The sequence below is a fragment of the Micromonospora sp. USAFONa4 genome, from assembly GCF_057197825.1.
This window is the reverse complement of record NZ_CM170072.1, coordinates 5,805,773-6,728,518: the sequence shown is the minus strand read 5'-3', so window position 1 is coordinate 6,728,518 and position 922,746 is coordinate 5,805,773. Positions and strand designations below refer to the sequence as shown.

General features: G+C 73.5%; 665 protein-coding genes, 1 tRNA gene, 3 rRNA genes, 17 pseudogenes and 4 riboswitches (2 of these 690 only partly in view). Of the genes and pseudogenes, 253 read left to right on the top strand and 433 right to left on the bottom strand.

Annotated features, from left to right (window positions below):
- A protein-coding gene (locus AC0OO9_RS29025) for a GmrSD restriction endonuclease domain-containing protein (RefSeq protein WP_484513852.1) crosses the window boundary here: on the bottom strand, positions 1 to 2,384 show its 5' portion. It extends 136 nt beyond the left edge of the window; 2,384 of the gene's 2,520 nt are visible here — the first part of the coding sequence; the start codon lies at positions 2,382 to 2,384; its stop codon lies off the left edge, out of view.
- Positions 2,385 to 2,992: 608 nt separating this feature from the next.
- Between AC0OO9_RS29025 and AC0OO9_RS29020 the strand changes: the two genes are divergently transcribed.
- From AC0OO9_RS29020 to AC0OO9_RS29005, 4 genes are all read left to right on the top strand, one after another.
- Positions 2,993 to 3,133 carry a DUF397 domain-containing protein gene (locus AC0OO9_RS29020; RefSeq protein WP_484513851.1) on the top strand — a complete coding sequence of 47 codons (141 nt, stop codon included), beginning with the start codon at positions 2,993 to 2,995 and terminating at the stop codon, positions 3,131 to 3,133.
- A gap of 224 nt (positions 3,134 to 3,357) precedes the next feature.
- Positions 3,358 to 4,164, top strand: coding sequence for a DUF4352 domain-containing protein (locus tag AC0OO9_RS29015; RefSeq protein WP_484513849.1), 807 nt, complete (start codon positions 3,358 to 3,360; stop codon positions 4,162 to 4,164).
- 139 nt (positions 4,165 to 4,303) lie between these two features.
- A complete protein-coding gene (locus tag AC0OO9_RS29010; protein ID WP_484513848.1) occupies positions 4,304 to 4,645 on the top strand; it encodes a nucleotide pyrophosphohydrolase in 342 nt (113 codons plus the stop codon).
- A gap of 181 nt (positions 4,646 to 4,826) precedes the next feature.
- Positions 4,827 to 6,686 (top strand): DNA/RNA helicase domain-containing protein, encoded by a 1,860-nt coding sequence (locus AC0OO9_RS29005; RefSeq protein WP_484513847.1) that lies wholly within the window; start codon positions 4,827 to 4,829, stop codon positions 6,684 to 6,686.
- Between the two features lie 47 nt (positions 6,687 to 6,733).
- Here the strand turns inward: AC0OO9_RS29005 and AC0OO9_RS29000 are convergent, their stop codons facing one another.
- From AC0OO9_RS29000 to AC0OO9_RS28945, 12 genes and pseudogenes are all read right to left on the bottom strand, one after another.
- A complete protein-coding gene (locus tag AC0OO9_RS29000) occupies positions 6,734 to 7,147 on the bottom strand; it encodes a RidA family protein (protein ID WP_484513845.1) in 414 nt (137 codons plus the stop codon).
- Entirely contained in the window at positions 7,144 to 7,917 is a 774-nt protein-coding gene (locus tag AC0OO9_RS28995) for a 2-keto-4-pentenoate hydratase (RefSeq protein ID WP_484513843.1), read from the bottom strand. The genes AC0OO9_RS29000 and AC0OO9_RS28995 overlap by 4 nt, the downstream gene beginning before the upstream one ends.
- Complete coding sequence (gene dmpG, locus AC0OO9_RS28990; RefSeq protein ID WP_484513841.1) at positions 7,914 to 8,975, bottom strand: 4-hydroxy-2-oxovalerate aldolase; 1,062 nt, start codon at positions 8,973 to 8,975, stop codon at positions 7,914 to 7,916. The genes AC0OO9_RS28995 and dmpG overlap by 4 nt, the downstream gene beginning before the upstream one ends.
- Positions 8,976 to 9,085: 110 nt before the next feature.
- A pseudogene (locus AC0OO9_RS28985) lies at positions 9,086 to 10,000 on the bottom strand (acetaldehyde dehydrogenase (acetylating)); the annotation flags it as partial.
- Positions 10,001 to 10,108: 108 nt separating this feature from the next.
- Positions 10,109 to 10,900, bottom strand: a complete 792-nt coding sequence (locus AC0OO9_RS28980; protein ID WP_484513840.1) for a 2-keto-4-pentenoate hydratase — start codon at positions 10,898 to 10,900, stop codon at positions 10,109 to 10,111.
- Positions 10,897 to 12,408: a 2-hydroxymuconic semialdehyde dehydrogenase gene (locus AC0OO9_RS28975; RefSeq protein WP_484513839.1), complete on the bottom strand. Its 1,512-nt coding sequence runs from the start codon at positions 12,406 to 12,408 to the stop codon at positions 10,897 to 10,899. The genes AC0OO9_RS28980 and AC0OO9_RS28975 overlap by 4 nt, the downstream gene beginning before the upstream one ends.
- Before the next feature lie 20 nt (positions 12,409 to 12,428).
- Positions 12,429 to 12,692: a EutN/CcmL family microcompartment protein gene (locus AC0OO9_RS28970; RefSeq protein ID WP_393403062.1), complete on the bottom strand. Its 264-nt coding sequence runs from the start codon at positions 12,690 to 12,692 to the stop codon at positions 12,429 to 12,431.
- On the bottom strand, positions 12,679 to 13,017 hold the full coding sequence (locus AC0OO9_RS28965; protein ID WP_089000517.1) for a BMC domain-containing protein: 339 nt from the start codon (positions 13,015 to 13,017) through the stop codon (positions 12,679 to 12,681). Before AC0OO9_RS28965 ends, AC0OO9_RS28970 begins: the two co-directional genes overlap by 14 nt.
- Positions 13,018 to 13,040: 23 nt before the next feature.
- On the bottom strand, positions 13,041 to 13,331 hold the full coding sequence (locus tag AC0OO9_RS28960; RefSeq protein ID WP_393403065.1) for a BMC domain-containing protein: 291 nt from the start codon (positions 13,329 to 13,331) through the stop codon (positions 13,041 to 13,043).
- A gap of 35 nt (positions 13,332 to 13,366) precedes the next feature.
- Positions 13,367 to 14,206, bottom strand: a complete 840-nt coding sequence (locus tag AC0OO9_RS28955) for a DODA-type extradiol aromatic ring-opening family dioxygenase (RefSeq protein WP_484513837.1) — start codon at positions 14,204 to 14,206, stop codon at positions 13,367 to 13,369.
- On the bottom strand, positions 14,199 to 15,182 hold the full coding sequence (locus tag AC0OO9_RS28950; RefSeq protein WP_132239083.1) for a DODA-type extradiol aromatic ring-opening family dioxygenase: 984 nt from the start codon (positions 15,180 to 15,182) through the stop codon (positions 14,199 to 14,201). Before AC0OO9_RS28950 ends, AC0OO9_RS28955 begins: the two co-directional genes overlap by 8 nt.
- On the bottom strand, positions 15,179 to 17,197 hold the full coding sequence (locus tag AC0OO9_RS28945; RefSeq protein WP_484513835.1) for a hydantoinase B/oxoprolinase family protein: 2,019 nt from the start codon (positions 17,195 to 17,197) through the stop codon (positions 15,179 to 15,181). The genes AC0OO9_RS28950 and AC0OO9_RS28945 overlap by 4 nt, the downstream gene beginning before the upstream one ends.
- 167 nt (positions 17,198 to 17,364) lie before the next feature.
- Here AC0OO9_RS28945 and AC0OO9_RS28940 point away from each other — a divergent pair, with 167 nt between their 5' ends.
- Positions 17,365 to 18,189 carry an IclR family transcriptional regulator gene (locus AC0OO9_RS28940; RefSeq protein WP_421449559.1) on the top strand — a complete coding sequence of 275 codons (825 nt, stop codon included), beginning with the start codon at positions 17,365 to 17,367 and terminating at the stop codon, positions 18,187 to 18,189.
- 8 nt (positions 18,190 to 18,197) lie between these two features.
- Here the strand turns inward: AC0OO9_RS28940 and AC0OO9_RS28935 are convergent, their stop codons facing one another.
- Genes AC0OO9_RS28935 through AC0OO9_RS28900 form a run of 8 tightly spaced genes read right to left on the bottom strand, consistent with a single transcriptional unit; the run spans position 18,198 to position 28,201 of the window.
- Complete coding sequence (locus AC0OO9_RS28935; RefSeq protein ID WP_484513833.1) at positions 18,198 to 19,817, bottom strand: thiamine pyrophosphate-binding protein; 1,620 nt, start codon at positions 19,815 to 19,817, stop codon at positions 18,198 to 18,200.
- On the bottom strand, positions 19,814 to 20,575 hold the full coding sequence (locus AC0OO9_RS28930; protein ID WP_484513831.1) for an enoyl-CoA hydratase/isomerase family protein: 762 nt from the start codon (positions 20,573 to 20,575) through the stop codon (positions 19,814 to 19,816). Before AC0OO9_RS28930 ends, AC0OO9_RS28935 begins: the two co-directional genes overlap by 4 nt.
- Positions 20,572 to 21,930 carry an adenylosuccinate lyase gene (gene purB, locus AC0OO9_RS28925; RefSeq protein ID WP_311412342.1) on the bottom strand — a complete coding sequence of 453 codons (1,359 nt, stop codon included), beginning with the start codon at positions 21,928 to 21,930 and terminating at the stop codon, positions 20,572 to 20,574. The genes AC0OO9_RS28930 and purB overlap by 4 nt, the downstream gene beginning before the upstream one ends.
- Complete coding sequence (locus tag AC0OO9_RS28920) at positions 21,930 to 23,507, bottom strand: class I adenylate-forming enzyme family protein (RefSeq protein WP_484513829.1); 1,578 nt, start codon at positions 23,505 to 23,507, stop codon at positions 21,930 to 21,932. Before AC0OO9_RS28920 ends, purB begins: the two co-directional genes overlap by 1 nt.
- Before the next feature lie 3 nt (positions 23,508 to 23,510).
- On the bottom strand, positions 23,511 to 25,520 hold the full coding sequence (locus AC0OO9_RS28915; protein WP_484513827.1) for a hydantoinase/oxoprolinase family protein: 2,010 nt from the start codon (positions 25,518 to 25,520) through the stop codon (positions 23,511 to 23,513).
- Positions 25,521 to 25,575: 55 nt separating this feature from the next.
- The gene (locus AC0OO9_RS28910) at positions 25,576 to 26,403 is read right to left on the bottom strand and encodes an ABC transporter permease (protein WP_132239069.1); all 828 of its coding nucleotides are present in this window, start codon (positions 26,401 to 26,403) and stop codon (positions 25,576 to 25,578) included.
- The gene (locus tag AC0OO9_RS28905) at positions 26,400 to 27,284 is read right to left on the bottom strand and encodes an ABC transporter ATP-binding protein (protein ID WP_357577105.1); all 885 of its coding nucleotides are present in this window, start codon (positions 27,282 to 27,284) and stop codon (positions 26,400 to 26,402) included. Before AC0OO9_RS28905 ends, AC0OO9_RS28910 begins: the two co-directional genes overlap by 4 nt.
- Complete coding sequence (locus AC0OO9_RS28900) at positions 27,281 to 28,201, bottom strand: ABC transporter substrate-binding protein (RefSeq protein ID WP_484513824.1); 921 nt, start codon at positions 28,199 to 28,201, stop codon at positions 27,281 to 27,283. Before AC0OO9_RS28900 ends, AC0OO9_RS28905 begins: the two co-directional genes overlap by 4 nt.
- Positions 28,202 to 28,417: 216 nt before the next feature.
- Here AC0OO9_RS28900 and AC0OO9_RS28895 point away from each other — a divergent pair, with 216 nt between their 5' ends.
- Entirely contained in the window at positions 28,418 to 29,356 is a 939-nt protein-coding gene (locus AC0OO9_RS28895) for a MaoC/PaaZ C-terminal domain-containing protein (RefSeq protein WP_484513823.1), read from the top strand.
- Between the two features lie 60 nt (positions 29,357 to 29,416).
- Here AC0OO9_RS28895 and AC0OO9_RS28890 read toward each other — a convergent pair whose 3' ends face one another.
- From AC0OO9_RS28890 to AC0OO9_RS28880, 3 genes are all read right to left on the bottom strand, one after another.
- Entirely contained in the window at positions 29,417 to 30,709 is a 1,293-nt protein-coding gene (locus AC0OO9_RS28890) for an RNA polymerase sigma factor (RefSeq protein WP_484513821.1), read from the bottom strand.
- Between the two features lie 5 nt (positions 30,710 to 30,714).
- Positions 30,715 to 31,056: a YciI family protein gene (locus AC0OO9_RS28885; protein WP_425877643.1), complete on the bottom strand. Its 342-nt coding sequence runs from the start codon at positions 31,054 to 31,056 to the stop codon at positions 30,715 to 30,717.
- A 133-nt stretch (positions 31,057 to 31,189) separates the two neighbouring features.
- Positions 31,190 to 33,181 carry a SpoIIE family protein phosphatase gene (locus AC0OO9_RS28880; protein ID WP_484513819.1) on the bottom strand — a complete coding sequence of 664 codons (1,992 nt, stop codon included), beginning with the start codon at positions 33,179 to 33,181 and terminating at the stop codon, positions 31,190 to 31,192.
- A gap of 275 nt (positions 33,182 to 33,456) precedes the next feature.
- On the opposite strand from AC0OO9_RS28880, the gene AC0OO9_RS28875 reads away from it, so the two are divergent.
- The 4 genes from AC0OO9_RS28875 (at position 33,457) to AC0OO9_RS28860 (ending at position 37,073) form a co-directional block, all read left to right on the top strand.
- Positions 33,457 to 34,572, top strand: a complete 1,116-nt coding sequence (locus AC0OO9_RS28875; RefSeq protein ID WP_484513817.1) for a glycoside hydrolase family 183 protein — start codon at positions 33,457 to 33,459, stop codon at positions 34,570 to 34,572.
- Between the two features lie 103 nt (positions 34,573 to 34,675).
- The gene (locus AC0OO9_RS28870; protein WP_484518083.1) at positions 34,676 to 35,803 is read left to right on the top strand and encodes an ABC transporter permease; all 1,128 of its coding nucleotides are present in this window, start codon (positions 34,676 to 34,678) and stop codon (positions 35,801 to 35,803) included.
- Positions 35,800 to 36,477 (top strand): ABC transporter ATP-binding protein, encoded by a 678-nt coding sequence (locus AC0OO9_RS28865; protein ID WP_484513815.1) that lies wholly within the window; start codon positions 35,800 to 35,802, stop codon positions 36,475 to 36,477. Before AC0OO9_RS28870 ends, AC0OO9_RS28865 begins: the two co-directional genes overlap by 4 nt.
- A gap of 14 nt (positions 36,478 to 36,491) precedes the next feature.
- Positions 36,492 to 37,073, top strand: a complete 582-nt coding sequence (locus tag AC0OO9_RS28860) for a TetR/AcrR family transcriptional regulator (protein ID WP_484513814.1) — start codon at positions 36,492 to 36,494, stop codon at positions 37,071 to 37,073.
- 3 nt (positions 37,074 to 37,076) lie between these two features.
- On the opposite strand, the gene AC0OO9_RS28855 is transcribed toward AC0OO9_RS28860, so the two are convergent.
- The 6 genes from AC0OO9_RS28855 to AC0OO9_RS28830 all read right to left on the bottom strand — a co-directional run bounded on the left by AC0OO9_RS28855 (position 37,077) and on the right by AC0OO9_RS28830 (position 41,393).
- Positions 37,077 to 38,204 carry an FUSC family protein gene (locus AC0OO9_RS28855; protein ID WP_484513812.1) on the bottom strand — a complete coding sequence of 376 codons (1,128 nt, stop codon included), beginning with the start codon at positions 38,202 to 38,204 and terminating at the stop codon, positions 37,077 to 37,079.
- 34 nt (positions 38,205 to 38,238) lie between these two features.
- On the bottom strand, positions 38,239 to 38,613 hold the full coding sequence (locus AC0OO9_RS28850; RefSeq protein ID WP_484513810.1) for a sensory rhodopsin transducer: 375 nt from the start codon (positions 38,611 to 38,613) through the stop codon (positions 38,239 to 38,241).
- A complete protein-coding gene (locus AC0OO9_RS28845) occupies positions 38,613 to 39,830 on the bottom strand; it encodes a D-arabinono-1,4-lactone oxidase (protein WP_484513809.1) in 1,218 nt (405 codons plus the stop codon). Before AC0OO9_RS28845 ends, AC0OO9_RS28850 begins: the two co-directional genes overlap by 1 nt.
- 31 nt (positions 39,831 to 39,861) lie before the next feature.
- Positions 39,862 to 40,146, bottom strand: a complete 285-nt coding sequence (locus AC0OO9_RS28840) for a cation:proton antiporter regulatory subunit (protein WP_484513807.1) — start codon at positions 40,144 to 40,146, stop codon at positions 39,862 to 39,864.
- A 114-nt stretch (positions 40,147 to 40,260) separates the two neighbouring features.
- On the bottom strand, positions 40,261 to 41,031 hold the full coding sequence (locus AC0OO9_RS28835) for a rod shape-determining protein (RefSeq protein ID WP_484513805.1): 771 nt from the start codon (positions 41,029 to 41,031) through the stop codon (positions 40,261 to 40,263).
- A gap of 155 nt (positions 41,032 to 41,186) precedes the next feature.
- Positions 41,187 to 41,393, bottom strand: coding sequence for a hypothetical protein (locus AC0OO9_RS28830; RefSeq protein ID WP_132239043.1), 207 nt, complete (start codon positions 41,391 to 41,393; stop codon positions 41,187 to 41,189).
- 214 nt (positions 41,394 to 41,607) lie between these two features.
- Here AC0OO9_RS28830 and AC0OO9_RS28825 point away from each other — a divergent pair, with 214 nt between their 5' ends.
- The 9 genes from AC0OO9_RS28825 (at position 41,608) to AC0OO9_RS28785 (ending at position 54,615) form a co-directional block, all read left to right on the top strand.
- Entirely contained in the window at positions 41,608 to 42,048 is a 441-nt protein-coding gene (locus AC0OO9_RS28825; RefSeq protein ID WP_484518081.1) for a hemerythrin domain-containing protein, read from the top strand.
- A 223-nt stretch (positions 42,049 to 42,271) separates the two neighbouring features.
- Positions 42,272 to 45,988 (top strand): nitrate reductase subunit alpha, encoded by a 3,717-nt coding sequence (locus tag AC0OO9_RS28820; RefSeq protein ID WP_484513803.1) that lies wholly within the window; start codon positions 42,272 to 42,274, stop codon positions 45,986 to 45,988.
- Complete coding sequence (gene narH, locus AC0OO9_RS28815; protein WP_484513801.1) at positions 45,988 to 47,682, top strand: nitrate reductase subunit beta; 1,695 nt, start codon at positions 45,988 to 45,990, stop codon at positions 47,680 to 47,682. The genes AC0OO9_RS28820 and narH overlap by 1 nt, the downstream gene beginning before the upstream one ends.
- Positions 47,679 to 48,305: a nitrate reductase molybdenum cofactor assembly chaperone gene (narJ, locus tag AC0OO9_RS28810; RefSeq protein WP_484513799.1), complete on the top strand. Its 627-nt coding sequence runs from the start codon at positions 47,679 to 47,681 to the stop codon at positions 48,303 to 48,305. Before narH ends, narJ begins: the two co-directional genes overlap by 4 nt.
- Positions 48,302 to 49,063: a respiratory nitrate reductase subunit gamma gene (gene narI / locus AC0OO9_RS28805; RefSeq protein WP_484513798.1), complete on the top strand. Its 762-nt coding sequence runs from the start codon at positions 48,302 to 48,304 to the stop codon at positions 49,061 to 49,063. Before narJ ends, narI begins: the two co-directional genes overlap by 4 nt.
- Positions 49,064 to 49,099: 36 nt before the next feature.
- Entirely contained in the window at positions 49,100 to 50,350 is a 1,251-nt protein-coding gene (locus tag AC0OO9_RS28800) for an MFS transporter (RefSeq protein WP_484513797.1), read from the top strand.
- 332 nt (positions 50,351 to 50,682) lie between these two features.
- A complete protein-coding gene (locus tag AC0OO9_RS28795) occupies positions 50,683 to 52,047 on the top strand; it encodes a glycoside hydrolase family 10 protein (protein ID WP_484513795.1) in 1,365 nt (454 codons plus the stop codon).
- Positions 52,048 to 52,211: 164 nt separating this feature from the next.
- Positions 52,212 to 53,108, top strand: coding sequence for a GNAT family N-acetyltransferase (locus AC0OO9_RS28790; protein ID WP_484513793.1), 897 nt, complete (start codon positions 52,212 to 52,214; stop codon positions 53,106 to 53,108).
- A 163-nt stretch (positions 53,109 to 53,271) separates the two neighbouring features.
- Entirely contained in the window at positions 53,272 to 54,615 is a 1,344-nt protein-coding gene (locus AC0OO9_RS28785; RefSeq protein ID WP_484513792.1) for an extracellular catalytic domain type 1 short-chain-length polyhydroxyalkanoate depolymerase, read from the top strand.
- Between the two features lie 103 nt (positions 54,616 to 54,718).
- On the opposite strand, the gene AC0OO9_RS28780 is transcribed toward AC0OO9_RS28785, so the two are convergent.
- A complete protein-coding gene (locus tag AC0OO9_RS28780; protein WP_484513790.1) occupies positions 54,719 to 55,948 on the bottom strand; it encodes an erythromycin esterase family protein in 1,230 nt (409 codons plus the stop codon).
- Between the two features lie 58 nt (positions 55,949 to 56,006).
- Here AC0OO9_RS28780 and AC0OO9_RS28775 point away from each other — a divergent pair, with 58 nt between their 5' ends.
- Entirely contained in the window at positions 56,007 to 56,798 is a 792-nt protein-coding gene (locus AC0OO9_RS28775; RefSeq protein WP_484518079.1) for a TioE family transcriptional regulator, read from the top strand.
- A 22-nt stretch (positions 56,799 to 56,820) separates the two neighbouring features.
- Here AC0OO9_RS28775 and AC0OO9_RS28770 read toward each other — a convergent pair whose 3' ends face one another.
- Positions 56,821 to 57,255, bottom strand: coding sequence for a hypothetical protein (locus AC0OO9_RS28770; RefSeq protein WP_484513789.1), 435 nt, complete (start codon positions 57,253 to 57,255; stop codon positions 56,821 to 56,823).
- Between the two features lie 253 nt (positions 57,256 to 57,508).
- Between AC0OO9_RS28770 and AC0OO9_RS28765 the strand changes: the two genes are divergently transcribed.
- From AC0OO9_RS28765 to AC0OO9_RS28755, 3 genes are read left to right on the top strand one after another with little or no spacing between them, the layout of a single operon-like run.
- The gene (locus tag AC0OO9_RS28765; protein WP_484513788.1) at positions 57,509 to 58,345 is read left to right on the top strand and encodes a CPBP family intramembrane glutamic endopeptidase; all 837 of its coding nucleotides are present in this window, start codon (positions 57,509 to 57,511) and stop codon (positions 58,343 to 58,345) included.
- Entirely contained in the window at positions 58,342 to 59,493 is a 1,152-nt protein-coding gene (locus AC0OO9_RS28760) for a sensor histidine kinase (RefSeq protein ID WP_484513786.1), read from the top strand. The genes AC0OO9_RS28765 and AC0OO9_RS28760 overlap by 4 nt, the downstream gene beginning before the upstream one ends.
- The gene (locus tag AC0OO9_RS28755; protein ID WP_484513785.1) at positions 59,490 to 60,149 is read left to right on the top strand and encodes a response regulator; all 660 of its coding nucleotides are present in this window, start codon (positions 59,490 to 59,492) and stop codon (positions 60,147 to 60,149) included. The genes AC0OO9_RS28760 and AC0OO9_RS28755 overlap by 4 nt, the downstream gene beginning before the upstream one ends.
- 93 nt (positions 60,150 to 60,242) lie before the next feature.
- On the opposite strand, the gene AC0OO9_RS28750 is transcribed toward AC0OO9_RS28755, so the two are convergent.
- The 6 genes from AC0OO9_RS28750 to rpmB all read right to left on the bottom strand — a co-directional run bounded on the left by AC0OO9_RS28750 (position 60,243) and on the right by rpmB (position 65,012).
- Positions 60,243 to 60,797: a DUF3558 family protein gene (locus tag AC0OO9_RS28750; protein ID WP_484513784.1), complete on the bottom strand. Its 555-nt coding sequence runs from the start codon at positions 60,795 to 60,797 to the stop codon at positions 60,243 to 60,245.
- 31 nt (positions 60,798 to 60,828) lie between these two features.
- A complete protein-coding gene (locus tag AC0OO9_RS28745) occupies positions 60,829 to 61,434 on the bottom strand; it encodes a hypothetical protein (protein ID WP_484513783.1) in 606 nt (201 codons plus the stop codon).
- Positions 61,435 to 61,484: 50 nt separating this feature from the next.
- A complete protein-coding gene (locus tag AC0OO9_RS28740) occupies positions 61,485 to 64,154 on the bottom strand; it encodes an ATP-binding protein (protein WP_484513781.1) in 2,670 nt (889 codons plus the stop codon).
- 149 nt (positions 64,155 to 64,303) lie between these two features.
- Positions 64,304 to 64,609: a 30S ribosomal protein S14 gene (gene rpsN / locus AC0OO9_RS28735; protein ID WP_484513779.1), complete on the bottom strand. Its 306-nt coding sequence runs from the start codon at positions 64,607 to 64,609 to the stop codon at positions 64,304 to 64,306.
- On the bottom strand, positions 64,609 to 64,776 hold the full coding sequence (gene rpmG, locus AC0OO9_RS28730) for a 50S ribosomal protein L33 (protein ID WP_013287204.1): 168 nt from the start codon (positions 64,774 to 64,776) through the stop codon (positions 64,609 to 64,611). Before rpmG ends, rpsN begins: the two co-directional genes overlap by 1 nt.
- Positions 64,776 to 65,012, bottom strand: a complete 237-nt coding sequence (rpmB, locus tag AC0OO9_RS28725) for a 50S ribosomal protein L28 (protein WP_484513776.1) — start codon at positions 65,010 to 65,012, stop codon at positions 64,776 to 64,778. Before rpmB ends, rpmG begins: the two co-directional genes overlap by 1 nt.
- Before the next feature lie 230 nt (positions 65,013 to 65,242).
- Between rpmB and AC0OO9_RS28720 the strand changes: the two genes are divergently transcribed.
- From AC0OO9_RS28720 to AC0OO9_RS28705, 4 genes are all read left to right on the top strand, one after another.
- Positions 65,243 to 66,538 carry a CobW family GTP-binding protein gene (locus tag AC0OO9_RS28720; RefSeq protein ID WP_484513774.1) on the top strand — a complete coding sequence of 432 codons (1,296 nt, stop codon included), beginning with the start codon at positions 65,243 to 65,245 and terminating at the stop codon, positions 66,536 to 66,538.
- Between the two features lie 293 nt (positions 66,539 to 66,831).
- Positions 66,832 to 67,842, top strand: coding sequence for a FecCD family ABC transporter permease (locus AC0OO9_RS28715; protein WP_484513773.1), 1,011 nt, complete (start codon positions 66,832 to 66,834; stop codon positions 67,840 to 67,842).
- Positions 67,842 to 68,636: an ABC transporter ATP-binding protein gene (locus AC0OO9_RS28710; protein WP_484513771.1), complete on the top strand. Its 795-nt coding sequence runs from the start codon at positions 67,842 to 67,844 to the stop codon at positions 68,634 to 68,636. Before AC0OO9_RS28715 ends, AC0OO9_RS28710 begins: the two co-directional genes overlap by 1 nt.
- A 50-nt stretch (positions 68,637 to 68,686) precedes the next feature.
- Positions 68,687 to 69,637, top strand: coding sequence for an ABC transporter substrate-binding protein (locus AC0OO9_RS28705; RefSeq protein WP_484513769.1), 951 nt, complete (start codon positions 68,687 to 68,689; stop codon positions 69,635 to 69,637).
- Positions 69,638 to 69,989: 352 nt separating this feature from the next.
- Here the strand turns inward: AC0OO9_RS28705 and AC0OO9_RS28700 are convergent, their stop codons facing one another.
- The 3 genes from AC0OO9_RS28700 to AC0OO9_RS28690 are packed head-to-tail and all read right to left on the bottom strand — an operon-like array spanning position 69,990 to position 72,556.
- Entirely contained in the window at positions 69,990 to 71,024 is a 1,035-nt protein-coding gene (locus AC0OO9_RS28700; RefSeq protein WP_484513768.1) for a pyridoxal-phosphate dependent enzyme, read from the bottom strand.
- A gap of 18 nt (positions 71,025 to 71,042) precedes the next feature.
- Positions 71,043 to 71,843 carry a Rossmann-like domain-containing protein gene (locus AC0OO9_RS28695; RefSeq protein ID WP_484513767.1) on the bottom strand — a complete coding sequence of 267 codons (801 nt, stop codon included), beginning with the start codon at positions 71,841 to 71,843 and terminating at the stop codon, positions 71,043 to 71,045.
- Positions 71,840 to 72,556 (bottom strand): class I SAM-dependent methyltransferase, encoded by a 717-nt coding sequence (locus tag AC0OO9_RS28690; protein ID WP_484513766.1) that lies wholly within the window; start codon positions 72,554 to 72,556, stop codon positions 71,840 to 71,842. Before AC0OO9_RS28690 ends, AC0OO9_RS28695 begins: the two co-directional genes overlap by 4 nt.
- A gap of 269 nt (positions 72,557 to 72,825) precedes the next feature.
- Here AC0OO9_RS28690 and AC0OO9_RS28685 point away from each other — a divergent pair, with 269 nt between their 5' ends.
- The 3 genes from AC0OO9_RS28685 (at position 72,826) to AC0OO9_RS28675 (ending at position 77,128) form a co-directional block, all read left to right on the top strand.
- A complete protein-coding gene (locus tag AC0OO9_RS28685; RefSeq protein ID WP_484513765.1) occupies positions 72,826 to 74,049 on the top strand; it encodes an MFS transporter in 1,224 nt (407 codons plus the stop codon).
- A gap of 181 nt (positions 74,050 to 74,230) precedes the next feature.
- On the top strand, positions 74,231 to 76,666 hold the full coding sequence (locus tag AC0OO9_RS28680) for a molybdopterin oxidoreductase family protein (protein WP_484513763.1): 2,436 nt from the start codon (positions 74,231 to 74,233) through the stop codon (positions 76,664 to 76,666).
- 3 nt (positions 76,667 to 76,669) lie between these two features.
- Complete coding sequence (locus AC0OO9_RS28675; protein WP_484513762.1) at positions 76,670 to 77,128, top strand: ferritin family protein; 459 nt, start codon at positions 76,670 to 76,672, stop codon at positions 77,126 to 77,128.
- Between the two features lie 182 nt (positions 77,129 to 77,310).
- Here the strand turns inward: AC0OO9_RS28675 and AC0OO9_RS28670 are convergent, their stop codons facing one another.
- Entirely contained in the window at positions 77,311 to 78,204 is an 894-nt protein-coding gene (locus AC0OO9_RS28670; protein WP_484513760.1) for an SGNH/GDSL hydrolase family protein, read from the bottom strand.
- Between the two features lie 197 nt (positions 78,205 to 78,401).
- On the opposite strand from AC0OO9_RS28670, the gene AC0OO9_RS28665 reads away from it, so the two are divergent.
- The 8 genes from AC0OO9_RS28665 to AC0OO9_RS28630 all read left to right on the top strand — a co-directional run bounded on the left by AC0OO9_RS28665 (position 78,402) and on the right by AC0OO9_RS28630 (position 87,527).
- Complete coding sequence (locus AC0OO9_RS28665) at positions 78,402 to 79,118, top strand: hypothetical protein (RefSeq protein WP_484513758.1); 717 nt, start codon at positions 78,402 to 78,404, stop codon at positions 79,116 to 79,118.
- 67 nt (positions 79,119 to 79,185) lie between these two features.
- Positions 79,186 to 79,309, top strand: a riboswitch (cobalamin riboswitch).
- A 101-nt stretch (positions 79,310 to 79,410) separates the two neighbouring features.
- Entirely contained in the window at positions 79,411 to 80,478 is a 1,068-nt protein-coding gene (locus AC0OO9_RS28660) for a peptidase (RefSeq protein WP_484513757.1), read from the top strand.
- A gap of 35 nt (positions 80,479 to 80,513) precedes the next feature.
- Positions 80,514 to 80,999: a hypothetical protein gene (locus AC0OO9_RS28655; protein WP_132237793.1), complete on the top strand. Its 486-nt coding sequence runs from the start codon at positions 80,514 to 80,516 to the stop codon at positions 80,997 to 80,999.
- Positions 81,000 to 81,110: 111 nt separating this feature from the next.
- Positions 81,111 to 81,227, top strand: a riboswitch (cobalamin riboswitch).
- Between the two features lie 137 nt (positions 81,228 to 81,364).
- Positions 81,365 to 82,831, top strand: coding sequence for a prenyltransferase/squalene oxidase repeat-containing protein (locus AC0OO9_RS28650; protein WP_484513755.1), 1,467 nt, complete (start codon positions 81,365 to 81,367; stop codon positions 82,829 to 82,831).
- On the top strand, positions 82,828 to 83,748 hold the full coding sequence (locus tag AC0OO9_RS28645) for a hypothetical protein (RefSeq protein ID WP_484513753.1): 921 nt from the start codon (positions 82,828 to 82,830) through the stop codon (positions 83,746 to 83,748). The genes AC0OO9_RS28650 and AC0OO9_RS28645 overlap by 4 nt, the downstream gene beginning before the upstream one ends.
- Before the next feature lie 16 nt (positions 83,749 to 83,764).
- Entirely contained in the window at positions 83,765 to 85,003 is a 1,239-nt protein-coding gene (locus tag AC0OO9_RS28640; RefSeq protein WP_484518078.1) for a CbiQ family ECF transporter T component, read from the top strand.
- A complete protein-coding gene (locus tag AC0OO9_RS28635) occupies positions 85,000 to 86,631 on the top strand; it encodes an ABC transporter ATP-binding protein (protein ID WP_484513752.1) in 1,632 nt (543 codons plus the stop codon). The genes AC0OO9_RS28640 and AC0OO9_RS28635 overlap by 4 nt, the downstream gene beginning before the upstream one ends.
- The gene (locus tag AC0OO9_RS28630) at positions 86,628 to 87,527 is read left to right on the top strand and encodes an ECF transporter S component (RefSeq protein ID WP_484513750.1); all 900 of its coding nucleotides are present in this window, start codon (positions 86,628 to 86,630) and stop codon (positions 87,525 to 87,527) included. The genes AC0OO9_RS28635 and AC0OO9_RS28630 overlap by 4 nt, the downstream gene beginning before the upstream one ends.
- A gap of 7 nt (positions 87,528 to 87,534) precedes the next feature.
- On the opposite strand, the gene AC0OO9_RS28625 is transcribed toward AC0OO9_RS28630, so the two are convergent.
- From AC0OO9_RS28625 to AC0OO9_RS28590, 8 genes are all read right to left on the bottom strand, one after another.
- The gene (locus tag AC0OO9_RS28625) at positions 87,535 to 88,542 is read right to left on the bottom strand and encodes a hypothetical protein (protein ID WP_484513749.1); all 1,008 of its coding nucleotides are present in this window, start codon (positions 88,540 to 88,542) and stop codon (positions 87,535 to 87,537) included.
- Between the two features lie 211 nt (positions 88,543 to 88,753).
- Positions 88,754 to 89,533, bottom strand: coding sequence for an SDR family NAD(P)-dependent oxidoreductase (locus AC0OO9_RS28620; RefSeq protein WP_484513747.1), 780 nt, complete (start codon positions 89,531 to 89,533; stop codon positions 88,754 to 88,756).
- 237 nt (positions 89,534 to 89,770) lie between these two features.
- Positions 89,771 to 91,681, bottom strand: coding sequence for a hypothetical protein (locus AC0OO9_RS28615; RefSeq protein ID WP_484513745.1), 1,911 nt, complete (start codon positions 91,679 to 91,681; stop codon positions 89,771 to 89,773).
- The gene (locus tag AC0OO9_RS28610; protein WP_484513743.1) at positions 91,678 to 95,331 is read right to left on the bottom strand and encodes a DUF5682 family protein; all 3,654 of its coding nucleotides are present in this window, start codon (positions 95,329 to 95,331) and stop codon (positions 91,678 to 91,680) included. The genes AC0OO9_RS28615 and AC0OO9_RS28610 overlap by 4 nt, the downstream gene beginning before the upstream one ends.
- Positions 95,328 to 96,518 carry an ATP-binding protein gene (locus tag AC0OO9_RS28605; protein ID WP_484513742.1) on the bottom strand — a complete coding sequence of 397 codons (1,191 nt, stop codon included), beginning with the start codon at positions 96,516 to 96,518 and terminating at the stop codon, positions 95,328 to 95,330. Before AC0OO9_RS28605 ends, AC0OO9_RS28610 begins: the two co-directional genes overlap by 4 nt.
- Before the next feature lie 49 nt (positions 96,519 to 96,567).
- A complete protein-coding gene (locus tag AC0OO9_RS28600) occupies positions 96,568 to 101,637 on the bottom strand; it encodes a hypothetical protein (RefSeq protein ID WP_484513740.1) in 5,070 nt (1,689 codons plus the stop codon).
- A gap of 5 nt (positions 101,638 to 101,642) precedes the next feature.
- Complete coding sequence (locus AC0OO9_RS28595) at positions 101,643 to 102,500, bottom strand: DUF4132 domain-containing protein (protein WP_484513738.1); 858 nt, start codon at positions 102,498 to 102,500, stop codon at positions 101,643 to 101,645.
- A 337-nt stretch (positions 102,501 to 102,837) separates the two neighbouring features.
- Positions 102,838 to 103,287, bottom strand: a complete 450-nt coding sequence (locus AC0OO9_RS28590; RefSeq protein WP_484513737.1) for a MarR family winged helix-turn-helix transcriptional regulator — start codon at positions 103,285 to 103,287, stop codon at positions 102,838 to 102,840.
- A gap of 79 nt (positions 103,288 to 103,366) precedes the next feature.
- Here AC0OO9_RS28590 and AC0OO9_RS28585 point away from each other — a divergent pair, with 79 nt between their 5' ends.
- Complete coding sequence (locus tag AC0OO9_RS28585; protein ID WP_484513735.1) at positions 103,367 to 103,768, top strand: nuclear transport factor 2 family protein; 402 nt, start codon at positions 103,367 to 103,369, stop codon at positions 103,766 to 103,768.
- 153 nt (positions 103,769 to 103,921) lie between these two features.
- Positions 103,922 to 104,644: a VOC family protein gene (locus tag AC0OO9_RS28580; RefSeq protein WP_484513733.1), complete on the top strand. Its 723-nt coding sequence runs from the start codon at positions 103,922 to 103,924 to the stop codon at positions 104,642 to 104,644.
- Between the two features lie 152 nt (positions 104,645 to 104,796).
- On the opposite strand, the gene AC0OO9_RS28575 is transcribed toward AC0OO9_RS28580, so the two are convergent.
- Both AC0OO9_RS28575 and AC0OO9_RS28570 read right to left on the bottom strand, forming a co-directional pair.
- Positions 104,797 to 105,093 (bottom strand): hypothetical protein, encoded by a 297-nt coding sequence (locus AC0OO9_RS28575; RefSeq protein WP_484513732.1) that lies wholly within the window; start codon positions 105,091 to 105,093, stop codon positions 104,797 to 104,799.
- A 105-nt stretch (positions 105,094 to 105,198) separates the two neighbouring features.
- Complete coding sequence (locus AC0OO9_RS28570; RefSeq protein ID WP_484513731.1) at positions 105,199 to 106,533, bottom strand: M35 family metalloendopeptidase; 1,335 nt, start codon at positions 106,531 to 106,533, stop codon at positions 105,199 to 105,201.
- A gap of 253 nt (positions 106,534 to 106,786) precedes the next feature.
- Between AC0OO9_RS28570 and AC0OO9_RS28565 the strand changes: the two genes are divergently transcribed.
- The 3 genes from AC0OO9_RS28565 (at position 106,787) to AC0OO9_RS28555 (ending at position 108,611) form a co-directional block, all read left to right on the top strand.
- Complete coding sequence (locus AC0OO9_RS28565; protein WP_484513729.1) at positions 106,787 to 106,978, top strand: helix-turn-helix transcriptional regulator; 192 nt, start codon at positions 106,787 to 106,789, stop codon at positions 106,976 to 106,978.
- A complete protein-coding gene (locus AC0OO9_RS28560) occupies positions 106,968 to 107,396 on the top strand; it encodes a hypothetical protein (protein ID WP_484513728.1) in 429 nt (142 codons plus the stop codon). Before AC0OO9_RS28565 ends, AC0OO9_RS28560 begins: the two co-directional genes overlap by 11 nt.
- A 174-nt stretch (positions 107,397 to 107,570) precedes the next feature.
- Positions 107,571 to 108,611, top strand: coding sequence for a hypothetical protein (locus AC0OO9_RS28555; protein WP_484513726.1), 1,041 nt, complete (start codon positions 107,571 to 107,573; stop codon positions 108,609 to 108,611).
- Positions 108,612 to 108,703: 92 nt separating this feature from the next.
- On the opposite strand, the gene AC0OO9_RS28550 is transcribed toward AC0OO9_RS28555, so the two are convergent.
- The 3 genes from AC0OO9_RS28550 to AC0OO9_RS28540 are packed head-to-tail and all read right to left on the bottom strand — an operon-like array spanning position 108,704 to position 111,126.
- Entirely contained in the window at positions 108,704 to 109,168 is a 465-nt protein-coding gene (locus AC0OO9_RS28550) for a hypothetical protein (RefSeq protein ID WP_484518077.1), read from the bottom strand.
- Entirely contained in the window at positions 109,143 to 109,781 is a 639-nt protein-coding gene (locus AC0OO9_RS28545) for an RNA polymerase sigma factor (RefSeq protein WP_132237817.1), read from the bottom strand. Before AC0OO9_RS28545 ends, AC0OO9_RS28550 begins: the two co-directional genes overlap by 26 nt.
- Positions 109,782 to 109,815: 34 nt before the next feature.
- Positions 109,816 to 111,126 carry a S8 family peptidase gene (locus AC0OO9_RS28540; protein WP_484513724.1) on the bottom strand — a complete coding sequence of 437 codons (1,311 nt, stop codon included), beginning with the start codon at positions 111,124 to 111,126 and terminating at the stop codon, positions 109,816 to 109,818.
- 187 nt (positions 111,127 to 111,313) lie between these two features.
- On the opposite strand from AC0OO9_RS28540, the gene AC0OO9_RS28535 reads away from it, so the two are divergent.
- A complete protein-coding gene (locus tag AC0OO9_RS28535; RefSeq protein ID WP_484513723.1) occupies positions 111,314 to 113,944 on the top strand; it encodes a CHAT domain-containing protein in 2,631 nt (876 codons plus the stop codon).
- Between the two features lie 67 nt (positions 113,945 to 114,011).
- On the opposite strand, the gene AC0OO9_RS28530 is transcribed toward AC0OO9_RS28535, so the two are convergent.
- From AC0OO9_RS28530 to AC0OO9_RS28515, 4 genes are all read right to left on the bottom strand, one after another.
- Positions 114,012 to 114,476, bottom strand: coding sequence for a hypothetical protein (locus tag AC0OO9_RS28530; RefSeq protein WP_484513722.1), 465 nt, complete (start codon positions 114,474 to 114,476; stop codon positions 114,012 to 114,014).
- Positions 114,477 to 114,696: 220 nt separating this feature from the next.
- The gene (locus tag AC0OO9_RS28525; RefSeq protein ID WP_484513720.1) at positions 114,697 to 115,584 is read right to left on the bottom strand and encodes an SDR family oxidoreductase; all 888 of its coding nucleotides are present in this window, start codon (positions 115,582 to 115,584) and stop codon (positions 114,697 to 114,699) included.
- A 226-nt stretch (positions 115,585 to 115,810) separates the two neighbouring features.
- Entirely contained in the window at positions 115,811 to 117,211 is a 1,401-nt protein-coding gene (locus tag AC0OO9_RS28520; protein ID WP_484513718.1) for a glycoside hydrolase family 10 protein, read from the bottom strand.
- Between the two features lie 232 nt (positions 117,212 to 117,443).
- Positions 117,444 to 118,349, bottom strand: a complete 906-nt coding sequence (locus AC0OO9_RS28515; RefSeq protein WP_484513716.1) for an ATP-grasp domain-containing protein — start codon at positions 118,347 to 118,349, stop codon at positions 117,444 to 117,446.
- 104 nt (positions 118,350 to 118,453) lie between these two features.
- On the opposite strand from AC0OO9_RS28515, the gene AC0OO9_RS28510 reads away from it, so the two are divergent.
- The gene (locus AC0OO9_RS28510) at positions 118,454 to 118,741 is read left to right on the top strand and encodes a DUF1905 domain-containing protein (RefSeq protein WP_484513714.1); all 288 of its coding nucleotides are present in this window, start codon (positions 118,454 to 118,456) and stop codon (positions 118,739 to 118,741) included.
- Positions 118,742 to 118,821: 80 nt separating this feature from the next.
- On the opposite strand, the gene AC0OO9_RS28505 is transcribed toward AC0OO9_RS28510, so the two are convergent.
- Complete coding sequence (locus AC0OO9_RS28505; protein ID WP_484513712.1) at positions 118,822 to 120,630, bottom strand: DUF6461 domain-containing protein; 1,809 nt, start codon at positions 120,628 to 120,630, stop codon at positions 118,822 to 118,824.
- 400 nt (positions 120,631 to 121,030) lie between these two features.
- Between AC0OO9_RS28505 and AC0OO9_RS28500 the strand changes: the two genes are divergently transcribed.
- The gene (locus tag AC0OO9_RS28500) at positions 121,031 to 122,899 is read left to right on the top strand and encodes an adenylyl cyclase (RefSeq protein WP_484518076.1); all 1,869 of its coding nucleotides are present in this window, start codon (positions 121,031 to 121,033) and stop codon (positions 122,897 to 122,899) included.
- A 57-nt stretch (positions 122,900 to 122,956) separates the two neighbouring features.
- Here the strand turns inward: AC0OO9_RS28500 and AC0OO9_RS28495 are convergent, their stop codons facing one another.
- Entirely contained in the window at positions 122,957 to 123,316 is a 360-nt protein-coding gene (locus AC0OO9_RS28495; protein WP_484513710.1) for a hypothetical protein, read from the bottom strand.
- Positions 123,317 to 123,539: 223 nt separating this feature from the next.
- Between AC0OO9_RS28495 and AC0OO9_RS28490 the strand changes: the two genes are divergently transcribed.
- On the top strand, positions 123,540 to 124,889 hold the full coding sequence (locus AC0OO9_RS28490; protein WP_484513708.1) for a carbohydrate-binding protein: 1,350 nt from the start codon (positions 123,540 to 123,542) through the stop codon (positions 124,887 to 124,889).
- An 86-nt stretch (positions 124,890 to 124,975) separates the two neighbouring features.
- On the opposite strand, the gene AC0OO9_RS28485 is transcribed toward AC0OO9_RS28490, so the two are convergent.
- The 12 genes from AC0OO9_RS28485 to AC0OO9_RS28430 form a co-directional block, all read right to left on the bottom strand.
- Positions 124,976 to 125,659, bottom strand: a complete 684-nt coding sequence (locus tag AC0OO9_RS28485) for a response regulator (RefSeq protein WP_484513706.1) — start codon at positions 125,657 to 125,659, stop codon at positions 124,976 to 124,978.
- Positions 125,656 to 128,208 (bottom strand): sensor histidine kinase, encoded by a 2,553-nt coding sequence (locus AC0OO9_RS28480; protein ID WP_484513704.1) that lies wholly within the window; start codon positions 128,206 to 128,208, stop codon positions 125,656 to 125,658. Before AC0OO9_RS28480 ends, AC0OO9_RS28485 begins: the two co-directional genes overlap by 4 nt.
- A 91-nt stretch (positions 128,209 to 128,299) precedes the next feature.
- Positions 128,300 to 129,181 carry a potassium-transporting ATPase subunit C gene (locus AC0OO9_RS28475; protein ID WP_484513702.1) on the bottom strand — a complete coding sequence of 294 codons (882 nt, stop codon included), beginning with the start codon at positions 129,179 to 129,181 and terminating at the stop codon, positions 128,300 to 128,302.
- Positions 129,181 to 131,361 carry a potassium-transporting ATPase subunit KdpB gene (gene kdpB, locus AC0OO9_RS28470; protein ID WP_484513700.1) on the bottom strand — a complete coding sequence of 727 codons (2,181 nt, stop codon included), beginning with the start codon at positions 131,359 to 131,361 and terminating at the stop codon, positions 129,181 to 129,183. Before kdpB ends, AC0OO9_RS28475 begins: the two co-directional genes overlap by 1 nt.
- 20 nt (positions 131,362 to 131,381) lie before the next feature.
- The gene (gene kdpA, locus AC0OO9_RS28465) at positions 131,382 to 133,037 is read right to left on the bottom strand and encodes a potassium-transporting ATPase subunit KdpA (RefSeq protein ID WP_484513698.1); all 1,656 of its coding nucleotides are present in this window, start codon (positions 133,035 to 133,037) and stop codon (positions 131,382 to 131,384) included.
- On the bottom strand, positions 133,037 to 133,126 hold the full coding sequence (gene kdpF / locus AC0OO9_RS28460) for a K(+)-transporting ATPase subunit F (protein WP_151452733.1): 90 nt from the start codon (positions 133,124 to 133,126) through the stop codon (positions 133,037 to 133,039). Before kdpF ends, kdpA begins: the two co-directional genes overlap by 1 nt.
- 370 nt (positions 133,127 to 133,496) lie before the next feature.
- A complete protein-coding gene (locus AC0OO9_RS28455; protein WP_484513695.1) occupies positions 133,497 to 134,633 on the bottom strand; it encodes a CaiB/BaiF CoA transferase family protein in 1,137 nt (378 codons plus the stop codon).
- A 182-nt stretch (positions 134,634 to 134,815) separates the two neighbouring features.
- Complete coding sequence (locus AC0OO9_RS28450; protein WP_484513693.1) at positions 134,816 to 136,414, bottom strand: glycoside hydrolase family 64 protein; 1,599 nt, start codon at positions 136,412 to 136,414, stop codon at positions 134,816 to 134,818.
- Positions 136,415 to 136,534: 120 nt separating this feature from the next.
- The gene (locus AC0OO9_RS28445; RefSeq protein ID WP_484513691.1) at positions 136,535 to 137,974 is read right to left on the bottom strand and encodes a family 43 glycosylhydrolase; all 1,440 of its coding nucleotides are present in this window, start codon (positions 137,972 to 137,974) and stop codon (positions 136,535 to 136,537) included.
- Positions 137,975 to 138,085: 111 nt separating this feature from the next.
- Complete coding sequence (locus AC0OO9_RS28440) at positions 138,086 to 139,561, bottom strand: family 43 glycosylhydrolase (RefSeq protein WP_484513690.1); 1,476 nt, start codon at positions 139,559 to 139,561, stop codon at positions 138,086 to 138,088.
- A gap of 247 nt (positions 139,562 to 139,808) precedes the next feature.
- Entirely contained in the window at positions 139,809 to 140,798 is a 990-nt protein-coding gene (locus AC0OO9_RS28435) for a LacI family DNA-binding transcriptional regulator (protein WP_421449444.1), read from the bottom strand.
- Between the two features lie 261 nt (positions 140,799 to 141,059).
- Complete coding sequence (locus AC0OO9_RS28430) at positions 141,060 to 141,836, bottom strand: SIR2 family NAD-dependent protein deacylase (protein ID WP_484513689.1); 777 nt, start codon at positions 141,834 to 141,836, stop codon at positions 141,060 to 141,062.
- Between the two features lie 409 nt (positions 141,837 to 142,245).
- On the opposite strand from AC0OO9_RS28430, the gene AC0OO9_RS28425 reads away from it, so the two are divergent.
- Positions 142,246 to 142,974: a DUF899 domain-containing protein gene (locus AC0OO9_RS28425; protein WP_484513688.1), complete on the top strand. Its 729-nt coding sequence runs from the start codon at positions 142,246 to 142,248 to the stop codon at positions 142,972 to 142,974.
- A gap of 27 nt (positions 142,975 to 143,001) precedes the next feature.
- Here AC0OO9_RS28425 and AC0OO9_RS28420 read toward each other — a convergent pair whose 3' ends face one another.
- Positions 143,002 to 143,670, bottom strand: a complete 669-nt coding sequence (locus AC0OO9_RS28420) for a M23 family metallopeptidase (RefSeq protein ID WP_484513687.1) — start codon at positions 143,668 to 143,670, stop codon at positions 143,002 to 143,004.
- A gap of 245 nt (positions 143,671 to 143,915) precedes the next feature.
- On the opposite strand from AC0OO9_RS28420, the gene AC0OO9_RS28415 reads away from it, so the two are divergent.
- The gene (locus tag AC0OO9_RS28415; protein WP_484513685.1) at positions 143,916 to 144,191 is read left to right on the top strand and encodes a hypothetical protein; all 276 of its coding nucleotides are present in this window, start codon (positions 143,916 to 143,918) and stop codon (positions 144,189 to 144,191) included.
- A 46-nt stretch (positions 144,192 to 144,237) separates the two neighbouring features.
- On the opposite strand, the gene AC0OO9_RS28410 is transcribed toward AC0OO9_RS28415, so the two are convergent.
- From AC0OO9_RS28410 to AC0OO9_RS28390, 5 genes are all read right to left on the bottom strand, one after another.
- Complete coding sequence (locus tag AC0OO9_RS28410) at positions 144,238 to 146,694, bottom strand: right-handed parallel beta-helix repeat-containing protein (RefSeq protein ID WP_484513684.1); 2,457 nt, start codon at positions 146,692 to 146,694, stop codon at positions 144,238 to 144,240.
- A 158-nt stretch (positions 146,695 to 146,852) separates the two neighbouring features.
- Positions 146,853 to 147,848: a ribonucleotide-diphosphate reductase subunit beta gene (locus AC0OO9_RS28405; protein ID WP_484513682.1), complete on the bottom strand. Its 996-nt coding sequence runs from the start codon at positions 147,846 to 147,848 to the stop codon at positions 146,853 to 146,855.
- A 35-nt stretch (positions 147,849 to 147,883) separates the two neighbouring features.
- Complete coding sequence (locus AC0OO9_RS28400; RefSeq protein WP_484518074.1) at positions 147,884 to 150,229, bottom strand: ribonucleoside-diphosphate reductase subunit alpha; 2,346 nt, start codon at positions 150,227 to 150,229, stop codon at positions 147,884 to 147,886.
- A 206-nt stretch (positions 150,230 to 150,435) separates the two neighbouring features.
- Positions 150,436 to 150,650, bottom strand: a riboswitch (cobalamin riboswitch).
- Positions 150,651 to 150,987: 337 nt separating this feature from the next.
- Positions 150,988 to 152,052, bottom strand: coding sequence for a golvesin C-terminal-like domain-containing protein (locus AC0OO9_RS28395; protein WP_484513681.1), 1,065 nt, complete (start codon positions 152,050 to 152,052; stop codon positions 150,988 to 150,990).
- Between the two features lie 270 nt (positions 152,053 to 152,322).
- A complete protein-coding gene (locus AC0OO9_RS28390) occupies positions 152,323 to 152,565 on the bottom strand; it encodes a hypothetical protein (protein ID WP_484513679.1) in 243 nt (80 codons plus the stop codon).
- A 524-nt stretch (positions 152,566 to 153,089) separates the two neighbouring features.
- On the opposite strand from AC0OO9_RS28390, the gene AC0OO9_RS28385 reads away from it, so the two are divergent.
- On the top strand, positions 153,090 to 153,557 hold the full coding sequence (locus AC0OO9_RS28385; RefSeq protein WP_484513678.1) for a hypothetical protein: 468 nt from the start codon (positions 153,090 to 153,092) through the stop codon (positions 153,555 to 153,557).
- A 72-nt stretch (positions 153,558 to 153,629) separates the two neighbouring features.
- Here the strand turns inward: AC0OO9_RS28385 and AC0OO9_RS28380 are convergent, their stop codons facing one another.
- From AC0OO9_RS28380 to metH, 3 genes are all read right to left on the bottom strand, one after another.
- A complete protein-coding gene (locus AC0OO9_RS28380) occupies positions 153,630 to 154,055 on the bottom strand; it encodes an IS3 family transposase (protein WP_484513676.1) in 426 nt (141 codons plus the stop codon).
- The gene (locus AC0OO9_RS28375; protein WP_484513675.1) at positions 154,052 to 154,273 is read right to left on the bottom strand and encodes a transposase; all 222 of its coding nucleotides are present in this window, start codon (positions 154,271 to 154,273) and stop codon (positions 154,052 to 154,054) included. Before AC0OO9_RS28375 ends, AC0OO9_RS28380 begins: the two co-directional genes overlap by 4 nt.
- Before the next feature lie 689 nt (positions 154,274 to 154,962).
- Entirely contained in the window at positions 154,963 to 158,478 is a 3,516-nt protein-coding gene (gene metH, locus AC0OO9_RS28370; protein WP_484513673.1) for a methionine synthase, read from the bottom strand.
- 261 nt (positions 158,479 to 158,739) lie between these two features.
- Between metH and AC0OO9_RS28365 the strand changes: the two genes are divergently transcribed.
- Positions 158,740 to 159,609, top strand: a complete 870-nt coding sequence (locus tag AC0OO9_RS28365) for a PAC2 family protein (protein ID WP_101409578.1) — start codon at positions 158,740 to 158,742, stop codon at positions 159,607 to 159,609.
- Between the two features lie 125 nt (positions 159,610 to 159,734).
- On the top strand, positions 159,735 to 160,526 hold the full coding sequence (locus AC0OO9_RS28360; RefSeq protein WP_484513670.1) for a GntR family transcriptional regulator: 792 nt from the start codon (positions 159,735 to 159,737) through the stop codon (positions 160,524 to 160,526).
- Between the two features lie 173 nt (positions 160,527 to 160,699).
- Here AC0OO9_RS28360 and mshC read toward each other — a convergent pair whose 3' ends face one another.
- The 4 genes from mshC to AC0OO9_RS28340 form a co-directional block, all read right to left on the bottom strand.
- Positions 160,700 to 161,938, bottom strand: a complete 1,239-nt coding sequence (gene mshC / locus AC0OO9_RS28355; RefSeq protein ID WP_484513668.1) for a cysteine--1-D-myo-inosityl 2-amino-2-deoxy-alpha-D-glucopyranoside ligase — start codon at positions 161,936 to 161,938, stop codon at positions 160,700 to 160,702.
- A gap of 86 nt (positions 161,939 to 162,024) precedes the next feature.
- Positions 162,025 to 162,843: an SCO1664 family protein gene (locus AC0OO9_RS28350; protein WP_393169677.1), complete on the bottom strand. Its 819-nt coding sequence runs from the start codon at positions 162,841 to 162,843 to the stop codon at positions 162,025 to 162,027.
- A complete protein-coding gene (locus AC0OO9_RS28345) occupies positions 162,840 to 163,424 on the bottom strand; it encodes a DUF3090 domain-containing protein (protein ID WP_484513666.1) in 585 nt (194 codons plus the stop codon). The genes AC0OO9_RS28350 and AC0OO9_RS28345 overlap by 4 nt, the downstream gene beginning before the upstream one ends.
- Before the next feature lie 193 nt (positions 163,425 to 163,617).
- Positions 163,618 to 164,331: a histidine phosphatase family protein gene (locus AC0OO9_RS28340; protein WP_484513664.1), complete on the bottom strand. Its 714-nt coding sequence runs from the start codon at positions 164,329 to 164,331 to the stop codon at positions 163,618 to 163,620.
- A 132-nt stretch (positions 164,332 to 164,463) separates the two neighbouring features.
- Here AC0OO9_RS28340 and AC0OO9_RS28335 point away from each other — a divergent pair, with 132 nt between their 5' ends.
- Complete coding sequence (locus tag AC0OO9_RS28335; RefSeq protein WP_484513662.1) at positions 164,464 to 165,240, top strand: YoaK family protein; 777 nt, start codon at positions 164,464 to 164,466, stop codon at positions 165,238 to 165,240.
- A 104-nt stretch (positions 165,241 to 165,344) separates the two neighbouring features.
- On the opposite strand, the gene AC0OO9_RS28330 is transcribed toward AC0OO9_RS28335, so the two are convergent.
- From AC0OO9_RS28330 to AC0OO9_RS28275, 12 genes are all read right to left on the bottom strand, one after another.
- On the bottom strand, positions 165,345 to 167,006 hold the full coding sequence (locus AC0OO9_RS28330; protein ID WP_484513660.1) for an ammonium transporter: 1,662 nt from the start codon (positions 167,004 to 167,006) through the stop codon (positions 165,345 to 165,347).
- 26 nt (positions 167,007 to 167,032) lie between these two features.
- Entirely contained in the window at positions 167,033 to 168,058 is a 1,026-nt protein-coding gene (yut, locus tag AC0OO9_RS28325; protein ID WP_484513658.1) for an urea transporter, read from the bottom strand.
- A gap of 19 nt (positions 168,059 to 168,077) precedes the next feature.
- Complete coding sequence (locus tag AC0OO9_RS28320) at positions 168,078 to 168,995, bottom strand: urease accessory protein UreD (protein ID WP_484513656.1); 918 nt, start codon at positions 168,993 to 168,995, stop codon at positions 168,078 to 168,080.
- Positions 168,992 to 169,621 carry an urease accessory protein UreG gene (gene ureG / locus AC0OO9_RS28315; RefSeq protein WP_357718322.1) on the bottom strand — a complete coding sequence of 210 codons (630 nt, stop codon included), beginning with the start codon at positions 169,619 to 169,621 and terminating at the stop codon, positions 168,992 to 168,994. Before ureG ends, AC0OO9_RS28320 begins: the two co-directional genes overlap by 4 nt.
- A gap of 73 nt (positions 169,622 to 169,694) precedes the next feature.
- On the bottom strand, positions 169,695 to 170,372 hold the full coding sequence (locus AC0OO9_RS28310) for an urease accessory protein UreF (RefSeq protein WP_484513653.1): 678 nt from the start codon (positions 170,370 to 170,372) through the stop codon (positions 169,695 to 169,697).
- A 19-nt stretch (positions 170,373 to 170,391) separates the two neighbouring features.
- Positions 170,392 to 170,955 (bottom strand): urease accessory protein UreE, encoded by a 564-nt coding sequence (locus tag AC0OO9_RS28305; protein WP_357718318.1) that lies wholly within the window; start codon positions 170,953 to 170,955, stop codon positions 170,392 to 170,394.
- Between the two features lie 62 nt (positions 170,956 to 171,017).
- Positions 171,018 to 172,736, bottom strand: coding sequence for an urease subunit alpha (locus AC0OO9_RS28300; protein WP_484513650.1), 1,719 nt, complete (start codon positions 172,734 to 172,736; stop codon positions 171,018 to 171,020).
- Positions 172,737 to 172,784: 48 nt separating this feature from the next.
- Positions 172,785 to 173,300 carry an urease subunit beta gene (locus AC0OO9_RS28295; RefSeq protein ID WP_484513648.1) on the bottom strand — a complete coding sequence of 172 codons (516 nt, stop codon included), beginning with the start codon at positions 173,298 to 173,300 and terminating at the stop codon, positions 172,785 to 172,787.
- A gap of 43 nt (positions 173,301 to 173,343) precedes the next feature.
- Entirely contained in the window at positions 173,344 to 173,646 is a 303-nt protein-coding gene (locus AC0OO9_RS28290) for an urease subunit gamma (RefSeq protein WP_484513646.1), read from the bottom strand.
- Between the two features lie 202 nt (positions 173,647 to 173,848).
- On the bottom strand, positions 173,849 to 175,297 hold the full coding sequence (locus AC0OO9_RS28285; protein ID WP_484513644.1) for a sugar porter family MFS transporter: 1,449 nt from the start codon (positions 175,295 to 175,297) through the stop codon (positions 173,849 to 173,851).
- A 153-nt stretch (positions 175,298 to 175,450) separates the two neighbouring features.
- A complete protein-coding gene (locus AC0OO9_RS28280; RefSeq protein WP_484513643.1) occupies positions 175,451 to 176,287 on the bottom strand; it encodes an undecaprenyl-diphosphate phosphatase in 837 nt (278 codons plus the stop codon).
- The gene (locus AC0OO9_RS28275) at positions 176,284 to 177,336 is read right to left on the bottom strand and encodes an LLM class F420-dependent oxidoreductase (protein ID WP_151454297.1); all 1,053 of its coding nucleotides are present in this window, start codon (positions 177,334 to 177,336) and stop codon (positions 176,284 to 176,286) included. The genes AC0OO9_RS28280 and AC0OO9_RS28275 overlap by 4 nt, the downstream gene beginning before the upstream one ends.
- A gap of 177 nt (positions 177,337 to 177,513) precedes the next feature.
- Here AC0OO9_RS28275 and AC0OO9_RS28270 point away from each other — a divergent pair, with 177 nt between their 5' ends.
- Entirely contained in the window at positions 177,514 to 178,485 is a 972-nt protein-coding gene (locus tag AC0OO9_RS28270) for an aldo/keto reductase (protein ID WP_132237889.1), read from the top strand.
- 27 nt (positions 178,486 to 178,512) lie between these two features.
- On the opposite strand, the gene AC0OO9_RS28265 is transcribed toward AC0OO9_RS28270, so the two are convergent.
- The 3 genes from AC0OO9_RS28265 to AC0OO9_RS28255 are packed head-to-tail and all read right to left on the bottom strand — an operon-like array spanning position 178,513 to position 180,819.
- The gene (locus AC0OO9_RS28265) at positions 178,513 to 179,409 is read right to left on the bottom strand and encodes a hypothetical protein (RefSeq protein ID WP_484513641.1); all 897 of its coding nucleotides are present in this window, start codon (positions 179,407 to 179,409) and stop codon (positions 178,513 to 178,515) included.
- Positions 179,410 to 179,431: 22 nt separating this feature from the next.
- The gene (locus AC0OO9_RS28260; protein ID WP_421449405.1) at positions 179,432 to 180,493 is read right to left on the bottom strand and encodes a WXG100 family type VII secretion target; all 1,062 of its coding nucleotides are present in this window, start codon (positions 180,491 to 180,493) and stop codon (positions 179,432 to 179,434) included.
- On the bottom strand, positions 180,490 to 180,819 hold the full coding sequence (locus AC0OO9_RS28255; RefSeq protein ID WP_484513639.1) for a hypothetical protein: 330 nt from the start codon (positions 180,817 to 180,819) through the stop codon (positions 180,490 to 180,492). The genes AC0OO9_RS28260 and AC0OO9_RS28255 overlap by 4 nt, the downstream gene beginning before the upstream one ends.
- Before the next feature lie 92 nt (positions 180,820 to 180,911).
- Between AC0OO9_RS28255 and AC0OO9_RS28250 the strand changes: the two genes are divergently transcribed.
- Positions 180,912 to 181,331: a YbaB/EbfC family nucleoid-associated protein gene (locus tag AC0OO9_RS28250; RefSeq protein ID WP_393169688.1), complete on the top strand. Its 420-nt coding sequence runs from the start codon at positions 180,912 to 180,914 to the stop codon at positions 181,329 to 181,331.
- Entirely contained in the window at positions 181,328 to 182,323 is a 996-nt protein-coding gene (locus tag AC0OO9_RS28245; RefSeq protein ID WP_484513637.1) for an SseB family protein, read from the top strand. The genes AC0OO9_RS28250 and AC0OO9_RS28245 overlap by 4 nt, the downstream gene beginning before the upstream one ends.
- Before the next feature lie 16 nt (positions 182,324 to 182,339).
- Here AC0OO9_RS28245 and AC0OO9_RS28240 read toward each other — a convergent pair whose 3' ends face one another.
- The 3 genes from AC0OO9_RS28240 to AC0OO9_RS28230 all read right to left on the bottom strand — a co-directional run bounded on the left by AC0OO9_RS28240 (position 182,340) and on the right by AC0OO9_RS28230 (position 183,269).
- Positions 182,340 to 182,501, bottom strand: a complete 162-nt coding sequence (locus AC0OO9_RS28240) for a hypothetical protein (RefSeq protein ID WP_484513635.1) — start codon at positions 182,499 to 182,501, stop codon at positions 182,340 to 182,342.
- 82 nt (positions 182,502 to 182,583) lie between these two features.
- Entirely contained in the window at positions 182,584 to 182,790 is a 207-nt protein-coding gene (locus tag AC0OO9_RS28235; protein ID WP_026874506.1) for a helix-turn-helix domain-containing protein, read from the bottom strand.
- Positions 182,790 to 183,269 (bottom strand): DUF2975 domain-containing protein, encoded by a 480-nt coding sequence (locus AC0OO9_RS28230; protein ID WP_357577487.1) that lies wholly within the window; start codon positions 183,267 to 183,269, stop codon positions 182,790 to 182,792. The genes AC0OO9_RS28235 and AC0OO9_RS28230 overlap by 1 nt, the downstream gene beginning before the upstream one ends.
- A gap of 139 nt (positions 183,270 to 183,408) precedes the next feature.
- On the opposite strand from AC0OO9_RS28230, the gene AC0OO9_RS28225 reads away from it, so the two are divergent.
- On the top strand, positions 183,409 to 183,600 hold the full coding sequence (locus tag AC0OO9_RS28225; protein ID WP_013734349.1) for a DUF5703 family protein: 192 nt from the start codon (positions 183,409 to 183,411) through the stop codon (positions 183,598 to 183,600).
- Between the two features lie 76 nt (positions 183,601 to 183,676).
- On the opposite strand, the gene AC0OO9_RS28220 is transcribed toward AC0OO9_RS28225, so the two are convergent.
- Together AC0OO9_RS28220 and AC0OO9_RS28215 are read right to left on the bottom strand one after the other, a co-directional pair.
- Positions 183,677 to 184,330 (bottom strand): hypothetical protein, encoded by a 654-nt coding sequence (locus AC0OO9_RS28220; RefSeq protein WP_311414919.1) that lies wholly within the window; start codon positions 184,328 to 184,330, stop codon positions 183,677 to 183,679.
- 60 nt (positions 184,331 to 184,390) lie between these two features.
- On the bottom strand, positions 184,391 to 185,713 hold the full coding sequence (locus AC0OO9_RS28215) for a M20/M25/M40 family metallo-hydrolase (protein ID WP_484513633.1): 1,323 nt from the start codon (positions 185,711 to 185,713) through the stop codon (positions 184,391 to 184,393).
- Positions 185,714 to 185,882: 169 nt separating this feature from the next.
- On the opposite strand from AC0OO9_RS28215, the gene AC0OO9_RS28210 reads away from it, so the two are divergent.
- The 4 genes from AC0OO9_RS28210 (at position 185,883) to AC0OO9_RS28195 (ending at position 189,206) form a co-directional block, all read left to right on the top strand.
- Complete coding sequence (locus AC0OO9_RS28210; RefSeq protein WP_207914419.1) at positions 185,883 to 187,079, top strand: RNA-guided endonuclease InsQ/TnpB family protein; 1,197 nt, start codon at positions 185,883 to 185,885, stop codon at positions 187,077 to 187,079.
- 150 nt (positions 187,080 to 187,229) lie between these two features.
- Positions 187,230 to 187,838 (top strand): hemerythrin domain-containing protein, encoded by a 609-nt coding sequence (locus AC0OO9_RS28205; protein ID WP_484513630.1) that lies wholly within the window; start codon positions 187,230 to 187,232, stop codon positions 187,836 to 187,838.
- Positions 187,839 to 187,948: 110 nt separating this feature from the next.
- A complete protein-coding gene (locus tag AC0OO9_RS28200; protein WP_484513629.1) occupies positions 187,949 to 188,944 on the top strand; it encodes a LysR family transcriptional regulator in 996 nt (331 codons plus the stop codon).
- 19 nt (positions 188,945 to 188,963) lie between these two features.
- Positions 188,964 to 189,206 carry a hypothetical protein gene (locus AC0OO9_RS28195; protein WP_484513628.1) on the top strand — a complete coding sequence of 81 codons (243 nt, stop codon included), beginning with the start codon at positions 188,964 to 188,966 and terminating at the stop codon, positions 189,204 to 189,206.
- Positions 189,207 to 189,254: 48 nt separating this feature from the next.
- On the opposite strand, the gene AC0OO9_RS28190 is transcribed toward AC0OO9_RS28195, so the two are convergent.
- Genes AC0OO9_RS28190 through AC0OO9_RS28180 form a run of 3 tightly spaced genes read right to left on the bottom strand, consistent with a single transcriptional unit; the run spans position 189,255 to position 192,341 of the window.
- Entirely contained in the window at positions 189,255 to 189,605 is a 351-nt protein-coding gene (locus AC0OO9_RS28190; protein ID WP_132237915.1) for a DUF3140 domain-containing protein, read from the bottom strand.
- Positions 189,605 to 189,772 carry a hypothetical protein gene (locus AC0OO9_RS28185; RefSeq protein ID WP_484513626.1) on the bottom strand — a complete coding sequence of 56 codons (168 nt, stop codon included), beginning with the start codon at positions 189,770 to 189,772 and terminating at the stop codon, positions 189,605 to 189,607. The genes AC0OO9_RS28190 and AC0OO9_RS28185 overlap by 1 nt, the downstream gene beginning before the upstream one ends.
- 13 nt (positions 189,773 to 189,785) lie before the next feature.
- Positions 189,786 to 192,341 carry an ATP-dependent Clp protease ATP-binding subunit gene (locus AC0OO9_RS28180; protein ID WP_484513625.1) on the bottom strand — a complete coding sequence of 852 codons (2,556 nt, stop codon included), beginning with the start codon at positions 192,339 to 192,341 and terminating at the stop codon, positions 189,786 to 189,788.
- A gap of 192 nt (positions 192,342 to 192,533) precedes the next feature.
- Between AC0OO9_RS28180 and AC0OO9_RS28175 the strand changes: the two genes are divergently transcribed.
- From AC0OO9_RS28175 to AC0OO9_RS28150, 6 genes are all read left to right on the top strand, one after another.
- Complete coding sequence (locus AC0OO9_RS28175; RefSeq protein WP_421449383.1) at positions 192,534 to 192,932, top strand: PIN domain-containing protein; 399 nt, start codon at positions 192,534 to 192,536, stop codon at positions 192,930 to 192,932.
- 133 nt (positions 192,933 to 193,065) lie between these two features.
- A complete protein-coding gene (locus AC0OO9_RS28170) occupies positions 193,066 to 193,326 on the top strand; it encodes a hypothetical protein (RefSeq protein WP_089000636.1) in 261 nt (86 codons plus the stop codon).
- Positions 193,327 to 193,335: 9 nt separating this feature from the next.
- A complete protein-coding gene (locus AC0OO9_RS28165; RefSeq protein ID WP_484513623.1) occupies positions 193,336 to 194,628 on the top strand; it encodes a hypothetical protein in 1,293 nt (430 codons plus the stop codon).
- Positions 194,621 to 197,293, top strand: a complete 2,673-nt coding sequence (locus AC0OO9_RS28160) for an FtsK/SpoIIIE domain-containing protein (RefSeq protein WP_484513621.1) — start codon at positions 194,621 to 194,623, stop codon at positions 197,291 to 197,293. The genes AC0OO9_RS28165 and AC0OO9_RS28160 overlap by 8 nt, the downstream gene beginning before the upstream one ends.
- Positions 197,290 to 197,955: a hypothetical protein gene (locus tag AC0OO9_RS28155; RefSeq protein ID WP_132237923.1), complete on the top strand. Its 666-nt coding sequence runs from the start codon at positions 197,290 to 197,292 to the stop codon at positions 197,953 to 197,955. Before AC0OO9_RS28160 ends, AC0OO9_RS28155 begins: the two co-directional genes overlap by 4 nt.
- Before the next feature lie 119 nt (positions 197,956 to 198,074).
- Positions 198,075 to 198,431, top strand: coding sequence for a YciI family protein (locus tag AC0OO9_RS28150; RefSeq protein WP_357577477.1), 357 nt, complete (start codon positions 198,075 to 198,077; stop codon positions 198,429 to 198,431).
- Between the two features lie 154 nt (positions 198,432 to 198,585).
- Here the strand turns inward: AC0OO9_RS28150 and AC0OO9_RS28145 are convergent, their stop codons facing one another.
- Together AC0OO9_RS28145 and AC0OO9_RS28140 are read right to left on the bottom strand one after the other, a co-directional pair.
- Complete coding sequence (locus AC0OO9_RS28145) at positions 198,586 to 199,854, bottom strand: cupin domain-containing protein (RefSeq protein ID WP_484513619.1); 1,269 nt, start codon at positions 199,852 to 199,854, stop codon at positions 198,586 to 198,588.
- A gap of 9 nt (positions 199,855 to 199,863) precedes the next feature.
- Positions 199,864 to 200,151, bottom strand: coding sequence for a hypothetical protein (locus tag AC0OO9_RS28140; RefSeq protein WP_132237929.1), 288 nt, complete (start codon positions 200,149 to 200,151; stop codon positions 199,864 to 199,866).
- Positions 200,152 to 200,387: 236 nt separating this feature from the next.
- Here AC0OO9_RS28140 and AC0OO9_RS28135 point away from each other — a divergent pair, with 236 nt between their 5' ends.
- Both AC0OO9_RS28135 and AC0OO9_RS28130 read left to right on the top strand, forming a co-directional pair.
- The gene (locus AC0OO9_RS28135) at positions 200,388 to 201,167 is read left to right on the top strand and encodes a PIG-L deacetylase family protein (RefSeq protein ID WP_484513617.1); all 780 of its coding nucleotides are present in this window, start codon (positions 200,388 to 200,390) and stop codon (positions 201,165 to 201,167) included.
- Positions 201,168 to 201,176: 9 nt separating this feature from the next.
- Positions 201,177 to 201,985: pseudogene (locus tag AC0OO9_RS28130) on the top strand (DUF72 domain-containing protein).
- A 58-nt stretch (positions 201,986 to 202,043) separates the two neighbouring features.
- Here AC0OO9_RS28130 and AC0OO9_RS28125 read toward each other — a convergent pair.
- From AC0OO9_RS28125 to AC0OO9_RS28085, 9 genes are all read right to left on the bottom strand, one after another.
- Positions 202,044 to 202,472 (bottom strand): DUF2267 domain-containing protein, encoded by a 429-nt coding sequence (locus AC0OO9_RS28125; protein ID WP_421449369.1) that lies wholly within the window; start codon positions 202,470 to 202,472, stop codon positions 202,044 to 202,046.
- A gap of 301 nt (positions 202,473 to 202,773) precedes the next feature.
- The gene (locus AC0OO9_RS28120; RefSeq protein ID WP_484513615.1) at positions 202,774 to 203,646 is read right to left on the bottom strand and encodes a DUF72 domain-containing protein; all 873 of its coding nucleotides are present in this window, start codon (positions 203,644 to 203,646) and stop codon (positions 202,774 to 202,776) included.
- A 48-nt stretch (positions 203,647 to 203,694) separates the two neighbouring features.
- The gene (locus AC0OO9_RS28115) at positions 203,695 to 204,093 is read right to left on the bottom strand and encodes a TraR/DksA family transcriptional regulator (protein ID WP_089000644.1); all 399 of its coding nucleotides are present in this window, start codon (positions 204,091 to 204,093) and stop codon (positions 203,695 to 203,697) included.
- 162 nt (positions 204,094 to 204,255) lie between these two features.
- Positions 204,256 to 204,894 carry a nucleoside/nucleotide kinase family protein gene (locus AC0OO9_RS28110; RefSeq protein WP_484513612.1) on the bottom strand — a complete coding sequence of 213 codons (639 nt, stop codon included), beginning with the start codon at positions 204,892 to 204,894 and terminating at the stop codon, positions 204,256 to 204,258.
- Between the two features lie 185 nt (positions 204,895 to 205,079).
- Positions 205,080 to 205,682: a winged helix-turn-helix domain-containing protein gene (locus AC0OO9_RS28105; RefSeq protein ID WP_132237941.1), complete on the bottom strand. Its 603-nt coding sequence runs from the start codon at positions 205,680 to 205,682 to the stop codon at positions 205,080 to 205,082.
- 389 nt (positions 205,683 to 206,071) lie between these two features.
- The gene (locus AC0OO9_RS28100) at positions 206,072 to 206,626 is read right to left on the bottom strand and encodes a winged helix-turn-helix domain-containing protein (RefSeq protein WP_484513610.1); all 555 of its coding nucleotides are present in this window, start codon (positions 206,624 to 206,626) and stop codon (positions 206,072 to 206,074) included.
- A gap of 47 nt (positions 206,627 to 206,673) precedes the next feature.
- Entirely contained in the window at positions 206,674 to 207,168 is a 495-nt protein-coding gene (locus tag AC0OO9_RS28095) for a rhodanese-like domain-containing protein (protein ID WP_484513608.1), read from the bottom strand.
- Between the two features lie 110 nt (positions 207,169 to 207,278).
- Complete coding sequence (locus tag AC0OO9_RS28090) at positions 207,279 to 207,734, bottom strand: cysteine dioxygenase (RefSeq protein ID WP_484513606.1); 456 nt, start codon at positions 207,732 to 207,734, stop codon at positions 207,279 to 207,281.
- A gap of 88 nt (positions 207,735 to 207,822) precedes the next feature.
- A complete protein-coding gene (locus AC0OO9_RS28085; protein WP_484513604.1) occupies positions 207,823 to 208,200 on the bottom strand; it encodes a signal peptidase I in 378 nt (125 codons plus the stop codon).
- A gap of 64 nt (positions 208,201 to 208,264) precedes the next feature.
- On the opposite strand from AC0OO9_RS28085, the gene AC0OO9_RS28080 reads away from it, so the two are divergent.
- Complete coding sequence (locus AC0OO9_RS28080; protein WP_132237950.1) at positions 208,265 to 208,663, top strand: ankyrin repeat domain-containing protein; 399 nt, start codon at positions 208,265 to 208,267, stop codon at positions 208,661 to 208,663.
- 45 nt (positions 208,664 to 208,708) lie between these two features.
- Positions 208,709 to 209,662 carry a DUF3500 domain-containing protein gene (locus AC0OO9_RS28075; RefSeq protein ID WP_484513602.1) on the top strand — a complete coding sequence of 318 codons (954 nt, stop codon included), beginning with the start codon at positions 208,709 to 208,711 and terminating at the stop codon, positions 209,660 to 209,662.
- A 67-nt stretch (positions 209,663 to 209,729) separates the two neighbouring features.
- Here AC0OO9_RS28075 and AC0OO9_RS28070 read toward each other — a convergent pair whose 3' ends face one another.
- The 6 genes from AC0OO9_RS28070 to AC0OO9_RS28045 form a co-directional block, all read right to left on the bottom strand.
- Complete coding sequence (locus AC0OO9_RS28070) at positions 209,730 to 210,233, bottom strand: DUF2231 domain-containing protein (RefSeq protein ID WP_421449357.1); 504 nt, start codon at positions 210,231 to 210,233, stop codon at positions 209,730 to 209,732.
- Positions 210,234 to 210,398: 165 nt separating this feature from the next.
- Positions 210,399 to 211,139 carry a GAF and ANTAR domain-containing protein gene (locus tag AC0OO9_RS28065; RefSeq protein WP_484513600.1) on the bottom strand — a complete coding sequence of 247 codons (741 nt, stop codon included), beginning with the start codon at positions 211,137 to 211,139 and terminating at the stop codon, positions 210,399 to 210,401.
- 185 nt (positions 211,140 to 211,324) lie between these two features.
- Positions 211,325 to 213,616, bottom strand: coding sequence for an accessory Sec system translocase SecA2 (secA2, locus tag AC0OO9_RS28060; RefSeq protein WP_484513598.1), 2,292 nt, complete (start codon positions 213,614 to 213,616; stop codon positions 211,325 to 211,327).
- 97 nt (positions 213,617 to 213,713) lie between these two features.
- Positions 213,714 to 215,528 (bottom strand): ABC transporter ATP-binding protein, encoded by a 1,815-nt coding sequence (locus AC0OO9_RS28055; RefSeq protein ID WP_484513596.1) that lies wholly within the window; start codon positions 215,526 to 215,528, stop codon positions 213,714 to 213,716.
- 52 nt (positions 215,529 to 215,580) lie between these two features.
- Complete coding sequence (locus AC0OO9_RS28050) at positions 215,581 to 216,669, bottom strand: zinc-dependent alcohol dehydrogenase (protein ID WP_484513595.1); 1,089 nt, start codon at positions 216,667 to 216,669, stop codon at positions 215,581 to 215,583.
- Positions 216,662 to 217,669 (bottom strand): Gfo/Idh/MocA family protein, encoded by a 1,008-nt coding sequence (locus tag AC0OO9_RS28045; RefSeq protein ID WP_484513593.1) that lies wholly within the window; start codon positions 217,667 to 217,669, stop codon positions 216,662 to 216,664. The genes AC0OO9_RS28050 and AC0OO9_RS28045 overlap by 8 nt, the downstream gene beginning before the upstream one ends.
- Before the next feature lie 208 nt (positions 217,670 to 217,877).
- Between AC0OO9_RS28045 and AC0OO9_RS28040 the strand changes: the two genes are divergently transcribed.
- The 5 genes from AC0OO9_RS28040 (at position 217,878) to ctaD (ending at position 223,671) form a co-directional block, all read left to right on the top strand.
- The gene (locus AC0OO9_RS28040) at positions 217,878 to 218,876 is read left to right on the top strand and encodes a glucosyl-3-phosphoglycerate synthase (protein WP_484513591.1); all 999 of its coding nucleotides are present in this window, start codon (positions 217,878 to 217,880) and stop codon (positions 218,874 to 218,876) included.
- 74 nt (positions 218,877 to 218,950) lie between these two features.
- The gene (locus AC0OO9_RS28035; protein WP_484513589.1) at positions 218,951 to 220,108 is read left to right on the top strand and encodes a glycosyltransferase; all 1,158 of its coding nucleotides are present in this window, start codon (positions 218,951 to 218,953) and stop codon (positions 220,106 to 220,108) included.
- A 172-nt stretch (positions 220,109 to 220,280) separates the two neighbouring features.
- On the top strand, positions 220,281 to 220,733 hold the full coding sequence (locus AC0OO9_RS28030; protein WP_132238116.1) for a DUF4383 domain-containing protein: 453 nt from the start codon (positions 220,281 to 220,283) through the stop codon (positions 220,731 to 220,733).
- A 103-nt stretch (positions 220,734 to 220,836) separates the two neighbouring features.
- Positions 220,837 to 221,565 (top strand): ATP-binding protein, encoded by a 729-nt coding sequence (locus AC0OO9_RS28025; protein ID WP_484513587.1) that lies wholly within the window; start codon positions 220,837 to 220,839, stop codon positions 221,563 to 221,565.
- Positions 221,566 to 221,670: 105 nt separating this feature from the next.
- Positions 221,671 to 223,671, top strand: a complete 2,001-nt coding sequence (ctaD, locus tag AC0OO9_RS28020) for an aa3-type cytochrome oxidase subunit I (RefSeq protein WP_484513585.1) — start codon at positions 221,671 to 221,673, stop codon at positions 223,669 to 223,671.
- 61 nt (positions 223,672 to 223,732) lie between these two features.
- Here ctaD and AC0OO9_RS28015 read toward each other — a convergent pair whose 3' ends face one another.
- Together AC0OO9_RS28015 and AC0OO9_RS28010 are read right to left on the bottom strand one after the other, a co-directional pair.
- Positions 223,733 to 224,875 carry a SigB/SigF/SigG family RNA polymerase sigma factor gene (locus AC0OO9_RS28015; RefSeq protein ID WP_132237970.1) on the bottom strand — a complete coding sequence of 381 codons (1,143 nt, stop codon included), beginning with the start codon at positions 224,873 to 224,875 and terminating at the stop codon, positions 223,733 to 223,735.
- A 228-nt stretch (positions 224,876 to 225,103) separates the two neighbouring features.
- A complete protein-coding gene (locus tag AC0OO9_RS28010) occupies positions 225,104 to 226,516 on the bottom strand; it encodes a hypothetical protein (protein ID WP_484518073.1) in 1,413 nt (470 codons plus the stop codon).
- A 223-nt stretch (positions 226,517 to 226,739) separates the two neighbouring features.
- Here AC0OO9_RS28010 and AC0OO9_RS28005 point away from each other — a divergent pair, with 223 nt between their 5' ends.
- Positions 226,740 to 226,970 (top strand): CDGSH iron-sulfur domain-containing protein, encoded by a 231-nt coding sequence (locus tag AC0OO9_RS28005; protein ID WP_311410258.1) that lies wholly within the window; start codon positions 226,740 to 226,742, stop codon positions 226,968 to 226,970.
- Between the two features lie 244 nt (positions 226,971 to 227,214).
- On the opposite strand, the gene AC0OO9_RS28000 is transcribed toward AC0OO9_RS28005, so the two are convergent.
- The 3 genes from AC0OO9_RS28000 to AC0OO9_RS27990 are packed head-to-tail and all read right to left on the bottom strand — an operon-like array spanning position 227,215 to position 231,232.
- Positions 227,215 to 228,303 carry an iron-containing redox enzyme family protein gene (locus AC0OO9_RS28000; RefSeq protein ID WP_484513583.1) on the bottom strand — a complete coding sequence of 363 codons (1,089 nt, stop codon included), beginning with the start codon at positions 228,301 to 228,303 and terminating at the stop codon, positions 227,215 to 227,217.
- Positions 228,304 to 228,354: 51 nt separating this feature from the next.
- Positions 228,355 to 230,115 carry a thiamine pyrophosphate-binding protein gene (locus tag AC0OO9_RS27995; RefSeq protein WP_484513581.1) on the bottom strand — a complete coding sequence of 587 codons (1,761 nt, stop codon included), beginning with the start codon at positions 230,113 to 230,115 and terminating at the stop codon, positions 228,355 to 228,357.
- Positions 230,108 to 231,232 carry a baeRF2 domain-containing protein gene (locus AC0OO9_RS27990; RefSeq protein WP_484513579.1) on the bottom strand — a complete coding sequence of 375 codons (1,125 nt, stop codon included), beginning with the start codon at positions 231,230 to 231,232 and terminating at the stop codon, positions 230,108 to 230,110. Before AC0OO9_RS27990 ends, AC0OO9_RS27995 begins: the two co-directional genes overlap by 8 nt.
- Positions 231,233 to 231,374: 142 nt before the next feature.
- On the opposite strand from AC0OO9_RS27990, the gene AC0OO9_RS27985 reads away from it, so the two are divergent.
- Positions 231,375 to 231,923, top strand: a complete 549-nt coding sequence (locus tag AC0OO9_RS27985; RefSeq protein WP_132238120.1) for a hypothetical protein — start codon at positions 231,375 to 231,377, stop codon at positions 231,921 to 231,923.
- Positions 231,924 to 231,970: 47 nt separating this feature from the next.
- Positions 231,971 to 232,831, top strand: a complete 861-nt coding sequence (locus AC0OO9_RS27980; RefSeq protein WP_484513577.1) for an alpha/beta fold hydrolase — start codon at positions 231,971 to 231,973, stop codon at positions 232,829 to 232,831.
- Between the two features lie 4 nt (positions 232,832 to 232,835).
- On the opposite strand, the gene AC0OO9_RS27975 is transcribed toward AC0OO9_RS27980, so the two are convergent.
- The gene (locus AC0OO9_RS27975) at positions 232,836 to 233,174 is read right to left on the bottom strand and encodes a DUF3817 domain-containing protein (RefSeq protein WP_484513576.1); all 339 of its coding nucleotides are present in this window, start codon (positions 233,172 to 233,174) and stop codon (positions 232,836 to 232,838) included.
- A 183-nt stretch (positions 233,175 to 233,357) separates the two neighbouring features.
- On the opposite strand from AC0OO9_RS27975, the gene AC0OO9_RS27970 reads away from it, so the two are divergent.
- Positions 233,358 to 234,836: a glutamate-cysteine ligase family protein gene (locus AC0OO9_RS27970; RefSeq protein ID WP_484513575.1), complete on the top strand. Its 1,479-nt coding sequence runs from the start codon at positions 233,358 to 233,360 to the stop codon at positions 234,834 to 234,836.
- A 165-nt stretch (positions 234,837 to 235,001) separates the two neighbouring features.
- Here the strand turns inward: AC0OO9_RS27970 and AC0OO9_RS27965 are convergent, their stop codons facing one another.
- A complete protein-coding gene (locus AC0OO9_RS27965) occupies positions 235,002 to 235,688 on the bottom strand; it encodes a GNAT family N-acetyltransferase (RefSeq protein ID WP_484513574.1) in 687 nt (228 codons plus the stop codon).
- Positions 235,689 to 236,046: 358 nt separating this feature from the next.
- Here AC0OO9_RS27965 and AC0OO9_RS27960 point away from each other — a divergent pair, with 358 nt between their 5' ends.
- Positions 236,047 to 237,045: a hypothetical protein gene (locus AC0OO9_RS27960; RefSeq protein ID WP_484513572.1), complete on the top strand. Its 999-nt coding sequence runs from the start codon at positions 236,047 to 236,049 to the stop codon at positions 237,043 to 237,045.
- A 74-nt stretch (positions 237,046 to 237,119) separates the two neighbouring features.
- On the opposite strand, the gene AC0OO9_RS27955 is transcribed toward AC0OO9_RS27960, so the two are convergent.
- Both AC0OO9_RS27955 and AC0OO9_RS27950 read right to left on the bottom strand, forming a co-directional pair.
- Positions 237,120 to 238,292 (bottom strand): zinc-dependent alcohol dehydrogenase, encoded by a 1,173-nt coding sequence (locus AC0OO9_RS27955; protein WP_484513571.1) that lies wholly within the window; start codon positions 238,290 to 238,292, stop codon positions 237,120 to 237,122.
- A gap of 26 nt (positions 238,293 to 238,318) precedes the next feature.
- Complete coding sequence (locus AC0OO9_RS27950; protein ID WP_484513570.1) at positions 238,319 to 239,272, bottom strand: SRPBCC family protein; 954 nt, start codon at positions 239,270 to 239,272, stop codon at positions 238,319 to 238,321.
- A gap of 215 nt (positions 239,273 to 239,487) precedes the next feature.
- Here AC0OO9_RS27950 and AC0OO9_RS27945 point away from each other — a divergent pair, with 215 nt between their 5' ends.
- Positions 239,488 to 240,333, top strand: a complete 846-nt coding sequence (locus AC0OO9_RS27945) for a CHAP domain-containing protein (protein WP_484513569.1) — start codon at positions 239,488 to 239,490, stop codon at positions 240,331 to 240,333.
- Between the two features lie 93 nt (positions 240,334 to 240,426).
- On the opposite strand, the gene AC0OO9_RS27940 is transcribed toward AC0OO9_RS27945, so the two are convergent.
- Positions 240,427 to 241,440 carry a trypsin-like serine peptidase gene (locus AC0OO9_RS27940; protein ID WP_484518072.1) on the bottom strand — a complete coding sequence of 338 codons (1,014 nt, stop codon included), beginning with the start codon at positions 241,438 to 241,440 and terminating at the stop codon, positions 240,427 to 240,429.
- A gap of 440 nt (positions 241,441 to 241,880) precedes the next feature.
- Here AC0OO9_RS27940 and AC0OO9_RS27935 point away from each other — a divergent pair, with 440 nt between their 5' ends.
- Positions 241,881 to 242,363, top strand: coding sequence for a cation:proton antiporter regulatory subunit (locus tag AC0OO9_RS27935; protein WP_484513568.1), 483 nt, complete (start codon positions 241,881 to 241,883; stop codon positions 242,361 to 242,363).
- 36 nt (positions 242,364 to 242,399) lie between these two features.
- On the opposite strand, the gene AC0OO9_RS27930 is transcribed toward AC0OO9_RS27935, so the two are convergent.
- Together AC0OO9_RS27930 and AC0OO9_RS27925 are read right to left on the bottom strand one after the other, a co-directional pair.
- Entirely contained in the window at positions 242,400 to 243,542 is a 1,143-nt protein-coding gene (locus tag AC0OO9_RS27930) for a helix-turn-helix domain-containing protein (RefSeq protein ID WP_484513567.1), read from the bottom strand.
- The gene (locus tag AC0OO9_RS27925) at positions 243,529 to 243,765 is read right to left on the bottom strand and encodes a hypothetical protein (protein WP_484513566.1); all 237 of its coding nucleotides are present in this window, start codon (positions 243,763 to 243,765) and stop codon (positions 243,529 to 243,531) included. Before AC0OO9_RS27925 ends, AC0OO9_RS27930 begins: the two co-directional genes overlap by 14 nt.
- Positions 243,766 to 243,922: 157 nt before the next feature.
- Here AC0OO9_RS27925 and AC0OO9_RS27920 point away from each other — a divergent pair, with 157 nt between their 5' ends.
- The gene (locus AC0OO9_RS27920; protein ID WP_484513565.1) at positions 243,923 to 245,191 is read left to right on the top strand and encodes a hypothetical protein; all 1,269 of its coding nucleotides are present in this window, start codon (positions 243,923 to 243,925) and stop codon (positions 245,189 to 245,191) included.
- On the opposite strand, the gene AC0OO9_RS27915 is transcribed toward AC0OO9_RS27920, so the two are convergent.
- The gene (locus AC0OO9_RS27915; RefSeq protein WP_484513563.1) at positions 245,171 to 246,205 is read right to left on the bottom strand and encodes an NAD-dependent epimerase/dehydratase family protein; all 1,035 of its coding nucleotides are present in this window, start codon (positions 246,203 to 246,205) and stop codon (positions 245,171 to 245,173) included. The genes AC0OO9_RS27920 and AC0OO9_RS27915 overlap by 21 nt on opposite strands.
- A gap of 7 nt (positions 246,206 to 246,212) precedes the next feature.
- Positions 246,213 to 246,431, bottom strand: coding sequence for a CRISPR-associated endonuclease Cas2 (cas2, locus tag AC0OO9_RS27910; RefSeq protein WP_484513562.1), 219 nt, complete (start codon positions 246,429 to 246,431; stop codon positions 246,213 to 246,215).
- Between the two features lie 52 nt (positions 246,432 to 246,483).
- Between cas2 and AC0OO9_RS27905 the strand changes: the two genes are divergently transcribed.
- From AC0OO9_RS27905 to AC0OO9_RS27895, 3 genes are all read left to right on the top strand, one after another.
- On the top strand, positions 246,484 to 246,969 hold the full coding sequence (locus tag AC0OO9_RS27905) for an NUDIX domain-containing protein (RefSeq protein ID WP_484513561.1): 486 nt from the start codon (positions 246,484 to 246,486) through the stop codon (positions 246,967 to 246,969).
- 244 nt (positions 246,970 to 247,213) lie between these two features.
- Positions 247,214 to 247,567, top strand: coding sequence for a nuclear transport factor 2 family protein (locus tag AC0OO9_RS27900; RefSeq protein WP_357577433.1), 354 nt, complete (start codon positions 247,214 to 247,216; stop codon positions 247,565 to 247,567).
- A gap of 69 nt (positions 247,568 to 247,636) precedes the next feature.
- A complete protein-coding gene (locus AC0OO9_RS27895; RefSeq protein WP_484513559.1) occupies positions 247,637 to 248,257 on the top strand; it encodes a hypothetical protein in 621 nt (206 codons plus the stop codon).
- A gap of 164 nt (positions 248,258 to 248,421) precedes the next feature.
- Here the strand turns inward: AC0OO9_RS27895 and AC0OO9_RS27890 are convergent, their stop codons facing one another.
- A complete protein-coding gene (locus tag AC0OO9_RS27890) occupies positions 248,422 to 249,057 on the bottom strand; it encodes a pectate lyase (RefSeq protein ID WP_484518070.1) in 636 nt (211 codons plus the stop codon).
- On the opposite strand from AC0OO9_RS27890, the gene AC0OO9_RS27885 reads away from it, so the two are divergent.
- Complete coding sequence (locus AC0OO9_RS27885) at positions 248,990 to 249,442, top strand: hypothetical protein (protein ID WP_484518126.1); 453 nt, start codon at positions 248,990 to 248,992, stop codon at positions 249,440 to 249,442. The genes AC0OO9_RS27890 and AC0OO9_RS27885 overlap by 68 nt on opposite strands.
- 339 nt (positions 249,443 to 249,781) lie before the next feature.
- Here AC0OO9_RS27885 and AC0OO9_RS27880 read toward each other — a convergent pair whose 3' ends face one another.
- A complete protein-coding gene (locus tag AC0OO9_RS27880) occupies positions 249,782 to 250,333 on the bottom strand; it encodes a YciI family protein (RefSeq protein ID WP_484513557.1) in 552 nt (183 codons plus the stop codon).
- Positions 250,334 to 250,433: 100 nt separating this feature from the next.
- Between AC0OO9_RS27880 and AC0OO9_RS27875 the strand changes: the two genes are divergently transcribed.
- Positions 250,434 to 251,309 (top strand): alpha/beta fold hydrolase, encoded by an 876-nt coding sequence (locus tag AC0OO9_RS27875; RefSeq protein ID WP_484513555.1) that lies wholly within the window; start codon positions 250,434 to 250,436, stop codon positions 251,307 to 251,309.
- Positions 251,310 to 251,388: 79 nt separating this feature from the next.
- Here the strand turns inward: AC0OO9_RS27875 and treZ are convergent, their stop codons facing one another.
- From treZ to glgX, 3 genes are read right to left on the bottom strand one after another with little or no spacing between them, the layout of a single operon-like run.
- Complete coding sequence (gene treZ, locus AC0OO9_RS27870; RefSeq protein ID WP_484513553.1) at positions 251,389 to 253,122, bottom strand: malto-oligosyltrehalose trehalohydrolase; 1,734 nt, start codon at positions 253,120 to 253,122, stop codon at positions 251,389 to 251,391.
- Positions 253,119 to 255,440 carry a malto-oligosyltrehalose synthase gene (gene treY, locus AC0OO9_RS27865; RefSeq protein ID WP_484513551.1) on the bottom strand — a complete coding sequence of 774 codons (2,322 nt, stop codon included), beginning with the start codon at positions 255,438 to 255,440 and terminating at the stop codon, positions 253,119 to 253,121. Before treY ends, treZ begins: the two co-directional genes overlap by 4 nt.
- Before the next feature lies 1 nt (position 255,441).
- Positions 255,442 to 257,559, bottom strand: coding sequence for a glycogen debranching protein GlgX (glgX, locus tag AC0OO9_RS27860; protein ID WP_484513549.1), 2,118 nt, complete (start codon positions 257,557 to 257,559; stop codon positions 255,442 to 255,444).
- A gap of 306 nt (positions 257,560 to 257,865) precedes the next feature.
- On the opposite strand from glgX, the gene AC0OO9_RS27855 reads away from it, so the two are divergent.
- From AC0OO9_RS27855 to AC0OO9_RS27840, 4 genes are all read left to right on the top strand, one after another.
- Complete coding sequence (locus AC0OO9_RS27855; protein WP_484513547.1) at positions 257,866 to 258,531, top strand: response regulator transcription factor; 666 nt, start codon at positions 257,866 to 257,868, stop codon at positions 258,529 to 258,531.
- 178 nt (positions 258,532 to 258,709) lie between these two features.
- A complete protein-coding gene (locus tag AC0OO9_RS27850) occupies positions 258,710 to 260,803 on the top strand; it encodes a M14 family zinc carboxypeptidase (protein ID WP_484513545.1) in 2,094 nt (697 codons plus the stop codon).
- An 89-nt stretch (positions 260,804 to 260,892) separates the two neighbouring features.
- Positions 260,893 to 261,567, top strand: a complete 675-nt coding sequence (locus AC0OO9_RS27845) for a fasciclin domain-containing protein (protein WP_484513543.1) — start codon at positions 260,893 to 260,895, stop codon at positions 261,565 to 261,567.
- A 321-nt stretch (positions 261,568 to 261,888) separates the two neighbouring features.
- Entirely contained in the window at positions 261,889 to 263,283 is a 1,395-nt protein-coding gene (locus AC0OO9_RS27840; RefSeq protein WP_484513542.1) for a glycosyltransferase family 4 protein, read from the top strand.
- A gap of 152 nt (positions 263,284 to 263,435) precedes the next feature.
- Here AC0OO9_RS27840 and AC0OO9_RS27835 read toward each other — a convergent pair whose 3' ends face one another.
- From AC0OO9_RS27835 to AC0OO9_RS27820, 4 genes are all read right to left on the bottom strand, one after another.
- Positions 263,436 to 264,719, bottom strand: a complete 1,284-nt coding sequence (locus AC0OO9_RS27835) for a citrate synthase (RefSeq protein ID WP_132238020.1) — start codon at positions 264,717 to 264,719, stop codon at positions 263,436 to 263,438.
- A gap of 609 nt (positions 264,720 to 265,328) precedes the next feature.
- Positions 265,329 to 267,386 carry a sulfatase-like hydrolase/transferase gene (locus tag AC0OO9_RS27830; protein WP_484518069.1) on the bottom strand — a complete coding sequence of 686 codons (2,058 nt, stop codon included), beginning with the start codon at positions 267,384 to 267,386 and terminating at the stop codon, positions 265,329 to 265,331.
- A gap of 52 nt (positions 267,387 to 267,438) precedes the next feature.
- Positions 267,439 to 268,863 (bottom strand): class I SAM-dependent methyltransferase, encoded by a 1,425-nt coding sequence (locus tag AC0OO9_RS27825; protein WP_484513539.1) that lies wholly within the window; start codon positions 268,861 to 268,863, stop codon positions 267,439 to 267,441.
- 9 nt (positions 268,864 to 268,872) lie between these two features.
- Positions 268,873 to 269,022 carry a hypothetical protein gene (locus AC0OO9_RS27820; protein ID WP_357041133.1) on the bottom strand — a complete coding sequence of 50 codons (150 nt, stop codon included), beginning with the start codon at positions 269,020 to 269,022 and terminating at the stop codon, positions 268,873 to 268,875.
- A 138-nt stretch (positions 269,023 to 269,160) separates the two neighbouring features.
- Here AC0OO9_RS27820 and AC0OO9_RS27815 point away from each other — a divergent pair, with 138 nt between their 5' ends.
- Entirely contained in the window at positions 269,161 to 269,607 is a 447-nt protein-coding gene (locus AC0OO9_RS27815; protein ID WP_484513537.1) for a VOC family protein, read from the top strand.
- 128 nt (positions 269,608 to 269,735) lie between these two features.
- Here the strand turns inward: AC0OO9_RS27815 and AC0OO9_RS27810 are convergent, their stop codons facing one another.
- From AC0OO9_RS27810 to AC0OO9_RS27800, 3 genes are all read right to left on the bottom strand, one after another.
- The gene (locus AC0OO9_RS27810) at positions 269,736 to 270,101 is read right to left on the bottom strand and encodes a winged helix-turn-helix domain-containing protein (protein ID WP_484513535.1); all 366 of its coding nucleotides are present in this window, start codon (positions 270,099 to 270,101) and stop codon (positions 269,736 to 269,738) included.
- A complete protein-coding gene (locus AC0OO9_RS27805; protein WP_484513533.1) occupies positions 270,098 to 270,802 on the bottom strand; it encodes a hypothetical protein in 705 nt (234 codons plus the stop codon). The genes AC0OO9_RS27810 and AC0OO9_RS27805 overlap by 4 nt, the downstream gene beginning before the upstream one ends.
- A 77-nt stretch (positions 270,803 to 270,879) precedes the next feature.
- The gene (locus tag AC0OO9_RS27800) at positions 270,880 to 271,566 is read right to left on the bottom strand and encodes a helix-turn-helix domain-containing protein (protein WP_484513531.1); all 687 of its coding nucleotides are present in this window, start codon (positions 271,564 to 271,566) and stop codon (positions 270,880 to 270,882) included.
- Positions 271,567 to 271,603: 37 nt separating this feature from the next.
- On the opposite strand from AC0OO9_RS27800, the gene AC0OO9_RS27795 reads away from it, so the two are divergent.
- On the top strand, positions 271,604 to 272,458 hold the full coding sequence (locus AC0OO9_RS27795) for an arginase family protein (RefSeq protein ID WP_484513529.1): 855 nt from the start codon (positions 271,604 to 271,606) through the stop codon (positions 272,456 to 272,458).
- A 123-nt stretch (positions 272,459 to 272,581) separates the two neighbouring features.
- On the opposite strand, the gene AC0OO9_RS27790 is transcribed toward AC0OO9_RS27795, so the two are convergent.
- From AC0OO9_RS27790 to AC0OO9_RS27780, 3 genes are all read right to left on the bottom strand, one after another.
- The gene (locus AC0OO9_RS27790; protein ID WP_484518068.1) at positions 272,582 to 274,033 is read right to left on the bottom strand and encodes a sensor histidine kinase; all 1,452 of its coding nucleotides are present in this window, start codon (positions 274,031 to 274,033) and stop codon (positions 272,582 to 272,584) included.
- 28 nt (positions 274,034 to 274,061) lie between these two features.
- Positions 274,062 to 274,808, bottom strand: coding sequence for a response regulator transcription factor (locus tag AC0OO9_RS27785; protein ID WP_484513526.1), 747 nt, complete (start codon positions 274,806 to 274,808; stop codon positions 274,062 to 274,064).
- A 186-nt stretch (positions 274,809 to 274,994) separates the two neighbouring features.
- Entirely contained in the window at positions 274,995 to 275,228 is a 234-nt protein-coding gene (locus tag AC0OO9_RS27780; protein WP_151456525.1) for a hypothetical protein, read from the bottom strand.
- A gap of 172 nt (positions 275,229 to 275,400) precedes the next feature.
- Here AC0OO9_RS27780 and AC0OO9_RS27775 point away from each other — a divergent pair, with 172 nt between their 5' ends.
- Both AC0OO9_RS27775 and AC0OO9_RS27770 read left to right on the top strand, forming a co-directional pair.
- Positions 275,401 to 276,354 carry a serine/threonine-protein kinase gene (locus AC0OO9_RS27775; protein ID WP_484513524.1) on the top strand — a complete coding sequence of 318 codons (954 nt, stop codon included), beginning with the start codon at positions 275,401 to 275,403 and terminating at the stop codon, positions 276,352 to 276,354.
- Between the two features lie 167 nt (positions 276,355 to 276,521).
- Positions 276,522 to 276,950 carry an OsmC family protein gene (locus AC0OO9_RS27770; RefSeq protein ID WP_484513522.1) on the top strand — a complete coding sequence of 143 codons (429 nt, stop codon included), beginning with the start codon at positions 276,522 to 276,524 and terminating at the stop codon, positions 276,948 to 276,950.
- Between the two features lie 65 nt (positions 276,951 to 277,015).
- Here AC0OO9_RS27770 and AC0OO9_RS27765 read toward each other — a convergent pair whose 3' ends face one another.
- Positions 277,016 to 277,141 carry a hypothetical protein gene (locus tag AC0OO9_RS27765; RefSeq protein ID WP_484513520.1) on the bottom strand — a complete coding sequence of 42 codons (126 nt, stop codon included), beginning with the start codon at positions 277,139 to 277,141 and terminating at the stop codon, positions 277,016 to 277,018.
- A gap of 220 nt (positions 277,142 to 277,361) precedes the next feature.
- Here AC0OO9_RS27765 and AC0OO9_RS27760 point away from each other — a divergent pair, with 220 nt between their 5' ends.
- Complete coding sequence (locus tag AC0OO9_RS27760; RefSeq protein WP_484513518.1) at positions 277,362 to 278,210, top strand: hypothetical protein; 849 nt, start codon at positions 277,362 to 277,364, stop codon at positions 278,208 to 278,210.
- A gap of 38 nt (positions 278,211 to 278,248) precedes the next feature.
- Here the strand turns inward: AC0OO9_RS27760 and AC0OO9_RS27755 are convergent, their stop codons facing one another.
- The 5 genes from AC0OO9_RS27755 to AC0OO9_RS27735 all read right to left on the bottom strand — a co-directional run bounded on the left by AC0OO9_RS27755 (position 278,249) and on the right by AC0OO9_RS27735 (position 282,718).
- Positions 278,249 to 278,797, bottom strand: coding sequence for an ATPase (locus AC0OO9_RS27755; RefSeq protein WP_484513516.1), 549 nt, complete (start codon positions 278,795 to 278,797; stop codon positions 278,249 to 278,251).
- 161 nt (positions 278,798 to 278,958) lie between these two features.
- The gene (locus AC0OO9_RS27750; RefSeq protein ID WP_421449262.1) at positions 278,959 to 279,405 is read right to left on the bottom strand and encodes a response regulator; all 447 of its coding nucleotides are present in this window, start codon (positions 279,403 to 279,405) and stop codon (positions 278,959 to 278,961) included.
- Between the two features lie 70 nt (positions 279,406 to 279,475).
- Positions 279,476 to 279,823: an STAS domain-containing protein gene (locus AC0OO9_RS27745; RefSeq protein ID WP_484513513.1), complete on the bottom strand. Its 348-nt coding sequence runs from the start codon at positions 279,821 to 279,823 to the stop codon at positions 279,476 to 279,478.
- 85 nt (positions 279,824 to 279,908) lie between these two features.
- Positions 279,909 to 280,961, bottom strand: a complete 1,053-nt coding sequence (locus AC0OO9_RS27740; protein WP_484513511.1) for a cobalamin B12-binding domain-containing protein — start codon at positions 280,959 to 280,961, stop codon at positions 279,909 to 279,911.
- Positions 280,958 to 282,718 (bottom strand): PP2C family protein-serine/threonine phosphatase, encoded by a 1,761-nt coding sequence (locus tag AC0OO9_RS27735; RefSeq protein ID WP_484513509.1) that lies wholly within the window; start codon positions 282,716 to 282,718, stop codon positions 280,958 to 280,960. The genes AC0OO9_RS27740 and AC0OO9_RS27735 overlap by 4 nt, the downstream gene beginning before the upstream one ends.
- Before the next feature lie 247 nt (positions 282,719 to 282,965).
- Here AC0OO9_RS27735 and AC0OO9_RS27730 point away from each other — a divergent pair, with 247 nt between their 5' ends.
- The gene (locus AC0OO9_RS27730; RefSeq protein WP_484518067.1) at positions 282,966 to 283,310 is read left to right on the top strand and encodes an STAS domain-containing protein; all 345 of its coding nucleotides are present in this window, start codon (positions 282,966 to 282,968) and stop codon (positions 283,308 to 283,310) included.
- Between the two features lie 57 nt (positions 283,311 to 283,367).
- On the top strand, positions 283,368 to 283,712 hold the full coding sequence (locus AC0OO9_RS27725; protein ID WP_484513507.1) for an STAS domain-containing protein: 345 nt from the start codon (positions 283,368 to 283,370) through the stop codon (positions 283,710 to 283,712).
- 73 nt (positions 283,713 to 283,785) lie between these two features.
- Here AC0OO9_RS27725 and AC0OO9_RS27720 read toward each other — a convergent pair whose 3' ends face one another.
- Positions 283,786 to 284,100, bottom strand: coding sequence for a hypothetical protein (locus AC0OO9_RS27720; protein WP_484518066.1), 315 nt, complete (start codon positions 284,098 to 284,100; stop codon positions 283,786 to 283,788).
- Positions 284,101 to 284,313: 213 nt separating this feature from the next.
- On the opposite strand from AC0OO9_RS27720, the gene AC0OO9_RS27715 reads away from it, so the two are divergent.
- Together AC0OO9_RS27715 and AC0OO9_RS27710 are read left to right on the top strand one after the other, a co-directional pair.
- Positions 284,314 to 285,294 carry a DUF2267 domain-containing protein gene (locus tag AC0OO9_RS27715; RefSeq protein ID WP_484513505.1) on the top strand — a complete coding sequence of 327 codons (981 nt, stop codon included), beginning with the start codon at positions 284,314 to 284,316 and terminating at the stop codon, positions 285,292 to 285,294.
- Positions 285,295 to 285,356: 62 nt separating this feature from the next.
- On the top strand, positions 285,357 to 286,151 hold the full coding sequence (locus AC0OO9_RS27710; protein WP_484513503.1) for a spermidine synthase: 795 nt from the start codon (positions 285,357 to 285,359) through the stop codon (positions 286,149 to 286,151).
- A gap of 109 nt (positions 286,152 to 286,260) precedes the next feature.
- Here AC0OO9_RS27710 and AC0OO9_RS27705 read toward each other — a convergent pair whose 3' ends face one another.
- Both AC0OO9_RS27705 and AC0OO9_RS27700 read right to left on the bottom strand, forming a co-directional pair.
- Positions 286,261 to 287,562, bottom strand: coding sequence for an NAD(P)/FAD-dependent oxidoreductase (locus AC0OO9_RS27705; protein ID WP_484513501.1), 1,302 nt, complete (start codon positions 287,560 to 287,562; stop codon positions 286,261 to 286,263).
- A gap of 51 nt (positions 287,563 to 287,613) precedes the next feature.
- The gene (locus tag AC0OO9_RS27700; protein WP_484513499.1) at positions 287,614 to 289,767 is read right to left on the bottom strand and encodes an amylo-alpha-1,6-glucosidase; all 2,154 of its coding nucleotides are present in this window, start codon (positions 289,765 to 289,767) and stop codon (positions 287,614 to 287,616) included.
- Between the two features lie 225 nt (positions 289,768 to 289,992).
- On the opposite strand from AC0OO9_RS27700, the gene AC0OO9_RS27695 reads away from it, so the two are divergent.
- Together AC0OO9_RS27695 and AC0OO9_RS27690 are read left to right on the top strand one after the other, a co-directional pair.
- Positions 289,993 to 291,078 carry a hypothetical protein gene (locus AC0OO9_RS27695; protein WP_484513497.1) on the top strand — a complete coding sequence of 362 codons (1,086 nt, stop codon included), beginning with the start codon at positions 289,993 to 289,995 and terminating at the stop codon, positions 291,076 to 291,078.
- Positions 291,079 to 291,293: 215 nt separating this feature from the next.
- A complete protein-coding gene (locus AC0OO9_RS27690; protein ID WP_165947859.1) occupies positions 291,294 to 291,455 on the top strand; it encodes a hypothetical protein in 162 nt (53 codons plus the stop codon).
- Between the two features lie 40 nt (positions 291,456 to 291,495).
- Here AC0OO9_RS27690 and AC0OO9_RS27685 read toward each other — a convergent pair whose 3' ends face one another.
- The 8 genes from AC0OO9_RS27685 to AC0OO9_RS27650 form a co-directional block, all read right to left on the bottom strand.
- The gene (locus tag AC0OO9_RS27685) at positions 291,496 to 291,696 is read right to left on the bottom strand and encodes a GNAT family N-acetyltransferase (protein WP_484513494.1); all 201 of its coding nucleotides are present in this window, start codon (positions 291,694 to 291,696) and stop codon (positions 291,496 to 291,498) included.
- 174 nt (positions 291,697 to 291,870) lie between these two features.
- Positions 291,871 to 292,320, bottom strand: a complete 450-nt coding sequence (locus AC0OO9_RS27680) for a hypothetical protein (RefSeq protein ID WP_484513492.1) — start codon at positions 292,318 to 292,320, stop codon at positions 291,871 to 291,873.
- The gene (locus AC0OO9_RS27675) at positions 292,317 to 292,610 is read right to left on the bottom strand and encodes a DUF6510 family protein (protein WP_484513490.1); all 294 of its coding nucleotides are present in this window, start codon (positions 292,608 to 292,610) and stop codon (positions 292,317 to 292,319) included. Before AC0OO9_RS27675 ends, AC0OO9_RS27680 begins: the two co-directional genes overlap by 4 nt.
- Before the next feature lie 20 nt (positions 292,611 to 292,630).
- Positions 292,631 to 293,365 (bottom strand): ferredoxin reductase, encoded by a 735-nt coding sequence (locus tag AC0OO9_RS27670; protein ID WP_484513488.1) that lies wholly within the window; start codon positions 293,363 to 293,365, stop codon positions 292,631 to 292,633.
- Positions 293,362 to 293,952, bottom strand: a complete 591-nt coding sequence (locus AC0OO9_RS27665) for a sulfite oxidase-like oxidoreductase (RefSeq protein WP_484518065.1) — start codon at positions 293,950 to 293,952, stop codon at positions 293,362 to 293,364. Before AC0OO9_RS27665 ends, AC0OO9_RS27670 begins: the two co-directional genes overlap by 4 nt.
- A gap of 79 nt (positions 293,953 to 294,031) precedes the next feature.
- Positions 294,032 to 295,051, bottom strand: a complete 1,020-nt coding sequence (locus tag AC0OO9_RS27660; protein WP_421449240.1) for a TerC/Alx family metal homeostasis membrane protein — start codon at positions 295,049 to 295,051, stop codon at positions 294,032 to 294,034.
- A 226-nt stretch (positions 295,052 to 295,277) separates the two neighbouring features.
- Positions 295,278 to 296,264: a glycosyltransferase family 9 protein gene (locus AC0OO9_RS27655; protein ID WP_484513486.1), complete on the bottom strand. Its 987-nt coding sequence runs from the start codon at positions 296,262 to 296,264 to the stop codon at positions 295,278 to 295,280.
- Positions 296,257 to 297,435, bottom strand: coding sequence for a glycosyltransferase (locus AC0OO9_RS27650; protein WP_484513484.1), 1,179 nt, complete (start codon positions 297,433 to 297,435; stop codon positions 296,257 to 296,259). The genes AC0OO9_RS27655 and AC0OO9_RS27650 overlap by 8 nt, the downstream gene beginning before the upstream one ends.
- A gap of 73 nt (positions 297,436 to 297,508) precedes the next feature.
- On the opposite strand from AC0OO9_RS27650, the gene AC0OO9_RS27645 reads away from it, so the two are divergent.
- A complete protein-coding gene (locus AC0OO9_RS27645; RefSeq protein WP_484513482.1) occupies positions 297,509 to 298,675 on the top strand; it encodes a CaiB/BaiF CoA transferase family protein in 1,167 nt (388 codons plus the stop codon).
- A gap of 80 nt (positions 298,676 to 298,755) precedes the next feature.
- Here AC0OO9_RS27645 and AC0OO9_RS27640 read toward each other — a convergent pair whose 3' ends face one another.
- Positions 298,756 to 299,166 carry a DUF2267 domain-containing protein gene (locus tag AC0OO9_RS27640; protein ID WP_311410195.1) on the bottom strand — a complete coding sequence of 137 codons (411 nt, stop codon included), beginning with the start codon at positions 299,164 to 299,166 and terminating at the stop codon, positions 298,756 to 298,758.
- A gap of 154 nt (positions 299,167 to 299,320) precedes the next feature.
- Here AC0OO9_RS27640 and AC0OO9_RS27635 point away from each other — a divergent pair, with 154 nt between their 5' ends.
- Both AC0OO9_RS27635 and AC0OO9_RS27630 read left to right on the top strand, forming a co-directional pair.
- Positions 299,321 to 299,593, top strand: a complete 273-nt coding sequence (locus tag AC0OO9_RS27635; RefSeq protein ID WP_484513479.1) for a DUF2795 domain-containing protein — start codon at positions 299,321 to 299,323, stop codon at positions 299,591 to 299,593.
- Positions 299,594 to 299,700: 107 nt separating this feature from the next.
- Positions 299,701 to 300,351: a DUF1345 domain-containing protein gene (locus AC0OO9_RS27630; protein WP_484513477.1), complete on the top strand. Its 651-nt coding sequence runs from the start codon at positions 299,701 to 299,703 to the stop codon at positions 300,349 to 300,351.
- 255 nt (positions 300,352 to 300,606) lie between these two features.
- Here the strand turns inward: AC0OO9_RS27630 and AC0OO9_RS27625 are convergent, their stop codons facing one another.
- From AC0OO9_RS27625 to AC0OO9_RS27610, 4 genes are all read right to left on the bottom strand, one after another.
- Positions 300,607 to 301,272, bottom strand: coding sequence for a hypothetical protein (locus AC0OO9_RS27625; RefSeq protein WP_484513475.1), 666 nt, complete (start codon positions 301,270 to 301,272; stop codon positions 300,607 to 300,609).
- Between the two features lie 42 nt (positions 301,273 to 301,314).
- Positions 301,315 to 302,286 (bottom strand): pirin family protein, encoded by a 972-nt coding sequence (locus tag AC0OO9_RS27620; protein ID WP_484513473.1) that lies wholly within the window; start codon positions 302,284 to 302,286, stop codon positions 301,315 to 301,317.
- A 427-nt stretch (positions 302,287 to 302,713) separates the two neighbouring features.
- Positions 302,714 to 303,307 (bottom strand): hypothetical protein, encoded by a 594-nt coding sequence (locus AC0OO9_RS27615; RefSeq protein ID WP_484513471.1) that lies wholly within the window; start codon positions 303,305 to 303,307, stop codon positions 302,714 to 302,716.
- 884 nt (positions 303,308 to 304,191) lie between these two features.
- Positions 304,192 to 304,998: a DedA family protein gene (locus tag AC0OO9_RS27610; RefSeq protein ID WP_484513469.1), complete on the bottom strand. Its 807-nt coding sequence runs from the start codon at positions 304,996 to 304,998 to the stop codon at positions 304,192 to 304,194.
- 174 nt (positions 304,999 to 305,172) lie between these two features.
- Here AC0OO9_RS27610 and AC0OO9_RS27605 point away from each other — a divergent pair, with 174 nt between their 5' ends.
- Positions 305,173 to 306,000, top strand: a complete 828-nt coding sequence (locus AC0OO9_RS27605) for an MOSC domain-containing protein (RefSeq protein ID WP_484513467.1) — start codon at positions 305,173 to 305,175, stop codon at positions 305,998 to 306,000.
- A gap of 6 nt (positions 306,001 to 306,006) precedes the next feature.
- On the opposite strand, the gene AC0OO9_RS27600 is transcribed toward AC0OO9_RS27605, so the two are convergent.
- From AC0OO9_RS27600 to AC0OO9_RS27575, 6 genes are all read right to left on the bottom strand, one after another.
- Entirely contained in the window at positions 306,007 to 307,563 is a 1,557-nt protein-coding gene (locus AC0OO9_RS27600; RefSeq protein ID WP_484513465.1) for a serine/threonine-protein kinase, read from the bottom strand.
- A 137-nt stretch (positions 307,564 to 307,700) separates the two neighbouring features.
- A complete protein-coding gene (locus tag AC0OO9_RS27595; RefSeq protein ID WP_484513463.1) occupies positions 307,701 to 307,904 on the bottom strand; it encodes a hypothetical protein in 204 nt (67 codons plus the stop codon).
- A 2-nt stretch (positions 307,905 to 307,906) separates the two neighbouring features.
- Positions 307,907 to 308,962 carry a LacI family DNA-binding transcriptional regulator gene (locus AC0OO9_RS27590; RefSeq protein ID WP_484513462.1) on the bottom strand — a complete coding sequence of 352 codons (1,056 nt, stop codon included), beginning with the start codon at positions 308,960 to 308,962 and terminating at the stop codon, positions 307,907 to 307,909.
- 261 nt (positions 308,963 to 309,223) lie between these two features.
- Positions 309,224 to 310,072 carry an SAM-dependent methyltransferase gene (locus tag AC0OO9_RS27585; RefSeq protein ID WP_484513461.1) on the bottom strand — a complete coding sequence of 283 codons (849 nt, stop codon included), beginning with the start codon at positions 310,070 to 310,072 and terminating at the stop codon, positions 309,224 to 309,226.
- 107 nt (positions 310,073 to 310,179) lie between these two features.
- Entirely contained in the window at positions 310,180 to 311,061 is an 882-nt protein-coding gene (locus AC0OO9_RS27580; protein ID WP_151456401.1) for a helix-turn-helix domain-containing protein, read from the bottom strand.
- Positions 311,062 to 311,195: 134 nt separating this feature from the next.
- On the bottom strand, positions 311,196 to 311,435 hold the full coding sequence (locus tag AC0OO9_RS27575; protein WP_484513459.1) for a DUF397 domain-containing protein: 240 nt from the start codon (positions 311,433 to 311,435) through the stop codon (positions 311,196 to 311,198).
- 262 nt (positions 311,436 to 311,697) lie between these two features.
- Here AC0OO9_RS27575 and AC0OO9_RS27570 point away from each other — a divergent pair, with 262 nt between their 5' ends.
- Together AC0OO9_RS27570 and AC0OO9_RS27565 are read left to right on the top strand one after the other, a co-directional pair.
- Positions 311,698 to 312,348, top strand: a complete 651-nt coding sequence (locus AC0OO9_RS27570) for a GGDEF domain-containing protein (RefSeq protein WP_132240227.1) — start codon at positions 311,698 to 311,700, stop codon at positions 312,346 to 312,348.
- Positions 312,349 to 312,466: 118 nt separating this feature from the next.
- Positions 312,467 to 313,117 (top strand): flavodoxin family protein, encoded by a 651-nt coding sequence (locus tag AC0OO9_RS27565; protein ID WP_484513457.1) that lies wholly within the window; start codon positions 312,467 to 312,469, stop codon positions 313,115 to 313,117.
- 4 nt (positions 313,118 to 313,121) lie between these two features.
- Here the strand turns inward: AC0OO9_RS27565 and AC0OO9_RS27560 are convergent, their stop codons facing one another.
- Complete coding sequence (locus tag AC0OO9_RS27560; protein WP_132240229.1) at positions 313,122 to 313,604, bottom strand: type II toxin-antitoxin system PemK/MazF family toxin; 483 nt, start codon at positions 313,602 to 313,604, stop codon at positions 313,122 to 313,124.
- Positions 313,605 to 313,692: 88 nt separating this feature from the next.
- Here AC0OO9_RS27560 and AC0OO9_RS27555 point away from each other — a divergent pair, with 88 nt between their 5' ends.
- From AC0OO9_RS27555 to prfH, 5 genes and pseudogenes are all read left to right on the top strand, one after another.
- Positions 313,693 to 314,295 (top strand): DUF4291 domain-containing protein, encoded by a 603-nt coding sequence (locus tag AC0OO9_RS27555; protein WP_484513455.1) that lies wholly within the window; start codon positions 313,693 to 313,695, stop codon positions 314,293 to 314,295.
- Positions 314,292 to 314,987 (top strand): hypothetical protein, encoded by a 696-nt coding sequence (locus AC0OO9_RS27550; RefSeq protein WP_484513454.1) that lies wholly within the window; start codon positions 314,292 to 314,294, stop codon positions 314,985 to 314,987. The genes AC0OO9_RS27555 and AC0OO9_RS27550 overlap by 4 nt, the downstream gene beginning before the upstream one ends.
- A gap of 389 nt (positions 314,988 to 315,376) precedes the next feature.
- Positions 315,377 to 316,081: pseudogene (gene blaOXA, locus AC0OO9_RS27545) on the top strand (class D beta-lactamase); the annotation flags it as partial.
- A gap of 224 nt (positions 316,082 to 316,305) precedes the next feature.
- The gene (locus AC0OO9_RS27540; RefSeq protein WP_484513452.1) at positions 316,306 to 317,481 is read left to right on the top strand and encodes an RNA ligase RtcB family protein; all 1,176 of its coding nucleotides are present in this window, start codon (positions 316,306 to 316,308) and stop codon (positions 317,479 to 317,481) included.
- Entirely contained in the window at positions 317,478 to 318,167 is a 690-nt protein-coding gene (gene prfH, locus AC0OO9_RS27535; protein ID WP_484513450.1) for a peptide chain release factor H, read from the top strand. Before AC0OO9_RS27540 ends, prfH begins: the two co-directional genes overlap by 4 nt.
- On the opposite strand, the gene AC0OO9_RS27530 is transcribed toward prfH, so the two are convergent.
- On the bottom strand, positions 318,156 to 318,842 hold the full coding sequence (locus AC0OO9_RS27530) for a macro domain-containing protein (RefSeq protein ID WP_484513448.1): 687 nt from the start codon (positions 318,840 to 318,842) through the stop codon (positions 318,156 to 318,158). The two genes, prfH and AC0OO9_RS27530, sit on opposite strands and share 12 nt — an antisense overlap.
- Positions 318,843 to 319,070: 228 nt before the next feature.
- Between AC0OO9_RS27530 and AC0OO9_RS27525 the strand changes: the two genes are divergently transcribed.
- A complete protein-coding gene (locus AC0OO9_RS27525) occupies positions 319,071 to 320,687 on the top strand; it encodes an ADP-ribosyltransferase domain-containing protein (protein ID WP_484513446.1) in 1,617 nt (538 codons plus the stop codon).
- 10 nt (positions 320,688 to 320,697) lie between these two features.
- Here the strand turns inward: AC0OO9_RS27525 and AC0OO9_RS27520 are convergent, their stop codons facing one another.
- Together AC0OO9_RS27520 and AC0OO9_RS27515 are read right to left on the bottom strand one after the other, a co-directional pair.
- Positions 320,698 to 321,276: an AAA family ATPase gene (locus AC0OO9_RS27520; protein WP_484513445.1), complete on the bottom strand. Its 579-nt coding sequence runs from the start codon at positions 321,274 to 321,276 to the stop codon at positions 320,698 to 320,700.
- A gap of 144 nt (positions 321,277 to 321,420) precedes the next feature.
- Positions 321,421 to 323,058, bottom strand: a complete 1,638-nt coding sequence (locus AC0OO9_RS27515; RefSeq protein ID WP_484513443.1) for a BCCT family transporter — start codon at positions 323,056 to 323,058, stop codon at positions 321,421 to 321,423.
- A gap of 566 nt (positions 323,059 to 323,624) precedes the next feature.
- On the opposite strand from AC0OO9_RS27515, the gene AC0OO9_RS27510 reads away from it, so the two are divergent.
- Both AC0OO9_RS27510 and AC0OO9_RS27505 read left to right on the top strand, forming a co-directional pair.
- Positions 323,625 to 324,215 (top strand): D-alanyl-D-alanine carboxypeptidase family protein, encoded by a 591-nt coding sequence (locus AC0OO9_RS27510; protein ID WP_484513442.1) that lies wholly within the window; start codon positions 323,625 to 323,627, stop codon positions 324,213 to 324,215.
- A gap of 31 nt (positions 324,216 to 324,246) precedes the next feature.
- Positions 324,247 to 325,503 carry a hypothetical protein gene (locus AC0OO9_RS27505; protein ID WP_484513440.1) on the top strand — a complete coding sequence of 419 codons (1,257 nt, stop codon included), beginning with the start codon at positions 324,247 to 324,249 and terminating at the stop codon, positions 325,501 to 325,503.
- 3 nt (positions 325,504 to 325,506) lie between these two features.
- Here AC0OO9_RS27505 and AC0OO9_RS27500 read toward each other — a convergent pair whose 3' ends face one another.
- The 6 genes from AC0OO9_RS27500 to AC0OO9_RS27475 all read right to left on the bottom strand — a co-directional run bounded on the left by AC0OO9_RS27500 (position 325,507) and on the right by AC0OO9_RS27475 (position 331,319).
- The gene (locus AC0OO9_RS27500) at positions 325,507 to 326,460 is read right to left on the bottom strand and encodes a TauD/TfdA family dioxygenase (RefSeq protein WP_484513439.1); all 954 of its coding nucleotides are present in this window, start codon (positions 326,458 to 326,460) and stop codon (positions 325,507 to 325,509) included.
- A gap of 87 nt (positions 326,461 to 326,547) precedes the next feature.
- Positions 326,548 to 327,306 (bottom strand): thioesterase II family protein, encoded by a 759-nt coding sequence (locus tag AC0OO9_RS27495; protein WP_484513437.1) that lies wholly within the window; start codon positions 327,304 to 327,306, stop codon positions 326,548 to 326,550.
- 269 nt (positions 327,307 to 327,575) lie between these two features.
- A complete protein-coding gene (locus tag AC0OO9_RS27490; RefSeq protein ID WP_484513436.1) occupies positions 327,576 to 327,965 on the bottom strand; it encodes a DUF2267 domain-containing protein in 390 nt (129 codons plus the stop codon).
- A 137-nt stretch (positions 327,966 to 328,102) separates the two neighbouring features.
- A complete protein-coding gene (locus AC0OO9_RS27485; RefSeq protein WP_484513434.1) occupies positions 328,103 to 329,467 on the bottom strand; it encodes an MGH1-like glycoside hydrolase domain-containing protein in 1,365 nt (454 codons plus the stop codon).
- Complete coding sequence (locus AC0OO9_RS27480; protein WP_484513433.1) at positions 329,464 to 330,282, bottom strand: sugar phosphate isomerase/epimerase family protein; 819 nt, start codon at positions 330,280 to 330,282, stop codon at positions 329,464 to 329,466. Before AC0OO9_RS27480 ends, AC0OO9_RS27485 begins: the two co-directional genes overlap by 4 nt.
- Complete coding sequence (locus tag AC0OO9_RS27475; RefSeq protein ID WP_484513431.1) at positions 330,279 to 331,319, bottom strand: zinc-binding dehydrogenase; 1,041 nt, start codon at positions 331,317 to 331,319, stop codon at positions 330,279 to 330,281. Before AC0OO9_RS27475 ends, AC0OO9_RS27480 begins: the two co-directional genes overlap by 4 nt.
- A gap of 116 nt (positions 331,320 to 331,435) precedes the next feature.
- Here AC0OO9_RS27475 and AC0OO9_RS27470 point away from each other — a divergent pair, with 116 nt between their 5' ends.
- The 5 genes from AC0OO9_RS27470 (at position 331,436) to AC0OO9_RS27450 (ending at position 335,998) form a co-directional block, all read left to right on the top strand.
- Positions 331,436 to 332,830, top strand: coding sequence for an ABC transporter substrate-binding protein (locus AC0OO9_RS27470; RefSeq protein ID WP_484513429.1), 1,395 nt, complete (start codon positions 331,436 to 331,438; stop codon positions 332,828 to 332,830).
- On the top strand, positions 332,827 to 333,789 hold the full coding sequence (locus AC0OO9_RS27465; protein WP_484513427.1) for a carbohydrate ABC transporter permease: 963 nt from the start codon (positions 332,827 to 332,829) through the stop codon (positions 333,787 to 333,789). The genes AC0OO9_RS27470 and AC0OO9_RS27465 overlap by 4 nt, the downstream gene beginning before the upstream one ends.
- Positions 333,789 to 334,655, top strand: a complete 867-nt coding sequence (locus AC0OO9_RS27460; protein WP_425878203.1) for a carbohydrate ABC transporter permease — start codon at positions 333,789 to 333,791, stop codon at positions 334,653 to 334,655. Before AC0OO9_RS27465 ends, AC0OO9_RS27460 begins: the two co-directional genes overlap by 1 nt.
- A 46-nt stretch (positions 334,656 to 334,701) precedes the next feature.
- On the top strand, positions 334,702 to 335,298 hold the full coding sequence (locus AC0OO9_RS27455) for a GNAT family N-acetyltransferase (RefSeq protein WP_484513424.1): 597 nt from the start codon (positions 334,702 to 334,704) through the stop codon (positions 335,296 to 335,298).
- Between the two features lie 94 nt (positions 335,299 to 335,392).
- On the top strand, positions 335,393 to 335,998 hold the full coding sequence (locus tag AC0OO9_RS27450; protein WP_421449174.1) for a class I SAM-dependent methyltransferase: 606 nt from the start codon (positions 335,393 to 335,395) through the stop codon (positions 335,996 to 335,998).
- Between the two features lie 105 nt (positions 335,999 to 336,103).
- On the opposite strand, the gene eccB is transcribed toward AC0OO9_RS27450, so the two are convergent.
- A complete protein-coding gene (gene eccB / locus AC0OO9_RS27445; protein ID WP_484513422.1) occupies positions 336,104 to 337,489 on the bottom strand; it encodes a type VII secretion protein EccB in 1,386 nt (461 codons plus the stop codon).
- Positions 337,490 to 337,684: 195 nt separating this feature from the next.
- Here eccB and AC0OO9_RS27440 point away from each other — a divergent pair, with 195 nt between their 5' ends.
- From AC0OO9_RS27440 to AC0OO9_RS27425, 4 genes and pseudogenes are all read left to right on the top strand, one after another.
- The gene (locus AC0OO9_RS27440; protein ID WP_089000744.1) at positions 337,685 to 337,954 is read left to right on the top strand and encodes a metal-sensitive transcriptional regulator; all 270 of its coding nucleotides are present in this window, start codon (positions 337,685 to 337,687) and stop codon (positions 337,952 to 337,954) included.
- Between the two features lie 136 nt (positions 337,955 to 338,090).
- Complete coding sequence (locus AC0OO9_RS27435; RefSeq protein WP_484513419.1) at positions 338,091 to 339,494, top strand: MBL fold metallo-hydrolase; 1,404 nt, start codon at positions 338,091 to 338,093, stop codon at positions 339,492 to 339,494.
- A 134-nt stretch (positions 339,495 to 339,628) separates the two neighbouring features.
- Positions 339,629 to 340,231 (top strand): rhodanese-like domain-containing protein, encoded by a 603-nt coding sequence (locus tag AC0OO9_RS27430; protein WP_484513417.1) that lies wholly within the window; start codon positions 339,629 to 339,631, stop codon positions 340,229 to 340,231.
- A pseudogene (locus AC0OO9_RS27425) lies at positions 340,228 to 341,073 on the top strand (sulfite exporter TauE/SafE family protein); the annotation flags it as partial. The gene AC0OO9_RS27430 and the pseudogene AC0OO9_RS27425, both read left to right, overlap by 4 nt.
- 149 nt (positions 341,074 to 341,222) lie before the next feature.
- Here AC0OO9_RS27425 and AC0OO9_RS27420 read toward each other — a convergent pair.
- The gene (locus AC0OO9_RS27420) at positions 341,223 to 342,227 is read right to left on the bottom strand and encodes a zinc-binding dehydrogenase (protein WP_484518064.1); all 1,005 of its coding nucleotides are present in this window, start codon (positions 342,225 to 342,227) and stop codon (positions 341,223 to 341,225) included.
- A gap of 130 nt (positions 342,228 to 342,357) precedes the next feature.
- On the opposite strand from AC0OO9_RS27420, the gene AC0OO9_RS27415 reads away from it, so the two are divergent.
- Together AC0OO9_RS27415 and AC0OO9_RS27410 are read left to right on the top strand one after the other, a co-directional pair.
- Positions 342,358 to 343,071 (top strand): polyamine aminopropyltransferase, encoded by a 714-nt coding sequence (locus AC0OO9_RS27415; RefSeq protein ID WP_484513415.1) that lies wholly within the window; start codon positions 342,358 to 342,360, stop codon positions 343,069 to 343,071.
- A 546-nt stretch (positions 343,072 to 343,617) separates the two neighbouring features.
- Positions 343,618 to 343,794 (top strand): hypothetical protein, encoded by a 177-nt coding sequence (locus AC0OO9_RS27410; protein WP_421449165.1) that lies wholly within the window; start codon positions 343,618 to 343,620, stop codon positions 343,792 to 343,794.
- Here AC0OO9_RS27410 and AC0OO9_RS27405 read toward each other — a convergent pair.
- A complete protein-coding gene (locus AC0OO9_RS27405; protein ID WP_484513413.1) occupies positions 343,751 to 345,379 on the bottom strand; it encodes a glycosyltransferase 87 family protein in 1,629 nt (542 codons plus the stop codon). The genes AC0OO9_RS27410 and AC0OO9_RS27405 overlap by 44 nt on opposite strands.
- A 109-nt stretch (positions 345,380 to 345,488) precedes the next feature.
- Here AC0OO9_RS27405 and AC0OO9_RS27400 point away from each other — a divergent pair, with 109 nt between their 5' ends.
- Complete coding sequence (locus AC0OO9_RS27400; RefSeq protein WP_484513411.1) at positions 345,489 to 347,183, top strand: long-chain-fatty-acid--CoA ligase; 1,695 nt, start codon at positions 345,489 to 345,491, stop codon at positions 347,181 to 347,183.
- A 55-nt stretch (positions 347,184 to 347,238) separates the two neighbouring features.
- Here AC0OO9_RS27400 and AC0OO9_RS27395 read toward each other — a convergent pair whose 3' ends face one another.
- Both AC0OO9_RS27395 and AC0OO9_RS27390 read right to left on the bottom strand, forming a co-directional pair.
- Positions 347,239 to 347,604, bottom strand: coding sequence for a hypothetical protein (locus AC0OO9_RS27395; RefSeq protein ID WP_484513409.1), 366 nt, complete (start codon positions 347,602 to 347,604; stop codon positions 347,239 to 347,241).
- A gap of 130 nt (positions 347,605 to 347,734) precedes the next feature.
- Complete coding sequence (locus AC0OO9_RS27390; protein WP_484513407.1) at positions 347,735 to 349,552, bottom strand: acyl-CoA dehydrogenase; 1,818 nt, start codon at positions 349,550 to 349,552, stop codon at positions 347,735 to 347,737.
- A 643-nt stretch (positions 349,553 to 350,195) separates the two neighbouring features.
- On the opposite strand from AC0OO9_RS27390, the gene AC0OO9_RS27385 reads away from it, so the two are divergent.
- Positions 350,196 to 351,776, top strand: coding sequence for a pectate lyase family protein (locus tag AC0OO9_RS27385; protein WP_484513405.1), 1,581 nt, complete (start codon positions 350,196 to 350,198; stop codon positions 351,774 to 351,776).
- A gap of 193 nt (positions 351,777 to 351,969) precedes the next feature.
- Here AC0OO9_RS27385 and AC0OO9_RS27380 read toward each other — a convergent pair whose 3' ends face one another.
- From AC0OO9_RS27380 to AC0OO9_RS27370, 3 genes are all read right to left on the bottom strand, one after another.
- A complete protein-coding gene (locus AC0OO9_RS27380) occupies positions 351,970 to 353,142 on the bottom strand; it encodes an alanine--tRNA ligase-related protein (RefSeq protein WP_484513403.1) in 1,173 nt (390 codons plus the stop codon).
- 257 nt (positions 353,143 to 353,399) lie between these two features.
- Complete coding sequence (locus AC0OO9_RS27375; protein ID WP_484513401.1) at positions 353,400 to 354,542, bottom strand: fatty acid desaturase family protein; 1,143 nt, start codon at positions 354,540 to 354,542, stop codon at positions 353,400 to 353,402.
- Positions 354,543 to 354,556: 14 nt separating this feature from the next.
- On the bottom strand, positions 354,557 to 355,648 hold the full coding sequence (locus AC0OO9_RS27370; protein WP_484513399.1) for a ferredoxin reductase: 1,092 nt from the start codon (positions 355,646 to 355,648) through the stop codon (positions 354,557 to 354,559).
- Between the two features lie 84 nt (positions 355,649 to 355,732).
- Here AC0OO9_RS27370 and AC0OO9_RS27365 point away from each other — a divergent pair, with 84 nt between their 5' ends.
- From AC0OO9_RS27365 to AC0OO9_RS27335, 7 genes are all read left to right on the top strand, one after another.
- Positions 355,733 to 356,971: a PucR family transcriptional regulator gene (locus AC0OO9_RS27365; RefSeq protein ID WP_484513398.1), complete on the top strand. Its 1,239-nt coding sequence runs from the start codon at positions 355,733 to 355,735 to the stop codon at positions 356,969 to 356,971.
- Positions 356,972 to 357,217: 246 nt separating this feature from the next.
- Positions 357,218 to 358,612 carry a hypothetical protein gene (locus tag AC0OO9_RS27360; protein ID WP_484513396.1) on the top strand — a complete coding sequence of 465 codons (1,395 nt, stop codon included), beginning with the start codon at positions 357,218 to 357,220 and terminating at the stop codon, positions 358,610 to 358,612.
- Positions 358,609 to 359,685: a transporter substrate-binding domain-containing protein gene (locus tag AC0OO9_RS27355; RefSeq protein ID WP_484513395.1), complete on the top strand. Its 1,077-nt coding sequence runs from the start codon at positions 358,609 to 358,611 to the stop codon at positions 359,683 to 359,685. The genes AC0OO9_RS27360 and AC0OO9_RS27355 overlap by 4 nt, the downstream gene beginning before the upstream one ends.
- Positions 359,686 to 359,699: 14 nt before the next feature.
- Entirely contained in the window at positions 359,700 to 360,569 is an 870-nt protein-coding gene (locus tag AC0OO9_RS27350) for a hypothetical protein (protein WP_484513394.1), read from the top strand.
- The gene (locus tag AC0OO9_RS27345) at positions 360,566 to 362,743 is read left to right on the top strand and encodes a serine/threonine-protein kinase (RefSeq protein ID WP_484513392.1); all 2,178 of its coding nucleotides are present in this window, start codon (positions 360,566 to 360,568) and stop codon (positions 362,741 to 362,743) included. The genes AC0OO9_RS27350 and AC0OO9_RS27345 overlap by 4 nt, the downstream gene beginning before the upstream one ends.
- 35 nt (positions 362,744 to 362,778) lie before the next feature.
- On the top strand, positions 362,779 to 364,230 hold the full coding sequence (locus tag AC0OO9_RS27340; RefSeq protein ID WP_484513391.1) for a VWA domain-containing protein: 1,452 nt from the start codon (positions 362,779 to 362,781) through the stop codon (positions 364,228 to 364,230).
- A 6-nt stretch (positions 364,231 to 364,236) separates the two neighbouring features.
- Positions 364,237 to 365,973 carry an AAA family ATPase gene (locus AC0OO9_RS27335; protein WP_484513389.1) on the top strand — a complete coding sequence of 579 codons (1,737 nt, stop codon included), beginning with the start codon at positions 364,237 to 364,239 and terminating at the stop codon, positions 365,971 to 365,973.
- 39 nt (positions 365,974 to 366,012) lie between these two features.
- Here AC0OO9_RS27335 and AC0OO9_RS27330 read toward each other — a convergent pair whose 3' ends face one another.
- From AC0OO9_RS27330 to AC0OO9_RS27310, 5 genes are all read right to left on the bottom strand, one after another.
- A complete protein-coding gene (locus AC0OO9_RS27330) occupies positions 366,013 to 366,393 on the bottom strand; it encodes a VOC family protein (protein ID WP_425878164.1) in 381 nt (126 codons plus the stop codon).
- Positions 366,394 to 366,414: 21 nt separating this feature from the next.
- Positions 366,415 to 366,660: a DUF5988 family protein gene (locus AC0OO9_RS27325; RefSeq protein ID WP_421449133.1), complete on the bottom strand. Its 246-nt coding sequence runs from the start codon at positions 366,658 to 366,660 to the stop codon at positions 366,415 to 366,417.
- Positions 366,661 to 366,914: 254 nt separating this feature from the next.
- Positions 366,915 to 367,652 (bottom strand): ABC transporter permease, encoded by a 738-nt coding sequence (locus AC0OO9_RS27320; protein WP_121397818.1) that lies wholly within the window; start codon positions 367,650 to 367,652, stop codon positions 366,915 to 366,917.
- Positions 367,649 to 368,590 carry an ABC transporter ATP-binding protein gene (locus tag AC0OO9_RS27315; RefSeq protein ID WP_311410136.1) on the bottom strand — a complete coding sequence of 314 codons (942 nt, stop codon included), beginning with the start codon at positions 368,588 to 368,590 and terminating at the stop codon, positions 367,649 to 367,651. Before AC0OO9_RS27315 ends, AC0OO9_RS27320 begins: the two co-directional genes overlap by 4 nt.
- 276 nt (positions 368,591 to 368,866) lie before the next feature.
- Positions 368,867 to 369,541: an HAD-IA family hydrolase gene (locus AC0OO9_RS27310; RefSeq protein WP_484513387.1), complete on the bottom strand. Its 675-nt coding sequence runs from the start codon at positions 369,539 to 369,541 to the stop codon at positions 368,867 to 368,869.
- A gap of 237 nt (positions 369,542 to 369,778) precedes the next feature.
- Here AC0OO9_RS27310 and AC0OO9_RS27305 point away from each other — a divergent pair, with 237 nt between their 5' ends.
- Entirely contained in the window at positions 369,779 to 371,188 is a 1,410-nt protein-coding gene (locus AC0OO9_RS27305) for an acyl-CoA synthetase (RefSeq protein ID WP_484513386.1), read from the top strand.
- On the opposite strand, the gene AC0OO9_RS27300 is transcribed toward AC0OO9_RS27305, so the two are convergent.
- Positions 371,185 to 371,847 carry a 4'-phosphopantetheinyl transferase family protein gene (locus AC0OO9_RS27300; RefSeq protein WP_484513384.1) on the bottom strand — a complete coding sequence of 221 codons (663 nt, stop codon included), beginning with the start codon at positions 371,845 to 371,847 and terminating at the stop codon, positions 371,185 to 371,187. The two genes, AC0OO9_RS27305 and AC0OO9_RS27300, sit on opposite strands and share 4 nt — an antisense overlap.
- A 174-nt stretch (positions 371,848 to 372,021) precedes the next feature.
- Between AC0OO9_RS27300 and AC0OO9_RS27295 the strand changes: the two genes are divergently transcribed.
- On the top strand, positions 372,022 to 372,501 hold the full coding sequence (locus tag AC0OO9_RS27295) for a cold-shock protein (protein WP_484513383.1): 480 nt from the start codon (positions 372,022 to 372,024) through the stop codon (positions 372,499 to 372,501).
- A gap of 46 nt (positions 372,502 to 372,547) precedes the next feature.
- Here AC0OO9_RS27295 and AC0OO9_RS27290 read toward each other — a convergent pair whose 3' ends face one another.
- Positions 372,548 to 373,927 (bottom strand): AMP-binding protein, encoded by a 1,380-nt coding sequence (locus AC0OO9_RS27290; protein ID WP_484513382.1) that lies wholly within the window; start codon positions 373,925 to 373,927, stop codon positions 372,548 to 372,550.
- Positions 373,928 to 375,320: 1,393 nt separating this feature from the next.
- Between AC0OO9_RS27290 and AC0OO9_RS27285 the strand changes: the two genes are divergently transcribed.
- A complete protein-coding gene (locus tag AC0OO9_RS27285) occupies positions 375,321 to 378,173 on the top strand; it encodes a helix-turn-helix transcriptional regulator (protein WP_484513380.1) in 2,853 nt (950 codons plus the stop codon).
- Between the two features lie 712 nt (positions 378,174 to 378,885).
- Positions 378,886 to 381,702, top strand: a complete 2,817-nt coding sequence (locus AC0OO9_RS27280) for a helix-turn-helix transcriptional regulator (RefSeq protein ID WP_484513378.1) — start codon at positions 378,886 to 378,888, stop codon at positions 381,700 to 381,702.
- Positions 381,703 to 381,769: 67 nt separating this feature from the next.
- On the opposite strand, the gene AC0OO9_RS27275 is transcribed toward AC0OO9_RS27280, so the two are convergent.
- From AC0OO9_RS27275 to AC0OO9_RS27210, 14 genes and pseudogenes are all read right to left on the bottom strand, one after another.
- Positions 381,770 to 383,176, bottom strand: a complete 1,407-nt coding sequence (locus AC0OO9_RS27275; protein WP_484513376.1) for a glycosyltransferase — start codon at positions 383,174 to 383,176, stop codon at positions 381,770 to 381,772.
- A gap of 365 nt (positions 383,177 to 383,541) precedes the next feature.
- On the bottom strand, positions 383,542 to 384,381 hold the full coding sequence (locus AC0OO9_RS27270; RefSeq protein WP_484513375.1) for an ABC transporter permease: 840 nt from the start codon (positions 384,379 to 384,381) through the stop codon (positions 383,542 to 383,544).
- Positions 384,378 to 385,430: an ABC transporter ATP-binding protein gene (locus AC0OO9_RS27265; protein ID WP_484513374.1), complete on the bottom strand. Its 1,053-nt coding sequence runs from the start codon at positions 385,428 to 385,430 to the stop codon at positions 384,378 to 384,380. The genes AC0OO9_RS27270 and AC0OO9_RS27265 overlap by 4 nt, the downstream gene beginning before the upstream one ends.
- Before the next feature lie 87 nt (positions 385,431 to 385,517).
- Positions 385,518 to 390,989: pseudogene (locus AC0OO9_RS27260) on the bottom strand (type I polyketide synthase); the annotation flags it as partial.
- 25 nt (positions 390,990 to 391,014) lie between these two features.
- A complete protein-coding gene (locus tag AC0OO9_RS27255; protein WP_484513372.1) occupies positions 391,015 to 400,518 on the bottom strand; it encodes a type I polyketide synthase in 9,504 nt (3,167 codons plus the stop codon).
- 49 nt (positions 400,519 to 400,567) lie between these two features.
- Positions 400,568 to 405,568, bottom strand: a complete 5,001-nt coding sequence (locus AC0OO9_RS27250) for a type I polyketide synthase (RefSeq protein ID WP_484513370.1) — start codon at positions 405,566 to 405,568, stop codon at positions 400,568 to 400,570.
- Positions 405,569 to 405,604: 36 nt separating this feature from the next.
- Positions 405,605 to 416,587, bottom strand: a complete 10,983-nt coding sequence (locus AC0OO9_RS27245) for a type I polyketide synthase (protein ID WP_484518063.1) — start codon at positions 416,585 to 416,587, stop codon at positions 405,605 to 405,607.
- Between the two features lie 11 nt (positions 416,588 to 416,598).
- Positions 416,599 to 430,737: a type I polyketide synthase gene (locus AC0OO9_RS27240; RefSeq protein ID WP_484513369.1), complete on the bottom strand. Its 14,139-nt coding sequence runs from the start codon at positions 430,735 to 430,737 to the stop codon at positions 416,599 to 416,601.
- A gap of 61 nt (positions 430,738 to 430,798) precedes the next feature.
- Positions 430,799 to 441,982, bottom strand: coding sequence for a type I polyketide synthase (locus AC0OO9_RS27235; protein ID WP_484513368.1), 11,184 nt, complete (start codon positions 441,980 to 441,982; stop codon positions 430,799 to 430,801).
- 41 nt (positions 441,983 to 442,023) lie between these two features.
- Entirely contained in the window at positions 442,024 to 456,636 is a 14,613-nt protein-coding gene (locus tag AC0OO9_RS27230) for a type I polyketide synthase (protein WP_484513367.1), read from the bottom strand.
- A 43-nt stretch (positions 456,637 to 456,679) separates the two neighbouring features.
- Complete coding sequence (locus AC0OO9_RS27225) at positions 456,680 to 466,822, bottom strand: type I polyketide synthase (protein ID WP_484513366.1); 10,143 nt, start codon at positions 466,820 to 466,822, stop codon at positions 456,680 to 456,682.
- A gap of 883 nt (positions 466,823 to 467,705) precedes the next feature.
- The gene (locus AC0OO9_RS27220; RefSeq protein WP_484513364.1) at positions 467,706 to 468,299 is read right to left on the bottom strand and encodes a hypothetical protein; all 594 of its coding nucleotides are present in this window, start codon (positions 468,297 to 468,299) and stop codon (positions 467,706 to 467,708) included.
- Positions 468,300 to 468,500: 201 nt separating this feature from the next.
- Complete coding sequence (locus AC0OO9_RS27215) at positions 468,501 to 469,937, bottom strand: PrsW family intramembrane metalloprotease (protein WP_484513363.1); 1,437 nt, start codon at positions 469,935 to 469,937, stop codon at positions 468,501 to 468,503.
- On the bottom strand, positions 469,934 to 470,377 hold the full coding sequence (locus tag AC0OO9_RS27210) for a hypothetical protein (protein ID WP_484513361.1): 444 nt from the start codon (positions 470,375 to 470,377) through the stop codon (positions 469,934 to 469,936). Before AC0OO9_RS27210 ends, AC0OO9_RS27215 begins: the two co-directional genes overlap by 4 nt.
- A 175-nt stretch (positions 470,378 to 470,552) precedes the next feature.
- On the opposite strand from AC0OO9_RS27210, the gene AC0OO9_RS27205 reads away from it, so the two are divergent.
- The gene (locus tag AC0OO9_RS27205) at positions 470,553 to 471,311 is read left to right on the top strand and encodes a hypothetical protein (RefSeq protein WP_484513359.1); all 759 of its coding nucleotides are present in this window, start codon (positions 470,553 to 470,555) and stop codon (positions 471,309 to 471,311) included.
- Complete coding sequence (locus AC0OO9_RS27200) at positions 471,304 to 471,705, top strand: hypothetical protein (RefSeq protein ID WP_484513358.1); 402 nt, start codon at positions 471,304 to 471,306, stop codon at positions 471,703 to 471,705. The genes AC0OO9_RS27205 and AC0OO9_RS27200 overlap by 8 nt, the downstream gene beginning before the upstream one ends.
- A 154-nt stretch (positions 471,706 to 471,859) precedes the next feature.
- On the opposite strand, the gene AC0OO9_RS27195 is transcribed toward AC0OO9_RS27200, so the two are convergent.
- From AC0OO9_RS27195 to AC0OO9_RS27175, 5 genes are all read right to left on the bottom strand, one after another.
- Positions 471,860 to 501,697: a type I polyketide synthase gene (locus tag AC0OO9_RS27195; RefSeq protein ID WP_484513356.1), complete on the bottom strand. Its 29,838-nt coding sequence runs from the start codon at positions 501,695 to 501,697 to the stop codon at positions 471,860 to 471,862.
- Positions 501,698 to 501,723: 26 nt separating this feature from the next.
- Entirely contained in the window at positions 501,724 to 524,292 is a 22,569-nt protein-coding gene (locus AC0OO9_RS27190) for a type I polyketide synthase (RefSeq protein WP_484518062.1), read from the bottom strand.
- 363 nt (positions 524,293 to 524,655) lie between these two features.
- Positions 524,656 to 525,516 (bottom strand): metallophosphoesterase family protein, encoded by an 861-nt coding sequence (locus AC0OO9_RS27185; RefSeq protein ID WP_484513354.1) that lies wholly within the window; start codon positions 525,514 to 525,516, stop codon positions 524,656 to 524,658.
- 244 nt (positions 525,517 to 525,760) lie between these two features.
- Positions 525,761 to 545,212 carry a type I polyketide synthase gene (locus AC0OO9_RS27180; RefSeq protein WP_484513353.1) on the bottom strand — a complete coding sequence of 6,484 codons (19,452 nt, stop codon included), beginning with the start codon at positions 545,210 to 545,212 and terminating at the stop codon, positions 525,761 to 525,763.
- Between the two features lie 44 nt (positions 545,213 to 545,256).
- Positions 545,257 to 550,806, bottom strand: coding sequence for a type I polyketide synthase (locus AC0OO9_RS27175; RefSeq protein ID WP_484513352.1), 5,550 nt, complete (start codon positions 550,804 to 550,806; stop codon positions 545,257 to 545,259).
- Positions 550,807 to 551,090: 284 nt separating this feature from the next.
- Between AC0OO9_RS27175 and AC0OO9_RS27170 the strand changes: the two genes are divergently transcribed.
- On the top strand, positions 551,091 to 551,852 hold the full coding sequence (locus AC0OO9_RS27170; protein WP_151454782.1) for a thioesterase II family protein: 762 nt from the start codon (positions 551,091 to 551,093) through the stop codon (positions 551,850 to 551,852).
- A gap of 68 nt (positions 551,853 to 551,920) precedes the next feature.
- Here AC0OO9_RS27170 and AC0OO9_RS27165 read toward each other — a convergent pair whose 3' ends face one another.
- The 3 genes from AC0OO9_RS27165 to AC0OO9_RS27155 all read right to left on the bottom strand — a co-directional run bounded on the left by AC0OO9_RS27165 (position 551,921) and on the right by AC0OO9_RS27155 (position 569,452).
- Positions 551,921 to 552,808 (bottom strand): class I SAM-dependent methyltransferase, encoded by an 888-nt coding sequence (locus AC0OO9_RS27165; protein ID WP_132240759.1) that lies wholly within the window; start codon positions 552,806 to 552,808, stop codon positions 551,921 to 551,923.
- Between the two features lie 29 nt (positions 552,809 to 552,837).
- The gene (mhpA, locus tag AC0OO9_RS27160; RefSeq protein WP_484513349.1) at positions 552,838 to 554,415 is read right to left on the bottom strand and encodes a bifunctional 3-(3-hydroxy-phenyl)propionate/3-hydroxycinnamic acid hydroxylase MhpA; all 1,578 of its coding nucleotides are present in this window, start codon (positions 554,413 to 554,415) and stop codon (positions 552,838 to 552,840) included.
- A 79-nt stretch (positions 554,416 to 554,494) separates the two neighbouring features.
- Positions 554,495 to 569,452 carry an SDR family NAD(P)-dependent oxidoreductase gene (locus AC0OO9_RS27155; protein ID WP_484513347.1) on the bottom strand — a complete coding sequence of 4,986 codons (14,958 nt, stop codon included), beginning with the start codon at positions 569,450 to 569,452 and terminating at the stop codon, positions 554,495 to 554,497.
- 297 nt (positions 569,453 to 569,749) lie between these two features.
- On the opposite strand from AC0OO9_RS27155, the gene AC0OO9_RS27150 reads away from it, so the two are divergent.
- Both AC0OO9_RS27150 and AC0OO9_RS27145 read left to right on the top strand, forming a co-directional pair.
- Entirely contained in the window at positions 569,750 to 570,514 is a 765-nt protein-coding gene (locus AC0OO9_RS27150) for a hypothetical protein (protein ID WP_484513346.1), read from the top strand.
- Positions 570,495 to 571,535, top strand: coding sequence for a 3-dehydroquinate synthase family protein (locus tag AC0OO9_RS27145; protein WP_484513344.1), 1,041 nt, complete (start codon positions 570,495 to 570,497; stop codon positions 571,533 to 571,535). Before AC0OO9_RS27150 ends, AC0OO9_RS27145 begins: the two co-directional genes overlap by 20 nt.
- A 78-nt stretch (positions 571,536 to 571,613) precedes the next feature.
- On the opposite strand, the gene AC0OO9_RS27140 is transcribed toward AC0OO9_RS27145, so the two are convergent.
- Positions 571,614 to 572,804: an ATP-grasp domain-containing protein gene (locus tag AC0OO9_RS27140; RefSeq protein WP_484513343.1), complete on the bottom strand. Its 1,191-nt coding sequence runs from the start codon at positions 572,802 to 572,804 to the stop codon at positions 571,614 to 571,616.
- 1,066 nt (positions 572,805 to 573,870) lie between these two features.
- On the opposite strand from AC0OO9_RS27140, the gene AC0OO9_RS27135 reads away from it, so the two are divergent.
- The 3 genes from AC0OO9_RS27135 to AC0OO9_RS27125 all read left to right on the top strand — a co-directional run bounded on the left by AC0OO9_RS27135 (position 573,871) and on the right by AC0OO9_RS27125 (position 582,303).
- Positions 573,871 to 577,569 (top strand): non-ribosomal peptide synthetase, encoded by a 3,699-nt coding sequence (locus tag AC0OO9_RS27135; RefSeq protein WP_484513341.1) that lies wholly within the window; start codon positions 573,871 to 573,873, stop codon positions 577,567 to 577,569.
- 126 nt (positions 577,570 to 577,695) lie between these two features.
- Entirely contained in the window at positions 577,696 to 581,406 is a 3,711-nt protein-coding gene (locus AC0OO9_RS27130; RefSeq protein WP_484513339.1) for a non-ribosomal peptide synthetase, read from the top strand.
- Between the two features lie 105 nt (positions 581,407 to 581,511).
- The gene (locus AC0OO9_RS27125; protein ID WP_484513337.1) at positions 581,512 to 582,303 is read left to right on the top strand and encodes a M23 family metallopeptidase; all 792 of its coding nucleotides are present in this window, start codon (positions 581,512 to 581,514) and stop codon (positions 582,301 to 582,303) included.
- A gap of 137 nt (positions 582,304 to 582,440) precedes the next feature.
- Here AC0OO9_RS27125 and AC0OO9_RS27120 read toward each other — a convergent pair whose 3' ends face one another.
- Genes AC0OO9_RS27120 through AC0OO9_RS27110 form a run of 3 tightly spaced genes read right to left on the bottom strand, consistent with a single transcriptional unit; the run spans position 582,441 to position 585,467 of the window.
- A complete protein-coding gene (locus tag AC0OO9_RS27120; protein ID WP_484513335.1) occupies positions 582,441 to 583,136 on the bottom strand; it encodes an HAD-IA family hydrolase in 696 nt (231 codons plus the stop codon).
- 37 nt (positions 583,137 to 583,173) lie between these two features.
- Entirely contained in the window at positions 583,174 to 584,307 is a 1,134-nt protein-coding gene (locus AC0OO9_RS27115) for a Gfo/Idh/MocA family protein (RefSeq protein WP_484513333.1), read from the bottom strand.
- On the bottom strand, positions 584,304 to 585,467 hold the full coding sequence (locus AC0OO9_RS27110; RefSeq protein WP_484513331.1) for a DegT/DnrJ/EryC1/StrS family aminotransferase: 1,164 nt from the start codon (positions 585,465 to 585,467) through the stop codon (positions 584,304 to 584,306). The genes AC0OO9_RS27115 and AC0OO9_RS27110 overlap by 4 nt, the downstream gene beginning before the upstream one ends.
- A gap of 334 nt (positions 585,468 to 585,801) precedes the next feature.
- Here AC0OO9_RS27110 and AC0OO9_RS27105 point away from each other — a divergent pair, with 334 nt between their 5' ends.
- The 4 genes from AC0OO9_RS27105 (at position 585,802) to AC0OO9_RS27090 (ending at position 588,196) form a co-directional block, all read left to right on the top strand.
- Positions 585,802 to 586,233, top strand: a complete 432-nt coding sequence (locus tag AC0OO9_RS27105; protein WP_484513329.1) for a type II 3-dehydroquinate dehydratase — start codon at positions 585,802 to 585,804, stop codon at positions 586,231 to 586,233.
- Positions 586,234 to 586,324: 91 nt separating this feature from the next.
- On the top strand, positions 586,325 to 586,678 hold the full coding sequence (locus AC0OO9_RS27100; protein WP_151455066.1) for a DoxX family protein: 354 nt from the start codon (positions 586,325 to 586,327) through the stop codon (positions 586,676 to 586,678).
- A 9-nt stretch (positions 586,679 to 586,687) separates the two neighbouring features.
- Positions 586,688 to 587,623 carry an ROK family protein gene (locus AC0OO9_RS27095; protein ID WP_484513326.1) on the top strand — a complete coding sequence of 312 codons (936 nt, stop codon included), beginning with the start codon at positions 586,688 to 586,690 and terminating at the stop codon, positions 587,621 to 587,623.
- A 12-nt stretch (positions 587,624 to 587,635) separates the two neighbouring features.
- Positions 587,636 to 588,196, top strand: a complete 561-nt coding sequence (locus AC0OO9_RS27090; RefSeq protein ID WP_484513324.1) for an NADPH-dependent FMN reductase — start codon at positions 587,636 to 587,638, stop codon at positions 588,194 to 588,196.
- A 169-nt stretch (positions 588,197 to 588,365) separates the two neighbouring features.
- On the opposite strand, the gene AC0OO9_RS27085 is transcribed toward AC0OO9_RS27090, so the two are convergent.
- The 7 genes from AC0OO9_RS27085 to AC0OO9_RS27055 all read right to left on the bottom strand — a co-directional run bounded on the left by AC0OO9_RS27085 (position 588,366) and on the right by AC0OO9_RS27055 (position 597,227).
- Positions 588,366 to 589,874 carry an MFS transporter gene (locus AC0OO9_RS27085; RefSeq protein WP_484513322.1) on the bottom strand — a complete coding sequence of 503 codons (1,509 nt, stop codon included), beginning with the start codon at positions 589,872 to 589,874 and terminating at the stop codon, positions 588,366 to 588,368.
- Positions 589,871 to 591,685 carry an IucA/IucC family protein gene (locus tag AC0OO9_RS27080; RefSeq protein ID WP_484513320.1) on the bottom strand — a complete coding sequence of 605 codons (1,815 nt, stop codon included), beginning with the start codon at positions 591,683 to 591,685 and terminating at the stop codon, positions 589,871 to 589,873. The genes AC0OO9_RS27085 and AC0OO9_RS27080 overlap by 4 nt, the downstream gene beginning before the upstream one ends.
- Positions 591,682 to 592,257, bottom strand: coding sequence for a GNAT family N-acetyltransferase (locus AC0OO9_RS27075; protein WP_484513319.1), 576 nt, complete (start codon positions 592,255 to 592,257; stop codon positions 591,682 to 591,684). Before AC0OO9_RS27075 ends, AC0OO9_RS27080 begins: the two co-directional genes overlap by 4 nt.
- Complete coding sequence (locus tag AC0OO9_RS27070; protein WP_484513317.1) at positions 592,254 to 593,552, bottom strand: lysine N(6)-hydroxylase/L-ornithine N(5)-oxygenase family protein; 1,299 nt, start codon at positions 593,550 to 593,552, stop codon at positions 592,254 to 592,256. Before AC0OO9_RS27070 ends, AC0OO9_RS27075 begins: the two co-directional genes overlap by 4 nt.
- Positions 593,553 to 593,580: 28 nt before the next feature.
- The gene (locus AC0OO9_RS27065; protein ID WP_484513315.1) at positions 593,581 to 595,137 is read right to left on the bottom strand and encodes a pyridoxal phosphate-dependent decarboxylase family protein; all 1,557 of its coding nucleotides are present in this window, start codon (positions 595,135 to 595,137) and stop codon (positions 593,581 to 593,583) included.
- Positions 595,138 to 595,278: 141 nt separating this feature from the next.
- Positions 595,279 to 596,520: an MFS transporter gene (locus tag AC0OO9_RS27060; protein ID WP_484513314.1), complete on the bottom strand. Its 1,242-nt coding sequence runs from the start codon at positions 596,518 to 596,520 to the stop codon at positions 595,279 to 595,281.
- On the bottom strand, positions 596,517 to 597,227 hold the full coding sequence (locus AC0OO9_RS27055) for a siderophore-interacting protein (protein ID WP_484513312.1): 711 nt from the start codon (positions 597,225 to 597,227) through the stop codon (positions 596,517 to 596,519). The genes AC0OO9_RS27060 and AC0OO9_RS27055 overlap by 4 nt, the downstream gene beginning before the upstream one ends.
- A 98-nt stretch (positions 597,228 to 597,325) precedes the next feature.
- Here AC0OO9_RS27055 and AC0OO9_RS27050 point away from each other — a divergent pair, with 98 nt between their 5' ends.
- Together AC0OO9_RS27050 and AC0OO9_RS27045 are read left to right on the top strand one after the other, a co-directional pair.
- Complete coding sequence (locus AC0OO9_RS27050) at positions 597,326 to 599,395, top strand: penicillin acylase family protein (RefSeq protein WP_484513311.1); 2,070 nt, start codon at positions 597,326 to 597,328, stop codon at positions 599,393 to 599,395.
- The gene (locus AC0OO9_RS27045) at positions 599,392 to 599,952 is read left to right on the top strand and encodes a GNAT family N-acetyltransferase (RefSeq protein WP_484513309.1); all 561 of its coding nucleotides are present in this window, start codon (positions 599,392 to 599,394) and stop codon (positions 599,950 to 599,952) included. The genes AC0OO9_RS27050 and AC0OO9_RS27045 overlap by 4 nt, the downstream gene beginning before the upstream one ends.
- A 75-nt stretch (positions 599,953 to 600,027) precedes the next feature.
- Here AC0OO9_RS27045 and AC0OO9_RS27040 read toward each other — a convergent pair whose 3' ends face one another.
- Complete coding sequence (locus AC0OO9_RS27040) at positions 600,028 to 601,485, bottom strand: cellulase family glycosylhydrolase (RefSeq protein ID WP_484513308.1); 1,458 nt, start codon at positions 601,483 to 601,485, stop codon at positions 600,028 to 600,030.
- A 287-nt stretch (positions 601,486 to 601,772) separates the two neighbouring features.
- Positions 601,773 to 603,008, bottom strand: a complete 1,236-nt coding sequence (locus AC0OO9_RS27035; protein ID WP_484513306.1) for a S8 family peptidase — start codon at positions 603,006 to 603,008, stop codon at positions 601,773 to 601,775.
- Positions 603,009 to 603,276: 268 nt separating this feature from the next.
- On the opposite strand from AC0OO9_RS27035, the gene AC0OO9_RS27030 reads away from it, so the two are divergent.
- Both AC0OO9_RS27030 and AC0OO9_RS27025 read left to right on the top strand, forming a co-directional pair.
- Positions 603,277 to 604,371 carry a cellulose binding domain-containing protein gene (locus AC0OO9_RS27030; RefSeq protein WP_484513305.1) on the top strand — a complete coding sequence of 365 codons (1,095 nt, stop codon included), beginning with the start codon at positions 603,277 to 603,279 and terminating at the stop codon, positions 604,369 to 604,371.
- 421 nt (positions 604,372 to 604,792) lie between these two features.
- Entirely contained in the window at positions 604,793 to 605,659 is an 867-nt protein-coding gene (locus AC0OO9_RS27025) for a hypothetical protein (protein ID WP_484513303.1), read from the top strand.
- A gap of 154 nt (positions 605,660 to 605,813) precedes the next feature.
- Here the strand turns inward: AC0OO9_RS27025 and AC0OO9_RS27020 are convergent, their stop codons facing one another.
- Complete coding sequence (locus AC0OO9_RS27020; RefSeq protein WP_484513301.1) at positions 605,814 to 608,720, bottom strand: AfsR/SARP family transcriptional regulator; 2,907 nt, start codon at positions 608,718 to 608,720, stop codon at positions 605,814 to 605,816.
- 289 nt (positions 608,721 to 609,009) lie between these two features.
- Between AC0OO9_RS27020 and AC0OO9_RS27015 the strand changes: the two genes are divergently transcribed.
- Positions 609,010 to 609,306 (top strand): hypothetical protein, encoded by a 297-nt coding sequence (locus tag AC0OO9_RS27015; RefSeq protein WP_484513300.1) that lies wholly within the window; start codon positions 609,010 to 609,012, stop codon positions 609,304 to 609,306.
- 181 nt (positions 609,307 to 609,487) lie between these two features.
- Here AC0OO9_RS27015 and AC0OO9_RS27010 read toward each other — a convergent pair whose 3' ends face one another.
- Positions 609,488 to 611,128 (bottom strand): MDR family MFS transporter, encoded by a 1,641-nt coding sequence (locus AC0OO9_RS27010; RefSeq protein WP_484513299.1) that lies wholly within the window; start codon positions 611,126 to 611,128, stop codon positions 609,488 to 609,490.
- On the bottom strand, positions 611,125 to 611,592 hold the full coding sequence (locus AC0OO9_RS27005) for a MarR family winged helix-turn-helix transcriptional regulator (protein WP_357580931.1): 468 nt from the start codon (positions 611,590 to 611,592) through the stop codon (positions 611,125 to 611,127). Before AC0OO9_RS27005 ends, AC0OO9_RS27010 begins: the two co-directional genes overlap by 4 nt.
- Before the next feature lie 109 nt (positions 611,593 to 611,701).
- Here AC0OO9_RS27005 and AC0OO9_RS27000 point away from each other — a divergent pair, with 109 nt between their 5' ends.
- Positions 611,702 to 612,319, top strand: a complete 618-nt coding sequence (locus AC0OO9_RS27000; RefSeq protein WP_484513298.1) for a TetR/AcrR family transcriptional regulator — start codon at positions 611,702 to 611,704, stop codon at positions 612,317 to 612,319.
- A gap of 109 nt (positions 612,320 to 612,428) precedes the next feature.
- Here the strand turns inward: AC0OO9_RS27000 and AC0OO9_RS26995 are convergent, their stop codons facing one another.
- Positions 612,429 to 614,972 (bottom strand): glycosyl hydrolase family 18 protein, encoded by a 2,544-nt coding sequence (locus AC0OO9_RS26995; protein WP_484513296.1) that lies wholly within the window; start codon positions 614,970 to 614,972, stop codon positions 612,429 to 612,431.
- A 190-nt stretch (positions 614,973 to 615,162) separates the two neighbouring features.
- On the opposite strand from AC0OO9_RS26995, the gene AC0OO9_RS26990 reads away from it, so the two are divergent.
- Both AC0OO9_RS26990 and AC0OO9_RS26985 read left to right on the top strand, forming a co-directional pair.
- On the top strand, positions 615,163 to 616,131 hold the full coding sequence (locus AC0OO9_RS26990; protein ID WP_484513294.1) for a GlxA family transcriptional regulator: 969 nt from the start codon (positions 615,163 to 615,165) through the stop codon (positions 616,129 to 616,131).
- A gap of 7 nt (positions 616,132 to 616,138) precedes the next feature.
- Positions 616,139 to 616,927, top strand: a complete 789-nt coding sequence (locus AC0OO9_RS26985) for an HD domain-containing protein (protein WP_484513292.1) — start codon at positions 616,139 to 616,141, stop codon at positions 616,925 to 616,927.
- 175 nt (positions 616,928 to 617,102) lie between these two features.
- Here AC0OO9_RS26985 and AC0OO9_RS26980 read toward each other — a convergent pair whose 3' ends face one another.
- The 6 genes from AC0OO9_RS26980 to AC0OO9_RS26955 are packed head-to-tail and all read right to left on the bottom strand — an operon-like array spanning position 617,103 to position 623,005.
- Positions 617,103 to 618,680: a hypothetical protein gene (locus AC0OO9_RS26980; protein WP_484513290.1), complete on the bottom strand. Its 1,578-nt coding sequence runs from the start codon at positions 618,678 to 618,680 to the stop codon at positions 617,103 to 617,105.
- The gene (locus AC0OO9_RS26975; protein WP_484513288.1) at positions 618,680 to 618,979 is read right to left on the bottom strand and encodes a YciI family protein; all 300 of its coding nucleotides are present in this window, start codon (positions 618,977 to 618,979) and stop codon (positions 618,680 to 618,682) included. Before AC0OO9_RS26975 ends, AC0OO9_RS26980 begins: the two co-directional genes overlap by 1 nt.
- Complete coding sequence (locus AC0OO9_RS26970; protein WP_484513287.1) at positions 618,976 to 620,298, bottom strand: hypothetical protein; 1,323 nt, start codon at positions 620,296 to 620,298, stop codon at positions 618,976 to 618,978. The genes AC0OO9_RS26975 and AC0OO9_RS26970 overlap by 4 nt, the downstream gene beginning before the upstream one ends.
- 40 nt (positions 620,299 to 620,338) lie before the next feature.
- Positions 620,339 to 621,100 (bottom strand): SDR family NAD(P)-dependent oxidoreductase, encoded by a 762-nt coding sequence (locus AC0OO9_RS26965; protein ID WP_484513285.1) that lies wholly within the window; start codon positions 621,098 to 621,100, stop codon positions 620,339 to 620,341.
- Positions 621,097 to 622,077: an alpha-ketoacid dehydrogenase subunit beta gene (locus tag AC0OO9_RS26960; RefSeq protein WP_484513283.1), complete on the bottom strand. Its 981-nt coding sequence runs from the start codon at positions 622,075 to 622,077 to the stop codon at positions 621,097 to 621,099. The genes AC0OO9_RS26965 and AC0OO9_RS26960 overlap by 4 nt, the downstream gene beginning before the upstream one ends.
- The gene (locus AC0OO9_RS26955) at positions 622,070 to 623,005 is read right to left on the bottom strand and encodes a thiamine pyrophosphate-dependent dehydrogenase E1 component subunit alpha (RefSeq protein ID WP_484518061.1); all 936 of its coding nucleotides are present in this window, start codon (positions 623,003 to 623,005) and stop codon (positions 622,070 to 622,072) included. Before AC0OO9_RS26955 ends, AC0OO9_RS26960 begins: the two co-directional genes overlap by 8 nt.
- 131 nt (positions 623,006 to 623,136) lie before the next feature.
- On the opposite strand from AC0OO9_RS26955, the gene AC0OO9_RS26950 reads away from it, so the two are divergent.
- Positions 623,137 to 624,267: a mandelate racemase/muconate lactonizing enzyme family protein gene (locus AC0OO9_RS26950; RefSeq protein ID WP_484513281.1), complete on the top strand. Its 1,131-nt coding sequence runs from the start codon at positions 623,137 to 623,139 to the stop codon at positions 624,265 to 624,267.
- Positions 624,268 to 624,329: 62 nt separating this feature from the next.
- Here the strand turns inward: AC0OO9_RS26950 and AC0OO9_RS26945 are convergent, their stop codons facing one another.
- From AC0OO9_RS26945 to AC0OO9_RS26920, 6 genes are read right to left on the bottom strand one after another with little or no spacing between them, the layout of a single operon-like run.
- On the bottom strand, positions 624,330 to 624,773 hold the full coding sequence (locus tag AC0OO9_RS26945) for an L-rhamnose mutarotase (protein ID WP_484513280.1): 444 nt from the start codon (positions 624,771 to 624,773) through the stop codon (positions 624,330 to 624,332).
- Positions 624,770 to 625,603, bottom strand: a complete 834-nt coding sequence (locus tag AC0OO9_RS26940; protein WP_484513279.1) for a carbohydrate ABC transporter permease — start codon at positions 625,601 to 625,603, stop codon at positions 624,770 to 624,772. Before AC0OO9_RS26940 ends, AC0OO9_RS26945 begins: the two co-directional genes overlap by 4 nt.
- Positions 625,600 to 626,559 carry a carbohydrate ABC transporter permease gene (locus tag AC0OO9_RS26935; protein WP_484513277.1) on the bottom strand — a complete coding sequence of 320 codons (960 nt, stop codon included), beginning with the start codon at positions 626,557 to 626,559 and terminating at the stop codon, positions 625,600 to 625,602. The genes AC0OO9_RS26940 and AC0OO9_RS26935 overlap by 4 nt, the downstream gene beginning before the upstream one ends.
- 54 nt (positions 626,560 to 626,613) lie before the next feature.
- Positions 626,614 to 627,912 (bottom strand): ABC transporter substrate-binding protein, encoded by a 1,299-nt coding sequence (locus AC0OO9_RS26930; protein ID WP_484513275.1) that lies wholly within the window; start codon positions 627,910 to 627,912, stop codon positions 626,614 to 626,616.
- A complete protein-coding gene (locus AC0OO9_RS26925; protein ID WP_484513274.1) occupies positions 627,899 to 628,930 on the bottom strand; it encodes a Gfo/Idh/MocA family protein in 1,032 nt (343 codons plus the stop codon). The genes AC0OO9_RS26930 and AC0OO9_RS26925 overlap by 14 nt, the downstream gene beginning before the upstream one ends.
- Positions 628,927 to 630,141 (bottom strand): M20 metallopeptidase family protein, encoded by a 1,215-nt coding sequence (locus tag AC0OO9_RS26920; RefSeq protein WP_484513273.1) that lies wholly within the window; start codon positions 630,139 to 630,141, stop codon positions 628,927 to 628,929. The genes AC0OO9_RS26925 and AC0OO9_RS26920 overlap by 4 nt, the downstream gene beginning before the upstream one ends.
- Positions 630,142 to 630,252: 111 nt before the next feature.
- On the opposite strand from AC0OO9_RS26920, the gene AC0OO9_RS26915 reads away from it, so the two are divergent.
- The 3 genes from AC0OO9_RS26915 to AC0OO9_RS26905 all read left to right on the top strand — a co-directional run bounded on the left by AC0OO9_RS26915 (position 630,253) and on the right by AC0OO9_RS26905 (position 633,419).
- Positions 630,253 to 631,149: an amidohydrolase family protein gene (locus AC0OO9_RS26915; RefSeq protein ID WP_484513271.1), complete on the top strand. Its 897-nt coding sequence runs from the start codon at positions 630,253 to 630,255 to the stop codon at positions 631,147 to 631,149.
- A complete protein-coding gene (locus AC0OO9_RS26910; protein ID WP_484513269.1) occupies positions 631,146 to 632,126 on the top strand; it encodes a DUF2804 domain-containing protein in 981 nt (326 codons plus the stop codon). Before AC0OO9_RS26915 ends, AC0OO9_RS26910 begins: the two co-directional genes overlap by 4 nt.
- Before the next feature lie 66 nt (positions 632,127 to 632,192).
- A complete protein-coding gene (locus AC0OO9_RS26905; protein ID WP_484513268.1) occupies positions 632,193 to 633,419 on the top strand; it encodes a MalY/PatB family protein in 1,227 nt (408 codons plus the stop codon).
- 103 nt (positions 633,420 to 633,522) lie between these two features.
- Here the strand turns inward: AC0OO9_RS26905 and AC0OO9_RS26900 are convergent, their stop codons facing one another.
- Complete coding sequence (locus AC0OO9_RS26900) at positions 633,523 to 634,677, bottom strand: hypothetical protein (RefSeq protein ID WP_484513266.1); 1,155 nt, start codon at positions 634,675 to 634,677, stop codon at positions 633,523 to 633,525.
- Between the two features lie 296 nt (positions 634,678 to 634,973).
- Here AC0OO9_RS26900 and AC0OO9_RS26895 point away from each other — a divergent pair, with 296 nt between their 5' ends.
- From AC0OO9_RS26895 to AC0OO9_RS26885, 3 genes are all read left to right on the top strand, one after another.
- Positions 634,974 to 636,293, top strand: coding sequence for a M23 family metallopeptidase (locus tag AC0OO9_RS26895; RefSeq protein WP_484513264.1), 1,320 nt, complete (start codon positions 634,974 to 634,976; stop codon positions 636,291 to 636,293).
- A gap of 63 nt (positions 636,294 to 636,356) precedes the next feature.
- A complete protein-coding gene (locus AC0OO9_RS26890; RefSeq protein ID WP_484513263.1) occupies positions 636,357 to 636,575 on the top strand; it encodes a hypothetical protein in 219 nt (72 codons plus the stop codon).
- Positions 636,576 to 636,820: 245 nt separating this feature from the next.
- Positions 636,821 to 637,018 (top strand): hypothetical protein, encoded by a 198-nt coding sequence (locus AC0OO9_RS26885; protein WP_421448999.1) that lies wholly within the window; start codon positions 636,821 to 636,823, stop codon positions 637,016 to 637,018.
- 44 nt (positions 637,019 to 637,062) lie between these two features.
- Here AC0OO9_RS26885 and AC0OO9_RS26880 read toward each other — a convergent pair whose 3' ends face one another.
- From AC0OO9_RS26880 to AC0OO9_RS26795, 18 genes are all read right to left on the bottom strand, one after another.
- Positions 637,063 to 637,968, bottom strand: coding sequence for a hypothetical protein (locus AC0OO9_RS26880; RefSeq protein ID WP_484513261.1), 906 nt, complete (start codon positions 637,966 to 637,968; stop codon positions 637,063 to 637,065).
- A gap of 175 nt (positions 637,969 to 638,143) precedes the next feature.
- Positions 638,144 to 639,184, bottom strand: a complete 1,041-nt coding sequence (locus AC0OO9_RS26875) for a trypsin-like serine peptidase (protein ID WP_484513259.1) — start codon at positions 639,182 to 639,184, stop codon at positions 638,144 to 638,146.
- A 174-nt stretch (positions 639,185 to 639,358) separates the two neighbouring features.
- A complete protein-coding gene (locus tag AC0OO9_RS26870) occupies positions 639,359 to 641,398 on the bottom strand; it encodes a hypothetical protein (RefSeq protein WP_484513257.1) in 2,040 nt (679 codons plus the stop codon).
- A 441-nt stretch (positions 641,399 to 641,839) separates the two neighbouring features.
- Positions 641,840 to 642,520: a CmcI family methyltransferase gene (locus AC0OO9_RS26865; protein ID WP_151452684.1), complete on the bottom strand. Its 681-nt coding sequence runs from the start codon at positions 642,518 to 642,520 to the stop codon at positions 641,840 to 641,842.
- A gap of 737 nt (positions 642,521 to 643,257) precedes the next feature.
- Positions 643,258 to 644,331 carry a 2-oxo acid dehydrogenase subunit E2 gene (locus AC0OO9_RS26860; protein ID WP_484513255.1) on the bottom strand — a complete coding sequence of 358 codons (1,074 nt, stop codon included), beginning with the start codon at positions 644,329 to 644,331 and terminating at the stop codon, positions 643,258 to 643,260.
- On the bottom strand, positions 644,324 to 645,346 hold the full coding sequence (locus AC0OO9_RS26855) for an alpha-ketoacid dehydrogenase subunit beta (RefSeq protein WP_484513253.1): 1,023 nt from the start codon (positions 645,344 to 645,346) through the stop codon (positions 644,324 to 644,326). The genes AC0OO9_RS26860 and AC0OO9_RS26855 overlap by 8 nt, the downstream gene beginning before the upstream one ends.
- Positions 645,339 to 646,247: a thiamine pyrophosphate-dependent dehydrogenase E1 component subunit alpha gene (locus AC0OO9_RS26850; RefSeq protein ID WP_484513251.1), complete on the bottom strand. Its 909-nt coding sequence runs from the start codon at positions 646,245 to 646,247 to the stop codon at positions 645,339 to 645,341. Before AC0OO9_RS26850 ends, AC0OO9_RS26855 begins: the two co-directional genes overlap by 8 nt.
- Positions 646,240 to 647,742, bottom strand: a complete 1,503-nt coding sequence (locus AC0OO9_RS26845) for an AMP-binding protein (protein ID WP_484513249.1) — start codon at positions 647,740 to 647,742, stop codon at positions 646,240 to 646,242. Before AC0OO9_RS26845 ends, AC0OO9_RS26850 begins: the two co-directional genes overlap by 8 nt.
- A complete protein-coding gene (locus AC0OO9_RS26840; RefSeq protein ID WP_484513248.1) occupies positions 647,739 to 648,650 on the bottom strand; it encodes a diiron oxygenase in 912 nt (303 codons plus the stop codon). Before AC0OO9_RS26840 ends, AC0OO9_RS26845 begins: the two co-directional genes overlap by 4 nt.
- Entirely contained in the window at positions 648,647 to 648,889 is a 243-nt protein-coding gene (locus tag AC0OO9_RS26835; RefSeq protein WP_363901406.1) for a phosphopantetheine-binding protein, read from the bottom strand. The genes AC0OO9_RS26840 and AC0OO9_RS26835 overlap by 4 nt, the downstream gene beginning before the upstream one ends.
- A 1-nt stretch (position 648,890) precedes the next feature.
- The gene (locus AC0OO9_RS26830) at positions 648,891 to 649,802 is read right to left on the bottom strand and encodes a transglutaminase-like domain-containing protein (protein ID WP_484513246.1); all 912 of its coding nucleotides are present in this window, start codon (positions 649,800 to 649,802) and stop codon (positions 648,891 to 648,893) included.
- Positions 649,799 to 652,177, bottom strand: a complete 2,379-nt coding sequence (locus AC0OO9_RS26825; protein ID WP_311411240.1) for a peptidase domain-containing ABC transporter — start codon at positions 652,175 to 652,177, stop codon at positions 649,799 to 649,801. The genes AC0OO9_RS26830 and AC0OO9_RS26825 overlap by 4 nt, the downstream gene beginning before the upstream one ends.
- A complete protein-coding gene (locus tag AC0OO9_RS26820) occupies positions 652,174 to 652,902 on the bottom strand; it encodes an SDR family NAD(P)-dependent oxidoreductase (protein ID WP_484513243.1) in 729 nt (242 codons plus the stop codon). Before AC0OO9_RS26820 ends, AC0OO9_RS26825 begins: the two co-directional genes overlap by 4 nt.
- A complete protein-coding gene (locus tag AC0OO9_RS26815) occupies positions 652,895 to 654,094 on the bottom strand; it encodes an AMP-binding enzyme (RefSeq protein ID WP_484513242.1) in 1,200 nt (399 codons plus the stop codon). Before AC0OO9_RS26815 ends, AC0OO9_RS26820 begins: the two co-directional genes overlap by 8 nt.
- A gap of 3 nt (positions 654,095 to 654,097) precedes the next feature.
- A complete protein-coding gene (locus tag AC0OO9_RS26810) occupies positions 654,098 to 654,364 on the bottom strand; it encodes an acyl carrier protein (RefSeq protein WP_484518060.1) in 267 nt (88 codons plus the stop codon).
- A gap of 2 nt (positions 654,365 to 654,366) precedes the next feature.
- The gene (locus tag AC0OO9_RS26805; protein WP_484513240.1) at positions 654,367 to 656,031 is read right to left on the bottom strand and encodes a condensation domain-containing protein; all 1,665 of its coding nucleotides are present in this window, start codon (positions 656,029 to 656,031) and stop codon (positions 654,367 to 654,369) included.
- An 80-nt stretch (positions 656,032 to 656,111) separates the two neighbouring features.
- Positions 656,112 to 657,626 (bottom strand): class I adenylate-forming enzyme family protein, encoded by a 1,515-nt coding sequence (locus AC0OO9_RS26800; protein WP_484513238.1) that lies wholly within the window; start codon positions 657,624 to 657,626, stop codon positions 656,112 to 656,114.
- 36 nt (positions 657,627 to 657,662) lie between these two features.
- Entirely contained in the window at positions 657,663 to 658,613 is a 951-nt protein-coding gene (locus AC0OO9_RS26795) for a ParB/RepB/Spo0J family partition protein (RefSeq protein ID WP_484513236.1), read from the bottom strand.
- 921 nt (positions 658,614 to 659,534) lie between these two features.
- Here AC0OO9_RS26795 and AC0OO9_RS26790 point away from each other — a divergent pair.
- Genes AC0OO9_RS26790 through AC0OO9_RS26775 form a run of 4 tightly spaced genes read left to right on the top strand, consistent with a single transcriptional unit; the run spans position 659,535 to position 664,018 of the window.
- A complete protein-coding gene (locus AC0OO9_RS26790; RefSeq protein WP_484513234.1) occupies positions 659,535 to 660,317 on the top strand; it encodes a phosphotransferase family protein in 783 nt (260 codons plus the stop codon).
- Positions 660,307 to 661,227: a phosphotransferase family protein gene (locus tag AC0OO9_RS26785; protein ID WP_484513232.1), complete on the top strand. Its 921-nt coding sequence runs from the start codon at positions 660,307 to 660,309 to the stop codon at positions 661,225 to 661,227. The genes AC0OO9_RS26790 and AC0OO9_RS26785 overlap by 11 nt, the downstream gene beginning before the upstream one ends.
- On the top strand, positions 661,224 to 662,429 hold the full coding sequence (gene glf, locus AC0OO9_RS26780) for a UDP-galactopyranose mutase (protein WP_484513230.1): 1,206 nt from the start codon (positions 661,224 to 661,226) through the stop codon (positions 662,427 to 662,429). Before AC0OO9_RS26785 ends, glf begins: the two co-directional genes overlap by 4 nt.
- An 8-nt stretch (positions 662,430 to 662,437) precedes the next feature.
- Positions 662,438 to 664,018: a hypothetical protein gene (locus tag AC0OO9_RS26775; protein ID WP_484513228.1), complete on the top strand. Its 1,581-nt coding sequence runs from the start codon at positions 662,438 to 662,440 to the stop codon at positions 664,016 to 664,018.
- Positions 664,019 to 664,085: 67 nt separating this feature from the next.
- Here AC0OO9_RS26775 and AC0OO9_RS26770 read toward each other — a convergent pair whose 3' ends face one another.
- On the bottom strand, positions 664,086 to 665,216 hold the full coding sequence (locus AC0OO9_RS26770) for a nucleotidyltransferase family protein (RefSeq protein WP_484513226.1): 1,131 nt from the start codon (positions 665,214 to 665,216) through the stop codon (positions 664,086 to 664,088).
- A gap of 400 nt (positions 665,217 to 665,616) precedes the next feature.
- Between AC0OO9_RS26770 and AC0OO9_RS26765 the strand changes: the two genes are divergently transcribed.
- From AC0OO9_RS26765 to AC0OO9_RS26730, 8 genes are read left to right on the top strand one after another with little or no spacing between them, the layout of a single operon-like run.
- Positions 665,617 to 666,624 carry an aldo/keto reductase gene (locus AC0OO9_RS26765; RefSeq protein ID WP_484513224.1) on the top strand — a complete coding sequence of 336 codons (1,008 nt, stop codon included), beginning with the start codon at positions 665,617 to 665,619 and terminating at the stop codon, positions 666,622 to 666,624.
- Between the two features lie 8 nt (positions 666,625 to 666,632).
- Positions 666,633 to 667,712: an NAD(P)-dependent oxidoreductase gene (locus AC0OO9_RS26760; protein ID WP_484513222.1), complete on the top strand. Its 1,080-nt coding sequence runs from the start codon at positions 666,633 to 666,635 to the stop codon at positions 667,710 to 667,712.
- Positions 667,705 to 670,086, top strand: coding sequence for a pyridoxal phosphate-dependent decarboxylase family protein (locus tag AC0OO9_RS26755; RefSeq protein ID WP_484513221.1), 2,382 nt, complete (start codon positions 667,705 to 667,707; stop codon positions 670,084 to 670,086). The genes AC0OO9_RS26760 and AC0OO9_RS26755 overlap by 8 nt, the downstream gene beginning before the upstream one ends.
- Positions 670,083 to 671,165 carry a monodechloroaminopyrrolnitrin synthase PrnB family protein gene (locus AC0OO9_RS26750; protein WP_484513220.1) on the top strand — a complete coding sequence of 361 codons (1,083 nt, stop codon included), beginning with the start codon at positions 670,083 to 670,085 and terminating at the stop codon, positions 671,163 to 671,165. Before AC0OO9_RS26755 ends, AC0OO9_RS26750 begins: the two co-directional genes overlap by 4 nt.
- Positions 671,149 to 672,264 carry a GHMP family kinase ATP-binding protein gene (locus tag AC0OO9_RS26745; RefSeq protein ID WP_484513219.1) on the top strand — a complete coding sequence of 372 codons (1,116 nt, stop codon included), beginning with the start codon at positions 671,149 to 671,151 and terminating at the stop codon, positions 672,262 to 672,264. Before AC0OO9_RS26750 ends, AC0OO9_RS26745 begins: the two co-directional genes overlap by 17 nt.
- Complete coding sequence (locus AC0OO9_RS26740) at positions 672,248 to 672,880, top strand: class I SAM-dependent methyltransferase (protein ID WP_484513218.1); 633 nt, start codon at positions 672,248 to 672,250, stop codon at positions 672,878 to 672,880. The genes AC0OO9_RS26745 and AC0OO9_RS26740 overlap by 17 nt, the downstream gene beginning before the upstream one ends.
- Positions 672,877 to 674,082 (top strand): hypothetical protein, encoded by a 1,206-nt coding sequence (locus AC0OO9_RS26735; protein WP_484513217.1) that lies wholly within the window; start codon positions 672,877 to 672,879, stop codon positions 674,080 to 674,082. The genes AC0OO9_RS26740 and AC0OO9_RS26735 overlap by 4 nt, the downstream gene beginning before the upstream one ends.
- On the top strand, positions 674,075 to 674,902 hold the full coding sequence (locus AC0OO9_RS26730; protein ID WP_484513216.1) for an HAD hydrolase family protein: 828 nt from the start codon (positions 674,075 to 674,077) through the stop codon (positions 674,900 to 674,902). Before AC0OO9_RS26735 ends, AC0OO9_RS26730 begins: the two co-directional genes overlap by 8 nt.
- Positions 674,903 to 674,905: 3 nt before the next feature.
- On the opposite strand, the gene AC0OO9_RS26725 is transcribed toward AC0OO9_RS26730, so the two are convergent.
- On the bottom strand, positions 674,906 to 675,373 hold the full coding sequence (locus AC0OO9_RS26725) for an NUDIX hydrolase (protein ID WP_225851927.1): 468 nt from the start codon (positions 675,371 to 675,373) through the stop codon (positions 674,906 to 674,908).
- Between the two features lie 316 nt (positions 675,374 to 675,689).
- Between AC0OO9_RS26725 and AC0OO9_RS26720 the strand changes: the two genes are divergently transcribed.
- Positions 675,690 to 676,391 carry an alpha/beta hydrolase family protein gene (locus AC0OO9_RS26720; RefSeq protein ID WP_484513215.1) on the top strand — a complete coding sequence of 234 codons (702 nt, stop codon included), beginning with the start codon at positions 675,690 to 675,692 and terminating at the stop codon, positions 676,389 to 676,391.
- Positions 676,392 to 676,528: 137 nt separating this feature from the next.
- Here AC0OO9_RS26720 and AC0OO9_RS26715 read toward each other — a convergent pair whose 3' ends face one another.
- The gene (locus AC0OO9_RS26715; protein WP_484513214.1) at positions 676,529 to 682,318 is read right to left on the bottom strand and encodes a WD40 domain-containing protein; all 5,790 of its coding nucleotides are present in this window, start codon (positions 682,316 to 682,318) and stop codon (positions 676,529 to 676,531) included.
- A gap of 96 nt (positions 682,319 to 682,414) precedes the next feature.
- Here AC0OO9_RS26715 and AC0OO9_RS26710 point away from each other — a divergent pair, with 96 nt between their 5' ends.
- On the top strand, positions 682,415 to 683,647 hold the full coding sequence (locus tag AC0OO9_RS26710; protein ID WP_484513213.1) for an SLC13 family permease: 1,233 nt from the start codon (positions 682,415 to 682,417) through the stop codon (positions 683,645 to 683,647).
- Between the two features lie 6 nt (positions 683,648 to 683,653).
- On the opposite strand, the gene AC0OO9_RS26705 is transcribed toward AC0OO9_RS26710, so the two are convergent.
- The 5 genes from AC0OO9_RS26705 to AC0OO9_RS26685 form a co-directional block, all read right to left on the bottom strand.
- Positions 683,654 to 684,556, bottom strand: coding sequence for an inositol monophosphatase family protein (locus AC0OO9_RS26705; protein WP_484513212.1), 903 nt, complete (start codon positions 684,554 to 684,556; stop codon positions 683,654 to 683,656).
- Positions 684,557 to 684,570: 14 nt separating this feature from the next.
- Positions 684,571 to 685,224 (bottom strand): hypothetical protein, encoded by a 654-nt coding sequence (locus AC0OO9_RS26700; protein WP_484513211.1) that lies wholly within the window; start codon positions 685,222 to 685,224, stop codon positions 684,571 to 684,573.
- Complete coding sequence (locus tag AC0OO9_RS26695) at positions 685,221 to 686,222, bottom strand: hypothetical protein (RefSeq protein WP_484513210.1); 1,002 nt, start codon at positions 686,220 to 686,222, stop codon at positions 685,221 to 685,223. The genes AC0OO9_RS26700 and AC0OO9_RS26695 overlap by 4 nt, the downstream gene beginning before the upstream one ends.
- A 54-nt stretch (positions 686,223 to 686,276) precedes the next feature.
- On the bottom strand, positions 686,277 to 687,068 hold the full coding sequence (locus tag AC0OO9_RS26690) for a class I SAM-dependent methyltransferase (protein ID WP_484513209.1): 792 nt from the start codon (positions 687,066 to 687,068) through the stop codon (positions 686,277 to 686,279).
- A gap of 165 nt (positions 687,069 to 687,233) precedes the next feature.
- Entirely contained in the window at positions 687,234 to 688,106 is an 873-nt protein-coding gene (locus AC0OO9_RS26685; RefSeq protein WP_484513208.1) for an NAD(P)H-binding protein, read from the bottom strand.
- A 144-nt stretch (positions 688,107 to 688,250) separates the two neighbouring features.
- Here AC0OO9_RS26685 and AC0OO9_RS26680 point away from each other — a divergent pair, with 144 nt between their 5' ends.
- Complete coding sequence (locus AC0OO9_RS26680) at positions 688,251 to 689,258, top strand: AraC family transcriptional regulator (RefSeq protein WP_484513207.1); 1,008 nt, start codon at positions 688,251 to 688,253, stop codon at positions 689,256 to 689,258.
- Positions 689,259 to 689,484: 226 nt separating this feature from the next.
- Here the strand turns inward: AC0OO9_RS26680 and AC0OO9_RS26675 are convergent, their stop codons facing one another.
- Entirely contained in the window at positions 689,485 to 690,186 is a 702-nt protein-coding gene (locus AC0OO9_RS26675) for a pyridoxamine 5'-phosphate oxidase family protein (RefSeq protein WP_484513206.1), read from the bottom strand.
- A gap of 61 nt (positions 690,187 to 690,247) precedes the next feature.
- On the opposite strand from AC0OO9_RS26675, the gene AC0OO9_RS26670 reads away from it, so the two are divergent.
- The 3 genes from AC0OO9_RS26670 (at position 690,248) to AC0OO9_RS26660 (ending at position 692,471) form a co-directional block, all read left to right on the top strand.
- On the top strand, positions 690,248 to 690,688 hold the full coding sequence (locus tag AC0OO9_RS26670) for a hypothetical protein (protein WP_484513205.1): 441 nt from the start codon (positions 690,248 to 690,250) through the stop codon (positions 690,686 to 690,688).
- Positions 690,689 to 690,764: 76 nt separating this feature from the next.
- Positions 690,765 to 691,313 (top strand): peptide deformylase, encoded by a 549-nt coding sequence (def, locus tag AC0OO9_RS26665; protein ID WP_484513204.1) that lies wholly within the window; start codon positions 690,765 to 690,767, stop codon positions 691,311 to 691,313.
- A 255-nt stretch (positions 691,314 to 691,568) separates the two neighbouring features.
- Positions 691,569 to 692,471 (top strand): PIN domain-containing protein, encoded by a 903-nt coding sequence (locus AC0OO9_RS26660; protein WP_484513203.1) that lies wholly within the window; start codon positions 691,569 to 691,571, stop codon positions 692,469 to 692,471.
- 42 nt (positions 692,472 to 692,513) lie between these two features.
- Here AC0OO9_RS26660 and AC0OO9_RS26655 read toward each other — a convergent pair whose 3' ends face one another.
- The 6 genes and pseudogenes from AC0OO9_RS26655 to AC0OO9_RS26630 all read right to left on the bottom strand — a co-directional run bounded on the left by AC0OO9_RS26655 (position 692,514) and on the right by AC0OO9_RS26630 (position 696,546).
- Positions 692,514 to 693,788, bottom strand: coding sequence for a rod shape-determining protein MreC (locus AC0OO9_RS26655; RefSeq protein WP_484513202.1), 1,275 nt, complete (start codon positions 693,786 to 693,788; stop codon positions 692,514 to 692,516).
- Positions 693,781 to 694,302 carry a SigE family RNA polymerase sigma factor gene (locus AC0OO9_RS26650; RefSeq protein WP_484513201.1) on the bottom strand — a complete coding sequence of 174 codons (522 nt, stop codon included), beginning with the start codon at positions 694,300 to 694,302 and terminating at the stop codon, positions 693,781 to 693,783. Before AC0OO9_RS26650 ends, AC0OO9_RS26655 begins: the two co-directional genes overlap by 8 nt.
- The gene (locus AC0OO9_RS26645) at positions 694,302 to 694,496 is read right to left on the bottom strand and encodes an NUDIX domain-containing protein (protein WP_484518059.1); all 195 of its coding nucleotides are present in this window, start codon (positions 694,494 to 694,496) and stop codon (positions 694,302 to 694,304) included. Before AC0OO9_RS26645 ends, AC0OO9_RS26650 begins: the two co-directional genes overlap by 1 nt.
- Positions 694,497 to 694,879: 383 nt before the next feature.
- Positions 694,880 to 695,137 carry a pPIWI-associating nuclease domain-containing protein gene (locus AC0OO9_RS26640; protein ID WP_484518058.1) on the bottom strand — a complete coding sequence of 86 codons (258 nt, stop codon included), beginning with the start codon at positions 695,135 to 695,137 and terminating at the stop codon, positions 694,880 to 694,882.
- A pseudogene (locus tag AC0OO9_RS26635) lies at positions 695,134 to 695,247 on the bottom strand (pPIWI-associating nuclease domain-containing protein); the annotation flags it as partial. The pseudogene AC0OO9_RS26635 and the gene AC0OO9_RS26640, both read right to left, overlap by 4 nt.
- Before the next feature lie 249 nt (positions 695,248 to 695,496).
- The gene (locus tag AC0OO9_RS26630) at positions 695,497 to 696,546 is read right to left on the bottom strand and encodes an aldo/keto reductase (RefSeq protein ID WP_484513200.1); all 1,050 of its coding nucleotides are present in this window, start codon (positions 696,544 to 696,546) and stop codon (positions 695,497 to 695,499) included.
- A 114-nt stretch (positions 696,547 to 696,660) separates the two neighbouring features.
- Between AC0OO9_RS26630 and AC0OO9_RS26625 the strand changes: the two genes are divergently transcribed.
- The gene (locus tag AC0OO9_RS26625; protein WP_484513199.1) at positions 696,661 to 697,125 is read left to right on the top strand and encodes a MerR family transcriptional regulator; all 465 of its coding nucleotides are present in this window, start codon (positions 696,661 to 696,663) and stop codon (positions 697,123 to 697,125) included.
- Between the two features lie 25 nt (positions 697,126 to 697,150).
- On the opposite strand, the gene AC0OO9_RS26620 is transcribed toward AC0OO9_RS26625, so the two are convergent.
- The 10 genes from AC0OO9_RS26620 to AC0OO9_RS26575 all read right to left on the bottom strand — a co-directional run bounded on the left by AC0OO9_RS26620 (position 697,151) and on the right by AC0OO9_RS26575 (position 709,442).
- The gene (locus tag AC0OO9_RS26620; RefSeq protein ID WP_484513198.1) at positions 697,151 to 697,753 is read right to left on the bottom strand and encodes a LutC/YkgG family protein; all 603 of its coding nucleotides are present in this window, start codon (positions 697,751 to 697,753) and stop codon (positions 697,151 to 697,153) included.
- Positions 697,750 to 699,180 (bottom strand): lactate utilization protein B, encoded by a 1,431-nt coding sequence (locus tag AC0OO9_RS26615; protein ID WP_484513197.1) that lies wholly within the window; start codon positions 699,178 to 699,180, stop codon positions 697,750 to 697,752. The genes AC0OO9_RS26620 and AC0OO9_RS26615 overlap by 4 nt, the downstream gene beginning before the upstream one ends.
- Positions 699,177 to 699,932: a (Fe-S)-binding protein gene (locus AC0OO9_RS26610; RefSeq protein ID WP_484513196.1), complete on the bottom strand. Its 756-nt coding sequence runs from the start codon at positions 699,930 to 699,932 to the stop codon at positions 699,177 to 699,179. The genes AC0OO9_RS26615 and AC0OO9_RS26610 overlap by 4 nt, the downstream gene beginning before the upstream one ends.
- Positions 699,932 to 701,368: a rhamnulokinase gene (locus tag AC0OO9_RS26605; RefSeq protein WP_484513195.1), complete on the bottom strand. Its 1,437-nt coding sequence runs from the start codon at positions 701,366 to 701,368 to the stop codon at positions 699,932 to 699,934. The genes AC0OO9_RS26610 and AC0OO9_RS26605 overlap by 1 nt, the downstream gene beginning before the upstream one ends.
- Positions 701,365 to 703,398 carry a bifunctional aldolase/short-chain dehydrogenase gene (locus tag AC0OO9_RS26600; protein WP_484513194.1) on the bottom strand — a complete coding sequence of 678 codons (2,034 nt, stop codon included), beginning with the start codon at positions 703,396 to 703,398 and terminating at the stop codon, positions 701,365 to 701,367. The genes AC0OO9_RS26605 and AC0OO9_RS26600 overlap by 4 nt, the downstream gene beginning before the upstream one ends.
- Positions 703,399 to 703,435: 37 nt before the next feature.
- Positions 703,436 to 704,614 carry an L-rhamnose isomerase gene (rhaI, locus tag AC0OO9_RS26595; RefSeq protein WP_484513192.1) on the bottom strand — a complete coding sequence of 393 codons (1,179 nt, stop codon included), beginning with the start codon at positions 704,612 to 704,614 and terminating at the stop codon, positions 703,436 to 703,438.
- Between the two features lie 79 nt (positions 704,615 to 704,693).
- Positions 704,694 to 705,773: a rhamnose ABC transporter substrate-binding protein gene (gene rhaS / locus AC0OO9_RS26590; protein WP_484513190.1), complete on the bottom strand. Its 1,080-nt coding sequence runs from the start codon at positions 705,771 to 705,773 to the stop codon at positions 704,694 to 704,696.
- A 57-nt stretch (positions 705,774 to 705,830) separates the two neighbouring features.
- Positions 705,831 to 706,886 (bottom strand): ABC transporter permease, encoded by a 1,056-nt coding sequence (locus tag AC0OO9_RS26585; protein WP_484513188.1) that lies wholly within the window; start codon positions 706,884 to 706,886, stop codon positions 705,831 to 705,833.
- Positions 706,876 to 707,922 carry an ABC transporter permease gene (locus tag AC0OO9_RS26580; RefSeq protein WP_484513186.1) on the bottom strand — a complete coding sequence of 349 codons (1,047 nt, stop codon included), beginning with the start codon at positions 707,920 to 707,922 and terminating at the stop codon, positions 706,876 to 706,878. Before AC0OO9_RS26580 ends, AC0OO9_RS26585 begins: the two co-directional genes overlap by 11 nt.
- On the bottom strand, positions 707,919 to 709,442 hold the full coding sequence (locus AC0OO9_RS26575; RefSeq protein WP_484513184.1) for a sugar ABC transporter ATP-binding protein: 1,524 nt from the start codon (positions 709,440 to 709,442) through the stop codon (positions 707,919 to 707,921). The genes AC0OO9_RS26580 and AC0OO9_RS26575 overlap by 4 nt, the downstream gene beginning before the upstream one ends.
- 216 nt (positions 709,443 to 709,658) lie before the next feature.
- Between AC0OO9_RS26575 and AC0OO9_RS26570 the strand changes: the two genes are divergently transcribed.
- Positions 709,659 to 710,657 (top strand): LacI family DNA-binding transcriptional regulator, encoded by a 999-nt coding sequence (locus AC0OO9_RS26570; protein ID WP_484513182.1) that lies wholly within the window; start codon positions 709,659 to 709,661, stop codon positions 710,655 to 710,657.
- Positions 710,658 to 710,773: 116 nt separating this feature from the next.
- A complete protein-coding gene (locus AC0OO9_RS26565; protein WP_484513180.1) occupies positions 710,774 to 711,499 on the top strand; it encodes a DUF899 domain-containing protein in 726 nt (241 codons plus the stop codon).
- Positions 711,500 to 711,577: 78 nt separating this feature from the next.
- On the opposite strand, the gene AC0OO9_RS26560 is transcribed toward AC0OO9_RS26565, so the two are convergent.
- Genes AC0OO9_RS26560 through AC0OO9_RS26550 form a run of 3 tightly spaced genes read right to left on the bottom strand, consistent with a single transcriptional unit; the run spans position 711,578 to position 714,059 of the window.
- The gene (locus AC0OO9_RS26560; RefSeq protein WP_484513178.1) at positions 711,578 to 712,144 is read right to left on the bottom strand and encodes a TetR/AcrR family transcriptional regulator; all 567 of its coding nucleotides are present in this window, start codon (positions 712,142 to 712,144) and stop codon (positions 711,578 to 711,580) included.
- A 46-nt stretch (positions 712,145 to 712,190) separates the two neighbouring features.
- Complete coding sequence (locus AC0OO9_RS26555) at positions 712,191 to 713,714, bottom strand: MFS transporter (protein ID WP_484513176.1); 1,524 nt, start codon at positions 713,712 to 713,714, stop codon at positions 712,191 to 712,193.
- Between the two features lie 51 nt (positions 713,715 to 713,765).
- Positions 713,766 to 714,059 (bottom strand): hypothetical protein, encoded by a 294-nt coding sequence (locus AC0OO9_RS26550; RefSeq protein WP_484513175.1) that lies wholly within the window; start codon positions 714,057 to 714,059, stop codon positions 713,766 to 713,768.
- A 361-nt stretch (positions 714,060 to 714,420) separates the two neighbouring features.
- Here AC0OO9_RS26550 and AC0OO9_RS26545 point away from each other — a divergent pair, with 361 nt between their 5' ends.
- The 5 genes from AC0OO9_RS26545 (at position 714,421) to AC0OO9_RS26525 (ending at position 722,719) form a co-directional block, all read left to right on the top strand.
- Positions 714,421 to 714,930: a DinB family protein gene (locus AC0OO9_RS26545; RefSeq protein ID WP_484513173.1), complete on the top strand. Its 510-nt coding sequence runs from the start codon at positions 714,421 to 714,423 to the stop codon at positions 714,928 to 714,930.
- A 460-nt stretch (positions 714,931 to 715,390) separates the two neighbouring features.
- Complete coding sequence (locus AC0OO9_RS26540) at positions 715,391 to 716,533, top strand: RCC1 domain-containing protein (protein WP_484513171.1); 1,143 nt, start codon at positions 715,391 to 715,393, stop codon at positions 716,531 to 716,533.
- Positions 716,534 to 716,778: 245 nt separating this feature from the next.
- Complete coding sequence (locus AC0OO9_RS26535; protein ID WP_484518057.1) at positions 716,779 to 718,203, top strand: cellulase family glycosylhydrolase; 1,425 nt, start codon at positions 716,779 to 716,781, stop codon at positions 718,201 to 718,203.
- A gap of 68 nt (positions 718,204 to 718,271) precedes the next feature.
- Complete coding sequence (locus tag AC0OO9_RS26530; RefSeq protein ID WP_484513169.1) at positions 718,272 to 719,603, top strand: SMI1/KNR4 family protein; 1,332 nt, start codon at positions 718,272 to 718,274, stop codon at positions 719,601 to 719,603.
- Positions 719,604 to 719,647: 44 nt separating this feature from the next.
- Entirely contained in the window at positions 719,648 to 722,719 is a 3,072-nt protein-coding gene (locus tag AC0OO9_RS26525; protein WP_484513167.1) for a hypothetical protein, read from the top strand.
- A gap of 84 nt (positions 722,720 to 722,803) precedes the next feature.
- Here the strand turns inward: AC0OO9_RS26525 and AC0OO9_RS26520 are convergent, their stop codons facing one another.
- Both AC0OO9_RS26520 and AC0OO9_RS26515 read right to left on the bottom strand, forming a co-directional pair.
- A complete protein-coding gene (locus AC0OO9_RS26520) occupies positions 722,804 to 723,460 on the bottom strand; it encodes a DUF4304 domain-containing protein (RefSeq protein WP_484513165.1) in 657 nt (218 codons plus the stop codon).
- Between the two features lie 201 nt (positions 723,461 to 723,661).
- On the bottom strand, positions 723,662 to 726,847 hold the full coding sequence (locus AC0OO9_RS26515; protein WP_484513163.1) for a penicillin acylase family protein: 3,186 nt from the start codon (positions 726,845 to 726,847) through the stop codon (positions 723,662 to 723,664).
- Positions 726,848 to 727,246: 399 nt separating this feature from the next.
- Here AC0OO9_RS26515 and AC0OO9_RS26510 point away from each other — a divergent pair, with 399 nt between their 5' ends.
- Together AC0OO9_RS26510 and AC0OO9_RS26505 are read left to right on the top strand one after the other, a co-directional pair.
- Positions 727,247 to 727,900, top strand: a complete 654-nt coding sequence (locus AC0OO9_RS26510; protein ID WP_484513161.1) for a hypothetical protein — start codon at positions 727,247 to 727,249, stop codon at positions 727,898 to 727,900.
- Positions 727,901 to 727,926: 26 nt separating this feature from the next.
- Positions 727,927 to 729,189 (top strand): DUF6357 family protein, encoded by a 1,263-nt coding sequence (locus tag AC0OO9_RS26505; protein ID WP_484513159.1) that lies wholly within the window; start codon positions 727,927 to 727,929, stop codon positions 729,187 to 729,189.
- Between the two features lie 137 nt (positions 729,190 to 729,326).
- Here AC0OO9_RS26505 and AC0OO9_RS26500 read toward each other — a convergent pair whose 3' ends face one another.
- Complete coding sequence (locus AC0OO9_RS26500; RefSeq protein ID WP_484513157.1) at positions 729,327 to 729,878, bottom strand: sugar O-acetyltransferase; 552 nt, start codon at positions 729,876 to 729,878, stop codon at positions 729,327 to 729,329.
- Positions 729,879 to 729,967: 89 nt separating this feature from the next.
- Between AC0OO9_RS26500 and AC0OO9_RS26495 the strand changes: the two genes are divergently transcribed.
- Positions 729,968 to 730,897 carry a LysR family transcriptional regulator gene (locus AC0OO9_RS26495; RefSeq protein ID WP_484513156.1) on the top strand — a complete coding sequence of 310 codons (930 nt, stop codon included), beginning with the start codon at positions 729,968 to 729,970 and terminating at the stop codon, positions 730,895 to 730,897.
- A 202-nt stretch (positions 730,898 to 731,099) separates the two neighbouring features.
- Here the strand turns inward: AC0OO9_RS26495 and AC0OO9_RS26490 are convergent, their stop codons facing one another.
- Complete coding sequence (locus AC0OO9_RS26490) at positions 731,100 to 731,669, bottom strand: hypothetical protein (RefSeq protein WP_484513154.1); 570 nt, start codon at positions 731,667 to 731,669, stop codon at positions 731,100 to 731,102.
- Positions 731,670 to 731,817: 148 nt separating this feature from the next.
- Here AC0OO9_RS26490 and AC0OO9_RS26485 point away from each other — a divergent pair, with 148 nt between their 5' ends.
- Positions 731,818 to 732,942: a hypothetical protein gene (locus tag AC0OO9_RS26485; RefSeq protein ID WP_484513152.1), complete on the top strand. Its 1,125-nt coding sequence runs from the start codon at positions 731,818 to 731,820 to the stop codon at positions 732,940 to 732,942.
- A gap of 91 nt (positions 732,943 to 733,033) precedes the next feature.
- Here AC0OO9_RS26485 and AC0OO9_RS26480 read toward each other — a convergent pair whose 3' ends face one another.
- Positions 733,034 to 734,284 (bottom strand): serine hydrolase domain-containing protein, encoded by a 1,251-nt coding sequence (locus AC0OO9_RS26480; protein WP_484513150.1) that lies wholly within the window; start codon positions 734,282 to 734,284, stop codon positions 733,034 to 733,036.
- Positions 734,285 to 734,490: 206 nt separating this feature from the next.
- Between AC0OO9_RS26480 and AC0OO9_RS26475 the strand changes: the two genes are divergently transcribed.
- The 4 genes from AC0OO9_RS26475 (at position 734,491) to AC0OO9_RS26460 (ending at position 739,011) form a co-directional block, all read left to right on the top strand.
- Entirely contained in the window at positions 734,491 to 734,805 is a 315-nt protein-coding gene (locus tag AC0OO9_RS26475; protein ID WP_484513148.1) for a hypothetical protein, read from the top strand.
- A gap of 287 nt (positions 734,806 to 735,092) precedes the next feature.
- Entirely contained in the window at positions 735,093 to 735,266 is a 174-nt protein-coding gene (locus AC0OO9_RS26470) for a thiazolylpeptide-type bacteriocin (RefSeq protein WP_132234202.1), read from the top strand.
- A 129-nt stretch (positions 735,267 to 735,395) separates the two neighbouring features.
- A complete protein-coding gene (locus tag AC0OO9_RS26465; RefSeq protein ID WP_484513146.1) occupies positions 735,396 to 737,084 on the top strand; it encodes a hypothetical protein in 1,689 nt (562 codons plus the stop codon).
- On the top strand, positions 737,074 to 739,011 hold the full coding sequence (locus AC0OO9_RS26460; RefSeq protein WP_484513144.1) for a TOMM precursor leader peptide-binding protein: 1,938 nt from the start codon (positions 737,074 to 737,076) through the stop codon (positions 739,009 to 739,011). Before AC0OO9_RS26465 ends, AC0OO9_RS26460 begins: the two co-directional genes overlap by 11 nt.
- A 47-nt stretch (positions 739,012 to 739,058) precedes the next feature.
- On the opposite strand, the gene AC0OO9_RS26455 is transcribed toward AC0OO9_RS26460, so the two are convergent.
- The gene (locus AC0OO9_RS26455) at positions 739,059 to 740,759 is read right to left on the bottom strand and encodes a thiopeptide-type bacteriocin biosynthesis protein (RefSeq protein ID WP_484513143.1); all 1,701 of its coding nucleotides are present in this window, start codon (positions 740,757 to 740,759) and stop codon (positions 739,059 to 739,061) included.
- 69 nt (positions 740,760 to 740,828) lie between these two features.
- Entirely contained in the window at positions 740,829 to 743,459 is a 2,631-nt protein-coding gene (locus AC0OO9_RS26450; protein WP_484513141.1) for a lantibiotic dehydratase, read from the bottom strand.
- Between the two features lie 626 nt (positions 743,460 to 744,085).
- On the opposite strand from AC0OO9_RS26450, the gene AC0OO9_RS26445 reads away from it, so the two are divergent.
- Entirely contained in the window at positions 744,086 to 746,737 is a 2,652-nt protein-coding gene (locus AC0OO9_RS26445) for a LuxR C-terminal-related transcriptional regulator (RefSeq protein WP_484513139.1), read from the top strand.
- 109 nt (positions 746,738 to 746,846) lie between these two features.
- Here the strand turns inward: AC0OO9_RS26445 and AC0OO9_RS26440 are convergent, their stop codons facing one another.
- Together AC0OO9_RS26440 and AC0OO9_RS26435 are read right to left on the bottom strand one after the other, a co-directional pair.
- Positions 746,847 to 747,077 (bottom strand): ferredoxin, encoded by a 231-nt coding sequence (locus AC0OO9_RS26440; RefSeq protein ID WP_484513137.1) that lies wholly within the window; start codon positions 747,075 to 747,077, stop codon positions 746,847 to 746,849.
- Entirely contained in the window at positions 747,074 to 748,297 is a 1,224-nt protein-coding gene (locus AC0OO9_RS26435) for a cytochrome P450 (protein ID WP_484513135.1), read from the bottom strand. The genes AC0OO9_RS26440 and AC0OO9_RS26435 overlap by 4 nt, the downstream gene beginning before the upstream one ends.
- Before the next feature lie 284 nt (positions 748,298 to 748,581).
- Here AC0OO9_RS26435 and AC0OO9_RS26430 point away from each other — a divergent pair, with 284 nt between their 5' ends.
- The 4 genes from AC0OO9_RS26430 to AC0OO9_RS26415 all read left to right on the top strand — a co-directional run bounded on the left by AC0OO9_RS26430 (position 748,582) and on the right by AC0OO9_RS26415 (position 752,330).
- The gene (locus AC0OO9_RS26430) at positions 748,582 to 748,983 is read left to right on the top strand and encodes a hypothetical protein (protein ID WP_484513133.1); all 402 of its coding nucleotides are present in this window, start codon (positions 748,582 to 748,584) and stop codon (positions 748,981 to 748,983) included.
- A gap of 102 nt (positions 748,984 to 749,085) precedes the next feature.
- Positions 749,086 to 750,222, top strand: a complete 1,137-nt coding sequence (locus AC0OO9_RS26425) for a hypothetical protein (RefSeq protein ID WP_484513131.1) — start codon at positions 749,086 to 749,088, stop codon at positions 750,220 to 750,222.
- Between the two features lie 38 nt (positions 750,223 to 750,260).
- A complete protein-coding gene (locus AC0OO9_RS26420) occupies positions 750,261 to 751,382 on the top strand; it encodes a hypothetical protein (protein WP_484513130.1) in 1,122 nt (373 codons plus the stop codon).
- Between the two features lie 366 nt (positions 751,383 to 751,748).
- Positions 751,749 to 752,330, top strand: a complete 582-nt coding sequence (locus tag AC0OO9_RS26415) for a hypothetical protein (protein WP_484518056.1) — start codon at positions 751,749 to 751,751, stop codon at positions 752,328 to 752,330.
- A 95-nt stretch (positions 752,331 to 752,425) separates the two neighbouring features.
- Here AC0OO9_RS26415 and AC0OO9_RS26410 read toward each other — a convergent pair whose 3' ends face one another.
- From AC0OO9_RS26410 to AC0OO9_RS26385, 6 genes are read right to left on the bottom strand one after another with little or no spacing between them, the layout of a single operon-like run.
- Positions 752,426 to 753,541 carry an endonuclease/exonuclease/phosphatase family protein gene (locus tag AC0OO9_RS26410; protein ID WP_484513128.1) on the bottom strand — a complete coding sequence of 372 codons (1,116 nt, stop codon included), beginning with the start codon at positions 753,539 to 753,541 and terminating at the stop codon, positions 752,426 to 752,428.
- Positions 753,538 to 754,578: a glycosyltransferase family 2 protein gene (locus tag AC0OO9_RS26405; RefSeq protein WP_484513127.1), complete on the bottom strand. Its 1,041-nt coding sequence runs from the start codon at positions 754,576 to 754,578 to the stop codon at positions 753,538 to 753,540. Before AC0OO9_RS26405 ends, AC0OO9_RS26410 begins: the two co-directional genes overlap by 4 nt.
- On the bottom strand, positions 754,575 to 755,588 hold the full coding sequence (locus AC0OO9_RS26400) for a glycosyltransferase family 2 protein (protein ID WP_484513125.1): 1,014 nt from the start codon (positions 755,586 to 755,588) through the stop codon (positions 754,575 to 754,577). The genes AC0OO9_RS26405 and AC0OO9_RS26400 overlap by 4 nt, the downstream gene beginning before the upstream one ends.
- A complete protein-coding gene (locus AC0OO9_RS26395; RefSeq protein ID WP_484513123.1) occupies positions 755,585 to 756,553 on the bottom strand; it encodes a UbiA prenyltransferase family protein in 969 nt (322 codons plus the stop codon). The genes AC0OO9_RS26400 and AC0OO9_RS26395 overlap by 4 nt, the downstream gene beginning before the upstream one ends.
- A gap of 11 nt (positions 756,554 to 756,564) precedes the next feature.
- Complete coding sequence (locus AC0OO9_RS26390; protein ID WP_484513121.1) at positions 756,565 to 757,584, bottom strand: NAD-dependent epimerase/dehydratase family protein; 1,020 nt, start codon at positions 757,582 to 757,584, stop codon at positions 756,565 to 756,567.
- Positions 757,578 to 758,888 (bottom strand): aspartate aminotransferase family protein, encoded by a 1,311-nt coding sequence (locus AC0OO9_RS26385; RefSeq protein ID WP_484518055.1) that lies wholly within the window; start codon positions 758,886 to 758,888, stop codon positions 757,578 to 757,580. Before AC0OO9_RS26385 ends, AC0OO9_RS26390 begins: the two co-directional genes overlap by 7 nt.
- 278 nt (positions 758,889 to 759,166) lie before the next feature.
- Here AC0OO9_RS26385 and AC0OO9_RS26380 point away from each other — a divergent pair, with 278 nt between their 5' ends.
- The 3 genes from AC0OO9_RS26380 to AC0OO9_RS26370 all read left to right on the top strand — a co-directional run bounded on the left by AC0OO9_RS26380 (position 759,167) and on the right by AC0OO9_RS26370 (position 761,870).
- Positions 759,167 to 760,168 (top strand): glycosyltransferase family 2 protein, encoded by a 1,002-nt coding sequence (locus AC0OO9_RS26380; RefSeq protein WP_484513119.1) that lies wholly within the window; start codon positions 759,167 to 759,169, stop codon positions 760,166 to 760,168.
- Complete coding sequence (locus AC0OO9_RS26375) at positions 760,165 to 760,881, top strand: polysaccharide deacetylase family protein (RefSeq protein ID WP_484513117.1); 717 nt, start codon at positions 760,165 to 760,167, stop codon at positions 760,879 to 760,881. The genes AC0OO9_RS26380 and AC0OO9_RS26375 overlap by 4 nt, the downstream gene beginning before the upstream one ends.
- Positions 760,882 to 761,063: 182 nt before the next feature.
- Complete coding sequence (locus AC0OO9_RS26370) at positions 761,064 to 761,870, top strand: AfsR/SARP family transcriptional regulator (RefSeq protein ID WP_484513115.1); 807 nt, start codon at positions 761,064 to 761,066, stop codon at positions 761,868 to 761,870.
- 81 nt (positions 761,871 to 761,951) lie between these two features.
- Here the strand turns inward: AC0OO9_RS26370 and AC0OO9_RS26365 are convergent, their stop codons facing one another.
- The 4 genes from AC0OO9_RS26365 to AC0OO9_RS26350 are packed head-to-tail and all read right to left on the bottom strand — an operon-like array spanning position 761,952 to position 765,955.
- On the bottom strand, positions 761,952 to 762,581 hold the full coding sequence (locus tag AC0OO9_RS26365; RefSeq protein ID WP_484513113.1) for a class I SAM-dependent methyltransferase: 630 nt from the start codon (positions 762,579 to 762,581) through the stop codon (positions 761,952 to 761,954).
- A 52-nt stretch (positions 762,582 to 762,633) separates the two neighbouring features.
- Positions 762,634 to 763,599, bottom strand: a complete 966-nt coding sequence (locus AC0OO9_RS26360; protein ID WP_484513112.1) for a lysylphosphatidylglycerol synthase domain-containing protein — start codon at positions 763,597 to 763,599, stop codon at positions 762,634 to 762,636.
- Entirely contained in the window at positions 763,596 to 764,633 is a 1,038-nt protein-coding gene (locus AC0OO9_RS26355) for a glycosyltransferase family 2 protein (protein ID WP_484513110.1), read from the bottom strand. The genes AC0OO9_RS26360 and AC0OO9_RS26355 overlap by 4 nt, the downstream gene beginning before the upstream one ends.
- Positions 764,630 to 765,955 carry a glycosyltransferase 87 family protein gene (locus AC0OO9_RS26350; protein WP_484513108.1) on the bottom strand — a complete coding sequence of 442 codons (1,326 nt, stop codon included), beginning with the start codon at positions 765,953 to 765,955 and terminating at the stop codon, positions 764,630 to 764,632. The genes AC0OO9_RS26355 and AC0OO9_RS26350 overlap by 4 nt, the downstream gene beginning before the upstream one ends.
- Before the next feature lie 461 nt (positions 765,956 to 766,416).
- Between AC0OO9_RS26350 and AC0OO9_RS26345 the strand changes: the two are divergent.
- Positions 766,417 to 767,835, top strand: a pseudogene (locus tag AC0OO9_RS26345) (excinuclease ABC subunit UvrA); the annotation flags it as partial.
- Positions 767,836 to 768,113: 278 nt separating this feature from the next.
- On the opposite strand, the pseudogene AC0OO9_RS26340 reads toward AC0OO9_RS26345, so the two are convergent.
- The 4 genes and pseudogenes from AC0OO9_RS26340 to AC0OO9_RS26325 all read right to left on the bottom strand — a co-directional run bounded on the left by AC0OO9_RS26340 (position 768,114) and on the right by AC0OO9_RS26325 (position 770,319).
- Positions 768,114 to 769,041: pseudogene (locus AC0OO9_RS26340) on the bottom strand (aminoglycoside phosphotransferase family protein).
- Positions 769,038 to 769,220: a hypothetical protein gene (locus AC0OO9_RS26335; RefSeq protein WP_484513107.1), complete on the bottom strand. Its 183-nt coding sequence runs from the start codon at positions 769,218 to 769,220 to the stop codon at positions 769,038 to 769,040. Before AC0OO9_RS26335 ends, AC0OO9_RS26340 begins: the two are co-directional and overlap by 4 nt.
- A 258-nt stretch (positions 769,221 to 769,478) precedes the next feature.
- On the bottom strand, positions 769,479 to 769,745 hold the full coding sequence (locus tag AC0OO9_RS26330) for a transposase (protein WP_484513105.1): 267 nt from the start codon (positions 769,743 to 769,745) through the stop codon (positions 769,479 to 769,481).
- 202 nt (positions 769,746 to 769,947) lie between these two features.
- Positions 769,948 to 770,319 carry an ArsR/SmtB family transcription factor gene (locus AC0OO9_RS26325; RefSeq protein WP_210822093.1) on the bottom strand — a complete coding sequence of 124 codons (372 nt, stop codon included), beginning with the start codon at positions 770,317 to 770,319 and terminating at the stop codon, positions 769,948 to 769,950.
- A gap of 137 nt (positions 770,320 to 770,456) precedes the next feature.
- Between AC0OO9_RS26325 and AC0OO9_RS26320 the strand changes: the two genes are divergently transcribed.
- Positions 770,457 to 770,777, top strand: a complete 321-nt coding sequence (locus AC0OO9_RS26320; protein WP_484513103.1) for a hypothetical protein — start codon at positions 770,457 to 770,459, stop codon at positions 770,775 to 770,777.
- Positions 770,778 to 771,283: 506 nt separating this feature from the next.
- On the opposite strand, the gene AC0OO9_RS26315 is transcribed toward AC0OO9_RS26320, so the two are convergent.
- A complete protein-coding gene (locus tag AC0OO9_RS26315) occupies positions 771,284 to 772,300 on the bottom strand; it encodes a CapA family protein (protein WP_484513101.1) in 1,017 nt (338 codons plus the stop codon).
- 875 nt (positions 772,301 to 773,175) lie between these two features.
- On the opposite strand from AC0OO9_RS26315, the gene AC0OO9_RS26310 reads away from it, so the two are divergent.
- A complete protein-coding gene (locus tag AC0OO9_RS26310; RefSeq protein WP_484513099.1) occupies positions 773,176 to 773,409 on the top strand; it encodes a transposase in 234 nt (77 codons plus the stop codon).
- 948 nt (positions 773,410 to 774,357) lie between these two features.
- Here the strand turns inward: AC0OO9_RS26310 and AC0OO9_RS26305 are convergent.
- Both AC0OO9_RS26305 and AC0OO9_RS26300 read right to left on the bottom strand, forming a co-directional pair.
- Entirely contained in the window at positions 774,358 to 774,696 is a 339-nt protein-coding gene (locus AC0OO9_RS26305; RefSeq protein WP_484513098.1) for a hypothetical protein, read from the bottom strand.
- 347 nt (positions 774,697 to 775,043) lie between these two features.
- Entirely contained in the window at positions 775,044 to 775,616 is a 573-nt protein-coding gene (locus AC0OO9_RS26300; protein ID WP_484513096.1) for a hypothetical protein, read from the bottom strand.
- Positions 775,617 to 776,262: 646 nt separating this feature from the next.
- On the opposite strand from AC0OO9_RS26300, the gene AC0OO9_RS26295 reads away from it, so the two are divergent.
- Both AC0OO9_RS26295 and AC0OO9_RS26290 read left to right on the top strand, forming a co-directional pair.
- A complete protein-coding gene (locus AC0OO9_RS26295) occupies positions 776,263 to 776,499 on the top strand; it encodes a hypothetical protein (protein WP_484513095.1) in 237 nt (78 codons plus the stop codon).
- Between the two features lie 273 nt (positions 776,500 to 776,772).
- Positions 776,773 to 777,243 carry a hypothetical protein gene (locus AC0OO9_RS26290; protein ID WP_484518125.1) on the top strand — a complete coding sequence of 157 codons (471 nt, stop codon included), beginning with the start codon at positions 776,773 to 776,775 and terminating at the stop codon, positions 777,241 to 777,243.
- 243 nt (positions 777,244 to 777,486) lie between these two features.
- Here the strand turns inward: AC0OO9_RS26290 and AC0OO9_RS26285 are convergent, their stop codons facing one another.
- The gene (locus tag AC0OO9_RS26285; RefSeq protein WP_484518124.1) at positions 777,487 to 777,678 is read right to left on the bottom strand and encodes a hypothetical protein; all 192 of its coding nucleotides are present in this window, start codon (positions 777,676 to 777,678) and stop codon (positions 777,487 to 777,489) included.
- A gap of 824 nt (positions 777,679 to 778,502) precedes the next feature.
- Between AC0OO9_RS26285 and AC0OO9_RS26280 the strand changes: the two genes are divergently transcribed.
- The 8 genes from AC0OO9_RS26280 to AC0OO9_RS26245 all read left to right on the top strand — a co-directional run bounded on the left by AC0OO9_RS26280 (position 778,503) and on the right by AC0OO9_RS26245 (position 788,396).
- On the top strand, positions 778,503 to 779,879 hold the full coding sequence (locus AC0OO9_RS26280; protein ID WP_484513094.1) for a family 43 glycosylhydrolase: 1,377 nt from the start codon (positions 778,503 to 778,505) through the stop codon (positions 779,877 to 779,879).
- A gap of 36 nt (positions 779,880 to 779,915) precedes the next feature.
- The gene (locus AC0OO9_RS26275) at positions 779,916 to 781,355 is read left to right on the top strand and encodes a glycoside hydrolase family 43 protein (RefSeq protein ID WP_484513092.1); all 1,440 of its coding nucleotides are present in this window, start codon (positions 779,916 to 779,918) and stop codon (positions 781,353 to 781,355) included.
- Between the two features lie 154 nt (positions 781,356 to 781,509).
- Positions 781,510 to 782,043 (top strand): family 43 glycosylhydrolase, encoded by a 534-nt coding sequence (locus AC0OO9_RS26270; RefSeq protein ID WP_484513090.1) that lies wholly within the window; start codon positions 781,510 to 781,512, stop codon positions 782,041 to 782,043.
- 110 nt (positions 782,044 to 782,153) lie between these two features.
- Positions 782,154 to 783,659 (top strand): family 43 glycosylhydrolase, encoded by a 1,506-nt coding sequence (locus AC0OO9_RS26265; protein WP_484513089.1) that lies wholly within the window; start codon positions 782,154 to 782,156, stop codon positions 783,657 to 783,659.
- A gap of 234 nt (positions 783,660 to 783,893) precedes the next feature.
- Entirely contained in the window at positions 783,894 to 785,324 is a 1,431-nt protein-coding gene (locus AC0OO9_RS26260; protein ID WP_484513087.1) for an RICIN domain-containing protein, read from the top strand.
- A gap of 13 nt (positions 785,325 to 785,337) precedes the next feature.
- Complete coding sequence (locus AC0OO9_RS26255) at positions 785,338 to 785,640, top strand: SDR family oxidoreductase (protein ID WP_484518054.1); 303 nt, start codon at positions 785,338 to 785,340, stop codon at positions 785,638 to 785,640.
- A 13-nt stretch (positions 785,641 to 785,653) separates the two neighbouring features.
- On the top strand, positions 785,654 to 786,745 hold the full coding sequence (locus AC0OO9_RS26250) for a LacI family DNA-binding transcriptional regulator (protein ID WP_484513085.1): 1,092 nt from the start codon (positions 785,654 to 785,656) through the stop codon (positions 786,743 to 786,745).
- A gap of 205 nt (positions 786,746 to 786,950) precedes the next feature.
- Positions 786,951 to 788,396 carry an RICIN domain-containing protein gene (locus AC0OO9_RS26245; RefSeq protein WP_484513083.1) on the top strand — a complete coding sequence of 482 codons (1,446 nt, stop codon included), beginning with the start codon at positions 786,951 to 786,953 and terminating at the stop codon, positions 788,394 to 788,396.
- Between the two features lie 138 nt (positions 788,397 to 788,534).
- On the opposite strand, the gene AC0OO9_RS26240 is transcribed toward AC0OO9_RS26245, so the two are convergent.
- On the bottom strand, positions 788,535 to 789,227 hold the full coding sequence (locus tag AC0OO9_RS26240; protein ID WP_484513082.1) for a ThuA domain-containing protein: 693 nt from the start codon (positions 789,225 to 789,227) through the stop codon (positions 788,535 to 788,537).
- A gap of 509 nt (positions 789,228 to 789,736) precedes the next feature.
- Between AC0OO9_RS26240 and AC0OO9_RS26235 the strand changes: the two are divergent.
- The 3 genes and pseudogenes from AC0OO9_RS26235 to AC0OO9_RS26225 all read left to right on the top strand — a co-directional run.
- A pseudogene (locus tag AC0OO9_RS26235) lies at positions 789,737 to 790,100 on the top strand (transposase); the annotation flags it as partial.
- Between the two features lie 190 nt (positions 790,101 to 790,290).
- On the top strand, positions 790,291 to 790,920 hold the full coding sequence (locus tag AC0OO9_RS26230) for a YdcF family protein (protein ID WP_484513080.1): 630 nt from the start codon (positions 790,291 to 790,293) through the stop codon (positions 790,918 to 790,920).
- 131 nt (positions 790,921 to 791,051) lie between these two features.
- Positions 791,052 to 791,771 carry a glycosyltransferase family 2 protein gene (locus tag AC0OO9_RS26225; RefSeq protein ID WP_484513079.1) on the top strand — a complete coding sequence of 240 codons (720 nt, stop codon included), beginning with the start codon at positions 791,052 to 791,054 and terminating at the stop codon, positions 791,769 to 791,771.
- 168 nt (positions 791,772 to 791,939) lie between these two features.
- Here AC0OO9_RS26225 and AC0OO9_RS26220 read toward each other — a convergent pair whose 3' ends face one another.
- The 3 genes from AC0OO9_RS26220 to AC0OO9_RS26210 are packed head-to-tail and all read right to left on the bottom strand — an operon-like array spanning position 791,940 to position 796,772.
- The gene (locus AC0OO9_RS26220) at positions 791,940 to 795,947 is read right to left on the bottom strand and encodes a CHAT domain-containing protein (RefSeq protein ID WP_484513078.1); all 4,008 of its coding nucleotides are present in this window, start codon (positions 795,945 to 795,947) and stop codon (positions 791,940 to 791,942) included.
- On the bottom strand, positions 795,944 to 796,594 hold the full coding sequence (locus AC0OO9_RS26215) for a DUF6338 family protein (RefSeq protein WP_484513076.1): 651 nt from the start codon (positions 796,592 to 796,594) through the stop codon (positions 795,944 to 795,946). The genes AC0OO9_RS26220 and AC0OO9_RS26215 overlap by 4 nt, the downstream gene beginning before the upstream one ends.
- Position 796,595: 1 nt before the next feature.
- Positions 796,596 to 796,772, bottom strand: coding sequence for a hypothetical protein (locus AC0OO9_RS26210; protein ID WP_484513074.1), 177 nt, complete (start codon positions 796,770 to 796,772; stop codon positions 796,596 to 796,598).
- Positions 796,773 to 797,254: 482 nt separating this feature from the next.
- Here AC0OO9_RS26210 and AC0OO9_RS26205 point away from each other — a divergent pair, with 482 nt between their 5' ends.
- Positions 797,255 to 798,061, top strand: a complete 807-nt coding sequence (locus AC0OO9_RS26205) for an IS630 family transposase (RefSeq protein ID WP_484518053.1) — start codon at positions 797,255 to 797,257, stop codon at positions 798,059 to 798,061.
- 26 nt (positions 798,062 to 798,087) lie between these two features.
- Here the strand turns inward: AC0OO9_RS26205 and AC0OO9_RS26200 are convergent.
- From AC0OO9_RS26200 to AC0OO9_RS26140, 13 genes and pseudogenes are all read right to left on the bottom strand, one after another.
- A pseudogene (locus tag AC0OO9_RS26200) lies at positions 798,088 to 798,448 on the bottom strand (NADH-quinone oxidoreductase subunit N); the annotation flags it as partial.
- A gap of 150 nt (positions 798,449 to 798,598) precedes the next feature.
- Entirely contained in the window at positions 798,599 to 799,555 is a 957-nt protein-coding gene (locus tag AC0OO9_RS26195) for an amidohydrolase family protein (protein WP_484513072.1), read from the bottom strand.
- 169 nt (positions 799,556 to 799,724) lie between these two features.
- A complete protein-coding gene (locus AC0OO9_RS26190) occupies positions 799,725 to 800,495 on the bottom strand; it encodes a GntR family transcriptional regulator (protein WP_484513070.1) in 771 nt (256 codons plus the stop codon).
- A gap of 187 nt (positions 800,496 to 800,682) precedes the next feature.
- The gene (locus tag AC0OO9_RS26185) at positions 800,683 to 801,564 is read right to left on the bottom strand and encodes a fumarylacetoacetate hydrolase family protein (protein WP_484513069.1); all 882 of its coding nucleotides are present in this window, start codon (positions 801,562 to 801,564) and stop codon (positions 800,683 to 800,685) included.
- A complete protein-coding gene (locus AC0OO9_RS26180; protein WP_484513068.1) occupies positions 801,564 to 801,974 on the bottom strand; it encodes a RidA family protein in 411 nt (136 codons plus the stop codon). Before AC0OO9_RS26180 ends, AC0OO9_RS26185 begins: the two co-directional genes overlap by 1 nt.
- A gap of 28 nt (positions 801,975 to 802,002) precedes the next feature.
- Complete coding sequence (locus tag AC0OO9_RS26175; RefSeq protein WP_357085911.1) at positions 802,003 to 802,536, bottom strand: cupin domain-containing protein; 534 nt, start codon at positions 802,534 to 802,536, stop codon at positions 802,003 to 802,005.
- Positions 802,533 to 802,904, bottom strand: coding sequence for a cupin domain-containing protein (locus AC0OO9_RS26170; protein ID WP_132240899.1), 372 nt, complete (start codon positions 802,902 to 802,904; stop codon positions 802,533 to 802,535). Before AC0OO9_RS26170 ends, AC0OO9_RS26175 begins: the two co-directional genes overlap by 4 nt.
- A complete protein-coding gene (locus AC0OO9_RS26165; protein WP_484513067.1) occupies positions 802,897 to 804,537 on the bottom strand; it encodes an FAD-dependent monooxygenase in 1,641 nt (546 codons plus the stop codon). The genes AC0OO9_RS26170 and AC0OO9_RS26165 overlap by 8 nt, the downstream gene beginning before the upstream one ends.
- Positions 804,534 to 805,268 carry an SDR family NAD(P)-dependent oxidoreductase gene (locus AC0OO9_RS26160; protein ID WP_484513066.1) on the bottom strand — a complete coding sequence of 245 codons (735 nt, stop codon included), beginning with the start codon at positions 805,266 to 805,268 and terminating at the stop codon, positions 804,534 to 804,536. The genes AC0OO9_RS26165 and AC0OO9_RS26160 overlap by 4 nt, the downstream gene beginning before the upstream one ends.
- 28 nt (positions 805,269 to 805,296) lie before the next feature.
- Positions 805,297 to 806,376: an Ldh family oxidoreductase gene (locus AC0OO9_RS26155; protein ID WP_484513064.1), complete on the bottom strand. Its 1,080-nt coding sequence runs from the start codon at positions 806,374 to 806,376 to the stop codon at positions 805,297 to 805,299.
- Positions 806,373 to 807,173: an ABC transporter permease gene (locus AC0OO9_RS26150; protein ID WP_484513062.1), complete on the bottom strand. Its 801-nt coding sequence runs from the start codon at positions 807,171 to 807,173 to the stop codon at positions 806,373 to 806,375. Before AC0OO9_RS26150 ends, AC0OO9_RS26155 begins: the two co-directional genes overlap by 4 nt.
- Positions 807,170 to 807,937: an ABC transporter ATP-binding protein gene (locus AC0OO9_RS26145; RefSeq protein ID WP_132240894.1), complete on the bottom strand. Its 768-nt coding sequence runs from the start codon at positions 807,935 to 807,937 to the stop codon at positions 807,170 to 807,172. Before AC0OO9_RS26145 ends, AC0OO9_RS26150 begins: the two co-directional genes overlap by 4 nt.
- Before the next feature lie 60 nt (positions 807,938 to 807,997).
- Complete coding sequence (locus AC0OO9_RS26140) at positions 807,998 to 808,996, bottom strand: ABC transporter substrate-binding protein (protein WP_132240893.1); 999 nt, start codon at positions 808,994 to 808,996, stop codon at positions 807,998 to 808,000.
- Positions 808,997 to 809,846: 850 nt separating this feature from the next.
- Here AC0OO9_RS26140 and AC0OO9_RS26135 point away from each other — a divergent pair.
- The 6 genes and pseudogenes from AC0OO9_RS26135 to AC0OO9_RS26110 all read left to right on the top strand — a co-directional run.
- Entirely contained in the window at positions 809,847 to 811,130 is a 1,284-nt protein-coding gene (locus AC0OO9_RS26135) for an MFS transporter (RefSeq protein ID WP_484513059.1), read from the top strand.
- A gap of 36 nt (positions 811,131 to 811,166) precedes the next feature.
- Positions 811,167 to 811,574: pseudogene (locus AC0OO9_RS26130) on the top strand (NF041680 family putative transposase); the annotation flags it as partial.
- 125 nt (positions 811,575 to 811,699) lie between these two features.
- A complete protein-coding gene (locus AC0OO9_RS26125; RefSeq protein ID WP_165947966.1) occupies positions 811,700 to 812,740 on the top strand; it encodes a helix-turn-helix domain-containing protein in 1,041 nt (346 codons plus the stop codon).
- 260 nt (positions 812,741 to 813,000) lie between these two features.
- Positions 813,001 to 813,594: a CHAP domain-containing protein gene (locus AC0OO9_RS26120; RefSeq protein WP_484513057.1), complete on the top strand. Its 594-nt coding sequence runs from the start codon at positions 813,001 to 813,003 to the stop codon at positions 813,592 to 813,594.
- Positions 813,595 to 813,837: 243 nt separating this feature from the next.
- The gene (locus tag AC0OO9_RS26115; RefSeq protein WP_484513055.1) at positions 813,838 to 814,026 is read left to right on the top strand and encodes an LLM class flavin-dependent oxidoreductase; all 189 of its coding nucleotides are present in this window, start codon (positions 813,838 to 813,840) and stop codon (positions 814,024 to 814,026) included.
- A gap of 350 nt (positions 814,027 to 814,376) precedes the next feature.
- Positions 814,377 to 814,638 (top strand): annotated as a pseudogene (locus AC0OO9_RS26110) (transposase); the annotation flags it as partial.
- Between the two features lie 44 nt (positions 814,639 to 814,682).
- Here the strand turns inward: AC0OO9_RS26110 and AC0OO9_RS26105 are convergent.
- The 6 genes and pseudogenes from AC0OO9_RS26105 to AC0OO9_RS26080 form a co-directional block, all read right to left on the bottom strand.
- Complete coding sequence (locus tag AC0OO9_RS26105) at positions 814,683 to 815,747, bottom strand: PucR family transcriptional regulator (protein ID WP_484513053.1); 1,065 nt, start codon at positions 815,745 to 815,747, stop codon at positions 814,683 to 814,685.
- Between the two features lie 60 nt (positions 815,748 to 815,807).
- Complete coding sequence (locus AC0OO9_RS26100; RefSeq protein WP_132240888.1) at positions 815,808 to 816,596, bottom strand: ABC transporter permease subunit; 789 nt, start codon at positions 816,594 to 816,596, stop codon at positions 815,808 to 815,810.
- On the bottom strand, positions 816,574 to 817,500 hold the full coding sequence (locus tag AC0OO9_RS26095; RefSeq protein WP_484513051.1) for an ABC transporter ATP-binding protein: 927 nt from the start codon (positions 817,498 to 817,500) through the stop codon (positions 816,574 to 816,576). The genes AC0OO9_RS26100 and AC0OO9_RS26095 overlap by 23 nt, the downstream gene beginning before the upstream one ends.
- Before the next feature lie 263 nt (positions 817,501 to 817,763).
- Positions 817,764 to 817,922, bottom strand: coding sequence for a hypothetical protein (locus AC0OO9_RS26090; protein ID WP_484513050.1), 159 nt, complete (start codon positions 817,920 to 817,922; stop codon positions 817,764 to 817,766).
- 247 nt (positions 817,923 to 818,169) lie between these two features.
- Positions 818,170 to 818,989, bottom strand: a pseudogene (locus AC0OO9_RS26085) (IS5 family transposase).
- A gap of 112 nt (positions 818,990 to 819,101) precedes the next feature.
- On the bottom strand, positions 819,102 to 820,682 hold the full coding sequence (locus AC0OO9_RS26080; protein WP_484513049.1) for an FAD-dependent oxidoreductase: 1,581 nt from the start codon (positions 820,680 to 820,682) through the stop codon (positions 819,102 to 819,104).
- Positions 820,683 to 820,819: 137 nt separating this feature from the next.
- Here AC0OO9_RS26080 and AC0OO9_RS26075 point away from each other — a divergent pair, with 137 nt between their 5' ends.
- Positions 820,820 to 821,407, top strand: coding sequence for a helix-turn-helix domain-containing protein (locus AC0OO9_RS26075; protein WP_132240904.1), 588 nt, complete (start codon positions 820,820 to 820,822; stop codon positions 821,405 to 821,407).
- A gap of 58 nt (positions 821,408 to 821,465) precedes the next feature.
- On the opposite strand, the pseudogene AC0OO9_RS26070 reads toward AC0OO9_RS26075, so the two are convergent.
- Positions 821,466 to 822,017 (bottom strand): annotated as a pseudogene (locus AC0OO9_RS26070) (transposase); the annotation flags it as partial.
- A gap of 128 nt (positions 822,018 to 822,145) precedes the next feature.
- Here AC0OO9_RS26070 and AC0OO9_RS26065 point away from each other — a divergent pair.
- On the top strand, positions 822,146 to 822,949 hold the full coding sequence (locus AC0OO9_RS26065; protein WP_484513047.1) for a maleylpyruvate isomerase N-terminal domain-containing protein: 804 nt from the start codon (positions 822,146 to 822,148) through the stop codon (positions 822,947 to 822,949).
- Positions 822,950 to 822,961: 12 nt separating this feature from the next.
- Here AC0OO9_RS26065 and AC0OO9_RS26060 read toward each other — a convergent pair.
- The 5 genes and pseudogenes from AC0OO9_RS26060 to AC0OO9_RS26040 form a co-directional block, all read right to left on the bottom strand.
- A pseudogene (locus tag AC0OO9_RS26060) lies at positions 822,962 to 823,718 on the bottom strand (transposase family protein).
- A 509-nt stretch (positions 823,719 to 824,227) separates the two neighbouring features.
- The gene (locus AC0OO9_RS26055) at positions 824,228 to 825,646 is read right to left on the bottom strand and encodes a relaxase/mobilization nuclease domain-containing protein (RefSeq protein WP_484513046.1); all 1,419 of its coding nucleotides are present in this window, start codon (positions 825,644 to 825,646) and stop codon (positions 824,228 to 824,230) included.
- 38 nt (positions 825,647 to 825,684) lie between these two features.
- The gene (locus AC0OO9_RS26050) at positions 825,685 to 826,104 is read right to left on the bottom strand and encodes a hypothetical protein (RefSeq protein ID WP_484513044.1); all 420 of its coding nucleotides are present in this window, start codon (positions 826,102 to 826,104) and stop codon (positions 825,685 to 825,687) included.
- A 433-nt stretch (positions 826,105 to 826,537) separates the two neighbouring features.
- Entirely contained in the window at positions 826,538 to 827,224 is a 687-nt protein-coding gene (locus AC0OO9_RS26045; RefSeq protein ID WP_484513042.1) for an HAD family hydrolase, read from the bottom strand.
- Positions 827,225 to 827,254: 30 nt separating this feature from the next.
- On the bottom strand, positions 827,255 to 827,695 hold the full coding sequence (locus AC0OO9_RS26040) for a TnsA-like heteromeric transposase endonuclease subunit (RefSeq protein ID WP_484513041.1): 441 nt from the start codon (positions 827,693 to 827,695) through the stop codon (positions 827,255 to 827,257).
- Between the two features lie 120 nt (positions 827,696 to 827,815).
- Between AC0OO9_RS26040 and AC0OO9_RS26035 the strand changes: the two genes are divergently transcribed.
- The 4 genes from AC0OO9_RS26035 to AC0OO9_RS26020 all read left to right on the top strand — a co-directional run bounded on the left by AC0OO9_RS26035 (position 827,816) and on the right by AC0OO9_RS26020 (position 830,330).
- A complete protein-coding gene (locus tag AC0OO9_RS26035; protein WP_484518052.1) occupies positions 827,816 to 828,394 on the top strand; it encodes a class I SAM-dependent methyltransferase in 579 nt (192 codons plus the stop codon).
- 407 nt (positions 828,395 to 828,801) lie between these two features.
- A complete protein-coding gene (locus AC0OO9_RS26030; protein ID WP_484513039.1) occupies positions 828,802 to 829,017 on the top strand; it encodes a hypothetical protein in 216 nt (71 codons plus the stop codon).
- 309 nt (positions 829,018 to 829,326) lie between these two features.
- Entirely contained in the window at positions 829,327 to 829,677 is a 351-nt protein-coding gene (locus AC0OO9_RS26025) for a hypothetical protein (RefSeq protein ID WP_484513038.1), read from the top strand.
- The gene (locus tag AC0OO9_RS26020; protein ID WP_484513036.1) at positions 829,677 to 830,330 is read left to right on the top strand and encodes a nucleotidyl transferase AbiEii/AbiGii toxin family protein; all 654 of its coding nucleotides are present in this window, start codon (positions 829,677 to 829,679) and stop codon (positions 830,328 to 830,330) included. Before AC0OO9_RS26025 ends, AC0OO9_RS26020 begins: the two co-directional genes overlap by 1 nt.
- Before the next feature lie 196 nt (positions 830,331 to 830,526).
- On the opposite strand, the gene AC0OO9_RS26015 is transcribed toward AC0OO9_RS26020, so the two are convergent.
- The 12 genes and pseudogenes from AC0OO9_RS26015 to ald all read right to left on the bottom strand — a co-directional run bounded on the left by AC0OO9_RS26015 (position 830,527) and on the right by ald (position 841,883).
- Positions 830,527 to 830,772 (bottom strand): helix-turn-helix domain-containing protein, encoded by a 246-nt coding sequence (locus AC0OO9_RS26015; RefSeq protein WP_210839716.1) that lies wholly within the window; start codon positions 830,770 to 830,772, stop codon positions 830,527 to 830,529.
- 236 nt (positions 830,773 to 831,008) lie between these two features.
- Positions 831,009 to 831,461: an ankyrin repeat domain-containing protein gene (locus AC0OO9_RS26010; protein WP_484513033.1), complete on the bottom strand. Its 453-nt coding sequence runs from the start codon at positions 831,459 to 831,461 to the stop codon at positions 831,009 to 831,011.
- Between the two features lie 76 nt (positions 831,462 to 831,537).
- Positions 831,538 to 832,683: a tyrosine-type recombinase/integrase gene (locus AC0OO9_RS26005; RefSeq protein WP_484513031.1), complete on the bottom strand. Its 1,146-nt coding sequence runs from the start codon at positions 832,681 to 832,683 to the stop codon at positions 831,538 to 831,540.
- Positions 832,684 to 832,802: 119 nt separating this feature from the next.
- Positions 832,803 to 832,876, bottom strand: a tRNA-Pro gene (locus AC0OO9_RS26000).
- A gap of 197 nt (positions 832,877 to 833,073) precedes the next feature.
- Positions 833,074 to 834,477: a ribosome biogenesis GTPase Der gene (der, locus tag AC0OO9_RS25995; protein WP_484513030.1), complete on the bottom strand. Its 1,404-nt coding sequence runs from the start codon at positions 834,475 to 834,477 to the stop codon at positions 833,074 to 833,076.
- A complete protein-coding gene (gene cmk, locus AC0OO9_RS25990; RefSeq protein ID WP_132234406.1) occupies positions 834,474 to 835,154 on the bottom strand; it encodes a (d)CMP kinase in 681 nt (226 codons plus the stop codon). Before cmk ends, der begins: the two co-directional genes overlap by 4 nt.
- A gap of 157 nt (positions 835,155 to 835,311) precedes the next feature.
- The gene (locus AC0OO9_RS25985; RefSeq protein ID WP_421458327.1) at positions 835,312 to 836,082 is read right to left on the bottom strand and encodes a pseudouridine synthase; all 771 of its coding nucleotides are present in this window, start codon (positions 836,080 to 836,082) and stop codon (positions 835,312 to 835,314) included.
- Positions 836,069 to 837,118 carry an SMC-Scp complex subunit ScpB gene (gene scpB / locus AC0OO9_RS25980; protein ID WP_484513028.1) on the bottom strand — a complete coding sequence of 350 codons (1,050 nt, stop codon included), beginning with the start codon at positions 837,116 to 837,118 and terminating at the stop codon, positions 836,069 to 836,071. Before scpB ends, AC0OO9_RS25985 begins: the two co-directional genes overlap by 14 nt.
- A 317-nt stretch (positions 837,119 to 837,435) precedes the next feature.
- A pseudogene (locus tag AC0OO9_RS25975) lies at positions 837,436 to 838,428 on the bottom strand (segregation and condensation protein A); the annotation flags it as partial.
- Positions 838,429 to 838,481: 53 nt separating this feature from the next.
- Positions 838,482 to 839,405 (bottom strand): ParA family protein, encoded by a 924-nt coding sequence (locus AC0OO9_RS25970; RefSeq protein ID WP_121397670.1) that lies wholly within the window; start codon positions 839,403 to 839,405, stop codon positions 838,482 to 838,484.
- 358 nt (positions 839,406 to 839,763) lie between these two features.
- The gene (locus AC0OO9_RS25965; RefSeq protein ID WP_484518051.1) at positions 839,764 to 840,756 is read right to left on the bottom strand and encodes a site-specific tyrosine recombinase XerD; all 993 of its coding nucleotides are present in this window, start codon (positions 840,754 to 840,756) and stop codon (positions 839,764 to 839,766) included.
- An 11-nt stretch (positions 840,757 to 840,767) separates the two neighbouring features.
- Positions 840,768 to 841,883, bottom strand: a complete 1,116-nt coding sequence (gene ald / locus AC0OO9_RS25960) for an alanine dehydrogenase (protein ID WP_132234416.1) — start codon at positions 841,881 to 841,883, stop codon at positions 840,768 to 840,770.
- A 226-nt stretch (positions 841,884 to 842,109) separates the two neighbouring features.
- Here ald and AC0OO9_RS25955 point away from each other — a divergent pair, with 226 nt between their 5' ends.
- Complete coding sequence (locus AC0OO9_RS25955) at positions 842,110 to 842,451, top strand: TM2 domain-containing protein (RefSeq protein ID WP_357580379.1); 342 nt, start codon at positions 842,110 to 842,112, stop codon at positions 842,449 to 842,451.
- A gap of 64 nt (positions 842,452 to 842,515) precedes the next feature.
- On the opposite strand, the gene AC0OO9_RS25950 is transcribed toward AC0OO9_RS25955, so the two are convergent.
- The 13 genes from AC0OO9_RS25950 to AC0OO9_RS25890 all read right to left on the bottom strand — a co-directional run bounded on the left by AC0OO9_RS25950 (position 842,516) and on the right by AC0OO9_RS25890 (position 858,306).
- Entirely contained in the window at positions 842,516 to 843,121 is a 606-nt protein-coding gene (locus AC0OO9_RS25950) for an NUDIX domain-containing protein (protein ID WP_484518050.1), read from the bottom strand.
- 109 nt (positions 843,122 to 843,230) lie between these two features.
- Positions 843,231 to 844,982, bottom strand: coding sequence for a CTP synthase (pyrG, locus tag AC0OO9_RS25945; protein WP_484513026.1), 1,752 nt, complete (start codon positions 844,980 to 844,982; stop codon positions 843,231 to 843,233).
- Positions 844,983 to 845,133: 151 nt separating this feature from the next.
- On the bottom strand, positions 845,134 to 847,521 hold the full coding sequence (locus tag AC0OO9_RS25940; protein ID WP_484513024.1) for a hypothetical protein: 2,388 nt from the start codon (positions 847,519 to 847,521) through the stop codon (positions 845,134 to 845,136).
- Positions 847,521 to 848,687, bottom strand: coding sequence for a glycosyltransferase family 4 protein (locus tag AC0OO9_RS25935; protein ID WP_484513023.1), 1,167 nt, complete (start codon positions 848,685 to 848,687; stop codon positions 847,521 to 847,523). The genes AC0OO9_RS25940 and AC0OO9_RS25935 overlap by 1 nt, the downstream gene beginning before the upstream one ends.
- A gap of 55 nt (positions 848,688 to 848,742) precedes the next feature.
- Complete coding sequence (murJ, locus tag AC0OO9_RS25930; protein ID WP_484513021.1) at positions 848,743 to 850,443, bottom strand: murein biosynthesis integral membrane protein MurJ; 1,701 nt, start codon at positions 850,441 to 850,443, stop codon at positions 848,743 to 848,745.
- 1 nt (position 850,444) lies between these two features.
- Complete coding sequence (locus AC0OO9_RS25925; protein ID WP_484513019.1) at positions 850,445 to 851,311, bottom strand: hypothetical protein; 867 nt, start codon at positions 851,309 to 851,311, stop codon at positions 850,445 to 850,447.
- A 61-nt stretch (positions 851,312 to 851,372) separates the two neighbouring features.
- Positions 851,373 to 852,314, bottom strand: coding sequence for a copper transporter (locus AC0OO9_RS25920; RefSeq protein ID WP_484513017.1), 942 nt, complete (start codon positions 852,312 to 852,314; stop codon positions 851,373 to 851,375).
- A gap of 27 nt (positions 852,315 to 852,341) precedes the next feature.
- The gene (gene steA / locus AC0OO9_RS25915) at positions 852,342 to 853,520 is read right to left on the bottom strand and encodes a putative cytokinetic ring protein SteA (protein ID WP_132234430.1); all 1,179 of its coding nucleotides are present in this window, start codon (positions 853,518 to 853,520) and stop codon (positions 852,342 to 852,344) included.
- Between the two features lie 119 nt (positions 853,521 to 853,639).
- Entirely contained in the window at positions 853,640 to 855,397 is a 1,758-nt protein-coding gene (gene recN, locus AC0OO9_RS25910) for a DNA repair protein RecN (RefSeq protein WP_484513015.1), read from the bottom strand.
- Positions 855,398 to 855,511: 114 nt separating this feature from the next.
- The gene (locus tag AC0OO9_RS25905) at positions 855,512 to 856,429 is read right to left on the bottom strand and encodes an NAD kinase (RefSeq protein WP_132234434.1); all 918 of its coding nucleotides are present in this window, start codon (positions 856,427 to 856,429) and stop codon (positions 855,512 to 855,514) included.
- A 40-nt stretch (positions 856,430 to 856,469) separates the two neighbouring features.
- Entirely contained in the window at positions 856,470 to 857,330 is an 861-nt protein-coding gene (locus AC0OO9_RS25900; RefSeq protein WP_484513013.1) for a TlyA family RNA methyltransferase, read from the bottom strand.
- Between the two features lie 21 nt (positions 857,331 to 857,351).
- Positions 857,352 to 857,651 (bottom strand): hypothetical protein, encoded by a 300-nt coding sequence (locus AC0OO9_RS25895; protein WP_484513011.1) that lies wholly within the window; start codon positions 857,649 to 857,651, stop codon positions 857,352 to 857,354.
- Between the two features lie 28 nt (positions 857,652 to 857,679).
- Complete coding sequence (locus AC0OO9_RS25890) at positions 857,680 to 858,306, bottom strand: phasin family protein (RefSeq protein WP_484513009.1); 627 nt, start codon at positions 858,304 to 858,306, stop codon at positions 857,680 to 857,682.
- A gap of 114 nt (positions 858,307 to 858,420) precedes the next feature.
- Between AC0OO9_RS25890 and AC0OO9_RS25885 the strand changes: the two genes are divergently transcribed.
- The gene (locus tag AC0OO9_RS25885) at positions 858,421 to 858,759 is read left to right on the top strand and encodes an SCP2 sterol-binding domain-containing protein (RefSeq protein ID WP_132234479.1); all 339 of its coding nucleotides are present in this window, start codon (positions 858,421 to 858,423) and stop codon (positions 858,757 to 858,759) included.
- Positions 858,760 to 858,889: 130 nt separating this feature from the next.
- On the opposite strand, the gene AC0OO9_RS25880 is transcribed toward AC0OO9_RS25885, so the two are convergent.
- The 7 genes from AC0OO9_RS25880 to tyrS all read right to left on the bottom strand — a co-directional run bounded on the left by AC0OO9_RS25880 (position 858,890) and on the right by tyrS (position 869,626).
- Complete coding sequence (locus AC0OO9_RS25880; protein ID WP_484513007.1) at positions 858,890 to 859,906, bottom strand: HAD-IIA family hydrolase; 1,017 nt, start codon at positions 859,904 to 859,906, stop codon at positions 858,890 to 858,892.
- The gene (locus AC0OO9_RS25875; protein ID WP_484518049.1) at positions 859,903 to 860,835 is read right to left on the bottom strand and encodes a tetratricopeptide repeat protein; all 933 of its coding nucleotides are present in this window, start codon (positions 860,833 to 860,835) and stop codon (positions 859,903 to 859,905) included. The genes AC0OO9_RS25880 and AC0OO9_RS25875 overlap by 4 nt, the downstream gene beginning before the upstream one ends.
- Positions 860,769 to 862,280, bottom strand: coding sequence for a hypothetical protein (locus tag AC0OO9_RS25870; protein ID WP_484518123.1), 1,512 nt, complete (start codon positions 862,278 to 862,280; stop codon positions 860,769 to 860,771). The genes AC0OO9_RS25875 and AC0OO9_RS25870 overlap by 67 nt, the downstream gene beginning before the upstream one ends.
- Before the next feature lie 207 nt (positions 862,281 to 862,487).
- Positions 862,488 to 862,604 (bottom strand): 5S ribosomal RNA (gene rrf, locus AC0OO9_RS25865).
- 87 nt (positions 862,605 to 862,691) lie between these two features.
- Positions 862,692 to 865,803, bottom strand: a 23S ribosomal RNA gene (locus tag AC0OO9_RS25860).
- Between the two features lie 375 nt (positions 865,804 to 866,178).
- Positions 866,179 to 867,693: ribosomal RNA gene (locus AC0OO9_RS25855) — 16S ribosomal RNA — on the bottom strand.
- Together the 16S, 23S and 5S rRNA genes form the textbook arrangement of a ribosomal RNA operon.
- A gap of 646 nt (positions 867,694 to 868,339) precedes the next feature.
- Positions 868,340 to 869,626 carry a tyrosine--tRNA ligase gene (gene tyrS / locus AC0OO9_RS25850; protein WP_484513005.1) on the bottom strand — a complete coding sequence of 429 codons (1,287 nt, stop codon included), beginning with the start codon at positions 869,624 to 869,626 and terminating at the stop codon, positions 868,340 to 868,342.
- Positions 869,627 to 869,731: 105 nt separating this feature from the next.
- Here tyrS and AC0OO9_RS25845 point away from each other — a divergent pair, with 105 nt between their 5' ends.
- Positions 869,732 to 870,115, top strand: a complete 384-nt coding sequence (locus AC0OO9_RS25845; protein ID WP_484518048.1) for a PaaI family thioesterase — start codon at positions 869,732 to 869,734, stop codon at positions 870,113 to 870,115.
- A gap of 185 nt (positions 870,116 to 870,300) precedes the next feature.
- Here the strand turns inward: AC0OO9_RS25845 and AC0OO9_RS25840 are convergent, their stop codons facing one another.
- The 3 genes from AC0OO9_RS25840 to AC0OO9_RS25830 all read right to left on the bottom strand — a co-directional run bounded on the left by AC0OO9_RS25840 (position 870,301) and on the right by AC0OO9_RS25830 (position 872,931).
- Positions 870,301 to 871,620 (bottom strand): hemolysin family protein, encoded by a 1,320-nt coding sequence (locus tag AC0OO9_RS25840; protein ID WP_421458314.1) that lies wholly within the window; start codon positions 871,618 to 871,620, stop codon positions 870,301 to 870,303.
- Between the two features lie 131 nt (positions 871,621 to 871,751).
- The gene (locus AC0OO9_RS25835; RefSeq protein WP_484513003.1) at positions 871,752 to 872,396 is read right to left on the bottom strand and encodes a hypothetical protein; all 645 of its coding nucleotides are present in this window, start codon (positions 872,394 to 872,396) and stop codon (positions 871,752 to 871,754) included.
- Positions 872,397 to 872,448: 52 nt separating this feature from the next.
- Positions 872,449 to 872,931, bottom strand: coding sequence for a GNAT family N-acetyltransferase (locus tag AC0OO9_RS25830; RefSeq protein WP_311414705.1), 483 nt, complete (start codon positions 872,929 to 872,931; stop codon positions 872,449 to 872,451).
- A gap of 275 nt (positions 872,932 to 873,206) precedes the next feature.
- On the opposite strand from AC0OO9_RS25830, the gene AC0OO9_RS25825 reads away from it, so the two are divergent.
- From AC0OO9_RS25825 to AC0OO9_RS25815, 3 genes are all read left to right on the top strand, one after another.
- Positions 873,207 to 875,954 carry a cation-translocating P-type ATPase gene (locus tag AC0OO9_RS25825; protein ID WP_484513000.1) on the top strand — a complete coding sequence of 916 codons (2,748 nt, stop codon included), beginning with the start codon at positions 873,207 to 873,209 and terminating at the stop codon, positions 875,952 to 875,954.
- Between the two features lie 49 nt (positions 875,955 to 876,003).
- Positions 876,004 to 876,900, top strand: coding sequence for a universal stress protein (locus AC0OO9_RS25820; RefSeq protein WP_484512998.1), 897 nt, complete (start codon positions 876,004 to 876,006; stop codon positions 876,898 to 876,900).
- 127 nt (positions 876,901 to 877,027) lie between these two features.
- Complete coding sequence (locus tag AC0OO9_RS25815; protein WP_484512996.1) at positions 877,028 to 877,885, top strand: universal stress protein; 858 nt, start codon at positions 877,028 to 877,030, stop codon at positions 877,883 to 877,885.
- A 48-nt stretch (positions 877,886 to 877,933) separates the two neighbouring features.
- On the opposite strand, the gene AC0OO9_RS25810 is transcribed toward AC0OO9_RS25815, so the two are convergent.
- The 3 genes from AC0OO9_RS25810 to AC0OO9_RS25800 all read right to left on the bottom strand — a co-directional run bounded on the left by AC0OO9_RS25810 (position 877,934) and on the right by AC0OO9_RS25800 (position 880,465).
- Positions 877,934 to 878,557, bottom strand: coding sequence for an FMN reductase (locus AC0OO9_RS25810; RefSeq protein ID WP_484512994.1), 624 nt, complete (start codon positions 878,555 to 878,557; stop codon positions 877,934 to 877,936).
- Positions 878,554 to 879,669, bottom strand: coding sequence for an LLM class flavin-dependent oxidoreductase (locus AC0OO9_RS25805; RefSeq protein ID WP_484512993.1), 1,116 nt, complete (start codon positions 879,667 to 879,669; stop codon positions 878,554 to 878,556). Before AC0OO9_RS25805 ends, AC0OO9_RS25810 begins: the two co-directional genes overlap by 4 nt.
- A 166-nt stretch (positions 879,670 to 879,835) precedes the next feature.
- Complete coding sequence (locus AC0OO9_RS25800) at positions 879,836 to 880,465, bottom strand: DNA-3-methyladenine glycosylase (RefSeq protein WP_484518047.1); 630 nt, start codon at positions 880,463 to 880,465, stop codon at positions 879,836 to 879,838.
- Between the two features lie 93 nt (positions 880,466 to 880,558).
- Between AC0OO9_RS25800 and AC0OO9_RS25795 the strand changes: the two genes are divergently transcribed.
- Together AC0OO9_RS25795 and AC0OO9_RS25790 are read left to right on the top strand one after the other, a co-directional pair.
- The gene (locus AC0OO9_RS25795) at positions 880,559 to 880,975 is read left to right on the top strand and encodes a DNA-binding protein (RefSeq protein WP_484512991.1); all 417 of its coding nucleotides are present in this window, start codon (positions 880,559 to 880,561) and stop codon (positions 880,973 to 880,975) included.
- Positions 880,976 to 881,025: 50 nt separating this feature from the next.
- Positions 881,026 to 881,382, top strand: coding sequence for an MmcQ/YjbR family DNA-binding protein (locus AC0OO9_RS25790; protein WP_132240196.1), 357 nt, complete (start codon positions 881,026 to 881,028; stop codon positions 881,380 to 881,382).
- A 40-nt stretch (positions 881,383 to 881,422) separates the two neighbouring features.
- Here AC0OO9_RS25790 and argH read toward each other — a convergent pair whose 3' ends face one another.
- The 16 genes and pseudogenes from argH to AC0OO9_RS25710 all read right to left on the bottom strand — a co-directional run bounded on the left by argH (position 881,423) and on the right by AC0OO9_RS25710 (position 898,226).
- Positions 881,423 to 882,886 carry an argininosuccinate lyase gene (gene argH / locus AC0OO9_RS25785; RefSeq protein ID WP_484518046.1) on the bottom strand — a complete coding sequence of 488 codons (1,464 nt, stop codon included), beginning with the start codon at positions 882,884 to 882,886 and terminating at the stop codon, positions 881,423 to 881,425.
- Between the two features lie 14 nt (positions 882,887 to 882,900).
- Positions 882,901 to 884,106, bottom strand: coding sequence for an argininosuccinate synthase (locus AC0OO9_RS25780; protein ID WP_484512989.1), 1,206 nt, complete (start codon positions 884,104 to 884,106; stop codon positions 882,901 to 882,903).
- The gene (locus AC0OO9_RS25775; protein ID WP_311414714.1) at positions 884,103 to 884,618 is read right to left on the bottom strand and encodes an arginine repressor; all 516 of its coding nucleotides are present in this window, start codon (positions 884,616 to 884,618) and stop codon (positions 884,103 to 884,105) included. The genes AC0OO9_RS25780 and AC0OO9_RS25775 overlap by 4 nt, the downstream gene beginning before the upstream one ends.
- On the bottom strand, positions 884,615 to 885,592 hold the full coding sequence (gene argF / locus AC0OO9_RS25770; protein WP_484512987.1) for an ornithine carbamoyltransferase: 978 nt from the start codon (positions 885,590 to 885,592) through the stop codon (positions 884,615 to 884,617). Before argF ends, AC0OO9_RS25775 begins: the two co-directional genes overlap by 4 nt.
- Positions 885,593 to 885,765: 173 nt before the next feature.
- Positions 885,766 to 887,043: pseudogene (locus tag AC0OO9_RS25765) on the bottom strand (acetylornithine transaminase); the annotation flags it as partial.
- Positions 887,040 to 888,098, bottom strand: coding sequence for an acetylglutamate kinase (argB, locus tag AC0OO9_RS25760; RefSeq protein ID WP_484512985.1), 1,059 nt, complete (start codon positions 888,096 to 888,098; stop codon positions 887,040 to 887,042). The pseudogene AC0OO9_RS25765 and the gene argB, both read right to left, overlap by 4 nt.
- Complete coding sequence (gene argJ / locus AC0OO9_RS25755; RefSeq protein ID WP_484512983.1) at positions 888,095 to 889,267, bottom strand: bifunctional glutamate N-acetyltransferase/amino-acid acetyltransferase ArgJ; 1,173 nt, start codon at positions 889,265 to 889,267, stop codon at positions 888,095 to 888,097. Before argJ ends, argB begins: the two co-directional genes overlap by 4 nt.
- Positions 889,264 to 890,265 carry an N-acetyl-gamma-glutamyl-phosphate reductase gene (argC, locus tag AC0OO9_RS25750; RefSeq protein WP_484512981.1) on the bottom strand — a complete coding sequence of 334 codons (1,002 nt, stop codon included), beginning with the start codon at positions 890,263 to 890,265 and terminating at the stop codon, positions 889,264 to 889,266. The genes argJ and argC overlap by 4 nt, the downstream gene beginning before the upstream one ends.
- Positions 890,266 to 890,441: 176 nt before the next feature.
- Positions 890,442 to 892,988, bottom strand: a complete 2,547-nt coding sequence (gene pheT / locus AC0OO9_RS25745) for a phenylalanine--tRNA ligase subunit beta (protein WP_484512979.1) — start codon at positions 892,986 to 892,988, stop codon at positions 890,442 to 890,444.
- A gap of 39 nt (positions 892,989 to 893,027) precedes the next feature.
- A complete protein-coding gene (pheS, locus tag AC0OO9_RS25740; protein WP_484512977.1) occupies positions 893,028 to 894,107 on the bottom strand; it encodes a phenylalanine--tRNA ligase subunit alpha in 1,080 nt (359 codons plus the stop codon).
- A 210-nt stretch (positions 894,108 to 894,317) separates the two neighbouring features.
- On the bottom strand, positions 894,318 to 895,163 hold the full coding sequence (locus AC0OO9_RS25735; protein ID WP_484512975.1) for a TrmH family RNA methyltransferase: 846 nt from the start codon (positions 895,161 to 895,163) through the stop codon (positions 894,318 to 894,320).
- Between the two features lie 32 nt (positions 895,164 to 895,195).
- Positions 895,196 to 895,588 (bottom strand): 50S ribosomal protein L20, encoded by a 393-nt coding sequence (gene rplT / locus AC0OO9_RS25730; protein ID WP_030335718.1) that lies wholly within the window; start codon positions 895,586 to 895,588, stop codon positions 895,196 to 895,198.
- A gap of 31 nt (positions 895,589 to 895,619) precedes the next feature.
- On the bottom strand, positions 895,620 to 895,814 hold the full coding sequence (rpmI, locus tag AC0OO9_RS25725; RefSeq protein ID WP_007458415.1) for a 50S ribosomal protein L35: 195 nt from the start codon (positions 895,812 to 895,814) through the stop codon (positions 895,620 to 895,622).
- A 19-nt stretch (positions 895,815 to 895,833) separates the two neighbouring features.
- Positions 895,834 to 896,457: a translation initiation factor IF-3 gene (gene infC, locus AC0OO9_RS25720; RefSeq protein WP_089000940.1), complete on the bottom strand. Its 624-nt coding sequence runs from the start codon at positions 896,455 to 896,457 to the stop codon at positions 895,834 to 895,836.
- A gap of 336 nt (positions 896,458 to 896,793) precedes the next feature.
- Positions 896,794 to 897,267 carry a PH domain-containing protein gene (locus AC0OO9_RS25715; RefSeq protein ID WP_132240188.1) on the bottom strand — a complete coding sequence of 158 codons (474 nt, stop codon included), beginning with the start codon at positions 897,265 to 897,267 and terminating at the stop codon, positions 896,794 to 896,796.
- Between the two features lie 68 nt (positions 897,268 to 897,335).
- Positions 897,336 to 898,226: a Crp/Fnr family transcriptional regulator gene (locus AC0OO9_RS25710; RefSeq protein ID WP_484512972.1), complete on the bottom strand. Its 891-nt coding sequence runs from the start codon at positions 898,224 to 898,226 to the stop codon at positions 897,336 to 897,338.
- A gap of 176 nt (positions 898,227 to 898,402) precedes the next feature.
- On the opposite strand from AC0OO9_RS25710, the gene AC0OO9_RS25705 reads away from it, so the two are divergent.
- The 3 genes from AC0OO9_RS25705 to AC0OO9_RS25695 are packed head-to-tail and all read left to right on the top strand — an operon-like array spanning position 898,403 to position 902,375.
- A complete protein-coding gene (locus tag AC0OO9_RS25705; RefSeq protein WP_484512970.1) occupies positions 898,403 to 899,251 on the top strand; it encodes a hypothetical protein in 849 nt (282 codons plus the stop codon).
- On the top strand, positions 899,248 to 901,548 hold the full coding sequence (locus tag AC0OO9_RS25700; protein ID WP_484512968.1) for a hypothetical protein: 2,301 nt from the start codon (positions 899,248 to 899,250) through the stop codon (positions 901,546 to 901,548). Before AC0OO9_RS25705 ends, AC0OO9_RS25700 begins: the two co-directional genes overlap by 4 nt.
- The gene (locus AC0OO9_RS25695) at positions 901,545 to 902,375 is read left to right on the top strand and encodes a hypothetical protein (protein ID WP_484512966.1); all 831 of its coding nucleotides are present in this window, start codon (positions 901,545 to 901,547) and stop codon (positions 902,373 to 902,375) included. The genes AC0OO9_RS25700 and AC0OO9_RS25695 overlap by 4 nt, the downstream gene beginning before the upstream one ends.
- A gap of 39 nt (positions 902,376 to 902,414) precedes the next feature.
- Here the strand turns inward: AC0OO9_RS25695 and AC0OO9_RS25690 are convergent, their stop codons facing one another.
- The 10 genes from AC0OO9_RS25690 to rpe all read right to left on the bottom strand — a co-directional run bounded on the left by AC0OO9_RS25690 (position 902,415) and on the right by rpe (position 911,128).
- Positions 902,415 to 903,455 carry a DMT family transporter gene (locus AC0OO9_RS25690; RefSeq protein WP_484512964.1) on the bottom strand — a complete coding sequence of 347 codons (1,041 nt, stop codon included), beginning with the start codon at positions 903,453 to 903,455 and terminating at the stop codon, positions 902,415 to 902,417.
- Positions 903,452 to 904,297, bottom strand: coding sequence for an ATP phosphoribosyltransferase (gene hisG, locus AC0OO9_RS25685; protein ID WP_132240187.1), 846 nt, complete (start codon positions 904,295 to 904,297; stop codon positions 903,452 to 903,454). The genes AC0OO9_RS25690 and hisG overlap by 4 nt, the downstream gene beginning before the upstream one ends.
- A 46-nt stretch (positions 904,298 to 904,343) precedes the next feature.
- The gene (locus tag AC0OO9_RS25680; protein ID WP_088947482.1) at positions 904,344 to 904,607 is read right to left on the bottom strand and encodes a phosphoribosyl-ATP diphosphatase; all 264 of its coding nucleotides are present in this window, start codon (positions 904,605 to 904,607) and stop codon (positions 904,344 to 904,346) included.
- A 106-nt stretch (positions 904,608 to 904,713) separates the two neighbouring features.
- The gene (gene ribH, locus AC0OO9_RS25675) at positions 904,714 to 905,211 is read right to left on the bottom strand and encodes a 6,7-dimethyl-8-ribityllumazine synthase (protein WP_484512962.1); all 498 of its coding nucleotides are present in this window, start codon (positions 905,209 to 905,211) and stop codon (positions 904,714 to 904,716) included.
- Positions 905,212 to 905,213: 2 nt separating this feature from the next.
- Positions 905,214 to 906,479, bottom strand: coding sequence for a bifunctional 3,4-dihydroxy-2-butanone-4-phosphate synthase/GTP cyclohydrolase II (locus AC0OO9_RS25670; RefSeq protein WP_484512960.1), 1,266 nt, complete (start codon positions 906,477 to 906,479; stop codon positions 905,214 to 905,216).
- Between the two features lie 156 nt (positions 906,480 to 906,635).
- Positions 906,636 to 907,331, bottom strand: coding sequence for a nicotinamide riboside transporter PnuC (pnuC, locus tag AC0OO9_RS25665; protein ID WP_484512958.1), 696 nt, complete (start codon positions 907,329 to 907,331; stop codon positions 906,636 to 906,638).
- Positions 907,331 to 908,011 (bottom strand): riboflavin synthase, encoded by a 681-nt coding sequence (locus tag AC0OO9_RS25660; protein ID WP_484512956.1) that lies wholly within the window; start codon positions 908,009 to 908,011, stop codon positions 907,331 to 907,333. Before AC0OO9_RS25660 ends, pnuC begins: the two co-directional genes overlap by 1 nt.
- Before the next feature lies 1 nt (position 908,012).
- Entirely contained in the window at positions 908,013 to 909,074 is a 1,062-nt protein-coding gene (gene ribD / locus AC0OO9_RS25655; RefSeq protein WP_484512954.1) for a bifunctional diaminohydroxyphosphoribosylaminopyrimidine deaminase/5-amino-6-(5-phosphoribosylamino)uracil reductase RibD, read from the bottom strand.
- 160 nt (positions 909,075 to 909,234) lie between these two features.
- Positions 909,235 to 909,408: riboswitch (FMN riboswitch) on the bottom strand.
- Between the two features lie 81 nt (positions 909,409 to 909,489).
- Positions 909,490 to 910,446: a GGDEF domain-containing response regulator gene (locus tag AC0OO9_RS25650; protein ID WP_121395205.1), complete on the bottom strand. Its 957-nt coding sequence runs from the start codon at positions 910,444 to 910,446 to the stop codon at positions 909,490 to 909,492.
- Position 910,447: 1 nt separating this feature from the next.
- Entirely contained in the window at positions 910,448 to 911,128 is a 681-nt protein-coding gene (gene rpe / locus AC0OO9_RS25645; protein ID WP_357579344.1) for a ribulose-phosphate 3-epimerase, read from the bottom strand.
- 248 nt (positions 911,129 to 911,376) lie between these two features.
- Here rpe and AC0OO9_RS25640 point away from each other — a divergent pair, with 248 nt between their 5' ends.
- Both AC0OO9_RS25640 and AC0OO9_RS25635 read left to right on the top strand, forming a co-directional pair.
- Complete coding sequence (locus AC0OO9_RS25640; protein WP_484512952.1) at positions 911,377 to 912,264, top strand: septum formation family protein; 888 nt, start codon at positions 911,377 to 911,379, stop codon at positions 912,262 to 912,264.
- Between the two features lie 110 nt (positions 912,265 to 912,374).
- A complete protein-coding gene (locus AC0OO9_RS25635) occupies positions 912,375 to 913,265 on the top strand; it encodes a septum formation family protein (RefSeq protein WP_484512950.1) in 891 nt (296 codons plus the stop codon).
- A gap of 43 nt (positions 913,266 to 913,308) precedes the next feature.
- On the opposite strand, the gene AC0OO9_RS25630 is transcribed toward AC0OO9_RS25635, so the two are convergent.
- The 7 genes from AC0OO9_RS25630 to metK form a co-directional block, all read right to left on the bottom strand.
- Positions 913,309 to 915,051 (bottom strand): M28 family peptidase, encoded by a 1,743-nt coding sequence (locus AC0OO9_RS25630; protein WP_484512949.1) that lies wholly within the window; start codon positions 915,049 to 915,051, stop codon positions 913,309 to 913,311.
- Positions 915,052 to 915,215: 164 nt separating this feature from the next.
- The gene (locus AC0OO9_RS25625) at positions 915,216 to 916,754 is read right to left on the bottom strand and encodes an RsmB/NOP family class I SAM-dependent RNA methyltransferase (RefSeq protein WP_484518045.1); all 1,539 of its coding nucleotides are present in this window, start codon (positions 916,752 to 916,754) and stop codon (positions 915,216 to 915,218) included.
- On the bottom strand, positions 916,709 to 917,635 hold the full coding sequence (gene fmt, locus AC0OO9_RS25620; protein ID WP_484512947.1) for a methionyl-tRNA formyltransferase: 927 nt from the start codon (positions 917,633 to 917,635) through the stop codon (positions 916,709 to 916,711). Before fmt ends, AC0OO9_RS25625 begins: the two co-directional genes overlap by 46 nt.
- Before the next feature lie 4 nt (positions 917,636 to 917,639).
- Positions 917,640 to 918,200 carry a peptide deformylase gene (gene def, locus AC0OO9_RS25615; protein ID WP_132240175.1) on the bottom strand — a complete coding sequence of 187 codons (561 nt, stop codon included), beginning with the start codon at positions 918,198 to 918,200 and terminating at the stop codon, positions 917,640 to 917,642.
- Positions 918,201 to 918,346: 146 nt separating this feature from the next.
- A complete protein-coding gene (locus AC0OO9_RS25610) occupies positions 918,347 to 919,330 on the bottom strand; it encodes an AAA family ATPase (RefSeq protein ID WP_421458280.1) in 984 nt (327 codons plus the stop codon).
- 257 nt (positions 919,331 to 919,587) lie between these two features.
- The gene (locus AC0OO9_RS25605) at positions 919,588 to 921,645 is read right to left on the bottom strand and encodes a primosomal protein N' (protein ID WP_484518044.1); all 2,058 of its coding nucleotides are present in this window, start codon (positions 921,643 to 921,645) and stop codon (positions 919,588 to 919,590) included.
- Positions 921,646 to 921,716: 71 nt separating this feature from the next.
- Positions 921,717 to 922,746: the 3' portion of a methionine adenosyltransferase gene (metK, locus tag AC0OO9_RS25600; protein ID WP_091632919.1), read on the bottom strand. It continues 164 nt past the right edge of the window; 1,030 of the gene's 1,194 nt are visible here — the last part of the coding sequence; its start codon lies off the right edge, out of view; it ends in the stop codon at positions 921,717 to 921,719.

Genomic DNA, 922,746 nt, shown 5'->3' with positions numbered 1-922,746 from the left:
CCGGGCAGCTCGTTCAGCCGCTGGCGGAACTGCTCCCGCAACGCTATGTCGTCGAACGGGGTCCGGGTGCTGAGGTGCTGGAACACGATCTCGCATTTGCCGCTCGGATAGATCGTCGCAGGCCAGATGTTGCCGCGCTCGTGGTCCTTTCCGCGCGCCATCAGGAAGCACGAGGTCTCACCGCCGGAACCGTAGAGCAGCATGCCGCCCATTCCCGCCCAGGCTTCGAGCACCGCAACCGTGCCGTGCGCGACCTGCGCGTCCTGAAGGTCCGTCAACTGCTCGAGGAACCGGTCGTCCAGCGAACTGTTGCGCCGGGACCGCGGTCGGAGAAGCTGGTCGGGCCCGTCCTGCTGCGGCATCCCAGCGAGTTGCGCCAGTTCCTCGACACCAATGCGCTGCGCCTGGCTGGCTCGACCGTACTTGTCGAACTCGACACCCTCATCCCGCAGCAAATCGTGCGGGGAGTCGGTGCGGGATGGGTCGAGCCAGCGGAAGTTCGGCGCTATCGCACCCTCAGCCTGGAGCACTCGGTGCGCGTTCGGCGCCGGGTGGTTGGCCAGGCGAGAGCCGACAGAGACGGGGTGGCTGCCGATCAGCGCAGCCAAATCACCGTATGCGGTCCAGGAGCCGGCGGGCAGCGCGGCGAGCGCCGTGTTCATGACGTCCCAGGGCACCTCGGATTTGTTGCCCGCCCCCTCGGTAGGCCCCGGCCAGGTGGCGATGATCCGTTCGGCGAGCACATCGGCACGGGCGTGGATCTCAGGACGTCCCCAGCGCTTCTGGTCGGCGATCTCCCGGTTGAGCGCGATCCCGCTCTTGCCCAGTTGAGCCCGCTTGACCAGGAAGGAGCTGTTGCTCAGTTCCGCGTTGTAACCGGTCAGGGTCAGGTTGCCCAACGTGTGAACCAGAGCCTCGTGTACCTCGGCGAAGCTCTCCTCCCCATGCAGGTCCTCGCTCAGCATCTGCCGCCATTCCGCGGTCGGGCTCTGCGGCATGACATGTTCGATGGTCAGCGATGCTGGCGAGACCGGTTCCTTACTGCCGTGCGACTCCTCCAACCACTGAAGGACCAGCTTGCGCTGGGTCGCGCGGCCGTTGAGGTAGAACGGGATGGACCGCACCGACTCTCGGAGGCTGGTGTCGGTGGCGTAATACTTCCGGCCGACCGACAGATACGCCCGCACCGCCTCGTCAACCGGCAGGTCATTACGCATATCGGTGACGATGCGCAGCAGGACCCGGTTGATACTCGCGGTGGCGCGGCCGATCAGCAGGCGCCGGACGAAGTAACTCTCGACGCACAGCATCGCCGAGGCGATCTGGTCGGAGGTTGCCGTCCCCTGCTTGCGGCGGTCCAGCAGGTGCAGCAGCAGCGGTAACACGGTAGTCGTGTCCCACGCGTTAAGCCGGGCCAGACGTCGCCGTACCTGTGGGTCCTGCTCCTCCTCGGGGTGCAGGATGATCCGCAGGAGCGCACCGAGACGGCAGAACCGGCGGACCTCAGCCTCGATCTCCGCTTCAGTGTGCAGGCCGTTGAGCCGTGCCTGCTGACCGACGTAGGTGTCTGTCTGCTTCACCTCGGGGTTGCGGTGCACCAGGTCGAGCCAGAACAACTGCTCCAGCTCCCCGGCGTCCAGCTGCTTCTGCAGCGGGAACCACAGCGAGTCGTAGACCGCCTCGCCGCGGTTCGGCAGACGCATGAACAGATAGTTGCGCAGCAGGTCGGCCTGGGTGAGCTTGAGGCCCGTGTTGTTGAGTGACTCGAAGATCCGATAGACGTTGTCGCCGGCCTGTGCCACCACCGAGACCAGCGCCATCCCCGAGATGACGGCGTCCTCGACGCGTTCGATGTCCATCGGGTCATCCGGGTCATCGACCGCGACGAGCTGGGCCGCGAAGAACCGGTACGCCGCGCCCACTTGGTCACTCCCGCCGGCCTGCGGCGTCGCTTCCAAGCACGCCTCGTAGGCGGCGCGATCAGCCTGGGTGGGGACGACCTTCAACCGATGAGCCGGCTTGTACTTGTTGATCAGGTACTCCTGATCAATCCGGTCCCGATGGTCCGGGTCCTCGTGCTTGGCCCGGTGGTCGCGAATGGCGCAGAGCAGGATCGACAGGGTGGTCAGCCGCTGCTGGCCGTCCACCACCAGGAACTCGGAGACCGAGGGTCCATGCGTGGGGCTGGGGGCGAGCACCAGTGAGCCTATGAAGTGCGTGAGGTGAGGGTTCTCGGTCCGCTCCTCGGCCAGCTTGCGGATGTCTTCCCAGAGGCGCTTGAGCTGGGAGTCTGTCCACGAGTACGTCCGCTGGTACAGCGGCACCCGATACTGCTTCGCGCCCTCGAGTAGCTCCCGCAGCGTCGTCTCGTGTGCCGCAACCATGCAACCGGCTCCTCGTCTCTCCACCGTTTCCGACCCGCCAGCACGTGCAATCCACAACGGGCGGAGCAGCCCACAATAGGCGGGGACCGCAGCCTTTCCCCATGATCTTTCTGTCGGTATTGCGACACGCGTCGATCGGATACCACCATATGAGGATCTTGCATGCGGTCCTCCTCCGAACAGACCGGGCCAGCTGCCAATCGGTATCGTCATGTGGACGACTATCTGCTCGAGGTGGACCCTTTCGTCAGGCAGGAATCAAGCAAGGCGAACGCCCCGGCGGCCGACAGTGCCGAGCTGGTTCGAGCTGTACGTCAGCCTGGGATCCGGCACCGCACACCTCCGCCGGTACGAGTCGTTGATTCCGGAAATCCTCCAGAGACCAAGGAGTACACCCGCGCTCTCTACCGGCGGAAGGCTGAAGTAACGAGGAGCACGAGCAGGCAGTCCAGGTCCGCCTCCAGCAGCAGTCCCTACTCGTTCGACGCTTGCCGGCGGTTTCCCGACTTGATGTACCTGCTGTCGGAGGCGGTGCTCCCGCGGAGCATCAGCGACTCGGTAGTCATGGGTGCTCAACTCGGTCAGTAGCTTGCGGCGCCTGCGTCGAGATGGCGACCAACCTCCCCCACCTCGTCGCCGTGCGCGACTCCAAGGACGAGCGCGGTGCTGTTCTGACGTTCGCACCGGCCGTCTGGGCCAGGTTCGTGACGGTGACGCGCCTCGGTTTCGACAAGGAGCAACGAGACTGACTTGACGGAGGGTAGCGCCTCCTCACTTTGGGCGGCAGCGCGATGTATTCGTTGCAGCGGCCTTCCCCGATCAGAGGGTTGCTGCCTCTATTCGGTAGCCACCGGCTCACCGTGATCGGCCGCCAGCAGGCCGGCCGGCCACTTCGGGCCCAGGGCGTTGTCGTCGACCTGACAGTGATCGAATTCGTCACGGCTACCTCAGTACCGTTCACAGGACTCGCGCGGTGGGTGCCGCGCGGACTACCTGTGGGGACAGAAGCATGACCGATCCTGGCCAGCCGAGCCAGAACCAGCCGTACGCAGGCCAGCCCGACAACGGGCCCCCGCCCTACGGCCCGCCGCCGACTGCGGCGTACCCGGCCGCGCCGGTTCCACGGAAGCGGCCCTCCTGGCTGATTCCCACGCTCATCGGTCTCGGCGCCGTGGTTGCGCTGTGCTGCGGCGTCGGCATGGTCGGCGCGATCCTCGGTGACCCCGAGCCAACAAGCGTGTCGTCGAGCGCGGAGCCGACCGCCGCAGCGGCTGACGCATCCCCGGCCAAGTCGGCACCCGCACCGTCGGCCGCCACGACCCCGCCGGCCGCAGCTCCGGCGAAGCCGAGCCCAGCGAAGCCGACCGGCCCGGAGGTGTACCGCGTTGGTGACAAGGTTCGCGGCGGCGACTTCGAGTTCACCGTCAACAGCGTCAAGTGCGGCATCTCGCGGGTGGGCGACTCGTTCCTCAACCGTAAGGCCCAGGGCACGTACTGCCGCGTGAGTATCTCCGTCAAGAACGTCACCAAGTCGGCTCACCTCTTCCACGCCGACGGCACGGTGACCGTTCAAGATGCCGCTGGCCGCGAGTACGACGCCGACGGCACAGCCGGGATGTACGGCAACGACGACGCCCGCGGTTTCCTCGACGAGATCAACCCTGGCAACTCCGTACGCGCCAACGTCTTCTTCGACGTGCCCAGGGGCACGAAGTTGAAAACCATCACCTTCGATGCGGGGCTCTTCACGCTCGCCGAGGACGCGGTCGTCAGCCTGTGACAGAACGGTCGGGTTCCGTGGTTCACGGAACCCGACCGTTCTGCGTTCGTCAGTGCCGCCGGCCTGGTCGACGTCGCATGAGGGCCGCCAGGCGCCACGACATATGACGAGTCACGCCTGGCGTGGAAGGATCACGCGAATGGATCTCCTGACGGCACGCTTACGTGCGTTCGCGGACGAGCGCGATTGGCAACAGTTCCACACGCCCAAGAACCTGGCCATGGCGCTTGCCGGCGAGGTGGGTGAACTGCTCGCCGAGTTCCAGTGGCTGACGCCCGAACAGGCCGCTGAGGTCATGTCCGACCCGGAGGCCGGTGCCCGGGTCAAGGCCGAGATCGGCGACGTCATGGTCTATCTGACGCGACTGGCCGACGTGCTCGATATCGACCTCGTCGAGGCTGCCATGACCAAACTCGATGAGGTGGCCGTCCGCTATCCGGTAGAGCGGGCGAAGGGCTCGGTCGCAAAGCCTCGGTCCTGATTGTGGCGATGAGTTGATCTCTTCGCTACAGTCCCCTCATACAGGCGCGTAACGACGGGCTTCCGGCTGTGGCCGGACACGCCCCCCATGCGCACGATCATTTCGTGCTGCCCGGGGGCAAGTGTTGTCAGCGTTCCGTACCTCCGCCGATGGTCTGCTCCGACTGGCCACCAACGGCACTTTGGCTGATCGGATCGCCGAGAACCTCCGCCACCACGTGAGCCCGAGTGAACGGCGTTCCTGGTCCCGCAGCCTCCTGGTGCTCGGCCAGGATCTCGCCGACGCGGGGTTGGGGCAGGTCGAGGTCCTGGTCGAGTACCAGCTTCCCCTGACGAGCAAGCGTGTGGACGTCGTACTCGCCGGCGTCGATCCGCGGACCGCCGAGGACTCCTACGTGGTGGTGGAGCTGAAGCAGTGGTCCCAGGCCGAGTCCTACGAGGGCTCGGACCGACTCGTCCTGGTCGAGCACGCCCGAGGCCCACGGCTGCACCCGGGCGCGCAGGTCGGCGACTACTGCGAGTACCTCACGGACTTTCTCGGTGTCCTCGCCGACCGGCGTAATCCTGTGCGGGGTGCCGCGTACCTGCACAACGCCGGGGATCGCGACGTCAACGACCTGTTCGCGCGCCGTCCCACCGAGCAGAGCCGGATCTTCACCAAACAACGCCGCGGCCAGTTCCTCGACTACCTCCGCACGCACCTCGCACCCGCTCCGGGCGCGGCCGCAGCGGACCGTTTCCTCACCAGCTCCGTTCGACCCAGCAAACACCTCCTGTCGTACGCGGCCCAGGAGCTGAAGGAAAGGTCGCACTTCACGTTGTTGGACGACCAGCGCCTGGCGTACGAGTTGGTCCTGCACGCGGTGGAGCGTGCCCGGTCGGCGGACCGCAAGTCGGTCGTGGTCGTCGCCGGCGGGCCGGGCAGCGGCAAGAGCGTGATCGCCCTGTCGGTGCTCGGCGAACTGGCCCGACAGAACCGATCGGTCATGCACGCCACCGGCTCACGGTCGTTCACCCAGACGCTGCGCCGGTACGCCGGCAAGGGATCAACCCGTATCAAGAACCTGTTCGCCTACTTCAACAGCTTCATGACAGCGGAACGCAACGGGTTCGACGTGCTGATCTGCGACGAGGCGCACCGGATCCGAGAGACGTCGGTCAACAGGTTCACGCCCAAGGCAAAGCGCGACAAGGCCCGTCCGCAGGTCGACGAACTGATCGCCGCCGCACGGGTGCCGGTGTTCCTGCTCGATGAGCACCAGGTCGTGAAGCCAGGAGAACTCGGCAGCGTCGATGTCATCTCCCGATATGCCGAGCAACTCGGCTTGGAGGTCGAGGTGGTCTCGCTGCACGACCAGTTCCGCTGCGGCGGCAGCGAGGCGTACGAGAAGTGGGTGCTCGATCTCCTGGGCCTCGAGGGTGGCGAGCCGACGGTCTGGACCGGCGACGGCCGCTTCGACCTTCGGCTCGCTGACTCGCCGGAGGAGTTGGAGGCGTTCCTCGCCGGGAAACAGGCCGCCGGGGAAACGGCACGGATGTCGGCGGGATACTGCTGGCCGTGGAGCGATCCGCGCCCGGATGACACCCTCGTTCCTGACGTCCAGGTGGGCAGTTGGGCCCGGCCGTGGAACGTCAAGAGCGACCGCAGCGTTGGCGAGGCGCCGGGCAGCGCGTTCTGGGCCACCGACCCGCACGGGTTCGGCCAGGTGGGCTGCGTCTACACCGCCCAGGGCTTCGAGTACGAGTGGTCGGGCGTCATCATCGGCCCGGACCTGGTCGCCCGCGGCGGCCAGTTGGTCACCCGACGTTCCGAGTCGAAGGACCCGGCGTTCCGCAGCCGCAAGACGCTCAGCGATGTCGAAGCGGACCGGCTGATCCGCAACACCTACAAGGTGCTGATGACCCGGGGCATGCGTGGCACGCTGCTCTATTCGACCGACCCGGAGACCCAGGAGTGGCTGACCTCGTTGGTCCGCGTGAAGCGGGGTCTGGAGACGGTCTACGAAGCCACGTCGTCCGCCGGAAGCTTCGGATCGCCCTGACGCGCCGCTCGCGACGGTCGCACGTGCGGCCCCTTGTCCACCTCCCGTCAGGGCAGTACGGCCACTGCCTGGATCTCGATGAGCAGGTGCGGGTGGGGTAGTTGGTGCACGGCGACGGTGGTGCGGGTGGGTCCGGTGGCGTCGAAGTACTCGGCCCAGACCTGGTTGTAGCCGCCGAAGTCGTTCATGTTGACGAGGTAGGTGGTGACCTGCACGAGGTCGTTCAGGTCGGCGCCGACTGTCTTCAACAGATCGGCGATGTTGTCGATGACGGCCCTGGTCTGCACGCGGATGTCGAGGTTCGTCGTGCCCAACTCGTCGACCTCGACGCCGGCGAAGGTGTTGTCGGGGCGGCGGCTGGAGGTGCCGGAGACGAAGACGAACCCGCCGGCGACCTTCACGTGCGGGAACGCGCCCCGGGGTACGGCCTTGCCGGCCACGACGTGCGCCTGCCCGGTCATGCCGATGCTCGCAGGGAGGTGGTGCCGAGGTGTTCGACGACGGCGCGGACGTGGGCGCCGGGTTTCAGGGGCACGGCGGCGGTGGCGGCGCCGGCGAGGAACACCCAGCCCTCGCGCAGGCGCACGCCGTGGCGGCCGGCGAGGCGGATGCCTTCGTCGAGTGCGCGGCGAGGGTCGCCGAGGATCGCGGCGGTCGAGCCGACCTGCGCCACCCGTCCGTCAATCTCCAGCAGCACCCCGAGGTTGTCCAGGCCGTCGGGCACCGGCGACCAGGGGCCGATGACGAAGGCGGCGGCAGAGGTGTTGTCGGCGACCACATCCGGCAGGGAGAACGTGAAGTTCGCGTACCGCGAGTCGATGACCTCGATGGCCGGGGCGACCGCGCGTACGGCGTCGGTGAAGTCCCCGACGGGCTCGCCCGGCTCGGGCAGCCGGTCGAGCAGGAACGCCACCTCCGGTTCGACACGCGGGTGGATGAAGGCGGTGGGGTCGATGGTGCCGCCGTCGGGGATGCGCATGGTGTCGGTGAGGCGGCCCCAGATGACCTCGTCCACGCCGACCTGCGCCATCTTCGCCTTGCTGGTCAGGCCCATCTTCAACCCGACCAGACGCTCGCCCCGGTCGAGGCGACGCTGGATCAACGCCGTCTGCACCCCGTACGCCGCATCCACGTCCAGACCCGTCTCCGCAGCAAGCTGCGGGATGGCGGTGGCGGTGTCGGCCGCCGCGCCGAGGCGCTCGGCGATACCGGCGGTGTCCGGCCCGATCATGATGTCTCCTTGCCGGCGAGGTCCAGTGCCACGTCCACGATCATGTCTTCCTGCCCGCCGACCATGCGGCGGCGGCCCAACTCCACGAGGATCGAGCGCACGTCCACCCCGTACTTGTCCGAGGCCCGCTCCGCGTGCCGCAGGAAACTCGAATACACCCCCGCGTAGCCGAGGGACAGGGTTTCCCGGTCGACCTGCACCGGCCGGTCCTGCAACGGACGCACGATGTCGTCGGCGGCGTCCATCAACGCGAACACGTCACAGCCGTGCTCCCACCCGTGCAACTCGGCGACGGCGACGAACACCTCCAACGGCGCGTTGCCCGCCCCCGCGCCCTGCCCAGCCAGGGACGCGTCGACCCGCACCGTGCGCCCATGGCTCGCCTGAGCGCTTGCGGCGGCGTCGCCGAGGATGCGGCCGTGCTCGACGGCAATCACGCTGTTGGCGACACCCAATGACAGGTTGTGGTGGGCGTGGATGCCGATCTGCGTGGTCGGCTCCAACACCTGCCGGTAGGCGTCCACCCGCTGCGCCACATCGGACATGAGCAGCCGGCCGCCGGAGTCGGTGACGTAGACGCAGTGCGCCCCGTACGACTCCATCAACTTCGCCTGCCCCGCCAGAGCGGCCGGGTCGTTCATGTGCGACATCATCAGGAACCCGGACACGTCCATGCCGTTCTCCCGCGCCCACGCAATGTGCTGCGCCGAGATGTCCGCCTCCGTGCAGTGCGTCGCGATGCGCACACTCGTCACGCCGAGCGCCTTCGCCGCCTTCAAGTCCGCGATCGTGCCGATCCCCGGCAACAGCAACGTGGTGAGCTTCGCGTTCGTCATCACCTCGGCCGCCGCCGAAATCCAGTCGGCGTCACTGGCCGCACCATGGCCGTAGTTCACACTCGACCCCGCCAGGCCGTCGCCGTGCGCCACCTCGATCGCCGCCACCCCGGCGGCGTCGAGCGCCGCCGCGATGGTGCGGACCTGCTCGACCGTGTACCGGTGGGCCACGGCGTGCATGCCGTCGCGCAACGTCACGTCCTGGATGTACAGATCAGTCACCGGGTCACCTCCACGACGTCCCGACCCACGCCATCGCCACCAGCGCCGCCATGGCCCGCGCTGTCACCATCAGCGCCGTCGCGGCCCGCGTTGTCATGGCCGGTCGCTGCCGATCGCAGCCCGACCAGCCGCTCCGCCGTACGCAGGGCCGCCGACGTCATGATGTCCAGATTCCCCGCGTACGCCGGCAGATAATGGCCCGCGCCGGAAACCTCCAGGAACACCGACACCTGCAACCCGCGCAGACGCCGACCCAACGACGGCACGTACGCATCCACCCGGTCGAACTGCACGTCCTGCTTCAGGCGGTACCCCGGCACGTACTCCTGCACCGCCGCTACCATGCGCGCCACCGAGTCGGCGATCGCCGCCCGATCGGCATCGGCGTCCTCGCACAGGCAGTACACCGTGTCACGCATCAACAACGGCGGATCCGCCGGATTCAACACGATGATCGCCTTACCACGCTGCGCGCCACCGACCACCTCGATCGCCCGCGCCGTCGTCTCCGTGAACTCGTCGATGTTCGCCCGCGTCCCCGGCCCCGCCGACCTCGACGCGATCGACGCCACGATCTCCCCGTACACCACCGGCGTCACCCGACCCACCGCCGCGACGATCGGCACGGTCGCCTGCCCACCACAGGTCACCATGTTCACGTTGCGCTGGTGCAGATGCTCGTCCAGGTTCACCGGCGGCACCACATACGGACCGATCGCCGCCGGCGTCAGGTCCACCACGAGGCGACCGTGCGCCGCCAGCACCGCGTCGTTACGCCGGTGCGCGCCCGCCGACGTCGCATCGAACACCAACTCCACATCCGCAAACTCCGGCATCGCCACCAGACCGTCGACACCCTCAGCGGTCGTCGCCACACCCAACCGCCGCGCCCGCGCCAACCCGTCGGAATCGGGGTCGATGCCGACCATCGCCACCATCCGCAGCGACTCCGACAACCGCAGCACCTTGATCATCAGATCGGTGCCGATGTTGCCCGACCCAATCACCGCCACCCCGACGCTCATAACGCACCCCTGTCACCGAAGGCCGCACCAGTCGCCAACTCAACCCGCACGATCACGACTCCTCCCCCTCGCCCGGAACCGCGACGGTCGCCAGAGCAACCTGCGCACTCACGCCGCCACCTCCGAGAAGCAGGTACGCACGGAACCCAGGCCCGAGATCCGCGCCTCGTACGCCGCGCCCGCCGTCACCGGCACCATCGGACCGAGCGCGCCGGACAGCACCACGTCACCCGCGCGCAGCGGGTCACCGGAACGTGCGAGGGTCTGCGCCAGCCACTGCACCGCGTGCAACGGATTGCCCAGACACGCCGCGCCCGCCCCCACCGACACCGGCTCACCAGCCTGTTCGAGAACCATCCCGCACAGCCGCAGGTCCACGTCGGAAAGCCGGCGCGGCGTGGTGCCCAACACGAACAGGCCGCTGGAGGCGTTGTCCGCCACCGTGTCCACGATCGAGATGTCCCACCCCGCCACCCGCGAATCCACGATCTCGATCGCCGGCAACAGATGATCGACCGCCCGGATCACGTCCGCACTCGTGATCCGCTCGTCCGGCAGGTCCGCGCCCAGCACGAACGCGACCTCCGCCTCCACCCGGGGCTGGAGCAGCCGGCCCATCGGCACCTCGGCCCCATCGGGCACCGCCATGTCATCGAGCAGCACCCCGAAATCCGGCTGGAACACACCGAAGCTCTCCTGCACCGCCCGCGATGTCAACCCGATCTTCGCACCCACCCGCCGATGCCCGGCGTCCAGCCACTGCCGGACCTGGAGCTGCTGCACCTGGTACGCCGTGTCGACGTCGCCCTCCGGCAACAACCGCCCCCGCAGCGGCGCACACGGTCTACCGCTCTCCCGCGCCTGGAACAGTTCGGCGGCCGCCGACTCCATCGCGCTCATGTCAGGTCCACGCAGACGTTGGTCAACTCGGAATAGAAATCCAGGGAGTGCACGCCACCCTCGCGCCCGATCCCGGACGCCTTCACCCCACCGAACGGCGTCCGCAGATCCCGCAGGAACCACGTGTTTACCCACACGATGCCCGCGTCCAACCCCATACCGGCCCGGTGCGCCCGACCCACATCCCGCGTCCACACCGCCGCCGCCAACCCGTACTCCGTGCCATTGGCCAACGCGAACGCCTCATCCTCATCATCGAAGGGGGCGACGTGCACCACCGGGCCGAAGATCTCCTCGGTGTTGGTCCGCGCATCCGCAGCGAGCCCGGTCAACACCGTCGGCTGCACATACGCACCACCATCACGCGCATCACCGAAACGCGGCACACCGCCCCCGGCCAACACCTCGGCGCCCTCACCACGAGCCAGGTCGTAATAACCGAGCACCTTGTCGCGGTGCTGATGCGAGATCAGCGGCATGTTCACCGTGGCCTCGTCGGCAGGCCATCCGAACGACAGCTCACCAGCCCGCTGCGCGAGCCGGGCCGTGAACTCCTCGAACACCGGCCGCTGCACATAGATCCGCTCGGTACACAGACACACCTGACCACCATTGGTGAAACTCGACCGCACCGAACCCGCCACCGCCGCGTCCAGATCCGCGTCCGCGAACACCAGCCCCGCGTTCTTCCCACCCAACTCGAACGACACCGGCCGCACCCCATCGGCCGCCGCCCGCATGATGGCGCTGCCGGTCGACGACTCACCGGTGAACGTGATCGCGTCGACATCCGGATGCCGGGTCAGGAACTCGCCGGCCGAATCCGGACCGAAGCCGTGCACCAGATTGAACACACCGTCGGGCACCCCGGCGGCAGCCATCACCTCGGCGAGCAACGTCGCCGAGGCCGGCGTCTCCTCACTCGGCTTCACGATCACGGCATTACCGCACGCCAGCGCGGGAGCCACCTTCCAGGTGAGCAGCAGCAGCGGCAGGTTCCACGGCACGATCACCGCCACCACACCCACCGGCTTACGCACCGCATAGTTCAGCGCCCGACCGCCGGACGGGGTGACCGTCGTGAACGACTCCGTCGGCGCCGTCGCCACGATCTCCGCGAACGCACGGAAGTTCGCCGCACCACGCGGAATGTCCAACGTCCGCGCCTGCGAGATCGACTTGCCGGTATCCGCCACCTCGGCGGTCACCAGATCCTCGAAACGACGCTCCAACTCGACGGCGACCCGACGCAACACCTCCGCGCGCTCGCGCTCCCCCATCCGACCCCACGGCCCCCGCAACGCCGCCCGCGCGGCGGCGACGGCGTCGTCCACACACCCCTGGTCGGCCTCCACCACCTCGAAGACCGGCTCACCGGTGACCGGACTGCGCTTCGTGAACCGCCGCCCGCCCTCGACGAACTCACCGCCCACGAAGTTGCGCAGGGTCGGCGGGTCGGCGCCCGGGTGGCCGTCGCGCAGACTCACCGGCCAGGATGACTCGGCCATCGTCAGGTGTCCCTTCCGGTTCAGGTGCGGGGTTCGGTCCGCTCGCTGCCGGGGTCGGCGACGAGCGCGACCACGGCGGCGTCCACGGTGGGTTGGCCGGTCACGGCCGCGGCTGCCTCGTCGGTGACGACCAGGACGGTGGTGCCGACGCCGACGTTCAGGGGGTCGACGGCGACCAGGTCGGGTCCGTCGCCGTGCGGGCGGACCAGGACGAGCCGCCTGCCCTGCAACGCCGGCAGGATGCGGTCGGCCCACACCTTGCCGACGACGTCACCGAGCACCATCGGTTTCTCCCCGCAGGCCGGCGATGACCTCGCGGATGCGGGCCGGTTCGGGCGCGTCCAGCAGGGCCGCCGTGGTCGGGTGGGGCTTCGGGTAGACCTGGGAGCTGCGCAGCTCGCCGTGAGCGCGGATGGCGGCCTCGCCGGCGGAGACTGCCTGGCGTACGGCGGCGAGGGTGCCCCGGACGGCGACCGCGAGGTAGCCGCTGGTGACCCGTTCCACGGCCACGCACCGGACGTCGGCGGTCTTGATCATGGCTTCGATACCCGCCGAGAGCGCCACCAGGCCGCGTGTCTCGACGATTCCGATCGCGATGTCGGAGGACATGGCTGATTCTCCTTACCCGGTTGTCAGTTGCCGACGAGGTCAGGCTCGGCGGCCAACGCGCTCACCGCGTCGCAGGGGCTGGCGAAGACGATCGAGCGCACCGAGCGGCTGCGCGCCCGGGCGGTCTCCTCGCCGATGTCCACCGCCTCCTCGACGGTGGCGAGGTCGCCGCGCACGGCGACCGCGACGATGCCGCCGCCGAGGCGTACGACCTTCGTCACCTCGACCTCGGTGGCCTTCACCATCGCGTCGACGGCGTCGAAGATGGGGGTGTAACCCTCGGCTTCGACGAAGCCCACGGCCACGTTTCGCATGTCTGCTCCTTGCTCTGGTTGCGGGTCGGCTTCGGTCAGGGACGCTCGGGCAGGTTCCAGGACAGGACGGCGGCGCCGGTGCCCCAGATCGGGCCGTACGAGTGCAGCTGTGCCGGGCCGCTGGCGGCGCCGGTGCCGGCGGCGAACGCGAGGGCCCGGAACTGGCTGTCCGCCTGGGCCTGCCGGGCGTAGTCCTCGCGGATGGCGAGCGCCTCGTCGACCTTGCCGGCGGTGAGCAGGTCGAGTACGCGGGTGTTCCACTGCTCGTGCGCGGGTGTGCCGATGTGGTCCTGGGCGGGTTCGATCCACTGCTGGATCAGTCCGGAGGACAGGCCGCTCACCACCACGACTGCGGCGCGTACGCCGGCGTCGCGGGCGGCGGCGGCACCGGCCCGGCCGACGTCGGCGAGGGTGTCGGCGTCGGCGTACAGGTTGCAGGAGACCTGCGCCCAGCGCAGCTTGCGCTCCGGGTCGAGCAGCGCGGAGGTGACGATGGTCCCGGCGTCGATCGGGAAGCCCTCGTAGCGGGTGCGGCGCGCCTGCTTGCCGTCGGCCTGCACCCGGTCGGCCCATCGCTCGCTGAACTCCACGTCGAAGCGCAGGTCGTAGCGGAGCAGGCCGTAGTCGTAGGCGTACCAGTTCTCGTCGACGTGTTCGCCGCGCGGGTTGGGGTCGCACTGGAACTGATGGCCGAGGACGGTGAACCACTGGGTGGACAGCAGCAGGACGACGTCGGGCTCCAGCCTGCGCAGGCGCTCGCCCACGTCGCGGGCGGCCGAGGCCAGTGCCGCCCAGCTCGGTGCGGGTTCCTTCGCGAGCAGGTGGGGCATGCCGGGCACGAGTGCGCCGGCGACGATTCCGGTCCGGTCAGCCATGGGGGCTCCCCTCGGGCAGCCACTCGACGACGGCGTTTCCGGTGCCGATGATCGTGCCGTAGCCGAGCACGTCACCGGCGACCTTGGGCCAGCCCATCGCGGCGAGCAGCCAGGTGAGGCTGCCGGCCTTCGTCTCCGACGCGGTCGCCTCGATGTGTTCGGTGATGAGTTCCCGCAGCGGGGCGGTCGGTCCCCGGCGGATCGCTTCGAGCAGCTTCATGTCCCACCGGTACTGGTGGTTGTTGTACGGGTGTTCGCGTTCCATGTCCTCCGGCAGCGCCGGCTCCTCGTGCCAGTGCAGGTGCGACAGGGAGTTGGAGGCGAGCAGCACGGCGCGGCGGCCGGTGGCCTCGACGGCGCGGCGGGTGGCCTCGCCGAGCACCTCCATCTCCTCCAGCGCCGCGTCGGAGTAGAAGTACGGGTTGTTGTTGGCCGACAGGGAGACCACGGGGATGTCCCAGGCGGGGTTGGCCAGGTGCAGGGCGCCGATGGTGGCGTAGTCGACGCGTACCCGGGGGTCGCGCATCGCGCGGGTGACCAGGCCGAGGCCGCTGGCCTCCTCGACGATGGCCTCGCCGAGTTCGACGTCGGTGCGGAAGTCGTAGCGGTAGCGGAAGAGGTGCGGGAAGATCGGCTCGACGGAGATGCCGCGCGGGTTGGGCGCGCAGTTGACGTGGTGGCCGACCATCGTGATCCAGTGCGGGGCGTGCACGATCAGCACGTCGGGCCGGTGCACCTCCTGGATGCGCTTGCGCAGCCGCTCGTAGGCCCAGCGCAGCGTCTCCCAGCCGCCGGTGGAGCGGGGCTCGTTCTGCGGCGGGTTCTCCGCGTAGATCAGGTGGGGCGGGTGTGGGCTGAGGCAGCCGGCGACGATGCCGGCGCGGGCCGGCGCGGCCTGCGGGGCCGGGGCGTTGCCGGCGCCGCCGCCGGTGCGGGGCCTGGTGGTCGCCACCGGCACCCGGAAGACCCTGCTCACGACCGCCCCTCCCCGGTGAGGACGCGCACGTACGCGCGGTGCTCGGCGGTGCCGCCGAGGATCTGCATCCCGTCGTCGTCGAGGGCTATCTCGTCGGCGGCGAGCGCGGCGTCGTGCCGCAGCCAGGCCCGCAGTGGCGCCGGGTGCACGCCGTGCAGTTCGACGAGGCTCTCCTCGGCCAGGCCGCTGCCGGGCGCGACGTAGGCCAGCCGGCGCTGGCCGCGCCGGCCGGTGTAGGCGGGCCGGTCGGTGGTGGTGAGGCGCAGCCAGCTCCGCTCGGCGCGCAGCCGCTGCCGCTCCTCGGCGGTGGCGGCGCGGTCGGCTTCGCCGTCGCCGTCGAGGACGACGCCGTAGCGCTGGCGGGCCTCCTCGCCGGTCAGGTAGTCCTGCCGGACGTCCTCGGCGACGGCGTCGGGCTCGCGGTCCAGCGGGTCGCCCCAGCCGCCGCCGCCGGCGGACTCCATGACCAGCACGTCCCCGGCCCGCATGGGGAAGCCGGCGATCTTGCCGGGGGTGTCGAAGTCGACCCGTCGGCCGTCGGCGCGGCGCAGGTGGGTGACCGTCGGGGCGCCCGGGCCGCCGTGGCGCAGCCCGTACGGGGGGACGGTGGTGCGGTCGGTCTGCACCGAGTACGCCCCGCCGCTGGCCAGCAGCCGGGTCTCCCGCCGGCTGCCCAGGCCGCCGCGGTGCGTACCGTCTCCGCAGGAGCCGGCGCGCAGCTCGCAGGCCTCGACCCGGATCGGGATCTCGGTCTCCAGCCGCTCGACGGACTGGATGGTGGAGATGTCGCCGAGGTCGACCGGGTTCATCGCGCTGGGGCCGTCGGATTCGAGGAATCCGCCGTTGCCGCCGGCCGGGTAGTCGTAGTAGAGGTAGGGCTGGCCGGTGTGCTCGTCCACGCCGCCGATGAGGTTCTGGAAGGTGGTGCCGAACTGGTCGGCGGCGATGAGGTCGGGTGCCACCTGGCTCAGCGCGGCCATCACGGCGGAGATGACCCGCTTGCGGACCTCGCTGTGGGCGTTGGCCGGGGCGGGGTAGCTGACGTGGACGACCGTGCCGGGCTCGGTGCGCACCCGCAGGGGCCGGAACGCGCCGTGGTTGACCAGCCCGCCGGGGTCGAGGGCGGACTTGACGGCGATGAACACCCCGGCGACGGTCATCGCCCGCGACGAGTTGACCACGGCGGCGACCTGGGTGGAGGAGCCCCGGAAGTCGGCTTCGATCTCGTCGCCGTCGACGGTCAGCCGGCAGCGCACGATCGCGGCGTCGTAGTCGCCGTCGGTGTAGAGGTCGAGGTAGTCCTCGTACAGGTAGGTGCCGTCGGGCAGCGACCGGATCATGTCGCGCAGCCGCTGCTCGGTGCGGTCCATGTTGGCCGCGACGCAGTCGAGGATCAGCCCGGTGCCCCAGCGGTCGACGAGTTCCGTCAGCCGTCGTTGCGCGGTGTGGCAGGCGGCGATGCTGGATTCGAGGTCGCCGCGGCGTTCCTCGGCCATCCGGACGTTGGCGAAGAGGATGTCGAAGGCGGCCCGGTTGGGACGGCCTGCCTCGATCAGTTTGATCGGCGGGATCCGCAGCCCTTCCTGGAGGATCTCGGTGGCCTGGCCGGAGACGCTGCCGGGGGTCATGCCGCCGATGTCGGCCCAGTGCATCCGGACGCAGGGGAAGAGGAACAGCTCCCCCTCGACGAAGACCGGGCTGATCAGGGTGACGTCGTTGAGGTGGCTGCCGCCCCGGTACGGGTCGTTGACGATGTAGAGGTCTCCGGGGCGCATCTCGGCGGCGAAGTCGGCGAAGATCTCGGCCACCGAGGCGGGCATGGCGATGACGTGTCCCGGCATGTCCCGGCCCTGGGCGACCATCTGCCCCGAGGGGTCGAAGAGTGCGCAGGAGAAGTCCTGGGCGTCGGCGATCACCGGCGAGTGCGCGGTACGGAAGATCGTCTGTCGCATCTCGCGGACGATCGAGATGAGACTTTCGGTGACGACTTCCAGGTCGATCGGATTCACAGTCATGCGGGTGCCTCACTGATTTCCGGTGTCGGTCCGTATCTGCCGCCGGCGTGGACCTGGACTGGTCAGGGCGAGTGGACCACCGTGGGTTGAACCACCGTCGAGTGGACCACCATGTGGTCCTAGAGTTATATTATGAAACCTAGCAGCCGGAAAGGCAGGGAAGCAAGATGTCGTACGCCACTGACCCGACGCCCGACGAGGGCGCCGCCCCACGCGAGTCGGGCACCCAGGCGCTGGACCGCGCCCTGGGCGTCCTGCTGGCCTTCCGGGGTGACGCCGTCGAGCGCAAGGTCAGCGACGTCAGCCGCGAGCTGGGCCTGCACAAGTCCACGGCCAGCCGGCTGTTCCGCGCGCTGGCCGACGCCGGCTTCCTGCAACGCAACGAGGAGAACGGCACCTACCGCCTCGGCGTCGCCGTCTTCGAGCTGGGCGCCCGCTTCCTCGCCGGCATCGACCTGCACGCGCTGGCCCGTCCGCTGTTGCACCAGCTCGCCGAGCACGAGGGCGAGAGCGTCAACCTCGCGGTCCTGGAGGGCTCCGACGCCATCTCGCTCTACGTCGTGCAGGGCACCCGCAACGTGCAGCTCGTCAGCCGCCTCGGCCGGCGCATCCCGCTGTGGTGCAGCGCGGCCGGCAAGGCGCTGCTCGTCGACCACGACGACGACGCCCTGCGCGCCCTGCTCGCCACCGTGCCGCTCAGGGCGCTGACCAGCAACACCATCACCGACCTGGACACCTTCGTGGCGCACATGGCCACCGTGCGGCAGCAGGGCTGGGCCCTCAACGACCAGGAGAGCGAGCACGGGCTGCGGGTGGTGGCCGCCCCCGTACGCGACCGGCACGACCGGGTCACCGCCGCGATCAGCATCTCCGGGCCAATCTTCCGCCTGGACGACACCCGCACCCGTGAACTCGCGGACGCCGCCTGCCGCACCGCCGCCGAGCTGTCCCGGCAGCTCGGCCACGGCTTCGGCGACCGGTGGGGCGACTGACCGCACCGTCAGAAACGCTCCTGGGTGACCTCGGGCAGGACCCGCACGTGCAGCACCCCCGGCCCGGTCACCGGCAGCACCTCGTCGAACGCCGCCTCCGCGCCGGCCTGGTCGGTGACCGTCCAGGCCGGTACGCCCAGGGACCGCGCCACGGCGGCCAGGTCCCGGGCCGGGAACCGGGCCAGCGCCGGGTCGACCCCGCGCGGGCCGAACTTGCGCACCTCCGCGCCGTAGCCGCCGTCGTCGAGGACCACCAGCAGCACGGGCGCACCGACCCGGGCCAGGGTGTCCAGCTCCCCGAGGCCGGTGAGCAGGCTGCCGTCGCCCTCGAAGGCGACCACCGGCCGGTCCGGGCGGCCCACCCCGGCGCCGACGGCGTACGGCAGGCCGACGCCGATGCTGCCGAACTCCCAGGGCGCGATGAACGCGCGGTCCACGGCGGACGAGTCGAGCAGCAGGTTGGGCCAGCCGCCGAACTGCCCCACCCCGACCACCGTGGTGCGCCGGGCCGGGAGCCGGCGGGCGCAGATCCGGATGAACGCCCGGGGGTCGATCCCCGCCGCCCCCTCGACGAACTCGATGCCGTCGAACGGGTCGGCCGCGGCGATCTGCGCGGCCAGGGCGGGGCTGCGCCACTCCGGGCGCTCGCGCGGGTCGAGCCGGGCCGTCACGGCCCGCGCGGTGGCCGCCGCGTCCCCGACGATGCCCAGGTCGACGGGCCAGCGCGCCCCCAGCGCCCGCGCGTCGGCGTCGACGGCGACCACCCGCGCCGCGGGGAAGAGCGCGCCGTGGTCGGCCGTCCACCGGTTGAGTCCGGCGCCGAAGGTGACCACCAGGTCCGCGTCGGCCAGCACCCGCCGGGTCAGCGGGCGGGCCAGTCCCCCGGCCACCCCCAGGTGGTACGGGTGCCCGGCGAAGAGCCCGGCGGCCAGCACGGTGGTGGCGAGCACCGCGCCGCAGCGGTCGGCGAGCCGGCGTACGTCGTCGGCCGCTGCCTCGGCGCCCCGCCCGGCCAGCAGCACCGGGCGGTGGGCGGCGGCCAGCAGGCCGCCGAGGTCGGCGACGGCCTCGTCGGTCGGTGCCGGCGCGGCGGGCCGGTACGCGGCGACGGCCGGCGCGGGCACGGCACCGGCGGGCACCGGCTCGTCCTGGAGGTCGATGGGAACGTCGAGGACGACGGGGCCGGGCCGTTCGGCGGCGGCCCGGAACGCCAGGCCGACGTCGCGGGCGGCGGTGGCCGGCGCCGTCACGGGCACGAACGCCCCGGCGGTGGCCAGCGCGAACGGCTGCTGCGGGAAGCTCTGCACGTGCAGCGGGTCGCCGGGCGGGGTGTCGCCCGCGATCAGGACCAGCGGCGTGCCGGCCTGCCGGGCGATGGTCAGCGCGGCGCCGGCGACCGCCAGGCCGGGGCCCTGGGTCACGGTGACGACCCCGCACCGGCCGGTGGCGCGGGCCCAGCCGTCGGCCATCATCACCGCGGCGTTCTCGTTGCGGGCGGCCACGAACCGGACGCCGTGGCGCTGCACCAGGTCGGCGACCAGGAACATGTTGGCGTCGCCGAGCAGGCCGAAGATCGTGTCGACGCCGTGCGCCACGATGGCGTCGGCGATCGCCTCGCCGGCCCTCACCGGGGGTCCCGGGCGAGGTAGTCGCCGGCGGGGCGCAGCGCCACGCTCAGCGCGCCGAGGTAGGAGTCGTTGGCTGCCGCCTCGAAGCGGGGTCCGGCCAGGCGGGCGGCCCGCTTGGTCATCGACCGGCCGACCGCGGAGGTGGCGAGCAGCCGCTCGGCGATCCCGGTCGCGGCGTCGGCGAGCCGCTCCGGCTGCACCACCTCGGTCACCAGGCGCAGGTCGCGCAGCTCGTCGGCGGGGATCCGGTCGCCGAGCAGCAGCCAGCGCTTGGCCAGGTCGGCGCCGACGAGGTCGGCGAGGATCGCCATGCCGCTCCAGGTCAGCGGGATGCCGAAGCCCACCTCGGGGAAGGTCGCGAAGCAGGTGTCGGCGGCCACCCGCAGGTCGCTGGCGAGGCCGAGCACCGCGCCGGAGCCGATGGCCGGGCCGTTGAACGCCGCGACGGTGGTCTGTTCCAGCCGGTACCAGCGTTCGACCAGCTCGGCGGTGCGGCGCTGGACGGACATCGTGGCCCGGGCGTCGAGGGTGGCCAGCTCGTGCAGGTCGGTGCCGGCGCAGAACGCGGTGCCGGCGCCGGTGAGCACGACCACCTCGGTCCCCTCGTCGCGGGACAGCTCGTGCAGCACGTCCTCGAAGCGGGCGAGCATCGCCAGGTCGAAGCTGTTGCGCCGGGCGGGCCGGTTCAGCGTCACCCGGGCCAGCCGGCCGTCGCGGTGCAGCAGCACGGACTCGTCGGCGCGGTGGGCGTCGGTCATGGGGACTCCGAGTTCAGTAGGGCGCGGTCGACAAGCGCGGCGGCGTGGCCGACGTACGACAGCGGGTCCAGCAGGCCGGCGAGTTCGGCCGCGGGCAGGGCGGCGGTCACCTGCGGGTCGGCGCGCAGCGTCTCCGCGAACGGGCGGCCCGCATCGAGGCTGTCGCGGACGATCCGCATGACCAGGTGGTGGGCCTGTTCCCGGCCGAGCGGGCCGGCCAGGCGCAGCATCACCGCCTCGGAGAGCACGAGCCCGCCGGTGAGGTCGAGGTTGGCGCGCATCCGGTCGGGATTGACGCCGAGGTCACCGAAGACGTCGACCAGCCGCTGCATCGCGCCGCCGAGCAGGATGAAGCACTCCGGCAGCAGCTTCCACAGCGTCATCCCGACGCCCATGTCCCGGTCGTCCTGGGCGACCATGGTCTGCAACGCCAGGGGCACCTGGGCCCGCAGGGTGCCGGCGGCGGCGATCACCGCCTCGCAGCGGATCGGGTTGCGCTTGTGGGGCATCGTGCTGCTGCCGACCTGGGTGGCGCGCTGCGACTCGTACGCCTCGCCGACCTCGGTGCGGCCGAGGAAGTAGACCTCCCGGGCCAGCTTCTCGGCGCTGGCCGCGACGAGGCCGAAGACCATCAGGCACTCGGCGAAGCGGTCCTGGGTGGCGTGCCAGGGGGTGTCGGCGACGCCGAGGCCCAGGTCGGCGGCGACCGCCTGCTCCAGCGCGAACGCCTGCGCGCCGTAGCCGGCCATCGTGCCGGCCGCGCCGCCCATGCTGGTCACCAGCAGCCGCTGGCGCAGCTGCCGCAGCCGGACGCGGTGGCGTTGCAGCTCGTCCTGCCACACCGCGCAGCGCAGGCCGAACGTCGTCGGCAGCGCCTGCTGCCCGTGGGTGCGGGCGGCCATCGGGGTGGCGCGGTGGCGCAGCGCGAGCCGGCGCAGCGCGCGGACCAGCTCGTCGACCTGCCGCTGCACGATGTCCAGGCCGTCGCGGGCCCGCAGGACGAAGCCGGTGTCCATCACGTCCTGGGTGGTGGCGCCGAGGTGGACGTAGCGGCCGGCGTCGCCGGGGCAGGCGGCAGTGAGCGCCCGTACCAGCGGCACCAGGGGGTGCACGGTGTCGGCGGCGTCGGCGGCGAGCACCGCCGTGTCGAGCCGCTCGACGCGGGCGGCCTCGGTGATCGCCTGCGCGGCGGCGGACGGGATGATGCCCAGCTTCGCCTGGCCGCGGGCGAGGGCGGCCTCCACGTCGAGCCAGGACTGCATGAGCTGCCGGTCGTTGAAGACCCCGCGCATCTCGGCGTTGCCGAAGAAGCTGGTGACGGTCAGCGAGTCCAGGAAGCACGATCCGAGCTGCATCAGCGTTCCTCCTCCGCGACGAGCAGTTCCCGGGCGGCCCGCCGGTCGACCTTCCCGGACGGCAGCAGCGGCAGGTCGGCGACGGTACGGATCAGGGTCGGCACCTTGTGCCGGGCCAGCCGTTCGGTGGCGGTGCGGGTGAGCCGGTCGACGTCGCAGCGCCCACCGGGGACGGTCACGACCAGGGCTGCGATCTCCTCCCCCCAGCGGGCCGACGGCACGCCGAGGACGCACACCCGGGCCACGGCCGGGTCGTCGGCGAGCACCGCCTCGACCTCGGCGGGGTGGACGTTCTCGCCGCCGCGGATGATCAGTTCCTTGATCCGTCCGGCCAGGGTGAGGACCCGTTCGTCGGTGAGGGCGCCCAGGTCGCCGGTGCGCAGCCAGCCGTCGCTGGTGATCGTGGCGGCCGTGGTGAACGGGTCGTCGGCGTAGCCGCGGGTGACCGAGGCGCCGCGTACCAGCAGCTCCCCCACCTGCCCGGCGGGCAGCGGGGCGCGGGTGGCGGGGTCGACCACGGTGGCCTGGAGGGCCGGCAGGACGCGGCCGACGGTGTCACCGGGCGCGCCGCAGGTCCCGTCGCCGGGGTCCAGGCTGATCGTCGGGCCGGCCTCGGTCTGGCCGTAGACGACCGCCACCCGGTCCAGGCCGAGCACCCGTCGGGTGCGGGTGAGCAGTGCCGGGGTGCACGTGGCACCGCCGAGGAAGCCGACCCGTAGCGACGACAGGTCCCAGCGTCCGGGTTCCCGCTCGACGCGGTCGGTGAGCATCGACGCCATGGTGGGCACGGCCTGCACCACCGTGCACGCGTGGTGCTGGATCTGGTCGAGGACCGGCTCGGTGCGGAACCGGCGGGTGGAGACCCACAGCGCGCCGGTCACCAGCGCCAGCATCGCCCCGCTGCCGAGCCCCGCCGCGTGGGCCAGGGGCAGCGGCGAGGCGATCCGGTCGTCGGCGCGCAGCCGGGCCGCCTCGGCCGTCCAGGCCGCGTTGGCCAGCAGGTTGCCGGCGCTCAGCGACACCATCTTGGCCGGGCCGGTGGAGCCCGAGGTGAACTGGATGTTGCAGGCGGCGTCGGGATCACCCACGGGTGCGGGGACCGGGCCGTCCCAGCCGGGCAGCCCCGACAGGGCCCCGGATCCCAGGTCCGCGTCGAGGACGTGCCAGCCGTCCGGGCGCTCGCCGGGCGGCAGCGCGGCCAGGACCCGCGTGACGGTGGACGGGCCGTGCCGGTCGCGGACCCGCTCGGCGGCGTAGAGGCGCCGGGGGCGGCTGCGGGCCAGCGCCGAGGTCAGCTCGGGCCCGGTGAGGCCGGGGTGCAGGGTGGTCAGGGCGGCGCCCCGCCAGGCCGCGGCGGCCAGCAGCACCAGCCAGGCCAGCCCGTTCTCGGCCCAGACCGCGATCCGGTCGCCGCGGCCGACGCCCTGGGCCGCCAGGACGGCGGCGGCCCGGCCGGCGAGGTCGGCGAACTCCCCCGTGGTCACCGGCCGGGCCGGATCGTCGAAGACGTACAGGGCGCGGTCCGGCTGCCGCGCGGCGCGTTCCAGCACGGTGAGGTCGAGGGCTGGCGGGATCACGGATCACTCCTTGGTCAGCAGCAGGTTTCCGTGGTCGTCGACCGTGGCGGCCCATCCGCCGCCGACGACGGTGGTGCTGCCGTTCTCGCGTACGACGGCGGGTCCGACGACGGCGCAGCCCGGCCCCAGGTCGGCGCGCCGCCACACGGTCGCCTCGACCCAGCCGCCCGGACGGTAGAGACGGGTCCTGCCGGGCTGCGCCGGGCCCCCGGTCGGGGCGGCGAAGCGGACGGCCGGGCGGGGCCCGAACGCGGTGAGCCGGCAGTTGACGATCTCGGCGGGGTGGTCGGAGCGGGTGTAGGCGTACCGCTCGGCGTAGGCGGCGTGGAAGGCCGCCACCAGCTCGTCGGCGGTGGCCGGCAGCTCGGGCAGGGCGACGGCGAGGTCGAAGCTCTGGCCACGGAACCGCATGCCGACCGACAGGCCGAAGCTGACCTGGTCGGGCTCCACGTCGTCCTCGGCCTTGAGCTGGGCGAGGGCGGCGTCGCGCAGGTCGGCCAGAGCCGCCCGGACGGCCGCCAGGCCGTCGTCGTCGGCCGGCACCAGCACGGTACGCACGTAGTCGTGGCGGGCCTGGGCGGTGACGAAGCCGAGCGCGGAGAAGTTGCCCGGCACCGGCGGAACGAGGACCCGACGGATGCCGAGTTCGTCGGCGAGGTCGGTGGCGTGCATCGGGCCGGCGCCGCCGAAGGGCATCAGCACGAAGTCGCGCGGGTCGTGGCCGCAGGCGACGGAGATCTCCTTGATCGCGCTGGTCATCTTGACCGTGGCGAGGGTGAGGATGCCGTGCGCCAGGTCCAGCTCGTCGAGGCCGAACGTGCCGGCCAGCCCGGCCAGGGCGGCGCGGGCCGCGTCGGGGTCGAGCGGCACCTCCCCGCCCAGGCTCTCCTGCGGGTCGAGGTGGCCGACGAGCAGGTGCGCGTCGGTGGTGGTCGGCTCGGTGCCGCCCCGGCCGTACGCGGCCGGGCCGGGTGTCGAGCCGGCGCTGCGCGGCCCGACGCGCAGTTCCCCGCCCCGGTCGCGCCAGGCGATCGAGCCGCCGCCGGCGCCGATCGTGTTGATCTCGACCTGGAAGGTGCGGTTCGGGTAGCCGGCGATCTTCCCGTCGTTGGTCATCAACGGCGCGCCGTTCTTGATCAGGCAGACGTCCGTGCTGGTGCCGCCGATGTCGCAGGTGATGACGTTGGGATAGCCGGCGAGCGAGGCGAGGTGCACGGTGGCCGCGATGCCGCCGGCGGGTCCGGAGAGGGCGAGGTTGATCGGCAGCCGCCCGGCCTCCTCGGTGGAGACGACACCGCCGCTGCTCGTCATGATCGACAGCGGGTGGGCGTACCCCCCGTCGGCGAGGGCGCCGCCGAGTCCGCGCAGGTAGTCGGCGACGGTCGCCCGCACGCTGGCGTTGAGCACGGTGGTGGCGAACCGCTCGTACTCGCCCTGCTCCGGCACCACGTCGGAGGAGACGGTGCAGACCAGGTCGGGGTACCGCTCCGCCAGCCGCCGCGCCGCGGCCCGCTCGTGGGCGGGATTGCGGTACGAGTGCAGCAGGCAGACCGCCACCGCCCGGGGACCGGCGGCGGCCACCCGGTCGAGGGCCTCGTCCAGCTCGTCGGTGTCCAGCGGCCGGACGACGCTGCCGTCGGCGCCGATGCGTTCGCGCAGCACGTGCCGGTGCCGGCGCGCGACGAGCGGCGGCCGGCCGCTCTCCTTGACGCTGTAGAGGCGGGGCCGGTGCCCGAGGCCCATCTCCAGCACGTCCCGGAAGCCCTCGGTGGCCAGCACCGACACCGGCTCGCCGGAGCCTTCGAGCAGCGCGTTGGTCACCCGGGTGGTGCCGTGCACGAAGCGGTCGACCGTGTCCAGGCTGACACCGAGCTTGGCGAGGCCCTCGAAGATCGCCGCCGCCGGATCGTGCGGGGTGGAGAGGGTCTTGGCCTCGGCGAGCCGGGCGGTGGCCGGCTCGTAGACGATGACGTCGGTGAAGGTGCCACCGATGTCGACGCCGATGCAGAGCATGGCGAGCCTTTCGGATAGGGGGTGGATGGCGTCGGCGACGGGTCGGGTCGGGTCGCTAGAAGTTGACGCCGTAGCGGCGCAGGGTCCGTCCCGTGACCAGACGCAGGATCCAGTCGAAGAGGTAGCCGAGCAGGCCCAGGGCGATGATGCCCACGAAGACCCACTCCGTCTTGGCGTAGTTGCGCGCCGTCCAGATCAGCGATCCCAGGCCGCTCTGGGCGGCGACGATCTCGGCGGAGACGATCGTCAGGAACGAGTTGCCCATCGCCAGCCGGGCCCCGGTGACCACGTGCGGCACCGTCGACGGCAGCACGACCGAGACGAGGCTGCGTACGGGGCCGGCGCCGAGCGCGCGGGCCGCCCGCATCCGGATCTCGTTGACCGACAGCACCCCGGCCAGGGTGTTGAGGGCGACGATGAAGACGGTGGTGTAGAAGATCAGCGCCACCTTCGACGCCTCCCCCGGCCCGAGCCAGATGATGGCCAGGGTGACGAAGGCGATCGGCGGCACGAAGCGGAAGAACTGGATGTACGGGTCGAGCATCAGCCGCAGCCAGGGGATGCAGCCCATCAGCAGACCCATCGGGACGCCGACGAGCACGCCGAGCAGCCAGCCCGTGAGGATGCGGGTCGAGGACGCGCTGACCGAGTCCCACAGGGTCCCGTCGCGGACGAGTTCGACCGCGCCGTCGAGGGTGAGCCGTGGCGAGGGCAGGAAGAAGGCCGTGTAGTTGCGGCTGACCAGGTCCCAGATCAGCACGCCGAGCAGCACCGACAGGACCGACAGCCCGATGCGGGTCAGCCGGGGCCAGCGGTTGCGGCGGGGGCCGGTCGTCGCCGCCGCCCTGGTGCGGTCGGGGACGGTGGGTGCCTCGACTGTCATCGTCCCTCCGTCCGGTCGTCGCCCGCGCCGGGCCGCCCGTCGTGGCCGTCGTCGAGCCCCTGGGCGCGCAGCGTCCGGGCCACCTCGGCGCCGATGTCCTCACGCAGCTCCCGGAAGAGCGCCGCGCAGGCCGGGTCGGTCAGGTCGCGGGGGCGGGGCAGGTCGCAGCGGTAGTCCTTCTTGATGGCCGCCGACGGGCCCGCGGTCATCGTGACGATCCGGTCGCCGAGCAGGATCGCCTCGCCGATGTCGTGGGTGACGAAGATGATCGTGGCGCCGGTCTCGCGCCAGATCCGGTCGAGTTCGACCTGCATCACGAGCCGGGTCTGGGCGTCCAGCGCCCCGAACGGCTCGTCCATCAGCACGACCGAGGGGTCGTTGGCCAGGACCCGGGCGAGCTGGGCCCGCTGGCGCATGCCGCCGGAGAGCTGCTCGGGGAACCGCTCGGCGCTGTGCGCGAGGCCGACCATCGCCAGGTACCGCTCGACGACCGCGTCGCGCTGGGCCTTCGGCACGCCGCGCATCTGCGGCCCGAAGGCGACGTTCTGGCGTACGGTCAGCCAGGGGAACAGCGCCTCGGCGCTCTGGAAGACCACGCCGCGCGACACGTCGGGTCCGGTCACCGGCTCGCCGCCGCAGGTCACCTCGCCGGCCGCCGGCCGGACGAAGCCGGCGACCGCGTTGAGCAGCGTGGACTTGCCGCAGCCACTCGGGCCGAGCAGGCAGACGAGTTCACCGGCGGCGATGTCGAGGCTCGCGCCGCTGACGGCGACGAACTCGCCGAAGCGGATGTCGACGTCGCTGATGCGGATCGGGGAGCCGGCGCGGCTGGCGGGTCGGCCGGCGAAGGTCGTGGCGGGTGCGGTGCCGTCGACTGTCACGCCACCCCCTTGACCATGACGGTCGCCGGGTCCGCCTTCTGGGTGACGATCTTGCTGTCCTGCTGGAACTGGGCGATCTCGCCGTAGCGCTTGAGGTCGTCGTCGGTGAAGTCGCGGACCTGGCACTGGACGCCCTCCAGCAGCGTCTGGGCCTCCTTCGCCGGCACCTTGATGGCCTTCTCGGTGACCGTGCCCGCCTTGGCGGGGTCCTTCGTGAGCTGCTCGCACGCCTGGCCGATGGTCTGGACGACCTTCTTGGCGGTCTCCTTGTTGGCCTCGTACCAGGCGCCGTCGACCCCGATCACCAGGTTGTAGACGTAGCCGATGTCGCCGCTGGTCAGCAGGACCTTGCCGCCGTTGGCGACGCCGCGCGACGGCCACGGCTCCCACATGATGTAGCCGTCCACGTCGCCGCGCTGCAGCAGCGCCGGCATCTCGGCGGGCGAGGCGTTGACGAACTCGACGGACTCCCGGCTGATGCCGCGCGCCGCGAGGACCTTGTTGGTGGCGTACTCGTTGACGGTGCCGGGGACGACGCCGTACTTCTTGATGCCCGACACGTCGCTGATGCCGGAGCGCGCCACGAGCTTGATGAAGCTGGGCGACTGTGAGAAGACGGCCAGGCCCTTGATGTCACCCCGGGTGGCCCGGTTCAGCAGGCTCGACTCGGTGCTGGCCGTGAACTGGCCCTGCTTGGCCAGGATCGCGTCGAGGCCACCGGTGCCCTCCTGGAACTGGGTGACGGTGACGTTCAGGCCGTTGGCCTGGAACAGCTTCTCCTGGTCGGCGAGGTAGATCGGGGAGTACGCCGGGTCGACGCCGACGCCGAAGTTGACCGCCGCCGACGGGGCCGCCTCGCCGCCACCGGACTCGGTCGGGGTCTGGTTCTCCGCGCATGCCGCAACGGCGGCGGTCACCAGCAGGGCTGCTACCGCAGCGCGCAATGCTCGCATTCTCATGGCTACCCCAGATACCTAGCGGCTCATATTATGGTTACCGTTGCTTAATATGGGACGCTACTGCCGGACGGTGGGCGCAGTCAAGAGATTCGACCTCACCTTCCTGCAACAGACAGTAGCCGTCGATCATCGCCAGCTGACGGGTCGAATCCGCGACCACAAACCGGGAGCCCGATGAACACGCAGGACAAACGGGCCCATGCCGCCCGGACGCAGCCGCCGCCCACCGCCGAAGCGACCGGGTCGACCACTCTGCGTAGTCAAGGATCCGTCGGCGGCGGTCGGGACGTCGCGCCGGCGCTCGTCGGACTGCGCACCTCGCTGGAGCGGACGTGGAGCCCGACCGAGACGATCCTCTACGCCCTCGGGGTCGGCGCGGGACAACGCGACCCGGCGGCGGAGCTCCGCTTCACCACCGAGAACTCCGCCGGCCACCCGCAGCGGGTCCTGCCGACCTTCGCCAGCGTGCTCGCCGCCGACCCGCCGCCCCTGGGCGAGGTCACCGCGATCCGGCACGCGGAGGAGGCGCTGACCCTGTTCCGCCCGCTGTCACCGGCCGGGCAGGTGCACACCACCGCCGCCGTGACCGCCCTGCACGACCAGGGCAGCGGCGCCCTGGTCGAGCACGTCTCCCGGCTCCACGACCCGGCGGGCGCGCTCGTGGGCACCGTACGCCGGGCCATGTTCGTCATCGGCGCCGGCGGATTCGGCGGGCGTCGCGCGCGGCCCGCCCGCTGGCAGCCGCCGGCCGACCCGCCCGAGCACCGGCTCGTCGCCACCGTCCGCCCGGACCAGGCGCTGCTCTACCGGCTCAGCGGGGACCGCAACCCGCTGCACTCCGATCCGGCCGTCGCCGGCCGGGCCGGGCTGCCCCGCCCGGTCCTGCACGGCCTGTGCACCTTCGGCTTCGCCGGCCGGCTCCTGCTGCCCCTCGTCGGCGACGACCCGACCCGCGTCCGGCATGTCCGCGTCCGCTTCGCCGCCCCGCTGCACCCGGGCGACACCCTGACCGTGCACGCCTGGCGCCGCCCGTACGGCGTGGTCTTCCGCGCCACCGACGGGACCGGACGGGTCGTCCTGGACCGGGGCGTGCTGGCGGTCTCCGCACGGTGACCACCCGCCTGTCCGCCCTCAGGTAGCGCGCCGACCGCAGCGGGGCATCACGTCACGCCGTCACGGGCCCGGCGCGCGGAGCCGCTCGACCGCGTCCAGCCTGCGGCGCAGCAGGGCCCGTTCGGGCTCGGTGCCGGCCAGAGCGAGCGCCTCCCGGTACGCCCCGGCGGCGTCGGCGTGCCGGCCGAGGCGGTGCAGCAGGTCGGCCCGCGCGGCCGGGTAGGGGTGGTGGCCCCGCAGCAGCGGCTCGTCGGCCAACTCGTCCAGCAGCGCCAGGCCCGCCGCCGGGCCGTCGCGCATCGCCACCGCCGCGGCCCGGTTCAGCGCGACGACCGGGGACGGCGCGAGGGCGAGCAGCACGTCGTAGAGCGCGACGATCTGCGGCCAGTCGGTGGTGGCGAGGTCCGCCGCCTCGACGTGCAGGGCGGCGATCGCGGCCTGCACGCCGTACGGGCCGGGCGGGCCGCCGGCCAGCGCGACGGGCACCAGGTCGAGGCCCTCGGCGATCATGCGGCGGTCCCAGCGACCCCGGTCCTGCTCGTCGAGCAGCACCAGCTCGTCGTCCGGGCCGGTGCGGGCGTCGCGGCGGGCGTGGATCAGCAGCATGAGCGCGAGCAGCCCGGCGACCTCCCGACCGGCGGGCAGCAGCCGGCGCAGGATCCGGGCCAGCCGGATGGCCTCCTCGGCGAGGTCGAGCCGTTGCAGGCGCGGGCCCCCGCTGGCCGCGTACCCCTCCGTGAAGATCGAGTACACCGCCTGGAGCACTCCCGGCAGCCGCTGCGGCAACTCCTGCGCCCCGGGCACGCGGAACGGGATCCGGGCCTCGTGGATCTTCTTCTTCGCCCGGGTGATCCGCTTGGCCATCGTCGCCGTCGGCACCAGGAAGGCGCGGGCCACCTCGGGCGTGGTCAGGCCCGCCAGGTAGCGCAGGGTCAGCGCCCCGTGGTCCTCGGCCGCGAGCGCCGGGTGCGCGCAGGTGAAGAAGAGCTGCAGCCGCTCGTCCGGCAGCTCGCCGCCCGGCATCGGGGCGGGGGCGGGCTCCGCCCGGTCCGCCTCCGCCTGGAGGATGGCCAGCCGCGCGGCGAGGGCCCGGTCCCGGCGCAGCCGGTCGACCGCCCGGCGGCGCGCGGTGGTCATCAGCCAGGCGCCGGGCCTGGGCGGAACGCCGTCGACCGGCCACCGGGTCAGCGCCGCCTCGACGGCCTCGGAGGTGACCTCCTCGGCCAGGTCCAGGTCGCCGAAGCGGCGGACGAGGGCCGCCAGCAGCCGGCCGCGTTCCTCACGGAACACGGCCTCCACGACCGCCGCCGGCGCCTCGTCCGTCCCCCCGGTGTCGGCGGGCGCTCCGCCCACCGCGCTCAGCCCCCGAACTCGGCGACCGGCCGGACCACGACGGCGCCGTTCCCGCGCGCGCCGGGACAGCGCGCCGCCCAGTCGAGCGCGACGTCGAGGTCCGGTACGTCGATCACGTAGAAGCCGCCGAGGATCTCGCGGGTCTCGGCGAACGGCCCGTCCGTGACGGTCCGCCTGCCGTCCTCGCCGACCCGCACGGTGGTGGCGGTGACCAGGTCCGCCAGCGACTCGCCGGAGACCAGGATCCCCGCCTCGCGCACCTGCTTGTCGTACGCCATCCAGTCGCTGACGTCGCAGCCGGCGGCCCCGCCGTCCTCGCCGACCGCACCCGCGTTGATGAGCAACATGTACTTCACGATCCGACTCCCCTCAGTGTCGCGTCGCCGCTGCCGTACCGGGCGACGCCGTACGACATCACTACGGACGGGGGACGGCCGTTTGGACAGCCCGCCCGAAGATTCTTTCCCGATCGGGCTCCGGCTACCGGTGCAACCCGTCGTCGCTGCCGTTCGCGGGGGCCTCCGGCAGGAGGTGACCCAGCCCGGTCAGTTCCAGCACGGCGTGGGCGGGGCTCTGCGGGGTGGCGGTGAGGCGCAGGTGCGCGACGATGCGGGCGACCTCGTGCAGCACCCGTACGCCGGTGCTGCTCAGGTGGGTGACCGGGGTGAGGTCGATGGTCAGCGGGAGGCTGCCGCCGCGGCTGGCCTGCATGATCGCGGCGCGCAGCCGGGGGCCGGTGACCAGGTCGACCGGCCCCCGCACCCGCAGTACCCGGCCCGCCGGCGCCTCGACGACGGCGGCGGCGAACTCGTCGGCGACGGTGGCCTGCTTGTGGGGGCCGGCCGCCTGGGCGGCGGCGGTGGTGGTGACGTTGGCGGCCTGGCCGATGTGGTGGTGCATGCTGACGGTGGTGCCGGCGTCGGTGTGGCTGACCTCCGCCCGGTCGACGAGGCCGCGGATCATCGTCAGCCCACGGCCGCGACCGCCCGGGTCGCGCGCGGGTGGCCGCCACCGTCCCTGGTCGGTGCAGGTGACGTGCACGACGCCCTGGTCGTCCAGGGTGCCGTGCACGGTGAACGTCCCCGACGTGCCGTCCGGGTAGGCGTGGTCGATGGCGTTGGTGGCGGCCTCACCCGCGGCGTGGACGAGGTCGCTCGCGTCCGGGCCGCTGGCCCCGATCCGGGTGAGCCAGTCCCCCATGACCTGACGCATCGGCCGCAGCGCCGTCGTGTCGGCGGTCAGCGTCAGGTGCAGGGGCGCGACGGGCTCCGGCAGGAGGTGGGCGGCGAGGAGCGTGGTGTCGTCGCCGAAGCCACCGCCGGCCAGGGCGAGACGTTCCGTGACCAGGGTGCAGATCCGGTCGGGCAGCCGCTGCGGGACGGTCGTGGCCGCGTCCAGTATCGCCCGCCGGGCCGCCGCGGCGGCGTCGGCCAGGGCGCGGGCGCCGTCGTGCAGGCTCTGCCGGGGTCGCTCGATCAGGCCGTCGGTGTAGAGCAGCAGGACGTCGTCGGCCCGCAGCCGGCAGGTGCGCACCGGGGCGGGGCCCGCTCCGGTGCCCAGTGGTCCCGCCGGCGTCAGCGGCAGGTACCGGTTGTCGCCGGTGGCGCCGACCACCAGCGGCGCCGGGTGCCCGTGGCTGGCCGCTTCGAGGGCCCCGTCGCGGGGGTCGAGCACCGCGAGGCAGGTGGTGGCCGCCCGGGTCGCGAGGGCGCGGGCCGCGAAGTCGTCCAGGACCGCCAGCACCTGTGGCAGGCCGCCGCCCAACTGCAACGCCTGCCGGGCGACCGTGCGGAGCTGGCCCATCGCTGCCGCGGCCGTGGCGCCGTGCCCGACGACGTCGCCGACGGTCAGCGCGAGCCGCCCGTCGGGCAGGGGAACCACGTCGAACCAGTCCCCGCCGGCGACGAGGTCGCTGCTCGCGACCAGGTAGTGGGCGGCGACCTGGACGTGCGGCAGGACGGGCAGCTTGTCGGGCAGGAGGCTGCGTTGCAGTTCCAGGACCAGACCGGCGGCCTGCCGGTAGCGCCGTTCGGCGGTGGCGGCGGCGGTCTCGGCGGCCTGCCGGGCGGTCACCACGGGCGTGGCGTCGACGGCCTGCACGATCACCCCGCGCACCGAGCCGTCCGGGTTGCGCCACGGCGTCATGTCGAACGTGTAGAAGGCCTCCGTCAGCGTGCCGTCGCCGTTGCGGTCGGTCAGGACGCGCTGCTCGTAGCCGTGCGAGCGGATGCCGTGCAGTGCCTGGTCGAGCAGTTCGAAGATGTGCTGACCGGCGAGTTCCGGCACCGCCCGACGGAAGGGCTCACCGATCAGGCCGCTGCGGTTGCCGACGGCGGCGCGCACCGCCGGGTTCGCGGCCACCACCCGCAGCTCGGGCCCCTCGAAGATCCACACGAATCCGGGCAGCTGCTCGAACCCGTCGAGCACCGCCTGCGGGTCACCGGAGGACCAGCTTGCATGCGGAGCGGTCACCGACGCCCACCCTCACCCGTGCCCACCAGCAGCACCCTGTCATGCCCGCGCCCACCCGTCCAATCCGCCACGTGCCGCTGCGCCGCCGACGGGTCCGGTACCGGGGCCCGCCGCCGGCCCGCGGGGTGGCCCCGGGGCGCGCACCGGCGATTCCTTGACCACGCCGGCCGGTTGGCCGTAGGTTCCAGCCCTACATCGACGCCGATAGTTCGATACGGCCGGCGGCGCCCGGTCCGTTCCCCACGTCCGCAACCCCCGATACGACAAGGACGGTCATGATGATCACCCGCCGCTCGCTGCTCGGCACGGTCGCCGCGGCCGGCCTGGCCACGGCCGTCGCGCCGGTCCTCGCCCCCGGCACGGCCCGGGCCGCCGCCTGGAAGAAGCGCCTGACCGGTGCCGACCTGGACACCAACCACCGGTGGCGCGTGGCGGGCACGGACCTGGGCATACCGTACGTGCTGGAGAACGGCTCGATCGGCTACCTGTTCGGCGACACGTTCGACACCCCGTGGCCCGAGGGCCCGCCGGTGCCGAACGACTGGCGCTCGCCGGTGATGCTGCGCTCCGCCGTGCACCCGGGCGCCGCCGGCGGGATCGTCTTCGACAGCGCCGCCCGCGTGGCGGGCAACGGCCGGGCCCCGGAGCTGATGCACAACGGCCACCACGGCATCGGCATCGACGGGCTGTGGGAGGTGACCGTCATTCCGAACGACGGCATCGCCTTCCCGGAGACCGGCCGGCAGCTCGTGTCGTACATGAGCATCGAGAACTGGAACTCCGCCGGCCCGGCCGGGCCGCACTGGCGCTCGCGCTACGCCGGGCTGGCCTACAGCGACAACGGCAACGACTTCATCCGTACGCCGCTGAAGTGGTGGAACGACGGCACCAACACCGACCCGTTCCAGATGTGGACGATGCAGCGCGACGGGGACTGGGTGTACGTCTTCTCGGTGCGCGCCGGGCGCCAGCACGGGCCGATGATGCTGCGCCGGGTCCGCTGGGACCGGCTGTTCTCCCCCGAGTCGTACGAGGGCTGGGGTTGGAACGGCAGCAACTGGGGCTGGGGCCGCCCGTGCACGCCCATCCTCACCGGCCGCTTCGGCGAGCCCTCGGTGCGGCGGCTGGCCGACGGCACCTGGGTGATGTCGTACCTGAACTGCGCCACCGGGTGCATCGTCACGCGCACGGCGGAAGGGCCGGACCGGGTCTGGACGGCCGAGCGGATCCAGGTCACCTCCTGGCAGGAACCGGGCCTCTACGGCGGCTTCATCCACCCGTGGTCCAGCCGGCGGGCCAACGACCTGCACCTGATGGTCTCGAAGTGGACCAGGACGCCCGACAACCGCAGCACCGCCTACCACGTCAGCCAGTTCGTCGGCTCGGCGTAGCCAGACGCCGCCCCGACCGACCGACGGCGCCGGGAAGGATACCGACAGCGCGTTGGTACGATGCCAACATGCAGTCGGTAAAATTGCGCCCCCGGTGGTGGGCATGTTCCTAGCGGTACGCGAACTCCGGTTCGCCAAGGCCCGGTTCGGCCTGATGGGGGCGGTCGTCGCGCTCATCGCGGTGCTGGTGGTGCTGCTGTCCGGGCTCTCCACGGGCCTGGTGAACGACGGCGTGTCGGGGCTCCAGCGCATCCCGGCGACCTCCTTCGCCTTCGCCGACGGGGTGCAGCACGATTCGGCGTTCTCCCGCAGCGTCGTCGACGTCTCCGCGGTCGACTCGTGGAAGGCGCAGCCCCGGGTCGCCGACGCGGCGCCGTTCGGCAACGCGCTGATCAACGCCCGCAGCGACTCGGGCGTGGAGATCGACCTCGCGTTGTTCGGCGTACCCACCGACTCGTTCCTCTCCCCGCCGGTCGCCGAGGGCGCCCGGCTGGGCGACGCGAACGGCATCGTGGTGAGCCGGACCGCGATCGAGGCCGGGCTACGGGTGGGCGACACGGTCACCGTCGACCGGATCGGCACCCGGCTCACGGTGGTGGGCGCCGTGGCGGAGCAGCACACGTTCGGTCACGTCGACGTGGCCTACCTGCCGCTGCGGATCTGGCAGGAGATCAAGGCCGGCGTCCGCCCCGGCGAGCCCGTACCGGTCGGCACCTACGACGAGATCACCGCCGTGGCGGTGCGGGCCGCCGACGGTGCCGAAGTCGACCTGGCGGCCGGTGACCGGGCCGCCGGCACCGAGAGCCTGTCCCGCACCCAGTCGTACGGCGCCTCGCCCGGCTACACCGCCGAGACGTCGACCCTGCGGCTGATCGAGTGGTTCCTCTATGCCATCTCGGCGCTGGTGGTCGGCGCCTTCTTCACCGTGTGGACCATCCAACGCCGCGCGGAGATCGCCGTGCTGCGGGCCATGGGCGCTCCGACGGGATACCTGCTGCGCGACGGGCTGGCCCAGGCCCTCGCGTTGTTGCTGCTCGCCGTCGGCGCGGGCGTCGCGGTCGGCACCACGGCCGGCAGCCTGGTCGGCAGCGGCATCCCGTTCGCGCTCAGCGCGCCGGCGATCGCGGTGGCCGCCCTCCTCCTGCTCGTCCTCGGCCTGCTCGGAGCGGCCGTGGCCATCGTCCGGATCGCCGCAGTGGATCCGCTGACCGCACTGGGAGCGAACCGATGACCGACACCGGCCTGGTCATGCGCGGGGTGAGCCTGCGCTTCGGCGATGGCGACGACACCGTACCGGCCCTGGACGGCGTCGACCTGACCGTCGCCCCCGGGCAGTTCGTCGCGGTCGTCGGCCCCTCGGGCGCCGGCAAGTCCAGCCTGCTCGCGGTGGCCGGCGGGCTGACCGTCCCGACGTCGGGTCAGGTCACCCTCGGCGGGCGGGACATGACCGTGCCGAGCGCACGGGCGCGGGCCGCCCTGCGCCGGGAGTTCGTCGGCTTCGTGTTCCAGTCCGGCAACCTCATTCCCGCGTTGACCGCCGTGGACCAGCTGCGGTTGCCGGCCCGCTTCGGCGGTCACGGCTCCCGGGCGCGCGAGGCGACGGCCCTGCTCGACGAGGTCGGGATGGCCCACAAGGCGAACCGCCGACCGCACCAGCTCTCGGGTGGCGAACGGCAACGTGTCGGCATCGCCCGTGCCCTGGTCAACCGGCCGCGACTACTCTTGGTGGACGAGCCGACCGCCGCCCTCGACCGTGCCCGTAGTCACGAGGTGGTGGAGCTGCTCGCCCGCGAGACCAAGGAGAACGGCGTCGCCACCGTCATGGTCACCCACGACCACGACGTGCTGCGCCACTGCACGACGGTGTACGAGATGATCGACGGGCGACTGATGCCCGTGCCGTGACGATGGGGGTTCCCGTGCCGAAGATCCAGGCGCCCACGGTGGCCGAGCACCGTGCCCGGCAGCGGCGGGCGATCCTGGCGGCGGCGCGGGAGATCCTCGCGGAGAGCGGGGCGCAGGCGCCGAGCCTGGCCGAGGTGGGCAAGCGGACAGGCCTGGCGCGCCCCAGCGTCTACCAGTACTTCAAGTCGCGGGAGGACCTGCTCAACGCCGTCATCGCCGACATGTTCCCGGAGTGGTCGGCATACGTCACGCAGCAGATGGACCGGGCCACCGACCCCGGCGGGCGGGTGCTGGCCTACGTCGAGGCCAACCTGCGCCTCGTCGCCCAGGGGGAGCACGCGGTCATGCGCGGGCTCGCCGCCAGCGTGCCGGGCGCCGTCCTCGCCGAGGAGAGCCGCGTCCTGCACGACCAGTTGCGTACGCCGCTGGTGGCGGCCCTGGCCGAGCACGGCGCGAGCGACCCGGCCGCCGCGGCGGAGCTGATCCAGGCGGTGGTCTACGCGTCCTCACAGATGATCGAGAACGGCACCCCGGAAGCGGCCGTGCTCGCCCTCACCCGGGAGCTGCTGGGCCCCTACCTGCGACAGCAGGGCTGAGCGTCACGGATGTCCGGCGGCGGCCCGGCGGACCAGCCGGCGCGCCTCGTCGCGGGGGACGCCCGTGGCGCGCAGCAGGTCGTTGGCGATGGTCCGCAGCTGGGACACGACGATGGTGCCCGAGAACCCCATGTCCTGACGGCACGCCTCGCCGGCCTCCCGCACCGCCGCCAGCACCCGCTCGCGCGCACCGACGGGTTCCCGGGCGGCCAGGAACTCGCGGTGCAGCATCCGGACGGCCTCGCCGTAGCGCTCGACGGCGGCGGGCAGGCCGGGCGGCACCGGCTCGTCGTCCCGCAGCGCGGTGCCGATGCGGCGCACCAGGGTGCGGCTGTTGCGGAAGGCCCGTTCCATGTGCTCCACGCCGTGCCGGTACGCCCGCAGCGTCCGGCGGCGGCGCCAGCGCAGCGGCGAGAACCTGGTGACCTCCTCGGCGGCCTCGACGGCCTCGCTGAGCCGGTCGAGTTCGGGCTCGGCGGCGCGCATCCGGTCGAGCACCTCCTCCGCCGCGCGGGCGTCGCCGCGGGCCAGCGCCTCCGCCGACGCGGTCAGCTGGCGGGCGAAGAGGTCCAGCGCGGAGTCGGCCACGCGGCGCACGGTCCGCAGCGGATGCAGCGGGACGATGACGAGCACGACCAGCAGGCCGATCAGCCCCCCGACCAGCGCGTTGACGGTCCGGGGCAGCTCCAGGTCGGGGTTGTTCGGGGTGAGGGTGGCCACCAGTACGCCCGTACCGCCGGCCTGGGTCATGAGGGCTCCGCTGCCGCGGACCAGCACCGCCACGGCGATCGCCAGGAAGACGATGACGCCGGTCTGCCACGGCCCGGTGCCCAGCAGGCCGATCAGCACGTCACCCACGGCGATGCCGAGCACCACCCCGGCGATCAGCTCGACGGTGCGGCGGGTGCGGTTGCCGATGGCCGCCGCGATCACACCGACCGCGGCGGCCGGGGCGAAGGTCGGATCCTGGTTGCCCAGCACCTCGCGGGCCGTCACCCAGGCCAGGGCCGCGGCCAGACCGGCCTGCACCGCGAGGAGGAAGTACGACTGCAGGCGCCGGTAGGTCTCCCGGCCGGTACGGCGCAGCCGGGAGTCCGACTCCGCCGCCGCCGCGTCCCCCACGATGCGCATGGCCGGGGTTACCCTGCCCGCCGGGCCCCGAACGTCAGGCGGGATGGGCCATGACGCAGGTCAGCGCGACGACCCCGGGCAGCCGGGTGTCCTGGCGCAGGAACTGCACCACCACCGGCACCGGCGAACGCAGCAGGCAGCCGTAGGGACGGTCGAGCCGGACCGCCTCCGGGTCGATCAGGTCGTTGACCCGCACGTGCCGGATCCGTCGCGCCCCGACCAGGATCCGGTACGGCCCGACGGGCTCGGCGTCCTCGTAGTAGACGTCCAGGCCGACCTCGGCGTCCTGGTCGGTGGCGTTGAGCACGCAGAGCTGGTCGAAGCTGGTGAACTCCGGCTCGGGGCCGTGACCGGGGAACGGCACGTGCCCGCCGGGGACGACCCACGTGCGGGCGCCGAGCTGTGCCATCATGCCTCCTCGAGCAGCCGGGCCAGGTCCGGGGTGAGGAACACCCCGTCCGGGTCCAGTCGGCGACGCAACGCCTGGAAGTCGTCCCAGCGGGGATAGAGCGGGCGCAGCTCGCGGGCGGTCAGCCAGTGCTTCTTTCCCCAGTGCGGCCGGCCGCCGTGGTGCCGGAAGACCGCCTCCATGTCCCGGAAGTACTCCTCGTACGGCAGGGAGGTGTTCTGCAGGCAGGCGATGGTCGCGGTCGACCGTCCGTATGCGTTGCTGAGCCAGATGTCGTCGGCGGCGATGCTGCGCACCAGCACCCGCCAGCCGACGACCCGGCGGTGCCGTTGCCTGATGCGCCGCCGCACCTCCGCGAAGCAGGCCGGCAACGCCTCCACCGGCAGCATGTACTCGATCTCCTCGAACCGCAGTTCCCGGTGGCGGGGGATGGCCCGGTGGGTGGGGGCCACGTGGACCTCGTGGGGCTCGTCCACGGCCGCCGAGCCCGGTACCCGCGGCGCGTGCCACACCCGCTCGTCCGGCGTCTGGTCGACCCGGTTCAGGACCCGGACCTGGGTCAGGTCGTTGCGGGGATACCAGTAGAAGTCCATGTTGCGGTTGGTGTGCTGCAACTCGGCCAGGTGCTCCAGGGTCCAGGCGACGGGCGCGCACCAGGACCGGCGGTGCAGCTGGTAGCGGGGTTGCACGGTCAGCGTGACCCGGGTGAGCACGCCCAATGCGCCCAGCGAGAGCCGGGCCGCCGGCAGGAGTTCCGGGTTGTGGTCCGCGCTGACGTCCAGCGTGTCGCTGGTCCCGGTGACCAGCCGGAGGCCGGCGACCTGGGTGGAGAGGTTGCCGAAGCCGAGGCCGGTGCCGTGGGTGCCGGTGGCGGTCGCGCCGGCGATCGACTGGTAGTCCACGTCCCCGAGGTTGTCCATCGCCAGCCCCGCGTCGTACAGGCCCTCCCCGAGGGCCTTGAGCTTGGTGCCGGCGCGGACCGTGGCGAGCCCGCCGTCGTCGGCGATCACCCCGGCGAGCCGGTCGAGGCTGGCGAGGATCCCGTCGGTGCGCACCAGCGGGCTGGACGAGTGTCCGGAGCCCACCGGCCGCAGCGTCGTGCCGGTCTCCCGGGCCCGCCGCACCAGCGCCCGCACCTCGTCCTCGTCGGCGGGCTCGGCGTACTCGGCGGGGGTGAACGACAGGCTGCCGGACCAGTTCACGAACCCTCGCCCCACGTCGCCCCCCGCCCCCGGCCGGACGGGCGGCTTACCCGCCGACGGGTGGGCTAGTCGTCGCCGGGACGCCCTCGCGGGGATCGGGTCCGGTCGGGGTCAGGTCGAGGGCGTCGAGCAGACCGAGCAGGCCGGCCAGGACGACCGCCTCGTCGCGTCGCAGGGTGATGCTGCGGGTGGCGTCGGGGTCGTCGCCGTCGTGGAAGACCAGTTCACGCCGGCCGCCCAGGTGGGTCACCACCCCGATGCGCAGTCCGGCGGCGGTGGTGAACATGCGGCGGAACCCGATACCGGGCAGCGGGGTCAGTTCGACGTCCATCGGATACTCCAGGGATGCGGGAGGGCCGGAACGGTTCGGTCCCGGCGCGGCGGGGGTGGGTGGCGCGGTGGGCCGGCCGCACGGCACCGGAGGCGGCGCGGCCGGCCCACCGCCTCAGCGGGTGAGCAGCAGGCGCAGGCCGGCGAGCGTGGCCAGGTGCGGGTCGGCGGGCATCGTGACGACCCGACCGGTCAGCGCGGCCAGTCGGGCACCGAGTTCCGGATGCACCGCCCCGCCGCCGGTGATCAGCAGCCGGCGGCGTCCCCGCCACCCGGGCCGCGCGCCCAGGCGTCGTACCGCGGCGGCGATCAGCGGCACCTGGTCGAGGGCGTTGGGCACGTCGACACGCTCGGCCGCCTCGACCGCGCGGTCGGCGATGTGGGCGATCTCGGTGCGGCCCTGTCCGATGTCGACGGCGACCACGTCGTCGCCGTCGAGGTCGGCCCGGCAGGCCAGGGCGGCGGCCAGTGGCTCCTCCACCGTGGCGACCCGCCCGCCGAACGCGTGGCGGACCGCCGCGACGAGGAGGTCCTTCTGCCGCAGCGTGGCGGTGGCCGGCACGCCGACCACGACCGGGGAGACGTCGTCGCCCGGCCGCCCGCTCGCCGCGGCCACCACCCGCAGCAGGTGTACGCAGGCGAAGAAGTCGGTCACCACGCCGTGCCGCACCGGCCACGCCAGCTTCACGTCGCCGGTGTCGCGCAGCGCGATGGCGGCCCGCCCGACGGCCTGGGCGCCGGCCGAGTTCCACGCGACGACGGCGGGCTCGGCGACGACCGTGCCGGACGTCGGCGTCCACATCCGCACCGTCGAGGTGCCCAGGTCGAGGGCGACGGGATGGCGCAGGCCGAAGCGGGCGTACGCGCCGGGGGTCAGCACGGTCACCGCCCCCGGGGTGGGACGGCCGCGACGACGGCGTACGCCCCGGGTCGGGGTCCGTCGTCGACGGACGGGGACAGGATGGGTCGAGGGTGCGGCAGGGTCGGCATGGTGCTCCAAGCCAGGGGCCCGCGTCGAGGACGCGGGGAGGCGGACGGGCTTCAGACGGCGAACGTCAGCCCGGGCGGAGCGCGGTCGGCCGACCAGGCGGGCACGCAGCCGGGAATGGCCCGCCGCGTGCTCCGGAAGACGATGCACAGCCCGACGGACCGGGCCGCGGAGAGCACCATGAGCAGCACGGTCAGCATCAGCAGCGCCGGCAGCGAGACCCGCTTGCCGGCGCGACGGAGCCCGTGCCGATCCTGCATGGGCCCACCATAGCCGGGCGACCTGCCGGCCAGCCACGCCGTCGCCCGGCGGGCAAGCCCTACAGGCGGGCGGCGAGCGGGCGTGCACCGGGCGCTGGTGGGGCGGCGGGGCGGGCCCGTCGCCCCGGCGGACCGGGCCGGTCGGCCCTGCCGTCAGTGCCGCCGCCGCGCCGAGGATGGGACCGGACGCCACCGGACCCTGGAGATGATCAGCATGTGCAACTACTGCGGCTGCCGGGAGTTCCCCCTGATCGGTCGGCTCTCCGCCGAGCATGAGGCGATCGCCAACGCGGCGGGCCGGGTGCGGGACGCGGTGCGGGCCGGCGGCGCGGAGGCGCCGGCAGCGCTCGACGCGCTGCTGGACCTGCTGGTCCCGCACACCGCCACCGAGGAGGAGGGGCTCTTCGTCGAGTTGCGGGCGGAGGGCAGCCTGGCCGACGCGGTGGCGAAGCTCTGCGCCGAGCACGAGGACATCCACGGCGTGCTCGGCGCCGTCGACCGCACCGCGCCCGACTGGCCGGCGGTGCTCGCCGCCCTGGACCGGCTCCACCGGCACATCGACAACGAGGAGCACGGCCTCTTCCCGGCTGCGGTGATCGCGCTGCCCATCCCGGCCTGGGACCGGATCACCCCGGCGGCCGGTGCCGCGCGGTAGGGCGCAGCGGGGCCGTCACCGCCGCTGCGCGCGGCGGGGACGCCGGCCGGTCCGGCGCGCGGGACCGGGCGCCGCCGGATGGCCCGATGATCTCGGGACCTTCGGCCCGGTTGCCCGGGGCGGCGGGTCGCGACGATGGCTCTGGGCCCCCGCCTCCGGTTGCGCTTCGGCGTTTTCGCCGCAAATGTGGGGCTCACGGTGATCTACCGGAGGGATGGGCCTTATGTCACGAGCTACCGAGGGAGCCGGGCGGGCGCTGCTGGCCGTGGGCGGTCTGGTGCGCCGGGCGGAGGTGTCCGCCGACGGCCGGACGCTGCACCAGATCGGCGGGCGGGAGGCGGACGCCTTCTACCGGGACCGCTCGTCCTACGACAAGGTGGTGCGCTCCACACACGGGGTCAACTGCACCGGCTCGTGCTCCTGGAAGGTGTACGTCAAGGACGGCATCATCACCTGGGAACAGCAGCAGACCGACTACCCGAGCGTCGGCCCCGACCGGCCGGAGTACGAGCCGCGCGGCTGCCCCCGGGGTGCGGCCTTCTCCTGGTACACCTACTCCCCCACCCGGGTGCGCTACCCGTACGCCCGGGGCGTGCTGGTCGAGATGTACCGCGAGGCCAAGGGCCGCCTCGGCGACCCGGTCGCCGCGTGGGCGGACATCCAGGCCGACCCGGAGCGCCGCCGCCGCTACCAGAAGGCGCGCGGCAAGGGCGGCCTGGTACGCATCGGCTGGGACGAGGCGCAGGAGATGATCGCCGCCGCCCACGTGCACACGATCGCCGAGTACGGCCCCGACCGGGTCGCCGGCTTCTCCCCGATCCCGGCGATGTCGATGGTGTCGCACGCCGTCGGGGCGCGCTTCGTGTCGCTGCTCGGCGGGTCGATGCTCTCCTTCTACGACTGGTACGCGGACCTGCCGGTGGCCTCCCCGCAGGTCTTCGGCGACCAGACCGACGTGCCCGAGTCCGGCGACTGGTGGGACGCCTCCTACTTCGTCATGTGGGGCTCGAACGTGCCGGTGACCCGCACCCCGGACGCGCACTGGATGGCCGAGGCGCGCTACCGGGGCCAGAAGGTCGTGGTGGTCAGCCCCGACTTCGCCGACAACGTCAAGTTCGCCGACGAGTGGATGCCCGCCCAGCCGGGCACCGACGGCGCCCTCGCCATGGCGATGGGGCACGTCATCCTCAAGGAGTTCTTCGTCGACCGGCGCACCCCGCGCTTCGTCGACTACGTGCGCCGCTTCACCGACCTGCCGTACCTGGTGACGCTGGAGGCGGGCGCCGACGGGGCGTACCGGCCGGGCCGGTTCCTCACCGCCGAGGACCTGGGTGAGGCCGGGAAGGAGGCGGCCTTCAGGACGGTGCTCTGGGACTCGGCGACCGACGCCCCCGCCGTGCCGCGCGGCAGCCTCGGGCACCGCTGGGGCGGGCAGGACGGGCAGTGGAACCTCGACCTGGGCGACCTCGAGCCGGCGCTGACCTGCCTCGGCGCCGGGGACGCGGTCGAGGTGGAGCTGCCCCGCTTCGACACCGACACCCCGCAGGTGCTGCGCCGTGGCGTGCCGACGCGGACCGTGCACGGCCAGCTCGTGACCAGCGTGTTCGACCTCCTGCTGGCCCAGTACGGGGTGGCCCGCGACGGGCTGCCCGGGCAGTGGCCGGCGGGCTACGACGACGTCGCGTCGCCGTACACGCCGGCGTGGCAGGAGCCGATCACGGGGGTGCCGGCGGCGCAGGTGGCCCGGGTGGCGCGGGAGTTCGCCGACAACGCGGAACGCTCCGGCGGCCGGTCGATGATCCTGCTCGGCGCGGGCACGAACCACTGGTTCCACTCCGACGCCACCTACCGGGCGATCCTTGCGCTGGTCACCCTCACCGGCTGCCAGGGCGTCAACGGCGGCGGCTGGGCGCACTACGTCGGGCAGGAGAAGTGCCGCCCGGCGACCGGCTGGGCGCAGCTGGCGTTCGGCCTGGACTGGGTCCGCCCGCCACGACAGATGATCGGCACCGCCTTCTGGTACGTGCACACCGACCAGTGGCGCTACGACACGTACTCCGCCGACGTGGTCTCCTCCCCCACCGGCACGGGGGCCTTCGCCGGCAAGCACACAATGGACCTGCTGGCCCAGTCGGCGCGCCTGGGCTGGATGCCGTCGATGCCGACGTTCGACCGCAGCCCCCTCGACCTGGCCGACGAGGCGCTGGCCGCCCGCCCCGACGACCCGGCCGGCTGGGTCGCCGAGCAGCTCGGCAAGGGGCGGGTGCGCTTCGCCTGCACCGACCCGGACGCCCCGCGGAACTGGCCGCGGGTGCTGACCGTGTGGCGGGCCAACCTGCTCGGCTCGTCGGCGAAGGGCAACGAGTACTTCCTGCGGCACCTGCTCGGCACCGACGCCAACCTGCGCGCCGACGAGGCGCCGCCGGAGCTGCGGCCGGCGGACGTGACCTGGCGCAGGGACGCGCCGGAGGGCAAGCTCGACCTGCTGCTGTCGCTGGACTTCCGGATGACCTCCACGACGCTCTTCTCCGACATCGTGCTGCCGGCCGCCACCTGGTACGAGAAGCACGACCTGAGCAGCACCGACATGCACCCCTTCGTGCACGCGTTCACCCCGGCGATCAACCCGCCGTGGCAGACCCGCACCGACTTCGACGCCTTCCACGGCATCGCCCGCGCGTTCTCGACGCTGGCGGCGGAGCACCTCGGCGTACGGAAGGATCTCGTCGCGGCGCCGCTGCTGCACGACACGCCGGACGCGATGGCGACCCCGCACGGCCGGGTGCGCGACTGGGCGGCCGAGGGCGAGACGCCGGTGCCCGGCCGCACGATGCCGAAGCTGCTGGTGGTGGAGCGCGACTACGGCGCGGTCGCCGACCAGCTGGCCGCCCTCGGCCCGCTGATGGACACCCTCGGCACGTCCGGCAAGGGCGTGTCCGTGGACGTCCGGCCCGAGGTGGCGTACCTGCGCCGCAAGAACGGCGAGGTGCGCGGCGGCGCGGCCGACGGGCGGCCGTCACTGGCGACGGACGTGCACGCCTGCGAGGCGATCCTCGCCCTCTCCGGCACCACCAACGGCCGCGTCGCCACCGCCGGCTTCCGGGACGTGGAGAAGCGCACCGGCGTACGCCTGGCGGACCTGGCCGCCGAGCACGAGGGCAAGCAGATTACCTTCGCCGACACCCAGTCCCGCCCGGTGCCGGTGATCACGAGCCCGGAGTGGTCGGGCAGCGAGCACGGCGGCCGGCGCTACTCGCCGTTCACCATCAACACCGAGCGGCTCAAGCCGTGGCACACGCTCACCGGGCGGCAGCACTTCTTCCTCGACCACGACTGGATGCACGAGGCGGGCGAGGCGCTGCCGATCTTCCGCCCGCCGCTGGACATGCACCGCCTCTTCGGCGAGCCGCGGCTGGGCGACGGCTCCGGGGCGCTGCGCGGCGGCAGACGCGCCGCGCCGGAGTTGTCGAGCAACGGCGAGCTGGAGATCACCGTCCGGTACCTCACGCCGCACTCGAAGTGGTCGATCCACTCCGAGTACCAGGACAACCTGCTGATGCTGACGCTGTCGCGGGGCGGGCCGACGATGTGGATGAGCGAGGCCGACGCCGCGAAGATCGGCGTACGGGACAACGAGTGGATCGAGGCGGTGAACCGCAACGGCGTCGTGGTCTGCCGGGCCGTGGTCAGCCACAAGATGCCCGAGGGGACGGTCTACATGTACCACGCCCAGGAACGGGTGATCGACGTGCCGAAGGCCGAGGTCAACGGCCGGCGCGGCGGCATCCACAACTCGCTGACCCGGCTGCTGGTCAAGCCCACGCACCTCATCGGCGGGTACGCCCAGTTGTCGTTCGCGTTCAACTATCTCGGGCCCACCGGCAACCAGCGCGACGAGGTCACCGTGATCCGCCGCCGTTCGCAGGAGGTGCAGTACTGATGCGCGTGATGGCCCAGATGGCGATGGTGATGAACCTCGACAAGTGCATCGGCTGCCACACCTGCTCGGTGACGTGCAAGCAGGCGTGGACCAACCGGTCCGGGGTGGAGTACGTCTGGTTCAACAACGTGGAGACCCGGCCCGGCCAGGGCTACCCGCGCACGTACGAGGACCAGCAGCGGTGGCAGGGCGGCTGGGTGCGGACCCGCTCGGGGAAGCTGAAGCCGCGCTCCGGCGGGCGGGTGAAGAAGCTGTTCGGCATCTTCGCCAACCCGAAGCTGCCGTCGATGCAGGACTACTACGAGCCGTGGACGTACGACTACGAGCACCTGCTGACCGCGCCGGCGGGTGACGACACGCCCGTGGCCCGGCCGAAGTCCCTGCTCACCGGCCAGGACACGAAGATCACCTGGAGCGCCAACTGGGACGACTCGCTCGCCGGCGGCAACGAGATCGCCGCCGGCGACCCGGTGCTGGCGAAGGTGTCCGGCCAGGTGAAGCAGGAGTTCGAGAAGACGTTCATGTTCTTCCTCCCGCGCATCTGCGAGCACTGCCTCAACCCGTCCTGCGCGGCGTCCTGCCCGTCGGGGGCGATCTACAAGCGGGCCGAGGACGGCATCGTGCTGGTCGACCAGGACCGCTGCCGGGGCTGGCGGATGTGCGTGACCGGCTGCCCGTACAAGAAGGTCTACTTCAACCACCGCACCGGCAAGGCCGAGAAGTGCACGTTCTGCTTCCCGCGCATCGAGATCGGCCAGCCGACCATCTGCTCCGAGACGTGCGTGGGCCGGCTGCGCTACCTGGGGCTGATGCTCTACGACGTCGACCGGGTCGCCGAGGCCGCGGCCGTCAAGGACGAGGAGGACCTGTACGCCGCCCAGCGCTCGGTGTTCCTCGACCCGCACGACCCGGCCGTGGTCGAGGCCGCCCGGGCGGCGGGCATCCCCGACGACTGGATCGACGCCGCCCGGCGCTCCCCGATCTGGGACCTGATCATGAAGTACGAGGTGGCGCTGCCGCTGCACCCGGAGTACCGGACCATGCCGATGGTCTGGTATATCCCGCCGCTGTCGCCGGTGGCCGACGTGCTGCGCGACACCGGCCACGACGCGGAGGACGCGGGCAACCTCTTCGGCGCGGTCGACGCGCTGCGCATCCCGGTGGAATACCTGGCCGAACTCTTCAGCGCCGGCGACCCCGCCCCGGTGCGCAAGGTGCTCAACCGGCTCGCGGCAATGCGGTCGTACCAGCGCCGGATCAACCTCGGCGAGGAGCCCGACGAGTCGATCGCCGCCGCCGTGGGCATGACCGGCGAGCAGGTCGACGAGATGTACCGGCTGCTGGCCATCGCCAAGTACGAGCAGCGCTACGTCATCCCGGCGGCGCACGCCGAGGACGCGCACCGGCTGGAGAAGATCGCCACCGAGTGCAGCCTCGACTACGAGGGCGGCCCGGGCATGGGCGGCGGCGGCCCGTACGGGCAGGGGCCGTTCGGGGAGTCGTCCGGCACTCCGGTGCCCGTGCAGGTGGAGACGTTCCACATGCTGCGCGATCGGCAGACCGCCGACGGCTTCACCGATCCCGGCGACGAGCCGCGCCGGGTGAACCTGCTCAACTGGGACGGCAAGGGCACCCCGAGAGGGCTCTTCCCGCCCCGCTCCGGCGACGCCGGGCAGGAGGGGGAGGGACGATGAGCGCACCCACCTGGCGGGCGGTCGCGGCCCGGGCCGCCTCGCTGCTGCTGCGCTATCCCGACGGCGAGGTCACGGCGGCGCTGCCCGTGCTGCACGCCGCCCTCGACGGGCTGCCGGCGGTGGTCGCCGACCCGCTGCGCGAGGTTGTCGCCTACCGCGAGGGCACCGATCCCGGTCAGCTCCGGTCGGCGTACGTCGAGCTGTTCGACTTCCGCCGCCGCTGCTGCCTGCACCTGACGTACTACACCTGCGGCGACACCCGTAAACGCGGCGAGGCCCTCGTCGGCTTCACCGCCGCGTACAAGCGGGCCGGCCTGGAGGTGGTCGACGGTGAGCTGCCCGACTTCCTGCCCGCAGTGCTCGACCTGTCGGCCGCCGACGACGGCGGGTGGCGACTGCTGCGCGACAACCGGGTCGGCCTCGACCTGCTGGTGGAGGCGCTGGGCCGGGACCGGTCGGTCTACCGGCAGGCGGTGGTCGCCGTCCGCGAGATGCTGCCGCCCGCCGCGCCGGCGGACCTCGCCGCGGTCGCCCGGCTGGCCCGCACCGGCCCCCCGGTGGAGCAGGTCGGCCTGGAGCCGTATGGAGTAGTCGACACCACCGTCGGAGGGACGTACCGATGAACACGCTGCTGTGGGTCGTGTACCCGTACCTGTCCCTGGTGGTCCTGGTCGGTGGGCTGATCTGGCGCCACCGGTACGACAAGTTCGGCTGGACCACGCGCTCCTCGCAGCTCTACGAGAGCACGATTCTGCGCTGGGGCAGCCCGCTGTTCCACTTCGGGGTGCTCATGGTCCTGATCGGACACGTGGGCGGCCTGCTGATCCCCGAGTCGTGGACCGGGGCGGTCGGGATCACCAAGCACGGGTACCACCTGATGGCCGTGTTCATCGGCACGGTGGCCGGCTTCTGCACCCTGATCGGCCTGGGAATCCTGATCGCCCGAAGGCGGCTCACCGGCCCGGTCTTCGCCGCCACCACCCGCAACGACAAGGCGATGTACGTGGTGCTCGCGGGCGTGATCGTGCTCGGCCTGTGGGCCACCGTGCGGGCGAACGTGTCGGGGCCCGGCTACAACTACCGCGAGACGATCTCCCCGTGGTTCCGGTCGCTGTTCTACCTCAGCCCGGACCCGGAGATCATGGCCGGCGTGCCGGTGGCCTTCCAGATCCACATCCTGGCGGCGTTCGCCCTCTTCGCGTTCTGGCCGTTCACCCGGCTCGTGCACGCGTTCAGCGCGCCGGTCGGCTACGCCACCCGCCCGTACGTCGTGTACCGCAGCCGGGACGACCGGCCCGGGTTGCGGCCGGTCCGCCCCGGCTGGGAGGGCCCGCCGAAGCTGCCCACCCCGGGCGGGCGCCGCGACCGCTCGGGCCGATGAACGCGCCGGCAGCAGGACGATTCGAGGAGGGCAGCGATGAGCACCGCCCGTGACGGACAGCCGACCGGCACTGCCCCGGCCCCGGGTACGGACGCGCCGGGGGCGTCGACGCCGGGCAGGTCCGGCGCCACGACCCAACTCGTCCTCGCCACCCTCGGCTTCCTGGTGAACTTCTGGGGCTGGGCGCTGCTGGGGCCGCTGGGACCGGGCATCAAGGAGCGCCTCGACCTCAGCTTCGCCGCGCAGTCGCTGCTGGTGGCCGTACCGGTGGTGGTCGGGTCGCTGGGCCGCATCCCGGTCGGCGCCCTCACCGACCGCTACGGCGCCCGGGTGGTCTTCCCGCTGGTCACGCTCGCCACGATCGTGCCGGTGCTGACCCTGAGCGTGGTCTCCTCCTATCCGGCGCTGATCGTGACGGGCTTCTTCCTCGGCATCGGCGGCACCGCCTTCGCCGTCGGCGTGCCGCTGGTCTCCGGCTGGTACCCGCCCGCGCGGCGCGGCTTCGCGATCGGCGTGTTCGGCATCGGCATGGGCGGCACGGCGATCGCCAACTTCACCACCGTCCGGCTCGCCGACGCCTACGGCGACCGGGCCCCCTTCCTACTGGTGGCCGCGATCCTCGCCGGCTACGCGGTGCTGGGGTTCCTGCTGCTGCGCGACGCACCGGAGCGCGTCCGGCCGACCGGGTCGGCGTGGGCGCGTCTGGCCAGGGTGGGCCGGCTGACCGTGACGTGGCAGTTGTGTTTCCTGTACGCGGTCGGCTTCGGCGGGTTCGTGGCCTTCAGCGTGTACCTGCCCGCGTACCTGGGCACCGCCTACGGCCTGGACGCGGCCGACGGCGCGTTGCGTACCGCCGGGTTCGTGGTCCTCGCCGTCCTGGCCCGCCCGCTGGGCGGCTGGCTCTCCGACCGGCTGCACCCGGTTCCGGTGCTGGTGTGGTGCTTCGCCGGGGTGGCCGCCTTCGCGGTGGTGCAGGCCTTCGAGCCCGCCCTGCTGCCCGTGGCGACCGTCGCGTTGCTCGGGATGGCGGTGCTGCTCGGAGCGTCCAGCGGGGCCGTGTTCGCCCTCGTCGGCAGGGTCGCCCCCGCCGACCAGGTGGGCGCGGTCACCGGGCTGGTCGGCGCCGCCGGCGGGCTCGGCGGCTTCGTCCCGCCACTGGTGATGGGCTGGGTGTACGGCGTGCAGGGGTCGTACGCGATCGGTCTGATGCTGCTCTCCGACGTCGCGCTGGCCGCGGCGGTGTTCACGGCGGTGAAGATGGGCGGCCTGGCCAGGCGCGACCCCTGACGCGTTACGGAATCGTCCCGGAAAATCCGACCGGCGGGCACTCTTCCTGATCGCACGAAGATCAGCACGGGTGCCCGCCGTCCTTTATGGCTGCTCGCTGACCTGCGAGCACTACGAATTCGCCAATGCGGCAGGCTCGACAGCTACCGAAACTTTTCCGGAAATTCTTGCTCGGCCGCGCGCGGCGCTGCCATACTCCACATCCATCAGGGTCGATGACGGCGGGTCCGCGGCCCGTGCGCCGCAGCCCGCCGGGGCGGCCCTGATCCGGCACACCCCCACCACTCCGGTCCGCCCCCCGACGGTGCGGACCGGCCCCGGAAGGAGCAGGAATGACCGAGAGGCACCCCCGGGACACCCGGTCGAGATCGCGTTCGCGGGCGCGCGCGGCCATCGTCGTCGCCGCCGTGGGACTGCTCGCGGCGACCGGCGCCACGGTCCTGCCCGGCGCGGCGAGCGCCGGGACCACGCTGGGCGCGTCGGCGGCGGAGCGCGGTCGCTACTTCGGCGCCGCCGTCGCCGCCAACAAGCTCAGCGACAACACCTACGTCACGATCCTGAACCGCGAGTTCAACTCGGTGACGCCCGAGAACGAGATGAAGATCGACGCCACCGAGCCGCAGCAGGGGCAGTTCACCTTCGGCAACGCCGACCGGATCGTCAGCCACGCCCGCAGCCGGGGCATGAGCGTGCGGGGCCACACCCTGGCCTGGCACTCGCAGCAGCCCGGCTGGATGCAGAACATGAGCGGCAGCGCGCTGCGCCAGGCGATGCTCAACCACGTCACCCAGGTGGCCACCCACTTCCGTGGTCAGGTCGTGGCGTGGGACGTGGTCAACGAGGCGTTCGCCGACGGCGGCAGCGGGGCCCGGCGCGACTCGAACCTCCAGCGCACCGGCAACGACTGGATCGAGGCGGCGTTCCGGGCCGCCCGGGCCGCCGACCCCGGCGCCAAGCTCTGTTACAACGACTACAACACCGACGACTGGAGCCACGCGAAGACCCAGGCCGTCTACAACATGGTCCGCGACTTCAAGGCCCGGGGCGTACCGATCGACTGCGTGGGCCTCCAGTCGCACTTCAACAGCGGCTCGCCCTACCCGGGCAACTACCGCACGACCCTGTCCAGCTTCGCCGCGCTCGGCGTCGACGTGCAGATCACCGAGCTGGACATCGCGGGGGCCTCGCCCACCACGTACCGCAACGTGGTCAACGACTGCCTCGCGGTGGCCCGGTGCACGGGCATCACCGTCTGGGGCATCCGGGACAGCGACTCCTGGCGGGCCTCCGACACGCCGCTGCTGTTCGACAACGGCGGCAACCGCAAGCCCGCGTACGACGCGGTCCTCGCCGCCCTCAACAACGGCACGCCCCCGCCGACCTCGCCGCCGCCGACGACCGGCCCGACCACCCCGCCGCCGGGCGGCAGCTGCACCGCCACCCTGCGCGACGGCACCCGGTGGGGCGACCGGTTCAACAGCGACGTCACGGTCAGCGGCGCCACCAACTGGACCGTCGTCGTCGAGGTGACGCCCCCGCAGAAGGTCTCCGCCACCTGGAACGGCACCCCGAGCTGGGACGGCAGCGGCAACGTCATGACGATGCGCTCCAACGGCAGCGGCAACGTCTTCGGGTTCACCACGATGGCCAACGGCAACTGGACGCGCCCGATGGTGCGCTCCTGCACCGCCTCCTGACCGTCGGGTGACCGGACGGCCCCGGGGACGGCGCCCACCGCGCCGCCCCGGGGCCGCCGGGCCATGGCCTGGGCCGGGTCGCCGGCGGTACGCGGACGCGACCGCACTCCGCCGCCGGGGCGGCGCTGGCGCGGACCGGGTATAGCTGACTAAGGTCAGGTTTCATGGAGACGGAGCTCATCGCCGCCATGCGGCGGTTCAACCGGACGGTGACCCAGCGGGTGGGGGCGCTCGACGACGAGTACATGGCGCGCGCCCGCCCCCTCGCCCAGGCCCGCCTGCTGTGGGAGATCGGCCCCGGCGGCGCCGAGGTCGCGGCGCTGCGGTCCCGGCTCGGGCTGGACTCGGGGCACCTCAGCCGCCTCCTGCGCGCCCTGGAGGGCGACGGGCTCGTCACCGTCGGGCCGTCCGACCAGGTGGGCGGGGACGGGCGGGTCCGGGTCGCCACGCTCACCGCCGCCGGCCGCGCCGAGTGGACCGAGCTCGACGAGCGCTCCGACGAGTTCGCCCGGTCGATCCTCGCCCCGCTGACCGGGCGACGCCGCGAGCGGCTCGTCGCGGCGATGGCCGAGGTGGAACGGCTGCTCGTCGCGTCGATGGTGCTGATCGAGCCCTGCCCGCCCGGCGACCCGCGCGCCCGTGCCTGCGTACGGGCCTACGCCCGGGAGGTGGCGCGGCGCTTCGACGGCGGGTTCGACCCGGCCCGGAGCAACCCGGTGCACGACGAGGAACTCGTCCCCCCGGCCGGCGTGTTCCTGCTCGCCACCCTCAACACCGAGCCGGTCGGCTGCGGCGCGGTGAAGCTCCACCGGGGCGCGCCCGCCGAGATCAAGCGGGTCTGGGTGGCGGACTCCGTACGCGGGCTCGGGCTCGGGCGGCGGATGCTGGGCGAGCTGGAACGCCACGCCGCCGAGCGGGGCTGGAGCGCCGTCCGGCTGGACACGAACCGCAACCTCACCGAGGCGATCGCGATGTACCGGGCGGCCGGCTACCGCGAGATCGAGGCGTACAACGCCGAGCCGTACGCCCACCACTGGTTCGAGAAGCGCCTGACCCGGTGACGGCGCGAGGGGCGGGACGGCCGGTCGCGCGCGGCCGGCACTTGCCGGACCCTCCACATTAATAGATACTTGTCGATGTTCCTGAGCCGGACGTGATCGGGCAGCCGGGCAGCCCTCGATCGGAACCCCGCCCTGTCCACCGTCTGCGGAAGAGGAACCATCCATGAGGACCAGACTCCGAGTGCTGGGCGCCGCCCTGGCCGCCGCCGCGCTGACCGCCCTGGCGGCGGTGGCGGTCGCCCCGCCGGCGTCCGCCGCGGCCCTGACCGAGGTGACGAGCTTCGGCCCGAACCCGAGCAACCTGCGCATGTACCTGTACGTGCCGGACTCCGTCGCGCCCCGGCCGGGGCTGCTGGTCGCGGTGCACTACTGCACCGGCACCGGCCCCGCCATGTACGCCAACACCCAGTACGCGGCGCTCGCCGACCGGTACGGCTACATCGTCGTCTACCCGTCGGTGACCCGCAGCAGCCAGTGCTTCGACGTCTCCTCCCCGCAGGCGCTGCGCCGCGACGGCGGCAGCGACCCGGTGGGCATCAAGTCGATGGTCGACCACGTCCGGCAGCGCTACGCCGTCGACCCCGACCGGATCTTCGCCACCGGCATCTCGTCGGGCGCGATGATGACAAACGTCCTGCTCGGGCTCTATCCCGACGTGTTCAGCGCCGGGGCGGCGTTCTCCGGGGTCCCCTTCGGCTGCTTCGCCACGACCAACGGCTCCGAGTGGAACAGCGAGTGCGCCAACGGACAGGTCACCAGGACCGCGCGGGAGTGGGGAAACCTGGTCCGCAACGCCTATCCGGGCTACACCGGGCGCCGGCCCCGGATGCAGACCTGGCACGGGACCAACGACGAGGTGCTGCGCTACCCGAACTTCGGCGAGCAGATCAAGCAGTGGACCGACGTGCACGGGCTGAGCCAGACGCCGACGTACACCGACAGCCCGCAGGCCGGCTACACCCGCACCCGCTACGGCGGCAGCGGCGACCGGGCGCCGGTCGAGGCGATCAGCATGCAGGGGGTGTCGCACAACCTGCCGGTCGACGCCGCGCAGGCGATCCGCTTCTTCGGGCTCGACACCACCGCGCCCCCCACCACGCCGCCGCCGACCACGCCGCCGCCGACCACGCCGCCGCCCAGCACTCCCCCGCCCAGCACTCCGCCGCCCAGCACTCCGCCGCCCGCGCCGGGCGCCTGCCGGGTGGGCTACACCGTCAACGCCTGGAACGCCGGCCTGACCGCCTCGGTCACCGTCACCAACACCGGCACCACGACGGTGAACGGCTGGTCGCTGGCCTTCACGCTGCCCGCCGGCCAGAGCATCACCAACGGCTGGAACGCGACGTACGCCCCGACCAGCGGCGCGGTCACCGCTCGCAACGTCTCCTACAACGCCACCATCGCGCCCGGCACGTCGGTCAGCGTCGGCTTCCAGGCCACCCACACCGGCGACACGGGACGGCCCGCCTCGTTCACCCTCAACGGCGCCACCTGCGCGATCGCCTGAACCGGCCGGGGCGGCGCCGACACCCGGCGCCGCCCCGGCGGCCCCCGGCGTCGTCCCGGCGGCCCCCGGCGTCGTCCCGGCGGCAGGCCCGGACCGCTGCCGGTCAGTCGTTGCCGGACACTGGCGGAGCCTGGCCCCGCCCGGCGTCCCTGACGAACAGGATCCCGTCGGTGTCGGCCACGTGGGCCGGGTCGAGCGGGGCGTAGCCGAACCAGGGCGACACCCGGGCGGCGGGCGTCGTGCCGGCGAGGGCGGTGGCCAGTCGGCGGGCGTCGACGAGGTGACGCTCCGCCGGCAGCGCGTACAGCAGCCCTTCCACGGTGTCCGGCGGCGGGGCGTCGACTCCCTGGTGGCGGATCGTGCCGACGGCCGTGGCGACGAAGGCGTACTCCTCGCCCAACTGGGCGGCGACGATCGCGCCGGCGCTCCACCACTGCACCGGCAGTCCGCCCATCCGCATGCTGCTCCTGTTGCGCTGGAGGTGGCCGTTGTGGGCGTTCACCAGCGCCGGCCCTCGTCCGGCGATGGCGAGCAGGTTGGCGGCCATCATCGAATCCCGCACGCCGAGCAACCGCGCCATGCGGCTCGGCGACGGGTCGGCCATCGCGTGGTGGTAGCGCAGCAGGCCGACGGCGGTACGCCCGTACAGGCGTGCCCGGTGCCACTCCTCCGGTGTGGACGCCGCGATCAGCTGCGGCGTCTGCGCGTCGAGCAGGGCCACCAGGTCGTCGGCGAGCAGCCGCAGCCGGCCAGCGTCGGGCGTACGCCCCACGGACCGGGAGGGGTCCGTCATCGCGGCGGGACTGGTCCACCGCTCGTCGGCGCCGAGCAGGCGGTCGAGCGTCTCCACCGCGCAGGGAAGCAGGTCGGCGTCGACCCGGGCGGAGAGGTAGGCGTGCAGTGCGGTGAGAACCTGCCGGGGGCTCGCGGCGCCGGTGATCTCCAGCGGGCCGTCGAATCCGGCGAACCGCACCTGCTCCGCCGGGGGCCGCCCGTCGTTGTACGCGCGCATCCAGCGCACCAGCTCGCGGTTGGCGGCGAAGGCGCCCCACCCGTGGCTGAACCCGCGCTCCATGACGTCGTCGAGGACGCCGGTGCCCGAGGTGACGTGGTCGTCCACGACCAGCCCCATCACGCAGTCGCTCTCGATCGCGATCGTCCGGTAGTGCTCCCGCTCGACGAGTTGCCGGAAGAGCTCGTTCCGCAGGTCGAGCAGGGCGTCCTCGCCGTGGGTGGGCTCGCCCAGGGCGAGCAGTCGAGGCCTGCCCGGGAGCAACGCCATGACGGCAGCGGGGTCGACGGCACGGGCGGCGTCTGCGATACCAGCAGTCATGCCCTCAACGGTATCGTTGAACCGACCGTGTAAACTTCTCTCAAACCTCGGCAGCGTGATGACGCCAAACCCTCAAAGCAGTGGCAGGCTCAGGCCGGTCGACCTGGCGCGCGCGCACGGCCTGTCGACGCAGGCGGTCAGGAACTACGAGGCGGCCGGCATCCTTCCGCCCGCGGCCCGCACCCCGCACGGCTACCGCGCCTACACGGCGCTGCACGCGCAGGCACTGCGCGCGTTCCTCGCCCTCGTGCCCGGGCACGGGCATGCGGCTGCCACGTCGATCATGCAGGCGGTCAACCGGGGCGCGACCGAGGACGCCCTGCGGCTCGTCGACGAGAGTCACGCGCAACTCCTCGACGACCGCCGCACCCTCCAGGCCGCCGAAGCCGCCGTCGGTGACCTCGACCCGGTGCCGCAGGGACGGAGCAACACGTTCGTCGGTCCCCTGTCGAGAAGGCTCGGCATCCGCCCGGCCACCCTGCGCAAGTGGGAACGCGCGGGCGTGCTCCAGCCGCGCCGCGACCCGCAGACGGGCTACCGGGTCTACAGCGCCGCCGACGTGCGCGACGCCCGGCTGGCCCACCAGCTCAGGCGGGGCGGCTACCTGCTGGCGCAGATCGCCCCGCTGATCGCCCAGGTCCGCTCCGCCGGGGGCGTCGCGCCGCTCGGGTCGATGCTGCGCGACTGGCGCGCCCGCCTCGCTGCCCGCAGCCGTGCCATGCTGACCGGCGCCGCCGCCCTGGACGCCTACCTCGACTGCCGACCGGTCCCGCCCGGCGACGGGCCGGGCGCCCCCGGCACCGCCCCGCCGGCCACGGATCCGGTCCGGCCGCCGGGTGAGTCCGCCTGATCGTCGTCGGCCTCACCGCCACTCAGGCGGGGCCGCCCGCTGCCCGGTCGCCTGGCCGTACGAGCAGTTGCCAGTAGTCGCCCGCTGGGTCGTGCGCCGTGAGCCATCGCCGGAGCGCTTCGAGCGACGCCCGGTGGGACGCCGAGCTGACCTCGTACCACCTGTGCAGCAGCAGCTCGTGGATCCGGACAGCCTGTACGGCGTGCTCGAGCACCAGGCCGTCCACGGCTCGGACGACGGCCACCTCCTCGGCCCGTCCCCGCAGCAACGCGGTGCAGTCGATGTCCGTGGCGACCTCGATCCCGTCGCCGGCGGCGAGGACGGAGAACTCGACGGTCCGGTCCCGCCCGCCCACCTCGACCGTCTGCGCGAAGACGAGGACGTCGTCGCCCGGGGGCGCGAGCATGCCCCCGGCGGCCACCCCGGGTGGGACCACGTAGTGCACCCAGAACGTCATGCGCAGATGCTAGCCACCCTCGCGACCCGGCCCCGGGGACGCCGTCCTGCCTCGGCGTGGGTCCCACGGCCGAACGGGGCGCGGCGAGCGGCGGATCTGCCATGTCCGACCGGGTTTCCGGACTCCGGAAGGGTCTTGTCCCCCGTGCGAGCTACCCGCAAGTGTCCACCGCACGGGGACGATTGCGGCGGCGGAACTCCATAGGTTTCTTCGTGTCCGCGACGCTCCGGTCCCGGTCTGCGAAGGAGTCATCATGCGCTTCGTCAAACAGCTTCTCGCCGTCGCCGCCGTCGCCCTCGTCGGCGGGCAGAGCGTCGCCGCCGTCGAGGGCAGCTTCCTCCTCACCTTGGTGATCGGCGCTGTGACGGCGGTGCTGGGCGTGGTCGTCTACCGGTGGGTCGTGCGGCGCACCGAGCGCCGTGAGCCGACCGAGCTCGGCCAGGACGGTTGGGACGGGAAGCTGGTCCGCGGGGCGCTCATCGGCTTCGCCATGTTCGCTGCCGTCATCGCCAACATCGCGTTACTCGGCGGTTACCACGTCGAGGGCTGGGGTTCACCGACGCGAGCGCTGGGTCTGCTCGGGCTCATGGCGGCCATCGCGGTCACCGAGGAGCTGCTGTTCCGGGGGGTGCTGTTCCGGATCATCGAGGAGCGTACGGGCACCTGGATCGCCCTCGCCCTGACCGGCGTGGTGTTCGGCGCGATGCACCTGGTGAACCCGGAGGCCACCCTGTGGGGGGCGACCGCCATCGCCATCGAGGCCGGGTTCATGCTGGCCGCCTGTTACGCCGCCACCCGGAACCTGTGGGTCCCGATCGGCCTGCACTTCGGCTGGAATTTCGCCGCCGGCGGCATCTTCAGCGTCGTGGTCTCGGGCAACGGCGAGTCGAAGGGGCTGCTCGAAGCCTCGACGTCGGGGCCGGTCGCGCTCAGCGGCGGCGCTTTCGGGCCGGAGGGCAGCCTGTACGCGGTGCTGGCCGGCGTGGTGCTGACCGTGGTGTTCCTGTGGCTGGCCAAGCGCCGCGGGCACATCGTCCCGCGCCGCCACCGCACGGCGCAGGCCCCGGCAACCGCTAAAGTCACCCAGTGATCAAGCTCCGGAGGCTCCCGGATCTGTGGCAGCAGTGGCCGGTCACGGTCCGGGACCTCCCGTTCGCCCTGGCCCTCGCCCTCGCGGCGGTGGTCCCGGCCCTGGAGCGACAGGGTACGCAGCTCGGCGACCTCCCGGACCGCCCGTACGACGCGCTGACCGTCGGTGTCGTCGCCCTGGAGTGCCTGCCGCTGGCCGTACGCCGTCGGTGGCCGGCCGTCTGCCTCGCGCTGGTGTCGCTCGGCTTCGCGCTCGACCAGCTCCGCGGCTACCACACCGTCGCGGGTACGGGACTGGCCATCGCGCTCATCAGCGCCGGCGCCCACCTGGAACGGCGCCGCTGGGTCGTCGCGGGTCTCGCCTCGGCGGCGTACGTGCCCCTGGCGATCTCCCTCGACCGGCTCGGATCGGATGAGGGCGTCGCGGGGTTCACCACCTTCTACCTGTTGCTGGCGCTCGCGTGGGGCATCGGGGCGTGGCTGCGCCAGAACCGGGCCGCCGAAGCGGAACGCCGCCGCCATGTCGAGGAGACCACCCGCACCGCGGAGCGCACGCGCATCGCCCGGGAGTTGCACGACGTCGTCACCCACCACGTGACGGCGATGGTCGTGCAGGCCGAGGCGGCGCGCTACCTGACGGGCGCCCCGGACAAGCTGGACCAGGCCCTGACCGCGATCACCGGCACCGGCCGCCGGGCCATCGGCGACCTGCGGCAGCTGCTCGACCTGCTCAACCCGGATCACAGCGATCCGCGTACGCCGTCCGTCGGCGACCTGGACGCCCTCGTCGACCATTCCCGGCAGGCCGGGCAGCCGGTCGAGTTCGTCCGGGAGGGCACGTCGGTGGCGGCCACCGGCAGCACCGGCGAAACGGCGTACCGGGTGGTGCAGGAGGCGCTGACGAACGCGCTGAAGTATGCGCACGGCAGCCGGACCAAGGTTCGCGTTCACCACGGGAAAGGAGAGACGACCGTGGAGATCAGCACCGACGGCTCCGGGTCCGGCAGCGCGTCCCCGGGCGGCAGCGGACGCGGCCTCACCGGGCTCCGCGAGCGGGTCACCGCCCTCGGTGGCGACTTCAGCGCGGGCGCGCAGGCCGGCGGCGGCTTCCTCGTGCGGGCCCGGATCCCGGCTGGAAACCCGTCGTGACCGCTTCGGTCCGGGTGCTGGTCTGCGACGACCAGGAGCTGATCCGCGCCGGATTCGCGACGATCATCGACGCCCAGCCCGACATGGAGATCGTCGGCGAGTGCGGCGACGGGCGCGCGGCGGTCGACCTGGCCGTTCGGCTCCGGCCGGACGTGGTGGTGATGGACGTCCGGATGCCGGTGCTCGACGGCATCGAGGCGACCCGCCTGCTGGCCGGCGCCGGGGTCCCCGAGCCGGTGAAGGTCCTCGTGGTGACGACGTTCAACCTCGACGAGTACGTCTACGAGGCACTGCGTGCGGGCGCCAGCGGCTTCCTGCTCAAGGACGCCCCACCGGCGCAGCTGCTCCACGGCATCCGCACGGTGGCGGCGGGCGCCGCGCTGCTGGCCCCGGAGGTGACCCGGCAGTTGGTGGGCAGGTACGCGGCCCGCATCCGCCCGGCCGAGGGCGACCCGAACGGCGGCGCGCTGACCCCGCGCGAGCTGGAGGTGCTCCGGCTCATCGCGGAGGGCCTGTCCAACAGCGAGATCGCCGCGGCCCTGGTGATCAGCCAGGAGACGGTCAAGACGTACGTGTCCCGCATCCTCGCCAAGCTCGACCTACGCGACCGGGTGCAAGCCGTGGTGTACGCGTACCGCCGGGGCCTGGTGACCTGAGGGGGCCCGCTCCTCCTCGCGGTGTTCGTGCACACGAGCACCACGACGCCTGGCGTTCGTGGACGTGGCCGGCGGGCTGGCCGCGATCCGTCGTCAGAGGCGCGGGATGACGACCTTGGCGACCTGCTCGGCGTCGGCCAGGTTCTGCGCGTCGGAGCCGCCGCGGGAGTAGACGTCGATCTGCACGGCGCCGTGCAGGACGTAGAGGTGCCCGGAGTGCCAGTACGCCTTCTCGCCGACCCCGTCCACCGGCCTGGCAGCGGCGACGGTGACGTCGAAGTCCGCGGCGGTGGTGCGGCTCAGGAAGATCGCGAGCTGGCCGTGGTCCTGCTGCCACTGGCAGAAGCGGGTGACGTCGCCGGCATCGCCGCCGTCCTCGTCGTTCCGGGTGACCTCGCGGCCGGTCAGGTCGACCACCTCGGCCTCGGTGAGCAGGGTGCAGGGGTCGGGGATGCCGCCGGCTCCCCGCACCGCACCCGGGTCGCCGTCCGCGGTCCCCTCCGGCGTCGGGGAGGCGGCCTCGGCGGGCGGTGCGAGCGTGGCGTCCGCGGTCGGTGATTCGCCGGCGGTGGTGGATCCGGTGAGGTCGCAGCCCGCGGTGAGGCAGACGGCGACGAGGGCGGCCAGGGTGACGGAGCGGTGCTTCACGAGGTCTCCTCGCAGGGGGACGGGATGCGGGTCAGTTGGTGCCGAGGCCCTTGTCGAGCACCTTGGCCGAGGCGGTGACGGTCGCGGACCGCACGGGCCCGCCACCGACCGTGTAGAGCGCGTAGGTGTGCGTTTCGGTGCTGCCGACGTCGCCGGTGCAGGAGAAGAGGAACTCCTGCGAGCCTTCGAGATCCACCGGGCCGTACGTGCCCGGCGTGTTCGTCGGATCGTCCACGGACAGGGCCCCGCCGGTGGCGCCGGTGATCTTCCACTCGATCACCAGGGGCACGGGGTCGGCGCGGAAGACGGCGGTGCCCTCGGCGCACTTCGGCTGCCGGGCGACGCGCAGGTGGACGATTCGCGGGCCGGCGACCACAGTGGTGGCCGGGTGCGACGGCTTCCCCGTGGTCGGCTTCCCGTCGGCGGGCTCCGTGGTGGCCGGCCGCGTCGGCGCCGGTTCCGTACCGGCTGGCGACGGCGGCCGTGCCGAATGCGCCGTGGCGGTCGCGGCGGACGGGCCAACGGATGTCACCGCGTCGGCGTCGCTGTCCCGAGTGGTCGGCCCGGTCGTCGCGCACCCCGACATCGTCGCGGCGATGAGCAGGGAGATGGCCGCTGGCCTGGTAGGTCGGATCACGTCGGAAGGATGGACGGTGGCGCCAAAGGAAACCCAAAGGCCGTGCCGGTTCAGCCGGCGAGCAGCGCCGCCACCGCCTCCGCCAGCGTCGTCGCGTCCGCCTCCCGGTAGGCGCGCGCCACCTCCGCCGGCCCGAGCCGGGCCCGGGCCTCGGCCTCCGCCCGGTCGCGGTCGGCGATCTCGTCCGGGGTGAAGCTCGGGGCGCCCAGCGCGGAGCGTTCCCGCTCGGCGAGCGCGAGCAGCCGCAACCCGCCCGCCGCGTCACCGTCGCGGACGTCGAGCTGCGCCAGCCCCTCGACGGCGTCCAGCTGCCCCTCGGCGATGCCCAGCTCGGTGTAGATCGCCAGGGCCTCCCGCATCGCCGATCGCGCGGGGGTGGGCCGGCCGCGGCGCCGGTCGATGGTGGACAGATTCGTCAGCGCGGCCGCCTCCCCGCGCCGGTCGTTGAGAGCGCGGAACCCCGCCAGCGCGCGGTGGAACAGCTCCTCCGCCTCGCTGAGGCGGCCGATGCAGCGCAGCGTGCCCGCGGTGTTGTTGGACGCCGCCGCGACCATCCGGGCGTCGGACTGGTCCTCGGCGATCCGCAGCGCCTCGTAGCCGAACGCGAGCGATGCCGGGTAGTCCTCCTGCGCCTGAGCGGTGATCAGCAGATTGTTCAGCGCCGCGACCATGCCGGTCCGGTCGCCGAGCTCGCGGAACGTGGTCAGGCCCTGCTCGCCCAGCCGGCGGGCCGCCGGCAGGTCACCGGAGTTGCGGGCCAGCGCCGCGGCGGCCCGCAACGCCCGGGCGCGCAGGGCGGACGGTGCCGGCGGGGCGGCGGCCAGCGCGCGGTCGAGCCAGGCCCGGCCCTCGGCCATCCGGCCGGCGACCCACCAGTACCACCACATCGCCGCGGCGATGCCCAGCCCTTTCGTGGGGTCGCCGTCGCGCAGCGTCCAGTCGAGCGCGGCCACGATCGTGTCGTGGTCGGCGCCGATGCCGGCCAGCCACTCGGTGTGCGCCGGGCCGTCCAGCGGCGGCGGCGACGCGAGCCGGCGCTCCCAGCCGGAGACCAGCCTGCCGTACGCCTCGGCGCGCTCGACCGGGTCGAGTCGTTCGCGGGCGTACTCGCGGATGGTCTCGATCAGGCGGTAGCGGCCCTGCCCGAACTCCACCATGGACCGGTCGACCAGTTGGGTCAGCGGGTCGAGCGGGTCCCCGCCGGCCACCTCGGCCGCGCCCGCCAGGTCGAAGCCGCCGGCGAACACGCCGAGCTGCCGCAGCAGTTTCTGCTGCGGCTCGTCGAGCAGGTCGTAGCCCCAGTCGATGGCCGCTCGCATGGTCCGGTGCCGGGGCACCGGCGACGTGCCGGTCAGCAGGTCGAGGCGCCGGTCGAGGCGCGACATGATCTCGGAGAGCGGCACCGCGCGCAGCCGGGCGGCGGCCAGCTCGATGGCGAGCGGCAGTCCGTCGAGCCGGCGGCACAGCTCGGCGGCCACGGGTTGCTCGGCCGGGGCCAGTCCGGCGCCACCGCGCGCCGCGGCCACCCGGTCGGCGAGCAGCCGCATCGCGTCCGTGCGTGGATCGGTCGCGCCGGGGGGCGGCGTGGCGAGCCCGCCCAGCGTGAGGATCACCTCCCCACTGAGGCCGAGCTGCTCCCGGCTGGTCGCCACCAGTCGCAGGCCGGGGCAGGCGGCGAGCAGCGCGTGGGCGAGTGCCGCCGCGTCCGCCCGGACGTGCTCGCAGTTGTCCAGCACCACCAGGACGCGGCCGGTCAGCTGCCGGACGACCGTGTCGCGCACCGCCACGCCGGGCTCCTCGCGGATGCCGGTGGCCGCGGCGAGCCGGGCGTCGAGCGGGCCGTCGCGGTGCTCGGCCAGCTCGACGACGTGCACCGCGTCGTGGTCCTCGGCCACCTCGCGTGCCAGCTCCAGGCTGAGCCGGGTCTTGCCGGCGCCGCCCGGTCCGACGATGGTCAGCAGCCGGGCGGCGCCGAGCAGGTCGATCGCCCGGTCCAGTTCGAAGCGGCGGCCGACGAACCGGTTGCGCCGCGCGGGCACCCCGGGCGCCGGCCGGTCGAGGGTGGGGTCCCGCCGGCGTACGGCGGCGGCCAGCGCGCCGAGTTCCGGGCCGGGGCGGGCGCCCAGCTCGCCGAGGGCGGCGGTGACATCGTCGTACGCGGTCAGCGCGTCGCCGGCCCGGCCGGACCGGTACAGCGCGAGCATCAACTGCCGGACGAGCACCTCGGCGGTGGGCTGTTCGGCGACCCAACCGGCCAGTTCGGTGGCCGCCGCGACGTGCCGGCCTCCCGCCAGTGCCCGCCGCGCCCAGTCGAGCAGGGCCGTGAGCCGCAGCTCGGCGAGCCGGGCGGCCGCCGCTGCCACGGAGTGTCCGGCCCGCACCCCGTCGTACGCGTCGCCACGCCACAGCCCGAGCGCCCCCGTCTGCTCGAACTCGGCGGCGTCGAGGGTGGCGTCGGTCAGGTCGAGCCGATAGCCGCCGGAGGTGGTGCGCAACCGGTCGCCCACCACCTTGCGAAGCGCCGAGGCGTGCATCTGCAACGTCGCCATGGCCGTCGACGGGACGCCCGCCGGCCACAGCTCGGCCAGCAGTCGTTCGTTCGTGACCGACCGGCCACCCGCGGCGAGCAGCACGGCGAGCAGTGCCCGTGGTTTCGGCGCCAGGGCCGCCTCGCCGTCCGGCGTGCACACCCGCACCGGGCCCAGTACCTCGAACCGCACGCGCACCTCCGCCTCGTGTCTGGCGCAATCCTGGCGCGCCGGTCAAGCTTCCCGCAGATCGGCCAGGAGTGTAGGCCGGCGCTGCGCCCGCAGGCTGATGCGACCGAGCGCCACCGCGCCTCCCCCGTCGCGGGCGGGGCGCGGTGCCGTCACCACGACGCCTTGCGCACCCCGGGCAGCTCACCGCGCAGGGCCAGCTCACGGAACCGCACCCGGGACAGTCCGAACCGGGACAGCACGCCGCGCGGGCGGCCGTCGATCTGGTCGCGGGAGCGCAGTCGTACGGGGCTGGAGTCCCGGGGCAGGCGGTTGAGTCGACGTGCCGCGTCGGCTCGTACGTCCGGGTCGGTGTCCGGGTGGGCGACCGCCCGCTTCAGCTCGTCCCGCGCCTCGGCGTGCCGGGCGACGAGGGTCTCGCGGCGCGCCTGCCGACGGCCGAGGCTCTTGCGGGCCATCAGCGTGCCTCGCGGAACTCGACGTGCCGGCGTACGACCGGGTCGTACTTGCGCAGCACCAGCCGGTCCGGGTCGTTGCGGCGGTTCTTGCGGGTCACGTACGTGTAGCCGGTGCCGGCGGTGCTGCGCAGCCGGACGATCGGGCGTACGTCGGTCTGCCGGGCCATCAGAGCCGCACTCCCCGGCCGCGCAGCTCGGCGACCACGCGCTCGATGCCCTTGCGGTCGACGGTCTTCAGTGCCTTGGCCGTCAGGGTCAGGCCGATCCACCGTCGCTCCGACGGCAGCCAGTAGCGGTGGTTCTGCAGGTTCGGGTTCCAGCGGCGGCGGGTGCGCCGGTGGGAGTGGGACACGGCGTTGCCGAAACTCGGACGCGTGCCGGTGACGTCACAACGTCTGGACACAGTGATCGCTCCTTGCTCAGGTGATGCAGGGCAATGACAACGGTTTTCATTTCTACATCATCCGTCCGGTCGGATCCGCGCCGGGGCGAGACCCGACGCGACGGCCGGCACCGACGGGGATCACCGTCACCCGACAGCCGCGCGATCAGCCCGGACCGGGGCGCGACTCGCGTCAGCGACCGCCGTCTGCATAGAATGACAATCGTTTTCATTAAGCCGAGAGGAACATGATGACGTCGTCCCCGCAGGCCCCGATCCGCGTCGAGACAGCCGACGCCGGTAACCGCCCGTCGCTGACCGTGCTGTCCGGGTTCTGGCCGGCGGCGACCTTCGCCGTCGCCCGCACGCTGCTCGCCGCCGACCCGTCGCTGCTGCTGGTGCGACACGACCTCGCCGGCATTCGCGACGGCGTCGTCCGCCGGGTGGTCCGCACCGGCACCGGCATCGTCGAGGACGAGCGGATCGCCCTGGCGCACGGCTGCGCCTCCTGCACGCTGCGGGAGGACGTGCTGCCCACCCTCGCTCGGCTCACCCGGGACAACCCCGGCCAGGACCTGGTGCTGATGCTGCCCGAGGTGGTGGAACCCGAGGCGGTCGCCGCCGCCTGCGCCCACCACCTCGTCGACGGCACACCGGTCACCGACCTCATCCAGGTCGACTCCTACGTCACCGTCCTCGACGCCGAGCACCTGCTCGACGGCCTGGCCAGCACCGACGACCTCGCCACGCTCGGCATCCAGGCCGCCGAGGACGACCACCGCGGTCTCGCCGACGTCGTGGTCCGGCAGATCGAGTACGCCGACACCCTGGTGCTCTGGGGGCGGTCCCGGGAGGGAGAGTTCGACACCGGCAGGATCGCGGTCCTGCTCCAGCGGATGGCGCCGTGGGCGGCGCACTTCCGGGTCGACGGCGATCTCGTCGACGCCGACGCGCTCACCCGCCAACTGCGCCACACCCACCGGCACCGGCCGGAGACCCCCGGCGTCCTCACCCGGGGCCTACAGGGCTTCGCGCTGGGCACGCACGAGCCGGAGGCCGACTGCGGGGTCGTCTCCGCCGTCTTCCGCGCCCGTCGCCCGTTCCACCCGCGGCGGCTGCACGACGTCCTGGAGGACGTGAACGCCGACGTGCTCCGCTCCCGGGGCCACCTCTGGCTGGCCAGCCAACCCGACACCGTCGTGGCCTGGGAGTTCGCCGGCGGCGGCCTGGCGATGGGATCCCTCGGGCACTGGCTGGTGAGCCTGCCCGAACCCGGCTGGGAGCACGTCTGCGATCAGCGCCGGCTCGCCGCCGCCCTGGAGTGGGACCCCTACTACGGCGACCGGCACCAGCACTTGGTCTTCATCGGCCTCGACGTCGATCCCGTCGAGCTGCACCGTGCCCTCGCCGAGTGCCTGTTGACCGACGCCGAACTCGCCGACGGCGAGGAGGTCTGGCGGACCTACCACGACCCGTTCGCCGGCTGCTTCCCCCTCGGCGGGGCGGAGCTGACCGGCACCGACACCGAAGGAGCACGACGTGCATGAAGCCAGAGATCCACCCCCGGCACCGACCCGTCGTCCACCGCGACAAGGGCGCCGACCTCGCCTCCTGACTGCCGCCGGCCCCCGGCCCCGTCGGGTCGCCGAGTCGTCGGGGGCACGGCCCCGGCGGTACGGGTTCAACGCCCAGGTCACGTGCCACGATACGCATTTGACAATGGATTTCGTTACCGGGAGAGTGATTCGGCGTGACGCCCTCCACGACCGTCGACCTCGTGGTCGACCCGGACGCCCCTGCCGCCGGCGCCCCTCGTCCGTCACCGCGAACGGGTGGCACGGTGGCCGCTCTGCTGGTCCTGCTGGCCGTCTCGCTCGTGGTGGTGATCGGCCTCGGACCGGTCGCCATCCCGCCCGGCGAGACGGCCCGGTACCTCTGGGCCGCGCTCACCGGCGGCCGCATCCACGCCGACGAGGTGACCACGTACCAGATCATCTGGCAGATCCGCACGCCACGGGTGTTGCTCGCGGCGATCGTCGGGGCGGGCCTGTCCGCGGTCGGTGTGGCGATCCAGTCCCTGGTGCGCAACGCCCTGGCCGATCCGTACGTGCTCGGGGTCTCCTCCGGCGCCTCGGTCGGCGCCGTCTCGGTCACGGTCGCCGGCGGACTCGGCGCGCTCGGCATCTACGCGGTCTCCGCCGGCGCCTTCCTCGGCGCGATGGCCGCCGCGGCGCTGGTCTACCTGGCCGCGTACAGCCGCACCGGCATCACGCCTCTGCGCCTCGTGCTGACCGGCGTGGTCATGTCGTTCGGCTTCCAGGCGCTGATGGCGGTGATCATCTATTTCACACCGGACAGCGAGGCGACCGCCACCATGCTGTTCTGGTCCATGGGCAGCTTCGGCGCCGCGACCTGGGGCGGCCTGCCGGTGGCCGCGGCCACCGTCCTCGTCGGAGGGGTCGTCCTGCACCGGCACAGCCGCACCCTCGACGTGCTGACCTTCGGCGACGAGGCGTCCCTCAGCCTGGGCGTCGACACGACCCGGGTACGTCGGCGACTGTTCGTCGTCACCTCACTGGTCACCGGTGCGATGGTGGCGGTCAGCGGAGCGGTCGCGTTCGTCGGCCTGGTGTTGCCGCACCTGGTCCGGATCGTGGTCGGCGCCTCGCACCACCGGGTGCTGGTCGTCGCGCCGCTGGCCGGTGCCGTGTTCATGGTCTGGGTCGACCTGGTCTCCCGCACCCTGGTGGCTCCCCGGGAGCTGCCACTGGGCGTGATCACCGCTCTGATCGGCGTACCGGTGTTCCTCGCGCTGATGCGCCGTCGTGGCTACCTGTTCGGCGGCCGGTGATGGACCTTCGACTCGACGGCGTCACGGTGGAGATCGACGGGAACGTCATCGTCCGGGACCTGTCGCTCGACGTGCCGGACGGGCGGATCGTCGGACTGATCGGACCGAACGGGTCCGGCAAGTCGACTGCGTTGCGCTGCGTCTACCGGGCGCTGCGGCCGAGCCGCGGCGTGGTGTGGCTCGGCTCCGACGACCTGTCCACCCTGAAGCTACGCCGCAGCGCCAGGTCGGTCGCCGCGCTCACCCAGGACGGCGGTACGGACCTCGACTTCACCGTTGCCGAGACGGTGGCTCTCGGTCGTGCCCCGCACCTGCGCGGCAACCAGCCGCTCAGCGAGCGGGAGCGAGGCCTGTGTCGATGGGCCATGGCACAGCTCGACGTGCTGCACCTGGCCGACCGGGGGATGCTCGCGCTGTCGGGCGGTGAGCGGCAACGGGTGTTCGTCGCCCGCGCCCTCGTGCAGGAGCCGCAGATCCTGGTGCTCGACGAGCCGACCAACCACCTGGACGTCCGGCACCAGATCGAACTGCTGTCCCTGCTGCGCGGCTCAGGGCTCACCGTCCTCGTCGTGCTGCACGACCTGAACCTCGCCGCAGCGGCCTGCGACCGGCTCGGCGTGCTGTCCGGAGGCCGGCTCGTCGCCACCGGAACTCCCGCCGAGGTCCTGACCGCCGATCTGGTCCGCGAGGTGTTCGGCGTCGCGGTCAGCGTCGTGGCGCACCCGCTGACCGGTCATCCACAACTGCTCCACTCCCTGGAATCAGCACAATCTTCGAAAGGAATCCGCAGATGAACGGGACCGTCTCCCGACGGCGAACCGCAGTCCGTACCGCATTGGCGTCGTTGACCGCCACGGCGCTGCTCGCCGGCTGTGGTGCCGAGGTCGAGCCGAGCGGAAGCGGGGTGCAGAAGGTCACCGTCAACCGGTGCGGCGAACCGGTGGAATACACCACCCCGCGACGCGCCGTCGTCTACGAGGGCGGTAGCGCCGACAAGATGTTCGCCCTCGGCCTCACCGAGCACGTCCACGGGTACGTGATGCCACCGGCCAATCCGCCGGTGACCGAGTCCCCCTGGGCCGCCGAGTACGCCAAGGTGAAGTTCCTCAGCGATGACCTGCTCAACCGGGAACTCCTGGTGGAGGCCAAGGCCGACTTCGTCGTCGCCGGCTGGAACTCCGGGCTCAGCGACAAGCGCGGCACCTCTCCGGAGATCCTCGACGGGCTGGGCATCCAGAGCTTCATGCACGCCGAGTCCTGCTTCAACTATCCGAACCATCCCGAGCGGCACGCCCCGTTCGACGGCCTCTACACCGACCTGGAGCGACTCGGCCAGATCTTCGGTGTGCAACAGCGGGCTGCCGCCGTGGTGGCCGACATGAAGCGACGGGTCGAGGCGGTCAGGGCTCAGGCCCCGAGCACCCGGACCCCGGTGTTCCTCTACGACTCGGGCACCGACCAGCCGTTCACGGCCGGCCGGCAGGTGCCGCCGAACGACATCATCTCCTTCGCGGGTGGCCGGAACATCTTCGCCGACCTCGACGGCCGTTGGACGCAGGTCGGCTGGGAGGCGGTCGTCCAGGCCCGACCGGAGGTGATCATCATTCTCGACTACCAGGATCAACCGGCCGCGCAGAAGATCAGGTTCCTCAAGACCTCGCCCAAGACGAAGAATCTGCCAGCGGTGGTCAACGACCGCTTCTTCGTCCTCGACTACAACGAGGGCATCAGCAGCCCTCGCAACGTCGACGGGCTGGAGAAGTTCGCCGCGCACCTGCGGGACCTGCGGTCCTGACCGTGGATCCCGCAGATCAGCGCACGTGACGCGGACCGGCTCGCGGTCCGGCTAAAGGCGGTGGTGGCCCGCGCCGACCGGCGGGGGCCTCCCTCCGTCGCCGCCATCGTCCGGGCCGAGCGGCCGAATCCACGATGGCTGACCGCGCGAGAGCCTGGCCTGCGGAGAGCAGGCCAGGCTCTCGCGCTCGGGCGCGCTGGCTGGATGGTGTCAGGCCGTGCCTGTCTCCCCCACCCCGGCCGGCCCGCACGTGAGTTCCCCGGCCGTCCGACCGATCGAGCTTGTCGCTGGCCAGGCGGGCCGGCACCTACGGGCCGTCCGGCCCCACGGTGTCGCCCGGTGCCGTGGCCCCTCAGGATGCGGATTGCAGGGCCGGGTCGGTTGCTGCGGCCGTGGGGGCCGGGGCGGCGTTCCAGTTCATGCGCGACCACGGCAGCTTCATGTCGGCCAGTTCGGTGATCTGGCGGGGTTGCAGGTCGCATGCGGGGAGGGCCTGGGCGTGTCGGGTGTAGGCGGCGTCGACGTAGCGGTGGCCGGTGTCGGGGGCCAGTAGTACGACGTGCCGCCGGGAGTCCGCACGTCGCTCGAAGCATGCGGCCAGGTAGGCGGCGCCCGTCGACAGGCCGGCGAAGACGGCGTGTTCGCGTAGCAGGGCGATACTGCCGGCCAGTGCGGCGTCGAAGCCGATCCAGTGCAGGGTGTCGTAGAGGGTGTGGCGGACGTTGGCGAAGGGGATGGCACTGCCGATGCCCGCGATGATGATCTCGGGGTCGCGGACGTGGTCGCTGCCGAAGGTGACGCTGTCGAACGGCTGGACGCCGACGAGGGACACGTCGAGGGTGGCATCGCGTAGGTAGGTGGCCAGGGCACCGGTCGAGGCCCCGGTGCCGACGCCACCGACGATCGTCAGGGGCTGCCCGTCGAGTTCCCGTCGGATCAGTGTGGCGATCGGGCGGTAGCCCAGGTAGTGGATGTCGTCGTGGTACTGGCGCATCCAGTGGTGGCGCGGCTTCGCGCGCAGGATCTCCTGGACCCGCGCGACCCGGCGGTCCTGGTCCAGCTTCAGGTTGGCGGTCGGCGGCATGGGTTCCACGGTGGCGCCGAGGATCTCCAGCTGGGTGCGCAGCGTGATGTCGACGGTGGTGGATGCGACGATGTGGCAGCGCAGGCCGTGGCGGTGACAGGCCAGCGCCAGCGCGTGGGCGTAGATGCCGCTGGAGCTGTCCACGAGGGTGTCCCCGGCTGTGATCACTCCCCGGTGCAGCAGATGGCGTACCGCGGCGAGGGCGGACGCCATCTTCATGGTCTCGAAGCGCACGCAGGTGGTGCGGTCGTCCAGGCGGATCAGGGCCGGCCTGCTGAGTGTCTCGCTGATGTGCTCGTCCACGTCTTCCCCTCGGGGTGGTCAGGACTGGGCCTGGTACCGGTACAGCACGGTCCGCTCGGCGCTGAACTGTGAGAACGGGAACGGCTCCGCCGACAGTGCGGTGACGCCTGCGCCGAGGAAGTGTCGGGCCACCGCGCTGGCGGTCTGGGCGTAGACGATCAGCGGGACGTCCCGGTCGTGACAGGTGCGCAGGATCTCGTCGAAGGTGCCGTTGCCGATGGTCATACCGGTGGCGACGACGGCGTCGGCGACGTGGAGGACATCGCGCATGTCAGGGGTGACGGGGTCACCCCACTGGGTGGTGCGCAGGGTGAGGTCGCAGGGCAGGCACTCGGCGCCGCGTGCACGGATGGCGGCCACGAGCGGGTTGACCACGCCGATCAGCGCGACCTTCGCGCCGGGCGCGACGTCGAGGAGTCCGGCGACCGCGGCGTCGCGCGCCCGCGCCCGCGTCTCCGGGGTGCCGGCGGGCAGCACGACGGGCTCGGCGTCGGAGTCCCGGTGCGGACGGACGTGGGCCAGGTACGCGTCGAGGGTCGCCACCCGCACCTCGGGCGGTGCGTCGGTGAGCAGGTGGGCAACGGGCGCGCCGGAGTACTCCAGGCACACGGTCGGGTCCACGTCGCCGGCGGCGAAGGCGCACGCGCCGATGGCGGTGCCGACGCGGGCGAGCACGTACTGGTTGCGGTAGGTGGTGTTCCCGCCGGCGAGGCGGGTGCCGTGGTGCACCCAGAAGACGCTGGTGGCCACGAGGGATGCGGGGTCGGGGCCGTGCTGGCCGTCGAGGACCGCCGTCACCAGGCCGGTCAGGGCCGTCATCGCTGGTTGCGGGTGAGTAGGAACAGGAACGTGACGACGCCGTCGTGCCAGTCGTGGCGGTGCTGGATCGTCGTGGCGAAGCCGCGCCCGATGGCATGGCCGATGATGGTGTGCAGGTCGGCGGTGTTGGACAGGATCAGGAACACCTCGCCGTGTGCGGCCAGCAGATCGCGGTCGACGAGCTGGTCGAGGAATCTGGTGACCAGGGACGCGCCGACGCAGACGTTGCGCACGACATCGGGGTCGTCGCTGACCGGCTGGCTGACGGCGGGCGGGTTGAAGGTCACGACGTCGAGCCGGGTGCCGTCGGGCAGCGCGTCGAACAGGTCGGACACCAGCGGGACGAAGCGGGTGTCGGGTCGTTCGCCGACGTGGGTGCGGTAGTGCCGTGCGGTGGCCCGCACGCTGGCGGGGTGTACGTCGAGCGCGTAGGCGGTGTGCGCGCCCCGTAGCCCGGCCGCTACGGCTTCGACGCCGACGCCGACGCCCATCGCGGCGTAGACGCGGCCACGGGTCTCGATGTCGCCGTCGAGGAGCCGCTGGTGCAGCATTCGGCTGGTCCCACCGGGGCGGAACACGCCGGGCGGCAGGTCGAACGTCATGCCGTTCCAGGCGTAGTCGCGGTGGTTGTGCAGGTCGGCTCCGGGCTGGTTGATGGCGACGACGTGGTCGGCGGGCAGTACCGGTGGCAGGTCGGCCAGGCTGATGTTCATGGTCCTCCCTCGGGTCAGCGGGTGGGCTGCGGTCGGTGCGGCGTGCTGGAGAACGTCGGTCGTCGGCGGCAGCGGTCGACCGCCGCGCCGCGCGCCGGGGCCGCTGGTGTCGCACCGCCGCCCGGGGCGGCGCCGGCAGTCGGGGCCACGGCGTCGAACGCCCGACCGGGCCGGGTGGGACGTGACATGGACACCTCCGGGACGAGACGAACCGCGACCGTTACTATAATGACAATCATTGTCAGGTCAAGGCCGAGGAATCGATGCGCATGCTTGACGACACCGTGCAGACCCGCCCGGAGCCGCACTCGATGTTGCGGAGCACGTCCTTCGTCCGGCTGTGGGCGGGTACGACGGCCTCGGGCATGGCCACGTGGGCCCTGCCGTTCATCCTCGGGTTGGCGGTGCTCGACCGATCGCTGACCGCCATCGAACTGGGCGTGCTGCTGGCCGTACGGACCGTGGGTTTCCTCGTCGCCGTCCCGATCGGCGGCGTGCTCGCCGACCGGCACTCGCGTCGGCGGGTGGTGCTGTGGTCGGGCCTGCTGGGCGCCCTCGCCGCCCCGGTGATGGTGTTCGGCATGGGCCGGTCGCTCGCCCTGACGGCCGTGGCGGCGACCGTGATGGGTGCGGGACAGGGCGCGTGCCGGCCCGCCTTCCAGGCGCTGACCGCCGAGGTGGTCCCCGAGCCGCGACGGCAGCAGGCCAACGCCGCCATCACCCTCGCCGTGCGGGTCACGACCCTCGTCGCCCCGAGCCTGACCGCGCTACTGGCCCTGGTCGTCTCCGTTCCGATGCTCCTGCTCGGCGTCGGCGGCCTGTGGCTGGCGGCCGCCCTGGTCCCACCCGCCGGGACCGGCCGACCCGACACGCCCGTCGCCAGGCCCGGAATCCTGGCCGAGTTCGCCGACGGCGTGCGCGAGGCACGCCGTCACCCCTGGTTCCTCGCGGGCCTGGCCGCGCTGACCGCGGTCATCGCCACCGGATACTCGGCCACCGGAGTGGTCCTGCCACTGGTCAGCCGTGACCGCTACGGCACCGAGGCCGTGCTTGCCGCCGCCATGACCGCGTACACCCTCGGCGCGCTCGCCGGTGCCGTGGTGATCGGGCGGTGGCGCCCGCCGGCACAGGGCTGGACCGCCCTGGCCGGGCTCGCCCTGTACGGGCTCGTACCGCTCAGCCTGCTCCTGCCGGTGCATCCCGTGCTGGTCGTCTCCGCCTACGTGCTCGCCGGACTCGGCATCGAACTGTTCAACGTCCCCTGGTTCACCGCCACGCAGCGCGAGGTCGAGCCGACGAAGCTCGCCCGGGTGTCCTCGCTGGACTTCCTCCTGTCCTACGGACTCGCGCCTGTCGGTCTGGCGCTCATCGCTCCCGCGATCGATCGTTTCGGGGCGGTCGGCATCCTCGCCGGGTGTGCCGTGGTGTGCTTCGCCGCGCCCGCCGCCGCGGCGCTGGTGCCTTCCTCCCGTCGGTTCACCGTGCGGCCATGATCGCCGACCGCGGGGACGACCTACCGAGGCGGCCGGCACGGACACCCCGAACCGGTGGCTGTCGGTCCGCTTCGGCATGCCGGTCCGGGGTATCGCCACATACTGGAGGGCCGGGTCGGGGCGACGACCTGCGGTGACGGCGGGACAGGTGTGACGACCGGGATTCGGAGGGGAGCGCGTCGTGGTGGACCGGATCGCCGACCCGTGGGGTGAACGGACCCCGTACGGGCCGGGGCAGGAGTGGCCGGTGCGGGTGGACCGGTTCCTCGACGGTGACCTGGCCGAGGCGGACGTGGACCGGTGGGTGCAGTCGGCGTCGGTGCTGCACTCCAACGGCGACGCGCTGGACATCGCGGTCGCCGACGGCCGGATAGTCGGGGTGCGGGGCCGCGCGGTGGACCGGATCAACCGGGGCCGGCTCGACCCCAAGGACCTGTACGGCTGGCAGGCCAACCACAGCCCCGACCGGCTGACCCGGCCGCTGGTGCGCGAGGGCGGCCGGCTCGTCGAGACGGACTGGGACACCGCGATGGGCCGGATCGTGGCCCGGTCGAAGGAACTGCTCGACGGCCCGGGCGGGTGGGGACACTTCGGCTTCTACACCACCGGCCAGCTGTTCCTGGAGGAGTACTACACGCTGGGCGTGATCGGGAAGGCCGGGCTGGGCACCCCGCACATGGACGGCAACACCCGGCTCTGCACGGCCACCGCCGCCGCCGCGATGAAGGCGAGCTTCGGCACCGACGGGCAGCCCGGCTCGTACACCGACGTGGACCACTGCGACGCGATGGCCCTGTGGGGGCACAACGTCGCCGAGACCCAGACGGTGCTCTGGATGCGGATGCTGGACCGAAGGCACGGCCCCAACCCGCCGGCGATGCTGGCGGTCGACCCGCGCGCCACCCCGGTGGCGCGGGAGGCCGACCTGCACCTCGCCGTGCGCAGCGGCACGAACGTGGCCCTGATGAACGGCCTGCTCCGGGAGATCATCCGGCGCGGCTGGTACGACCGGGAGTACGTCGAGGCGCACACGCTCGGCTTCGAGGAGCTGCGCCGGATCGTCGACGGCTACCCGCCCCGGCGGGTCGCCGACATCTGCGACGTGCCGGCCGCCGACGTGGAGCGCGCCGCCGAGCTGCTCGGCGCATCCCAGCGGCTGCTGTCGACGGTGTTGCAGGGCTTCTACCAGTCCAACCAGGCCACCGCCGCCGCCTGCGGCGTCAACAACCTGCACCTGATCCGGGGCATGATCGGCCGGCCCGGCGCCGGGATCTACCAGATGAACGGCCAGCCCACCGCGCAGAACACCCGGGAGACCGGCGCCGACGGGGACCTGCCGGGCCTGCGCAACTGGGAGAACACCGCGCACATCGAGGAGCTGGCCCGGCTCTGGAACGTCGACGTCGACGTCATCCCGCACTGGGCGCCCCCGACGCACGCCATGCAGATCTTCCGGTACGCCGAGCAGGGCTCGATCAAGCTGCTCTGGATCAGCGCCACAAACCCGGCGGTGTCCCTGCCCGACCTGTCGCGCGTCCGGCGCGTCCTGGCGAAGCCGGAACTGTTCGTGGTGGTGCAGGACCTGTTCCTGACCGAGACCGCCGAACTGGCCGACGTGGTGCTGCCCGGTGCCACCTGGGGCGAGAAGACCGGCACGTTCACCAGCGTCGACCGCACCGTGCACATCTCCGACAAGGCCGTCGACCCACCGGGCGAGGCGCGCCCCGACCTGGACATCTTCCTCGACTACGCCCGGCGGATGGACTTCCGGGACCGCGACGGGCGACCGCTGATCCGGTGGACCGGGCCGGAGGAGGTGTTCGAGGCGTGGAAGGAGTGCTCGCGGGGGCGGCCCTGCGACTACACCGGCATCACCTACGCCAAGCTGCGCGGCGGCTCCGGCGTCCAGTGGCCCTGCACCGACGAGCACCCCGACGGCACCGAACGCCTCTACACCGACGGGCACTTCCACACCGACCCCGACCACTGCGAGACGTACGGCCACGACCTCGCCACCGGCGCCGAGTTCACCGAGCCGGAGTACCGCGCCAAGGAGCCGGGCGGGCGGGCGTTCCTGCACACCGTCGACTACCAGCCCTCCCCCGAGGTGCCCGACGACGAACACCCCATGCTGCTGACCACCGGCCGCACCGTCTACCAGTTCCACACCCGCACCAAGACCGGCCGGGCCCCACAACTCGACCGGGCCGCGCCGGACGTGTGGGTGGAGCTCAACCCGGCCGACGCGGCCCGGCTCGGCATCGCCGAGGGCGACCTGGTCGGGGTCGCCTCGGCGCGCGGCGGCATCCAGGCCCGCGCCCGCCTCTGCGGCATCCGCCCCGGCGTGGTGTTCCTGCCGTTCCACTACGGCTACTTCGACCAGGACCCGCACGAGCGCACACCCCGCGCCGCCAACGAGCTGACCGTCACCGCCTGGGATCCGGTCTCCAAGCAGCCCCTCTTCAAGGTGGCCGCCGTCGCGGTCGAGAAGCTCGCCGACGGTGGCGGCGTACCCTCACCGGCGCCGACGGTCGGCGGCAGCAAGCCGCCCCCGGACGCCGGCATCCCCCCGACCGCGGGTGGACCGGCGGCGCAGGCCACCAGCGGGAAGGAGTGACCCGTGCATCTCGCCCACTACCTCGGCCTGCTGCACCGCGCCCAGGTCAACCTCGCCGACGCGTTCCGGCAGGTCGCCGACGCGCACGCCGAGGAACCCGACATCCGACACCTGTGTGAGCGACAGGCGAAGCGCTGCGACGCGCACGCCGAAGGCCTGCAACCGTTCGCCGCCCGCTACGCCGAGGACGCCCCGACCGAACCCGACCGGCTGCACTCGCAGCTGTTCACCGGTACCCGCACCGGCGGCATCGGCCTGCTGCGTGACCTGCAGGACCTCTACCTGATGGCCGCCGAGTGCGACATCGCCTGGACCGTCGTCGGCCAGGCCGCCCACGGCGCGCGCGACGAGGACCTGCTCGCGCTCGTACGGCGCTGCGAGGGTGAGACGGCCATCCAGCTCAAGTGGCTGCGCACCCGGATGAAGGCCGCCGCGCCCCAGGCGCTCGTCGTCGCCGACTGACCGCCGCCGACGCGCCTCCAGATCGCGCCCCCCGCGCCCGATCGGCGGGGCCGTCACGGGGCAGTAGGTGGCGATGGACGAACAGGTGATGGTGTTCTCCCGGCACCGGCCACCCGTGACGCCGCCGGATGGGCGGTGGGGCGGGTGGCCGGTGCTCGTCGGGTCAGATCGGGAGCCGTCGGTCAGCTGTTCAGCCTGGCCAGCAGCGCGTTGGCCATGCCCTGCTCGCCCCTGGCGTTCGGGTGGAAGGGGGCGGCGGCGTTCTGCGGGACCAGCCCTTCGACCCAGCGGGTGCCGCTGCTCTTGCACGTGTCGCGGCCGACCGACGGGGTGTAGACGTCGGCGTAGGTGGCGTTGTTCGCGGCGGCGGTGCTGGCGAGCATCCCGTTCAGGGACTTGTGGACGCTGCGCAGGTACGGCACGTCCTGGTAGGCGATCGGGACCACCGGCCAGCAGCCGTAGCCGCTGTCCGGCACGATCGCCGGGTAGCCGAGCACCACGACCCGGGCGCCCGGCGCGGCACGGTGGACGGCCTGCAGCACGGCGGTCACCTTCGGCGCCGTGGCGGCGATCCTGGCCTGCAACTGGTCGACGCCACCGGCGGTGTACCGGTTCTTGCACGGAGAACCGAGCGGGCTGCTCAGGCTCGCCTCGGCGCAGTCGGTGATGATGCCGGAGAAGCCGATGTCGTTGCCGCCGATCTGCACGGTGACCAGCGTCGTGTCCGGAGTGATCGCGCTGAGCTGCGGCGGCAACGAGATGCCCAGTGCGCCGCTGCCGCCGACGAGGATGTCCTCGGTGGTGGCGCCGGAGCAGCTCACGTCGGCGAACGCCGACGAGCCGACGGAGGTGGCGACCAGCGACGGGTAGTTGCGGCTGGAGCGCAGGCAGTTCAGGTCGACCTGGGTGGGGATCAGCGGGCCGGAGGTGTACGAGTCACCCAGGGCGACGTAGCGCCCGGTGGGCGCGGCGGCGTTGGCCGGTGCGGCGAGGGTGAGCAGCACACCGGCGGTGGCCGCGGCGAACGCGGCCAGCCGGCTGGCGGCCCGGAGGAACGGCAGGCGGGGACGGGTCATGGCATCTCCCAGCGGGGATCATGGTGGGTGCCGTGATTCTGTCCGCGCCGTCGTCGCACGTCAATATCGACGTCCTTTGTTGCCGCAGGCCGCCGGGCGGAACGCGGCGGCGACTCGGCGACCCCCTTCCGCGCGCGGGAAGGCCCGACGCACTAGCATTGCCGCAGTCCGGGACGGCTCTGCTGAAACGAGGCGAAATGCGTTGGCTCCAGCGACTGCTGGGCGGCGGGCGGGTCCAGCTCGACCCGGAACGGCAGCAGGCTCTGCTCCGCGACGTCCAGCACCGGTACGGCGCCCACGCGCAGCTCCGGTTCCCCGAGCAGGTCCAGGCCGTCGCTGGGATGCTCAACGGCGACGACGACGGCGTGGTGGTGGCGGCCCGGATCGTGAGCCAGGTCGCCGACGAGGCCTACGTGGACCTGCAGGCCCAGGCCCAGGACGTCCACCGACGAACGGGCCGCCGGCTCCTGGTGCACCGCCGCAACTACCGGCCGTTGTGGATGGAGGCCGGCCGGGCCCTGCGCTGGCCGCTGTTCGCGTTGCCGAGCGGCTTGCACCCGTACGCCCAGGTGGCCGCCGCCGTCGCGGTGCTCGGCGGCCAGGCGGACCGGCTCGACCAGGTGACCGACCCGAATCCTCTCGTGACCAACGTGTTCGAGGTGCTCGACCTCACCACCGCCGGCTGGGAGTACGGCCGGGTGCGGGTGGACACCGACGCCGCCGCCCTCGCCGACGGACTGATCACGAGCGCCGGACAGATCCTCGCTGCCATGGAAGACCCGCCCCGGCTGCCACCTCCGGTGCGTGAGCTCATGCGCCGCAACAACACCCTCGACGTGCACGATCCGGCCAGCCCTCGGGTGGTGGGCGGGTTCAACCCGGGCGCGAGGATGCGCGAGCAACTGCTGGCCTGAGGACGGACACGCGCGGCCGATCACACATTGACATCCGGCGTCCCTCCACTCCAGACTGGCGCCACAACTCAACCAACGCGCGTGCGTGCGGGGGAAGTCCGGTCGAAGTCCGGCGCTGGCCCGCAACGGTAGGCCGTCGAGATTCACCTCCGACGGCGAGCCCGAATACCCGACGTACGCGCAGAATCCGCTCCCCACCCGTCGTGGCCCACGGGTCGGAGTCCCGGTCGACCCCCGCGCTGCGACGGTCGTCCGGGCTTCTGACGACCGCCGGGCCGGAAAGGCGCTTCCGATGGTCGTCCGCCTGAGCCGGCACCGCCTGCTCACCCTGTTCCGCGGTGTGCTCGCCGCCCTCACCCTCGCCACCCTCACCCTTGCCGCACCGGCATCCGCCCACGTCTCCCCCACCTCGCCCACCGGGGTCGGACGGTCGAAGGCCGCAGCCGGCTGGCTGGCCCGGCAGCTCGTCGACGGCGAACGCCTCGAGGTCGTCTTCGACGGCGTCACCTATCCCGACCAGGGCCTCACCCTCGACGCGGTGTTCGCCTTCGCCGCCGCCGGCGTCGCCGACGACTCGGGGGCCCGGGCGCTCGCCTGGGTCACCCGGCCGGACATCCGCGACGCCTACCTCGGCGACGGCACGACCGAGGCGTACGCGGGCGCGACCGCCAAGCTCGCCCTCGCCGTCCAGGTACGCGGCGGCGACCCCACCGACGTCGGCGGCGTGGACCTGGTCGCCCGGCTGCGCTCGCTGCAGGCCCCCACCGGCCGGTTCACCGACCGGTCGGCGTACGGGGACTACAGCAACACGTTCAGCCAGTCCTTCGCCCTGCTCGCCCTGGGCCGCACCGCGCAGGGCACGCCTCCGGCGGCCGCCGCCTGGCTGGCAGCCACCCGCTGCCCGGACGGCGGCTACCCGCTGCTGCCCGCACAGCCGGTCTGCACCTCCGACGTGGACGCCACCGCGCTCGCGGTGCAGGCGCTGCGGGTCACCGGCCGCCCGACCGACGCCGCCGCCGGGCTGCGCTGGCTGCTGTCCGTGCAGCGCACCGACGGCGGTTTCGCCAACGCCGCCGGCATCCCGAACGCCAACAGCACCGGCCTCGCCGCGCAGGCGCTGCGCGACGGCAACCGGCCGCTGGCCTGGGCCCGCGCGCGGGTATTCCTCGCCGGACTTCAGGTCGGCTGCGCCGGGGCGCCGGCCGACCGGGGCGCGGTCGACTTCGACGGCGGCGCCTTCGACCCCGGCACCGCCGCCCGGGCCACCGGCCAGGCCGTCCTCGGCCTGACCGGCACCGGGTACGCCCGGCTGTCCGCGGCCGGCGCCACCCCGGGCGCGCCGGTCCCCGCCTGCCCGTGACCCGTCCCGTCGCTCCACCGATTCCAGGAGGAACCGTGTTCCGTCACCGATCCACCGTCCGCACCCGGCTCGCCGGCCTGTTGGCAGCCGCCGTCGCCGCCGTCGCCCTCACCGCCGTCGAACCCGCCCCCCGGGCCGGGTACGCCGCGGCCTGCACCGGCACCTCCGGCGTCACCGTCGTGGTCGACTTCGCCGCGCTCGGCGGTGGCGTCCAGGTCGGCTGTGCTCCGGGCGACCCGGCCACCGGGCTGGCCGCCCTCCAGGGCGCCGGCTTCACGGTGACCGGCACCCAGCGCTGGGGGCTGGCGTTCGTCTGCCGGATCAACGGCAAGCCGACCGCCACGGCCGATCCGTGCGTCAACACCCCGCCCGCCACGGCGTACTGGTCGTACTGGCATGCCCCCAGCGGCGGCGCCTGGTCCTACAGCACGTCCGGCGCGAGCAGCTACAACCCGGCCCCGGGCACCGTCGAGGGCTGGTCGTTCGGCGCGGGCGCCCCGCCGAGCATCGCCGCGCCCTGACCGTAGCCCACACGGGGTGTCACCGTAGTGGTGCACCGGGTGCCGGCCACCTCCCCTGGCGTCGCGCGACGTGCGGGCGGTACGGTGTCGGCACCCGGTGCACGCCGGGCTACAACTGCATACGTCCCGAGTGGGGGGAAGCCGGTTCGAAGCCGGCGCTGACCCGCAACCGTGAGCGAGGCCCCGGCCTCGCGAGCCGGAATGCCTCGCCCGGGACGAGCGGCTTCCACTGTCGAGGTTTACAGGGTGAAGTCCGGGCCACCGAGGTCCGTTCCACCCCGCTCATCGCATCACGCGAGCGGGGTGTCGCTGTCCCCGGGTGCTTTCCGGAGCTTCCACCGACCGCTCTGCGAAAGGCACCCCTCATGTCCCGGTCCCGTTCCCGGCGTCTCGGCGCCGGCGTCGTAGCCGCCACAGCGGCGACGATCGCCGCGCTCACCGCCGTACCCCTGACTGTCGTGGCCGCGCCCGCCCCGGACCACGCCGCCGCCGCGCGCGACGCCGCCTCCTGGCTGGCCGGCGAGTTCGCCGACGGGGTGCTGCCCGGCCCGTTCGGCGGTCCGGACTGGGGTCTGACCATCGACGGGCTCCTCGCCCTCTCCGCCACCGGGGTGGACGCGCCGGTCCGGCAGGCCGCGACGGCGCAGGTCGCGGCGCACGTGCGGTCCTACAACAGCCTCGACGACTGGGGCATCCCCGGCTTCCTCGACGGCGGGTCGACCGCGAAGCTGCTGTACGCCGCCTCCGCCGCCGGGGCCGACCCCACCGACTTCGGCGGCTTCGACCTGCGGACGGAGACCCTGTCGCTGGTCGCCGGGGCGGACGCGGGACACCAGCGGGGGCGGATCACCAGCCGCACCACCGCCGACACCGGTCCGGACGCCAGCAACGCCTTCGACCAGGCCTTCGCCGTGCTGGGCCTGGCTCGCAGCGGCGACGTACCGCAGGACACCGTCGACTTCCTCATCCGCCAGCAGTGCGCGGCCGGTGGGTTCCGGCTCTACCCCGACACCGCCGACGGCCCGTCCCCGTCCTGCGACGAGCAGGCCGGCGCCACCCTCGACGTCGACTCGACCGCGATGGCCGTGCAGGCGCTGCTAGCCGCCGCTGCCGACGGCGCCGCCGGCGCCACCGCGGCGGCCGCCAAGGGCGCGGCCTGGCTGGTGGATCAGCAGCGCGCCGACGGTTCGTTTGGCGGCTCCGGCCCGACCACCGGCGCGAACTCCAACAGCACCGGCCTGGCCGGACAGGCCCTCGCCGCCGCCGGCCGCGACGCCGAGGCCGCGCGGGCCGCAGGCGCGTTGGCCGCACTCCAGCTCACCACGGCACACGGCGGCGCGGCCGCCGCCGACGCGGGCGCCGTCGCCTACAACACCGACAGCCTGACGACGGCCGTCGCCTCCGGGATCACCGACACCGACCGGGACCAGTGGCGTCGAGGCACCGCGCAGGCCGTGCTCGGCCTCGTCCAGGTGCCGCTGGGTCGCATCGGCCTCGACCCGCCGCCGTCGCCGCCCGGACCGACCCCGACCGGCACGGCCCCGCCCACCGCCTCCCCCAGCGCCACCACCTCCCCGGTGCCCACCGGGTCACCGACGCCCACCGCGACGGCCGTCCCGACACCGAGCCCGTCCGCGACCACCGTGCCGTCGAGCCCGTCCGCCACGGCGTCGACGACCGCCGCCCCGGGCGCGACCCCGACCCCGACCACCCCGGGCCTGGGCGGGCTGCCGACGACCGGCGCGGCGATCACCAGCTACGTGCTGATCGCGTTGCTGCTGGTCGGCGGCGGAGTACTGCTCGTCGTACTCGGCCGTCGGCGGGCGGCGTGACCGTCCGGGCCGCCCGCGCCGGACTGGTCGTCGCCCTCACCGCCGCCGGCACGATGGTCGGGTCGGGCACCCCCGCGAGGGCCGCCGGATCGGCCGGCTACTGCCCCGACGCCTCCGGGGTGACCGTGGTGGTCGACTTCAACGAACTCGGCGGCGGGACCGTGGTGCGGTGCGCCCGGGGCGAGCAGTCCACCGGGCTGGCGGCGCTCAAGAACGCCGGGTTCCAGATGACCGGCACGCTGCGCTGGGGCGAGGGGTTCGTCTGCCGGATCGAGGGCAAGCCGTCGACGGCGTCCGAGAAGTGCGTCGACACGCCTCCCGCCAGCGCCTACTGGTCGTACTGGCACGCGACCAGCGGCGGCAGCTGGACGTACAGCGACAAGGGTGTGCTCAACCGCAAGCCGCCGGCCGGCAGCTTCGAGGGCTGGTCGTTCTCCCTCAACCGCAACGCCAACGACGCGCCCCGACCGGGCGCCGCACCGAGGCGTCCCGCGCCACCGCCGCCACCACCGGCCCCGCCGCCCCCGGCACCGCCCACCCGGGGCGGCCCGGTCGCGCCACCGCCGGCAGGAGACGGTCGACCGGCCGCGCCACCGCCCGCCACCGCCGGCCGCCCCGGCGCGGCAGGACCGGCGCCGGGCTCCGCCGGGCCCGCGCCGCTCCCCACCGGTACGCCGACGGCCGGCGGCCCGGTCCCGACACCGAGCGCGGGCGTCGCCACGCCACCCGCGAGCGCTGCCGTCAGCCCACCGGCGGGCGGTTCCGTCGACCAGCCGGTGGTGACCGAGGTCGCCGCGCCCCGTGACGCTCGCGGGATCCCGCTGGGGACGGCGGCCGGCGTGCTGCTGCTGGTCGCGCTCGGCGTGGGCGGCCTGCTGGCCGCACGGCGGCGGCGGACCGTCGAGCCGGATGACTGACCGGAGCACCCGCCGGATGGAGAGGCCCGCCGGAGCGGACCGGGCACGGTCGGTGGGACGGGCGACGCGCCTGCCCCGGGCGCTGCACCCCGGCGCGTGGTGGCTGTGGGCGCTCGGCCTGGCCACCGCGGCCAGCCACACCACCAACCCGTTGCCGCTGGGCCTGCTCGTCGCCGTCGCCGCGCTGGTGGTCGTCCGGCGGCGGGGAGACGCGCCGTGGGCGCTGGCGTTCCGGATGTACCTGGTGCTCGGCGCGGTGATCGTGGCGATGCGGGTGCTGTTCCGGATCGTGTTCGGCGGCGGGCAGGGCGACCACGTGCTCGTCCGGCTCCCCGAGATCCCCCTGCCCGCGTGGGCGGCGGGAATCCGCCTGTTCGGGCCGGTCGCCGCCGAGCAGCTCCTCGGCGGGTTCTACGACGGGCTGCGGCTGGCCACGATGCTGGTCTGCCTCGGCGCGGCGAACGCCCTGGCCAACCCGAAGCGGCTGCTCAAAGCCGTGCCCGGGGCCCTGTACGCGGTGGGCACGGCCGTGGTGGTGGCCCTGTCGGTCGCCCCGCAACTGGTCGAGAGCGTGCTGCGGGTCCGCCGGGCGCGGCGGCTGCGGGGCGCCTCCGGCCGGGGAGTACGGGCGTTGCGGGGCATCGCGCTGCCGGTGCTGGCCGACGCGCTGGACCGGTCGCTGGCACTTGCCGCGGCGATGGACTCCCGGGGCTACGGCCGCACCCCGGCGGTGCCGGCCGGGCAGCGCGCCGTCACCGGTGCGCTGGTGCTCGGCGGACTGGTCGGCGTCTACGCCGGCACGTACGGGCTGCTCGACGCCACCGGCCCCGCCTACCTGGGTCTGCCGATGCTCCTCGTCGGCCTGTCGACCGCCGTGGCCGGCATGCTGCTGGCCGGCCGTCGGGTGCGGCGCAGCCGCTACCGGCCGGACCGCTGGCGGGGCGCGGAACTGCGCGTGGCCGGCTGCGGGGTGGGCGCCGCCGCGCTGACGGTGCTGGCCGGTTCGGTCGATCCGGAGCTTCTCTACCCGCCGGTGAGCCCCCTCACCTGGCCCGAGCTGACGCCGCTGACGCTGCTCGCCGTCGTGGTCGCGGCGGCGCCGGCCTGGTTGGCGCCGCCTCCCGCGCTCGCGCGGACGTCCGCCACGCGCACCGCCGGCACGCCGACCGCACCCCGCGGTCCGGTCGACGCCGCGCCGGCGGACGGAGCGGGTCGGCTGGCGTCGTCGTCCCCCGCACCGGGAGGCCCTTCGTGATCGACTTCGACCGGGTGACCGTCCGTTACGCCGAGAGCGACCGCCCGACGCTGCGGGACGTGACGCTGCGCATCGACGAGGGCGAGCTCTGCCTGGTCGTCGGTCGCACCGGCACGGGCAAGTCCACGCTGCTGCGGGCGATCAACGGGCTGGTGCCGCACTTCACCGGCGGCACCCTGCACGGCAGCGTGACGGTCGACGGCCGGGACACCCGCCGTCATCCGCCGCGTGACCTCGCCGACGTCGTCGGCGTGGTCGGGCAGGATCCGCTGTCCGGGTTCGTCACCGACACCGTCGAGGAGGAACTCGCCTACGGGATGGAGCAGCTCGCCCTGCCGGCGCCGGTGATGCGCAAACGGGTCGAGGAGACCCTCGACCTGCTGGGCATCGCCGAGCTTCGCGACCGGCCGCTGCGGACCCTGTCCGGCGGGCAGCAGCAGCGCGTCGCCATCGGGTCGGTCCTCACCGCCCACCCGCGGGTGCTGGTGCTCGACGAGCCCACCTCTGCGCTGGACCCCACCGCGGCGGAGGACGTGCTCGCCGTGGTGACCCGGCTGGTGCACGACCTCGGCGTGACGGTGGTGCTGGCCGAGCACCGGCTGGAACGGGTCGTGCAGTACGCCGACCGGCTGCTCTACCTGCCGGGCGACGGTCGGGTGGTGGACGGGGAACCGGCCGCCGTGCTCGCCGACGTCGACATCGCACCGCCGCTGGTCGAGCTGGGCCGTCTCGCCGGCTGGACGCCGCTGCCGCTGTCCGTACGCGATGCCCGCCGGCGGGCGGCCGCCCTGCGCCACCGGCTCGCCGACGCCGCCGTGCCGGCTGCGGCGACGGTCCCGGACGGGCCCCCCGTCCTGACGGCCCGCGACGTCGTCGTGCGCTACCCGGGGTCGGTCGCCGTGGCCGGCGTCGACATGGACCTGTCCCCCGGGCGGATCGTGGCGTTGATGGGGCGCAACGGCTCCGGCAAGTCGAGCCTGCTCTGGGCGGTGCAGGGCAGCGGCCCCCGCCAGGGCGGCACCGTCGCCGTCGTCGGCGCGCAGGGCACCGTCGACCCGAAGACACTGCCGCCGGGCCGGGCCCGCCGGCATGTCGGTCTGGTCCCGCAGACCCCCGGTGACCTGCTGTACCTGGAGACGGTGGAGGCCGAGTGCGACCAGGCCGACCGGGAGACCGGAGCACCGGCCGGCACCTGTCGGGCGATGCTCGACCAGCTCACCCCGGGGCTGCCCGCCGACCGGCACCCACGTGACCTCTCCGAGGGGCAGCGGCTCGCGCTCGCGCTCGCCGTCCAGCTCACCGCCGCCCCGCCGGTGGTCCTGCTCGACGAGCCGACCCGCGGCCTGGACTACCGCGCCAAGCGGCAGTTCACCGCCGTCGTCCGACGGCTGGCCGCCGACGGCCGGGCGGTGCTGATCGCGACGCACGACGTCGAGCTCGTCGCGGCCCTCGCCGACCAGGTCGTGGTGATGGCCGAGGGGGAGATCGTCGCGGCCGGCACCACGGCGCAGGTCATGCTCGCCTCGCCGGCGTTCGCCCCGCAGGTGGCCAAGGTCCTCGCCCCCGCGCCGTGGCTGACCGTGGAGCAGGTCGCGGCCGCACTGGCCACGACCGGGGAGCCGGGGTGAGCGTGCTGCGGGTCGCCCCGCGTACCGCCGTCGTGCTGGTGCTGGCCTCGGCCGCCGCCCTGGCGACCTTCACCTGGCCGTTCTTCGTCCCCGCCCAACCCGAGAGCACCGCCCGCACGGGCGAGGCGCCGCTGGTGTTCCTCGTGGTGCTGCCGGTGCTCGTGGCGCTGGTGCTGGCCGAACTCAGCTCCGGCGGCATCGACAGCAAGGCGTTGGCGATGCTCGGGGTGCTCGCGGCCGTCAACGCCGCGCTGCGCCCGCTCGGCGCCGGCACCGCGGGCATCGAAACGGTGTTCTTCCTCCTCGTACTCGCCGGCCGGGTGTTCGGGCCCGGATTCGGCTTCCTGCTCGGCTCGACATCACTGTTCGCCTCCGCGCTGCTCACCGCGGGGGTCGGGCCGTGGCTGCCGTTCCAGATGCTGGCCGCGTCCTGGATCGGTCTCGGCGCCGGCCTGCTACCGGCGAGGCTGCGGGGCCGGGCCGAGATCGCTGCCCTGGCCGGCTATGGCGTCCTCGCGGCCTACGGCTACGGACTGCTGATGAACCTGTGGTTCTGGCCGTTCAGCATCGGCGCGGACACCCAGCTCTCCTACGTCGCCGGAGCGCCACTGCTGGAGAACCTGCACCGCTTCGCCGTCTTCACGGCGGTCACCTCCACCTTCGGCTGGGACACCGGACGCGCGGTCACCACCGCCGTGGCGATCGTCCTCGCCGGCCCCGCGGTGCTCGCCGCGCTGCGCCGCGCCGCCCGACGGGCCGCGTTCGACGCTCCGGTCACCTTCGCCGCGCCCGAACCACAGCCGGATCCACCTCGCACGGGTGGGGACGACCGGGCCGGATCGTCCCGGCCGGTGGCCGGAGCCACGACCACCGACCCACCGGGCGACGTCGCCTGATCTGGCCCTAGACCGCGCGGGCCACGCAGATCCTGGCGTCGAGGCGGGGCCCGGCCTCGTAGAGCATGTACTCCACGCCGCCGTCGGTGCCGAACGTCGGCGACGCCACCCGGCCGTTGTCCGACGCGATCGGCCGGTGGAACACGCCGAGGTGGACCTCCCGGTCGAAGTTGTTGCCGACCTCGGTCAGGTACATGTTGCCGCTGCTGCCGTGGTACGCCACGTACGCGGTGCCGTTGCGCTTCAACAGGTGCGGCGCGGAGATGTCGGTGAGCCCGTCGCCCGACGGCGACACCAGCGGGTTCGGGGAGAACTGCCAGCCGCTCCAGCCGTTCGGCGACCAGCCCCAGAAGATCTTCCGGGTGCCCGGCCGGACCGTGTGGGCGCCCATGAACACCATCACGTAGCGGTTTCCCTTGCCGGCCACCGGGTGCTCGAAGACCCGCGCGTACGAGGTCTCGGTCGTGTTGGGCACCAGGTTCGTCGACAGGATCGGCGTCTCGTCGGTGAAGCGGACGCCGTCGCTCGAGCGGGCGACCCGGGTCGTGTGGTTCTCGCCGTGGAAGTACAGGTAGAACTGCCGGGTCGGCGCGTCCCACACGACATGCGGCGACGACACGTGGCTCACCGTCGTGCTCGGCAGCACCCGGTCGACGACGGGATTGTTGGCGTACTCGGTGTAGGGGCCCTCGAGCCGGTTGGCGTAGGCGAGGCAGATCCCGCCGGGCGCGTCGTGCGGCGCGTAGTAGAGGTAGTAGCGGCCGAGGGCGCCGCTGATCTTGTCGTAGACCCCGCGCACGCAGGGGAAGATGAACTCGCCGGTCGGGTTGTAGCGCAACGGCCTGTCGAACGCGTCGCGCACGTACCGGTAGTTGGGGAAGCCGGCCGGTGCGGCGAGCGCCGGCGTGGGGATCGCGGCGAGGCCGGCGCCGGTGGTCGCGGTCGCGACACCGACGGCCGCCGCGCCACGCAGCAGCGTGCGTCGGGAGAAGGAGCCTTCCGGGGTACGCGTCATCGCGTTCCCTCCGTTCGTGGGGCGCGCCGACGGGGGCAGGGGGTGCGGGCAGGCGTCACTCGACCCCGCGCGGAGCGACCGGACGGTGTGGACGCTCGGCGCGGAACGGGTTCGTTGATCGATGAGTCTGCGCGCGCCGTCTCGGCGGCGTCAAGATGCTAATACGAATTAGCAAGCGCTTCGGCGGCCTTGGCCGGGTCGGCCGGACCGGTCACCTGACGGGAGACCCGCCGTCGACCGGGATGGTGTGGCCGTGGATGAAGGAGGCGTCGTCGCTCGCGAGGAAGCAGACCGCCCGGGCCACCTCGTGCGGTTCGCCGTACCGGCCGGCGGGGGCCTGCATGGTCAGGTCGTAGAACGGGAAGTCGCTGGTGATCTCCGCGCCCTCGAACGCTGCCGTCTTGATGACGCCGGGCCCGATGCCCACGGCGCGGATGCCCCGGTGGCCGTAGTCGTAGGCGATCTGCTTGGTCAGCCCGATGACGCCGTGCTTGGCCGTGGTGTATTCGGCCCCGACCTCGCTGGCGACCAGACCGGAGGCGGAGGAAACGTTGATCACGACGCCGCTGCCGCGCTCCAGCATGTGGGGAAGCACGGCCTTCGTCGCGAGGAAGACGCCCTTCAGGTCGACGGCCATGACGCGCTCCCACTGGCTGGTCTCGATCTCGAGCAGCGGGAGGTAGGCGCCGAACACGCCGGCGTTGTTCACCAGCACGTCGACGTGGCCGTACGCGTCGAAGGCGGCCCTCGCCATGGCGTCGACCGAAGCCTCGTCGGTGACGTCCGCCGCCACGCCGGTCGCGTCTCCCCCGGCGTCGCGGATCCGCTCGACCGTCGCGTTGGCGCGTTCCAGGGAGAGGTCGGACACGACGATCTTCGCCCCTTCCTGGGCGAGCTCCACGCACATGGACTGGCCGAGACCGGAACCGACCTGCTCGGGGCTGTATCCGCCCCCCGTCACGAGCACGACCTTGTCGGTGAGTCCACGCACGACCCGTCCCCCGTCCGTTTTCGACCATTCGGGTTCAATCTAGTCCCGCGTCACGGACGCCCACCGGGTTTCCCTCGATGTGCGCCCGAGGATCGCCCGGCGTGCGGGTCGTGACGCGCGCGTTCCCCTCGCCCGGGGGCCGGCACCCGTCCGGGTTCGGACGGGTGCCGTGGCCCCGGCGGTGGGGCGTCGGTGGCGTTCGGCCCACCGACCGCCACCGACCCGGGTTCCCGCAGGTCAGCCGAGCGGCGGCGCGGTCCAGGAGGAGCGGATCAGCTCCCGCTCGGCGGCGGCGAGGTGGGCGGTCGCGGCGAGCCAGGCCCACGCGTACCGGTCCGGGTCGGGATCGGTACGCCGGCCGAACGCGTCCCGGCCACGCCGGTCGGACTCGTCGGCCAGGGCGGTGGTGAGCGCGGCGGCGGTGGTGAAGCCGGCGCGGCGCAGCGGGCCGGCCAGGCCGGTGCCGTCGCCGCGGGCCGCCTCGGCGACGGCGCGGCGACCGCCCGAGACGGCCAACTCCACCAGCCGGCGGACCCGCCACAGCGGGGACTCCGCCACCGCGTCGGCGCCGACGGCCAGGACGGGTCCGGCCGTCTCCGCCGGGTCGCGCGGTGGCAGGTGGCCGCCCTGGAGCTCGTCGTAGCCGAGGTCCGCCCGGCCGTGCCAGTCCGCCGGCAGCCGCAGCGTGGCGGCGGCACCGGGCACCGGGCCGACCGCGAGCGGTCGCAGCGTGCTGGCCCGGTCCGGGTCCAGCCGGCCGACCACCCGGACCCGCAGGCCGGGCCGGGAGGCAAGTCGCCGCAGGTTGGCCACGTGGGCCAGCATCGGGTGGGAGTCGACCGGCACCAGCCGGATCAGCGGCCCGTCCGGCACCGGCGCCCGCTCGCCTCCTTCGTCGGTGGCGGGGGCCAGCTCGCGGGCCAGCACCTGGTCACCGACGGCGCCCACCACCATCAGGTCACCGCCGAAGATCGCGGTCCCCGCCCGGGCCGGGTCCTCCGGGTCGTCGGTGGCGAGTTGCGCGGTCACCACCTCGGCGAGCGGGCGGGCGAACAGTCGCGCCAGCGGCCCGGTGGACCAGTCGGTCCCGGTGAGCGGGGTGGCCCGGACCCCCTTGCCGGCGCCGAGCCGGCCGTCCGGGGAGACGGTGGTGCCGGTGATCCGCAGGCCGCCACGGGCCAGCACCGCGTGGTTGACCGCGACCGCGCCCATCTCGGTGACCGCCCGGGCGCAGTCGCGGGCCCGGTCCGGGCCGCCCGGTTTCACGTCGCCGAAGGAGAGCTGGCGCCCGTCGGCGGCGACCAGGTGGGTGACCACCCCGGCGTACCCCGTCGCGCTGATCACCGGTTCCCGGCAGACGCCGTGCACCTCCAGGGTGCCGTCCGGCTGGTAGGCCCGCCGCAGGACGCCGACCAGCGCCGGGTCGGCGTCGCCGGCGGCCAGCCGGCCCGCGACGTACAGCAGGTCGTGCAGCACCTCGACCAGCTCGGCCAACCGGTGACCGTTCTGCCGTCCACGGTGTGCGCGCAGCCCACGTACCGTGCGCAGCGCGGCGCTCTCGGCCCGCGGCAGGCCGGCCAGGCGGGCGCCGTGGGCGGCCCGCAGCAGTTCGGCCTGGGGCACCGCCCCGGCCGCCGGCACGCCGGCCGCGAGCACCGCGGCGGCCGCCCGCCACAGCGCGCCGGCCGCGGCCCGCTGCGCCTTCGTCGGCGCCGCGCCAGTCGATTTCCTGGTACGCGCGGTGCGGCCGGTCCTGCCGGACGCCGTGCCGGCGCTGTCCGGCGTCGACGACGCCGCGGCGGTGGACGCCGGATCGGGGTGGGCGGCCGGGTCGGCGACGGGGCAGGCGAGCAGGACGGCGGTGCGGTGCAGGCAGCGGGGCGCCAGCAGACAGCTGCACCGCGCCTGGTCCGGGTCGGTGACCGCGCCCGTCGCTGCGGGCGTCAGGGTGACCAGCGACTCCGGGCCGCAGTCGACCGACACACCGCCGTCGGCCGGTACGACCGGTACGCCGGCCAGCCGTTCGACGGCGGCGTCCAGTCGCCGGTGCAGCCGGGGCGGCAGGGCCGCCACCGCCGCGGCGGCGACCGCCGGCAGCACCGGCGGCAACCGGTCGGTGTCCACGGCGGTGGCTGTGCGGTCCGTCAACGTGATCCTCCGCGGATGCGGTCGCCCACCCAGCGGGCGAGTTCGAGCGGGCTGAGAGCGGCGACCGGCATCCCGGCCGCGACGAGCTGCTCGGCGACCGGCACCGAGTAGCAGGGCGCTCCCCTGTCGTTCAGCGCGGCGCAGCCGAGCAGGTGCACGCCGGAGTTGACAAGCGTGCGGACCTCGCCGAGCAGCCCGGCCAGCGCGTATCCCTCCTCGAAGTCGCTGACCACCGCGACGGTGGTGCGGCTCGGCACGGTCACCAGCGAGCGGGCGGCGGCCAGGCCGGCGGCGATGTGCGTACCGCCGCCGACGCGCACCTCCAGCAGCAGCGACAGCGGGTCGTCGACCCGGTCGGTCAGGTCGACCACCTCCGTGGAGAAGGCCAGGAAGTGGGTGGAGAGGGTGGGCACCCCGGCCAGTACGGCGGCGGTCAACGCCGACCACACCACCGACGCCTCCATCGAGCCGGACACGTCGACCACCAGCACCAGCCGCCAGTCGGCCTCCTTGCGGGTGCGGCTGTTGAAGACCGGGCGTTGCGGCACCACCACCGTTCGGCCGTCGCCGAGCCGCTGGGTGTGCGCCAGGTTCGCCCGCAGCGTACGGGCCAGGTTGATCCGGCCACCGGGACGGCTGGTCGGACGCGGGTTGGTCAGCCCGGTCAGCGCCGGACGCACCTGGGTGGCGAGCTGCCTGGTCAGCTCCTCGACCAGTCGCCGCACCAGTGGCCGCAGCTTGGCCAACTGCCCCTCGGGCAGGCCACCGGCCAGCGACAGCACCGAGGTCAGCAGCTCCATCGAGGGGCGTACCGCGGCCGGGTCGAGTTCGGCGAGCACGTCGGTACGGCCGCTCTCGGCCGCCCGGGCGATGACCTCCTCGCGTACGGCGGTGCCGAACAGCGCCTCGAGTTCGTCGGCCCACTCGCGGGCGGTCGGGAAGGAGGCCTCCTGGCCGCCGCCGGCCGCCTGACCGAGATCGGTGGCGCCCTCGCCCTGGCCCGCCCCGTACAGCTCGTCCAGGGCGCGGGCGTAGCGGCGGGCGTCGGCCGGCAACCGGTCGGGCTGGCGGCCGAGCAGCAGCCGCCACCGGTCGGCGGCGGTGAGCCGGGCGTCCGAGGTGTCCGGCCCGGGCGTGGCGCCGGCACCTGCCTCGACCTCGGTGGGGCCGGTCGGCGCGCCCGGGACGGGGAGGTGGCGGGCGAGCAGGGCGGCCCGCCCGGCCGCGTCGGCGGCGGCCCAGCGGGCCAGCAGCTCCGGCGGGGCGGACAGGCTCAGGTCGAGCCGGTCACCCAGCCGTTCGGTGACGGTGTGCAGCAGCCGGTCCCGGGCCGCCGGGGTGAGCACGTCGAACCCGCCGCGCAGCGCGGGCAGCCGGTCCAGGAAGTCGGCGTCGGGGAGCCGCTCGATCCGTTCCAGCAGCGGGTCCAGCGCGGCCGGGGCCGACTGCAACAGCGGGTGCGCCCCGGTGAGCAGGCCGCCGAGCAGCCGGTGCAGGTGCCGGCGGGTGTCCGGTCCGGTCGCCGCGTCGATCCAGCCGGCCACCCGGGTGCCCAGGGTCTCCAGGTCGGTCAGGTCGAGCAGCACCCGCGCGGCGAGGGCGGCGCCCTGGATCAGCGGCGAGCCGGCGCGGGCCAGGTGGTCGAGGGCCTCGTCCAGGCGCAGCCCGATGCGGTCCTCGCCGGCCCGGACCGCGAGGTCGACAAGCGCGGCGGCGTCGGCCGGGGTGTCGCTGCCGGCCAGGCCGGGCAGCCCGCGTACCGCCGCGTCCAGCAGCACGACGGTCAGCTCGGCCGCCCGGGCCCGGCCGTCGGCGGTGGTGCCGGGCAGGTGCTCGCGGCGCAGCGCCTCCAACAGGTCCAGCGCGGCCAGCAGCTCGGGCAGCGTGCCGGTGCCCGGCAGCACCGTGGCGGCCAGGTCGAGCCGGTCGGCGACCAGCTCCGGCAGGTCGCACCGGGCCGCGTCACGCAGCCCGGTGAGCAGCTGCGCGGCGGTAGGGCCACCGTCGGCGGCCTCCCGGCGGAACCGCTCCCGCAGGGTGCCGGCCGCGGCCAGCGCGGCGGTCACCCCGCGTACGCCGACCAGGTCCAGCCGGGCCGCCACGGACGGCGTCCAGGCCAGCTGCCAGCGGGTGGTCAGGGCGGCGCCGTCGCCGGTGCCGGACACCGCGACGGGCTCGCCGTAGCCGACGCCGCAGACCTGGAGGCGTTGCAGCAGAATCTCCCGCCGCCCGTCCAGCTCGGTGCGCAGCGGGTCCAGCCGCACCTCCCGGGCCTTGGGGCTGCCCGGGTCGGGCAGCCGCAGCGTGGCGAGTTCCGCCTCGACCGCCGGGCCGAGCCCGGAGCGCGGCGTGCCGGGAGCGATGCGGCCCCGTTCGGCGCCCACCAGCACGTTCTCCAGAGCCCTGGCCAGCGCCCGGCCGCGGCCGAGCAGTTCACCCTGGCCGAGCACGGTGGTCACCGCCTCCAGCACCTCGCCCCGGCCGGGGGCGGGCAGGTTCCGCAGCCGGGCCAGGTCGTCGGCGAGCCGTACCGTCTCGGTGGCCTCGCCGGTGCCGGCGGTGTGACCGGCCGCGCGGAGTTCCCGGCACACGTCGGTGACCGCCCGGGCGGCGGCGGCCCGGATCCGTTCCGGGTCACCGGCGGCGGTGAGGACGGACTGCTGCCAGCGCGGGTCGCGGATCCCGGCCGGGTAGCCGGACCGGGAGTCGAGCAGGTCGAACGCGTACGGCACCAGCGAGGTGACCGCCGTGCCGCCGCCGTCGGTGGCGGCCGGTCCGGGCGGGGTCGTCACGGACCGGACCGGATCGGCCGGGGCGGTGCCGGGCCGGGTGGACGCGACGGCGTCGGCGGTCGACGGGGCGGCGACCAGGGCCGGGGCGTGGAAGGCGCCGACGACGGCGGCGACCCGCCGGCCGTCGACGCCGGCCTCGGCCAGCACCCGGCGCATGTGCCGCTCGCGGGCCAGGTCCCGGGCCGGTACGCCGTCGCGGTGGGCGCTGTCGGTACGCATCGCCCAGCCGACGCCGAGCGCGGCCCGGCGGACCGCCTCGGGCGGGCAGCCCGGGGCCCGCACCTCGACCACCCGGTCCCACAGGTCGTCGCCGTCGCGGCCGGTGCCGCTGGCGCTGAGCGCGGCGGCGTAGGACCGGCGCAGGCCGGGCACCGGCTCCCCCGCGTCCGGTGCGGGCTCGGCACCGGCGGTCGGGTCGGGGCCGGTGGCGCCGGCGCTCCAGCCGGGGTCGGCCAGCGGCAGATCGCAGCAGACCACCTCCACGCCGTGCCGCCGGGCCCAGCGGATCGCGGCCAGTTCCGGGGAGAAGTCGGCGAACGGGTAGAAGCCCATCGGCCCGTCCGCGCCGTGGCTGCCGACCAGGGCCAGCGGGGCCCGGGCGGCCGGATCGGACAGGTACGGCAGCCAGCGCTGGAAGTCGGCCGGCAGCTCGATGCAGACCACATCGGCCCCGGCGGCGTCCAGCAGCGCCGGCACCACCGCCGCCAGCGCCGGGCTGTGGTGCCGCACCCCGATCAGGTACGGCCGCACCGAACCGGCGAGCGCGTCGACCACGGCACGCGGATCGGCCGACGTCGCATCGGCCCTCGCCGGGTCGACGGCCGGCGTGGCCGCAGTCGTGCTGGAGAGGGTCGTCACCGCAGGCTCTCCCGCAGGTCCCAGAGCCGGCGCCACATCGCCGAGCCGTCCTCGGCGCGGCGACGGACCGGCCCGTCCCAGTAGCCGAGCAGCCGGGCGTGGTCGTTCTGGTCGTCCTTACGGACCACGCCGAGCAGGTGCCCGGGCACCAGGTCGAGCGCGTCCCCGCCGGGCAGGTACGCGGCGGCCAGGCCGAGCGACACCGCCACCTGCACCGCCTCGGCGGTGGACATCACCGTGCCGGGCCGTTCCACGTCCCAGCCCTCGCCCGACCGGCCGGAACGCAGGTCGCGGAACACGGTGACCAGGGCGTCCAGCACCGCGTCGTCCACCGTGTACGCCGCGCCGGCGCGCTGCACGGCGGCGGTGGCCTGCTGGCGGACCAGGTCGGTCTCGACGTCCGCGTCCGAGATCGGGTGGATGGTCTCGAAGTTGAACCGGCGCTTGAGGGCCGAGGACATCTCCGACACGCCCCGGTCCCGCAGGTTGGCGGTGGCGATGACGGTGAACCCGGGCACGGCGCGGATCAGCCCGTCCTCGGTGCCGGACAGCTCCGGCACGTTCATCCGCCGGTCGGACAGGATGGACACCAGCGCGTCCTGCACCTCGGGCAGGCAGCGGGTGACCTCTTCGATCCGGACCACCCGGCCGGTACGCATCGCGGTCAGCACCGGCGAGTCGACGAGCGCCTGCGGGGTCGGGCCCTGGGCGAGCAGCAGGGCGTAGTTCCAGCCGTAGCGGAAGGCGTCCTCGGTGGTGCCGGCGGTGCCCTGCACGGTCAGCGCGCTGGTGCCGCAGACGGCGGCGGCCAGCAGCTCGGAGAGCATGGACTTGGCGGTGCCGGGCTCGCCGACCAGCAGCAGGCCCCGTTCGCCGGCCAGGGTGACCACGCACCGCTCGACCAGGCTCCGCTCGCCGACGAACTTCGCCGGGATGGTCATGCTGGCCGGCAGGTCGGTGCCGTCCGGGCCGGTGCGCCGCCCAGCGGGCAGCTTCAACGCCTCGCCGTCGCTGCCCTGGATGAAGGTGACCACGGCGCGCGGGGTCAGCGCCCAGCCCGGCGGCCGGGCCCCGTCGTCGTACGCGGCCAGGAAGGCCAGCTCGTCGGCGTACCGCTGCTCGGCGGAGAGGACCTGGGCGGCGGTCTCCGGCGCCACGGTGGGGCGGACGTGTTCCGTCACGGTCACGGGCGTTCCTCGATCTCTTTCGGTTCGGATGGGGGTGGTCAGGGGTGGGTCAGCGGGAGGTGGGCAGGTGGTCGAAGCGGGGCCGGTCGCCGTCGCGCAGGCGTTGCCAGGCCTGCCGGTGGAGTTCGGCGGCCGGTGCGAACGGCACCGTCACGCCGAGCGCGGCCGTGCCGTCGGGTGCGAGGTCGAACAGGGCGACCTTCCAGCCCTCGATCGGTGCCTGCCCGCTGCCGCGCTCCAGCCACGGGCCGGGCAGGAACAGCGACCGGCCGGCCCGGGACCGGCTGGCCTCGACGACCAGGTCGGTGCCGGCCAGTTCGGCGCGGGCCGCCTTCAGCCGCGCCGGCTTCCAGCCGGTCCACTTCGCCGTGTTGCGATCGGTCGGGTCCGGCATGGCCAGCAGCATCAGGTACACCGCCGCCGCGTCGGCGCCCAGGCCGTGCGCCCCGGCCACCTCGGCGACCAGGTCCGGCACCGAACGGGTCGGGTCCTGCGGCCACCAGGTGCCGTCCGCCGCCCGCGCGCCGCCGGCCGGCTCCCCCGGATCGCCGAGCAACGCCACGAAGCGGGGGTCACGGACCAGGCGCAGCGCCACCTCGACCGGGTACGGCTTGGCGGCGTCCCCGCGCAGCGCCGGCAGGTACGGGTCCGTCCCGTCGGCGTCGAGCAGGTCCGGCCGCAGCGCCGGTGACGGCTGGCTGTCGTAGGTGGACAGGACGATGGCGCCGTAGCGTTCCCAGCCGGGGCCGGTCTCCGACGGGGTGCCCGCCACCTGCCGGAACGCGGGCAGGGACGCGTACTGGTCGAGGTCGAGCAGCAGGCCGGGGCTGGCCAGCCGGTCCCGGATCGCGGCCAGCGCGGCGGGCAGCGCGGCCCGGCACGCGTCGCCGGCCGGCGTGTGGTGGGCGACCCAGGCCGCCAGGGCAACCGTGGAGCGCAGCACGTGACCGGTGAAGCCCGCTGCCTTTGCGTCGACCGGCCGGGCCCGGTCGCCCCTGATCTCGAAGGCCAGGTCGGTGCTCAGCTCGGCCGAACGGGCCGGGTCGAGCAGCGCCGGCAACGCCTTCGCCGGTGCCCAGCCGGTGCGGACCGCGCGCGTCGCCTCGGCGAGCAGGTGTTCGGGCACCACCACGCGGCGCCCCAGGGCGGCGTTCCACACCGCCGCGGCGGCGGCCACGTCCGGGCCCTCGGTCCACAGCCGGGCCGGTTCCTCGGGCAGCAGCGCCGAGACCACGGCCCGCCGCAACGTCGCCCTGGCCTCCCGCAGCACCCCGAACGCCAGCTTGACCTCCCCGACCTGCCTGATCCCGAGCGCCTTGCGCAGCTCGGCCGGCACCGTGTTCGCCGAGTCCGCGTACGGCAGGCCGGCCAGCACCAGCTTCGCGGCGGTGGGGGTGACGCCGGTCAGCTCGGCGAACTGCTCGGCCGCCTCCGGCCGCCAGGGCAGCGGGCCGCGCGCGGCCGACTCGGCGAGGAACCCGGCCAGCCAGCCGGCCGGCCGGCCGGCACCGACCGGTTCCGAGGAGTGCACCGTGTACGGCTCGGGCACGGCGAACACACCGGCCGGGTCGTGGTGCAGCGCGTCGAAGAAGTAGCCGGTGGCCGTACCGCTGGAGTTGAGGACGGCGAGGAACGCCCCGTCGGGCAGCGGCAGGATGCCGGGCCTGGGGTAGCGGCGCGAGCCGTCCGGGTTCTTCAGGTCGTCGTCGAGCAGGTGCAGCCTGCACCGGCGCCACCGCCCCGGCTCCGCCGCCGTGCTCAGGTCGAGCCCGTCCAGCTCGGTGAGCAGGGCCCGCAGCGTCTCCCGGTGCTCGTCCGGGGTGACCGCCGCGACGGCCCGGTAGGCGACGGCGGCGACGCCCCCGAGCAGGGACCACCAGTCCAGCGTGGACGGCAGCGACGGCCCGTCGAGGTGCAGCCGCACGGCGGAGTTGTTCCCGCCGGTGGCGGAGCCGTTCCCGCTGGTGGCGGAGCGCCGGATGGTGAACGCCTGGAACTGGGTGAAGACGCCGGTCGTGGTGCCCGCCCCGTGGGCCGAGCCGCGCAGGCCGTCCAGCGCCGCGCTGAGCTGCCGGTCGGTGGGTCCGGTCACGGTGGCCGTCGGCGCCACCGCGACCGGGGCGGACAGCGACCTGGTGAGCCGCTCGGTCACCGCCTCCAGGTCGGTGCGTACCCGGGCGGCCAGCCGCAGCACCCCGGCCACCCCGGCCAGCAGGGCGTCGTGGCTGAGCGCCGGCACCGTCGAGCGGACCAGCTCGACCAGCGCGTCCGTGTCGTCCTCGACGGCGCTCGGGCCGGTGGTGGCGGGGGCGTGGCCGGCACCGACCGTGGACGCGGGGACGGCGACGGGAAGGCCGGTGATGGCCTGGGTGGCCACGGCCGGCCCGGACGGCGCCGCCGCGCGGGCGGCGGCCCGTGCCGCCTCCTCGGCCAGGGCGGCGCGGCGCTCGTCGAGGGCGACCTTCAGCAGTGCGGCGGCGGTCTCCGCGTCCATCCGGCGCAGGGCGGTGGAGCCGGCCGGGTCGCGGGGCAGCAGGTGGCCGAGGAACTGCCGGGCCGGCGGCCGGACCGCGGCGGGGCTGTAGTCCCGGCCGGACGGCGATCCGGCGGTGGCCGACACCACCCCGTCCGGGTCGACCAGGACGAGACCCTCGAGCACGGCCCGGGGCCGGTCGTCGCCGGGCAGCACCAGCGCCGCGATCGGCGCCTGGCCCGCGGCGACGGTGACGGTACGACCGGCCAGGTCCGTACCGCGTACCGAGCCGTCCGGAAGCGTGACCACCTGCCAGCCGAGCAGCCCGTCCACGGGTACGGCGGCCGGGGTGGCCCGGTCGGACAGGGCCGGCCGCAGCCAGCTGGCCGGTTCCTGGAGGCGGCTCCCGTCGACCGGGAGGTCGGCCAGGAACCCGGGCAGGCCGCGCCGGCCGTGGGTGTTGGCGACCGGGTCGTACTCGCGCCAGCCGTGGGTGTCGTCGTCCTCGCCGTGCCGGTACACCCAGTGCGAGGTGCCGTCGGTGATGACCGGCAGCTCGGACGGGACAGCGGTGTCACCGGCGTGCAGCACGCCGTCGCCGGTGGTCCGGCCGCCGCCGGCCAGCGGCAGGGTGATCTGCTTCCCGCGCGGCTGGTTGCCGTGGTGGCGGCCCTGGATGAGCTGCGGTTCGCCGGGCGACGAGTGCCAGTAGCCGCGCAGGTCGTAGTCGAGCGCCTTGGAACGCCAGTAGACCAGCAACTGGCCGTCGACGTAGTGGTAGCCGGGCTGGCCCCACATGTCACCGGCCGGGATGCGCAGGTCGTGGCGGAGCACGATGCCCTCGGCGCCGATCACGCGCACCGTGGTCGGCCCGCCCAGGATCGCGTACGGCCAGGCCTCCTGCCGGATCACCTCGACCCGCCGGTCGCCGCCGGTCACCTCCTGCCAGGCCAGCTCCCAGTCCGGCCAGCCCAGCTCGTCGAGGAGCCCGCCGCGCAGGCTGCGGGCGACGCCCTCGGCGAGGTCGACGCCGAGGGCCTGCCCGAGCTCGCCGCCCCGGCCGGGCCCGCCCGGTCCGTCCAGCTCGTCGGAGACCAGGCGCAGCGCCTCGACCGGGATCCGGCCCAGCCAGTCCACCGACGCCGGCAGGTACGGCAGCCCGGCGGCGAACCGGTCGCGGATCCGGGCCCGCAGCCAGTCGATCAGCATCGGCCGGACGCCCGGCGTGTCGACCATCCGGCGCAGGGCGGCCTGCTGGTCGTCGAGCTGGTCGAGGCCCCGGCGCAGGGCAGCGGTGAACCGGTCGTCGCCCGCCACGGCGAGCAGGTCGCGTTCTCCGGCGCGCTTGACCCAGTTCGCCAGGTCCAGGGCCTCGTGCTCCTTCGGCGCGGCCACCGGCAGATCGAGCGCGAGCAGCAGGTCGAGCAGTTCCAGGTCCCCGTCCGCGCCGAGGGTGTCGCCGCTGTCGGCCAGCTCGACACGCAGCCGGTCGGCCATCCGCTCGACGAGCGGGTACAGCTGCGGCAGCCGGCGGCGGTGGTGGCCGGAGTTGGCACGGGCCACGAAGCGGCGCAGCCAGCCGACGGAGCCGTCCTGCGGGCGGGCCGGGTCCGGCGCGTCCGCGTCGGAGAGCCCGGCGAGCGCACCGGTGTCGGTCAGCAGGGCCAGCCACGTGACCAGGTCGTCCCGGTCGGCGGGCATCAGGTCGAGCAGGCTGCCCCGGATCGCCGGGTCGCGCCCGGCCAGCGCCGTCACCGCCGGCAGGTGCGCCTTCCACCAGCCGGCCGGCGCCTCGGCGGCCACCGGCAACCGGAGCAGCTCGGTCAGGTAGGCGGCCTCGCGCTCGGCGACGGCGGCCGCGCCGGCCTTACCGGCGGCCTTGGTGGCGGCCCGGACGAGCCGGTTCACCACGCCGGCCGACTGGGTGGAGGGAACCACGCCGGCGGTCGCGGCCCGCAGCGCCAGCCGGCAGAACCGCTCCAGCGCCTCGCCTGCCGGCAACTGGGCGGACAGTTCCTTGGCGTAGCCCGCCAACGCGGTCGCGGACACGACCTTGGCCGAGGCGAACTCCACGTAGACCTCGTCCAGCCGGTTCAGGTCGACCGGCAGGCCGTGCTGCGCCTCCGCCTTGCGCGCCTTGTTGAACAGCTGCGTCGCGTACGCGTCCTGCCCGGCGCCCAGGAACACCCGCGCCGCCTGCTCGAAGAACGTCGGCAGGAAGTGCGGCAGCGTACGGGCGAGCCGGTCGGCGATGCTCTGGTGCCCGTCCAGGGCGGCCTTGGGCCGCGACCGCACCTGCTTGGCCAGCTTCTGCAACTCGGGCACCACCGCCAACGCGTGCCGGCCGTCCGCCGGGTGGTGCACCAGCACCCACTCCGGGAACGCCAGCGGCCGGCGGGGGCCCAGCCCGACGACGACCGGCTCGGCGCCCGGCGTCAGGCCCAGGAACTCGACGGCGATGTCCTCGCCCTCGCCGAGGGCGGCGTCGACCAGGCGGACCACCGGTCGGTCGTCGAGGGCCGGATGCCGGTAGGTGCGGGCGGTGAGGGGCACCGCCCGGTCGCCCGCCCCGGCGGTGTCGGCCGGCAGCACCGCGCCGGCGGTCAGCAGGCTCTCGACCGACTCGTCGCCGGTGGTCGTCGTCATCCCGGTCACGCCTTCTTCCCCGTTCCGGTCACGGCGCCGGACAGGGCCGTCGCCATCCGCATTCCTTCCGACCAGGCCACCGGCCCGACCTCGGTCAACCGCAACGTCGGGCCGTCCACCGCCGACCAGGAGAGGTTGCCCAGGGTCGCCTCGGAGTCCCAGTAGTCCTCGTCGAACCGCATGGCGGCCTCGACCGCGCGGCCGGCCTCCCAGACCCGGCACCTGATCTGCGAGCCGGAGACCCGGTAGCCGAGCGTGGCGGCCCGGGCGGCGAGCCGGTTGGGGACCGTGGTGCCGCGGAAGTCGGTGATGGCCGTGTCGCGCTGCTTCAGCTCGTCGGGCTTGCCCCAGGTGCCCCGGTGCAGTTGCTCGATCCGCTGGGTGACGTCCAGTTCGTCGGCGAACTCGCGCAGGTCGGGCAGGTCGGGCAGGCGCACCGGGTGCGGCAGCGTGGCGGTCGCCGGCGAGAGCCGGACGGTGTCCCCGTCGAGGTTGACCACGCGGAGGTCGCCGTTGTCGGTCACGTCGCGCAGGAAGCCCGGCTCGGCCGGGTCGTCCCCGAGGACCACGAGGTCGCGCAGCGCGTCCTGCCAGGCCGGGTCCGGCCAGACCCGGGCCAGCAGCCCCGTCGGCACCGGCAGCGAGGACACCACCCAGGCGTCGACCCGGGCCAGGCATTCGGCGGCGTGCCGGTCCAGCCACTGGGCGAGCTGGCGCAGCCGGTCCACCTCGGGGTCGTCGCGCAGCGCCTTCGGCAGCGTCTTCAGGGGACGGCCACCGGCGCGCGGGCCGGTGGACCGGGCCGCCACCTTTCCGTCCACGAGGGAGATCTCGTACGAGTCTCCCACCGGTAGCCAGGCCATCAGGAATACCCTCCGCAGCGGCAGAACAGCCAGATTTCGTGAGGAATCGGCCGTGATCGACAACGAGGGCACGCTAACAGTAGTGACCGACACGACAGCGACCCATCGGCCGAGCAGCCGAGGCGCGGTCAGCGGGACGAGCGGACGCGATCGGCGGAAGCCGCAGGTCCGGCCGGTCCGAGCGCGCCGCGACCCGTCGATCGTGGCCCGACGAGAGACGAGGCGATGATCTAGGTCACACCGGCCGGCCGGCGGTCGGTGCCTGCGTCGACACGTCGGCCGGATCGGGAGCGCGGCCGATGGCCGGCGGGTGCCGCCTGGCGGCGCTCGGGCCGGATCACGACGTGGGCGCGCCGCCGTGGTGGTCGAGCACCTTGCCGAGCAACGCGACCAGGGCCTGCCGTTCGGTGGCCGACAGCGGGGCGAGCAGCTCGTCCTGCACGGCGTCGAGCGCACGGTCCAGCCGCCGCAGCTGCCGCACGCCCGCCTCGGTGCCGGTGACGATGTTGCGTCGGCGGTCCGCCGGGTCGGCGCTGCGCCCGACGAAGCCCTCCCCCTCCAGCTCGGTCACGGCCGCGACGACGTCGCTGCGGTCCATGCGGCAGCGCCGCCCCAGCTCCGCCTGGCTCGCGGGACCGAACTCCCGCAACGCCGCGAGCACCCGGTAGTGGTAGCCCCGCGCGCCCGCGGTGGCGAACCCCTGGGCGACGAGCCGCCGCGCGTGCACTGCGGTCTGTGTGATCAGCCAGCTCGCCTTCGTCGCGAGACGGTCCGGTGTCGGTTCCACGGGTGACCATGCTAACAGGCCGTTGGCGTCGCCAACGATCTGCCATATCGTTGGCGACACCAACGATATGGAGGATGAGATGTCACCCGTGACCGACCGCGCCGAGATCGCCGAACTCGTCGCCCGGCTCGCCCAGGCACTGGACGAGCGGCGCTTCGAGGACCTGCGGGGCGTCTACGCCCCGGACGCCGAGACCAGCAGCCCGCGCGGGGCCCTGCACGGCATCGACGACATCGTGGACGCCCTACGGCGGACCAGCCCCGAGGAGGAGTCGACCCAGCACCTCAACACCGACGTGGTGGTGGATCTCGACGGCGACCACGCCGAGGTCGACACCCATCAGCTCGTGTACTTCTTCCGCCGGGGCGAGGCCCCGCACCGGGTCGCCGGTGTCCAGGCCCGCTACACCGCCACGCGTACGCCGGCCGGCTGGCGCTTCGCGCGGGCCCGGATCTCCCCGCTCTGGCAGCACGTCTCGTGACCGCCGGGAATCGAGTCACCTCGCCGCCGGCGGCGAGGTGACCGAGGAATACTCGGCTGCGCCCGACGCGACCCGCCCCTAGGCTCCCGAGCTACGCGCCGGCGAGGCGTGCTGTCGACAGCGGTCACACCGCCGATCGGAGATGCGCAGGAGATGACGAGTCAACTGTTCGCGCTCAGCTTCGACGCGAACCGACCTCTGCGGCTCGCCCGGTTCTGGTCCGGGGTGCTGGGCTGGGACCTGGCCGACGATCCACCCGGCGGTGTCGCGCTGCTGCCCACCGACGACACCGGGTTCCGGATCCGCTTCCTGCCGACCGGGAGGCCGAAGGTCGGCCCGAACCCGATGCACTTCGACCTGACGAGCACGTCCCTCGAGGACCAGCGGCAGACGGTGGCCCGGGCGCTGGAACTCGGCGCGGAACACATCGACATCGGCCAACGGCCGGAAGAGGGTCACGTCGTGCTCGCCGATCCCGACGGCAACGAGTTCTGCGTCATCGAGCCGGGCAACGACTTCCTCGCCGACTGCGGATTCGTCGGGGCGTTGGCCTGCGACGGCTCGCAGGAGGTCGGCTACTTCTGGAGCGAGGCGCTGGGGTGGCCCCTGGTCTGGGACCAGGACCAGGAGACCGCGATCCGTTCACCGCTCGGCGGCCCGAAGATCACCTGGGGTGGCCCACCGCTGGATCCGAGGACAGGCAAGCAACGACTGCACTTCGACCTCGCTCCGCCTGCGGACGGCGATCAGCAGACGGAGGTCGACCGGCTGATCTCCCTCGGGGCCACCCGGATCGACATCGGCCAGGGCGAGGTCAGCTGGGTGGTCATGGCCGACCCCGACGGCAACGAGTTCTGCGTGCTGACGCCCCGGTAGCCACCCCCGAGAGGGCGAGCGGGAACGACAGCGCCCGGACGGTCGCCGGGTCGGCTGCACGGATGACCGGGGCCGGCGTGGTCGGCGGCTTCCGGCTGCCACGGTGCGCCGGGACGGCAGCGGTCGGCGGCCGTCCCGGCGGAACTGCTGGTTCAGCAGGTGGTGTTGCGGGCCGGGACCCAGCCGTCCACGGACGGGTACTCAGCGCCGTGGCCGTAGATCCAGGTGTCGTCGTCGATCGCCGAGACCTGACCGTGCCAGCGGAACCCGCGGCCGGCAGTCAGGGTGAGCAGCACGTGGCCGTGCGGATCGGTGCGCAGCCAGGTGTTCTCCCGGAGGTTGCAGACGATGCCCCACGCGTCGCTCGCCGAGGCCGGCGCGGCCACCACAGCCGTACCGGAGAAGACGACGGTCGCGACCGTCAGGATGTGCAGGAGGCGGCGTTTCACTCGTGTCCCTTCGACTGTGGACGTTGACGGCCTCCGATTGTGGTCGATGGGCACGCCCCCGACGCCACGGGGGGCGGCATCGGCGCACCGCTCGGCAGCCGCCGCTCAGTGGAAGGAGTCGTAGAAGTCGTTCAGCACGTCGTGCACGTTGTCCCGGTCGAACTTCTCGATGCCCAGGATCAGGGCCAGCAGTTGCGCCCCGTCCTTGGGGATCTGGCACTTCGCCTCGGCGACGAGCTCGTCCAGCATCCAGTGCAGGAGCTGGGCCACGGGCGTCCGGGCGGCGAGGTCGGAGTTGATGGTGAACCGGATGGTGCCGTCCGCGTTGACGACCGTCGAGTGGTTGAGCACCTTCGGCTCGGCCCGCACCACCAGCCGCCCCTCCGCCCGCATCAGCGCCAGCATCGCCGCGTGCAGCGCTTCCATGTACGCCCCGATCAACGGCGCGTACGCCCGGTCCTGCGGCAGGTCGGTGAGCACGAGAGCGACCGGCTTGGGCAGGTCGGTCCTGGTGAAGTCGAGGCGGGTGAAGTCGTAGGTGCGCACCCACGCGCGGGTGATGCGGGACGCGAGCACGGTGTGCAGCGAGTCCATCCGGGGCGCGGTGCGTCCCCGCATGGCGGCCACCTGCTCGTCGGTGGGGAACGGGCCACCCTGGCCCAACGCCTCGCGGACGGTCTGCTCGAAGTTGGCGGCGTTCTGCAGGGCGATCTGGCCCTGCAGGTAGTAGGCGGCGTTGCGGTGGCGGTAGACGATGTCGACCGTCGGATTGTCCGCCAGGATGTGCGTGCCCTCGTGAGCGAGCGTGGCGGCGAGCTCCCACAGGTGCATCGTGCCGTCGAGCGCGGAGCGACCCACGTTGATGATGGCGGTGTCACCCTGACCGCTGGCCAGTGCGCCCATCCCGTCGGGCAACGACAGGTTGCACACGAATCCCGACCGTCGGCCGTCGGTGCGCTTGAGCACTGCCTGCAGGGCCGTGACCGTCTGCGCGAAACGCGCCTTGGCCACCGACGAGGTGGACCCGAACAGACGCGCGAACGCGGTGTTGACGGCGACGTGCGTGGGACTCTTGTCGTCGTTCATGACGTCGACGATCCTGGTCTTCAGTTCGTCCACGGCGGCGACGAGGTACGGGTTGCCGACGGCGGAGGGCACGACCCCGTCGAGCGAGTCCTGCACCTCCTTGAACAGCGTGGCCGCCTGGTGCATCGTTGCGCCGCGTTCCGAGATCTGTTGCAGCCAGGTCCCGACGGCCAGGGCGGCGACCTTGTCGAGCCGGGCGGTCAACTGGTCGCGGCGCAGCCCTGCCGGCAGCGCCCCGACGATGGGGCGCAACCGCTGGAGTTCGCAGGCCATCAGCACCCGGTAGGTCTGGAACACCTCGCGCCGGCCGAGATCGAGTGCCTTCCTGGTCGCTTCGTCGGGAAACGGGAACATGTGGAGGGCTCCTTCGCTCTGCCGGCCCGGCCCGGTCGGCCGAACGCCCGCAGAGAGTTAGCACCCGGAAGGCAGTGGCAGTCAGTAGCGCGTCGGTCATCGGACAGTGAGTGGGCCGTCACTCGCGCCCCGGCAGCAACGCCGGGCGCCGGTCGGGCCGGCGAGCCCTCGCCGGAGACAAGCATGCTTGACAATTCCGGAGAGCGTCAAGCACGCTTGTCGTGACAAGGTCACTTGACATCGAGGGGTGTTCATGAAGAACGACCTCTGCGCGCTCCGGCTGGCCACCGGGCTGTCCCAGCGCGAGCTGGCCCAGGCGCTGGGCGTCTCGCGACAGACGATCAACTCGATCGAGAACGGCCGCTACGACCCCTCCCTGCCGTTGGCCATCGCCATCGCGCGCCACTTCCAACGCACCGTCGAGGAGATCTTCCATGTCGACTGATCGACACACGGACAAGCGCAGGGCCCTGGCTCTCGGCGTCGGCATGGCGATCGTGGCGCTGCTGATCGCCGTGGGACTGCTGCTGCGCGAGCACGCGCCCGGGAACATGGGAGTGGGCTTCCTCTTGGGCGCGGCGGTCGGGCTGATCGGTGTCGCGGTGATGGCGTGGCGGCTCAGCAGGCGACCGGACCGCACGACGGCCTTCGAGCGGGCGTGGTCCCAGTCGGGTGACGAACGGGACGACGCCGTCCTCACCCGTGCCCTGGCCGTGCTCGGGCTGCTCGCGCTACCGCTCACCGGTGCGGCGGGGATCGCGATCGGGCTCGGCGCCGCGGTCGAGATGATGCTGGCGCTGCTGATCCTGGCGGAGATCCTGGTCGGGGCGACCGCCTTCGCGGTCATCAACCGACGCAGTTGAGCGCGAATCCGAGCGCTGTGCGGCTTTCGCCGGCTTGACGGCAACTCACGCCATCTGACATCACCCGTCGGCGCCAGATGTATCTACTCGCGTCGATCGGACTCCGTAAGGATGTCCACCCGCCCACGCCACCACCCCGGGGCGAACGGCGATCCCCCATCATCGGGAGGAAATGTGTCTACCAGACTCGCAGGAAGAGCGCGCCGTTCGACGCTCGCCCTGCTCACCGGCGCGGCACTGGCGACGCTGCTGTCCGTCACCGCGGCCGGCGCCGCACCACTGGCCGGCGCGGACGGCCCCGCCACCGCCGCCGCGGTCGACGTGTACATGAAGGACACCGCCGCCGACGTGGGGCTCGAACCGCACGCGCTGAACCCGCTCTGGCAGAGCCCGGACATCAAGGTCTGCCACACCGCCATCGAGTGCGCGACCAGCCAGAACCCGATCGTCGGCCAGCGGAACTACATCTTCATCAAGCTGCGCAACCCCGGCCCGTACGGCGACAGCGTCATGGAGGAGGGCACGATCTGGGTCTACCGGACCACGCCCGGCGGCGGGGCGGGCTGGCCCGGCGCGTGGACGCAGATCGGGGCGATGGCGGTGCCGGTCTACCCGGGCGTCACCACGGTCACCATCCCGTGGGACAACGTGCCCGGCCCGGGTCACTTCTGCCTGCTGGCCCGCTGGGTCTCCGCCAACGACCCGATGACCTTCGAGGGACCGGACATCGGCGTCAACACCCGCAACAACAACAACATCGCCTGGCGCAACGTGGACTCGGTGGCGGTGACCGCCGGCGGCCTGGCGCAGATCCGGCCGTTCGCCATCGGCAACACGCTGACCCGGCCGGCCCGCAGCAGCGTGGTCTTCAGCCAGACCGGGGCACCGTTCCAGGCCGCCGGTGGCCGGCTCGTCGCCGACCTCGGACCGACCCTGTTCGAGCGCTGGGCCAAGGGCGGCAAGGCCGGCAAGGGTGTCCGCGAGGTGGGCCGCAACCAGGTCGAGATCGTCGACATCGGCCAGGCCAGCCTGGACAACCTGGAGCTCAACCCCGGTGAGCGGCTCGCCTTCTCGCTCAACTTCACGGCGACCGTGCCGACCCGGGAGCAGATGGCCGTCAACGTGACCCAGATCGGCCCGGACACCACCGGCGCCGCACGGGCCGACCTCGGCGGCGTGCGGTACGACATCACGGTGGCCCAGCGGGCCGGATAACGCCCTCGAGGGGCAGGGACGGAGGTCGCGGACGGGGCCCGCGACCTCCGTTCCACCCGTCCGGCCGGCCTCCGGGCCCGCCCGCTGTCCGCTCAGCGCAGCGTGACCCAGGCGGTCGCCACCGCGTACCCGGCGGTGCGGGCGCAGAACTGGACCGGACCGGCGGGCGGCACTCCCATCGAGAAGTAGCCGACCGCGTCCACCGGCACCTCCTCGTACGGGCCGGCGGCGGTCCGGGCGGCGACCCGCCCGCCCCGGGCCGGTGAGAGCTGCCCGACGATGCCGGTCGGGGTCAGCTCGATCTCGACCACCACCGCACCGGTGCGGAACGTCAGCGTGCGGGCCGAGCCGGCGGAGCGGGTGGGACCGGCCGGTTCCGGATCGCAGACCGAGTCGAAGGTCAGCTCGGCGAGGGCCAGCTCGGCGTCGACGGTCCGCCAACTGAACGCGGCGAGGGCTGCGGCCAGGAACTCCTCCGGCACCGGGCCGGAGTCCCGCAGGGCGGCCCTCAACTCGGCCAGCAGGGCGTCGTCAGCGGCTGGCGGCCACGGCTCCATCCCGGTCACCTCCGCTCCCCTCGTCACCCGGGCGCGCCCTGAGGAAAGGGGCGAGTGCCGGACAGTTCCGCAGCTTGTGCAGGCACCGGGCCTGGCTCGGACCGACGCTACCCACCGGCATGCCCAACCGCGCGCCGATCTCGCGGTAGCTGACCGGCGGATCGGCCAGCAGCAGGGCCAGCAGGTCCCGGCAGCGCGGCGGCAACTGCGCGAACGCCTCCCGCAGCGCCTGCTGCCGCTCGGCGCGCAACAGGTCCTCGTCCGGGGTGACCGGGTCCACCAGCAGATGGGCGCCGACGTGCCGGTCGACCGAGTCGTCGTACGGGTCGAACGGCTGGGTCCGCCGGCCGAGGCGAAGCAGCCGGTAACACTCGCGTCGGGTGGTGGTGACCAGCCAGGCGGGCAGGGCGTTCGACTCCCGCAGCCGTCCCAGGTGCTCCACCGCGCGGAGCCAGACGGTCTGGTTCACGTCCGCCGCGTCGACCTGGTCGAGTCCGTGGGACCGGATCACCGAGAGCACCAGGGGGGTGTAGCGGCGCACCAGCTCGCCCCACGCCCGCTCGTCACCGCAGGATGCGGCGGCGACCAGCCCGACGGTGCTGCGCTCGCTCACCGGTACGACGCCCCGCGCGCCGGTGCCGACGACCTCACGCGACGAGTACGCCGTAGTCGGGATGCCAGCGGGGGCCGGCGACCAGCGCGGCCCGGGCCGCCTCCGCGCCGAGCCCGGCACTGGTCATCAGCGCGGCCAGCCGGCCGGCGACGTGGCCGGTGGCGAACGAGGTGCCGGTCCAGGCCGCGAAACCGTCGAAGTACCGGATCGGCTGGCCCGGCAACTGCAACCGACCCCTGACGTAGGTGCTGGTCCGGTCCCCCAGGGCACAGGCGTCCACCCACGACCCGTAGCTGCTGTACGGCGCCGGCACCGGGCCGGTGGCGCCGGCACTCACCGCGCCCACCGCCAGGACCCGGTCCAGGGCGGCCGGCCAGGCCCGCCGGCTGGTGCCGGCATTGCCCGCCGACGCCACCACCGCCCGGCCGGGCAGCCCGGCCAGGGCGTTCACCAGCGGCAGCGGAGGCTGATCGTCCTGGGTGAAGTAGCCCAACGAGAGGTTGACGACCGACACCTGCGGGCCGAGCCGACCGAGGGCGGCGACAAGCATCTCCTCGTCGCCGACGCCGGTGGCGTTCAGCGCGGCCTCGGGATCGAGACGTACGCCCGGCGCGGCCTGCCGGACCACCCCGGCGACGAACGTGCCGTGGCCGCCCTGGAGTGCGAGCACGTCAGAGCCGACGTAGAGGGCGTCCTCGTCGTCGACCTCGGGAAGGTAGCTGCCGGCCAACCACTGCGGATGGCGGGAACCGGCCAGCCGCCAGATGCCGGTGTCGCAGATCCCCACCGTCACCCCCGCCCCCTCACCCGCGCGCGCCGGATCCGGTGCCGGCAGCGCAGCGGCGACCCGGGGCGGACCGCCCGGGTTGCCCATGATGTTGCCGAAGCCGAGCAGGGCGTGGTGCGGCTGGACCAGGGGCACCGGCTGCCCGGGCCACTGCTGCGGGTCGCGGAGCCTGGCCACCACCGACGGGATGTCGGTCTCGGTGGCGAAGAGGAGTCGGGCGACCCCGCCGAAGCCGACGCCCTCGGTGACCGGGTGGCCGTAGCTGCGCAGCCGACCCACGACCCGCTGCACGTCCGGATGGGCCACCAGCAACTGCCGGGGTCGGTAGAGGAACTCCCGGCCCGCGACGGCGTGGCGGCGCAGATCGGGGTCGGCGGCCAGGGCCTCCAGGAAGGCCCGCTGGTAGGTCTCGTCGGGCGACTCGCCGGCGGCGGCCGGGGCGCCGCGCCCGACGAGACCGAGCGGTGCCGCTGCGGCGACCAGGGTGGACCAGGCCATGACCTGCCGGCGGGACAGCCCGGCGGGCGAACGCGACGCGAAGGAGTCGTCAGACGGCACCGGTCCTCCAGGCGGTCGAAGATGCGTGGTCGGCGGCGAACCGGGCAGCTACGGAAGGGCTCTCGGAGGCACCGGACGATTATTTCAAAGGATAGTCGAGTGTCAATTGACCGTCGGTCAGGCGACTGATGTCCGATCCGCCTCGAGGCGATTGACCGGGGAGCGTGACTGCGGGATTCTTCTTGGCATGGCCGACTGCGCCGATCACGGTGCCGTCCAGGCCCAGGCCGCGCTCGACGCCGTCCAGCGCTATCCCCGCGAGGCGATCGCGATCGCCCGGCAGGTCCTCGCCACCGGGCAGCCCGACGCCGACGAGCGGTCCACCGCCGAACGCGCCATCGGGCTGGCCCTGCGGGAACTCAACGACCTGCCGGGCGCCCTGCGGCACCTGCGCCGGGCGGTGCGGGTCACCGACTCGCCCCGGGCACGGGCACTGGCCCGGATGAGCCTCGGGTACGTCCTGGCCAACGCCGGGCGCACCGGCGCGGCGCTTCACGCGGTGACCCTGGCACTGCCCCGGCTGACCGGTGCCGACGCCGGCCGGGCCCGGATGCAGCGGGGCGTGGTGCTGCACTACCGGGGACGGTTCGACGAGGCGGTCCGGGACTACGGCATCGCGGTGGAGATCGCCCAGCGCGAGGGCGACCTGCTGCTGGAGGCGCGGGCGCGCAACAACCGTGGGCTGCTCAACGCCCACCGGGGCACCAGCCGGGACGCCGACGACGACCTGTTCCGCTCAGCGGCCATCTTCAGCCGGCTCGGGCTCGACCTGGCCGCCGCCGACACCCGCTGGAACATCGGCATCGCCGCCGGCCAGCGCGGCGACGTCGCGGGCGCGCTGCGCAGCTTCGCCACCGTCGGCGACGAGTACCGCCGGTTGTCGGTGCCCCGGCCGGCGCTGCTGTTGGACCGCTTCGAACTGCTGCTCTCCGTACCGCTGGTCGACGAGGCGGTCGAGGTCGCCACGTCCGCCGTGACGGAGTTGCGGCGGCGCGGCATGGCCTCGGATCTCGCCGAGGCGCTGCTGGCGCGGGCCCGGGCGGCGCTGCTCGCGGGTGACCTGGACACCGCCGCAGCCGCCGCCGCCTCGTCCCGGGCCCGGTTCCGCCGCCAGGGGCGCCGGATCTGGGCCGCCTTCGCCCGGCACGTCGAACTGCGCGCCGAGTTCGCCCGGGGCACCCGGTCGACGGCCCTGCTCACGGCCATGGTGCGCACCGCCGGGCAGCTCGACGCCACCGGCTGGCCCTCGCCGGCACTGACCACCCGGATCGAGGCCGCCCGGCTGGCCGAGGCGATGGGCCGGCCCGCGCGAGCGGCCGAGCTGCTGGCGGTGGCGGCCCGCGCGCGCCGCCGGGGCACCGCGCCCCACCGGGCCCAGGGCTGGTACGCGCTCGCGCTGCGGCGCCGGCTCGACGGTGACCTGCGCGGGGCGGCCCGGGCCCTGCGCCGGGGCCTGGGGGTGCTCGACGGCCACCGGGCCTCCCTGGGCGCCACCGAGCTACGCGCGCACAGCGGGGCGTACGGGCACGAACTCGCCGCCGAGGGACTGGACATCGCCGTGCGCACCGGCACGCCCGCCCAGGTGCTGGCCTGGGCGGAACGCTGGCGGGCCAACGCCCTGCGGATGCGCGCGGCGCAGCCGCCGCAGGACCCCGAACTGGCCGCCGCCCTGGCCGAGCTACGGATGGTCAGCACCGCCCTGGAGGACGCGCTGCTCGCCGGGCACCCCGGGTACGCGCTGCGGCGCAGCCAGGGCCGACTCGAACAGCGCATCCGCGAACTGGCCCGGGGCGCGCACGGCGGGGCCCGGGGCGCGGACGGCGGCGACCTGGTGGCACCGCCCACGGTTGCCGCCCTCGCCGCTGCGCTCGGCGACGCCGTGCTGCTGGAGCTGGTGGCGCACGGGCCGCGGCTGCGGGCGGTACTGGTCCGCGACGGCCGGACCAGCCTGCACGACCTCGGCCCGCTCGACGAGGCGCTGCGCCGGGCCCGCCTGCACCGGTTCGGCCTGCGCCGGCTGGTCACCACCGGCGACTCGGCCAGCGCCCGGGCCGGGGTCGAGTTCGCCACCACCGCGCTGGACCAGCAGCTCTTCGACCCGGTACGCCGGCTGCTGCGCGACCGGCCGCTGGTGATCGTCCCGATCGCCGCGCTGCACGCCGTGCCCTGGTCGGGCCTGCCGACCTGCGCCGGCCGGCCGGTGACGGTGGCGCCCTCGGCGACGGTCTGGTTGCGCGCCGTCGGGCGGATCGTCCCGGCCGGCCCGCCGGTGCTGGTGGCCGGCCCACGGCTGCCCGCCGCCGAGACCGAGGTACGTCAGCTCGGCGCGGCCCTGCCGGGCTCCCGCCCTCTCACCGGCTGCGCCGCCACCGCCGACGCGGTCACCGACGCGCTGAACGGGGCCGGGCTGGCGCACATCGCCGCGCACGGCGCCTTCCGCGCCGACAACCCGCTCTTCTCCACCCTCGAACTGGCCGACGGGCCGTTGACCGCGTACGAGTTGGAGCGGCTGACCCGTCCACCGGGCTGCGTGGTGCTCTCCGCCTGCGACTCCGGCCTCTCCGGCGTCCGGCCGGGCGACGAGGTGATGGGCTTCACCGCCGTGCTGCTGGCCCTGGGCACCCGCAGCCTGATCGCCACCGTGTTGCCGGTCCCGGCCGACCTGACCACCGCGCTGATGCTGGACCTGCACCGGCGGATGCGTGCCGGTGCACCGCCGGCGGTGGCGCTCGCCGAGGCCCAGCGCGCGTTCGGCACCGCCGGTGGTGGTGCCGCCCAGGCCACCGCCGCCGCCTTCGTCTGCTTCGGCGCCGGCTGAGAGCAGCCCGGTGGGGAGCCACCCGATGTCGAGCGAGACGACGCCCACATCGGTCGCGAGGGTGCGACTAGTTGTTGTTGCGCCACCACGACGACCAGCCGGAACAGCCCCAGGCGCCGCAGGCCCGGAACCGCACCCGGCTGCCCTGGTCACCGTACTTGTGGGTCGTGCCGTCCTCATAGAAGTCGTAGTTGCACACGCCCCATTCGCCCTCACCCTCGAGGTTCTGGCAGTCGCCGCTGCGGTAGGCGTGCCAGGATCCGCCGTAGTAGAGCTGGTTCTCCCAGATTCCGACGGCCGCATAGGGCGTGTCGAAGTCATAGACCCAGATCTGGTCCCCGTAAGCGCGGAAACAAGCCTGCGCCGGGGGCGGTGAGTTCGGATAGGGACCCGGTGCGTACAGACAGTCGACCACGTCCGGCGGCGATCCGGCCGGATCCGCGATGGTCGCTGCCGCCGGCGCACCGGTGAGCAGGACGAAGAGGGCCACCAGGGCCACGGCGAGGGCTGGGCGAGCTGCTTTGACAGACATGAGCCGAGTCAATCACCGCCGCTTTCGCCGACCAATATATCCATTGTGCGGAACTGTACGGATCCGTTCCGCACAATGGATCGACCCATTCCGCACGCTCGGGTCGACTCGGGTCCGTGGCGACGTAGGTCGCGATGATCGCGCCCGTGCCGGTCACCTGGCTGTCGGCCGGCCGCGGTCGAAGTAGCGGGCATGCCAGTCGCGAGCAGCAGGGCGGCGTCTACTGCCGGCCGGTGAAGTCCTCCACGTGGTCGCGAGCCCACTGCGCGAACGTCAGTGCGGGCCGGCCCAGCAGGTGCCGGACGGTGTCGGTGACCGGCTCGGGTTGCGTGACCATCGCCGCGTGGCCGGCGATGATCGCGGCGGCTACGCCCGCCGGCATCGTGGGGAAGAGCTCGGCGGCGGCCTGTGCGGAGTCCGTCTCCTCGTAACGCAGGGTCCGGCCGAGCGCGGCACCGATCGCCGCGAGCTGCTCGACCTGCGTCAGTTGCTCGGGGCCGCTCAGGTGGTGGGCCGCGCGCTGGTGCCGATCGTCCGTCAGCAGCCGCGCCGCCACCGCCCCGAGGTCCGCCTCGTGCACCAGGGCCCGTCTGGCCTGGGGAACGAACCACCGCAGTACGTCCGACTGCTGGATCTGCGGCGCCCACGCCAGGGTGTTCGCGGCGAAGCCGCTGGAGCGCAGGAAGGCGTACTCGGCGGCCGATCCTGCGAGCAGGCCCTCCAGATGGGCGTGGGAGCCCAGGATGGTCCCGTCCGGCTCAGCGACAGCGTCGGGGTCGTCCGGCACGCCGTGGGCGGACAGATAGACGATGCGCCTGACCCGCTCGGCGAGCGTCGCCACCAACCGACCTGCCGCCCGGTCGGCGGTGACCGACGGGAAGACGAGGAACAGCCCGTCCACACCGTCCAGCGCGGCGCTCAGGCTGTCGGGCGCGGTGAGATCACCGCCGACCACCTCCACCTGCGGCCCCAGGACCCCCGATGCCCTCGCCGGGTCGCGGGACAACACGCGCACCCGCACGCCCTCGGCCTCGACGAGCCGGGCGACGACCTGCCCGCCCACTCGCCCGGTCCCCCCGGTCACCAGTACCGTCCGCTTCACGCTCATACCGACCACGCCCTGATCCGCTCGACCGAACCTGCCGGGTCGACGGTAGAAGTTGAAGTGGACTTTAGGGCAAGTGCCGGAGGACCGGCCCACAGTGGCCGGCGGGGGACTCCGGCAGCCCGACGACCATCCAGGGCGGACCGCTGTAGCGCCCGTGCGGGCGGGAGGCGCGTACGGCGCCGGCGGCCCGGCGCGGATTGCTCCCTGCGCCGGGCCGTCGGACGGGTCAGCTCGCGGTGCAGGTGGGCGTGCCGGTCGGGCCGGTCCCGGTGCCCTGGAAGCCGAACTCCGTGGTGGCTCCGGCGGAGAGCCGGCCGTTGTAGTCGACGTTGCGGAACGTCACGGCGCCGCTGGTCCCGGTGCCGCGCGCGCTCCACGTGTTGGTGATCGTCGCGCCGCCCGGCAGGGTGAGGGCGACCGCCCAGCCGTTGATCGCCGCGGCGCCTGCGGTGACGCGTACCGTGGCGACGAAGCCGCCGTTCCACGAGTTCAGCGACACCGTCGCGGCGCAGTCGCCGGACGGCGGCGGGGTGGTGGGCGGCGCGGTGGTCGGGGGCGCGGTGGTGGGCGGCGGAGTGGTGCCGCCGTTGAGGGCCTCGAGGGTGGCGGTGTAAGCCGGCTTCTTGTTGCCGCTGCCGTCGAAGAGCAGCGGGGTGCCGCTGGCCCGCCAGGAGTCCGTGTCCCGGATGCCCCACACGGTGATGCCGGTGCAGCGGGTCACGGCGAGGCAGTCGTTGACCACATTGCGGTACGCGGTGGCCTGGCTGGCGCCGGAGCCCTCGATGTCCAGCTCGGTGATCTGCACGTCGACGCCGAGCGCCGCGAAGCTGGACAGCGTGGTGCGGTAGTTGCCCGGGTAGGGCGAGGCGCTGTTGAAGTGCGACTGGAGGCCCACGCAGTCGATCGGCACGCCCCGGGCCTTGAAGTCGCGGACCATGTTGTAGACGGCCTGGGTCTTCGCGTGCGACCAGTCGTCGGTGTTGTAGTCGTTGTAGCACAGCTTCGCGGTCGGGTCGGCGGCGCGCGCGGCGCGGAACGCCACCTCGATCCAGTCGTTGCCGGTGCGTTGCAGGTTCGAGTCGCGGCGGGCCCCGCTGCCGCCGTCGGCGAACGCCTCGTTCACCACGTCCCAGGAGTGGATCTTGCCACGGTAGTAGGTCGCGACCTGGGTGACGTGGTTGACCATCGCCTGGCGCAGCGCGCTGCCGCTGAGGTTCTGCGCCCACCCCGGCTGCTGGGAGTGCCAGGCCAGGGCGTGGCCGCGCACCTGCATCCCGTTGGCGCGGGCGTGGTTGACGATCCGGTCGGCGTTGGCGAAGGTGAACTGGCCCTGGGACGGCTCGGTGGCGTCCCACTTCATCTCGTTCTCCGGGGTGACCGAGTTGAACTCCCGGTTGAGGATCCCGACGTACGTGGCGTCGGAGAGCTTGTGGGCGGCGACCGCGGCGCCGAAGTAGCGCCCCTTCTCGGCGGCGGACGCCCCCAGGGTCGTGCCGGCGCTGGCGCCTGACGCCACCGCGACCGTCGTGGCGGCGACGGCGAGACCGACCACGACCGACGCCAGCGCGACGCGTGGCCGCCGGCGGGTCACCGGGCGCCCGCTGGCACGGGCGAGCATGTTGTCCATGGCAGAGCCTTTCGATGAGCCGATTGGATGAGAAGGCCGCCTCGGCAACCGCCCGCCACGGCGTGGGGCCGGTGGAGTGGTCGCCCGGAGACCACGCCGCCGTCAGCATCCTCGACACCGTGAGTTGATCGAAGCCCTTCCATCGGACCGTATCGGAACATGTCCGGAACCTCAACGCCCGGTTATCGGATTCTTTCGATAGTTGCATGCCGCATCATCGCCTCGGACAGGCTCACACCCTGCCCGTGAGTCGGACCGGCGTCGATCGGAGCACCGGAAGTTTCGGAGGCCAGGATCTGCGGCGCAGGACGTCGACCAGAGCGGCCGGCTCGATGGTGGATGGTCGGTCGCTGACCTGCCCGTCACCGAGTTCGACGATCCGCCAGACCCCGTCGGCGCGCAGGGCCAGGTCCACGGTCACGAACGGCAGGCCCAGCGCCGCCACCGCACCGCTCACCGGGCCCGCGTCGAACGCCTCAGGCGGCGTGTCGTGCGGACTGTCGGGATGGGCGCCGACGAGGACGCAGACGCCGTCGACCCACCACGTGCGGACCTCGGCGGTGGTGAACCGCTCGAACCGGCGCAGGACCAGGCCGCCGACGAGGTCGTCGCCGCGCAGGTCGACAAAGCGGCTGGCGACCCGCCAGGCGGCGTCGCCGTCGTCGACATCCGGGATGAACGCCGCCTCGTGCCAGTGGTGCTTCATCGACTTGGTGTAGTCGCGCAGCACCGCCGCCCCGCCGCCGAGCGCGCGCCTCGCCCGGTCGAATTCGGCACGCTCGGTGCCGACCGTCCACGCCGAGCGTGGCGTCAGCTCGACCAGGTCCGGGTACCAGCCCGGCAGCTCGTGGGCGCGCCGGTACTGCTCGCCGCTCGTACGCAGGCTGACGCCCCGTCGGGCCAACGCGTCCGCGAAGGCGGCGTACCGCTCGCTGCGCAGCATCCAGCCGCGGTAGACCGCGACGCCCTCGGCCGTCACCCGCGACACCGCCCGCGACACGTCGTCGCCACGGGCCAACGCGTCGTGGTCGACGACGGCGACCTCGACGCCGGCCTCCCGGGCGGCGCGGGCCTCCGGCGCGAAGTGGGCGTCCGGGTGGCGCGGTCGTAGCGGGTCCGAGGCGACGATCAGGAGCACGGTTGCATGCTGCCCCATCGGCGCCGACGACGCGAGCGCCGCGGGACCGGCCGGCGGCACTCCGCCGTCGCGAGGAAGTCGGTCCCCGCTCCTATGCTGAGCCGATGGACCTGGAGTTCGGTGGTGAGCTGTGGTTCTGGCGGGGCCCTGCGCCGTGGCACTTCGTCACCGTCCCCGAGGACGGCTGCCAGGAGTTGGCCGCGCGATCCGCGGGCGTGAGCTACGGCTGGGGCATGATCCCGGTCGCGGCCCGGATCGGAAAGACCGGCTGGAGCACCTCGCTGTTTCCCAAGGACGGGCGCTACATCGTGCCGGTGAAGGCGGCCGTGCGACGGGCCGAGAGGCTGGCGGTGGGAGACACGGTGACGGTCCGGCTGGTCGTCGACGCGTGACCGGCCCACGCCACGCGCAGCAGCGCGACCGCAGCCGACGACGTTCCTGACACGGGCACACCGGGCTGCGGCCGGCGCGGCTACAGGGTGGGCAGGTCCGGCAGGATCCGGAAGGCGACGTCGGCGGACTCGATCCGGGCGAGGTCCTCGGCGGTGATGCCGTAGCCGGTGAACCGCTGCACCGCGACCAGTCCCATCAACTCCTTGCCACGGTGGTGGTCGGCGAAGTCGAGGCCCGCGAGCGCCTCCGCCACCGGTGGTGGCGCACCGAGGTCGCCGAAGGGCTCCACCGACAGCAGCACCTCGCCGCGCTCGGCGAACGACAGTCGGGTCAGCGCGTTGACGTTCCAGAACATGCTGGCGGCCCGGCCGCCGGCGGACGCGCGCGTCAGCACGGGACCCCTCGACCCCTGCCAGTCGTTGTACTCGACGGCGAGCACGGCGCCGCCGACGTCCAGCACCGCCACCCACGGGTCGCTCGAGCGCCGCCGCATCAGGTCCTCGCGCAGGGCCCGCATCGACTCCGGTCGGGTCGGGTCCGCCCCGAAGGCGCGCAACACGTCCGGCACACCTGCCCCGGCCACCACCGTCACCGTCGCGGCCACGTTCAGGGTGCTCCGACGCAGCCACCGGTAGGCGGCTTCGGGCCGTTGGGGCCGCGCCGGCTCCGGTTCGCCGCGCAGCCGGTGGCCGAGCCGGTCCGTACGGGCATGCACGATCTCGGGCGCGGCGGGCGCCTGCCACACCACCAGTTCGTAGTGTTCGACGTCGGGTTCGTCGGTCTCGTCCCGCCCCCAGGCGTGCACCCGCAGCCGGTAGTCGCCCGGCCAGGGCGGGGTGGCCCGACTCAGGCGCGACTCACCGGCGCGGGGCCCGAGCACCGAGGCGCCGCCGACAGCCGCCTGCCAGCTGACCTCGACGATCTCCTCCCAGCCGGTCGCGACGTCCGGTGGCGGCCCGTCCAGGATGCTCAACATGATCCGCACGTGTCCGCTCTCGACACCGGTGCGGATCACCGCACCGCCCGGGACGACCGCGACCAGTCCGTTGCCGCCGAAGTCGACCTCCGGGGCACCGGTGCCCTCCAACAGCGCGAACCGGTGCCCCGACACCAGCGCCGACCCGCTGGAGTGGCGGGGCAGCAGGTACTCCGCCCGGGCCCGGGCGAGCACGGCCAGGGCGTAGCCGGCAGGCATCGGGGCCTGCCGGAGCAGCAGGACGGCGGTGCCGATCGCCACGCCGAGCACGGCCGGCGCCTCGGTGGCCCAGGGGTGGATGCCCACCCGGTGCAGGACGGCGGTGGCGGTGGCGGTGGCCAGCGCGAGCTGGGCCGCACCGTGCGCCGCGGCGATGTCCTGCTCGGCGGTGATCCCCGGTTCCACCGCCAGGAGGGCGGCCACCCGCGGGTGGGTGGCCAGCCGGCGCGCCAGCGCGGCGACCAGCGACGACACGCCGGGCCGGAGTTGCTCCAGCACGGCTACGCCGTTGATCGCCTCGCTCTGCCCGCCCACGCTCACGATGGAGAACGCGCCGGTGACCGGTGCGCCCAGGAGACCGGCCAGATCCGGGCTGCCGCCCGCCAGGTCCAGCTCCGCCACGGTCAGTTCCAGCGCGCCGAGCAGGCGTTCGACGAGCAACGGCGGCAGCGAGCCGAGAGCGTCCCGCACCGGCGAGTCGTCCGGCCCCGCCCCGGAGCGGATCCGGGCCACCGCCCGGTGACCGACAGTGGATTCGCGGATCGGCCAGGTACCGCCCTCGTCGGCTGCCCGCAGCCGGCCGAGCTCGGCCGCCGGTGCCGCCGGAACACGGGCGACGACGAGTGGCAGCGCGGCGGCCACCGGCCCCGACAACTCCGCCACCACCGCATCAGGAACCTCGATCACACGCACCCCCGCCGCCCTGCCGTACCGGAAGGCACATTCCTACCAGCGACGGCCGACACCGACACCGATCGAGCCAGCAGGGGCACGCACCCGCGTCGTGCGGTGCGCGGCCCGGCGCGGTGCCTCCGCGAGAATCCGCCCTGATCGCGGCGGCGCAGCAGTAGCGCCGGGCGGATCGACAGGGTAGAAACATGCCAACCCTTCTTTCACGCCGTGATAGAAGTCGCGATGGCGAGAGAGCGCTCTCACGAAGGCGTCGTCCCCCGCCGCCGCCCCAGGAGGCAGGTCGACGACGACCGCGAGCCGGCCATCGGCGCACCCACCCGCGCCGTGCCGGAACACCTCCCCCACCACGTCGCCGAGCCCGGCGCCCGCGCCCGGCCGGCGGAGAGGACGAACGATGAGAATGCAGTCCCCCGACGCGCGCCGACGGCTCCGCCGGACGCTCGCCCTCGGCCTGGTGCTGACGGCCGTCGCCAGCACCACCGGCACGGCCGTCGCCGCCGGACCGGCCCGGCACGGCGCCCCGGACTTCGGGCCCAACGTGACGATCTTCGACCCCGACACACCGGTCGCCGAGATCCAGGCGACCCTCGACGCGACGCACGCCCGGCAGGTCGACGCCGAGATGGGCACCGCGCGGCACGCGTACCTCTTCAAGCCCGGCAGCTACGGTACGGACACGCAGCCCCTGCACGCGAAGGTCGGCTACTACACCGAGGTCTCCGGCCTGGGCGCCTCCCCCACCGACGTCACCGTCAACGGCAAGATCGAGACCTACAACCGCTGCCTCGAAGGCGGCGGGACCGGCAACTGCATCGCCCTGGTCAACTTCTGGCGCACCCTGTCCAACCTGTCGCTGTCCGTCAACGCCACCGGCCAGGACGGCTGCCGCTCCTCGGCGAACTTCTGGGCGGTCTCCCAGGCGGTCTCCATGCGCCGCCTCGACATCAGCGGCGGCGGCCTGTCCCTGATGGACTACTGCACCGCTGGCCCGCAGTACGCCAGCGGCGGCTTCATCGCCGACTCCCGGCTGCCCGCCACCACCAACGGCTCCCAGCAGCAGTGGCTGACCCGCAACAGCGAGGTCGAGAGCTGGTCCAACGCGGTGTGGAACCAGGTCTTCGCGGGCACCGTGGGCGCCCCCGACGACGCCGACTTCCCCGACCCGCCGTACACGACGCTGGACACCACGCCCCTGAGCAGGGAGAAGCCGTACCTGTTCGTCGACGACCGGGGCCGCTACCAGGTCCGCGTCCCCGCCGTCCGGCGGGACAGCCGGGGCATCTCCTGGGGCGACGGCATGACGCCGGGGCGCACCATCGGCATCCGCGACTTCTTCATCGCCAAGCCGTCCGATCCGGTGCACGTCATCAACGCCCAGCTCGCCCGCGGCAAGCACCTGCTGCTCACCCCCGGGGTGTACGACATCGCCCGCAGCATCGAGGTCCGGCGGCCCGACACCGTGGTGCTCGGCATCGGTCACGCCACGCTCACCGCCGTACACGGCGCCGTGCCGCTGGACGTCGCCGGCGTGCCCGGTGTCGTCGTCGCCGGGGTGACCATCGACGCCGGCCCGACCGAGTCGCCGGCGCTGCTGCGGGTGGGGCGCGAGCACGGCCGCAACGCCAGCACCCCGCGCAACCCGATCACGCTCTCCGACGTGTACTTCCGCGTCGGCGGGCCGCACGTCGGCAGGACGGACACCGCGCTGGAGGTCAACGCCGACCACGTCCTGATCGACCACACCTGGGTGTGGCGCGGGGACCACGGCGTCGAGGGCTTCACCGAGGGCGTCAACGGCGACACCGACCGCTGGCGGACCAACACCGGTCGCTACGGCGCCGTCATCAACGGCGACCACGTGACGGCCACCGGCCTGTTCGTCGAGCACTTCCAGCGCTACAACACGGTCTGGAACGGTGAGCACGGCACGACGATCCTCTACCAGAACGAGCTGCCGTACGACCCGCCGACGCAGGCCGACTGGATGAACGGCGCCGTCGAGGGCTGGGCCGGCTACAAGGTCGGCGACCGGGTGCGGCACCACACGCTGCACGGCGGCGGGGTGTACGTGTTCAACCAGAACAACCCGTCGATCCGCACGGAGAACGGCTTCGAGGTCCCCGTCGCCCCGGGCGTCAGGCTGCACCACGTCATGACCGTGAACCTGAGCGCCGGCACGATCGACCACGTGGTCAACGGCGTGGGCGCGGCGGCCGACACGACGCGGGTCGGCGAGCCCGTCTACGTCACGCGGTATCCCGCTGCGTAACCGCTGCGGGAGTCCGGGTAGGACGGGGCGCGCACCCCGCCCCGTCCGACCCGGTCGTCAGCCGGCGCAGTTGTTGTTGCGCGCGGGCTGGGTCAGCTTCTCCTGGGTGCCGAACTTCGCGTAGACCCGCAGGTAACACGGCAGCTCGACGTCGCCGTAGTAGCTCTGCACCTCGTTGGCGTAGTGCGTGGTGCCGCTCTGCGCGACCTGCCAGCCGCCGGCGTCGCCCGACTGGATCTCCCAGTAGACGTCGCCGGAGCAGCCCTGCAGGCCCTGCGACCAGGCGATGATGTTGGCCCCGTTGTAGATCTCGGACTGCACGAGCGTGCAGCTCGCCGCCTGCGCCGGGCTCGCGCCGGCGAGCAGCCCCACGGTCAGCATCGCTCCGGCTCCGACCGCCGACATCAACCTACGCATGCTCGATCTCCTCCACGATGGACGGCAGCTGTCCACCGGAGGGTATCCCGTTCCGGAGATTAGCTCCACGGCCATTGTCGATATTGGCGAAAAGTTTTACCGGCTCCCTCCGACAGCCGCCGGCCGCCCCTCGATGGCCCTCACCGGCACGCCATCTCCGCCCCGACGCTTACATTTAACAAAGTTAATTGATAGCCTCCCGCCATCGACGAGGAGGAATGCCATGCGACTTCGACGTACGATGCCCACGCTGCTGGCCGGCGCGGCGCTCACCGCCACCCTGGCGGCCATGCCCGCCGTGCACGGCCGCGCCGCCGCGGAGACCGCCCCCGACGTCACCGTCGCGGCCTGCACCGCGCCGGCCTGGGCCGAGGGGACCGCGTACGCCGCCGGCAGCCGGGTCAGCTATGCGGGGCGCTCCTACCAGGCGCTGGTGACGCACACGCCCCCGCCGGGCGCCGGCTGGAACCCCGCCGCGACGCCCTCGCTCTGGACCGACCTCGGCGCCTGCGACGGCGGCGGCACACCCGCACCCACCCCGACCGCCACGTCGGGGCCCTCCCCCACCCCGACCCCGACGCCGACGCCCACCACGACGCCCACCCCGCCCGGCCCGGGCACCTGCGCCGGCAAGCCGAAGCCGGCCGGCAAGGTGCTCCAGGGCTACTGGGAGAACTGGGACGGCGCGGCCAACGGCGTCCACCCGCCGCTGGGCTGGATCCCGATCACCGACGCCCGGATCCCCGCGCACGGATACAACGTGATCAACGCGGCGTTCCCCGTCATCCGCGCCGACGGCACCGTGCTCTGGGAGGACGGCATGGACGCCACCGTCAAGGTGCCCACTCCCGCCGAGATGTGCCGTGCCAAGGCGGCCGGCCTGACCATCCTCCTGTCGATCGGTGGCGCGACCGCCGGAATCGACCTCAGCTCGGCCGCGGTCGCCGACCGGTTCATCGCGACCGTCGTGCCGATCCTCCAGCGGTACAACTTCGACGGCATCGACATCGACATCGAGACCGGGCTCACCGGCAGCGGGAACATCTCCCAGCTCTCCCCGTCGCAGGCGAACCTGATCCGCATCATCGACGGGGTGCTCGCGCGGATGCCCGCCGGCTTCGGCCTCACCATGGCGCCCGAGACCGCGTACGTCACCGGCGGCAGCGTCACATACGGCTCCATCTGGGGCGCGTACCTGCCGATCATCAAGCGGTACGCCGACAACGGCCGGCTCTGGTGGCTGAACATGCAGTACTACAACGGCAGCATGTACGGCTGCTCCGGCGACTCCTACCCGGCCGGGACCGTGCAGGGCTTCACCGCCCAGACCGACTGCCTCAACGCCGGACTGGTCGTGCAGGGCACCACCATCCGGGTCCCGTACGACAAGCAGGTCCCCGGGCTGCCGGCGCAGCCCGGCGCCGGGGGCGGCCACATGGCCCCGGCGACGGTGGCCCAGGCGTGGAACACCTACCGGGGCGGCCTGAAGGGCCTGATGACCTGGTCGCTGAACTGGGACGGGTCGAAGGGCTGGACCTTCGGCGACAACGTGCGGGCCCTCCAGGGCCGCTGAGCCACACACCAACCCGGGCGTCGACCGCCGGCCGCACCCCGCGGCCGGCGGTCGGCGCCCCGGAACGCGCGGCGCCGACGTCGCTTTCAGGGCCGGAACCGGTAGCCCATGCCGGGCTCGGTGATGAGGTGGCGCGGGCGGGCCGGATCGTCCTCCAGCTTGCGGCGCAGCTGGGCCATGTACTGGCGCAGGTAGTTGGTCTCGTTCTGGTACTCGGGACCCCAGACGTCGTGCAGGAGCTGGCGCTGGCTGACGAGCTTGCCCGGGTGACGCAGCAACTGTTCGAGCACCCCCCACTGGGTGGGGGTGAGCCGGACGTCGGCGCCGTCGTCCCGGGTGACCGTACGGGCGGCGAGGTCGACGGTGTGCCGGCCGACGCGCAGCGTGGCGGTGGTCGCGTCGGCGCTGACGTGCAGTCGCCGGGTCACGGCGCGGATCCGGGCGAGGAGTTCTTCGATGCCGAAGGGCTTGGTGACGTAGTCGTCGGCGCCGGCGTCCAGGGCCGCGACCTTGTCCTGGCTGCCGGCGCGGCCGGAGAGCACGATGATCGGCACGTGCGTCCAGCCCCGCAGGCCCCGGATGACCTCCACCCCGTCGATGTCGGGCAGGCCGAGGTCGAGCACCACCAGGTCGGGCGGGTCGCTGGCGGCTGCCTTGAGCGCCGCCGTGCCGGTCGCGACGGCCTGCACCTCGTAGCCCCGGACCCGCAGGTTGATCCGCAGGGCACGGACGATCTGCGGTTCGTCGTCGACGACCAGGATGCGGGTCATTCCTGCTGCCCCTCCGCGGCGTCCGAGGTGGCGGCGGGCAACCGCAGCACCATGGTGAGGCCGCCCCCGGGGGTGGTCTCGGGAGTGATGCTGCCACCCATCGCCTCGGCGAGGCCGCGGGAGAGGGCCAGGCCGAGGCCGACGCCGGTGGCGTTGTCCCGGTCGCCCAGGCGCTGGAACGGCAGGAAGACGTGCTCCCACTGGTCCTGCGGGATGCCGGGACCGACGTCGATGACGCGCAGCTCCACCTGGCCGGCGTGGGCGCTGGCGGTGATGGCCGGGGGCCGCCCGGGCGGGCTGTGCCGCAGCGCGTTGGCGACGATGTTGACCAGCACCCGCTCCAGCAGCCCCGGGTCGGCGACGGCGGCGGGCAGGTCGGCGGGGATGTCGGTGCCGACGTCGGCGGCCTGCGGACCCAGCTCGTCCAGGGCCCTCGGCACCGCGTCCTCCAGTCCGATCGGCACGCGGGTCACGCCGAGGGCACCCGCCTGCAGGCGGCTCATGTCCAGCAGGTTCGCCACGAGCCGACCGAGCCGGTCCAGGGACTCGTCGGCGGTGGCCAGCAGCTCGTCCCGGTCGTCCGCGTCGAACTCGACGTCGTGGCTGCGCAGGCTGCTCACCGCGGCCTTCGCCGAGGCCAGCGGCGTACGCAGGTCGTGGCTGACCGCGGCGAGCAGCGCCGTACGCATCCGGTCGGCCTCGGCGAGCGGCCGGGCGCTGGCCGCCTCCTCGGCGAGGCGTTCCTGCCGCAGCGCGACCGCTGCCTGCGCGGCGAACGCCTCCACGACGCGCCGGTCCGCCGCCTCCAGCCGCCGGCCGGAGAGCACCACGGTGAGCCCGTCGTCCACCGGCACGGCCGTCTCGCCCGCGCCCGGGTTGCCCGCCGGGTCCTCGCCGACGCTGGCCACGATCCGCCACGCCCCGTCCTCGCGGGCGTGCCCGGGCCGTCCCCCGGCGTCGGCGACGAGTTCGAGGACGCTGACCGCGCGCAGCCCGAACGTCTCGCGCAGCCGGTCCAGCAGCGCCGGCAGCGGCCGCTCGCCGCGCAGGACGCCTCCGGCCACCGTGGCCAGCGTCTGCGCGTCGGCGGAGGCGCGCGCCGCCTCCCTGGTGCGCCGCGCCGCGACGTCGACGACCCCGCTGACGGCCACGGCGACGGCGACGAAGACGCCCAGGGCGAGCAGGTTGTCGGCCTCGGCGATGGTCAGCGTGCGGAACGGGGGCGTGAAGAACCAGTTGAGCAGCAGGGAACCGCCCAGCGCGGCGACCAGCGCCGGCCACAGCCCGCCGACGAGCGCGACCCCGACGACGCCGGTGAGGAAGAGCAGGATGTCGTTGGTGAGGCTGAGGTCCGGCAGGGCCCGCAGCAGGACCGTCAGCGCCGGCATGCCGAGCCCGGCGAGGCCGAAGCCGAGCAGCCGGCGCCGCCGCGACAGCGCGGCCGGCACGCCCGCGCCGCGCCGCCCCCGGCCCATCTCCGGGTGGGTGACCAGGTGCACGTCGATCGGCCCGGACAGCGCCGTGGTGGTCACCCCCACGCCACGGGAGATCAGCTGGGCGAACCGGCCGCGCCGGCTCGCGCCGAGCACCAGCTGGGTGGCGTTCACGCCCCGGGCGAAGTCGAGCAGCGCCGCCGGGATGTCGGCGCCGAGCACCTGGTGGTACGTGCCGCCGAGGCTCTCCACCAGCACGCGCTGCCGGGCGAGCTGCGCCGGATCGGCGCCGGCCAGCCCGTCGCTGCGGGCGACGTGCACCGCGAGCAGGTCCGCGCCCTTGCTGCGGGCCGCGACCCGCGCGGCGCGGCGGATGAGCGTGGCGCCCTCCGGCCCGCCCGTGAGCGCCACCACCACCCGCTCGCGGGCCTCCCAGGTCTCGGAGATGCCGTGCTGGGCGCGGTAGGCGCCGAGCTGCTCGTCGACCTTGTCGGCCAGCCACAGCAGGGCCAGCTCGCGCAGGGCCGTGAGGTTGCCGACCCGGAAGTAGTTGCCCAGGGCCGCGTCGATGCGGTCCGGCCGGTAGATGTTGCCGTGCGCCATCCGGCGGCGCAGCGCCTCCGGGGTCATGTCGACCAGCTCGACCTGTTCGGCGGCGCGGACCACCGCGTCGGGCACCGTCTCGCGCTGGGTCGTGCCGGTGATGCGCGCGACGACGTCGTTTACCGATTCGAGGTGCTGGACGTTGACGGTCGACAGGACGGTGATGCCGGCGTCGAGCAGCTCCCGCACGTCCTGCCAGCGCTTCTCGTGACGCGAGCCGGGCACGTTGGTGTGGGCCAGCTCGTCGACCACGGCGACCTCGGGCCGCCGGGCGAGCACCGCGTCGAGGTCCATCTCGGTGAACGCGGCGCCGCGGTAGGTCACCACCCGACGCGGCAGCACCTCCAGGTCGCCGACCATCGCGGCGGTCTGGGCGCGACCGTGGGTCTCGACCAGGCCGACCACCACGTCGGTGCCGCGCTCGGCGCGCCGCCGGGCCTCCTCCAGCATCGCGTACGTCTTGCCGACGCCGGGCGCGGCCCCGAGGTAGATGCGCAGTTCTCCCCTGGGCACGCAGCCATCCTCCCTGATCACCGGCACGGCCGGTCGTCGGACCACGGACCACGGGTGGGGCGGGGTGCCCGGCCCCGCCCCACGCCGGCCCTCACGCGACGGGCAGCGCCTCGTCGAGGGCGAGGTTGAGGGCGAGCACGTCGACGGCGGGGGCGCCCATGAACCCGAGCACCCGGCCCCGGGTGTGCGCGGCGACGAGGCGCCGGACCGCCGCCGGGTCCGCGCCCCGCTCACGGGCCACCCGCGCCACCTGGATGTCGGCGTACGCCGGACTGATGTGCGGGTCGAGGCCGCTGCCGCTGGCGGTGACCGCGTCGGCGGGCACGGCGGGGTTCTGTGGCGCGTCGCCCCGCACCGGCACGATCAGAGCGCCGGCGGCCACGAGGTCCTCGCCGGGCCGGGCCAGCTCCACGGCCACCCCGTCGTACGCGGCGAGGAACGGGGTGGCCGGCGCGCTCTGGTTGACGCTGACGACCCGGGTGACGGTGCCGGTCAGCCCGTCGGCGCGGAACACCGCCAGCACCGCCCCCACGCCGTCGGGGGTGCAGTAGGGACGCCGGCCGTCGACGCCGTCGAGTTCGCCGACGGCGCGACTGCGGGCGCAGACCTGGCTGAGCAGGCTCCGGCTCGACGCGCGCGGGTCCACGGCGAGCGTGTCGACCACGCTCTCCGGGCCGAGGTTGGACGCCGCGGTGGCCGTCGGGTCGTAGCCGTCGCCGGCGGCCGACGGCCGGGACTGGAAGTACCGGGGCACGGGGGCACCGTCGGCGTCGGTGAACGCCTGGCCGATCAGGGCGCTGCCGACCGGCCGGCCGTCGGCGGTGAGCAGGGACCCGTCCGCCCTGTCGCGCAGGCCGGGCAGCCGACCGGCGCCGACGAGGGCCAGCGGGTAGGCCAGGCCGAGCAGCACCGTGAAGACCAGCAGCGCGCGCAGCGCGGCCACGTGTGCGGAGAGCCAGGTGGGCAGGCGCATCAGGAGACCCCCGGGAAAAGTTGCAGGAGCAGATCGACGAGCTTGATGCCGACGAACGGCACGACGATGCCGCCGAGGCCGTAGACCAGCAGGTTGCGGCGCAGCAGCCGCGACGCCGACGCCGGCCGGTAGCGCACGCCGCGCAGGGCCAGCGGGATCAGGGCGACGATGACCACGGCGTTGAAGACGACGGCGGCGAGGATGGCCGACTCGGGGCTGGCCAGCCGCATGACGTTCAACGCGTCGAGGCCCGGGTGGATGCCGGCGAACATGGCGGGGACGATCGCGAAGTACTTCGCCACATCGTTGGCGATCGAGAAGGTGGTCAGCGCGCCCCGGGTGATCAGCAGTTGCTTGCCGATCTCCACGATCTCGATCAGCTTGGTCGGGTCGGAGTCCAGGTCGACCATGTTGCCGGCCTCCTTGGCGGCCGACGTGCCGGTGTTCATCGCGACGCCGACGTCGGCCTGGGCGAGGGCGGGGGCGTCGTTGGTGCCGTCGCCGGTCATCGCGACCAGCCGGCCGCCCTGCTGCTCGCGCCGGATGAGGGCGAGCTTGTCCTCGGGGGTGGCCTCGGCGAGGAAGTCGTCGACGCCCGCCTCGGCGGCGATCGCCGCGGCCGTACGCGGGTTGTCGCCGGTGACCATCACGGTGCGGATGCCCATCCGGCGCATCTCGTCGAAGCGCTCCCGCATGCCGGCCTTGACCACGTCCTTGAGGTGGATCACCCCCAGGGCGCGGGCCGGCTCGCCGTCGACGTGCTCGGCGACCACCAGGGGGGTGCCGCCCGCGCCGCTGATCTCGTCGACGATCCGCCCGAGCTGCCCGGCGGGTTCGCCGCCGTGCTCGCGGACCCACCCGGTGACGGCGGAGGCGGCGCCCTTGCGGATCCGCCGGGCTGGCCGGGACACGCCCCCGTCGAGGTCGACGCCGCTCATCCGGGTCTGCGCGGTGAACGGCACGAACGTGGCGTGCGGGAGCAGGCCGGGCTCGCGCCCGCGCAGCCCGAACTCCTGCTTGGCCAGGACGACCACCGAGCGGCCCTCGGGGGTCTCGTCGGCGAGGCTGGCCAGTTGCGCCGCGTCGGCGACGAGGCCCGCGTCGACGCCGTCGACGGGCAGGAACCCGGCGGCCTGCCGGTTGCCGAGGGTGATGGTGCCGGTCTTGTCCAGCAGGAGGGTGTCGACGTCGCCGGCGGCCTCCACGGCCCGGCCGCTCATGGCCAGGACGTTGCGCTGGACCAGGCGGTCCATGCCGGCGATGCCGATGGCCGACAGCAGCGCGCCGATGGTGGTGGGGATGAGGCAGACCAGCAGGGACACCAGCACCACGCCCGGCACGCCGGCGTCGGTGATCGCGCCGTTGTCGGGCGCCGCCGCCTGGTGGCCCTTGGCGAAGACGGCAAGCGGCTGGAGGGTCGCCACCACCAGCAGGAAGACGACGGTGAGCGCGGCGAGCAGGACGTTCAGCGCGATCTCGTTCGGCGTCTTCTGCCGGTTGGCGCCCTCGACCAGCGCGATCATCCGGTCGACGAAGCTCTCCCCCGGCCGCTGGGTGATCCGTACGACGATCCGGTCGGAGAGCACCCGGGTGCCCCCGGTGACCGCGCTGCGGTCGCCACCGGACTCCCTGATCACCGGGGCGGACTCGCCGGTGATGGCCGACTCGTCGACGCTGGCGATGCCCTCCACCACGTCGCCGTCACCCGGGATCAGCTCGCCGGCCGCCACCAGGACGACGTCGCCCTGCGCGAGCTCCGGGGCGGGCACCGCCTCGTCCCGGTACGTGCCGGCCGCGGCGCCCGGCGTCCAGCCGCGCAGGCGGGTGGCCACGGTGTCCTTCCTGGCGTGGCGCAGGCTGGCGGCCTGTGCCTTGCCGCGCCCCTCGGCCACGGCCTCGGCGAGGTTGGCGAAGAGCACGGTCAGCCACAGCCAGGCCGCGACGGCGAACCCGAACGCCGACGGGTCGGCCAGCGCGAGCACGGTGGTGCAGGCCGCGCCGATCTCGACGATCAGCATCACGGGGTTGCGCCACAGGGTGCGGGGGTCGAGCTTGCGCAGCGCGTCGGGCAGCGACCGCAACAGCTGCCGCGCGTCCAGCAGGCCGCCGCCCCGGCCACCGCGTACGGCGGGGGTGCCCGCGTCGGCCCGGGCCTCGGGTGCCCGCGTGTCGACGGTCATGGTCTCTTTCCTCATCGGGGTCACAGCCCTTCGGCCAGCGGGCCGAGGGCGAGCGCGGGCAGGAAGGTCAGCGCCACGAGGATCACCGTGACGCCGGCGACCATCGCGACGAACAGGGGCCGGTGGGTCGGCAGGGTGCCCTCGGAGGCGGGCACGGGGCGCTGGCGGGCCAGGGACCCGGCCAGGGCGAGCACGAAGATGATCGGCAGGAACCGGCCCAGCAGCATGCACAGGCCCAGCGCGGTGTTCCACCAGGGCGTGCTCACGGTGATGCCGGCGAAGGCCGAGCCGTTGTTGTTGCTGGCCGAGGTGAACGCGTACAGCACCTCGGTGAGGGCGTGCGGGCCGACGTTCAGCGCGGTCGCGTGGTTGCCGGTGGCGAAGGCGGTGGCGGTGCCGGTCAGCACGAGCGCCGGGGTGACCAGGAAGTACAGCGAGGCGAAGCGGATCTCGCGGGAGCCGATCCGCTTGCCCACGTACTCGGGGCTGCGGCCGACCATCAGCCCGGCCACGAACACCGTGATCACGGCGAGCACCAGCATCCCGTAGAGGCCGGCGCCGACGCCGCCCGGCGCGACCTCGCCGAGCATCATGTTGCCCAGCGTCATCATGCCGCCCAGCGCCGTGTACGAGTCGTGGAACGAGTTCACCGCCCCGGTCGACGTCAGCGTCGTCGCGGCGGCGAAGGTGGCCGAGTTCGACACGTCGAAGCGCACCTCCTTGCCCTCCATGGCGGCGCCGACGGCCTGCGGGACGGTGCCGCCGGCGGCGAGCTCGAAGAGGTTGGTCAGCGTGACGCTCGCGAGCGCGAGGACGGCCATGACCGCGACGATCGCGTGGCCCTGCCGGGTCTGGCCGACCATCCGGCCGAAGACGCGCGGCAGGCTGAACGGGATCAGCAGGATCAGGAAGATCTCGATCCAGTTCGTCCAGGGGCTCGGGTTCTCGAAGGGGTGCGCGCTGTTGGCGTTGTAGAAGCCGCCGCCGTTGGTGCCGAGTTCCTTGATCACTTCCTGGCTGGCCACGGGCCCGCCGGTGACCGTCTGGGCGCCGCCGGTCAGGGTGGCGACCTCGGTGCCGCCGGAGAGGTTCTGCACCACCCCGCCGGCCAGCAGCACCAGCGCGCCGAGGACCGCGACGGGCAGCAGGACGCGCAGCGTGATCCGGGTCAGGTCGACCCAGAAGTTGCCCAGCTCACCGGTGCGGCTGCGGGCGAAGCCGCGGACCAGGGCCACCGCCACGGCGATGCCGACGGCGGCGGAGACGAAGTTCTGCACCGCCAGGCCGGCCATCTGCACCAGGTGGCCCATGGTCGACTCGCCCGAGTACCACTGCCAGTTCGTGTTGGTCACGAACGACACGGCGGTGTTCCAGGCGCCGTGGGCGACGACCGGGTCGAGGCCGAGCGACAGCCACAGGTGGTCCTGCCAGCGCTGGAAGGCGTACAGGAACAGGATCGACACGGCGGAGAAGGCCAGTACGGCGCGGGCGTACACGCCCCAGGTCTGGCCGGCGGCCGGGTCGACCCCGACCAGGCGGTAGATCCCCCGCTCGACGCGCGAGTGCCGGGTTCCGGCGACCACCCGGTGCAGGTGGTCGCCGAACGGACGGTGGACGACGACCAGGGCCGCCACCAGGGACAGGACGAAGAGGGCGCCCGCTGTCGTGGCGGACATCAGAAGCGCTCCGGGAACAGCAGCGCGACCACCATGAACACACCCAGGCCCAGCGCCAGCACCAGACCGACGGCATCGACGACGTTCACAGCTTCTCCACGCCCCTCACCACGAGGGCGAGTGCGGCGAACAGCCCCACCGTCACCAGGACGAACACCACGTCGGACACACTGACTCCTCTGCCGGAACCGCTCGTCACGACCGCCTTCCGGCCGTGCCGGGCAATCGAAACTCCGTGCCCGAGGAAGGGACAGGGGTCATCACGCGATCATGACGGCGGCGGCGCGTTTCTTGACGCGTTCTTCACGCGGCCGGGTTGCGGCGGTGACGCCGCTCACCGGCGCCCCCTCCGCCGGAGCACGCGGACGGGACGCGGCAGCCGGGCGAGGTCCGCCAACCGGCCGGACGGGGACGGGCGTCAGCCAGGCGGGCGGACGTCAGCCGGGCGAGCGGGTGGCGTCAGCCGGCCAGCCAGTTCCGGATCTCGTCGCCGTGCTCGTCGAGGCCCGGCGGCGGCAGGTCGTAGCGCGCCGGGGTGGCGCTCAGGCCGATCGGGTGGCGGATGCCGGGCACGCCGCCCGTGGTGACGACCGGGTCCAGCCCCAGTTCCCGCGCCAGGTCGACGCCCCCGGCGACCGTGTTGATCGGGGCGCACGGCACGCCCGCCGCGCGCAGGTCCCGGAACCACTCGTCGCGGCTGCGCAGGACCAGTCGCGCGACCAGGAGGGGCCGCAGGGCCTCCCGGTTGACCGTGCGGTCCTGGTTACGCCCGAACCGGGGGTCGTCGGGCAGGCCGGGCAGGCCGAGGACCTGGCACAGCTTGCGGAACTGGCCGTCGTTGCCGGCGATGACGACGAGGTCGCCGTCGGCGGTGGGCAGCGGCTCGTACGGAAAGAGGCTCGGGTGCCCGTTGCCCATCCGGAACGGCGTCGCGCCGCCGGCGACGTGGCCGCTGGTCTGGTTGACCAGGCCGGACAGCGCGGAGGAGAGCAGGTCCACCTCGACGTGCTGGCCGGTGCCGCAGCGGTCGCGGTGGTGCAGCGCGGCGAGGATGCCGACGGCGGCGTGCAGGCCCGCGATCACGTCGAACACGGCGACCCCGGCCTTGTAGGGCGGACCGTCCGGCTCGCCGGTGAGGCTCATCAGGCCGGACGCGGCCTGGACCACGAGGTCGTAGCCGGGCAGGTTGGCGCCGGTGCCGGCGCCGAACCCGCTGATCGAGGCGTAGACGATCCGCTCGTTGACGGCGGCGACGCTGTCGTAGTCGAGGCCGAAGCGCCGCAGTCCGCCGGGCCGGAAGTTCTGGATCATGACGTCGGCGCGGCGGGCCAGTTCCCGGGCGACGGCCAGGTCGTCGGGGTCGGCGAGGTCGAGGGCGATGGACCGCTTGTTGCGGTTGACGCCGAGGTAGTAGGTGGAGGTGCCCTCCCGCACGGGCGGCTGCCAGGACCGGGTGTCGTCCCCGCCGGGCCCCTCGACCTTGACCACCTCGGCGCCGAGGTCGGCGAGGAGCATTGTCGCGTACGGTCCGGCGAGGATCCGGGAGAAGTCGGCCACGAGGATGCCGCTGAGCGGCCCGGGCCCTTGCTCCCCCATCGCCGCTCCCCTTCCCGTCGACGCCCCGGCCGGCGCGGCGGCGTCGTGGCACCCGCCGGGTGCCGACGTCCGGCGCTCCGATGGCAGGACCACGATGGCACAGCGGGCGCGACGCACGTCGGGCGCCCCGACGGTCCGGGCCGGGGCGGATGGCGACGGGTCGCCGCCATCCGCCGGGCGGGTCAGCCCTTGCGCCACTTCTGGTTGGCGGTGCCCGCGCAGTCCCAGAGTTGGAGCTTCGCGCCGTCGGCGCTGTTCCAGTCCCGGATGTCGACGCACCTGCCGGCCTGGATGTTGACCAGGTCACCGGCCGCGGTCAGGGTGAACCGTTGCGCGCCCGTGCCGTTGCACGTGTAGAGCTGGACGGCCGCGCCGTTGCCGGTCGCGCCGCCGTCGACGTCCATGCACTTGTCGTTCTGGCTGCGCAGGGTGTCGCCGGTGAACGTCCACTTCTGCGCGGCGGTGCCGTTGCAGTTCCACATCTGCAACTGCGCCCGGTCGACGAAGTTCGAGTTCGGCACGTCGATGCACTTGTTGTTCCAGTTGCTCAGCACGGGCACCCCGGTGCCGGGGTTCCCCGGTCCGCCACTCCCGGCGCCGAACGGGCTCAGGACGATTCCGGCCGCGCGGGGGTCGCCGTCGTGGACCAGGGACTCGAACGCGCCGACGTCGTCGAAGGCGAAGGCGTACGCCCTGCCGTCGGTCATGTTGGCGTGGATCACGCGGGCGTAGTGGTTCGTCGGGTTGTTGCGGTAGAACTGGGCGGCGTCGGTGCTGGGCTGGGTGTCGATGGTGCCGAGCGTGCCCCGGTTCAGCGCGGCGCAGAGCGTCCGGGAGATCGGGCCGACGACCGGGTCGTTGGGAGCGGGCAGGTCCCCGTCGCAGCCCCAGACGCTCGCCGAGGAGGGCCGGTTGAAGGAGGCGACCCGCTGGCCGGCGCTGTTGGTGAAGGTCATGACGTTGCCCGAGGTCCGCCCGAAGTAGCGGGTGTTCGGCTGGTCGGCGAACGGCACGACGGTCAGCGTCCTGGTCGTGTACGCGTTCCAGGCCGACGCGATGTAGGAGTCCAGGTAGGTGGCGCTGAACAGGCCGGCGCCGGCCGCCTTGCCGGGCGCGAGAACCCGCAACACGGTCCCGTCGGAGCGGGTGTGGACCGTGTTGGCCCAGCCCGGCTGGGACCGGATGCCCTCGATGATCGCGTTGCGGCCCCCGGCCACGACGTCGCCGGTCCGCTTGGTGACGCCGGTGGCACCGGTCACCGTGACCGCGTGCGGCACCGCGAACATGTCGACCTGCGAGCTGTTGAGCCACAGTCCGGCGTCGTTGTAGGTGAACTCGCTCCAGTCGAACAGGATGTCGCGGTTGGCGTCACCGGCCGCCCACGGCGCGGGTTGCACGAGGCCGTCCGGGGTGAGGAAGAACTTGAGCTTCTCGCCGAAGGAGAAGTAGACACGGCCGGAGAACCCGCGCGGGAACCGGATGGTCGTGCTACCGCCGTTTCCGGGCCCCGGGATCGACGCGTCCGGCGCGGGCGACGGCGGGAGCTGCCCGCCCGACCACGGGACGAAGGTGCCGCCCTGGTTGACGTAGCCGAGGCGGCCGCTGGAGAGCTGCACGCCGATCACGTACAGGTGGACGGCCTCGCCCCGGCCGGTGCTGTTGGTGACCGTGACGGGCAGCAGCGCGGGGCCGACGGCGTGGGCGGGGGCTGCGGCGAGGGTCACCGGGACGGCGGCGACCAGCGCGGACACGACGGCGAGCAGCCTTCTTCGAAGCTTCACGAAAGGTCCTCCTCGGGGTGGCGGGCGGCGCGAGAGAGCGCTCTCTCAGCGTCGGCCCGAGGCGGCTCTCCTGTCAATAGACACAGACCAATGCGACCCGCACGCCGGCTCGTGGACCGCCTACTCCAGGTGGAAGGTGGCGGAGGCTCGGTCGGCGCTCGAACTCACCGCCTCCAGCTGGAGCAGTCCGGCCCGGTGGCGCACGTACCGGCCCGGGAAGTTCTGCGACTCGAGGGAGAGCCCGGCCCCGGCGGCCAGGCCGGACCGCCGGTGGAAGCTCGCGTCGCCACGGAAGAGCGTAGAGCCGTCGTCGCGCTCGACGTACAGGGCGAAGTCGCGGTGGCGCAGGTAGTGGCCCGGGAGGTTGGTCGACTCCAGCGACACCGATCCGGCGCCGGCGAGGCCGGCGACGATGCGGAACTGCGAGTCGGCCAGGTTGGTCACGTTCGGCTCGACGCGGGCCCGGTAGTCGTAGTGCCGGACGTAGCTGGTGGTCAGGTCGTGCGAACGCAGCCGGACGGGCGTGGCCCCGTCGGGCACCGGGATGCCGAAGTTCGGGGTGCCGTCGGCGTTCCAGTACAGCTTCTGGATCCTGGTCCGCCGGTTCGGATCATTGAGCGGATCGCCCACGATGTCCCGGTAGTTGCGGTCGTGGTAGACCAGGATGTCGCTCTGCCCGTCCTCCGAGACGGTGAACGAGTTGTGGCCGGGGCCGTACTGGCCGGTGGCCGGGTTGCTGGCGAACACCGGGGTCGGGCTCCTGCTCCAAGAGGCGGCGTCGAGCAGGTTCGCGGTGACGGAGGCACTCAGCATCCCGAGGCAGTAGTTGGCGTCCGTGGCGCTGGCCGAGTAGGTCAGGAAGAGGCGGCCGTCGCGCTGGATGACGGCGGGTCCCTCGGCCACCCGGAACCCGCGGGTCTCCCAGTCGTACGTCGGCACGACGAGCCGGGTCACCGTGCCCGTGATCTGCCACGGGTTGGCGCCCATCCGGGCGAGGTAGACGTTGGAGTTGGTGGAGATGCCGGGCTCCTGCTGCGCCCAGGTCAGATAGCGCACCCCGTTGGCCACGAAGGTCGAGGCGTCCAGGCTGAACGTGTCCCACGGGGTCGTGATCCGGCCGCGCTCGGTCCACGTGCCGGCCAGCGGGTTCGCGTTCGCGTTCTCCAGCACGTACATCCGGATCCGCCACACGTCGTCGGTCCGGCCCGCGGCGAAGTAGACGTACCACCTGCCGTTGATGAAGTGGATCTCCGGCGCCCAGATGTGGGCGCCCATCTCCCCGCTGGCGTGCCGGCGCCAGATCGTCGTCTCCGCCGCCGTCGCCAGCCCCTGCAACGTGCTGGCCCGGCGCAGCACGATCCGGTCGTACTGCGGCACCGTCGCGGTCATGTAGTAGTAGCCGTCGGTGTGCCTGACGATGTGCGGGTCGGCCCGCTGCTCCGCCAGCGGGTTGGTGTGGTTCACCGCCGGTGTGGCGTGCGCCGGCCCGGCCACGGGCAGGCCGAGCGGCATGGCGAGGGCCAGCACCATCGCGACCAGCGCCGACCGTAGACGCGGCACGGTACGGCGGCCGGCACGCTGCGTACCGGCGGCCCGGTGGACGACCCCGCCACAGGGGTGGGGTGGACGGGGTGGCTGCATCTGTCCTCCAGGGGGTTGCGGCGGCCGTCGTCAGTAGAGGTAGGGCCAACCGGCCGCGTCGTACCCGATCCTGTTGACGCCGAGCAGCGACGCACCGTTGTCGGCGTAGTAGTGGTAGAAGAGGTGGTCGCCGTCGGTGTCGGCGAGCACGGCCTGGTGGCCGGGGCCGTGGATGCCGCCGTGCGAGGCCAGGACCTGCGTGCCGCCGCCGGAGAGCATGTCGCGGCCGGCACGGTCGACGTACGGCCCGGTCGGGACGGCGGCGCGGCCGACCATCACCCGGTAGGTGCTGCTGGCGCCCTGGCAGCAGCGGTCGAACGAGACGTACAGGTAGTACCAGGCGCCACGCTTGACAATGACGGGCGCCTCGATGCCCGGCCCGTAGTTGGCCAGACTGTGCATCGCCGTGCCCAGCCGGCGCCCGGTTGCCGGGTCGATCTGGATCAGCTTGATGCCGGACCAGAACGAGCCGAAGCTCAGCCACCAGCGGCCCTGGTCGTCGACGACGAGGTTCGGGTCGATGGCGTTGAAGGCGTCCGTGGTGCGTGACTCGACGACCAGGCCTTCGTTGGTCCAGCTGCCCGACGCGCCGGTGGTGCTGGTGGCGAGGAAGATCGCCGACCGGTTCGAGCCGAAGGTCGAGGCCGAGTAGTACAGGTGGTAGCGGCCGTCGCGGTACGACAGGTCCGGTGCCCAGAGGTTACGCGCGCCGCCGGTGTAGGTGGAGGTCCACGGCGCACCGCCGGGAAAGACCGAGCCGGCATTGCGGAAGGTGACCCGGTCGGTGGAGGTCTTCAGTGTGACGTCGTTGCCGGTGTGGGCGACGAGGTAACCGCCGTCGGGGCGCCTGACCACGGTCGGATCGTGCACGCCGATGTCGCCGGTGACCCTGCCGGGCTGCGGGTAGGACGTCGGCGGGGTGCCCGTGGGCGGCGGTGTCGTGGTGGGTGGGGCGCCGCCGAGGCGGACCAGTTGCCACTGCTGGTTGGCCCCGTCGAGATCCCGGTAGGCGGCCAACATCCCACCATCCGCCGTCGACCAGTCCCACCCGTCGACGACCTTGCCGCTCGACCGGTTGACGAACCGCACGTACCCGCCCGCCGAATCCTGCAACCGGAACTGCTGCGTCGCCACCCCGGTGTCGGCCCGCTGCACCAACCGCGTCCCGTCCGCCGCCCCCGGCAGATCCAACACCTTTCCACTGTGCCGCGAACGCACCTTGTAGAAACCACCACCCATGTCCACGAACTGCCACTGCTGCACCGCCAGGTCGTTACGCGCCCACTGGTTCACCGGCGCGTCGTCAGCCGTCGACCAGTCGAAGACATCCATCGCCTTCCCGCTGTGCCGGTTCACGAACACGTACGTCGCCCCGGTGTCCACCGCCGCCGCCCACGCCGACGACCCCACCACCACACCAGAACCCAGCAACACCACCACCGCCACCACGGCAGCGGAGAACCACCACCCACCACCCGTCCTCGGCACCTTGTCTGCCAGCTTCATCGACTTCCTCCGTTGGCTTCCGGACCGACGACGGACGAGCAGTTCGCGACACCGGCGCGACGACGCGCCGTTCGTGGGCCGTGCGGGCTCGTCCCGCCGGCAAGGAGCAGGATGAACCGGAACACGTGACGGTGGCGTTTCGCGTCACGGAGCAACAACAGCAGTGTTGGCGTTAACATTGATGACTGTCAAGGGCTTCCGGTCGGCTCGCGGCGGCCGGACCGCACCGCCGGGACGACCGGCGTGATCAGCGCCGTGGCGGGGCGGCGACGCTGCGACGGGAGACCAGGCTCGGCGCGACCGTCTGCCGCAGCGGGCCGGCGACGTCGGATTCCATCTGCGCCAGCAGCAGGTCCAGGCTCGCCCGCGCGACGGCGGCGAAGTCGGGCCGCACGGTGGTCAGCGGCGGGATGAAGTACGCCGCCTCCGGCACGTCGTCGAAGCCCACCAGGCTGATGTCGTCCGGCACCCGCAGGCCATGCTCGTGCAGCGCCCGCAGCACACCGAGCGCGAGGTGGTCGTTGGCGGTGAAGACCGCGGTGACCTCGGGCATCCGGGCCAACATCTGTCCGCACCGGTACCCCGCCGCCGCCGACCAGTCCGCCGGCAGCAGCGGCGGCAACTCGGCGCCCGCCGCCTGCAACGTCTCCCGCCATCCGTCGATGCGGCCGGCGCTGTCGAACCAGTCCGGCGGCCCGGAGACGTGCCAGACCGTCCGGTGCCCGGCGTCGAGGAGGTGCTGGGTGGCGGCGCGGGCACCGGCGACCTGGTCGACCGTGACCAGGGGCACCGGACGGCGCGGGTCGCCGTCAACGGTGACCAGCGGAACGTCCTTGGGGAGCCGTTCGAGGGCCTCCCCGGCCGACTCGACAGGCGCGATCACCACGATGCCGGCGACCCGGTGCGCGAGGTGCCGCTCCACCGCCGCCGAGATGGACTGATCGTCGAGGTCGCTCACGCTGCCGACGCTGACCGCGAACCCCGCCTCGGCGGCCGCCTGGTCCAGGGCCGCCAGCAGCGAGGCCGGGCCGAAGAGGGTGGTGTTCTGCGCGACCACGCCGATCACCTGGGACCGGCCGGTGACCAGCGCCCGCGCCGCGCGGTTGGGCCGGTAGCCGAGTTCGGCGATGGCCGCCTGGACCCGCAGCCGGGTCTGCTCGCGTACGTTGGGGTGCCCGTTGAGGACCCGGGACACGGTCTGGTGCGAGACGCCTGCGAGGCGAGCCACGTCCGTCATCGCAGGACTGCGCACGGCCACCTCACCTCTCCCGCCCGCCCCGTCCGGCGGCCGCGCCACGTCCGACCTCGACGGAACGCCTCCGTGACACGGCAACACCCTCGCCGCCGCCAGCCGGCGCGTGTCGGTTGGCCGGGGCTGGACCGCCGACAGTCTACGTCAGCGGTACCGCCAGCCCTGGTGCGGCTGAGCCGGCGACCGGGGCGCAGGCCCGCGACACGGCCCAAGCCGGCGTCCCGCACCGGACGCTCCCGCGCGTCGTCACGCCGGGTCGGCACCCCAGGCGGCGTGCACCAGGACGGGAAGCACCTGGGCGGCCGGACCGCGCAGGTTCACGTCGGACACGGCGTCCAGGGGTGTCTCCTGCGGGTTGACCTGCAGCACGGTGGCGCCGAAGCGGGCAGCCACCTGGGGGATCTCGGCGGCGGGATACACCAGGCCCGAGGTGCCCACGGTCACCAGCAGGTCGCACGTGGACGCAGCCTCCACGGCGGCCTCCAACGCGGCGGTCGGCAACGCCTCGCCGAACCACACCACCCCGGGCCGGACGGGGCCGGCGCAGTGCGCGCACCGGGGCGGAGGCACGCGCCGGCCGTCGCCCGGTTCCTCGGCGGCCTCGTCCGGCGTCGGCGCCGGCCGGGAGCAGGCGGAGCAGCGCGGCGCGAAGAGGCTGCCGTGCAGGTGGATCGGTGCGACCGAACCGGCGCGCTCGTGCAGGTCGTCGACGTTCTGCGTGACGACGACCGCGCCGGGCAGGCGTGCCTCGATCGCGGCCACGGCCACGTGACCGGCGTTCGGGCGGGCCCGCCGCACGGTGGCGCGTCGCCACTCGTACCAGCCCCAGACCAGCGCGGGATCCTCGCGGAACGCCTCGGGCGTGGCGAGTCGCTGCGCGTCGAAGCTGCGCCAGAGGCCGGTGAGGGCGTCGCGGAAGGTCGGCACACCGCTCTCCGCGGAGACGCCCGCGCCGGTGAAGATGACGACGCGGCGCGCCTGCGCCAACAGCCCTGCGGCCTCCCGCATCGACCGCTCCCCCATCGCGCCTGCCCCCTTCGACCCGGACCCGTCGGGCAAGACTAGTGCGGTCTCCGTGACGGTCCGGCGGCGCGGCGCCGGCGGCTGCCTTGGCGACCGGGCGGCGAGGAAGGCGTCGACCGCTGGCGGGCCGGGTGCGGGCGACCCTGGCGTCGGATCCGGGCGCCGAGGGCTGCGCGGGTTTCTTCGATGATGCGCACTTCGCCGGCCTACGCCCGCCCGTTCCCCGGCACGCGGGCCGGCCGGGCGCCGAGGGCTAACCGGCCGACCTGCGCAATTGCTCCACCGGCCGGCGCGAATCGCCGGAACGGTCACCGAAATGGGAATCCCACGACATCGGGTGAAGGCTGGTGTGATCGCGTACGGCACGACAAGAATGGGCCAGGCGCTCCAGCGGAAAGGCGTGTCGTCGATGATTGCACCGAAGGTCGTGTCCCGGGACGAGTGGGTCGACGCCCGCAAGGAACTGCTCGACCGCGAAAAGGAGATCACCCGCCTACGGGACAGGGTCACCGCGCTCCGGCGCGAGCTGCCGGCAGTCGCCGTCGAAAAGGACTACTCCTTCACCGGTCCCGCCGGCGCCGTCCGGCTGGCCGACATGTTCGAGGGACGACCACAGTTGGTCGTCTACCATTTCATGTTCGACCCGGAATGGGCCGAGGGCTGCACGAGCTGCTCGCTGCTGGTCGACAACTTCGGGGACCTCACGCACCTGCACGCCAGTGACACGACACTCGCCGTGGTCTCCCGCGCCCCGTTCACGACCCTCGCGGCATTCAAGAGCCGGATGGGCTGGCGCTTTCCCTGGTATTCCTCGCACGGCAGCGACTTCAACTACGACTTCCACGTCACCATGGACCCGGCAGTCGCCCCGGTGGAATACAACTACAAGGACGCGGAGACCCTGGCGGCCCAGGGCCTCACCCACCACCTGCAGGGCGAGGCCCACGGCCTGAGCGTCTTCGTCCGCGACGGCGACCGGATCCTGCACACCTACTCCGTGTACGGCCGCGGCCTCGACCCGCTGCTGAACACGTACAACTATCTCGACCTCACGCCGCTGGGCCGGCAGCGCTACGTCAACGAGTTCCCCCACCACGACACCTACGACACGGACGCGGCCGGCAGCCACAGCCACTGACCACCCGCCGCCGACCGGCGGCGTCGGTCATTCGGGCACGCAGTTGTTGCTCTTGCGCCTGACCGTGTACTCGGTGTCGTCGTGGGTGATCCCCGACGGCACCCCGTCGAAGTGCGCCTCGACCTTCTCCCAGCCCCGGCGCTGCTCGTAGTGCAGGTGCGGCGCCCCGGAGTTGCCGGTGCTGCCGACCCGCCCGATCTGCTCGCCCTGGGCGACCCGCTGACCGACCCGGACCAGCGGCGGTTCGAGCAGGTGCAGGTACTGCGTCTCCCACTTGCCGCCGTGGTCGATCTTCACCCAGTAGCCGCCGCCGCGGCCACGCGGCCCGTCCGGGTCGTCGGGCGTACGGCCACCGAGCGATCCGTTGATCCCCGCCACGGTGACCTCCCCCGCGTAGGACGCGAGCACCGGCCGCCCCCACGCCCTGCCCTCGGTCGGGAACAGGTCCACGTCGTAGTCGTCGTGACCGGGATAGGTGCCCAGTTGCCAGGTCTCCCCGCACGCGACGGGAAGCTGGAACAGCGGGCGCGGGCCCGCCGGCCGCACCAGCGGCACCACCACCGCGACGACGAGGACCGCGACGGCGAGGACCGCCGCGACCGCGCCGGAGACGAGCACGATCCGGATGCGGCGGCTGCGGACGCGGCGGTGGGTGCGGGGGGTGGTGGGGCGACCGGTCGTCACCGGCCCGAGCATGGCAGACGCCGGCAAGGTGCCCGTCCCCGGGCGGCCGGCAGGCCCTCTGGCGGTACGGCGGACCAACGCGGCGGTCGACGACCCGCACGCCCGGCGGCTCCCCGGACGCACCGGGTGCGGCTTCGGCGATCCCGCGTGGCGCCCGCCCACCGGTTGGGAGAGTGGGCGGGTGGCGATGAGCGCGTCGGGGGCCGGGCGGATCCGCGCCGCGGTGTCCGGGCGGATCCGCCCGGATCGCGGAGCTGGTGGCGGGTCGGCCGGCGCTCGCCGCCCGGCTCGCCCACCTACTCGCCCAGCGCACCGCCTCCCCGGCGGCCCTGGACGCCGAGCCGACACTCGACACGGCCCGCACCCTCGCCGCCCGGGGCGGGGCCACCACCGGCCTGTTCGCGGTGGCACTGGCCGGCGCCGGCAGGGCGTCCGGCTGGTCCGCTCCCTGGCGCCACGTGCTCCACCTGCTGCACGGGCGCGCGGTCGCCGACGTCCGCGACGCCGTCTTCGACATCTCGATGCAGGCGTGACCCTCGCCGGACCGCACCGATGGCGCGGGTCGGCGGCGGTTCGCGCTCAGTCGTCGGCGGCGGGGATGTCCTGCGGCAGCAGCGTACGCAGTTGCTCGGCGGTCGGCGCCGCTACGTCCGCGAGCCGTCCCGCCTGCCGTTCGATCATGGCGTTGAACAGCTTCCGCGCGCCCCGGCCGTTGCCGAACACCGGGTCGCGGACGGCCTCGACGAGCCGGTCCAGCAGGGCGTCGGCCGTCGGCGCGGTCAGGTCGTAGCCGTGCTGCCCGGCCAGCGCGGAGATGATGGCGAGCAGCTCGTCGGGGGCGTAGTCGACGAACTCGATGGTCCTGGTGAACCGGGACGCGAGGCCGGGGTTGGTGGCCAGGAACTGCACCATCTCCTCGGAGTAGCCGGCGACGATGACGACCGTCTCGTCCCGGTGGTCCTCCATCAGCTTCACCAGCGTGTCGATCGCCTCCAGCCCGAAGTCCGAGTTCGTGCCGAACGTGCGGGCCAGCGCGTACGCCTCGTCGACGAAGAGCACCCCGCCGAGGGCCCGCTCGAAGGCCGCGGCGGTCTTCAGCGAGGTGCTGCCCAGGTACTCGCCCACCAGGTCGACCCGCGCCACCTCGACGACCTGCCCCTTGGCGAGGACGCCGAGCTGCGCGAGCAGCCGCCCGTAGATCCGCGCGACGGTCGTCTTCCCGGTGCCGGGTGACCCGGCGAAGACGAGGTGCCGGCTCACCGGCGGCACCGGCAGGTTGGCCCTGCGGCGCTGTTCGCCGACGCGGATGAGCTGGATCAGCGTCCGCACGTCCCGCTTGACCGCGGCCAGGCCGATCATGCCGTCCAACTCCGCCAGCACGGCGTCGACGTCGACGCCGCCCGACGCCGGACGGGCGGGCATGCTCGCCTCGCCGGCGGAGCCGGCCCGGTCCCCGGGAGCGGGCACGACCGGGGCGGCCGGCTGTTCCGGGGCGGTCACCGACACCCGCGGGCGGTCGGCGCCCCGGACGGGCTCGCCGGCCACGTCGACGAACTCGCACCGGTCGACCAGCACCGGGGCGTCGGTCTCCACCTGCACGCCGTCCCCGCCGCAGGCGCGCAGCGTGCTGGCCCGCAGGGTCAGCCGGGACTGCTCCCGCAGCAGCATCCCGGAACCGGTGGTCCCGGTTACCGTGCTGCCGGTGAGGTGCAGGGCCGCCTCGCCCGCCCCGGTCACACCGACGGTGCCGCCGGAGAACACCGCGTCGGTGAGGGTGACCGCGATCGCGTCGGTGCCGACCAGCCCCACCGGGGCGTTCTCCACCCGGACGTTCGTACCGGTGAGCCGGCCCGCTCCCCCGGCGGCGATCCCGCTGCCCGTCGCGCCCCGGACGGTGGCGCCGTCGAGGCGCACGTCGGCCTCGACGGTGCCGTCGAGCACCACTCCCGCCTCGCCACCGTCGACCGTCAGGTCCGTCAGGGTCGGGTCGCCGCCCTGCACGATCACCCCGTAGCGGCCCGGAGCCTCGATCCGCACGCCGGTGTACCGGCCGGCGGCGGCCCGGACCAGCAGGGCGTCCTCCCGCGACCGGAGCAGGACGCCGCCGCGCACCAGCGGCGCCGCCCCGTCGACGACGGCGATCGCGGGCAGCCGGCTGGCCGTCACGTCGCAGTCGGTGAACGTGCCGCGCGCACCGCTGACGTAGATGCCGTTGCGGCCGACGGCCTCGATCCGGCAGCGGCGCACGTCGGGCTCGGCCCCGCCGGAGACCTCGACGCCGCAGCCCTCCAGGTCCGTCAGCTCGCACTCCTCGACCAGCCCCCCGGCGGACCCGCTGAACACCAGCCCGCTGCCGCGTCCGTCGGAGACCCGGCACCGCCGCACCGTCGGCCGGGAACGGCCGCCCGCCGTGACGGCCCCGACGCGTACGCCCGTGAAGTGGCAGTCCTCGACGGTGCCGCCACCGCCTTCGAAGGCATCGAAGCCCCGGTCGGTGTCCCGGACGTGGCAGTGCCGCACGGTGGGCTGGCTGTCCCGTTTGGACAGCACGGCGTACTCGTCGAGGTCCCACAGCCGGCAGTTCTCGACGACCCCGCTGCCGTCGACGAACGCCACGCCCCGACGCATCCCGCTGACGTCGCACATCCGCACGTGGGCGGTGCTCCGCTCGCAGAGCACGGCGTTGAAGGCCTGCCCGGTGACGACGCACGACTCGACCGTCAGGGCGGCGCGGAGCGCCGACACCGTCGCCGGCGCGTCCGCGCTCCACGTCCGCAGCGTCAGCCCCTGGAGCACGACCTGCGCGTCCTCGCCGTACACGACGGGCGCGGCGGCACCGCTCTCCACCAGCACCGGCGGCCCGCCCGGCACCGCCGCCCGGATCGTGACGGCCTTCGACCGCACGACGATCTGCCCGTCGTAGCGGCCCGGCTCCACCACGACCACCGCGCCGTGCGGTGCCGCCGCCACCGCCGCCCCGATGTCCCGGTAGGCGTTCGCCCTGCTCAGCGAGACCAGCAGCGTCGGTACACCCACGTGACCCGTCCCCCCGCCCAGGCCGCGCCACCGACGGCGGCGAGGCACCAGGAGCATAGATCGTGCCCGCCGCCCGTCCGCCGCCCCGGGGCGCGACCTGAGCGTTCCCGTGCCCGCGCCTGTCCGGTCCCGGCGCGACGGCCGCACGACCCCCGTGCTCAGAAGTCGTCGTCGAAGGCCACCGTGCCGCTCACCCCGACCTGGTACGCCGACACGCGCCGCTCGAAGAAGTTCGACAGCTCCTGGACGTCCTGCAACTCCATGAACCCGAACGGGTTGGTCGACCCGTAGTGGGCGGGGATGCCGAGCTGCGCGAGCCGCCGGTCGGCGACGTGTTGCAGGTACTCGCGCATGTCGGCCAGGGAGAGCCCGGGCACGCCCTGGCCGAGCAGGTCCTCGGCGAACTGGACCTCGCACTCGACGGCCTCGGCGAGCATCTGCCGCACCTGAGCGGTGAGCTCGTCGTCGAACAGGTCCGGCTCCTCCCCGCGTACCGTCTCCACCACGTCGAAGGCGAAGGCCATGTGCATGGACTCGTCGCGGAACACCCAGTTGGTGCCGGACGCCAAGCCGTGCAGCAGCCCCCGGGAGCGCAGGAAGTAGACGTAGGCGAAGGCGCCGTAGAAGAACAGCCCCTCGATGCAGGCGGCGAAGCAGATCAGGTTGAGCAGGAAGGCCCGCCGGTCCTGTCGGGTACGCAGCTGGCGCAGCTCGCCCAGCGAGTCGATCCAGCGGAAGCAGAACTCGGCCTTGCGCCGGATCGACGGGATGTTCTCGATCGCGGCGAACGCGGCGAAGCGTTCGGCCTCGTCGGGCACGTAGGTGTCGAGCAGGTTGAGGTAGAACTGAACGTGCACGGCCTCCTCGAACAGCTGCCGGGACAGGTAGAGCCGGCCCTCCGGGGAGTTGACGTGCTGGTACAGGTTGAGCACGAGGTTGTTGGCGACGATGGTGTCGCCGGTGGCGAAGAACGCGACGAGGCGGCTGACCAGGTGCCGCTCGGCCGGGGAGAGCCGGTCGAGGTCGGCGAGGTCGGCGTGCAGGTCGACCTCCTCCACCGTCCAGGTGTTGCGGATGGCGTCGCGGAAGCGGTCGAAGAAGTGCGGGTAGCGCATGGGGCGCAGGGTGAGATCCATCCCCGGGTCGAGCAGCATGTGTGTGGTCCTCGGTTCGCTGGTGGTCGGGGTGGTCACTGGCAGGCCTCGCACGACTCGGGGTTCTCCAGGGAGCAGGCCAGCGCCTCGTCCACGGTCGCCACCGGCGCGACGACGCCGGCGGCACGGGCCGGCCCGACGGGCGCGACGGTGGCCTGCTGGATCCGGGTGGCCGGCCGGGAACGCAGGTAGTACGTCGTCTTCAACCCGGCCTTCCAGGCGTACAGGTACATCGAGGAGAGCTTGCCGATCGTCGGCGCGGCCAGGAACAGGTTCAGCGACTGCGACTGGTCGATGTACGGGGCGCGGGCCGCGGCCAGGTCGATCAACGCCCGCTGCGGCAGCTCCCACGCGGTACGGAACAGCTCCCGCACCTCGGCCGGCAGTTCCGCGACGTCCTGCACGGAGCCCTCGGCGCGCTTGATCGCCGTACGGATCCGCTCCGTCCACAGGCCCCGGGCCTTCAGCTCGCGCACGAGAGCCGTGTTGACCTGGAGGAACTCCCCCGACAGGGTCTCGCGCTTGAACAGGTTGGACACCTGCGGCTCGATGCACTCGTAGCAGCCGGCGATCGAGGCGATGGTGGCGGTCGGCGCGATCGCCACGAGCAGCGAGTTGCGCAGCCCGTACGCGGCCACGCGCTCCCGCAGCGCGCTCCACCGCGCCGTCTGGGTGCCCGTGACGCCCCACAGGTCGGGTTGCAGCTGCCCGCGCGCCGCCCGGGTCTGCCCGTACGCCGGGTGGGCGCCCGAGCGTCGCGCCAGGTCGGCGGAGGTCTCCAGCGCCGTCAGGTACAGCTCCTCGCTGATCCGGGTGGACAGCTCCCGGGCGGCCGGCGAGTCGAACGGCAGTCGCAGCGCGAAGAACACGTCCTGAAGGCCCATCAGGCCGAGCCCGACGGGCCGCCAGCGGGGGTTGCTCGCCGCCGCCTGCGCCGTCGGGTAGTAGTTGATGTCGATGACCCGGTCGAGGTACGTCACGGCGGTGCGGACGGTGGCGCGCAACCGCTCCCAGTCGATGCCGTCCGCGCCCAGGTGGGCGGCGAGGTTGACCGAGCCGAGGTTGCACACGGCGGTCTCGGCGTCGCTGGAGACCTCGACGATCTCGGTGCACAGGTTGGACAGGTGCACCACGTTGCCGGCCTCGGCGGTCTGGTTGCACAGCCGGTTCGCGGCGTCCTTGAACGTCATCCACCCGTTGCCGGTCTGGGCGAGGGTACGCATCATCCGCCCGTACAGCTCCCGCGCCGGGACCTGCCGCGCGTAGCGGCCCTGCTCCTCGGCGGCCCGGTACGCGGCGTCGAACTCCTCGCCCCACAGGTCCGGCAGTTCCGGCACCACGTCCGGGTCGAACAGCGACCACACGCCGTCGGCCTCCACCCGGCGCATGAACTCGTCCGGGATCCAGTTGGCCAGGTTGAGGTTGTGGGTGCGCCGGGCGTCCTCGCCGGTGTTGTCGCGCAGTTGGAGGAACTCCTCGACGTCCGGGTGCCACGGCTCCAGGTAGACGCAGGCCGCGCCCTTGCGCCGGCCGCCCTGGTTGACCGCCGCCACCGAGGCGTCCAGCGTCCGCAGCCACGGCACGATCCCGTTGGACTGCCCGTTGGTGCCCCTGATCAGCGCGCCCCGCGAGCGGACCCGGGAGAACGCGATGCCGATGCCCCCGGCGAACTTCGACAGGTTCGCCACCTGCGCGTACCGCTGGTAGATCGAGTCGAGTTCGTCGCGCGGGGAGTCGACCAGGTAGCAGGAGGACATCTGGGTGTGCCGGGTGCCGGAGTTGAACAGCGTCGGCGAGCTCGGCAGGTACGCCAGGCTCGACATCAACCGGTAGAACTCGATCGCCTCGTCCGGTGCCTGCGACAGGCCGCAGGACACGCGCAGCAGCCAGTACTGCGGGGTCTCCAGCACCAGCCGGCTCGTCGGGTGGCGCAGCAGGTACCGGTCGTAGACCGTACGCAGCCCGAAGTACTCGAAGCGCAGGTCGCCGCGCGGGTCGACGGCGGCGTCGAGGGCGCCGGCGTGGGCGGCGACGAAGGCCGCGGTGTCGTCGCCGATCAGGCCCTCGGCGTGGCCGCGCCGGATCGCCTCACTGAAGGAGCCGATGCCCTGCCGGCGGACCTCCTTGTCGACGTACCCGGCCAGCAGGCGGGCGGCCAGCCGCGAGTACTGCGGCTCCTCACCGATCATCTCCGCGGCGGTCTGGATGGACAGCCGGTCCAGTTCGGCGGTCGTCGCGCCGTCGTACAGGCCGCTGATCGTCCGGGTCGCCACCCGCAGCGGGTCGACGTCGGCGAGGTCGTCGGCCCACCGCTCGACCGCGCGGACGATCCGGTTGACGTCGACCGCCTCGGTGCCGCCGTCGCGCTTGCGGACCCGCATCTGCGGCCGCCGCTGGCCCACCACGACCGCGTCGTCGGCCGGAAAAACCTCGGTGACTGTCACCACTCACTCCTCGCGAGCCTTGATCCCAGACGGATTTCCTGGGCACGCGCGGAGCGGACACCGACGACGACGCGCCGCAGGGCAACGCGTCGGGATGGCGTCGGCCGTCCCACGCGGCCTCGGACCGCCACACACCCGGAATCGGGCGTACGGCGCACTGGCAGGTCTTCGGACTCGCGGGCGCGACCGGACTCGCCGGTCTCCTACTGGCCGTCGCTTCCCAGGCCGCTGGCGGCCCAGTGCTGATGACGGCGGTCGTTCCCACTCACCGCTGCGGGGCAGTCCCGGATTCCCACCGGGTTCCCTCTTGCCTCGACCACTCCGGATGAGCGGCCGAACCAGCTGCGCCGACACCATATATAGGGTTGGCGCCGTTGTCACACCCCACATGTCGGTCCCGGGCGTGTCGGCGGCGGCGCGGGTCACACCCGTCGATCGCCAGCCAGAAGCCCGCGTCGATGCACCGGCCATGAGCTAGCGCCGCGACACGGTGCCGCAGGGCCGCTCAACCGCGGCGCCCCGCAAACGGTGATCAGGACGCCATGGACCCCAAAACCGCCGGGTCACGTCCATGGCGTCCTGATCACGTTTCGGGTGGGTCTGTCGGCGCGCTGGTGGCGGTGGAGGAGGACCGCGCGGCGTGGCGCCGCCTGCCGAACGCTCGGCCTCAGCCCGACCGCAGCTCGGCGGTGTTCCTAGACCCGGGTGACCCGGACCGCGTCGGCCACCACGTAGCCGGTGGTGCTGGTCCAGCGGCTGACCGCGACCAGGTTCCGGTCGCCGGCGGCCAGCCCGAAGGTGCCCAGCGAGCGCCAGACGCCGCCGCTGGAGCGCTGGTCCACGCTGACCGTACGGTTGCCCGAGGCGGTGACGACGACGTGCGGGGCCGAGCTGTTGTAGCCGGGGTCGGCCGGGTGCCGCACCTCGACGCGGTAGTTGCCGGCCGCCGGGATGTTCACCTTGAACCAGGCGGAGTCGCTGGCCAGCGTGGGGTTGGCGAAGCGGTAGTCGGCCCCGTAACGCTGGGCGGAGTACGAGGAGGTGCCCCAGTTGGTGCTCGCCGTGAACCGCCCCGCCGTGGTGTTGTCCACGATGGTGCTGAACGTGGGCGGGTTGGGGGCGCTCAGGCCGAGGTAGGCGGCGATGCCCTCGGCGTGGCCACGGGCGGTGGCGGTGATGAAGTCGGCGCGCTTGAGCAGGTTCGAGTCGGCGACGGAGTCGATGAAGAGGTTCTCGGTCAGCACCGCGGGCATGGCCGACTCGCGCAGCATGTGGAAATTCGCGGTCTTCAGCCCCCGATCGGTGACCCCACCGATCGTCCGCATGCCACCGATCACCCTCGGGTGCAGGGCGTTGTGCAGATTGACGGTGGCGGCGTCCGACGTCGGGTAACGGTAGCTCTCGAAGCCGGTGCCACCGCCGGAGTTGATGTGCACGCTCACCAGCAGGTTCGCGCCCCACGCGTTGGCGTCGTCGGTGCGGTACGCCAGGCTGCGGGTGATGTCGGTCGTCCGGGACATCCGGACGTCAACGGCCCAGTTGGCGAGCAGGATGTTGCGCAGCTGCAGGGAGATGTCGAGCGTCAGGGCCTTCTCCTGCAGCCCGTTGCCGACCGCGCCGGGGTCGGTGCCGCCGTGGCCCGGGTCGATGTAGACCTTCGGCAACGCCGCCCACGCGGGGCCGGCGACCATGGGGACGGCCGCGGCACCGGCGACGGCCGCAAGGAGGGTACGCCGCCGCAGCGTCCGGTTGTCGAACATGTGCACCTCGTCATCGGGAGAGATCGACAGTGCCCGCAATATAGCGGCAGGTCGATGTCCGATGAAAGATGTCTACGCCAACTGATCTGAGCTCCGAAGGTTTCCTCCCCCCAGGGTCGTCGCGCCGTCACCACCGGCGATCGAGGGCCCACGCAGTCGTCGGACGCGCTCACGTCAGGGCACAGCCGCTCTCCCACAGCCCCTGGTCGATCCCGAGTCCCTTCGGCTGACGCAACTCGTCGGCGTCCAACCCGATCGTCATCCGGTTAGTCACTCACGCGTCTGCCTGCGGCTCTGTTCCCTCACCTCTGCCGCGCAACTGAGCAACGACCTAGCCAGCGCCTCCGCCCGGTCCGCCGACAACCACAACGAGCCGTGTGGCACGTCGTCATCGGGGCCGGCCAACCCTTCCGTCAGAGTCTCCGCTGGCACTTCGACGTCAAGTCGAACGAAGTGATGCCCCCTGCTGTAGTCGACGAAGGCATCCAGGTACCGGTCATCATCGAAGGTCACCGCCGCATGCTGCCACGACAGCGATGCCACCTCACCCCTCAGCCTCGACCGCTTCGTCCGAAGGAACGATCACGGGTCGGCGAGCTGCGAGAAAGCGAAACTCGCACTACGGCGTACCGGGTGTGCCGCCCTCGCTCCCATAGGCTGCGTCATGCGAGAGGCCCACGTCGCCCCCGCCACCCCTACCACGCAGGCTGCCGCGCTTCGCTCTCCGAGCTTCCCGGTCGATCTGCTGGGCGGCACGCCTGGCCAATCGCAACTGCTCCTCGCGATCCAGCACCCGTGATGATCCCCGACGCCGAGCCACCACCGCCGCACCGGCGACAGCCAGCAGCAAGAGTGCAACGACTCCCCATGCCGCGCCAGTCATACCCGCACGGTAACCAACACAGCCAACACGCTGCCATCCCGCCGTCGACCCGCCCTCGTGGGGAGCGCACCCACGTGGCTTGGATCTCAGGTATGGACGCCGTATCCGGCCCGACCCCACCGTGCGGCATTCAGCAGGGCCCTAGGATCGAGTGATGCCAGCACTGCACACGCCCGCTCTGAAATGGACGCTCGGAGGACCCGGTTGGGCGTACTTCACCTGGACATCGGGTGAGGAAACGCTACGCCTTCGAACTTCCTACGTCGGCGATGCACTCAAAGATCTACTGACGGCTACCTTGGATCTAAAGCTTGGCTCAAGCGCCACTTTCACTCACTTTCTCGACGAACCCCACGGGCACCGAATGTTCTTCTCGAGCGTCGCCAATAACACGATGTACGTCGAAATCGTCCGATTCGATGACCTTTTCACCGACAACAACAGGTGGGCGGGCGGTGTGCCGTGCTGGGAGGGGAAAGTTTCAGTACCGCATTTCATCGAAGCAGTTCAGGATATGGCGGTGGCAGTGCTTGAGGAACACGGCGAAGATGGATACCACAAGTCCTGGATAGAGGCACCCTTTCCCACCCGTGAGCTCGCTTTGCTTGAGCAAAAGCCGTAAGGCTCCCCTAGCCATCCCTGTCTGCCGTCGGCCCGCCCTCCTGGGGAGCGGGCCGCCGCCCAGCCCGCCACGTCAAGCGGGCCTTGACGCATGGCGGCGGCGACCCACAGCCGTCGGCGCCGCGGCGGTGAACTGCCGGTTGACCAAGTCCGGAGCCGGTGTCGCCTTCGGGTTCGACTTGGTCGACGGGATGCGCCACTTCTTGCGCAGGAACGCCCCTTGCAGGCCGGCGGCGCGCATCAACCGCTCCACCCGCTTGCGGCTCACGTGGCGGCCCTGCCGGCGCAGCATCGCATGCACCCGCGGACTGCCGTAGGTGCCGCCGGAGACGTCATGGATCTCCGCGATCTCCACCGCCAGTTCCGCATCCTCGCGGCGCCGCCGTGACGGTTGCGCGGCCTGGGCGAGCCAGCCGTAGTAGGTGGAGACGGCCACGCCGATAACCCGGAGGACGGGCTCGACCCCGAAGCGATCGCGCAGCTCGTCAACGAGCGTCACGACCGTCGCCGGGTCGGGTCGAGTTCCGAGGCGAAAAAAGCCGACGCGGCCTTCAGGATCTCGTTGGCCCGCTTCAACTCGGCGTTTTCCCGCCGCAACCGGCGCAACTCCTCCAACTCAGAGGTCGTCGGCCGATCGTCCCGCTGACCCCGGTCGGCCTCGTCCTGACGGATCCAGTTCCGCAACGCCTCGTGATGCACACCAAGCTGCCGCGCCAACTGGCGGACACCGGCTTCGGATCCGACTCCCGGTACAAACGCACCGCACGTTCACGCAGCTCATCGGGGTACTTCTTCGGTGCTGCCACGGATGACTCCCTTCAGCTCCATCAGAGCATGATCGAAAGCCTCCGAGCTACCGGGGGAACCTCACCTGGACTACCGCACAGACACGACCGATCCGCGGGTCGTGGCGTCCGACATCTGGACGGACCCCCGCCAGATCTCCTGGCGGACCGTGACGCCCACTTTTACCGACCTCCTCAGGGCCCTGGCCCGCCCCCTCGAAACTTGACATCAATAGGAGCGTCCACTTCGCCGGCAGCCGGCCGTCTCTGCCTCGCCACCGCCCGGACACGGGATGGCGTGGGCCAAAGCGGACAGGATCAGCAGGGCGGTTCCGGCCGAGGACCGGGATGTACTCGTAGCCTCCGCGTGGCTGCATGACGTGGGCTACAGCCCCGACTGTCGACCTACCTCGGTCACACCGAACCGGGATTCACCCTGCGGACCTACACGCACCTCCTGCCGAACAGCGAGGACCGTACGCGCCGGGCCATTGATGCGGCGTTCGGTGAGGACCAGGCCAGCCGAGAACGGCCCGAAGCCGCTGACGGCCTGGAGACGGCATGATCATGGTTCAGCAGCCCTCCGGACGCTTGAACCCCAGCTCAGGGCACCTACACCCGTCACTTGGCGTTGAAGTAGCTCGCCTCCGGGTGGTGCACCACGATCGCGTCCGTCGCCTGCTCCGGCATCAGCTGGAACTCCTCCGACAACTGCACACCGATCCGCTCCGCGCCCAGCAGTTCCACGATCTTCGCCCGGTCCTCCAGGTCCGGGCAGGCCGGATAGCCGAACGCGTACCGGCAGCCCCGGTAGTCGGTGCGCAGCAGACCCGCCAGGTCCGCCGGGTCGTCGTCGGCCACCGTACGGCCGCCAGGCAGGGTCAGCTCGGCGCGGATCCGGCGGTGCCAGTACTCCGCGAGGGCCTCGGTGAGCTGTACGGACAGCCCGTGCACCTCCAGGTAGTCGCGGTACTCGTTGCGGGCGAACATCTTCGCCGTGTACTCGCTGATCGGCTGCCCCACGGTGACCAGCTGCAACGCCACCACGTCCAGCTCGTCGCCGCGCGGGCGGAAGAAGTCGGCCAGGCAGAGCCGCCGCTCCTGCCGCTGCCGGGGGAAGGAGAACCGCGCCCGCTCGGAGTGCCCGTTCTCGTCCAGCACCACCAGGTCGTTGCCCTCGGCGTACGCCGGGAAGTAGCCGTACACCACGGCCGCCTCCAGCACCTGGTCGGCGATCAGCCGGTCCAGCCAGTAGCGCAGCCGGGGCCGGCCCTCGGTCTCCACCAGCTCCTCGTAGGACGGCCCCTGCCCGCTGCGGGCGCCCCGCAGGCCCCACTGCCCGAGGAAGGTGGCCCGCTCGTCGAGCAGCGCCGCGTAGTCGGCCAGCGGCACGCCCTTGACCACCCGGGTGCCCAGGAACGGCGGCGCGGGCACCTCCACGTCGGTGGCCACGTCGGAGCGCACCGACGCGTCGTCCAGCTCCGGCAACGACTCGCTGACGATCGCGCGCTGCCGCTCGCGGCGCGCCCGCCGGGCCGCCAGGGCCGCCTCCCGCTCCGCGTCGATCACGGGCGCCCCGCCGCGCTTGGCCGTCATCACCCGGTCCATCAGCGACAGTCCCTCGAAGGCGTCCCGGGCGTAGTGCACCTGGCCGGGGAACATCGCCCGCAGGTCGTCCTCGACGTACGCCCGGGTCAGCGCCGCGCCGCCCAGCAGCACCGGCCAGCGCTCCGCGACCCCGCGCGACGCCATCTCGGCCAGGTTCTCCTTCATGATCACCGTGCTCTTGACCAGCAGCCCGGACATGCCGATCGCGTCGGCCCGGTGCTGCTCGGCGGCCTCCAGGATCGCGTTGATCGGCTGCTTGATGCCGATGTTGACGACCTCGTAGCCGTTGTTGGACAGGATGATGTCCACCAGGTTCTTGCCGATGTCGTGCACGTCCCCGCGCACCGTGGCCAGCACGATGCGGCCCTTGCCGCCGTCCTCGGCGGTCTCCATGTGCGGCTCCAGGTACGCCACGGCGGTCTTCATCACCTCGGCGGACTGGAGCACGAACGGCAGCTGCATCTGACCGGAGCCGAACAGCTCGCCGACGACCTTCATGCCGTCGAGCAGGATGTCGTTGATGATGGACAGCGGGCTGCGCCCCTGCGCCATCGCCGCGTCCAGGTCGGCCTCCAGGCCGTTGCGCTCGCCGTCGATGATCCGCCGCTTGAGCCGCTCCTCCAGCGGCAGCGCGGCCAACTCCTCCGCCCGGCCGGCGCGCGCCGACGCCGCGTCCACGCCCTCGAAGATCTCGATGAACCTCTGCACCGGGTCGTAGCCCTCGCGGCGGCGGTCGTAGACGAGGTCCAGCGCCACCTCCCGCTGCTCGTCGGGGATCTTGTTGAACGGCAGGATCTTGCTGGCGTGCACGATGGCGCTGGTCAGGCCGGCCTCTCGGCACTCGTGCAGGAAGACCGAGTTGAGCACCTGCCGGGCCGCCGGGTTGAGTCCGAACGAGACGTTGGAGATGCCGAGGGTGAAGTTGACGCCCGGCCAGCGGCGGGCGATCTCGCGGATCGCCTCGATGGTCTCGATGCCGTCGCGCCGGGTCTCCTCCTGGCCGGTGGCGATCGGGAAGGTCAGCGCGTCGATCAGGATGTCCGCGCGGTCCATCCCCCACCGCCCGGTGAGGTCGTCGATGAGCCGCCCCGCGACCCGCACCTTCCAGTCGGCGGTGCGCGCCTGCCCCTCCTCGTCGATGAGCAGCGCCACCACGGCGGCACCGTGCTCCTTGACGATGGGCATCACCCGGGCGTAGCGGGACTCCGGCCCGTCACCGTCCTCGAAGTTGACCGAGTTGACCACGCACCGGCCGCCGAGCATCTCCAGGCCCGCCTCGACCACCTGCGGCTCGGTCGAGTCCAGCATGATCGGCAGGGTGGAGGCGGTGGCGAAGCGGCCGGCGAGTTCCCGCATGTCCTGGGTGCCGTCGCGGCCGACGTAGTCGACGCACAGGTCCAGCAGGTGTGAGCCGTCGCGGGCCTGGCTACGGGCGATCTCGACGCAGGCCCGCCAGTCGCCGGCGAGCATGGCCTCGCGGAACGCCTTGGAGCCGTTGGCGTTGGTGCGCTCCCCCACCATCAGCAGGGAGGCGTCCTGGGCGAACGGCACCGGGTGGTAGACCGACGAGACGCCAGCCTCGTGCCGCGGCTCGCGGGATGCCGGGCGCGTGCCGTGCAGGCGCTCCGAGAGGACCCGGATGTGCTCGGGGGTGGTGCCGCAGCAGCCACCCACCAGCGAGACGCCGTACTCGGTGACGAACCGCTCCAGCGCGTCGGCCAGCTCCACGGGAGTCAGCGGGAAGTACGCCCCGTCGGCGGTCAGCACCGGCAGGCCCGCGTTCGGCATCACCGACAGCGGAATCCGGGAGTGTCGGGACAGGTAGCGCAGGTGCTCGCCCATCTCGGCCGGCCCGGTCGAGCAGTTCAACCCGATCAGGTCGACGCCCAACGGCTCGATGGCCGCCAACGCCGCCCCGATCTCGCTGCCCACCAGCATGGTGCCGGTGGTCTCCACCGCGACGTGGCAGATGATCGGCACCGTCCGGCCGAGCCGGGCCATCGCCCGCTTCGAGCCGACGACGGCGGCCTTGACCTGGAGCAGGTCCTGACAGGTCTCCACGATCAGCGCGTCCGACCCGCCCTCGATCAGGCCCTCGGCGTTCTCCTGGTACGCGTCGCGCAGGGTCGCGTAGTCGGCGTGCCCCAGGGTGGGCAGCTTGGTGCCCGGGCCGATCGAGCCCAGCACGAAGCGGGGCCGCTCGGGGGTGGCGTACGCGTCGGCGGCCTCCCGGGCGAGGCGGGCCCCGGCCTCGGAGAGCTCGCGGATGCGGTGCTGGATGTCGTACTCACCCAGGTTGGCCAGGTTGGCCCCGAAGGTGTTGGTCTCGACGCAGTCCGCGCCGGCGGCCAGGTACGCCTCGTGCACCCCGCGCACGACGTCCGGTCGGGTGGCGTTGAGGACCTCGTTGCAGCCCTCGTAGCCCTCGAAGTCGTCCAGGGTGAGGTCGGCCGCCTGCAGCATCGTGCCCATCGCGCCGTCGGCGATGAGAATCCGGTCTGCCAGTACGTCGAGCAATGAGGTCCGCACAGGATCAGGTTAGTGCCGTCGCCCGCCGATGGATTCCCCCGCACGTGCCTTCCCACATTGTGTCAGCGGGATCACGCTGTCCGGTTCATCGTGGTATGGCCGGCCGGAGCCGGGCTCGACCGGCGCGGCCGACGGGCCGCAGCCCGCCCCGACACGTAGGCTGACGGACGTGAAGGACAACAGCGACAGCACCACGCCCGGCGGGCGGACGACCGGGTCCGGTCCCGGCGCCGCCCCCGACGAGCAGGGTGAGGTGACGGCGTGACCGAGTTCGACGGACTGCCGGTGCTGCGGTCCCCCGTGGCGATCGCCGCGTTCGAGGGCTGGAACGACGCCGCCGACGCCTCCACCGCCGCCGTCGAGCACCTGGAGCAGGTGTGGCAGGCCCGGCAGGTCACGGAGCTGGACCCGGAGGACTTCTACGACTTCCAGGTCAGCCGCCCCACGATCACCATGGCCGAGGGCGAGACCCGCCGGGTGGAGTGGCCGACGACGCGCTTCATGGTGGCCAGCCCCGAGGGCACCGAGCGGGACGTCGTGCTGATCCGGGGCATCGAGCCGAGCATGCGGTGGCGCACCTTCTGCGAGCAGGTGCTGGAGATCTGCCACAGCCTGGAGGTCGAGCGGGTCGTCGTGCTCGGCGCGCTGCTGGCCGACGTGCCGTACACCCGGCCGCTGCCGATCAGCGGCAGCGCCTCCGACGCGGAGGCCGCCCAGCGCTACCAGCTCACCCCCACCCGCTACGACGGGCCGACCGGGATCGTCGGCGTGCTGCACGACGCCTGCAACAAGGCCGAGGTCGACGCCGTCTCGTTCTGGGTGCACGTGCCGCACTACGCCAACAACCCGCCCTGCCCGAAGGCCACCCTCGCCCTGTTGCACCGCGTCGAGGAGGTGCTCGACCTGCCGGTGCCCATGGCCGACCTGGCCGAGGAGGCCGCCGAGTGGGAGCAGCGGGTGCGCAGCGCCGCCGAGCAGGACGCCGAGCTCGGCGAGTACGTGCGCGAGCTGGAGGAACGCGTCGGCGACGCGGGCATCACCCCGCTGACCGGTGACGAGATCGCCCAGGAGTTCGAGAAGTACCTGCGCCGCCGCGGCGGCTCCGCCGGCCCCACGGCCGGCTCCTGGTAGCACTCTCCCCTGCCGCACCGGCCCCGGACGCGCGTCGTCCGGGGCCGGTCTTTTGCGTGTCCGGGGTGGCGCGGTCACCACCCCTAAGGCATCCTAGGAACCTAGCTGTCATCGAGGAGGCGGGTATGCAGATCAACCCGGGGGCGGCCGAGTTCCCGCACCGGCAGATCGCCGCGCAGCTCAAGACCCAGATCCGCCGCGGCGACTGGGCACCGGGCGAGCGACTGCCGTCCATCCCGGCCATCGCCGAGATGTTCGGCGTGGCGAAGCAGACCGTGCAGCGCGCCGTCGACCAGCTGCGGGTCGAGGGCATCCTGATCACCAAGCCCGGCTCCGGGACGTACGTCCGAGGCACCCGGCGGCGGCTCAACCGGCTCTCCCGGGGCCGCTACGGCGGCTTCCGCGGCTACCACACCGACCTGGCCGCGCGGTACCGGCAGCAGCTCGTCTCCGTCGGCAGGGCCCCCGCCCCGCCGGAGGTGGCCGACGCGTTCGGCGTCGCCGACGGCACCGACCTGCTCTGCCGCCGCCACCTCGTACGCACCGAGGACTCCCCCGTCGAGGTGGGCGCCTCGTGGTTCCTGCCCGCCGACACCGCCGGCACCTCGCTGGAGCGCGCCGAGGCGTTCGGCCGGCCGCTCTACCAGGAGGCCGAGGAGGCCACCGGCCGGCGGTACGTCTCCGCCACCGACACCATCAGCGCCCGCCAGCCCAGCCGGGAGGAGGCCGAGATCCTCCAGATCCGCCCCGACACCCCGGTGCTGCACCTGCTGCACGTGGCCTACGACGGCCACCGCAAGCCGATCGAGGTCGCCCAGGCCACCTGGCCCGGCCCGGTCACCACGCTGACCGAGGAGTACAAGATCCCCGCCCCGGCCCCCGACCCCGCCCCGGACCCGGGCCTCGTCCTCGGCTGACCGACCCTCCGCCCCGCCCTGCCCGCTCCCGCCCCGTCGATCATGCACTTCTGGTGGGCAGTTACCGCCGTTATGCACCTTTCGCGGGGCACCACAATTGCATGATCGACCTCGCGAGGGGCGGGGCCACGGCGGGGCGGCGGGCGGGAGCGAGGGCCGAGGGCGGGGGCGGGTCAGAGGTGGATGCCGAGGAGGGCGTCCAGGGTGGCGGCGAAGAGGGCGGGGGCGGCCGGGTCGTCCGCGGTGCCGGCGAGGGTCGCCTCGGCCCACCCGTCGGCCAGCGCCAGGGCGCCCGGCGAGTCCAGGTCGTCGGCGAGGCGGGCGCGTACGCCGGCCAGGAACTCCTCGCCCGACGGGCCGGCGGGCGCGGCGGCGGCCCGCCGCCAGCGGGCCAGCCGCTCCAGCGACGTCGCGAGCAGTTCGTCGGTCCAGGCGCGGTCGGTGCGGTAGTGCCCCGAGAGCAGGGCCAGCCGGACCGCCATCGGGTCGACCTGGTCGGCGCGCAGCCGCGAGACGAAGACCAGGTTGCCCCGGGACTTCGACATCTTCTCGCCGTCGAGGCCGATCATGCCGGCGTGCACGTAGTGCTGTGCGAAGGGCGCGGCGCCGGTGAGCCGCTCGGCGTGCGCGGCGGAGCACTCGTGGTGGGGGAAGATCAGGTCGTTGCCGCCGCCCTGCACGTCGATCCGGTCGCCGAGCAGGTTGAGCGCGATGACCGTGCACTCGATGTGCCAGCCGGGACGGCCCGCGCCCAGCTCGCCGCCCGGCCAGGACGGCTCGCCCTCGCGGGCGCCCCGCCACAGCAGCGGGTCGAGCGGGTCGCGCTTGCCGGCCCGGTCCGGGTCGCCCCCGCGCTCGGGGAAGATCTCCAGCATCTGCTCCCGGGTCAGGTTGGACTCGTAGCCGAAGCGGGGGGTGGCGGCGATGTCGAAGTAGACGTCGCCGGTGCCGTCCTCCAGGCGGTACGCGGCCCCGTCCTTGAGCAGCAGGAGGACCTTGTCGGCGATGTCGGGGATCGACTCCACCGCGCCGACGTAGTGCGCCGGCGGGATGATCCGCAGCGCCTCCATGTCCTCGCGGAACAGCGCGGTCTCCCGCATCGCCAGGACCTTCCAGTCCTCGCCGTCCCGCTCGGCCCGCTCCAGCAGCGGGTCGTCGATGTCGGTGACGTTCTGCACGTAGTGCACGTCCCGGCCGGCGTCCCGCCACACCCGCTGCACCAGGTCGAACGCGATCATGGTGGCGGCGTGGCCCAGGTGCGTGGCGTCGTACGGGGTGATGCCGCAGACGTACATGGTCGCGGTGCCGGCCGGATCGCTCGGGTGGGCGCCCTGCCGCGCCGAGTCGTACAACGACAGCGGCTGGCCCCTGCCCGGCAGCCGCGGCACCTCATGTCCCGCCCAAGAGTCCATGACCGTCAGCCTAACCAGCCGGCGCGGCGCGGCAGGCCCGGCCCACAGTGATCAACATGACAGCGCCGCGGGACGGACCGGGCGCGTCACATGGGGGGCCAGGGCACCGCCGGCCAGTCCTGCGAGGGCTGCGGGAACAGGCCGGTGTGCCGCAGCCGGTCGACCCGGGCCGCCAGCTCGGCGACCTCCCGGATGGTCAGGTGCTCGGCCAGCTCGGCACCGAGTGCCCCGGAAAGCTGGCCGGCGAGGGCGTCGAGCATCTCCACGGCGTCCGCCGGCAACTGCCGCCCGGCCCAGCCCCAGAGCACCGTGCGCAGCTTCTCCTCGACGTGGAAGCTCACCCCGTGGTCGACGCCGTAGATCCGGTCGTCCGGACCGACCAGCACGTGCCCACCCTTACGGTCCGCGTTGTTGATCACGGCGTCGAGCACCGCGAGCCGGGCCAGCCGCGGATCGTCGGCGTGCGCCAGCGCGTACGGTGTGCCGTCGTCGTCGCGGGCCGCCGCGATCGGGAACCACCGGGGCGGCAGCGCGTCGGCCGGCACGAACCCGACCAGGGGCTCGGCCTCCTCCGGCTCGTCGATCCAGAGCTGACAGGATCCCGGGCCGAACGGACCGTCGCGCAGCACGGTCGGCGGCACCAGGTCCCAGCCGGTCGCCCGGGAGACCACGTACGCCGAGACCTCCCGGCCGGCCAGCGTGCCGTCCGGGAAGTCCCACAGCGGTCGCTCGCCCCGCACCGGCTTGTAGACGCAGCGGGCCGTCACCCCGTCGAGGGTCAGGATGCCGCGCAGGGTGGTGTTGGAGGCGTCGACGAGCCGCCCCTCCAGGTCGAGGTGACCGTCACGCAGCAAGCGGAGCGCGGCCTCGCCGTCCTGTCGGGGCTGGAGATCCGACGACGTCACCGGTGATAACCGTTGTGGCGCGGACAGAGATGACCGGCGGGGTCGAGGGGCTGGCCGCAGAGCGGGCAGGGCGGACGACCGGCGTTGACCACCCGCCGGGCCCGCTCGATGAACTGTCGGGTCGCCTCGGGGGTCAGCCGCACCCGGAGCCGGTCGAGGTCCTCGTCCGGTTCCTCGTCCTCGTCCTCGGCGTCCTCGTCCTCGTCGGGCTCGCCGAGCTCGACCTCGACCTCCGCCTCGCCCACGGCGATGGCCTCGATCACCACGGTCGCGGTGTCGACGTCGAACGCCAGCCCGAGCGTGCCGACCCGGAACTCCTCGTCGACGGGGGTGTCCAGCGGGTCGTTGTCGCCGACGGCGGCCACCGGCTCGGGCAGTTCCACCCCGAAGCGGCGTTGCGCCTCGGAGAGCAACTCCTCGAGCTTCTCGGCCAGCAACGACACCTGGACCTTCTCCAGCGCGACGCTGACCAGCCGGCCACCGCCGCGCGCCTGGAGGAAGAACGTGCGCTCCCCCGGCGGCCCGACCGTCCCGGCGACGAACCGCTCCGGCGGCTCGAAGGCGTGCACCTGGTGGGTCATACCCACGACCCTATCCGGCGCGCCACAGCGCCGCGCACCCCACCGACGCGAATCGCCGCGCGCCCGCCGCGCCCGGCACACCGGCCCCCGTACCCGGGCGTGGCGGGTGGCCGGAGCCGACCCGCCGCCGACCCGTTCGACCGGCCCAGGTCCGCCGTGCCCCGAGGCCGCGGGCCGGGGCGTTGCCGGCCGGTCACCGGCCCGCCCCCGCGCCGCCGCCGACCGGCGCGTCGGAGTCGGCCGCGCCGGCCGCCCGCGTCGCCCGTCGGCGCCGCTTGCGCGGCGGCGGCACCAGCCCGGCCAGGTCGCCGCCGGTGTCGTTGAGCCGCATCAGGAACGGCCGCAGCGGCGTGTAGCGGATCGCCGTCACGGAGGCGGGGTCGGCCACGATCCGCTGGAACAGATCCAGGTGTACGCCGAGCGCGTCGGCCACGATCGCCTTGATCACGTCGCCGTGGCTGCACGCCAACCAGACGGCCTCCGGGCCGTGCTCGGCGGTGATCCGCGCGTCCCAGGTGCGTACGGCGGCGACCGCCCGCGCCGCCATCGCCGCCATCGCCTCCCCCTCCGGAAAGACCGCCGCGCTCGGGTGCTGCTGGACCACCGGCCAGAGCGGCTCCTTGGCGAGCTTCTTCAGCGGCTGCCCCTCCCAGGCCCCGTAGCCGCACTCGATCAGCCCTTCCTCCACCACCGGGGCGACCCCGGGCAGCGCCAGCTCCAGGGTCTGCCGGCACCGGATCAGCGGGCTGGTCACCACCGCCGCGAACGGCAGGGCCCGCAGTCGCTCGCCGACCGCGCTCGCCTGGGCCCGGCCCGTGTCGTCCAGCTCGACGGGCTGACGGCCGGCCAGCCCGCCGTCGGCGTTCGCGGTCGTCCGGCCGTGTCGCAGAAGCAGAAGGGTCGCCACGGGACCACCCTATGACCTGCGCCCGACAGTGACCCTCCGTCAGCGTGCCGAGATGACAGGTATGCAGCATCCACCCGGTTCCTTCACAAAAGTCAAATAACATGAGGATTGGTCGGTCCACACCGACGGCGGGTGCTCCAGGGTCCTCTCTCGGAGGGTGAGTGCGACGCGATGGGCGACTCGGCTTCCCCGCAGTCCTCGACGGGCCGCGACACCCCGGACCCCGACGACTCGTACCGCGAGTTCCGACGACCGCTGCTGGTCCTGGCCCTCACCACGGCGATCGCCGGCTTCGTGGACGCCTTCGCCTTCCTGCGCTACGGCGCGTTCGTCGCCAACCAGTCGGGCAACGCCATCTTCCTGGGCCTCAGCATGGCCGGGCGACATCCCACCTGGCCCGAGTCGGCGGCCTCGCTCGTCGCGTTCGCCGTCGGCACGGGCGTGGTCTCGCAGGTACGCGCGGCCCACAGCCGGTCCTCGCCGTCCGCGCGAGGGCTCGCCGCCGCCGTGCTCGCGATGTCGCTGTGGGCGGTGCTCAACGTCCTGCTCCGCTACGGCCACCAGGGCGGGCTGCCGCGCGTCGCGCTGGCCGCCTCCGGCGGCCTCGCCCTGGGCGCCCTGGCGACGCTGTTCGCCCGCACCGCCGGCATCACCACCGCCATCACCTACCAGTCGGGCACGGTGGCGAAGACCGGCGAGCGCGTCGGCCGTTGGCTCGTGGGACCCGGCCGGGGGCGCAGGCGGGCCCGGCAGGGCGCGCTCCTCGGGCTGCTGGGGCTTGCCTGCTACGCCGCCGGTGGCGGCATCGGAACCCTGGCGCAGGAACGCCCGCTCTGGGTGCCGGCCTGGGCGGCGCTCGCCCTGTCGACCGTCGCGCTCCTGCTCCGGCAGGTCCGCTCCCCGCGGTGACGCGCTCCGGCGGGCCCTGCGCCGGAGCCCGCCTCCGGAGGTCCACCGGGACACGCCGGTCCCCCGTCTCCGCCGCGAGCCGGATCCGGCTGGCCCGCCGGAGTTCAGCGCACGTCCGTCGCGGGCTGGACGTCCTGCACGAAGCTCTCCGACCGGTCCGCGCCGTAGCGGCCCAGCACGTCCAGCACCGCGGGCACCGCCTCCTGCCGCACCACCACCTCGATCCGGGCCCGGTCCAGGAGGTCCTGGTCCTGCCAGTAGCCCCGGGGCAGCGCGCGAGAGGCCGGCTCGCCGGTGGAGACGGTGGCGTCGGAGACCACGATCGCGGTGGCTCCCGCCCCGCGCAGGGCGTCTCGTAGTTCCCGCGTCGTCGGCAGCAGGGTCGGGTCCACCGTCGCGGTCACCAGCCGGGCGTGCCCAGCCGGCTGGGCGGGCGCCACGGCGGCGTCCCGTCCGACCCGGTGCCGCCGGCGCTGCGGCGCGCCCGTGCCGCTGAGCCCCGCGACGCCACCGAGGTGGTACGCGGCGGCGCCCTGCTGGGCATGGTCGAGGTCGTCCTGCTCGTCGGCCGGGGCGCGGAGCCCGACGAGCGCCTGCACGGCGGCGGCTATCGCCCAGCTGAGCACGAAGGCGAAGGCCACCACGCTGAGGACGCCGACGAGTTGGTGCCAGAGCAGGGATCCGCCGCCGCCGAGAAAGAGCCCGTCCTTGCCGAGCGGGTTCACGCCGCTGTCGCCGAAGAGGCCGAGCAGCAGCGTGCCGAGCATGCCGCCGACGAAGTGCACCGCCAGGACGTCCAGCGCGTCGTCGAGCCGGAGCAGGTACTTCAACCGCAGCGCCGTGTGGCAGACGATGCCGGCGATCGCGCCGATGACGATGGCGGAGATCGCGTTGACGTACCCGGCGGCCGGGGTGACCGTCGCGAGCCCCGCGACGGCACCGGAGACGCTGCCCACCACGGTGCTGTGGCCGTCCTTGAACCGCTCCGCCACCAGCCAGACCAGCATGCCGGCCGCGGCGGCGAGGTGGGTGTTGATCAGCGCCTGGGCGGCCACCCCGTTGGCCTGGAGTCCGTCCCCGCCGTTGAAGCCGAACCAGCCGAACCAGAGGATGCCCGCGCCGAGGATGGTCAACGGGATCGAGTTGGGCGGGGCGGCGGTACGCGGCCAGTCACGGCGGCGTTTCACCACCAGCAGGGTGCCCAGGACCGCGGCGCCCGCCGACGCGTGGACCACCAGCCCGCCGGCCCAGTCCTGGGTGCCGAACTTCGCCAGCCAGCCGTCGGGGTGCCAGAGCCAGTGCGCGATCGGTGCGTAGACCACGATGGACCAGACGGCCAGGAACAGGGCCCAGCCGAGAAACTTCAGCCGGCCGGCGGTGGCCCCGGTGACGAGCGCGGGAGTGATCACCGCGAACATCATCTGGTAGGCGACGAACGCCAGGGTGGGTACGGTCACCTGGCCGGCGACGACGTGCAGGTTGGGCGCGGGCGGAACGCCGAGGTCGGTCAGCCCGAGCAGTTCGAGGTTGCCGAAGAGGCCGGTGCCGGCGTCGTCGCCGAAGGCGATGGTGTAGCCGACCAGCACCCAGGTGAGGCTGACGACGCCCAGCGCGACGATGTTCTGCTGCAGCATCGCGAGCACGTTGCGGGTGCGGACCATCCCGCCGTAGAAGGCGGCCAGGCCGGGGGTCATGAACAGCACGAGGCCGGTGCAGACCAGCACCCAGGCGGTGTCGCCCGAGTTCACCGCTTGCTGAGCGAGCACGGGGCTCACCTCTCCTCTCGGTACGGTCAGACGGTGCGCTTCACCACGGAGACGACGGTCTCCTCGACGCGTTCGTGGTTGGGCAACGGCGCGAAGTGCCGCTTGGGCAGCAGCAGCAACCAGGTGGCGATGTTGAACGGCCCGGTCAGCACGGGGATGGCCAGCGGGGTGAGCACGGTGGCCAGGGCCAACTGGACGAAGAGCGTCAGCGCGATGCCGAACAGGGTGTAGAGCGTCGCCAGCGTGCCGGGGCGGTGCATCACCGCGCCCACCGCGATGGCGGTCAGCACCGCGTTGAAGCCGTACAGGCCCTTGTCGAGCGAGGCCCCGTCGGCGCCGAACCAGAGCGCCAGCAGGGTCGCGCCGACGGCGCCGACCAGCGCGAAGATCGCCGACCAGCGCGAGTTGACCAGCAGCGCGACCACGATGATCAGCCCGGTGACCCAGCTGTCGATCAGAAACACCTGGGACACGCCGCGCAGGAAGGTCGGCACGAGGTCCCAGTCGAAGCTGCCGCCGGCCAGCGGTCCCTGCCCGGGAAACTTCGGCGTCATGTCGGTAAGCACGGTGAAGCGGTCGAACTGGTACGCGGCCAGCAGCAGCACCCAGGTGGTCAGCACGAACGGGAACGTGAACGCGGTCAGGCCCCACTTCTTGAAGATCGCGTTCAGGGCCAGCGTGACCACGGTCGTGGCCGCCGCGCCGAGCACCAGGTAGAGCCACATCAGCGGCCGGTCGTCGAGGAACGTCGGGACGGCGAGCCCGGTCAGCAGCGGACTGAAGCCGAACATCCCCTGCCGCAGCGAGGTCCGGTCCACCTGCAGGACGAGGGCCGTGGCGGTGCCGACGACGAGACCGAGGACGCCGCCGCCGAAGACCCGTGGCTGGCCGTTCTCGACCGCTCCCCAGGCGAGCGCGACGAGGATGAGCAGGCCGGTCAGCGCGTTGTTCTGGAAGACGACCTGCGCGGGTCCGCGCAGGCAGGCGTCGACGAAGCCGACCAGCGGATTGCGGCTGCTCAGCCTGTGCCAGCCGTGCGTCACAGCGCTCACGGCGACCTCCTTGGTCGGCTCAACGCCAGCTGAACGCGGGCGGGAAGGTGTGGCCGGTCACCTCTTCGCGGGCGGCCACGCAGAAGGCGCGTACCGCCGCGCGTACCGGCTCGGTCTCCTGGCCGAGGACCTTGAAGACGAGACCCGCCTCGTTCGGCAGCCGGCTGACGGCGCTGGCCAGCGGGGTCTGCTCGTCCCAGACCGGTGTCGAGGTCCGGTCGTAGACCCGGGCGGCCCGCTCGGGGTCGGTGAGCAGCACGACGTTGCCGAAGATGTGGAAGCGGTCCATGACCCCGACCCGGGCCGCCCCGAACGTGGCGGGGGCCGCCACGAACTTCTCCACGAACAACTGCCGGCCGTCGGGCCGTTCCGCCCGCACGGAGCAGGAGAAGAGGTCGTACGCGAAGAGCTCGCCGTCGCCGTAGTACTTGCGGCCGGGTTGCAGGATCTCGCCGTAGAGCATCGTGGCGCTCCGCGGCAGCCGCACCCGGGTGTCGGTGACGAACCGGCTGCCCCGGTACGGGATGGTGGGCTCCGGGAGGTACTCCAGGTAGGCGTCCTCGGCGAGGGTGAACCGCTGGATCTGCGTGCCGTAGTTCGCGTCCATCTCCTGGATCTTGGTGGCGGACTGGGTCACCAGGTGCGCCTGGCTGCCGGGCGCCAGGTCGACGTCCACGTGCAGCCGGTCGCCCTGCAACACGCCGCCGGAGGTGGTGAGGATCATGACGCAGGGCAGCTGCGGCATCTCCTCGTCCCAGTAGAGCGCCCGCTGGACCAGCAGCGGTGACTGCCGGTAGAGGTCGTGCAGGATGGTGCGCTCCCCGCGCCGCTCGAACCCGAGGCGCAGCACCCCGACCTTGCCGTTGGACGCGGCGGGTAGCTGGGCCGGTTGGTCCTGGTACGGCTCCAGCTCCCGCGCACTGTCCAGTGTGGTCATGCGACCACTTCGGCGTCGAAGAGCGCGTTGCGGCGGATGAGTGAGACCAGCTCGTCGACGCCCTCGCCCGTCTTGCAGTTGGTGAACACGACCGGCTTGCCGTTGCGCATCGCGTCCGCGTCGCGTGCCATCACGGCGAGGTCGGCGTCCACGTAGGGCGCCAGGTCCGTCTTGTTGATGACGAGGATGTCGGACTTGGAGATGCCAGGGCCGTTCTTGCGCGGGATCTTGTCGCCGGCCGCGACGTCGATGACGTAGATGAAGTAGTCGACCAGCGCGGGGCTGAAGGTCAGGGTGAGGTTGTCCCCGCCGCTCTCGATCAGCACCACGTCGCTGTCCGGGAAGCGGGCCTCCATGTCCTCCACGGCCGCCAGGTTCATGCTCGGGTCCTCGCGTACCGCCGTGTGCGGGCACGCCCCGGTCTCCACCCCGAGGATCCGCTCCTCGACGAGCACCCCGGTCAGCGCGCGGCGGACGTGCTTGGCGTCCTCCGTGGTGACGACGTCGTTGGTGATCACCAGCACCCGCAGTCCGTTCTCCACGAAGCGGGGCACCACCGCCTCGATGATCGCGGTCTTGCCGCTGCCCACCGGGCCGCCCACTCCGATACGACTTGCCGACTTCATCTCGTGACCTGTCCTTCTGGGGAGTTGGTTCGGATTCGCAAGGGGTGGTTCGCGCGGTCGCCCGTCGGGGCGCTCAGCTCATGAACATCCGCACGTGGGTGTGCTGGTGCGCGGCGGCCAGGACGTCGAGGTGGGGGCCGAAGGTCTGCATGTCGTCGAGGTCCGCGGTGCGCACCTCCCGGTAGTCGTCGGCGACCTTCTCGTTGACCGCGAAGAGGATCGACTGCGCGTCGAGGTGGTCCACCCGCATCAGCCGGACGGCCGCGCCGAGCACGGTGGAGGCCGTGCCGTACTGGTGGGCCGCGAAGGCGTCGTCCTCGCCGACCCCGAGCTCGGCGAAGACCACCCCGAGGGCGACCGGGTAGGTGACCGGCACGCCGTTCGCCGACTCGCCGATGCGCTTCTTCAGCAGCGTCTCCCCGACGATCCGGGTCGCGGCCTCCGCGAGCTTGCGCCCCATGCGTACGGACATGACGCGCATCTCTTCGTTGATCTTGCGCAGGTGCACGGCCTCGTCGGCGCACCGGATCCGGTCGAGGTCCCCCGCGGCGGCGCCCCGGTGGCCGGCGAGCAGGGCCACGCCGTCGCCCGTGGCGGCGAGCCGGGTGACCGACCGGACGTAGTCCTGCAGGGTCCTGCGGTCGTGGACGACCCCGTGCTCCACGGCCATCTCCAGCCCGTTGGAGAAGGAGAACGCGCCCACCGGGAAGACCGAGTCGCCGAACTGCAACAGCTTCAGGGTCTCGGCCATCGTGCGCACCGCCGGCCCCTCAGTTCAGGTCGGCGGGCAGGTGCGAGTGCGGCGTCGAGTCGGCCCCGCCGAACAACCGCCGCGACTCGTGCGGCGCGAGGTACGCGATGACCTCGGTGCCGGCGACGAACTCGTGGGTGATGCCCGTGAAGGCGTGGGTACGCATGACCGAGTCCATGACCTTGCGGTCGACGGTCAGCGGGACGTACATCTTCGAGCCCTTGACCACGGCTGGCCAGTGCTGGTTGCCGATGGCGTGCCCGAGTTCGACGGCCGAGCGGATCAGCAGGTCGGCCGACTCCCCGCGCAGCTTCTCCAGGTCGACCACCATCACCTCGCCCAACTGCACCCGGGCCACCACCGCCGTGGCGGTCAGGTCGTCCCAGGCCAGCACGTCGCCGTCGCGCAGCCGTACGCCACGCTCCAGCGAGACCGACAACTCCGCACCGGAGCTCGTCGTCTTGCGGATGCGGCTCTTCTGGGCGTCCCACTGGTCGAGCACCAGGTCGTCGATGCGCGCTTCCTTCAGCCGGAGCGTCCAGTCCGGCTCGTTCATGTTGCCCAGCACCGTCTCGACGAGCACGGGCCTCTCCTCTCGGTCGGGTGTGCCGGGACCGCACGCGTTCGACGACGGTCCCGGCGGCGTCAGCTGAAGAAGTAGAGCTGGCTCAGGGGGAGGTTGCGGGCCGGCGGCACCGTCGCGTGCACGCCGTCCATCTTCACGGCGAAGGTCTCCGGGTCGACCTCGAGCTTCGGCGTCCGGTCGTTGCGCACCATGTCCCGCTTGGTCAGGCCCCGGGTCCGGTAGACCGGGATGACCTGCCGCTGGAGGCCGAGCCGCTCGGCCACGCCGGTCTCGTACGCCGCCCGCGACACGAACGTCACGCAGGTCTTGGCGAGCTGGCTGCCGTACGCGGCGAACGAGGGCCGGTAGTAGACCGGCTGCGGCGTCGGCAGCGAGGCGTTCGGGTCGCCCATGATCGACCAGGCGATCATGCCGCCCTTGAGGACCAGCTTCGGCTTGGCGCCGAAGAAGGCCGGCTCCCAGAGCACGAGGTCGGCCATCTTGCCCGGCGTGACCGAGCCCAGCACGTGCGAGATCCCCTGGGTGATGGCCGGGTTGATGGTCATCTTGGCCACGTACCGCAGCACCCGGAAGTTGTCGTTGGCGTCGGAGTCCTCGGCGAGCTTGCCGCGGGTGGCCTTCATCTGCCCGGCGAGTTGGATGGTCCGCAGCCAGGTCTCGCCGACGCGGCCCATGGCCTGCGAGTCGCTCTGCATCATCGAGATGACGCCCTCGTCGAGCAGGACGTCCTCGGCCGCGATCGTCTCCGTGCGGATGCGGCTCTCGACGAAGGCCACGTCCGAGGGGACCTGCGGGTTGAAGTTGTGGCAGACCATGATCATGTCGTACAGCTCGGACTGGCTGTTGATGCCGTAGGGAACCGTCGGCGTGGTCGAGCTGGGCAGCACGTTCATCTGGCCGGCGACCTTGATGACGTCGGGCGCGTGCCCACCGCCGGCGCCCTCGGTGTGGAAGGTGTGGATCGTCCGGCCCTCGAACGCGGCGATGGAGTCCTCGAGGTAGCCGCTCTCGTTGAGGGTGTCGGTGTGGATGCTGACCTGCACGTCGAACTCGTCGGCGACGTCCAGGCAGGCCCGGATCACCGCGGGCGGAGCGCCCCAGTCCTCGTGGATCTTGAAGCTCGGCGCGCCCGCCATGATCTGCTCCACCAGGGGCGCGCGGCCGGTGCTGTTGCCCTTCGCCATCAGGCCGATGTTGATCGGGATGGTCTCGAAGGCCCGCATCATCGCCTCGATGTTCCACGGTCCCGGGGTGATGGTGACGCCGTTGGTGCTGTCGGTCGGGCCGGTGCCGCCGCCCCACAGGGTGGTCACGCCGTTGCTGAGGGCGGCCTGCGCCTGCAACGGCGTCACCAGGTGCACGTGCGTGTCGATGCCGCCAGCGGTCAGGATGAGGTGCTCGCCGGAGATCGCCTCGGTGCCCGGCCCGGTGATCAGCTCGGGGGTCACCCCGTCCATGACGTTCGGGTTGCCGGCCTTGCCGATTCCGGCGATCTTGCCGTCCTTGACCCCCACGTCGGCCTTCACCACGCCGAGAGTCGCGTCGAGGACGGTCACGTTCGTGATGACCAGGTCGAGGCCACCCTCGGCGTTGGTGTACTGGTTGTGCACCCCCATGCCGTCGCGCAGCGTCTTGCCACCGCCATACATCACCTCGTCGCCGAGGACCCGGAGGTCCTTCTCGATTTCGATGTACAGGTCGGTGTCACCGAGGCGGATCTGGTCGCCCGTCGTGGGGCCGTACATTCCGGAATACTCTTGCCGGGAAATCTGGCTCATCTGATCTTCTCTCCTGCCCGAGGCTGGCAGCCCTGCGGGATAGTGGACCTACTTCTTCCTGCCCTCGGGCTTGTCCTGCTGCGCGGGCTTGTCCTGCTGCGCGGGCTTGTCCTGCTGCGCGGGCTTGTCCTGCTGTTCCGGGCCGAACTTGAAGCCCCGGGTCTTGGCGTTGTGGATCGCCGCCGTCCGGTCCGGGCGGTAGCTGGGCATCGACTCGCTACCGGTCCAGCCCTGCACCAACCCGTTGAACCCGTAGACGCGCTGCTGCCCACCGAAGGGAATGAGCTGCACGGTCTTCCTGTCGCCAGGCTCGAAGCGGATGGACGTCGTCGCCGGGATGTTGAGCCGCTTGCCGAAGGCCGCCTCGCGGTCGAAGGCGAGCATCCGGTTGGCCTCGAAGAAGTGGAAGTGCGAGCCGATCTGGATGGGCCGGTCGCCGGTGTTCTGCACGACGACTTCCGTGACCGGCCGGCCCGCGTTCAACTCCAGCGGCTGGTCGCTGAGCACGTAGCCGCCGATGGGCCGCACGTGCTTGGAGTTGGGGCCGGGATGCTGCTTGGCCATCTCTGCTCCGCCTTTCTCGAAGATCGCGTCCGGACTCCTGCGACTACCGGATCGGTGAGTGCACGGTGACCAGTCGGGAACCGTCGGTGAAGACCGCCTCGACCTGCACCATGGGCAACATGTCCGGCACGCCCGGCATCACGTCGGCGGCGCTCAGCGTGCTGCGGGCCTCGTTCATGACCTCTTCGACGGTCTTGCCCTCCCGGGCCCCCTCGAGCGCGGCGGCGCAGATCACCGCGACGGCCTCGGGGTGGTTGAGCTTGATCCCCCTGGCCTTACGGGCGTTGGCGACGATGGCCATCGAGAGGATCGTGAGCTTGTCGAATTCCTTCGGTGTCAGATGCACTGTTCGGGTCCTTCGCGACTGTCGATCGGGGGCGACCGGCCGGGCCGGACGGACTCGGCTCGGCCTTGGCACCGGCAGCTCAGCTTGACCAGAATGTCCACTAAGCCGGTTAGGTGTCGCTTCGAGTAGGACCGTACGCTTTGCTCTGTCGTTGCGGACCGGAATCAGGCAACTCCGCGTCCCGCATCGACACGTCCGCCGATCAGCCGGAGCGGTCGGCGGTGCCGCGGGAGCGCCGCGCACGCCCACCGGTGGCCCACAGCTGCTGGATCTCCTCGAGGGTCCTGCCCTTCGTCTCCGGCAGGTACCGCCAGAGGAACAGGAAGCCGATCACGCAGGTGCCGGCGAAGAGCGCGAACACCCCGGATCGCCCCAGGGCGCTGAGCATGTTCAGGAAGAACTGCGTGACGAGGTACTCCGTACCCCAGTGCGTGGCGGAGGCGATCGCCACGCACCGGCCCCGAATGTGTCCCGGGAAGATCTCGTTGATCACGGTCCACGCGGCCGGCCCGATCGACATGGCGTAGAACGCGACGAACATGACCACGCCGACCAGCAGGAAGACGCCCGCGTCGGTGGGCTGGTGCCCGGCCGCCGCGGCCCGCCCCGCGCCCGGCCCGATCTGCGCGAAGCTGAGACTGACCACCACGAGCGAGACCGCCATGCCCAGCAGGCCGACCAGCAGCAACGGACGGCGGCCGAGCCGGTCCAGGAAGGCGACCGCGACCAGCGTGAAGAGCGAATCGACCCCGCCGATCGCCCAGGTGGTCGCGGTGAGCTGCTCCTGGGGGGTGTGGAAGCCCGCCGCCGAGAAGATCGGGTCCGCGTAGTAGATGATCCCGTTGATGCCGGTCAACTGCTGGAACAGGGCCAGGCCGACGCCGAGCGCCAGCGGTCGCCGCCACCGCCGCGAGAGCACCTCCCGCCAGCCCGCCTGCCCGGCCGTGAGTCCCTCCTCGATGGCGTGCAGTCGCTGCGGCACCTTCTGCGCCGGCGTGGTCGCCTTCAGCGACGCCTCCGCCCGGCGCTTGTCCCCCCGCTTGAGGTACCAGACGGCGGAGTCCGGGATCACGGTGGTGACGAGTGCCAGGGCAACGCCCAGCAGCGCCGCCGCGCCCAGCAGATAGCGCCAGGAACCGCCCGACTCGAACAGCTCGTCGGCCAGGTAGCCGATGAAGATGGCGAACGTGGTGGAGAACTGGTACACGGCCAGCAGGCTGCCCCGGATGCGTTCCGGCGCGGCCTCCGCCGCGTACATCGGCCCGGCGACCGACGCCACTCCGATGCCCAGCCCCAGGATCAGCCGCGCCCCGAACAGGACCCCCAGCACCGGCGCGGCCGCCTGCAGGATCGTGCCCGCCACGAACGTGGCCGCGGCGACCCAGAGCGCCCCGCGGCGGCCGATCCGATCCGCGAGATGACCACCGAGCAAGGCCCCCACCAGCGCCCCGGGGGTCACCCAGCTCGCTGCCACCTCGACGGCGAAGGTGTCGGCCTGGAAGGTCCGGCGGATGTCGCGCAGCGCTCCGCTGATGACACCCTGGTCGTAACCGAAGAACGCGCCGGAGAAGACGACGACGGAGAGGACCGCGATGAGGTTCCGCCTCGGTGGCCGCCCCCGCCCGCGTCGCTGGCCGCCCGTGGCAGACACGGTGCCCCCCTCCAGCGCGAGCTAACCGGCGGATCCCTCCTGAGGTGACGCGACATCGCGAGGATATAGCCGCGAATCCCGTTTTGGCCGAAAAGCGCACAAGCCGGCCCCCGTACCCGCTGCGGGGTTCGGGGGCCGGTGGGCGCGGGCGGATCAGGTGGCGCTGATGGTGCCCGTCATCAGCAGGGCGAGCACCAGGGTGCCCACCGCGACCCGGTACAGCACGAAGACGTACAGGGTGTGGTGGGCGACGTAGCGCAGCAGCCAGGCGATGGCCGCGTACCCGACGCCGAAGGCGATGATCGTGGCGACGACCATCTGGGCCATGCTCGGCACCGACGTGCCGGGCGCCGCCGGCTCGAAGACGTCGCCGACGCTGAAGATCCCGGACATCACCACCGCCGGGATGGCCAGCAGGAACGAGTAGCGCGCCGCCGCCTCCCGGGTGAGGTTGAGGAACAGGCCGGCGGTGAGCGTGCCGCCCGAGCGCGACACCCCCGGGATCAGCGCCATCGCCTGGGCGAAGCCCATCACCACGCCGTCGCGCATCTTGAAGTTCGCCAGGGTGCGGGTCTGCCGCCCCCAGTACTCGGCGAACGCCAGCACGAACGCGAACACGATGAGCGTGGTCGCCACCAGCCACAGGTTCCGGCCGGCGGTGCGGATCTGGTCCTTGAACAGGAAACCGAACAGCCCGATCGGGATCGAGCCGACGATGACGTACCAGCCCATCCGGTAGTCGAGGCTGGAACGCACCGACTTGTCCCTGATGCCGACCAGCCAGGTCCGGGTGATGCGCCAGATGTCCTTGGCGAAGTAGATCAGCACCGCCGCCTCGGTGCCCAGCTGGGTGACCGCGGTGAACGACGCTCCGGCGTCCCGGTCGAAGAAGATCGCCGAGGTGATCCGCAGGTGACCGGACGAGCTGACCGGAAGGAACTCGGTCAGTCCCTGGACGATGCCCAGGACGATGGCCTCGACCCAGGTCACTCGCCGACTCCCGAGAGGTCCAGCGCCTCGGCGACGGTACGCAGGGTGTGCACGCCGCTGTCCCGGTCGGCCGCGAACAGGGTCACCGACAGGGTGGTGACGCCGGCGGCGGCGTACTCCCGCATCCGCTCGGCGATGCGCTCCTTCGGGCCCAGCAGCGAGGTGCGGTCGATGAACTCCAGCGGCACCGCGGCGGCGGCGTCGCGCTGCCGCTTGGCCAGGTAGAGATCCTGCACCTCGCGGGCGGCGTCGCCGTAGCCCATCCGGGTGGCGAGCTGGTTGTAGAAGTTCTGCTGGCGGCTGCCCATGCCGCCGACGTAGAGGGCCGCGTACCAGCGGACCAGCTCGGCGCAGGTGGCGATGTCGTCGCCGACCACCACGGGCACCGACGGGACCACGTCGAAGCCGGCGAGCTCCTTGCCGGCCTTCGCCCGCCCGGCGCGCACCGACGCGAGCTGCTCCTCGGCGAACTCGGGGGCGTAGAAGATCGCCAGCCAGCCGTCGGCGATCTCGCCGGCCAGCTCCAGGTTCTTCGGGCCCACGGCGGCGAGGTAGATCGGGATGTGCTCGCGCGGCGGGTGGAAGCCCAGCTTCAGCGCCTTGCCCGGGCCGTCGGGCAGCGGCAGCGTGTAGAACTCGCCGTCGTACGCGACGGACTTGCGGGCGACGGCCAGCTTGACGATGTCCACGAACTCGCGGGTCCGCGCCAGCGGCTTGGCGAACCGTACGCCGTGCCAGCCCTCGGAGACCTGCGGGCCGGACACGCCGAGGCCCAGCCGGAACCGGCCGCCGGACAGCGCGTCGATGGTCGCCGCGGTCATCGCGGTCATCGCCGGGGTGCGGGCGGGGATCTGCATCACCGCGCTGCCCAGGTCGATCCGCTCCGTCTGCCCGGCCATCCAGGCGAGCATGCTCGGCGAGTCGGAGCCGTAGGCCTCCGCCGCCCACACCACCGAGTAGCCGAGCCGGTCCGCCTCCTGGGCGAAGGCCAGGTGATCGGCCGGTGTGCTCCACGCTGTCTGGTATCCGAGGCTGAGCCCGAGTCGCACTAGGTCCTCCCCCATCCGCACCACAGGTCGCATCAGGTTACGCAATGCCGCAAGTCGACCCGTTCACCGGTCGCCACCACAGGGGGCGGTGCCCGGACGGTCGGAAACGCGACGCGCCCGGCACACTTGACGGGAGCGAGGATATCGGCGGGCCCTCGTTCGAAATAAGGTTCACCCATGCAACAGCGACCGCTCGGCCGAAGCGGGCTGGCGGTTTCGCGGCTCGCGCTCGGCACCATGACGTGGGGCCGGGACACCGACGCCGACGATGCGGCCGCCCAGCTGAAGAGTTTCCTCGACGCGGGCGGCAACCTGATCGACACCGCCGACGTCTACGGCGACGGCGACGCCGAGTCGGTGATCGGGTCGCTGCTGGGCTCCCTGGTGCCGCGCGAGGAGCTGCTGATCGCCACCAAGGCGGGGCTGCGACCGGGCAGCGGCCGGCGTCGGGACGGTTCCCGGGGGCACCTGTTGCGCACGCTGGACGCCTCGCTGCGCCGGCTGGGCACGGACCACGTCGACCTCTTCCAACTGCACGGCTACGACCCCGACACGCCGCTGGAGGAGACGCTCGCTGCGCTCGACCACGCGGTGGCCAGCGGCCGGGTCCGCTACGTCGGGGTGTCGAACTTCGCCGGCTGGCAGACCGCGCGGGCGGCGGCCTGGCAGACCGCCTGGCCGGGGCGCGCCCCGGTGGTGGCGGCGCAGGTGGAGTACTCGCTGCTGGAGCGGGGCGTGGAGCGGGAGGTGCTGCCCGCGTGCGAGGCCCTCGGGCTGGGGGTGCTGCCGTGGTCGCCGCTGGGCCGCGGGGTGCTCACCGGCAAGTACCGGCACGGCCGGCCCGCCGACTCGCGGGCGGCCTCGCCGCACTTCGAGCGCTTCGTCGCCACCTACCTGGAGCCCCGCTGCTCCAGCATCGTGGAGGCGGTAGCCATCGCCGCGGGCGGGCTGGGCGTCTCCCCGACGGAGGTGGCGCTGGCCTGGATCCGCGACCGGCCCGGGGTGGTGGCCCCGATCCTCGGCGCGCGCACGGTCGGGCAGCTGCTCGGCGCGCTCCAGGTCGAGCGGGTGACCCTGCCGGAGGAGATCGTCACCGCGCTGGACGACGTGTCGGCGGTGCCGGTGGGCTACCCCGAGCGCGACGGCTGACCCGCGTCGCGCGGCACGAGCGCGCGGTCAGGCCGTGGGGCGCTGGCCGGGCAGGTCGCGTACGGCGGCGAGGAAGCGGGACTGGTCGTCGCGGGTGGCCGGGTTGACGATCCGGATCCAGGACCCGTCGTCGAACACGATGGTGGACGGGAACTGCATGAGGCGGGCCCCGTGCTCGGACTCGATGCGGGCGATGCGCCGCCGCGGCACGCTCCACAGCACCTGGGGGCGCCGCCGGTCCTCGCGGTCGGGGTCGGGACGGCGGCCCATCCGCAGCAGGTGCAGGTGGGTGTCGGTGACCGCCAGCGGGGTGCCGGTGTAGCGCTCGAGGAAGAGCAGCAGGCTGCCGGCGAGGGTGGCCAGGTCGCCGCTGAAGACGTACCGCCGCCGGTAGGCGATCTCGGCGAGCTGGTCGGCCAGGGGGCGGTAGCGGCTGAGCCGGAACAGCGCCCGGAAGGCCTCCTGCTCGTCGGTCAGCGGAAGCGGCTCCCGGGGCGCGCCGCCCGGCGCCGGCTCCGGCTCGGCCGGCTCCGGGGTGCCCGCGGCGAGCACGGCGGCCTTGCCGGGCAGCAGCAGGACGCCCGCGGCGATGCGTACGGGCGTCAGCACCGCGTCCACCCAGGCGACCGGGTTGACGATGTTGAGCAGCCCGAACAGCGCGCGCGGATCGAGCGCCTCGGCCAGCTCGGCGTTGACCCGGTCGGCGAGCTGGCTGCCGGCCCGGTGGTTCTCCGGGGCCCGGACCGGGGCCAGGCCGACGTAGCGGATCTCCTCGTCGGGCAGCAGGGGCGCCACCAGGGCGCGCTCGGGCTCGTCGGTGGTGCGGAACTCGTCGCGCAGCTCACGGGCCTTGTCCCGGGCGGCCCGCGCACCGCCCAGCATTGCGTCGGTCAGCCGGCCCAGCCGACTGCGCCCCTCGGACACGCCCCACCCCCTCGATCGACCGTCACCTGCCGGCCGGCTGCTGCGCCGGCGGCTGCCCGAAGACATTCTGGTCGATCCACTCGGCGCCGCCCTGCACCGCCGCGTCGACCTTGTCGCCGACCTGGTCCATGCCGGGCACCGACAGGCCGGAGACCATCGCGACGGTGCCCCAGGTGGCGCCGTGCACGACGGAGTTCGGGATGTTCCACGGCAGGTTTGTGGCCCAGTCCCGGCCGATCATCCGCGCCCCGTCGGCCATGCCGTGCGCCCGCAGCGCCCCGAGGCGCTCGAAGGTGCTCATGTCGAACGGCGAACCGGACTTGCCGAGCTTCCAGGTGCCCTTCGCCGGGTCCATGAACTTGTGGTGCCACTTGTCGGCGGCGCCGGCGGCGCGGCGCTTGTCGGCGTACTTCTGGCCGGCGCGCAGCGCCTTCTGCTTGTCGACCAGCTTGTCCAGGTGGTTGCGCAGCTTGCGCAGGTGGAGCAGGACCCGTTGCAGCAGTCGGATGACCTTCTGCAGGTGCGTCGCCAGCGGCCGGATGATCTTCAACATCCGGGTCAGCGCGATCATGCCCCGGGTGACCCCCAGCGCCACGCCGGCCGCCCAGGACGCCCCGGCGGTGAACGGGGCCATCAGCAGCGCGGTGACCAGCGTCACCAGCAGGAAGTTGACGAACTCGACGCAGATGTCGACCAGGACGTCGTGCACCGTCTGGAGCGCGTCGGCCACCCCGCGCAGGTACTCGGCCGTGGCGGCGAACTGCTCGGCGACGTCCAGCAGCTGCTGCTCGACCTCGGCCAACCGCCGCCCGTACGCCTGGCCGGACGGGGAGCGCCAGCCGGCCTGCTCGGCCTCGCGCACGCTGCGGTGGCCCATCGCCAGCTCCCGCACCTGCGTGGCCAGCGCGTCCCACTCCGTGGCCTTGGCGCGCAGCGCGGCCGGCTCGCCGTCGACGAGGTCGACGAGCTGGATCAACGGCCAGGCGAGGGTGCGGCAGACGCTGTCGACCACCTTGTCCACGCCGGACAGGGCGTTGTCGATGCCGTTCCAGAGCTCGACGGCGGTGCCCGCCGGCCCACTCACCGGGGCATCCCGGCGCCGATGGCGCGGAAGGAGGAGTCGATGTCATGCTCGTTGCGCTCGTAGGCCTCGGCCGTCCCGCCCAGCGCGCCGCCGACCCGCTCGAACGCGTCGTGGCCGGACCGGAACAGCTCCATCCCCCCGGTGACCTGCTCGGCGTACTTCTCGCGGAGCATGTCGCTGACGAACGGCAGGTGCCCGAAGGCCCCGTCCGGTATGTCGCCCGCTGACGTGATCCGGCTCTCCAGCGCGGTCAGCGAGGTGGCCACCCGCTTCGCCGCCGCCTCCAGCCGACGCACCGCCTGCACGTCGACGTCGATGTCAGGCACGCCGTTCCTCCCCCACTCGCCCGGCGGGACGACGATACGATCATGCCGCCGCCGGGCGCCACCCCGGACGGCACCGCGCACGGGAGGTTCTCATGTCTGACCCGCTGTCCGCGTTCGACGCACTCGCCGGACGGCTCGCCGACATCGAACGCCGCTTCGCCGGGCTCACCGACGACCTGGACGAGCTGAGCGCCACCGCCACCGACGACAGCGGCCTGGTCACCGCGACCGTCGACGCCACCGGCGAGCTGGCCGACCTGAGCCTCGCCCCGACCGCGCTGCGGGTGGGCACCGAGGACCTCGCGGCCATGGTGCTGCAGGCGTACCGGCAGGCCCGCGCGGCGGCGACCGCGCAGCTCGAAGAGCGCACCGGGGGTCTCGACGCGACGCTCGGCGCGGGCCTGAACGGGATCTTCGGCACCCCCGGCGACTTCGCCTCGCTGGGCCGCCTGGAGGAGGCGATGGGGAGGCTCGGCCGGCTCGACGGCCGCCTGCCGGGGCCGCCGGCATGACGTCGCCGGGCTGGCCAGACATCGTCGCCCGGCTCCACGACACGCTGTCGGGCTGCGACCGCGACACCGACCTGGAACTCGCCGCCGGCCCCCGCCGGCTGCACCTGATGGTGCGCCGGGACACCGTCCGCGGGGTCTGCCCGCCCTACGACGAGCGACGCCTGGCCGAACTCGGCTGGCAGGCGCCACGCGGGGCCGGCGGTTGGTGGTACGAGACGCCGCGCACCGCCGAGGGCCTGCGCTGGTGGAGCGGGTTCGCGGCGCAGACCGCCGCAACGGTGCTCACCACGGAACCCGCAGCGCTGTCCTGCCAGATCCTCCCGCCCACCGGTCCCCGGGTGCGCCCGGAGCCGACCGTGCCCCGCGTCCGGGCGGCCGAACCCGTCGCCGGGGCCGGGCAGCCCGTCGCCGGAGCCGAGCGGGCCGTGGCCGGCGCCGGGCAGCCCGCCGCCGAAGCCGCACACGCCGTTGCGGGAGCCGAACGCCCCGCTGCCCAAGTCGAGCAGCCCGCCGCCGGGGCCGGCACCGCGCGCGTGCCCGACCCGCCGCCCGCGGAACGGTCCGCGGATTCGCCCGCGGGCCCCGCCGCGGACGAGGCGCGGAGCGGGGCGGACCCGGGCGGGCCGTCCGTGCTCGACCTGCTCAGCGAGGCCGGCGCGCGGCGGGACCTGCCCGGCTACCTCGGCGTCCTCGCCGCCGCCGCGGTCTGCGTACCGCTGGCGGCGGAGCCAGGGCCGGACCGCGAGGTGCCGTGGACGATCGTCACCGACCCGACCGGTGCGCCGCTGCTGCCCGTCTTCACCTCCCCCGACGCGCTGACCACGTTCGCCGGGGAGGGCGTGCCGTTCGTCGCCGTGCCCTGCGCGGACCTGCTCGCGGACTGGCCCGACCCGGCGTGGGGGCTGGTGGTGGACGCCGGCACCCCGCGCGCCCTGGCCCTGGGGGCGGCGTCGCTGGCCGCCCTGCTGGCAGCGAACCCGCCCACCGGCTGACCGCCGGTCGGCGGCCCTACCGCGACCGGCCACGCCGCGCGAGCCGCACGGCGAACACGACCGCGCCGATGACGAGCACGACGCCCAGGAACTGGAGGCCCGGCGAGTCGTCGGCCTCCCCGAGCACGACGCCGGCGACGCCGAGCGCCGCGACGAGGAGTGCGAGCAGGTACGTCATGGCGTCTCCCTGGTGGCGGCCGGGGTCTCGGACCTGCCGGCGGGTGGTTCGTGGTCGATGGGCCGGGGCGTGTTGCGCGGGTTCACTCGTCGACCCACTCGAGCAGGTCACCGGGCTGGCAGTCGAGCACCCGGCACATGGCCTCCAGGGTGCTGAACCGGACGGCCTTGGCCCGGCCGTTCTTCAGCACCGCCACGTTCGCCGGCGTGAGTCCGACGCGCTCGGCGAACTCGCCGACGCTCATCTTGCGTTTGGCCAGTTCGACGTCGATGCGTACGACGATGGGCATCAGATCACCGCCTCCATGTCGGTGCGCAGCGTCGTGGCCTGCCGCAGCAGCGCGCGCATGACCACCATCAGCAGGCCCAGCACGGCGACGCCCACCAGCAGCAGGAACAGCAGGAGCGGCAGCCCGGGGTCCGTGGCGTTGAAGCCGACGTAGAGGAAGACGCCCAGCAGCACGACCCAGGCGGCGACGATCGCCCAGACGATCGCGTCCACCCACGCCAGCGAGGCGTCGGTGAAGATGCGGTCGCGCTTGACCAGGGTGAGCAGCTTCCAGGTGGACACGACCACCACCTGCACGCACAGCACCCAGAACACCGCCACGGCGGTCATCGGCCACCTCAGGTAGGCCTGCTCCGGGGACTCCTCGGCCATGTGGGCGAACTGCCCGGGCAGCGAGAAGGTCTGGAGCATGACCAGGATCCCGAACAGCACGACGAGGAAGACTCTGAGCGGGGCTACCGCTCGATGCTCGTTGAACATGCATCGACTATCGCTCTCAACCTATCGAAAGTCAATCGGTTCGACGATGGTCGGGAGGCCGGGCGCCCGCGCCTCGCAGCGGCGCGGGTCACCGGTGAGGGGGTGGCGAAGGCCTCCCGGGCTGGGCAGCATGGAGGTCATGGACTACGAGTACGCGCCGCTGCGGCTGCCGCCGAACGTCGACCGGTTGACCGCCGCGGCGCAGTTGGCGATCCAGGCGGAGTTCTCCGGGTGGGAGTTGGCGCGGGTACGGCTGTACCGCGACGGCACGCGGCAGGTGGTGCTGCGCCGCCGCCGGGTCAACCAGCCGCAGCCGGGACTGTCGTACTGACCACGAAGGCAAGGCCCGGGGCCGACCGTCGGTCGGGCCCCGGGCCTGCGCCGCCTGACCGGCGGGCCGTCACCGCCTAGTGGGCGTGGTCGTGCTCCTCGTCGAGCTCCATGAAGGGGTGCTCGTCGAGCCGGCCGACCAGCCGGTCGTCGGCGGCCGGCTGGAACGGGCCCACCGGGTCGTCGTCGTCGAACGACTCCAGGTCGACCGGGGTGCCGACCTCGCTGACCATCACCACGCCGTCGAGCGGCTCCAGCTCCGGCACGTCCAGCGCGCCCAGCGAGCCGTCACCGCTCTGGAGCAGCTCCAGCACCGCCTCGCCGACCCCCTCGACGGGCTCCGGCTCGTCCTCGGCCGGGGTGCCCTCCCGCCGTGCGGCCTCGGCGACCCGGATCAGCGCCGACACGCTCGGCACCCGGTAGTCGCGCCGCTGCCGCACCGAGATCACCCGCGGGTGCGGGTCGGTGGGCTCCACGCCCTCCGCGGCCCCGAAGCGCTGGTCGGCCTCTTCCGGGTCGATCGACTCGACGTCCCACGGGGTGACCTCGCCGAAGGCGTCCAGGAGTTGCTCGTCGTACGCGAAGGACGCGTTGTTGAGCGCGACGTACGCCTGCCAGACGTCGTCGTCGTCGACGCGGCCCTGTGCGGCGCGGACGGCGGCCAGGTGGTGGCGGGCCGCATCGATCACGCGCTCGAGGGCGGCGTCCAGCTCACCGTGCTGGTCGGTCATGTGGGTCAGTCCCTTCACGATCAGTGGTTCCCGCCGGGACACCGGGGTTCCTGGCGGGGGCTAGCAGGTGCGGAGGAACCGGTCGAGAACCCGCACGCCGAACTGTAGTCCGTCCACCGGAACCCGCTCGTCGATGCCGTGGAACAGCGCGGAGAAGTTCAGGTCGGCCGGCAGCCGCAGCGGCGCGAAGCCGAAGCAGCGGATGCCGAGCTGCGAGAACGCCTTCGCGTCGGTGCCGCCGGAGAGCATGTACGGCACCGGCCGCGCCCCCGGGTCCTCCGCGCGCAGCGCGGCGGACATCGCGTCGACCAGGTCGCCGTCGAACGTCGTCTCCAGCGCCGGCTGGCGCTGGAGGTACTCGATGACGATGTCCGGGCCGACCAGCTCGCGCAGCTGCCGCTCCAGCAGCTCCGACTGCCCCGGCAGGCTGCGGCAGTCGATGGTGGCGGTGGCCCGGCCGGGAATGACGTTGTCCTTGTACCCGGCGGCGAGCCGGGTCGGGTTGGCGGTGTTGCGGATCGTCGCGCCGATGATGTTGGCGATCGGGCCGAGCTTGGCGATGGCGGTCTCCGGGTCCTCCGGGTCCAGCTCGACGCCGAGCAGGTCGGAGACCTCCTCCAGGAACGCCCGGACGGTGTCGGTGACCACCACGGGGAAGCGGTGCCGGCCGACCCGGGCCACCGCCTCGGCGAGCGCCGTGACCGCATTGTCGTCGTGGATCATCGAGCCGTGCCCGGGGCGGCCCCTGGCGTGCAGGCGCAGCCAGTCGATGCCCTTCTCGGCGGTCTCGATCAGATAGAGCCGCTGGCTGTCGTTGACCGAGTACGAGAAGCCGCCGACCTCGCCGATGGCCTCGGTGCAGCCGTCGAGCAGCCCACGGTGCCGGTCGACGAGGAAGTGTGCGCCGTAGTCGCTGCCCGCCTCCTCGTCGGCGGTGTACGCGAGCACGATGTCCCGGGGCGGGCGGACCCCGGTGCGCTGCCAGTGCCGCACCACCGCCAGCACCATCGCGTCGAAGTCCTTCATGTCGATGGCGCCCCGGCCCCACAGGTAGCCGTCGCGCAGCTCACCGGAGAACGGGTGCACCGACCACTCGTCGGCGTCGGCGGGGACGACGTCGAGGTGGCCGTGCACCAGCAGCGCCCCGCGGCTCGGGTCGGTGCCGGGGATGCGGGCGACCAGGTTGGCCCGGCCGGGCGCCGACTCGTGGATGACGGACTCGACGCCCACCTCGGCCAGCTTCTCCGCCACGTACTCGGCGGCGAGGCGTTCCCCGGCGCTGGTGTCGTTGTCCCCGGTGTTGGTGGTGTCGATCCGCAGCAGGTCACGGCAGAGGTCGACGACCTCGTCGGTGGGGTCGGGTCGGGCGAAGTCGCTCGTCATCAGACTCCTTCTGTGAGTGTCCCGGGCCTTCGGGCCGGGGAGGGAACGGGACCTCCTGCGAGGCAGGTCAGGGATGGCAGGGCCGCCGTCAAGGCCGACAGAAGTACCACACGGATACCGCAGGTCCGGTTCCAAACTATCGTGTTAGCTTGTGAAAGTGACCTCAAGGGTGAAGCGGGCCTACAAGTTCCGCTTCTACCCGACGGCCCAGCAGGCAGAGCTGTTGAGCCGAACGTTCGGGTGCGTGCGCAAGGTCTACAACCTGGCCCTGCATGCCCGGACCGAGGCGTGGTACCAGCGGCAGGAACGGGTCAACTACAACGCGACCAGCGCGATGCTGACCGCTTGGAAGAAGACTGAGGAGTTGGCTTTCCTCAACGAGGTCTCCTCCGTGCCGCTGCAGCAGACGCTGCGGCATCTGCAAAGCGCCTTCGCGAATTTCTGGGACAAGCGCGCCCGCTACCCGCGCTTCAAGTCCAAGCGCAGGTCGCGAGCTTCGGCCGAGTTCACCCCCAGCGCGTTCCGCTGGAGAGACGGCCAGCTCACTCTGGCCAAGATGACCGACCCGCTGGCCATCGTCTGGTCGAGGTCGCTGCCCGAAGGGCAGTCCCCGTCCACCGTGACCGTGTCCCGCGATTCGGCCGGCCGCTGGTTCGTGTCCCTGCTCTGTGAGGACCAGATCGAGACCCTCCCGGCCGCCGAGAGCGCAGTAGGCATCGATGCCGGCCTCGAGCACCTGCTGACCCTGTCCACCGGGGAGAAGATCGCCAACCCCCGGCACGAACGGGCCGACCGCACTCGGCTGGCCCGCGCCCAGCGAGAGCTGGCACGCAAGGAGAAGGGCTCCCACAACCGGGCCAAGGCCCGGCTCAAGGTGGCCCGCGTCCACGCCCGCATCGGCGATCGCAGGCGTGATCACCTGCACAAGCTCACCACTCGACTCGTGCGCGAAAACCAAACGCTCGTGATCGAGGACCTGACCGTGCGCAACATGGTCCGCAACCACCGCCTGGCCCGCGCCATCAACGATGCGGCCTGGCACCAGTTCCGCGAGCTGCTCACCTACAAGTGCGCCTGGTACGGCCGGAACCTCACCGTGATCGACCGCTGGTACCCCTCCTCCAAGGTGTGCTCGACCTGCGCAGCCGTCGCGCGGAACATGCCGCTGAAAGTGCGGGCCTGGACGTGCCGGTGCGGCACCACCCACGACCGCGACGTCAACGCGGCACGCAACATCCTGGCCGCCGGGCTGGCGGCTGCTGCCTGTGGAGCCGGTGTAAGACCTCAACGGGAACCCTCCCGGACGAGGCGGTCGGCGATGAAGCAGGAAACCCCTGGGGCGACCCAGGGAACCCGCGCCCTCTAGGGCGGGGAGGATGTCAACGGTTCTTCATACCAGCCGGATCGACCGGCACTCGGCGGCCGATCCAGGCGGTTTCGCCGCCGACGCCGCCGGGTACCGCCGCTCGCGACCCGCTCCCCACCACCTGCACCGCCCGCCACAGAGGAGGGCACCATGACCGTTCCCCTGCCACCGCTGCCGCCGACCGGAGAGGACGAGGGCTTCCGGCCGGGCGGCCGCAGCATCGCCGACATCCTCGACGCCGAGCACCGGCAACTGCGGGAGCTGCTGCGGCGGCTCACCGACCCGGGCCCGGAGCCCGCCCCCGAGCGCGGCCTGGAGGTGCTCACGGCGGCGCTGTCGCGGCACCTGTCCGCCGAGGAGCAGTACCTGCTGCCCGCCGTCCGGGCCGCGCTGCCCGACGCGGCGGAACGGATCGACCGGGCCATCGCGGACGACCGGGCCCTGCTGACCGCCCTGAAGGCGCTCGCCGGCGAGGGGCTCGCCGACGTCGCCGCGCGGGTCCACCGCCACGTCGAGGAGGCGGGCGCGCTCGTCGCGGCGCTGCGTGAGGTGGCCAGCGCCGAGGAGCTGATCCGCCTGGGCAACCGGCTGGAGATCGCCGAGGAGGCGGCCCCGACGCGCCCGCACCCCGGCACCCCGGCGACGCCGCCGTGGAACCGGGTCGTCGAGCCCGCGGTGGGCGTCGTCGACAAGGTCCGCGACGCCGTCACCGGCCGACCCACCTACCTGGCCGACCTCACCGAGCGGCCGCCGGGCTGAGCCGGCGGCGGGCGCGGGCGCGGCGCGCCGGAGCGGATCGGGCACACATTGGGATGCGTTGATCCGTCCAGGGCCTTCCGTCGGCCGCTACGGGGTCATACCGTCACGGTATGAATCTGGAGCTGCGACACCTGAGGGTGGTCTGCGCGATCGCGGAGACGGGGAGCGTGACCAAGGCGGCATCGACGCTCGGCCTGGCCCAGCCGGCACTCACCGCCCAGCTCCAGCGCATCGAGCGGACCCTGGGCGGGCCACTGTTCGAGCGGGACCGCCGCGGCGCCCGCCCCACCGCCCTCGGCGAGCTGGTGCTCGCCCGGGCGCGGGTGCTGCTGCCGGCGATGAAGGGCCTGCAGGACGAGGCGGCGCGGCTGGCCGGCGCCGGGGACGTGCCCCGCCGCTACCGGTTCGGCGGGGTGAACAGCCCCATCCTCGGCCGGCTCGTGCACCGGCTCGCCGCGGAGCCCCCACCGGCCCAGATCACCACCCACGCTTCCTGGTCGGCCGACGAGCTGGCCCAGCTCGTCGCGGGCGGCCGGCTGGACTTCGCGCTGATCGGGGTGTGCGGCGACGCGGCCCCGCCCGCCGAGCTCGGGTTGAGCTGGCGGGAGGTGGCCGTCGACCCGGTGCTGGTGCTGCTGCCGGAGCAGCACCCGCTGGCCGGGCACGCCGAGGTGAGCCTGGTGGACCTGAGCCACGAGCAGTGGGTCGCCGCGCCCGGCGACGGCTGCTTCGGCGACTGCTTCGCCGCCGCCTGCGCCCGCGCCGGCTTCACCCCCCGCAAGGTGTACGAGACCGACGTGCGCTGCTGCATCGACATGGTGGACTCCGGCGAGGCGATCGCGCTCTGCCAGGCCACCTTCCGCCCGGTCGCCGGGCTGGTCACCCGGATGCTGACCGGGACGCCGCTGCGCTGGCGGCTGATGCTGGGCTGGCATCCCGACTCCCCCGCCGCCCGCGACGCCGAACTGGTGCTGGAGTTCGCGCTGGCCGCGTACGCCGACTCGCTGGCGGCACACCCGGAATACCTGGCCTGGCTACTGCGCAACCCGACCTACGGGGCGCGGAGGCTGACGGCCGCCGGGGCCGACGGGGTGCGAACGGCGTAGCGCCGGGTATCAGGCGGACATGACCGATGCCTACCCCGCCGCCGACGACCGGGAGATCCTCCGGCAGGCCGCCGCCACGCACACCGCCGCCGCCCGCGACGTGGAGGCGTTCCTGCGTCGCCTGCCCGAGGTGCCCAACCCGGCGGACGTCACGGAGTACGCCAACCTGCTGACCCGCGAGGAGCGGGCGCGCGCCGACCGCGAGGCGGCGGCCGACGCCGCGGGCCTGACGATCGGCAGCCTGGAGAGCGACCACGGTTGACCACGGCGGGCGGCGCCCGGTCCTCCCGGGCGCCGCCCGACCGCCGGCTCAGCGTTCGACGAGGACGTCGTGGCCCAGGTCGAGCAGGGCGTGCCGCCACTCGTCGTCGGCGTTGCCGCGGGGCGGCTTCTCGTCCAGCAGGGACTGGATCTCGTCGATCGCGTCCCGCATCACCCGGATGTCCTCCGGCGTGAGGTCGACCTTGCGTTTGGCCAGCACCCGCAGGATCCGCCGGCCCATCCCGGGCAGGTCGAGGTCCGGGTCGGGCCCGAACGACTCCTCCCCGGAGCCGCGGGTGAGCAACCACTGCCGCAACTGCTCCGACGGGACGTTCACCTGGGCGTGGAAGTCGTCCCAGAGCACCTCCACCTCGGGTTCGAGCCGCTGCTCGCGTACCATCAGCCCTCCTCTCGACGGCGGCGGTCGGACTCCGCCGGCTCCGGGTCGTCGCCCTGCTGGCCCACGCCCTCCGGCGGCATCCGCACCCGGGCGGGGTTGGCGGTCGGCGGGGCCACGATCGGATCGGTGCGCTCGCTCTCGTCCCGGGTCTCCTCGGATTCGCTCATGTCCGCCCTCCGGTCATCGGGGATGGGACGTCGTGGCCGGGGTGTAGCCGCGCTCGCCGGCCGTCACGTCGAAGGCGAGTCGCCCGTCACGGGCGTCCACGGTGATCTTCTGGCCGGGTGAGACCGCCGACTCCAGCAGCATCCGGGACAGCTGGTTGTCCACCTCCCGCTGGATGACCCGGCGCAGCGGCCGGGCGCCGAACTCCGGCTGGTAGCCGTGCTCGGCGATCCAGTCGACGCCGGCGGTGGTGAAGTGGACCTGGATGTCCTGGGCGTGCAGGCGGCGGCGGGTCTCCTCCAGCAGCAGGCCGGTGATCTGGCGCAGCTGCTCGGCCTCCAGCCGGCGGAAGATGATCACCTCGTCGATGCGGTTGAGGAACTCCGGCCGGAAGTTCTCCTGCAGCCGGCGCATCAGGCGCTCGCGCAGCTCGTCGCGTTCCTGCTCGCCGCCCTCCGCGCCGGTGCCGAAGCCGACGGCGCGCTGGGCGCCAGTGATCAGTTCCGAGCCGAGGTTGCTCGTCATGATCAGAACGGTGTTCTTGAAGTTGACCGTACGGCCCTGGCTGTCGGTGAGCCGCCCGTCGTCGAGCACCTGGAGCAGGATGTTGAACACGTCGGCGTGGGCCTTCTCGATCTCGTCGAGCAGCACCACCGCGTACGGGCGGCGGCGGACCGCCTCGGTGAGCTGGCCGGCCTCCTCGTAGCCGACGTACCCGGGCGGGGCGCCGACGAGCCGGCTGACCGTGTGCCGCTCCTGGAACTCGCTCATGTCCACCCGGACCATCCGGTCGGCCTCGCCGAACAGCGCCTCCGCGAGGGCCCGGGCCAGCTCGGTCTTGCCAACGCCGGTGGGCCCGAGGAAGAGGAAGCTGCCCATCGGGCGGTCCGGGTCGGCCAGCCCGGCACGCGAGCGGCGGACCGCCTCGGCGACCGCGGTGACCGCGTCCTCCTGGCCGACCACCTTCTCGTGCAGGTGGCCCTCCAGGCGCAGCAGCCGGTCGCGTTCCTCCTCGGTGAGCTGGCTGATCGGGATGCCGGTGGCGCGGGAGACCACCTCGGCGATCTCCTGCGGCCCGACGGCCGGCACCTGCGACGAGCCGCCCTCGTCGCCCCGGGCCCGGCGGATCTGCTCCTCCAGCTCGGCGAGCTGGTCGCGCAGCGTGGACGCCTTCTCGTACTGCTCGTCGGCGACGGCCTGCTCCTTGTCCCGGCGTACCTCCTCGAGCTGTGTCTCCAGCTCCCGCACGTCGGACGCCGGGGTGCGGGTGCGCAGCCGGACCCGGGCGCCGGCCTGGTCGATCAGGTCGATCGCCTTGTCCGGCAGGAACCGGTCGGTCACGTACCGGTCGGACAGCTCGGTCGCGGCGACCAGCGCCTCGTCGGTGAACCGCACCTGGTGGTGGGCCTCGTAGCGGTCGCGCAGCCCGCGCAGGATCGCCACGGTGTCGTCGACGGTGGGCTCCGGCACGAACACCGGCTGGAAGCGGCGGGCCAGCGCCGCGTCCTTCTCGATGCTCTTGCGGTACTCGTCCAGCGTGGTCGCGCCGATCACCCGCAGTTCGCCCCGGGCCAGCGCCGGCTTGAGCATGTTCGAGGCGTCCATGCCGCCCTCGCTGCCCGCCCCGCCCGCGCCGACCAGGGTGTGGATCTCGTCCAGGAAGACGATCAGCTCGTCGCGGTGGGCCCGGATCTCGTCGATGACCTTCTTCAGCCGCTCCTCGAAGTCGCCCCGGTAGCGGGTGCCCGCCACCAGGCCGGCCAGGTCGAGCTGGATCACCCGCTTGCCGAGCAGTGTCTGCGGCACGTCGCCGTCGCAGATCCGCTCCGCCAGGCCCTCCACGATCGCGGTCTTGCCGACGCCGGCCTCGCCGATCAGCACCGGGTTGTTCTTCGTCCGCCGGGACAGGATCTCGACGGCCTGCTCGATCTCGTCGGCCCGGCCGATCACCGGGTCGATCTGGTCGTTGCGGGCCAGGTCGGTGAGGTCCTGGCCGTACTGGTCGAGGGTGGGGGTGCCGCGGTCGGGCTTCGGCCCGGTCATCGGCCCGCGCTCGGCGCTGGCCGCCTGCAACGACTCGGGTTGGATCCGGCCGGCGGCGAGCATCCGGCCGGCCGGGGACTCCGGGTTCAGCGGCAGCGCCATCAGGATGTGCTCTGGGCCGATGTAGTTGGCCCCCATCGCCCGGGACAGCTGGTGGGCGTCGAGCAGCGCCCGCTTGGCCGCAGGGGTGAGCGACAGGTTGGGCGGCACCTCGCCCTTGGGCGCGCCGTCGCCGCGCCCACCGAGCGCGTTGAGCAGCGTGTCCGGGTCGGCGCCGGCGCGCCGGACGAGGTCGCGCAGCGGTTCGCGTTGCAGCGCGGCCCAGAGCAGGTGGTCGGTGTCGAGGTCGGTGCTCTTGCGTTGGGCGGCCCGGCGGGCCGCGTCGGCCAGCATCTCCCTGGCGTCGGCGGTCATCAGCCGGGTGATGTCGACCCGGTGCGCGGGTCGGCGCCCACCCTCGCCCCGGCCGAAGTACCGGGCCAGGAACTCGTCCCAGGGGTCGGAGCCGAAGTCACCGGGTCCCATCATGTCTGTCCTCCGCAGTCGGGCGCGACGGTCGCCAGGGGCTACCCGGCGGTCCGCCCGACAAACGCCACCACTCGCGCCGCGACCCGCCACGAAGGCCCCGGGCGAGGTGTAAGGAAGGGCCCCTTGTCAACGCCTGCGGTAGAGGAAGGGTCCCTTCCTTGCACCTCAGGCGGTGGGTGGGAGGCTGGTGGCATGGAGCCGACGATGCCGCTGCTGATCGTGGACGCCGCCAACGTGGTGGGGTCCCGCCCGGACGGTTGGTGGCGGGACCGCGCGGGTGCGACCGCCCGGCTGCGCGACTCGCTGGCCCCGGTGGCCGCCGCCGGGCTGCCCCCGCAGCTGCCGCCACCGGTGGAGGTGGTGCTGGTGGTGGAGGGCCGGGCGCGGGACGTGCCGGGCACGGCCGGAGTCCGGGTGGTGGCCGCGCCCGGGTCCGGCGACGACGCCGTCGTCGACCTGGTCGCCGCCGCGCCGCGGCGCCGGCGGCTGGTCGTCACCGCCGACCGTGAGCTGCGGGAACGCGTCGTCGCGCAGGGCGCGGAGGTGTACGGGCCGCGCTGGCTGCGGGACCGGCCGGCCCCGCCCGGATAGTCCCGTCAATCGGACCAGCGGCGCTTCCGGTCGACAACCGGTCAGCGGGGCAGGAACACTGACAGGGCGGATGTTCTCTCACCGTGAGGGATAGGCTCTAATGGAGGCCTCCCCGCCCCCAGGAGGTTTCGCCGTGGCGAGCGTCGCCGAGCTCAAGGCAGCCATCGATGTCGCGCTCCAACAGATCGGCGACGGCCAGAGCGCCGTGCAGGCGGCCGGGGAGAAGCTGGCCGAGGCGCAGCAGACCCTGGCCGGCGCGCTGGAGGGCAGCGGGCACGAGACCGTCGAGGCGGCCCAGTCCTCGCTGACCCAGGCCAGCCAGGAGCTGGAGGAGTGCCTCGCCGCGACACTCGTCGCCGTCGAGCAGGCGCAACTCTACGTCGCGACGCTCTGAGGCTCGGCCGTGTCCATCGTCGAGGACGTCGGCGCGCAGGTCCGCGCCGCCGCCGATGACCTGCCGCTCGCGCAGCTGGCCCTGGCGCTCGAGAAGTTCGGGCTGGCCGCCGAGCGGCTGCGCTGGGTCCGCCAGGAGTCGGCCGACCCGATGGGGGTGCCGGAGCTCTCCGCCGCCACCGAGCACGCCGAGACCGCCGGCTACGCGCTGCGCGTCGCGCAGGAGCAGCTCTCGGCGTACCTAGCCGCGATCGGGCTGGCCGGCGACGGCTCCCCCGCCCCCAGGCCGCAGGAGCAGCGGCGCCGGCCCGCACACGACGCGCCGCGGGAGACGGCCCCCGGGGGCCCGGCGCCGGAGCCGGCCGCCGACGCGACGCCCCGCCGCTGGTGGGCGGTACGGGTGGCCGAGCTGACAGGCGGCCGGGAGGGTGCGCCCGAGCAGCCCGACGAGAAGGTCGACGACGCCCGGGAGCTGCTGCGCCGGGTCGTCGGCGGGGTCCGTGCCGGCGACCGCGACCGGCTGCACACCGAGCTGCGTCGCGCGCACGCCGACGTCGGCCTCGGCCTGGCGGCCGTCGCCCCGCCGCTGCTGCGCGAGCTGGCCGGCGAGCTGCTCGGGCACCCGCCGCGCGCCGAGGACCTCGGACGGCTGCACCGCGAGCTGGACGGCCGGGTGCGGGACCTGCTGCCCGGCCTGCCCCCCGCAGTGCTGGACACGCTGCTGACCCGGATCTGCCGGATGCCCCCGCCCCGGCGCGGCGAGGCGGAGCAACCGCACGCCGCCGACCCGGCCGTCACCGCGGGGGTGCTCACCGGGGTGTTGCTGGCCCGGCTCGGCCGGGACCTGCCCACCGACGACGAGCGGGCCCGCCAGGCCGAGACGGCCCGGGAGCAACGCGCCGCCGCCGAGCGGGACCGCCAGGCGGAGACGGCCCGCGACCGGGCCGACGACGCCGAGTGGCAGCGACGCGCCGCCGCCGCGAAGGGCCGGGTGGCCGCCGCGCGGGAGCGGGTCGCGGCGGCCCGGGACCGGGCGGAGGCGGCACGCGACCAGGCGAGCGCGGCCCGGGAGCGGGCGGCGACCGCCGGCCAGGCCGCCCCGAAGCCGGACCGGACGGCGACACAAGGCCAGCCCGACCCGACGGCCGACCGGACGGCGACGCACGGCCAGCCCGACCCGACGCCGGACCGGGCGGCCGTGGGACGGCCCGGGTCGGCCGGCCGCGTCTGGTCGAGCCCGCCCGCGGGCCGGCCGGCGTCGGGCGGCACCCCGGGCCCGCGCGGGCGGGGCGTCGATGGCTGACCGGCGGAGCCAGCTGGTCAGCCGGGTCAGGGGCATGCTGGGCGAGGCCCTCGGCGCCACCCGGACCCGGCTGTCCGGCGCGCAGGCCGAGCTGACCACGGCCCGGGAGCGGCTGGCGAAGGTCCGGCGGGCCGCGTCGGTCGTGCCGGAGCGGGTGGGCGCGCAGCGTGACCGGCGGCTGGCCGAGATCGACGACCGGCACGCCGCGCGCATCGCGGAGCTGGCCCGGCGGGCGGCGGACGCGGCGCAGCGGGAGGCCCCCGGGGCGGCCTCCGCGGACTGGACGCGGTGGCGACCGACCCCGACCCGGCGGGCCGAACCGCCGGGCGCGCTGCGCATCGGCACGGTACGCATCCCCGGCGCCGAACCGGTGCCGGCGCTGGTGCCGCTGCTCGACGCCGGCCACGTCGAGCTGACCGGGGACGACCGGGAGGGCTGCGACGCGGTGGTGTCGGCGCTGCTGCTGCGCGGCGTCGGGCGCGCCGATCCGGGCGCCGTACGGCTGGTCGGCTACGACCCCGAGCACCTGGGCGGTGGCCTGGCCGGTTTCGCCCCCCTCGGCACGGCCGGGCTGCTCACCTTCGTCGGCCCGGGCGGGCTCGCCCGGCTCCTCGACGACCTCGTGGAGCAGATCCGCCGGATCAACGAGACGGTGCTGGCCGGGGAGTACGTCTCGTTGCGCGAGCTGGCCGCCGCCACCGGTCGCCGGCCCGAGCCGTGGCGGGTGGCGGTGCTGCTGGGCGGGGACGAGCTGTCGCGGCACGAGCGCGGGCAGCTCGACCGGGTGGTCCGCACCGGGGCGGCCTGCGGAGTGCACCTGGTGGTGCGGGGCGTGTCGCTGCCCGAGGATCCCACCGTGACCCGGGTGGGCGCGTACGCCGACGGCGCCCGGATCGGCGGGCCGAACGGCCTGCCCGTACGCCTCGATCCGCCGCCCCCGCCGGTCCTGGTCACCGAGACCTGCCGGGAGGTCGCGGCGCGGGTCAACGCCGGCCCCGCCCCGACCCCGTTCACCGACCTGCTGCCGCCGGTGGAGCGGATGTGGCGGGAGGACTCCGCCACCGGGCTGACCGCCCCGATCGGCGAGGGCCCACACGGCCGGCCGGTGCTGCTCACCCTGGGCGACTACCCGCCGCACGCGTTGATCGGCGGCCCGTCCGGCACCGGCAAGACGAACCTGATCTTCGCCTGGATCGGCGCGCTGGCGGCCCGCTACTCCCCCGCCGAACTGGAGTTCTACCTGCTGGACTTCAAGGAGGGGGTGTCCTTCGCGCGGTTCGCCAAGGGCCGGCGGGACCCGAGCTGGCTGCCGCACATGCGGCTCGTCGGGATCAACGTCAACACCGACCGGGAGTTCGGCCTGGCGTTGCTGCGCTTCCTCGCCGAGGAGCTGCGGCGGCGGGCCGACGCCGCGAAGAAGCACGAGGTCACCAAGCTCGCGGAGCTGCGCGCGGTCGACCCCACGGGGCACTGGCCGCGGATCGTCGCGGTGGTCGACGAGTTCCAGATGCTGCTGGCCGGGCGGGACGTGGTCGCCCGGGAGGCCGCCGACCTGCTGGAGGACCTGGCCCGGCGCGGCCGGTCCCAGGGCATCCACCTGGTGCTGGCCTCGCAGGACGTGCGCGGCATCGAGGCGCTGTGGGGCCGGCCGGCCCTGGTCGCGCAGTTCACGTTGCGCATCGCGCTGCCGAAGGCGCTGCGGATCCTCGCCGAGCGCAACGACGCCGCCCAGTCCCTGCCGCGCCACCACGCGGTGGTCAACGCGGAGTCCGGCATGGCGGAGGGCAACCAGGTGGCCCGGATCCCGTCGGCCAGCGACTGGGAGACGTGGAGCGAGTTGCAGCACCGGCTGTGGCGGATGCGCCCGCAGGATGCCGCGCCGGCCCGGCTCTTCGACGGCGACGCGATCCCCCGCCTCGCCGACGCGCCGGACTTCCGGGCGCTGGCCGCGCCGGAGACGGGGCACCCGCGTACGCCGGTCGCGCTGCTCGGCGAGATCATCGACGTGCAGTCCCGCTCGGCGGCGTTGCGGCTGCCCCGGGCTCCCGGCCGCAACCTGGCAGTGCTCGGCACCCGGGTGGACGAGGCGTGCGCGGTGCTCGACGCGGCGGCCCGCTCCCTGGCCCGCCAGCACCGCCCCGGCACGGCCCGGTTCTCGATCGCCTGCCTCGACCCGGACGCCGACCCGGCCGCCCGGTCCCTCTACGAGGATCTCGCCGACGACGCCGCCTGGTACGACGAGGAGACGGTGGGCGAGCTGATGGCCGAGACCGCCGAAGGGCTCGGTGCGCCGGGCATGCCGCACTACCTGCTGCTGTTCGCCGTCGACGCGGCGTCCGGGGCGTTGGCCACGCGGATCGGCCGGCGTACCGGGCTGGAGGAGCTGCGCCGGATCCTGCACGACGGGCCGGAGCGGCGCACCCACGTGCTGGCCTGGTGGCGGGGCGTCGCCCGGATGCGGGCCGACCTGGGCGGGCCGGCGGCCCGGACGGACCAGATCGGCGCCTGGGTGGCGCTGGACGCCCACGGCGGCGAGCTGGGTTCGTCGCTGTACCCGGGCACCGGTGGCCCGGACTGGTATCCCCGGCCCTGGCGGGGGCTGTTCTTCGACCGGGCGGTGCACCGCACCGGCCAGGTGATCATCCCCTACGGGCCGGCCCGATGAACGAACCGGTGACCAGTGAGTCGTACGCGGCCCAGATCCGTCGGCTGGCCGAGCTGAGCGCGCGGGTACGCGTCCAGCGGGCCGAGGCGCACACCTGGCACGCCCAGCAGTGCGCGGCGGCCGAGCGGGCCGTCGCCGAGGCGGAGGCCGAGCTGCGGCGCGCGGAGCGGGAGCTGGTGGACGCGCGCGAGGAGCAGGAACGGGTGGACGCCGAGGTCGCCGACCTGTGGCAACTGCTGCGCGGCCGGCTCGGCGGCGCGGGCCGCCGGGCGGGCGGGCCACCGGCGCCGGTGCCCGGCGCGACGGGCGACCCGGCTCCGCTGCTGGCCGGCGTGCGGGACCTGCTCAACCGCACCCGCCAGCCGGGTGACCTGCCCGGCTCGGTCAACCCGCTGCTGGCGTTGTGCGGGGTGGCGGGCGCGGTGCTCGCGTACGCCCTCGGTGGCGCGGCCCGGGCGGCGGGCGAGCGGTACGGCGGCGAGCTCGGCGTCGGGCTGCCGGTGCTGGCCCTGGTGGTGACGCTGCTGGGTCCGCTGGTCGGTCTGGTGCCGGCGAAGGTCCTCGCCGACCGTCGGCACGCCGTGCTCGGCCCCCGGCCGATGACCGTCGTGCTCGTCGCCGGGCTGGTGACCACGGTCGCGCTGCTCGTCGCCGGCCGCTGACCCACCGTTGCCCGATCAGCCGGAAGGTTGCCGCAGCGCGTCGTCGATCCGGCCGCCCGCCGTTCGTGTAGATGGAGGAGGCCGGGTCACGCCGGCCGTTCGACGAGAGGGAGTGTGCGATGCGGAACTTCGTGCTCAACGTGATCCAGCCCGACGGGGACGCCCCGCCCCCGCCCGAGTTCCTCGAGCCGATCATGCGGGACGTCGAGGCCGTCAACCAGGAGATGCGCCGCAGCGGTGTCTGGGTCTTCGGCGCCGGGCTGGAGCTGGCGCACACCGCCCGGGTGGTCCGGGTCCGCGACGACGAGACGCTCCTGACGGACGGCCCGTTCGCCGAGGGCAAGGAGCACGTCGGCGGGTTCACCGTGATCGCGGTGCCGGATCTCGACGCGGCGTTGGGCTGGGCGGAGAAGCTGTCCCGGGCGACCACCCTGCCGATCGAGGTCCGTCCGGCGGCTGCCATCGACCCGGCCTGAGCCGGATTTCTCATCGGCACGTGCCGGAGCCGTGCGGGGCGACCTCGCGGTGGCCGGCCGTGCCGCCGCACGGCCCGCCCCCGCAGGGCGGGCCGTGCCGCACGTGGCACGGCCCGGCCACTCGTGTACGGGCACCACGCACCGCCCCGGCCGGTCAGGCGGGGACCAGCACCGCCTCGCGCAGCAGGCGGCGGGCCAGGGTGATCCGGTCGGCGTCGTCGTCCAGGCCCGGCAGGTCGCCGACCCGGACGGACCCGGCGCCGAGCAGGGCGTGCACGGCCGGCGCGCAGGACGCGGGCAGGGTGATCGTGCGGTCGAACAGCACCAGCGCGACCTTCTCGCCCCGTGGTGTGAGCCGCCAGCGCAGGCCCGGTCGCGGAGCGAGCCGGGTGTCGGCGTCCAGCGCCGCCAGCGCGGCGGCCTGGGCCAGGGGTCGGATGGGCGCGGGCCGGGCGGCCGGCCAGGCGCGCTGCCGTAGCCGGGCGGCGACGGCCGCCGGGTCGGCCCGCAGCAGCCAGTCCCGCAGCGCCTCCACCGTCTCGGTCAGCTCCGGCTCGATCGCGTCCGGGTCGGCGACGTCGGTGCCGAACGGCAGCGTGGCGCGCAGCCGCGGGTCCTCGGCGGCGAGGGCGAGCAGCTCCTCGACCAGGGCGTAGCGGGTCAGCGCCCGGACGCCGACGGTCAGGTGCAGCGAGCTGGACTCCTGGGCCTGCGCGCTGTGCAGCCAGCCGCGCGGCAGGTAGAGCGCGTCGCCGGGGGCGAGCACGACGTCCAGCGCGGCGGGCCCGTCGGCGGTGGCGGCGACCTCGTCGGCCCGGCCGCCCCACGGCTGCTTCTCCAGCGGGTCCGGCAGCACCGGCGGATGGATCCGCCAGTGCTTGCGGCCGTCGACCTGGAGGACGAAGACGTCGTGGGTGTCGTAGTGGGTGGCGAAACCCTGGCTGCCGGCGGGGGTCAGGTAGGCGTTGACCTGCAACGGCTGCCCGACGGCGGTGCCGAGTTCGCGGGTGAAGTCGGTCAGGGCCGGCCAGGTGCGGTGCAGACCCTGCAGGACGAGGGTGGCGCCGCCGGCGTACAGCTCCAGCACCCGCTCGTCGAGGACCTGGTCGGCGATCTCGGCGCCGGCGCCGCCGCCGCCGGTGAAGCGGGCCGCCGGCACGAGCTGGCCGTCCTTGGCGATGCGCAGGAACGGCGTACGCAGGCCGCGGCGGCTGAGCAGCTCGTCGGCGTCGGCGGGGCTGAGTAGGTCGGTGAAGCCGGCCCGGTTGGGCAGTTCGTCCGCCCGGGAGAGCAGCGGGGTGCGTCCCCAGTGGGCGGCGGCGAACTTCGCCGGCTCGACCGACACGCAGCGGGCGAGCGCGGCCGAGGCCTCGGACGGGACCGCCGGGCGGCCGTCGCCGCCCGGCGGGTCGATGTCGGTCACGGCGATCCGTCAGGCGCTGCCGTCGGCGCCGCCGTCGTGCTGGCCCGGCGTGGCACCGCCGTCGGCGGGACCCTCCGCGCTGCCGTCGGCGCCGCCGTCGTGCTGGCCCGGGGTCGCACCGCCGTCGGCGGGACCCTCCGCGCCCTGGTCGGCGCCCTGGTCGGCGCCACGCTCGGCACCGCGGTCGGCGCCGCCATCGGCGCCACCGTCCTGCTGGCCCGGGGTCGCGCCGCCGTCGGCCGGGCCCTCGGGGCCGCCACCGGCGCTGGTCTGCATGTCGTCGTCGTTGAGTGCCATCGGTGCTCCCTAGGGATGTGCCGCCCCGCCGTTGCGCCGGGGTCCGTCGTGCAGCGGGTGGTACCCCACACGCGATCTTCTCTAACCACACCGTAGACGTCCTTTCCGGTTCACACCGGCGGTTCGCCGCGCCCGGTCAGGGTCGCCAGCAGGCACGTCGTGGCGCGCGGTGCGGGGTCGACGCCGACGGTGCCGGGGCTCGCGCCGCCCGGCGCGGCGGCGCCGACGGTGACAGGATGGTCCTGCCCGAGCAGGAGATGGCGATGACCGAGCCCACCGGGCCGCGCCCGCTGGAACCGGTGACCGAGCAGTGGCAGCGCGCGCTGGCGATCGTGGCGCACCCCGACGACCTGGAGTTCGGCGCCGCCGCTGCGGTCGCCCGCTGGACGGCGCAGGGCAGACAGGTCGTCTACTGCCTCGTCACCAGCGGCGAGGCCGGCATCGACGCGATGCCCCCGCCGCAGGCGAGGGAGGTCCGGGAGCGGGAGCAACGCGAGTCGGCCGCCCTGGTCGGGGTGGAGACCGTGGAGTTCCTCGGCCTGCCCGACGGCGTCCTGGAGTACGGCGTGCCGCTGCGTCGCGCCCTGGCCGGGGTCGTCCGCCGGCACCGCCCCGAGATCGTGATCACCAACAACTTCCGGGACACCTGGGACGGTGCGTACGCCCTCAACCAGGCCGACCACATCGCCACCGGCCGGGCGGTGCTGGACGCCGTCCGCGACGCCGGCAACCGGTGGGTGTTCCCGGAGCAGCTCGTCGACGGGATCGAGCCGTGGAACGGGGTGCGCCAGGTCTGGGCCGCCTCCTCGCCGCTGGCCGCGCACGGGGTGGACGTCACGGAGACCTTCGCGCGGGGCGTGGCCTCGCTGCGGGCGCACGACGCGTACCTGAGCGGGCTGGGCGACGGCAGCTTCGACCCCGAGGAGTTCCTCGAAGGGCTCTGCCGCCCCGTCGGCGCCCGACTGGGCGTCCGCCACGGCACCGCCTTCGAGGTCTTCCACTTCGACCTCTGGTAGGGACGGCGGATGATCCTGCTCGGCACCTCGGGATGGCAGTACCGCGACTGGCGGGGCCGCTTCTATCCGGCCGGGCTGCCGCAGCGGCTCTGGCTGGAGCACTTCGCCGCCCGGTTCGCCACGGTGGAGGTCAACAACGCCTTCTACCGGCTGCCCGAGCGCGACACCTTCGCGGCCTGGCGGGCCCGTACCCCCGACGACTTCTGCGTGGCGGTGAAGATGAGCCGCTACCTCACCCACGTCAAGCGCCTGCGCGACCCGGCCGAGCCGGTGGCCCGCTTCCTGGACCGGGCCACCGCGCTCGGCGACCGGCTCGGCCCCGTGCTGGTGCAGCTGCCGCCGAACCTGCCCGCCGACCCGGCGGCGCTGGACGCCACGCTGCGGCTCTTCCCCGCCGAGGTGCGGGTCGCGGTCGAGCCGCGGCACCCGTCGTGGTGGACGGACGCCACCCGTGCCGTCCTGGAACGGCGACGGGCGGCGCTGGTCTGGGCGGACCGGCTCGGCCGGCCCGTCGCGCCCCGCTGGCGCACCGCCGACTTCGGCTACCTGCGGCTGCACGAGGGACGGGCGAACCCTGGCCCCGCTACGGCCGCACCTCGCTCGCCTCCTGGGTGCGCCGGCTGGCCGACGCGTTCGGCGACGACGAGCCCGCGTACGTCTACTTCAACAACGACCCGGGCGGCGCGGCCATCGTCGACGCGACCGCCTTCGCCGCGCTCGCCCGCCGGGCCGGCCGGTCGGTCAGCCGCGTGCCCGGGACGCCGCCGGCCCCCGACGACCGGGGCGGGGGCGCGGTGGCGTCGAGCGGGCCGGCGTGAACGGCGCGGAGTCCGCTCCGCCGAGGGCGGAGCGGACCGTCGCGAGACGTGCGGCGTGTCAGGGAATGATGTTCGCCATGTCCCGGGGCATCGTGGCCTTCACGTCCTCCCACTCGCCCTGGGTCACGTGGCGGCGCAGGGTGTCCAGCACCACCTGCACCACGCGCTCCGGGCCGCCCTCGGCGTCGTACGGGAAGCCCTGCCGGACCTCCAGCAGGAAGTCGTCCCGGTTGAGCTTGATCGGCACGTCCGACGGCTTCCAGCCGTCGAAGTAGATCCCGCGCACCAGCACCGGCAACTGCGCGGCGAACTCCACGCTCTCCTGCACCGGCATCCGGTCGCGCAGCAGGTGCAGGACCGTGCGCAGCGCGCAGTAGGACTGGTTGCGTTGCTCCTTGGGCCAGCCGTAGGCCTGCTCGATGTCCTTGAGGATGATGTTGGTCTTGTCCATCGAGGACTCGAACGCGGAATGCAGCTGCTCAGCCATCTGTCCACCCCCGTACGTCGGTCTCCCACCGTCGGTCGTCGTCACGTCGCGGCGGCCCCACCGGGCCGCGCGGCTGCCGGGTCGGACCGACCCGGGCGGGGCGCGGCGCCCACCGGGCGTCGGGAGACGACCCGACGACGTGCAGCACGGGGCCGCGTCGTCGACCCGGGACCACCCGAACCGTCATCTCCACCCACCTCCGTGGTGTCGCCTGCCGCGGCCATGGTCGGCCGCACACACCGCCCATGCTGCGCGGCGTCGGGGTGAGCGGCCCTCACCCCGACGGAGTGAACCGTCCGGCTCAGTCCGCGTCGAGCAGCCCGGCGAGGGTCGCGGCGTTGGTCTGCGCGTAGTCCCGGTAGCAATTGTTGAGAAGGACGTGCGTCTCCCCGGCGGAGTCGGCCAGCTCGCGCAGCTTCGGCGCCCACTCGCGCAGCTCCCGGTCGGCGTAGCGGTAGCCGAACTTCTCGTGGATGTCCTTGCTGGTCCACCTGTCGCTGTGCCCGTGGAAGCGGACCACCGCGAGGTCCGCGGTGGCGGCCAGCACCGGGGGCACCGACGAGCGGTGCCCCTGCGGCATGTCCACGCAGACGTACGCCAGCCGGTGCTCGCGCAGGAAGGTGAGGGTCTCGTCGGCGTTGTCGCCGTCGAACCAGGAGGCGTGCCGGAACTCGTAGACCGGGCGCAGCGGGGCGCAGCGCTTCGCCACCTCCAGCAGGTACTGCTTGTTGTCCCGCTTGATGGTGAACCAGGGTGGGAACTGGAACAGCAGCGCGCCGAGCTTGCCCGCCTCGACCAGCGGGTCCAGCGCGGCAAGGAAGCGCGTCCACACCTCCTCGTACGCCTGCGGCGGCAGGTCGTCCGGGTAGAGGTTCTTCTTCCCCGTGTCCGGCCGGAGGTCCTTGTAGAGCGCGCCGACCCGGGTCGGGTGCCCGGTGAGCATGCTGAACGCCTTGACGTTGAAGGTGAAGCCGGCCGGGGTGCGCTCGGCCCACAGCCTCGCCGTCCGCTCGGCGGGCGGCGAGTAGTAGGTGGCGTCGACCTCGACCAGCGGGAACTGGCGGGCGTAGTACGCCAGCCGCTTCTCCGGGGTGTCGGCGGTCTGCGGGTACCAGCCGGACTCCAACAGGGTCCGGTCGGTCCAGGAGGCGGTGCCGACCTTGATCTCACCCATCAGTCGACCTCGCCTCGGTCCGGACCGACCGGCAACCGCTCGCGGGGATCAGGCCGCCCGACGTTCCCGGTTCTGCTTGCACTGCACGCAGGTGGTGGCGGAGGGGAAGATCTCCAGCCGCTCCACGGGGATCGCCGAGGTGCAGCCCTCGCAGAAGCCGTAGGTGCCCTCCTCCAGCCGGGTGAGGGCGTGCTCGTACTGGGCGCGGCGGTCGAGGATGGTCCGCAGCAGGGACTGCGCGGTGTCCCGCTCCGCCGTCTTGGTGCCGCTGTCGGCCTGGTCGTCACCGGCGGTGTCACCCACCTCCACCAGCCGCAGCACCTGGCTCTGCAGCACCGCCTGCTCGTACTCCGCGGACAGCTCGTCGTAGCGGGCCTGCAGGGAGCGCCGGATCTGGTCGATCTCCGCCTGGGATCGGCCCGTACCGATCGTGTCGTGGACGAGCATCGCTGCCTGCCTTTCTGGCCTGGAAGATCCGCCGGGGCACCGGGTAGGTGCGCCCGGCGCCGTGGTGGTCTGCGCGCGGGCGGATCACCCGCGCTCTGTGAGCCGGGCGAATACCCCGGCACGTCGACCGTCAAACCGACGACTTTTCGCCGTGTCGCGTCGTCAGGGCGACACCGGGGACTCCACCAGCGCCGGGTGCCGGGGATCGTCGGCGCGGACCACGACGTCGGCGAAGGAGGCCGGTGCGACCTCGTCGGCGTACCGGGCGAAGGCGGGCAGCGTCCACCGCTGCGCGGGGTCGGTGCGCCGGTCCAGGGCGGCCGGGGAGAGCACCAGGTGGACCGTGACGTCGAAGGGCAGGCCCCCGCCGAGCAGCAGTGCCCCGCTGACCAGCACGACTCCCCCGGGCGGCAGGTCGACGTACGCGGCGCGGCTGGCCCGGTCGGTGGTGGCGTCCCACAGCGAGGGCAGCACCCGCCCCGAGCCGCCGGGCCCGGCCGGGTCGAGCACCTCCCGGCGCAGCCCCGGCTCGTCGACCCAGCCCTCGTAGAACGCGTCGGAATTGGTCCGACCGAACTCCAGGCGCACCGACGCGGGGCGGAGGAAGTCGGCGGCGCGTACGTGCAGCACGGGCCGGCCGAGCGCGCGCAGCGGGTCGACCAGCGCGGCGGCGAGTTCGTCCGGGCCGGCCGCTGGGGCGCCGTCGACGGCCACCCGCAGCCGGCCGGGGGCGTCCGTGCCGGCGAGGCGCTCGGTCAGCTCGGCGACGAGCAACTCCGGGGAGATGGGTCGGATCCGCATCCGACCATGGTGCCCCGCCGGCCGCCCCGGACGGGACGCGGCGGCCGGCGCCCGCCCGGCCGGTGCTCGCGCAGCCGGCGCCCGCGCGATGGGCGGTGCTCGCTCGGCGGGTGGTGCCCGGGCGGTGGCCGGTGCTCGCGCAGTCGGTGCCCGCTCGGTGGGCGGTGCTCGCGCGGTGGGTGGTGTCAGCCGTTGCGGTCGATGGTGACGCGGGCGTCGTCGGCGAGCCGGTAGCCGACGCCGTAGACGGTGGTGACCAGCGGGACGTCGACGCCGACCTTGCCGCGCAGCCGACGCACGTGCACGTCCACGGTGCGCACGCCGGCGTGCTCGTAGCCCCAGACCGCGTTGAGCAGCTGCAACCGGGTGAAGACCCGGCGGGGGTGGGCGACGAGGTGCAGCAGCAGGTCGAACTCCAGCCGGGTCAGGGGCAACGGCTCGCCGTCGCGCAGCACCGACCGGGACGAGGCGAGGATGTGCAGGGTCGGGATGGTGGCGGCGACCGGGCGCGACGGCGTGCGGCCGGCGGGCACCGGGTCGGGGCGGCGTTCGACGGTGGCGGTGATGATGGTGCCCTCGCCGCGCTCCAGCATCTCCCGCGCGGCCTCCAGCAGCCGTCGGGCGGGCGCGGTCAGCGACTCCTCGGATGCCAACGGGATGTTCAGGGTCACCGTGAGCATCGGTGCGGCGGTGTTGGCGGGGCGACGCTGGCCCCCCGGGGGTCGTCCGGGAACAGCGGGCTGGGACGTATGCCATCCGGCGCGCGACGAGGCGGGGCTGACCGACATGGTCCTCCTTGGCTGGTCCGGGTATCTCCCCACGGCCCGGGACGCCGCTCCATCGATGCTTCCCGGCGCCCGGGCGAGGGTCAAGGGGCGGCTGCGTTGCATGAATGTGACAATTGACGAACGCATCGGAGCCGGATGCTCGCTCTGCGTACGAAGCCTGATGATTACAGCAGAGCCGCCGGGTTGACCCGATAGGGGGGTGCCCGCCCGGTTCACGGTGGTCGGCGCGGGTGCGCCGGGAATGGATGAGCGTGGATCGCGTCGGCCCTCCGGAGGGCCGTGGGCACGCGACCGGGGTACCGCGCGGCGTACCGGCGACGGGACACCGCGGCCCCCGGACGCGGCGGCGCGGCGCGCCCGGGACCGGGCACGCCGCGCGGATGGCGCCGTCAGCGACTTCGCTCGATCTCGATCCGGGCCTCGTCGGCGAGGCGGTAACCCACGCCGTAGACGGTGGTCACCACGGGCATGTCCGGGTCGAGCTTGGCGCGCAGCCGGCGGACGTGCACGTCGACGGTGCGCGCCACCGCGTGCTCGTAGCCCCACACCCGGCTCAGCAGCTGGAGCCGCGTGAACACCCGGCGGGGCTGCTCCGCAAGGAACAGCAGCAGGTCGTACTCGATGCGGGTCAGCGGAATCACGCGGGAGCCCTGGTGGACCACCCGCGAGCCGGTGGCGATCCGGATCGCCTGGGAATCCACGACGGCCGGCACCGGCCGGGGCGCCGCCGGCCGGTCCTCGGCGACGCCGGGACCCAACCGCCCCTCCCCCGACTCGGCGAGTTCGCCGATCAGCTCCAGCAGCCGGGCCAGGCGGGGGCTCACCGGCCCAGGGACGAGGTCGAGGGTGATGGTGACGGTCGGGGCGGAGCGCGGTCGGACCGCTCCGGTCCGCTCGGGGCGCGCGGACGAGTGGTGTCGGGTGGGGATGGCGACGACGGACATGGAGCCTCCTGGGCGGCGGTGCCGCCACGCCCGGTGGAGCGTGACGGTCAGGACGGCACCCGACCGGCGGTCACCGGGGGCGCGGGGGTGGGCGTGGGCTGCGGCGGGGTGGGGCCGAGCACGGGCAGGCCGGCGAGCCGCCAGGCGACGAAGCCGCCGACGACATCCGTGGCGTGGCGCAGCCCGAGATCCTGGAGGGCGACGGCGGCCAGCGAGGAGGTGTAGCCCTCCTGGCAGATGACCATCACCCGCAGGTCGTAGCCGACGGCCTGCGGCAGCCGGGCCGGACAGCGGGGGTCGAACCGCCACTCCAGCACGTTGCGCTCGATCACCAGCGAGCCGGGCACGGTGCCGTGGGCGGCCCGCTGGGCGGCCGGGCGGATGTCCACCAGCAGGGCGCCGCCCCGGTGCGCCAGGTGTGCGCGCTCCGGGTCCAGCCGGTCCAGCCGCACCCGGGCGGCGGCCAGGATCTCGTCGATGCCCCGGAAGCCCGGCGGCGCCACCGGGGCCGGACACGCGTGCGGGTCGTCGGTCTGCGGCATGGTCGTTCCCTCCACTGGTTGCTGACGGTGCACGTACGACGGCGGGCCGCCGGCGCGGGGCGGGCGGGCCGCAGGGGGTCGCGGGCGACCCGGGCGCGACGGCGTCGCGCTCACCAGGCCACCCCGGCCTCGGCCACCTCGGCGACGCGCAGCCGGCCGTCGGTGAGCCGGTACCTGGTCATCCGGCGCAGCGCGGGCCGGTAGACGTGGACGCTCACCGCCGGCTCGTCGTCCCGGTTGGACACCAGGTGCACGTGCCGCGGGCCGAAGCGACGCCCGGACCCGGCCGGCAGCCGGTGCGGGCGGAGCACGCCCCCGCCGACCGTCTCCTCGGTCAGGACCCCGGAGACGACCAGGAACGCGCCGCCGCAGCCACCGTGGTCGTGCAGGTCGGTGCCCTGGCCGGGCAGCCAGCTCAACGCCCACACCTCGTGGTCGGTCTCGTGGGCGAGCCGGGAGTACCAGCGGGAGACCGGGTCGAAGCGCAGCGGCACCGGCCAGCGGGCGGGGTCGGCGCCCCACCGCCGGGCGGTGGCGAGCAGGTCGGGTGGGCGTCGGTCGGGCATGGCGGTCCTCGCGGTTCGGCGGTGCGTCGACCAAGCATAGGCTGCAAACCCTATTGGTTTAGTAGGCATTCCCAGAAGCTGGGACGTGTCACCTGCGGACCGGCGGGTCCACCCGGTAGCCGGGGATCGACGGCCAGCGCACCGTCAACACGACCGACTCGCGCTCGGCGTACCAGGAGTGGTCCACCCCCCGCCCCCACACCACATAGTCGCCGGGCTCGCCGAGCACCACCGTCCGGTCCGGCAACTCGACCCGGAACCGGCCGCTGACCAGCACCAGCAGGGCCGTACGCCGCTCCTGCGTGGCCCATCGGGAGCGCGCCTCCCCCGCCGGATGGACTCCCCACTTCACCTCGACGTCGACGCTGTGCCGGGCGTCGCCCTGCGGCATGAAGTGGCCGAGCAGCCAGCCGGCGTTCGTCGCCCCGTCCACGCCCGCGTTGCCCACGTACACCCTGTCGTCCATCGCACGCTCCCCCGGTACGCCGGCCGAGCAACGTACCAGGGGGACGTCCGACTAACCTGGACCGGTGAGTGAGGAACTCGACGCGGAGACGCTGGCGTTCGCGCACCGGATGTTCGACCTGGCCCGCGACGGGGCCACCGCCGAACTGGCCGACTACGTCGACGCGGGGCTGCCAGTCGACCTGACCAACGACAAGGGCGACACCCTGCTGATCCTCGCGGCGTACCACGCCCACGCCGAGACCGTCGCCGCGCTGCTCGCCCGCGGCGCCGACCACTCCCGGACCAACGACCGGGGCCAGACGGCGCTGGCCGCCGCCACCTTCCGCAGCAGCGCCGAGGCCGTCCGGGCGCTGCTCGCCGCCGGGGCCGACCCGCACCACGGCAACCCGTCGGCGGTGGAGACCGCCCGCTTCTTCGACCTGCCCGAGATGCTCGCGCTGCTGGCCGCGCCGACCGGCTGACGCCGACGCCCGGCGCATCCGGTCCGCGCCCGGTATACAGGGTCGGTGGAGGATCCGCTGCCCGAACAGATGCGCACCGCCGCCACGGCGTTGCTCGCCGCGCTGGACGAACCCGCCCGCGCCCAGGCCGCCCACCGGTTCGACGACGAGGCGGCCCGCCGCTGGCTCGAGTACCGGCCGCGCCCCCGGCCCGGGGTCTGCCTGGCCGACCTGGACCGCGCCGGGCGCAAGGCCGCGCACCGGCTGCTGGCCACCGCGCTGAGCCCACCGGCGTACGCCCAGGCGATGGCCATCGTCGCGCTGGAGGAGGTGCTGGACCGGGCGGAGGGATGGCGTCGGGGCCGGCACAGCGGCGACTACTGGGTGGCCGTCTTCGGCGACCCGGCCCGCGACGACGCCTGGGCGTGGCGCCTGGAGGGGCACCACCTCTCGGTGAGCATGACCGTGGTGGCCGACCAGGTCTCCCCCGCGCCGATCTTCCTCGGCGCCAACCCGGCCACCGTCCGGTACGCCGGCCGCCCGGTCTCCCGGCCGCTGGGCGTGGAGGAGGACCTGGCCCGCGCCCTGCTCGACGCGATGGGCCCGGCGGGCCGGTCGGCGGCGATCGTCGCCGGCGAGGCGCCCGGGGACATCATCAGCGCCACCCGCGCCCGGGTGGACGGGCCGCTGGAGCCGCTCGGGGTGCCCGCCGACCGGCTCGGGCCCACCGGACGGGCCCTGCTGGACCAGCTCGTGGCGCTCTACCTGGACCGGCTCCCACCCGAGCTGGCGGTCCGGGAGGCCCGCCGGCTGGACGCCGGGCAGCTGCACTTCGCCTGGGCCGGCCCGACGGTGCCCGGTCGGCGCCACTACTACCGCGTGCAGGGCGACGACCTGCTCATCGAGTACGACAACACCACCGACAACGGCAACCACGCGCACACCGTCCTGCGCCGCCCGGCCAGCGACTTCGGCGCGGACGTCCTAGCCGCCCACCACGCCGAATCGCACCCCCACTAACCACCCCACCCCGCCCGCCCCCGGCCCCGCCCGTCCCCGGCCTCGTCGATCATGCAGCCGGGCGGGGTCAGGGGCGGTGATGGGCCAGGTCGACGGTGGAGTCGGAGGCGCTGGAGAACGCGTCGAAGGTGGTGGGCTCGGCCCGGCGTCCGGCGTCGAAGCGGCGGACCAGCCGGGCGCCCAGCGCGACGCCGACGGCGCCGATGCCCAGTGCCACTAGCTCGGTCAGCAGCAGCACGACGGAGGCGCCCCGCTGCGGCGCGTCCGCGCGGACGAGGCAGGAGATCAGGAACAGCGCGGCCATCGCCACGTTCACCAGGTTGAAGGTGACCGCCGTGCGCCGGGTCCGGTCGACCGGCACGTCCCACAGGTCGATCATGCCGGCCACGGCGGTCAGCGCGGCGGCGACCAGCGCGGCCACGGACGTCCAGTAGCCCACCTCACCGAGGAAGGCCGGGCCGCCGAGCACGTCGGTCAGGTCGAACACGGTCGCGCTCACGAAGAGCCCGAACGGGAACGTCACCAGCATCGGTTGGATCGGGTGCCCCTGCACCCGCAGCCGGCTCTGCATGGTTCCTCCCCAGGTAGGCACACGTCACCAGTCCAGGGTGCTACCCGGGCGCCCGTACGCCGAAACGACACGCGGCCCGCCGGCCACCGCCGTCACGCGAGTCCCCGATCGTCACGCCGGCCACGGAGGGCCCAGGCGCACCCCGGCCCCGGACGGCCGGAGCGTTCAGTTGTCCCGGGGGCGCGAAACGGTGGCGACCAGCCGGTCGGCGACCTCCCGCAGCGGGATGTCCAGCGACGACGCCGCGCTGCGCAGCACGTCGAGCGCCTCGCCGGCCGGGCAGCCGCGCTGGGTCATGATCACGCCGATCGCCTGCCCGATCACCCCGTCGCCGAGCACCGAGGGTGCCAGTTCCCCGGCCTCGGCCGCCTTGCGCGCCCGGTCGCGGACCGCCGCGAGGAGCAGCCCGGCGTGCTCGGCGAGCAGCATCGCGGTGAGCTGGTGCCCCGGGGTGAGCAGGTCGGCGGCGCCGGCGTACAGGTTGATCGCGCCGATCACCTGTTCGTCGACGTCGACCGGCGCGGAGATCACCCCGTGCACGCCCAGCTCCCGGGCCCGCGGCGTCCAGGACGGCCAGCGCGCCTCGCGGTCCAGCCGGTCGGAGAGAATCATCTCCCGCCGCCGGATCGCGTCCATCGCCGGCGAGTCGGGGCCGTGCCGCAGGTCGTCCAGCCCCGCCAGGCGCGCGTCGGACGCCGCCACCCCGGCCGGTTCGCCGGCGCGCAGCGCGGTGAAGCCGCACCAGCTCACGCCGGCCACCGCCCCGCAGGCGGTGCGCACCAGCGCGTCCAGCGCCTCGTCGAAGTCCTCGACCGCGATCAGGGCGGCCGTCAGCTCGCGCAGCAGGGCGGCGGTCTCCAGGACACCGAGCCGCTCCACCGCCGGGTCCCACATCTCCAGGTTCACCGCTCCACAGCCCCCACCGTCCCGGCGCGTGCTCCCGCACGGCCGACCGGCGCCGTCACGTGTTCCATCGTCTGGTCTCTCCCGACTCCTCGGACCCGGCCTACTACCCTCGCAAACCGGGATCGAAACGGCGCAAAAGGGGGCCCCTTCCGGCACCCGAAGGCGTCGGAAGGGGCCCCGGAGCGTCAGCGCGACGCGGAGCTGAGCCGCCGCCCCACCGAGGCGATCAACCGGTCCAGCTCCGAGCCGAACGGGTTGTCGTGCACGAGGTACGTCCAGGTCGCGCTCGGCCGCACCAGCTTCGCCTCGTCCGGCTCCCAGCCGTCGGTGAACTCGGTCTCCTCGAAGGTCTCGATCGTCCGCCGCTCGATCTCCGGGATCAGGTTGTTGAACGCCGGCACCGCCGCCCGGTGGAACTCGTCCAGCGGGTCGAGCCGACCCAGGGCGCGCAGGTGCACGCCCTCGCGTACCTCGGAGAGCTCTGCGAGGTGGTCCGTCCAGAGCCGGTCGAGGTGGTAGAGGGCGATCGAGCGGGCGACCCGGGCGAGCAGGTCCTCGTCCATCTCGCCGGCCTTCTCCGGCACCCGGTCCAGCAGCATCAGCGCCGCCACGTCGCTGGTCAGCAGCCGTTCCCGGCGCTCCGCGAGGGCCTTGCGCTGCTGCTCGATGACGACGCTGTAGCGCCAGGTGTTGCGGTGGATCTCGTGGTTGACGCCCTCGGCGACCCGCTGGGCGTGCTCGACGGCGTACTCGACCTGGTCGTCGGTGACCAGGCCGTCGGCGTTCATCCGGGGCGAGGCGGGGACGGCGTCGCCGGCGTGCCGGGCGACCAGATCGTCCTCCAGGCTGACGAAGAAGACCGAGCCGCCCGGGTCGCCCTGCCGCCCGGCCCGGCCGCGCAGCTGGTCGTCGACGCGCCGGCTGTCGTGCCGGCCGCTGCCGATCACGTAGAGGCCGCCCAGCTCGGCGACCCGGTCCCGGTCGGCCTGGTCGCTGCCGCCGAGGCGGATGTCGACGCCCCGGCCGGCCATCTGGGTGGAGACGGTCACCGCGCCGTACGCGCCGGCCTCGGCGATGATCGACGCCTCCTCGTCGTCGTTCTTCGCGTTGAGCACCACGCAGGGCACCCCGATGGCGTTCAGGCCGGCCGCCAGCCCCTCGGACTCCTTCACGTCCAGGGTGCCGACCAGCACCGGCCGCCCGCGCTCGTGGTGGCGCTTGATCTCGTCGACCAGCGCCTCCTCCTTCTCGGCCCGGGTGGCGTAGATGCGGTCCGGCTCGTCCTCGCGCACGCACGGGGTGTTCGGCGGGATCACCGCCACCTCGAGGCCGAAGAACTCGCGGAGCTGGTCGCCGACCAGCACCGCGGTCGCCGTCATGCCGCACACCTTGGGGTAGAGCGCGATGTACGCCTGCACGGCGATGGTGCCGAGCACCTCGCCCTCGGCGGTGGCGTCGAGGCCCTCCTTGGCCTCCACGGCCGCCTGGAGCCCGTCCGGCCAGCGGCGGCGCTGGGCGACCCGGCCCCGCATCTCGTCGATCAGCTCGACGGAGCCGTCGCGGACGATGTAGTCGACGTCGCGGTGCAGCAGGGCGTGCGCGTGCAGCGCCACGTTCACGGCGGAGAGCTGCGCGACGTGCTCCTCGTCGTACAGGTCGATGCCGAGCTTGGCCTCGACGGCGGCCAGGCCGGCGGCGGTGAAGGCGACGCTGCGGCCGTCCTCGGCCACCGTGTAGTGCTTGCCCTTGCGCAGGCCCCGCACCTGGGCGGCGGCGGCGTGCACCGGGTCCTGCTCGCCGGCGACCGAGCCGGCGAGGACCATCGGCACCCGGGCCTCGTCGATGAGGATCGAGTCGGCCTCGTCGACGATCGCCGTGCGCAGCGGCGGCTGCACCCGGTCCTCCACGTCGGTGACGAGCTGGTCGCGCAGGTAGTCGAAGCCGGCCTCGCTGACCGAGACGTAGGTGACGTCGCAGGCGTACGCGTCGCGCCGCTCCTGCGGGGTGGACGCCTCGTTGACCCAGCCGACGCTCAGGCCGAGCAGCCTGTAGACCGGCTCCATCCAGAGGGCGTCGCGCCGGGCCAGATAGTCGTTGACGGTGAGCACGTGCACCGGGCCGTTGCCCAGCCGGACGTGCCCGTAGGCGGCGATGGTCGCGGTGAGCGTCTTGCCCTCACCGGTGGCCATCTCGGCGACCTTGCCCGAGAGCAGCGCCATCGCGCCCAGCAGCTGCACGTCGTACGGCCGCTGGTCGAGGCCCCGGCGGGCGGCCTCGCGGCCGATCGCGCAGATCTCCTCGTAGCCCGTGGCCTTGCCGGCGGCCTCGGTCAGCTCGGCGTCGTCGAGCGCCGACAGCTCGTCCTCGCGCGCCTCGACGGCCGGCAGCAGCTTCTCCAGCGGCCCCAGGTCGACCGTCGTCCCCGGGCGCTGGAGGAACCGGCGGAACCTGGTCTTCAAGCGTTGCGACACACCCATGAGCGGCAACGGTACGCGACCGGAGCCCGCGTTGGCGGCCCGCCCGGCGCGCCGCCGCGCGGGTGTCGTCGCCGGGCGGGTCGAAGGCGTGGACCGCTCAGCTCACCAGGAGCTGGTGCGTGGCCAGCTCACGGTAGAGCGGGCTGGTCCCGGTCAGCTCGTCGTGGGTGCCGGTGGCCGCCACCCGGCCGCCGTCGAGCACCACGATCTGGTCGGCGTCGACGACGGTGGAAAGGCGGTGCGCCACGATCAGCAGGGTGCGCCGGGCGGCCACCGCGTCGATGGCCCGGCGCAGCGCGGCCTCGTTGCGGGCGTCGAGGTTGCTGGTCGGCTCGTCGAGCAGCAGCACCGGCGGTCCGGCCAGCAGGGCGCGGGCGATCGCCAGCCGCTGCCGCTCGCCGCCGGAGAGCAGCACCCCGCCCTCGCCCACCTGCACGTCCAGCCCCTCGGGGGCGCGCTCGGCGAGATGGCCGAGGTTGACCTCGTCGAGCACCGCGCGCAGCCGGGCCTCGGTGGCCTCCGGCGCGCTGATCAGGAGGTTCTCCCGCAGCGTGCCGGCCAGCACGGGCGCGGACTGCTCGACGTAGCCGATCCGGGCGCGCAGCGCGTCGCGGGGCAGGTCCCGCACGTCGACCCCGTCGATGCGCAGCGCGCCCCCGGTGACCTCGTAGAAGCGCTCGACCAGCGCCAGCAGCGTCGACTTCCCGGCGCCCGACGGGCCGACCAGGGCGGTGCGGGTGCCGGCCGGCACGGTGAAGCTCACCTCGTGCAGCACCGGCGGGCCGCCGGGGTAGCCGAAGCCCACCCGGTCGAACTCGACGGACGCCGGGGCCCCGCCGGGCAGCGCCCGGGCCGGGACGGACGCGGGCCGGTCGGCGGCCCCCTCGACCGGCACGGCGAGCATCTCCTCGATGCGTTGGAGCGCGCCCAGCCCGGTCTGCAACTGGGTGTAGGCGTGCACCGCCTGCCCGAGCGGAAGGACCAGGAAGAACAGGAACATGATGAACGCGACCAGGTCACCGACGGTGATCGCGCCCGCCGCCACCCGCGCCCCGCCCACCCCGAGGACCAGCAGGAACGCCCCCTGGATGGTCACGCTGCTGGCCGGGCCGACGAACGCCTGCACCCGGGCCACCCGCAGGCCCGCCGCGTACGCCCGTGCGGCGCTGACGCCGATCGCGTCGGCCTCGCGCCGCTCCGCCCGCGCCGCGCGGATCGTCCGGGCGGCGGAGATGGCGCGCTCCACCGCCGAGGTCATCTCGCCGACGCGTTCCTGGGCGGCGCGGGCCAGGCCCCGCACCCGGTGGGCGAAGGCGACGGCGATGGCGATGCCGGCAGCCACCCCGAGCAGGGTCACCCCGAACAGCACCGGGTCGAGCAGGACCATCGCGCCCGCCGCGCCGAGCACCATCACGGCGCCGGTGACGACCTCGAACAGGCCGGAGGTGACCACCGCGCGCAGCAGGGTGGTGTCCGAGCCGACGCGGGAGAGCAGGTCGCCGGTGCGGCGGCGGTCGTACTCGGCGATCGGCAGCCGCAGCAGGTGGCCGGTCAGCCGCCGCCGGGTGCCCAGCACGACCCCCTCCGCGGTGCGTTGGAGCAGGTAGTCCCGCACCCCGCCGATCGCCGCGGCCACCAGCACCAGGGCGACAAGCGCCGCGACCAGCCCGGCCACCGGTCGGCTGGCGGAGAGCCCGTCCAGCACCGAGCGGGTGAGCAGCGGTTGTGCCAGGGACGCCGCCGCGCCGGCCAGCGACAGCGCGCCCACCACGGCGAGGGTGCCGCGGTGGGCGCGCAGGTACGGCAGCAGTGCGGCCAGGCCGACCCGCCGGTCGTCCACGGGCATGCCCGGAGCGCCGGCGGCGGTCGGCGCAGGGTCGTCGGCGGTCGTCACGGGAGCGGCGGCGGTCATGGCTGGCACGGTATCGGGCCGCGCCACCCGCCCGGGGGGCGACGCGGGGACCTCAGGCGGTCAGCACCACCTGGAGCTCCTGGCGGCGCCGCTCGGCGAGATCGGTCAGCAGGGCCGGGGCCTGCTCGAACGGCACCACCGCCGAGACGAGGTGCTTGCGGATCACGTCCCCGTACGCGCGCAGCAGGTCGATCGTCTCGGCGGAAAGGCGCTCCCGGTCCCAGGTGGGGGCGAGCCCGCGCGGCACCCGGCCGATCTGCGCGCACCGCAGCGACAGTCCGTTGTGGTGGAACTCCTCGCCGAACCGGACCGCGTCCGCGCCGGCCTGGTAGAACGCCAGGTCGACGACCGTGCCCTGGGGGCGCAGCAGGCGCAGCGCGAGCTGCAACGCCCACGCCTGCCCCCGGCACTGGAACACCACGTCGGCGCCCCGGTCGCCGGGGCCGTGCGCCCAGCGGGTCTTGAGCACCACCGCCGGGTCGTCCGCCTCCGGGTCGAGGGTCTGAAGGCCCAGCGCCTCGGCGACGGCCCGCCGCTGCGGGGTCGGGTCGAGCACCACCACCGAGGCGGCGCCGTGCCGCTTGGCGAACAGGGCGGTGAGCAGGGCCACCACCCCGCTGCCGACGACCGCGACCCGGCGGCCCCGCACCCCGTCGCCCAGCGACCGCACGTCGGCGCCGTGCAGGTCGGCGGCGGCGTGCAGCACCCCGTTGGCGCAGATCGGCCCCATGTGCGCGACGTAGACGCCGAGCAGCGGGTCGAGGTCCTCGGGCAGCGGCACGAACCGCTCGGCGACCGGGTCGGCGACCCAGCCGGTGCGGTGGCCGTACGTCATCGCGCCGACGGTGCCCACGGCGACGGCGGGCGTACGGCTCTCCACGACCCGGCCGACCTGCATGTAGCCCAGCCGGGTCACCGGGTACGGGGTGCTGGCCGCGCCCGGCTGGAAGAGCCCGAGGTCGGCGTTCCAGGTGACGTTGAGGTAGGGGTTGGTGCCCTTGACGTAGCTGAGTTCGGTGCCCGCGGAGACGCCGCTGAACAGCGTCTCGACCCGGAACGTGCCGTCGGTCAGCTCGGCGGCGTCCTGCTCGACCAGCTCCACCCGGCCCGGGCCGCCGACCACCACGACGTGGTCACGCATCGACGGTCACCCCCGATGCGAGCGGCGCGGCGACGGGCGTGTCCAGCCGTACGGGCCGGCCGGTGCGGGCGGAGTCGGCGACCGCGAGGGCGAGCCGCTGGGTGCGCAGCGCCTCGGCGTACGGGACGCGGACGTCGTCGCCGACGCCCCGGACCGCGTCGACGAAGGCCCGGTCCACGGCCACCCGGGCGGCCTCGGGGTCGGCGTCGAAGCGGCGTTCCCCGTCGGCGTCGCGCACGACCAGGCCGTCCTCGCTGAGCGAGAGGGCCAGGCCGTCGGCGAGGATCTCCAGTCCGGCGCGGTGCTTCCAGCCGAGCACGCAGGCGGCGGTGAGCGTGCCGACGGCGCCGCCGGCGAAGCGCAGCGTCGCGGTGGTCACCGAGTCGATGTCGGCGCCGTCGACGGGCGGCGGGGTGCCGTTGCCGTACGCGGTGACCTCGGTGGCCTCGCCGACCAGGTACCGGACGAGGTCCAGCACGTGGGCGGCCTGCTCGACCACGGGGCCGCCGGAGCGGTCCCGCCGCGACCACCAGGCCACCGGGGGCACCTTGTCCCACCACGCGCCGCTGACCATCCGCACCGGACGGTCGCCGAGCAGTTCCTGGGCCTGCTGCACCACCGGCAGGTACCGCCAGTGGTGCCCGACGCCGGTGAGCAGCCCCCGCCCGGCCACGAGGTCGGCGATCCGCTCGGCGGTCACCAGGTCGACGGCGACCGGCTTCTCGACGAACATCGGCACCCCGGCCGCGACGACCGCCTCCTCGGCCGGCCCGTGGGCGAACGGCGGCACGCAGACGTAGACCGCGTCCGGGCCGGCGGCCAGCAGTTCCCCGACGTCGCCGAAGGTCCGGGCGCCGTGCGCGTCCGCCAGTTCCGCCGCCGCCTCCGGCACCACGTCGGTCACCCCGAGCAGTTCCACGTCCGCGAAGCCGCCCAACACCCGGGCGTGGCGTTGCGCCACCCCGCCGGCCCCAACCAGTCCCACCCGGCACGTGCGCATGTAAGAGCCCTTTCGCCACAGTTTCGCGTTCGCGACTGCACTCCCCCGGCGTGCGCGCAACCAAACGTTCACCAGGGCGGAACCCGGTCACGTCACTGTCGTGATCAAGCTGTTAGGCATGCTGCGGTTAGCGCGAGTGCGGTAGTGGGAAAAACAGGGAAGGTTTTTCCGCCACGATCTGGGGGTGCCTGTGCGGAACACGGAAACGATGGTGTCACCGGTGGTGGAGGCGTGGGCCACCTACCGCACCACGTCGGCGGGTGACTGGCCGGCGCGGCGGCTGATCCGCGCCAAGGGGGACAGCAGGGTCAGCGTGGTCCTGCCGGCCCGCAACGAGGAGGCCACGGTCGGCGCGATCGTGTCGACGATCCGCGAGCACCTGATGGAGCGGGTGGCCCTGGTCGACGAGCTCATCGTGGTGGACTCCCGGTCCACCGACCGCACCGCCAGCGTGGCCCGCGCCGCGGGCGCGGAGGTGGTCAGCCAGGACGCGATGACCCGGGGCCTGCCCCGGCTGACCGGCAAGGGCGACGCGCTCTGGGCGGGGCTGGCCGCGGCCGAGGGCGACGTGGTGGCGTTCGTCGACGCCGACCTGCGCGAGTTCCGCCCGCACTTCGTGACCGGGCTGATCGGCCCCCTGCTGACCGATCCCTCGGTGGACTTCGTGAAGGGCTTCTACCACCGCCCGCTGGTCGGGGCGTCGAGCGTGGAGGCCGACGGCGGCGGGCGGGTGACGGAGCTCATGGCCCGGCCGATGCTGAACCTCTTCTGGCCCGAGCTGGCGGGCTTCGTGCAGCCCCTCGCCGGTGAGTACGCCGGACGCCGGGAGGTGCTGGAGCGGGTGCCGTTCGTCTCCGGCTACGGGGTCGAGACGGCGATGCTCATCGACCTGCTGGAGCTGGTCGGGTTGGACGCGCTGGCCCAGGTGGACCTGGGCGAGCGCAAGCACCGCCACCAGGACACCGCCGCGCTGGGCCGGATGTCGGCCCAGATCATGCTCACCGCCTGGTCGCGGTTGCAGCGGCGCGGCTGGGCGGCACCGGGCGCGCTGCCCGCCGCCCTGCTGACCCAGTTCCGGCGCGGCGGCTCCGACGCCCTGCCGAACCTGGACCGGGAGATCGTCGTCAGCGACGTCTCCGTCGAGGAGCGGCCGCCCCTGGCCGAGCTGCGGCACCGGATCCCCCGCCGACGGGTCGCCGCGGCGTGAACACGCGACCCCCCCGTGACCGTGAACGACCGGGCGCGGACGGCCCAGGCCCCCGCCGAGGGAAGGAATCCCGCATGAGCCTCACCGTCCTGATGAACGCCGGTCCGTGGCTGTCCGTGCCGCCGCCCGGCTACGGCGGCATCGAGAACGTGATCGCGACGCTGGTGCCGGAGCTGCGCCGGCTCGGCGTACGGGTGGTGCTCGCGTCGGTCGACAGCAGCACCCTGCCGGTCGACGAGAAGTTCTCCGTCTTCCCCGACGGGCAGTTCCACGCCCTGCAACGGCCGTACAACCAGGTCTGCGGCATCTCCCAGGCGCACCTGAACGGGGTGGTGCGCGCGCTGCACTCGCGCGACGACATCGACCTCGTGCACGACCACGTGGAGGCGGTCGGCCTGGCCACGCTCGCCGCCATGGGCCCGGACGCCCCGCCGGCCCTGCACACGCTGCACTGGGACCTGGCCAAGCACCCGGCGCTCTACGGCAATCTCGACGGCGGCGACCGGGTCCGGGTCAACGGGGTCTCCGCCTCGCAGCTGGCCCGCGCGCCCCGGGCGTTGCAGGAGCACTCGGTGGGCCACGTGCACCTGTCCACCCCGCTCGCCGTCGACGCGGACCGGCGGCCCCGGGCGGAGAAGGGCGACTACCTGATCATCCTGGGCCGGATCAACCCGGGCAAGGGCCAGGACGTGGGCGCGCGCCTCGCCCGGCGGGTGGGGGTGCCGCTGGTGCTCGCCGGGCCCGTCGGCCCGTACCACCGGCCGGAGGACCTGGCCGCCGCCGGGGACGAGGCCCGGCAGAACCCGGACGTCCGGTTCTTCTACGACGAGGTGGCGCCGCACGTCGACGGTGACCTGGTCCGCTGGGTGGGCACCGTGGCCGGGCAGGAACGCGACGACCTGCTGGCCGGCGCCCGGGCCTCGCTGTTCCCGCTGCGCTGGGAGGAGCCGGGCGGCACGGCGGTGGTCGAGTCGCTGGCCCTGGGCACGCCGGTGGTGGCCACCGCCCGGGGCTGCCTGCCCGAGCTGATCGAGCACGGCCGCACCGGCCTGCTCACCACCGACGAGGAGGAGCTGGGCGACCTGCTGCTGGCCGCGAGCCTGCTGGATCCGGACGAGTGCCGGCGCGAGGCCGCCGTCCGCTTCACCCCCACGGTGATGGCCGAGAAGTACGTGGGCCTCTACGAGCGGGTCCGCCAGCTCGCCGCCGCCCCGCGCCTGCAACCGGCCTGACCGGCGATCCGCACCCCGGGGCCGGCCCGCCGTCACGGTGGGCCGGCCCCGGTCGCGTGCCGGCGCCCGGTTGGGGCGATCCCCCGGTGGTGGGGTTTGCCGGTGGGAGCAGCGGGAAGGCGCGATCCACTCAGCGTTCTCGCACAGTGAGGAGACGGCGGTGACCGGTCCCATGGCGCGCTCCCGCGCCCGGCACAACCCGGCCGATGGCAGGGCTCCCGTCCGGCGGGCCGCCACCGCCGTGGCGGTGGTCTTCCTCCTGGTCGGCGTGCTCGGCTTCGTGCCGGGCATCACCAGCAACTTCGGCGACCTGCGCTTCGCCGGACACGACTCCGAATCCAAGCTGCTCGGCCTGTTCCAGGTCTCGGTGCTGCACAACATCGTCCACCTGCTCTTCGGGGTGGCCGGGCTGCTGCTGGCCCGCACCGTCACGGGCGCGCGGACGTACCTGGTCGGCGGCGGCGCGATCTACCTGGTGCTCTGGCTCTACGGCCTGGTGATCGACCACGACAGCGCGGCCAACTTCATCCCGGTCAACAACGCCGACAACTGGCTGCACCTTTTCCTGGGCCTGGGCATGATCGCGCTCGGCATCCTGACCACGCGGGACCGGACCCGCCGGTGACGCATCGTGACCGGCCGGGGCGGCGACGCCCCGGCCGGTCCGGTTTGACCCTCCGCGCGGCCGGGTAGTTCGCAGATCCCCGACAACGCGAAACGAGGGCGCAATGCCGAGCCGGATCACCTGCGAGGTGCACGACGAGTCGCCAGTGACCGTCGTACGCCTCCACGGCGACCTCGGCATCGACACCATGCGCACGGTGCGGGGCGTGCTGGACGACTGCCTCGCCAGCCAGCCCGACGCCCTCGTGGTGGACCTCACCGACGTCACCTTGCGTGACCGGCTGGCCCTCTCGGTCTTCGCCGCCATCGCCCGTCGGGCGGCCGACTGGCCGGCGGTGCCCGTCGTGCTGTGCGCCCCGCCGCCCGAGGCGGCGACCTGGCTGGCCCAGTCGACCGCCTGCCGGGTGGTGCCCGTGCGGCACGACTGCGACGAGGCTACCCGGGTGGCGAACGCGGCGGCGGCACCCCGTCTGCGCGCCCGGCTCGAACCGGTGGCAGGGGCCTGCCGGCGGGCGCGGGAGCTGGTCACTGACGCGTGCGCCCGCTGGAACCTGCCGGAGGCCGTCGGGCCGGCGTCGCTGGTGCTCAGCGAGCTGGTCGGCAACGTGGTCCGGCACGCCGGCACGCCGATGCAGGTGACGCTGACCCTGCGCCGGCCGTACCTGCACCTGGCCGTCGCGGACGGCAGCCGGACCTCGGTCCGGGTCGGCACCGGCGACCTGCGGGCCGAGGGCGGCCGGGGGCTGATGCTCGTGCGCGAGACGGCCCAGCGGTGGGGCAGCGCGCCGGCCGGCGACGGAAAGGTCGTCTGGGCCATACTGCCCGCGAATTGACAGAATTTACCACTCTCGCCTGAATAACCCCTGTCGCCTGGTTTCATGGGGAGAGGGGCGGGTAGCCGCGCCGTCCTATCTGTCGTCTGGCGGGGTGAGAGTCACATGCCCAAGCGGGTAACCACGGAACCACGCGACCGGGGACCGGCGATCCTGGCACCGGCACGCTTCGGTGGCTACCCCGGGCCGCTGCGCAAGGCGCTTCCCGGCGGCAAACTGACCCGGTTCCTGGCCACCACCGACCACAAGCAGATCGGCCTGCTCTACCTGCTGACCTCGTTCGGCTTCTTCCTGGTCGCCGGGATCCAGGCGATGCTGATGCGCGCCGAACTGGCCCGGCCCAACTTGCAGTTCCTCTCCGCCGAGCAGTACAACCAGCTCTTCACCTCGCACGGCGCGGTCATGCTGCTGCTGTTCGCCACCCCCGCGGCGTTCGGGTTCGCCAACTACATCGTGCCGATCCAGATCGGCGCCCCCGACGTGTCGTTCCCCCGGCTCAACGCCCTCGCGTACTGGCTCTACCTGTTCGGCGGCCTGATGGTGCTCGGGGGATTCCTCACCCCGGGCGGCTCCGCCGACTTCGGTTGGACCGCGTACTCGCCGCTGAGCAGCCAGGAGCACTCCCCCGGCGTCGGCGCCAACATGTGGGTGATCGGCCTGGTGATCTCGGGGCTGGGCACCATCCTCGGCGCCGTCAACCTGATCACCACGATCCTCACCCTGCGCGCGCCCGGCATGACCATGTTCCGGATGCCGATCTTCACCTGGAACATGCTCTTCACCAGTGTGCTGGTGATCCTGGTGTTCCCGCTGCTCGCCGCCGCGCTGATGGCGCTCTCGGCGGACCGGCTGCTCAACGCCCACGTGTACGACCCGGGGACCGCCGGCCCGATGCTCTACCAGCACCTGTTCTGGTTCTTCGGCCATCCCGAGGTCTACATCATCGCGATCCCGTTCTTCGGCATCATCACCGAGATCATCCCGGTCTTCTCCCGCAAGCCGATCTTCGGATACACCGGCCTCGTGCTGGCCACCATCGCGATCACCGTGCTGTCGATGACCGTGTGGGCGCACCACATGTTCGCCACCGGCCAGGTGCTGCTGCCGTTCTTCAGCATCCTGAGCTACCTGATCGCGGTGCCCACCGGGGTGAAGTTCTTCAACTGGATCGGCACCATGTGGAAGGGGCAGATCACCTTCGAGACGCCGATGCTCTTCGCGATCGGCTTCCTGGTCACCTTCCTCTTCGGCGGCCTCACCGGGGTGCTGCTGGCCAGCCCGCCGGCGGACTGGCACACCCACGACACGTACTTCGTCGTCGGGCACTTCCACTACGTGCTGTTCGGCACCGTGGTCTTCGCGCTCTTCGGCGGCTTCTACTTCTGGTGGCCGAAGATGACCGGGCGGCTGCTGGACGACCGCCTCGGCAAGGCCCACTTCTGGACCATGTTCCTCGGCTTCCACGGCACCTTCCTCGTGCAGCACTGGCTGGGCAACGAGGGCATGCCCCGCCGGTACGCCGACTACCTGCCCAGCGACGGGTTCACCACCCTGAACATGATCTCCAGCATCTCCGCCTTCGTGCTCGGCGCGTCCACGCTCTTCTTCATCTGGAACGCCTGGAAGTCCTGGCGCTACGGCGCGATGGTGAACGTCGACGACCCGTGGGGCTTCGGCAACTCGCTGGAGTGGGCCACCACCTGCCCGCCGCCGCTGCGCAACTTCGACCGGATGCCCCGCATCCGCTCGGAGCGGCCCGCCTTCGACCTCAAGTACGGCCCGCTCGTCGCCGACCTCGGCCGGGACCTGCCCCAGCGCGCCACCAAGCCGCCGCAGGAACTCAGCGACGAGTTGCACCGCGAGAGGCACGTGCCCGAGGCGCCGGCCGCCGAGGGGGCGCACGGCGCGCGGGAGGCCGCCGCGTTCCAGCCCGCGGCGCAGTCCGGGGCCCGTCCCGTGGACGTCCCCGAGCCGGACGAGATCCGTCGGCCCAGCTTCGAGCAGACCGACGAGCCGGAGGAGACCCGCCCCGGCGCCGACCGGGAGCCGCCGGCCAGGGAGCGCTGGCGGCATCCGCGCGGGCCCGGCGACACCCCCGAGCGCTGAGCGGGCGTACGCGAGAGAGGGCCGGCACCCCGGGGGTGCCGGCCCTCCGCGGTACGTGGTCTCAGCCCTCGCGGGCCGCCGCCAGGCCCGCCGCCGTGAGCGAGCGGCGCACGGCCGGCTGGACGCGGGTCAGCCGCAGCGGCACCCCGGTGCGGGCGGCGGCCTCGCGGCCCGCCATCAGCGCGGCGATCCCGCCGGCGTCGAAGCCACCGGCGCCCACCAGGTCGACCACCACCTCGGCCGGCTGCCCGGTCACCGCCTCCAGCATCGCCCGGCGGAGCTGGTCCGCGCCGTCCCGGTCGACCTCCCCGCCGACCTCCACGACCACCCGGTCGCCGTTGTGCCGCACCGAGATCCTGGTCTTCGCCGGCTCGGCCGACTCGGCGGTCCCGTTCTGCCAGGGCGGCGGGGCGTCGGCCAGCATCGCCTGGCGCAGCCAGGTCAGCGCCCGCGACAGCAGCCGGGAGACGTGCATCTGGGAGATGCCGAAGCGGGCGGCGATCTCCGCCTGGGTCTGGTTGCCGTAGAAGCGCATGGCCAGGATGCGCCGCTCCCGCCAGGGCAGCCGGTGCAGCAGCCCGCTGACCGTCACCCGGTCGTCGACGGACTCCAGCGCGTTGTCGGACTCGCCGACCAGGTCGCCGAACTCCGCCGAGCTCTCCCCGCCGACGGGGGCGTTCAGCGAGGCCGGGCTGTAGCCGGCGGCCGACTCCAGCGCGGCGAGGATCTCCTCCTGCGGGGTCTCCAGCCGTTCCGCCAGCTCGGCGACCGTCGGGGCCCGGGACAGCTCGCTGGTCAGCGCGGAGGTGGCCTGCCCGACCTCCAGGATCAGATCGCGCAGCCGGCGCGGCACGTGCACGCCCCAGGTGCGGTCGCGGAAGTGCCGCTTGATCTCGCCGACGATGGTGATGGCCGCGTACGCGGTGAAGGAGCCCCGCTCCGGGTCGTACCTGTCGACGGCGTTGACCAGGCCGAGCCGGGCGACCTGCTCCAGGTCCTCCAGCGGCTCGCCCCGCCCCCGGTAGCGGCGGGCCAGCCGGCCCGCGAACGGCAGGGCGAACCGGACGAGGTCGTCACGTGCCTCCTGGCGTCGTTCGGGCGGTAGGCCCTCGATCCGCGCCGCGTACGCCAGTGCGGCCGCGTCGAGGTCCTCCAGGCCCCGATCGGTCGGAGGTGGTGTGGTCGTGGTGGTCTGTCCGAACATCCGCGCCTCCCTCAGGAAGGTCCCCCGCCCGGATTCAGGAAACCGGTCGTGCGCGCGCGTGGTCGCACCACGCCCGGGCCGGAAAATGGGTCACATGACTGGGATGTCAGCGGGCGACGGCGCCACGCCGGACGGCGTGATCAGGCCGTCGCAGCCAGCGGTGTTCCCGCTCCGTAGGTACTCAATCACGGGACCCGGGGTTCGCGAGGATGTTTCGAAAGGGCCGACTCAACAGACGAGTAACCCCTGGTGGGAGCCGCCGTCGCGCAGCGCCGCGAGGGCCTCGGGGACGGTCATCGGCGGCGGCGTCGGCAGGTCGTACGGCTGCGCCCGCAGCACCTCCGTCGCCCGACGGGTGGGTACCGAGGTGACCGGGTAGCCGCGCGCCGAGGTGCGGTCCAGCGCCCGCCGGCGGCGCCCGAAGCCGGCGACGGCCAGCCACTGGGGCAGCCCGGCCAGCGCCGGCGACCGCAGGCCGGGCGGCTCGGGCAGCACGTCCACCGAGCTGAACGGCTCGCTCCCGGCGAGCCACCACTCCGCCGCCTCCACGCTGCGCCGGGTGGCGTTCTCGCACCAGTACGGCACCATCCCGGCCCGCACCACCTGCCACGGGTCGAGCAGCCGTCCGCACTCCACCACCAGCCGATCGCCGGTCTTGCCGGCCGCGCGCAGCCAGCGCCGGTACAGGTCGGCGGTCGCGGCGCTGAGCGCCTCCGGCCGCGGCACGAGGACCCGGTGCAGCGGATGCCCGTGCCCGCCGGTCCACTCCTGGACGCCGGCCTCGAAACCGGACTCCACGCCGTGTTCCGCCGGCTCGGGCGGCGAGGCGACCTCCGGCGGCTCCCAGTGCGCGCCGTCCCCGCCGGCCGAGCGGAGCACCTGGCGCAGCGCGTGGCTGTCCGGGTGGAAGTCGACCGGGTCGAGGCCGCTGCCCGGGCAGCCGACCTGGAAGCTGTGCCCCGGGGCGGAGTCGAAGACCGGCCAGGTGCGGGCGTCGCGCAGCAGCAGCACCGGGGCGCCGGGCTCCAGCCGGTCGGCCAGGAACCGCGCGTACGCGGCCGGCAGGGACCGCCACCGGGCCGCCAGCGACACCGTGGCGCCGGCCAGCGCGCCCCGGCTCGCGGGGCAGTGCACCTGGCGGACGTGCAGGTCGGCGTTGCCGCTGAGGAGACGGGCGGTTAGGGCGGCACCGTGGTCCAGGGCGGCCTGCGGCCGGTCGACGGCGCCCTGCGCCCAGTGCACGGTCATCTCGAACCCGGCCGGCAGCCAGGGCACGCCGAGCGCCATCGCCAGGTGCGCGGCCGCGCCGTGCGGGGAGCCGACCAGGACACCCGGGTAGTGGCGGCGCGGGTACTGCTCGGCGAACCAGCGGGCGACCCGGCCCGCGTCGACCTCGGCGGTCTGGCCGGGGGTGAGCGCCACCCGGCCGGCCGCCCGGATCACCGCCGCCCGGCGCACCGGTTCGGGCGCGCCGACGAACCGCGACAGCGGCCCCGGGTGTCCCGGGTGTCCGAGGTCGGCGCAGTCGGTGCCGCGCAGCGCCCGCGCGGTGGCGGCCACCAGGACCCGCGCGGCGCTGCCGGCGGCCACCACCCGGTCGCCCGCCAGTCCGGCGCCCTCGGCCGTGAGCCCCTTGCGCACCTTGGGCCCCGGCTCCACCTTGCCTCGTTCGCTCACCACGCGGCCCGGCTTCCCGTCCCGATGGGGTTCAAACGGGGCATCCCCCACCGGGCGGGAGCAATCAGAAGATCCCGGGCGGGCCGCCGCCGAACCGCCGAACCGGGTGACGCTGGCGGTCACGCACCGCGACGGCACGCCGGTGAGCAGGGGTTTCAGTGCCGGAGCAAGGGGCACTTCAGCGCCCATGCGCACCGACGACGACACTCCCGCAGCGGCCACCATCACCCCCTACCAGGACGGACCGCTGCTGGTCCGGGGCGACTTCGCCCTGGTCACCCCCGACGGGGAGACCATCGACGCGCGGCGGGGCACGGTGGCCCTGTGCCGTTGCGGAAAGTCGGCGCTCAAGCCGTTCTGCGACGGCACCCACAAGGCCGTCAACTTCCGCGCCGCCCCCACCCGCGAAACCCCCTGACCCCGCCCAGGCCGCCCCCGCGCCCCGCCGACCGGCCGCGTCGCACCGGCCGCGCCGACCGGCCGCGCCGCACCGGCCGCGCCGACCGGCCGCGCCGCACCGGCCGCGTCGATCATGCACTTCTGGTGGGCGGAAACCGGCGTTTCAAGGCTTTTGCGGGGTGCCACAACTGCATGATCGACCGCCCGCACGGCGGGGCGGGGCGCACGGCGGGACCGGGGCGGGGCGGGTGAAGCCGGGTGGGTCAGGCTACGGCGGCGGGTAGGCCGCCGGGGCGCGGGCGGTCGCGCAGGTCGATGCGGATCGGTGCGGCGGTGGCGCGCAGGGAGGTGCGGCCGGCGGTCCAGGCGTCCAGCAGGTGCGCGGCGAAGAGCCGGTCCACCGCCAGCGCGGCGGCGGCGCCGAAGAGGACGTCCGGGGCGAGCGCCGGCTCCACCCGGACCAGCCCGCCGCACAGGTCGTACGCGGCGATCTGCTCGTGCACCGCGTCGGCCTCGACGTGCTCGTCGTAGAAGCGCGTGGCGGCCTCGCCCAGGCCGAGGCGGCGCAGCCCGTTGCCGTACCGGCGGTTCGGCAGCGAGGAGGTCATCTCGTACGCGGCGAGGTGCCCCAGCAGCGCCCCGCGCAGCCGCCGGTGCAGCCCGAACAGCGACATGAGGTTGTTGGTGGCCAGGGTGACCGCCGGCACGGCGTCCAGGTGGGCGGCGTAGCCGGTGTCCAGCCCCAGCTCGGCCAGGGTGACCCGGAACAGCTCCGCGTGCATCCGGTCCAGGCGCCCGTTGCCGTACTCGTCCATCTGGATCTCCACCAGGGCGGCCTTCGCCGGCCCGCCGAGGCGCGGCAGTGCCCAGCTGTGCGGGTCGGCCTCGCGCAGGTGGTAGATCGAGCGGTGCGTGACGAACTCCCGGAACTGGGCCAGCGACGCCCGGCGTTGCAGGTGTCCGGCGAGCGAGGGCCCGTCGTCGGCGGCGACCACGTCGGCCAGGGCCGCCGGCACCCCGCCGGGCAGCGCCGCCGGCAGGGGGCCCACCAGCGCGCGCACCGCCGCCTCGAAGTGCCGTTCGGCGTACGCGCGCAGCGCGAGCAGGGACGGCTGCCACTCCCAGTCCTCGTCGACGCCCTGCCAGCCCCGGTAGTGCAGCTCGTAGCAGCAGAAGAGGGTGAGCTGGAGGTCCTCGTCGGTGAGGGCGTCGGCGGGGGCGGGCCCGGCGCCGAGCCCCGCCGGAAGGTCGTGCGGCGCCCGCCGCAGCGCGTCCAGCAGCGCGGCCGACACCGGCCCACGGGGCTGCGGCAGGGGCGCGGGGCCGTACCGGCGGTCCGGGGCTTCTGACAAGGTGACCTCCAGCGTCGTACTGCCCGTCCTCAGTGCCCCCCGACTGGGGCGTTAAACGAGGTCGTCGACCTCCACGGCCACCCCGGCGGCGAGCATCCGGTCGCGTACCCGCCGGGCGGCGTCGCCCTCGGCGAACACCTCGCGCAGGTCCGCGAACGCGGGCTCGGGCGGCGCCAGCCGCACCGCCGGGTCGACCACCGCCTCCAGTACGCAGGGCCGGTCGGCCGCCAGCGCCTCGTCCCAGGCCGCCCCCACCAGCTCGGGCCGGTCGACCCGCACCCCGTGCAGGCCGAGCAGCCGCGCCCAGCCGGCGTACGGCACGTCGGGCAGGCGGCGCGTCGGGTCGGTCGGCGTACGGCCGCCGCCCATGCCGGACAGGTCCCGGTTGTTGAGCACCAGCACCACCAGGCGGGGATCGCGCCACTCCTGCCAGTGGTGTGCCACGGTGATCAGCTCGGCCAGCCCGTTGAGCTGCATCGCGCCGTCGCCGAGCAGGGCGACCACCGGCTGGTCCGGGGCGGCGAGCTTGGCCGCCACGGCGTACGGCAGGGCGCAGCCCATCGTGCCGAGCGTGCCGCAGAGCTGCGCGTTGACGCCCGGCGGCAGCTCCAGGTGCCGGGCGTACCAGTACATGACCGATCCGACGTCCACCGCCACCGCCCCGCGCGGCGGGACCCGGGTGGAGAGTTCGTGCAGCACGAGCTGCGGGTTCACCGGCTCGGCGGGGGCGTCGGCCCGGTCGGCCCGCTCGGCCCGCCACCGGTCGACCGAGCCCTCGACGGTCTCCCGCCACCGGGCGTTCGGCCGGTCGGGCACCCGGGCCAGCAACGCCCGCAGCGTCTCCTGGGCGTCGCCCACGAGCGGCACGTCCACCGGGTAGCGGGTGCCGATCCGGCGGCCGTCGATGTCGATCTGCACCGTGCGGGCCTGCCCCGGCATCGGGAAGTAGTCCGTCCACGGATCGTTCGTGCCGATGAGCAGCAGCGTGTCGCAGCCGCCCATCAGCTCGGCGGCGGCCGGGGTGCCGACCTCGCCGAGCACGCCGGCGTGGAACGGCAGCCGCTCGTCGAGCACCGGCTTGCCCAGCAGCGAGGCCGCCACCCCGGCGCCGAGCCGGTCGGCGAGGGCGACGATCTCTCCGGCCGCGCCCCGGCCGCCCTGGCCGACCAGGATCGCGCTGCGCCGGCCGTTGGCGAGCAGTTGGGCGGCTGCGTCCAGGTCGGCGTCGTGCGGCAGGACCCTTGCCAGCGGCTCCCCCGGCGTCGCCGAGAGCACCCCGGCGGCGTGGGACTGCAGGTCGGGCACGGTGGCCTCCTGCAACTGCCGCGGCAGCACCACGCAGACGGGGCTGCGGGTGGCGGCGGCGGTGCGGAACGCCTGGTCGAGCAGGGCCGGCACCCCGTCGGGGACCCGGCCGTAGCGGACGAACTGGTTGCACACGTCGGCGAACAGCCGGCTCAGCCCGATCTCCTGGTGGGCGCCGCCGAGCGGGCCGGAGACGTCCTCGCCGACGATCGCCACCACCGGCTTGCTGTCCAGCTTGGCGTCGTAGAGGCCGTTGAGCAGTTGCACGGCGCTGGGCCCCTGGGTGGCCAGGCAGACCCCGATCCCGCCGGTGAACTTGGCGTGCCCGGTGGCCATGTAGGAGGCGGTCTCCTCGTGCCGGGCCGGCACGAACGCCGGATCCCCGCCCGAGGCGTCCAACGCCTCGACCACCGGGGCGATGGCCTCCCCGGGGTAGCCGAAGACCCGCGGCACCCGCCAGGCGCGCAGTCGCTCGACCACCAGGTCGGCCACCGTACGCTCAGCCATCGCCACGCCCCGGCGTGCCGGCGTCGACATAGCGCAGCACCGCGCCGACGCCGTCGGTCAGCTCCGGCGCCTCGTCCGGGCCCAGCACGGTCAGCTCGGCGTCGGTGCCCACCAGCGCGCGTACGAGGGCGGCGTCGGCGCGGACCTTCTCCGGGTCGCGTACGGACATGGCGGCGAGCTGCCCCGGATCGGTGGCGATCTCGGTCGGGTCCGGCCCGATCCAGAGTTCCCCGGTGGCGGACGGGTCGTCGACGATGAGCATCGTCTCGACCTGGTCGCGTTGCAGGGCGGACACGACGGCGTCCAGCCCGGCGCCGACGTCCTCCTGCATGCCGAAGCGGTCCAACGCGGCGGAGATCCGCTGGTCGGCCACCTCGGCGATGGTCTGCACGGTCAGGTCGTCGAGCAGGCTCTGGTCGGCGCCGCCGGCCCGGGACCCGGCGTCCGTGCGGACCACCACGTCCTGCCAGCGCGACGGCATCTGGGCGGCGATCACCCCCGTGGCGCGTACGTCGCCCGCGACCACCACCACCTCGGCGCCGACCTTCTCGGCCAGCTCCACCGTCGCGGCGGTGACGTCGCCGGCGTTGTGGTGCCAGGCCTCCATGGCGGCGCGCTGGTACCGGGACTGCGACCAGCCGCCGGGCTGCACCCGGCGCAGCTGGAAGTCCTCCCGGCCGCTCACGTGGGCCCGGCGCGGCACGCCGCCGGCGCTGATCGCCATGGCGTCGGCGCCGGTCCGGTCGGCCAGCACCCGGACCCAGGCCACCTGCTCGCCGCGTTGCGCCAGCATGGGCATCACGTGCGGCAGCGAGGTGTACGCGGCGAGGTCCCGCAACGGCGGGGCGGAGAGGTACTCCGACAGCACCACCCGGCCCCGGGCGCCGAAGACCGCCAGCCCGTAGCTGCCGGGCATCGGATCGTGGCCCCGCACGACGCGTTCGACGGCGTCGATGGTGTCCACGTCGGCGCGCTGCTGTTGAAGTTGGTCACGCAGGCCCCGCCAGCGCAGATCGAGCGCCGCGTGGGCGTCCTCGACGTTGGCGGAGGCGTCCAGGTACACCGAGACCCACGGTCCCGGCCGGTCGTAGAGCGGGCGCAGGAAGGACAGCTGCATGCTCGACCCCTTTCCAGCTCGGCCCCCCGCTTACCCGTGCCGCTGCGGTTGTCACCTGGCCGCCGCGAGCGCGTGACCGCATTTCATTCATGTCGTTCAACCCGGACGACCGATACCATGAGTGAACGCAACCGGACTCTGGGTGGTGGAAATGGACAGCGACCTGCACATCCGGCGGATCGTCCATCCGACCGGCCGGATCGTCACGGGGCGGATCGTCCGGCTGATGGACGGCTACCCGCGCGAGGTGCGCATCGGCCAGCCGGTGCTGGTCGCGGTGCTCGCGGCGGCCGGGATCGCCGGCCTGCTGATGGCGCTGGCCCGCTCCCTGTTCTCCGCCGGCTCCGGCGCCGCCCGACGACGCTTCAAGGACCTGAAGAAGGGCCCGGAATACCTGGTAACCCCGGTGCGGCTGCGCGACGCCGCCGGGCGGCTCTGCGAGGTCGAGCTGCACGGGCACCTGCCGCAGAGTGCCCTGCACCCGGCCGACCACGTGCAGCTCACGTTGCGCCCGCAGGGCGACCCGGACCTGCCGCCGAAGATCGAGCGGATCGTCAACCTGACGACGGGCCAGTTGCTCACCCCGCGCACCGCCACCCTGTGGTCGCACCTCGGGCCGCCGCTGCTGCTCCAGGCGGTGCTGGGCGCGCTGCTGGTCGCGGCCGTGCTGGCCTGGTCCGCGCTGACCTGACGGCCGGCGCGGTTTCCGGCGGCGCGCCCGCGGGCACCGTGGCGGACATGTTCGAGGGATTCACGCTGGAGCGGATCGACGTCGGCGAGGTCCAACTGCGGGTACGCCACGGCGGCTCGGGGCCACCCGTGGTGCTGCTGCACGGCCATCCGCGCACCCACGCGACCTGGCACCGGGTCGCGCCGCTGCTCGCCCGCGAGCACACCGTCATCTGCCCGGACCTACGCGGTTACGGCGGCTCGTCGAAGCCGCCGAGCGACCCGGGGCACACCACGTACGCCAAGCGGGCGATGGCCCGCGACGTGGTCGGCCTGCTCGACGCGCTCGGCCACGACCGCGCGGCGGTGATCGGGCACGACCGGGGCTGCTACGTGGCCATGCGCACGGCGCTGGACCACCCCGAGCGGGTCAGCCGGCTGGGCGTGCTCGACGGGGTGCCGATCGGCGAGGCCCTGGCGCGCGCCGACGCCCGGTTCGCGGCCCGCTGGTGGCACTGGTTCTTCCTCGGCCAGTCGGACAAGCCGGCGGAGCGGGTGATCACCGCCGACCCGGACGCCTGGTACGGCGGGTCGCCGGCGGCCATGGGCGAGGAGGCGTACGCCGACTACCGCCGGGCCATCCACGACCCGGCGACGGTGCACGCGATGTGCGAGGACTACCGGGCCGGGCTCGGCCCGGACCGGGCGGCCGACGACGCCGACCGGGCCGCCGGGCGGCGGATCGCCTGCCCGGTGCTGTTCTGCTGGTCGGAGCGGGACGACATGGTCGACCTGTACGGCGACCCGGCGGCGATCTGGCGGGACTGGGCCGACGACGTGCGGGTGGCCGCGATCGCCTCGGGCCACCACATGGCCGAGGAGGCCCCGGAGCAGCTCGCCGCCGCGCTGGCCGGGTTCCTCGCCGGCTGACCGGTCAGCCGACGGGGGTCAGCGGCCGGTCCGGCTCGCCCGCGCTGCGCAGCATCCCGCGCCGGGCGGCCCAGCGCTCGAAGATCAGGGTGGCGAACGGCGGCACCGCGCAGGCCAGCGCCACGAGGGTGGGCCAGGGCCGCCACCGGTGCAGCCGGGCCATCGCGAGGACCAGCAGGCCGTACGCGACGAAGAGCGCACCGTGGATCGGGCCGAAGATCTGCACGCCGATCTCGTTGCCCGGGGGGCCGTACTTGACGGCCATGCCGATCAGCAGGGCCAGCCAGGAACAGGCCTCGGCGATCGCCGCCGCCACGAAGAGCCTGGTGATCTTCTCGCGCATCGTCACTCCCCCACCGGTTGCCGCACATGCTAACCACCCCGTCGGGCGCGCCGACGGCACGACGGGCGGAGGCGACAGGGATCACGCGGGCCCGAGCTGGGTACGTACAAGAAGCTTCGGGTCTTCCCCGGCCCGCCCCGGGCGTGCGAGGTTAGGGGAACCAACGGTGACAGGGCGGTGACCATGGGCGAGGACGTCGGCGTACGGACCTTCAGTCGCGAGGACCGGGCCCGCTATCGCGAGAAGGTGCGGCGGTGCCTGGACGTCTTCGCCGAGATGCTCCGGGAGTCCCGGTTCGACGTCGAACGGCCGATGACCGGGCTGGAGATCGAGCTGAACCTGGTCGACGACGACTCGATGCCGACCATGCGCAACGCCGACGTGCTGGCCGCCATCGCCGACCCGGCCTTCCAGACGGAGCTGGGCCAGTTCAACGTCGAGATCAACGTGGCGCCGCGCCGGCTGGCCGGCACCGGCACCCGCGAGTTCGAGGAGAGCGTGCGGGCCAGCCTCAACGCCGCCGAGACCAAGGCGCGGGAGGTGGGCGCGCACATGGTGATGATCGGCGTCCTGCCGACGCTGCGGCCGGAGCACCTGACCGCCGAGACGCTGTCGGCCAACCCGCGCTACGCGCTGCTCAACGAGCAGATCTTCGCCGCCCGCGGCGAGGACCTGCGGATCGCGATCAACGGCGTGGAACGGCTCGCGGTCACCGCCGACACCATCACCCCGGAGGCGGCCTGCACGAGCACCCAGTTCCATCTCCAGGTCAGCCCGGCCCAGTTCGCCGACTACTGGAACGCCGCGCAGGTGGTCGCCGGCATCCAGGTGGCCCTGGGGGCCAACTCGCCGCTGCTCTTCGGCCGGGAGCTGTGGCGGGAGACCCGCATCCCGCTGTTCCAGCAGGCCACCGACACCCGGCCGGAGGAGATCAAGGCCCAGGGCGTACGCCCCCGGGTGTGGTTCGGCGAGCGCTGGATCACCACGGTGTTCGACCTGTTCGAGGAGAATGTGCGCTACTTCCCGGCGCTGCTGCCCGTCTGCGACGCGGAGGACCCGGCCGAGGCCCTGGCCCGGGGGGACGTGCCGAAGCTCGCCGAGCTGCGGCTGCACAACGGCACCGTCTACCGCTGGAACCGCCCGGTGTACGACGTGCTGAAGGGCCGCCCGCACCTGCGGGTGGAGAACCGGGTGCTGCCGGCCGGGCCGACGGTGCTCGACACCGTGGCCAACGGCGCCTTCTACTTCGGTCTCGTCCGGGCGCTCGCCGAGGCCGACCGGCCGCTGTGGTCGCAGATGTCGTTCAGCGCGGCCGAGGAGAACTTCAACGCCTGCGCCCGCTACGGCATCGACGCCCAGGTCTTCTGGCCCGGCCTCGGCTATCTCCCGGTCACCGAGCTGGTGCTGCGCCGGCTGCTGCCGCTGGCCCACCACGGGCTGGACCGGTGGGGCCTCGACCCGGCCGAGCGGGACCGGCTGCTCGGCGTCATCGAGCAACGGTGCCTGACCGGCCGCAACGGGGCGAGCTGGCAGGTGGAGACCCTGCACCGGTTGGAGTCCGCCGACCATCTCGACCGGCCGGAGGCGCTGCGGGAGGTGGTGCGGCACTACGTGAAGCTGATGCACACCAACCGGCCCGTCCACGAGTGGCCCATCCCCTGACCGGGCCGCCACGAGCCGCCGTCCACCGGTCGGCTCCGCCCGTCGTCGTCCGGCCCGACCGGCCCGGCCGGCACGTCAGGCCCGGCCGGCACGTCAGGCCCGGCCGGCACGTCAGGCCCGGCCGGCACGTCAGGCCCGGCCGGCACGTCAGGCCCGGCCGGCACGTCAGGCCGGGCCCCGGTCCTCGCTGAGGTACGCCCCCGACAGGTCCGAGCGCACCGTCCAGCCGAGCGCGCGGTACAGGGCGCGGCCCTCGTCGGTGGCGACGAGGATCCCGGTGCGCATCCCGAGCCTCGCCGCGTGGTCGCAGAGCGCCCGCATGACGACGCTGCCCAGCCCGCGCCGCCGGTGGGCGGGCTCCGTCTCGACCTGGTCGACGATGCCGAACTCCCCGGCGCCGGCCAGCCGCCCGACGGCCGCCCTGTGCCCGTACGCGTCGAGGACCCTCGCGACGACGACCCCGCCCTCGGCGACGACCCGCGCCGAATACGGTGCGGGCGGCCCGGCCGCGCCCGGGGCCAGCGGCGCGCTCATGAGGTGTCCGGCGATGTCCAGCGTCCAGGCGTCGGGCAGGGCGGCACGGAGGCCGGCACGGTCCCCGCTGACCTTGATCCAGGTGCCCGGGCCCGTCAGCTCCCGGCCGAGCCGCCCGAGCGAGTCGGTGTCGTAGGTGTGCAGCACGTGGCGTACGCGGTGCCCCGGCAGGCCCACGTCGATCCGGAAGCCGCCGGGGACCGCGACGGGGGCGGGCGTGGCCCTGGAGACCGCCCAGCCGCGCCCCCAGGCCATCACCAGCTCGGACACGGTGTGCGACGGACCGTCCACGGCGGTCCGGGCGGGCGCGTCGGGCATGGGTCGTCCTCTCGCGGCGGCCGTCGCTCGCCACCAGCTTATTGCAAAGTATTGGCAACAAGCGTCGCACGGCCGCCTTCCCGATCACCCGGACGACGACAGGCCGGACGGGCGGACGACGCCCCACGCCCTTCGCGGCGCCGCCCCGGACGATCTCCAAGGCGTTTGATCCACGCGTCTGCGGCGGAGGCGGGCAGCCGGACCGTCCTGAAGTTGACCGGCACCCGGAGCGGGCGAAACGGCCCGGGAGATTGCGCACGATGGAAGAACCGAGCCGACGGCGGCCACCCCATGATGAAACGCGGACATCGACCCGCGCCCCCTCCCACCGACCCCTCCCCCACCCCGAGGAGCGCATGTGACGCAGACCCAGAGGTCTTCCCGGCGACCCGACGCGCCCGTCCGACTCAGCCCCGACACCACGCGGAGCGGGACGTCCGCGTTCGTCAACGGGCACTTCCCCCGGCGGCGAGGGCTGATCATCCTCCTCAGCGTCCTCGGCGGGTTCCTGCTGACCGTCATCTGGTCGGCGGAGTTCGTGGACCGGACCATCGGCGACAACGTCGCCAACACACTGCTCGGCCACGACGCCAAGGAGACGCCCATCCAGGGCATCGCGGCGGGCATCCTGTTCGCCTTCGTCTCCGGCATCGCGGGCACGTTCACCGCCTGCAACATCGCCGCGTTCGGTGCCCTGGCCCCGCTGACCGGCACCACGGGCAGCAGGTTCAGCCGGATCGTCGCACCGCTGAAGCCGCTGGGCTGGATGTCGGTGGGCATGGTCGCGGTGTCGGCCGCCTACGGCGCGGTCGTCGGCCTCGTCGGCACGTCGATGCCGCAGTTCTCCACCGCGCCCAACGCGCCCGGCGGGCTGTCGCCGAGGAGCATCCAGTCCATGGTCGTCTTCGGCGCGATCGGGCTCATCATGATCTATCTCGGTCTGGCCGCGCTGGGTGTCGTGCCGGACCCGTTCGCCCGGATCGCCCGGCGGTTCCCCAACGCCCCGATGGTGTTCATGGGCGCACTGATCGCCGGCTTCCTGATCGGCCGGCCCTTCGCGTTGTTCCGGCAGATGTTCCGCGACGCCGCCGAGAGTGGCAACCCGCTCTACGGCGCGGCGGCGTTCACGCTGCAGTCCCTGGGCAACATCGTCATCATGGCGGTGCTGTTCCTGCTGCTGGCCTGGCTCGCCGGTTCCCGTCTGCAACGCTGGTTCAGCGCCCGGCCGAGCCGCCTGGCGGTCCTGACCGCTGTCGCGTTCATCGTCGCCGGCGCCTTCACGTTCCTCTACTGGGACGTACGGCTGCTCGCCCGCCGCGAGATCATCCCCTGGTACCCGACGGCCCCCTGGGCCTGACCCACCGCCGATGAGGCCCGGGAACGGCGGGGCACCGCCGCCCCCGGGCCTCATCGGCGCTCGGGCGTCGGGGCTCAGACCTTCAGGACGACCTTTGTGCACTCGTCCTGCTTCTTCTGGAAGATCTTGTAGCCCTTGGCCGCGTCCTTGAGCCGCATCCGGTGGCTGATGATGAAGCTGGGGTCGATGTCGCCGCGCTGGATGCGGTTGAGCAGCGGACGGGTGTAGCGCTGGACGTGACACTGACCGGTACGCATGATCAACGACCGGTTCATGAACGCGCCCATCGGGAACTTGTCGACGAAGCCCCCGTACGCGCCGATCACCGAGACGACGCCGCCGCTACGGCAGGCGAGGATGGCCTGGCGCAGCGCGAACGGGCGTTCCGTCTCGACCCGGGCGGCCTGCTTGGCCCGGTCGTACGCGTAGACGGCGGTGTTGCCGTGGTGCCCCTCCAGGCCGACGGCGTCGATGCAGGCGTCGGGTCCCCGCCCGGCGGTCATCGTGTTGAGCGCGTCGAGCACGTCGGTGTCGTCGTAGTTGATGGTCTCCGCGCCGGTGTGCTCCTCGGCGAGCCGCAGCCGGTACGGGTACCGGTCGATGACGATCACCCGCTCCGCGCCGAGCATCCGGGCGCTGGCGGCGGCGAGCAGGCCCACCGGGCCGGCCCCCCACACGGCGATCACGTCGCCCGGCTTGATGTCGCACATCTCCGCGCCCATGAAGCCGGTGGGCAGCACGTCGGCGAGCATCACGGCCTGGTCGTCGGGGACCTCGTCGGGCACCTTGACCGGGCCGACGTCGGCGAACGGCACCCGGGCGTACTCGGCCTGGCCGCCGGCGTAGCCGCCGAGCAGGTGGGAGTAGCCGAAGATGCCGGCCGGCGAGTGCCCCATGATCTTCTCGGCCACCCCGGCGTTGGGGTTGGAGTTCTCGCAGACCGAGAAGAGCCCGCGCTGGCAGGAGGAACAGTGCCCGCAGGCGATCGGGAACGGCACCACCACCCGGTCGCCGGGGCGCAGGTTGCGTACCTGCGGGCCGACCTCCACGACCTCGCCCATGAACTCGTGGCCGAGGACGTCGCCCTTGCGCATGGCGGGGATGTAGCCGTGATAGAGGTGCAGGTCCGAGCCGCAGATGGCGGTCGAGGTGATCCGTACGATCGCGTCGCGCGCGTTCATGATGGTCGGGTCGGGCACGTCGACGACCTTGACGCTGTCCTTGCCCATCCAGGCGGTGGCCTTCATCGTTCGTCCTCTCGGGTGGCGGGCGGTCAGCGGCGGGCGATGGGCAGCGGCTGAGCGGGGCGTTGCATGACCTGCTGGCGTACGGAGATGCCGTCCGGGCTGCCCTCGGAGCGGACCACCTCGCCGGTCTCCACCACCTGCTTGAACCGGCGCAGGTCGTCGCGTACCTGCTGCTCGGGTTCCTCGCCGAAGAGCTTGGCCACGGCCCGGCCCAGCGCGCCGGCCGGCGGGGCGTAGCGCAGCCGCACCCGGACCTCGGTGCCGCGATCGCCCGGCGCGGGCACGAACCGGACCCGGCCCGCGTTGGGCACGCGGGTGCCGGGCAGCGACCGCCAGGCGAGGGACCGGTTCGGCTGGTCGTCGACGATCTCCGCGTCCCACTCGATCCGGCGGCCGGCCGGGCCGTGCGCGGTCCAGTGCGACCGGCGCAGGTCGTCGGCGCGTACCGACTCCAGGTGGGACATGAACCGGGGCAGGTTCTCCAGGTCCCGCCAGAAGCGGTACGCCTCGGCCGGGGACCGGTTGACGGTGACCGCGACCTCCATGTCGATCACCCGCCGGTGCGCGGCGCGCGCCCGTCCGGCGCGTACGGCGGCGATCAGGTCGACGGCGGCGATCCCGGCGACGGCGGCGGCGGTGAGGCCGACCCGCCGGCGCCGCTCGCCGCACCGGTCCGCCCAGGCCCGTCCGAGCAGGGTGAGGTCCAGCGCGTCGCCGGCCACCCGGGTCCACGCCCAGCCGGCCGGGCTACGGCCGGCGAGCAGGCCCGCTGCGTGGGCCAGCTCGCGGGCGCCCACGGCGGCGACGACCCCGCGGGCGGCGGGTGAGTCGTCCACCCCGGTCAGCCGGGCCACCGCGCGCGGGGCGAGCAGGCTGCCGGCGCCGAGGGCGAGGCTGACCGCGCCCAGCAACCGGGGCAGTCCGGCGCCCTGGCCGCGTCGTCCCCGCTGGTCCAGCATCATCGGATCGGTCTCGTCCACGTCGCACCACCGTCAGGTCGTCCTGACCCGCCCCCGCGGCAGGCCCGGCGGCGGGAAGCCGCCACGCCTGACGCTATGCCCGCGAATCGCCCGATGAACCCCGAATCTCGACAGACCCCCGGGCCATCCACGCGCCCGCGATTGAGGGGTATGGCGGATGATCTATGCCTTGTAGCGTGGGTCCCCCATCACCCACCCCCAGGAGGGAAGTGATCATGCCCACGGTCACCGTTCGCGTCCTCGGCGCCCTCAGCGCCAGCGTGCTGAGCGCGACTCTCGGCGTCCTGGCGGTCGCCGCGCCCGCGCAGGCCGCGTCCCGCGACGGAGCATGCAACACCGGCGAGTTCTGTTACTACTACAACAGCAACCACGCGGGCTCGGTCTCCGATCACGCCGGCTCGCTGGCCGACTACGGCACCGCCCAGCCGGGCTGCTACGAGTTCAAGGGCGCCGGCAGCGGCAAGGGCCAGTGCATCAAGAACAACGCCGCCTCGGCGTGGAACCGCACCGGCAGGACGGTGCGCGTCTACTACAACACCGGCTACAACGGTTCCCACGCGTACCAGGACTTCGCGCCCGGGGCGAAGAAGAACCTCAGCTCCACGCTGAAGAACAACAACGCCTCCCACCAGCTGATCTCCGCCGGCGCCAGCTACCCGGCCAAGGACGACTACCCCTACAAGGGTCAGACCTCGGGCATCGATCCCTGGAACTTCTACAAGGGGCAGTGCACCAGCTTCGCGGCCTGGGCGGTGCGCAGCCGGGTCGGCGTCGCCTTCCACAACCAGTACAAGGGCCAGGCGCGGTGGGGCAACGCCAAGGAGTGGGTGGCCGCCGCCGGACGCGCCGGCGTGCCGGTGCACAACAGCCCGAAGGCCGGTGACGTCGCGGTACGCCTGGGCGGCACCTACGGTCACGTCGCTTTCGTGACCAGGGTGAACGCCAACGGCACCTTCGAGATCGACGAATACAACTACGTGTCCGCCGACCGGTACAGCCACCGGACGGTCTCGGTGGGCACCGCCAACAACCAGTTCTCGAAGTTCATCCGCTTCAAGTGAAGCCGCGCCCCGGACGGGAACTTCTCCGCCGTTGACGGAGCACCGCGCGCAGAGCCCCGGCCACCCGGCCGGGGCTCTGCCGTTCACGTGCCCTTACGCCGGGGAGAGACCCTCCGCGAAGTCGTAGAGGCTCTTGATGTCGTCGTCGAAGTACGGACCGTCGAACTGACCGTTGCCCGGGTTGTCGCCGTGACTCACGACGCTGTTGATGAATCCGAGGCCGTTCTGGTCGTTGTATTCCTGCAGCCAGGGACCGCCGCTGGAGCCGTAGGTCATGTTGCACCACATCCGGATCTGCTGGCCGCCGGCGTGCCAGGTCCCGCTCTGGCAGAAGTACTGGCTCTCGCCACCGCCGAGGTTGGACGGATAGCCGAGCGCGGTCATCAGGGAAATGTTGTAGCCCCAGTTCCAGCGCATGCCGTGGCCGCCGACCGTCTCGACGACCTTCAGGCCCCAGTTACCGCCGTTGTGCATGATGGCGATGGCCATGTCCTCGTCGTAGCTGCTGCTGTTGATCCACGCGGTGCGGGCCGCGAGCTGGTACGCCACGAACGTGCCGAACGGCCGCGCGCCGTCGCGGTAGCGCGGCACGAACTGCCAGTTGCTGTACCACTGCCCGCCGGCGCCCTGGTGCACGCAGTGCCCGGCGGTCATGACCAGTCGCGCCTTGCCGCTGGCCACCGCGCTCGCCGAGCACGAGGCGCCGCCGCCGTTGGGGGTGGTGAAGTAGACCTTGCCGACGACCGCCGACTCGTTGAGCTGGATGCCGACGTCGGCGCCGGTGGCGGCGCTCGGTCGCACCGGCGCGACCGAGCCCGCCGGCCCGTCGGGCTTCGGCGCCCGGCTCGTCGACTCGGTGGCCTTCGGCGACCTCGCGATGTCGAGGTCGACGGCGCTCGCCATCCGCTCCGGCGTCCAGAACCTGGTGACCTCCTCGGCGATCTTCTCGTTGGTGATCGCGCGACCGTCACTGGTGCGGGCGACGGTGGTGGTGTTGCCGTTGCTCCCGACCGGCGTCGGCTTCGCCTGGGCCACCGCCGGAGCGGTCACGACCAGCGCGAGTGCCAGGCTGGCCGATGCGGACCAGCGCAGGGTTGATCTCAACAGTTGCCCCCTTTTTCGGGTACTCCAACTCGGACCAGCGAAACCTATCGATCAGATTGCTTTGATCACAACGTGATGGAATGACAGGTAATTGACATTGACTTTGTGGCGACCGAAAAGGACCAGAGCCGGCGGCAAACAAAGCGTCCCCACCCCGAACAGAAGCCTCGAAATTGACTCGCAAATCCCATCGCCGCGAATCTGCGCTTTCGATCAGAAGACGTTCGCCGCTGCCGACAGATGGGAATTGCGGTTGTCTCCCGATGCAATTCCTCACCCCCGGGGACGACACCGACACTGGCCGCCGGAGCCGGAGCCACGCCGTGAGCAGCGGACCCGCGGCCGGCAGGCACCCACCGAGCGATCGTCACGATCCCGGCTGAAGTACTAGTCTGGGCGGCAAGGTGCTCGACTGCGACGCCTCATCCTCGGAGGGTGGAAACGTGGACCTGGAGAGGACCCGGCTGTTCGGCGTCGGAGAGTCGTACGCGTTCGTCACGGGGACGGGCCAGCGAGGCGCGGTGATCGTGCACTTCGACGGCCGGCGCGACATCGTGCTCTACGACCCCGCCGACCCCGAGACCGCCCAGCACACGTTGACGCTGGAGAGCACGGAGTCGCGGACGATCGCCGACCTGCTCGGCCTTCCGCTGGTCATGGACAACCTGACGGAGCTGGTCCCGCCCCTGGAGGGCGTCGAGACCGTACGCATGCCGATCCCCGCCCGGTCGCCGTACCTCGGGCGCGAGCTCGGCGACACGCGCGCGCGGACCCGCACCGGCGCGTCGATCGTCGCTGTGGTCCGCGACGGTCACGTGATCCCGTCCCCGGGTCCCGACCTCACCCTCCAGGCCGGTGACTCGCTGGTGGCCGTCGGCGACGGCGCCAGCCTCGTCGCGATCCGCGAACTCCTCACCAACGGCTGACCCGCCAGCGGCACGCCGGTCGCCCGGCGCACCGGATCAGCGGGTCAGGCCCACCAGCGTCGCCAGGCGCGCCACGCCGGCCGGCGCCGGGTGGGCCCGGGCGACCTCGGCGACGGCCGTACGCGCCAACGGCCGGCACCGGACCTCGGCGGGCGCGACGGCATCCGCGTCGACCAGGAGCCGGCCCGCACCGCACAGGTCGCCGACCTGGAGGTACGCCCGCGCGGCGTCCACCAGGTACGCGCCCCGGTACTCGGCCGGCAGCCGCCGCCACGCCTCCCGCCGTACCGCCTGCTCGTGCCGGCGCACCGCCTCCCCGGCGTCCCCCCGCTCGAGAGCCGCGACCACCCGGGCCGCCTCGACGGCGCCCGGCCCGAAGCCGGTCCGGTGCGGGTCGTCACCGGCGACCCGCGCCGCCACCCGCGCGGCCCGCTCGACCAGCTCCTCGCTGCGGCCGACATCGCCGCAGCCGGCGGCGGCCAGCGCGGCCTGGATCAGCAGGGTCCCGTGCACCGCCTCCGACGCGGGCGCGACGCGACGCGCGGCCGCCAGCGTCGCCACCAGCGCCAGCCGGTCCCGGCCCAGCGCGCGCAGCGCCTGACCGACCGCCACGGTCGCCGCCCCCGCCAGCGCCGGATCGCCACCCGCCACGGCCACCGCCCGGTCGGCAGCCAGCCACCCCAGGTCGGCCTCGCCGAGCTTCACCAGCACCGACGAGGTGATCCGGTACGCCTGCACCAGCAACCCCGGATCCTGCCCCCGCGCGCCCTGCGCGGCGTGCAGCAGCCTCGGCAGCAGCCGCACCACCTGCGCGTAGTGCCCGTGCTGGTAGGTCAGCCAGGCGTGCGCGACGTGCCGGCCCGTCTCCGCCACGGACGCCGCCGCCCCGTGGTCGTCGTAGCGGGCGAGGGCGGCCCGGATGCCGTCCACCCCATCCACCGGGCCTGCCGCGATCGGCGGCGGGCGGTGCTCGCCGAGCAGCACCATCGGGTCGACCCGCAGCACCCGGGCGATCTCCTGGATCACCGGATACCGGTGAAGCGGCCGTACGCCCCGCTCGGTCTTGTCCACCCAGCTCTTCGACCTGCCGAGCCGGTCGGCGAACATCTGCTGGGTCATCCGCCGCCGCGCCCGCCAGCGGGCGACGCGGCGACCGATCGGCTCGTCAGCGCTGGTCACGCCGCCACCGCCGGTCCGGCACCGCCCGGGTGGTCTCCTCCACCGGTACGCGCTCCGCCTCGGCCTGATCCAGGAGGCGCTGCTTGGCCGCCTCCCGCTCGGCGGCCTCGGCCTGCTCACCCCGGCTCATCGAGTCATCACTCTGCATGTCGCGCGCCATCGAAAGCGAGGCGCCGAAGGACCATGCCGACAACACGTCGCGAGCGGTGTCCGTCTTGTCCATCGCGCGGGGGTTCAGCCATGGGGGGTCTCCTCGGTAGGCTGCGATTGAAGATCCTGCTGAAAGCTGTGGCGTCCAGTGAACTCGAGAAGAATGCGGACGCCCATGCAACGGTGGTGCAACGGCAGGGCAATCCGATGCAACGAACGCTCGGAGAATCATGGTGACGACGGTGGGCCAGTGGACGGGACGCCTTGCCTGCGCGCTACAGGCGTCGGCCGGCATGACGAACGAGGGTTTCGCGGATTGGCTCGGCATCGCGGTCAGGACGGTCGCCTACTGGCATAGCCGGCCCGATACAGTGCCGGGAAACGCGAATCAGGAACTGTTGCACACCGCTCTGAAGCGGCTTCCCGCCGGTGCGCAATCGCGCTTCCTTGCGGGGATCGGTGACCCGTCATCGAAGCCAGGTGGCGTCAACGGTGCCGATGTGGTGAGCGATGCTGCCGATGCCATCAGCAACGACTCACTCCTGGCCAGGATCGGCGTTCCGCATGACTCGATCGAGTCGATGCAACAGGACATGGCGCTACTGGCCCGTTCGGGCAGCATCGCCGCCTTCGACATGTTCGCAAACGCCAGGCGGCTGCGTGACGAGGCGCGAGCGCTTACCGAACGGACGCGCAGGCCACGAGATCTGACCCACCTCTACGTCCTCATCGCCCAGGGCACGTCACTTATGGCCTCCACCGCCTTCGACCTCGGACGCTGGGTCGAGTCGACGACGCTGGCGCGAGCGGCGACGCAGTACGCGGATCTCGCCGGACACCCCTCGCTGAAAGCGTGGACGTACGGTTTACGGATGACGCTCGCAAACTGGCGCAACGAGCCGGATGCGGCACTCGGCTACTTCGATCGAGCAATGCGAGTAGCTCCTGCGGGCGAGCCAAAGATGAGACTGCGCCATATCGCGGCCCGCTCTCATGCCCTGCTCAATGATGCCGGAACGGTGACCGAAATCTTGGCGGTAGCCCGACGGGACCGGGAGGTCGCCGAGAACCGACCTGACGAACTCGCAGCAACTACCGGCGGCGAGTTCGCATTCGGGGATGCACGCGCTGCGGCGTGCGCTGCCGCGGCTTGGCTCGACCTCGGCAACGGCGAACGGGCCGCAGCGCGTGCCGACGAGGCACTGAGGTTGTTTCAGGCGCTGCCCGCTGCGCGCCGACCGTACTCACAGATCAGCGGGGCGAACATCGACATCGCCGCCGCCTACCTCCATCTAAACGACATTGATGCTGCCACTGACGCACTCTCCACGGTCCTGGACCTGCCTCCGCACAAGCGGAACGTGTCGTTGACCGGTCGACTGTCGCGGATCACGCGGCTGCTGAGCCAGGCACCCTGCAACGGCGATGCCGAAGCCCGCCAGCTCGCAGAGCGCATCGCAGCGTGGCTGCCCGAAACCTCAACCCGCCGGCTCGCCTGAGCGGTGCCAGTCAGCCAACACCTGCGCTTCCTTCCACCGAGCGATGCCGATGTCCGCAGCGCGGTCGTGTGCGCTCTCCGCATTGCTGTCGACCATCCATCGCCACGTGTCCCGCACAGTGAGATCCAGTGGCCGGCAGCGGAGGCCGGCGGCCTGGGCACGGGCAGTGTCAACTTGCCAGACCCCATTGGAGGTGCGCCAGAGCGGGAGTTCCGACCACTGCCGAACGCCCTCCTCGAGTAGGTAAAGGTCCGGCACCCACTCGAAGGACCCCTCGGAACGAGTCGCATGGGCGCAGGCCGTCAACAGCCCGCCGAACGTGGCACTGCCAATGGGAGCGCAGACGTTGAAGACGCCGGACGACCGGTCAGCGATCATTCGCAGTGTGAACGCGGCCAGATCGCGGCAGTCAACGGGTTGGATGGTGCGGTCAGGCGAACCGGGTGCCAGGATTTCGCCGCCGGCAGCCACCCTCCGCAGCCACCACGGCAGCCTGCCTACGTACTCCCGTGGGCCGAGGACCACACCGGGTCGCAGGACCACCGTCCGCTCCTGGCCGAACGCGGTTACTGCCGCTCTTTCACAACCTGCTTTCTGGTAGCCGTACCGAGTTGGTCCGTTCTCCGTGTCGATGCCGTAGTCCGGGCCGGCGTCGGGTGGGCAGGCCAGCACTTCGGATCGCTCGCTGAGTGGCTCGACGGGCCAGTCCCCATACACGCTGACGGTGGACATGAAGACGTACTGGCCGGTGACCGGTGCAAGCATGTGCGCCACGTCAAGGACGTTCCTCGGCACGTAACCCGACGTGTCGACAGCCGCATCCCAGGGGCCTGCGGCGGCGAGGGCGGCAAGATCATCCGAAGAGGTCCGATCACCACGAATCGGCCGTACAGCTTCCAGGAACGGGTCTGAGGTACCCCGGTTGAACGTGGTCACTTCCCAGCCGGCCTCGATGGCGGCGCTGACGATCGCGTGGCCTACGAACCAGGTTCCACCGAGCACCAACAAACGCATGTCGCCATCATGCCGAACCTGGCCGAAGTTCCAAGGCATGAGCCGGTAGGCGGTAGGTACGGATGCTGTCGCGTCGGGGGTCGATGGCCTGTTGCAGGGCGGCCACCAGTTCTACCTCGTCGGCGTCTCGGCAGACGACTTCAAGGACGGACTTCTGCACGCGGTGACCGTAGGCCTCGCAGACCTTGGCGACTGAACGAACTCCTTGTGGCTCTCCCCGCTTCAACTGCGCAACTTACGCGAGACAACATCGGAGCCTGACGGCTAGCGTCACAGAGATGACCTGGACGGATCCCGCCACCTGGTATGCCAACCTGCCCGCCTTCCATGCTGCCGCAGGAGCGCTCATCACCGATCCGGCGGGGAACGTGCTGCTCGTGAAACCCACGTACCGTGATCATTGGGCTTTTCCGGGCGGGTACGTGGAGGAGGGCGAATATCCGCATCAGGCCTGCACCCGTGAGGTCCGCGAAGAGCTAGGCCTCGTTGTCGCTGCAGGGGATCTCCTCGTCGTGGACTGGGCACCTGCTGCGGGGCAGCGGCCACGCGCCCTGATCCACTTCACCTTCGACTGCGGGACGCTCGGCAGCCTTGAGGGCATCGACCTGCCTGGGCAGGAATTGGAAGATGCCGCCTTCTTCTCGCTTGAGGAGGTTGGGCAGCGACTTCCAGTGAATGTGGCTCCCCGGGCCAGTGCGGCGATAAAAGCCCGAGCCCGACAAGCCCCGATGTACCTTGCCAACGGTGCCGCTGTCTCAGCCTGACAGTTAAATGCGCCTTTTCCGTCCTGGTGGTGCTGGTCAAGATAGACATACGAGCGGGGCAGGACAGGGTCGGCATGAGGGGATGCTCCGGTAGGACCTTGGCGGTTTCAACTGCTGCGGACAACGCGCCCAGGCTCGTGCCGAGCTTCGGTTGTGCCGTGAACGCCCTACCGGGGCTGACGCCGCCGTTCTGCCGCGAGCGAACCCGCTTGTCTTGCTGCGGTGCGCTGCGGAGGATCGGTGGATGGATCTCCTCACCGCGGAACGGCAACTCCAAGCCGCCCAGCGCGCCGCCGACGTCGAGTCCCTCGACGCGCTACTGCACCCGCAGGTCGTGGGTGCCGGACCGGACGGCACGGTCTTCACGAAGGAAGACGACTTGGAGGGCTACCGCTCCGGTGCACTGCGAATCACCAGCCTGGTGGAGGAGTCGCTCGACGTCCAGGAAGACGGTCAGACCGGGGTGACTCGCATGGTCGCTGCGGTGGATGCCGTTCAGGGCGGTGCCGCCATGTCCGCGCGGTTGCGCTACACCCGACTCTGGGTGCGTGAGGACGGCAACTGGCGGGTGTTGGCCGCCACCTTCGTCCCGGTCTAAGGGACGTCTCGTAACTGGTGAAGGCGTTGCCCGGCATCGGGCCGGTGGTCAGCCGGCGAGGATGATGTTGTGGAGGTTAGCGATGCCGGAAGCGGCGTCGCTCGATGTGTGGGCGGCGCGACGGTGGTCATGCAGGATCTTGAAGCACTTCCTCCTGGCCAGGGCATGTTCGATGCCTGTTCGGACGGTTCCGTATCCGACGTTGAGGGATTGCTTCGCCGGCTCAGGGCCGAACAGGCCCGGGCGCTGCTCTACGACGCCGACCCGCACCACGCGGTGATGCTGGCCTGCGACCTGCTGGTGGCCGGCGTCGACGGCGACGCCGTGGTGGCGCTCGCGGCAGAGTCAGCTCGGACACTGCCGGCGCATGACGCGAATCGGCGCCTGGCGGCGGTCACCGCCGAACTCGGACTTCCGGAGCCGGAGCTACCGACGGCGGTGGCGCTGATCGCGGCCGACACCTGCGAGCGGATCCTTGACCACAGCACCCCCGCCGAGGTGGGAACCCACCGTCTCTACGTGGTGGGACACGAGGGCAGCCCGCTGGACGACCTGCTCCCGACGGTCGCCGCCCTGGCCGCACATCTCGAAGACGACCTCGGCGGGCGGGCCAACGACGACCTGCAAACCCGGCTCGCCGCGCTGGCCCGGACCATCCTGAACCGCCTGACAGCTGGAAATTCGGCTTGAGGCTGCGCTGCCCGGGGGCTTGGGCAACCGCCGGCACGCGTGCGTCTGGTTGCCTGCTGTGCGACCCCATGCCCATCCATTGGACTCGCCCCCATACGACAGACACACAGAAGGGGCGCCCGCCTGGCGGCGGGCGCCCCTTCGCGAACAGACGTGTCCTGTGACTACCGGAAGGTGACGTCACTTCTGTTGACCTTGCAGTTGGCGTCGTTCCAGCCCTCACCGAGGTAGCTGGGTTCGCTGCCCTTGGGCACACCCTTGTACTTGCCGCAGATGGTGGCCGAGCCGATGACGACCACGCGAGTGATCGTCGCGGTGTCGTTCCAGTTGCTGTTGATGCCGGCGAGCATGTCGATGTCGTCGACGAGGACGTTGTCGATACGCACGTGACGGGTGTGCGAGGTGGAGCAGTTGCCACAGGCGCGGTACAGCTTGCCGGACCCCTTGAGGTAGAAGCCGGAGATGTTGACCGTGCCGTTGCCGTTGTGCTGGAAGGTCTTGTCGCTGCCGTTGCGCGCGCCGCCACCGATGATGTAGGAGGTACCGCCGTTGGTCTGCTTGAAGGTGGCGGCGTCCTCACCGATGTCGTTCCACCACACGTTGCGCAGTGTGCAGGTGCCCTCGCAGTGCACGCCGTCACCGGCGGGCGAACCGAGGATGACGTTCTGCAGCGTGCCACCGTTGGCGATCTTGAACATCGGGTCCTGCGACTCGCCCTGTCCACCGTCACCCATGCAGCAGTACGTCTTCATCCCGCCGTCGAAGGTGCCGGAGACGCTGACCGTGCCCGAGATGCTCACCGAGCCGGCCGACGACGGCCACGCACCAGTCGGCGCGCCCGGGTTGCTGGTCGGACCGGGCGTCGGACTGCTGGTGGGGCCACTGGTCGGACTGGTGGTCGGGGTCGACCCGCCGCTGGAGTACGTCTCGAACTCGGCGATCCGTGGGGTGCCGGACGCGCTGGTGATGACGAAGGAGATCTTCTTCAGCGACGTCGAGGAGAAGTTGATGGTGCTCGGGGCGCTGCTGCCGCTGGCCAGGACGGAGCCCGTGTCGTGGTTCCTGAGCTGCCAGCCGCTGATCGAGCCGCCGCCCGAGGCCTGCACGATGACGGCCGAGGACACCGTCGTGGCGCTGCCCCACTTGACCGAGACCGTGCCGGTCGAGCCGCTCGGCGACCAGTAGGTGCTGGGGTTGCCGTCGATGACGTTGCCATAGCTGGTACCACTGGCCTTGCTGGAGCCGTCAGCGCCGGCGCCGAGGCTCAGGTTCGTGGCGGCCGAGGCGTTGGGAACCTGCAGCGCCAGGGCGACGACGGCACCTGCGACCACGGTGGCACCACCGGCCAGCCACCGCGTGGCGACTTTGCGTCTCATCTGAGTTCACCTTTCAGGCATGAGCACCGGGACGGGAAAGCGCTTTCCGATAACAATAGAGACTGACCAATGAAGAGGCAAGGATCACTTCTTGTTGACGAATCGCTTCCTGTGCGTAGTGCTACGCGGCGGTGACCCCGACGGCGGATCAGGCTGGTCGTCCGCCGAATGCCCACGAGTGGATCTCGATCTCGGCGTACCGGTCCGGGGTCAGCAGTGCGCGCGCCTCGTCCGGGTCCTCCGCCCGGACCAGCGCCGCCGTGCCCAGCCAGCTGACGCCGTCGTCCGACAGCAGCGGCCCGTACGCGATCAGCTCGTCGCGGTCCGCGCTCACGTCCAGGTCGGCTGCCTCCCCCGCCCCGAGGCCGAGCACCAGGTACCGGTCACCACCCGTCCGGCCGCCCGGGAAGTCCCACATGGTGCGCCCCAGCGTGTTGTGCCACCGGCGCAGCAGCACGTCCCGGTACGCGCCGGCCTGGTAGGTGGGCTCGTCGAAGGCGAACGCCCGGGCGGCGGCGGGATCGGGCAGGTCGACGATGTGCACGCTGCCGATCGGCGTCTTCCCGTCGGCGGCGAACGTCGGCCCACGGGCGATCATCCGTTCCGCGTACCGGTCCATGTAGGACCAGTGCTCCTCGCGCAGCTCCTTGCGCAGAGCCAGGGAGTCGCGCCGGTCGCGGTGGTAGCAGAAGTACTCCATACCGCAGATCCTGACGCCGGTGCCGGGAACCGGGGCGGGTGGGTGCCGCTTCCCGCGTGTGGCGTCCGTTCTGTCACCCCTCGGTCGTACGCTCGGGTTCATGACGACGATGGAGACCCACACCCTCGCCGCGCCCGGCGTCGACCTGGTCTACGACGTGCGCAGTCCACTGTCGGCCTCCGGCGGGCACCGCACCCTGCTCATGATCGGTCAACCGATGACGGCGGAGGGCTTCAACGCGCTCGCGCCCCACTTCACCGACCGGACGGTCGTCACCTACGACCCGCGCGGGCTCGGCCGCAGCGTCCGCAGCGACGGGCGGTCGGACCACACGCCGCAGCAGCAGGCGGCCGACCTGCACCTGCTGATCGAGACGCTCGGCTCCGGCCCGGTCGACGTGTTCGCCAGCAGCGGTGGGGCGGTGACCGCGCTGGAGCTGGTCGCGTCCCACCCCGGGGACGTCGCGACGCTGGTGGCGCACGAGCCGCCGATCACCACCGTGCTGCCCGACGCCGCGGCGGCCGAGCGCGCCCAGGCCGCCGTCCACGAGGCGTACCAGGCGAAGGGCATGGGCGCGGGCATGGCCGCCTTCATGGCGTTGGTCTCCTGGCAGGGCGAGTTCACCGACGCCTACTTCGCCCAGCCCGCGCCCGACCCGGCGGCGTTCGGCCTGCCGACCGAGGACGACGGCTCCCGCGACGACCCGCTGCTGTCGAAGGCCTCCGGGACGGTCACCGACTACCGGCCCGACGTGGCGGCGCTCACGGCGGCGCCGACCCGGGTCGTGATCGCGGTCGGCGAGGAGACGGAAGGGACCTACACGGCGCGTACGGCCGTCGCCACCGCGGAGCTGCTCGGCCAGGAGGCCGTGGTGTTCCCGAGTCACCACGGCGGCTTCATGGACGGCGAGTTCGGCTACGCGGGCAAGCCCGCCGAGTTCGCGGCCCGGCTGCGCGAGGTGCTGGACGCCGGCTGACCACCGGCGGCGGGGGCGGGCCGGTCGCCGTCGGCAGCCGCAACACCACTGCCGACGGCGAAGCGGCGTCGAGCGCCGCTCAGAGGGCCACGATCGCCGCCGTCTCCGCCGGCAGCTCGATGCGGTCACGCATCACCGTGACCCCCTCCCCCGTCGCGAGCAGCACCCGGCGCGCCACTCCCGGCAACGTGATCCGTTGCGGCTTGGCGGCCAGGTTCGCCGCCACGAGGGTCCCGCCCCGGCGCATCACCAGGAACTGGTCGCCGGGGCGTACGTCCACGGCGTGCAGCCTCGGGTCGGACAGGTCGGGGCGGCTCTTGCGCAGCGCGATGAGCCGCTTGTGGAACTCGTACATCTCGCGGTGTTCGGGTTTGTCCAGCTCGGCCCAGTCGAGCCGGGAGCGGACGAAGGTCTGCGGGTCCTGCGGGTCCGGCACGTCGCCCTCCGGCCAGCCGTGCGCGGCGAACTCCCGCTTGCGCCCGGTGGCGACGGCGGTCGCCAGCTCCGGCTCGGGGTGGCTGGTGAAGAACTGCCACGGGGTGCTGGCGGCCCACTCCTCCCCCATGAACAGCATCGGGGTGAACGGCGCGGTGAACAGCAGCGTCGCGCCGACGCGCAGCAGTCCCGGGGAGAGGGTGGCGGAGATCCGGTCGCCGGTGGCCCGGTTGCCGATCTGGTCGTGGTTCTGCAGGTACGCGACGAAGCGGTGGCCGGGGGTGCGCTGCCGGTCCACCGGCCGGCCGTGGTGGCGGTTGCGGAAGCTGGACCAGGTGCCGGCGTGGAAGAACCCGCCGGTGAGCACGTCGGTGAGGCACTCCAGCGAGCCGAAGTCGCCGTAGTAGCCCTGCCGCTCGCCGGTGAGCAGGGTGTGCAGGGCGTGGTGGGCGTCGTCGTTCCACTGGGCGTGCAGGCCGAAGCCGCCGGCCTCCCGGGGCGTGACCAGCCGGGGGTCGTTGAGGTCGGACTCGGCGATCAGCGACAGCGGCCGGCCGAGGTGGGTGGCCAGGGCCTCGACCTCGATCGCCACCTCCTCCAGCCAGGGCGTGGCGCGGGAGTCGGGCATGGCGTGCACGGCGTCGAGCCGTAGCCCGTCGACGTGGTAGTCGCGCAGCCACATGAGGATGCTGTCGACGATATAGCGGCGCACGCCGTCGGAGTGCGGTCCGTCGAGGTTGACGGTGCGGCCCCAGGTGTTGCTCTGCTCGGTGAGGTACGGCGCGAACATCGGCGCGTAGGCCCCGGAGGGCCCGAAATGGTTGTAGACGACGTCGAGGATCACCCCCAGGCCCTTGGCGTGGGCGGCGTCGACCAGCCGTTTCAGGCCGTCCGGCCCGCCGTAGGGCTGGTGCGGGGCATACCAGCAGACCCCGTCGTAGCCCCAGTTGTGCTCGCCGTTGAAGGCGTTGACGGGCAGCAGCTCGATCATGTCGACGCCGAGGTCGACGAGGTGGTCGAGGCGGCCGATGGCGGCGTCGAAGGTGCCCTCGGGGGTGAAGGTGCCGACGTGCAGCTCGTAGAGGACGGCGCCGGGCAGCTGCCGGCCGGTCCAGGCCTGGTCGGTCCACTCGAACGCCGCGTGGTCGTAGCGCCGGCTCGGCCCGTGCACGCCCTCCGGCTGCCAGGGCGAGCGGGGGTCGGGCAGCGCCCGCTCGTCGTCGTCGAGCAGGAAGGCGTAGTCGGTGCCGGGGCCGGCGGCGGGCACCTCGACCCGCCACCAGCCGTCCGGGCCGGAGCGCATGTCGTGGTCGGCGACGCCCGGCAGGCGCAGCCGGACGCGGGCGGCCTGCGGCGCCCACACCGTGAACTCGGTCATGAAGCCTCCACGGACTCGGTGGTGGGAGCCAGCAGCGCGACGGGGTAGGTGGCCAGCAGGTCGACCAGCGGGGTCTGCCCGCCACTGTAGGACCGGCCCGTGAACAGGTCGGTCACCTCGTGAACGGGAAGTGACAGGGTGGTGTCGCCCCAGCCGCCGGCGCGGGCCAGCCCGAGCGGCAGGCGGGTGGCGACGGCGACGGCGCCGCCCCGGTCGAAGGCGAGCGCGTGCCGCCCGGCGCGCCCGTGAGCCGGCACCGGCCGGTAGCCGGTGAACAGCTCCGGGCGGTCGCGGCGCAGCCGCAGGGTCCGCGACACCACGAGCAGCTTCGCCGCGCCGCCGGCGTCCACCGGCGGGGGCGGACCGGCGTCGAGGCGGGCCAGCAGCTCCCGGCGTACGGCGAAGTCGACCGGCCGGCGGTTGTCGGGGTCGACCAGCGAGTTGTCCCACAGCTCGGTGCCCTGGTAGGTGTCGGGCACCCCGGGCATGGCGAGTTGCACCAGCTTCTGCCCGAGCGAGTTGGACCAGCCGACGGGGGCGATCTCGTCGGCGAAGGCGGTCAGCTCGGCGTGCAGCTGCGCGTCGTCGTACATCGCGTCGACCACGTCGCGCATGGCCCGCTCGAAGACCGGGTCGGGGTCGGCCCAGCTCGTCGACGCCGACGCCTCCCGGGCGGCCTTCTCGACGTACGCGTGCAGCCGCTCCCGTTCGATCGGCCAGGCGCCGACGGCGGTCTGCCACAGCAGGTGCGCGAACGCCGGGTCGGGCAGCGGCGCGCGGGCCGTCCACCTGGCGACGAGGTCGGCCCAGCGTCCCGGCAGCTCGCTGAGCACGGCGAGGCGGGCCCGGACGTCCTCGGAGCGCTTGGTGTCGTGGGTGGAGAGGGTGGTCATGCTCGCCGGCCAGCGCACCTGCCGGGCGGCGGCGAAGCGGTGGAACTCGGCCGGCGGCACGCCGAAGTGCGCGGGGCTGCCGCCGACCTCGTTGAGCGCGACGAAGCGGCTCCACCGGTAGAAGGCGGTGTCCTCCACGCCCTTGGCCATGACCGCGCCGGTGAGCTGCGGGAAGCGCTTCGCCAGCTCGTCGTCGGGGTCGCGCAGCCGGCGGGTGAGCGCGTCCAGCACGGCGGTCAGGTCGGGGCGGCGGCGGCCGGCCTCGGCGCGGGCGGCGGCCAGGTGCCGGGCGCCGTGCGGCGGGTAGCCCCGGTAGACCGGGAACGCGGCGGCCAGTTCGGCCAGCGCCGTGCGGGCGGCGTCGGGCTCGACGTCGTCGGCGAGCGCGGCGAGGCGGGTCAGCTCGGCCGACAGCAGGCGGGTGGCGGCGGCGAGCTTGGTGTCGTGGGTGAGGTCCTGCCAGGAGGTGTGCCGGCCGACGAGGTGGGTGTCCAGGGCGGTGAAGTCGCCCTCCGCGTCGGGGTCGACGAAGAGCCCGCAGACGGCGGCGAGGGCGTCGTAGCCGGTCGTGCCCTCCACCGGCCAGTCCGGCAGCTCCTCGCCGTACTCCAGGATCTTCTCCACCACCAGCCACGCGTCGGGCGCGGCGGCGCGCAGCCGGGCCAGGTAGGCCGAGGGGTCGCGCAGCCCGTCCGGGTGGTCGACGCGGATGCCGTCGATCTCGCCGGCCGCCGCCCACCGCAGCACCAGCTCGTGGGTGGCGGCGAAGACCTCCGGGTCCTCCACCCGCAGCCCGGCCAGGTCCGAGACGGCGAAGAACCGGCGGTACGTCAGCTCGGTGTCGCCGCGCCGCCAGGAGACCAGCTCGTAGTGCTGCCGGTCGTGCACCTCGCGGGGGCTGCCGTCTGCGGTGCCGTCGGCGATCGGGAAGCGGTGCTCGTGGTAGCGCAACTCCCCGTCGGCGAGCTTGAGGTCGTCGAGGGCGTCCGGGGTGTCGGCGAGCACCGGCAGCAGCAGCCGGCCCCGGTCCCAGTCGACGTCGAACCAACCGGCGTACGGCGAGTCGCGGCCCCGGCGCAGCACGTCCCACCAGGCGGGGTTCGCGGCGGGCACGGCCACGCCGGCGTGGTTGGGCACGATGTCGACGACCATCCCGAGCCCGGCGGCGCGCAGTGCCCGCAGCAGCCGCTGCCGGGCCGCCTCGCCGCCCAGCTCGGGGTTGACGGCGCGGTGGTCGACCACGTCGTAGCCGTGCGCCGAGCCGGGGGTGGCGGTGAGCAGGGGCGCGCTGTAGAGGTGCGTGACGCCGAGGCCGGCCAGGTAGTCGGCCAGCTCGGCGGTGGCGTCCAGGTCGAAGCCGGGACGGATCTGCACCCGGTAGGTGGTGCCCACCCGGGGCGCGTCGGGTCGAGGGGTGCTCGACATGTCAGGCCTTCCTCTCCAGCACCACCACGCACCGGTCGGGCACGCAGAGGGTGCCGCCCGCCTCGACGACCGTGGTCTTCTCCGGTTCCGGTTCCGCGGTGCTGATCACCACCTCCCAGCGCGGCCCGAACTCGGGGCCGGGCACGGTGAAGTCCAGCGGGGCGTCGTGGGCGTTGAAGCAGAGCAGGAAGGAGGCGTCCACGTGGCGCTGGCCGTACGGGCCGCGTTCGCGGATGCCCTCGCCGTTGACGAAGAGCGCCACCGAGCGGCCGAAGTCGTTGCCCCAGTCCTCGCCGGTCATCTCCCGCCCGTCGGGGGTGTACCAGGCCAGGTCCGGCAGGGGCTCGTCGACCAGCCGGGAACGCACCGGCAGGCCGGTGAAGAAGCGCCGCCGGCGGAACACCTGGTGGCGGCGGCGGAAGTCGACAAGCTTGCGGGTGAACTCCAGCAGGTCGGTGTCGGCGGCGTCCCAGTCGACCCAGGCCAGCTCGCTGTCCTGGCAGTAGGCGTTGTTGTTGCCGCGCTGGGTGCGGCCCAACTCGTCGCCGTGGCCGATCATCGGCACGCCCTGGGAGAGCACCAGGGTGGCCAGGAAGTTGCGCCGCTGCCGGGCCCGCAGGGCGCGTACCGTCTCGTCGTCGGTGTCGCCCTCGACGCCGCAGTTCCAGGACCGGTTGTGGCTCTCGCCGTCGCGGTTCTCCTCACCGTTGGCCTCGTTGTGCTTGTCGTTGTACGACACCAGGTCGCGCAGCGTGAACCCGTCGTGGCAGGTGACGAAGTTGATGCTGTGGAACGGGCGGCGCCCGTCGTCCTGGTAGAGGTCGGCGGAGCCGGAGATGCGGGAGGCGAACTCGGCGAGAGTGGCCGGCTCGCCGCGCCAGAAGTCGCGCACGGTGTCGCGGTACTTGCCGTTCCACTCGGTCCACACGGGCGGGAAGTTGCCCACCTGGTAGCCGCCGGGGCCGACGTCCCAGGGCTCGGCGATGAGCTTGACCTGGCTGACCACGGGGTCCTGCTGCACCACCTCGAAGAAGGTGGAGAGGCGGTCGACCTCGTAGAACTCGCGGGCGAGGGTGGCGGCGAGGTCGAAGCGGAACCCGTCGACGTGCATCTCGGTCACCCAGTACCGCAGCGAGTCCATGATCAGCTGGAGCGAGTGCGGGCTGCGTACGTTGAGGCTGTTGCCGGTGCCGGTGTAGTCGACGTAGTAGCGGCGATCCTCCTCGCTCAGCCGGTAGTAGCTGGCGTTGTCGACGCCCTTGAAGCTCAGCGTCGGGCCGAGGTGGTTGCCCTCGGCGGTGTGGTTGTAGACCACGTCGAGGATGACCTCGATGCCGGCGGCGTGCAGCGCCTTGACCATGCCCCGGAACTCCTGCACCTGCTGGCCGAGGTGCCCGAGCGCCGAGTAGCCGTGGTGCGGGGCGAAGAAGCCGATGGTGTTGTAGCCCCAGTAGTTGCGCAGCCCCATGTCGGTCAGCCGGTGGTCGTGCACGAACTGGTGCACCGGCATCAGCTCGACGGCGGTCACGCCGAGCTTCGTCAGGTGCTCGATCATCGGCGGGGAGGCGAGGCCGGCGTACGTGCCGCGCAGCTCGTCGGGGATGTCCGGGTGGCGCATCGTCAGGCCGCGCACGTGGGCCTCGTAGATCACCGAGTGGTGGTACGGGATGCGGGGCGGGGAGTCGTTGCCCCAGTCGAAGTACGGGTTCACCACCACCGACTTCGGCATGAACGGCGCCGAGTCGGTGGTGTTCATCCGCTCCGGGTCGCCGTGCTCGTAGTCGTAGACGGCCGGGTCCCACCGCACGTCGCCGTCGACCGCCTTGGCGTACGGGTCGAGCAACAGCTTGGCCGGGTTGCAGCGCAGCCCGTTCGCCGGGTCGTACGGGCCGTGCACGCGGTAGCCGTAACGCTGCCCCGGCTCGATGCCGGGGATGTACGCGTGCCAGACGTACGCGTCGACCTCGCGCAGCTCGACCCGCCGCTCGGCCCCGGTGTCCCACTCGTCGAACAGGCACAGCTCGACCCGCTCGGCCACCTCGGAGAAGATGGCGAAGTTGGTGCCCATCCCGTCGTAGGTGGCCCCCAGGGGGTACCGCTCACCCGGCCAGACCTGCATGTCGCTCCCTTTGCGCAAGATCATGAGCGCGCACCGCACCATGAGCGCACCACACGACGGGGCCGGGTGGCGCGCGTGCGGGTATTGCCCCACGCGCTCCGCCGCCAATCCACCCGATCGGAGGATGACCGTAATGCACCCGACTGGTAGCAGGTGGACGTTTCGACGCCCCCGGTCACCGTGGCCCCGCTGTCGGTCCGGAACGGATCATGCTTGCGGTCACCATCTTGCGTCCGCACTGGTCAAGTCGATGATCATCGGACAGACTCGCAGGATCCGGCGGGGGACGAGGTCCGGGGGGTGTGCGTGCGGGTGCTCCTGGTCGAAGACGACCTACGCGTGGCGTCTGCCCTCGCCAAGGCGCTGCGCCGTCGGGGACACGAGGTGGTGTCGGCGCTGACGGCAGCCGAGGCGATCCGGGCCGACGCCGTCGACCTCGTCCTGCTGGACCTCAACCTGCCCGACCGGGACGGCCTGGAGGTCTGCCGGCGGCTGCGGCAGGTCGACGAGGACGTCGCGATCATCGCGGTCAGCGCCCGCGCCGAGGAGTACGACCGGGTGGCCGGCCTGCGCGCCGGTGCCGACGACTACGTCGTCAAACCGTTCTCGATGGTGGAGTTGCAGGCCCGCATCGAGGCGGTGATGCGGCGCACCGCCCGCAGCAGCCGGAGCACCCGCAGCACCGGCGAGTTGCGGGCCGGCAGGCTGCGCATCGACGTGCACGCCCGGCAGGTCTGGGTGGGCGACCGGGAGGTCAACCTCGCCCGCAAGGAGTTCGACCTGCTGGTGGCGCTCGCCCGGCAGGCCGGCACGGTGGTGCCCAGGGACCGGTTGCAGCTGGACGTCTGGCAGACCACCTGGGGCACCCGGCACAACCTCGACGTGCACGTCGCAGCCCTGCGGGGCAAGCTCGACGACGCCGGCATGGTCGAGACGGTGCGCGGCGTCGGCTACCGGCTGCGCACCGGATGAGGACCCTCGGTGACCTGAACCGCGACCCACGTCCCGGTTACCGCGTCGGGAATCTCAGGTGATCCTCAAGAATCGCAGGCCGCCCGCCACCGGCGGGCCGAGTACGGGTGTGCTGGGCGCACCCAGCCATCCCTCCTGTTTGGAGATCCTTTTGAGATACAGACGGACAACGGCCGGTGTGTTCTCCGCGCTGCTCGCCGCCGCCCTCGTGGCGACGGCGGTGCCCGCGCAGGCGCAGGGGCAGCCGAGCGCGGCCCTGCAGCAGGCGGAGCCGAACCAGGTGCAGGGCCTCACGGTCGTGCAGGGTGACGGGTACGCCACGCTGGCGTGGACCCGGGTGGAAGGGGCCACCGACTACCAGATCGAGCGGACCCCGCTCGCCGCGGACGGCACCGCCGGCACGCCGGTCATCGCCGGCGTGTGGCGCCCGAACCGGCAGGTCAACAACGACGAGCCGACCTTCGCCGACGCCGGCTTCGCCCCCGGCAACGGCTTCCAGTGGCGGGTACGGGCCCGCTTCGGCACCGAGGTCCAGCCCTACTCGGCGCCGGTCAGCGGCACCACCCGCGGCCACTGGGGCGACCCGGGCACCCCGGGTGAGAACCTGCGCACCCAGTGGGAGGAGACGCTGGGCGCGCAGTACACAAGCGACGTCAACGAGTACGCGTACACCGCCGCGCTCGACGGGGCCAGCGAGCGGGTCCGCGTCGTCGAGATCGGCCGTACCGTCCTGAACCGGCCGATCAACATGCTGGTCATCGGCTACCCCCGGCCGGCGGCGACGCCGGAGGCGGTGGCCGCGACCAACCCGCTGATGGTCAACTGCAACGTGCACGGCAACGAGCCGGGTGACCGCGAGGCCTGCCTGATCATGGCCCGGCAGCTCGCCTTCACCAAGGACGCCAAGACCCTCGACCTGCTGTCGAAGACCACCATGCTCATCGTGCCGACGCTCAACGGCGACGGGCGGGCGGCCAACTCGCGGGGCAACTCCACCGGCCAGGACCTCAACCGGGACCACTCGCTGATCCGCCAGCCGGAGACCCGCGCCCTCGCCGAGATGGTGCGCGACTACCGGCCGATCGCCGGTTACGACGGCCACGAGTACGGCAACACCAACACCGGTGACCTGCCGATGCTGCCGCCGCGGCACCAGAACGTGGCGCAGGGCATCTTCGACGAGTCGCAGAAGATGATCGAGGGCCACATGTACACCGAGGGCGCCCGGGACGGCTGGTGGGCCTGTCCGTACGGGTGCACCACCGGGGCCAACGTGGGTCTGAGCGAGGAGACCATCCTGCGCAACACCCTCGGCCTGAAGAACGTGGTCAACTCCCTGCTGGAGCTGCGCAGCTCCGGTGGCCCGACGCGCCCCGACGAGTCCAACACCGCGAACAACCGCCGGCGCAAGACCTACTCCGCGCTGTGGACGTTCAACCAGTTCCTCACGTACCACGGCGCCAGCGTCCAGGGCATCACCAAGGCCCGTGCCGAGGGGATCCTGTCGCAGTCCGCCAACGAGGGACGCATCGTGTTCCGGGGCTCCCGCAAGATCGAGGCGTACCCCGCCCCGCACCCGGGTGAGGCCCCGCCGCCCGCGGACGCCCCCACCCCGGAGCGGATCCTCGAGCAGGCGCCGTGCGCGTACCGGCTGACCGAGGAGCAGTACCACGGCGAGCGCACCGACGGCCCGGCCGGCCAGCGCACCACCGTGGCCCAGCGGCTCGCCGCCCACGGCTGGAAGGTGATCAAGGTCGGCGACAGCTACCTGGTTCCGCTGTCCCAGCCGCAGCGGGGCCTGATCCCGCTGTTGCTCGACGAGCAGGCCGTGGAGGGCCTGGTCGCCGGCGAGCGGGTCGCCCCCACCCTGACCGGTACCCGCAACGGCCCGCTGGTCGTCTCCGGCGTCGCCTGCCTGGACGGGGCCACCGTCCGGGGTCCGGTCCAGGTGCGTCCCGGCGCGGTGCTGATCGTCAACGGCAGCTCGATCAACGGTCCCGTCGACGCCACGGGCGCCGCCGGATTCGTCGTGACCGACAGCAGGGTCAACGGTCCGGTGCGCGCCACCGGCACCCAGGGCCCGGTCGTGGTGGTCGGCAACACGCTGACCGGCCCGGTCGGCGTGGTCAACGCCAAGGACGTGGCCCCGCTGGTGGCCGGCAACACCGTCAACGGCCCGCTGGACTGCACCGGCAACTCCCCGGCACCGACGAACCTGGAGGTCGCCAACTCCGTGAGTGGTCCGAAGTTCGGCCAGTGCGCCCAGCTCTGACCTGCTGAGTCCCCGCCCGAGGGTGCCGGCAGGTCGGCCCACCGCCGACCTGCCGGCACCTGCCGTACCGGTACTGGAGTGGAGAGACCGTGTCCGAGACCCACATCCCCGGCCCCGCGCCCCGGGCCGCCCGCCGTCGGCGGGCGGCGGCCGGGACCGTCCTGGCCCTCCTGGTCGCGGTGACCGGATGCACCGGCTCGCAGGAGTCCCCCGCCGCGGCGGAGGGCACCGGCGACAGCACGCCGGTGGCGGTCACCGGACCGCTGTGCGACGCGCTGCCCTCGGGGACCGAGCCGGGTAGTCCGGGCTCGCTGGTGGACCGGTCCCCCGCCCAGGCCCTGACCTGGATTCCCGTGCTCACCATGTTCGAGGCGGCGGTGCGGGCCACCGGGATGACCGAGGAGCTGTCCGCCGCGGGCGGGCTCACCATCCTCGCCCCCACCGACGACGCCTTCCGGGCCAGGTTCTCCACCGCCAACCTGGACCAACTGCTGCTCAAGGACACCGCGACGCTGCGCGGGCTGCTGAAGGAGCACCTGGTCGCCGGGGCTCGCCCGGTGGCCGACCTGGCGTCCGCCGGCACCGTCACCACCCTGGCGGGCACCACCCTCGCCGTCGCCCCGGCCGGGTCGGGCGTCCGGCTGGCCGACCGGGCCGAGACGATCTGCGCGGACTACCGGGCCGGCGGCGCCCGGATCCACGTGATCGACAAGGTGCTTGGCAACCTGCCGGAGACCGCCCACGAGGAGGACCACGCCCACTGAGCGGTGCCGCCCGACGGACGGCCGCCGACCCCCTCCGCGGGTCGGCGGCCGTTCCCGTACTCGGGGGCGGTCGCCGCAGGTCCCGCCGCCTTCTCACCCGGTCGGCCGACGACCGGAATCCACCCGACTGACACGAACCGGCACTTTCAGGTGTCCTCCGTCACCTTGGCCCCTTTCGAGATGCGGGATCGGTCGGGATGCCCTTTGCTTGTTCCCGGGGGCGCGCCCGCGCGTCCCGGCCCGGCCATTCGGCCATCCCTCAGCACCGTTCCGCCGCCACCGCTGCCGGCGCGTCCCACCATGCACGGACGGAGATCGATTGTGACGACCCTGCGGGTCGACGAGCAGCCCACCAGCACCCCGGGCCGGGTCCACCGGCCCACCCTCACCTCCCGGCCCCAGGTCCCGGCGCAGTCCGGTACGACGGGCACGCCCCCGCAGAGCCGCCGCATCCTCATGCTCTCCTGGGAGTACCCGCCGGTCCTCGTCGGCGGGCTCGGCCGGCACGTGCACGCCCTCTCCGTCGCCCTCGCCGCCGCCGGCCACGAGGTCACCGTCGTCACCCGCCACACCGACGGCGCACCCCTCGAGGAATACGCCGACGGCGTCCGCATCGTCCGCGCCGCCGAAGACCCCGTCACCTTCCCCCTGGCCACCTCCTCCCTGCTCGCCTGGACCATGGCCTTCAACCACACCCTCACCCGCGCCGCCCTACGCGCCACCGAAGCCGGCACCTACGACGTCATCCACGCCCACGACTGGCTCGTCGCCCACACCGCCATGACCCTGCGCGAACACCTCGACATCCCCCTCGTCAGCACCATCCACGCCACCGAAGCCGGCCGGCACCAGGGCTGGCTGCCCGAGGAGATGAACCGCACCATCCACGGCGTCGAACACTGGCTGGCCGGCGAGTCGGGCCGGGTGATCGTCTGCTCCGGCTACATGCGCGACGAGGTGACCGGGCTGTTCGGCGTGCCGACGGGCCGGGTCGACGTGGTGCCCAACGGCGTGGAGCCGCACCGCTGGCGCGTCCCGGCCGCCGCGGTGGCGCAGGCCCGCGCCCGCTTCGCCGGGGACGGGCCGCTTGTCACCTTCGCCGGCCGGCTGGTCTACGAGAAGGGCGTGCAGCACCTGATCGCCGGGCTGCCCCGGCTGCGCGAGCGGCACCCCGGGCTGCGCGCCGTCATCGTCGGCGACGGGCCGTACCGCGGCGAGTTGGAGGCCGAGGTGCACCGCCTGGGCCTCGGCGGCACGGTCAGCCTGCCGGGCTTCCTCGGCGGCACCGACCTGCCCGCCGTGATGGCCGCGTCGGACTGCTTCGCCGTGCCGAGCATCTACGAGCCGTTCGGCATGGTGGCCCTGGAGGGCGCCGCCGCCGGCGCACCCCTGGCCGTCGCCGCAACCGGCGGGCTCGCCGAGATCGTCGAGCCCGGGGTGACCGGGATGACCTTCCGGCCGCACGACCCGGACGGGCTGACCGACGCTGTCGACGCGCTGCTGTCGGACCGGGAGCGGGCCCGCCAGCTCGCCCGCCGGGCCCGCGTCATGGTGCACGAGCGCTACGGCTGGTCGGCCATCGCGCAGCGTACGGCCGCCGCCTACGCGGCCGCGATCGCCACCGCCGGGTCGTTCGCCGCCGAGCGGGTGACCCGGGGCCGCGCCGTGCCGTCGATCGCCGAGGGCAACCTGCTCGCCGCCGCCGGCCTCCGCTGACGGTGCAAGGAGGGGCACCTTCCTATCGTTTCTTCTTGCATAGGAGGTGCCCCTCCTTACACCCCGTCGGGCGCGACGCCGGTGGATGCGACACGACGAAGGCCGCCGACCCCGTGCGGGTCGGCGGCCTTCGTCGTCGGTACGGCCGGAACTCAGCGCTCCGAGAACGGGGCGTACGCCCGCTCGGGGGCACCGGTGTAGATCTGCCGTGGGCGGCCGATCTTGGTCTCCGGGTCGTTGATCATCTCGCGCCACTGCGCGATCCAGCCGGGGAGCCGGCCCAGCGCGAAGAGCACCGTGAACATCTTGGTCGGGAAGCCCATGGCCTTGTAGATCAGGCCGGTGTAGAAGTCCACGTTCGGGTAGAGCTTGCGGGAGACGAAGAACTCGTCGGCGAGCGCGATCTCCTCCAGCTGCATGGCGATGTCCAGCAGCGGGTCGGGCTTGGCCATCCGGCCGAGCACGTCCTGGGCCGCCTTCTTCACGATCGCCGCGCGCGGGTCGTAGTTCTTGTAGACCCGGTGGCCGAAGCCCATCAGCTTCACGCCGTCCTGCTTGTCCTTCACCTTGCGTACGAAGGACCCGACGTCGCCGCCGTCGGCCTGGATCTTCTCCAGCATCTCCAGCACGGCCTGGTTGGCGCCGCCGTGCAGCGGGCCGAAGAGCGCGTTCACGCCCGCCGAGACCGAGGCGAAGAGGTTGGCGTTGCTGGAGCCGACCAGGCGCACGGTCGAGGTGGAGCAGTTCTGCTCGTGGTCGGCGTGCAGGATGAACAGCATGTCCAGCACCTTGGCCATCACCGGGTCTACCTCGTACGGCTCCGCCGGCACGCCGAAGGTCATCCGCAGGAAGTTCTCCACGTAGCCCAGCGAGTTGTCCGGGTACAGCAGCGGCTGGCCGATCGACTTCTTGTACGCGTACGAGGCGATGGTGGGCACCTTCGCCATCAGCCGCACCGTGGACATCTCGACGTGCGAGGAGTCGAACGGGTCCAGGCTGTCCTGGTAGAAGGTGGAGATGGCGCTGACGGCCGACGAGAGCACGGCCATCGGGTGCGCGTCGCGCGGGAAGCCGTCGAAGAAGCGGCGCATCTCCTCGTGCAGCAGCGAGTGCCGGCGGATCCGCTCGGTGAACTCGGTCAACTGCTGCTGGGTCGGCAGCTCACCGTAGATCAGCAGGTAGGAGACCTCCAGGAAGGAGGACTTCTCCGCGAGCTGCTCGATCGGGTACCCACGGTAACGCAGGATCCCCGCGTCGCCGTCGATGTAGGTGATGTCGGACGAGCAGGCCGCGGTGTTGACGAAACCGGGGTCGTACGTCGTCATCCCGGTTTCCTTCAGCAGCTTGCCCACCCCGATGCCGGCGGGGCCCTCGACCGCGGATTGCACCGGCATCGAAAGCTGCCCACCGGGGTGATCGAGCTTGACTTCCGTCATGGTTCCCTCGCTTCGCCGGCAGATCTGCGTTGAATTGCCTTCGCTTTTACCGTAATCACGGTCGAGGAGATACCGCCCGTCGTGGTTCGACGGTGAGGCATGCGTCACCCGTTTCCCGACCAGCGACCCGGGAAACCCGCGCAATCCGGACGCACAACCGCCAACCAACCCCACCTCACCCCACACCACCCACCGCCCCGCCCCCCACCCCGCCTCCCCCGCCCCGCGCTGTCCGCGCAGCCTGTCCGCGCCGCGCCGACCCTCCCCGCACCGCACCGCACCGCACCGCACCGCAGGTTGATCATGAGGTTATTGCCTACGGAAAGCGCATTCCAGGGCAATAACCTCATGATCAACGCCGAGGGGAGGGTGCGAGAAGCGCGGGCAGTGCAGGGCCGGGTCTGGGCGGGGGCAGCCCGGGCAGGGCCGGGCAAGGTGGGCCCGGGCCGGGCCTGGGCGGGGCCGGGTCTGGGCGGGGCCGGGTCTGGGCGGGGCCGGGTCTGGGCGGAGTGGGGCAGGTCTGGGCGGAGTGGGCGGGTCTGAGGGGTGGGTCGGGGTTGGGCGGAAGGAGGGGGGAGCCCGGGGCAGGGCCCGGGCGGGGCGGTGGGGTCAGGTGAGGGTGAGGGTTAGGAGGGTGTTGTCGGGGGCCACGCGGTAGACGGTGAGGCGGTTGGCGCCGGCGTGGAAGAGGCGGTCGTCGGCGAGCAGGGCGGCGAAGCGGCGGCCGCCGGCGTCGCGGGGTACCACGGGAACGACCGCGCCGATCCGGCCGTTGACGGCGATCGCCAGGGGTGTGCCGTCGGGTACGTCGTCCGGCACGTCGCCCCAGACGGCGGCCGGCAGCCGTCCGGTGTCCGGGTCCACCGCGTCGAATGCGGCCAGGGCGGCGACCCGGGCGGTGCCGCCCGTCGGGCGGTCGCCGACGGCGGCGCCCACCAGCGGGTGGGGTGCGGGCGGCGCGATCGGGGCCGGCACGCCGCCCGCGACGGGGGTCGGCTGGCCGGGGCGGTCGTAGAAGACCTTGCCCGCCTCGGCGCGCGGGGTCTGCCGGGCGGACCGGCCGTCGACGGGCCCCGGGAGCCGGATGGCTGCCTCGTCGGCGATGGTGGGCAGCAGGTCGACGTGCTGCCAGTTCCGGTCGTCGATCCGGCCGGCGCGCTGGCCGGGGGTCTTGACGAACGTCGGTACCCAGGCGACCTCGTCGGGGGCGGTCCGGATGGCGCCCATGCCCCGGCCCTGGGCGCCGGGGGTGAAGCTGACGCCGTGGTCGGCGGTGACCACCAGCAGGGACTGGTCGTAGAGGCCGGTGGAGCGCAGAGTACGCAGGGTCTCCCCGATCAGCCGGTCGGTGTAGCCGAGCTGCGCGAGGTGCCGCCGGCGGGCCAGCTCGGCCCAGCCGTCGCCGTCGTTCGGCAGGTCCGGCGGGGCGTCGTAGCGCGCCCCCGACGGCAGGTACGCCCACGGCGAGTGGGGCATCAGCAGGTGCAGGAAGTGCAGGGTGGGTCGGGGCGCCGGCCGGAGCCCGGCGAGGAAGCTGGTGAAGCGGGCCGGCTGGTTGTCGTCGAGGCTGTCCCAGCGGAACTTCGGGTCCGCCGGCACCGGCTCGGCGGCGTCGAGGCCCGCCTCCGCGCGGGTCTGCTCGCGGTACGAGTCCTCCGGGTCGACGCGGCTGTCGACCGGGGCGGTGACCTGCCGCAGCAGCCCGCCGGCCTGCCGGATCAGCACGCCCATTCCCTGCTCCGGGCTGATCGGCTGCTCGCAGCGGCTGGGCGGGCAGAGCCGGGTGATGCTCTCCTCGGCGCGGACGTCGTACAGGCCGCCGAGGGCGGTGAAGAGGTTGTCCGGGTACTGGGAGTAGTGCGGCGCCACCGCCCGCTGCGGGTAGCGGCCGGTGAGCATGGCCGGCAGCGCGTAGGGCGTCCAGCCGCTGACGCCGGTGGCGTTGCGGTACCAGGTGGAGCCGCCGGCCAGCTCCGCGAAGTGCGGGAACCGGGCGGCGTCGATCCGCCCGTCCGCGCCGAGCAGGGAGACCAGGGGCAGCTCGTCGAGGACCAGCACGACCACCGGCGGGTGGTTGCCGGGCCCGGCCACCCCGGCGGCGCCGCCCTCGCCCCGGGGCAGCACCACCGTGGAGGTGGGCGAGGCGAACACGAACAGCCCGACGAACAGCAGCGGCCCGGCCGCGGCCAGCCGCAGCATCCGCCCGGGCGCGCGCCAGCGCCGGTGTGCGGCGGCCCCGGCGGCCCCGGCCGCCGCGGCGAGCAGCAGCAGCGGTACGCCCCGCAGCGGCGTACCGTGCCGGCCGACCTGCACGGCCAGCGCGGCGAGCAGCAGGCCGACCAGCAGGGTGTGCGTGGCCGAGCGGGCGGTGCGTCCGGCCAGGCGCGACAGCACGGCGGGCAGCGCGACGGCGGCGGTGGGCACCAGCGCGACCAATGCCACCAGCAGCATGATCTCCCCACGGTCGGCCCGGTGGAACAGGAAGAAGTCGGGGCTGCGCCCGAGGATGTCCAGCAGCGGCTGGGTGACCACGAGCCCGACGAGTCCCGCCACCTCGGCCAGCCGGCCCAGCTCCGTACGCCAGCCGCCCGCCCCACCACCGGCAGCCCCGCCGCCGCCCGCCCGGCCACCGGAAACCCGCTCGCCCGACGGCCCGTCGCCCGACACGCCATCGCCCCACGGCCGGTCGCCGCACGTGCGGTCCAGCGGGGGTGCCGGCTCAGCCACCCACGACCGCCGCGTAGAGCGTCCGGGTGCCCGAGGGCAGGTGGAGCCGCCGTGCGATCCGGCAGCGCGCGGCGAGCAGCCGCTCGAACTCGGCCGGCCGGTAGTCGGGGAAGAGCCCCTCGGGCTTGTTGGCCAGCAGCCGCCGGGCCATCGGGTCCTCGGGGTGGACGAACTCCACCACCACCCGGGCGCCCGGGGCGGCGAGCCCGACGAGCCAGTCCAGCACCTCGGGCAGCGGCACGTTGCGCCCGATCGCCAGGTGGTGCACCACGGCCAGGGCGAGGACCGCGTCCGCCTCCACCCGGTCCGCGAACGAGGCCCGCTCGACGCCGCGCCAGCCGCCGCCGGGCGACGGGTCGGCGAGATCCATCACCAGGGGCAGGATCCGCCGCTCCCCCGCCGCGCGCAGATCCCGGTAGAGCCCGTCCACCACGCCGGGGTCCTGCTCGACCGCGACGACGTAGTCGGCGTGCCGGGCGGCGAGGCGGGCGTACCGGCCGTCGTTGGCGCCGAGGTCCAGCGCCAGTCGGGGCCGTGGTCCGTCGGCCAGCGCCTCGGCGACGAAGCGTTCCTTCGCGGCCCGGTCGTCGGCGGTGTACGCGCAGGTGCGCTGGTAGTCGACCCAGTGGCTGGCCGTGCGGCGGGGCTCCAGCCGCCGGACGAGCTTCTCGATGCCGCGTACGGTGGCCAGCGCCAACTCCCGCGAGTAGCCGGCGGCCCGCAACTGGGACCGGACGTCGGCGGTGCTGGCCCGGGCGTTGCGCCGCTGCATGGCGTCGTGCAGGTGCACGTGGGTGGGCACGCCGGGCAGCAGCCGCCGGACGCCGCCGAACAGCCGGCGCATCTGCTCGGGCTCGATGCCGTCGACCCGGGCGCGCAGCCAGGGCTGGAAGTCCAGCCCGAGGTGGGCGCCGAGCAGCAGCGGGTAGAGCATCGTCTGGCAGAACTGCCGGTAGCCGGCCCAGGGCTCGCCGTCGCGGGCCGGGGTGAACGAGCCGACGTCGATGAACACCGGTTCGGCGCCGCGCCACTGGAGGTTGTAGGCCGACCCGTCCTTCGTGGTGAACCCGGCCGGCAGGGCCGCCCGCAGGATCTCCAGGTGCAGCAGCGCCGCGTCGCGCAGCATGGTGAAGGACCACTCGTACGGGTGGGAGACGAACGGGATGCGCTCGTGGCGCAGGACGGCGGCCCACCGGTCGGCCGACGGCACGGCCGGCGACTCGACCGCCTCGGTGCCGCACACCTTGCCGGCGGCGAGCAGCGGCGGGAAGAACTCGCTGGCGGTCAGCGCGCGCCACTCCCCGGCGGCCTGCTCGTCCAGCCCGCGCAGCACGTCGCCGTCGAGGTGGAAGACCCGGTTGGCGGGGTCGCGGAAGGAGGCTGGCTCGGCGCGCAGGCCGGTGCGGGAGTTCGCCATCGGCCGGGGTCAGCGCTGGTCGGTGGGCTGGCGGCGGAACCGGTCGACCAGTCGCCGCCAGTAGAGCTTGGCCGCCACCGCGGCGCCGGCCACCCCGCCGACCACCGCCTGCACGATCAGGCTGCCGGACCCCGCGTCCAGGTAGGCCAGGTGATCCACCGACCGCTCCTTTCCTCGCGTCTCGATGTCGGCGTACGCGGGCAGGATCCTTGGGGGATTTGCCCGTAAAGCCGGACTTGTCTGACACGCTACGCCGATCGTCCCGGTCGTGAAGGGCACACCCGACACTCCGCCCGGTTGTCCGTTTCGTTCAAGACGAACGCCGGCAGTCTCCCTACGGTGGGAGCCATGGCACCCAGACTCGATCTCATCGGCATGGTCAGCAGCGACCTGCCCCGCTCCCTCGCCTTCTACCGGCGGCTCGGCCTCGACATCCCCGCCGACGCCGACACCGCGCCGCACGTGGAGGTCACCCTGCCCGGCGGCATCCGGCTGGCCTGGGACACCGCCGACACCGTCCGCGCGTTCGACCCCGACTGGAAGCCCGGGGGCGGCGGCGGGGCCAGCCTCGCCTTCCTGTGCGCCGACCCGGCCGAGGTGGACCGGCTCTACGCGGAGCTGGTGGCCGAGGGCCACGAGGGTCACCTGCCCCCGTGGGACGCCTACTGGGGCCAGCGGTACGCGGTGGTGCTCGACCCCGACGGCAACGGCGTGGACCTGTTCGCCCCGCTCGCCGCGAGCTGACCGCGGACCGGCCCCGCCGGACACCCGCCCCGCCGGACACCCGCCCCGCCGGACACCGGCCCCGCCGGACACCGGCCCCGCCGGACACCGGAGCCGCCGGAGCGCGGGTCAGGTGACCGGCACGGCGGTCATCGGTCCTCCGGCGGTCGGGTGACCTCGACCCGGGCGATGAGCTGCTTGAGCTGGGCGATCTCCTCGGCGAGCGCGGTGGTGCCGGCCGGGGTCAGGCTGATCCAGGTGCGGCCCCGCCGGCCCTCGTAGCCCTTCTCGACCTGGATCAGGCCGGCCGCCTCCAGCACGCTGAGGTGCTTGGAGAGGTTGCCGGCGGTCAGGTCCAGCTGGGTACGCAGGAACCGGAACTCGACCCGTCGGGCCTCGTGGGCGATGGTGAGGATGCCGAGCCTGACCCGCTGGTGCACCACGTCGTCGAGCTCGGTGACCGGATGGGCGGACGCGGTCCCGTCCGGTGCCGAGGCGCCGACAGGGCCCGTCACCGGGGCCCCCGCAGCCGTTGCGCCAGCGCGAAGCCGGCGCCGCCCAGCAGCAGCACGCCGCCACTGACGACCAGCATCGGCGCTCCCTGCCACCGGCCGCCCCAGTGGGCTCCCCAGCCGAAGTCGATCGGCACCAGCACCACCGTCAGGTATCCGAGGGCGAACACCAGCAGCGCGGGATGCCGCTCCAGCCAGGCCAGCACCAGCAGGGCCAGCCCGATCCCGCCGATCGGCGTGAGCAGCCGGAACAGGACCCGCACGGCGGCGGACGGGTCCAGGAGCTGGGGGTCGGGGACGATCCACGCGCCGGCGCCGGCGGCGATGGCGGCGAACAGCACGACCGTGAGCGCGACACCGGTGAGCACGTACGGCCGCACCCGGGTGTCCACGCCCCGGGCCCGGGCGACCCGCAGGTACCCGCCGGCGATCACCAGGTACGCCAGGGACAGCGCCGCCAGCCAGTAGAACTGCGGGACCGGCTCCCAGACCTTGCACACCTGACCGCCGTCCGCCGCCCGGCAGTCGCGGACGACCGTGGGGCCCCACCCGGAGACCGGAATCGCGCCGAAGGTCACCACGGCCAGCACCAGCAGCGGCAGCCACGTCACCCGCTGGGCCAGCCGGACCCGTCGTGCCAGGCCGTAAGCCTCGGCCAGGAGCCGGCGGGGATCGCCGCCGGCAGGAACCACGTTTGAAGTCATGCCAACAGGTTTCCATAGCAAACCGATTGGCGCTAGTCCTCTCGGCGACCTGGGGCAGGGTTCGGGGATCTGCCCGCTCAGCGGGGCAGCAGGGCGGTCGGCGGCACGCCGGCCAGGTCCCGCACGTCGCGGGTCAGGTGGGCCTGGTCGGCGTAGCCGCAGCGGGCCGCCACCTCGGCCAGCGGGGTGCCGGCGCGGGCCAGCGCCAGCGCGCGCCCCATCCGCATGATCCGGGCCAGGGTCTTCGGGCCGTACCCGAACAGGTGCTGGCAGCGGCGGTGCAGGGCGCGCGGATCGAGGCCGGTCCCGGCGGCGGTCGCGGTCACGCTGGCGCCGGCGGCCAACGCGGCGGCGACCCGGGCGCCGATCGGGTCGGGCCCGCCGGCCGCCCGCAGCCGCCGGACGGCGATCTCCGTCAGCACGTCGGCCGGGGCCGCCTCCGCCCGTTCGGCCAGCCGCGCGACGTCCCGGTCGCCCCACAGCTCCGCCAGGGGAACCCGCCGGTCGCGCAGCTCGACGGCCGGTACGCCGAGCACCGCCGGTCCGATGCCCGGCGGCAGCCGCAGCCCCACCCAGCGCTCCGGCGGCCCGCCGCCGCTCAGGTGCGCGGTGCGGTCCGGCCCGGCCACCGTCAGCCCGCAGCGGCTCGACCAGAGCAGGTCGAGGCAGCCGTCGGGGAGCACCCTGGTCGGTGCGGCGCCCGCCGCCGTGGCGCTGGTCCAGAGCACCGCGCCGGCGAATCCGGCCGGACGTTCCCGGTACATGCCGCCCAGCCTGCCACGGCCGGGCTAGCCTCCGGGTGTGCGATGGTCGGTGCTGGACGCTCCCCTCGACTCCTCCGGACGCGGCCGGGGCGAGCACCGGGCGCCCGCCGCACTGCGGACCGCCGGGCTGCTGGGCCGGCTGGGCGCGGCCGACGCCGGCGCGGTCGACGCCCTGATCACCGACCCGGTACGGGACCCGGAGACCGGGGTGATCGGCGTCGACCAGGTGCGTCGCGCCGGCCGGGCGATCGCCGCCAGCACGACGACGCTGATCGGCTCGGGACGGCATCCGCTGGTGCTCGGCGGCGACTGCGCGATCCTGCCCGGCATCCTGGCGGGGCTGCCCGCCGGCTTCGACCTGTGGTTCCTCGACGCCCACCTCGACTTCGAGGACGGCCGCACCTCACCCACCGGTGAGGCGGCGGACATGGACCTGTCGATCGTCACCGACCACGGCCCGGCGGGGGTCCTCGACCGGGAGGGGCCGCTGGTCGACCCCGACCAGGTGCACCTGCTCGGCCACCGGCCGCTCGACCGGGCCGCGACGGACGGGAAGGAGGCCTCCCGGATCGACCCCGCCGTCCACCTGGTGCCGGCCACCCGGCTGCGGGGCGCCGACGCGGCGGCGGTGGGCCGGGATCTCGCCGTCGGTACGACGCCGACCTGGCTGCACCTCGACCTCGACGTGCTCGACCCGCTGGTGCTCCCGGCGGTCAGCTATCCCGAGCCGGACGGGCTCGACTGGGCCGACCTGATCGCGCTGGCCCGACCACTGGTCCGCTCGGGCCGGCTGATCGGGATGAGCGTCACCGACTTCAACGCCGACGAAGACCCCGACGGGCGGCACGCGGAGCGCGTCGGGCAGGCCCTCGCCGAACTGCTGGCCGACTGACCGCGCCGTCGGGCGTGCGGGCGGCCGGCCGGCCGTGGCACCCGACGCGCGACCCGGTACGGCCGTCCGGTCCTGGACGTGTCGGCGCGGGCGCGCAGCGCGGCGACGGCCCCGAGGCGGCGCTCAGGCGTCGGCGTCGGTGGCGGCGCCGGGCAGCCGGACGGTGAACACCGTGCGCCCCGGCCGGCTGTCCAGCTCGACAGTCCCGTGGTGGGCCTCCACCACGGCGGCCACGATCGCCAGGCCCAGGCCGGTGCTGCCGTGCGCCCGCGACCGGGAGCTGTCGCCCCGGGAGAAGCGTTCGAACACCTCGGCCCGCAGCGCCGGCGGCACGCCCGGCCCGTCGTCGGCGACGCCGAGCACGGCGACGTCGCCGTCGATCCGCAGGGTGGTGGTGACCGTGGTGCCGGGCGGGGTGTGCACCCGGGCGTTGGCCAGCAGGTTCGCCAGCACCTGGTGCAGCCGGGCCGGGTCGCCGGGGACGCGGACCACGGTGTCCGGCAGGTCGAGCCGCCACCGGTGCTCCGGCCCCGCCACGTGCGCGTCGCCGACCGCGTCCACCACCAGCGCGGACAGGTCCACCGGCTCGACCACGAGCGGCCGGCCCGAGTCGAGCCGGGCGAGCAGCAGCAGGTCGTCGACGAGGCGGGTCATCCGGGTGCTCTCGGACTCGACCCGGCGCAACGCGTGGGCCACGTCGGGCGGCACCTCGTCCCGGCCGCGCCGGGCGACCTCGGCGTACCCCCGGATGGCCGCGAGCGGCGTACGCAGCTCGTGGCTGGCGTCGGCCACGAACTGGCGTACCCGGGTCTCACTGGCCTGACGGGCGGCGAGCGCGGCGCCGACGTGCCCCAGCATCCGGTTCAGCGCCGCGCCCACCTGCCCCACCTCGGTGCGCGGGTCGGTGTCGGCGGCCGGCACCCGCACCGACAGCGCCACCTCGCCGCGGTCCAGGGGCAGCTCGCTGACCCGGCCGGCGGTGGTGGCGACCCGGCGCAGCGGGCGCAGGGTCGCCCGCACGATCAGGGCTCCGGCCCCGCCGGCGACGAGCAGCCCCGCGGTCGCCACCCCGGCCTGCGCGGCGACCAGCCACCAGACGGTCTCCGACACGCCCGACAGCGGCAGGCCGAGCACCCGCACGGTCCCGCCCGGAAGCTGGCGCGCCACCACCCGGTAGGCACCGCGATCGCCCAGCTCACGGGTGCGGGGTCGGCCGTCGGTGGGCAGGTCCGCGAGGCCGGCCAGGTCCCCGGCGGGGACGGCGCGTTCCTCCCGGTCGGCGAGGGTCCAGGCCCGGACCACCCGGCCGTCGGCCACCTCGGCGGCGACGGTCCCCGGCGGGAGGCCCCGGGGAATCCGGGCGTCCGGCCCGCCGCTGCCGCCGCGCGGCCACTCGACGGGCGACGGCCCGCCCCGCCCAGGGACGGCGCGCATCGGTGCCAGCTGCTCGTCGACGCGGTCGATCAGGAACTGCCGCAGCGCGACCGTGGTGATCCCGCCGATGGCCACGCTGACGAGGGCCAGCAGGGCGACCAGGATGACCACCAGGCGGGTCCGCAGCGACACCCCGGCCAGCCGGTGGCGCAGCCGGCCGGCGGCCCGCTCACTCCGCCGGCCGGAGGACATACCCCGCGCCGCGCAGCGTGTGGATCATCGGCTTCCGGCCCGCGTCGATCTTCTTCCGCAGGTACGAGATGTACAGCTCCACCACGTTGGCCTGGCCGCCGAAGTCGTAGTTCCAGACCCGGTCGAGGATCTGCGCCTTGCTGAGCACCCGGCGCGGGTTGCGCATGAGGTAGCGCAGCAGCTCGAACTCGGTCGCGGTGAGCGTGACGGGGCAGCCGTCGCGGCGTACCTCGTGGCTGTCCTCGTCGAGGCTGAGGTCGCCGACGGTCAGCACCGCGTCCGGGCGGGCGGCGACGGCGAAGCCCGAGCGCCGCAGCAGCGCCCGCAGGCGGGCGATCACCTCCTCCAGGCTGAACGGCTTGGTGACGTAGTCGTCGCCGCCGACGGTCAGCCCGGCGATCCGTTCCTCCACCGCGTCCCGCGCCGTCAGGAAGAGCACCGGCACCGTCGGGGCCTGCTCACGCAGCCGGCGCAGCACCTGGAAGCCGTCCAGGTCGGGCAGCATCACGTCGAGCACCACGGCGTCCGGCCGGAACTGCCGCGCCGCGTTCAACGCCGACGTGCCGTCGCCCGCCGTACGCACCTGCCAGCCCTCGTAGCGCAACGCCATCGACAGCAGGTCGGCCAGGGTCGGCTCGTCGTCGACCACCAGCACCCGCACCGGCTCCCCGTCGGGCCGGCGCAGCTCGATCCGGCCCGCCCCGACCTGCCCGTCCGTCACCATGGCCCCCATCGTGCTCCGGGCCGCTGTGCCCGGCTTGTGCGCCACCTGTGCCCCCGCTGTGTGCCGGCCGCCCCGTCCGCCGCCGGGCGGCCGGCCGCCCGGGACGTGGCGGTGGTCGTCGCCGCCGTGCTGGCCCGGCCACGCCCACCGGCCGTCCGCCCGACGGGCGACGGGCGACGGGCGAGTTCACTCGGTCATGCCCACCGGGTAGGTGTGCACGAAGCGCATCGTCCAGGTGCCGCCGCCGGTGGGCTGCTCGCGCTGGTAGAGGTGGTCCGGTCCGCCGGCCGTGGCCGGCCCGGCGCCGTCGGGGTGCCGCAGGATCCAGTGCGCGGGCGGGGAGCCGTCCGGCTCGGCGGGCACCGACCGGACCAGGTCGTGGGCCGGGCCGCCGACGAAGCGTACGGTCACCTCGCTCATCCGCGCGCCCGCCTTCCCGCAGTCCCGCCCCGGCAGCGGCCCTGGCTCGCAAGCTACCGCAGCGGTGGGCGGCCCCGCCCGGATCCGGCAGCGGTTTGCCCTGATCGGAGGTCGGGTACCGCTGCCCTGGGGACCTGTCGAGGGACGGGCCAGGAGAAGCAGGGAGCGGTCGATGAGAACGCTGGACGGGCGATACCGGCTCGAACAGCGCATCGGCATCGGCGGCATGTCGGAGGTCTGGCGGGCCCACGACGCGGTGCTGGACCGGCCGGTCGCGGTGAAGGTGATGTCTCCCGGGCAGGAGGGCCAGGACACCTCTGTGGAGCGCATCCGCGCGGAGGCCCGCTCCGCCGCCCGGCTGGTGCACCCGAACGTGGCCTCCGTGCACGACTTCGGCACCTGCGGGACGGGCCCCGAGGGCCAGGTGCCCTACATCGTCATGGAACTGGCCGAGGGCGAGACGCTGGCCGCGCACCTGCGGACCGGACCGCTGGACTGGCGCATCGCCGTACGGGTCTGCGCCGAGGTGAGCGCCGCGCTGGCCGCGGCGCACGCGCACGGCATCGTGCACCGCGACGTCAAGCCGGCGAACGTCATCCTGACCCCGGCCGGCGTGAAGGTGCTCGACTTCGGCATCGCCACCCCGTCCGGCACCCCGGACCGGTCACCGGAGGGAATGGTGGTCGGCACGCCCGCCTACCTCGCGCCGGAGCAGCTGGAACGGGCGCCCGTCACACCCGCCGCCGACATGTACGCCCTCGGCGTCCTGCTCTACTACTGCCTGACCGGGCGGCTGCCGTACCAGGCGGGCACCACGACCCCGACCCAGCTGCTCGGCGCGCGCCGGCGGCAACCGCCGCTGCCGCTGCCGGAGATCGAGGGGCTGCCGCCGGAAGTGGCCGACCTGTGCGCGAGCTGCCTGGCCGACGACCCGGCCGACCGGCCGTCCAGCCTGATGGCGGCCCTGCTGCTGGCGGAGGCGGTGGACGCCCGCGTGTACGTGCCGCTGGGGCAGCCCATGGCGCCACGACAGCGCGGCGGGTCGATCTCGCCGTGGACCGAGCGGGCGGCGGCCGAGGCGACCGAGGCGGCCCCCGTTCCCGACTGGTCCACCCAGGCCCGCTGAGCCTCCTCCCGCGGCCCGGCCGGGCCGGCTGAGCCTCCTTGCGCGGCCCGGCCAGGTCGGCGTCGTGGGGCCGATCCATCCGGCGTCCTTCGGGCCGCCCTCCCGTCGCCCGCGTTTCACCGTCCGGGGGCCGGGTAGCCGGGCGGGTGAGCGACGGGAGGAACGCGATGCCGGAATCGAGCTCCTGGCTGAACGAGACGGCCACCGCGACCGCCGAGGGCGGCCACGTACGCACCGACGACGGGAGCCTGTCCACGGCCCTGGCGTCCCCACTGGCGCCGCACTGCTCGGGGCTGACCCCGGAGCAGCTGCTCGCCGCCGCCTTCGCGTCCTGCCTGCACCACGCGGCGGTGGAGGCGGCGGGCGAGATCACCGACGAGGCGCACACCGTGCAGGTACGCGCGGAGGCGAAGCTCGGGCGCGACGACGACGGCCGGTACCGGGCCGACGTGCACGCCTCCATCTCGTCCGCGGGGCTGAGCCGGCAACAGCTGGCCGCGCTGGTCGAGCACGCGGACCGGTTGTGGCCCTTCTCCAGCGGCGACGGCAGCCGGCACCGGCTCACCGTCACCCCGGCGGAGAACGGGCGGCACTGACCCGGCCTGCCGGCAGTACCCGCGACGCGCGGCAGCTCCACCACCACCGCCGGCAGCTCCAGCACTCACCGCCGCCGGTACGGCCTGCGCCACGCCACCGGTACGACCCGCACCGTCGCCGCCAGTACGACCCGCACCGTCGTCTCGGGGGCCGACGGGTGGTCGGGCGGGTGGCCCAGGGCGGCCTCCACCGTTCGGTGGAGGCTCGGCGGCGGCCCGGCACCCGAGTCCGCGATCGGCTCTCCGCCCGCTTAGCTATCCCTAATCGGATATATGCGAAAGAGTCGACAAGAGCGATTGGCGGCGTTGATGGCCTGCCGGGGGTAATCGGCCCGCAGATCGGCGCAAAATGTGGCGCATGCCACCAACCAGGCCGATGGCAAGACGCGCTCGCCTTTCTAGCCTCGGCGGGTGCACCCCGACGATCCCCTCGACCAGAAGCTGACCCAGGATCGCCCGGCCGCCCGCCCGGACGATCCCGCCTCAACCGAACGGACGGCCGGCCGTCATCGCGCCGCGGAACGGCAGCGCCGCGGCAGCCGGGCCCTGCTCTCCTCGACCCCCGTCCGGGTCGCGCTCGCCACCAGCGTGACCTGCTGCCTCGGCGTGGCCGCGTTCGCCGGCACGCGCGAGGACGCCGACGCCGCGCGGGAACCCGTGGCCGAGGCGCTGGCCGAGCGGGCCGTCGACGACGACCGCGCCTCGCGGTCCCTGGACCGGGCCGCCTCGCCCTCGCCCTCGCCCTCGCTCAGCACCAGTCCGACGCCGAAGCCGACCCCCTCGGCCACCCGCAAGGCCCCGCGCAAGCCGGCCCCGCCACCCCGCCCACGCCCGGTCGCCGGGCTCACCCAGGCGCAGATGGACAACGCCAAGATCATCGTCGACGTGGGCGCCGAGCTGAAGATGCCGCGCCGCGCCATGGTGGTGGCCGTGGCTACCGCGATGCAGGAGAGCCGGCTCTACAACCTCGCCAGCGACGTGCTTCCGGAGTCCAGCCGGTACCCGCACCAGGGCAGCGGCTCCGACCACGACTCCGTGGGCCTGTTCCAGCAGCGCCCGAGCAGCGGCTGGGGCACCGTACGCGAGCTGATGCGCCCGTCGTACGCCGCGCGGGCCTTCTACGAGGCGCTGCGGGACGTCCCGGGCTGGCAGCAGATGAGCGTGGCCGGCGCCGCCCAGGCCGTGCAGGTCTCGGCCTTCCCCGACGCGTACGCTCAGCACGAGGGCCTGGCCACCACGGTCGTCGCCGCGCTGACCTGACGGCAGCCGGCTGACCGCGCCGGTCCCGGGCCGGAGGGTCAGCGGATCCCGGCGCGGCCGCCCGGCGGCTCGCTGGACGCGTCCGCGCCGCCACGGGCGGCGATCCGGGTAGCCGGCACCCCGCTTCCGGGCACCCCGGCCGCGGCCGTCGGAGTGTCCGCCGGGACCGGTTCGACGGTCAGCCCCTCGAGGATCCGGTCCACCCGGGCCTCACGCCTACGCCGGACGTACAGCGCCGCCTCGAAGTCCCGGCGGGCCTGCACGGCCTCGGCGTAGACGCGCTCGCGCACCTGCCGGGCCTCCTCCCGGGCCGCGTCGAGCTCGACCCGTGCCCGGGCCAGCAGGTCGACCGCCTCGCGATCGGCGTCATGCGCCCCGCGCCGGGCCCGGTCCGCGTCACCGAGGTCCAGCCGTTCGAGCAGGCCGCGCAGCGCCGTCGCCTCGTCACGGATCTCATCCCACTCGCGACCGGCCCTCGCGGCGCCCTCCGTCCGGGCGGCGAGCCGGGCCAGCCGGACGCCGATCTCGTCCAGGCAGGAATCGACCTGCCGCTGGTCGTAGCCGGTCTCCACGACGCAGAACCTCATACTGTCGCCCCCCAGGCAGCCGGTGGTTTCCTTCCCCACCCTGGATCCTCGGCGCTGGGGGCGGCAGCCGAGGGGCTTCGGGAAAAATGTTCACCATGCGGACGCCCGCAAGGCCGGGCGCGGCGCGCGACCCGGCGGGGGACGATCCGCCCGGGGGCGCCTCAGGAGCGCTTCGGGAGCACGACCACCCGGCCGAAGAACTCGTCGATCCGGCGCACGACGTCGTTGAAGTCGTCCAGGTCGATCGGCTTGGTGACGTAGGCGTTGGCCTGGAGCGTGTAGCTGCCCACGATGTCCGTGTCGGCGTTGGAGGTGGTCAGCACGACGATCGGGATCGTGCGCAGGTCCTCGTCGCTCTTGACCTCACCCAGCACCTGACGCCCGTCCATCCGGGGCATGTTCAGGTCGAGCAGGATGACGTCCGGCCGCCGGGCGTCGGCGTGCCGCCCCTCGCGGCGCAGGAACTCCATCGCCTCCTGGCCGTCGCTGACGACGTCGATGACCTTGTCGACGTCGGAGTCCGCGAGGGCCTCCTCGATCATCAACACGTCGCCCGGGTCGTCGTCCACCACCAGGATGCGAACCGGACTCGGGGTGTCTGCACCCATCACTACCTGCTTCGGGTCGGTGGAACGGAGAATCGCGAGGCGCTCTGTGCCGGCGGGGAAATCTAGCCCATCAGCCGGCGGACCGCGCCGTCGGGTCGGCCCTGCCGGACTCGTGGCTCAGCACCTCGGCCAGCCCTGTCACCTGCAGCACGCGGTCGACCCGGCCGGTGGCGCCGGTGACCCGCAACCATCCACCGTCGGCGGCGACCCGGTTGTCAGCCCGGACGAAGGCGGCGATGCCGGTGGAGTCGCAGAAGGTCAGCTCCGTCAGGTCCACCAGCAGGCGGCGCTCGCCAGCGTCGACCAGCCGGTCGATGGCGGCGTTGAGCTCGGGCGCGGTGCTCAGGTCGAGTTCGCCGGCCAGCCGCAGGCGCGTCGCCCCGCCGTCGCGGTCGGCGTACGTGACCGTGAACGTCACCCCTGGACCCCCTCACTCCACCGCAGGCGGATGCTTGCAGTGTGGCAAGTATAAGCAGGGGCGCCCGACACGGCCGCACCGGCGCTCATCGCGCCCCGGGGTCGCCCGCCCTGGCCAGGGACGACCGCGCCGCCCCGAGGAACCGCGCGGCCCGGGGAAAGTCGCGCAGGACCCGACCATAGTGTCCCAGAGTCGACCCCAGGGCGGGGGCCGGCACACCCCGACTGGTGAGGATCTCGACCAGCCAGTCGACGAACTCGGTGAACAGCGAGCCGTCGTCGACGTAGAGCGCGGCGGCCAGGAAGTCCACGATGTAGCCAAGGTCGCTGACGGTGGAGTCCAGCTGACTTGGCGTGTAGTCACGCATCCCCGGGTCGTGTTCCCGCAGGTCCGCCAGCGCGCCGTCGATCAGCTCGCCGCGCCGCTTGAGCAGGCTGGTGTATTCGTCGTCGGCCAGGTGGCTCAACTCCGCTGGCGGGACGCGGCGCAGCGCGCGCTCGTCGCCGATCAGGTTCGCGGCCGTCGGGGCGTCGGGCGCCCAGGCCACACCGAGCCGCCGGGCCCAGCGGCCGTCCGCGCCGAACCCCCGACCCCCCACCACCACGGGGACGTCCACGCGCCGACACGCCTCGATCATGCGGTGCGCGTGCGGCAGGCGCATCGGCAGCGCACAGGCGAGCGCGACCGCGTGAGCGTCGTGGCGGTGCAGGTACGACACCAGGTGCGGGGCGGGGACGCTCGCGCCGAGGAAGGTGACCTGCCAGCCCCGCAGCCGCAGCACCTCGGCGACCAGCCGGGGCGGCAGGGCGTGCCACTCGCCGTCCATGCAGGCCACCACCACCCGGCCCCGCGTCGGGCGCGGGTTCGCGTACGCGGCCACCGCCGCCACCACCCGCTCGCTGATGTGCGTCGCGGCGTGCTCCTGGGCGACGCTCCACTCGTTGCGCGCCCACCGCTCCCCCACCTCGGCCTGCGCCGGGGCGACCAGGTCGAGCAGGACGCGCTCGGCGGGCACGCCGGCCTCGAGCAGGCCGGTGGCCACCTCGATGGCGGCGTACTCGTCCGCCTCCTGGAGGGAGTCCAGGTATCCGGGCCAGGCGCCTGCCAGGGTGGCGTCGGCGGTCGCGGCGGCGGTCACGGCCGGGTCTCCCTCGGCTCGGCGGCGCCGCTCGCGTCGGGCACCGCGTGCAGGTGCCTGGCCGTACGCCCGCCCGGACCGGTCGCGCGCAGCGCGAGCACGGCGATGTCGTCGTGGTCGCCGTGGGCCAGCCAGTCGCAGGTCACCTGCTCGACGCGCTCGGCCAGGGCGGGCGCGGGCATCCGCTGGCAGCCGGTGACCGCGTGCACCAGCCGCTCCGTGCCGAACTGCTCGTTGCCGCGGCGGCCTCCGCGCGCCTCGGTCACCCCGTCGCTGTAGAGCAGGCACGTCTCGCCCGGCTCCAGCCGGACGGTCACCTCCCCGATCCGGGGATCGGGCACCACGCCGACCAGCATGCCCGACAGCGGGACCGGCTCGACCTCGCCGGAGGCGCGCAGCACCAGGGGCGGCAGATGCCCGCCGCCGGCCAGGGTCAGGGTCAGGCCGCCCTCGCGGTGGGCGCGGACCACTCCCAGCACCATTGTCGCGAAACGCCCCTGCCCCTGCGCCTGGCTGGTCTCCAGCAGCGCGTCGTTGAGCAGCTTCAGCAGGCGCCCCGGCTGCGACTCGACCCGGTGCAGCGCCTGGAGGCACTGACGCAGCTGGCCGGTGAAGACCGCCGCCTCGACGCCCTTGCCGGAGACGTCGCCCAGGAAGAACACGGAGCCGCCGTCGGCCAGCCGGTGCGAGCCGTAGAAGTCGCCGCCGATGCGCAACCCGGCCTGGGCCGGCCGGTAGGCGGTGCCCCACTGCACCCCGGTCGCCTCGGCCGGCTCCACCGGCACCAGGCTCGCCTGGAGCGTGTCGGCGACCTCGGCCTGGTCGCGGTAGAGCAACGCCGTGGTCAGCGCCGCCCCCGCCCGGGCCGCGAAGGCACGGGCCAGGTCCACGTCGGCCTCGTCGTACCAGCGCTCGACGCGCCGCGCGACCAGCAGCACGCCGGCCGGGGCGTCGCGACCGGGCAGCGGCACCACCCGTACGCAGGCCTCCGCCGCGGTCAGCCCGGGCAGCCAGCCGGCCTCAGCGGCCTGCTCCGCCAGCCAGTCGAGGGTGTGCGGTTCCCCGCCGTCCAGCCCTTCGGTGATCGCCGCGGGCAGGTCGACGGCGGGCAGGATGCCGCTGTCGACCACCGGGGCGTCGTCGTCGCTGCGGGCGGCCCGCCACCAGCGCGCCCGACCGGAACGGGGTGCCAGCACCAGCACCGCCACCTCGGCCAGCGTCGGCACGGCGAGACGGACCACCGCCGCGGCGGCCCGGTCCGGGTGCAGAGGGTTGCCGAGCTTCTCGCCGACGACCGCCAGGAACGCCGAGCGGGCCCGCTCGGCGAGCAGGGCGTCGGCGCGGGTGACGCTCTCGGTGACGTCCTCGACGTACCAGCAGCAGCGGGCGGCCGACAGCGGCACCCGGCGCACGCGCAGCCGGCGGTCGCGGTGGGTGAACTCGCCGTCGGCGGTCAGCCCGGCGACGTTGGCGGCCACGAGCAGCTCGCCCGGGGTGACCTCGGGCAGCAGCCGCTCGGCCACCGGGCTGACGTGCCGGACGACGCCGTGCGCGTCGCAGACGACGAGACCCTCGCGGAAGTGCTCGACGACCTCGGACCAGTCGGGCGCCGCGTGCTCCCGGTCGGCCGCCAGGGCGGGGAGCGCGGAGGCCGGGCGTGCCGGGGCGCCGGCGGACCACGCCGTGGCCCGTGCGGCACTCGGGGTGGAGACCCGCCCGTCGCCGGGATCTGAGTCCCGGACGTCCGCAGCAGTCACCGGCTGAGCCCCACTCCTTGTCGAAACCCGTACCACCGGGAGGCAGCACAGGTGGTCGGATCTCTCGCACCCACCCTACGCCCGTGCGCCGCGAACGCCACCCGACGCCCGTCGTGCGGTCGGCGTCGGTGCCCGGCGGGACCTGCGGCGCGTTGTTACGATCCCTGCGTCCCCGCCCCTCGGCGGCCTGCGAAAGGACGTGATCGTGCTGTCCCGTCGGAGCCAACCCGAGGCGACTCCGTTGAGCATGACCGTCGACCGGTCGGATCCCGCCACACCGCTCATCCGGGTCGGGGGCGAGCTCGCCTACACCACCGCCGGGCCGCTGCGCGCCGAGGTCGACCGGATCCTCGCCGACGCTCCGCCGGCCCTCGTCCTCGACTTCACCGGCCTGATCTTCATCGACAGCACCGGCCTGGGGGTGATCGTGCACGCGTGGCGCGAGGGGCAGCAGTGCGGCACCGCCCTCCGGCTGTGCGCCGTGCCCCGGTTCCTGGCGACGATCCTCGACATGACCGGCGTCACGGGCCTGCTCGCCCGACCGCTCGGCGAGGGTCTGGCGGCGACGGAGGGCGCCGCCGGCACGGCCTGACGCGCGCCGCCCGGCCCCCGGCTTTGCACCCGGGCCCGCGACTGGGAACATGGGCGCATGGCCGCTCAGCTGTTGACCATCGAGGTGACCCGGCTCGACGCCGGGCGTGCCCGGCTCCGGCTGTCCGGTGAGCTGGACTTCGACACCGCCCCGGAACTCGTCGCCGCCGTCGCCGAGCTGCGCCGGGACGGCTACCAGGAGCTCCTGTTCGACCTGAGCGCGGTCAGCCTGTGCGACTCGTCCGGGCTCAGCGCGTTCCTCACCGCCCATCACGACGGCACGGGCGCGGTCCGTCTCACCGGGGTCAATCCCCAGCTCCAGCAGTTGCTCGACCGCACCGGCCTGACCGAGCTGCTCGCGGTGGAACCCGGCAGCGACGGCGCCGCCCGCCGGGCGGGCTGAGGCCGGCCGGGCTCCCCGCAGGCGAGGGGTGGCCCCCGACCCTGGGACCAGGGGCCGGGGGCCGGAGTGAGGTTCAGGGTGCGGTGAGCGGTTGCAGCCGGGGCCCGCTGGTCCGCCGCTGCCCCGTCGTCGGCGGCTCGGCGTCCTCCGGCGGCCCGGAATCGGGAGTCTGGAAGAGATAGCGGACGAACACCCCACCCGCCTCGTTGTCGTCCGCCCCGGGCCACTGCCCGATGCAGTCCACCCCGACCACCTCACGACCCGAGCCGTCGCCCTCCTCCAGCAGCGCCCACAGGCTCACCGGGTAGCAGCGGGTGTCCTCGGGCGAGAGGCGCCAGCGGGCGTACCAGCCGGGTCGGGCGGGAACGATCTCGACGATCCGCTTCATCACGACCTGTCCTTCCGCGTGCTCGGAAGTTCTCCGGTCCGCTGCGATCGTCGGCTCCCGCCGGGTGACCGCCCCTCACCCCCGCCGGATGAAGCTGTCCCGCCGCCCATCCGGGCGTCACCGGCCCGGCCGTCGGCGTCCGTTTCGGTGCCGGCGCCGGCGGGAAGGCGACCGGCGGAAGTGAGGGAACACCAGCGGAAGCGAGGTGTCACCATGCGCAAGCAGATGGAGGGCGACAACCAACGTCGCCGCGCGCTGGCCCGCCAGGCCCGTGAGCGCGGCATGCAGGCCAGCGAGACGGGGGCCAGCCTGAGCGCCTCCAAGCAGCTCACCCACCTGGAGCAGGGCAAGCGCGCCGGTCCGCCGCCGGCCGGCAGCCGCCACAAGCCGGACAGCACGCGGGGTGGGCCGGCCCCGCCAGCGGCGGGCGTCCCGGAGTCCCCCCGCCCCCTGCCCGACCGGGGCTCGGGTGCGCCGGAGGGGATCCCGCTGGGCTACCACGCGCTGGTCGACGACGTCGTCCGACGTACCGGCACCGACTTCCGGACCGCCAAGGTGGGCGTCGAGTCGACCGTGCTGGTCCTGGCCTTCGCCCTCGGCGAGGCGGAACGCCGGCGGCTGCTGGCGGCGGTGCCGACGAAGCTGCACGACGTCCTCCCCGTGGACGGCATCAGGCGACGCCCGGACCTGCCCGGCTTCCTGGCCGAGGTGGGCCGCATCAGCGGCCGTACCCCGGAACAGGCCCGCTACCAGGCGGAGGCGACCGTGGCGGCGCTGGCCGACCACGACGGCGACCTGATCGAGTCGCTACACGTGCCGGACGGCCTGCGTGACCTGCTGGAACCGCCGTCCGTCGGCGGCGGGGTGGTCGGCGCGGCCAGCGCGACGCCCCCGCTGAGCGACACCGACCTGCGGGAGGCGCTCAGCGCGCTGCCCTACTGGTCCGGCGACGGTGAGGCGCTGTCCCGCACGCTGGAGCTGCCGGCGGACAACCTGGACCGGGTGCTGGACCGGATCGACCGGCTGCGCCAGGAGACCGGTCGCGGCCCGCGCATCGGCCGCCCCGACCCGGACACCGCCGTGCTGACCGTACGGTCCCGGCAGGCCGGCGCGGTGACCGCGATGGACGTGGACCTCGCCCACGCCGTCGACGACGCCATCGACGAGGCGGGCGCCGGGATGGCGGCAGGCTGACCGGCGTACGGGCCGGCGGACGTCCACCCGCCGGCCCGCCCCGGCTCGGCTAGCCTGCCGGGGTGGACCCCTCCGACGTGCCCCGGCTGGAGCTGGTCGTCGACCCGGCACGCCCCACCGCGCGTACGCTCCTCGCCGCCGGCGTGGAACAGTCCTACGTGGACGTGGCCGACCCCCGGCACCTGCACTTCGAGTACGTGCGGCGGATGGCCGCCGTGGCCGACCTGGCGGCGCCACCCGGCCGGCCGCTGGCCGTGCTGCACCTGGGCGGCGGCGCGCTGACCCTGCCCCGTTACGTGGCCGCCACCCGGCCCGGCTCGCCGCAACTGGTCGTGGAACGCGATCCGGCCGTGGTCGACCTGGTGGCGCGGGAACTGCCCGCACCGCCCGCCGGCGTCGACGTGCGGGTGGCCGACGCCCGGGACGCGGTGACCCGGGCGCCCGCGGCCGGCTTCGACCTGGTGCTCGCCGACATCTACCGGGCGGCGCGGATGCCCGCCCACGTGCGCAGCGTCGAGTTCGCCACCGAGGTGGCCCGGGCGCTGTGCCCCGACGGCGTACTCCTGGTCAACGTGACCGACCTGCCGCCGCTGGTCTTCGCCCGGGTCCAGGCGGCCACCCTGCGGGCGGTCTTCGCCGACGTCTGCCTGGTCGCCGACCGCCGGATGCTGCGCGGGCGGCGGTACGGCAACGTCGTGTTCGCCGCCGCGCTGCGCCCCGGGCGGCTGCCGGTGGCCCGGTTGTCGGCGCGGGTCGCACGGGATCCGGTGCCCGGCGGGGTGCTGCACGGACCGACCCTGGACGAGTTCGTCGCCGGCGCCCGTCCCGCCACGGACGCCGCCCTCGCCCCGCGCTGAGGCGACCCGCCCCTGCACCCTCGTGTCGCGCCGCACGGTGCGCCGCCCTCGGGTCAGGAAGGGGCCCTTCCTCTACCGAAAACGTCAGGAAGGTGCCCTTCCTTTCACGTCAGCGGACGCGGACGGCCACCTCCGGCGAGGAGCTCTCCAGCGGCACGGCGTTGGCCGGGACCAGGCCGAGTTGCACGGCCGGGCGCGGCAGCGCGGCGTCGAGCATCCAGTCGGCGCTCACCCGGGCCCGGTTGCCCGGCATCGCCAGCAGGTGGTAGCCGCGGGTGACCGCCTTGGCGGGCAGCCCGGACAGCGACACCTTCAACGGGTTCGCCGCCGCGTCCTTGCCGCCCAGGTCGACCACCCAGCCCAGGTCGTGGTGCTTGTACGGCCTGCGTCGCCCCTGCCCGTAGGAGGCGGCGATGTTGTGCGCGGCCAGCTTGCCCTGCCGCTGCGCGTGCTGCGCCGTCATGGTGCAGATCTGCCCCGGGCGGGCCAGGTCCGGCACGGCGGCCGCGTCGCCGCAGGCGTACACCTCGGGGAAGCCGGGGACGGTGAGGTACTCGTCGACGACCAGGCGGCCCCGCTCGGTGCGCAGTCCCAGCTCGGCGACGAACGGGTCGGGACGCACGCCGACGCACCAGACCAGGGTGCAGGTGGGCACGTAGTCGCCGTCGGTGAGCGTCACCCCGTCGGCGGTCGCCACGGCCACCGAGGTGCCCATCCGCACGTCCACGCCGCGGCGGCGCAGCACGCGGTCGGCGGTCTCCGACATCCGCTGGTCCAGCTCGGGCAGCACCCGGGGCGCGACGTCGAGCAGCATCCACTTCGGGCGGATCTTGAGGCGGGGGCGTTGGGAGACCAGCTCGTCGGTGAAGAGCTGGCCGTGCGCGGCCACCTCGGTCCCGGTGTAGCCGGCGCCGACGACCACGAACGTGGCGCGCGCCTGCTGCTCGGCCGGGTCGTCGGTCTGCTCGGCCAGCTCGATCTGCCGGATCACGTGGTCATGCAGGTAGAGGGCCTCGGGCAGGCCACGGAAGCCGTGGGCGTACTCGGTCACACCGGGGATCGGCAGCAGCTTGTTGACGCTGCCGACGGCCAGCACCAGCCGGTCGTACGCGATCCGGTTGCGGTCCCCCTCCGGCTGCGTGAAGCCGACCCAGCGGTTCTGCAGGTCCACGTGGTCGGCCTCGCCGATGAGCACCCGCACCCCGTCGAGCGTCCCGGTCAGCGGCACGGAGATCCGGCGGGGCTCGACCACGCCGGCGGCCACCTCGGGCAGCAGCGGCAGATAGAGGAAGTAGTCGGTGGAGTTCAGCACCACGATCTCGGCCCGGCCCCGGGCCAGCCGGCTCAACGTCTTCGCCGCGTGGTAACCGGCGAACCCGGCCCCCACGATCACCACACGAGGTTTCGTCATTGCCGCCCCGTTCCCACCCCGGAGCGGGGCAAACGTGGCGGGTCGGACGATTCAGCACTCGGCCAGCCGGACGTGCCCGGTCTGCCCGACCGCCTCCACCTCCCAGCACCGCCCGAACGCCCGCACCCGCTCGGCGGCGATCCGTCCGATCTCGTGCGGGATGTCGGGGTCGAGGACCAGCCGGCCGTCCACCGGGTTCAGGTTGAGCATCGCCCGGACCAGGGCCAGCGGCGCGCCGGCCGCCCACGCCTGCGGGCTGCACGCGGTCGGGTACGGGATCGCGAAGAGCAGCCGCTCCCGCGGGAACCCGCTCATCGCCTCCGGCAGCCGGTGGCCGAACTGCTCGGCCGCCTCGAGCAGGGCGAGGCTCACCCGGTTCGCCTCCGCCCGGTAGCCGTAGCGGGCCATGCCGAGCGCCGCCAGCGAGTTGTCGTGCGGCCAGACGGTGCCCAGGTGGTAGCCGAGGGCGTTGTAGAGCCGTTCGTCCCAGGAGAGCGTGCGGATCCCCCAGCCGGAGAACATGTCCTCGCTCATCAGCTGCCGCACCACTGTGCCGGCCCGCTCCGGTGGCACGATTCCGCTCCACAGCAGGTGCCCCATGTTCGAGGTCTTCGAGTCGATCGGGTTCTTGTCGCCGTCCAGCCCGACCGCGTAGAAGCCGCCCCGCTCATCGAGCCAGAAGTCGCGGTTGAAGCGCTCGTACAGCGTCTCGGCGTCGGCGCGCAGCCGGCGGGCGAGGTCGGGGTCGGCGAGCGGCCCGTCGGCCAGCTCGGCCAGGCGCAGCTTCGCGTCGTAGGTGTAGCCCTGCAGGTCGCTGGTGGCGATCGGCAACACCGGGATGCGGCCGTCGGCGAAGCAGACGCCGTCCGGGGAGTCGCGCCAGCACTGGTTGCCCAGCCCTTCCGGGGAGCGCGTCGCGTACTCGACGTAGCCGTCGTCGTCGCGGTCGCCGTACCGGTCGATCCAGTGCAGCGCGGCGAGCGCGTTGTCGCGCAGGAAGCGCACTGTCTCGTCGTCGCCGGTCCACCGCCAGTACTCCGACAGCAGGACCAGCCAGAGCTGGGTGGCGTCGGCGCTGCCGTAGTAGGGACCGTACGGCTTCTGTCCGGTCCGGGTCAGCTCGCCGCTGCGCACCTCGTGCAGGATCTTGCCGGGTTCCTCGTCGGTGAAGTCGTCGCACGTCTCGCCCTGCAACCGGGCCAGCGCGAGCAGCGCGCCCTTTGCCAGGGCCGGGCCCGCGACCAGCGTCTGGTACGCGGTGATCAGCGTGTCGCGACCGAAGACGGAGAGGAACCAGGGCAGGCCGGCGCCGGGGAGCATGATCCGCTGCCCCTTGACCTCCAGGTCGAGTCGGAGCGCCGCCAGGTCGTCGCGGGTCTGCTCGAGCGTCCGCGCCAGCGCCTGGTTGTCGCTGCGCAGCGCAGCCCGCCCGAGGGCCCAGCGGCGCACCGGGTCGTCGGCGCGGCGGTGGAACACGTCGGCGATGTCGCCCTGGACCGGCTCCACCACCCCCATTCCCGGTGGCAGCGGCACGTGCAGGTCGACGTACCACTCCTCCCGTCGGTGCAGGGTGATGTCCCAGACGAGGTCGTCGCCCTCGACCCGGTCCGCCGGCCGGGAGCAGCAGACCCGGGTCTCGGCCGCGAAGTCGCCCCGGGCGTACGTGAAGCACAGTTCCGAGCCGTCCTGCGCGTGGCTGCGGGTGATCTCGGCGGAGCGGTCCCGAACCCCCGACTTGACCTCGAACAGGTCGGCGAAGTCGACGCCCACGGCCAGCCGCAGCTCCAACCGGACCGGTTCCGGCCGGAAGGACACGATCTCCACCCGCTCGTGGAAGCCGTCGCCGACGTACCGCAGCCGCCGCATGCCCAGGCTGTCCGGCGGCAGGCCGGATTGGGCCGAATTGGTCAGCACGTACTGGGCCGAGTAGTGGTCGATGGTCTCGGCGCGCAGCACCAGCAGCTGCTCGCCGTTGACGGTGAGCACCCAGCCGCTGAGCAGCCGGGTGTCCAGGTGCACCAGGCCGCCGATGCTGCCTGGCGGCACGTCCCCGCAGGGGTCGGAGTACATGAAGGTCGGGCCGCTGAGCACGGCGATGGAGTCCGGGCCCAGCTCGGGCGGCATGGCCCGCTGGTCGCCGCTCTGCCCGGCGGCGGCCCGCAGGCCGGGTGTGGGGTCGGCGGGGGTCGGACGGACGACAGCCATGCCTCCACCGTAGGAAGACCGTCGCTGTCCGTCATCACCCGCTCCGGGTGAAGCGGCGCGGAACCGGTCACGGGGGACGCCGGGTGGAACCACGGCCGACGGGCCCGAGGCCGGAGTGCCGACAGCGGCGGACTTGCGACACGCGACTGTGCGGTTGCCGACAGTGACGGCCCCGGTGGCGGCGCACGCTGCTTGCCGACCCGACCGTCGTCATCAGGAGGAAAGATGCGACTCCGTTCGCTCGCCGCCGCCGCGCTGACCGCCGTGCTGGCCGCCGGCGTGCTCGCGCCGGCCGGCCCGGCCGTGGCGGCCACCGCCGACCGATGGGGCTTCGCCTACGTCAAGGACCCGACCGTGCCGGCCTGGACGGTGCTCGACACCACCCGGCAGTGGGGCAGTTGGAAGACCGCCTTCCCCGCCGCCTGGGCGCAGGGGGGCAAGCTCGCCCCGGGCCGGTTCCAGGTGCGCTTCCCCCAGATCGGCGCCGGCGCGCGGGGAGTGCCCCACGTGACCCCGGTCAACCGCACCGGCCACTACTGCGAGGTCGTCCGCTGGTTCTCCTCCGGCGCGGACCAGATCGTCGACGTGCAGTGCCACAAGCCGGGCGGGGACCGCGACGACACCCCGTTCACCGTCATGTGGACCACCAGCAGCGGCGTACTGCCGGCGGGCACCGCCCACGCGTACGCCCAGCAGGCCGGCGGGGCGCTGGTCCAGTCGTACAACTCGACGGGGGCGGCGAACGGCCTCGGCCCGCTGGGCGTCGGCCAGTGGGCGGTGAAGCTGCCGGGCGTCGGGCTCGCCGGCGCGCTGGCCGGTGACGTTCAGGTCACCGCGGTCCAGCCGAACGCGGCACCGCGCCGCTGCAAGATCGAAAGCTGGTCCTTCTCCGGCGTCGACGTGGCCGCAACCGTGTCCTGCTTCGACCAGGCCGGCGCGCCGGCGGCCACCGACTTCGTCCTGTCCTACCACCGCCGGCGGCCGGTGATCGGCTCGCTCGCCCCGCCGTCGCGCTTCGGCTACCTGGGCACCGCGGTGGGCGGGCCGACCAACGACAACTCGGTGCTCGGCGTCGGCGCCAACACCGTCGCGGCGATCGCCCCGGCCGGCCGCTACCTGGCGAAGTTCCCGCAGCTCGGAGTCGCGGAGACGCACGCCCAGGTGGTGGCGCAGGGGGTTGGGTCGAACTACTGCCACCTGACCCAGCCCTGGTCGACCGCGCTCGACGTCGAGGTGGACGTGGTCTGCTTCGACAACGCCGGGGTGATCACCCCGCACCGGTTCCTGGCGACCTTCACCTCCCGCGCCTGACTCGCCACGGCCGCCTCCCGCTTCCGAGACGACCGCAGCCGTCCAGGCGACCGCAGCCGTCCAGGCGACCGCAGCCGTCCAGGCGACCGCAGCCGTCCAGGCGACCGCAGCCGGTTGGGCCGCGCCGGATCACCCGGGGCGGGTGGGTTCACCTCACCCGCCCCGGCGGCACGGTGGTGCTCCACCGCCACCCGAGCGACGGGAGGACAGCGCCAATGAGCACACCGATGTCGAACGACCGGCGGCAGCCGATCTACCTGCGGCAGAGCGGTCGCCCGCAGCTCACGGCCCGGCAACGCCGGCGCGTCGAGCACAAGCAGGGGCGTTTCGTGCGCCTCGACGGCCAGCGGCCCGAGGCACGCCGGCCCGGGCGCTGACCCGGGTGGCCGGTGGCGGCCGTGACGTGCCGCCACCGGCCTATCCGCCGGCGGGACACGGGGCGGTGATCGCCCACCGTTCGTGATCGCGCCACGCCCCGTCGATGAACAGGTAGTCCGGCGAGTAACCCTCCAGCCGGAAACCGAGCTTACGGGCCACCCGTCGGGACGGCTCGTTGCCCGGCTGGATGTTCGCCTCCAGTCGGTGCAGGCCGAGCGTGTCGAAGGCGTGCCGGACCACCAGGCCGATGCCGGCGAAGGCGTGTCCGGTTGGAAGGCGGCGTAACCGAGGTAGCCGCCGCGCAACGCGCCCATGAGGATCCCGCTGATGTTCACGTAGCCGGCGATCGCCCCGCTGTCCCGGTCGCAGATCAGGTACCCGGCGTTGTCCAGCGGGTCGCGGACGCCCCGGCCCTCACGGACCGGCCGGCTGGTCCGCCCCGTCGTCGACCCGCTCCAGCGTGTAGTGGATGGTCTGGGCGACGATCCAGCCCTCTTCGATGAGGAACGAGTCCGCCCCGTCGCAGACCCGTACGCCCTCGATCCGCGCCGTCCACTCCAGGAACGCCACCCGGCCCTCGACCATCCGGTTCGTGTACACGTAGCGGGCGCCGGGCAGCTCCTCCTCCAGCAGGCGCGCCAGCTCCCCGACCCCCGCGTGCCCGCGGAACACGCCGCGCCGTTCCAGGACCACGCACGACGGCGACACGTTGCGCGCCAGGTCCTCGGCGAACCGGTGCTCGGCGGCCAGCCGCAGGTGGTCGTCGAACACCTCCGACGCCGACCGCGCCCGCAGGTCCTCGCCCACCGCGCCGCCCCCGTCCGACCCGGCCGCCGCTGCCGCGTCGCCCTCCCCCGCCGTCACAGCGGACCCGGGTACGGCTGCTCCGGCGGCATCGGCACCCGCAGGAAGGTGGCCCCGCGCAGGTCCAGCCAGGCGTGCCCGGGCGAGCGGACCAGCCGCAGCATCACCTCGGCGCAGTTCGGGCAGCGGCCGACGAGGCCGGGGGCGTGGGGGTAGACCCGCAGGCCGGCCAGCGGGCCCTGCGTGCGGCAGTGCTCGCACCGCCCGGCGGCGCTGCTCAGGTCGACGGCGAACAACTCCCGCAGCGGGCCGTCGAGCATGTTGCCGTCCAGGTACGACGTATCGGTCATCGGGCGCTCCTCCTCGACGCTCAGCCGGTCGGGCCGAACCGTTCGGTCTTCACCCGCCGGCTCTGGTGGCCGAGCCCGACGAGCAGGTCCGCCACCGTCTCCACGAAGCCGGTCGGCCCGCAGACGTAGCAGAGCGGCTCCAGCTCGGGCGGCCAGCCGTGGCTGTTGACGTCGGCCAGCCCGATCCGGTGCGGCTCGCCCCGCCAGTCCTGCGGCGCCTCGCGGGTGTACACGTACGCGACGTCCAGGCCCAGGTCGTCGCGGACCCGGCGGCGCAGCTCGTCGGCGTAGAACACGTCGGCCGGGGTGCGCACCGAGTAGAGCAGCCGGAACGGCACCCGGCTGCCGGCGGCGCGGCGGGCGCGCACCATCGCCATCAGCGGCACGACGCCCGAGCCGCCGGCCACCAGCAGCACCGGGGCGGTCTCCTCCGGCCGCCAGACGAACCAGCCGCCGACCGGGCCGCGCACCTCCACCGGGTCGCCCTCGGCGTAGACGTCGATCAGGTAAGGCGACACCTCGCCGTCGGGCACCCGCTGCACGGTCAGCGTGATCCGGTCGCCCTCTGCCGGACCTGCCAGCGAGTACGACCGCGCCGTCTGGTAGCCGTCGGGGGCGGTCAGCCGAACGTCGACGTGCTGCCCGGGCAGGTGCCCCGGCCAGCCGGGTGCCTCCAGCACCAGGGTGTGCGCGGTGGGCGTCTCCACCCGGCGCTCGCGCAGCCGGGCCACCCGCCAGCGCAGCGGGGCGGTCAATCGCCCTGGTACCGCTGCTCACGCCACGGGTCCCCGTAGTCGTGGTAGCCGGCGGTCTCCCAGAATCCGGGCTGGTCGTCCGTGGTGAGCCGGATGCCGCGCACCCACTTGGCGGACTTCCAGAAGTAGAGGTGCGGCACGAGCAGCCGGGCCGGGCCGCCGTGCTCGGCCGGCAGCGGGCCGCCGTCGTAGCGGTGCGCGATCCAGGCCCGCCCGCCGCGCAGGTCGGCCAGCGGCAGGTTCGTGGTGTAGCCGCCGTACGAGTGGGCCTGCGCGTAGTGGGCATCGGTGTCGACGCCCGCCAGCAGGGTGTCCAGGGAGACCCCCTGCCAGTCGGTGTCCCGCTTCGACCAGCGGGTGACGCAGTGGATGTCGACCGCCGGGGTCTCCTGCGGCAGCGCCATCAGCTCGTCCCAGCTCCAGCGGAACTCGGCGCCGGACTCGGTGGAGATGACGAACTCCCAGGTCTCCAGCGGCACCCTCGGCGTCGGGCCGGCGGAGAGCACCGGGAAGTCCTGCGTCAGGTACTGCCCCGGCGGCAGGGCCGGCTCCGCGGAGCGGGGCCGGCCCTGGAAGCCCGGTGACACGATTCCCACCCGTCAGTCGTACCACCCGGGGCGGGTGGCGAGGCGCGGTCGGCGGATCCGCACCGCGACGGGTGACGCCTCAGTTCCGCTCGACCACGACTTCCTTCTCGCCCCGGCCGGCCTTGCTGGTGGCCCGCAGGCTGGTGAGGGTGACGATCACCAGGACGCCGATGATGACGCCCAGGGAGGCGAGGGTCGGGATCTCCGGCACGCCCGGCCAGATGCCGTGCGCCCAGTGCAGGCCGAGCTTGACGCCGATGAACGCCAGGATGATCGCCAGGCCGTAGCTGAGGTGCACGAGCCGGCTGAGCGCGGCGTGCAGCACGAAGTAGAGCGCCCGCAGCCCCAGCAGGGCGAACGCGTTGGTGGCGAAGACCAGGTACGGGTCCTCGGTGATGCCGTAGACGGCGGGCACCGAGTCGACGGCGAAGACGATGTCCGTGGCGAGCAGCGCCGTCACCACGAGGGCGAACGGGGTGAGCGTACGCCGGCCGGAGAGGCGCACGACCATCTTCGGGCCGTGGTATTCCTCGGTGACCGGCATGAACTTGCGCAGCAGCCGCACCGAACGCATCTTGCTGATGTCGACTTCCTGCTCGTGCCCGGTGACGGCGTCGCGCAGCAGCTTCGCCGCCGTGAGCAGCAGGATGATCGCGAAGAGCAGGAAGGCGAAGTCCAGGGTCTGCAGGGCCGCCGCGCCGATGGCGATGAACACCGCGCGCAGCAGGAGCGCGCCGGTGATGCCGTAGAGCAGGGCCCGCTGGGCCAGCTCGGCCGGCACCGCGAACGCGGCCAGCAGCAGCATGAAGACGAACAGGTTGTCGACCGAGAGGGACTTCTCCACCAGGTAACCGGTGAGGTACTCCACGCCCTGTTGGGAGCCGAAGCGGGACCAGATCCAGGCGCCGAAGGCCAGCGGCAGGGCGATGTAGAAGGCGGACCAGCCCAGCGCCTCCCGCATCGACACCTCGTGCGGCTTCCGGGTGACCAGGAAGTCCAGCACCAGCAGGGCGATCACGGCGGCGATGGTGACGCCCCACAGCGTGGGGGTGCCCACCGACTGAAGACCGGTGGCAGCAAGATATGGCAAATCGGACATGGAGCCTCCTCGAACACCCTGTCATGTTCGAGGTCTCCTTCACCCACTTTCCGTGGGCAGCCACCCGAGGCGCGCTCCGGGCACGCCGTACTGACCGGGATGGCTCGTGGGAAGTACTCCCCTCGTCGCGACAAGGTTAGGGCAGGCCCGTGGGCTCGGCAAACGGGGCACGCCAGATCACGCGCGCAAGGCGTGATCTGGGGCTTCGAGGGGCTTTCGTCCCAGCTCAGCGGGTGACGGCGGCGAGCACGGCCGCCACGTCGAGGTCGGCCATGCACGCCGGGCCGGCCGGGTCGAGCGGGCAGCGCGCCTCCCACCAGCAGGGCTGTTCGGTGATGGCGGTGGGACGCCGGTACCCGCAGCCGGGCAGGCCCTGCAGGTCGGTGCCGCCCATCCCGTACCGCCGGGCGTCGGTGGGGCCGAACAGCGCCACCGTCGCGGCGCCCGTCGCGGCGGCGAGACGCACCGGCCCGGTGTCCGGCCCGACCACCACGCCGCCGCGCCGGCCCACGGCCGCGAGCTGCCCGGCGAGGGTGGGCAGGTCGGCTCGGGGCAGCGGCGCCCCGACCGGCGCGGCGGCGTCGACCGGGCCGACGGTGAGCACCGGGTGTCCGCGCCGGGTCAGGGCGCGGGCCAGCCCCCGCCAGTGCCTCTCCGGCCAGCGCTTGACCGCCATCCCGGCGTCGGTGACGAGCACCACCGGCGGCGCCAGGGGCTCCCCCACCAGCCGGGCCACCGCCCGCTCCCCCGCGCGCCGGGCCCCGTCGTCGAGGTGGACCCGGGGCCGGGCGGCCCGGTCGGCAGCGCCGAGCAGCCCTTCGGCGCAGAGGATCTCCAGGTAGCGGTCGCCGACCGGCTGCTCCGGCGGCGGATCGCGCCACAGGTCCGTCACGGCCCGCCCGGCGCCGGCCTCGAGCAGGTCGGGGATGCCGTCGTAGCGGGTGGTGGCGACCGCCAGGTCCGGCCGGCAGGCCGCGAGCGCCTCGACGACCGCCTCCCGCTCGGCGCCCGGCCGGCCGTGCCGGGGGGTGCGCACCTCCGCGACCGCCGGGTCGGCGCGCACCAGGTCCGCCCCGGGGTCGTGGGTGAGCACCCGCAGCCGCGCGCCGGGGTTGCGGCGGGCCAGGCCGTGCACCGCCGGCAGCAGCATCAGCAGGTCGCCGATCCCGCCGAGCAGGTCGACCACCAGGATGTCCGCGTACCGGTCAGGCATCCGCGCGCCCCAGGGTCCGCGCATAGAGGTCACGGTGCGCGGCGGCCACCCTCGGCCAGGAGTACGCGGCGGCGAAGGCCCGCCCCCGCTCGGCGAGCCGGCGGCGCAGCACCGGATCGGCGAGCAACCTGCCGACGGTACGCGCGATCGCGGCGCTGTCCCGGCGGGCGCCGATCACCGCCACCGCGCCGCTGCGGTGCGGTCCGTCGTCGCCGGCGTCGGACTGCGTCACCGCGGTCGGCACGCCGTGCGCGAGCGCGGCGAGCAGGGCGCCGCTCTTCGTGCTCACCCCCGTGGTGAACGGCAGCACCGCCACGTCGGCGGCGTGCAGCGCGGCGGAGACCCGCTCGGCGGGCAGGTGCCCGGTGAACGTCACCGCGTCGGCCACCCCGCACCGGTGGGCCAGCCCGGTCAGCTCGGCGCGGAACGCGCGCGCCTCCCCCTCGGGCAGCGCCTGCGAGGTGAACCCGCCGACCACCAGCAGCCGCAGGTCCGGATGGTCGCGACGCAGCTCCGGCAGCGCCTCGATGAGGTACCGCAGCCCCTTGACCGGATGCACGAAGCCGAAGAAGGCCAGCAGCGGCGCGCCCTCCGGCAGGCCCAGCTCCGCCCGCAGCCGCGCCCCCGCGGTGGACGCGCCGACGCGGTCGACGACGTTCGGCGCGATCGGGATGTGCGTGGCCCGCCGGCCGGTACGCGCGTGGACCACGTCGCCGTGGCCGGGATTCGTGACGATCACGGCCGCGCTGGCCGGCACCAGCCGGCCGGACTCCCGGTCCCAGCAGCGGACCCGCTCCAGCGCCGACCAGAGCCGGGTCGGCAGCCAGCCGGGGCAGGTCCACCAGCCGTACTCGTGCAGGGTGGTGACCAGCGGCACCCGCCGGGGCAGCCGCCACGGCAGCAGTCCGGGCTGCCCCGAGAACCGGTACGCCGACGGGGCGAACTGCACGTGCACCACGTCGGGGGCCAGCTCGCGGACCCGGCGGGCGGCCCGGGCGGTGGCGGCCCGCCAGCGTTCCCGGTCGGCGTCGGGGCGCACCGGCACCGGGGTCACCTCGACACCGACGCCGTCGAGCGCCTCGACCAGGTGCGTCACGTAGTCGCTGACGCCGTCGGCGTCGGGCCGACCGGGACCGTGCAGCATGGCCACCCTGATCCGGTCGTCGACCACGCCACCTCCCGCTTCTCGGCGGGCGGGTTCCCGGCCCCTTACGACGCAAACGCGCCTCGCCTATGGTGTGCCGATGACCGAGGACGTCCCGGCCGGCCCGCTGGCCGGCGTACGGGTGATCGAGCTGGCCGGCATCGGTCCCGGCCCGTTCGCCGCGATGATGCTGGCCGACCTGGGCGCGGACGTGGTCCGGGTGGACCGGGCCACGGACGTCGACCCGGACGCCTTCGGCACCCCGCACCCGGACCTGCTCAACCGGGGACGCCGCTCGATCGGGGTCGACCTGAAGTCCCCCGGCGGGCGGGAGGTGGTGCTGGCCCTGGTCGCCGCCGCCGACGCGCTCATCGAGGGGTTCCGCCCGGGGGTCACCGAGCGCCTCGGGGTCGGCCCGGCGGACTGCCTCGCGGCGAACCCCCGGCTGGTCTACGGCCGGATGACCGGCTGGGGCCAGGACGGCCCGGCGGCGCCGTACGCGGGGCACGACATCGACTACCTCGCGCTGACGGGCGCGCTGCACGGGATCGGCCGGGCCGGCGAGCGCCCGGTGCCGCCGATGAACCTGCTCGGCGACTTCGGCGGCGGCGGGATGATGCTCGCCCTCGGCCTGGTGTCCGCCCTGTACGCGGTGCGCGGCGGCGCACGGGGCCAGGTGGTCGACGCGGCCATCGTCGACGGCGTGGCGGTGCTCAGCACCCAGATCCACGCGCTGCGCCGGCTCGGCATGTGGCAGGACCCGCGCGGGGTGAACCTGCTCGACGGCGGCGCTCCCTTCTACGACACGTACGAGTGCGCCGACGGCCGGCATCTGGCGGTCGGCGCGCTGGAGCCGCGGTTCTACGACGAGCTCGTCCGGCGCTCCGGCTTCCCGCTGGCCCCGGACGAGGCGCTGGACCGCACCGACCCGGCGAACTGGCCGGCGCTGCGCCGGTCGTGGGCGCGGCTGTTCCGCACCCGGACCAGGGACGAGTGGACGGCGCTGTTGGGCTCCTCGGACGCCTGCGTGGCGCCGGTGCTGGACTGGCGGGAGGCGCCGGAGCACCCGCACCTGGCCGCGCGGGGCACCTTCGTGGATCGGGACGGGGTCACCCAGCCGGCCCCGGCGCCCCGCTTCTCGGGCACTCCCACCGCGCTGCGCCGCCCCCCGCCCCAGCCGGGCGAGCACACCGACGAGCTGCTGGCCGGGGCGGGCTTCGCCCCGGAGCGGGTCGCCGCCCTGCGCGCCGCCGGTGCCGTCGCCTGAGGCGGCGCACCACCGCCCCGTCGTCCCGGCTGGCACCGCCGGGTGGGCGTCCGGCCGGCGTCGCCGGGCGGGCGGCAGGGTCAGGAGCGGCGCAGGGTGGCGCCCGGCGCCATCGCGGGCTCGACCATGTCCCGGAAGTCGCGCGGGAGCTGCACCACCACGTCGTCGAACTCGCCGCCGCTGATCGCCTCACGCAGGGTGACGAAGACCGCCCGGGCGGCGTCGCGCGCCGCCGGCTCGGTCACCCCGGCCCGCACGGCGACGCGGGCGACGAACTCGGCCGCGCCGAACCGCTCCGCCGACTCGGTACCCGGGCTCGGCTTCAACACGAGCTGCAACGGCTTGGGCAGCTGGGCCGCCAGGTCCAGCACCTCCCCGCCGGTCAACCGCTCGGCGAGGGTCTCCAGCGTCGCCCGGGTCAGCGTCACCGCCTGCTCCGAGGAGGTGCGGGTGCGCTGGGCGACCTGGTCGACGAAGGTGTCGTAGTTCATCCGGGCTCCTTCAGGCTGCGTCGGGGCCTGCGCGTACCCGCCGGCGCGGCCGGGAAACGACGGGGATTTCCGCGCGGGACGGCGCGTGACGGCCCGCCGGGCGGGTAACCGCCGCCGGTCGTGACCGGATCGATGCCCCGGAGGAGCCGACACCATGGCGAGTTACGCCGACGTGCTGCAGTACCTGTCGAGCCTGGACTACCCGGCCGAGAAGGACGACGTGGTACGCCAGGCCGAACGGGAGGGCGCCCCGCCGGACGTGCTGCGCGCGTTGCGGGCCCTGCCGCCGGTCGACTACGCCAACGGCAACGAGGTGGCCCGCTCCGCGGGCATCGAGGCGGCCCCTGAGGTGGGCTCCGCGCAGCGGGCGGCGCAGGCCCGGGACAAGCGGCACCAGCGGGTGTCGCAGCACCTGCGCGGCATCTGACCCTTGCTGTCGCGGGCCGCCGACGCGTCCGGGCCGGGCACATCCGGGCCGGACACGTCCGGGTCGGAGCGTGGCGCTCGCGGCGGGCGGGCCCGCGCCGGTGACGGATGACGCGCGCGCCGGTCGGGCACACCCCGGCCGCGGTCCAGCTCACCGTGATGGGCGCGATCGGCCTGGTGGCCGGCGGGCTCACCGCGCTGGCCGTCACGCCGGCGCTGGCGCCGCTGGCCGGCTGGGACGCGGCGGCGCTGAGCTGGCTGGTGCTGGTCTGGCACCGGCTGTGGCCGATGGACGCGCGGGGGACGGCCCGACTGGCGGTGTACGAGGACCCGAACCGGGCGGCGCGTGACGCGCTGCTGCTCGCCGCCTGCCTGGCCAGCCTGCTGGCCGTCGGCATCGTGGTGACCAGCGCGCACGGGGCGCCCGCCACGCCTGCCCGCAACGTCTACGGCGGGCTGGCCGTGCTGAGCGTGCTGCTGTCCTGGCTGGTGGTGCACACCGTGTTCGCCGCCCGGTACGCGCGGATCTACTACACGGGCCCCGACGGTGGGATCGACTTCAACCAGTCGGAGCCGCCCCGCTACTCGGACTTCGCCTACCTGGCGTTCACCGTCGGAATGACCTTCCAGGTCTCCGACACGGCACTGAACAGCAACGAGATGCGCCGGACGGTCCTGCGACACTCGATGGTGTCGTACCTGTTCGGGGCGTTCATCATCGCGGTCACGGTGAACCTGCTGGCCGGCCTGGCGAGATGAGCCGGCATCCGCGTGGAGTGGGCCGACCCGGCGGAGAGCGGGAGTTGCCGGACAGGCGGGCGCCCCCGTCGCGAACCGCGACCGGGGCGCCACACAGAACCTGTCCGGTGGCCGGTCGGGCCCGAACCGGGCCGCGACCACCAGGCGGTCGATGCACGCCCGAACCGGGCGGGCATCAGTGCCGCGACCATCATACGATGAAACATCACCCGTTCGGACGATTACGAAGGAAGTGTGGGCCAGCCCACCACCAGGTCAGGCGGCCAACTCCCCGTACCGCTTCTCCAGGTCCACCCGGGCCAACGCCCCGACCAGCCAGGCCAGCCGCTCGGACTCCCCGCTGCCGGCCAGGCCCGCCAGGTCGTCGGCGGAGCGGCCCAGCCCCAGCCGGCGGGCCGCGACGAGCGCCCTCCGGTCGGCCACCGGCGCCACCTCACGCCACAGCGCCTGGGCCTCGCGGAGGAACAGGTCGACCACCGGGGCGTCCACCCCGGGCAGTTCGGTGAGCAGCTCCCGCTCCCGGGCCGGGTCGTAGTGGGCCACCGCGCGCAGGCGGCGCAGGTCGCCCCGGTAGCGCTCCACCACGGCGCGCGCCAGGTCGCCGAGCGTGTCGGCGAGCGCGTCGACGTCACCACGCTGGCCGCTGTCGCGAAGCACGCGTACCCGGTCACCGTGCAGGGACCGGGCCAGCCGGGCGGCGCTGTCCCAGCCGGCGGCGGGCAGGGCGTGCGCGCTGTCCACGGCCCGCCGGAAGTCACCCCGGCGGGCCAGCAGCACGGCGAGGCAGAGCACCTGGAACAGGCTCGACGGGTTGTTGACGACCCGGAAACCGTACTGCTCGGCGAAGCCGCGCCCACTGCCGGCCAGCCGGCGTACCAGGCGTTTCCTGTCCTCGACACGGGAAGTGGATGTGGTCGGCATGCCGGCGACTACCCGCGCCGCGCCCGGCCACGCCTGCCCGCCTCAGCCGTGCAGCCCGCCGCTGCGGTCGCGCGCCTTGAGGCGGGTGGTCGGCAGCGCCGGGGCGGGCAACGGCGGGGCGGGATCGTCGGCGACGACGCCGAAACGCCGCCCGGCCATCCAGTCCTCCCGCGCGGCGGCCACCTCCTCGTGCGAGCGGCCGACGAAGTTCCACCACATCACCAGCGGTTCCTCGAACGGGGCCCCGCCGAGCAGCAGCAGCCGGCTCCCCGGCACGCCCGTCAGGGTGAGCCGCTCCCGACCGGTGCCCAGGTAGAGCAGCGCCCCCGGGGTCAACGGCACCCCGTCGACCTCGGCGGAGCCGGACATGGCCAGCAGCCCGTACTCGAAGTCGGGTCGCAGCGGCAGCGTGGCCGGCGCGGGTCCGCGCAGCTCCACCTGCGCGCCGAGCAGCGGAGTGTACGTCAGGGCCGGGGACCGCTCGCCCGCGAGCTCGCCCACCAGCAGGGTGACGTCCACTTCACCGTCGCGCCAGCGCGGCAGGTCGGCGTGGTGGGCGAAGTCGGCGGCCCCGGCGCGGGCCGGGGCCGGCAGCGCCACCCAGAGCTGCACGCCGTGCATCAGCGGCGGATGCCGCTCGGGCGACCGCTCCGAATGCGCGATGCCGTGCCCCGAGGTCATCACGTTGAGCTGGCCGGGGCGGATCGGTTGGACGTTGCCCAGGCTGTCGCGGTGCAGGATCTCCCCGTCGAGCAGCCAGGTCACGGTCTGCAGGCCGGTGTGCGGATGCGGCGGCACCTCCATGCCGGGCCGCTCGGCCACGTCGTCCGGGCCGAAGTGGTCCACGAAGCACCAGGCGCCGACCATCCGCCGCTGCCGCTGCGGAAGCAGCCGACGAACGGTGGTGTAGCGACCCAGCGGCACGTCGTGGCCCGGCAGCAGGACGCTGCCGGGATCGGCGATCGCCACGCCGGGTGGTCGGGTCTCCGCGGGCATCTTCTCGGTACGCTCCACCGCCCGACTGTACGCCCGGACAGGCCACGAACCCGTCGGCCTCCCCACCGCTCAGCCCACTCCGACGTCGGCGCGATCGGGGCGCCTCCGGTTCACGCCGCCCGCAACTCCGGTGGGCGTCGCCCGGGTGTACCCCAGTGGGTGCAGCCCCGGAACTCCGGTGGGCGTCGCCCGGGTGAACCCCAGTGGGTGAGGCCCGGGGCTTCCGGTTGGCGTCGCCCGGCGAACTCCCCAGTGGGCGCTGCGCGGCGAACGCCCTGGTGGGCAACGCCCGGAACTCCGTTGGCGCCCGGGCGAACTCCGGTGGGTGAGGTCGGGGCTCCAGTAGGCGCCGCCGGTGAGCTTCGGCGGGTGAGGCCGGGAGTTCCGGACATGCGTCCGGCCGGCACCCCGGACAGGGGGCCGGCCAGACGATCGACTACTGCTGTCAGCTGTTCCAGTGCTCGGTGACGAGGTCGGCGGCCTGCTGCTCCCACTGGGCGTAGTGGTCGGGGTAGGCCGAGACCTGCACGGTCTGGGCGGCCTTGGTCAGGGGCATGTCCTGCCATCCGTCGACCTGCTTGAGGCCCTTCAGGAACGCGGTGGTGGAGTACTCGGGGTCGGTGATCTGCTCGATCGTGCCCCACCCGCTGGAGGGGCGCTGCTGGAACAGGCCCTGCGAGTCGTGGTCGTTGCGGTCACCCAGGTGACCCAGGTTCTCCAGCTTCGACTCCTGCAACGCGGTGGCGATCGACACGACGGCGGCGCGCTCGTCCATGCCGGCCTTCTTCGTCGCCGCGATGATCGCCTTGACGTTGGCGACCTGCTCGTCGGACAGGTCGACGTGCGACTGGGCGCCCTGCACACCGTGCGGGATCAGCTTGGCCTTGTCGACCGACGGCTTGTCGGCCTGCACGGCCACTGCCACCGGCGTCGACTGCACCGACGGGGCCGCGTGCGCGGTCGCGGGACCGGCGAACACGCCACCGGCGAACGCGAGACCAGCAACACCGAGAACGCTCTTACGAATGATCGTGTTCATCAGAAACGCTCCATTCGGGGGTTGGCACCCACACACCGAAAGGGGGATCGGCTCACGCGGATGCAAGCACCGTCAGGCGCTCATACGAACTCACGGGGGAATCTCCAGCGAAACGCGGAGAGGATCTCCGACGATCAAGCCAGAAAAAGACCAGAGAAAAGATCAGATCGGCCGTAACAGCCGCATGTCCGACCAGCGCGATCCGGAGGGGGCCGGGCTGTCGTGCGGGGCGGGGGGACGCCCTCGCGTCGGTCGGACCATGTGTAACCACCGCCGGCCCGCCATCATTCCGGGGGCCCCGGACCCGCCAACCCATCGGGGCGACGTGACCTCGGCGGCGTGGCCTTGCTCGGTCGTACGCAGGGTGTAACGACCCCGCCCCCGCCACGATTCCGCCCCCACGATGCCCCCGGTCACACCCACAAACCGCACATTCGGCACGCCACGTCACCCCGCTGACGACCCACTCACCCGGACAGCCGCGAAACCGGACACCGGTCACAGACAGGGCCACCGGGCCACCGGGCCACCGGGCCACCGGGCCACCGGGCCACCGGGCCACCGGGCCACCGGGCCACCGGGCCACCGGGCCACCGGTGGAGATCTTGGTAGAAAACGGCCCTTGGAGGGGCCGTTTTCTACCAAGATCTCCGGTAGGAGCCGGGCGGACGGACGCGGCAGTGGGCCCCGACGGGGTGTGGCCCGTCGGGGCCGACGCAGGGGTCAAACCCGCGGGTGGACTTCCGCGTCCCGGGGCCGATCGAGGTCGGGGCGGGGTGCCCGCGCCGACTGCGCAGAGCGCCTCGGCGGCGGCGCGGATCCCGAGGGCCACCACGACGGGGCCCGGCGGGCGTGGTGGCGCCCGCCGTGGCCGCGCCGCCGGCTCAGCGGGACAGGTCGCGGTCGGGCGCCTGCCCGTCCGAGTACGCGCTGCGGTAGATCGTGCCCCGCCCCGTCGGGTCCGGCGCGTGGGGCAGCGGGGCGGGGTCGACGGGCGGGACGGGGTCGACAGCCTCCGCCGCACCGCGCCGCGCCCGGATGATCCGGGAGACCACGAACCAGCCGGCGGCCGCCACGCTGGCGACGATGACCACCTTCTGCAGCACGCCGGCGTACCCCTCGACGAGGTGCCAGTTGTCGCCGAGCAGGTAGCCGGCCATCACGAAGGTGGTGTTCCAGACCAGGCTGCCGAGCGTCGTGTAGACCGCGAAGGTCAGCACCGGCATCCGCTCCACGCCGGCCGGGATGGAGATCAGGCTCCGGAAGATCGGGATCATCCGGCCGAAGAAGACGGCCTTCACCCCGTGCCGCAGGAACCACTCCTCGGTGCGGTCCACGTCGCTGAGCTTGATCAGCGGCAGCCGCTGCGCGATCGCCCGGATCCGCTCCCGGCCCAGCGCGGCGCCGATCCAGTACAGGGCGAGGGCGCCGAGCAGCGAGCCGAGGGTGGTCCAGAAGATCGCGCTGACCACGCTCATCCGGCCCTGGCCGGCGACGAAGCCGGCCAGCGGCAGGATCACCTCGCTGGGGATCGGTGGGAAGAGGTTCTCCAGGGCGACGGCCAGACCCGCGCCGGGGCCACCGAGCCGCTCGACCAGACCGATGACGAAGCCGACCAGCCCGTCCTCGGGCGGCGCGGCCTTTTCGGGGGCGGTGCCGGAGGCGAGCAGGGCGTGCGCGGTACGAATCATGGACCACACGCTACGAACCGATCCTGAGAGTCCGCCAACGGGCCGGCCCTTGCGTCCGGCGGACGGTCCACAGCGGCGGGGTTCGCACTAGGGTGGCCCCGTGACGACGCGCACCACGACCGTCGGCGGGGCCCCGGTCCGGGTCGCGGTGCCCCGCGCCAGGGCGGCGGCAGGATGACCGGCCGGCTGGCGCAGCTGTGGCGTTACCCGGTGAAGTCGATGCTGGGAGAGCGGCTGCTTGCCGCCGACGTCGGCCCGGCGGGTGTGGCGGGCGACCGGCGGCTGGCCCTGCGGCACCGGGACACCGGGCGGGTGGCCAGCGCGAAGCATCCCCGGCTCTGGCGCGACCTGCTCACGCTCCGCGCCGCCGGCGCCGCACCCGATGAGGTACGGATCACGCTGCCCGACGGGCGGGCGCTGTCCAGCGTGGACCCCGGCGTCGACGACGTGCTGTCCCGGGTGCTGGGCGTCCCGGTGACGCTGATCGACCGGCCGCCCGCCGGGGCGCTCCTGGACCGGGCCGACCCGGACGCGGTGCTGGCGGCCGGTCTGGCCGCCGAGGTGCCGGTCGACGCCAACCCGCTCGGGGCGGCGGCGCCGGGCACCTTCTTCGACTTCGCCCCGGTGCACCTGGTCACGACGGCCACCCTGGCCCGGGTGGCCGCCGAGCTTCCGGGCGGCACCGTCGAGGCGGTCCGCTACCGGCCCAACCTCGTGCTCGACATCGGCGTGGACGGCTTCGCCGAGAACGACTGGGTTGGTCGCGAGCTGCGGGTCGGCCCCGAGCTGGTGCTGCGGGTACTCGCCCCGACCCCGCGGTGCGCGGTGCCGACCCTGGCGCACGGGTCGCTCCCCCGGCAGGCCGGGGCGTTGCGTGTCCCGGCCCGCCTCAACCGGGTCGCGCCGCTGCCGCAGCTCGGCGCGCAGCCGTGCGTGGGCGCGTACGCGCAGGTGGTGCGGGGCGGCCGGGTGGAGCAGGGGTCCGCGGTCGAGGTCGGCTGAGCCGGTTCAGTCGTCGTCCTCGTCGTCGTCCGGCGACGGCGTGTCGATCCGGTCGAGCAGGGCGTCGAGTCGGGCCGCCGTGTCGGGCGGGAGCTGCCCCTCCTCGGCCGCCTCGGCGAGGCGCTCCCGCAGCTTCTCGACCCGCTTGGCCCGGTCCTTCTCCTTGCCCCGGCTCAGGTCCGCGAGCTTGTCCCGCAGCCCCTCGACCGTCTTGCGGTCGATCTCGCCGCGGGCCTGCGCCCAGGCGAGCACCGCGGCGAACTCGGCGACGAACTGCGGCAGGCCGACGGGGTCGGGCCGCGCGGTCACCGGCGGCGGGGCGGAGGTCCTGGCGGGCGGCGGCGTCGGCCTGGCCGACGTCGGCTTGCCGGCCGGTGTGCCGGTGACGGGGGCCGCCGCCGGTGGCGGACTTCCACCGTCGCCGATGACGAGCGCCCCGACGAGCCCGACGAGCAGCGCGGCGCCGACGGCGACCAGCGCGGTGACGGGCCTCCTGCGCGTGGCTCCCGCGCCGCCGGCCGGGGCGGTACGACCGGTGCGGGCGACCACGGGATGGCGCCCGCCCGGCGGGGCGGGGTACGGCACCCCCGCGCGGCCGGTGAGGTTCGGGGACGGCGGTGAGCGGTCGATCAGGGTCGGCGGGTGCTCGGCGCCTGCCGACGAGGGGGACGTCGCAGACGAGGCGCCGGCGGACGGGGTCGGCAGGACGGCCGTGGGCGGGTGGGCCGGCGCCTCCGAAGCGAAGCGGGTGGCGAGCTGGGCTGCGCCCGGCCGGTGCGCCGGATCGGTGGCCAGGCAGGCCAGGGTCAGCTCGGCGATGTCGGGCGGCAGCCCGGGGACCCGCGGGGGCGGCACCGGCGGGTGCCCGGTGTGCACCTCCAGCGCGTCCTCCCAGGTCTGCACGGGCAGTGGGGCCCGGCCGGTGAGGGTGCGGTAGAGCAGCGCGCCGAGGGCGTAGACGTCGCTGGCCGGGTTCGGCGGCCCGGGCCGCATCCGCTCCGGGGCGAAGTACGCGGGCGTGCCCATCAGCAGTTCGCCGGTCTGCCCCGCCCTGGGGTGGTGCGGCCCGGCGAGCGCGGCGATGCCGAAGTCGAGCACCTTGGCGCCGGTCTCGGTGAGCATCACGTTGCCGGGCTTGACGTCGTGGTGCACCACGCCGATGCGGTGGGCGGCGGCGAGCGCCGCGGCGATCTGGCCGGCCATCCGCACCGCCTCCGGCCAGGGCAGCGGTCCGTCGGCGAGCCGGTCGGCGAGGTTGCGCCCCTGCACCAGCTCCATCACCAGGTACGGCACGACGATGCCGCCGTCCAGGGCCGCCTCGCCGTAGTCGTACACCTGGGTGACGTGCGGGTGGGTCAGCCGCGCGGCGGCGCGGGCCTCGCGCTGGATGGTGGCCCGCAGTTGCGGGTCGGTGGCGAACTCCCGGGTGAGGGCCTTGACGGCGACGGGCCGGTGCAGCACCTCGTCGTCGGCGCGCCACACCTCGGACATCCCGCCGAGGCCGATGCGCTCGCGCAGGACGTAGCGGTCGTGCAACCGCAGGGTGGGCGAGAACGGCGACATAGCCGTTCAGTCTGCCCTGCCGGCGGGGTCGGCCACCAGCGCGGTGCCCGGTTGCGGGCCGGTCGTCGCGGTTCGGACGGCGACGACCGGCCCGCACCGACGGTCAGGAGCAGCGGGCTACCGGCCCGCAGCGACGGTCAGGAGCAGCGCGGCGCGGCGGCGACCGGCGGCGGCTGGATGCGGTCGGCGAGCCGGCGCAGGACGGCGGCGGCGGCCAGCCGGGTGGGGGCGAGTCGCGCGGCGCGGGGCCGTTCCGGACGGACGGGGGCGTCCGGCCGGGCGGAGTTGACGTGTCGGGTCACCGCGTCGACGGCGAGGACGAAGCCGGTGGGCTGTTCCATGGTCAGCTCCTTGGGACGGGTCCGGTGGAGGACCGGACGACGAGTGCGGTGGGTAGCAGGACGTGGCCGGCCGCCGGGTCGGCGGGCGGGTCGAGCAGGAGCCGGGCGGCGATGCGCCCCTTCTCCTCGGCTGGTTGCCGCACGGTGGTGAGGCCGGCGGTGGCGGCCTCCGCGATGTCGTCGAAGCCGGTGACGGACACGGGCGGCCGGCCAGCCCCGGCGAGCGCGTCGAGGACGCCGAGGGCGAGGACGTCCGCGCAGGCCAGTACCGCCGTGGGCGGTTCGGGGGCGGCGAGGGCGGCGGCGACGGCCGTGGCGCCCGCCGACCGGCTGTTGTCGGTGGCGGCGAGCACAGTCAGCTCGGACCAGGCGACGCCTACCTCGGCGAAGGCGTCGGCGAAACCGGCCAGCCGCGCCCGGGTCGTCGGGTGGGCGGCGTCTGCCACGTCGGCGAGGCGCAGTTCGCCCGGGGCCGCGCCGGGGCGCACGGCGTCGCCGAGCAGGGCGACCCGCCGGTGCCCGAGCCCCGCCACATGGGCGGCGACGGCCCGGGCGGCGGCCCGCTCGTCGATGCCGACGTAGCGGTCGTCGGGGCCGGCGTCGTCGCGGGGGGCGGTCGTGACGACGGGCAGGCCGCGCTCGCGGAGCACGTCGACGACCCAGCCCTCGTCGCCGACGCAGTAGACGCAGAAGCCGTCGACGGCGGCGTTCTCCACCGCCCGCCGCGCGGCGGGCTCGTCGGCCGGCAGCGGCACGAGCAGCAGGCTGGTGCCGTGCCGCTCGGCCGCCTCGGCGACGCCGGCCAGGAAGCGGACAGCGAAGGGGTCGGTGAAGGCGTACGACAGCCGCGACTCGAAGAGCACTCCGATGGCGCCCACGTACCCGCGCCGCAGCGACCGGGCGGTGGGGTTGGGGCCGGGGTAGCCGAGCTGCCGGGCGGCGTCCAGGATCCGCTGGCGCAGGGCGGCGGAGAGCTGGTCGGGTCGGCTGTAGGCGTTGGAGACGGTGCTGCGGGACACGCCGACGGCGTCCGCGACGGCTTGCAGGGTCGGCTTCACCGCGGCCTCTCTGTATCGATTCAGACTGGATCGATACAGAGACTAGGCGGAGCGGGCCGCCCACGTCAACGCCACAGGCGGCGGTCCGGCTCGGGACCGCACGCGACGGGAACACCGACGCGGCCCGACCACGCCGGCCCGGCCACGGTGACACCGGGCGCAGGGACACCGGGCGCGGGGCGACATCGAGGTGATGCCGGACAGCAGCAGCGCCGGCCCGGACCGTGGTGGTCCGGACCGGCGGGCGCGCAGGTGCGCGGGTCAGCCCTTGCGGGCCACCCCGCCGTACATGCTGACCTCGGCCGCCGCCGGGCGGGGCTGCGGCGCGTCCTCGGCACGCCACTCGGCGACCGACGTGACGCCGGGCTCCAACAGCTCCAGCCCGTTGAAGAACCGGATGAACTCGGCCCGGGTGCGCAGGTTGATCAGGCCGTGCGGGCTGCCGCCCCGGGCCGCCGCCTTCGCCTCCTGCGCCACGTGCGGGGGGAGGTAGTCGTGGGTGGCGTGCGAGGCCGCCAGGTAGCTGCCCGGCGGCAGCGCGTCGAGCAGCCGCGTGACCACGGCGTACGGGTCGTCGTCGTCGCCGACGAAGTGCAGGATCGCGACCAGCATCAGGGCGACCGGCCGGGACAGGTCGATGGTGCGCAGCAGGTCGGGGTGGTGCAGGATCCGCTCCGGGTCGCGCAGGTCGGCGTCGATGTAGGCGGTGGCGCCCTCGGGCGAGCTGGTCAGCAGCGCCCGGGCGTGCGCGAGCACGATCGGGTCGTTGTCGACGTAGACCACCCGTGACTCGGGGGCGATCGCCTGCGCGACCTCGTGGGTGTTGTCGGCGGTCGGAATGCCGGTGCCGATGTCGAGGAACTGGCGGATGCCCTCCTCCCGGGCGAGGTGCCGCACGGCCCGCTGGAGGAAACGGCGGTTCTCCAGCGCGGCGGTGCGGATGGTCGGGAAGGACGCCGCCACCGTGTCGCCGGAGTCCCGGTCGGCCTGGAAGTTGTCCTTGCCACCGAGCCAGTAGTTGTACCGGCGCGCGGGGTGGGCCACCGAGGTGTCGATGCGGTCGCTCGGGTGCGCGGGGCCGGTCGTCGTACCCGGGGCATCGGTGGTCAAGGCAGCCTCCACGACTCTGCGCCACCCGCGACCGGGGGCGTCCGTCCACTGTCGCCGGTCGGCGACCATGGTAGCCGCACCGCCGTCGAGGCGAGACCCCGCCGGAGTCACCCCGGGTAGAGGTCGTCCAGGATCGCGCCGAGGATCTCCGGCGTACGCTCCGGCGGCTCGGCCTCCACGCAGAGCCGCTCCATCGCGACCGCGTAGTAGTCGAGGTCGTCGCGTTTGTCGAGGTAGAGCGCGCTGGTGAGCTGTTCGATGTAGACGATGTCGGGCAGTTCCCGGTCACCGAAGCGCAGGATGGTGAAGGCCCCACCCGCGGCGGCGTGCCCACCAGCGGCGAACGGGATGACCTGGAGCCGGATGTTCGGCGACTTGGTGGCCTCGATCAACGCCGCCACCTGCTCGCGCATGACCCGTGGGCCGCCGATCGGCCGGCGCAGCGCGGCCTCGTCCACCACCGCCCAGAGCTGCGGCGGGTTCTCGCGGTGCAGCAACCGCTGGCGCTGCATACGCAGTGCGACCCGACGCTCGATCTCCGCCGGTGCGGCCCGGCCGTGCCCGAGCAGCACGACCGCCCGGGCGTACTCCCGGGTCTGGAGCAGGCCGGGGACGAACTGGACCTCGTAGCTGCGGATGAGCGCGGCGGCCGCCTCCAGCCCGAGGTACGACTGGAACCAGTTCGGCAGCACGTCGCCGTAGCGGTGCCACCAGCCCGGGCTGTTGGCGTCGCGGGCGAGCTTGAGCAGCGCCTCCCGTTCCTCGGACGCGGTGACGCCGTAGAGGGTGAGCAGGTCCGCGACGTCGCGCTCCTTGAAGCCGACCCGGCCCAGCTCCATCCGGCTGATCTTCGACTCGGAGGCCCGGATCTCCCAGCCGGCGCCCTCCCGGGTCACCCCGCTGGACTCGCGCAGCCGGCGCAGTTGGGCGCCGAGCAGCATGCGCAGCACGGTCGGGCCGGTCCCCGGACCGCCCTCGGCGGGACCCATCGTCACAGCCGACCTCCACATGCCGGTTCGTGCCGACCGGTGCCCTCGCGCGGCCGACGTGTAAGCATGCCATGAACCGTGAGTGAGGTGAACTTCCTCGGTGCGGACAATTCGTCCCGGTCTGCGGGACGCGGTCAGGCGATCAGGTTGTCGAAGTCCCCTTCGCGCGCGCCGAGCACGAAGGCGGCGATCTCGTCCACCGTGTAGATCAACGCCGGCCCCTCCGGGTGCCGGGAGTTGCGCAGGGCGATGCCGGCGCCGCCGGGCAGTTCGGCCAGCTCGACGCAGTTGCCGCTGGGATTGCTCCGGCGGCTCTTCTGCCAGGCGAGCGGGGGCAACTGGGTGGTGGGAACGCCGTTCGGAGGCTGCTGCATGGACGTCTTTCTCTCGCGAGCCCCGCGATGCCGGGCAGCGGTGCCTGAATGAGGGGGCACGATATCGACGAAGGGCTTCCTGCACGTGCATCTGCTATTGCATCTGCACCGGACAACGAGCATGATAACGCACGTGGACAGTGCCCATCTGTTCACTCTGAGTGACCCGGCCTGGGGCTGCCACCAGGCCGGACGGGGCCCGACACGCGGGCGCGGACCGCCGCGCGCGGGGGCCGGCGGCGACGTGCTGATGGGAGGTCTCGTGCCGGATCCGTTGACCATCGCGTCCGGCATCTGCGCCGCCGGGGCGCTCGTCACCTCCTGGCAGCTGCGGCGCCGCGCGATCCAGGCCGAGGTCGAGATCCGGCACCTCCAGGCCGAGCTCGCCGCCGAGCGGCACGCCGCCAGCCACGACCCCCTGACGGGCCTGCCCAACCGCCGCGCGTTCTACCGCCTGGCCGCCACGCTGCTCACCGACGCGGCCGGACAGCCGCTGATCGCCGTAGTGCTCGACCTCGACGACTTCAAGCAGATCAACGACCGCTACGGCCACGCCGCCGGCGACCAGGTGCTGGTCAGCGTCGCCCAACGGCTCGCCGCCTTCGCCGGGGACAACCTGGTCGCCCGGCTGGGCGGCGACGAGTTCGCCGGGCTGCTGGCCAGTCCCACGATCGACCGGCGGTGGATCGAGCACGCCACCCGGCGGCTCTGCGACAGCCTCGCCGCGCCGATCCCGCTGGGCGGGCTCAGCGTCCGGGTGACCGCCTCCGTCGGGCTCGCCCCCGTCACCGGGCCCGCGCAGCTCACCGAGGCGCTCGACCGGGCCGACGCCGCCATGTACCGGGCCAAGAGCCTCGGGGTGGCCCGCCCACCCCGGCAACTCGTCGACAGCGCCCACCTGGCGGAGTGCTGAGCGCGCAGGCCCACGCCAGCGGACCGCCGGTCGGGACACGACGCGTTTCGACGTGTCTCGCGCCGGTTGCCGGGTATGCCGGCAGGGTCAGCGCCGCACCGGCCGAGGGAGGAACACCGTGGCGAGCATCCGGGCCCTGGTCCTGAACTGCACCCTCAAGCGGTCCCCCGCCCCGTCGAGCGCCGAGGTGCTCGGGCGCGAGGTGCTCGACGCCCTCGCCGACCAGGGCGTGCCGGGCGACCTGATCCGGGTCGTCGACCACGACGTGCGCTTCGGCGTCTCCACCGACGAGGGCGACGGCGACGGCTGGCCGGTCATCCGGTCCAGGCTGATGGCCGCGCAGATCCTCGTCATCGCCACGCCGATCTGGCTCGGTCAGCCGTCCGCCGTGTGCAAGATGGTCCTCGAACGGCTCGACGCCGAGCTCTCCGAGACCGACGCCGAGGGCCGGCTGCTCACCTACGGCAAGGTGGGCGGGGTCGCGGTCGTCGGCAACGAGGACGGCGCGCACCACACCATCGGCGAGGTCCAGCAGGCCCTCAACGAGGTCGGCTTCACCTGCCCCGCGGCGGGCGCCACCTACTGGGTCGGCGAGGCGCTGCACAAGGTCGACTACATCGACGCCCGGCCCAAGCCCGACACCACGGGACGCACCACCAAGGCGTTGGCGCTCAACAGCGCGCACCTGGCCCGGCTGCTGGCCGAGCAGCCGTACCCGCCGCCGGACGCCCGCGACGCCGGGATCGGCCCGAGCCGCGAGCCGGCCTGACGGGTCAGCGCCAGCCGTAGCCGGCGCGCAGGGCCCGGCCGACCCGGTCGAAACGGGCCCGGTCCAGCACCGCGCCCTCCCGGCGGATGCCGTCCTCCCGCATGGTCAGCACCCGGTCCAGCCGCACCCAGCTCGGCCGGTTGTCCCGGTCCCACTCGCCCGGACCGAGCGCCAGCCAGTGCCGCTGCCCGTCGCGCTCGCTCTGACTGGACAGCATCAGCCCGAACAGCGTCCGGCTGTGCCGGCCCACCACCAGCACGGGACGGTCCTTGCCCTGACGCGGGTCGTCCTCGTACTGCACCCAGGTCCAGACGATCTCGCCCGGATCGGCGTGCCCGTCGAGCTCCGGCGCGTACGCCAACTGCCGGCGCTGCAACGCCGCGACCTGGCGGGGGCGGGCGACCCGCGCCGGGCCCGGCCCGGGCCGGCGCGGAGACGGGATCACCCCGCCGATACGGGCCGCCACACTCCTGAGAAGACCTGCCACGACCGGCAGCCTATCCCCCACCGGGGCCGCCGGCCCGGGCGGGACAATCCGATGGACCGGGCCCGGACGATCGGTCAGGATCGGCGCCATGCAGGTCCCCGCCCACCAGGTCCGCGCCCGCTTCACCGCCGACACCGTGACCGTGTACCAGGCGTACCCGCCGGAGATCGCCCGCCCGGCGCTGGCCGCCGGCCGCTTCGTGCCGCCGTTCAAGCGGGAACGGATGACCTGGATCAAGCCGTCGTTCCGCTGGATGATGTACCGCTGCGGCTGGGGCACGAAGCCCGGGCAGGAGCGGGTGCTGGCCGTCGAGATCACCCGCGCCGGCTTCGAGTGGGCGCTGACCAACTCGTGCCTGAGCAGCTTCGAGCGCGACCGTCACCAGGACCGGGAGGACTGGTCGCGACGGCTGCGGGCCAGCCCGGTGCGGGTGCAGTGGGACCCGGAACGGTCGCTGCGCCTGGCCCCGCTGCCGCACCGGTCCCTACAGGTGGGGCTCTCCGGCGAGGCGGTGCGCCGGTACGTCGACGAGTGGCTGGTCGGTCTCACCGACATGACCCCGACCGCCCACGCGGTGCGCGCGGCGCTCGACGCCGGCGACGACACCGCCGCCGGGGCGCTGCTGCCCCCGGAGCGCCCGTACCCGCTGCCGCCCGACGTGGCCGCCGTGATCGGCGCGTCCGCACCGTGACCGGAGCCCGTGCCCCCGGCGGGCGCGCCGTCCGGTCCCGGTCCGCCTCCACCCGCCGCGCGCCACGGCTCCAGCCGGTGCTCGAGGTGGGTCGCCTCGACGACTTCCCGCTCTGGCCGGTGGCCGACGTCGGGCCGTGGCTGGCTCTCTCCGACGCGCTGACCGCCGCCGAGGTGGGTGCCGCCGTGGCCCGGATCGCGGCGTACAACCACCTCGACGACCGCACGGTGTGGCCCGGGGACGACGATCCGCTGACCGCCGTGCTGCCGGTGGTGGCGGCCGGCCCGGAGCCCGGCTCCCTGGTGGTGCCCGGAGGTCTGCGCCTCACCGACCCGGTGACGGGGGCGCGGGTCGATCCGGGCTGTTGCAGTGGCCTGGAGGACTGGCGCGAGTGGTACGAGATCCCGGCCGGCCGCTCACCGGACCTCGGCCACGACCCCGACCCCTGGGTGGAGCGGCGCCCCGGCGGCACGGTCCGGGTGTGGGCGGACGAGGAGGGCAGTTCCTGGGTGGACACCCACGTCGAGGAGCTGACGGGGCTCGTCGACGGCGTCCGGGCGGACCTGGCCGGGTTCCTGCGGGCGCTGCGAAGCTGGGCCGACGACGTCGTTCCCGCCGGCGCGGGCGAGCTGGTCGCGAACCTGGACCGGCACCTGCGGGTGTCGGAGCCGGACGCCCCGACGGGGCCGTGAGCCGACCGGCGGCGCGGGTGGTCGGGCGGCGCCGTATCCCCTGGCACGTGCTTCACTGGGGGTGTCGGTGCCGGCACGGACGGAGGCGGTGGCGGGTGGTCCTCGAGACACGGACGCGAAGCCTGGCCGCGCCGCCGGCGGCGGTCCGTCCGGGCCTCGTAGCGGTCGGGGTGCCGGGCGAGGTCGTCGGCCTGGGCCGCGCCCGCCCCCGGCGGCGGGTCGCGGGCGCCGTGGCCGTCGCCCTGCTCCTGCTGGCCGGCGCTGCCGGTTGCACCGGCAGCGGGCGTTCGCAGCCGCCGCCGGGCGGCGCCGCGTCCGCCACCGCCGCGACGGACCCGTCCCCCACGCCGACCGCGCCGACGGTCGAGGTCCGCGACGACCTGGCGGGCCTGTTCCGGCAGGCCGGCCTCCGGGGCACCTTCGTCATGTACGACGTGACGGCCGGGCGCGTCGTCATGGTCGACCGGGAGCGGGCCGAGCGGCGGTTCGTCCCCGCCTCGACGTTCAAGATCGCGCACAGCCTGATCGCGCTCGAGACCGGCGTGGTGCGCGACGAGCGGGAGAAGGTCCCCTACGGCGGTCGGCCGCAGCGCGTCGCCGCCTGGGAGCGGGACATGGGGCTGCGCGACGCGGTCCGGGTCTCCAACGTGCCGGTGTTCCAGGAGCTGGCCCGCCGCATCGGGTCGGACCGGGAGCGGGAGTGGCTGCACCGGCTCGGCTACGGCAACGGCGAGGTCGGGCCGGCCGTGGACCGGTTCTGGTTGAACGGGCCGCTGAAGATCTCGGCCGACGAGCAGGCGCGGTGGCTGGCCCGGCTGGCCCGGGGCGAGCTGCCGGCCGACCGGGGACACCAGGCCACTGTCCGGGACATCCTGCGCCTGGAGCGCACCGCCGGGTACGCCCTGCACGGCAAGACCGGCTGGACGGACGCCACCGACCCGGGCACGGGATGGTGGGTCGGCTGGGTCGAGCGCGGCGACCGGCTGTACTGCTTCGCGCTGAACGTGGACGTCGGGACGGACGGCGACGCCGACAAGCGCCTGCCGCTGGGCCGGCAACTGCTGCACCGCCTCGGCGCCCTGCCCACCCCCTGACCGCCGCCCACCGTCGCGACGACCCACGGCTAGGGGGCGGATCCCTGGCAGGGCGTCGAACAGGTCGCCGGCGCGGCGGAAAGTCGGTTGCCGCACCCGGTCGGCTCCGCAACAGTGTCGTCCATGACGTTCTGACGGGCAGCACCCCCATCGCCGAGGCGCGCGGCACCGACCGGTGTCGTGGCGCCGTCCGTCCATGCTGTTCTAGCGCAAAGCGAGCGTCCTTGTCTCCGTACCAGTCCCTGCCGCAGTCCACCCCGGCCACCGTCACCGTGTTCGCCTCCCCCACGAGCTGGATCGAGTCCGAGGCCCTGACGCAGTGCCAGCAGGTGGCCGCCCTTCCCGGCATGATCCACGTCGCCGCCATGCCGGACCTGCACCCGGGCAAGGGTGCCCCCATCGGCGCCGCCATGGCGTCGACCGTGCTGTACCCGTTCCTGGTGGGCTCCGACATCGGCTGCGGTATCGCCGTGTTCCCCATCAGGCTCAAGCGGGCCGTGCCGGAGCGGCTCGCCGCCCGGTTCCCCGACCTCGACCGCCCCCTCGACCCCGGGCGGGACGCCGACGACCCCGCCTGGGCCGCCGTGACGGGCGACATTCCCGCCGGTCACGTCGACGGGCTCGGGACGGTCGGTCGCGGCAACCACTTCGTCGAGCTGGCGCGCGTCGACACGGTCTTCGAGCCGGGCCACGCGGGCCGGCTCGGGCTCGACGCGGGCAACCTCGTGCTCATCGTCCACACCGGCTCCCGGGGACTGGGCGAGCGGATCCTGCGGGCGCACACCGAGACCCACGGTGCGGGCCCCGCCCCTGATCCCGCCGCCTACCTGGCGGCGCACGACGACGCCGTACGGTGGGGCTCGCTCAACCGGCGGCTGCTGGCCGCCCGGGTCGCCCACGCCCTGGGGGCCGAGCCCACCGAGCCCGTCGTCGACCAGTGCCACAACCTGGTGGAGGTCCACGACGGGGTCTACCTGCACCGCAAGGGCGCGGCGCCGGGCGACGGTCGCGACGTGCTCGTCGCCGGCACGCGGGGCACCGCCTCCTACCTCGTGGCCGCTCACGCCGGCCCGGACGCCAACCACTCGGTGGCGCACGGCGCGGGCCGCAAGATGTCCCGCGCCGACGCCCTGCGGCGCAGCCGGGCCAAGCACACCGTCGAGGAACTGCGGCGCACGCCGGTGGGGTCGCTGGTGGTGTGCGGCGACCGCCAGTTGCTCTTCGAGGAGGCGCCCACGGCCTACAAGCGCATCGAGCGCGTGATCACGGATCTCGTCGACCACGACCTGGCCACGCCCGTGGCCACCACGGTCCCCCTGGTCACCTACAAGACGCCCGACGTGGGGTCCACCACCCGGTCCGACCGCCGCGACGACCGCCGCAAGCGGGGCCGGCAATGAGCCTGCACCTGCTCGTGTCGGCCGGGCGTGGCCCGCAGGAGTGCGCCTGGGCGCTGGCCCGGCTGCTGCGCCGCCTGGAGACCGAGGCCGCCCGGCGGGGCCTGACGACCCACCGGGTCCAAACCGTGCCCGGCGAACGGCCCGACACCTACCGGTCGGCAGTGGTCCGGATCTCCGGCGACGACGCCGAGGCGTTCGCCGCCTCGTGGACCGGCACCCTGTGCTGGCAGGCCCCCAGCCCCTACCGGGCGGGCACCGGCCGGAAGAACTGGTACGTCGTCGCCCGCCCGTGCCGGCTCGACAGCCCGACCACGGCGTTCGCGGAGGCGGACGTCGACATCGTGGCCTGCCGTACCGGCGGCCCCGGTGGCCAGCACCGGAACAAGGCCAGCACGGCGGTGCGGGCGACCCACCGCCCGTCGGGCATCGTCGTGGTGGTCGACACCGAGCGGCAGTTCAGCCTCAACCGGCGCCTCGCCATCGAGCTGCTGCGGCAGCGGATCGCACGCAACGACGAGACCGCCGAGCGCGCCGCCGACACGGCCCGGTGGCGTATCCACGACGAACTCGTCCGCGGCGACCCCACCCGCGTCGAACGCCCGGAACCCTCGGGGCAGGAGGCGGGTCCACCGCAGCGGGCACGCCGGGGGCGCTCACCCCGCCGCCGGGACGCGTCAGCCTCGTGACCGGCGGGAACCGGCCGCCGTCGGCACCGTCACCCGCACGCGCTCCTCCTGCGGACGGCTGTCGATGTCGTCGAGCTGCGCGCGGATCGTCCTCCGCAGGTCGTCGTAGTCGCGGAAGTGGTAGTCGTTGAACAGCGTGTAGCCGGTCCACATCAGGTTGGCGCAGACCCGCGCCGGCACCCGGCCGGTCGCCGCGCCCATGCCGACCAGCGCCACCGACGAGATGCTGCCCGGCTCCCTCTCGTTCTGCGCGTGGATGGCCTGGAACGCGGCGGCGCAGGCCAGCGCCACGTTCAGCGTCTCGCTGACGTCCTGCGCCGACTGCTCCATGGTCGGGGTCGAGATCAGGAACCTGGGGTTGGTGGCCCCCGACGGCACGCAGACGGCGCTGCCCACCGGCATCGCCGCGCCGAACTGGTCGCGGATCGCCCGCTGGACGCGAAGCTGGATCCCCGCCCCGAGGTGCCGCTTGACGACCGCGTCGACGCCGCCGTCCATCCGCCCCCGGGAGTTGGTCGGACTGACCCAGGCGTCGGCCTGCCGGGTGAGGATCGATCCCTTGTGGATCTCGACCTCGGGGGTGTCGGCGAACGCCGCGCGCCACGCCTGCACCACATTCGCGTTGACGTCCGTCAGCACCACCCTGAGCAGCGGCTTCTCGCGGTCGAGGGTCATGTTTCACTCCGGTGGGAAGGGGTTGTCTCCGACGTGGAGCACGCTATCGCCGCCCACCGACAACCTTCCGCGTCGCGCCACGCACGGCGCCTGGCGCCGGAACCGCCGGCGTCGAGGGCCCCGCGCCGGTCGCCGGCGCCGTAACTGTCGCCCGCTGGCGGCAGAATGCCCCCACCTCGATCACCCGTGCCGTCGGACCGGCACGGCCCGCCACTCCGGGAGCCCGCGATGAGCGACACCACCGCCCCCACCCCGCCCGACCCGAACGACCCGCTGGGCCTCGCCGACCTGTTCACCGGCGGCGGCGAGCCGTGGCTGCCGCTGGTCAAGCCGGTCATCGAGGCGCAGCCGGACGCCGCCACCTTCATCGGCCCGGGCCGCAGCCCGATGGTCGTGCCCGTGCGGGAACTGACCTTCCAGGCGCTCAAGCCCCACCCGCCGCACAAGTGGAAGGTCGTCGTCTTCGGGCAGAACCCGTACCCGCGCAGCGAGAGCGCCACCGGCATCGCCATGTTCGACAACACCTTCCACGACTGGAACGACAGCCAGTTCGGCAGGGTCGTCACCATCCGCTGCATCATCAAGGCGGCGGCGATGTGGAAGCACGGCATCGCCAAGAAGACGCCGATCGCCGACATCCGTGCCCTGCTGCGCGAGCACGACACGGTGCAGCCACCGGAGTGGTTCCAGGCCATGCTCACCCAGGGCGTGCTGCTGTTGAACGCGGCGCTCACCGCCAGCAGCGACGGCGCGATGGCCACCGACCGGCACACCGCGTTCTGGCGGCCGGTCGTCGAGGCCCTGGTCGAGGAGATCCTGAAGGCCAAGCAGCACGCCGACGAGGAGGACCGGGGCGTGGTGTTCGCGTGGTGGGGCGCGCACGCGCGCAGCCTCAAACGGGTGGTGCAGCGGCTCGAGAAGAAGTACCCGGGCGTGGAGGTCCGCCACCTCGACCACCCCAATCCGGCGGCGCAGGGCGACATCTTCTGCGACGGGAACCACTTCGCCGACGTCAACGAGGCGCTCCGGACGCTGGGCGCCGACGAGATCGACTGGCTGCCCCGCAAGGGATGGAGCGGTTCGACGGCGCACGCGGGCGGCACCGACGCGGGCACGGCCGAGCGCATGGGGGCGTTCATCGCCTCCACGATGGAGTTGCACAAGCTCTACCTGGAGCGGCTCGCCAGCGTCAAGGACGAGGGGCTGGCCCTTCCCGCGATCACCGGCGTGGCCGCCACCCCGCTGATGGACTTCCGTGCGGCCGTCGCCCCGGTGGCCGCGCTGCTGCCCGGACTCGACTGGCACGTCGAGCAGTCACACCGGTTCGGCGAGAAGCAGGTGGACGGCGCGGCCGACGGCCTCTCCGCCGACGAGGTCGCGGCCCTCTACCTCTACACCTGCGAGTCGGCTTTCTACCGGCAGATCAACGCCACGCTGCGCCACCCGGACCGGGGCCGGATCGTCCCCTACCTGCCGTACCTGCGGCTGTTGTTCTCGGCCGTGTCCCGGCTCCCGGCCCGCACGGAGCCGCTGTGGCGCGGGGTGTCGCTGGACCTGCGGGCGCAGTACCCGCTCGGGCAGACCGTGACGTGGTGGGGCGTCTCGTCGTGCACGTCGAAGCTTGGCGTGGCCCAGGCATTCCTCGGCGGTCGCGGAAAACGGACGCTCTTCGAGGTGCTGCCCGTGCGGGCCGTGGGCATCCGGCGGTTCTCCGCCTTCACCGGCGAGGAGGAGGTCATCCTGGCCCCCGGCACGCAGCTCACGGTGACCGACGTGAAGGCGGAACGCAACGGCCTGTGCACCGTCCGGCTGACGGAGCTGGCCGGGGAGCGCATGGTGGCGTGAGCGGCGGCGGCTAGCTGAGGCAGGCGAGGAGTTGGCGGTAGGCCTCGTCCTCCCTGCCGTGCTCGCTGCGCACCACGCTCGTCCCGGGCCGGGCGGCGACGACGGCGAGCAGCCGGTCGTACATCGCCGCCAGCTCGGTGGTCCCGCCATGCCGGTCGAGCAGGCGCTGGGCGTCGAGATGCCCCGGATCCGTGGAGGTACGGCTGCGTTCGGCGAATCGCCACAGCGCGTTCTCCTTGTCGTCGAGCAGGACGACCTCGTGGAACCGGGCGCCGGTGTCGTGCGCCACGCGCTCGGCCTGCTCGATGAACTCGGGACGGCCGAGGAACTGCGGGATGATCACGTCATGGCGGCCGGCCAGGTGTGCCCGGGCCGCCGCCAGCGTGACGGCCCGGGCGAGGAGACCGGCGGGACCGGCATGATCACGCCACCGCCCGATGAGGTCACGGATCCGGTCGATGTCGAGGTCGAGCGCGAGGGGGTGGTCCTCGACGTACCTGCGGGCCAGCGTCGACTTGCCGCAGCCGGGTGGCCCGTTGAGCACGATCAGGCGCGGCGCCCGCGCGGCAGCCGGCTGGGCCTGGGTCACGACACGCCTCCTCGCTCGGCCCGACGCCGCCGGGAGGCGCCGCCCGTACGGACGTCCACGATGGTACGTCCACGGGCCGGAGCCCACGTGCCGCGCGGACCGTCCCCGGGTTCGAAGGGACGGCCCGCGCCGCACGCGCCGGGGTCAGGAGGACTCGGGCCTCGTGGCGGCCGGTGGGGTGCCGCCGGACACGAGGGCCCGCAGTTCCGGGGCCATCGTGGCGCTGTCCGGCTCGCGCCGCAGCTCGCGGAGCAGGCCGACGACCATGCCGACCATGACGAACAGGAACGGCAGCGCGGCGAGGATGGTCAGCGACTGCAGGGCGGACAGTCCGCCGGCGAGCAGCAGCACCGCGGCCACCAGGCCGGTCAGCACGCCCCACATGGAGACGAGCCAGGCCTTCGGCTCCAGGCTGCCGCGCGAGGAGAGCGTGCCCATCACCACCGAGGCGGCGTCGGCGCCGCTGACGAAGAAGAGCGCCACCAGCACCATGACCAGGATCGCGGTGACGGTGAAGAACGGGAACTCCCGCAGGACCGCGAAGAGCGCCGCCTCCGGGCTCTCCTTCACCGCGGCCGACAGGTCGGTGCCGTTGAGTTGCAGGTTGATGGCGGTACCGCCGAACACCGAGAACCAGACGAAGCTGACGAGGCTCGGGATGGCCACCACACCGAGGACGAACTGGCGGATGGTGCGCCCCTTGGAGATGCGGGCGATGAAGGCGCCGACGAACGGGGTCCAGGAGATCCACCACGCCCAGTAGAAGATGGTCCAGCCCGCCATCCACTGCTCGCCCCCGAAGGCGCCGGTGCGGAAGCTCATCGGGATGAGGTCGTAGAGGTAACCGCCGGTCGACGCGGTGAGCGTGTTGAGGACGAAGACCGTCGGGCCCACCACGAGCAGGAAGAACATCAGCGCCACCGCGAGCACCATGTTGGTGTTCGACAGGAACTGGATGCCCCGCTTGACGCCCGTGACGGCGGAGACCACGAACGCCACGGTGAGCACCGCGATGATGCCGATCGCCAGTGGGGTGGACTTCGGCACGTCCCAGAGGTTCGTCAGGCCGCTGTTGATCTGCAGGGCGCCCAGCCCGAGGGAGACGGCCGACCCGAACAGCGTCGCGAAGATCGCGAAGATGTCGATGGCCCGGCCGGGTCCCCGGTCGGCGCGCTCCCCGATGAGCGGGAAGAAGGCGCTGCTGATCAGGCCGCGCCGGCCCTTGCGGAAGGTGAAGTAGGCCAGCGCGAGGCCCACCACGGCGTAGATCGCCCACGGGTGCAGCGCCCAGTGGAAGAAGGAGTACTCCATGGCCACCCGCGCGGCCTGCGGGGAGTTCGGTTCGTTGAGGCCACGCGGCGGGGTCGCCAGGTGCGACAGCGGCTCGGCGGCGCCCCAGAACATCAGGCCGATGCCCATGCCGGCGCTGAACATCATCGCCACCCAGGAGACGGTGGAGAACTCGGGCTCGTCGTCGTCGCGGCCGAGCTTGATCCGGCCGTACCGGCTGAGCGCCAGCCAGATCGACAGCACCACGAAGCCGGTGCTGGCCAGCACGAAGACCCAGCCGAACGACCGGACCACCCAGTCGAGCGCGGTGTCGGTGACCGAGGCGAGGTTGTCGGTGGCGACGATGCCCCACGCGACGAAGAGGACGGTCACCGCTGCGGCGACGCCCAGCACCGTCCGGTCGATGCCCTGCGCGGGGCGGCCAGGCTCAGGTGGTGCGTCGCCCGGCGGGGTGTTGTCGTCGGTTGCCGGACCTGTCGCGGACACGGTCATGGTCTGTGGACCTCCGTGGGCTGCCCGGTCCGCGGGCCGTGTTCCCGGCTCCGCGCGCGCCGGTCGGCCCGCATGTCGGGTTGTCCCGCGCCCCGTCCGGGGCCCGGGAACTCGGAAAGTTGTCGCCGCCGGTGCCGACGTCGTTCCGGCGGGCGTACGGTCGGCCGGGGCTCGGCCGCCACGGACGTCGGCGACGACCGGCGATCACTCTCGGCGTCGATGTTGGAGGTGACCCTGCGGTCTCGTGACAGTCCGGTGACAAAAACCGACCGGGCGGCGCGGGTAGGGGCGTTCGCACTCGGCGCAGGCCGCGTCGGGGGCGCGATCGGTCCGTGCGGCGCGAGCGCCGGGCAGGAACCGGCGCATGCCGCGACTACGCGCTGAGTAGTCGTACTCAGGCCGGCGCGTGACGGTTGCGGAATTCTGACTCCATGATTTCGGTCGATGACGTGGGGTGCCACGGGTCAGGGGCATCGACGAGGCGACGGCTTCCTGGTCGGCGGCGGGCGCCGGCCGGGCCACGGGTCAGGTCCGTCGTCGTCCGCCTGGCCCGGCGGGCGAACATCATGAGCGCGGCCCGGTCCGCCCGGCGCCGCGATGGCGTGTACGAGGTCGTCACGCTGACTCTCGCGGTGGTGCTCCTGCCGGTGGCGTTCGTCGTCGCGGGCGGCCGGGCGAAGCATGTGGCCTGCCAGTGGGCGCTTGCGACGCGTTTTCCGGCCGAGGACCTGACCGGCCTGACGCCCGCCACGCGCACGGCCTTCGAGGCCGCCCGGGCGCAGGCCCTGTGGCGCGACGGTGAGCTGATCGGGCTCACGTCCGGGCACCGGACCGCCGAGGAGCAGGCACGCCTGTTCGCCGAGGCGGTCCGGTGCGCCGGGTCCCCGGAGGCGGCCCGGCTGCGGGTGCTCCCGCCACACGAGTCGCGGCACGTCGCGGGCACGGCCCTCGACGTACGGCCCGCCGAGGGCGCGCGCTGGTTGGAGACGTACGGCGCCCGCCACCATCTGCACCGGGTGTACGACAACGAGTGGTGGCACTTCGAGTACCGGCCCGGTCGTCGCCCCGAGCGGCTGCCCCACCCGGGTGCCTCGGCACCCCCGACCGTGGCCCCCGCCCGGCCGTCGCGGCTGGTGCGGTTGACCGACAGGTGGTGACGGCGGCCCGCCGAGCGGGCACAGTGAAGCGGTGACCACCGACATCCGTACCCCCCTGGCCCGCTACGCCGACCGCCTGCACGCCGTGATCGGCGACGGGCACCACGTCGCCTCCCCGCTCGGTGCGTGGCTGCTGCTGGCGCTCGCCGCACCGGCCGCCACCGGCCCGACCCGCACCGCCCTGGAGGAGGCGCTCGGCACCGACGCGGAGACCGCCGCGCGGGCGGCCCACGCCCTGGTGGCCGCGCCACACCCCCTGGTGCCCTCGGCGACCGCGTTCTGGCACCGGCCCGGGATCGAGACGACCGGGCTCGACGGATGGCGGGCGACCCTGCCCGCGTCGACCGCCACCGGACCGGTGCCGGAACAGGACGCCCTCGACGCGTGGGCCCGGACCCACACCCTCGACCTGATCAGGGAGTTCCCGCTGACGGTGACGCCGCAGGTGCTGCTCGTCCTGGCCAGCGCCCTGGCCACCCGGATCTCCTGGGAGGACCCGTTCGAGGTGGCGCCGGCGGACGCGCTCGGGCCGGGCAGTTCCTGGACCGGCCGGCTGCGCCGGGTGCTGCGCAGCCCCGAGTACGGCCACCAGTGCTGGATCACCGATACCGTGCGGGCCGGCACCGTGGCCGCCCACGCCGCCACCGCCAAGCCGGCGCGGACCGCCGAGGGCACGGCCGGGCTGTCGGTGGTCTCGGTCGCGGCGGCACCCGAGGTGCCGGCCGGGGACGTCCTCGCCGCCGCCCACGAGGTGGCGGCGGCGGTCGCCACCACCTCGCCGGACCGCCTTCCGGCAGATCGGCGTTCCCTGTTCGACGTCCCGCTGGGCGACGGCCCGATCTGGACCGTGCGTGAGGAGCCGACCCGCACACACGCGCCGGACGGCAGGGAGGAGCGGCTCACGGCCGTACTGCCGTGCTGGTCGGCCAGGAGCCGGCACGGGCTGGCCGCCCCCGGGTCGGGCTTCCCCGCCGTCGCGGAGGTCTTCGGCGAACTGCTGGGCACCCCGGGACTGAAGTTCGAGGCGGCACAGGCCGCCATGGCCCGCTACGGCCGGTACGGCTTCGAGGCGGCCGCCGTCACCGGGTTCGCCATGCTCGAGAGCCTTCCGCCGGAGGGGGTGGCCCGGGTGGCCGAGTTGCGCTTCGGCCACCCGTACGCCGTGGTCGCGGTCGCCACCGACAGCCGGGCCGGCGGCACGACCGGCCCGTGGCACGGCCTGCCGGTCTTCTCCGCCTGGGTCGCAGACCCGGAGGAGCTGCCGGAGACCGACGCCGCCGACCGGTAGGCGTCACCTGCCGTCGGCCGCCACGGGGTCGTGCGGCTCGGCCATCGCGACGGCGATCTTGCGGGGGCCGGTGAACGGCTCCCGGCCGTGCGCGGCGGTCATGTTGTCCACGACCAGCACGTCGTCGCGCCGGTAGTCGAAGCGGACGCTGGCCGCCCGGTACGCGGACCGCAGGTGGTCCATGACGTCGGCGGGTATCTCGCCGCCGTCGCCGTAGTACGTGTTGGCCGGCAGCCCGTCGGTGCCGAACATGGCCAGCAGCCCCTCCTGGAGGTCCTTGGCGAGGGTGCTCACGTGGAAGAACGTGGCGTGGTTGAACCAGCGCGGGGTGTCCGAGCCGGGCCGGTGGTGCACGACGTCGCGCACCGCGCGGGTACGCAGCCCGTCGGCGCCCCGCCACTCCAGCTCGATCCGGTTCGCCGCCGCGTACGCCTCGACCTCGGCCCGGTCGTCGGTGCCGAAGACGTGCTGCCACGGGGTGCCGAAGTCGCCGTGGAAGTTGCGCACCAGCATCCAGCGGCGGCGGACGAACTCCTCGCGTACCGCCGGATCGATCTCGGCGTACACCCGGCGGACGTCGGCCAGCGGGGTGGCGCCCCGCGTCTGCGGCGCGGTGATGCAGTAGAAGAACAACGTCAACGGCCAGCGGGCCTGGTACGAGTTCTCGTTGTGCAGGAAGATCTCCTCGTCCGGCGGGTAGTCGGTCGAGGTGTAGACCCGGCCGGCGATGGCGTGCCGGGGCGACGAACGCTCGGTGTAGACCAGCGGCTCGCCGGACAGCGCCCGCACCGCCCGGTCGAAGCCCTCGACGCCACCCACGTCGAACCCGCGGAACAGCAGCCCGCCGTGCTCCACCAGGCTCGCCCGCAGCTCCGCGCGGCGGGCGGCGATCAGCTCGGTCAGCTCGCGGCCGTCGTGCTCGACGACCACCGGCAGCGTGGCGGTCCGGTCACTCATGCTCTCGCTCCTGTCGTCGCCTGCCGTCGCCGCGGGCGGCCACGGGACAGCGGGATGGCGGCCCGGACGGCGGCCGCGGCGGGCGGCTCACCCGTGCTGGCGGGTGGCCGCGTCGGTGCGGGCGGCGGTGAGGTCCGCCCGGATCACGGCGAGCAGGTCGGGCAGCCGCTCGTTGAGGAAGAAGTGCCCGCCGTCGATCTCGTGCAGGGTGAAGCCGGCGGCGGTGTGCTCCCGCCAGCCGGCGCTGTGCTCCCGGCAGACGGTGTCGTCGCCGCGCCCGCTGAACGCCACGATCGGCATCGGCAGCGGCTCCTCGGGGGTGTAGCGGTAGCCGTCCACCTGCGCGAAGTCCGCGCGCAGCAGGGGCAGCAGCAGCTCGACCAGCTCCGGGTAGTCCAGCAGCCCGGCCGGCAGTCCGCCGCCGGCCGCCAGGCGGCGCAGCAGTTCGTCGTCGTCCACCCGGGACAGCCCGTCGAAGTGGCTGGGCGCTCTGACGTGCGGGGCGCGGGCGCCGCCGACGTAGAGCCGCAGCGGCAGCGGACGCCCGGCGCGGCGCAGCTCGCGGACGACCTCGAAGGCGACCCGGCCGCCCATCGAGTGGCCGTAGATCGCGTACGGGCCACGGATCCGCTCGGCGATGGCGGACGCGACGTCGACGACCTTGAACACCGGGTTCTCGCTGATCCGGTTCTCGCGGCCGGGCAGCTGCACCGGCAGCACCTCGACGTCGGGGCCGAGCTCGTCCTGCCAGCGCCTGAAGACGGTCGCGCCCCCGCCCGCGTAGGGCAGGCAGAAGAGTTGGACCGGCGCCGGGTGCCAGCCGCCGGCGGAGAGGAACCAGGTCACCGCGCGCCTTTCGTCGGGGGGGCCGTTCCGGTGCCGCTGGCGCCGGAACGGGTGGTGGGTCGCTCCGGCGCGCCGGAGCGACCCGAGGTGCGGCACCCTCCGAGGCATCGGCGGGCCGACCGCGATCGGGCCGACCGCCATGCTCCAGGAGGGGCCTCATGATCTGCCTATACCTTCGGGTCGGAAGCAGCATAAGGCGCGGTGCCCGCCCGCGAGGATCCGCGTGGCGGGCCGCCGCGACGGGTGAGCGGGCGGTGGCGGGTGGCCGCTCAGGCGTCGTCCGGTCGGGGGATCGGCTGGGTCATGCCGTCGAAGTCCCGGGGCAGCCGGGCCACCATGTCGCGGAACTCCTCGACGGTGACCGCCTCCCGCAGGGTGGCGAAGACGGCACCGGTTCCCGCCCGGGCGGTGGCCTCGTCCGTTCCGGCCCGCTCCCCCACCCGACGCACGAAGTCCGCCGGACCGGGCGCGCCGGGCGGGCCGTCGCCGGAACCGGCGCCCGCGAGATAGCCGTCGAGTTCGTCGGGGAGGCGACCGGTCGCACCGCCGCTCATCCGTTCCACCATGGTCTGCAACACGGCGCGGGCGATCGTGGCGGCCTGGGCGGTGGGTAGTCCGGCGCGGCGCGACACCGCGTCGACGAAAAGGGGAAACCGCACGGCAGCCTCCTGTCGTCAGCGGCCCCACGCTTACCCGCGCCCGGCACCGGCAAACGACCCCGCCGTCCGGCCGGCTCTGGGCGCGGGGCGGTCGACGGACGTCGTACCCGCCGGCTGACCGGGACGCCCAGCCGGGATCAGCCGGCCGGGTCGTCGGCGAGGACGTCGAGCAGCAGCGCGGCCGTCCAGCCGAACGCCGGTGAGCCCAGCCCGGCGCCGGTGTCCGGGTGGAAGTACTCGTGGCAGCCGGAGCGGGCCACCAGCTCGATCATCGAGTCGCGCAGGCCGGCCGCCAGGTCCGGGCGGCCGTGGCGCAGCAGCCCCCGGCGCACCAGCCAGTTGACGTTCATCCAGCTCGGCCCGCGCCAGTAGCGCAGCGGCTCGAAGTCCGGCGCGGTGCGGTCGTGGCTGGGCAGCGGCCGGTCCATCCGGGCGGCCAGCCCGAAGCGAGGCGAGCAGGCCTCGGCGACCAGCGCCGACACCTGCCGCGCGGGCAGGTCGGGCAGGACCAGCGGGGCCAGGCCGAGCACCGTCCGGGCCGGCACGAGGCGGTCGGCGCGCAGGTCCCGGGGGTGGAAGGCGCCCGTCGTCGGGTCGTACAGCCGGCGCACCAGGGCCTCGGTGATCCGCGCGGCGCGCTCCCGGTGCGGGCCGGGGTCGGCGCCGACCAGCGGCGCGATCCGGGCGAGGGCGTGCTCGGCGGCGCCCGTGGCGGCGTTGACCAGCGGGCACTCCACCAGGAACGGGTGCCGGCCGGCGAGGTCGTCGTCGCGGTAGCGGCGCTCGCGGTAGGACGCCACGATCGCGACGTAGCGCGCGTAGTCGAGGTCCGTGGGCCGGTGTGCGGCGTCGGCGTGCGCGGTGTCGTGCCGGCGGTACGCGCGCATGACGGCCGCGTCGGCGGGCACCGCCGCCATCGGCGCGTCCCAGGCGGGGCTGTTGTCCAGCCCGGACTCCCACGGGTGGACGATGCAGGCCAGCCCGCCCCCGCCGACGTCCCGGCGGGTGGCGAGGTAGCGCTGCTGCGCCACCAGCCGGGGATAGAGCCGACGCAGCGCCGCCCGCGCCTGCTCGGAGGGGCACCGGCGGTACGCGAGCCACGCGGCGGGCGCGTGCACGGGTGGCTGGATCAGCCCGGAGGTGGCGGCCGCCGGGGCGCCCTCGGCGAGCCCCGACTCCCAGAATTCCGGCCCCGGGAAGTACGAGCCGACGCGCAGGGCCGGGTTGAACACGATGTGCGGCACCCGCCCGTCCACCCACTGGGCACGGAACAGGCTGGCCAGCTCGCACCAGGCGCGTTCGGGGCGGACGTGGGACCAGCCGATGGCGATGAACGCCGAGTCCCAGCTCCACTGGTGCGGGTAGAGGGTGCGCGAGGGCACCGTGTGGTCGTGTTCCCAGTTGGCGTCGAGGGTGGCGACGGCGAGGCGGCGCAGGGCCCCCCGGTCGTGGGCGCCGGCGCCGACGGCGGTGGGCGGGCCGCCGGCCGTCCCGGTGCTCACGCCGCCGCCTGCCGGGGCTGGGCGTGGCGCAGCACGGCGGCGGCCTGGTGCAGGGCGCGTACGGGGTCGCCGCGCAGCCGGCACTCCAGCGCCAGCCAGCCCCGGTAGTCGATCTCCAGCAGGGTGCGGAGCAGCGCCGGCCAGTCGAGGTGCCCGGCCCCGGGCTGGTGGCGGTTGGAGTCGCTGACCTGCACGTGCCCGAGGTACGGGGCGGCGGCGCGCAGCGCCCGGTGCACGTCGTCCTCCTCGATGTTCATGTGGAAGGTGTCCGCCACCACCCGCACCGTGGGCAGCCCGACGGCCGCGCAGAGGGCGACCGCGTCGGCGAGCCGGTTGACCATGTGGTCCTCGTACCGGTTGAGCGGTTCCAGGAAGAGGGTGACCCCCTCGGCGCGGGCGTGCTCCCCCAGCTCGCCCAGGGCGTCAACGAGCACCTGCCGGTCGGCGGCGGGTGGGCGGGGCGGCTCGAACGGCGGCAGCCGCCGGGAGAACATCCCCCACGCGGCCGGGGTCATCGCGCCGACGCCGCCCAGCTCGGCCATCACGGAGAGCTGGGAGCGCAGGTTGCGTACGGCGTCGCGGGAGCGCTCGGGGTCGAAGTCGCCGATGAAGTGGTCCATCTCCACGCAGACGGTGGGCATGACCACCCCGGCGGCGCGGGCCCGGCGCAGCTCGGGCAGCCGGCGGGCGAGGCCGAGGTCGCCGGCGCCGCGCAGCTCGATCGCGTCGTAGCCGAGCGCGGTGGCGAGCGCGTACTTCTGGATCAGGTCGGTGCCCGGCAGGAGCTGTTCCTGGCAGGCCAGCGGAATGGTCATGGGAACCTCAGCACCACTTGGAGGGCGTCCGCGTCACCGCGGTCGAGCAGCGCCAGCGCGTCGGCCACCGCGCTCGCGTCGACGACGTGGCTCACGAGGGGCAGCGGGTCGACGCTGCCCTCGGCCACCAGGTCCATGAAGGTGTGTGCGACGCGGGCCCCGGTCCACCGGCCGGCCATGCCGGGCGCCGGGGTCGGCCCGGAGACCTGGGCCGCCACCAGCTGGATCCGGTTGTGGTGGAACTCCTCACCCAGGCCGAGGGCGTCGGCCTGTCCCTGGTAGAAGCCGGCGGCCACGACGCGACCGGCGTGGGCGGTGGAGCGGATCGCCTCGTGCAGCGCCGGGTACGCCCCGGACAGTTCCAGGCAGACGTCCGCGCCCCGGCCGCCGGTGGCCCGGCGCAGCACGGCCGCGGCGGACTCGGCGCCCGCGTCGACGACGACCCGGGCGCCGAGTCGGCCGGCGTGCGCCAGCCGGGCGGGCACCCGGTCGACGGCGACCACGCGCGCGCCGGAGAGGGCGGCGAGCCGGGTGGCGAGCAGGCCGATGACGCCCTGCCCGAAGACCGCGACCCAGTCGCCCAGGTGCAGGTCCCCGGCGAGCACGGCGGTGAGGGCGATCGCCCCCGGGCGGGCGAAGACCGCCGCGAGGGGATCCAGCCCGGCGGGCAGCGGGTGCACCGTGTCGGCGGGTACGACGGCCTCGGCGCGGTGCCCCCAGATGCCCCAGACGACCTGCCCGGCCCGCCGGTCGGCCACGTCGGGCGCGACCTCGACGATCTCGCCGACCTCCTCGTAGCCGAAGCCCACCAACGGGTACGGCACGGCGGTCTGCCGGGGCACGAACATCCGACTGACGTCGTCCCAGTCCTTGCTCAGCCGGGGGTTGCTGCCCCGGTAGAGGGTGAGCTCCGTGCCGGCCGAGATGCCGGAGTAGCAGGTGCGGATCCGGACCTGTCCGGGGCCGAGCGGGTCCGGGGGGCAGGGCTCGAGGCTGATCCGTCGGGGCCCGGCGAGTGAGACAACCCAGTTGACCATGAGTCACATCCCGGTAGCACTGGGCTCCATCGTAGGCAATAAATCGGCATATGTCTTGTAATTGATCAATCGAAGGGGTTGAATCCCTTGTATACCCTTCGAGAGGAGTGCCACCGATGTCAGCACCTCCGATGCGGATACTCGCCGCCACCCTGATCATGGCAGTCACCGGGGCCACCCTGCTGGGTTGCGGCGACGAAGGATCCGACAGCGACAGCAGGAAGATCACCGTGTGGAGCCTGGAGGACGTGGCCGACCGGGTCACCGCCACCAAGGCGATCATCGCGGACTTCACCGCCAGCACCGGCATCACCGTCGACCTCGTCACCGTCAACGAGGACCAGTTCCCCGCCCTGATCGCCACCAGCGCCGCCGCCGGCGAACTGCCCGACGTGGTCGGTTCGGTGTCGCTCGCCGGCGTGCGTACCCTCGCCGGCAACGAACTGCTGCACTCCTCGGCGAACGCGGAGGTCGTCGAGAAGCTCGGCCGCCAGACCTTCTCGCCGCGGGCCCTGGAGCTGACCTCGGACGACGGCACCCAGCTCGCCGTGCCGAGCGACGGCTGGGGCCAGCTGCTCGTCTACCGCAAGGACCTGTTCGCCGCCGCCGGGCTGCCCGCCCCCGACACGTACGAGCGGATCGCCGCCGCCGCGACGAGGCTCAACACCGGCGGCGTCGCGGGCGTCACGGCCGCCACCGCCCCCGGCGACGTGTTCACCCAGCAGACCTTCGAACACCTCGCGCTGGCCAACAACTGCCAGCTCACCGACGACTCCGGGGCCGTGAAGCTGGACTCCCCGGAGTGCGTCGAGGCGTTCCGGTTCTACGGCGACCTGATGCGCACCAGCTCGGTCAGGGGCGCGCAGGACGTCGACACCACCCGGGCCACCTACTTCGCCGGCAAGGCGGCCATGCTGGTCTGGTCGCCGTTCATCCTCGACGAGCTGGCCGGCCTGCGCGACGACGCCAGGCCGACCTGCCCGCAGTGCCAGGCCGACCCGGCGTTCCTCGCCAAGAACAGCGGCTTCGTCACCGCGATCAAGGGCCCGAACGGCGCCGAACCCGCCCAGTACGGCGAGATCAGCTCCTGGGCCGTGCTCGACGGCGCCGCCGCCGACCCGGCGAGGTCCTTCGTCGAGCACATGCTCGGCGACGGCTATCCGCGCTGGATCGGCATGTCCCCCGAGGGGCGCTTCCCCGTCCGCAAGGGCACCGGGCAGGAGCCGGAGAAGTTCCTCACCGCCTGGAACACCAGCCAGGCCGGCGTCGACACCCGCAAGCCGCTCGCCGAGGTCTACGGCGAGGACGTGCTCGCCAGCCTGCGCCGCAGCCCCGACACCTTCCAGCGGTGGGGCCTCACCCAGGGCCAGGGCAAGCTCGTCGGCGCGATCCTCGGCGAGCTGCCGGTGCCCAAGGCCCTGAACGACGTGGTCGCCGGCAAGACCGACGCCGCCGCGGCCGCCGGACGGGCGAAGAAGGACGTGGAGGCGATCAAGGCGGGCGTCAATTGACCGCCGCCCCACCGGACACCGGCCGCTCCCCCGCCCGGGAGCGGCCGGCCCCGGCCCGCCGCCGCAGACCACTGACCCTGCGCCGCCGCGAGTCCCGCGCCGGGCTCGCGCTGGTCGCCCCGACCCTGCTCGTCGTGGTCGCCGTGATCGGCATCCCCATCGTCTGGACCGTCGTGCTGGCCTTCCAGCGGGTACGCCTGGCGACGCTGCGGCGTACCGGGCTGTTCGGCGAGTTCACGATGGACAACGTCGAGCGGGTGCTCAACACCCCCGGCTTCGCCGACACGCTGTGGACCACGCTGGTCTACGCCGTGGCCAGCACCGCCGGCTCGATCGTGCTCGGCCTGGTGGCGGCGCTGGTCGTACGCCGGCCGTTCCGGGGTCGCACCCTGGTGCGCGCGTCGATGCTGCTGCCGTACGTGGCGCCGGTCGTCGCGGTCACCTTCGTCTGGCAGGTGATGCTCGACCCGCAGCTCGGCATCGTCAACGACTGGGGCCGGCGGTTCCTCGGCTGGGACACCCCGGTGCCGTTCCTGTCCCAGGAGTCGACGGCCCTGGCCACGGTCGTCGCCTTCGAGGCGTGGCGCTACTTCCCCTTCGCGTTCCTGTTCCTGCTCGCCCGGCTCCAGGCGGTGCCGGGCGAACTGGAGGAGGCGGCCCGGGTCGACGGGGCCACGCCCACCCAGCGGTTCCGGCACATCCTGCTGCCGCAACTGCTGCCGGTGATCGGCCTGCTGGGGGTGCTGCGCTTCATCATGACGTTCAACAAGTTCGACGACGTCTACCTGCTCACCGGCGGGGCCGCCGGCACCGAGGTGGTCAGCGTCCGGGTCTACGAGTTCCTCACCGCGCGTACGGACATCGGCGCGGCGGCGGCGCAGGCGGTCGTGCTCGCCGTGGTGCTCATCGTGTTCGTGGTGGTGTACCTGCGCTTCTTCGGCGGACGGAGGGACGGCTGATGGACCGGGACCGGATCGAGACGGTGGGCCTGCGCTGGCTGCGCCGGCTGGTGATCGCCGCGTTCCTGCTGGTCACCGTCTTTCCCTTCTACTACATGCTGGTGCTCTCGGTGCGCCCCATCGAGCGGCTGCTGCTCGACCCCGGCTCGCTGGTCGTGGGGCTGGGCGAGCTGACCTTCGACACGTACGCCGAGGTGGTGAGGGCCGTCGACGACGGCGGCCAGGGTTTCCTCACCTTCATGCGCAACAGCGGCCTGGTCGCCGTCGCGGCGACGCTGCTGACGCTGGCCGTGGCGATCCCCGGCGCGTACGCGGTCGCCCGGCTGCGGTTCTTCGGCCGGCGGCAGGTCGACTTCCTCTTCCTGGCGGTCTACCTGTTCCCGTCGATCGTCATCGCCATCCCGCTCTTCGTGGTCTTCACCCGGGCCGGGCTGCGCGGCTCGCTGCTCGGCCTGGTGCTGGTCTACATCTCGCAGACCCTGCCGGTCTCGGTCTACATGCTGCGCAACTACTTCGAGACCATCCCGGTGAGCCTGGAGGAGTCGGCCGCCATCGACGGCGCCGGGCGGCTCGGCATCATCCGCCGGGTCAGCCTCCCCCTGGCGGCGCCGTCCATCATGGCCGTCGCCCTGTACGACTTCATGATCGCCTGGAACGAGTTCCTCTTCGCCCTGCTGTTCCTGGTCGACAAGCCGCACCGGTGGACGGTGTCGCTGGGGCTGGCGCAGCTCGCGGACGGCGTCGAGGTGCCCAAGACGGTGCTGATGGCCGGCTCGGTGATCCTCACCCTGCCCATCGTGATCCTCTTCTTCGCCAGCGAGCGCCTGCTCACCGAAGGGCTCACCAGCGGCGCGGAGAAGGGCTGAGGCGGCGGGGTTGCCGCGCGGTGGACGCTGACCGAGGATGTGCCGGGTGGATGCCTCCCCCGGCGCGGTCCCCGACGACGCGCCCACGGCTGCCCCGCCCGCGGCCGGTATGCGGCTGCGCGACGTGCAGCCGGGCGACCTCGACGCGTACGTGCGGATGCGCTGCGATCCGGCCGTGATGGCGGAGCTGGGCGGCCCGCAGCCGCGTGAGCGGATGCCCGCCCAGCTCCGGCGTGACCTCGAGACCGTCCGCGACGGTAGCGCCTGGATCAAGATGATCATCCCCGGCGGCTCGGCGCAGGTGGCGGGGACGGTGACGTTGTACTCCCACGGGGGCGTCTCCGAGATCGGATGGATGGTCGTGCCGGAGTTCCAGGGCAGGGGCCTGGCGGGCAGCGCCGTCCGGGCCGTGCTCGCCCTGGCCCGGACGGACGGCCGATGGGGCCTCATCCACGCCTTCCCCGCCACGACCAACGCCGCGTCGAACGCGATCTGCCGGTCGGTCGGCTTCGCCCTCGTCGGCGAGGAGCAGACAGAATTCGCCGGCCGCCTCTTCCGCACCAACCACTGGGTCGTCGATCCGTCGGCCGGCGCTGCCGACCCGTCGGCGGAAGGCCCGGGCGGCGACGTTCCGCCAGCCTGAGCGGCCACCTCATCCCCGGCCCACGGCACCGGCGGGGCATCGCCCCGTCCGCCCCACCCCCGGGGAGCACCGGGGCCCCGGCTACGGTGGCGGCATGGCAAACCCGACCCGTTGGGAGACCGAGACCGGTCCGGAGCACTCGCAGTGGTACATCGACCGGTTCCGCCGGCTGGCCGCCGAGGGGGCCGACCTGGCCGGCGAGGCCCGCCTGCTGGACGCGCTGGTCGCGCCCGGGTCCCGGATCCTCGACGCCGGCTGCGGCACCGGCCGGGTGGGCGCGGCGCTGGCCGCCCGGGGCCACACCGTGGTCGGCGTGGACGCCGACCCGGCGCTGGTGGAGGCCGCCCGCACCGACCACCCGGGCCCGCGCTGGCTGGTCGCCGACCTGAGCGAGCTGGACCTGGCGGCGGCCGGCGAGCCGGAGCCGTTCGACGCGGCGGTCGTGGCCGGGAACGTGCTGGCCTTCGTCGCCCCCGGCACCGAGCGGGAGGTGCTGCGCCGCGTCGCCGCCCACCTGCGCCCCGACGGCGTGCTGGCGGTCGGCTTCGGCACCGACCGGGGCTACCCGCTGACCGGGTTCGACGCCGACGCGGTGGCCGCCGGCCTGCGGCTGGAGCACCGCTTCGCCACCTGGGACCTGCGCCCGTGGCGCGACGACGCCGACTTCGCCGTCACCGTGCTGCGCCGCCCCGCCGACTGAGCCCCGCCCGGCCGCGCCCGACCGGTTCGCCCTCGCCGAGGCCACCGGCGTGGCTCCGGCGGGGCAGGGCCCAGCCGGCGGCGCACTCAGGCGGGGGCAGCGCGCTCAAGCGGGGGCGGCGACGACCCGCGCGGCGGCCGGGTCGAGCGTGGCGCCGGCGGGCACCAGGGCGACCAGGCTGGCCGGCAGCCGCACCGGCCGCACGTCGCGGTAGCCGAGCGTGCCCAGCACCTCGCCGCCGGCCAGGACGTAGCGTCGGCCCAGGTCGGTGACCACGGAGACCGCGCCGCCGGTCGCACCGGGCGCCGCGACCGCCTCGACCACCGCGCCACGGCCCGGCTCCACCACGACGTGATCGGCGCGCACCCCACCCCCGGCCGCCGGGGCGGTGCGCGGCGCGGCGGCGAGGTCGGGCAGCCGTACGCCGAGCCGGACCTCCGTGACGCCGCCGTCGTCGCCCACCCGGGCGCAGAGCCCCGCCCCGTCGGAGGCGGCCAGTCGGGGCGGCGCGGTCGGCGGGGCGGTGGGCCCCGTCGGGGCCAGGTCGGGCAGCTTGGGCAGCGCCGCGAACCGCCCGAGCGTGATCGGCTCCGGCTCGCCCTGACCGGTGCGGGCCAGCAGCAGGCCGGCCTGCAACTCGGTGATGCCGGCCAGGCCGTCCCGCAGCGCGACGGCGTACTGCCGGCCACCGCCGGAGTTGCGCACCAGGTAGACGTCGCCGATGCGCGCCCCGGACACCCGCGCGGAGCGCTCCCCCTCGGCCGGCAGGGCGAGCGGGGCGAGGTCGGCGCCGGCGGGCAGGCTGTTGAGCAGGGCCGGGGCCGCCGGGACCGCCCGGGCCCGGGTGGCCGCCAGGGCGGCCAGCACCCGGTTGGTGTCGCGCACCAGGTAGCGGCGCTGGTGCCAGACGAGGTGCAGCCCGCCGTCGGGGTGGCGCAGCAGCAGCGCGTCCTCGCCGAGGGCCCGGCCGCCCCCGGCGGTGACGCCGATCAGCAGCGCCGAGCGGGGCGTCGTCCGGTCGGCCTCGGCGGCGGCGGAGCAGACCGTCCACGGCGCGGTGGAGAGCCGGCCTTTGGCGGGCAGCGAGTCGGGGGCGTCGGCGATGCCCAGCGGCAGCCCGCGCGGCACCCCGTCGATGGCGCGCCGGGAGACGAGCACCGTCTTCGGCCGCTCGGCACCGATGATCAGCAGGGCCGAGGCGTAGTTGAGCACCGGGTGCAGCTTCTCCTCCCGGTAGACGAACCGGGCCCCGGACTCCTTCTCCACGATCACCGCGCCCGGGTCGCGCCACGTGCTGCCGCCCCCGGTGAAGAGGCCGTAGAGAGCGAAACCGCCCAGGCCGATGGCCGCGACCAGCACGCTGGCCAGGCCGGCGCCGGCGAGCCGCCGGAACGGCGACTGCGCCGGGTCGGTCTCCCGCATCACCAGGGCGGCGACGGCCCGCTGGACGGTGAACTGGTACGAGTGCAGCTGGTCCTGCCGCGACGGCATCGCGTCCCCTCCGGTGGGCGGTCGGCGCACAGGATAAGCGTTGCGTCGATGCCCCGAGGACCCTGCGTCGCGGCGGCCCAGCCCCGCGGTGCGACCAGGATCACGGCGCGGACGCGGACGCCTCTCGCCTGACGGGATAGCATGGGCACGTACGGGTACCCCCCGGGGTATGCTGGGAGAGCGAGGAGGCGCGCGGTGAAGCTGCGACCCGAGATGACGAGCGAGGCCCTGACCCGCCTGAAGCGGGCCCGGGGTCAGCTCAACGCGGTCATCGAGATGATGGAGACCGGCCAGGACTGCCGCGAGGCGCTTACCCAGCTCGCGGCGGTGTCGAAGGCGATCGACCGGGCCGGCTTCAAGATCATCGCCTCCGGCATGCGGCACTGCACCGCCGCCCGCGAGCGGGGCGACTCCCCGGAGATGACCGAGGAGGAGCTGGAGAAGCTCTTCCTCGCCCTCGCCTGACCACCACCGGAAGAAACGCACCGCGCACGTTGCGTGACAGCGACGTGTGCGGGTAGACAGATTGCACACGTCACCACCCCTGACGTGTGTCCGCCACATACCCCCCGGGGTATTTGATCCCACAAGGAGCACGGCAATGGCAGTTGAGGTGTCCGTCATCGCGACGTCCTCGCTCGGCGACCGCAGCTACCTGGCCTCCGACGGCACGGTGGCGATCGTGGTCGACCCGCAGCGCGACATGGACCGGATCCTGTACCTCGCGGGCGAGAAGGGCGTACGCGTCACCCACGTGGTGGAGACCCACATCCACAACGACTACGTCTCCGGCGGCCTGGAGCTGGCCCGGTCGACCGGCGCCCGCTACCTCGTCGCCGCGGACGACGAGGTCGACTTCGACCGGACGCCGGTCGCCGACGGCGACACCGTGCCCGTCTCCGGCGCGCTGCGGCTGCGGGTGCTCGCCACGCCGGGACACACGTTCCACCACCTGTCGTACGTGCTCGACGAGGCCGACGACTCCGGCTGGCGCCCGCTCGGCGTCTTCACCGGCGGCTCGCTGCTCTTCGGCACCACCGGGCGCACCGACCTGCTCGGCGGGGAGCACGCCCACGAACTCGCCCACCACCAGCACGCCTCGGCCCGGCGCCTGGCCGACCTGCTGCCCGACGGCGCCGAGGTGTGGCCCACCCACGGCTTCGGCAGCTTCTGCTCCGCCAGCCAGGCCGACGCGCCCGAGTCGACGATCGGCCGGGAGAAGCGGGCGAACCCCGTGCTGCGACTCGCCGCCGACGAGTTCGTCACCGAGACCCTCGCCGGGCTCGACGCCTACCCGGCGTACTACGCCCACATGGGGGTGGCGAACCTCGCCGGCCCGGCGCCGGTCGACCTCACCCCGGTCGCCCGGGCCGACGCCGCCGAGCTGCGGGAGCGGATCGCCGCCGGCCAGTGGGTCGTCGACCTGCGCCACCGCAAGGCGTACGCCACGTCGCACCTGGCGGGCACGGTCGCCCTCGGACTCGACGGCCCGATGTCGACCTGGCTCGGCTGGCTCATCGACTGGGGCGCACCGCTCACCCTGCTGGCGGAGACCGAGGAGCAGGTCGCCGACGCCCAGCGCGAACTGGTCCGCATCGGCATCGACCGGCCGGCCGCCCAGGCCACCGGCGACCCCGACCGGTGGTCCACCGGGCCGGGACAGCTCCGCGAGCTGCGGCTGGCCGACTTTCCCGCGCTGGCCGCCGCCCGGGCCGGCGACACCCCGGCGGGGCTGCCCGCCCCGGACGTGGTGCTCGACGTCCGGATGACCAACGAATGGACCGCCAGTCACGTCGAGGGCGCCGTGCACATCCCCCTGCCCGACCTGCCCGGGCGCCTCGCCGAGGTGCCCGCCGGCACCGTCTGGGTGCACTGCGGCTCCGGCTACCGGGCCACCGCCGCCGCCTCGCTGCTGGCCAACGCGGGCCGCGAGGTCGTCGTGATCGACGACAAGTTCGGCCGGGCCGAAGCCGCCGGGGTCGCCATGAGCCCCGGCGACGCCTGACCGACCCGCACCGCCGGCCCCGCCCCCTGCGTACGCCACCGGTCGTCCGCACGGCGACGCGCGCCCGCCGCCGATCGGCGCCGGGCCGACTCACCCTGCCCGTCCACGGGCGATCGAGCACCGAACGAGGAGAGATGACCACTTCACCGAGCGCCCCGCCCACCCTCGACGCCGCCACGCTGCGCGAGCTGATCGAATCCGGTCGCGCTCCGCGCATGCTGGACGTGCGCACCCCCGCGGAGTTCGAGACGGCCCACGTCCCCGGCGCCCACAACGTGCCGCTCGACGTGCTCAGTAAGCACCGCGAGGAGTTGCGGCGGCACCTCGACGAGACGGTGGTGCTCATCTGCCGCTCCGGGGCCCGCGCCACCCGGGCCGGGCAGGCCCTCGCGGGCGTCGGGCTGCCCGACCTCAGGATCCTCGACGGCGGGATGACCGCGTGGCAGGCCGCCCGGGGACCGGTCCGACGGGGCACCCCCCGCTGGGAACTGGAGCGGCAGGTCCGCCTCGTCGCCGGCTCGATCGTCCTGCTCAGCGTCCTCGGTTCGGTGTTCGTACCCGGTCTGAAGTGGGTCGCCGGCTTCATCGGCGCCGGCCTCACCTTCGCCGCCGTCACCGACACCTGCGCGATGGGCATGCTGCTCGGCAGGCTCCCCTACAACCGCGGCGCGAGCTGCGACGTGCAGACCGTCGTCGGGCGGCTCGGAGACCACCCGACGCCCCGGCCCCTGCCGTGACCGGCAGCCTCGCCGTGACCGTCGCGCTGGCCGTCCTCATCGGGGTGAGCCTCGGCCTGCTGGGCGGCGGCGGGTCCATCCTCGCCGTACCGCTGCTGGTCTACGTGGCCGACCTGCCGGCCCGGGAGGCGATCGCCACCTCGCTGCTCGTCGTCGGGGTGACCAGCGCCGTCGGCGCGCTGCCGCACGCCCGGGCCGGCCGGGTCCGGTGGCGCACCGGCCTGCTCTTCGGGGCCGCGGGCATGGCCGGCGCGTACGGCGGCGGGCGCCTCGCCGCGTTCGTCCCGCCCGCCGTTCTGCTCGCCGGCTTCGCCGTCATGATGCTCGCCACCGCGACGGCCATGCTGCGGGGCCGGCGCGACGGCCCCCGGCGGCAGGGGCGTGAGCTGCCCGTGGCGCGGGTGCTCCTCGACGGCGTCGTGGTCGGACTGGTCACCGGTCTGGTCGGCGCGGGCGGCGGGTTCCTGGTGGTGCCGGCCCTCGCGCTGCTGGGCGGCCTGCCGATGCCGGTCGCGGTCGGCACCTCGCTCGTGGTCATCACGATGAAGTCGTTCGCCGGGCTGGCCGGCTACCTGTCCACCGTCGACATCGACCCGGGCCTGGCCACCGCCGTCACCGCCGCGGCCGTGCTCGGCAGCCTGGCCGGCGGCCGGCTGGCCGGACGCGTCCGCGAGGACGTGCTGCGCCGGGCGTTCGGCTGGTTCGTGGCGGCGATGGGCGTGTTCGTCCTGGCCGGGCAACTGCCCGCACACCTGCGGACGGGTCCCCTGCTGTGGACCGTCGCCCTGGTGGCGGCGGCGACGGCGGCCACGGCGGTCGTGCGGCGCCGCCGCTTCGGCCGACCCGACCATCGGGACCGGTCCGACCGTCAGAGCCCGCCCGAGCGGCGGAACCGGTCCGACCGTCAGAGCTTGCCCGAGCGGCGGGACCGGTCCGACCGTCAGAGCTTGCCCGAGCGGCGGGACCGGCCCGACCGGACGTAGCGGATTCGTCAGGGGCGCAGGATCAGCCGGATCGGGTCGCCCTGTTTGGTCTGCACCCGGCGCACCGCCTCCTCGGCGTCGGCCAGCGGCAGCACGTCGCTGATCGACGCCGACAGGTCGAGTCGCCCCTGCCGAGCCAGGGACACCAACTGCTCGACGTGCTCGCCCTCCGAGCCGTAGTGGCCGAGCACCGCCTGCTGGAAGTAGGTGAACGGGCTGTCCGAGGCGATCGTCACCGGCTTGTTGGCGATGCCAACGAGCACCAGCCGGCCCCGGCGGCCCAGCACGGTCAACGCCTGCTCGCGTACGGCGGTCACCCCGGCGAAGTCGAACGCGACGTCCAGCCCCCGCCCGCCCGTCAACTCCAGCACGGCGTCGCGGAACGCCGTGTCGGCCGGGTCGAGCACCGCGTCGGCCCCCAGGACCGCTGCCCGGTCCCGCGCCGCCGCCAGCGGTTCCACCGCGATCACCGGGGCCGCGCCCACCAGGCGCAGCAGTTGGACGGCGTGCGCGCCCAGCCCGCCCACGCCCCACACCCCGACCGCCTCGCCGGGGCGGGTCCGCGCGGTGTCCGTCACCGCCGCCCAGGGGGTGGAGACCGCGTCGGGGATGATGCAGGCCTGTTCGAAGAGCAGGTCGTCCGGGATCGGCACGACGGTGTCCTCGCTGGCGACGACGTACTCGGCCCAGCCGCCGTCGTAGTCCACGCCCCGGGTCAGCACGGTGCCGCGTCGGTCCCGCTCCCCCGCCTGGAGCAGCACCCGCTGGCCGGGCTGCCAGCCCTCGACGTCGTCGCCGAACGCGTCGACCACCCCGGCGACCTCGTGCCCGAGCGTCACCGAGTCGCCGGGCAGGTACAGCGGCGTGAGGGTGCCGTCGATCAGGTGCACGTCCGACAGGCAGACCCCTGCCGCCTCGACCCGGACGCGTATCTGCCCGTCCTGCGGCTCGGGCACCGGCACCGATTCCATCCGCAGCGCCCGTTCCGTCAGGTGCAGCCGTCCGGCCAGCATGTCCGCCACCGCGCCCCCTGCCCGGCCCCCGGTCGGGTGGCCCTCGACGGGTGGGCATACCCGGCCGGGCGGGAGGAATGCGCGTGCCGGCCGCCGGAGCCCGGGACGGTGGCGGGTAGCATCCGGGCCCGTGGGCGTGCGATTCGAGGAACTGGCCTGGCGGGAGACCCCGATCGGCCTCATCAGCCTGCGCCGGCGCCGCGACCCGTCGCTCGACGTCGAGGTGTACGAGGTCAAGCTCGACGACGAGTACCTGATGTCCAGCCTCTTCCCCGTCGCGGAGATCGAGCTGGCCCGGCTGGGCCTGGCTCCCCTGTCGGGGCAGGGGCTCGACGTGGTCGTCGGCGGCCTCGGCCTCGGCTACACCGCCCGCACCGCGCTCTCCGACGACCGGGTCGGCTCGCTGCTGGTGGTGGAGGCGATCGAGGACGTCATCGACTGGCACCGCCGGGGGCTGCTGCCCTTCGCGGCCGGGCTGGCCGCCGACCCGCGTACCCGGTTCGTGCGGGCCGATTTCTTCGCCGCGGTGGCCGACGGCACCGGCTTCGACCTGCGGGAGCCGGGGCGGCGGTTCCACGCCGTGCTGCTCGACGTGGACCACTCGCCGCGCAACGTGCTGCACCCCGGCCACGCCCCCTTCTACACCCCCGACGGCCTGCGCCGGCTCGCCGCCCACCTGCACCCGGACGGGGTGTTCGCCCTCTGGTCGGACGATCCGCCCGATGCCGACTTCGAGGCCGTCCTCGCCGAGGTGTTCCGTACCGCGCGGGCGCACGTCGTCCCGTTCGCCAACCCGCTGACCGGCGGACAGTCGGCCAACACCGTCTACGTCGCCCAGCGCTGACCCGGTCACCGGGCACCCCGCTGGGCGCCGACCGGCACGCTGCGCCGCCTGGACGCGACCCGCGGAAACGGGACGCCTCGCTGCTGCACCCGGCGAGGGCCCGCCGAGCACCCCGCCGAACTGACCAGCGGACGCCGCGCCTGTCCGGGACGGACGCTTGCCGCCCGCACCGCCGCGTCCACTCGCGATCTTGGACAGTTGTCGTTTCCTGAGGACGACAACTGTCCAAGATCCATCCTGTCGGCCGGCGGCGGGGCAGCCGGCGGCGGGGCAGCCAGCGCCGACGAGTCAGGTTGCCGGATGGTCGGCGGACCGTCGCGGCCCTGCGGGCGTGCGCGGCGTACTCCCGTACCGCCGGCTTCCGGGCGGCGCTGGACGCGGTGCTGGCCGACGCGGCGGCCAGGACCACGACGGTGATGTCAGCAAAAGTGTGCGCCACCGGCGGACCGCGCGAGGACTTCGCCGGTCGTGGCGGCATGGCCGGGTGCGGGCCGGGAAGGCAGACGGCCAGGCCGCGCCGCGCGGCCGGAGTCACGGGAGGTGGACATGCGAGCCATGCTCTGGGCGGTCGGGGTCGTCGCCGGCGCGCTCATCCTGCTCGGGCTGCTGCTGGAGGCGGTCCGCTGGCTGGTGATCATCGGCGTGGTGGCGCTGGTCGCGGTCGTCGTCATGGGGGTGGTCAAGGGCCGGCGGGCGGTGCGCCATTCCGCCGGGCGCCGCTGACGGCGAGCGCGGCGGCCAACTCCTCGTCGTAGGTCGCGATCGGGCGCCCGTCGGCCGCGTAGGCGACCAGCCGGCCGTGGGTCATCGTCGCCGAGCGGAACGAGAACGTCCGGGGGCCCGGGTAGGGCGCGAGCAGTGGAACGACCCGGGGCGCGCCACCGGGGGCGGAGTGGTATTCCAGCCGGGCGACGGCGGGCGACACCACCCCGTTGACGCGGACCTTGGTCTTCTCCCTGCGAGTGCCGAAGGTGACCGGCGCGTCCGTGCCGTAGGCGGCGCACTCCGCCGGGCCCCGGCAGACGAAGAAGTAGCGCGGGTTGGCGACGTCGGAGAGCGCGTACGCCTTGAAGGTCGGATCGGCGCCGGCGGGCAGCGGCTGCACGGCGAAGAACGCCACGGCCAGCGCGGCGGTCGTGCCCACCCGCAGCCAGCCGCGGGTCGCCGGGGTCCGTCTGCCCGCGCCGGCCGCTGCCAGCGCCACCCCGCCGAACCCGGCGAGGCAGAGCACACCGACGCCGAGGGCCCGGGCGTTCTCGAGGAGGAACTGCACCCCGGACGTGGTCGAGACCGGCCTGAGCGCCACCCCCAGCGAGACCACCATGGTCACCAGCAGGGCGCCGCCGGCGACCCGCCGGGCGACCCCGTCGGCCCCGATCAGCAGCATCGCCGCCAGCACCGGCCAGATCTGGTGGTGCGTCCAGGACACGGGGGACGCGGCGACGGTCGCGCAGCCGACGAGCACGGCGGCGTGGCCGGGGCGCCCGTGCGCGGCCAGGTGCCGGGCCCGCAGCAGGGCCACCGCGCAGACGACGGCCACCAGGGCCGCCCAGAGCAGCGGCAGCGACGCCTGGTCGAGGCCGAGGCGCAGCAGCATGCCGTGCACCGACTGGTTGCCCAGCGAGGCCAGGTTGCCGATCCGGGACGTGTTGCGCACCGCCTCGGTCCAGTACGTCCAGCTCTCCGCCGGGAGAACCACCGCGCCCAGCGCGGCGCAGGCCAGGAACGTGACGACGGCCCGCCCGGCGTCCCGGTAGCGGCCCGTGACGAGGAAGTAGACCACGAACAGCAGCGGGGTCAGTTTGATCGCGGCGGCCACCCCGACGAGGACACCCCGCAGCCGGGCCGGGGGGACGCCCATGCCGTCGAGCAGCGCGAGCAGCACGATGAAGACGCTGACCTGGCCGAAGCGCAGATTGCTCTGCACCGGCGCGGAGAGCATCAGGGCGCAGGCGACGGCCGGCACGACCAGGTGCCGCCGAGGCCCGCCGGCCAGTACGCGGCCGACCGGCACCGCGATGGCGACCACCGCGAGGCAGATCAGCGCCAGCCAGACCCCCTGCACGACCCCCTCGGCGACGGCCGAGACCGGCCAGAGCACGAGCGCGGCGAACGGCGGGTAGGTGAAGGGGCCGCCGTTCTCGGCGGCGAACTCGTACAGCGGCCGGCCGGCCTGCAGGTGCAGCAGTGCGTCACGATAGATGTGCAGGTCGGAGAGGCGGTCGGGGCGGAGCGTGACGAGCGCCGACGACCCGGCGGCGAGCAGGGCGAACACGGACCAGAGCCCCACGACCCGTCGATCCCGCACCGTCGGAGTCTACGGCTGGGGCCGGTCGGACGGGGGGACCCCGCCACTACCTACGCAACCGTAGGTTACCGTTAAGTAGGAGATGGTCCGGCACGGGCGGAGGAGAGACATGGACCTGAGTGCCGAGCGGCCCTGGCTGCGCAGCTACGCCCCGGGCGTGCCGGCGACCGTCGCGCCGTCCGACGAGTCGCTGGTCGACCTCCTGCGCGACGCCGCCCGCCGCTTCGGTCCCCGGATCGCCCTGGACTTCTTCGGCGCCACCACCACGTACGCCGACCTGGACGACCAGGTGGGCCGGGGGGCCGAGGCGCTGCGCCGGCTCGGCGTCGGCCGGGGCGACCGGGTGGCGCTGGTGCTGCCGAACTGCCCGCAGCACGTGGTCGCCTTCTACGCCGTGCTGCGGCTCGGCGCGGTGGTGGTGGAGCACAATCCGCTCTACACCGCGCAGGAGCTCACCCGGCAGCTCGCCGACCACGGCGCCCGGGTCGCGGTGGTCTGGGACAAGGTGGCCCCCCTCGTCCGCGACAGCGCGGGCGCGACGGCCGTCGAGACCGTGGTCGCGGTGGACCTCACCCGGGCCCTGCCCCGGCGCAAGCGCTGGGCGCTGCGGCTGCCGTTGGCCCGGGCGCGGGCCACCCGTGCGGCGATGACCGGGCCCGCGCCCGGAGCGCTGTCCTGGGAGCGGCTGGTGGCCGAGGCCACTCCCCTCGACGCCGCGCATCCCGCCCCCGGCCCGGACGACACGGCGCTGTTGCAGTACACGGGCGGCACCACCGGCACGCCGAAGGGCGCCATCCTGAGCCACCGCAACCTGCGCACCAACGCGGCGCAGGGCCGCGCCTGGGTGCCGGGTCTGCGCGACGGCGAGGAGACGGTGTACGCGGTGCTGCCGCTGTTCCACGCGTACGGGCTGACGCTCTGCCTCACCTTCTCGGTGGGCATCGGCGCCACGCTGGTGCTGTTCCCCCGCTTCGACCTGGACCAGACGCTGGCGGCGGTGCGTCGGCGGCCGCCCACCTTCCTGCCCGCCGTCCCGCCGATCTACGAGAAGCTCGCCACGACCGCCCGGGAACGCGGGATCGACCTCTCCTCGGCCCGGTACGCCATCTCCGGCGCCATGGCGCTGCCCCCGGCGACGGTCGAGCTGTGGGAGTCGGTCACCGGCGGGCTGCTCGTCGAGGGCTACGGCATGACCGAGACCTCCCCCGTCGCGCTCGGCAACCCGGTCTCCCCCGCCCGCCGGCCGGGCACGGTCGGCGTGCCGTTCCCGTCCACCGACATCCGCATCGTCGACCCCGAGGACCCGTCGCGCGACCGCGCCCCGGGTGAGGCGGGCGAGCTGCTGATCCGGGGGCCACAGGTGTTCGCCGGCTACTGGAACCGCCCGGCGGAGACGGCGGCGGCGCTGCTGCCCGACGGCTGGCTGCGCACCGGGGACGTCGTGGTGGCCGACGCCGACGGTTTCGTCAGCGTGGTCGACCGGATCAAGGAGCTGATCATCACCGGCGGGTTCAACGTCTACCCGTCGGAGGTGGAGGACGCGCTGCGCCGCGTTCCCGGCGTCCGCGACGCCGCGGTGGTCGGCCTGCCCGGCGAGCACGGCGGCGAGGAGGTGGTGGGGGCGGTCGTCCTGGACGAGGGCGCCGAGCCACCTGACGAGGCGAGCCTGCGGGCGGCGTGCCGGCGGCACCTGGCCGGGTACAAGGTGCCCCGCCGCGTGGTCGTCGTCGAGGACCTGCCCCGCTCCCAGATCGGCAAGGTCCTGCGCCGCGAGGTCCGCGACCGGCTGCTCGCCGACGGCTGAGACCGCCGGGCCCGGCACCGCGACGGCGGGTGCGGCGGTGCCGCGGGCCGATCGGTCAGGCGACGGGCGGGCCGGCCCGCAGGACGCGCCGGGCCCGGCGGCGGTCGAGCCACCGCGGCTCGGGCGGGTCCGTCGGATCGACGCCGGTGACCAGATCCAGCAGGATCAGCGCCCAGAAGCCGGCCGCGCTGAGCATGTTACGGGCGCGGCCCGGCTCCGGGGCTCCCGGCGGCAGCACGACCTGCGCCCACCGCCAGGCCACCCAGGCGGTCTCCCGGTCCGGGTGGTGCCGTCCGGAGCGGCTGAGCAGCCGGACCTCGCGGCGCGCGGAAGCCGGCAGCCGCCACCAGCGCCGCAGGGTCTCCAGCCGCTCCTCGGCTCCGTCTGCAGGCGGCGGAACGGTCACGTCACCGGGGTTCATGGCTGGCAAGGATAGGCGGGCCGCGCACCAACGATCCCGGCGGGACAGCGCTCCCCTCGGGGGCGGCGGGGCCGGCGAGGGCAGCGGAACCGGCGAGGGCAGCGGAACCGGCCGGGGCAGCGAGGGCGGGTCAGAACCAGTCGTCGCGCATCTCCAGCGTGGTCCGGTCGAGGCTGTCCAGCAGGTCGAACTGCGGCCCGGTGCGGGGCAGCTCGTACCGGAAGAAGTACCGGGCGGCCTGTCGCTTGCCGGCGTGCAGGTCGGCGTCCGGGCCGTCGCCGGGGTCGCCGGCCGCCTCGACGACGAGAAGCTGCTCCAGCCACATCCACGCGATCACCACGTGGCCGACCGCCTCCAGGTAGACGCTGGCGTTGGCCAGCGCCACCTCCGGGTCGCCGGTGCTCCACAGTCGCCGGGTGACCAGGGCGACCCGGTCGAGGGCGGCGCCGAGCGGGGCGGCCAGCTCGGCGGCCTCGCCCCCGGCCTGCCACGCGCGGGTGGTCGTGGCCCGGACCGCCTCCACCAGCAGCGCCAGCCCGGCCCCGTCGCGCATGGTGACCTTGCGCCCCAGCAGGTCCAGCGCCTGGATGCCGTGGGTGCCCTCGTGGATCGGGTTGAGCCGGTTGTCGCGCCAGTGCTGCTCGACGTCGTAGTCGCGGGTGTAGCCGGAGCCGCCGTGCACCTGGATGGCCAGGTCGTTGGCGGCCAGGCACCACTGCGACGGCCAGCTCTTCGCGATCGGGGTGAGCACGTCCAGCAGCAGCCGCGCCCGCTCCCGGTCCGCCGCGTCCGGCGCGGTCTTCTCCTCGTCGAGCAGCCGACCGCAGTAGAGGACGAGCGCCAGGGCGCCCTCCACGTAGCTCTTCTGCGCCAGCAGCATCCGGCGTACGTCCGGGTGGGCGACGATGGGCACCTGCGGCGTGGTCGGGTCCTTGTCGGCCAGCGGTCGGCCCTGCGGGCGCTGGCGGGCGTACGCGAGGGACTTGAGGTAGCCGGTGTAGCCGAGTGCGGTGGCGCCGGCGCCCACCCCGACGCGCGCCTCGTTCATCATGTGGAACATCTGCGCCAGGCCCTGGTGCGGCTCGCCGACCAGGTAGCCGACCGCGCCGGGGCGCCCGCCGGGCCGGTGCACGCCCTCGCCGAAGTTGAGCAGCGTGTTGGTGGTGCCCCGGTAGCCCATCTTGTGGTTGAGGCCGACCAGCACGACGTCGTTGCGGGCGCCGAGCGCGCCGTCGTCTCCCAGCAGCACCTTCGGGACGATGAACAGCGAGATCCCCTTGACCCCGGGCGGGCCGCCGGGGATCCGGGCGAGCACCAGGTGGACGATGTTCTCCGACAGCTCGTGGTCGCCGCCGGAGATCCACATCTTGGTGCCGTGCAGCCGGTACGTCCCGTCGTCCTGCGGCTCGGCGCGGGTGGTGATGTCGGCCAGCGAGCTGCCGGCCTGCGGCTCGGACAGGCACATCGTGCCGAAGAAGCGCCCCTGCACCATCGGGCGGACCCAGGTGTCGATCTGCTCGGGGCTGCCGTGCGCCAGCAGCAGGTTGGCGTTGCCGAGGGTCAGCAGCGGGTACGCCGAGGTGCCGGCGTTGGCGGCCTGGAGCCAGGCGAAGCAGGCGGCCCGTACGACGTGCGGCAGCTGCATGCCGCCGACGGACGCGTCCATGCCGGCGCCCAGCAGCCCGGTCCCGGCGAAGACGTCGAGGGCCTGCTTGACCTGCGCGATGGTGTGCACCCGGCGGCCGTCGAAGGTGGGCTCGGCGAGGTCGGCGGCCCGGTTGTGCGGGGCGAACCGCTCGACCGCGACCCGCTCGGCGAGCTCCAGCACGGCGTCGAAGGTTTCCCGGGAGTGCTCGGCGTAGCGGTGCCGCTCGATCAGCCGGGTCACCTCCAGCCAGTCGTGCAGCAGGAAGCGCAGGTCGCGACGGGAGAGCAGGGTGGACGACACGGGTCTCCTTCCGTCGACGGGCGGGCCGTCGGCCGCGGCGCGGCCCGGCGACGCCCTCGCGCAGGTCATCCTGTCTGATCCGGCCGGCCACCGCACCACCCGACGCCGCGTCGTCGGGTGACCCGGGGCCGTGGCGCGGCAACGCCGCCGGACCTCCGGCCGGCTCCTCCGGCCGGGGCGGAGCGCGCCACCGGCGCCCGCGGCTCCCGCGCTGGCGGCCCGCGTCCGTGCCCCCGCCACCGGCACCTGCGGCCTCCGCGCTGGCGGCCACGTCCGTGCCCCCGCTACAGGCGGCGGCGCGGACGGCCACTGTCGGGGGTGGGCGGAGTCGGGCATCACACCGCAATCCGGACAGGTTCTTGCCATATCGATAGACGGGTCCCTATCCTCGCTGGAAAGCGCTTTCCGGGCACGGGTGACGGCACCACCAGAGCGGATCTTGGCGGCCTCGCGGCCGACGCCGACGACCTCGACGGTCGGGGCCGGGCGGAACCGCCGACCCGTTCCACATCGAGAAGAACACCCCCACAGCCGGGTCGACGAGCGACCCCGTCCGGCGGCCGGCGACACGTCGGCAGCCTCGACGGCCCGACCACGGCACGTGACAGCGACACCCGAAATTTCATACGAAGGTGAGGCAAGGATGAGACGACCAGTCGCACTGCGACTCCAGGTGGCACTGGCCACGACAGCCGTCGGGGCCGCGCTCGGCGTGGCGGCCCTGCCGATGCAGCAGGCATCGGCAGCCGCCGGCGCCGCCACCGGCTACGCGACCCAGAACGGCGGCACGACCGGCGGCGCGGGCGGGCAGACGGTACGGGTCAGCACGGGCACCGGGATCCACACGGCCCTGTGCACCCGGGCCAGCAGCAGCACCCCGATCATCATCGAGGTGCAGGGGACCATCAACCACGGCAACACCGCCAAGGTGTCGGGCGACAGCTGCAACACCGCCGCCGGCGTGATCGAGCTCAAGCAGATCAGCAACGTCACGATCATCGGGGTCGGCACCGGAGCCGTCTTCGACCAGCTGGGCATCCACATCCGCGACTCCAGCAACATCATCATCCGGAACGTGACGGTCCGGAACGTCAAGAAATCGGGCTCGCCCACGTCCAACGGCGGTGACGCCATCGGCATGGAGAGCACCGTCCGCAACGTCTGGGTCGACCACGCCACGCTGGAGGCCTCGGGCGGGGAATCGGAGGGGTACGACGGCCTCTTCGACATGAAGGACAACGTCCAGTACGTGACGCTGTCGTACAGCATCCTGCGCAACTCCGGCCGTGGCGGCCTCATCGGGTCCAGCGAGAGCGACCGCTCGAACGGGTTCGTCACGTTCCACCACAACCTGTACGAGAACATCGACTCCCGTACGCCCCTGCTGCGCGGCGGCATCGCGCACATCTACAACAACCACTACGTGAGCCTCCACGAGTCCGGCATCAACTCGCGGGCCGGGGCCAGGGCCAAGGTGGAGAACAACTACTTCCGGAACTCCAAGGACGTCCTGGGCACCTTCTACACCAGCGAGGCCGGCTACTGGCAGGTCGCCGGCAACGTCTTCGACAACGTGACCTGGTCCAGCCGCAGCGGCGACAACAACCCGGCCGGCCCGAACCCGGTGTCCAACACCAGCGTCAGCATCCCGTACTCGTACAGCCTGGACGGGGCCGCCTGCGTGCCGGACGTCGTCCGCCAGACGGCGGGCGCCAACACCGGCCTGCGCGAGTCGAACGGCAGCTGCTCGCCGCAGACGCCGGCGCCGACGCCGACCACCCCCACGCCGGGGCCGACCAGCAGCCCGACGCCCGGGCCGACCAGCAGCCCCACCCCCGGGCCGACGAACCCGCCCAGCGGGAGCAACCTCAGCATCGGCGCCGGCTCCGACGGCTCCAGCAAGGCCGACGGCACGAGCTACGGCAACGTGCGCGACGGCAGCCTGAGCACCCACTGGTCGCCGTCGGGCGCGACCGGCGACATCTCGATCAAGTGGGGCTCCGCGACCAGGGTGGCCAGGGTCGTCATCCGTGAGCCGTCGGGCACCCAGGGCAGCATCGGGTCCTGGCAGCTCGTCAACCACGGCACCGGCGCCGTCCTGGCTTCCGGCAGCGGGGCGGGGAGCATCTCCTTCGCCTCGACGTCGCTCACCAAGATCACGTTCAGGATCACCGGCTCGAGCGGCGCGCCGAAGGTCGCCGAGTTCGAGACCTACGCCAGCTAGTTTCCCGCTCCCGCTGCCGTCCGGGACCGGCGCCCCGGTCCCGGACGGCAGCGGCGACGCGGTCTCCGGGTGGCAACGGCGGCCCGGTCCCCGGATGGCAACGGCGGCCCCGGTCCCGGGCGGCAGCGGCGACCAGCCCGGCGTCGGCGCGGCGCGCACCGCCGCCACCGGTCCCCCGGGCGGGCGCCCGAGGTCAGGCCACCTCGGCGAGCAGGCCGTCGACGAGGTCGCGCGGCAGCCCGTGGGTGTCGTGCAGATCGCGGTAGTCCGCCTCGGTCAGCGGTCCCCGGGACCGGCGCCGGGAGACCAGCGGCCGTCCGCGCCGCAGCAGCTCCCGGAACCGCCGTTCCTCGCCGGAGAACACGTCCCGCACCTCGTCCACGCCGACGGGCTGCCGGAACCCGTCGAGGGTGTGCCGTACCGGCCCGGTCGGCAGGTCGGACAGGGTCCTGGACGCGTCGTCGCGCCACAGCGTGGTGAGCGTCCGGCGCAACAGCCGGCGCAGCACGTAGCCGCGGCCGGTGTTCGAGGGCCGTACGCCGTCGCCGACCACCGCCACGCCCGTGCGCAGGTGGTCGCCGACGAGGCGCAGCGGCGCGTCGCGCAGGCCCCACACGTCGGACACGTCGCGCACCCACGGCACGAGGCCCTCGCCCTCGTGGACCGAGCGGTGCCCGCGCAGCACCATCTCCAGCCGTTCGAGGCCCATCCCGGTGTCCACGTTGGGCTGGCGCAGCGGCGTCAGCCGGCCGTCGGGGTGCCGGTGGTAGCGCATCCCCACGTGGTTCCACGTCTCCATCCACCGCTCGTCGGTGCCGGGGGTGCCGTGGGGCGGGCCCTCGCCGGTCCAGAGGAAGATCTCGGTGTCGGGTCCGCACGGCCCGGTCGGGCCGTTGGACCACCAGTTCTCCTCCCCCGTGAGCTCCACGGGCACGCCCAGCTCGCCCCACGTGCGCAGCGAGGGCTCGTCGGGGCCGACCCGGTCGTCGCCGCCGAAGACCGTCGCGTGCATCCGGTCGTGCGGCACGCCGAAGCCGTCGCGCAGCAGCTCGTAGCCCCACCGCACGCTGCGGGGCAGGTCGTAGTCGCCGAGCGACCAGGAGCCAAGCATCCGGAACAGGGTCAGGTGGGTGGAGTCGCCCACCTCGTCCAGGTCGGTGGTGCGCAGGCAGCGCTGCACGTTCACCAGCCGCCGCCCCAGGGGGTGGGGCCGACCCTCCAGGTAGGGGGTCAGGGGGTGCATCCCGGAGGTGGTGAAGAGCACCGGGTCGCCCGGCGGCGGGATCAGGGAGCCGTCGGACACGAGTTCGTGACCGCGCTCGCGGAAGAAGTCGAGGAAGGTGCGGCTGATCGGGTCGTACGTCATGGCGGTGGCCTTTCCGGGTGGGACGACCGGAAAGGGTCCGCCGCCGGGGACCGGCGGGTCGACAGCAACGAGGAAGCCGGCGGACCGTTTCCGGTCGCCGGCGGGTGATGGTGAGGTCAGGCGGCGGCGACCGACGAGCGCGAAGCTCGCGCGGCCGCGGCGGCGAAGAGGTGCCTGATCTCCATGCCTCCGACTGTACGGGGACGCCGCGCCGCCGCCCAGCGCGTTTCGCGGCGGGCGGCGGCGTCGGGGGTGGGTCAGACGCCGGACGTGGCGAGCGCCGGCGCGGGGCGGTCGTCGACCCGGCGGGGCGCCTTCCGGTTCGGCAGCGACAGCCGGACGACCTTCCGCCACGCGGAGAAGACCTGCCGGGGCAGCGAGCCGGTGGTGTACTTCAGCCCGTAGCGGTCGAACAGGGCCCGCACCTCGGGGGCGATCTCCTGGTAGCGGTTGCTGGGCAGGTCCGGGAAGAGGTGGTGCTCGATCTGGAACGACAGGTTGCCGGTCATGATGTGCATCAGCCGGCTGCCGCTGATGTTGGCCGAGCCGAGCATCTGCCGCAGGTACCACTCGCCGCGGGTCTCGCCCTCGATCGAGCGCCGGGAGAAGGTCTCCACGCCCTCCGGGAAGTGCCCGCACATGATCACCGAGTGGCTCCACAGGTTGCGCAGGAGGTTGGCGGTGAAGGTGGCGGCCAGCGTGTGCAGGAACGAGGGCCCCGACAGCAGCGGGTGCACCACGTAGTCCTTGAGCACCTGCCGGCGGATCTTGCGGCCCACCGCCCGGGCCCGGGCCCGGAACTCCGGCTTCTTGTGCCGGCCCTTGCGCAGGTTGCGCCCCAGCTCCAGGTCGTACGCGGCGATGCCGTACTCGAAGAAGCAGGCGTTGATGAAGTTCCACAGCGGCTGGCCCAGGTGGAACGGGTGCCACCGCTGGTCCTCGTCGACGCGCATGATGCCGTAGCCGAGGTCGTTGTCCTTGCCGAGGACGTTCGTGTAGGTGTGGTGCAGCTCGTTGTGCGAGTGCTTCCACTGGTCGGCGGGCGAGACGTGGTCCCACTCCCAGGTCGTGGAGTGGATCTTCGGGTCGCGCATCCAGTCCCACTGGCCGTGCAGGACGTTGTGGCCGACCTCCATGTTCTCCAGGATCTTGGCGACGGTCAGGCCGGCGGTGCCCACGATCCAGGCGGGCGGGAAGAGGGAGAACAGCAGCACGACCCGGCTGCCCAGTTCCAGCTTGCGCTGCGTCGAGATGACCCGGCGGATGTACGCGGCGTCCCGCTCGCCCCGGTCGGCGACCACCCGGGCGCGGATCGCGTCGAGTTCCCTGCCGATGGTCTCGATGTCCTCGGCGGTGAGGTGGGCGATCGGGTTGACGGGCTTGTTCTGGATCACGGTCACGTCAGGTACTCCGGTCAGTGGTCGATGTCGCAGGGGCCGGCCGCCGCCGACACGCAGGTCTGGATGCGGACGCCGTCGCCGGGTACCGCCGTGGTCAGTTCCCCGTTGCGCAGGTCCCGAACCGCGCCCTGGCGCAGCGGCAGGACGCAGCCGAAGCAGATGCCCATCCGGCAGCCCGAGGGCATCAGCACCCCGGCGTTCTCGCCGGCGTCGAGCAGCGGGGTGGCGCCGTCGGCGGCGACGGTGACGCCCGAGCGGGCGAAGGTGACGGTGCCGCCCTCGCCGGGCGAGATGACGGTCGGCCGGAACCGCTCGGTGTGCAGCCGGTCGCCGCGCCCCCCGGCCGTCCAGTGCTCCTCCAGGGCGTCGAGCAGGCCGAGCGGGCCGCAGGCCCAGGTCTCCCGGTCGAGGTGGTCGGGCACGAGGCGGTCGAGGTCGGCCACGGTGAGCAGCCCGTCGGTGTCGGTGTGCCGCTCCACCAGCCGGATCGCGCCCCGCGCGGCCAGGTCCCGCAGCTCGGCGCCGAAGATCACGTCGTCCGGGGTGGGCGCCGAGTGCACCACGACGACATCGGCGCCGCCCAGCCGGTCGGCGCGCAGCATTCCCATCACGGGGGTGACGCCGCTGCCCGCGGTCACGAAGAGCACCCGGGCCGGCGGCCGGCCCGGCAGCACGAAGTCGCCCTGGGCCTGGTCGAGCTGGACCAGCGTCCCGGGCCGGGTGCGCCGGACGAGATGGTTGCTGACGACCCCGTCGGGGATGGCCTTCACGGTGACCGAGATCGGCCCGCCCCGGCGCGCGGGGGGCGAGGTGACCGAGTAGGCCCGCCACTGGCGTACGCCGTCGACGTCGACGCCGAGGCGGACGTACTGCCCGGGGGTGTGCCCGCGCCAGTCGCGGCCGGGCCGGATCACCAGCGTCGCCGCGTCGGCGGTCTCGGGGCGCACGGCGAGGATCCGGCCGCGCAGGTCGGCGCCGGAGCGCAGCGGGGCGACCATGTCGAGGTAGTCGTCGGGCAACAGCGGGGTGGTGACCGACGCGGCCAGCCGAAGGATCCGGCCCCGCAGGGCCGCCTTCCCGGAGGGGTTCGGGACGGTGGTGGTCATGATTCGATGGTCGCGGCAGAATGGCATAAAATCTTGACCTGCGAAGGTGAACCGGACGAGGCTTTTTGTGCGGAGGGAACAAACGTGTCCGAACGCTCGGAGGCCACAAGGCGCGCGGCCCGCCTCGAGCTGGACGCCCGGGTGGCCGGCGCGCTGCACGACCGGCTGCCCCTGCTCGCCGAGCGCACCGTGACCGCCATCACCGCCGAGGTGCCCAGCTATTCCGGCGCCCTGACCGGTCAGATGCGCGAGAAGATCGAGACTGCGGTGCAGATCGCGCTCGGCACGTTCCTCCAGCTCATCGGCCGTTCCCAGGGTGGCGACCCGAGCACCCCGCTGGTCGGCGCGCTGGAGGCCGCGTACGCCCTCGGCAGCGGCGAGGCACGCTCCGGCCGGAGCATGGACGCTCTGCTCGCCGCGTACCGCGTCGGCGCCCGGGTCTCCTGGCGGGAGATGTCCACCACCACCGTGCAGGGCGGGTCGTCCGCCGCCACCGTCGCCGAGTTCGCCGAACTGATGTTCGCGTACATCGACGAGCTCTCCGCCGCCAGCGTGGCCGGGCACGCCGACGAGCTGGCCAGCGCCGGCCGGGCCCGGCGACGCAACCTGGAGCGGCTCACCCAGCGGCTGCTCGCCGGGGAGCCCGAGGAGGCGCTGCTGCGCAGCGCCGAGCGGGCCGACTGGCCGCCGCCGCAGACCCTCACCGTCGTCCTGCTGCCCCGGGCCAACCTCCGCGCGGCGCTCGCCCGACTGCACCCGCACACCCTGGAGAGCGGCGACGACCTCCCGGCGGGCGGGGCGGGCGAGGACCTGGCGGTGCTGCTGGTGCCCGACACGCACGGAGACCGGCGGCGGCAGCTCGCCCGGGTGCTGCACGGCCGCCGCGCCCTGCTCGGCCCCGCCCGGCCCTGGGCCCTGGTCGCCTCCTCCTACCAGCGGGCGGTCCGGGCCCTGTCGCTCGGCCTGCGCCCGGCCGACGACCGGCCGGCGCTGGACACCGAGGAGCACCTGGCCGAGCTGGTGCTGAGCACCGACCCGGAAGGACTCGCCGACCTGCGCGCCCGGGTGCTGGCGCCGCTCGCGTCGCTGCCGCCCGGCACCGCCGACCGGCTCGCCGAGACCCTGCGCTCCTGGCTGCTGCACCAGGGCCGGCGCGACGACGTGGCCGCCGACCTCTTCGTGCACGCGCAGACCGTCCGCTACCGGATGGGCAAGCTCCGCGAGCTGTACGGCGAGCGCCTGACCGACCCGGCGACCGTCCTCGACCTCACCCTCGCCCTGGCCTTCCCACCACGGACCGAGGCCGACGACCCCGCCCCCTGACCGGACCGGCCGCTCCCCTGCGTGGCCGACCGGTGACGCTCAGGTCAGATACCGGACAAACGCGTGCCACCCGTGCACCCGCGGTGCCACCCTGGTCCTCCCCCGCCCGCGATCACCCGCCCGGCCGCCGGACTCCGCCGTAGGCCGCCCGGGTGACCGCCCGGCGGGGCGGACGGGGCGCCCCCGGTACCGCGACGCCTTCCGCCAGGAGGCCGCCGGAGGGCCCCGGCGAGCGGGAGGACGGGCATGGCGTCGCACACGGGGGACGAGCCCGGGGCCGACCGGCCCGCCCGGGCCAGCGGGTCGACCCGCTCCGGCGGCACCGGCCGGCTCCGCGACGCGCTCCGGACGACACCGGCACTGATCGTGCTCAGCGGCGCCGTACTGGTCGCCGCGCTGGCCGCCACCGCCACCGTCGCCGTGCAGTCCCGCACGTCGGCCACCACGCTGGGCGAACGGTCCGCGGCGACCGCCGTGGGCACCAGCACGACCGCCCGGCAGATCTACCAGGGCCTCGCCGACGCCGACGTCGCGGCCAGCGCCGTCTTCCTGCTGCCGCCGGCCGAGGAGCGGCGGGCCCCGCTGGTGGCCGCCTACGACGCGTCCGTCCACGAGGTGGAGCGCACGCTGACCGACTCGATGGGCAACGCCGTCGGCGACCCGGACCGCCTCACCCGGCTGGCGACCATCGCCGCCCGGTTGAAGGTCTACCGCGACGTGGTGTGCGCCGCCCTGCGGGTCGCCGGTCCGCTCTCCCCGGCGACCACGGGCAACCGGCAGCCCTGCCCGCCGGCCGGGGCGGCGGAGCAGGCCGGGACGGGCAGTCCGGCGGCCCGCGCGGTGCTCGCCTCGGCCTACGCGCGGGAGGCGTCGCACTACATGTCCACCGAGCTGCTCACCGCGGCCCAGGGCCTGTGGAACTACGACACCAGGCTGCTGCTCGACGCCCGCGCCGACGCCCGGCCCTGGCTGGCCGCGTCCGTGCTGGTGCCGCTGGGCACCCTCGCCGCCCTGGTGGTGGTGCAGGTGTGGCTGCGCCGGCGGACCCGGCGCCGGCTGAACGCGGGCCTGCTGCTGGCCTCGGTGGCCACCACTGCCGTGCTGGCCATGCTGGTCTCCTCGTGGTGGCACTGGCCGGACGCCGACCGGGGGTTCCCGGAGCTGGAACGCGCGATCGACGCGCAGAGCGCCACCCAGCAGCGGCTCGGCGCCCTGCTGGCCGGCCGGGCCGACGTCTACCTGGGGCTCGGCGCAAGCGTCGACCCGGCCGGGCACAAGGCGGACTTCGACAGCCGGGACCTCTGCTCCGGGCCCGCCGCAGGACGGGAACCACCGAAGGACCGGATCGACTGCACCGCCCTGGAGCGGGACGTCTGGCCGGCCCGGCAGATCAAGACGCCCGACGCGTTCCGCGACGCGGTCGACACCGTACTCGCCGAGGGATCGGCGGGCCGGGCGTTCGTCGCGGCGGAGGGCCACCTGCTGACCGAACTGACCACCCGCAACGAGGAGGTCACCCGGATGGTCGACGGGCTGCCCGAGGCACGCCGCCACCTGGGCGGCGCCGCCGCCTGGGTCACCCTGCTCGCCGCCGCCGGTGTGGTGGCCGGGCTGCGCCAGCGCCACCTGGAGTACCAGTGACCACCCCCCGGCGGACCCCGACGCGGCGCCGGGCCGCGTCGCTCGCGCTCCTGGCGGCGCTGGCCGGGTGCGCCGCGCCGGCGGCACCCGCTCCCGCGCCCCCCGCGCGGCCACCGGGGGTGGCCACGACGCCGACCACCGACGCGACCGGCGGGGTCTGCCCGGTGCGCCGCAGCCTCCCGCCCGACCCGACGCCCCCGCGCCGGATCCTCGACAAGGGCGAGCTGGTCGCCGGCGTGGACCCGTCCGACGCCACCATGAGCCACTGGGACGCCAGCACCCAGCGTTTCGAGGGCTTCAACATCGAGCTGATGCTGGCGGTGGCCCGCGCCCTCTGGCCGGCCGACGACCCGCGCAACCGGCTCACCTTCAAGGCCGTGCCGCCCGGTCAGGGCGCCTTCGCCATGCTCGACAAGGGGGAGATCGACGTCGTCGCCACGTCGCTGACCGCGTCCTGCGAGCGGGCCCGGCGGGTGCTGTTCTCCAACGACTACCTCGACTCCGGGCAGACGGTGCTGGTCCGCAGGAACGCCGACGGCACGCCCGAGTTCGCGGGCATGGAACAGCTCGGCGGCCGGCGGGTCTGCGCCGCCACGGACACCACCTCGCTGGCGATGATCGCCGGCTACCGCACCGCGGGCGGCCTGCGGCCGGTCCCGGTGCACGCCCCGCACCCGGTCGACTGCCTGGTCATGCTGCGTCAGGGACAGGTCGACGGGGTCAGCACCGACGACAACATCCTGCTGGGCTTCGCCCGGATGGCCCCGGACACGACGCTGGTGACCGAGGCGCCCCGGCCGGACCGGCGATCCTGCACCTACCACCGGGACGAGGACTGCACCTGGTTCACCGACGAGCCGCACGCCTTCGCGTTCCGCCTGACCGACGGCCGGGACCTCGTCGCGTTCGTCAACCACGTGCTGGCGCAGCCGCGTACGGCGGTGGTGTGGCAGCAGGCCCACGAGCGGTGGCTCGCCGGCCACCGGGACCGGGGCATGCCGTCGCCCGGGCCCGTCACCACCGGGTGGCCGCCCCCCGACCCCGCGCCGGCCACCCCCCGGCCGGCCGACTGATGGGCGGTGGGCGGATGGCCGTGCGGGAACGCCTCGACGCCACCCTGGCCGCGCACGCCTGGGTCTGCGAGCACCTGCTCGACGTGCAGCAGCTGGTCACGGACGCCTTCCGGCAGCCCGACGGCCCGGCCGCCGCGCCCGCGCAGGAGGCCCGGGACCTGCTGCACCGGCTCGGCTGCCTGTCGCTCGCCCTCGACCGGCTCGTCGACGACCTCGACGGGATCGACCGGTCGACGGACGCGGGCGAGGAGGCCCTGGCCCGGCTGCTGACCGGCCCGTGCGAGGTCCGGTTCACCGCCGCCACCGGCGAGCCGGTGCAGGTGCAGGCGATGGACGTCCAGGAGATCCTGGTCGCGGCCCGCGAGCACGTGGCCCGGATCCGCCGGATCGTCGACGCGTACGGCCGGGACCGGCTGGCGGTCCGGGCGCAGCGGCTGCGCTCCTCCGTCGAGCGGCTCCGGCAGCTCGCGACGGAGGCCACCGGCGAAGGGCTGGGCGACGGGACGGATCCCCTGGCGGCGCTCGCGCTCGACGGGCTGCTGGACCGGCTCACCACCGCCGAGGCGGCGGGCCGTGGCCAGTGGTGGCGGGGGGACGTCCAGCCGGAACGCGACGACGGCTCGCTGCGGGCCGCCGTCGACCGCGCCGTCGAGCGGACCGACACCGCGCGGCGCCGACTGCGCCGGGGCTGCCACGTGGAGCTGACCGGCCGGCTGGAGGCGTACCGGCAGAAGGCCGCCGACGAGGGCCGGGCCGAGCACCCGCAGGTCGAGCTGGCCTACCGGGAGGCGCTGGCCGCGCTGCGCCCCGACGCCTTCACCGTGACCGCCGCGAGCCGCGCGGTGCGCGCCTACCAGCAGGCCGTGAACGGGGGTACGCGATGACGGCGAGCCGCGGCTGCGCGGAACGCAACTGCCCCGGCGCCGTCGACCAGGACGGGTTCTGCCGGCTGTGGGGGCACGAGTGCGTCGGGGCCGGCGCCGGGCTCAGCGCCCCCGGCGGGCCGGTCCCGGCTGCGGAGGTCGGCCCACGGCCGCCGCGTACGACGTCGCGGCCCTGGGAGCGACCGGCCGTGCTGCCGACCGCCCGGCCCCACGACCCCCTGACGGCGGTGGTGTCGCAGGCGGTCGTGCCCGAGCACTCCCGTTACTGCGGCAACACGAAGTGCCCCCGCCACCGCGGTCCCCGGCTGCCCCGGGTCGCCGGCTTCTGCCCCGACTGCGGCACCCGGTACTCCTTCACCCCGCCCCTGGCCGACGGCGACCTGCGCGCCGGGCGGTACCGGATCGAGGGCTGCCTCGGCAACGGCGGCGTCGGCTGGGTGTTCCTCGCCCGGGACGAGGACATGGACGGCGCCTGGCGGGTGCTGAAGGGGCAGCGCAACCCGGAGGACCGGGAGGCCATCGCGGCGTTCGTCGCCGAGCGGCAGGCGCTGATCGCGCTGAACCACCCGAGGATCGTCACCATCACCCACGCGCTGCGGCCCGAGTCCGACCGGGACGCCGGCTACCTGGTGATGGAGTACGTCAACGGCGGCACCCTGGAGGAGGCCCGCAGCGCGGCCGGCCCGGGCGGCGGGTCCACCGCCGTGGACGTGGCACAGGCGCTGGGATACGCCGTGCAGATCCTCGACGCCTTCGAGTACCTGCACGACCAGGGCTGGCTCTACTGCGACCTGAAGCCCGAGAACGTGATGCGGGTCGGCGGCCAGGGCACCAACGACCCGATCAAGCTTGTCGACTTCGGCGCGGCCCGCCGCATCGACAACACGGTGAGCCCGGCGTGGGGCACCGCGGGCTACACCGCGCCGGAGGTGGAGCGGCTGGGGCCCGCCGGCCCGAGCGTGCGGTCGGACCTCTACACCGTCGGCCGGACCCTCGCCGCGCTGACCCTGGTGCCCCGGTCCACGGAGGTGACCCGGATCCCACCGGGGCAGGACGTGCTGCGGCTGCCCGTGCCCGCGCGGCTCGACCCGTTCCTGCGGCTGCTCGCCCGGGCCACCGCCGCCGTGCCGGAGGACCGGTTCGCCACCGCCGCCGAGATGCGCGAACAGGTCCGGGGCGTACGCCGGCAGGTCAGCGCGGCGACCGACGGCGTGCCCCGGCCGACCCGGTCCACCCTGTTCAGCCCGTCCGCGTGCGCCTTCGCCCTGCACACCGACCGCGACGCCCTGGACGTCGTGGAGATCATGCTCGGCCTGCCCGTGCCCCTGGTCGACGGCGCCGACCCGGCCGCCGGGTTCCTCGCCTCGCTCGGCGCCGCCGACCCGGCCGAGCTCATCGAGCTGTTGCGGACCGCCCCGGAGCACACCGCGCAGGTGACCTACCGCGCCGTCCGGGCCCACCTCGCCACCGGGCGGGTGGACGAGGCCGGCCCGCTGCTCGCCGACTTCCCTGAGGAGTCGCGGGACTGGGCACTGTGGTGGCACCGCGCCCTGGTGGCCCTGGTGGGGCGGGACACCGGCACCGCCCGACGCTGGTTCGCGCAGGTCTACGGCTGGCTGCCCGGCGAGGTGTCCACGCGGCTCGCGTACGCGGTGGCCTGCGAACTCGACGGCGACCCGCGCACGGCGGCCGACCACTACCGGGGGGTCTGGGACGCCGACCCGGGCGTGGTGGGCGCGGCGTTCGGGCTGGCCCGCTGCCTGCTGGAGACGGCGGACGCGCGCAGCGCGGCGGACGCCCTGCTGCGGGTGCCGGAGTCCTCCCGCGCCTCGACGGCGGCGGTGACCTGTGCGGTGCGCATCCTGCTCGACGCGCCGGACGACGGGCACCGGCTCGACACGGCGCTCGACGCCGCCACGATCGTCGACAAGCTGCCCCCGTTCGGCGAACGCGAGGAGGTGGAGGCGCACATCCTGCGGATCGCGCTGGACTGCGACCTGACCGAGGAGCGCCACGGCGGCCGGCGGCTGTTCGGTCACCGGCTCGACGAGGACGCCCTCCGCCGCGCCTTCGAGCGCCGCTGCCGCTCCCGCGCCCGGCGCACCGCCGACCGGCGCGAACGGATCGCGCTCGTCGAGCTGGCCAACGCGTACCGGCCGGTGACGTGGTGGTGATCCCGGCCGCCGGCCCCGACGGAAAGAGGTCACCCGTGTCCCCCGCCAACGATCTGCCGCTGCGGCTGCGCGCGCACCACACCGAGTGCGTCTCCGCCGACGGGGCGGTCCTCGACGTGGTCGCCACCGTCCGGGGCGAGGAACCCGTCCACGCCGACGTCCGGCACGACGACCTCGCGGAGGTGATCCTGCTCGACTCCTCAGGCTCGATGGGCGCGCCCCAGGCCAAGATGCGCGCCGCCCGGCGGGCCACCGCCGCGGCCATCGACGCCCTGCCCGACGGGGTCGCGTTCGCGGTGGTGTCCGGCACCGCCCGCGCCACGATGGTCTACCCGGGCGACCGGCGGCTGGCGGTCGCCGACGAGACCACCCGGGCCGCCGCCCGCAACGCGCTGCGGCACGTGACGCCGCACGGCGGCACCGCCATCGGCACGTGGCTGCTGCTGGCCCGCCACCTGCTGGCCACGCGACCGGACGCGATCGGGCACGTCATCCTGCTCACCGACGGACGCAACGAGTCCCAGCTCCCCGCCGACCTGCGGGCGGCGGTGGACGACTGCGTTGGCCGGTTCACCGTCGACTGCCGCGCCATCGGCTCCGCGGACGGCGTGCACGACTGGGACGCGGCGGAACTGCTCGGCATCGCGGAGGCGCTGGGCGCCAACCCCGTCGTGCCGGTCGAGGACCTCACCGGGCTCGCCGACGACTTCCGGGCGGTGCTGACCCGCGCGATGTCCCGGCGGGTCCCCGACGTCCGGCTCCGGGTGCGTACCACCGGGCTGGCCCGGGTCCGCTTCGTCAAGCAGGTGCACCCGGCGCTGGCCGACCTGAGCGGGCGCGGCGAACCGGCCGGCGAGCTGGGCACCGACTACCCGGTCGGCGCGTGGAGCCCGCACGACCAGCGGGACTACCACGTCGCCCTGGAGGTCGACGCGATGGCGCCCGGCGCGAGCCGGCGCATCGGCTGGCTGAGCGTCCACGCGGGCGCGGCCACCACGCCGGTCGAGGTGCCGCTCGACGTGGAGTGGACCGAGGACGCCCTGCGGTACTCGGAGATCAACGAGAGCGTCGCGTACTACACCCGCCAGCAGGACTACGCGGCGGCGGTCCAGCGCGGGCTGGCCGCCGCCCGGGCGGGCCGGGTCGCCGAGGCGGAGGAGCACCTCGGGCGCGCGGTGGCGCTCGCCCACGCCACGGGCCGCGACGACGACGTCGCCCTGCTCGCCCGCGTCGTGGACGTCCTGGACGCCGCCGACGGCCGGGTCCGCCTCAAGCCCGACGTCGACGCCCGACTCACGCAGTCCTCCCTGGTCGTGGCCCACCACACGTCCCGGTGGGGACCGCAGGAGCCGCCGGCGCAGCGGGCCGCGCCGGCCGGACCGCCCGCGCCGTGGCGGCACTGCCGCGAGGAGCAGACCGGCGCGTACTGCCAGGGATGCGGCACCCACCACCTGTCGGCGGACCAGCCGGGCGCGGGCCGGTCCTGACCGCTGATGGACCTGGACGTCTCGGACAAGGTCGCCAGCGTCGTCGGCGGCACGGTGACGCTCGCCACCGCGCTCGTCACCGCGGCCGTCGCCCTCCGCCGCCACTCCCGGGGCCGGCGCGGCTGGTGGCCCGCGCTGCGCCCGGTCTGGCGCGGCGAGGCCGACGCCGGCATCGTCCACCCGCACCGCTTCGGCGGCTACGTCAAGCCGCTGTCCGAGGTGTACGTGCCGCGCCGCGCGGTGCCACGGCTCGCCCCGTCCGGCGACGGCGTCGACGTGGCGGACCTGCTCACCGGCACCGGCAACGTCCTGCTGATCGGGGAGCCGGGCAGCGGCAAGACGGCCCTCGTGCGCTACGAGAGCGCCCGCTCGGCGCGACGGTGGCTCGCCGGGCGCGGGCGGCGACGGCGCTGCCCGCCGGGGCCGGTGCTGGTGAGCCTGCCGGCCGCCGCCCTGGTGCGCCAGCCGCTGTCCGCGGCGCTCGCCGAGGCGTACCCGCGCGACGGCGCCCCGCTCGACGTCGAGCAGGCCCCCGCCCCCGGCCGGCGGTGGCTGGTCTGCGTCGACGCGCTCGACGCCGTGACCGACCCGGACGAGCGGGCCGTCGTGCTGAACCGCCTCGCGGAGCTGGCCCGCTCCCCCGGCCCGGCCGGCCCGCCGAGGCCCTGGCGGGTCCTGGTGACCACGCGGCACCTGGCGGAGGACGAGCTGGCCGTGCTGGGCGACGGCTATCCGGCGTACCACCTGGCGCACTTCACCGACGCGGACGTGGCGCTGCTGGCGGCCCGCTGGTTCCCCGACGGCGCCACGGCCCGCAGGTTCCTGGACTGGACCCACGCCCAGCGCATCACCGGGCCGGTGCACAACCCGCTCACCGCCACCGTCGCGGTGCTGGTCTGGGAGGGCGGGCAGGCGGAGGCGGCCACGCCGGCGGGCCCTGCCGCCCTGCTCGACGAGTTCGTCCGCGCCCTGCTGCGCGGCGGCCGGGCCAGCCTCGACGCCGCCTGCGCGGCGCTGCGGCGCCGCCCGCCCGACGGCGAGGTGGTCGCCGCCTGGCTGGAAACCCGGCACACCGACCTCGTCGAGGTGGCGGCGACCGCCACCGTCGCCGGCGGCGACCCGGTGGCGGCCGTCGTCGACTGGTCGGCGGCCCACGCCCCGGCTCCCCCGGCGACGGTGCTGCCCGACTGGCCCGCGCGGGTACGGCAGATCCTGCTCGCCACCGACCTGTTCCGGGCCGACCGCCACGCCCTGGCCTCGGTCTGGCCCAGCCTGGTGGAGTACCTGGCGGCCGGGCCGCTCGCCCGTGACTGGCGGCCCGACGAGTGGGTGACGCTGATGAACACCGGCTCGGCGCGATTCGTCGCGTTGCAGGCGATCAGCCGGGCCGCCGTCACGCCGGCCTTCCTGCGCGCCCGGCTGACCGAGCCGGTCGGGGCGATCGCCGCGGGTCACCTGCTCGCCGGCCGGGGCACGGCCGCCGCCGGCGCGCCGGCGTTCCGGGCGGACGTGCTGGCGGCGCTGCTCACCCACTGGTCCGACGGCGCGGACGGTGCCGGCGGCCGGGACGCCGCCCGGGAGTGCTTCTCGCTGTTGACGACGCTGGCGGCGGACCGCGCCGACCGGGACCTGCTGCACGAGATCGCCGCGGATCCCCGGCGGCCGGGTGAGGTCCGCCGGGCGGCGGCACTCTTCTTCGCCCTGCGCACCCGCAACGCCCACCGCTCCCGGGCGGAGTCTTGACCCCTGCCCGGCGCAGCGGTGGGCGTCGCGGGCGTTCGCCTACGCCGCCCGCTGCGGGCCGACGACGGTCCAGCACAGGCCGGCGGGATCGCGCAGCGTCACCTGGCGCGACGGATCCGCCGGCGTCTCGACGCGGGCACCGGCGGCCACCGCCCGCCGCAGCACCGACTCGGGGTCGGTCCGCTCGATGGTGAGCACGTCGTCGCGGCTCTCCACCGTCGACGGCGCGCCCGCCTCGTACCACTCGCTGACGGTCAGGCGGTGGCCGCCGACGGCCAGTTCCGCGTGCAGGACGTGCCCGTCGAGCAGGCACTCCCGCACGATCGCGACGGCGTCGAAGACATCCGTGTAGAAGGCGATGGCCTCGTTCGTGTCGCTGACTGTCAGGTGGGGACCCGGCCGGTGGTTCTGTGCCCTCATGTGACTGGTGCCGCCCTTCCCCTACTCGGCGATCCGGGTCCGACCGGTCCAGCGGAAGACCACCGGAAGGTCCACCGCCGGCGGGGTGGCGCCCCGTTCGAAGTGCTCGTACCCGCCGTAGTGCAGGACCTTGATCTTCTCCTCCGCCCGCGCCACCTGGCGGCTGCGCAGGTCGGCCGGCAGATCGACCGGACCGCCCTCCAGGACGACGTCGATGACGCCGACCGCGTCCCGGGTGACCGGATCAGCTTGCGAAACGTCCTTCATGGCACGACCTCCGTCGCATTCCGCACACCTCGGACGAGCCGCCGCACGGCGGCGGACGCGTCCACACAGGCCTGACGACACCCGTTGCCGGGTGAACGGACGCTTCGCGGTCGAACGCCCTTGTCCGGTGACCGGGCGCCCGTTCTGCTCCGAACGTAATCCAGATCACATTCGGCGGACACCCTTAGGCCACCCCTAGGAACGGCCCTGGGCAGCCACGACGTCCCCCGCACCCGCCACGCGGGTGCGGAGGATCACTCCCAGCGGAAGAACCGGGTGGCCGCCGCGGAGCCGACCACGGCCGTCACCGCCAGGGCGATCAGCTGCGGCAGCTCCGGGTTGGCGCCCGCCCACGCCGCACCGAGGGTGTCCACCGTGGCACCCAGCGGCGAGTAGTCGGCGATGGCGGCCAGCGCGCTCGGCATCCGGTCGCGGGGCAGCCAGGCGCCCGCCAGGAAGAGCAGCGGGAAGAACAGCGCGGGACCGATCGACTGCGCCGCCCGGGCGGACGGCGCCAGCGCCGCGATCAGCAGACCGACAGCGAAGAGGCACGCCACCCCGAGCAGGAAGGCCAGCACGAAGCCGGGAACGTTGGCCGGCGCCGGCTGGTCCAGCAGGAACCGTACGGCGATCGCGGTGACCACCGCGCCGAGGACGCCCATCACCAGGTTGACCACCACCTGCGCCACCAGCAGGAGGCCGGGCTGCACCGGGGTGGTCGCCAGGCGGCGCAGCACCCGGCGTTCGCGGTAGATGCCGAGCGCCATCGGCAGGGTGAAGAGCGCGAGCATGCCGATGGTGAGGGCGAGCGCCAGGGACGGCAGGAAGGTCTGCTCGGCGTGCTGCCCGGTGTCGGCGGCCGTGCCGGCGCGCTGCGGCAACCCGAAGACGAGCATCAGGCCGATCGGCAGGGCGAACACGAAGAACAGCGACACCGGTTCCCGCAGGAACAGCTTCGTCTCGACGGCGATCAGCTTGGACAGGGCGCTCACGACGACCTCCCGTCGGTCGGGGACTGCGCGGCGGTCCGGCCCGAGCGGCCGGTGAGGGAGACGAACGCGTCGTCGAGGGTGGGCTGCTCGACCCGCAGCGCGTCGTAGCGGATCCCGCGCCCGTTGAGCACGGACAGGACCGACTGGAGCACGTCCTTCGTGCCGGTCACCGTCACCTCGTCGCGGTAGCGGGACACCCCGGTCACGTCGGGCGCCGCGAGCAGCAGGGCGTCCTCGACCGGCTCGGCGGGACGGAAGTGCACCCGGTGCTCGCTGCCGACCCGGGTGAGCAGGCCGGCGGGGCTGTCGATCGCCACCACCCGACCCTTGTCGATGATCGCGAGCCGGTCGCAGAGGCGTTGCGCCTCCTCCATGAAGTGCGTGACCAGCACGACGGTGACGCCCCGGTCGCGGATCCGCTCGACCAGGTCCCAGGTGTCCCGGCGGCCCTGCGGGTCGAGGCCGGTGGTCAGCTCGTCGAGAATGGCGACCTCCGGCCTGCCGACCAGTGCCAGGGCCACCGACAGCCGCTGCTTCTGCCCGCCGGAGAGCTTCTGGAAGTAGGTGTTGCGCTGCTCGGCGAGGCCGAGGTCGGTCAGCAGCTCGTCGATGTCGGCCCGGTTGCGGTAGAAGGACCGGTACAGGTCCAGCGCCTCCCACACCCGTACCTTGTCCGGCAGCTGGCTCTCCTGGAGCTGGGCGCCGACGCGCTGCCGCACCTCGGTGCGGTCGCGGACCGGGTCCAGGCCGAGCACCCGGATGGTGCCGCCGTCGGGACGGCGCAACCCCTGCACGCACTCGACCGTGGTGGTCTTGCCGGCCCCGTTCGGGCCGAGCACGCCGAAGATCTCGCCCTGTTCCACGGTGAAGGAGACGTCGTCGACCGCGATCTTCTCGCCGTACCGTTTCTGCAGATGATCGACTTCGATGACCGGCATTGGGGGTGGTCCTCCTTCACGTGCGGGTTGCCGTCGAGAAGGGCGGGACCCCTCGGCTGATCGCGGCGTCGGCTTGCGGGAACGGGCCGGCCGGCCGGCGCCAGGCCGACCGACGCCCGACATCATCCGGCCAACCGATGTGCCGATCAACTGATCAGCTGACAAATCGGGGGTATCGAACCGGGAATCGGCCCGGGACAGGGGTGCCGACCGCGAACGCGGCGCGGGGGCAGGGGTGCCGTCCGGTCACCGCAGGTGTCCGTCGACGCGGGTCGGTCACCGGCGGGCCGGGCAGAACGGCAGCAGCTCGTCGAGTCGGGTCAGGACGACGTCCGGGCCGGCGGCGCGCAGGGTCTCCTCGTCGGACTCGCCCCACAGCGCGGCCACCGCAAGCACCCCGGCCGCCCGCGCGCTGGCCAGGTCGCTGGGGGCGTCGCCGACCATCAGCGCCTCCCCGGGGCGGGCCCCGAGCAGGCGCAGCGCCCGCCGCACGATGTCCGGAGCGGGCTTGGGCCGGGGCACCTCGTCCGAGCCCACCACGTGGTCGACCAGCGGCAGCAGACCGAGCCGGCCGAGCAGGTCGCGGGCGCGGACCCCGCTGCGGCCGGTGGCCACGGCCAGCCCGATCCCCCGCCGGCGCAGGGTGCGGAGCAGCTCCGGCACCCCGTCGACGGGGGTGACCCGGTGCGCGAGGCGGTTGCTCTCCCGCACGAACGGCCCGGCCACCGTCGCCGGCAGGCCCATCAGCTCCAGCACCTCCGGCAGGTACCGGCCCGGGTGGCGGCAGTATTCCTCGACCGGGGCGACGCCGTCGCCGACCACCTCGGCGTACGCGAGGGCGAACGCCTCCCTGGCGACGGCGAGACTGTCGACCAGCACCCCGTCGAGGTCGAGCACCACGGCCCGGGCGCCGCCCGGTACCGCCGTCCACGCCGTCGCGTCCGCGACCACCGACGTCACCTCCCGTCCGTCCGACCCGGCGCGCCGCCCGGTAGGGGTGGCAGGCCGGGGTGCCCCCGACTACGGTCAGGACCGTCGTTCCGGGCCCGCCGGCGCGGCGCACCGCGCCCACCTGGATCCGCCGGCGCCCCACCGACCCTACCGGCGTCCCGGGGGCCCGCCGTCCGGCCGCCGCGGCACGCCCGGCCGGACCGGCCCGGGCCCGAGCCGCTGGAGAGGGATCGCACCATGCCGCTGCTGAGCTGGCTCGCGGGAGGCACCGACGAGCGTCCGGACGCCATCCGCGTCGACGATCGCGCGGTGTCCTGGGTGGAGCTGCGCCGCCTGGCCGCGGCGGTGGCCGACGAGCTGCGCGGCGTCGACCGGGTGGCCATCGAGGCCACGGCGACCCTGGAGACGGTGGTCGGGGTGGTCGGCGCCCTGACCGCCGGGGCGGCGGTCGTGCCGGTCCCGCCGGACGCCGGGCCGATGGAGCGCGACCACATCCTGCGCGACTCCCAAGCGACGGCGCTGCTGGTCCCGGCCGGCGCGGAGCGCACCGCCGAGGGCGCTGGCCGGGCCGTCGTGCCCGTCGACCTGAGCCGGCGCTCGGACACCGTCCACCCCGAGCCGGACCCGGCCAGCACCGCGGTGATCCTCTACACCAGCGGCACCACCGGCGCCCCGAAGGGCGCCGTGATCTCCCGCCGTGCCGTCGCCGCCTGCCTGGACGGGCTGGCCGACGCCTGGGCGTGGACGCCGGACGACCTGCTGGTACACGGCCTGCCGCTGTTCCACGTGCACGGGCTGGTGCTCGGCGTGCTCGGGCCGCTGCGGCTGGGTGGCCGGCTGCACCACGTGGGCCGGCCACGACCCGAACGGTACGCCGCCGCCAACGGCTCGATGTACTTCGGCGTGCCGACCGTGTGGTCCCGGATCGCCGCCGACCCGGACTCGGCACGGGCGCTGCGTTCGGCGCGACTGCTCGTCTCGGGCAGCGCGGCGCTGCCGGCGGCCGTCTTCGCGGACCTCGCCACCCTCACCGGGCACCGGCCCGTCGAGCGGTACGGGATGACCGAGACCCTGATCACGGTGAGCGCCCGGGCGGACGGCCCGCGCCGGCCGGGCACCGTCGGGCTGCCCCTGCCCGGGGTGCGTACGCGGCTGGTCGACGAGAACGGCGCCACGCTCCCCGCCGACGGGGCGGCGATGGGCGAGCTCCAGGTCGACGGCCCCACCCTGTTCGACGGCTACCTGAACCGTCCGGACGCCGACGCGGCGAGCCGCACCCCGGACGGCTGGTTCCGCACCGGGGACGTCGCCACCGTCGACCCGGACGGCTGGCACCGGATCGTCGGGCGGGCGTCCACCGACCTGATCAAGAGCGGCGGCTACCGGATCGGCGCCGGCGAGGTGGAGGACGCCCTACTGGCGCACCCGGGGGTCCGCGAGGCCGCCGTGGTGGGCACCCCGCACCCCGACCTCGGCCAGCAGGTCACCGCGTACGTGGTGGGCGACGGGGTCGACGGGGCCGAGTTGATCGACTTCGTGGCCCGGCACCTGTCGGCGCACAAGCGGCCACGCGAGGTGCGCCTGGTCGACGCGCTGCCCCGCAACGCGCTCGGCAAGGTGCAGAAGACCAGGCTGACGGCGGGCTAGGGCACGACGGCCGGGATGCTGATCGCGGTGGCGACCAGTCCCCGCTCGACCAGGAACCTGCCGGCGAAGGCCGTCACCGGGGTCCCGCCGAGGACCGGGCCGGGCACCAGCAGCCGGGCCTCGAAGGTGCCGGCCGGATCGATCACGATGTCCGCCTCCGAGAAGTCCAGCCACCGGCCGGTGAGCGGGAACCACGCCTTGTACACCGACTCCTTCGCGCTGAACAGCAGGCGGTCCCAGCAGACGGCGGGGCGGGCCGCGCCCAGCGTGGCGGTGCGCGCCCGCTCGGCCGGCAGGGCGATCGCGTCGAGCACCCCGTCGGGCAGCGGCGCGTGCGGCTCGGCGTCCACGCCGAGCGTGGCGAACGCGGTCGTACGGCCGAGGACCGCCGCCCGGTAGCCGTCGCAGTGCGTCATGCTGCCGACCACGCCGGCCGGCCAGACCGGGGCGCCGCGGGCGCCGGAGACGATCGGCACCGGCGCGAGGCCCAGTTCGCCGAGGGCCGTGCGGGCGCAGTGCCGCACGGTGGTGAACTCCCGGCGACGCTTCTCCACCGACCGGGCCACCAGCGCCTCTTCCTCGGGGAACAGGGGCAGGCCGGCGGGGTCCGTGAAGGCCTCGGCCACCGCCACGGCGGGGGGCAGGATCTGCTCGATCACGTCCGCCGATGCTAGGCGCTGCGGCGAGCCGCGCCGCGCCGGCACCGACGGTACGGTGCACCATAGGGGTCGGGTACGGGTGCCGGGCCGCGCGGGCGGCTGCCAGTCTGGGGGCGGGCCCCGGTTCCATGGGCGGGGTACGCGGATCTTGGTCGGATGGATGCGGGAAAAGCGATGCTCACTGGCAAGGTGGTGCGGTTCGACGAGGTGCGGGGCTACGGGTTCATCGCCCCGGACGACGGCAGCGACGACGTGTTCGTGCACGCGAACATGCTGGACGGCGACAAGTGGGCGCTGACGCCCGGTGTCCCGGTGGAGTACGAGGCGGTGGGGACCGACCGCGGCCCCAAGGCCGTGCTGGTGCGGGTGGTGGGCGCCGCCGTGGGCACGGAGCGCAACGGGGCGGCCGGCACCTCGGCGCCCTCCCGGGCCGGCGTGGCGTTCACCGGCGGGCGCAGCAGGGACGGCGGTCCGGCCACGGGCGGTGCGGAGGACGACGAGGGCCTGTGCGACGTGCTCTCCGAGCGGGCCTTCTGCACGGAGACCACCGAGGCGCTGGTCACCTCCGTGCCGGACCTGACCGGGGCGCAGATCGTCGCGGTGCGGGCCCGGATGCTGGACCTGGCCCGACGGCACGGCTGGGTGGAGGGCTGACCGCGGGGCGGACGCCGGTGGACCGCCGCCCACTCCCCCGGTCGGCTCAACCGGCGGCGATCAGCAGCGACTTCCTGATCCGGCCGAGCGCGCTGCGTGGCAGCTCGTCGACGAAGTGCACCCGCCGGGGCCGTTGACCCGCGGAGAGGTACCGGCCGACGTGGTCGATGAGCACCTGCGCGGTCAACCCCTCGGCGACTACGTACGCGGTGACCTGCTCGCCGAGCGCGGGGTGCGGGGTGCCGACGACGGCGGCCTCCCGGACACCGGGGTGGCTCAGCAACGCCTCCTCGATCTGCCCGGCGTGCATCCGCCGGCCCCGGCAGTGCAGCACGTCGAGCCCGCGCCGACCGATGATCCGGTACGAGCCGTCAGCGGCCACGGTGGCCAGGTCGCCGGTGGCGTGCCAGTGACCGGCGGCGGGGCCCCGCCCGCCCTCGACGTAGCCGCTGAACAGCGTCGGCCCGCAGATGCTCAACTCGCCGACCGACTCGCCGTCGGCCGGCACCGGTCGGGCCTCGCGGTCCAGCACCCGGGTCTCCACCCCGGGCAGGGGGGTGCCGACGGCGCCGGCGACCGTGGGGTCGTCGGCCCGCCCGGTCAGCGCGATGAGCGTCTCGGTGGTGCCGTACGCCTGGACCGGCGTGTGCGAGGTGAGCAGCCGGAGGCGTTCGGCCACGGCGCAGGCCAGTGGGGCGTCCGCGGAGATCAGGATCCGCGCCGCCGACAGCGACCGGGCCCAGTGGGCGTTCAGCGCGATCTTCGCCCACTGCTCGGGCAACCCCAGGTACATGGTGCCGACCGGTCCGGCGGCGGCGTTGCGGTCGAGGTGGACGAAGCGACTGCCGACCCGCAACGCGCCGAGCAGGCCGACGACCAGGCCGTACGCCCGGAACAGCGGCGCGCCCTGGACCACGACGTCCTCCTCGTTCCACCGCCACGCGTCGGCCAGCAGGTCGAGGTCGGCGGCGATGGCGCGGCGCGAGATGCGTACCCCGCGCGACGGCCCGCCGGCGCCCCCGGTGTAGAGGATGACCGCGTCGGTGCCCGGCGCCGGCTCGGGGTGCGGTGTCGAGGAGCGCTCCCGCAGGTCGACCGGGACGGTGGGCAGCCGGTGGGTGTCGGACCGGTGGCGGCCGAGGAGCACCGTCGCCCCGGACTGCCGCAGGATGCGGCCCCGTTCGCACTCGTCCGCGTCGGGGGGCAGTGGTACGAGCGGGACGCCCGCGTGGACGGCGCCGAGCATTCCCACCACCGTCTCCAGGTTCGGTGTGCCGTCGACGGCGACCGCGACCGCACCCCTGATCCGGTCGGCGACCGCGGTGACGCAGCCGAGCAGGGCCTCGCTGGAGAGTGTGCCGCCGGCCACCGTGACCGCATCGGCCCGGTCCGCGCCGAATCCCCGCAGCGCCGGCAGCAGTGTCATCTGCGCTATCCCCTGCGGAGGGCGGCAACGAGTCGCGGCGGCAGGTGGAACATCACGACGGCCACAGAACCCTTCAGGTCACGGGGGCACGGCCCCATATCCGACTATCCCGATGCTGGAAACGGGTGCCCCGAAATTAGGCCGGGCTATCGGCCCGGCACAACCCCTAGCTGCCCGGACCGGGTCCCCTGCAAGGCCGACAGGCCAGGTAGGACAGGATCTCGTCCGGTTTTCGGCACCGGCGGGCCGGACCGCCCTTTCCCGTGGCCGACACTATGGATGGACGACGACTCGCCGACAGAGACGGACATTGGAGTCGACTTTTGACGAAAAATTGCCGAGCAGCAGTAATGGATCGTTGGGACATTGATGTCGGTTACACTTGTCCGACCGCATTCCGTCACCCACGCAGCGACACCGGCGCCCGCCGACAGGCCCCAGGGCACATAATTCTTTTTTAACAACATAATCGGTGAATTTCCCAAAGGTCCGAATCGGACGGCGCATCGGCGACGCGCGCCGAGTCCCGATCCCGGGCGACCCGGCGGCCCGCAGTCGCACTTCGGGCAGGCGATGTCGCACGCCGCAACAATCGGGAACCTTTAACAATTGTCGAGCCGCCCGCCCGCGCCCGGGAGCGACTCGTCGCCGGTTCGGCCCGGCGGGCCGGCAGGCACCCCCGACCCCCTTCCGACCGTCAGCGCTCCCACGCCGGGCCGCACCGCGCCCATGGCCACCGGGCCGCGCGCCGACCATGTTGACACTGAGTTGAGCAGCGCTTACCCGGGATGACGTCGAGGGCTTCCGGCCCAACCGACGCGGGGACGGCCGCCGACGGAAGGCGATTTCGCCGCCGACGGGCCGACGACGGGAACTCCGTCGCGGTGACGACGTGGACACGCACCGGACGCCTAGCACGCAAGAACGCGTCCGCCAATCGCCGAGCGGGCCGGAAAAGGCGCGACCAATGGGCCACGGCGGCATACTGTCACGTTACGGGATCGCCCGGCGACTTTCCGCTGTCGCCCGTACGCGCGAAGCCGGCTCGGGCCGATGCGAGACAGAACCGATGTTTGCCCATCCTTTACAAACCTCGGCTTGCCGCCCAATTGCCGAACTGCCATACTCCCACCATCACGGTGGTCGATAGGGGGAAGGCCGACCCGGAGAGGCTGGGGAATTATCACCGACGCTGGTGGGGACGCGACCCGGAGTCGCCAGCCGGTCAAGTCGGTCGATGGTTCGCCGGCCATGCTCGACGGTCGTCTATATTTGCTAATAATGGAATGGGTCAAGAATTGCCGGTCTCCGATTTCGTCGAGCTCCAGGGGCGCGCAGGGCGGGCGGCCCCTCCGGTGACCGCGGACCGCACGCTCCTCCGGGGGCCGCGTCGATGGAGCTGACCGAGCGGTCGTGCCTGCTCAGCATGCTGGAACGCCGGCTGACGGACCTGTTAAGCAGTGGGGCCTCCCCGACCAACCGGACCGTCGCCGTGCTGACCGGCCCGGTCGGCACCGGCAAGACCACGCTGTTGCAGACCTTCGCCCGGCAGGCGTGCGACTCCGGGGCACGGGTCCTCGGCGCGAGTGCCTCCCGCGCCGAACGCACCGTCCCGCTGGAGGTCATCCGGCAGATCGTGCGGGCGGCGCCGTTGAGTGGAGCCGGCAACCCCGACCTCTGGGCCCGCCTCGGGCGGCTGCTGGACGCGGGCGCCCTCACCTGGACCGACGCCGACGACACGGACCACGAGGACACCGCCCTGGCCACCGCCGCGATCGGTGGGGCCCTGCTGGAGATGACCGCGCAGGGGCCGTTGGTCATCGCGGTCGACGACATCCACCACGCCGACGTGCCGTCGCTGCGTTGCCTCGACTACGTGGCCCGACGGATCTCCGGGCTACCCGTGCTGATCATCCTGACGGAGGCGCCGCGCACCCGGCCCTGGCGGCCCGACGTGCACGCCGAGCTGCTGCAACCCGCGCGGCTGCAGCGCATCCGGCTGCCGCTGCTCACCGCCGACGGGACGTTCCAACTACTCGCCCGGCGACTCGGCGTTCCGGTCGCCCGCACCATCGCCGAGGAGAGCCATCGGATCAGCGGCGGCAACCCGATGCTGGTGCAGGCGCTCGCCGAGGACCAGGCGGCCGCGCCCCGGCCCGCCGACCGTCCCGTGGTCGGGGAGTCGTTCCGGGAGGCCGTGCTCAGCTGCCTGTACCGCTGCGACCAACTGGTGCTCAACGCCGCCCGGGTGCTGGCCGTGACCGGCGAGCCGCTGCACGGCAGCCTGCTGCCCCATCTCGTCGACGCACGGTCACGGGCCGCGCTCGGAGCGATCGACGACTCGACCAGCGCGGGACTGATCACCGAGCAGGGGCTGCGCCATCCGGCGGTGAGCCAGGCCGTCCTCGACGGCATGACCGCCGAGGAACGCGCACGGCTGCATCTGGAGGCGGCCTGCCTGTTGCACGACGACGGCGCGGCCCCGGCCCGGATCGCGCCGCATCTGGTCGGGATCGACGAGCTGGCCGAGCCCTGGATGGCGCAGACCCTGCTGGACGCGGGCGAGCAGGCGCTGCGCGACGGCGAGATGGAGACCGCGCTGCGTTACCTGCGCCGCGCGCACCGGAGCTGCGCCGGCGAATGCCTGCGGGCGCGGATCCGTTCCGCGCTGGCCCGCGCCGAGTGGCGTCTCGACCCGCAGGCCGCGATCCCCCACCTGGTCGGCGTCGTCAGCGCCATCCGCGCCGGGCACCTCGGCAGCCAGCAGGCCGCCGGCGCCATCCACTACCTGCTCTGGCACGGCGAGATCGACAAGGCCGTCGATCTCGTCAACCACCTGAGCGAACGGACGGACAGCGCCGACCCGAGGTCCGCCGCCGAACTGCTCGTCACCACGGGCTGGATGTCGACCCTCTACCCCGGCGTGATGGTCGACCGCCCCGCACCCGCCGTGGCCGCCCGGGACCCGCTCACGCTGGCCAAGGTCAAGCGCGGGATCGAGGGCGCCACCCTGTTGTCCGCCGTGCTCGACCGCGGTGACGCCAGCGCGGTCGAGCAGGCCGAGCGGGCGCTGTCGACCACCGGGCTGGACGACGAGCCGAACATGTGGACCGCCGTCTGCGCACTCATCGCCATGATCTACGCCGACCGGCTGGACCTGGCCGACGACTGGTGCGACCGGCTGGGCCGCAACCCCGCCACCCCGCGCTACCCCACCCCGTCGGCGACGCTCGCGGCACTCCGGGCGGCCGTCGCCGGGCGGCTCGGCGACCTGCCCCGCGCCGAGAAGCTGGCCGACGAGGCGCTCAGTCAGCTCTCGCCGAAGGGCTGGGGGGTGGTGATCGGGATTCCGCTCGCCGTCCGGGTACGGGCCCTCACCTTCATGGACCAGCTCGACGCGGCCGCGGCCTCCCTCCAGGTGCCGGTCCCCCCGGCGATGTTCGAGACCCCGATCGGGCTGCACTACCTGCAGGCCCGCGGGATGCACGCCCTCGCCGCGGAAAGCCCCGAGGCGGCCCTGGCCGACTTCCAGCTCTGCGGGCAGCTGATGAACCGCTGGCGGCTGGACTTCTCGGGCCTCGTCCCGTGGCGGACCGAGTCCGCGCGGGCGCTGCTCCGGATGGGCCGCCGCCAGCAGGCCGGCCGGTTGGTACGCGAAGAGCTGGCCCGGCTGCGGCCCGTGCACGTGCGGCACCGGGCCGCCGCCCTGCGGGTGCTGGCCGCCACCGAGGACGGGCCGGACCGGATCCCGCACCTGCGCAGCGCCGTCCGGCTGCTGCGGCAGTGCGGTGACCGGATGGAGCTGGCGCACAACCTGGCCGACCTCGGCCAGGCCTACCAGCAGGTCGGCGACCGGCGGCAGGCCCGCGTCGCGGCGCGGTCGGCCCGGCTCCTCGCCGAGGAGTGCGGGATCCCGATGCTGCGGCCCGGCCTCTCCGCCAGGAGCGGTGGCGCCGAGGGTGCCGGCGCGACGGCCGTCGTCCGGGGACTGACCGACGCGGAGTGCAATGTGGCCACCCTGGCCGCCCAGGGCCACACCAACCGCGAGATCGCCGAAAAGCTCTTCCTGACCGTCAGCGCCATCGAGCAGCGGCTGACCCGCATCTACCGCAAGCTGGACGTCAACTCGCGCAGCGAACTGGCCGCCCGGCTGCGCATGAACCGACCCGGCGCGACGGTCCTGGACCCACCGCCGCGAGGCAGGGACGACCCGGGCCACCGGCCCGGCGGGCCCCGGCCGCGCTGACCTTCGCCGGCAGACCACCGCTCCTGCCCCGCCGACCGTCCCGGCCGCGGCTCACCGCCGGCCGTGGTCTCCTGGGCCTGTCCCGGACCGGATCGTCGACCTGCGGTCGCACGAGGGTCCGCACGACCACGTCGCCCTGCACCTGCGGCCAATCTCGGCGTGGGCCACCGCCGGCCGTCCGCCGTCGTTCGCCCCGGCTTCCGCCGGTCTCTGCTGTCGACTGTGGAGGGTTGGCTTCGGCCGCCACCTGCGCCGACCGTCGCCGGGTGTCCACACCCCAGCACTGAGCGTGCAACCGGGCGTGCGTCGCGAAGCCCGATGTGACACCATCAAGCCGCACACCCGACACCAGCCCCTCACCGTGTCGCCATCTCCCCCGCCGGGTCGAGTCCGACACCCCTTCATCGCTCTTCGCGCAACCCCTAAATGCGTTTCAGGGCCGCAGGTTTGTGCGCGAAACGATGGGGTCTCGCGCCCGTTGTCGCACACCCACGCCGGTGCCAGACTCCCCTGAGCACCCGGACCGTACGGCGAAAACCCCGGTCCGGCGAAAGATTTCCAGGTCCACCCGGCACGGCGGCCCGGTGCGCTCCACCCCTACCCGGAAGACGCGGGTGGAGGGGCGGCTGTCCGGCAAGGGGGAGGCGGCGTCGGCAACACCGGGGTTCCCGGTCCCGCGCCGCGTAGGAGAAGGGCTGACACGTTGGTGTTGGTGCAGCAAGAGGAGCAGACGACCCGTCTCCGGCACGCGTTCCGGGCTTGTGAGGACCAGCAGCGCGGACACGTCGCGCTGGTCACCGGCGCCGTGGGCAGTGGCAAGACGAGCCTGCTGGAGTCGTTCGGCGAGTGGGCGGCGGGCGCCGGCGGGCAGGTGATGAGCGCCGCCGGCTCCCGGGCCGAGCGCGGGCTCCACCTGGGAGTGGTCGGACAGCTGTTCCACAGTGCACGGCTCACGCCGGAGGCCGCGGCCCGGGTCGAGAAGCTGATGCGGGACGCCACCTTCGCCGTACCGCTGCCCGAGCCCGGCGCCGAGGCGGCCGACGGCGACCGGGCCTGGGCCCCCCTGCTGCACGGTCTCTTCGCCACCCTGCTCGACCTGACCGCCGCCGGACCCCTGGTCCTCGTCGTCGACGACGTGCACCACGCGGACCCGGCCTCGCTGCACTGCCTTCTCTACGTGACCCGCCGGCTGCGCCACGCCCGGATCATGGTCGTGCTCGCGGAGGCCTCGACGCTGCGGCCGCCGCACCCGCTGTTCCGCGCCGAGCTGCTCAGCCAGCCGCACTTCTCCCGCATCGGCCTGCCGCCGCTGACCGTCGACGCCGTCGCCCGGCTGGTCGGCGGCGAGGCCGACAACGCCGACGCCCGGCGGACGGCGGAACGCTGCGTCCGCATGACCGGCGGCAATCCGCTGCTCACCCGGGCGCTGCTCGAGGAGCGGGCCGGCGCGGAGACGAACGACGAGTACGGCCCGCCGGTCGGCGACGCGTTCGACCAGGCGGTGCTCGGTTGCCTGTACCGGCACGAGCCGGGGGTGCGCCGGGTGGCGCAGGCGCTGGCGGTGCTCAACCGGCCCGCGACGACCGAACTGCTCGGCCACCTCCTCGACGTGGTGCCCGAGTCGACGGCCCCGGCGGTGAGGGTGCTGCGCACCTCGGGCCTGATGGAGGGCGACCAGCTGCGCCACCCGCGCATCCTGCGGTCGATCCTGGGCGACATGTCGGCCGACGAACGGCGGAGCCTGCACCAGCGCGCCGCCGAGGTGCTGCACGACCACGGCGCCGAGCCGAGCGTGGTCGCCGAGCACCTGGTGGCCGCCGGCTCGGCGAGTGCGCCCTGGGTGGTGCCGGTGCTCCAGGACGCCGCCGGCCACGCGCTGGCGTCGGGCCGGCCCGACGTGGCCGCCGCGTGCCTGCGCCTGGTCTCCCGCGCCCCGGTGGACGCGCAGCAGCGGACCGCCACCACCGAGATGCTGGTGAACGCCCGCTGGCAGATCAACCCGCTGGCCGTGAACGGGCAGCTGACCGAGCTGGTGGAGACGGCGCGGGCCGCCGGGTGGTCCACCGACGCGGGCCTGTCGGCCGTGCCCTACCTGCTCTGGCAGGGCCGGGTGGACGAGGCCACCGAGGCGGTCAGCGCCTTCCCGACGGACGAGGAGCACGGCTCGGCCGGCACGGCCGGTCGCCTGCGGATGATGCAGCTGCTGGTCTCCCTCTCCCACCCGGAACACCTGACCACCGTGCGGGAGACCCCGAGCGCCTGGAGCCGGGCGGCGAGCGCGCCGACCACGATCAGCCCGCTGCTCCAGGCGGTGACGGTGCTCGGCACCGCGCTGACGCCGGCCGCGGACAACGACACCGTGGCAACCGCCGAGCAGCTTCTCCAGCGCCACCACACGGACGACGGCGCGCTGGGTCTGCTGACCGCTCCCCTGCTGGCGCTGCTCTGGGCGGGTCGGTCCGACCGGGCCGCGGTCTGGGGAGACGTGCTGCTCGGCCGGCCGGCGGCCCAGCACGCCCCGGTGTGGCGGGCCGTCATCCGGGCGGTCCGGGCGGAGGCGGCGTTGCGCGTCGGCGACCTGCCCGGCGCGGAGCACCACGCGCGGGCGGCCCTGGAGGACATGCCCGCCCCGGCCTGGGGCGTGACGGTCGCCGGCCCGCTGGCCACGTTGGTCGCCTGCGCGACCGAGTCGGGCCGGTTCTCCGAGGCCGAACGGTGGCTCGCCCACCCCGTCCCGCCCGGCATGTTCCGCACCCCGCTGGGCCTGCACTACCTGGCCGCCCGGGCCCGGCACCACCTGGCCGTGCGCCGGCCGCACGCCGCCACCACCGACCTGCGCCGGTGCGGCGAGCTGATGCGCGCCTGGGGCATCGACGCCGCCGGGCTGGTGCCGTGGCGGCTGGAGCTGGCCCGGGTGCAGCTCAGCGTCGGCAACAAGACGCAGGCCACGCAGCTTCTCCAGGAGCAGCTGCGGGTGCCGCACGGGGTCGACGACCGCACCCGGGGCCGGACGCTCCGGCTGCTCGCCACCACCGCCGCCCAGGACCACCGGCGCAAGCTGCTCTCCGAAGCGGTCAACCTGCTCCAGTCCAGCGGCGACCGGCTGGAACTCGTCCGGGCCCTCGGCGACACCGGCCAGACGCTCCAACGTGCCGGGGACTCCGCCCGTGCCCGACTGCTCGTCCGCCGGGCGTACCAGCTCGCCCAGGACTGCGGGGCGTCGGTGCTGGCCCAGCGGCTGATCCGCCGGGAGCCGGGCAGCGGACTGCCGGCGTACCCGGCCGCCGCCGAGTTGCAGGAGCCGGACGACGGGCTGAGCGACGCCGAACGCCGGGTCGCCGCGCTGGCCGCCCAGGGGCACACCAACCGGCAGATCTCCAGCAAGCTCTTCATCACCGTGAGCACGGTGGAGCAGCACCTGACCCGGGTCTACCGCAAGCTCGACGTCAAGCGGCGCACGGACCTGCCGTCCCGGCTCGTCGCGTACGCGGAGGCGCTGGCCGACGAGACCCAAGGCGCCGCGTCCTGACCGACGTCGCGGGGGCGCGGTGGGTGTGGCCCACCGCGCCCCCGCGGCGCGTACGACGACCGGGAGATCAGCCGACGGCCAGCCCGACGGCACGACGGGCCGCCGCCTCGTCGCGGTGTTCGAGCACGAGGTCGGCGGCGGCGGTGACCCCGCCGGCCTGCCGCATCCGCCGGCTCCACAGCTGCGCCCGCGCCCGGAACGTCTCCTCGCCGAGCAGCCGCGCGAGCTTGGCGAGGATGTCCTCGACGTCCGGCGAGTCGGCGCGCTCGACGGACAGGGCCACCCCGCTGTCGACTGCGCGCACCGCCCCGTCGGGGCAGTCCAGCCAGAACGGCATCACCAGCTGCGGCACGGCGAAGTGGACCGCCTCGTGGATGGCGTTGGCGGCGCCGTGGTTGAAGAAGACCCGCACGTGCGGGTGGGCCAGCACCCGGTGCTGCGACGGCACCCACGCCTCCACCCGCAGGTTGCCCGGCAGCCGCCGCGCCGGCGGGAGGAGGTGCTGCTGGCGCGCGGGCACCTTCCACAGCACGGCGTGCTCGGGCCCGAGCCGGTCGGCGATCTCGACGATCGCGTCCACCTGGCCGCGCGACAGTCGCATGATGGTGCCGAAGCCGACGTAGACCACCGAGGGGTGCGCGTCGAGCCACCGGGTCAGCTCGTCGTCGCCGTCGGCCGGCGGAAGTTCCCGGGGCACGACGGGACCGAGCATCCGCAGCTTCTCCGGGGCGGTCGCGAAGGGATACTCGAAGCCGAAGACCGTGTACGCCATGAGCGCCGCGGCGGCCTCGACGTAGCCCGCCGGGCGCATCTCCGGGTTGTGGATGCCGGCCGCCTTCCGGGCGGCCACGGCGGCGAGGCTGCGCCGTAGCCGGTCCGGCTCCATCAGCGCCCGCACCAGCCGGTTGCGGAAGCCGAGGTTGGCCGCCTGCTGCCGGGGCGTCATCCGCTCCGGCAGCCCGGAGAACGGGGCCGGGTAGCGCGCCGGCAGCTGCTCCTGGAAGAAGTTGGACGGCGGCAGCGAGATGCTGACCACGAAGGGCAGCTGCCGGGTCTGCGCCGCGTCCATCGCCCAGCTGGCGAGGCTGTCGACCACGGCCACCACCGGCCCGACCTCGTCGATGACCTGGAGGCAGCGCCGGTGGAGCTGCCGCACGTGGTCGTAGTCGGTGCTGACGTCGAGGTACCGGGCGAAGCTGGTCGCCCGGTCGCCGGTGGTCAGCAGCCGGTACGTCGCGTCGTCCCAGCTGTCCGGTGACGACTGCGGCCGGGCCGGGCCGAGCGAGACGAACGAGACCTCGCCCGGCCCGCGCAGTCCCTCGACGTCCGCCCGGCGGTCCTCGGTCGATGCGAACCAGATGTTCCCGACGCCCCGGGCCTTCAACTCGCCAGCGATGCTGAGCAGCGGGTTGAACATCCCCGCGCTGTTGTAGGCGACGACGAGTACCGCCCGGTCACGGTCGTTTCCGGTCATGTCCACCGTCCGTCACTCCTTCCCGCCTGTGCGGCGACCCGCGCCGTCCGACCCTGGAGTACGCCGCACCGACGGGCTGTTCGTGGAGCCGTTCGGTCTGCGGCCGGGCCGGCACCGACGTTCGTCGGTGCGGCAACGTTCGGCGGAGCCCTGAGGGGACGGTTGCCACTCCGAAGCAGCCGGAAGGATGAGCCACCGCCGTCCGTACAGCCTGCCACGGCTGACATGACGGTGCCCATCGAGCAGGTGAAATTTCTTCCTGATAAATCCGGAAGGAGTGGCCCGATCTGCATTTGCGCTGGTAAATGGCAGATGGCCCGAGCCGCAGGTGCGGCTCGGGCCATCGGCGGGTCGGATCCTGTCGGCTAGTCCACGGCGCGGCGCATGAAGCCGCGCATGCCGATCATCGAGAACACCACGAAGACCCCGGTGAGGACGCACATGCACAGCCACAGCGGCAGCGACTCGACCCCCGGCGGGCCGACGAGCGACCGGGTCGCCTCGCTGATGTAGCTGAGCGGATTCAACGAGCAGATCACCTGGTACCAACGCAGCGAGTCCAGGCCCAGCAGCGGGAACTGGGTCGCGCCGGTGAACATGATCGGGGTCATCACCACGGTGAACATGATCTGGATGTGCTGCGTCGGCACCAGCGTGCCGAAGGCGAGGCCCACCGCCGCGCCGACCAGCGCACCGATCGCCAACACCCCGACCACCTTGAGCACGACCGCCCAGGGCCAGGTGACACCGAGCATGAGCATGCCGACCGGGATGAGCACCACGCCGGCGATCAGGCCACGGATGCCGCCGAAGACGATCTTCTCCAGGGCCACCAGCGGAATCGCCATGGGCGACAGGAGGCGGTCCTCGATCTCCCGGGTGAAGGAGAAGTCCATCATCATCGGCAGCGCGGTGTTCTCCAGGCCGATCAGGAAGGCGTTCAGCGCGATGACGCCGGGCAGCAGCACGTTGGAGAAGTCGTCGCTGGCGTAGCCCAGGTCGCTGAGCACCTTGCCGAAGATCAGCAGCATGAACAGCGGCTGGATGAAGACCTGGAGCAGGAAGCCGACCAGCTCCCGGCCGGTGACGAACAGGTCCCGCGAGAGCACCGCCCGGAACGTGGCGAACTGGTCCAGCGCGCGCACCGGCGGCGGCGACGAGGCCGGCGACGGCGCGGACGGGGGGGCGGGGGCGGCGACGCTCACCGAAGTTCCCTTCCGGTCAGGTGGATGAAGACATCTTCCAGGCTGGGCTGGCCGATGTTCAGGTCACGGACCTCGCAGCCCAGGTCGGCGAGGATCTTCATCGCCATCGGGATGGCGTTGGCCGGCTGGCCGCTGGTGTAGACCCGGAAGGAGAGCGGGGCGTCCGGGTCGGCGGGGGCGTCGGGGGCCGGCGCGGGCATCGGCATCGCCGGCATGCCCGGGAACGCCGGCGCGGCGACGGGCGCCGGGGCGGTCACCTTGAAGTGTTCCACCTGCTCCACGTCCGGGATCGCGTCGAGCGCGTCCCGCACCTGCTCGGCGGGGGCGCCGGGGGTCACCACGAGGGTCAGGGTGCTGCTGCCCGGCAGCGTACGGGTCAGCGCGGACGGGGTGTCCAGGGTGAGCAGCTTGCCGTGGTCGACGATGCCGACGCGGTCGCAGAGCTTCTCGGCCTCGTCCATGTCGTGCGTGGTGACCACCACGGTCACCCCGGACCGCTTCAGCTCGGCGACCCGGTCGTGCACGAAGAGCCGGGACTGCGGGTCGAGGCCCGCGGACGGCTCGTCGAGGAAGAGCACCCGGGGCGAGTGCATCAGCGCGCGGGCGATCATCGTGCGCTGGGCGAGGCCGCCGGACAGGAAGTCGGTACGGTGGTTCGCGAAGTCCTTGAGCCCCATCTGGTCCAGCAGCTCGTCCGCCCGCCGGATGCGCTCCGCCCGGGGCACGCGGTGGTACGCCGCGTGGAACAGCAGGTTCTGCCGGACGGTCAGCGCCCGGTCCAGGTTCACCCGCTGCGGTACGACCGCCAGCAACTGCCGCGCGACAGCGGGCGCGCCGATCACGTCCGCGCCGCACACCCGGGCCCGGCCCGAGGTGGCCCGCACCCGAGTGGTCAGCACCCCGATCGTCGTCGTCTTGCCCGCTCCGTTCGGCCCGAGCAGGCCGAAGACCTCACCGGCGGCGACGGAGAAACTCAGCCCGTCCACCGCCGGTGGCATGTTGGGCTGGTACCGCTTGACCAGCTCCGTGACCACCACTGCCTCGTCCACGTCGTCATGCTCCGTCCTGCAACGTCGGTTCGATAGATGTGTGTGCGCCGATAGGGGGCGCTAGGGGCACGCCAGGGGCGGGAACGGTCACAGACCCCGCGCGGCCAGCCACCGCTGGAGCGTTCCGGCGAGTTCCGGCCCCCGGTCGGCGACCATGCTGAAGTGGTCACCGGCGGCGTCCGCCACCTCGTGCGGGTAGGGCCAGCGGGACCGCCAGCCGTCCTCCTCGCCGTTCCACTCCCCCAACGGCTCGCTGGCCCGGACCAGCAGGGTCGGCGCCGCCATCTCGGACGGCTGCCAGTCCAGGAACAGGGGCAGGTAGCCGGCCCACGCGGTCGTCCGCCAGTCGTCCATCGGCGTGTACGCGGTCTCCCGGTCGATCATCCCGTCGAGCAGCTGCGGCACCCATCCGCCGAGCACCTCGCTGTTCGCCGGGTAGGTGTCCATCAGCACCACCGCGTCCGGCGAGCGGCCCTGGCGTTCCAGCTCGCCGGCGAGCAGGTTGGCCACCATCGCGCCACCCGAGTGACCGGCCAGCACGAACGGGCCGGCGCCGACGGCGCGCAGCACCGTGTCGGCGTGCACCCGCAGCAGGGCGTCGAGGTCGGCGGGCAGCTCCTCGCCCACGCCGAACCCGGGGTTGGGCAGGGCCCAGACGTTGCGCACCCCCCGGAAGCCTGCGGCGAGCCGGGCGTACTCGTGGGCGCCGGAGAGCAGGGACATGGTGCAGCAGCACACCAGCTGCGCCGCGGCGCCGCCCTCGGCCAGCCGCAGGATGCCGGCCGGGCGGGTGAGCTGCGCCGGCTCGCTGAAGCTGGGCCGGAACTGCGCGAGCTTGACCAGGAGCTCGGCGTACCCGGCGGGATCCTCGCGCGCCTTCGGCTGGTTGAACAGCCCGCCGAGCAGTCCGCCGCCGGAACTCTCCGCAGCGGGTCCCCCGGCGGCGTCCGCGCCGTCCCCGGCCGCGTCCGCGCCGCCGAGCTGACCGAGCAGGTGGCGGGCGAGCGCCGTAGGGGTGGGATGGTCGAAGAGCAGGGTGGCCGACAGCTCCGCCCCGGTCTCCTGGCACAGCGCGTCGCGCAGCTCCAGGGCGGTCAGCGAGTCGAAGCCGAGCTCCAGGAAGTCCCGGTCTGCCTCGACCGCCCCGGGCGAGGCGTGCCCGAGCACCGTGGCCACGCGCGCGCGGACCAGATCCAGCAGGATCCCGAGCCGATCGCCGGCCGGCGTGCCGGCCAGCCGGTCCCGGAAGGCCCGGGCCGGGTCGGTCGCCTCGCCACCGGGGCCGGCGTCCCGGTCCGCGGCCGCCGCCGCCTCGGGCACGCCGCGCAGCAGCGGTGCGGGCCGCACGGCGGTGAAGGCCGGCACGAACGCCGGCCAGTCGAGGTCGGCGACCGCGAGCTGGTCGTCGCCGCGGCCCACGGCCTGCTGCAACGCGGCCACGGCCAGTTCGGCGGGGAGCGGACGGACCCCCCGGCGGCGCAGCTGTGCCGGGTCGGTGACCTCGTCGGCCCAGGGCACCCACGCGACGACGGTGGCCGGGTGGCCGGCGGCGCGCCGGCCGGCGGCCAGCGCCTCCAGCCCGGCGCCGGCGGCGGCGGCGACCGCCGCTCCCCCGCTGCCCCAGACGGCGGCCGTGGAGGTGAAGACCACGAACTCGTCGATCGGTCGGCCGGCGCAGGCCCGGTCGAGCAGCTCCACCCCGGCGGTACGGGCGGCCACGGCGTGGGCCAGGTCGCGCGAGTCCAGCGCCGCGACCGGTTCGCCGGCCCCGTCGGAGTCGGCGACGTGCAGGACGGTGCGGACCACGGTCCCGGCGTCGGCCAGCCGGTCCAGCGCCTCGGGCAGCCCGTCGAGGTCGTCGACGACGGTGACGGCGACGTCCGGGCCGACCGTGCCGGCGGGCACCCCGGGACCGGCGAGGACGAGATGGGTGGCGCCACGGTCGGCGAGCCACCGCAGCAGGTGCGGGGTGCGCACCGCCGCGGCCCCGTGCACCAGGACCCCGCCCCGGGGCCGCCAGTCCGCGTCGGCGGCGGTGCCGGCCGGGGCGCGCGACAGCCGCCGCGCGTACACCTCGCCGGAACGCACCGCCAGCTGGTCCTCGTCGCCGCCGGCCGCGACGAGCCGGGCGAGCGCGGCGAGCGCGGCGTCGTCCGGCTCCGCCGGCAGGTCGACCAGCCCGCCCCAGAGGCGCGGCTGTTCCAACGCCAGCACCCGACCCAGGCCCCAGAGGTACGCGCCGGCGACGCCGGGCGCGGCATCGTCGGCGTCGACGGCCACCGCGCCCCGGGTCACGGTCCACACCGGCGCGCTGCCCCCGGCGAGGGCCCGGACGAGCGCGGCCGTCCCGGCCAGCGCGACCGTCCCCGTGGCCTCCGCCGCCAGCAGCGAGACCACGACCGACGGGGTGCCGCCGGCCTGCGCGACGGCCCGGGCGATCCCGTCCGGGTCGTCGCCCACGGTCACGAGCACCGGGTCCAGTGCCTCGGCGCGCAGTGCGGCCAGCACGCCCGTGGCGTCGGTCCGCGTCCCGGCCACCACCAGGCAGCCGCCGGTCGTCGCGGTGCCGGAGGGCGCGGCGACGCGGACCCAGTCGGCGCGGTACCGCAGGCCGTCCAGGGCGGAGCCGCGGCGCCGCCGGTCCCGGTAGGACGCCAGGGCGGGCAGCAGTTCGGCGAGTACCTCCTGCCGGTCGGCGTCCAGGCCGAGCGCGGCGGCCAGCGCGGCCGGCCGGTCCTGGGCCACGGCGGCCCAGAACTCCTCGTCGTCGCTCGGCGCGGCGGGCTGACGGAGGTCGACGGCGGGCGGATCCGGCCAGTACCGCTCGTGGTGGAAGGCGTAGGTGGGCAGCTCGACGCGCGCGGCGTCGCTGCCGGCGAAGAGGGCCGGCCAGTCCACCCCGGCGCCGCGCAGGTCGACGGCGGCGAGCGCGGCGAGCAGGCTGGCCGGCTCGGGCTGGTCCCGGCGGCTGAGCGGCACGAAGGCCGCCGGCTCGACGTCGGGCAGGCACTCGCGGGCCAGCGCGGTCAGGGCGCCGTCGGGGCCGAGCTCCAGGAAGGTCCCCACGCCGGCGGCGGCCAGGGTGGCGACGCCCTCGTGGAAGCGGACGGTGTCCCGGACGTGGTCGACCCAGTAGCCCGGGTCGCTGGCCTGGGCGGCGGTGAGCGGCTCGCCGGTGCGGTCGGAGACGACCGGCAGGGTCGGCGGATGCCAGGTGACCTTCTCCGCGACGACCCGGAAGTCGGCCAGCATGGCGTCCATCCGGGCCGAGTGGAAGGCGTGGCTGACCCGCAGCCGGCGGGACCGCCGGCCCTCGGCGGCGAGCCGCGCACCGGCTGCGAGCACGGCCTCCTCGTCGCCGGAGAGCACCACCGACCGGGGGCCGTTCACGGCGGCCAGCGACACCCGCTCGTCGAGCAGCGGGGTCACGTCGGCCTCCGACGCCCGTACCGCCAGCATCGCCCCGCCGGCCGGCAGCTGCTGCATCAGCCGGCCCCGGGCGGCCACCAGGGCCGCGGCGTCGGCCAGCGACAGCACGCCGGCGACGTGCGCCGCGGCCAGCTCGCCGACCGAGTGGCCGAGCAGGTGCTGCGGGCGCAGCCCCCACGCCGTGACCAGCCGGTAGGCGGCGACCTCGTAGGCGAACAGTGCCGGCTGGGTGAACTCGGTACGGTCCAGCAGCGCCGCCTCGGGCGAGTCGGGATCGGCGAAGACCACCTCCCGCAGCGGCCGGCTCAGGTGCCGGTCCAGTTCCCCGACCACCTCGTCGAAGGCGGCGGCGAACACCGGGAACCGGCGGCACAGCTCGGCGCCCATGCCGAGGCGCTGGGCGCCCTGGCCGGTGAAGAGGAAGGCGACCTTGCCGGCCGGGCGGGCCACCCCGCGTACCACGCCGGACGTGTTGCGCTCCTCGGCGACCGCGCGCAGGCCGGCCAGCAGCGCGTCGCGGTCCTCGCCGATCACCGCTGCCCGGTGCGGCAGGGCCGCGCGGGTGGTGACCAGCGAGTACGCCACGTCGGCCGGGGCCAGGTCGGGGCGGTCGGACAGGTGGTCCAGCAGCCGCCGGGCCTGCCCGGCCAGGGCCGGCGCGGAGCGGGCGGAGACGATCCAGGGGGTCGGCGGGGCGGGCGTACCGGCCGGCCGGGCGTCGTCGGTGTCCGCTTCGGCGGCCTGCTCGATGATGACGTGCGCGTTGGTGCCGCTGATCCCGAACGCGGAGACCCCGGCCCGGCGCGGCTGCCCGGTCTCCGGCCAGGGCTCCGCCCCGGTCAGCAGGGACACCGCCCCGGCCGACCAGTCGACGTGCGGGGTGGGCTCGTCCACGTGCAGGGTGGGCGGCAGCACCCCGTGCCGCATCGCCAGGACCATCTTCATCACCCCGGCGACGCCCGCCGCCGCCTGGGTGTGCCCGATGTTCGACTTCACCGACCCCAGCCACAACGGCCGGTCGGCGCGGCGGTCCTTGCCGTACGTGGCCAGCAACGCCTGCGCCTCGATGGGGTCGCCCAGCGTCGTGCCGGTGCCGTGCGCCTCGACGACGTCCACCTGGTCGGCGGTCAGCCCCGCGTTGGTCAGGGCCTGCCGGATCACCCGCCGCTGGGACGGGCCGTTCGGGGCGGTCAGCCCGCTGCTCGCCCCGTCCTGGTTGACCGCGCTGCCGCGCACCACGGCGAGGACCGGGTGGCCGTTGCGGCGGGCGTCGGAGAGCCGCTCGACCAGCAGCATGCCGGCCCCCTCGGACCAGCCGGTGCCGTCGGCAGCGGCGGCGAACGACTTGCACCGGCCGTCGGTGGACAGGCCGCGCTGGCGGGAGAACTCGACGAAGACGGTCGGGGTGGCCATCACCGACACCCCGCCGACCAGCGCCATGGTGCACTCCCCCAGCCGCAGCGCCTGGCAGGCGAGGTGCAACGCGACCAGGGACGAGCTGCACGCCGTGTCCACGGTGACCGCCGGCCCCTCGAGTCCCAGGGCGTACGAGATCCGGCCGCTGGCCACGGCCGCGGCGCTACCGGTGCCGAGGTAGCCCTCGACGCCGCCGCTGACCCCGGTGAGCAGCGCGGCGTAGTCGCCCTGGCTGCTGGTCGCCGCGTACACGCCGGTGGGCGCGCCGCGCAGCGTGGTCGGGTCGATGCCGGCCCGCTCGAACGCCTCCCAGGCGGTCTCCAGCAGCAGCCGCTGCTGCGGGTCCATCGCGAGGGCCTCGCGGGGACTGATGCCGAAGAAGGCGGGGTCGAAGTCCCCGGCGGAGTAGAGGAACCCGCCCTCGCGCACGTACGACGTGCCCCGGCTGTCCGGGTCGGGATCGGGGTCGTAGAGCGCCCCCAGGTCCCAGCCCCGGTCGTCGGGGAACGCCGACATCGCGTCGGTGCCGTCGGCCACCAGGTCCCACAGCTGCTCCGGCGACCCGACGCCGCCGGGGAACCGGCAGCTCATGCCGATGATCGCCACCGGCTCGCTGAGCGCGGCGGTGAGCTGCTGGTTCTGCTGCTTGAGCTTCTGGTTGTCGAGCAGGGACGCGCGCAGCGCGCCGACGACCTCGTCCAGTGAAACACTCATCGGGGGCTCCTCAGGGCCGGCCGGGTCACGAGTCGGAGCCTTCCAGGGCCATCCGGACCAGGCCTGCGACGTCGAGTTCGTGGATCTGCGCCTCGGGCGCGGCCGGGGCGGCGGACGCCACGGCCGGCGGACCGGCGCTCGTGCGGGCCAGCTGGAGCAGCTGGTCGAGCAGACCCGTCCGCCGCAGCTCGTCCAGCGGGATCGCGGCGAGGGCCTGGCGGACCGACTCCTCGTCGCCGTCCTCGCCGAACTCCCCGTCGCCGTCGGCGAAGAGCTCCTCGTACAGGTGGTCGGCCAGGCCGGCCGGCGTCGGGTAGTCGAAGACGACAGTGGTGGGCAGGTCGTGGCCGGTGGCCGCGGTGAGCAGGTTGCGCAGCTCCACGGCGGTGAGCGAGTCGAAGCCGAGGTCCAGGAAGCCCCGGTCCGTCTCGATCACGTCGCCGGAGGAGTGGCCGAGCACCTTCGCCGCGTCGACGCGCACCATCTCCAGCAGCGCGGCCCGCCGCTCGTCGCCGGGCAGCGCCCGCAGCTCGGCGAGCAGGTCCCGGGCGACGGGCGCGGAGGCGTCCGGCGCGTCGGCGGGGGTGACGGCCAGCTCGCGTACGGCCGGCAGGTCGGCCAGCAGCGGGCTGGGCCGCAGCGAGGTGAACAGCGGCGCGAAGGTGGCCCAGTCGACGTCGGCGACGGTGACGCAGGTGTCGCCGGCGGCCAGGGCGTGCCGCAGCCCGGCCATGGCCACGCCGGGCGGCATCACCCGCAGGCCGCGGCGGCGCAGCTGCTCCGCAGCCCCCTCGGTGTACATCCCGGACTCGGTCCACGGCCCCCAGGCGACGGAGGTGGCCGCCAGGCCCCGGCCGCGGCGCCGCTCGGCGAGCGCGTCCAGGTAGGCGTTGCCGGCCGCGTACGCGCCCTGCCCGCCGCTGCCCCACACCGCCGAGATGGACGAGAAGAGCACGAACGCGTCCAGGTCGACGCCGTCGAGCAGCTCGTCGAGGTGCTCGGCGCCGGACAGCTTCGGGGCGATGACGTACGCCAGGTCCTCCAGGGTGGTGTCGGCCAGCGGCACCACCTCGCTGACCCCCGCGGCGTGCACCACCGCGCGCAGCGGCGGTCCCTCCCGCCCGAGGTCGGCCAGGAGCTCGGCCACCGCGTTGCGGTCGGCGGCGTCGCAGCGGGCGACCCGGCAGTCCACCCCGAGGCCGGTCAGCTCGGCGAGCAGCTCGGCGGCGCCGGGGGTGTCGGTGCCCCGCCGGCTGGTCAGCACGACCCGTTCCGCGCCGGCGCCGGCCACCCAGCGGGCCACGTGCCCGCCGAGCGCGCCGGTGCCGCCGGTGATCAGCACCGTGCCCCGGGGCTGCCACGGCGCGGGGTCCCCGTCGGTGACGGCGGGGACGAGCCGCCGCACCAGCACCCCGGACTCGCGGACGGCGAGTTGGTCCTCCACGCCGCCGCCGGTGAGGATGCCGCCGAGCCGCATCGCGGTCCAGGGCTCGAGGTCGGTGGGCAGGTCGACCAGACCGGCCCAGCGGGTGGGCTGCTCCAGCGCGGCCACCCGGCCCAGGCCCCACAGCATCGCCTGCCGCGGGTTGGCCGGGACGTCGCCGTCGCCGACCCCGACGGCACCCTGGGTGACGGACCAGAGCCGGGCCGGGGCGTCGAGGTCGACGAGCTGCTGGAGCAGGTGCACGGTCGCGGCGAGGCCGCGCGGCAGCGTCGGGTGCTCGGCGTGCGGGGCGTCGTCCAGGCCGAGGAAGGAGAGGATCGACAGCGGCCCCCCGTCCTCGCCGAGTGCCTCGGTGAGCACGTCGGCGAACCCGCCGCACAGCTCGTCGGGGTCGGCGCCGGTGTCCACGGGCACGATTGTCACGTCGGTGCCGAGGGCCCAGGTGCAGGAGTTCAGGTCGGGGTCGTCGGCCCGGTCGGCGGGCAGCAGCACCAGCCAGCGGCCGGGGTCCTGCTCCTGCGGGGTCTCCTCGATGGGCTCCCAGACGACCCGGTACCGGCTGCCGTCGACCAGGGACCGTTCCCGGCCGCGCCGCCGCCAGGCGGAGAGGGCGGGCAGCACCGTCCCGAACGGCTGGTCGCGGTCGACGTCCAGGTCGCGGGCCAGCGACTCGAGGTCCTCGGCCTCGACGGCCGCCCAGAAGCGGCGCTCGACGTCGGTGCGGTCGTCCTCGGCCGCCAGGCTGGCCCACGGCGGCGGCTCCGGCCAGTAGCGCTGCCGGTCGAACGTGTAGGTGGGCAGGTCGACCCGCTGCGCGCCGGTGCCCGCGTAGAGGGCGAACCAGTCCGGGGAGACGCCGTGGGTGTGCAGCGCGGCGACCGCCCGCAGCAGGGTGGTCGGCTCGGGGCGGTCCCGGCGCAGGGCCGGCACGACCAGCGGGGCCCGGCCGCCGGTCGGGGTGCCCTCGGCCAGGACGGCCTGGGCGAGGGCGGTGAGCACCCCGTCCGGGCCGATCTCGACGTAGCCGGTGACGTTGCGCTCCCGCAGCGCCACGACGGCGTCGGCGAAGCGCACGGCGTCGCGGGCGTGCCGCACCCAGTACTCCGGCGTGCCGATCTCCGCCGCGTCGACCGGCGCGCCGGTGACGGTGGAGATCATCGGGATGATCGGGTCCTGGTAGCGCAGCCGTCCGGCCACGGCGGCGAGGTCGTCGAGCACCGGTTCCATCAGCGGGCTGTGGAACGCGTGGCTGACCGTCAGCCGCCGGATCCGGACGCCCCGCGCGCTCCACTCGGCGGCCAGCTCCTCGACGGCGTCGCCGGCCCCGGACACCACGACGGCGGCGGGACCGTTGACGGCGGCGACGGAGACCCGGTCGGCGCGGTCGCCGAGCCCGGCGGTCACCTCGGCCTCGGTGGCGGCGATGGCGAGCATCGCCCCGCCGGCCGGCAGCGCCTGCATCAGCCGGCCCCGGGCGGCGACCAGCTCGGCGGCGTCGGCCAGGGAGAGCACCCCGGCGGCGTGGGCGGCGGCGAACTCGCCGATGGAGTGCCCGGCGACCGCGTCGGGGCGCACCCCCCACGCCTCGAACAGCCGGAACAGCGCCACCTCGACGGCGAAGAGCGCCGGCTGGGTGAATTCGGTCCGGTCCAGCGCCTCGGCCTCTGCGGTGTCGGGCTCGGCGAAGAGCAGCGGCTTCAGCGGGCGGGGCAGGTGCGGGTCGAGTGCGGCGCAGGCCTCGTCGAGCGCGGCGGCGAAGACCGGGAACGCCTCGGCCAGCTCGCGACCCATCCCGGCCCGCTGCGCCCCCTGCCCGGAGAACAGGTACGCCACCTTCGGCCGGGACGCGGCCACGCCGGTGACCACCAGCGGCGAGTCCTCACCGGCGCCGAGGGCGCGCAGCCCGGCGCCCAGCGCGATCCGGTCGGTGGCCAGCACGACGGCCCGGTGCTCCAGGGTGGCCCGGGAGACCGCCGACGACCAGCCCACGTCGACCGTCCGGGGGGCCTCCAGCCCGGTGAGCTGCTCGGCCCAGCGGTCCGCCTGGGCGGCCAGCGCGACCGCCGTACGTCCCGACAGCAGCACCGGCACCACCGGCAGCCCGGCCGGCTCCCCGGTCGGCGGCTCGACGACGGACGGCTCCGGGGCCTGCTCCAGGATGGTGTGCGCGTTGGTGCCGCTGATGCCGAACGAGGAGACGGCCGCGCGGCGCGGGTGGTCGGTGACCGGCCACGGGCGGCCCTCGCCGAGCAGCTCGACCGCGCCGACGGACCAGTCCACCTGGTCGGTCGGCTCGTCGACGTGCAGGGTCTGCGGCAGGTAGCCGTGCCGCAGCGCCAGCACCATCTTGATGATCCCGGCGACGCCGGCGGCGGCCTGCGTGTGCCCGATGTTGGACTTGATCGAGCCGAGCCAGAGCGGCTGGTCGGCGGGCCGCTGGCCGTACGTGGCGAGCAGGGCCTGCGCCTCGATGGGGTCACCGAGCTTGGTGCCGGTGCCGTGCGCCTCGACGGCGTCCACGTCGGCCGGGGTGAGGCCGGCGTTGGCGAGCGCCTGCCGGATCACCCGCTGCTGCGACGGCCCGTTCGGGGCGGTCAGGCCGTTGGAGGCGCCGTCCTGGTTGACGGCGCTGCCCTTGATCACGGCGAGCACGGGGTGGCCGTTGCGGCGGGCGTCGGAGAGCCGCTCGACGAGCAGCAGGCCGAGGCCCTCGCCCCAGCTGGTGCCGTCGGCGGCGGAGGCGAACGCCTTGACCCGGCTGTCCGGGGCGAGGCCCCGCTGCCGGCTGAAGCCGACGAACACCCCGGGGGTGGACATGACGGTGACGCCGCCGACGAGGGCGAGGGAGCACTCCGAGCGGCGCAGCGCCTGGCAGGCCCAGTGCAGCGCGACCAGCGACGACGAGCAGGCGGTGTCCACCGAGACGGCCGGCCCCTCCAGCCCGAGGGTGTACGACACCCGGCCGGAGAGCACGCTGCCGGCGTTGCCGGTCATCAGGTGCCCCTCGGCGCCCTCGGCGCTGAACATGAGGTTCCGGTAGTCCTGGTAGTTGGTGCCGACGAAGACGCCGGTGGGGCTGCCGCGCAGCGCGTGCGGGTCGATCCCGGCCCGCTCGATCGCCTCCCAGGACGCCTCCAGCAGGAGCCGCTGCTGCGGGTCCATGGCCAGGGCCTCGCGGGGGCTGATGCCGAAGAAGCCGGCGTCGAAGTCGGCGGCCCCGGTGACGAATCCGCCCTCGCGGGCGTAGCTGGTGCCCTCCTTCTCCGGGTCGGAGTCGAAGAGCCGGTCGAGGTCCCAGCCCCGGTCGGTGGGGAACTCGCCGATCGCGTCGCCGCCGGCGGCGAGGAGCTGCCACAGCTGCTCCGGGGTGTCCGCCCCGCCGGGCAGGCGGCAGCTCATCGCCACGATGGCGATCGGCTCGTCGTCGGCCGGTGCGGCCGGGGCGGGGGTGGCCACGTCCGGGGCGGCCCCGGTGAGCAGCTCGTCGAGGTGCGCGGCGAGCGCCGTCGGGTTCGGGTAGTCGAAGGCGAGCGTCGCGGGCAGCCGCAGGTCGGTGGCGGTGGCCAGGAAGTTGCGCATGTCCACGGCGGTCAGCGAGTCCAGGCCGAGGTCGCGGAAGGGCAGGGTGGCCGGGATGTCGTCGGCCGCGCCGTAGCCGAGCGCGGTCGCCGCGCACTGGCGGACCAGCTCCAGCAGCGTCGCGGCGCGCTCCGCCGCGGCGAGTCCGGCGAGCCGCCGCGCCAGGGCCGACGGCACGTCCGTCGCCTCCTCGGCGGCCTCCTGCGGGGCCGGGCGCGTCGCCTCGCGTACCTCTTCGAGGTCGCCGATCAGCGGGCTGGGCCGGACCAGGGTGAACGCGGGGGCGAAGCGGGACCAGTCGATGTCGGCGATCAGGGTCGTGGTCTCGCCGCGCCGCAGCGCCCGGGCGAGGGCCTCGACGGCCAGGTCGGGGTCCATGCCGAGCATTCCGCCCCGGCGCAGTCGCTGCTGGGCACGTTCGTTGTCGGCGGGCAGGCCGGCCCCGCTCCACGCGCCCCAGGCCACCGAGAGGGCGGGCAGGCCCTCGGCCCGGCGCCGCTCGGCGAGGGCGTCGAGGAACGCGTTGGCCGCCCCGTACGCGCCCTGCCCGGCGTTGCCGGTGGTGCCGGCGACCGAGGAGAACAGCACGAAGGCGTCCAGGTCGAGGTCGCGGGTCAGCTCGTCCAGGTGGACGGCGGCGGCGCACTTGGGTGCGGCGACGGTGTGCAGGCGCTGCGCGGTGACGGTGTCGACGATCCCGTCGTCGAGGACGGCGGCGGTGTGCAGCACGGCGCTCACCGGTGCGTCGGCGGGTACGGCGGCCAGCAGGTCGGCCACCTGCGCCCGGTCGGCGACGTCGCAGCGGGCCACGGTGACCCGTACGCCGAGGTCGGTCAGCTCCGCCTCCAGTTCGGCGGCGCCCGGGGCGTCCGGGCCGCGCCGGCTGGCCAGCAGGACGTGCGCGGCGCCGGAGCGGGCCGCCCAGCGGGCCAGGTGCCCCCCCAGCCCGCCGGTGCCGCCGGTGATCAGCACGGTGCCGCGCATCCGCCAGGTGCCGTCGACGGCGTCGCCGGACGCGGTCGGCTCGGGTTCGGTGAGCCGGGTGAGCCGGCGGACGAAGACCCCGGATTCGCGCACGGCGAGCTGGTCCTCGTCGCCACCGAACCGCTCCGCGCCGTCGTCGTCGCCGAACTGGTCGGCGCCACCGCCGAACGGGTCCTCGCCGCCGGCGCCGAGCGCCGCGCAGAGCAGGGCGCCGGCCTGCGCGTCGAGGGTGTGCGGCAGGTCGAGCAGGCCGCCCCAGCGGGCGGGGTGTTCGAGGGCGACCGCGCGGCCGAGCCCCCAGACGGCGGCGGCGACGGGGCTCGGCGCCGGGTCGTCGGCGCTGACCGCGACGGCTCCCCGGGTGGCGCACCACAGCGGCGCCTCGACGCCGAGCGCCCCGAGCGCCTGCACCAGCAGGGCGGTGCCCGAGACGGCCAGCGAGGTCGCCGGGTGCTCCGGGTGCGCCCGCTCGTCCAGGCCGAGCAGGGAGAGCACGGCGACGGGTCCGTCCGGGCCGGCGAGCGCGGCGCGCAGCGGTTCGGCCAGCGCCGCCGGGTCGTCGGTGGCGTCCAGTTCCACGGGTACGACGTCCGCGCCGAAGTTGCCGAGCGCCGACAGCACGTCGGCGACCAGGGGGTCCCCGGCCAGCGCCGCGGGCACCGGGACGAGCCAGGTGCCGGCGAGCCAGGTCAGCGGCAGGTCGGGCACGGCCTGCCAGGTGACCCGGTAGCGCCACCGGTCGAGGTCCGGCTCGCCGTCGGGCGCGGCGAGGAAGACCGGCGGGGCGGGCCAGTACCGGTGGTGGTCGAAGGCGTACGTGGGCAGGTCGACGGTGGGCGCGGCGGGCAGGACCTTCGTCAGGTCGACGGGCAGGCCGATGGCGTGCGCCGCGGCGAGGTTGGTCAGCAGCCGGGTCGCGTCGTCGTCGTCGCGGCGCAGGCTGCCCAGGGTCTGTCCGGAGACGCCGGTGTCGTCGAGGATCGCCGTCACCGGCATCGTCAGCACCGGGTGCGGGCTGATCTCCACGAACGTGGTGTGCCCGGCGGCGACGGCCACCCGCACCGCCGTGTCGAAGAGCACCGTCCGGCGCAGGTTGTCGTACCAGTAGTCCGCGCCCATGGCGATCGGGTCGGCCCAGTCCCCGGTGAGGGTGGAGACCAGGCGGGTGTGGCCGACCTGCGGCGTCACGTCGGCCAGGTCGGCGCGCAGCTGCTCGGCGACCTCCTGCACGGCGGGCGAGTGCGACGCGTAGTCCACGGGGATCAACCGGGCCCGGACCCCCTGGGCCTGGCACGCCTGCACCAGGTCGGCGACGTGCTGCGGCGGGCCGGAGACCACGACGGTGGACGGGCCGTTGACCGCCGCCACCCCGACGCCGGGGAAGGCCGGCAGCCGCTCGGCGACCGCGTCGGCCGACAGGTCCACCGACGCCATCGTGCCGGTGCCGCGCAGCACGGTCAGGGCGCGGGAGCGCAGCGCCACCGCCTTCGCGGCGTCCTCCAGGCTGAGGATGCCGGCCACGCACGCCGCGCCGATCTCGCCCTGCGAGTGGCCGATCACCGCGGCCGGGGTCACCCCGGCGTGCTGCCACACCGCGGCGAGGGCCATGCCGACGGCCCACAGCACCGGCTGCACGACCTCGACCCGCTCCAGCCACGACTCGTCGTCGCCGGTCAGCACCGACACCACGTCGACGGCGAGGTGCGGGTCGAGGGCCCGCTGGCACTCGGCCAGCTTCGCGTCGAACACCGGCGTCCGGCCGACCAGGCCGGCGGCCATCCGCGCCGACTGCGCGCCCTGACCGGGGAAGACGAACACCGGGCCCGCGCCGGGGCCCGACGCCACCCCGCTGACCACGTTCCCGGCGGGCAGGCCGGCCGCGACCGCGTCCAGCCCCGCCAGCAGCTCGTCGGCGGTCGAGCCGACCACGGCGGCGCGGTGGTCGAACGTCGACCGGGTGGCCGCCAGGGACCAGCCCACCGCGGCCGGCTCCAGCCCGTCGCGCTGCCGCAGGTGCGACGCGAGCCGGGCGGCCTGCCCGGACAGGGCGGCCTTCGACCGGGCCGACACCGGCCAGAGGAGCGCGTCGGCCGCGACCAGCCCGGGGGCGGAGTCGGCGCGGCGCTCCTCGGCCGACTCGTCCGGCTGCTCGATGATCACGTGCGCGTTGGTGCCGGAGATGCCGAACGAGGAGACGGCGCCCCGCCGCGCCCGGCCCGTCTCGGGCCACGGCCGGGCCTCGGTGGCCAGTTCCACCGCGCCGGCCGTCCAGTCGATGTGCGGGGACGGGGCGTCGACGTGCAGCGTCGCCGGGACGACGCCGTGCCGGATGGCGAGCACCAGCTTGATCACCCCGGCCACGCCGGCGGCGGCCTGGGCGTGGCCGATGTTCGACTTCACCGAGCCGAGCAGCAGCGGCGGGGCGTCCCCCCGGTCCTGCCCGTACGTGGCGATGAGCGCCTGCGCCTCGATCGGGTCGCCCAGCTTGGTGCCGGTGCCGTGCGCCTCCACGACGTCGACGTCGGCGGTGGAGAGCCTGGCGGAGGCGAGGGCCTGGCTGATCACCCGCTGCTGCGCCGGCCCGTTCGGGGCGGTCAGCCCGTTCGACGCGCCGTCCTGGTTGACGGCGGTGCCGCGGACCACCGCGAGGACGTGGTGGCCGTTGCGGCGGGCGTCCGACAGCCGCTCGACCAGCAGCCAGCCGACGCCCTCGGAGAACCCGGCGCCGTCGGCGCTGGCGGCGAACGACCTGCACCGCCCGTCGGTGGAGAGGGCGCGCTGCCGGCTGGATCCGATGTAGAGGCCCGGGGTGGCCATCACGGTCACCCCGCCGGCCAGCGCCAGGTCGCACTCCCCCGCCCGCAGCGCCTGCACCGCGAGGTGCAGTGCCACCAGCGACGACGAGCAGGCCGTGTCGATGGAGACGGCCGGCCCTTCGAGCCCGAGGGTGTACGACACCCGGCCCGACGCGACGGCCGCCGCGCCCCCGGTCATCGAGTGCCCCTCGTCGCCGTCCGGCGACATCATCAGCAGGGTCCCGTAGTCCTGCCCGTTCGTGCCGACGAACACCCCGGTCCGGCTGCCGCGCAGCGAGGCCGGGTCGATCCCGGCCGCCTCGACCGCCTCCCAGGACGTCTCCAGCAGCAACCGCTGCTGGGGGTCCATGGTCAGCGCCTCGCGGGGCGAGATGCCGAAGAAGGCGGAGTCGAAGTCCCCGGCCCCGTCGACGAACCCGCCCTCCCGGGCGTACGAGGTGCCCGGGTGGTCGGGGTCGGGGTGGTACAGGCGCTCCAGGTCCCAGCCCCGGTCGTCGGGGAAGGGCGTGACCGCGTCCCGGCCGTCCCGCAACAGCTCCCACAGGTCGTCGGGGTTGCGCACCCCGCCCGGCAACCGGCAGCTCATCGCCACGATCGCCACCGGCTCCAGTTCCTGGGACTGTGCCTCACTGAGCCGGCGGCGGGTGTCGTGGAGATCAGCCATGACCCGCTTGAGGTAGTCGCGGAGCTTGTCTTCGTTGGCCATCGGAGTGCCGCTTCCTCGAAAGGGACGGGAGAGAGCTGGAGCTGGAAGGTCAGGAGATGCCGAGGTCCTTGTCGACCATCGCGAACAACTCGTCGTCGGTGGCGTCGTCGAGGTGCCGGCCGATGTCGGCGCCACCGCTGTCCTGGGCGAGCCGGGACAGCATCGCCTGCAGGCGTACGGTGGCCCGCACCCGGGCCGCCTCGTCCCGCGCCACCACGTCGAGGCTGTCGGCGATCCGGTCCAGATCGTCGAGGAGGGCGGTCGGGGTGACCACGTCGTCGTGGGCGACCTCGGCGAAGAGGTACTCCGCCAGGGTCGTCGGGGTCGGGTAGTCGAAGACCAGGGTGACCGGCAGGGCCACGCCGGTGGCCGAGCCGAGCCGGTTGCGCAGCTCGACGGCGGTCACGGAGTCGAAGCCCAGCTCCCGGAACGCCCGGTGCTCGTCCACCGACTCGGCGGACGGGTAGTTGAGCACGGCGGCGACCTGGCTGCGGACCAGGCCGAGCAGCACGGCGAGCCGCTCGGCGGCGGGCAGGCCGGCGAGCCGGTCCTGCAACGTCTCCGGGCCGTCGCCGGCCTCCACGCTGGCCACCTGCTCGGCCGCGGCGAGCCGCCGCACGTCCGGCAGGTCGCTGATCAGCGGGCCGGGCCGGGTGGCGGTGAAGGCGACGGAGAACCGTTCCCAGGCGATGTCGGCGATGGTCAGGAACGCCTCGCCGTGGTCCACGGCCTGGTGCAGCGCGGCGATGGCCGCCTCGGGGGTCATCTCGGGTACGCCGTGGCGGTGCAGCAGCTCGCCGAGCGGCCCGTCGGCCATGCCGCCGCCGGCCCACGCCCCCCAGGCGATGGAGGTGGCGGTCAGGCCGAGGCCACGCCGGTGCTGGGCGAGGGCGTCGAGGAACGCGTTGCTCGGGGCGTAGTTGCCGACGCCGGAGCTGGCCACGCTGCCGGCGAAGGACGAGAACATGATGAACGCCGACAGCTCGTGGTCGAGGGTCAGCTCGTGCAGGTTGTACGCGACGTCGACCTTGGCCTGGAGCACCCGCTCGATCTGCTCCGGCCGGATGTCGTTGATCATGGCGTCGTCGAGCACGGCGGAGGCGTGCACGACCGTGGTGAGCGGGTACTCGGCGGGGATCGCGTCGATCAGGTCGGCCAGCGCGTCCCGGTCGGAGGCGTCGCACTCGACGACGGTGGCCTGAGCGCCCAGCTCGGTGAGGTCGTCGACGAGCTGCTGCGCGCCCGGCGCGGCCATGCCCCGCCGGCTGACGACCACGATGTTCTCCACGCCGCTGCGGGCCAGCCAGCGGGCGGCGTGCCCGCCGAGCGCGCCGGTGCCGCCGGTGACCAGCGCCGTGCCGTACGGCTGCCACGGGTTCGCGGGCTGGCTCTCGCCGAGCGGGACCCGGGTGAGCCGGCGGGCGAGCAGGCCGCCGGGGCGTACCGCGATCTGGTCCTCCTCCCCGGCTCCGGTGAGGGCCGCGACCAGCAGGTCGGCGCAGCGCTCGTCGACGGCCTCCGGCAGGTCCACGAGACCGCCCCAGCGCTGCGGGTGCTCCAGCGCGGCGACCCGGCCGAAGCCCCAGACCAGCGACTGCACCGGGGAGCGCAGCAGGTCGGCCATGCCGACGGACGCGGCGCCGGAGGTGACGCTCCACATCGGGGCGCGCAGGCCGAGGTCGCCCAGGGCCTGGAAGAGCGCGACGGTGGCGGCGAAGCCGCCGGGCACGGACGGGTGCAGCGGGTGGGCCAGCTCGTCGAAGGCGAGCAGCGAGACCACACCGGTCACCTCGGCGGCGGCGTCGTCGCCACCCGGCGCGGCGGCGAGCGCCTCCTGGAGCAGCTTGCCGAACTGGTCGCGGTCGACGTCGGGGGTGGAGACGGGCACCGGGACGAGCGTCGCGCCGGCCGCCGCGAACGCCTCGACGCAGGCGTCCTGCCAGGGCTCGATGATGTCGCCGGTGGGCAGGACGACGACCCAGGTGCCGCTCATGCCCCGGTTGGCGACGCCGGGCAGCGGCTTCCAGGTGTCCTGGTAGCGCCAGCCGTCGATGTCGGACTGGCGGCGCCGCTGCCGACGCCAGGAGGTGAGCAGCGGCAGGGCCGGCAGCAGCGCGTCGAGGACCTCGTGGGCCGGGGTGTCCTCGGTGGCGATGGTCTCGGCGAGGGCGGTGACGTCCCCGCGTTCCACGGCCGCCCAGAAGCTCGTGTCGCTGGGGTCGCCGCCGGTCGCGCCCTGGAGCAGGCTCTGCAGGTCGGGGCCGCCGCTGCCGTCCAGCCAGAACCGCTGGTGGTCGAAGGCGTACGTGGGCAGCGGCGCCACCTCGGTCTCGGCGAGGACGTTCGCGAGGTCGACGGGCAGGCCGATGGCGTACGCGGTGGCGAGATTGGTCAGCAGCCGGGTCGCGTCGTCGTCGCCGCGGCGCAGGCTGCCCAGGGTGTGGCCGGTGACGCCGGTGTCGTCGAGGATCGCCGTCACCGGCATCGTCAGCACCGGGTGCGGGCTGATCTCCACGAACGTGGTGTGCCCGGCGGCGATCGCCGTCCGGACGGCCGCGTCGAACCGCACGGTGCGGCGCAGGTTGTCGTACCAGTAGTCCGCGGTCATCGAGGCCGGGTCGACCCAGTCCCCGGTGAGCGTGGAGACCAGGCGGGTGTGGCCGGCCTGCGGGGTGACGTCGGCCAGGTCGGCGCGCAGCTGCTCGGCGACCTGCTGCACGGCCTCGGAGTGGGAGGCGTAGTCCACGGGGATGAGCCGGGCGCGCAGGCCCTCGTCCTGGCACGCCGCGACGAGGTCGGCGACGGGCTGCGGCGGGCCGGAGACCACGACGGTGGACGGGCCGTTGACCGCCGCCACCCCGACACCCGGGAACGCCGGCAGGCGCTCGGCGACCGCGTCGGCCGACAGGTCCACCGACGCCATCGTGCCGGTGCCGCGCAGCACCGCCAGGGCGCGCGAGCGCAGCGCCACGGTCCTCGCGGCGTCGTCCAGGCTCAGGATGCCCGCCACGCAGGCCGCGCCGATCTCGCCCTGCGAGTGGCCGACGACCGCGTCCGGGACGACGCCCGCCGCGCGCCACACGGCCGCGAGGGCGATGCCGACGGCCCACAGCACGGGCTGCACGACCTCGACCCGCTCCAGCCACGACTCGTCGTCGCCGGTCAGCACCGACACGAGGTCCACGTCCAGGTACGGGGCGAGGGCCCGCTGGCACTCGGCCAGCCGCGCGTCGAACACCGGCGTACGACCGACCAGGCCGGCGGCCATCCGCGCCGACTGCGCACCCTGGCCCGGGAAGACGAAGACGGGGCCGGCGCCGGCGCTGGTGACCGTACCGGTGACGAGGTTGCCGCCCGGGTGGCCGGCGGCGAGGGCGTCCAGCCCGGCGAGCAGCTCGTCGGTGCCGAGGCCGACCACGGCGGCGCGGTGGTCGAACGTCGAGCGGGTGGTGGCCAGCGACCAGCCGACCGCCGCCGGGGCGAGGTCGCCGTGCTCGCGCACGTGCCGCGCGAGCCGGGCGGCCTGCCCGGCGAGGGCGGAGCGCGACCGGGCCGACACCGGCCAGAGGGTCACGTCCGAGCCGACCAGGCCGGGGCGTCGCGCGGGCTCGACGGCGGTGGCCTCGACGGCCTCGTCGCCGTCCACGGACGCCGGCTCGGCGACGCGCGGCCGGTACTCCTCCAGGATCACGTGCGCGTTGGTGCCGCTGACGCCGAACGACGAGACGCCGCCGCGGCGGGGGCGGTCCAGCTCCGGCCACGGCTTGGACTCGGTGAGCAGGGAGACCGCCCCGGCGGTCCAGTCCACGTGCGGGGATGGCTCGTCGACGTGCAGGGTCTCCGGCATGACGCCGTTGCGCAGCGCCATCACCATCTTGACCAGCCCGGCGACGCCGGCGGCGCTCTGGGTGTGGCCGATGTTCGACTTCACCGAGCCCAGCCACAGCGGCCGGTCGGCGGGCCGGTCCTGCCCGTACGTGGCGATGAGTGCCTGCGCCTCGATGGGGTCGCCGAGGGTGGTGCCGGTGCCGTGCGCCTCGACCATGTCGACGTCGGCGGTGCCGAGCCGGGCGTTGGCGAGGGCCTGCCGGATGACCCGCTGTTGGGAGGGGCCGTTCGGGGCGGTGAGCCCGTTGGACGCGCCGTCCTGGTTGAGGGCGCTGCCCCGGATCACGGCGAGGATCGGGTGGCCGTTGCGCTCGGCGTCGGCAAGCCGCTCCACGACGAGCACGCCGCCGCCCTCGCCCCAGCCGGTGCCGTCCGCGCCGGCCGCGAAGGCCCTGCACCGGCCGTCGACGGACATGCCGCGCTGCCGGGAGAAGACGACGAAGACGCCGGGGGTGACCATGACGGTGACGCCACCGGCGATGGCGAGGTCGCACTCGCCGCGGCGCAGCGCGTTCACGGCGAGGTGCAGGGCCACCAGCGAGGAGGAGCAGGCGGTGTCGACGGTGACGGCGGGGCCGTTGAGGCCGAGGGTGAACGAGATCCGGCCGGACGCGACGCTCGTGGTGTTGCCGGTGCCGATGTACATGTCGACGCCCTCGGGCACGTGCGGCAGACCCATGCCGTAGTTCGAGGTGCTCAGCCCGACGAAGACGCCGGTGGAGCTGCCGCGCAGCGACAGCGGGTCGATGCCGGCCCGCTCGATGGCCTCCCAGGACGTCTCCAGCAGCAGCCGCTGCTGCGGGTCCATGGCGAGGGCCTCACGCGGCGAGATGCCGAACAGCGACGGGTCGAAGTCACCGGCGCCGTCGAGGAACCCGCCGATGCGCGTGTAGCTCTTGCCCGGCTTGTTGGGGTCGGGGTCGTAGAGCGCCTCCAGGTCCCAACCCCGGTCGTCGGGGAACTCGGTGAGCGCGTCCCGGCCTTCGGCGACGAGGTCCCACAGTGCTTCCGGCGACCGGACCCCACCGGGGAAGCGGCAGCTCATCGAGACGATGGCCAGGGGTTCCTGGTCGCGCGCCTCGACGGTCTGCAGCTTGCGCTTGGTCTCGTGCAGGTCGGCGGTGACCCGCTTGAGGAAGTACCGCAGCTTGTCATCGCTCATCGGGGGGCACCTGCCTCGATTGGAAGGTTGGTCATCTCAGGAGATTCCAAACTCTTTGCTGATGAAGTCGAAGATCTCGTCGTCGCTGGCCGAGTCGAGGTCGGGCCGGTCCGGTTCGGCGGCGGGTCCGGCCGCCAGGTCGGACGCCTTGGCGAGCAGGTCCTGCATCCGGGCGGTGAACCGGGCCCGGGCCGCCGGGTCGAGCGGGATGGCGTTGAGCAGGCTCTCCACCGTGTCGATGCCCTGGAAGAGCGGCTGCGTGGAGGGCGCCGCGTCGGCGGCGATCTCGCTTGTCAGCTTCTCGGCGAGCGCGGTCGGCGTCGGGTAGTCGAAGACCAACGTCGCCGGCAGCCGCAGCCCGGACAGGCCGTTGAGCCGGTTGCGCAGGTCGACGGCGGTGAGCGAGTCGAAGCCCAGGTCGGTGAAGAGCCGGTTCGGGTCGACGGCGTCGGCGCCAGCGTGGCCGAGGACGGCGGCGATGTTCGCCCGCACCACGTCGAGCACCACCTTGAGCCGCTCCGGGCCGGCCAGGCCGGCGAGCCGCTGGCTGAGCTGCACCCCGCCGGAGCGGGCGCCGGTGGCGTCGACGGAGCGCCGCAGCGGCACCCGGACCAGGGCCCGGAGCATCGGCGCGAGGGTGCCGGCCTCGGCCTGCCCGCGCAGCGTCCCGACGTCCAGGCGCATCGGCACGACGGCCGCCGCGTCGAGCCGCCACGCGGCGTCGAAGAGGTTCAGCGCCTGCTCGGTGGCGAGGCCGGCGGCGCCCTGCTCGGCCATCCGCCGCACGTCGTCGTCGCCGAGGTGGCCGGTCATGCCGCTGGCCTGCTCCCAAAAGCCCCACGCGAGCGAGATGCCGGCGAGCCCGCGGGCCCGGCGGTGCGCCGCGAGGGCGTCGAGGAAGGCGTTCGACGCCGCGTAGTTGGACTGGCCGGCGCTGCCCAGGGTGGCCGCCGCCGAGGAGAAGAGGACGAAGGCCGCGAGGTTCGCGTCGGCCGTGAGGCGGTGCAGGTGCCACGCCGCGTCGATCTTCGGCACGGCGACCGCGTCCACCCGTTCGGGCGTCATCGACTCCAGCACGCCGTCGTCGAGGACACCGGCGGCGTGCACCACGGCGGTGAGCGGGTGCGCCGCGGGCACCCCGGCCAGCAGCGCCGACAGGGCGTCGGAGTCGGCGGCGTCGCAGGCCGCGACGGTCACCTCCGTACCGGCGCCGGCGAGCTCGGTGACGAGGTCGTCGATCCCCTCGGCCGCCGCGCCGCGCCGCCCGGCCAGCAGCAGGTGCCGCACGCCGTGGGTGGTGGCGAGGTGGCGGGCCAGGATGCGGCCCAGCACGCCCGTGCCGCCGGTGATCAGCACGGTGCCGTCCGGGTCGATCCCACCGGGCAGCGGCTCCACGCCGGCCGGGACCCGCCCGAGCCGTGGCGTGCGCACCTGCCCGGCCCGCACGGCGAGCTGCGGCTCGCCGGAGGCGATCGCGGCGGCCAGCGCGGCGGCGCTGTCCGGGGTGTCGTCGAGGTCGACGAGCTGGCACCGGCCCGGGTGTTCGAGCTGGGCCGTGCGCAGCAGACCCCAGACCGGGGCCTGGCGCAGGTTGACCACCTGCTGCTCGCCCGCCGCGACCGCGTCGCGGGTGACCAGCACCAGCCGGGACTCGGCGAACCGGTCGTCGGCGAGCCAGGTCCGCAACGCGGCGAGGGTACGGTGCGTGGTGGCCCGCGCCTGCCCGGCCAGCGCCGGGTCCGTCGGGTCCCCCGCGTCGCCGATCGGCACGATCACCGCCTCGGGCGCCGGCTCACCCCCGGCGAGCAGGTCGCCCAGCGAGTCGAGGCCGACGTCGGTACGCACCCGGGCACCGGCCGCCTCGCAGGCGGCGCTGAGCGCCAGGTCGTCGCCGAGCGCCACCCAGCGGGTGGCGGCCGGCACGGGCCCGGTGGGCACCGGCAGCGCCGGCCAGTCCACCTGGAACAGCGACTCGTGCCGGCCGGAGCGGGCCGCGCCGAGCGAGTCGCCGGAGACCCGGCGCATGATCAGCGAGTCGACGTGCAGCACCGGGGCGCCGGTGGCGTCGGCCACCTGGAAGGAGACGCCGACCTCGCCGGCGGCGGCGACGCGTACGCGCAGGGCGGTGGCCCCGGCGGCGAGCAGCGACACCCCGGTCCAGGCGAACGGCAGGCGGGGCACGGTGGCGTCGGCGCCGTCGCCCATCCGGCCAAGGAAGCCGCCGATCGACATGGCCTGCAACGCGCCGTCCAGCAGGGCCGGGTGCACCCCGAAGCGGCCGGCCTCGGCGTGGTGGTCGGCGGGCAGTTCGACCTCGGCGAAGACCTCGTCGTCGCGGGTCCACGCGGCGCGCAGGCCCCGGAACGCCGGGCCGTACCCGAAGACGGTCGCCTCGATGCCGGAGTAGAAGTCGTCGGCCTCGACGCGCGTCGCGCCGGGCGGCGGCCACACCCCCAGGTCGAAGGCGGGCGCGGCGTCGGCCGCCTGCGGACCGAGCAGGCCGGTGGCGTGGCAGGTCCAGGCGACGTCGGCCAGGATCTCGTCGGAGCCGTCCCGGTAGGGCCGGGAGTAGAGCTGGACGGTACGCCGCCCGTCGTCGTCCCGGTCGCCGACCATCAGCTGCACCTGGAGCGCGCCGAGTTCGGGCAGGACGAGCGGGGCGAGCAGGGTCAGCTCCTCCACCGTCGGGCAGCCGGCCTGCTCACCGGCGTACGTGGCCAGCTCGACGAAGGCGGTGCCGGGCAGCAGGATGTTGTCCATCACCCGGTGCTCGCCGAGCCACGGGTGGGTACGCACCGACAGCCGCCCGGTGAAGACCATCCGCTCGCTGTCGGGGAAGGTCAGCGTGGCGCTGAGCAGCGGGTGCCCGGCGTCCTGGAGGCCGGCGGAGCTGACGTCCTGCGCCCGGTGCAGCGGCGGCTCGACCCAGTACCGCTGGTGGTCGAAGGCGTACGTGGGCAGCGCCACGACGTCGGTCCCGGCGAGGACCGTGCCCAGGTCGACGGGCAGGCCGATCGTGTGGGCGGTGGCGAGGTTCGTCAGCAGCCGCGTCGCGTCGTCGTCACCGCGGCGCAGGCTGCCCAGCGTGTGCCCGCTCGCGCCGGCGTCGTCCAGGATCGCCGTCACCGGCATCGTCAGCACCGGGTGGGGGCTGATCTCGACGAACGTGGTGTGCCCGGCGGCGACGGCGACGCGGACGGCGACGTCGAACTGGACGGTCTGCCGCAGATTGTCGTACCAGTAGGCGGCAGTCATCGAGGACGGGTCCACCCAGTCCCCCGTCAGCGTCGACACCAGCCGGGTGTGGCCGGCCTGCGGGGTCAAGTCGGCGAGGTCTGCGCGCAGTTGCTCGGCGACCTCCTGCACGGCGGCCGAGTGGGAGGCGTAGTCCACGGGGATCAGTCGGGCGCGCACCCCGTCGGCCTGGCACGCCTCCACGAGGTCGGCGACCGGCTGCGGCGGACCGGACACCACGACGGTGGACGGGCCGTTGACGGCCGCCACCCCGACACCCGGGAACGCCGGCAGCCGCTCGGCGACCGCGTCGGCGGAGAGGTCGACCGAGGCCATCGTGCCGGTGCCCCGCAGCACGGTCAGCGCCCGCGAGCGCAGCGCCACGGCCTTCGCCGCGTCCTCCAGCGACAGGATCCCCGCCACGCACGCGGCACCGATCTCACCCTGCGAGTGACCGACCACCGCGGCCGGGGTCACCCCGGCGTGCTGCCACACCGCGGCGAGGGCCATGCCGACGGCCCACAGCACCGGCTGCACGACCTCGACCCGCTCCAACCACGACTCGTCGTCACCGGTCAACACCGACACCAGGTCCACGTCCAGGTACGGCGCCAGGACCTGCTGGCACTCCGCCAACCTGGCGTCGAACACCGGCGTACGACCCACCAGGCCGGCGGCCATCCGCGCCGACTGCGCACCCTGACCCGGGAACACGAACACCGGACCCGCCCCGTGGGGCGTGACGGTGCCGGCGACGACGTTGCCGGCCGGCGCCCCCGACGCCAGGGCGTCCAACCCCGCCAGCAGCTCCTCCAGGCTCGACCCGACCACGGCGGCCCGCTGGTCGAACGTCGACCGGGTCGTCGCCAGGGACCAGCCCACCGCTGCCGCGTCGACCTCGCCGCGCTCGCGGACGTACTCCGCCAGGCGGGCCGCCTGTCCGGTCAGGGCGCCCTTCGACCGCCCCGACAGCGACCACAGCACCGCGTCGGCGGTCACGAGCCCGGGGCCGGGCTCGGCCGGCGCCACGGCCTGCGGCTCGTCGGCCTGCTCGATGATCACGTGGGCGTTGGTGCCGGAGATGCCGAACGAGGACACCGCCGCCCGGCGCGGCCGGTCCACGGCCGGCCACGGCCGCGACTCCGTCGCCAGCTCCACCGCCCCGGAGGTCCAGTCGATGTGCGGGGACGGCTCGTCCACGTGCAGCGTCGCGGGGACGAGGCCGTGCCGGATCGCCTGCACCATCTTGATCACGCCGGCGACACCGGCGGCGGCCTGGGCGTGGCCGATGTTCGACTTGATCGAGCCGAGCAGCAGCGGCCGGTCGGCGGGCCGCTCCCGCCCGTACGTGGCGAGCAGGGCCTGCGCCTCGATCGGGTCGCCGAGGGTGGTGCCCGTGCCGTGCGCCTCGACCACGTCCACGTCGGCGGTCGTCAGGCGTGCCGACGCAAGGGCCTGTCGGATCACCCGCTGCTGCGAGGGGCCGTTCGGGGCGGTCAGCCCGTTGGAGGCGCCGTCCTGGTTGATGGCCGAGCCGCGCACCACCGCGTACACGGTGCGGCCCTGCCGGCGGGCGTCGGAGAGCCGCTGCACGAGCAGCATGCCGACGCCCTCGGACCAGCCGGTGCCGTCGGCGGACGCGGCGAACGACTTGCACCGGCCGTCGGCGGCGAGGCCGCGCTGCCGGGAGAACTCGACGAACGCGGTCGGGGTGGCCATCACCATGACGCCGCCGGCGAGGGCCATGTCGCACTCGCCGCGCCGCAGCGCCTGACCGGCCCAGTGCAGCGCGACCAGCGACGAGGAGCAGGCGGTGTCCAGCGACACCGCCGGCCCCTCCAGCCCGAACGTGTACGCCACCCGTCCGGAGATGACGCTGCTGGTCATCCCGGTCAGCATGTAGCCCTCGGCGGCCTCCGGCGAGTACGCGAGCAGCGAGCCGTAGTCCTGGCCGCTGGTGCCGACGAAGACGCCGGTGCTGCTGCCCCGTACGTCGGCGGGGTCGATGCCGGCGGACTCGAAGGACTCCCAGGTGGTCTCCAGCAGCAGCCGCTGCTGCGGGTCCATGGCCAGGGCCTCGCGGGGCGAGATGCCGAAGAAGCCGGGGTCGAAGCGGTCGACGCCGCTGAGGAAGCCGCCGCCGCGGGCGTAGAAGGTGCCGGGGGCGTCGGGGTCGGGGCTGTAGAGGCTGTCGAGGTCCCAGCCCCGGTCGGTCGGCAGGTCGCTGATCGCGTCGACGCCGTCGACCACCAGCCGCCACAGGTCGTCGGGCGACCACACGCCGCCGGGCAGCCGGCAGGCCATGCCGATGATCGCGAGGGGCTCGTCGTCGCCGACCGGCACGGCGGTCGTCGTGGGTCGCACGGGCACCGGGGTGCCGGCGATCTCCGTACCCAGGAAGGCCGCCAGGTCGTGCGGGGTCGGGTAGTCGAAGACGAGGGTGGCCGGCAGCCGCATCCCGAAGGCGTTGTTGAGCCGGTTGCGCATCTCGACGGCGGTGAGCGAGTCGAAGCCGAACTCGCTGAACGCCCGGCGCGGCTCGATGGCCGCCGGGTCGGGGTAGCCGAGCACGGCGGCGGCCTGGCCCCGGACGATCTCGACCAGCGCGGCGGCCCGCTCGGCGTCGCCGAGCCCGGCGAGCTGCTGCACGAGCGAGGCGCCGGTGGTGGCCGCGGCGGCGCGCGCGGGCGTACGGATCAGTGCCCGGTACAGCGGCGGGATGCTCCCGCCGGCGAACTGCACCTTCATCGCGGCGAGGTCCAGCCGGGCCGGGACGAGCGCGGCGTCGGTGGTGCGGCAGGCCGCGTCGAAGAGGGCGAGCCCCTCCTCGGCCTCCATGGCGGCGACGCCGGAGCGGGAGATCCGGTTGAGGTGGACGTCGTCCAGCTCGGTGGTCATGCCGCTGCGGTCGGCCCAGAGGCCCCAGGCGAGGGTGAGGGCGGCGAGGCCGCGCGCCTTGCGGTGCTGGGCCAGCCCGTCGAGGAACGCGTTGGCGGCGGCGTAGTTGCCCTGGCCCGGGCCGCCGGCGGTGGCGGCCAGCGAGGAGTACGAGACGAACGCCTTCAGGCCGAGGTCGGCGGTCAGCTCGTGCAGGTGCCACGCGGCGTCGACCTTGGGCCGCAGCACGCCGTCCATCCGCTCGGGGGTGAGCGAGGAGATGACGCCGTCGTCGCGGACGCCGGCGGCGTGGATGACGGCGGTCAGCGGGTGCTCCGCCGGGATGCCGGCCAGCAGTTCGGCCACGGCGGCGCGGTCGGCGACGTCGCAGGCGGCGACGGTGACGCTCACGCCGCGCGCCTCCAACTCGGCGCAGAGCTCCGCGACGCCTCCGGCGGCGCGGCCGCGCCGGCTGGTGAGGATCAGGTGCCGGACGCCGTACGTGTCCACCAGGTGCCGGCTCATGAGCTGGCCGAGGGTGCCGGTGGCGCCGGTGATCAGGACGGTGCCGTCGGAGTCGAACGGGGCGGCCGGCGGCTCGCTCGGGGCGGGGACCCGGGTGAGCCGGGCGCCGGCGGCGACGCCCGCGCGGATCACGACCTGCGGCTCGTCGGTGGCGACGGCCGGGACGAGCGCGGCGGCGCAGCCGGCGATGTCGTCGACGTCGACCAGCACGAACCGGTCGGGGTTCTCCGACTGGGCGGAGCGGAGCAGGCCGATCACGGCGGCGCCGGCCAGGTCGGTCAGGTCGGTGTCCCATTCGGTGGCGACCGCGCCCGAGGTCAGCACCACCAGCCGGGAGTCCGTGTAGCGGTCGTCGGCGAGGAACTGCTGGAGCACGGCGAGCGCCCGGTGGGTCACCTCGGCGACGGCCCCGGGCACGTCCGCCGACGCGGGCGGGTCGAGGAACGGCACGACGAGCACGCCGGGCGCGCCCGTCCCGTCGTCCATGGCCGTGGCCAGGGCGGTCAGGTCGGCGTACGCCGCCACGGTCGTGCCGGTGGCGGCGACCGCGTCGGTGAGCGCCGCCACGTCGCCGATGACCGCCCAGTCGACGGTGGACGGGCCGGCGGGCAGCGCGAGCGGGGCCCACTCGACCCGGAACAGCGACTCGGCGCCGCCGCCGGAGGCGGTGCGGAGCTGGTCGGCGGAGACCGGCCGCAGGACCAGGGAGCCTACGGAGATGACGGGCGCGCCGGTGCCGTCGGTGAGCAGCAGCGAGATGCTGTCGGGGCCGGTGTGCGAGACCCGGACGCGGGCCGCCGCGGCGCCGGCGCCGTGCAGGGCGACGTCGTTCCAGGAGAACGGCAGCCGGCCGTACCCCGGGGGCATGTCCGCCCCGGACGGCTCCCCGGTCGGCGTGGTCAGGCCGAGGGTGTGCAGCGCCGCGTCGAGCAGGGCCGGGTGCAGGCCGTACCCGCCGGCCTCGGCGGCGGGGGCCTCGGGCAGCGCCAGCTCGGCGAAGAGGTCGTCGCCGCGCCGCCAGGCGGAGCGCAGGGCGATGAACGACGGGCCGTAGTCGTAGCCCTGGGCGGCGAGGTTCAGGTAGAGGTCGTCGGTGCCGACCTCGGTCGCGCCCGGCGGGGGCCAGGTGGTCAGGTCGGACCAGCCGGCGGGGCCGCTCGGCACGGCCGGGCCGCTGGCCAGCACGCCGCTGGCGTTGCGGGTCCAGGCCCGCTCGCCCTCGGCCGGCTCGCCGTCCGGGGCGGAGTGCAGCGACACGGACCGGCAGCCCGTCTCGTCCGCCGGGCCGATCCAGAGCTGGATGTCGACGCCCCCGGTCTCCGGCAGGATGAGCGGCGACTCCAGGGTGAGTTCGCGGACGTGGTCCGCGCCGACGTGCGCGCCCGCCTGGAGGGCGAGTTCGACGAAGCCCGTGCCGGGCAGCAGCACGGTGTCGAAGACGACGTGGTCGGAGATCCACGGGTGGGTACGCCGGGCCAGCCGACCGGTGAACAGGAAGCCCTCGGCGTGCGCGACGCCGACGGCGGCCCCGAGCAGGGGGTGCTGCGCGGGCCGCAGGCCGAACGCGGTGACGTCGCCGGTCCACCCGGCGCCCGCCTCGGGCCAGTAGCGCTGGTGCTGGAACGCGTACGTGGGCAGGTCCACCCGCCGGGCGCCGGTGTCGGTGAACCACGGCTGCCAGTCGACGGCCACCCCGTGCGCGTGCAGCTCGGCCAGCCCGGCCAGCAGCCCGTGCACGGCGGGCCGGTCCTTGCGCTGCACGGCGACGGCCAGCACGCCGTCGTCGCCGGGCAGGATGTCCGCCGCCATCGCGGTCAGTACGCTCTGCGGGCCGATCTCCAGGAACGTGTCCACGCCGGCGGCGCGCAGCGCGGCGACCCCGTCGGCGAAACGCACCGCCTGCCGGACGTGGCGCACCCAGTAGTCGACGGTGCGGATCTCGTCGGCGTCGGCGAGCGCCCCGGTCACGTTCGACACCACCGGCAACGCCGGCGCGGCGAACTCCAGCCCGTCGAGGACCGTCCGGAACTCGGCGAGCATCGGCTCCATCAGCGGACTGTGGAACGCGTGACTGACCGCCAGCCGGCGCGTGCGCGCGCCCCGGTCCTTCCAGAGCCGCTCCACCTCGTCCAGCGCCTCGACGGCGCCGGAGACGACCACCGACGTCGGCCCGTTCACGGCCGCGATCCCCACGTCGGCCAGGCCGTCGAGCGTGGCGAGGACGTCGTCCTCGGCGGCCGCGACGGCGAGCATCCCACCGCCGGCGGGCAGCGCCTGCATCAGCCGACCCCGCGCCGCGACCAGCGCCGCCGCGTCGGACAGGGACAGCACCCCGGCCACGTGCGCGGCGGCGACCTCGCCGATCGAGTGCCCGCCCACGAAGTCCGGTGTGATCCCGAAGGACTCCACGAGCCGGAACAGCGCCACCTCGACGGCGAACAACCCGGCCTGGGTGAACACGGTCTGGTCCAGCAGCTCCGCCTCGGCGGAACCCTCGGGCGCGAACAGCACCTCGCGCAGCGGGCGCGGCAGCAGCGCGTCGAGGTACACGCACACCTCGTCGAGCGCGGCGGCGAAGACGGGGAACTCGGCGTACAGCTCCCGGCCCATGCCGGCGCGCTGCGCGCCCTGGCCGGAGAAGAGCACCGCAAGCGTTCCCCGGCCGCCGGCCTGGCCCGTGACGACCGCGCCGGACGGCTCCCCGGCGGCGAGGGCGCGCAGCCCGGCCAGCAGGTCGTCGCGGCCGGTCGCGGAGACCACGGCCCGGTGGTCCAGGGTGGAGCGGGAGGTGACCGACGAGAACGCCACGTCCAGGGGGCGCAGGGTCTCGTCGGCGGCGATCCGGGCGGCCCAGCGGCCCGCCTGCGCGGCGAGGCCGGCCGCGTCCCGGGCCGACACCGGCACCGGCACGACCGGCCGCTCGACCACCGGCGCGACGGCGGCCGACGGGGGCTGCTGGGGCGCCGGGGCCTGCTCCAGGATGGTGTGCGCGTTGGTGCCGGACACCCCGAACGAGGAGACCGCCGAGCGGCGCGGGCGGCCCACCGCCGGCCACGGCGTCGCCTCGGTCACCAGCGACACCTCGCCGGCCGACCAGTCCACCTCGGGCGTCGGCTCGTCCACGTGCAGGGTGGGCGGCACGACGCCGTGCCGCATCGCCATCACCATCTTGATCACACCGGCGACACCGGCGGCGGCCTGGGCGTGACCGATGTTCGACTTGACCGACCCGAGCAGCAGCGGCGCCGAGTCCCCCCGGTCCTGCCCGTACGTGGCGAGCAGCGCCTGCGCCTCGATGGGGTCGCCGAGCCGGGTGCCGGTGCCGTGCGCCTCCACCACGTCCACGCCGCCGGCGGCAAGGCCGGCGTTGGCCAGGGCCTGCTGGATCACCCGCTGCTGCGACGGTCCGTTCGGGGCGCTCAGGCCGTTGGAGGCGCCGTCCTGGTTGACCGCGCTGCCCCGTACCACGGCGAGGATCGGGTGGCCGTTGCGCTGTGCGTCCGACAGCCGCTCCAGCACCAGGACGCCGACGCCCTCGGACCAGCCGGTCCCGTCGGCGGCGGCGGCGAACGCCTTGCACCGGCCGTCGGCGGCGAGGCCGCGCTGCCGGGAGAACTCGACGAAGGCGGCCGGGGTGCACATGGCGGTGACCCCGGCGACGATGGCCAGGGTGCACTCCCGCTGCCGCAGCGCCTGCCCCGCGAGGTGCAGGGCGACCAGGGACGACGAGCAGGCGGTGTCGATGGTGACCGCCGGCCCCTCCAGCCCGAAGGTGTAGGCGATCCGGCCGGACACCACGCTGCCGGCGTTGCCGGTCATCAGGTGCCCTTCGAGGCCCTGTGCGGCGCCCATCAGCACGGTGCCGTAGTCCTGGCCGGTGCTGCCGGCGAAGACGCCGGTGCGGCTGCCCTTCAGCGAGTGCGGGTCGATGCCGGCCCGCTCCAGGGCCTCCCACGAGGTCTCCAGCAGCCAGCGCTGCTGCGGGTCCATCGCCAGCGCCTCCCGGGGGGAGATCGCGAAGAAGCCCGGGTCGAAGTCGGCCAGGTCGTGGACGAAGCCGCCCTGCCGCGTGTACGACGTGCCGCTCTGCTCGGGGTCGCTGTCGTAGAGCGACCCGAGGTCCCAGCCGCGGTCCTCCGGGAAGTCGGAGACCACGTCCCGGCCGGACGCGACGACCTCCCACAGGTCCTCGGGCGACCGCACCCCGCCGGGGAAGCGGCAGCTCATGGAGACGATGGCGACCGGTTCCTGTTCACCGGCCTCCACCTCGCGCAGGCGCTGGCGCACCTGGTGCAGGTCAGCGGTGACCCGCTTGAGGTAGTCGAGAAGCTTCGCCTCGTCAGCCATGGACCGCGCACTCCTTGTGTTGACCCGTCGTCGCAGCAGCGATCACGTCAGGACATCCCCAGCTCGCGGTCGATGAAGTCGAAGACCTCGTCCGGCGTCGCGTCCTGGAGCTTCTCGGCGACGGTGTCGCCGTCCGCCGGCGCGTCGGCCTCGTTGAGGGAGGCCAGCAGCGCCCGCAGCCGCTCGGTGATCCGAATTCGGGCGCTGCGGTCCGGCGCCGAGCCGGAGAGCGCCGCTTCCAACCTGTCCAGCTCACCGAAGACCGGTGCGACCCCGACCACGCCGCCGTCGACGATGGCTGCCCGCACGTACTCGGCCAGCCCCGCGGCGGTCGGGTAGTCGAAGACGACCGTGGCGGGCAGCCGGACGCCGGTCGCCGCGGTGAGCCGGTTGCGCAGCTCCACGGCGGTCAGCGAGTCGAAGCCGAGTTCGCGGAACGCCCGGTCCGGCTCGACGGCGTCCATCGAGGCGTGACCGAGCACCGCGGCAGCCTGCCCGCGTACCAGCTCCAGCAGGGTCTTGCGTCGTTCGGCGTCGGTCTGCCCGGCGAGCAGGGCGGCCAGGGACTCCGCGGAGACGCCGGTGTCCTCGGCCCGCTCGGCGACGGCCCGGCGCGCCTCGGCCACGCCCGCGATGAGCGGGCTGGGCCGCACGGCCACGAACCCGGGCACGTAGCGGGCCCAGTCGATGCCGGCCACCATGGTCGCCGGCTCGCCCCGCGCGACGCACTGCGCGAGCGCCGTGAGCGCGGCGTCGGTGTCGAGGCGCGCGACGCCGGTGCGGCGGCGGCGCTCCTCCACGGCCTGGTCGGTGGCGGCCATCCCGCCGGCCGCCCAGGGGCCCCAGGCGACCGAGGTGGCCGGCAGGCCCTGCCGGTGCCGCTGCTCGGCGAGGGCGTCGAGGTAGGCGTTGGCGGCGGCGTAGCTGCCCTGACCGGCGGCGCCGAGCTGACCGGCCAGCGCGGAGAACAGCACGAACGCGCGCAGTTCCCGCCCGACGGTCAGCTCGTGCAGGTGCAGGGCGCCGAGCACCTTGGGTCGCAGGACGGTGGCGAGGCGGTCGGCGGTGAGCCCGTCGAGCACCCCGTCCTCCAGGACGCCGGCCGCGTGCACCACGCTGGTCAGCGGCGCGCCGGCGGGTACCTCGTCGAGCAGCTTCGCCAGCGCCGCCCGGTCGGCCACGTCGCAGGCCGCGACGGTCACCCGGGTGCCCGCCCCGGTCAGCTCGCTGACGAGTTCGGCGACGCCGGGGGCGTCCGCGCCGCGACGGCTGACCAGCATCAGGTGCTCGGCGCCCCGGGCGGCCAGCCAGCGGGCCACCTCCGCGCCGAGCGCGCCGGTGCCGCCGGTGACCAGGGTCGTGCCCGGGTAGCCGGCCTCGTCGGTGGCCGCCTCACCGCCGGGCGCCCGCACCAGCCGGCGGACGAGGATGGTGGCGCCGTCGACCGCGAGCTGGTCCTCCCCGTCGAGGCCGGCGAGCGCGGCGCAGAGCAGGTCCCAGCCGTGGTCGTCCAGGGTGGCCGGCACGTCGACCAGGCCGCCCCACCGCTCGGGGTGTTCGAGGGCCACGACCCGGCCGAGGCCCCAGAGCAGCGACTGCTCCGGCCGGCCGGGCGCGCCGCTGCGGGTGGTGCCGGCGGCGCCCCGGGTGACGCACCACAGCGGCGCGGCGACGTCGAGGTCCCCGAGCGTCTGGATCAGCGCCAGCGAGCGGGCGAGGAAGGGCGGCACCGGCTGGGTGTCGTCGACCGCGCCGTCGGCGAGGGCGAGCAGCGACAGCACCCCGTCCACCGGAGCCGGTACGCCGTCGGGGGTGCGGACGGCACCGCTCAGGTGCGCGGTGAGGGCGGCCCGGTCGGTCAGGTTCTCCGGCACCAGCACCAGTCGGACGTCGGCGCCCCGGCGGGTCAGCTCGACCACTGCGGCCTCGCCCTCCTCCGGGTGCCGCTCGTCGGCGACGACCCACCAGGCGCCGGGCAGGAAGCTGACCGGTGTCCCGGTGTACGGCTGCCAGACGCTGCGGTACCGCAGGTCGTCGAGGCCGGACCGGTTGCGCTGCTGCCGCCGCCAGGAGGCGAGCACCGGCAGGGCGGCGCCCAGCCGTTCCAGGGAGTCCGCCGCCTCCTGCTCGGTGAGTTCCGCGAGCGCGGCCAGGTCCTCGCGTTCGACGGCCGCCCAGAACGCGGAGTCGACGCCGCTGGGGGTCTCCTCGGTGTCGCCCTGCCCGGTCACCGCGGTCGGCCAGAAGCGGCTGCGGTCGAAGGCGTACGTGGGCAGCGCGACGACGTCGGTCCCGGCGAGGACCGTGCCCAGGTCGACGGGCAGGCCGATCGTGTGGGCGGTGGCGAGGTTCGTCAGCAGCCGCGTCGCGTCGTCGTCACCACGACGCAGGCTGCCCAGCGTGTGCCCGCTCGCGCCAGCGTCGTCCAGGATCGCCGTCACCGGCATCGTCAGCACCGGATGCGGGCTGATCTCGACGAACGTCGTGTGACCCGCCGCGACGGCCACCCGCACGGCGGCCTCGAACTGCACGGTCTGCCGCAGATTGTCGTACCAGTAGGCGGCGGTCATCGAGGTCGGGTCCACCCAGTCCCCGGTGAGCGTGGAGACGAGCCGGACGTGGCCCTGTCGCGGAGTCACGTCGGCCAGGTCGGCGCGCAACCGCTCGGCAACCTCCTGCACCGCCACCGAGTGCGACGCGTAGTCCACCGGAATCAACCGGGCCCGCACCCCGTCGGCCTGGCACGCCTCCACAAGGTCGGCGACCGGCTGCGGCGGACCCGACACCACCACCGTCGACGGGCCGTTCACCGCCGCCACACCCACGCCGGGGAACTCCCCGAGCCGATCGGCGACCGCCTCGGCCGACAGGTCCACCGACGCCATCGTGCCTGTGCCCCGCAGCACGGTCAGCGCCCGCGAGCGCAGCGCCACGGCCTTCGCCGCGTCCTCCAGGCTCAGGATCCCGGCCACGCACGCGGCACCGATCTCACCCTGCGAGTGACCGACCACCGCAGCCGGAACCACACCCACGTGCTGCCACACCGCCGCGAGCGCCATGCCGACGGCCCACAGCACCGGCTGCACGACCTCGACCCGCTCCAGCCACGACTCGTCGTCACCGGTCAACACCGACACCAGGTCCACATCAAGGTACGGCGCGAGGGCCCGCTGGCACTCCGCCAACCTGGCGTCGAACACCGGCGTACGACCGACGAGGCCGGCGGCCATCCGCGCCGATTGCGCGCCCTGACCCGGGAACACGAACACCGCACCGGTTCCGGAGGCCGTACCCGTGACGAGGTTCCCCGCCGGCGCGCCGGCGGACAGGGCGTCGAGCCCCGCCAGCAGCTCGGCCACGGTGGCCCCGACGACGGCGGCCCGATGGTCGAACGTCGACCGGGTGGCGGCGAGGGACCAGCCCACCGCCGCCGCGTCGAGGTCGGCGTGCGCGCGGACGTGCTGGGCCAGGCGGGCGGCCTGACCGGCCAGCGCGCCCTTCGACCGCCCCGACACCGTCCAGACGACGACGTCGGAGGCCACGAGCCCCGGGCTGCGGCTCTCGGCGGCCTCGCCGTCGGGCTCCGCGCTCTCGGCGGGGAGGTCCTCGGGCAGTTCGATGATGACGTGGGCGTTGGTGCCGGAGATGCCGAACGACGACACCGCCGACCGGCGCGCCCGGTTCACGGCCGGCCACGGCCGCGACTCGATCGCCAGCTCGACGGCCCCGGAGTTCCAGTCGATGTGCGGGGACGGCTCGTCCACGTGCAGCGTCGCGGGGACCACGCCCTCGCGCATCGCCAGCACCATTTTGATCACGCCGGCGACGCCGGCGGCGGCCTGGGTGTGGCCGATGTTCGACTTGACCGACCCCAGCAGCAGCGGCGCGTCGCGCTCCTGCCCGTACGTGGCCAGCAGCGCCTGCGCCTCGATCGGGTCGCCCAGCGTGGTCCCGGTGCCGTGCGCCTCGACCACGTCCACGTCGGCCGTGGAGAGCCGCGCCGACGCGAGGGCCTGCCGGATCACCCGCTGCTGCGACGGGCCGTTCGGCGCCGTCAGACCGTTGGAGGCACCGTCCTGGTTGACGGCACTCCCCCGCACGATCGCCAGCACCTCGTGGCCGTTGCGCCGCGCGTCCGACAGCCGCTCGACGAGCAGCATGCCGACGCCCTCGCCCCAGCCCGTGCCGTCCGCGCCCGCGGCGAACGCCTTGCACCGGCCGTCGGCGGCCAGCCCACGCTGCCGCGAGAACTCCACGAACAGCCCGGGGGTCGACATCACGGTCACGCCGCCGGCGAGGGCGAGGTCGCACTCGCCGCGCCGCAGCGACTGCACCGCCAGGTGCAACGCCACCAACGACGACGAACACGCCGTGTCCACCGACACCGCCGGCCCCTCCAACCCCAACGCGTACGCCACCCGACCCGACACCACACTCGCGGCGTTGCCCGTGCCCGCGAAGCCCTCCACCTCGTCCCCCGCCACCATCAGCAGGGCCCCATAGTCCTGACCATTCGTGCCCACGAACACCCCTGTTCGCGAACCCCGAAGGACCCCAGGCTCAACCCCTGCCCGCTCGACCGCCTCCCACGAAACCTCCAGCAGCAACCGCTGCTGCGGATCCATGGCCAACGCCTCGCGGGGGGAAATCCCGAAGAAACCGGCATCAAACTCCGCCGCCTCGTAGAGGAAGGCGCCACTGCGGACGTAGGAGGTGCCGGTGGAATAGGGGTCGGGGTCGTAGAGCTTCTCGACGTCCCAACCCCGATCGCCGGGTAGGTCGGACACGGCGTCACGGCCGGCGTGCAGCATCTGCCAGAACCGCTCGGGGTCGTTCGCCCCGCCCGGGAAGCGGCAGGACATGGCGACGATGGCCACCGGCTCGTCGTCGCCGAGCGTCACCGGGGCGGCCTCGACGGCCACGGCGGCCTCGCCGCCCAGCTCCTCGTGCAGGTGCCGGGCGAGCGCGGTCGGCGACGGGTAGTCGAAGACCAGGGTCACCGGCAGCCGCAGCGAGGTGGCGGTGGCGAGCCGGTTGCGCAGCTCCACCGCCGTCACCGAGTCGAAGCCGAGGTCCCGGAACGCGTGGTGCGGGTCGACGGCCTGGCCGTCGGCGTACTTGAGGACCGCGGCCGCCTGGTCGCGGACCAGGTCGAGCAGCGCCTGCTGGCGCTCGGCGGCGCTCATCCGGGTGAACGCGCCGGCGGGGCCGGCCTCGTCGGTCTCCTTCGCCTCGGCGAGGCCCTTGGTGGCCTGCAACCGCTGCGCCTCGGGGATCTCCGAGATCAGCGGACCGGGCCGGGTGGCGGTGAACGCGACGAAGAACCGGTCCCAGGCGATGTTCGAGATGGTCAGGAAGGTCTCGTCGTGCTCGACGGCCTGGTGCAGGGCCGCGACGGCGAGCCGCGGGGGCATCTCGGGTGCGCCGTGGCGGTGCAGCATCCGGCCGAACTCGCCGTCGGCCATGCCGCCGCCGCCCCAGGCGCCCCAGCCGATGGAGGTGGCGGGCAGGCCGAGGGCGCGCCGGTGCTCGGCGAGGGCGTTGAGGAACGCGTTGCCGGGGGCGTAGTTGCCCACGCCGGAGCTGCCGACGGTGCCGGCCATCGAGGAGAACAGGATGAACGCGTCGAGGTCCAGCTCGCGGGTCAGCTCGTGCAGGTTCAGCGCGGTGGTGACCTTCGCGCTGAGCGCGTAGTCGACCTGCTCCAGGGTCAGCGAGTTGATCACCGAGTCGTCGAGCACGGCGGCGGTGTGCACGACCGTGGTCAGCGGGTGCTCGGGCGGCAGGTCGGCGAGGACGGCGGCGAGCGCCGACCGGTCGGCGGCGTCGCAGGCGGCGACGGTGACCCGGGCGCCCAGTGCGACCAGCTCGGCCTCGAGGTCGGCGATGCCCTCGGCCTGCCGGCCGCGCCGGCTGACCAGCACCAGGTGCGCGGCGCCGTTGGCGGCGAGCCAGCGGGCCATGTGTCCGCCGAGCGCGCCGGTGCCGCCGGTGACCAGGGCGGTGCCGGAGGGCCGCCAGGTGCGCGGGGCGGGGGCGTCGCCGAGCGGGGCGTGCAGCAGTCGCCGGCCGAAGGCGCCGGCCCACCGCAGCGCGACCTGGTCCTCCCCGTCGGCGCCGGCGAGGACGCGGACCAGCCGGCGGCCGGCCGCGTCGTCGAGCTCGTCGGGGAGGTCGACGAGGCCGCCCCAGCGGTCCGGGTGCTCGAGCGCGGCGACCCGGCCGAAGCCCCAGGTGAGCTGCTGGAGCGGGTGCGGCAGCGGGTCGGCCGGGCCGGTGGCGACGGCACCCCGGGTGAGGCACCACAGGGGCGCGCGGAGGCCGGCGTCGCCGAGCGCCTGCACCAGGGTCACGGTGCCGGCGAAGCCGACCGGCACCGACGGGTGCGCCGGCGCGGGCGTCTCGTCGAGCGGCAGCAACGACAGGATCCCGGCGGGCGTGCCGCCGTCGGCGAGGTCGCGCAGCCGGGCGGCGAGCGCCGCGCGGTCCGTGCGGTCGGCGTCCAGCTCCAGCGGTACGACGGTGCCGCCGTGCCGCCGCAACGCCTCGGCGCAGAAGGCGGCCTCGGCAGCGCCGGTGTCGTCGGGGCCGGTGAGCAGCCACCAGGTGCCGGTGACGGCGGGCTCGCCCGCGGCGTCGCCGGCGACCGGCGTCCAGCTGTCCCGGTACCGCCAGGAGTCCACGGTGGCCTGGTCGCGGTGCCGGCGACGCCAGGCGGCGAGGACCGGCAGCACGTCCGCGAACGCGGCGTCCGGCACGGGCTCCGACTCGGTCGCGGCGGCGAGTTCGGCGGTGAGCGCGGCCAGGTCCTCCGCCTCGACGGCGGCCCAGAACCGGGCGTCGACCTCGTCGTCCTGCACGGGGCCGGCGACGCCGGCGGCCGGGGCGGGCGCGGCGGACGGCTGCGGCCAGAAGAGCTGCCGCTGGAACGGGTACGTGGGCAGGTCGAGGCGGCGTCCGGCGAGGCCGGTGAAGGCGGGCCGCCAGTCCACCGCCGTACCCCCGGTCCAGACCTCGGCCAGGGCGCGCAGGAAGCGGCCGAGGCCGCCCTCGCCCCGGCGCAGGCTGCCGGTGACGGTGACCGCGTCCGGGTCGGCGGCGGCCAGCTCGACGCTCTCCTGCACGGCCATGGTCAGCACCGGGTGGGCGCTGACCTCGACGAAGGTCTGGTAGCCGGCGGCGACGAGGCTGCGCACCGCGTCGTCGAAGCGGACGGTCTGCCGCAGGTTGCGGTACCAGTAGTCGGCGTCGAGGGCGGCGGTGTCGAGCCAGTCCCCCTCGACTGTGGAGCGGAACCGGACCTCGCCGGTGGCCGGCCGCAGCCCGGCGAGCAGTTCCAGGAGCTGCTCGCGCAGCTGCTCGACGTGGGCGGAGTGGGAGGCGTAGTCCACGGGGACGCGGCGCACCCGCACCTCGCGGGACTCGTAGTGGGCGACCAGCTCGTCGAGGGCGGCGCTGTCGCCGGAGACCACGACCGAGGTGGGCCCGTTGACGGCGGCCAGGGCGACCCGGCCGGCCCAGCGGGTGATCGTCGCCGTGGCCTCGTCGGCGGTGGTGGCGACCGAGACCATGCCGCCGTCCCCGGCGATGCCGGCGATGATGCGGCTGCGCAGGGCCACCACGGCCGCCGCGTCGTCCAGGGTGAGGCCGCCGGCGACGTGCGCGGCGGCGATCTCGCCCTGCGAGTGGCCGACGACGGCGGAGGGGCGCACCCCGTACGACTCCCAGAGCGCGGCGAGCGAGACGCTGACCGCGAACAGGGTGGGCTGCACGACGTCGACGCGCTCCAGCGACGGGGCGTCGGGCGCGCCGCGCACCACGTCGGTCGGCGACCAGTCGACGTACGGGCGCAGCGCCTCGGCGCAGGCGGCGAACTTCTCCGCGAAGACCGGGGCGGTGTCGAGCAGTTCGGCGGCCATGCCGACCCACTGGGAGCCCTGGCCCGGGAAGACGAAGGCGACCTCGCCCGGCGTGCCGGGGGCGCGGGTGACGGTCTGCGGGGTGGGCCGGCCGGCGGCGAGCGCGTCGAGGGACGCGGCCAGGGCGTCGCGGTCGGCGGCGAAGACGACGGCCCGGTGGTCGTGGGCGGCGCGGGTGGCGGCCAGCGACCAGCCGACGTCGGCGAGGACGTCGTCGTCGACGGTGTCGAGGTGGTCGAGCAGGTCCCGGGTGCGGGCGGTGAGGGCGTCGACGGTGCGCCCGGAGAGCACCCAGGGCAGCTCCCCGGTGGGCCCGTCGGCCGCCGGCTCGGGCTCCGGCTCGTCGGCGGGGGCCTGTTCGAGGATGGTGTGCACGTTGGTGCCGCTGATGCCGAACGAGGAGACGGCGGCGCGGCGTACACCGTCGGCGGGCTCCCACGGGCGGGCGGAGGTGAGCAGCTCGACGCTGCCGGCGCTCCAGTCGACGTGCGGGGTGGGCTCGTCCACGTGCAGGGTGGGCGGCAGCACCCCGTGCCGCATGGCCAGGACCATCTTCATCACCCCGGCGACGCCGGCGGCGGCCTGGGTGTGGCCGATGTTCGACTTGATCGAGCCGAGCCAGAGCGGCCGGTCGGCGGGGCGGTCCTGGCCGTACGTGGCGATGAGCGCCTGCGCCTCGATCGGGTCGCCGAGGGTGGTGCCGGTGCCGTGCGCCTCGACGGCGTCCACCTGGTCGGCGGTGAGCCCGGCGTTGGCGAGGGCCTGCCGGATGACCCGCTGCTGGGCGGGGCCGTTGGGGGCGGTGAGGCCGTTGGAGGCGCCGTCCTGGTTGACGGCGCTGCCGCGCAGCACGGCGAGGACCGGGTTGCCGTCGCGGCGGGCGTCGGAGAGGCGCTGGAGCACCAGCAGGCCGACGCCCTCGCCCCAGCCGGTGCCGTCGGCGGCCCCGGCGAACGGCTTGCACCGGCCGTCGGCGGCAAGGCCGCGCTGGCGGGAGAAGCCGACGAAGATGCCGGGGGTGGCCATCACGGTGGCGCCGCCGGCCAGGGCGAGGTCGCACTCGCCCGTGCGGAGGGCCTGCGCGGCCAGGTGCATCGCGACCAGCGACGACGAGCAGGCGGTGTCGACGGTGACGGCCGGGCCGTGCAGCCCGAAGGTGTACGCCAGCCGGCCCGAGATGACGCTGGCGGAGGTGCCGGTGGCGAGGTAGTTCTCGTCGACGTCCCCGGCGGCCATCAGCAGCGAGCCGTAGTCCTGGCCGTTGGTGCCGACGTACACGCCGGTGCGGCTGCCGCGCAGCGCGGTCGGGTCGATCCGGGCCCGCTCGAACGCCTCCCAGGTGGCCTCCAGCAGCAGCCGCTGCTGCGGGTCCATGGCGAGGGCCTCGCGGGGGCTGATGCCGAAGAACGCCGGGTCGAACTCGCCGGCCCCGGCGACGAAGCCGCCCTCGCGGACGTAGCTGGTGCCGAGGTGCTCGGGGTCGGGGTGGTACAGCTCGGCGAGGTTCCAGCCGCGCTCGCCGGGCATGAGGCTCAGCGCGTCGGTGCCGGTGGCCAGCAGGTCCCAGAGCTGCTCGGGCGAGGTGACCCCGCCGGGGAAGCGGCAGCTCATCGCGACGATGGCGATCGGCTCGCGGTCGCGGCCGGTGCCGTCGGCGACCACCTCGCCGGTGGTGTGCCCGGCGGTGAGGCCGTGCAGGTGCGCGGCGAGTTCGGCGACCGTGGGGTGGTCGAAGACCAGCGTGGCGGGCAGGGTCATGCCGGTCTCGGCGGTGAGCCGGTTGCGCAGCTCGACGGCGGTGAGCGAGTCGAAGCCGAGGTCGCGGAAGGTGCGCTCGGGCAGCGGCTGGCCGGCCGGGTAGCCGAGCACGACGGCGGCCTGGGTGCGTACGAGGTCGGCGAGCTGCGGCAGGGACCGGCCGACCACCACGGCGCGGGCGGGACCGGTGGGCACGGCGGGCACGCCGGGCAGGGCGGCGATCAGTGGCGTCGGACGGCCCCAGGAGGCGGCGAGACGTCCCCAGTCGACGTCGGCGACGGTGACGGCCGGCTCGGCGGTGTTGACCAGCCGGCCAAGGGCGGTGACGGCCTCGGCGACGGGGAGCGCGTCGACCCCGCCCCGGGCGAGGCGGGCGGTCAGGGCGGCGGCCATGCCGTCCTCGGCCCAGGCGCCCCAGGCGATGGCGGTGGCGGGCAGGCCCTGCTCGCGTCGCCAGGCCGCGAACGCGTCGAGGTAGGCGTTGGCCGCCGCGTAGTTGCCCTGACCGGCGCTGCCGATGACCCCGGCGAGGGAGGAGAAGAGCACGAACGCGTCGAGGTCGCGGTGGGCGGTGGCCTCGTGCAGCACGCGGGCGGCGCGGACCTTGCCGTCGAGGACGGCCTGCATCCGGGTCAGGTCGAGCCCGTCGAGGACGCCGTCGTCGACCACGCCGGCGGTGTGCACGACGGCGGTCAGCCCGGGCAGGTTCGCCACGAGGGCGTCGACGGCGGCCCGGTCGGTGACGTCGCACGCCACGACCCGCACCGCGCCCAGCTCGTCGACCAGCTCGGCCGCGCCCGGCGCGGACGCGCCCCGCCGCGAGGCGAGCACCACCTCGGCCGCCCCGTTGGCCAGCAACCAGCGGGCCACGTGCCGACCCAGCGCACCCGTACCACCGGTCACCAGCACCGTCCCGGCGGGCCGCCAACCCGCACCCGCGGGCGGCGCGGCCGGCACCAGGCGCCGGCCGAGGATGCCCTGCGGGCGGATCGCCACCTGGTCGTGGCCGGCGTCGGCGAGGACGGCGAGCAGCGCGTCGGCGGCGGTCCGGTCGGCGCGGGCGGGCAGGTCGACCAGTCCGCCCCAGCGGTCGGGCTGTTCGAGGGCGACGACCCGGCCCAGGCCCCAGGCCAGGGCGGGCCACGGGTCGGCGGGGGTGTCGCCGCCGACGTGGACGGCGCCCCGGGTGAGGCACCAGAGCCGGCCGGGCAGGCCGGCGTCGGCGAGCGCCTGGGTGAGGGTGAGCAGCAGCGCGGCGCCGACGGAGACGGCGGGGGCGTCGGGCAGCGCCCGGTCGGTCGCGGGCAGCACGCAGAGCACGCCGGCCCAGCCCTGGTCGCCGTGGCCGCGCAGCAGCCCGGTCAGCTCGGCGCGGTCGGTGCCGGGGGCGACGGTGAGGGTGTCGACGTGGGCGCCGGCGCCGGTCAGCGTGCCGGCCACCCCGGCGTCGTCGGCGTCGGCGTCGGCGGTGACGACCAGCCAGCGGCCGGTCAGCGCCGGCGCGGCGGCGGGGCGGACGGGCTCCCACTCGACCCGGTACGTCCAGCCGTCCACCACGGCGTCGCGCTGCCGGGCCCGTCGCCACGACGAGAGCACCGGTACGGCCGGGGCGAGGGCCTCGACGGCCGCGGGGTCGTCCTGCACGGCCAGGTGGGCGGCGACCCCGGTCAGGTCGCCGCGCTCCACGGCCGCCCAGAAGTCCCCCTCGGCCGTGTCGGTCGGCGCGGCCGCTGCGGCGGTGCCGCCGATCTCGGGCCAGTAGCGCTGGTGCTGGAACGCGTACGTGGGCAGGTCCACCCGCCGCGCGCCGGTGTCGGCGAACCACGGCTGCCAGTCCACGGCCGCCCCGCGCACGTGCAGTTCGGCCAGCCCGGCCAGCAGCCCGTGCGCCTCGGGCCGGTCCCCGCGCTGCGCCGGTACGGCGAGCACGCCCTCCCCGTCCGGCAGGGCGTCGCCGACCATCGCGGTCAGTACGCTGCGCGGCCCGATCTCCAGGAACGTGTCCGCCCCGGCGGCGCGCAGCGCGGTGATTCCGTCGGCGAAGCGGACGGCCTCCCGCACGTGGCGCACCCAGTAGTCGGCGGTGCGGATCTCGTCGGCGTCGGCGAGCGCCCCGGTCACGTTCGACACCACCGGCAGCGCCGGCGCGGCGAAGGTGAGCTTGTCGAGCACCGCGCGGAACCGGGCGAGCATCGGCTCCATCAGCGGGCTGTGGAACGCGTGGCTGACCGTGAGCCGGCGCGTGCGTACGCCCCGGTCCTTCCAGAGCCGTTCCACCTCGTCCAGGGCTGCCACGGCGCCCGAGACCACGACCGAGGTCGGCCCGTTGACCGCCGCGATCCCCACGTCGGCCAGGCCATCGAGCGTGGCGAGGACGTCGGCCTCGGTGGCCGCGACGGCCAGCATCCCACCGCCGGTGGGCAGCGCCTGCATCAACCGGCCCCGCGCCGCCACCAGCGCGCAGGCGTGCTCCAGCGACAGCACCCCGGCCACGTGCGCGGCCGTGACCTCGCCGATCGAGTGGCCGGCGACCAGGTCGGGGGCGATGCCGAACGACTCGACGAGGCGGAACAGCGCCACCTCGACGGCGAACAGGCCGGCCTGCGTGAACACGGTCCGGTCCAGCAGCTCGGCGTCGGCCGAGCCCTCGGCGGCGAAGAGCACCTCGCGCAGCGGGCGCGGCAGGGCCCGGTCCAGGTACCCGCACACCTCGTCGAGGGCGGCGGCGAAGACGGGGAACTCGGCGTACAGCTCCCGGCCCATGCCGGCGCGCTGCGCGCCCTGGCCGGAGAAGAGCACCGCGAGCTGGCCGCGCGGCGTCCCGGCGCCGGTGACGACGGTGCCGGCCGGTTCCCCGGCGGCGAGGGCGCGCAGCCCGGCCAGCAGGTCGTCGCGGCCGGTCGCGGAGACCACGGCGCGCCGGTCCAGGGTGGAGCGGGAGGTGACCGACGAGAAGGCCACGTCGAGCGGGCGCAGGGTGTCGTCGGCGGCGAGGCGGGCGGCCCAGCGGCCGGCCTGCGCGGCGAGCGCGGCGTCGGAGCGGGCGGAGAGCAGCACGGGGGCCACGGTGCGGGCCGCCGGTGCGGTCGGCTCGGCCTCGGTCTCGGTCTCGACCTCAGCGGGGGCCGGGGCCTGCTCGATGATGGTGTGCGCGTTGGTGCCGGAGACGCCGAACGACGACACGGCGGCGCGGCGCGGCCGGTCCACGGCCGGCCACGGCGTGGCGGCGGTGGCGAGGGTGACCGCCCCGGCGGTCCAGTCGATGTGCGGGGACGGCTCGTCGACGTGCAGGGTCGGCGGCACGACGCCGTGCCGCATCGCCATCACCATCTTGATCACACCGGCGACGCCGGCGGCGGCCTGGGTGTGCCCGATGTTCGACTTGACCGACCCGAGCAGCAGCGGCGCGGCCTCGTCCCGGTCCTGCCCGTAGGTGGTGAGCAGGGCCTGCGCCTCGATCGGGTCGCCGAGCCGGGTGCCGGTGCCGTGCGCCTCGACCACGTCCACCTGCTCGGGCGTGAGCCGGGCGTTGGCGAGGGCCTGGCGGATCACGCGGACCTGGGACGGGCCGTGCGGGGCGCTGAGCCCGTTGGACGCGCCGTCCTGGTTGACGGCGCTGCCCCGCACCACGGCCAGCACCGGGTAGCCGTGCCGCTGCGCGTCGGAGAGCCGGGTGAGCAGCAGCATGCCGATGCCCTCGGACCACGAGGTGCCGTCCGCGCCAGCGGCGAACGCCTTGCACCGGCCGTCGGCGGCGAGGCCGCGCTGCCGGCTGAAGCCGACGAAGACCGCCGGGGTGGGCATCACCGTCACGCCGCCGGCCAGGGCCAGCTCGCAGTCGCCGTTGCGCAGCGCCTGGGCGGCCAGGTGGACGGCGACCAGCGAGGACGAGCAGGCGGTGTCGACGGTGACCGCCGGCCCCTCCAGCCCGAGGGTGTACGCGACGCGGCCGGAGATGACGCTTGTGGCGTTGCCGGTGAGCAGGTGCCCCTCGCCGTTCTCGGCCTGCGCCATCATGCCGTCGTAGCCGTGCGAGGACGCCCCGACGAAGACGCCGGTACGGCTGCCCCGTACCGCCGGCAGCGGCAGCCCGGCCCGCTCGAACGCCTCCCAGGAGGTCTCCAGCAGCAGCCGCTGCTGCGGGTCCATGGCGACGGCCTCGCGGGGCGAGATGCCGAACAGGTCGGCGTCGAAGTCGGCGGCGGCGTAGACGAAGCCGCCCTCGCGCACGTAGCTGGTGCCCGGGTGGTCGGGGTCGGGGTGGAAGAGGTTCTCCAGGTCCCAGCCCCGGTCGGCGGGGAACGGCCCGATCCCGTCGCCGCCGCCGTGCACGAGCTGCCACAGCGCCTCGGGACTGTCGACCCCGCCCGGGTAGCGGCAGCTCATCGCGACGATGGCGATGGGCTCGGAGTCCCGGGTCTCCAGCTCGCGCAGCCGCCGCCGGGTACGCCGCAGCTCCGAGGTCGTACGCTTCAGGTACTCGACGTACTTCTCGTCCTCGTTGCTCACCGTGGACCTACCTCACTCGGCATGCCGATGTCGTTGCGGCTGATGTCGTTGCGGCTGGTGGTCACGACGTCTCCAGCTCGCGGTCGATCAGGTCGAAGATGTTCTCGGCGGTGGCCGACTCCAGGTCGTCGTCGCCGTCCGCGTCCGCCTGCCGCTCGGTCAGCCGGCCCAGCAGGCCGTGCAGCCGGTCGGTGATGCGGCGGAACTCGTCGTCGGTCGGGTCGAGCCCGACGAGCGCCGCCTCCAGCCGGTCCAGTTCCCGGCCGGCCGTCGACGCCTCGCCCGCCGGGGTCGCCGGAGCGAACTGGCCGGCCAGGTGGGTGGCGAGCGCCTCGGGCGTCGGGTTGTCGAAGACCAGCGTCGCCGGCAGCCGCAGCCCGGTGGCCGCGCCGAGCCGGTTGCGCAGCTCGACGGCGGTGAGCGAGTCGAAGCCGAGTTCCCGGAACGCCCGGGTCGGCTCGATGCCGGCCGGGTCGCCGTGGCCGAGGACGACCGCCACGTGCGCCAGCACCAGGTCGCGCAGGGCGCGTACGCGCTTGTCGGCGGGCAGGGCGCGCAGCGTCTCCGCGTACGCCTGCCCGTCGGCGGCCTCGCCGGCCGCGGCCCGGCGGCCGGCGGCGCGGACCAGGTTCGCCAGCAGCGGGTGCACGGGCGCACCGGGCGCGGCCACCCCAGTGATGATCTTCGCGGGCATCAGCGTCGCCCGCTCGGAGCGCCAGGCCCCGTCGAACAGGGCGAGGCCCTCCTCATTGGACAGCGCGGCCATGCCGCCCCGGTCGAGCCGGCGGATGTCGGCCGAGTCGAGGTGCCCGGTCATGCCGCTGGCCTGCGCCCAGCGGCCCCAGGCCAGCGCGACCGCCGGCAGGCCGAGGGCCCGCCGGTGCTCGGCGAGGGCGTCGAGGAACGCGTTGCCGGCGGCGTAGTTGCCCTGGCCGGGGCCGCCGAACACGCCGGCGGCGGCCGAGAAGAGCACGAACGCGCTCAGCTCGTGACCGAGGGTCGCCCGGTGCAGGTTCCAGGCCACGTCGACCTTGGGCCGCAGCACCGCGTCGAGGCGGTCGGGGGTGAGCGACTCGACGGTGGCGTCGTCGAGGACGCCGGCGGCGTGCACGACGGCGCGCAGCGGGTGCCGCCGGTCCACCATGGAGAGCACGTCCGCCACGGCCTCCGGTTCGGCCAGGTCGGCGGCGACGATCGACACGTCCGCGCCGAGGGCCTTGAGGTCGGCGAGCAGCTCGTCGGCGCCCTCGGCGTCCGGGCCGCGCCGGCTGACCAGGAGCAGCTGCCGGGCGTCGTGCGCGGTGACCAGGTGCCGGCAGAGCAGCGCCCCGAGGGTGCCGGTCGCCCCGGAGACCAGGACCGTGCCGTCGAGCCGCGGCGCCTGCGGGACGCTCAGGGCGAGCTTGCCGACGTGCCGGGCCTGGCTGAGGAAGCGGAACGCCTCGGGGGCGCGCCGGACGTCCCAGGTGCGCCGGGGCAGGGGCCGCAGCGCACCGGCGGCGAAGAGCGCCATCAGCTCGGCCAGCATCGCGCCGATCTTCTCCGGGCCGGCCTCGATGAGGTCGAAGACCTGGTAGCTGACCCCCGGGTGGTCGGCGGCGACCCGCTGCGGGTCCCGCTTGTCGGTCTTGCCCATCTCGACGAACCGGCCGCCGTCGGCGAGCAGCCGCAGCGACGCGTCGACGTACTCGCCGCTGAGCGCGTTGAGCACCACGTCCACGCCCCGCCCGCCGGTGCGGTGGGCGAACTCGTCGGCGAAGTCGAGGCTGCGGGAGGAGGCGAGGTGCGCGTCGTCGAAGCCGGTGGCCCGCAGCGCCGGCCACTTGCCGGGGCTGGCCGTGCCGTAGACCTCCGCGCCGAGGTGGCGGGCGATCTGCACGGCGGCCATGCCGACGCCGCCGGCCGCCGCGTGGACGAGCACGGACTCCCCGGCGCGCAGCCGGGCCAGCTCCACCAGGCCGTACCAGGCGGTCAGGAAGACCACGGGCACGGCGGCGGCGTCGGTGTAGGACCAGCCGTCGGGGATGCGGGTGAGCAGCCGGCGGTCGGTGACCGCCGCCGAGGAGAACGAGCCGGAGAAGATACCCATCACCCGGTCGCCGGGGACGAGGTCGGTGACCCCCGACCCCACGCCGAGCACCACGCCGGCGCCCTCGTTGCCCAGCACCTCCTGGTCGGGGACCATGCCGAGGGCCAGCACCACGTCGCGGAAGTTCAGCCCGGAGGCGCGCATCCCCACCAGGACGTGGCCCGCCGGCAGCTCCCCGGCGACCTCGGGGCCGGGCAGCAGGGCCAGGTTCTCCAGCGTGCCCTTCTCGGTGACGTCGAGGCGCCACCGCACCTCGTCGGCGGGCAGCGGCAGCACCCCGGCGTCGCGGGCCCGGGCCAGCCGGGGCACCAGCGGCACGCCGTCGCGCAGCGCGAGCTGCGGCTCGCCGGAGGCGACGGCCGCCGGGACGGCCGCCAGGGAGGCGGCGGCGTCGTCGGTGTCGAGCAGCGTGAACCGGCCGGGGTGCTCGGACTGCGCGGAGCGCACCAGCCCCCACAGGCTCGCCCGGGCCAGGTCGCGCGGGGCCTCGCCCGGGGCCGCGCCGACCGCGCCCCGGGTGTGCAGCACCAGCCGCGACCGCTCCAGCCGGGGCTCGCCCAACCACTGCTGCACCAGCGCGAGCGCGTCGCGGGCCGCGTCGTGCGCGGCCGCGCCGGCCCGCTGCGGGTCCGTCTCCGCGCCGGAGCACAGGTCCAGCACCACATCGGGTACGTCCCCGGACTCCTCGACCGCCGCGACCAGCGTTGCCAGGTCGGCGTGGGCCCGCACCGGGTGCCCGGCGGCGGCGAGCGCCCCGGCGAGGCCGAGGGTGTCGTCGCCGAGCAGCGCCCAGCGGGCTTCCCCTGCCGCCGCGTCGGTGCCCGGCAGCGGCGTCCAGTCCAGGTGGAACACCGACGTGCGGCGCAGGGCGGCGGCCTCGTCGGCCCGGCCCGCGGCGACCGGGCGAAACGTCAGCGACTCGACGGTGGCGACGGGCTGGCCGGCGGTGTCGGCGAGGGTGACCGCGACGGTGTCCGGGCCGAGCGACCGCAGTCGCGCCCGCAGCCGGGTGGCGCCGTGGGCGTGCAGGGCGACCGAGCGGAAGGCGAACGGCATCCAGCCCGCCCCGGAGGTGTCCGCCGCGTCGCCGAGCAGGGCGGTGACCCCGCTGGCCTGGAGGGCAGCGTCGAACAGGGCCGGGTGCAGGCCGAAGCGGGACGCGTCGGCGGTCGCCTCCTCGGGCAGGGCCACCTCGGCGTAGACCTCGCCGTCGCCGCGCCACACCCGGCGCAGGCCACGGAAGGCGGGGCCGTAGCCGAGGCCGCCCTCGGCCATCTGCGCGTACCAGGCGTCCAGGTCGGCGTCGACCTCGACGGCGTCGGCCGGCGGCCACTGCCCCGGTACGGCGATCGGGGCGGGCAGGTGCGGCAGCAGCAGGCCCTCGGCGTGCCGGGTCCACTCGGCGTCGGCGTCCTCCTCGGGGCGGGAGTGCACGGTGACGCTCCGCTCGCCGGCGTCGCCGGGCGGGCCCACGCGTACCTGCACCTGCACCGCGCCGGCCGGCGGAAGCACCAGCGGGTTGATCAGCGTCAGGTCGCCCACCTGGCCGGCGTCGACCTCGTCGCCGGCCCGGACCACCATGTCGACCACGCCGGTGCCGGGGACGATCACCGCCCCGCCGACGGCGTGGTCGGCGAGCCACGGGTGGGTACGCACCGACAGCCGCCCGGTCAGCACCACCGTCTGGTCGTCGGCGACCGGTACGGCCGCGCTGAGCAGCGGGTGGTCGGTGTCCTGGAGGCCGGCGGAGCCGACGTCGCGTACCCGGTACGCGGGGGCGTCCAGCCAGAAGCGTCCGTGCGCGAAGGCGTAGGTGGGCAGCGCGACGGTGTCGGTGCGGGCCAGCACGGCCGTCAGGTCGACGGGCAGGCCGATCGTGTGGGCGGTGGCGAGGTTCGTCAGCAGCCGCGTCGCGTCGTCGTCACCCCGACGCAGGCTGCCCAGCGTGTGCCCGCTCGCGCCGGCGTCGTCCAGGATCGCCGTCACCGGCATCGTCAGCACCGGATGCGGGCTGATCTCGACGAACGTGGTGTGCCCGGCGGCGACGGCGACGCGGACGGCCGCGTCGAACTGCACGGTCTGCCGCAGATTGTCGTACCAGTAGCCGGCGGTCATCGAGGACGGGTCCACCCAGTCCCCCGTCAGCGTCGACACCAGCCGGGTGTGGCCGGCCTGCGGGGTCACGTCGGCGAGGTCTGCGCGCAACCGCTCGGCGACCTCCTGCACCGCCACCGAGTGCGACGCGTAGTCCACCGGAATCAACCGGGCCCGCACCCCGTCGGCCTGGCACGCCTCCACCAGGTCGGCGACCGGCTGCGGCGGACCCGACACCACCACCGTCGACGGGCCGTTCACCGCCGCCACACCCACGCCGGGGAACTCCCCGAGCCGATCGGCGACCGCCTCGGCCGACAGGTCCACCGACGCCATCGTGCCGGTCCCCCGCAGCACGGTCAGCGCCCGCGAGCGCAGCGCCACAGCCTTCGCCGCGTCCTCGATGCTGAGGATCCCGGCCACGCACGCGGCACCGATCTCACCCTGCGAGTGGCCGACGACCGCAGCCGGAACCACACCCACGTGCTGCCACACCGCGGCGAGGGCCATGCCGACGGCCCACAGCACCGGCTGCACGACCTCGACCCGCTCCAGCCACGACTCGTCGTCACCGGTGAGCACCGACACGAGATCGACGTCCAGGTACGGCGCCAGGGCCTGCTGGCACTCCGCCAACCTGGCGTCGAACACCGGCGTACGACCGACGAGACCGGCGGCCATCCGCGCCGACTGCGCGCCCTGACCCGGGAACACGAACACCGGACCCGCCCCGTGGGGCGTGACGGTGCCGGCGACGACGTTGCCGGCCGGCGCCCCCGACGCCAGGGCGTCCAACCCCGCCAGCAGCTCCTCCAGGCTCGACCCGACCACGGCGGCCCGCTGGTCGAACACCGACCGGGTCGTCGCCAGGGACCAGCCCACCGCCGCCGGATCGACCTCGCCGCGCTCGCGCACGTACTGCGCCAGCCGGGCCGCCTGGCCCGCCAGGGCTGCCTTCGACCGCGCCGACACCGGCCACGCCACGACGCCCGACGCCACCAGTCCGGGGCCGGCCACGGCGGGGGCGACGGCCTCCGGCTCGTCGGCCTGCTCGATGATCACGTGGGCGTTCGTGCCGGACATGCCGAACGAGGACACCGCCGACCGGCGCGCCCGGTTCACGGCCGGCCACGGCCGCGACTCGATCGCCAGCTCGACGGCCCCGGAGTTCCAGTCGATGTGCGGCGACGGCTCGTCCACGTGCAGCGTCGCCGGGACGAGGCCCTCGCGCATCGCCAGCACCATCTTGATCACACCCGCCACGCCCGAGGCGGCCTGGGTGTGCCCGAGGTTCGACTTGATCGAGCCGAGCAGCAGCGGCTCGTGCCCCTCGCGGCCCTGCCCGTACGTGGCCAGCAGCGCCTGCGCCTCGATCGGGTCGCCCAGCGTCGTGCCGGTGCCGTGCGCCTCGACCACGTCCACGTCGGCGGTGCCCAGCCGGGCACCCGCGAGGGCCTGCCGGATCACCCGCTGCTGGGAGGGGCCATTCGGCGCCGTCAGACCGTTGGAGGCACCATCCTGGTTGACCGCGCTCCCCCGCACGATCGCCAGCACCTCGTGGCCGTTGCGCCGGGCGTCCGACAGCCGCTCGACGAGCAGCATGCCCACGCCCTCGCCCCAGCCCGTGCCGTCCGCAGCCGCCGCGAACGCCTTGCACCGGCCGTCGGCGGCCAGCCCACGCTGCCGCGAGAACTCGAAGAAGGTGCCGGGGGTGGCCATGACCGTGACGCCGCCGGCGAGGGCCATGTCGCACTCGCCGCGCCGCAGCGACTGCACCGCCAGGTGCAACGCCACCAACGACGACGAACACGCCGTGTCCACCGACACCGCCGGCCCCTCCAACCCCAACGCGTACGCCACCCGACCCGACACCACACTGGCGGCGTTGCCCGTGGCCCCGAACCCTTCGGCCTGCTCCCCCGCAGCCATGAGCAGGGCCCCATAGTCCTGACCATTCGTGCCCACGAACACCCCTGTTCGCGAACCCCGAAGGACCCCAGGCTCAACCCCTGCCCGCTCGACCGCCTCCCACGAGACCTCCAGCAGCAGCCGCTGCTGCGGGTCCATCGCCGCCGCCTCGCGCGGCGAGATCCCGAAGAAGCCCGGGTCGAACTCCGCCGCGCCGTCGAGGAAGCCGCCCTTGTCGGTGTAGGTGGTGCCGGGGTTGGCCGGGTCGGGGTCGTAGAGCCGGTCGAGGTCCCAGCCCCGGTCGGTCGGGAAGTCGCCGATGGCGTCCACGCCGTCCGCGACGAGGCGCCACAGCCGCTCGGGGTCGTCGACGCCGCCGGGGTAGCGGCAGGCCATGGCGACGATGGCCACCGGCTCGTCGTCGTCGACGGCGGCCGGGGCGGCCACTGGGGCCGGCCCGGCGTCGGCGCCGAAGAGGCCGGTGAGCAGGAGCCGGGCCAGTACGACCGGGGTGGGGTGGTCGAAGACCAGGGTGGTGGGCAGCGCCTGCCCGGTGGCGGAGACGAGCCGGTTGCGCAGCTCCACCGCGGTCAGCGAGTCGAAGCCGAGGTCCCGGAACGCGGTGGTCGCGGGGATGGCCGCGGCACCGCCGTCGTGGCCGAGCACGTCGGCGGCGAGTTCCCGGACCAGGTCGGCGACGGCCTCCTCGCGGCGGGCCGGGGCCAGCCCGGCGAGCCCCCGGCGCAGGGTCGCCGCCGGGCCCTCGTCGCCGTCGTCGACCGCGACGCCGCCGTCGAGGGCGGCCCGCGCCTCCGGCACGCCGTCCAGCAGTGGCCGGCGGCGGGCGGAGGCGTACGCGGGGGCGAACCGGGCCCAGTCCACGTCGGCCACCGTCACGGTGACGTCGTCGTGGTCGAGGGCCTGCTGCAACGCGCCCATGGCGACGGTCGGGTCCATGGCGGGCAGGCCCCGGCGGCGCAGGTTGCGCTCGGCGTCGGCCGCGTGCATGCCGCCGTCGGACCACGGTCCCCAGGCGATGGCGGTGCCGGCCCGGCCCTCGGCCCGCCGCCGCTGCACCAGCGCGTCGAGGTAGGCGTTGCCGGCCGCGTACCCGGCCTGCCCGCCGCTGCCCCAGGTGGCGGCGATGGACGAGTAGACGACGAAGGCGTCCAGTTCCCGGTCGGCGAGGAGGTCGGCGAGGTGGGCGGCGCCGGCGGTCTTGCCGACGGTCACCTCGGCCAGCTCGGCGGGGGTGACCTCCGCCAGCGGGGTGGCCTGCGCGATGCCGGCGGTGTGCAGGACGGTGCGCACGGGCGGGCCGTCGGCCTCGACCCGGTCGAGCAGGTCGGCGAGGGCGGTCCGGTCGGCGATGTCGCAGGCGGCGACGGTGACCCGGGCCCCGAGGCCGGTCAGCTCGGCCTCCAGCTCGGCGGCGCCGGGGGCGTCGGGTCCGCGCCGGCTGACCAGCACGACGTGCTCGGCTCCGGCGGCGGCGAGCCAGCGGGCGGCGCGGGCGCCGAGTCCGCCGGTGCCGCCGGTGATCAGGGCGGTGCCGGTGGGCGTGAACCGGCGCGCCGGCGGGCGGTCGCCGAGGGCGGCGCGCACGAGGCGGCGGGCGAAGACGCCGGGGCCGCGTACCGCGAGCTGGTCCTCGCCGGTCGATCCGGTGAGGATCGCGGCGAGCCGGGTGGCGGCCCGGTCGTCGGGCTCCGGCGGCAGGTCGACCAGGCCGCCCCAGCGGTGCGGCGCCTCGACGCCCACGACCCGGCCGAGGCCCCAGATCGCGGCCTGCGCCGGGTCGGCGAGCCGGTCGTACGAGGCGGCGGCGACCGCGCCCCGGGTGACCAGCCACAGCGGCGCGGCCAGGTCGGCGTCGCCGAGCGCCTGCACGAGCGCGAGGGTGGCGGCCAGGCCGGGCAGGACGGTGCTGTCGGCGGCGGGCGGCTCGGCGGCGAGCAGGGAGACGACGCCGGCGGGGTCGGTGCCGGCGAGGGACGCCGCGAGGCCGGCCCGGTCGGCGTCCGGCTCCACGGTCAGCGGCAGCACGTCGGCGCCGGCGCCGGTCAGCGCGGCCCGGACGGTCGCCACCGCCGGGTCGTCGGCGCCGCCGGCGGGCAGCGCCAGCAGCCAGGTGCCGGCCAGCCGGGCGGGGGCGGGTTCGCCGGTCACCTGCCAGTCGGCCCGGTACCGCCAGCCGTCGAGCACCGAGTGTTCCTGCCGCTGCCGCCGCCAGTCGGCGAGGACGGGCAGCAGGGTACGCAGCGACTCGGCGGCGGCGGTGTCGGTGACGGCGAGGGTGTCGCGCAGCGCGTCGAGGTCGGCGCGTTCGACGGCCGCCCAGAACCGCCGGTCGAGCGCGCCGGTCCCGCCCGTCGTGGTGTCGTCGGCGGGCGCCTCGGCCGGCACCCAGTAGTGCTGCCGCTCGAACGGGTAGGTGGGCAGGCCGACGAGCCGGCCGGGCCGGTCGGCGAGGAGGTCCGCCCAGCGCACCGGGGTGCCGGCGACGTGGAGCTGGGCGAGGGCGGCGAGCAGGGCGCGACGGTCCGGGCGGTCCCGGCGCAGCACCGGCACCACCACGGCGGGGGCGGCGTCGCCGGCCTCGGCCCCGGCGAGGGTCTCCTGGATGCCGGCGGTGAGCACGGCGTCGGGGCCGACCTCCACGAAGGTGCCGACGCCGTGGGCGCGCAGGGTGCGTACGCCGTCGGCGAAGCGGACCGCCTCGCGGACGTGGCGCACCCAGTAGTTCGGGTCGGTGAGCTGCGCCGGGTCGGCCAGCTCGCCGGTCAGGTTGGACACCACCGGCAGGGTGGGGGCGCGCAGGTCGAGGCCGGCGGCGACGGCGGCGAACTCGGCGAGCATCGGCTCCATCAGCGGGCTGTGGAAGGCGTGGCTGACCCGCAGCCGCCGCACCTTCACCCCCCGGCCGGTCCAGTGGTCGGCGAGGTCGTCGATGGCCGCGCCGTCGCCGGAGACGACGACGGCGCCGGGGGCGTTGACGGCCGCGACGGCGACCCGGTCGGTCAGCGCGGCGATCGACTCGGTGACCCGGGCCTCGTCGGCGGCGACGGCGAGCATCGCGCCGCCGGCGGGCAGGGCCTGCATGAGCCGGCCCCGGGCGGCGACGAGGGCGCAGGCGTCGTCGAGGGTGAGCACACCGGCGACGTGGGCGGCGGTCAACTCGCCGACGGAGTGCCCGGCGACCATGTCCGGGGCCAGCCCCCAGGAGCCGAGCAGCCGGTGCAGCGCCACCTCGACGGCGAAGAGCGCGGCCTGGGTGAAGACGGTCTGGTCGAGCAGCGCCGCCTCGTCGGTGCCGGGCTCGGCGTGCAGCAGCGGCTTCAGCGGCCGGGGCAGCCGGTGGTCGAGGTGGGCGCAGACCTCGTCGAGCGCCTCGGCGAAGACGGGGTACGTCCCGTACAGCTCCCGGCCGGCGCCGGCGCGCTGCGCGCCCTGGCCGGAGAAGAGGAACGCGACCCCGCCGCGTTCGGCGGCGGCACCGGTGACCAGGCCGGGGGCGGGCCGGTCGTCGGCGAGGGCGTGCAGGGCGGCGAGCAGGCCGTCGCGGTCGTCGGCGAGGACGACCGCCCGGTGTTCCAGGGGCGAGCGGGAGACCACCGAGGTCCAGGCGACGTCGACCGGGCGGATGTCCGGGTCGTCGGCGACGTACCGCGACCAGCGCTCGGCCTGGTGGCGCAGCGCGGCGCGGGTGCGGCCGGTGAGCAGCACCGGCGCGGGCGCGGGCGGCTGCGGCCGGTCGGCCTCGGCGCGGGCCGGCTCGGGCTGTTCGAGGATGAGGTGGGTGTTGGTGCCGCTCATGCCGAAGGAGGAGACGGCGGCGCGGCGCGGCCGGTCCACGGCCGGCCACGGCGTGGCCTCGGTGACCAGGGTGACCGCGCCGGTGGCCCAGTCCACGTGCGGGGTGGGCTCGTCGACGTGCAGGGTGGCCGGCACGACGCCGTGCCGCATCGCCTCCACCATCTTGATCACCCCGGCGATGCCGGCGGCGGCCTGGGTGTGGCCGATGTTGGACTTGATGGAGCCGAGCAGCAGCGGCGCGGCGTCGCCGCGCTCCCGGCCGTACGTGGCGAGCAGGGCCTGGGCCTCGATCGGGTCGCCGAGGGTGGTGCCGGTGCCGTGCGCCTCGACCACGTCGACCAGGTCGGGGGTGAGCTTCGCGCCGGCCAGGGCCTGCCGGATGACCCGCTGCTGGGACGGGCCGTTGGGGGCGGTCAGGCCGTTGGACGCGCCGTCGGAGTTGACCGCCGAGCTGCGGATGACGCCGAGCACCGGGTGGCCGTTGCGGCGGGCGTCGCTGAGCCGTTCCAGCAGCAGCATGCCGACGCCCTCGGACCAGCCGGTGCCGTCGGCGGACGCGGCGAAGGACTTGCACCGGCCGTCGGCGGCGAGGCCGCGCTGCCGGGAGAACTCGACGAACGGGCCGGGGGTGGCCAGCACGGTCGCGCCGCCGGCCAGGGCGAGGCCGCACTCGCGTTGGCGCAGCGCCTGGCAGGCGAGGTGGATGGCGACCGACGCCGACGAACAGGCGGTGTCCACGGTGACCGACGGGCCTTCGAGCCCGAACGTGTACGCCAGCCGGCCGGAGACCACGCTGGCGGCGGTGCCGGTCAGCACGTACCCCTCGACGCCGGGAGCCCGGTGCAGCACGGCGGCGTAGTCCTGCCCGGAGGTGCCGACGAAGACGCCGGAGCGGCTGCCGCGCAGCGACAGCGGGGCGATGCCGGCCCGCTCGAACAGTTCCCAGGTGACCTCCAGCAGCAGCCGCTGCTGCGGGTCCATGGCGACCGCCTCGCGCGGCGAGATGCCGAACAGGGCCGCGTCGAAGCGCCCCGCGTCGTGCAGGAACCCGCCCGAGGTGGTGTACGAGGTGCCGGCGTTGTCCGGGTCGGCGTGGTAGAGCCGCTCCAGGTCCCAGCCCCGGTCGGTGGGGAAGTCGCCGATGGCGTCCCCGCCGGACGAGACGAACTCCCACAGCTCTTCGGGCGAGCTGATGCCGCCCGGGTAGCGGCAGCTCATCGCCACGATCGCCACCGGCTCGGACTCCTCGGCGGTGACCTCGCGCAGCCGTTGGCGGGTCTGCTGAAGTTCGGCGACGACCCGCGTCAGGTATTCGCGCAGCCGCTCTTCGTCCGCCATGACATCTCGCTTTCTCGTGACACCACAGGTCCCCGGGCGGCTCAGGAGAGCCCGAGGTCCTGGTCGATGAGGTCGAACAGCTCCTGGTTGCTGGCCACCCGCAGCCGGTCGGCGACCTCGGCGGTCTCCTCCCGGCGTTCCTCGGCGGTGCCGAGCCGTTCGAGCAGGCTGTGCAGGCGCATCGTGATCCGCACCCGGCCGATGTCGTCCGGGTCGCGCAGCGCGAGGGCGCTCTCCAACTGGTCCAGCTCCGCCAGCGTCGGCAGGGCCTCCACCGACGCCTCGCTGAGCAGTTCGGCCCGCAGGTGCTCGGCCAGCGCCTGCGGCGTCGGGTAGTCGAACACCACCGAGCTGGGCAGGCTCAGCCCCGTCGAGCGGGCCAGCCGGCCCCGCAGCTCCACGGCGGTCAGCGAGTCGAAGCCGAGGTCCCGGAAGGGCCGGCCGGCCTCGACGGCGTACGGGCTGTCGTGGCCGATGACCTCGCCGGCGGCGGTGCGGATGAGGTCCACCAGCAGCCGGGCCTGTTCGGCCTGCGACAGCTCGCCGAGCCGCTTGCGCAGCTCGCCGGCAACCTGGTCGCCGTCCTCGGCGTCGGCGCGTGCCGCCGCGGCCTGGGCGGCCACCTCGGCGATCTCGCTGATCAGCGGCCGGGGCCGGGCGGAGGCGAACACCGGCGCGAAGCGGTCCCAGTCGATGTCGGCGACGGTGAGGGCGGTGTCGTCGCCGTCGAGGCCGGCGCGCAGGGCTGCCATCGCCGGTTCCCGGTCGAGCAGGGACACCCCGCGCCGGCTCATGGCCGCCGCGTGCGCGTCGGTCACCATGCCGCCGCCGGCCCACGGTCCCCAGTTCACCGAGAGGTGCCGGGGACCCCCGGTCGGCCGGGACTGCGCCCAGGCGTCCAGGAAGGCGTTGCCGGCGGCGTACGCGCCGTGGTCGCCGACGCCCCAGACGGCCGCGATGGAGGAGAAGTGCACGACCAGGTCGAGCGGCTCCGGGTCGAGGAACTCGTCCAGGTGCCGGGCGCCGGCGATCTTGCCGGAGACGACGTCGGCGAGTTCCGCCCCGGTCACCGCCGCGACCGGGTTGAGCCGGCCCACCCCGGCGGCGTGCACCACCGCGTGCACGGTCTCGCCGTCGGCGCGCAGGCCACGGACCAGCTCGGCGACCGCGTCCCGGTCGGCCAGGTCGCAGGCCAGCACCCGGGCCTCGGCGCCAAGCGCGGCCAGTTCCGCGACCGCCTCGTCCGCGCCGGGGGCCGCCGTGCCGCGCCGGCTGACCAGCAGCAGTCGCCGCGCGCCGTGCCGGGCGAGCCAGGCGGCGGCGTACCGGCCGACGGCGCCGGTGCCGCCGGTGACCAGGACGGTGCCCGGCGCCTGCCAGTCGGCCGCCGCCTCGGCGCGGGGTGCGCGGGCCAGCCGGCGCAGGTACGTGCCGGAGTCGCGCACCGCGAGCTGGTCCTCGTGCCCGGCGGCGGTGAGCGCCGCCAGGACGTGCTCGGCGGCGGCCGGGGTCAGGGTCTCGGGCAGGTCCAGCAGCCCACCCCAGTGCCGGGGGTGTTCCAGCGCGGCCACCAGGCCGAGGCCCCACGTGGTGGCCTGGGCGGGGCGGGCGACGGGGTCGCCGTCGGCGGTGGCGACGGCCTGCCGGGTGAGCAGCCACAGCGGCACCGGGGGCAGGGCGTCCGTGACCGCCTGCACCAGGGCGAGGTTCGCGGTCAGGCCCAGCGGCACGGCGGGGTGGTCGGGCTGCGGTCGCTCGTCGAGGGCGAGCAGCGACACGATCCGGGTCGGCGCGGCGCCGGCCAGCTGCGCGGCGAGCGCCGTGCGGTCGGCCGTGGCCGGGTCGACGGCGAGCTGCCGCACCGTGCCGCCCCGGGCGGTGACGAGCTCGGCGAGCCTGTCGACGACCGGCTGGTCCGTGCCGCTGTGGACCAGGGTCCACGTGCCGTCGACGGCGCCCGGGGCGAGGGCCTGCGGACGCCAGGTGACCCGGTAGCGCCAGCCGCCGGCGAGGGTGTCCTCCTGCTGCTGGCGCCGCCACCGGTCCAGGTCCGGCAGCAGCTCGCGCAGCGGCCGGTCCGCGTCGAGGCCGAGCCGGCCGGCGAGCGCGTCGCCGTCGCCCGACGCCACGGCCCGCCAGAACGCCGAGTCGACGTCGTCGGGCGCGGCGGCGGGGGTGTGCGCCGGCACCGCGTCGAGGGTCGGCCAGAACCGCTGGTGGTCGAACGCGTACGTGGGCAGGTCCACGGGGCCGGCGCCGGGCAGCAGCCGCGACCAGCGGACGGCCACGCCGTGGCAGTGCAGCCGGGCCACCGCGCCGAGCAGGGTGGCCACCTCGTCCTGGCCGGGCCGCTGCACGCCGGTCACCATGACCGGGGCGTCCGCCGGCAGCGCGTCGGCGGTCAGGGCGGTCAGCACGGTGTCCGGCCCGATCTCCAGGAACCGGGTCACCCCGTGGGCGTGCAGGTGGGTGACGGTGTCGGCGAAGCGGACCGCCTCGCGGACGTGGCGGACCCAGTAGTCGGGGGTGCAGAGCTGCTCGGCGTCGATGACCGCGCCGGTCAGGTTCGACACCAGCGGCACCGTCGGCGGGGCGTACGACAGGGTCGCCGCCACGGCCGCGAAGTCGGCGAGCATCGGCTCCATCAGCGGGCTGTGGAAGGCGTGGCTGACCCGCAGCCGCTTCGTACGCACGCCGAGGCCGGCGAAGTGGTCGGCCAGCCCGGTCAGCGCGTCCTGCGCCCCGGCGACGACGACGGCGGCCGGCCCGTTCACGGCGGCGACGGCGACCTGTCCCGACGTGCCGTCCAGCGCCCGCAGCACGTCGACCTCGGGCGCGGCGACGGCGAGCATCCCGCCGCCGGCGGGCAGGGCCTGCATCAGCCGGCCCCGGTTGCCGACGAGCGCGCAGGCGTCGGGCAGGTCGAGCACCCCGGCCACGTGGGCCGCGCTGATCTCCCCGACGGAGTGCCCGGCCACGAAGTCGGGCCGGATCCCCCAGTGTTCGAGCAGCCGGAACAGCGCCACCTCGACGGCGAAGAGCCCGGCCTGGGTGAAGACCGTCTGGTCGAGCAGGTCGGCCTCGGCGGTGCCGGGCTCGGCGAAGAGCACCGTGCGCAGCGGCCGCGGCAGGTACGCGTCCAGGTGCTGGCACGCCTCGTCGACCGTCGCGGCGAAGACCGGGAACGTCTCGTACAGGCGACGGCCCATCCCGGCGTGCTGGGCGCCCTGGCCGGAGAAGAGCGCCGCCAGCGCGCCGCCGGGCTCGGCGACGCCCCGGGTGAGTCCGGGGTGCTCCTCGCCGGCGGCGAGTGCCCGCAGGCCGGCGAGGGCCGCGTCGGCGTCCGCGGCGAGCAGCACCGCGCGGTGCCGCAGCGGGGAGCGTCCGGTGGCCAGTCCCCGGGCCACGTCGGCGGCGGGCGTCGCGGTGCCCGGCAGCCAGTCGGCCAGCCGGGCCGCTTGGGCGCGCAGGCTGCCGGCGGTGTCGGCCGAGACGACCCAGGGCAGCACCGGCGGTCCGTCGGCCGGCCGGGGCGTCCCGGTGTCGGCCGGCGCGGCGGCGGGCGCCTGTTCGAGGATGACGTGCACGTTGGTGCCGCTAACCCCGAACGACGACACGCCGGCCCGGCGCGGCCGGTCGGCCTCCGGCCACGGCTGCGCCTCGGTCAGCAGCGCGACCGCGCCCGCCGACCAGTCCACGTGCGGCGAGGGCTCGTCCACGTGCAGGGTGGGCGGCAGCAGGTCGTGCTGGAGCGCCATCACCATCTTGATCACGCCGGAGACGCCGGCGGCGGCCTGGGTGTGGCCGATGTTCGACTTGACCGAGCCGAGCAGCAGCGGCCGGTCGGCGGGCCGGTCCCGCCCGTACGTGGCCAGCAGCGCCTGCGCCTCGATGGGGTCGCCAAGGCGGGTGCCGGTGCCGTGCCCGTCGACGGCGTCCACGTCGGCGGCGGTCAGCCGCGCGTTGGCCAGCGCCTGGCTGATCACCCGTTCCTGGGCGGGCCCGTTGGGGGCGGTCAGTCCGTTGCTGGCGCCGTCCTGGTTCATCGCCGACCCGCGCACGACGGCGAGGATCCGGCGGCCGTCGCGCTGGGCGTCGGAGAGCCGCTGCAACATCACCAGGCCGACGCCCTCGCCCCAGCCGGTGCCGTCGGCGGCCCCGGCGAACGACTTGCACCGGCCGTCGAGGGCCAGCCCCCGCTGCCGGGCGAACTCCAGGAACGGGCCGGGGGTGGCCATCACCGTCACGCCGCCGGCGACGGCGACGTCGCACTCGCCCTGCCGCAGGGACTGGCAGGCCAGGTGCAGCGCCACCAGCGACGACGAGCAGGCGGTGTCGACGCTGACGGCGGGGCCCTGCAACCCGAAGTGGTACGCCAGCCGACCGCTGATGACGGCGGCGACGTTGCCGGTGGCCTGGTAGCCCTCGGTCTCGACCCGGGCGGCCATCAGCAGCGTCGCGTAGTCCTGGCCGTTGGTGCCGACGAAGACGCCGGTGTTGGTCTCCCGCATGTCGGCCGGCGCGGTGCCGGACCGCTCGAACAGCTCCCAGGCGCTCTCCAGCAGCACCCGCTGCTGCGGGTCCATCACCATCGCCTCGCGCGGGGAGATGCCGAACAGGGCGGCGTCGAAGCCGGCGGCGTCGGTGAGGAAGCCGCCCTCCCGCACGTACGAGGTGCCGGGCCGGTCGGGATCGGGGTCGTAGATGGCCGCCAGGTCCCAGCCCCGGTCGGCCGGGAACTCCGCGATGCCGTCGCGCCCCTCGGCGACGAGTCGCCACAGGTCCTCGGGGCCGGCGACGCCGCCGGGGTAGCGGCAGCTCATCGAGACGATGGCGATCGGCTCGTCCAGCGCGGCGGCGGCCCGCACGGGCTCGGCCGCCGGGGTGTCGTCGCCGGTGAGTCGGGTCGCCAGGTGCTCGGCGAGGGCGTCGGGCGTCGGGCGGTCGAAGACCAGGGTCGCCGGCAGGTTCAATCCGACCGCCTCGGCGAGCCGGTTGCGCATCTCGACGGCGCTGAGCGAGTCGAAGCCGATCTCCCGGAACGACCGGTCCGCCGCCAACGCCTGCGGCGAGGACAGGCGCAGCACCGCCGCCGCGTGGACCCGTACGAGGTCGAGCAGGACGCGGCGCCGCTCCGGTGCGGCGAGTCCGGCCAGCCGGCCGCGCAGCGGCGAGGCCGCGTCGGGCGCGTCGCCGTCGCGCTGCCCGGCGGCGAGCAGCCGGGCCACCTCGGGGACGTCGGCGATCAGCGGCCGGGGGCGGGCCAGCGTGTAGGTCTGGAGGAACCGGTCCCAGGCGATGTCCGCCACGGTGAGCGTGGTGTCGCCGTGGTCGAGCGCCTCGGCCAGGACGGCGACCGCGAGGTCGGGGCGCATGGCCCGGACGCCCGAGCGGAACATCTGGTCGGCGGCGCCCTCGGCGTCGACCATGCCGCCGCCGTCCCAGGCGCCCCAGGCGATGGCGGTGGCGGCCCGGCCGCGCCGCCGCCGGTCCTCGGCGAGCGCGTCGAGGAAGGCGTTGGCCGCGGCGTAGCCGCCCTGGTGCCCGCCGCCCCAGACGCCCGCGCCGGAGGAGAAGAGCACGAACGCCGACAGCTCGTCGCCGCACACCTCGTCGAGGTTGACCGCGCCGGCCACCTTGGCCCGCAGGGCGTCGGCGAGGCCGGCCACGTCGGTGGCCGCGACCGGTGCGGCGTGGGCGACGCCGGCGGTGTGGAACACGGCCCCGATGCGGGTGCCCTGCCCGGCGAGCCGCTCGACGAGGGCCCGCACGGCGGCGGGGTCGGCGACGTCGCAGGCGGCCACGGTGACGGTGGCGCCGGCGGCGCGCAGTTCGTCCGCCAGCTCGTCGGCGCCGGGCGTGGCGGGGCCCTGGCGGCCGGTCAGCACGAGCTCGCCGGCGCCCTCGCGGGCCAGCCAGCGCGCCACCTGGGCCCCGATCGACCCGAGGCCGCCGGTGACCAGGACGGCGCCGCTGGCGGGACGCCAGTCCCCCGTCGCGGTGCGCTCGGCGCGGGCCCGGACCAGTCGCCGGGCGAACACCCCGGAGGGGCGCAGCGCCAGCTGGTCCTCGGCGTCGACGCCGGCCAGCACCGCCACGAGGCGGCCCCGGTCCCGGGCGTCCAGCTCGGTGGGCAGGTCGACGAGGCCGCCCCAGCGGTCCGGGTGTTCGAGGGCGACCACCCGGCCGAGGCCCCAGAGCATCGCCTGGCGGGGGCGGTCGAGCGGATCGGCCCGGCCGGTGGAGACCGCGCCGGTGGTGGCGCACCACAGGGGAGCGGTGACACCGGCGTCGCCGAGGGCCTGGACCAGGGCGTACGTGCCGGCGAGGCCCGCCGGCACCACTGGGTGGGTCGGGTGCGCGACGTCGTCCAGGCCGAGCAGGGAGAGCACGCCGGCGACGGCGCCGGTACGCCCCAGCCGCTCGGCCAGCGCCTGCCGGTCCGTCTCCGGCACGTCGATCCGGACGACCTCGGCCCCGCCCTCGGTGAGGGCCCGGGCGACGTCGTCGGCCAGGGGGCGCGCGGCGCCGTCCGCCGGCACCAGCAGCAGCCAGGCGCCGGACAGGGTGGCCTCCGGCGCGACGGTCACCGGCTTCCAGGTCACCCGGTAGCGCCACGAGTCCACGGTGGACTCGTCGCGGCGGCGTCGGCGCCACGAGGAGAGCAGCGGCAGCGCGGGGTCGAGGGATCGGGCCGCCGTCTCGTCGATCCGCATGGCGGCGGCCAGCGCCTGCGGGTCGGCGCGTTCCACGGCCTCCCAGAAGTGCCGGTCCGCCTCGTCCTGGCCGGCGGGGGCGGGGCCGGTCGTGACCTGCGGCTGCGGCCAGTACCGCTGGCGCTGGAAGGCGTACGTCGGCAGCTCCACCGGCGGGCCGGTGCGGGCGCCCAGGACGGCCGTCCAGTCCACGGGCACGCCGTGCACGTGCAGCCCGGCGAGGACGGTCAGCATCCGGGGCCAAGCGCCGGTGTCGGTGTCGGCGGCGGCCACCACGACGGCGTCGGCGGCCTGCGCGGTCTCCCGCATCCGGGCGGCGAGCACGGGCCCGGTGGCGGCCTCGACGAGGACCTGGTGGCCCTCGTCGAGCAGGGCGCGCACGACCGGGTCGACGTTGACGCCGTCGGCCAGCCCCCGGTACCAGCGGGCGGCGTCGAGGCCGTCGGTGTCGACCCGTCCGCCGGTCGCGGCCGAGTACAGCGGCACCTCGGCCGCCCCGAGGGTGGTCCCGGCCAGCGCGTCCGGGTCGGCGTCGACCCGGCTGCCGAGGGCGATCGTCCTCGCCGCGTCCTCCAGCGACAGCGCGCCGGCCACGCAGGCGGCCGCGATCTCGCCGTGGGCGTGCCCGAGCACGGCGGCGGGCCGGACGCCGAGCGAGCGCCACCAGCGGGCCAGCGAGACCGCCGCGGCCCACCGGACGGGGTGCGTCACCCGGGGGTCCGTCGCGGGCGGGGCGCCGTCCGCGCCGCGCAGCACGGCGGTGAGCGACCAGTCCACGTGGGGTGCGAGGGCGGCCTCGCAGGCGGCGATCGCGGCGGCGAACTCCGGCGAACGGTCCAGCAGTTCGACGGCCGTGGCGGGCCACGGGTCGCCGTGGCCGGGGAAGACGAGGACCGGGTCGCCGCCGCGCAGCGCGGTGCCGGTGAGCGTGTCGGGGGTGGCCTCGCCGAGGCGGAGCGACTCCAGGGCCCGCGTCAGGCCTACGGTGTCGCGGCCGAGGACGACGGCGCGGTGCCCGAACACGGCCCGGGTGGTCGCCAGGGCGTGCGCGACGTCGGCCGGTTCCAGCTCCGGGTGCGCCGCGAGGTGCGCGCCCAGCCGGGCCGCCTGTTCGCGCAGCGCCGGGGCGTCCACGGCGGAGAGCACCAGGGGTACGACGCCGGCGCGCGGACGGTCGGCGGCGCGTGCGTCGACCGGCTCGGCGGGTGGCTGCTCGATGATCACGTGGGCGTTGGTGCCGGAGATGCCGAACGACGACACCGCCGCCCGACGCGGCCGGCCGACCTGCGGCCACGGGGTGGGCTCGGTCGCGAGGGCCACCGCCCCGGCCGTCCAGTCCACGTGTGGCGACGCCTCGTCCACGTGCAGGGTCGCCGGGACGAGGCCGTGGCGCATCGCCATGACCATCTTGATCACACCAGCCACACCGGCAGCCGCCTGCGTGTGCCCGATGTTCGACTTCACCGACCCCAGCAACAGCGGCCGGTCGACGGGACGCTCCTGCCCGTACGTCGCCAGCAGGGCCTGCGCCTCGATCGGGTCGCCGAGGGTCGTGCCGGTGCCGTGCGCCTCGACGGCGTCCACGTCCGCCGGGGTCAGGCGGGCGTTCGCCAGGGCCTGCCGGATCACCCGCTGCTGTGACGGGCCGTTCGGGGCCGTCAGGCCGTTGGACGCGCCGTCCTGGTTGACGGCCGTGCCCCGCAGCACGGCGTGGATGCGCCGGCCTTCCCGCTGGGCGTCGGAGAGCCGCTGCACGAGCAGGACACCCACGCCCTCGGACCAGCCCGTGCCGTCGGCCGACGCGGCGAACGACTTGCAGCGGCCGTCGGCCGACAGGCCCCGCTGCCGGGAGAACTCGATGAACGTCCCCGGCGTGGCCATCACCGTCACGCCACCGGCCAGCGCCAGATCGCACTCGCCGGAGCGCAACGCCTGCGCGGCGAGGTGCAGCGCGACGAGGCTGGAGGAACAGGCGGTGTCGACGGTGACGGCCGGGCCTTCGAGGCCGAACGTGTAGGCAACCCGCCCGGACAGCACGCTGCCCGAGTTGCCGGTGCCGACGTAGCCCTCGACCTCGCCGGCCAGCTCCATGAGCTGCGACGCGTAGTCGTGGTACATGACGCCGGCGAAGACACCCGTGCGGCTGCCCCGCAGCCGCTGCGGGTCCAGCCCGGCCGACTCGAACGACTCCCACGACGCCTCCAGCAGCAACCGCTGCTGCGGGTCCATCGCCAGGGCCTCGCGCGGCGAGATCCCGAAGAACGCGGGGTCGAACTCGCCGGCGCCGTACAGGAAACCGCCGTGGCGCGTGTACGACGTGCCGGGGTGGTCGGGGTCGGGGTCGAACAGGCTGTCCAGGTCCCAGCCCCGGTCGGTGGGGAACTCCCCGATCCCCTCCCCGCCGGCGGCCAGCAGCGCCCACAACTGGTCGGGCGTCTCGACGCCGCCCGGGTAGCGGCAGGCCATGCCGACGATGGCGAGCGGCTCGTCGACCCGGGTGGTCGTCCGCGCGCCCGGAGCGGCGGTGCCGGCGGCGGCGCCGGCCAGTTCGGCGTGCACGTGGGCGGCGAGCGCCTGGGGCGTCGGGTAGTCGAACACCAGCGTCGAGGGCAGCCGGAGGCCGGTGGCCGCGTTGACGCGGTTGCGCAGGTCGACGGCGGTCAGCGAGTCGAAGCCCAGCTCCCGGAACGCCCGGTCGGCCGGCACGGCCTCCGCGCCGCCGTGCCCGAGCACCTGCGCGACGAGGCCGCGTACCAGCACGTCGATCTGGGCCCGCGCCTCGTCGGCGGCGAGGCCGCTGAGGCGGGTCGCCCAGGTGGTGCCCTGTCCCGCCTGGCGGCGCGTCGTGGTCGTACCGACCAGGTTACGGAGCATCGGCGGCACCGGGCCGGCGCCGGCCGCGGCCCGGAGGGCGGCCAGGTCGATCACGGCCGGTACCAGGGCCGGCCGGCCGGTGGTGAGGGCGGCGTCGAACAGCCGCAGCCCGGTCTCGGCGCTCATCGCGGTGACGCCGCCCCGGGTCGATCGCGCCCGGTCCGCCTCGTCGAGGGACGCGCCCATGCCGGGGGTGTCCCACATGCCCCACGCCAGGCTGACGGCCGGCAGACCCGCCTGCCGCCGGTACGTTGCCAGGGCGTCGAGGAAGGCGTTGCCCGCCGCGTACGCCGACTGGCCCGGCGAACCGAGCACACCCGCCACCGACGAAAACACCACGAACAGGTCCAGGCCCAACGACGCCGTCGCCTCGTGCAGGAACCAACCGGCCGACACCTTGGGCGCCAACACTCCGGCGAGGCGCTCGGCCGTCAGCCCCTCCACGATCCCGTCGTCGAGGACGCCAGCGGTGTGCACCACGCCCGCCAGGCGTTCCCCGGCGCCGACCTCGGCCACCAGGGCGAACACCTGGTCCCGGTCCGTCACGTCGCACGCGGCAATCCGCACCGACGCGCCCAGCGCCGACAACCGCTCCGACAACTCACCCGCGCCCGCAGCCTCCGGACCGCGCCGCGACACCAGCACCAGCGACCGCACCCCGTGCACCGACACCAGGTGCTCCGCCACCAGCGCACCCAACGCACCCGTACCACCGGTCACCAGCACCGCACCGTCACCCACGACCGGCGTCTCCACCGCCGCCGGAGCGACCGCGCGCACCAGACGCGGCACGAACACCCCACCCGCACGCACCGCGACCTGACCACCGAACGCCACCGGCTCGTCGGCCACCGTGGCCAGCACGCCCAACAGCCCGGCGTCCACGTCGCCGTCGACGTCCGCCAGCACGATGCGGCCCGGGTGCTCCGACTGCGCCGACCGCAGCAGACCCCACACCGCCGCACCGCCCAGATCCGTCACCCGGTCCTCGGCACCCACCGACACCGCGCCCCGGGTCACCACCACCAGCCGCGACTCCGCCAGCGCGTCCGCCGCCAGCCAGGACCGGACGCTCGCCAGCACGGCCGTGGTCGCCGCGCGTACCGCCTCGGGGTCGTTGTCGGCGGCGTCCGCCGGCAGGTCGGCACCCTCGTCGTACGCCTCGCCGTGGACCGGGAGGGTCTCCGCCCCGGCGTGGTCGGATCGGCGCAGGCTGCCCGCCGGCACCAGCAGCAGGCGCGGCGCCACGCCCGACGGCCCGGCGGACGCGGTCACCGCTTCGACGTCGGCGAACGCCGGCACGTCGGCGGCGGCGGGCGAGCCCACCAGCGCCCACCCGGAGACGTCCCCGGCCGGGGTGACCTCCTGGGCCTGCCAGGCGACCTCGAACAGCGACCGGGACGACGCGTCCGGGGACGACGACACCCCGGTCAGCTCGCGCAGGGCGAGGGAGTCCACCGACACCACGGCCGCGCCCGACTCGTCGCACGCGACCAGCCGCACCGCCGAACCCGTACGCGACAGCCGCACCCGCAGCACCCGCGCACCCGAGGCGTGCACCTGCACACCCTCGAACGCGAACGGCACCCGCGCACCGCCCGAACCCTCGCCACCCGGCAGCAGCCCGATCGGGTGCAGGGCGGCGTCCAGCAGCGCCGGGTGCACCCCGAATCCCGCCGCGTCGCCCGCCACCTCGTCCGGCAACGCCACCTCGGCGAACACCTCGTCGCCGCCGGTCGTCCACACCCGGCGCAGCCCCCGGAACACCGGCCCGTACACCAGGCCGTGCTCCGCAAGCGCCGGATACCAGCCCGCCACGTCCAGCTCGGACGCGCCGGCCGGCGGCCACTCCCCCAGGCCCGGCTCGTCGGCCGACGCCGGCTCCAGCACACCCTCGGCGTGCCGGATCCACTCCGGGTCGACGGCCTCCTCCGGCTGGGAGTGCACGGTCACCGACCGGGTGCCGACCTCGTCGGCCGCGCCGACGCGCACCTGCACCCGCACCGCGCCGGCCTCCGGCAGCACCAGCGGCGCGGCCACGGTCAGCTCCCGCACCCGCGACGCGCCCACCTCATCGCCGGCCCGGACGGCCAACTCCACCAGGGCGGTGCCGGGCACGATGACCGCGCCGGAGACGACGTGGTCGGCGAGCCACGCGTGCGTCGACGTGGACAGGCGGCCGGTCAGCACCACCATGTCCTCGCCGGCCACGGAGACGGCCGCGCCGAGCAGCGGGTGCCCGGCCGCGCCGAGGCCGGCCCCGGAGACGTCCGTCCACCGGCCCGCCGGCTCCAGCCAGTAGCGCTGGTGCTGGAAGGCGTACGTCGGCAGGTCCAGGTGCCGGCCGCCGGCCCGGTCGAGCAGGTCGGCCCAGCCGACGGTCACGCCGTGCACGTGCAGCAGCGCGAGGGCCTCCAGGAGGGCCTGCGGCTCGGGCCGGTCGTGGCGCGACACCGGGGCCAGCAGGGGCGCGGTGTCGTCCTCCGCCCGCTCGGCGAGGCAGTTCTGGGCCATGGCGGTCAGGACGCCGTTCGGCCCCACCTCCAGGTAGGTGTCGACCTCCTCGGCGCGCAGGCAGTCGACGGCGTCGGCGAAGCGCACGGTGCCGCGTACGTGACGCACCCAGTAGCCCGGGTCGCAGAGCTGGTCGGCGTCCGCGACGCGGCCGGTCAGGTTCGACACCACCGGGATCGTCGGCGGCCGGAACGTCAGCCCCTCGGCGACGGCCGCGAACTCGGCCAGCATCGGGTCCATCCGGGCGCTGTGGAAGGCGTGGCTGACCCGCAGCCGGCGGGTCTGCACGCCGCGCTCGGACCACACCCGCTGCACCTCGTCGAGGGCCTCGACGTCGCCCGCCACCACCACGGCGGCGGGGCCGTTCACGGCGGCCACGTCCAGCCGGCCGGTCAGCCCCGCCAGGGAGGCGGCCACTGCGGCCTCGTCGGCCGCCACGGCGAGCATGCCGCCGCCCGCCGGCAGGGCCTGCATGAGCCTGCCCCGAGCGGCGACCAGCGCGCACGCGTCGGCCAGGGAGAGCACGCCCGCCACGTGCGCCGCCGCGATCTCGCCGATGGAGTGCCCGGCCACCAGGTCCGGCGCGACACCGAGCGACTCGACGAGCCGGAACAGCGCCACCTCGACGGCGAACAGCCCCGCCTGGGTGAAGACCGTCTGGTCCAGCAGCTCCGCCTCGGGCGTGCCCGCCCCGGCGAACAGCACCTCGCGCAGGGGGCGCGGCAGCAGCGGGTCGAGGTGCCCGCACGCCTCGTCGAGGGCGGCGGCGAAGACCGGGAAGGCCGCGTACAGCTCGCGCCCCATGCCGGCGCGCTGCGCGCCCTGGCCGGAGAAGAGGAAGGCCACCCGGCCGCGCGGGGCCGACGCGCCGGTGGTGACGGCGCCGGTCGGCTCGCCGGCGGCGAGGGCCCGCAGCCCGGCGAGCAGGTCGTCCGCGTCGCCGGCCAGGACCACCGCGCGGTGTTCGAGCCCCGCGCGGTTGACCGAGGAGGCCGCGACGTCGACCGGGCGCGGGGAGTCGACGCGGGCGAGGTGGTCGGCCCAGCGGCCGGCCTGCCCGGCGAGCGCCTCGGGCGTACGGGCGGAGAGGAACACCGGGGCGAGCGGGAGCGCCACCGGCGCGTCGGCGGCGGACGGTGCCTCGTCCGTGGCCGGGGCGTCGTCGACGGGCGCCTCCTCCAGGATGACGTGCGCGTTCGTACCGCTGATGCCGAACGACGACACGGCGGCCCGGCGCGGCCGGTCGGTGGCCGACCACGGGCGTGCCTCGGTCAGCAGCGACACCTGCCCGGCGGACCAGTCGATGTGCGGGGACGGCTCGTCGACGTGCAGGGTGGCGGGCATGGTCCGGTGCCGGATCGCCTCGATCATCTTGATCAGTCCGGCGGCGCCCGCGGCGGCCTGGGTGTGGCCCAGGTTCGACTTGACCGAGCCCAGCCAGAGCGGCCCGCCCTCGCCCCGGTCCTGCCCGTACGTGGCCAGCAGCGCCTGCGCCTCGATCGGGTCGCCGAGGGTGGTGCCGGTGCCGTGCGCCTCGACCACGTCGACGTCGGCCGGGGACAGCCGGGCGTTCGCGAGGGCCTGCCGGATCACCCGCTCCTGCGACGGGCCGTTCGGGGCGGTGAGCCCGCTGCTGGCGCCGTCCTGGTTGACGGCGCTGCCCCGGACCACGGCGAGGATGCGCCGGCCGTCACGGCGGGCGTCGGAGAGCCGCTGCAACAGCAGCACGCCGACGCCCTCGGACCAGCCGGTGCCGTCGGCGGCGGCGGCGAACGACTTGCACCGGCCGTCCGAGGCCAGGCCCCGCTGGCGGGAGAAGTCGGCGAAGGTGCCCGGGGTGGACATGACCGTCACGCCGCCGGCGAGCGCGAAGTCGCAGTCGCGCTGGCGCAGCGCCTGCGTCGCGAGGTGCACGGCGACCAGCGACGACGAGCACGCCGTGTCGACCGTGACCGCCGGGCCCTCCAGCCCGAAGGTGTACGCCACCCGCCCGGACACCACGCTGCCGGAGTTGCCGGTGCCGATGTAGCCCTCGACGCCGTCGGGCAGGTCCAGCACCCGTGACGCGTAGTCGTGGTACATGACCCCGGCGAAGACGCCGGTCCGGCTGCCGCGCAGCCGCTGCGGGTCGATGCCGGCGTGCTCGAACGCCTCCCAGGAGGTCTCCAGCAGCAGCCGCTGGTGGGGGTCCATCGCCAGGGCCTCGCGGGGGCTGATGCCGAAGAAGCCCGGGTCGAACTGCGGCGCGTCGTAGAGGAAGCCACCCTGGCTGCTTGTCGACGTGCCCGGGTTGTCCGGGTCGACGTGGAAGAGCCGCTCCAGGTCCCAGCCCCGGTCGGCCGGGAAGTCGCCCACCCCGTCGCCGCCCCGGTCGACGAGGTCCCACAGCTCCGCCGGGCTGGACACGCCGCCCGGGAACCGGCACGCCATCCCGATGACGGCCATCGGCTCGCGGTCCTTGGCCTCCACCTCGCGCACCCGCCGACGCGCGTCGCGCAGGTCGGCAGTCGCACGCCGGAGGTAGTCGAGGAACTCTGCCTCAGTGGGCATCGGGCCACTCCGTATCGGGGTTCGAGGTGTGCGACATGCCGGTTCAGGCCGAGCCGAACTCTTCGTCCAGCAGGCTGAAGATCTCCTCGGCGGAGGCCGACTCGAGGCTGGTGCCCTCGTCGGCGGCGGAGTCCGCACCGGACTCGGTGTAGGTCCACAGGGAGAGCAGTTCACGCAGCCGGGCGCCGACGGCGGCCCGGTCGGTGTCGGCGGAGGCCACCGCCCGCATGGCGTGCTCCAGCTTGTTCAGCTCGCCGAGCACCGTCAGCGCGGAGGTGCTCCGCTCCGCCAGCAGCGCGCCCCGCAGGTACTCGACCAGCGCGGCCGTGGTCGGCCGGTCGTAGATCAGCGTGGACGGCAGCCGCAGGCCGGTGGCCGCGTTGAGCCGGTTGCGGAACTCGACGGCGGTCAGCGAGTCGAAGCCCAGCTCGACGAAGCCGCGCTCGACGTCGATCGAGCGGATCGACGCGTAGCCGAGGACCGCCGCGGCGTGGGTGCGGACCAGGTCGGAGAGCACCTGGTCGCGGTCGGCCTCCGCCGTGGCGGCGAGGGTCTCCCGCAGCGCCTCGGCCGGATCGCGTTCGGCGGCCCGTACCGCGCCGGTCGTCGCCGGCCGGACCAGCGACCGCAGCACCGGCGGCACCGCCGCCGGCCCGTGCCGGCCGATCAGGGCGAGGTCCAGGTTGACCGGTACGACCACCGGCTCGGCGAAGCGCAGCGCCTCGCTGAACAGGTCCATGCCCTCGTCGGCGCCGAGCGGGACGAAGCCGCCCCGGTTCATCCGGGCCTCGTCGACGTGCCCGGTCTGGCCGTCGCCGGTGTCGTTCACCCACGGTCCCCAGGCCAGCGAGAGCGCCGGGAGTCCCCGGTCGCGCCGGTGCTGGGCGAGGGCGTCGAGGAAGCAGTTCGCCGCCGCGTGGTTGGCCTGCCCGGGGCCGCCGAAGAGGCCGGCCGCCGAGGAGAAGAGCACGAACGCGGCCAGGTCCAGCTTCTCGGTCAGCTCGTGCAGGTGCCAGGCCGCGTCGACCTTGGGGCGCAGCACGGTGTCGAAGCGGTCCGGGGTGAGCGCGGGCAGGACGCCGTCGTCGAGCACCCCGGCCGCGTGCACCACGCCGGTCAGCGGCAGGTCGGTGGGGAGCTGGTCGACCAGCAGGGCGAGCGCGTCGCGGTCGGTGACGTCGCAGCCGACCACCCGGGCTGTGGCGCCCAGTCCGGCCAGCTCGTCGACAAGCGCGGCGACGCCCGGGGCGTCCGCCCCGCTGCGGCTGACCAGCAGCAGGTGCCGTACGTCGTGCCGGGTCACGAGCCGCCGCGCCACGAGCCGCCCGAGCAGGCCGGTCGCCCCGGTCACCAGGACGGTGCCGGCGGCCAGGTCGGGGCCGGACGCCTCGGCCGGGGGCGGGCCGAGCCGGGTCAGCCGGGGCACCCGGAGCTGGCTGGCGCGTACCGCGAGCTGGGGTTCGCCGGTGGCCAGGGCCGCCGGCAGCAGCGCGGCGGCCGAGGCGTCGTCGTCGACGTCGAGGAGCACGATCCGGTCGGGGTTCTCCGACTGCGCGGAGCGCAGCAGGCCCCAGGCGGTGGCGGCCGGCACGTCGGCGATCCGCTCGTCCGGGTCGACGCGGACCGCGCCGTGGGTGACCACCACCAGCCGGGAAGCGGTGAGTGCCTCCTCGGCGAGCCACTGCTGGGCCAGCGCGAGCATGCGGTGGGCGACGCGGTGCGCCTGGGCGGCCGGGTGCGGCTCGTCGGCGGCCGGTCCGGCGCAGGTCACCAGGACCGCGTCGGGCACCGGACCGCCTGCGCGCACCTCGGCGACCAGCGCGGAGAGGTCCGGGTGCCGGTCGGCGCCGGGCCAGTCGTCGCCGAGGGCGACGAGCCGGGACGTGCCGTCGGCGCGGCCGGTTGCGGGGGCGACCCAGTCGAGGCGGTGCAGGGACCGGCTGGCCGACCGGCGGGCGGCGCTGAGCTGCTCGCCGGAGATGGGCCGCAGGACCAGACCGTCGACGGAGGCGACCGGGGTGGCGCCGGTATCGGTGATGGTCAGGGCCACGGATGAGGCGTCGGTGGCGCGCAGCCGGATCCGCAGCTCGCGGGCGCGGGTGGGCCGGATGGTCACGCCCGACCAGGTGAACGGCAGGCCCGGGCGGATGTCGGGGCCGCCCTCGGTGCCCGACGCGCCACCGGCGGGGTCGCCGGCCGTGGCGTCGGTGGCGCCTGCCGTGGCGCTGGCGCCGATGGCGTGCAGTGCCGCGTCCATCAGGGCCGGGTGCACCGAGAAGGCCGTGGTGTCGGTGGACGCGTCGGCGTCCAGGGCGACCTCGGCGAGGATGTCCGGGCCCGACCGCCAGGCGGCGCGCAGCGCCCGGAAGACCGGGCCGTAGTGGTAGCCCTGGGCGGCGAGCCGGGCGTAGAGCCCGTCGAGGGCGATCGGCTCGGCGTCGGCGGGCGGCCACACGGCGGCCGGAGCGGGCTCCGGGTCGACGGTGTCGGCGAGCTGGCCGGAGGCGTGCCGCTGCCAGGCGCGGGAACCGTCGGGGCCGGTGTCGTCGTCGCGCCGGGTGTGTATGGCGACGGGCCGGTGCCCGGTCTCGTCCGGCGGGCCGACACGGACCCGCAGGTCGATCCCTCCCTCGGTGGGGATCGCCAGCGGCGCCTCCAGGTTCAGCTCGGCGACGGTCGCCGTGCCGGCCTGCCGGCCGGTCCAGGACGCCAGCTCCACCAGGGCCGTACCGGGCAGCAGCACCGTGCCCAGCACGGCGTGGTCGGCGAGCCAGGGGTGGGTGGCGAGGGTGATCCGGCCGGTGAACAGCAGCCCCTCGTCGCCGGGCAGGTCGGCCACCGCGCTGAGCAGCGGGTGGTCGACCACGTCGAGGCCCACGGCGGGCAGCACCGAGCGGTGGGCGCCGGTGCGCTCCAGCCAGTAGCGGTTCCGGTCGAAGGCGTACGTGGGCAGGTCGACGGGCTCTGCCTCGGGCAGCAGCCTGCGGTGGTCCACCGCCAGGCCGAGGGTGTGCGCGGTGGCGAGGCCGGTCAGCAGCCGGGTGGCGGCGTCGGCCGACCCGGCGAGGGTCTCCAGGACGTGGCCGGTGACGCCGGTCGCGTCGAGGACGGCGGCGACCCGGTCGGTCAGCGCCGGCTCCGGCGAGATCTCCACGAAGGTCACGTGTCCGGCCGCGACGGCGGCGCGCAGGGCGGCGTCCAGCTGCTCCGGCCGGGCCGCCTCGTCGGTCCCCGGGCCGGCCTGGCCGGCCAGGTGCGCGGCTGCGGAGTCGGCCGGGGCGTCGGCGCGGAGGTCGGCCCAGTGGTCGGCACCGAGGCGGGCCGAATCGGCCCAGTCGCCGGTGAGCGTGGAGGCCAGCCGGGCGGTCCCGGGCTGCGGCGCGATTCCCGCCAGGCCGGCGCGGAGGCCGTCGGGGCCCAGCTCGCCCGCCGCGGCACGGGCCCGCAGCGCCACCGTCCGGGCGGCGTCGGACAGGGACAGCAGGCCCGCCACGTGGGCGGCCACGACCTCGCCGTCGCCGTCGCCGACGACCGCGGCCGGGGTGAGCCCGGCGTGCCGCCAGACGGCGGCGAGCGCCACCCCGACGGCGAACAGCACGGGCCGGGCCAGCTCCGGCCGCTCGCCCCAGGAGGCGTCCGCGCCGGTCAGCAGGGCGGCCGGGTCGACGTCGACCCACGGGGCGAGGGCCTGCCGGCACTCGGCGAGGGCATCGTCGAAGACCGGGCAGCGGCCCACCAGTCCGGCCGCCGCGCCCGCCGGGGCGACGCCCGGGAAGACGAACACCGGGCCGGCGCCGTGGTTGGCGACGGTGCCGGTCAGCACGTTGCCGGCCGGGGTGCCGGCGGCGAGCGCGTCCAGGCCGGCCAGCAGCTCGCCGGGGGTCGCGCCGAGCACCGCGGCGCGCCTGTCGAACGCCGAGCGGGTCGCGGCGAGGGACCAGCCGACCGCCGCCGGGGCGAGGCCGGGGTGGGCCCGCAGGTGCCGGGCCAGCCGGGACGCCTGCGCGGCCAGCGCCGAGGTCGAACGGGCCGAGACCGGCCACACCACCACGTCGGCGGCGACCAGCCCGGCGGCGCGTTCCCGCACCTCCGCACCGGCGGCCGACGGCGTCGGAGCGTCGGCCGCCCCGGCGTCGGCGGGCGCGTCGGTGGGCAGCTCGACGACCACGTGGGCGTTGGTGCCGGAGATCCCGAATGAGGAGACCGCCGCGCGGCGGGGCCGGTCGACCGCCGGCCACGGCCGGGACCGGGTCACCAGCTCCACGTCGCCGGCCGACCAGTCGATGTGCGGCGACGGCTCGTCCACGTGCAGCGTCGCCGGTACGGTGCCCTCCCGCATGGCCAGCACCATCTTGATCACGCCGGCCACGCCGGCGGCGGCCTGCGCGTGGCCCATGTTCGACTTGACCGAGCCCAGCAGCAGCGGGCCCGCGTCGCCCCGGTCCTGCCCGTACGTCGCCAGCAGGGCCTGCGCCTCGATCGGGTCGCCGAGGACGGTGCCGGTGCCGTGGGCCTCGACGACGTCCACGTCGGTGACCGCCAGCCGGGCGCTGGCGAGCGCCTGCCGGATCACCCGCTGCTGGGAGGGGCCGTTGGGGGCGGTCAGGCCGTTCGACGCGCCGTCGGAGTTGACGGCGGAGCCGCGTACGACGGCGAGGATACGGCGGCCCTGCCGCCGGGCGTCGGAGAGCCGCTGCACGAGCAGCATGCCGACGCCCTCGGACCAGCCGGTGCCGTCCGCCGTGGCGGCGAAGGACTTGCACCGCCCGTCGGAGGCGAGGCCGCCCTGGCGGGAGAACTCCTGGAACGCCGTGGGGGTGGCCATCACGGCCACGCCGCCGGCCAGCGCCAGGTCGCACTCGCCGCGCCGCAGCGCCGCCCCGGCGAGGTGCAGCGCCACCAGCGACGAGGAGCAGGCGGTGTCGACGGTGACGGCGGGTCCCTCCAGCCCGAGGGCGTACGCGACCCGGCCGGAGATCACGCTGTGCGCGGCGCCGGTCATCAGGTAGCCCTCGACGCCCTCGGGGACCTCGGTGAGGCCGGTGCCGTAGCCGGAGGTGGAGGCGCCCACGAAGACGCCCGTACGGGTGCCGCGCAGCGTCGCCGGGTCCACCCCGGCCTGCTCCAGCGCCTCCCAGGAAGTCTCCAGGGCGAGCCGCTGCTGCGGGTCCATGGCGAGGGCCTCGCGGGGCGAGATCTCGAAGAAGGCGGGGTCGAAGTCCGCCACGTCGTAGAGGAAGCCGCCCGCCGGGGGGTGCGTCCCCTCCGCCGGCTCGGGGATCTCCCAGCCCCGGTCGGTGGGGAACGGCGAGATGGCGTCCACCCCGTCGGCGACCAGCCGCCAGAACGCCTCCGGCCCGTCGACGCCGCCGGGGTAGCGGCAGGCCATCCCGACGATCGCGACGGGCTCGTCGGCGTCGACGACGACGGTCTGCGGGGCGTCGGCCGGGGCGGCGCCGGAGACCAACTCGCGCAGGTGCGCGGCCAACTCGGCGGGGGTGGGGTAGTCGAAGACCAGCGTGGTGGGCAGCCGCAGGCCGGTGGCCGCGTTCAGCCGTCCCCGGAAGTCCACGGCGGTCAGCGAGTCGAAGCCGAGGTCCTTGAACGGGCGCCCGCGCAGCTCGTCGGGGGTGGCGTGCCCGAGCACCGCCGCGGTCTGCTCGTTGACCAGCCGCAGCAGCTCCCGCTCCTGCTCCACCGCCGGCAGCGCCGCGAGGTGACGCAGCGGCGCGGCGACCCCGCCCGTGGGCGCGGCGGCCTCCTCCTCCTGCGCGACGAGCGCCCGCACCTGCGGCACGCCGCCCAGGAACGGGCTGGGCCGGGCCACGGTGAACGCGGGGTGGAACCGGGTCCAGTCGACGTCGGCGACGGTCACGCAGGGCGTCGGGCGGCGCAGCGCCCGGTCGAGGGCGACGAGCGCCTTCTCCGGGTCGATCGGCGGCAGGCCCATCCGGTTGAGCTGCTCGGTGGCCACGTTCTCGGCGGCCATGCCGTGTTCGCCGCCCCAGGCCGTCCAGGAGACGGCGGTGGCCGGCAGGCCCCGGTCGCGCCGGTTGACGGCCAGGGCGTCCAGCAGGGAGTTGCCGGCGCCGTAGGCGCACTGCCCGGCGCTGCCCCACACCCCGGAGATGGAGGAGAACATGACGAACGCGCCGAGGTCGCGCTCGGCGAGGCAGGCGTCGAGGTGCAGGGCGCCGAGCACCTTGCCCGCGACGACGTGGGAGAACTCGTCGAGGGTGGTGTCGGTCAGCGGGGTGAGCTGGTCGGTGCCGGCGGCGTGCACGACCGCGGTCAGGTCGGGCAGCACGTCCACCAGCTCCGCCACGGAGCGCCGGTCGGTGACGTCGCAGGTGGCGACGGTGACCCGCCCGTCGGCGCCGTACCGGTCGAGCAGGTCCGCCACGCCCGGGGCGGCGGTGCCCCGGCGGCTGGCCAGGACCACCCGCCCGGCGCCGCGGCCGAGCAGCCAGCGGGTGACGTGGCCGCCGAGGGCGCCGGTCCCGCCGGTGACCAGGACGGCGCCGGAGCACCAGTCGCCGGCGGGGGGCTCGTCCGCCGCAGGCGGGGCCGGGGTGAGCCGGCGGGCCCAGGTCCCGCCGGGCCGGACGGCCACCTGGTCCTCGCCGACGTGACCGGCCAGCACGGCGGCGAGCCGCCGGGTGGTGGCGTCGTCGACGGTGGCCGGCAGGTCGACCAGGCCGCCCCAGCGGTGCGGCTGCTCGACGGCCGCCGCACGGCCGAGGCCCCAGACCTCGGTCTGCAAGGGGTGCGCGACCCGGTCGCCCGGGGCCGCCGCGACCGCGCCGCTGGTGACGCACCACAGCGGCGCCACCAGGTCCAGGTCGGTCATCGCCTGGACCAGGGCCAGGGTGCTGGCCGCGGCGTGGGTCACACCGGGGTGCTCGGCCAGCAGCCGGTCCTGGCCGGCGACCACGGCGAGCACGCCGTCGACCGGCCGGCCGTCGAGGAGGTCCCGCAGCCGGGCGGCGAGCGCCGCGCGGTCGAGGTCCGCCGCGCCGACGCGCAGCACCAGCGGCTCGTCGTCGCCGAAGAGCCCGGCCAGGCCGTCGGCCCACGCCGGCGCGTCGTCGGCCGGCAGCACGACCAGCCAGCGGCCCACCGGGCCGTCGCCGTCCCCGACCGGCACGGGCTGCCAGGTCACCTGGTACGACCAGCCGTCCACCAGCGAGCGTTCCCGCCGGGAGCGGCGCCAGGAGGTGAGCACGGGCAGGGCCGGCAGCAGCGCCCGGACCTGCTCGTCGTCGTCGCCCAGCTCGCCGCGCAGGGTGTCGGCGTCCGCCTGCTCCAGGGCGGTCCAGAAGTCGTCGTCGCCGTCCGCCGCCACGCTGTCGGGGGCGGCGGGCGGCGGCTCGGGCCAGAAGCGCTGCCGGCGGAAGGCGTACGCGGGCAGGGGCACCCGCGCGGTGTCGGCGCCGGCGAACAGCTCCGCCCAGCCGACCTCGACCCCGCCGACGTGCAGCTCGGCGAGGGCGGTGAGGGCGGAGGCGGGCTCGGGGCGGTCGCGGCGCAGCAGCGCCACGGCGGCGGTGTCGTCGTCGGTGCCGGAGGCGGTCAGGACGTCGCGGGCCAGCGCGGTGAGCACGCCGCTGGGGCCGACCTCCAGGAACGTACGCACACCGAGGGCGCGCAGCTGGTCGACGCCGTCGGCGAACCGGACGGCCTCCCGCACGTGCCGGACCCAGTAGTCGGCGGTGCGGATCTCGTCGGGGTCGGCGACCGTGCCGGTCAGGTTGGACACGATCGGCAGCGTCGGCGGGTGCAGTTCCAGCCCGCGCACCACGGCGGCGAACTCGGCGAGCATGGGTTCCATCAGCGGGCTGTGGAAGGCGTGGCTGACGCGCAGCGGCCTGGTGCGTACGCCCTGGTCGGCCCAGCGGCGTTCGAGTTCCTCGACGGCGTCGGCGGCGCCGGAGACGACCACGGCGGTGGGCCCGTTGACGGCGGCCACGGCGACCCGGTCCTCGACGCCGGCCAGGGCGGCCCGGACGGCGTCGGCGGGGAGCTGGACGGCCAGCATCGCGCCGCCGGCCGGCAGGGCCTGCATCAGCCGGCCCCGGGCGGCGACGAGGGTGGCGGCGTCGGGCAGCGACAGCACGCCGGCCGCGTGCGCGGCGGAGAGCTCGCCGATCGAGTGGCCGAGCAGGACGTCCGGGACGATCCCCCAGCTCTCCAGGAGCCGGAACAGCGCGACCTCGACGGCGAACAGGCCGGCCTGGGTGTAGAGGGTCTGGTTGAGCAGCCCGGCGGCCTCGTCGCCCTCGGGCGCGAAGAGCACGGGGGTGAGCGGGCGGGGCAGGTGCCGGTCCAGCTCGGCGCAGACCTCGGCGAGCGCCCGACCGAAGACGGGGAACGCGGCGGCCAGCTCGCGGCCCATGCCGCTGCGCTGCGCGCCCTGGCCGGAGAAGAGGAACGCGAGCTTGCCGCCGCGCGGGCCGGCGCCGGTGACCAGGCCCGAGGCGTCGCCGCCGGTGGCGAGCGCGCGCAGGCCGTCGGCCAGGGCGGCGCGGTCGGCGGCGAGCAGCACGGCCCGGTGTTCGAGGCTGGCCCGGGTACGCGCCGACGACCAGCCGACGTCGGTCAGCCGCAGCTCGGGGCGGCCGTCGAGCCAGTCGGCCCAGCGGGTCGCCTGGGCGGCCAGGGACTCGGCGTCGCGGGCGGAGACCAGCACCGGCACGAGGCCGGCCCCGTCGACGCAGGCGGTGTCGGCGGCGGCCGGCACGGCGACCGCGTCGGTCGCGGCGGCGGTGCCGTCCGGGGCGTCCACGGGGGCCGGGTCGGCGGCGGGCGCCTCCTCGATGATCACGTGGGCGTTGGTGCCGCTCATGCCGAAGGAGGAGATGCCCGCGCGGCGGGGCTGCTCCCCGGCGGGCCACGGCTGCGGCTCGGTCGCCAGCGACACCGCGCCGGCCGTCCAGTCCACGTTGGGGGTGGGCTCGTCGACGTGCAGCGTCGCCGGCACGGTCTCGTGCCGCAGCGCCATCACCATCTTGATCACCCCGGCCACGCCGGCGGCGGCCTGGGTGTGCCCGATGTTCGACTTGACCGAGCCGAGCCAGAGCGGCCGGTCCGGCTGCCGGCCCTGCCCGTACGTCGACAGCAGCGCCTGGGCCTCGATGGGATCGCCGAGGGTGGTGCCGGTGCCGTGTGCCTCCACGACGTCGACCTGCTCCGGGGCGAGCCGGGCGCTGGCCAGCGCCTGGAGCACGACCCGCTGCTGGGAGGGTCCGTTGGGGGCGGTCAGCCCGTTGCTCGCGCCGTCCTGGTTGACCGCGCTGCCGCGTACGACCGCGAGGACGGGGTGGCCGTTGCGCCGCGCGTCGGAGAGCCGCTCGACGAGGAGCAGGCCGACCCCCTCGCCCCAGGCGGTGCCGTCGGCGGCGGCGGCAAACGACTTGACCCGGCCGTCCATGGCCAGGCCCCGCTGGCGGCTGAAGCCGATGAAGGCGGACGGGGTGGACATGATGGTGGCCCCGCCGGCGAGCGCCAGGGTGCACTCCCCCTGCCGCAGCGCCTGGCAGGCCAGGTGCAGGGCGACAAGCGACGACGAGCAGGCGGTGTCGACGGTGACGGCGGGGCCCTCGATGCCGAGCGCGTACGAGATCCGGCCGGACACGACGCTGGCCGCGGTGCCGGTGAGGATGTAGCCCTCGGTGCCGGGCGGCGGCTGCTGGAGCAGGCCCACGTAGTCCTGGCCGGTGGTGCTGGCGAACACCCCCACCTGGTGGCCGCGCAACGCCGAGGGGTCGAGCCCGGCGTGCTCGAACGTCTCCCAGGCGGCCTCCAGCAGCAGCCGCTGCTGCGGGTCCATGGCGAGCGCCTCGCGCGGCGAGATGCCGAAGAACGCGGCGTCGAACTCGGTGGCGGAGTCGATGAAGCCGCCCTCGGCGACGTACGACGTGCCGGGGTGGTCGGGGTCCGGGTGGAACAGCCGCGCCAGGTCCCAGCCGCGGTCGGCGGGGAACGCGGAGAAGGCGTCGCGGCGGGAGTCGACGAGCTCCCACAGCTCCTCGGGCGAGCCCACCCCGCCCGGGAACCGGCAGGCCATGCCGACGATGGCGATCGGCTCCCGGTTGGCCGCCTCAAGCTCGCCGAGCTTCCTCCTGGTCTGGTGAAGGTCCGCCGTCACCCATTTCAGGTACTCCCGGAGCGTATCTTCAGTCGCCATTGACGCCACCTCTTCGGGCCGGAAAGAAACAGGCGACCCAATACCGTCCACAGACGCCACAAGCCGCGAAGATCTAAGCCCATTCAGCCGACCACGAATTGCCAGACAAAAAGCGTTTCAGCCCCCACCAGGTCTTACGCGCCGGACGAAAGGTAATTGTCGCCGGACGGCGGTCACAACCCCTAGCGTGCCCCTACGGGTGCCCCTAGCCCGTGTTTCGTTAGGGACTGCCGGGCGGGGAGGTCGGCCCAGCGTGGCGGTGATCGATAAGAGCGGCGCTCCGGCAGATCGGTTAGCCGCCAAGCGAATCGACGACCGACGGAGACCTGGCGCCAGGGTAGCGGCTGCGAGGCGGCACGGGGTGCACGACGCCCGGTGGGCGAGGCCGCGGTCGTCCGGCCTGCGGGTGTCGGGCCGAGAACGTCCCCCAGGTAGGACGAAACGGCAGATCGTCGGCGGGGTCCGGTGGGCCGCTGGCCTCCGGCCCGCCGACCACCTCGATGCCGGCCATGCGAGGTCCAGGCCTGGCCGGGGCGGGATGCGCCCGAGGTGTACGCGCCGTGGCGGACCTCGTACCGTTGGTTCGGCACCGATGTGGCGTCGCCACCGGGTCACGGGCTGGCCCGCAGCCCGGCACGGTCGCCCGCCGGGACACGCCTCGCCTGCGAGCCGGGCCGCGGGCATCCCGAGCAGGGTGGCCAGGACGCCCACCGGAATGCCGGGAAATCCAGCGGTGGGTGGCCGCCCGGCTGGAACCGCCGTCGACGATCGCCTGCGACGTGCCGCGGAATGGGGCGTCACGTGTGCTGCGGAGCCACCGGAACTGTCGTCGTCACCGGGCCAATGCGCGAAGCGTCGGCAGCGGAATCGTCACGGAAATCCGCTAGTACTGCATCACGCAATAGACGACGGTCGGGTGCGTGAACCGGTACCAGCGGTTCCACCGGTAGTCCCGAGTGCAGTTTCTGTCGTTGGCCGCCCCCGGGACGATGTCGACGATGTGCACCGTGCCCTTCGCCTTGCACTTCGACGCGCCGACGATCCAGCCATTGCCCTTCGGGAATTTGTAGCAGTAGTTGCGCACCAGGTGGCGCTCGAGACACAGGCGGTAGCCGTCCTCCCCGATGTACGCGGACTTGGGATCGGCGCACGCGCCCTGGTCGTAGTCCACCGACACCACCCGATAGGTGCCCCGCGTGCCGTTGCAGTTGCCGATACCCAAAAAGTCGCCGTCCTCGCTGACGACGATGCACTGCCCGATCTTCGCGGGCGGCGGGGGTGGGGCCGCCTCGGTCGTGGGCGGTGCCTCAGGCGGAGCGGACGTCTCCCACGTGGTCGGTGGTGGGGGTGTCGTCGGCGACGGCACGGGCGCGGGTCCGTCCGCGACGGCCACCGGCCGGCCGTCGTCGCCCCTGTTGGCGACGACCAGCGCACCGGCCGCGACCACGCAGGTCCCTAGCAGGCACAGCGCCAGCACCCCGGCGATGACACCGATGATGAGAGGTCCGTTGTTCTTCGGCGGCGGCGCCGGTGGCAGCGGTGGCGGTGGCGGTGCGCTACCGGGTCCCGGTGGAGCAACACCCTGGTCGTCAGGACCGCCGGACGTCGGAGGCAGCGTCACCCGGGCAGTGTGGCACAGCTCCACTGGGGACGGCCAGATTCCCTGCCCGGGCCGGAGTTACCGCTGGTTGGCGGCCGGCGGGACCGGAGGGCGTTCCGTCTTCAGATCGTGGATCCGCCGCCGCAGCGTGTCTTCGGTCCCCGGCGGCGGTGGGTCGCCCCGGTGGCGGCGCCATCTGGCGAATGCCAGGTCCAGTTGCGCGGAGTGCAGACGCTTCATCCGCGTGTAGGCCGGACGGTCACCACGCAGGAGCGCCTGTAGCCGCATCCGGAGACGCAGCGACGGATTCACCAGTACGGGCACCTCGGCCCGGGTGATCGCGCCGCGCGGGTCGCACGCCTCACCCCGGAACTGCCGAAGCAGCGACCTGGTTTCCTGACGCAGGGCGGTGACGACGAGAAACAGCAGGATGGCGAACGCCGGCCCCTTGAGGACGATGAGGTTCAGCGGCTGCACAACGAACAACTGGAGCGTGGAATTGTCGGACTCCCAGTACAGGCGGCCCATTGCAAAGACGTCCCAGATCAGGTGGGCCGCGACGGCGACGGCGAAGCCGCTGCCAACGCAGACCGCCCGCCGTCGCCAGTCGCGGAACTGCATGGCGAGTCCGATGCCGGCGCCGATGATCCCCGTATAGGTGGCGTGGCTGACCAGGAGCCCGGTGACCTGCCGGTACCAGTGCTGGTAGAGCACGGCGCCGAAGTCCCCGGTCATGTAGGACATCGACTCGGCGAACTGGAAGCCGATTCCTACGCAGGCGCCGATGACGATGCCACCGAGCATTCCGTCGACGCGCCGCCAGGCGAGCAGGACGACCACGAGGACCCCGGCGCCCTTGCCCAGTTCCTCGGGGACCGCGGCGGCGGCCGCGTGACTGACGATCGACGCGGTGCCCGGCATGAGCTCTGCCGTGATGACGACGTGCAGGACGCCCTCGACCATCTGGGCGAAGTAGGCAGCGACGAACAGGCCCCAGGCGAAGGCGGCCACGACCAGCCGCCACGGTGGCTTGCGGTTGCGCTGCATCCGGCGGAACGTCCACAGCGCGAAGAGGGTCGTCGGAATGCTCAGCAGCGCGCCCCGCCAGGCGACTCCCACCTGCAGGAGGGTGAGAAGCACGATCAGGAGGGCCGGCGCGGCGAACGCCAGCGCACCGCCGACGGCCCAGGTCCTGTAGCGGTCACGCGGCGAGCCACCCGTGGCGGAGGTCATGGCGACGACGACGGCGGCGACGCAGGCGACGAAGAGCGAGACGCCGGCGGCCCCGAGGCTGACCATGCCGAGGACGCGTACCCCCGTGCCGTCGTCCCGGATGACGGCGACCAGCGACGCCACGGCGATCATCACCAGCAGCGCCTCACCGGTGGTGAGCGCGGCGCCGAGCCGGTCGAGCCGGTACGCAGCCGGGTCCGCCACCGCCGGGTCCGGTGCCACCGGCCGGTCCACCGACCGGGGCGGCGGGGCGCCGCTCGGCTGCGTGGTCGTCCCCGTCATCGCTCGATCTCCACGTGCACCCGGACGAGCACCTCCTCCGCCCGGTTCCCCCGGACGGTGGCCAACACGAACTGGTAGGTCCCCGCGGGCACGGCGGAGGTGGCGCTCAACGGCACCGGCCTGGCCCGCAGGTCGTCGAGATCCGGCAGGTCCACGCTGTTGGTCCGGTGCCCGAAGGCGTCGTACCAGCTCGCCCGCGCGGGTCGCGTGGCTGCTGCCCCGGCCACAGCCTCGTCGAGGATGGCGGCCGGAATCTGCCCCTGCCGGAACCTCTTCTGCGGTCGATCGACGATGCGCGCGGTCGCCAGGTCGTACGCGTGCAGCCGGATCGCCAAGGCGGGAGAACGTTGTGGGGTGGTCGGCCAGGACACGGCCAGGACCCCGGCCGAGGCGAGGAGGACGATCACCGCGATCAGGCCGAGGACCGTCATCACGCGCACCGGAAGGTCGTCTTCCGTGGGCTCGGCCCCGTCTCCCGTGGGCTCGGCCCCGTCCGACACGGCTTCCTCCGTCCACGGTGGTGGGTTAACCTAGCCTAACCCGAAGCGACGGTCCCCCAGGTGCACGCGCTCGCGCCCTCACGTGGCTCACTTCCGACGCTCGGATGGGGAGGCCATGTCTGCGGCGGTGTCGGTCGAGGTGCTGGCCGAGGGCGTACCCATCGACTGTGGCGGGATGGCCGACAGCCTCGCCGGCTGCTACGGAGCGGTCCCCGCCGTCGGCATCGCCGCGGCTGCGGTGCTCGGTGGTGCCGCCCTCGCCGGCTACACGGCGTTCGCCGTGTTCTTCCCGCAGGTGCTCAACGCCCTCATGGGAATACCGGCGACGACGGATCCGATGGGCCGCAGGTCGGACTGGACCGATGCCCGCGCGCACCCGCAGTCGCCGACCCGGCCGCCGGACTCGCACCTCGCCGGCGGCGACCCGGTCTACCACCGCCCCGGCGCTACGGCCATCGGCTACGACGAGTCGACCCTACGGAACTTCGACGCCGTCGCACCCGAGCCCGGCCACCACGACGTCGTGGTGCACGGTGAGCGCAACGGCCTCTTCCGCCCGGGCGTCGTCGGGGCGGACGGTGCCGGCCATCCGTCGAACTACACCCACCCGGCGCAGATCGCCGAGGCGATCCGCGGCAATCCGCACTACGGCGGCGGCCCGGTGCGCCTGGTGTCCTGCCACTCGGGCACCGTGGCGCCCGACGCGGGGGTCGCGCCGCCGGCCCAGCAGGTCGCGGACGCGCTGGAGGTGACGGTCCTGGCACCCACCGACGCGGTCGGTGTGAACCGGTATGGTCCAGCGGGGCAGGTTCCTCGGATCAGGAACGGCGGCCAGTGGGTGACCTTCTATCCCGGCGGGGGGACCGATGGGTAAGCCGGCGTTGCGGTTCGCCGGGATGTTCCGCGAGCTGGGACCCGTCGGCCTGGGCCTGGTCCAGGAGAGCATCTTCGACAACGTCTCCGCCGAGGAGCTGCCGGACGTCGACGAGGTCGTCCGCTACCTCAGGGCGGGCTACGTCCTCATCGACATGATGGACCTGGCCGACGACCCGTTCGACGCGACGCGACAGGTCATGAACGGTTCGACGATCCGCACCGACGGTGACTGGCTGTGGCGCGACGATCTGGCCTACCACGTCCACCGGCACCGGGTGGCCCTGCCCGACGAGTTCCTGGCGCTGATCCGCGAACGCGGCTACGCCGTGCCGCACCGGGACGAGGAACTGCTCCGCGAGAGCTCACTGGTGGCCGAGGAACTCGTGTTCTGACCGCAACGCCCTGGTCGAGGTCCGCAGCGTCGGCGCCGGCGGGCCTGCGGGACGCTCCGGCGCACCTTCCCCGCGGGCCGTGGCCGGGCGGGTGCGGCACCCCCGCCCGACCACGGGCGGCGCGACCGCCGACGACTGTCGCGCCAACCCGTTCCTACAGCCCCGGCAGGCTGCCTCCGGGGCCACCCAGCTCGCGGTGGATGAAATCGAAGATCTCGGCGTCGGTGGCGTCGTCGAGGGTGTGCGTGGCCGGCTTCTCCTCGACGGGGCCACGCTCGTCGCCCCACCGGGCGACGAACGCCTGCAACTGCACCAGCAGCTTCTGCCGGGTCAGCCGGTCCGGCGCGTCGGCCGCGAAGACGCCGTCGAGCCGCTCCAGCTCGGCGAGCAGCGGGGCCGCCGCGGCGGCGCCGTCCTCGACCAGCTGGTCGCGCAGGTGCCGGGCGAGCGCCGCGGGCGTCGGGTAGTCGAACACCACGCCGGCGGGCAGCTGGACGCCGGTGGCGGCGCGGAGCCGGTTGCGCAGCTCCACGGCCGTCATCGAGTCGAAGCCGACCTCGCGGAACGCCCGGTCGGGCTCCAGCCCCCCGCCCCCGGGGTGGCCGAGCACGGCCGCCGCCAGGTTGCCCACGAGTTCGACGAGGACGCCCTCCCGTTCGCCGGGGCTCAGCGGGCGCAGCCGCTCCCGCAGCGCGGTCGCCGCCTCGTCGTCCGCCGGCTGGCGGTCGTCGTCGGCGGGCATCGCCGCGCCCGCCTCGGGGACCCCGGTCAGCAGCGGGCACGGCCGCATCGACGCGAACGTCGGCACGAACCGGTCCCAGCGCACGTCGGCGACCACGAGTTCCGCCTCCGCGCGCAGCGCCTGCCCGAACGCCTCGACGGCCAGCTCCGGGGGCAGGCCCGGCAGGCCCCGCCGACGCAGCTGCGCCAGCTCGGGCGACTCGGGGTCGTCGCTCCACGGGCCCCACGCCACGGCGGTCGCCGCCAGTCCGCCGTGCCGCCGGTTCGCCGCGAGCGCGTGCAGCAGCGCGTCGCCGGCGGACTGGCCGGCCCGGCCGCCCGCGCCCCACACCCCCGTGGTGGAGGTGCACAGCACGAACGCGTCGAGCGGCCGGTGCGCCAGCTCGTCGGCGTACCTCGGGACGTCGCCGACGGTCGCGGCCAGGTCGGCGGCGAGGCCGGCGAGGGTCAGCTCGGCCAGCGGCACCGACCCGGTCTCCGCCGGCACGTGCACGAGCGCCGTCACCGGCCGGTTCTCGGTGGCGAGCTGCTCGATCAGGTCACCGAGCTTGCCCGTCGCCGGCTCCGCCAGCGGGAGCACCTCCGCGCCCTGGCGACCCAGCCAGTCCGTGGTGTGCCGGGCGAGGGCGCCGGCCCCGCCGGTGAGCAGGACGGTGCCGTTCGGCCGGTACCCGCCGCCCGTCGCCGGTCGCCCGGTGTCGCGGACCAGGCGTCGGGCGTGCACGCCGGCCTCCCGGACGGCGAGCTGGTCCTCCCCGTCGACGTTGACCAGGGCCGCGGCCAGGGCCGCGTACGCCGCCTCGGCCGGGCCCGCCGGCAGGTCGACGACTCCGCCGACGTGCCGGGGGTGCTCCAGCGCGGCGACGAGGCCGAGGCCCCACGTGGTGGCCTGCGTCGGGTGCGCGACCGGTTCGTCGTCCACGGCGACGGCGCCGGTGGTGGCCAGCCACAGCGGCACGGGCGGGCCGGAACGGCGGGTGTGCGCCTGCACGAGCAGCAGGTTCGCCGCCAGGCCGGTCGGCAGCGCGGTCTGCTCCGGGTGCGGCGCCTCGTCCAGCGCCAGCAGGGAGAGCAGCGCCGTCGGCTGGTGCGCGGCGGCGAGCCGGTCGAGGTCGGCGGCCAGGCCGTCGCGGGTGGCCGTGGCCGGGTCGACGGTCAGCAGGTGCACCGTGGCGGCGCCGGCCGTGAGGGCGGCGAGCACCCGGTCGGTGACCTGGTGCGGCGGGGCCACCACCAGCCACGTGCCGGGATCGGCGCCGGTCAGCGCCCGGCGCTCCCAGGTGACCCGGTACCGCCAGCCGGCCAGGGTGCCGTCGAGGTGCTGGCGGCGCCGCCACGACTCGAGTTCCGGCAGCAGCTCGCGCATCGGCTGGTCCGGGTCGAGGCCGAGGCGGCCCAGGTCGCCGTCGGTGACGGCCCGCCAGAACGCGTCGTCGACCGGGTCGGCGGCCGGCGCCGGCACCGCGTCGAGGGTCGGCCAGTAACGCTGCGGCCGGAACGCGTACGTGGGCAGCTCGGGCAGCCGGCGCGGATCCGGACGGGGGCCGGCCAGCACGGCGAGCACCGCCGCCCAGTCGACGTCCCGCCCGGTGCCGTCCACGACGGCCAGCGCGGCGAGCAGGGCGGCCGCCTCGTCGGTGCCGGCGCGCAGCGCCGCCACGGCCGTCCCGTCGTCGTCGCCGGGCAGCAGGCCGGCGGTCATCGCGGTCAGCACCGCCTGGGGGCCGAGCTCCAGGAAGGTGTCGACGCCCGCGTCGCGCAGCGCGGCGATCCCGTCGGCGTACCGGACGGCCTCCCGGACGTGACGCACCCAGTAGTCGGGCGTACAGATCTCGTCGGGCCCGGCGAGCCGCCCGGTCAGGTTCGACACGATCGGCAGCAGCGGCGCGGCGAACGTCAGCCCGTCGAGGACGGCGCGGAACTCGGCCAGCATCGGCTCCATCAGCGGGCTGTGGAACGCGTGGCTGACCCGCAGCCGGCGGGTGCGCACGCCGCGCTCCCGCCAGGTCCGCTCCAGCCCGTCGAGGGCGTCGAGGGCCCCGGCGAGCACCACGGCGGTGGGACCGTTGACGGCGGCGACGCCGACCCGGTCGGTCAGCCCCGCGAGGGACTCGACCACGGCCGCCTCGTCGGCGGCGACGGCGAGCATCCCGCCCCCGGCGGGCAGGGCCTGCATGAGCCGGCCCCGGGCGGCCACCAGCGTGGCGGCGTCCGCGACGGACAGCACCCCGGCGACGTGCGCGGCGGTGATCTCGCCGATGGAGTGCCCGGCGACGTGCCCGGGCACCACCCCGAACGACTCGACCAGCCGGAACAGGGCCACCTCCAGCGCGAAGAGCCCCGCCTGGGTGAACACCGTCTCGTCGAGCAGCGCGGCCTCGGCGCTGCCCTCGGCCGCGAACAGCACCGGCTTCAGCGGCTGCGGCAGCTGGTGGTCCAGCGCCGCGCAGACCTCGTCGAGGGCCGCCGCGAAGGCTCCGAACGTGTCGTACAGCTGCCGGCCGGCGCCGGGGCGCTGGGCGCCCTGGCCGGAGAACTGGACGGCGAGGCCGCCGCCGTGCCGCCGGGCGGTGACCAGCGCGGGGTGGTCCTCCCCGCCGGCCAGCGCCCGTAGCGCGGCCAGTCGGGTCTCCCGGTCGGCGGCGACCACGGTGGCCCGCCGGCCGAGGTGGGCCCGGCCGTCGGCCAGCGCCCAGGCGACCAGGTCGGCGGGGTCGTCGTCCGTCGCCACCCGGTCGGCCAGCCGGCCGGCCTGCTCGCGCAGCGCGGGCAGGTCGGCGGCGGAGACCGGCCACGGCAGGGCCACGGCGCGGTGGTCGCGTCGCGCGTCGCCGTGCCCGACGGTCGCCTCGGGCCCTTCCCCGTCGGCGGCGACCGGTTCCGGCCGCTGCGGGGCCTCCTCGATGATCACGTGCGCGTTGGTGCCGCTGATCCCGAACGAGGAGACGCCGGCCCGGCGCGGCCCGTCCGTGGTGGTCCACGGTCGTGCCTCGGTGAGCAGCGCCAGCGTGCCGGAGGACCAGTCGACGTGCGGGGTCGGCGCGTCGACGTGCAGGGTCGCCGGCAGCACCTCGTGTTGCAGGGCCAGCACCATCTTGATCAGGCTGGCGGCGCCCGCCGCGGCCTGGGTGTGGCCGATGTTCGACTTCACCGACCCGAGCCACAGCGGCCGCTCGGCGGAGCGGTCCCTGCCGTACGTCGCCAGCAGCGCCTGCGCCTCGATCGGGTCGCCGAGGGTGGTGCCGGTGCCGTGCGCCTCGACGACGTCCACGTCGCCCGGGGTCAGGCCGGCGTTGTCCAGCGCGTGCCGGATGACCCGCTGCTGCGCGGGCCCGTTCGGCGCGGTGAGGCCGTTGCTCGCGCCGTCCTGGTTGACGGCGCTGCCCCGTACGACGGCGAGGATCCGGTTGCCGTCGCGCTGGGCGTCGGAGAGCCGCTGGAGCAGCAGGACGCCGACGCCCTCGCCCCAGCCGGTGCCGTCGGCGGCCTCGGCGAACGCCTTGACCCGCCCGTCGGCGGCGAGGCCGCGCTGCCGGGAGAACTCCAGGAACGCGCCCGGGGTCGACATCACCGTCACGCCGCCGGCGAGGGCGAGGTCGCACTCGCCGCTGCGCAGGGCCTGCGCGGCCAGGTGCAGCGCCACCAGCGACGACGAGCAGGCCGTGTCGACGGTGACCGCCGGGCCGTGCAGCCCGAACGAGTACGCCAGGCGGCCGGAGACCACCGACGCGCCGTTGCCAGTCGCCTGGTAGCCCTCCACCTGGGAGCGGGCGCCCAGCAGCAGCGTGGCGTAGTCCTGCCCGTTGGTGCCCATGAAGACGCCGGTGGCGGAGCCACGCACCCGGTGCGGGTCGATGCCGGCGCGTTCGAAGAGCTCCCAGGTGGTGTGCAGCAGCAGCCGCTGCTGCGGGTCCATGGCGAGGGCCTCGCGCGGGTTGATGCCGAAGAACGCGGCGTCGAAGCCGGCCACGTCCCGCAGGAAGCCGCCGCTGCGCGTGTAGCTGGTGCCGACCCGCTCCGGGTCGCTGTCGAACAGGGCGTCGAGGTCCCAGCCCCGGTCCGTGGGCATCGGCGTCACCGCGTCCACGCCGTCGGCCAGCAGCCGCCACAGTTCCTGCGGCGAGGACACCCCGCCCGGGAAGCGGCAGGCCATGGAGACGATCGCGATCGGCTCGTCCGCCGGCGGCCGGGCCGTGGTCGTGCCGCCGGTGACCGGTCCGCCGTCCGCGCCGATGACGATTTCGGTACGCAGGAAGCGGGCCAGTTCCGCCGCCGACGGATGGTCGAAGACCACTGTCGACGGCAGGGTCAGGCCGGTGACCCGGCCCAGCCGGTCGCGCAGCTGCACGGCGGCGAGGGAGTCGAAGCCCAGCTCCCGGAACGCCCGGCCGGCCGGCACCTGGTCGGTGGTGGGGTGGCCGAGGACGGCCGCCGCCTCCGCGCGGACGAGGTCGACCAGCAGCGCCTCCTGGCCGGTCGCCGGCAGCGTGGCGAGCCTGGCCCGCAGCCCGTCGGTGGCGGCGGCGCTCTCCGGCCGCTCCGGCTCCTCGGCGACGGCGGGGGCGACCCGGTCGAAGAGGTGGCTCGGCCGCGCGGCGGTGAACGCCGTGACGAACCGGGACCAGTCGACGTCCACGATCACCGGGGCCGCCTCGGGGGCGTTCACCCAGCGGCCGAGCGCCGCGACGGCGGCGTCGGGCGCGAGCGGGCTGAACCCGCGGCGGCGCAGGCCGTCGGCCGTCTCGCCGGAGGCCATGCCTTCCTCCGCCCACGGGCCGTAGGCCAGGGCGGTGGCGGGCAGGCCGGCCGCCCGGCGGGCGGCGACGAGCGCGTCGAGCAGGGCGTTGCCGGCCGCGTAGCCGGCCTGCCCGCCGCCGCCCCAGACGCCGGCGACGGAGGAGAAGACCACGAACGCGTCGAGGTCCCGGCCCCGGCAGGCGGCGTCGAGGTGCACGGCGCCGAGCACCTTGCCGGCCAGGGTCTCCGACAGCTCGCCGTCGGTCACCTCGTACGCCCCGGTGGTGCCGCCGGACGTCCCGGCGGTGTGCACGACGGCGGTCAGCCCGGGCAGGTCCGCCACGAGGGCGTCGACCGCCGCCCGGTCGGTGACGTCACACGCCACCACCCGCACCGCACCCAGCTCGTCGACCAGCTCAGCCGCGCCCGGCGCGGACGGGCCCCGCCGCGAGGCGAGCACCACCTCGGCCGCCCCGTTGGCCAACAACCAGCGCGCCACGTGCCGACCCAGCGCACCCGTACCACCGGTCACCAGCACCGTCCCGGCGGGCCGCCAACCCGCACCCGCGGGCGGCGCGGCCGGCACCAGCCGCCGGCCGAAGAGGCCGTTGCGGCGGACTGCCACCTGGTCCAGGGTGCCGTCGGCGAGGACGGCGACGAGCCCGGCGCGGGCGCCGCGGTCGGCGCGGTCGGGCAGGTCGACCAGGCCGCCCCAGCGGTCCGGCTGTTCGAGGGCGACGACCCGGCCCAGGCCCCAGGCCAGGGCCGCCCAGACGTCGCCGGCCCGCTCCCCGGCCGTGACCGGCATCGCGGTACGGCTCAGCGCCCACACCCGTCCCGGCAGGCCGGTGTCGGTGAGCGCCCGGGTGAGGGTGAGCAGGGCGGCCGCGCCGGCGGGCACCGCCGGGATGTGCGCCAGGGGCCGGTCCTGGCGGGGCAGCACGCAGAGCACCCCGGCCCAGCCGTCCCCGCTGATCCGGCCCAGCCGCTCGCCCAGATCGGCGCGGGCGAGGGTGGACGACACGGTGAGCGTGTCCACCCGGGCGCCCGCCTGGGTGAGGGTCTTCGCCACGCCCGCGTCGGCGCCGCTGTCGACGGTGACGACCAGCCACCGCCCGGACAACCGGGTCGCCGGGGCCGGCCGCACCGGCTCCCACCCGACCCGGTACGACCACCCGTCGAGGGCGGTGTCCCGCGACCGGTGCTGACGCCAGCGCGCCAGGAGCGGCAGGGCCGGGCCGAGCGCGTCCAGGTCCTCGGTGTCGTCGCCGAGTTCGGCGGCGAGGGCGGCCAGGTCGCCACGCTCGACGGCGGCCCAGAACTCGGCGTCGCCGCCCTCCGGGGCAGCCTGCTTCGTCGGCGCGCCCTCCGGCCAGTAGCGCTGGTGCTGGAAGGCGTACGTGGGCAGGTCCACGCGGCGCGCGCCGGTGTCGGCGAACCACTGCTGCCAGGTCACGGGAACGCCGTGCACGTGCAGCTCGGCGAGGGCGTGCAGCAGCGCGTGCGCCTCCGGACGGTCCCGGCGCTGCACGGCCACGGCCAGCACGGTGTCGTCGTCGGGCAGCACGTCGGCGGCCATCGCGGTCAGCACGCTCTGCGGGCCGACCTCCAGGAACGTGTCCACACCGGCGGCCTTCAGGGCGGTGATCCCGTCGGCGAAGCGCACGGCCTCCCGCACGTGACGTACCCAGTACTCCGGGGTGCGGATCTCGTCGCCAGCCAGCGCACCGGTCACGTTCGACACGACCGGCAGCAACGGCGCGGCAAAGGTGAGGCCGTCCAGGACCGTGCGGAACTCGGCCAGCATCGGCTCCATCAGCGGGCTGTGGAACGCGTGGCTGACCGTCAGCCGGCGCGTGCGTGCGCCCCGCTCCCGCCAGATCCGCTCCACCTCGTCGAGGGCCTCGACGGCACCCGACACCACCACCGCGGTAGGGCCGTTGACGGCAGCGATGCCGAGGCGGTCGGTCAGCCCGGCGATCGACTCCGCCACGGCGTCCTCGTCGGCCGCCACGGCCAGCATGCCGCCACCGGTGGGCAGCGCCTGCATCAACCGGCCCCGCGCGGCCACGAGGGCGCACGCGTCGGCCAGGGACAACACGCCCGCGACATGCGCGGCGGTCACCTCACCGATCGAGTGACCGGCCAGCATGTCGGGAACGATCCCGAACGACTCCACGAGGCGGAACAGCGCCACCTCGACCGCGAACAGACCGGCCTGCGTGAAGACGGTCTGGTCCAGCAGTTCCGCCTCGTCGGAACCCGACGACGCGAACAGCACCTCCCGCAGCGGACGCGGCAGCAGCGGGTCGAGCTGCGCGCACACCTCGTCCAGTGCGGTCGCGAACACCGGGAACAGGGCCGACAACTCCCGACCCATGCCGGCGCGCTGCGCGCCCTGACCCGAGAAGAGCAGGGCGAGCTGGCCGAGCTGGCCGGTGGAGCCGGTCACGACGGCCCCGGAGGGCTCGCCCGCGTCGAGGGCCCGCAGCGCGGCGAGCAGGTCGTCCCGGTCGGCCACCACGGCGACGGCGCGCTGCTCCAGCGCGGGCCGGGTGGTGACGGAGGACCAGGCCACGTCCAGCGGACGCGGGGCCTCGTCGGCGGCGAGCCAGCGCGCCCACCGGCCCGCCTGGCCGGCCAGGGCCGCGTCGGAGCGCGCGGAGAGCAGCACCGGTACGGCCGGCGGGACGTCGCGGGCGACGATCTCGCCCTCGATCGTCTCGCCGGGCGGCTGCTCGATGATGACGTGCGCGTTCGTGCCGGAGATGCCGAAGGACGACACCGCCGCCCGGCGCGGCCGGTCCACGGCCGGCCAAGGGGTGGGCTCGGTCGCGAGGGCCACCGCCCCGGCCATCCAGTCGATGTGTGGGGACGGCTCGTCCACGTGGAGGGTCGGCGGCATCAGGCCGTGGCGCATCGCCATGACCATCTTGATCACACCAGCCACACCGGCGGCGGCCTGCGTGTGCCCGATGTTCGACTTCACCGACCCCAGCAACAGCGGCCGATCCTGCGGCCGATCCTGCCCGTACGTCGCCAGCAACGCCTGAGCCTCGATCGGGTCGCCGAGGGTAGTGCCGGTGCCGTGCGCCTCCACGGCGTCCACGTCGGCGGTGGTCAACCGCGCGTTCGCGAGAGCCTGGCGGATCACCCGCTGCTGCGACGGGCCGTTCGGGGCCGTCAGCCCGTTCGACGCGCCGTCCTGGTTCACGGCGGTGCCCCGCACGACCGCGTAAATCTTCCGGCCCTCGCGCTGGGCGTCGGAGAGGCGCTGCACGAGCAGCACGCCGACGCCCTCGGACCAGCCGGTGCCGTCGGCCGACGCGGCGAACGACTTGCAGCGGCCGTCCTGCGACAACCCGCGCTGCCGGGAGAACTCGATGAACGTGCCGGGCGTGGCCATCACCGTCACGCCGCCGGCCAGCGCGAGATCGCACTCGCCGGAGCGCAACGCCTGCGCGGCCAGGTGCAGCGCCACCAGCGACGACGAGCACGCCGTGTCGACGGTGACCGCCGGGCCCTCCAACCCGAAGGTGTAGGCGACGCGACCGGACAGCACGCTGCCGGAGGTGCCGGTCCCGACGTAGCCCTCCACCTCGGTCGGCAGGTCCATGAGCCGGGAGGCGTAGTCGTGGTACATGACGCCGGCAAAGACACCCGTCCGGCTGCCGCGCAGCCGCTGCGGGTCGAGACCGGCGGACTCGAACGTCTCCCACGACGCCTCCAGCAGCAGCCGCTGCTGCGGGTCCATGGCGAGGGCCTCGCGGGGCGAGATCCCGAAGAAGCCGGGGTCGAACTCGGCCGCCCCGTAGAGGAAACCGCCGTGGCGGGTGTACGACGTACCGCTGCGGTTCGGGTCCGGGTCGAACAGCGACTCCAGGTCCCAGCCGCGGTCCGCCGGGAACTCGGAGATCCCGTCGCCGCCGCCGGCCAGCAGCTCCCACAGCTCGTCGGGGGATTCCACCCCGCCCGGGTAGCGGCAGGCCATGCCCACGATCGCGATCGGTTCGTCGGTGCCGACGACCGTGCCGGCGACCGGGCCGGCGGTCGACTGACGTACCCCGGCCAACTCCGACCACAGGTGGTCGGCGAGCACGGCCGGGGTCGGGTAGTCGAAGACCAGCGTCGAGGCCAGCCGCAGCCCCGTGGCCGCGTTCAACCGGTTACGCAGGTCCACCGCCGTCAGCGAGTCGAAGCCCAACTCCCGGAACGCCCGGTCCGCCGGCACCGCCTCCGCACCGCCGTGCCCCAACACCTGCGCGACCAGGCCCCGCACCAGCACGTCGACCTGGGCGCGACCCTCGTCCTCGGTCAGCCCGGCGAGCCGGTCGGCCCAGCCGCCACCGCCCTGTCCCGCCTGGCGGCGGGTGCTGGTCACGCCGATCAGGGTGCGCAGCACGGCCGGCACGGGGCCGCCGGAGGTAGCCGCCCGCAGCGCGGGCACGTCGATCACGGCCGGTACGAGGGCCGCCCGGTCGGCGCCCAGCGCGGCGTCGAACAGCTCCAGCCCGACCTCGGCGCTCATCGGCGTCAGGCCCGCCCGCGCCGAACGCGCCCGGTCCGCCTCGTCGATCGACGCGGCCATGCCGGCGGTGTCCCACATGCCCCACGCCAGGCTCACCGCAGGCAACCCGAGCTGCCGCCGATACACCGCCAACCCGTCCAGGAACGCGTTACCCGCCGCGTACGCCGACTGACCCGGCGAACCCAGCACACCCGCCACCGACGAGAACACCACGAACAGATCCAGATCCAGACCCGCCGTCGCCTCGTGCAGGAACCAACCCGCCGACACCTTCGGCGCCAACACCCCCGCCAGACGCTCCGCCGTCAGCCCCTCCACGACACCGTCGTCCAGGACACCGGCCGTGTGCACCACACCCGCCAGCCGGCCCTCGGCACCGATCTCGGCCACCAGGGCGAACACCTGGTCCCGGTCGGTCACGTCGCACGCGGCAATCCGCACCGACGCGCCCAGTGCGGACAGCCGCTCCGACAGCTCGCCCGCACCGGCGGCCTCCGGACCGCGCCGCGACACCAGCACCAGCGACCGCACGCCGTGCACCGACACCAGGTGCTCCGCCACCAGCGCCCCGAGCGCTCCCGTACCGCCGGTCACCAGCACCGCGCCGTCGCCCAGGCGGGGCGTCTGCGCGGCCGTGATGCCGGCCCGGACCAGGCGCGGCGAGTAGACCGCGCCCTCGCGTACGGCCAGCTGGCCGCCCGTCGCGGCCAGCTCCCGCAGGACGCCGTCCAGCAGGGCCACCAGCGCGGCATCCGGGTCACCGTCGACGTCCGCGAGGACGATGCGGCCCGGGTGCTCCGACTGCGCCGACCGCAGCAGACCCCACACCGCCGCACCGGCCAGGTCGGTCACCCGGTCGTCGTCGCCGACGGACACCGCGCCCCGGGTCACCACCACGAGTCGCGAGTCCGCCAGGGCGTCCGCCGCGAGCCAGGACCGCACCGTCGCCAGCACGTCCGAGGTCACCACCCGGACCGACTCCGGCGTCTGCGCCGCCGACCCGGGCGCGGGGAACACCGGCAGCAGCAGCGTCCGGAGGACGGACTCCTCCCCCGCGACCGTCGCCACGTCGGGGTACGTGGGCACTCCGACGGGTGCCGGCAGCTCCCGGCCGCCGGTCACCAGCGCCCATCCGGAAAGCTCCCCGGCGGGCGCGGCCTCCACGGCCGGCCACCGCAGCTCGAACAGCGACCGCGAGGCCACGCCCGGCGCGGCCACGCCGGTCAGCTCCCGCAGGACGAGGGAGTCCACCGACACGACCGGCGCGCCCACCTCGTCGTACGCGGCCAGCCGCAGCCCGGAGCCGTCGCGGGTCAGGCGTACCCGCAGCGCCCCCGCCCCCGAGGCGTGCACCTGCACGCCCTCGAACGCGAACGGCACCCGTGGCCCGCCCGACTCCTCGCCACCGAGCAGCAGCCCGATCGGGTGCAGGGCGGCGTCCAGCAGCGCCGGGTGCACGCCGAACCCGGCGGCCTCCGTCGCGGCGTCGTCCGGCAGGACCACCTCGGCGTACACCTCGGCGCCGCTGGTCCAGGCACGCCGGAGCCCCTGGAAGGCCGGCCCGTACGTCAGGCCGTGTTCCGCCAGCGTCGGGTACCAGCTCGCCAGGTCCACCTCGGTCGCGCCGGCGGGGGGCCAGGCGACGGTGTCCGGCTCGTCGGCGGTGGAGGGCTCCAGCACACCCTCCGCGTGCCGGGTCCAGCCCGCCTCGGGGTCGTCGTCGGGGCGGGAGTAGACGGCGACGGGACGCTGCGGCGTCTCCGACGTGGACACCCGCACCTGGATCCGCACGCCTCCCGTTGCGGGGAGGGCCAGCGGGGCGGCCATGGTCAGCTCCCGCAGCCGGGAGAGGCCCACCTCGTCGCCGGCCCGCACGGCCAGCTCGACCAGGGCGGTGCCCGGCACCAGCGTCAGCCCGGAGACCGTGTGGTCGGCCAGCCACGGGTGCGTGGCCAGGGAGAGCCGGCCCGTCAGCACCATCTCGTCGTCGCCGGCCAGGTCCACGGTCGCGCCGAGCAGCGGGTGCTCGGTGCGGCCGAGCCCGGCCCCGGACACGTCGCCCGTACGCGCCCGGTTGGCGGCGGGCCAGTAGCGCTGGTGCTGGAAGGCGTACGTGGGCAGGTCCACGCGGCGCGCGCCGGTGTCGGCGAACCACTGCTGCCAGGTCACCGAAACGCCGTGCACGTGCAGCTCCGCCAGGGCGTGCAACAGCGCGTGCGCCTCCGCCCGGTCCCGGCGCTGCACCGCCACGGCCAGCACACCCTCGTCGGCGGGCAGCACGTCGGCGGCCATCGCGGTCAGCACGCTCTGCGGGCCGACCTCCAGGAACGTGTCCACGCCCGCCTCGCGCAGGGCGGTGATCCCGTCGGCGAAGCGCACGGCCTCGCGGACGTGCCGCACCCAGTAGTCGGCCGTGCGGATCTCGTCGCCGGCCAGGGCACCGGTCACGTTCGACACGACCGGCAGCAACGGCGCGGCGAACGTCAGCCCCTCCAGGACCGTGCGGAACTCGGCCAGCATCGGCTCCATCAACGGGCTGTGGAACGCGTGACTCACCGTCAGCCGGCGCGTGCGCACGCCCCGCTCCCGCCAGACCCGCTCCACCCCGTCCAGGGCCTCGACCGCGCCCGACACCACCACTGCGGCGGGACCGTTGACCGCCGCGATGCCCACGCGGTCGGTCAGCCCAGCGAGAGACTCCGCCACCGCAGTCTCGTCGGCGGCCACGGCCAGCATCCCGCCGCCCGTGGGCAGCGCCTGCATCAACCGACCCCGCGCGGCCACGAGCTGGCATGCGTCGGCCAGGGAGAGCACGCCCGCGACATGCGCCGCCGTGACCTCGCCGATCGAGTGACCGGCCAGCATGTCGGGAACGATCCCGAACGACTCCACGAGGCGGAACAGCGCCACCTCGACCGCGAACAGACCGGCCTGCGTGAAGACGGTCTGATCCAGCAACTCCGCCTCGTCGGAACCCGACGACGCGAACAGCACCTCCCGCAGCGGACGCGGCAGCAGCGGGTCGAGGTGTCCGCACACCTCGTCCAGCGCGGTCGCGAACACCGGGAACAGGGCGGACAGCTCCCGGCCCATGCCGGCGCGCTGCGCGCCCTGACCCGAGAAGAGCAGGGCGAGCTGGCCGCGCTGACCGGTGGCGCCGGAGACGACCGTACCTGTGGGTTCGCCGTCGGCGAGGGCGGTCAGCGCCGCGACCAGGTCGTCCCGGTCGACGGCGGTGACGACCGCCCGGTGTTCCAGCGCGGGCCGGGTGGTGACGGAGGACCAGGCCACGTCCAGCGGACGCGGGGCCTCCTCGGCGGTCAGCCAGCGCGCCCAGCGGCCCGCCTGCGCCGACAGCGCGGCGGCGTCGCGGGCCGACAGCAGCACCGGTACGACCGGCGGCACGTCGCGGGCGACGATCTCGCCCTCGATCGTCTCGGCCGGCGGCTGCTCGATGATCACGTGCGCGTTCGTGCCGGAGATGCCGAACGACGACACCGCCGCCCGACGCGGCCGGCCGACCTGCGGCCACGGGGTGGGCTCGGTCGCGAGGGCCACCGCCCCGGCCGTCCAGTCCACGTGTGGCGACGCCTCGTCCACGTGCAGGGTCGCCGGGACGAGGCCGTGGCGCATCGCCATGACCATCTTGATCACACCAGCCACACCGGCAGCCGCCTGCGTGTGCCCGATGTTCGACTTCACCGACCCCAGCAACAGCGGCCGGTCCCCCGGGCGCTCCTGCCCGTACGTGGCCAGCAACGCCTGAGCCTCGATCGGGTCACCCAGCGTCGTGCCCGTGCCGTGCGCCTCGACGGCGTCCACGTCGGCCGGGGTCAGGCGGGCGTTCGCCAGGGCCTGCCGGATCACCCGCTGCTGCGACGGGCCGTTCGGCGCGGTCAGGCCGTTGGACGCGCCGTCCTGGTTCACGGCCGTGCCGCGTACCACCGCCAGCACGCGGTGCCCGTTGCGCCGCGCGTCCGACAGCCGCTCCACGAGCAGCACGCCGACGCCCTCCGACCAGCCGGTGCCGTCGGCCGAAGCCGCGAACGACTTGCAGCGGCCGTCCTGCGACAACCCGCGCTGCCGCGAGAACTCGATGAACGTCCCCGGCGTGGCCATCACCGTCACGCCACCGGCCAGCGCCAGATCGCACTCACCGGAGCGCAACGCCTGCGCGGCAAGATGCAGCGCGACGAGGCTGGAGGAACAGGCGGTGTCGACGGTGACGGCCGGGCCTTCGAGGCCGAACGTGTACGCCACCCGCCCGGACAGCACGCTGCCCGAGGTGCCCGTGCCGACGAAGCCCTCGGCGTCCGGCGGCAGGTCCATCAGGCGGGAGGCGTAGTCGTGGTACATGACGCCGGCGAAGACACCCGTCCGGCTGCCCCGCAGCCGCTGCGGATCCAGACCCGCGGACTCGAACGACTCCCACGACGCCTCCAGCAGCAACCGCTGCTGCGGGTCCATCGCCAGGGCCTCGCGCGGCGAGATGCCGAAGAAGCCCGGGTCGAACTCGGCCGCCCCGTAGAGGAAACCACCGTGGCGCGTGTACGACGTACCGCTGTGCTCCGGGTCCGGGTCGAACAGGCTCTCCAGGTCCCAGCCGCGATCGGTGGGGAACTCCGAGATCCCGTCGCCGCCGCCGGCCAGCAACGCCCACAGCTGGTCCGGGCTCTCGACGCCACCGGGGTAGCGGCAGGCCATGCCCACGATCGCGATCGGCTCGTCGGTGCTGGCGGTGAGCACCGCCGTCTGGCGGGCGGTGATCTGCCCGGAGACCTGCTCGTGCAGGTGGTCGGCGAGCACGGCCGGGGTCGGGTAGTCGAAGACCAGCGTCGAGGCCAGCCGCAGCCCCGTGGCCGCGTTCAGCCGGTTACGCAGGTCCACCGCCGTCAGCGAGTCGAAGCCCAGCTCCCGGAACGCCCGGTCCGCCGGCACCGCCTCCGCGCCGCCGTGCCCCAACACCTGCGCGACCAGGCCCCGCACCAGCACGTCGATCTGGGCGCGCGCCTCGTCGGGCGCCAGGCCCGCGAGCTGGTTGGCCCAGTCGCCGCCCCGCGCGGCCCGTCGCCGGGCCGCCGTCGACCCGATCAGGGTACGCAGCACGGCCGGCACCGGGCCGGCGCCGAGCGCTGCGCGCATCGCCGGTACGTCGATCACGGCCGGCACCAACGCCGGCCGCTCCGCCGCCAGGGCGGCGTCGAACAGCTCCAGCCCGACCTCGGCGCTCATCGGCGTCAGGCCAGCCCGCGCGGAGCGCGCCCGGTCCGCCTCGTCGATCGAGGCGGCCATGCCGGCGGTGTCCCACATGCCCCACGCGAGGCTCACCGTAGGCAACCCGAGCTGCCGCCGGTACACCGCCAACCCGTCCAGGAACGCGTTACCCGCCGCGTACGCCGACTGACCAGGCGAGCCGAGCACACCCGCCACCGACGAGAACACCACGAACAGGTCGAGATCCAGTGATGCCGTCGCCTCGTGCAGGAACCAACCCGCCGACACCTTCGGCGCCAACACCCCCGCCAGACGCTCCTCGGTGACCCGCTCGATCACCCCGTCGTCCAGGACACCGGCGGTGTGCACCACACCCGCCAGGCGTTCCCCGGCGGCGACCTCGGCCACCAGCCCGGACACCTGATCCCGGTCCGTCACGTCACAGGCGACCACCCGCACCGACGCGCCCAGCGCCGTCAGCCGCTCCGACAGTTCGCCAGCGCCCGCAGCCTCCGGGCCACGCCGCGACACCAGCACCAGCGAGCGCACCCCGTGCACCGACACCAGGTGCTCCGCGACCAGCGCACCCAACGCACCCGTACCACCGGTCACCAGCACCGCACCGTCACCCACGACCGGCGTCTCCACCGCCGCCGGAGCGACCGCGCGCACCAGACGCGGCACGAACACCCCACCCGCACGCACCGCGACCTGACCACCGAACGCCACCGGCTCGTCGGCCACCGTGGCCAGCACGCCCAACAGCCCGGCGTCCACGTCGCCGTCGACGTCCGCCAGCACGATGCGGCCCGGGTGCTCCGACTGCGCCGACCGCAGCAGACCCCACACCGCCGCACCGCCCAGATCCGTCACCCGGTCCTCGGCACCCACCGACACCGCGCCCCGGGTCACCACCACCAGCCGCGACTCGGACAGCGCGTCGGCCGCCAGCCAGGACCGGACGGCCGCCAGCACGGCCGTGGTCGCCGCGCGTACCGCGTCGGGGACGGCCGTCTCCGACGCGTCGAGCGGCAGCAGCAGCGCCTTCGGTGCGGCCGTCCGGCCGGCGTCGACCGCCTCGACGAGCGCCTCGACGTCGCCGTACGCCGGCAGGTCGGCGGTTGCCGGCGAGCCGACCAGCGCCCACCCGGAGAGGTCCCCGGCGGCGGTGATCTCCTCGGCCTGCCAGGTGAGTTCGAACATCGCGCGGGCCGCCGCGCCCGCCGCGGTCACGCCGGTCAGCTCGCGCAGGGCGAGGGAGTCGACCGACACCACGGCCGCGCCCGACTCGTCGCACGCGACCAGCCGCACCGCCGAACCCGTACGCGACAGCCGCACCCGCAGCACCCGCGCGCCCGAGGCGTGCACCTGCACACCCTCGAACGCGAACGGCACCCGCGCACCGCCCGAACCCTCGGTGCCGGGCAGCAGCCCGATCGGGTGCAGGGCGGCGTCCAGCAGGGCCGGGTGCACGCCGAAGCGCGCCGCCTCCGTCGCCGCCTCGTCCGGCAACACGACCTCGGCGTACACGTCGTCGCCGGCGGTCCACACCCGGCGCAGCCCCCGGAACACCGGCCCGTACGTCAGGCCGTGCTCCGCAAGCGTCGGGTACCAGCCCGTGACGTCCAGCTCGGACGCGCCGGTCGGGGGCCACTCCCCCAGGCTCGGCTCGTCGGCCGTCGCCGGCTCCAGCACGCCCTCCGCGTGGTGGACCCAGTCGGCCTCCGGGTCGCCCTCGGCCTGCGAGTGCACCGCCACGACCCGGGTGCCGGCCTCGTCGGCCGCGCCGACGCGCACCTGCACCCGCACCGCGCCGGCCTCCGGCAGCACCAGCGGCGCGGCCACGGTCAGCTCCCGCACCCGCGACGCGCCCACCTCGTCGCCGGCCCGGACGGCCAGCTCCACCAGGGCGGTGCCGGGCACGATGACCGCGCCGGAGACGACGTGGTCGGCGAGCCACGCGTGGGTGGCGAGGGACAGCCGGCCGGTCAGCACCACCATGTCCGCGCCGGCGACGGTGACCGCCGCGCCGAGCAGCGGGTGCCCGGCCACGCCGAGGCCGGCGCCGGACACGTCGGCGGTACGCGCCTGGCCCGCGCCGAGCCAGTACCGCTGGTGCTGGAAGGCGTACGTCGGCAGGTCGACCCGGGCGGCGCCGGCGTCGGTGAACCACTGCGTCCAGGTCACCGGGACGCCGTGGACGTGCAGGTCGGCGAGGGCGTGCAGCAGTGCCTGCGGGGCGGGCCGGTCCCGGCGCTGGACGGCCACCGCGAGCGCGTCCTCGGCGAGCAGGTCGGCGTTCATCGCGGTCAGGACGCTCTGCGGGCCGATCTCCAGGAAGGTGTCGACCCCGGTGGCCCGCAGGGCGGCGATGCCGTCGGCGTAGCGGACGGCCTCCCGCACGTGCCGCACCCAGTACTCGGCGCGGGTGATCTCCTGTGGATCGGCGAGCGCGCCGGTCAGGTTCGACACCACCGGCAGCAGCGGTGCCCGGAACGTCAGCCCCGCCAGGACGGCGCGGAACTCGTCGAGCATCGGCGCCATCAGGGGGCTGTGGAACGCGTGGCTGACGGTGAGCCGGCGGGTACGCACGCCCCGGTCCCGCCAGGCCTGCTCCACCTCGTCGAGGGCCTCGACGGCACCCGACACCACCACGGCGGTGGGCCCGTTGACGGCAGCGATGCCGAGGCGGTCGGTCAGCCCGGCGATCGACTCCGCCACGGCGTCCTCGTCGGCGGCCACGGCCAACATGCCGCCGCCCGTGGGCAGCGCCTGCATCAACCGGCCCCGCGCGGCGACGAGGGCGCACGCGTCGGCCAGGGACAGCACCCCGGCCACGTACGCCGCCGTGACCTCGCCGATCGAGTGGCCGGCCAGCACGTCCGGCACGACCCCGAACGACTCCACCAGCCGGAACAGCGCCACCTCGACCGCGAACAACCCGGCCTGCGTGAACACCGTCTGGTCCAGCAACTCCGCCTCGGCGGAACCCGACGACGCGAACAGCACCTCCCGCAGCGGGCGCGGCAGCAGCGGGTCGAGCTGCGCGCACACCTCGTCCAGCGCGGTCGCGAACACCGGGAACGCCTCGGACAGTTCCCGGCCCATCCCGGCGCGCTGCGCGCCCTGGCCGGAGAAGAGCACAGCAAGGTGCGTACGCGTCGCGCCCGTGCCGGTGACCACGGTGGCGGCCGACTCGCCGGCGGCGAGGGCGCGCAGCCCGGTCAGCAGTTCGTCCCGGTCCGTCGCGGTGATCACCGCGCGGTGCTCCAGCACGGCCCGGCTGGCCGTCGACGACCAGCCGACGTCGACGGGGCGCAGTTCCTCGTCGCCGGCGATCCAGCGGGCCCAGCGCTCCGCCTGGGCCGCGACGGCGGCCTCGGACCGGGCCGACAGCAGCACGGGGGCGGGCAGCGATCCGGCGGCGGGCGTCGGCGCGCCCGCGCCCCGGGTGGGCTCCGCCTCGGCGGGGGGCTGCTCGATGATGACGTGCGCGTTGGTGCCGCTGACGCCGAACGACGAGACCGCCGCGCGGCGCGGCCGGCCCGCCACGGGCCAGTCGCGTGCCTCGGTGAGCAGGGAGACCGCCCCAGCGCTCCACTCGATGTGCGGGGACGGCTCGTCGACGTGCAGCGTGGACGGCAGCAGCCCGTGGCGCATCGCCATGATCATCTTGATGATGCCGGCCACCCCGGCGGCGGCCTGGGTGTGGCCGATGTTCGACTTGATCGAGCCAAGCCACAGCGGCCGGTCCTGCGGCCGGTCCTGCCCGTACGTCGCCAGCAGGGCCTGCGCCTCGATCGGGTCGCCGAGGGTGGTGCCGGTGCCGTGCGCCTCGACGGCGTCCACGTCGGCGGTGGTGAGCCGCGCGTTCGCCAGGGCCTGCCGGATCACCCGCTGCTGCGAGGGACCGTTCGGGGCGGTCAGCCCGTTCGACGCGCCGTCCTGGTTGATCGCCGATCCGCGTACCACCGCCAGGACCCGCCGGCCCTCGCGCCGGGCGTCGGAGAGGCGCTGCACGAGCAGCACGCCGACGCCCTCGGACCAGCCCGTGCCGTCGGCCGCCGCGGCGAACGACTTGCACCGGCCGTCGGCCGACAGCCCGCGCTGCCGGGAGAACTCGATGAACGTGCCGGGCGTCGCCATGACCGTCACGCCACCGGCCAGCGCCAGATCGCACTCGCCGCTGCGCAGCGCCTGCACCGCGAGGTGCAGCGCCACCAGCGACGACGAGCACGCCGTGTCGACGGTGACCGCCGGGCCCTCCAGGCCGAACGTGTACGCCACCCGACCGGACAGCACGCTGCCGGAGGTGCCGGTGCCGAGGTAGCCGCCCACGCCCTCGGGCAGGTCCTGCACGCCGGAGGCGTAGTCGTGGTACATCAGGCCGGCGAACACGCCGGTCCGGCTGCCGCGCAACCGCTGCGGGTCGAGACCGGCCGACTCGAACGTCTCCCAGGAGGTCTCCAGCAGCAGCCGCTGCTGCGGGTCCATCGCGATCGCCTCGCGCGGCGAGATGCCGAAGAAGTCCGGGTCGAACTCGGCGGCCCCGTACAGGAAGCCACCGTGCCGGGTGTACGACGTGCCGGGGTTGTCCGGGTCCGGGTGGAAGAGCCGGTCGAGTTCCCAGCCCCGGTCGGTGGGGAACTCGCCGATGCCGTCGGCCCCGGCGGCGACCAGGTCCCACAACTGCTGCGGGTTCGTCACGCCACCCGGGTAGCGGCAGGCCATGCCGACGATCGCGATCGGCTCGTCGACGGTGGTCGCCCGCACGGCCTGCTGCTGGTCGGCGACCTGGCCGGACAGCTGCTCGTACAGGTGCTCCGACAGAGCGCCGGGGGTCGGGTAGTCGAAGACGAGCGTCGACGTGAGCCGCAGCCCGGTCGCGCCGTTGATCCGGTTGCGCAGCTCGACGGCGGTCAGCGAGTCGAAGCCCAGTTCCCGGAACGCCCGGTCCGCCGGCACCGCCTCGGCGCCGCCGTGACCGAGGACCTGCGCGATCATCCCCCGGACCAGCAGGGCCACCTGCGTGCGCGCCTCCTGCGGGTCGAGCCCGGCCAGCCGGTCGACCCAGGCGCCGGAGCCGGAGCGGCGGCGCTTCGTGCCCGGTCCCACCAGGGCCCGCAGCATCACCGGCACCCGGCCGGCGGCGGTCTGCGCCCGCATGGCGGGCAGGTCGACCACCGCCGGCACCAGCGCCGCGCCACCGTGGGCCAGGGCGGCGTCCCACAGCCCGAGCCCGACCGGTGCGGTCATCGGGACCAGACCGGCCCGGGTCACCCGGGCCCGGTCGGTGTCGTTGATCGACGCGGCCATGCCGTCCGTGTCCCACATGCCCCACGCGAGGCTGACCGCGGGCAGTCCGCGCTGCGCCCGCAGCACGGCGAGGGCGTCCAGGAAGGCGTTGCCGGCCGCGTAGGCGGCCTGGCCGGGAGAGCCGAGCACCCCGGCGACGGAGGAGAAGAGCACGAACAGGTCGAGGTCCAGCTCGGCGGTCGCCTCGTGCAGCCACCAGCCGGCCGTGACCTTCGGGGCCAGCACGTCCGCCAGCCGCTCGGCGGTGATCCCGCTGACGACGCCGTCGTCGAGGACGCCGGCGGTGTGCACCACCCCGGCCAGGCGGTCCTCGGCGGTGATCGCCCGGACCAGCTCGCCGACGCGCTCGCGGTCGGTCACGTCCGTGGCGACCACCCGGGCGCTCGCGCCCAGCGCGGCCAGCCGCTGCACCAGGTCGTCGGCGCCGGGGGCCGCCGGGCCCTGGCGGGACGCCAGCACCAGCGAACGCACGCCGTACGCGGTGACGAGGTGTTCGGACACCAGGGCGCCGAGCGAGCCGGTGCCGCCGGTGACGAGGACGGTCCCCCGGCCGAGGGTCGCCGGGGTGCGCGCGTCGCCGGTGGCGCGGACCAGCCGCGGCAGGTACGCCGTGCCCGCCCGCACCGCGAGCTGCCCGCCGAGGGCGGGGTCGTCGGCGGCGGCGGCGGCGAGCAGGGCCAGCAGGTCGGCGTCCAGGTCGACGCCCGGTTCGAGGTCGGCCAGCACGATCCGGCCGGGGTGTTCCGACTGGGCCGAGCGCAGCAGGCCCCAGACCGTGGCGCCCGCCAGGTCGGTGACGCGGTCGGCCGTGCCGGTGGCCACCGCGCCACGGGTCACCACGACCAGCCGCGAGTCCGCCAGGGCATCGGCGGCCAGCCAGGCCTGCACCGCGCCGAGGACGTCCGCCGTGACCGACCGCGCCGCGTCGGGCAGGTCCGCCCCGGGCGCCGCCGGGGAGACGGGCAGCAGCAGCGCCGCGGGAGCGGGGGCCGTTCCGTCCGTCACCGCCGTGGCCACGGCCGCGACCTCGGCGTACGCCGGAAGCTGCGGCGCGCCGTCGAGCGGCCGGTCACCGAGCACGGCCCAGTCGTACGCGCCGTCGGGCGCGGTGATCTGCTCGGGCTGCCAGGACACCTCGAACAGGGAGCGGTGCGCCTCGTCGGACGGCGCCGCCATGCCGGTCAGCTCGCGCAGCGTCAGCGAGTCCACCGACACCACCGGCACACCGGTCTCGTCGACGGCGACCAGCCGCACGGAGTTGCCGGTGGCGGTGAGGCGGACCCGGAGCGTCCGGGCCCCGACCGCGTGGACCTGCACGCCTTCGAACGCGAACGGCACGCGGGCCCCGCCGCCGGCCCCGTCGGCGGGCAGCAGCCCGACGGGGTGCAGGGCGGCGTCCAGCAGGGCCGGGTGCACCCCGAATCCCGCCGGGTCCCCGAGCACCTCGTCGGGGAGGGCGACCTCGGCGAACACCTCGCCCTCGGCGCTCCACGCCCGCCGCAGGCCCCGGAAGACCGGTCCGTAGGAGAGTCCGTGCTCGGCCACCGCCGGGTACCAGCCGGTGACGTCCACCTCGGACGCGCCGGGCGGCGGCCACGCGCCCACCGTGGGCTCGTCGGCCGTGGGGGCGTTGACGAGGCCGTCGGCGTGCCGGGTCCAGCCCGACTCGGGGTCGTCCTCGGGCTGGGAGTGCACGGTCACCGAGCGGCTGCCGGTCCCGTCGACGGGACCGACCCGGACCTGTACCCGTACTCCGCCGCCGGTGGCGGGCAGCATGAGCGGGGCGAGCACGGTCAGCTCGCGGACGCGGGAGGCACCGACCTCGTCGCCCGCCCGGACGACGAGGTCCACCAGGGCGGTGCCGGGCACGATCACGGCGCCGGAGATGACGTGGTCGGCGAGCCACGGGTGGGTCGACACCGACAGCCGGCCGGTCAGCACGACCATGTCCTCGCCGGCGACCGAGACCGCCGCGCCGAGCAGCGGGTGGCGCGCCACGCCGAGGCCGGCCCCGGAGACGTCGGCCGACTGGCCGGCCGGCGGCAGCCAGTACCGCTCGCGGTGGAAGGCGTACGTGGGCAGGTCCACGCGGCGCGCGCCGGTGTCGGCGAACCACGACTGCCAGGTCACCGAAACGCCGTGCACGTACAGCTCCGCGAGGGCGTGCAGCAGCGCGTGCGCCGCCGGACGGTCCCGGCGCTGCACCGCCACGGCCAGCACACCCTCGTCGGCGGGCAGCACGTCGGCGGCCATCGCGGTCAGCACGCTCTGCGGGCCGACCTCCAGGAACGTGTCCACGCCCGCCTCGCGCAGGGCGGTGATCCCGTCGGCGAAGCGCACGGCCTCCCGGACGTGCCGCACCCAGTAGTCGGCCGTGCGGATCTCGTCGCCGGCCAGGGCACCGGTCACGTTCGACACGACCGGCAGCAACGGCGCGGCGAACGTCAGCCCCTCCAGGACCGTGCGGAACTCGGCCAGCATCGGCTCCATCAACGGGCTGTGGAACGCATGGCTCACCGTCAGCCGGCGGGTACGCACGCCCCGCTCCCGCCAGACCCGCTCCACCTCGTCCAGGGCCTCGACGGCACCGGAAACCACCACTGCGGCGGGACCGTTGACCGCCGCGATGCCCACGCGGTCGGTCAGCCCAGCGAGAGACTCCGCCACCGCAGCCTCGTCGGCGGCCACCGCCAGCATCCCGCCACCGGTCGGCAGCGCCTGCATCAACCGGCCCCGCGCGGCCACGAGGGCGCACGCGTCGGCCAGCGACAACACCCCGGCGACATGCGCCGCCGTGACCTCGCCGATCGAGTGACCGGCCAGCATGTCCGGAACGACCCCGAACGACTCCACCAGGCGGAACAGCGCCACCTCGACCGCGAACAACCCGGCCTGCGTGAACACCGTCTGATCCAGCAACTCCGCCTCGGCGGAACCCGACGACGCGAACAGCACCTCCCGCAGCGGACGCGGCAACAACGGATCCAGGTGCACACACACCTCGTCCAGCGCGGCCGCGAACACCGGGAACTCCGCCGACAACTCCCGACCCATGCCGGCGCGCTGCGCGCCCTGACCGGAGAACAGCAGGGCGAGCTGACCGCGCTGAGTACCCGGGCCGGTGAGCACGCCGGTCGAGGGCTCGCCCGCCGCCACGGCTTCGAGGCCCGCCAGCAGCTCGTCGCGGGTCGCACCGGACACGACCGCCCGGTGCTCCAGCACGGACCGCGACGCCACCGACGACCAGGCCACGTCGAGCGGGCGCGAGGTCCGGGTGCCGCTGCGCCACTGCGCCCAGCGGTCGGCCTGCGCCGACAGTCCGGCCGCGTCCCGGGCCGAGAGCAGCACCGGCAGCACGGACGGCGTCCGCGACGGCTCGCCCTCGGCCTCCGGCTCGTCCCCGCCGGTCGGCGCGGGCGGCTGCTCCAGGATCAGGTGGACGTTCGTACCGCTGATGCCGAACGACGACACGGCGGCCCGGCGCGGCCGGTCCACGGCCGGCCAGGGGCGCGCCTCGGCCAGCAGGGACACCGCGCCCGCGGTCCAGTCCACGTGGGGGGTCGGCTCGTCGAGGTGCAGGGTCCGCGGGAGCAGGCCGTGCCGCATCGCCTGCACCATCTTGATCATGCCGGCGACGCCGGCGGCGGCCTGGCTGTGCCCGATGTTCGACTTGATCGAGCCGAGCAGCAGCGGCCGGTCGGCGGGGCGGCCCTGGCCGTAGGTGGCCAGCAGCGCCTGCGCCTCAATGGGGTCGCCCAGGGTCGTGCCCGTACCGTGCGCCTCCACGGCGTCCACGTCGGCCGTGGTCAGCCGGGCGTTCGCGAGGGCCTGCCGGATCACCCGCTGCTGGGCGGGCCCGTTGGGGGCGGTCAGGCCGTTGGACGCGCCGTCCTGGTTGACGGCGCTGCCGGCGATCACGGCGAGCACCTGGCGGCCCTGCCGCCGGGCGTCGGAGAGCCGCTGGACCAGCAGCACGCCGACGCCCTCCGACCAGCCGGTGCCGTCGGCGTCGGCGGCGAAGGACTTGCAGCGCCCGTCCGGGGCGAGGCCGCCCTGGCGGGAGAACTCGACGAAGGCGCCCGGGGTCACCATGACGGTGACGCCGCCGGCCAGCGCCATGTCGCACTCGCCGCCGCGCAGCGCCTGGGCGGCCAGGTGCACCGCCACCAGCGACGACGAGCAGGCGGTGTCGACCGTCACCGCCGGGCCCTCCAGCCCGAAGGTGTACGACACCCGGCCGGAGATGACGCTGTGCGCGCCGCCCGTGAGCTGGTATCCGGCCAGCTCCGCCGGGGTGTCGGTGGTGCCGTAGCCCGACGGGGAGGCGCCGACGAAGACGCCGGTACGGCTGCCGCGCAGCTCGTCCGGGTCGATGCCGGCCTGCTCGACGGCCTCCCAGGACGCCTCCAGCAGCAGGCGCTGCTGCGGGTCCATGGCGACCGCCTCGCGGGGCGAGATGCCGAAGAAGCCGGGGTCGAACGTGGTGGCGCCGTCGACGAAGCCGCCCTCGCGGGTGTGCGACACGGGCCGCCCGTCGGCGTCGACGGCCAGCAGCCGGCCCATGTCCCAGTTCCGGTCGTCGGGGAAGCCGCTGATCCCGTCGCGTCCGGTGGCGACCAGGTCCCACAGGTCGTCCGGGTTGGCCACGCCGCCCGGGTACCGGCAGCTCATGCCGACGATGACGATCGGGTCGTCGTCGACCGGCCCGGCGGGACCCCAGGTGGTGACGGTGTCGACCTCGTGCAGGCGCAGCGTCGCCGACAGGTGGTCGGCGAGGGCGGCCGGGTTCGGGTAGTCGAAGACCAGGGTGGTGGGCAGGGTCAGCCCGGTGGCGGCACCGAGCCGGTTGCGCAGCTCGACGGCGGTCAGCGAGTCGAAGCCCAGCTCCTTGAACGCCCGGTTCGCCTTGACCAGCTCGGTGCCGGAGTGGCCGAGCACGGCGGCGGTGTGCGTGCGTACGAGGTCGGTCAGGTGGCGGTCCTGCTCGGCGCGGGGCAGCGTCAGCAGGTGCTGCCGCAGCCCACCGCCGGCGGTGTCCTCCGGTTCGGCGTCGACCACGCGCAGGGCGTCGCGCGCCTCGGCGATGTCGTCGAGCAGGGGGCGGGCGCGGGCGGCGGCGAACGCCGGGGTGAACAGGGACCAGTCGACGTCCGCCACGGTCACCGACGGCATGGCCCGGCCGACGGCGCTGCGCAGCGCGTACACGGCCTGGGCCGGCGACATGGGGCTGAGGCCGCGCCGGGCCAGCAGTTCCTGACCCTCGCCGCTGGCCATGCCGCCCTCGGCCCAGGGTCCCCAGGCCACGGCGGTGGCGGCCAGGCCGCGGGCGCGGCGCCGCTCGGCGAGCGCGTCGAGGAAGGCGTTGCCGGCGGCGTACGCGGCCTGTCCGCCGCTGCCCCAGATGCCGGCGATGGAGGAGAAGAGCACGAACGCGTCGAGCGGCCGGTCGCCCAGCAGCTCGTCCAGGTGCACGGCACCGGCGATCTTGCCGTCCAGCACTGCGGCCAGCCCGGCGAGGTCGGTGTCGGCAAGCATGTTCAGCTGGCCCACCCCGGCGGCGTGCACCACCGCCGTCAGCGGCGCCGGGTCGGCGTCGACGTCGCGCAGCAGCGCCTCGACCCGGGCGCGGTCGGCCATGTCGGCGGCGACCAGGGTCACCCGGGCGCCGAGCCCGGTCAGCTCGTCGCGCAGCTCCGCCGCGCCGGGGGCGTGCTCGCCCCGGCGGCTGGTCAGCACGACGTGCGCCGCACCGTTGGCCGCCGCCCAGCGGGCCACGTGGGCGCCGAGCGCCCCGGTGCCGCCGGTGATCAACACGGTGCCCGACGGCTGCCAGCGCTCGACCGTGCCCACGGCCGCCGGCGTGGCGCGCACCAGTCGGCGTACGAAGACGCCCGAGGGCCGTACGGCGACCTGGTCCTCGGAACCGCCGCCGGTCAGGACGCCCACCAGGTGGTCCCAGTCGCTTCGGTCGGGCCCGTCCGGCAGGTCGACGAGGCCGCCCCAGAGCTGCGGGTGTTCCAGCCCGGCGACCCGGGCCAGGCCCCACAGTCCGCCCTGGGCGACGCTGCGGACCGGGTCGGCGTCCCCGGTGCCGACCGCGCCCCGGGTAACCGTCCACAGTGGCGCGGCGACGTCGGCGGCGTGCAGGGCCTGCACCAGCGTCATCGTGGCGGCCGTGCCGAGCGGCACCGCCGGCTGGCCGGGGTGCGGTCGGTCCAGCAGGCCCAGCAGGGAGACGATCCCGGTGAACGGGGTGTCCCCCACGGCCTCGGCCACCCGCGCCGTCACCTGCTCGCGCTCCGCCGTCGGGTCCACCGCCAGCCGGGACACCTCGCCGCCGGCGGCGGTCAGCGCCCCCGCGAGCGCCTCGGCCCAATCCGTCGTGGGGACGTCGCCGGCCGGTTCGACAAGCAGCCAGCGGCCGGACGGGATGACCGGCGCGGGGGCGGCGGTCCGCTTCCACACCACCCGGTACGACCAGCCGTCGACGACCGCGTCCCGCAGCCGGGCCTTGCGCCAGGACGACAGGACCGGCAGGGCCGGGGCCAGGACGTCCGCCCCGTCGTCGCCGAACTGCGCGGCGAGGGCCGCCACGTCGGAGCGTTCCACCGCCGACCAGAACTCGACGTCCACCACGTCCGGGCTGACCGGGCCGGTGACCGAGACCGGCATCTGCTCGGGCCAGTAGCGCTGCCGCTGGAACGCGTACGTGGGCAGGGCGACCGGGGTCGCGCCGGCGCCGGCGTAGAGGGCCGGCCAGTCGACGGGCGCGCCGTTGACGTGCAGCTCGGAGAGAGCGGCGAGCAGGGCCCGCGCCTCGGGGCGGTCGGCGCGCAGGACGGGCACGGCGATGACCGGGGTGTCGTCGTCGGCGTCCGCCGGCTCCTGCCCGCTCAGCACGTCCCGGGTCATCGCGGTCAGTACGCTGCGCGGGCCGATCTCCAGGAACGTGTCCGCCCCGGCGGCCCGCAGGGCGGTGACCCCGTCGGCGTAGCGGACGGCCTCGCGGACGTGGCGCACCCAGTAGTCGGCGGTGCGGACCTCGTCGGCGTCGGCGAGCGCCCCGGTCACGTTCGACACCACCGGCAGCACCGGCGCGGCGAACGTCAACCCGTCCAGGACCGCCCGGAACTCGGCCAGCATCGGCTCCATCAACGGACTGTGGAACGCGTGACTCACCGCGAGCCGACGCGTACGCGCGCCCCGCTCCCGCCAGAGCCGCTCCACCTCGTCCAACGCCTCGACGGCACCGGAGACCACCACCGAGGTCGGCCCGTTCACGGCCGCGATCCCCACGCCGGCCAGGCCGTCGAGCGTGGCGAGCACGTCAGCCTCGGCGGCCGCGACGGCCAGCATCCCACCGCCCGTGGGCAGCGCCTGCATCAACCGACCCCGCGCCGCCACCAGCGCCGCCGCATCCGCCAGGGACAACACCCCGGCCACGTGCGCGGCCGCGACCTCACCGATCGAGTGCCCGCCCACGAAGTCCGGCACCACGCCGTACGACTCGACGAGCCGGAACAGCGCCACCTCGACGGCGAACAACCCGGCCTGGGTGAACACGGTCTGGTCCAGCAGCTCCGCCTCGGCGGAACCCTCGGGCGCGAACAGCACCTCCTTCAGCGGGCGCGGCAGCAGCGGGTCGAGCTGCGCGCACGCCTCGTCGAGCGCGGCGGCGAAGACGGGGAACTCGGCGTACAGCTCCCGGCCCATGCCGGCGCGCTGCGCGCCCTGGCCGGAGAAGAGCACCGCGAGCGGGCCCCGGTCGGCGGCCTGAGCGGCGACGACCGCGCCGGACGGCTGGCCGGCGGCGAGGGCGCGCAGCCCGGCCAGCAGGTCCCCACGGTCGGTGGCGGTGAGGACCGCGCGGTGCTCCAGCGCGGAGCGCGACACCACCGACGACCAGCCGACGTCCACCGGCCGGAGGGTCTCGTCGTCGTCCAGCCACCGGGCCCAGCGGCCCGCCTGCGCCCTCAGCGCGGCCTCCGACCGGGCGGACAGCAGCACGGGCACCGCCGGCAGGGCGGGGGCCGGGCCGGCGTCGGCGGGGGCCGCGGTCTCGACGGCGGGCGGCTCCTCCAGGATGGTGTGCGCGTTGGTGCCGGAGATGCCGAACGACGAGACGGCCGCCCGGCGGGGACGGTCGGTCACCGGCCACGGCGTCGCCTCGGTCACCAGCGACACCTCGCCGGCCGACCAGTCCACCTTCGGCGTCGGCTCGTCGACGTGCAGGGTGGACGGCACGAGCCCGTGCCGCATCGCCATCACCATCTTGATCACGCCGGCCACGCCCGCGGCGGACTGGCTGTGACCGATGTTCGACTTGATCGAGCCGAGCAGCAGCGGCCGGTCGGCGGGCCGGTCCCGCCCGTACGTGGCCAGCAGCGCCTGCGCCTCGATCGGGTCGCCGAGCACGGTGCCGGTGCCGTGCGCCTCGACGGCGTCCACGTCGGCCGTGGTCAGCCGGGCGTTCGCGAGGGCCTGCCGGATCACCCGCTGCTGGGCCGGCCCGTTGGGGGCGGTGAGGCCGTTGGACGCGCCGTCCTGGTTGACGGCGCTGCCGGCGATCACGGCAAGGACGGGGTGCCCCTTGCGCTGGGCGTCCGACAGCCGCTCCACCAGCAGGATGCCGACGCCCTCGGACCAGCCGGTGCCGTCGGCGGCGGCGGCGAACGACTTGCACCGGCCGTCGGGGGCGAGCCCCCGCTGCCGGGAGAAGCCCACGAACGGGGCGGGGGTGGCCATCACGCAGACGCCGCCGGCCAGGGCCAGGTCGAAGTCGCCCTGCCGCAGCGCCTGGCAGGCCAGGTGCAGGGCGACCAGCGACGACGAGCAGGCGGTGTCGACAGTGACGGCGGGGCCCTCCAGGCCGAGGGCGTACGCGATCCGCCCCGAGACGATGCTGGTGGCCGTGCCGGTCAGCAGGTAGCCCTCGTCGGTGCCCTCGACCTCGGTCTGCGGGCCCACGCCGTAGCCGTTGGCGGCGGTCCCGACGAAGACGCCGACCTTCTGCCCGCGCATGGACGCGGGTGCGATCCGGGCCTGCTCGAACGCCTCCCACGACGTCTCCAGCAGCAGCCGCTGCTGCGGGTCCATCGCCACGGCCTCGCGCGGCGAGATGCCGAAGAACTCGGCGTCGAAGTCGGCCGCGTCGTAGAGGAAGCCGCCCTCCCGGGTGGTGGAGTGGCCGGCCCGGTCGGCGTCCGGGTCGTACAGGTTGGCCAGGTCCCAGCCCCGGTCGGTCGGGAAACCGCCGATGGCGTCGCTGCCGGAGGCCACCAGGTCCCAGAGCTGCTCGGGGCTGGCCACGCCGCCCGGGTAGCGGCAGGACATCGCGACGATCGCGATGGGCTCCCGGGCGGCAGCGGTCAGCTGCTGGTTGAGCTGACGGAGGCGGCCCGTCTCCTTGAGCGAGGCGCGAAGCGCCTCGACGACCTTGTCTGCGGACGTAGACATCATGAGCTCCGTACTGGGGACAACGGTCAGGAATCGGTTCCGTCAAGCGCCAGCCTGACGAGGGCGTCGGTGTCGAGGTCGTCGAGGTCCAGGTCCTCGTCGGTGGACTCGTCACCGTCGCCACCGTCGGCGTCGGCGAGGTTGAGCAGCAGGTCCAGCAGCCCGGCCTCCCGCAGGCGGGTCAGCGGGATCGCCGCGAGCGCCTGCCGGACGGCCGCCTCCGCCGGGTCGCCGCCGTCCGCCTGTGCCCCCTCGGGCAGCAGGCCGTCGAGCAGGTTCTCGGCGAGCACGGCCGGGTTCGGGTAGTCGAAGACGAGGGTCGCCGGCAGCGACAGGCCGGTGGCGCCGGTCAGCCGGTTGCGCAGCTCGACCGCCGTCAGCGAGTCGAACCCGAGCTCCTTGAAGGCGCGCTGCGGCTTGACCCGGTCCGTGCCCGAGTGGCCGAGCACGGCGGAGGCGTGGGTGCGGACGAGGTCGACCAGGTGCCGGACCCGCTCGGGCCGGGGCAGCGTGAGCAGGTGCTCCCGCAGGGCGTCGACGGCCCCGCCCGGCTGCTGCTGCCCGGCCTGGGCGTGCAGCGCCTCGCGAGCCTCGGCGATGTCGTCGAGCAGCGGCCGGGGGCGGGCCGAGGCGTACGCCGGGGCGAAGACCGCCCAGTCGACGTCCACCACGGTCAGCGCCGCCCGGGGCAGCCCGACGGCGTACCGCATGGCGTGCACGGCGTCGGCCGGCGCCATGGCGGTCAGGCCGCGCCGGGCCAGCAGCTGCTGGGCCTCGCCGGTGGCCATGCCGCCGTCGGCCCACGGCCCCCAGGCCACGGACGTCGCCGGCAGGCCCCGCCCGCGACGCTGCTCCGCGAGCGCGTCGAGGAAGGCGTTGCCGGCGGCGTACGCGGACTGCCCGCCGCTGCCCCACACCCCGGCGATGGAGGCGAAGAGCACGAAGGCGTCCAACGGCCGGTCGGCGAGCAGCGCGTCCAGGTGCACCGCGCCGGCGACCTTGCCGTCGAGCACGCCGGCGAACGCGGCCAGGTCGGTGTCGGCGATCAGGCCGGGCTCGCCGGCGCCCGCCGCGTGGACCACGGCCGTCAACGGCGCGGGGTCCTCGTCGAGCCGGGCCAGCAGTGCCGCCACCTGGTCGCGGTCGGCCACGTCGCAGGCCACGACCGACGCCCGTACGCCCTGCGCGGTCAGCTCGTCGCGCAGCTCCGTCGCCCCCGGGGCGCGCTCGCCCCGGCGGCTGGTCAGCACGACGTGCGCGGCGCCGTTGGCCGCCGCCCAGCGGGCGACGTGGGCGCCCAGGGCGCCGGTGCCGCCGGTGACCAGCACCGTGCCGGACGGCCGCCACCGCTCCGCCGTGTCGGGGGCGGCGGGTGCCGCGCGGACCAGGCGGCGGACGAACACCCCGGAGGGGCGTACGGCCAGCTGGTCCTCGTCGCCGGCGCCGGTCACCACCCGCGCCACCCGGTCCCACGCCGTCGCGTCGACCTGCTCGGGCAGGTCCACCAGTCCACCCCACAGCTGGGGGTGTTCCAGGCCCGCCACGAGCCCGAGGCCCCACAGCCCGCTCTGGGCGACGCCGTGCACCGCGTCCCCGTCGCCGGTGCTGACCGCGCCCTGGGTCAGGCACCACAGCCGGGTCGTCGCCCCGGCGTCGTGCAGGGCCTGGAGCAGCAGCAGCGTGGCGGCCGTCCCGACCGGTACGGCCGGGTGGGCGGGGTGCGGCTGGTCGCGGAGGCCGAGCAGGGACAGCACGCCGGTGACGGGCCCGTCGGCCAGCGCGTCGGCCAGCCGGCGGGCGAGTTCCGCCCGGTCGGTGCCGACCGGGTCGACGGTCAGCCGGACCACGTCGGCGCCGACCTCGGCGAGGGCCTTGGTGACCGCCTCCGCGCGGGTGCCGTCCGTCAGGTCGTCCTCCGCCGTCACGAGCAGCCACACGCCGGGCCGCGCCGGCTCGGCGGTGATGTCGGTCCGCTTCCACCCGACCCGGTACGACCACGCGTCCACGACCGCCCGCCGCGTACGCGCCCGGTGCCAGGTCGACAGGACCGGCAGGGCCGGGGTGAGGGCGTCCAGGGCGGCGCCGTCGTCGCCGAACTGCGTGGCGAGGGCGCTCAGGTCGCCCTGCTCGACGGCGGCCCAGAAGTCGGCGTCGACACTGTCGGTCGTCCTCGTACGCGGCCGGTTCGCCGGCTCCGGCCAGTAGCGCTGGTGCTGGAAGGTGTACGTCGGCAGGTCGACCCGCCGCGGCCCGCTGTCGGTGAACCACTCCTGCCAGGTCACCGGCACGCCGTGCACGTGCAGTTCCGCCAGCGCGCCGAGCAGCGCCTGGGCCTGCGACCGGTCCCGACGCTGGGTGGCGACCGACAGGACGTCGTCGTCGTCCGGCAGGATGTCCGCCGCCATCGCGGTCAGCACGCTCTGCGGGCCGATCTCCAGGAACGTGTCCACCCCGGCGGCCCGCAGGGCGGTGACCCCGTCGGCGTAGCGGACGGCCTCGCGGACGTGGCGCACCCAGTAGTCGGCGGTGCGGACCTCGTCGGCGTCGGCGAGCGCCCCGGTCACGTTCGACACCACCGGCAGCGCCGGCGCGGCGAACGTCAACCCGTCCAGGACCGTCCGGAACTCGGCGAGCATCGGCTCCATCAGCGGGCTGTGGAACGCGTGGCTGACGGCGAGCCGGCGGGTACGCGCGCCCCGGTCCCGCCAGTCGCGCTCGATCTCGTCGAGGGCCTCCACCGCGCCGGACACGACGATCGACGTCGGCCCGTTCACCGCCGCGACACCGACCTTGTCGGCCAGGCCGGCGATCGACTCCGCCACCGCGTCCTCGGCGGCGGCCACGGCCAGCATGCCGCCACCGGCCGGCAGCGCCTGCATCAACCGGCCCCGCGCGGCGACGAGGGCGCACGCGTCGGCCAGGGACAGCACGCCCGCGACATGCGCGGCGGTCACCTCGCCGATCGAGTGACCGGCGACCATGTCGGGCACGATGCCGAACGACTCCACCAGCCGGAACAGCGCCACCTCGACCGCGAACAGACCGGCCTGCGTGAAGACGGTCTGGTCCAGCAGCTCCGCCTCTTCCGTGCCCGCCTCGGCGAACAGCACCTCCCGCAGCGCACCCGGCAGCAACGGGTCGAGGTGTCCGCACACCTCGTCCAGGGCGGCCGCGAACACCGGGAACGCCTCGGACAGCTCCCGGCCCATGCCGGCAAGCTGCGCGCCCTGGCCGGAGAACACCAGCGCCAGCTGGCCCCGGGGCCCACCCGGGCCCGCGAAGACCCCGCCGGAAGGCTCACCCGCCGCCAACGCCGCCAGGCCCGCCAGCAGCTCGTCGCGGCCCGTCCCGGCCACCACCGCACGATGTTCCAGCACCGACCGGGACACCACGCTCGACCACGCCACGTCCAGCGGACGTACGCCGCCGTCGGCCGCCAGCCAGCTCGCCCAGCGACCCGCCTGCGCGGCCAGCGACGCGCCGTCGCGGGCCGACAGCAGCACCGGCACCAGCGGCGGTACGTTCCCGGCGACGATCTCGCCCTCGACCAGCTCGGCCGGCGGCTGCTCGATGATCACATGCGCGTTGGTGCCGGAGATGCCGAACGACGACACCGCCGCCCGACGCGGCCGGTCCACCGCCGGCCAGGGCGTCGCCTCTGTGGTGAGGGCGACCGCCCCGGCCGTCCAGTCCACGTGCGGCGACGGCTCGTCCACGTGCAACGTCGACGGGACGACGCCGTGGCGCATCGCCATGACCATCTTGATCACACCGGCCACACCGGCGGCGGCCTGCGTGTGCCCGATGTTCGACTTCACCGACCCCAGCAACAGCGGCCGGTCGACGGGACGCTCCTGCCCGTACGTCGCCAGCAGGGCCTGCGCCTCGATCGGGTCGCCGAGGGTAGTGCCGGTGCCGTGCGCCTCGACGGCGTCCACGTCGGCCGGGGTCAGGCGGGCGTTCGCCAGCGCCTGCCGGATCACCCGCTGCTGCGACGGGCCGTTCGGGGCCGTCAGCCCGTTCGACGCGCCGTCCTGGTTCACCGCCGTGCCCCGCACGACCGCGTAGATGCGCCGACCCTCCCGCTGGGCGTCGGCGAGGCGCTGCACCAGCAGCACGCCGACGCCCTCGGACCAGCCCGTGCCGTCGGCCGACGCCGCGAACGACCTGCACCGGCCGTCGGCCGACAGACCACGCTGCCGCGAGAACTCGATGAACGTCCCCGGCGTCGCCATCACCGTCACACCACCGGCCAACGCCAGATCACACTCACCCGAGCGCAACGCCTGCACCGCCAGGTGCAGCGCCACGAGGCTCGACGAGCACGCCGTGTCGACGCTGACCGCCGGGCCCTCCAGGCCGAACGTGTACGCCACCCGACCCGACAGCACGCTGCCCGAGTTGCCGGTGCCGACGTAGCCCTCGACCTCGCCGGCCAGCTCCATGAGCCGGTTCGCGTAGTCGTGGTACATCACGCCGGCGAAGACACCCGTGCGGCTGCCCCGCAGCCGCGACGGGTCCAGCCCGGCCGACTCGAACGTCTCCCACGACGCCTCCAGCAGCAGCCGCTGCTGCGGGTCCATGGCGAGGGCCTCGCGCGGCGAGATGCCGAAGAACGCGGGGTCGAACGCGCCGGCGTCGTACAGGAAACCGCCGTGCCGGGTGTACGACGTCCCGGGGTGGTCCGGATCGGGGTGGAAGAGCGTGTCGAGGTCCCAGCCGCGGTCGGCCGGGAACTCGCCGACGCCCTCCCCGCCGGTGCTGACCAGCTTCCACAGCTGCTCGGGTGACTGGACGCCGCCGGGGTAGCGGCAGGCCATGCCCACGATCGCGATCGGCTCGTCGGCGTCGCCGGCGGCCGGCTCGTCGGAGACGACGGCGGCGAGCCGTTCGCCGACCAGTTCCGCGTACACGTGGGCGGTCAGGGCCTGCGGGGTCGGGTAGTCGAACACCAGGGTCGAGGCCAGCCGCAGGCCGGTCGCGCCGTTGACCCGGTTGCGCAGCTCGACGGCGGTCAGCGAATCGAAGCCCAGCTCCCGGAACGCCCGGTCCGCCGGCACCGCCTCGGCGCCGCCGTGCCCCAGCACCTGCGCCACGAGGCCCCGCACCAGCTGGTCCACCTCGGTGAGGCCGTTCTCCTCGCTGAGCCTGGCGAGCCGGTCGGCCCAGCCGTCACCGCCCTTGCCCGCCTGGCGGCGGGTGTTCGCCGTGCCGATGAGGACCCGCAGCATCGGCGGCACCATCCCGCCGGAGGCCGCCGCGCGCAGCGCGGGCACGTCGATCACGGCCGGCACCAGGGCCGGCCGGCCGGCGCCCAGGGCGGCGTCGAACAGCTCCAGACCGGTCCGGGCGTTCATACCCCGCAGGCCCGCGCGCGCCGAGCGGGCCCGCTCGACGCCACCGATCGAGGCGGCCATGCCGGCGGTGTCCCACATGCCCCACGCCAGGCTGACCGCGGGCAGGCCCGACTTGCGCCGCCACACCGCCAGCCCGTCCAGGAACGCGTTGGCCGCCGCGTACGCCGACTGCCCCGGCGAACCCAGCACCCCCGCCACCGACGAGAACACCACGAACACGTCCAGGTCCGGCGCGAGGGACGCCGTCGCCTCGTGCAGGAACCACCCGGCCGACACCTTCGGCGCCAACACCCCGGCCAGCCGCTCCGCCGTCAGCCCCTCCACGACACCGTCGTCCAGGACACCGGCCGTGTGCACCACACCCGCCAGCCGACCCTCGGCGCCGATCTCCGCCACCAGGCCGAACACCTGGTCCCGGTCGGTCACGTCGCAGGCGACGATCCGCACGTCGGCGCCCAGCGCGGTCAACCGCCCGGTCAGCTCGCCGGCGCCCTCGGCCTCCGGCCCGCGCCGCGACACCAGCACCAGCGAGCGCACGCCGTGCACCGACACCAGGTGCTCCGCGACCAGCGCGCCGAGCGCGCCAGTACCGCCGGTCACCAGCACCACGCCGTCACCGACGGCCGGCGCCTGCGCCGACGCCGGCACCACCGCACGGATCAGGCGCGGCACGAAGACCTCGCCGCCACGGACGGCCACCTGGCCGCCGGTCGGGTCCGCCGCGTAGCGGGTCAGGGTGCCCAGCACGCCGGGATTCACGCCACGGTCCACGTCGGCCAGGACGATGCGGCCCGGGTGCTCCGACTGCGCCGAGCGCAGCAGACCCCACACCGCCGCGGCGGCCGGATCCGTCACCTGGTCCTCGTCGCCGACGGACACGGCGCGTCGGGTGGCCACCACCAGCTTCGAGTCCGCCAGGACGTCGGCGGCCAGCCAGGCCTGCACGAGGCCCAGCACGTCCGCCGTCATGGCCCGGGCCCGCTGCGCCGCGTCGGCGTCGCCGGCGTCCGGCCCGGTCGGCGTGAACAGCAGCCGGCGCGGCGGCGTGGTGCCGGTGTCGATCGCGGCCAGCAGCTGCCTGATCGTCTCGGCGGAGGGGCCGCCGGGAACGCCCGGCAGGGCCGGACCGCCCAGCACCGCCCAACCCGACACGTCGTCGACCGGTTCGGTCTCCTCCGCCTGCCAGACCACCTCGAACATCGACCGGGACGCCACACCCGCAGTGGCCGTGCCGGCCAGCTCGCGCAGGACGAGGGAGTCCACCGACACCACCGGCGCGCCCACCTCGTCGCACGCCACCAGCCGCACGCCGGCGCCGCTGCGGGACAACCGGACCCGCAGCACGCTGGCACCGGAGGCGTGCACCTGCACGCCCTCGAACGCGAACGGAACCCGTGGCCCGCCCGGCTCGTCGCCCAGCAGCAGGGCGACCGGGTGCAGGGCCGCGTCCAGCAGCGCCGGGTGCACCCCGAACCGGTCGATGCCCGCCACCGCGTCGTCCGGCAGGACCACCTCGGCGAACACCTCGCCGTCGCCCACCCACGCGCGTCGCAGACCCTGGAACACCGGCCCGTACGCCAGGCCGCGCGCGACGAGCGCCGGGTACCAGCCCGCCAGGTCGACCTCGGTCGCGCCGACCGGCGGCCAGGTGCCCGTCCTCGGCTCGTCCGCCGTCGCCGGCTCCAGCACACCCTCGGCGTGCTGGAGCCAGCCCGCCTCGGGGTCGTCGTCGGGGCGCGAGTAGACGGCGACGGGACGCTGCGACTCCTCGCCCGCCGACACCCGGACCTGGATCCGCACGGCGCCCGCGTCGGGAAGCACCAGCGGCGTCAGCACCGCCAGGTCACGCAGCCGGGACACGCCCGCCTCGTCGCCCGCGCGCACGGCCAGTTCCACAAGCGCCGTGCCGGGGACCAGCGGCACGCCCGAGACCACGTGGTCGGCCAGCCAGGGGTGGGTGGCCAGCGACAGCCGGCCGGTCAGCACCACCTCGTCGTCGCCGGCGAGGTCGACCGCCGCGCCGAGCAGGCCGTGCCCCGCCACACCGAGGCCCGCGCCGCTGACGTCACCGGCCCGCAGCCGCCCCACCGCCGGCCAGAACCGCTGCCGCTGGAACGGGTACGTCGGCAGGTCCACCGGGCGGGTCGCGGCGCCCGGCAGGAGGTCGGTCCAGGTGACCGGCACGCCGTGCACGTGCAGCTCCGCCAGCGCGTTCATCAGCGACACAGGTTCCGGGCGGCCCGGGCGCAGGCTCGCCACGACGGCCGCCGGAAGGGTTTCGCCGTCGTCGGGCAGGCAGCCGCGCACCATGCCGGCGAGCACCGCGTCGGGGCCCAGTTCGAGGAAGACCCGGACGTTGCGCGTACGCAGGCTGGCGACCCCGTCGGAGAACCGGACGGTCTCGCGCACGTGCCGGACCCAGTAGTCGGGGGTGCCGATCTCGTCGGGGTCGGCGATCTCGCCCGTCAGGTTCGACACGATCGGCAGGGTCGGCCAGCCGAACGTCAGGGTGTCGAGCACCTGCCGGAACTCGCGCAGCATCGGCTCCATCAGCGGGCTGTGGAAGGCGTGGCTGACGTTCAGCCGGCGGGTGCGTACGCCCCGGTCCTGCCAGGTCCGCTCCACCTCGTCGAGGGCCCCGACCTCGCCGGAGACCACCACGGCGGTCGGGGCGTTCACCGCCGCGACGCCGAGCCGGTCGGTGAGCCCGGCCAACGACTCCACGACGGCCTGCTCGTCGGTGCCGACCGCGAGCATCCCGCCGCCCTGCGGCAGGGCCTGCATGAGCCGGCCACGGGCCCCGACCAGCGCGCAGGCGTCGGCGAGGCTGAACAGCCCGGCGACGTGGGCGGCGGCCACCTCGCCGATCGAGTGCCCGGCCACCAGGTCCGCCCGGACGCCGAACGACTCGACCAGCCGGAACAGGGCCACCTCGACGGCGAACAGCCCGGCCTGGGTGAAGACGGTCTGGTCCAGCAGCTCCGCCTCCGGCGTGCCCGCCTCGGCGAACAGCACCTCGCGCAGCGGACGGGGCAGGTGCTGGTCCAGGTGCCCGCACACCTCGTCGAGGGCGGCGGCGAAGGCCGGGTGGGCGTCGTACAGCTCGCGCCCCATGCCGGGGCGCTGGGCGCCCTGGCCGGAGAAGAGGATCGCGGTGCGTCCGCCGCGGGCCACGCCGTGGACGACGGCGGCCGAGGGCTGCTCGTCGGCCACCGCGTCGAGGGCGGTGAGCAGGTCGTCGCGGTCCCTGGCCAGCAGCACCACGCGGTGCTCGAAGGCCGTGCGGCGGGTGGCGAGCGCGTGGGCGACGTCGGCGAGCGGCAGGTCCGGCTCGTCGTCCAGCAGGCCCCGCAGCCGGCGTGCCTGCTCGCGCAGGGCGGCGTCGTCGCGGGCCGAGAGGACGCACGCGACGAGGTCGACGGGGGACGTCGCGGGCGGCCCGGCGGGCGGCGGGACGGACTCCGGCGCCTGTTCGATGATCGTGTGCGCGTTGGTGCCGCTGATGCCGAACGACGACACGGCGGCCCGGCGCGGTCGGTCGACGGCGGGCCACGACCGGGTGTCGGTGAGCAGGGCCACCGAGCCGGCGGTCCAGTCGATGTGCGGCGACGGCTCGTCCGCGTGCAGGGTCGGCGGCAGCACCCCGTGCCGCATCGCCAACACCATCTTGATCACCCCGGCGACGCCCGCCGCCGCCTGGGCGTGACCGATGTTCGACTTGATCGAACCGAGCCACAGCGGCCGGTCCTGCGGCCGGTCCTGCCCGTACGTGGCCAGGAGGGCCTGCGCCTCGATCGGGTCGCCCAGCGCGGTGCCCGTGCCGTGCGCCTCGACGGCGTCGACGTCGCCCGGGGTCAGCCGGGCGTTCGCCAGCGCCTGCCGGATGACCCGCTGCTGCGCGGGACCGTTCGGCGCGGTCAGGCCGCTGCTGGCCCCGTCCTGGTTCACCGCGCTGCCCCGCACGACGGCGAGGACGCGGTGGCCGTTGCGCTGCGCGTCGGAGAGGCGCTCCAGCAGGAGCATGCCGACGCCCTCGGCGAAGCCGGTGCCGTCGGCGCCCGCGCCGAAGGCCTTGCACCGGCCGTCGGGCGACAGGCCGCGCTGCCGGGAGAACTCGGTCAGCATGCCGGGGGTGGACATCACGCTCACCCCGCCGGCGAGCGCGAGCCGGCACTCGTCCTGCCGCAGCGCCTGGGTGGCCAGGTGCAGCGCGACAAGCGACGACGAGCAGGCGGTGTCGACGGTGACCGCGGGACCTTCGAGGCCGAACAGGTACGAGATGCGTCCCGAGGCGACGCTTCCCGCGCTGCCGTTGCCGACGTAGCCGTCCACCTCGTCGGTCGTTCCGGCGGCCTGGGAGGCGTAGTCGTGGTAGATCAGTCCGACGTAGACGCCGGTGCTGCTGCCCCGCGCCGAGTGCGGGTCGATCCCCGCCCGTTCGAAGGCCTCCCAGGACGTCTCCAGCAGCAACCGCTGCTGCGGGTCCATGGCCAACGCCTCCCGGGGCGAGATCCCGAAGAAGGCGGCGTCGAACTGGGCGGCGTCGTGCAGGAAGCCGCCCTGGCGGGGCACGGACGTGTCGTCCCCACCGCTGGCCCTCAGGTCGTCCAGGTCCCAGCCCCGGTCGGTGGGGAACGGTGAGATGACGTCGGCGCCGGCGGTGACCACCTGCCAGAGCTGCTCGGGGGTCTGCACCTCGCCGGGGAAGCGGCAGGCCATGCCGATGATGGCGATCGGCTCGTCGAGCGCGGCGGCCGTACCGACCGCGGCCGGGCGGGCGGCGTCCGAACCGCCGCCCAGTTCCCGGTCGAGGAAGTCGGCGAGCACCGCGGGGGCCGGGTGGTCGAACGCCACGGTCGCGGGCAGCCGCAGCCCGGTCGCGGCGGAGAGCCGGTTGCGCAGCTCGACGGAGGTGAGCGAGTCGAAGCCCAGCTCCTTGAAGGCGCGGTGGGGGTCGACGTTCTCCGCGGAGCGGTGCCCGAGCACGCTGGCGACGTTCGTGGCCACCAGGTCGAGCAGGTGGTTGCGCCGCTCGGCCGGGCTGAGCATCGCCAGGCGGTCCCGTACCGACGCGGTGTCGGCCGTGCCCCGACCCACCGCGCGGCGGGCCGGAGCGGAGGCGCGGACCAGGTCACGCAGCAGGCTGGGCACGGTGCCGCCGGTCGGGCGCGCGCTCGCCGGCGGCAGGTTCATGAGTACGAGGTGGGCGCTGCCGCGCTGCCGTGCCGCCTCGAAGAGCGCGACGCCCTGCTGGTCGGTCAGCGGGGCGCTGGTGGCGCGGATCGCCTTGCGGTGGTCGTTGCCGTGCAGGTGCGCGGTCATCGCGCTGCTGGTGGCCCACAGTCCCCAGGCGAGGCTGGTGGCGGGGAGCCCCTGCTGCCGGCGGTGCTGCGCGAGGGCGTCGAGGAACGCGTTCGCCGCCGCGTAGTTGCCCTGCCCCGGGGAACCGAGGGTGGCCGCCACGGAGGAGAACAGCACGAACGCCGACAGGTCCAGGTGCGCCGTCGCCTCGTGCAACGCCCAGCCGGCGTCCACCTTCGGCGCCAGCACCGTACGCAGGGCGGACTCGTCCAACGAACCGATGGTCGCGTCGGCGATCACGCCTGCGGTGTGCACCACCGCCGTCAGCGGGTGCGCCGGGTCCACCAGTTCCAGCAGCCGGGTCACCTGCCGGGGGTCGGTCACGTCGGCGGTGCCGGCGGTGACCCGGGCACCGGCCCGGGTGAGCTCCTCGACGAGGTCCTGGTACTGCTCGGGGCCACGGCGGGATGCCAGCAGCAGGTGCCGCGCCTGACCGGTGGCGACGAGGTGCCGGGCGAACACCCGGGCGAGGGCGCCGCCCGCGCCGGTGAGCAGCACGGTGCCGTCGGGGTCGGCGGGCGCGGGCACCCGCAGGACGACCTTGCCGATGTGGCGGGCCTGGCTGATGTGCCGCAGCGCCTGCCGGGCCTGGCGCACGTCCCACGCCCGTACGGGCAGCGGCCGCAGCGCGCCCCGCTGGAACAGGTCGAGGATCTCGGTCAGCATCGCGCCGATCCGCGGGTGTCCGGCCTCGTTGAGGTCGAACGCGCGGTAGCGGACGCCGGGGTGGTCGGCGGCGACCGTCTCCGGGTCGCGCACGTCGGCCTTGCCCATCTCCACGAACCGACCGCCGCGCGGCAGCAGCCGCAACGACGCGTCGACGAACTCACCGGCCAGGGCGTCGAGCACCACGTCCACCCCGGCACCACCCGTGGCCGCGCCGAAGACCTGCTCGAACTCCGTGGTCCGCGACGACGCGATCCGCTCCCCGGCCACACCGAGACCCCGCAGCACGTCCCACTTGCCGGGGCTGGCGGTGGCGTACACCGTCGCGCCCCAGTGCCGGGCGAGCTGGATGGCCGCCATGCCCACGCCACCGGCGCCGTTGTGGATCAGCACCGACTCGCCGGACCGCAGCCCGGCCAGGTCACGCAGCGCGTAGTACGCGGTCAGGAACACCACAGGCACCGACGCGGCCTGCGTGAAGGACCAGCCGGCGGGGATCTTCGCGACGAGGTCGCGGGCGGCGACCACCTCGGGGGCGAAGGCCGGCTCGAACATGCCGAGCACCCGGTCGCCGGGCGCCAGGTCGGTCACGCCGGGGCCGACCTCGACCACGACACCCGCACCCTCACTGCCCATCACGGCCGCCGGATCCGGATACATCCCCAGGCCGATCAGCACGTCCCGGAAGTTCACGCCAGCCGCGCGCACGGCGACGCGCACCTGGCCCGCGTCCAGGGCGACGGGCGTGGCGGGCACCATGCCGATCCCGTCGAGGGTGCCGGGGCTCACCGCGCCGACCTGCCACAGCCCGGCCGGCGCGACGAGTTCCTCGGCGGCCGGGCCGGTGGGCCGGCCCAGGCGCGGGGTGCGCACCTCGTCGCCGCGTACGGCCACCTGGCCGCCGGTGGCCGACGGGTCCTCGGCCACCGCGGCCAGCACCGCGAGGGTCGCCGGGGTGAGCGCGCCGTCGACGTCGGCGAGGACGATCCGGCCCGGGTGCTCCGACTGCGCCGAACGCAGCAGGCCCCAGACCGTCGCGCCGGCCAGGTCCCGCAGGGCGTCGGCCGGTGCGGCGAGCACCGCGCCGCGGGTCAGGACCACCAGCTTCGTGTCGGCCAGAGCCTCGGCGTCCAGCCAGGACCGCAGCACGTCCAGCACCTGGGCAGTGACCGTGCCCACCAGGTCGGGCAGCCCGGCGTCCGGCGTGTCCGCCCGGACCGGGAGCAGCAGCGCGCGGGGCGCCTCGACCACGCCGCCGGAGATCGCCGTGACCAGGTCGTCGACGGTCGGGAACGCCGGCGTGGACAGCTCCGCCGGCACCTCGGTGTCGCCGAGCAGCATCCAGCCGGTGACGTCGCGCGCCGGCGTGACCCGCTCGGGCTGCCACGTCACCTCGAACAGCGCCCGCTCGGCGGGGTCCTGGCCGGCGGACGCGGTCATCTCCCGCAACGCGAGCGCGTCCACCGACACCACGGGCGCGCCCGACTCGTCGCCGGCCACCAGCCGCACCCGCGAACCCGTCCGGGTCAACCGCACCCGCAGCACCCGGGCCCCGGAGGCGTGCACCTGCACACCCTCGAAGGCGAAGGGCACCCGCGGTCCGCCGGAGCGGTCCGCCAGCAGCAGCCCCACGGGGTGCAGCGCGGCGTCCAGCAGCGCAGGGTGCACGGCGAACCGGTCGGTGTCGGCCGTCGCCTCGTCCGGCAACGCCACCTCGGCGTACGCGTGGTCGCCGGCGGCCCACAGCCGGCGCAGCCCCTGGAACGACGGGCCGTAGGTCAGGCCCCGCTCCGCCAGCGCCGGATACCAGCCGGCGAGATCCACCTCGGGCACCCCGGCGGGCGGCCAGGCGCCCAGCTCCGGCTCGTCGGCGGCGGGCTCCAGCACACCGTCGGCGTGCCGCGTCCAGTCGGCGTCCGGGTCGCCGTCGGGCTGCGAGTGGACCGCCACCGACCGGACGCCGGAGCTGTCGGCCGCGCCGACGCGCACCTGCACGCGGACGGCACCGGAGGCGGGCAGCACCAGCGGCGCCGCCACCGTCAGTTCGCGTACCCGCGACGAGCCCATCTCGTCGCCGGCGCGCACCACCAGCTCCACCAGCGCGGTGCCCGGCGCCAGCACCGTACCGCCGACCACGTGGTCGGCCAGCCACGGGTGCGTCGACACCGACAGCCGGCCGGTCAGCACGACCTCGTCGTCACCGGCGAGGCGCACCGCCGCGCCGAGCAGCGGATGTCCCGCCGCCCCCAGGCCCGCGCCCGACACGTCGCCGCCCGCGGAGTGGTCCACCGCCGGCCAGAACCGCTCCCGCTGGAAGGCGTACGTCGGCAGGTCGACGCCGGTGGCGCCGGAGCCCGCGAACACCGCCGCCCAGTCGACGGGCACCCCGGCGACGTGCAGGTCACCGAGGCCGGTCAGCAGCTGGTGCGGCCCGTTCTCGTCGCGGCGCAGCGAACCGACCACGACGCCCGCGTCGACGGCGCCGGTGCCGTTGTCCAGCGCGTCCTGCACCACCACCTTCAGCACCGGGTGCGGGCTGACCTCGACGAAGACCCGGAAGCCCTGGTCGATCAGCTGGTCCAGCACCGGCGCGAGCCGGACCGGTTCCCGCAGGTTGCGGTACCAGTAGCCCGCGTCGAGCTCGGCGGTGTCGATGGGCTCGCCGGTGACCGTCGAGTGGAAGGCCACCCCGGTCGAGCGGGAGTCGACCGTGCCGAGCGCGGCCACCAGGTCGTCGCGTACGGCGTCGACGTGGTCGCAGTGTGAGGCGTAGTCGACGGCGATCGCGCGGGCCCGGATGTCCCGCTCGGCGCAGTGCGCGAGCAGTTCGGCGACCGACGCCGCGTCACCGGAGACCACGGTCGCGGCGGCGCCGTTGAGGGCGGCCACGGAGAGGGTGCCCCGCCACTGCGCGATGAGCTGCTCGGTGTCGGCGGCCGGCAGCGGGACGGAGACCATGCCGCCCCGGCCCGAGATGGCCAGCAGGCCACGGCTGCGCGCCACGACGAGCCGTACCGCGTCGGCGAGGGTCAGCGCGCCGGCCGCGCAGGCCGCGGCGATCTCACCCTGCGAGTGCCCGACGACGGCGGCCGGCACGACGCCGCACGAGCGCCAGAGCTGGGCGAGGGACACCATGACGGAGAAGAGCACGGGCTGGACCACGTCCACCCGGTCCAGGGGCGGGGCGCCGGGCGCCTCCCGGAGCACGTCGGTGAGGGACCAGTCCACCAGTCGGGACAGCTCCTCGGCGCACTCCCCCATCCGCTGCCGGAAGACCGGCGAGGTCTCCAGCAGGTCGAGGGCCATTCCCTTCCACTGGGAGCCCTGGCCGGGGAAGACGAAGACGACCTTCGACGTCGTGTCCGCGCCGGCCGGCGTGCCGTCGGCGGAGGCGAGGGCGGCCAGTCGGGCGGCCGCGTCGTCCCGGTCGGCGGCCACGACGACCGCCCGGTACGGGTGGTGGGCCCGCTGGGCGGCCAGGGAGAACCCGAGGTGCCGCAGGTCCAGCTCGGCGTCGCCGGCCAGCCGTTCGCCGATCCGGGCGGCCTGCGCCCCGAGCGCGCGGGGGCTGCGGCCGGAGACCAGCAGGGGTACGGCGGCGGGGCCGACCAGGCCGGGAAGGTCCCCCGCCGGCGGGGTCGTCGCCGGGGCCGGCTCGTCGGGCGCCTGCTCGATGATGGTGTGCGCGTTGGTGCCGCTGATGCCGAACGACGACACGGCGGCCCGGCGCGGGCGCTGCACCGCCGGCCACGGCCGGGCCTCGGTGAGCAGGGCGACCGCCCCGGCGCTCCAGTCGACGTGGGGCGACGGCTCGTCCACGTGCAGGGTGGGCGGCAGCATGCCGTGCCGCATCGCCTGCACCATCTTGATCACGCCGGCCACCCCGGCCGCGGCCTGGGAGTGGCCGATGTTCGACTTGATCGAGCCGAGCCAGAGCGGCTCGGCGTCGGCGCGGTCCTGCCCGTAGGTGGCCAGCACCGCCTGCGCCTCGATGGGGTCGCCGAGGACGGTGCCGGTGCCGTGCGCCTCGACGGCGTCCACGTCGGCCGGGTTCAGCCGCGCGTTCGCCAGGGCCTGCCGGATCACCCGCTGCTGCGACGGGCCGTTCGGGGCGGTCAGCCCGTTGGACGCGCCGTCCTGGTTGACCGCGGAGCCGCGCAGTACGGCGAGCACCCGGTGCCCGTTGCGCCGGGCGTCGGAGAGGCGCTCCACGAGCAGCATGCCCACGCCCTCGGACCAGCCGGTGCCGTCGGCGCCGGCGGCGAACGCCTTGCACCGCCCGTCCGGGGCCAGCCCGCCCTGCCGGGAGAACTCGGAGAACATGCCGGGCTGCGCCATCAGCGCCACCCCGCCGGCCAGGGCCATGTCGCACTCGCCGCCACGCAGCGCCTGGGCGGCGAGGTGCAGCGCCACCAGCGACGAGGAGCAGGCGGTGTCGACGGTGACCGCCGGGCCTTCGAGGCCGAACATGTAGGCGACCCGCCCGGAGGCGACGCTGCCCGCCGTCCCGGTGAGCAGGTGTCCCTCGAGGCCGTCCAGGTCGTCGCGTCCGCTGGTGGCGTAGCCGGAGGAGGCGGCGCCGATGAAGACGCCGGTGGCGGTGCCACCGAGCGTGGCGGGGTCGATGCGGGCGTACTCGAAGCTCTCCCAGGCGGTCTCCAGCAGCAGCCGCTGCTGCGGGTCCATGGCGAGGGCCTCGCGGGGGCTGATGTTGAAGAAGCCGGCGTCGAAGTCGGCCGCGTCGTAGAGGAAGCCGCCCTGGTCGGTGACGGTGCCGCCGGCCTGGTCGCCGTCGGTGCCGTACAGCCGGTCGAGGTCCCAGCCGCGGTCGGTGGGGAAGCCGCCGATGGCGTCGGACCCGGAGGTGACGAGCTGCCACAGCTGCTCGGGGGTGGCGACGCCGCCCGGGTAGCGGCAGGCCATGCCGATGATGGCGATCGGCTCGTCGGCGTCGGCGGTGACGACCGTGCGGACGGTGGTGCCGGCGCCGGTGGCCCGGCCGAGCTGCGCGTACAGGTGGTCGGCGAGCCGGGCCGGGGTGGGGTGGTCGAAGGCCAGCGTGGCGGTCAGCCGCAGCCCGGTGGCGGCGCCCAGCCGGTTGCGCAGCTCCACCGAGGTCAGCGAGTCGAAGCCCAGGTCCTTGAAGGCGCGGGCGGCGGGGACCGCCTGCGCCGAGGCGTGCCCCAGCACCGTCGCGGCCTGGCCGCAGACGAGGTCGACGAGCGCCTGGCGGGCGTCCGCCTCGGACAGGCCGTCGAGCCGCTCCCGCCACGACGCCCCGGCGCTCGGCCGGTCGGTGGCGGTGCGGCGTCGGCCGCCGCCGCCGCGCAGCAGGTGCCGCATCAGCGGCGGTACGCCGCTCGCCTCGCCGGTGACGTGGAGGCGGGCCGCGACGACGACCGGTTGCACCGCCGGCAGGGCGGCGTCGAAGAGTTCGGCGCCCTCGGCCGGGGAGAGCCGGCTCATCCCGACCCGCCGCAGCCGCTGCTGGTCGTCGCCGTCGAGGTGCGCGGTCATCGTGCTGTCGGTGGCCCACATGCCCCAGGCGAGGCTGGTGGCGGGCAGCCCCTGCTGCCGGCGGTGCTGCGCGAGGGCGTCGAGGAACGCGTTCGCCGCCGCGTAGTTGCCCTGCCCCGGGGAACCGAGGGTGGCCGCCACGGAGGAGAACAGCACGAACGCCGACAGGTCCAGGTGCCCCGTCGCCTCGTGCAGCGCCCACCCGGCGTCCACCTTCGGCGCCAGCACCCTACGCAGGGCGGACTCGTCCAACGAACCGATGGTCGCGTCGGCGATCACGCCTGCGGTGTGCACCACCGCGGTCAACGGGTGCGCCGGGTCGATCCCGGCGACCAGCTCGGTGACCTGCGCGGGGTCGCTGACGTCGACGGCCACGGCGGTGACGTCGGCGCCCGCGTCGGTCAGTTCCCGGACCAGGGTGGCGTACGCGTCGTCCCGGCCGGGTGCGCGGCGGGAGGCCAGCAGCAGGCGGCGGGCCTGGCCGGTGGCGACGAGGTGCCGCGCGAGTACGCCGGCCAGGGTCCCGGCCGCACCGGTGAGCAGCACGGTGCCGTCGGGGTCGGCGGGCGCGGGGATGCGCAGCACCACCTTGCCGACGTGGCGGGCCTGGCTGACGTGCCGCAGCGCCTGCCGGGCCTGACGCACGTCCCACGCCCGTACGGGCAGCGGACGCAGCGCGCCCCGCGCGAAGAGGTCGAGGATCTCGGTCAGCATCTCGCCGATGCGGGTGCTGCCCGCCTCGTTCAGGTCGAACGCGCGGTACGTCACGCCCGGGTGGTCGGCGGCGACCGTCTCCGGGTCGCGCACGTCGGCCTTGCCCATCTCCACGAACCGGCCACCGCGCGGCAGCAGCCGCAACGACGCGTCGACGAACTCACCGGCCAACGCGTCGAGCACCACGTCCACCCCGGCACCACCCGTGGCCGCGCCGAAGACCTGCTCGAACTCCGTGGTCCGCGACGACGCGATCCGCTCTCCCGCCACCCCCAGGCCCCGCAGCACGCCCCACTTGCCGGGGCTGGCCGTCGCGTGGACGGTGGCGCCGAGGTGCTGGGCGAGCTGGATGGCGGCCATCCCGACGCCACCGGCGCCGTTGTGGATCAGCACCGACTCGCCCGCCCGCAGCCCGGCCAGGTCACGCAGCGCGTAGTAGGCCGTCAGGAAGACCAGGGGGACGGACGCCGCCTGGGTGAAGGACCAGCCGGCGGGCATCTTGGCGATGCGCTGGCGGTGGGCGACCGCCTGCGGGCTGAACCCGAGTTCGAACATGCCCATCACCCGGTCGCCGGGCGCCAGGTCGGTCACGCCGGGGCCGACCTCGACCACGACGCCCGCACCCTCGCTGCCCATCACGGCCGCCGGATCCGGATACATGCCCAGGCCGATCAGCACGTCCCGGAAGTTCACGCCGGCCGCGCGCACCGCGACGCGCACCTGCCCGGCGTCCAGCGTCCCAGGCGTGGCCGGAACCGGCCCGATCCCGTCCAGGGTGCCGGGAGTGACGGGGGCGAGGTGCCACGGCCCGGACGGCGGGGTCAGCTCGTCGCCCACCGGCCGCGCCAGCCTCGGCACGAGGGTGCGCTCGCCGCGCACCGCGAGCTGGCCGCCGGAGACCGACGGGTCGACGGCGGCCCCGGCCAGCACGGCGAGGGTCGCGGGGGTCAACTCGCCCTCGACGTCGGCGAGGACGATCCGCCCCGGGTGCTCCGACTGCGCCGAGCGCAGCAGGCCCCAGACGGCGGCGGCGGCCAGGTCGGTGACCTGGTCGTCGTCCCCGGCGGCCACCGCGCCCCGGGTCACCACCACGAGCCTCGTGTCGGCCAGCGGCTCGGCGGCGAGCCAGGACCGCAGCACGTCCAGCACACCGCCGGTGACGGTCCGCACGGCCTCCGGCACGGGGACGCCGGGTTCGCCGGCGGGCACTGCCAGCAGCACCTGCCGGGCCGTGGCCCCGCCCGCCGCCAGGGCCGCCACGTCCGCGAAGACCGGCACCTGCGGCAGCGCGTCCGATGCCGGCCGGCCCAGCGCCGCCCACCCCGGAAGGTCGTCGACACCGTCGATCTGCTCGGCCTGCCAGGTCACCTCGTACAGCGACCGGGCCGCGCCGCTCCGGGTCGCCGTCGCGGTCATCTCCCGCAGCACCAGGGAGTCCACCGACACCACCGGCGCGCCCGAGCCGTCGCAGGCGACCAGCCGCACCCCGGAGCCGTCCCGGGTCAGCCGCACCCGCAGCGTCCTGGCGCCCGAGGCGTGCACCTGCACGCCCTCGAACGCGAACGGCACGCGGGGCCCGCCCGCCGGCTCCGCCGCCAGCAGCAGCGCCACCGGGTGCAGGGCGGCGTCCAGCAGCGCCGGGTGCACCCCGAACGCGCCGGCGTCGCCGGCCGCGCCGTCCGGCAACGCCACCTCGGCGTACGCCGCACCGTCGGCCGTCCAGGCCCGCCGCACGCCCTGGAACACCGGCCCGTACGACAGGCCGTGCTCCGCCAGCGCCGGATACCACCCGGTCAGGTCCACCTCGGTCGCACCCGCCGGCGGCCACGCGCCGACGCCCGGCTCGTCGGCCGACACCGGTTCGAGCGCACCGTCGGCGTGCCGCGTCCACTCGGTGTCGTCGTCGTCCTCGGGCTGGGAGTACACGGAGACCGACCGGACTGCGGAGTCGTCGGCCGCGCCGACGCGCACCTGCACGCGTACCGCGCCGGACTCCGGCAGCACCAGCGGCGCCGCCACGGTCAGCTCCCGTACGCGCGACGCGCCCACCTCGTCGCCGGCGCGCACCGCCAGCTCGACCAGGGCGGTGCCCGGCACCACCACGGCACCGCCGACCACGTGGTCGGCCAGCCACGGGTGCGTCGACGCCGACAGCCGGCCGGTCAGCACGACCTCGTCGTCACCGGCGAGGCGCACCGCGGCGCCGAGCAGCGGGTGCCCCGCCACGCCCAGGCCGGCACCCGACACGTCGCCGACGCGCCACGGCACCACCTCGGGCCAGAACCGCTCCCGCTGGAAGGCGTACGTGGGCAGCTCCACCCGCCGCGCCCCGGTGTCGGCGAACCACTCCTGCCAGGCGACCGGAACGCCGTGCACGTGCAGCTCGGCCAGCGCCGCCAGCAGTGCCTGCGCCTGCGGCCGGTCCCGGCGCTGGGCGGCGACGGTCAGCACGTCGTCGTCGGGCAGGATGTCCGCCGTCATCGCGGTCAGCACGCTCTGCGGGCCGACCTCCAGGAACGTGTCGACCCCCGCGTCCCGCAGGGCCGCGATCCCGTCGGCGTAGCGCACCGCCTCACGCACGTGCCGCACCCAGTAGTCGGCGGTGCGGATCTCGTCGGCGTCGGCGAGCGCCCCCGTCAGGTTCGACACGATCGGCAGCGCGGGGGCGGCGAAGTCCAGCCGCTCGACGATGCCGCGGAAGCGCTCCAGCACCGGCTCCATCAGCGGGCTGTGGAATGCGTGGCTGACGGTCAACCGGCGGGTACGCACACCCCGGTCCCGCCAGGCCCGCTCCACCTCGTCGAGGGCGTCGACGGCGCCGGAGACCACGACCGAGGTCGGGCCGTTCACCGCCGCGACGCCGACCCGGTCGGTCAGCCCGGCGATCGACTCGACCACCGCCGCCTCGTCGGCGGCCACGGCGAGCATGCCGCCGCCGTCGGGCAGCGCCTGCATCAACCGGCCCCGCGCCGCCACCAGCAGGCAGGCGTCCTGGAGGGACAGCACCCCGGCCACGTGCGCCGCGGCGATCTCGCCGATCGAGTGTCCGCCCACGAAGTCCGGCACCACGCCGAACGACTCCACCAGGCGGAACAGCGCCACCTCGACCGCGAACAGCCCGGCCTGGGTGAACGCCGTCTGGTCCAGCAGCTCCGCCTCGGCGGAACCCTCGGGCGCGAACAGCACCTCCTTCAGCGGGCGCGGCAGCACCCGGTCCAGGTGCCCGCACGCCTCGTCCAACGCGGCGGCGAAGACGGGGAACTCCGCGTACAGCTCCCGGCCCATGCCGGCGCGCTGCGCGCCCTGGCCGGAGAAGAGCACCGCCAGCGGACCCCGGTCCCCGGCCTGGCCCGTGACCACCGTGCCCGACGGCGCTCCCGCCGCAAGGGACTCCAGGCCCGCCAGCAGGCCCGCGCGGTCCTCGGCGAGCACCACCGCACGCCGGTCGAGCGTCGAGCGGGACACCACCGACGACCAGGCCACGTCGAGCGGGCGCGGCTCCTCGTCGTCGCCCAGCCAACGGGCCAGCCGGTCGGCCTGGGCGGACAGCGCGGCGGGCTGCGCGGCGGAGAGCAGCACCGGCGCGACGACGGGACGGCGCGACGGCGTGGCCTCGTCGGCAGCCGGGTCGGGGGCCGGGGCCTGTTCCAGGATCAGGTGGGCGTTCGTGCCGCTCATGCCGAAGGACGACACGGCTGCCCGGCGGACGTGGTCGCCGCCCGCCCAGGGGCGCGCCCCGTCCAGCAGGGACACGGCCCCCGTCGACCAGTCGACGTGCGGGGACGGCCGGTCCACGTGCAGGGTGGGCGGCAGCACGCCGTGCCGCATCGCCATCACCATCTTGATGACGCCGCCGGCGCCGGCCGCGGCCTGCGGGTGACCGATGTTCGACTTCAGCGACCCCAGCCACAGCGGCCGGTCGGCGGAGCGTCCCTGCCCGTACGTGGCGAGCAGCGCCTGCGCCTCGATCGGGTCGCCCAGCCGGGTGCCGGTGCCGTGCGCCTCGACCACGTCCACGTCGGACGGGCTGAGCCGGGCGTTCTCCAGCGCCTGCCGGATGACCCGCTGCTGCGAGGGGCCGTTGGGGGCGGTCAGGCCGCTGCTGGCGCCGTCCTGGTTCACGGCGCTGCCCCGGATCACCGCCAGGACGGGGTGACCGTTGCGCCGGGCGTCGGAGAGCTTCTCGACGAGCAGCATGGCGACGCCCTCGGACCAGCCGGTCCCGTCGGCGTCGGCGGAGAAGGCCTTGCACCGGCCGTCGGAGGCGAGCCCCCGCTGGCGGGAGAACTCGACGAAGGCGCCGGGCGTGGCGAGCACGGTGACGCCGCCGGCCACGGCGAGGGAGCACTCGCCGTCGCGCAGGGCCTGACCGGCGAGGTGCAGGGCGACCAGCGACGAGGAGCAGGCGGTGTCGATGGTGACGGCCGGGCCCTCCAGCCCGAAGGAGTACGCCAGCCGGCCGGACATGACGCTGGCGGCCGTGCCGGTGAGGACGTAGCCCTCAGTGCCCTCGGGCAGCTGCCGCAGCACGGACGTGTAGTCCTGCCCGGCGGTGCCGACGAACACCCCGGTACGGCTGCCCCGCACCGACGCGGCGTCGATGCCGGCCCGCTCGAAGACCTCCCAGGTCACCTCGAGCAGGAGCCGCTGCTGCGGGTCCATGGCCAGCGCCTCGCGTGGCGAGATGCCGAACAGGGTCGGATCGAACAGGCCGGCGTCGCGCAGGAAGCCGCCCCGGTTGCTGTAGGTGGTGCCGGGGTGGTCCGGGTCGGGGTCGTAGAGCCCGTCGAGGTCCCAGCCCCGGTCGTCGGGGAACGTGCCGGTGGCGTCCACACCGCCCGCGACCAGCTCCCAGAGGTCCTCGGGCGAGGCGACCCCGCCGGGGAACCGGCAGGCCATCCCGACGATCGCGATCGGCTCGGCGTCCTCGTTCTCCAGCTCGGTCAGGCGCCGGCGCGCCAGGCGGAGCTCGGAGGTCACCCACTTCAGGTGTTCGAGGAGCTTGTCTTCGTCCGCCATGACCCACCCGCCCAGAGCTTGCTATCGATCGGAATCTGCCGATTCGTTGACCACACCACCGCCGACGGACCGGCTTCGTGCACAGGTGGGTGGAGACATGGCCGTCCGGCCAACGATCCCGACACCCGCTCCTGATTCCGGTTGTCGTGCCTGCTCAGGCGCCCGCCACGCCGGGCCGTCCCGCCGACACATGCCCGCCACCGTGACTGGACGGTACTGAGCGCCCATCACGCGCCCAACCCCTAGAGAACCCCTGATCGACCGGCCCGTGAGGGCCGTCGCGGCGGGTCCCGGACAAAGCGGTGACCAGCATCGCGACGGCGCTCAGACGGGCTGTCCGGCGACCGCCGGCAGGATGCGGCGCAGCCGCCCCGGAGGCGTCGAGCGGCGACGCCACTCCCGTGGGTAGCCCACCGAGACCTCTTCGAACCGGACCCCGTCGTACCAGGTGGTGCGCGGGATGTGCAGGTGGCCGTAGACGGCGACGCGGGCGTCGAACCGGACGTGCCAGTCGGCGGTGGCCTCGGTGCCGCACCACTGCGCGAACTCCGGGTACCGCAGGATCCGGGTGGGTTCGCGGACGAGCGGGAAGTGGTTGACCAGGACGGTGGGCAGCCCGTTGCGTTCGGCGGTGAGCCGGCGCTCGGTCAGGGCCAGCCGCGCCCGGCACCAGGCGTCGCGCGTCGGGTACGGGTCCGGATGCAGCAGGATCTCGTCGGTGCAGACCACGCCGACCTCGTGGGCCCGCGCCAGGGCCTGCTCCTTCGTGTACGTCCCGGCCGGCCGGAAGGTGTAGTCGTAGAGCAGGAACAGCGGCGCGATCAGGACCGGGTCGTCGCCCTGCGGGTCCCAGACGGGGTACGGGTCCTCCGGAGTCACCACCCCGAGCTTGCGGCACAGCTCCACCAGGTGCTGGTAGCGCGCGTCTCCCCGCAGCTGGATCGGGTCCTCGCGGGGGGTCCAGAGCTCGTGGTTGCCGGGGGCCCAGATCACCTTGGCGAACCGGCTGCTGAGCAGTCCCAGCGCCCACTCGATGTCGGCGACGAACTCCCCGACGTCGCCGGCGACGATGAGCCAGTCGCCGTCGCGCTCCGGCCGCAGCCGCTCGACGATGGCCTTGTTCTCCGCGTGGACCACGTGCAGGTCACTGATGGCGAGCAACTGAGGCAGGCCGGATCCGGCCATGCGGACCTCCCGTCCATCCGGGGTACCGCACGCACCCACATCCGTACCGCTCGGCTGCCGGTGGGCAGGGCGAGACGGCCTGACGGGCTCCGACCCTACGGAGCCGGGCCCGCACCGGCACACCCCTAGACGGGATACGTGGACCCCTAGGCAGCCGCGCCTGCCCGACGGTGCCGGTCAGGCGTCCGGCGCCGTCGGTGTCCCTTTCCCCGGCCCGTCCCGCCCGGGGTCGGGCAGTGTCCGCTCAGGACTTGCCGAACTCCCGCTGGATGATGTCGAAGAGCTCGTCCCGGCTGGCCGACTCCAACTCCTCCGCGGCGGCCGGCGCCGGTGCGGTGGCGGCGGGTCGTCCCCGCCACCGGGCCAGCAGGTCCTCCAGCCGACCGACGACCGCGTCGTCGACCTGGCCGCCCGGCAGCCCGCCGAGGAGCTTGTCGAGGCGTTCGATCTCGGCCACGATCGGCAACGCCGGCTGCTCGGGCGCCAACTCGGCCCGCAGGTGACCGGCGAGCGCGTTCGGGGTGGGATGGTCGAAGACGAGGGTGGCGGACAGTCCGATGCCCGTTGCGGCGGTCAGCCGGTTGCGCAGCTCGACTGCGGTGAGCGAATCGAAGCCCAGTTCGAGGAAGCCACGGGCGGGCCTGATCCCGCTCGGCGTGGCGTGTCCCAGCACCGCCGCGGCGGTGCCGCGGACCAGGTCGAGCAGGATGCGGTCGCGCTCCGGCCCGGAGGCGGCGGCGAGCCGCTCGCGCAGCGCCGACGCCGCGCCGCGGTCCTCGCCCTTCGGCGTCTCCTCGGCCTGTGCGGGCTGTGCCTCGGGGATGTCGGTGAACAGACGCGACGGACGCAACGCCGTGAACGACGGCACAAACCGATCCCACCGCACATCCGCCACCACCACCTGACCCTCACCACCATCCAACGCCCGCTGCAACGCCGCCACCGCCAACTCCGGAGCCATCCCCGGCAAACCACGCCGACTCAACTGCTCCCCCGCCACCCCCACCGCCATACCCGCCTCAGCCCACGGCCCCCACGCCACCGACGTCCCCACCAACCCACGCCCACGCCGCGACACCACCAACCCATCCACAAACGCATTCGCCGCCGCATACCCCACCTGACCCGCCGAACCCCACACCCCCGCAATCGACGAAAACACCACAAACGCATCCAAATCCAAACCAGCAGTCAACTCATCCAACACCACCGCACCACCAACCTTCGCCCGCAACACCTCCTCCACCTCACCCACACCCACCTCACCCAACGGCGTCAACTGCGCCGCACCCGCCGCATGCACCACCGCCCGCAACCGCTCACCCCGACCCACCAAATCCCCCAACAACCCCGCCACCGCACCACGATCCGCCACATCACAACCCACCACCGACACCCGCACACCCAAACCCTCCAACCGCCCCACCAACTCACCCACACCCGGCGCACCACCACCCCGCCGACTCACCAACACCACATGCTCCGCACCCACACCCACCGCCCACAACGCCACCCGCGCACCCAACGCCCCCGTACCACCCGTCACCAACACCGTCCCCGACAACCGGAACCCACCCGCACCCACACCCGCCGGAGAACCCGCACGCACCAACCGCCGCACAAACACACCCGACGACCGCAACGCCACCTGATCCTCACCAGACGACGACAACACCCCACACAACCGACCCCACACACCCCCATCCAACAACCCCGGCAAATCCACCAAACCACCCCACCGCAACGGCACCTCCAAACCCACCACCCGACCCAAACCCCACACCGCAGAACCCGCGACATCCGCCAGCTCGTCCGAGCCGCCGACCGACACCGCCCCGCGCGTCAGCCACCACAACCGGCCCGACCCACCGACGTCGGTCAGCGCCTGCACCACGGCCAGCGCCGTCGACACCTCGGCGGCGGCCGGAACCGCATCCGGTTCCGGGGACGTGGACGCCTCCCGCGGCTCGGCCAGCGACAGCAGGGACACCACGTGGGCGTCCCGGTCGTCGGAGCCCATCGCCTCCCGCAGCAGCCGCGCCACCCGGTCGCGGCCGGCGCCGGCCGGGACCAGCACCGGGACCGCCCGGTCGGCCCGGGCGGCCAGCGCCGCGGCCACCGGGTGCTCCTCCTGCCCGGGCGCCATCAGCAGCAGCCAGGTCCCCGCCAACGTCGCGGAGTCCGGCACGGCGGCCGTACGCCACGTCGCCCGGTACCGCCAGGAGTCGACGACGGCCCGCTGCTGCGTCGCCCGCCGCCACCGGGCGAGCTTGGGCAGCAGCGCCGTGGACGGCTCGTCCGCGCCCACCGCGAGATCCTCGCCCAGCACGCCGAGGTCCCCGGACTCGACCGCCGCCCAGAACTGCTCGTCGGACGGGGCGTCGGCCCGCTCCGGAGCCGAGCCGGGCTGGGGGTCCTCCAGCCAGTAGCGCTGCCGGTCGAAGGCGTAGGTGGGCAGTTCCACCGCGCGCGGCCGGGCGCCGGTCTGGCCGAGGTACGCCGCCCAGTCGACGGCCACGCCGGCGGCCCAGAGCTGCCCGACGGCACTGGTCAGGGTGGTGACGTCGGGCTGGCTGCGGCGCAGCGTGGCGACGTACCGCACGTCGTCGGCCGGGTCCGCCTCGGCGGCCATGGCGGTGAGGACCGCGTCGGGGCCGACCTCCAGGAAGGTGTCCACCCCCTGCGCCCGCAACGCCGCCACACCGTCGGCGAAGCGCACGGCCTGCCGCACGTGCCGCACCCAGTAGCCGGGGTCGGTGATCTCTGCGGCCTCCGCGACCGCGCCGGTCACGTTCGACACGATCGGGATCTTCGGCGGCTGCCAGTCCAGCCCCGCCACCACCGACGCGAACTCCTCCAGCATCGGCTCCATCAACCGCGAGTGGAACGCGTGACTGACCGCCAACTCCTTGACCCGCCAACCCCGCTCACGGCAGGCCGCCACCACCGAGGCCACCTCGCCGGCCGCACCCGAGACGACCACCGACGCGGGGCCGTTCACCGCCGCCACGTCCACCGCCACACCCGCAGCGCCGATCAACTCGGCGACAGCCTCCTCCGACGCACCCACCGCCGCCATCACGCCACCGGCCGGCAACGCCTGCATCAACCGACCCCGCGCCGCCACCAACGTGCACGCATCCGCCAGCGACAACACCCCGGACACGTACGCCGCCGTCACCTCACCGATCGAGTGACCCGCCAGGTAGTCGGCCCGCACACCCCACGATGCGAGCAGCTCCCACAACGCCACCTCGACCGCGAACAACCCCGCCTGCGCGAACACGGTCTGGTCCAACAGAGCCGCAGCTTCCGAACCCGGCTCGGCGAACACGACCTCGCGCAGCGCACGCGGCAACAAGCCGTCGAAACGGGCGCACACCTCGTCGAAGGCCGAGGCGAACACCGGGAACGCGTCGTACAACTCCCGGCCCATGCCGGCGCGCTGCGAACCCTGCCCCGTGAAGAGCACCGCCCGACGACCCGCCGACACCACACCCGACAACCGGCCCTCGGCCACCGCCGACAGACCAGCGACCAGCTCGTCCGCGTCCGAACCCCACACGACCGCCCGGTGCTCCAGCGCCGCCCGGGTGGTCGCCAACGACCAGGACACGTCCGCCACCGCAAGGTCGGACCGGTCCCGCACGAACGACGCCAACCGCGCCGCCTGACCCGCCAGGCCCCGCTCGGAGCGCCCCGACAGCGTCCACGGCACCGGCACCCCGACCGGTGCGACCGGTGCGACCGGTGCGACCGGCGCCGGGACGGACTCCGGCTCCGGCTCCGGCTGCTCGATGATCACGTGCGCGTTCGTGCCCGAGATGCCGAACGACGACACACCCGCCCGCCGGGGACGCCCCACGCCCGGCCACTCACGCGACTGCGTCACCAACTCGACCGCACCCGACGCCCAGTCCACATGCGACGACGGCGCATCCACGTGCAAGGTCGCCGGCACCATCCCGTGCCGCATCGCCAAGATCATCTTGATGATCCCGGCCACCCCCGCAGCCGCCTGCGTGTGACCGATGTTCGACTTCACCGACCCCAACAACAACGGCACATCCCGACCCTGCCCGTACGTCGCCAGCAGAGCCTGCGCCTCGATCGGGTCGCCCAACGACGTGCCCGTGCCGTGCGCCTCCACCACGTCCACGTCGGCCGTGGACAGACCCGCGCTCGCGAGGGCCTGCCGGATCACCCGCTGCTGGGAGGGGCCGTTCGGCGCCGTCAGCCCGTTCGACGCACCGTCCTGGTTCACCGCCGTGCCCCGCACCACCGCCAGGATCCGGCGCCCGTCACGCCGCGCGTCCGACAGCCGCTGCACCAGCAGCACGCCGACGCCCTCGGACCAGCCCGTGCCGTCCGCGGCGTCCGAGAACGACTTGCAGCGGCCGTCGGCGGACAGGCCGCCCTGGATCGAGAACTCGGCGAACGTGCCCGGTGAGGCCATCACCGTGACGCCGCCGGCCAGGGCGAGGTCGCACTCGCCGGACCGCAGCGCCTGCGCCGCGAGGTGCAACGCGACCAGCGACGACGAACACGCGGTGTCGACCGTCACCGCCGGCCCCTCGAAACCGAACGAGTACGCCACCCGGCCCGACAACACGCTTGTCGCGTTGCCGGTGAGCAGGTGGCCGCCGACCTCCTGGGCCCGACCGACCGACCCGCTGGCGTACCCCTGGAAGCTGGCCCCGGCGAAGACGCCGACCGCGCCGCCCCGCAGGGTGGTCGGGTCGATGCCCGCCGACTCGACGGCCTCCCACGAGGTCTCCAGCAGCAGCCGCTGCTGCGGGTCCATGGCGAGGGCCTCGCGCGGCGAGATGCCGAAGAACTCGGCGTCGAACTCGCCGGCGTCGTAGACGAAGCCGCCCCTGCGGGCGAAGGACGTGTCGGACAAGCCGCTGCTGAGGAAGCTGTCCCAGCCCCGGTCGAGGGGGAACTCGGAGATGCCGTCGCGTCCCGTGGCGAGCAGTTGCCACAGTTCTTCCGGGGACGCGACGCCACCCGGCAGGCGGCAGCCCATCCCGACGATCACGATCGGGTCGTCGTCCACGGTGGCGACCCTGCGGTCGGCCGGCGCGTCGCCCGACGCTCCGAGCACGGTCTCCCGGATGAAGGCGACCAGGGCGGCCGGCGTCGGGTGGTCGAAGACGAGGGTGGAGGGCAACGCGAGGCCCGTTTCGGCGGTCAGCCGGTTGCGCAGCTCGACGGCGGTGAGCGAGTCGAAGCCGAGACGCTGGAACGCCCGGTCCGGCCGCACCGCCTCCACGGTGGCGTGGCCGAGCACCGTGGCCACCTGGGAGCGCACGAGGTCCAGGAGGGACGCCTCGACCTCCGGCGGCGTCAGGGCCGCGAGTCGTTCGCGCAGTGCGGAGGCCCGGTCGGTGGGGCCGGTCTCGGCTCGGGTCGCCGCCTCGATCGCCGCCTGTGCCTCGGGGATGTCGGTGAACAGACGCGACGGACGCAACGCCGTGAACGACGGCACAAACCGATCCCACCGCACATCCGCCACCACCACCTGACCCTCACCACCATCCAACGCCCGCTGCAACGCCGCCACCGCCAACTCCGGAGCCATCCCCGGCAAACCACGCCGACTCAACTGCTCCCCCGCCACCCCCACCGCCATACCCGCCTCAGCCCACGGCCCCCACGCCACCGACGTCCCCACCAACCCACGCCCACGCCGCGACACCACCAACCCATCCACAAACGCATTCGCCGCCGCATACCCCACCTGACCCGCCGAACCCCACACCCCCGCAATCGACGAAAACACCACAAACGCATCCAAATCCAAACCAGCAGTCAACTCATCCAACACCACCGCACCACCAACCTTCGCCCGCAACACCTCCTCCACCTCACCCACACCCACCTCACCCAACGGCGTCAACTGCGCCGCACCCGCCGCATGCACCACCGCCCGCAACCGCTCACCCCGACCCACCAAATCCCCCAACAACCCCGCCACCGCACCACGATCCGCCACATCACAACCCACCACCGACACCCGCACACCCAAACCCTCCAACCGCCCCACCAACTCACCCACACCCGGCGCACCACCACCCCGCCGACTCACCAACACCACATGCTCCGCACCCACACCCACCGCCCACAACGCCACCCGCGCACCCAACGCCCCCGTACCACCCGTCACCAACACCGTCCCCGACAACCGGAACCCACCCGCACCCACACCCGCCGGAGAACCCGCACGCACCAACCGCCGCACAAACACACCCGACGACCGCAACGCCACCTGATCCTCACCAGACGACGACAACACCCCACACAACCGACCCCACACACCCCTATCCAACAACCCCGGCAAATCCACCAAACCACCCCACCGCAACGGCACCTCCAAACCCACCACCCGACCCAAACCCCACACCGCAGCACCCACCACGTCGGTCAGGGGCTCCGCGTCGTCCACGGAGACCGCCCCACGGGTGAGCCACCAGAGCCGCCCCTGGACCTCCGTGGTGGCCAGCGCCTGCGCCACCGCCAGCGCCTCGACCACGCCCGCTCCGGCCAGCGACAGCAGCGAGATCAACCCGGCCACCGGCTTCCCGGCCTCCACCGCTCCGGCCAGTCGGCGCGCGACCTCGTCCCGGTCCGGCGCGTCCAGCACGACCGGCACCACCTCGGCGCCCCGCTCCGCCAGCCCGGCCAGCACCGGGTGGTCCTCCTGGCCGGGGACCATCAGCACCAGCCAGGAGCCGGTCAGGTTCTCGTTCCCGGTCACGTCACGGCGCTGCCACACCACGCGGTAGCGCCAGGAATCCACCGTCGACCGCTGCTGTGCGGCCCGCCGCCACTGCGCGAGCTTCGGCAGGACCGCGCTGAACGGTTCGTCCGCGCCGACACCCAGCTGGCCGCCGACCAGGTCGGGGTCGCCGGACTCCACGGCCGCCCAGAACCGCCCGTCGAGAGCTTCGCCGTGCGTGTCCCGGCGGGCCACGGGCGCCGCCTCGGGCCAGTACCAGGTGTGGTCGAAGGCGTACGTGGGCAGGTCGACCACGCGCGGCCGGGCGCCGGCCTGACCGAGGTACGCCGCCCAGTCGACCGGCACACCCGCGACCCACAACTGCCCCAGCGCCGAGGCCAGGGCGGCGACCTCCGCCTGGTCGCGCCGCGACGCCGGAACCCGCCACACCCCCGCATCCGCGACGATCTCCGCCACCATCGCCGTCAACGTCGCATCCGGACCCACCTCCAGGAAGGTGTCCACCCCCAGCGCCCGCAACGCCACCACACCATCGGCGAAGCGCACCGGCTGCCGCACGTGCCGCACCCAGTACTCCGGATCCACCAGCTCCAGCGGGTCCGCCACGGCACCCGTCACGTTCGACACCACCGCGACGCGCGGCACCCGCCAGTCGAGCCCCGCCACCACCGACCGGAACTCGTCGAGCATCGGCTCCATCAGGCGGGAGTGGAACGCGTGGCTGACCGCGAGGTCCTTCGTCCGCCAACCCCGCTCACGGCAGGCCGCCACCACCGAGGCCACCTCGCCGGCGGCACCCGACACCACCACGGACGCCGGACCGTTCACCGCCGCGATGTCCACGGCCGCACCCGACGCGCCGATCAACTCGGCGACAGCCTCCTCCGACGCGCCGACGGCCGCCATCACCCCACCGGCCGGCAACGCCTGCATCAACCGACCCCGCGCCGCCACCAACGTGCACGCGTCCGACAGCGACAACATCCCCGCCACGTACGCCGCGGTCACCTCACCGATCGAGTGACCCGCCAGGAAGTCCGCCCGCACACCCCACGACGAGAGCAGCTCCCACAACGCCACCTCGACCGCGAACAACCCCGCCTGCGCGAAGACGGTCTGGTCCAGCAGAGCCCCATCGGCGGTGCCCGGCTCGGCGAACACCACCTCGCGCAACCCACGCGGCAACAAGCCATCGAAGCGCGCGCACACCTCGTCGAAGGCCGAGGCGAAGACCGGGAACGCGTCGTACAACTCGCGACCCATGCCCACGCGCTGCGAACCCTGACCCGTGAAGAGCACCGCCCGACGACCCGCCGACACCACACCCGCGGACCGGCCCTCGGCAACCGCCGACAGACCGGCGACCAGCTCGTCAACGTCCGAACCCCACACCACCGCGCGGTGCTCCAACGCCGCCCGGGTCGTCGCCAACGACCACGACACGTCCACCGGCGACAGGCCACGATCGCGCACGAACGACGCCAACCGCCCCGCCTGACCCGCCAGGCCCCGCTCGGAGCGCCCCGACACCACCCACGGCACCGGCAGACCCACGGACGCGGGAACCGGCAGTCCGTCCGCCGATCCGCCCCGGTCGGTCTCGCCGCGCTGCTCCGCACCCGAGGGGCGGACGGACTCCGCCGGCGCAGTCGACGCGGCCGCAGGCCCCGGCACCGGCTGGGAGGCGGCGGGCTCCGCCGCCAACTCCGGCTGCTCGATGATCACATGCGCGTTCGTGCCCGAGATGCCGAACGACGACACACCCGCCCGCCGAGGACGCCCCACCCCCGGCCACTCACGCGACGCCGTCACCAACTCCACCGCACCCGACGCCCAGTCCACATGCGACGACGGCGCATCCACATGCAGCGACGCCGGCACCAACCCATGCCGCATCGCCAAGACCATCTTGATGATCCCAGCCACCCCCGCAGCCGCCTGCGTGTGACCGATGTTCGACTTCACCGACCCCAACAACAACGGCACATCCCGACCCTGCCCGTACGTCGCCAACAACGCCTGCGCCTCGATCGGATCACCCAACGACGTGCCCGTACCGTGCGCCTCCACCACATCCACGTCGGCCGCCGACAGACCCGCAGACGCCAACGCCTGCCGGATCACCCGCTGCTGCGACGGACCATTCGGCGCCGTCAACCCGTTCGACGCACCATCCTGATTCACCGCCGAACCGCGCACCACCGCCAGGATCCGGCGCCCGTCGCGTTGCGCGTCCGACAGCCGCTGCACCACGAGCACGCCGACGCCCTCGCCCCACGCGGTGCCGTCCGCCGACTCGGCGAAGGCCTTGCAGCGGCCGTCCGCCGACAGCCCGCCCTGGCGGGAGAACTCGATGAAGGCACCCGGGGTGGCCATCACGGTGACGCCGCCGGCCAGGGCGAGGTCGCACTCGCCCGACCGCAGCGCCTGCGCCGCGAGGTGCAACGCCACCAGCGACGACGAACACGCCGTGTCCACCGTCACCGCCGGCCCCTCGAAACCGAACGAGTACGCCACCCGACCCGACAGCACGCTCGCGGAGGCGCCGGTCGCGCCGAATCCGGCGAGTGCCTCCCCGGCCTGGCGTACGACGGTCTCGTAGTCCTGCCCGTTCGTGCCGGCGAACACCCCGACCCGGTCGCCGCGCAGCGCGAGGGGCTCGATCCGGGCGTCCTCGAACGCCTCCCAGGCGACCTCCAGCAGCAGCCGCTGCTGCGGGTCCATGGCGAGCGCCTCGCGCGGCGAGATGCCGAAGAACTCCGCGTCGAAGCCACCCGCGTCGGCCAGGAAGGCCCCGCGCGAGACGTAGGAGTCGGTTCCGGCCAGGGACTCCAGGTCCCAGTGCCGGTTGGTCGGGAAGTCCGACATCGCGTCGTCGCCGGCCATCAGCAGGTCCCAGAGTCCCTCCGGGGACTCGGCTCCGGCGGGGAAACGGCAGCCCATGCCGACGATGACGATCGGGTCGTCGCCCACGACGGGGCCGGTGGCGGCGGGGACGGGCAGCGCCTGCCCGCCGAGCAGCTCGGCGTGGATGTGGCCGGCCAGGGCCGCCGAGTTCGGGTAGTCGAAGGCGAGCGTGGTCGGCAGCGCGAGGCCGGTCGCCGCGTCGAGCCGGTTGCGCAGCTCGACCGCCGCCAGCGACGTGAAGCCGAGGTCCTGGAAGGCCCGGTCCGGTGCCACCCGCTCGGCGGACTCGTGGCCCAGGACGGCCGCGACCTCGGCACGCACGAGTTCGCCGAGGGCGCGCAGCTGCTCCGCACCGGACATTCCCGCCAGGCGGAGGCGCAGGTCGGCCGCCGGCACGGGGGTGTCGGCCGCCCCCGCCGCGCCGGCCTCGGCCAGCAGGTCGCGGACCAGCGGGTGCGGGCGCCGACCGCCGGCGGCGGCCACCCGGGCCCAGTCGATGTCGGCCACCACGAGGTACGTCTCGTCGCGGTCCAGCGCCCGGGTGAGGGCGCGTACGGCCGTCTCCGGTGCCATCGCGCCGAAGCCGGTGCGGCTCAGCCGCTGCTCGAACTCGCCGGCGCTGACCCCGCCGTCGGCCCACAGGCCCCAGGCGAGCGAGGTCGCCGGCAGCCCCTCCGCGCGGCGCCGCTGCGCCAGCGCGTCGAGGAAGGCGTTGCCCGGCGCGTAGGTGGTCTGCCCGGCGGCGCCCATGAGGCCGGCGAGGGAGGAGAAGAGGACGAAGGCGGAGAGGTCGGTGCCCCGGGTCAGCTCGTCCAGGTTGCGCGCGGCGTCGACCTTCGCCCGCAGGGCGGTGGCCAACTGGTCGACGCTCACGGCGTCGACGACGTTGTCGTCGAGGGCGGCGGCGGTGTGCACGACCGCGCCCAGCGGAAGCTCGGCGGGGATCGAGTCGAGCAGCGCCGCGAGCGCGGCCCGGTCGGCCACGTCGCAGGACGCGAGGGTGACCCGGGTGCCGAGCCCGGCGAGTTCCTCGGCGAGGGCGGTCGCGCCCGGTGCCTCGCCACCCCGCCGGCTGACCAGCAGGAGGTGTTCGGCTCCCTCGGCGGCCAGCGCGCGGGCGACGTGTCCCCCGAGCGCCCCGGTGCCGCCGGTGATCAGCACCGTGCCGCGCGGCGTCCAGGAACCGCGCGCACCGGCGTCGCCATACGTCGCACGAACGAGCCGGCGGGCGTGGCCGCCGGTGCCGCGCAGGGCGACCTCGTCCTCCCGACCGGTGCCGGTGATCAGCGTCCGGAGCATGCGCACGACGCTGTGGTCGGGCTGCTCGGGGACGTCGACGAGCCCGCCCCACCGGTGCGGGTGCTCGGCGCGCAGCACGCTGCCGAAGCCCCACGCCATGGCCTGCACGGGGTCGACGTGCCGGTCCCGGGACCCGACGGAGACCGCGCCGCGGGTGACGATCCAGAGCCGGGCGGCGATCCCGGCGTCCCCCAGGGCCTGCGCGAGCGCGACCGTGCCGGCGAGGCCCGTCGGCACGGAGGCGGCCGCGGCGTACGGCCGGGTGTCGAGGGCCAGCAGGGAGAGTACGGGCAGCACGTCCCCATCGCGGCCGGTCGACGCCTCGGCGAGGTCGTGGGCGAGGCGCTTGCGGTCGCACGCGGCGTCGACCTCGACGATCCGCCCGCCGGCGGCGCCGAGGGCGGCGGCCCAGTCCGTCACGGCCGCATCGGCGTCGGCCGGTACGACGAGCAGGAAGTCGGTCGCCTCGGCGCGGGCGGCGTCGTCCGTGAGCGGCTGCCAGGCCACCCGGTAGCGCCAGGAGTCGAGGGCCGCTTCGGCGTCCCGGCGGCGTCGCCAGGTGGACAGCGCCGGCAGCACGTCCGCGAGCGGGGCGTCGGCGTCGACGGCCAGGCTCTCGGCGAGGGTCGTCAGGTCCTCCGCCTCGATCGCCCGCCAGAAGTCCTCGTCGGCGGCGGTACGCCGGGCGGCGGGGGGACGGTAGGACCGCGTCGCGGCATTGATCCAGTAACGTCGATGATCGAAGGCGTACGTGGGCAGGTCGACCACGCGCGGCCGGGCGCCGGTCTGGCCGTGGTAGGCAGCCCAGTCGACCGGGACACCCGCCACCCACAACTGCCCCACCGCCGCCGTCACCGCGGCGACCTCCGACTGGTCCCGCCGCGACGCCGGAACCCGCCGCACCCCCGCATCCGCGACGATCTCCGCCACCATCGCCGTCAACGTCGCATCCGGCCCCACCTCCAGGAAGGTGTCCACCCCCAGCGCCCGCAACGCCACCACACCATCGGCGAAGCGCACGGGCTGCCGCACGTGCCGCACCCAGTAGCCGGGATCGGTGATCTCCCCGGCGTCCGCGACCGCGCCGGTCACGTTCGACACGATCGGCATCTTCGGCGGCCGCCAGTCCAGCCCCGCCACCACCGACGCGAACTCCTCCAGCATCGGCTCCATCAGGCGGGAGTGGAACGCGTGACTGACCGCCAACTCCTTGACCCGCCAACCCCGCTCACGGCAGGCCGCCACCACCGAGGCCACCTCGCCGGCCGCACCCGAGACGACCACCGACGCGGGGCCGTTCACCGCCGCGATGTCCACGGCCGCACCCGCAGCGTCGATGATCTCCCGCACCGCGATCTCGGGCGCGCCGACCGCCGCCATGACGCCGCCGGCGGGCAGCGCCTGCATCAACCTGCCCCGCGCCGCCACCAACGTGCACGCGTCCCCCAGGGACAACATCCCCGACACGTACGCGGCCGTCACCTCACCGATCGAGTGACCCGCCAGGAAGTCCGCCCGCACACCCCACGACGCGAGCAACTCCCACAACGCCACCTCGACCGCGAACAACCCCGCCTGCGCGAACACGGTCTGGTCCAACAGAGCCCCATCGGCGGTGCCCGGCTCGGCGAACACCACCTCACGCAACCCACGCGGCAGACGCGGATCGATCTCCGCGCACACCGCGTCGAACGACGCCGCGAAGACCGGGAACGCCTCATACAGCTCGCGACCCATGCCCACGCGCTGCGAACCCTGACCCGTGAACAACACCGCCCGGCGGCCCGCCGACACCACACCAGAGACCCGGCCCTCGGCCACCGCCGACAGGCCGGCGACCAGCTCGTCCGCGTCCGAGCCCCACACCACCGCCCGGTGCTCCAACGCCGCCCGGGTCGTCGCCAACGACCAGGACACGTCCACCGGCGACAGGGACCGGTCCTGCACGAACGACGCCAACCGCGCCGCCTGACCCGCCAGGCCCCGCTCGGAGCGCCCCGACACCACCCACGGCACCGGCACCTCGACAGGCGCGACCGGCGCGACCGTTGCGACTGGTGCGACCGGTGCGACCGTTGCGACTGGTGCGACCGGTGCGACTGGTGCGACCGGTGCGACCGGCGCCGGAGCGGACTCCGGCTCCGGCTGCTCGATGATCACGTGCGCGTTCGTGCCCGAGATGCCAAACGACGACACACCCGCCCGCCGGGGACGCCCCACGCCCGGCCACTCACGCGACTGCGTCACCAACTCCACCGCACCCGACGCCCAGTCCACATGCGACGACGGCGCATCCACGTGCAAGGTCGCCGGCACGGTCCCGTACCGCATGGCCATGATCATCTTGATGACGCCCGCCACCCCGGCGGCGGCCTGCGTGTGGCCGATGTTCGACTTCACCGACCCCAGCAGCAGCGCGTCCCGGTCGTCGCGGTCCTGCCCGTACGTGGCGAGCAGCGCCTGGGCCTCGATGGGGTCGCCCAGCGTCGTGCCCGTGCCGTGCGCCTCCACGACGTCGACGTCGGCGACGCCCAGCCGGGCGTTCGCGAGGGCCTGGCGGATCACCCGCTGCTGCGAGGGGCCGTTCGGCGCCGTCAACCCGTTCGACGCGCCATCCTGGTTCACCGCCGTACCCCGCACCACCGCCAGGATCCGACGCCCGTCGCGCCGCGCGTCCGACAGCCGCTGCACCAGCAGCACGCCGACGCCCTCGGACCAGCCCGTGCCGTCCGCCGCGTCGGAGAACGACTTGCACCGGCCGTCGGGGGCCATGCCCCGCTGCCGGGAGAAGTCGATGAACGTCTCCGGGGTCGCCATCACGGTGACGCCGCCGGCCAGCGCGAGGTCACACTCGCCCGACCGCAGGGCCTGCACCGCCAGGTGCAGCGCCACCAGCGACGACGAACACGCCGTGTCCACCGTCACCGCCGGCCCCTCGAAGCCGAACGAGTACGCCACCCGGCCCGACAGCACGCTGCTGGCGGTGCCGACGCCGAGGTAGCCGTCGAGGGCCTCCGGAACGTCCGCCAGCCCGGCGGCGTGGTTGTGGTACATCATGCCGGCGAACACGCCGACGGGGCGGCCCCGCAGCGCGAGCGGGTCGATCCGGGCGTCCTCGATGGCCTCCCACGAGGTCTCCAGCAGCAGCCGCTGCTGCGGGTCCATGGCGAGCGCCTCGTGCGGCGAGATCTTGAACAGGGTGGCGTCGAAGTCGCCGGCGTCGGCCAGGAAGCCGCCCTCGCGGGCGTAGCTGCTGCCCCGGCGCGCGCCGGACGGGTCGTACAGGTCGTCGACGTCCCAGCCCCGGTCGGCGGGGAAGCCGGTGATGCCGTCCCCACCGGCCACGAGGAGGTCCCACAGCTGCTCGGGGCTACGTACGCCGCCGGGGTAGCGGCAGCTCATGCCGACGATCGCGATCGGCTCGTCGAGCGCCGCGACGGCGGCGACCGGGGCCGGCGGCGCACCGGCGGCGGTCCCGGTCTCGGCGTCCAGGTGCTCGGCCAGGGCGAGCGGGGTCGGGTGGTCGAAGACCAGGGTCGCCGGCAGGCGCAGGCCGGTCACCGCGCCCAGCCGGTTGCGCAGCTCGACGGCGGTCAGCGAGTCGAAGCCCAGCTCGGTGAACGGGCGTCCGGCCTCGACGGCGGCGGCGTCGGCGTACCCCAGCACCGTCGAGACCTGGTCGAGGACGAGCCGCAGCAGGGCCGCGGCGCGCTCCTCGCGGTCGAGCCCGGCCAGCCGTTCGGTCAGGGCGGCGGTCTCCGCCGGGCCCGACCGGGCGGCGCGACGCCGGGGCGCGCGGACCAGGCCGCGCAGGACCGACGGCAGGGTGCCCGCCTCGGCCTGGGCGCGCAGCGCCGGGCCGTCCAGCGCCATCGGCACCGTCGTGGGCAGGCCGGTCAGCAGGGCGGCGTCGAGGAGCGCGAGGCCGTCCTCGTGGGGGATCGGCCGTACGCCGGCGCGGGCCAGCCGGTCGGTGTCGGCCCGGTCGAGGCCGGCGGTCATGCCGCCGCCCGACTCGACCCACGGCCCCCAGGCCAGGGAGTGTGCGGGAAGGCCCGCGGCCCGCCGCCGGTGCGCGAGCGCGTCCAGGAAGGCGTTGGCCGCCGCGTAGTTGGCCTGGCCGGGGCTGCCGGTCACGCCCGCCGCCGACGAGTAGGTCACGAAGAGCGCGAGGCCGTGGGCGGCGGTCAGCTCGTGCAGGTGCGCGGCGGCGTCCACCTTCGGCCGGAGCACCTCGTCGAGGGACTCGGCGGTGAGCGAGGTCAGGGTGCGGTCGGCCAGTACGCCGGCGGTGTGCACCACGCCGGTCAGCGGGTGCGCCGGGTCGATCCGGTCGAGCAGCGCGGCGAGGGCGTCGGGGTCGGCGGCGTCGCACGCCTCGACCGTCGCGGTGGCGCCCAGGTCGGCGAGGTCGGCGAGCAGGTCGGCGGCACCGGCCGCGCCGGGCCCGCGCCTGTTGGTCAGCACCAGGTGGCGGACCCCGTGCCGGGTGACGAGGTGGCGGGCCACGAGCGCGCCCAGGGCACCGGTGCCGCCGGTGACCAGCACCGTGCCGTCCGGGTCCAGCGCCGGCGCCGGCGCGTCGGGTTCCGGGGCGGCGACGAGCCGGGGCACCCGGGCCACGCCGTCGCGCACCGCCGCCTGCGGCTCGTCGGCCGACAGCAGGCCGGCGAGGGCGGAGGCGGAGCTCTCCTCGTCGTCGAGGTCGACGACCAGGAACCGGCCGGGGTGCTCGGCCTGGGCGGACCGGAGCAGACCCCACACGGCGGCGCCGGCCAGGTCGGCGACGTCAGCGTCCACGTCCACGGCGACGGCGCCGCTGGTGAGGACCACCAGCCGGGACCCGCCGGTGTGGCGCTCGGCGGCCAGCCAGCCCTGGAGCACGGCGAGGACCTCGGCGAGCAGGTCGTGGACCGGGCCGGGGCCGGTCGCGGCGGCGCCGGCCACCGGGTACAGCACGACGTCGGGCACCCCCGCGTCGCAGAGCGCGGCGAGATCGGCGTGCCGGTCGGCGGTCACGCCGGACGGCAGCGGCGCGGGACGGTCGCCGAGCACCGCCCAGGTCGTGCCGTCAGGCGCGCCCACGCCGCCGGCGTGCCGGGGCCAGTCGAGGCGGAACAGCGAGCGACGCCACGGGGACCCGCCGGAGGTGAGTTCCCCGGCCGGCAGGGGCCGCAGCACCAGGGAGCCGACCCGGGCGACGGGTTCGCCGGCGGCGTCCGCGACCAGCAGGGCCACCGTGTCCGCGCCGGAGGGGGTCAGCCGTACCCGCAGCGTGTCCGCGCCGTGGGCCGACAGCGTCACGTCCGACCAGGAGAACGGCAGCCGGGCCTCGCCGGGGTCGACGATGCCGAGGCCGACCGCCTGCACGGCGGCGTCGAGCAGGGCCGGGTGCAGCCCGTACGCGCCGGCCTCGTCGGCCGCCGGCTCGGGCAGCGTCACCTCGGCGTACACGTCGGTGCCGACCCGCCAGGCGGCGCGCAGCCCCTGGAAGGCGGGGCCGTACGCGAACCCGGCCCGCGCCGCCCGCCCGGTCAGCTCCGACACGTCGAGGGCGGTGGCGCCGGTCGGCGGCCAGTCCGCCAGCGTGGCCCCGCCGTCCTCGTGCGCCGGGGCGAGCAGGCCGGTGGCGTGCCGGACCCACAGGTCGTCGGTGCCGGAGCGGCGGGCGTGGACGGTCAGCTGCCACGCCTCGCCGCCGGCACGCTCGGCGGCGACCTGCACGTCGACGCCGCCGGTCTCCGGCAGCACCAGCGGTGCCTGGAGGGTCAGCTCGGCGAGCCGGTCGGCGCCGACCTCCGTGCCGGCGCGCAGCGCCAGCTCCACGAATCCGGTTCCGGGGAAGAGCACCACGTCGCGTACGGCGTGCTCGGCCAGCCAGGGCTGGCTCTCCACCGACAGCCGGCCGGTGAGCGTCACCTCGTCGCCGTCGGCCGAGCGGAACACCGCGCCGAGCAGCGGGTGGCCGGTCGGGGTCAGCCCGGCGGCGGTCACGTCGGCGGCCTGCGGCAGGGGCAGCAGCCAGTAGCGTTCGCGCTGGAACGCGTACGTGGGCAGGTCGACCGGCACGGGCGGGCCGTCGAACAGGGCCGCCCAGTCCACCGGCACGCCCCGGGCCCACACGGTGGCCGCGGCGGCCAGCGCGGTCGCCGCCTCGTCGTGGTCTGCGCGCAGCATCGGGGCGCACACCGCCTGGTCCGCGCCGACGATCTCCTGGGTCAGCGCGGAGAGCACCCCGCCCGGCCCCACCTCGACGTACGCGCCGACGCCCAGCTCACGCAGGGTGGCCACGGCGGCGTCGAAGCGGACCGTGTCGCGGACGTTGCGCAGCCAGTACGCCGGGGAGCGCACCTCGTCGGGATCGAGCACCGCGCCCGTCACGGTGGAGACCACGGGGATCCGGGGCGCGGCGAAGGTCAACTGCCCGAGCACGTCGCCGAACGCGTCGAGCATCGGGTCCATCCGCGCGGAGTGGAACGCGTGGCTGACCCGCAGCCGCTTCGTGCTGCGGCCGAGGGCCGCGAAGTGTGCGGCGACCGCCAGCACCGCGTCCTCGTCGCCGGAGACGACGACGGACTCCGGGCCGTTGACGGCGGCCAGCCCGGCGCCGGCCGCCCCGCCGGCGGTGTCCAGGTGCTGGCGTACCTCCGCCTCGGTGGCGCGGATCGACACCATCGCCCCGCCGGTGGGCAGGGCCTGCATCAGGGTGCCCCGGGCTGCCACCAGGCGGGCGGCGTCGGGCAGCGACAGCACGCCGGCGACGTGCGCGGCGGCCACCTCGCCGACCGAGTGGCCGGCCACGAAGTCCGGCACGACGCCCCACGACTCGACGAGCCGGTAGGCCGCCACCTCGACGGCGAACAGCGCCGCCTGGGCGTAGCCGGTGCGGTCGAGCACCTCGGCGGGACCGTCGAGCACGGCGCGCAGCGGCCGGTCGAGGTGCCTGTCCAGCTCGGCGCAGGCGGCGTCGAAGGCCGCGGCGAAGACCGGGAACGCCGCGTACAACTGTCGGCCCATGCCGACGCGCTGGGCGCCCTGCCCCGTGCAGAGCACGGCGACGCGGGTGGGGCTGGCGACCCCGCGCCGCACGGACGCCGCCGGGACGCCGTCGGCGAGCGCGCCGAGCGCGGCGACCAGCTCGTCCCGGTCGGCCCCGAGCAGCACCGCCCGGTGTTCCAGGACGGACCGGCCGGTGGCCAGGGCCCGGCCCACGGCGGCCGGCGCGGCGTCGGGGTGCTCGGCGAGCCAGGAGCGCAGCCGGTCGGCCTGGGCGCCGAGCGCGGCGGCGCTGCGCGCGGAGACGACCCACGGCAGCGGGTCGGGCCCGGCGACGGCGTCGGTGCCGGCGGCCGGCTGCGGCGCGGGCGGGGCGGCCTCGACGATGACGTGGGCGTTGGTGCCGCTGACGCCGAACGAGGAGACACCGGCCCGCAGGGGCCGGGAACCGCGCGGCCACGGGCGCGGCTCGCGGAGCAGGCTCACCGCGCCGGCCGACCAGTCGACGTGCGGGGACGGCTCGTCGACGTGCAGGGTCCGCGGCAGGACGCCGTGGCGCATCGCCATGACCATCTTGATCACGCCGGCGACGCCGGCCGCGGCCTGGGTGTGCCCGAGGTTGGACTTGATCGAGCCGAGCCAGAGGGGCTGGTCCTCGGCCCGGTCCCGGCCGTACGTGGCGAGCAGCGCCTGCGCCTCGATGGGGTCGCCGAGGCGGGTGCCGGTGCCGTGGGCCTCCACGGCGTCCACGTCGGCCGGGGAGAGCCGGGCGTTCGCGAGGGCTTGGCGGATCACCCGCTGCTGCGACGGGCCGTGCGGCGCGGTGAGGCCGTTGGAGGCGCCGTCCTGGTTGACGGCCGTGCCACGGACGACGGCGAGCACCGGGTGGCCGTTGCGCTGGGCGTCGGAGAGGCGCTCCAGCAGCAGCAGGCCGGCGCCCTCGCTCCAGCCGGTGCCGTCGGCGGCGGCGGCGAAGGACTTGCAGCGCCCGTCCGGGGACAGGCCGCGCTGGCGGCTGAAGCCGACGAAGGTGTCGGGGCTGGACATGACGGTGACGCCGCCGGCCAGTGCGAGCGTGCACTCGCCGGAGCGCAGGGCCTGCACGGCGAGGTGCATCGCCACCAGCGAGGACGAGCAGGCGGTGTCGACGGTCACCGCCGGGCCCTCGAACCCGAAGGTGTACGCGATCCGGCCGGAGACGACGCTGCCGTGGTTGCCGGTGCCGACGAACGCCTCGACGTCCTCCGGCACGCCGTTGAGGCGGGAGACGTAGTCGTGGTACATGACGCCGGTGAAGACGCCGGTGCGGCTGCCCTTGAGCGAGTCGGCGGCGATGCCGGCCCGCTCGATCGCCTCCCAGGCGACCTCGAGCAGCAGCCGCTGCTGCGGGTCCATGGCCAGCGCCTCGCGCGGGGAGATGCCGAAGAACCCGCCGTCGAACTCGCCGGCGTCGTGCAGGAAGCCGCCCTCGCGGGTGTACGACTTGCCGTGCGCGTCCGGGTCGGGGTCGTAGAGGTTCTCCACGTCCCAGCCCCGGTCCGCCGGGAACGGCGTGACGGCGTCGACGCCGGACTCGACCAGCCGCCACAGGGCCTCGGGGGTCCGCACCCCGCCCGGGTAGCGGCAGCCCATCCCCACGATCGCGATCGGCTCGTGGTTCTGCTCGTCGACGGCCCGCAGGCGTTCGCTGGTCTCGTGCAGGTCAGCGGTGACGCGCTTGAGGTACTCGCGGAGCTTGGCTTCGTTCGCCATCGGGTTGATCACCTGTCGCTAAGGGGCAAGCGGCGGACTCGTGGTCAGGATCGGCCGAACTTCTGGTCGATGAAGTCGAACAGCTCGTCGTCCGAGGCCTCGTCGAGGGCCTGGCTGACGTCGGCCGGCCGATCGGTGGCGTCGCTCCACCTGGTGACCAGCGCCCGGAGGCGGACCGCCACGGCGGTCCGCGTCTCGTCGTCGCCGGCCAGTCGTTCCAGCTCCTCCGGCCCGGTCGCGGCGAACGCGGCCTCCAGCCGGTCCAGCTCGGCCAACAGGCCCGCCTCGGGCGCCGGCGGGGCGGCGTCGACAAGCAGGAAGTCGGCGAGGGCGGCGGGCGTGGGGCAGTCGAAGATCAGGCTCGCCGGCAGCCGGATCCCGGTGAGGGCGGTCAGCCGGTTGCGCAGCTCCACCGCCGTCAGCGAGTCGAAGCCGAGGCCGGTGAACGTCTGCCCGGAGGGCACGACGGTGGCCGGCGGGTAGCCGAGCACCTCGATGACCTGCGCCTTGACCAGGTCCTCCACCAGCCGACCGCGCTCCGCCTCGGGCGTGCCGGCCAGGCGCTGCGTGAAGGACGGCCCGCCGTCGCCGCCGCCGGCGACGGCCCGCCGCCGGGCCCGGACCAGGCCGCGCAGCGGCGCCGGGAGCTGGCCGGCGTCGGCCTGGCGGCGCAGCGCGGCGGGGTCGAGCAGCGCCGGCACCAGGTGGGGGCGGCCGCCGCGCAGGCTGGCGTCGAAGAGGCGTAGCGCCTGGTCGGTGTCGAGCGGGCTGAGGCCGTTGCGGCTCATCCGCTGCCGCTGGGCGGCGTCGAGGGCGCCGGTCATCCCGCTGTCGGCGGCCCAGAGGCCCCAGGCCAGGGAGGTGGCGGCGAGGCCCGCGGCGCGCCGGTGCTGGGCGAGGCCGTCCAGGAACGCGTTCGCGGCGGCGTAGTTGCCCTGCCCGGGGCCGCCGAGGACGCCGGCGACCGACGAGAAGAGGACGAACATCGCCAGGTTCCGCCCCCGGGTCAGCTCGTGCAGGTGCCAGGCGGCGTCGGCCTTGGCGGAGAGCACGGCGGACATCCGTCCGGGGGTCAGCGCCGAGATCACCGCGTCGTCGAGGACGCCGGCGGCGTGGACGACGCCGGTGAGCGGGTGCTCGGCGGGTACGCCGGCCAGCAGGGCGGCGAGGGAGTCCCGGTCCGCCACGTCGCCGGCCGCCAACCGGACCTGCGCGCCCAGCGCGGTCAGCTCGGTCAGCAGCTCCGCCGCGCCGGGGGCGTCCGATCCGCGCCGGCTGACGAGCAGCAGCCGGCGCACCTTGTGCGTGCCGACCAGGTGCCGGGCCAGCAGTCCGCCGAGGGCGCCGGTGGCCCCGGTGACCAGGACCGTCCCGTCGGGGTCGAGGTCGGCGCCCAGCGCCGGGTCGAGGACGGCGGGCGTGAGCCGGGGTGCCAGCACCCGCTCGTCCCGGACCGCCAGTTGGGGTTCGCCGGTGGCGACCGCGCGGGCCACCAGGTCCATCGTGCCGGGCTCCGGCCGCCGTGCCTCGTCGAGGTCCACCAGCACGAAGCGGCCGGGGTGTTCCGCCTGGGCCGAGCGCAGCAGGCCCCAGACCGCCGCGCCGGGCAGGTCGGTCGTGCGGCCGGTGTCGCCGGCGGGGACGGCCCCCCGGGTCAGCACGACCAGTTGCCGTTCCGCCAGCCGGTCGTCGGCGAGCCAGCCCTGCACGGCGGTCAGCACGGCGGCGAGCCGGGTCCGGGTGGCGGCGGGGACCGGGGCGCGCTCGTCGTCGGCGTACGCGGCGAGCAGCACCAGTTCCGTGTCGAGCAGGCCGACGTCGACCGCGTCGGCCAGCTCGGCGAGCCCGTACCGGGCGAGTGCCGCCAGGTCGGACGGGGCGTCGCCGAGGAGCACCGCGTCGGCGGTCGCCGGGGCGCCCGCCGGGACGCTCTGCCAGGCGACGTCGTACAGGGAGTCGACGCCCGCGTCGGCGCCGCGTACCTGCTCGGCGGTCACGGGGCGGGAGACCAGGGAGCCGATCCGGGCGACGGGGGCGCCGGCCGGGTCGGCCAGGGTCAGGGTGACCCCGCCGCCGCTGCGCCGGACGCGTACCCGCAGCGCGGTCGCGCCGACCGCCGAGAGGGTGACGCCGGTCCAGGCGAAGGGCAGGCGTACGCCGGACGCCTCCTGGTCGGCGTCGAGCAGGCCGACGACGTGCAGGGCCGCGTCCAGCAGGGCGGGGTGGATGCCGTAGCCGGTGACCTCGGTGCCGTCGGGCACCGCCACCTCGGCGCACACCTCGTCGTCGGTACGCCAGACCGCGCGCAGGCCACGGAAGAGCGGGCCGTACTCGACGCCCAGGCGGGACAGCTCGGTGTAGACCTCGTCGACCGCGACGGCGGTGCCGGACGTGGGCGGCCAGGGCGCCGGCCCGGCCCCGTCGGGCTGCGGTGCGGCGGGTGCGAGGACACCCGCCGCGTGCCGGTCCCACTCCCCGTCCGGGTCGGCGGCGGCCCGCGAGTGAATGGTGACCGGCCGGCGTCCCTCCTCGTCCGCCGCGCCCAGCTTCACCTGCACCGACCGGGCGTCCTGCCCGGTGAGCGCCAGCGGTGCCTCCAGGGTCAGCTCGTCGAGGGTGTCGCAGCCGACCTGCGCGCCCGCGTGCAGGACCATCTCGACCAGGGCGGCGCCGGGCACCACGACCGAGTCCCAGACGACGTGCTCGGCGAGCCACGGGTGGGTACGCGCGGAGAGTTCGGTGCCGAAGAGCCGTACGTCGTCGTCGGCCACGCGTACGGCGGCGCCGAGCAGCGCGTGGTCGACGGGGCGGACGCCGAGCCCGGGCGCGCCCGCGCCGCCGGCGGTGGTGTTGAGCCAGTAGCGCTGGTGGTCGAAGGCGTACGTGGGCAGGGCGACCGTGCGGGGGCGTGCCCCGGCAGCGGTGAGGTATCCGGTCCAGTCGACGTGGCCGCCGGTGACGTACCGCTCGGCGAGGGCGGTGCGCAGCGTGTCGGGCTCGGGCTGGCCGGCTCGCAGCGTGGCGGTGAACCGGACGTCGCCGGTCGCCTCGACGCAGTCCTGTGCCATCGCGGTGAGCACGGCGTCGGGGCCGACCTCCAGGAAGTGCGTCACGTCCTGCCCGTGCAGGGTCCGTACGGCGTCGGCGAAGCGCACGGGCTGCCGCACGTGCCGCACCCAGTAGCCGGGATCGGTGATCTCTACGGCCTCCGCGACCGCGCCGGTCACGTTCGACACGATCGGGATCTTCGGCGGCTGCCAGTCCAGCCCCGCCACCACCGACGCGAACTCCTCCAGCATCGGCTCCATCAACCGCGAATGGAACGCGTGACTGACCGACAACTCCTTGACCCGCCAACCCCGCTCACGGCAGGCCGCCACCACCGAGGCCACCTCGCCGGCCGCACCCGACACCACCACCGACGCCGGGCCGTTCACCGCCGCCACGTCCACCGCCACACCCGCAGCGCCGATCAACTCGGCGACAGCCTCCTCCGACGCACCCACCGCCGCCATCACGCCACCGGCCGGCAACGCCTGCATCAACCGACCCCGCGCCGCCACCAACACACACGCATCCGCCAACGACAACATCCCCGACACGTACGCCGCCGTCACCTCACCGATCGAGTGACCCGCCAGGAAGTCCGCCCGCACACCCCACGATGCGAGCAGCTCCCACAACGCCACCTCCACCGCGAACAGACCCGCCTGCGCGAACACGGTCTGGTCCAGTAACGCGGCGTCGGCCGAACCGGCCTGCGCGAACACCACCTCGCGCAACCCACGCGGCAGGTGCGGATCGATCTCCGCGCACACCGCGTCGAACGACGCCGCGAAGTCGGGGAACGCGTCGTACAGCTCCCGGCCCATGCCGGCGCGCTGCGAACCCTGACCCGTGAAGAGCACCGCCCGACGACCCGCCGACACCACACCCGACACCGCCGGCCCGCCCCCGGCGACAGCCGACAGACCGGCGACCAGCTCGTCCACCGACGAACCCCACACCACCGCCCGGTGCTCCAACGCCGCCCGGGTCGTCGCCAACGACCACGACACGTCCACCGGCGACACGGACCGGTCCCGCACGAACGACGCCAACCGCGCCGCCTGACCCGCCAGGCCCCGCTCGGAGCGCCCCGACAGCATCCACGGCACCGGCAACCCCAGGGGGCCCGCCGCCGGTTCCGCCTCGGTCCCGGGATCGGTCTCGGGTTCCGGCTGCTCCAGGATCACGTGCGCGTTCGTGCCGGAGATGCCGAACGACGACACGCCCGCGCGCCGGGGACGCTCCACCGCCGGCCACTCACGCGTCCGCGTCACCAGCTCCACGGCACCCGCCGCCCAGTCCACGTGCGACGACGGCGCGTCCACGTGCAGCGTCGCCGGCACCACACCCGCCCGCATCGCCGAGATCATCTTGATGATCCCGGCCACCCCGGCAGCCGCCTGCGTGTGACCGATGTTCGACTTCACCGACCCCAACAACAACGGCACATCCCGACCCTGCCCGTACGTCGCCAGCAGAGCCTGCGCCTCGATGGGGTCGCCCAGCGTCGTGCCCGTGCCGTGCGCCTCCACCACATCCACGTCGGCCGCCGACAGACCCGCAGACGCCAACGCCTGCCGGATCACCCGCTGCTGGGAGGGACCATTCGGCGCCGTCAGCCCGTTCGACGCACCGTCCTGGTTCACCGCCGTGCCCCGTACCACCGCCAGGATCCGGCGGCCGTCGCGTTGCGCGTCCGCCAGGCGCTGCACCAGCAGCATCCCGACGCCCTCGGCGAGGGCCGTGCCGTCCGCCGCGTCGGCGAACGCCCGGCACCGGGCCACCGGGGAGAGGTTGCCCTGCCGGGTGAAGTCGACGAACACCGCCGGGGTGGGCATCACCGTCACGCCGCCGGCCAGGGCGAGGTCGCACTCGCCCGACCGCAGCGCCTGCACCGCCAGGTGCAACGCCACCAGCGACGACGAGCACGCCGTGTCCACCGTCACCGCCGGCCCCTCGAACCCGAACGAGTACGCCACCCGACCCGAGGCGATGCTGCCCGCGTTGCCGAGACCCAGGTAGTCCTCGACGCCCGCCGGCGGGGTCTCCGGCGGGTGGGCGTACCCGCTGTGGGTCATGCCGGCGAAGACCCCGACCCGGGCGCCCTTCAGGCTGGTGGGGTCGATGCCCGCCGACTCGACGGCCTCCCACGAGGTCTCCAGCAGCAGCCGCTGCTGCGGGTCCATGGCGAGGGCCTCGCGGGGCGAGACGCCGAACAGCCGGGGGTCGAACTCGGCGGCGTCGGGTACGAAGCCGCCCTCGCGGACCGACGAGGTGCCCGGCCGGGACCGCTCGGGGTCGTAGAGCGCGTCCAGGTCCCAGCCACGGTCGGTGGGGAAGGAGGCGATGGCGTCGCCGCCGGCCGCGACGAGGTCCCACAGCTCCTCGGCCGTGCGTACCCCGCCCGGGAACCGGCAGCCGGTGCCGACGATCGCGATGGGCTGCTGCGCATCGGCCTCGACGTCACGGAGCCGTTGCCGGGTCCGCCGCAGGTCGGCGGTGACTCTCTTCAGGTACTCCCGGAGCTTGTCTTCGGTGTCCATCAACCCAGCCCATCGCGATTCACGGCGGAGACTCGACGTAAGCGACGGTACGAATGCGCAGAAGTCTCAGGCGACACCTGTATCTGTCGTTCGGCTCGCTCGGCCGAGAGCCACGCAGATCCCCATCTGCCGGGAGAAGTTATTGGGTGTGCGCGAGCGCGGACAACCCCTAACCAGGCAACGGGCCAGCTAGGGGTGTCCGGTCCCCACCCGTCGCACTAGCGTCGCCTCGACCGGGTCCGTGCAGATCCGGTCGGGAAACGCAGCCGCCGGAAGGACCGCCAAGGATGACCACGCCAAATACCGACAACGGCTTGTGGGTGCGACGCTTCCACCCGGCTCCGGGTGGCGCCAGGCGGTTGGTGTGCCTGCCCCACGCCGGCGGGTCGGCCAGTTTCTACTTCCCCGTCTCCCGCAGCCTCTCCCCCGCCGTCGAGGTGCTGTCGATCCAGTACCCGGGCCGGCAGGACCGCCGCCACGAGAAGTGCATCGGTGACATCCACCAGCTCGCGCGGGAGGTCTTCACCGTGCTGCGGCCGTGGCTGGACGAGCCGGTGGCCATCTTCGGGCACAGCATGGGGGCCAGCGTCGGCTTCGAACTCGCCCGGCTGATCGAGCAGGACGGCGGTACGGCGGCGCACCTGTTCGCGTCCGGACGCCGTGCGCCGTCGCAGGCGCGACACGAGACGGTGCACCTGCTCGACGACGAGGGCCTGCTGGCCGACGTCCGCAAGCTCAGCGGCACCAACTCCGCCGTCCTCGGGGACCCGGAGATGCTGCGGGCCGCGCTGCCGGCGATCCGCAGCGACTACCGGGCCGCGGAAACCTACACCTACCGGCCGGGTCCGCCGCTGAGCTGCCCGATCACCGTCTTCACCGGCGACGACGACCCGAAGACGACGGTCGAGGAGGCCCGGGCCTGGTCGACCCACACCACCGGGCCGTTCGACCTGAAGGTCTACCCGGGCGGGCACTTCTTCCTGGCCGAGCACCAGCCGGCGGTCCTGCGGGCCATCTCGACGGCCCTGACCGCGGCGCCCGCCGTCTGATCCCACGGACGAGGGGCCCGTCCACCGGTGTCACGACCGGTCGGCGGGCCCCTCGTCCGTGCGGGGCGTCACCGCTTGTGGCCGACCGCGATCACGTAGTCGAGCTGCGCCATCTCGCGCTTCATGAGGTCCTGGTTCTTCCAGTGCGCGGCCATGCTCTTGCGTACGGCGGGCTTGACGACGGCGCGGAACTCGGGGTCGTTGGTGCGTCCCGCCATGTACGCCCGCCAGCCCTCCCAGGTGCGCTCCTTGATCGAGTGCACCTCCGGGTTGGCGAAGCCGGCCTCGACCAGCTCCTGCCGGTACGTGTCCCGGTCGTGCCAGTTCTCCTTCGGGATGCTGAACTTGACGAAGCTCAGCGGGCCGGACTGGATGGCCGCGCGGACGACGTCCCCGCTGACCGGGATGATGTCGGCCGTGGCCAGCACGCCACCCGGGCGCAGCACCCGCAGCGCCTCGGCGAAGAACGCGCTGCGCGGGTAGAAGTGGAATGCCGACTCCAGGGCGACGACCCGGTCGAAGGTGTTGTCCTCGAAGGGCAGTTCGGTGGCGCTGCCCAGCCGGAAGTCGGTGCGGTCCGCGAGGCCCTCCTCCTGCGCCCGGCGCTGCGCCGCCTCGACGTGGTGCGGGGTGATGTTGAGCCCGTACACCTTGGCGACCCGGCGCTCGCGCAGCCACTTGAAGTCCTGGTCGGCGTAGCCGAAGCCCACGTCGAGGACGGTGTCGTCCGGCTTGAGCCCGGCGGCGTCGGCCAGCTTGTCGGCCAGCGCCTCGGCGGCCGTGTCGAGGTCGGTGACGCCGTCCTCCCAGTAGCCCACGTTCATGTAGTGCGTGCGGCGGGCCGCGAACTCGACGTCGGGCGACTGGATCTCGTAGAAGCGCCGGACCCGGGTGATGGGGTCGGCGGTGAAGACCGTGCGGATCGCCCGGCCGGCGATCTTCAGGTTCTCGAACATGTGGGTTCCTTCCGAGGGGTGGATGCCGATCAGCCGCGCCGGACCTGCTGGCGCAGGTCCTCGACGAGCGCGGGCACACCGGCCGGGTCGGCTGCCGTGCCGAATACGTAGAAGTCGGGCCGGACGAGCACCGCGACGGCGTCGTACCGCTTGAGGTGGGACAGGTACACGTCGTCGAGGTCGAAGGCGGTCGGCGCGGTGCCGGGACCGGGGGCGGGCGCGCCGGCGGGGACGACCCGGACGACCCGGGCGTCGAGCGAGTCCAGGAAGGCCCGGGCGTCCGCGTCGAGCAGGTCGTCGGGGTCCTCGGCGCAGACCAGGACGAAGCCGGTGCCGACGACCTCGTCGAAGAGCCCGGCGCGACCGTCGACCTCGACGCGCCCCTGCGGCATGGGCACGCCCGCGCCGGCCGCCGGGGCCTCGGCCGTACGGGCGTGCAGGACCCCGCCGGCCAGGGGTTCCAGCAGGGAACGGGTACGCGGCCGGGAGGTGCGCCGACGCAGTTCGGCGAGCATGACGGCGTCCCGGCCGGCGGCGGCGGTGCGGTCGGTCTCGCAGATCACCGTGCCCGAGTCCATGGACATCCGGATGGCGTGCTGCACGTGCGCGCAGCGCTCCTCCTGGTAGGTGTCCAGCAGCGCCTCGTCGGCCAGGCCGCGGTGCACCAGGTCGAGCTTCCAGGCGAGGTTGAGGGCGTCGCGGAAACCCGAGCTCATGCCCTGCCCCATGAACGGCGGCATCACGTGCGCCGCGTCGCCGGCGATCAGGATCCGGCCGGAGCGCCAGCGGTCGGCCGAGCAGGCCTGGGTGGTGTAGACGCCGTACCGCTCCAGGGTCGCGTTGTCGGGCGTGATGTCGAAGAGGCCGAGCAGCCGCCACACGCTCTCGACGGTCTCGAACTCCTCCCGGCTCTCCCCCGGCACCCGCATGAACTCCCACCGCCGGTGCCCCGGGCCGGCCGACACGGCCGTGCGGGGGCGCGCCGGGTCGCAGACCTGGAGGTTGTTCGGCTTGAACTCGCGGGCCTCGTGCGGCACGACGTCGCAGACCAGCCAGTCGTACGTGAAGCCGAGGTCGGTGACGCCGCTGCCCAGGTGTTCCCGGACGAAGCTGTTGGCCCCGTCGCAGCCGACGACCCAGCGGGCCGCGTGGACCTCCTCGCCCGCCGGGCCGGCGACGGTGACCTCGACCCGGTCGTCGTGCTCGACCAGGCCGGTCACCTGGTGCGGGCGCAGCACCGTCACGCCCGGCAGCTCCGCGCCCCGCTCGGCGAGCAGCGCCTCCAGCCCGGGCTGGTAGAAGGAGACCGAGTCGGGCCAGCCCATCGGGCCGTCGCCGGTCACCTTGACGTGCAGCAGGGTCCGGCCGAAGCCGTTCTTGAAGGTGTACTCGCCCGACGACTCCACCACCGGTCCGAGCCGGTCGGCGACGCCGGCGGCGGCCAGGATGCGGCTCGCCTCCCCGTCGTACGAGACCGCGCGCGGGAAGTTGTACGGGGTGGCCCAGCGCTCGACCGCCGTGACGGTGAGCCCGCGCTGCGCCAGCAGGATCGTGAGCATCTCACCGACGGGGCCGTAGCCCACGATCAGGACGTCGGTCATCAGCATCGGTATCGGTTCCTCGGGGGTCGGTCGGACACGGTGTCGGAAGGGACGGCTCGCGCCGTGCGGGGCGGCCGGACGGCCATCAGAGACCGAGTTCGGAGTCGATGAGGTCGAAGAGGTCGTCGTCGCTGGCCAGTTCGAGGTCGAGGTCGGGGTCGCCGCCCGAGCCGGCGCGCATCGTCCGCCACTTGGCGATGAGCACCTCCAGCCGGGAGCCGATCTGGGCGTGCAGCTCCGCCTCGACGCTGGCCTCGGTCAGCGAGCGTTCCAGGTTCTCCAGGTCCGTGAGGACCGGCGGAACCTCCGGGCCGGTCTCCGGCGCCAGCTGCGACACCAGGAACGTGGCCAGCTCGTTCGGGTCCGGGTAGTCGAAGATCAGCGTGGCCGGCAGGCGCAGACCGGTCGCCGTGGTCAGCCGGTTGCGCAGCTCGACGGCGGTCAACGAGTCGAACCCGATCTGGCTGAACGCCCGGCCCGGGGCGACCGCCGCGCGGCTGCCGTGCCCGAGCACGCTCGCCGCCTGCTCGCGTACCAGGTCGACCACCAGGGTGTGGCGGTCGGGCCCGGCCAGGGCCGCCAGTTCGTCGGCGAGGGTGCGCCCGCCGCCGGTCGGGGCGCTCGACCGGGCGCTCGGCCGTTCCCGCCGCATGAGCCCGCGCAGCAGGGCCGGGGGCCGCTCGACCCGCTCGCCGAGCGCGGCGACGTCGATCCTGGTCGGCACGAGCACCGGCTCGGCCAGCCGCAGGCCCGCGTCGAACAGGGCCATCCCCAGGTCGGACGGGATCGCGAGCTGCCCGTCGCGGGCGGTGATCCGGGGGTCGGTCCGGTCCAGCTTGGCGGTCATCTCGCTGGCCTGCTCCCAGAGCCCCCAGGCGAACGACCGGCCCGGCAGGCCCTCGGCCCGGCGCGCCAGGGCGAGCGCGTCGAGGAACGCGTTGGCCGCCGCGTAGTTGGCCTGACCGGGTACGCCGAAGACGCCCGCGCCGGAGGAGAACAGCACGAACCCGGCGAGGTCGAGGTGGCGGGTGAGCTCGTGCAGGTGCCACGCGGCGTCGAGCTTCGGCGCGAACACCGTGTCGACGCGCTGCGGGGTGAGGGCGGTGACGATCCCGTCGTCGAGCACCCCGGCGAGGTGCACGACCGCGGTCAACGGGTGCCGTGCCGGCACCGCGTCCAGGACCCGGGCCAGGCTCTCCCGGTCGGCCACGTCGGCCGCCACCACCGTGGCCTCGGCGCCCATCGAGCGCAGTTCGGCGACCGTCTCGGCCGCGCCGGGGGCCTGCTCGCCGCGGCGGCTGACCAGCAGCAGCCGCCGTACGCCGTGCGTCTCGACCAGTCGCCGGGCGACCAGCCCGCCGAGGGTTCCGGTCCCGCCGGTCAGCAGCACGGTGCCGTCGGGGTCCCACGCCCGGGGCATGGTGAGCACCACCTTGCCGACGTGCCGGGCCTGGCTGACGTGCCGGAACGCCTCCGGCGCCTGGCGGACGTCCCACACCTGGGCGGGCAGCGGGGTGAGCGTCCCCCGCTCGAAGAGCCCCAGCAGCTCGACGAGCATGCGCTGCACCTCGTCGGGGTCCTCCAGGGTCAGGTCGAAGGCGGTGTAGGCCACCCCCGGGTGGTCGGCGGCGACCTGGGCGGCGTCGCGGATGTCGGTCTTGCCCATCTCGATGAACCGCCCGCCGCGCGGCAGCAGCCGCAGCGAGGCGTCCACGAACTCGCGGGCCAGCGAGTCCAGCACCACGTCGACGCCCCGTCCGCCGGTGGCCTCGGCGAACCGGTTCTCGAAGTCGAGGGTCCGGGACGAGGCGATACGGTCCTCGGCGAGGCCCATCGCGCGCAGGGCGTCCCACTTGGCGGGGCTGGCGGTGGCGTAGACGTCGGCGCCGAGGTGCCGGGCGAGCTGCACGGCGGCCATGCCGACGCCGCCGGCCGCCGCGTGCACCAGCACCGACTCGCCCCGGCCGAGCCCGGCCAGGTTGACCAGGCCGTGGTACGCGGTCAGGAAGACCACCGGCACGGAGGCGGCCTCCACGTACGACCAGCCGGCCGGCATCGGGGCCAGCAGGCGGCGGTCGGTGACCGCGACGGGCCCGAAGCAGCCCACGAAGACCCCGAACACCCGGTCGCCGGGGCGCAGGTCGGTCACCTCGGTGCCCACCTCGACGACCTCGCCGGCGCCCTCGCCGCCGAGCGGCCCCGCGTCGCCCGGATAGAGGCCGAGCGCGTTGAGCACGTCGCGGAAGTTCAGGCCGGCGGCGCGGACGCGTACCCGGACCTCGCGGGGGCCGAGAACGGCGTCGGCGGCGTCCGTCGGGACCAGGGTGAGGTTCTCCAGGCTGCCCCGCACCGGCGCGTCCAACCGCCACGCGGCGGCGGGCGGCGCGGCGAGTTCGCCCGCGGAGCCGGCCCGCGCCAGCCGGGGCACGTACGCCGTGCCGCCCCGGATCGCGGCCTGCGGCTCGTCCGCCGCCAGCACGGCGGCGACCTGGTCGGGGCCGATCCCGTCGCCGTCGACGTCGACGATGACGACCTGGCCCGGGTTCTCCGACTGGGCGGAGCGCACCAGCCCCCACGCCGCCGCGGCGGCCGGGTCGGTCACCTCGCCGGCGTGGTGCACGGCCACCGCGCCCCGGGTCACCAGCAGCAGCCGCGACGCCGCCCAGCGGGGCTCGGTGAGCCAGCGCCGGACGAGGTCGAGGGCGCGGACGGCGGCGTGCCGCGCCGCGCGGGGGGTGGGCTGCGCGGGTTCCGCGTCGAGCGGCACGAGCACGGCCCCGGGCAGGGGCAGCCCCGCGTCGACGGCGTCGGCGAGCCCGTCCAGCCCGGGTTGCAGCCCGAAGCCGTCCAGGCCGGGGGCGACGGCCACGGCGTCGACCGGGGTGGCCGCGTCGGCTGGCGGCAGCGGCGTCCAGTCGAGCCGGAACAGGGCGTCGCGGGTGGCGCGGTCGTCGGTGACGGCCAGCTCGGCGGCGGAGATCGGCCGCATCGTCAGGGCGGCCACCTCGGCGACCGGGGCGCCGGTCGGGTCGGCGACGGTCAGCGCGATGGCGTGCGGTCCCACCTGGGTGAGCCGTACCCGCAGGGCGGTCGCCCCGGTGGCGTGCAGGCTGACGCCGTTCCAGGCGAACGGCAGCAGCAGCCGGCCGGCCCCGGCCCCGGCGAGGCCGCCGAAGTGCGCGGCGTGCAGGGCGGCGTCGAACAGGGCCGGGTGCAGGCCGTACCGGTCGGCGTCGACCCGTGCGGCCGCCGGCAGCTCCACCTCGGCGTAGACCTCGTCGCCGCTGGTCCACACCGCGCGCAGCCCCTGGAACGCCGGCCCGTACGCGTAGCCGTCGGATTCCAGGCCGGCGTAGAAGCCGGTCAGGTCGACGGGGCGGGCGTCGCGCGGCGGCCACGTGGTGGGCTGCGGCGACGCGGCGGGCTGGTCGGCGGAGAGGGTGGCGCTGGCGTGCCGGGTCCACGGCCCCGTGGCCGGGCCGTCGGCGGGCCGGGAGTGCACGGTCACCGGGCGGCGTCCGTCGTCGCCGCCCGCGCCGACCGTCACCTGCACCTGGGTCGCGCCGTCGGCGGGCAGGGTCAGCGGAGCCTCGATGACCAGTTCGTCGAGGACCGGGTGGCCGATCTCGTCGCCGACGCGGAGGCAGAGTTCCACCAGGCCGGTGCCGGGCACCAGCACGCTGTCGGAGACCCGGTGGTCGGCCAGCCACGGCTGCGCGTCGGTCGACAGCCGCCCGGTGAACAGGTGGCCCCGCGTCTCGGCCAGCGCGACCGACGCCCCGAGCAGCGGATGCCCGGCGGCGTCCAGGCCGGCGGCGCCGACGTCGCCGGGGCCGGAGACGGGCCGGGGCCAGTAGCGGCGGTGGGCGAACGCGTACGTGGGCAGGTCGACCCGCCGGCCGCCGGCCAGCGCGGGCCGCCAGTCCACCGCGACCCCGCACACGTGCAGCTGGGCCAGGGAGAGCAGGAACCGCGCCCGGTCGCCCTGGTCGCGCTGCACCGAGCCGACGACCACGCTCTCGCCGTCGTGGTCGGCGAGGGTCGCCTCGATGCCCACGGTGAGCACCGGGTGCGGGCTGCACTCGACGTACGTGTCGTGGCCCTGCCCGGCCAGCGAGCGGATCGCCTGTTCCAGCTCGACCGGCTGCCGCAGGTTGCGGTACCAGTAGTCCGGCCCCATCTCCTCGCCGTCGAGCCAGCGCAGGTCGGTGGTGGAGAAGAGCGGCACGGCCGCCGGGCCGGGGGCGATGCCCGCCAGCACCTCGGCCAGTTCGTCGCGCAGGCCCTCGACCTGGGCGGAGTGCGAGGCGTAGTCGACGGCGATGCGCCGGACCCGGGCCTGCTCGCCGGCCAGTTCGGCGAGGAGTTCCTCCACCGCCTGCGGCTCGCCGGACACCACGACGGCGGCCGGGCCGTTCACGGCGGCGACCGAGATCCGGTCGCCGAAGCGGGCGATCCGGTCGCGGACCGTGTCGGCGGGGAGCGCGACGGAGGCCATCGCCCCGTGCCCGGCCAGGGCCCGCAGCGCCCGGCTGCGCAGCGCCACCACCCGGGCGGCGTCGGGCAGGGAGAGCACCCCGGCGACGCAGGCGGCGGCGATCTCGCCCTGCGAGTGGCCGACCACGGCGGCCGGCTGCACGCCGTGGGAGCGCCACAGCTCGGCCAGCGACACCATCATCGCGAACAGTGCGGGCTGCACCACGTCGACCTCGTCGAGGCCGGGCGCGCCGGGCACCTGCCGCAGCACGTCCAGCAGCGACCAGTCCAGGTACGGCCGCAGCGCCGCGTCGCAGGCCGCCATCCGCTCCGCGAACACGGGGGCCTGGTCGAGCAGGTCCAGTCCCATGCCGAGCCACTGGGAGCCCTGCCCGGGGAAGACGAAGACGCACCGGCCGACGGGCCGGGCCTCGCCCCGCGTCACCGCCGGGTCGGGCCGGCCCTCGGCGAGCGCGTCGAGGGCGGCGGCGACCTGCTCCGGCGACGTGCCGACCAGCACCGCCCGCGAGTCGAAGGTGCTCCGGCTGGTGGCCAGCGACCAGGCCACGTCGAGGGGCCGCTGGTCGGGCCGCTCGGCGAGGTGTTCCCGCAGCCGCCGGGCCTGCCCGGCGAGCGCCTCCGGGGTACGCGCGGAGAGCAGCCACGGCAGCGCGTACGCCTCCGTCGGCGTGGCTGCGGCGTCGGCGTCCGGGGCCGGCCCGGCGACCGCCTCGACGATCACGTGGGCGTTGGTGCCGCTGATGCCGAACGACGAGACACCGGCCCGCGCCGGCCGGTCCGCCGCGGGCCACGGGCGGGACCCGGTGAGCAGCTCCAGCGAGCCCGACTCCCAGTCGACCCGCGAGCTGCGGCGCTCGGCGTGCAGGGTGCGGGGCAGCCGGCCGTGCCGCATGGCGAGGACCATCTTGAGCACCCCGGCGACGCCCGCCGCGGCCTGGGTGTGCCCGAGGTTGGACTTGACCGAGCCGAGCAGCACCGGCGGGGCGCCGGCCGGGCGCTGCCCGTACGTGGCGAGGATCGCCTCCGCCTCGATGGGGTCGCCGAGCGACGTGCCGGTGCCGTGCGCCTCGACGACGTCCACCTCGGCGGCGCTCAGCCCGGCGGCGCCGAGCGCGGCCCTGATGACCCGCTCCTGCGAGGGCCCGTTCGGGGCGGTCAGCCCGTTGGACGCGCCGTCCTGGTTGACCGCCGAGCCGCGGACCACGGCCAGCACGGGGTGGCCCCGGCGGCGGGCGTCGGAGAGGCGCTCCACCACCAGCATCCCGACGCCCTCGGACATGCCGAAGCCGTCGGCGTCCTCGGCGAACGCCTTGCACCGCCCGTCGGCGGCGAGGCCGCGCTGGCGGCTGAAGCCGGTCAGCCCGGCCGGGGTGGACATCACCGACACGCCGCCGGCCAGGGCCAGGTCGCAGTCGCCCTGGCGCAGGGCCTGCACGGCCAGGTGCAGCGCCACCAGGGACGCCGAGCAGGCGGTGTCGACGGTGACGGCCGGCCCCTCCAGCCCGAGCGCGTACGCGACCCGGCCGGAGAGGACGCTGCCGGCCGTACCGGTGAGCAGGTGCCCCTCGTCGGCGGTGACCTCGCCGTCGTCGGAGACCACGCCGGGGGCGATCCGGTCGCCGTAGTCCTGGCCGTGGGTGCCGGCGAAGACGCCGGTGCGGCTGCCGCGCAGGGTGACCGGGTCGATGCCGCCGCGTTCCAACGCCTCCCAGGAGGTCTCCAGCAGCAGCCGGTGCTGCGGGTCCATGGCGAGGGCCTCGCGGGGGCTGATGCCGAAGAACGCGGCGTCGAAGTCGGCGATCCCGGTGAGGAAGCCGCCGGCCCGCACGTACGTGCGGCCGGCCGTGCCGGGCACCGGGTCGTAGAGGTCGGCCAGCGGCCAGCCCCGGTCGTCGGGCAGGTCGCCGATGACGTCGGCGCCCGCGTCGAGCAGCCGCCACAGCTCCTCCGGAGAGCCGATGCCGCCGGGGAAGCGGCAGGCCATCGCGACGATGGCGACCGGCTCGTCCAGGGCGACCGTGCTCGCGTCGGTGACCTCGGTGGCGGCGGTGCCGAGCAGCCGGGCGTGCAGGTGCGCGGCGAGCAGCTCCGGGGTGGGGTGGTTGAACACGGCGTGCGGGGCGAGCCGGACGCCGGTGACGGCGGTGAGCCGGTTGCTCAGCTCCACGGCCATCAGCGAGTCGAAGCCGAGTTCCTTCAACGGGCGGCGCGGCTCGACGTCGTCGGGGCCGGTGTGCCCGACCACGGTGGCGCACCGGGTACGGACGAGGTCCAGCAGCAGGGCGGCGCGGTCGGGTTCGGCCAGCTCGGCCAGCCGGTCGGCGAAGCCCTTGGCGGAGGCGGGCGCCGAGTCGGCGTTGACGGCCCGACGGGGCGGCGGGGGCAGCAGCGCCCGCAGCAGGGCGGGCACCTCGCCGGAGGTCCGCACGGCGGCCAGGTCGAGCCCGATCGGCACCAGCGTCGCCCGGTCGACGCGCAGGGCGGCGTCGAACAGCGCCAGCCCGGCGGCCGTGTCGAGGGGACGGGTGCCGCCGCGGGCGAGCCGGGCCAGGTCCGCCGGGGTGAGCCGGCCGGCCATCCCGTCCTGCGCGGCCCACAGCCCCCAGGCCAGGGCGGTCGCCGGCAGGCCCTGGGCGCGGCGGTGCGCGGCGAGCGCGTCGAGGAACGCGTTGCCGGCCGCGTAGTTGCCCTGGCCGGGGCTGCCGAAGGTGGCGGCGGCCGAGGAGAAGAGCACGAACGCGGCCAGGTCGAGGCCGGCGGTGAGCTCGTGCAGGTGCCACGCGCCGTGCACCTTGGAGCGCAGGGCCCGCTGCCAGCGGCCCGGGTCGAGGTCGGTGAGCAGCGCGTCGTCGGTGGCCCCGGCGGCGTGCACGACGGCGACGAGCCGGTCGGCCAGCGGGGCGACGACCTCGGCGAGCGCCGCCCGGTCGGCGACGTCGGCCGCGACCACCCGGACGGTGACGCCGGCGTCGGTCAACGCGTCCGTCCAGTCGCCGGCCCGGCCGGTGCGGCTGACGAGGACCAGCTCGGCGACGCCGTGCACGGTGGCGAGGTGGGTGGCGACGTGCCGGCCGACGCCGCCGGTGCCGCCGGTCACCAGCACGGTGCCGCCGGCCAGCGCCGGGACCGGCGTACCGGCCGGGGGCGGTTCGACGGGGTGGAGCCGGGGCAGCAGGACGCGGCCGTCGCGGACGGCGATCTCGGGCTCGTCCCCGGCGACGGCCAGCGCCGCCCGGACGGTCGCGTCGTCGGTGGCGTCGAGGCTGAGCAGCAGGAACCGGTCGGGCTGCTCGGCCTGGGCGACCCGGACGAGTCCCGCCACCGGGGCGTGCACCGGATCACCGTCGCGGACGGCGAGGGCCAGGCGGGTGGTCTCCGCGCGGGGGTCGACCAGCCAGCTCTGGAGCACACCGAGCACGGCGAGGCCGACGGCGTGGGCACGGTCGGGCACCGACCGGCCCGGCTCGCCGTCGCCGACGCGCAGCACCAGCAGCGGCGGCAGCGGCCCGTCCGGGGGTGTGTCGTCGGCGAGCGTCCAGGAGGGCGCGGGCGTCGCCGGGAACGCCGCAGGCGACCAGTCGACGGCGTACAGCCCGGCGGGGGCGGGCGGGGGCGCCGGCGACTCGGCGGGCGGCAGGTCGAGGGTCCGCAGCACCACCCGGTCCACGTCGAGCACGGGCACGCCCGCGGCGTCGACGGCGCTCAGGGTCACCGCGTCCGCCCCGGCGGGGGCCAGGCAGACGCGCAGTGCGTGCGCCCCGGTGGCGTGCAGGCGCACGCCCGCCCACTCGGTGGGCAGCAGCCGGCCGGTGGGCGCGGCGTCGTCGCCGGGCGCGAAGTCGGCGAGCGGGAGCAGGCGCAGGGCCGCCTCCAGCACCAGCGGGTGCACGCCGTACCGCTCGGCGTCCGGGTCCCGGGCGTCCTCGGGCAGGCGTACGTCGACGAAGAGCCGGTCGGCGGCGACCCACGCGGCCCGGGCCAGTTCCCCGGCCATGGCCTGGTGCTGCGGGGTGGCCAGGTCCACCGGTCGGGCGCCGGTGGGCGGCCAGGCCGTGGCGAGGGCACCCCGGCCGCTCTCCGGGTCGACCGGGCCGAGCACGGCCTCGGCGACCTCCCGCCAGGGCTGCCCGTCGCCGGCCCGGACGTGGCAGTGCGCCACCCGGCGCCGGTGCTCGTCCGGCGCGGAGACGCCGACCTGCACCTCGAGGGTCGCCTCGGCGGGCAGCGGCACCGGGTCGGGGACGCGCAGCCGCTGCACCGTCGGGGTGCCGAACTGTTCGCCGAGGTGGGTGAGCATGTCCAGCAGGGCGCTGGCGGGCAGCAGCGCGGGCGTGCCGTCACCGGGCGCGGCCAGCCACGGCTGGGTGGCCGCGGAGACCTGTCCGGTGCAGACGACCTGCCCGGTGCCGGCGACCGCCAGCACGCCGCCGAGCAGCGGGTGCCCGGCGTCGGCCAGGCCGACGCCGACCGGGCCGCCGGCCGCGGCCGAGGCGGGCAGCCAGTAGTGCCGGCGTTGGAAGGCGTAGGTGGGCAGGTCGACGCGGCGGTGCGGCCCGGGGCCGGCGAGGGCGGCGCGGTCGACGGGGACGCCCCGCACGTGCAGCCGCGCCACGGCGGCGAGCAGCGCCTCCGGTTCGTCGGCGACGCCCCGCACGGCGGGCACGAAGGCCAGCTCGTCGGCCTCGGCGAGGAGGCAGTCCTGGGCCATCGCGGTGAGCACGCCGGCCGGACCGACCTCCAGGAAGGTGGTGACGCCCTGCCCGTGCAGGGCCCGCACGCCGTCGTGGAAGCGGACGGTGCCCCGCACGTGCGCCACCCAGTAGTCGGGCGAGCAGAGCCGGGCCGGGTCGACGGGGTGGCCGGTCAGGTTGGACACCACCGGCAGGTGCGGGGTGCGGTACGTGAGGCCGGCCGCCACCGCGCGGAACTCGTCGAGCATCGGCTCCATGCGCGGCGAGTGGAACGCGTGCGACACCCGCAGCCGGCTGGTACGACGCCCGGCGGCGCGCAGGGTGGCCGCGACGGCCAGCACCGCGTCGGTGTCGCCGGAGACGACGACGCTCGTCGGGCCGTTGACGGCGGCGAGGCCCACCCGGTCGGTGAGGTGCGCGGCGACCTCGGCCTCGTCGGCCTCGACGGCGACCATCGCGCCCCCGGCGGGCAGCTGCTGCATCAGCCGGGCGCGGGCGGCGACGAGTGCCGCCGCGTCGGCGAGGGGGAACACCCCGGCCACGTGCGCGGCGGCCAGCTCGCCGACGGAGTGGCCGAGCACCGCGTCGGGACGCACCCCCCAGGACTCCAGGAGGCGGTACAGCGCCACCTCGAAGGCGAACAGCCCCGGCTGGGTGTACAGGGTCTGGTCGAGCAGGTCGGCCAGTTCGTCGCCCTCGGCGGCGAAGACGACGTCCGCGACGGGGTGCGGGGCGTGGCCGGCGAGGCAGCGGTCGAGTTCGGCGCAGGCCGCGTCGAAGGCGTCGGCGAAGACCGGGTACGCCGCGTGCAGCTCGCGTCCCATGCCGGCGCGCTGGCCGCCCTGCCCGCCGAAGAGCATGCCGAGCTGGCCGTCGACGACCCGGCCGGTCAGCACGGTCGGCAGGTCCGGGTCCGCCTCGCCGCGGGTCAGCGCGGTCAGGCCCGTCCGGGCGGTGGCCGGGTAGCCGGCCAGCACCACGGCCCGGTGTTCGAGCGCGGCGCGGGTGGTGGCGAGCGCGTGCCCGACGTCGCCCGGGTCGGCGTCCGCCCCGGGCCCGTCGAGCCAGGTCAGCAGGCGGGCCGCCTGGTCCCGCAGCGCCTCGCCGGAGGCCGCGGCGAGCAGCCACGGCACGGGCGGTCGCCGGGTGGCGGAGGCCGCCCCGGACGACGGCTGCTGGTCCGCGACCCCGGACGACGGCTGCCGGTCCGCGACCCCGGACGGCAGCTCCCGGTCCGCGGCCTCGGACGACGGCTGCCGGTCCGCGGACCCGGCCCCGGAGGGCGGGTCGGCGGCGGGCGCCTCGACGATGACGTGCGCGTTGGTGCCGCTGATGCCGAACGACGAGACGCCGGCCCGCCGGGGCCGCCGCACCTCGGGCCACGGGCGGGCCTCGGTGAGCACCTCGACCGCGCCGGCGGACCAGTCCACCTCGGACGTCGGGGCGTCCACGTGCAGGGTGCGGGGCAGCGTGCCGTGCCGCATCGCGAGCACCATCTTGATCACCCCGGCGGCCCCGGCGGCGGCCTGGGTGTGGCCGAGGTTGGACTTCAGCGAGCCCAGCCGCAGCGGCTCGGCGTCGCCGCGGCCCGTCCCGTACGTGGCGAGCAGCGCCTGCGCCTCGATCGGGTCGCCCAGCCGGGTGCCGGTGCCGTGCGCCTCGACGACGTCCACGTCGGCGGCGGAGAGCCCGGCCGCGTCCAGCGCCCGGCGGATGACCCGCTCCTGGGCGGGCCCGTTGGGGGCGGTGAGCCCGTTGGACGCGCCGTCGGAGTTGACGGCGGAGCCGCGCAGCACGGCGAGGACGGGGTGCCCGCGCCGGCGGGCGTCGGAGAGCCGTTCCAGCAGCAGCACGGCGACACCCTCGGACCAGCCGGTGCCGTCGGCGCCCTCGCCGAACGCCTTGCACCGGCCGTCGGGGGCGAGCCCGCGCTGCCGGCTGAACTCCACGAACGCCTGCGGGGTACCCATCACCGCCACGCCGCCGGCCACGGCGAGGGAGCAGTCGCCGGCGCGCAGCGCCTGGGCGGCCAGGTGCAGCGCCACCAGCGACGACGAGCACGCCGTGTCGACGGTGACCGCCGGCCCCTCCAGCCCCAGCGCGTAGGCGACCCGGCCGGAGACGACGCTGCCGGCGGTGCCGACGCCGAGGTAGCCCTCGGTGCCGGGCGGTGCCTGGCGCAGGTTCGCGGCGTAGTCGTGGTGCATGACGCCGGTGAAGACGCCGGTGGCGCTGCCGCGCAGCGAGGTGGGATCGATGCCGGCCCGCTCGAACAGCTCCCAGGACGTCTCCAGCAGCAGCCGCTGCTGCGGGTCCATGGCGAGCGCCTCGCGCGGGCTGATCGCGAACAGGGTGGCGTCGAAGTCCGCCGCGTCGGTGAGGAAGCCGCCCACCCGGACGTACGAGGTGCCGGGACGGTCGGGGTCGTCGGAGAACAGGTGCGCCAGGTCCCAGCCCCGGTCGGTGGGGAACTCCGTGAGCCCCTCCCGGCCCTGGTCGACCAGGTCCCACAGCTGCTCGGGGGAGGCGACGCCGCCGGGCAGCCGGCAGGCCATGGCGACGACGACCACCGGGTCGTCCACCGTGGACGGAGCGGACGGCCGGTCCGTCGCGGGGCTGGCCTGCCCGGTGGTGCCGCGCAGCCGGGCGGCGAGGTGCCGGGCGAGGGCGTCCGGGCTGGGCCGGTCGAAGGCGGCCGTGGCGGAGAGCCGTACCCCGGTGGCCCGGGCCAGCCGGTCGCGCAGGGCGACCGCGCTGACCGAGGTGAAGCCGAGTTCCTTGAAGGCCCGGCCGGGGCGCACCGCGGCCGGCCCGGACAGGCCGGCCACCTCGGCGGTGGCGGTGCGGACCAGATCCAGCAGGAGCCGGTCCCCCTCGGCGGTGCTCAGCCCGGCCAGCCGGCGGCGCAACTCGGCGGCGTCCCGGTCGTCGGCGTCGGCGTCGGGCGCCGCGACGGGCACGCGCCAGGCGGGGTGCGCGGCGTCGGCGTGGCCCGCCGGGCGGGCGAGCACGACCAGGTCGTCGCCGTCGTGGGCCACGTCGAACGCGGCGAGATCGGCGCGTACGGCCGTCGGGACGACGCTTCCCGCCCGGGTTCCGGTCACCGCGAGGATGGCGGGCGACGGCTCCCGGCCGGCGGGCGCGGCCGTGCCGACGACCCGGGCCGGCAGGCCGGCGGCCCGGCGGCGGGCGGTCAGGGCGTGCAGGGCGCCGACGGCCGAGGCGGCCCGCTCCCGGCCGGCGGCGCCCAGCAGCAGGGCGGACGGCGCGAGGACGGTGAACGAGGCGGCCGGGAGCCGGGTCGCGGCGTCCAGCCTTTCGGCGAGGCGGAGCAGCCGGGCCGCGTCCTCGTCGTCGGTCAGGTCGTCGTCGGACGGGCAGAGGAAGACCCCGCCGGGCGGCTCGTCGCCCGCCCGGTCGGCGGGCAGCGCGGCGACGTCGGCGCCGGCGGCGACGAGTTCGGTGACCAGGTCCGCCAGGGCGCCCCCGGGCGTGGCGCCGACGTGGAGCAGCCGCAGCCGGCGGACGCGGTACGCGGCGACGAGGTGTCGGGCCAGCGCCGCGCCGGTCGGCCCGTCCGCGCCGGTGACCAGGACCTGGCGGTCCGGGTCGGCCACGCTGACCGGCCGCGCCGGCACGGCCGCCGGGGCGGGCACGAGGACGGCGTGCAGTGCGGCTCCGGCCCGCAGCGCGACCTGCGCGGCGCCGGCGTCCACCACGGCGGGGAGCAGCGCGGTCGAGCGGTTTCCGGCGTCGCGGTCGACCAGCACGATCCGGTCCGGGTAGGCGGCCTGCAGACTGCGGCCGACCGCCTGGACCGCACCGGCCGCCGGATCGGCCGGGTGCCATCCCCCGGACACGGCGGCGGCGTCGATCCCGGTGGCGGCGTCGATCCCGGTGTCCAGGTCGCCGGGCGCGCCGCTCGCGGCGGGTGCGGCGGCCGGGCCGGTCAGCAGCACCAGGCGGGTGCCGGCAAACCGGTCGTCGTCGAGCCAGCCGCGCAGCCGGTCGGCGAGGTCCGCCGCGACGGCGTCGGCCGGCTCGACCAGCAGCACCGTCACGTCGGGCACGTCCGGGGCGTCGCGCAGGGCGGCCAGGTCCCGGTGGGACCGGAACCGGTCCCCCGGCGACGCCGCGCGCAGCGGGTCCACCAGCTCCTCGCTCCCACTACCGACGAGCGCCCAGCGGCGGGCCGGGGCGGCGGCGGCCTGCGCGGCCGTCGGGACGGGCGCCTCGACCGGCGGTACGGCGGCCAGGTCGAGCGGCTGCCAGGCGAGCAGGCTCAGCGTCTCGTGGTGGCTGCCGTTGACCGCCCGCAGCCGCGCCGGCCGGTCGAGCAGGAGCCGGCGGGTGACCTTGCCGGAGGCGGTGCGGGGCACCTGCCCGATCTCGTACAGCTCCTCGGGAACCTTGTGGTAGGAGAGCTTCTCCCGGCAGGCCGCGTACCCGGCCCGGGGGTCGAAGCCCTCCGGTCCGGGCACCACGAACGCCACCGGCACCTCGCCGAGCACGTCGTGCGGGCGGCCGGTCACCGCCACGTCCGCGACGCCGGGCACCCCGCGCAGGGCCTCCTCCACCTCGGCCGGGTGGATCTTCTCGCCACCCCGGATGATCAGTTCCTGGTGCCGCCCGGTGACGAAGATGTTGCCGTCGGCGTCGCGGCGGGCCAGGTCGCCGGTGCGGTACCAGCCGTCACGCAGGGCGGCGGCGGTGACCTCCGGCAGGCCGTGGTAGCCGAGCATGACGCTCGGCCCGCTGACCCAGACCTCGCCCTCGGCGTCGGTCGGCACGTCCAGGCCGGTCTGCGGGCTGACCAGGCGCACCGCGACGCCGGGCACCGCGCGCCCGCAGGAACCCTCGACCCGGGGCTGGTCCGGCCGGGTGACGGCGATCGAGCCGCAGGTCTCCGTGCTGCCGTACGCGTCGAGCAGCGGCGCGTCGAAGACCTCGTCGAACGCCCGACGCAGCGCGCCGGTGGTGATCGCCCCGCCGACCAGGCAGACCCGCAGGGCCGGGGCGCGGAAGCCGCTCTCCCGGGCGGCGGTGACCAGGTGGTGGTACATGGCCGGCACACCGGCCAGCACGGTGGCCTCGTCCTCGTCGACCGCGCGCAGCACGTCGTCGGCGGAGAAGCCGTCGATGAGCCGGGCCGTGGCGCCGACGGCGGTCACGCTGAGCACGCACCCGATGTGGGAGAGGCTGTGGAACAACGGCAGCGGCCAGACCACCCGGTCGGCGTCGGTCAGCCCGGGGATCGGCACGTAGCAGGCGGCGACGGACCAGAGGCAGGTGCGCTGGGTGGAGAGCACGCCCTTGGGCCGGCCGGTGGTGCCGGAGGTGTAGAGCATCCAGGCGACCTCGTCGAGGCCCAGGTCGTCACGGGCGTCCACACCCGGCTCGGTGTCGACCAGGTCACGCCACGCCGTGACCCCGGCGGGCACCGGGCCGTCCCCGGTGACCACGACCCGCAGGGCCGGCCGCCCGGCGCGCAGCCGCAGCAGCTGGTCGAGATGCCGCGGGTCGGTGACCACCAGCACCGCACCGGAGTCGTCCAGCAGGTGCGCCAGTTCCGCGTCGGTGCTGTGCGGGTTCACCGGTACGCCGACGGCAGCCGCCCGCGTCACGGCCAGCCAGGTCTCCACCGTCTCCACCCGGTTGCCGAGGCAGAAGGCCACCCGGTCGCCCCGCCCGACCCCCGACGCCGCCAGGTGACCGGCCAGCCGGCGGGTCCGCGCCGCCAGGTCGGCGTAGCCGACCGCCCGGCGGTCGTCGCGGAACGCGACCTTGTTCCCCAACCTGGCGGCGTGCGCCTCGATCAGATCGGACAACGGCTGGATCAGGTCGCTCCGAAGCATGTCACCACATCCGTCCGTCGGCGAGACTTCTCATCCGCGGCGTAGACCCCGCTCGCCGTAGCGGCCCAAGTCTTCCGAGCACCCTGCCGGCGTCCTACCCCTGTCACCCCCTAAGTCGTCCCCAGATCGGACCGCTGATCAGGTGGTGCGACGGGCCGCAGGCCGATGATGGGGCCACCCCCCGCAGACCGTCGAGTCCTGTGCTCCACCCGCCCGTCAGCCGAGGTGCCGTCGTTGGAACGCTGCTGGTTGTTCGCCCGCTCGGCCGTGCCGGCCGACGGGTCCCCGGATGCGCGGGTGACCGAACTGGTCGGCACGGTCCTCGCCGGTCTGGTCGCCGCCGCCCGCCGGGCCGATCCGGGCATGGACTGGTTCTTCGACCCGGAGGGCTCCCCCGCCGGGCCGCACGTGAGCCTCGGCTTTCACGCCGCCCCGGCCGCGCTCGACGCGGTACGGGCGCAGCTGCTCGCGTACGACCCGGGGGTCTCCTTCGCCGCCGACCGGTACGTGGTGCGCGACGCCGCCCGGGGCGGCCCGCTCGCGTCGGCGGGCAGTGACCTGGCCCTGACCCTGCTCGGCGGGGACACTCCCTGGCTGGCCGGCGTCGAGCTGCCGCTGGCCGTGGCGCACCTGCGGTACCTGACGGGGCTGGTGCCGGCGGCCGACCGGCTGGCGTTCCTCTTCCTGCACTGGCAGGAACGCAGCCAGCGGCTCACCGCCGCGCAACGGCGGGACCTGGCCGCGCAGGCGGACGCGGGAGCGGAGAAGATCGTCCTGGCGGCCGGCGACCTGCCGCTGTGCGGGGAGGTCGCCGTGGCCTGGCAGCGTTACCTGGACCGGGTGACCGACGTGGTCGGCCGGCACCACCCGGCGACGCCGTCGGGCTTCCTGCTGGCGCACCACGCCCAGCTCACCCACGACCGCTGGGGCATCGGGCCGGACGTCGACTCGCTGGCCGCGCTGGCGCTGCGCCTGTCGATGGTCCGGGAACGCCCGGTCGCCGCCGCGCCGGTGCCCGTCGTCAAGAGGAGGCAGCAGCCACATGCACCCGTCCGCGCCTGACCCGCACGCCCCCGCCGAGCCGGCCCGGATCGAGGTGGCGCTCGGCGAGCGCGCGTACCCGGTGCTGATCGGCCCCGGTGTGCGCCACCGGCTGCCGGCGGAGGTGGCGCGGATCGGTGCGTGCCGGGTCGTGGTGGTCTCGGCCCGGCCGCCGGAGTGGACGCCCGACCCGGGTGTGCCGCACCGGGTGGTGCCGGCCCGCGACGGCGAGCACGACAAGAACCTGGCCACGGTCGAGCAGCTCTGCCGGGCGTTCGCCGAGTTCGGGCTGACCCGCGCCGACGCCGTCGTCTCCTGCGGCGGCGGCACCACCACGGACGTGGTCGGGTTGGCCGCCGGCCTCTACCACCGGGGCGTCGCGGTGATCCACCTGCCGACCTCGCTGCTCGCCCAGGTCGACGCCAGCGTCGGCGGGAAGACGGCGGTCAACCTGCCGGAGGGCAAGAACCTGGTCGGGGTGTACTGGCAGCCCCGGGCGGTGCTCTGCGACACCGAGCACCTGGGCACGCTGCCGCAGCGGGAGTGGCGCAACGGCTACGGGGAGATCGCCCGGGCGCACTTCATCGGCGCGGGCGAGCTGCGCGACCGGCCGGTGGCGGAGCAGATCGCCGCCTGCGTGGCCCTGAAGGCGCGGGTGGTGGCCGCCGACGAGCGTGACTCCGGTCTGCGGCACATCCTCAACTACGGTCACACGCTGGGGCACGCGTTGGAGCGGGCCACCGACTTCGGCCTGCGGCACGGCGAGGCGGTCGGCGTCGGCACGGTCTTCGCGGGCCGGCTGGCCGGCGTCCTCGGCCGCGTCCCGGCGGACCGGGTGGCCGAGCACCACGAGGTGGTGGCGGGCTACGGCCTCGACACCGCGCTGCCCGGCGGTGTCGACCACGACGAGTTGGTCGCGCTGATGCGGCGGGACAAGAAGGCCACCTCGGGCCTGTCCTTCGTCCTGGACGGCCCGGCCGGGCCCGAACTGGTCGCCGACGTCCCCGAGTCCGCCGTGCGCACCGCGCTGGCCGGCACGTAGCGGCCGGCACCCCGACCACCGCGTGGGCGCTCGGGCGTCCCCTCCGGACCGTCGCCACGGCCCGGAGGGGACGACGCGTCAACCGCCCAGTGCCCGCTGGATCTGCGCGACCAGCACCCCGCAGGCGTACCGGTCCGCGGCGCCGACCATGCCGACGATGGTCGCCGGCAGCGGGCCGTTGTCCGTCTCCGCCGGGTCGTGGTGCATGAACGCGACGAACTGCCCCCGGTCGATGAACGGGGCGAGGATCGGCTCGGCGTCGACGCCGGGGGCCAGCGAGAAGAACGTGGTCATGGCGCACGGGTGCTGGCCCAGCAGCGAGCTGCGGTGCAGCACCGAACTGGTGGCCCCGCTGACCCGGAAGTTCGGGTCGATGACCCGCAGGGCGCCGTCGCGACCGATTCCGGCGTCGAAGGAGCAGTACCCGCGGTACCCGAGGGCGCTGGCCTTTCGGACCCCTACGGTCAGCGCTTCGATCAGCTCCGCCGGCGGCTGGTCGTCGTCCAGCACACAACCGACCCACGTCGAAGTGGGCTGCGGCAGGTGTACGGACGCACCGAAGTACTGCACCGCTCCGCTCTCCGTCACGCCGAACTGGACGCCCCAGATCGTCCGGAAGGGCACCTCCTCCTCGACGATCCACCGATCGCTCACCTGTTCCAGCTGGTTGAACAGTGACCGGTGCCGCCGGTCCTGCAACCGCCTGGTGAAGATCGCGATTCCGCTGTACACCTCGACGCCTGCCGGTTTGACCACCGCCGGCCGCCGGTCCTGCTGCACGATGCGGCGTACCTCGGCGGGGGTGGCGACCTGGCGACGGGGCAGGTATTCCGGCGCGATCAGAGTTTCCAGGGTGGTCTTGTTGTTGAGGCGGGCCAGCAGGTCCGGGGCGACCCGGGCCCGCGCGGCCCGCAGTTGCGGATCGTGCGGGGGAAACTGGAACTCCAGCGTCTCGCCCCGCTCGGCGGCGTCCCGGGCGAACTGCACCGCCTGCGCGCCGGAGCGGAACTCGCGCAGGTCGCTCGGCGTCTTGAGACCGCACCGACTGAGCAGGCGCAGCGACTTGTCCGCGCTGGAGCCGGTGCTGCAAATGGCCGACGCCTGGTGCGGAAGGGTCAGGTGGAGACCGGTGATCATGTCCAGCCCGTTGTACAGGGCCGCGCCCGCACCGGCGAGATAGCGGCTGCCGGCGGTCGTCACCGGATCGGGTGGCCGGGCCAGGACCACTCCGTCGTGAGCGAACACCTGCACCTGGATAGGTCCGTCCATTGGTTCTCCTGACATGCCGGCCCACAAAGGGCCTCGGGGTGGCACGGAGGCCGGGTGCGCAACGGCCACGAACAGCGGAGAACGTGGACGGTCGCGGGCGCTCCCGGTCCTGATGAGGCCGCTCGGCCACGAGAGTCGGGCGTACCGCGTGCACCGCCCGGACGGTCTCTGGCGAGACCGGCCAGGTAGCGGGCTGGCTTGTGGTCAGCGCTGCGTTGGCGGGGTGCACACCAACAGGCGGTGACTGAATGTGCCAGTCACCGACTGGGTCATGATCGGCAAAGCATAGTCAATCCTCATTTCTGCGGGATGGGCCGGTCAGCCGACCGCGGGCGGCCCTTTCCGCCGCCGGGATCGCCAATTCTCCGATTCGAACCCTGGACCCGGGCTGACCGAATAGCCGTTTTCGACGAAGACCTCGGGATCGCTCTCCGTCGAAACCCGGACATTCGTGCATCGACCCTCTCGGAGGGCGCCAACCATCCACTATAGAAAAGATATAGCCGCGCGTGTTAATGCCGAAAGATTCGCGGCAGCTGGCCGTGATCCTGATCAGCAGTCACGAGAAAACACCACACTGACCAGCGCAAATTGCCGATCCGGCGGCGCGGACACCGGACGCGGACCGGTGGCCGGTCATTACTGCGGACGCATCCTCGGCGCCCATGGTCGGAATCTCCGGCCGTCACCCTAGGGGTCGACGCGCGCATCTCTAGGGGTGTACGCCACTCCACCGTGCTTCGTAGGGTCGGGCCCCATCGGTTCGTCGTTCCCTTTTCATTGCACCGGGCGGGGGACGAATGTGGGTGCGCGGCGCCCCGGACGGACGGGAGGCGCCGGTGATCGGATCGGGCACCGACCTGCTCCTTTCGATCGACGACGTGGTGGCGACCCGGAATCCGGACGGTGACCCCGTCCTGGTCGCACCGCATGTCCGCGTCCGGCCACCCGAGTCGGCCGCGGTGCCCGCAGACCGCCCCTGCCGCGCGGACCGGAATGCGCCAGGTGCTGCGGTACCGAGGCCCCGCGCCGTCCGGTCACCCCCTCTCGATCGGAGGTTGAGCTGATGTCTGTCGGGTTCGATGGTGCGCGGACCGTGGACGGCGCGGTCGACGCCGAGACGCTGGACCTGGTGGGGGACCTGCGCCGGCCTACGCTCTGGCCGGCCCGGGCCGCCTCGGTGCACCGGGTGCTCCCCTCCTGGCTGACAAGCGGCGGGCCGGGCGGCGACGTCGTGGTGGCGGGGGTCGTGGCGGTGCTGGCCCGTTGGACGGCCCAGGAGCAGGTGGTGGTGGGCCTGGCGTCCGGTGGCGGCGGTTCGGCGCTGCGGGTGGACGTGGCGGGTGATCCGGGTTTCGCCGAGCTGGTGACGCGGGTGCGCGCGGCGCTGGCGGCGCCGGTGGCCGTGGGCCGGGAGCCGGTGGGCCCGGTGGTGCTCGGGCTGGCGGACGCTCCGGTGGTGGACGCGGGGCCGGCCGTGGTCGACGTCGACATGGTGATCGGTGTGGCCGCGGACGGGTCGGCGCTGCGGGTGGACTACGCGGCGGAGGGTTACTCGGCGCAGTGGGTGCGGGGCCTGGTGGACCAGGTCGTGGTGCTGGTCTCCGCCGGGCTGGCGGGGCCGGAGGTCGGGTTGTCGGCGTTGCCGTTGGTGGGCGATGCGGAGCGGGAGCGGTTGCTGGAGTGGGGTCGGGGCCCGGTGCGTGAGGTGCCGGGTGAGCCGATCCACGAGCTGGTGCTCAAGTGGGCGCGACGCACGCCGGAGGCGGTGGCGGGTGTCGCGGGCGGTGAGGTGTTGACGTACGGGGAACTGGACCGCCGGTCGGCCGCGCTGGCGGCGTACCTGCGGTCGATGGGCGTGGGTGCCGGTGACGTGGTGTCGCTGGCGCTGGAACGCGGGCTGTGGTCGCTGGTGGCGACGACGGGTGTGTTGCGGGCGGGCGCGGCGTACACGCCGATGGACGTGTCGTGGCCGGTGGAGCGGATGCGGGTGCTGCTGGCCGACCACGGCGCGCGGGTGGTGTTGACCGTCGGTGCCGTGGCGCCCCGGATTCCCGGTGGCGACGGGGTGTCGGTGGTGGCGTTGGATGACGACTGGCCGGTGGTGCAGGCGGGTGAGCCGGTGGACCTGCCGGTGGTGGCGGCGTCCGCGCCGGCGTTCGTGATCTACACGTCGGGGTCGACGGGCACGCCGAAGGGTGTCGTGCTGACACACGAGAGGCTGACGAACTTCCTGGCGTGGATGACCGACGAGTGCGCCATCGGCCCCGACAGCCGGATGCTGCATTCGGCGGCACCGGTCTTCGACGCCGCCTTCGGGGAGATCTTCGCGACGCTCACCGGTGGTGGCCGCGTCGTCGTCTGCTCCCGCGACGACCTGCTCGACGCGCGCCGGCTCACCGACCTCATCAACACCCACGACGTCACGCACACGTTCGGACCGGCCACCAACATCGCCCCGCTCGATCCGGTCGCCTGCCCGGGTCTGCGCTGCATCATCTTCGGCGGCGAGGCAGTCCCGCCGCAGCTGGCCCAGCGGTGGTTGACGGCGGGCGCGCGGGTGGTGAACGCGTACGGGCCGGCGGAGATCGCCGTGGCGTGCACGTGGTTCGACGCATCGGCGGGTTGGGGCGGCGCGTACGTGCCCATCGGTTGGCCCATGCCCAACCGCCAGATCCGCGTCGTCGACGCCAACCTCGACCTCGTCCCCGCGGGCGTACCCGGCGAAATCCTCATCACCGGCTTCGGGGTCGCCGACGGCTACCTCAACCGCCCCGAACTCACCGCCGAACGCTTCGTCACCGACCCGTACGGCGGCGGGACCGCCTACCGCAGCGGCGACCTCGGACGGTGGAACGCCACCGGCGCGCTGGAGATCCTCGGCCGGATGGACCACCAGGTCAAGGTCAACGGCATCCGCATCGAACTCGGCGAGATCGAGACCACCCTCGCCCAGCACCCCGACGTCGGCGCCGCCGTGGTCGTGCGCCGCGAGGACGACGGCACCGCCCGACTCGTCGCCTACGTCACCGGACGCAACGGCCGTACCCCCGCCGTCGGCGACCTGCGCGCGCACGCCGCCAGCGTGCTCCCGTCCTACATGGTCCCCGCCGTCGTCATGGTCCTCGACCACTTCCCCGTCGGCGGCACCGGCAAGGTCGACCGGCGGGCCCTGCCCGCACCAGACACCCGACGACCCGACCTCGGGGTGGAGTTCGTCGAGCCGGCGACGAACGAGGAGCGCCTCGTCGCCGCGGTCTTCGCGACCGTCCTCGGCATCGACCGGGTCGGCACGCGCGACAGCTTCTTCGACCTGGGTGGCACGTCGTTGCAGTCGGCGGCGGTGGCGACGCGCATCGACGAGGCCGCCGACGTCGTCGTGCCCGTCTCGCAGATCCACCGCACCCCCACCCCGCAGGCGCTGGCCCACTGGCTGACCACCGCACCCCGCCGTCCGGACGCCGGCTCGACCGCCGGGCAGGCCCGTCAGCGTCCCGGCCCGGTTCCGCTGGCGCAGCAGGTCGCGAAGTGCCTGATGTCGCCGCTGGAGGTCGTCGTCCCGGTCACCTGGTGGATCGAGGGTGAGCTGGACCTGCGGGCGCTGATGGCGGCGCTGGGCGACGTGCACCGCCGGCACGAGGCCCTGCACGCCCGCTACCGGCGGACGGCTCCCCCGGTGGCGCTCGTCCCGCCGAACCCGGCGATGCCGCAGCTGCGGCTGCTCACCGACGCCGCCAGCGAGCAGGAGGCCCTGGACCAGCTCGCCGAGGCGGTGCAACAGCCGCTCGACTACACCCAGGGCCGGGTCTGGCGGGCCGCCCTGATCCGGGAGAAGTCGACCGGGCGGGTCCTGTTCGGCGTGGGCATCCACCACATCGCCTTCGACGGCTGGTCGTACGCGCTGCTGGTGCGGGACCTGAGCCACGCCTACGCGGCGCGGTTGTCGGGCGCGGCCCCCGAGTGGGCGCGGCCGGCGCCGACGCTGCGCCAGTCGTACGAGGAGTACGCCCGGCTGCGCGACGCCGCCGACCTCGACGCGCAGCGGGCCTACTGGCGCGAACACCTGCGCGGCCTGCCCCGCCAGGGCCGGGGCGACTCCACGGCACCGCTGGAGCAGGCGCTGGCGTGGGGTCCGAAGGCCGGGCACATCGTCACCGTCACGCCGGAGGTCATGCGGCGCTGGGACCGGGCCGCCCGGGAGCAGCGGTTCAGCCGGTCCAGCTACTTCGTCGCGGCGTTCGCCTCCGCGCTGCGCGCCATCCATCAGCAGGACGACATCGGCCTGCTGATGGTGGTGGCCAAGCGGGGCAGCCGCGTCCTCGACTCCGCCTTCACCACCCGGCTGAACCTCAACTGCGTCCGGGTACGCTTCGACGGGCCGGAGGACGACAAACTCGTCCTGCGGGTCAACGAGACGATCAGCGACCTCATGCGGGCCCAGGACGTCCCCTTCGCGGAGACCGCCGACGATCCCGCCGCCGGGCTCTCCGGCGAGGTGGTCGCCAGCCTGCCGACCTTCGTGTTCCAGGACAACGTGGTGCTTCCGCTGGAGCTGCCCGGCTGCCGGGCCGAGGAGGTCGTCGACCCGTACGCGCGGGAGGTGCCCAACGGGCTCACGGTCGAGGTGCTTCCCCGCGCCGACCACGCCCTCCTGCGCGTCACCATCCGCACCGACTACCTGCCGTACAGCTTCGCCGAGGAGCTGAACGGGCACATGCTGCGCTTCCTGGAGGCCGGGCCGGCGGGCTCACCCACCGCCGGCTGACCGTCCACCCGTACACGTCGGACTGCTTGTCATGGCCGTGGGCGCGCGGGCCGCGTCCCCGGAGTTCGTGGTTCTTCCCCCGGCGGACGCCCGCAGGCGACGCCGGGCCTGATCGGAGGTTGGCTCATGTCTGTCGGGTTCGTTGGTGGTCGTGCCCAGGCCACGGAGGTCGTCGGGCCCGGTACCGACTTCGAGGCTCTCGACCTCATGGGCGACCTGCGTCGGCCACTGGGGTGGCCGGCCCGGGCGGCGTCGCAGGTGCGGACCTTGCAGCTGCCCGTCCCGGCCGGCGCGGAGCCGGCCGGGACGGTGGTCCTGGCGGGACTCGTCGGGGTGTTGGCCCGGTACACCGGTCAGGAGGAGGTGGTGCTGGGCCGGTCCTCGGGGGGATCGCTGGTCCGGGTGGGTGTGGCGGACGATCCGGCGTTCGGTGAGCTGGTGAGCCGGGTAAGTGCGGCGTGGGCCGCGCCGGTGGTGACCGCCGGTGTGCCGGGTCCGGTGGCGGTGAGCCTGGTCGACGGCCCGGTGGCCGAGGTGGGTCCGGAGGTGGTGGACGTCGACCTGGTGGTGACGGTCGCCTCGGACGGCTCCGGGCTGCGGGTCGATTACGCGGCGGAGGGCTTCTCCACCGACTGGGCACGGGGCCTGCTGGACCAGACCGGGACGCTGCTGGCGGCCGGGTTGCGGGAACCCGACGTCCCGCTGTCCGGGTTGCCGTTGTTGGGCACGGCCGAGCGGGACCAGCTGCTCGCATGGGGCCGGGGTCCGAGCTGCCCGGTGCCGGGCGAGCCCCTCCACGAACTGGTGCTGGAGTGGGCACGCCGGACGCCGGACGCGGTCGCGGGTGTCGCCGACGGCGAGGTCGTCACGTACGGGGAACTGGCCCGCCGTTCGGAACTACTGGCCCGTTACCTGCGCGCAGTCGGGGTCGGGGTCGGGGACGTGGTGTCGCTGGCGTTGGACCGCAGCATGTGGACCCTCGTCGCCACCCTGGCGGTGCTGCGGGCGGGAGCGGCTTACACGCCGATGGACGTGTCGTGGCCGGCGGAGCGGATGAAGATGCTCCTGGCCGACCACGGTGCCCAGGTCGTGCTCACCGTGGGCGAGGTCGTCCCCCGCATCCCCCGCCCCGACGGCGTGCGGGTGGTCGCCTTGGACCAGGACTGGCCCGCTGTGGAGGCGGTCGAAGCGATCGACCTGCCGGTGGTGGACGCCTCCCAGCCGGCGTTCGTGATCTACACGTCCGGATCGACCGGGACGCCGAAGGGCGTCGTGCTGTCCCACGACAAGCTGACGAACTTCGTCACCTGGATGCGCGACGAGTGCGCGGTCGGCCCGGACAGCCGGATGCTGCACTGCTGCGCCCCCGTCTTCGACGTGGCCCTGGGCGAGATCTACACCGCGCTGACCTCCGGCGCCCGCGTCGTGGTCTGCTCGCGTGACGACCTGCTCGACGCCCGCCGGCTGACGGAGCTGATCGCCAAGGAGCAGACCACCCACGCGTTCTGCCCACCCACCAACCTCGCCGCCGTCGACCCGGCCGACTGCCCGAGCATGTCCTGCGTGACCCTCGCCGGGGAACCCATCCCGCCCCGCATGGCCCAACGGTGGATGGCCGCCGGCACCCGCCTGATCAACGCCTACGGCCCCGCCGAGGCATCCGTCGCCTGCACGTGGTTCGACGCCAAGGCCGGCTGGGGTGGCGCGTACGTGCCGATCGGCTGGCCCATGCCCAACCGCCAGATCCGTGTCGTCGACGCCGCACTCGACCTCGTCCCCATGGGAGTCCCCGGCGAGATCCTCATCACTGGCGCAGGGGTCGCCGACAGCTACCTCAACCGCCCCGAACTGACCGCGCAACGGTTCGTCACCGACCCGTACGGCGGCGGGGTCGCCTACCGCACCGGTGACCTGGGCCGGTGGAACGCCTCCGGGGCGCTGGAGATCCTCGCGCGGATGGACCACCAGGTCAAGGTCAACGGCATCCGCATCGAACTCGGCGAGATCGAAGCCGTCCTCGAACAGCATCCGGGCGTCGGCACGGCCGTGGTCGTCCGCCGCGAGGACCGGGGCGTCGCCCGGCTCGTCGGTTACGTGACCGGGCACAATGGCCGAGCCCCGACCGTGAGCGAACTGCGGGAGCACGCCGCTACGGTGCTGCCCTCGTACATGGTCCCCGCCGTGATCATGGTGCTCGACCGGTTCCCCGTCGGCGGCACGGGGAAGATCGACCGGCGGGCCCTTCCGGAACCCGGCTCGCAGCGCCCGGACCTCGGCGTGGCCTACGTCGAAGCCGCGACCGCCGAGGAACGGCTGGTCACAGGCGTGTTCGCCACCGTACTCGGTATCGATCCCATCGGCACCGAGGACAGCTTCTTCGCCCTCGGCGGCACCTCCCTGCAATCCGCCGCCGTCGCCGCCGCCATCGACGAGGCCGCCGACGTCGTCGTACCCGTCTCGCAGATCCACCGCACACCCACCCCACGCGAACTGGCCCGCTGGCTCGCCACCGCACCCCGCCGACCCCGAGCCGAACCGGAACCGCCCGTCACCGGACGCCCCGCCCCGACCGGGCCCGTCCCGCTGACCCCGTCGGTCGCCAAGTGTCTCGTGCTCCCGTTCGAGCTGGTCTGTCCGACCACCTGGTGGATCGAGGGCGAGTTGGACCTGCGCGCGCTGATGGCGGCGCTCGGCGACGTGCACCGGCGGCACGAGGCGTTGTACGCCCGCTACCGGCGGGTGGACCCGCCCGTGGCGATCATCCCGCCGAACCCGGGTATGCCCCAGCTCCGGCTGCTCACCGACGCCGCGAGCGAACAGGAAGCACTCGACCAACTCGCCGAGGCGGTGCAGCAGCCGCTGGACTACACCCAGGGCCGCAACTGGCGCGCCGCCCTGATCCGCAACAAGACCACGAACCGGATCCTGTTCGGCATCGGCATCCACCACATCGCCTTCGACGGCTGGTCACACGCGCTGCTCGTGCGCGACCTCAGCCACGCCTACGCCGCCCGGCTGTCCGGCACGGCCCCGGTGTGGGCGCGACCCGCGCCCACCCTCCGCCAGTCGTACGACGAATACACCCGCCTCCGCGAGGCCGCCGACCTCGACGCGCAGCGGGCCTACTGGCGCGAACAGTTGCGCGGGCTCGCCCGCCAGGGCGAGGGCCGACCCCAGGAGCTCCTGGAGCAGACCCCGATGTGGGGCCCCAGGACCGGGCACATCGTCGCCGTCTCCGCCGACGTGTTGGACCGCTGGGACCGGGCCGGCCGCGAACAGCGGTTCAGCCGCTCCACCTACTTCGCCGCCGCCTATGCCTCCGCGCTGCGCACCATCCACCAGCAGGACGACATCGCCCTGCTGATGATCGTCGCGCAGCGCGGCAGCCGGATCCTCGACTCCGCCTTCACCAGCAGGATCGGTTCCAACTGCCTCCGGGTCCGGTTCGACAGCCCCGAGAAGAACCTCGTCCGGGCCCTCCAGCAGACCGTGGACCAGCTGATGGCAGCCCAGGACGTCACCTTCCTGGAGATGACCACCGACCCGGTCCTCGGGATGCCCCGCGAGGTGACCAACAGCCTGCCCTCCTTTGCCTACCAGGACAACCTCGTTCTCCCGCTGGAGCTGCCCGGCTGCCGGACCGAGGAGGTCGTCGACCCGTACGCCCGGGAGTGGTCGGGTGGCTGTGTCGCCGAGGTCCTGCCCGGTAACGGGGGCGCCCTGCTTCGCGTCACCATCCGCACCGACCTCGTCCCGGCCCCGGTCGCCGAGATCCTGGCCACCGCCATGCTGCACTTCCTGGAAGCCGGACCCGAGGCCGTCGACGCAGCGCACTGAGAGCACGTCAGGGGCCCCTATCGGCGTGTATCGCCACGGCTCCGCCGGGGCTAGCATCACGCTGTCGATGATGATCTATCGCCCGCCCCGGCGGGCCAGTCGGAGGTGATTTCCCTGCGCCGCGTAACGCAGACCCTGATCGCTGTCCTGGTCTCCTGTCTGACCGTGGCCCTGTCGGCTGTGCCGGCGCATGCTGCCGCCCAGGTCAGGGTGTACGTACCCAGTGGGCTCCCGCTGAACATCCGCAATGCCCCGTCGTTGAGCGCAGCGGTGATCGGCAGTGTCCCCAACGGCAACACCGTCACCATCACCTGCCACGTCCGCGGGGACTCCGTCCAGGGTTTCGCCGGCGTCACCAACATCTGGAACAAGCTCTCGGGCGGCGGGTGGCTCACCGACGGATTCCTGGAGACCGGCTCGAACGGCCCGGTCGTCCCGCTCTGCGCCAGCTCCGCCCAGTTCAAGCTGCCGTTCCCCGCCGGAAGCGCCTACCCGATCACCCAGGCGGCGGGCAGCAGCTTCTCCCACAGCGACGTCTACAACCGGCACGCCATCGACTTCGGCACGCCGGTGGGCGTGCCGATCCTCGCGTCCGCCGCGGGCACCATCCGCTTCGAGGGCTGGGCGGGCGGCGGCGGGATCATGGCGCTCGTCGACCACGGCAACAACCGGTGCTCCCAGTACGCCCACCTGAGTGCGACGATCATCAACAACGGTGACCGCGTGGCGCAGGGACAGCGGATCGGAACCTCCGGGGCGACCGGCAACGTGACAGGCCCGCACCTGCACTGGAACATCGTCAACTGCGACACGCAGACCAGCCGCGAGATCCCCAACAGCGTCGAGGTCGGCACCAACTACGTGGTGGGTACGGCGCCGGTCAGCCGCAACGGCTGACCCGACCCGACCGGCCATACCGGACAGGCGGGCGGGGACTCCAGACGGTGTCCCGGCCCGCCTGTCCGGGGCGGGCCGGATGTGCGTACGACAGGTTCAGGTCGCGCCCGTCACGACGGGGAGCGGGCGAGCTGGTCTCAGTGGACGAGGGCTGCCGGGCAGTGCGCGAGCAGCTCCGTCGGGGCGTGCACGACCAGGTCGGGGCCGGCGGCGAGCAGCGCGGCGACGTCCCCGCCGTGCCAGGTGGTGGCCACGGCTGTCGCCCCGGCGTCCCGGCCGCTGAGCAGGTCGATGACCGCGTCACCGACCATCATCGCCTGGCCGGGCGGCACGTCGAGGTGGCCGAGCGCCTGAAGGACGATGTCCGGCGCGGGCTTCGGGCGGGCCACCTCGTCGGAGCCGATCACCTGACCGAAGAGGCCCAGCACGCCGAGCTGGTCGAGCAGGGAGCGGGCCCGGGGGCCGGCCTTGCCGGTGGCGATCGCCATCCGGATCCCCCGGGAGTGCAGCGTCTCCAGGGTCTCCCGGACGCCGGGGAAGAGCGGCACCAGGTGGGCCATCCGGTAGCTCTCCCGGACGAACGGCTCCTCCATCTCCAGGGGCAGTCCCATCAGCCGCATGATGTCCGGGAAGTACCGGCCCATGTGCCGGTTGTACTCCTCGAACGGCGCCGGCCCGTCGCCCACCACCTCGGCGTACGCGATGCTGAACGCCTCACGCATGACGGCCGAGCTGTCGACGATGACGCCGTCGAGGTCGAACACGACCGCGCGGATCGGGCCGCGGCCCGGCGGCGGCGGGGTCACCTCGACGGTGGACGATGGATGGCTCATGGCTGCTCCCGGAAGCGAGTGTGGCCGACGGTGGTTCTCACCTGTCGCGATGGCCCGCCAGCGCGTGCTGCCGCTCCGGCGCGGTGGGCCGGGCGGACTGGTAGATCCGTTCGATGATGTCGATGGTCCGGCGGGCCTCGGCGACGGCCGCGCCCCGCGACGCCGGGTCGGCGAGCAGCGCGGGCAGCTCGTCGAGCTGGCGGTCGTACTCGGCGCCGATCGGCACCTCGGGCAGCGACAGCCGGACGGTCTCGCCGTCCCGGGTGCGGGTCAGCACCGGCGCCGGCTCCCGGTTGGGGCTGAAGCCGAACGTGCAGCGCAGCGTCGCCGACCCGGCGGCGCCGTGCACCGTGACCGTGGTGCGGTCCAGCGACTCGTGCGAGGCCCAGCAGGCGTGCAGGGCGACCGAGGCCCCCTCGGCGGTGAGCAGGAAGCCCCGCGCGGTGTCCTCGACGTCCCCGGGGGCGCGACCACCGGCGGCGGTGTCGCTGCGCCAGGCGGCGTGGGCGGCGCTGTCGTTGACGAAGTCGTCGGAGACACTGCCGATGGCGTGGGTGACCCGGGTCGGGCCGAGCATCGGCAGCACCGTGTCGAGCAGGTGCCAGCCGAGGTCCACCAGCGCTCCCCCGCCCGAGAGGTCGCGCCGGGTGAACCAGCCGCCCGCGTCGGGCACCCCCCGGGCGCGGACCCAGGCCACGTCGACGTGCCGGATCGGGCCCAGCTCGCCAGCCACCCTGATCAGGGCCCGGATGTCGGCCCGGTAGCGGGCGGCGCTGCCGGCCAGCAGCACCGCGCCGCCGTCGCGTTCCGCGTCGGCCAGCAGCGTCGCCTCGGCGGAGGTCAGGCAGACCGGCTTCTCCAGGAACACCGGTACGCCCCGGCGCAGCAGCCGGACGGCGACGCTGGCGTGCAGGTGGTTCGGTACGGCGACCACCACCAGGTCGACCGCCCCGGCGGGAAGGTCGTCGACGTCGGCGTACGCGGACGGGACGTCGTGGGTGGCACGGGCCCGGTCGCGTACGCCGGGCTCCGGGTCGACCACGGCGGTCACCTCGAAGCCCGGATGCGCGGCGAGCCGGGGCAGCCAGATCTCCCGCCCGGCCCACCCGAGGCCGGCCACCGCGACCCGCACCGGTCGGTCGGGCGCGGCGGCCGGGGGCAGGGCCGTCATCCGGCGAGGACGTCGGCGAGCACGGCGGCGATCTCGTGCATCTGCTGCTCCGTGCCGAGCAGGGTGCGGTGGTGCAGCCAGATGCAGTCGGAGTGGATCTGCTCGACGTTGGGGCAGCGGGCCGCGATCGCCTCGACCGACTCGTCGGGGGCGCCGGCCTTCCAGAAGCCCTCGCACCGGTAGATCGCCCGGAACGCCACGAACGCCGGGACGCCCCGGGCGATGAGCGCGTCGACCACGGCGCGGCGGCGCTCGATGGTGATCCCGGGGACGCGGAACATCGCCATGTAGTGCGGGTTGCGGTCGGTACGGGGGTCGGTGGTCTGCGGCACCACGCCGGGGATCTCGGCGAGCAGGCTCGACAGCAGCGGCCAGCGCTGCTCGCGCACCGCGATCTGCTCGTCGAGGCGGGACAACTGGGCGCGCAGCACGGCGGCGGTGAACTCGCCCATCCGGTAGTTCGAGCCGGTGGTGCCGTGCAGGTAGTCCCGGTCGGTGCGGGGCCGGCCGCAGCTGTGCACGAGGAACGCCCGCTCGCGCAGCTCCTCGTCGGGGAAGAGCACCGCCCCGCCCTCGCCGGCGGTCATCAGCTTGCCGTTCTGGAAGCTGAACGCGGCCACCGAGCCGAGCGCCCCGGACCGCTTGCCCTGCCACTGCGCGCCGTGGGCGTGCGCCGCGTCCTGGAGCACCGCCACCCCCGCGTCGGCGGCGAGCTTGTCCAGCGCGTCCATGTCGGCGAACTGGCCGGCCATGTGCACCGGCATGACGACCTTGGTGCGGGGGGTGATCGCGGCCTCGACGGCGGCCGGGTCGATGCAGTAGGTGTCGAGGTCGACGTCGACCGGCACGGCGACCGCGCCGAGGCGCTGCGCGGCCAGCGAGGACGAGATGAACGTGAAGGCCGGGACGATCACCTCGGTGCCCGGCCCGACGCCGAGCACCTCCAGGGCGACCTCGAGGGCGTGGGTGCCGTTGGTGACGGCGAGCGCGTGCGGCGTGCCGTGGTAGTCACCGAACTCCTTCTCGAAGGAGTCGACCTCGCTGCCGCCCATCCGCCACCACTGCCCCTGTTCGAGGGCGCGGATCAGTCCGGCGCGCTCCTCGTCGCCGAACTGCGGCCACTCGGGGAACTCCGACACCGTCGAGGGCTGACCACTCATGACTTCCCACTTCCCAACTCGGGCAGACCAGGGGCTTCGCCGGACCATCGGGCGGGACGACCGGGTACCGCCGGCACGCGGTCCGGGCGCACCGGGGCGCCGATGGCCGGTTCGAGGTAGGTGACGCTTCCGTTGGAGCCGGCGGCGTCGCTTCGGCAGGGAGGACGGTAACCGAAGCGGACGCGCGGTCACCGCCCCTAACAGCCCCTAGCCACCCCTTAGTCCGCCGCGCCACGGCCACCGCCGGTTCGTCCAACGTCGCGGGCGTAGTAAGACTGCGGTGGACCAGTCATCGGGCCTTGTCGGGACAGGGCCACGCCCCGCGAGGTGAAGCGTGTCGGACGTGTTGCTGCTGAACGGCCCGAACCTGGGCATCCTCGGCCGACGGGAGCCGGAGATCTACGGCACCGACACCCTGGACGACATCGAGCGGGCCGTCGGCGAGGAGATCGCGGGACGGGGCTGGCGGGTGGTAGCCGAGCAGCACGACTGCGAGGGCGCCCTGATCCGCGCCATCCAGGACAACTACGACACCGTGGGCGCCATCGTCAACCCGGGCGCCCTGATGATCGCGGGCTGGAGCCTGCGCGACGCGCTGGCCAACTATCCCCGGCCATTCGTCGAGGTGCACCTGTCCAACGTCTGGGCCCGGGAGAGCTTCCGGCACGACTCGGTGATCGCCCCGCTGGCCAGCGGCGTCATCGTCGGGCTCGGCCCGCTGGGCTACCGCCTGGCCGCCCGCGCCCTCGTCGCGACCGTCCGATGACGACCCGTCACCGCGCCGTCCGGCCCGATCGGCGTCGATGCGCCAGCGGTACGGTCGTCCGCACGTTCCGACTCTTCCCGAAGGACTTCACGTGCACATTCCCATCCTCGTCCTGACCCTCATCCTCGCCGCGGTCTTCCTGGGCACCGCCGTGCCGAAGCTCACCGGGCAGGCGCAGATGCGCGAGCGGATGGACCACCTCGGCGTCTCGCCCGGGCTGACGCGCCTGCTCGGGGTGCTGGAACTCGCCGCGGTCGCCGGGCTGCTGCTCGGCCTGCTCTGGGCGCCGCTGGGCATCGCGGCGGCGATCGGCCTCGCCCTGCAGATGGTGGGCGCGGTGGTCTACCACGCCCGCGCGAAGGACCCGGCCCCGATGACCCTGACGCCGGTGATCTTCGCGGTGGCGGCCGTCGCGCTCGTGGTCCTGCACGTGCTCGAGGGCTGAGGCGCGGGCGTGACCGGTCCGCGGCGGGGCGACGGCGTGCTCGGTGTCGACGTCGGCGGCACCAAGGTGGCGCTGCGCGCGGAGGCGCCCGGACGACCGGCGTACGACCGGACCTTCCGCTGGCCACGCGGCGCCGACCCGGCCGCGGACCTGGCCGCGCTGGCCGCCGAGGCGGACCGGCTGCGCGAGGCGTGGGGACCGGTGGGTGCGGTCGGGGTGGCGATGCCGGCGACCACGGACCCGGCGGGCGCCGTCACCACCTGGCCCGGCCGGCCCGGTTGGGCGGGGCTGGACCTCGCCGGTGCGCTGCGCCGCATCTTCCCCGGCGCGGCGATGGCCGTCGCCGACGACGGTGACCTCGCCGCGCTGGCCGAGGCCCGGCACGCCGGCCGGGACGACGTGGTCTACCTGGGCGTCGGCACCGGGATCGGCGGCGGCGTGGTGCTGGCGGGGCGGTCGGTGCCCGGCCGCTCCTCCGCCGAGATCGGTCACATGGTCGTCGCCCTCGACGGCGAGCGCTGCGACTGCGGCCGGCGCGGCTGTCTCCAGTCGATCGCGTCCGGCCCGGCCACCCTGCGCCGGGCGGGCGCCGGCCGCGGCGCCGAGGTGAGCTTCGACGACCTCCGGGCGGGGCTCGACGAGCGCCGGCCGTGGGCGGTGGAAGCGGTCGACGCGAGCTGCCGGGCGCTGGCGGCGGCGGTCGTGAGCCTCGGCGAGCTGCTGGATCCGGCGCTGGCGATCGTGGGCGGCGGGTTCGCCGCCGGCCTGCCCGACTTCGTGCCGCTCGTCGCCGAGCGGGCCCGCGCCGCCGGCCGGCCCGGGCGGCCGGCGCCCCCGGTGCGGGCCGCCGCCCTGGGCGGATTGTCGTCCCTGCACGGCGCGGTGGAGCTGGCCCGTGGCCTCACCGGCCCGCCGGCCCCCGTGCGTTCCGTCCCCACCCTGTAGAGGAGATCAGTCATGGTCAGGATCGGTGTCATCGTCGGCAGCACGCGGCCCGGCCGCAAGGCCGACGCCGTGGGCCGCTGGGTGACCGACGTCGCCGCCAAGCGGGGCGACGCCACGGTCGAGCTGGTCGACATCGCCGACCACGACCTGCCGCACTTCGACGAGGTGCTGCCGCCGTCGATGGCGCCGTCGAGGCGCCCCGCCGTACGCCGCTGGGCGTCGACGATCGCCGGGTTCGACGGCTTCGTCTTCGTCACCCCGGAGTACAACCACTCGATCCCGGGCGCGCTGAAGGACGCCGTCGACTTCCTGTTCAAGGAGTGGCAGCACGCCTCCGCCGGCCTGGTCAGCTACGGCGTGCACGGCGGCACGCGGGCGGCGGAGCACCTGCGGCTGGTGCTCGGGCAGCTCGGCGTGGCCGACGTCCGGTCCCAGGTCGCGCTCTCCCTGACGACGGACTTCGTCAACTTCCGCGACTTCCGGCCGGCGGCGCACCAGGAGCAGGCCCTCAACACCATGCTCGACGAGGTCGTCGCCTGGGCCGGCGCACTGCGCACGCTCCGCCGGCCCTGACGCCGGCACAGTCCGGCCCGGACCCCGGCACCGACCGGCCCGGACGCCGACACGGCCGGACGCCGACGCGGTCGGACGCGGTCGGGTCGGACGCGGTCGGGTCGGACGCCGACGCCGCGGCTGGCGGCGTCGGCCCGCCGGCGCGGGGCGGACCTGGTCGGGTCGGCGCTCAGCCGGCCCGCTCGGCGCGGCGCAGCAGCGCGGCGGCCACGCAGCCGCCCGCGAAGACGGCCACGGCACCGACCGTCTGCCCGGTCTCCAGGGCGGAGCGGAACGCGTCGGAGACGAGTGCGCGCTCCGGCTCGCTCCGCGCGGCGGCCAGCGCGGCGGGGAACGAGCCGGCGCCGGCCACGGCGGCGGGCAGCAGCGCGGCGAAGCGGGCGTTGAGGATCGCGCCCAGCACGGCGACGCCGAGGCTGCTGCCGACCTCCGTCATGGTGCCGTCCACGCCCGCGCCCGCCCCGGCCTTCTCCGGCGGGATGGCGCTCATCACGGCCTCGACGATGGCCGGGTTGGCCACGGCGCAGCCGGCGCCCATCACCAGCAGGCCCGGCAGCAGCACCCCGTAGCCGTCCGACGGGGCGTGGGTGATCAGGGCGAGACCGGCGGCGAGCAGCGTCATGCCGAGGGCGATCGAGTACGCCAGCCCGAGCCGGTGGATCACCCGCGCGGCGACGCCGCCCACATTCAGCAGGACGATGGAGAGCGCGAACGGCATCATCCGCAGCCCCGCCTCCCAGGCCGGGTAGCCGCGGACGAACTGGAGGTGCTGGGTGAGCAGGAACAGCGCGCCGGTGGCGCCGAAGGTGATCAGGACGACGCCGGAGACCGCGCCCACGAAGCGGGGGTTGCGGAAGAAGTGCATGTCCAGCATGGGGTCGGCGACCCGCCGCTCCCAGGCCACGAAGGCGGCGAGCAGGAGCACCCCGGCGACCGCCGCGCCGAGCACGGGGGTGGCGGTCCAGCCGTGTTCCGGCCCGGCGATGATCGCGTAGACGACCGCGGTCAGGCCGGCCGTGGAGAGCAGCACCCCGCCCAGGTCGAGCCGGCCGCCGGCCGGCTGGCGCGACTCGGGCACCAGCGCCCACGCCGCCACCAGGCAGACCAGCACGATCGGGACGTTGACCAGGAAGATCGCCCCCCACGGCAGATGGGCGAGGACGAGCCCACCGAAGGGCGGCCCGGCCGCGAAGCCCAGCGCGCTCGCCGCCGCCCAGAGGCCGATCGCCCGGGACCGCTCGGTGTCGTCGAAGACCTGCATCGCCACCGCGAGGGTGGCGGTGACCAGCAGCGCGCCGCCGATCCCCATGCCGGCGCGGGCCGCGATGAGCTGGCCGCTGGACTGGGACAGCCCGGCGGCAAGCGACCCGAGCCCGAACAGCACGAGGCCGGCCAGCAGCATCCGGCGGCGGCCGTACCGGTCGGCGGCGCTGCCCGCGGTGAGCAGCAGTCCGCACTGGACCAGCGCGTACGCGTTGATCATCCACTGCACGTCGGCGGTGCTGGCGGCCAGCTCGGTCGTGAGCACGGGGATCGCCACGGTCAGCACCGTGTTGTCGAGCACCACGGTGACCTGGGCGAGGCAGAGCACGGCGAGGATCAGCCACCGGCCCCGCACCCGACCGTCCGCGCCACCGGCCGGCCCCCCGGCGGGGGGCGCGAGCGTCGTGCTCGTCATCGGGCGGCCGGGGCGAAGCGGGCGATGGGGTTGGTCAGGGTGCCGACCAGTTGCAGCGCGGCCGACGGGTCGGCGAGGTCGACCATCTGCTGGTTGTTGCGCAGCTGGAGCCGGTTCAGGCAGGACAGCGCGAACTCCGGGGCGAAGAGGTCGTAGCGCCGCAGCCGCTCGGCCAGGTGCGGGACGCTGTCGGCGTAGTCGGCGGCGCACCCGGCGACCGTCCGCCAGAAGGTCTCCTCGTCCAGGACGCCCTCGGTGACGAGGATGGCGCTGAGGTAGCGCAGGAAGCCGTCGAAGACGTCGGTGAAGATGGACAGCAGCTTCATGTCCTCCGGCACGTCGGCCCTGACCCGTTCGACCAGCGGGGGCAGGTCGGCGTCCGGGTCCATCACCACGATCTCCTCGGCGATGTCCTTGAAGATCGCCCGCTCGACCGTCCCGCCGTCCAGGACGAGGATGACGTTCTCGCCGTGCGGCATGAACGCCAGGTCGTGGGCGTAGAAGCTGTGCAGCAGCGGGGTGAGGTAGGCGTCGAGGTAGCGGCGCAGCCACACCTGCGGCGCCAGCCCCGACCGGGCGATGAGCGCGGCGGCGAACGAGCGGCCCTCGCGGTCGGTGTGCAGCAGGGACGCCATCGTGGCCAGTCGCCGGCCCGGCTCCAGCGCCGGCACCGGGCTCTCCCGCCACAGGGCCGCCAGCATCTTGCGGTACGGGGAGTACCTGTCGGTCGCCGCCTCGTACTCCAGGTGCCGGTACCCGACGGCGGCCCGCTCGCGGATGATCGTCAGCCCGGTGCGCTTGAGGACCCCGTCGCCGTCGATCAGGTCGGCGAGCCACTCGTTGATGGCCGGGGTGGCCGCCATGTACGCGGCCGACAGCCCCCGCATGAAGCCCATGTTCAGCACGGACAGCGCGGTCTTCACGTAGTGCCGGGACGGGTCGGTGACGTTGAAGAAGGTGCGGATGGACTGCTGGGCGAGGTATTCGTCGGGGCCGGGACCGAGGCACACCAGCCGGCGCTGCGCCACCTCGGCGGCGAACGTGACGGAGATCCGGTTCCACCACTGCCACGGGTGCACCGGGATGAGCAGGTAGTCGGCCGGGTCGAGGCCGAGCCCGGTCAGGGTGTCGGCGAACCCGGCGCGGGTCTCCTCGTCGAGTTCGGCGCGGATCAGGGTGTCGTAGTCGAGGTCGGCGGCGCAGCTGAAGCTCGTCCGGTCCCGGTGACCGGCCACCCAGAGCAGCCGCAGCGGCTGGCCCGCCTCCGGGGCGTACGCCCGGTATTCGTCGATGCCGAAGCCGATGCGGCCGTTGTTGGCGACGAAGCCCGGGTGGCCCTCGGTCATCTGGGTCTCGATGGCCTGGAAGTCCGCCTCGGCGAGTTCGGCGGCGCTGACCGCCGGCTTGTCCAGCTTGTACGCGGTGCTGGCCAGCGTGGAGCTGATCTCCTCCAGGTAGACGGGGAGGATCTGGTCGCTCAGCCCGAGCGCCCCGCGCAGGTCGAGGCAGAACTCCAGGGCGTCCAGCGGCAGCTCGGCGTCACCGCGGTGGCGGGTGATGCTGTCGGCGTCGATGCGCCAGTGGTCCAGGGCCAGCAGGCTCGCGGTGAACCGGTAGACGACCTCGCCGTCGTCGCCGCGCACCTGGTACCGACGCTCCCCCGTCACGGGTGCCGACTGGTCCGCGTCGAGCGGCTCGGGCGCGAGCAGGCGCTCGTGGGCGAACTCGGCCAGCGCCTTGCGGACCAGCAGCCGGTTGGCGTACGCCCAGTTGGCGGGCGTCAGGTGGGCCACGGATGCGAGCGGGTTCACGCGGGCACGTCTCCTCGGGTTGCGGCGTGGAACTGGTCACGGGTGCAGACGCTGAGCAGCGCGTCCTTCTCGGGCTTGCGGATCGGGCCGATCACGGTGAAGCCGACGGCCGCGTTGAGCGCGTGCACCGCCGTGTTGCGCACGTCGGGCTCCACGACGACCCGCCGGGTGGCCGGGTCGGCGAAGAGCCACGCCATCACCGTGGTGATCACCGCCCGGGTGAAGCCGTGCACGGGGGCGTCGGCGGGGGCGCAGAGGAAGTGCATGCCGACGTCGCCGTCGGCCGCGTCGTACAGGCCGACGAGTTCGACGTGGGCGGGGTCGTACCGCTCGGCGAGGAAGGCCGGCCGGCCCTCGTGCAGGCCGAGGAACGCGTCGTGGTGCGGGTGCGCGGCGATCCGCCGGTACTCCTCGGCGACCCGGGCCACGTCGGCGTCCTGCATGAGCCAGAACGCCGCCTTCGGGTGGGTCACCCAGCGGTGCAGCAGCGGCGCGTCGGCGTCCGGGTCGAGCGTACGCAGGGCGAACTCGCCGAGCCGGCCGTCGACGCGGCGGTGCACGACCTCGGTCACGACGCGGCCCCGGCCGGCGCGCCGAACTCCTGGAAGGCGATGCCCTTCTCGATCGGGTAGTGCTCGCGGCCCAGCAGCTCGCGGATGATCCACGAGTTGCGGTACGGGCCCATGCCCAGGTCGGGTGAGGTGACGCTGTGCGTGTGGGTGCCGGCGTTCTGGAGGAAGATGCCCCGGCCGGTGTGGTCGATGCTGTAGTTGCGGGCCACGTCGAAGCGCCCGTGCGCGTCCCAGCGGATCCGGTCGCGCACCGGCTCCAGGAACTCCGGGACCCGGTAGTGGTAGCCGGTCGCCAGCACCAGCCCCTCGGTGTCCAGCGTGAAGTCGCGCTCCTGCTCGACGTTGCGCAGCCCCAGCGTGTACGTCCCGCTCGACTCGTCGTGGGTGGCGGTGGTCAGCGCGGTGTTGGTCAGCAGCCGGGTGCGGACCGGGCCGGGGATGCTCTTGGCGTAGAGCAGGTCGTAGATCTCGTTGATCAGGTCGGCGTTGATGCCCTTGAACAGCCCCTTCTGCTCGGACTCCAGCCGGTAGCGGGTGGGCTCCGGCAGGGCGTGGAAGTAGTCCACGTAGTCCGGCGAGGTCATCTCGAGGGTGAGCTTGGTGTATTCGAGGGGGAAGAACCGGGGCGAGCGGGTCACCCAGTTGAGCTGGTAGCCGCAGGTGTCGATGTCGCCGAGCAGGTCGTGGTAGATCTCGGCCGCGCTCTGCCCGCTGCCGACGACGGTGATGCTCCGCTTCGCGCGCAGCGCCGCCCGGTGCTCCAGGTACTGCGAGTTGTGGATCGCGTCGCCGCCGAGGCCCGCGCAGGCCTCCGGCACGTACGGCGGGGTGCCGGTGCCGAGCACCAGGTGCCGGGCCCGGTAGGTGACCGGCTCCCCCGTGGCCGCCACCGTGGCCGTGACGGTGTAGTGCTCGTCGGCCGGGTCGAATCCGACCGCCGTGACCTGCTGCCCGAACCGGACGTTGTCGAGCTTGCCGGCGGCCCAGCGGCAGTAGTCGTCGTACTCGCTGCGCAGGGGGAAGAAGCTCTCCCGGATGTAGAACGGGTACAGCCGCCCGGACTCCTTGAGGTAGCTCAGGAACGAGTACGGCGAGGTCGGGTCGGCGAGCGTGACCAGGTCGGCGATGAACGGCGTCTGGAGCCGGGTCGACTCCAGCAGCATCCCGGGATGCCAGCTGAAGCTGTCCCGCGCCTCCAGGAAGATGCCGTCGAGCCCGTCGATCGGCTCGGTCAGGCAGGCCAGGCCCAGGTTGTACGGGCCCAGCCCGACGGCGATGAAGTCGTGCGTCGACATGCGGTTCTCCAGAGCGGGGGGCGGATCGTCAGCCGACGGGGCAGGACAGCTCGGCGGTGGCCCTGGTCTGGGCGTACCAGCCGGCGTGTTCGGCGAGGAGGTCGAGGACGTGGGCGATGTCATCCATCGTGGTCTCGGGGTTGAGCAGGGTGAGCTTGAGGTAGTGCGCGCCGTCGACCTTGGTCCCGGCGACGAGCCCGGCGCCGGAGGCGGCCAGCGCCTCGCGGGCGTACAGGTTGGCGTCGTCGACGACCTCCCGGCCGGCGGCGGCCGGCAGGTAGCGGAAGACCACGGTGCTCAGCTGCGAGCGGGTCACCACCTCGAAGCGGGGGTCCCCGCTGAGCAGCTGCCACGCGGCGGCGGCCCGGTCGACCACCTCGTCGAAGAGCTCGCCGATCGCGTCCGGCCCCATGATCCGCAGGGTCAGCCAGAGCTTGAGGGCGTCGAAGCGGCGGGTGGTCTGGATGCTCTTGTCGACCTGGTTGGGGATGCGCTGCTCGACCATCCGCGCCGGGTTGAGGTAGTCGGCGTGCCAGGTGGCGTGCCGCAGCACGCGCCGGTCGCGCACCAGCAGCGCGCTGGAGCTGACCGGCTGGAAGAACGACTTGTGGTAGTCGACGGTGACCGAGTCGGCCCGCTCGATGCCGTCGAGCAGGTGCCGCCGGGTCGGCGACACCAGCAGCCCGCAGCCGTACGCGGCATCGACGTGCAGCCAGACGCCGGCGGCGGCGCAGATGTCGGCGATCTGCGGCAGCGGGTCGATGGTGCCGAAGTCGGTGGTGCCGGCGGTGGCGACGACGGCCATCACCGTCAGCCCCTCCTCCCGGCACCGGGCGATCTCCCGGGCCAGGTCGGCGGTGCGCATCCGCCGGTCGGCGTCGGTGGGCACGGTGACCACCGCGTCGGCGCCGAGGCCGAGCAGCTTGGCCGCCTTCTGCACGCTGAAGTGGCCGGCCGCCGAGGTGATGATGCGCAGTCGCGACAGCAGCTCCGGGCGGGACTGCCGCTCGGTCGTCCGGCCGACGAGGTTCGCGCAGGTCTCCTCGCGGGCCAGCAGCATCGCCTGGAGGTTGGACTGGGTGCCGCCGCTGGTGAAGATGCCGTCGGCCGCCGGCCCCAGGCCGATCCGGTCGGCCGTCCAGTCGATGAGCCGGCGCTCGATCAGCGTGCCGCCGGCGCTCTGGTCCCAGGTGTCCAGCGAGGAGTTGACGGCGGTGAGCACCGCCTCGCCGAGCAGCGCCGGGATCACCACCGGGCAGTTGAGGTGCGCGAGGTAGCGGGGGTGGTGGAAGTAGACGGCGTCGCGCAGGTAGACGTCGTGCAGCTCGTCGAGCGCGGCGCCGCTGTCGCCCAGCGGCCGGTCCAGGTCGATGCCGGCGATCCGCGGCACCAGCTCGTCCGGTGTCACGCCGGTGAACGGCCGGTCCACCTCGGCCATCCGGGTCGCGACCCGGCCGATCCCCTCGGCCAGCACGCGCCGGTAGTCCTCCACCGTGCCGGCGGTGAAGAGGTGGGCGCGGGCGCCGTGGGAGGCGGGGGTCACCCCGGTCGTAGGCACCTGGACGGTGGGTCCGGGCAGGCTCATGCGGGTCCTCAACGGTCGGGAATGGACGGTACGGCGAGCTGGCGGGACGTCACCATCCGCCCGCAGTCGGTGATCGAGCGAGCTTAGGTTACCCTAACCTAAGGATGTGTCAACATCGTTGCCCACATTGAGCGATATCACTCAACCCGGCACCTTCGACAACTCGCGCTCCCCCGGCGCCGCAACGGATCGGGGCGGGAACCGCCGCTGGTGCCCGAGGCCCAGCGCGACGCCGAGCGCCACCAGGACGACGGAGGCCAGGGCGACCGCGGGATAGCCGAACACCTCGGCCGCGGCCAGCGCGACGGAGGCCGCCACGAACGAGCAGACCAGCCCGAACGACGACAGCACCGTGAAGTCCGTACCGCCCGTGCCGGGCCGGGAGTAGTCCATGTTGACCGTGTAGAGCACGACGTTGGCGACCGTGTAGGCGGCCATGAAGCAGCAGAGCGCGGCGACCGTCCCGGCGAGCGGGGCCCGGCCGTTCAGCAACGGCAGCAGCATCGCCGTGGACAGCGCGAGCGCCACTCCCCCGGCGACGAGCACGCGGCCCCGCCCGAACCGGCCGATCGCGGCCCCGGAGACCAGACCGGCCACGATGGCCGGCAGGCTGGTCACCACGCCGGTCACCACGCCGATGCGCGCCAGCGACCAGTCCGCGTCCACCAGGGCCGGCGTCACCAGGGCGTACGTCGCGCCCGCGCCGATGTAGACCAGCGGCACCACGCCGAAGGTCCACCGGCGGCAGCCGGGCTGACCCAGCACCGACAGCAGCGCCCGGTACGCCGCACCGGCGCTGGCGACGCGGTCGGTGCGGTCCGGCTCGCGGAACCGCCACACCACCAGCAGGCCGACGGCGGTCAGGGCGGCGAGCAGCAGGATCGCGGGCGCCCAGCCGAACCGGTCGTAGACGACCACGCAGGCCCCGCCACCGAGCAGGTTGCCGACGTAGCTCGCGGCGACCTGGATGCCGTTGCCGGTGCCCCGCGAGCGCTCGGAGAGCAGCCGGACGGCGACGGCGTCGACGGCGATGTCCTGCGTCGCGGAGAGGAACACGTAGGCGACGCAGATCGCGACGACCGGGCCGAGCTGCGCGGCCGGGCGGTCGAACGGCAGCAGGGCCAGCAGGGCCAGCACCAGGCCGCCCTGGAGCACCAGCAGCCAGGACCGGTAGTGCCCACGGCGGCGGGAGCCGTACCGGTCGAGGACGGGTGCCCAGAGGAACTTGATCGGCCAGACCAGGCCGACGAACTGCAACAGCGCCAGCGTGTCGAGGGAGGTGCCGCCGTCGCGCAGGATGGCGGTCAGCCCGACGGTGATGAAGCCGATGCCGAGGTACTGCGTGACGTAGAGCGCGGTCAGCGTGCCGAGCCGACCTCTCACCGGGCGCTCCAGTAGGCCAGCGAGGTGAGCTGGTGCTTGCCGACGCCCAGCGTCCGCCGTACGTGCTTGGTGATGCCGCGCGTGCTGGCCGCCTCGCAGGCCACCCAGTAGTGGGCGTCCTCGACGGCGGGCAGGGCCGCGCAGACCGTCTCGACCAGGTGCTGGCCCTCGTCGCGGCGCGGCACCCAGGTGACCTGATGCCTGGCGTGGGCGCGCGGCGCCAGCTCCTTCTCGCCCTCGTGGGCGTACTCCAGCCAGACCGTCGCCGGGGTGTCGGGGGCCGCGGCGAGCAGGCTGTTCACCGCCGGGAGCGAGGCGGCGTCGCCGACCAGGTACAGGTGCTGCGGGGCGGGGTCCGGCAGGGTGAAGGCGGTGCCCTGCACGGTGGCCTCGATGGTGTCGCCGACCTGGGCGGCGGCGGCCCACCGGGCGGCGCATCCGTCGTGGATGGCGAACTCCAGGTCGAAGCGGCCGGTCTCCGGGTCGGGGTCGACGAGGGTGTACGCGCGCTGGTGCGGCTTGCCGTCGTTGTCGAACCACAGCCGCACCCACATGGTGGGGTGCACACCGCACGCCTCCAGCAGCCCGCCGCCGTCCATGCGCAGTCGACGGTAGCGCTCGCCGACGGCCTCGGTGCCGAGCACGGTCAGCCGGAATTCGCGACCGCCCATCGCCTTGAGCACCAGGGCTTCCCAGTTTCGCTTCACGCACCCCTCCAGGTAAGGTCTGCCTCAGTTAGGGGAGGGTAGCCTAAGTTGACATTCCTGTGGCAGGCGGGACGACCGCCCATCCGCCCGGCGCGACGATGACCGGCGTCCATCGCGACCGGTGGGGTGTCCCGCACCTGAGCGCCGACAGCGTCGACGGCCTCGCCCGGTTGCAGGGCCGGGTCGCCGCCGTCGACCGGGCCTGGCAGATCGAAGTGGAACGGTGGCGCTCCGAGGGCCGGCTCGCCGAGCACGTCGGCCCCGCCGAGCTGGGCTGGGACCGCTTCGCCCGCCGGGCCCGCCTCGACGACACCGCCCGGCGCTGCTTCGAGCGGCTCGCCCCCGCCACCCGGCGGTGGGTCGGCGCCTACGTCGACGGGGTCAACGAGGGGCTCGCCGAGGGCGCCGCCGCGGCACCCGAGTTCGCGGCGGTCGGCTGCGCCCCGGGCCGGTGGCGGCCGTGGTCGCCGCTGGGGGTCTTCCTCGTCCAGCACGTGCTCTTCTCCACCTTCCCCAACAAGCTGTGGCACGCCCACGTCGCCGCCACCCTCGGCCCGTCCGCGACCGGCCTGTTCGCCGTCGAGGGCCCCGACGGGTCGGGCAGCAACGCCTGGGCCGTGCCCGGCGACCCCGGCACCGGACGGGCGCCCGTCATCGCCGGCGACCCGCACCGCATCCTCGAACTGCCCGGCATCTACCACCAGGTGCGCCTCGCCTGCCCCGAGTTCGACGTGTTCGGCTTCGCGTTCCCCGGCGTGCCCGGCCTCCCCCACTTCGGACACGCCGGCGAGGTCGCCTGGGCCGTCACCAACGCGATGGCCGACTACCAGGACCTCTACCGCGAACAGCTGCGCCGCGACGGCGACCGGGTGCTGGTCCGCGAGGCGGACGGCTGGGTGCCGGCGCACCGGCACGTCGAGCGGATCGAGGTCCGCGGCGGCGAAGCGGGGTCCGTCGAGGTGATCGAGACGCCGCGCGGGCCGGTCGTCGACCACGACCGGAACACCGGCGAGGCGATCAGCCTGCGTACCCCCAGCCGGGTCGAGCAGCGCCTGGGCTTCGACGCGCTGCTGCCGCTGCTGCGCGCCCGCAGCGCCGACGACGTCGCCGACGCGCTGCGCGACTGGGTCGAGCCGGTCAACAGCGTCCTGGTCGCCGACCGGCGCGGAACGGTCCACCAGTTGGTCGCCGGTCTCGTCCCGCTTCGCGACGACCGGTGCCGCCGGGAGCCGGTGCCCGGCGACGATCCCCGGTACCGGTGGCACGGCGGCTACGCCGAGCCGCGCCGCACCGCCGTCGACGGGTTCGCGGTCTGCGCCAACGACCGCCGCCCCGACGTGGCGGACCTCGGCACCGGCTTCGCCCCGCCGCACCGGGCCCGCCGCATCCGCGCCCTGCTCGCCGACGGCGCCCGGCCGGAGGCCGTACACATGGACACCCGACTGGCGGCCGGGGCGCTGCGCGGCCTGCTCGACCGGGTCGACCCCGGCGGGCTCAGCGGGCCGGCCCGGCGGCTGCGGGACCGGCTGACCACGTGGGACGGAGACATGCGGGCCGACAGCGCCGACGCCGGCGCCTGGGCCGCCTGGCGCGCGGCCCTGGCCCGCCGCCTGTACGACCACCCGTGCCTGCGCCCGCTGCGCGAGACCCCGAGCGCGTTCGACGGCCTGTTCGCGCCGTGGACCGACCCGCTGTCGCGCATCGGCCACGCCCTCGACGGGGTGGCCACCGGGCTGCACCGCCTCGGCGGCGAGATCGGTCCCGTGGCGGCCGGGGCGCTCGAGGACGTCGCGGCGGGCGACCCGCCGGAGCCGTGGGGCCGGCGGCACGTGCTGCACCCCGTCCACCTCGGCGTGGCGGCGGCCACCGACGAGGCGGTACGGGGCATGCGGGAGCGGGTCGCGCTGGCCGGCGACGCCGACTGCGTGCTGGCCACGTCGAGCGTGCCCGGCGTGTCCGACGCGTGCTGGCGGGGCCCGGTGGCCCGCTACGTGTGGGACCTGACCGACCGCGCCGAGAGCCGCTGGATCGTCCCCTTCGGCGCGTCCGGGCGCCCCGGCGACCCGCACTTCGACGACCAACTGCCACTGTGGGCCGGCGGCGAGCTGGTTCCGGTGGTCACCGACTGGCGAGAACTCACCCCAGAACCAGGAGACGCGACACCGTGACATATCAGGAGAACATCCCCGGCTTCGGCGAGCTGTCGCTCGTCGCGCTGGACCCGAAGGCCCACGCGGAGTTGGTGCACGGCTGGGTGACCGAGCCCCGGGCGGCGTTCTGGGGCATGGGTTCGCACTCGGTCGACGAGGTGCGGGAGATCTACGAGTTCGTCGACGGCCTCGACACCCACCACGCGTACCTGATCATGCTCGACGGCGCGCCGATCGGCCTGTTCCAGACCTACCAGCCGGAGGCGGACCCGGTCGGCGAGCGCTACACCGTGCGGCCCGGCGACGTCGGGATGCACCTGCTGCTCGCCCCCGGGAGGCGCCCGCCGAAGGGCCTCACGACCGCCATCGGCCCCGCCCTCGCCCGCTACCTGTTCGCCGACCCCACCCGGCTCCGGATCGTCGTCGAGCCCGACGTCCGCAACGAGCGCGCGCTCGACCGGCTGCGGCGGGAGGGCTTCACCTTCGCCGACGAGATCGACATGCCCGACAAGCGGGCCCAGCTGGCGTTCCTGACCCGGGAGCGGTTCGAGGCGGACCACGCCGTACCCGCCTGAGTGAAACGGCCCGGACCCCGCCCGACGACGCGGCGAGGCCCCGCCGGGTGCGGCGGGGCCTCGCGCGAAACGGGATCAGGCGGTGGGGAAGTTGTCCGGCGTACGGATGCGGTCCCGGATCAGGGCGCCCGACTCGGTGAGCACGCCCGGGCCGGTGTAGGTGCTCCCGGCACAGGTGCCCGGCCGCAGCGCGGCGCTGCCCTCGGCCTTGTCCGAGTAGGTCCAGTTCGCGTAGCTGATCTTCAGGCGGTCCAGCAGGTCGAGCCAGGCGTTGCTGCTGGCGACGTCCACCCCACCGTCACCGGTGTAGTCCACCGTGCCGAACTCGGTGACGAACAGCGGCAACCGGGCGGCGGCCCGCTCCACCTCGGCCCGGTAGTTGTCCCGGTGGGACGCGGCGTAGAAGTGGAACGTGTACATCACGTTGCTCGCGTTCACCGGGTTGTTGATGATCTCGTTGGCGCCTGAGCCGTCGGAGACGCCCAGCGAGGACCAGCCGCGGGTGCCGACCACGACCACCGCGTCCGGGTCGTTGGCGCGGATCACCGGAATGACCTGCTCGGCGTAGCTCTTGATGGTCGCCCAGCTGACGCCGTTGGGCTCGTTGGCGATCTCGTAGATGACGTTCTTCTTGGCGGCGTTGCGGGCGGAGACGGCGGCGAAGAAGGTCTTGGCCCGGGCGAGGTTGTGCATCGGGTCGCCCGGCGTCAGGGTGTGGAAGTCGATAAGCGCGTACATGCCGCGCTGTTCGGCCTCGTCGACCAGGGCGTTGACCCGGTTGGTGAAGCCGGCAGGGTCGGTCTCGTAGCCGTCCTCCTGGACGTACATGGCGATCCGCAGCAGGTCCGCCCGCCAGTCGTCGGCCAGCGCGTCGAGCGAGGCGTCGTTGTAGCAGCGGGCGAACCACTGGATGCCGTGGGTGCTCATGCCACGCAACTGGATCGGCTTGCCGTACTGGTTGCACAGGTTGGCCCCGCACACCCGCAGCTGCCCGTTGATCGCGACCGGCGTCTGACCGGCCGGCGGCGGGGTCGTGGGCGGCGGGGTGGTCGGTGGCGGGGTCGTGGGCGGCGGCGTGGTGGGGGCCGGCGGGGTGGTCGGCGTGGTCGCGCCCGTACAGGCGGTGCCGTTGAGGGTGAACGCCGTCGGCGCGGGGTTGGCGGCGCTCCACGTGCCGTTGAACCCGATGCTGGTCGACGCACCGGTCGCCAGCGCGCCGTTCCAGCTCACGTTGCGCGCGGTGACGGCGGCGCCGGCCTGGCTCCAGGTCGCCGACCAGCCCTGGCCGACCCGTTGGCCGGCGTCGGGGAAGGCGAAGCCGAGCGTCCAGCCGTCGACCGCGTCGCCCAGGTTCTTGATCGTGATGTTGGCGGTGAAGCCACCGGACCAGCTGCTGGTGGTGTAGGTGACGGCGCAGCCGGTGGCAGCCTGGGCACTGGCGACCGGGACGGCGGCCGACGCCGCGACGGTCAGCGCGCCGACCGCGCCGGCCATGACCAGGGTGCGCCGGGACGGGCGCGGTAGGAGCTTCATGCGGGTGCCTTCGCTTCCGATCGGTGGTGGGGGTGCCGGCAGCGCAGGGCGGCGGGACGCCACGTCGCCCGACGGGTACGGCAGTTCGTACGCCGACGGCCCGCAGGCGGGTCGTCGGGCCGGGAGCCTCGCGACAGATCCCCGCCCACGGGCCCGGGAGCGCTCCCACTGCCGGCAGCTTAGGCGCGCCCCGGCCTCCCCGCAACATGGACACCCGTCGACCTCTTCCGCACGCGCGCCGGCCCCGGGGCGCGGACGCCCCGGGGCCGGTGTGCCGACGGTGTCGGTCAGAAGGTGGGAGCCAGGTAGAGCAGGCGGTTCGGCGAACCGGTGCCGGGGCTGGTGATCACGTTCGGGGTGGCCTGGCTGACGATGTACGAGTGGACCTGGGCGGGCGTCCAGGTCGGGTTGACGCTGAGCACCCGAGCGGCCGCGCCCGCGACGTGCGGGGAGGCCATCGAGGTGCCGCTGATGGAGGAGGTGGCGGTGTCGCTGGTGGACCAGGCCGACAGCACGCCCACGCCGGGGGCGAACAGGTCGGTGCAGGTGCCCCAGTTGGAGAACGAGGCCCGGGCGTCGTTGCTCTGCGACGCGTTGACGGTCAGCGCCGTCGGGACGGAGGCCGGCGAGAAGTTGCAGGCGTTGGCGTTCGAGTTGCCGGAGGCCACCGCGTAGGTGATGCCGTCGGCGATCGAGTTCGCCACGGCGGTGTTCAGGGAGGCGTTGGTCGAACCGCCGAGGCTCATGTTCGCCACCGCCGGCTGGCCCGCCTGGTGGTTCGAGGTCACCCAGTTGATGCCGGCGATGACCTGTGCCCAGGTGCCGCTGCCCTGGCAGTTCAGCACGCGGACGGCCACCAGCCGGACGTCCTTCGCCACGCCGTAGGTGTTGCCGCCGACGGTGCCGGCGACGTGGGTGCCGTGGCCGTTGCAGTCGGCGGCCGGCAGCGCGTTGTCGATCGCGTCGTAGCCGTCGACGGCCTGACCGGCGAAGTCGACGTGGGTGGTCCGGATGCCGGTGTCGATGATGTACGCCGTCACGCCGGTGCCGCTGCTGTTGTAGGTGTAGGTGCGGCTCAGCGGGAGGTTCCGCTGGTCGATGCGGTCCAGGCCCCACGGCGGGTTGTTCTGGGTGGCCGTCATCTCCACGGTGTGGTTCTGCTCGACGTAGGCGACGTCGGGGTGCGCGGCGAGGCGCTTGGCGGCCCGCTCGGAGAGCTTCACCTCGAAGCCGTTGAGCGCGTCACCGTAGACGTGTCCGACGCTGCCGCCGAAGCGGGCGGCGAGGGAGCCCGCCGTGCTCTTCACCTCGCCCTGCCGGGTGCCGGCGCGACCGCCGACGCTGGTGTCCTTGAGTACCACGATGTAGCTGTCGGCCACGGCGGTCGCGCCACCGGCGCTGAGGATCTCGCCGGTGGCCGAGGCCGCCGCCGGTGCGCCGATCATGGTGGTGACCATGGCGGCGCTGGCGAACACGCTGGCCGCAGCGGCGAGGGTTCGCCGATGAGTGCGAGGGAGTGACATCTCCCGGTCCTCCTACTGTGGTGGCCCCCGGGTGGCTCGTGGCACACCCGACAGGCGGTCTGGACGATGAGCAAACCTTAGCCGCCACATTCATGATCGTGAATTTTGTTGATGTTCACGATATGAGGAAGATGTTGAAGAGCATTGGTCGTGAATGCCTTGCGTGAAACCTGATTCCATTGAGATACGTCGACTCTGCTGGTTGACTGTCGGGGGAGCACCGGGCCGTCACACATTGACCTCGACCTGTGACAGGAGTTCCTCCACCATGCTCCGAAGGCCCCTGCTCCACGCCCTGCTCGCCGCGCTGGCGGCGATCCCCCTCACCCTCGCCGCCGGGCTCACCGCCCCCTCCCCCGCGCTGCCGGCGGCCGCCGCGCCCGTACGGGTGATGCCGCTGGGCGACTCGATCACCGGTTCCCCCGGCTGCTGGCGCTCCGTGCTCTGGAACCGCCTCCAGGCCACCGGCCACACCGACGTCGACTTCGTCGGGACGCTCGGCCCGCAGGGCTGCGGCCAAGCCCACGACGGCGACAACGAGGGGCACGGCGGCTACCTGGTGACCAACGTGGCCAACCAGAACCTGCTGCCGGGCTGGCTCGCCGCCACCCGGCCCGACATCGTCCTGATGCACTTCGGCACCAACGACGCGTGGAGCAACATCCCGCCCGCCACGATCCTCGCCGCGTACGGCAGGCTGGTGGACCAGATGCGGGCCAGCAACCCGGCGATGCGGATCCTCGTCGCGAAGATCATCCCCATGGCGCCGCCCACGTGCCCGGAGTGCGGCCAGCGGGTGACGGCCCTCAACGGCGCGATCGACGGCTGGGCGGCGGCGACCGGGACCCCCGCCTCGCCGGTGGTGGTGGTCGACCAGTGGACCGGGTTCAGCACGACCACCGACACCTACGACGGCGTACACCCGAACGCGGCCGGCGACCAGAAGATGGCCGACCGCTGGTACCCGGCCCTGGCCGCAGCGCTGGGCGGCGTCACTCCGACACCCACCGCCAGCCCGACACCCACCGTCAGCCCGACGCCGACGCCCACCGGTCCGGCCGGCGGCTGCGCTGCGAGCCATCGCGTGGTGGGCCAGTGGCAGGGCGGCTTCCAGGGCGAGGTGACGGTACGCAACTCCGGCGCCGCGCCGATCTCCGGATGGACCGTCCGCTTCGCGTTCACCGACGGCCAGCGGATCAGCCAGTCCTGGAACGCCCGGCTGACGCAGGACGGGGCCGAGGTGACCGCCCGCCACGTCGACTGGAACGGCGCCCTCGCCCCCGGCGCGCAGGCCACCTTCGGCTTCCTCGGCAGCACCACCGGAGGCGCCGCGACGGGAACGGTGACCTGCGTGCCCGCCTGACAACCGCCGCACCCACACGCCGGATCCACACGCCGCGCCGGCGCGGTCGGCCCGGACGCCTGAACAGGCTTCCGGGCCGGCAGCCGCGGCTTTCCTAGCCGAATGTCGGCTAGATCTCGGTGCACAAACGAGTGATCCTGATCACAGCACCACCTCGGGCCCCGCCAACCGGTCCGCACCCGGGGCGGCACAACGGAATTCCCTTCCGGCGGCCCGGATAGACGCCGCCCGCAACCCCCGGACCTTCGGGCATCTCGCCACGTACTGAGCCGTAACTCGTACGCAGAGTCACGCGTGACGCCGTCGGTACCGAACTGTGCCTCTATCGAATTCAGCCGCCCATCGTCACGGTTTGCGGCGCTCACTACCCTGATCCCTGATCCCGTGCCTGGGCACACGTCGACAGCGATAAGGGCTTCACATGAGCGACAGTTACCCTCCGTACGGAGGGCAGCAGCCGGACCCGAACGTCACCCCCTGGAGCGGGCCGCCGGCCCCGCAGCAGGGCGGGTACCCGGGTTACGGGCAGCCAGCGCAGGCGCCGCAGTTCGGTGCTCCCTTCCCGCCGCCGAAGAAGTCGAACAAGGGCCTGGTCATCGGGCTGGTCGCCGGCGCGGTGGTCCTCGTGCTCGCCATCTGCGGCGCCGGCATCGGCCTCGTGCTCGTCAACGGTGACGACGACGAGCCCACCATCGTCGCGACCGGCGGGCCCAGCCCCGACGCCGGCACCAGCAGCACGCCGGGCACGGACGCCTCCCCCACCCCCGGGCAGCAGGAGACGCAGGAGCCGAGCAACAACGCGGTCACCGCCCGCTACTCCAGCGACCTGTCCAACGTCTGCGACGGCGGCCAGATCCTGAACGCGGCCACCTACAACGGCCCGTCCGGCGCCAAGGCGTACACGTTCTCGAACAACCCCGACCGGCCGAACTTCTGGTCGTCGAAGTCGGTCGCCTCGAACAAGCCGTACTACGCCAAGAGCGCCGACTTCCAGACGGTGTCCGTGGTCGGCTGCCTCAAGTTCGTCGAGGGCAGCGAGGGCGAACCGAAGAAGTGCCAGTACAAGGACAGCGCCGGCAAGCAGGTCACCATCGACTACATCTCGTCGCGCTACACCCTGACCTTCTACGCCGCGAAGACCGGCGAGAAGATCGGCGACGGCGGCACCATCAGCGCCCCGGCGGCGCGCTGCCCGAGCTTCATCTCGTACAACAAGACCACCATGAAGTCGCACGCGGCGCCGGACTCCGGCAGCATCGAGGCCGCCCTGGACAAGTTCCTGTCCTGAGCGGCACGGTCGACGGTGGGGAGGGACGGATCACCGTCCCTCCCCACCGTCGTCTCCGCGCGGGGGCAAGCCCTCGTCAGTCCGCGCCAGCGACGCCGAGGGTCGCCTGGAAGTCGCGGTAGACCTCGAGCACCGGCACGATGGGCGTCGCCGGTCAGTGCTGGCCGAAGTACTCGACGTACTGCGGCTCCCGATAAGCCGGCAGCGACCTGAACAGGGCCCGGGCGTCGGAGTCCAGCCTCGCTGCGGCGCCGGCGTCACCCGCGGCCCCGGCGATCCGGCCGAGGGCCTGGCGCGCGACGGCCAGCAGGTAGCGGTCGCCGATCCGGACGGCCGCCGAGCCCGCCTCGTCGGCGTCGTGGGCGGCAGCGGCGTGGCGCCCGAGCCGGAGGTGGGCCGCCGCGCGCGACAGCAGCGCCTCGCAGCGCGACGGCAGGTCGCCGGAGCGGTCGGTGGCGGCCAGCGCCTCGTCGAGGCACTCGCGGGCCTCGGACCACCGGTCGGTGCGGCACAGCAGTTGCCCCCGCATGGTGAGGGCCGCACCGATCAGGCCCACGGCGTCGATGTCGCGGGCGATCCGCAGCGCCTCCTCGACGTCCGCGAAGGCCTGCTCCACGGCCCCGGCGGAGAGGCGCACCTGGGCGGAGTTGCTGAGGGTCGCGCCGATCATGAGCAGTCGGCCCGACTCACGGCGGAGCGCGAGCGCCTCGTCGTGGTGGACGAGGGCGCGCGACACGTCGCCCATCCGGTGGCGCAGGTTGCCGAGGGCCTCCAGACAGGTGGCGATCCGGTCGCGGTCACCGAGCGACTGGAGGAGTTCGAGACAGCGCCGCAGGTCCGCCTCGACCACCGACGGGTCGGCGGTGCCCTTGTTGAACGCCGCCCGGTAGAACAGCGCGGCACAGTGTTCGAGCGTGAGGCCGAGCCGCTCGGTGGTGGCGGCGGCGCCGTCGACGAGGGTGAGGGCCTCCTGGAGGTAGCCGTGCCGGCGCAACGAGGCGACGCTCCCCCAGGCCAGCTCGGCCGCGAGCTTCGCGGTGCCGGTGGAGGCGGTCGACGCCTGCCGGAAGGCGGCCAGGATGTTGAGGTGCTCCTCGGCCAGCCACCGGACGGCCTCCGCGGGGGTCTGCGGCGGCTCCTGCCAGGCGGGGCGGTCCTGGCCGCCGGCACCGGTCGGCGACCAGCCGGCGTTGGCCATCCGCTCCAGCTCCCGGGCCCCCTGCACGTACGCCTCCAGCAGCCGCCGCAACGCGGCCTCCCGGTCGCCCGGCGTCTCGTCCTCGGCCCGTTCGACGGCGTACAGGCGGACCAGGTCGTGGATGCCGTAGACGCCCGGCTCCCGGGGCTCCGCCAACCGCTCGTCGACGAGGCGTTCGAGAACGGTCTCGGCCCGGGCGGGCGACTCACCGAGCAGGGCGGCGACGGCGCGGGTGGTGACGGCGGGCAGCCGGCTGTCGCCGATCAGCCGGAAGGCGCGGGCGCACAGCTGCTCCTCCGGGCCCCCGTCGCGCAGCGCGGCGTAGGTGAGCGCGATGGACGGCCGGACGCTGAGGTCGTCGAACTCCAGCTCGTTGAGGCGGAGCCCGGGGTCGGCGAGCCGCTCGACCAGGCGGGCGATCGGCCAGCCCGGCCGGCTGACCAGGCGGGCGCCGACGATGCGGATGGCCAGCGGCAGCAGGCCGCAGAGATCCACCAGGCGGACGGCCGCGTCCGGCTCGGCCGTCACCCGGTCGGCGCCGCACTCGCCGGCGAGCAGCCCGACCGCCTCCGAGCGGGACAGCAGCCCCACGGCGAGATGCCGGCCGTTGGGCAGGGTCGCGAGCATCCGCCTGCTGGTGACCACGACACCGCACGAGGCGTCCGCCGGCAGCAGGCTCCTGACCTGGGCGGCGTCGCGGGCGTTGTCGAGGACGACGAGCACGCCCCGCCCCGCGAGCTCGGACCGGTACGCGACGGTGGCTTCGCCGACGTCGCCCGGCACGGCGTTGCCCGGCACCCCGAGCGCGCGGAGGAAGCGGCCGAGGACGTCGAGGGGTCGCAGCGGCGGCAGGTCGACGTCCGATCCCTGCAGGTCCACGTAGAGGGCGCCGCCGGGGTACCGGTCGGCGAGGTGGTGGGCGAGCCGGACGGCCAGCGCCGACTTGCCGGCTCCTCCCGGGCCGTGCAACGCGACCACCGGGCACGTCGCGGATCCGTCGAGCCAGCCGCGTACGGTGTCCATCTCGGCCTGTCGGCCGACGAAGGTGTCGACGGCCGGCGGCAGCCCGCGCACCACGATCCGCGCGGGCTGTGACCGCTGCGGCTCGCCGGTCAGGGCGGGGCTGTGGTCGAGGATGTCGCGGTAGAGCGCCTCCAGCCAGGGGCTGGGATCGATGCCGAGCTGATCGGCCAGCACCCGTCGGGCCCGCAGGTACGCGTCGACCGCGCCCGCGATGTCGCCGGTGCGGTAGAGCGCGGTCATCAGCTGACCCCAGCCACGCTGCCGCAGGGGATGGTTGTCGACGTGCTCGCGCAGCCGCCCGACCAGCTCGGCGGACGCGCCCAGGTCGAGTTTGGCCTGGACGTGCTCCTCCTCGACCATCAGCCGTTGCTCGTGCAGGCGGTTCAGGCGTACGGCGACCGGGTGGGGCAGGGGCAGCCCGGCGAGCGGTGCGTCGCGCCAGAGGGTGAGCGCGTGGGCCAGGCTCGCCTCCGCCTGCCGCAGCTCGCCCCGGGCACGGGCGTCGCGGCCGTGCTGGGCCGCCTCCTCGAACTCGTCGAGGTCCCGCTCGCCGGGGCGTACCTCGAGCAGGTAGCCGCCGGTGCCGGTGTGCAGCCGGCTCGCCCCGTCCGACCGGTCGCGCAGGGCCTGGCGCAGCCCGTGGGCGTACGTCCTCAGGTTGGCCGCCGCGGACGCCGGCTGAGGCTCGTCCCACAGCATCTCGGCGAGGTGTCCGGTGCGCAGCACCTCGTTCGGATCCAGCAGCAGGGTGGCGCAGAGCAGCCGTTGCTTCACCGTGCCGAGCGGCACCGGCCGACCGTCGATCCGCACCTCGAGCGGCCCCAGAAGTTGGAAACGCATGGCGGCCACCCGGGCTTTCTACCACAGGGACGAGGGGCACACCGGCCGCCGTGTCGCCTCTTCCCGGCAGGCGGCGAGGACACCACCCACACCACCCAGCGTGACGAATCCGTCACGACGCCGGAGCTGCCCGAAACGCCCCGGAAAGCCGCCCGACCCACCCCGCGACACCCATTGACGGATCGCGTCCCAGGTGGAGGCGTGTGACCGGGTCGTAACCGGGACGGGCTTGACCGCGTCCCCCGGCTCGATCACGCTCGCATCCGACGGACAACTCCAGGGAGGTCACATGCGGACGGTAGTCGACGGTCGCCTCGGTGCAGGGCTCCTCGTATCGGGCGCGCTCCTGCTCGTCGCCCTCGGCGCGCCGGCGGTCGGCGGGACCTCCGCCGACGGCGCCGCCAACCACTCGGTCGCCGGATCGTCGGTCCCCGACCTGACGGTCGTCAGGCCGGGCACCCCGCTTCCGCTGCCGACGACGACGATCTGCGGAGACCAGAACGGCGTGCCGGAGCTGTGGGACAACCTCTTCCCCACCTGCAACCGGGACGACGACCCGGTGACCGCGGGCGCCGGCGTCAACTGAGCCCGGCCGCCGGTCGGTGCCGTCACGCTCGTGACACGCCCCTGCCAGGCACCTGCTCGGATGCAAGGAAGGGGCCCTTCCCATACGCCAGGCGTGAGGAAGGGCCCCTTCCGCACACCTCCAGCAGAGCGGGGTCGCCACCGTCCGAGACGGTGGCGACCCCGCTTCCGCTGGTCGGGCCTCAGCGGCGCGCCGGCGCCTCCGTCGCCGCGGCCGGCACGCTCACCTGGTCGAAGGCGGGGGCGCCGTCGACCGCGTCGGCGGCCACGGCCGTCGACCTGGCGGGATCGGGCAGATCCAGGCTGCTGCGCAGGCCGACCGGCTTCAACAGGACCGCGGCGATGATGCCGACGACGGCGATCGCGGCGGAGATGAGGAAGATGTGGCCGGTGGCGTCCCCGTACGCCGCGCGGACGATCTGCTGGACCGCGCCGGGCATGGCGTCGAGGTTCAGGCTGCCCGCTCCCGCGCTGCCGGAGGCGGGGATGCCGGCGGCGGAGAGGTCGGCGGTGATCTGGTCGGTCACCCGGCGGGCGAGGACCGCGCCGAGCACCGACACGCCGATCGTGCCGCCGAGCGAGCGGAAGAACGCGACGGTCGAGCTGGCCGCGCCGATGTCCCGGAGCGAGACGGTGTTCTGCACGGCGAGGACGAGGTTCTGCATCGTCATGCCGACCCCGACGCCGACGATGAACATGGCCGTACCGACCAGCACCAGCGAGGTCTCGTGGTCGATGGTGCCGAGCAGGGCGAACCCGATGACGAGCACGATCGCGCCGAACACGATGTACGGCTTGATCTTCCCGGTCTTCGTGATCAGCCGGCCGGCGATGATCGACGATCCGAGGACGCCGGCCATCATCGGGATGGTGAGCAGCCCGGCCTCGGTCGGGCTGTAGCCGCGGCCGATCTGGAAGTACTGGCCGAGGAAGACGGCGCCGCCGAACATCGCCATGCCGACCGCCAGGCTGCCCAGGATGGCCAGGGCGGTGGTCCGCTGGCGGACGAGACCGAGCGGGACGACCGGCTCGTCGGCCCGCGACTCCACCCAGACGGCCAGGGCGAGCAGCGCGACCGCACCGCCCACCATGGCGGCCGTCTGCCAGGAGGCCCAGGCGAACGAGTCGTCGACGAAGGAGATCCAGATGAGCAGCACGCTGACGCCGGCGGCGATCAGGGCCGCGCCCAGGTAGTCGATCTTGACGTTCTCGCGGCGGACCGTCGGCAGGCGCAGGGTGAACTGGAGGAGGACCAGCGCGATGGCGGCGACGGGAACCCCGACGAAGAAGCACCAGCGCCAGCCGAGCCAGGACGTGTCGACGATGAGCCCGCCCAGCAGCGGGCCACCGACGGTCGCCACCGCCATGACGCCACCGAGGTAGCCGTTGTACCGGCCGCGCTCCCGGGGCGGGATCATCGCGGCGATGGCGACCTGGACGAGGGCCTGGAGGCCGCCGACGCCGATGCCCTGGAACGCGCGGGCGGCGATGAGCTGGCCGGCCGTCTGGGCGAAGCCGGCGATCACCGAGCCGACCAGGAAGACGACGATGGCGATCTGGACCAGGAGCTTCTTGTTGAACAGGTCGGCGAGCTTGCCCCAGATCGGGGTGGTCGCGGTCGCGGTGAGCAGGGTGGCGGTGACCACCCAGGTGTACTGGGTCTGCGACCCGTTCAACGCGCCGATGATGTTCGGCAGCGCCGTCGAGACGACGGTGCCGCTGAGCATGGCGACGAACAGCACCAGCAGCAGGCCGCTGAGGGCCTCCAGCGTCTGCCGGTGTGTCATCGGCGCGTCGCCGGCCGTGGTGGTGGGTGCGCTCATCGCGCGGCCTCCAGGTTGTCGTGGTGTCCGAGGACGGTCTCGATGTCGCGGGTGAACCGGCCGAGCGCGGTGGCGAACGCCGCCACCTCCGCGGGGGTCCAGTCGGCGAGAGCGGTGTCGAGGATCCGGCCGTACCAGTCGTAGGTGTCGGTCAGGGCGGCCCGCCCGGCCGGGGTGACGGTCAGCAGGCTGGCCCGCTTGTCGGCGGGGTCGGCGCGCCGCTCGACCAGGCCGTGGCTGACGAGCGAGGCGACGGCGCGGCTGACGGTCGACGGGTCGAGCCCGCTGCGGGCCGCCAGCTCCCGGGCGTGGCAGTCGGCGGGCAGCTTCTCGATCTGCATGAGGAGGCCGGCGAGGCCGACCGGCACCGTCGGCCGGACGTCGGCCCGGTGCCGTTTGATCAGCCGTACGCTCCGGATCAGCTCGGAGAGCCTCGCACCAAGCTCGCGGCCAGCAGTTTCCACGCCGCCTCCCCTGTCGCAGATGGTTGCCGCACACAAGCATCTGCCGATCTTGCTCACAGTGCAAGTTTGCGCGATGAGAACTGAGTCACGGCCCCGTAGGCTGTCGCCCATGGAGGAGACCACCGGGCTGCGGGAGCGCAAGAAGGCGGCCACCCGCCTGGCCCTGCACGAGGCTGCCCTGCGCCTCGCCACGGAACACGGGCTCGACCGGGTCACCGTGGAGGCCATCGCCGACGCCGCGAACGTCTCCCGCAGGACGTTCTCCAACTACTTCTCCAGCAAGGAGGAGGCGGTCTTCCACGGCGACGCCGTACGGCTGCGCCGGCTGCTGGAACTGGTCCGCCGGCAGCCGGCCGACGCGCCGCCGTGGGTCGTGCTGAGCGCGGCCGCCGAACGCCTCGCCGTCGAGGCGTACGGCAACGCCCCGCCCTCCTGGCTGCTGCACCGCCGTCAGCTACGCGGGCACCCGGGCCTCGTCGCGCACCAGATCGCGGCCTACACCGCCATCGAGCGAGACCTCGCCGACGACGTCGCCCAGCGGTTGACCGGCCCGGACCGGGCGCTGCGGTCCCGGGTCGTGGCGGCGACCTTCCTGGCCTCCCTGCGCGTCGCCATCCAGCACTGGATCGACCACCCCGACGGGCCGCTGCACGACGTCCTGCGCACCGCGCTCGCCGAGACCGCCACCACCCCGGCCGGCACCGCCGGAGCGCGGACGGCCGGCTGACGCCGGGCGGCGCCGGGGGATGACGCGGCACGGCCGCGCACCGTCTGCACCGGTACGTGGCCGTCGTTCGGGCGGGGCCGCCGTTCACCGGCGGCCCCGCCATCGGGGTTCAGCAGGGACCGTTGTCGGTCCAGACGCCCTGGGCGCCGGCTCCCGGCACTTCACCCTGGGTCCACCACCGGGCGGTCCACCGGTGACCCTCGTGGGACACCACCGCGCCGCCGGAGTAGGCCGTGCCCGCCGACCAGGCCGGTGCGGTGCAGGCGCCGCCGGTCGGGCTCGGGTCGACCGTCGGCGAGACCGTCGGCGAGGTCGTCGGGGACGGCGGGGAGGCGCAGGCCCCCTCGTCCGCCCAGACGGCGGCGCTGCCCGGGGTGTCGCCCTGCGTCCACCACTTCGCACTCCAGGTACGCCCGGCGTGCGACACCCTCGCGCCGCCGGAGTACGCGGTGCCCGCCGACCAGGCCGGCGCGGCGCAGGTCCCGCCGCCCGGCGGGGTGCTCGGGCTGGGCGTCGGGTCGACCGGCACGGCCCCACGGGCGTGGTCGCTGGCCAGCGAGTACGTCTGCCCGCCGAAGGAGAGGGTGAAGTTGGCCGGCCCGGCGATCGGCAGCTGGTAGTTGAGCGTCACCTCCGCGTACGCGCCCGGGGCGATGGCGGCCGGTACGGTGAGCCGTACCCGGTTGTAGTCGCCCCTGAGCCCGCCCACGTTGCTGCCGGTGTGCCCGGTGGACACGGTGGTCAGGGCCCAGCCGGACTGCTGGGTGAGGGTCGGTGTGGTGGTCGGGTAGTCGAACTCCAGCTGCGCCCCGGCCGGGACCGGACCGCCGGTGTTGTTGGTGAGCCGCAGTTCGGGGTTGATCGGGTAGTTGTTGTCGCCGAGAGCGAAGCCCCCGACCGTGGCGGTCACGTCGATGGTCCGGGCCGGCAGGGTGACGGCGGCCCGCCGGGCACCGTACGCGGGCGCCGTGCGGAACTTGTCGTAGAGCAGGGTGGTGAGCGTCTCGCCCATGCCGTACTGGCCCTTGGCCTGGTCGTATGCGTAGTCACCGGCGAGTTCCCAGATCATCACGCCGCCGATGCCCTTGTCCACCACGTAGTCCGCCTTGGCGCCGAGGGACTGCTCGTCCTCGGTGGAGAGGAAGACACCCTTCTGCGCGTTCCACAGCCAGGGCGCGACCAGCGCGGCGGAGTAGTGGCGGGCGTAGCTGCCGCTGATCCGGTCGGTCGGGTCGGTGGCCGGCGTGAGGCCGTACGCGGACAGGTAGTCCGGGGTGATGCCACGTTCCAGGTTCTTGGCGTGCCACATCGGGTTCGCCCCGGCGGGCACCTCCCCGCCGGCACCGTCCAGGTCGTGCCAGAGGTTGTCGATGCCGACCGCGCCGTTCCCACAGGGGGTGGTGGAGCCGATCGAGGAGCCGGTGCCCGGCGGGCACTTGGTCTGGTCCGGCAGTGCGGCGCGGCCCCACAGCCCGTTGGTGCCGCCGGTGACACCCTGCCAGCCGCGCGTGTAGTAGGGGACGCCGATGTTGACCCGCCCGCTGGGCAGCGCCCCCCGGAAGTAGTGGTAGGCCCAGTCGGTGTTCAGGTACCCGATGTTGCCGTACGCGCCGTAGACGCCGCCGGCGGCGAGTTCGGCGTCGTCGCCGTTGTCGAAGAGGGCGGCGTTCGGGCCGACATGGTGGTTCCAGGACCCGTGCAGGTCGTACGACATGATGTTGACGTAGTCCAGGTACTGGAGCGCCTGCGAGGACTCCATCCCCCGCAGCAGCCATCCGGAGGCGGGTGCGGCCACCGTGAGCAGGTAGTGCTTGCCGTCCGTGGCGGCGGCCGCGTCGAGCTTCTCCCGCAGCGTCTTCATCAGCACCTGGTAGGAGGCGTTGAGCCCCGCCCGCTTGGCGTCCGCCTGCGCGAAGTCCAGCGGGTTGCCGGCCTTGTTGTTGGAGGTCGGGTACTCGTAGTCGATGTCCACGCCGTCGAAGCCGTAGGTGCGCAGGAAGGCGACCACGGAGTCGGCGAAGGTGGCGATGCCGGCGGTGTTGATCGTGTTGCTGCCGGTGGTGGTCATCCGGTAGAAGCCGCCGGCGTCGACCCGGTCGCCGTTGTCGTCGAGGTAGCCGCCGGTCTCGGCCCAGCCGCCGACGCTGATCAGCGTACGCACGTTCGGGTTCTGCTTCTTGTACTTGTTGAGCAGGTTGAAGTGCCCGGTGTAGGCGTACTGCGGATCCATCTCGGCGCCGGCGACGCCCGGCCAGGTCATGTTGGTGGCCGGATTGTCCGCCGCCTTCGGGTTGCCGACCGAGATCCTGTTGGCGGCGTCGACGTGGGCGAAGGCGTAGTTGATGTGGGTGACCTTGTCCCAGGGGATCTGGTTGGCCAGGTACGCCGGGGCGCCGTTGCGTCCGGTGCGCCAGCTGGTGAAGTAGCCGATGATGCGCCGGTTGTGGTCGGCGCCCAGCTTCTCCCGGCCGTCGGTGTCGTAGACGGTGCAGTACGGCACCGCCACGCCTGGCGTCCGGTACAGCCCGTCCGGCCGGCACGCCTCGTCCTGTCCGACGGAGGAATGTGCGGCGGGTGTCACCATCAGCGCCGTCGCCACGGCCAGCAGACCGACCGCACCGCCGACGAGGAGCTTGCTGAACCGTCTTCGCACCGCGCCCACCTCCAACTCTAAAGAAAGTTAACTATTTACGGTCCTGAATATATACCTGTCCGGCATGCCTCTGCGCAAGAGCGCAGGGCGGCCGTACCGTCCCTCGCGTCCGTGGGCAGGGGCGCGAATGGCCGGATGTGCGGTGCGGCCGTCCTTGTGGTCCCCGGAAGAAGGCGACCAGACTTCCGATGTGGACATCCCCGGAAGCCGCGAGGTGGTCGTGGTGGTGCACGACGGCGTCGTGCTGCTCGACGTGGCGGGGCCCGTCCAGGTGCTGCACGGCAGCGGCGGCTACCGGATCCGGCTGGCCTCCGTGGACGGCCGCCCGGTACGCACGGACGTCGGCGTGCCCCTAGACGTCGAGCTGGCCCTGCACCAGGTGCGGCACCGGTTCGACACGCTGCTGGTGCCCGGCCTCTCCCTCGCCACGGCGCAGCCTCCGCCGGCGCTCGTCGCCGAACTCCCCCGCGTCAGCGGGCTCGCCCGCCGTACGGCGGCCATCTGCACCGGCGCGTTCCTGCTCGCGGCGGCGCGCCTGCTCGACGGCCGCCGGGCCACCACGCACTGGGCGGCCTGCGCCGACCTCGCGTCGCGGTTTCCCGCGGTCCGCGTCCGGCCCGACGCCCTCTACGTGCGGGACGGACCGCTGTTCACCTCGGCCGGCGTGACCGCGGGCATCGACCTGACGTTGACGCTGGTCGAGGACGACCACGGGCCGGAGCGCGCCCGCACCACCGCCAAGTACCTCGTGGTCTTCCTGCACCGCCCCGGCGGTCAGTCCCAGTTCACCGTCCGCGGCAACACCACGGCCGCCCCCGGCAGCGCGCTGCGCCGGGTCCTGGACGCCGTCGCCGCCGACCCGGCCGCCCCGCACACGCTCGCCACGATGGCGGCGCACGCGTCGGTCAGCGAACGGCACCTCACCCGCCTGTTCCGCCGGACGGTCGGGACGACCCCCATGCGGTACGTCGAGCAGGTCCGGGTCGAGGCCGCGAAGACCCTGCTCGAGGCCACCCACGACGGGGTGGCTCGCATCGCCCGCGCCTGCGGCTTCGGCTCGGACGACAGCATGCGCCGCGCGTTCCTGCGCGGCACCGGGATCACCCCGGCCGAGTACCGCCAACGCTTCCGGTCCACGCACCCGACACCCGAAAGATGAGGTACCCGTGACGCCTTCCTTCTCGCGGCGCACCGCCCTCGGCACCGGCCTGGCCGCCGGCGCCGGCATGCTCACCGCCGCTCTGGTGCCCGCCGCCCCGGCCGCCGCCCACGCCGCGCCGGACGCCTCCCACGCCGCGCCGGACGCCGACCTGTCCTTCCCGTCGACCCGGCTCGCCCAGGAGGCGGCCCGACTGATCGGCGAGACGCAGGAGGCCTACCTGCGCAACCACAGCCTGCGTAGTTTCCTGTTCGCCCGCGAGGCCGCCGCGCAGGCCGGTCGGCGGCCCGGCCGCGACTACGACGAGGAGGTCGTGTTCCTGATCTGCGCCCTGCACGACATGGGCCTGACCGCACGCGCCGACTCCGACCAGCGGTTCGAGATGGACGGCGCCGACTTCGCCGCCCGGTTCCTCGAGGAGCGGGGCGTCACCGACCGCCGGGTGGACACCGTGTGGGACGCGATCGCCATGCACACCACGCGCAGCTTCCGCGACTCACCCGTCTTCCAGCGTCGCCGGCCGCCGGAGATCGGCATCGCCCAGACGGGAATCAGCATCGACCTCATGGGCATCAACAGCCCGGTGTCACCCGGGTACGCCGACCGCGTCCACCGACGTCATCCCCGCCTCGGCGGCGCCCGGGCCGTCACCGACGCGATCGTGGCGCAGGCACTCGCCAATCCCCGCAAGGCCCCGGCCGCCACCCTTCCCGGCGAGATCCTGCACCAGCGCCACCCCGAACTGCCCTACCTGACCTGGGACATGCTCCTGGACTCCAACGCCTGGGGCGACTGACCCACCGGGGCGGCGGGCCCGTCGGTGCGCGACGACGCCGACGAACCCGAGGGACTCCCACACGACCGCGTCCATCCGACACCGCCCCCGCCGACCGGGACCGGACGTGCTGACCGACGTTGCCGGGTGGTGCGCGAGGAGAGGCGGTCGGACCAGCCGGCGGCGGGTGGCGGGATCAACCGGCGGAGTGGGCGTGGCGGGTGGCGCGCTCGGCCAGCCACAGCCACCGGCGCTGCACCTCGCCACCGGTGGTGGCGACCATCGCCAGGGCGTCCTCGCGGACCGCGACGAGGGCGCCCGCCGTCGCCGAGCCGTCGTCCAGCACGGCCGCCCCGTCGCGGAACGCCTCGGCCTCCGCCGCGCCGCCGAAGCGGGGAGCCACCTCGTCGCGCCAGAAGTCCGCCCAGGTCAGGTCGGGATTCCAGGTGAAGCGGGCGTACGCCAGGTAGCTGATCTCGTTGGTCGGGTGGTACGCCGACGCCTCGGCGAAGATGGTCAGTCCGCGCATCCCGGCACCGCCGGCCCGGACGCCCATGTCGGCGTACATCTCGGGAACCCAGGAGTGCCGCTGCCGGTTCCACTGCGAGCCGGCGTGGGTGCGCAGTACGTTCGTGCTGTGCGGGAGCCGGTCGACGTGCGCGGCGGTGAGCCGGTGCCGGTTGTCGTACCAGAAGCCCCGGTTGACGCAGTACTGGTAGGCCACGTCGTCGGGCAGCTCGGCCAGTGGCTGCTGCGCGTCGAGGTCGAAGATGTTGTCCCAGTAGACCTCGACCAGGTGCCGCAGCGGTACCCCCGCCGGGCCCTTGCGCCGCGCGGTCTCCAGCAGGGTGGGATACACCGACCGCATCGCCTCGTACGACCAGGACGTGCGCTCGCCTCCGGTGCGGGCCGCGCAGCGCTGGCAGGCGCAACTGCCGTAGTCGCCGGTCTCGAAGTTGATCCCCCCGACGGGCAGGGTGTCCAGCAGCCAGTCCACGGCGTCCCGGTGCCAGGCGAGATTGTCCGGTTGCGAGGGGCAGGCGGCCATCATGTACTCGCTGGCCGGGAAGTGCAGGTCGCCGAAGTCGTCGATGTCGAAGCCGACCTTCTTCGGCAGCTCGGCGGCCAGGTCCGGCCGCTGGCGCAGCCAGGTGGCGAGGTTGTAGCGGTGCCGGCCGTCGAAGTAGATGCCGCCGTAGGCGTTGACGCCGATGCCGGCGATGATGCGCACGCCCCGGGCGTTGGCGTACTCGCACAGCTCGCGGGCCGCCCCGACGCCGCCGTGGGCGTCGCGCAGCAGCCCGTAGACCACGATGCCGCCGATCCGCTCCCGGCTGCAGAAGTCGACCAGCCGGCGGTAGTCGTGGCCGAAGGCGTCGGCGCCCTTGGCGTACGGGTTGAGCGCGCCGATCTCCTGCTGGCCGAGCTGGCGCAGGTCCCAGTTGGTGGAGTGGTCCCAGGTCCACAGTGTCCGCAGCGCCAGCCCGGGCGAGTCGGTCCGCACGCCCACGGGCAGACCTCCCGGCGTGGCCAGGGTGGTCAGCTCCCGGGCGGCGTAGATCAGGCCGGCGAAGGGGTCGCCGGTGAGCCGGATGTCGCCCCGCTCGGGCACCTCGATGCGGTAGCCGCCCTCGGGCAGGGCCGGGTCGACGTCCAGGTCGACCGTGACTCCCTCGGGGTTCTCCCCCCATGCCTGGGTCAGCAGTTGGGCGGCGTACGGCGCGGACGCGGCGCCCCGCACCCGGATTCCGGTGATCTGGCGGTACTGCGACATCATGACCTTCCATGGGGTGGCGGGACGGCGGCCAGGTAGTCGGCCACCTCGATGGCCGTCCACACCCCGTGCCGCCAGTAGGGATCCTGTTCGCACAGGGCGCGGGCGGCGGTGGCGTCGGCGGCCCGCAGGACGAGGACGGAGGCGCCGAGGTCTGCCCGGGCCCCGGCGAGCAGGGCGGTGCCGTCGGCGAGCAGGGCCTCGACGCGGGCGAGGTGCGCCGGCCGGTGGGGTTCGCGCCGGACGGCGGCGTCGGCGGCGAAGGTGGCGGTGACCAGGAAGGAGGGTTCGAACTTCACACGCCACCGCCGATCTCGTCGAACAGCCGCTGCATCTCCACCCGGTACACGGTCTGCGGCCGGCCCGCGCCGGTGCTGACGTGCACGCCGATCTCCTCGGCGTAGCCCGCGGCACGTAGGGAGTTGAGCAGCCTGCGGGCCGAGCGGACCTCCACCCCGTACGCGTCGGCCAGGCCCCGCGCGGTCACCTCGTTCGGGTCCGTCTGGTGCAGCGCCTCGAGCAGCCGGCGGGTGGACAGCGGCCCGAGCCGCAGTTGCTCGCTGATGCGCAGCACCCCGGAGGCGGTCTCGCGCAGCCGTTGCTTGACCGGGCTCTCGCGGCTGGAGTAGATCTCCCCGTCGGGAAAGACCACGTGGGTGTCGCCGCTGGCACGGCCGAGCGCCACCGCCTTACGGGCGTTGTCCTCGGCGGCGGCGATGGTGGTGCCGGCGCCGAAGCCGACGGTGTGCTCGACGTCGACGCCGCGCAGGGTGAGCAGCGTCGCGTGGCCGGAGCGCTGCCGGGCGATGGCGCTCTCCACGGTGCCCCGGGTGGTGGTGATCAGCAGCGTCCGGTCGTCGATCGTGCTCAGCCTGCCCCGCATCCGCTCGGCGTGTTCCAGCAGTGCCTCGCGCAACCGCAGCCGCTGCCGTTCCACCTGGTACGGGTCGTGCCCGCGACCGGCCTGCTCGGCCACCTCGATCATCATCACCGCGATCTGGGTGGCCCGGGACTGCCGGATCTCCGCGGCGAGCCAGGCCCGGCGCAGGGCGTCGCGGACCGAGGCGCGGGTGTGTTCGACACGCCAGACCGGCACGCCGCTCTCGCGCAGGTCCCGGTGGACCGCGCCGAGGCAGGTCAGGCACGCCTCGACGGCCCCGGAGGCGTACCGCTCGCGGTGGAAGGCGACGATCTGGTCGAGGCCGGAGAAGAGCAGGCCGGAGGAGTCGGCGATGGGCAGGATCTCGGTGGGCGGGGGCAGCTCGATGTCGTGGTAGGTCTCCCGGACGGTGTCGGCCTCGATGGTGTCCACGCTGACCGTGGGCAGCCGTCCACCGTTGGCCAGCAGCATCCGCGACAGCGTGCGGTAGAGGTCGATGCCGGCGTGCGGCATGTAGTCGATCTCGGCGCGCAGCCCTCCGGCGGAGGCCGCGAAGGCGTGCGGGATGCGCCCGGTGAACAGCAGCACCTGGCACAGATCGTCGAGCTCACGGGCCAGCTCGGGGGCCTGCTCGGGTCGGGTGTAGGCGCGGGCTGTGAGATCCCCGGCGCGTCCCTCGCCGGCGGAGACCTCCTGCACGAGCCGGATCGAGTCCTCCGGTCCGATGATGCCGATCACCTTGTCGCCTCCACGTCGTCGCCGCCCTCGGGTCGGCTGCTCAGCCGGTGTGGACGGTGCCCACGACACCGTCACTGACCGGCGATGCCAGCAGGACCAGCGTGGACGCGACGTCCTCCGGCCGACCAAGGGCGGCCTCGATCTCCCCGACCCGGTCCCCGTCCGCGCCGTTGGCCCGTGCCTCGGCCAACGACCTGCGCATCAGCGGCGTGTCGATGTCGCCGGGGCAGAGCGCGTGCACACGGATCCCGTGCGGACGGAATTGCCGGGCCAGGGTGAGCGCCAGGCCGTGCAGCCCTCCCTTGCTCGCGCCGTAGGGTACCGACCCGGATCCGTTCTGTACGCCCGCCTTGGAGCCGACGAGCACGAGCACAGCCGAGCGGCCGGTGAGGTGTCGCACGGCGTGCTTGGCGACGAGGAACGGTCCGGTCAGGTTGACCGCGATCACGTGGGCCCAGAGTTCGGCGCTGACCTCCCGGACGTCCAGGCCCTGCCCGCGCATGACGCCCGCCACGTGCAGCACGGCGTCGATCCCGCCGAGTTCGGCGGCGGCCCCGTCGAGCGCGGCGGCGACCTCGGCCTCGACGGTCACGTCGACCTGCCGGGCGCAGGCGCTCGCCCCGCCCTCGCGGGCCTGCTCGGCGGCTCGGGCCGCGCCGTCGCCGTCGGCGTCCAGCACGGCCACCGACGCGCCGGCGTCGGCCGCGGCCCGGACGGTGGCCAGGCCGATGCCGGAGGCGCCACCGACGACGACCACCCGCCGGCCGGCCAGCAGCCCGGCCGGCGGGGCGTCGACGGTCACGGACCGACCGTCCGGCGTACCGCCGCCACCACGTCGGCGGCCTCGGGCACCACCGCGGCCTGCAGGGCCGGGGCGGCGGGCATCGGCACGTCCGGGGTGGCCACCCGGGCGACCGGGGCGCGCAGGTCGGCGAAGCACTCGGCGGCGGCCCGGGCCGCGATCTCCGCGCCGAACCCGCCGGTCAGGTTCGCCTCGTGGGCGACGACCAGCCGGCCGGTGCGCGCCACCGAGGCGGCAACGGTGTCGAAGTCGAGCGGGTTGAGCCAACGCAGGTCGATCACCTCGGCCTCGATGCCCTCCTCGGCCAGTTCACCCGCCGCGTCCAGGGCGGCCCCGACCATCCGGGACCAGGCGACCACGGTGACGTCGTCGCCAGGTCGGACGACGCGGGCACCGCCGAGGGGTTCGACCGGGGCGTCGGTGCGCACGGGTCCGCGCGTCGGGTAGAGCATCCGCGCCTCGGCGACGACCACCGGATCGTCGCTGACCACGGCGGTGCGCAGCATCTGGTACGCGTCGTCGGGGGTGGCCGGCAGGGCGACGCGCAGGCCGGGGGTGTGCGCGAAGTACGCCTCCGGCGAGTGGGAGTGCTGGGCGCAGGCGCCGGGCGAGTAGCCCTGCTGCATCCGGATCACCAGCGGGGCCTTCCACCTGCCGTTGCTGGAGTAGTGGACGGTGGAGATCTGGTTGACGAACTGGTCCATGGCCACGAACGAGAAGTCGGCGTACATGATCTCGGCGATCGGGCGCAGGCCGGTCATCGCCGCCCCGAGGGCCATGCCGAGGAAACCGGTCTCGGAGATCGGGGTGTCGAAGATGCGGGCGGAGCCGAACCGCTTGTGCAGCCCCTTCGTGGCGCCGAACGGCCCGCCGGGCAGGGCGACGTCCTCTCCGAAGTAGACGGTGTCGTCGCGGCTGTCCAGGGCCCAGGTGAGCGCGGCGTTGACGGCCTGGATGTAGCGCAGGGACTCAGACATGGACGTGCTCCTTGACGGTCGCCGGGTCCGGGAACGGCACGGCGCGGGCGGCGGTGACGGCGGCCTCGACCTCGGCGGCCACCTCGGCGTCGATGGCGTCGAGCCGGGCGCTGAGCGCGGGGTCGGCGGCCTGCCGGATCCGGGCCAGGGGCTCGCGTCCGCGGGCGGCGGCGATCTCGCCGGCCGGCCGGTAGTGCTGCACGTCGCCGCTGTAGTGGCCGACCAGCCGTTCGGTCATGGCCTCCACGATGGAGGGTCCGGCGCCCTCGCGGGCCCGGGTGACGGCCTCGGTGACGGCCTCGGCCACGGCGTCGGCGTCGTTGCCGTCGACGACCCGGCCGGGGATGCCGTACCCGGCGGCGCGTTCGGCGAGCTGGCGGACGCGGACCATGTCCTCGATCCGGGACATCTCGGAGTAGACGTTGTTCTCCACGACCAGCACCAGCGGCAGGTCCAGCACGGCGGCGAGGTTGATCGCCTCGTGGACGTTGCCCTGGTTCATCGCGCCGTCGCCGATGCTGACCACCGACACCGCGCCGCTGCCGGTGCGCTGCGCGGTGAGCGCGGCGCCGGCGGCGACCGGCACTCCGGCCCCGACGATGGAGTTCTCCCCGACGAACCAGCGGCTCGGGTCGGACAGGTACGGCGAGGCGGCCCGACCGCCGCAGAGGGCGGAGTCGCGTCCCATCATCTCGGCGAAGAGCCCGGCCATGTCCACGCCCCGGGCGACCGCCCAGCCGTGACCCCGGTAGGTGGCGGTCACGTGGTCGCCGTCGCGTAGCGCCCGGCAGGCGCCGACCGGGATCGCCTCCTGGCCGTTGCACAGGTGGATCGAACCCGGGATCTCGCCGTCGTCCTTGAGGGCGGCCAGCCGCTCCTCGAACCGGCGGATCCGGGCCATGAGCCGATAGTCGTCCGGCAGACCCATCACACCCCCAAAAGTAGTTAGAGCCTTATTGCGGCTCGTTCGTTCCGAAGCCTAGACCAGCCCTGCGAGGCTATGGAAGAGTGCGGTAGCAAGTTTCTGACCGTTATTGGTCTCTAATTTTGGGGGCAGGTATGGAGATCACCGCCGTCGACTCGGTGGTGCTGGGCGACGCGCACTTCGTCCAGCTGCACACATCGGACGGGCTGGTCGGCGTCGGGCAGTCCGCCTGCTGGGGCTACCCCGTCGCGGTGCACGCCGTGGTGGAGGCGTTCCGTCCCCATCTGCTCGGCGCCGACCCCGGCCGCATCGAGCACCACTGGCACCACCTCTACCGGATGGGCCCGTTCCGGGGTTCCGTGCTCTCCGCCGCCGTCGCCGCGGTGGACATCGCCCTGTGGGACCTGCTCGGCAAGCGCCTCGGTGTCCCGGTCTGGCAACTGCTGGGCGGCCGGGTACGCGAGCGGATCCGCCTGCACCTGCTGCTGCCGGGCACCGGCGCGGAGGCGCTGGCAGCGCAGGCGGCGGCGGCCGTGGCCGACGGCTTCACCGCGGTCAAGTTCGACCCGCTGCCGGCCGACTACGCCGACCTGTCGCTGGCCCGGCTGGTCATGTCCACCGAGGCCACCACGGCGGCGGTACGCGACACCGTCGGCCCCGACGTGGACCTGCTCGTCGAGCTGCACCGCAAGCTCACCCCGTTGCAGGCGGAGGCGGTCGTGCCCACGCTGGCCCGGCACCTGCCGCTGCTGGTGGAGGACCCGATCCAGATCGACAGCGTCAGCAGCCAGGCCGACGTCGCCCGGCGGGCCCTCGGCGTGCCGATGGCCAACGGCGAACGGCTGCACACCATCTGGGAGTTCAAGGAGCTGCTCGCCCAGGGCGGCGCCCAGTACGTCCGCCCCGACCTGGGCCTGGCCGGCGGCATCAGTCACGCCCGCAAGATCGCCGCCCTGGCGGAGGCGCACCACGCCGCGGTGGTCAGCCACAACTGCCTCGGCCCGCTGCTGACGATGGCCTCGGTGCACCTCGACACCGCCATCCCCAACTTCGTGGTGCAGGAGTACTCCCCCCTCGACGACCAGCTGGCCGAGGGCCCGGCGCGGGCCTGCGTGCGGCGCGAGGGTGGCTTCCTGCCGGTGCCCGAGGAGCCCGGGCTCGGCGTGACGCTCGACCTCACCGACGCCACGCCCCTGGACCTGACGGGCCGGCCCCTGCACCGCATCCCGCTGCGCGCGGACGGCTCCGTGGCGTACGCGGTCTGAGCACAACCGACCCTCGCCCGGCGGCGTGCGCCGTCGGGCGAGGGTCGTACGGGCCGGCCCGCTCACGCCCGGGGCGGCTGGCCCGCGTGGTGGAAGACCCGGTACGCCCACAGCGGCTCGCCGTCGGCGTCGGCGATCTCAACGAACAGGTGCGCCAGCGACCGCGTCCACCGCGCCTGCACGGCGGACGCCCCGGTGACCCGGCGCGCCCTCGGGTAGCCGTCGCGGGTGCGCAGCACGCAGATCAGCAGCAGCCCGTGCCGGTAGATGTGGTAGTCGTAGACGCCGGCCTCGTCCAGCAGCGCCGACATCTCCGGCCAGATCTCGGCGTGGCGACGCTCGTACTCACCCTCGGCGCCCGGGCGCAGCCGGTAGAGGTGACACAGCTGCGCCCCGGGCCCCGCGGCTTCGGGACCGACCGCCGGCCCGGTGCCGCCGGAGCCGGGCACGATACCGCCGGGGCCGACCGGGCCGCCGGGACCGGGGCCCTCCGCTGGTGGGCTCACTTGCCGGAGCCGGCGAGCGCGCCGGAGACGAGCTGACGCTGGAAGACCAGATAGATGATCAGCACCGGTAGCAGGGCGACGATCAGGCCGGCGCTGACCAGCGGCACCGACACGTCGTACTGGCCGCTGAGCAGGGAGACACCCACCATCAGGGTCTTGCTGTCGGAGCCGCCCATGATGACCAGGGGCAGCAGCAGGTCGTTCCACATCCAGACGAAGTTGAAGATGGCCAGCGCCGCGAGTGCCGGCGCAGCGATCGGCGCCAGCAGCCGGAACAGGATGGTGAAGTGGCCCGCGCCGTCGACCCGGGCCGCCTCGATCAGCTCGTCGGGCACCTGCTGGAAGTAGCCCGCCAGCTGGTAGGTGCCCAGCGGCAGCCCGAACGCCGCGTACGCCAGGATCAGCCCCTGGTACTCGCCGGACATGCCCAGGTCCAGCACGGTCTGGTAGAGCGGGTAGATGATCGCCTGACCGGGGATGGTCAGGGTGATGATGATCAGCAAGAAGACCATCTTGCCGCCGCGGAAGCGCAGCTTCGTCACCGCGTACGCGACCAGCAGCGCGGCGAGCACCGACAGCACCAGCCCGCCCACGGTGGTGATCAGCGAGTTGAGCAGCAGCCGGGGCATGTCCATCCGGCGGAACGCCTCGAGGTAGTTGTCGAGGGTGATCCCGCTCGGCAGGCCCAGCGGGTCCTGGGCGAAGCCGGTCTGCGTCTTCAGCGAGCTGACCACCGTGAACAGCAGCGGGTAGACCGCCGCGACCGCGACGACGACCAGCGCGAACGTGAGCAGGTAGCGCCCGGCGCGGGCGAATTGGCGCTGGTTCATCGCGGCTTCCTGGTCCCCTCTGTGAACATGTGCCGCACGCTGAAGATCGAGAGCACGGCGACGAAGACGAACAGCGCGATGCCGATGGCGGAGCCGTAGCCGCGGTCCAGGAACTGGAAGGTGGTCAGGAAGACCAGGTACTCCGGCAGCATCGTGGCGTCGCCCGGCCCGCCCTGGGTCAGCGCGTAGATCAGCGGGAAGAGCCAGATCAGGACGCCCGAGGCGCACAGCACGCTCCAGTACGCCACGGTGGGCCGAAGCATCGGCACGACCACGGAGAGCAGGCGCCGCCAGAACCCGGCGCCGTCGAGGTAGGCCGCTTCGAGGGTCTCCTCGGGGATGGTGGCCAGCCCGGCCAGGTAGGTCATCACGCCCAGGCCGAAGAAGCTCCACAGCGCGACCGCGACCAGTGAGAACAGCGCGCTGTGGCGGCCGTTGAGCCACTCGATCGCCAGCGGTTCGAGGCCGACGGTACGCAGCAGGGCGTTCAGGGGCCCGTCGGGGGCGAGGATCTGCCGGAACATGATCCCGACGACGATCGGGGCGATGGTGTACGGGACGAAGTAGACGGCCCGGAAGAACTTCCAGCCCGGCGAACGCTGGTGGATCAGCAGCGCCAGCACCAGCGGCAGCACGATCCACACCGGCAGGGTGGCCACCACCAGCAGCGCGTTGCGGAAGCTGGTGAGCACCATCGGGTCGTCGAGCATGCGGGTGTAGTTGTCGGCCCCGGCGAACGAGCTGCCACCGAACCCGCTGGACGCTTCGGTGCTGGTGATCACTCCCCGGATCAGGGGCACCACCTTGAACATCACGGCCAGGACCAGCGCGGGCAGCACCAGCACGGCGCCCAGCCACCACTCGCGGGCACGGCCGGGGCGCGGGGGCCGCCGGGCGGGTCGGGTCGGCTTGTCGGCGGCCACCGGCTCCGGCAGCGGCGCGGTGGAGATCGTCATCTGGCTTCCTTCTCCGGCTGGCGGGGCGGGGCGTCGCCGCCCCGCCCCGTACGGCTAGTTGCCCTGCTTCTTGGTGGGGCTGCGCTCCAGCGCCTGCTGCATCTGCTCGGCCCACTTGTCGACGGTGAGCTGACCGAGGCTCACCTGCTGCCAGCCGCGGGCCAGCGCGTCGGCCTCGGGTCCGGAGAGCATCACCCCGGCGTGCAGGGTCGGCTCGGCGACCAACTCCTGGATCTTCTGGAAGGCGGGCGAGGAGGGCAGCAGCGCCTTGTCGACGTTCTTGTTCAGCGGCTGGCCCTTGGCGTGCTTCACCCACAGCTCGCCGTTCTCCTTGCCGGCGAGCCAGGTGATGAACTCCAGTCCGGCGTCCTTCTTCTCGCTCCACTTCGTCACGCCGTAGACGGCGCCCTCGATGCCGGAGAACTTCTGCGCCAGCGCGGCGCCGGGTTCGGCTGCCGGCCAGCGGGTGACGCCGAGCTTGTCGTCGCCGAGGGCCTTGCCGAACGCCTCCCAGTTCACCGCGTCGGAGATGATCGTCCCGGCGAACGCGGCGTCGCCGCGCTGGAAGATGTCCGCGCCGTCGGGAAGCATCGTGATCGACGGCGCGTTGCTGTTCGCCCAGCCCTTGGTGGTGATCTCGGCGAGCTTCTCCAGCACCGCGACCAGCTTCGGGTCCTTCCAGGACAGGGTGCCGGCCAGCAGGCCGCGGATGTCGTCCTCGCTCAGGTAGCTGCGGGCGATCTCGGGGAAGTCCCAGTACGCGGGGAAGGTGCCCGACAGCCCCAGGGCCAGGCAGGTCTTGCCGGCCTTCTTCACCGCCTCGCAGGCGGCGCTGAACTCCGTCCAGGTCGCCGGCGGCTTCTCGGGGTCGAGGCCGGCGGCGGTCAGGATGCTCTTGTTGTAGTAGAGGACGTTGCCCTGGTACGAGAAGGGCACGCCGTAGCAGGGCTTGGCGGTGTCGAAGCCCTCGCAGGCGCCGCTGTAGGTGACGAGGTCCTTGTTGATCTCGGCCGCCTTGTCGCCCAGCGGCACGTACGCGCCGCGCCGGTCGAACAGCTCCAGGCCGGCGTTGTTGGCCATCACGTCCGGCCCCGACTGGGACGTGATGTAGGGGCCCTGCACCTCGGGATACTTGTCGAACGGCACCGACTGCATGTCCAGCTTGATGTCCGGGTGGCTGGCCTCGAAGCTGCTCTTGACCTGCTTCCAGTACTCGGTGCCGCCCGGCTCCCAGGTCAGCACCTTGAGGGTCACCGGGCCGCCCGAGGCGTCGTCACCTCCGCACCCGGAGAGCAACGCGGCGGCGGCCATGCCGGCGGCGACGACGCCGGCGGCCAATCTACGTCGGATCATCAGCAGAAGCTCCTGTCAGCGAGGGGGATGGGGGAACTCGGCGGGGGGCGCCGTCGGCGGTGGCGCTGTCGACGACGGCGGCGGCGATCTGCACCACGTGCAGCCCGTCGGCGAGGGGAACGACCGGGGTGGGTCCGTCGCCGTCCAGCCGGCGCAGGAAGTGCCGCAGTTCGGCGGCGAGCGCGCCACCGCCGTCGGCCGGGGAGAGCAGCCAGTCCGGCGCCTCCGTCCGCTCGGCCTGCACGAGCAGCGTGGGGTGCCCGAGGTCGACGTGGCCGACCCCGTCGGTGCCGTACACCTCGACCAGGTCGAAGGTGTGGTGGGGAGTGTGTTCGGGCAGGAGGTAGCTGTTGCGGACCGACGACACGACGCCGTTGGCGTGTCGAAGCTCCGCCCACACCAGCACCGGCATCGCCGATCCCGGGCGGGTCCGGGCCGCCGCGCGGACCTCGACCACCGGCGACTGCGCGTACCACAACGCCAGGTCGATGTCGTGCACGGCGGTCAGCAGGGCGGGATGTTCCTCGGGGAAGAGCCGGGTCAGGGTGCGGGGGCGGTCCCGGCGCGAGGAGACGGCCAGCACCTGACCCAGCCGGCCGTCGCGGACGGCGTCGTGCAGCGCCCGGTGGGCGGGGCTGTACCGCAGGATGTGCCCCGGCTGGCAGAGCACCCCGTGCGCCTCGGCGGCGGCGACGATGGCGGCGGCGTCGGCGACGGTCACGGCCAGCGGCTTCTCGACCAGGACGGGCACCCCGGCGGCGATCAGGGCGACGGCGACGGCGCGGTGCGCCGAACCCGGTACGCACACGGACGCGGCGTCCGGCGCGCCGGCGGCGAGCAGGTCGGCGACGGTGGGATAGGTGTGCGGGATGCCGTGGCTGACGGCCACCCGCTGCCGGGTGGTCGCGTCGGGGTCGACGAGCGCGTCGACGCGTACGCCCAGGGCCTGGTAGGCGGCCACGTGCCGGATGCCGAACGCGCCCCCGCCGACCACCGCCACCCGCGGTCCGTCGCTCATCCGTCCACCGCCCCGGCGGACGCCGGCGCGGCCTGCGCGACGCCGGCCCGCAGCCGACCGTCGAGAACCGCCCGCGTGAGCCGTTCCAGGGCGGCCACCCCCGTCACGAGGCACCGCTCGTCGACGTCGAACGCGCCGGAGTGCAGCGGGGCTCCGCCGCGCTCGCCGGTGACGCCCAGCTTGACGTAGAGACTCGGACCGAGCGCGCCGAGCAGCGCGAAGTCGTCCGTGGTCAGGGGCGGTACCGGCAGGTCGACGACGTCGACGGTCCCGGGCAGCGCGGCGTGCGCGAGGGCGACCAGTTCGGCGGCGTTGCGCACGGGGGGCATCTCGTTGGCCCAGGTGAAGCGCACACCGAGATCGAGGGCCGCGGCCTGCTGGCGGGTGACGCGTTCGATCACGGCCTTGAGTCGCTCCCGGACGGCCGGGTCGTGGGTGCGCAGGGTCCCGGTCGCCTCGGCGCTCTCGGCGACCTGGCTCTGGCTCGCCCCGCCGGAGATGGTGCCGATGTTGAAGGCGACCAGTTCCTCGGGGTTGCGGGCCCGGGCGACGGCGGCGTGCAGAGTGGTGACCATGGCGGTGAGGCCGAGGATGGCGTCGCGCCCCAGCGCCGGGGTCGCGGCGTGCGCGGCCAGCCCGAGCACCTCGACGCGGAACGCGTCCTTCGCCGCCATCGCGGTGCTCCGGTCGACACCGAGCGTGCCCGCCGCCAGGTCGGGCCAGCAGTGCAGGCCGAGCACCGCGGCGAACCGGCGGTCGCGGAACGCCTCGTCGGCGAGCACCGCGGCGGCGCCGGAGTCGGCTCCGAACGGAATCTCCTCGGCGGGCTGGAACAGCAGGGTCACCGAGCCCCGAGCCGGTGGATCGGCGGCGAGCCGGGCGGCGACTCCGTAGACGACGGTCATGTGCACGTCGTGCCCGCAGGCGTGGCAGACGCCGGGATTGCGGGAGGCGTACGGCTCCTGCTTGGCGTCCTGAACGGGATAGGCGTCCATATCGGCCCGAAGGAGAACCTCGGGTCCGGGCGCAGCTCCATCGATCTCCAGAGTCAGACCGGTGCCGGCAATTCCGGTCCGGATCCGGCCCAGTGGCCGCAACAACCCCACGAGGGTGGCTGCCGTTTGCCGCTCCGTGAACCGCAGCTCAGGGTGTTGGTGAAGCTGGCGCCGTAGCCGGACCAGCTCATCAACGTCGTCGCCTTCCAGCGTCACGCGGTTCACTCCTTGCTCGCGTCCTCAGTTACGGACCTAATTGAGACAAGAACCTAAGTCAGGGGTGCCGTCACGTCAATGGCCTGCGGAAATTTGGGCTAGGGTCCGATCATGCGACGCGCTGACGCCCACCTGCACCTGTTCGCCGACGGCTACCCCGGCCGCTACGGCCGCTCCCCCGCCGGCGGCGACGAACTGGCCGTCTACCAGGGCATACGTCGCGAGCACGGCATCGAACGGGCACTGGTGGTCGGCTACGAGGGCGAGCCGCGCTTCGCGGGCAACAACGACCATCTCGCACGACTGGCCGCCGCGCACGACTGGATCGCCCCGGTCGCCTACGTCCCAACAGGCGGACGGACGGAAGCGGGCGGGACCGGAACCTGGCTGTCCGCCGGCTTCGTCGGCGTCGCCGCGTACCTGCCCGACGCCGCGGCCGCCGAGGCGTTCGCCGCCTGGACGACGCAGGAGGCGCCGACGCTGAACGGCGCCGGGGCGGTGGTGAGCCTCAACGCCACCCCCGCGGCGACCACGCGGCTCGGTCCGGCTCTGGCCGCCCTGGACGGCTGCACCGTGCTGTTCAGCCACCTCGGCCTGCCCGGGGAGCACGCCGAGGCGCCCACCCGCGCGACGGCGGAGGCCGTCCTCGCTCCCCTGACGCGCGTGGCCCGGCTACCCCACGTCGGGGTCAAGCTCTCCGGCCTGTACGCGGTCAGCCACCCGGCACACGCCTTCCCGCACCGGGCGGCCCGCCCCTTCGTCGACCTGCTCCTCGACCGCTTCGGCCCACGGCGCCTGTACTGGGGATCCGACTTCTCCCCGAGTCTCGACCACGTGTCCTTCGCCCAGGCGGCCGACCCGACCGGTCTCGACGGGCTGTCAGCCGGGGACCGCGACGCCGTCCTCGGCGGCAACCTCCTGCGCGCCCTCGACCGCCACGCCGCCGCCACCGGGCGACGGCCGGCGGCGTCCCCGCCGGAAGCGGGCCGGATACCCTCCCCGTCGTGACCCACGAGAACGAGATCACCGAACCGGTCGACCTGTGCCTCGCGGGTGGGCGGCTCAATCCCGCCGCCGTGGGCTGGAGCCGCCGCCCGCTGCACCGGGCGAACCTGCGCGGTTGGGGCCGCAACAAGCGCTGGGAGTACTGGGGGGTCGTCACACCGACCCACATCGTCGGCCTGGTCGCCTCGTCGCTGGACTACGCGGGGGTGCACAGCCTCTACGTGCTCGACCGCGCGACGAAGGCCGAGATCGACAGGAACGCGGTGGTCCCCTTCGCCCGGGGCGCCCTCTTCCCGCCGGTCAGCGGGGCGGGCGCCGTTCGGGCGCGCGGCGGCGGGCTCTCGATCGACATCGACCAGGCGCCGTCGGGCACCACCATCCGCGCCGCCGCCCCCGGTCTGGAGGTCGACCTCGTGGTGCCGCTGCCGGCGGGTCACGAGTCGCTCGGCGTGGTGGTGCCCTGGAGCACCCGCCGGTTCCAGTACACCGTCAAGGACCTCGGCCGCCCGGTGCGCGGCACCCTGCGGGTCGACGGGGTGGCCCATCCGGTCGCCGAGGCGGACTCCTTCGCCGTGCTCGACCATGGTCGCGGCAGGTGGCCGTACGCGATCCGCTGGAACTGGGCCGCCGGCAGCGGCCCGGGTCGGGCGATCCAGCTCGGGGGTCGGTGGACCGACGGCACCGGCTCGACCGAGAACGGCCTCTTCCTCGACGGCCGGCTGCACAAGATCGGCGACGAGTTGCGCTGGGAGTACGACCGCGCCGACTGGTCGCGACCGTGGCGGATCAGCGGTGCGCGGGTGGGCGTGGAGTTCCACCCCTTCCACGAGAAGATCGCCAGGACGAACTTCGGTGTGCTCGCCAACGAGACGCACCAGTGCTTCGGGCACTTCACCGGCTGGGCGGCGGCCGACGACGGCGAGCGCGTCGACCTGGACGGGCTGGTCGGCTGGGCCGAGGAGGCACGCAACCGCTGGTAGCGGCGAGGGGGCCGGACGCGGGCGCCGGGCGGGACGGGTGCGGCACCCGGCCCTAGGGTGGGCGGTATGGCAGGCCCTGACCCCTCCGCCGACGGCTCGGCGGCCCGGAATCCGCTCACCCTGCTCACGCTCGACGCGCTCCGTCAGCGCACCAGCGTGAAGTGGCGCATGTTCCCGCCCGACGTGCTCCCGCTCTGGGTCGCGGAGATGGACGTGCCCCTCGCTCCCCCCGTGGCCGACGCGCTCCGCCGCGCGGTCGACCTCGGCGACACCGGCTACTCGTACGGGACGGCGTACGCGGAGGCGATCGGCGACTTCGCCGCACGGCGTTGGGGCTGGCGCGACTTCCGCGTCGCGCACACCTCGGTCGTGCCCGACGTGATGATGGGCGCCGTCGAGGTGCTCCGGCTCGTCACCGATCCCGGCGACGCGGTCGTGGTCTGCTCCCCCGTCTACCCGCCCTTCTACGCCTTCGTCACCCACGCCGACCGGCGGGTGGTCGAGGCGCCGCTCGGGCCCGACCGGCGCATGGACCCCGCCGCCCTCGACGAGGCCTTCCGCCGCGCGCGGGCCCACGGCCGCCGGCCGGCGTTCCTGCTGTGCAATCCGCACAACCCGACAGGCGTCGTCCACCGGCGCGACGAGCTCGAGACCGTCGCGGCGCTGGCCGACCGGCACGGCGTACGGGTGGTCTCCGACGAGATCCACGCTCCCCTGGTGCTGCCGGGGGCACAGTTCACCCCGTACCTCACAGTGGCCGGCGCCGAGAACGCGTTCGCCCTGGTCTCCGCCTCGAAGGCGTGGAACCTGGCGGGTCTCAAGGCGGCGCTCGCGGTCGCCGGACCGCAGGCCGTGGCCGACCTCCGCCGCATGCCGGAAGAGGTCAGCCACGGGCCCAGCCACCTCGGTGTCATCGCGCACACCGTCGCGTTCCGCGAGGGCGGGCCGTGGCTCGACCTCCTCCTCGACGGTCTCGACGGCAACCGCGCGCTGCTCGCGACGCTGCTGGCGAAGCACCTCCCGTCCGTCCCCTACCACCGCCCCGAGGGCACCTACCTCGCCTGGCTGGACTGCACGGGACTGGGCGTCGACACGGAGCCGCCGGCCGACGACACCGGCGTGGTCAGCGACGTCGCCGGGCCGGCGAAGATGTTCCTCGACCGCGCGCGGGTCGCCCTCAGCTCCGGGCACGTCTTCGGCACCGGCGGGACGGGCTTCGTACGGCTCAACTTCGCCACCTCGCCGGCGATCCTCACCGAGGCCGTCACCCGCATGGGCGACGCGGTCCGCTGAGGACGCCCGCCGTCGGCGCGGACCCGGGCGGCATCACGTCCGGCGCGGCGTTCGCGGTGTTCGCGCACGGGTCGTCGTGGGCTGGCCCGGCGACCCGAGGCGTTCACTCACCGTCAGCGCCGCCGGAGCGCTCGGCGTCGGCCGGCTGGTCGAACAGCCGCTGGTAGCGCTGCACCGCGAGCAGGACCGCCAGCTGACCGAGCGCGCTGACGGCGGCGGCGAACTGGTCGAGGTAGAACACCAGCAGGTTCACCACGCTCAGTGAGGTGACCAGGCCGGCCCGGGCGAGCTCCACGGCGCGGCGAGCCGTCCCGCGCAGCAGCAGCCCGGCGGCCACGATGAGCGCGGTGCCCACGCCGGCGTCCAGCAGCGCCCGGACGAGCAGGAGCAGCACCCCACGGCGGTCCTGGATGTCGACGCGGGCGAACTCGTTGGCGGTGGTGAGCACCCCCTCGGTGGTGCCGTCACGCAGGTCGACAGCGACGGCGACGATCGTGACGAGGTCGCTGAGGGTGACGAAGCCGAGCAGCCCCAGTGCCAGGACCAGCCCGACGCGCAGCCGGCCCCGGGTCAACGACCGCGCCACCCACGCCCGCACGGCGACCGCGATCCGGGCGATCCGTCCGGACCGGTGCTCGTACGGCGGCAGCACACCGGGCCCCGCCAGCTCCAGCAGCGCCGCGGCCAGCGGCTGCAACCGGTCGTCGTCCGGACTCGCGGCGGCCGCGCAGAGTCGTCGCCGCAGCTGGGCCCGGTCCCGTTCGCTGAGCCTCCCGTCGACGGCCTCGCCGAGCAGTTCCAGCGCGGCGTGCAGTTGCGCCCGCGTGCCCTCGACCCGCGTGCTGCGGGCGCGCACGTAGAGCCACACGCCGATGAGGAAGGCCGCGTAGGCGATGGGCGCGGCGGCCGGGAAGAAGTAGTCGTTGTCGGCGGTGATGAACTTGCCGACCTCGTCGATGAAGAGCCCCGTGCCGATCCCGGCCAGCAGCGCCGCCCCGAGCAGCGCGGCCCGGTTGACGACAAGCAGCGGGACGAGCGCGGCGACGAACAACGACAGGCCACCCCACAGGGCGTGCGAGATGTGCAACGTGCCGCCGCCGACCTGCGGATAGCCGGTCAGCGCCAGGAATGCGCGGGTGCCGAGGACCGCACCGCCGAACCCGATCAGCATCAGCAGCATGTAGTGCTCCGCGTCCAGTCGCGCCACCAGGCGTCGGGAGGAGCGACGGTGGCGCTGCCGGTGGGACGGGAAGCTCATGTGGACAGCAAACACCGGACGGCAGGGTGCCGGTGGCGCCTCCGCCAAAACGCGACCACCCGTGGGCCGGGCTGTCGGGTCGGTGACCGCCAGGCTGCCAACCGGCGGGATGACACTGACTATGATCGATCGGTCGACGGCTCCGAGTCGCGCGGTCCACGAGGATCTGCCCGGCTCGACCGGGACCTGCCGATCGTCCGGTGCGGGGAGCGACCCGGCCGGCCAGCACCGTCACCCACGCACCCTCGGCCGCTGCGGCCATTGAGGCGGGCACCCGTGATCACAGAAGGAGTTCCATGAACCAGCATGACGGATCCGGTTGCTGCGGGGGCGGCGACGAGGGCGTACCCGGCATCAGCCGCCGTGGCGTGTTGCGCGCCGCGGCGTGGGGCGCGGGCGCCATGGCCGTGGGCGGGGTGCTGATGCCCGGAACCGCGCACGCCGCACCCACGATCTACAACCCGTTCACCGCGTACCCGGTCACCGACACCTGGGAGGGCCACCTCCGCCGGGGCTCGCTTGGCGGCATCGACTACGGCATGGGCGTGGGCACGGCACTGCCGGCCTGCGGCGCCGGCACCGTCCAGAACATCCCCTACAACGGTACGGGTGGACACACCGTCACGATCCATCACGGTGACGGCTACCGCAGCCAGTACATGCACCTGTCGCAGTTCTCGCTCGCCGACGGCGCCAACGTCGGCGCGGGCACGGTGGTGGGCCGCTCCGGCGGTGCCGCCGGGGCCCCCGGCTCGGGCAGCTCGACGGGCCCGCACCTGCACTGGCACATGATCGACCCGTTGGGGACGAGGATCAGCCCGCTGGTCTACATCGCGCAGAATCCGGGCCAGCAGTCGCGTCAGGTGTTCGAGGCGCCCAGCTTCAACGGCTGGCAGGCCCTACCGATCTCCGGCAGCGCGGGCGCGGTCACCGGCTCGGCGGTGGCCACGATCGGGGTGAGCACCACGAAGATCGTCTACACCCTCGACGGCGGCCGGATCTTCGAGGCTGCCAGCAACGCGGGTTGGCGCAACCTGTGGACCGGCGTCTCCGGCGCGCAGGGCACCGCCCTGGCCGCGTTGAGCTGGCAGGGGGTGAAGCTGGTCTACAGCGTGGTGGGCGGTGCGGTGCACGAGGCGAGCAGCGGCAACGGCTGGCGCAACATCAGCACCGGCATCACCGGCGTGAGTTCGTCCTCGATCGCGGCGATCGAGATCGACGGGATCAAGTACGTCTACAGCATTGTCGGCGGCCTGTTGCACGAGGCGAGCAGCGCGAACGGCTGGCGCAACATCAGCACCGGCATCCCGGGCTCGGCGGTGGCGGCGATCGCGGCCGGCACCACGAAGATCGTCTACACCCTCAACGGCGGCCGGATCTTCGAGGCGGCCAGCAACGCCGGCTGGCGCAACCTGTGGACCGGCGTCTCCGGCGCACAGGGCACTGCCCTGGCCGCGCTGCACTTCAACGGGACGAAGCTGGTCTACAGCGTCACCGGCGGCTACGTGCACGAGACGGCCAGCAACACCGGCTGGCGCAATCTGAACAGCGGGGTCCGCGGCTCCACGGCGGCCGTGCTGGCGGTGGGAAACAACAAGTACATCTACGCCGCCTGAGCCACCGGCGGGGGCCTCCCGGGCGGGAGGTCCCCGCCGGCGACCGCTGTGATCCAATCAACCATGGTTCGACAGCGGGTCCTTGCCGTCCTTCTGTTCCTGATCGCGCTTGGGGCGCTGGCCGCCTCGCGCACGTTCCCGTTCCTTGACGACCTCCCCGAGCTGGCCGAGTCGGCGATCGCGTTCCTGGGCGCGGCGTGCCTCCTGACCGGGGTGTGGCTGTGGTTGCGGAAGCCACCGAACCGGTCGTCGTATTCGGCCGGCGACGGCGGCAGACACTGACGGACCCGGGCGGGCATGGATCACCAGGGGCCGGCCTGCGGCACCCGGGAGGGTCCGCCGCGATTGCTGCCTCGGCACGCCCCCGCAACTACGAAAGCCCGCTGTTTCGCCATCGCCGGATCGCGATCAGATTGTCAGCGGTGATCACGAAGGTCCCGGCCCTCGCCCACGCAGCCACCCCGTACGCCCGGTCTCGCTTCGGAAGTCCTCACGGCGCACCGGCGGGCGCGGGTAGCGTCGCCGGTGTGAGGGTGTTGCTGCGGCACGGCCCTGGCGACGGGCAGGTGGTCGACGGCCGAGGCGAGACGGTGGTGTGGGGTGCCTGCCTGTACGAGCGGACCGGCGACCGCGAGGAGCGCCACGGTCACACCCTGATCGTGTTCCGGCACCGGCCGGACTGCTGCGAGCCGTACGGGCGGGGCAGCGAGGACCGCTGCGAATGACGCCGGCGAGGCGCGCGGAGCGGTTGACGGCGGTTCCGCCGGCCTCAGCGGCGGGCGCCGCCGGGCCGGCCCCGGCCGGCTCCGGAGGCCCGGTGGCCGATCCGCGGAGCCCGCACCACCGCGGCGTTGCCCGCTCCCGGGCGGAAGTCCCGCGCCGCGGCGGCGACCATCTCGTCGGGATCGCCGGCGAGCGCCTGCCGGATGTGCGGCGGCACCATCTCCGACGTCGCCAACGCCATCCGGACCTGCACCGAGCGGTCGTCGACCAAGCGTCGCAGGTCCGCGTCGTCCAGCTCGACCGCGAGCACGAGCGCGACGCGGACGTCCACCACGGGATCCTGGGCGAGCGCGCTGCGCTGGGCGGCGGTGGTCCGCGGGTTGCGGGCGAGCCCCTTGCGTACGCGCGCGGTGCGGTCGGCCATCAGGGCGGTGATCACGTCGGGGTCGTGGGTGTGGGTGGCGAGCCGTTCCCGCACCTCGGGCGAGACGTCGTCGACCAGCCGCGCGGCCAGCTCGGGCTCCAGTTCGCGCGTCTCCGCCAGGAGGCCGCGGAGCTCCTTGTCGGGAGCCTCCGCCATCACCCGGCGGACCGACTCGTTGCCGGCCGGGTTACCGGCGACCGCCCAGCGGACCCACCGGTCGGCGTCCTTGACGAGCACCAGGAGATTGCCGATCGAGGTCGAGGGGTTTCTCGCCACGGCCTCCCGGACGTCGCGATCACGGTCCCGGGTCAGCGGGCGCAGTGCCTGCGCGGGCGCGTCGGTACGGGTCGCGACGGCCTTACGGACCACGGCCGACGGGTCGGACGCCAGGTCGATGAGGGTCAGCTGTGGCGTGGTGGGGTCCTGCGCGACGGCGAGCCGCGCGTCGACGCCGCCACCCGTCGCGTCGTCCGCAGCACTTGACCCACTGTGACGGTCGGGTCCGCCGACGTCCTGCTGTTTCCCCATGGGCGCCATCATGTCACGGGCCGTGCCGTGGACCGGCCGGGCCGGGCCGGGTCGGCCGCCCAGGGGTGATCGACGCCACCACCTGGACGGCCGAGGAGCTCGATGGCGTCGCCGTGGCAGCCGGTGCCACGGCGGACGTCTCAGCTCCTGGCGCGGCTGGCCCGGCCGAAGCCGCTCAGTTCTTGGCCTTCGCGTAATCGAAGAGGTCGGAGACGTCCTCGTCGAAGTACGGGCCGTACATGTTGCCGGAGAACTTGTACGAGGCCACCGAGTTCACGTGCCCGAAGCCCTGCGAGTTGTTCCACGCCCGCAGGAATGGCCCGCCGCTGGTGCCCTCGTTGAGCGGGCAGTCCATGAGCTTGACCCGCTGGGTTCCCGCGGCCTTCGTCGTGCTCTGGCAGTAGTGCTGCCACTTGCCGTCGAAGGGCGCGACGCCGGGATAGCCGAGCAGGGTGGCGGCGACGCTGTGGGGGTAGTTGAAGCTGATGCCCTCCCCGCCGGTGACATCGACCAGGCGCTTACCGTTGCGCGGCCACACGGTGACGAAACCGTAGTCCCACCACAGGATGTCGTGGTCGACCCAGCCCTTGGTGGAGGTCATGCTCCGGGCGCTCCACAGCCCCCAACTGGACGGGCCGTCGGCGTAGTTCGGGGCGAAGACCCAGTTGGTGTACCAGTTGTCGGAGCCGTCGCCGGGGTGCAGGCAGTGCCCGGCGGTGGAGAGCAGGTTCGCCTTGGCCGTGTTGATCGCGCTGGCGGAGCAGAAGTAGTCCTCACCGTTGACGTCGGTGAAGAAGACCCGCCCGACACCGGGCGAGGGATTGACGGACTGGGTTCCCGCCCCGGCGGAGGCGTTCCGGGCCGAGACCGATGGGCCGGGAACCGCCGTGCCCGTGCCACGCGGGCCGGTCGGCTCCGCGCCCGAGCGGGGTTCACCGACCCGGCCCGGCCGGTCGGCGGCCTCCCCGGCCAGTTCCTCCTCGCCCACCAACGGTTCCAGCGGCGCCGCGGATCGCATCCGCTCCGGCGTCCAGTACGCCTCGGCCAGGGTCTGTGCGGCGGCCGCGTCCCGGATCGGTCGGCCGTGGAACGTCGCCTCCGCCCCGACGGGGATCCCGTTTGGCGTGGTCGCGCTCGCCTGTGCCGGCGTGCCGAGCAGAGCGAGCCCGCAGAACATGGCGGTGGCCGCCGAGATGATGCCGTGACGCCTTCGCACCCGATCCTCCTCATGAGCCGGCCCGGTGGTCATCCGCCACGGGCCCGGCAGAGGTGACGCTAGGGCGCTGGTCCGCCGCCGGGCAGCGGTCTGTCGGCATCGGTCCAGAGACATGTATCTGCTTGCGGCCGGGCGACTCGGGACGGCGTGGAATCGCCCTGACGGGTCAGCGCGTCACGCGCAGGGCTTCCGCCCGCAGACGTCGATCACCTTGCCGGTGAGCAGGAACACCGCCTTCTGTCTTTGGGCCGCGGCCTGGGCGCGCGGGAACTCGTGCGAGTCCTCGCCGTACTCCGGCCCGGCCGGGGCGAGGTTCGTCGGCGGTGGCGCGTACGCCGCGCCGCTGTTCCAGACCACCATCGCCGAGCCCGTGTACGGGTACCTGCGGATCGGCGCGATGCCCCAGTACGGCCGCACGTCCGGTGACCAGCCGTCGGCCAGCGCGGGGGTGTGCAGGCGGGCGCCGATGGTGCGCGCCTGGACCTCCGCCGCGGCGGGGGAAACCTGCTGGTCGCCGAAGGCCACGTGCATCAGCACCTGGTGTGCCGGGGTGCCCGGCAGCGGGCGGTCGGTCATGTGCTGGGCGTACCCGTTGGCCTCGGAGCGGTCCCACAGCATCTGCAGCAGCGCGAGGATCAGTTGCTGGTCGACCTTGTCGGGGTAGTAGCCGTCCATGATCGTCTGGAACGGGGTGAAGGACACGCTGCGTTGCAGCAGCGTGGAGTAGTTCATCGCCGGCACGCCGAGCACCGACCGGGTCCAGTCCTGGGCGATGGCGGTGAGCGCGCCGCCGTTGATGCCGCCCTGACTGTTGCCGTCGTAGTGCAGTCCGCCGGCCACGTCGATCAACGGCCGTGCGGCGGCGTCCCGGAACGCCGGGTGGGCGGCGAACCCGCCCGGGTGGATCATCGCCCGGCCCAGGAAGAGGAAGTTCAGGTAGCTCTGCTGCAACCGGTCGGCCACCGCGGGGAAGCCGCTGAGGTCGGTGAAGGCGCCGGCCACGTAGGGGACGTCGGCGGCGGCCATGCCGATCCAGCTGGTCGCGCAGAAGGTGAAGTCGTACGTGTGCGACATCGTCTTGACGTTGCCGGCGTTGATCTCGGTCGGCTTGCCGAGCAGGCCGTGGCCGTAGAGCGAGAGGTGTGCCGGCTTCGCGGCGGAGGCACTGCGCGGAATGTTGCAGACGAAGTCGGCCGCCACCGTCGCGCCGGACGGTGTGGGCAGGGCGTCCGGCGTCGGCGGCGTCCCGTCGCCGCCGGCTTGCCCGTAGTGCAGCCGGGAGCCGGGCCCGCCGTCGCCGGTCAGGTACGACGGTACGCCGATGGTGCCGGTCACCTGCCGGGCGATCAGCGGCTCCTGCTCCGGCGGGTAGTCGGTCACCTGGGTGACGGTGAACGACGGTGCGGCCCGGCGGAGGGCGGCGAACGCGCCGTCGCGGATCGCCAGCATCCGCCCGGTCAGACCGTGCCGGCTGGCCACGGTGAAGTCCCAGGCCAGGTGGAGGCTGTGCCGCTTGACGCCGGCCCTGGTCAGGTCGGCGAGGATCCGCTTCATCTGCGGGGCGCGACGGTCCCGATGGCCGAGGCCGGCGCCGGTCACGTACGCCGTGAACGCCTTCGGCGCCGGGATCAGCGCCCCGTTGCCGTCGCGCATGCCGCGCAGGCCGACGACGTACCGGGTGCCCTCGGTCAGCGCCACCGCCGGCCGGATGATCAGCAACTGCCGCTCCGGCTGGCCGGCCGCGTGCGCGTCCAGCTCGGCCCAGTACGGCGTGCGCCTGCCCGTCCGGGCGTCGAGCAACACGATCGGCGCGTCCGGCGCCAACGAGCGGCCGATGTCGGTGACCGGCGCGATCCCGGTTGCCGCCGCGTCGAGGCCGGGCACCCGCACCAGGATCGGCGAGCCGGGACTGAACCCGTCCTGCCGGTTCCATTCCGTCGGGTCGATCGGGGTGCCCTGCACGTTGGCGGGCATCGCGGAGGCCGGGAACCGCACCCGCTTGCCGGTCGGGCTGCTGCGGTCCGGCACGGTGAAGTAGTCGTTCGGGAACGGCAGCAGGCAGGCCGTCGGGTCGATCGGGTCGCAGCCCTGGTGCGCGGACGGCGCGGGAGTCGCGGGCGGCGCCGCGGCGGCGGCCGCGCCGAGCAGGACGGCGCCTGCGGTCACCAGCACGGACACGGCGAGACGGAGCCGTCTGGGTGTGGTCACGCGCATCTCCTTCGACACCGGACCGTGGTCCGAGGCGGGGGCCGACGATGGTGGTGGAGCGTCGTGTACTTCCTACGCTCGTGAATGGATCTCGGCAAGAGGGCCGCTACCCGTGGCCCTGGCACCATCGCCGTCCACTTCGTACCGCGCCCAGGCGTCGTCCACGCCGCGCCGGTCCCCCGGCGCGACTCGCAGCCGGTACGCCATCGGCAGCGCGGTCATGCCGCTCGCCGTGCTGGTGGCCCCGTCGACGAGGAATTGCCGACCGTCGTCGGCACCGCCGTTCACGCGGCCACCAGAACAGCCCTTGACTACTGATGCCCTTCTCTGGAGAAGAAGATCATCGGCCAAGGGCTGTTTCCGTGCCCGGTCGCGATCCCCACGGGGCCCCGGGAGTCAGGAATCAAGTTGGTGGCTGGAGAGATGACGACCGCGCGTCGGGCATCCTCACACTCGCCGCAGATAGCCGCCAGGGAACCAGGTGAACATCAGTTCCTCCTTCGACCTGTCGACTTCGAAGCGCTGATCGGGCAGGAATTCCTCGAGCGCCTCCCAGGGCCCGTCGCCCGGTTCCCACGGCCCCGCCTGGACCGGATGCCCGCTGAGGTTGGTGTCCTGCACGATCAGGTAGCAGCCCGGCGTCACCAGGTCGGCGTACGCCGCGAGTTCCGCGAGGACGTGCTGCTTGCTGTGGTCGCTGTCGAGGATCACCATGACCCGCTCGACGGCCTGCGCCTTTTCCCGCATCTGGGCGACGACGGCAGGGTCTACGGACGACCCGGTCATGGTGTCCACCCGATCGAAGTACGGCGAGTCGACAGCCATTCCTTCGCCGTCGATCCAGCCGCTCGGTCCGGCGAGATGTTCGGGCTTGACGTCGACCGTGGCGACCCGGCCGTTACCGACGAGTCCGAGCATGGTCGCGTAATAGAGTGCGGACCCACCGTGTCGGGTGCCGGTCTCGATAATCAGATCGGGTCGCGTCTCGTGAATGATCTCCTGGATCATCCACATGTCCATCGGATTCTGGTGACACGCCACCCCGAGCCATGTCCGGCGACGCCACACCTTGCTCTTGTAAAAGGCCCGCTGGAACGTGTCCACGGCCCCGGAAACATCAGCATCCATGGGGGGAAACTATCACGGCAAATGCTGGTCGGTGATCATGCCTCTGACCCAAAAATTCGCCGGTACGGGGTGACCCCTTTTCTCCAACAAAACGCCCATGAGGCACGCCCGGGAAAGGGGTGGGCACTGCGGCTCGTTCCATAGCCGTAACCATCGGTCACGGCCGGCTCCGGACCGTGACCGGCTGATCCCCGCCAATGCCGGCGGCTGCGACACGGGACCCGCCGCCCACGTCACCGGCAAGGCGGACGGAGGCGCCTGAGCGAGGTGCCCAAGCGCCTCCTGCCGCCTTACTGGCAGGCCATCGGGCCGCCGACGACATCGTCCAGCTCGTCGTCGGCCATCTCACGGATGTCGACAGCCTCGAAAGTCACCTCGATCATGTTGATTCACCCCCTCCCCGCATCATCGGTCACTGCACCCGACCAGATGGTCGGACGAATCACAGCATGCAACGGGCCGCGCCCACCACATCGTCCAGCTCCTCGTCGGCCATCTCACGGATGTCGACAGCCTCGAAAGTCACCTCGGTCATGTTGGTTCACCCCTTTCCGCTCATCGGTCCTTCTCCACCCCGACGGGTTCGATCCGCAAAGCCGTGGCGGCGGACTCAAGTCCACAGGTTCCACACGGATCGACAGCCCTTCCATAGCGGGCTGGGGGCCACAGGATACCTCCGTCATGTCCACGGGTGATGTCGCGTCGGTCGCGTTCAACTGACAACTGTCGGAGGGCTGTCAACCCGCCTCCAGATCGGCCTTGACCGCGCGCAGGAACGCCACCGCCGACCGACCGTTGACAAAACGATGGTCATATGCCAAACCCAGATGGAAATAGTCACTGGTGGTGACCGAACCATCATTCTGAAGCACCAACTCGCGCTGCATCGAGGCGAGAGAGACCGCGCATGTGTGTTCCGGGAAGATGAGCGGCTGCGCATGCACGACGTCCGCGTCCGTATGTATCGTGAGCGCGATGTTCGACCCGGCCAGATCAGCCTCGGCGAATTCCCCGCGCACGGCGGCGCGACGGAACCGCAACAGGTCCGCGGCGATGTCCCGCAGCGGCCGGGTGCCGGCGTCGGCGACGACCGGCAGGTAGAGACCCTTCCCGACGTCGATGGTGACACCGACGTGTGCTCCCGGCCGAACCGTCGCCGCCTGATCGCCCTCCGCTCGCGCGAAGCACAGCGGGAACTCCGCCCGCCGCGCCGCGATCGCCTCGACCACCAGCTCCGGGATGCCGACGAATCCGATGGTCGCCGCCTCGGCACGCAGGCGTTGTTTCAGTCGGTCGGCGACCACCTTGACGACCGTGTACGCGGCGGGGATCTCGCGGTGCGAGGTGGACACCGTACGGGCGACCCGTCGCTGGGCCGCGGACACGGTCACCCGCTCGGCCGTGCCCGGCGGCGCCTGCCCGGCGATCAGCTGTTCGATGTCCGACCGCGCGATGACCGGCTTGCCGATCGACCGTACGGCCGCCTCCGCCACACCGTGTTCGGCCATCAGCCGCCGGGCCGGCTCGGTGATGGTGATCGGATCCGGATCGGCGGTCCGCCGCACCGGCGGCGGGCGGTCGTCCCCGCCGACGGTCGCCACCACCTCCCCGGGGCGGCAGGTCGACGGTGCGGACGCCCGCTGCCACAGGATGCCGGCGTCGTCCGCGACGAGTTCGTGCGCCGCCTTGGACGTCTCCACCAGAGCTACCGCGGTGCCGGCCTCGACCGGCGCCCCGTCGCCGACCAGCCACTCGATCAGCGTGTACTCCTCGTCGGTCGCGTTGAGCCGCGGCAGCCGGATGTCACCCACCGGCGACCGCCGTCACCACGGCGCGGACGTCGTCCGCCTGGACCAGCACCGCACGCTCGAGGTGGGGTGCGGCGGGGATGGTGCTCGACGGCGCGTGGAGCAGCCGGACGGGCTGGGACAGCAGGTCCCACATCTGCTGGTGGATGGTGTGCGCCACCTCGGCCCCCCACGTGCCGCCGGCCGTCGCGTCCTCGACGACCACCACCCGTCCGGCCCCGGCGACCAGAGCAGCCAGCGGCGCGGGGTCGAACGGATAGAGCCGCGACGGCACCACCGCACGCACCGCGATCTCGTCACTCAGATAGGCATCCCGCATCCCGCCGAGCACCCGGTCGGTGAGGCCGCCCGGTGCGATGACCACGACGTCGGCCCGGTCGACCCCGCGCACGCCCAGCACGGCGAAGTCGCAGGCGCCACCGATCCGCTCGCAGTGGAACAGCTCGTCGCCGGCCGCCGCGCCGAACCGTCGACGGCCGTAGAGCACCTTGTCCTCGAAGTACATCGCGGGAGCCCCCGAGTCGAGGATCCGGGCCAGCGTGGCGTGCGCGTCGTGCACCGGGCTCAGCTCGTGCACGGCGAGGTTGGGCACGCCCACGAAGTGCTTCTGCAGGCTCTGGCTGTGGGTGGGTCCGTATCCGCGGTTGCCCCCCGTCGGGCAACGGACCACCAACGGCATCCGCACCGGTGCGCCGTACATCGTGACGGCCTTGCTGGCGAGGTTGACGATCTGGTCGAAGCACAGGGTGGCGAAGTCGGAGAACATCACCTCGACCACCGCCTCCCGGCCCCGCAGGGCCAGGCCGACCGCGAAGCCCACGATCGCCTGCTCGCTGATCGGAGTGCTGAGGACCCGGTCGGGATACCCGGTGGACAACCCGCGGGTGACGCCGAAGGCGCCGCCGTACGGGTCGGCCATGTCCTCGCCGACCAGATGGAGATCGGGCCTCTCCGCGAGCAGGGTCGCCAGGGCACGGTTGAGGCCCTCCCCGACCCGCTCGGCCCCCGGCTCAGCCATGACCGGCACCGATCAGCGGCCGGGCGAGTACCGACTCGACCACGGCGCGGATCCTCCCGGTCGCCGCCGCGTCCAGGCGGTCGACCTGCTCCGGGTACGCCGCGCGGTAGTGCGGGTACCAGTCGCGCCCGGCGACGGCCTCGAGCTCCGCCGAGGTGCGGGTGTCGTCGCCCTTGCTGTGCGGGCCGAGCCGCACCGTGTCGAACTCGACCACCAGCGGAGACCCGTCGTGACGTACGGCGGCGACGAGCGGTGCCAGGCTGGCCCGGATGGCGTCGACGTCGATGCCGGTCACCCTGACGTGGCGGATGCCGAAGGCGGCACAGCGGTCGGCGACGCTACCGGCCATCTGTGCCGGGGTCGGGGTGGACTGGGCGATCCCGTTGTGTTCGACGACGACGACCATCGGCACCCGCCACAGCGCGGCGAGGTTGAGCGCCTCGTACACCACCCCCTCGCCCCAGGTGCCGTCCCCGACGTACACCACGGAGATCGAGTCCGTTCCGGTGCGCCGCATGTCGAAGGCGGTGCCCACCGCGACCGGCACCAGTTGTCCCTGGATGCCGGTGGACATGAAGCCCGGGCGGCGGATGTGCTGCGAACCGCCCATCCCGCCGCACAACGCGCCCTCCCGGCCGGCGAGCTCGGCGAGCAGGCCCGCCGGATCGTCGTACCGCGCCAGGTAGTGGCCGTGTCCCCGGTGGTTGCTGAACACCTCGTCGTCGTGGCGCAGCAGGGACTCGACCACGACCGGGACGTGCTCCTGGCCGAGGCAGGTGTGGCTGGTGCCCGGGATCAGTCCCCGGCCGAGCAGGTCGAGGACCGCGTACTCGAAGCGTCGGATGGACAGCATCGCCCCGAGGGTGGAGTCGGCCAGCGGGCGCAGCCGGCTCTCACGCATGGGTGACCTGTCCGCCGGCCACCAGGTCCCGGGCCCGTGCGGCGAGCACCCCACGGTCGATTTTGCCGTTCGCCGTGTGCGGGAAGGCGTCGATGTCGCGGCACAGCAGCGGCACCATGTATCCCGGCAGGATCGAGGACATCGGGCGACGGATGTCCACGCCCGGGGTGCCGACGTAGAACACCGCCAGCTCCGTCCGCCCGGCCGCCTCGAACGCCACCGCGACGGCCCGTTCCACCCCCGGCAGCTGCCCGACGTGCCACTCCAGCTCGTCCAGCTCGACCCGGTAGCCGCGGACCTTCACCTGCCGGTCGACCCGACCGAGATAGACGAGTTCACCGCCGGCGCACTCCCGGACCCGGTCGCCGGTGCGGTACCAGCGCACCGGGTCGCCGTCGTGGAAGCGACCCTCGTCGTCGGCCGGATCGAGATACCCGGGGAACATCTGCTCCCCGGTTACGCACAGCTCGCCCTCGGTGCCGTCGACGCCGTCCTCGACGATGCGGTACCGGAGATGCGGGTACGGCGCGCCGATGGGGACGACGCCGTGCACGGCGAGGTCGGCGGAGTCCTCGGACAGCCGGTGCGCGGAGCAGGCGATGGTCAGCTCGGTCGGGCCGTACAGGTTCTCCACCACCGATCGGGCCGCCGCCCGCTGCCAGTCCTGCGCATCCGTCATGCGCAGCGCCTCACCGCAGAAGAGGCTCCACCGCAGCGTCGGCATCGAGCCGGGGGTCAGCCCGCCCCGGCGCCGCACCAGAGCGATGGCGCTGGGCACGGAGAACCAGAACGTCACCCGCTCGGCGGCCAGGAACTCCGGCAGCGCGGTGAACACCTGCGGCGGTGTGGACACCACGGTGGCACCCGCGCCCCAGGCCACGAAGAGGTCGAACATCGCCAGGTCGAAGGTCTGGTCGAAGGTCTGCGAGCACACGTCGCCCGGGCCGAGGTCGTAGCGGTCGAGGTTGTACCGCAGGAAGCTGTCCATGTTGGCGTGCGTGATCGCCGCGCCCTTGGGCCGGCCGGTGGAGCCCGAGGTGAACAGCACGTACGCCACGTCGTCGTAGCCGGCCCGTGGCAGGGCGTCCAGCGGCGTCGCGGCCTGCGCCGCCACGGTGAGGCCGGGCAGGGCCGCCGTGAGGTGCGCAAGCGCCGCCGCCCCCGACCGGTCGACGATCAACGTGTCGACGCCGGCCTGCGCCGCCATCCGGCAGGTGCGCGCGGCGGGGAAGCCCGGGCTGAGCGGCACCGCCGTCGCGCCGGCGTAGAGCGTGGCGAGCAGCCCGGCGTACGACTCGATGCTGCGCACCGCGAGGATGCCGACGCTCCGTGCCCCGCACGCGACCAGCCCGCCGGCCCAGCGCCGGGCCACCTGGTCCAGCTCCGTGTACGTCCACTCCTGGCGGCCGATCCGCAGCGCGACCCCGTCCGGCGCCGTCGCCAGGCCGGCGATGAACCACTCGTGCAGCAGACGTTGTGGCAGCTGACCGGTCACCAGGCCACCGTGTCTTCCGTGAAGAGCCCCAACCGGTCGAAGAAGCGGGTGGTCTTGTGCATCACGGTCCGGTGGAACTCCTGACGGTACTGGTCGCCGAGCACCTCGGCGCGGATCCGCCGGGCCCCGGGAAGGGCGGCGTCCGCGTACACCTCGGGGTGGTAGAACGCCCGCAGGCACGAGCTGACGTAGCGGGACAGGTACGTCCCGGCTCCCGCCAACTCCTCCGGCGTCGCGCTCTGCTTCGCCTCCTCGTACAGCGCCCGCATCATCTGCCGGCCGAACGCGATGTGCCGCGACTCGTCCTGGTGGTGCACGGCGTTGATCTGCTGCGCGATCTGCGGCAGCCGGCCGTCGGTCGCCATCTTCGCGTTGTAGTAGTCGCACAGTTCCTCCGCGATGAGGATGCGACCGAAGATGACGAGGTCACGGATGGCGGGGCCACCGTCGATCGCGGTGCCGGCGACGCGTTTGGTCTTGTAGACCTTCCCCCCGTACCGTTGGCAGAACTGGGCGAAGAACCACATGTGTTCGTTCTCTTCGTGGATGAAGTCGTGGAAGAACTCCGACAGGCCCGGGTACCGCGTGTCGTAGATCCGCCCGGCCACCTCGCCGATCAGCTCACGGATGAGGTGGACGTTGAGACTGAAGAAGTTCACCGCCTCGGCCTGGGTCAGGCGCACCCGTTCGGCATCCGACAGCCGGTCCCACACCGCGGTGCCGTGACACGTCGTCAACTCCGGGCTCATCCAGAACTGGTCCGTCGGCAGCTCCGCCGGCCAGTCGAAGATGTCGAAGACGTGGTAGCGCTGGTCCCGCGCCTGGTCGCTCAACCTCGCGGCGACCGTGGTGAGCCGCTCCCACGACTGGTGCATGTCCGCGTGTCTCTCCTCGACGGGGCCGGTCACATCAGGCTCCTGACCGCGTTCCAGATGGTGCCCGGAGTCGCGAAGACCTCCGGCTGCAACAGCTCGGGTGGGATCTCGATGTCGAACTCGGTCTCCAGGTTGACGATCAACTCGACCACTTCCAGCGAGTCGACACCGAGCTCGGTCAGGCTCTGGTCAGGCTCCAGGGGCGCGTCGGCACTGAGCAGCCGGCTGCGCTCCCGAATGAGCGGTTCAAAGGCGGGTGGCCAATCCACCATGTCACCCTCCCGTGTCGCGGTAGGTTGGGAATCTCGCGAAAACCGGCTGACCGGCGTGCGTCACCAGGTCGCGCCAGCTGGGTCCGACGCGGCCGAGAATGGCACCGAGCGAGCGGTCGCGGCGCCACTCCGGCCCGGCCATGCCCCACTGCCCCAGGGCGTCCAGGAGCACCGGGTCGACCGGGACCCAGACCCCGTCGACCTGGAACTCCGCCCACGAGTGCGATGCGGAGATCGGTGGGGTCAGGGACCTGCCGAAGGAGAACCGGGCGGTCAGTCCCCGCCTGCGGGCCTCCTCGACCAGCAGGTGGGCGACGCCGACGCAGTCGCCGATCCCGGTGTCACGGACGAAGGCGCTGTCGGCGCGCAACGTCTCCGGCAGCCAGAGGAACCGGATGTGCCGGGTCTCCGCCAGCAGGTCGAGCACCGCGGTCGGCAGTTCCGGCCAGGTCCGCGGCCGGTCGAACGTCACCGAGTGCAGCACGCCGCCCCGGTCCGGTGCCGACGTCGTCTCGTGCCAGGCGTCGTCCGGCACCGCGAGGCGCCACCGGCACGGCTCGTCGTGCCCGGGCTCCGGGCACTGCGCCACGTAGTCCATCCGGTAGCGGGCGTGGGCGGTGGGGCGCCCCAGCTCGCGGATCCACCAGGAGAGGACCTTGCGCCCACGCGAGCGCGGGTCCAGGTGCACCGAGACGTTGCGCAGGTCGGTGGCGTCGAACAGGAGGCCGTCCGCGCCGGCCGCCGAGGGCAGACCGGCGGCGACGAGGACGTCGAGGCCCGGCCCGTCGATCTGGTACTCGGCGGCGGCCGTGGCGGCGTCCATCTCGAAGCGCCGATGCGAGTGCGGCACCTGCCGGATCAGCGGCAGCAGGGCGTCGAGCGCCTGCCGGTCGAGCCAACCCTCGGCTGTCACGAGGCACCTCCCACGAGGCGCCGGTACAGACCGTCCTCGGCCATCAGATCCTCGTGGCGGCCACGCTGGACGAGCCTGCCGTCGCTCATGACGAGGATCTGGTCGGCGGCCTCGGGGTGGGAGAGCCGGTGGGCGACGACCACCAGGGAGCGCCCGGTCCGGCGCAGGTTGGCCATGATGCGGTCCTCCGTGAGCCGGTCGAGGGCGCTTGTCGCCTCGTCGAGGATCAGCAGCTCGGAGTTCCGCAGCAGGGCCCGCGCCAGGGAGATGCGTTGGATCTGCCCACCGGACAGGCCCGCCCCGGAGCTGCCGAGCAGCGTCTCGTACCGCATCGGCATCGCGTCGATGTCGTCGTGGACCTCGGCCAGCCGGGCGGCGGCGATGACGTCCTCCAGGGAGCACTCCGGCCGGCCGAGCGCGATGTTCTCCCGGATGGTCCCGCCGAACAGCCGGGCGTCCTGCCGGACGTACGCCATCGACCGCCGCGCGGCCGGCCGGTCCAGCTGGTCCGTCGGCGTGCCGTCGAGGGACACCGTGCCGGCGCTGGGCAGGTAGAGCCCCGCCAGCAGCATGGCGAGCGTCGACTTGCCGGAGCCGGACTCACCGAGGATGAGGGTGAACTGCCCGGGCTCGATCTGTGCGTTGACGTCCACGAGCGCCGGCGTCCGTGCGCCCGGATAGGCGAACCGCACGTCGTCGAGCGTGATGGCGCCGGTGACGCGGGACGGCGCCACCGCGTCCGGGCCGGCCTCCGGGCGCGCGTCCAGGATGTCGGCGAGCCGGGTCAACGTGGCCCTCAGGCCGGCGACCTCCAGCCCGGTCTGCACCAGACTCGCCAGCGGTACGAACATTCCCATGGCCAGGGCGGAGAAGCCCACCACCCGGGACAGGGAGATCTCGCCGCGACCGAGCAGGACCAGACCGGCGGCGAGCACGGCGAGCGGAGCGAGGAACTGGATCGCGGTGCTGGCGGCCTCGCACACGCCGAGGAACCGCCGGCTGCGGGTCCTGGCGTTCACCTCGGCGACGAACGTGTGGCTCCAGGTCTCCGCCGCGGCGCCCTCCAGCCCGGAGGCCTTCAGCGTCGGCACGCTGTCCAGCAACTGGAACAGCTCGGTGTGGCTCTTCGCCTGCGCCTCCAACAACGCCGCGGTCAGGTATTCCTGCTTGCGCCAGCTGAACGCGAGCAGGGCGAGCTGGGCGACGGCGAGGGTGAGCACCAGCGCGCCGAGACGCCGGTCCGCGACCACGATGAGCCCGCCGTACACGAGCACCAGCACCCCGTCGAGCACGGCCGACAGCGCGGATCCCGTCAGGATCTGACGGACCGCGTTGCTGGTGCGGACCCGCATGGAGAGGTCGCCGGTGTGGCGCTGGGCGAAGTAGTCGAACGGCAGGGCGACGAGGTGGTGGACCGCCCCGAGGGTCACCGACTTGTCGGCGAGGGTCTGCACGGACAGCAGGGCCAGCCGACGGACGGTCTGCATCCAGAAGTACATCCCGAACAGCACGACCGCCGCCCCGAACAGCAGCCAGGCGCTGACCGGTTCGCCTGGCTGGCTCGCCCGGTGCACGACGTAGGTGGAGGCGGCCGGCACCGCCAGGCCGCACAGGGTCAGCGCGACCGAGGTCAGCGCGAGGGGAACCCAGGCGGCCGTACGCGGGAAGAACTTCGACAGGTACGGCAGGCGGCTCGCGCCGAGGTTCCGGGCGTCGGCCCCTCGCCGCGACGTCGTGGCGCCGACCGGTGGATGGAACTCCAGCGCCACACCGGTGAACGCCTTGCCGGCCTCGGCCAGGCTGACCTTACGCCGGCCGAAGGCCGGATCGACGATGTACAGGTGGGTGTCGGTCACCCGCTCCAACACGACGAAGTGGATGAAGTTCCAGAAGAGGATGGTCGCCGGGGGGAGGTTGCGCAGCCCTTCGATGGAGACCCGGACCCCGCGCGCGACCAGGCCGCGCCTCCGCGCGGCACCGAGCATCGCGCGGGCCGCGACGCCGTCCCGGCCCGTGTTGGTCTCGGTGCGCAACTCGTCGAGGGGGACCGGTTGACCGAAGTAGGCGAGGACCATCGCCAGCGCGGCGGCCCCACACTCGCTCATCTGCGACTGGAGCACGACCGGAACCCGGGTGCGCGAGACCCGCAGCGCGGCCCGCACGTTGCGCCACCGCAGGCCGCGCAACGCGGCCAGGCCGGGCAGCGCCCGCCAGCCGAGTTCCACCGCGTCGCCGGCATCCCGGTTGACGCCGTGGTGACGCAACGCCTCGCGCCGGAAGCGCTGCCGTCGGTCGGTGAACTCCGTCGGTAGGCTCGTCGCCTCCGGCGGCCGGGGGGCCTGTTCCGCCTGCCCGGTCTTGTCCAGCGTGCTCATCCGCCGCTGCCCGAGTCGACCCGGAGCACCTGCGCGGTGATGGCCTCCGCGGCGGGCGAGAGCAGGAACTCCACCGACCGCGCCACGTCGGCGACGGTGGCGGCCCGGTTGAGCATGTTCCGTCGGTTGATCGCGGCGCGCAGGCCGTCCTCGATCGATGCGGTCATGGCGGTGTCGATGAAGCCCGGTGCGACGCAGTTGACCGTGATGCCCCGGCTGCCGACCTCGGCGGCGAGCACCCTCGAGAACCCTTCCAGAGCGCACTTGGTCGCGGTGTACGCGCCGAGCCCGCGGAAGGTCCGATGGGCCGCGATCGAGGTGACGTTGACGATGCGCCCGCCACGGCGGTACATCGCCTTGACCGCCGCCTGGGACAGGGACATCGGGACCTCGACGTTGAGCTGCCACATCCGGGTCATGTCCGACCGTGCGGCGGCGACGTGCAGCGCCGCGCTCGCCACCCCCGCGTTGTTGACCAGACCGTGGAGGTCGGCGCACTCCCGTAGCCGGTTGGCCACCGCGAGCCGATCGTCGCCGCTGGTGAGGTCGGCGGCGACGAACGTCAGCGGGTCGCCGACGGACTCCCGCAGGGCCGCGAACTCGTTGGGGGCGGTCCGTGCCACGGCGACCACCCGGTAACCGACGGTCAGCAGCTGCCGGGTGACAGCCAGCCCGATGCCCCGGGTACCGCCGGTGACGAACACCGTCCCGAGCGCCTCACTCACCGCGGGCCGCCTTTCCGGACGGTGCCATCGGAAGCTGGTCGACGACGGTGACGCGCCGCGGCTGTTCCGCCGGGGCCAGTACGCGGCGGGCGTGTGCCTTGACCCGCTGCACGACCAGGTCACGGTCGGAGCCCGGCGGCGTGACGACGTCGGCGCCGACGACGGCGCCGAGCACGCTGCTGCGCACCGGGTAGACGCGGACCGCGACGACGTCCGGATGTTCCCGCAGCAGCCGGGCCACGTGGCCGGGCACGACCTTCACGCCGCCCACGTTGATGACCTCGCCGCGTCGCCCGAGGATGTGCAGGCGCCCACCGTGGATCGCCGCCTCGTCCCCGGTCGGCAGGTACGGCGCGCCGGGCGCCGGGGACAGGAGCAGCTCGCCGTCACGTACCGCCAGCGCCTTCCCGTGGGACCCGTACCCGTCGAGGACGGAGAGCGGCAGGCCCGGCAGCCCGTCGGAGACGGTGGCGATCCGGCCCAGCTCGGTGCTGGCGTAGAACTGCAAGACGCGTTGCGGCGCGAACGCCGACTCGATCAGGCGTAGCAGCTGGGCGTCCACCGGCTCGCCGCCCATCGAGACGGTGTGCACCCGCGGTCGGGCCTCGTCGGTCCCCCGGCGCAGCGCCGCCATCCGCCAGAACGACGGGGTGCCGGCGACGACGTCGTAGCGCGCGCCCGTCCCGACGGCCAGGTCGGTCGGCGTGAGGAAGTCGATGCTGGCCGCCCTGCCCAACGCCTGGCTCACGGCCTCCACCCCGGCGTAGGTGAAGGGTGCGTAGCCGATCCCCCACCTCTCGTCACGGTGCGCGGTGTCCCAGTCGGCGCCTCGGGTCAGCTCCGGCCAGGGCCAGTAGGTCGGGGTCGGGGTGCCCGTGGTGCCCGACGAGAAGATCCACAGCCCGCCCTGCCCCGCGCCGGCGGGCCGGCGGCCTTCCCCGGAGGGCCGGATCCGCCCGCTGGCGACGTTCAGCACGGCCTGCGGGCGCAGCTCCGCCAGCGCGGACGCGGTGACGGTCGGACCCACCACGACCACCGATGCGTCGAGCGGGCGGAGTGCACGCAGTGCGACCACGAGGTCCGGCCCGGAGGCCACCTCGACCGCGAGGTGGCGCAGGCCGGTCGCCGCGACCGCCTCTCGCAGCCGGACGATCCGCTGCGCCAGCGGATCGGCATGGGTAGTCACGGGCATGGCTCAGCCTGCTGCCGGTTGCAGCGCCCGGCAGAGGTCCGCGAGCGTCTCCATCCGGTCGACGGCGACGACGTCCAGCAGTACACCCAGCTCCTGCTCGAACTCGACGATGAGTTCCGCGACGACGAGGCTGTCGATCTCCAGCTCGGCCAGCTGCATCGCGCCGGTGTAGCGCGGGGTGTCGCCGACCGGCGGCACGGTGAGCACCCGCTTCGCCACCGCGTCAAGGGTTTCCTCGTCGATCACCGTGTCGACGTGGACACTCTCCACGCTCAACCAACTCCATCCATGAATAGCTCCTCGGACCGTTCGTCGGCGGCGGTGTCGGACACCACCGCGATGCGCACCGGGACCGCCAGGAACGGCCGGCCGGCGACGTGCGAACGGACGTGGCTGGCGAGATCGTCCGCCGTGACCGCGGCGTCGGCGGTCGTCACCTCGGCGGCGAGCCGCGATCCGCCGTCCTCGGCGACCTCCACCGAGACCCTGGCCGAGGCGACCGCGGGATGCGAGTCGAGGACCGAGGTCACCTCGGCCAGGTCGACGACCAGCACGACCGCGCCGTCGGGCGCGCGAAGTGGCGTGAGCCCGGGGCCGCTCTCCGTCGCCGGTGCGGCGCTGACCGGGTCGTCTCCGGCCAGCAGTGCGCGGAAGGCGGCGACGAACCTGGTGAAGGTGGCCTGTGACATGGTCTCGCCGTCGACGGTCAGCCGGATGCCCAGCCCGTTGGGCCGCTCGTTCGCGGCGATCCGCAGGCCGTCGGCGCTCCTGACCCACGTCGGGGTGTACGCGCCGCGCTCGATGGCGACCGCGCCGCCGTCGGCGTCGTCGCGGTCGGCGGTGTCCTCCAGGTACGTCATCGACAGGGTGTCGTGGACCGGCCGGCCCAGGCGTCGGACCGCTGTCGCCCACATGTCGTCCAACGCCTGCCGCGTGACGGTGCGTCGCGAGGTCGCCGACAACAGCTCCCGCCGCACCTGCACCAGCAGGTCGGCGGGCCGGGCCGGCCGGTCCAGCACGACCGGTACGACGACGTCGAACATGCCGACGACGCCCTGGTCGGCGTGACGCCGGCCGTTCAGCTTCATCGAGACGACGAGGCGGTCCTGCGGCGTCAGCTGGAACACGGCGGCCGCGAACAACGTGAGGAGCCACTGGACGGTGCTGAAGCCGGCGGCCTGCCAGCGCTCACGCACGTCCTTCCACTCGTCCTCGAGCAGGGTCAGCAGCTCGGTGTGGGCGACGGTCGCGGACGGCCCGCCGAGCCCCGGAAGGAACTGGCACCGGGGCGGCAGCCACGGGCCACGCTGCCGCCAGTACGCGGACACCGCCTGGGCGCGCGCCGAGTCGGCGGCGGCGGCCTGGCCGGTCACCGCGGCGAGGTAGTCGGCGTCCACCGGGTCGGCGTCGGTCCCGCCGCCGAAGTAGGCGCCCCACAGGTCGCGTACGACGATCATCCGGGCGGTGGCGTCGACGGCGTAGTCGGAGAACACCCCGAGCACGGCGTGCAGAGTCGGAGTGAACCGCAGCAACCGCAGCACGAACGGGTACTCGACCGCGAGGTCGAAGGGGCGCCGGAGGTCCGCCGCCAGGACGGAGCGTACGTACCGGGCGAACTGCTCGGTGTCGTTCGCCGTGACCTGGGTCATCGCCACGAGCCGGCGATCGTCGGGCATCGGCCGGACCCACTGGACAGGTTCACCGTCGAGCGTCGTCACACCGATCCGCAGCGCCGCGTGCCGGGCGACCGTCGAGCGCACCGCGCCGACGAACGCGGCGACGTCCAGCGGGCCGGTGACCTGGTAGGACATCCAGACCGCCGCGCCCTGCTCCGCCGTCCCCGACAGGGCGCGGTGATGCGCGAGCTGGCCCGGCAGCAGGGGATGGACAGCGGTGTCGAGATCGACCGCCTCAGGGCGGGTGGGTCGCGACGACATACGGTCCTCATCCCAGCAGCGGTGGTCACCTACCGGAGGCCAGATTCAAGATCGGCAGATTAGCAACTCCCCGGACACCGTCAAGGAATCCGCACTTGAACGGGGGTCGGCGGTGGGCGCGAACGCGCGATCGCGCGGACCTGTTGACGGTCCACCTTCCCGTGCGGGGTGAGCGGCAGCGCGTGGACCGCGACGCAACGCTCCGGCGTCTTGGCCGGTTCGAGGCGGCGCGCCAGCTCCGCCAGCACGTCGTTCTCGGGCAGGACGGTGGCCACCACGACGGTGAGCGGGTTCGCCTCGTCCGGCGCGAGGGCGGCAGCCCCGTCGACGCCGTCGATGTCCATGGCCGCCGCTTCGATCTCGGCGGTGCTCGACCGCACGCCCCGGTGCTTGAAGACGTCGTCGCCGCGACCGTGCAGGTACAGGTGGCCGTCGACGTCCAGGTGGCCGCGGTCGCCCGTGTGCAGCCGCCGGCCAGCCGCGGTCGCGCGGAAGGTGGCGGCGCTCAGCTGCCGGTCGCGCCAGTATCCGGCCATGACGTTCGCGCCCTCGACGACGACCTCCCCGACCTCGCCGGCGGGTAGCGGCCGGCCCTGACGGTCGACGACGCGTACGACGGTGCCGGGGATCGCGCGCCCGACGGACCCTGGGCGTTCCAGGTCGCCGTCCGGCTCCAGGATCGTGGCTCGCTTGCATTCGGTCAGTCCGTACATCTGCACCACGGCCGCGCCGGGGAACGCGTCGCGCAGCCCGGCTGCGAGCCGTGGCGACATCCGGGCGCCGGTGTTCGTGAACATCCGGACCGACTGCGGCACCGGGAGCGCCGTCCTGGCCGCCAGCCGGAGCAGCGCGGTGGCGATCTCCGGCACGACGGGCACGACGGTGGCCCGCGCGCTGGTCATCCGTTCGAGGAGGGCGATCCCCTCCCCTGCCTCGAGCGCCTCCCACCGCGAGCCCGCAGCCGTGGCGAGCAGGAGCTGGTAGAGCCCGTAGTCGAACGAGGGCGGCACGCAGGAGAGCACGACGTCGTCCGGCCGGTAGCCGAGGACCTGTCCGATCGCCCGGGTCGCGAAGAGGACGCTGTCGTGCGGACAGACCACCCCCTTGGGCCGCGCGCTGCTGCCCGACGTGTACATCAGGAGGGCGGGCGTCTCAGGGGCACCGTCGGCACGGCTGGCATCGGGCTGGCCCGCTTCCCCGGCCGGCGCGTCGAGCGTCTCCAGGATCTCCCCGAACCGTGCCGACGACCAGGCACGGGCGGGCACCTCGACCGCTGCGGGGTCGATCCCCACCACGAGGGCTGGTTCGATGTCGGCGAGCACCGCCCGAAGCTGGAACTGACGCATCGTGGCCGACAGGGGCGCCAGCGTCAGGTCCGCGTACGACGCCGCGAACAGGATCGCGGCGAAGCCGGCGCCGCCGGACCGCACGGCGATCCGGTCCCCCGGCAGCAGGCCCAGTGCGCGGAACCGACCGGCCAGGTTGACGCTTCGCTGCCGGAGTTCCTGGTAGCTCCACCGGTGGCTCCGGTCGACGACCGCGGTGCGCCGGGGATGCCGACGCGCGGCGGTGTCCAGCAGGGTGTGGATCCGCATGTCAGGACCGGGCTGAGCTGCCCCTGGCGGCGAGGCTCAACGCCCGACCGTCCGGTGCCGTCTGCGCTCCTCGGGAAGCATCTGGCTGAATTGGTACCAGCCCCCCGCGCAGGCCTGGGCGACAACCCGAAGCGACTCGTGGCAGTGCGCGGGGACGTTGCCAGCGGTGTTCGACGACTGCGAGATGAAGGCGAGCGTCCCGGTGAGCAGCCGGAGCAGGGCCTTGCCGTGGTCCGTGTAGCGCAGCGCGGGATCCTGGCGGAGCCGCTCCAGCTGCAGCCGGATGCTGGCGGCGAGATCCTGATCCGTCACCGGCAGCCCGTCGGGGGACGAGACGGCTGCCAACTCGGCGAGCGGCGGCGCCGGGGCCTTCTGCCCGGCCGGAACACAGACGCCGCCGCCGAGCGCCTTGCGGCGGACGTCGAAAGCCGTCCCGACCGAGATGCCTGACCGGCGCGCGACCTCGCGCAGGCTGGCATCAGGCTCGCGACGCACGATCGCCTCGGCCACCCGCCGGCCCTCTTCCGTCGAGACCGGGTGCCGGCGCCCGTCCCGGCCGATCCGGACGTCCTGGTGGTGGCCCGTGTCCAGGGATCGCCGCCGCAGGCCGGCGACGGTCTTGGCGGCGACGCCGCACACCGCCGCTATCCGGCGGTCGGACCACTGGGGGTGCGAGGCGAGGATCCGCTTGGCGGCGGCCAGCCGGTCCCGGGCGCTCAGCGGCAGGCCGTCCTCGAGGTTCAACTGCACCGCGGCCACGAAGGCGTCCGCGTCGGAGCCGTCGAAGTACACGACCGGCACGTGGCGGTCACCCCGCACACGCGCGGCCCGTAGCCGGTGCATGCCGTCCACCACCCGCAACGACGAACGCTGGACGACGATCGGTGGCAGCTCGACGGTCAGCTCGACGAGGGTCGTGACGTGTCTCGCGCTGATCCCGTCCAGTCTCGGGGAGAAGCCGACCCGCAACGAGCGCACGTCGGCCACGTCGACCTCCGGAGCCGCTGCCTCCCCCGCCTGAGCGGGCTGCGCGGTGGAGTCGCTATCCGGTCGTCTCTTCATTCGTCCCTCGCGCCAAGTCGCCACAGTGGGAATGGCTGTGCTGACGCCCATCGCCCGTGCGCCTGCGACAACACACGGTCGCACTTACCCGACGATTTGGCCGCCGCCACCATTACCCGTCCGTCACGAAATACCCGTGACGGTCATGCTACAACCGCAGGCAGACGCCTTCCAGACAGCGCAGACAGCAATTCGAACGGTAACGACGAACGTACCGACAGTTCGGCCTCAAGCAGGAGCGGGACACCTCGGCGGCATCAGCGCGTAAACGCCCTGCGGACGGTCGGTAATTGTCCGGCACAGAAACCGCCGCAGTCCATGTCGAATTGCGACCGGGCAACACGGAGGGTGGCGACCCTCTGACGCAAATGGGATACGAGCATTGCTTGTGGATCACCATCATGGTCGGTACTATGCAGGCCCCGAGACCGTTGGCCAGTGTCCGGTCGAAGGCGGGCGCGACGTTCGAGAAATGCGTCCGTCCTTGCTCGACAAAACACTTCAGAGACACCAGCAAACCAATTAGTACGGGCGGGGCAATGCCACGGAAATTGAAGCTGCCGGCCACTGTCGCCGCGCACCGCCACCCCGCCCGGTCGACGGCAGGGTCGTCGGGATGTGGGGCACCAGCCGCGGGAGGAGGCGTCCTGCCAGGACCCCGGCTCCGGGGGCGGGCTCCTGCCGGCCCCGCGATACGGGCTGCGTGGTGAGCCGTACGACGCGGGCACGGACGCGCCGGAGCCGGCCCGACGGCCGACGTGCCGACCGCGGCGCGGGGACAGGCACCCGCGCCGGGTCCGCGACGACGGTTCGCCCGGCACCGGGCACCAGGCCGGGGCGGCGGCCGTGACCGAGCGGGAGACCAACCGGGTGCTGGTACTGCGCCCCCTCGCGGTGCTCAAGCTCTACACCACTGCCTGGCGCCGCGACACCGAGGTGACGGCACTCGAGTCGCTGCGCGGACGCGCGCCGGTCCCCGCGGTCATCGGCAGCGCGACGTTCGGGCGGCACAGCGCGGCCCTCATCCGGTACGTGCGGGGCAGCGCACCGAACCCCGCCAGCGCCCTCGACGTGCGGGTATCCGTCGCCGCGTTGCGGGCCGCGCACACGATCACCGGACCCGCCTTCGGCCGGCTGCACGCGCCCGACCAACCGAGCTGGGCCGGGTTCCTGGCGGGCCGGCTCGACTCGTACGCCGAGACACTGACGACGTTGGGTCTCACCGCGCAGGCGCGGCAGTGCCGGACCCTGCACCACGCGCTCGACGTGCTCGGAGACACCCGCCCCCACCTGCTGCACAGCGACCCGAACCCCGGCAACGTCATCCTGACCGCACACGGCCCGGTCCTTCTCGACTGGGAGCTGGCGACGTTCGGCGACCCCGAACTGGATCTGGTCAGGCTGGCCTGGGAGTGGCGCCTGCCGCCGGCACGGTGGCCGGAGTGGGTCGGCCTCGACCCCCGGTCGCCCACCGTCGACCTCTACCTGCGGCTGCACCTGTTCAGCCGCCTGATGAGCGCGAGCAGCAGGCCGGGGGCCGCCTCGGCGGCGCTGGCGCACCGCTGCCTGACCGAGCTGACCGACCTGTACGACGGCGTCCACTCCCCCGGAGGCTCCGATGCAAGCTGACGCGGCCATCGACATCCTGACCTCGGTGGCACCGCAGGCGGCCCCGCTGGGGGCGACACCGGTCACCAAGGGCATCTTCAGCACCGGCTGGCGGGTACACACCACCGACGGCGACTACCTGATCAAGATCAACGAAGACTCCCGGGCGGCGGACGACTTCCTGGGAGCCCGCCGGGCCACCGAGATCGCGCTGGCACACGGCGTGCCGGTGCCGCGCCTCCTGGGCTCGGGATCGGACGGCGACGGCCACGCCTTCCTCGTCCAGGAGTGGATCGACGGCACGGACGCCGAGGACCACTTCGCCGCCCAGGACGGGCGGGAGCGGCGGCGGGTACTCGAACGGCTGGGCGCGGTGCTGGCCCGGCTGCACGACATCCCCTACACCGCGCAGGGGCCGACCAGCATCCACGACACGGTCGCAGTCAAGATCCGCCGCTACGCCGCCCGGGCAGCCAGGATGGAGATATTCACCCCCAGCGATCTTGATCGGCTCGTCGCAAAACTGCTGGAACTGGTCGCCGAGGTACTGCCGTCGATGTCTCCGCGGCTGACCCACCTCGATGTGCACCTGCCCAACGTGCTTGTCGACGCAGCCGGCGACGTATGGCTGCTGGACATGGACTTCGCCCGGCCCGGTGACCCGGTGGAGGACTTCGTGAAGCTCGACTGGTGGTGCTTCGCGGACGACACCGAACGGGCGGCGTTCCACACCGCCTATGCGGCGCACCGGACCCACCCGAACCCGCCACGTGACGTCGAAGCCGGGCTGCACCTGCACAAAATCATCACGGCTCTTTCCTACGTCGCCCTCTTCGCCGAGAAGGAGCCGCAGGCAGTGGCCGAATGGAAGCAGCGCCTCAGCGACGAGCGCCAATCGGCGGCCGGGCTACTCGGAGAGGCAGTGACATGACATTCGAGGGCTACGACCTGGTGGTCGTCGGATCCGGCCTGTTCGGATTGACGATCGCCGAGCGGACCGCCACCGAGTTGGACAAGCGGGTGCTGGTCCTGGAACGGCGCGACCATCACGGTGGCAACGCCTACTCGGAGGTCGACCCGGACACCGGAATCGAGGTGCACAGATATGGCCCCCATATCTTCCACACCTCCAACGAGCGAATCTGGGCCTACGTCAACCGTTTCACCGCGTTCACCGGATACCGGCACAAGGCTTTCACCCTCTATCAGGGGCAGGTGTATCCCCTGCCGGTCAACCTCGCCACGATCTGCCAATTCTTCGGCCGCTACCTCACCCCGGACGAGGCGCGGGCACTGATTGCCGAACAGGCGGCCGAGATCGGCCAGCTCCCCCCTGATCCGAGCCACGAGGAAAAAGGCATCTCACTGGTGGGACGGCCCCTCTACGACGCGTTCTTCCGGGGATACACGGCCAAGCAGTGGCAGACGGACCCGAAGGAACTTCCCGGGTCGGTCATCGCCCGGCTGCCGGTCCGGTTCGACTTCAACAACCGGTACTTCAACGACACGTACGAAGGCCTCCCGGTCGACGGGTACACCGCCTGGCTGTCGCGGATGGCGGCCGACCCGCGCATCGACCTGCACCTGAACACGGACTTCTTCGAGCTGGCCGACGCCGTTGCGGACGGAACGCCGGTCGTCTACACCGGGCCGCTGGACCGCTACTTCCGCTACAGCGGGGGTCGGCTCGGCTGGCGCACGCTCGACTTCGAGCGGGAGGTGGCGCCGGTGCGCGACTACCAGGGCACCACGACGATCAACTACGCCGAGGAGTCGGTGCCGTTCACCCGGAACGTCGAGTACCGCCACATGCACCCGGAACGGTCGTACCGCAGCGACCGTACGGTGCTGGTCCGGGAGTACTCGCGCTCCGCCGGCGACCAGGACGAGCCGTACTACCCGATCAACACGGCCGGCGACCGGGACGCGCTGCGGACGTACCGGATGTTGGCCCGACAGGAGACCGCCGAGCGCAACGTGCTCTTCGGCGGACGGCTCGGCACCTATCAGTACCTGGACATGCACATGGCGATCGGTTCCGCGCTGGCGATGTTCGAGAACCGGATCGTGCCCTACTTCCGCGATCGGCGCCCGCTCGGGTCCACCGGTCCGACCACCGACGACAAAGAGTAGGCACCATCTTGCAGACGATCACCGTGCTGGGCCGCGTCGTGGCGATCCTGTTCGCCGCGCACGCGGTCTGGGTACTCGTTTGGATCATCGTGGCGGCCCGGGCGGTCCGCGACCGCCCTGCGGCGCCGGCCGCGGCCCCCGCGGACCTTCCCGTCATCGTGGTCATGCTGCCGGCCCTGCGCGAGCAGCGACTGGTACGCGAGACGCTGGAATCGTTCGCCACCGCGCGGTATCCCGGGACGTTGATATCGGTCGCCATCACGAGCGAACGCGAGACGGCCGAACGTGCCGCCCAGGAGGCGGCCCTGCCCGCCGTGGTCACCGAACTACACGGTCTGGCCAGGCGTGGCAGCCGGGAGCGGGCACTGGAGAAGGTGCTCGCGCCGTCGGTGATCGCCGCGACCCTCGACGAGCTGGAGCGGACGTCACCGGACGAGTGGCCCGGCGTGCTGCGCCGCGCCTTCGACGCGACGCCCACCACCGAGGAGCTGTGCCGGCAGATCACCGCCGAGTTGAACGGCAGGCCCGGTACGCACCGCTCGTGCCACGTCCACTTCCCCCACACCGACGGGCGCAAGGGTTCCCAGCTCAACTACGCGGTGGAGCTGATACCCGAGCTGTTGCCGGGCGTCGACCCGGACAGCGTCTACCTGGCCGTCTACGACTTCGACGCGGTGGCCCACGGGGAGACGTTCGTGGCGGTGGGAGACCTGGTGCGTACGGCGGTCGCCGCGGGCCGCCGCCCGCCGGCGCTGCTGCACCAGGTGCAGCTGCCGCTGCGGTTCCGGGCCCCCTTCGCCCCCGGTGCCGACGGTGCCCTGATGCGCGGACAGGTGCTGTACTGGCTGCGGCGTGGCCTGGGCGTCGAGGTCGGGCGGATACTCCAGAACGACCTGTTGCGCCGCAGCCCGCGCCTGGTGCGACTGCTCGCCGCGCCGTTCCGCCCGATGATCTACGCGATCGGCTCGGGGACGTTCGTCCATCTCGGCGCGTGGCGCGAGCTCGGCCCGTTCCCGGAGATGCAGGAGCCGGTCGGGCACCGTGCCTCGCTGCTCGGCGTCGAGCAGGCGCTGGTGCCGAGCTTCAACCTGACCGAGCCCTACTACCAGACCAGGTCGATGATGAACGGGTGGGCCAACGTCTGCTACGGCAGCCTGGGGGTCGCCCGGGAACTGGACCACGTACGCCCCTATCCGTCACCGGTCAGCCGGCCGGGCAAATGGCTGCTGGTGGCGAAGGAGCTGTTCGACATCGCCATCTGGTTCGCCGGAGTGCTGCTCATCCCCGCCGGGCTGGTGATCACGGCGATGGGGGGCGGCTGGTGGACCGCGCTCGCCGTCGGCGCCGGTGTGCTGGCGTATCCCGTCACGGCCGTCCTACTGCTGGCGCTGCTGCCGCGACTGGGCGGGATCGACCGCCAGGACCGCTCCGTCAGTTGGTTGACCGGGAGGCGTCCGCGGCTGACGCTCGTGGCGACGTTCGTCGCCGCGCCCTTCGTCAGCGCCACCGGCCCGTGGCTGATGTTCCTGCGCATGCTCCGCTCCTGGCGGGTGGGCACGCCGGTGCTGTCCGGGAAGACCGAACGGTAGGCCGGTCCTCGCGTCGCCTCGCGGGGCAGGAGGCGCTTGGGCGGCATCGCCCAAGCGCCTCCTGTCGTCACACGAGTGACTTCGAGGCTGGCAGGTCGCGGTCGGCGTCCGGGTCGAAGAACCGGGTGAGGAAGTCCTGCTGCCAGGCGCGTGGCTCCGGCAGGTCCCACTGGCCGTACTCGGTGAGCAGGCGCTCCGGCTCCGGGCACCGTTGCCGCAGCGCGGCCAGGGCGTCCGCAGGGACGGCGTCCGGGTAGAGCATCCGCAGGTGCGCGAGCCCGTAGAAGACGGGCCCGGCCACCGCGTACTCGTCCACCCGCTCGAGCAACAGGTCCCACGAGAGGTCTCCGCCGGCACGGCGCACGACCTCGGCGATGTCGACGTACTTGAGCAGCTGCCGGTGCTTGCCGCGGTTCATGAACCTGAGGGTCGTCGAGGTCTTGTAGATGTGGGCGGAGAGGTCGATGACCGCGTCCTCGGCGGACGGCACGAGGAACGAGGCGTCCCCGTACCGGTGCCGGCCGGCGTGCGCCAGGACGGCACCGACCGGAACGTCGTAGCCCTTGCCGGGCAGCGCCAACGAGACGTTGATGTCGACGCTGACGATCGGCCGGTGGAACTCGCCGAACTTGTTCATCTTGGGCAGGTCACTGCCGTACAGACGCCAGAAGGCCCGCTCCCGCTTGCTCAGCGGGACGATGTCGACGCGCGTCGGGTTGCCTTCCACGTAGCCGAGTCCTTCGAGCGCCTTGACCAGGGTGGTCGCCTCCTCCCTGGTGACGAGGACGTCCAGGTCACCCATCGGTCGCGTCCCGGGCTCCTGGTAGACCGCGAAGGCCAGATGGCCGCCCTTGCGCATGAGCACCGTGATGCCCTGGTCCGCCGCGGCGTCGCTGATCGCCCGGACCTCAGCCAGCATGAGCTCGTTGGCACGTTGCGTGTCCCGATAGGCGGAGTACAGGAGCAGCACGACGGGAGAATCGATGCCCGCGACCCTCTCGGTGGTCAGCAGGCGCCAGAGATGCCAGCCCACGAGGGGGGCGACGCGGTGCCTGGCGGCCTGCACGGCAAAGTGCCCCCAGTCCAGGCGCGGCGCGTCCCGACTGATGATCGTGCGCACCCGAGCCAGCTGCGTATCCGTCACCTGCTGCCTGCTGAGCAGGAGCAACAACTCCGATTCGGCTGACAACTCGGCCATTCGGCCTCCTTCTCGACGATGCCCCGGCATTGCACGGCGCTGACTCGACATCCGTCCGCAGTGGGCACGAGATCACTCTGTGTGAAACTCGCCCCTGGGTGGGCGGCAAAGCTTAACGGTCTCCGGGAAGCGTTTCACCTGCCTGTCGGCCGGACGCGCACACGGGCGTCGCCGTCGACGGGACGCGCTCCGCCGCCGGGTGGGGCGCTGGCGTGGGGCCCGGGCCGGCAGGAGGGTTGACCAGCGCTCAACTGCTGCCCGGCGATCGTTCAGCTGATTAGTGGACTCTCGCTCCGATCTTGATCACTATAACCGTCAGCGGCACAATGGCCGCTGGGTTCGGTGGAGACAGCAGGGGGCGTGGATGGAGTTCCATCAACTGGGCCGCAGCGGCTTGCGTGTGTCCACGGTTACTCTGGGTACCTTCAACTTCGGCGGTCCGACCGACGAGGCCGCCGCAGAGGAGATCATCCACACGGCTCTCGACGCCGGCGTCAACCTCGTCGACACCGCCAACGCCTACCAGGACGGCCGCAGCGAACAGATCCTCGGCAAGGCCATCCGTCACCGCCGCGACGACGTCCTGATCGCCACCAAGTGCTACAACGAGGTCGGACCGGGGCCCAACGACTGGGGCAACTCCGCGTACGCCGTCAAGCGCGAGTGCGAGCGGTCCCTGCGCCGCCTGGGCGTCGACCACATCGACATCTTCCACCTGCACCGGCACGACCTACGGACGCCCGTCGAGGAGACCCTCGGCGCCCTGACGGACCTCGTGCGGGAGGGGAAGGTCCGATACATCGGCACGTCCACGATGCCGAGCCCGGAGGAGATGGCCGAGCAGCCCGGCCTCGGCGTGGTGCCGACCTGGCGTCTGGTCGAGATGGCCGTGCTGGCACGCGGCTCGCTCGGCACGCCCGGCCCGGTCGCCGAGCAGTCGCCCTACAACCTGCTCGAACGCGAAGTGGAGCGGGACATCCTCCCCATCTGCCGCGAGTACGGCGTCGGCTTCGTCGCCTACAGCCCGCTGGCGATGGGGTACCTCAGCGAACGGTTCCTCGGGGAGCCGCCCGCCGACGCCCGCTTCACCGAATGGTGGTCACCGCGCGGCGCGGTCTGGGAGCCGGTGCAGCGGGCCCTGGCCGCGCTGCTGGAGCTCGCCGCCGAGCACGGGCAGTCGCTGCCCGAGTTCGCCCACTCGTGGCTGTCCGGCAGCAGTGACGTGACCAGCACCATCATCGGTCCCCGGACCCTCGACCAACTCACGCTCGCGCTCAAGGCGACAGAGACCACCGTCGACGCACAGGCCCGTCAGGCGGTCGACGCGATCGTCGCCCCCGGCAGCAGCCTGTGGTTCCGGACCATCGAGCAGGGCCATCGCGGCGCACGTGACAGCGAGGAATCTTGAGTCAGGGCATGAACGACCTCACCTCCCGCCGACCCGTCGTGCTGCTGACCGACGACGGTCTGCTCTCGGAATTCTGGGCGTTCCTGCGCGAGCGGCTGGAAGAGCGCCTGTCCCCGACCTGCGACATCCGCTACCTCGACGTACGCGAAAGCGATCTGGCCGCCGTCGACTGGGCCGACGTGGACGCGGTCGCCCTGTTCGGGGGCGAGCTCACCCACGACATGATCGCCGCCGCGACCCGGCTGAAGGTGGTGGCCAGCGAAACCGACACCTGCGGCATCGAGGCCATGGACGCGTTGTGGGACGCGGGCATCCCGTTCGTCGAGGGGACTCCCGGCTGGGGCCAGTCGGTCGCCGAGTGCGGGCTGAGCCTGATCCTGTGCGGGCTGCGCCGCATCCCGCAGTGGCACCACGAGGTCATCACCGGCTTCCGTCCCTGGGACTACCCGTACGTGCAGTTCTGCGACGATCCGCGCTTCGCCAACGGCACCGTTGCGGGCAAGACCGTCGGCATCATCGGGGTCGGCGAGATCGGCGGGCGCATCGCCAGCTGGTGCGCCATGCTCGGCGCGACCGTGCTGGCGTACGATCCGTACCGCTCCCCGGAGCGCTTCGCCGAGGTCTCGGCGGAGTCGGTGGACCTCGACCGGCTGGTACGGGACTCCGAGATCCTCGTCGTCGCGGCACCGGACACCCCCAGCGTCACCGGTGTGGTCGACCGCGACCACGTCTTCGCCCTGCGGCAGGGCGCACTCGTCGTGACCATCACCCGAGCCGCCGCGATCGATGCCGCGGCACTGCGGGAGCGGGTGCTCGCCGACGAACTGGCCTGGGCCGCGGACGTGTACGACGTCGAACCGCTGCCGGAGGGCGATCCCCTGATCGGCAGGCACAACGTCGTCCACCTGCCGCACATCGCGGGACGGACCAGGGACGCCAACATCGCGGTCGCCGACATCGTCGCCGACGACATCCTGCGCGTGCTGGCGGGAGAACAGCCGCGGCACCCGCTGACACCCCAGCGACTGCAGGTCCGGCTCGGCCGAACGCCAGCCGTCCGGCACGGCAAGGACGGTACCGGTGGGTGACCTGGAGAACGGCTGGACGGTCAGCGATGCGTTCCCGGCCGCCGGGCTGAGCCCGAGCGAGCTGACCGCCGGCCTCGACCGCGCGTACGCGGAGACGACCGGTTGGGACGATCCCACGGTGACCCGGCTCGGCTTCGCCATGTCGGCCCCGCACGAGGTGGCCCTCTCCGCCTGGACCCGGTTCCTGGCCCTCAACAGCAACAACGTCGGAGTGCACACCCCCTTCGGCGCCGGGCGCGCCGGCACCCGGCGGCTCGAACGCGAAGCTCTGCTGGGCCTCGCCGGCCTGCTGCACGCCGACTCGGCCGACGGCTACATCACCTCGGGCGCGACCGAGGCCATGATCCAGGGACTGCGGATCGGACGCAACGCCGTCCGGGCCGACGCGTCGTCGCGGGTCACCCTCATCACCAGCGAGTTCGCCCACCACTCCGTCACCAAGGCCGCCGAGGTCCTCGGCCTCGACCTGCGCACGATCGCACCCGGCCCGAGCTGGGTCATCGAGCCGGAGCAGCTGACACAGGCCGTCGAGGCGGCGGTCGCCGCCGGCGCGACCGGCATCATCGTGGCGCTGACGGCCGGCTACTACAACAGCGGCCTGTGCGACCCGGTCGATCAGCTGGCCGCGCTGCTGCGGCGCCGCGCGGTGCAGCTCGCCGATCAGGTGCGGTTCTTCTGCTACGTCGACGCGGCCCACGGCGGCTTCATCTTCCCGTTCAGCGATCCCGCGCTGGCCTTCGACTTCCGCAACGTCGGCGTGCACGCGATGGCCCTGGACCCGCACAAGTCGGGCCTGCTGCCGTACTCGTGCGGGGTGCTGCTCGTGCGCAAGGGCCTGCTGGGACACGTCACCGAGGCGAGCCCGGTCACCGGGATCGTCGACTCGACCCTGACCGGGTCCCGCCCCGGCGCCGCGGCCGCCGCCCTGTGGGCCACCGTCTTCGGCCTCGGCCACTCCGGTTTCACCGCGGCGATCCAGGAGTGCCTGCGTCGCCGGGACCTGATCGCCGACGCGATCCGTGCCGCCGACCCGGAGGCGGAGATCCGGCCGGCACCCGCCTCACCCGTCGTCGTGGCCGGCTTCTCCACACCGGACGGACTGCTGCCGAAGGAGTTCACCGAGCGCTACCGGCTCCTCGCGGTCAGCGCGCCCGCGCCGCAGGGCGGACGCCGCAGCTACCACCACTTCTACGCCGGACACAGCCTCACCGACGAGCAGATCGCCCGATTCGCCATCGGATTGTCCGAGGCGGTCGCGCAGGCCAGGGCCGCACGTGCCAGGCCCGGGCGCGGGAAGGCCGACGCCGGGGTGCCGGAGCAGTTGCGTGACATCGCCGCCGACACCGACTGCTTCCGGCACTACATCGTGCACCCGCCGGGCCGCCGCGACCCGGACGAGCCCGGGTACTCCTTCCACACCTTCCTGCACCGCTCCGCCACCGGCGAACCCCTCCAGGTGCGCGAATGGGGCGAGACCGCGACGGGCCGCCAGGCGCACGTCTACGCCCCGGATCTCGCCGACCCGTTCGGCAACGAACTGTTCGGCGTACGGACCGCCGACTACTACGTCGAAGTGCTCGACCGGTCGCAGCAGAAGCTGTCCCTGGTCGGGGGCGTGCACTTCTGTGTCGGCACCGGTGAGCCCGGCGAGCGGGTGCTGATGAACCTGGAGAGCACGGGCGAGTTCCGGTCGCTGGAGTACAAGTTCGGCGAGGGCGAGTTCACCGACGAGATCCAGTGTTTCCGGGACCACGTCGTGGTGAAGCTCGGCAAGAGCGCGCGTGGCTTCCGGCGGCGCGCCCACAGCGACGAGTACTCGTTCTCCATCGACACGTCGTTCGAGTGCACCGTCGAACTCGCCGACGACGACCGCCCGGCCCGGTTGGACATGCTCAGGGTCAGCGGCGATCCGCTGCTGCCCCGGCGGACACACCTGCTGCGGCAGGAGTACCAGCGTTTCCCGAACCGCTTCTTCGACATCGAGTGCACGGTCGTGGTGGGCGCCCGGTCGCAGGACGCCTGGCGGTTGTCCGACCTGGTCGCCGCGTCGGCGGCGGACGCGCTGGTCGCCCGGTCGGGCCTGGTCGGCCGGTGCGTACCCGACGTGTCCGGAAGCGCCGGCGAGCTGGTCGTGACCACCGCGTCGCTGCCTGCCGGACGGCGTACCCGGATGGCGGTCGACACCGGCGTGGGCCGGCGCATGGCCCGCCTCCTGCCCGTCTTCGACGTCTCCGAACCGGAACGGCTGCGTGTCGACGATGTCGTCGCCGTCGCCGATCACGGCGCCGACCTGATCCGGGCGCACGCGGCGGTACGGAGCACGGACGGCGGCACCGGCACGGTCCTGGCCACCGCGGTCGGGGTCGCGGCATGACCACTTCCTTCATCGGCGCCGACCAGAACGCCGACGACCTCGCCGTGGCCGCGATGGACCCGCTGCGCGCCGACGACGTCCTCGCCGAGCTGCCCGCCGCCAACGAGCGCGCCGACACGGCGTGGATGGTCGACGCGCTGGCCGACCTCAGCGCCGACTTCGACACGGCTGACGTCCACACCGCCCGAGCCGCCCTGCGCGACCTGGGCTTCCTCGCCGCCTCACTCGTCCGGCACGATCCGGACGCCGACCTGCACGGCATCGAGCCGACACTCCTACGCCTGGCCGCCGTCGCCGACGAGGTCCCCCGCGACACCGTGTACAGCTACACCACGCGCAACCCGGTCGGCCCCCGCCGCCGCGGCTTCCTGCTCAGCGACGAAGAGCACGTGTTCATCGACTCGGTCGTCGCCGCGACCCAGGCGCTGAACCTGGCCGTCGACGACCTGGCCGCCTGCCGCGACCGCGCCGACCTCGACGAGGACGTGCTCCTCGCCGCACTCGGCCAGGTGCACGACGGGGTCGAGGTCCTGCGCAGGAACCTGCGTACGGTCCAGCGGACGATCACCCCCGACTACTTCTCGAACCGGCTCCGGCCCTACTTCCCGTCGATGGACATCGGCGGGAAGGCCTACATGGGTCCCGGCGGCGCCCAGATGCCACTGCTCGTCCTCGACGTGCTCCTGCTCGCGCCGAGCGAACCGGGGCAGCTCGGCGCGTGGCACGACGACTATCTCGTGGAGAACGTGCTCTACCTGCCGCCCACCCACCGGGCGGTGTGCGACGACACGCTCCTGGCGTACCGCAGCGGCAACTCGCCGCTGCTGCGCTGCCTGCTCGAGTCGCCCCGGGTGCGCGCGGAGTACGCCGCGCTGCTCAAGCGCATCCTGCGCTTCCGCTACCCCCACCGCCAGGTGGCCCGGGCCAACATGGCCATCCGGGCCGAAGGCTCGCTGGGCAGCGGCGGTTACACCGTCGAGGCCCTCGACCACCTCATCGAGATCACCACGTCCAAGGCCGCGGTGACGCTGCCGTTGCCCCGACAGCGGAGAGGAAGCGCCGATGACCGCGACCGGTAGTGTGGCGGGCTTCGCCCCCGTACGGGTGGGTTCGGTGCGCGGCGCAGTCCCGTCCGTGCCACCCGTCGCCGGAATCGAGGGCCGGGTGCGCCTGCGCTACCCGAACCGGCTCAACGCGATGGCACTGGACCCGAGCAAGGTGCTGCCCGGCGCCGGCTCCTACCCGGCCGGTGAGCTGGTCTTCGTCACCGACCTCTTCACGAGCGTCGAGGTCCAGGGCACGGCGTCCGGCGACGGCGTCGAGATCACCGCCGACAGTGCCCGGCCGGTCCTGGGGCGCCACGCCGCGCTGCTGATGCGCCAGGTCCTGGGCCTCACCGGCGGAATGCGGATCACGATCCGCTCGCACCCGCTGCCCCCGCACGTCGGTCTCGGCAGCAGCAGCGCCGTCCTCTCGGCCGTGGCCGCGGCGATCAACGAACTGTGCGGCCGGCCGCTGGACCACCGGACGCTGATGCGGCTGCTGGTCGACAACCACGGCGAGGAGATCGACGGCAACGACGACGAGATCATGCCGGTCCAGTGCATCGGCGGCTCGGCCGCCGCCGGTCTGGTACCCGGCGCGATCCAGGTGGTCTCCGGAAACGCGGTCGCGCTGCTGGCCGCCCCCGCGCCGGCCGGGCACACGATCGTGCTCGCCGTACCGCCGGACCTGCGCAGCTGGGACGCCTCGGAGAGCCTTCGCGCCGAGGCGGAGAACTTCGACGGGTTCCTGGAGACCGGCCGTCGGTACGCGCCGCAGATCGCCTACCGGTTGCTGCACGAGTGCTGGCCCGACCTGGTCACCGGCACTCCGCGCACCCTCGGGCAGCTCGTCTTCGACTACCGGTTCGAGATGGGCAGCATCCGCAACTGCGCCTTCTCGCACCCCCGCCTGCTGGAGTACGCGGAGCAGGTGCGGCAGCTGTTCGAGTCGGGACAGGCCGCCGTGCTCAGCCTGTCCTCGGTCGGGCCGCTCTTCTTCGCTCTCACCGAGCAGCCCGACGCCGTCGCGGCCGGCTTCGAAGCCGCGGGCCTCACCACGTTCCGCGCGATGCCGTGGGACCAGGGCTACCTGCTCGACGAGTGCACGGTGAAGCGCCATGCGCGCGACGGGTGACTACTGGAACCGGCCGGAGGTGGTGACGGCGTTCGCCACGGCGTCGCCGCCGGGATACCTGGCCGACATCGTGCCGCAGGGCGACCCCGGCGCCGTGGCGCTCGACGTCGGCTGCGGTGGTGGGCGGAACCTGCCGCTGCTGGCCGAACGAGGCTACCGGGTCGTCGGACTCGACCTGCACGCCGAGATGGTGCTGCGCGCACACGGCGTCGCCCCCGGTGCCGGCTTCTGCCAGGCGGACGTCGCTGCGCTGCCGGTGGCCACCGCGCGGGCCGCGGTCGTGGTGTGTCACGGGGTCCTGCACAACCTGCCCCGGCCGGAACAGGTCTCCGCGGCCATCGGCGAGCTGGGCCGGGTCGTCGCCACCGCCGGCGTGGTGTCGCTGAACCTGTTCAGCGCGGCGCATCTGGACCACCGGCTCACCCCGCTCTCCAACGACCGGCACCGGCTCCCCAACGGACAGGTGATGACGCTGCTGCCGCCGGAGCGGATCGCCGCGCTCTGCCGTGCCGCCGGATTCCAGTTCGTCGACGGCCCGTTCGAATACCTCCACGATGCCGACCCCGGCCAGCGCTCAGTCTGGCGGGCCGTCCTGCGACCGACGGGGACCCGATGATCCAGAGCGAAGCAACCCTCCTCGACACCGATCCGGCCGAGCTGGCCGACCCGCACGCGCTGGCGGCACGGCTCGGCGTACGCGCCGGGGCCGTCCGGCTGGGCCAGACCAGGATCGCGGTGAGCAGCGCCGACCCGCGGGCCATCACCTACCTGCACGACCTGTTCACCCCGGCGAACGACATCTGGGAGCACCTGCCCGACGACTCCTCGCCCTGTTCGCTGGCCGCCGTGAACCTCGCCGTCTCCGACGCGTGCTTCGCACGGCTGGTCGAGCACTACGCGGCGCAGGCGGTCCGGCGACGAGCCGTACACCTGCACGTGGCCGCGCCCGGGATCCGCTACGAGCTGGCCGACGGGACCTGCGCCGTGGTCTCGGAGCCCGACGAGATCGACGGCACCAACCTCGTCGTGCAGTCCCCGCGCGGCCTGGTGTTCGTCACGACCGCGCGCCCCTACGCCCACCTGGCGCTGGCCCGGCACCTGCGCGAGTTCGGCTACCGGCGCGGCGAGAGCGACGGTTGGGCCGGGCTGCACGCGTCCTGCGCGGCCACCCCGGAGGGCAACGTGGTGGTGGTCGGCCGCTCCGGTGCCGGCAAGTCCACCACCGCCCTGGCCCTGGCCGCTGCCTCCGGCTGCGCCTTCGTCGCCAACGACCGGGTCATGGTCCGCGCGGACGGAGAGCAGGTCACGGCCTGCGGCATGCCGGTGCCGATCCGCATCAACGGCGGCACCATGCACGCGCTGGGCCTGAAGGACGCGACCAGCTGGCAGCTGGCTCGCCGGCAGCCGGACTTCGTCACCAGCGACTGGCAGAGCTTCTGCGGAGACTCCAAGCTGAACCTGCTGCCCGTCGAGTGGCGTGCGCGCACCGGCACCCCTCTGGTTCCCTCGGTGCGGCTGGCCGCCATCGTGCTGCCCCGCGTGACGAAGGACTCCGCAGTGCTCAGCGTGCGTCGGGTCGATCCGGACCAGGCGCGCGAGGTGCTCACCGAGCAGCTGATGACTCCGGACGACGACGTGTTCGTCGAGGACTGGCTGCATGCCCGCACCCGCGACCGCGACGACATCGGCACCATGGCGGGGCGGACGTTCGAGGCACTCATGCGGTTGCCGATCCTGGTCGCCGAGCTCGGCACCCGCAACACGCTGGTGAACCTGTCCAGCTCCATCCGCGGGGCGCTCGGAACGCTGCGTGCCTGACCTCGCCTTCGCCGCGTTCGACCTGGACGGCACGCTTGTCGACGAGCGCGGTGTGCCGATGCCCGGCACGATCGAGGGGCTCGCCCGGCTGCGCGAGCGCGGTCTGGCACTCCTGCTGGTGACGGGACGATCGACGGTGCTGTTCGAGGCGCTCGGTCTACCCGAGCGCCTCCTCGAACTGTTCGGACCTCGCCTGCTGCTCGACAACGGCAACGTCGAGTACGACCGCGCCGCCGCCCGGGCGACATACCGCCGCGCGCTGCCCCGCGAGGTGCTGCCGACGCTGCTCGCCGCAGGTTTCACCGAGCTGGTCGCGGAGCTGGATCACCGCTACGTCGCGACGTCCCGGCGGGCGTCCACGTGGTTCGCGATGGCGCACCGGCTGCCCCGATCGTCCATCGAGGTCGACCCGCAGCTCGGCGGGAGTGCGCAGGTCGGCTCGGTGCTGGTGCTGGACCGTGTGCCGCTGCCCGAGGGGCTGTTGGGCGGTGCGGTCGAGGCGATCCCGTTCGCCGGCACCGCGGCGAAGCTGGTGCGGCCTGCGGGGACCTGCAAGACTGCCGCGGTGACGGCGTTGCTGGCTGAGCAGGCCGGTGAGGCCGACCTGAAGCGGGTCATCGCGTTCGGCGACGGGCGCAACGACCGGTGCCTGCTGGCCTCTGCGGCGGTCGGGGTCGCGGTGGCCGACAGCCACGCCGACGCCGCTGCACGCGCGACGATGCGGCTGTCGGGCCCGATCGGAGACTTCCTGGCCGCCTTCCACCCGGACACCCTCGTCCGGCGTGACCGGCCCGACGTCGTGGAGGATTGCGCGCACTGACGATCACCAGCGCCCGAGCAGGACCTCCCGGTCGTCCCGGTTGCGCCAGATCCAGGTGGTGCCGGCCGGCACCTCACCGGTCAGGTAACCGAGGATCGGCTCCCGCTGGTTGTCGCTCTCGAGCTGCCCGATCAGCTTGAGGGCCTCCGGCAACGGGAAGAACGCCGCCTCGGCGATCTCGTCGTCCTCCGGCAGGGTCTCGCCCTCCCAGTCGTTGATCTCGAACGCGATCGCCAGTGCCGACGGGTACCGCTCGGAGTCGATGTGCATCACGAACGCGGTGGCGACCGGATCGCCGACCACCAGGCCGGTCTCCTCCTGCATCTCCCGCCGCAGCGCCTCGTGGAAGACCTCGCCGTCCTGGACGCCGCCGCCGGGGAGCGACCAGAGCATCTCGCCGTTCGCGCCGAGGCTCTCCCGCACCAGCAGGATCTCGTCGCCTCGCCGGACGATGCCGATGACAAGCTGCACGCGAGAAACAGGCGCCCGCGTCGGCGCTTCAGATTCAACAGAGGTCATAAGCAGAGAATCCTACTGGTCCGCCCGGCGGTGACACCCCCCGGGCGTGCACGTCGCGGGCGCCGCGTCGGGCCATGACCGGGGATGATGCCGCTGCGGGGAGGCACTCCACTCCGGCTCGGCGACAGCTCGTGTACGGTCGACCCTGCCGTGCATGGTTGCCGACCGGGGAGGTGAGTCCGATCAACGCTGTGACAGGTCGGGACTCCCTGCCCCGCATGGTCTAGGGAGCGCCCGCGAAGGCACCCCCGAAAGGCCCGCGTTCCCGATGCACATCCGCGAAGAGTTCTTCACCGTCGGTGGCGTTCCCGCTGTCAGGTGGACCCAGGACGACGACACCACCGCCCCTCGCCCGCTGATCCTCCTCGGCCACGGCGGCGGCCAGCACAAGACCGCCCCCGGCATCCTGCACCGCGCCCACCGCTTCGTGACCAGCGGATTCGCTGCCGTCTGCGTGGACGTTCCGAACCACGGCGACCGGCCGACCGACGACCGTTACCGGGACATGGCCACCGAGATCCAGGCCCGCGTCGACTCCGGCGACGAGCTGGCCCCGCTGCTCGCCGAGTTCCAGGCCCTGGTCGCCGAGCAGACCGTACCGGAGTGGCGGGCCGTCCTGGATCACCTCGGGTCGGAGGCCGTCGGCTACTGGGGAGTGTCGCTGGGATGCGGCCTCGGCGTGCCGTTCGTGGCCGCTGAGCCCAGGGTCCACGCGGCGGTGCTGGGCCTGGGCGGTGCCGCGGCCCCGGCTTGCGCCGCAGCCGCCGCACAGATCACCGTGCCGATCGAGTTCCTGGTCCAGTGGGAAGACGAGCGGGTGCCCCGCGAGCAGAGCCTGGCCCTGTTCGACGCGTTCGGCTCGGCCGAGAAGACGTTGCACGCCAACCCGGGCCGCCACGGCGACCGGCTCCCGGAGCATGAGCTGGCCAGCGCGGTCCGGTTCTTCACCCGCCACCTCATGCCGCGCTGACCGGCATCGCATCCGCCGAGCCCCGCTCGATCGACACCGTGGCAGCGGTCGGTCGAGCGGGGCCTGACGGCATCGCGTCGACGCTGCACCGACCGGCCGACGACGACCTGAGCGGGCACATCGGCGGGTCCGACCGGTCAGAACGGGGCGTCCACCGGGAGTCGACGCACCTGCGTCAGGTAGGGGTCCAGCTCGCCCACCTCGAACCGGCAGGTGCCGATGACGTGCCAGAACTGACCGCCCGGATCACCGTCCAGCTTGTAGCGCCCGTCCGGGCTGACCGCAGCCCAGCCGTCCGGCAGGCCGATCAGGGTGGCGCGCAGCTGAGCGTGCTCCGGGTCCACGACGTCCCAGAGCCGGACGGTGCCGTCGTCACCGGCGCTGGCGAGCATGCTGCTGTCCGGGCTGAACGCCACCGACCAGACCCGCCGGGTGTGCGCGGCCAGGGTGCCGTGCAGCCGACCGGTGCCCGGATCCCACAGCCGGATGATCAGGTCGTCCCCGGCGGTGGCGAGCAGCGCGCCGTTCGGGCTGAACGCGCAGGACCAGAGCCGGCCGGTGTGCTCGGTGAGCACCACGCGCCGTTCGCCGGTGAGCGCGTCCCACACCACGGCGGCGCCGTCGTTGCTGGCGCTGGCGAGCAGCGTCCCCTCGCTGTTGAAGCACACCGCGTACACGCGGTCGGTGTGCAGCTCCAACGTGTGTCGACAGGTCGCGGTGGCCGCGTCCCAGAGTCGGACGAGGTGGTCGTCGCAGCCGGTGGCGATGGCCTCGCCGTCCGGGCTGAACGCCACCGCCCGGACCCGGCCCCGGTGCGGGGCGAGGGTGGCGAAGTGCCGGCCGGTACGCCGGTACCACAGTCGGACCGTGTCATCGTCGTTGGCGGTGGCCAGCGCGTCGCCGTCCGGGCTGAACGCGGCCGCCCAGACATGGTCTGTCTCCACGTTCAGCTCGCGTTCGTCGACCCCGGTGTCGGCGTTCCACAGGTGCACGCCACCGTCCCCGCTCGGTGCGGCGACCAGCGGCTCACCCGGACAGAACACGGCGGAGAGCAGCCGGTCGGCCGGGCTGGCGAACTGCCGGACCAGCCGCCCGGTGCGCGGCTCCCACAGCCGCACCACACCGTCGTTGCCGCAGGCGGCCAGCACCTCACCGTCGTCGCGGAAGGACAGCGAGGTGACCCGCCGCCCGTGCCCACGCAGGGTGTGCTGAAGCTGCCCGGTCCGCGTGTCCCAGAGGCGGGTGGTGCCGTCGTTGCTGCTGGTCGCCACCTGGGCCTGGTCCGGCCGCCACACCACCGGCCAGACCGAGCCGCGGTGCCGGCTCAGCTCGTGCCGGAGCTGGCCGTCGGCGGTGCTCCAGAGCTGGATCGCGCCGTCGCTGGCGGCCGTGGCGAGCATGGTGCCGTCGGCGTTGAACCGGACGCTGTAGATCGCGCCACGCTGCCGGTCCAGCACCCGGACCGAGCGGCCGGTCTCCACCTCCCACAGCCGCAGCGCGCCATGCGTGTCGCCGGTTGCCATCAGCCCACCGTCGGGGTGCACGTCGAGGGCGTAGACGTCGGCCTCGTGGCCGCGCGGCTGGCGCAGCAGCTCCCCGTCGGCGGCCCGGCGGATCCACACCCGGCCGTGCTGTCCGACGGCGACCAGCGACCGGCCGTCCGGGGTGTGCACCACCCGGTAGACCACCTCCGGCTCCCGCACCTCGAAGGCGAGGTCGCCCGAGGCGATGTCCCAGCCACGGACCGCGCCGGCACTGTCCACGACCACGACCCGCCGCCCGTCCGGGCTGAACGAGGTGCCCCAGATGGGCGCGGCGTGCCCGGGCCATTCCTGGAGCAGCCGGGCGGTCCGGGTGTCGTAGAGCCGGACCACACCGGCCGCGTCGCCCACCACCAGCCGGCCCCGCGCTCCGTCGGTGAGCAGCGGCCACACCCAGCCGGCGAAGACGTCCTCGATCACGTGCCGCACGTCGCCGTGGTCCGCGTCCCACAGTCGTACGCTGAGGTCGGCCGAGCCGGTGACCAGGTGATGCGAGGCGGCGTCGAATCGGACCGCGTACACCCGGCCCCGGTGGCCCTGCAGGGTCCGCACCGGAAGACCGGTGGTGGTGTCGCAGATCAGCACCCCTCCGTCGTCGCTGCCCACGGCGAGCACCGTGCCGTCCGGGCTGTACGCCGCCGGCAACGGCAGCCGGCCCACCTCGAAGCCGTACGAGACGCCCACGGCGGCCGGGGCCAGGCCCGGTGTCACCGGACGGCCCGGAGCGACCACGGCGCCGCGCAGCTCCGGCGCGCGCAGCAGCGCCGGGTGGGCGCTCACGTCGATCAGCGCGGCCCGGTGCCAACTGCTGCCGGCCACCCGCACGTCGCGCAGGTCGGCCCGGAACAGCCGGGCTCCGGCCAGATCGGCCCCGGCCAGATCGGCCCCGGTGAGGCGAGCCTGGTCCAGGCGGGCGCCGCGCAACCGGGCGTGGGTCAGCCGGGCCCCGGTCAGGTTGGTGGCGACCAGGCGGGTGTCGGTCAGGTCCGCGCCGGTCAGGTCCGCCTCGGCCAGCTCCCGGTGGGACAGGTCCTCACCGCGCAGCACCGCGCCACGTAGGTCGGCCCGGTCCGGCAGCCGCAGCCGGGCGCTGAGCCGCAACGCGTTGGCCCGAACCGTCTCACCGGCCGCCTCGTCGCCGAGCACCCGCGACGTCCAGGCGGTGCAGCGGGCCGGGTCGGCGAGGTCGCCGAGGAACTCCACGGCCAGCGTCGACAGCGGACGCGCCGCCAGGGCCGACGGCTCCTCTCCCGCATTGAGCTGGGCGGCGGTCCCGGCGGCGACCAGCCACTCCATCACGGAGGTGTGGATGAAGCCGAACAGGCCGTCGTCGGTGCGGACCAGCAGACTGCCCGCACCCACCGCGTGCGTCGCCTGTGATCCGGAGAGCTGGGACTCCGCCAGCCCCGCCAACTGCCCGGCGGCCTCGGCCAGCTCGGCCAGGCGCAGGTACGACTCCCCGCTCTCCCAGAGCTGGAAAGCCAACCGGCTCACCGCGCGCCACAGCTCGGGACGGCGCAGGCTGACCGGCGCACCCGGCACGCCCTGGGTCCGCCGCTCCTCGAAGTCCAGCCAGGCTTCCAGGATCTCCCGGTAGAGCGCGGCCGCGCTGAACGTGCCGCCCGCACCGGCCACGGCGGTCAGCCGTCCCTCGTCGAGGTTGGCGATGAAGCCGAGCATGCGCGGGTTACGGGAGAGACCGAGCAGGTCCCGCACCCCGCCGAGCAGGTTCATCCGCTCCCGGGCCGCCTGCTCGTCGCCACCGTAGCGGTGCCGCAGGAAGGTCTCGATCTGCGCGGGGGTGAAGTCCTCGACGGCCAGTACCCGCCGGTGCGGCAGCATGCCCACCCGCTCACCGAGGGCGGTGAGCACCTGCGAGTTGGTCTTGAAGTGCTGGGTGCGACTGCTCACGATGATCTTGGCGTTCCCCTCGGCCGCCTGGAGCAGCGTCTCCAGGTGGTCCGCCGCCCGGTCGTAGGTGACCCGGGCCACCAGCTCGTCGAAGCCGTCGAAGAGCAGAACGATCCGCCCCTGCCGGAGCATGTAGCGGAACGCCTTCAGGTCGATCACCTGCTCGCCGTGGTTGGCCAGGTGCGCGGCGACCAGCCCGTCGACCGAGTGCGCCTTGTCCAGCGCACGCAGCTCCACCAGGATCGGGATCAGGTCGGGGGCGGCCGTCGGCAACCGGCGGGCCACCTCGCGCAACGCGAACGTCTTGCCCCGGCCGAAGTCGCCGAGCACCAGCACGAACCGGCCGTCCGGCGCGGCGGCGAACTCGAGCAGCTGGTCCACCACGTCCTCGCGGACCTGCTGGTCGGCGCCGACCAGGTGGCGGTAGCGCTGCGGCACGTACTGGCCGGGTGGGTAGAGCCGGTCGGCCTGCAACCGGGCGGTCTGCGCGGCGACGTACTCACGCAGATCGAGCAGCCCCTGGAACTCGGTCAGGTGCAGCACCCGTACGCCGCGCCGCTGTGCCTCCTCGGCCAGTCCGCGCGGGACCCGGTCGCCGTCGTAGACCAACTCGGAGGGGATGTCCGGGTCGGTGGCGTGCACCCGCCGGGCGAAGTGGTCGAGGTCCGTGGCGGTCGGCGTGCCGACGTACGCCCCGACCCGCTGCTGCCGCACCACCCCGTCGGCGCGGTAGGTGACGAACAGGTGCCGCGGCTCGACCGTCACCCGACGCACCAGCACCCGGTCGTGGCGCGCCTCGCAGACCTCGGCCAGCCGGTCGAGCAGCCGGTCCAGCGGCGCCACCGGGAGCGCGGCCGGCGTGCCGGCCGGCACGTCCCCGACGGCTCTCTCGGCGGAGGTGGGCTGCCGCGGGTCGGGAATCTGGGCCGGCCCGACTGCGCCGAACGTCGCCTCCGCCCGCGGCCAGCGCACGGCCGTCGACTCGCCCACCTCGCGCCGGTCGTCGCGGCCGAGCACCCAGCGGGTCATCCCGTCGGCGGCGAGCCGGAGCACCTGCGCCCGGCCGTCGCGGGACGCGGTGGCCAGCGGTACCACCGGGTCGACCTGGGCACCGGTCGGCACGGCGTCGGAGAGCAGGAGGTTGAGCATCGGCCCGAGCAGGCGGTTGAACGATCCCCGGTCGCGCAGCGTCACCCCGTCCGGGACCGCGATCTCGTCGGCGTACGGGGTGCGCGGGCCGGGAGCGTGCGCCATCGCGCCCAGCCGCAGCCAGCCGGACTGCTGGTAGTGACGCAGCCGCTGGGCGAACCAGGTGGACTGGGCCTCGCCGAGGAAACCGTAGCGGTCCTCCTCGCGGTGGGTGACCGCGACGGTGGAGTTCAACCCGGCCACCACCACCCGCAGGTCCGGCACCGGGAACAGCGTCCACGGTTGCTCGCTGTCGAAGAGCCGGTCCTCCAGACCCTGGTAGAGGTCGTCGAAGAGCCGCGCGTAGTGCCGCCACTTCGGCCAGTACGGCGGCTGCGGGTCGACGTCGTCCGCCTCGCAGGTGGCGAAGTACGCCCGGCTCGCGGCCATGGTCACGTCGCGCGGGCCGGGCACCACGACCAGGCGGTGCGGCTCCAACCCGAGCAGCACCCGCAGCCCGGTGAGGAAACTCAGCGCGTCGGAGAACTCGCGGGGACTGCCGGACTCGGTCAGGTTGCCCGCCACCACCAACAGGTCGGGTCGGGGGACCTCGTCGTTCATCAGCAGGGTCAGATCACCCATCAGGTGTTCCTGGAGCTCTCCGGGGGTGACCGGGGCGCCCGGCTCGATCATGCCCCGACCGAACCGCGGCCCGGTCACCTGGAGCACGGTCAGCGCCGTCCGCGCGGTCGGCACCGTCGCCGGGGCGGTGGGGAACGGTGGCGGGTTGATCGGCGTACGGCGGGCCCGGCGCGGCGCGGGCGGGCCGGCGACGGGCGCGGAGAGCACCCCGGCCGGGTCGGCCGGATGGTGCGGGAAGGCGGGTTGCCGGACGGGCTTCGCGCGGCCGTCGAGCGCCTCCCGGATCCGGTCCAGCACCCGGGCACGCGCCTGCACCGGGTCGGTGACCCCGACCAGGTCGACGTACGTGATGGTGGCGAGCAGACCGTCGATCGGGCAGTCCTCCACCCGGACGGTGACCAGTTTGTTGCCGGTCCCGTCCGGATCGGCGCGCAGCGCCGCCTGCCACTCGAGCTTGCCGTAGGTGGAGTGCAGGTAGCGTTCGGACAGGACGGCCACCACGACCACGGCCTCCCGGACCCCCCGGTCCATGAAGTCGATGAAGTTGGTGCCGGCCACGAAGTCCCACGCCTGGAGCATCGTGCGGTAGCCGGCAGCCTCGAACTCCCATGCCAGCCACGTCGCCCAGCGCTCGTCGGCGGGCGAGTAGCTGACGAAGAAGTCGATGGGGCGGTCGGACCGGGTCGGTTGCGCGCCTACAGCCACCCCGCCATTATGACCACCGAGGGTCAACCCGTCGCCACCATGCGCGGTCGAGTCGGTCGCGTCCGGGCGGGCGACGGTGTGCGAGGATCGTGCCTTGTGGACACCAGCGGCGAGTCACCGTCGGCCGCCCCGGACCGGTCCTCCTGGGGTCGGCTGCACGTACTGGACTGGATCGCGATCGGCCTGTTCGCAGGCGGCGTCCTCTGCGTCCTGACCGGCCTGCTCCCCCGCGCGGACGCCGAGGCCACCGTACGACGGATCCTGCCGATCCTGATCTTCCTCGGCGCCGTGGTGGTGCTGGCCGAGCTGACGGCGGTGGCCGGGGTCTTCGACGCGCTCGCCGCCCGGATGGCGATCACCGCGCGAGGCGACTTCCGCGCGCTGTTCTGGCTCTGCGTCGGGTTCGCCTCGGTGACCACGATCGCGCTCAACCTGGACACCACCGCCGTCCTGCTCACCCCGGTGATGATCGCGCTGGCCCGCAAGCTCGGTGTGCCGCCGGTCCCGCTGGCGATGACCACGGTCTGGCTGGCCAACACGGCAAGCCTGCTGCTGCCCGTGTCCAACCTGACCAACATCCTGGCCAGCGACCGGATCGGGCTGGCCCCGCTGCCGTGGGCGGCCCGGATGTGGTGGCCGCAACTGGTCGCCATCGCGATCACCATGCTGCTGCTCTGGTGGTGGTACTGGCGACCGGCGCGGGCCGGGGCCGACCCGTTCGTGCCACCGCCGCCGCACGTGCCGTCCGACCCCGTGCTCCACCGCACCGCGCTCGTGGCCTGCCTGCTGTTCGTCGCCGGGATCCTCGCCGAGGTCGAGATCGGAATCGCCGCCGGGGTCGCCGCCGCGATCCTGGTCGCCGGATTCGCGGTCCGCGCCCGGGGCAGCCTGAGACTCCACCTCGTCCCCTGGCGGCTGCTGGTCTTCGTCACCGGGCTGTTCCTGGTGGTGCAGACCATCGGCCGGCACGGACTGGACACCGTGATGGGTGCGCTGATCGGCGACGATCCCGGGGCCGAGGGCGCGCTGCGGGCCGGCGCCGTCGGCGCCCTCTTCGCCAACGTGGTCAACAACCTGCCCGCGTACGTGGCCGGGGAGGCGGTCATCGCCGGGCACCACCACACCCAACTGTTGGCCCTGCTGGTGGGCACCAACGTCGGCCCGCTCGCCACCCCGTGGGCGTCGCTGGCCACGCTGATCTGGTATGAGCGTTGCCGGGCCGCCGGGGTCGCGGTCCCGCTCGGGCGGTTCGTGGCCACCAGCGCCGTCCTCGCCGCACTCGCCACCACCGCCAGCGTCGCCGCCCTGCTGGTCACCCCGCCGGGCTGACCGGCCTCACCAACCGACGGTGGTCAGGCCGATCGGCGTAAGATGGCGGACCTTCGGCTCGATCCACTGTGCCGCGGTCACCAGCTTGACCAGCCGGTCGATCGTCTCCGGCGGGCCGGCGACGAAGCTGCGCCGCTCGGCGGGGCCCCCGTACCGGTCGTCGAAGCAGCCACCGTCGAGGGCCCGGACCACCATGCCGGCCTCGGCGGCCAGCAGCATCCCGGCCGGCAGGTCGACCGCCTCCGGACGGTAGCCGACGATGCCGTCGATGTCGCCCCGGGCCAGCATCACCCAGGACAGCAGCGGCGCCCACAGTTGCAGCACCCGCCGGGCGGTGGAGTCGAGCACCACCTTGAGGGCCCGGGCGGTGCTGTCGTCCCGGCGTACCTCGTATCCCTGGGTCCAGGCCAGCACCGGCGCCGGCGGCACCGGCCGGTGCCGCGCGCGCAGCGGCTGCCCGGCCGGGCCGTCGACGTGCACGAAGGCGCCCTGACCGCGGACGGCCGACCAGGTGCGCCCGGCGACCGGGTCGTGCACCACCCCGAGCACCGGCGAGCCCCGGTCGCAGAGTGCGATCCCGACCACGTACGTGGGCAGCCCGATCGCCACGTTGTTGGTGCCGTCGAGCGGGTCCACCAGCCACGCCCAGGAGTCGTTGGCGGCGTACTCCCCGCCCTCCTCGGCGATTACGCCGTGCTCCGGCCAGCGGGCCCGGATCCGGCCGACGATCAGCCGCTCGGCGGCCAGGTCCAGGTCGGTGACCAGGTCACCGGACGCGCCCTTGGCCCGGGCGCGCAGCTCGCCCCGGGTGCCCCGGCGCACCAGCCGCCCGGCGGCCTGCGCGGCCTCCACCGCGAACCGGTGTGCGTCACGCAGGTCCGGCCCGGGTCTGCCCGGCTCCACGTCCATGGTTCCTCCACCCCTCAGCCCCGTGCCACGAGTCGAGCGATCTGCCGCGCCATCCGAGCGGTCTCCGCCGCGTCGCAGCGGTCCCGGCGTATCCGGTGGCGGTGTCCGCCCACGGCGCCGAGGCTCAGGTCGCAGAAGCCGGGCGCGGCCCGGCCGAGCACCACGGTCACCGCCGGCTGCCCCGGGTCCACCTCCGAGGTGTGGAAGCCACCGGCGCGCAGCGCGTACGAGCTGCCTGCGCCGTACGTCTCCACGGTGACGGTCGCCGCCGTCACCAGCCGGTCGGTGGCCGCCAACTCGTCGACGTCGCCCCGGCTGTGCACCTCGTACACCCGCCAGGCGGGGTCGGCGGACGCCTCGGTCACCTCGATGAGCTCGTTGCGGACCCGGCCGTGCAGCACGTGGCTGAGCAGGTCCCAGCTGTGCGAGTGCACGGTGGACGTGGTCGGTCGGACGGCCGGCGGCTCGGCCGGCCAGGCGTGCACGCAGATCCCGTCGGCGCCGGTACGGCTCACCGGCAGGCAGGTGAAGCCGAGTGGGTGCCGTACGGCCAGCAACGGCCGCTGCCCCTCGGCGACGTCGTCGAGGACGCCCGACACCCAGTCGCGGAGCAGCTCCGGCCGGGTGCCCCGGTCGATCTCACGTTCGAGGTCGGCGTAGCTCATCATGCGTACGGGTTCCTCGCCTGGATGGCCCGGCTCACGATGTCGGCGACCTCGCGGTCGCCGAAGGACCGGGGCAGTGGCAGCCCGAGCGCGGTGAACAGGCGGCGAACCTGCTCCACGGAGGGCTCGTCGTCGAGCCTGACCTGCCCGGCAGCCTCGATCGGCACCCGCCGGCTCTGTTCACGGCTGTACTGCAACTCGATGTTGTAGCGGTTGTAGTAGAGCTCCCCACGGTCGATCCTCAGTGCAGGCGTCTGCGGATTCTCCTGGGTCACGATGACGCAGCTCGAGGAGAGGTCGTAGCGGAAGGTGGTCATCTGCGCGGAGACCCGGACGTCGATGGTGAGCAGCCCGGAGCGCTGGCGGTGCCAACAGGCGGCCAGCACGGTCGCGTAGGACTCCTTGCGGGTGCGGTCGACGGTCCACCGCTCGCCTGGCTCGTCGGGGGCGAGGCTGCGCCGGAACCGTGCGTACCGTTCGCAGACCTCCTCGTCAGTCGGGTCGATGATCTCGATGGCGAAGTGCAGGGTGGCGTTACGCCGACGAGCGTGCTCCAGGCAGTCGGGCAGGGTGACGGCCCGGGTGTAGGTGCCGGTGCCGCCCTTGAAGTTCCACCGGTCGGTGTGCCGACGGGCCTCGGCCAGGGCTTGCCCGACCTCGCTGCCGTGCAGGACGCGGACCATGGAGATGCTGTCGATCGCCTCCCGGGCCCGGTTCAGCGCCCCCTCCGGACCGGTGATCTCGCCCATCTGCGGCACCAGCTCCGCGAGCCGGTCCCGGGTGTCCCGGATGACCTGCCGCACCTCGCGCTCGGCGGTCTCCCGGCGCAGCCGGTCGCGCAGCAGCGCCTGGGCGAGCAGGCCGAGCACGAGCAGGATGGCGCTGTTCACCACGTCCTGGCTGACGCCGTTGTTGAGCCCGAGGGTCGCGACGGTCAGTGCGAGGAGCAGCCCGATGAACGCGTCGAGATTCCTGACGACCCAGGCGAGGAGGCCGGCCATGACATCTCCCGGTCGACGACGGAGTCCTCATGATAGCCCTATGTCAATGGCTGATCACGTACCGCTCCCGAGCGCCGCGTCCTGCGGCGGAGGTGGCTCGTCCAGCCGCCGGGCGGCGCAGATCAGCGAGCCGCCGAGCCCCGGCGCGAGCCGGGCGAGCAGCCGGGAGGAGACCCAGCGTCCGCCGGGCAGCCGCCACCCGACGTGGTTGGACCGCAGCGCCAGCGGCGCGAACCCGGCCCGCCGCAGCACCCGCCGCAGCAGCGACGCGGTGAACGGACGAATGTGCAACCAGAGGTAGGGGTGCAGCGGATCCACCTGGCGGGGTGCGCGGCCGGCGAGGAACGCCAGCCGGTCCTGGACGGTCGCCAGGTTCGGCGTGGTGAGCACCAGCAGCCCACCCGGGGCGAGAACCCGGTGACACTCCCGCAGCAACGCCACCGGGTCGTAGACGTGCTCGATCAACTCACCGGTCAGCAGCCCGGAGAAGCTGCCGGTGCGGAACGGCAGGGCGCAGGTGGCGTCCAGGCAGACCGGCAGCGCCCGACCGGCGGCGGCCCGGCGGGCCGCACCCAGCGCGGCCTCGGCCATGTCCGCCACCACGAGCGGCACGGGCAGCTCCGCCGGGTCGACCGTGCTGCACGGACCACAGCCCAACTCGAGCACCGGCTCTGCGCCACGGATGTCGTCGACCATCAGCCGGGCCGCGACCGCCCGGCGGACCCGGTGGTACGGGTCGTCGACGTACCCGTTGACCTGCACACCGTCGTGGTAGCTTCGCCGGTTGGCGCGCCGCCCGTGCGCCTGCGCGCTGCCCGACGGGGCCCCGGTCGGTGGCTCGGCCATCGCACCCTCCGCTGCGGCGCCACCTCCGGCGACGGCGACCACCTCAAGCCTCGCACCACCCGGCGTCGCGTGGCGTGACCGCCGCGACGGCGCCCGCACCCCGCCGGTGCGGCAGCGGGGAGCGCGGGGCGGCCGAGGGCGCCGGCACGCCCCCAGCCGCCACCGCTACCGCAGCGTGGCGGCGAACTCCTCGAACCGGGTCGTAGTCGTGTTGCCCTCGTTGCGGCCGTCGATCGGGCGCAGTCGACCGGCGCTGAGCGCCTGGTTGAACTCGACGAGCAGGGCGGCGAAGTCGGGCGAGAACCCGGCGGTCCCGGTGAGGATCGCCGCCATCTCCTCGTCGGACAGCTGGACGTACCGGAGGTCCGGGCGGCCGATCGCCGTACCGACCGCGGTCGCCACCTCTGTGTACGTCAGGTCGCGGGGGCCGAGCAGCTCGCGGACCACCACGCCGCTCCAGTTCCGCTCGCGCAGCGCTTCGGCGGCGGCCACCGCGACGTCGGCGGTGGCGATCATCGGCACCTTGGCGTCGGGCGCGACGGAGTCGGCGACGACTCCCTCATGGCGGATCGTCTCCAGCGCCGAGTGGAAGCCCTCGAAGAAGGCACCGGGACGCAGGAGCAGGACGTCGACACCGTCCAGCGCCCGCAGTCGCTGCTCCTGCCGGTGCAGACTGGCGATGAATCCGTTACCGCCCGCCAGCTCCGCGCCGATCGAGCTGAGCGCGACCACGCGGCGCACCCCGCTCTGCCGGATCGCCGCGACGATGGCCTCCCCGCGTCGGTCCTGGTCGGCGTGGTAGTCGGGCAGGGTCGGGTCGAACGCGGTGAGCGTGTAGACCGCGTCGGCGCCGGCGAAGGCGCTCGCCAGGTGGTCGGCATCGCGGGCGTCGCCGACGGCCGGCGCGGCCCCCAGCGCGGCCAACTCGGCCAGCCTCTCCGGCGAGCGGCCGAGCGCACGGACCTCCTCGCCGGCTTCGAGCAGCAGTTCGGTGACCTTACGACCGGTGTTCCCGGTCGCCCCCATCACGGCGATCATGTCAGTCCCTCTCAGTCGGCGTGTTGCTGTGCGTCCAGCCTCCACGGGGCTTCAGGGACTGGCTATGACTGCCTGTCCGCAGTACATGCTCTTTCGTCCAGCCGGCCTGGATCGTCGGTGCGTTGCTCCTGGCACACTTGCGGCATGCCCGACGAACGCGCCCCCTGGCCCTCGGCCGCCGACCCGCTCGGCGAGGCGCTGCACTTCCTCGAGCTGCGGGGTGCGTTCTACTGCCGTTCGGAGTTCACCGCCCCGTTCGGGCTCGACCTTCCGCCGCTCGAGGACCACCTCTGGTTCCACGTCATCACGCGCGGAAGCTGCTGGCTCGACGCGCCAGGGGCGCAGCCGCGCCGCCTCACCGGGAGCGAACTGGCCCTCGTCCCGCACGGCCAGGGCCACCGGCTGCGCAGCGAACCCGACGCGCCGACACCGAGCATCTTCGAGCTGGAGCGCGAACAGCTCGGCGAGCGCTACGAGATCCTCCGCCACGGCGGCGGCGGCGAGCGCATCGACATGGTCTGCGGGGCCGTACGCTCCGACCACCCGGCGGCAGGAAGACTGCTGGCCCTGCTGCCACAGATCCTCGTCCTCGACCCGGCGACGGACCCTGCCCGGCTCGACTGGCTCCAGTCCACCCTGCGACTCATGGCGGTCGAGGCCGACGGCCTGCGCCCCGGCGGCGAGACGGTGATCACCCGCCTCTCCGACGTGCTCGTCGTGCAGGCGCTACGCGCGTGGCTGGAGAACGACCCAGCCGCCCGGTCCGGCTGGCTCGGGGCCCTGCGGGACCCACTGATCGGCCGCGCGATCTCGCTGATCCACCGCGAGCCCGGCCGGAACTGGACCGTCGCCTCGCTCGCCGAGAAGATCCCGATGTCGCGCTCCGCCTTCGCCGCACGCTTCACCGAACTGGTCGGCGAACCCGCGATGAGCTACGTGACCCGCTGGCGGATGCACCTGGCCGCAACGGCGCTACGCGACGAGGACGCCACCGTGGCCGAACTCGCCAACCGCTTCGGCTACCGCTCCGAGGCCGCGTTCGCCCGGGCGTTCAAGCGGGTGGTGGGTTCTCCACCCGGAGCCGCCCGACGGACACTCCCCGCCCCAGCCAGCAGACGGGAAGTGTCTCGACCACCTACTTCCGCTGAATAAATCGAGGCGTACGCCGCAAGCGTCGAGGTTTAAATTCCATTCACACTCACCTGACGGCAAAGTCAACAACAGACATTCGGCGTTTTGGGATACCCATCACCCCGCCGAGCCGCCGGTATACGACCTGCGACATGAGCGGGTACGTGATCGAATTGCGGTTGCCGCACATTGAGGTCCGCTCGGCCATGCCGCCGTTGCCGCTGAATGGTCCGTCACGGACCAATGTCTACCGCCGGTCAGAGGCGCGATCGAACCGCCACCGGGTCGCGGTCATCCCGTCCGCGCCGTAGCCGAAGGCCTGGACCGGGCAGATCCGATAGAAGGCGTACTCGGGCGATCCGGGCAGGCTCCTGTCGTAGGCTCGGCCGTCCCGGACGTCGAACGACCAGCGGCACTTCGCCTCGAAGGCGGCGGCCACCCGGCGCAGCATGGTGTCGCCGGAAACCCGGTGAGCTTCGCCCTTCACCACCAGGTCGAGGTCCTCGTCGCCGACCATGAGGACACTGTGCGGGTTCCGGGCCAGGTTTCGGCCCTTGCGGGTGTTCGGACGGCTCGCGACGCACGGCACCCCGTCCACCAGCACCAGCATCACCGGCGCGGCGTGCGGATGGCCGTCGGGTCGTACCGTCGACAGCCAGCATTTGGGGGCCGACCGCAGGCACGCCAGCGCCTGACTCCAGGGCTTCACGGTCGCCACGTCGGTGCTGAACGGTGTCGCATCCTCCGGCTGGAAGAGCAGCTCAGCGATCGGCGCGTCGACCGTGACGACGGATCCTCGGGTATGTCGTACGCGTCGCGCAGGCGCCACCATTGGCAGGGCTGGGCCTGCGGCCAGCCCTCTGGCGAGTTCTTCCAGGTCTCCTGCCAGGCGCAAGGTTTTCAACGCGGCATGCCAGTCCTCGGTCGGCACGATCGGCGGATGGTTCACGCGGTCCTCCTTTTCGGCTTTGCGGCTGGAGTGGGGAGGGAAGCAACAGCCCTGTTACCTAATGACGCTGGCCAATTCGACGCTAACACGCGCATCCGCCTCGCGCATGGCGACCGGAACCTTCAACCGCGTCCTGACCTTGATGCGGAGCCGGGAATCTCAGGAATTGAAGGACGGGTTCCCGCTGCTGCCGGACATGATTCAAAATCATGTCGAGTTGCTCGACGAGTGCGGCCAGGAGATCGACTGCTCGGCGCGGTTTCTGCTCTTGGAGCCCGTCGGAGAGGCCTGGTATGCGCAGGCATTCGAGGTGCTGTCCAGCGCGCGCACCGGTCGCGTCGCGTGCCGCCGCAGGAGCGGTCCTCGAAGAAGCCGGCTGGGAGGCACCCAACCAGCGGCGGCTCCGAACGATGCGCCGCCCGCTCCCAGTACGCGCCCACCGCGGCGGGCAGCACGCGCCCCGGCTCTGATCACCGCCTCGACTGTGCCGGCCCAGCTCTGACACTTGGCCAGGCACCGACGCCACACTCCGCCCATGCTTACTGCGATCTATACGCACTTGCATAGGATTGGCGACTATGGAGAGGCATGCCGGCACGCCGAGGCCGATCACCCGTTACGGCACCCCGGTGCTGCACCGCCGGTGCGCCCCGGTGACCGTCTTCGACGACGCGCTCGCCACCCTCGTCGACGACATGTTCGCCAGCATGTACGCCGCCCACGGCGTCGGACTGGCCGCCAACCAGATCGGCGTCGACGCCCGGATCTTCGTCGTCGACTGCCCCGACGCCACCGGCACCCACACCGTCGCCCACGTGATCAACCCGGTACTGCACCTGCCCGAACACCGGGAACTCGTGACCGACGTCGAGGGATGCCTGTCCGTCCCGGGACAACAGGCCGACCTGGCCCGCTCCGCCACCGCCGCCGTCACCGGAGTCGACCTGCACGGCGAGCCGATCCGCCTCGAGGGCACCGGTACCCTCGCCCGCTGCTTCCAGCACGAGGTCGACCACCTCGACGGCCTCGCCTACGTCGACCGGCTCCCCGTCAAGCAACGCAAGCAGATCCTGGCCGCCAGCGACGGACACCCCGGCGTCGGCGTCGGCGTCCCCGACGGCAACTGACCATGCCGATCGTCCTCGGCATCGAGACGTCCTGCGACGAGACCGGCGTCGGCATCGTCGCCGCCGCCGGCCGGGCCTCGCCATCGCCGTGCTGGTCGGCCCCGCTGCCGCAGGTTTCCTTGGACATTGCCGTGGCCAAGATCATCCTTAGCGTTAACCACTGTTCCGATCCGCCCGACCCCAGACGACGCGCACGAACGAGGCGTGTAAAACTCGAAGGCGGATATGTCCCCCCCTGCATGGACAATCGAGACCGTGATATTTAGTGCACATCCCCTCGTCGACCGAGGGAACCTGAAGTCCGCGCTGGACACTCACGTCGCGAATGTCGCGGACGTACGGGGCTTAAGCGGGACGCCGGCGGCTTGGCTCGAAGCGTATCTGGACTGGGCGAACGACACCGCCCAGGCCCTGCAGAATGCGCTGCGGCCCGAGGAGATCAACCGGTTGGTGTTCACGCCCCGGTACGCCGCGTTGCTCGCCGCGGCCGGCACCGGACTGGTCGAGCGAAGCCCTCGCGTCGTCAACGGCCTGCTGCGCACCGAGCTGCAGCAGCGAGCGGCCGCATTCGAGGAGCTGCGCGAAGCGGTACACCGGCAGGTCAGCTGGTGGTCCAAACCAGCGATGTTCGTCGTCTGCGACACTGACTTTCTGCTGCACAACGGCAACACCCTCGGGCACATCCCGTTCCACCAGCTGATCATTGACGCAGGCAATGCGCACCAGGTGCAGCTGCGCGCAGGGCGCAACGCCGTGCATCTGCTGATCCCGAGCCAGGTGCTGCTGGAGCTGGACAAGGCCAAGAACACCAACCGCGAGTCCCGTACCGCGGCCCGGGTCACGCTCCGGACCATCGACGACTGGTTCGAGAAGCCGGAATGGCCCTACCGCGAGCAAAAGTGCTCCGGTGCCCCCTTCGGCGGGGACCGCGCGCAGTTCAGCGCGGAGCTGGTCCTAGACCCGCTTGGGCACATGCCGCTCGAGGTCGGCGACGACGAGATCATCGACCGGATCCTTGCGTGCCGGCCGCTCGCCGGCCGCCCCATCACCCTGATCACTTACGACACGCACATGTCGACGAAGGCCCGCGCCCACGGTATTCCCGTGATCAAGCCAGAACAGCCCGAGCCGCCGGCCAAGGCGAAGCCCGGCAAGTAGACCCGGACACGAGGGGCCCGCAGCGCGTGCTGCGGGTCGCCGTCAGTGGGCGGATGGCGTCATGATCGACAATCTGGTCAGGTTGGCAAGGTCGGCTGTCGGCGTCAGCTCCACCGTGGTCGCGCCTGCCGCCTTGTCCGCAGACGCTCGCCCGATCGTGACAGCGCCAACCTGGCTGCCCTGCTGGGACGGATCCGGTATCAAGACACGGTTGGTCTGGTAAACCTCACCGTCTGCGGGAACGCCTTCCATGACCAGCTTTGCGCCGGTGCCACGTACGGAACCCGGAACATTACTGATATTCGTGTAAACTTGGCCGGCGAATCCGGTGCTGGTAATGAGGTCGACAGTGGCTTCGCCGCGGACGGTATCTACTGCCGTTACGCGTCCGACCAAGCCTTCGGCGACAACAGCTAGTTGCCCTCGCTGGACTCCCTGATCCTTCGGAAACGCCACGATAATCTGTTGGCCGTTCCTGCGGAGCACCTCAGCGGGTACAGCCCGCGCGTCGCCGTCCACGCCGTCCTCTCCAGGTACCTCGAACACCTTCGTGAGGCTGGCGAACGGCCGCTTCGGCTTGGTGAACCCCGCGATCGTCGTCGTCTGCGCGGTCGCAGCGAGCGGGAATCGTTTTACCACAAGACGACTGGTGGGTCCGTCCGGTTCTTGGATCATTTCATCATCGACTGCGGTACTCGACACCCGCACCGCTGTCACGCCCGGCATGGCGATGGCGATGGCGTAGGTGCCCGCAGGGTCATTACTGACCTCGCCGGCGGCTCCGGACAACCGTGGACTGACCAGGCTTATCGCCTGAGTCTTCACCGGGTCGGGCGCCGGCCGATCAACCCGCATCCGCAAGGCGTCCGCCGCACCAAGATCACCAGTGAAGAACGCCAACCGCGCGCCGCCCTGCTTGTCGTACCCCTGCAGGACGACCACCGTCGAGCGCAGGCGTGGATGGCGCGTCGCGACAAGGGCCCGAACATCAGTGTGCGGGCCTGCCGAGTTGGTACGGTCCCAGACGCTGGTGGCCTCACGCACCAGGCCAGCGTCCACGTCTCCCACCGGGGACCAGCCCAGAAACGGGCCGTCCGGCGGCGGTGCAGCGAGTTGCGGTGCGGGCCCGAATCCGACAACCCGAAACATCGTGACCAGCACCGCCACGCATACCGCAGCCGCGGCTCCAGCGGCGATACGCCGCCGCCCGCGACGCCGCTCTGCCTGCCGCATGATCTTGCCTTCATAGCCCTCGGTCGATACCACCGACTCGGCCAGATCCGCCAGGCCGTCACGCAACTCGGTCGTGTCACGCATAGCGCACCTCTTGATCAGCAACAGCGTCGGCCTCAACCCACTGCTTACGCAGAGTCTGCAGACCCCTTGAAGAAAGACTCTTGACCGTGCCAACCGAACAACCCAGCACGTGCGCTGTGTCCTGCTCGGACAGGTCCTCGTAGAAGCGCAGTACGACGGCGGCACGCTGTCGTGCTGGCAGCCCGTCCAACGCCCGGCGGAGCAGGTCCCGCTGTTCCACCCCCACGTACTCGTCGCGCGCCTGACTCTCCACCAGCCGACCCAAGGGCTGCTCCCACCAGGATCTGCGCCGCCTCCAGGTCACGAAGGTGTTGACTAGAATGCGCCGGACGTAGTGATCGACGCCTTCCGAGCGTTGCAGTCGAGGCCACGCCACAACCGTCTTGGCCAACGTCGTCTGGACCAAATCCTCGGCTTTCCCTCGGTCTCCGCACAGCAGGAAGGCGGTCCGGAGCAGCGATCCGTAACGCGCCCGCACAAAGGCTGTCACCTCCTTGTCCTCGCGATCATGCATCAGCCACCCGCACCCTCAGCTTCAGTCTCACGGCCACTACTTACGCTCTCGACCCCAGCAAGCGTTGCCGTGACTCCGGGACTATCTGACGATCGGATTGTCTCGACCCGTGGGTCGGTGCAGGTGACGACCAGCCCGGTCTCCTCGGTCAGCTCCCGGGCCGCCGCGTCGGCTGCGGTCTCGCCCGGCTCGATGTGGCCGCCGGGCAGCGCCCACCCGCCGCCGTCGCGGCGCTTCGATCATGACGATCCACCGGCCGCCGGTGGTGCCGATGGCAGTCACCGCGGCGTCGGTGCACTGCGCCTCGCCCCAGTGTCCGAGGCGGTTGCGTAGGTGTTACAGCCGGGCGCGCCGGGAGGTCGCCACCGCCGAAAGCCTGGTGATCGCCGCGTGCGGGTTGGTGCGGGCAGCGGCGGGCGCGATCACCGACCCGGTGTGGGCTGGTCGCCACCGACGAGCGTGACGACGAGCCGGCCGCCGGGTGCGGCTGGTCCATCTGCAGCGCCCCCGGCCTGATGGCGTCATCGCGTTGATCTCCGTGTTGACGGCTCGGCGTCATGGCCGGCAGCTTCGAGTGTTACTGGTTAGCACCTCGGACCAGCGTGGACAGGAACCGGATGGAGTTCTCCACGCGGTGCCTGATCGCGCGCAGGGCGGGGATATCGAAATTGCCGGCGGTCCCGTGCGTGCCCGTGTTGAACTGGGAGAGCAGCTTCAACACGTCGTTGACGTCTTGCTCGACGAAGTCGCCCAGGGTCTCGTAGCCGGCGCCGTTGAGATCGAGCAGGTAACCGATCTTCTCGCGCCGCGCCGCGCCACAGCCTTGCCGTCTGATTCCCGCGCGCAGTCTGGCTTGGCCTGCAGCACCGCGACGTCGGGAGCGTTCATGCCGATCAGCTTCGCCACGACCTTGCGGGCGCTGGTGCAGAAGTGCCGCGCCCGCACGCGCGGGGGGGTCTTCCCCAGGTCCGCGTGGAGGAGCTGGACACGCCCCGCTCGTCCCCGCGCACGCGGGGGTCTTCCGAGACGGCCCGGCGTGAGGCGGAAGAGCGTGCCCTCGTCCCTGCACGCGCGGGGGTCTTCCCCCGGCCGCAGGTCCCGCCGCGCGGACCGCAGATCTCGTCCCCGCGCGCGGGGTCTTCCCACCACCACCGTCTCCCTCGATTCAAATCTGGCCGACCACAAGCAGTTCGCTCAGGCCGCGGCGCGTTCGGTGAACGGGCGGCGACGCAGTGCGGTGTCGGTCAGCGAACGCGGGGGCAGAGGAGCATTGGGGTTGTACAGGTTGGTTCCGGGCGGCACGATTTCGTCGATCCGGTCGAGGGTCGCATCGTCCAGGGTGAGCGCGGCGCCCTTGAGGAGATCCTCCAACTGCGGCATGGTCCGCGGTCCGATGATCGCCGAGGTGACGGCCGGGTGGGCGACGGTGAACGCAATGGCGAGCTGCGGAAGGGTGCAGCCGATGTCTTCCGCGAGTTCGACGAGCTGCTCGACGACGTCGAGCTTGGCGGCGTTCTCCGCGATCGTGGGATCGAATCGTTCCGGCCGGACCGTGGGACGGCCGGTTGACAGGTCGATGGGCTGGTTCTTGCGATACTTGCCGGTGAGGAACCCGAAAGCCAGTGGGCTCCAGACCAGCACCCCCATTCCGTAGCGCCGGCAGACAGGCAGGACCGAGGCCTCGATTCCGCGGGCCAGGATCGAATACGGCGGCTGCTCGGTGTGGAAGCGTCCGAGGCCACGACGCTCGGAGGCGTGATGCGCCTCGACGATCTTCTCAGCCGGGAACGTCGAGCAGCCGAAAGCGCGAATCTTCCCCTGCTGCACGAGGTCGCTGAGCACCGAAAGCGTTTCCTCGATGTCGGTCGAGTCGTCGGGGCGGTGGACCTGGTACAGGTCGATCCAGTCGGTGTTCAGGCGCCTGAGGCTGTCCTCGACCGCCCTGAGGATCCACCGCCGCGAGTTGCCGCTGCGATTGCGGCCCTCGCCCATCTGAAAGTGCACCTTGGTGGCCAATACAACGTCATCCCGGCGCCCCTGGAGTGCCTTACCCACAATCTCCTCGGACTCTCCCTGTCCGTACATGTCGGCGGTGTCGACGAAGTTGATCCCCTGGCCGAGGGCGGCGTGGATGATGCGGACGCAATCGTCGTGATCGGAGTTGCAGCCGTTCTGGAACATCATGGTCCCGAGGCAGTAGGCGCTGACTTCGATACCGGTTCCGCCGAGGGTGCGATAGCGCATGGTGACACTTCCCCTACTGATTCAGCCGTCATTGCAGAGCGACAGACGCGTCGATCGCACGGGGAACCCTAGGATCTAGAGTCGGCTCTAGGTCAAGCCACTACCCTGAACGGCATGGTTGAGGTCACCACGCGTCTGAGCATCGGGCAGGTCGCCGAACGCACCGGCTTGAGCGTGCACGCGCTGCGCTTCTACGAGCACGAGGGCCTCTTCGTCAACCCTGTGCGACGCGGACCTGGCGGACGCCGTGTCTACAGTCAGGACGATGTGGACTGGCTCACCGTCTGCATCATCCTGCGCGCCTCCGGCATGCCCCTGCCCGCGCTACGCCGATACGCCGACCTCGTCAGGCGGGGAGCCGGCAATGAGGAAGAACGACTCACGCTCATGCGCGAGCACCAAGCCCACGTCACCGCCCAGATCGACAGACTCGCCGAGTGCCTGGACCTGATCAGGTTCAAGGTCGGGGTGTATGAGGACCTCCTCGGCCCGGACAGCACCGGCGACCACCAATGTCACGGGCTGACGCCACCATCGCTCTCGGCGGCCAGCGCTTCGCCGCCGCCGAGCATCACCTGACTGGTTCGTGGCCCCGGGCCGCTCCTCAGGCCGTCAGGATCACATGAAGGTTCCGGGGGCCGTGGACGCCCTCGACCCGGTTGAGTTCGATGTCGCTCGTGGCCGACGGTCCACTGATCCAGGTGAGCTGCCGACGCGGATCGAGGCGGGCCACGGCGTCCGGCACTGTCGCGACGACCTGGTCGGCCCGCAGCACGCACACGTGCGTGTCGGGCAGCAGCGTGATGATCCGGCGGCCCTGGTCCGGGCCGCCGTCGAGCACGATGGTGCCGGTCTCGGCGACGGCCAGCGCCGCCCCGGTGACGACACCGTCGGCGGCGGCGATCCGCGCCGCCGTCAGGTCGCCGTCGGGCACCGCGCGGACGGTGTCCGGCAGCCAGTGCCCGGGCAGCCCGGGTGGCACGATGGCCTGCCGGCCGCCGAGCACCTCGTCGACCACCCGGGCGACGTCCGCGTCGGGGCACCGGTGCACCGTGGCCCGGTAGTCGGTGAGCCGGTCCACGAACACGTCCAGGTCGGTCGCGACGGCTCCGGCGGCCCGGTAGTCGCGCGGCACCCCGGCCCGCGCCGGTCCGGGCTCACCCAGGGCGGCGCGCAGTCGACCGAGAACCAGGTCCCGTGCGCTCACCGTCCGGCCCACCACTGACGGAACGTCCGCGGTGGCGGTTCCGGCAGGTCGCGGCTGGCCGTCCAGCCGGACAACGGCGGCGGCAGCCCTCGGCCGCGTCGGCCGGCGAGCCGGCTGAGCTTCGCGGCACGCTGCGCGGCCGCGTACAAGACGGGGTGGTCCATCGTGTACGCGGCGGCGGCCATCGTCGCCGCCTCGGCACGCGGGTGGGGCGCCTGGGCGCGCAGGTGGACCAGGATGGACGGAATGTCGATCAGCACCGGGCAGGCGTCGAAGCAGGCGCCGCAGAGCGACGAGGCGTACGGCAGGGAGGAGTTGTCGGCGACGCCGGTGAGCTGCGGGGAGAGCACCGCGCCGATCGGCCCCGGGTAGACCGAGCCGTAGGCGTGCCCACCGGTGCGTTCGTAGACCGGACAGACGTTGAGGCAGGCGGAGCAGCGGATGCAGTGCAGTGCCTCCCGGCCGACCGGGTCGGCGAGCACGGCGCTGCGCCCGTTGTCCAGCAGCACCAGGTGGAAGGCTTGTGGGCCGTCACCGGGGGTGACTCCGGTCCACATCGAGGTGTACGGGTTCATCCGTTCCCCGGTCGAGGCCCGGGGCAGCAGTTGCAGGAAGACCTCCAGGTCACGCCAGGTCGGGACGACCTTCTCGATGCCCATGACGGTGATCAGGGTCTCCGGCAGGGTCAGGCACATCCGCCCGTTGCCCTCGGACTCGACCACCGCGAGCGTGCCGGACTCGGCGACGGCGAAGTTGGCGCCGGACACGGCCACCCGGGTGCTCAGGAACGTCTCCCGCAGGTGCCGGCGGGCAGCGGCGGCCAGGACTGCCGGCTCGTCGGTGAGCGCCGGGTCGACGCCCGGCATCGCCCGGAGGAAGATCTCCCGGATCTCGGCCCGGTTGCGGTGGATCGCCGGCACCAGGATGTGGCTCGGCCGGTCGTCGCCGAGCTGCACGATCAGCTCGGCGAGGTCGGTCTCGACCGGCTCGATCCCGGCGGCTTCCAGCGCCTCGTTGAGGCCGATCTCCTGGGTGGCCATCGACTTGACCTTCATCACCCGGTCGGCGCCGGCGGCCCGGACCAGGTCGGTGACGATCCGGTTGGCCGCCACCGCGTCGGCGGCCCAGTGCACCGTCCCGCCGGCGCGGGTGACCGCCGCTTCGAGCTGCTCCAGCAGCTCGGGGAGGCGGGCCATGGTGTCAATCTTGATCGCCCGCCCGGCGGCCCGTAGCTGCGGCCAGTCCGGGACCTCGTCGATCACCGCCGCCGATTTCGCCCGGATCGTGGCGGTGGCGTGGCCGAGGTTGCGACGCAGCTGCGGGTCGGCCAGGCCGCGCCGGGCCGCTGCGGGGAAGGGCTCGTCGCCGCGCAGGTGACCGACGCCGCGGGGGGCGGTGGCGGGCATGCCGAGGAAGGTTTCGGTCATCGCGTGCCTCCGGTGGCCGGGTCGGCTTCGGTGCTGGCCAGGATCTCGGCCAGGTGCACGGTGCGTACGCCGGCGCGCAGCCGGGACAGCCCGCCGCCGATGTGCATCAGGCAGGACGCGTCCCCGGCGGCGCACACGTCCGCGCCGGTGGACAGCACGTGGCGCATCTTGTCGACGAGCATCGCCGTGGAGGTGTCCGCGTTCTTCAGCGCGAACGTGCCACCGAAGCCGCAGCACTGCTCCGCCTGGGGCAGCTCCACCAGCTCCAGCCCCCGCACCGCGCGCAGCAGGCGCAGCGGCCGGTCCCCCACCCGCAGCATCCGCAGCGAGTGGCAGGTCGGGTGGTAGGTCACCCGGTGCGGGTACCACGCCTCGACATCGGTGACGTCGAGGACGTCGACGAGGAACTCGGACAGCTCGTACGTGTGCCCGGCGACCTTCTCGGCGCGGCTGGCCAGCCGCTCGTCACCCGCCCGCCGGGCCACCATGGCGTGCTGGTGGCGCACCGAGCCGACGCAGGAGCCGGAGGGAGCCACCACCGCGTCGTACGGGGCGAACGTGCGGACGTACCGGCGGACCAGGCGCAGCGCGTCGTCCGGGTAGCCGGTGTTGACGTGCATCTGGCCGCAGCAGGTCTGCCCCTCGGGGAAGACGACCTCGTGACCGAGGCGCTCCAGCAGCCGCACCGTCGCGACCGCCGCCTGGGGGAACAGCGTGTCGGCCACGCAGGTCACGAACAGCGCGACGCGCATCATCCACCACCCATCCGTGCCTCGGCCGCGGCCCAGGCCGCCCCGTCATCCCGCGGCTCGTACCGGACGAGGTGGTGGGTCTCGCGCAGCAGCGCCCGCAGCGCGGGCAGGTCACCGTGGACGGCGCCGGCGGCGCGGGCCTGCACCAGGATGTTACCGAGCGCGGTGGCCTCGACCGGCCCGGCGACCACCGGCAGCCCGCAGGCGTCGGCGGTGAGCTGGCAGAGCAGGTCGTTGCGGGCGCCGCCGCCGACCACGTGCACGGCGTGGACGTCGCGGCCGGACAGCTCCTGGGCCTGACGGACGGCGCGCCGGTGGGCCAGCGCCAGGCTGTCCAGGATGCAGCGGACCGTGGCGGCTCGGCTGTCCGGCACCGGCTCGCCGGCACGGCGGCAGGCGTCGGCGATCCGGGCCGGCACGTCCCCGGGCGGCAGGAACACCGGGTCGTCCGGGTCGATGACGGACCGGAAGGCCGGTTCGCCGGCCGCCCGCCGGAGCAGGTCCGGCAGGTCGGCCGTGCCCCAGGTGCGCAGCGACTCCTGCAGCAGCCACAGGCCCATCACGTTGCGCAGGTAGCGGGTGGTGCCGTCGATCCCGGTCTCGTTGGTGAAGTTGGCCGTCCGGCTGCCCTCGGTGAGCACGGGCGCGTCGAGTTCGACGCCGGCCAGCGACCAGGTGCCGCAGGAGATGTACGCGAACCGGTCGCCGGTCGCCGGCACGCCGACGACCGCGGAGGCGGTGTCGTGCGAGGCGACCGCCACCACGTCGGGTGTGCCGGGCAGGCCGAGGTCGGACCGGACCGGACCGATCCGCGTGCCCGGTGGGTGCAGGGCCGGGAACAGGTCGGCGGGAATGCCGGCCTCGGCCATCAGGTCGGTGGCCCAGGCGTGTCGGCGCAGGTCGTAGAGCTGGGTGGTCGAGGCGTTGGTGAGTTCGGCGCCGAGCCGGCCGGTGAGCCAGTAGGTGATCAGGTCGGGGATGAGCAGCAGCCGGTGGGCGGTGTCGAGCTGCGGGGTGCCGGCCGCCGCGACGAGCTGGTAGAGCGTGTTGAACGGCAGTCGCTGCAGGCCGGTGGTGGCGTAGAGCCGGTCCTCCCCCAGTTTCCCGGCCACCCGCTCGGCGACCCCGTCGGTGCGCGGATCGCGGTAGTGCACCGGGTTGCCCAGCAGCGCGCCGGAGGCGTCGATCAGCCCGTAGTCGACCGCCCACGAGTCGACGCCGATGCTGCGCACCGGCCCGGCGGCACGCAGGCCGTCGAGGACGCCGCGCCACAGCCCGAGGATGTCCCAGTGCAGGGTGCCACCGGCGCGGACCGGCTCGTTCGGGAACCGGTGCGCCTCGGTGAGCTCCACCCGACCTGCGCCGACGCGACCGACCATGACCCGGCCGCTGGACGCGCCGAGGTCGACCGCCGCGACGCCGACGACGCCGCTCACCGGAGGAAGGCCGCCGCGACGCCGGCGTCCACCGGGATGTGCAGCCCGGTGGTGTGGGACAGGTCCCCGCCGGTGAGCACGAAGACGGCGTTGGCGATGTGCTCCGGCAGCACCTCCCGCTTGAGCAGGGTGCGCTGGGCGTAGAACTCGCCGAGTTTCTCCTCCGGCACGCCGTAGACGGCGGCGCGTTGGGCGCCCCAGCCGCCGGCGAAGATGCCGGAGCCGCGTACCACGCCGTCGGGGTTGATGCCGTTGACCCGGACGCCGTGGTCACCCAGCTCGGCGGCGAGCAGCCGCACCTGGTGGGCCTGGTCGGCCTTGGCCGCGCCGTACGCCACGTTGTTCGGGCCGGCGAACAGGGAGTTCTTGCTGGAGATGTAGACGATGTCGCCGCCCATGCCCTGGTCGATGAGCACCCGGGCGGTCTCGCGCGAGACCAGGAAGGAACCCTTGGCCATCACGTCGTGCTGGATGTCCCAGTCCGCCTCCGTGGTGTCCAGCAGCGACTTCGACAGTGACAGCCCGGCGTTGTTGACCACCAGGTCCAGGCCGCCGTAGGCCAGCACCGCCGCGCGGACCGCGTCCGCCACCGCCGGCGCGTCGGTGACGTCGAGCGGTACGGCCATCGCGACGTCCGGGCCGCCCAACTCGTCGGCGACCGTCGCGGCGGCGGCGCCGTCGCGGTCGGTGACCACCACACAGGCGCCCTCGGCGGCGAGCCGGTGGGCGATCGCCCGGCCGATGCCGGATCCCGCGCCGGTGACCAGCGCGATCCGGGTGGCCAACGGCTTCGGCTCGGGCATCCGCGCGAGCTTGGCCTCTTCGAGCGCCCAGTACTCGATGCGGAACTTCTCCGCCTCGTCGATCGGCGCGTACGTCGACACCGACTCGGCGCCGCGCATCACGTTGATCGCGTTGACGTAGAACTCGCCGGCGACCCGGGCGGTCTGCTTGTTCGCGCCGTAGCTGAACATGCCGACGCCGGGGACGAGGACGATCGCCGGGTCCGCGCCGCGCATCGGCGGGCTGTCCGGACCGGCGTGCCGCTGGTAGTAGGCGCGGTAGTCGTCACGGTAGGTGGCGTGCAGCTCCCGCAGCCGCGCCACGGCGTCCTCGACCGGCGCCGACGGCGGCAGGTCGAGCACCATCGGGCGGACCTTGGTGCGCAGGAAGTGGTCCGGGCAGGAAGTGCCGAGCGCGGCGAGCGCCGGGTGCCGCTCGCGGGCCACGAAGTCGAGCACGGCGTCGCTGTCGGTGAAGTGCCCGACCTGCGGCCGGTCGGTGGAGGCCAGCCCGCGCAGGACCGGCGCCAGCGCGGCGGCGCGGGCGCGCCGCCGCGCCTCGGGCAGCGGTTCGTATCCGGCGACCACCGGGCCGAACGGCTCGGGCCGGCCCCGCTCGTCGAGGTACGCCTGCGCGACTCTGATGATCTCCCGCGAGTTGCGCTCGCACTCCTCGCTCGTGGCACCCCAGGCGGTGATGCCGTGGCCGCCCAGGACGACGCCGATCGCCTGCGGGTGGGCCTTCGCCACCGCGGCGATGTCGAGACCGAGCTGGAAGCCGGGCCGGCGCCACGGCACCCAGCGCACCCGGTCGCCGAAGATCTCCCTGGTGAGTTCCGGTCCGTCGGCTGCGGTGGCGATCGCGATGCCGGCGTCGGGGTGCAGGTGATCGACGTGCGGGGCGTCGACCAGTGCGTGCATCGCGGTGTCGATCGACGGGGCGGCGCCGCCGCGCCCGTGCAGGCAGTAGTCGAACGCGGCGACCATCTCGTCCTCCCGCTCGACGCCGGGATGGACGTCGACCAGGGCGCGCAGCCGGTCCAGCCGCAGCACCGCCAGGCCGGCCTCGGTGAGGGTGCCGAGATCACCGCCGGAGCCCTTGACCCACAGCAGTTCCACCGGCCCGCCGGTCACCGGGTCGACGGTCACACCCTTTGCGGACGTGTTGCCGCCGGCGTAGTTGGTCGTGGTCGGGTCGGCGCCGAGCCGGTTGCTGCGGGCCACGAGTGCCTGAACCTCGGAATGCATCGTCTCTCGTCCTTCGTCTGCGTTGCTCAGGTGGCGCTCAGGCATCCCAGCCGGCCTGCTGCCCGCCGACACGTTCGGCGCGGATCCTGTCGAAGTAGCCGGAGCGGGCGTACGCGGCCATCGGATCAGGGTCCAGGCCCAGATCGGCGCGCAGCTCGGCGAGCAGTGGCCGCACGTCGCTGTTGTACGCGTCCATCAGCACCGCGTTCGCGGCGAGCACGTCACCGGCCCGCTGGGCGGCGGCGAGCGCGTCTGCGTCCACCGACAGGGCCTTGGCGGTGGCCTCCTGCACGTTGAGCACCGAGCGGATGACTGCGGGGATCTTCGGCTCGATGTTGTGGCACTGGTCGAGCATGAAGGCGATCCCGGCCTCCGGGTGCAGGGCGTCGCCGCGGACGATCTCGTACATGATGCGGAACAGTTGGAACGGGTCGGCGGAGCCGACCATGAGGTCGTCGTCGGCGTAGAAGCGGGAGTTGAAGTCGAACGCGCCGAGCCTGCCGGCCCGCAGCAGGAACGCCACGATGAACTCTATGTTGGTTCCCGGTGCGTGGTGCCCGGTGTCGATGACGACCTGCGCCTTCGGCCCGAGTTCCAGGCAGTGCGCGTACGCGGTGCCCCAGTCGGGCACGTCGGTGGCGTAGAAGGCCGGCTCGAACAACTTGTACTCCAGCAGCATCCGCTGGTCGTCGCCGAGCCGGTCGTAGGTCTCGCGCAGGGCGGCGGCGAGTCGGTCCTGCCGGGTCCGCAGGTCGTCCTGGCCGGGGTAGTTGGTGCCGTCGGAGAACCAGAGCTTCAGGTCGCGGGAGCCGGTGCGGTCCATGATGTCCACGCACTCGAGCAGGTGGTCGACGGCCTTGCGGCGTACGCCCGGGTCGGGGTTGGTGACGCTGCCGAGCTTGTAGTCGTTGTCCTGGAAGACGTTGGCGTTGATCGCACCCAGGGTGACGCCCTGGTCGGTGGCGTACCGGGCCAGGTCGGCGTAGTCGTCGACCCGGTCCCAGGGGATGTGCAGCGCGACGGTCGGTGCCACCCCGGTGAGGCGGTGCACGACGGCGGCGTCGGCGACCTTCTCGTACGGGTCGCGCGGCACACCCTCCTGGGCGAAGACCTTGAACCGGGTGCCGGAGTTGGCGTACGCCCAGGACGGGGTCTCGATGCGCTGCGCGCGCAGCGCCTGCTTGACCCGGTCGCGGGTCGCGTCGTTCTGGGTCATGGGGTTTCTCCCGTCCCGGCGGCGGGTTGCGCCTCGAGGTTGACGATCTCGTCCAGCGGCCGCATCGAGCGGCCGGCCGTCAGAACTGGAACTGGTCGATGTTGTTCTTGTCGAAGATGGTGGGCGGACCGAGGACGACCACGCCGTCCTTGCCGACGGTGAACTCGCCGAGCTTGCCGGCCTTGAACTTCTCCCCCTCGGCGCCGGTGATCTGGCCGGAGGCCAGCGCCGCGCCGGCGTAGGCGGCGAGGTAGCCGAGGTCCGCCGGGCTCCACAGGGCGAACGCGTCGACGGTGCCGTCCTTGACGTACTGGCGCATCTGGTTCGGGGTGCCGAGACCGGTCAGCTTGACCTTGCCCTTGTACTGGGAGCCGCTCAGGTAGCGGGCGGCGGCGGCGACGCCGACGGTGGTCGGCGAGATGACGCCCTTCAGGTTCGGATACGACTGGAGCAGGCCCTGCATCTCCTGGAAGGACTTCTGGTCCTCGTCGTTGCCGTACGCCACGGTGACCAGCTTGATCTTGCTGTACTCGGGCTTCTTCAGCTCCGTCCTCATCAGCTCGATCCAGGCGTTCTGGTTGGTCGCGTTGGCGGTCGCCGACAGGATGGCGATCTCACCCTCGCCGCCGATCTGGTCGGAGATCAGCTTGACCTGGTTCTCCGCGATGCCCTGGGCGGTCACCTGGTTGACGAAGACCTGGCGGCACTCGGGCTTGGTGTCGGAGTCGAAGGTGACGATCTTCGCGCCGGCGGCCTTCGCCTGGTTGAGCGCCCCGCAGATGGCGTTCGGGTCGTTGGCCGAGGTCACGATGACGTCCATGCCCTGCTGGGAGAGCGTGTTGATGTAGCTGACCTGGGACGAGGCGCTGGCCTCGGAGGGGCCGGCCTCCTTGTACTCGCCCTTGATCTCGGTGACCGCCTCCTTGCCGCCGCTGTCGGCGACGGTGAAGTAGGGGTTGTTGAGCTGCTTGGGCAGGAAGGCGATCTTGAGCCCTTCCTTGACCGCGGCGTTCGGGTCGGCGGCGCCGCTGGCCTGGCTCCCGCCGCCGTCGTTGCCGGAGTTGTCGCGGGTGGTGCCGCCGCACGCGGTGGTGCCGAGTACGAGGGCGCCGAGGGTCAGGGCGGTGGCTCCGAGACGGAGCCGGCGGGAGACGAGCATGTCCTCTGCCTTTCGGGGGGGGTGGGGGACGTGTGGGTGCGGGGGGGGGAAGGAGCGTTACGGTGCGGTGACCTGTGCCCGCTGCCGTCGTCGGTGCAGGCGGGCCCGCAGGTCCGCGGCCACGTTGGGCAGGACCACCGAGACGATGAGCAGCGAGCCGGTGACGATGGTCAGGGCGTTGGCGTCGACGTCGGCGAGCTGCAGCGCGTTGCGCAGCACACCGAGGAGCAGGACACCGGCCAGCACGCCGAGCAGCGCGCCCCGGCCGCCGAAGATGGACACGCCGCCGAGCAGCACGGCGGTCACCACGGTCAACTCCAAGCCGGTGGCGTTGTCGCCGCGGGCGCTGGCGTAGCGCAGCGTCCAGAAGATGCCGACCAGCCCCGAGATCGCCCCCGAGGCCACGAAGAGCCAGAACTTCGTCCGGGCCACGGAGACGCCGGCGAACGTCGCGGCCTCGTCGTTGTTGCCCATCGCGTAGAGCGCCCGCCCGATCGGCGTGGCGTGCAGGACGACGCCGAAGACCAGCGCCAGCACCGCCACCGGGACGACCATCACTGGGATGGACGTGCCCGGGACCGGCTGCATCACGGCGGCGGTCCAGTCGGCCGGGAAGTCGGCGACCGCCTGGTCACCGAGGAGGACGAACGACAGTCCGCGGTACAGCGCGAGGGTGCCGATGGTGACCGCCAGCGACGGCAGGCCGAAGCCGGTGACGAACAACCCGTTGACCGCCCCGATCAGCGCGCCGGTGAGCACCACGAGCAGGCAGATCAGCTCCAGCGCCAGCCCGCTGGACAGCCACAGCCGGCCCAGCAGGGCGCTGCACAGGCCGACCATGCTGGCCACCGAGAGGTCGATCTCGCCGGTGACCACGATGAGGGTCATCGGCAGCGCCAGCAGGGCCAGCGGCACCAGGTCGAGCAGGAGGAACTGGGTGTTGCGGCCGGTGGCGAAGTTCGGTACCGCCACGCTGGCCAGCACCAGGACGATCGCCAGCGCGGCCACGATCGCCGTGTCCCACGAGCCCAGCCGGCCACGCAGGCCGGCCAGGCGTCCGGGTTCGCGTTCGGCGCCGGTGGGCGGGGCGGTGTACAGGCTGTCATGCGCCATGGGCGCTTCTCCCTCGGAGCCGGGCCGCCGTCCGCAGAGCCAGGAGCCGGTCGAGGCCGACGGCGGCGAGGATGAGCGCGCCGACCACGGCCTGCTGCCAGAACGGATCGATGCGCAGGACTGCCAGTGAGCTGCCGATCGTGGTCAGCAGCACGGCGCCGAGCGCCGCGCCGTACACGCTCCCGCTGCCGCCGAAGATCGCCACACCGCCGACCACCGCGGCGGCGACGACCTGGAGTTCCAGGCCGGTGCCGGCGGCCGCGTCGAGCGTGCCGAACCGGGCCGCATGGAGCACGCCGGCGAGCCCGGCGAGCGCGCCGTTGGCGACGAAGACGGCGAACACCCGCCGGCCGACCGGGATGCCGGACAGCCGGGCGGCGGCCGGCTCGGAGCCGATCGCGTACAGCTCCCGGCCGCTGCGGTAGGAGCGCAGGTAGAAGCCCGCGACCGCGACCACCGTCACGGCGACCAGGAAGAGCAGCGGTACGCCGAGCACGGTCTGGTTGCCCAGGCGCAGGAATTCCCGGGGCATGTCGGCGGCGTTGATCTGCCGCCCGGCGGCCCAGTAGTAGTCGATGCCGCGGAAGGCGTAGAGCGTGCCGAGCGTGATGACCAGCGCGGGCACCCGGGCGACCGCGATCAGCCCGCCGTTCACCGCGCCGCACACGGCGCCGAGGGCGATGCCCAGCAGCACCGCGACCGGCCACGGAGTGCCGGGCGCGGCGAGGAAGAGCTCGCCGGTGGCGAACGCGACCAGCCCCAGGACCGATCCGACCGACAGGTCCACGTTGCGGGTGACGATGACCAGCGTCTGGCCGACTGCCAGGATGACCAGGATGGTGCAGCCCAGCAGCAGGTCCTTGACGCTCTGGCCGCTGAGGAAGCGGTCGTTGTGGAGCGTGGTGACCAGGATCAGCGCGGCGAGCGCGAGCAGCAGGCTCAGCTCGCGTACGGCCAGCAGTCGCTGGGCGAGCCCGCCGCCGGGACGTACGGTGGCGGCGATCAGGTCGGTCGCGCCGGTGTCGGTGCGGCTCATGCGGTTGCTCCCTGACCGGTGGCGGCGAGCATGACGGACGTCTCGTCGGCCTCGTCGCGGGTCAGTTCGCGGACCACGCGCCCCTCGTGCATGACCAGGACCCGGTCGGCCATGCCCAGCACCTCGGGCAGCTCACTACTGATCATCAGGATGCCCAGCCCCTCGCCGGCCAGCTCGGACAGCAGCCGGTGGACCTCCGCCTTGGTGCCGACGTCGATGCCCCGGGTGGGCTCGTCGACGATCAGCACCCCTGGTCGGGTGGCGAGCCACTTGGCGAGCACCACCTTCTGCTGGTTGCCGCCGGACAGGGTGCCCACCGGTGCGGCGAGCCGGGCGGTCCTGACCTGCAACCGGCGGGTCCACTGCCGCGCCTCGGCCCGTTCCGCGCCGCCAAGCAGCAGACCCAGCCGGGACAGCGCGCCCCGGCGGGCCAGGGTGGCGTTGCGCTCGACCGACAGCTCCATGACCAGGCCCTGCTGGCGCCGGTCCTCCGGGACCAGCGCCATCCCGGCGGCGATCGCCGCGCCCGGCTTGCCCCGGGGCAGGAGTGCGCCCGCGACCCGGACCTCGCCGGCGTCCGGCCGGTCGACCCCGAAGACGGCTCGCGCGACCTCGCTGCGCCCGGCCCCGACCAGCCCGGCCAGGGCGACGATCTCGCCGCCCCGGACGCTGAAGGAGACGTCGGCGAAGACGCCGGCGCGACTGAGGCCCCGGACCTCCAGCAGGGTGTCGCGCAGCTCGGCCTCCTGTTTCGGAAACAGCGAGTCGACGTCCCGGCCGACCATGCGCCGCACCACCTCGTCGACGGTGAGCTCGGCGGTCCGGTCGCTGGAGACCCACGCTCCGTCGCGCAGCACGGTCAGCCGCTGGCACAGCGCGAACACCTCGTCGAAGCGGTGCGAGATGAACAGCACCGCCGCGCCCCGCTCGCACAGCGACCGGGCGACGGAGAACAGTCGCTCCACCTCGACGCCGGAGAGCGCGGCGGTGGGTTCGTCCATCACCAAGACCCGGGCGTCGAAGGTCAGCGCCTTGGCGATCTCGACGAGTTGCTGATCGGCGATGGACAGCCCGCGCGCCGGGCGGGCGGGGTCGATCCGGACGCCGAGACGCTCGAACAGCCGCTCGGCGGACCGGTTCATCTCCCGGGTGTCGATGCGGCGCAGGCTCCGCAGCGGTTGCCGACCCATGTAGATGTTCTCCGCGACGGTCAGGTCGGGGAACAGCGTCGGCTCCTGGTGGATGACGGCGATGCCGGCGGCTCGGGCGTCGGCGGGCCCGCGCAGCACCAGCGGCTCGCCGTCGAGCGTCAGCCGGCCGGAGTCCGGGGCGTGCGCACCGGCGAGGATCTTGACGAGGGTGGACTTGCCCGCACCGTTCTCACCGACCAGCGCGTGGGCCTCACCGGAACGGAGTTCCAGATGGACCCCCCGGAGCGCCGCGACGGCGCCGAACGACTTCCTGATGTCGTCGAGGACGAGCAGCGGTGGCCCGTCCGTACCGCCGGCGTCGGGGCTCATCCGACCCCCTTCTGAATCGTTTCACGTGGACCTGGGTTAGGACGGTAGGTGGGCTCTCATCGATGCGTCAAGGGTTCGCGGGCATCTCTCGACCACGTCTCGGCCATCCGCCTGAAACGTTTTAAGAGGCGATAGACTGCCCCCGATCGGGCGTCCCGGACGGGGGATGCGAGCACGACCGGTAAGGAAGCCATGGCAGGGGCAAGCATCAAGGAGGTGGCACGGCATGCCGGGGTGTCCCTGGGCACGGTGAGCAACGTGCTCAACCGGCCGGACAGCGTCACCCCCGCCACCCGGCAGCGGGTCCTCGACGCCATCGCCGAACTCGGCTACGTGCGCAACGACTCCGCGCGGCAGCTTCGCGCCGGCCACAGCCGCACCGTCGCCATCGTCGTCCTCGACGTCGCCAACCCCTTCTTCACCGACGTGGTACGTGGCGCGGAACGGGTGATCGAGCAGGCCGGGGCCATGCTCGTGGTCTGCAACAGCGGCGAGGACAGCGCCCGGGAACGCCGGCACCTCGAACTGCTCGAGGAGCAGCGGGTGCGGGGCGTGCTCATCACGCCGGTCGGCCACGGCCGCCAGCCCGACCTGGAACGGCTGCACCAGCGCGGCATCCCGGTGGTGCTCGTCGACCGCGGCTCCGGCCAGGCCAGCCGGTGCTCGGTCGCGGTCGACGACGTCACCGGCGGCCGGCTGGCCATGGAGCACCTGCTGGAGCAGGGGCACCGCCGCATCGCCTACCTCGGCGGCCCGTTCTCCATCCAGCAGGTCGCCGACCGGCACGCCGGCGCCGCCGCCGCGCTGGCCGAAGGGAACTCCACAGTCGAGCTACGCGTGGCGGCCACCACCACGCTGACCGTGGCTGCCGGTCGGCGGGCCGCCGAGGAACTGCTCGCCCTGCCCGCCCGGCAGCGTCCGACCGCCGTGTTCTGCGCCAACGACCTGATCGCCCTCGGCGTGCTGCAGGAGCTGACCGGCCGAGGGCTGCGGGTGCCCGACGACGTGGCGATCGTCGGCTACGACGACATCGAGTTCGCCGGGGCCGCCGCCGTCCCGCTCTCCTCGGTCCGCCAACCGCGTGAACGACTCGGCCGCACCGCGGCCCAACTGCTGCTGGAGGAGGCCGACGCCGGGGAGACGCACCGGCACCGGCACGTCGTGTTCCAACCGGAACTCGTCGTACGCCGCTCCAGCGAGCACCGTCGGAACTGACCGGCGCCACGGCAGCACGCCCCCCGGTCCACGCCGCCACCCTCCGCCCTGGTCCGCTGAGCTGACGGGCCGAACACAACTTTGACAAGGTGTACGACAAGCGGACGGAGCATCACATGACAGAGATCGACCTACCTCTGCCTCCCGTTGTCGATGCCGAAGCGTGGGCGGAAGCGCGGCGCGTGCTTCTCCTGCAGGAGAAGGCGCTCACGCGGCTGAAGGACTCCGTCGCGGCCATGCGGCGGCGGCTGCCCGTCGTGGAGGTCACCACCCCCTACGTCTTCGAAGGGGCCGAAGGCCCGGTGAGTCTCCTCGACCTCTTCGGAGACCGGCCGCAGCTCATCGTGCAGCACTTCATGTTCGCCGGAGACTGGGAGGAAGGATGTGACGGCTGTTCGATGATGGCCGATCACATCGGCCCTCTCAGCCACCTGCAGGCGCGACGTACATCGTTCGCGCTCGTGTCCCGTGCACCGATCGAGAAGCTCACGGCATTCCGAACGCGGATGGGATGGAAACTGCCGTGGGTGTCTTCCGGAGGGACGAGCTTCAACGACGACTTCGGTGCCACCCAGGACGGTGAGGAACGGCAGGCGATCAGCGTCTTCATCCGACGCCGCGACCGCATATTCCATTCGTGGTCGACGTTCGCCCGGGGCGAGGAGCCGTTCATGCTCGTCTTCGACCTCCTCGACCTCACCCCCTACGGGCGGCAGGAGTCCTGGGAGGATTCCCCCGAAGGGTGGCCGCAGGAGTCGACCTACTCCTGGATGCGGCTGCACGACCGTTACGGCGCCGAGGCTGACCCGTGCGCACACCACGCAGCACCCCCGCACCCCTGACGCGTCAGGTATCCGGCCTCGACATCGGCCAGTGGTCCCAGCGCTTGGCACAGGATGTCCAGCCGCGCGCCGAGATGGTCAGTTCTGGAGTGCTCGTTGCAGGACGGCGCGAAGGTGCTCCGGGTCGGCGGGTCCGTTGTCGAGGAGTATCGCGGTGCAGAGCCCGTCGGAGGCAGCCACCACTCCGGCGATGGCGACGGGGTCGTCGGTGAGGGCGGCGCAGAGTTCGGCGACGTTCTCCCGCCACCGGCGCGCCACGGGCCGCAGCACGGGCCTGCGGGCTGCGAGGGTGGCGAGTTCCCGTTCGGCCAGCGCACGCTCGCGGCCCGCACCGGCGGTCTCGGCGATGAGTTCGGCCAGGCCGGCGAGCTTGTCGCCGGGGCTGTCGATGATCTGGCGGATGCGGGCGGTGTAGGCGTCGGCGACGCTGGTCAGGGCGGCGACGAGCAGGTCGTCGAGGGTGGTGAAGTAGTAGGTGCTCAAGGACGTCGTGATGCCGGCCTGTTTGGCGACCGTGCGGTGGGTGACGCCTGCGGCGCCGTCACGGGTGACAACCGCCAGGGTGGCCTCGATGATCTCGGCCCGGCGTCTCGCGCCGCGGGCGAAGCGTCCGTCGGCGGTTTCGGGCTCGTCCCTGCCGGCCATCTCCACCTCCTCACGACTCCCATCCCGAGGATAGTCGGACCATCGTTCAAACGTCGGCGTCGGTGTGCTGCGCCCGTCCGAGTTGGGGCACGTGGCGCAGCATGCGCAGGCACAGCACCGTGGCGGCGGCGATCGAGAACCCGGCGACCACGGTGGCGACGTTCAGCCCCGTGGTGAAGGCGAGCTGGGCATCGACCAGCGCGGCGGGTGGGAGGTCGGTGGCGATCGCGACGGCGCTGCTGAGGCTGTCGGTCAGTGCCGTCGCTTCCCCGTCGGACAGGCCGGCTGGCACGGTCAGGCGGGTGCGGTAGATGGCGGTGGTCAGGCTTCCCAGGATGGCCACGCCGATGGCGATGCCGAGTTCCTGGACGGTTTCGGACAGCGACGCTGCCGAACCGGACTTCGCCGCCGGTGCGGCGCCGACGACGATGTCGGTGCCCAGGGCGGCGATCGCGCCCAGGCCGAGGTAGACGAATGCGAACCCCGCGGCCACCGGCAGCTCGTCGTCCAGGCCGGCGGTAGCCAACAGGGCATAGCCGACCAGCGAAACGCCCAGTGTGCCGCCCATGACGTAGCCCGGCCGGATGCGCCGGGCGAGCACGGGCGCGCCGATGCCGGCGGCGAACATCGCCAGCGCGGGTGGCCCCATCCACAGGCCCGCCACGAACGGACTCAACCCTTCCACCAGTTGCAGGTACTGCGTGACGAGGTACATGGTGCCGCCCATACCTACGAGTCCGACCAGCAGCACGGTCAGCGCGACGCTGAATGCCCGGTTCCTGAACAGGGAGACATCCAGCAGCGGGTCGGCCAGGCGGGATTGCCGGCGCCAGAACGCCGTGCCGGCGATCACCCCCACCACCACGGCGATGACGACGCTGGCATCGAAGCCCTCGCCGGCAGCGTGCTTGACGGCATAGACGATCGGAAGGATCGCCGTCAGCGACAATGCCACGCTGGTCAGGTCGAGCCGACCGGCATGCGGGTCCGCGTACTCCGGCAGCAGCGCCCGCCCCAACAGCACGATCGCCGCGACCGGCACCGCGAACAGGAATGCGGCACCCCACCAGAAGCGGTCGACCAGCACACCGCCGACGATCGGCCCGGCCGCCATCCCGGCGGCGAACGTCGTGGCCCACACCCCGATCGCCACCGCGCGCTGCTGCGCGTCAGGGAACATGTTCGAGATCAGCGACAGCGTGGACGGCATCAGCGTCGCACCAGCGACCCCCAGCAGGGCGCGTGCGGCGATCAGCAGCTCGGCGCTCGGCGCGAACGCCGCGAGCACCGAGACCGCCGCGAACGCAGCGATCCCGATCATCAGCAACCGGCGCCGTCCGACACGGTCCCCCAGGGTGCCCATCGTGACGAGGAACCCGGCCAGCAGGAAGCCGTAGGCATCCATGATCCACAGCGTCTGCGTCGCCGACGGCGCGAGGTCGGCCGCCATGGCCGGCAGCACCAGATACAGCACCGTCACGTCCAGTCCCAGCAGAAACGTGGGAAGCGCCAACAGGGCCATCCCCGCCCACGCCCGCGTGCCCGCGGATGCGGTGGCTCGTCCGCTCATCAGCTCCTCCTCGATCGACCTGCAAGCAGTTGTACGATAGTTCAATTAGGACTACCGTACAACTAGTGGGGTGAGGGGGAAGGCTGTGCCGGCGCTGGTCGGCCACCCGCCGGCTCCCCCGCGCCGCAGGTCGGCGTCGCCGACGGCCTTCCGACCCAGCAGGGTCCGCTTGTCGGCCACCTCGCGCTTCGTGGTCAGCAGCACGTCCAGCAGGTGGTCGCCGCCGCTGGTGCTCACCGAGCTGGTGAGCCGGGTGCCGGCGCCGAGGTCGACGTCCTCCTTGGTCAGGCCGCTGGCCAGCGCGGCGGTCACCGCCGTCGCGAGCAGCCGTCGTAGAGCCACCATGAGACACCTCGTTCGTCCGATGGCCGTCACCGACGGCGCTGGTCCGCGCCAGCACATCGATCGCGGAGATTACTCACAACGCCTGTGTGGCTTGGTGACTGAGCGTCAGACCGAACGGTCGGCACGGTCGGACCGGGTGGGCCGAGGGAACTGTGCGGTGGGCCGTACCGCGCCGGCTGCACCACGCCCTTCCCGCCGTCCCGGGTGGACCGCCGGACCGACCGCCCGACCGGGTGAGCCCGGACTGTGGCGGCCGCCGACGGCGCTGGCCGCCACGTTTCCGGGCGGGTCCCTCCCCGACCGCCGCGTGGCGCCCGTGAGGGGGCGTGACGGCGGACGGGAACGCCGCTAGCCTCGGCCTGTGGACCGGTGCGACGAGTGCGGCTTCGACTACGCCGGCGTCTCCGCCGACGAACTGCCGCCGCTCCTGCGCACGCTCGGCGGGCGATACTCAGCCGCCCTCGCCGAGGTGCGGCAGGTGCGCCGGCGACCGGCCGAGGGGGTGTGGTCGCCGCTGGAGTACGCCTGCCACGTCCGCGACGTGCTCGGCGTGCAGGCCGAACGCCTCGCGCTGGCGCTGCGCGTCGAGGAGCCGGAGTTCGCCCCGATGGGACGCGACGAGCGCGCCGTGGCGGAGGCGTACAACGAGCAGGATCCCGCGACCGTGCTGGCGGCGCTGGGCGCGGCCGCCGACGACTTGGCCGCCCGGTTCGGCGTGCTCGGTCCTGCGGAACTCGCCCGCACCGGGGTCTACCCGTGGCCGCGACCGCAGGCCCGCACGCTGCTGTGGCTCGGCCGACACACCGTTCACGAGGGCGAACATCACCTGCTCGACATCCGCCGCGCCGCGCGGTCGGAGGCATCCCGCTAGGTCATCGGCACTGCGTCGTCGACGCAGTGGTCCGGAGGTCGGCCTGGCGGGCGCCGCCGGACACCGAGCAGATGGTGGGACGACCTGCTCCCGCCAGCCTCGCCGGCTCGCGGTTGCCGTCCCGGCGTCAGACAGCCAGGGGGACCGATGATCCGCTCGCCCGGCTCCGGCACCCCCGCGACGCCCCCGGCCGCCACCCCACCAGGGCGCCGAGCGGTCAGGAAGCGGCCGGTCGACAGAGGCCCGAGGGAGCGGCACTGACGTATGTCAATGTAGGGTTTCATCGATGTGAAGTGACGGGTCTTGGTGACCTGTCGGGGCAACGCCGCCTCCACCACACGAAACCGACGATGTCCAGGGAGAGCAGATCATGAACCAGAATCGGGTGGGGCGGCTACGGACGCGATGGCGGCGGGCAGCCCGGGCCGCTGTCGCGGCAGCGGCCTCTGTCGGGATCACCGTGCTGACAATCGGAGTCACGGCGGGTGCGGCCACGGCGGGCGTCAGTTCTGTCGACCGGGGCACGCCGAACGCCTCGGTCGCCGCCGGGCCGGTGTCCCGGGTCGCCGCGGGCAACCTGCACACCTGCGTGATCCGCACCGATGGCGCACTCTGGTGCTGGGGCAACAACTTCTACGGCCAGCTCGGCGACGGGACCAGCACGGACCGGACCGCTCCGGTCCGGATCGGCGACGCCACCACCTGGGCGCGTATCGACGCCAGCATCAGCACCACCTGTGCGGTACGCACGGAGGGAACGCTGTGGTGCTGGGGCAGCAACAACAACGGGCAGCTCGGCGACGGGACGACCACGAAACGGAGCAGCCCCGTACGGATCGGCGACGCCACCACCTGGGCCAGCGTCAGCACCGCCACCAACCACACCTGCGCCGTCCAGACCACCGGCACCCTGTGGTGCTGGGGCCAGAACCGCCACGGGCAGCTGGGCACCGGCGCGAGCCCCTATCAGGCGACCGCCCCGGTGCAGGTCGGCACGGCGACCACCTGGGCGAGCGTCACGACCGGGTACGCGCACACCTGCGCCACCCGCACCGACGGGACCCTGTGGTGCTGGGGCAGCAGCTCGGACGGGCAGCTCGGTCTCGGCATCCGGGACTACCGGGCGACGCCGACGCAGGTGGGCACCGCGACCACGTGGACCGGCGTGACGGCCGGGTACGTGCACACCTGCGCGGTCCGCGCCGACGGGACGCTGTGGTGCTGGGGCGAGAACGGGTACGGCCAGGTGGGCGGCGGCGTCGGCTTCCAGACCACCCCACTCCAGGTCGGCACCGGCACCACCTGGGCGAGGGTCGAGACGAGCATCGACTCGTCGTGCGCGACGCGTACCGACGGCAGCCTGTGGTGCTGGGGCAACAACGCGTCCGGGCAGCTCGGCGACGGCACCACCACCCACCGGTCGACCCCGACCCGGGTCGGTAGCGCCACCACCTGGACGGACAGCCTCGCCGCGTCCTACCACGCCTGCACGCTGCGCGCCGACGGCAGCCTGTGGTGCTGGGGCGACAACTCGTTCGGGCAGCTCGGCGACGGCACCACCACCCACCGGTCGACCCCGGCACAGGTGGCCTTCTCCAGCTGACCGCCGCCGGTGGACGAGCGGTGCCGTCGGTCCGCGCCGCCGCGGACCGACGGCACCGCACCATCGGCCGAGTCGCGCAGTGAGATCGGGGAGGGCGACTACGGGTACGGGCGGCGCGGCCGGGACCGCCGACCCGACCGGGGTTGGATCTCATTGCATTAATAATTAACTGTCTTTATAGTTCGATGGCACTAGATTCCCTCCCCGACCACCGGAGGTGCCCCGTGCGACTTCGCGGCAGAACGATCCTGGCCGCCGGCCTACTGGCGGCGGTGGCGCTGGCACCACTGACCCTGACCGGCACCGCCGGCGCGGCAGCGGCACCGACCGCGAGCTTCACCAAGGTGAACGACTGGGGCTCCGGCTGGGAGGGCAGCTACCGGATCACGAACTCCGGAAGCAGCACGATCACCTCGTGGCGGCTGGAGTTCGACCTGCCCGCCGGCACCACCGTCGGATCGCACTGGGACACGCTGCTGACCAGAACCGGCCAGCACCACACCTTCACCAACCTGTCCTGGAACGGCACGGTCGCCCCGGGCGCCTCCGTGACCTTCGGCTTCGTCGCCACCGGCACCGGCACCCCGACCGGCTGCACGCTCAACGGCCAGCCCTGCGCCGGCGGCACGACGCCGCCCACCACCCTGCCGCCGACCACCGCGCCGCCGACCACTCCCCCGCCGACGACCACTCCCCCGCCGACGACCGCACCGCCCACGACGCCGCCGCCGACCGGCGTCTCGCCGGTCGCGGCCAACGGCCAGCTCCGGGTCTGCGGTCGCCAGCTCTGCAACCGTGACGGCCGGGCGATCCAGTTGCGCGGCATGAGCACGCACGGCATCCAGTGGTACGCGAACTGCGCCACCCCGGCCTCCCTGGACGTGCTCGCCAGGGAGTGGAACGCCGACGTGCTGCGCATCTCGATGTACATCCAGGAGGGCGGGTACGAGACCGACCCGCGCCGCTTCACCGACCTGGTGCACCAGTACATCGAGCTGGCCACCGCCCGGGGCATGTACGCCGTCGTCGACTGGCACATGCTCAGCCCCGGCGACCCGAACCACAACCTGACCCGGGCGCGCACCTTCTTCGCCGAGATCGCCGACCGGCACAAGGACAAGGTCAACGTGCTCTACGAGATCGCCAACGAACCCAACGGCGTGGCGTGGAGCGCCATCAAGAGCTACGCCGACCAGATCATTCCGGTCATCCGCAGCCGAGACCCGGAGGCCGTGGTGCTGGTGGGCACCCCCGACTGGTCCTCCCTCGGCGTCTCCGGCAGCGGCGGCGGGGTGGACACGATCGCGGCGAACCCGGTCGCCGGCGGCAACCTGATGTACGTCTTCCACTTCTACGCCGCCTCGCACGGCAACGCGTACTACGACACCTTCGCCCGGGCCGCCGACCGGCTGCCGCTGTTCGTCACCGAGTTCGGCACCCAGGACTACTCCGGTGACGGCCCGAACGACTTCGCCATGGCCCAGCGCTACCTCGACCTGATGGCCAGCAAGAAGATCAGCTGGACCAACTGGAACTTCTCCGACGACTTCCGTTCCGGCGCGGTCTTCACCACCGGCACCTGCGGCAGCGGCCAGTTCGGCGGCACCAGCCGCCTCAAGCCGGCCGGCGCCTGGATCCGCGACCGTATCCGCACCCCCGACACCTTCTAGGTGTGCCGTTCACGGAGATGGCCGGCCGGACCTGCCGGGTCGTCCGACCCGCCGCCTACGATCGGGCGATGATCGACGCTACGTTGTTTCAGGCCGATGCCTGGCGTCCGTTCGTGACCGCGCTGCGCAACAGCATGCCCCCCGGGGCAGGGGAGGCCGAGTTCCGCGGCACGATGGCGCCGGACACGTTCGGCGGCTCGATCGCCTACGACGGCGACCACCGCCTCCCCGGGCTGGACCTGGAGTGGGGTGAGCAGCCGACGGACATGCTCGGATCGCTGGCCGAGCTGACCGGCGGGCAGGCCGTCGCGGTGCGCGGCGTCACGACGCGCTCCGGGGCGGCGGCGGTGAGCATCGTCCCCAGCGCACCGCAGGTGTCGTTCGGGATGGGCAGCGACCTGCTGGAGGACGTGCACCTGGTCGCGGGAGCGCATCCGGAGCCGTACCGCCGCGAGCCGGTCCGCTACGACGTGGCCTCCTCCGCCGGCGCCGACGCGGCCACGGTCACCGCGCTGGTCCGACAGCTGCTGCCGGACGCGCGGGGGGCCGACCCGTCGGAGCTGGCCGCAGCGGAGGCGGGCCTCGGCGTCGCGCTGCCCGATGACGTCCGGGCGCTCTTCCTCGCCGCGGCCGAGGGCACCCTGGTCCTGCGGCCCGCCGACCGGGAGCGTTTCTACGGCTTGCGGATCGTGCCGCTGGCCGACGCCGCCGCCCGCGCCTATCTGGAACCGCAGGCCCGGTACCTGTCCTGGAGCTACGGCGCGACCGAGGTCGTCGCGCCCGATCCGCACGGCCGGATGCAGCAGTTGGCGGCCTCGCCGGCGTGGTTCGTGGTCGGCGAGGACGGCGGCGGCAACCTGTACGTCATCGACCTCGCCCCCGGGCCGCAGGGGACGTTCGGCCAGGTGCTGTTCGTGGACCACGAGATGTCGGCTGGCGCCCACTGGCTGGCGCCCTCGCTGACCGAGCTGCTCACCGAGCGGCCCGCCACCCTGGCGGAGCTGGGTCCGGAAGGCGGGCTGCTGGTGCGGGTCGGATCGCGCAGCGGAAAGACGCTCGCCGATGTCCAGCCGGAGACCGAGGTGCTGTACGTCAGAGCCGGAGCCGTGCCCTCCGACCTGTCCGCGCTGGCCGGCCACCGGCTGCGCACCCTGGTCACCGAATCCGCCGTCGTCGCCAACCTTTCCGCCGTCACCGAGCTGCCCGCGCTGGAATACCTGCAGCTCGACGTCGCGGGCTGGCAGCAGCTGCTGCGCGCCGGGCAGGTCCCGTCGACCCTGCTGGCCGCCGGCCTGAGTGGCCGTGCCGGCTGGACCGACACGGTCGAAGTGGTCAACGGTCTGCTGGCGGCCTGGAAACAGGAGCCGATCCAGGTGATCGACGTTCCGGTGCAGCTCTGATCGCCGTCGCTCGGGCCCGCGGGCCGTACCCGCTGTTCGTCGCCGTGGCGGTCCTGTTGGCGCTCGGCGCGGCCACGGCCTGGGGCGTCGGCGACGCGTTGGGGCTGAGCCACTCCCCCGCCGCCGTGCCGCTCGAGGACGCCGTCGCCGCCCCGGCGCGGACGCCCGCACCGGTCCCGCCGTTGGCGTCCCTCGTCGTGCCCGACGAGCCGCGCGTCAGGAAGGCCGCGACCGCCGTGGCCGACGCGGTCGTCTCCCGCGGCCTGCCCAGGCCGGTGCTCGCCCCGGCCGCGCCGCGCCCGGCCAGGTCCGCGACGGCCGCGCCGGGCACCGGCGCGGCCCCGGACCTGTCGGCGGTGACGACGCTGCGGGCGGGCGTGCTGGCCACCCTCGGCGGGGCGCCCGAGTCGTACCGGCTCGACGTGCACGGCGCCGAGCTGGCCGTCCAGGGCGGCGACGTCGCGGGCGTGGCAGCCGGGATGTACCGGCTGGCCGACCGGATCCGCTCCGGTGCCGAGGCGCTCCCCGCGGCGGACGCGGGTCGGGTGGTCGTCCCCCGGCTCGGCCTGCGGCTGACCGACGCGGGCTCGGTGGGGCGCGAGCCCGCCCCGGCCGCCTTCGCCGCCGGCGACGACTACGGCCTGAACACCGACGTGGTCGGGTCGGCGGTGCTGCCCGGCGCGCCGTGGGTGGACGCCGGCGCGGTGGCCCGCATCGACGCGCAGTTCCGGCAGTTCGTCGACCATTCGGTCGCGCAGGGATTCAACGGGATCGTCGTGCCCGGCTTCCTGGAGTACGTCACGTTCGCGAAGGTCGGCGACGGGCGCGCGGTCTACCCGCCCGGCGACCCGCACGTCGAACGCGCGCGGGCGATGGTCGCGGCGTTCGGCCCCGTCTTCCGGTACGCCGAGGACATGGGCGTGCGGGTCTTCCTGCTGACCGACATGCTCGCGGTGTCGCCCCCGCTGGAGGCGTACCTCACGCGGACCGTCGGCGGCCTCCACGTGGCCGACCCTCGACTGTGGGCGGTCTACCAGGCCGGGCTGGCCGAGCTGTTCGAGAGCATGCCGTTCGTCGACGGCCTGATGGTCCGCGTCGGCGAGGGCGGCGAGGTGTACGCCGGGACCGGCTGGGACTACTCGTCGAGGCTCGCGGTCACCACGGAGACGTCCGTGCGCGCGATGCTGCGGGCGCTGCTGGACACCGCGGGCGCGGCCGGCAAGGAGATCATCTTCCGCACCTGGACGGTGGGCGTCGGCGCCGTCGGCGACCTGCACACCAACCCGGAGTCGTACGCGCGGGTGCTCGGCGGGCTCGACGACCCGCACCTGATCGTGTCCACCAAGTACACCCTGGGCGACTTCTACAGCCACCTGCCGCTGAACACCACCCTGCTGGGCGGCGGGCACCGCCGCATCGTGGAGTTCCAGGCCCGGCGCGAGTTCGAGGCCTTCGGCTCGCTGCCCAACGACCTCGGCCCGCTGCACCGTCAGGCGCTGCGCGCGTTCCTCGCCGCCAACCCGCACGTCGAGGGCGTCTGGAACTGGACCCAGGACGGCGGGCCGCTGCGCGCCGGGCCCATGTCGCTGCACCTGCGCGCCGGCTTCTGGCAGCTCTACGACCTCAACACGTACGCCGTCGGCCGCCTGGCCTGGGACCCGCACGCCGACCCGGCGCAGATCACGGCCGACTGGGCGTACCGCACGTTCTCCGGCGACCCGGCCACCGTCGCCGCGATCGGGCAGGCCATGGCGCTGTCCCGGCAGGCGGTCACCAGGGGCCTCTACATCGGCCCGTACGCCGACCGGTCGGTGCGGGCGCTCGGGCTGGAACCGCCGCCCATGATGTGGATCTTCGAGTGGGACATCCCGACCGGCGACTCCGCCGCGCTGGGCAGCATCTACGCGGTGACCGGCGACCGCGTCGACGAGGCGGTCGAGGAGGGCACGCAGGCAGTCGCGCTGGCCCGGCGCATGCGCGACCTGGTCGCCGCGACCGACCCGGCGACCTGGCGCGACGCCGAACTGCGCGGGCGCTTCACCGCGACGCTCGACTACCAGGTCGACCTGTTCGGGACGCTGGGCGCGTACCGGGCCATGGTGCTGCGGCACGCGCAGTGGCTGGACACCGGCTCCCCGGCCGCCCGCCACGACTGGCGGCTGGCCGCGGCGGCGTACCACGACGCACGCGACGCGCACCGGCAGCGCTACGGCGCCGACCTGGACCTGCCCGCGTACAACTTCACCGCCGCCGACCTCGGGGCGCGGCGCGCCGACCGGGACCCGGCGATGGCCTGGGCGGCCCGGGCGTTGCTCGGGTCGATCCTGCTCGTGGTGCTGCTCGGCCTGCGCGGGCGCGGCTTCGGCGCGGCCGCCGCGCGCGGGTTGCTGCTCGGCGCGCTCCGGCCGTGGCGGGTCGCCGCGCTGCCGACGGCCGGGGCGCGGGCGGACCGGGTGCTGGTGTGGCTGGTCCCGGCCGTGGTGATCATCGCGAGCCGGCTCGTGCTGACCTGGTTCGCCGCGCCGGCGCACCTGCTGGTCACCCTCGGCGGGTGGGCGCTGTTCGCCCTCGTCGTACGCCTCGTCGTCGGCCGGCGGGACCCGTTCCACCTGTGGGCCGTGGTCGGCGGCGTCGCGCTGCTGCGCAGCGTGCTGCTGCTGGCCGCGCTCGCCGGGCGCGGACCGGGCGGGTACTGGTTCGCCTTCTGGACCGCGCCGGGCCTGCGCGCGGCGTACGTCACCGTCGCCTTCGCGGCGTTCTGCTGGCTGTTCGTGGCCGCCGCCGTGGTCCTGCGCGACCGGTACGGCCTGCGCCGCCGGAACGCCGTCGGGCTGACCCTCACCGCCGCTGGCGTGCCCCTCGGCGTGTTGTCCGCCCTGGTCTGGGTGGTGGGCCTGGAACGCGCGCTGACGGTGTGGAACGACCAGCTCGCGCTGCTGCCCTGGGGCCTGTCCCGCATCCTCGGCATCACCGTCCACCTGGGCATCCCCGCCCAACTCCCCGCGTACACCGCCGCCGCCGGAGCCGCCCTCGCCGCCGCCGGTCTGCTCCTGTCGCTCGGCCGCCGCCGGCAATCCGCCCGACCGTCCCACCCCGACCCCGCTCTGACGTCGTAGAGCCCCGTCGGCTGGGGCCGCTGGTGACCGGGGTCCGCGCCGGGACCCTCGGCCGGCGGCACTGCGAGCCGCTGTGGACGTCCGTCATGGAGTTGTGCCGCGCGCTCGACGCGACGCGCGGGCATGCGCCCAGCCGATGAGTTCGTCGACGTATCCGGTCGCCCGGGGCCGCTCGGCAAAGGCCTCGCGTAACTTCGCGCAGGCAGCATCCAGTTCCGGTGACGGTCCTCGACCGGAGAGCAGAATGACCAGTGGTGGCCAGTGGCCGATCCGCTTGTCGGGCAATGCGTTCAGCTCGGCCAGGTAGCGGCCTGGCTGCAGGAGTTCCACCAGCCGATCCGCTGCCCGCGTCACGCCAGTGAGGAGATCAGCGCGCAGCCGATCCACGTCGGTGTCGGCTGTCACCTGCCAGCGCTCGCGGTCACTGTCGGCGGGGTGCGGGCACGGCACGCGGCGTTCCATGAGGCCGATGCTGTAGATATCGCTCGCTTTGTTCATCGGCTGGGTCTGCCCGGTCCGGTAAGCCAGCCAGTCCCACCACTCCTTGGGGGCTACCGCGGTATCGATGTAGAACATTCTTGCGTCGGGCCGTGACCGCTCCGACGGCTGTTTGTGAATGACGGCGACGCCCTCAGGCCTGATCAGTCGCCACACCGCACCGGAGCTGTGAAAGCCCCGTGGGTGCAAGGTCACGCCGAGGTCATGCAGCAGGCCGCGCATCACCACATCGAGTTCCGCCACGACCCGACGATACGGTCCGTCCACCGAAGCCCGTGCAGCGCGACAAGCCGACGCCGACTTCCCCGCGACGATGTCGCTGCTGGGACTACTGCGGCACCTGATCGAGGGCCGCATCCTCGCACGTGTGCTCGACGAGCGGCTGCTGACCTGCCCGGACGGTGGCCGGCCGGCGGGAGGGCTCCCGCCGGCCGGCCGTCGGCGTCACCGGCCGTAGACCTCGAACTCGTGCAGCGAGAACCCGTACGAGGTGGCCCGCTTGAGCCCGTACACCCGCACGTAGCGGGCGGCGACCGGGGCGAAGGTGGCGTTGTCGACGCCGCCGTTGCCGGTGGTGGTGGCGAACACCGGCGTCCAGGAGCTGCCGTCGCCGGAGACCTCGATCCGGTACGACGTGCCGTACGCGGACTCCCAGCGCAGCACCGCCCGGCTGACGGTGCGGGCCGCCCCGAGGTCGACCCGGAGCCACTGGTTGTCGTTGTAGCTGCTGGCCCAGCGGCTGCCCAGGCTGCCGTCGACCGCCTTGTCCGGCGTGTGGCTGGTGAGGAACTGGGTGCTCGACGCGGTGGCCGGGCGGCCCTGGGCCAGGTTGGTGACGTCGTCGCCCCGGCGGGCCGGGAACGAGACGACCTGCTGGTAGGTGGGGCGGTTCTGCCAGGCGATCACCGGGTGGGTGATGCCGCCGAGCCCGGAGTGGGCGATCGAGTCGGCGCACCACTGGTCGCCGGCGGAGCAGGACTTGTCGCCCGGGTAGACGGTGGTGGCCGGCACGGCCGCCGCCTGCCCGAGCGCGCCGAGCAGCGCCGTCCGGCACGCGGCCAGGTTGCCGCCGCCGCAGTACGCCCGCCCGAGGCCGCCGGCGACCGGGTCGCCGAGCACGGTGCGCACGTCCTTGTCGACGTAACCCCACCAGCCGTACTGGAACGCCGAGCCCTTGTGCGCCTGACCCTGCAACGCCCAGCTCGCGGCGCCGTCGCGCCCGCCGTTCTGGCCGCCCGACGGCGCCTCGTTGACCTCGATGGCGTCCACCAGCGCGGCGTAGAGGTCCGGCCCGAGGCCGGGGCGGAACTGCGCCGAGGCGAGCAGCGGCCACCACGCGTCGAAGATCCGGATGGCGTCGGCGTGCTGGTAGACCTTGGAGCCGGGCGTGGTCTCCACCCGCCGGGCGCCGGCCTGCTGCCAGGCCCGCAGCTTGCCGACCGCGTCGGCCAGCGCCGGGTCGGTGACCGGCGCGCTGTCCAGCACCCGCAGCAGGTCGCCGAGGACCTGCTGGCCGCGCAGGTCGGTCACCGCCGCGTCCGCCATGATCTTCACGACGTCGGCGCGGCCGAGCTTGCGCTGGGCGATCGCCGCGCGCACCGGGCCGTCGAGCAACTGACCCCGGTGTACGGAGCCGAAACTGAAGTTGCCGTCCGCCGCCCCGAAGTCCCGCGCCTGCTTGTTGTTCCAGCTCACGTAGTAGTCCTGGTTGACCGACTGGGGGTGGGCCGAGAGCGGAATGTAGGTGGCGTCGTTGGTGTCCGGGTTCCAGCCGACCCACTCGTACGCCGGCTCGGCCTTCGCCGGCAGGTTCGGGTCGACGGTGGCCGGGCGGACCGGGTTCGAGCCGGAGTTGAAGTACGCCGCCTCGGTGGAGTTGACGTAGAACCAGTTGAACGCGTACCCGACGCTCGCGGCGGACGTCTGGAACGCCGCCGCGTTGCCCATCGCCGACGGGTCGTTGAAGGCCTGGAAGCCGATCGCCGAGTCGGCCTCGTGCCGGTAGGTGGAGCGCAGCTTGGTGAACGCGGTCGGCTGCCCGTTCACCAGCCCCCGGTAGGCGACCAGCCCGTACCTGGTGCGCAGCGCGCGCAGCGTGTAGGACCCGGCCGGGGTGGAGTCGGCCAGCGTCGGCGACCAGGAGTTGCGCTGCTCCAGCGTCTCCATGGCGAGGCACTGCCCGTGGTAGAGGTAGCGGTTGCTGCGCAGCGTCGGCGCGCTGCCGTCGGTGGTGCACAGCGGCACCGCGTAGGTGTCGGTGAGGTCCTGCGAGGCGGAGGTGGCGCTCCACGCGTAGTCCTGGCCGCGGCCGAGCAGCACGTAGAGGTTCAGCCCGGCGAACGCGGCGCCGCGCGCGCTGATGCCCGGCCCCTGCAACTCCTGGAGCATCAGCAGTTGCGGGGCGAAGTAGCCGGTCTGCGGGCCGAACACGGCGACCGGGTTGCCGGTGGTGGTGTGCCGTCCGGAGACCACGACCGCGTTGGACATGCCGTGCGCGCGCAGGTTGGCCAGGCCGCCGACCAGTTCCTGGGTGGCGGTGCTGGCGCCGGTGCGCGCGGCGGCCCCGCCGGTCTGGTCGTAGGCGAGCGGCTCGGCGACCACCGTGCCGGCGTCGGGGAGCACCGCGCTGGTCGCGCCGGGTGGCGTCGCGCCGTACGGGAAGCTCTGCCCGTCGTGGAGGGTGAGCACGGTCTCCGGGTCGTTCTGCGACCGGAACGCCGCCCACACCCGGTCGCCCTCGACGGCGCCGTACTTGGCCCGGGCGGCCACCCGGACCAGCGCGGACTGGATCTCGCTGCCGCCGCCCCCGCCGAAGAGGCCGCCGATCACGCCGGCGGTGGCGATCAGGTCGGTCATGGTGAAGTGCTTCGGTTTGCCGGCGCCGGCGAGCACGTACTCGCCGGGGTAGTTGTCGTCGGCGATCGACTTGTCGATGTAGGCGTTGATGCCGGCGATGTAGTCGACCACGTCGGTGTAGAGCTGCTGGCCCCGGGCGCCCTTGGTGCGCAGCGCGTTCACCTGGGCCTGGAGGTCCGCCTCGGTGTAGGGCGAGTTGGCCCAGACGCTCTGCTCCAGCTCCCGGTTGCCGGGGGCGCCGCCGGCGAACGAGGTGACCTTGCCGCGGCCGACGTGGCGCAGCAGGTCCATCACCCAGAGCCGGTCCTGGGCCCCGGCGTAGCCGGCGCCGAACATGGTGCCGGCGCGGGTGGTGCCGGTGATGTGCGGGACGCCGGTGGCCTTGTCCCGCACGATGGTGACGTCGGCGCGCGGCGAGACGGTGCTCTCGACCTGCGCGGCGGGGACGCCGAAGGAGGCGTCGTTGAAGAAGTGGGCGATCTGCTCGTCGGTCAGCCCGGCGTAGTTGTAGACCAGGTTCGCGTACTCGTCGAGCTGGTCGCTGGAGTGCGCGGGGCGGGTGCCGAGCGCCTGGTGGGCCAGGATGGCGGCCAGCGTCGCGTTGCCGTTCTGCCCGGGCGGCAGGATGTCGGCGCACTGGCCGAGGCAGTAGTCGTTGGCGGCGAACGTGCTGGCGGCCAGCGCCGGTGACGGCGGGGTGACGGTCAGGACGCTCGCGGTCAGGACGGCGGCGGTGAACGCCGCGAGTTTGGCGCGGAGTGGGGGACGGGGCATGAGAATTCCTCCGGGGGACGCGGAGTCGGCCTTCGGTACGCCCGGCTGCCGTACCGACGTCTCGTCCTCCGCGCCCGGGCGTTCCACCCGGAGGTGAGATTGGCTCATATCTATCTCGGGGCAATGATCGGCGGCCGACCACCGCCCGGGATAGCAGTCGTTCACCAACCGCCAATGCCGACGTTTCGCCCGCCGGCGCCGTCCCCCGGAGGCGTCGGTCGGTGAGTCGCCGGTTGCGATGCGCGGGCCCGCTTCAGGGCTGGTCCGGTTCAGGGCTTGCGCGCGGCTGGTCGCTCGCGCAGGGCCGGCGCGCACCGTACGCCTGTGACCAGGGCCGCAGGCAGTTCCGCTTTGATCCACTACGGTGGTGGAGCTGCCACACCTGACCGGAGGACGCACATGGCCCGCCCCTACAGACCCGGACCGAAGCAGTTCGTCTTCTCGGTGGGTGATGGCAACGATCAACACGTCTCGGTGGGTGACCCCCAGGCGGCCTACGTAGCGTTCTCCGCGTTCTTCCGGGGTCGCGAGTCCGACACCTACACCATCACGGATGAACAGGCGGGGCAGAGTCTGGCACTCATGCCCCGGCTGGGGATGATCTCCCGGACCAGGGACGCGGACCGACCCCGGTCGGAACACCTCCAGGTCGACAGGCCCAACCGCTACCTCCCGAGCGCGATGCTGTTCTTCGAGAACGGATACGCCGGCCTCGACCGATTCGGCCAGTGGTTCTCCGACCTCTCGGACCTCGACGCGTCACCCGAGACCCGCGGTGCCGCCCGCGCCGCCGCGATCACGACGGAAGCAGCGGCGATCGAAGAAGTCGGCCGGATCTGGGCGGATTCGGGGATCGTCGACCCGAGCGACCAGTACTACGTCTTCTTCGAGTCGCACGATGTCGACGACGACCGGGCCGAACGAGCCGAACTGCTCCAGTTGATCGAATTCCTCGGTCTCGAACGAGTCGACGCCCCGGCCGGGGCCGCCGGGGGCGAGGTCTGGGTACGCACCGACCCACGCCTCGACGTCGAAGCCGCACGGTGGTCGTGAACAGCCGGTGCGGGGAGGCCTGAGCCGTGAGGGACGTCGTCTTCACCCGTGGCAGCGGCTGGATCCCGAACGTGATCCGCGAGGACGGCGAGCTGAAGCTGATGCTCGCCGCCGGGGCCGACGCCAACCATGAGCCCCGCACGTTCACGTTCCCGATCGGGGAGGCCCATCTCGCGGTGATCCAGGAGGACCTGGCCCGCCACCTACTGCTGTGGAGTGCGCTCCTTCCGCTGTGCGACGCCGCCGGAACCCGGGGCCGGCTCGACGAGAACGCTGCCGTCGCGCTCCTGGACCCGGTCCTGCTCTCCTCGCCCGCGGACGTCGACGCGCTCTTCCGGCGCATCCGGTGGGACAGGAGCCGGCTCGTCGCCCATGGCGCCGACATCGAACTACTTGAGCGCGGCCAGGTCTGCGAGGCGATGCGCGCGGCGACGGAGGGGTCGAACGAGAAACGTGCCCAGGAATATCACGCCGACCGCCGTCGCGCCGAGCGCGGAGCGGTCCTCGGGCCACTCGACGCCGCGATTCTGCGGTACACGGGCCAGTATCTGCATGGCGCGACGATTCCCAGGCGGATACCCGATGCCGTCGACCCCGCGCTGCTCCCCCAGGTCATGCGTGTGATCGCCACCGCGGAGCAGGCATGCGCCGGGATGCGGATCGGCCTCGATCCGCGGCGGGGACACCGGGCCACGGACAAGCGCGCCTGGGACCGGATGGCGGCGACGGTCGACGCGGCCGTGCGCCGCGCGTACCCCGAACTCGTCGATGACGCGGTGCGGACGGTGAGCTTTCTGATGTGCTCGGAGGCTGCGGACCGCTCCAGGAGGACCCCGGCGGAAGACGACGAGGAGGCTGCCGACGACCACGCCGACCTCGGTGAGAGTGCGGGAAAGACGGCCCTGTCGTTCACCGATGACAAGGGCGGCGAGAAGAAGTGGCTACGGGACGGTCCCCGCACCGCCTCCGCCGAGTTCTGGGAGTTCGTCGCCGATCGCTCTGCCGCGGACAACGAAGTGTTCACCATCGAGGACGAGGAGATGGGCGAGGGGATCCAGCTGCACTTCTACGCGGACTCCATCGCCCGGATCACGACTGTGCGACACGGGGAAGCTGGGTCGGATCCGCAGTACCAGGTCCAGTACAGCCTGGTCGACGGAATCGGCGGGTACCGCAACCTGGTGCGCGCCTTCGTCCGCGGCGGCTGCGCCGCACTCGAACAGCACGGTCCCTGGATGTCGGATGTCGCCGAGTTCGAGCGCGCGCGTCGTCGGCGCGACGCCCGGTAGTCCCAGAGGGAACCCACGCTCGCCAGCGGAGGGCTCGAGATCTGCGCGGGGCGTGGCTCCACATCGGGGAACAGAACGCCTCTCCGGGCGAGCGCGCCGGCTGGGAGTTGGATGCCGGCGCGCTCGCCCGGACGGGGTCAGTCGATCGCCTTGACCACCCGTGCGGGCACTCCCGCGACCAGGGTGCGGGCAGGCACGTCACGAGTGACGACAGCGCCGGCGGCCACGACCGCTCCGGCACCGATGGTCACGCCCTGAGTGACCACGACGGCCGCGCCGATCCAGACGTCATCCTCGATCACGATCGGAGCGTTGGAGACGTACTCGCGCCGCTCGGCCAGCGGCAGAGGGTGGCCGCCGGTGATGAGGCTGACCTTCGGGGCGATCATGACATTGTCGCCAATGCGGATGCCGCCGTGGTCCATGAACGTGCAGCCCTGGTTGACGAAGACGTTCTTCCCGAACGTCGTGCCCAGGCCGTACTCGGTGAAGAAGGGCGGGTAGATCGTCACCGACTCTGGCAACGCAGCGCCGAAGACAACCGTCAGTAGTTCAGCGCGGCCCTCGGCGTCGCTGAACGGCAGCGCGTTCAACCGCGAGGTCGCGTCGGTCACCTGTGCGATCCGCTCCGCATAGCGCGCGAACTCGGGCGTCTGGACATACATGAGCTGGTCCGTGGTGGTGGGCATGCGCTGATCACAACACCTCGGGGAAGGCGCGATCAAACAACCGCGCACGCACCCAGACACAACCACTGGTTGTGACCATAGAGTGGGGTGTGGATGTCGAAGCGCTGCGCACCTTCGTGGCCGTGGCCGGGGCCGGCCAGTTCCAGGCCGCGGCCGACGAGCTCGGGATCAGCCAGCAGGCGGCCTCCAAACGGGTCGCGGCCCTGGAGAAACACCTGGGAGTCGCACTGCTGGTACGCACCTCCCGCGGCTCCCGGCTGAGCCTGGACGGGCAGGTCTTCCTGCCGCACGCCAAGAAGGTGCTGTCCGCCGTCGAACAGGCCAAGCAGGCCACGCGCCCCGGGGTTCGCCCGCTGCGCGTGGACGTCCTCAACCGGCGCATCGCTCCGGCCCAGGCCGTCTACCGCTTCTACCGATCCCGTCCAGAGGCCACCCTGGACGCGGTCACGCTGAACGAGGAGAACGCCGTCCAGGCCGCCCGGGCCGTACTCGAAGGAACCATCGACGCCTCGTTCCGCGCCCTGGCCGCGGACCAGGTCCCGGCCGGGATCAGCGCCGAACGGCTCCTGGACTCGCCCTTGGAACTCCTGGTCGGGCCCAATCACCCGCTGGCCAGCGCGGCCTGGGTCAGGCCCGCCGACCTGGCCGGACACCGCATCTGGATCCCCGGGATCAGGCCGGGCACCGAGTGGGCGCAGTTCTACCGGTCGCTGTCGCAGGCCTTCGGCCTGGGTATCGACGCGCTCGGCCCCAACTTCGGCGACGAGGCCCTGATGGACGCCCTGGCGGACTCGGCCTCGCTGGCGACCCTGGTCGGCAGCGGGGACCGCTACCTATGGCCCCAGAACTACCACCTGCGCCGTATCCCCCTGCGCAAACCGACCCCGCTCTACCCGCACGTGCTGCTCACACGCACCGGGGACCAGCACCCCGTGCTGACCGCGTTGCGGGACCACCTGCGAGCCTCAGGACCGCGAACCACCGATGACGTGTGGGTCCCGGACTGGGTGACCCACTGACCAGCCGCCCGATTCAACAGACCAGGTCCTAGTCGACGGATGTCCGCCAGGAACGTGGCGTCAGGGCCACCGACGTACCCGTGAACGAGCCCAGCCGGGCCGTCGTCGTCGGGCGGCTGACCGGCGGCGGTGGCTGTGTCGGCTTGTCGGGACGTGGCCATGGCCATCATCATCGGTGGCCCGCACCAGCGCCGGCCAGGACTCAGCGGGCCGTGTGGGGCGGCTGTGCCGATCGGCTGAGGTTTGGTGCGTTGTCGAGCAGAGCGCCCAGTGCGGCGGCGGACTCGTCGGTCAGGCGGTAGACGCCCTGGAGGCTGACGGAGCGCTCGAGACGGCCGTCGACGACGTATTTCAGGGTGCGCTGGTCACCGCGCCGGTTGCGCCAGGTCAGCGTGCCGAGCAGGTCACCGGGAACGGTGACGTCGAAGCGGATCGGGGTGGCCTCGACATGCACCGGGACCGCTCCGCACCCGTCCGCACCGAGCATCGCCCAGGCGTCGTGGCCCGGATGGGCCGGGTCCCGCCAGGTCACCGGGGCGCTGCCGCAGCAGTCACGCCGCTGCTTGTCGACGACGCGCAGCCGGCTCACCACGTGCAGCACGCAACGGTTGACGTGCAGCGCGAAGACGGAGTCGCCGACCCCGACGCTGGTCCAACTGGGCAGGGACTGGTGCACGCCGCTGAACGCCACCGGAGGCCGCTCGCCGACCCGGTGCCTGCGCAGCTCCCGGCAGACGTCCTGGGTCCACAGCGCGGTGAAGGCAGCCGACATGGCCGTGATCGTAGGAGCCCCGACCGACAGTTCCGGCCGTGACGCCACCGGCCGCGCGCAGACCACGGCGCCCGTCCCCACACTGTGGACAAGAGTGTCACCGCCGCCTGTTACCTTCGCACCTCCCCGACGCGGAAGGGTTGCCGCAGTGGAACGCACCACGGCCTACACCGACTCCTGGTACCCACAGCCCGACCCGGTCGAGCGGGAGGACGGCCGCCGGCTGACGAACCAGCACTGGGTACGCGTGGCGGCGGTGTGGCTGATGGCAATGTGGTCGCCGGAGCACGCTGCCGGCTGGTCGTCGACGGTGATGTCCGGGCGGACCAGGTCCCGCCGGGATCAGCAGTGGCCGGAGCCGCCGCCGTTGACGGAGATCGCGAGCGCCGCCGACCTTCCGGAGGTCACCGGCGCGACGGTGCTGACCAGTCGGGTGTCGGTCGGGCCGGGACGGTCGTACGAGCCGGTGCGCACCGACGAGGAGGTGGCAACCGAACTCGTCAGGCTGATCTCGGCCGTGGTGGGGACACCCGACCGGCGCGCGGAAGTGCTGGTGCGGTTCCTCGCCGACGAGCTGGCCGGCCCGTACGCCGATCTGCTCCGGCTGACCACCGACAGCGAGCGGCCGGACGAGCCGGACCGGCCGGCGCCGCTGCACCTGCTGCACCGCGACTTCGACGGCAGCACCCTGCGGGTCTCGCTGCATCCGGCTCCGGAAGTTCGACAGCCCCCTGTCACCGACTCCGACGGTGCCGACGCCGCCCTGCGGACCCGGCTGGCCTGCATCATGACGTTGCTGAGCGACCTGCTCTGGGTCAACAACAACAGCCCGGTCACCTTCCGGTTCCGGATCGGCCGGCTCGACCCCGGAGGCGGCGACCCGCTGGCCGCCGCAGCCCGCTGGTGGGTCGAGAACCGCGAGGACGCGGACGAACACGACGAGGAGGCGTTCCGGCCCGTACCGGCCGCCGACCTGCGTGCCGGTCTCCGCAATCTGGTACGCCTGCACCTGAGCGAGCTGTTCGACGGGGGCTGGGACGGCATCGACGAGTTCCCGGAGCTGCCGGCCGACCACCTCGCGACGTTCCTGGGCGACGACCTGATCGATCTCGTCCTGGCCCGGACGGGTGCCGATGTCCACATCGGCTACGCCGGCCTGCTGCCGACGACCTGGCCACCCGACGACGAGGACTTCGAGGAGGATCCACAGACCACCGTGCTGCTGGTCGGCCGGCACGAGGTCGCGGTCCTGGAGGTCGACATGACCTGCTGAACCGGTCACGCGGGCGAGCGGGTCGGCGGGGCGGCCGCCCGGGAGCCGCGACCGGAGTACGGTGTCCGGTCGCGGCTGCCGGGCGCCAGCGTCAGCGCTGCGGCAGTGGCCTGACCAGCGTCGGTGCGCCCGGCGCCGGGACGACCGCCGGCACCCGGGCGGCGGTGGCGGTCCGCGCCGCGACGCCGCTCTCCCCGACCAGTGCCGTGTTCAGGAACCTGCCGGCCGCCTCGCCGATCGGGTCCGGCGTGCCGGGCAGCGCGTAGTGCGTCACGTTCTGGGCGAGGCTCACCTGCCGCCGACCGTCCGGAGTGTGCAGCGAGATGGCGCTGTGCCCGAAGACCAGGCCGTCGTGCCCCCAGACGTCGCCGGTGGGCCAGGTCATCCGGTAGAGGCCGAGACCGTAGCCGCCGACCTCCGGCTGAGCCGGGTCGAACGGCACGGTGGTCTTCATCGCGGCCAGTTGGGCCGGGCGGAGCAGCCGGCCACCGAGCAGCGCCCGGAAGAAGGTGTTCAGGTCGGCCATGGTCGACACGAGTGCCCCGGCCGTCCACGCCCAGGACATGTTGCTGACGCTGAAATCGCGCAGCTCACCCTCGTACCACGGGACGTAGCCCCTGCTGTGCGGGCCGGCGATCCGGGGACGCACGCCGGGGAAGTACGTGTGCCGCAGCCCCAGCGGCCGGAGGATCCGCCGGTGCACCTCGTCGGTGGCGGACCGGCGGGTGACCCGCTCGATGATCAGCCCCGCCAGGATGTAGTTGGTGTTCGAGTAGGAGAAGGCCGCGCCCGGTGCCCCGGTCGACGGCTGACCGAGGCCGGCCTGGACGAGTTGACGCGGCGTGAACGTGGTGGACCGGTGCCGCTCGATGTCCTCCGGGGTGGCGAAGATGACGTGGTCGTAGTCGCTGATGCCGCTGGTGTGGTCGAGCAGCATCCGGACGGTCACCCCGGCGACCGCGAACTCCGGAAGGTACCGGCCGATCGGGGCGTCCAGCGCGATCCGGCGCTCACCGACGAGTTGCAGCAGCGTCGCGGCAACGAAGGTCTTGGTGATGCTGCCGACCCGGTGCTGGAACCCGGGCAGCACCGGTCGACCGGTCGTCACGTCGGCCACCCCGCTGGCGCCCCGCCACCGGTCCCGTCCGTCGCGCGCCTCGGCGAACACACCGGGCATTCCGGCCTCGGTGATCGCGCGCAGGTCGGCGGTGAGCGCCGCGTCCGGCAACGACCCGGCGGGCGGACGGCCGGCCGCGAGTGCCGGGCCGGCACCGGCCAGCAGGGGCGTCGCGAGTGCCGTACCGGTGGTGGCCAGCAGGAAACTGCGGCGTGACAGGTGCATGTCGCCTCCCGTGTGACGTGACTGCTGCCCATCGTGCCCCGGGCCGACAACCGGAAGCGTCCGTCTGCGGACCCACATCGGCCTCCCCACCGGGAATGACCCGGGCTCCGACCCACGCGGGAGAGTCCCAGCTCTCCGTCGACAGAGCGTCATGCTGACGGCACAGCCGAAGTACATTCGTCCACATTCATCGATAGGATGACGCGATGACCGTTCGACGACTGCTACTGCACACGACGGCGGCCTGCCTCGCGGCGACCGCGCTGACGGCCCTCGTGCCGGCCGGGCCGGCGCAGGCGGCCTGCACGACGAGCAGCTTCACCGTCGTCTGGGACTACGCGGGTATGTACACCGCCCCCAACGAGTCGACCCTGTACGGCACCCGCCGCTACGGACAGGTCGTCACCGGCCCCACCGGCAACACCGCCAACGGCTGGACACTCACCTACGACTACTGGAACGGCCTGGCACTCTGGGCCTACATGAAGGACGCCGCGTTGCAGTACCGCGGCTGCGCCTGAAGCGGAACCGACGCGCCGGTCAGCACCGGCACGCAGACGGCTCGCACGCGAGCCGGGCATCACACCCTGCGCCCCTGCGGGTTTCCGCCCCGCATGACTTCGACACGTCACCATCAAGGGGTCGCCCAGGGGCGGGGGCCCCGGCCGGGCAGGCAACGGTGGCTCCCGAGCGTGGGTAAGTAGTGATGTCGGCAAAACTACTGACGACGCCCCGCACCGGCCGCCGGAAGAATCTCTGCCATCCCGGCGTGCCCGGGCCTCATCCCACCTCGAAGGGAGGTGACCACATGCCGATCGAACGAGAAGACGACGAGTTCGAGCTCGACGATCTCGACCTCAGCGGCCTGACCGTGACGGTCATGCGCGACACCGTCGCGATCCCCGAGACCGGGGCGTCCCGGATCAGCGCCTGCCTGGCGTCCTGCTCCTGCTCCATCAGTCCGGACGAGCCGATGCTGTAGCCGCCGTGGAGCGCGAACCGCGCTGCCTGAGTGACGAGGCGACTGTCGCCGGGCCCGGCGGCAGTCGCCCTCTCAGCCCCGGACCACTTCCGACGACCCCAGCCGTTTCCCGACCGGTGAGGCGAGCAGATGTCGACCAGTTCGTGGCAACTCCGCCCCACCGTGCAGGCGACCCGGATCGACGGCGGGCTGCACCTGCGGTCCTGGGACACCAGCCTCACCCTGGACGGCGCGCCACAGCTGTGGCGGCTCTGGCAACTGCTCACCCGGCGCCTCGCGTCCGAACCGACCACAGCCGACCTGCGCGACCTGTCGCCACGCCCGCCCGTCGCCCTCGCCCTGTACCGGCTGGCCGACCTGCTGCGGGAACACGACCTGCTGGTCCGGGTGCCGGAGCACTGGGCCGGCACCGGGTACGCCCATGCCCCCGCCGACGCCCGCGGGCCGGCCTCGGTGCCGCCACCCGCCGTCGCCACCTGGCTGGCCTCGGTCGCCACCGACCCCGCCGCGTCCTGGGCCGGCATCGGCCGGGAACCGGTGACCGTCACGGGAGCGGGCCCCGCTGCCACCGCCGCGATCGAGGCGTTGACCGCCGCCGGAGCCCGGGTCCGGCGGGCCGCGACCCGCATCGACGCACCGCCCGACGCCGGACGCGTCACCCTCGCCGCCAGCGACGGGCGTGCCGTGGTGACCGGGGCCAGCGCCACGGTCGGCTACGTCACCCCCGTCGGCCCGGGCACGCATCTGCGGGCCCAGTCCGGCCTGATCGCCGAGCGGCTCGGGCTCGGCAGCGCGGCGACGGCCCCTGGCGACCCGGTTTCCGTGGTGGCCGGCGCCTGCGCCGCGCACCGGCTCCTCGGCGCGCTCGCCGAGCTGACCGACCCGACCGCGCCGACGGCGCTCGTCGTACGGAACGACCCGCTGCGCGCCACCGCCCACCCGTGGCCGCCCGGCGTACGGCCACCGGCGGTCCACGCCCCCGACCGGCGGGACGACGCCGTCCACGCGGGCCTACCCACCTCCCTCACGGACCCGGAACTCGGTGTGTTGCCGCCGGTGGAGCTCGACGATCTGCCACAACTGCCGGTGGGACTGGCCCGGTGCCGGGTCGGCGGTGTTCCCGGCCCGGCCGGTGGGACGCTCGTCACCGGGCACGGTCCGGACACCTCCACGGCGCGGCTGCACGCCACGCTGGCAGCGGTGGAGCTGCTCAGCGTGTCCACCGGAGGGGCCGCCCTGCTGGCCTGCGGGGTGGACCGCAGCCATGCCGAGGGAGTGCTGCTGCGCCGCCTCGCCCGCCGGTCGGTGGCCTCGGCCGGCGTCACGTCAGGCGAGCCTGTCCCCCCGTCGGCGTTCGACGCGCCGGCAGCCCGCCGCTGGTGGCGTACGCTGACCCGCCGCCTCGGCGTCCCGGCGACCGTGCACGTCCGCCGCCTCGCCCCCGGGGCGCAGCTGGCCGTCGTGTGCGGCCCGGACACGACGGACCCCGGTGGGTGGATGGAACTCGGCTGGGCGATCGAGGCCACAGCCCACGACGCGGTCGCCTTCGCCGCTCTCGCCGCGGTCGCCACGGTCGGCTGGCGTGCACACCGGCCCGGTCCGCCGTACTCGCACGGCCCCTGCGGAGCGTCGCCACGGGTGAGCCGCTCGGCCGCGCCCATGCCCGACGGGTCCGAACGGGAGGACGCCCTCCGGCGGTCACTGCGGACCCTCGTCGGCGCCCCCGCGGAGCCGGTCGTGGTGACGCCGCCAGCTCCGCTGGCCGCCGCCCTGCGTACGGTCGGGCTCGTCGTCCTGCGGGCCGGCGATGACCGGTGACCCTCGGTTGCCCGGGGACGACCGGGACGGTCCCCGGCGGCCGGTCCCCGACCTGGCCGGCCAGCTCGCCGAGGCGCTGAGGGGGGCGGGGTCGCCGTACCCGGTACTGGCCGATGACGACAGGTGGGCCGGCTCCGGCCCGGCGGTGGTGGTGTCGACCCGGTGGAGTCCGGCGCTGCTGAGCGGGCTGGCCGACCGGGGCACCGGGGCTGTCCTGCCCGTCCGGTTCGACGGCGGTACGGCGCTGGTGGGTCCGCTGGTCGGCGCCGACAGTGCCACCTGCCTGCGCTGCCTGGAGGCCGCCAGGCTGGCGGCGCCGGGCGGCCGGACGCCGCACGGTGATGCCGAGCTGCGGCTCGGCGGTCGGCCGGCGCCGGCCCTGCTGCCCGTACTCGCCGCGGTGGTCCGGTCGGCGCTGGCCGAGCCGCAGTCCGCCGCCGCGCGGCTCTGGGTCGTCCCGCCCGACGGGAGCGTGTCCGCCCATCCGGTGGCGCCGGTGGGGATCCGCTGCGAAGGATGCCTCAGCCGGCAGCCCCCGGCTCCACCTGGGACGCCACTCACCGGCAGCGGTCAGCCGCCGGCCGACCCGGTACGGCTGCGCCGGCCCAACCCGGCGACCGACCTGGCGGGACTTCGCCGGGCACTGCTGGAGCCACGGCTGGGCCACGTCGTCCAGCTGCACCGGCACGAGGAGTACGGGCTGCCGGTCACCAGGGCGGTGGTCGCCGGTCCGGCGGTCACCGTGACGGGCTTCGGCCGGGCGACGACCGCCGCGGAGGCTGACCGGTTGGCGCTCTTCGAAGCGGTGGAACGGCTGGCCGGGTACGCCCCCCACGGGCCCGCCGCCCGGCAGTGGGCGTCCTTCGCGGAGCTGGGACCGGAGCTCGCCGTCGATCCCGCGGCCTTAGGTCTGCCCGACCTGCCCAGCGCCCACCACATCCCGTACGCCCCCGACGTGCCGACGTGGTGGGTGCCGGGGTGGTCGCCCAGTCGGGCGAAGCCCGTGGCGGTGCCGGAGCACGCGGCGTACTGGGGTGACCCCGGGCAGCGCCCGTCGGCGACCTTCCTGTCGGAGTCCTCCAACGGCTGCGGTCTCGGCAACAGCCTGGAGGAGGCGGCCCTGCACGGCCTGTTCGAGGTGATCGAGCGGGACGCCTTCCTGGTGGCCTGGTACGCCCGTACCCCGCTGGTGGAGGTCGCGCTCCCCGACGAACTCGACCTGGTCGGGCACCTCGCCGACGATCTGGACCTGCTCGACTACGACCTACGGTTGTTCGACGCCACCACCGACCTGGCCGTGCCGGCGGTCGTCGCGCTGGCGCACCACCGGATGCCCGCCGTGGGGGCGCCGACGGCGTTCTTCGCGGCCGGCGCCCACCTGGATCCCCTCTCGGCGATCCACTCAGCCGTGGTGGAGCTGGTCGTCAACGTCCACGAGGTACGCGGCACGTGGCAGGGGGATTCGGCGCGGGCGGATCGCGACCGGCTACTGCCGATGCTCGACGATGCCGCGTTGGTCCGCCAGATGGACGACCACATGATGCTGCACTGCCTGCCGGAAGCACGGCCGCGCTACGAGTTCCTGCTCGGGGCCGGGCGGACGCGGGCCTGGCGGGAGGTGTGGCCGGGGCTGCCCCGTCCCGTCGAGGACCTCGCGGCCCTGTTCGGCGCGCTCTGCGCGGACCTGCACCACCGGGCCGGGGTGGAACCGGTCGTCGTCGACCAGAGCATCCCCGAGCTGCGGCAGGCCCTCGGGTTGCATGCTGCCAAGGTCGTCGTCCCCGGCACCCTGCCGATGACGTTCGGTCACCTGAACCGGCGGACGCGGGGGCTGCCCCGGCTGCTGACCGTGCCGGCGGCGCTGGGCCGCCTGCCCGGGCGGCCCCGCTACGAGGACTTGGCACTGCATCCGCATCCCTTCCCGTGACCGTCCCTCCCGGGCCCAACCAGGGGGTCGGGCCCGACCGCCAGCAGTCACCCGCCGGGCCGGCCGACCGGGAGCAGGTAGGCGAGAACCTCGTCGACCCCGTCGAGGAGGAGCAGTTCGTTGGCGATGTCGTCGTAGAACCCACCGACCATGCCCAGCCCGAGTCCCGTCGCCGCCGCCGTGAGGGCCAGGTTCTGGGCCAGGTGACCGGCCTCCAGCATGCCGAAGCGCAGCGCCCGGAGGCCGTAGGTGGCCCGCAGCACGGGCAGGTCGACGTAGACCCCGAGCAGCGCCGGCAGCGCCGACAGATCGATCCGTTCCTGGCTGGCCGGGGTGTCCGCCGACGGCGTCGTCGGTCCGGCCTCGAACCACATCGACGCGGTGGCCAGCTCGGCGTCGGTGGGCACCGGGCCGGTGGGCAGCAGGAGCCGGGACTCGGCGTCGACGTCGTACTGGTGGGCCGGGACGCCGGCCACGTCCCGGGCCAGCACGCGCAGCCGGACCGCGTACTTGGCGCCGGCGCTCGGGTAGGGTCGGCGGACCCCGGGCCTGCCGGCCCGATCACCCGCCCCGCTGGCGGTCCACAGCAGAGTGGCCAGGTGCGCGGCGTCCAGCGGGCCGCAGAGCGTACCGCGTCCGCTGGCCCGCGCGGTGAGCGCGTCGCCGAGCGCGGCCGTCACTGGTGCGGCGGGGGGAAGTGCCAGAGGTGGGCCGGACCGTCGCCGGTCGCCGTGCCGCCTCCGGCCCGACGTCCGCGGCCGCTGCCACTCGATCCGGCCCGGGGCGTAGCTGCTGGCCGCCAGGTACCGCCGGTCGGGGCTGGCGGTGCCGTCGGCGAAGAAATCGGTGGGGCCGTCCGGCGCCAGCAGGGCGGCGGCGAGGAAGTGGTAGAGGGAGCGCTCCTCGTCGGGCATGATGCCCAACCGGTTGAGCAGCATGTGCAGTTGGGACGCCCACACCCCGACCCACTGGTCGCCGCCGCCGGCAGAGCTCTCCAGCTGGGCGCGGGCGGCGCGCACCTGGGCGGCCCACCGGTCCCGGATCCGGGAGCCGTCCGCCACGGAGGCGGTGATCTCGTGCCAGCGCCGTACCACCGAGCGGGCCTGCGTGGTGGCTGCGGCGAGCGCCGGCCCCTGCACGGTGCCCGCAGTCAGCGTGGTGCTCTCCGGGTGCCACCGCCAGGCGCTCGCGCTGCGGCGCAGCCATCGGGCCGCGGCGAGCATGTCCAGGTCGAGGGCGATCAGGGTGGCGAGGACCAGGTCGGTGGCCGCCACCATCCGCTGGCCGGGTCCCGGGGTACGCGCGACCACCTCGGCGGCGATCCGGCTGGAGGTGCCGAACACCGTCTCCGCCACCGGCAGCGCGGCCGGGCCGCCGTACCGCTCGGTCTCCGGCTCGTAGTCGACCTGCCGGGCCTGTGCGTGCCCCGGCCAGCCCGGACGGCTGGCGGTGCCGAGGTCGAGCAGCGGATGGTCGGCGGCCCGGGCCGCGGCCACCAACTGCTCCTGCCACCGGCGGTGCTCGTGCGCCTCGGCGCCCCGCGCCCGCACCCTCAGGTGTGGACCGTCGTCGAAGTAGCGGATGAAGAACCAGTCGGCGATCGTCCCGTTCCGACGCAGCCCCTCCATGAGCGGTGTGAGTGTGCCGGTGATGAAGTCGTCGACGTGTTCCGCACTCCAGTGCAGATAGCAGTGCAGGCTGTGGAAAGAGCTCTGCCCAGGGTGGACGGGGGCGGCGGTCACGGGCATGGGAACTCCTCCGGACAGGTCGGAACCCGGCGCGGCAGGACGACGTCGGCGGCGGTCGTCGACCGGGGCTCACCCATCGGTGCCCGTACGGTACAGCTCGATCACGACCTCCGTCGCCGGCTGCCCGGGACGGGGAGCGGGCAGTGCCTCCTCCAGGACGACGCCGTCCGGGTAGCGGGCCAGGGTCCGGGACAGGCACCGCAGGTGTAGCGGGCTTGCGAGGTCGACGTACTGGGAACGGGGCTGTTCCAGGTAGGACATGAACGCCGTCAACCCCTTCGCGCCGTCGACGGCGGCGGCGCTGACGAAGACGTGCTCGGGCAGGCCGAGCAGGTGTCGCCAGCGCACGGCGGTGCGTCCCACCTCAGCGGGCCGGGCGTCCAGCTCGGCCCGCCAGGCGGCGACGATGTCCGCGGAGAGCCGCCAGTCCGCCCGGGAGAGGACCACCTCCCGGTACCGCAGCCGGGGCCGGCGCCAGACCGGGCCGACCGGGGTGCGGCGGAGCTGTCGGGCCGCCATGGCCCTGCCCGGTCCGACCGATCCCGTGCCCACGTCGGTGAGCATGCTGGTCAGGCGCTCCGGCAGCATCACCGGCACCAGGAACCCGAGATAGACCACGTCCAACGGTTCACCGGTGGCGGTGACCACCAGGCGGACCTGATCGGTGGCGACGTCGTGGACCAGGTGCAGGTCGTCCGGGACCAGGGTGCCGTGGCGGCGGTCGTCGGCGATCTCGTCGCCGACGAGCAGCGGATGCAGGTTGCCATTGAACCCGTTGACCGGGCGGAGCTGCGCCACCCGGGCGCCGAGGTGGCGCCGGAGCTGGGCGGCGACTGCCGTTTCGGCCTCCGGAGGGAGCTGCCGCAGGAAGCGGCTGGTGAACCGGCCCCATCCGCCGTACACGTGATTGACACAGAACGACGCGCCGTCGTGGCAGGACTGTCCGAAGACCGCGTACGAGCCGGGTCGGCTGGTGAGCCACCGGGGCAGCCTGGGGGCGACGTCGTCGGGCAGCCCGTCGGGGACGGTCAGGTTCCCGTCGTCGTCGGTCGTGACGGCGGCCACCAGGTCGGCCCGGAGCCGGGCCAGTTCGCGCAGCTCGTCACCGGGGGCGAGGTCGAGCGTCGGGTCCAGGGTGCCGTCGACGCCGACCAGGTGCGTCGCCTGCCAGACCGCACCGTACTCCTCGGCGAACTCCGTCGGCGACCCGCAGCGGCCGCCCACGCCGTAGCGGGCGACGAAGCGGTCCCGGGCCAGGCGGCGGACCACCGCGTGCTGGTCGAGGAGTTCGAAGAGCGGGGTCAGCGCGGCGAGGGTGCCCCGGTGGTCCCGGCCGTGGGCCCGGCCGAGGCCCACGGGGCGGACCAGGGTCACGTCCTCGGTGAGGGGCTGCGGACGACCCGTGCGGTCCGCGCCGAGCTGGGCGAAGGCCGCGTCCCAGCGGGAGCGTAGCCCGGCCAGGGCCGCCGGCCGTTCGGTCGCGTCGAGACCGGCGAACGCGGTGGTCCTGGCATCGATCTCCCGCAGCGACACGGCCACGTCGGCCAGGCCGATCCCGGCCAGCCAGTCGGCGACGGCAGCGAGGCCGTCGACGGCCTGCGGGTCCACCGGGTACGCGGGGCGGAGCACGCCCTGTTCGACGAGCGCGTGCAGGTACGCCCGAACCGCCGCGGACCCCTGCGGCGCCGGACGGGACAACCGGGTGGCCAGTTCCGTCGCGAGCTGGTGCGGCGTCGCCACCCCGCCGGGCTCCAGCAGATCCAGCAGGTGTCGCAGCGCCCGGGTCAGCGGCAGCGTCAGCGCCTCCTCCCGTTGCACCCCGGGTGGCGCGTCGGGGGCCTGAGTCTGGCGACGCAGCCGGATCACCGCCCCGTCCACCCACAGGCCGGGCGCCAGGGTGTGGGGCAGATCGCCGCGACGGTCGGGGTGCCGGAGCACGGCGTGGACGAGGGCGGACAGAGTGGCCCGGTCGGCGTTGGCGACCGCCACCACCTCCGTGGAGCCGGTCGGGTCCGGCACCGGCCCGTCCCAACGGCCCCAGCCCACCCGGGTGAACCAGGACAGCGGCACGGTCCTGGTGGCCGCCCGCATCGCGTACCGGAGCACGGTGGCCTCCGACTTGCGGGCCCGGTCGTCGGGTGCCGGGCCCTGCTCGGCCGCCCGGCGCAGCGCCCGCAGCAGATCCACGCTGGTCAGCGCGACGGCCCGGGACAGCTCCTCGGCGCGGCACAGCCCGGCCAGGGCGACCCGGTCGGCGGCGAGCGCCGGCGCGAGAAGGGCGTCGAGTTCCGCGGTGTGCCGGTCGATGTCGTCGCGGAGGCCGAGCCAGGACGCCAGGCCGGGCAGGTGGTCGGTCCAGCCGGCCAGCCGGGCACGCGACACCACCGACGGGCTGCGCCCGTTGTGCACGTCGCGGCGCAGGGCCAGCAGCACCCGACGCTGGTCGGAAGCGGCCCGGACGACCTGCTGGTGCAGCACGTCGGCGAGCGCCGCGGCCATTCGCTCGGCGCGCGCGGTCAGCTCCAGCAGGCGGGCGGCGACGCCCCGGAACTCCTCGGTCACGGCCGACGGTTCCGGGAGGGTGACACCGGCGACCCGCACCATCGCGTACGGCGCCACAGTGACCTCGGGCGCTCGGGTGACGGGTCCGACCCGGCGTACGCCCGGCGCCGGCGTCCCGCCGACCGTGGTCCCGATCATCCTGTCTCCTCTCCCCCGTGACCGCTTCCTGGTGGAGGACGGTGACGGCGTGTCCGCCGACACTCGCAGCCGTGGCCGTGGGAGGCGTCCGCACAACTACGGATCCGGTTACGTACTCGGGGGCAGGTGCCGGCTGCGTAGCCGGTTGCGTACTTCTCCGGATGGTGTCCGAACTGACCGTCGTCAACGTGCACGACTCGGCGGCCCTGCCGGAGCCCTGCGGACTGCCGCCTGGGACTGCGGCTCTATTGACCTCGACCAGCGCCGGACGGCGGCGGGCACGCTCGTCGCCCCGCTGGAATCAACGCCCCGCCGTCTTTCTACCCCAGTGCCAGATCGACGGCAATCCTTCCTCCGCCGGGAAACTACACCTGGACCGATCAACTCGAGATCTGGCCGGATCGAAGAGTGCGGTGAGCTGTTGACTACGAAGCGTCCGCCTTGTGTACTCGACATCCCCAAAGAGGATCTTCCCCCTAAGGATCCGTAATGCCAGGTAAACGGCCTTCTCTGATCACACTGGGGTTGCGGTTACGCACCCACAGCCAACGGCCGTCCCGCGACACCGCCCGATGACGCCCACCCCGACAGACCGGCTCGTACCAGCTCGACGGAGGTCCGGTCGGATGACCGGTCACCCGCTGCCCCGGACGGAATTCGCCGCACTCCGTCGTCAGCTCGACGGCCTGCACACGGGAACCGGCGCAGCCGTCGCCCTCGCCGGAGAACCGGGCATCGGCAAGACCACGTTGATCTCCGCCCTCGCGGCGCAGGGCAGGGCACACGCCCTCACGGTGGTCGCCGCCACCGGCCGGACGGGCACCGGTCCGCCGGTCGTGGTGGGAGCGGAACCCACCCTCGTCCTGCTCGACGACGTGCACCTGCTCGACACGGCACACCGGGACCAGATGCAGCTGCTGATCGAACTGACCACCACCGCGCCGGTGCTGCTGGTCCTCGCCTACCGGGACCGGCAACTGTCGCGTGGGGCGGCGGCGGTGCTGTCCCGGGCGGCCGCACGCGGCCAGCTCACCCAGCACCGACTAGGTCCACTGGACCTCGGCCAGACCCGCGAGCTGCTCGGTGACCGGCCGGACCTGACCCGGCTGCACACCGAGGGTGACGGCAACCCGCTCTACCTGCAACTGCTGGCCGCCGCAGACGCGCAGGCCATGACCGACGCGCACCTGATCCTGCTCGGCGAGCTGGCCGAACTCGCCGACCGCGAACTGCGGGTCGCCCAGGCAGCCGCCGTGCTGCGTACCCCCGGTTCGGCGGAACTGCTCGCCGCGATCGCCGGACTGGACGTCACGGAGACACTGTTGGCCCTGGACACCCTCACCGAGCTGGACCTGATGCGCCCGGTGCAGGTGCTGCCGCGCTTCGCGTTCCGGCACGACGTCGTCCGTCGGTTCGTCTACGCGCAGATCGGCCCCAGCCAACGCCTCGCCGCCCACCAGCGCGTGGAGACCGAACTGCTGGCTCGCGGCGCTCCGGTCACCCAGCGCGCCCACCACATCGCCCGGGCCCTCGACACGGGCCGTCCCGAGCAGTTGCCCGTCCTGATCGACGCGGCGCGGAGCACCATGCACGACGCACCGGCCGATGCCCTGGAGTGGTTGGAGGCCGCGCTGCAACTGCTGCCCGAGGGCGACGACCGCTGGTACGAAGCGCAGGTGCTGGCCCTGCGGGCCCAGTTGCTACGCGGCGGTCGATGCGACGTGCAGCAACTGGTGCACACCTTCCTACCCCGGGCGATCCGCATACCTGGTGGGGACTTCTCCTCGACCATGGCAGACGCCGTCCGGGTACGCCGGCTCCAGGGCCGGCACGCCGAGGCGTCGGTTCTGATCCGGGAGGGGCTGGCCGCGCTGCGGGGCAACCATCCCTCCGCTCCCTCCACGGCCGTGGCCATGCACACGGAACTGGCGGCACTCGCCCTCGACCGGCTCGATCAGGAAGCCGCCCGCCTGAACGCCCGCGAGGCCGCCACCATCGCCCGGCAGCACGGGGACCGGCTCGGGGAGGCGGCCGCCGTCGCCCAGATGGCGATGGCGCACCTGCTCGCCGCGGACAGCGACGCCGCGGACCGGGCCGCCGACATCGCGGCCGATCTGGTGGACACCACGCCGGACAGCAGCGTCGTCACCAACCTGCCGGCCCTCTACCTGGTGGGCGCGACGGAGGACGCCCTGCACCGGTTCACCGAGGCGCAACGGCACCTGTCCCGGGGTGCCGACGAGGCCCGCCGAACCGGACAACGGTTCATCCTTCCCGCCATCCTGACTTCGCTGGGGGCGGTGGAGTTGCAACGTGGACTACTCGACCGGGCCGGCCGCACCCTGGAGGAGGCTGCGGAACTGCTCGAACCGGAAGGCACGTCGACGGCCCGGGCTTCGGTCGCCGCGTTTCTCGCGCTCGTCCGGTACTGGCAGGACGCCGACCGGGAGGCCGCCGCGGTGATCGCCCTGGGTGACCAGGCCCTCGCCCTGATCCGGGACCAGGGGCCGGCCGAGGACGCGATCGTGCCCTGCCTCCTGGCGGACCTGCTGATCAAGGTGGCGGAGCCGGAACGCGGGCGTCGGCTGATGCTCGACGCTCTCGGCGGCCCGGAGATGCCACGGATCGCCCCGCCGAACCGGTCCCGGTGGTACGAGGCGCTGTCCATGGCCGCGCTGCGGATGGGTGACACGCGTGACGCGAGCCGGTGGGTCGACCTGGCCGAGGCCTCGGTGCGCAACCTCTCCGTCAGCCGTCAGGGCTTCCTGATGCGCGCCCGCATGCGGCTGTACGCCGCACGCGGGGAGACCAGCCCGGCGCTGGCCGACGCGGAGCAGGCAGTCGAATGCTTCGCCGGTCGCGGACTGGACCTGGACCTGTGCCGGACGATGGCGGCGGCGGGAACCGTGCTGGTCGACGCCGGCCGCACCGACGATGCCCGCGCCTGGCTCGGACGGGCCGCCGCGCTCGCCGAACAGTGCGGTTCCGCCCGTCTGGTCGATCGGGTTCGCCGACAGCAGAGCCGTCTCGTCCCGGACACGTCAACCAGGGGCGGCGACCCGCTGGCCGTGCTGACCGAGCGTGAACGGCAGATCGCCGATCTGGTGAGCCGCGGTATGACCAGCGTGGAGGTCGCACACGGGCTCTTCCTGAGCGTCCGTACGGTCGACACCCACCTGGGCCGGATCTACCGCAAGCTCGGCGTGTCGAACCGGGCGAGCCTGGCCCGGGCGATGCTCCGGTCGCACCCGACGACGCCGGCCGGGGAACCTCGGTGAGGCGAGCGGAACGCCGGCCGTCAGCGTCGCCCGGCGTACGCCTGAAAAGGGTGACGGACGCCCCAGGGTCGGCGCTCCCGGAGGTCGGAGAGCGCAGGCTCCGGCGGCCTCAGACGACCCGGATGGCCCCGGCCGGACAGAGATCGGCGGCGCGACGGACGCGCTCGCCGCTTGCCGCCGGCGGCACGGCGGCCCGCAGCAGCACCAGCCCGTCGGAGTCGTCCTGCGCGAAGACCTCCGGCGCGGCGAGCACGCAGTTGCCCGACCCGCAGCAGGCGTCCCGGTCGACCTCCACCCGCACCGTCGCCTCCTCGCCGACGGGCCGGCCGCCGGCGGTCACCAGGTCACCGGCAGAGCGTCGAGTCCGAAGACGACCGAGCTGTCCCGGGTGCTCAACTCCTCGGGCGCGGCCGTCACCTGAAGGCCGGGAAAGCGGCGAGCCAGCGCCACCAGCGCGATACGTAGCTCGGCCCGGGCGAGAGGCTGCCCGATGCACTGGTGCACCCCGAACCCGAAGGCCACCTGCTGGTGCGCCTGCCGGTACGGATCGAACCGGTCGGGCTCGTCGAAGACGTCGGCGTCCCGGTTGGCCAGGGAGATCACCACGACCGCGCCCTCACCGGCCCGGATCAGCCGACCACCGATCGTGACGTCCTCGGTGGCCACCCGGAGCAGGCCGGACCGCACGATGCTCAGGTAGCGCAGCAACTCCTCCACCAGCTCCGCCGCCCGGTCGGGCTCGTCACGCAGGATCGCGTACTGCCCCGGGTCCCGGGTCAGCCGCAGGACGCTCAACCCGATCATGTTGGCGGTGGTCTCGTGGCCGGCGATGAGCAGCAGCAGCGCCATCCCGACCAGTTCGTCCACATCGAGCTCCCCCGGCTCGACCCGTTCCCGGATCAGCCGGCTGAGCAGGTCGTCCGCCCCTTCGGGCCGGGCCCGCTTGGCGTCGACGAGCGCCCGGATGTAGTCACGCAGCTCCTCGAAGTCGCGCTGGACCCGCGCCGGCGGCATCTCGCGGTCGAGCAGGGTGCGGCTGCGGCTCTGGAAGAAGTCGTGGTCGGCATAGGGAACGCCGAGCAGGTGACAGATCACCATGGACGGCAGCGGCAGGGCGAAGGACGACACCAGGTCGGCCGGAGGCCCGGCGGCAGCCAGGACGTCGAGCGCCTCGTCGACGGTGCGTTGGATCAACGGCTCGATCCGGCGGACGTTTTTGATCATGAATTCGGCGGTGAGCATCCTCCGCAGGCGGGAGTGCTCGCCACCGTCCATCTGGATGAACGAGCCCCTGCCGTCCTCGGCCGCCTGCGGCGGCAGCGGGCGCAGCAACGGGAAGCCGGGGCGGCGGAAGTCGGAGCTGAAAGCGGGGTGGCGCAGCAGTTGGCGGACGTCGGCGTGCCGGGTGACCAGCCAGGCCGGAGCCCCGGTGGGCAGCCGCACCCGCCTCACCGGGCCGACGTAGCGGTCTCGTTCAGCTTCGTCCAACGGGGTGAACGGGCCTCGGGTCGGATTGACCGGCGGCCAGAGGGGCAGTTCCGCCTCCACGGCACGTGTCACATGGACCACCTCCGACGATAGCAGCGGGTAGCCATATCGATGCGCTACGTTACCGATCGGCGAAGGTCGACACAATCCCCGTCACCCCGAACGGCGCGGCGCCCACGACCGTCCCACCGGGCCGGCTCGGGCAACCGGCCGGCGGCGTCGCGCCGGATCAGCAGCCGGCGGCACGCGACGACACAGGGCGACCGGACGCCGAGCGGTAAACAGCACGCCACGACAACCGACTGGAACGGGCACGCCCATAGGAACCGCTGCTGGACTATTACCTGCTCCACACCGTGCCCGTGATCGGCGGTAATCCGGCAGAACTCGAAGGCATACTCGCCGAGGAGTTCCTGCTCGCCGAGGATCACTCTGCCGTGGGACTCGTCAGCACCGGGTGGACCGTGTGGGACCGTCGGTGGTGTGACGCCATCGACCGACCAGCGACCAGAATGCCAGGCGCACTGCGGCTGAGTACGCCCGAAGTCAGGCCCGGCTTTCACGAGACGCGCGTCTATCGCATCCTGTTCGCCAACGAATTGCCCCCGGACGGCCTGGCGGCCCTGTGCGCGTCCTGGCAGATGTCGGCGACGGGCGACGCCACCGATCCGGGCGCCCGGGTCGTCAGAACCGCCGGGCCCTGCTCGGCGGTGTCGTCAACTGGCGGCACCGAGTCTGCCCCGACCTCCGGGTGGTGACAGAGGGGAGTGCGACCGTCACAGCTGCGGTCTAAGCTCGTGGTGCGAGGTCAGGTGGAGGGTCGTCCGTCGATGCGTATGTCTCGGGTGCAGTCCGTGGTGATGGCCGCAACCGTTCTGTCGGCCGTGCTACTCGGGCTTCTGATCCATCGCCTCATCCGGGATCCCGCGACGCTGGCCGACCCGTTCGACGGATCGTCCAGCGCGCCTGCGGAGCCCTCGGAGCCACCCACCCTTGCCTACCTCGCCGCAGACGAGCTGGCCCTGCTGGTCGACGGTCGGCTGGTACGTCGGATCGAGGGCGACTTTTCCGGCTACCGCACGGCACCGGGCTGGACCAGTAGCGGCCGGTACGTCTTCGCAGTGGCCGCCGCAGGCACGGACGAGGCGACGGTCGCGGTCATCGACCGCAAAACCGCGACCAGCTTCTCCCTCCCCTGTGTCGGCTGCTCAAGCAGCATCTCCGTCGGCACGGACGAGGTCCTCGTCGTGGACGGAAAGCGGAGGATCCACCGGCTGGCGTTGACCCGGGGGCGGGACGGCACATCTGAACCGGTGGACGCTCCGGTGCGGTTCAGTCAGCAGCTCACCGCCCTGGCCGGGCTGCCGGAGGTGGCCCTCTTCGCTGGCGCCGATCTCGACACCACGGCGGCCTACGGTGGGCCGGAGCAGTTGCTGCTCGCCTCCTCGGACGGGCAGGTCAAGCGGATCGGCATGACGAAGGGAAACATCGCCGTCTCCCGGGGGACCGCCGCCGCCACGACCGCCTACGGCGGAGCCCGAATGGCCTTCGTCGAAGGCGGTCACTTCGACGCCTGCCGGGAGAACGCGACCGTCACCGTCCTGGACCCGGCCACCGGACGTAGGCAGGCGACCCCCGGCCTCGATGCGGCGGAGGGCCCCACCCCGTTCGGCGTGGACGGTCGGGGTTCCCGGGTGGTCGACCTCTGGTGGGAGGACGGCCTGCTGTACGCCACCACGATCGGTTGGTCCTGCGGGGAGGCATCCGTCTGGGCCCACGGCGCCCCGATCCTGTGGCGCCTGGAGGCGAACAGCTCCTGGAGCCGGGTAAGGGGCCAACTGCCGACGCAGTCGGTACGCACCAGGTCCGGGCGGGTCTTCGCCAGCCTGGCGCCGGCGACCGACGGTCAGAGCGCCACCGCGTTGACCTGGTTCTCTGGGCCTGAGCAGCGGGTCGTTCACCCCGCGGTGGCGGCGATCGCGACACCGCCTCAGTGACGGACAGGAGGAACGACGGGTCACGCCACCCGTGCTTCATGGGCGACGACGATGGTCAGGAGAAGGACATGGCACCAGAACCGCCGATACCGGGAGCAGACAAGGACGGCGAGAAGACCACCGCTGCGCCACCACCACCCGCGGCAGCGGAAGCGGGGCCACCGGCTACGGGACCGGCGCCGCCGGAAGGTCGTTCACTCCTCGCCCAAGCCGGGGAGCAGATCGCGCCCGGCATGAAGGATCTTCCGGCGCCGGAGAAGCGGAAGCATCTGCTCGTCACGATCGCGGTGGCCATCGTGTCCCTACTGGCGACTCTGCTCGTCACCCACTTCTTCGATCGGGAGACCGCGGATTCACGGGTCGGGACGGACCTGGACGCCGGCCGGCGGCACGACCAGGCCAAGACCCCCTTCGTCGCTTCGGTGAAGTACGACCGCACCATCCCCGAGTTCTGGCGGATCGTCCTCGACCGGTCGTTGACCCAACCGGAGCAGGTGAAGCTGGAGTCGCTCGGGTCCGACGAGGAGATCTGGCGCTTCCTCCGTACCTTGGGTGGACGTCTGCTTCCCTTTCCGTCGATGGTCGATGGCTTGCCGGGTGGCTTCACAGACCCGTCCACCAGTGACGCGGCGGTCTTCACCATGAACATCATCAGTGACCGGACTACCCAGCTCTCGATCATCGACATGCACGCGGTCAACGTCTCCTGCCAGCCGTCGACGGCCAAGGCGGTGATCGACGTCGTCCCGGAGGGCGGCGCCGCTTACGAAGGGATGCTCTTCGATCTGACCGAGGAGGATCCGATCCCGTACATCGCGGATGACGTCGAGGAGCAGGGACGGCCGTACTTCAGTCGCCGGAAGATCGACCTGGGTGGTGGCATGTCCCCCGGCGGGCTGCGTGTGGAGGCGGTCACCGGGGAAAAGTCCTGTAGTTGGGAGATCGAGGCGACTTACCACGACTCCACGCCGCAGGGTGGCGGGAAGCTGATTCTCCGTGACGGGGAGAAGCCGTTCGTCGTGGAGGCCCGGCCCCGGCACCCGGAGCAGTACTGGATCCGGAGTTCCGCCACCTTTCCGGTGTTGAATCCCCCGAACCTGGTCCCGTGCCACCGGATGCCCACGGCTGTGGCGTGTCAGGGCCGGTTCGACCCACCCTGACCGGACCCCCCCGCCAACCCGGGCCGGGACAACGTGTCTGCTCACCTGCGGCACCCGGCACGACGATGAGCATCGTCGATGTTGCCGGAGCGGTCCGGGTCGTGTTGCAATGGCTCACATCGCCGCAGCGCGGGGGCAACCGCGCTGGGAACGGCAGCACGGGAGCAGCAGCGCCGGTAGCGCGCCGGTCTCACCGGCCCGCGCGCGCCGCCTCGCCGGGCCGTCTCCACGTACGACGGGCACACCCCTGGGCAACCGTCCCCGCCGTACGTGTCCCAGCACAGCCGACGCCGGAGATCCGACCGGCCGGAGGCATCCGGGCCGTCTGCCAGGGCACCGGACACGGCGACCAGACAAGAGGTGAGCATGTTCTCCCGGCAGAGCTTCGCGGGATGGTACAGAAATCGATTCGTGTGGGTGGCGGCGATCCTGACCTTGACGGCTGGCGCGGTCGTACTGACCAACTCGGCCGGATCGGAAGCCGAACCGACGGATCTGCGGACACGGATCATGGCCCGAATGCGGAGCACGCTCGAACAGGTGGGCCCGGGGCAACACCACCACGCTGGACATGACGCACCGCACGCCGCCACCGAGGGCAGGGCGAAACCGGCGGTGATCTGCGGAGTCCGCGTCTACGGTCACGAGCCGGCGCAAGCCACCGCCCTCGCCGACGTGCGAACGGTCTACGGTTTCCGCCTCTGCGGGATCGCCGAGCAGAAGCGTCCGTGGGACTGGGCCGTAAAGCTCGTCGGTCCGGTGATCATGGACATGTCCGTCGAGCCCCCCGGCATTCGGGTGGTCGAGGCGAGCGCCGACGTCGCGTTCGTCGACCGGCTGCGCGAGATGTTCCCGCAGAAGTACGTGGAGCAGGCGCGGGAGGAGGCGCTGACCGGGCCGGAAATGGCAGACCTGCGTCGCCGGTACGACGCCGCGGCCGGGCTCTGACCACGCCAGGAGCACCGAAACTGGCGGCCGGGACCGGCGAGGATCCCCGCCGGCGGGGTGCCTGCGCACGGGCCGGTACGACCGGACGCGACGCGTCAGCCGTTGCCCAGCGACACCAGCAGTTCCTGCGGACGGTGGTCGGAGACGCCGCCCGCGTCGCCGAAGCGGTAGGAGTGCACCCGCACCGCCGGCGAGGCGAGCGCCCAGTCGAGCCGCCACCACCGCGGCCAGCCGGCGGATTCCGCCCAGCTCGCCGGGTAGAGCGACGGCATCGCGTGACCGGCGTCGCGCAGGCCGTCGGGCAGCTTGCGCAGGTCACCCATTGCCGGGCTGGTGTTCAGGTCCCCGGCGAGCAGCACCGGATGGGGGTTGGACCCCACGTCACGGGCCAGCGCCCGCCACTGCGGTTCCCGCTGGGCGTGCTGCTCGCGCAGCACCCGGTAGAAGTCGCCGTCGAACGGACCGTGCTCGGGCGAGAGCTGCACGGGCAGATGCAGGTTGTACGCCGACAGCACGCGGCCACCGCCGAGGTCCAGGTCGGTTCGGAGGGTCTTGTAGCGCCACTGGTCGCCGGCTCCCGCCACCGCCGGCGGCAGGCCGGCCGGCTCCAGCGGCACCTGCCGCAGCACCGGCAGCCGGGAGACGGTGACCAGCTCGCCGACGACCACGACCTGGAAGCCGGGGAACTCGGCGCGCAGCCGGTCGAGCGTGGCCGGCGTCGGTCCGGCGCTCTTCTCGTACCAGTATTCCTGCAACAGGTAGACGTCGGCGTCCGCGTCACGCAGCGACCGGTACAGCGCCTCGGTCTCGCCCCCCTCGTCCCAGTAGCCGGTGTTCCAGACGAACACGCGCAGGGCGTCGGGCGGGGCCGGGCCGTCCCCGCCCTGCCATCGGTGGACGTTGACGCCGCTCTGCCCCGCGCCGAGCAGCAACGCGGCGGCGGCGAGCAGCGCCACCGTGCGGCGCCGCCGCCGGACCGCCGCCGCGCCGGCCCCGAGCGCCAGGGGCGCCAGGAGAAAGAAGATCGGCGGCACGGCGTCCACCGCGAGCCAGAGCCACCAGCGCCCGCTGAGCGCCAGGTGCGCGACCGTGAACGCGAGCCAGAGCGCGCCGGCGCCGGCCAGGACCGCCGCCGGCCAGCGTCGCGGCCGCGCGGTGGCGGGCGGCGTCGGCTCGGTGCCGGCGGCGGTCACCGGCGCGGCCGTCGTCACGCCGATTCCCACCGGGGGGTGGTGCCCTCGACCGGGAACGAGGCGTCGTAGAGCTGCCGGAACGTGCGCGACAGCAGCCACTGCGCCGCGCCGGTCGCCACCCCGGCGGTGATCGTGACGTTGACCAGGAAGTGCAGGCCGGCGAAGCCGAGCAGGGACGGCACGCCGCGCCGGCGCAGCACGAAGCCGTACATCCCGGCGTCGCAGGCCAGAGAGGCGGCGAGCAGCGCGGCGGGAACCACCGCCCCCCACGGCCCCAGCAGCAGCGGTACGGCCAGCGCCGGCAGGGCGGCGAACGCGGCGAGACTGCCCCAGGCGCGCGAGGCGGTCTCGAAGCCCTTGCCGAAGCGGCGGGCGCGTGCGTAGAGCGGGATGCGCAGCCGTCCCCTGTGGAACAGCTTGCGCAGCAGCCCGGAGAGCTCGTGGTCGTGGTCGTGCCGCCCGCGTACCTCGGAGGTGAGCAGCATCCGGTGCCGGCGGGTCAGCCGGTAGCCGTAGTCGACCTCCTCGGTCTGCCGCAGCGCCGGGTTGAAGGGCCCGACCTCGTCGTAGACGGCCCGCCGGATGACGCACACGGCCGGGAAGAGGAACGACACGTCGCCTTCGGAGCTGATCGACCAGTAGTGGTACTGCAGGCCGCGGTATCGGGAGACCACGGTGTCGTGGAGCAACGGCTCGGCGTCCTGAATGCCGCAGACCGCCCCGACGGCGGGGTCCTCGACGAGCAGCCGGACCGCGGTGGCCACCGCGTCGGGCGCCAGCGCCAGGTCGGAGTCGACGTAGCAGATCAGGTCGCCGCGGGTCGCCGCGGCGCCGACGTTGCGGGCGGTGCCGCAGCCGCCGTTGACCCCCGTGCTGACCACGGGGACGCCGAGGGCGCTGGCCACCGCGACGGACTGGTCCGTGCTGCAGTCGTCGACCATCAGCAGCTCGATGTTCGGATAGGTCTGGTCGAGGATGGAGCGCAGGCACAGGTCCAGCGACTCGGCGTAGTTGTAGTTCGGCACGATCACCGAGACGAGCGGGAGTTCGTTCATCGGGTGGCGACCTCCGGTCGGTCGTAGAGCCGCCGGAACCGGCCCGAGGTCAGCCAGGCGACCACGCCGCAGGCCGCGGCGACGGCGATGACCAGGTTCAGGAAGAAGTGCATCGCGACGAAGTAGACCAGAAAGAGCGGCCCGCGTTCGACCCGTACGAACCGGTGCATCGGCAGGTCCCCGGCGAGGAAGGCGACGAACGCGGCCAGCGGCACCAGCAGGTAGGCCGGGCCGAGCAGCAGGGGCAGGGCGGCGGTGAGCAGTGCCAGCGGGGCGGCGATGCTGACCCAGGCCCGGGGGCCGCTGCTCAGCCCGCCGGGGAACTCCGGTTTGCGGGCGTACATCGGGATGTGCAGCGCCGTGCGGGTGAACACCTTGCGCACCAGCACCCCCAGCTCGTGGTCGTGGTCGTGCACGCCGCGCACCCGCGGGGAGAGCAGGATCCGGTAGCGCTGCGCGAGCCGCATCCCGTAGTCGGCGTTCTCAGTCTCCCGCAGTCGGGGGTTGAACGGACCGATCTCGGTGAACACCCGCGCCGGCACGGCCAGCAGCGCGGTGTAGAGCGTCATGATCGGTCCCTCGTCCGCGATGAGCCAGTAGGACTGCTGGAGGCAGCGGTACTCCTCCAGGAGGCTGTCGCGGATCAGCGGCACCGGGTCGTAGTTGCCGCAGACCGCCCCGATCGTCGGGTCGGCGGCCAGCAGCTCGACCGCGTTGGCCACCGCGTCGGGCTTGGCCGCCACGTCGGAGTCGATGAAGAACAGGATCTCGCCCGCCGCGGTCGCCGCGCCGAGGTTGCGGGCCGCGGCCGGCCCGCCGTTGCGTGGCGTACGCACGACCCGCGCGCCGTGGGCCTCGGCGACCGCGACCGAGTCGTCGGTGCTGCAGTCGTCGACCACGATGATCTCCAGATGCGGGTACGTCTGTGCCCGCAGGGAGTCGAGGCAGAGATGCAGCGCGCGGGCGTAGTTGTAGTTCGGCACGATGACCGACACGAGGGGATGGTTCATCTGTCCGTCCAGGTCAGCAGGTGGGGATAGCGGGCGGTGATCTGTGCCAGGGCCAGCGTGGCGCCAGCGAGTACGGCGCAACCGACGATCATCCGGTCGCGCAGCAGCATCCGGATCGGGTCGCCGCCGGCGCGCAGCACGAGCACCGCCTGCAGGTAGCGGAACGCGGCGAGCAGTCCCAGCGGTACGACGACCGCCAGCGCGACGGGCGGGTAGGCGTCGATCGGCGCGTCGACGTGCAGGTAGAGCAGGAAGGCGGTGCCGGCCAGGGAGGCGGTGAGACCGAGCAGGTGGTCGGCGAGCAGCAGGTTGTAGCCGACGAGCGCGGGCCGGTGCGGCGTGCCGAGGGCGGCCAGCTCGTGCCGGCGCTTGCCGAGGACGAGCACCAGGCAGCCGCTGAACACCGCGGTGAGCAGGAGACTGGAGGCGGCCGCACCGGTCGCGGCGTAGCCCTGCATGACGCGCAGCACGAAGCCGGCCGAGACCACGCAGACGTCCAGCAGCGGCACGTGCTTGAGCCACCTGCTGTACGCGGTGCTCAGCGCGAGGTACGCGACCAGCGGCCACCACGTCATCGCCGGCGCGTTGACGGTCAGCGTGGCCAGCAGCACGGCGAGGACGACCGCGTACGCCCCGGCCACCGGTACCGGGACGTGGCCGGCGGCGATCGGCCGACGCCGCTTTGCGGGGTGCGCCCGGTCCAGCCGGTGGTCGGCGATGTCGTTGACGACGTAGATCACCGATGAGGCGAGCGTGAACGCGGCCACCGCCCAGACGCACCGCCACAGCGCGGTCGCCGTCCAGACCGGCGTGTCGGTCAGGGCCAGCGGGACGGCGAGCAGGTTCTTGACGGCGTGGCCCGGCCGGGCCAGCACCACGAGGTGTCGCAGCAGCGCGGGCACGCGCGCGACGGGTCCGGTGGTGACCGGGGCGACCGGCTCCACCACGCTTTCGACGGCGGTCATCAGGGCCCCTGTCAGAAGAAGATCTTCGCGGCGGCGAGGGCGCCCTGCCGCCAGGGATCACGGCTGGTGCGCCCGTCCCGCGCCGGGCGCTCACGGTGCCGCTCGGTCCGCCACCACTCGAAGGTGCGCAGGATGGCGTCCTGGTTGGACAGCTTCGGCTGGAAGCCCAGCCGCTGTCGGGCCTTGTCGATGCTGACGTACGAGTCGGCCATCAGCTTGTGCAGCAGTCGGCCGTAGACCGGCGAGAGCCGGCTGCGTTCCAGCAGGCTGAGCGCGGCGAGCGCCGGCCGGGCCGGCAGCGAGACCACCCGCCGGCCGTGGCCGGCGGCGTCCAGGACCGCCTGGAAGTCCTCCCGGAGGGTGCCGAAGCGCTCGGCGGCCAGGTTGTACGTGTCGTTGGCGACCTCGTCGGGGGCGTGCAGGACGGTCACCACCGCGTCGACGAGGTCGTCGACGGCGAACATCTGGATCCGCACGTCGCCGCGGCCGAGGACCGGGAAGTTGCGGCCCTCCTCGGCCCACTCGAAGAGCATCGAGAAGAGTCCCATCCGGCCGGGGCCGAGGAAGGTCTTGGGTCGCAGCACCGCCACCGGCAGCCCGTTGGCGCGGTGCCGGACGGCGATCTCCTCGGCCGCCGCCTTGGCCGCGCTGTAGGTGTCCACCGGCGCGTGCGGGTGTTCCTCCCCGGTGGGCACCCGCGTCGGCAGCCCGTAGACGGCGGTCGACGAGACGTGCACGACCCGGGCCACCGCGGCCCGCTCCGCGGCGGCGAACACGGCGCGCGTGCCCTCGACGGTGACGGAGCGGATCTGGTCGGCCGGGTAGCTGGGCAGCGCCGCCGCGCAGTGGATGACGACGGTGGCGTCGGCGAAGGCGCGGTCCAGCAGGCGGGGGTCGCGGACGTCCCCGACGTGGGTGACCCCGTCTTCCGGCCGCAGGTCGACACCGCGTACGTGGTGGCCGTCGGCGCCGAGGCGGTCGACCAGCCGGGAGCCCAGCATGCCCGCCGCGCCGGTGATCGCGATCACCACAGCGATCCCACCTTCTGCGCGACGAACCGGGTGACCAGCCGGTTCAGGCCCTGGCCGAGCACCTCGCCGAGGGCGTCGACGGCGCGCTGCGCGTCGGCCGGGTCGGTGACCAGCGATGGGCCGATGACCAGCGGGTTCAGTCCGTTCAGCGTGTAGTAGGTGAAGATGTCGTGGTCCCGGTAGAGCGCGTTGACGACGGCGCAGGTCACCAGCTTGGCCTTGAACCTGGGGTCCCGGGCCACGCCGCCGGGCGCGAGCCGGGCGACCAGGTCGAGGATCTTCGGCCCGCCGTCGATCTGCACGCCCCAGAGCGCCCCGGCGCCCGCCACCCGGCCGACCGCCTCCGGGTGTTCCTTGGCCAGCCGGGTCAGGGCCGGTTCCAGGACGCGTTCAAGCTCGCGGGCCCGCGCCGGGTAGTCGTCCTCCACCGCCACGTTGATCGCCTCGATGGCGGTGACGCACTCCTCCCCCATGCCGTAGTAGGTCGTGCTGGTGCTCTGCAGCAGCGCGTCGGTGAGGTTGTCGTACGCCTTGCGGAACACCGACTCCCGGGCGACGAAGGCCGAAATGGACGACTTGCCGCCGCCGAACGACTTGCTCGTGGTCAGCACGTCCGGCACCAGGCCGGGGTGGCGCATGAAGTAGAAGAGGCTGCCCGTCTTGCCCCAGCCGGTGTAGATCTCGTCGAAGATCAGCACGATGTCGTGCCGGTCGCACAGTTCCCGCACCCCGCGAAGGAAACCTTCGTCGCACCACTGAATGGTGGAGGCGCTGAACGGTTCGACGATCAGGGCATAGACGTCGCCGGGGTGCGCCTCGATAGCCGATCGGACGGAATCCAGGTCGCCGTAGGTAAACGGGACGATTCCGGGGATTGTCGGAAAATCGAAGTGGGGCTGACCGGTCAATCCGCCGGAGCCGAGCAACTTTCCGTGGAAACCGCAGTCCGCCCGCAGGATGGTTCCCCGCCGGCCGCCGTGGTATTTGAAGGCGAGCTTCACCGCACCCTCCACCGCCTCCGCACCGGAGTTGGGGAGAAACGACATCGAGAGGTCGCCGGGAAGCAACTGCGCCAGGTTGTGGCCAAGCGCCGCGAGGTATGGCGAGAAGTACGTTTTGTGCACCTCCATCCGCTGGCGCTCCGCGAACCGTCGCCGGGCCGCCACGATGCGTGGATGGTTGTGGCCGTGGTTGAGCACCCCCACCCCGCCGGTCAGGTCGAGGACCCGCCGGCCGTCGCGTAATGTCAGGTAGGCGCCCTCAGCGTGCTCGACCAATTCCCGGCCGAACCCGAACGAGGTCATGAGATTGACCTGGCTTGCGTTCACGTACCGCCGATAGAGGTCGTGCACCTCGCGAACGGTGAGCCGCTCGCATTCCTCGACGCTGACCAGATTGGGCATGCCGCGACGCTATCCATCGCCCCGAAATCTTTCCTGGACCGAGGCTGGATGGAACCTTGACTACGCAAGGCAACCCTTGCGGGAGGGGGTTGCCGGTCGATAACTTGGTCGCGTCCCGACGGAATTCCCAGCGTCAATATTACTTACGAATTACCCTACTTCCCGGTGAGGTGCTGATCATGCCGCCGACGGTGTCGGTCATCATCCCCGCCCACAACAGCGCGAAGACCCTGGGCGCCTGTCTCGAGGCGGTCTACCGGCAGCGACAACCGGTGACCGAGGTCATCGTCGTCGACGACGCCAGCACCGACGAGACCCGGGAGATCGCGCGGCGGTTCCCCTGCCGGCTGCTGGTCACCGACCGCAACGCCGGGCCAGCCGCCGCCCGCAACCGCGGCATCCAGGCCAGCACGGGCGAGCTGCTCCTCTTCCTCGACTCCGACTGCGCCCCGGAACCGGACGCGCTGGAGAACGCCCTCGCGATCCTGCGCGACGAGCCGGACGTCGCCTGCGTACACGGCATCTACGCGCTCGAACCCCTGATCGACGACGGGCCGGTCGAGGCGTACCGGCTGCTGCACGGGCACTACTGGCGGCTACGCAACGTCGGGCGGGTGCGCACCACCCTCTTCGCGGTCTGCCTCATCCGCCGCGAGGTCTTCACCACGGTCGGGCTGTTCGACGAGAACCTGCGCGCCTCGGAGGACGTCGAACTCGGCGACCGGATGGGCGACAGGTACGGCATCGTCCTCACCGACACCGTCGTCTGCCGACACGACGACGACAGCCGCCTCGGGGCGCTGCTGCGCAAGCAGTTCCACCGCTCGCAGCTGCTGATCCCGGTGGCCCTGGCCGAACGCGGACCGGCGGGCATCCGCGCCAACAGTCCGACCGGCCTGATCACCGCGACGCTGGTGCCGGCGGCCCTGCCGCTGGCGTCGCTCACCGGCGGCTGGCCGCTGGCGTCGCTGCTGTTCTTCGCGCTGTTCATGGTCGCCGAGCCCGGCCTGCTGCGGTTCGTGCTGCGCCGGCGCGGGCCCGCGTACGCGGTCTTCTTCTTCGCCGTGCACCTGCTGGTCCAACTGGCCGTCGTCACGGGCGCCGTCGTGGGCGGGCTGCGCCACCTCGCCGACCGCGACTTCGGGCCGACCCGCGTGACCACCGCGAGAACGCCCCGATGAGCGGCGCCCGGAAACCGGTGGCCCGGCTGGGCTCCCAGCTCTGCGCGCACGCCCTGCACTACCTGCTCTTCGCCTACCGCGGCCGGCAGCTCCTGCGCCGCCGCCCCGCGCTCGGCGGTCCCCGGCGACCGACCTTCGGCGTGCCGGGCGACGACGTGGCGCTCACCATCGACGACGGCCCGCACCCGCGGTGGACCGCGCCGATGCTCGACCTGCTCGACCGGCACGGCGTGCGGGCCACGTTCTTCCTCGTCGGCGACCGGGTGCGGGAACACCCGGAGCTGGCCCGGGACGTGCTGGCCGCCGGCCACCTGATCGGCAACCACTCCATGACGCACCCGCAGCCGTTCGCCGCGCTGGCCCGGCACGAGATCACCGCCGAGATCGACCGGACCCAGCACGAGATCGAGGACGCGACCGGGCACACGCCGCGGCTGTTCCGCGCCCCCGGCGGCAACTGGTCGCCCGGGGTGCTGCGGACCACCGCCGAGCTCGGCCTCGTCCCGGTCGACTGGACGGTCAACCCCAGCGACTGGCGCAGCCCCGGCATCGCCCGGATCGCCCGGACACTGTCGCGCACCCGGCCCGGGCAGATCATGCTCTGTCACGACGGCGGCGGCGACCGGTCGCAGACCGTCGCTGCCCTGGCCGAGGTCCTCCCGAGGCTGACCGATCGCGGGCTGCGCTTCGTCACCGTCCCGGACGACCGGTAGGTGGCGCGGATGCCCCGAGGGCCCTGCCGCTGCGGGGAGCCGCCGAACGCGCGTCGAACCGTCGACTCGCCTGCCGTCCCGGAGCCGCCCCGACGCCGTGGTTGTCCGGTGCCCGGACAGTGCCGTCGACAAGTGCCGAGCCGGGTCCTGGCACCCGGCTCCTCTGGTGGGGGAGACACCTGATGTCGCACGATGAACTGTCCATACTGCTCCTGGGGCCGATCCGGACCCAGCGCGGGGACACGCACCTGTACCTGGGCACACCACGGCAACGGGAGGTCCTGGCGGTGCTGGCGCTGCGCAGCGGCATGGTGATGTCCGTCGCGCAGATCGTCGACGGGATCTGGGCCGGCCGCCGGCCCGACTCGGTGGAGAACATGGTGCACACCTACATCGGCCGACTGCGCCGGGTCCTGGAGCCGCCCGGCCGGCGGCCGGCCCTGGCCCGGGTGCTCCGGTCCACCCGGCCCGGCTACACCCTCGACATCCCGTCGGACGCCGTGGACATCATCCGCTTCGAACGGGACGTCCGGGCGGCCCGCGCCGCCCGGTCCCAGGCGGACCTGTCCCGATCGCTCTACCTCTTCCAGCGGGGCCTGGCCCACTGGACCGGCCGGGCCCTGCACGAGGCGACCGGCCCGCTCGCCGAGGCCGAACGCATCCGGCTGACCGAGCTGCGCCAGGACGTCCTGGAGGAGGCGACCGGCGTACGGCTCCTGCTCGGCGACGTCGAGAACGTGGTCGCCGAGCTGCGCTGGATGCTGGCCGAGCACCCGATGCGGGAGCGGCTCTGGGAGCTGCTGCTCGTCGCGCTCGGGCAGAGTTCCCGGCGGGCGGAGGCGCTCACCGCCTTCCAGGACGCCCGCAGCACCCTCTCCGACCGGCTCGGGGTCGAACCCGGGCACCGGCTCCAGGACCTGCACCGCCGGCTGCTGCGCAGCGAACCGGTGACGGTGTGGCCGTGGTGGGAGCGCCGGGTCTCCGTCTGAACGCGGGGCCGGGGGCCCGGGGCGCGCGGGACGCCCGACGGGCCCCTCCCCTGCCCCGGCAGCGGCCGGCGCCGGCAGGGTTCAGCCCCGCGGGGCGGCCACGGGGGTCAGGACGAAGAAGGCGCCGGTCGCGCCGTCGGCGCAGTCCGTCGGCAACCGCGTCGCGACGTCCAGCCCGCAGCCGCGGATCACCTCGACGAACTGCTGGGACCGGTCGACGTCGTAGATCTGCACCATGATCCGGCCCCGCGCGGTGAGCATGTCCGGCAGCCGGCGCAGCAGGTGCTCCGCCTCCGCCACCGAGAGGTAGTAGATGACCTCGCGCAGCAGGATGGCGTCGTACCGCTCCAGGCTCCGGTAGGCCCGGATGTCAGCCACCTCGTACGACGCGTCCGGCCGGGCAAGCGACCGGGCCACCTCGATCGCCCGGCGGCTGATGTCCACGCCGTGGTAGTGCCGATACCGGCCCTGGGTCAGGGGAAGGTTGGCGCTGGTGCCGCAGCCGAGGTCGAGGATCGTCGGGCGCGGGGCCCACGTCTCGATCAGCGACAGCGGCATGGCCCCGTCGCCCGCGCCGTCCAGGTAGCCCCAGAAGCCCAGCGCGTACTGGGTGTCCCAGAGCGCCGCGTTCAGCCTCGTGCTGCGGCGCACCAGCGCCCGGACCGGGACTCCGACCAGCCGTGCCATCGTCCGCAGTGGCGCGATCGACATGCTGTCACCAACTCTCTGTCCGACTCAGCCTCGGACTCAGGTGACGGGCCGGTCAGCCGACCGGCGCCGCCCGCTCGACCGGGCCGACACGGCGCCGGTGCATGTACTGGGCCACCAGCAGCCCGCCGCCGCCGACCGCCACCTCGCTCAGCGCGCAGACCAGCCGGCTGACCAGCACCACCGGCGTCGCCACGGTCACCGGCAGCACGGTGGCCAGCCCGACCATGAGCACCGCCTCACGTACGCCCAGGCCGTCCGGGGCGACCATCACCACCAGGCCGGCGACGGTGGCCGCCGCGAAGCCGGCGACGCAGATCAGGTACGACCGCAGGGGCGGCGCGCCGGCAGCCACCGCGAGCAGCCACAGGTGGTGCCCGGAGACGAGCCAGGACAGCGACTGCGCGGTGATGGCCCGACGGAGGCCGGCCGGGGACGCGGCGACCTGCGGGGGCGGTCGCCGCAGCAGCCGGGCCGACGCACCGAGCCCTCGGTTGAGCAGGTCCGGACGGACGAAGAGCACGACCAGCGGGACCGCGGCGAGCAGCAGCCACCCGGCGGCGCCCGCCAGCAACGCCGGCCCGGCCGCGAGCGCGACCGTCGTCCCGGTCATCGCGACCACCGCCCAGCTGAGCAGGAACACCCCGGCCAGCCGGACCGGACCCACCTCGATCTCCCTGCCCATCCGCAGCAGCAGCGGCAGGGCGACGAAGCGGCCCGGGACGAACTTGGCCAGGAACCCGACGAAGAAGATCCGGTACGCCGTCCACCGGTCGACCGCCGCCCCGAGGTCGACGAAGAGCGCCCGCCACGAGGCCAGCCCGAGCAGCAGCCCTGCCGAGTTGATCAGCATGGCGGCGGCCAGCGCGGCGGTCACCCGGACGGGGTCGAGGCGGGCGGCGAGCGTCGCCACGGGCGTCCAGTCCTGGGCGCGCACGAACAGCACCAGACCGACGGTCAGGGCTATCACGAAGGCCGCGGTGAGGACATGGTTGGCGAGCCGCCACCAGCGGGCCCTCACCGCTGCGACACCGGGGTCACCCGACGGGCGCGGCCGGCACGGACCCGCCGCAGCAGCGCGCCACACACCCCCAGCCCCATCCCGACGAACTCCGTCAGGTGCGTCAGCCACCGTAGCCCCAATGCGTAGAGCAGGAACCACGGACCGCGGTGGCGCAGGGCGAACGCCAGCAGCTCCCGGTCGGCCACGACGAAGGCGGCGAGCGGGCCCAGCGCCAGCAGCGCCAGCCGGGGCGACACCAGGGCCAGCGACGCGGTGCCGACGGCCAGCGCGCTTGCCGCCATGCCCACCACCGCGGCGAGGTCGACCCGGTGCGGCGTCCGGCCCGCGCCGTCCGCGCCGGCCACCGGCCGCTCCCAGCGGGCCACGACCACGGCATCGGCGTACGTCACCGCACGGCGGAACAGCTCCGACAGGTACAGCCACAGCCGGTCCACGTCGTCGTGGCGGCCGACGATCTCGTCGCTGGCCCGGATCTCGTAGCGGCTCGGCAGGCGGGTGCCGAACTCCACGTCCTCGGCGTCGCGCAGCCGCTCGTCGAAGCCGCCGACCAGCTCGAAGACGGCCCTGGGCACGGCGGTCAGCGCAAACATGGTGGTCGCCGTCACCCCGGTGGCCCGGCGCCGCCAGAAGTGCTCGAACAGCGTCTTGTACGCCTCGACCGGCCCGTCGTCGTGCAGCGGGCGCAGGTCGTAGATGCCCTGCACCACGCCGCAGTCGGGGTGCGCCTCGAGAGTGCGTACCGCGGCGGCCAGCGCGCCAGGCGCCAGCGCGATGTCGGAGTCGACGAAGAACAACACGTCGCCGGTGGCGCGGGCGGCGCCGGCGTTGCGGGCCGCCGAGACGCCCCGGTTGACCGGGAACGCCACCACCGCGCAGGGGAACCCGGCCGCGATCCGCCGCGACCGGTCCGTGCTCGCGTCGTCGACGACGATCACCTCGGCCGGCGGCGGGCTCTGGGCGTACACCGCCGACAGGCACTCGTGCAGCGTCCGCTCCTTGTTGAAGTTGGGGACGACCACGGAGATCCTCACCGGATCCGGTCCTCGATGGCGTCGGCGCGGGTCACGGTCTCACCGTCCCTCTCCTGCGGTCGGTCGTGCCGGGGCGCGGCGGGCGCCGGCCCGGTCGGGTCGGCGCCCGCCCGCGGCCCACCGGGACGCCGGGCCAGCACGCCCAACGCCACGAGCCCGACCAGCACGTACGCGTTGCTGTGCAGCAGCTCCCAGCCCCGGAAGTGCAAGTCCTCGCCGCGCAGGCCGACGAGGATCCAGGCGGCGCTGGCCACGCAGATCGTCCAGAGCAGCGCGCCGGCCAGCGCTGCGGCCCGGTCGGCCCGCGTCCGGGCCCGCGCCGCCAGCAGCACCAGCGCCGGTACGCACCAGACCCAGTGGTGGTGCCAGGAGACCGGCGAGACGAGCACGCCCGTCGTCGCGCAGGCGAGCACCCCGCGCAGCTCGTCTCCGACGCGGGCGCAGCGGGCCGCGACGACGATCCCCGCCACCGCCGTCAGCGCCGCCACCGGCAGCCAGACGGCACGCACGTCGGCGACGTCGCCGAGGCGCGCCAGCGCGCCGTGCAGCGACTGGTTCAGGACGGTGCGGGGATCGTCGGTGACCCGCGCGGTGTCGAGCAGGCCGCCGCCCCAGAACCTCGCCGAGTCGCTCGGCCGCCAGGCGAACCCGAGCCCGACGGTGGCGGCGAACCCGGCCAGTGCCACCCCCGCCGCGCGCCACCGGCCGGTGCAGAGCAGGTACGCCACGAAGATCAGCGGGGTGAGCTTGATCCCTGCGGCGATGCCGACGCCCAGGCCCCGCCAGCGGTTCGCGGGGCCGGAGGTGAGGTCCAGCAGCACGATGAGCGTGAGGAACAGGCCCACCTGGCCGACCTGGAGGTGACCGGCCACCGGGAACATCGGCAGCGCCGCGACGGTGCCCGCCAACACCACGCCGGGGGGTACCGGCGGGCCCGCGCCGGCGGCGCGCAGCGCCACGCGCACCACCGCGGACAACGCGACGACCGAGGCCAGCGTCCAGAGCCCGACGCCGACGGCGGTGTCGACGTACGCCAGCGGTTGCAGCAGCAGCGCGGCGAAGGGCGGGTACGTGAACCCCAGCGCGATGCCGTCCGCGCCCCGGTGGGCGACGTCGTAGAGCTGCCCGTCGCCGCCGGCAGCGGCCAGCGCGCCCGTCCGGTAGGCCGCGAGGTCGCCCCAGAACCGGCCGGTCGCCCGGTACACGACGACCGCGGCGGCGGCCACCAGCACCGGAAGCAGGAGCAGGGCGGTGGCCGGGAGCGCCGGGCCGGGGTGACGTCGCGGCCGGGAGCCGGGGTCTGGTGCCGACGAAAGGGTCATCACCGATCTCCCCCTTCAGGCGTCGGCGGGAGAACGGTAACAATCGATCAGTGAATGCATCCTGTAACTGGTCTGGATTACCCACCGTCCACAGCGGCCGGATCGACACCGGCCGCCGCGCGCATACCGCCACTACCAGGGGTAACCTGGGCGCGCGACCCGTCCGGAGGCGGTCGGGTCGACCTCGCTGGGTTTTGCCGCCGGCCCGGTCTGTCCTTCAGTGCCCGGCGCCGGTCAGGGCTCGACATCGACTGAGGAGACAGACATGGCGGTAGGAGTGTTCGCGGGCATCCCGGTGGGCGACTATGCCAGCGCCCTGGAGTGGTACACGCGGCTGCTCGGTACTGAACCGGCCTTCTATCCGAACGACACCGAGGCGGTCTGGCAGTTGGCCGAGGATCGGTACGTGTACATCATCCAGGATCTCAACCGGGCCGGCGGGGCTGTCAGCATGATCTGGGTCGACGACCCAGTCGCCGAGGTCGCGAGGATCTCCGCACGGGGCTTGGAGCCGGTCGATGTCGAGAAGCGAGCTGAGCGGCATCATCTTCGTCCTGGACGAGCCTGGGAACGGGCTGCATCCGGCGGACAAGGCGCACCTGCTCGACATCGCCCTGGAGCTGCGCGAGGCTGGTAACACGGTGCTCCTCGTCGAGCACGACCCTGAGCTGATCGCCCGAGCCGACTGGGTGATCGATTTGGGGCCAGGAGCGGGCCGGCTCGGCGGTGAGGTCCTGGTGTCAGGGCCTCCCGCGGACGCGGCCGCCCATCCGACGTCGCTGACCGGGCGGCATCTGGCCGGCGAGGGGCCGCGGCTGTGCCGGACGCGTCGCCCGGCCGGCGCTGACATCGACTGGGTGGAGCTGCACGGCCTGCGTGCGCACAACGTGACTGCGGACCTGGTGCGTTTCCCTACAGGTCGGCTCACCTGCCTGACCGGGGTGAGCGGCAGCGGTAAGAGCAGCCTACTCAGCGCACTCGGGGCGGGCGTGGAGGCCGCCCTGAACGGGACGGCGACCGACACGGTGCGGGAGGTGACCGGCATCGAGGGGTTCAGCTGGGTCGCTGTCGTCGATCAGGAACCGCTCGGGCGGACGCCGCGATCCAACCCGGCTACGTACAGCAAGGCGTTCGACATTGTCCGTAAGCTATTCGCCGAGACCTGTGCAGCGCGCGGGCACGGGGTCAACGCCTCCTGGTTCAGCTTCAACACCGCGGGCGGCGGCCGCTGCGAGACCTGCACCGGTTATGGCCGCAAGCTGGTCGACATGCACTTCCTGCCGGATGTGTGGGTGGTCTGCGACACGTGCGAGGGCCGGCGTTACAAGCCGGAGGCTTTGGAAATCAGGTACCAGGGGTTGGCAATCGATCAGGTGCTGGAACTGACCGTCGCCGAGGCCGTGGAGCAGTTCACCGAGCCCCGGCAACTCGCAGAGACCCTGGGAGCCTTGAACCAGGTCGGGCTCGGCTATCTCCAACTCGGCCAGAGCGCCACCGAGTTGTCCGGCGGCGAGGCGCAGCGGCTGAGGCTGGCGTCCGCCATCCAGCGCGGTGCTGCGAGCCGCAAGGCCGGCCTCGTCGTTCTCGACGAGCCCGTCTCGGGCCTGCACCCCTCTGACATCCAGCAGGTGGTGGATGCGCTCGATGTGTTGCTCGACTCGGGCAACACCGTCGTCGTGGCCGAACATGACATCCCCGTCGCCGCGTCGGCGGACTGGGTGGTCGACCTCGGGCCGGGAGCCGGGCCGCACGGGGGCACGGTGGTCGCAGAGGGCACCCCGGACGACGTCGCGACGGCGGACACCCCGACCGCGGGCTTCTTCCGGCGGTACGCAGCGGGCCTGCCGCTCTTGGCCGTGCGGAACGACGCGCGCTGGTGAGGGGTCGGGACGCACTACGTCACGGCTGCGCTGTCGTCCCGCCTCTTACATCGACCTGGCATTGGACGCGCGATGACCCAACCGTTGACCCCCCGCGCCATCGTCGCGTGTTCGGTCACGCAGTCTGGACGGTGAAGGCCAGCGCCGCCGAGCAGATCACCAACATCGCCGTCGCGTTCAGGAACAGGTTGCGGCCGAAATCGCGGGCGCGGACATGCGCCGATATCACTACCACGAAGTTTCCAAAGACCGGGTGGCCCTGCGCTGATCGAGGGGTCCTATCCGGGACGTCCCAGCAGTGCCGTGGCCAAGGCGACCTGCGCCGGATCGAGCGTTGCCCTGCCGTCCTCGATGTCCCACAAGGCGTTCTGCAGGACGCGGCCGAGGGTCCAGCCGGCCGCGCGTCGGCGGTCCAGGCCGAGGACCTCGGTGAGCTGATCGAAGCGACGGAGTACGGCACGTGTCACGTCGCCGGACGCGACCACCGTGTCCCAGCGGCCGTCGAGTGCCGGCCACAGGTCGAAACCGGGGTCACCGGCGAGAAGGCTCCGGGTCGATGGCCAGCCAGGGTTCCCGTTCCCCGGCGAGGACGTTGTCGTGGTGCAGGTCCCAGTGCAGCAGCCGGTCGCCCGGTTCACCGATCAATTCGGCCACGGCGGACGCGCACGAGCGCACCAGCTGCTGTTCGGCGGGGTCGCGCAGGGCCGCTACGGCCTGTGGGGCCTGGTCGAGCATGGCGGCGGCGATGTCGGACAGGTGCCGCAGCCCCTCGGGGGCGGGCGCCGAGGTGAGACGGGCCAGCAGCTCCGCCAAGACCTGGGTGGCCGTCTGATCGTTGTCCATCGTGGACAGCGTGTGGGCCGCGTCCAGTCGTTCCAGCAACTGGGTGCCGCTCTCCTCGTCGTAGTCGAGCAGGCGCACCGCGCCGTTGCCCTTCCAAGCCCGCAGGCCGATGACGGCCCCGGCGGTCTCCTCCCGTGGTTGCTGGAACTTGAGGACGGCGGGTGTGCCGTTGGCCTGGGTTACGGGCAGGACCAGCGAGGCCATGCCGTGCGCGGCCGGACCGTCGAGCCGCAGCCGCCAGCGGCCCAGAACGTCGCCGCCCAGCCGAGGCAGCTCGGCGGTCCACGCCTGCGCTGAGCTGCCGTTTGCGCCGTACGATACGGCGAACGCCTCCGGAACCTCAATGCGACTCGGCGTGCTCATGGGCGCGGGCCGGCGCCCTGCAGCAGGGCGTCGATGATGCGGGCGGCGAGGGCGTCGGGGTCGGCGTCGTCCGCGTTGCTGCGCAGGGACTCGCCGACAGGCGCGTAGTAGACCCGGCGCACCCAGTCGAGGTCGGCGGCCTCGTCGATGAGCTTGTTGTCCTGGGCCCGTTTCAGCACGGTAATGCGGTGGCGGTCGATGCCCTCATGGAGACAGCAGCCTCGCTGTCCGGGCCGGTCGGCAGTTCCAGGGCGAACGCCGAGGCGCTCTTGACCTGGAGCACGTTGGCGGTGCGGCCAGAACGTGCGCAGCTCGGTATCCACACTGCCCCGACTGTACAGAAGCTGGGGCAGCCATCGGAGCACACCTGCGCGAGCCGGCGCCGCCGAGCTCAGAGCGTGTTTGAGAAGTTGAGTTGTTGATCAAATTTACAACTCCTAACTCTGTGAGCGTTGGAGTCGGCGCCAGCAGATGATGGCGCAGGCGAGGGTGAGGAAGGCTTCGTGGATGTCGTCGCGGATCTCCCAGCGGATGCGGAGGCGGCGGAACCAGTGCAGCAGGGCGATGGTCTGTTCGACGACCCAGCGTCGGGTGCCGAGTCCTGACCCGTGGCCGGTGCCGCGTCGGGAGGCTTGCCGCCCGGGACCGATGCCGCCGGGGCGGACGGGGTGGCAGCAGCGGTGCGATCTCGGCCCACAGTTCATCCGAGACGATCCACGGCGGCTGCTCACCCCTCCTCGCGTTCACACAGAACGATCCTCACGTCCCGAGGACACGCCCAACGTCATTTCGTTAGGAGTTCTTAGATCCGCCCTGCACCGGCGCGGTGGGGACGCTCAACCTCCGCGTTTCGGCTTTCGCACAGCCGGGTCGTGAGGCGTCGGCGGCGGTCGCCGATGGCGTCGGTCAGCGGGTCTTCTTCGTTGCTCGCTTGCGAGGTGGGGTCAGCAGGTCGGCGATCGTGGCGATGGCGGACGGTACCAGGCGGTAGTAGGCCCAGACCCCGCGCTTGTCACGCTCGAGCAGGCCAGCCTCGGTGAGGATCCGCAGGTGGTGGCTGACGGTCGGCTGGGAGAGTCCGAGGGGCGCGGTGAGGTCACTGACGGACGCCTCCCCCTGCGGGGCCGACTGGATCAGGCTGAGCAGTCGCAGCCGGGCCGGATCGGCGAACGCCTTCAGCACTCCCGCGAGCCGTTCGGCATCGGCGCGGTCGATCGGCTCGCCGGCGAGGGGCGAGATGGCGGGCGTCGCACTCTTCACAGTTCCCACGTCATGCATCGTTGCAGCTGACACCGTCGATCGGCTGGTGAACGAGGGCAGGATCACCCTGAGTCTGCGTGCGGGCCCACCCCTTCTGCCGTCCCGGCATTTTGACCTTTGGATCCGGGGGGTGTCGTGCATGCCCGGGTCGGGTGATGTGGCATGGCTGGGAGTGGTGGCGGTTGTTCTCCCCGGCGGAGTACACCCCGCTGCCGGGGTGGGGCGTGCTGCGGCAGGAGGGCGAGGACTTCCCGACCGTCGGGCACGTCGTGGACTATCTGCGGGCCTACGAGCTGCGGTACGACCTTCCGGTGCACCGGCCGGTCCGGGCTCAGGAGGTGCGGCGAGCCGGGGAGCGCCTGGCGGTGCAGACCGACGCCGGGGAGTGGCTGGCCCGGTACCGCATTTCGGCCACAGGGACGTGGGAATGCCCGCGGCCAGGCATCTCGCCTCGAGCGAAATGGCCGCCTTCTTGAAGGACGCTTCCGCCCGGCGCCAACAGCACAAACTTCCATCACCAAGTGCAAGCCGCAGGGCTCATGCGACGAACCGGCGCGCGTAGTGGGCGTTTGTTTATTAGCGGCGACTACATCTGTGGAGCATGGTCTGATCGGTTGCCCACTATGCTTCCTGCGGGCTTAAGCCTGACGGTTATTGCGACAGACCTGAACGACAGTGACCTGGCGGCGACTATCCGAGAGCTGATCACGGTCCCAGGTAGCCGAATCGTCAGCAGCCATCTCCGCCATCGCTCCGGTGAGACGCCGGCCGAACGGGACCGCCTGGACCCCCTCTCAAGGGACCAAGTCGACCTCGAACAGGACGTCCGTCGCGAAGCAGAAGGATGGCTGAGTAAGCTACCTCAAATGCTCAATCTGCCCGTCTCGCTCTAAACGCCAGCAGCCGGGCCAGTGCCGCAGCCTGTACTCCGTGAGAGTCTTCGCCGCGTCGTCAGGGGTTGATGGGGTATCCATTTTCCGATTCAGTGTGGCATCCGTAGCCCGGCGGAGAAGGCGCCCCGCAGGTCGACGTATCCGTTGATCCGCCGCACGATCGCGGCGTAGTGCGCCCGACGCGGGGCGGGCACCACTGGGTTACTCAGCGCGGCGGTCAGGTCGACGACGCGGGCCGTCGGCCGGTACTCCATCCAGGTTGGCAGCACGGTCACGGCGGTGACCTCCCAACCGCCGGACGGGGTGCGAGTGAAGGTGAATTCAGGCACAACCGCGTCCTGGGTATTTTCCGCCGAGCCGTCACTGAACCGGGTGGTCAGGTTGCCCATACCGTAGGCGACCCACTTCGCGCCGACCTTCTCGAAGGGCTGCACCACGTGCGCATGATGGCCGATGATCAGGTCGATGTCGGGCGAGGACAGTAGCCGGGTCGCGAGGTCGACCTGATCGGCGTTCGGTTCGTTCTGGTACTCCGTACCCCAATGCATCGACAGGATGACGATCTCCGCGCCGGCAACGCGGGCCCGCCGTGCTTCGGCGAGGATGGCGTCCGCGTCGATCAGGTTGGCCGCCCATGGTCGTCCGGGTGGCAGTGGGATGTCATTGAAGCTCAAGGTGTACGAGAGTTGTCCGATCTTCACGCCGCCCACGTCCATGACGTTTGGGCGTTGGCTCTCCGCCGCAGTGCGGGCCGTGCCCGTATGCCGCAGGCCCACCCGGTCGAGGTTGTCGAGAGTGCGGGCGATGCCCTCGGCTCCGACGTCCAGTGAGTGGTTGGATGCGGTGGAACAGGTGTCGAATCCTGCCCATGCGGCGGCGTCGGCGAGTGCGGGGGGCACGCTGAAGTTCGGCCAGCCGGTGAACGGACCGCCAGGCTCGGCCAGGGGCGTCTCCATGTGGCAGATGGCCAGATCGGCGGCGCTCACGCGGGCGCGGACCCCGGCGAGCACTTGGGTGAAGTCGTGCCCATCGCGTCCTGCTCGGCGCGCATCGGCGGCTGCCTGCTCGGTGAGCGCGGGGTGTACGAGCAGGTCGCCGGCCGCCACCACAGTGAGTGTGGTTCGGGGTCCGGGGCTGGTGGCGGCGGTGGAGGAGTGGGGTGGCCCGCCTCTAGGCTCCCTCTCCCCCGCGTCACAGCCGCCCGCCAGAACAGCGATCATGAGCACTACCAGAGTTGACATTACCCTCATATCAGCACACAATGCCGCCCCTTCGAACAGTGGACGGTCTCTCCGAGAACGCGGCCCTGCCGGCCGAGCTGGTCCGCCGGTTGGTGAGCTACCGGCTCGCTTTCGGCCACGTCGCCAGACGCGCCGACCTGACCCCGGACGTGATCGAGGAAATCCTCGCTCGGGCCATCACTGGCTGCTGCACTCGCTCGCGCTCAACCGCCAACTACCGCACGCCGTCCGGATGCGGCTGGCCGCCCACACCGATCCCGCCATCCGCACTGCCCTGGTGGTGGACGCCCGTGCGCGCCCCGCGAGTTTGTACGAGCGACTCATCGACGATCCGGACACACAGGCGCGCGAACACCTCGCCGAACGCGAATACGTACCGGCCAAACTGCTCGCCCGGGACCCTGACCCAACGGTCCGGGCCACGCTCGCGCACTGGTGGACGCCGGCCCGAGGCTGTTCGGCGGATCCTGCTCACCGACCCCGTAGACGAGGTCCGTGCGACGGCCTGCTTGACCTACTACGCGCGGCTGCCGCACCCGGTGCCGCCGCCCGACCTCACGGAGGGACTGCTCGCTGATCCAGCCTCCCGCACCGGAGCCGTACGCCACGCAGTCCTGACCCCGAAACCGGCCGCACGGCTGGCTGACGATTTCGCCCACCAGGTTCGCCGCCAGGTCGCCGAGTACCCGCAGCTTCCCCCACCAGTGCGGGACCCGCTCATAGAGCAGAGGAAGTCATCCGTGGCAGCACCGAAGAAGTACCCCGACGAGCTGCGTGAACGTGCGGTGCGCTTGTATCGGGAGTCGGACCCGAAGCCCGTGATTCGCCAGCTGGCTCACCAGCTTGGGGTGCATCACGAGGCGTTGCGGAACTGGATCCGCCAGAACGAGGCCGACTGCGGTCAGCGTGACGACCGGCCCACGACCTTGGAGGTGGAGGAGTTGCTTCGCTGCGGCGGGAGAACGCCGAGATGAAGCGGGCCAACGAGATCCTGAAGGCCGCGTCGGCTTCGCTGCATGGCCGGCCGATTCTGGCCCGAGCCGACACCGCGCTCATCGAACTGCTCAGAAGGTAGTCCCGAGCCTGGCCGACGTCGACCTCTCCACCGAAGCGATGACAGATCGCTCCACTGCCACCGGCCGAACTCGTTAAGACCAGGACCGGCGAGGGCCGGCGATCCTGCCCCGCATGATCGCCGAAACACCCGACGTGTTGACAGCTGGCAGCATCTACAGCGCTTGACGCAGAATCAAGAGACCACATGCCACTTCATCCGGGATGCGGATGAAGCCGCAGGTCAGAGCGTTGTTCAGCGCGCACGCCGACGACCAAACGTCCACGCGGTTACCGCCAATAAAGATCATCCGTTACCGGATGTTACCGCCGCGACCAGAGAAGATCTTCATCTTCCCAGGTCAACCGGTCGGGACGGCCGGATTCGAACCGACGACCCCTTGACCCCCAGGACGCTTCGCCACACGTCCACACGTCACACACGCTATCCCCAAGATCAGGCTGTGCGGTCGACGTCGTGCCGCGCACCATCGCGCAGGTCGTGTGGTCCCCACTTGGTCCCCGGGACGCTGACACGCTCGACGACCTCAGCACGCGGTTTAGGAAGGCGACAGCGGCAGTGTGACCACTGTGGCCGCAACCTGCGCGGGCCAGCTACTTACCGGCTCCCCGGGCCAAGATCATTGCACGTACTCTGCACGAGCTGCGGGCGCCCGAGGACGGCCGGAGGCCGCCCGCAGGGCAGGCCGCGAGCGCGACGGCTACCCCTGACTTGCAAGGATCAAGACTGCTGTCGGCTGGCGTCGGTCGGTACCGCTGACCTGCGCGAGTCGTCGGCCGGTGTAGCTCTCCCCCGGCCCGTGTCGGCCGGCTTGGCTGTACTGATGGCTGTACAGCCAAGCGGCGTCCTACTCGTCGAGGGGTTCGTCACTCCACCGGAACGACGCCTCACCGCCACGAATGTGAAGGATGAAGTCGGCGACCTCCTGGCCGTCCGGCTTGACCAAAGCGACCGTCCGACAGATCTGAGCCTGGACCGCCTCCCACGTGTCAACGTCCAGGTCGCCGGTCGAGTCCACCAACTCGACCTCGCGCTGGAAGAGCGGCGCTAGCTCGGCAAAGCCCGGTTCTGGTTCAAAATGCCCTGCAACCCAGGGCTGATCGACACCGTGCACGCGAATCTGGGCGACGACCTCCCCGCCTCGACGGAGCTGCCAGAGCAGGGCGTCCTTATGGTCATTGGGCATGGCCGAACCCTAGAGCACCGTCAGTTTGGAAGATCGTTTCCGACTGCCCTGATCTGTCCGTTGTGCCTGGTCAGGGATGGAGCGGTGATGCCCGCTCTTGCCCGCTGGTGACCGTCTATGGCACGGGCTTATGGCACGTGGCTGGCACGGCTCGCCCCCTACGCGCGGCCGGCCGGCGTCCGCCCCGGCCTTCGGGCCGGGGCGGTTTGCCGTGGCGCCAGGTCACCGCGCGCCTGGACCAGGTACTCCGGTGGCAAGCCGCGAAGCGGCGCGGCAGCGATCGCCCCGCGTTCGACGGTGGCCAGCCACCGACGCGATCGTCCCGGCCTGGCAGACGTTGGGGTGAACTACGGCGGCGGAATGCCTTTGTCTAGATACGAGGACCGTGACCTGGTGGGGGTGCTGTAGTGCCTTGCTGCGGCCTGCATGGACTTGATGAGTGTTGAGCCCGGGTAGTAGCGGCGGTCGGAGTACAGATGCCGGTGGTAGCAGGCCCAGTAGCTCGCCGCTTGCTGGCGCGTGATGGCGAGGAACGACGGGTTCGCGGCGAGTACCTGTCCGTACACGGCGTGCTGCGGGGTCGTGGGGTCGTCGAGTTCGACGAGTTCACGGCGGATGTCGAGCAGGATCTCTAGGACATACTCCCCGACCAGCCGGACTACGAATGGGACCACCCATGGCTCGTTCAGCCTGAGAATGTGCCCAAGCCGTCGCTGCCGTACTCGACCGTCGTGGTGACGTGTGTAGAGGCAGTTGAGGATCGCGAGTTGGGTGGGTGACAGGCTGCGTTCTGTAGCGGCTGGGGGTTCGGCTTCGTAGATCCGGTACGGGATGATCAGTGGCTGCCCGTCGACGGTGACACGGAACGGCAGCGCCGGATTCAAGGGCGGCGGTGGTAAGAGCTTCGTGACGGTCTGCACGTCTCGCTGAAGATGGGCCGGGAAGCCGGCCGCCAGTGATGGCGCGGTAGGGGTACTCGGCGCTGGGCTTTGCACGGTCGGACGGTACAGCGTTCCAGCCCTAGGGACTGGCCGACAGCACGATGCCCCTTCCCCGGGGGTGAAGCCGCGACCGGCCGATGCCGGCCGGAGGCCGCCAGCAGGCCGGTCGCGAGCGGGTCGGCGCCACGCTTGCGTGGCGCCCTTGATCCAAAGAACGAACAATTCGGCAAATGACCCGGGTAGCCACCTGAAACTTGACCGACGGTCAAGGAGCGCCAGCCGCCGCCAACTTGACTGATCTTGGTCCCCAGAGCGCCAAAGAGGGCACATCCATCGATCGAATGCACCCTCTGACCTGCGTCGGGACGGCCGGATTCGAACCGACGACCCCTTGACCCCCAGTTGCCGCACAGCCTCCGGAGGCGGCTGGCCGCCCACGCCGGTCCAGTGGCTGCGCCAGGCCGACGTTGAGGCTGGAGGCAAGCCGGGTGTCAGCAGCGGCGAGTCAGCTGAGCTGCGCGAGGCCGCAAGCGGATCAGGTTGCTGGAGCAGGAGAAGAGGTTCTGCGTCGGGCCGCGGCGTATCTATCACAGGCGAACCTGCCGGGAAAAGGCTCTACCCGCTCGTGAGCGAGCTGGCCGCTGACGGGATCCCCGTGGCGGTGACGTGCCGGGTGATGAAGATCGCTCGTCAGCTCTACTACCGGTGGCTTGCCCGGCTCGGCGGCGACGCCGCGCTCGGTGCCGCTTACCGCACGAACGCGCTGGTGGACGCCCACCGTGATGACCCGGAGTTCGGGTACCGGCTCCTGGTCGATGAGGCCCGCGCCGCCGGACAGGCGATGGCGGAGCGCACCCCCTGAAGGATCTGCTCGGACGGGGGTTGCTCAGTCAGCGAACCCGAACCGGTGCTTCGAGCCAGCACCGATGCGGCGACGACGCGTACGGGCGGCGAACCGGTCACGACGGTGCTCCGCCGCCCTGACGCCAGTTCCGCGACCAGGCCCGCAATCACCTGCCGAGACAAGCCTGCCGTCCGAAGGTTCATCATGATCGCAGCGCCGGCCATGACACGAACATCGATCGTCGAAACTCAAGGATTCGCATCCGTGCACGAGGTCGTTAGGGTGTGGGGGGTGACGACTGCACCCCGGGAGGCGGAGACGCGCACTGGTCCGATCGGCGCACTGCTTTGCCGAGTGATGTTCCTGGCGATCTGTCTGCCCGGACCGGCCCTGCTGTTCGTCGTCGTGTCGCATGGCCTGAGTCTGTCCGCCGCGGACTTCTGGGGCCTGCTCGTCGGGGGCCTACTGGCGATGATCGTCGGTTGCTGCTTCGGAGTTTGGGGCTTGCGGCTGGTCACTCGCTCGCGCCGCGACACGCGGCGGCTCGCCGCTACCGGTGTCGCCGCAACCGCAGAGATTCTCGCCGTGTCCAACTACCTGGGTGGCGAGGATCCCGGGTTGAAACTCCGCGTGCGGATCAGTGGTACTGGGTTTGCCACCTTCGAAGCCGAGACGATCCGCGCTGATGACCCGGCCCTCGTGCCTGGAGCGCACTTGGCCACGGTCGTGGACCCGGAGGAACGTCTCTTTTCGTTCGTGTAGCCGTCTTGCAACCACCGGCTTCGGACGGCCGGTGGCGAGCTGCGCTGCGGCGTGCGCGTAGTGAAGATCATCGTGGTGTTGGCCGGGCCCGGGGCGTGCTGACCAGCGCGGGCAGCGCTGGTGTACATCCTGGCGGGGGGGGGTGCACGGCGGGCCGGGCGTGAACGCGGCGGAAGGCGGCGCTGCTGCACCCCGGTTGCGGACGGTTCCGGGCTGCCGCGGTGCGTGCCGCGGTGGGCCGAATCAGCAGCGCGCCGGACCGGGGCCGCTGCCGCCGCCGATGACCGGCCTGCCCGACGCCACCAACCGGGGTGGTGCGATCGGCGGCCCCGGAACGACCGGCGACGGTTGATCAGGTCCGGCCCAGGCGAGGACCCCGGCCGCCGTGCCGAGCAGGCCGGCGGCCACGCCCACCCGGTGCCGGGAGCGCTCCATCGCCCCAGGGTGTCGCTGTTGATCCTCAGATCACGCGCTACCTGCGCGAGCGACTTCCCGGCCTCCCGCACCATCCGGACCGTGCCCGCGCGGAACTCCGGATCGAACCGGCGTCTCGTCTCAGCCATGGACCTCTGTCCCTCAAGCTCTGGCCTCCACGGTACGAGGGGAACCGCAGTGCGGCTGGACAGCGAGATCGTGGAGGGGTGAGGCGCCAGTGGCGAGGCTCCCGGTCAGGACTGCTGGCCGTGGTGAGCGGGAGCCGGGTGAACGAGCATGTTCGATTCCTTGACACTCAGTATGCGATCGCTAACACTTGTCCGCAACGCGCGCGTAACGAACAGAACACATGCATCCTGTCCCAGCATGACGCGTCGAAACTGCCGGTGCGGCACGTCGCCCACCATCAGAACCGTGATGCCGTCGGGCCGCGCACGCGTCCACATTGTTAGCGCTCACATGGGCAGGGCTACGCCGGAAGGGGGGATCGTTACCGTGGTCGCACGGCGAGTAGCAGCGGCTTCGGCCGCCGGTTTGCCCACCGGATCCGCGGCACCGCCGGACGATCCAGCAGACCGACAGTTCGGAGACACCGGCAGAACCGACCACCGGTGATGGCCGGGCCACGGGACCAACGGCCACCACCACATCCGGCGGGGCAACGGTGGCCGGGTCCTCGGTGTCACCGGCGCGTCCGCAGCGGACGGCGCCCAGATCGTCCGCCGGGGCGACCTCGGCACCAACGCCACTGTGGCGCTTCGACTAGACCACACCGCTTCCACCGACTGTCGGGAGCATCGATGATGCGCTTACGTTCACTCCTCGTGCTTTCCGCCGTGGCCGCCGCCGCTCTCATGGTGGTCGTCGACGGGACGGCACATGCTGCCACCCTGCCGGCCGGCACCCATTCGCTCGAGTCGGTCAACCGAGCCGGTCGGTACGTGCGGCACGTCAACAATCTCGGTCAGCTCGATCCGGTCACCTCCAGCAGCGCCAACCAGACCAAGCTGGATGCCACCTTCACCGTCGTCAACGGTCTGGCGTCCCCGTCCTGCTACTCGTTCCAGACCAGGACCGGCATGTTCCTGCGGCACCGCGACTACCGGCTCCGGGTCGATTCCAACACCGGCGACGCCACCTTTCGGGCCGACGCCACCTTCTGCGCGGTGGACGGCTCGGTCGCCGGATCAGTGGCGCTCACCTCGTACAACTACCCGAACCGGCGGATCCGGCACCGCGACTTCGCGCTCTGGCTCGACACCTACCAGGACACGGCCGCGTTCCGGGCGGACAGCTCCTTCCGCCTCGTCGCGCCGTGGGTGCCCAAAACCACCATGGGCCCGGCGATCCCGGGCCTCTTCGCCGACCCGCACATCACCGCATTCCAAGGGCGCTATTACCTGTACCCGACCACCGACGGCTACGCGAGCTGGGCCGGCACCTACTACAAGGCGTTCTCCTCCACCGACCTGGTCAACTGGACCGACCACGGCGTCATCCTCGACCACGGCCCGGACGTGTCCTGGGCGGACAACTCGGCCTGGGCGCCGGCGGTGGCCAGCGCCAACGGCCGCTACTACCTCTACTTCAGCGGCGGCGCGGCCAGCGGCAACACCGCCAAACAGCTCGGCGTGGCCGTGGCCGACAGCCCTGCCGGGCCGTTCCGCGACGCGCTGGGCCGACCGCTCATCCGTAGCGACCAGTTCTCCGGTGGACAGGCGATCGATCCGATGGTTTTCACCGACGACGACGGCCGGTCCTACCTGTACTGGGGACAGGGCGTCGCGCGGGCGGTGCGGCTGAACATCGACATGGTCTCCTTCGACGCGGCGCAGGCGCGGGTCATCACGCCGTCCGGCTACAACGAGGCGCCATTCGTGTTCAAGCGCAACGACCGGTATTACTTCATGTGGTCGGAGAACGACACGCGCAGCGAGGACTACCGGGTCGCGTACGCCACCGGCTCCTCGCCCCTCGGGCCGTGGACCAGGCGCGGCGTGGTGCTGCAGAAGCGGCTCGAGGTCGGCATCAAGGGCACCGGTCACCACTCCGTGGTCCGCGCACCCGGCAGCGACACCTGGTACATCGCCTACCACCGGTTCGTCGTGCCGGCCGGCAACGGCACCAACCGCGAGACCGCCGTCGACCGGATGGAGTTCGACGCCGACGGCACCATCCGCCCCGTCGTACCGACCCTCTAGCTGACTTGAACGCCCCTCCGTGAAGGAGAGATACCCATGTCGAGAGTCCTTGCCCGGCTGGGCGCGGTGTCGGCCGCCGCGTGCCTGCTGTTCACCACCTGGTCGGTGGCGACGCCGAAGGAGGCGGCCGCGCTCGACCCGACCGTCGGCTACCTGATGGCGCACTTCACCGGCGAGTCGTCGACCGATCAGCAGATCTATCTCGCCCACAGCACCGACGGCCTGCGCTGGACGGACCTCAACAACGGTGGGCTCGTGCTGCGTTCCACCGTCGGCACCCGTGGCGTCCGCGACCCCGCTCTGGTCCGCTCGCCCACCGGCGACCGGTATTGGATCGTCGCCACGGACCTGTGCATCGGCTGCGGCCAGGACTGGTCGACCGCGATCAACAACGGCAGCCGTAGCCTCGTCGTGTGGGAGTCCACCGACCTGGTCAACTGGTCGGCGCCGTGGCTACTGAACGTCGCCGGAGCGATCCCGGACGGACGAAATGCCTGGGCTCCGGAGGCGATCTGGAACCCGGCCACCGGCGACTACGTCCTCTACTGGTCGACGAACGTCCCGCTCAACGGGGCGACCAAGCATCGCGTCTACTCCGCGCGCACGGCGAACTTCCGCAGCATCACGGCCCCGCAGATCTACATCGACCGGCCCGGCAGCCAGGAGATCATCGACACCCAGATCGTCGAGGTGCCGGCCGGCGTGGGCGCCTACCGCTACGTCCGGGCCTCCCGGGACGGCCAGATCACCGTCGAAGGCAGCAACTCCATCCTCGGCACCTGGACAAACCTCGGAAACCTGTCCGGCCTCGGGCTGACCGGCTCCCAGGTCGAGGGTCCGATGTGGCTGAGGTTCAACAACCGCGAAGAGTGGGTGCTCTACCTTGACCAGTACGCGTCCGGGCGCGGCTACCTGCCCGTTCTGACCACCAACCCGTCGAACCCCGGCGGCTTCCGACTGCCGGCGTCCGGCTCGTACGCCATGGGCGGCACCAAGAAGCGGCACGGTTCGATCCTCAACCTGACCGCTGCCGAGCAGAGCCGCGTGCTCGCCCGCTGGGGTACCACCGCGGCCAGCCGGATCCAGTCGTACAACTTTCCGGACCGGTACGTGCGGCACGCCGACTACGACGCCCGCATCGATTCGAACGTCAGCCCCGCCCAGGACGGCCAGTGGCGGCTGGTACCCGGCCTGGCCGGCTCCGGCACGGTGTCCATCCAGTCGGTCAACTTCCCCGGCTACTACCTGCGCCACTACGGGTTCGACTTCCGGCTGGAAGCCAACGACGGCACCGCCGTCTTCGCCGCCGACGCCACCTTCCAGCAGGTCGCCGGCCTCGCCAGCTCCTCCTGGACGTCGTTCCGGTCCCACAGCCACCCGGACCGCTACATCCGGCACTCCAACTACCTGCTCCGACTCGATCCGATCACCGACGCGCAGGGCCGTACCGACGCCACCTTCCGCGTCACCAACTGAACCCGGCCCCTGGACAGCCTCCGCCGGACGAGGTTCCGGCAGGGCGACGTCAAGGCCCGCCCGTTCGCCCGAGTGTGAGGAGACAACATGAGGTTTCGGAAGGATCGGAGGGGGACCTGTCCTCCACGACACGAACTTCCGCAGGCCGACAGGGGTGCTCCGCGATCCGAGCATCATCAAGCGCGATGGCACCTACTACGTCGCGTACACGTGGCAGTCCTGGACGACGAACTCGACCTACTTCGCCGTCGCGCGCAGCACCGACCTGCGGAACTGGACGAACATCGCCACCGTGCCGTCGGGCATCTCCAGCACCCGGAACGTGTGGGCGCCGGAGTTCTACGTCGAGGGCGGCACCGTCCGGGTCATCGTGAGCGTCCGGCAGAGCACGAACCCGAGCGGCTTCCGGCCGTACGTCTACACCGCCCAGAACTCGGGCCTCACGTCATGGAGTGGCCCGCAGCAGATGAGCGGCCTGGGCTACAACTACATCGACACCTACGTCGTGAAGTCCGGCAGCACCTACCACGCCTTCACGAAGAACGAGAGCACGAAGTACATCGAGCGATGGACGAGTAACAGCCTGACCAGTGGCTGGACCCGCCAAGGCACCCTGTGGAGCTCTGGGACCGGCCTGAGCCTGGTGGGCTGCTCCAGCTGCCGCCACGGCACGGCGATCCCGAAGTGACCTGGCCCGTTCGGGGTCGTCCGAGCGGCTCGCGCACGCCGGTCACCCCAGTCAGCTCGGTCGGTCGTCGCCTCGCCACGTCGATCGCGTTCGTCGAAAGGACCCGTGTCATGCGCATACGTACACGATCCATGGTCACCGCGTTGGTCACCGTTGTCGTGCTCAGCGTCGGTATGAGCGTCGTCTCCACCCCGAGCAGCGCCGCTCCTGGCGCGTCGTTCCAAAATCCCGTCGTCGGTACGCCCAACAGTGCCGACCCGTGGCTCGGCTACCACAACGGCAACTACTACTACACGGCCACCACCTGGACAGGGAACATCTACATCCGTAAGGCGTCGACCCTTGGCGGCCTGCGCACCGCGCCGGAGACCCGGGTGTTCACGATGTCGCAGCCGAACGCGACGTCGAACATGTGGGCGCCGAGCATGCACCTGCTCGACGGCCCGAACGGGCAGCGCTGGTACCTCTACTACTCGGCCGGGCCGAGCGCGTGCTGCGGCGGGCAGCGTCAGCATGTGCTGGAGAGCGCGGGAACCGATCCGATGGGCCCCTACACCTATCGGGGCCCGCTCACTCTGATGCCGAACAACGGCTGGTCGATCGACGGCAGCGTCATGACGGTCAGCGGAGTGAACTACTTCGTGTTCTCCGCGTTCAACAACAACTCCGGGTTCGAGAACGGCGGCCTGCAGAGCCTGTACATCACGCGTCTGACCAACCCGTGGACGCCCGCGTCATTGGGGACGCTGATCTCTGAGCCCACTTTTTCGTGGGAGCGCCAGGGCAACCCCGTCAACGAAGGCCCCTACCCGTTGCAACGCGCCGGCCGCACATTCCTCACCTACTCGGCCAGCTACTGCGGCACACCCGACTACAAGATCGGAGCACTCGAGCTGACCGGCTCCAACCCGCTGAGCCGCACCTCGTGGACCAAACTCACCAACCCGCTCTTCCAACGCAACGACAGCAACGGCGTGTACGGTCCCGCCCACCACTCCTTCTTCACCTCGCCCGACGGCACGGAGGACTGGATCGTCTACCACGCCAACTCCTCGTCCTCCCAAGGCTGCGGGACCACCCGCACCAGCCGCGCACAGCGAATCTCCTGGAACCCGGACGGCACGCCCAACCTAGGCGTCCCCGTCTCCACCTCAAACGTCCTGGCCGGCCCGTCCGGCGAACTCAACAACCCGGGCGCGGTGATCGTCCAACGCTTGCAGTCGTTCAACTTCCAGGACCGCTACGTACGGCACCAGAACCACGCCGTCCGGATCGACCCGAACGTCGACCCGACGCTGGACGGGCAGTTCCGGGTGGTCCCCGGACTGGCGAACAGCGGATCCGGTCACGTGTCGTTCGAGTCGGTCAACTACCCCGGCCACTACCTGCGGCACAACAACTATGTGCTGGTACTCGATCCGAACAACGGCTCGACGACGTTCAGGCATGACGCCACCTTCCGTCAGACGGTCGGGCTGGCGAACTCGTCGTGGTCGTCGTTCCAGTCCTACAACTTCCCCGACCGGTACGTCAGGCACAGCAACTACACGCTACGGATCGACGTGATCAGCACCGACACCGACCGCGCCGACGCCACGTTCCGCCGGACGTCCTGACACCCCGACCCCGTGTTCGAATCCGAATGTTCCTGAACGTGTGGGTTCGAATGCTGGTGTCCCGTTGGCGGTTCCGTTACCGATGTAGCCGAGACGACATCAGTCCGATGTCCGAACCCAGAGAGGTCAGATCCAGTGATGGGACATTTCACGGCACGGACCACGCCGTCTGACGGTTACGGATCAGGGCCGTCGCGGCGCACCCGGCCGGTTCGTCGACTGCTGATCGCCCTGGTGGCCGCGGTGACGGCGATGGTCGGCGGCGTCGTCGTCACGTCGTCGCCGGCCACCGCCGCCACCCGCCAGTTCCGCGGCATGAACTGGGCCGTGCTGGGTGACAACTTCAGCACCGGCCCGCTCGTCGTGCAGGGCCTGAACTCGTCCGACAGCAACACGACCGTGCGGGCCAAGGCCAACGCGCTCTACGACGACATGGCGTCCACCATGGGGGTCAACACCGTCCGGCTGCCCATCAACACCCACACGGTGGGGACGGCGTGGTGGAACGCCTACCGGGGCGCCATCGACGCCGCCACCGCACGCGGCTTCAAGGTCATCCTCGCCTACTGGGAGGACGGTGCCGCCTCCGGCGGCCGGATCACGAATCTGGCCGCCTGGAACACGATGTGGTCCACGGTGACCAACACGTACGGCTCGAACACCAATGTCTACTTCGAGCCGATGAACGAGCCGCACGGCTACAGCTCGGCGGAGTGGCGCAACGTCGCGGCCGACTGGCTCAGCCACCACAACTCGGCGGTGCCCGGCCGAGTGCTCATCGGCGGCACCGGCTACAGCCAGGACCTGCGCGACGTCTGCAACGACACCCGCTTCAACTCGACGCTGCTCTCCTTCCACCACTACGCCTTCTTCTACAGCCCGATGACCTACGACGCCTTCCGCAGCCACATCCAGACCCGCCTCGGCAACTGCGCCTCCCGCACGGTCGCCACCGAGTTCGGCGCGGCCATGCACACCGGCCTCAACTACGGCGACGCGAACAGCACCGAAAACTTCGTACGCCACATCCGCGCCATGGCCCAGGTCATGCGCGACAACCAGATGGGCGGCACCTACTGGCCCGCGCTCGGCGGCAAGCCGACCGGAAACCTCGGGTACGACGGCTACTCGATGTTCTCGCTCAGCGGCAGCGGCACCGACCTCGGCCTCACCATTCGCAACGCCTCCGGCGCCGAGCGCATCCGGTACGCCTGGGGCGACACCGTCGGCGGTCCCACGCCGCCAGCGTCGTACTACCGGGTCACCGTGCGGCACAGCGGCAAGGCCATGGACGTCCAGTCGCCGAACACCGACAACGGCGCGCGTGTGGGCCAGTACACCTACAACGGCAACGCCTGGCAGCAGTGGCAGTTCCAGGACGCCGGCAGCGGCTACTGGCGCCTCGTCAGCCGGCACAGCGGAAAGTGCCTCGACGTGGTGAGCGCCTCCACCGCCGACGGCGCCGAACTCGTCCAGTACACCTGTGGCACCGGCACCAACCAGCAGTTCCAGATGGTCGCCAACGGCAGCTACTTCCAGCTCCGGGCGCGACACAGCAGCAAGTGCGTGGACGTGCCGGCCGCGTCGACCGCCGACGGCGTGGTCCTCAAGCAGTACACCTGCAACACCGGCACCAACCAGCAGTGGTCGCGCACGGGCGTCTGACGATCGTCTCGACCTGACCACGGACCGCCGTACCGACGCGGACGCCGCCGTCGGGCTCACCCGGGCGCTGGCCAACGAGTGGGCTGCGGACGGTGTGATCGTCAACACGATCGCGCCCGGCTACATCGCGACCGACAACACCGCGGCCCTGCGCGCCGACCCCGACCGGGAACGCGCCATCCGCGACCGCATCCCGGCCGGCCGCTGGGGCGCCCCCGAGGATCTCATGGGCGCGGCGGTCTTCCTCGCCCCCGACGCCGCCCGGTACGTGCACGGAGCCGTCCTTCCGGTGGACGGAGGCTGGCTCGCCCGATAGGAGTGTGCGCAGCGTGGAGACGGATCGGCTGTTCAGCGCCCAGCGGCAGGAGCGCCTGCTCGCCGAACTGCGCGGGCAGGGCGCGGTACGGGTGCGCGACCTCGCCCGCGAGTTCGGCGTCAGCGAGCTCACCATCCGGCGCGACATCACCGCACTCGCCGAACGGGGCCTGGTGTCGAAGGTCCACGGCGGCGCCACGCTGCCAGCCCACAGCAACACCCTCAGCCAGCCCCGCCAGGCTCCGCTCCGCTTCACCATCGGCATGGTCGTGCCGTCGCTCGACTTCTACTGGCCGCCCGTCGTGGCCGGCGCGCGCGCCGCCGCGGCTGCGCTCGGCGTCAGCATCCAACTGCGCGGTTCGAGCTACGACCCCGACGAGGACCGCCGCCAGATGGGCCGTCTCGTGGAGGCGCAACAAGTTCAAGGTCTGTTGCTGGCGCCGAGCCTGGACGGCGACGATGCCGACGAGATCCTCGAATGGATCGGCCACCTGCCGGTCCCGACCATTCTCGTCGAGCGCCAGCCACGCCGGTGGACGCCGACCACCCGGCACATCGAGTGGGTGCGCAGCGACCACTCGCTCGGCCTCGAGATCGCCATCTACCACCTCCGGCAGCAGGGGCACCGACGAATCGGGCTCGTCGTGGCGCAGGGCAGCCCCACTTCGGTCCACCTGCGCCACGCCTGGCAGACAGCCGCCGCCGACCCGAGCACGTCCGGCGCCCTCGCCATGCAGGAGACCGTCACGACGCCCGGCCAGCGGGACGTCATTGTTCGCATCCTGCGGGAATGCCGACTCTCCAGGATCACGGCGTTGATCGTGCACAGCGATCCGCACGCCATCGCGGTCGTCCAGTTCTGCGCCGAGATGGGCATCGCCATCCCCGGTGACCTGGCGATCGTCTCCTACGACGACGAGATCGCCCACCTGGCCGATCCCGCGATCACGGCCGTCCGGCCGCCGAAGAGCCACGTCGGCCGCCTTGCCGTCGAACTCATGGTCTCCCGCCTTCTGAACGGTGAACGCCGGCCACCGCACCGGGTACTACTCGCCCCCGACCTCGTCGTCCGCGGTTCCTCGCTGTCTCTCACGCAACGGCACTAGCCAGCAGGAGGCGGTCACCGACGACGTTCGAACATGCACGTTCATGGATGAGCTGGTTCGGATTGTGGCGTCCTGGTTCGCGGTCGGTTACCAAGATGTCACCCCGGTATGAACCGTCACCGGTCGGCGGTGGGTGGCACCAGGCCTGAGCGTGTCGCTCCGACGCTGGCGGCGGTCGCCGTCCGCCCATGGAAGGACGAACGTAGTGAGACTCAACAGACGGTTCCTGTCACTGGTGGCAGCGCTCACCCTGGCCGGCTCGGCGGTCGTGGCAGTCATCACCGTGGCCGCCGCTCCGGCGCAGGCGGCGCCGGTCACGATCCCGAACGGCACGCAGTTCACCGACACCAACGGCAACGGGCTGCACGCACACGGCGGTGGTGTACTCAAGGTCGGCGGCTACTACTACTGGTTCGGTGAGAACCGCAACGCCAACAACACGTTCCGGGCCGTGTCCGTCTACCGCTCCACCAACCTGCGCGACTGGGAGTTCCGCAACAACGTGCTGACCCAGTCGTCGGCGACGGAGCTGCAGGTGGCCAACATCGAGCGGCCAAAGGTGATCTACAACGCCGGTACCGGACGGTACGTGATGTGGATGCACAAGGAGAACGGCACCGACTACGGCGAGGCCAGGGCCGCGGTCGCCTCGTCGGCCACCGTGGACGGCACCTACACCTACCATGGCAGCTTCCGGCCGCTGGGCCACATGTCGCGAGACATCACGCTCTACAACGACGGCGGCACCGCCTACATGCTCTCCGCCGCCGACGAGAACCGCGACCTGCACATCTACCGCCTCACCGCCGACTACCTCGCCGTGGCCACGTTGGTCGGCAACTTCTGGAACGACGCCAGCCGCGAGGCGCCGGCCCTGTTCAAGCGCGGCAGCACCTACTTCCTGCTCACCTCGGGCCTGACCGGCTGGAGTCCGAACCAGGCCAAGTACGCCACGGCGTCCAGCATCTCCGGTCCGTGGACCGCCATGACCAACGTCGCCGACTCGACCACCTTCCGCTCTCAACCGACCTTCGTGCTCCCCATCCAGGGCACGTCGACGACGAGCTACCTCTACCTGGGCGACCGCTGGGCCGGCGCCTGGGGCGGGCCGGTCAATGATTCCCAGTACGTGTGGTTACCGATCACCTTCCCCTCCGCCACGACCATGAGCCTGAACTGGTATCCCACCATCACCATCGACGCGGCCACGGGTACCGTCACCGGACAGGCACCGCCCTACTACCGCATCAGCAACCGCAACAGCGGCAAGGTGGTGGACGTGCTGGACATGGCCGTCACCGACAACGCCGAAATCAAGCAGTGGTCCTGGAACGACGGTGCGAACCAGAAGTGGGAGTTCCGCGACGCCGGTAGCGGCTACTTCCGGATCGTCAACCAACACAGCGGCAGATGCCTCGACGTCACCGACGCCTCCACCGCCAACAACGCCAACGTCATCCAGTACAGCTGTGGCGGGGGCACCAACCAGCAGTGGCAGTGGGTCGCCACCGGCAGCTACTACCAGCTACGCGCCCGGCACAGCGGCAAATGTCTGGACGTGGTGAGCGGCGGCACCGCCGACGGCACCGACATCACGCAGTACACCTGCGGAACCGGTACCAACCAGCAATGGACACGCAGCCAGTCCTGACACCGCCGTCACGAGCACCCGTACACCTCGCCGCGACAGCGGAGACTCATCTTGGCCTCGACGTGCCGACCGTACGCCGGGCGCCGCGGGCATCGGGCATCGGGCATCGGGCATCGGGCGGGATCGGACAGCGGAGGGCTACCTCGGGCCCTCTCGCCGGGCAGCTGCGCCGCCCGGAGGGGCCACGTGCCGGCCGGCCGCCCAGCGCAATCCCCGTTCGGTGATGGTTCTCACCTGGGGTACCAGGAGGTCGTCGGGACTATGGCCGAGCGTCGACACGAACACCCGACCACGGCCGAAGCGCCGAAGCCACACCACCGGCATCACGGTGCCCGCGGCCTCCGGGACACCGTGATCTCCGGTGAAGGTCGTGGTGGCGAGCACCTCGAGGGCAGGGTCTACATGGCAGTAGTACTGCTCGGTATGGACCTTGAAATCGGTGACGCCGTCCACGATCGCGTGATCGCCTACGATCGTTATGTCGTGGTCGACGAAGTCTCCGGGGTGGCACAGAAAACGGCCGCCGACCATGTACTGGTACCACCGCGCCTCGTAGGCGGTGGCAACGACGCCACCGTGCCAGCCGGCGAAGCCCGCGCCATCTCGGACCCTCCCGACCAGACCCTGCTCCTGGTGTCGGGTCAGCCGGCCGCCGGTCCAGCACTGCACGATCAGGTCGACGGGGGCGAGTGCGGCAGGGTCGCCGTACACGTCAAGGGTCTCCGCGACGTCGACCGTGAATCCGCGCGTGCGCAGATGCCCGATGAACAGGTCCGTGCAAGCTGACGGCTGGTGTCCTTCCCAGCCACCCCGCACCACGAGTGCTCTCAACGTCCACCCCACCTGGTCGGTCGACGGCGCCGCATCGGCCGCCGGCTCGGCGCCTGGCCCGGGCCAACCCTACCCACCGGCTACCTGAGGGAGGAGGTAGCGGCACCCAAACCACCACCGCCGGTGAGGTTCCCCCGGTAGCTCGGAGGCTTTCGATCATGCTCTGTGGCGCCTCCCCTCGACCAGGTCCAACCCCAAGGCCACACCGGCACCGGACCTGGTCAACCGGCAGTTCACCGCCGCCGCCCCGAACCGACTGTGGGTAGCCGACGCCACCCGCATCCCCTGCGGCGAAGGCGCGTTCGGGCTCGCCACGGTGCGGGATGTCTTCCAACCGCAGGACAAGGCAACCATCGTTCAGCCTGAGCCCACCGGCGCCAGGTAACCAACCCTCCGGCGAACCGGGGGAACCTCAGACCCGAAGCCCGTGATACGCCAACTGGCGCGACAGTTCGGGGTGCATCACGAGGCGTTGCGTAACTGGATCCGCCAGGACGTGGCGAGGCCGGTATCCGGCCGTGATCCGCCTGTGGGACAACGCGTGGGCCGAGTTCATCCCGTTACTACGACGTGGAGATCCGCAAGGTCATCTGCTCGACCAACGCGATCGAGTCGCTCAACGCCCGCTACCGGCGGGCGGTCAAGGCGCGGCCACTTCCCGAACGAGCAGGCCGCGTCGAAGTGTCTGTACCTGGTACAAGGTCCCTGGACCCCACCGGATCAGGCAGGATCCGATGGACGATGCGCCGGAAACCCGCGTTGAACGCCTTCGCCATCACCTTCAGCGACCGCTTCCCAGCCGCTGTCTCCACGTTCGTTACGTACGGGAGGGTAGCCGAAGATGACGCCCGGCAGCGTACGCGGCGAGAGTGACCAAGCTTGCGGTGTCCCACGTTGACCCGGAGCGTAGCGTCAAGGGTGTGGGTCGCGGGTCGAGTGCCGTACATCAGAAGTTGACGGAAACGAGGTTCATGCCGCCTGCCCAACCAGATGACGGACCATGCCGGTAATCGAGCGTCGACGGTGCCCTCCGGCACCGCGTGCCCACGACTCGACCGCGCTCGTGCTGCTGGTGTTCGGGTGCGGCGTGCATCGGGTCGACGGGCGGTGGACACTGACGCCAGCGAGCGCCGCCCGCGTCGACACGGCGGTGGCCTACGTAACCGCCAACGAATCCGCCTACCGCACCGGTGCTGCACGGATCCCACGACCCCGCGTCGTCTTCAGCGGTGGCTGGCCGGGACGACACCGCTGCGAGAGCATGCCACCTGCAGGCTGCTGCGAGGGCGATCTGATGCTGAGCCGCGCCCGGGCGGCCGGTCTCGGCCGGTACGCGGACCTGCGGGCCGAGACACGATCGACGAGCACCCTCGAAAACGTCTGGTACGCGATCGAGGACGGACTTCTCGCGGATGTCTCGTTCGACCCGAAACAACCGCTGGGCCTGGTCTCCCACCCCTGGCACCTGCCCCGCGTCAGGTTTCTCACCGCGCGGCTGCTTCGGCTTCCCACCGGCGCGATGCTCGACATCCCGGTGCCGGACGCCACCGCCGCCGGTCCTTCCTGGTCACCGCGCGTGCTGTACGCCGTGGCGCGGCTATGCCTGCTGGGCGCGCGCGATCCGGCCGCGCTGCTGCGCCGCGAGCGGCGACTCCTCGCGCTGGTCGCGAGCCTTACCCACCGACGACACTGATCCGTTGGTGCGGTATCGACCCGCAGCGGTCTGCGGAGTGAGGACCACGCCCACGGGGTACGAAGGTGCCGGCACCGAGGGGACGCCGGCAACGCCGATGGCCGTGCGTCGTGCGCTGTCGAGGAGGTGGCATGACACAGGCCGTCGTGGTCCTGCCGGTATACCAACCGGGTGAGAGGCTCGTCGAACTCGTCGCCGACCTACGTACGGCGGCGCCGCGCATGCCTGTCGTCGTGGTGGACGACGGCAGCGACGCGAACTCTGCGCAGCTGCTGCGGCGGGTCAGCGACCTCGGCTGCACAGTGCGGCGCCTGGACCGCAACCGCGGCAAAGGTAGCGCGCTCAAGGAGGGTTTCCGGTACGTGCTGGCAGCCCATCCGGGAATGGACGTGGTGTGCGCCGACGCCGACGGCCAGCACCGCGCCTCGGACATCCTGCGCCTGGTCGAACGGGTGCGCGACACCAGGAGCATCGTGCTCGGCGTCCGTCAGTTCGACGGTGATGTGCCGCTACGCAGCCGAATCGGCAACGCCGTCACACGGACCTTGTTCAAGGTGAGCACTGGCGTGACGACGTCCGACACACAGACCGGTCTACGGGCCTATCCCCACGAGCTGGTGCGCTGGCTGCTGACGATTCCCGGTGAGCGCTTCGACTACGAGATGGCTGTCCTTGTCGCCGCCGCCCGCAACCGATGCCCGATCGAGCAGGTCACGGTGCCTACCCGGTACCTCGACGGGAACGCCTCCTCGCACTTCGGCGCACTCGTCGACTCCGTACGGACGTACCGGCCGCTGCTGGTGCCCGCCGAGACACCCAGGCACGACGCGCCATGCGCTGGCAACCACTGACATCAAATGGTCGCAGCACAACGATGAGGCAGCCATCTCTCGAGCTGCCGCGAGACGCCGGACGGCGATCACGGCTTTGATCTGATCGGGGATGGACGTGGCCTTGTCGACGGTGCGGGCTGCACCGCGTCGAGTGCCTAGTGGACTGTGAGGCCGTGAGGCCGCCGCTCAGTCGAGATCGCGCAGCAGGATCGAGTCCGCGTCGTCGGTCTGCGGCGGGCAGGCACCCAGAGCGGCATAGACGCCGGCCGCGGCCGCTGCGGTCAGGACCCGGATCGCGGGAGGGTTGAGGTCGTGGAAACCGTCCTGCGTATCGGCGATCAGCTCCTTGACGACCTCGGGTTGCCGGGCGTCCAGGCCGGAAACCAGCCGGGCCGCTGATGACGCCGGCCCGGATGCGGCGAGCACGGCCGCGAGCAGGTGCTCGGTGCCGACGACTCGATGCCGGGCGCCGTCGGCCACTTCCGCCGCCGCGTCGAGCAGCGCCGTCACCCCCGGTCCGACCGTGACGCCGGGCGTGGGTGGGCGGCGTCGCACCCGGTTCCGGGCGTGCCGGAGCAGGGTCCAGGGGTACGCGACGGCTCTGGTCGCCAGGCGGCGCACCGTGCTTAGATCGTCCTCGTAGCCGTACAGCGCCAGAGCCAGGATCAGGTCCCGCGGCAGTACCATGGCACGGCCCACCAGGGCGGCCCCTTCGGCGGCGTCCTCCACCAGCGTGACCGCACTCTTGGACGCGTATCGGGTCCGCGAGGACCGCACCCTCGTCATGACCGCCGGGTCGCCGAACGCGCCCATCGCGACGTAGCCCGCCCAGAAGAGCGGCCGGGCGAGGCGCTTGTCCGGATCGTGCAGCTTCCGCAGCGGGGCGGCCTGCACCGCGTGGAGGCTCTCGACCATGTCGTGGCCGTCGAGAAGGTGTTGGACGAGCTGCCTGTCGACGACGTTCAGGTCCGGGGTGTCGAACGTGGTGACGATGACGCGCTCGGCGCCGGCCCAGAGCATCGCGGGGCCGAGCACGAGCCACTCACCCTCGGCTGCCTGCCTCAGGTCGGCGCTGTCGCAGGCGAGCAAGAGTGCCTGCCTGGGTATGGGATGACGGCGCGCCGCGTCGATGAGATCCGCCGCGCTGAGGATCACGGGCCGCGGATCGGCTCCGGTGCCCGGCTGCACCACCAGGCCTTGCGAAAGCGGGCTGCCGTCGCCGGGGTGGGTGTGGCAGGCGAACACCGCGCTCGACGTGGCTGGCGTTTCCCGCAGGATGGCGCCGAAGCCGTCCAGATCCACCAGGTCCGAGTGTCCTACCGTACGCACCCCGGGCAGTATGTCGCCGAGGCCTCGCACCCCCCGCAGCTGAGCGTGCGGCGGCGCCGAGTCACCGCCCGGGTCGAGGACCGCCAGCTTCAGCGGTGCGTCGCCCGAGGCCCAGACGCGGAGCGCGATGGCGCCCAACAGCGCAGCGGGCGGCGCTATGACCAACCGGCAACGATCGACCAGCCGGACGCTGCGACCGCCGTGGGAGACGGCGATCATCGGCCACGGCACGTTCGCCAGCGCGTGCGCCGGCGCGACAGCGAGCCGGGTCTCTGGCTGATCAATGATTGCGTCCCGCAGGTCCGGCGGGATCAGCTCCCCCAGCCTGCGTGCCAGGTCGGCCTCGACCTGGGCGGGTCCGCACAGCGCCCCTCCAAACACGCGACGGCGGAAGCTGTCGTCCTGCTCGCCGGGATAGCGGATAGGCAGGGCGTCGCGCAGGTCGGCCAGCGTGGCCGCTATGGGGCTGCCAGGTCCGAGGGCGAGCACGCCGCCGGTGACCGGCCCGTCCGGAGGTACCAGCGCCCAGAAGATCCGGTCGGTGACCGACCAGGTGCTCCACCACCATGTGTCCTGCCCGAGCGTGAACCGGGCCATGTCCTCGACGGTGTACGTGTCCGGTCGCTCCCCCGGCCGATACCAGGCCGCTTCCTCGATCCGGGAGACACCGCGGACCCGAACGTACGGGGCGGTCCTGCCGCCGGACGACTCGTCGTCCAGAGGGCTGAGCTGCAGCCGCGCGGACTCGATGAGTTCGGCGAGGGTGGCCCAGTCCCGGCCGGCCACCGCCTGCGCCATGGCCTTCTCGAAGGACACGCTCACAGTCCGCCACCACAGCCGTCGTTCCTCGAGATTCCGCAGGTGATGTCTGGCCCAGTGCAGCGTCGCGAGCGCCTCGATTCGGTTGTTCAGGGCGTCGAGCCGGTGCAGGGGTGTGATCTGGTGGTCGGCCACTTCGTTGAGCTGCGCGGCCGCCTCCATCGGACGGTCCATCCGCAGTAGGAACGACGCCACGTTGTCGTAGCCCTGAAGGTCGACACCCGGATGTCTGCTCCAGCCCGCCCGCAGCTCGGCTCGTTCCATGAGAGCGGCGGCCCGCACGGTCTCGAGGTCGAGGTTGCGTTCCTTGTGTAGGTGCGTGAAGAACCGCATCGGACGGTGGGCGCGGGCGAATCTCGTCAGGTCGAACGCGATCCCCGCGAGAAACCAGGACAGTGCCGGGTCGGTGCGGATCCGCGCCTCGGCGACCAGGCGGACCTGCTCGGCGGCGGCCAGCAGCGTCCGGCGCCGGGGGGTTGCCGGGATACGGCCGGCGATCAGCTCGTCCAACCCCGCCTCCTGCCCGAGGCGGACCCGGACCCGCGCATCGGCGGTGAAAAGCTGCTCGCGCAGCGCCCGGTCGCGTCGTGCGTCGCCGAGCGGCTCCAATGCCTTGAGAGCCTCAGCGGCCGCCGGAACGTTCGCCAGTTCCAGCTCGGCAAGGCAGGTCACCAGGCCGCGCAGGTGCCGAGCATGTGCCGGAAGGTTCCGGACCGCGGCCTTGGCGTCGCCCGGGTGCCCGGCGGCCAGCAACGCCCAGGCAAGCAGCGGCGAGCTGCCTGATTCCAGCAGACGTACGGCTGCGACAGGGCGGTCGATTCGCAGCATTCGCCGCGCCTTGCGGTCCCGGTGTCCGCTACCCGGCACCGGGACGGCAAGCTCTGGTGGCCGCATCAGGTGACCGATGGCGACCCGCGCCGCGAAGCCGGCCAGCACGGTCAGCGGCACCATCCATCCGAAGCCGTCGAGCAGCACCGCCACGGTCAGCGCCACCGCGGCCCACAAAGAGGAACGGCGCGGAATGAGCAGGGCCGCCAGGAGATAGAGCGGCCACAGTGTCGTGGTCGCCGCCGCCAGAACGGCAACGGGCGCCGCCACGGCGAGTGAGAGCGCGACGCGTACACCTCGCCTGGCGGTTTCGAACGACTCGGAGAGGGAAGCCAGCCGCGCGATGGCGGGCCCGATGACGCCAGGTCGGGCTCCGGCGAACCGGTGCTCCCGCGCCGTCAACGCCTCACCACCGGCCGTGATCACCGCCAGGACAACGGCGAGGATCACGAAAACCGCCGGGGCAACGGGCAGGCCGAGGGCCGCAGCGAGGATCGCCCAGCCACCGGGAAGCGGCCACCGTGTCGGGATCTGTCCCGGCGACACCTCATCGCCCAATACGTACTCCGGCTCATCGGGATCGCGTGCGGACACCAGCGGCAGGAACGCCACGGGCCACGCCCAGCCGCTGTCGCCGTTCGCGGCCACGACGATCAGCACCACGACGGCGACGCCTCTCGCAACGACGTGCGCCCGGACGGCGACTCGATGGAGACGATCACCTCTGTCCGTACGGTACGTGCTCGGAGACGCTGCACTACCGGTATCGTCCGAGGCCGGCCGGCTGACCCGCGTCAGATGCCGATCGAGGACCTTCAAAGGTTCGTTCAGCTTCCCCAGCCCAAACGCCTCCGCGATGACGGCGACTAGTTTCGCCTTCTCCACGTCGAAGTGCCGGGCGGTGAGGGCCAAGGCCACCGCGACGTGCGCGGCGCTCGTGCTCTCGAACGAGTACGCGCCGGCCAGGGTCCGGGCGACCTCGACAACGTGGGTCAGCTCGTGCGGGGTGAACAGCAGGCCGGGCCGGCGGAGCGACGCGACCTCGTCGGCCGTGAGCCGCACGATCACGCGGGTCCACTCGGTGCTGTACAGCACGTCGAAGGCCCGCAGGAGGCGGTCCCGGTCGTTCATCCGGATCGGCATGCCGTCCAGAGCCGCAAGGAGCCGCGTCGCGCTGTCGTCAAGTGCGGGCGCTGAGGTCATCCCCGCCTCGGTCATCCGTCGTTGCCCTCGAGGGATTCAGCGCGGCGCCGCAGTTCCGGGAACGACACCGTCATCATCCGGATCTGTGCCCCGCTGAGCACGATCGTGGTTGCCGGGGAACGGGTACGTGCCCCGCCAGGCGCCGTGACCGCGAGCGGACCTTGCAGAGCGATCTCCCGGTCACCGGGATTGACGGCAGTCGAACACATGAGCACAAATCCCTCGACGAGACGACCATCGAGCAGTTCGATCGCCACATACGCCCGGCGGCCGTCCCGGTTCTCGGCCAGCAACGGATGCCAAAGATTGCCCTGCCGAACGACCACCGGCGCGAACCGCCTCACGACCAGCATGCCCATCGCCGCGGCCAGCCCGGTGGCAAGGACGACCTGCAGCAGCCCGCTAAGGATGAGCTGCCACGGATGCGCGCGGAAATAGCCCGGGCCCACGATGAGACCTTGCAACGGCAGCAGCGCGGACGTGAGCTGCGCGGCGAATAGCAGAAGCAACGCGGTGATCGCGCTGGCGATCAACCCGAGCGAGACGATCTCGAGCGTCTCGCGGACCGGACTGACCGCGTCGCGAGGGCTTCGCCGTTCCATTGCCCGCAGACCGGCATAGCCCGGAGCGGCCGCAAAGGCGAGGATGAGCAGGGCGGCCAAGCTACCCGGCATCGTCGGCTACACCGTTCTCCCGTGCATCAGCCGGTGCGACGGACGGCTCCGGAAGCTCCAGATCATCGGGGTCGGCCACCACCGGAAACTGGGTGTAGCCCCTGAAGTGGATGTCGCTCCACTCCTCTTTGGGCTCCGAGTCGTCCCGGCCACGCTCCAGAGTCATAGTGGACCACGCTAATCGGGCGCGGCGGCGCCCGAGCCCACCGATCGTGCATACTCGGCAGACTTCTCAGAGAGTATCGGGTAACCAGAGGGCTACTTCCAGCTAGTGCCTCGTCCTGGAACGTTGATCGTGTAATCCGTCGGTTCTGAGGACCCGTCGGGCAGGCTGTCTCCCATCACTGTGTGGGAGGTGGTGGCCGGTGGGCAGACGCCCGGAAGTGTTCGTCCGGCAGGTGTCGATGGCCGAGGGGCAGCGGTTGCAGCGGATCACTCGGACGGCGAAGGACCCGGTGAAGCTGCGCCCGGCGATCGTGGTGCTGATGTCGGCCCAGGGCCAGCCGGCTCCGGACATCGCCCACCTGCTGCGGACCAGCGAGAACTACGTGCGGGACGTGATCCACGCGTTCACGAGCGGGGGTTCGACGCGCTGGACCCAAAATGGAGCGGGGGCGCACCGAGACGGTTCGATGAGCAGACCCGCGACTGGATCTGCGCATCGCCCGGTGCGACCCCCGCTTCCTCGGTAAGCCCTTCTCCTGCTGGTCCCTGGCCAAGCTGCGGGACTACCTGCTCGACGCCGGCTACGTCGCGGCGGTCAGCGTCGAGACGATCCGGCGGATCCTGCACGAGCGAGGCGTGTCGTGGCAGGCCACCAAGACGTGGAAGGCCGGCACCGACCCGGACTTCACCACGAAGATGCACCGGATCCTGGACCTCTACGACCATCCGCCCGCCGACGGCAGGGTGCTCTGCGTGGACGAGTTCGGGCCGCTGAACCTGCAACCCCGCCCCGGCCGGGCCTGGCGACCCCACGGACAGCCGGTGCGGCTGCGGGCCACCTACACCCGTGACCAGGGTGTGCGGCACATGATCGCCGCCCTCGACCTGGCCACCGGGCGCCTTCACTACCGCATCCGCGACCGCAAACGCTGGCGCGAATTCCTGAGCTTCCTCAAGACCCTGCGCCGCCGCTGGCCCGACCAACGCCTCTACCTGATCGTGGACAACTTCTCCCCGCACAAGCACCCCGAGGCCCGCGCCTGGTGCGCCGCCAACCAGATCGACCTGGTGTCCCTACCGACCTACGCGTCCTGGCTGAACTGGATCGAAGCCGAGTTCGCCGCCGTGCGGTACTTCGCCCACAACGGCACCGACCACCGCAGCCACGCCGAACAGGACGCCGCCATCGGCGACTACATCCGCTGGCGCAACCAGCGCGCCAAACCGAAATCCGGATTCGCCACCGACTCCAAGATCCGCCACCCGGATTACCCGTTCAAGGCTGCATGACGAGGCACTAGCCGGTGCCAACGATGTCCGGAAAGGATCGTCACGCCGAGCAGGCCCAGGATGCCGAACAACGCTCCCATGAGATGTGTCTTCGCGGCGGCCTCGGCACCGCTGGCGGGTGAGCACCAAGCCGATGAGTGCGTAGAGCGGAATGGTGCCGAGGAGGAAGCCCACGGCGAGAACGAGGGGATCGTGTGCGCCGGCGAGCAGCACGGTTCCGACGGTGCCGAAGAGCAGCAGGGCGCAGGTCTCGCGCTTCCGAGCCGTCCCGGCGATCTCGTCGGTGGCCAGCACGAGCAGCAGAAGTGCGCCGACGGCGGTCCGGATCCGGGCCACGTCGGTGTCGGTGTCGGTGGTGAAACTGTCGTCGGAGGCGGGTGGCGGAGGCGGATTCGATGACGTCGAGCAGCGGACGCCTGGCGCCCTGCTGACCCCACATCAGCACCCCACCGCCGTGCTTAGAGCCACAACGGACCGCTGTCAGGCCCCGGCGCCGGGTGACAACGGCAGCTCGACGGCGTCCCCCGCCCCTACCCGTCACCGACCGCCGGGTGCCCGCCCCAGAGCCCGCGCCGCATTGTCGGTGGCCACCTGCCGGGCGTAGTCAGCACCACGGTGGGCCACCGTGGCGGACGGAGCGTCGGTGCCCATCGGGAACGGCCAGTCGCTGCCGAGCACCAGCCGATCCGCGCCGAAGACCGACACCGCCAGGTCGACCACCTGCGGGTCGTGGGCCAGATTGTCGACGTAGAGGGCGCGCACCGCCTCGGCCGGGGTGGGCGACAGCACAGGTACGCCCGGTCGAGTGGTGGTGTGACCGCGCTCCCAGCGCCCGACCACCGCCGGCACGCAACCGCCACAGTGCACCAGCACGAACCGGATCCCCGGGTGCCCGCCGAGCACCCCGCCAAAGACGAGCTGGGCCACTGCCACCGTCGTCTCGACCGGGTTGCCCAGCAGGTTGGCCAGGTAGTAGGGCTCCAGGCGGGGGTCCGCGGAGTGCGCGGGGTGCAGTTGCACGGTGCGCCGGTCCGCGTCAAGACGCTGCCACAGGGGGCGCAGCGGCGGGCCATCGAGCGGCCCGGCGTCTCCACCGGCGGCGCCCACCACGCCGGCCCAGCGGTCGTCGGCGGCGATCCGGTCGTACTCGGCGAGGGCCACTTCGGGATGTTCGAACGGCAGGTACGCCAGCGGCGTGAGCCGGGGCCGGTCGGCGACCACGGCGAGTACGCCGTCGTTGACCGCACGGACCCACGCCGCCGCCTCCGGCCCGGACAGCCGCTGACGGTAGAAGGGCGGCGGGACGCTGACGATCGCCTCGTCCAGCCCTGCCTGGTCCAGGTAGTCCTCGAGCCGGTCCGGGTGGTACAGGTCGGTCGGGCCGACCCGCTTGCCGCCGAGAACGGCGGCGCCGTCACCGTCGACCGCGACCCCTGGCAGGTTGGCCGGGCGCAGGTCGGGGGCGAGGTGGGCGTGCATGTCGATGCCAGGCAACGGGGCTTCCTAACGGTTGGCCCGACCGACGGTCACGACGGGACGCGCCGACGGTACGGGATGGTGGCTGGCGTGGCCGCTCACCCGGCAGCGGACGGTCCGTCTTCGCGGAGACGCCCGGACGGTCGGAGGCCGGCGCCACTACCGGCTGACTTGGTGACGCCGGCGGTCAGCTCCCGGTACGCGCGCGTCCCGGTGCCCGGGCGGCGGGCACTGCCGCGGCGTCGGTGTTCATCTTGCCGATCACCCGGTCGGCCGCGTGCTGGATGTGGACCTGCACGGCGGCCACCGCCGCCGCCACGTCCCCCGCCACGCACGCGTCGAGGATGGCCCGGTGCTCGCGGACCCGCTCCTCGTTCTGCCCCGTCGGGATGACCGTCGCGAACCGGTACCGCTCGCTGTTCTCCCAGACCGGTTCCAGGCCGCGCAGCAGCCAACGCGATCCGGCCGCGCGGTAGATGGTGAAGTGGAACTCGGTGTGTGCCCGGCGGGCAGCCGTGGCGTCGCCGCGCGCGGACGCGGCGATGTGCTCGTCGAGTGCCGCCTCGGCCCGCCGGGCGTCCTGGGCGGTGAACCGGGTCGCCGCCCGCTCGATCAGTGCCGTCTCCATGGCGATCCGGGTCTCATGGGTGTCGACCGCGTCCTCGACGGTCAGCGGCATGACCCAGGCGCCCTTGTGCTGGACCACCTCGACCAGACCGAGCGCGGCCAACCGCCGGATCGACTCGCGGACCGGGCTCATGCTCATGCCGAGCAGGTCGGCCATCTCGTTGAGGCGCAGCGGGGTGCCGGCCGGCAGCCGGCCGGTGAGGATCGCCTCGTGCAGGACCGCGGTCGCCGAGTCGGCGAGGGTGCGGTGCTGTCCGTCGGCTCCACCGGCACCGGTCCGGCCGTCGTCGTTGGCGTCGCTCAGGACGGATCGACGATGCGTTGTTACCACGGTTTGCCTCCGGATAGAGCCGCTGGTGGATGCCGTGCTCGTCCCGTTCTCGCAGGACATGATCCATGTTCGTGGGTGCTCGGGTGATCCCACAAACGCATCAGGGCCCTGGAAATGGTACCAATTTCGTCGCTGTGGAATGGTGCGGGTCGGCGCCGCGCTGCGCCGCCCCGCACCCGTCGCGGGGTCAGTGCAGCTTCGTCAGTCGCACCCGGTTGCGCAGCTCACCGAGCGCCTCCACCCTGGTCACCACCAGGTCCCCGTCGGTCAGGAACACCTGTGGGTCACGGGCGTTCCCGATGCCGCTCGGCGTGCCCGTGAGCACCACGTCGCCGGCCCGCAGGGTCATCCCCCAACTCAGTTCCGCGATGATGCGGGCGAATGGGAAGGCCATCTGCGCGGTCGACGCGTCCTGGAGCAGTACGCCGTTGACCTCGCACTGGATTCGCAGGTTCGCCGGGTCCGGCACCTCGTCCACGGTGGTCAGCCACGGCCCGAGCGGCATGGTGGCGTCGATGCTCTTGCCCTTGAGCCACTGGCCGCCGTGCGCGCGTTGCAGGTCGCGCTGCGACACGTCGTTGGCCACGCAGAACGCCGCCACGTACGACAGCGCGTCCGCCTCGCTCACCGAACGGCAGTCGGCACCGATGACCAGCGCCACCTCCGCCTCGTAGTCCCACTTGGCGGAGATCTGCGGGTCGTACGCGATGTCGTCGTACGGGCCGACGACCGTGTCCGGGCCCTTGGTGAAGAAGGTCGGGTGCTTGGGCGGTTCCGCGGGGTCCTGCCCTTCCCGCTTGCCGCGCGACTCCTCGAAGTGGTCCCAGTAGTTCCAGCCGGTGCAGAGGATGTCCCGGTTGAACCGGCGCAGCGGCGCATCGAGCCGGACCTCGGCCAACGGCACCACCGCGACCTGCCGCGCGGCGGCGCGGACCGCCTCCAACGCGTCCACGCCACCACGGATCGCCTCGTCGAGGTCGCCCAGCTCGGCGGGAAGCACGGCGACGGTGCCGCCGTCCACCACCCCGATCCGCCGGCCGGCCTCGGTACGAACGCTGGCGAGCTTCATCAGGCGTCCTGCTCGTCGTCGATCACGCCGATCGCGTTGATCTCGATCAGGTAGTCCTTGTTCACGAACTTGGAGACCTCCACCATCGTCGAGGCCGGCGGCTCACCGGTGAAGTACTGCCGGCGCACCTCGTGGATGGCGTGGAAGTCCTCCATGTTGCGCACGTAGACATCCACCCGCACGACGTCCTCCAGCGACCCGCCGGCAGCCGTCATCGCGGCGCGCAGGTTCTGGCAGACCTGGTGCGTCTGGGCGGTCACGTCACCGACGCCGGTGACCCCTCCCTCGCGGTTGCGGGCGGTCATACCGGACACGAACACCATCCGGCCCCGCGCCCTGATCTGGGTGGCCTGGGCGAAGTGACCGTTCGGAGCGGCCAGCTCGGGGGAAACAATCTGCTGCTTGGGCATCGTCATCTTCTTTTCTATCGAGGTGGAGCTAGCGGGCGTCCGCCGGGTCGGTGTACCAGTCGGGCTGGGTCGGGTAGTGCGGCCCGTCGTAGATCTCCAGCAGGACGCTCTCCTCTTCGGCGAGCGTAGGCCCGTGCAGGCTGCCCTTCGGGTTCCAGTAGAAGGAGCCCGGGGTGAGGGTCAGGCCGGTGGGTACGTAGGTGTACCGGCCGCTGAGGCAGAACATGAACTGGTTGGATGCGTGTGAGTGGCGCAGCGGGATGCCGGCGCCCTTGCGGAACCGGATCAGCGAGATGGACGCCTCGGTCTCCTCGTTGCGCCACAGCGCCTTGTGGGAGAGGCCGGCCAGCGTCTTGTCCGCCCAGTCCAGCTCGTCGGTCTGGAGCAGGATCTCGCGGAAGCGGGCCAGCACCAGGCCGTCCGGGCCGGGCACCAGTTCCTCCCGCGACCGGTCGGCCGCCTCGCCGCCGTAGTTCGACGGCTCGGAGAGGTTGTTGGCCCACTCCTGCGGGTCGACGCCGGCCGGCACCGGCGGGGTCGGTACGAGCGGCAGGTCGCTCACTGCTCGCCCTGACCGGACACGAGGTTCTCCCCCAGGCACTTCAGCTCGACGAGCCGGCTGCGGTACCGGGTGGTGCCGTTGTTGGTCAGCATGTGGATCTCGCCCGGCTCGCGGTAGACCACCCCGCCGATGTCCTCGTGCACCAGGCGGGGGTCGCCGCCGGCAAGCGCGTCGATCCGGTTGTCGGCGGCTTCCAGCGCGATCACCAGGTACGGGTTGAGGTGGTGGTGCCAGGGCTGCTGCTCGCCGGGCGCCAGGCTGATCTCCCAGACCCGCACCTGGTCGTTCTCGAAGACCACCTGCTGGCCGACGGCACCGAGCTCGACCTGGGTTCCGTCCGGGGCGGTCGCGTGACCGTAGTTACTCATTGTCATCCCTTTCGCAGACGAGGATGTTGTCGGACCGGGTCACGGGCGGTGGGCAGCCGGTGACCCGGGCGTAGAGCTGGGCGGCCGTGTCGATGCCGGAGACGGGGTCGAACGGGACGATCGCCGCCACATGCCCGTCGGGGCGGACCAGCACCAGCGTGTCGTTGTCGACTCCGAAGCGGCGCCGCACCCGGTCTCCCGGGTCGAACAGCGCCCGGTCCCGCAGTCCGGAGTCGTGCGGCGCGTCCCACCGGCTCACCACGTAGTGCCGCAGCGCGGGTGACTCCTGTGGCGGCAGTGCCGGGACCCGGCGCGGGTCGGTGAAGTAGAGCGCCACGAAGGCGTCGGCAGCCAGGTCGTGCAGGTACACGTTGCCGGACTGGCCGAACAGCGGCAGGTCGGGGCTGCGTGCCCCGGCCAGCACCGGCAGGGGCTCGTCACCGGCGGCGACCATCGACCAGTCGCCCGTGCCACTCACGTCGAGGCGTACGCCGAGCATGGCGCGGGTGAACGCGTTGCCCCAGTTGCCGGCGGTCATCACGCCCGGGTCGTCGGCGCGTCGGGCCATGTAGGCCCGCGCCGCCGCGGCCATCGCCGCGGAGCCCTTGGTGGCGACCGGTTCCTGCTCGACCTGGTAGCCGTCGAGCAGGCTCGGCTCGGCCCAGCCGCGCAGCACCCAGGCCATCCGCCAGGGCAGGTTGGAGGCGTCCAGGACACCGGTGTTCAGGCCCAGCGCCCACATGGGGGTGATCAGGTGCGCGGCGTCGCCGAGCAGGAAGACCCGCCCGTCCTGCCACCGGTCGGCCACCCGCTGGTGCACGTTGTAGATGTTGGTGCCGACGATCTCCAGGGTCTTGGTGTCCCCGATGAACCGGCGTGCCTTGTCGACCAGCTCGTCCCGGTCCGGCTCGGCCTGCCCGGCCGGCAGTGGGTAGAGGAAGCGCCAGCAGTGCGGCTGGCGGACCAGGATCATCCACTCCTCTGGATCACCGAAGTAGGCGAGGTACGGGTAGTCGCGCGGGTTCTCCACGTCCAGGTCGACCTTCAGGTCGACCAGCATGTAGCGCTCCTGGTACGTCTCGCCCTCGACCCGAGCGCCGATCTGGTCCCGGACGACGGACCGGCCGCCGTCGCAGCCCAGCAGGTACCGCACCGGAACGGTCCGCTCCCCCTCGGCCGTGTGCAGCCGTACGTCCACCCGGTCGGGGTGCTGGGCGAAGTCGAGCAGCCGGTGTCCCATGTGCAGGGCACCGGGGGCGGTGGCGTCGAGCCGCTGCCGCAGGATCGGCTCCAGCTCGTGCTGCGGGATGTTGATGACGAACGGGAAGCGGGTGTCCTCGGTGAGGTCCCCGGTCCGGACGCTGAGGGTCTGGGTGTTCGTGGCCCGGTCCAGCTCGCCGATCTCGTCGATGCGCAGCGACCCGGCCAGCACGTCGTTCAGGGCGCCGTACCGGTGCAGCACCTCCAGGGTGCGGGTGAGGACGGTGCCGGCCTTGGTGTCGAGCGACAGCCGCTCGTCCTCCTCGAAGATGACCACCGGCACGCCGTAGTGGGCCAGGCCCAGCGCGGTGACCAGGCCGACGGGCCCGGCGCCCACGATGCCCACCGGCAACTGCTCGGTCGTGCTGCTCATTGCGCTTCGCTCCTCGGGTACGCCCGGTCACGGGTCAGGGTGGATCCGGTCATGGTCGCGGCCGGCGAGAGCAGGAACATCAGCGGACCGACCACGTCGGCCGGCGTGCCGATGCCGGTGGCCCGCGCCCAGTGCTCCCGTTCGCCGCCGCTCGGGTTGGCCTGCCGGAACTGCGGAGTGTCGACCACGCCGGGGAAGACGGTGTTCACCCGGATCCGGTGCTCGGCGACCTCGGCGGCGAGCGACTTGGCGAATGCGATCAACGCCCCCTTGCTCGCCGCATAGGCCGACGCCTGCGCCCGGCCGGCGGTGGCCAGGCCCGAGGCGAAGACCAGGATCGCGCCCGAACGGCGGGCGATCATGTCCGGCAGGACCGCCTGCGCGCACCAGACCACCCCGTCGAGGTTCACCGCCAGCGTGCGGCGCCACTGCTCGGGGTCCATGTCGACCACGTCGCACCGCGGCTGCACCGCCGCTCCGGCCACGAGGGCGTCGATGCGCCCGTGCTCGGCGAGCACCCGGGCGACCGCCGCGTGCACCGCGTCCCGGTCGGACACGTCCACCCGGTGCTCGTGCACCCGCCCGCTGGGATGCGGCTGACCCGATGTCACGTCGAACACCACGGCCGTGCCCCCCGCGTCCGCGTACGCGTGGGCGAGGGCGGCGCCGATCCCGTTGGCGCCTCCGGTGACCACGAGCACCTCGTCGGTGGCGTCGAAACTGGCCTGCATGACTTCCTTCCTCCTTCGTCGACCGGGGTCAGCCGGCGCTGGCCGGTGACGGGAGCGGCACGCCCAGCCCGGCGGCGACCTCCGCCAGCCCGGCGAAGACCGACGGCTGGAGCGCGACACCGTCGCGCGACGCCCGGTCGTACCGGTCGGCCTCGATGTCACCGGGCAGGTGGACCCGCTCCGTGCCGGGCGCCAGCGCGGAGCCGAGCACCTGGTCGGCCAGGTCGTCCACCCTGCGGGCGAGCTCCTCCGCGTCCTCGGCGAACGCCTCGGCGTCCAGGGCGAGGAAGAAGTGCGCGCAGTCGTTGGGCACCGACACGTCGGCGTAGAGGCCCTGGACGCCCCGGCCGTACGACCCGCCGGACAGCACCCCGGTCAGCACGTCGATCATGAGCGCGAGACCGTATCCCTTGTGGGCGCCGGACGGCAGCAGCAGTCCCTTGAGCGCGGCGGCCGGATCGGTGGTGGGCCGCCCCTGCGCGTCGGTCGCCCAGCTCGCGGGGATCTCGCGGCCCTCGCCGGCAGCCAGCCGGATCTTGCCGAGCGCGGCCTCGGAGAGCGCCACGTCGAGGATCACCGGCTTGCCGCCCGCGCGGGGCACGCCCACCGCGATCGGGTTGTTGCCGACCACCGCCGAGGCACCACCGGGGGCGGGCATCAGCGGGCGGGTGTTGGCCGCCGCGATGCCGACGCAACCGTTGTCGGCGGCGAGTTCCACGTAGCGGAACGCCCCGCCGAAGTGGAACGCCCGACGGACGGTGACCACGCCGACGCCGTACGTCTGCGCCTTCGTCACCGCCAGCCGCATCGCCTGGTCACCGGTGAGCTGCCCCAGCGCGTGGCCGGCGTCGAGCACCGCGATGGCGCCCTTGTCGCGGACCACCTCGGCCCGCTCGGCCCGGCTGACCGAGCCGGCCCTGATCCGATCGACGTACATCGGCAGCAGCATCACCCCGTGCGAGGGGATTCCCCGCATGTCGGCGTCCACCAGGGAGCCGGCGACCAGACCGGCCGCCTGCTCGGAGAAGCCCAGTGCGCCGAAGACCGAGGCGACGGCGTCGGTGAGCCACCGGACCGGGACCGTCGGCGGGAAGTCCGGCGCGCTCATGACCGGTCCGCCCACGGTACGAAGAACCGCTCGACTGCGGCGAGCAGGTAGAACAGCACGACACTCATCACTCCGAGCAGGATCATCGCGGCGAAGGCCAACGCGGTGTCGGCGCTGGCGCCGGAGGCGACGATCGCATAGCCCAGCCCTTCGGTGGCACCGACGAACTCGGCGATCACCGCGCCGATGACGGCGAGGGTGATGGCGAGCTTGAGACCGACGAAGAGCTGAGGGATGGCGGCCGGCATCCGGATCATGCGGAACGTCTGCCACCAGTTGGTCTTCAGCGACCGGCCCAGCTCCACCAGGTCGGCCGGGGTGGAGCTGAGGCCGGCGGCGGTGGAGATGACGATCGGGAAGAAGCAGACCAGGAAGACCAGGAAGACCTTGGGGAACTGGCCGAAGCCCATCCACACCACCAGCAGCGGCGCGACGGCCACCTTCGGTACGGCGTTGAGCATCAGCAGCAGCGGGTAGACGGTCCGCTCCAGCATCCGCGAGGCGGTGACGATCAGCGCCAGCGGCACCCCGACCGCGATGGCCATCAGGAAGCCCAGCAGCGTCTCGGCGAGGGTGACCAGGGTGTTGTCCCACAGGTAGGCGGACTCCTCGACCATGGTCTGCGCCACCTCCACCGGGGACGGCAGGATGAAGCTCTCCACCTCGAAGACGACCGTGATCGCCCACCACAGGGCGGTGGCGGCCACGACGCCGAGCACGGGCGGAAGTTGCTGGGCCCAGCGGGCTGCAACGCCCGGTTTGTCGCGGCCGGTACGGCGGGATTCGGTGACCGTCACCGTGCCACCTCCTCGGGGGTCATGAGCAGGTCGTGCAGTTGGGCGCGCAGCACGCCGAGTTCGGCCGAGTGGCCGTCGCGTCCCAGCGAACGCGGACGAGCAATGTCGATCCCCACGATCTGCCGCAGCCGGCCCGGTCGCGGGCTGAGCACGACGACCCGGTCGGCAAGCAGCACCGCCTCGTCGACCGAGTGCGTCACGAAGAGCACCGTCGAGGCGTGCTTCATCTGCAGTCGCTGGAGTTCGACCGTGAGGTCGGCGCGGGTGAGCGCGTCGAGCGCGGAGAACGGCTCGTCCATCAGCAGCACCCGCGGCTGCTGGATGAGGGCCCGGCACAGCGAGACCCGCTGCTGCATCCCGCCGGAGAGTTCGTGCGGCAGGCGCTTCTCGAAGCCGTTCAGCCCGACCAGGTCGAGCAGCTCGTGGGCGCGGGTCCGGGCGTCCCGTCGGTCCTGCCTGAACACCTCGGTCGGCAGCAGCACGTTGTCGATGACCGACCGCCACGGCAGCAGCGCCGGGCGCTGGAACATGAAGCCGATGTCCCGCCGTGGCCCCCGGATCGGGGTGCCGGCGACGGTTATCTCGCCCGAGGTGGCCTCCTGGAGGCCCGCCACCAGCCGCAGCAGGCTGGACTTGCCGCATCCGGACCGCCCGACGATCGCCACGAACTCGCCGTCGGCGACCTCCAGCGACACATCACGCAGGGCCTCCACGTCACCGGCCCGGGTGCGGTAGATCTGCGAAACGTTACGAATTCCGATCATGGTTTCGCCCCTCGCGGTGCACGCGGCAACCAGCCGCGCGCACCGCCGTCGAAGAGGAAGTTACGGCTTTGCGATGTCGTAGGCGCCGAGGTCATCGGCGCTCGGCGTCGACTTGAGGGTGCCGGTGCCGGCGAGCAGCTTGATCATCGCCTCCACCCGCGCCCGGTCGAGCTTCCCGGCGGTCCCGCCGTCGACCAGGACGTACGGCCGCATCTCGGTGAGTTCGGCGGCGGCGACCTTCTCGTCGGCCGTCCGGTCGTGCTTCTTGAGCAGCTGGGCGGCTTCCTCGGGGTGCTCCACCGCGTAGATCAGGCCCTTGACCAGCGCCGCCGTGAACTTCTCGACCTCTGCGCGGTCGCTGTCCAGCTTCGTGGCGGAGACCAGCAGGCCGTTGCCGTACAGGTCGGGCAGCTTGTCCGCGTACGGCAGCATGGTGACGGTCTTGCCGCCGGCCGCCTTCTCCAGCAGCGGCTTTCCGGCGGCGAACTGGCCGATCGCGTCCACCGAGCCGGCGGCGAGCAGCTGCGGCAGCGACTGCGGCGAGGACGGGACGAACTTCACCGACTTCGGGTCGATGCCGGCCGCCTTGGCGTACGCCGGGAAGATGATCATGTTGGTGGAGCCGGAGCTGTCCGCGATGCTGGCGCCGGGCAGCTTCTCCGGCGAGTCGATCGCCTTGTCCAGCGAGGCGATGCCGGCCATGGACCGCTGGTGGATGGCGGCCACCGCGCGCACCGGCATCTTCTCGTTGGCCATCGTGGTGATGACCCCGGAGAGGTCGCCGGTGCCGTAGTCGGCCTGCCCCGACCCGATCAACTTCATGACATCGACGGTGCCGGTGCCGGGCTTGATGGTGACGTTGAGGCCGGCCTCCTTGAAGTAGCCCTTCTCCAGGGCGACGTATGCGTACGAGTCCCGACCGAACGTCCCGAAGGAGGTCAGGTAGGTGACGGAGGCGGCATCGGGGGAATCGGCCTTCTCCGAATCACCACAGCCGGCGACGGTGAGTGTGAGAGCCGCTGCGGCAACGGCCGCGACGAGACGGGTGCGAGCTGACATGAGACCTCCTGCATCGGCGGGATTTATCAAATGTCAAACTTCGCGACTCGTCAAGACCTCGTTTCGGCGACACCGCCTCGCTCCGGCGGTGCCAGCCCGGCAACCGCACCCCGCCAGGCCACTAGCCTGGCAGTAGGACTCGCCGACCGCCGGTGGCGACAACTGTCGACACCGCAGGACCGCGTCACGCGCCGACAGAGCCTGCGTGATCTCGCAGCCGACCTGCGCCACTTCGCTCAGGTACGGCTGGAGCTGGGCAACCTCTACAGCTACGTCGCATCCTTCGTCGAGCTGCGGATCCCCGGCGACCCCGCTGGAGCAGGACCGGGCGCGATTCCCCGAGGACGAGGCGTTCCTGCGGTTCCGCGACCAGATCAAGCTGCGCGACGCCCGCCTCCAGGGGCAGGTGAACCCCGCGCTACCCAGGACGCTGGACGACTCACAGGTGCCCGGCTTCGCGGGCGCACCGGCGCCTTCCGACTGGCGCTGCCCCCTGCGACTGCGGCCACCGCACGAAGCGGGCAAGCCGACGTCACAGTGAGAGAACAACGTTCAGCGCGGGGCGCGTCGTCGCTGAAACGGGAGTTGCCCCCCGTGGCCGTGCCGGCGCTGTCGTGACCGTGACCGTGCCATTCGAACGGCGATTGCGGACGGGCGTGCGTTCGCCATACGGCGAGCAATCGGCTGTCGCGGCCGGACCAACCATGGTGGAGCCGGGTGGCGCGACGCCATTGATAGCGGGCTTGCCATCCGGCGTCGACTACGTGAAGGTGGTTGGTGGTGCCGGGTCGATCTGAGCATTGCCGGAGCATGAGGCTGCTCACCACGTGTGCACCCAAGGCACGGGGGGGTGGGCGAAATATCAGCGCCTGAGCAGCGGGAAAAGGCTGGCCTGGGGCGCGGATACTGGCGGCTGCTGGGGTCGGTCAGCTTCGCCAATCTCGGTGACGGCATCCGCATCACCGCGTTTCCTCTGCTGGCATTGACGCTGACCCGCGACCCCACCGCGATCGCCGGGCTCGCCGCCATGGAGTTCGTTCCGTGGGTCCTGTTCGGTCCGGTGGCCGGCGCGGTGGTGGACTTCGTCAATCATCGGCGGCTGATGTTGGCAGTGAGCCTCGTGCGCGCGCTGGTGCTGGCATCCGTCGCAATCTCCATCTACGCGGGCACGGCCGAACTCTGGTGGCTGTACGCGGCGGCGCTCGTTATCGGTCTCGGCGAATGCCTTTACGACACGGCGTCCCAGGTGGCGGTGCCGCAGGTCGTGTCGTCCGAAAACCTCCCGCGGGCCAACAGCCTCCTCTCGACGGCCTGGATCACCTGCAACGAGTTCGTGGGCCCGTTCCTCGGCGCCCGGCTGTTCGAGGTGGCCCGGGCACTGCCATTCGTGCTTCATTCGGCCGCCCTCTTTCTGTCGTCGGCGCTTCTGGTCGGCAAGCACCCCGGCCATTCTCGGACGCAGCCGTCAGACGACGGGCCCCCGCCGAAGGTCCGCAGGCCGATGGCCGAACTGCTCGCCGACGGCTTCCGCGTCGTCCGGCGGGACCCGGTGCTGCGGTCCGTGATCCTCGCCGGCGCCGCGGTCGCCGCCGCTGACAGCGCCTGGTACGCGGTACTCGTCATCTACGTCACCGAGGACATCGGCGCCCCGGCGTCGGTCTTCGGCATCCTGCTCGCCGTCAGTTCCATCGGTGGCATCGTCGGCGGGCTGGTGATGGAGCGCGCCGGCAACCGCATCGGTGACGCCAAGGCCCTCGTGGCGGCGACCGCCGGCATCGTCGCGTCGCAGGTCGGCCTCGTACTCGCGACCAGCGAGTTCGTCGTGGGCGCCCTGCTCGTCCTGAGCAGCATGGCGCTCGCCGTGTGGAACATCGCGGCGGTGACGGTCCGCCAGCGGGTGACGCCGCCCGACACGCTCGGCCGGGTCATGGGCCTCTCGCGCAGCATCACCTCGCTCGCGGCGGCCGTCAGCGCCGTCCTCGGGGGTGTCGTGGCCGCGACGGTCGACGTGCGGGCCGCGTTCCTGTTGGGCATTCCGTTCGTGCTCGGCACGAGCATCTGGGCGGTACGCAGACTCGGCGCCCGGGCAACGCAGACGGTCGAACCCGACGACTGCACCCCCGATCGGGTGTGACCGCCGTTCGAAGCTTTCCGGCGGCCCGGGGGGTGGCTCACCAGCGGCGCGATCCCGAATCCAGTAGGGCTGTGGTGCTCTGAAACGAACGCCTTACCCGCCGACGTGGACCGGCTCTGGCAGACGTTCCTGCGCCGCTTCGACATCGAGCACACCTTCCGCCTACTCAAACAAACCCTCGGCTGGACCTGCCCGAAGATCCGCACCTCACAAGCCGCCGACCGATGGACCTGGCTCATCCTGGCCGTCTACGCGCAGCTACGCCTGGCCCGTGGCCTGACAAGTGACCTACGCCGGTCCTGGGAGAAACCGACACCACCCGAACGCCTCTCACCCGCCCGCGTCCGCAGAGGCTTCCGGCACCTCCGCATCAAGACCCCATGCCTGGCCAGCGCACCGAAGCCCTCCCGCCCAGCCCCCGGTCGGTCACCAGGCCGCCGCAACAAACAGGGTCGCTGCCGCGTCCGTCGAACTTGCCCAAGCGATGTGATCAGTGCACGCTGAGGCGGCTCGGCGTCCACCAGACCGGCAAGGCAGCAGGGCCCGACGCGTATGGAATGGGGGATGCGATGTCGGACCTGCTGGCCGGGCTGCGGCCGGAGGCAGCTCGAACGCCTGGCGAGTATGTGGCTCTGCTGCGCCGGCTCCGGACGCTGTCGTGCCTGACCTACCGGGACATCGCTGATCGGGCTCACACTGCGGGCGATGTCCTGCCCGCCAGCACGCTGGCCGCCATGTTGGGGCGCGCCACCCTGCCTCGGGAACAGGCGGTCGCGGCGCTGGTCCGGGCTTGTGGGCTCGGACCGGACGATGTCGTGCGGTGGCTCGATGCCCGCCGTCGACTCGCCGTGAGCGAGGCAGCGGACCACGAGCCGTCCATCGTCGATGCCGAGTCCGACGGCGCACCCGAAGAACTTGGGCCGGAGAGTTTCCCCACCGACCCGAAGGCTGCTGGTGCTCCGGCGGATCCGGTGCCGGTTGGCACCCGGGCCGCGAGCGCACGACCGCGACGTGGCTGGCTTCCGCCTGCGGCACTGGGCTTCGTGGTCGGTGCCGTGGCCGCCACAGTGACGACGATGGCGCTGCTGTCCGCTGGCGGTCCATCTGGCCCGCGTCAGACGCCGGACCATGCCTCGACGAGCGGCGGTACGTCGGCATCGCAGCCTGCCATGCCCGTCCCCGGGCCCTATCGGTTGCGGCTGGCGCACACCAGGCTGTGTGTGTCCGAACGTCCCGACTCCGATCTCGGTCACCTCTTCCAGACTGACTGCGCGGCAGCGATGCCCGCCATGACGCTCACGGACGAGGGCGATCGGATATTCCGTATCCGCACCGACCATCCGCGGTTCGGTCCAGGCTGCATGGGTGTCGACCATGGCAACAAGGATGACAACGGGATGGTCGCGGACAGCTTCTGTGACACCGGCGGCGGCCAGGAGTTTCGTCTCGAACCGGTCATCGTCCCGGCGTTGGGGTACCGCATCCGTCCGGTCCACAGTGGCATGTGTCTCGGCGTCGTCAACGGCGCCACCGGTGACTGGGCACCGGTCCGCCAACTCGCCTGTGACGCCAACGCCGTCGGCCAGGTCTTCCTGCTCGACCCGGCCTGAGGTCGCCGCACCACCTCGCCTGAGTTGACGGCGAGGGCGTCTCGAACGGTTCGGATCTGTTCGGAACACGGGCCGCACCTGTCGTTCGCCTACTGACGGCCGGTACAGGTATTCAGCAGCAGACGCGTGCCGACCGGCGACTGCCGGGGACGGACCGCGTCGGCGCAGGAACCGACACGGGTCGAAGGAGGAACAATAGGCCGTCACGAGTAGCACAACCGGATCCTTGCAAGGCACCGACCATGCCATTGGGGTTGAGAATGACTAGCATCGAAATATCGCGGCGCCGGCTATTGCTCGCGACAGCAGCCGGAATGGCTGCCCCAATACTGCTGGAAACGCCCTCATTCGCCGACGCGAGCAACACCCGCCGCCTGATCTCAAACCTAGCGGAAAGTGAAGTCGGATCAGCCGAGAGCGGAGGCAACTACTACCCAAGCCGCTACAAACTCACCAGCAACATCGTACGGCCAGCTGAATGGTGCGGTGTCTTCGTGAACTACTGCTGGGTCCTTGGCGGAGCCACCAAGAAGCCCAGCATGAAAGGCTCGGGCACCGCTCAAGGGCACTGGGCCACCTACTGGCAGGACTGGGCGAAGCGAAATGGCCGCTGGACGGGGCTGTCGGGCAGTCCCGCCATCGGCGACGCCGTCGTCTATGGCAACTACGCCGCCTCCGGACACATCGGAATCGTCGTCGGCGTACGCGGTTCCGGCTCGAGCCGTGAAATCATGACCGTCGAAGGCAATGTCAGCAACAAGGTGACTAGTTTCGGCTGGCGCAAACCCAGCTCCATGTATGTCACCCGCGACGGCGTCAGGCGTTACGTCTCGGGCTACGCGCGTCCGGTCTAGCTGATCCTGAACCGCTGAGGGGCCGGCGCGGCCCTGACCAATCACAGGAACAGCCCTTGGTTGATGGTGTCCTCATGCGGAGGGCATCGACAACCAAGGGCTGCTCTGGTGACCAGAATCCATCGGGAACCGGAATCCGACGAACGCCGATCCAGGCGGAACCGTCCGCCGACCCCGTCGCTGGGCGGCGAGTCGTCGTTCACCGGGACAGTGTCCGGTGCTTTCGCCGCGTAGACCGACCGGGTGCGGTCGGCCACTGGAGCGACCTACCCGACGGTGCGCTGCGACCCAGCGATCATCGCGCCGGCCGCTGCCACCCTCGCGATCATCTCCGACGGCCGGTTCATCCTCGGGGTGGGAGCCCGGGAGCGACTCAACGAGCACGTCGTCGGCCGGGGCTTCCTGACAATTCCCGGCTCGACCAGTGCGTGAGCCCGTCGCCTCCGGTGGTGTCATCCGGGTCAGGGCGAGGATCCGTGCCCGTACCGACCCGGGCACCTCGGCCGGCTTACCCGGCCGGGGCCGGTCGGCGAGGCATGCCACACCGTGGTCGTGGACCACCCGCGGTGCACGCCTGTCGTCTGTCGATTCGGGCTGCCGGACGTCGCGCCCGTCGCGTGTCCGATGAGGCGGGACCCGAGGGCTGGCGGTGGTCAGCTCCCGGAGTGGTGACCGAGATGGGGCTCAGGCCACACCAGGTTGGAGCCGTGCGACTTCACTGAGCTGGTGATGTCGGACGTCAAAGACGGACTCCGCTGAGGTAGTGCAACGCCGGTCGCCGCCTCGACTACGACCTGGAGATCCGCAAGGTCATCTGCTCCACTGAACGCGATCGAGTCGTTGAACACCCGCTACCGGTGGGCAGTGAAGGCGCGTGGCCACTTCCCGAACGAGCAGGCCGCGTTGAAGTGTCTGTACCTGGTGACCCGGTCCCTGGACCCCACCGGAGCAGGCAGAGCCCGATGGACGATGCGCTGGAAACCAGCCCTGAACGCCTTCGCCATCACCTTCAGCGACCGCTTCCCAGCCGCTGAGACCTACTAACCAAGATCGCCGGCAACACCTTTAGCGAGACAGGCCCAGAGCCGTTAGCGAGACAGCCCCGGCCAGCCGAGGAGGCGGGCTCCGAGTACGGCGGTGTGCAGGGTGAATCTCTGAGTGGGTTCGTTCGGGTGGTAGCCGGTGAGTGCTTGGATGCGGTCGAGGCGGTAGGTGACGGCGCGTACGGACAGGTGCATTTGACGGGCTGTGGCTGTGTGGTTGCCCTGGTTGTCGAAGAGAACCGTAAGTGTGTCGAGGTAGGGCTGGGCTCCTCCGCGTGCCTGGCGTAGGGGGCCGAGGACCGTGGTGACCAGGTCGGTGATGGCGTCGCGGTCGCGTAGGAGAACGGGGAAGACGAGCAGGTCGGCGGCGTTTAGAACTGGGGTGGTGAAGCCGAGTTTGCTGGCCAGGTCGAGGGCGTTGCGGGCTTCTTGCAGGGAGGTGGCGATGCCGTTGACGCCTGGGTGGGGGCGGCCGACGCCGATCTGCCAGGTGCCTGCGTCGAGGTGGTTGAGCAGTTGGTGGGCGAGTTCGGCGGGTAGGCCGCGCAGGCCGCCGGTACTGATGCAGACGAGTTGCCCGTTGCGCAGGGTGGTGAGCGTGTTCCCTGATCCGTAACGGGACGCGAGTGCGGCGTCGATGTCTCGGACGATGGGGTCAGTAAATGCTTCGCTGGCGGCGATGGTGACGATGTGGCTGCCGGACAGGCGGATGCCGTACCGGTGGGCACGTTCGGCGAGGTGTCCGGGGTCGGCTCGTCCGGTGAGTAGGTCGTTGACGAACTCGCTGCGCTGGTCGTCGTGGTCGGCCAACTGTCGGCGGACGTGGTCGTGGAATCCGGCGGTTACGGCGTCGAGGATGTTGGTTGTGGCGTCGAGCAAGTCCGCTGCGCGGGCATGGACGGCGGCTGAGGTTTCCTCGCGTTGCGGTGGGCGGCTGGTCCAGGTGTTTCTGGCGGCGCTGAGCATGGCGGCTACGAGGTCGTCGATGCTGTGGCTGCTGGTCGCGGCGTCGCGCCCGAGAGCGGTGGCTTGCTGGTGGCGGTGCGTTCCGGGTGGGAGCTGCAGCAGTGTCTGGCATTGCTCGGTGAGTGGTTGCGGGTGAGGGCTCATCGCGTCTTCCTTGACCAGCGGTGGCCGCCCCCGTTCAGTTGGCGGCCACCAGCATGTGGATTAGACGCCGACGTCGCGTCGGTCGAACAGGATCACTGCGGCGACCGCGGTGGCGATGCCGATGCCGGCCAGCAAGAGCAGGGGTCCTGGATGCCAGCCGGTGTGGAGCGGATCGGTGCCGATGAAGTAATAGAACGGCGAGAGCCATTTCAGCCAGCTCGCGTCGTCGCTGATGTTCGGGAGGGCATTAGCCATGTAGGTGGCCACGCCGAGAACGCCGGCCACCGTAAGCACGGTGCCGCGTTTGCCGGTGACGGCCCCGGCAAGGAAGGCGATGCCGGTGAAGCACCACGCCAGCAGCACGAGGCCGACGCAGGCAGCGGCGAGGTTTCCCATAGGGACGTTCATGCCGATCGCCGGGACGAGGATGCTGAGCAGGATCCATGGAACTACGGCGACCAGCGTGATCGCCGAAGCTGCCGCTGCCAGCCGTTGGACCGCAAACGCCGTACGCGACAGCGGATTGGCCAGCAGCAGCTCCATGCCGCCGTCCTCTTCGGGCCGGGCGATGGTGCGGGCCGTGAGCGTTACCGCGCACATGAGCACCAGCAGCGGGCCGATCAGGGAGAAGACGGTGGCTTGCAGGTAGCCGGCCGGAGATAGCATGTCGGCGATGCCGAGGAAGTCGAGCATTCCTTGGGGCAGCGCGTTCTGCTTGAGTTCGGCGGCACCCTGGAACTGGCTGTAGAAGCCGGTGTAGATGGCGGTGAACGCGCCGACTCCGCAGGTCCAGCCGATGATGGCGCGGCGGTCGTCGCGCCAGGTCTTACGCACCAGCGGCGGCAGCATCGCTCGCACCTTCTCCCGTGTAGTAGTAGGACAAGAACGTCTCTTCCAGGTCCGGCTCGGCTGACAGCAGGTCGACGACCTCGTGCCGGGCGGCGGTCTTGATCAGGGGGTCGAGACGGCCGTCGACGGTGCAGCGCAGCACCGGACCGGCGACCTCGACGCCCGTGACGCCCGGAAGGCCGGTGAACTCCGACGCCTGGACGGGGTCGCCGAAGTGGATCTCAACGCTGCGGACGGCCCGTCGACCGAGGGACTCGACCTTCTCCATGGCGGCCAGCCGCCCGTCGCGGATGATGGCCACCCGATCGGCGGTGGACTGGACCTCGGCGAGCACGTGCGAGGACATGAACACCGTCTGGCCGTTGTGGCGGGCGTCGCGGACCATGGCCAGGAACTCCTGCTGCATGAGCGGATCCAGGCCACTGGTCGGCTCGTCGAGGATCAGCAGCGCCGGTTGGTGCATGAACGCTTGCACGAGGCCGACCTTCTGCTTGTTGCCTTTCGACATGGCCCGCACGGGCCGGGAAAGGTCCAGGTCGAGGCGGTCGGCCAAGCTGGTGACGGCGGTCCACGGCAGGCCGCCGCGGGCGTCGCCGAGAAACCGCAGCAGCTCCTTGGCGGTTTCCCGGCCCGGGAAGGCGAGTTCACCGGGTAGGTAGCCGATCTGCCGGTGCAGGGCGGCCTTGTCCTTGCGTGGGTCCATGCCGAGGACCCGGGCGTGGCCGCGGGTGGGGCGCAGGAAGTCCAGCAGTAGCCGGATGGTGGTGGTCTTCCCTGCGCCGTTGGGGCCGAGGAAGCCCATCACCTCGCCGGTGCGGACTTCCAGGGTGAGGTCTTCGATGCCGCGCCGGGAGCCGTAGAACTTCGTCAAGCCCTCGGCCAGCACGACAATGTCGCTGGTCATGTCGTACAGCATTCGTGTGTTCCTGCTCGGGTTCTAGGGCAACGCCCAGACGACTGTGCTGTGCCGATCTTGCCGAGGTTCGGAAAGCAGCCAGTTCGCCAGCAAAACGTGTCAAGGCTGACACGTGACGACAACAGGCGGGGTCGTCGCCGAGCTGAGCGTCGGTAGACCGCGCGGACGGCACCAGGCCCGGCGAGTGGGTGGTTCGGGAGGATCTGTCCGATACGGGCTTGGCGGTTCGTTAGAGGCTCTGGTGGTGGGGGTTACGCGGACGTCGTCGGCGGGGCGAGGGTGAACAGTCCGGTCTCGGGTTCGGTGAGGATCTGGCGGGCGACGAGGCTTTTGGGCTTGGCGCGGAGATTCTCGGTGTCCTTCGCGGTGGTGCCGGTACCCAGCGCCTGACAGATGTCCTTGGCGCGCATCGGTGCGGTGGCGGCGTGGAAGACGGCGAGGATCTGCTGGTAGGCGGGGTGGCGATGGTCGGGTCAGCGGGTGCCGCGGCGTCGAGTGGGCCGCCGAGGCTCAGGAGCGTCTTGCGGGTGATGGCGAGTTCGGTGACCTCGGTCTCGGCCGCGGTGAGCTGCTCGTCGAGGGAGGCGATCTGGGCGCGGAGCCGCTCGACGGCCAGGCCGGCGGCGGTTTCGCGTTCGGTGAGCAGCGTCGGCTGAGTCACCGTTGGTCGCGCCAGGTCGTGGTCGTGGTGCCGGTCAACCGGCGGATGAGGTACGCCGTCGAGGCCCACCAGGTGCGTGACACCGCCGAGGCGGGTCGGCTCTCGTACTCGCGGACCAGGCGGCGGTGCAGCATCAGCGTGCCGTTGGTCTGCTCCACCACCACCGGCGCTTCACCGGCACGAACCCGGCCGTCGTGTCGGACCGAAGGACCTGTTCGACGTCGATACCTCGGACCGCGCCGTGGATCTGCACGTCGTCTTTGAACCCGGCATCGACCCACGCCTTGGTCACCGTCGGGTGTGCGCGCGGACGTTGTCCAGCAGCCGGATGCCGATCGCGTTGACGGTGACCGACGCCGCGGTGACCACCACCGCGATGATCAACCCCAGGGCGTCGACCGCGAGGCCCCGCTTACGGCCCGGGACCTTCTTCGCCGCGTCCTTGCCGGTCGTCGCGGCCAGGACGTGGTTGGCCGCCCGAATCGACTGAGTGTGCAGCACCACCGCGGTCGGATCCTCCCGCCGGCCGGCCCGCTCCCTCGCCTGGCAGCGCAGCAGATCATGGATCACCTGGTCGGTGCCGTCATCACGCCACAGGGCGAAGTAGTAGTAGGTGGCCGACTTCGGCGGCAGGTACGCCCACTGACAACCAGTCCGGTTCTGGTAGAAGATCGAATTCACGATCTCCCGCAACTCGTAGCGGCCCTGATGCCCCGACACCGACGGATGCCGGTCTTTCCACGCCTGTAGGAACGGTCCGACCACCGCCCACTGCTCGTCGGTCAAGTCGCTCGGGTACGCCGCACGCTCACCCATGATCAGCCCAACACCGCGATGGCCTCGCCGGTTACGACCACGGCTCACATCCACATGCCAGCTCAAACCCACAATGGACGAAAGCTACCGAACCACCCTCTCAAGCGCTCGGTCAGCAGCGGCGGGCCTTGACGATCACGTCATGGATTGAGACCGGCTGGCCGTCGTGGCCGGTCATGGCCCGGTGCGATTCACGCGCGGCCAGGATCTCCCAGACGGCCGGATCGAGGCGCGCCGTGATGTCGGCGGCTGTCACTGAGGCCGAGGCGGGCGGCTCGGTGTCGCCGTGGCCGTGCCCGGCGGCAGGGTCTTGGTCGTGGTGGTGCAGGTGCCCGACGATGAGCAGGGTGCCGCCGGGGGCGACCCAGGACGCGATGCGGTCGTAGAAGTCCAGTTGCGGCATGGCGGGGTGCGCGTAGAGCGTGGTGACCAGGTCGTACTGGATTTGCGGCTGCCACATGGACAGGTCAGCTTCGACCCACTGCACCCGGTCGGCGACGCCACTGCCGTCCGCGCGCTCGGCCGCGTGAGCGAGCGCCGCGGCGGCGATGTCCGCCCCGGTGACCTGCCAGCCCTGGGTGGCGAGCCAGATCGCCTCGGCCCCGGCGCCACAGCCCGCGTCCAGGGCCGTTCCCGGCGCCAGGTCCCCGACTTCGCTCATCAGATGCGGGTTGGCCTGACGGGTGGCCATCGCAGCGGCACGATCGCTGTCCCATATCTGATCCCAGTACTGCTTGTCGAACGAATGCGTCATCGACACGTCCTCCTGGTCAGCAGCAGGTTCGGCCGACGCGGCCACAGCCCGGTTCACGTCTTCCATCACCAGGTCAGCGTTGATGTGCTGGGCCGCACGAGCGCCCTCGGCCGCGGCCCCACTGACCTGTGCCGAGATGTCGGAGGCGTTGCCCGCGGCCCAGACCCCGGCGATAGTGGTCTTGCCGAAAGCGTCCGTCTCGATGAACTCGCCGGCCGGATGGGTCGTCGGCTTGATGCCGATCCCGACGAAAGGTGCCGTGCGAGCGACCATCCGTGTTGTCACGGCGACGACATCGACCGCAACGACCCGATCGTCGTCCAGTCGGACACCACTCACCCGACCACCGTCGATCTCCAGCCGCGAGACCCCGCCGGAGACCACCGTGACGCCGAGCGCATCCAGCTGAGCGCTTACCTGCGGCTCCAGTTGGTGGTCACCCGCGAACAACACTACGTCGGAGCTCCACTGACGGAACAAGAATGCCTTGTGCGCTGCCATCGGCTCCGTGAGCAGAACTCCGATCCTCTTGTCGCGAACCTCCCAGCCGTGGCAGTACGGGCAGTGCACGACGCCGTTCCCCCACTGCTCGCGCACCCCGGGAACATCAGGTAGCTCATCGACAAGGCCGGTCGCGATCAGGAGACGCCGAGCCTGCAGAACCTCGCCGTCGCGCAAGACGACCGTGAAGCCGTACGACGCGCAGGAGACCTCGACCACTTCGCCCGCGAGGATCTCACCGCCGTAGCCGAGGACCTCTTCGCGTCCGCGGGCGAGCAGTTCGGCGGGCCTCACCCCGTCCAAGGCCAGCAACCCGTGCACCCCGCCGGCTGGGGCGTTCCTCGGCTCACCCGCGTCCACCACAGTCACCGAGCGGCGCGCGCGAGCCAAGGTCAGTGCGGCGCTGAGGCCGGCCGCGCCACCGCCAACGACTACCACGTCCCGGAGCGTGCTCGTTTGTCCTGTCATCATGACCCCCGATGAGCCTGCGGCTGCCCGATGGCAACCAGATGTCCCCAACAGTGAGCACCGGCGAGCAGAACTGCAAAGATTTTTGCCAAATGGCAAACTGGGGTATGGATGAACAGGCGGACCGCACCCTCGACGCTGTCGGACCACGGCTCAAGCAACTACGCCACCATCGCGATATCACCCTGACAGAACTCGCCGAGCAGACCGGCATCTCGATCAGTACGCTCTCCCGGCTCGAGGCAGGCCTCCGGCGTCCTACGCTCGAACAGCTTCTACCCCTGGCCCGCGCCTACGGCGTCACCCTCGACGAACTCGTCGACGCACCACCGACCGGCGACCCTCGCATCAACATGCGCCCGCTGCCCACCACTGACGGCTCCACCGTTCTACCGCTGTCTCGGCGGCCCGGAGGGATCCAGGCCTACAAGATCGTTCTTCCTGCGAGGCCCGACGACACCAAACCGGACCTACGCACGCACGAAGGCTATGACTGGGCCTTCGTCCTCAACGGCCGGCTACGACTCGTTCTGGGCGAACACGATCTCATCCTCGAACCAGGCGAGGCCTTCGAGTTCGACACCCGGACCCCGCACTGGTTCGGCGCCACCAGCTCAGGGCCGGTAGAGTTCCTCAGCCTCGTCGGGAAACAGGGCGAACGCGCACACGTCCGCACTCCCCAGCAGCTGGGATGAGACCTGTTCGGGGCGCTGGGAGTGTCAAGTTAACGGCTGATCTTGGTTGTTGAGGTGGTCAGTGATTGGCCGGGGTGAGTCGGCCTTCGAAGGCGGTCTGGAAGGCGTTCAACGGTGCTTTCCAGCGCATGGTGCAGCGCCGGCGTCCGGCGCCGGCGGGGTCGAGACTCATCAATGCCATGTAGACGCACTTGAGCGCGGCGGCCTCGTTCGGGAAGTGACCACGAGCTCGGACGGCCTTGCGGATGCGGGCATTGACGCTCTCGATCGCGTTGGTGGAGCAGATGACCTTGCGGATCTCGACGTCGAAGGCGAGGAACGGCACGAACTCCGCCCAGGCGACCAGCATCAGCACGTCGGCGACGCCGCGGTTCTTCAGTTCGGTGAGCACGTGCAGCCAGTGTTCGGCACCTTCGCCGCCGTCGCCGTCGCCGGCCCAGATTCCGAGGATGTCGCGGTGACCGTCGACGGTGACGGCCATCGCGAGGTAAATCGACCGGTTCGCGACCTGCCTGTCTCTGATCTTGACGTTGATGGCATCGATGAACACGACCGGGTACACGGGGTCGAGGGGCCGGTTCCGCCACTCGACCATGCCGTCCATGACCTTGAGCCTTTTTCATCGTGACGGCGCAGGTCACGGCAGGTGGAACCCTGGCGGGCCAGTGCCGCGGCGCCCGCCGCGTCGGCTGCGAAAATCGCTGTCCGGTTGTCGGAGAACACTGGTAGAAAGCCGGAGTGCAAAAGACTTTGACGTTCTCTGATTATCTGCGGCTCATTGACGAACGGTCGACCGCCTTCCGCGCCGCGGTCGCCGCGGCGCCCAGCCTCGACGTGTCGGTTCTGACCAGCGATCCGCATGCCTCTCCCGAGCGGACGCTGTTCGACCTCGTACAACACGTGGGCATGGCCCGCCGCAAATCAGCCGCCATCGTCGCCGCAGGGCCTGCAGACGCGCCCCCGGAGAAGTCGGCTTGGGACGACGGCATGGGTGCGCCTCGGGAACCCGAGGCACTGCTGGCCTGGTGGACCGAGTCCATCGAGCTACTGACGAGCACGCTGCGTGAGGCCGGCCCGGATCGCGGTTGTTGGACGTGGTGGGATGACTCGCCGTCACCGCAAACCTCTGGTGCCTGGGCGCGGCGACAGGTCCCCGAGATCGCGGTGTACACCTACGACGCCCAGCTCACGGTGGGTGCCCCGCAGCCGCTACCAGACGAGGTCGCCCTCGACAGTTTCGACGACTGCCAGTTCACCCTCTGCGCAACGACGGTCGCCTGGCCACACCAACCCGCCGTCGTCGATTATCACGCTACCGAGGGCCGCTCCTGGCGCCTGCGGCTGTCCCGCGACGGGATACGGGTCGCCCGCCTCGGCGAGCCCGCTGCCGGTGAGGCCCCGGACACGGCCGACGCCTCCGCCCGGGGCACGGCCAGTGACCTAGTCCTGATGTTCTACGGCCGCATACCGCTGGATTCCCTGAAGCTCGAAGGCGACCGTCGCATCTTCGATCAGCTCATCGCCTGGGACCCGTCCGTGTAACAACGATCCCTCTTATCCTGCGTAGGCCGGGTTCTCGACGTGGTGCAGAACCAGGATCGCCTGCAGGATCGCGGTGGCGCACTGTGGGCAACAGCGCAGTTTCGTCAGAACTTTCCAGGTCTTGAGGGTGGCGTTGGCGCGTTCACCGATGGCCCGGATCCGGGCGTGAGCGCGGTTGACCTTCTTCTGCCAGGGCGGCAGTTTCGGCCGGTAGCGGTGGCGTTTGAATGGTGTGCGGATGCTGCCGCGGGCGCCTTGGTATGCCTTATCGGCAAAGGTCATCACGTTGGTGCTGTTCAGGGCGTCGATGATGCCGTGAGCGCGGGCTGCGGTCAGGTCATGGACCGAGCCGGGCAGCTGAGGCCCAGACCAGCCGGCCTGCCGGGTCGGCGACGACCTGTACGTTCAGGCCGTGACGGCGGTGTTTTCCCGAGTAGTAGGGCTTCTGGTTGGCAACTCGGTCGATCGGGATCAGAGTTCCGTCGAGGATCGCGTAGGCCAGCCGGCGGATCCGGTCCATCGCGGCGTTCAGGTCGTCTGCGGTGGCGGCAAGCAGGTCGACAGCTTCGCAGACGTCCCGCCAAGCCGTCGTGAAACCGATCTCGAATCCGCAGGCCAGGCGGGTCAGGGTGTCACCGTTGCGCAGGTGGGCGAGCGCGAGCAGTGCCTGCCGGCTGGGATCAAGGCGCCGCCATCGGGATCTGCGCTGTTCGCGGTGGCGGCGGATGAGACCCGCGAGGTGGTTCAGGCTGCGGGCGGACAACGGAATCGCGGCAGGGTAAGGGCTGGCGCCGGCCCTCGTCGCTTCGCTCTCCCAGACCTCGTGGGCCGCGGCGCGGGCGGCGTCGGGAGCAGACCGTCCAGCCGCTCGCTGCCGGTCGTACGCGGCCCGCCACTGCGGGTGCAACTCCCCCAGGCGATCCAGGGCGAGCCCCGCGAGCGTCTGCGCGACAGGGTCACCGGCGGCGGCGTGCACCGTCGCGGTACGCCAAACCTGGGCCACCTCGGTGAGGGTGGCGTCCTTCAGCCACGCGCCGTCGACCCGGCGGGCGAGTCGCTCCCGATCTGCACGGACGGAGTCGCCGAGCCGGGCGGCCTCGCGGCTGGCCGCCTCGGCGGCCCGCTCCCGGCCGGCGGCGCGTTCCTCCTCGGCGGCCCTGCGCTGGATACCCACTGCGGCGAAGCGGGCGACGGCCTCGCTGAGGGTGGAAACGACGCCGAAGAACTGCATCGCCTTCTGTCTGGCCTCGTCGACCGGGTCTTCGTGCTGCGGTTGCATCATGCTGGGCTCCTTCCGTTACCGGCCCGCGGTGTGCGGCGGGCACTGTCCACTGTCGGGCTGGGCGTTACCGCCACCGTGAGCGGCGTCGTTACCGGCCGCTGCCCGCCGGCGGCGAAGGCCCGGAGTTGCCGGGCTGCGTCCCGGGCTGCCTTCGCCTGGTGCAGCCGATGCTGAGCGGTGCGGAGGTACTCCAGCGCGTCGGCAAGCCGCGCCATGTCGAGCACCAGCGCCATCGCGGCGACCGAGTCCTCGTCTGCGGCGATGCGACCCATGAGCGCTACCAGCCGCGACATCGCTCGTAGCTCGTACGACAGGGACGTCATGCGCGCGGTTCGTGCGTACATGTCGCGTGCGGCGCGGTCGAACACCTCCGCCGCCCGGTGCAACGGCCCGCGCAGGCTGCCTTCCCTCGCGTACGCCAGGCTGGTGAGCACGTCGGCTGCGGCGGTAGCGGCGGCCTGGGCCGCCGCGGGATCCTCGCGGGCGCTGCGACGGATCTCTTCAGCCGCGACCTGGGTGACGCCGGCGGCGTCGCGTAGGGCTTGGGCGCGGGCCGTGACCCCACCTCCCGACGGTAGGCCGACGGCCGGCGGCAGGTCGCCCCACCGACGGCGCAGCTTCGGCAGGGTCAGGTCCGGGGCGAGTCGCCCACCGGAGAACCACACCGTTTGCCCGTCACCGGTACCCGCGCCAGGCAGGGCGACGGCGTAGCCGGTGATCTCATCGGCGTTGTCGGTGCTGCGACGCACTCTGATCAGCACCCCTGCCTCCGCCAGCCGGTCGAGGAACTCCAGCTCGCTGCCGGCGGCGGCGACGGCGGTGCGGACCCGCCGTCGCAACTCGTCGCGCGGGGTGTCGCTCCAGCCCTTGCGGCGGGCCTTGTTGACCTCCACCGGGTGGGGCCTCCGGTGTGCCGTGCGGTCGGCCGGGGGCACCTGCCTGCGCAGGCCGTAGCGGCGGGCGACGTTGAAGGTGGCCATCACGCACTTGCGATAGTCGTTACGGGCCCAGTTCGTGCGGCCGTCTTCGCGCACGAGGGTCGCGACGATGTGGACGTGATCGTCGTTGTGCCGCACCACCACCCACCGCAGGCCCGGGTCGTCCGCTTGCGTGGCGAGTCCCGCTTCGGTGAGCATCTCCCGGGCCATACGCCCCCAAGTGCCGTCGGTGAGCACCCGGTCGCGGTCCTCCGGCGCCAAGCGCATCGAGCAGTGCCACACCGGTCTCGCCGGCGCGCGGATCCCGGCGCGCACCGGCTCGTCCAGGAGAGTGGTCAGCCTCCGGAAGTCCCGCTTACCTGAGGCGGTGGTCTCCGGCTCCAGATCGGCCAGCTCCCCGGCACCGTCCCATGCCGCGACCAACCGCGGGTTGACGTGCTCCTCCTGCTTCCCAGGCCCGTACAGGTAGCGCAGCAACCCACCGACACGGCAGCCGCGACGGTGAACGCGCGCAATCACCGCAGCCGCCGGTCAATCAGGGCCGTCACCTGGTCGAGGCGGGCGACGGCATGCGCACACAACTGCACCGCCTCGACGGCCCAGCCGGGCAGCTCCCCGGTCGAGTTCACGGCCGCAGCAGCCTGATTGACGTTGGAGCCGAACATGTTCACCGCACGGCGGGCAGCGAACAGTTCCCGCTGCAACTCCCGCAAGTCACCGGTAAGGCCCGTGGCCGGCTCTTCTGCGCGCGCTGCGCCGACCACCACCTGCGCCGTGTAGCCCGCTGGCGTCAGACCGGCTCGCAGGGCCGCCTCAGCGACCAGCGCGCGCTCTTCGTCGGAGAGCCGAGGGTAGATCCGGTGAGGACGGGCGGGGCTGAGGTGCTCACGGTGCCGGGCCTGGCCAGAGGCATTGACATTGCCTTCGGTGCTCACGGCAACGAGCCTTACGCCTGGCCGTTAACGCCCCGGTGAGCGGAACCGTTACCGACACCGGCCAGCGCTTCAGCGACCACCGTCGAGGGAAAAGTGACCGGGCGTAGCAGCGAGTGTGATTTAATGCCGTTCCGCGTGGTCAGACGCATCGGTCGCGCCTTCGAGCATGATCGAATCGAACCACGCGGTACGGCGTTCGCTGACGGTCCGCTGACTTCGAGTGACGCCCTGCGGGCGCTCGAGGACGGCCGGAGGCCACCCGCAGGGCAGTGCGAGCGCATGGCCAATTCCCGGAACCCTGCTTTGCAAAGATCAAGACTGCTGTCGGCTGGTGTCTGTGACTGCCGCTGACCTGCTCGTCGTGTCGTCTCTCGTCGGCCTCCGACCAGGTCCGTCGGCGGGCTTGGCTGTACGGATGGCTGTACTGACGGCTCTACTCGGCCGGCTCCATGACCTTGAACTGCTGCACGAGTAGGGCGGGCAGGTCACCCAAGGTAGCGAAAGCCGGCCCGCCCCAGTCCGGATCGGTGTCGTTGTGCTCCGTGGTACGGAAGACGGTCATACCGACCGTTGCTGCCCCGGCCAGCTCACCGTCTGCGCCATCGCCAACAAAGACGCACTCGGCCGGCCGAACACCCAGGCACTTGGCAGCAAGGCCATAGATCGCCGGGTCAGGCTTGGCCAGCCCGACATCGCAGGAGAAGACCGCGACATCGAACCGTTGGGCGAGCGGACTCTGCGGCCATGCCTCCGAAGTGTCCGAGGTGGCGTTGCTGATAAGGGCCAGCGGATGTCCGTCACCGCGTAACGCGTCGAGCACGTCCAGGGTGGCGGTCGAGACGGTATCCAGCACCCGGCGCCCGAGGGCTCGCCGGTGTTCACCGGCCCGTATCACCTGTTCGTTCGTTGGTGCTCCGCCGAGGCGTCCGGCGAGGATGCGGATGGTCTCCTCCACATCCCATCGGACCAATCGGTCCCGCCAGGTGGCGTGGTACGCGGCGACCAGGGCGGCCGGAGCCACCCCGACCATAAGCGCCATATCGCCGACTACCCGGTCACGCTCCTCGTCGGCCCCCTCGATCAGGGTATGAAAAAGGTCGAAGACCAATGGTCGAGACATCTCAGCATCCTACTGAGATCGTCACCGCTCTCACCTTGTCTGCCATCCCGTCGGCCGCCGACCCACACACCATGGAGCGGGCCAGGGCCAGGGTGACAAGGTGGAGCGCCGTGCGAAAGGTGGAGCGCCGTGCGAACGGCGCCGGCCGGAAGCCTCGTCGTCCCAGAACAGCCAGAACGGCTGCGACGCGATCCCGGCCACCGCCGGGTCGAAGTCGAGCAGCATCAGGTGATCACGCTCCAGCCACGACTCGTACCCGACGTGAGCGCCGGTCGTCGACGACCACCACAAGCCCGGGAAGTTGCGCTGCCGCTTGTACGACGGGAAGCCGCGTACCGGCTTGACCAGCTCGAACAGCACCCCCGCCGAGTCGATCAAGGAGGTGCGGACCTCCGATCCCTCGGCGCCGACGTAGCCGACCTCGAACTCAGCCGTCAGCGGCCCGCCCAGGCCCGGCACCGCGCGCAGCACCCCGGCACCGTACCGGACGTGCCACCTCAACCCGGACGCGTACTGGGTTCGGGGCGGAACGCGGGCAGACTTTAGAGTGGCGCCGTGAGCAACCAGCCGGTCCGCGACGCCTACTCGCACATGTCCGAGCAGTACATCGCCCTGTTCGATGGTGACTGGCAGGCCCACGTGGATGACACGGCCCTTGTCCGAGACCACCTCGTCGGCTTGGACGGCGCCGTGCTCGATCTCGGTTGCGGCCCCGGGCATTGGAGCGCCTACCTGCATTCGCTCGGCGCCAACGTGACCGGCGTCGACTTGGTACCTGAGTTCATCGGCTACGCCCGGACCCACTTTCCCGGGCCGGCGTTCCAGCTCGGATCAATGACGGACCTGGACCTTCCCGACCACTCGGTGGCCGGCATCCTCTCCTGGTACTCGACCATCCACCTACCGCCATCGGAGCTGGATGCGGTACTCGCCGAGTTCCGCCGGATGCTGCCTCCTTCCGGGAACCTGGTGATCGGCTTCTTCGACAGCGACGACGATGTGACCGCGTTCGACCACAAGGTCCACACGGCATACCGCTGGCCCGTAGACACATTCTCTGCCCGCCTGGCAAAGGCTGGTTTCACCGAACTTCAGCGCTTGCAGCAGCAGTCCCCGGACCGCCCGGACCGCAAGTACGCGGCCATTGCCGCAACAGTCGCCGCGCCGTAGTGCCCGATCGGCACACAGCTGACTGCCGGTCGAGACCAAATACACGCACACTCATCGGGAAGCCTGTCAACTCGCCGAGAACCCGCTAACCTCGCTGAGACCGGACAGCACCGTACCGGACGTGCCACCTCAACCCGGACAGTGCCAACCTCGTGCCAAGTCATACCGGACGGTGCCAACTCAACGCGGACGGGACATCCGGGTCCGCAGCGGCCGGCGAACCGGAATGGCCCGCGGCAGGGAGCAAGATATGGCCATTGGCCGCCAATCTCGACCAGACGCGGTCGAGGACACCCGGCGGGGTGGTGGTTGGCCCACGCGGAGCTGGACGCGGTACGCGCCATCAAGCGCAGCGGCGAGGTCGAGGACACCGTCGAGCCGTCCGTCGCTGGCGCGGGCTGGCGGCGGTGGAATCGACGAACGAGCTCTGCGCCGACGTGCGGATCCGCGGGTTGGCAAACGCGCGGCCACGAACCGGTGACGGGCCCCGGACCGTACGTAGCGGAGCCGCCAACGTCTACCCATGGCAGGGCTGCGACGAGTGGCTGCTGCTCTCCGCCACCCGGCACGAGCACGCCCAGTTCACGACGGTTCGCCCGGTCGCACCGCTGCCACTCGGTTGAAAGCCGTCTCAACACGGATCCGGGGTGCTCAAGGATCAGTTCTTCCTGTTCACCGCCGCCCGCAGGCTCCGTGGCGTCGACGGGCAGCGCTGAGGGTTGATTGTGCCACCACAGCAGCGCTGGCTGACCGGCTCCTCGCTGTCCCTATGGCAGAGGCTGCGCGGCCATGATTAGCGAGTCGATGCCGTGGCGGCGGTCGCGATGCCAACGAGTCGAGGTCGAGCCGATGACCGACCTCCGTTAATCGGCGTTCCGGTTGGCATCGGCAGCCATCCCGTCTTTGCCCGCTCGAGGCGCTACCCTCGACGCATGGGCGCCACTTCGACCCGTTCCGCCCGGCGGTATCAAGCCCGGCCGGGCCGTTCCGCCGTGGTCGTAGACGATCTTGCCGCCCTGCACGGGCCGACCAGCGGTGTCGTGGAGCTGCCACACCGGCTGCTCTGGCGGCCAGACCGCCGCGTCAACCTGGACCAGGAATGGGCGCGCAACGCCCTGTACGAGATTGTGCTGACCGAAGCGGTGCGGGTTGATGAACTTTGCGCCTGGCTCGACGGTCCGACGCTGATCCGGCTATGGAACGACCTCTACCTGCCGCGGGGTGTGCGCCAGGCGTGGGAGGATCGGCATGCGGTGCTGCGCCAGGTTTCGGCCGCAGCCTGATGTCTCACCCTGACCCAGAGCACGTCGAGGTCGCGCGGGTCGCGCTCTCCGTAGCCAAGCAGCACGGGTTTGCCCTCGGCGGTGGACTGGCCTTGCTCCTGCACGGAGTCGTCGACCGGCCGACCGAGGACGTCGACGCCTTCACCGACCGGGCCGACGGAGTCGCCGCAGCGACCGAGGCCGTGGAGACGGCGTTGCTCGAAGCTGGTTTTCAGGTAACACGGGTCGCCGACCACAGCGAGCTGTCGGCAGTGATCTACGGCTTTGACGACCACATGACGGAATGGGAGATCCAACGGGGCAACAGGGTGGTCCGGCTGAGCCTGTCCTGTCAGGCGCGACTCCATGCTCCGGTGGTGATGGATGTCGGCCCGGTCATGGACCTGGCCGACCTGCTCGCCTGGAAGGTCACCGCGCTCGTGGGACGCGCCCGCGAGCGTGACTACGTCGATGTGGCCGCAGTGCTTGACCAGTACACGCCGACCCAGCTGCTGGCCATGGCCCGCCGCGTTGATCCCGGACTTGAGGCAGAGGACGTTCCAGTGGTGGGTCGGCGCCTGGACAGAATGCCTGACGAGGCGTTTGTGCCATATCAGCTGACTCGCGCCGACGTAGTGCAGCTACGACGACGCTTCGCAGCCTGGCCTCGCTGATCGATCGGGCTCACCGAGGGCAGCAGTACATTGGCGCTGTCCCAGCCTTCTGGACCGTAACGACTCCGACGGCTGACCGACGGCGCGCCGGCTCACACCGTGCGCACCGTCGGTCCTTTGGTGTTGTCGGCGCACCAGCCCGTTCGGTCCCGGGATTCCCCGTCTCGGGCTCTCAGCCTGGCTGGCGGCAGGTCGGCTACTCGATGGCAAGCAGCTTGAGGATCGCCGGTACGGGCACGAGGTACCGCCGGCCGACGCGCAGAAGGCGTACCGGGAATTCATTGGTCTTAGCCAGCTCGTAGGCCTTGGTACGCCCGATTCCCAGGATCGCTCCAGCGGTCTCCACATCGGTGGTGACGCCGAGCTCCCGCACCGCCTCAATCGTCCATACCTGGTCCAGCGCCTGGCCCGGCTTGCGTCCGCCGGTTGTGGTTGTTGACATCGTCCGCCGCCCTCCCCTGAGGTCGTGAGCACGCCGGCATCGGCGTCAGCCCTCACGATGCGATCACCCGGTTACTTGGCGCGTTGCCAAGTGAGAGCAACCGCCACGGGTAACGGCAACGGCCACAGCCGCCGGTTACCGTTCGATGCCCGAACTGACGGCCGGGCATCGGGCCCCCTCACCGGAGCCTCCGCAGCCAGAAGCACTGCAATCGAGCGTGACCCAGCGCCTTCGGCCTAGGCCGTGTTTCGGATGTCAGCGTCGGTATGAGCAGCGCGCTTCGCGCCTGCGTCCAGGAGTAGGCCGGCCGCCTGTGAATGATCGCCGCTCAGCGCCCAATCCAGTGGTGAGTAGCCGGTTCCTTGGCCTTCGCGCAGATTCGGGTCTGCGCCGTGGACGAGGAGTAGGTGTACGACGGTGTTGTATCCCCAGGCCGCGGCAGCGCATAGGGGCGTTCCCTCCATGTCCCCTCCGCTCTCGATGTCGGGTACCGCGCCGGCTGCCAGGAGTACCCGCACGAGTTCAGCCGAGCCGTTGACGGATGCCTGATACAGCGGAGTGGTGCGGTCACGGTCGGGAACGTTGGGGTCCGCACCGGCGCGAAGGAGAGCGCTCACGGCTGCGGCGTCTTCGCGTCGCACTGCCTCCATCAGTCGCTTGGTGCGCTTCTTCCTCTGTCGCAGGTTCACGTGCCCAGCGTAGGCAGTGCGCCCAGGCACCGCGATCAACGAGTGGCGCTGAAACGGCTTATGAAACGCACGCTAGCTACCCCGCGGGCGACCAGGTCGCTGCGTCTCCGAGCACGGCCTCCATCAGCTCCGCAGCCTTCCGCTCGCTCTCAGGCAACACATGGGTGTAGACCTCCCGCGTCGTGCGGCTGTCAGCGTGACCAAGCCGCCGCTGCATTACGTGCTCGGGAACACCGGCGTCAGCGCCGGTGGTAGCGGAGGTGTGCCGCGCGTCGTGCAGCGCGATCACCGGGACGCCCGCATCAGCGCACGCCTTCGCCCACTGGTCGGTGAAGTACTTCGGGTAGTACGGTTCCCCATCCTCACGGCAGAACAGGTAACCACCGTCGTGGTACAGGACCCCAGCTTCGGTCTTTTCCACGGCCTGACGCTCCCGGTGGGCGAGCAGTTCCGCTACCAGGGCCGGCCCGAGCGCTACCGCCCGCTTGCTCTTGCCCTTGGGCGCCTTCTCCACCACCCCGTTGCTGGTCGTGGTGCGTTGCCAGTGCAGCAACAGCACTCCCCGATCGAGATCGACGCGCGGCCACTTGAGGCCGGCCAGCTCCCCTCGCCTGGCACCGACGACGATCGCCAGCACCCATGCGGCGCGCAGTCGGTGGTCGGCGTGGTGCTTGAGGAACTTCGCCGACTGCGCCGGCGTCCACACGCCCTTGCGCCCCATCGTCTCCCGCTCGACCTGCCGGGGCTGCCGCACGCCCTCGACGTTGACCCCGAGGTCGCCCAGCGCCTTCATCAGGATCCGGTGCACGATGCGGACAGTGGTCGGCGACAGCGGCCCACCATTCTTGCCGCCGCACTTCAGCAGCTTCTTGTAGAGGTCATGAAGGACACGCTTGTCGAGAGCGTAGAGCTGCCGACCGCCGATGTGCGGGACTACGTAGCAGCGAATGACGTCCCGGTAGTTGCTGAGCGTCGTCTCCTGGACGTCCAACTCACGCTCGTTGAGCCAGCTCTCCAGCTCGGCGGCGACGCTGCCGTCAGCGCCAAGGTCCGCTCCGCCGTAGGCGGCGCGTGCGTCCTGCTCCGCCCTCAGGGCAGCAGCCTGGTTGGGGAATCCTTGCCGCTTGTGCTGGCGGCGACGACCATCCGCGTCAGGCGGGAGGTCGATGATGAAGAACCAGCGGGTCTGACCGTTGGCGAGGCGGTAGTTGTAGACAGCCACGGGGCTGCACCTCCGCAGTAACGGGATCGGGGGATGCAACCCACGTTAAGCGATCTCCGTTACCGCCAGCGTTACCGCAAGATCACACATGATCTTCTATATCCGCTGGTGAATACCAGTCGGGACGGCCGGATTCGAACCGACGACCCCTTGACCCCCAGTCAAGTGCGCTACCAAGCTGCGCCACGTCCCGATGCTCTCGCGCGGATCTCCCCGCGACAGCCGGTACAGCTTAGCGCAGGATCTTCGCGCCGTCCGCACTGCCCCCTCCCGTGCCGGAGCGCGTCGTCCCGCGCACATCCCGCAAGGCGTCCTAGGAGGATAGGGGAGTTGAGGGCAGCGAAAAAGCCGGGTGGGAGCTTGCTCCCACCCGGCTTTCGATCGGTCGGATCAGCCGTGTGCCTTGCCCCGGCCGCCGGGGCCGAGCTTCTTGCGGGGGCGTACGGAGATCTCGATCGGGCTGCCCTCGTAGCCGAACTCCTCGCGCAGCTTGCGCTCGACGAACCGCTGGTAGCCGGCGTCGAGCGGGGCGGTGGTGAACAGCACGAAGCGCGGCGGCGCCACGCCCGCCTGGGTGGCGAAGAGGATCTTCGGCGCCCGACCGCCCCGCACCGGGTGCGGGGTCGCCTGCACCAACGCGGTCAGCCACGAGTTGAGCTGCGCGGTCGGTACGCGGGTCTCCCAGCTGGCCAGGGCCTTGCGCAGCGCCGGCGCGAGCTTGTCGACCGCGCGGCCGGTCTGCGCCGACAGGTTGAGCCGGATCGCCCACGGGATGCGGCGCAGCTCGCGCTCGATCTCCTTGTCCAGGTAGTACCGGCGGTCGGCGTCGACCAGGTCCCACTTGTTGAAGGCGATCACCAGCGCCCGGCCGGCCTCGGTGACCATGGACAGGATCCGCTGGTCCTGCTCGCTGATGGGCTCGCTGGAGTCCAGCAGCACCACGGCGACCTCGGCGGCCTCGATCGCCCCGGCGGTCCGCAGGCTGGCGTAGTACTCGGTGCCGCTGGCCTTGCCGACCCGCTTGCGCAGGCCCGCCGTGTCGACGAGCTGCCAGGTCTCCCCGCCGATCTCGACCAGGCTGTCGACCGGGTCCACGGTGGTGCCGGCGACCGAGTCGACGACCGCCCGCTCCTCGCCCGAGAAGCGGTTGAGCAGGCTGGACTTGCCGACGTTCGGCCGGCCGACGAGGGCCACCCGGCGCGGGCCGCGCGGGCGGTTCTCGACGATCTTCGGGGCCTCCGGCAGCGCGTCCATGATGGCGTCGAGCAGGTCGCCGGAACCACGTCCGTGCAGCGCCGACACCGGGTACGGCTCACCCAGGCCCAGCGACCACAGCGAGGTGGCCTCCATCTCGATGGCGGTGTTGTCGGCCTTGTTCGCGACCAGGATCACCGGCTTGGCGCTGCGGCGCAGCATCCGTACGGCCGCCTCGTCCACGTCCGTCGAGCCGACCATCGCGTCGACCACGAACAGCACCACGTCGGCCGTGACGACCGCCGTCTCGGCCTGCGCCGCGATGGCGGCGGCCCGGTCCTTGGCGTCGGGCTCCCAGCCGCCGGTGTCCACCACGGTGAACTGCCGGCCGGCCCACTGCGCGTCGTACGGCACCCGGTCCCGGGTGACCCCGGGGACGTCCTCGACGACCGCCTGACGACGGCCGATGATCCGGTTGACCAGGGTCGACTTGCCCACGTTGGGGCGGCCGACCACGGCCACGACCGGCTGCGGACCGGTCGGTTCCTCGGTGTCGACGTCCGGTTCCCGCAGCTCGATCCACCCGTCGGTGTCGGTCATGCCACTCCCCGATCGGTCAGCAGGTCGCGCAGGCGCCCGACGACCTCGTCGATGCCCAACTCGGTGGTGTCCAGCACCACGGCGTCGGCGGCCTGGGTCAGCGGGTCGGCCTTGCGCGTCGAGTCGAGCCGGTCCCGCCGGGCCAGGTCGGCAGCCGTCGCCGCCACGTCGGTGGCGTCCTCGGCGCTGCGTCGGGCGGCCCGGGCCGCCTCGGAGGCGGTGAGGTAGACCTTCAGGTCGGCGTCCGGGGCCACCACGGACCCGATGTCGCGGCCCTCGACCACGATCCGGCCGGCATTGGTGATCATCTCCTGCTGCCGGGTGACCAGCAGCGCGCGCACCGCCGGCACGGCGGCCACGGCGGAGACCGCCCCGGTCACCTCCGGCCCGCGGATCTCGGCGTCGACGTTCACGCCGTCGGCGGTCACGCCGTACCCCTGCGGGTCGGTGCCGATGCGCAGGTCCACCTCGCCGGCGACCTTGGCCACCGACTCGGCGTCGGTCAGGTCGACCCCCGAGCGCAGCACCGCCCAGGTGATGGCGCGGTACATGGCGCCGGTGTCGAGGTAGCGGGCACCGAGGCCGACGGCGAGCCGCCGGGAGACGGTGGACTTACCCGAACCGGACGGTCCGTCCACAGCGACCACACATCGCCCGGCCCGTTCGTTTTCCTCCACCGTCGTCCTCCTCAGCCCGTACCTCACGAAACACCGGATGTGTCGCGAGCGGTTGTCCAAACGTTCTCAATGATGCCCGGCGCCGCGCCGCCCGGTGGGCGCCGCCCGCGCCGGGCCGCCAGGGAGCCTACCGGCAGCCGTACCCCGAACTCGGGGGTCAGTCACCCACGGCCTTGAACAGGGCGGCGACCTCCGCGTTGGTCAGCCGCCGCGTCCGCCCGGCGCGCAGGTCGCCCAGCCGGATCGGCCCGATCGCGGTACGCACCAGCCGGCTCACCGGGTGGCCCACCTCGTCGAGCAGCCGGCGGACGATGTGCTTGCGCCCCTCGTGCAGGCTCAGCTCCACCTGGGCGGAACGTCCCAGCGTGTCCACCACCCGGAAGGAGTCGATCTTCACCGGGCCGTCCTCGAGTTCCACGCCGGCCATCAGCCGCTTGCCGAGGTTGCGCGGGATCGGCCCGGACACCTCGCAGAGGTACGTCTTCTGCACCCCGTACGACGGGTGCATCAGCCGGTGCGCGAGGGTGCCGTCGTTGGTGAGCAGCAGCAGGCCCTCGCTGTCGGCGTCGAGCCGCCCGACGTGGTAGACCCGCTGCTCCACCCGGTTGCCGAGGAAGTCGGCGAGCGCCGTGCGGCCCTTCTCGTCGGCCATCGTGGAGACGACCCCGCGGGGCTTGTTCATGGCCAGGTAGACCAGTCGGGTGTCGGCGACGAGGCGCTCGCCGTCGACGTGGATCACGGCGGTGGCGGGGTCGACCTTGTCGCCGAGCTGGGCGACCCGGCCGTCGACGGTGACCCGGCGACGGAAGATCAGGTCCTCGCAGGCGCGCCGGGAACCCACGCCGGCGGCGGCCAGCACCTTCTGCAGGCGCTCGGCCCCCTCGAAGGCGGGCGCGTCGGGGCGGGGCGTGCGGTCATCGCGTGGCATCGGCAAGCTCTTCTACATCGTCGGGAAGGAACGGGGCCAGCGGCGGGAGGTCGTCGACGCTGTTCAGCCCGAGCTTTTCCAGGAACATCGTGGTGGTCCGGTAGAGGAACGCCCCGCTGTCCGGTTCGGTGCCGCACTCCTCGACCAACCCGCGAGAGACCAGGGTACGGATCACCCCGTCGCAGTTGACACCCCGGATGGCGGAGATCCGCGACCGGGTCACGGGCTGCTTGTAGGCGACCACGGCCAGTGTCTCCAGCGCGGCCTGGGTCAGCCGCACGGACTGCCCGTCCAGTACGAACCGTTCCACGTAGGTGGCGTATTCCGGGCGGGTGTAGAGACGCCAGCCACCCGCGGCCCGGCGCAGCTCGAAGCCGTGCCCGGCGGCCGTGTAGCCCGCGGCGATCTCGTCCAGCATCGGCCCGATCCGCTCGGCGGGCTGCTCCAGCACCTGGGCGAGGACCAGCTCGCTGACCGGCTCGTCCACCACCAGCAGGATCGCCTCCAGCGCCCCGCGCAGCTCCGCGTCGTCGAGTTCCGGCGCCGGCTCGGGCACGGCCCGCCGCCGCCCCGCCGGCCCCTTCGCGGGTACACCCCCCGCCGGTCCGCCCGCAGCGCCGCTCTCCCCCGCCGGTCCCACTCCCGCAGGCCCTACTGCGGCCGTGCTCTCCCCGGCCGGCCCTGCTGGCCCCGCCGACCCGGCCATCGGCGCCGACCCCGCCGACCCGACCACCGGTGCCGGCTCCTCAGGCGCAGCCACCGGTGCCGGCGCTTCGAGCCCTGCCGCCGGTACCGGCGCTTCAGGCCCTGCCGGCTCCCTGGGCTGGTCCCCGTTCGCGGTCGCCGCGCCCGAGCCCGCCTCCCGGGCGGCGTCGGAATCCTTGGAGATCTTGGTAGGTTCGGGCCCCTCCGGGGGCGCGGAAGTACCAAGATCTCCGGCTTCGGGGGCCGTGGCGGGGGCCGTGGGGCGCTGCCAGGGCGGCACCCAGGCGGCGGCCTGGTCGGCCAGGGAGTCCCGACGCTCGTCGCTGCTCATCCCGCTCGCTCCTCCGGCGTCGCCGCCCCGCTCTCGTCCGCCGCCACACCCGACGACGTCCCGCTCTCCACCACCGCCGCACCCGACGCCGATCCGCTGTCAGCCTCTGCCGATCCGGCGTCCGCCCCCGAACCGGCGTCCGTCGCCGCACCCGGCACCGATCCGCTGTCGACCACCCATCCGGTGTCCGCCGTCGCACCCGGCGGCGATCCTGCGTCCACCACGGCCGAACCGGCGTCCTCCGGCGCCGCTCCGGCGTCGACCTCGGCCAGCCCGGCGTCCGCCGCCGATACGGTGTCGGCCGCCAGCGCACCTGCGACCGCGTCTGAACCGCTCCCGTCCGCCGTGCCGTCCGGCACCGGCCGCCGCTCGGCCGACGCTGCCGGCAGCGGGCCGGAGCCCGCCGACTCGGGCGGGGTGCCGGCGTACTCGTCGACGTGCAGGTCGGGACCGCCGTCGGCGGGACCGGTCCAGCGTACGGTCAGCTCCTCCAGGGCCTGCTCCTGGACGAAGGCGACCAGGCCCTCCCGGTAGAGCTCCAGCAGGGCCAGGAACCGGGCCACCACCTCCAGGGTGGCCTCGCAGTCGGCGCAGAGCAGCGAGAAGGTGGCCGTGCCGGCCCGGCGCAGCCGCTCGGTGAGGATTCCCGCGTGCTCCCGGACGCTGACCCGGACCATGTGCACGTGGGCGATGGAGACCTCGGGCACCGGCTTCGGCGTCATGGCCCTGATCGCCAGCTTCAGCAGCCGCTCCGGGCCGATGCCGAGCACCAGGTCGGGCAGCGCGTCGGCGTACCGGGCCTCCAGGGTGACCGCGCGGGGGTAGCGCCGGCCGCCGACCTCCTCCAGCGCGGCAATGTGCGCCGCCGCCTCCTTGTACGCCTTGTACTGCAACAGCCGGGCGAAGAGCAGGTCCCGCGCCTCCAACAGCGCCAGGTCCTCCTCGTCCTCGACCTCGGCGGCGGGCAGCAGCCGGGCCGCCTTCAGGTCGAGCAGCGTCGCGGCGATGAGCAGGAACTCGCTGGCCTCGTCCAGGTCCCACTGGTCGCCCATCGCGCGGATGTACGCGATGAACTCGTCGGTGACCCGGTGCAGCGCCACCTCGGTCACGTCGAGCTTGTGCTTGCCGATCAACTGGAGCAGCAGGTCGAACGGGCCGGTGAAGTTCGCCAGCCGGACGGTGAACCCGCCGCTCTCCACCGCCGCCCCCGGCACGCCGGCCGGATCCGTCCGCACCTCGGCGACGGCCTCGGCGGCCCGTGCGGGCGGCTGCTCCGGCGTCGTCGGAGGGTCGAGGGGTGGCGCGGTCACCGGAAGACCGTAGTCCACGCCCCGGCCGGCTCGGCGCGAAGGTGCACGCCGGCCTACCGCTCGGCCTGGGCGGCGATCACCTCGCGGGCCAGTTGGCGGTAGTTGCGGGCACCGGACGAGGCCGGGTCGAGCGTGGTGATCGGGGCACCGGCGACGGTGGACTCGGGGAACTTGACGGTCTTGGTGATCACCGTCTGGTAGACCTTGTCGCCGAAGGCCTCCACGACCCGCTGGAGCACCTGTCGGCAGTGGGTGGTGCGGCTGTCGTACATGGTGGCGAGGATGCCCTCGAGCTCCAGGTCGAAGTTGAGCCGCTCGCGCACCTTGTCGATGGTGTCCAGCAGCAGGGCCACCCCGCGCAGGCTGAAGAACTCGCACTCCAGCGGGATGAGCACGCCGTGCGCCACGGTCAGCGCGTTGATCGCCAGCAGGCCCAGCGAGGGCTGGCAGTCGATCAGGATGTAGTCGTACTCCTTGCGGACCGACCGGAGCACGCGGGCCAGGGCCATCTCCCGGGCGACCTCGTTGACCAGCTGGATCTCGGCCGCGGAGAGGTCGATGTTGGCCGGCAGCAGGTGCAGCCCCGCCACGTCGGTCTTGATCAGGACGTCCTCGGCGGTGACGTCGTCCTGCATGAGCAGGTTGTAGACCGACAGGTCGAGGTTGTGCGGGTTGACCCCCAGCCCGACCGAGAGGGCGCCCTGCGGGTCGAAGTCGACGAGCAGCACCTTGCGGCCGTACTCGGCCAGTGCGGCGCCCAGGTTGATGGTCGTGGTGGTCTTGCCCACACCACCCTTCTGGTTGGCCATCGCGATGATCCGGGCCGGGCCGTGCCGGTCGGTCGGCATCGGCTCGGGAATCGGCTTACGCATCGTGTATGCCGCCGGATCCGCCGGACCGAGATCCGCCCCGAGCGTGGCCTGCTGCTCGCGGAGCTCCGACGTCCAGGTCTCGGCACGGTCACCGTTGCCAGCCATGTGCTCGTTGCCCCCTCCCGACGACCACCCGGCGTCGGAGCCGTCCGACGTCCTTCGCGGCGCCGCTGCGCACCCCGGGCTGCATCACCATCGCCCCAGGAGGTCCGCGCCGATGCCGACTGTACGCCACCGCCCGGCGGCCCGGTCGCACCCGCTCGGCGTGTCGCCGCCCCGCCGACCAGGCCAGCCACCGGCGGCGTGCACCGCGCGCCCGCCCCGGGCACCGTCGCACCGCGCGAACCGGCCGGCGGCCACCGGAGCGGACCGCGGTCCGGCCGACCTCGGAGGGGCGGCCGGCGGGGCCGGCCCCGCGCCCGGACCGGGGCCGGAGCCGGAGCCGGAGCCCGAGCCGGGCGGGTCATCCACGCGCCCGGGGATGGGCGGTGGCGTACACCTCGCGCAGGCGCTCGACCGTGACCAGGGTGTAGACCTGGGTGGTGGTCACCGAGGCGTGGCCGAGCAGTTCCTGCACCACACGTACGTCCGCGCCGCCGTCGAGCAGGTGGGTGGCGTAGGAGTGGCGCAGGGTGTGCGGGGAGACCGCGTCCGGGCCGTCCACCGGCAGCCCGGCCCGCTGGGCGGCGCGACGCAGGATGGTCCACGCGCCCTGCCGGGTCAGCGCGCCGCCGCGGGCGTTGAGGAAGACCGCCGGGGTGCCCCGGCCGGCGGCGGCGAGCCCGGGGCGGGCCCGCACCAGCCAGGCCCGCACCGCCTCGACGGCGTACCCCCCGACCGGGACGAGCCGGGTGCGGCCGCCCTTGCCGCGCAGCAGCACGGTGCCCTCGTCCACGTCCAGGTCGTCCACGGCGGCGCCGACCGCCTCGGAGATCCGCGCCCCGGTGCCGTACAAAAACTCCAGCAGCGCCCGGTCGCGCAGCGCGAGCGGCGCCTGGTCGCCGGCGGCGGTCAGCGACCCGGCGGTCTCCAGCAACCGCACCACGGCGTCGGCCGGCAGCGCGCGGGGCAGCCGGCGCGGCGGCGTGGGCGGGCGGACGTCCCGGCTCGGGTCGGCGCCGGCCAGCCCCTCGCGCAACGCGAACCGGTGCAGGCCGCGTACCGCGCTGGCCGCCCGCGCGGCCGAGGCGACCGCGAGTGGCGGATGCTCCCCGTCGCCGGCGCGCAGCCGGGCCAGGTGCGCCTCGACCTGCCCGGGGCCGACGGCGGCCAGGTCGGGCACGCCGGCCGCCGCCAGGGTGGCCAGGTAGCGCTCCAGGTCCCGCCGGTACGACGCGAGCGTGTTCGCCGACAGTCCCCGTTCGACGGTGAGGTGGTCGAGGTAGCCGCGGACGGCACGACGCAGGGCCGGCGCGGGCTCCACGCCCGCGCCGGCCCCGTCCGGTGTGCCGGTCAGCCCGCCACCTCTCAGGCCAGCGCGTCGGCCAGCGCGAGGGGCGCCATGCCGTGCGCCTCGGCGACCGGGCCGTAGGTGACCTGCCCGTCGTGGGTGTTCAGGCCCAGCGCCAGGGCCGGGTCGCGACGCAGCGCCTCGCGCCAGCCGTGGTTGGCCAGCTCCAGCGCGTACGGCAGGGTGACGTTGGTCAGCGCGTAGGTGCTGGTGTGCGGCACCGCGCCCGGCATGTTCGCCACGCAGTAGAAGATCGAGTCGTGCACCTGGTAGGTCGGCTCGGCATGGGTGGTGGGACGCGAGTCCTCGAAGCAGCCGCCCTGGTCGATGGAGATGTCGACGAGCACGCTGCCCGGCTTCATCCGGGAGACCAGCTCGTTGGAGATCAGGGTCGGGGCCTTCGCGCCGGGCACCAGCACCGCGCCGATGACGAGGTCCGCGTCCAGCACGGCCCGCTCGATCTCGTACGCGTTGGAGGCGACCGTCTGCAGGTGGCCCCGGTAGATGGCGTCGGCTTGGCGCAGCCGGGCGACGTTCTTGTCCAGCAGCAGCACCTCGGCCTGCAGGCCGAGCGCGATCGCGGCGGCGTTCATGCCGGAGACGCCGGCCCCGATGACCACGGTCTTCGCGGCGTACACGCCGGAGACGCCGCCCATCAGGATGCCGCGCCCGCCGCCCTGCCGCTGGAGGTGGTAGGCGCCCACCTGCGGGGCGAGGCGACCGGCCACCTCGGACATCGGGGCGAGCAGCGGCAGCGACCGGTCGGGCAGCTCGACGGTCTCGTACGCGATGCCGGTGACCTTGCGGTCGACCAGCGCGTCGGTGCACGCCTTCGAGGCGGCCAGGTGCAGGTAGGTGAAGAGCACCTGCCCCTCGCGCATCCGGTGGTACTCCTCGGCGATCGGCTCCTTGACCTTGAGCACCAGCTCGGCGGTCTCCCACACCTCGTCGGCGGTGGCCAGGATCTTGGCACCGGCGGCGGCGAACTCGTCGTCGCCGATGCTGGACCCGACGCCGGCGCCGGACTCGACGAAGACCTGGTGACCGCTGCGGACGAACTCGTTGACGCCCGCCGGCGTGATCGCCACGCGGTACTCGTGGTTCTTGACCTCGCGGGGGATTCCGACCTTCACGATGCAGACACCTCTCTTCGGGGCTGCGCTCCCCCGACTGCGCGGTGCCACGACGGCCCCTTTGCCGCCGCGGTCCACCGGTCCCGCCGGCGGCAGTCTAGGCGCGTCGCCGCCCCCGATGAGGCAGCACAGTGACATCCGGTGCCCGCACCCGCTGACGATGTGTCAGGCGTGAACCGGGCCGGCGGTGGGACCCGCACCTCAGCCGTCAGGACAGTGTTCATCCATTATCGTCCCACTCTTCGGGTACCGCTGCGGACAGGAGAGCAGTGGATCACTAGGGTGTCGCCTCATGACCACACCTCCTTACCAGCCCGGCTACCCCAACCAGCCCGGGTACCCGTCGGGTGTCTCCGACAAGAGCAAGGTCGTCGCGGGCGTCCTGCAGATCGTGCTCGGCACCTTCGGCGTCGGCCGCTTCTACATGGGCGACACCAAGACCGGCGTCATCCAGCTCATCGTGTCCCTCGTGACGTGCGGCATCGGCGGCATCTGGGGCCTCGTCGACGGCGTCCTGATCCTGATCAACGGTGGCGTCGACGGGCAGGGCCGGCCGCTGCGCGACTGACCACCCGGAACGACGAAAGGGGCCGTGCGGACGTACCGCACGGCCCCTTCACGTTCTTCCCGGCTCAGCCCGGCAGGGGCGCGTCGGCCCGGCGCAGCGCCGACCAGCCGGTGTCGCGGGCCCGGGCGGCGGCGAGCAGCCCGGTCACGCAGGAGGCGTTGGTGATCTCGCCCGCGAGGACCATGCGGACCGCCTCGTCCAGGTCGATACGGACGACCTGGAGGTCGGCCTCCTCCTCGCGACGCTCGTGCCGCTGCTCCGCCGGCACGGCGGCCAGGTCCCGGGCCAGAAAGACCCGGACCAGCTCGTTGGTGAAGCCCGGCGAGCTGTGCAGGTCCACCAGGACGTCGATCCGCCCGGCGGTGAGGTCGACCTCCTCGGCCAGCTCCCGGACCGCGGCGGCGGCCAGGTCCTCGCCGGAGACGTCGGTCAGCCCGGCCGGCAGCTCCCACAGGTGCCGCCCCACCGGGTGCCGGTACTGGCGGATCAGCACCACCTGGCCGGCGGAGTCGAGCGCCACCACGGCGACCGCGCCGACGTGCCGGACGAAGTCGCGGACCCCCGTCCCACCGCCCGGCATGGTCACCTCCTCGCTGACCACGTCGAAGATCCGGCCCCGGTAGCGCTCGGTGCGCGAGCGCACCTCGTAGCGGTGCTCGACGGCGCTCACGCCGCTGTCGGGCCCGGTGCTCCGCTCGCTCACGCCGCCGCCCCGCTTCGCGTGCCAGCGGCGCGAGGCGCCGCGCCGCGGTGCCCGGTGGTTCGCTCGCTACGCTCGCTCACGAGGCCGACGTCGCCTTCGCGGCGGCGCCGCCGTTGCGGGCGGCGTTCTGCGCCGCCGCGCTCTCGGCGGCCTCCAGGTCGACGGGGAGCTGGTCGGCCTCCGAGTAGGCCACCGCCGCCTTCACGAACGAGGCGAACAGCGGGTGCGGCCGGGTCGGCCGGCTCTTCAGCTCCGGGTGCGCCTGGGTGGCCACGAAGAACGGGTGCAGGTCCCGGTCCAGCTCGATGAACTCGACCAGCCGCCCGTCGGGCGAGGTGCCGGAGATGTGCAGGCCCGCCCTGGTCAGCGCGTCGCGGTAGGCGTTGTTCACCTCGTACCGGTGCCGGTGCCGCTCGCTGACCTCGGTGCTGCCGTACGCCTCGGCGACCAGCGAGCCCTCGGCGAGCGCCGCCGGGTACGCGCCCAGCCGCATGGTGCCGCCCAGGTCGCCCCTGCCGGCCACGATGTCCTCCTGGTCGGCCATGGTGGCGATGACCGGGTGCGCGGCCTCCTCGTCGAACTCCAGCGAGTTGGCGCCCTCCAGGCCGGCCAGGTGCCGGGCCACGTCGATGGTCATGCACTGCAGGCCGAGGCAGAGGCCGAGCAGCGGGATGCCGTTCTCCCGGGCGTACCGGGCGGTGCCGATCTTGCCCTCGATGCCGCGTACCCCGAAGCCGCCGGGGATGACGATGCCGTCGACGCCGGCCAGGGCGGCCGCCGCGCCGGACGGGGTGACGCAGTCGTCGCTGGGCACCCAGCGCAGCTGCACCCGGGACCGGTGGCCGAAGCCGGCGGCCCGGATCGCCTCGCTGACCGACAGGTACGCGTCGGGCAGGTCGACGTACTTGCCGACCACGGCGACGGTGACGGTGTGCCGGGGCTGGTGCACCCGGTCCAGCAGGTCGTCCCAGCTGGCCCAGTCGACGTCGCGGAAGGAGAGGCCGAGCCGGCGCACCACGTACGCGTCGAGGCCCTCGCGGTGCAGCACCTTCGGGATGTCGTAGATGCTCGGCGCGTCCGGGGCGGCGGTGACGGCCTCGCGGTCGACGTCGCAGTAGAGCGACAGCTTCTGCTTGACCTTGTCGGGGATCTCCCGGTCGCAGCGCAGCACCAGCGCGTCGGGCTGGATGCCGATGCTGCGCAGCTGGGCCACCGAGTGCTGGGTCGGCTTCGTCTTCAGCTCGCCCGACGGCGCCAGGTACGGCACCAGCGAGACGTGCAGGTAGAAGCAGTTGTCCCGGCCCAGGTCGTGGCGGACCTGGCGGATCGACTCCAGGAACGGCAGCGACTCGATGTCGCCGACGGTGCCGCCGACCTCGGTGATCACCACGTCCGGCACCTGGCCGTCGTCGTCCGGGTCGGCCATCGCCAGGATCCGCGACTTGATTTCGTTGGTGATGTGCGGGATGACCTGGACGGTGTCGCCCAGGTACTCGCCGCGCCGCTCCTTGGCGATCACCTCCGAGTAGATCTGGCCGGTGGTGACGTTCGCCTTGCCGGAGAGCGCCCGGTCCAGGAACCGCTCGTAGTGCCCGACGTCGAGGTCGGTCTCGGCGCCGTCCTCGGTGACGAAGACCTCGCCGTGCTGGAACGGGTTCATCGTCCCCGGGTCGACGTTGAGGTAGGGGTCGAGCTTCTGCATGACCACGCGCAGGCCGCGCGCGGTGAGCAGGTTGCCGAGGCTGGAGGCGGTGAGGCCCTTACCCAGCGAGGAGGCGACTCCCCCGGTGACGAAAATGTGCCTGGTCGTCCGTGCTGAAGGGGCCAAGGCCTGCTCCCGTGTCGTCCGTCGCGGTCGTGCAGACCGCCGTGCCGATCAGCCAAGTGATCACGCGATCCACGGGATTCCACGGTAACACCTCTCCCGGCCCACCCGCCGGGCGCACCCGCAGCGGGCTGCGGGACGTCCCGCCCGCGCGTCAGCCGGCGGTGACCTCGGTCGATGCCAGACCGGCCGGCGCGCGCTCCCCCGCGCCGGTTCCGGCCGTCGGCCCGGCCGCCCCGGTCGCCGGGCCCGGGGCGCGCGGAGCCGGGGGCGCCGCCGCCGTGGCCGGTCCCGCACCCGGATCCGGGGTACGGGCGGCGCCCGGCCCCGCGCCGGTCGGTGCCGGCCGGTCCGGGCCGGCGTCGTCCGGTCCCCCGCCGCTGTCCCCGCCCGAGCCGTCGCCCGTACCGCCGGGCCCCTCGTCGCGTGGGCGGCCCGCGTCGGGCAGCGTGCGGTCGGTGGAGTGGTCGAGCACCCGCAGCGCGGCCAGCGCCGCCATCGGCACCACCAGGGCGGCGGCCGCGCCGGCCACGTCCAGGGCGTCGCCGCCCAGCACCCCGCCGATCACCGCGGCGACGGCGGTGCCGGCCATCGCCGCCCGCATCGCCGGGTAGATGCCGAACAGCCGCATCAGCCCGCCCCACGGCTGGAGCAGGGCGAACCAGACCAGCAGGGCGCCGGCCAGGGCCAGCACCGTCAGCGGGCTGTTGACCAGGGTCTCGAAGTTGGCCGTGCTGGAGCGGTGCACGGTGAGCCCGCCGGTGCCGTCGCCGACGGCGGCCAGGAACCGGCCGAGGCTGCCCCGCTCGGCGGCGGGCCGGCGCAGGTCGAGCACCGCGAAGCCGATCGTCAGCGCGAGCCCGGCCATGGTGGCCCAGGCCAGCCTGCTGATCGTCAGCCAGCCGCCGGCGCTGATCGCCGCGGCGACGCTCAGTCCGGCGGTCAGCGCGATCGCGCCGATCGGGTCGGCCCCCAGGTACGGGCTGCCGACGACCAGCACGGCGGCGCCACCGACGGCCACCATCACGGGCGGCCGCCAGGACCGGCGGACCCGCTGGGCCAGCCACCCCGCGCTCAGCAGGGACCCGGCCAGGAACACCCCGAGCCCGACGGTGCCCAGCCCGGCGTACCGGCCGCCCTCCAGGGCGGAGTAGCCGACCACCCCGTTGAGCTGGAGGCGGGCGCCGGTGAGCACGTCCAGCCCCACGGCCAGCGTGGTCAGGCCGGCCACCGCACCGAGCGGACCGAGCGTGCTCGCGTGCCCGGGCGCGAACCGCACCACGGCGGTCGCGGCGACCAGCAGCAGCACGGTCACCCCGGCGAAGTAGACGCCCGCGTGGTCCCCGCGCCACCAGGGCACGGCGTCGGCCAGCAGCGCGGCCGGGACGGCGAGGGCCGCCGCGACCAGCAGCAGCTCCACGACCGCCACCACCCGCCGCGAGACCGGCTCCGGGCCGTACGGGCCGGCGTGCCGGCGGGCCCGGCGCAGCAGCGGCAGCACCGCCACGGCCAGCAGCACCTGGGCGCCGGCCAGCAGGGTGAAGAACCAGTCGGCCACCCGGCGCTGGGCGGCCGCCTCCCGGTCGGCGTCCGCCGGCGCGGCGATCGCGGCGGCGAGGTCCGCCGGCCGCCCGCCGACCGACTCGGCGGGTCGGCCGAGGAAGAGCCGTTCAGGGATCGGCCGGCCCAGCGCGGTGAGCGCGGTCGGCGCGAGGTCGACCAGTTGCAGGTAGCCCTCGCGGCCGGTGCTGGCCGAGGTGAGCCAGCCGCCTTCCCAGCCCGGCCCGTCGGCGACGGCGACGTGCAGCCGGGACGGGGCGTCGGTGTCGGAGACCCCGGCGACGAGCACCAACGAGCGGGGCGGCCGGGCTGCCAGCACCCGGGCCAGGCGGGCGTCCGCCTCCCTCGCGACCGCGGCCCGGGCCGCCGGGTCCTCGCCGGTGACCGTGCCGAGGTCGACGATGCTCAGCACGCAGGAGCCGAGCAGGCCCGCCGGGTCCGCCGGGAGCGCCGGTGCGTACCGGTCGACGCGGCCGAACGGTCGGGCGGCGGCCACGGCCGCGCCGGGCCCGACCGCCACCGAGCAGCGCACCGACTCCGCCAGCGCGCCGGGCACCGTGCCCCAGGGCAGCCGCTCCTGGTTGTGCAGGACGACGCTCTCCTGGTCGGGCAGGTTCGCGCCGATGCCGTCGGGCTGCTCGACCGTCACCTGGGCCGGTGGACAGCCCCCGGCCTGGCGGCTGCCGTTCCAGGCGGCGTAGCTGCCGGCGCCGAGGGTCAGCCAACCGTCCACCGGGCAGGTCGGGCGGTGCGCGGACCGGACCGACAGTGAGCCGATCGAGCCGTCCTGGGCCATCCGCCACAACGTCGGCGTGGTCTGCGGGTCGACGTCCTCCCAGCGCAGCCCGGCGACCCCGACCAGCACCACGAAGTCGGCGGTGCGCCCGGGCGACGCCGCCCGATCGGGGCGGGCGGTCAGCGCGGTGATGCCCAGCGCCACCACGACCAGGGTCAGCAGGATCGGGGCGATTCTGCGCCGCATCACCGGCGTCCCGTCGACGGGGCGTCGGCGCCGGGAGCGGCCGGTCCGGCGCCGTGCGGGGCCAGCTCGGCGTAGAGCGCCGCCAGCTGGGCCAGGGTGTCCGCCTCGGTGGGCCAGGAGGCGGCCCGGGCGGCGCCGCGCCGCCCCAGCTCGGCCCGCCCGGCCTCGTCGTCGAGCAGGGCGCGCACGGCCGCGTCGACGGCGTCCACGTCCGCCGGCGGCACCAGCACCGCGGCGTCGCCGACCAGCTCCGGCAGGCCGCCGACCGCCGTCGCCACCAGTGGTACGCCGGCCCGCATCGCCTCCTGCGCGAAGAGCTGACGGGCCTCCCAGTCGCTGGTCACCAGCGCCAGGTCGGCCCCGGCCAGCAGGTCGGCCACGTCGGTGCGGTGCCCGAGCAGGGTCACCGGGGCCCGGGCGGCGGAGATCCGGGCGGCCAGCGGCAGGTAGGCGGGGCCGCTGCCGGCGATCACCACGACCGGCGCCGGTGTCCGGGTACGCCACCGGGCGGCGGCGTCGATCAGCACGTCGTACCGCTTCTGCGGGTGCAGCCGGCCCACGGAGAGGATCAGCGGCCGGTCCTGGCCGACGCCGAACTCGGCGCGGACGGCGGCCCGGCGGCGGCGCGGCGCGGGCAGTGCCGGCGCGGCGACCGGGGCGAGCCGGGCGTCCGCCGCGCCCAGCGTGGCGGCCCGCTCGACCAGGTCGGTGGAGGCGCCGAGCGCCACCCGGGCGCCCCGGGCGACGACCCGCTCGACGAGGCGCGACACGCCTCCGCGCAGGCCGCCGGCGAGCACCGCGTTGTGCCAGGTGACCACGAGCGGGGCGGCGGGCCGGGCGAGCACGGCGACGAGCCCGGCGCGCAGGCCGTGGGCGTGCAGCACGTCGACCGGTTCGGCGGCGAGGGCCCGGCGCAGCGCGGTGACCGCCCGGGCGTCGGCCGGGGTCGGACTGGCCGGGATCTCCACCGGCAGGAACCGGGCGCCGACGCCCGTGAAGTCGAACTGCTCCTGCGTCGCGGCGGGGCCGCAGACCAGCACGGAGGCGCCCGCGGCGGTCAGCCCCTCGGCCAGCGAACGGACGTGCTGCCCGACGCCGCCGGTGCTGGAGGCGAGCAGCAGGGCCACCGTGCCGCGCCAGCCGGAAAACGGCGCCGGCTGCGTCACCGCGACCACCCCCGTCCGTCGGTAGTCGTCGGCCGGTCACCCGTCCTGCACCCGCTCACCGGGACACCGTCTCCTTCCCGCCACCCCGTTCCGGGGGGATGTCGCCCTCGCCCGTCCCATCGGCGGGGGCCGCCGGCCCACGCCGGCCCGCCCTGCCCAGCCGCCGGAGCACCCCGGCGAGCAGCGGCGACACGTCCCGCCGGTCGACCAGCCAGACGACGGCGAGGAACACGACGCCGACCAGGGCTCCGGACAGCATGCCCTGCACGAGTGCGCCCGGTGTCGTCGGGGTGCCGCCGGCGGCCGCGTGGAGCCAGCGGGCGAGGGCCGTTCCGGCGAGCGCGGCCAGGGCGCCGGCGAGCAGTCCGGCGGCGCCGGCCCGGCCCGCTCCGGCGAGCGCGGGGCGCCCGGCCGAGCGCCACACCGCGACGAGCAGCAGCCCGCCGAGCAGCACCATCCCGGCCGAGTTGGCCAGGGCGACCGCGAGCACCCGGTCCGTCACCGGAAGGAGGACCGCCAGAGGCACCGCCACCACCGGCACGACCAACCAGCCGGCGGTGATCGCGAAGGTCGCCGGGCGGGTGTCGCCCCGTGCGTAGAGGGCGCGGGAGAGCACCGCGAAGAGGCCGTAGCCGAGCAGCCCGGGGGCGAAGCCGACGATGGCCGCGGCGGTGGAGGCCGGGTCGCCCGGGTAGAAGAACGCGGCGACCGGCGCGGCCGTGCCGACCAGTGCCGCCGCGCCGAGGCAGCTGAACAGCAGCACCCCACGCACGGTCGAGGAGAGCGTGCGCTGGTACTCCTCGTTCCGCCCCGCCGCGGCGGCGGTCGCCAGCGTCGGGTACGCCGCCACCGCGAGGGGGACCGCCAGCACCGCCCAGGGCAGCAGGTACATGGTCTGGGCCAGGTTGAACACCTGCGGCGAACCGGTCGGGCCGCCGGAGACGCGGTTGAGCAGCACCAGTAGCGCGAGCTGCTGCGCGGTGACGGTGACCGCCCCGGCCATCGCCAGCCCGCCCACCCGCGCCCGGGCGTCGGGCGGGAACGCGTACCCGGGGCGTGGCCGCAGCCGCAACCGGCGCAGCGGGATCAGCAGGGACAGCGACAGCACCACGACGCCGAGCGTGGTGCCGGCCGACAGGAGCAGCTCGCCTCCATCGCTCACCTGCGCCACGCCGACGCTTCGTCCCTCGGTCCCGGCGAAGGCGAGGTACACGACGATCACGGTGAGGCTGGACAGCAGCGGCGCGATCACCGGCCAGGCGAAGCGGCGGTGCGCCTGGAGCACCCCGGTGAGCACGATGCCGACGCCGTAGAGCGGCAGCTGCGGGGCGAAGACCCGCAGCATCCGCGCCCCGGCCGCCAGCTCGGCCTCGGAGCGCCCCTCGCTGAGCAGCGACACGATCGGGCCGGCCGCCACCGCGACCAGGACGGCCAGCGGCACCAGCAGGGTGACCGTCCAGGTGAGCAGGGCCCCGGTGGTGGCGGACACCGCGCGCCGGTCACCGGCCGCGACCGGCCCGGCCAGCAGCGGTACGACCAGGCTCGCCAACGCGCCACCGGCCACGATCTCGAAGATGATGTTCGGCGCCGTGTTGGCGATGACGTACATGCCGCCGAGATCGCTCTTCTGCACGACCCAGGTGAAGACGGCGGTACGGCCGAAGCCGGCGAGCCGGCTGAGGACGGTGAGTACGGCGATGAGCGCGGCCGCTCCGGCGACACGGCCGGCGCCGGCGAGGGGTGCCGGGGTCGTCACGTCAGTCGGCGCGCCGGCCCAGTGCGTCGAGCTCGCGCAGCCCGGGGGTGCGCTGGATGACCTGGGTGAAGCTGACCTTCTCGCTGGCCGCGGTGAGGCCGGCGAGCACGGCGAGCAGCCCGGCCCGCCCGACGGGCCCGGTACGCGCGGCCAGCGCCACGCCGAGCAGCGCGCCGAGCGCGTTCGCGCCGCTGTCGCCGAGCATCACGTCCTCGCCGAGGTCGGCGGGGAGCAGCCCGGCGGCGGCGCCCACGGCACCGGCGGCGATCCCGCCGTGCGGGCCGCCGGCCAGCGGGGCGCCGAGCAGGAGGCCGGACTTCAGCGCCCGGCCGGGACGCAGGTCCAGCAGGTTGAGCAGGTTCGCGGTGCCGGCGATGACACCGGCGCCGAGCAGCACGTCGACGCCCCGGCCCAGCGCGCCCTGCCGCTGGCGACGCCGGTGCCCGGCGACCCGGGGGTCGACGGCGAGCAGCGCGGCGGCGCCGAGGCCCGCGGCCCCCACCCCGACGACCTTGACCATGCCGGCGGTGACCCGGCCCTCGCGCAACGCGGCCAGGTGCCCGGCGAACCCCTTGGCCGCCTTCTGCTCCGGCCGGGTGCCGACCACGTCGTCGTAGAGCCCGACCGCTCCGGCGCCCACCCCGGCGACCAGGGCCGCTGCTCCCGACGGGCCGCTGGAGGCGCCGAAGGCGCCCGTCGCGGCGGCGCCTGCGGCGAGGGCGGGGCCGGCGGCCAGGCTCACCGCGCGGCCGCGGAAGTTGGTCCGCTCCAGCGCGGGACCGGCCGGTGAGGTGCGCACCTCGCGCAGGGCGTAGCGGGCGGCGGCGGCGCCCGCGCCGGCGATCAGCAGTCGACCGAGCAGGCTCACGCGCGTCCCTCCCGCCGTACGTCGGCGGGGCGGGATCCGGACAGCGGGGTACGTCGTTCGCTCACTGGGGCAGTCTAGGCAGCAGGGACGACGCGTTGTCGCCGACACCGTACTGTCCGGCCTTCTTCTCGGTGACCTGTTGCACCAGCGCGAGGGCGGTGACCAGCTGGCCCTGGTTGGTGTTGGCGTTGTCGACGGTGGAGATGGTCTGCACCAGCACCGGGTCGCTCCGGACGGCGGCCACCAGGTTGCCCCCGGCCGAGCCGTTGCCGCCGACGACGATGGTGCCGGCCTGGTCGAACTGCTCGGCGACCTTGAGCACCGCCTCGTCCTTCTTCGCCGAGTCCTTGTCCACGTACGGCTGCCCGCTGACCACGACGACGGCCTCCGCGGAGGCGCTGACCCGCTCCTGGGTGGTCAGGTAGTTGGCGTTGGTGTACGCGGCCAGCACCGCCCGCCGGTCGGCCTCGCTGACCGGGGTCGCGCCGGGCGCCCTGTCGAGCAGCACGCTGGCCAGCAGGGCGGTCGACGTCTCCACCCCGTGCCCGTTGCCGGGCAGCCCGGCGGTCGGGGCGCTCGTGGGGCGCGCGGCGGTGACCGCCAGCTCCAGCAGGTTGTTGTTGTTGTCCGGGTTGATGAACTTGTCCTGCAGGTCGATGCGACCGGTCACCTGGGCGCCGGCGAGCTGGAGCATCTTGACCACGCCCTCGGTGTGGTCGCGTCCGGTGGGCAGGCTGACGACCAGCACCCGCTTGCCGGTCAGCGTGCCCGGCAGGACGACCTCCGCGATCTGGGCGGCGAACTCCTCCTCGAGCTCGAGCTCCTTCTCCATGCTCTGGACCGCCTGGCGCATCAGCTGGTTGTCCTTGCGCAGCCCGTTGACGTGTTCCTTGAGCGAGTCGGCCACCGGGCCGTTGAGGGCGGCGGTGCCGACCACCAGGCCGATCGCCAACGCGAGGAAGACGGCGGTCAGGGACACGACGTGGTACCGGAAGTTGATCACACCTGCAGCCTCTTGATCGGTGGGACGCTAGAAAAGCTGTTCAAGCTGGAACACGAAATTGTTCCACCACTCGGAGACCACGCCCAAATACGCCTTGCCGACGGTGGAGACCGCCACGGCCGAGGCCATCGCCGCGATCGCGGAGAGCACCAGCAGCAGCAGCGACGACCCGGAGATGCTCTGCCGGTAGAGCCGGCTCACGCCCTTGGCGTCGACCAGCTTGCCGCCCACCTTGAGCCGGGTCAGGAACGTGGAGGCCATCCCGCCGCGGCCCTTGTCGAGGAACTCGACGAGCGTGGCGTGGGTGCCGACCGCGACCAGCAGCGAGGCGCCCTTCTCGTCGGCCAGCAGCATGGCCAGGTCCTCGCTGGTCGCCGCCGCCGGGAAGGTCACCGCCGGCACGCCGAGGCCGTTGACCCGGGCCAGGCCGGGCGCCCGGCCGTCCGGGTAGGCGTGCACGATCACCTCGGCGCCGCAGCGCAGCACGTCGTCGGTGACCGAGTCCATGTCGCCGATGATCATGTCCGGCGTGTAGCCGGCCTCCACCAGCGCGTCCGCGCCGCCGTCGACGCCGATCAGGACCGGCTTGAACTCGCGGATGTAGGGGCGCAGCACGTCCAGGTCGGCCTTGTAGTCGTAGCCGCGCACCACGATCAGGCAGTGCCGCCCCTGCATCTCGGTCTGGATCTCCGGCACGCCGACCCCGTCGAGGAGCAGGTCGCGCTCCTGGCGGAGGTAGTCCATCGTGTTGGCGGCGAACGCCTCCAACTGGACCGAGAGCCCCTCCCGGGCGTCGGCCATCGACTTGGCCACCGACTCGGCGTCCTGGAGGCTGCCGTGCGCCACCGGCTCGTCGCCGAGGAAGACGGTGTTGCCCTCGATCCGGACGGTGTCGCCCTCGCGGATCCGCTCGAAGACCCCCTCCCCCAGGTCGTCCAGGAGCGGGATGCCGGCGGCGACCAGCACCTCGGGCCCCAGGTTGGGGTAGCGGCCGGAGACCGACGGCTTCGCGTTGAGCACGGCGCCGACACCGACGGCGACGAGCGAGTCGGCGGCGACCCGGTCGAGATCGACGTGGTCGATGACCGCGATGTCACCGGGGCGGAGCCGACCGACCAGGCGTTTTGTCCGGCGGTCGAGGCGTGCGGTGCCGAGGATCCTGCCCGGTTCCGCGTTCCGGGTCCGGCGCAACGTGGGTAGACGCATCGTGACCATCCTGGCATGTGAGGCAGGCAATTCTGTCGCGACATGCCTGAGCAGGGCCGCCTACCCAGGGAAGCACACTAACGCGCAGGCCGGTGTGCCTGTGCTCACAATCGCCGACCTCACGGGCGCCTTTCCCGGGCCGCCACGGCGAGAAGCTCCTCGGCGTGTGCGATACCCAGGTCGGAGTCGGGCAAACCCGCGAGCATCCGGGCCAACTCCCGGGCGCGCTCGGTGTCCTCCACCACCCGCACCCCGCTGGTGGTCACCGCCCCGCCGGTGTCCTTCGCCACCACCAGGTGCCGGTCGGCGAACGCGGCCACCTGCGGCAGGTGGGTGACGACCAGCACCTGGTGGCTACGGGCCAGCCGGGCCAGCCGCCGGCCGATCTCGACCGCGGCCTGGCCGCCGACCCCGGCGTCGACCTCGTCGAAGACCAGCGTGGGTGGCCCGCCCGAGCCGGCGAAGACCACCTCGATGGCGAGCATCACCCGGGACAGCTCACCGCCGGAGGCGCCGCGCTGCAACGGCAGCGAGGGCGCGCCCGGGTGGGCCAGCAGGCGCAGCTCGACCTCGTCGCCGCCGTCCGGGCCGACGCCGACCTCGGTGCCGTTGACCGGCAGGGTCGGCTCGGCGCGGCCGGCCGTGCGGGGCAGCACCGCCACCTCGATCCGGGCGTGCGGCATGGCCAGCCCGGCCAGCTCGACGGTGACCTGCTCGGCGAAGCGGGTCGCCGCCTCCTGCCGCGACGTCGACACCCGGCCGGCCAGGTCGGCCACCTCGCCGGCCAGCCGGGAGGCCTCCCGGTCCAGCTCGTCCAGGAGGTCGTCGGAGGTGTCGAGGTCGGCCAGCCGGGTGCGGGCGCGCTCGGCCCAGGCGATCACCCCGTCGACGTCGTCGGCGTACTTGCGGGTGAGCGCGCGCAGCGCGGCCCGCCGCTCGTAGACGGTCTGCAACCGGGCCGGGTCGGCGTCCAGCGCGGCGAGGTAGGCCGACAGCTCGGCGGAGACGTCCGTAACGAGGGTCGCCGCCTCCTCCAGCCGCCCCGCCAGCTCGCCCAGCGCCGGGTCCGTGCCGGCCTGCGCCTCAAGGGTGCGGCGGGCGGTGCCGAGCAACGCCGCCGCGTCCGGCGTCTCGTCGGTCGCCTCCACGCCGCCGGCCACGCACTGGTGGGCCACCTGCGCCGCGGTGCGCAGCCCCTCGGCGTGCTCCAGCCGCTGTGCCTCCGCCTTCAGCTCGTCGTCCTCGCCGGGCTGCGGGTCCACCCGGGTGATCTCGTCGAGGCCGAGCCGCAGCAGGTCCGCCTCCTGGTTGCGCTCGCGGGCGTTGCGCCGCCGGTCGGACAGGTCGTCGACCACCGCGCGCCAGCGGGCGTACGCCTCGCGCAGCGCGTCGAGCAGCTTCTCGTGCTCCGGGCCGGCGAAGCGGTCCAGCGCGGCCCGCTGCTCGGCCGGTCGCAGCAGGCGCAGCTGGTCGGACTGGCCGTGCACGGCCACCGCCTGCTCGCCCACCTCGCCGAGCATCGACACCGGCATGCTCCGCCCGCCCAGGTGCGCCCGGGAGCGGCCCTCCACGGTGACGGTGCGGCTCAGCAGCACCGAGCCGTCCTCGTCGGGCTCGCCGCCCGCGTCGGTGATCCGCGCGTGCACGGTGGCGGCGACGCGGCCCGCGAGCCGCAGCCGGCCCTCGACCACCGCCCGGCCCGGCTGGGCGCGCACCCGCCCGGCGTCGGCCCGCCCGCCGAAGAGCAGGCCGAGGCCGGTGACCACCATGGTCTTGCCCGCTCCGGTCTCGCCGGTGATGACGTTCATGCCGCCGGTCAGCGGCAGCGTGGTGTCCTCGATGACGCCCAGTCCGGTGATGCGCAGCTCTTCCAGCACAGCAACCGACAGTAGACGCGGCCCCCGACACTTGACCAGCCGGCGTGCGCACGCCGGTGCGTCCGTCCGCCGACACCCCGCCGGGGCGGCCCGCCGGCGCCGGCCGGACCCCAGTCAGCGCCGGTTGCCGCGCCAGCCGTGCACGGGCAGGTCGAACTTCGCCACCAGCCGGTCGGTGAACGGGCGGTCCCGCAGCCGCACGACGCGTACCGGCAGCGCGCCGCGCCGCACGGTGACCCGCGCCCCGGGCGGCAGGTCGTAGACCCGTCGGCCGTCGCAGGACATCACGGCGAGGGTGGTGAACGGGTCGACGGTGATGACGAACGTGGAGGTGGGCGCGGTGACCAGCGGCCGGCTGAACAGCGCGTGCGCGCTGATCGGCACCAGCAGCAGGGCCTCCACCTCCGGCCAGACCACCGGCCCGCCGCCGGAGAACGCGTACGCCGTCGAGCCGGTGGGGGTCGCGCAGACCACGCCGTCGCAGCCGTACCGCGACAGCGGGCGGCCGTCCACGTCGACCATCAGCTCCAGCATCTGGGCACGCTCGCCCTTCTCGACGCTGATCTCGTTGAGCGCCCAGGACTCGATGGTCGGGCCGCCGTCGAACTCGGCGGTCACGTCGAGGGTGAGCCGCTCGTCGACGGTGTAGTTGCGCTCGACCACGTCGCGTACCGCGCTGTCCAGGTCGTCGATCTCAGCCTCCGCGAGGAAGCCGACCTTGCCGAGGTTGATGCCGATCAGCGGCACCTTCTCCGGGCGGGCCAGCTCCGCCGCGCGCAGGAAGGTGCCGTCCCCGCCGAGCGCGAAGACGATCTCCGCGCCCTCGGCAGCCTCGAGGCCGGTCACCGGGACCACTCCGGGCAGGTCGAGGTCGTCGGCCTCCTCGGCCACGACCCGCACCTCGAAGCCGGCCGAGATCAGGTCGGCGGCGACGGCGCGGGCGTGCTCGGTGCTGCGCCGGCGACCGGTGTGCGTCACCAGCAGCGCCGTGCGGCTCACCGGGACGGCCGTCCCGTCGCGCCCGCGCGGCATCCGCGTGGCACGCCCGCGACCGCGGGGCTCGCCAGTCCACTCACCCGGCCACCTCCTCCGTCGCCGCGTCCGGCTGGTCGCCGGACGGCACCGGGCCACCCGGCCCGGCGGTCACCACCGCGCGCACCCGCTCCGGGTCCGCCGGCGGTGCATCCCGGCGTAACCATACGAAGAACTCGACGTTGCCGCTCGGCCCGGGCAGCGGACTCGCGGCCACGTCGGCCAGGCCGAGGTCGAGCCGCGCCGCCGCGGCGGCCACGTCGAGCACGGCCTCCGCGCGCAGCGACGGGTCCCGGACCACCCCGCCGGCGCCCACCCGCTCCTTGCCGACCTCGAACTGCGGCTTCACCATCAGCGCCAGGTCACCGTCCGGCCGGGTGCAGCCGGCCAGCGCCGGCAGCACCAGCCGCAGGGAGATGAACGACAGGTCGGCGACCGTGAGGTCGACCGGGCCGTCGATGACCTCCGGCGTCAGCGTACGGACGTTGGTGCGCTCGAAGACCCGCACCCGGGAATCGTTGCGCAGCGGCCAGGCGAGCTGCCCGTAGCCGACGTCGACCGCGACCACCTCCGCCGCGTCGGCGCGCAGCAGCACGTCGGTGAAGCCGCCGGTGGAGGCGCCCGCGTCCAGGCACCGCCGGCCGGCCACGGTCAGCCCGCCCGGGGCGAAGGCGGCCAGCGCGCCGGCCAGCTTGTGCCCGCCCCGGGAGACGTACTCCGAGCCGGGGTCCTCGCCGGTGACCAGGAGCGGATCGGCGGGGTCGACCATCGCGGCGGGCTTGCGTGCCGGCACCCCGCGCAGCTGGACCCGGCCGGCCTCCACCAGCGCGGCGGCCTGTTCCCGGGACCGGGCCAGCCCGCGGCGGACGAGTTCGGCGTCCAGCCGGTTACGACGTGCCATGCGTGGTTCTTCTCCGGTCGGTCAGGTCTGGTCGATGGTGGCGAGGGTCTCCCGCAGCGTCTCGTACGCCGCCTCGTACTGCGCGATCTGGTCGGCCGGGGCGAGCGTCGCGGCGTTGGCCATGGCCCGTACGGCGACGTCCACGGCGGGATGCCGGTCGTCGCCGAGGTCCTCGGCGGACTCCGGCGGAGCGGGGCGCGGGCCCGGCCGGTCACCGGGCGGCGGACCGGGGTGGAACGGGCCGGTCGCGGAGCCGTGGCCGGCACCCGGCGGGCCGGGGCGGGCGCCGGGCGGCGGGCCGGGCCGGAAGGGGCCGCTCACGACCCGCTCCCCGCCGGGGCCGGGCGCATCACGCCTCGTCCTCCGGCGGCCGCTTGCGGGCCGGTGCCTTCTTCGCCGGCCGGGCCGGCTCCGCGGCGCCCTCGGTCGGGGCGAGGGCCGACGGCGTCCGCTTGGCCACCGCCTTCTTCGCCACGGCCTTCTTGGCCAGTGCCTTCTTCGCGACGGCCGGCCTCGCCACCGGGGCGGGGGCCGCCGACGTCGGTACGGCCGGCTCGGCCGCGCCCGGGGCGGGCGACGGCCCGGTGCCCGCGGGCACCGGGTGCGCCGACGCCTCGGTGCCGGCGGGCACCGGCGCTCCTGGACCGGCGGGCACCGGCGGGGCGCCGAGGGTCGCCTTGGCGTCCCGGAGCTGGCGCTCGAGCTCGTGCACCCGTCGGGTCAGCTCGGCGACCTCGTCGGCGGTGGCGAGCCCCACCGCGCCGAGGGCGCGGTCCACTTCGAACCGCACCAGCTTGGTCAGCGACTCCCGGTTGGCCGCGCCCGTGGAGACCAGCTCCTCGGCGAGGGTCTGCAGCTGGGCGGCGGTCGCTCCGCCCGAGCCGACGACCCGGCGAACCGCGTCCTGGGCCTTCTTCCGGGGCGCCTCCGTCAGGCCCATGGCCAGCTCGAGGTAGGCGCGCCACGCGTCCTGCATGCCTGTTTCCTTCCGCGGGGCGGGGGTGTGCAGGTGCCACGCTACCGGGCACCCCACGACGCCCTGTGCGGTACGGTGCCGGGGACGGCGTGGCGAGCGGTGAAGGGGGCGATGGTGGCCAGCGTGGACGAATGCCGGCAGGCGTTGCGGGATCTGGCGGCCCGGCTGGACCGCAACGCGGAGACGGTGCGGGAGAAGGTCGACTTCGACCGGACGCTGGCCTGCCGGATCACCGACCTGGAGACCGCCTTCCACGGCCGGCTCTCCGGCGGCCGCCTGGTCGACCTGGCCGACGGCGACGACCCGAAGGCCAAGATCGCGCTGAGCACCGGCAGCGACGACCTGCTCGCACTGGTCCGCGGCGAGCTCGACATCACCCGCGCGGTCACGTCCCGGCGGGTGTCGATCAAGGCCAACCCGCTCGACCTGATGAAGCTGCGCAAGCTGCTCTGAGTCAACCCGCGCGGGGCCTGACCCGGGAACGCGGGCGGCCGTCGGCGGGATGGAGTTCGGCATCGGCCGTCAGCCGGATGAGTTCGGCGTCGGCGGACGTCAGCGGGATGGAGTTCGGTGCCGGCGGTCGTCAGGCGGACAGGCCGAGTTCGGCCAGTGCCTTCTCCGCCTCGGCCGAGCCGGGACGGATCCGCGCCGGCCGCGTCGACCAGGCGGTCGCGCAGAGCGCCGCCAGGGCATCCAGCGTGCGCCCCGACCCGGCCAGCTCCAGCGCGTCGTCCCGCGCGGCCACCGACCATCCGCCGGCGTCCGCCGGGCCCGGGACCCGCACCACGGCCGCCGGGTCGAAGAGCCCCGCCAGGTCCATCGAGACGTACGTCGGCCTGCGGTGCGGCGGGGCGGCGAGCAGCTCGGCCGCGTCGCTCACGCCGGTGAGCACCAGCAGACTGTCCAGGCCGGCCCGCCGGGCGCCCTCGATGTCGGTGTCCAGCCGGTCGCCGACCAGCAGCGTCCGGCCCTCGCCGGCACGTCGGGCCGCCGTGGTGAACAGGGCCGGCTCGGGCTTGCCGACGACCACGTCGGGATCCCGGCGCAGCGCGGTGCGCAGCACGGCGACCAGTGCACCGTTGCCCGGCAGTGGTCCACGATCGCTGGGCAGGGCCGGGTCGGTGTTGGTGGCGACCCAGGTCGCGCCGCCGCGTACGGCCACCGACGCCTCGGCCAGGTCCGCCCAGCAGACCTGCGGGCCGAACCCCTGCACCACCGCGACCGGAGACTCGTCGGCCCGGGACACCGGGGTCAGCCCGACCGCGCGCAGCTCGGCCCGCAGAGCCTCGGTGCCCACGACCAGCACCGCGGCGCCGGCGGGAAGCTGGTCGCGAAGCAGCTCGGCGGCGGCCGCCGCCGAGGTGAGCACCTCCTCGGGCCGGGCGGGCACGCCCATCCCGGTGAGCAGGTCGGCCACCTCGCTGGAGCGGCGCGAGGCGTTGTTTGTCGCGTACGCCACCGAGCGGCCCTCGGCGTGCAGCCGGCCGACCGCCTCGACCGCGCCGGGGACCGGCCGGTCGATCAGGTAGATCACGCCGTCCAGGTCGAAGACGACCAGGGCGTACCCGTCGACCAGCCGTTCCCCGGCACCCGTCGTCATCGCTGCGCGGTGTCCGACTCGCCGGAGGCGGTGGGCTCGCCACCGCCGGTGGCAGCCCCGCTGTCGTCGCCGCGCGTACCGGCCGCGACGTTGCCCGCGTCGTCGTCGGTCAGCTCGTCGTCGGTCAGGTCGTCCGACGGCACCGCCGCGACCGCGGCCTCGTCCTGCTCGTCGTCCTTGTCGTCTTCGCCTTCGTCCTCGTCGGCGTCGGTCGACTCCGTGTCGCCGGCGAGGTCGGCGTCCGGCCGGGCCGGTACCGCACCCGGGGCGCCAGGACCGGAGGCGATCGCCTCGGCGGACTCCTCGTCCTCCTCGTCGCCCTCGATCACCACACCGTCGAGCTCCAGCAGCCGCTCGGCGGCGTCGGTCTCGCCCTCGGTGTCGACGTCGGCAGCCCGGGAGAACCACTCGCGGGCCTCGTCACGACGACCGACCGCGAGCAGCGCGTCGGCGTACGCGTACCGCAGCCGGGCCGTCCACGGCTCGGCCGTCTCGCTCGTCAGCTCGGGGACCTGGAGCATGGCCACGGCGGCGTCCTTCTGGCCCAGGTCGCCGCGCGCCCCGGCCGCCACGATCAGCAGCTCGGTCGCCACGGCCTGGTCCAGCTTCTCCCGGTCCGCGCCACGGAACAGGTCGATCGCCCGCTCGGGCCGGCCCAGCGCCCGCTCGCAGTCCGCGAGCACGGCCAGGTGGCTCTGCAACCCGCTCATCCGGTGGTACGTACGCAGCTCCGCGATCGCGGTCTGCCACTCCCCCGCGTGGTACGCGGCCAGGCCGACCGCCTCGCGGACGGCCGCGATCCGGGACGCCAGCCGACGGGCTGCCAGCGCGTGCGCCAGCGCCTCGGCCGGGTCCTCGTCGATCAGCTGACCGGTCGCCACCAGGTGCCGGGCGACCGTCTCGGCGACCGGCTTCGCCAGCGAGAGCAGCTCGGCCCGGACGTCCTTGTCGAGGTCGGTCGCGACGATCTCGTCGGGCAGCGCGGGGGCCGCCGTACGCTCCCCCTCCGCCTCGGGACGCTCCCGCCGCTCGTCGCGACGCTCTCCGCCCCGGAAGCCGCCCTCACGACGGTCCCCCTGGCGGTCACCGCCCCGGTAGCCACCTTCGCGGTCGCCGCCCCGGTAGCCGCCTGAACGGTCGCCGCCCTCACGGCGGTCGCCGCCACGGAAACCGCCCTCACGGTCACCGCCCCGGAAACCACCCGGACGGTCGCCACCCTCACGACGGAAACCGCCCTCGCGGTCGCCACCACGGAAACCACCCGGACGGTCGCCACCCTCACGACGGAAGCCACCCTCACGGCGGTCGCCGCCACGGAAGCCGCCCTCGCGGTCGCCGCCACGGAAGCCACCTTCGCGGTCACCGCCCCGGTAGCCGCCTGAACGGTCGCCACCCTCACGACGGTCGCCACCCCGGTAGCCACCCTCACGGTCACCGCCCCGGAAACCACCCGGACGGTCGCCGCCCTCACGCCGGAACCCACCCTCGCGGTCACCGCCACGGAAACCACCCGGACGGTCGCCACCCTCACGACGGAAGCCACCTTCGCGGTCACCGCCACGGAAACCACCCGGACGGTCGCCACCCTCACGACGGTCACCGCTACGGAAGCCGCCCTCGCGGTCACCACCACGGAAACCACCTGGACGGTCGCCACCCTCACGGCGGAAGCCGCCCTCACGCGGCGGGCCCGAACGGAAACCACCCTCACGACGGTCCCCACCACGGAAACCGCCCTCGCGATCGCCGCCACGGAAACCGCCCGGACGGTCGCCACCCTCACGACGGTCGCCACCGCGGAAACCGCCCTCGCGATCGCCGCCACGGAAACCACCTGGACGGTCGCCACCCTCACGACGGAAGCCGCCCTCACGCGGCGGGCCCGAACGGAAACCACCCTCACGACGGTCCCCACCACGGAAACCGCCCTCGCGGTCACCACCACGGAAACCACCCGGACGGTCGCCACCCTCACGACGGTCGCCACCGCGGAAACCGCCCTCGCGGTCACCGCCACGGAAGCCACCACCCGGACGGTCGCCACCCTCACGACGGTCGCCACCACGGAAGCCACCCTCGCGGTCACCGCCACGGAAGCCACCACCCGGACGGTCGCCACCCTCACGACGGTCGCCGCCACGGTAGCCGCCGGATCGCTCGTCACCGTCTCGACGGAAGCCACCTTCGCGGCGGTCGCCACCCCGGAAACCCTCACGGTCGCTGCGGAAGCCGCCCTGGCGGTCGCCGGCGTCCCGACGAGGGGCGCCACCACCGCGGGAATCGCTGTTACGCGGACCGGACCGGAAGCCGCCCTCTCGGCGGTCGCCACCACGGGAGTCGCCGTCACGGCGGTCGCCGCCGGCGTATCCGCCACGCTGGCCGCCCCGGTCCTCGCGGTACGGGGGCCGGTCCTCGCGGCGCGGCGCTCCCTCACGTCCACCCGAACGGTCTTCGTAGCGACGGGGACGATCTCCGCCCTGCGATTCTGAACTCACAGGTACATCCTTCCTCATTGCGTCACCTACGACGCTACGCAGTCGAGGGCCGACCCGGGATGGGGCGGCCCTCGACTGGAAAAGTTGTCCGGCGGTGTCCTACTCTCCCACACCCTCCCGAGTGCAGTACCATCGGCGCTGGAGGGCTTAGCTTCCGGGTTCGGAATGTAACCGGGCGTTTCCCCTCCGCCATGACCGCCGTAACTCTATCAACATATCAAACAACACCACACACAATGTGGTCTGTTGTTCGTTTGCTGTGAGTTGCACAGTGGACGCGTAGCAGCTTAGTAGTCAAGTCCTCGGCCTATTAGTACCGGTCAACTGAACCCGTTACCGGGCTTACATTTCCGGCCTATCAACCCAGTCGTCTAGCTGGGGGCCTTACCCCACCAAAGGTGGGTGGGATACCTCATCTTGAAGCGAGCTTCCCGCTTAGATGCTTTCAGCGGTTATCCCTTCCGAACGTAGCTAACCAGCCGTGCCCCTGGCGGGACAACTGGCACACCAGAGGTTCGTCCGTCCCGGTCCTCTCGTACTAGGGACAGCCCTTCTCAAGTATCCTACGCGCACGGCGGATAGGGACCGAACTGTCTCACGACGTTCTAAACCCAGCTCGCGTACCGCTTTAATGGGCGAACAGCCCAACCCTTGGGACCTGCTACAGCCCCAGGATGCGACGAGCCGACATCGAGGTGCCAAACCATCCCGTCGATATGGACTCTTGGGGAAGATCAGCCTGTTATCCCCGGGGTACCTTTTATCCGTTGAGCGACACCGCTTCCACTCGCAAGTGCCGGATCACTAGTCCCGACTTTCGTCCCTGCTCGACCTGTCAGTCTCACAGTCAAGCTCCCTTGTGTACTTGCACTCAACACCTGATTGCCAACCAGGCTGAGGGAACCTTTGGGCGCCTCCGTTACCCTTTAGGAGGCAACCGCCCCAGTTAAACTACCCACCAGACACTGTCCCTGAACCGGATAACGGTCCGAAGTTAGATACCCAAATCAACCAGAGTGGTATTTCAAGATTGCCTCCACCCATACTGGCGTATGGACTTCACCGGCTCCCACCTATCCTACACAAGCTAATTCGGATACCAATGTCAAGCTATAGTAAAGGTCCCGGGGTCTTTCCGTCCTGCCGCGCGTAACGAGCATCTTTACTCGTAATGCAATTTCGCCGGGCCTGTGGTTGAGACAGTGGGGAAGTCGTTACGCCATTCGTGCAGGTCGGAACTTACCCGACAAGGAATTTCGCTACCTTAGGATGGTTATAGTTACCACCGCCGTTTACTGGCGCTTAAGTTCTCCGCTTCGCCCCCGAAGGAGCTAACAGGTCCCCTTAACGTTCCAGCACCGGGCAGGCGTCAGTCCATATACATCGAATTACTTCTTCGCATGGACCTGTGTTTTTAGTAAACAGTCGCTTCCCCCTGCTCTCTGCGGCCATACAACGCTCCACCCGCGCGGGGCTTCACGTCTCCGGCCCCCCTTCTCCCTAAGTTACGGGGGCAATTTGCCGAGTTCCTTAACCACAGTTCGCCCGATCGCCTCGGTATTCTCTACCTGACCACCTGTGTCGGTTTGGGGTACGGGCCGCTAAGAACTCGCTAGAGGCTTTTCTCGGCAGCATAGGATCACTGACTTCACCTGAATCGGCTCGGCATCACGTCTCAGCCTTCATGGCGTGCGGATTTGCCTACACACCGGCCTACACGCTTACCCCGGCACAACCACCGGCCGGGCTCAGCTACCTTCCTGCGTCACCCCATCGCTTGACTACTACCCGCCAGGTTCCCACGCTCCCCAACCTTGATCCGAAGATCGCAGCCGGTTCGGGTGGTTAGCACAACGAGGTTCATCAGGGACGCTCTTTCGCGGGTACGGGAATATCAACCCGTTGTCCATCGACTACGCCTCTCGGCCTCGCCTTAGGTCCCGACTCACCCAGGGCGGATTAGCCTGGCCCTGGAACCCTTGGTCATCCGGCGGAAGGGTTTCTCACCCTTCTTTCGCTACTCATGCCTGCATTCTCACTCGTGCCGCGTCCACAACTGGGTCACCCCGCTGCTTCACCCCCGGCACGACGCTCCCCTACCCATCCACACACCTGCACAACACATCAAGGCGTTGCGTGGTTAAAATGTGAATGCCACAGCTTCGGCGGTGTGCTTGAGCCCCGCTACATTGTCGGCGCGGAACCACTTGACCAGTGAGCTATTACGCACTCTTTAAAGGGTGGCTGCTTCTAAGCCAACCTCCTGGTTGTCTATGCGACCCCACATCCTTTTCCACTTAGCACACGCTTAGGGGCCTTAGCTGGTGATCTGGGCTGTTTCCCTCTCGACTACGAAGCTTATCCCCCGCAGTCTCACTGCCGCGCTCTCACTTACCGGCATTCGGAGTTTGGCTGATTTCGGTAAGCTTGTGGGCCCCCTAGACCATCCAGTGCTCTACCTCCGGCAAGAAACACGCGACGCTGCACCTAAATGCATTTCGGGGAGAACCAGCTATCACGGAGTTTGATTGGCCTTTCACCCCTAACCACAGGTCATCCCCCAACTTTTCAACGTTGGTGGGTTCGGCCCTCCACGCGGTCTTACCCGCGCTTCAGCCTGCCCATGGCTAGATCACTCCGCTTCGGGTCTAGGACACGCGACTGAATCGCCCTATTCAGACTCGCTTTCGCTACGGCTCCCCCACACGGGTTAACCTCGCCACATGCCACTAACTCGCAGGCTCATTCTTCAAAAGGCACGCCGTCACCCCGCAAGGCTCCGACGGATTGTAGGCGAACGGTTTCAGGTACTATTTCACTCCCCTCCCGGGGTACTTTTCACCATTCCCTCACGGTACTCGTCCGCTATCGGTCACCAGGAAGTATTTAGGCTTACCAGGTGGTCCTGGCAGATTCACGGCAGATTACAGGGGTCCGCCGCTACTCGGGAACACCCACAGAAGACCAGCCACTTTCACCTACCGGACTCTCACCGCCTACGGTCAGCCTTTCCAGACTGTTCGGCTAGCAACTGGCTTTGTAACTTCTCGAACAAGTGTCAGCTCATTCAGCAGGGTCCCACAACCCCAACCACGCAACCCCTGACAGGTATCACACGCAGCCGGTTTAGCCTCAATCCGCTTTCGCTCGCCACTACTCACGGAATCACTATTTGTTTTCTCTTCCTACGGGTACTGAGATGTTTCACTTCCCCGCGTTCCCCCCACACACCCTATGTGTTCAGGTGTGGGTGACTGGACATGACTCCAGCCAGGTTTCCCCATTCGGACACCCTGGGATCACAGCTTGGTTGACAGCTCCCCCAGGCCTATCGCGGCCTCCCACGTCCTTCATCGGCTCCTGGTGCCAAGGCATCCACCGTTCGCCCTTGACAACTTGACCACAAAGATGCTCGCGTCCACTGTGCAATTCTCAACAAACGACCAACCCACAACCCCACAGCCCCACACCAGCACCACCACAGTGATCGGTATGCGAGACCAGGCCATGCCTGGCAACCAGCTCCACCCACAGGCGAAGCAATGGCTCCGAAAGAAACAACCACCGGTTGTTCTTTCAGGACCCAACAGGGTGCTCTACGCCAAACCCCAGCCGCACCAGGAGGAACTGTTCCACACCACCCCGAAAGATGGCCGTACTAGGTATCCCGGCCGTTGCCGGCATCCAACTCACCAGTGTCTCCGCCATTGAGCACCCCACCACCACATTCGGGCAGTGCGGGCTCCTTACCGACTTTCGTCGGAAGGTGCTCCTTAGAAAGGAGGTGATCCAGCCGCACCTTCCGGTACGGCTACCTTGTTACGACTTCGTCCCAATCGCCAGCCCCACCTTCGACGGCTCCCTCCACAAGGGTTGGGCCACCGGCTTCGGGTGTTGCCGACTTTCGTGACGTGACGGGCGGTGTGTACAAGGCCCGGGAACGTATTCACCGCAGCGTTGCTGATCTGCGATTACTAGCGACTCCGACTTCACGGGGTCGAGTTGCAGACCCCGATCCGAACTGAGACCGGCTTTTTGGGATTCGCTCCACCTCACGGTATCGCAGCCCATTGTACCGGCCATTGTAGCATGCGTGAAGCCCTGGACATAAGGGGCATGATGACTTGACGTCATCCCCACCTTCCTCCGAGTTGACCCCGGCAGTCTTCGATGAGTCCCCGCCATAACGCGCTGGCAACATCGAACGAGGGTTGCGCTCGTTGCGGGACTTAACCCAACATCTCACGACACGAGCTGACGACAGCCATGCACCACCTGTGACCGCCCCCGAAGGACCCGACATCTCTGCCGGTTTTGCGGCCATGTCAAACCCAGGTAAGGTTCTTCGCGTTGCATCGAATTAATCCGCATGCTCCGCCGCTTGTGCGGGCCCCCGTCAATTCCTTTGAGTTTTAGCCTTGCGGCCGTACTCCCCAGGCGGGGCGCTTAATGCGTTAGCTGCGGCACAGGGAACCGGAGAGGCCCCCCACACCTAGCGCCCAACGTTTACAGCGTGGACTACCAGGGTATCTAATCCTGTTCGCTCCCCACGCTTTCGCTCCTCAGCGTCAGTATCGGCCCAGAGACCCGCCTTCGCCACCGGTGTTCCTCCTGATATCTGCGCATTTCACCGCTACACCAGGAATTCCAGTCTCCCCTACCGAACTCTAGCCTGCCCGTATCGACTGCAGGCCCGCAGTTGAGCTGCGGGTTTTCACAGTCGACGCGACAAGCCGCCTACGAGCTCTTTACGCCCAATAAATCCGGACAACGCTCGCACCCTACGTCTTACCGCGGCTGCTGGCACGTAGTTGGCCGGTGCTTCTTCTGCAGGTACCGTCACTTACGCTTCGTCCCTGCTGAAAGAGGTTTACAACCCGAAGGCCGTCATCCCTCACGCGGCGTCGCTGCATCAGGCTTCCGCCCATTGTGCAATATTCCCCACTGCTGCCTCCCGTAGGAGTCTGGGCCGTGTCTCAGTCCCAGTGTGGCCGGTCGCCCTCTCAGGCCGGCTACCCGTCGTCGCCTTGGTAGGCCATCACCCCACCAACAAGCTGATAGGCCGCGAGCCCATCCCAGGCCGAAAAACTTTCCACCACCAACCATGCGACCGGTGGTCCTATTCGGTATTAGCCCCCGTTTCCGAGGGTTATCCCAAAGCCTAGGGCAGGTTGCTCACGTGTTACTCACCCGTTCGCCGCTCGAGTACCCCGAAGGGCCTTTCCGCTCGACTTGCATGTGTTAAGCACGCCGCCAGCGTTCGTCCTGAGCCAGGATCAAACTCTCCAACAAAAACTTGTTGAAAAACTGTCCCGACAACAAAAGTGTTGCCAAAGGAATCCAAGACCAGCCAAACCGAAGCCTGACCAGTCCAGGGTATAAATCATAATTGGCACTGGCTTATCAAGCACCCTGTTGAGTTCTCAAAGAACAACCACACACCGCCCAGAAACCCCACACCGTGGAGCACCCGACCCGGGGCATTTAGTTCACCACACCCGCCGCTTCCCGCGCCGGGCACTTTTACTACGTTACCCGGTGGTTTCCGCCATGTCAAACCGCTTCGTAGCGATCCGCACCACTTCAACCCATTTTCCGGGCACCCCGATGACGTCGACTCTCGCCGACGGCCTTCGGGAAGTTCGGCAGACCGGCCGCTCCGCGGTTTCCCGCGAGCTCGCCCGGTTCCCTGCCGGCCGTGAACCTTACCCGGTCGGCTCCGCCTCGCCAAATCCGCCTCGCGGCGGATCCGGGGCACCGCCCGGTCACGGGCCGGTGAGTGCAACTCGCCGGCCCCGAAAGCTCGTTGCCGCGCCCGGCCTCCGGTTACTTCGCCCCGGTTCGTCCGTTCCGCGCTGGCAGAGAGAAAGTTACGCCCCCGGCGGATCGATCGTCAAATCCGCCGGGGGCGTCCCACGTCACGTGCTGGAACGTACGGCTAACCGCGTAGCTCGACCCCGGCGAACGACCGCTTGCCGCGACGCAGCACCAGGTACCGGCCGTGCAGCAGGTCGCCGGGGCCCACGGTGGCGTCCGTCTCGGTGATCCGGGTGTTGTTCACGTAGGCGCCGCCCTCGGCGATCACCCGACGCGCCTCCTTGAGGCTCTGCACCAGCCCGGAGTCCCGCAGCAGCCCGGCGACGTCGGGCAGCTCGTCGACGTGGACGAGGCCGGCCTCGGTCAGCGCGGCCCGCAGCGTCGCCGGCGCCAACCCGTCCAGCGAGCCCCGGCCGAAGAGCGCCTGGCTCGCGGCGACCGCCTGTGCCATCTCCCGCTCGCCGTGCACCAGCGTGGTCAGCTCCTCGGCGAGCGCACGCTGCGCCGCCCGGGCCGCCGGACGCTCGGCGGTCTCCTTCTCCAGCGCCTCCAGCTCCTCCCGGGAACGGAAGCTGAAGTAGCGCAGGTAGCGACTCACGTCCCGGTCGTCGACGTTGACCCAGAACTGGTAGAACGCGTATGGGCTGGTCATCTCGGGGTCGAGCCAGATGGCGCCGCCCTCGGTCTTGCCGAACTTCGTGCCGTCGGACTTCGTCACCAGCGGCGTGGTGAACGCCTGCACGGGCCCGGCACCGCGCCGGCGGACGTAGTCGACGCCGGCGGTGATGTTGCCCCACTGGTCCGAGCCGCCGAACTGGAGCCGGCAGCCGTGCCGGCGGTGCAGCTCGAAGAAGTCGTTCGCCTGGAGCAGCTGGTAGCTGAACTCGGTGAAGCTGATGCCGCTCTCCAGCCGCGCCTTCACCACCTCCCGGGCCAGCATCTTGTTGACCGGGAAGTGCTTGCCGACGTCGCGGAGGAACTCGACCACCGACATCTCGCCGGTCCAGTCCAGGTTGTTGACCAGGTGCGCCGCGTTCTCCCCCTCGTACGAGACGAAGGGGGCGAGCTGGTCGCGGATCCGCGCCACCCAGCCGGCCACCACCTCGGGCGGGTTGAGGCTCCGCTCGGCGCTCTCCTTCGGGTCGCCGATCTGGCCGGTCGCGCCGCCGACGAGCAGCAGCGGCCGGTGCCCGGCGAGTTGGAGCCGACGGGCCGTGGCGACCTGCATGAGGTGGCCGACGTGCAGGCTCGGCGCCGTCGGATCGAAGCCCACGTAGTAGGCGGCGGAGCCGCCGTCGAGCAGCGCACGCAGCTCGTCGAGGCCGGTGGAGTCCTGGATCAGGCCCCGCCACCGCAGGTCGTCGGTCAGGGAGTCCCGCCCGGGCGGCGGGGGGCTGCTGTCGGTCACGGTCACCGATTGTCCCCCATGACCGGGGACGGAACGTACCGGGTTTGCCGGGTGGCCGGCGGCGTAGGCTGGCGACGCCGTGATCAAGGAGGGGACGCCGTGGAGATGCCGGACCTGACGGGTGGCTTCGTCGCGCTGCTCGGCCTCAAGCTCGACGAGGTCGACGCCGACCGGGTGGTGATCCGTTGGCAGGTCCGCCCCGAGCTGCACCAGCCGTTCGGCATCCAACACGGCGGCGTGTACTGCTCGGTGGTCGAGACGGCCGCCAGCATCGGCGGGTCGCTGTGGCTCGGCGAGCGCGGGCGCGTCGTGGGCGTGTCGAACCAGACGGACTTCCTGCGGGCGGTCCGCGACGGCGAGCTGACCGCCGTGGGCACCCCCGTGCACCGGGGGCGCAGCCAGCAGCTCTGGCAGGTGGAGATCACCGACGCCGACGACCGGCTCGTGGCCCGGGGCCAGGTCCGGCTGCAGAACCTCTACCCGGCCTGACCCGCCGAGGGCCTGGCCTGACCCGCCGAGCGTCCGGCCTCACCCGCCGAGCGCCCGGCCTGACCGGTCGAGGCGCGGTGACGGCACCGCCGGCCGAGACGCGTGAGGACACGCGCACCCCGGCGGTGGTCCGCCGCAACGTGCTGGAGGACCCGGCCTGCCGCACGGCGGCAGCGGGGACGCGGTCAGCCCCGGGCCTCGTCCAGCACGGCCTCGGCCTCGTCGGGCGCCGGCTCGGCCCGCCGGCGCAGCCGGACCCCGACGATGGCGCGGTGGTCGATGCGGGTCACCTCCAGCTCCCAGCCGTCCACGACGACGCTCTCCCCCGCCACGGTGGGGATGTGGCCGAGGCAGGCGAGCAGGAGTCCCGCGATGGTGGTGTAGTCGCCGCCGGGACGGCTGGGCAACTCGACGCCCAGATCGACGAGGTCGTGCACGGGGAAGGTGCCGGGGAGCAGCAGGGCGCCGTCGGGCTCGGTGCGCACAGAGCGCACGTCCCGGTCGGTCTCGTCGTAGATCTCCCCGACGATCTCCTCGAGGATGTCCTCCAGGGTGACGATCCCGTCGACCGCGCCCCGCTCGTCGACCACCAGGGCGATGTGCTGGCGTTCGGCCTTGAACTGCCGCAGCGCGTCCACCACCGGCAGGGAGTCCGGCAGCAGCATCGGCGGGCGGGCGCACTCGTCGACCGGCCGGTCGTCGGGGACGCCGACGAGGTCACGCAGGTGGATCACGCCGACCGCGTCGTCGAGGCCGCCGTGCCGGACCACCGGCGCCCGGGAGTGGCCGGTGGCGGCCAGCAGCAGCCGCGCGGCCTCCGCCGTGGTGCCGCTGTCGAGCGTGAAGACCTGCAACCGGGGTACGAGGACCGCCCGCAGCTGCCGGTCGGCGATCTCGACGGCGCCGGCGATGATGGTCCGCTGCTCCTTGGTGAAGCCGTGGTTGCCGGCGACGATGTCCCGCAGCTCGTCGGGGCCGATCTCGTCGGGCTCGTGCTTCGGATTGAGCCCGACGAGGCGTACCACCAGGTCGCTGGTGGCGCCGAGGGCCCAGACGGCCGGCCGGGTCACGGAGGAGAGCAGGTCGAGTGGGCGGGCCACCAGCAGGGCCCACCGCTCGGCGGCCTGCATGGCGATCCGCTTCGGGGCCAGCTCGCCGAAGACCAGGGTGACGAAGGTCAGCACCAGGGTGACCGCCACGATCGCGACGGTCTCGGCGGCGCCGCCGAGCGCGCTGAGGAGCGGTACGAGGGGCTTGGCCAGCGACACCGCCGCCGCGGCGGAGGCCAGGAAGCCCGCGAGGGTGATCCCGATCTGGATGGTGGCCAGGAAGCGGTTCGGGTCCTTGGCGAGGCGGGCCAGCACCCGCCCGGCCCGGCTGGTGCGTTCCAGCCGCTGGATCTGGCTGTCCCGCAGCGAAACCAGGGCCATCTCGCTGCCCGCGAAGACCGCGTTGAGGACGACCAGGACGCCGACCAGGGCCAGTTGGGTCCAGATGCTCTGCACGCCCGGCTCTCCTCACGCGGGACAGGTGCCCGCCGGCACGACGGGCACCGCCGGCCGAAGGCCCCGGCCGGCGTAGGGCACTCTGTGCCCACCGGACCGGCCGGCGAATCCTCGCCCCGGGCGGGATGTGATCAGATCCGCCCGGCGACCGGTGGGGCGGGCAGGTCGAGGGCGTACGAGCGGCCCTCGGGGCGGAAGCCCAGCCGGTGGTAGTACGGGGCGACCATGCCGGGCGGGGTGATCACCCGGCGGAAGCCGCGGTCGGTGAAGAGGCTGCTGCGCCGGTAGACGAACTCGCCCGGGGTGAAGTCGCGGAACCGCCGGGTCACGTAGTCGAGGTCGACCTGCGCCACGCCGTCGGCCTCGGCGTGCGACAGCACCACGCCGACCACCTCGTCGGCGCGTACGACCAGGAACGCCGAGCGTTCGGCGGCGGTGCCGGGGGGCCAGCGGAAGCCGGGGTTGAACCGGGCGATGTCGGCGGCGTGCACACTCAGCGTGTGGGCCAGGAACTGGTCGTCGACGCCGACCTCGACCACCTGGTAGGTGGCCTCGTCGTGGCGGGTGGCGAGCATGCTCCGCAGGTACCAGACGTTGATCACGGCGAGTACGACGTTCAGCCCGACCATGGGCCAGACCTGCTCGGCGGCGTTGTAACCGATCAGGATCAGACAGCCGACCAGGTTCAGGGCACGCAGCCGGAGGATGCGCGTCTGCAGCAGCGACCAGACCAGCAGCGCGGAGCCGGTCCAGCCGATCAGTTCCAGCCAGTTCACCCCGCGAGAGTAGTGAACGCGCGGATGCGGTGACCCGGCGGGCGGCGGCGGGTCAGTCGCCGGCCAGCTCCAGCACCCATTCCTCCACCTCGGTGCCCCGGCCGTTGGCGTAGCCCCGGTCCTCGCCGATGACGACGAAGCCGCACTTGCGCAGCACGGCGAGCGAGGCGCGGTTGTCCTTGGCGGCGCGGGCGTGCACCGGCCGTTGGGGCAGCTCGCGCAGCAGCGCGGCGAGCGCCGCGGTGGCGTGGCCCCGGCCCCAGCGTCGCGGGTCGATCCAGTAGCTGACCTCGGTGCGCCCGTCGGCCGGGAACGCGACCACGTGGCCGACGACCTCGTCGCCGACGACCACGGTGCGCGGGACGTTGCGCTCGTCGGCGCGCACGCGGCGCCAGTGGGCGTCGAAGCGCTCCCGGTCGGCCGGGTCCTCCGGGCCGAAGGCGGCCATCCAGTTGGCCTCGACGTCCTGCTCGTGGGCGAAGAAGTGGGGCAGGTCGTCGTCGCGGACGGGGCGCAGGCGCAGCTCGGCGGTCACGGGCCCGAGGATAGGGCCGACCGCCGACAACCGGACCGCTGGCCGCCCGGCTGGCCGGGACGCCCGGTGGCCCGGGAGCGCTGCCGGATCCGCGTCCGCTGGCCGGGACGTCCGGTGGCGCTGCCGGATCCGCGTCGCACCCGCGCGCCGGCCGTGGGCGGCAGGGCCGTTGGTCCCGGGTCAGTCGGGCGGAACTCCCCTGGCCGGTGCCGTCCGACGGGACGAGGGTGGGATCGGGACGGTGCGCCGCGACGGCGCCGGCAGGGCGGAGGGCGATGTGGGACGGTGCGGAGAACGGCGGCCGCGGGGGCGTACCGGTGCCCGCTGACACGTCGACCAGGCCGGCGGCCGGGCTCAGCTCGGCGGAGGCCGCCGCGCGGCTGCGCGCGGACGGGCCGAACGCGGCGGTAGCGCCGGCCCGGCGCCGTCTGGGCGGGCGCGTCCTGCACCAGCTCAGCGACCCGCTGGTGGCGTTGCTGCTGGCCGCCGCCGTGGTCACCACCGTGCTGCGCGACTACCCGGACACCGCGGTGATCGTGCTGGTGGTGCTGGTGAACACCGCCATCGGCGTGGTCCAGGAGGTCCGCGCCGACCGGGCGATCGCCGCGTTGGACCAGCTCGCCGCGCCGACCGCCCGGGTCGTCCGGGACGGTCAGGACGTCGTCCTGCCCGCCGCCGACCTCGTCCGTGGTGACCTGGTGCGGGTCGAGGCCGGCGACGTGGTCCCGGCCGACCTGCTGCTCGCCGAGGCGGCCCGGCTGAGCGTCGACGAGTCGGCGCTGACCGGGGAGTCGGTGCCGGTGACCCGGGCCGTGGGCGAGGAGGCCAGCGCGGGGACCGTGGTCACCACCGGGCGGGCCACCGGCACGGTGGTACGCACGGGCGCCGCGAGCGCGCTCGGCCGGATCACTGCCCTGGTGGCGTCCACCCGGCCCGCCGCCACCCCGTTGCAGCGCCGCCTCGCCGCGCTCGGTCGGGTGCTCGGCTTCGCCGCGGTGGTGCTCTCGGGGCTGGTCTTCGTCATCGGCGTCGTCGGCGGGCGGCCGGTGGTCGACATGGCGGTCACCGCGGTGAGCCTCGTGGTGGCGGCCGTGCCCGAGTCGCTGCCGGCGGTCGTCACCCTCGCCCTCGCCCTCGGTGCCCGCCGGATGGCCGGGGCGCGGGCCATCCCCCGCCGGCTGCACGCGGTCGAGACGCTCGGCTCCGTCACCGTCATCGCCTCCGACAAGACGGGCACGCTCACCGAGGGCCGGATGGCGGTGCAGCACGCCGTCACCGCCGGCGGCTCCCGCTACGGCGTCACCGGCAGCGGTTACGCGCCGCAGGGCGCGGTGCACCTGCGGGGCGCGCCGGTGGCCGTACCGGACGACCTGCGCCGCCTGGCGCGCGCCGGGCTGCTCTGCAACGACGCGACCCTGGCCCCGCCGACCGACGAGCGGCCGGAGTGGGCCGCCGTCGGCGACCCGCTGGAGGCGGCCCTGGTCGCCTTCGCCGGCCGGTGCGGCCTCGACCCGGAGCTCACCCGGTCGGCGTGGCCGCGCGTCGCGGAGCACCCCTTCGACCAGGAGCTGCGCCGGATGACCACCGTGCACCGCTCCTGCGACCGGCGGTACCTGGTGGTGTGCAAGGGCGCGCCGGAGAACGTGCTGGCCGCGCCGCTTGTCGACGCCTCCGCCGAGGAGATCGCCGAGCTGACCGCCGTCGCGCACCGGCTGGCCGCCGAGGGGCTGCGGGTGCTGGCCGTCGCGTCCGCCGTGGTGGACGCCCCGCCGGCCGATCCCGCCCGCCCGGTCGGGCTGCGGCCCGTGGGGCTGGTCGCCGTCGGCGACCCGCTGCGCGCGGGCGCGGCCGACATCGCGGGCAGCTTCGACGACGCCGGGGTCCGGCTGGTGCTGGTCACGGGCGACCACCCGGCGACCGCCGCGGCGATCGGCGGCCAGCTGGGGCTGTGGCGCGAGGGCGACCCGGTGGTACGCGGGGACGACGGCGACCCGGCGCGGGCGCACCCGCAGGCGCGGGTGTTCGCGCGGACCCAGCCGGAGCAGAAGCTCGACATCATCGCCGGCCTCCAGTCGCGGGGGCACGTGGTGGCGATGACCGGCGACGGGGTGAACGACGCCCCCGCGCTGCGTCGCGCCGACATCGGGGTGGCGATGGGCGGCGGTACGGAGGTCGCCCGGCAGGCCGCCGATCTGGTGCTCGTCGACGACGACCTGTCCACGGTGGCCGCCGCGATCGGCGAGGGCCGCCGCATCTACGACAACATCCGGCGGTTCCTGCGCTACGCGCTCTCGGGCGGGGTCGCCGAGATCGCCGTGATGCTGCTCGGCCCGCTGTTCGGGCTGGCCGTACCGCTGCTGCCGGCGCAGATCCTCTGGGTGAACCTGCTCACCCACGGCGTGCCGGGAGTGGCGCTGGGCGCGGAGCCGGCGGAGCCCGGCACCCTGCGCCGGGCGCCGCGCTCCCCGTCGGAGTCGGTGCTCGGGGCCGGCCTGGGCCGCGACGTGCTGGTCACCGGCGGTCTGATCGCCGCCGTGGTGCTCGGTGCCGGCGTGCTCGCCGCGCACTGGGACCGGCCCTGGCAGTCGGTGGTCTTCGTGGTGCTCGGCCTGGCCCAGCTCGGGGTGGCGCTCGCGGTCCGCGCGCCACGACCGCGCGGCGCCCGGCACGGCAACCTGGCGCTGCCGGTCGCGGTGGCGGTCTCCGCGCTGCTCCAGGTCGCCGGGGTGCTGCTGCCGCCACTGCGGGAGCTGCTCGGCACGCAGCCGCTCGACGCGGCGGAGCTGCTGGCCTGCGCCGCCGTCAGCGTGCTGCCCGGGCTGGTGCTGCGGCTGGCCCGCCGCCCGGGTGGCGGCGACGGCCCGACGGACGCGCCCCTGCGGGACGGGGGCGCGCGCGGTCCGGACGCGGTGGCCGGTGTCGGTCGGACCGGGCGGCTCATGTCGGTGTCGGACGGCCCGGCCGGTGACCGCCAGCCTGCGATTCGGGACCAAGGTCCCGCTGGTCGGGACGACCGCCTCTGACGGGTAGCGTGCGGACGGAGCAGGCTGAAGGTGGACGAAGGAGGATTCGATGACCATCAACACCGGTGCCCCCGTCGTGGTGGGTGTGGACGGCTCGGCCGCCGCGCTCGACGCGGTCCGGGCGGCGGCGCGGGAGGCGGCGCAGCGGCAGCGTCCGCTGCGGGTCGTGCACGCCTTCATCTGGCCCCTGACGCGCGCCCCGCTCGGTGCCGCCGAGGGCGCGCCGGCCGGCGCCGGTCTGCGCAACCAGGCCGAGCGGTACGTCGCCGAGGCGATCGCCGAGGCCACCAAGACGGCCCCGGACGTGCCGGTGACCGGCGTGGTGGTCGACGGCGCGGCGACCCCCGTCCTGCTGGAGGAGTCCCGGGACGCCGCCCTGCTGGTGCTTGGCCACCGGGGCCTGGGCGGTTTCGCCGGGCTGCTGCTCGGCTCCGTCACCGTGCAGGTCTCCGCCCACGCGCAGGTCCCCGTCCTCGTGGTGCGCGGCGAACAGCGCGCCGACGGTCCGGTCGTGGTGGGCGTCGACGGTTCCGAGTGCTCTCTCGAGGCCGTCGCGTTCGCCTTCGAGGAGGCGAGCCGCCGGGGTGCCCCGCTGCTCGCCGTGCAGGCCTGGCTCTATCCCACGCCGGTCGGCCCGGGTGACGTCCTGCCCCTGGTGTACGACCTGGACGCCTACGCCGCGGACGAGGAACGCGCCCTCGCGGAGTCCGTCGCCGGCTTCGCCGAGCGCTACCCCGACGTGCCGGTGCAGCACCGGCTGGTCCGGGGCTCCCCGGGCGGCGTACTGGTGGAGGAGTCGAAGAGGGCCCAGCTGGTGGTCGTGGGGGCGCGCGGCCGGGGCGCGCTGGGCGGGCTGCTGCTCGGCTCGGTCAGCCACGCGGTTTTGCACCACGCGCACTGCCCGCTGGTGATCGTGCGGCACCCGAAGCGGGCCGACGCGTCCTGATCCGGTCACCGCACCACGACGCCGTCGCGTCGGCCGCTCCCCCGGCCGGCGCGACGGCGTCGACGCAAATGCCGGCGGGTCGGCGGTGCCCCGTCGACAATGGCCTGATCGATCTCTGGGAGGGCTCATGAACCGACCCGTGGTGGTGGGTGTGGACGGATCACCGGCGAGCCTGTTGGCGGCGGAGCACGCCGCCCGGGCCGCCGTGCTGCGGTCCCGCCCCCTGCACCTGGTGCACGGCTACCTGCATCCGCTCGGTTACGGCGTGCCGGTCAACCCGTACGACCTGGGGTTGCCGGCGCCGACCGAGGAAGCGCAGAAGATGTTGGAGACGACGGCCGCCGACCTCGCCGAGCGCTGCCCGGGGCTGACCGTCGAGATACGCCAGGTGGCGGGCGGGCCGGGTGCGACGCTGGTGGAGGAGTCCCGGCGGGCCGAGCTGGTGGTGGTGGGCAGCCGGGGGCTGGGCGGCTTCGCCGGGCTGCTGCTCGGCTCGGTCGGCACGCAGGTGGCCGCCCACGCGCACTGCCCGGTGCTGGTGGTGCGCCCCGCCGAGGAGCCGATCCCCGTCGCCGGGCCGGTGCTGGTCGGGGTGGACGGGTCGGAGCCCGCCGAGCTGGCGGTCGGGTACGCGGCCGACGAGGCGGCCCGCCGGGGCGACGGGCTGGTGCTGGTGCACGTCGAGCCCCCGGACCGCGAGCCGGCGGACGAGGCGACGGAGACGCGGGCCGCCGAGCTGCTGGCCACCGCCGCGGCGGCCGTCCGGGGCAGCCACCCGGGGCTGGCCGTGGAGGGGCGGGTGCTCCGGGCGCCGAAGGCGGAGCAGGCACTCGTCGAGGCCAGCGGGGACGCGGCGCTGGTGGTGGTCGGCTCCCGGGGCCGGGGCGGGTTCGCCGGGCTGCTGCTCGGCTCGGTCAGCCAGGCCCTCGTGCAGCACGCGCACTGCCCGGTGCTGGTGGCCCGCCCGTACGGTCACGCCCGCTGACGTGCCCCGACCCGCCGGCCCCGGGCGGGGTCGGCGGGTCGGCGGCGATCAGTGGTCCCGGCCGCCGAGCAGCTCGTCGAAGCTGGTGGTGAGGGCGAACGGGTCGGCGGGGCCGGTGGACGCCGGCCGCCGGTGGACCTGATCGGCCAGCTCGCCGCCAGCGCGGGCGATCCGCGCCCGCAGCGCGCCGTCGGCGGACCCGGCGGACCAGTCCTCCGGAGCGGCGAAGACCGCGGTGGGAACCACGACGGACCGCAGGTGGGCGAACATCGGACGCAGGGCGTGCTCCAGCGCCAGCGAGTGCCGGGCCGTTCCGCCGGTGGCGCCGACCAGCACCGGCCGGTCCGCGAGCGCGCCGGGCCCGACCAGGTCGAAGAACGACTTGAACAGCCCGTTGTACGAGGCGTGGAAGATCGGCGTGACGGCGATCAGCCCGTCCGCGCCGGTGACCGTGTCGAGCACCTCCCGCAGCGCGGGTGACGGGAAGCCGGTCAGCAGGTGGTTGACGATGTCGTGGGCGTGCTCCCGCAGCTCGACGGGGCGCACGTCGACGTCGTCGCCGCGCCGGGCCAGCTCGTCGCGGGTGGCCGCGGCGAGCTGGTCGGCGAGCAGTCGGGTCGACGAGGGCTGCCCCAGCCCGGCCGACACCACGGCGAGGGCGCGGCGGGTCATCGGCCCGCTCCCGTCCCGGCGCGATCCGCGGCGTCGCCGCTGGTGGCGGCGTCCCGCAGGGACGCGTGGGTGGGCGCGGCCGGCACGTGCGCCGGGCGCAGCGACTCGAACTCCTTGCGCAGCACGGGAACGACCTCCTCCCCGAGCAGGTCGAGCTGCTCCAGCACGGTCTTCAGGGGCAGGCCGGCGTGGTCCATGAGGAACAGCTGGCGCTGGTAGTCGCCGACGTAGTCGCGGAAGCCCAGCGTGCGGTCGATGACCTGCTGCGGACTGCCGACGGTCAGCGGGGTCTGCGCGGTGAACTCCTCCAGCGACGGGCCGTGCCCGTAGACGGGCGCGTTGTCGAAGTACGGCCGGAACTCCCGTACCGCGTCCTGCGAGTTGCGCCGCATGAACACCTGCCCGCCGAGGCCCACGATGGCCTGGTCGGCGGAGCCGTGGCCGTAGTGGGCGTAGCGCTGGCGGTAGAGCCCGACCATCCGCTGGGTGTGCTCCTTCGGCCAGAAGATGTGGTTGGCGAAGAAGCCGTCGCCGTAGTAGGCGGCCTGCTCGGCGATCTCGGGGCTGCGGATCGAGCCGTGCCAGACGAACGGCGGCACGCCGTCGAGCGGGCGCGGCGTCGACGTGAACGACTGCAACGGGGTGCGGAAGCGACCCTTCCAGTCGACCACGTCCTCGCGCCAGAGCCGGTGCAGCAGGTCGTAGTTCTCGATGGCGAGGGGGATGCCGTTGCGGATGTCCTGGCCGAACCACGGGTAGACCGGCCCGGTGTTGCCGCGCCCCATCATCAGGTCCACCCGCCCGTCGGCGAGGTGCTGGAGCATCGCGTAGTCCTCGGCGATCTTCACCGGGTCGTTGGTGGTGATCAGCGTGGTGGAGGTGGAGAGCAGCAGGCGCTCGGTGCGGGCGGCGATGAAGCCCAGCATGGTGGTGGGCGACGACGGCACGAACGGCGGGTTGTGGTGCTCGCCGGTGGCGAAGACGTCGAGGCCGACCTCCTCGGCCTTGAGCGCGATGGCGACCATGGCCTTGATCCGCTCATGCTCGGTCGGCTCGCGACCGGTGGTCGGGTCGACCGTGACGTCACCGACGGTGAAGACTCCGAACTGCATGACCAGCTCCTCGCGTTGTCCCTGACCGGGGCCGCTGCGGCTCCCGGACGCACCGCACAACATGCTTGACGAGTCAACTATTCCGCCGCCGGAGGCACCGCCGGTGGCCGCCGTCACGCGTCCCACGCCCTGCGCGCCGATCGCGCGGCGGGCACTCCCGGGCAGGTCAGCGGCTACGCGGCACGTGCCGGCGGTAGGCGCTGACCGTCGGGTCGCCGGCGATCCAGAACCGCCACGGCACGTCGTGGGCGCCGGTGACGCCGACGCGGGGCCCGGCGGCGACCGCCTCGTCGGGCACCGGCACGTCGGCCGGGCGCAGCCGGACGGGTCCGTCGCCGAGCAGCCAGCGGCCGTAGGCGCTCTTGTCGATGCCCAGGGCCGCGCAGAGCCGGGCGGGCCCGCGCGCGAGATCGACGTCCCGGCGTACGGCGGTGCGCCGGGCCCTGGCCGCCTCGACGCCGTCGACAACCTCGCCGGCGCGCAGCAGCACCGCCGAGGCCTCCCCCTCGACGCCCGTGACGACGTTCATGCACCAGTGCATGCCGTATGTGAAGTAGACGTAGGCGTGCCCCGCCGGCCCGAACATGACGGCGTTGCGCGGGGTGCGACCGCGGTGCGCGTGCGACGCCGGGTCGCCGGCCGTCCCGGCGTACGCCTCGACCTCGGTGATCCGGACGGTCACGCCGCCGGCGGTCAGCCGGCAGCCGAGCAGGCCCCGGGCGGCCGGCACCACCGGGCCGGCGAGCAGGTCGGCCAGCCCCGCGAGGTCGACGGGCCGGGAGTCGGAGTACGCCACCACGGCACCGACCCTATCCGCCGACGCCGCCCGACGCCGGGCGCTTATCAACAATTCGTTGACAACATCACGTTGACGTGATGGGGTGCTCGCATGACCGACTCCTTCACCGCCCCCGACGCCGGCGCGTCCCGGGCCCACCGGACCTACGCGGCGCTGCACCGGATCGCCGAGCGGCACGCCGGCACCGAGGCTCAACGCCGCCGGCACACCAACCCCTACCTGCCGGACACCTACGAGGCGGTCGCGCTCGTCACCGCCCTGGCCGCTGGCGGGGCCGAGGCCGAGCCCGACGAGGAACCCGTCGACGAGGCGGACCTCGTCGCGGCGCTCACCCTCGTCCCGCACCTGCGCGCCGAGGTCGACACGATGGAGGCGGGGCTGCTGACGCTGGCCCGCAGCCGCGGACTGACCTGGCAGCAGATCGCGTACGGGCTCGGGCTGGGCAGCGCGCAGGCCGCCAAGCAGCGCTTCGAACGGCTCTCCGCCCGCACCGCCACCACCGGGTGACGCCGCCGATGGACGAGACTGGGCACGGGATCGGTGTCGAGGAGGACGCGATGACGCGCGAGGAGATGCTGGCGTACTGCCTGGGGAAGCCGGGAGCCTGGCTCGACCGGCCGTGGGAGGGCGACGAGGTGGTGAAGGTCGGCAGCCGGATCTTCGCCTTCCTCGGCTCCGCCGGTGGCGACCAGCCGACCGTCGGGGTGAAGTGCGGCCCGAGCCGGGACGTGGCCGACGAGTGGCTGCACCGGCACCCGGGCGACGCGCGGCCGTCGCCGTACATCGGGCGCGCCGGCTGGAACACGCTGCGCCTGGCCGGCGGGATCGACGAGGAGGAGCTGATCGAGGCGGTCGACGCCTCGTACGACGCGGTGGTGGCGAAGCTGCCGAAGCGGGAGCGCCCGGCGGGCTGAACCCCGCGCGACGCCGGTGGCGCCGCGCGGGGTCGGCGACTCAGCGGGGCACGACCCGCTCGGCGGCCCACTCCCGCCAGCCGGCGAGCTTGTCGGCGGCGGCGGCGAGCTGGTCGGCGACCGGCCCGGGACCGGTCGAGCCGGGCGTGGTCCGGGCGGCGAGCGCCGAGCGGACCGAGAGCACGTCGCGCACCGACGGGTCGAGGTGCTCGCTGACCGCCGCGAGGTCGTCGTCGCTGACCTCGTCGAGGGCGCAGTCCCGCGCCACGCAGAGCGCCACCAGCCTCCCGGTGATCTCGTGCGCGTCGCGGAACGGCACGTTCCGACGCACCAGCCAGTCCGCGACCTCGGTGGCGAGGGAGAACCCGACCGGCGCGGCGGCCACGAGCCGGTCGGCGCGTACCGTCATCGTGGAGATCATGCCGGCGAGGGCCGGCAGCAGCAGCTCCAGGGTGTCGACCGCGTCGAAGGCCGGCTCCTTGTCCTCCTGCATGTCCCGGTCGTAGCTCATCGGCAGGCCCTTGAGCATGGTGAGCACGCTCATCAGCCCGCCGACCAGCCGGCCGGACTTGCCCCGGGCCAGCTCGGCGATGTCCGCGTTCTTCTTCTGCGGCATGATCGACGAACCGGTGGCGAACGCGTCGTCCAGCTCCACCCAGCCGAACTCCTGCGACGTCCAGAGCACCACCTCCTCGCCGAGGCGGGACAGGTGCACCCCGATCATCGCGGTGACGAACAGGAACTCGGCGACGAAGTCCCGGTCGGCGACCGCGTCCATCGAGTTGGCGAAGGACGTGCGGAAGCCCAGCTCCTTGGAGACGGCCACCGGGTCCAGCGGCAGGCCGGAACCGGCGAGCGCGCCCGCGCCGAGCGGGCTGACCGCCGTGCGGTGGTCCCAGTCGCTCAGCCGCTCCAGGTCGCGCAGCAGCGGCTGCACGTGGGCCAGCAGCCAGTGCCCGAACGTGACCGGCTGGGCGTGCTGCAGGTGCGTCATGCCGGGTGCGGCGGTCTCCACGTGCCGCTCGGCCTGCTCGACCAGGGCCTCGGCCAGCTCGACCAGCCGGCCGGCCACGCCCCGGGCGTGGTCGCGCAGGTAGAGCCGCAGGTCGGTGGCGACCTGGTCGTTGCGGGACCGGCCGGCACGCAGCTTGCCGCCGAGGCTGCCGAGCCTCTCCAGCAGGCCGCGCTCCAGGGCGGTGTGCACGTCCTCGTCGTCGACCGTGGGACGGAACTGCCCGGAGGCGCAGGCGGCCTCCAGGTCGTCCAGGGCGGCGAGGATGCGGCCCAGTTCGTCCGGGTCGAGCAGGCCGGCGCCCGCGAGCACCCGGGCGTGCGCCCGGGAGGCCGCGATGTCGTACGGGGCCAGCCGCCAGTCGAACTGCACGCTCACCGACAGGCGGGCCAGGGCCTCGGCGGGGCCGCCGGCGAATCGGCCGCCCCACAGGCTCGTGCGGTTGGTGGCGGCGCTGTTCTCGGTCAGGCTCTTGTCGTCCACGGCGCCCATTCTGGTGGTCATGGTCAGCAGCCGCCCAACCGGGCGTCCCGTGCGGCGGCCATCTCGCTGGGCAGGCCCCAGAGCCGCACGAAGCCCTTCGCCAGGGACTGGTCGAAGGTGTCGCCGGTGTCGTAGGTGGCCATGCCGAAGTCGTAGAGGCTGGCCTCGGAGCGGCGCCCGGTGACGGTGGCCCGGCCGCCGTGCAGGGTCAGCCGCACCTCGCCGGTGACGTGCCGCTGCGCGTCGTCGATGAACGCGTCCAGCGCGCGCTTCAGCGGCGAGAACCAGAGGCCGTCGTAGACCAGCTCCCCCCAGCGCTGGTCGACGCCGCGCTTGAACCGGGCCAGGTCGCGCTCCACGGTCACCGCCTCCAGCTCCTGGTGGGCGGTGATCAGCGCGATCGCGCCCGGCGCCTCGTACACCTCGCGGCTCTTGATGCCGACCAGGCGGTCCTCGACCATGTCGAGCCGGCCGACGCCCTGCGCGCCCGCGCGCCGGTTGAGCTCCCGGATCGCCTGGTACGGGGTGACGGTCTCGCCGTCGATCGCCACCGGAACGCCGGCGTCGAAGGTGATCACGACCTCGTCGGCGTCGCGCTCCTGCGCCGGGTCGCAGGTGTACGAGTAGAGGTCCTCGATCGGCGCGTTCCAGATGTCCTCCAGGAAGCCCGTCTCGACGGCGCGGCCCCACAGGTTCTGGTCGACGGAGTACGGGGACTTCGCCGACACGTCGATCGGCAGCCCCTTCTCCTCGGCGAAGGCGATCGCCTTGTCCCGCGTCCAGGCGAAGTCCCGGGCCGGCGCGACGATCCTCAGGTCGGGGGCGAGCGCGCCGAGGCCGACCTCGAAGCGGACCTGGTCGTTGCCCTTGCCGGTGCAGCCGTGCGACACGATGGTGCCGCCGTGCTTGCGGGCCGCGGCCACCAGGTGCTTGACGATCAGCGGCCGGGACAGCGCGGAGACCAGCGGGTAGCGGTCCATGTAGAGCGCGTTCGCGCGGATGGCCGGCAGGCAGTACCCGGCGGCGAACTCGTCGCGCGCGTCGATGACCTCCGACTCCACGGCGCCGCAGTCCAGGGCGCGCTGCCGGATGGCGTCGAGGTCCTCGCCGCCCTGCCCGACGTCCACCGCCACGGCGATCACCTCGGCGCCGGTCTCCTCGGCCAGGTACGGGATGGCGACGGAGGTGTCGAGCCCTCCGGAGTAGGCGAGCACGACCCGCTCGGTCATGGTGTGGTGTTCCCTTCGACGTTCTCTTCGCGGCGGGCCCAGCCGGCGAGCTTGTCGCCGAGCGCGGCCCCGCCGACGGCCTCGCGGGCCACGACGAGGATGGTGTCGTCGCCGGCGATGGTGCCGACGACCTCGGGCAGGCCCGCCCGGTCCAACGCGCTGGCCAGGTAGTGGGCTGCGCCCGGCGGGGTACGCAGTACGGCGATGTTGCCGCTGGCGTCGACCCCGTTGAGCAGCTCGCGCAGCAGCCGGACCAGCCGGGCCGGTGCCGCCTCGGCGTCGCGCAGCGGCCGGTGGCCGTCCTCGGGGATCAGGTAGACGGCCCGCCCGTCGCCGCCGCGCGCGGTGACCGCGCCCAACTCCTTGAGGTCCCGGGAGAGGGTGGCCTGGGTGACCTGGATGCCGTCGCCGGAGAGCAGGTCGGCCAGCTCGGTCTGCGAGTGGATCGCCTTGTCGCGGATCAGCTCGACGATGCGGGCGTGCCGGGCGGCACGGGTCAGCGGGGCGGTCATGGTGTCTCCCTGGTCGCGGCGACGCCCGGCGCCGCCGCGTCCGGGGCGACGGGCGCGGCCCCAAGGAGGAACGTCAGCAGCGCCTTCTGGGCGTGCAGCCGATTCTCCGCCTGGTCGAACACGACGCTCTGCGGGCCGTCGAGCACCTCGTCGGTGATCTCCTCGCCCCGGTGCGCGGGCAGGCAGTGCAGCACGACGGCGCCGGGCGCGGCCTGCCTGAGCAGCGCGGCGTTGACCTGGTACGGCAGGAACGGGGTGATCCGGTCCAGCCCGTCGTCCTCCTGCCCCATCGAGGTCCAGGTGTCCGTGGCGACCACGTCGGCGCCGGCCACCGCCGCCACCGGATCGGTCAGCGCCTGCACCGAACCCCCGGTGCCGGCGGCGATCTTCGCGGCCCGGGCGACCACCTCCGGGTCGGGGCCGAAGCCCGCCGGCCCGGCGACCCGGACGTGCATGCCGGCGGTCGCCCCGGCCAGCAGGTACGAGTGGGCGAGGTTGTTCGCCGCGTCGCCGACGTACGCCAGCGTCCGCCCGGCGGTGCCGCCGCAGTGCTCGCGGACGGTGAGCAGGTCGGCCAGGAGCTGGCAGGGATGGAAGCCGTCGGTGAGCGCGTTGACCACCGGCACGCTGGCGCCGTCGGCCACCTCGGCGATCCGGTCGTCGCCGTGGGTACGCAGCACGATCGCCGCGACGTAACGGGACAGCACCCGGCCGGCGTCGGCCAGGGTCTCGCCCCGCCCGAAGTGGGTGACCTGCGTGTCCACCACGAGGGGGTGCCCACCCAGCTCGGCGATGCCGACGTCGAACGAGAACCGGGTACGCAGGCTCTGCTTGTCGAACAGCACCGCCACCGACCGGGGCCCGGCCAGCGGCCGGTGACCGAACCGGTCGGCCTTCATCCGCGCCGCCAGATCGAGCACGGCCGACTGCTCGGCGGGGCTCAGGTCGTCGTCCCGCAGGAAGTGCCGGATCACGCCCCCGCCTCCGTCGCGCTCGGCATCGCCCCGCCGCCGCCGGACGGCCTGGGCGCGGTGGGCGGCGTGGACACGGTGGGCGGCGTCAACGCGGCCGGCGCGGTGGTTGGCGTGGGCGCGGTGGTTGGCGTGGGCGCGGTGGGCGCGGTGGTTGGCGTGGGCGCGGTGGGCGCGGTGGTTGGCGTGGGCGCGGTGGGCGCGGTGGTTGGCGTCGAGATCTTGGTAGGTTCCGGCCCCTGGAGGGGCCGTTTCTCACCAAGATCCGACGCGGAGCCGGCGGCGGCCGGGGACGCCGCGTCGAGGGCGGCGGGGAGGGCAGCCAGGAGGGCGTCGGCCTGGGCGACGGTGAGGATCAGCGGCGGCGCGAGCCGTACCACGCCCGGCTGCACCGGGTTGACCAGGAAGCCGGCCTCGCGCAGCGCCTCGGCGAGCACCTTCGAGACGGGCGCGGCCAGCACCACGCCGAGCAGCAGGCCGGCGCCGCGTACGTTGTCGACCAGCGGGTGGTCGAGCGCCTCGATCCCCCGGCGCAGCCGCTCGCCGACCCGCTTGACGTGGTCGAGCAGCCCCTCGCTGGCGATGGTCGACACCACCGCGAGGGCGGCGGCGCAGCTCACCGGGTTGCCGCCGAAGGTGGTGCCGTGCGAGCCGGGCGCCAGCAACTCGGCGGCGCGGCCGAAGGCCAGGCAGGCGCCGATGGGCAGCCCGCCGCCGAGCCCCTTGGCCAGGGTCACCACGTCGGGCTCGATCCCCTCGGCCTGGTGCGCGAACCAGTGCCCGGTACGCCCGACGCCGGTCTGCACCTCGTCGAGCACCAGCAGCGCGCCGTGCCGGGCGGTGATCCGCCGCGCGGCGGCCAGGTAGCCGGCCGGCGGGACCACCACGCCGTTCTCGCCCTGGATCGGCTCCAGGATCACCATCGCGGTGGCGTCGCTGACCGTCGCCTCCAGCGCGGCGACGTCGCCGTAGTCGACGTGGGTCACCTCGCCGGGCAGCGGGCGGAACGGGTCAGCCTTGGCCGGCTGGCCGGTGAGAGCGAGCGCGCCCATCGTCCGGCCGTGGAAGCCGCCCCGGGTGGCGACCACGTGCGTGCGGCCCGTCAGCCGGGAGAGCTTGAACGCCGCCTCGTTGGCCTCCGCGCCCGAGTTGGCGAAGAAGACCCGTCCCGGCCGCCCGGCCAGGGCCAGCAGCAGCTCGGCGAGGGCCACCGGAGGTTCGGCGACGTAGAGGTTCGAGACGTGCCCCAGAGTGGCGACCTGCTTCGACACGGCGGCCACCACCGCCGGGTGGGCGTGACCGAGGGCGTTGACCGCGATGCCGCCGACGAGGTCGACGTACTCCCGGCCGGCGTCGTCGACCACGACGGCGCCGGAGCCGGCGACGAGGGCGAGCGGCGGCGTACCGTAGTTGTCCATCATGGACTGCGCCCAGCGCTCGACGAGCGTGCTCATCCGGCGATCGTGCCTTCCTGGTTGGCGGCGGCGGAGCTGGCAGGCCCGCTCCGCGCGCTGACGTTGTCCGGTTCGTTCGCGACTGCGGGGCCGGGTCGCTCCGCTCCCGCACTCCTCGCGCTCACGGCACCCTCTCCGTTCGCGACTGCGGGGCTCGCAAGCTCACTCCTCGCGCGAACGACCATGGTTCCGAATCCTTCCGAGGTGAAGACCTCCAGCAGCGTGGAGTGGGCGACCCGGCCGTCCACGACGTGCGCGGCCGGCACGCCCTGCCGCACCGCCCGCAGGCACGCCTCCATCTTCGGGACCATGCCGCTGGACAGCGACGGCAGCAGCGTCGCCAGTTCGTCGACCGTGATCTCGCTGATCAGGCTGTCGGTGTCGGGCCAGTCGGCGTAGAGGCCCGGCACGTCGGTGAGGACGACCAGCTTGCGGGCGTCGAGGGCGACGGCGAGCGCGGCGGCGGCGGTGTCGGCGTTCAGGTTGTGCAGCACCCCGTCGGCGTCGGGCGCCACGGTGGAGATCACCGGGATACGGCCGGCCCCGATCAGGTCGGTCACCGCCGAGACGTCGACCGACTCCACGTCGCCGACCTGCCCGACGTCGACCGGTTCCCCGTCCACGTACGCGGGCCGCCGCACGGCGGTGAACAGCCCGGCGTCCTCGCCGGAGAGGCCCACCGCGAATGGGCCGTGGGCGTTGATCAGGCCGACGAGTTCCCGGCCGACCTGGCCGACCAGGACCATCCGGACCACGTCCATCGCCTCCGGGGTGGTGACCCGCAGGCCGCCCCGGAACTCGCTGGCGATGCCCAGCCGGCCGAGCATGGCGGAGATCTGCGGGCCGCCCCCGTGCACCACGACCGGCCGCAGGCCTGCGTAGCGCAGGAAGACCATGTCGGCGGCGAAGGCCCGCTGGAGCTCGGGGTCGACCATGGCGTTGCCGCCGTACTTGACCACGACGGTCGAGCCGGAGAAGCGGGCCAGCCAGGGCAGCGCCTCGATCAGCGTGGCCGCCTTGACCTGGGCGCGGGCGAGGTCGGTGGAGAGGCTCATGTCGAGTAGGCCGAGTTCTCGTGCACGTACGCGTGGGACAGGTCGTTGGTCCAGATCGTGGCCTCGGCGGCGCCGGCGTGCAGGTCGATGCGGATGGTGACGTCCCGGCCGGTCAGGTCGACCTTCGACCGGTCCTCGGCGGCGGCTCCGGAGCGGCACACCCAGACGCCGTTGACGGCGACGTCGACGCCGTCGGGCTCGAACGCGGCGGCGGTGGTGCCGACGGCGGCGAGGATCCGGCCCCAGTTCGGGTCGTTGCCGAACAGCGCGGTCTTGACCAGGTTGTTGCGGGCCACCGAGCGCCCCACCTCGACCGCGTCGTCCTCGCTCGCCGCGCCGACCACGTCGATGGCGATCTGCTTGGTGGCGCCCTCGGCGTCGGCGATGAGCTGCTGGGCCAGGTCGTGGGCGGCGGCGGTGACCGCGGCGGTCAGCTCGGCCGGGGTCGGCGCGATGCCGCTCGCGCCGCTGGCCAGCAGCAGCACCGTGTCGTTCGTCGACATGCAGCCGTCGGAGTCGATCCGGTCGAAGGTGACCCGGCACGCCTCCCGCAGGGCGGCGTCGAGGGCCTCGGGCCCGGCCACCGCGTCCGTGGTCAGCACGCAGAGCATGGTCGCCATCGCCGGGGCGAGCATGCCGGCGCCCTTGGCCATGCCGCCGACGGTCCAGCCGCTGCCCCGGGCCACCGCCGTCTTGGGCCGGGTGTCCGTGGTCATGATGGCCTCGGCGGCCGCCGGGCCGCCGTCGCGCGCCAGCCGGCGGATCGCCGAGCGTACGCCGGGAAGCAGCTTCTGCATCGGCAGCCGCTCGCCGATCAGGCCGGTCGAGCAGACCGCCACGTCGGCGGCGCCCAGCATCAGCCGTGGGCTGGCCGCGGTGAGCGCGGCGGCGGTGTGCTCGGCCGTGGCGTGGGTGTCCTGGAAGCCGGCCGGGCCCGTGCAGGCGTTGGCGCCGCCGGAGTTGAGGATCACGGCGCGCGCCACGCCGCCGCGCACCACCTGCTGGGTCCAGAGCACCGGCGCGGCCTTGACCCGGTTGGCGGTGAACACGCCGGCGACACCGGCGTCCGGGCCGTCGTTGACGACCAGCGCGACGTCGCTCGCGCCGCTGGTCTTGAGCCCGGCGGCCACCCCGGCCGCCCGGAACCCCCGCGGAGTCGTGACACTCATGGTGCAATCCCCCAGGTGGAAAGGCCCGTCGTCTCCGGCAGGCCGCACATCAGGTTGGCGTTCTGCACGGCCTGGCCGGCGGCGCCCTTGCCGAGGTTGTCCAGCGCGCTCAGCACGATCATCCGGCGGGAGTCGACGTCGACCGTGGCCTGCAGGTGGCAGGAGTTGGAGCCGAGGGTGGCGGCGGTGTGCGGCCAGGCCCCCTCGTGCAGGACGTGCACGAAGGGCGCGTCCGCGTACGCCTCGGCGAGCACCGCCCGCGGGTCGACGCCCCGGGCCGGCACCGCCGTCACGGTGGCGAGGATGCCCCGGGGCATCGGCGCGAGCACCGGGGTCAACGACAGCCCGGTCGCGCCGGTGGCCTGCTTGATCTCCGGGACGTGCTGGTGGGTGCCCACGCGGTAGGGCGACAGGTCGCCCATCACCTCGCTACCGAGCAGGTGCGGCTTGGCCGCCTTGCCGGCGCCGGAGGTGCCGGAGGCGGCGACGACCACCACGTCGGCCGGGGAGGCGGCGCCGGCGGCGATCAGGGGGGCGAGGGCCAGGATGATCGCGGCGGCGTAGCAGCCGGTGTTGGCGACCCGGGTGGCACCGGCGATCAGCTCCCGCTGGCCGGGCAGCTCGGGCAGGCCGTAGGTCCACGGCCCGGCGTGCGTGCCGCCGTAGTAGTTGGCCCAGGCGTAGGGGTCGGCGAGCCGGTGGTCGGCGCCCAGGTCGACGACCCGGACCTCGGGCGGCAGCTGGGCCGCCAGGGCCGCCGACTGGCCGTGCGGCAGGGCCAGGAAGACCAGGTCCGCGTCGGCCAGCGTCGCCGCGTCCGTCTCGCCGAGGACCAGGTCCAGGCCGGCGAGCTGCGGGTGTACGACGTCGAGCCGGTGCCCGGCCTGGCTGTGCGCGGTGGCGGCGACCAGCTCGAACTCCGGATGCCCGGCGACCAGGCGGATCAGCTCGCCGCCGGCGTAGCCGCTCGCCCCGGCGACCGCGACTCGGATACCCATCCCCACCTCCGCATGACTATGCAGAGAAGGCTAGCAAGCGACGACACCCGACTGCAAGTTCATGCAGTCGGGTGCATGGGAATGAGACTGGGCCCGCTCGCCGCTCCCAGCCACGTATGGAGCCGGGGAACGACGAGGGCTCCTCCCACACCGGCGGAAGGAGCCCTCGTCGTCACTCAGGCGCCGCGCAGGGTGGCGCCGAAGCGTTCCGCAGCGCGGGCGACCGCCGCGTCCCGGGCGGCCACCGCCTCCTCGACGGTCAGCGTCCGGTCCGGGGCCCGGAAGGTGAGCTTGTACGCCAGCGACCTGCGCCCCTCGCCGAGCTGCTCCGAGGCGTACACGTCGAACAGGCGCACCTGCTCCAGCAGCCCGCCGGCGCCCTCGACGAGCGCCTGCTGCACCTGCGCCGCGGGCACCGAGGCGTCCACCACCAGCGCCACGTCGATCAGCGCCGGGGGGAAGCCCGAGACGACCGGCCCGGACGCCACCGGGGCGGCCGGCAGCGCGTCCAGGTCCAGTTCCATGGCGCTGGTGCGCCGGGGCAGCTCCAGCGCCGCCACGACCGCCGGGTGCAGCTCGCCGGCGTGCCCGACCACCGTGCCGTCGACCAGCAGCTCGGCGCAGCGGCCGGGGTGCCAGGGGGCGTACTCGGCGGCCCGGACCTCGATCCGGTCCACCGGGACGTCGGCGGCGGCGAGCACGTCGCGGCCGGCCTCCACGGCGTCCGCCCAGCCGGCCGGGCGGCCCGCGCCCCACCAGCCGGCCGGCTCGACGTCGCCGGTCAGCACGACGGCGACGTGCCGGGGCTGGTCGGGCACCACCGCGTCGGCGGCGGCGAACTCCTCGTCGGTGGGTCGCCGGTCCACGCCCATCGCCGGCGGGCGGCCGGCGTCGGGACGCGGGTGGAACACCGCGCCGATCTCGTAGAGGGCGAGGTCGCGCTGGCCCCGGCCGAGGTTGCGCTTCGCGATGCCGAGCAGCGGGCCGAGCAGCGTGGTGCGCAGCAGCGGCTCCTCCTCCGACAGCGGGTTGGCCAGTCGCACGGCGCTCCGGCGCGGGTCGTCGGCCGGCAGGCCGAGCTGGTCGGCCAGCCCGGGGGCGACGAACGGGTGCGCGAGCACCTCGACGTACCCCCGCTCGGCGAGCGACCGGGCCACGGCCCGGCGGCGGCGCTGCTGCCACGTCAGGCCGCGCCCGGGCGGCGCGGTCGGCAGCACGGACGGCACCCGGTCGTACCCGTCGAGGCGGACCACCTCCTCGACCAGGTCGGCCGGGTCGGTCAGGTCGGGCCGCCAGGTCGGCGGGGTGACGCTGAGCGCGCCCCCGGTGCCGGCGGCCACGCCGACCTCGCCCGGGTCCTCGGCCAGCCGGTCGGCGCCCCGGGCCACCGTGCAGCCGACCTGCTCCAGCAGGGCGGCCACCCGCGCGGGCGGGTAGTTCACGCCGATCCGCTGGCTCGGCAGGTCGGCCGGCAGGACGACCGGGGTACGCGGCCGGACGTGGTCGATGTCGAGGATCTCGTCACCGGCCGCGCCGCCCGCGTGCTCGGTGAGCAGCCGGACCGCCCGCGCGATGGCCACCAGCGGCAGGGCCGGGTCGACGCCCCGCTCCCACCGCTTCGCCGCCTCGCTGAACAGCTTGTGCCGGCGGGCGGTGCGTCCGACCATCACCGGGTCCCAGTGGGCGGCCTCGAAGAGCACGTTCGTCGTCCCGGCGACGACCTCGCTGGTCTCGCCACCCATCACGGCGGCCAGCGAGATCGGGCCGGTCTCGTCGCAGATCACCATGTCCTCGGGCGCGAGGGCCCGGGTGACCCCGTCCAGGGTGGTGAGCTTCTCCCCCGCCTCGGCGCGGCGGACCACCAGCGGCCCGGTGATCCGGTCGGCGTCGAAGGCGTGCATCGGCTGGCCCAGTTCGAGCATCACGTAGTTGGTGATGTCGACAGGCAGCGAGATGCTGCGGATGCCGGCGACGGTGAGCCGCCGCTGCATCCAGCCGGGGGTCGGTGCCGTCGGGTCGACGCCGCGCACGAGGCGGGCGGCGAACCGGTCGCAGCCGACGGTGTCGCGCACCTCGACCGGGTACGCCGGCTCGGCGGTGCCGCCGGGCGCGGGCGCCAGGCCCGGGTCGCGGAACGGCACGCCGAGGGTGTGCGACAGCTCCCGGGCCAGACCGCGGACGCTCATCGCGTACCCCCGGTCGGGGGTGATCTCCACGTCGACCACGACGTCGTCGAGGCCGACGACGGGCCGCGCGTCGTCGCCCGGCTTGGCCGGGGTGTCCTGGGGCAGCACCACGATGCCGTCGTGGTCGTCGCCCAGGCCCAGCTCCCGCGCGGAGCAGATCATGCCGTGGGAGTTGCGCCCGTACGTCTTGCGCGCGCCGATGGCGAAGCCGCCGGGCAGCACGCCGCCGGGCAGGATCACCACGACCCGGTCGCCGGGAGCGAAGTTGCGCGCCCCGCAGACGATCTCCTGCGGCTCGCCGGTGCCGTTGGCGTCGCCGACGTCGACCCGGCAGAACCGGATCGGCTTCTTGAAGCCGGTCAGCTCCTCGATCTCGCGGACCTCACCGACCACCAGCGCACCGGTGACGGTCTCCCGCAGGTCCGCCACGGACTCGACCTCGATGCCGAGGCCGACCAGGGCCTGCTCCAGGTCGCCGGCGGGCAGGTCGGCCGGGAGGTCGACGTACTCCCGCAGCCAACTGACAGAAACTCGCATGACTCAGACCACCGTCTCCATGACTCGTACCCGCATCGCCTACGCCCCGACCCCGAACGCGCGGGTGAACCGCACGTCGCCCTCGGCCATGTCCCGCATGTCGCTGACCCCGTGCCGGAACATCACCGTCCGGTCGATGCCCATGCCGAACGCGAATCCGGAGTAGACCTCGGGGTCGATGCCGCAGGCGCGCAGCACCCGCGGGTTGACCATGCCGCAACCGCCCCACTCGACCCAGCGCGGGCCGTCGCGGTGCTCCGGGAACCAGACGTCGAACTCGGCCGACGGCTCGGTGAACGGGAAGTAGTGCGGCCGGAAGCGCGTCTTCGCGCCCTCGCCGAACATCGCCCGGGCGAAGTGGTCCAGGGTGCCGCGCAGGTGCGCCATGGTGATGCCCCGGTCCACCACGAGCCCCTCCACCTGGTGGAAGACCGGCGCGTGGGTGGCGTCCAGCTCGTCGGTGCGGTAGACCCGGCCCGGCACGATCACGTAGATCGGCGGCTTGCGGGTCAGCATGGTGCGCGCCTGCACCGGCGAGGTGTGCGTACGCAGGACGAGGCCGGAGCCCTCCGTGCCCTCCGGCGCCGCCACGTGGAAGGTGTCCATCAGGCCACGCGCCGGATGGTCGGCGGGAATGTTCAGGGCGTCGAAGTTGGTCCACTCCAGCTCGACCTCGGGCCCCTCGGCCACCTCGTAGCCCATGCCGACGAACAGGTCGCTGACCTGCTCCATCAGGGTGCTGATCGGGTGCCGGGCGCCCCGGGGCCGCCGGTCGTGGGGCAGCGTCACGTCGACGCGCTCCTCCACCAGCACCCGTTGCGCCTGCTCCCGGTCCAGGACCTCCTGGCGGGCCGCGTACGCGGCGTCGATGGCGCGGCGGGCCTCGTTGACCCGCTTACCGGCGTCGGACTTGGCGGCCGGCGGCAGCGCGCCGATCTCGCGGCGGGCCAGCGAGACCGGGGACCGGTCACCGAGGTGCGCCGGGCGCAGCGCGGTCAGCGCGTCCGGGTCACCGGCCTCGGCGAACGCCTTCTCGGCGGCGGCGACGGCCTCGGCCAGGGCGGCCGGGTCGAGCAGGGCGACCTGCTTCGGGTCGTACGGATCGTTGCGGTAGCTCATGGCGTACGGGCACTCCCTCACGGCGGCGCCAGCCCTCACGGGCGGCGAAGCGAGTCTACGGACGCGCGGCTGTGCCGCAGCCCGCCGGTGGGAGTTGTGCGGGGAGCAGGTCAGGCCCGCCGCCCGCCGACACCGGCGGGCTGGCTAAACGAACGCCGTGGCGCGTTCATGGGCGGACGGTCTCCCCTGCGGTCTGTCTCGACGGCCGGGTCACGACCGCCGCTGTGCTCTCGCCGAAGCGTACAGGCAGACGGCGGCGGCCGCAGCCAGGTTCAGGCTCTCGGCGCGCCCGTGCAGGGGCACCCGGACCCGGGCGTCGGCGGCGGCGGTGAGCGCCTCGGGCAGGCCGTGCGCCTCCGCGCCGAAGAGCCAGGCCGTGGGGGCGGCGAGCCGCCCGTCGTCGGCGAGGTCGTCGAGGTCGTCCTCGCCGTAGCCGGTGGTGGCGAGCACGGTGAGCCCGGCGGCGCGCAGCGCCGCGACGACGTCCACCGGGTCGGGCGCGCGGACCACGTCGACGTGGAAGAGGCTGCCGGCCGAGGCCCGCACGCACTTGCCGTTGTACGCGTCGACGGCCTCACCGGCGAAGACCACCGCACCCGCGCCCGCGGCGTCGGCGGTGCGCAGCACGGTGCCGGCGTTGCCCGGGTCGCGGATCCCGGCGAGCACGGCCACCAGGCGGGGCCCGTCGGCCAGGGCCCGTTCCAGCGGCACGTCGAGGTGGCGGCAGACGGCGACGAGCCCCTGCGGGGCGACGGTCTCGGCCAGCACGGCGAGCGCCTCGTCGGTCGCCTCGGAGACGGGCACGTCGGCACGGGCCGCGACGGCGGCCAGGTCGGCGTGCCGGTCCAGGGCGGCGGGCGTACCGAAGAGTTCGGTGACCACCCCCGGGCGGGCCAGGGCCTCGCGGACCGCCTGCGGTCCCTCGGCCAGGAAGCGGCCGGCGGCCTCGCGGTCCCGGCGACGCTGCAACCGGCGGGCGGCGACGACCCTGGGGGTACGCGGGGTGAAGGGGCCGGAGACAGCGTCGAGGCGTCTCCCGCGCGATGGTGACTGCATGGGAGACGCCTCGATCTGCTGGTGCGCGGGGATCAGGCGGCCTGGGCCGCCGCGCCGCCGGTGCCCTCGGCCGCGACCGCGGCCCGGGCCAGCTCGACGATCGCCGCGAAGGCGGCGGCGTCGTTGACGGCCAGGTCGGCCAGGATCTTGCGGTCGACCTCGATGCCGGCCAGGCGCAGGCCCTGGATCAGACGGTTGTAGGTCATCCCGTTGGCACGGGCGCCCGCGTTGATCCGCTGGATCCACAGCTGCCGGAAGTCGCCCTTGCGGTCGCGACGGTCCCGGTAGGCGTACTGCATCGAGTGCAGCACCTGCTCCTTGGCCTTGCGGTAGAGGCGGGAGCGCTGACCGCGGTAGCCGCTCGCGGTCTCCAGCAGGGTACGACGCTTCTTCTGGGCGTTCACAGCCCGCTTGACGCGTGCCATCTCAACTCCTAATTACGTAAGGTGGCGCGCGTCAGCGGCCGAGCAGCTTCTTGATGCGCTTGACATCGGCCTTGGCCAGCACCACGGTGCCGGTCAGCCGACGGGTCTGGGTGGAGGGCTTCTTCTCCAGGTTGTGCCGGAGGCCGGCCTGCTGGGCAACGATCTTGCCCTTGCCGGTCACCTTGACCCGCTTGCCCATCCCCGTGTGGCTCTTCATCTTCGGCATGTGGAACGTCTCTCCCCTGTTACTCGCCGCTGTTGTCGGCGACGGTGCCGGTGTCACCGGCCGCTGCGGGCTCGCCGGCCGGGGCGCCCTCGGCGTCCCGCTCCCGCGGCCCGCCCCGGGTGGCCGTGGCGGCGACCGCGGCGGCCTTGGTGGCGCGGTGCGGCGCGAGCACCATGATCATGTTTCGACCGTCCTGCTTCGGAGCGGCCTCGACGTACCCCAGCTCCGAGATCTCCGACTCGAGCCGGCGCAGGAGCCGGTAACCCAGCTCCGGGCGGCTCTGCTCGCGACCGCGGAACATGATCGTCACCTTGACCTTGTCGCCCGCCTTGAGGAACCGCACCACGTGACCCTTCTTGGTCTCGTAGTCGTGCGGGTCGATCTTCGGCCGGAGCTTCATCTCCTTGATGACGGTCTGCTGCTGGTTACGCCGCGCTTCGCGCGCCTTCAGTGCGCTCTCGTACTTGAACTTGCCGAAGTCCATGAGCTTGCACACCGGCGGGCGCGCCATCGGCGCAACCTCGACCAGGTCCAGGTCGACGTCCGCGGCCAGCTGAAGGGCGCGCTCCAGCGGGACGATGCCCACCTGCTCACCCTCGGGGCCGACCAGTCGGACCTCACGTGCCCGGATCTGCTCGTTCACGCGTGGTTCGACGCTGATGGGGCCTCCTCGAGTCGGAATCTCTACGTGGCCGACCCTTGCGGCTCCCGGGTGGGAGCCGACCCGGAAAGCAGAAGGCCCCGGCGCATGCCAGGGCCCGCTCGACCGGTCGGCACGATCACATGATCGCGCATCCGGTGCCGGGACGTGCCCGGAACCGGTGACCGGACCCGGCCACCGTGGTGGCGACTCGGGTGGGAGCAGGCGCTCCTCTTTCACGGCTGCACGCATGGGCGCGATGCGCACACACGAAGACAGCCTGGTCGACTTGATAAGACTACACCCTCGCCCGGACACCCTCCCAACCGGGCACCCGGGTCAGCGGCCGGCGGCGCCCTCGGTGAGCCGGGCCTGGTGCGCCTGGTGCAGCCGGCGCAGGGCGCGGACCCCCTCGACGGCCCGCTCCTTGTCGGCGGCCTGGAGGGCGACCATCGGCAGCAGGTCGTCGTCGTGCAGCTCCAGGCTGGCCCAGGGCGCGCCCCGGTCGAAGCGGACCCCCCGGACGACCTCCCACGGCAGCTCGTACGAGCCGACGAGGTTGCGCACGCGCACCCCCGACGCGTTCGCGTCGACCCGGGGACGGGTGAAGATCAGGACGGCGAGCGCACCGAGGACGCCGAGCCCGACCATCGCGATCTGGTCGCCCCGCTGGAAGCTGCCGTAGCCGTTGCCCGTCGCGCCGCTCAGCGAGGTGGCCAGCAGGCTGAACACCACGAACAGCACGGCCGCGCAGGCCCAGCAGACCACTCGGATGCGGCGCGGACGCAGGTGGACGGACTCGATTTCGCTCACCCCACCAGTCTGCCACCCGGTCCCGGCCGTTCCCGCGCCGCCACACGTTCCGCCCCCGCCCGCGCCCGTCAGTCCTCCCCGGCCTCGAGCTCGCCCATCCGCCGCAGCCGGGCCAGATCGCGGACGGTGATCCGGCGGTAGTCCGTGTCGACCAGGCCCTCCGTGCGCAGGTCACGCAGGGCCTTCTGGATGGAGGTCTCGGCGGCGCCGCAGATGCTGGCAAGCTCGGGCTGGGTGAGCCGCACGTCGATGACCACCCCGTCGCGGACCTGGCGGCCGTGGGTGCGGCAGAGCTCGGCGACGACCCGGGCGACCCTGATCTTCACCGGGTAGGAGGTGAAGTCGATGCGCCGCCGGTTGGACCAGCGCAGCCGGTCCGACACCATCGCCGCCAGCTCCAGCGCGGCGTCCGGGTGCTCCTTGAGGAACAGCTTGAACCGGTCGGGCTGGATGACCCGGTACGTCGCCGGCCCGCAGGTGGTGACGCTCGCCGAGCGGGGCCGGTCGTTGAGCGCCGACATCTCGCCGACGAGGTCACCGCCGACGCGCAGGGCCAGCAGTGCGGCCCGCCCGTCCGGAAGGGTTGCGGTGACCTTCGTCAGCCCCTCCTCGAGCAGCACCAGGTGCGACTCCCGTACGCCCTCGTGGATGACGATCTGTCCGGGCGGGACCCGCCGGCGCACCCCCAACTCCAGCAGGGCGGCACGAACCGGAGGGCCGAGCCGTTGCAGGAACGTGCCGTACGGCCAGGTGACGTCGGACAGTTCGGCTGGTCGTCGCATCAGCGCTCTCATCCTCCTCGGCCAACGACAGCCGTCGAAGCGTAGCCGGCCCTGCGCGTAGCGCGACGCCCGCAGGCGCAGGGCGGCGGCGACGGCGAGCTGGACGATCACCCACGCCAACAGGACGCCCGGCGGCCAGCCGACCGCGAGCAGCAGCTCCATCAGCCCGATCCTCATGCGGCCAGGACACCGGTCCGCCGCGTGCCGGACCCCCGAACAGGACGGGATGACGCCCCACCGACAGTTCCGGGCGATGCCGTACTTCTACGGGGTTCCGCCGGGCCCGCCCCGGTTCGATGTCCCCTGCGGTGCCCGCCTGTGGGGCGGGTCGGGCGACGAAGGGCGGCACGACGATGCGACATCCCGAGCGACGACTGTTGATCTCCGTGGACATGGAGCGGTACAGCCGGCGCACCAACCTCCAGCAGTACGAGGCGCAGAAGCACTTCCGGGAACTGCTGCACGAGGCGGCCGGCGACGTCGGCCTGGACCGGGTCGCCTGGACGACGCAGCAGGCCGGCGACGGCGAGCTGGCGATCCTCCCCCGCGACGTGGCCGAGTCCCGCGTCATCGGCCGCTTCGTACCGGAACTGAACAGGCGGCTGCGCAGCTACAACAGCAGCCGGGTGCCGGCCGCCCGGATCCGCCTGCGGGTCGCCGTCCACCAGGGACTCGTCCACCTCGACGGCGCCAACGGCTTCCCCGGCAACGCCGTCGTCCTCGTCTGCCGGCTGTGCGAGGCGGCCCCCGTGAAGCGGGCCCTGGCGGCCTTTCCCGACGCCGGGGTGGCGCTGGTCGTGTCGGCGGAGATCTACCGCGACGTCGTCACCGAGTACCCGGAGGAGATGCGCCCCGAGCGGTTCCGGCGGGTCGAGGTGGCCCACCCGGACAAGGGGTTCCGGGAGGACGCCTGGTTCTGCGTCGTGGACGAGGACATGTCCGCACTGCCGGCGGCGGAGGACGCCGGTACGCCTTCCCCGGCACCCGACTCCGCGGCGACGCCGCCCGCTCCGGGAGGCCGGGCCCCGGGTGGGGAGCCACCGGAGTCCCCGGCGACCCGGACGCCGCCGGGCGCGGGCGACATCCGCACGGGTGACATCCGGGTCGACGGCCAGAACGCGATCGGGCACGGCGCCACGGCGATCGGTTCCGTCGGGCGCGACCTGACCTTCGGTGGCGGACGGGGGGGCCGGGCACGGTGACCGCACCCCACTTCCCGTACCCGCACGTCGTCGACGACGACGCCGGCGACCCGGACGGGCCCCGGGACGCCCCCGGCGACGACGGGTACGACCGTCCCACGGAAGGTCCGGCGGCGGGCCCGGACCAGGACCCGCCGGACGGGCGGACGGACCCGGCGGACCCGGCGGACCCGGCGGCGGGGACCGGGTCGTCGGAGGGCGGCGAGGCGGACGAGCCGGAGGAGCCGCTCGACTCGGCGGACGTCATCCGCGGACTGGCCGACCTGCTCGGCGGCGCCACGATCGGCCTCGGCGACGTACGGGTACGGGGCCAGAACGCCACCGGGCACGGCGCCGTCGCGATCGGCACCGTCAACGTGACCACCGCGGGAGCCGACGGCACGGGGCGGATCTGGTACGAGAGCCTGAGCGGGAACGAGGTCGGGGAACTGGCCCAGGGGTACGCGCCGACGTCCAGCGACCAGCAGCTCGACCGCCACCTCAAGCGCCGCCACCTGGTGTGCCTGTCCGGCCCGTCCGCCAGCGGCCGGTTCACCTCCGCCGTCCTCGCCACCGCCCGCCGGCACGGGCTCGACCGCGCCTGCGTCCTCGGCGCGGAACAGCCCGCCGACCTGCTCGGGTCGAGCGAACGGTTGCCCGCCGGACGCGGGTACGTGCTCCGGCTCGCGGACAGCGCGGCGAACGCCGTCGACGGGTTCACCCTCGTGGCGCTCGCGGCCCGGGCCGAGGCGACCGGCATGACGCTGATCCTGGTCGGGGACTTCTCGCGGCGCGGTCAGGACCTCGCCGGCCACGTCGTGGAGCACCGGGTGCCGCCGGCGGTCGAGGTGTTCCGGGCGCGACTGCGCCAGCAACTGGCCGGGCTCTGCGTCGGCTGGTGCCCGGACGGATGCGACGGCACCTGCGTGGAGCGGTACGTCGACGACGAGTGCGTCACCCATCCGCTGCTCTCGGCCTACCTCGCCGGCGAGCCCCGGCCGGGCGAGGTGGTGCCCGTCGTGGAGCTGATCGCCCGGACGGTGCCGCACGGCCCCGCCCTGACCGAGCGGTTGGAGCAGCTGCTCCCCCGCCAGCTGCGGGAGCGCGCGGCGCAGATCCTCGACGCCGGCCGACCCGACGGCCCGGACGGGGTCGAGGCATGGGCGGCCGACCGGGCCCGCGCCTTCCGGCTGACCTGCGCCGTACTGGCCGGGCAGCCGGTGGCGGAGATCGACCAGGCGGCCCGGCGGTTGGCCGGGACCGACCCCACCGGGACCGCCTCCGTGGGACCCCGGCTGCGCGGCCCCGAATTGGACACGCTCCTCGGGTCGACGCTGCGCCAGGCCGTCGTCGTGGTCGGCGACGAACGCGCCGCGGGGGGCCGGCGGATCGAGTTCGGCGCCGGCAGCGAGCAGCTCCGTTCGACGTTGCTCGAGGTCGCCTGGACGGACTGGTGGCTGCCCGGGCAGCTGCTCGGCTGGCTGGCGGACCTGGTCCGCTCCGACGTGCCGGGGATCCGGCAGGCCGCCGCGGGCGCCATCGGCTGGTCGGCCGGGCGGGACGTGCGGGCAGCCCTGGAGACGGTCGGCGACCTGGCCCGGGAACGGCGGGCGGGCGTCCGGCAGGCCGCCGCCATCGTGCTGGTCGCGATGGCAATGCAACCCGGCCTGCGCCAGCGCGTACGGACCGAACTCGACCAGTGGGCCGCCGGACCGGCGGCGCACCTGCGGGACACCGTCGCGCGGGCGTACGGCCTCGGACTGGCCCGCCTCTGGCCCGACGCCGCCCTCGTGCAGTTGCGCCTGGTGGCGCAGGCCCGCATGCAGCGGCGGAACAACTCCGTGGTCCGGGGCCTGGTCGAGGTCTACCGGGACGGCCACGCGGCCACGCTCGTGCCGGAGCTGGTCGACTGGACCGCCTCCGACGACCCGGAGGTGCGGCTGCACGCGGCGCGGACGCTGCGCGTCCTCGCCGACCGCTGGGCCGAGCCACCCAAGGAGCACTGGCCGGAGCTGCTGGACCTCGTCCGGCGGCGGATCGTCAGCCCGGGCGACGTGGCCGCGCTCTGGGCCGTGGCGCTGGGCATGCCGCAGACGGCCTACCGCTCGTGGCGGACGCTCGGCTTCTGGCTGAACCGGGCGGACGGCAATCCCGAGGTCGCCGCCCACTGCGTGGCCCTGCTCCGGCACGTGATCGCCGGTCGGCCGCCGCTGCGGCACCGCCTCGACCACCAGGTCCGCCACGTCTGGCGGCCCATCATGCCGCGCAACGAACTGCTCGACGCCGTACACGCACTCATCGACGAGGACCTGTCATGACGACTCACCCCACCGGGCCAACCCCCACGGCATCGTTCGTACCGCCCCAGCCGGAGCGCCGCCGCTGGTGGCACGCCCTCTTCCCGCCTGTCGAACCGGTCCCTCCCGCCGGGCCACCGGCACCCCCGGTCCCCGACACGGTGACGTTCCGCCACGACGTGCCGCAGCCGATCCTGGTCCCCGCCAGGGGCGACGCCTTCGACTTCCGGCTGCACGCCGTCTACAACTGGACCGCCCAGAACATGCCCTACGAGGCGCTGCGGCTGCGGGCCGAGCGGTACCTCGCCTGGGCGGGTGGCATCGTCCGCGAGCGGGCGGTGGATCTGGCCCGCCAGTACGAGCCGCACCGCTCGCACGACCTGGAGCGGGCGCTCAACGACCGGCTGGCCGGTCAGCGCTGGCCCCGGGAGGGTGCCCAGCCCTACTTCTGGGTGCAGGTGCGGGTCAGCCCGGACGAGCGGGTGCGGGAGCGGCTGCGGCCGTACTGGGAGCAGCGGATCAAGCTCGAGTGCGACCATGAGCTGGAGAAGATCAGGGCCCAGCAGGCCGACGAGCTGACCCGCCGGTGGTGCGCCGTGCTGCAGAGCCTGGAGGACGATCCGGTCACCGCGCACGCGGCCCGGCTGACCGGTGAACAGTTCGCGGAGGTCTTCCGCCGGTACGTCGAGGAGCGCCGGGGGACGGTACCGGACCTGGTGCAGCTGCTGCGGGAGGCCGTGCGGGGGCACGGCGACCTCGGCATGGGGCCGTCGGAGTACACCGAGGCGTGGGACGCGGCGATCCGGACGTACGAGCGACGGCACGGGCTCTCCGAGCGGACGAACTGACCGACGGGCCCCTCCCGCGTACCGCCGGATCGTCGGCGCCTACCCCGGCGTCGCTGATCCGGCGGTCGCGGCGGGGGCTCCCGGACCGGCGGCTGTCGGCGGCACGGCGTCGCGCGGACCCCGCCGGCCGGCCCCTCGGCCGGCGACCAGGGCGGCCGCCAGGGTGAGCACCGCCCCGGCCAGCACCGGCAGCCGCAGGCCGGGGCCGCCCGGCAGCAGCGCGTCCAGCAGCAGGGCGCCGCCCAGTTGGCCGGCGACCAGGGCGAGCCCGGTGCGCAGCACGCCGACCGCCGGGACCCCGACCAGCAGAGCGGCCACGATGACGACGCCGAGCAGGCCGCCGGTGTAGAGGTACCAGTCGTCCGGCCAGGTCGGGCCCGGCCCGGTGAGGGCGCCGGCCAGCGCCGCGACCAGCAGCACGACGGGCGTGGCCGTGGCGAAGTTGACCACCATTCCGGCGGCGGCCGAGCTGGCGGCGGAGACCCGCGCGTTCAGCGCGGACTGGAGCGCGACACCGAGCCCGCCGGCCACGGCGAGCAGGACGAGGCCGAGGGCGAGGTCGCCGACGGGCTGGCCGAGCTGGGCCAGCGTCACGGCGGTCACGCCGAGCAGCGCGCCGGCCACCCGGGGCGGGGTGAGCGCCAGCCGCCCCACCGGCGCCAGCCCGGCCCGGTCGACGGCCAGCCCGCCGAGGCTGCCGCCGGCGACCTGGGCGATGGTGAAGACCGCCACCCCGAGCACCGGCACGATGTACGCGCCGGCCAGCACGATGCCCGCGCCGCCGAGCCCGCCCAGGTACGTCCACCAGGGCAGCCGGGCCCGGCGCAGCGCGGCCAGGCCGGTGCGCGCCGAGGGCAGCGCCAGGACCCCGAGGCCGACCAGCAGCGCCCCGCCGAGGTTGTTGACCACCGCGCCCAGGGTCGCGTTGCCGGCCCGCTCGCCCAGCTCGGCGTTGGCCGCGCCCTGGGCCGCCGAGGCGACGCCGGCGAGGGTGACCAGGGTCAGCGCCACCCACGGCGGCAGGGCGCGCGACACCGGGGACGGCGCCGGGGCACCCGCCGCCGTGGGCGAACGGCTCACAGCCGGCAGGCGTGGATGTTGGTGACCAGGATCGCGCGGGCCCCGAGCTCGTACAGCTCGTCCATGATCCGGTGCACGTCGTCGCGGAGCACCATCGCCTGCACCGCCACCCAGCCCTCGCGGTGCAGCGGGGAGACGGTCGGCGACTCGATGCCCGGGGTCAGCGAGCTGGCCCGGTCGAGCAGGCCGGCCGGCACGTCGTAGGCGAGCATCACGTAGCGGCGGGCGACCAGCACCCCGTGCAGCCGGCGCAGCAGCTGGGCGGCCTGCGGGTGGGCCTCGGCGTCGGCGCGGCGGACCAGCACCGCCGACGAGCGCAGCAGCGGCTCACCGAAGACCACCAGGCCGGCCTGGCGCAGCGTGGTGCCGGTCTCGACCACGTCGGCGACCACGTCGGCGACGCCGAGCCGGATGGCGTTCTCCACCGCGCCGTCGAGGCGGGTCACCTCGGCCTTGACGCCCAGCTCCGCGAGGTGCCGCTCGACGAGCCCCGGGTACGCGGTGGCGATCCGGTGCCCGCCCAGCTCCCGCACGTCGTCGACGTCCTCCGGGCGGGCGGCGAAGCGGAAGGTGGCCCGGCCGAAGTCGAGATCCATGACCTCCTCGGCAGGCGCGCCGGAGTCGATCAGCAGGTCCCGGCCGGTGATCCCGACGTCGAGGTCGCCGGAGCCGACGTAGGTGGCGATGTCCTTCGGGCGCAGGTAGAAGAATTCGACGTCGTTGGGCTCGTCCCGGCAGACCAGGTCCTTCGGGTCGGTGCGCTGGCGGTAGCCCGCCTCGCGCAGCATCTGGGCGGCCTTCTCGGCCAGGGCGCCCTTGTTCGGGATGGCGACACGCAGCATGACGGAGTGCTCCTTCGATCGAAAACTGATCAACGACGGGGCGCACTCACAGATGTCGGTAGACGTCCTTCAGGTCGAGGCCGCTGGCCAGCATCAGCACCTGGACCTGGTAGAGCAGCTGGGAGATCTCCTCGGCGGTGCGTTCCGGCCCCTCGTGCTCGGCGGCCATCCACGACTCGGCCGCCTCCTCGACGACCTTCTTGCCGATGAAGTGCACGCCCTTCTCGAGCGCGGCGACCGTGCCCGAGCCGGGGGTGCCCGCGGCGGCCTTGGCCTGCAGCTCGGCGAACAACTCCTCGAACGTCTTCACGCCGCGATTCTTCCAGCCGCCCCGACGGCGCCGGTGCGCCGGGTCAGGCCCCGCTCACCGACCGGGAACGCGGCACGACGGCGGCGCGGTCCCGGTCGGTCGGGGGTCAGCCGCCGAAGCCGACCCGGTGGCCGTTGCTGGCGAGGGCGCGGATGGCCAGGGCGGCGTCGAGGGCGGCGACGGTGGCCGACCAGCCCTTGTCCTCCGCCGAGCCGGGCAGCCCGGCCCGGTCCCGGGCCTGCGCGAGGTTGTCGACGGTCAGGACGCCGTGCGCGACCGGCTTGCCCTCGTCCAGCGCCACCCGGGTCAGCCCGTCGGTGACCGAGCGGCAGACGTAGTCGAAGTGGGCGGTGGCGCCGCGGATCACCACGCCGAGCGCGACCACCACGTCGCAGCGCCGCGCGAGGGCCTGGGCCACCACGGGCAGCTCGACCGAGCCGGCCACCCGGGCGGTGACCGCCCGGGCCCCGCACGCCTCGGCGGCGGCGACCGCCCGGTCGAGCATGTGGTCGGTCAGCTCGCCGTGCCAGCGCGCCGCGACCACGCCGACGGTCATCCCGGCGGCGTCCACCGCCGTCACCCCCGGTTCACCGAAACCCGCCATGCCTACGCTCCGATCTCGTCGCCGAGGACCGGGCGGCCCATCGGGGCCTCGGTCACCTCGTCCAGCTCGTCCAGCAGGTGCCCCATCCGGTCCCGCTTGGTGCGCAGGTAGCGCACGTTCTCCGGGTGCGGGCGCACCGGCAGCCCCTCGCGGCCGGTGACGGTCAGCCCGTAGCCCTCCAGGCCGGCGCGCTTGGCCGGGTTGTTGGTGAGCAGCCGCATCGAGCGCACCCCGATGTCGTAGAGGATCTGCGCGCCGGTGCCGTAGTCGCGGGCGTCGGCCGGCAGGCCGAGGTCGAGGTTGGCGTCGACCGTGTCCCGGCCCTGGTCCTGGAGCTGGTACGCCTGGAGCTTGTGCAGCAGGCCGATGCCGCGCCCCTCGTGGCCGCGTACGTAGAGCACCACGCCCCGCCCCTCCCGGGCGACCCGGTCCAGGGCGGCGTCGAGCTGCGGGCCGCAGTCGCAGCGCACCGAGCCGAACACGTCCCCGGTGAGGCACTCGGAGTGCACCCGCACCAGCACGTCGCGCCCGTCGCCGATCTCGCCCGTGACCAGGGCCACGTGTTCGGCCGAGTCGTGCTCGCTGCGGTAGCCCAGGGCCCGGAACACGCCGTGCCGGGTGGGCATCCGGGCGTCGGCGACCCGCTCGACCTGCTTCTCGGTCCGCCGCCGGTACGCGACCAGGTCGGCGATGGTGACCAGGGTCAGGGAGTGCTCGGCGCAGAACTTCTCCAGGTCGGGCACCCGCATCATGGTGCCGTCGTCGTTGACCAGCTCGCAGAGCACGCCGGCGGGGCGCAGCCCGGCCAGCCGGGTCAGGTCGATCGCGGCCTCGGTGTGCCCCGGCCGGCGCAGCACGCCGCCCTCGCGGGCCCGCAGCGGCACCACGTGCCCGGGCCGGGCCAGGTCGGCCGGGCCGGTGCCGGGATCGGCGAGCAGCCGGATGGTGTGCGCCCGGTCGGCGGCCGAGATGCCGGTGCCGATCCCCTCCCGGGCGTCGACGGTCACCGTGTAGGCGGTGCCGCGCCGGTCCTGGTTGGTGTGGTGCTGCGGCGGCAGGTCCAGCCGGTCGCACTCGCTCTCCGTCAGCGGCGCGCAGATGTAGCCGGACGTGTGGCGCACCATGAAGGCGAGCAGCTCCGGCGTCGCCAGCTCGGCGGCGAAGATCAGGTCGCCCTCGTTCTCCCGGTCGGCGTCGTCGACCACGACGACGGGCCGGCCGGCGGCGATGTCCGCCACCGCCTGCTCGATGCTCGCAAAGGTGCTCATGCCGCCACTCCGCTTCGCTCCGTGCCGCCATGAGGCACCACCACACCGAGCCTGATGATTCGCTCGCTCCGCTCGCTCATGCCGGCACTCCGCTTCGCTCCGTGCCGCCATGAGGCACCACCACACCGAGCCTGATGATTCGCTCGCTCCGCTCGCTCATGCCACGGCCTCCGAGTAGGTCGACGGGATCGGGGCGGGCGCCGGGCGGGCGGCCCGCGAGGTGCGCCACCAGGCGACCAGGCCCCAGGCGCAGAAGGCGCCGTAGACGAGGTACATGGCGGCCGAGGGGTAGAACCCGCCGCGCAGCAGCAGCGGCACGCCGACCGCGTCGACGGCGATCCAGATGAGCCAGAAGTCCACCCAGCCGCGCGCCATGCCGTACGTGGCGAGCAGGCTGCCGGTGAGGATCCAGGCGTCCGGCAGCGGCCCCCAGGAGCCGAGCGCGGCGAGCAGCGGGTACGCCGCGGCGGTGCCGATCCCGGCCGCGGCCAGCAGGGCGAGCCGTTCCCGGCCGGTGGCCCAGCGGGGCGCCACCGCGCCCCCGTCGCCGCCGCCGTGTCGGCGGTTGCGCGACCAGCGCCACCAGCCGTAGACGCTGAGCGAGAAGAAGAAGACCTGCCGGCCCGCCTGCCCGTAGAGGTCGTGCGCCTGCGGGGTGGCGAAGACGCCGCCCAGGAAGACGGTGAACAGCAGCGCGTTGCCGATCATGCCGACGGGCCAGGCCCAGACCAGCCGGCGCAGGCCGAACACCGCCGACGCCAGCCCGAACCCGTTGCCGACGATCTCCCGGACCAGCACCGGCGACCCGGCGATGTCGACCTGCGCGTGGAGCAGCCAGCCGAGCGGGCCCATCAGGCCGCCCCGCCCGTCGTGGCGGCGCCCGGCAGACCCGCGACCGGCAGCCCAGGAGGGCCGGCGTCGGGAACGGCGGGATCGGCCAGCCGGGCGCCGAGCAGCCGCTCGACGTACTTGGCGAGCACGTCCACCTCGAGGTTGACCGGGTCGCCGACGCCCCGGACGCCGAGGGTGGTCAGCTTCAGCGTGGTCGGGATCAGGCCGACCGCGAACCAGTCCGGGCCGACGCCGGCGACGGTCAGCGAGACGCCGTCGACTGTGATCGAACCCTTCTCCACCACGTACCGGGCGAGGGCGGCGGGCAGCCGGAACCGGACCGTCTCCCACTGCGCGGCCGGCTCGCGGGCGATCACCTCGCCGACGCCGTCGACGTGCCCCTGCACGAGGTGCCCGCCGAGGCGGCTGCCCAGCGCGGCGGCCCGCTCCAGGTTGACCGGGTCGCCGGCCCGCAGCGCGCCCAGCGCGGAGCGGCGCAGCGTCTCCCCCATCACGTCCGCGGTGAAGGTCCCGTCGGAGACGTCGACCACGGTCAGGCAGACGCCGTTGACCGCGATCGAGTCGCCGTGCCGGGCGTCCGAGGTGACCAGCGGGCCGCGGACCGCGACCAGCGCCGAGTCACCCGCCGTCTCCGTGATCCGGACGACCTCACCCAACTCCTCGACGATGCCGGTGAACATGTCAGCCCTCCCTCTTCCGGGGCAGCGCGGTGATCCGCAGGTCGGGTCCGACCTGCGTGACGTCGACGAACTCCAGGTCGATGGCCTCGGCGATGGTGTTCACCCCGGCGTCGACCAGGGCGGTCGGGCCGGCGCCGAGCAGCCGGGGCGCGACGTAGCCGACGATCTTGTCGACCAGGCCGGCGGCCAGGAAGGCGCCGGCCAGCTTCGGGCCGCCCTCCAGCAGCGCGGCGCGGATCCCCCGCCCGTGCAGCGCGGCGAGCAGCGCCGGCAGGTCGACCCGGCCGTCGGGCCCGGTGCCGACCTCCGCCGCGGTGGCGATCCACGTGCGCGCCGCGCCGTCGCGGACGCGGGCGTCGGCAGGCGTACGGCCCTCGGTGTCCACCACGACCCGCAGCGGCTGCCGGATGGCGAGCGTGCCGTCGCGCAGGTTGCGGGCGGTGAGCCGGGGGTCGTCGGCGAGGACCGTGCCGACCCCGGCGAGCACCGCGTCGACGGTGCCGCGCAGCGCGTGCACGTCCATCCGGGCGGCCTCGGAGGTGATCCACATGCTGGTGCCGTCGGCCGCCGCCGACCGGCCGTCCACCGTCGCGGCGAACTTCCAGATCACGTACGGCCAGCCCCGGCGCATCGAGGTGAGCCAGGCGACGTTGCCGGCCTCCGCCTCGCACGCGCGTACCCCCGTGTCGACCTGGATCCCGGCGGCGCGCAACGTGGCGGCGCCCCCGGTGGCGAGCGGGTTGGGGTCGGGCACGGCGATGACGACCCGCGCGACGCCGGCGCGCACCAGCGCGGTGCTGCAGGGGCCCGTGCGACCGGTGTGGTCGCAGGGTTCCAGGGTGACCACGGCGGTGCCACCACGGGCCCGCTCCCCCGCCTGGGCGAGCGCGACGATCTCGGCGTGCGGCCCCCCGGCGTAGGCGTGGAACCCCTCGCCGACCACCTGCCCCCCGGCGTCGAGCAGCACGCAGCCGACCACCGGATTGGGGCTGGTCGTGCCGAGACCGCGCGCGGCGAGTTCCACCGCGCGACGCATCGCCTCGTCCACGGAGACGCCGGCCATGCCCTGCCCTCTCACTCGCCGATCGACGCGCGGGCGGGCACGGGAGGCAACGGCATGGGGCCGCGAGCGTGCGGCGGCGGAGATCCGGGTACGGCGGGGCCGCCCCGGGGGGCGCGCACGGCACGCTGAACTCAGCGGCCGGGCAGGGCCCGTCCGTCCCGCGCGCTGTCTCCCATCCGGACTGTCTGGGGGCGGGGTTTCCCGCTCCCAACCGTCGGCCCCGGATTCTCACCAGGTCCACCGGGCGGCACGAGGCCGACCGGGTCGCGGGCTTACCACGGTCACACCGTGGATCACCGCCGGTTCGGAATTACACCGAGTCCCGCCAGCGCGTGGTGGGTACACGGGAAGTGTTACACGCCGGACGGGGGGTCGCGCCACCCGGGCGTGGTACTTCACAGCAACAGCGCACGAATCAGGTAACCCCGCGCCGGCGGTCCACCGCCACGTACGAGCCGGGTTGACTCTTGGCCACCGTCTTCATCTCGGAGGCGACCGCGATCGCCTCCAGCGGGTCGGTGAACCGCTTGCCGGAGTCGGAGAGGGACACGCCGATCGACAGGGTCACCAGGGCGGCGCGCCGGATGTTGCCCCGGCGGTCCTTCAGCTCCACGTAGCCGCGCGCGGCGTCGACCGGGTCGTAGAGCGAGTCGGCGGCCTTCTCGAAGTCGGCGGAGACCCGGGAGGTGAGCGGCCGGACCTGCTCCGGGGCGCAGACGATGACGAAGTCGTCGCCGCCGACGTGCCCCAGGAAGGCCGGCGGCAGCCCGACCGAGACCACCGCCCGGTGCAGGCTGCGGGCCAGGGCCGAGATGAAGTCGTCGCCGCGGACGAAGCCGTACCGGTCGTTGACGCTCTTGAACCGGTCGATGTCGATGTAGCCGACGGCGTAGTCGACCCCGCTGCGGACGCGGTCGGAGATCTCCCGGCGGATCCGGCTGTTGCCGGGCAGCCCGGTCAGCGGCGAGACCTCGCGGAACTCCTTGTTGCGGCGCAGCGTGGAGCTGACCCGGGCGACCAGTTCGGCGGTGTCGAAGGGCTTGACCAGGTAGTCGTCGGCGCCGGCGCTGAGCCCGTGCACCTTGTCCACCGTCATGCCCTTGGCGGTCAGCATGATCACCGGCAGGGCCGAGGTCATCGGGTCGGCGCGCAGCCGCCGGGTCAGTTCCAACCCGTCGATGCGCGGCATCATCAGGTCGACCACCGCCAGGTCGGGTCGCTGGCGCTCGATCACCTCGAGCGCCTCCTGCCCGTCGCTGGCGTGGATCACCTCGAAGCCGTGCAGCCGGAGGTTGAACGCGACGAAACGCGCGATGTCCTCGTCGTCGTCCACGACGAGGATGACGTCCGGGCGGTCGCCGGCCGGTTCCACGTCAGGCCCCGGGGGCGGCGTGTTCCGCGAGTGCCCGCAGCTTCCGGATGGCCTCGGCGGGGTCGTCGGCGCCGTAGACGGCGGTGCCGGCGACGAACGCGTCGGCCCCCGCCTCGGCCGCCTGGGCGATGGTGTCGGCGGCGATGCCGCCGTCGACCTCGATGCGCAGTTCCAGGTGGCCGGCGTCGACGTGCCGGCGGGCCGCACGCACCTTGTCCAGCAGCTGCGGGATGAACCGCTGCCCGCCGAAGCCGGCCTTGATGGTCATGATCAGCAGCGTGTCGAAGCTCGGCAGCAGCTCCAGGTACGGCTCGATCGGGGTGTCCCGGTCGATCGCCAGCCCCGCCTTGGCCCCCGCCGAGCGCAGGTCCTTGGCCAGGGCCACCGGGTCGTCGCACGCCTCGGCGTGGAAGGTGACGTTGTACGCCCCGGCATCGGCGTAGCCGGGCGCCCAGCGGCGCGGGTCCTCGATCATCAGGTGCACGTCGAAGGGCAGCTCGGTGGCGGCCCGCAGGCTCTGCACCACGGGCAGCCCGATGGTCAGGTTGGGCACGAAGTGGTTGTCCATGACATCCACGTGCAGCCAGTCCGCGGCGTTCTCGACGGCGCGGACCTCCTCGGCGAGGCGGGCGAAATCGGCGGCGAGGATGCTGGGCGCGACGATCGGCGGCGGTACGGTCACCGGGCCAGTGTACGAACGTGGCCGACGGCCGCCCGCAGCGCGGCCACCAACGGGACACCCGGTGACCCGACGGTGACCAGTGGTGCAGAATTGGTCCTCCCGGCTCGGCGAAACCGGACGAAGGGCCATCCGTGACTGGCCGGACGACGGAAACGCGGCGAGACTCCATCAGGGACGGTGACGTGAGCCGCACGCCCGCGCGGTGCCCCGGCGGCGGTCGACGCGTCAGCTCCCGGAAAGGGCGGACGATGCGACGGTGGCTCGCGGCGCTGGCGCTGGCCGGCACGCTGACGGTCCTGCTCTCCGGCTGCGTACGACCGGGCGGCTCCGACGGCGACCTCACCGACGACTGGCCGGCGCTGCGGGCGCCGCAGCTGTTCGTGCCGGCCACCGACGCCTGCCTGCCCCGGATCACCGCCGTCGTGCAGGCCCGCACCTACGAGGCGGTGGACTGCTCCCGCAACCACCTGGCCGAGACCGTGCACGTGGGCAGGTTCGCCGGGCCGGCCGCCGACGGCGACCGGCCCGAACCGGGTTCCGCGACCCTGCGGCCCGCCCGCGCCGAGTGCGACCAGCGTGCCCGCGAGGTGCTCGGCGGCGACTGGCACGCCGCCCGCGTCACCCTCACCGTCGCCCTGCCCTCCGCCCCCGCGTGGCGCGCGGGCGCCCGCTGGTTCCGCTGCGACCTGAGCGAGACCGGCAGCATCGACAACACCCGGCCGGTGAACCGCACGGGCAGCCTGCGCGGCGCGATGATCGGCGACTCCCCGCTGCTGCACCGCTGCTTCGACCCCAAGCTGATCGGCGACAACCTGAACTACATGGCGCCGGTGCTGTGCACCGAGCCGCACCGCGCTGAGTTCGTCGGCGTCTACCTGGAGCGGGACATGACCTGGGCCGAGTTCGGCCGGTCCCACCGGCAGGCGCACACGCGCTGCATGGCGCTCATCGCCGCCTTCGCCGAGGTGCCCGTCAACAGCGACCTGCCGTACCGGGCGGGCTCGATCTTCTATCCCCCGTCGCAGCGGGAGTGGCAGGAGGGCGACCGGGGCGTGCGCTGTTTCCTGTGGAGCGACGACCGGAAGCTGACCCGCTCCATGCGGGGCGCCGGCCCGCAAGGGTTGCCCGCGAGCTGAGCGGGGGTGCCGTATGCTGCCGCACCGTGGCGTGTCCGGCCGCCTCCGCGCCGGCGGGACCGCCGCGCTGGCCGCCGCCGGGTGCGGCCCACGAACGGCGGGAGGTCGGGATGCGACGGTGGTGGACGGCGGCCACGGTGGGCGCGGTGGCGGCCCTGACGCTCGCCGGTTGCGGCACCCCGGCCGGCACCGACCGTGACCTGACCGACGACTGGCCGGCGCCCGCCGCGCCGCAGGCGTTCGTGCCCGCCGCCGGGGTCTGCCACGCCGGCGTGCAGGACGTCGGCTACCTCACCGCCTACCACCCCGTCGACTGCGCCGTGTCGCACCGCACGGAGACCGTGCACGTCGGCACGCTGACCGGGGCGGGAGCCGACCGGGTCACGCCCCCGCCGGCCGGCTCGGCCGGCATGCGCGCCGCCCGCGCCGAGTGCGACGCGAAGGTCAACGAGGTGGTCGGCGGCGACTGGCGCTCGGGCCGGCTCGGGCTGAGCGTGGTGCTGCCGTCGCCGCAGGCGTGGGGCGGCGGCGCCCGCTGGTTCCGCTGCGACCTGAGCGAGCAGACCAGCCTCGACGAGGCCGCCGCGAAGGCCCGCACGGGCAGCCTGAAGGGCGCGCTGACCGGCGCCGCCCCGCTCGCCCACCGCTGCTTCAACCCCAAGACGCGGGCCGACGAGGTGCGGGAGATGGTGCCGGTCGCCTGCACCAGCAAGCACCGCGCCGAGTTCGTCGGGGTGTGGCAGGCCCCCGACACCAGCTACGACGACTTCGGCCGGGACACCCGGAAGGTGCACCGGGCGTGCCGGACGCTCATCGCGAAGTACGCGAAGGTGCCGGACAACGGCGACCTGCAGTACCGGGCCGGCTCGATCTACTACCACCCGTTCGAGCGGGAGTGGCGCAACGGCAACCGGGGCGTGCAGTGCTTCCTGTGGGTCAGCGACCGCAACCTCACCCGGTCGGTGAAGGGCGCCGGCACGAAGGGCCTGCCGGTCACCTGAGCGGGGCGGTCGGCGTGGCCGACCGCCCCGACCCCGTGGTGTGTCAGCTGGCCTGCAGCGTCACGTCGTCGACGACGAAGCTGGTCTGCAACGAGGCGTCCTCCGTGCCGGTGAACTTCAGCGTCACCGTCTGGCCCGCGTACGCGGCCACGTTGAACGACCGCTGCGTGTAGCCCGCCGCCGCGTTCAGGTTCGAGTACGTCGCCAGCGTCGTCGAGCCCACCTGCACCACCAACCGGTCGTACGCGGTGCTCGCCGTCGTCTCCGCCGTGTCGACGTGCAGCCAGAACGACAGCGTGTAGCTCGCACAGCCCGCCGGGATCGTCACCGACTGCGACAGCGTCTCCGTCCGCGTCGAGCCGTAGCCCAGCAGCCACGCCTTGTACGAGCCCGTCCGCGCCGGCTGGCGGGTGTCGTTGGTGATCACGCCCGACGACGCCGTCCACGGCGACGAGCCGCTCTCGAACCCGCCGTTGCCGATGAGCTGCCCACCTGAGCACCCGCCGCTGCCGCCGACGGTCAGGGTGTAGCTGGCCGAACGCGAGACGCCCCCGGAGCCCGCGCCGGTGACCGTGACGGTGTAGGTGCCCAGCGTCGCCGAGGCCGACGCGCTGAGCGTCAGGGTGGCGGAGCCGCCGGAGGTGACCGACGACGGGCTGAACGAGGCGGTGACGCCGGCCGGCAGGCCGGTCGCCGACAGGCCGACCGTCTGGGCCGTGCCGGCGGTGGTGGCCGTGGAGACCGTCGCCGTGGTCGACGTGCCCCGCTGCACCGAGCCCGACGTCGGGCTCACCGCGACGGAGAAGTCGTTGGTCGCCGAGCCCACGGCGAGCTGCCAGATGGCGTACGCGATCCCGTCGGCGCTGCGGTTGAGCACCGTGGCGCTGACGTTCGAGGTGGTGTCGCAGGACCGGTGGTAGCAGGGGTCGTACGCCGAGCCGGACGTGCCGCCCCACTTGGTGGCCTGCGCCGAGGTCTTCCGGGCGCTGGCGCCCGCGGCGTACCCGGAGGTCTGGATGCCGGCCTGCGCGAACGGGTAGTCGTCGGAGCGTCCCTGGCCCTCGACGTTCTCCTCGGGCTGGATGTTCAGGGAGTCCCAGTACGCCTTCAGCGGGGCGGCGGTGGCGGAGGTGATCCGGTTGATGAAGTAGCCGCCGTTGACGGAGCCGATCATGTCGAAGTTGTAGTAGCCCTTGATGTAGCCCCGCTGGGTGGCGCTCAGCGAGCGGACGTAGAAGTCCGAGCCGTTGAGGCCCTGCTCCTCGTCGGTCCACCAGGCGAACCGGACCCGCTTGGTCATCGTCGGGTTCTGCTGGGCCAGCACCAGCGCGTTCTCCAGCAGCGCGGACGATCCGGTGGCGTTGTCGTTGATGCCCGGGCCGGCGGAGACGCCGTCGAGGTGCGAGCCGAACATGACGACCTGGTCGGCGGGGCCGCCCGGCCACTCGGCGATCAGGTTGTTCGACCGGTACGTGCAGTCGGTGCAGACCTGCTCGGTGACCGTGTAACCGGCGGCCTGGAGCTTCGCCTTGACGTACGCGACGGAGGCCGTGTAGCCGGCGGACCCGGCCCGCCGGTTGCCGCCGTTCTGGGTGGCGATGGTCTGGAACTGCGTGAGGTGGGCCTGGACGTTGGCCACCGCGATGTCCGGCGCCGCCAGGGCCTGCGCGGCGGGCGCGAGCACACCGACGGACGGGGCCGCCGACGCCGGCCCGACGGCCGGTGCGACCGCGGCGGCGGCGAAGACGGCGAGTGCGGCACCGACGGTCAGGACTCTTCGTTTCATGGACACTCCTCGATAGGTGACGACATGATGCCACCTTGGAGCGCGTTTTGGGGAGACAGTGGAGGGACGGCGATTCCCGCCGCCGGCGCGCGGTGCGCACGACGGCCCCGGGCGTCGCCGGCCCGCCCCGGGCGGGGCGGACCGGTCTGTCCCGTGCGCCCCGCTCAGGTGCGGCGGAGCATCGCGAGGAACATCGCGTCGGTGCCGTGCCGGTGCGGCCACAGCTGCACCGTCGGCCCGTCGCCGAGGCCGGGCATGCCCGCCGGCAGCAGCGGTCGGGCGTCGACGAAGTCGACCGGCACGCCGGAGCGGCGGGCCGCCTCGGTCACCGTCACGTGCGTCTCCACGGTGTGCGGGGAGCACGTCACGTAGGCGACCAGCCCGCCCGGCCGGACGGCGCGCAGCGCCGCGGCGAGCAGCTCACGCTGCAACCGGGTAAGCGGCGGCAGGTCCGAGGGCTGGCGCCGCCAGCGCGACTCCGGGCGGCGGCGCAGCGACCCCAGCCCCGTGCAGGGCGCGTCGACGAGCACCCGGTCGAAGTGCGCCTCCGGCAGCTTCGGGTCCGCGCCGACGGTGCGGCCGTCAATGTTCAGCACGCTCACGGGCAGGCCCCGGGTGGCCTGCTCGACCAGCCGGGCCCGGTGCTCCGAGACCTCGACCGCGGTCAGCCGCGCGTCCCGCTGGGCGGCGAGGGCGCCGAGCAGGCCCGCCTTACCACCCGGCCCGGCGCACAGGTCCAGCCAGCGCCCGTCCGGGCCGTCGAGCGGGGCCACCGCCAGGGCGTTGGCCACCAGCTGGGAGCCCTCGTCCTGCACGTGGGCGCGCCCCTGCGCGAGCGCCGGCAGGTCGCCGGGCGCCCCACCGGAGAGATAGACCGCGTACGGGGAGAAGGCCCCCGGCGCGCCGCCTGCCTCGTCGGCCAGCTCCGCCGGATCGGCCAGCCCGGGCCGGGCGCACAGGTGCACCGGCGGGCGCTCGTTGTCCTCGATGAGCAGCCGGGTGGTCTCGCCCAGGTCGCCGCCGAGCGCCTCGGCGAAGGCCCGCACGATCCACTGCGGATGGCTGTACGCCAGGGCCAGGTGCCCGATCGGGTCGCTCTCCGCCGACGGGGCCAGCTTGGCCACCCAGGCGTCGGCGTCGCGGCCGGCCACCTCGCGCAGCACCGCGTTGGCGAAGCCCGTCGCGCCAACACCCACCGACTTGACCAGGTCGACGGTCGAGGAGACGGCGGCGTGCGCCGGCACCCGCGTGTGCAGGAGCTGGTAGGCCCCGAGCCGCAGCGCGTCGCGCACCGGCGGGTCGATGCGCTGCACGTCCCGCCCGGCGGCGTCGCCGAGGATCGCGTCGAGGGTGCCGAGGTGGCGCAGCGTGCCGTAGGTCAGCTCGGTGGCGAAGGCGGCGTCCCGGCCGACCAGCCCCGCGTCGCGCAGGAGTGACGGGAGCACCAGGTTGGCGTACGCGTCGTCCCGGTGCACCGCCGCGACCGCCTCGTAGGCCACCTGGCGGGGCAGGTCCACCGCCGGGCGGGCCGGGGGACGTCGGCCGCCGTCGCGGCGGTCACCGCCAGACCGGGCACCCCACTGGCCGCCCCGCGCCGGCCGCTCACCGCGCCGTTCGCCGGAGGAGCGGTCGCCCGAGGGCCGTTCCGAAGTGCCCGTCACGCGACTTCCTCCCCCGCGGCGACCCGGACGCCCCGCGCCCAGTCGGTCGCCGGCATCGCCCGCTTGCCCGCCGCCCGGACCTCGCCGAGCCGCACCGGGATGGTGGCCGTGCCGGCCAGCACCCGGGACTTCTCCACCAGCAGCTCGCCCGGCTTCAACTCCGGGCCGTCGGGCACCGGGGTGACCGGGCCCAGCTTGACGCGCTCGCCCCGGAACGTCGTCCACGGGCCGGGCGCCGGAGTGCAGGCCCGGATCCGCCGGTCCACCGCGAAGGCGGGATCGGACCAGCGCACCCGGGCGTCCTCCACGGTCAGCTTCGGCGCCAGCGACACCCCGTCGGCGGGCTGCGGCTCGGCCCGGGCCGTGCCGTCGTCGATCGCGTCGAGGACGGCCACCAGCAGGCCGGCGCCGGAGTGGGCCAACCGCTCCAGCAGGTCGCCGGACGTGTCGGCCGGGCGGATCTCGTCGGTCAGCGTGCCGTAGACCGGACCGGTGTCCAGCCCCTCTTCCAGCTGGAACACGCTCGCCCCGGTCAGCTCGTCGCCGTGCAGCACGGCGTGCTGCACGGGCGCGGCCCCGCGCCAGGCGGGCAGCAGCGAGAAGTGCAGGTTGATCCAGCCGTGGCGGGGGATCTCCAAGGCGGCCGGCGGCACCAGCGCGCCGTAGGCGACCACGGGGACGCAGTCGGGGGCCAGCTCGCGCAGCCGGTCCTGGAACTCCGGCTCACGCGGCCGGGCGGGGGTGAGCACCTCGATCCCGTGCTCGTCGGCCCACGCCCCCACCGGGGAGCGAACCAGCCCGCGACCGCGCCCGGCGGGGGCGTCCGGCCGGGTGACCACGGCGACGAGCTCGTGCCGGGAGGCGGCCACGGCGGCCAGGGCGGGAACGGCGACGGCCGGCGTGCCGGCGAAGATCACGCGCACCGGCTCACCGCCCCAGGCCGAAGGGGCTGCCCGAGGCGTGGGGGTTGAGCTTGACCGTCGGTGGGGTGGTCGGGTCGTACCACTCCGCCTGGCGGATCGCCTTCATCGCCTCCTTGCGCCCGGCCGGGTCCAGCCGGTCCACGAAGAGCACCCCGTCGAGGTGGTCGGTCTCGTGCTGCACGCAGCGGGCCATCAGACCGGTGCCGACGATCTGCATCGGGTCGCCGTAGCCGTTGAAGCCCTTGGCGATCACGTTCTGCCGGCGCTTGGTGTCGAAGTAGAGGCCGGGGATGGACAGGCAGCCCTCGGGGCCGTCCTGCTCCTCGGCGTCGGGAAACTCCAGCACCGGGTTGACCAGGTGGCCGACCACGTCGTCAACGTCGAAGGTGAACACCCGCAGGCCCACACCGAGCTGCGGCGCGGCGAGGCCGGCGCCGTTCTGCTCACGCATCGTGTCGGTCAGGTCGGCGACGAGCTTGCGCAGCTCGACGTCGAAGTCGACCACCGGATCGGCCGGCGTGCGCAGCACCGGATCCCCGAACAGACGGATGGGCTGGACGGTCACTCGGCATGGCTCCTTCGGCGGGCGGACTGGTGCCGTACCAGTCTACGGAGTGCCGTCGGCCGCCCCGGCCGGCGTACCGCGAAGCGGCGCGGCCCGTCGCGTGTCGATGGTCACCGGGAGGCGCCCATCACCGCACGGGAAGCGGCTCAGACTGCGGTGCCCGGCTCCCCCGCCAGGACCGCGTCGCCGCCGAGCAGGGCGTGCTCGGGCAACGGCAGCTCGATGGAGTGGGCGGCCTCCCAGTCGTGGATCAGACCGGGCCGGGCCTGGGCGGCGAAGTAGTCCACCGCGCTCATCCCGCCGACCACCGGCTCGTCCACCTCGGCGACGAGCTGGGCCGGCACCAGGCGGAAGCCGTTCTGGAGGGCGGCGCTGAGGCGGCGGTGCCCGTCGACGACGAAGAAGTACTCGCCGGTGTAGCCGATCCGCAGGGGCTCCAGCGCCTCGTCGCCGGCGGCGGCCACCTCGCCGACGAACTCCGAGTCCCACAGGTCGCGCAGGTGGGCGATGTCCTCGGTCGGGTAGACGCGGGCCGGGTCGAGCAGCAGCAGCGGCGGAGCGTCGCGCAGCACGTCCGCGCACAGCCGACCCTCGTACGCGTCGATGATGTGCTCGATGACCTCGGAGGCCGAGGCGCGGGTGGTGTCGCAGATCAGGTCGTAGTTGCGCAGCCGGGCCTTGTCCACCCCGTAGCGGACGATGAACCGGCCCCGCTCGCTCTCGCTGCGCTCCAGCAGCTTGGCCTTGGCCTCCTCCATCGAGGCGTAGCTCTCGGCCGGGCCGGAGGGGCGGGCGAGCACCCGTCGGGCCGCCTCGCCCGGCTCGGTGATCATGTGCACCTTGAGCGCGTCGGTGAAGAAGTGCCAGGCCAGCCGGGAGTCCATGACGAGCCGCTCGCCCGAGGCCGCGATGTCCCGCTGGAGCTGGTCGACGTAGCCGTCGACGGCCTGGTCCAGCTCCGCGTGCAGGTTGAGCTGGAGCGCGGTCATCTGCCGCTCCTGCGCCATCTGGCGGTAGAGGTCACCGACGCTGACCCGGCGCAGGCCGAGCCGCTCGGCGATCACCACGGAGACGGTGCTCTTGCCGCTGCCGAGGTCACCATTGAAGACGATCGACTGACGAACGGTCACGACTGGTCCACCCCTGATCACCGGCTGTTTGGAATCATCGACACCGCGCCGAACCGACGCGCTCCCGCCATCGTCGCGCGATCCTGCGACGACCCCGGCTCGGCGCGGTGTGGCGCCGTGCCGCGACCTGGAGCCGTCGTACGCCCGGGCATGACGGGCGATGCTATCACCCGCGTGTCGACACACCGCCGGACACGGCGTGCGACGACGGGCCAGGTCGGGCGGTGGGTGCGGCGCCGGATCGGCCGGGCCGTCGGTCAGAAGAGGGCCAGCGGGTCGACCTGGAGGCGGACCGGCTCGGCGGCCTTGCGGGCGGTGCGCACCCCCGCCGCCGAGTGCAGCGCGCCGGCCAGCGCGCCGGCCCGGGCCCGGGGGACCCGGACCAGCATCCGCTCGCGCTCCCCGTCGGCCGGCACCGGCCCGAGCAGCTCGGCCTCCGCCGGCAGCCGGGCCTCGGCCAGCAGGTCGGCCACGGCGGCCGGCAGGCCGGTCACGCTGGCCATCCGCACCGCGGGTGGGAAGCCCAGCTCCCGCCGTTCGGCCAGCTCCCGGGCGGCGAACCAGCCGGCGTCCCAGCGCAGCAGCGCCTGTACGGGGGCGAGGGCCCCGTCGGCGACCACCACCACCCGGCCGCCGGCGGCGGCGGGACGGGCCAGCGCGGCGGCCGCCAGCCAGCGGCGCAGCGCCTCCTCCCCCGCCCGCAGGTCGGCCCGCGTGAGCAGGGCCCACGAGTCGAGCAGCAGCACCGCCCCGAAGCCACCGTCGGCGACCGGCTCGGCGCCGGGGGTGGCGATGACCAGGCCGGCGCCGCCCGGGACCGTGGCCAGCACCTCCTCCCGCCCGGAGGTACGCACCGGCACGCCGGGGAAGGCCCGGCCCAGTTCCTCGGCGGTGCGCCGGGCGCCGGTGACGGAGGCGCGCAGCCGCCGCCCGCCGCACTCCGGGCAGGCGTACGCGGCGGCGACCCGCCCGCACCAGCGGCAGGCCGGGGTGCCCTCGGCGGAGGGCAGCGCGAGCGGGCCGGCGCAGTGCGGGCACCGGGCCGGGGTGCGGCACTCGGCGCAGGCCACCGACGGCAGGTAGCCGCGGCGGGGCACCTGCACCAGCACCGGCAGGTCCGCCCGGAGCGAGTCCCGGGCGGTGGTCCAGGCCAGGCTGGGCAGCCGTGCGGTGGCCGCCCCGGGGTCCCGGGCCAGCTGCGGGTCGTCGCCCGTCGGCGCGATCGCCGGCATCCGGGCCCGGAGGGTGGCCCGGTCGGCCACCACCTCGCGGGCCCATCCGGTCTCCACCAGCAGCTGCGCCTCGGCGGTGCGGGTGTAGCCGCCCACCAGCGCCGCGGCGTCGCCGAGCTGGGCGCGGGTGAGCAGCACCTCCCGGGCGTGCGGATAGGGGGCCCGGGGTTCGGCGTGCAGGTCGTCGCCGTCGTCCCAGATCGCCACCAGCCCGAGCCGGGCGACCGGGGCGAACATCGCGGCCCTGGTGCCGACCACCACCGCCACGTCGCCGCGCCGGGCGGCGAGGAACGCCCGGTAGCGCCGGGCGGGACCGAGCGCGGCGGAGAGGCAGACGTGCCGCCCCGGGCCCAGGGCGTCGTGCAGGGCGGCGTCGAGACGGTCCAGGTCGCGGTTGTCGGCGACGACCACCACCGCGCCCCGGCCGCCGGCCACGGTGGCGGCGACGGCCTCGGCGTACCGGGCGGGCCAGTCCTCCCCCGGCAGCGCCGACCAGACGGCCCGGGCGGCCCGGCCGTCGGCGAGCGCCCGGAGCAGGGCCGGCCCGGCCGGGTAGTCCCGCCAGGCGTCGGGACCGGGCCCGGCCGGCGCGACGGGGTCCGCCGGGGCCGGGCCGGGTCGTGGCGGGTCCCCGCCGGTGGCCTCCGCCGGTGCGGCGGGGTCCACGTCGGGGGCGGCGGGGCCCTCGTCGGGGGCCGCGGGGTCCTCGTCGGGGGCCGCGGGGTTCTCGTCGGGGGCCGCGGGGTTCTCGTCGGGGGCCGCGGCGCGGGCGCGGACGTCCTTCTCCACGCGGGCGTGCCGGGGTGGGACGGCGAGGCGGAGCACGTCGGCGAGGTTGCCGGCGTAGCGGTCCGCGACCGCCCGGGCCAGCCGGGCGACCTCCGGCGCGAGCACCGGCTCGGGCGAGACGACCTTCTCCAGGTACGCCAGGCGGCCGGTGTGCCCCGAGTCGTCGGCCCGCTCCAGCAGCCAGCCGTCGACGAGCTGCCCCGCGAAGCGGACCTTCACGCGTACGCCGGGGACGGCGTCGGCGTCCAGCTCGGCCGGGACGAGGTAGTCGAACGGGCGGTCCAGGTGGGCCAGGGGGACGTCGACGCAGACACGAGCGACCGGCGACCCGTCCGCGGGTCGCCGGTCGCTGCGCCTGGTGCCGGTCAGGCTCCCGCGGCCGACTTGAGGTCGGCGGCCCGGTCGGTGCTCTCCCAGGTCAGGTCCGGCAGCTCCCGGCCGAAGTGGCCGTAGGCGGCGGTCTGCTGGTAGATCGGGCGGAGCAGGTTCAGGTCCCGGATGATGGCGGCCGGGCGCAGGTCGAAGACCTCGGAGACGGCCTTCTCGATCGAGGCGACCGGCACGGTCTCGGTGCCGAACGTCTCGACGAAGAGGCTGACCGGGTGGGCCTTGCCGATCGCGTACGCGACCTGGACCTCGCACCGCTCGGCCAGGCCGGCGGCGACCACGTTCTTGGCAACCCAGCGCGTCGCGTACGCCGCCGAGCGGTCCACCTTCGACGGGTCCTTGCCGGAGAACGCGCCGCCGCCGTGCCGGGCGTAGCCGCCGTAGGTGTCGACGATGATCTTGCGGCCGGTCAGGCCGGCGTCGCCCATCGGCCCGCCGATCTCGAACCGGCCGGTCGGGTTGACCAGCAGCCGGTAGCCCTCGGTGTCGAGCCCGAGGCTCTCCAGCTCCGGAGCGATGACGTGCTCGCGCACGTCGGGGGTGAGCAGCGAGTCCAGCGAGATGTCCGCCGCGTGCTGGCTGGAGACGACGACCGTGTTGAGCCGGACGGGGCGCAGCCCCTCGTACTCGATCGTGACCTGGGTCTTGCCGTCGGGGCGCAGGTACGGGATCGTGCCGTCCTTGCGGACCTGGGAGAGCCGCCGGGCCAGCCGGTGCGCCAGGGCGATCGGCAGCGGCATCAGCTCCGGCGTCTCGGAGCAGGCGAAGCCGAACATCATGCCCTGGTCGCCGGCGCCCTGGGCGTCCAGCGCGCTCTCCGACGCCCCGGTACGCAGCTCGAAGGCGTTGTCGACGCCCTGCGCGATGTCCTCGGACTGGGCCCCGATGGAGACGCTGACGCCGCACGAGGCGCCGTCGAAGCCCTTTTTCGACGAGTCGTAGCCGATGTCGAGGATGGTCCGACGGACGATGGTCGGGATGTCGGCGTACGCCTTGGTGGTCACCTCG

What these genes read in the sequence shown, in the direction of transcription:
- AC0OO9_RS27315 (WP_311410136.1), bottom strand. Translation starts at nt 368,590, where the DNA reads ATGCCGGTCATCGAAGTCGATCATCTGCAGAAACGGTACGGCGAGAAG.
- AC0OO9_RS26405 (WP_484513127.1), bottom strand. Translation starts at nt 754,578, where the DNA reads ATGAACGAACTCCCGCTCGTCTCGGTGATCGTGCCGAACTACAACTAC.
- AC0OO9_RS27955 (WP_484513571.1), bottom strand. Translation starts at nt 238,292, where the DNA reads ATGAAGGCCACCGCCTGGATGGGCAAGGACAGCGTCAAGGTCGTCGAC.
- AC0OO9_RS26265 (WP_484513089.1), top strand. Translation starts at nt 782,154, where the DNA reads ATGCGCATACGTACACGATCCATGGTCACCGCGTTGGTCACCGTTGTC.
- AC0OO9_RS25940 (WP_484513024.1), bottom strand. Translation starts at nt 847,521, where the DNA reads ATGCGGCGCAGAATCGCCCCGATCCTGCTGACCCTGGTCGTGGTGGCG.
- AC0OO9_RS26900 (WP_484513266.1), bottom strand. Translation starts at nt 634,677, where the DNA reads ATGAGCTTCCCGTCCCACCGGCAGCGCCACCGTCGCTCCTCCCGACGC.
- AC0OO9_RS27660 (WP_421449240.1), bottom strand. Translation starts at nt 295,051, where the DNA reads ATGTCCGATTTGCCATATCTTGCTGCCACCGGTCTTCAGTCGGTGGGC.
- AC0OO9_RS28235 (WP_026874506.1), bottom strand. Translation starts at nt 182,790, where the DNA reads ATGCCCATCGTCGTACGCATCGACGTCGAACTGGCCAAACGCAAGATG.
- AC0OO9_RS28200 (WP_484513629.1), top strand. Translation starts at nt 187,949, where the DNA reads ATGAATCTGGAGCTGCGACACCTGAGGGTGGTCTGCGCGATCGCGGAG.
- AC0OO9_RS26395 (WP_484513123.1), bottom strand. Translation starts at nt 756,553, where the DNA reads ATGACCGCCGTCGAAAGCGTGGTGGAGCCGGTCGCCCCGGTCACCACC.
- AC0OO9_RS27755 (WP_484513516.1), bottom strand. Translation starts at nt 278,797, where the DNA reads ATGAGGTTCTGCGTCGTGGAGACCGGCTACGACCAGCGGCAGGTCGAT.
- AC0OO9_RS27610 (WP_484513469.1), bottom strand. Translation starts at nt 304,998, where the DNA reads ATGATTCGTACCGCGCACGCCCTGCTCGCCTCCGGCACCGCCCCCGAA.
- AC0OO9_RS26145 (WP_132240894.1), bottom strand. Translation starts at nt 807,937, where the DNA reads ATGATCGGAATTCGTAACGTTTCGCAGATCTACCGCACCCGGGCCGGT.
- AC0OO9_RS27990 (WP_484513579.1), bottom strand. Translation starts at nt 231,232, where the DNA reads ATGCAGCTGTCCTTCCTGCGCCCGCTCTACGACCGGCCGGGACCGTGG.
- AC0OO9_RS28840 (WP_484513807.1), bottom strand. Translation starts at nt 40,146, where the DNA reads ATGGACGTCGAACTGACCCCGCTGCCCGGTATCGGGTTCCGCCGCATG.
- AC0OO9_RS26490 (WP_484513154.1), bottom strand. Translation starts at nt 731,669, where the DNA reads ATGTCGGCTGCCTTCACCGCGCTGTGGACCCAGGACGTCTGCCGGGAG.
- AC0OO9_RS28850 (WP_484513810.1), bottom strand. Translation starts at nt 38,613, where the DNA reads ATGGCACAGCTCGGCGCCCGCACGTGGGTCGTCCCCGGCGGGCACGTG.
- AC0OO9_RS26305 (WP_484513098.1), bottom strand. Translation starts at nt 774,696, where the DNA reads ATGCCCAATGACCATAAGGACGCCCTGCTCTGGCAGCTCCGTCGAGGC.
- AC0OO9_RS26160 (WP_484513066.1), bottom strand. Translation starts at nt 805,268, where the DNA reads ATGCAGGCCAGTTTCGACGCCACCGACGAGGTGCTCGTGGTCACCGGA.
- AC0OO9_RS26880 (WP_484513261.1), bottom strand. Translation starts at nt 637,968, where the DNA reads ATGGGGAAACAGCAGGACGTCGGCGGACCCGACCGTCACAGTGGGTCA.
- AC0OO9_RS26515 (WP_484513163.1), bottom strand. Translation starts at nt 726,847, where the DNA reads ATGCCCCGTCCCCCACTCCGCGCCAAACTCGCGGCGTTCACCGCCGCC.
- AC0OO9_RS28980 (WP_484513840.1), bottom strand. Translation starts at nt 10,900, where the DNA reads ATGAGCGCGATGGAGTCGGCGGCCGCCGAACTGTTCCAGGCGCGGGAG.
- secA2 (WP_484513598.1), bottom strand. Translation starts at nt 213,616, where the DNA reads ATGGGTGTGTCGCAACGCTTGAAGACCAGGTTCCGCCGGTTCCTCCAG.
- AC0OO9_RS26870 (WP_484513257.1), bottom strand. Translation starts at nt 641,398, where the DNA reads ATGCGCGTGACCACACCCAGACGGCTCCGTCTCGCCGTGTCCGTGCTG.
- AC0OO9_RS28975 (WP_484513839.1), bottom strand. Translation starts at nt 12,408, where the DNA reads ATGGCCGAGTCATCCTGGCCGGTGAGTCTGCGCGACGGCCACCCGGGC.
- AC0OO9_RS27770 (WP_484513522.1), top strand. Translation starts at nt 276,522, where the DNA reads ATGCCGGAATCGAGCTCCTGGCTGAACGAGACGGCCACCGCGACCGCC.
- AC0OO9_RS28120 (WP_484513615.1), bottom strand. Translation starts at nt 203,646, where the DNA reads ATGGGTGAGATCAAGGTCGGCACCGCCTCCTGGACCGACCGGACCCTG.
- AC0OO9_RS26815 (WP_484513242.1), bottom strand. Translation starts at nt 654,094, where the DNA reads ATGCCCGTGACTACCCATGCCGATCCGCTGGCGCAGCGGATCGTCCGG.
- AC0OO9_RS25810 (WP_484512994.1), bottom strand. Translation starts at nt 878,557, where the DNA reads ATGACCCGCCGCGCCCTCGCCGTGGTGTCGGCCGGGCTGGGGCAGCCC.
- AC0OO9_RS28320 (WP_484513656.1), bottom strand. Translation starts at nt 168,995, where the DNA reads ATGACCACACTGGACAGTGCGCGGGAGCTGGAGCCGTACCAGGACCAA.
- AC0OO9_RS26695 (WP_484513210.1), bottom strand. Translation starts at nt 686,222, where the DNA reads ATGGCCGGCCTCCTCGCCTGGGTCGTCAGGAATCTCGACGCGTTCATC.
- AC0OO9_RS27360 (WP_484513396.1), top strand. Translation starts at nt 357,218, where the DNA reads ATGGCGTCGCACACGGGGGACGAGCCCGGGGCCGACCGGCCCGCCCGG.
- AC0OO9_RS27475 (WP_484513431.1), bottom strand. Translation starts at nt 331,319, where the DNA reads ATGGTCAACTGGGTTGTCTCACTCGCCGGGCCCCGACGGATCAGCCTC.
- AC0OO9_RS28215 (WP_484513633.1), bottom strand. Translation starts at nt 185,713, where the DNA reads ATGACGAGCGACTTCGCCCGACCCGACCCCACCGACGAGGTCGTCGAC.
- AC0OO9_RS26655 (WP_484513202.1), bottom strand. Translation starts at nt 693,788, where the DNA reads ATGCGTGACACGACCGAGTTGCGTGACGGCCTGGCGGATCTGGCCGAG.
- AC0OO9_RS27225 (WP_484513366.1), bottom strand. Translation starts at nt 466,822, where the DNA reads ATGGCGACTGAAGATACGCTCCGGGAGTACCTGAAATGGGTGACGGCG.
- ribD (WP_484512954.1), bottom strand. Translation starts at nt 909,074, where the DNA reads ATGGCCGGCGTCTCCGTGGACGAGGCGATGCGTCGCGCGGTGGAACTC.
- AC0OO9_RS27170 (WP_151454782.1), top strand. Translation starts at nt 551,091, where the DNA reads ATGACCACGCCAAATACCGACAACGGCTTGTGGGTGCGACGCTTCCAC.
- AC0OO9_RS27275 (WP_484513376.1), bottom strand. Translation starts at nt 383,176, where the DNA reads ATGACCGGAAACGACCGTGACCGGGCGGTACTCGTCGTCGCCTACAAC.
- AC0OO9_RS26650 (WP_484513201.1), bottom strand. Translation starts at nt 694,302, where the DNA reads ATGCATGATCGCGAGGACAAGGAGGTGACAGCCTTTGTGCGGGCGCGT.
- AC0OO9_RS27015 (WP_484513300.1), top strand. Translation starts at nt 609,010, where the DNA reads ATGCGGACGGTAGTCGACGGTCGCCTCGGTGCAGGGCTCCTCGTATCG.
- AC0OO9_RS28585 (WP_484513735.1), top strand. Translation starts at nt 103,367, where the DNA reads ATGTCACCCGTGACCGACCGCGCCGAGATCGCCGAACTCGTCGCCCGG.
- AC0OO9_RS27730 (WP_484518067.1), top strand. Translation starts at nt 282,966, where the DNA reads ATGACCGTCGACCGGTCGGATCCCGCCACACCGCTCATCCGGGTCGGG.
- AC0OO9_RS27030 (WP_484513305.1), top strand. Translation starts at nt 603,277, where the DNA reads ATGCTCCGAAGGCCCCTGCTCCACGCCCTGCTCGCCGCGCTGGCGGCG.
- AC0OO9_RS28205 (WP_484513630.1), top strand. Translation starts at nt 187,230, where the DNA reads ATGACCGTTCCCCTGCCACCGCTGCCGCCGACCGGAGAGGACGAGGGC.
- AC0OO9_RS26210 (WP_484513074.1), bottom strand. Translation starts at nt 796,772, where the DNA reads ATGACTCTGGAGCGTGGCCGGGACGACTCGGAGCCCAAAGAGGAGTGG.
- AC0OO9_RS26980 (WP_484513290.1), bottom strand. Translation starts at nt 618,680, where the DNA reads ATGTCGCAGTACCGCCAGATCACCGGAATCCGGGTGCGGGGCGCCGCG.
- AC0OO9_RS28240 (WP_484513635.1), bottom strand. Translation starts at nt 182,501, where the DNA reads ATGACGTACCTGCTCGCACTCCTCGTCGCGGCGCTCGGCGTCGCCGGC.
- AC0OO9_RS28885 (WP_425877643.1), bottom strand. Translation starts at nt 31,056, where the DNA reads ATGTTGCTCATCAACGCGGGTGCGGTCGGCGAGGACGGCGGGGCCGCC.
- AC0OO9_RS27805 (WP_484513533.1), bottom strand. Translation starts at nt 270,802, where the DNA reads ATGACTTCAAACGTGGTTCCTGCCGGCGGCGATCCCCGCCGGCTCCTG.
- AC0OO9_RS28430 (WP_484513689.1), bottom strand. Translation starts at nt 141,836, where the DNA reads ATGGGGGAGCGGTCGATGCGGGAGGCCGCAGGGCTGTTGGCGCAGGCG.
- AC0OO9_RS26375 (WP_484513117.1), top strand. Translation starts at nt 760,165, where the DNA reads ATGAGCGGCGCCCGGAAACCGGTGGCCCGGCTGGGCTCCCAGCTCTGC.
- AC0OO9_RS27450 (WP_421449174.1), top strand. Translation starts at nt 335,393, where the DNA reads ATGGCAAACCCGACCCGTTGGGAGACCGAGACCGGTCCGGAGCACTCG.
- AC0OO9_RS27925 (WP_484513566.1), bottom strand. Translation starts at nt 243,765, where the DNA reads ATGGACAAGACGGACACCGCTCGCGACGTGTTGTCGGCATGGTCCTTC.
- AC0OO9_RS26415 (WP_484518056.1), top strand. Translation starts at nt 751,749, where the DNA reads ATGTTCTCCCGGCAGAGCTTCGCGGGATGGTACAGAAATCGATTCGTG.
- AC0OO9_RS28110 (WP_484513612.1), bottom strand. Translation starts at nt 204,894, where the DNA reads ATGCGGATCCGACCCATCTCCCCGGAGTTGCTCGTCGCCGAGCTGACC.
- AC0OO9_RS28895 (WP_484513823.1), top strand. Translation starts at nt 28,418, where the DNA reads ATGAACACGCAGGACAAACGGGCCCATGCCGCCCGGACGCAGCCGCCG.
- AC0OO9_RS28055 (WP_484513596.1), bottom strand. Translation starts at nt 215,528, where the DNA reads ATGACCGCCGCCGCTCCCGTGACGACCGCCGACGACCCTGCGCCGACC.
- AC0OO9_RS28530 (WP_484513722.1), bottom strand. Translation starts at nt 114,476, where the DNA reads ATGTCTGTCAAAGCAGCTCGCCCAGCCCTCGCCGTGGCCCTGGTGGCC.
- AC0OO9_RS28140 (WP_132237929.1), bottom strand. Translation starts at nt 200,151, where the DNA reads ATGGCACTCAACGACGACGACATGCAGACCAGCGCCGGTGGCGGCCCC.
- AC0OO9_RS25780 (WP_484512989.1), bottom strand. Translation starts at nt 884,106, where the DNA reads ATGACCGAGCGGGTCGTGCTCGCCTACTCCGGAGGGCTCGACACCTCC.
- AC0OO9_RS28685 (WP_484513765.1), top strand. Translation starts at nt 72,826, where the DNA reads ATGCTTGACGACACCGTGCAGACCCGCCCGGAGCCGCACTCGATGTTG.
- AC0OO9_RS28775 (WP_484518079.1), top strand. Translation starts at nt 56,007, where the DNA reads ATGACGCCAAACCCTCAAAGCAGTGGCAGGCTCAGGCCGGTCGACCTG.
- AC0OO9_RS25970 (WP_121397670.1), bottom strand. Translation starts at nt 839,405, where the DNA reads ATGGCTGGCAACGGTGACCGTGCCGAGACCTGGACGTCGGAGCTCCGC.
- AC0OO9_RS26850 (WP_484513251.1), bottom strand. Translation starts at nt 646,247, where the DNA reads ATGCGTGAGAGCCGGCTGCGCCCGCTGGCCGACTCCACCCTCGGGGCG.
- rpmG (WP_013287204.1), bottom strand. Translation starts at nt 64,776, where the DNA reads ATGGCCCGGCAGACCGACGTACGCCCGATCGTCCGGCTGCGCAGCACC.
- AC0OO9_RS27420 (WP_484518064.1), bottom strand. Translation starts at nt 342,227, where the DNA reads ATGCTGGCCGGACGGCTGCACCTGACGGAACGGGCGCTGCGGATGGAA.
- AC0OO9_RS26935 (WP_484513277.1), bottom strand. Translation starts at nt 626,559, where the DNA reads ATGACGATCTCCACCGCGCCGCTGCCGGAGCCGGTGGCCGCCGACAAG.
- AC0OO9_RS27515 (WP_484513443.1), bottom strand. Translation starts at nt 323,058, where the DNA reads ATGACCGTGTCCGCGACAGGTCCGGCAACCGACGACAACACCCCGCCG.
- AC0OO9_RS26510 (WP_484513161.1), top strand. Translation starts at nt 727,247, where the DNA reads ATGGCCCGCCCCTACAGACCCGGACCGAAGCAGTTCGTCTTCTCGGTG.
- AC0OO9_RS26960 (WP_484513283.1), bottom strand. Translation starts at nt 622,077, where the DNA reads ATGTCTGAGTCCCTGCGCTACATCCAGGCCGTCAACGCCGCGCTCACC.
- argH (WP_484518046.1), bottom strand. Translation starts at nt 882,886, where the DNA reads ATGGGCGCCGTGGACGACAAGAGCCTGACCGAGAACAGCGCCGCCACC.
- AC0OO9_RS25775 (WP_311414714.1), bottom strand. Translation starts at nt 884,618, where the DNA reads ATGACCGCCCCGCTGACCCGTGCCGCCCGGCACGCCCGCATCGTCGAG.
- AC0OO9_RS26550 (WP_484513175.1), bottom strand. Translation starts at nt 714,059, where the DNA reads ATGGTGGCTCTACGACGGCTGCTCGCGACGGCGGTGACCGCCGCGCTG.
- mshC (WP_484513668.1), bottom strand. Translation starts at nt 161,938, where the DNA reads ATGGACTCTTGGGCGGGACATGAGGTGCCGCGGCTGCCGGGCAGGGGC.
- hisG (WP_132240187.1), bottom strand. Translation starts at nt 904,297, where the DNA reads ATGCTGCGTGTCGCCATCCCGAACAAGGGCGCCCTGGCCGAGAAGGCC.
- AC0OO9_RS27775 (WP_484513524.1), top strand. Translation starts at nt 275,401, where the DNA reads ATGAGAACGCTGGACGGGCGATACCGGCTCGAACAGCGCATCGGCATC.
- AC0OO9_RS25905 (WP_132234434.1), bottom strand. Translation starts at nt 856,429, where the DNA reads ATGCCGCGCGGGCGCGACGGGACGGCCGTCCCGGTGAGCCGCACGGCG.
- AC0OO9_RS27185 (WP_484513354.1), bottom strand. Translation starts at nt 525,516, where the DNA reads ATGGCCGGATCCGGCCTGCCTCAGTTGCTCGCCATCAGTGACCTGCAC.
- AC0OO9_RS26500 (WP_484513157.1), bottom strand. Translation starts at nt 729,878, where the DNA reads ATGCCCACCACCACGGACCAGCTCATGTATGTCCAGACGCCCGAGTTC.
- AC0OO9_RS27205 (WP_484513359.1), top strand. Translation starts at nt 470,553, where the DNA reads ATGTCTGCGGCGGTGTCGGTCGAGGTGCTGGCCGAGGGCGTACCCATC.
- AC0OO9_RS28100 (WP_484513610.1), bottom strand. Translation starts at nt 206,626, where the DNA reads ATGTCCGTCGTCGCCATCCCCACCCGACACCACTCGTCCGCGCGCCCC.
- AC0OO9_RS28595 (WP_484513738.1), bottom strand. Translation starts at nt 102,500, where the DNA reads ATGGCCTGGCTACCGGTGGGAGACTCGTACGAGATCTCCCTCGTGGAC.
- pnuC (WP_484512958.1), bottom strand. Translation starts at nt 907,331, where the DNA reads ATGGGCCCGCTCGGCTGGCTGCTCCACGCGCAGGTCGACATCGCCGGG.
- AC0OO9_RS27200 (WP_484513358.1), top strand. Translation starts at nt 471,304, where the DNA reads ATGGGTAAGCCGGCGTTGCGGTTCGCCGGGATGTTCCGCGAGCTGGGA.
- AC0OO9_RS27155 (WP_484513347.1), bottom strand. Translation starts at nt 569,452, where the DNA reads ATGCTTCGGAGCGACCTGATCCAGCCGTTGTCCGATCTGATCGAGGCG.
- AC0OO9_RS27645 (WP_484513482.1), top strand. Translation starts at nt 297,509, where the DNA reads ATGACCGAGGACGTCCCGGCCGGCCCGCTGGCCGGCGTACGGGTGATC.
- AC0OO9_RS28085 (WP_484513604.1), bottom strand. Translation starts at nt 208,200, where the DNA reads ATGGACGACAGGGTGTACGTGGGCAACGCGGGCGTGGACGGGGCGACG.
- AC0OO9_RS26365 (WP_484513113.1), bottom strand. Translation starts at nt 762,581, where the DNA reads ATGTCGATCGCGCCACTGCGGACGATGGCACGGCTGGTCGGAGTCCCG.
- AC0OO9_RS26890 (WP_484513263.1), top strand. Translation starts at nt 636,357, where the DNA reads ATGGTTCGACAGCGGGTCCTTGCCGTCCTTCTGTTCCTGATCGCGCTT.
- AC0OO9_RS27720 (WP_484518066.1), bottom strand. Translation starts at nt 284,100, where the DNA reads ATGAAGCGGATCGTCGAGATCGTTCCCGCCCGACCCGGCTGGTACGCC.
- AC0OO9_RS28185 (WP_484513626.1), bottom strand. Translation starts at nt 189,772, where the DNA reads ATGAGCGAATCCGAGGAGACCCGGGACGAGAGCGAGCGCACCGATCCG.
- AC0OO9_RS26835 (WP_363901406.1), bottom strand. Translation starts at nt 648,889, where the DNA reads ATGGTGGATTGGCCACCCGCCTTTGAACCGCTCATTCGGGAGCGCAGC.
- AC0OO9_RS27295 (WP_484513383.1), top strand. Translation starts at nt 372,022, where the DNA reads ATGCTCACTGGCAAGGTGGTGCGGTTCGACGAGGTGCGGGGCTACGGG.
- argJ (WP_484512983.1), bottom strand. Translation starts at nt 889,267, where the DNA reads ATGAGTGTCACGACTCCGCGGGGGTTCCGGGCGGCCGGGGTGGCCGCC.
- AC0OO9_RS27140 (WP_484513343.1), bottom strand. Translation starts at nt 572,804, where the DNA reads ATGGACGGACCTATCCAGGTGCAGGTGTTCGCTCACGACGGAGTGGTC.
- AC0OO9_RS25640 (WP_484512952.1), top strand. Translation starts at nt 911,377, where the DNA reads ATGCGACGGTGGCTCGCGGCGCTGGCGCTGGCCGGCACGCTGACGGTC.
- AC0OO9_RS27065 (WP_484513315.1), bottom strand. Translation starts at nt 595,137, where the DNA reads ATGAGCCTGCCCGGACCCACCGTCCAGGTGCCTACGACCGGGGTGACC.
- AC0OO9_RS25815 (WP_484512996.1), top strand. Translation starts at nt 877,028, where the DNA reads ATGAACCGACCCGTGGTGGTGGGTGTGGACGGATCACCGGCGAGCCTG.
- AC0OO9_RS27250 (WP_484513370.1), bottom strand. Translation starts at nt 405,568, where the DNA reads ATGAGCGATGACAAGCTGCGGTACTTCCTCAAGCGGGTCACCGCCGAC.
- AC0OO9_RS27875 (WP_484513555.1), top strand. Translation starts at nt 250,434, where the DNA reads ATGACGACGATGGAGACCCACACCCTCGCCGCGCCCGGCGTCGACCTG.
- AC0OO9_RS26855 (WP_484513253.1), bottom strand. Translation starts at nt 645,346, where the DNA reads ATGGCTGAGCCGGGGGCCGAGCGGGTCGGGGAGGGCCTCAACCGTGCC.
- AC0OO9_RS26465 (WP_484513146.1), top strand. Translation starts at nt 735,396, where the DNA reads ATGTCGACCAGTTCGTGGCAACTCCGCCCCACCGTGCAGGCGACCCGG.
- rhaS (WP_484513190.1), bottom strand. Translation starts at nt 705,773, where the DNA reads ATGCTCGTCTCCCGCCGGCTCCGTCTCGGAGCCACCGCCCTGACCCTC.
- AC0OO9_RS28155 (WP_132237923.1), top strand. Translation starts at nt 197,290, where the DNA reads ATGAACGAACCGGTGACCAGTGAGTCGTACGCGGCCCAGATCCGTCGG.
- eccB (WP_484513422.1), bottom strand. Translation starts at nt 337,489, where the DNA reads ATGCCGTCGCGGCAGGACCAGCTGCACTCGTACCAGTTCACCGTCCAG.
- AC0OO9_RS26630 (WP_484513200.1), bottom strand. Translation starts at nt 696,546, where the DNA reads ATGCGCTATCGCACCCTCGGCGGAACCGGTATCGAAGTCAGCGCCTAC.
- AC0OO9_RS26180 (WP_484513068.1), bottom strand. Translation starts at nt 801,974, where the DNA reads ATGCCCAAGCAGCAGATTGTTTCCCCCGAGCTGGCCGCTCCGAACGGT.
- AC0OO9_RS27395 (WP_484513409.1), bottom strand. Translation starts at nt 347,604, where the DNA reads ATGAACCCCGGTGACGTGACCGTTCCGCCGCCTGCAGACGGAGCCGAG.
- narI (WP_484513798.1), top strand. Translation starts at nt 48,302, where the DNA reads ATGAACACGCTGCTGTGGGTCGTGTACCCGTACCTGTCCCTGGTGGTC.
- AC0OO9_RS27050 (WP_484513311.1), top strand. Translation starts at nt 597,326, where the DNA reads ATGACCGGCGTCCATCGCGACCGGTGGGGTGTCCCGCACCTGAGCGCC.
- AC0OO9_RS28360 (WP_484513670.1), top strand. Translation starts at nt 159,735, where the DNA reads ATGCAGATCAACCCGGGGGCGGCCGAGTTCCCGCACCGGCAGATCGCC.
- AC0OO9_RS28580 (WP_484513733.1), top strand. Translation starts at nt 103,922, where the DNA reads ATGACGAGTCAACTGTTCGCGCTCAGCTTCGACGCGAACCGACCTCTG.
- AC0OO9_RS25795 (WP_484512991.1), top strand. Translation starts at nt 880,559, where the DNA reads ATGACCGACTCCTTCACCGCCCCCGACGCCGGCGCGTCCCGGGCCCAC.
- AC0OO9_RS27695 (WP_484513497.1), top strand. Translation starts at nt 289,993, where the DNA reads ATGCGACTCCGTTCGCTCGCCGCCGCCGCGCTGACCGCCGTGCTGGCC.
- AC0OO9_RS26185 (WP_484513069.1), bottom strand. Translation starts at nt 801,564, where the DNA reads ATGAAGCTCGCCAGCGTTCGTACCGAGGCCGGCCGGCGGATCGGGGTG.
- AC0OO9_RS27035 (WP_484513306.1), bottom strand. Translation starts at nt 603,008, where the DNA reads ATGTCACTCCCTCGCACTCATCGGCGAACCCTCGCCGCTGCGGCCAGC.
- AC0OO9_RS28780 (WP_484513790.1), bottom strand. Translation starts at nt 55,948, where the DNA reads ATGACTGCTGGTATCGCAGACGCCGCCCGTGCCGTCGACCCCGCTGCC.
- AC0OO9_RS27130 (WP_484513339.1), top strand. Translation starts at nt 577,696, where the DNA reads ATGTCTGTCGGGTTCGTTGGTGGTCGTGCCCAGGCCACGGAGGTCGTC.
- treY (WP_484513551.1), bottom strand. Translation starts at nt 255,440, where the DNA reads ATGTCGAGCACCCCTCGACCCGACGCGCCCCGGGTGGGCACCACCTAC.
- AC0OO9_RS28300 (WP_484513650.1), bottom strand. Translation starts at nt 172,736, where the DNA reads ATGAGCCAGATTTCCCGGCAAGAGTATTCCGGAATGTACGGCCCCACG.
- AC0OO9_RS26330 (WP_484513105.1), bottom strand. Translation starts at nt 769,745, where the DNA reads ATGAACTGTGGGCCGAGATCGCACCGCTGCTGCCACCCCGTCCGCCCC.
- AC0OO9_RS26125 (WP_165947966.1), top strand. Translation starts at nt 811,700, where the DNA reads ATGTCGGACCTGCTGGCCGGGCTGCGGCCGGAGGCAGCTCGAACGCCT.
- AC0OO9_RS27040 (WP_484513308.1), bottom strand. Translation starts at nt 601,485, where the DNA reads ATGAAGCTCCTACCGCGCCCGTCCCGGCGCACCCTGGTCATGGCCGGC.
- AC0OO9_RS26925 (WP_484513274.1), bottom strand. Translation starts at nt 628,930, where the DNA reads ATGAGCGACGGACCGCGGGTGGCGGTGGTCGGCGGGGGCGCGTTCGGC.
- AC0OO9_RS28875 (WP_484513817.1), top strand. Translation starts at nt 33,457, where the DNA reads ATGATGATCACCCGCCGCTCGCTGCTCGGCACGGTCGCCGCGGCCGGC.
- AC0OO9_RS26905 (WP_484513268.1), top strand. Translation starts at nt 632,193, where the DNA reads ATGGCAGGCCCTGACCCCTCCGCCGACGGCTCGGCGGCCCGGAATCCG.
- AC0OO9_RS28005 (WP_311410258.1), top strand. Translation starts at nt 226,740, where the DNA reads ATGCGCACCGACGACGACACTCCCGCAGCGGCCACCATCACCCCCTAC.
- AC0OO9_RS27010 (WP_484513299.1), bottom strand. Translation starts at nt 611,128, where the DNA reads ATGAGCGCACCCACCACCACGGCCGGCGACGCGCCGATGACACACCGG.
- AC0OO9_RS27675 (WP_484513490.1), bottom strand. Translation starts at nt 292,610, where the DNA reads ATGACCGATACGTCGTACCTGGACGGCAACATGCTCGACGGCCCGCTG.
- AC0OO9_RS28195 (WP_484513628.1), top strand. Translation starts at nt 188,964, where the DNA reads ATGACCGATGCCTACCCCGCCGCCGACGACCGGGAGATCCTCCGGCAG.
- AC0OO9_RS28485 (WP_484513706.1), bottom strand. Translation starts at nt 125,659, where the DNA reads ATGACCCGCATCCTGGTCGTCGACGACGAACCGCAGATCGTCCGTGCC.
- AC0OO9_RS26915 (WP_484513271.1), top strand. Translation starts at nt 630,253, where the DNA reads ATGCGACGCGCTGACGCCCACCTGCACCTGTTCGCCGACGGCTACCCC.
- pheT (WP_484512979.1), bottom strand. Translation starts at nt 892,988, where the DNA reads ATGCGAGTTTCTGTCAGTTGGCTGCGGGAGTACGTCGACCTCCCGGCC.
- AC0OO9_RS26350 (WP_484513108.1), bottom strand. Translation starts at nt 765,955, where the DNA reads ATGACCCTTTCGTCGGCACCAGACCCCGGCTCCCGGCCGCGACGTCAC.
- AC0OO9_RS28160 (WP_484513621.1), top strand. Translation starts at nt 194,621, where the DNA reads ATGGCTGACCGGCGGAGCCAGCTGGTCAGCCGGGTCAGGGGCATGCTG.
- AC0OO9_RS27330 (WP_425878164.1), bottom strand. Translation starts at nt 366,393, where the DNA reads ATGAGGGCACAGAACCACCGGCCGGGTCCCCACCTGACAGTCAGCGAC.
- AC0OO9_RS27285 (WP_484513380.1), top strand. Translation starts at nt 375,321, where the DNA reads ATGGAGCTGACCGAGCGGTCGTGCCTGCTCAGCATGCTGGAACGCCGG.
- AC0OO9_RS26770 (WP_484513226.1), bottom strand. Translation starts at nt 665,216, where the DNA reads ATGGCCGAGTTGTCAGCCGAATCGGAGTTGTTGCTCCTGCTCAGCAGG.
- AC0OO9_RS28560 (WP_484513728.1), top strand. Translation starts at nt 106,968, where the DNA reads ATGTCGACTGATCGACACACGGACAAGCGCAGGGCCCTGGCTCTCGGC.
- AC0OO9_RS28690 (WP_484513766.1), bottom strand. Translation starts at nt 72,556, where the DNA reads ATGAACATCAGCCTGGCCGACCTGCCACCGGTACTGCCCGCCGACCAC.
- ctaD (WP_484513585.1), top strand. Translation starts at nt 221,671, where the DNA reads ATGCCCAAGCGGGTAACCACGGAACCACGCGACCGGGGACCGGCGATC.
- AC0OO9_RS27945 (WP_484513569.1), top strand. Translation starts at nt 239,488, where the DNA reads ATGCCCACGGTCACCGTTCGCGTCCTCGGCGCCCTCAGCGCCAGCGTG.
- AC0OO9_RS28190 (WP_132237915.1), bottom strand. Translation starts at nt 189,605, where the DNA reads ATGGTACGCGAGCAGCGGCTCGAACCCGAGGTGGAGGTGCTCTGGGAC.
- scpB (WP_484513028.1), bottom strand. Translation starts at nt 837,118, where the DNA reads ATGAGCAGCGACGAGCGTCGGGACTCCCTGGCCGACCAGGCCGCCGCC.
- AC0OO9_RS26075 (WP_132240904.1), top strand. Translation starts at nt 820,820, where the DNA reads ATGGATGAACAGGCGGACCGCACCCTCGACGCTGTCGGACCACGGCTC.
- AC0OO9_RS28650 (WP_484513755.1), top strand. Translation starts at nt 81,365, where the DNA reads ATGTCCCGGTCCCGTTCCCGGCGTCTCGGCGCCGGCGTCGTAGCCGCC.
- steA (WP_132234430.1), bottom strand. Translation starts at nt 853,520, where the DNA reads ATGCGTCTACCCACGTTGCGCCGGACCCGGAACGCGGAACCGGGCAGG.
- AC0OO9_RS27975 (WP_484513576.1), bottom strand. Translation starts at nt 233,174, where the DNA reads ATGCGCGAGAAGATCACCAGGCTCTTCGTGGCGGCGGCGATCGCCGAG.
- AC0OO9_RS28405 (WP_484513682.1), bottom strand. Translation starts at nt 147,848, where the DNA reads ATGCTGCTCGACCCGGGGATGGATCTCACCCTGCGCCCCATGCGCTAC.
- AC0OO9_RS26425 (WP_484513131.1), top strand. Translation starts at nt 749,086, where the DNA reads ATGGCCGCAACCGTTCTGTCGGCCGTGCTACTCGGGCTTCTGATCCAT.
- AC0OO9_RS27780 (WP_151456525.1), bottom strand. Translation starts at nt 275,228, where the DNA reads ATGAGCGAGGTGACCGTACGCTTCGTCGGCGGCCCGGCCCACGACCTG.
- AC0OO9_RS26385 (WP_484518055.1), bottom strand. Translation starts at nt 758,888, where the DNA reads ATGACCTCGTTCGGGTTCGGCCGGGAATTGGTCGAGCACGCTGAGGGC.
- argC (WP_484512981.1), bottom strand. Translation starts at nt 890,265, where the DNA reads ATGGGTATCCGAGTCGCGGTCGCCGGGGCGAGCGGCTACGCCGGCGGC.
- AC0OO9_RS28960 (WP_393403065.1), bottom strand. Translation starts at nt 13,331, where the DNA reads ATGCGAAACGTGGCCGTGGGCTTCGTCGAAGCCGAGGGTTACACCCCC.
- AC0OO9_RS26575 (WP_484513184.1), bottom strand. Translation starts at nt 709,442, where the DNA reads ATGAGCCCCGACGCCGGCGGTACGGACGGGCCACCGCTGCTCGTCCTC.
- AC0OO9_RS25825 (WP_484513000.1), top strand. Translation starts at nt 873,207, where the DNA reads ATGTGGGACGGTGCGGAGAACGGCGGCCGCGGGGGCGTACCGGTGCCC.
- AC0OO9_RS27640 (WP_311410195.1), bottom strand. Translation starts at nt 299,166, where the DNA reads ATGAACTACGACACCTTCGTCGACCAGGTCGCCCAGCGCACCCGCACC.
- AC0OO9_RS27145 (WP_484513344.1), top strand. Translation starts at nt 570,495, where the DNA reads ATGCACCCGTCCGCGCCTGACCCGCACGCCCCCGCCGAGCCGGCCCGG.
- AC0OO9_RS28795 (WP_484513795.1), top strand. Translation starts at nt 50,683, where the DNA reads ATGACCGAGAGGCACCCCCGGGACACCCGGTCGAGATCGCGTTCGCGG.
- AC0OO9_RS28600 (WP_484513740.1), bottom strand. Translation starts at nt 101,637, where the DNA reads ATGACGACGACCACCGGCGACGAGTCGGTCGAGAGCCTGCTGACCGCC.
- AC0OO9_RS27500 (WP_484513439.1), bottom strand. Translation starts at nt 326,460, where the DNA reads ATGAGTGACCGGACCGCCACGCTGCCGGTGGTCGTCGAGCACGACGGC.
- AC0OO9_RS28995 (WP_484513843.1), bottom strand. Translation starts at nt 7,917, where the DNA reads ATGATCGGGCCGGACACCGCCGGTATCGCCGAGCGCCTCGGCGCGGCG.
- AC0OO9_RS28250 (WP_393169688.1), top strand. Translation starts at nt 180,912, where the DNA reads ATGTCTGACCCGCTGTCCGCGTTCGACGCACTCGCCGGACGGCTCGCC.
- AC0OO9_RS28475 (WP_484513702.1), bottom strand. Translation starts at nt 129,181, where the DNA reads ATGCGCCTGCCCACCTGGCTCTCCGCACACGTGGCCGCGCTGCGCGCG.
- AC0OO9_RS26700 (WP_484513211.1), bottom strand. Translation starts at nt 685,224, where the DNA reads ATGATGAGCTACGCCGACCTCGAACGTGAGATCGACCGGGGCACCCGG.
- AC0OO9_RS27580 (WP_151456401.1), bottom strand. Translation starts at nt 311,061, where the DNA reads ATGGGTCCCGCCGAGGGCGGTCCGGGGACCGGCCCGACCGTGCTGCGC.
- AC0OO9_RS25660 (WP_484512956.1), bottom strand. Translation starts at nt 908,011, where the DNA reads ATGTTCACCGGCATCGTCGAGGAGTTGGGTGAGGTCGTCCGGATCACG.
- AC0OO9_RS27835 (WP_132238020.1), bottom strand. Translation starts at nt 264,719, where the DNA reads ATGACGGAAGTCAAGCTCGATCACCCCGGTGGGCAGCTTTCGATGCCG.
- AC0OO9_RS27410 (WP_421449165.1), top strand. Translation starts at nt 343,618, where the DNA reads ATGCGAGCCATGCTCTGGGCGGTCGGGGTCGTCGCCGGCGCGCTCATC.
- AC0OO9_RS26045 (WP_484513042.1), bottom strand. Translation starts at nt 827,224, where the DNA reads ATGTCTCGACCATTGGTCTTCGACCTTTTTCATACCCTGATCGAGGGG.
- AC0OO9_RS26370 (WP_484513115.1), top strand. Translation starts at nt 761,064, where the DNA reads ATGTCGCACGATGAACTGTCCATACTGCTCCTGGGGCCGATCCGGACC.
- AC0OO9_RS28040 (WP_484513591.1), top strand. Translation starts at nt 217,878, where the DNA reads ATGGTGTCACCGGTGGTGGAGGCGTGGGCCACCTACCGCACCACGTCG.
- AC0OO9_RS28500 (WP_484518076.1), top strand. Translation starts at nt 121,031, where the DNA reads ATGCAGTCCCCCGACGCGCGCCGACGGCTCCGCCGGACGCTCGCCCTC.
- AC0OO9_RS26565 (WP_484513180.1), top strand. Translation starts at nt 710,774, where the DNA reads ATGACAGAGATCGACCTACCTCTGCCTCCCGTTGTCGATGCCGAAGCG.
- AC0OO9_RS27595 (WP_484513463.1), bottom strand. Translation starts at nt 307,904, where the DNA reads ATGGAACAGCCCACCGGCTTCGTCCTCGCCGTCGACGCGGTGACCCGA.
- AC0OO9_RS26225 (WP_484513079.1), top strand. Translation starts at nt 791,052, where the DNA reads ATGACACAGGCCGTCGTGGTCCTGCCGGTATACCAACCGGGTGAGAGG.
- AC0OO9_RS26690 (WP_484513209.1), bottom strand. Translation starts at nt 687,068, where the DNA reads ATGGCCGAGCCACCGACCGGGGCCCCGTCGGGCAGCGCGCAGGCGCAC.
- AC0OO9_RS26615 (WP_484513197.1), bottom strand. Translation starts at nt 699,180, where the DNA reads ATGACCGAAACCTTCCTCGGCATGCCCGCCACCGCCCCCCGCGGCGTC.
- AC0OO9_RS27700 (WP_484513499.1), bottom strand. Translation starts at nt 289,767, where the DNA reads ATGGCTGTCGTCCGTCCGACCCCCGCCGACCCCACACCCGGCCTGCGG.
- AC0OO9_RS27165 (WP_132240759.1), bottom strand. Translation starts at nt 552,808, where the DNA reads ATGTTCGAGAACCTGAAGATCGCCGGCCGGGCGATCCGCACGGTCTTC.
- AC0OO9_RS27525 (WP_484513446.1), top strand. Translation starts at nt 319,071, where the DNA reads ATGAGCGACACCACCGCCCCCACCCCGCCCGACCCGAACGACCCGCTG.
- AC0OO9_RS28855 (WP_484513812.1), bottom strand. Translation starts at nt 38,204, where the DNA reads ATGCGCATCGTGGGGGACGCGGCGGCGGCGGAGTCGGACTCCCGGCTG.
- pheS (WP_484512977.1), bottom strand. Translation starts at nt 894,107, where the DNA reads ATGAGCTACCGCAACGATCCGTACGACCCGAAGCAGGTCGCCCTGCTC.
- AC0OO9_RS26705 (WP_484513212.1), bottom strand. Translation starts at nt 684,556, where the DNA reads ATGGACGTGGAGCCGGGCAGACCCGGGCCGGACCTGCGTGACGCACAC.
- AC0OO9_RS28940 (WP_421449559.1), top strand. Translation starts at nt 17,365, where the DNA reads ATGTCGTACGCCACTGACCCGACGCCCGACGAGGGCGCCGCCCCACGC.
- AC0OO9_RS28955 (WP_484513837.1), bottom strand. Translation starts at nt 14,206, where the DNA reads ATGGCTGACCGGACCGGAATCGTCGCCGGCGCACTCGTGCCCGGCATG.
- AC0OO9_RS27000 (WP_484513298.1), top strand. Translation starts at nt 611,702, where the DNA reads ATGGAGGAGACCACCGGGCTGCGGGAGCGCAAGAAGGCGGCCACCCGC.
- AC0OO9_RS28670 (WP_484513760.1), bottom strand. Translation starts at nt 78,204, where the DNA reads ATGACCCGTCCCCGCCTGCCGTTCCTCCGGGCCGCCAGCCGGCTGGCC.
- AC0OO9_RS26895 (WP_484513264.1), top strand. Translation starts at nt 634,974, where the DNA reads ATGAACCAGCATGACGGATCCGGTTGCTGCGGGGGCGGCGACGAGGGC.
- AC0OO9_RS28830 (WP_132239043.1), bottom strand. Translation starts at nt 41,393, where the DNA reads ATGCAGGATCGGCACGGGCTCCGTCGCGCCGGCAAGCGGGTCTCGCTG.
- AC0OO9_RS28425 (WP_484513688.1), top strand. Translation starts at nt 142,246, where the DNA reads ATGATTGCACCGAAGGTCGTGTCCCGGGACGAGTGGGTCGACGCCCGC.
- AC0OO9_RS27325 (WP_421449133.1), bottom strand. Translation starts at nt 366,660, where the DNA reads ATGAAGGACGTTTCGCAAGCTGATCCGGTCACCCGGGACGCGGTCGGC.
- AC0OO9_RS25635 (WP_484512950.1), top strand. Translation starts at nt 912,375, where the DNA reads ATGCGACGGTGGTGGACGGCGGCCACGGTGGGCGCGGTGGCGGCCCTG.
- AC0OO9_RS28105 (WP_132237941.1), bottom strand. Translation starts at nt 205,682, where the DNA reads ATGTCGGTCAGCCCCGCCTCGTCGCGCGCCGGATGGCATACGTCCCAG.
- AC0OO9_RS26750 (WP_484513220.1), top strand. Translation starts at nt 670,083, where the DNA reads ATGACCACTTCCTTCATCGGCGCCGACCAGAACGCCGACGACCTCGCC.
- AC0OO9_RS27690 (WP_165947859.1), top strand. Translation starts at nt 291,294, where the DNA reads ATGAGCACACCGATGTCGAACGACCGGCGGCAGCCGATCTACCTGCGG.
- AC0OO9_RS28625 (WP_484513749.1), bottom strand. Translation starts at nt 88,542, where the DNA reads ATGACGCGTACCCCGGAAGGCTCCTTCTCCCGACGCACGCTGCTGCGT.
- AC0OO9_RS26670 (WP_484513205.1), top strand. Translation starts at nt 690,248, where the DNA reads ATGACGCTGGCCAATTCGACGCTAACACGCGCATCCGCCTCGCGCATG.
- AC0OO9_RS28225 (WP_013734349.1), top strand. Translation starts at nt 183,409, where the DNA reads ATGGACTACGAGTACGCGCCGCTGCGGCTGCCGCCGAACGTCGACCGG.
- AC0OO9_RS27255 (WP_484513372.1), bottom strand. Translation starts at nt 400,518, where the DNA reads ATGGCCAACGAAGACAAGCTCCGCGACTACCTCAAGCGGGTCATGGCT.
- AC0OO9_RS27235 (WP_484513368.1), bottom strand. Translation starts at nt 441,982, where the DNA reads ATGGCGGACGAAGAGCGGCTGCGCGAATACCTGACGCGGGTCGTCGCC.
- AC0OO9_RS28570 (WP_484513731.1), bottom strand. Translation starts at nt 106,533, where the DNA reads ATGTTCCCGTTTCCCGACGAAGCGACCAGGAAGGCACTCGATCTCGGC.
- AC0OO9_RS27980 (WP_484513577.1), top strand. Translation starts at nt 231,971, where the DNA reads ATGTTCGAGGGATTCACGCTGGAGCGGATCGACGTCGGCGAGGTCCAA.
- AC0OO9_RS25985 (WP_421458327.1), bottom strand. Translation starts at nt 836,082, where the DNA reads ATGCCACGCGATGACCGCACGCCCCGCCCCGACGCGCCCGCCTTCGAG.
- AC0OO9_RS28660 (WP_484513757.1), top strand. Translation starts at nt 79,411, where the DNA reads ATGGTCGTCCGCCTGAGCCGGCACCGCCTGCTCACCCTGTTCCGCGGT.
- AC0OO9_RS28820 (WP_484513803.1), top strand. Translation starts at nt 42,272, where the DNA reads ATGTCACGAGCTACCGAGGGAGCCGGGCGGGCGCTGCTGGCCGTGGGC.
- AC0OO9_RS26585 (WP_484513188.1), bottom strand. Translation starts at nt 706,886, where the DNA reads ATGGCGCATGACAGCCTGTACACCGCCCCGCCCACCGGCGCCGAACGC.
- def (WP_484513204.1), top strand. Translation starts at nt 690,765, where the DNA reads ATGGAGAGGCATGCCGGCACGCCGAGGCCGATCACCCGTTACGGCACC.
- AC0OO9_RS25805 (WP_484512993.1), bottom strand. Translation starts at nt 879,669, where the DNA reads ATGCAGTTCGGAGTCTTCACCGTCGGTGACGTCACGGTCGACCCGACC.
- AC0OO9_RS26950 (WP_484513281.1), top strand. Translation starts at nt 623,137, where the DNA reads ATGGAGATCACCGCCGTCGACTCGGTGGTGCTGGGCGACGCGCACTTC.
- AC0OO9_RS26470 (WP_132234202.1), top strand. Translation starts at nt 735,093, where the DNA reads ATGCCGATCGAACGAGAAGACGACGAGTTCGAGCTCGACGATCTCGAC.
- AC0OO9_RS27460 (WP_425878203.1), top strand. Translation starts at nt 333,789, where the DNA reads ATGGACCGGGACCGGATCGAGACGGTGGGCCTGCGCTGGCTGCGCCGG.
- AC0OO9_RS28400 (WP_484518074.1), bottom strand. Translation starts at nt 150,229, where the DNA reads ATGCGGGTCCGCAAGCGCGACGGCGGCACCGAGGCGGTCGACGTCAAC.
- AC0OO9_RS27635 (WP_484513479.1), top strand. Translation starts at nt 299,321, where the DNA reads ATGGCGAGTTACGCCGACGTGCTGCAGTACCTGTCGAGCCTGGACTAC.
- rhaI (WP_484513192.1), bottom strand. Translation starts at nt 704,614, where the DNA reads ATGACCCAGAACGACGCGACCCGCGACCGGGTCAAGCAGGCGCTGCGC.
- AC0OO9_RS26100 (WP_132240888.1), bottom strand. Translation starts at nt 816,596, where the DNA reads ATGCTGCCGCCGCTGGTGCGTAAGACCTGGCGCGACGACCGCCGCGCC.
- AC0OO9_RS28035 (WP_484513589.1), top strand. Translation starts at nt 218,951, where the DNA reads ATGAGCCTCACCGTCCTGATGAACGCCGGTCCGTGGCTGTCCGTGCCG.
- AC0OO9_RS27530 (WP_484513448.1), bottom strand. Translation starts at nt 318,842, where the DNA reads ATGACCCTCGACCGCGAGAAGCCGCTGCTCAGGGTGGTGCTGACGGAC.
- AC0OO9_RS27510 (WP_484513442.1), top strand. Translation starts at nt 323,625, where the DNA reads ATGAGCGCGGCCCGGTCCGCCCGGCGCCGCGATGGCGTGTACGAGGTC.
- AC0OO9_RS26105 (WP_484513053.1), bottom strand. Translation starts at nt 815,747, where the DNA reads ATGAGCCCTCACCCGCAACCACTCACCGAGCAATGCCAGACACTGCTG.
- AC0OO9_RS27435 (WP_484513419.1), top strand. Translation starts at nt 338,091, where the DNA reads ATGGCAGTTGAGGTGTCCGTCATCGCGACGTCCTCGCTCGGCGACCGC.
- AC0OO9_RS27965 (WP_484513574.1), bottom strand. Translation starts at nt 235,688, where the DNA reads ATGCCCGACGCGCCCGCCCGGACCGCCGTGGACGGTCCGTCGCACACC.
- AC0OO9_RS27825 (WP_484513539.1), bottom strand. Translation starts at nt 268,863, where the DNA reads ATGGCGAACTCCCGCACCGGCCTGCGCGCCGAGCCAGCCTCCTTCCGC.
- AC0OO9_RS26420 (WP_484513130.1), top strand. Translation starts at nt 750,261, where the DNA reads ATGGGCGACGACGATGGTCAGGAGAAGGACATGGCACCAGAACCGCCG.
- AC0OO9_RS28930 (WP_484513831.1), bottom strand. Translation starts at nt 20,575, where the DNA reads ATGACCGACGCCCACCGCGCCGACGAGTCCGTGCTGCTGCACCGCGAC.
- AC0OO9_RS27915 (WP_484513563.1), bottom strand. Translation starts at nt 246,205, where the DNA reads ATGCGTTTGTTGGTGCTCGGTGGAACCTGGTTCGTAGGCCACGCGATC.
- AC0OO9_RS28180 (WP_484513625.1), bottom strand. Translation starts at nt 192,341, where the DNA reads ATGATGGGACCCGGTGACTTCGGCTCCGACCCCTGGGACGAGTTCCTG.
- AC0OO9_RS28125 (WP_421449369.1), bottom strand. Translation starts at nt 202,472, where the DNA reads ATGGCTGAGCAGCTGCATTCCGCGTTCGAGTCCTCGATGGACAAGACC.
- AC0OO9_RS28135 (WP_484513617.1), top strand. Translation starts at nt 200,388, where the DNA reads ATGGTCCTGCCCGAGCAGGAGATGGCGATGACCGAGCCCACCGGGCCG.
- AC0OO9_RS26805 (WP_484513240.1), bottom strand. Translation starts at nt 656,031, where the DNA reads ATGTCGTCGCGACCCACCCGCCCTGAGGCGGTCGATCTCGACACCGCT.
- AC0OO9_RS25845 (WP_484518048.1), top strand. Translation starts at nt 869,732, where the DNA reads ATGCCGGACCTGACGGGTGGCTTCGTCGCGCTGCTCGGCCTCAAGCTC.
- AC0OO9_RS28245 (WP_484513637.1), top strand. Translation starts at nt 181,328, where the DNA reads ATGACGTCGCCGGGCTGGCCAGACATCGTCGCCCGGCTCCACGACACG.
- AC0OO9_RS27135 (WP_484513341.1), top strand. Translation starts at nt 573,871, where the DNA reads ATGTCTGTCGGGTTCGATGGTGCGCGGACCGTGGACGGCGCGGTCGAC.
- AC0OO9_RS27575 (WP_484513459.1), bottom strand. Translation starts at nt 311,435, where the DNA reads ATGCAGCAGCCTCCGAACGGCGTTCCCACCACCCAGTTGCCCCCGCTC.
- AC0OO9_RS28435 (WP_421449444.1), bottom strand. Translation starts at nt 140,798, where the DNA reads ATGACGGACGTGGCTCGCCTCGCAGGCGTCTCGCACCAGACCGTGTCC.
- AC0OO9_RS26170 (WP_132240899.1), bottom strand. Translation starts at nt 802,904, where the DNA reads ATGAGTAACTACGGTCACGCGACCGCCCCGGACGGAACCCAGGTCGAG.
- AC0OO9_RS28945 (WP_484513835.1), bottom strand. Translation starts at nt 17,197, where the DNA reads ATGACTGTGAATCCGATCGACCTGGAAGTCGTCACCGAAAGTCTCATC.
- AC0OO9_RS28665 (WP_484513758.1), top strand. Translation starts at nt 78,402, where the DNA reads ATGCGTTGGCTCCAGCGACTGCTGGGCGGCGGGCGGGTCCAGCTCGAC.
- mhpA (WP_484513349.1), bottom strand. Translation starts at nt 554,415, where the DNA reads ATGCTGATGACCGACGTCCTGATCGTGGGCTACGGCCCCGTCGGTGAG.
- kdpA (WP_484513698.1), bottom strand. Translation starts at nt 133,037, where the DNA reads ATGTCCGCCACGACAGCGGGCGCCCTCTTCGTCCTGTCCCTGGTGGCG.
- AC0OO9_RS28720 (WP_484513774.1), top strand. Translation starts at nt 65,243, where the DNA reads ATGACGTCGTCCCCGCAGGCCCCGATCCGCGTCGAGACAGCCGACGCC.
- AC0OO9_RS27335 (WP_484513389.1), top strand. Translation starts at nt 364,237, where the DNA reads ATGGACCTGGACGTCTCGGACAAGGTCGCCAGCGTCGTCGGCGGCACG.
- AC0OO9_RS26600 (WP_484513194.1), bottom strand. Translation starts at nt 703,398, where the DNA reads ATGCATTCCGAGGTTCAGGCACTCGTGGCCCGCAGCAACCGGCTCGGC.
- AC0OO9_RS28420 (WP_484513687.1), bottom strand. Translation starts at nt 143,670, where the DNA reads ATGCTCGGGCCGGTGACGACCGGTCGCCCCACCACCCCCCGCACCCAC.
- AC0OO9_RS28030 (WP_132238116.1), top strand. Translation starts at nt 220,281, where the DNA reads ATGGCGCGCTCCCGCGCCCGGCACAACCCGGCCGATGGCAGGGCTCCC.
- AC0OO9_RS28150 (WP_357577477.1), top strand. Translation starts at nt 198,075, where the DNA reads ATGCGGAACTTCGTGCTCAACGTGATCCAGCCCGACGGGGACGCCCCG.
- narJ (WP_484513799.1), top strand. Translation starts at nt 47,679, where the DNA reads ATGAGCGCACCCACCTGGCGGGCGGTCGCGGCCCGGGCCGCCTCGCTG.
- AC0OO9_RS28115 (WP_089000644.1), bottom strand. Translation starts at nt 204,093, where the DNA reads ATGCTCGTCCACGACACGATCGGTACGGGCCGATCCCAGGCGGAGATC.
- AC0OO9_RS29010 (WP_484513848.1), top strand. Translation starts at nt 4,304, where the DNA reads ATGGATCTCCTGACGGCACGCTTACGTGCGTTCGCGGACGAGCGCGAT.
- AC0OO9_RS27705 (WP_484513501.1), bottom strand. Translation starts at nt 287,562, where the DNA reads ATGACGAAACCTCGTGTGGTGATCGTGGGGGCCGGGTTCGCCGGTTAC.
- AC0OO9_RS26680 (WP_484513207.1), top strand. Translation starts at nt 688,251, where the DNA reads ATGCCCGACGAACGCGCCCCCTGGCCCTCGGCCGCCGACCCGCTCGGC.
- glgX (WP_484513549.1), bottom strand. Translation starts at nt 257,559, where the DNA reads ATGCAGGTCTGGCCGGGTGAGCGGTACCCCCTGGGGGCCACCTACGAC.
- AC0OO9_RS26460 (WP_484513144.1), top strand. Translation starts at nt 737,074, where the DNA reads ATGACCGGTGACCCTCGGTTGCCCGGGGACGACCGGGACGGTCCCCGG.
- treZ (WP_484513553.1), bottom strand. Translation starts at nt 253,122, where the DNA reads ATGACCGAGTTCACGGTGTGGGCGCCGCAGGCCGCCCGCGTCCGGCTG.
- AC0OO9_RS26940 (WP_484513279.1), bottom strand. Translation starts at nt 625,603, where the DNA reads ATGAACCAGCGCCAATTCGCCCGCGCCGGGCGCTACCTGCTCACGTTC.
- AC0OO9_RS27630 (WP_484513477.1), top strand. Translation starts at nt 299,701, where the DNA reads ATGACGCGCGCGCCGGTCGGGCACACCCCGGCCGCGGTCCAGCTCACC.
- AC0OO9_RS28865 (WP_484513815.1), top strand. Translation starts at nt 35,800, where the DNA reads ATGACCGACACCGGCCTGGTCATGCGCGGGGTGAGCCTGCGCTTCGGC.
- AC0OO9_RS26865 (WP_151452684.1), bottom strand. Translation starts at nt 642,520, where the DNA reads ATGGATGCTGATGTTTCCGGGGCCGTGGACACGTTCCAGCGGGCCTTT.
- AC0OO9_RS27380 (WP_484513403.1), bottom strand. Translation starts at nt 353,142, where the DNA reads ATGACGTACGACCCGATCAGCCGCACCTTCCTCGACTTCTTCCGCGAG.
- argB (WP_484512985.1), bottom strand. Translation starts at nt 888,098, where the DNA reads ATGAGCCTCTCCACCGACCTCGCCCGCGCCCAGGTCAAGGCGGCCACG.
- AC0OO9_RS27430 (WP_484513417.1), top strand. Translation starts at nt 339,629, where the DNA reads ATGACCACTTCACCGAGCGCCCCGCCCACCCTCGACGCCGCCACGCTG.
- AC0OO9_RS26400 (WP_484513125.1), bottom strand. Translation starts at nt 755,588, where the DNA reads ATGAACCATCCCCTCGTGTCGGTCATCGTGCCGAACTACAACTACGCC.
- AC0OO9_RS27400 (WP_484513411.1), top strand. Translation starts at nt 345,489, where the DNA reads ATGGACCTGAGTGCCGAGCGGCCCTGGCTGCGCAGCTACGCCCCGGGC.
- AC0OO9_RS27480 (WP_484513433.1), bottom strand. Translation starts at nt 330,282, where the DNA reads ATGACCATTCCGCTGGCCTGCCAGGAACAGCTCCTGCCGGGCACCGAC.
- AC0OO9_RS28520 (WP_484513718.1), bottom strand. Translation starts at nt 117,211, where the DNA reads ATGGACAACATGCTCGCCCGTGCCAGCGGGCGCCCGGTGACCCGCCGG.
- AC0OO9_RS28800 (WP_484513797.1), top strand. Translation starts at nt 49,100, where the DNA reads ATGAGCACCGCCCGTGACGGACAGCCGACCGGCACTGCCCCGGCCCCG.
- AC0OO9_RS28910 (WP_132239069.1), bottom strand. Translation starts at nt 26,403, where the DNA reads ATGACAGTCGAGGCACCCACCGTCCCCGACCGCACCAGGGCGGCGGCG.
- AC0OO9_RS26450 (WP_484513141.1), bottom strand. Translation starts at nt 743,459, where the DNA reads ATGATCGGGACCACGGTCGGCGGGACGCCGGCGCCGGGCGTACGCCGG.
- AC0OO9_RS27995 (WP_484513581.1), bottom strand. Translation starts at nt 230,115, where the DNA reads ATGGCTGAGCGTACGGTGGCCGACCTGGTGGTCGAGCGACTGCGCGCC.
- AC0OO9_RS27305 (WP_484513386.1), top strand. Translation starts at nt 369,779, where the DNA reads ATGCCGCTGCTGAGCTGGCTCGCGGGAGGCACCGACGAGCGTCCGGAC.
- AC0OO9_RS27110 (WP_484513331.1), bottom strand. Translation starts at nt 585,467, where the DNA reads ATGAGTGGTCAGCCCTCGACGGTGTCGGAGTTCCCCGAGTGGCCGCAG.
- AC0OO9_RS27605 (WP_484513467.1), top strand. Translation starts at nt 305,173, where the DNA reads ATGACCGGCCGGCTGGCGCAGCTGTGGCGTTACCCGGTGAAGTCGATG.
- AC0OO9_RS28825 (WP_484518081.1), top strand. Translation starts at nt 41,608, where the DNA reads ATGTGCAACTACTGCGGCTGCCGGGAGTTCCCCCTGATCGGTCGGCTC.
- AC0OO9_RS28345 (WP_484513666.1), bottom strand. Translation starts at nt 163,424, where the DNA reads ATGACCCACCAGGTGCACGCCTTCGAGCCGCCGGAGCGGTTCGTCGCC.
- AC0OO9_RS27195 (WP_484513356.1), bottom strand. Translation starts at nt 501,697, where the DNA reads ATGTCTACGTCCGCAGACAAGGTCGTCGAGGCGCTTCGCGCCTCGCTC.
- AC0OO9_RS26745 (WP_484513219.1), top strand. Translation starts at nt 671,149, where the DNA reads ATGACCGCGACCGGTAGTGTGGCGGGCTTCGCCCCCGTACGGGTGGGT.
- AC0OO9_RS26380 (WP_484513119.1), top strand. Translation starts at nt 759,167, where the DNA reads ATGCCGCCGACGGTGTCGGTCATCATCCCCGCCCACAACAGCGCGAAG.
- AC0OO9_RS26530 (WP_484513169.1), top strand. Translation starts at nt 718,272, where the DNA reads ATGATCGACGCTACGTTGTTTCAGGCCGATGCCTGGCGTCCGTTCGTG.
- AC0OO9_RS28535 (WP_484513723.1), top strand. Translation starts at nt 111,314, where the DNA reads ATGGCCGACTGCGCCGATCACGGTGCCGTCCAGGCCCAGGCCGCGCTC.
- AC0OO9_RS27230 (WP_484513367.1), bottom strand. Translation starts at nt 456,636, where the DNA reads ATGCCCACTGAGGCAGAGTTCCTCGACTACCTCCGGCGTGCGACTGCC.
- AC0OO9_RS26140 (WP_132240893.1), bottom strand. Translation starts at nt 808,996, where the DNA reads ATGTCAGCTCGCACCCGTCTCGTCGCGGCCGTTGCCGCAGCGGCTCTC.
- AC0OO9_RS28765 (WP_484513788.1), top strand. Translation starts at nt 57,509, where the DNA reads ATGCGCTTCGTCAAACAGCTTCTCGCCGTCGCCGCCGTCGCCCTCGTC.
- AC0OO9_RS28915 (WP_484513827.1), bottom strand. Translation starts at nt 25,520, where the DNA reads ATGCTCTGCATCGGCGTCGACATCGGTGGCACCTTCACCGACGTCATC.
- AC0OO9_RS26480 (WP_484513150.1), bottom strand. Translation starts at nt 734,284, where the DNA reads ATGCACCTGTCACGCCGCAGTTTCCTGCTGGCCACCACCGGTACGGCA.
- AC0OO9_RS28050 (WP_484513595.1), bottom strand. Translation starts at nt 216,669, where the DNA reads ATGCGTGACCACGTCGTGGTGGTCGGCGGCCCGGGCCGGGTGGAGCTG.
- AC0OO9_RS28395 (WP_484513681.1), bottom strand. Translation starts at nt 152,052, where the DNA reads ATGTTCGACAACCGGACGCTGCGGCGGCGTACCCTCCTTGCGGCCGTC.
- AC0OO9_RS26735 (WP_484513217.1), top strand. Translation starts at nt 672,877, where the DNA reads ATGATCCAGAGCGAAGCAACCCTCCTCGACACCGATCCGGCCGAGCTG.
- AC0OO9_RS25695 (WP_484512966.1), top strand. Translation starts at nt 901,545, where the DNA reads ATGACGACTCACCCCACCGGGCCAACCCCCACGGCATCGTTCGTACCG.
- AC0OO9_RS25735 (WP_484512975.1), bottom strand. Translation starts at nt 895,163, where the DNA reads ATGCAGTCACCATCGCGCGGGAGACGCCTCGACGCTGTCTCCGGCCCC.
- kdpB (WP_484513700.1), bottom strand. Translation starts at nt 131,361, where the DNA reads ATGACCGTCGACACGCGGGCACCCGAGGCCCGGGCCGACGCGGGCACC.
- AC0OO9_RS26025 (WP_484513038.1), top strand. Translation starts at nt 829,327, where the DNA reads ATGGGCGCCACTTCGACCCGTTCCGCCCGGCGGTATCAAGCCCGGCCG.
- AC0OO9_RS27470 (WP_484513429.1), top strand. Translation starts at nt 331,436, where the DNA reads ATGTCAGCACCTCCGATGCGGATACTCGCCGCCACCCTGATCATGGCA.
- AC0OO9_RS28230 (WP_357577487.1), bottom strand. Translation starts at nt 183,269, where the DNA reads ATGTTCAACGAGCATCGAGCGGTAGCCCCGCTCAGAGTCTTCCTCGTC.
- AC0OO9_RS25710 (WP_484512972.1), bottom strand. Translation starts at nt 898,226, where the DNA reads ATGAGGATCGGGCTGATGGAGCTGCTGCTCGCGGTCGGCTGGCCGCCG.
- AC0OO9_RS27750 (WP_421449262.1), bottom strand. Translation starts at nt 279,405, where the DNA reads ATGGGTGCAGACACCCCGAGTCCGGTTCGCATCCTGGTGGTGGACGAC.
- AC0OO9_RS26955 (WP_484518061.1), bottom strand. Translation starts at nt 623,005, where the DNA reads ATGGGTCTGCCGGACGACTATCGGCTCATGGCCCGGATCCGCCGGTTC.
- AC0OO9_RS26455 (WP_484513143.1), bottom strand. Translation starts at nt 740,759, where the DNA reads ATGCCCGTGACCGCCGCCCCCGTCCACCCTGGGCAGAGCTCTTTCCAC.
- AC0OO9_RS28640 (WP_484518078.1), top strand. Translation starts at nt 83,765, where the DNA reads ATGGAGAGGCCCGCCGGAGCGGACCGGGCACGGTCGGTGGGACGGGCG.
- AC0OO9_RS25790 (WP_132240196.1), top strand. Translation starts at nt 881,026, where the DNA reads ATGACGCGCGAGGAGATGCTGGCGTACTGCCTGGGGAAGCCGGGAGCC.
- AC0OO9_RS28870 (WP_484518083.1), top strand. Translation starts at nt 34,676, where the DNA reads ATGTTCCTAGCGGTACGCGAACTCCGGTTCGCCAAGGCCCGGTTCGGC.
- AC0OO9_RS26015 (WP_210839716.1), bottom strand. Translation starts at nt 830,772, where the DNA reads ATGTCAACAACCACAACCGGCGGACGCAAGCCGGGCCAGGCGCTGGAC.
- AC0OO9_RS27555 (WP_484513455.1), top strand. Translation starts at nt 313,693, where the DNA reads ATGCAGGTCCCCGCCCACCAGGTCCGCGCCCGCTTCACCGCCGACACC.
- AC0OO9_RS26220 (WP_484513078.1), bottom strand. Translation starts at nt 795,947, where the DNA reads ATGACCGAGGCGGGGATGACCTCAGCGCCCGCACTTGACGACAGCGCG.
- AC0OO9_RS27120 (WP_484513335.1), bottom strand. Translation starts at nt 583,136, where the DNA reads ATGAGCCATCCATCGTCCACCGTCGAGGTGACCCCGCCGCCGCCGGGC.
- AC0OO9_RS27115 (WP_484513333.1), bottom strand. Translation starts at nt 584,307, where the DNA reads ATGACGGCCCTGCCCCCGGCCGCCGCGCCCGACCGACCGGTGCGGGTC.
- AC0OO9_RS26120 (WP_484513057.1), top strand. Translation starts at nt 813,001, where the DNA reads ATGACTAGCATCGAAATATCGCGGCGCCGGCTATTGCTCGCGACAGCA.
- AC0OO9_RS26930 (WP_484513275.1), bottom strand. Translation starts at nt 627,912, where the DNA reads ATGATCCGACGTAGATTGGCCGCCGGCGTCGTCGCCGCCGGCATGGCC.
- AC0OO9_RS28965 (WP_089000517.1), bottom strand. Translation starts at nt 13,017, where the DNA reads ATGTCCTCCGACATCGCGATCGGAATCGTCGAGACACGCGGCCTGGTG.
- AC0OO9_RS26020 (WP_484513036.1), top strand. Translation starts at nt 829,677, where the DNA reads ATGTCTCACCCTGACCCAGAGCACGTCGAGGTCGCGCGGGTCGCGCTC.
- AC0OO9_RS25900 (WP_484513013.1), bottom strand. Translation starts at nt 857,330, where the DNA reads ATGGCACGTCGTAACCGGCTGGACGCCGAACTCGTCCGCCGCGGGCTG.
- AC0OO9_RS28045 (WP_484513593.1), bottom strand. Translation starts at nt 217,669, where the DNA reads ATGCGCACGTGCCGGGTGGGACTGGTTGGGGCCGGCGGGGTGGCGCAA.
- AC0OO9_RS25670 (WP_484512960.1), bottom strand. Translation starts at nt 906,479, where the DNA reads ATGAGCACCTTTGCGAGCATCGAGCAGGCGGTGGCGGACATCGCCGCC.
- AC0OO9_RS28025 (WP_484513587.1), top strand. Translation starts at nt 220,837, where the DNA reads ATGCCGAGCCGGATCACCTGCGAGGTGCACGACGAGTCGCCAGTGACC.
- AC0OO9_RS28970 (WP_393403062.1), bottom strand. Translation starts at nt 12,692, where the DNA reads ATGGTGCTCGGTGACGTCGTCGGCAAGGTGTGGGCCGACCGCATCCTG.
- AC0OO9_RS26445 (WP_484513139.1), top strand. Translation starts at nt 744,086, where the DNA reads ATGACCGGTCACCCGCTGCCCCGGACGGAATTCGCCGCACTCCGTCGT.
- AC0OO9_RS25705 (WP_484512970.1), top strand. Translation starts at nt 898,403, where the DNA reads ATGCGACATCCCGAGCGACGACTGTTGATCTCCGTGGACATGGAGCGG.
- AC0OO9_RS28550 (WP_484518077.1), bottom strand. Translation starts at nt 109,168, where the DNA reads ATGGAGCCGTGGCCGCCAGCCGCTGACGACGCCCTGCTGGCCGAGTTG.
- AC0OO9_RS25630 (WP_484512949.1), bottom strand. Translation starts at nt 915,051, where the DNA reads ATGAAACGAAGAGTCCTGACCGTCGGTGCCGCACTCGCCGTCTTCGCC.
- AC0OO9_RS27350 (WP_484513394.1), top strand. Translation starts at nt 359,700, where the DNA reads ATGGCCGTGCGGGAACGCCTCGACGCCACCCTGGCCGCGCACGCCTGG.
- AC0OO9_RS27905 (WP_484513561.1), top strand. Translation starts at nt 246,484, where the DNA reads ATGACCTGGACGGATCCCGCCACCTGGTATGCCAACCTGCCCGCCTTC.
- AC0OO9_RS28695 (WP_484513767.1), bottom strand. Translation starts at nt 71,843, where the DNA reads ATGACGGCCCTGACCGGCCTGGTGACGGCGGTCCTCGACGGCCAGCAC.
- AC0OO9_RS28385 (WP_484513678.1), top strand. Translation starts at nt 153,090, where the DNA reads ATGCCAGCACTGCACACGCCCGCTCTGAAATGGACGCTCGGAGGACCC.
- AC0OO9_RS26800 (WP_484513238.1), bottom strand. Translation starts at nt 657,626, where the DNA reads ATGCGGATCCACACCCTGCTGGACACCGCCGCGCGTCGGCATCCCCGG.
- AC0OO9_RS26825 (WP_311411240.1), bottom strand. Translation starts at nt 652,177, where the DNA reads ATGAGCACGCTGGACAAGACCGGGCAGGCGGAACAGGCCCCCCGGCCG.
- AC0OO9_RS27385 (WP_484513405.1), top strand. Translation starts at nt 350,196, where the DNA reads ATGAGACGACCAGTCGCACTGCGACTCCAGGTGGCACTGGCCACGACA.
- AC0OO9_RS26760 (WP_484513222.1), top strand. Translation starts at nt 666,633, where the DNA reads ATGAACGACCTCACCTCCCGCCGACCCGTCGTGCTGCTGACCGACGAC.
- AC0OO9_RS26685 (WP_484513208.1), bottom strand. Translation starts at nt 688,106, where the DNA reads ATGATCGCCGTGATGGGGGCGACCGGGAACACCGGTCGTAAGGTCACC.
- AC0OO9_RS26275 (WP_484513092.1), top strand. Translation starts at nt 779,916, where the DNA reads ATGTCGAGAGTCCTTGCCCGGCTGGGCGCGGTGTCGGCCGCCGCGTGC.
- AC0OO9_RS28295 (WP_484513648.1), bottom strand. Translation starts at nt 173,300, where the DNA reads ATGGCCAAGCAGCATCCCGGCCCCAACTCCAAGCACGTGCGGCCCATC.
- AC0OO9_RS26720 (WP_484513215.1), top strand. Translation starts at nt 675,690, where the DNA reads ATGCACATCCGCGAAGAGTTCTTCACCGTCGGTGGCGTTCCCGCTGTC.
- AC0OO9_RS26285 (WP_484518124.1), bottom strand. Translation starts at nt 777,678, where the DNA reads ATGGAGCGCTCCCGGCACCGGGTGGGCGTGGCCGCCGGCCTGCTCGGC.
- AC0OO9_RS27880 (WP_484513557.1), bottom strand. Translation starts at nt 250,333, where the DNA reads ATGGAGTACTTCTGCTACCACCGCGACCGGCGCGACTCCCTGGCTCTG.
- AC0OO9_RS28790 (WP_484513793.1), top strand. Translation starts at nt 52,212, where the DNA reads ATGGAGACGGAGCTCATCGCCGCCATGCGGCGGTTCAACCGGACGGTG.
- AC0OO9_RS27625 (WP_484513475.1), bottom strand. Translation starts at nt 301,272, where the DNA reads ATGCCGACCACATCCACTTCCCGTGTCGAGGACAGGAAACGCCTGGTA.
- AC0OO9_RS28565 (WP_484513729.1), top strand. Translation starts at nt 106,787, where the DNA reads ATGAAGAACGACCTCTGCGCGCTCCGGCTGGCCACCGGGCTGTCCCAG.
- AC0OO9_RS28095 (WP_484513608.1), bottom strand. Translation starts at nt 207,168, where the DNA reads ATGCCGCAGACCGACGACCCGCACGCGTGTCCGGCCCCGGTGGCGCCG.
- AC0OO9_RS27800 (WP_484513531.1), bottom strand. Translation starts at nt 271,566, where the DNA reads ATGTACCGGGAACGTCCGGCCGGATTCGCCGGCGCGGTGCTCTGGACC.
- AC0OO9_RS26320 (WP_484513103.1), top strand. Translation starts at nt 770,457, where the DNA reads ATGTGGCATGGCTGGGAGTGGTGGCGGTTGTTCTCCCCGGCGGAGTAC.
- AC0OO9_RS27725 (WP_484513507.1), top strand. Translation starts at nt 283,368, where the DNA reads ATGGCCGCTCAGCTGTTGACCATCGAGGTGACCCGGCTCGACGCCGGG.
- AC0OO9_RS28270 (WP_132237889.1), top strand. Translation starts at nt 177,514, where the DNA reads ATGCAACAGCGACCGCTCGGCCGAAGCGGGCTGGCGGTTTCGCGGCTC.
- AC0OO9_RS28175 (WP_421449383.1), top strand. Translation starts at nt 192,534, where the DNA reads ATGGAGCCGACGATGCCGCTGCTGATCGTGGACGCCGCCAACGTGGTG.
- AC0OO9_RS25880 (WP_484513007.1), bottom strand. Translation starts at nt 859,906, where the DNA reads ATGACGACGGGTGCCGGGGAACGGCTGGTCGACGGGTACGCCCTGGTC.
- AC0OO9_RS26090 (WP_484513050.1), bottom strand. Translation starts at nt 817,922, where the DNA reads ATGCGCGCCAAGGACATCTGTCAGGCGCTGGGTACCGGCACCACCGCG.
- AC0OO9_RS26785 (WP_484513232.1), top strand. Translation starts at nt 660,307, where the DNA reads ATGCAAGCTGACGCGGCCATCGACATCCTGACCTCGGTGGCACCGCAG.
- AC0OO9_RS28455 (WP_484513695.1), bottom strand. Translation starts at nt 134,633, where the DNA reads ATGGGGGAGCAAGGGCCCGGGCCGCTCAGCGGCATCCTCGTGGCCGAC.
- AC0OO9_RS27020 (WP_484513301.1), bottom strand. Translation starts at nt 608,720, where the DNA reads ATGCGTTTCCAACTTCTGGGGCCGCTCGAGGTGCGGATCGACGGTCGG.
- AC0OO9_RS27970 (WP_484513575.1), top strand. Translation starts at nt 233,358, where the DNA reads ATGGGCGAGGACGTCGGCGTACGGACCTTCAGTCGCGAGGACCGGGCC.
- AC0OO9_RS25890 (WP_484513009.1), bottom strand. Translation starts at nt 858,306, where the DNA reads ATGCAGGACGCGTGGCGCGCCTACCTCGAGCTGGCCATGGGCCTGACG.
- AC0OO9_RS26625 (WP_484513199.1), top strand. Translation starts at nt 696,661, where the DNA reads ATGGTTGAGGTCACCACGCGTCTGAGCATCGGGCAGGTCGCCGAACGC.
- AC0OO9_RS27715 (WP_484513505.1), top strand. Translation starts at nt 284,314, where the DNA reads ATGCGCAAGCAGATGGAGGGCGACAACCAACGTCGCCGCGCGCTGGCC.
- AC0OO9_RS27900 (WP_357577433.1), top strand. Translation starts at nt 247,214, where the DNA reads ATGGATCTCCTCACCGCGGAACGGCAACTCCAAGCCGCCCAGCGCGCC.
- AC0OO9_RS28495 (WP_484513710.1), bottom strand. Translation starts at nt 123,316, where the DNA reads ATGCGTAGGTTGATGTCGGCGGTCGGAGCCGGAGCGATGCTGACCGTG.
- AC0OO9_RS27885 (WP_484518126.1), top strand. Translation starts at nt 248,990, where the DNA reads ATGCAGCAGTACGTCTTCATCCCGCCGTCGAAGGTGCCGGAGACGCTG.
- AC0OO9_RS27785 (WP_484513526.1), bottom strand. Translation starts at nt 274,808, where the DNA reads ATGGTGACGGACGGGCAGGTCGGGGCGGGCCGGATCGAGCTGCGCCGG.
- AC0OO9_RS28490 (WP_484513708.1), top strand. Translation starts at nt 123,540, where the DNA reads ATGCGACTTCGACGTACGATGCCCACGCTGCTGGCCGGCGCGGCGCTC.
- AC0OO9_RS26155 (WP_484513064.1), bottom strand. Translation starts at nt 806,376, where the DNA reads ATGAGCGCGCCGGACTTCCCGCCGACGGTCCCGGTCCGGTGGCTCACC.
- AC0OO9_RS27600 (WP_484513465.1), bottom strand. Translation starts at nt 307,563, where the DNA reads ATGTCGCCGTTCTCGCCCACCCTGCGGTTGCACGACCGCTACGTCCTG.
- AC0OO9_RS28440 (WP_484513690.1), bottom strand. Translation starts at nt 139,561, where the DNA reads ATGAAGCTGGCAGACAAGGTGCCGAGGACGGGTGGTGGGTGGTGGTTC.
- AC0OO9_RS27290 (WP_484513382.1), bottom strand. Translation starts at nt 373,927, where the DNA reads ATGACACTGCTGCCGGCGCTGCGGGGATTCGGCGCGGACCGGGCCGAT.
- rpsN (WP_484513779.1), bottom strand. Translation starts at nt 64,609, where the DNA reads ATGGCCCGCAAGAGCCTCGGCCGTCGGCAGGCGCGCCGCGAGACCCTC.
- AC0OO9_RS25820 (WP_484512998.1), top strand. Translation starts at nt 876,004, where the DNA reads ATGACCATCAACACCGGTGCCCCCGTCGTGGTGGGTGTGGACGGCTCG.
- AC0OO9_RS27920 (WP_484513565.1), top strand. Translation starts at nt 243,923, where the DNA reads ATGGTGACGACGGTGGGCCAGTGGACGGGACGCCTTGCCTGCGCGCTA.
- AC0OO9_RS27215 (WP_484513363.1), bottom strand. Translation starts at nt 469,937, where the DNA reads ATGACGGGGACGACCACGCAGCCGAGCGGCGCCCCGCCGCCCCGGTCG.
- AC0OO9_RS26610 (WP_484513196.1), bottom strand. Translation starts at nt 699,932, where the DNA reads ATGCGCGTCGCGCTGTTCGTGACCTGCGTGGCCGACACGCTGTTCCCC.
- AC0OO9_RS27655 (WP_484513486.1), bottom strand. Translation starts at nt 296,264, where the DNA reads ATGCCTGACCGGTACGCGGACATCCTGGTGGTCGACCTGCTCGGCGGG.
- AC0OO9_RS28785 (WP_484513792.1), top strand. Translation starts at nt 53,272, where the DNA reads ATGAGGACCAGACTCCGAGTGCTGGGCGCCGCCCTGGCCGCCGCCGCG.
- AC0OO9_RS26560 (WP_484513178.1), bottom strand. Translation starts at nt 712,144, where the DNA reads ATGGCCGGCAGGGACGAGCCCGAAACCGCCGACGGACGCTTCGCCCGC.
- AC0OO9_RS26580 (WP_484513186.1), bottom strand. Translation starts at nt 707,922, where the DNA reads ATGAGCCGCACCGACACCGGCGCGACCGACCTGATCGCCGCCACCGTA.
- AC0OO9_RS28310 (WP_484513653.1), bottom strand. Translation starts at nt 170,372, where the DNA reads ATGGCCGAGACCCTGAAGCTGTTGCAGTTCGGCGACTCGGTCTTCCCG.
- AC0OO9_RS27070 (WP_484513317.1), bottom strand. Translation starts at nt 593,552, where the DNA reads ATGTCGACGCACGACTTCATCGCCGTCGGGCTGGGCCCGTACAACCTG.
- AC0OO9_RS26035 (WP_484518052.1), top strand. Translation starts at nt 827,816, where the DNA reads ATGTCCGAGCAGTACATCGCCCTGTTCGATGGTGACTGGCAGGCCCAC.
- AC0OO9_RS28070 (WP_421449357.1), bottom strand. Translation starts at nt 210,233, where the DNA reads ATGCAGAGCCGGCTGCGGGTGCAGGGGCACCCGATCCAACCGATGCTG.
- rplT (WP_030335718.1), bottom strand. Translation starts at nt 895,588, where the DNA reads ATGGCACGCGTCAAGCGGGCTGTGAACGCCCAGAAGAAGCGTCGTACC.
- AC0OO9_RS28770 (WP_484513789.1), bottom strand. Translation starts at nt 57,255, where the DNA reads ATGACGTTCTGGGTGCACTACGTGGTCCCACCCGGGGTGGCCGCCGGG.
- AC0OO9_RS27345 (WP_484513392.1), top strand. Translation starts at nt 360,566, where the DNA reads ATGACGGCGAGCCGCGGCTGCGCGGAACGCAACTGCCCCGGCGCCGTC.
- AC0OO9_RS29020 (WP_484513851.1), top strand. Translation starts at nt 2,993, where the DNA reads ATGGCGACCAACCTCCCCCACCTCGTCGCCGTGCGCGACTCCAAGGAC.
- AC0OO9_RS28510 (WP_484513714.1), top strand. Translation starts at nt 118,454, where the DNA reads ATGGACCTGGAGTTCGGTGGTGAGCTGTGGTTCTGGCGGGGCCCTGCG.
- AC0OO9_RS28090 (WP_484513606.1), bottom strand. Translation starts at nt 207,734, where the DNA reads ATGCCCGACCGACGCCCACCCGACCTGCTCGCCACCGCCCGGCGGTGG.
- AC0OO9_RS26740 (WP_484513218.1), top strand. Translation starts at nt 672,248, where the DNA reads ATGCGCGCGACGGGTGACTACTGGAACCGGCCGGAGGTGGTGACGGCG.
- AC0OO9_RS26475 (WP_484513148.1), top strand. Translation starts at nt 734,491, where the DNA reads ATGACCGTTCGACGACTGCTACTGCACACGACGGCGGCCTGCCTCGCG.
- prfH (WP_484513450.1), top strand. Translation starts at nt 317,478, where the DNA reads ATGAGCCTGCACCTGCTCGTGTCGGCCGGGCGTGGCCCGCAGGAGTGC.
- ureG (WP_357718322.1), bottom strand. Translation starts at nt 169,621, where the DNA reads ATGAAGTCGGCAAGTCGTATCGGAGTGGGCGGCCCGGTGGGCAGCGGC.
- AC0OO9_RS26165 (WP_484513067.1), bottom strand. Translation starts at nt 804,537, where the DNA reads ATGAGCAGCACGACCGAGCAGTTGCCGGTGGGCATCGTGGGCGCCGGG.
- AC0OO9_RS28015 (WP_132237970.1), bottom strand. Translation starts at nt 224,875, where the DNA reads ATGTTCGGACAGACCACCACGACCACACCACCTCCGACCGATCGGGGC.
- AC0OO9_RS28710 (WP_484513771.1), top strand. Translation starts at nt 67,842, where the DNA reads ATGGACCTTCGACTCGACGGCGTCACGGTGGAGATCGACGGGAACGTC.
- AC0OO9_RS27025 (WP_484513303.1), top strand. Translation starts at nt 604,793, where the DNA reads ATGAGCGACAGTTACCCTCCGTACGGAGGGCAGCAGCCGGACCCGAAC.
- AC0OO9_RS27090 (WP_484513324.1), top strand. Translation starts at nt 587,636, where the DNA reads ATGGTCAGGATCGGTGTCATCGTCGGCAGCACGCGGCCCGGCCGCAAG.
- AC0OO9_RS27615 (WP_484513471.1), bottom strand. Translation starts at nt 303,307, where the DNA reads ATGAACACGATCATTCGTAAGAGCGTTCTCGGTGTTGCTGGTCTCGCG.
- AC0OO9_RS27085 (WP_484513322.1), bottom strand. Translation starts at nt 589,874, where the DNA reads ATGACGAGCACGACGCTCGCGCCCCCCGCCGGGGGGCCGGCCGGTGGC.
- der (WP_484513030.1), bottom strand. Translation starts at nt 834,477, where the DNA reads ATGACCGACACCGACGGGTGGATCGAGCTGCGGGAACCGGACGTCGAC.
- AC0OO9_RS28525 (WP_484513720.1), bottom strand. Translation starts at nt 115,584, where the DNA reads ATGAGCGTGAAGCGGACGGTACTGGTGACCGGGGGGACCGGGCGAGTG.
- ribH (WP_484512962.1), bottom strand. Translation starts at nt 905,211, where the DNA reads ATGGCGGGTTTCGGTGAACCGGGGGTGACGGCGGTGGACGCCGCCGGG.
- AC0OO9_RS27180 (WP_484513353.1), bottom strand. Translation starts at nt 545,212, where the DNA reads ATGGCGAACGAAGCCAAGCTCCGCGAGTACCTCAAGCGCGTCACCGCT.
- AC0OO9_RS27370 (WP_484513399.1), bottom strand. Translation starts at nt 355,648, where the DNA reads ATGACCACCACCGTCCCGAACCCCTCCGGGAAGGCGGCCCTGCGGGGC.
- AC0OO9_RS26095 (WP_484513051.1), bottom strand. Translation starts at nt 817,500, where the DNA reads ATGACCAGCGACATTGTCGTGCTGGCCGAGGGCTTGACGAAGTTCTAC.
- narH (WP_484513801.1), top strand. Translation starts at nt 45,988, where the DNA reads ATGCGCGTGATGGCCCAGATGGCGATGGTGATGAACCTCGACAAGTGC.
- glf (WP_484513230.1), top strand. Translation starts at nt 661,224, where the DNA reads ATGACATTCGAGGGCTACGACCTGGTGGTCGTCGGATCCGGCCTGTTC.
- purB (WP_311412342.1), bottom strand. Translation starts at nt 21,930, where the DNA reads ATGCAGCTCGGATCGTGCTTCCTGGACTCGCTGACCGTCACCAGCTTC.
- AC0OO9_RS26325 (WP_210822093.1), bottom strand. Translation starts at nt 770,319, where the DNA reads ATGCATGACGTGGGAACTGTGAAGAGTGCGACGCCCGCCATCTCGCCC.
- AC0OO9_RS26555 (WP_484513176.1), bottom strand. Translation starts at nt 713,714, where the DNA reads ATGAGCGGACGAGCCACCGCATCCGCGGGCACGCGGGCGTGGGCGGGG.
- rpmI (WP_007458415.1), bottom strand. Translation starts at nt 895,814, where the DNA reads ATGCCGAAGATGAAGAGCCACACGGGGATGGGCAAGCGGGTCAAGGTG.
- AC0OO9_RS28220 (WP_311414919.1), bottom strand. Translation starts at nt 184,330, where the DNA reads ATGACCGACCAGCACGGTGAGCTGGACGCCGCCCTCGAGCGCGTGATC.
- AC0OO9_RS29000 (WP_484513845.1), bottom strand. Translation starts at nt 7,147, where the DNA reads ATGACCGGGCAGGCGCACGTCGTGGCCGGCAAGGCCGTACCCCGGGGC.